805 protein-coding genes, 30 tRNA genes, 2 other RNA genes, 6 pseudogenes, 4 riboswitches and 1 other annotated feature (2 of these 848 cut by a window edge) are annotated in these 922,746 nt (G+C 63.2%); of the genes and pseudogenes, 348 read left to right on the forward strand and 495 right to left on the reverse strand.

All coding sequences use genetic code 11. From position 1 onward, the window contains the following. From BN3270_RS03750 to BN3270_RS03820, 15 genes are all read right to left on the reverse strand, one after another. On the reverse strand, positions 1-855 hold the beginning of the coding sequence (locus tag BN3270_RS03750) for an InlB B-repeat-containing protein (RefSeq protein ID WP_058985839.1). The gene continues 1,470 nt to the left of window position 1, outside the view; the window shows 855 of its 2,325 coding nt (coding positions 1-855); its start codon is at positions 853-855; its stop codon lies off the left edge, out of view. A 217-nt stretch (positions 856-1,072) separates the two neighbouring features. Continuing rightward, entirely contained in the window at positions 1,073-1,717 is a 645-nt protein-coding gene (locus tag BN3270_RS03755) for a recombinase family protein (protein ID WP_058985840.1), read from the reverse strand. 302 nt (positions 1,718-2,019) lie between these two features. Further along, a complete protein-coding gene (locus BN3270_RS03760; RefSeq protein WP_058985841.1) occupies positions 2,020-3,438 on the reverse strand; it encodes a helix-turn-helix transcriptional regulator in 1,419 nt (472 codons plus the stop codon). An 88-nt stretch (positions 3,439-3,526) separates the two neighbouring features. Continuing rightward, entirely contained in the window at positions 3,527-5,236 is a 1,710-nt protein-coding gene (locus BN3270_RS03765) for an FAD-dependent oxidoreductase (protein WP_058985842.1), read from the reverse strand. Next, positions 5,223-5,843, reverse strand: coding sequence for a cytochrome c3 family protein (locus BN3270_RS03770; RefSeq protein ID WP_058985843.1), 621 nt, complete (start codon positions 5,841-5,843; stop codon positions 5,223-5,225). The genes BN3270_RS03765 and BN3270_RS03770 overlap by 14 nt, the downstream gene beginning before the upstream one ends. A 293-nt stretch (positions 5,844-6,136) precedes the next feature. Then, on the reverse strand, positions 6,137-8,596 hold the full coding sequence (gene pheT, locus BN3270_RS03775; protein WP_058985844.1) for a phenylalanine--tRNA ligase subunit beta: 2,460 nt from the start codon (positions 8,594-8,596) through the stop codon (positions 6,137-6,139). A 12-nt stretch (positions 8,597-8,608) separates the two neighbouring features. After that, positions 8,609-9,691 (reverse strand): phenylalanine--tRNA ligase subunit alpha, encoded by a 1,083-nt coding sequence (gene pheS / locus BN3270_RS03780; RefSeq protein WP_058985845.1) that lies wholly within the window; start codon positions 9,689-9,691, stop codon positions 8,609-8,611. Positions 9,692-10,105: 414 nt separating this feature from the next. Then, positions 10,106-11,257, reverse strand: coding sequence for an acyl-CoA dehydrogenase family protein (locus BN3270_RS03785; protein WP_148335480.1), 1,152 nt, complete (start codon positions 11,255-11,257; stop codon positions 10,106-10,108). A gap of 15 nt (positions 11,258-11,272) precedes the next feature. Beyond that, positions 11,273-12,847 (reverse strand): class I adenylate-forming enzyme family protein, encoded by a 1,575-nt coding sequence (locus BN3270_RS03790; protein ID WP_082673329.1) that lies wholly within the window; start codon positions 12,845-12,847, stop codon positions 11,273-11,275. A gap of 35 nt (positions 12,848-12,882) precedes the next feature. Next, entirely contained in the window at positions 12,883-13,650 is a 768-nt protein-coding gene (locus BN3270_RS03795; protein ID WP_058985848.1) for an acyl-CoA dehydratase activase, read from the reverse strand. A gap of 30 nt (positions 13,651-13,680) precedes the next feature. Beyond that, a complete protein-coding gene (locus tag BN3270_RS03800; protein WP_058985849.1) occupies positions 13,681-14,838 on the reverse strand; it encodes an acyl-CoA dehydrogenase family protein in 1,158 nt (385 codons plus the stop codon). Between the two features lie 79 nt (positions 14,839-14,917). Continuing rightward, positions 14,918-16,219, reverse strand: coding sequence for an MFS transporter (locus BN3270_RS03805; protein WP_058985850.1), 1,302 nt, complete (start codon positions 16,217-16,219; stop codon positions 14,918-14,920). A gap of 114 nt (positions 16,220-16,333) precedes the next feature. Continuing rightward, positions 16,334-17,458, reverse strand: a complete 1,125-nt coding sequence (locus BN3270_RS03810; protein WP_058985851.1) for a 2-hydroxyacyl-CoA dehydratase subunit D — start codon at positions 17,456-17,458, stop codon at positions 16,334-16,336. Positions 17,459-17,460: 2 nt separating this feature from the next. Next, positions 17,461-18,687 carry a 2-hydroxyacyl-CoA dehydratase subunit D gene (locus tag BN3270_RS03815; protein ID WP_058985852.1) on the reverse strand — a complete coding sequence of 409 codons (1,227 nt, stop codon included), beginning with the start codon at positions 18,685-18,687 and terminating at the stop codon, positions 17,461-17,463. Positions 18,688-18,712: 25 nt separating this feature from the next. Then, positions 18,713-19,954 (reverse strand): CaiB/BaiF CoA transferase family protein, encoded by a 1,242-nt coding sequence (locus BN3270_RS03820; RefSeq protein ID WP_058985853.1) that lies wholly within the window; start codon positions 19,952-19,954, stop codon positions 18,713-18,715. 242 nt (positions 19,955-20,196) lie between these two features. On the opposite strand from BN3270_RS03820, the gene BN3270_RS03825 reads away from it, so the two are divergent. Then, positions 20,197-20,883, forward strand: a complete 687-nt coding sequence (locus BN3270_RS03825) for a TetR/AcrR family transcriptional regulator (RefSeq protein ID WP_271711916.1) — start codon at positions 20,197-20,199, stop codon at positions 20,881-20,883. Between the two features lie 113 nt (positions 20,884-20,996). Here BN3270_RS03825 and BN3270_RS03830 read toward each other — a convergent pair whose 3' ends face one another. The 4 genes from BN3270_RS03830 to BN3270_RS03840 form a co-directional block, all read right to left on the reverse strand. Continuing rightward, positions 20,997-21,305, reverse strand: a complete 309-nt coding sequence (locus tag BN3270_RS03830) for a hypothetical protein (RefSeq protein ID WP_058985855.1) — start codon at positions 21,303-21,305, stop codon at positions 20,997-20,999. Positions 21,306-21,345: 40 nt separating this feature from the next. Beyond that, positions 21,346-21,495 carry a hypothetical protein gene (locus BN3270_RS09455; RefSeq protein WP_156411857.1) on the reverse strand — a complete coding sequence of 50 codons (150 nt, stop codon included), beginning with the start codon at positions 21,493-21,495 and terminating at the stop codon, positions 21,346-21,348. A 104-nt stretch (positions 21,496-21,599) separates the two neighbouring features. Then, a complete protein-coding gene (gene aldA / locus BN3270_RS03835; RefSeq protein ID WP_058985856.1) occupies positions 21,600-23,054 on the reverse strand; it encodes an aldehyde dehydrogenase in 1,455 nt (484 codons plus the stop codon). Between the two features lie 1,448 nt (positions 23,055-24,502). Beyond that, positions 24,503-25,390: a helix-turn-helix domain-containing protein gene (locus BN3270_RS03840; RefSeq protein WP_082673330.1), complete on the reverse strand. Its 888-nt coding sequence runs from the start codon at positions 25,388-25,390 to the stop codon at positions 24,503-24,505. A 323-nt stretch (positions 25,391-25,713) separates the two neighbouring features. Here BN3270_RS03840 and BN3270_RS03845 point away from each other — a divergent pair, with 323 nt between their 5' ends. The 6 genes from BN3270_RS03845 to BN3270_RS03870 all read left to right on the forward strand — a co-directional run bounded on the left by BN3270_RS03845 (position 25,714) and on the right by BN3270_RS03870 (position 31,734). Further along, complete coding sequence (locus tag BN3270_RS03845) at positions 25,714-26,751, forward strand: hypothetical protein (protein ID WP_058985858.1); 1,038 nt, start codon at positions 25,714-25,716, stop codon at positions 26,749-26,751. Positions 26,752-26,840: 89 nt separating this feature from the next. After that, positions 26,841-28,196, forward strand: coding sequence for an FAD-dependent oxidoreductase (locus BN3270_RS03850; protein WP_058985859.1), 1,356 nt, complete (start codon positions 26,841-26,843; stop codon positions 28,194-28,196). Positions 28,197-28,250: 54 nt separating this feature from the next. Continuing rightward, positions 28,251-29,639: a class I adenylate-forming enzyme family protein gene (locus BN3270_RS03855; protein WP_058985860.1), complete on the forward strand. Its 1,389-nt coding sequence runs from the start codon at positions 28,251-28,253 to the stop codon at positions 29,637-29,639. After that, complete coding sequence (locus BN3270_RS03860; protein ID WP_058985861.1) at positions 29,618-29,890, forward strand: acyl carrier protein; 273 nt, start codon at positions 29,618-29,620, stop codon at positions 29,888-29,890. Before BN3270_RS03855 ends, BN3270_RS03860 begins: the two co-directional genes overlap by 22 nt. Next, on the forward strand, positions 29,887-30,639 hold the full coding sequence (locus BN3270_RS03865) for an acyl-[acyl-carrier-protein] thioesterase (RefSeq protein ID WP_058985862.1): 753 nt from the start codon (positions 29,887-29,889) through the stop codon (positions 30,637-30,639). Before BN3270_RS03860 ends, BN3270_RS03865 begins: the two co-directional genes overlap by 4 nt. A 222-nt stretch (positions 30,640-30,861) precedes the next feature. Continuing rightward, positions 30,862-31,734 (forward strand): pyridoxamine kinase, encoded by an 873-nt coding sequence (locus BN3270_RS03870; protein ID WP_058985863.1) that lies wholly within the window; start codon positions 30,862-30,864, stop codon positions 31,732-31,734. A gap of 100 nt (positions 31,735-31,834) precedes the next feature. Here BN3270_RS03870 and BN3270_RS03875 read toward each other — a convergent pair whose 3' ends face one another. After that, on the reverse strand, positions 31,835-33,652 hold the full coding sequence (locus BN3270_RS03875) for a serine/threonine-protein kinase (RefSeq protein ID WP_058985864.1): 1,818 nt from the start codon (positions 33,650-33,652) through the stop codon (positions 31,835-31,837). A gap of 205 nt (positions 33,653-33,857) precedes the next feature. Between BN3270_RS03875 and BN3270_RS03880 the strand changes: the two genes are divergently transcribed. Both BN3270_RS03880 and BN3270_RS03885 read left to right on the forward strand, forming a co-directional pair. Further along, positions 33,858-33,944: transfer RNA gene (locus BN3270_RS03880), tRNA-Leu, on the forward strand. A gap of 188 nt (positions 33,945-34,132) precedes the next feature. Then, positions 34,133-35,299, forward strand: a complete 1,167-nt coding sequence (locus tag BN3270_RS03885) for a phosphoglycerate dehydrogenase (protein WP_058985865.1) — start codon at positions 34,133-34,135, stop codon at positions 35,297-35,299. Between the two features lie 91 nt (positions 35,300-35,390). On the opposite strand, the gene BN3270_RS03890 is transcribed toward BN3270_RS03885, so the two are convergent. Then, complete coding sequence (locus BN3270_RS03890) at positions 35,391-36,197, reverse strand: HAD hydrolase family protein (RefSeq protein WP_271711918.1); 807 nt, start codon at positions 36,195-36,197, stop codon at positions 35,391-35,393. After that, positions 36,197-36,715 carry a flavin reductase gene (locus BN3270_RS03895; protein WP_058985866.1) on the reverse strand — a complete coding sequence of 173 codons (519 nt, stop codon included), beginning with the start codon at positions 36,713-36,715 and terminating at the stop codon, positions 36,197-36,199. Before BN3270_RS03895 ends, BN3270_RS03890 begins: the two co-directional genes overlap by 1 nt. Before the next feature lie 388 nt (positions 36,716-37,103). Between BN3270_RS03895 and BN3270_RS03900 the strand changes: the two genes are divergently transcribed. The 5 genes from BN3270_RS03900 (at position 37,104) to pknB (ending at position 44,857) form a co-directional block, all read left to right on the forward strand. After that, positions 37,104-38,375 carry an FhaA domain-containing protein gene (locus BN3270_RS03900; RefSeq protein WP_058985867.1) on the forward strand — a complete coding sequence of 424 codons (1,272 nt, stop codon included), beginning with the start codon at positions 37,104-37,106 and terminating at the stop codon, positions 38,373-38,375. A gap of 60 nt (positions 38,376-38,435) precedes the next feature. After that, on the forward strand, positions 38,436-38,849 hold the full coding sequence (locus BN3270_RS03905) for an FHA domain-containing protein (RefSeq protein WP_058985868.1): 414 nt from the start codon (positions 38,436-38,438) through the stop codon (positions 38,847-38,849). Then, positions 38,850-40,067, forward strand: coding sequence for a Stp1/IreP family PP2C-type Ser/Thr phosphatase (locus BN3270_RS03910; RefSeq protein ID WP_058985869.1), 1,218 nt, complete (start codon positions 38,850-38,852; stop codon positions 40,065-40,067). After that, complete coding sequence (locus tag BN3270_RS03915; RefSeq protein WP_058985870.1) at positions 40,064-42,817, forward strand: FtsW/RodA/SpoVE family cell cycle protein; 2,754 nt, start codon at positions 40,064-40,066, stop codon at positions 42,815-42,817. The genes BN3270_RS03910 and BN3270_RS03915 overlap by 4 nt, the downstream gene beginning before the upstream one ends. A 69-nt stretch (positions 42,818-42,886) precedes the next feature. Beyond that, the gene (pknB, locus tag BN3270_RS03920; protein ID WP_058986787.1) at positions 42,887-44,857 is read left to right on the forward strand and encodes a Stk1 family PASTA domain-containing Ser/Thr kinase; all 1,971 of its coding nucleotides are present in this window, start codon (positions 42,887-42,889) and stop codon (positions 44,855-44,857) included. 503 nt (positions 44,858-45,360) lie between these two features. On the opposite strand, the gene amaP is transcribed toward pknB, so the two are convergent. Continuing rightward, positions 45,361-46,482 carry an alkaline shock response membrane anchor protein AmaP gene (gene amaP / locus BN3270_RS03925; protein WP_058985871.1) on the reverse strand — a complete coding sequence of 374 codons (1,122 nt, stop codon included), beginning with the start codon at positions 46,480-46,482 and terminating at the stop codon, positions 45,361-45,363. A 90-nt stretch (positions 46,483-46,572) separates the two neighbouring features. Here amaP and BN3270_RS09650 point away from each other — a divergent pair, with 90 nt between their 5' ends. Both BN3270_RS09650 and BN3270_RS03935 read left to right on the forward strand, forming a co-directional pair. Further along, complete coding sequence (locus BN3270_RS09650) at positions 46,573-48,288, forward strand: gamma-glutamyl-gamma-aminobutyrate hydrolase family protein (RefSeq protein WP_058985872.1); 1,716 nt, start codon at positions 46,573-46,575, stop codon at positions 48,286-48,288. An 18-nt stretch (positions 48,289-48,306) separates the two neighbouring features. Then, positions 48,307-49,776, forward strand: coding sequence for a coproporphyrinogen III oxidase family protein (locus BN3270_RS03935; RefSeq protein ID WP_271711919.1), 1,470 nt, complete (start codon positions 48,307-48,309; stop codon positions 49,774-49,776). A gap of 36 nt (positions 49,777-49,812) precedes the next feature. Here the strand turns inward: BN3270_RS03935 and BN3270_RS03940 are convergent, their stop codons facing one another. Further along, entirely contained in the window at positions 49,813-50,715 is a 903-nt protein-coding gene (locus BN3270_RS03940; RefSeq protein ID WP_058985874.1) for an MBL fold metallo-hydrolase, read from the reverse strand. A gap of 280 nt (positions 50,716-50,995) precedes the next feature. Here BN3270_RS03940 and BN3270_RS03945 point away from each other — a divergent pair, with 280 nt between their 5' ends. Both BN3270_RS03945 and BN3270_RS03950 read left to right on the forward strand, forming a co-directional pair. Continuing rightward, positions 50,996-52,246 carry a ComEC/Rec2 family competence protein gene (locus BN3270_RS03945; protein WP_058985875.1) on the forward strand — a complete coding sequence of 417 codons (1,251 nt, stop codon included), beginning with the start codon at positions 50,996-50,998 and terminating at the stop codon, positions 52,244-52,246. 11 nt (positions 52,247-52,257) lie between these two features. After that, complete coding sequence (locus tag BN3270_RS03950) at positions 52,258-52,467, forward strand: DUF3006 domain-containing protein (RefSeq protein ID WP_058985876.1); 210 nt, start codon at positions 52,258-52,260, stop codon at positions 52,465-52,467. Between the two features lie 41 nt (positions 52,468-52,508). Here BN3270_RS03950 and BN3270_RS03955 read toward each other — a convergent pair whose 3' ends face one another. The 3 genes from BN3270_RS03955 to tet(W) form a co-directional block, all read right to left on the reverse strand. Then, positions 52,509-52,844, reverse strand: a complete 336-nt coding sequence (locus BN3270_RS03955; protein WP_058985877.1) for a P-II family nitrogen regulator — start codon at positions 52,842-52,844, stop codon at positions 52,509-52,511. 187 nt (positions 52,845-53,031) lie between these two features. Continuing rightward, positions 53,032-54,063, reverse strand: coding sequence for a DUF4368 domain-containing protein (locus BN3270_RS03960; RefSeq protein ID WP_456297723.1), 1,032 nt, complete (start codon positions 54,061-54,063; stop codon positions 53,032-53,034). Continuing rightward, on the reverse strand, positions 53,949-55,868 hold the full coding sequence (gene tet(W) / locus BN3270_RS03965) for a tetracycline resistance ribosomal protection protein Tet(W) (protein ID WP_058985878.1): 1,920 nt from the start codon (positions 55,866-55,868) through the stop codon (positions 53,949-53,951). The genes BN3270_RS03960 and tet(W) overlap by 115 nt, the downstream gene beginning before the upstream one ends. 774 nt (positions 55,869-56,642) lie before the next feature. Between tet(W) and BN3270_RS09655 the strand changes: the two genes are divergently transcribed. From BN3270_RS09655 to arsB, 3 genes are all read left to right on the forward strand, one after another. Continuing rightward, positions 56,643-57,113, forward strand: coding sequence for a hypothetical protein (locus BN3270_RS09655; RefSeq protein ID WP_271711920.1), 471 nt, complete (start codon positions 56,643-56,645; stop codon positions 57,111-57,113). Positions 57,114-57,317: 204 nt separating this feature from the next. After that, entirely contained in the window at positions 57,318-57,623 is a 306-nt protein-coding gene (locus tag BN3270_RS03975; protein WP_058985879.1) for an ArsR/SmtB family transcription factor, read from the forward strand. Between the two features lie 90 nt (positions 57,624-57,713). Further along, positions 57,714-58,781 carry an ACR3 family arsenite efflux transporter gene (arsB, locus tag BN3270_RS03980; RefSeq protein WP_058985880.1) on the forward strand — a complete coding sequence of 356 codons (1,068 nt, stop codon included), beginning with the start codon at positions 57,714-57,716 and terminating at the stop codon, positions 58,779-58,781. A gap of 187 nt (positions 58,782-58,968) precedes the next feature. Here the strand turns inward: arsB and BN3270_RS03985 are convergent. From BN3270_RS03985 to BN3270_RS04005, 5 genes are all read right to left on the reverse strand, one after another. Then, positions 58,969-59,044: transfer RNA gene (locus BN3270_RS03985), tRNA-Arg, on the reverse strand. Between the two features lie 124 nt (positions 59,045-59,168). Next, positions 59,169-60,677 (reverse strand): alanine/glycine:cation symporter family protein, encoded by a 1,509-nt coding sequence (locus tag BN3270_RS03990; RefSeq protein ID WP_058985881.1) that lies wholly within the window; start codon positions 60,675-60,677, stop codon positions 59,169-59,171. 87 nt (positions 60,678-60,764) lie between these two features. Continuing rightward, positions 60,765-60,862: riboswitch (glycine riboswitch) on the reverse strand. 204 nt (positions 60,863-61,066) lie between these two features. Further along, positions 61,067-61,594, reverse strand: a complete 528-nt coding sequence (locus BN3270_RS03995) for a shikimate kinase (protein WP_058985882.1) — start codon at positions 61,592-61,594, stop codon at positions 61,067-61,069. Then, positions 61,564-62,538, reverse strand: coding sequence for a DMT family transporter (locus BN3270_RS04000; RefSeq protein ID WP_082673336.1), 975 nt, complete (start codon positions 62,536-62,538; stop codon positions 61,564-61,566). Before BN3270_RS04000 ends, BN3270_RS03995 begins: the two co-directional genes overlap by 31 nt. Further along, entirely contained in the window at positions 62,531-64,297 is a 1,767-nt protein-coding gene (locus BN3270_RS04005) for a DUF2207 domain-containing protein (RefSeq protein WP_058985883.1), read from the reverse strand. The genes BN3270_RS04000 and BN3270_RS04005 overlap by 8 nt, the downstream gene beginning before the upstream one ends. 243 nt (positions 64,298-64,540) lie before the next feature. Between BN3270_RS04005 and BN3270_RS04010 the strand changes: the two genes are divergently transcribed. Next, positions 64,541-64,632: transfer RNA gene (locus tag BN3270_RS04010), tRNA-Ser, on the forward strand. Between the two features lie 783 nt (positions 64,633-65,415). On the opposite strand, the gene BN3270_RS04015 is transcribed toward BN3270_RS04010, so the two are convergent. The 3 genes from BN3270_RS04015 to BN3270_RS04025 are packed head-to-tail and all read right to left on the reverse strand — an operon-like array spanning position 65,416 to position 67,355. Continuing rightward, positions 65,416-65,820, reverse strand: coding sequence for a hypothetical protein (locus BN3270_RS04015; protein WP_058985884.1), 405 nt, complete (start codon positions 65,818-65,820; stop codon positions 65,416-65,418). A 6-nt stretch (positions 65,821-65,826) separates the two neighbouring features. Continuing rightward, entirely contained in the window at positions 65,827-66,807 is a 981-nt protein-coding gene (locus BN3270_RS04020) for a 4-(cytidine 5'-diphospho)-2-C-methyl-D-erythritol kinase (RefSeq protein ID WP_058985885.1), read from the reverse strand. Then, positions 66,804-67,355 carry a nucleoside deaminase gene (locus tag BN3270_RS04025; RefSeq protein WP_058985886.1) on the reverse strand — a complete coding sequence of 184 codons (552 nt, stop codon included), beginning with the start codon at positions 67,353-67,355 and terminating at the stop codon, positions 66,804-66,806. Before BN3270_RS04025 ends, BN3270_RS04020 begins: the two co-directional genes overlap by 4 nt. 72 nt (positions 67,356-67,427) lie before the next feature. On the opposite strand from BN3270_RS04025, the gene BN3270_RS04030 reads away from it, so the two are divergent. Then, positions 67,428-67,515, forward strand: a tRNA-Ser gene (locus BN3270_RS04030). Between the two features lie 485 nt (positions 67,516-68,000). Here the strand turns inward: BN3270_RS04030 and BN3270_RS04035 are convergent. After that, on the reverse strand, positions 68,001-69,347 hold the full coding sequence (locus tag BN3270_RS04035; protein ID WP_058985887.1) for a citrate/2-methylcitrate synthase: 1,347 nt from the start codon (positions 69,345-69,347) through the stop codon (positions 68,001-68,003). 134 nt (positions 69,348-69,481) lie between these two features. Between BN3270_RS04035 and BN3270_RS04040 the strand changes: the two genes are divergently transcribed. Further along, positions 69,482-69,558: transfer RNA gene (locus BN3270_RS04040), tRNA-Arg, on the forward strand. A 139-nt stretch (positions 69,559-69,697) separates the two neighbouring features. Next, on the forward strand, positions 69,698-70,333 hold the full coding sequence (locus tag BN3270_RS04045) for a 5-formyltetrahydrofolate cyclo-ligase (RefSeq protein ID WP_058985888.1): 636 nt from the start codon (positions 69,698-69,700) through the stop codon (positions 70,331-70,333). A 50-nt stretch (positions 70,334-70,383) separates the two neighbouring features. On the opposite strand, the gene BN3270_RS04050 is transcribed toward BN3270_RS04045, so the two are convergent. From BN3270_RS04050 to BN3270_RS04105, 12 genes are all read right to left on the reverse strand, one after another. Further along, positions 70,384-70,809, reverse strand: a complete 426-nt coding sequence (locus BN3270_RS04050; RefSeq protein WP_058985889.1) for a hypothetical protein — start codon at positions 70,807-70,809, stop codon at positions 70,384-70,386. A 187-nt stretch (positions 70,810-70,996) separates the two neighbouring features. Next, the gene (locus BN3270_RS04055) at positions 70,997-72,016 is read right to left on the reverse strand and encodes a phosphotransferase (RefSeq protein ID WP_058985890.1); all 1,020 of its coding nucleotides are present in this window, start codon (positions 72,014-72,016) and stop codon (positions 70,997-70,999) included. Further along, positions 72,003-72,872 carry an ABC transporter ATP-binding protein gene (locus BN3270_RS04060; protein ID WP_058985891.1) on the reverse strand — a complete coding sequence of 290 codons (870 nt, stop codon included), beginning with the start codon at positions 72,870-72,872 and terminating at the stop codon, positions 72,003-72,005. Before BN3270_RS04060 ends, BN3270_RS04055 begins: the two co-directional genes overlap by 14 nt. Before the next feature lie 9 nt (positions 72,873-72,881). Further along, positions 72,882-73,715 (reverse strand): ABC transporter permease, encoded by an 834-nt coding sequence (locus BN3270_RS04065; protein ID WP_058985892.1) that lies wholly within the window; start codon positions 73,713-73,715, stop codon positions 72,882-72,884. Beyond that, the gene (locus tag BN3270_RS04070) at positions 73,708-74,619 is read right to left on the reverse strand and encodes an ABC transporter permease subunit (RefSeq protein ID WP_058985893.1); all 912 of its coding nucleotides are present in this window, start codon (positions 74,617-74,619) and stop codon (positions 73,708-73,710) included. The genes BN3270_RS04065 and BN3270_RS04070 overlap by 8 nt, the downstream gene beginning before the upstream one ends. A gap of 1 nt (position 74,620) precedes the next feature. Continuing rightward, positions 74,621-75,913, reverse strand: a complete 1,293-nt coding sequence (locus BN3270_RS04075) for an ABC transporter substrate-binding protein (protein ID WP_058985894.1) — start codon at positions 75,911-75,913, stop codon at positions 74,621-74,623. A 57-nt stretch (positions 75,914-75,970) separates the two neighbouring features. Beyond that, complete coding sequence (locus BN3270_RS04080) at positions 75,971-76,750, reverse strand: TIGR04282 family arsenosugar biosynthesis glycosyltransferase (RefSeq protein WP_058985895.1); 780 nt, start codon at positions 76,748-76,750, stop codon at positions 75,971-75,973. Beyond that, positions 76,747-77,430, reverse strand: a complete 684-nt coding sequence (locus BN3270_RS04085; protein ID WP_058985896.1) for a TIGR04283 family arsenosugar biosynthesis glycosyltransferase — start codon at positions 77,428-77,430, stop codon at positions 76,747-76,749. Before BN3270_RS04085 ends, BN3270_RS04080 begins: the two co-directional genes overlap by 4 nt. A 1-nt stretch (position 77,431) precedes the next feature. Beyond that, on the reverse strand, positions 77,432-78,205 hold the full coding sequence (locus BN3270_RS04090; RefSeq protein WP_058985897.1) for a heterodisulfide reductase-related iron-sulfur binding cluster: 774 nt from the start codon (positions 78,203-78,205) through the stop codon (positions 77,432-77,434). Next, positions 78,202-78,918, reverse strand: a complete 717-nt coding sequence (locus BN3270_RS04095; protein ID WP_058985898.1) for a TVP38/TMEM64 family protein — start codon at positions 78,916-78,918, stop codon at positions 78,202-78,204. The genes BN3270_RS04090 and BN3270_RS04095 overlap by 4 nt, the downstream gene beginning before the upstream one ends. After that, on the reverse strand, positions 78,890-80,080 hold the full coding sequence (locus BN3270_RS04100) for a TVP38/TMEM64 family protein (RefSeq protein ID WP_271711921.1): 1,191 nt from the start codon (positions 80,078-80,080) through the stop codon (positions 78,890-78,892). The genes BN3270_RS04095 and BN3270_RS04100 overlap by 29 nt, the downstream gene beginning before the upstream one ends. Positions 80,081-80,089: 9 nt before the next feature. Next, positions 80,090-80,833, reverse strand: a complete 744-nt coding sequence (locus BN3270_RS04105) for a YdjY domain-containing protein (RefSeq protein WP_271711922.1) — start codon at positions 80,831-80,833, stop codon at positions 80,090-80,092. A gap of 227 nt (positions 80,834-81,060) precedes the next feature. Here BN3270_RS04105 and BN3270_RS04110 point away from each other — a divergent pair, with 227 nt between their 5' ends. Then, a complete protein-coding gene (locus BN3270_RS04110) occupies positions 81,061-81,993 on the forward strand; it encodes a LysR family transcriptional regulator (RefSeq protein WP_058985899.1) in 933 nt (310 codons plus the stop codon). A 23-nt stretch (positions 81,994-82,016) separates the two neighbouring features. Here BN3270_RS04110 and ruvB read toward each other — a convergent pair whose 3' ends face one another. The 11 genes from ruvB to sufC all read right to left on the reverse strand — a co-directional run bounded on the left by ruvB (position 82,017) and on the right by sufC (position 92,544). After that, positions 82,017-83,084, reverse strand: coding sequence for a Holliday junction branch migration DNA helicase RuvB (gene ruvB / locus BN3270_RS04115; RefSeq protein WP_058986792.1), 1,068 nt, complete (start codon positions 83,082-83,084; stop codon positions 82,017-82,019). A 27-nt stretch (positions 83,085-83,111) separates the two neighbouring features. After that, positions 83,112-83,696 (reverse strand): Holliday junction branch migration protein RuvA, encoded by a 585-nt coding sequence (ruvA, locus tag BN3270_RS04120; RefSeq protein ID WP_058985900.1) that lies wholly within the window; start codon positions 83,694-83,696, stop codon positions 83,112-83,114. After that, positions 83,693-84,202 carry a crossover junction endodeoxyribonuclease RuvC gene (gene ruvC / locus BN3270_RS04125; RefSeq protein WP_058985901.1) on the reverse strand — a complete coding sequence of 170 codons (510 nt, stop codon included), beginning with the start codon at positions 84,200-84,202 and terminating at the stop codon, positions 83,693-83,695. The genes ruvA and ruvC overlap by 4 nt, the downstream gene beginning before the upstream one ends. A 55-nt stretch (positions 84,203-84,257) precedes the next feature. Further along, positions 84,258-84,659 carry a metal-dependent transcriptional regulator gene (locus tag BN3270_RS04130; RefSeq protein WP_058985902.1) on the reverse strand — a complete coding sequence of 134 codons (402 nt, stop codon included), beginning with the start codon at positions 84,657-84,659 and terminating at the stop codon, positions 84,258-84,260. Positions 84,660-84,755: 96 nt separating this feature from the next. Further along, on the reverse strand, positions 84,756-86,894 hold the full coding sequence (gene feoB / locus BN3270_RS04135) for a ferrous iron transport protein B (protein WP_058985903.1): 2,139 nt from the start codon (positions 86,892-86,894) through the stop codon (positions 84,756-84,758). Then, positions 86,894-87,109, reverse strand: a complete 216-nt coding sequence (locus tag BN3270_RS04140) for a FeoA family protein (protein ID WP_058985904.1) — start codon at positions 87,107-87,109, stop codon at positions 86,894-86,896. Before BN3270_RS04140 ends, feoB (BN3270_RS04135) begins: the two co-directional genes overlap by 1 nt. 248 nt (positions 87,110-87,357) lie before the next feature. Then, entirely contained in the window at positions 87,358-87,798 is a 441-nt protein-coding gene (sufU, locus tag BN3270_RS04145) for a Fe-S cluster assembly sulfur transfer protein SufU (RefSeq protein ID WP_058986793.1), read from the reverse strand. Next, positions 87,791-89,059, reverse strand: a complete 1,269-nt coding sequence (locus BN3270_RS04150) for an aminotransferase class V-fold PLP-dependent enzyme (protein ID WP_058985905.1) — start codon at positions 89,057-89,059, stop codon at positions 87,791-87,793. The genes sufU and BN3270_RS04150 overlap by 8 nt, the downstream gene beginning before the upstream one ends. After that, the gene (locus BN3270_RS04155; RefSeq protein ID WP_058985906.1) at positions 89,059-90,261 is read right to left on the reverse strand and encodes a SufB/SufD family protein; all 1,203 of its coding nucleotides are present in this window, start codon (positions 90,259-90,261) and stop codon (positions 89,059-89,061) included. The genes BN3270_RS04150 and BN3270_RS04155 overlap by 1 nt, the downstream gene beginning before the upstream one ends. Continuing rightward, positions 90,261-91,679 (reverse strand): Fe-S cluster assembly protein SufB, encoded by a 1,419-nt coding sequence (gene sufB / locus BN3270_RS04160; RefSeq protein ID WP_058985907.1) that lies wholly within the window; start codon positions 91,677-91,679, stop codon positions 90,261-90,263. The genes BN3270_RS04155 and sufB overlap by 1 nt, the downstream gene beginning before the upstream one ends. Position 91,680: 1 nt before the next feature. Then, positions 91,681-92,544 (reverse strand): Fe-S cluster assembly ATPase SufC, encoded by an 864-nt coding sequence (sufC, locus tag BN3270_RS04165; protein WP_058985908.1) that lies wholly within the window; start codon positions 92,542-92,544, stop codon positions 91,681-91,683. A gap of 339 nt (positions 92,545-92,883) precedes the next feature. On the opposite strand from sufC, the gene BN3270_RS04170 reads away from it, so the two are divergent. Beyond that, entirely contained in the window at positions 92,884-93,270 is a 387-nt protein-coding gene (locus tag BN3270_RS04170) for a metal-dependent transcriptional regulator (protein ID WP_058985909.1), read from the forward strand. On the opposite strand, the gene BN3270_RS09745 is transcribed toward BN3270_RS04170, so the two are convergent. The 5 genes from BN3270_RS09745 to BN3270_RS04190 form a co-directional block, all read right to left on the reverse strand. After that, complete coding sequence (locus tag BN3270_RS09745) at positions 93,206-93,562, reverse strand: helix-turn-helix domain-containing protein (protein ID WP_082673339.1); 357 nt, start codon at positions 93,560-93,562, stop codon at positions 93,206-93,208. The two genes, BN3270_RS04170 and BN3270_RS09745, sit on opposite strands and share 65 nt — an antisense overlap. Next, positions 93,559-93,795: a hypothetical protein gene (locus tag BN3270_RS04175; protein ID WP_058985910.1), complete on the reverse strand. Its 237-nt coding sequence runs from the start codon at positions 93,793-93,795 to the stop codon at positions 93,559-93,561. The genes BN3270_RS09745 and BN3270_RS04175 overlap by 4 nt, the downstream gene beginning before the upstream one ends. A 70-nt stretch (positions 93,796-93,865) precedes the next feature. Then, positions 93,866-96,349 (reverse strand): ferrous iron transporter B, encoded by a 2,484-nt coding sequence (gene feoB, locus BN3270_RS04180; RefSeq protein ID WP_058985911.1) that lies wholly within the window; start codon positions 96,347-96,349, stop codon positions 93,866-93,868. Positions 96,350-96,468: 119 nt separating this feature from the next. Beyond that, complete coding sequence (locus BN3270_RS04185; RefSeq protein WP_058985912.1) at positions 96,469-96,690, reverse strand: FeoA family protein; 222 nt, start codon at positions 96,688-96,690, stop codon at positions 96,469-96,471. A 46-nt stretch (positions 96,691-96,736) separates the two neighbouring features. Beyond that, the gene (locus BN3270_RS04190; protein WP_058985913.1) at positions 96,737-96,946 is read right to left on the reverse strand and encodes a FeoA family protein; all 210 of its coding nucleotides are present in this window, start codon (positions 96,944-96,946) and stop codon (positions 96,737-96,739) included. 690 nt (positions 96,947-97,636) lie between these two features. Here BN3270_RS04190 and thrC point away from each other — a divergent pair. Together thrC and BN3270_RS04200 are read left to right on the forward strand one after the other, a co-directional pair. Next, positions 97,637-99,187, forward strand: coding sequence for a threonine synthase (thrC, locus tag BN3270_RS04195; protein ID WP_082673340.1), 1,551 nt, complete (start codon positions 97,637-97,639; stop codon positions 99,185-99,187). A gap of 16 nt (positions 99,188-99,203) precedes the next feature. Further along, complete coding sequence (locus tag BN3270_RS04200) at positions 99,204-99,548, forward strand: winged helix-turn-helix domain-containing protein (protein WP_058985915.1); 345 nt, start codon at positions 99,204-99,206, stop codon at positions 99,546-99,548. A 430-nt stretch (positions 99,549-99,978) separates the two neighbouring features. Here the strand turns inward: BN3270_RS04200 and BN3270_RS04210 are convergent, their stop codons facing one another. The 23 genes from BN3270_RS04210 to nhaA all read right to left on the reverse strand — a co-directional run bounded on the left by BN3270_RS04210 (position 99,979) and on the right by nhaA (position 125,413). Then, entirely contained in the window at positions 99,979-100,290 is a 312-nt protein-coding gene (locus BN3270_RS04210; protein ID WP_058985917.1) for a DUF192 domain-containing protein, read from the reverse strand. Between the two features lie 499 nt (positions 100,291-100,789). Next, a complete protein-coding gene (locus tag BN3270_RS04220; protein WP_271711982.1) occupies positions 100,790-101,218 on the reverse strand; it encodes a hypothetical protein in 429 nt (142 codons plus the stop codon). Continuing rightward, complete coding sequence (locus BN3270_RS04225; RefSeq protein ID WP_058985919.1) at positions 101,215-103,377, reverse strand: hypothetical protein; 2,163 nt, start codon at positions 103,375-103,377, stop codon at positions 101,215-101,217. Before BN3270_RS04225 ends, BN3270_RS04220 begins: the two co-directional genes overlap by 4 nt. 6 nt (positions 103,378-103,383) lie before the next feature. After that, positions 103,384-103,884: a TadE/TadG family type IV pilus assembly protein gene (locus tag BN3270_RS04230; RefSeq protein WP_058985920.1), complete on the reverse strand. Its 501-nt coding sequence runs from the start codon at positions 103,882-103,884 to the stop codon at positions 103,384-103,386. A gap of 224 nt (positions 103,885-104,108) precedes the next feature. After that, on the reverse strand, positions 104,109-104,336 hold the full coding sequence (locus BN3270_RS09660; protein ID WP_271711924.1) for a hypothetical protein: 228 nt from the start codon (positions 104,334-104,336) through the stop codon (positions 104,109-104,111). 49 nt (positions 104,337-104,385) lie between these two features. Further along, complete coding sequence (locus tag BN3270_RS04245) at positions 104,386-105,294, reverse strand: type II secretion system F family protein (protein ID WP_058985922.1); 909 nt, start codon at positions 105,292-105,294, stop codon at positions 104,386-104,388. Between the two features lie 2 nt (positions 105,295-105,296). Further along, positions 105,297-106,265: a type II secretion system F family protein gene (locus BN3270_RS04250; RefSeq protein ID WP_148335483.1), complete on the reverse strand. Its 969-nt coding sequence runs from the start codon at positions 106,263-106,265 to the stop codon at positions 105,297-105,299. Then, positions 106,235-107,551 (reverse strand): CpaF family protein, encoded by a 1,317-nt coding sequence (locus BN3270_RS04255; RefSeq protein WP_058985924.1) that lies wholly within the window; start codon positions 107,549-107,551, stop codon positions 106,235-106,237. The genes BN3270_RS04250 and BN3270_RS04255 overlap by 31 nt, the downstream gene beginning before the upstream one ends. Beyond that, positions 107,542-108,894 carry an AAA family ATPase gene (locus tag BN3270_RS04260; protein ID WP_058985925.1) on the reverse strand — a complete coding sequence of 451 codons (1,353 nt, stop codon included), beginning with the start codon at positions 108,892-108,894 and terminating at the stop codon, positions 107,542-107,544. The genes BN3270_RS04255 and BN3270_RS04260 overlap by 10 nt, the downstream gene beginning before the upstream one ends. Positions 108,895-108,904: 10 nt before the next feature. Beyond that, on the reverse strand, positions 108,905-109,543 hold the full coding sequence (gene cpaB, locus BN3270_RS04265) for a Flp pilus assembly protein CpaB (RefSeq protein WP_058985926.1): 639 nt from the start codon (positions 109,541-109,543) through the stop codon (positions 108,905-108,907). Between the two features lie 209 nt (positions 109,544-109,752). Next, entirely contained in the window at positions 109,753-111,255 is a 1,503-nt protein-coding gene (cysS, locus tag BN3270_RS04270) for a cysteine--tRNA ligase (protein WP_058985927.1), read from the reverse strand. A gap of 66 nt (positions 111,256-111,321) precedes the next feature. Continuing rightward, positions 111,322-112,047, reverse strand: coding sequence for a serine O-acetyltransferase (gene cysE / locus BN3270_RS04275; protein ID WP_148335484.1), 726 nt, complete (start codon positions 112,045-112,047; stop codon positions 111,322-111,324). A gap of 226 nt (positions 112,048-112,273) precedes the next feature. Further along, positions 112,274-112,759, reverse strand: coding sequence for a 2-C-methyl-D-erythritol 2,4-cyclodiphosphate synthase (ispF, locus tag BN3270_RS04280; protein WP_058985928.1), 486 nt, complete (start codon positions 112,757-112,759; stop codon positions 112,274-112,276). A 1-nt stretch (position 112,760) separates the two neighbouring features. Further along, positions 112,761-113,636 carry a 2-C-methyl-D-erythritol 4-phosphate cytidylyltransferase gene (gene ispD / locus BN3270_RS04285; RefSeq protein WP_058985929.1) on the reverse strand — a complete coding sequence of 292 codons (876 nt, stop codon included), beginning with the start codon at positions 113,634-113,636 and terminating at the stop codon, positions 112,761-112,763. Between the two features lie 82 nt (positions 113,637-113,718). Then, positions 113,719-114,255 carry a nitroreductase gene (locus BN3270_RS04290; RefSeq protein WP_058985930.1) on the reverse strand — a complete coding sequence of 179 codons (537 nt, stop codon included), beginning with the start codon at positions 114,253-114,255 and terminating at the stop codon, positions 113,719-113,721. A 132-nt stretch (positions 114,256-114,387) separates the two neighbouring features. Beyond that, entirely contained in the window at positions 114,388-116,955 is a 2,568-nt protein-coding gene (locus BN3270_RS04295; RefSeq protein ID WP_058985931.1) for an ATP-dependent Clp protease ATP-binding subunit, read from the reverse strand. Positions 116,956-117,669: 714 nt separating this feature from the next. Next, complete coding sequence (lysS, locus tag BN3270_RS04300) at positions 117,670-119,949, reverse strand: lysine--tRNA ligase (protein WP_058985932.1); 2,280 nt, start codon at positions 119,947-119,949, stop codon at positions 117,670-117,672. Positions 119,950-120,020: 71 nt separating this feature from the next. Continuing rightward, positions 120,021-120,488 carry a transcription elongation factor GreA gene (gene greA, locus BN3270_RS04305; protein ID WP_058985933.1) on the reverse strand — a complete coding sequence of 156 codons (468 nt, stop codon included), beginning with the start codon at positions 120,486-120,488 and terminating at the stop codon, positions 120,021-120,023. Between the two features lie 87 nt (positions 120,489-120,575). Continuing rightward, positions 120,576-120,812, reverse strand: a complete 237-nt coding sequence (gene tatA / locus BN3270_RS04310; RefSeq protein WP_058985934.1) for a twin-arginine translocase TatA/TatE family subunit — start codon at positions 120,810-120,812, stop codon at positions 120,576-120,578. A gap of 83 nt (positions 120,813-120,895) precedes the next feature. Next, positions 120,896-120,972 (reverse strand) — tRNA-Pro (locus BN3270_RS04315). A gap of 101 nt (positions 120,973-121,073) precedes the next feature. Then, on the reverse strand, positions 121,074-122,372 hold the full coding sequence (locus tag BN3270_RS04320) for a C40 family peptidase (RefSeq protein WP_058985935.1): 1,299 nt from the start codon (positions 122,370-122,372) through the stop codon (positions 121,074-121,076). 148 nt (positions 122,373-122,520) lie between these two features. Then, positions 122,521-123,732 (reverse strand): coiled-coil domain-containing protein, encoded by a 1,212-nt coding sequence (locus tag BN3270_RS04325; RefSeq protein ID WP_058985936.1) that lies wholly within the window; start codon positions 123,730-123,732, stop codon positions 122,521-122,523. Between the two features lie 313 nt (positions 123,733-124,045). Continuing rightward, positions 124,046-125,413, reverse strand: a complete 1,368-nt coding sequence (nhaA, locus tag BN3270_RS04330; RefSeq protein WP_058985937.1) for a Na+/H+ antiporter NhaA — start codon at positions 125,411-125,413, stop codon at positions 124,046-124,048. A gap of 413 nt (positions 125,414-125,826) precedes the next feature. On the opposite strand from nhaA, the gene hpf reads away from it, so the two are divergent. Beyond that, the gene (hpf, locus tag BN3270_RS04335; RefSeq protein ID WP_058985938.1) at positions 125,827-126,396 is read left to right on the forward strand and encodes a ribosome hibernation-promoting factor, HPF/YfiA family; all 570 of its coding nucleotides are present in this window, start codon (positions 125,827-125,829) and stop codon (positions 126,394-126,396) included. Between the two features lie 729 nt (positions 126,397-127,125). On the opposite strand, the gene BN3270_RS04340 is transcribed toward hpf, so the two are convergent. The 19 genes from BN3270_RS04340 to BN3270_RS04430 all read right to left on the reverse strand — a co-directional run bounded on the left by BN3270_RS04340 (position 127,126) and on the right by BN3270_RS04430 (position 147,162). Next, positions 127,126-128,436 carry an MFS transporter gene (locus BN3270_RS04340; RefSeq protein WP_058985939.1) on the reverse strand — a complete coding sequence of 437 codons (1,311 nt, stop codon included), beginning with the start codon at positions 128,434-128,436 and terminating at the stop codon, positions 127,126-127,128. Between the two features lie 109 nt (positions 128,437-128,545). Next, the gene (rhaM, locus tag BN3270_RS04345; RefSeq protein WP_058985940.1) at positions 128,546-128,887 is read right to left on the reverse strand and encodes an L-rhamnose mutarotase; all 342 of its coding nucleotides are present in this window, start codon (positions 128,885-128,887) and stop codon (positions 128,546-128,548) included. A gap of 9 nt (positions 128,888-128,896) precedes the next feature. After that, positions 128,897-129,733, reverse strand: a complete 837-nt coding sequence (gene rhaD / locus BN3270_RS04350; RefSeq protein WP_058985941.1) for a rhamnulose-1-phosphate aldolase — start codon at positions 129,731-129,733, stop codon at positions 128,897-128,899. Between the two features lie 64 nt (positions 129,734-129,797). Beyond that, entirely contained in the window at positions 129,798-131,057 is a 1,260-nt protein-coding gene (locus BN3270_RS04355; RefSeq protein WP_058985942.1) for an L-rhamnose isomerase, read from the reverse strand. 122 nt (positions 131,058-131,179) lie between these two features. After that, entirely contained in the window at positions 131,180-132,661 is a 1,482-nt protein-coding gene (gene rhaB, locus BN3270_RS04360) for a rhamnulokinase (RefSeq protein ID WP_058985943.1), read from the reverse strand. 2 nt (positions 132,662-132,663) lie between these two features. Then, complete coding sequence (pyk, locus tag BN3270_RS04365; RefSeq protein ID WP_058985944.1) at positions 132,664-134,157, reverse strand: pyruvate kinase; 1,494 nt, start codon at positions 134,155-134,157, stop codon at positions 132,664-132,666. Positions 134,158-134,311: 154 nt separating this feature from the next. Then, entirely contained in the window at positions 134,312-135,550 is a 1,239-nt protein-coding gene (locus tag BN3270_RS04370; RefSeq protein ID WP_058985945.1) for a chloride channel protein, read from the reverse strand. A 5-nt stretch (positions 135,551-135,555) separates the two neighbouring features. Next, positions 135,556-136,350: an amino acid ABC transporter ATP-binding protein gene (locus tag BN3270_RS04375; RefSeq protein ID WP_058985946.1), complete on the reverse strand. Its 795-nt coding sequence runs from the start codon at positions 136,348-136,350 to the stop codon at positions 135,556-135,558. A 63-nt stretch (positions 136,351-136,413) separates the two neighbouring features. After that, positions 136,414-137,067, reverse strand: a complete 654-nt coding sequence (locus BN3270_RS04380; protein WP_058985947.1) for an amino acid ABC transporter permease — start codon at positions 137,065-137,067, stop codon at positions 136,414-136,416. Between the two features lie 148 nt (positions 137,068-137,215). Further along, complete coding sequence (locus BN3270_RS04385) at positions 137,216-138,040, reverse strand: transporter substrate-binding domain-containing protein (protein ID WP_408606205.1); 825 nt, start codon at positions 138,038-138,040, stop codon at positions 137,216-137,218. 295 nt (positions 138,041-138,335) lie between these two features. After that, positions 138,336-139,622 carry a molybdopterin-guanine dinucleotide biosynthesis protein B gene (gene mobB / locus BN3270_RS04390; protein WP_058985949.1) on the reverse strand — a complete coding sequence of 429 codons (1,287 nt, stop codon included), beginning with the start codon at positions 139,620-139,622 and terminating at the stop codon, positions 138,336-138,338. A 37-nt stretch (positions 139,623-139,659) separates the two neighbouring features. Beyond that, a complete protein-coding gene (locus BN3270_RS04395; RefSeq protein ID WP_058985950.1) occupies positions 139,660-140,856 on the reverse strand; it encodes an NADH-quinone oxidoreductase subunit I in 1,197 nt (398 codons plus the stop codon). 59 nt (positions 140,857-140,915) lie between these two features. Next, positions 140,916-142,331, reverse strand: coding sequence for a helix-turn-helix transcriptional regulator (locus BN3270_RS04400; protein WP_058985951.1), 1,416 nt, complete (start codon positions 142,329-142,331; stop codon positions 140,916-140,918). Between the two features lie 158 nt (positions 142,332-142,489). Then, the gene (tatA, locus tag BN3270_RS04405; protein WP_058985952.1) at positions 142,490-142,804 is read right to left on the reverse strand and encodes a twin-arginine translocase TatA/TatE family subunit; all 315 of its coding nucleotides are present in this window, start codon (positions 142,802-142,804) and stop codon (positions 142,490-142,492) included. Positions 142,805-143,138: 334 nt separating this feature from the next. Beyond that, positions 143,139-143,741: a ribosome biogenesis GTP-binding protein YihA/YsxC gene (gene yihA, locus BN3270_RS04410; RefSeq protein ID WP_082673347.1), complete on the reverse strand. Its 603-nt coding sequence runs from the start codon at positions 143,739-143,741 to the stop codon at positions 143,139-143,141. Positions 143,742-143,750: 9 nt separating this feature from the next. Next, a complete protein-coding gene (locus BN3270_RS04415) occupies positions 143,751-144,428 on the reverse strand; it encodes a hypothetical protein (protein WP_058985953.1) in 678 nt (225 codons plus the stop codon). Between the two features lie 58 nt (positions 144,429-144,486). Continuing rightward, positions 144,487-144,924 carry a hypothetical protein gene (locus BN3270_RS04420; protein ID WP_058985954.1) on the reverse strand — a complete coding sequence of 146 codons (438 nt, stop codon included), beginning with the start codon at positions 144,922-144,924 and terminating at the stop codon, positions 144,487-144,489. 84 nt (positions 144,925-145,008) lie between these two features. Next, positions 145,009-145,965, reverse strand: coding sequence for a 3'-5' exonuclease (locus tag BN3270_RS04425; protein WP_058985955.1), 957 nt, complete (start codon positions 145,963-145,965; stop codon positions 145,009-145,011). 348 nt (positions 145,966-146,313) lie between these two features. After that, positions 146,314-147,162, reverse strand: coding sequence for a formate/nitrite transporter family protein (locus tag BN3270_RS04430; RefSeq protein WP_271711925.1), 849 nt, complete (start codon positions 147,160-147,162; stop codon positions 146,314-146,316). A gap of 466 nt (positions 147,163-147,628) precedes the next feature. On the opposite strand from BN3270_RS04430, the gene BN3270_RS04440 reads away from it, so the two are divergent. Then, positions 147,629-148,207 carry a carbonic anhydrase gene (locus BN3270_RS04440; protein WP_058985958.1) on the forward strand — a complete coding sequence of 193 codons (579 nt, stop codon included), beginning with the start codon at positions 147,629-147,631 and terminating at the stop codon, positions 148,205-148,207. A 757-nt stretch (positions 148,208-148,964) separates the two neighbouring features. Here BN3270_RS04440 and BN3270_RS04445 read toward each other — a convergent pair. Continuing rightward, positions 148,965-149,040 (reverse strand) — tRNA-Thr (locus BN3270_RS04445). A gap of 119 nt (positions 149,041-149,159) precedes the next feature. Continuing rightward, positions 149,160-151,127: a molecular chaperone HtpG gene (htpG, locus tag BN3270_RS04450; protein ID WP_058985959.1), complete on the reverse strand. Its 1,968-nt coding sequence runs from the start codon at positions 151,125-151,127 to the stop codon at positions 149,160-149,162. A gap of 364 nt (positions 151,128-151,491) precedes the next feature. Between htpG and BN3270_RS04455 the strand changes: the two genes are divergently transcribed. Beyond that, positions 151,492-153,063 carry a GH25 family lysozyme gene (locus BN3270_RS04455; RefSeq protein WP_058985960.1) on the forward strand — a complete coding sequence of 524 codons (1,572 nt, stop codon included), beginning with the start codon at positions 151,492-151,494 and terminating at the stop codon, positions 153,061-153,063. Between the two features lie 58 nt (positions 153,064-153,121). Here BN3270_RS04455 and BN3270_RS04460 read toward each other — a convergent pair whose 3' ends face one another. Together BN3270_RS04460 and BN3270_RS04465 are read right to left on the reverse strand one after the other, a co-directional pair. Then, on the reverse strand, positions 153,122-153,694 hold the full coding sequence (locus BN3270_RS04460; RefSeq protein WP_058985961.1) for a nitroreductase family protein: 573 nt from the start codon (positions 153,692-153,694) through the stop codon (positions 153,122-153,124). A 363-nt stretch (positions 153,695-154,057) separates the two neighbouring features. Next, the gene (locus tag BN3270_RS04465; RefSeq protein ID WP_082673349.1) at positions 154,058-155,200 is read right to left on the reverse strand and encodes a cation diffusion facilitator family transporter; all 1,143 of its coding nucleotides are present in this window, start codon (positions 155,198-155,200) and stop codon (positions 154,058-154,060) included. 150 nt (positions 155,201-155,350) lie between these two features. Between BN3270_RS04465 and BN3270_RS04470 the strand changes: the two genes are divergently transcribed. The 3 genes from BN3270_RS04470 to BN3270_RS04480 all read left to right on the forward strand — a co-directional run bounded on the left by BN3270_RS04470 (position 155,351) and on the right by BN3270_RS04480 (position 157,732). Then, on the forward strand, positions 155,351-155,884 hold the full coding sequence (locus BN3270_RS04470; protein ID WP_058985962.1) for an adenine phosphoribosyltransferase: 534 nt from the start codon (positions 155,351-155,353) through the stop codon (positions 155,882-155,884). A 15-nt stretch (positions 155,885-155,899) separates the two neighbouring features. Next, entirely contained in the window at positions 155,900-156,898 is a 999-nt protein-coding gene (locus BN3270_RS04475) for a spermidine synthase (protein WP_058985963.1), read from the forward strand. Positions 156,899-156,991: 93 nt separating this feature from the next. Then, on the forward strand, positions 156,992-157,732 hold the full coding sequence (locus BN3270_RS04480; protein WP_058985964.1) for an acyl-[acyl-carrier-protein] thioesterase: 741 nt from the start codon (positions 156,992-156,994) through the stop codon (positions 157,730-157,732). 184 nt (positions 157,733-157,916) lie between these two features. Here the strand turns inward: BN3270_RS04480 and BN3270_RS04485 are convergent, their stop codons facing one another. Together BN3270_RS04485 and BN3270_RS04490 are read right to left on the reverse strand one after the other, a co-directional pair. Next, on the reverse strand, positions 157,917-158,387 hold the full coding sequence (locus tag BN3270_RS04485) for a hypothetical protein (protein WP_058985965.1): 471 nt from the start codon (positions 158,385-158,387) through the stop codon (positions 157,917-157,919). Between the two features lie 433 nt (positions 158,388-158,820). Further along, on the reverse strand, positions 158,821-159,486 hold the full coding sequence (locus tag BN3270_RS04490) for a PspA/IM30 family protein (protein ID WP_058985966.1): 666 nt from the start codon (positions 159,484-159,486) through the stop codon (positions 158,821-158,823). Positions 159,487-160,902: 1,416 nt separating this feature from the next. Here BN3270_RS04490 and BN3270_RS04495 point away from each other — a divergent pair. After that, positions 160,903-162,132, forward strand: a complete 1,230-nt coding sequence (locus tag BN3270_RS04495) for an MFS transporter (RefSeq protein ID WP_058985967.1) — start codon at positions 160,903-160,905, stop codon at positions 162,130-162,132. A gap of 23 nt (positions 162,133-162,155) precedes the next feature. Here BN3270_RS04495 and BN3270_RS04500 read toward each other — a convergent pair whose 3' ends face one another. Continuing rightward, positions 162,156-163,079, reverse strand: coding sequence for a LysR family transcriptional regulator (locus BN3270_RS04500; protein WP_058985968.1), 924 nt, complete (start codon positions 163,077-163,079; stop codon positions 162,156-162,158). 128 nt (positions 163,080-163,207) lie between these two features. Here BN3270_RS04500 and BN3270_RS04505 point away from each other — a divergent pair, with 128 nt between their 5' ends. After that, positions 163,208-163,552, forward strand: coding sequence for a hypothetical protein (locus BN3270_RS04505; RefSeq protein ID WP_058985969.1), 345 nt, complete (start codon positions 163,208-163,210; stop codon positions 163,550-163,552). 6 nt (positions 163,553-163,558) lie between these two features. Here BN3270_RS04505 and BN3270_RS04510 read toward each other — a convergent pair whose 3' ends face one another. After that, positions 163,559-164,179: a rhomboid family intramembrane serine protease gene (locus BN3270_RS04510; protein ID WP_058985970.1), complete on the reverse strand. Its 621-nt coding sequence runs from the start codon at positions 164,177-164,179 to the stop codon at positions 163,559-163,561. A gap of 223 nt (positions 164,180-164,402) precedes the next feature. Here BN3270_RS04510 and mihF (BN3270_RS04515) point away from each other — a divergent pair, with 223 nt between their 5' ends. The 3 genes from mihF (BN3270_RS04515) (at position 164,403) to BN3270_RS04525 (ending at position 166,759) form a co-directional block, all read left to right on the forward strand. Then, positions 164,403-164,714 carry an integration host factor, actinobacterial type gene (gene mihF, locus BN3270_RS04515; RefSeq protein WP_058985971.1) on the forward strand — a complete coding sequence of 104 codons (312 nt, stop codon included), beginning with the start codon at positions 164,403-164,405 and terminating at the stop codon, positions 164,712-164,714. Between the two features lie 183 nt (positions 164,715-164,897). After that, positions 164,898-165,809, forward strand: a complete 912-nt coding sequence (locus BN3270_RS04520) for a DUF6273 domain-containing protein (RefSeq protein ID WP_058985972.1) — start codon at positions 164,898-164,900, stop codon at positions 165,807-165,809. A gap of 155 nt (positions 165,810-165,964) precedes the next feature. Then, on the forward strand, positions 165,965-166,759 hold the full coding sequence (locus tag BN3270_RS04525) for an aldo/keto reductase (protein WP_058985973.1): 795 nt from the start codon (positions 165,965-165,967) through the stop codon (positions 166,757-166,759). 329 nt (positions 166,760-167,088) lie between these two features. On the opposite strand, the gene BN3270_RS04530 is transcribed toward BN3270_RS04525, so the two are convergent. Beyond that, positions 167,089-167,763 carry a methionine ABC transporter permease gene (locus BN3270_RS04530; protein ID WP_058985974.1) on the reverse strand — a complete coding sequence of 225 codons (675 nt, stop codon included), beginning with the start codon at positions 167,761-167,763 and terminating at the stop codon, positions 167,089-167,091. Between the two features lie 2 nt (positions 167,764-167,765). Then, positions 167,766-168,617, reverse strand: a complete 852-nt coding sequence (locus BN3270_RS04535) for a methionine ABC transporter ATP-binding protein (RefSeq protein WP_058985975.1) — start codon at positions 168,615-168,617, stop codon at positions 167,766-167,768. Between the two features lie 379 nt (positions 168,618-168,996). Between BN3270_RS04535 and BN3270_RS04540 the strand changes: the two genes are divergently transcribed. After that, complete coding sequence (locus BN3270_RS04540) at positions 168,997-169,869, forward strand: MetQ/NlpA family ABC transporter substrate-binding protein (protein ID WP_058985976.1); 873 nt, start codon at positions 168,997-168,999, stop codon at positions 169,867-169,869. Between the two features lie 165 nt (positions 169,870-170,034). Next, positions 170,035-170,547, forward strand: a complete 513-nt coding sequence (locus BN3270_RS04545) for a nitroreductase family protein (protein ID WP_058985977.1) — start codon at positions 170,035-170,037, stop codon at positions 170,545-170,547. Between the two features lie 38 nt (positions 170,548-170,585). On the opposite strand, the gene BN3270_RS04550 is transcribed toward BN3270_RS04545, so the two are convergent. The 4 genes from BN3270_RS04550 to BN3270_RS04565 are packed head-to-tail and all read right to left on the reverse strand — an operon-like array spanning position 170,586 to position 174,185. Continuing rightward, entirely contained in the window at positions 170,586-171,350 is a 765-nt protein-coding gene (locus tag BN3270_RS04550) for a TlpA family protein disulfide reductase (RefSeq protein ID WP_058985978.1), read from the reverse strand. A gap of 57 nt (positions 171,351-171,407) precedes the next feature. Further along, positions 171,408-172,094, reverse strand: a complete 687-nt coding sequence (locus tag BN3270_RS04555) for a cytochrome c biogenesis CcdA family protein (RefSeq protein ID WP_058985979.1) — start codon at positions 172,092-172,094, stop codon at positions 171,408-171,410. A 54-nt stretch (positions 172,095-172,148) separates the two neighbouring features. Next, positions 172,149-173,243, reverse strand: a complete 1,095-nt coding sequence (locus BN3270_RS04560; RefSeq protein WP_058985980.1) for a zinc ribbon domain-containing protein — start codon at positions 173,241-173,243, stop codon at positions 172,149-172,151. Between the two features lie 15 nt (positions 173,244-173,258). Further along, positions 173,259-174,185, reverse strand: a complete 927-nt coding sequence (locus tag BN3270_RS04565) for an N-acetylmuramoyl-L-alanine amidase family protein (RefSeq protein ID WP_058985981.1) — start codon at positions 174,183-174,185, stop codon at positions 173,259-173,261. Between the two features lie 141 nt (positions 174,186-174,326). On the opposite strand from BN3270_RS04565, the gene BN3270_RS04570 reads away from it, so the two are divergent. Continuing rightward, the gene (locus tag BN3270_RS04570; protein WP_058985982.1) at positions 174,327-175,310 is read left to right on the forward strand and encodes an asparaginase; all 984 of its coding nucleotides are present in this window, start codon (positions 174,327-174,329) and stop codon (positions 175,308-175,310) included. A gap of 89 nt (positions 175,311-175,399) precedes the next feature. Here BN3270_RS04570 and fumC read toward each other — a convergent pair whose 3' ends face one another. From fumC to BN3270_RS04585, 3 genes are all read right to left on the reverse strand, one after another. After that, complete coding sequence (gene fumC, locus BN3270_RS04575) at positions 175,400-176,770, reverse strand: class II fumarate hydratase (RefSeq protein ID WP_058985983.1); 1,371 nt, start codon at positions 176,768-176,770, stop codon at positions 175,400-175,402. Between the two features lie 141 nt (positions 176,771-176,911). After that, positions 176,912-177,490 (reverse strand): DJ-1/PfpI family protein, encoded by a 579-nt coding sequence (locus BN3270_RS04580; protein ID WP_058985984.1) that lies wholly within the window; start codon positions 177,488-177,490, stop codon positions 176,912-176,914. A gap of 283 nt (positions 177,491-177,773) precedes the next feature. Then, a complete protein-coding gene (locus tag BN3270_RS04585; RefSeq protein ID WP_058985985.1) occupies positions 177,774-178,562 on the reverse strand; it encodes a dimethylarginine dimethylaminohydrolase family protein in 789 nt (262 codons plus the stop codon). A gap of 180 nt (positions 178,563-178,742) precedes the next feature. Here BN3270_RS04585 and BN3270_RS04590 point away from each other — a divergent pair, with 180 nt between their 5' ends. Next, positions 178,743-178,925: a hypothetical protein gene (locus BN3270_RS04590; protein WP_058985986.1), complete on the forward strand. Its 183-nt coding sequence runs from the start codon at positions 178,743-178,745 to the stop codon at positions 178,923-178,925. Positions 178,926-178,950: 25 nt separating this feature from the next. Here the strand turns inward: BN3270_RS04590 and BN3270_RS04595 are convergent, their stop codons facing one another. From BN3270_RS04595 to BN3270_RS09465, 3 genes are all read right to left on the reverse strand, one after another. Beyond that, the gene (locus BN3270_RS04595; protein WP_271711926.1) at positions 178,951-180,018 is read right to left on the reverse strand and encodes a nucleoid-associated protein; all 1,068 of its coding nucleotides are present in this window, start codon (positions 180,016-180,018) and stop codon (positions 178,951-178,953) included. Between the two features lie 113 nt (positions 180,019-180,131). Then, entirely contained in the window at positions 180,132-180,854 is a 723-nt protein-coding gene (locus tag BN3270_RS04600; RefSeq protein ID WP_058985987.1) for a sulfite exporter TauE/SafE family protein, read from the reverse strand. Next, positions 180,851-181,018 (reverse strand): hypothetical protein, encoded by a 168-nt coding sequence (locus BN3270_RS09465; protein ID WP_156411858.1) that lies wholly within the window; start codon positions 181,016-181,018, stop codon positions 180,851-180,853. The genes BN3270_RS04600 and BN3270_RS09465 overlap by 4 nt, the downstream gene beginning before the upstream one ends. 217 nt (positions 181,019-181,235) lie before the next feature. Between BN3270_RS09465 and pxpB the strand changes: the two genes are divergently transcribed. The 7 genes from pxpB (at position 181,236) to BN3270_RS04635 (ending at position 188,400) form a co-directional block, all read left to right on the forward strand. Beyond that, positions 181,236-181,967 carry a 5-oxoprolinase subunit PxpB gene (gene pxpB, locus BN3270_RS04605; RefSeq protein WP_058985988.1) on the forward strand — a complete coding sequence of 244 codons (732 nt, stop codon included), beginning with the start codon at positions 181,236-181,238 and terminating at the stop codon, positions 181,965-181,967. Position 181,968: 1 nt separating this feature from the next. Next, on the forward strand, positions 181,969-183,117 hold the full coding sequence (locus BN3270_RS04610; protein ID WP_082673352.1) for a 5-oxoprolinase subunit C family protein: 1,149 nt from the start codon (positions 181,969-181,971) through the stop codon (positions 183,115-183,117). Between the two features lie 11 nt (positions 183,118-183,128). Further along, positions 183,129-183,632 (forward strand): acetyl-CoA carboxylase biotin carboxyl carrier protein, encoded by a 504-nt coding sequence (gene accB / locus BN3270_RS04615; protein ID WP_058985989.1) that lies wholly within the window; start codon positions 183,129-183,131, stop codon positions 183,630-183,632. Between the two features lie 18 nt (positions 183,633-183,650). Next, the gene (accC, locus tag BN3270_RS04620; protein WP_058985990.1) at positions 183,651-185,000 is read left to right on the forward strand and encodes an acetyl-CoA carboxylase biotin carboxylase subunit; all 1,350 of its coding nucleotides are present in this window, start codon (positions 183,651-183,653) and stop codon (positions 184,998-185,000) included. A gap of 3 nt (positions 185,001-185,003) precedes the next feature. Continuing rightward, positions 185,004-185,846 (forward strand): putative hydro-lyase, encoded by an 843-nt coding sequence (locus tag BN3270_RS04625; protein WP_058985991.1) that lies wholly within the window; start codon positions 185,004-185,006, stop codon positions 185,844-185,846. 51 nt (positions 185,847-185,897) lie between these two features. Continuing rightward, positions 185,898-187,544, forward strand: a complete 1,647-nt coding sequence (locus BN3270_RS04630; RefSeq protein WP_058985992.1) for an ABC1 kinase family protein — start codon at positions 185,898-185,900, stop codon at positions 187,542-187,544. Positions 187,545-187,638: 94 nt separating this feature from the next. Then, entirely contained in the window at positions 187,639-188,400 is a 762-nt protein-coding gene (locus BN3270_RS04635; RefSeq protein ID WP_058985993.1) for a LamB/YcsF family protein, read from the forward strand. A 105-nt stretch (positions 188,401-188,505) separates the two neighbouring features. Here BN3270_RS04635 and BN3270_RS04640 read toward each other — a convergent pair whose 3' ends face one another. The 5 genes from BN3270_RS04640 to BN3270_RS04660 form a co-directional block, all read right to left on the reverse strand. Then, positions 188,506-189,771 carry an Nramp family divalent metal transporter gene (locus tag BN3270_RS04640; protein WP_058985994.1) on the reverse strand — a complete coding sequence of 422 codons (1,266 nt, stop codon included), beginning with the start codon at positions 189,769-189,771 and terminating at the stop codon, positions 188,506-188,508. A 183-nt stretch (positions 189,772-189,954) separates the two neighbouring features. Then, entirely contained in the window at positions 189,955-190,521 is a 567-nt protein-coding gene (locus tag BN3270_RS04645) for a hypothetical protein (RefSeq protein WP_058985995.1), read from the reverse strand. A 133-nt stretch (positions 190,522-190,654) separates the two neighbouring features. Further along, positions 190,655-190,987, reverse strand: coding sequence for a cupin domain-containing protein (locus BN3270_RS04650; protein WP_058985996.1), 333 nt, complete (start codon positions 190,985-190,987; stop codon positions 190,655-190,657). A gap of 107 nt (positions 190,988-191,094) precedes the next feature. After that, positions 191,095-192,429 (reverse strand): glutamate-cysteine ligase family protein, encoded by a 1,335-nt coding sequence (locus tag BN3270_RS04655; RefSeq protein WP_058985997.1) that lies wholly within the window; start codon positions 192,427-192,429, stop codon positions 191,095-191,097. 393 nt (positions 192,430-192,822) lie between these two features. Beyond that, on the reverse strand, positions 192,823-193,242 hold the full coding sequence (locus BN3270_RS04660; protein WP_058985998.1) for a TOBE domain-containing protein: 420 nt from the start codon (positions 193,240-193,242) through the stop codon (positions 192,823-192,825). Positions 193,243-193,465: 223 nt separating this feature from the next. Here BN3270_RS04660 and BN3270_RS04665 point away from each other — a divergent pair, with 223 nt between their 5' ends. After that, a complete protein-coding gene (locus BN3270_RS04665) occupies positions 193,466-194,431 on the forward strand; it encodes a substrate-binding domain-containing protein (protein WP_058985999.1) in 966 nt (321 codons plus the stop codon). Here BN3270_RS04665 and BN3270_RS04670 read toward each other — a convergent pair. After that, complete coding sequence (locus BN3270_RS04670; protein WP_271711927.1) at positions 194,428-195,375, reverse strand: polysaccharide deacetylase family protein; 948 nt, start codon at positions 195,373-195,375, stop codon at positions 194,428-194,430. The genes BN3270_RS04665 and BN3270_RS04670 overlap by 4 nt on opposite strands. Before the next feature lie 24 nt (positions 195,376-195,399). Here BN3270_RS04670 and BN3270_RS04675 point away from each other — a divergent pair, with 24 nt between their 5' ends. The 8 genes from BN3270_RS04675 (at position 195,400) to BN3270_RS04710 (ending at position 205,490) form a co-directional block, all read left to right on the forward strand. Further along, complete coding sequence (locus BN3270_RS04675) at positions 195,400-196,374, forward strand: LysR family transcriptional regulator (RefSeq protein WP_058986001.1); 975 nt, start codon at positions 195,400-195,402, stop codon at positions 196,372-196,374. Beyond that, positions 196,371-197,330 carry a DMT family transporter gene (locus BN3270_RS04680; protein ID WP_058986002.1) on the forward strand — a complete coding sequence of 320 codons (960 nt, stop codon included), beginning with the start codon at positions 196,371-196,373 and terminating at the stop codon, positions 197,328-197,330. The genes BN3270_RS04675 and BN3270_RS04680 overlap by 4 nt, the downstream gene beginning before the upstream one ends. A 1-nt stretch (position 197,331) precedes the next feature. Then, positions 197,332-197,949: a class I SAM-dependent methyltransferase gene (locus BN3270_RS04685; RefSeq protein WP_058986003.1), complete on the forward strand. Its 618-nt coding sequence runs from the start codon at positions 197,332-197,334 to the stop codon at positions 197,947-197,949. Positions 197,950-198,182: 233 nt separating this feature from the next. Continuing rightward, positions 198,183-198,698 carry a gamma-glutamylcyclotransferase family protein gene (locus BN3270_RS04690; RefSeq protein WP_058986004.1) on the forward strand — a complete coding sequence of 172 codons (516 nt, stop codon included), beginning with the start codon at positions 198,183-198,185 and terminating at the stop codon, positions 198,696-198,698. A 236-nt stretch (positions 198,699-198,934) separates the two neighbouring features. Further along, positions 198,935-199,360, forward strand: coding sequence for a hypothetical protein (locus BN3270_RS04695; RefSeq protein ID WP_058986005.1), 426 nt, complete (start codon positions 198,935-198,937; stop codon positions 199,358-199,360). A 274-nt stretch (positions 199,361-199,634) separates the two neighbouring features. After that, the gene (locus tag BN3270_RS04700; protein ID WP_058986006.1) at positions 199,635-203,360 is read left to right on the forward strand and encodes a phosphoribosylformylglycinamidine synthase; all 3,726 of its coding nucleotides are present in this window, start codon (positions 199,635-199,637) and stop codon (positions 203,358-203,360) included. Positions 203,361-203,546: 186 nt separating this feature from the next. Continuing rightward, positions 203,547-204,896 (forward strand): urease accessory protein UreH domain-containing protein, encoded by a 1,350-nt coding sequence (locus tag BN3270_RS04705; protein WP_058986007.1) that lies wholly within the window; start codon positions 203,547-203,549, stop codon positions 204,894-204,896. Between the two features lie 12 nt (positions 204,897-204,908). Further along, a complete protein-coding gene (locus BN3270_RS04710) occupies positions 204,909-205,490 on the forward strand; it encodes a Fe-S-containing protein (protein WP_058986008.1) in 582 nt (193 codons plus the stop codon). Between the two features lie 125 nt (positions 205,491-205,615). Here BN3270_RS04710 and BN3270_RS04715 read toward each other — a convergent pair whose 3' ends face one another. From BN3270_RS04715 to BN3270_RS04735, 5 genes are all read right to left on the reverse strand, one after another. Further along, positions 205,616-206,197, reverse strand: a complete 582-nt coding sequence (locus BN3270_RS04715) for a xanthine phosphoribosyltransferase (protein WP_058986798.1) — start codon at positions 206,195-206,197, stop codon at positions 205,616-205,618. A 96-nt stretch (positions 206,198-206,293) separates the two neighbouring features. Then, complete coding sequence (locus tag BN3270_RS04720) at positions 206,294-206,851, reverse strand: hypothetical protein (RefSeq protein ID WP_058986009.1); 558 nt, start codon at positions 206,849-206,851, stop codon at positions 206,294-206,296. A 92-nt stretch (positions 206,852-206,943) separates the two neighbouring features. Continuing rightward, entirely contained in the window at positions 206,944-208,869 is a 1,926-nt protein-coding gene (locus BN3270_RS04725; protein WP_058986010.1) for a heavy metal translocating P-type ATPase, read from the reverse strand. 43 nt (positions 208,870-208,912) lie between these two features. Beyond that, entirely contained in the window at positions 208,913-209,131 is a 219-nt protein-coding gene (locus BN3270_RS04730; RefSeq protein WP_058986011.1) for a heavy-metal-associated domain-containing protein, read from the reverse strand. 53 nt (positions 209,132-209,184) lie between these two features. Continuing rightward, on the reverse strand, positions 209,185-209,472 hold the full coding sequence (locus BN3270_RS04735) for an ArsR/SmtB family transcription factor (RefSeq protein ID WP_058986799.1): 288 nt from the start codon (positions 209,470-209,472) through the stop codon (positions 209,185-209,187). Positions 209,473-210,062: 590 nt separating this feature from the next. Here BN3270_RS04735 and BN3270_RS04740 point away from each other — a divergent pair. Further along, positions 210,063-212,066 carry an oxidoreductase gene (locus BN3270_RS04740; RefSeq protein ID WP_058986012.1) on the forward strand — a complete coding sequence of 668 codons (2,004 nt, stop codon included), beginning with the start codon at positions 210,063-210,065 and terminating at the stop codon, positions 212,064-212,066. Between the two features lie 259 nt (positions 212,067-212,325). Then, entirely contained in the window at positions 212,326-213,447 is a 1,122-nt protein-coding gene (locus BN3270_RS04745; protein ID WP_058986013.1) for a 5-methyltetrahydropteroyltriglutamate--homocysteine S-methyltransferase, read from the forward strand. A gap of 78 nt (positions 213,448-213,525) precedes the next feature. Here the strand turns inward: BN3270_RS04745 and BN3270_RS04750 are convergent, their stop codons facing one another. Next, positions 213,526-214,881, reverse strand: coding sequence for a sodium-dependent transporter (locus BN3270_RS04750; protein WP_058986014.1), 1,356 nt, complete (start codon positions 214,879-214,881; stop codon positions 213,526-213,528). Positions 214,882-215,060: 179 nt separating this feature from the next. Between BN3270_RS04750 and BN3270_RS04755 the strand changes: the two genes are divergently transcribed. The 3 genes from BN3270_RS04755 (at position 215,061) to BN3270_RS04765 (ending at position 218,280) form a co-directional block, all read left to right on the forward strand. Further along, positions 215,061-216,263 carry an iron-containing alcohol dehydrogenase gene (locus tag BN3270_RS04755; protein ID WP_058986015.1) on the forward strand — a complete coding sequence of 401 codons (1,203 nt, stop codon included), beginning with the start codon at positions 215,061-215,063 and terminating at the stop codon, positions 216,261-216,263. Between the two features lie 218 nt (positions 216,264-216,481). Further along, positions 216,482-217,420 (forward strand): 3-hydroxyacyl-CoA dehydrogenase, encoded by a 939-nt coding sequence (locus tag BN3270_RS04760; protein WP_058986016.1) that lies wholly within the window; start codon positions 216,482-216,484, stop codon positions 217,418-217,420. 266 nt (positions 217,421-217,686) lie between these two features. Beyond that, positions 217,687-218,280 carry a hypothetical protein gene (locus tag BN3270_RS04765; protein WP_058986017.1) on the forward strand — a complete coding sequence of 198 codons (594 nt, stop codon included), beginning with the start codon at positions 217,687-217,689 and terminating at the stop codon, positions 218,278-218,280. 89 nt (positions 218,281-218,369) lie between these two features. Here the strand turns inward: BN3270_RS04765 and BN3270_RS04770 are convergent, their stop codons facing one another. Both BN3270_RS04770 and BN3270_RS04775 read right to left on the reverse strand, forming a co-directional pair. Further along, positions 218,370-219,239, reverse strand: coding sequence for a bifunctional 5,10-methylenetetrahydrofolate dehydrogenase/5,10-methenyltetrahydrofolate cyclohydrolase (locus tag BN3270_RS04770; RefSeq protein WP_058986018.1), 870 nt, complete (start codon positions 219,237-219,239; stop codon positions 218,370-218,372). 21 nt (positions 219,240-219,260) lie between these two features. After that, a complete protein-coding gene (locus tag BN3270_RS04775; protein ID WP_148335485.1) occupies positions 219,261-219,890 on the reverse strand; it encodes a cyclodeaminase/cyclohydrolase family protein in 630 nt (209 codons plus the stop codon). 325 nt (positions 219,891-220,215) lie between these two features. Here BN3270_RS04775 and BN3270_RS09665 point away from each other — a divergent pair, with 325 nt between their 5' ends. Beyond that, positions 220,216-220,536, forward strand: a complete 321-nt coding sequence (locus BN3270_RS09665) for a hypothetical protein (RefSeq protein WP_058986020.1) — start codon at positions 220,216-220,218, stop codon at positions 220,534-220,536. A 2-nt stretch (positions 220,537-220,538) separates the two neighbouring features. Further along, positions 220,539-221,462 carry a proline iminopeptidase-family hydrolase gene (locus BN3270_RS04785; protein WP_058986021.1) on the forward strand — a complete coding sequence of 308 codons (924 nt, stop codon included), beginning with the start codon at positions 220,539-220,541 and terminating at the stop codon, positions 221,460-221,462. Between the two features lie 564 nt (positions 221,463-222,026). Here the strand turns inward: BN3270_RS04785 and BN3270_RS04790 are convergent. Next, positions 222,027-222,914 carry a methionyl aminopeptidase gene (locus BN3270_RS04790; protein WP_058986022.1) on the reverse strand — a complete coding sequence of 296 codons (888 nt, stop codon included), beginning with the start codon at positions 222,912-222,914 and terminating at the stop codon, positions 222,027-222,029. A gap of 342 nt (positions 222,915-223,256) precedes the next feature. On the opposite strand from BN3270_RS04790, the gene BN3270_RS04795 reads away from it, so the two are divergent. Together BN3270_RS04795 and BN3270_RS04800 are read left to right on the forward strand one after the other, a co-directional pair. Then, complete coding sequence (locus tag BN3270_RS04795) at positions 223,257-224,096, forward strand: hydroxyethylthiazole kinase (protein ID WP_058986023.1); 840 nt, start codon at positions 223,257-223,259, stop codon at positions 224,094-224,096. 113 nt (positions 224,097-224,209) lie between these two features. Beyond that, complete coding sequence (locus BN3270_RS04800) at positions 224,210-224,509, forward strand: MTH1187 family thiamine-binding protein (RefSeq protein WP_058986024.1); 300 nt, start codon at positions 224,210-224,212, stop codon at positions 224,507-224,509. A gap of 40 nt (positions 224,510-224,549) precedes the next feature. Here BN3270_RS04800 and nadE read toward each other — a convergent pair whose 3' ends face one another. Beyond that, on the reverse strand, positions 224,550-225,311 hold the full coding sequence (gene nadE / locus BN3270_RS04805; RefSeq protein WP_058986025.1) for an NAD(+) synthase: 762 nt from the start codon (positions 225,309-225,311) through the stop codon (positions 224,550-224,552). A gap of 181 nt (positions 225,312-225,492) precedes the next feature. On the opposite strand from nadE, the gene BN3270_RS04810 reads away from it, so the two are divergent. Then, complete coding sequence (locus BN3270_RS04810; protein ID WP_058986026.1) at positions 225,493-226,623, forward strand: Ldh family oxidoreductase; 1,131 nt, start codon at positions 225,493-225,495, stop codon at positions 226,621-226,623. A 104-nt stretch (positions 226,624-226,727) separates the two neighbouring features. On the opposite strand, the gene BN3270_RS04815 is transcribed toward BN3270_RS04810, so the two are convergent. After that, positions 226,728-228,077: a radical SAM protein gene (locus BN3270_RS04815; RefSeq protein WP_058986027.1), complete on the reverse strand. Its 1,350-nt coding sequence runs from the start codon at positions 228,075-228,077 to the stop codon at positions 226,728-226,730. Between the two features lie 389 nt (positions 228,078-228,466). On the opposite strand from BN3270_RS04815, the gene BN3270_RS04820 reads away from it, so the two are divergent. Continuing rightward, on the forward strand, positions 228,467-231,121 hold the full coding sequence (locus tag BN3270_RS04820) for a DEAD/DEAH box helicase (protein WP_082673360.1): 2,655 nt from the start codon (positions 228,467-228,469) through the stop codon (positions 231,119-231,121). 216 nt (positions 231,122-231,337) lie between these two features. Here BN3270_RS04820 and BN3270_RS04825 read toward each other — a convergent pair whose 3' ends face one another. Continuing rightward, positions 231,338-231,988, reverse strand: coding sequence for a radical SAM protein (locus tag BN3270_RS04825; RefSeq protein WP_058986028.1), 651 nt, complete (start codon positions 231,986-231,988; stop codon positions 231,338-231,340). A gap of 93 nt (positions 231,989-232,081) precedes the next feature. Between BN3270_RS04825 and thpR the strand changes: the two genes are divergently transcribed. The 5 genes from thpR to BN3270_RS04850 all read left to right on the forward strand — a co-directional run bounded on the left by thpR (position 232,082) and on the right by BN3270_RS04850 (position 235,113). Continuing rightward, a complete protein-coding gene (thpR, locus tag BN3270_RS04830; RefSeq protein ID WP_058986029.1) occupies positions 232,082-232,648 on the forward strand; it encodes an RNA 2',3'-cyclic phosphodiesterase in 567 nt (188 codons plus the stop codon). Between the two features lie 94 nt (positions 232,649-232,742). Then, on the forward strand, positions 232,743-233,594 hold the full coding sequence (locus tag BN3270_RS04835) for a TIGR02452 family protein (RefSeq protein WP_058986030.1): 852 nt from the start codon (positions 232,743-232,745) through the stop codon (positions 233,592-233,594). Between the two features lie 85 nt (positions 233,595-233,679). Then, positions 233,680-234,042, forward strand: a complete 363-nt coding sequence (locus tag BN3270_RS04840; RefSeq protein ID WP_058986031.1) for an arsenate reductase family protein — start codon at positions 233,680-233,682, stop codon at positions 234,040-234,042. Between the two features lie 18 nt (positions 234,043-234,060). After that, positions 234,061-234,321, forward strand: a complete 261-nt coding sequence (locus BN3270_RS04845) for a hypothetical protein (RefSeq protein ID WP_058986032.1) — start codon at positions 234,061-234,063, stop codon at positions 234,319-234,321. Further along, complete coding sequence (locus tag BN3270_RS04850) at positions 234,322-235,113, forward strand: trimeric intracellular cation channel family protein (RefSeq protein WP_058986033.1); 792 nt, start codon at positions 234,322-234,324, stop codon at positions 235,111-235,113. A 114-nt stretch (positions 235,114-235,227) separates the two neighbouring features. On the opposite strand, the gene BN3270_RS04855 is transcribed toward BN3270_RS04850, so the two are convergent. The 3 genes from BN3270_RS04855 to BN3270_RS04865 all read right to left on the reverse strand — a co-directional run bounded on the left by BN3270_RS04855 (position 235,228) and on the right by BN3270_RS04865 (position 239,437). After that, positions 235,228-236,805, reverse strand: a complete 1,578-nt coding sequence (locus BN3270_RS04855; RefSeq protein ID WP_271711928.1) for an aminotransferase class I/II-fold pyridoxal phosphate-dependent enzyme — start codon at positions 236,803-236,805, stop codon at positions 235,228-235,230. Positions 236,806-237,053: 248 nt separating this feature from the next. Then, positions 237,054-238,796: a coiled-coil domain-containing protein gene (locus BN3270_RS04860; RefSeq protein WP_148335486.1), complete on the reverse strand. Its 1,743-nt coding sequence runs from the start codon at positions 238,794-238,796 to the stop codon at positions 237,054-237,056. A 53-nt stretch (positions 238,797-238,849) separates the two neighbouring features. Next, complete coding sequence (locus BN3270_RS04865; RefSeq protein ID WP_058986035.1) at positions 238,850-239,437, reverse strand: manganese efflux pump MntP; 588 nt, start codon at positions 239,435-239,437, stop codon at positions 238,850-238,852. 210 nt (positions 239,438-239,647) lie between these two features. On the opposite strand from BN3270_RS04865, the gene pth2 reads away from it, so the two are divergent. Further along, complete coding sequence (gene pth2, locus BN3270_RS04870) at positions 239,648-240,100, forward strand: aminoacyl-tRNA hydrolase (RefSeq protein WP_058986036.1); 453 nt, start codon at positions 239,648-239,650, stop codon at positions 240,098-240,100. 92 nt (positions 240,101-240,192) lie between these two features. Here pth2 and rbr read toward each other — a convergent pair whose 3' ends face one another. From rbr to BN3270_RS04895, 5 genes are all read right to left on the reverse strand, one after another. Continuing rightward, on the reverse strand, positions 240,193-240,732 hold the full coding sequence (rbr, locus tag BN3270_RS04875) for a rubrerythrin (protein ID WP_058986037.1): 540 nt from the start codon (positions 240,730-240,732) through the stop codon (positions 240,193-240,195). Positions 240,733-240,834: 102 nt separating this feature from the next. Next, entirely contained in the window at positions 240,835-241,389 is a 555-nt protein-coding gene (locus BN3270_RS04880; protein WP_082673363.1) for a YqhA family protein, read from the reverse strand. A 49-nt stretch (positions 241,390-241,438) separates the two neighbouring features. Continuing rightward, positions 241,439-242,083 carry a CpsB/CapC family capsule biosynthesis tyrosine phosphatase gene (locus BN3270_RS04885; protein WP_058986038.1) on the reverse strand — a complete coding sequence of 215 codons (645 nt, stop codon included), beginning with the start codon at positions 242,081-242,083 and terminating at the stop codon, positions 241,439-241,441. Positions 242,084-242,131: 48 nt separating this feature from the next. Continuing rightward, a complete protein-coding gene (locus BN3270_RS04890) occupies positions 242,132-243,088 on the reverse strand; it encodes a CpsD/CapB family tyrosine-protein kinase (RefSeq protein ID WP_058986039.1) in 957 nt (318 codons plus the stop codon). 12 nt (positions 243,089-243,100) lie between these two features. Then, positions 243,101-243,760 carry a YveK family protein gene (locus tag BN3270_RS04895; RefSeq protein ID WP_058986040.1) on the reverse strand — a complete coding sequence of 220 codons (660 nt, stop codon included), beginning with the start codon at positions 243,758-243,760 and terminating at the stop codon, positions 243,101-243,103. Between the two features lie 176 nt (positions 243,761-243,936). Here BN3270_RS04895 and selD point away from each other — a divergent pair, with 176 nt between their 5' ends. Then, entirely contained in the window at positions 243,937-245,046 is a 1,110-nt protein-coding gene (gene selD / locus BN3270_RS04900) for a selenide, water dikinase SelD (protein WP_082673364.1), read from the forward strand. Between the two features lie 66 nt (positions 245,047-245,112). On the opposite strand, the gene BN3270_RS04905 is transcribed toward selD, so the two are convergent. The 4 genes from BN3270_RS04905 to fdhD form a co-directional block, all read right to left on the reverse strand. After that, complete coding sequence (locus BN3270_RS04905) at positions 245,113-246,297, reverse strand: glycosyltransferase family 4 protein (RefSeq protein WP_058986042.1); 1,185 nt, start codon at positions 246,295-246,297, stop codon at positions 245,113-245,115. Between the two features lie 61 nt (positions 246,298-246,358). Then, positions 246,359-248,320 carry a selenocysteine-specific translation elongation factor gene (selB, locus tag BN3270_RS04910; RefSeq protein WP_058986803.1) on the reverse strand — a complete coding sequence of 654 codons (1,962 nt, stop codon included), beginning with the start codon at positions 248,318-248,320 and terminating at the stop codon, positions 246,359-246,361. A 9-nt stretch (positions 248,321-248,329) separates the two neighbouring features. Then, complete coding sequence (gene selA, locus BN3270_RS04915) at positions 248,330-249,796, reverse strand: L-seryl-tRNA(Sec) selenium transferase (RefSeq protein ID WP_058986043.1); 1,467 nt, start codon at positions 249,794-249,796, stop codon at positions 248,330-248,332. 71 nt (positions 249,797-249,867) lie between these two features. Further along, the gene (gene fdhD / locus BN3270_RS04920) at positions 249,868-250,707 is read right to left on the reverse strand and encodes a formate dehydrogenase accessory sulfurtransferase FdhD (protein ID WP_058986044.1); all 840 of its coding nucleotides are present in this window, start codon (positions 250,705-250,707) and stop codon (positions 249,868-249,870) included. 287 nt (positions 250,708-250,994) lie between these two features. On the opposite strand from fdhD, the gene BN3270_RS09470 reads away from it, so the two are divergent. Further along, a tRNA-Sec gene (locus BN3270_RS09470) sits at positions 250,995-251,092 on the forward strand. A gap of 204 nt (positions 251,093-251,296) precedes the next feature. On the opposite strand, the gene BN3270_RS04925 is transcribed toward BN3270_RS09470, so the two are convergent. The 5 genes from BN3270_RS04925 to BN3270_RS04945 all read right to left on the reverse strand — a co-directional run bounded on the left by BN3270_RS04925 (position 251,297) and on the right by BN3270_RS04945 (position 260,723). Beyond that, positions 251,297-252,034, reverse strand: a complete 738-nt coding sequence (locus BN3270_RS04925; RefSeq protein ID WP_058986045.1) for a cytochrome c3 family protein — start codon at positions 252,032-252,034, stop codon at positions 251,297-251,299. 12 nt (positions 252,035-252,046) lie between these two features. After that, entirely contained in the window at positions 252,047-253,489 is a 1,443-nt protein-coding gene (locus BN3270_RS04930) for an ammonia-forming cytochrome c nitrite reductase subunit c552 (RefSeq protein WP_058986046.1), read from the reverse strand. A gap of 1,120 nt (positions 253,490-254,609) precedes the next feature. Beyond that, positions 254,610-255,941: an NADP-specific glutamate dehydrogenase gene (gene gdhA / locus BN3270_RS04935; protein WP_058986047.1), complete on the reverse strand. Its 1,332-nt coding sequence runs from the start codon at positions 255,939-255,941 to the stop codon at positions 254,610-254,612. Between the two features lie 221 nt (positions 255,942-256,162). Then, positions 256,163-258,889, reverse strand: coding sequence for a formate dehydrogenase subunit alpha (fdhF, locus tag BN3270_RS04940; protein WP_271711929.1), 2,727 nt, complete (start codon positions 258,887-258,889; stop codon positions 256,163-256,165). Beyond that, on the reverse strand, positions 258,882-260,723 hold the full coding sequence (locus BN3270_RS04945) for an NAD(P)-binding protein (RefSeq protein WP_058986048.1): 1,842 nt from the start codon (positions 260,721-260,723) through the stop codon (positions 258,882-258,884). Before BN3270_RS04945 ends, fdhF begins: the two co-directional genes overlap by 8 nt. Positions 260,724-261,717: 994 nt before the next feature. Between BN3270_RS04945 and BN3270_RS04950 the strand changes: the two genes are divergently transcribed. The 4 genes from BN3270_RS04950 to BN3270_RS04965 all read left to right on the forward strand — a co-directional run bounded on the left by BN3270_RS04950 (position 261,718) and on the right by BN3270_RS04965 (position 267,281). Beyond that, positions 261,718-262,341 carry a histidine phosphatase family protein gene (locus BN3270_RS04950; RefSeq protein ID WP_058986049.1) on the forward strand — a complete coding sequence of 208 codons (624 nt, stop codon included), beginning with the start codon at positions 261,718-261,720 and terminating at the stop codon, positions 262,339-262,341. Positions 262,342-262,398: 57 nt separating this feature from the next. After that, the gene (locus BN3270_RS04955) at positions 262,399-262,794 is read left to right on the forward strand and encodes a (deoxy)nucleoside triphosphate pyrophosphohydrolase (protein ID WP_058986050.1); all 396 of its coding nucleotides are present in this window, start codon (positions 262,399-262,401) and stop codon (positions 262,792-262,794) included. Between the two features lie 3 nt (positions 262,795-262,797). After that, entirely contained in the window at positions 262,798-265,818 is a 3,021-nt protein-coding gene (locus tag BN3270_RS04960; RefSeq protein ID WP_058986051.1) for a DEAD/DEAH box helicase, read from the forward strand. A 185-nt stretch (positions 265,819-266,003) separates the two neighbouring features. Next, positions 266,004-267,281, forward strand: coding sequence for an Mbeg1-like protein (locus BN3270_RS04965; protein ID WP_058986052.1), 1,278 nt, complete (start codon positions 266,004-266,006; stop codon positions 267,279-267,281). Between the two features lie 20 nt (positions 267,282-267,301). On the opposite strand, the gene BN3270_RS04970 is transcribed toward BN3270_RS04965, so the two are convergent. Further along, a complete protein-coding gene (locus tag BN3270_RS04970) occupies positions 267,302-268,300 on the reverse strand; it encodes a DMT family transporter (protein WP_167551318.1) in 999 nt (332 codons plus the stop codon). A gap of 156 nt (positions 268,301-268,456) precedes the next feature. On the opposite strand from BN3270_RS04970, the gene BN3270_RS04975 reads away from it, so the two are divergent. Beyond that, entirely contained in the window at positions 268,457-269,356 is a 900-nt protein-coding gene (locus tag BN3270_RS04975; RefSeq protein ID WP_058986054.1) for a LysR family transcriptional regulator, read from the forward strand. A 186-nt stretch (positions 269,357-269,542) separates the two neighbouring features. Here the strand turns inward: BN3270_RS04975 and BN3270_RS04980 are convergent, their stop codons facing one another. Then, entirely contained in the window at positions 269,543-271,129 is a 1,587-nt protein-coding gene (locus BN3270_RS04980; RefSeq protein WP_058986055.1) for a YfcC family protein, read from the reverse strand. Positions 271,130-271,464: 335 nt separating this feature from the next. On the opposite strand from BN3270_RS04980, the gene BN3270_RS04985 reads away from it, so the two are divergent. Beyond that, positions 271,465-272,427 carry a helix-turn-helix domain-containing protein gene (locus BN3270_RS04985; RefSeq protein WP_058986056.1) on the forward strand — a complete coding sequence of 321 codons (963 nt, stop codon included), beginning with the start codon at positions 271,465-271,467 and terminating at the stop codon, positions 272,425-272,427. A gap of 48 nt (positions 272,428-272,475) precedes the next feature. Here the strand turns inward: BN3270_RS04985 and BN3270_RS04990 are convergent, their stop codons facing one another. Then, entirely contained in the window at positions 272,476-273,618 is a 1,143-nt protein-coding gene (locus tag BN3270_RS04990; protein ID WP_058986057.1) for a M20 metallopeptidase family protein, read from the reverse strand. Between the two features lie 164 nt (positions 273,619-273,782). On the opposite strand from BN3270_RS04990, the gene BN3270_RS04995 reads away from it, so the two are divergent. Continuing rightward, positions 273,783-274,433: a TetR/AcrR family transcriptional regulator gene (locus BN3270_RS04995; RefSeq protein WP_058986058.1), complete on the forward strand. Its 651-nt coding sequence runs from the start codon at positions 273,783-273,785 to the stop codon at positions 274,431-274,433. Positions 274,434-274,583: 150 nt separating this feature from the next. Here BN3270_RS04995 and BN3270_RS09670 read toward each other — a convergent pair whose 3' ends face one another. Next, a complete protein-coding gene (locus BN3270_RS09670; protein ID WP_058986059.1) occupies positions 274,584-275,120 on the reverse strand; it encodes a 4Fe-4S binding protein in 537 nt (178 codons plus the stop codon). On the opposite strand from BN3270_RS09670, the gene BN3270_RS09675 reads away from it, so the two are divergent. The 3 genes from BN3270_RS09675 to BN3270_RS05010 all read left to right on the forward strand — a co-directional run bounded on the left by BN3270_RS09675 (position 275,121) and on the right by BN3270_RS05010 (position 279,348). After that, a complete protein-coding gene (locus tag BN3270_RS09675; protein ID WP_271711984.1) occupies positions 275,121-275,201 on the forward strand; it encodes a hypothetical protein in 81 nt (26 codons plus the stop codon). A 333-nt stretch (positions 275,202-275,534) separates the two neighbouring features. Further along, positions 275,535-277,457, forward strand: a complete 1,923-nt coding sequence (locus BN3270_RS05005; protein WP_082673367.1) for an MDR family MFS transporter — start codon at positions 275,535-275,537, stop codon at positions 277,455-277,457. A 559-nt stretch (positions 277,458-278,016) separates the two neighbouring features. After that, positions 278,017-279,348, forward strand: a complete 1,332-nt coding sequence (locus tag BN3270_RS05010) for an MFS transporter (RefSeq protein WP_058986061.1) — start codon at positions 278,017-278,019, stop codon at positions 279,346-279,348. Positions 279,349-279,461: 113 nt separating this feature from the next. On the opposite strand, the gene BN3270_RS05015 is transcribed toward BN3270_RS05010, so the two are convergent. Beyond that, positions 279,462-279,812 (reverse strand): DUF2200 domain-containing protein, encoded by a 351-nt coding sequence (locus BN3270_RS05015; protein ID WP_058986062.1) that lies wholly within the window; start codon positions 279,810-279,812, stop codon positions 279,462-279,464. A 99-nt stretch (positions 279,813-279,911) separates the two neighbouring features. Here BN3270_RS05015 and BN3270_RS05020 point away from each other — a divergent pair, with 99 nt between their 5' ends. Beyond that, positions 279,912-280,580, forward strand: coding sequence for a DUF4282 domain-containing protein (locus BN3270_RS05020; RefSeq protein WP_058986063.1), 669 nt, complete (start codon positions 279,912-279,914; stop codon positions 280,578-280,580). 100 nt (positions 280,581-280,680) lie between these two features. Here BN3270_RS05020 and BN3270_RS05025 read toward each other — a convergent pair whose 3' ends face one another. The 13 genes from BN3270_RS05025 to BN3270_RS05085 form a co-directional block, all read right to left on the reverse strand. Then, entirely contained in the window at positions 280,681-281,262 is a 582-nt protein-coding gene (locus tag BN3270_RS05025; protein ID WP_058986064.1) for a MarR family winged helix-turn-helix transcriptional regulator, read from the reverse strand. A 118-nt stretch (positions 281,263-281,380) separates the two neighbouring features. Continuing rightward, positions 281,381-282,142, reverse strand: a complete 762-nt coding sequence (locus tag BN3270_RS05030; RefSeq protein ID WP_058986065.1) for an aspartate/glutamate racemase family protein — start codon at positions 282,140-282,142, stop codon at positions 281,381-281,383. Positions 282,143-282,221: 79 nt separating this feature from the next. Next, a complete protein-coding gene (locus tag BN3270_RS05035) occupies positions 282,222-283,454 on the reverse strand; it encodes an NAD/NADP-dependent octopine/nopaline dehydrogenase family protein (RefSeq protein WP_058986066.1) in 1,233 nt (410 codons plus the stop codon). Between the two features lie 117 nt (positions 283,455-283,571). Continuing rightward, the gene (locus tag BN3270_RS05040; RefSeq protein ID WP_058986067.1) at positions 283,572-284,444 is read right to left on the reverse strand and encodes a MetQ/NlpA family ABC transporter substrate-binding protein; all 873 of its coding nucleotides are present in this window, start codon (positions 284,442-284,444) and stop codon (positions 283,572-283,574) included. Positions 284,445-284,704: 260 nt separating this feature from the next. Beyond that, positions 284,705-285,490, reverse strand: a complete 786-nt coding sequence (locus BN3270_RS05045) for a response regulator transcription factor (RefSeq protein WP_271711930.1) — start codon at positions 285,488-285,490, stop codon at positions 284,705-284,707. Positions 285,491-285,511: 21 nt separating this feature from the next. After that, complete coding sequence (locus BN3270_RS05050; RefSeq protein WP_058986805.1) at positions 285,512-286,747, reverse strand: sensor histidine kinase; 1,236 nt, start codon at positions 286,745-286,747, stop codon at positions 285,512-285,514. 78 nt (positions 286,748-286,825) lie between these two features. Beyond that, the gene (locus tag BN3270_RS05055; protein WP_058986068.1) at positions 286,826-291,355 is read right to left on the reverse strand and encodes a SpaA isopeptide-forming pilin-related protein; all 4,530 of its coding nucleotides are present in this window, start codon (positions 291,353-291,355) and stop codon (positions 286,826-286,828) included. 194 nt (positions 291,356-291,549) lie between these two features. Next, positions 291,550-292,863 carry an MFS transporter gene (locus tag BN3270_RS05060; protein ID WP_058986069.1) on the reverse strand — a complete coding sequence of 438 codons (1,314 nt, stop codon included), beginning with the start codon at positions 292,861-292,863 and terminating at the stop codon, positions 291,550-291,552. Between the two features lie 81 nt (positions 292,864-292,944). Then, the gene (gene caiC / locus BN3270_RS05065) at positions 292,945-294,498 is read right to left on the reverse strand and encodes a crotonobetaine/carnitine-CoA ligase (RefSeq protein ID WP_058986070.1); all 1,554 of its coding nucleotides are present in this window, start codon (positions 294,496-294,498) and stop codon (positions 292,945-292,947) included. Between the two features lie 59 nt (positions 294,499-294,557). Continuing rightward, positions 294,558-295,769, reverse strand: a complete 1,212-nt coding sequence (gene caiB, locus BN3270_RS05070) for an L-carnitine CoA-transferase (protein ID WP_058986071.1) — start codon at positions 295,767-295,769, stop codon at positions 294,558-294,560. Between the two features lie 109 nt (positions 295,770-295,878). Further along, on the reverse strand, positions 295,879-297,027 hold the full coding sequence (gene caiA, locus BN3270_RS05075; protein ID WP_058986072.1) for a crotonobetainyl-CoA dehydrogenase: 1,149 nt from the start codon (positions 297,025-297,027) through the stop codon (positions 295,879-295,881). Between the two features lie 33 nt (positions 297,028-297,060). Beyond that, positions 297,061-298,044 (reverse strand): acetyl esterase, encoded by a 984-nt coding sequence (aes, locus tag BN3270_RS05080; RefSeq protein WP_058986073.1) that lies wholly within the window; start codon positions 298,042-298,044, stop codon positions 297,061-297,063. Between the two features lie 84 nt (positions 298,045-298,128). Further along, complete coding sequence (locus BN3270_RS05085; protein ID WP_058986074.1) at positions 298,129-299,475, reverse strand: MFS transporter; 1,347 nt, start codon at positions 299,473-299,475, stop codon at positions 298,129-298,131. A 237-nt stretch (positions 299,476-299,712) separates the two neighbouring features. On the opposite strand from BN3270_RS05085, the gene BN3270_RS05090 reads away from it, so the two are divergent. Next, the gene (locus BN3270_RS05090; RefSeq protein WP_058986075.1) at positions 299,713-301,269 is read left to right on the forward strand and encodes a LuxR family transcriptional regulator; all 1,557 of its coding nucleotides are present in this window, start codon (positions 299,713-299,715) and stop codon (positions 301,267-301,269) included. A 173-nt stretch (positions 301,270-301,442) separates the two neighbouring features. Here BN3270_RS05090 and BN3270_RS05095 read toward each other — a convergent pair whose 3' ends face one another. From BN3270_RS05095 to BN3270_RS05145, 11 genes are all read right to left on the reverse strand, one after another. Further along, the gene (locus tag BN3270_RS05095) at positions 301,443-302,228 is read right to left on the reverse strand and encodes an enoyl-CoA hydratase/isomerase family protein (RefSeq protein ID WP_058986076.1); all 786 of its coding nucleotides are present in this window, start codon (positions 302,226-302,228) and stop codon (positions 301,443-301,445) included. Positions 302,229-302,449: 221 nt separating this feature from the next. Further along, positions 302,450-303,283, reverse strand: a complete 834-nt coding sequence (locus BN3270_RS05100; RefSeq protein WP_058986077.1) for a TrmH family RNA methyltransferase — start codon at positions 303,281-303,283, stop codon at positions 302,450-302,452. A gap of 9 nt (positions 303,284-303,292) precedes the next feature. Beyond that, on the reverse strand, positions 303,293-304,204 hold the full coding sequence (locus tag BN3270_RS05105) for a patatin-like phospholipase family protein (protein WP_058986078.1): 912 nt from the start codon (positions 304,202-304,204) through the stop codon (positions 303,293-303,295). Between the two features lie 214 nt (positions 304,205-304,418). Next, on the reverse strand, positions 304,419-306,053 hold the full coding sequence (groL, locus tag BN3270_RS05110; protein WP_058986079.1) for a chaperonin GroEL: 1,635 nt from the start codon (positions 306,051-306,053) through the stop codon (positions 304,419-304,421). A 69-nt stretch (positions 306,054-306,122) separates the two neighbouring features. Beyond that, positions 306,123-306,410, reverse strand: coding sequence for a co-chaperone GroES (locus tag BN3270_RS05115; RefSeq protein ID WP_058986080.1), 288 nt, complete (start codon positions 306,408-306,410; stop codon positions 306,123-306,125). A 328-nt stretch (positions 306,411-306,738) separates the two neighbouring features. Beyond that, positions 306,739-308,307 (reverse strand): GGDEF domain-containing protein, encoded by a 1,569-nt coding sequence (locus BN3270_RS05120; RefSeq protein ID WP_058986081.1) that lies wholly within the window; start codon positions 308,305-308,307, stop codon positions 306,739-306,741. An 85-nt stretch (positions 308,308-308,392) separates the two neighbouring features. Continuing rightward, a riboswitch (cyclic di-GMP riboswitch) is annotated at positions 308,393-308,470 on the reverse strand. Positions 308,471-308,690: 220 nt separating this feature from the next. Next, positions 308,691-309,287 (reverse strand): DUF5714 domain-containing protein, encoded by a 597-nt coding sequence (locus BN3270_RS05125; RefSeq protein WP_058986082.1) that lies wholly within the window; start codon positions 309,285-309,287, stop codon positions 308,691-308,693. Between the two features lie 184 nt (positions 309,288-309,471). Further along, complete coding sequence (locus BN3270_RS05130; RefSeq protein ID WP_148335487.1) at positions 309,472-311,583, reverse strand: ABC transporter permease; 2,112 nt, start codon at positions 311,581-311,583, stop codon at positions 309,472-309,474. Further along, positions 311,573-312,382, reverse strand: a complete 810-nt coding sequence (locus BN3270_RS05135; RefSeq protein ID WP_271711931.1) for an ABC transporter ATP-binding protein — start codon at positions 312,380-312,382, stop codon at positions 311,573-311,575. The genes BN3270_RS05130 and BN3270_RS05135 overlap by 11 nt, the downstream gene beginning before the upstream one ends. Positions 312,383-312,468: 86 nt before the next feature. Further along, on the reverse strand, positions 312,469-313,596 hold the full coding sequence (locus BN3270_RS05140) for a sensor histidine kinase (RefSeq protein ID WP_058986084.1): 1,128 nt from the start codon (positions 313,594-313,596) through the stop codon (positions 312,469-312,471). Next, the gene (locus BN3270_RS05145; protein ID WP_058986085.1) at positions 313,593-314,261 is read right to left on the reverse strand and encodes a response regulator transcription factor; all 669 of its coding nucleotides are present in this window, start codon (positions 314,259-314,261) and stop codon (positions 313,593-313,595) included. The genes BN3270_RS05140 and BN3270_RS05145 overlap by 4 nt, the downstream gene beginning before the upstream one ends. A 346-nt stretch (positions 314,262-314,607) precedes the next feature. On the opposite strand from BN3270_RS05145, the gene BN3270_RS05150 reads away from it, so the two are divergent. The 5 genes from BN3270_RS05150 to BN3270_RS05170 all read left to right on the forward strand — a co-directional run bounded on the left by BN3270_RS05150 (position 314,608) and on the right by BN3270_RS05170 (position 320,928). Then, positions 314,608-315,141, forward strand: a complete 534-nt coding sequence (locus BN3270_RS05150; RefSeq protein ID WP_058986086.1) for a YagU family protein — start codon at positions 314,608-314,610, stop codon at positions 315,139-315,141. A gap of 630 nt (positions 315,142-315,771) precedes the next feature. Then, entirely contained in the window at positions 315,772-317,133 is a 1,362-nt protein-coding gene (brnQ, locus tag BN3270_RS05155; RefSeq protein WP_058986087.1) for a branched-chain amino acid transport system II carrier protein, read from the forward strand. A 108-nt stretch (positions 317,134-317,241) separates the two neighbouring features. Next, positions 317,242-318,162, forward strand: a complete 921-nt coding sequence (locus tag BN3270_RS05160) for an SPFH domain-containing protein (RefSeq protein ID WP_058986088.1) — start codon at positions 317,242-317,244, stop codon at positions 318,160-318,162. A 123-nt stretch (positions 318,163-318,285) separates the two neighbouring features. Continuing rightward, complete coding sequence (locus tag BN3270_RS05165; RefSeq protein WP_058986089.1) at positions 318,286-320,388, forward strand: cation:proton antiporter; 2,103 nt, start codon at positions 318,286-318,288, stop codon at positions 320,386-320,388. Positions 320,389-320,559: 171 nt separating this feature from the next. Next, the gene (locus BN3270_RS05170; RefSeq protein WP_058986090.1) at positions 320,560-320,928 is read left to right on the forward strand and encodes a DUF1304 domain-containing protein; all 369 of its coding nucleotides are present in this window, start codon (positions 320,560-320,562) and stop codon (positions 320,926-320,928) included. A 133-nt stretch (positions 320,929-321,061) separates the two neighbouring features. Here BN3270_RS05170 and BN3270_RS05175 read toward each other — a convergent pair whose 3' ends face one another. Then, positions 321,062-322,087, reverse strand: coding sequence for a helix-turn-helix transcriptional regulator (locus BN3270_RS05175; RefSeq protein WP_058986091.1), 1,026 nt, complete (start codon positions 322,085-322,087; stop codon positions 321,062-321,064). Between the two features lie 169 nt (positions 322,088-322,256). Here BN3270_RS05175 and BN3270_RS05180 point away from each other — a divergent pair, with 169 nt between their 5' ends. The 6 genes from BN3270_RS05180 (at position 322,257) to BN3270_RS05205 (ending at position 326,664) form a co-directional block, all read left to right on the forward strand. Continuing rightward, positions 322,257-322,529, forward strand: coding sequence for an HIRAN domain-containing protein (locus BN3270_RS05180; protein WP_148335488.1), 273 nt, complete (start codon positions 322,257-322,259; stop codon positions 322,527-322,529). A gap of 88 nt (positions 322,530-322,617) precedes the next feature. Beyond that, positions 322,618-323,052, forward strand: a complete 435-nt coding sequence (locus tag BN3270_RS05185; protein WP_082673368.1) for a MarR family winged helix-turn-helix transcriptional regulator — start codon at positions 322,618-322,620, stop codon at positions 323,050-323,052. Between the two features lie 12 nt (positions 323,053-323,064). Next, positions 323,065-323,919 carry a pirin family protein gene (locus BN3270_RS05190; protein ID WP_058986093.1) on the forward strand — a complete coding sequence of 285 codons (855 nt, stop codon included), beginning with the start codon at positions 323,065-323,067 and terminating at the stop codon, positions 323,917-323,919. A gap of 134 nt (positions 323,920-324,053) precedes the next feature. Continuing rightward, a complete protein-coding gene (locus tag BN3270_RS05195) occupies positions 324,054-324,932 on the forward strand; it encodes a nucleoside hydrolase (protein WP_058986094.1) in 879 nt (292 codons plus the stop codon). A 361-nt stretch (positions 324,933-325,293) separates the two neighbouring features. Next, a complete protein-coding gene (locus tag BN3270_RS05200) occupies positions 325,294-326,070 on the forward strand; it encodes an HAD-IIA family hydrolase (RefSeq protein ID WP_058986095.1) in 777 nt (258 codons plus the stop codon). A 117-nt stretch (positions 326,071-326,187) separates the two neighbouring features. Next, on the forward strand, positions 326,188-326,664 hold the full coding sequence (locus BN3270_RS05205; RefSeq protein WP_058986096.1) for a pyridoxamine 5'-phosphate oxidase family protein: 477 nt from the start codon (positions 326,188-326,190) through the stop codon (positions 326,662-326,664). Between the two features lie 97 nt (positions 326,665-326,761). Here BN3270_RS05205 and BN3270_RS05210 read toward each other — a convergent pair whose 3' ends face one another. From BN3270_RS05210 to BN3270_RS05215, 3 genes are all read right to left on the reverse strand, one after another. Further along, on the reverse strand, positions 326,762-328,021 hold the full coding sequence (locus tag BN3270_RS05210; RefSeq protein WP_058986097.1) for an ATP-binding protein: 1,260 nt from the start codon (positions 328,019-328,021) through the stop codon (positions 326,762-326,764). 202 nt (positions 328,022-328,223) lie between these two features. Then, the gene (locus BN3270_RS09290; RefSeq protein WP_082673370.1) at positions 328,224-328,472 is read right to left on the reverse strand and encodes a type II toxin-antitoxin system Phd/YefM family antitoxin; all 249 of its coding nucleotides are present in this window, start codon (positions 328,470-328,472) and stop codon (positions 328,224-328,226) included. A 155-nt stretch (positions 328,473-328,627) separates the two neighbouring features. Then, positions 328,628-331,042 (reverse strand): Cna B-type domain-containing protein, encoded by a 2,415-nt coding sequence (locus BN3270_RS05215; protein ID WP_058986098.1) that lies wholly within the window; start codon positions 331,040-331,042, stop codon positions 328,628-328,630. 491 nt (positions 331,043-331,533) lie between these two features. Here BN3270_RS05215 and BN3270_RS05220 point away from each other — a divergent pair, with 491 nt between their 5' ends. Both BN3270_RS05220 and BN3270_RS05225 read left to right on the forward strand, forming a co-directional pair. Further along, entirely contained in the window at positions 331,534-332,289 is a 756-nt protein-coding gene (locus BN3270_RS05220; RefSeq protein WP_058986099.1) for a LytR/AlgR family response regulator transcription factor, read from the forward strand. Further along, positions 332,279-334,156, forward strand: coding sequence for a sensor histidine kinase (locus tag BN3270_RS05225; RefSeq protein WP_167551319.1), 1,878 nt, complete (start codon positions 332,279-332,281; stop codon positions 334,154-334,156). The genes BN3270_RS05220 and BN3270_RS05225 overlap by 11 nt, the downstream gene beginning before the upstream one ends. Positions 334,157-334,196: 40 nt before the next feature. Here BN3270_RS05225 and BN3270_RS05230 read toward each other — a convergent pair whose 3' ends face one another. Both BN3270_RS05230 and BN3270_RS05235 read right to left on the reverse strand, forming a co-directional pair. Beyond that, positions 334,197-334,751, reverse strand: coding sequence for a flavin reductase family protein (locus BN3270_RS05230; RefSeq protein WP_058986101.1), 555 nt, complete (start codon positions 334,749-334,751; stop codon positions 334,197-334,199). 83 nt (positions 334,752-334,834) lie between these two features. Continuing rightward, positions 334,835-336,055 (reverse strand): GGDEF domain-containing protein, encoded by a 1,221-nt coding sequence (locus tag BN3270_RS05235; RefSeq protein WP_148335489.1) that lies wholly within the window; start codon positions 336,053-336,055, stop codon positions 334,835-334,837. A gap of 296 nt (positions 336,056-336,351) precedes the next feature. Here BN3270_RS05235 and BN3270_RS05240 point away from each other — a divergent pair, with 296 nt between their 5' ends. After that, entirely contained in the window at positions 336,352-337,587 is a 1,236-nt protein-coding gene (locus BN3270_RS05240; RefSeq protein ID WP_058986103.1) for an MFS transporter, read from the forward strand. Positions 337,588-337,721: 134 nt separating this feature from the next. Continuing rightward, positions 337,722-338,531 (forward strand): MerR family transcriptional regulator, encoded by an 810-nt coding sequence (locus BN3270_RS05245; protein WP_058986104.1) that lies wholly within the window; start codon positions 337,722-337,724, stop codon positions 338,529-338,531. Between the two features lie 29 nt (positions 338,532-338,560). Here BN3270_RS05245 and BN3270_RS05250 read toward each other — a convergent pair whose 3' ends face one another. Then, complete coding sequence (locus BN3270_RS05250) at positions 338,561-338,899, reverse strand: GIY-YIG nuclease family protein (RefSeq protein ID WP_058986105.1); 339 nt, start codon at positions 338,897-338,899, stop codon at positions 338,561-338,563. A gap of 133 nt (positions 338,900-339,032) precedes the next feature. Between BN3270_RS05250 and BN3270_RS09680 the strand changes: the two genes are divergently transcribed. Then, on the forward strand, positions 339,033-339,278 hold the full coding sequence (locus BN3270_RS09680) for a hypothetical protein (protein ID WP_167551320.1): 246 nt from the start codon (positions 339,033-339,035) through the stop codon (positions 339,276-339,278). Positions 339,279-339,321: 43 nt separating this feature from the next. Here the strand turns inward: BN3270_RS09680 and BN3270_RS05255 are convergent, their stop codons facing one another. Then, positions 339,322-341,118: a DUF438 domain-containing protein gene (locus BN3270_RS05255; RefSeq protein WP_058986106.1), complete on the reverse strand. Its 1,797-nt coding sequence runs from the start codon at positions 341,116-341,118 to the stop codon at positions 339,322-339,324. 370 nt (positions 341,119-341,488) lie between these two features. On the opposite strand from BN3270_RS05255, the gene BN3270_RS05260 reads away from it, so the two are divergent. The 3 genes from BN3270_RS05260 (at position 341,489) to BN3270_RS05270 (ending at position 344,331) form a co-directional block, all read left to right on the forward strand. After that, positions 341,489-341,728 (forward strand): helix-turn-helix domain-containing protein, encoded by a 240-nt coding sequence (locus BN3270_RS05260; protein ID WP_058986107.1) that lies wholly within the window; start codon positions 341,489-341,491, stop codon positions 341,726-341,728. Positions 341,729-341,731: 3 nt separating this feature from the next. Further along, complete coding sequence (locus BN3270_RS05265) at positions 341,732-342,994, forward strand: HipA domain-containing protein (RefSeq protein WP_058986108.1); 1,263 nt, start codon at positions 341,732-341,734, stop codon at positions 342,992-342,994. 284 nt (positions 342,995-343,278) lie between these two features. Then, positions 343,279-344,331: a diguanylate cyclase domain-containing protein gene (locus BN3270_RS05270; protein WP_058986109.1), complete on the forward strand. Its 1,053-nt coding sequence runs from the start codon at positions 343,279-343,281 to the stop codon at positions 344,329-344,331. Between the two features lie 53 nt (positions 344,332-344,384). On the opposite strand, the gene BN3270_RS05275 is transcribed toward BN3270_RS05270, so the two are convergent. Both BN3270_RS05275 and BN3270_RS05280 read right to left on the reverse strand, forming a co-directional pair. Then, the gene (locus tag BN3270_RS05275; RefSeq protein ID WP_082673474.1) at positions 344,385-345,710 is read right to left on the reverse strand and encodes an MATE family efflux transporter; all 1,326 of its coding nucleotides are present in this window, start codon (positions 345,708-345,710) and stop codon (positions 344,385-344,387) included. A 295-nt stretch (positions 345,711-346,005) separates the two neighbouring features. Continuing rightward, complete coding sequence (locus BN3270_RS05280) at positions 346,006-346,284, reverse strand: type II toxin-antitoxin system RelB/DinJ family antitoxin (RefSeq protein WP_058986110.1); 279 nt, start codon at positions 346,282-346,284, stop codon at positions 346,006-346,008. Between the two features lie 249 nt (positions 346,285-346,533). On the opposite strand from BN3270_RS05280, the gene BN3270_RS05285 reads away from it, so the two are divergent. The 8 genes from BN3270_RS05285 to BN3270_RS05315 all read left to right on the forward strand — a co-directional run bounded on the left by BN3270_RS05285 (position 346,534) and on the right by BN3270_RS05315 (position 354,689). After that, a complete protein-coding gene (locus tag BN3270_RS05285) occupies positions 346,534-346,959 on the forward strand; it encodes a potassium channel family protein (RefSeq protein WP_058986111.1) in 426 nt (141 codons plus the stop codon). A gap of 537 nt (positions 346,960-347,496) precedes the next feature. Further along, complete coding sequence (locus tag BN3270_RS09485; RefSeq protein WP_148335490.1) at positions 347,497-347,754, forward strand: TipAS antibiotic-recognition domain-containing protein; 258 nt, start codon at positions 347,497-347,499, stop codon at positions 347,752-347,754. Then, entirely contained in the window at positions 347,673-348,320 is a 648-nt protein-coding gene (locus BN3270_RS09685; RefSeq protein ID WP_271711932.1) for a chloride channel protein, read from the forward strand. The genes BN3270_RS09485 and BN3270_RS09685 overlap by 82 nt, the downstream gene beginning before the upstream one ends. Positions 348,321-348,437: 117 nt before the next feature. Beyond that, complete coding sequence (locus BN3270_RS05295) at positions 348,438-348,944, forward strand: alcohol dehydrogenase catalytic domain-containing protein (RefSeq protein ID WP_082673375.1); 507 nt, start codon at positions 348,438-348,440, stop codon at positions 348,942-348,944. A 522-nt stretch (positions 348,945-349,466) separates the two neighbouring features. Next, on the forward strand, positions 349,467-351,839 hold the full coding sequence (locus tag BN3270_RS05300) for a molybdopterin-dependent oxidoreductase (protein ID WP_058986114.1): 2,373 nt from the start codon (positions 349,467-349,469) through the stop codon (positions 351,837-351,839). Positions 351,840-351,852: 13 nt separating this feature from the next. Further along, positions 351,853-352,476: a 4Fe-4S dicluster domain-containing protein gene (locus BN3270_RS05305; protein WP_058986115.1), complete on the forward strand. Its 624-nt coding sequence runs from the start codon at positions 351,853-351,855 to the stop codon at positions 352,474-352,476. 15 nt (positions 352,477-352,491) lie between these two features. Continuing rightward, entirely contained in the window at positions 352,492-353,724 is a 1,233-nt protein-coding gene (nrfD, locus tag BN3270_RS05310) for an NrfD/PsrC family molybdoenzyme membrane anchor subunit (protein WP_082673376.1), read from the forward strand. 248 nt (positions 353,725-353,972) lie between these two features. Next, entirely contained in the window at positions 353,973-354,689 is a 717-nt protein-coding gene (locus tag BN3270_RS05315) for a TorD/DmsD family molecular chaperone (protein WP_167551322.1), read from the forward strand. Between the two features lie 128 nt (positions 354,690-354,817). On the opposite strand, the gene pdxR is transcribed toward BN3270_RS05315, so the two are convergent. After that, positions 354,818-356,266, reverse strand: a complete 1,449-nt coding sequence (gene pdxR / locus BN3270_RS05320; protein WP_058986117.1) for a MocR-like pyridoxine biosynthesis transcription factor PdxR — start codon at positions 356,264-356,266, stop codon at positions 354,818-354,820. 330 nt (positions 356,267-356,596) lie between these two features. Here pdxR and BN3270_RS05325 point away from each other — a divergent pair, with 330 nt between their 5' ends. From BN3270_RS05325 to BN3270_RS05340, 4 genes are all read left to right on the forward strand, one after another. Next, on the forward strand, positions 356,597-357,055 hold the full coding sequence (locus tag BN3270_RS05325; RefSeq protein WP_058986118.1) for a GNAT family N-acetyltransferase: 459 nt from the start codon (positions 356,597-356,599) through the stop codon (positions 357,053-357,055). A 46-nt stretch (positions 357,056-357,101) separates the two neighbouring features. Further along, positions 357,102-357,425, forward strand: a complete 324-nt coding sequence (locus tag BN3270_RS09750; RefSeq protein WP_408606206.1) for an ORF6N domain-containing protein — start codon at positions 357,102-357,104, stop codon at positions 357,423-357,425. A gap of 16 nt (positions 357,426-357,441) precedes the next feature. Then, the gene (locus BN3270_RS05335) at positions 357,442-357,996 is read left to right on the forward strand and encodes a hypothetical protein (protein WP_058986120.1); all 555 of its coding nucleotides are present in this window, start codon (positions 357,442-357,444) and stop codon (positions 357,994-357,996) included. A gap of 354 nt (positions 357,997-358,350) precedes the next feature. Further along, positions 358,351-358,767, forward strand: coding sequence for a hypothetical protein (locus BN3270_RS05340; RefSeq protein WP_058986121.1), 417 nt, complete (start codon positions 358,351-358,353; stop codon positions 358,765-358,767). 556 nt (positions 358,768-359,323) lie between these two features. Here BN3270_RS05340 and BN3270_RS05345 read toward each other — a convergent pair. After that, positions 359,324-360,007, reverse strand: coding sequence for a DUF4230 domain-containing protein (locus tag BN3270_RS05345; protein ID WP_058986122.1), 684 nt, complete (start codon positions 360,005-360,007; stop codon positions 359,324-359,326). Between the two features lie 2 nt (positions 360,008-360,009). Beyond that, positions 360,010-360,687, reverse strand: coding sequence for a DUF4230 domain-containing protein (locus tag BN3270_RS05350; protein ID WP_058986123.1), 678 nt, complete (start codon positions 360,685-360,687; stop codon positions 360,010-360,012). A gap of 390 nt (positions 360,688-361,077) precedes the next feature. Between BN3270_RS05350 and BN3270_RS05355 the strand changes: the two genes are divergently transcribed. Continuing rightward, complete coding sequence (locus tag BN3270_RS05355; RefSeq protein ID WP_167551323.1) at positions 361,078-362,415, forward strand: tyrosine-type recombinase/integrase; 1,338 nt, start codon at positions 361,078-361,080, stop codon at positions 362,413-362,415. A gap of 296 nt (positions 362,416-362,711) precedes the next feature. Here BN3270_RS05355 and BN3270_RS05360 read toward each other — a convergent pair whose 3' ends face one another. Further along, positions 362,712-364,184, reverse strand: a complete 1,473-nt coding sequence (locus tag BN3270_RS05360; protein WP_271711933.1) for an ATP-binding protein — start codon at positions 364,182-364,184, stop codon at positions 362,712-362,714. 581 nt (positions 364,185-364,765) lie between these two features. Here BN3270_RS05360 and BN3270_RS05365 point away from each other — a divergent pair. Then, the gene (locus tag BN3270_RS05365) at positions 364,766-365,119 is read left to right on the forward strand and encodes a YraN family protein (RefSeq protein WP_058986125.1); all 354 of its coding nucleotides are present in this window, start codon (positions 364,766-364,768) and stop codon (positions 365,117-365,119) included. Positions 365,120-365,889: 770 nt separating this feature from the next. Beyond that, positions 365,890-366,516, forward strand: a complete 627-nt coding sequence (locus BN3270_RS05370) for a hypothetical protein (protein WP_058986126.1) — start codon at positions 365,890-365,892, stop codon at positions 366,514-366,516. Between the two features lie 100 nt (positions 366,517-366,616). Here the strand turns inward: BN3270_RS05370 and BN3270_RS05375 are convergent, their stop codons facing one another. The 6 genes from BN3270_RS05375 to BN3270_RS05400 all read right to left on the reverse strand — a co-directional run bounded on the left by BN3270_RS05375 (position 366,617) and on the right by BN3270_RS05400 (position 375,572). Beyond that, entirely contained in the window at positions 366,617-367,192 is a 576-nt protein-coding gene (locus tag BN3270_RS05375) for a hypothetical protein (RefSeq protein ID WP_058986127.1), read from the reverse strand. Between the two features lie 221 nt (positions 367,193-367,413). Continuing rightward, positions 367,414-369,495, reverse strand: coding sequence for a DUF262 domain-containing protein (locus BN3270_RS05380; protein WP_058986128.1), 2,082 nt, complete (start codon positions 369,493-369,495; stop codon positions 367,414-367,416). A 15-nt stretch (positions 369,496-369,510) separates the two neighbouring features. Next, positions 369,511-373,224 carry a DEAD/DEAH box helicase family protein gene (locus BN3270_RS05385; protein ID WP_082673380.1) on the reverse strand — a complete coding sequence of 1,238 codons (3,714 nt, stop codon included), beginning with the start codon at positions 373,222-373,224 and terminating at the stop codon, positions 369,511-369,513. Beyond that, positions 373,225-374,259, reverse strand: coding sequence for an Eco57I restriction-modification methylase domain-containing protein (locus BN3270_RS05390; protein WP_058986129.1), 1,035 nt, complete (start codon positions 374,257-374,259; stop codon positions 373,225-373,227). Beyond that, positions 374,260-375,252, reverse strand: a complete 993-nt coding sequence (locus BN3270_RS05395) for a restriction endonuclease subunit M (protein ID WP_148335491.1) — start codon at positions 375,250-375,252, stop codon at positions 374,260-374,262. A 113-nt stretch (positions 375,253-375,365) separates the two neighbouring features. Next, entirely contained in the window at positions 375,366-375,572 is a 207-nt protein-coding gene (locus BN3270_RS05400) for a hypothetical protein (RefSeq protein ID WP_058986131.1), read from the reverse strand. A gap of 358 nt (positions 375,573-375,930) precedes the next feature. Here BN3270_RS05400 and BN3270_RS05405 point away from each other — a divergent pair, with 358 nt between their 5' ends. The 3 genes from BN3270_RS05405 to BN3270_RS05415 are packed head-to-tail and all read left to right on the forward strand — an operon-like array spanning position 375,931 to position 378,063. Then, positions 375,931-376,344, forward strand: coding sequence for a hypothetical protein (locus tag BN3270_RS05405; RefSeq protein ID WP_058986132.1), 414 nt, complete (start codon positions 375,931-375,933; stop codon positions 376,342-376,344). Positions 376,345-376,353: 9 nt separating this feature from the next. Next, positions 376,354-377,526, forward strand: coding sequence for a relaxase/mobilization nuclease domain-containing protein (locus BN3270_RS05410; RefSeq protein WP_058986133.1), 1,173 nt, complete (start codon positions 376,354-376,356; stop codon positions 377,524-377,526). Positions 377,527-377,535: 9 nt separating this feature from the next. After that, positions 377,536-378,063, forward strand: coding sequence for a hypothetical protein (locus BN3270_RS05415; RefSeq protein WP_148335492.1), 528 nt, complete (start codon positions 377,536-377,538; stop codon positions 378,061-378,063). Positions 378,064-378,084: 21 nt separating this feature from the next. Here the strand turns inward: BN3270_RS05415 and BN3270_RS05420 are convergent, their stop codons facing one another. From BN3270_RS05420 to BN3270_RS05445, 6 genes are all read right to left on the reverse strand, one after another. Next, on the reverse strand, positions 378,085-378,390 hold the full coding sequence (locus BN3270_RS05420; RefSeq protein ID WP_058986135.1) for a hypothetical protein: 306 nt from the start codon (positions 378,388-378,390) through the stop codon (positions 378,085-378,087). A 225-nt stretch (positions 378,391-378,615) separates the two neighbouring features. Then, the gene (locus BN3270_RS05425) at positions 378,616-379,563 is read right to left on the reverse strand and encodes a hypothetical protein (protein ID WP_058986136.1); all 948 of its coding nucleotides are present in this window, start codon (positions 379,561-379,563) and stop codon (positions 378,616-378,618) included. Between the two features lie 280 nt (positions 379,564-379,843). After that, positions 379,844-382,390, reverse strand: coding sequence for a VaFE repeat-containing surface-anchored protein (locus tag BN3270_RS05430; RefSeq protein WP_058986137.1), 2,547 nt, complete (start codon positions 382,388-382,390; stop codon positions 379,844-379,846). Then, on the reverse strand, positions 382,380-383,231 hold the full coding sequence (locus tag BN3270_RS05435; protein ID WP_058986138.1) for an IS3 family transposase: 852 nt from the start codon (positions 383,229-383,231) through the stop codon (positions 382,380-382,382). Before BN3270_RS05435 ends, BN3270_RS05430 begins: the two co-directional genes overlap by 11 nt. Beyond that, complete coding sequence (locus tag BN3270_RS05440; RefSeq protein ID WP_058986139.1) at positions 383,228-383,749, reverse strand: helix-turn-helix domain-containing protein; 522 nt, start codon at positions 383,747-383,749, stop codon at positions 383,228-383,230. The genes BN3270_RS05435 and BN3270_RS05440 overlap by 4 nt, the downstream gene beginning before the upstream one ends. Positions 383,750-383,900: 151 nt before the next feature. Next, positions 383,901-384,323, reverse strand: a complete 423-nt coding sequence (locus BN3270_RS05445) for a flavodoxin (RefSeq protein ID WP_058986140.1) — start codon at positions 384,321-384,323, stop codon at positions 383,901-383,903. A gap of 219 nt (positions 384,324-384,542) precedes the next feature. Between BN3270_RS05445 and BN3270_RS05450 the strand changes: the two genes are divergently transcribed. The 4 genes from BN3270_RS05450 (at position 384,543) to BN3270_RS05460 (ending at position 389,221) form a co-directional block, all read left to right on the forward strand. Continuing rightward, entirely contained in the window at positions 384,543-386,105 is a 1,563-nt protein-coding gene (locus tag BN3270_RS05450; RefSeq protein ID WP_058986141.1) for an alanine/glycine:cation symporter family protein, read from the forward strand. A gap of 136 nt (positions 386,106-386,241) precedes the next feature. Beyond that, positions 386,242-386,619: a transfer-messenger RNA gene (ssrA, locus tag BN3270_RS09300) on the forward strand. A 307-nt stretch (positions 386,620-386,926) separates the two neighbouring features. Further along, complete coding sequence (locus BN3270_RS05455) at positions 386,927-388,690, forward strand: FAD-dependent oxidoreductase (RefSeq protein ID WP_058986142.1); 1,764 nt, start codon at positions 386,927-386,929, stop codon at positions 388,688-388,690. Between the two features lie 3 nt (positions 388,691-388,693). Next, positions 388,694-389,221: a cytochrome c3 family protein gene (locus tag BN3270_RS05460; RefSeq protein WP_058986143.1), complete on the forward strand. Its 528-nt coding sequence runs from the start codon at positions 388,694-388,696 to the stop codon at positions 389,219-389,221. 104 nt (positions 389,222-389,325) lie between these two features. Here the strand turns inward: BN3270_RS05460 and BN3270_RS05465 are convergent, their stop codons facing one another. After that, the gene (locus BN3270_RS05465; RefSeq protein ID WP_058986144.1) at positions 389,326-389,955 is read right to left on the reverse strand and encodes a flavodoxin family protein; all 630 of its coding nucleotides are present in this window, start codon (positions 389,953-389,955) and stop codon (positions 389,326-389,328) included. Positions 389,956-390,061: 106 nt separating this feature from the next. Here BN3270_RS05465 and rdgB point away from each other — a divergent pair, with 106 nt between their 5' ends. From rdgB to BN3270_RS05480, 3 genes are all read left to right on the forward strand, one after another. Then, the gene (gene rdgB, locus BN3270_RS05470; RefSeq protein ID WP_058986145.1) at positions 390,062-390,664 is read left to right on the forward strand and encodes an RdgB/HAM1 family non-canonical purine NTP pyrophosphatase; all 603 of its coding nucleotides are present in this window, start codon (positions 390,062-390,064) and stop codon (positions 390,662-390,664) included. Between the two features lie 43 nt (positions 390,665-390,707). Then, a tRNA-Pro gene (locus tag BN3270_RS05475) sits at positions 390,708-390,784 on the forward strand. Between the two features lie 23 nt (positions 390,785-390,807). Next, positions 390,808-390,881: transfer RNA gene (locus BN3270_RS05480), tRNA-Gly, on the forward strand. A 383-nt stretch (positions 390,882-391,264) separates the two neighbouring features. Here BN3270_RS05480 and BN3270_RS05485 read toward each other — a convergent pair. Further along, positions 391,265-391,504, reverse strand: coding sequence for a glutaredoxin family protein (locus BN3270_RS05485; protein ID WP_058986146.1), 240 nt, complete (start codon positions 391,502-391,504; stop codon positions 391,265-391,267). Positions 391,505-391,862: 358 nt separating this feature from the next. On the opposite strand from BN3270_RS05485, the gene BN3270_RS05490 reads away from it, so the two are divergent. The 20 genes from BN3270_RS05490 to rplT all read left to right on the forward strand — a co-directional run bounded on the left by BN3270_RS05490 (position 391,863) and on the right by rplT (position 415,652). After that, positions 391,863-393,191, forward strand: coding sequence for a glycosyltransferase family 2 protein (locus BN3270_RS05490; RefSeq protein ID WP_058986147.1), 1,329 nt, complete (start codon positions 391,863-391,865; stop codon positions 393,189-393,191). A 318-nt stretch (positions 393,192-393,509) separates the two neighbouring features. Continuing rightward, positions 393,510-394,223 (forward strand): ComF family protein, encoded by a 714-nt coding sequence (locus tag BN3270_RS05495; protein ID WP_148335493.1) that lies wholly within the window; start codon positions 393,510-393,512, stop codon positions 394,221-394,223. Between the two features lie 1,199 nt (positions 394,224-395,422). After that, entirely contained in the window at positions 395,423-396,343 is a 921-nt protein-coding gene (locus BN3270_RS05500) for a substrate-binding periplasmic protein (protein ID WP_082673382.1), read from the forward strand. 176 nt (positions 396,344-396,519) lie between these two features. Beyond that, positions 396,520-397,209 (forward strand): precorrin-2 dehydrogenase/sirohydrochlorin ferrochelatase family protein, encoded by a 690-nt coding sequence (locus BN3270_RS05505; protein ID WP_058986150.1) that lies wholly within the window; start codon positions 396,520-396,522, stop codon positions 397,207-397,209. A 59-nt stretch (positions 397,210-397,268) separates the two neighbouring features. Next, entirely contained in the window at positions 397,269-398,612 is a 1,344-nt protein-coding gene (gene hemA, locus BN3270_RS05510; protein ID WP_058986151.1) for a glutamyl-tRNA reductase, read from the forward strand. An 11-nt stretch (positions 398,613-398,623) separates the two neighbouring features. Then, on the forward strand, positions 398,624-399,562 hold the full coding sequence (gene hemC, locus BN3270_RS05515; RefSeq protein WP_058986152.1) for a hydroxymethylbilane synthase: 939 nt from the start codon (positions 398,624-398,626) through the stop codon (positions 399,560-399,562). Next, positions 399,559-401,193 carry a uroporphyrinogen-III C-methyltransferase gene (cobA, locus tag BN3270_RS05520; protein WP_082673385.1) on the forward strand — a complete coding sequence of 545 codons (1,635 nt, stop codon included), beginning with the start codon at positions 399,559-399,561 and terminating at the stop codon, positions 401,191-401,193. Before hemC ends, cobA begins: the two co-directional genes overlap by 4 nt. Positions 401,194-401,207: 14 nt before the next feature. Next, entirely contained in the window at positions 401,208-402,491 is a 1,284-nt protein-coding gene (ahbC, locus tag BN3270_RS05525) for a 12,18-didecarboxysiroheme deacetylase (protein ID WP_058986153.1), read from the forward strand. 73 nt (positions 402,492-402,564) lie between these two features. After that, positions 402,565-403,554 (forward strand): porphobilinogen synthase, encoded by a 990-nt coding sequence (hemB, locus tag BN3270_RS05530; RefSeq protein WP_058986154.1) that lies wholly within the window; start codon positions 402,565-402,567, stop codon positions 403,552-403,554. 71 nt (positions 403,555-403,625) lie between these two features. Continuing rightward, positions 403,626-406,244: a radical SAM/SPASM domain-containing protein gene (locus BN3270_RS05535; RefSeq protein WP_271711934.1), complete on the forward strand. Its 2,619-nt coding sequence runs from the start codon at positions 403,626-403,628 to the stop codon at positions 406,242-406,244. Then, complete coding sequence (gene hemL / locus BN3270_RS05540) at positions 406,245-407,537, forward strand: glutamate-1-semialdehyde 2,1-aminomutase (protein ID WP_058986155.1); 1,293 nt, start codon at positions 406,245-406,247, stop codon at positions 407,535-407,537. Between the two features lie 71 nt (positions 407,538-407,608). Further along, a tRNA-Glu gene (locus tag BN3270_RS05545) sits at positions 407,609-407,684 on the forward strand. Between the two features lie 220 nt (positions 407,685-407,904). Further along, complete coding sequence (locus tag BN3270_RS05550; protein WP_058986156.1) at positions 407,905-409,467, forward strand: glucosaminidase domain-containing protein; 1,563 nt, start codon at positions 407,905-407,907, stop codon at positions 409,465-409,467. Beyond that, entirely contained in the window at positions 409,464-411,215 is a 1,752-nt protein-coding gene (locus BN3270_RS05555; protein WP_058986157.1) for a DUF6020 family protein, read from the forward strand. Before BN3270_RS05550 ends, BN3270_RS05555 begins: the two co-directional genes overlap by 4 nt. Before the next feature lie 114 nt (positions 411,216-411,329). Then, on the forward strand, positions 411,330-411,743 hold the full coding sequence (locus BN3270_RS05560; protein ID WP_058986158.1) for a hypothetical protein: 414 nt from the start codon (positions 411,330-411,332) through the stop codon (positions 411,741-411,743). Positions 411,744-411,769: 26 nt separating this feature from the next. After that, a complete protein-coding gene (locus BN3270_RS05565) occupies positions 411,770-413,053 on the forward strand; it encodes a hypothetical protein (RefSeq protein ID WP_058986159.1) in 1,284 nt (427 codons plus the stop codon). A 14-nt stretch (positions 413,054-413,067) separates the two neighbouring features. Further along, positions 413,068-414,237 carry a glycosyltransferase family 4 protein gene (locus BN3270_RS05570; protein ID WP_058986160.1) on the forward strand — a complete coding sequence of 390 codons (1,170 nt, stop codon included), beginning with the start codon at positions 413,068-413,070 and terminating at the stop codon, positions 414,235-414,237. Positions 414,238-414,478: 241 nt separating this feature from the next. Further along, the gene (gene infC, locus BN3270_RS05575) at positions 414,479-415,072 is read left to right on the forward strand and encodes a translation initiation factor IF-3 (RefSeq protein WP_058986161.1); all 594 of its coding nucleotides are present in this window, start codon (positions 414,479-414,481) and stop codon (positions 415,070-415,072) included. A gap of 3 nt (positions 415,073-415,075) precedes the next feature. After that, positions 415,076-415,273 carry a 50S ribosomal protein L35 gene (rpmI, locus tag BN3270_RS05580; RefSeq protein WP_058986162.1) on the forward strand — a complete coding sequence of 66 codons (198 nt, stop codon included), beginning with the start codon at positions 415,076-415,078 and terminating at the stop codon, positions 415,271-415,273. Between the two features lie 22 nt (positions 415,274-415,295). After that, entirely contained in the window at positions 415,296-415,652 is a 357-nt protein-coding gene (rplT, locus tag BN3270_RS05585) for a 50S ribosomal protein L20 (protein ID WP_058986163.1), read from the forward strand. A 117-nt stretch (positions 415,653-415,769) separates the two neighbouring features. On the opposite strand, the gene BN3270_RS05590 is transcribed toward rplT, so the two are convergent. Further along, complete coding sequence (locus tag BN3270_RS05590; protein WP_058986164.1) at positions 415,770-416,111, reverse strand: NifB/NifX family molybdenum-iron cluster-binding protein; 342 nt, start codon at positions 416,109-416,111, stop codon at positions 415,770-415,772. A gap of 147 nt (positions 416,112-416,258) precedes the next feature. Between BN3270_RS05590 and rfbB the strand changes: the two genes are divergently transcribed. Next, the gene (gene rfbB / locus BN3270_RS05595) at positions 416,259-417,269 is read left to right on the forward strand and encodes a dTDP-glucose 4,6-dehydratase (protein WP_058986165.1); all 1,011 of its coding nucleotides are present in this window, start codon (positions 416,259-416,261) and stop codon (positions 417,267-417,269) included. An 81-nt stretch (positions 417,270-417,350) separates the two neighbouring features. Here rfbB and BN3270_RS05600 read toward each other — a convergent pair whose 3' ends face one another. Continuing rightward, positions 417,351-419,003: a DEAD/DEAH box helicase gene (locus tag BN3270_RS05600; RefSeq protein WP_058986166.1), complete on the reverse strand. Its 1,653-nt coding sequence runs from the start codon at positions 419,001-419,003 to the stop codon at positions 417,351-417,353. 150 nt (positions 419,004-419,153) lie between these two features. Continuing rightward, on the reverse strand, positions 419,154-420,242 hold the full coding sequence (locus BN3270_RS05605) for a ChbG/HpnK family deacetylase (protein ID WP_058986167.1): 1,089 nt from the start codon (positions 420,240-420,242) through the stop codon (positions 419,154-419,156). Between the two features lie 132 nt (positions 420,243-420,374). Here BN3270_RS05605 and BN3270_RS05610 point away from each other — a divergent pair, with 132 nt between their 5' ends. From BN3270_RS05610 to BN3270_RS05635, 6 genes are all read left to right on the forward strand, one after another. Beyond that, positions 420,375-421,409: a glycosyltransferase family 2 protein gene (locus tag BN3270_RS05610; RefSeq protein WP_058986168.1), complete on the forward strand. Its 1,035-nt coding sequence runs from the start codon at positions 420,375-420,377 to the stop codon at positions 421,407-421,409. A 10-nt stretch (positions 421,410-421,419) separates the two neighbouring features. Next, positions 421,420-421,860 (forward strand): hypothetical protein, encoded by a 441-nt coding sequence (locus BN3270_RS05615; protein WP_058986169.1) that lies wholly within the window; start codon positions 421,420-421,422, stop codon positions 421,858-421,860. Positions 421,861-422,040: 180 nt separating this feature from the next. After that, a complete protein-coding gene (locus tag BN3270_RS05620; protein WP_058986170.1) occupies positions 422,041-424,260 on the forward strand; it encodes a DUF4012 domain-containing protein in 2,220 nt (739 codons plus the stop codon). A 177-nt stretch (positions 424,261-424,437) separates the two neighbouring features. Next, positions 424,438-424,512, forward strand: a tRNA-Glu gene (locus BN3270_RS05625). 54 nt (positions 424,513-424,566) lie between these two features. Next, entirely contained in the window at positions 424,567-427,161 is a 2,595-nt protein-coding gene (locus BN3270_RS05630; RefSeq protein WP_058986171.1) for a YfhO family protein, read from the forward strand. After that, positions 427,158-427,568 (forward strand): GtrA family protein, encoded by a 411-nt coding sequence (locus BN3270_RS05635; protein WP_058986172.1) that lies wholly within the window; start codon positions 427,158-427,160, stop codon positions 427,566-427,568. The genes BN3270_RS05630 and BN3270_RS05635 overlap by 4 nt, the downstream gene beginning before the upstream one ends. Positions 427,569-427,674: 106 nt before the next feature. Here the strand turns inward: BN3270_RS05635 and BN3270_RS05640 are convergent, their stop codons facing one another. Beyond that, the gene (locus BN3270_RS05640; RefSeq protein ID WP_082673386.1) at positions 427,675-428,496 is read right to left on the reverse strand and encodes an ABC transporter ATP-binding protein; all 822 of its coding nucleotides are present in this window, start codon (positions 428,494-428,496) and stop codon (positions 427,675-427,677) included. A 9-nt stretch (positions 428,497-428,505) separates the two neighbouring features. Then, on the reverse strand, positions 428,506-429,318 hold the full coding sequence (locus BN3270_RS05645) for an ABC transporter permease (protein WP_058986173.1): 813 nt from the start codon (positions 429,316-429,318) through the stop codon (positions 428,506-428,508). Positions 429,319-429,502: 184 nt separating this feature from the next. Here BN3270_RS05645 and BN3270_RS05650 point away from each other — a divergent pair, with 184 nt between their 5' ends. Next, positions 429,503-430,567, forward strand: coding sequence for a glycosyltransferase family 2 protein (locus tag BN3270_RS05650; protein ID WP_058986174.1), 1,065 nt, complete (start codon positions 429,503-429,505; stop codon positions 430,565-430,567). Positions 430,568-430,618: 51 nt separating this feature from the next. Here the strand turns inward: BN3270_RS05650 and BN3270_RS05655 are convergent, their stop codons facing one another. After that, positions 430,619-431,692: a glycosyltransferase family 2 protein gene (locus BN3270_RS05655; RefSeq protein ID WP_058986175.1), complete on the reverse strand. Its 1,074-nt coding sequence runs from the start codon at positions 431,690-431,692 to the stop codon at positions 430,619-430,621. A gap of 109 nt (positions 431,693-431,801) precedes the next feature. Between BN3270_RS05655 and BN3270_RS05660 the strand changes: the two genes are divergently transcribed. Both BN3270_RS05660 and BN3270_RS05665 read left to right on the forward strand, forming a co-directional pair. Further along, positions 431,802-432,860: a glycosyltransferase family 2 protein gene (locus tag BN3270_RS05660; RefSeq protein WP_058986176.1), complete on the forward strand. Its 1,059-nt coding sequence runs from the start codon at positions 431,802-431,804 to the stop codon at positions 432,858-432,860. Positions 432,861-432,864: 4 nt separating this feature from the next. Further along, complete coding sequence (locus BN3270_RS05665; RefSeq protein ID WP_058986177.1) at positions 432,865-433,923, forward strand: glycosyltransferase family 2 protein; 1,059 nt, start codon at positions 432,865-432,867, stop codon at positions 433,921-433,923. A gap of 89 nt (positions 433,924-434,012) precedes the next feature. Here BN3270_RS05665 and BN3270_RS05670 read toward each other — a convergent pair whose 3' ends face one another. Genes BN3270_RS05670 through BN3270_RS05680 form a run of 4 tightly spaced genes read right to left on the reverse strand, consistent with a single transcriptional unit; the run spans position 434,013 to position 439,376 of the window. Then, a complete protein-coding gene (locus BN3270_RS05670) occupies positions 434,013-435,065 on the reverse strand; it encodes an acyltransferase (protein ID WP_058986178.1) in 1,053 nt (350 codons plus the stop codon). A gap of 26 nt (positions 435,066-435,091) precedes the next feature. Next, positions 435,092-437,143: a DUF6541 family protein gene (locus tag BN3270_RS09490; RefSeq protein WP_148335495.1), complete on the reverse strand. Its 2,052-nt coding sequence runs from the start codon at positions 437,141-437,143 to the stop codon at positions 435,092-435,094. A 2-nt stretch (positions 437,144-437,145) separates the two neighbouring features. Next, positions 437,146-438,294 carry a glycosyltransferase family 2 protein gene (locus BN3270_RS05675; RefSeq protein ID WP_058986179.1) on the reverse strand — a complete coding sequence of 383 codons (1,149 nt, stop codon included), beginning with the start codon at positions 438,292-438,294 and terminating at the stop codon, positions 437,146-437,148. Between the two features lie 2 nt (positions 438,295-438,296). After that, entirely contained in the window at positions 438,297-439,376 is a 1,080-nt protein-coding gene (locus BN3270_RS05680) for a glycosyltransferase family 2 protein (RefSeq protein WP_082673389.1), read from the reverse strand. Between the two features lie 119 nt (positions 439,377-439,495). Here BN3270_RS05680 and BN3270_RS09305 point away from each other — a divergent pair, with 119 nt between their 5' ends. Genes BN3270_RS09305 through BN3270_RS05695 form a run of 3 tightly spaced genes read left to right on the forward strand, consistent with a single transcriptional unit; the run spans position 439,496 to position 442,114 of the window. Further along, complete coding sequence (locus BN3270_RS09305) at positions 439,496-441,025, forward strand: glycosyltransferase family 4 protein (RefSeq protein ID WP_082673390.1); 1,530 nt, start codon at positions 439,496-439,498, stop codon at positions 441,023-441,025. Between the two features lie 45 nt (positions 441,026-441,070). After that, positions 441,071-441,748, forward strand: coding sequence for a glycosyltransferase family 2 protein (locus BN3270_RS05690; RefSeq protein ID WP_058986182.1), 678 nt, complete (start codon positions 441,071-441,073; stop codon positions 441,746-441,748). A gap of 12 nt (positions 441,749-441,760) precedes the next feature. After that, positions 441,761-442,114: a DUF2304 domain-containing protein gene (locus tag BN3270_RS05695; RefSeq protein WP_058986183.1), complete on the forward strand. Its 354-nt coding sequence runs from the start codon at positions 441,761-441,763 to the stop codon at positions 442,112-442,114. Positions 442,115-442,138: 24 nt separating this feature from the next. On the opposite strand, the gene BN3270_RS09495 is transcribed toward BN3270_RS05695, so the two are convergent. Then, positions 442,139-443,386, reverse strand: a complete 1,248-nt coding sequence (locus tag BN3270_RS09495) for a lipopolysaccharide biosynthesis protein (RefSeq protein WP_148335496.1) — start codon at positions 443,384-443,386, stop codon at positions 442,139-442,141. Between the two features lie 105 nt (positions 443,387-443,491). Beyond that, entirely contained in the window at positions 443,492-444,367 is an 876-nt protein-coding gene (locus BN3270_RS05700; protein ID WP_058986184.1) for a LicD family protein, read from the reverse strand. Between the two features lie 173 nt (positions 444,368-444,540). On the opposite strand from BN3270_RS05700, the gene BN3270_RS09310 reads away from it, so the two are divergent. The 15 genes from BN3270_RS09310 to polA all read left to right on the forward strand — a co-directional run bounded on the left by BN3270_RS09310 (position 444,541) and on the right by polA (position 464,621). After that, the gene (locus BN3270_RS09310; protein WP_082673391.1) at positions 444,541-445,674 is read left to right on the forward strand and encodes a glycosyltransferase family 4 protein; all 1,134 of its coding nucleotides are present in this window, start codon (positions 444,541-444,543) and stop codon (positions 445,672-445,674) included. 276 nt (positions 445,675-445,950) lie between these two features. Then, positions 445,951-447,024: a pyridoxal-phosphate-dependent aminotransferase family protein gene (locus BN3270_RS05705; protein ID WP_271711935.1), complete on the forward strand. Its 1,074-nt coding sequence runs from the start codon at positions 445,951-445,953 to the stop codon at positions 447,022-447,024. Positions 447,025-447,033: 9 nt separating this feature from the next. After that, positions 447,034-448,380 carry an adenylyltransferase/cytidyltransferase family protein gene (locus BN3270_RS05710; RefSeq protein WP_058986814.1) on the forward strand — a complete coding sequence of 449 codons (1,347 nt, stop codon included), beginning with the start codon at positions 447,034-447,036 and terminating at the stop codon, positions 448,378-448,380. Positions 448,381-448,390: 10 nt separating this feature from the next. Continuing rightward, positions 448,391-450,169: a phosphotransferase gene (locus tag BN3270_RS05715; protein WP_058986186.1), complete on the forward strand. Its 1,779-nt coding sequence runs from the start codon at positions 448,391-448,393 to the stop codon at positions 450,167-450,169. Positions 450,170-450,184: 15 nt separating this feature from the next. Beyond that, complete coding sequence (locus tag BN3270_RS09500) at positions 450,185-450,358, forward strand: hypothetical protein (protein ID WP_156411860.1); 174 nt, start codon at positions 450,185-450,187, stop codon at positions 450,356-450,358. Positions 450,359-450,369: 11 nt separating this feature from the next. Then, on the forward strand, positions 450,370-451,806 hold the full coding sequence (locus BN3270_RS05720) for a purine-cytosine permease family protein (protein WP_058986187.1): 1,437 nt from the start codon (positions 450,370-450,372) through the stop codon (positions 451,804-451,806). 222 nt (positions 451,807-452,028) lie between these two features. Continuing rightward, the gene (locus BN3270_RS05725) at positions 452,029-453,000 is read left to right on the forward strand and encodes an IS1595 family transposase (RefSeq protein ID WP_058986188.1); all 972 of its coding nucleotides are present in this window, start codon (positions 452,029-452,031) and stop codon (positions 452,998-453,000) included. Positions 453,001-453,065: 65 nt separating this feature from the next. Next, entirely contained in the window at positions 453,066-455,615 is a 2,550-nt protein-coding gene (locus BN3270_RS05730) for a L,D-transpeptidase (RefSeq protein WP_058986189.1), read from the forward strand. A 60-nt stretch (positions 455,616-455,675) separates the two neighbouring features. After that, positions 455,676-456,791, forward strand: coding sequence for a UDP-galactopyranose mutase (glf, locus tag BN3270_RS05735; protein ID WP_058986190.1), 1,116 nt, complete (start codon positions 455,676-455,678; stop codon positions 456,789-456,791). A gap of 540 nt (positions 456,792-457,331) precedes the next feature. Continuing rightward, positions 457,332-457,550, forward strand: a complete 219-nt coding sequence (locus tag BN3270_RS05740) for a hypothetical protein (RefSeq protein ID WP_167551325.1) — start codon at positions 457,332-457,334, stop codon at positions 457,548-457,550. A 93-nt stretch (positions 457,551-457,643) separates the two neighbouring features. After that, positions 457,644-459,110, forward strand: a complete 1,467-nt coding sequence (locus tag BN3270_RS05745; RefSeq protein ID WP_058986192.1) for an LCP family protein — start codon at positions 457,644-457,646, stop codon at positions 459,108-459,110. A 21-nt stretch (positions 459,111-459,131) separates the two neighbouring features. Further along, positions 459,132-459,494, forward strand: a complete 363-nt coding sequence (locus BN3270_RS09505; RefSeq protein WP_148335498.1) for a hypothetical protein — start codon at positions 459,132-459,134, stop codon at positions 459,492-459,494. A gap of 192 nt (positions 459,495-459,686) precedes the next feature. Next, positions 459,687-461,027 (forward strand): glutamine synthetase family protein, encoded by a 1,341-nt coding sequence (locus tag BN3270_RS05755; protein WP_058986194.1) that lies wholly within the window; start codon positions 459,687-459,689, stop codon positions 461,025-461,027. Positions 461,028-461,069: 42 nt separating this feature from the next. After that, on the forward strand, positions 461,070-461,744 hold the full coding sequence (locus tag BN3270_RS05760) for a winged helix-turn-helix domain-containing protein (protein WP_058986195.1): 675 nt from the start codon (positions 461,070-461,072) through the stop codon (positions 461,742-461,744). Between the two features lie 198 nt (positions 461,745-461,942). Beyond that, a complete protein-coding gene (gene polA, locus BN3270_RS05765) occupies positions 461,943-464,621 on the forward strand; it encodes a DNA polymerase I (protein WP_058986196.1) in 2,679 nt (892 codons plus the stop codon). Between the two features lie 472 nt (positions 464,622-465,093). Here the strand turns inward: polA and BN3270_RS05770 are convergent, their stop codons facing one another. After that, positions 465,094-465,495 (reverse strand): PDDEXK family nuclease, encoded by a 402-nt coding sequence (locus tag BN3270_RS05770; protein WP_058986197.1) that lies wholly within the window; start codon positions 465,493-465,495, stop codon positions 465,094-465,096. 1,002 nt (positions 465,496-466,497) lie between these two features. Between BN3270_RS05770 and rplU the strand changes: the two genes are divergently transcribed. The 11 genes from rplU to BN3270_RS05825 all read left to right on the forward strand — a co-directional run bounded on the left by rplU (position 466,498) and on the right by BN3270_RS05825 (position 475,669). Further along, positions 466,498-466,803: a 50S ribosomal protein L21 gene (rplU, locus tag BN3270_RS05775; protein ID WP_058986198.1), complete on the forward strand. Its 306-nt coding sequence runs from the start codon at positions 466,498-466,500 to the stop codon at positions 466,801-466,803. 25 nt (positions 466,804-466,828) lie between these two features. Beyond that, positions 466,829-467,083: a 50S ribosomal protein L27 gene (rpmA, locus tag BN3270_RS05780; RefSeq protein WP_058986199.1), complete on the forward strand. Its 255-nt coding sequence runs from the start codon at positions 466,829-466,831 to the stop codon at positions 467,081-467,083. 332 nt (positions 467,084-467,415) lie between these two features. Beyond that, the gene (gene obgE, locus BN3270_RS05785; protein WP_058986200.1) at positions 467,416-468,810 is read left to right on the forward strand and encodes a GTPase ObgE; all 1,395 of its coding nucleotides are present in this window, start codon (positions 467,416-467,418) and stop codon (positions 468,808-468,810) included. 23 nt (positions 468,811-468,833) lie between these two features. Beyond that, the gene (proB, locus tag BN3270_RS05790) at positions 468,834-469,976 is read left to right on the forward strand and encodes a glutamate 5-kinase (RefSeq protein WP_058986201.1); all 1,143 of its coding nucleotides are present in this window, start codon (positions 468,834-468,836) and stop codon (positions 469,974-469,976) included. Positions 469,977-469,990: 14 nt separating this feature from the next. Continuing rightward, on the forward strand, positions 469,991-471,265 hold the full coding sequence (locus tag BN3270_RS05795; RefSeq protein ID WP_058986202.1) for a glutamate-5-semialdehyde dehydrogenase: 1,275 nt from the start codon (positions 469,991-469,993) through the stop codon (positions 471,263-471,265). Between the two features lie 9 nt (positions 471,266-471,274). Continuing rightward, entirely contained in the window at positions 471,275-471,967 is a 693-nt protein-coding gene (nadD, locus tag BN3270_RS05800; RefSeq protein WP_082673392.1) for a nicotinate-nucleotide adenylyltransferase, read from the forward strand. Further along, positions 471,964-472,788, forward strand: a complete 825-nt coding sequence (yqeK, locus tag BN3270_RS05805; protein WP_271711936.1) for a bis(5'-nucleosyl)-tetraphosphatase (symmetrical) YqeK — start codon at positions 471,964-471,966, stop codon at positions 472,786-472,788. The genes nadD and yqeK overlap by 4 nt, the downstream gene beginning before the upstream one ends. Positions 472,789-472,797: 9 nt before the next feature. Continuing rightward, positions 472,798-474,156 (forward strand): cation:proton antiporter, encoded by a 1,359-nt coding sequence (locus tag BN3270_RS05810; protein WP_082673393.1) that lies wholly within the window; start codon positions 472,798-472,800, stop codon positions 474,154-474,156. A gap of 181 nt (positions 474,157-474,337) precedes the next feature. Then, positions 474,338-474,538, forward strand: a complete 201-nt coding sequence (locus tag BN3270_RS05815; RefSeq protein WP_058986203.1) for a DUF1858 domain-containing protein — start codon at positions 474,338-474,340, stop codon at positions 474,536-474,538. Beyond that, complete coding sequence (locus BN3270_RS05820; RefSeq protein WP_058986204.1) at positions 474,538-475,119, forward strand: hypothetical protein; 582 nt, start codon at positions 474,538-474,540, stop codon at positions 475,117-475,119. Before BN3270_RS05815 ends, BN3270_RS05820 begins: the two co-directional genes overlap by 1 nt. Positions 475,120-475,123: 4 nt before the next feature. Beyond that, positions 475,124-475,669, forward strand: coding sequence for a hemerythrin domain-containing protein (locus BN3270_RS05825; protein ID WP_058986205.1), 546 nt, complete (start codon positions 475,124-475,126; stop codon positions 475,667-475,669). 121 nt (positions 475,670-475,790) lie between these two features. Here the strand turns inward: BN3270_RS05825 and rsfS are convergent, their stop codons facing one another. Both rsfS and rlmD read right to left on the reverse strand, forming a co-directional pair. Beyond that, positions 475,791-476,255: a ribosome silencing factor gene (rsfS, locus tag BN3270_RS05830; RefSeq protein WP_058986206.1), complete on the reverse strand. Its 465-nt coding sequence runs from the start codon at positions 476,253-476,255 to the stop codon at positions 475,791-475,793. A 101-nt stretch (positions 476,256-476,356) separates the two neighbouring features. Continuing rightward, the gene (rlmD, locus tag BN3270_RS05835; RefSeq protein ID WP_058986207.1) at positions 476,357-477,673 is read right to left on the reverse strand and encodes a 23S rRNA (uracil(1939)-C(5))-methyltransferase RlmD; all 1,317 of its coding nucleotides are present in this window, start codon (positions 477,671-477,673) and stop codon (positions 476,357-476,359) included. Between the two features lie 89 nt (positions 477,674-477,762). On the opposite strand from rlmD, the gene BN3270_RS05840 reads away from it, so the two are divergent. The 14 genes from BN3270_RS05840 (at position 477,763) to BN3270_RS05905 (ending at position 492,557) form a co-directional block, all read left to right on the forward strand. After that, positions 477,763-477,838 (forward strand) — tRNA-Arg (locus tag BN3270_RS05840). A 25-nt stretch (positions 477,839-477,863) separates the two neighbouring features. Next, positions 477,864-478,397, forward strand: coding sequence for a peptidylprolyl isomerase (locus BN3270_RS05845; protein WP_058986208.1), 534 nt, complete (start codon positions 477,864-477,866; stop codon positions 478,395-478,397). 54 nt (positions 478,398-478,451) lie between these two features. Continuing rightward, complete coding sequence (locus BN3270_RS05850) at positions 478,452-479,822, forward strand: tetratricopeptide repeat protein (RefSeq protein ID WP_058986209.1); 1,371 nt, start codon at positions 478,452-478,454, stop codon at positions 479,820-479,822. 69 nt (positions 479,823-479,891) lie between these two features. Beyond that, positions 479,892-480,296 carry a nucleoside-diphosphate kinase gene (gene ndk, locus BN3270_RS05855; protein ID WP_058986210.1) on the forward strand — a complete coding sequence of 135 codons (405 nt, stop codon included), beginning with the start codon at positions 479,892-479,894 and terminating at the stop codon, positions 480,294-480,296. A 312-nt stretch (positions 480,297-480,608) separates the two neighbouring features. Next, positions 480,609-481,658, forward strand: coding sequence for a rod shape-determining protein (mreB, locus tag BN3270_RS05860; RefSeq protein WP_058986211.1), 1,050 nt, complete (start codon positions 480,609-480,611; stop codon positions 481,656-481,658). Positions 481,659-481,674: 16 nt separating this feature from the next. Then, positions 481,675-482,607 (forward strand): rod shape-determining protein MreC, encoded by a 933-nt coding sequence (gene mreC, locus BN3270_RS05865; protein ID WP_058986212.1) that lies wholly within the window; start codon positions 481,675-481,677, stop codon positions 482,605-482,607. Positions 482,608-482,616: 9 nt separating this feature from the next. Then, positions 482,617-483,144: a rod shape-determining protein MreD gene (gene mreD, locus BN3270_RS05870; protein ID WP_058986213.1), complete on the forward strand. Its 528-nt coding sequence runs from the start codon at positions 482,617-482,619 to the stop codon at positions 483,142-483,144. A 9-nt stretch (positions 483,145-483,153) separates the two neighbouring features. Beyond that, a complete protein-coding gene (gene mrdA / locus BN3270_RS05875; protein WP_058986214.1) occupies positions 483,154-485,301 on the forward strand; it encodes a penicillin-binding protein 2 in 2,148 nt (715 codons plus the stop codon). After that, on the forward strand, positions 485,301-486,503 hold the full coding sequence (rodA, locus tag BN3270_RS05880; protein ID WP_408606197.1) for a rod shape-determining protein RodA: 1,203 nt from the start codon (positions 485,301-485,303) through the stop codon (positions 486,501-486,503). Before mrdA ends, rodA begins: the two co-directional genes overlap by 1 nt. Positions 486,504-486,516: 13 nt before the next feature. Further along, positions 486,517-487,902, forward strand: a complete 1,386-nt coding sequence (locus tag BN3270_RS05885) for a hypothetical protein (protein ID WP_058986215.1) — start codon at positions 486,517-486,519, stop codon at positions 487,900-487,902. 3 nt (positions 487,903-487,905) lie between these two features. Continuing rightward, positions 487,906-489,798: a TIGR03960 family B12-binding radical SAM protein gene (locus tag BN3270_RS05890; protein WP_058986216.1), complete on the forward strand. Its 1,893-nt coding sequence runs from the start codon at positions 487,906-487,908 to the stop codon at positions 489,796-489,798. Beyond that, positions 489,791-490,456 (forward strand): TIGR03936 family radical SAM-associated protein, encoded by a 666-nt coding sequence (locus BN3270_RS05895; RefSeq protein ID WP_271711937.1) that lies wholly within the window; start codon positions 489,791-489,793, stop codon positions 490,454-490,456. The genes BN3270_RS05890 and BN3270_RS05895 overlap by 8 nt, the downstream gene beginning before the upstream one ends. A gap of 48 nt (positions 490,457-490,504) precedes the next feature. After that, entirely contained in the window at positions 490,505-491,422 is a 918-nt protein-coding gene (murB, locus tag BN3270_RS05900) for a UDP-N-acetylmuramate dehydrogenase (protein ID WP_058986218.1), read from the forward strand. A gap of 121 nt (positions 491,423-491,543) precedes the next feature. Continuing rightward, on the forward strand, positions 491,544-492,557 hold the full coding sequence (locus BN3270_RS05905) for a hypothetical protein (RefSeq protein ID WP_148335499.1): 1,014 nt from the start codon (positions 491,544-491,546) through the stop codon (positions 492,555-492,557). Here BN3270_RS05905 and BN3270_RS05910 read toward each other — a convergent pair. Both BN3270_RS05910 and BN3270_RS05915 read right to left on the reverse strand, forming a co-directional pair. Continuing rightward, positions 492,554-493,816 carry an MFS transporter gene (locus BN3270_RS05910; protein WP_148335500.1) on the reverse strand — a complete coding sequence of 421 codons (1,263 nt, stop codon included), beginning with the start codon at positions 493,814-493,816 and terminating at the stop codon, positions 492,554-492,556. The two genes, BN3270_RS05905 and BN3270_RS05910, sit on opposite strands and share 4 nt — an antisense overlap. Positions 493,817-493,840: 24 nt before the next feature. Further along, entirely contained in the window at positions 493,841-494,629 is a 789-nt protein-coding gene (locus tag BN3270_RS05915) for a hypothetical protein (RefSeq protein ID WP_058986221.1), read from the reverse strand. Between the two features lie 293 nt (positions 494,630-494,922). On the opposite strand from BN3270_RS05915, the gene BN3270_RS05920 reads away from it, so the two are divergent. Continuing rightward, positions 494,923-495,870 carry a TerC family protein gene (locus BN3270_RS05920; RefSeq protein WP_082673394.1) on the forward strand — a complete coding sequence of 316 codons (948 nt, stop codon included), beginning with the start codon at positions 494,923-494,925 and terminating at the stop codon, positions 495,868-495,870. A 192-nt stretch (positions 495,871-496,062) separates the two neighbouring features. Here BN3270_RS05920 and BN3270_RS05925 read toward each other — a convergent pair whose 3' ends face one another. Both BN3270_RS05925 and BN3270_RS05930 read right to left on the reverse strand, forming a co-directional pair. Further along, the gene (locus tag BN3270_RS05925) at positions 496,063-497,226 is read right to left on the reverse strand and encodes an IS110 family RNA-guided transposase (protein ID WP_058986222.1); all 1,164 of its coding nucleotides are present in this window, start codon (positions 497,224-497,226) and stop codon (positions 496,063-496,065) included. A 367-nt stretch (positions 497,227-497,593) separates the two neighbouring features. Then, positions 497,594-498,511: a diacylglycerol/lipid kinase family protein gene (locus BN3270_RS05930; protein WP_058986223.1), complete on the reverse strand. Its 918-nt coding sequence runs from the start codon at positions 498,509-498,511 to the stop codon at positions 497,594-497,596. A 75-nt stretch (positions 498,512-498,586) separates the two neighbouring features. Here BN3270_RS05930 and rnd point away from each other — a divergent pair, with 75 nt between their 5' ends. From rnd to BN3270_RS05960, 6 genes are all read left to right on the forward strand, one after another. Then, the gene (rnd, locus tag BN3270_RS05935; protein ID WP_058986224.1) at positions 498,587-499,726 is read left to right on the forward strand and encodes a ribonuclease D; all 1,140 of its coding nucleotides are present in this window, start codon (positions 498,587-498,589) and stop codon (positions 499,724-499,726) included. Positions 499,727-499,816: 90 nt separating this feature from the next. Beyond that, a complete protein-coding gene (locus BN3270_RS05940; RefSeq protein WP_058986225.1) occupies positions 499,817-500,479 on the forward strand; it encodes a zinc metallopeptidase in 663 nt (220 codons plus the stop codon). Between the two features lie 2 nt (positions 500,480-500,481). Then, on the forward strand, positions 500,482-501,855 hold the full coding sequence (xseA, locus tag BN3270_RS05945; RefSeq protein WP_058986226.1) for an exodeoxyribonuclease VII large subunit: 1,374 nt from the start codon (positions 500,482-500,484) through the stop codon (positions 501,853-501,855). Then, positions 501,855-502,121, forward strand: coding sequence for an exodeoxyribonuclease VII small subunit (gene xseB / locus BN3270_RS05950; RefSeq protein WP_058986227.1), 267 nt, complete (start codon positions 501,855-501,857; stop codon positions 502,119-502,121). The genes xseA and xseB overlap by 1 nt, the downstream gene beginning before the upstream one ends. Before the next feature lie 132 nt (positions 502,122-502,253). Then, positions 502,254-502,685 (forward strand): histidine triad nucleotide-binding protein, encoded by a 432-nt coding sequence (locus tag BN3270_RS05955; RefSeq protein ID WP_058986228.1) that lies wholly within the window; start codon positions 502,254-502,256, stop codon positions 502,683-502,685. Positions 502,686-502,817: 132 nt separating this feature from the next. After that, the gene (locus tag BN3270_RS05960; RefSeq protein WP_058986229.1) at positions 502,818-504,038 is read left to right on the forward strand and encodes an acetate/propionate family kinase; all 1,221 of its coding nucleotides are present in this window, start codon (positions 502,818-502,820) and stop codon (positions 504,036-504,038) included. Between the two features lie 231 nt (positions 504,039-504,269). On the opposite strand, the gene pta is transcribed toward BN3270_RS05960, so the two are convergent. Further along, on the reverse strand, positions 504,270-505,271 hold the full coding sequence (gene pta, locus BN3270_RS05965) for a phosphate acetyltransferase (protein ID WP_058986230.1): 1,002 nt from the start codon (positions 505,269-505,271) through the stop codon (positions 504,270-504,272). Between the two features lie 119 nt (positions 505,272-505,390). Here pta and BN3270_RS05970 point away from each other — a divergent pair, with 119 nt between their 5' ends. Next, on the forward strand, positions 505,391-506,413 hold the full coding sequence (locus tag BN3270_RS05970; RefSeq protein ID WP_058986231.1) for a glycosyltransferase family 2 protein: 1,023 nt from the start codon (positions 505,391-505,393) through the stop codon (positions 506,411-506,413). 193 nt (positions 506,414-506,606) lie between these two features. On the opposite strand, the gene dinB is transcribed toward BN3270_RS05970, so the two are convergent. Next, positions 506,607-507,872, reverse strand: coding sequence for a DNA polymerase IV (gene dinB, locus BN3270_RS05975; protein ID WP_271711938.1), 1,266 nt, complete (start codon positions 507,870-507,872; stop codon positions 506,607-506,609). Positions 507,873-508,093: 221 nt separating this feature from the next. On the opposite strand from dinB, the gene BN3270_RS05980 reads away from it, so the two are divergent. Beyond that, on the forward strand, positions 508,094-509,221 hold the full coding sequence (locus BN3270_RS05980; RefSeq protein WP_058986232.1) for a pyridoxal phosphate-dependent aminotransferase: 1,128 nt from the start codon (positions 508,094-508,096) through the stop codon (positions 509,219-509,221). A gap of 44 nt (positions 509,222-509,265) precedes the next feature. Here the strand turns inward: BN3270_RS05980 and BN3270_RS05985 are convergent, their stop codons facing one another. Next, complete coding sequence (locus BN3270_RS05985; RefSeq protein WP_058986233.1) at positions 509,266-510,147, reverse strand: DegV family protein; 882 nt, start codon at positions 510,145-510,147, stop codon at positions 509,266-509,268. A gap of 298 nt (positions 510,148-510,445) precedes the next feature. Between BN3270_RS05985 and ileS the strand changes: the two genes are divergently transcribed. The 7 genes from ileS (at position 510,446) to BN3270_RS06020 (ending at position 518,377) form a co-directional block, all read left to right on the forward strand. Further along, positions 510,446-513,307, forward strand: a complete 2,862-nt coding sequence (gene ileS / locus BN3270_RS05990; protein WP_058986234.1) for an isoleucine--tRNA ligase — start codon at positions 510,446-510,448, stop codon at positions 513,305-513,307. A gap of 1 nt (position 513,308) precedes the next feature. After that, the gene (lspA, locus tag BN3270_RS05995; RefSeq protein ID WP_271711939.1) at positions 513,309-513,833 is read left to right on the forward strand and encodes a signal peptidase II; all 525 of its coding nucleotides are present in this window, start codon (positions 513,309-513,311) and stop codon (positions 513,831-513,833) included. Between the two features lie 3 nt (positions 513,834-513,836). Then, positions 513,837-514,871 carry an RluA family pseudouridine synthase gene (locus BN3270_RS06000; RefSeq protein WP_058986235.1) on the forward strand — a complete coding sequence of 345 codons (1,035 nt, stop codon included), beginning with the start codon at positions 513,837-513,839 and terminating at the stop codon, positions 514,869-514,871. Between the two features lie 24 nt (positions 514,872-514,895). After that, a complete protein-coding gene (gene hemH / locus BN3270_RS06005; RefSeq protein WP_058986236.1) occupies positions 514,896-516,038 on the forward strand; it encodes a ferrochelatase in 1,143 nt (380 codons plus the stop codon). A gap of 3 nt (positions 516,039-516,041) precedes the next feature. Continuing rightward, positions 516,042-517,244 (forward strand): bifunctional phosphopantothenoylcysteine decarboxylase/phosphopantothenate--cysteine ligase CoaBC, encoded by a 1,203-nt coding sequence (coaBC, locus tag BN3270_RS06010; protein WP_058986237.1) that lies wholly within the window; start codon positions 516,042-516,044, stop codon positions 517,242-517,244. 61 nt (positions 517,245-517,305) lie between these two features. After that, positions 517,306-517,382 (forward strand) — tRNA-Pro (locus tag BN3270_RS06015). Between the two features lie 590 nt (positions 517,383-517,972). Continuing rightward, a complete protein-coding gene (locus BN3270_RS06020) occupies positions 517,973-518,377 on the forward strand; it encodes a hypothetical protein (protein WP_058986238.1) in 405 nt (134 codons plus the stop codon). A gap of 122 nt (positions 518,378-518,499) precedes the next feature. Here the strand turns inward: BN3270_RS06020 and BN3270_RS06025 are convergent, their stop codons facing one another. The 3 genes from BN3270_RS06025 to BN3270_RS06035 all read right to left on the reverse strand — a co-directional run bounded on the left by BN3270_RS06025 (position 518,500) and on the right by BN3270_RS06035 (position 521,825). Then, the gene (locus BN3270_RS06025; RefSeq protein ID WP_058986239.1) at positions 518,500-519,048 is read right to left on the reverse strand and encodes an ECF transporter S component; all 549 of its coding nucleotides are present in this window, start codon (positions 519,046-519,048) and stop codon (positions 518,500-518,502) included. A 118-nt stretch (positions 519,049-519,166) separates the two neighbouring features. Next, complete coding sequence (locus BN3270_RS06030) at positions 519,167-520,189, reverse strand: TAT pathway signal sequence (RefSeq protein WP_058986240.1); 1,023 nt, start codon at positions 520,187-520,189, stop codon at positions 519,167-519,169. Between the two features lie 130 nt (positions 520,190-520,319). Further along, positions 520,320-521,825, reverse strand: coding sequence for a response regulator transcription factor (locus BN3270_RS06035; protein ID WP_058986241.1), 1,506 nt, complete (start codon positions 521,823-521,825; stop codon positions 520,320-520,322). A gap of 134 nt (positions 521,826-521,959) precedes the next feature. On the opposite strand from BN3270_RS06035, the gene BN3270_RS06040 reads away from it, so the two are divergent. Further along, positions 521,960-522,892 carry an FAD:protein FMN transferase gene (locus tag BN3270_RS06040; protein ID WP_058986242.1) on the forward strand — a complete coding sequence of 311 codons (933 nt, stop codon included), beginning with the start codon at positions 521,960-521,962 and terminating at the stop codon, positions 522,890-522,892. On the opposite strand, the gene BN3270_RS06045 is transcribed toward BN3270_RS06040, so the two are convergent. Genes BN3270_RS06045 through BN3270_RS06055 form a run of 3 tightly spaced genes read right to left on the reverse strand, consistent with a single transcriptional unit; the run spans position 522,876 to position 526,635 of the window. Then, positions 522,876-523,793 carry an alpha/beta hydrolase fold domain-containing protein gene (locus tag BN3270_RS06045; protein ID WP_058986243.1) on the reverse strand — a complete coding sequence of 306 codons (918 nt, stop codon included), beginning with the start codon at positions 523,791-523,793 and terminating at the stop codon, positions 522,876-522,878. The genes BN3270_RS06040 and BN3270_RS06045 overlap by 17 nt on opposite strands. Then, the gene (locus tag BN3270_RS06050) at positions 523,790-525,844 is read right to left on the reverse strand and encodes a YgiQ family radical SAM protein (RefSeq protein WP_058986244.1); all 2,055 of its coding nucleotides are present in this window, start codon (positions 525,842-525,844) and stop codon (positions 523,790-523,792) included. Before BN3270_RS06050 ends, BN3270_RS06045 begins: the two co-directional genes overlap by 4 nt. A gap of 2 nt (positions 525,845-525,846) precedes the next feature. Beyond that, entirely contained in the window at positions 525,847-526,635 is a 789-nt protein-coding gene (locus BN3270_RS06055) for a tRNA threonylcarbamoyladenosine dehydratase (protein ID WP_058986245.1), read from the reverse strand. Between the two features lie 291 nt (positions 526,636-526,926). Between BN3270_RS06055 and BN3270_RS06060 the strand changes: the two genes are divergently transcribed. The 7 genes from BN3270_RS06060 (at position 526,927) to ribH (ending at position 533,588) form a co-directional block, all read left to right on the forward strand. Next, positions 526,927-528,276 (forward strand): radical SAM/SPASM domain-containing protein, encoded by a 1,350-nt coding sequence (locus tag BN3270_RS06060; RefSeq protein ID WP_058986246.1) that lies wholly within the window; start codon positions 526,927-526,929, stop codon positions 528,274-528,276. 131 nt (positions 528,277-528,407) lie between these two features. Then, complete coding sequence (gene proC / locus BN3270_RS06065; RefSeq protein WP_058986247.1) at positions 528,408-529,202, forward strand: pyrroline-5-carboxylate reductase; 795 nt, start codon at positions 528,408-528,410, stop codon at positions 529,200-529,202. Between the two features lie 12 nt (positions 529,203-529,214). Beyond that, complete coding sequence (locus tag BN3270_RS06070; RefSeq protein ID WP_058986248.1) at positions 529,215-529,781, forward strand: LOG family protein; 567 nt, start codon at positions 529,215-529,217, stop codon at positions 529,779-529,781. Positions 529,782-529,836: 55 nt separating this feature from the next. Beyond that, a riboswitch (FMN riboswitch) is annotated at positions 529,837-529,954 on the forward strand. A gap of 100 nt (positions 529,955-530,054) precedes the next feature. Further along, positions 530,055-531,170, forward strand: a complete 1,116-nt coding sequence (gene ribD, locus BN3270_RS06075; protein WP_271711940.1) for a bifunctional diaminohydroxyphosphoribosylaminopyrimidine deaminase/5-amino-6-(5-phosphoribosylamino)uracil reductase RibD — start codon at positions 530,055-530,057, stop codon at positions 531,168-531,170. Beyond that, positions 531,170-531,832: a riboflavin synthase gene (locus BN3270_RS06080; protein WP_058986249.1), complete on the forward strand. Its 663-nt coding sequence runs from the start codon at positions 531,170-531,172 to the stop codon at positions 531,830-531,832. Before ribD ends, BN3270_RS06080 begins: the two co-directional genes overlap by 1 nt. A gap of 40 nt (positions 531,833-531,872) precedes the next feature. Further along, on the forward strand, positions 531,873-533,075 hold the full coding sequence (locus tag BN3270_RS06085; protein ID WP_058986250.1) for a bifunctional 3,4-dihydroxy-2-butanone-4-phosphate synthase/GTP cyclohydrolase II: 1,203 nt from the start codon (positions 531,873-531,875) through the stop codon (positions 533,073-533,075). Positions 533,076-533,120: 45 nt separating this feature from the next. Next, on the forward strand, positions 533,121-533,588 hold the full coding sequence (gene ribH, locus BN3270_RS06090; RefSeq protein ID WP_058986251.1) for a 6,7-dimethyl-8-ribityllumazine synthase: 468 nt from the start codon (positions 533,121-533,123) through the stop codon (positions 533,586-533,588). Here the strand turns inward: ribH and BN3270_RS06095 are convergent. Together BN3270_RS06095 and murI are read right to left on the reverse strand one after the other, a co-directional pair. Next, positions 533,573-534,244: a TetR/AcrR family transcriptional regulator gene (locus BN3270_RS06095; RefSeq protein WP_058986252.1), complete on the reverse strand. Its 672-nt coding sequence runs from the start codon at positions 534,242-534,244 to the stop codon at positions 533,573-533,575. The genes ribH and BN3270_RS06095 overlap by 16 nt on opposite strands. 61 nt (positions 534,245-534,305) lie before the next feature. Beyond that, a complete protein-coding gene (murI, locus tag BN3270_RS06100; protein WP_058986253.1) occupies positions 534,306-535,079 on the reverse strand; it encodes a glutamate racemase in 774 nt (257 codons plus the stop codon). 240 nt (positions 535,080-535,319) lie between these two features. On the opposite strand from murI, the gene BN3270_RS06105 reads away from it, so the two are divergent. The 12 genes from BN3270_RS06105 (at position 535,320) to BN3270_RS06160 (ending at position 548,321) form a co-directional block, all read left to right on the forward strand. Continuing rightward, the gene (locus BN3270_RS06105) at positions 535,320-535,790 is read left to right on the forward strand and encodes a ribosome maturation factor RimP (protein WP_058986254.1); all 471 of its coding nucleotides are present in this window, start codon (positions 535,320-535,322) and stop codon (positions 535,788-535,790) included. Positions 535,791-535,805: 15 nt separating this feature from the next. Beyond that, positions 535,806-537,014 carry a transcription termination factor NusA gene (nusA, locus tag BN3270_RS06110; protein ID WP_058986255.1) on the forward strand — a complete coding sequence of 403 codons (1,209 nt, stop codon included), beginning with the start codon at positions 535,806-535,808 and terminating at the stop codon, positions 537,012-537,014. A 6-nt stretch (positions 537,015-537,020) separates the two neighbouring features. Beyond that, the gene (gene rnpM, locus BN3270_RS06115) at positions 537,021-537,317 is read left to right on the forward strand and encodes an RNase P modulator RnpM (protein ID WP_058986256.1); all 297 of its coding nucleotides are present in this window, start codon (positions 537,021-537,023) and stop codon (positions 537,315-537,317) included. 13 nt (positions 537,318-537,330) lie between these two features. Next, a complete protein-coding gene (gene infB, locus BN3270_RS06120; protein WP_058986257.1) occupies positions 537,331-540,048 on the forward strand; it encodes a translation initiation factor IF-2 in 2,718 nt (905 codons plus the stop codon). A 9-nt stretch (positions 540,049-540,057) separates the two neighbouring features. Next, positions 540,058-540,420 (forward strand): 30S ribosome-binding factor RbfA, encoded by a 363-nt coding sequence (gene rbfA / locus BN3270_RS06125; RefSeq protein ID WP_058986258.1) that lies wholly within the window; start codon positions 540,058-540,060, stop codon positions 540,418-540,420. Continuing rightward, entirely contained in the window at positions 540,404-541,402 is a 999-nt protein-coding gene (locus BN3270_RS06130; RefSeq protein WP_058986259.1) for a DHH family phosphoesterase, read from the forward strand. Before rbfA ends, BN3270_RS06130 begins: the two co-directional genes overlap by 17 nt. Then, complete coding sequence (gene truB / locus BN3270_RS06135; RefSeq protein ID WP_058986260.1) at positions 541,403-542,416, forward strand: tRNA pseudouridine(55) synthase TruB; 1,014 nt, start codon at positions 541,403-541,405, stop codon at positions 542,414-542,416. Then, the gene (gene ribF / locus BN3270_RS06140) at positions 542,400-543,344 is read left to right on the forward strand and encodes a riboflavin biosynthesis protein RibF (protein WP_058986261.1); all 945 of its coding nucleotides are present in this window, start codon (positions 542,400-542,402) and stop codon (positions 543,342-543,344) included. Before truB ends, ribF begins: the two co-directional genes overlap by 17 nt. 6 nt (positions 543,345-543,350) lie before the next feature. After that, complete coding sequence (gene dnaG, locus BN3270_RS06145; protein ID WP_058986262.1) at positions 543,351-545,288, forward strand: DNA primase; 1,938 nt, start codon at positions 543,351-543,353, stop codon at positions 545,286-545,288. Between the two features lie 155 nt (positions 545,289-545,443). After that, on the forward strand, positions 545,444-545,971 hold the full coding sequence (gene def, locus BN3270_RS06150; RefSeq protein ID WP_058986263.1) for a peptide deformylase: 528 nt from the start codon (positions 545,444-545,446) through the stop codon (positions 545,969-545,971). Between the two features lie 33 nt (positions 545,972-546,004). Further along, entirely contained in the window at positions 546,005-546,958 is a 954-nt protein-coding gene (gene fmt / locus BN3270_RS06155) for a methionyl-tRNA formyltransferase (RefSeq protein ID WP_058986264.1), read from the forward strand. Further along, positions 546,951-548,321, forward strand: coding sequence for an RsmB/NOP family class I SAM-dependent RNA methyltransferase (locus BN3270_RS06160; protein ID WP_167551327.1), 1,371 nt, complete (start codon positions 546,951-546,953; stop codon positions 548,319-548,321). Before fmt ends, BN3270_RS06160 begins: the two co-directional genes overlap by 8 nt. A gap of 89 nt (positions 548,322-548,410) precedes the next feature. Here the strand turns inward: BN3270_RS06160 and BN3270_RS06165 are convergent, their stop codons facing one another. Together BN3270_RS06165 and BN3270_RS06170 are read right to left on the reverse strand one after the other, a co-directional pair. Further along, complete coding sequence (locus tag BN3270_RS06165; RefSeq protein WP_058986266.1) at positions 548,411-550,192, reverse strand: AMP-binding protein; 1,782 nt, start codon at positions 550,190-550,192, stop codon at positions 548,411-548,413. A gap of 84 nt (positions 550,193-550,276) precedes the next feature. Next, positions 550,277-550,861 (reverse strand): helix-turn-helix domain-containing protein, encoded by a 585-nt coding sequence (locus BN3270_RS06170; protein WP_058986267.1) that lies wholly within the window; start codon positions 550,859-550,861, stop codon positions 550,277-550,279. A 133-nt stretch (positions 550,862-550,994) separates the two neighbouring features. Between BN3270_RS06170 and BN3270_RS06175 the strand changes: the two genes are divergently transcribed. The 8 genes from BN3270_RS06175 to BN3270_RS06210 all read left to right on the forward strand — a co-directional run bounded on the left by BN3270_RS06175 (position 550,995) and on the right by BN3270_RS06210 (position 557,251). Continuing rightward, positions 550,995-551,786 carry a nucleotide-binding protein gene (locus tag BN3270_RS06175; RefSeq protein ID WP_058986268.1) on the forward strand — a complete coding sequence of 264 codons (792 nt, stop codon included), beginning with the start codon at positions 550,995-550,997 and terminating at the stop codon, positions 551,784-551,786. Positions 551,787-551,839: 53 nt separating this feature from the next. Further along, on the forward strand, positions 551,840-552,049 hold the full coding sequence (locus tag BN3270_RS06180; RefSeq protein ID WP_058986269.1) for a 4Fe-4S binding protein: 210 nt from the start codon (positions 551,840-551,842) through the stop codon (positions 552,047-552,049). A gap of 1 nt (position 552,050) precedes the next feature. Beyond that, positions 552,051-553,115, forward strand: a complete 1,065-nt coding sequence (gene vorB, locus BN3270_RS06185; RefSeq protein ID WP_058986270.1) for a 3-methyl-2-oxobutanoate dehydrogenase subunit VorB — start codon at positions 552,051-552,053, stop codon at positions 553,113-553,115. Between the two features lie 2 nt (positions 553,116-553,117). Continuing rightward, on the forward strand, positions 553,118-553,948 hold the full coding sequence (locus tag BN3270_RS06190) for a thiamine pyrophosphate-dependent enzyme (protein WP_058986271.1): 831 nt from the start codon (positions 553,118-553,120) through the stop codon (positions 553,946-553,948). Positions 553,949-553,951: 3 nt separating this feature from the next. Then, entirely contained in the window at positions 553,952-554,500 is a 549-nt protein-coding gene (locus BN3270_RS06195; RefSeq protein ID WP_058986272.1) for a 2-oxoacid:acceptor oxidoreductase family protein, read from the forward strand. Positions 554,501-554,592: 92 nt separating this feature from the next. Continuing rightward, the gene (gene amrA, locus BN3270_RS06200; protein WP_058986273.1) at positions 554,593-555,948 is read left to right on the forward strand and encodes an AmmeMemoRadiSam system protein A; all 1,356 of its coding nucleotides are present in this window, start codon (positions 554,593-554,595) and stop codon (positions 555,946-555,948) included. Positions 555,949-555,997: 49 nt separating this feature from the next. Continuing rightward, the gene (locus BN3270_RS06205) at positions 555,998-556,780 is read left to right on the forward strand and encodes a radical SAM protein (protein WP_271711941.1); all 783 of its coding nucleotides are present in this window, start codon (positions 555,998-556,000) and stop codon (positions 556,778-556,780) included. Between the two features lie 27 nt (positions 556,781-556,807). Then, positions 556,808-557,251: a GatB/YqeY domain-containing protein gene (locus tag BN3270_RS06210; RefSeq protein ID WP_058986275.1), complete on the forward strand. Its 444-nt coding sequence runs from the start codon at positions 556,808-556,810 to the stop codon at positions 557,249-557,251. A gap of 100 nt (positions 557,252-557,351) precedes the next feature. Here BN3270_RS06210 and BN3270_RS06215 read toward each other — a convergent pair whose 3' ends face one another. From BN3270_RS06215 to BN3270_RS06240, 6 genes are all read right to left on the reverse strand, one after another. Next, positions 557,352-558,053 (reverse strand): Crp/Fnr family transcriptional regulator, encoded by a 702-nt coding sequence (locus tag BN3270_RS06215; protein WP_058986276.1) that lies wholly within the window; start codon positions 558,051-558,053, stop codon positions 557,352-557,354. 59 nt (positions 558,054-558,112) lie between these two features. Then, positions 558,113-560,728 (reverse strand): GumC domain-containing protein, encoded by a 2,616-nt coding sequence (locus BN3270_RS06220; protein WP_058986277.1) that lies wholly within the window; start codon positions 560,726-560,728, stop codon positions 558,113-558,115. After that, the gene (locus tag BN3270_RS06225; protein WP_058986278.1) at positions 560,725-562,908 is read right to left on the reverse strand and encodes an efflux RND transporter permease subunit; all 2,184 of its coding nucleotides are present in this window, start codon (positions 562,906-562,908) and stop codon (positions 560,725-560,727) included. The genes BN3270_RS06220 and BN3270_RS06225 overlap by 4 nt, the downstream gene beginning before the upstream one ends. Positions 562,909-563,072: 164 nt before the next feature. Further along, positions 563,073-563,681: a TetR/AcrR family transcriptional regulator gene (locus BN3270_RS06230; RefSeq protein WP_058986279.1), complete on the reverse strand. Its 609-nt coding sequence runs from the start codon at positions 563,679-563,681 to the stop codon at positions 563,073-563,075. Positions 563,682-563,684: 3 nt separating this feature from the next. Next, positions 563,685-564,572 (reverse strand): patatin-like phospholipase family protein, encoded by an 888-nt coding sequence (locus BN3270_RS06235; protein WP_058986280.1) that lies wholly within the window; start codon positions 564,570-564,572, stop codon positions 563,685-563,687. Between the two features lie 140 nt (positions 564,573-564,712). Then, positions 564,713-565,087: a Rid family detoxifying hydrolase gene (locus BN3270_RS06240; RefSeq protein ID WP_058986281.1), complete on the reverse strand. Its 375-nt coding sequence runs from the start codon at positions 565,085-565,087 to the stop codon at positions 564,713-564,715. A gap of 127 nt (positions 565,088-565,214) precedes the next feature. Here BN3270_RS06240 and ilvA point away from each other — a divergent pair, with 127 nt between their 5' ends. The 9 genes from ilvA (at position 565,215) to pyrF (ending at position 576,721) form a co-directional block, all read left to right on the forward strand. Beyond that, positions 565,215-566,426, forward strand: coding sequence for a threonine ammonia-lyase (ilvA, locus tag BN3270_RS06245; RefSeq protein WP_058986282.1), 1,212 nt, complete (start codon positions 565,215-565,217; stop codon positions 566,424-566,426). A 323-nt stretch (positions 566,427-566,749) separates the two neighbouring features. Then, positions 566,750-567,340: a bifunctional pyr operon transcriptional regulator/uracil phosphoribosyltransferase PyrR gene (gene pyrR, locus BN3270_RS06250; protein ID WP_058986283.1), complete on the forward strand. Its 591-nt coding sequence runs from the start codon at positions 566,750-566,752 to the stop codon at positions 567,338-567,340. Next, positions 567,340-568,281 carry an aspartate carbamoyltransferase catalytic subunit gene (locus BN3270_RS06255; protein ID WP_058986284.1) on the forward strand — a complete coding sequence of 314 codons (942 nt, stop codon included), beginning with the start codon at positions 567,340-567,342 and terminating at the stop codon, positions 568,279-568,281. Before pyrR ends, BN3270_RS06255 begins: the two co-directional genes overlap by 1 nt. Next, complete coding sequence (locus BN3270_RS06260) at positions 568,265-569,557, forward strand: dihydroorotase (RefSeq protein WP_058986285.1); 1,293 nt, start codon at positions 568,265-568,267, stop codon at positions 569,555-569,557. The genes BN3270_RS06255 and BN3270_RS06260 overlap by 17 nt, the downstream gene beginning before the upstream one ends. A 91-nt stretch (positions 569,558-569,648) precedes the next feature. After that, positions 569,649-571,001, forward strand: a complete 1,353-nt coding sequence (gene carA, locus BN3270_RS06265) for a glutamine-hydrolyzing carbamoyl-phosphate synthase small subunit (RefSeq protein ID WP_058986286.1) — start codon at positions 569,649-569,651, stop codon at positions 570,999-571,001. Next, the gene (gene carB, locus BN3270_RS06270; protein ID WP_058986287.1) at positions 570,994-574,218 is read left to right on the forward strand and encodes a carbamoyl-phosphate synthase large subunit; all 3,225 of its coding nucleotides are present in this window, start codon (positions 570,994-570,996) and stop codon (positions 574,216-574,218) included. Before carA ends, carB begins: the two co-directional genes overlap by 8 nt. A gap of 56 nt (positions 574,219-574,274) precedes the next feature. Continuing rightward, a complete protein-coding gene (locus tag BN3270_RS06275; protein ID WP_082673399.1) occupies positions 574,275-575,063 on the forward strand; it encodes a dihydroorotate dehydrogenase electron transfer subunit in 789 nt (262 codons plus the stop codon). Continuing rightward, positions 575,064-575,981 (forward strand): dihydroorotate dehydrogenase, encoded by a 918-nt coding sequence (locus BN3270_RS06280; protein ID WP_058986288.1) that lies wholly within the window; start codon positions 575,064-575,066, stop codon positions 575,979-575,981. It abuts the gene before it with no gap. Beyond that, on the forward strand, positions 575,975-576,721 hold the full coding sequence (pyrF, locus tag BN3270_RS06285; protein ID WP_058986289.1) for an orotidine-5'-phosphate decarboxylase: 747 nt from the start codon (positions 575,975-575,977) through the stop codon (positions 576,719-576,721). The genes BN3270_RS06280 and pyrF overlap by 7 nt, the downstream gene beginning before the upstream one ends. A gap of 92 nt (positions 576,722-576,813) precedes the next feature. On the opposite strand, the gene BN3270_RS06290 is transcribed toward pyrF, so the two are convergent. Genes BN3270_RS06290 through BN3270_RS06300 form a run of 3 tightly spaced genes read right to left on the reverse strand, consistent with a single transcriptional unit; the run spans position 576,814 to position 580,828 of the window. Then, positions 576,814-579,231, reverse strand: a complete 2,418-nt coding sequence (locus tag BN3270_RS06290; RefSeq protein ID WP_271711942.1) for a homocysteine S-methyltransferase family protein — start codon at positions 579,229-579,231, stop codon at positions 576,814-576,816. Between the two features lie 41 nt (positions 579,232-579,272). Further along, positions 579,273-579,977 (reverse strand): vitamin B12 dependent-methionine synthase activation domain-containing protein, encoded by a 705-nt coding sequence (locus BN3270_RS06295; protein WP_058986291.1) that lies wholly within the window; start codon positions 579,975-579,977, stop codon positions 579,273-579,275. Further along, positions 579,974-580,828, reverse strand: coding sequence for a methylenetetrahydrofolate reductase (locus BN3270_RS06300; protein ID WP_058986292.1), 855 nt, complete (start codon positions 580,826-580,828; stop codon positions 579,974-579,976). The genes BN3270_RS06295 and BN3270_RS06300 overlap by 4 nt, the downstream gene beginning before the upstream one ends. A 353-nt stretch (positions 580,829-581,181) precedes the next feature. Here BN3270_RS06300 and mihF (BN3270_RS06305) point away from each other — a divergent pair, with 353 nt between their 5' ends. The 7 genes from mihF (BN3270_RS06305) (at position 581,182) to holA (ending at position 587,862) form a co-directional block, all read left to right on the forward strand. Continuing rightward, positions 581,182-581,490, forward strand: coding sequence for an integration host factor, actinobacterial type (gene mihF / locus BN3270_RS06305; RefSeq protein ID WP_058986293.1), 309 nt, complete (start codon positions 581,182-581,184; stop codon positions 581,488-581,490). Next, entirely contained in the window at positions 581,490-582,059 is a 570-nt protein-coding gene (gene gmk, locus BN3270_RS06310; protein ID WP_058986294.1) for a guanylate kinase, read from the forward strand. Before mihF (BN3270_RS06305) ends, gmk begins: the two co-directional genes overlap by 1 nt. A gap of 14 nt (positions 582,060-582,073) precedes the next feature. Beyond that, positions 582,074-582,334, forward strand: a complete 261-nt coding sequence (locus tag BN3270_RS06315; protein WP_058986295.1) for a DNA-directed RNA polymerase subunit omega — start codon at positions 582,074-582,076, stop codon at positions 582,332-582,334. Between the two features lie 81 nt (positions 582,335-582,415). After that, the gene (thiI, locus tag BN3270_RS06320; protein ID WP_058986296.1) at positions 582,416-583,663 is read left to right on the forward strand and encodes a tRNA uracil 4-sulfurtransferase ThiI; all 1,248 of its coding nucleotides are present in this window, start codon (positions 582,416-582,418) and stop codon (positions 583,661-583,663) included. A gap of 210 nt (positions 583,664-583,873) precedes the next feature. Then, entirely contained in the window at positions 583,874-584,563 is a 690-nt protein-coding gene (locus BN3270_RS06325) for a helix-hairpin-helix domain-containing protein (protein ID WP_058986297.1), read from the forward strand. 262 nt (positions 584,564-584,825) lie between these two features. Continuing rightward, positions 584,826-586,874 carry a DNA internalization-related competence protein ComEC/Rec2 gene (locus BN3270_RS06330; RefSeq protein ID WP_058986298.1) on the forward strand — a complete coding sequence of 683 codons (2,049 nt, stop codon included), beginning with the start codon at positions 584,826-584,828 and terminating at the stop codon, positions 586,872-586,874. A 4-nt stretch (positions 586,875-586,878) separates the two neighbouring features. Beyond that, positions 586,879-587,862 carry a DNA polymerase III subunit delta gene (gene holA, locus BN3270_RS06335; protein ID WP_058986299.1) on the forward strand — a complete coding sequence of 328 codons (984 nt, stop codon included), beginning with the start codon at positions 586,879-586,881 and terminating at the stop codon, positions 587,860-587,862. A 163-nt stretch (positions 587,863-588,025) separates the two neighbouring features. Here holA and rpsT read toward each other — a convergent pair whose 3' ends face one another. Beyond that, positions 588,026-588,511, reverse strand: a complete 486-nt coding sequence (gene rpsT / locus BN3270_RS06340) for a 30S ribosomal protein S20 (protein ID WP_058986300.1) — start codon at positions 588,509-588,511, stop codon at positions 588,026-588,028. A gap of 204 nt (positions 588,512-588,715) precedes the next feature. On the opposite strand from rpsT, the gene BN3270_RS06345 reads away from it, so the two are divergent. The 14 genes from BN3270_RS06345 (at position 588,716) to recO (ending at position 601,304) form a co-directional block, all read left to right on the forward strand. Beyond that, entirely contained in the window at positions 588,716-589,183 is a 468-nt protein-coding gene (locus BN3270_RS06345; protein WP_058986301.1) for a hypothetical protein, read from the forward strand. 153 nt (positions 589,184-589,336) lie between these two features. Next, entirely contained in the window at positions 589,337-591,145 is a 1,809-nt protein-coding gene (gene lepA, locus BN3270_RS06350) for a translation elongation factor 4 (protein ID WP_058986302.1), read from the forward strand. Beyond that, positions 591,145-591,333 (forward strand): hypothetical protein, encoded by a 189-nt coding sequence (locus BN3270_RS06355; protein ID WP_058986303.1) that lies wholly within the window; start codon positions 591,145-591,147, stop codon positions 591,331-591,333. Before lepA ends, BN3270_RS06355 begins: the two co-directional genes overlap by 1 nt. 54 nt (positions 591,334-591,387) lie before the next feature. Then, positions 591,388-592,335: a tRNA dihydrouridine synthase DusB gene (gene dusB / locus BN3270_RS06360; protein ID WP_271711943.1), complete on the forward strand. Its 948-nt coding sequence runs from the start codon at positions 591,388-591,390 to the stop codon at positions 592,333-592,335. A 5-nt stretch (positions 592,336-592,340) separates the two neighbouring features. Further along, positions 592,341-593,450 (forward strand): radical SAM family heme chaperone HemW, encoded by a 1,110-nt coding sequence (gene hemW, locus BN3270_RS06365; RefSeq protein ID WP_058986305.1) that lies wholly within the window; start codon positions 592,341-592,343, stop codon positions 593,448-593,450. A gap of 161 nt (positions 593,451-593,611) precedes the next feature. Beyond that, positions 593,612-594,628 (forward strand): heat-inducible transcriptional repressor HrcA, encoded by a 1,017-nt coding sequence (gene hrcA, locus BN3270_RS06370; protein WP_058986306.1) that lies wholly within the window; start codon positions 593,612-593,614, stop codon positions 594,626-594,628. A gap of 49 nt (positions 594,629-594,677) precedes the next feature. Continuing rightward, positions 594,678-595,805: a molecular chaperone DnaJ gene (gene dnaJ, locus BN3270_RS06375; protein ID WP_058986307.1), complete on the forward strand. Its 1,128-nt coding sequence runs from the start codon at positions 594,678-594,680 to the stop codon at positions 595,803-595,805. A gap of 8 nt (positions 595,806-595,813) precedes the next feature. Next, positions 595,814-596,590, forward strand: coding sequence for an RsmE family RNA methyltransferase (locus BN3270_RS06380; protein ID WP_058986308.1), 777 nt, complete (start codon positions 595,814-595,816; stop codon positions 596,588-596,590). Next, on the forward strand, positions 596,587-597,816 hold the full coding sequence (gene mtaB, locus BN3270_RS06385; RefSeq protein WP_058986309.1) for a tRNA (N(6)-L-threonylcarbamoyladenosine(37)-C(2))-methylthiotransferase MtaB: 1,230 nt from the start codon (positions 596,587-596,589) through the stop codon (positions 597,814-597,816). The genes BN3270_RS06380 and mtaB overlap by 4 nt, the downstream gene beginning before the upstream one ends. Further along, the gene (locus BN3270_RS06390; protein WP_058986310.1) at positions 597,813-598,802 is read left to right on the forward strand and encodes a PhoH family protein; all 990 of its coding nucleotides are present in this window, start codon (positions 597,813-597,815) and stop codon (positions 598,800-598,802) included. The genes mtaB and BN3270_RS06390 overlap by 4 nt, the downstream gene beginning before the upstream one ends. Then, positions 598,786-599,247 carry an rRNA maturation RNase YbeY gene (ybeY, locus tag BN3270_RS06395; protein WP_058986311.1) on the forward strand — a complete coding sequence of 154 codons (462 nt, stop codon included), beginning with the start codon at positions 598,786-598,788 and terminating at the stop codon, positions 599,245-599,247. The genes BN3270_RS06390 and ybeY overlap by 17 nt, the downstream gene beginning before the upstream one ends. After that, positions 599,244-599,624 (forward strand): diacylglycerol kinase family protein, encoded by a 381-nt coding sequence (locus BN3270_RS06400; protein WP_058986312.1) that lies wholly within the window; start codon positions 599,244-599,246, stop codon positions 599,622-599,624. Before ybeY ends, BN3270_RS06400 begins: the two co-directional genes overlap by 4 nt. A 3-nt stretch (positions 599,625-599,627) precedes the next feature. After that, the gene (era, locus tag BN3270_RS06405; RefSeq protein ID WP_058986313.1) at positions 599,628-600,533 is read left to right on the forward strand and encodes a GTPase Era; all 906 of its coding nucleotides are present in this window, start codon (positions 599,628-599,630) and stop codon (positions 600,531-600,533) included. Positions 600,534-600,539: 6 nt separating this feature from the next. Next, positions 600,540-601,304: a DNA repair protein RecO gene (gene recO, locus BN3270_RS06410; protein WP_058986314.1), complete on the forward strand. Its 765-nt coding sequence runs from the start codon at positions 600,540-600,542 to the stop codon at positions 601,302-601,304. A gap of 48 nt (positions 601,305-601,352) precedes the next feature. Here recO and BN3270_RS06415 read toward each other — a convergent pair whose 3' ends face one another. Further along, positions 601,353-601,610 carry a TIGR03905 family TSCPD domain-containing protein gene (locus tag BN3270_RS06415; RefSeq protein ID WP_058986315.1) on the reverse strand — a complete coding sequence of 86 codons (258 nt, stop codon included), beginning with the start codon at positions 601,608-601,610 and terminating at the stop codon, positions 601,353-601,355. A gap of 260 nt (positions 601,611-601,870) precedes the next feature. On the opposite strand from BN3270_RS06415, the gene rpsO reads away from it, so the two are divergent. The 19 genes from rpsO to hflX all read left to right on the forward strand — a co-directional run bounded on the left by rpsO (position 601,871) and on the right by hflX (position 625,020). Beyond that, on the forward strand, positions 601,871-602,158 hold the full coding sequence (gene rpsO, locus BN3270_RS06420) for a 30S ribosomal protein S15 (RefSeq protein ID WP_082673401.1): 288 nt from the start codon (positions 601,871-601,873) through the stop codon (positions 602,156-602,158). A gap of 168 nt (positions 602,159-602,326) precedes the next feature. Continuing rightward, complete coding sequence (locus BN3270_RS06425) at positions 602,327-604,633, forward strand: polyribonucleotide nucleotidyltransferase (RefSeq protein ID WP_058986823.1); 2,307 nt, start codon at positions 602,327-602,329, stop codon at positions 604,631-604,633. A gap of 92 nt (positions 604,634-604,725) precedes the next feature. Next, complete coding sequence (gene dapB, locus BN3270_RS06430) at positions 604,726-605,487, forward strand: 4-hydroxy-tetrahydrodipicolinate reductase (protein ID WP_058986316.1); 762 nt, start codon at positions 604,726-604,728, stop codon at positions 605,485-605,487. A gap of 188 nt (positions 605,488-605,675) precedes the next feature. After that, positions 605,676-606,575 (forward strand): 4-hydroxy-tetrahydrodipicolinate synthase, encoded by a 900-nt coding sequence (gene dapA, locus BN3270_RS06435; RefSeq protein ID WP_058986317.1) that lies wholly within the window; start codon positions 605,676-605,678, stop codon positions 606,573-606,575. Positions 606,576-606,587: 12 nt separating this feature from the next. Beyond that, positions 606,588-608,435 carry a ribonuclease J gene (locus tag BN3270_RS06440; protein ID WP_082673402.1) on the forward strand — a complete coding sequence of 616 codons (1,848 nt, stop codon included), beginning with the start codon at positions 606,588-606,590 and terminating at the stop codon, positions 608,433-608,435. An 85-nt stretch (positions 608,436-608,520) separates the two neighbouring features. Next, positions 608,521-611,001: an FtsK/SpoIIIE family DNA translocase gene (locus BN3270_RS06445; protein ID WP_082673403.1), complete on the forward strand. Its 2,481-nt coding sequence runs from the start codon at positions 608,521-608,523 to the stop codon at positions 610,999-611,001. A 15-nt stretch (positions 611,002-611,016) separates the two neighbouring features. Beyond that, positions 611,017-612,234, forward strand: coding sequence for a helix-turn-helix domain-containing protein (locus tag BN3270_RS06450; RefSeq protein WP_058986319.1), 1,218 nt, complete (start codon positions 611,017-611,019; stop codon positions 612,232-612,234). 78 nt (positions 612,235-612,312) lie between these two features. Then, on the forward strand, positions 612,313-612,810 hold the full coding sequence (locus BN3270_RS06455; RefSeq protein ID WP_058986320.1) for a YajQ family cyclic di-GMP-binding protein: 498 nt from the start codon (positions 612,313-612,315) through the stop codon (positions 612,808-612,810). A 10-nt stretch (positions 612,811-612,820) separates the two neighbouring features. Then, positions 612,821-614,131, forward strand: a complete 1,311-nt coding sequence (rimO, locus tag BN3270_RS06460) for a 30S ribosomal protein S12 methylthiotransferase RimO (RefSeq protein ID WP_058986321.1) — start codon at positions 612,821-612,823, stop codon at positions 614,129-614,131. 3 nt (positions 614,132-614,134) lie between these two features. Further along, the gene (gene pgsA / locus BN3270_RS06465) at positions 614,135-615,304 is read left to right on the forward strand and encodes a CDP-diacylglycerol--glycerol-3-phosphate 3-phosphatidyltransferase (RefSeq protein ID WP_058986322.1); all 1,170 of its coding nucleotides are present in this window, start codon (positions 614,135-614,137) and stop codon (positions 615,302-615,304) included. A 173-nt stretch (positions 615,305-615,477) separates the two neighbouring features. After that, positions 615,478-616,542, forward strand: a complete 1,065-nt coding sequence (gene recA / locus BN3270_RS06470) for a recombinase RecA (protein ID WP_058986323.1) — start codon at positions 615,478-615,480, stop codon at positions 616,540-616,542. Between the two features lie 126 nt (positions 616,543-616,668). Continuing rightward, on the forward strand, positions 616,669-617,127 hold the full coding sequence (locus BN3270_RS06475; RefSeq protein ID WP_058986324.1) for a regulatory protein RecX: 459 nt from the start codon (positions 616,669-616,671) through the stop codon (positions 617,125-617,127). Positions 617,128-617,352: 225 nt separating this feature from the next. Next, positions 617,353-618,927 (forward strand): ribonuclease Y, encoded by a 1,575-nt coding sequence (gene rny, locus BN3270_RS06480; protein ID WP_058986325.1) that lies wholly within the window; start codon positions 617,353-617,355, stop codon positions 618,925-618,927. Positions 618,928-618,933: 6 nt separating this feature from the next. Further along, positions 618,934-620,058 (forward strand): ATP-binding protein, encoded by a 1,125-nt coding sequence (locus BN3270_RS06485; RefSeq protein ID WP_058986326.1) that lies wholly within the window; start codon positions 618,934-618,936, stop codon positions 620,056-620,058. A gap of 81 nt (positions 620,059-620,139) precedes the next feature. Then, the gene (locus BN3270_RS06490; RefSeq protein WP_271711944.1) at positions 620,140-620,466 is read left to right on the forward strand and encodes a stage V sporulation protein S; all 327 of its coding nucleotides are present in this window, start codon (positions 620,140-620,142) and stop codon (positions 620,464-620,466) included. A 7-nt stretch (positions 620,467-620,473) separates the two neighbouring features. Continuing rightward, complete coding sequence (gene miaB, locus BN3270_RS06495; protein WP_148335503.1) at positions 620,474-621,817, forward strand: tRNA (N6-isopentenyl adenosine(37)-C2)-methylthiotransferase MiaB; 1,344 nt, start codon at positions 620,474-620,476, stop codon at positions 621,815-621,817. Beyond that, complete coding sequence (miaA, locus tag BN3270_RS06500) at positions 621,817-622,773, forward strand: tRNA (adenosine(37)-N6)-dimethylallyltransferase MiaA (RefSeq protein WP_058986328.1); 957 nt, start codon at positions 621,817-621,819, stop codon at positions 622,771-622,773. Before miaB ends, miaA begins: the two co-directional genes overlap by 1 nt. 8 nt (positions 622,774-622,781) lie before the next feature. Then, positions 622,782-623,705 (forward strand): diaminopimelate epimerase, encoded by a 924-nt coding sequence (dapF, locus tag BN3270_RS06505; RefSeq protein WP_058986329.1) that lies wholly within the window; start codon positions 622,782-622,784, stop codon positions 623,703-623,705. Then, the gene (gene hflX / locus BN3270_RS06510) at positions 623,698-625,020 is read left to right on the forward strand and encodes a GTPase HflX (protein ID WP_058986330.1); all 1,323 of its coding nucleotides are present in this window, start codon (positions 623,698-623,700) and stop codon (positions 625,018-625,020) included. Before dapF ends, hflX begins: the two co-directional genes overlap by 8 nt. Positions 625,021-625,109: 89 nt before the next feature. Here hflX and lexA read toward each other — a convergent pair whose 3' ends face one another. Beyond that, positions 625,110-625,754: a transcriptional repressor LexA gene (gene lexA / locus BN3270_RS06515; RefSeq protein ID WP_058986331.1), complete on the reverse strand. Its 645-nt coding sequence runs from the start codon at positions 625,752-625,754 to the stop codon at positions 625,110-625,112. A gap of 108 nt (positions 625,755-625,862) precedes the next feature. Here lexA and BN3270_RS09510 point away from each other — a divergent pair, with 108 nt between their 5' ends. The 3 genes from BN3270_RS09510 to dut all read left to right on the forward strand — a co-directional run bounded on the left by BN3270_RS09510 (position 625,863) and on the right by dut (position 627,130). Continuing rightward, complete coding sequence (locus BN3270_RS09510; RefSeq protein ID WP_148335504.1) at positions 625,863-626,165, forward strand: hypothetical protein; 303 nt, start codon at positions 625,863-625,865, stop codon at positions 626,163-626,165. A gap of 86 nt (positions 626,166-626,251) precedes the next feature. Next, positions 626,252-626,695, forward strand: a complete 444-nt coding sequence (gene nrdR, locus BN3270_RS06520) for a transcriptional regulator NrdR (RefSeq protein WP_058986332.1) — start codon at positions 626,252-626,254, stop codon at positions 626,693-626,695. Next, positions 626,696-627,130, forward strand: coding sequence for a dUTP diphosphatase (dut, locus tag BN3270_RS06525; protein ID WP_058986333.1), 435 nt, complete (start codon positions 626,696-626,698; stop codon positions 627,128-627,130). Positions 627,131-627,361: 231 nt separating this feature from the next. On the opposite strand, the gene BN3270_RS06530 is transcribed toward dut, so the two are convergent. From BN3270_RS06530 to galE, 3 genes are read right to left on the reverse strand one after another with little or no spacing between them, the layout of a single operon-like run. After that, positions 627,362-628,339: a biotin--[acetyl-CoA-carboxylase] ligase gene (locus BN3270_RS06530; protein WP_058986334.1), complete on the reverse strand. Its 978-nt coding sequence runs from the start codon at positions 628,337-628,339 to the stop codon at positions 627,362-627,364. Between the two features lie 48 nt (positions 628,340-628,387). Next, a complete protein-coding gene (locus BN3270_RS06535; RefSeq protein WP_058986335.1) occupies positions 628,388-630,073 on the reverse strand; it encodes a phospho-sugar mutase in 1,686 nt (561 codons plus the stop codon). A gap of 19 nt (positions 630,074-630,092) precedes the next feature. Next, entirely contained in the window at positions 630,093-631,112 is a 1,020-nt protein-coding gene (gene galE, locus BN3270_RS06540) for a UDP-glucose 4-epimerase GalE (RefSeq protein ID WP_058986336.1), read from the reverse strand. Between the two features lie 164 nt (positions 631,113-631,276). Here galE and BN3270_RS06545 point away from each other — a divergent pair, with 164 nt between their 5' ends. The 3 genes from BN3270_RS06545 (at position 631,277) to BN3270_RS06555 (ending at position 634,176) form a co-directional block, all read left to right on the forward strand. Continuing rightward, positions 631,277-632,524: a coiled-coil domain-containing protein gene (locus BN3270_RS06545; RefSeq protein ID WP_058986337.1), complete on the forward strand. Its 1,248-nt coding sequence runs from the start codon at positions 631,277-631,279 to the stop codon at positions 632,522-632,524. 176 nt (positions 632,525-632,700) lie between these two features. Beyond that, a complete protein-coding gene (locus BN3270_RS06550; protein WP_058986338.1) occupies positions 632,701-633,186 on the forward strand; it encodes a universal stress protein in 486 nt (161 codons plus the stop codon). A gap of 78 nt (positions 633,187-633,264) precedes the next feature. Beyond that, a complete protein-coding gene (locus BN3270_RS06555; protein WP_058986339.1) occupies positions 633,265-634,176 on the forward strand; it encodes a prenyltransferase in 912 nt (303 codons plus the stop codon). Positions 634,177-634,268: 92 nt separating this feature from the next. Here the strand turns inward: BN3270_RS06555 and gluQRS are convergent, their stop codons facing one another. The 79 genes from gluQRS to BN3270_RS06960 form a co-directional block, all read right to left on the reverse strand. Beyond that, complete coding sequence (gene gluQRS / locus BN3270_RS06560) at positions 634,269-635,216, reverse strand: tRNA glutamyl-Q(34) synthetase GluQRS (RefSeq protein WP_058986340.1); 948 nt, start codon at positions 635,214-635,216, stop codon at positions 634,269-634,271. Then, positions 635,203-635,814: an indolepyruvate oxidoreductase subunit beta gene (locus BN3270_RS06565; RefSeq protein WP_058986341.1), complete on the reverse strand. Its 612-nt coding sequence runs from the start codon at positions 635,812-635,814 to the stop codon at positions 635,203-635,205. Before BN3270_RS06565 ends, gluQRS begins: the two co-directional genes overlap by 14 nt. Next, positions 635,814-637,571 (reverse strand): thiamine pyrophosphate-dependent enzyme, encoded by a 1,758-nt coding sequence (locus BN3270_RS06570; RefSeq protein ID WP_058986342.1) that lies wholly within the window; start codon positions 637,569-637,571, stop codon positions 635,814-635,816. Before BN3270_RS06570 ends, BN3270_RS06565 begins: the two co-directional genes overlap by 1 nt. A 52-nt stretch (positions 637,572-637,623) precedes the next feature. Then, on the reverse strand, positions 637,624-638,061 hold the full coding sequence (locus BN3270_RS06575) for an FHA domain-containing protein (RefSeq protein ID WP_058986343.1): 438 nt from the start codon (positions 638,059-638,061) through the stop codon (positions 637,624-637,626). A gap of 39 nt (positions 638,062-638,100) precedes the next feature. After that, positions 638,101-639,456, reverse strand: a complete 1,356-nt coding sequence (locus BN3270_RS06580; RefSeq protein ID WP_271711945.1) for a D-alanyl-D-alanine carboxypeptidase family protein — start codon at positions 639,454-639,456, stop codon at positions 638,101-638,103. A gap of 221 nt (positions 639,457-639,677) precedes the next feature. Then, positions 639,678-640,370, reverse strand: a complete 693-nt coding sequence (locus BN3270_RS06585; RefSeq protein ID WP_271711946.1) for a CDP-alcohol phosphatidyltransferase family protein — start codon at positions 640,368-640,370, stop codon at positions 639,678-639,680. 71 nt (positions 640,371-640,441) lie between these two features. Then, positions 640,442-640,876 carry a 4Fe-4S dicluster domain-containing protein gene (locus BN3270_RS06590; RefSeq protein WP_058986344.1) on the reverse strand — a complete coding sequence of 145 codons (435 nt, stop codon included), beginning with the start codon at positions 640,874-640,876 and terminating at the stop codon, positions 640,442-640,444. 4 nt (positions 640,877-640,880) lie between these two features. Then, positions 640,881-641,969: a hydrogenase large subunit gene (locus tag BN3270_RS06595; RefSeq protein ID WP_058986345.1), complete on the reverse strand. Its 1,089-nt coding sequence runs from the start codon at positions 641,967-641,969 to the stop codon at positions 640,881-640,883. Further along, on the reverse strand, positions 641,970-642,467 hold the full coding sequence (locus BN3270_RS06600; protein WP_058986346.1) for an NADH-quinone oxidoreductase subunit C: 498 nt from the start codon (positions 642,465-642,467) through the stop codon (positions 641,970-641,972). It lies immediately after the preceding gene. Positions 642,468-642,473: 6 nt separating this feature from the next. Then, on the reverse strand, positions 642,474-642,956 hold the full coding sequence (locus tag BN3270_RS06605) for an NADH-quinone oxidoreductase subunit B family protein (RefSeq protein ID WP_058986347.1): 483 nt from the start codon (positions 642,954-642,956) through the stop codon (positions 642,474-642,476). A gap of 15 nt (positions 642,957-642,971) precedes the next feature. Further along, complete coding sequence (locus BN3270_RS09695; protein ID WP_058986348.1) at positions 642,972-643,844, reverse strand: NADH-quinone oxidoreductase subunit H; 873 nt, start codon at positions 643,842-643,844, stop codon at positions 642,972-642,974. A 12-nt stretch (positions 643,845-643,856) separates the two neighbouring features. Continuing rightward, positions 643,857-645,782 (reverse strand): NADH-quinone oxidoreductase subunit 5 family protein, encoded by a 1,926-nt coding sequence (locus BN3270_RS06615; RefSeq protein WP_271711947.1) that lies wholly within the window; start codon positions 645,780-645,782, stop codon positions 643,857-643,859. 965 nt (positions 645,783-646,747) lie between these two features. After that, positions 646,748-650,998: a fibronectin type III domain-containing protein gene (locus tag BN3270_RS06625; RefSeq protein WP_148335505.1), complete on the reverse strand. Its 4,251-nt coding sequence runs from the start codon at positions 650,996-650,998 to the stop codon at positions 646,748-646,750. Between the two features lie 314 nt (positions 650,999-651,312). Next, positions 651,313-651,387: transfer RNA gene (locus BN3270_RS06630), tRNA-Val, on the reverse strand. A gap of 51 nt (positions 651,388-651,438) precedes the next feature. Then, positions 651,439-651,512, reverse strand: a tRNA-Cys gene (locus BN3270_RS06635). A 52-nt stretch (positions 651,513-651,564) separates the two neighbouring features. Beyond that, positions 651,565-651,640, reverse strand: a tRNA-Gly gene (locus BN3270_RS06640). Positions 651,641-651,847: 207 nt separating this feature from the next. Then, on the reverse strand, positions 651,848-652,969 hold the full coding sequence (locus tag BN3270_RS06645; RefSeq protein WP_058986351.1) for an aminotransferase: 1,122 nt from the start codon (positions 652,967-652,969) through the stop codon (positions 651,848-651,850). 73 nt (positions 652,970-653,042) lie between these two features. Further along, complete coding sequence (locus BN3270_RS06650; protein WP_058986352.1) at positions 653,043-654,488, reverse strand: basic amino acid/polyamine antiporter; 1,446 nt, start codon at positions 654,486-654,488, stop codon at positions 653,043-653,045. Positions 654,489-654,676: 188 nt separating this feature from the next. After that, positions 654,677-655,897, reverse strand: a complete 1,221-nt coding sequence (locus tag BN3270_RS06655) for an arginine deiminase (RefSeq protein ID WP_058986353.1) — start codon at positions 655,895-655,897, stop codon at positions 654,677-654,679. 981 nt (positions 655,898-656,878) lie between these two features. After that, positions 656,879-656,969 (reverse strand) — tRNA-Leu (locus tag BN3270_RS06660). A 60-nt stretch (positions 656,970-657,029) separates the two neighbouring features. After that, positions 657,030-657,281 (reverse strand): preprotein translocase subunit SecG, encoded by a 252-nt coding sequence (gene secG / locus BN3270_RS06665; protein WP_058986354.1) that lies wholly within the window; start codon positions 657,279-657,281, stop codon positions 657,030-657,032. An 84-nt stretch (positions 657,282-657,365) separates the two neighbouring features. Then, positions 657,366-658,922 carry a 2,3-bisphosphoglycerate-independent phosphoglycerate mutase gene (gpmI, locus tag BN3270_RS06670; RefSeq protein ID WP_058986355.1) on the reverse strand — a complete coding sequence of 519 codons (1,557 nt, stop codon included), beginning with the start codon at positions 658,920-658,922 and terminating at the stop codon, positions 657,366-657,368. A gap of 76 nt (positions 658,923-658,998) precedes the next feature. Then, a complete protein-coding gene (gene tpiA / locus BN3270_RS06675; RefSeq protein WP_058986356.1) occupies positions 658,999-659,763 on the reverse strand; it encodes a triose-phosphate isomerase in 765 nt (254 codons plus the stop codon). A 1-nt stretch (position 659,764) separates the two neighbouring features. Continuing rightward, positions 659,765-660,955, reverse strand: a complete 1,191-nt coding sequence (locus tag BN3270_RS06680) for a phosphoglycerate kinase (protein ID WP_058986357.1) — start codon at positions 660,953-660,955, stop codon at positions 659,765-659,767. A gap of 63 nt (positions 660,956-661,018) precedes the next feature. After that, positions 661,019-662,026 (reverse strand): type I glyceraldehyde-3-phosphate dehydrogenase, encoded by a 1,008-nt coding sequence (gene gap, locus BN3270_RS06685; RefSeq protein WP_058986358.1) that lies wholly within the window; start codon positions 662,024-662,026, stop codon positions 661,019-661,021. 87 nt (positions 662,027-662,113) lie between these two features. Beyond that, complete coding sequence (gene whiA, locus BN3270_RS06690) at positions 662,114-663,043, reverse strand: DNA-binding protein WhiA (RefSeq protein WP_058986359.1); 930 nt, start codon at positions 663,041-663,043, stop codon at positions 662,114-662,116. Then, positions 663,022-664,137, reverse strand: coding sequence for a gluconeogenesis factor YvcK family protein (locus BN3270_RS06695; RefSeq protein ID WP_058986360.1), 1,116 nt, complete (start codon positions 664,135-664,137; stop codon positions 663,022-663,024). The genes whiA and BN3270_RS06695 overlap by 22 nt, the downstream gene beginning before the upstream one ends. A 1-nt stretch (position 664,138) precedes the next feature. Then, complete coding sequence (gene rapZ, locus BN3270_RS06700; protein WP_058986361.1) at positions 664,139-665,101, reverse strand: RNase adapter RapZ; 963 nt, start codon at positions 665,099-665,101, stop codon at positions 664,139-664,141. Beyond that, positions 665,091-667,043: an excinuclease ABC subunit UvrC gene (uvrC, locus tag BN3270_RS06705; RefSeq protein ID WP_058986362.1), complete on the reverse strand. Its 1,953-nt coding sequence runs from the start codon at positions 667,041-667,043 to the stop codon at positions 665,091-665,093. Before uvrC ends, rapZ begins: the two co-directional genes overlap by 11 nt. A gap of 18 nt (positions 667,044-667,061) precedes the next feature. Beyond that, complete coding sequence (locus BN3270_RS06710) at positions 667,062-667,703, reverse strand: hypothetical protein (protein WP_058986363.1); 642 nt, start codon at positions 667,701-667,703, stop codon at positions 667,062-667,064. After that, positions 667,700-670,549: an excinuclease ABC subunit UvrA gene (uvrA, locus tag BN3270_RS06715; RefSeq protein ID WP_058986364.1), complete on the reverse strand. Its 2,850-nt coding sequence runs from the start codon at positions 670,547-670,549 to the stop codon at positions 667,700-667,702. Before uvrA ends, BN3270_RS06710 begins: the two co-directional genes overlap by 4 nt. A 133-nt stretch (positions 670,550-670,682) precedes the next feature. Further along, complete coding sequence (locus tag BN3270_RS06720) at positions 670,683-671,636, reverse strand: tyrosine recombinase XerC (RefSeq protein WP_058986829.1); 954 nt, start codon at positions 671,634-671,636, stop codon at positions 670,683-670,685. 5 nt (positions 671,637-671,641) lie between these two features. Further along, complete coding sequence (trmFO, locus tag BN3270_RS06725; protein ID WP_271711948.1) at positions 671,642-673,066, reverse strand: methylenetetrahydrofolate--tRNA-(uracil(54)-C(5))-methyltransferase (FADH(2)-oxidizing) TrmFO; 1,425 nt, start codon at positions 673,064-673,066, stop codon at positions 671,642-671,644. Positions 673,067-673,105: 39 nt separating this feature from the next. Continuing rightward, positions 673,106-674,074 carry a DNA-processing protein DprA gene (gene dprA / locus BN3270_RS06730; protein ID WP_082673407.1) on the reverse strand — a complete coding sequence of 323 codons (969 nt, stop codon included), beginning with the start codon at positions 674,072-674,074 and terminating at the stop codon, positions 673,106-673,108. After that, positions 674,075-675,574, reverse strand: a complete 1,500-nt coding sequence (locus tag BN3270_RS06735) for a YifB family Mg chelatase-like AAA ATPase (protein WP_271711949.1) — start codon at positions 675,572-675,574, stop codon at positions 674,075-674,077. Then, positions 675,571-676,101, reverse strand: coding sequence for a YraN family protein (locus tag BN3270_RS06740; protein WP_082673408.1), 531 nt, complete (start codon positions 676,099-676,101; stop codon positions 675,571-675,573). Before BN3270_RS06740 ends, BN3270_RS06735 begins: the two co-directional genes overlap by 4 nt. Positions 676,102-676,292: 191 nt before the next feature. Further along, the gene (locus BN3270_RS06745; RefSeq protein WP_058986366.1) at positions 676,293-677,081 is read right to left on the reverse strand and encodes a ribonuclease HII; all 789 of its coding nucleotides are present in this window, start codon (positions 677,079-677,081) and stop codon (positions 676,293-676,295) included. Positions 677,082-677,144: 63 nt separating this feature from the next. Continuing rightward, a complete protein-coding gene (rplS, locus tag BN3270_RS06750; protein WP_058986367.1) occupies positions 677,145-677,492 on the reverse strand; it encodes a 50S ribosomal protein L19 in 348 nt (115 codons plus the stop codon). Positions 677,493-677,652: 160 nt separating this feature from the next. Continuing rightward, the gene (locus BN3270_RS06755) at positions 677,653-677,979 is read right to left on the reverse strand and encodes an AzlD domain-containing protein (protein WP_334258422.1); all 327 of its coding nucleotides are present in this window, start codon (positions 677,977-677,979) and stop codon (positions 677,653-677,655) included. Beyond that, positions 677,976-678,698 (reverse strand): AzlC family ABC transporter permease, encoded by a 723-nt coding sequence (locus tag BN3270_RS06760; protein WP_058986834.1) that lies wholly within the window; start codon positions 678,696-678,698, stop codon positions 677,976-677,978. Before BN3270_RS06760 ends, BN3270_RS06755 begins: the two co-directional genes overlap by 4 nt. Positions 678,699-678,736: 38 nt before the next feature. Beyond that, a complete protein-coding gene (locus tag BN3270_RS06765; protein ID WP_058986368.1) occupies positions 678,737-679,804 on the reverse strand; it encodes a deoxyguanosinetriphosphate triphosphohydrolase in 1,068 nt (355 codons plus the stop codon). A gap of 23 nt (positions 679,805-679,827) precedes the next feature. Beyond that, entirely contained in the window at positions 679,828-680,703 is an 876-nt protein-coding gene (locus BN3270_RS06770; RefSeq protein WP_058986369.1) for a reverse transcriptase-like protein, read from the reverse strand. Further along, positions 680,703-681,422, reverse strand: coding sequence for a zinc ribbon domain-containing protein (locus BN3270_RS06775; protein ID WP_058986370.1), 720 nt, complete (start codon positions 681,420-681,422; stop codon positions 680,703-680,705). The genes BN3270_RS06770 and BN3270_RS06775 overlap by 1 nt, the downstream gene beginning before the upstream one ends. 2 nt (positions 681,423-681,424) lie before the next feature. Then, complete coding sequence (locus BN3270_RS06780) at positions 681,425-682,330, reverse strand: Nif3-like dinuclear metal center hexameric protein (RefSeq protein WP_058986371.1); 906 nt, start codon at positions 682,328-682,330, stop codon at positions 681,425-681,427. Positions 682,331-682,379: 49 nt separating this feature from the next. Then, positions 682,380-683,576, reverse strand: coding sequence for a cysteine desulfurase family protein (locus BN3270_RS06785; protein WP_058986372.1), 1,197 nt, complete (start codon positions 683,574-683,576; stop codon positions 682,380-682,382). Positions 683,577-683,608: 32 nt separating this feature from the next. Next, positions 683,609-684,301 carry a ribulose-phosphate 3-epimerase gene (gene rpe, locus BN3270_RS06790; RefSeq protein ID WP_058986373.1) on the reverse strand — a complete coding sequence of 231 codons (693 nt, stop codon included), beginning with the start codon at positions 684,299-684,301 and terminating at the stop codon, positions 683,609-683,611. Between the two features lie 58 nt (positions 684,302-684,359). Beyond that, a complete protein-coding gene (locus tag BN3270_RS06795; RefSeq protein WP_058986374.1) occupies positions 684,360-684,836 on the reverse strand; it encodes a methylated-DNA--[protein]-cysteine S-methyltransferase in 477 nt (158 codons plus the stop codon). Continuing rightward, a complete protein-coding gene (locus BN3270_RS06800; protein WP_058986375.1) occupies positions 684,829-685,833 on the reverse strand; it encodes an NAD(P)H-dependent glycerol-3-phosphate dehydrogenase in 1,005 nt (334 codons plus the stop codon). The genes BN3270_RS06795 and BN3270_RS06800 overlap by 8 nt, the downstream gene beginning before the upstream one ends. A gap of 16 nt (positions 685,834-685,849) precedes the next feature. Further along, positions 685,850-686,503: a glycerol-3-phosphate 1-O-acyltransferase PlsY gene (gene plsY, locus BN3270_RS06805; protein ID WP_058986376.1), complete on the reverse strand. Its 654-nt coding sequence runs from the start codon at positions 686,501-686,503 to the stop codon at positions 685,850-685,852. A gap of 6 nt (positions 686,504-686,509) precedes the next feature. After that, positions 686,510-687,823 carry a ribosome biogenesis GTPase Der gene (gene der, locus BN3270_RS06810; RefSeq protein ID WP_058986377.1) on the reverse strand — a complete coding sequence of 438 codons (1,314 nt, stop codon included), beginning with the start codon at positions 687,821-687,823 and terminating at the stop codon, positions 686,510-686,512. A gap of 23 nt (positions 687,824-687,846) precedes the next feature. Next, positions 687,847-689,223, reverse strand: coding sequence for a DUF512 domain-containing protein (locus tag BN3270_RS06815; RefSeq protein WP_058986378.1), 1,377 nt, complete (start codon positions 689,221-689,223; stop codon positions 687,847-687,849). A 2-nt stretch (positions 689,224-689,225) separates the two neighbouring features. Continuing rightward, positions 689,226-690,074: a 4-hydroxy-3-methylbut-2-enyl diphosphate reductase gene (ispH, locus tag BN3270_RS06820; RefSeq protein WP_058986379.1), complete on the reverse strand. Its 849-nt coding sequence runs from the start codon at positions 690,072-690,074 to the stop codon at positions 689,226-689,228. Between the two features lie 3 nt (positions 690,075-690,077). Further along, on the reverse strand, positions 690,078-690,863 hold the full coding sequence (locus BN3270_RS06825) for a lysophospholipid acyltransferase family protein (protein ID WP_082673409.1): 786 nt from the start codon (positions 690,861-690,863) through the stop codon (positions 690,078-690,080). A gap of 1 nt (position 690,864) precedes the next feature. After that, complete coding sequence (cmk, locus tag BN3270_RS06830) at positions 690,865-691,542, reverse strand: (d)CMP kinase (RefSeq protein WP_058986381.1); 678 nt, start codon at positions 691,540-691,542, stop codon at positions 690,865-690,867. Continuing rightward, complete coding sequence (gene aroA / locus BN3270_RS06835) at positions 691,539-692,864, reverse strand: 3-phosphoshikimate 1-carboxyvinyltransferase (RefSeq protein WP_058986382.1); 1,326 nt, start codon at positions 692,862-692,864, stop codon at positions 691,539-691,541. Before aroA ends, cmk begins: the two co-directional genes overlap by 4 nt. A gap of 3 nt (positions 692,865-692,867) precedes the next feature. Beyond that, positions 692,868-693,998, reverse strand: coding sequence for a prephenate dehydrogenase (locus BN3270_RS06840; RefSeq protein ID WP_058986383.1), 1,131 nt, complete (start codon positions 693,996-693,998; stop codon positions 692,868-692,870). Next, on the reverse strand, positions 693,995-694,939 hold the full coding sequence (locus BN3270_RS06845) for a pseudouridine synthase (protein WP_082673410.1): 945 nt from the start codon (positions 694,937-694,939) through the stop codon (positions 693,995-693,997). Before BN3270_RS06845 ends, BN3270_RS06840 begins: the two co-directional genes overlap by 4 nt. Before the next feature lie 2 nt (positions 694,940-694,941). Then, entirely contained in the window at positions 694,942-695,715 is a 774-nt protein-coding gene (scpB, locus tag BN3270_RS06850; protein WP_058986384.1) for an SMC-Scp complex subunit ScpB, read from the reverse strand. Beyond that, entirely contained in the window at positions 695,716-696,507 is a 792-nt protein-coding gene (locus BN3270_RS06855) for a segregation and condensation protein A (protein ID WP_058986385.1), read from the reverse strand. It abuts the gene before it with no gap. A 6-nt stretch (positions 696,508-696,513) separates the two neighbouring features. After that, the gene (trpS, locus tag BN3270_RS06860) at positions 696,514-697,656 is read right to left on the reverse strand and encodes a tryptophan--tRNA ligase (RefSeq protein WP_058986386.1); all 1,143 of its coding nucleotides are present in this window, start codon (positions 697,654-697,656) and stop codon (positions 696,514-696,516) included. Positions 697,657-697,700: 44 nt separating this feature from the next. After that, on the reverse strand, positions 697,701-698,381 hold the full coding sequence (locus BN3270_RS06865) for a site-2 protease family protein (RefSeq protein WP_058986387.1): 681 nt from the start codon (positions 698,379-698,381) through the stop codon (positions 697,701-697,703). Between the two features lie 24 nt (positions 698,382-698,405). Continuing rightward, positions 698,406-698,873, reverse strand: coding sequence for a tRNA (cytidine(34)-2'-O)-methyltransferase (locus BN3270_RS06870; RefSeq protein ID WP_058986388.1), 468 nt, complete (start codon positions 698,871-698,873; stop codon positions 698,406-698,408). Between the two features lie 9 nt (positions 698,874-698,882). Further along, positions 698,883-700,910 carry an ABC-F family ATP-binding cassette domain-containing protein gene (locus BN3270_RS06875; RefSeq protein ID WP_058986389.1) on the reverse strand — a complete coding sequence of 676 codons (2,028 nt, stop codon included), beginning with the start codon at positions 700,908-700,910 and terminating at the stop codon, positions 698,883-698,885. 87 nt (positions 700,911-700,997) lie between these two features. Next, complete coding sequence (locus BN3270_RS06880) at positions 700,998-701,981, reverse strand: ROK family protein (RefSeq protein ID WP_058986390.1); 984 nt, start codon at positions 701,979-701,981, stop codon at positions 700,998-701,000. A gap of 1 nt (position 701,982) precedes the next feature. After that, positions 701,983-703,557 (reverse strand): ABC transporter substrate-binding protein, encoded by a 1,575-nt coding sequence (locus tag BN3270_RS06885; RefSeq protein ID WP_058986391.1) that lies wholly within the window; start codon positions 703,555-703,557, stop codon positions 701,983-701,985. Positions 703,558-703,616: 59 nt separating this feature from the next. After that, positions 703,617-703,691: transfer RNA gene (locus BN3270_RS06890), tRNA-Val, on the reverse strand. Between the two features lie 36 nt (positions 703,692-703,727). Next, positions 703,728-703,802, reverse strand: a tRNA-Asn gene (locus BN3270_RS06895). Positions 703,803-704,026: 224 nt separating this feature from the next. Next, a tRNA-Ile gene (locus tag BN3270_RS06900) sits at positions 704,027-704,101 on the reverse strand. A gap of 175 nt (positions 704,102-704,276) precedes the next feature. Next, positions 704,277-704,540: a type II toxin-antitoxin system RelE family toxin gene (locus tag BN3270_RS09315; protein WP_082673411.1), complete on the reverse strand. Its 264-nt coding sequence runs from the start codon at positions 704,538-704,540 to the stop codon at positions 704,277-704,279. Between the two features lies 1 nt (position 704,541). Continuing rightward, a complete protein-coding gene (gene relB / locus BN3270_RS06910) occupies positions 704,542-704,766 on the reverse strand; it encodes a type II toxin-antitoxin system RelB family antitoxin (RefSeq protein WP_058986393.1) in 225 nt (74 codons plus the stop codon). A gap of 39 nt (positions 704,767-704,805) precedes the next feature. Continuing rightward, positions 704,806-705,738, reverse strand: a complete 933-nt coding sequence (locus tag BN3270_RS06915) for an NERD domain-containing protein (RefSeq protein ID WP_058986394.1) — start codon at positions 705,736-705,738, stop codon at positions 704,806-704,808. Between the two features lie 238 nt (positions 705,739-705,976). Then, positions 705,977-706,249: a type II toxin-antitoxin system RelB/DinJ family antitoxin gene (locus tag BN3270_RS06925; protein ID WP_058986835.1), complete on the reverse strand. Its 273-nt coding sequence runs from the start codon at positions 706,247-706,249 to the stop codon at positions 705,977-705,979. A 424-nt stretch (positions 706,250-706,673) separates the two neighbouring features. Then, positions 706,674-707,048 carry a DUF2513 domain-containing protein gene (locus BN3270_RS06930; RefSeq protein ID WP_271711950.1) on the reverse strand — a complete coding sequence of 125 codons (375 nt, stop codon included), beginning with the start codon at positions 707,046-707,048 and terminating at the stop codon, positions 706,674-706,676. 105 nt (positions 707,049-707,153) lie between these two features. After that, positions 707,154-707,759: an SLATT domain-containing protein gene (locus BN3270_RS06935; protein ID WP_058986397.1), complete on the reverse strand. Its 606-nt coding sequence runs from the start codon at positions 707,757-707,759 to the stop codon at positions 707,154-707,156. After that, a complete protein-coding gene (locus BN3270_RS06940) occupies positions 707,756-708,598 on the reverse strand; it encodes an SMODS domain-containing nucleotidyltransferase (protein ID WP_334258426.1) in 843 nt (280 codons plus the stop codon). Before BN3270_RS06940 ends, BN3270_RS06935 begins: the two co-directional genes overlap by 4 nt. Position 708,599: 1 nt before the next feature. Continuing rightward, a complete protein-coding gene (locus BN3270_RS06945) occupies positions 708,600-708,998 on the reverse strand; it encodes an RloB family protein (protein ID WP_058986399.1) in 399 nt (132 codons plus the stop codon). A gap of 3 nt (positions 708,999-709,001) precedes the next feature. After that, complete coding sequence (locus tag BN3270_RS06950; RefSeq protein WP_058986400.1) at positions 709,002-709,265, reverse strand: RloB family protein; 264 nt, start codon at positions 709,263-709,265, stop codon at positions 709,002-709,004. 1 nt (position 709,266) lies between these two features. Further along, complete coding sequence (locus tag BN3270_RS06955; RefSeq protein ID WP_058986401.1) at positions 709,267-710,484, reverse strand: AAA family ATPase; 1,218 nt, start codon at positions 710,482-710,484, stop codon at positions 709,267-709,269. A 535-nt stretch (positions 710,485-711,019) separates the two neighbouring features. Then, positions 711,020-713,071, reverse strand: a complete 2,052-nt coding sequence (locus tag BN3270_RS06960; RefSeq protein WP_058986402.1) for a phospholipase D-like domain-containing protein — start codon at positions 713,069-713,071, stop codon at positions 711,020-711,022. A 140-nt stretch (positions 713,072-713,211) separates the two neighbouring features. On the opposite strand from BN3270_RS06960, the gene BN3270_RS06965 reads away from it, so the two are divergent. From BN3270_RS06965 to BN3270_RS09515, 5 genes and pseudogenes are all read left to right on the forward strand, one after another. After that, the gene (locus tag BN3270_RS06965) at positions 713,212-714,270 is read left to right on the forward strand and encodes a helix-turn-helix transcriptional regulator (RefSeq protein ID WP_058986403.1); all 1,059 of its coding nucleotides are present in this window, start codon (positions 713,212-713,214) and stop codon (positions 714,268-714,270) included. A gap of 110 nt (positions 714,271-714,380) precedes the next feature. After that, positions 714,381-714,812, forward strand: coding sequence for a hypothetical protein (locus BN3270_RS06970; protein WP_148335508.1), 432 nt, complete (start codon positions 714,381-714,383; stop codon positions 714,810-714,812). Between the two features lie 306 nt (positions 714,813-715,118). After that, positions 715,119-715,301: pseudogene (locus tag BN3270_RS09755) on the forward strand (IS3 family transposase); the annotation flags it as partial. A gap of 412 nt (positions 715,302-715,713) precedes the next feature. Continuing rightward, a pseudogene (locus tag BN3270_RS09760) lies at positions 715,714-715,872 on the forward strand (IS3 family transposase); the annotation flags it as partial. After that, positions 715,853-716,089 (forward strand): ATP-binding protein, encoded by a 237-nt coding sequence (locus BN3270_RS09515; RefSeq protein WP_148335510.1) that lies wholly within the window; start codon positions 715,853-715,855, stop codon positions 716,087-716,089. The pseudogene BN3270_RS09760 and the gene BN3270_RS09515, both read left to right, overlap by 20 nt. Before the next feature lie 234 nt (positions 716,090-716,323). Here BN3270_RS09515 and BN3270_RS09765 read toward each other — a convergent pair. The 15 genes and pseudogenes from BN3270_RS09765 to BN3270_RS07045 form a co-directional block, all read right to left on the reverse strand. After that, positions 716,324-716,428: pseudogene (locus tag BN3270_RS09765) on the reverse strand (DapH/DapD/GlmU-related protein); the annotation flags it as partial. A gap of 359 nt (positions 716,429-716,787) precedes the next feature. Then, a complete protein-coding gene (locus BN3270_RS06985; protein ID WP_058986406.1) occupies positions 716,788-717,765 on the reverse strand; it encodes a Coenzyme F420 hydrogenase/dehydrogenase, beta subunit C-terminal domain in 978 nt (325 codons plus the stop codon). A gap of 9 nt (positions 717,766-717,774) precedes the next feature. Next, positions 717,775-718,035 (reverse strand): annotated as a pseudogene (locus BN3270_RS09770) (4Fe-4S dicluster domain-containing protein); the annotation flags it as partial. Further along, the gene (locus BN3270_RS06990; protein WP_082673415.1) at positions 717,929-719,260 is read right to left on the reverse strand and encodes an O-antigen ligase family protein; all 1,332 of its coding nucleotides are present in this window, start codon (positions 719,258-719,260) and stop codon (positions 717,929-717,931) included. The gene BN3270_RS06990 and the pseudogene BN3270_RS09770, both read right to left, overlap by 107 nt. A 2-nt stretch (positions 719,261-719,262) precedes the next feature. Beyond that, positions 719,263-720,753 carry a lipopolysaccharide biosynthesis protein gene (locus BN3270_RS06995; protein ID WP_058986408.1) on the reverse strand — a complete coding sequence of 497 codons (1,491 nt, stop codon included), beginning with the start codon at positions 720,751-720,753 and terminating at the stop codon, positions 719,263-719,265. 16 nt (positions 720,754-720,769) lie between these two features. After that, positions 720,770-721,858 (reverse strand): polysaccharide pyruvyl transferase family protein, encoded by a 1,089-nt coding sequence (locus tag BN3270_RS07000; protein ID WP_167551330.1) that lies wholly within the window; start codon positions 721,856-721,858, stop codon positions 720,770-720,772. Positions 721,859-721,887: 29 nt separating this feature from the next. Then, entirely contained in the window at positions 721,888-722,418 is a 531-nt protein-coding gene (locus BN3270_RS07005; RefSeq protein WP_271711951.1) for a serine O-acetyltransferase, read from the reverse strand. 1 nt (position 722,419) lies between these two features. Further along, complete coding sequence (locus BN3270_RS07010; protein WP_058986410.1) at positions 722,420-723,220, reverse strand: glycosyltransferase family 32 protein; 801 nt, start codon at positions 723,218-723,220, stop codon at positions 722,420-722,422. A 2-nt stretch (positions 723,221-723,222) separates the two neighbouring features. After that, a complete protein-coding gene (locus BN3270_RS07015) occupies positions 723,223-724,410 on the reverse strand; it encodes a glycosyltransferase (protein WP_271711952.1) in 1,188 nt (395 codons plus the stop codon). A gap of 8 nt (positions 724,411-724,418) precedes the next feature. Continuing rightward, positions 724,419-725,498 carry a sugar-transfer associated ATP-grasp domain-containing protein gene (locus BN3270_RS07020; protein WP_058986412.1) on the reverse strand — a complete coding sequence of 360 codons (1,080 nt, stop codon included), beginning with the start codon at positions 725,496-725,498 and terminating at the stop codon, positions 724,419-724,421. After that, the gene (locus BN3270_RS07025) at positions 725,488-726,402 is read right to left on the reverse strand and encodes an ATP-grasp fold amidoligase family protein (RefSeq protein WP_058986413.1); all 915 of its coding nucleotides are present in this window, start codon (positions 726,400-726,402) and stop codon (positions 725,488-725,490) included. Before BN3270_RS07025 ends, BN3270_RS07020 begins: the two co-directional genes overlap by 11 nt. After that, positions 726,399-726,890, reverse strand: a complete 492-nt coding sequence (pssE, locus tag BN3270_RS07030; RefSeq protein WP_058986414.1) for a PssE/Cps14G family polysaccharide biosynthesis glycosyltransferase — start codon at positions 726,888-726,890, stop codon at positions 726,399-726,401. The genes BN3270_RS07025 and pssE overlap by 4 nt, the downstream gene beginning before the upstream one ends. 8 nt (positions 726,891-726,898) lie before the next feature. After that, positions 726,899-727,372: a PssD/Cps14F family polysaccharide biosynthesis glycosyltransferase gene (gene pssD, locus BN3270_RS07035; protein WP_058986415.1), complete on the reverse strand. Its 474-nt coding sequence runs from the start codon at positions 727,370-727,372 to the stop codon at positions 726,899-726,901. A 4-nt stretch (positions 727,373-727,376) separates the two neighbouring features. Continuing rightward, positions 727,377-728,636: a nucleotide sugar dehydrogenase gene (locus tag BN3270_RS07040; protein WP_058986416.1), complete on the reverse strand. Its 1,260-nt coding sequence runs from the start codon at positions 728,634-728,636 to the stop codon at positions 727,377-727,379. A gap of 47 nt (positions 728,637-728,683) precedes the next feature. After that, complete coding sequence (locus tag BN3270_RS07045) at positions 728,684-729,661, reverse strand: sugar transferase (protein WP_271711954.1); 978 nt, start codon at positions 729,659-729,661, stop codon at positions 728,684-728,686. Positions 729,662-730,345: 684 nt separating this feature from the next. On the opposite strand from BN3270_RS07045, the gene BN3270_RS07050 reads away from it, so the two are divergent. Genes BN3270_RS07050 through BN3270_RS07060 form a run of 3 tightly spaced genes read left to right on the forward strand, consistent with a single transcriptional unit; the run spans position 730,346 to position 732,596 of the window. After that, the gene (locus tag BN3270_RS07050; RefSeq protein ID WP_058986417.1) at positions 730,346-730,801 is read left to right on the forward strand and encodes a hypothetical protein; all 456 of its coding nucleotides are present in this window, start codon (positions 730,346-730,348) and stop codon (positions 730,799-730,801) included. After that, positions 730,798-731,955, forward strand: a complete 1,158-nt coding sequence (locus tag BN3270_RS07055; RefSeq protein ID WP_058986418.1) for a GAF domain-containing sensor histidine kinase — start codon at positions 730,798-730,800, stop codon at positions 731,953-731,955. The genes BN3270_RS07050 and BN3270_RS07055 overlap by 4 nt, the downstream gene beginning before the upstream one ends. Continuing rightward, positions 731,952-732,596: a response regulator gene (locus tag BN3270_RS07060; protein WP_058986419.1), complete on the forward strand. Its 645-nt coding sequence runs from the start codon at positions 731,952-731,954 to the stop codon at positions 732,594-732,596. Before BN3270_RS07055 ends, BN3270_RS07060 begins: the two co-directional genes overlap by 4 nt. 75 nt (positions 732,597-732,671) lie before the next feature. On the opposite strand, the gene BN3270_RS07065 is transcribed toward BN3270_RS07060, so the two are convergent. The 5 genes from BN3270_RS07065 to BN3270_RS07085 all read right to left on the reverse strand — a co-directional run bounded on the left by BN3270_RS07065 (position 732,672) and on the right by BN3270_RS07085 (position 737,622). After that, positions 732,672-733,550: a 4Fe-4S binding protein gene (locus BN3270_RS07065; protein WP_058986420.1), complete on the reverse strand. Its 879-nt coding sequence runs from the start codon at positions 733,548-733,550 to the stop codon at positions 732,672-732,674. Positions 733,551-733,600: 50 nt separating this feature from the next. Next, positions 733,601-733,879 carry a chaperone NapD gene (locus BN3270_RS07070; protein ID WP_058986421.1) on the reverse strand — a complete coding sequence of 93 codons (279 nt, stop codon included), beginning with the start codon at positions 733,877-733,879 and terminating at the stop codon, positions 733,601-733,603. A gap of 76 nt (positions 733,880-733,955) precedes the next feature. Beyond that, entirely contained in the window at positions 733,956-734,321 is a 366-nt protein-coding gene (locus BN3270_RS07075; RefSeq protein WP_058986422.1) for a nitrate reductase cytochrome c-type subunit, read from the reverse strand. A gap of 13 nt (positions 734,322-734,334) precedes the next feature. Then, the gene (locus BN3270_RS07080; protein WP_058986423.1) at positions 734,335-736,905 is read right to left on the reverse strand and encodes a molybdopterin-dependent oxidoreductase; all 2,571 of its coding nucleotides are present in this window, start codon (positions 736,903-736,905) and stop codon (positions 734,335-734,337) included. Positions 736,906-736,968: 63 nt separating this feature from the next. Further along, on the reverse strand, positions 736,969-737,622 hold the full coding sequence (locus tag BN3270_RS07085) for a 4Fe-4S dicluster domain-containing protein (protein ID WP_271711955.1): 654 nt from the start codon (positions 737,620-737,622) through the stop codon (positions 736,969-736,971). A gap of 391 nt (positions 737,623-738,013) precedes the next feature. On the opposite strand from BN3270_RS07085, the gene BN3270_RS07090 reads away from it, so the two are divergent. After that, complete coding sequence (locus BN3270_RS07090) at positions 738,014-741,337, forward strand: EAL domain-containing protein (protein WP_167551331.1); 3,324 nt, start codon at positions 738,014-738,016, stop codon at positions 741,335-741,337. A gap of 141 nt (positions 741,338-741,478) precedes the next feature. Here BN3270_RS07090 and BN3270_RS07095 read toward each other — a convergent pair. From BN3270_RS07095 to BN3270_RS07115, 5 genes are all read right to left on the reverse strand, one after another. Beyond that, positions 741,479-741,554: transfer RNA gene (locus BN3270_RS07095), tRNA-Lys, on the reverse strand. Between the two features lie 39 nt (positions 741,555-741,593). Beyond that, positions 741,594-741,670, reverse strand: a tRNA-His gene (locus BN3270_RS07100). A gap of 214 nt (positions 741,671-741,884) precedes the next feature. Next, on the reverse strand, positions 741,885-743,531 hold the full coding sequence (locus tag BN3270_RS07105) for a class I adenylate-forming enzyme family protein (RefSeq protein WP_058986425.1): 1,647 nt from the start codon (positions 743,529-743,531) through the stop codon (positions 741,885-741,887). A 546-nt stretch (positions 743,532-744,077) separates the two neighbouring features. Beyond that, positions 744,078-744,153: transfer RNA gene (locus BN3270_RS07110), tRNA-Lys, on the reverse strand. Positions 744,154-744,338: 185 nt separating this feature from the next. Continuing rightward, complete coding sequence (locus tag BN3270_RS07115; RefSeq protein WP_058986426.1) at positions 744,339-745,106, reverse strand: SDR family NAD(P)-dependent oxidoreductase; 768 nt, start codon at positions 745,104-745,106, stop codon at positions 744,339-744,341. Between the two features lie 91 nt (positions 745,107-745,197). Here BN3270_RS07115 and BN3270_RS07120 point away from each other — a divergent pair, with 91 nt between their 5' ends. Then, positions 745,198-747,225, forward strand: coding sequence for a Na+/H+ antiporter (locus tag BN3270_RS07120; RefSeq protein WP_058986427.1), 2,028 nt, complete (start codon positions 745,198-745,200; stop codon positions 747,223-747,225). Positions 747,226-747,234: 9 nt separating this feature from the next. Here BN3270_RS07120 and BN3270_RS07125 read toward each other — a convergent pair whose 3' ends face one another. The 3 genes from BN3270_RS07125 to BN3270_RS07135 all read right to left on the reverse strand — a co-directional run bounded on the left by BN3270_RS07125 (position 747,235) and on the right by BN3270_RS07135 (position 749,417). Continuing rightward, the gene (locus tag BN3270_RS07125) at positions 747,235-748,692 is read right to left on the reverse strand and encodes a sodium-dependent transporter (protein ID WP_271711956.1); all 1,458 of its coding nucleotides are present in this window, start codon (positions 748,690-748,692) and stop codon (positions 747,235-747,237) included. Positions 748,693-748,815: 123 nt separating this feature from the next. Further along, positions 748,816-749,070, reverse strand: coding sequence for a heavy-metal-associated domain-containing protein (locus BN3270_RS07130; protein WP_058986428.1), 255 nt, complete (start codon positions 749,068-749,070; stop codon positions 748,816-748,818). 95 nt (positions 749,071-749,165) lie between these two features. Next, positions 749,166-749,417, reverse strand: a complete 252-nt coding sequence (locus tag BN3270_RS07135; protein WP_058986429.1) for a hypothetical protein — start codon at positions 749,415-749,417, stop codon at positions 749,166-749,168. A 199-nt stretch (positions 749,418-749,616) separates the two neighbouring features. Between BN3270_RS07135 and BN3270_RS07140 the strand changes: the two genes are divergently transcribed. After that, positions 749,617-749,692 (forward strand) — tRNA-Gly (locus BN3270_RS07140). Between the two features lie 132 nt (positions 749,693-749,824). On the opposite strand, the gene BN3270_RS07145 is transcribed toward BN3270_RS07140, so the two are convergent. The 11 genes from BN3270_RS07145 to BN3270_RS07195 all read right to left on the reverse strand — a co-directional run bounded on the left by BN3270_RS07145 (position 749,825) and on the right by BN3270_RS07195 (position 760,272). After that, positions 749,825-750,550 carry a DUF554 domain-containing protein gene (locus BN3270_RS07145; protein ID WP_271711957.1) on the reverse strand — a complete coding sequence of 242 codons (726 nt, stop codon included), beginning with the start codon at positions 750,548-750,550 and terminating at the stop codon, positions 749,825-749,827. Positions 750,551-750,708: 158 nt separating this feature from the next. Continuing rightward, positions 750,709-750,785, reverse strand: a tRNA-Arg gene (locus BN3270_RS07150). Positions 750,786-750,851: 66 nt separating this feature from the next. Next, positions 750,852-751,577, reverse strand: coding sequence for a B3/B4 domain-containing protein (locus BN3270_RS07155; protein ID WP_058986430.1), 726 nt, complete (start codon positions 751,575-751,577; stop codon positions 750,852-750,854). A gap of 129 nt (positions 751,578-751,706) precedes the next feature. Beyond that, on the reverse strand, positions 751,707-753,155 hold the full coding sequence (locus tag BN3270_RS07160) for a sodium-dependent transporter (protein ID WP_058986431.1): 1,449 nt from the start codon (positions 753,153-753,155) through the stop codon (positions 751,707-751,709). A 96-nt stretch (positions 753,156-753,251) separates the two neighbouring features. After that, entirely contained in the window at positions 753,252-753,566 is a 315-nt protein-coding gene (locus tag BN3270_RS09700) for a 4Fe-4S dicluster domain-containing protein (protein WP_058986432.1), read from the reverse strand. Beyond that, positions 753,556-756,177 carry a molybdopterin-dependent oxidoreductase gene (locus BN3270_RS07170; protein WP_082673420.1) on the reverse strand — a complete coding sequence of 874 codons (2,622 nt, stop codon included), beginning with the start codon at positions 756,175-756,177 and terminating at the stop codon, positions 753,556-753,558. The genes BN3270_RS09700 and BN3270_RS07170 overlap by 11 nt, the downstream gene beginning before the upstream one ends. A gap of 20 nt (positions 756,178-756,197) precedes the next feature. Continuing rightward, the gene (locus BN3270_RS07175) at positions 756,198-756,644 is read right to left on the reverse strand and encodes a ribonuclease H family protein (protein ID WP_058986841.1); all 447 of its coding nucleotides are present in this window, start codon (positions 756,642-756,644) and stop codon (positions 756,198-756,200) included. Between the two features lie 6 nt (positions 756,645-756,650). Next, a complete protein-coding gene (locus tag BN3270_RS07180; RefSeq protein ID WP_058986434.1) occupies positions 756,651-757,076 on the reverse strand; it encodes a 6-pyruvoyl trahydropterin synthase family protein in 426 nt (141 codons plus the stop codon). 38 nt (positions 757,077-757,114) lie between these two features. Beyond that, positions 757,115-758,176: a 4Fe-4S binding protein gene (locus BN3270_RS07185; protein WP_058986435.1), complete on the reverse strand. Its 1,062-nt coding sequence runs from the start codon at positions 758,174-758,176 to the stop codon at positions 757,115-757,117. Positions 758,177-758,296: 120 nt separating this feature from the next. After that, complete coding sequence (locus BN3270_RS07190; RefSeq protein WP_058986436.1) at positions 758,297-759,133, reverse strand: toxic anion resistance protein; 837 nt, start codon at positions 759,131-759,133, stop codon at positions 758,297-758,299. A gap of 2 nt (positions 759,134-759,135) precedes the next feature. Then, positions 759,136-760,272 carry a 5-bromo-4-chloroindolyl phosphate hydrolysis family protein gene (locus BN3270_RS07195; RefSeq protein ID WP_058986437.1) on the reverse strand — a complete coding sequence of 379 codons (1,137 nt, stop codon included), beginning with the start codon at positions 760,270-760,272 and terminating at the stop codon, positions 759,136-759,138. Positions 760,273-760,530: 258 nt separating this feature from the next. Here BN3270_RS07195 and BN3270_RS07200 point away from each other — a divergent pair, with 258 nt between their 5' ends. Together BN3270_RS07200 and BN3270_RS07205 are read left to right on the forward strand one after the other, a co-directional pair. Continuing rightward, positions 760,531-761,223 carry an iron-sulfur cluster assembly scaffold protein gene (locus BN3270_RS07200; RefSeq protein ID WP_058986438.1) on the forward strand — a complete coding sequence of 231 codons (693 nt, stop codon included), beginning with the start codon at positions 760,531-760,533 and terminating at the stop codon, positions 761,221-761,223. Positions 761,224-761,235: 12 nt separating this feature from the next. Next, positions 761,236-762,237, forward strand: a complete 1,002-nt coding sequence (locus BN3270_RS07205) for a GGGtGRT protein (protein WP_058986439.1) — start codon at positions 761,236-761,238, stop codon at positions 762,235-762,237. Between the two features lie 500 nt (positions 762,238-762,737). Here BN3270_RS07205 and BN3270_RS07210 read toward each other — a convergent pair. Beyond that, positions 762,738-762,812, reverse strand: a tRNA-Thr gene (locus BN3270_RS07210). Between the two features lie 65 nt (positions 762,813-762,877). On the opposite strand from BN3270_RS07210, the gene mscL reads away from it, so the two are divergent. Further along, positions 762,878-763,351 carry a large conductance mechanosensitive channel protein MscL gene (mscL, locus tag BN3270_RS07215; protein ID WP_058986440.1) on the forward strand — a complete coding sequence of 158 codons (474 nt, stop codon included), beginning with the start codon at positions 762,878-762,880 and terminating at the stop codon, positions 763,349-763,351. A gap of 210 nt (positions 763,352-763,561) precedes the next feature. Beyond that, positions 763,562-764,539, forward strand: coding sequence for a glycosyltransferase family 2 protein (locus tag BN3270_RS07220; protein ID WP_271711958.1), 978 nt, complete (start codon positions 763,562-763,564; stop codon positions 764,537-764,539). A 59-nt stretch (positions 764,540-764,598) separates the two neighbouring features. On the opposite strand, the gene BN3270_RS07225 is transcribed toward BN3270_RS07220, so the two are convergent. The 4 genes from BN3270_RS07225 to BN3270_RS07240 all read right to left on the reverse strand — a co-directional run bounded on the left by BN3270_RS07225 (position 764,599) and on the right by BN3270_RS07240 (position 770,448). Next, positions 764,599-766,413, reverse strand: coding sequence for an ABC-F family ATP-binding cassette domain-containing protein (locus tag BN3270_RS07225; RefSeq protein WP_058986442.1), 1,815 nt, complete (start codon positions 766,411-766,413; stop codon positions 764,599-764,601). A gap of 535 nt (positions 766,414-766,948) precedes the next feature. Beyond that, positions 766,949-767,728, reverse strand: a complete 780-nt coding sequence (locus tag BN3270_RS07230; protein WP_058986443.1) for a mechanosensitive ion channel family protein — start codon at positions 767,726-767,728, stop codon at positions 766,949-766,951. Between the two features lie 143 nt (positions 767,729-767,871). Further along, positions 767,872-769,803 (reverse strand): DUF2207 domain-containing protein, encoded by a 1,932-nt coding sequence (locus BN3270_RS07235; protein ID WP_058986444.1) that lies wholly within the window; start codon positions 769,801-769,803, stop codon positions 767,872-767,874. Positions 769,804-769,893: 90 nt separating this feature from the next. Then, entirely contained in the window at positions 769,894-770,448 is a 555-nt protein-coding gene (locus BN3270_RS07240; RefSeq protein WP_058986445.1) for a LemA family protein, read from the reverse strand. A gap of 172 nt (positions 770,449-770,620) precedes the next feature. Here BN3270_RS07240 and BN3270_RS07245 point away from each other — a divergent pair, with 172 nt between their 5' ends. Further along, positions 770,621-771,028, forward strand: coding sequence for a DUF4186 domain-containing protein (locus BN3270_RS07245; protein WP_058986446.1), 408 nt, complete (start codon positions 770,621-770,623; stop codon positions 771,026-771,028). A gap of 421 nt (positions 771,029-771,449) precedes the next feature. Here BN3270_RS07245 and BN3270_RS07250 read toward each other — a convergent pair whose 3' ends face one another. From BN3270_RS07250 to BN3270_RS07280, 7 genes are all read right to left on the reverse strand, one after another. Continuing rightward, positions 771,450-772,793 carry an MATE family efflux transporter gene (locus BN3270_RS07250; RefSeq protein ID WP_058986447.1) on the reverse strand — a complete coding sequence of 448 codons (1,344 nt, stop codon included), beginning with the start codon at positions 772,791-772,793 and terminating at the stop codon, positions 771,450-771,452. 12 nt (positions 772,794-772,805) lie between these two features. After that, positions 772,806-773,705 (reverse strand): thiamine pyrophosphate-dependent enzyme, encoded by a 900-nt coding sequence (locus tag BN3270_RS07255; protein ID WP_058986448.1) that lies wholly within the window; start codon positions 773,703-773,705, stop codon positions 772,806-772,808. After that, positions 773,705-774,901, reverse strand: coding sequence for a pyruvate ferredoxin oxidoreductase (porA, locus tag BN3270_RS07260; protein ID WP_058986449.1), 1,197 nt, complete (start codon positions 774,899-774,901; stop codon positions 773,705-773,707). Before porA ends, BN3270_RS07255 begins: the two co-directional genes overlap by 1 nt. Continuing rightward, positions 774,898-775,278: a 4Fe-4S binding protein gene (locus BN3270_RS09705; protein ID WP_271711959.1), complete on the reverse strand. Its 381-nt coding sequence runs from the start codon at positions 775,276-775,278 to the stop codon at positions 774,898-774,900. The genes porA and BN3270_RS09705 overlap by 4 nt, the downstream gene beginning before the upstream one ends. After that, positions 775,275-775,805: a 2-oxoacid:acceptor oxidoreductase family protein gene (locus BN3270_RS09710; RefSeq protein ID WP_058986450.1), complete on the reverse strand. Its 531-nt coding sequence runs from the start codon at positions 775,803-775,805 to the stop codon at positions 775,275-775,277. The genes BN3270_RS09705 and BN3270_RS09710 overlap by 4 nt, the downstream gene beginning before the upstream one ends. Positions 775,806-775,891: 86 nt before the next feature. Then, a complete protein-coding gene (locus BN3270_RS07275; protein ID WP_058986451.1) occupies positions 775,892-776,545 on the reverse strand; it encodes a LysR substrate-binding domain-containing protein in 654 nt (217 codons plus the stop codon). Between the two features lie 15 nt (positions 776,546-776,560). Then, the gene (locus BN3270_RS07280) at positions 776,561-777,958 is read right to left on the reverse strand and encodes a phenylacetate--CoA ligase family protein (RefSeq protein ID WP_082673422.1); all 1,398 of its coding nucleotides are present in this window, start codon (positions 777,956-777,958) and stop codon (positions 776,561-776,563) included. 281 nt (positions 777,959-778,239) lie between these two features. Here BN3270_RS07280 and BN3270_RS07285 point away from each other — a divergent pair, with 281 nt between their 5' ends. Next, the gene (locus BN3270_RS07285; RefSeq protein ID WP_058986452.1) at positions 778,240-779,169 is read left to right on the forward strand and encodes a LysR family transcriptional regulator; all 930 of its coding nucleotides are present in this window, start codon (positions 778,240-778,242) and stop codon (positions 779,167-779,169) included. Here BN3270_RS07285 and BN3270_RS07290 read toward each other — a convergent pair. The 4 genes from BN3270_RS07290 to metK form a co-directional block, all read right to left on the reverse strand. Continuing rightward, entirely contained in the window at positions 779,166-781,691 is a 2,526-nt protein-coding gene (locus BN3270_RS07290; RefSeq protein WP_058986453.1) for an EAL domain-containing protein, read from the reverse strand. The two genes, BN3270_RS07285 and BN3270_RS07290, sit on opposite strands and share 4 nt — an antisense overlap. Positions 781,692-781,811: 120 nt before the next feature. Next, positions 781,812-783,611, reverse strand: a complete 1,800-nt coding sequence (locus BN3270_RS07295; protein WP_058986454.1) for an ABC transporter ATP-binding protein — start codon at positions 783,609-783,611, stop codon at positions 781,812-781,814. 219 nt (positions 783,612-783,830) lie between these two features. After that, on the reverse strand, positions 783,831-786,158 hold the full coding sequence (gene priA / locus BN3270_RS07300) for a replication restart helicase PriA (protein ID WP_058986455.1): 2,328 nt from the start codon (positions 786,156-786,158) through the stop codon (positions 783,831-783,833). Between the two features lie 133 nt (positions 786,159-786,291). Then, entirely contained in the window at positions 786,292-787,560 is a 1,269-nt protein-coding gene (gene metK / locus BN3270_RS07305) for a methionine adenosyltransferase (RefSeq protein ID WP_058986456.1), read from the reverse strand. Positions 787,561-787,729: 169 nt separating this feature from the next. Here metK and BN3270_RS07310 point away from each other — a divergent pair, with 169 nt between their 5' ends. Genes BN3270_RS07310 through BN3270_RS07325 form a run of 4 tightly spaced genes read left to right on the forward strand, consistent with a single transcriptional unit; the run spans position 787,730 to position 791,616 of the window. Continuing rightward, the gene (locus BN3270_RS07310) at positions 787,730-788,560 is read left to right on the forward strand and encodes a lipoprotein intramolecular transacylase Lit (protein ID WP_058986457.1); all 831 of its coding nucleotides are present in this window, start codon (positions 787,730-787,732) and stop codon (positions 788,558-788,560) included. After that, a complete protein-coding gene (gene gltX, locus BN3270_RS07315) occupies positions 788,557-790,050 on the forward strand; it encodes a glutamate--tRNA ligase (protein WP_058986458.1) in 1,494 nt (497 codons plus the stop codon). The genes BN3270_RS07310 and gltX overlap by 4 nt, the downstream gene beginning before the upstream one ends. Beyond that, entirely contained in the window at positions 790,043-791,188 is a 1,146-nt protein-coding gene (locus BN3270_RS07320) for an indolepyruvate ferredoxin oxidoreductase subunit alpha (RefSeq protein ID WP_082673424.1), read from the forward strand. The genes gltX and BN3270_RS07320 overlap by 8 nt, the downstream gene beginning before the upstream one ends. Positions 791,189-791,205: 17 nt before the next feature. Beyond that, positions 791,206-791,616 (forward strand): PaaI family thioesterase, encoded by a 411-nt coding sequence (locus BN3270_RS07325; protein ID WP_058986459.1) that lies wholly within the window; start codon positions 791,206-791,208, stop codon positions 791,614-791,616. 105 nt (positions 791,617-791,721) lie between these two features. Here the strand turns inward: BN3270_RS07325 and mfd are convergent, their stop codons facing one another. Next, a complete protein-coding gene (mfd, locus tag BN3270_RS07330; RefSeq protein ID WP_058986460.1) occupies positions 791,722-795,180 on the reverse strand; it encodes a transcription-repair coupling factor in 3,459 nt (1,152 codons plus the stop codon). Between the two features lie 178 nt (positions 795,181-795,358). On the opposite strand from mfd, the gene nth reads away from it, so the two are divergent. After that, a complete protein-coding gene (nth, locus tag BN3270_RS07335) occupies positions 795,359-796,057 on the forward strand; it encodes an endonuclease III (protein ID WP_058986461.1) in 699 nt (232 codons plus the stop codon). 68 nt (positions 796,058-796,125) lie between these two features. Here nth and BN3270_RS09715 read toward each other — a convergent pair. The 5 genes and pseudogenes from BN3270_RS09715 to BN3270_RS07360 all read right to left on the reverse strand — a co-directional run. Next, positions 796,126-796,566, reverse strand: a pseudogene (locus BN3270_RS09715) (hydrogenase maturation protease); the annotation flags it as partial. Positions 796,567-796,576: 10 nt separating this feature from the next. Then, on the reverse strand, positions 796,577-797,014 hold the full coding sequence (locus BN3270_RS07345) for a hypothetical protein (protein ID WP_058986463.1): 438 nt from the start codon (positions 797,012-797,014) through the stop codon (positions 796,577-796,579). An 81-nt stretch (positions 797,015-797,095) separates the two neighbouring features. Beyond that, the gene (locus BN3270_RS07350) at positions 797,096-797,782 is read right to left on the reverse strand and encodes a cytochrome b/b6 domain-containing protein (protein ID WP_334258423.1); all 687 of its coding nucleotides are present in this window, start codon (positions 797,780-797,782) and stop codon (positions 797,096-797,098) included. A gap of 7 nt (positions 797,783-797,789) precedes the next feature. Beyond that, positions 797,790-799,436, reverse strand: coding sequence for a nickel-dependent hydrogenase large subunit (locus tag BN3270_RS07355; RefSeq protein WP_058986465.1), 1,647 nt, complete (start codon positions 799,434-799,436; stop codon positions 797,790-797,792). After that, positions 799,437-800,759 (reverse strand): hydrogenase small subunit, encoded by a 1,323-nt coding sequence (locus tag BN3270_RS07360; protein ID WP_058986466.1) that lies wholly within the window; start codon positions 800,757-800,759, stop codon positions 799,437-799,439. A gap of 387 nt (positions 800,760-801,146) precedes the next feature. Between BN3270_RS07360 and pheA the strand changes: the two genes are divergently transcribed. After that, complete coding sequence (pheA, locus tag BN3270_RS07365) at positions 801,147-801,992, forward strand: prephenate dehydratase (protein WP_058986467.1); 846 nt, start codon at positions 801,147-801,149, stop codon at positions 801,990-801,992. A gap of 31 nt (positions 801,993-802,023) precedes the next feature. Here pheA and BN3270_RS09520 read toward each other — a convergent pair whose 3' ends face one another. The 6 genes from BN3270_RS09520 to BN3270_RS07395 all read right to left on the reverse strand — a co-directional run bounded on the left by BN3270_RS09520 (position 802,024) and on the right by BN3270_RS07395 (position 808,411). Then, the gene (locus BN3270_RS09520) at positions 802,024-802,908 is read right to left on the reverse strand and encodes an HhH-GPD family protein (RefSeq protein WP_058986468.1); all 885 of its coding nucleotides are present in this window, start codon (positions 802,906-802,908) and stop codon (positions 802,024-802,026) included. Then, positions 802,908-803,438 (reverse strand): RrF2 family transcriptional regulator, encoded by a 531-nt coding sequence (locus BN3270_RS09525; RefSeq protein ID WP_058986469.1) that lies wholly within the window; start codon positions 803,436-803,438, stop codon positions 802,908-802,910. Before BN3270_RS09525 ends, BN3270_RS09520 begins: the two co-directional genes overlap by 1 nt. After that, on the reverse strand, positions 803,438-804,919 hold the full coding sequence (locus BN3270_RS07380; RefSeq protein ID WP_058986470.1) for a hypothetical protein: 1,482 nt from the start codon (positions 804,917-804,919) through the stop codon (positions 803,438-803,440). Before BN3270_RS07380 ends, BN3270_RS09525 begins: the two co-directional genes overlap by 1 nt. 142 nt (positions 804,920-805,061) lie before the next feature. Then, complete coding sequence (locus BN3270_RS07385; protein WP_271711960.1) at positions 805,062-805,718, reverse strand: HAD family hydrolase; 657 nt, start codon at positions 805,716-805,718, stop codon at positions 805,062-805,064. Positions 805,719-805,883: 165 nt separating this feature from the next. Next, positions 805,884-807,368, reverse strand: a complete 1,485-nt coding sequence (locus BN3270_RS07390) for an MDR family MFS transporter (RefSeq protein WP_058986472.1) — start codon at positions 807,366-807,368, stop codon at positions 805,884-805,886. A 116-nt stretch (positions 807,369-807,484) separates the two neighbouring features. After that, positions 807,485-808,411 carry a serine O-acetyltransferase gene (locus BN3270_RS07395; RefSeq protein WP_058986473.1) on the reverse strand — a complete coding sequence of 309 codons (927 nt, stop codon included), beginning with the start codon at positions 808,409-808,411 and terminating at the stop codon, positions 807,485-807,487. Positions 808,412-808,575: 164 nt separating this feature from the next. On the opposite strand from BN3270_RS07395, the gene BN3270_RS07400 reads away from it, so the two are divergent. Then, entirely contained in the window at positions 808,576-809,439 is an 864-nt protein-coding gene (locus tag BN3270_RS07400; RefSeq protein WP_148335512.1) for a M23 family metallopeptidase, read from the forward strand. A 132-nt stretch (positions 809,440-809,571) separates the two neighbouring features. Here the strand turns inward: BN3270_RS07400 and BN3270_RS07405 are convergent. From BN3270_RS07405 to BN3270_RS07425, 5 genes are all read right to left on the reverse strand, one after another. Further along, positions 809,572-809,648, reverse strand: a tRNA-Asp gene (locus tag BN3270_RS07405). 93 nt (positions 809,649-809,741) lie between these two features. Beyond that, a complete protein-coding gene (locus tag BN3270_RS07410) occupies positions 809,742-811,259 on the reverse strand; it encodes a UDP-glucose--hexose-1-phosphate uridylyltransferase (RefSeq protein ID WP_058986475.1) in 1,518 nt (505 codons plus the stop codon). Continuing rightward, positions 811,250-812,386 carry a galactokinase gene (locus BN3270_RS07415; RefSeq protein ID WP_058986476.1) on the reverse strand — a complete coding sequence of 379 codons (1,137 nt, stop codon included), beginning with the start codon at positions 812,384-812,386 and terminating at the stop codon, positions 811,250-811,252. Before BN3270_RS07415 ends, BN3270_RS07410 begins: the two co-directional genes overlap by 10 nt. Beyond that, positions 812,383-813,972, reverse strand: coding sequence for a glycoside hydrolase family 36 protein (locus BN3270_RS07420; protein ID WP_058986477.1), 1,590 nt, complete (start codon positions 813,970-813,972; stop codon positions 812,383-812,385). Before BN3270_RS07420 ends, BN3270_RS07415 begins: the two co-directional genes overlap by 4 nt. Further along, positions 813,969-815,396: an MFS transporter gene (locus BN3270_RS07425; protein ID WP_058986478.1), complete on the reverse strand. Its 1,428-nt coding sequence runs from the start codon at positions 815,394-815,396 to the stop codon at positions 813,969-813,971. The genes BN3270_RS07420 and BN3270_RS07425 overlap by 4 nt, the downstream gene beginning before the upstream one ends. 87 nt (positions 815,397-815,483) lie before the next feature. On the opposite strand from BN3270_RS07425, the gene BN3270_RS07430 reads away from it, so the two are divergent. Then, the gene (locus BN3270_RS07430; protein WP_058986479.1) at positions 815,484-816,998 is read left to right on the forward strand and encodes a DUF6937 domain-containing protein; all 1,515 of its coding nucleotides are present in this window, start codon (positions 815,484-815,486) and stop codon (positions 816,996-816,998) included. Between the two features lie 175 nt (positions 816,999-817,173). Here BN3270_RS07430 and BN3270_RS07435 read toward each other — a convergent pair. After that, positions 817,174-817,250, reverse strand: a tRNA-Asp gene (locus tag BN3270_RS07435). A 283-nt stretch (positions 817,251-817,533) separates the two neighbouring features. On the opposite strand from BN3270_RS07435, the gene fadK reads away from it, so the two are divergent. The 5 genes from fadK (at position 817,534) to BN3270_RS07460 (ending at position 823,710) form a co-directional block, all read left to right on the forward strand. Further along, the gene (gene fadK, locus BN3270_RS07440) at positions 817,534-819,162 is read left to right on the forward strand and encodes a medium-chain fatty-acid--CoA ligase (protein WP_058986480.1); all 1,629 of its coding nucleotides are present in this window, start codon (positions 817,534-817,536) and stop codon (positions 819,160-819,162) included. A 5-nt stretch (positions 819,163-819,167) separates the two neighbouring features. Continuing rightward, positions 819,168-819,806, forward strand: a complete 639-nt coding sequence (locus tag BN3270_RS07445; protein WP_058986481.1) for a hypothetical protein — start codon at positions 819,168-819,170, stop codon at positions 819,804-819,806. A gap of 255 nt (positions 819,807-820,061) precedes the next feature. Beyond that, a complete protein-coding gene (locus BN3270_RS07450; RefSeq protein ID WP_058986482.1) occupies positions 820,062-821,258 on the forward strand; it encodes an acyl-CoA dehydrogenase family protein in 1,197 nt (398 codons plus the stop codon). A 106-nt stretch (positions 821,259-821,364) separates the two neighbouring features. Then, complete coding sequence (locus BN3270_RS07455) at positions 821,365-822,609, forward strand: CaiB/BaiF CoA transferase family protein (protein ID WP_058986483.1); 1,245 nt, start codon at positions 821,365-821,367, stop codon at positions 822,607-822,609. 192 nt (positions 822,610-822,801) lie between these two features. Next, positions 822,802-823,710: a LysR family transcriptional regulator gene (locus BN3270_RS07460; RefSeq protein WP_058986484.1), complete on the forward strand. Its 909-nt coding sequence runs from the start codon at positions 822,802-822,804 to the stop codon at positions 823,708-823,710. Between the two features lie 877 nt (positions 823,711-824,587). Here the strand turns inward: BN3270_RS07460 and BN3270_RS07470 are convergent. The 7 genes from BN3270_RS07470 to BN3270_RS07500 form a co-directional block, all read right to left on the reverse strand. Next, positions 824,588-825,943: an MFS transporter gene (locus tag BN3270_RS07470; RefSeq protein WP_271711961.1), complete on the reverse strand. Its 1,356-nt coding sequence runs from the start codon at positions 825,941-825,943 to the stop codon at positions 824,588-824,590. A 267-nt stretch (positions 825,944-826,210) separates the two neighbouring features. Next, positions 826,211-827,365 (reverse strand): acyl-CoA dehydrogenase family protein, encoded by a 1,155-nt coding sequence (locus BN3270_RS07475; protein WP_058986487.1) that lies wholly within the window; start codon positions 827,363-827,365, stop codon positions 826,211-826,213. A 136-nt stretch (positions 827,366-827,501) separates the two neighbouring features. Beyond that, on the reverse strand, positions 827,502-827,813 hold the full coding sequence (locus BN3270_RS07480) for a 4Fe-4S dicluster domain-containing protein (RefSeq protein WP_058986488.1): 312 nt from the start codon (positions 827,811-827,813) through the stop codon (positions 827,502-827,504). After that, entirely contained in the window at positions 827,813-829,126 is a 1,314-nt protein-coding gene (locus BN3270_RS07485; RefSeq protein WP_058986489.1) for an FAD-dependent oxidoreductase, read from the reverse strand. Before BN3270_RS07485 ends, BN3270_RS07480 begins: the two co-directional genes overlap by 1 nt. An 84-nt stretch (positions 829,127-829,210) precedes the next feature. Continuing rightward, the gene (locus BN3270_RS07490; RefSeq protein ID WP_058986490.1) at positions 829,211-830,098 is read right to left on the reverse strand and encodes an electron transfer flavoprotein subunit alpha/FixB family protein; all 888 of its coding nucleotides are present in this window, start codon (positions 830,096-830,098) and stop codon (positions 829,211-829,213) included. Positions 830,099-830,116: 18 nt separating this feature from the next. Next, complete coding sequence (locus tag BN3270_RS07495; protein WP_058986491.1) at positions 830,117-830,860, reverse strand: adenine nucleotide alpha hydrolase family protein; 744 nt, start codon at positions 830,858-830,860, stop codon at positions 830,117-830,119. A 308-nt stretch (positions 830,861-831,168) separates the two neighbouring features. Then, entirely contained in the window at positions 831,169-832,326 is a 1,158-nt protein-coding gene (locus BN3270_RS07500) for an acyl-CoA dehydrogenase family protein (RefSeq protein ID WP_058986492.1), read from the reverse strand. 352 nt (positions 832,327-832,678) lie between these two features. Between BN3270_RS07500 and BN3270_RS07505 the strand changes: the two genes are divergently transcribed. Beyond that, complete coding sequence (locus BN3270_RS07505; RefSeq protein WP_058986493.1) at positions 832,679-833,332, forward strand: TetR/AcrR family transcriptional regulator C-terminal domain-containing protein; 654 nt, start codon at positions 832,679-832,681, stop codon at positions 833,330-833,332. 84 nt (positions 833,333-833,416) lie between these two features. Here the strand turns inward: BN3270_RS07505 and serA are convergent, their stop codons facing one another. The 13 genes from serA to trxA form a co-directional block, all read right to left on the reverse strand. Next, positions 833,417-834,991 carry a phosphoglycerate dehydrogenase gene (gene serA / locus BN3270_RS07510; RefSeq protein WP_058986494.1) on the reverse strand — a complete coding sequence of 525 codons (1,575 nt, stop codon included), beginning with the start codon at positions 834,989-834,991 and terminating at the stop codon, positions 833,417-833,419. A 97-nt stretch (positions 834,992-835,088) separates the two neighbouring features. Next, positions 835,089-836,084, reverse strand: coding sequence for a ketol-acid reductoisomerase (ilvC, locus tag BN3270_RS07515; protein ID WP_058986495.1), 996 nt, complete (start codon positions 836,082-836,084; stop codon positions 835,089-835,091). Between the two features lie 75 nt (positions 836,085-836,159). Continuing rightward, positions 836,160-836,645, reverse strand: a complete 486-nt coding sequence (gene ilvN / locus BN3270_RS07520) for an acetolactate synthase small subunit (RefSeq protein ID WP_058986496.1) — start codon at positions 836,643-836,645, stop codon at positions 836,160-836,162. Then, positions 836,645-838,465, reverse strand: coding sequence for a biosynthetic-type acetolactate synthase large subunit (gene ilvB, locus BN3270_RS07525; RefSeq protein WP_082673427.1), 1,821 nt, complete (start codon positions 838,463-838,465; stop codon positions 836,645-836,647). Before ilvB ends, ilvN begins: the two co-directional genes overlap by 1 nt. Continuing rightward, a complete protein-coding gene (gene ilvD / locus BN3270_RS07530) occupies positions 838,462-840,120 on the reverse strand; it encodes a dihydroxy-acid dehydratase (protein ID WP_058986497.1) in 1,659 nt (552 codons plus the stop codon). Before ilvD ends, ilvB begins: the two co-directional genes overlap by 4 nt. A gap of 534 nt (positions 840,121-840,654) precedes the next feature. Further along, the gene (locus tag BN3270_RS07535) at positions 840,655-841,698 is read right to left on the reverse strand and encodes a bile acid:sodium symporter family protein (protein ID WP_058986498.1); all 1,044 of its coding nucleotides are present in this window, start codon (positions 841,696-841,698) and stop codon (positions 840,655-840,657) included. A 54-nt stretch (positions 841,699-841,752) separates the two neighbouring features. Continuing rightward, positions 841,753-841,985 (reverse strand) — a binding site (T-box leader). 99 nt (positions 841,986-842,084) lie between these two features. Continuing rightward, entirely contained in the window at positions 842,085-842,765 is a 681-nt protein-coding gene (pyrE, locus tag BN3270_RS07540; protein ID WP_058986499.1) for an orotate phosphoribosyltransferase, read from the reverse strand. A gap of 35 nt (positions 842,766-842,800) precedes the next feature. Then, complete coding sequence (locus BN3270_RS07545; RefSeq protein ID WP_058986500.1) at positions 842,801-843,610, reverse strand: MBL fold metallo-hydrolase; 810 nt, start codon at positions 843,608-843,610, stop codon at positions 842,801-842,803. A 1-nt stretch (position 843,611) separates the two neighbouring features. Beyond that, a complete protein-coding gene (locus tag BN3270_RS07550; protein WP_058986501.1) occupies positions 843,612-844,463 on the reverse strand; it encodes a purine-nucleoside phosphorylase in 852 nt (283 codons plus the stop codon). Positions 844,464-844,465: 2 nt separating this feature from the next. Further along, positions 844,466-845,518, reverse strand: coding sequence for a N5-glutamine methyltransferase family protein (locus BN3270_RS07555; RefSeq protein WP_167551332.1), 1,053 nt, complete (start codon positions 845,516-845,518; stop codon positions 844,466-844,468). A 74-nt stretch (positions 845,519-845,592) separates the two neighbouring features. Beyond that, entirely contained in the window at positions 845,593-846,657 is a 1,065-nt protein-coding gene (prfA, locus tag BN3270_RS07560; RefSeq protein WP_058986502.1) for a peptide chain release factor 1, read from the reverse strand. Between the two features lie 81 nt (positions 846,658-846,738). After that, on the reverse strand, positions 846,739-847,671 hold the full coding sequence (trxB, locus tag BN3270_RS07565) for a thioredoxin-disulfide reductase (RefSeq protein WP_058986503.1): 933 nt from the start codon (positions 847,669-847,671) through the stop codon (positions 846,739-846,741). 95 nt (positions 847,672-847,766) lie between these two features. Continuing rightward, positions 847,767-848,075 carry a thioredoxin gene (gene trxA, locus BN3270_RS07570; protein ID WP_058986504.1) on the reverse strand — a complete coding sequence of 103 codons (309 nt, stop codon included), beginning with the start codon at positions 848,073-848,075 and terminating at the stop codon, positions 847,767-847,769. A gap of 292 nt (positions 848,076-848,367) precedes the next feature. Here trxA and BN3270_RS07575 point away from each other — a divergent pair, with 292 nt between their 5' ends. Both BN3270_RS07575 and BN3270_RS07580 read left to right on the forward strand, forming a co-directional pair. After that, positions 848,368-849,279, forward strand: coding sequence for a patatin-like phospholipase family protein (locus BN3270_RS07575; protein ID WP_058986505.1), 912 nt, complete (start codon positions 848,368-848,370; stop codon positions 849,277-849,279). 2 nt (positions 849,280-849,281) lie between these two features. Beyond that, positions 849,282-850,007 (forward strand): gamma-glutamyl-gamma-aminobutyrate hydrolase family protein, encoded by a 726-nt coding sequence (locus BN3270_RS07580; protein WP_058986506.1) that lies wholly within the window; start codon positions 849,282-849,284, stop codon positions 850,005-850,007. Positions 850,008-850,095: 88 nt separating this feature from the next. On the opposite strand, the gene BN3270_RS09530 is transcribed toward BN3270_RS07580, so the two are convergent. The 7 genes from BN3270_RS09530 to BN3270_RS07615 form a co-directional block, all read right to left on the reverse strand. After that, positions 850,096-852,114, reverse strand: a complete 2,019-nt coding sequence (locus BN3270_RS09530) for an SEC-C metal-binding domain-containing protein (protein WP_058986507.1) — start codon at positions 852,112-852,114, stop codon at positions 850,096-850,098. A gap of 15 nt (positions 852,115-852,129) precedes the next feature. Beyond that, entirely contained in the window at positions 852,130-852,594 is a 465-nt protein-coding gene (locus tag BN3270_RS07590) for a zinc ribbon domain-containing protein (protein ID WP_058986508.1), read from the reverse strand. Positions 852,595-852,657: 63 nt separating this feature from the next. Further along, positions 852,658-855,324, reverse strand: coding sequence for a valine--tRNA ligase (locus BN3270_RS07595; protein WP_058986509.1), 2,667 nt, complete (start codon positions 855,322-855,324; stop codon positions 852,658-852,660). A 129-nt stretch (positions 855,325-855,453) separates the two neighbouring features. After that, a complete protein-coding gene (gene clpX / locus BN3270_RS07600; RefSeq protein ID WP_058986510.1) occupies positions 855,454-856,824 on the reverse strand; it encodes an ATP-dependent Clp protease ATP-binding subunit ClpX in 1,371 nt (456 codons plus the stop codon). A 54-nt stretch (positions 856,825-856,878) separates the two neighbouring features. Next, a complete protein-coding gene (gene clpP / locus BN3270_RS07605; protein ID WP_058986511.1) occupies positions 856,879-857,496 on the reverse strand; it encodes an ATP-dependent Clp endopeptidase proteolytic subunit ClpP in 618 nt (205 codons plus the stop codon). A 134-nt stretch (positions 857,497-857,630) separates the two neighbouring features. Further along, on the reverse strand, positions 857,631-859,169 hold the full coding sequence (gene tig / locus BN3270_RS07610; protein WP_058986512.1) for a trigger factor: 1,539 nt from the start codon (positions 859,167-859,169) through the stop codon (positions 857,631-857,633). A 37-nt stretch (positions 859,170-859,206) separates the two neighbouring features. Further along, positions 859,207-859,291 (reverse strand) — tRNA-Leu (locus tag BN3270_RS07615). 375 nt (positions 859,292-859,666) lie between these two features. Between BN3270_RS07615 and serC the strand changes: the two genes are divergently transcribed. Next, on the forward strand, positions 859,667-860,782 hold the full coding sequence (gene serC / locus BN3270_RS07620) for a 3-phosphoserine/phosphohydroxythreonine transaminase (protein WP_456297724.1): 1,116 nt from the start codon (positions 859,667-859,669) through the stop codon (positions 860,780-860,782). Between the two features lie 117 nt (positions 860,783-860,899). Here the strand turns inward: serC and BN3270_RS07625 are convergent, their stop codons facing one another. After that, positions 860,900-861,184, reverse strand: a complete 285-nt coding sequence (locus BN3270_RS07625) for a hypothetical protein (protein WP_058986514.1) — start codon at positions 861,182-861,184, stop codon at positions 860,900-860,902. Positions 861,185-861,418: 234 nt separating this feature from the next. Between BN3270_RS07625 and BN3270_RS07630 the strand changes: the two genes are divergently transcribed. Beyond that, positions 861,419-861,856, forward strand: coding sequence for an Hsp20/alpha crystallin family protein (locus BN3270_RS07630; RefSeq protein WP_271711962.1), 438 nt, complete (start codon positions 861,419-861,421; stop codon positions 861,854-861,856). Positions 861,857-861,941: 85 nt separating this feature from the next. Here the strand turns inward: BN3270_RS07630 and BN3270_RS07635 are convergent, their stop codons facing one another. The 13 genes and pseudogenes from BN3270_RS07635 to BN3270_RS07695 form a co-directional block, all read right to left on the reverse strand. Then, positions 861,942-862,517, reverse strand: coding sequence for a GNAT family N-acetyltransferase (locus BN3270_RS07635; protein ID WP_058986515.1), 576 nt, complete (start codon positions 862,515-862,517; stop codon positions 861,942-861,944). Then, entirely contained in the window at positions 862,507-863,592 is a 1,086-nt protein-coding gene (locus tag BN3270_RS07640) for a class I SAM-dependent methyltransferase (RefSeq protein ID WP_058986516.1), read from the reverse strand. The genes BN3270_RS07635 and BN3270_RS07640 overlap by 11 nt, the downstream gene beginning before the upstream one ends. Positions 863,593-863,613: 21 nt before the next feature. Then, positions 863,614-864,882 carry an RNA polymerase sigma factor gene (locus BN3270_RS07645; RefSeq protein ID WP_058986517.1) on the reverse strand — a complete coding sequence of 423 codons (1,269 nt, stop codon included), beginning with the start codon at positions 864,880-864,882 and terminating at the stop codon, positions 863,614-863,616. A gap of 249 nt (positions 864,883-865,131) precedes the next feature. Then, entirely contained in the window at positions 865,132-866,067 is a 936-nt protein-coding gene (locus BN3270_RS07650; protein ID WP_058986518.1) for a radical SAM protein, read from the reverse strand. Beyond that, positions 866,048-867,028, reverse strand: coding sequence for an NAD(P)-binding domain-containing protein (locus tag BN3270_RS07655; protein WP_058986519.1), 981 nt, complete (start codon positions 867,026-867,028; stop codon positions 866,048-866,050). The genes BN3270_RS07650 and BN3270_RS07655 overlap by 20 nt, the downstream gene beginning before the upstream one ends. A gap of 45 nt (positions 867,029-867,073) precedes the next feature. Then, entirely contained in the window at positions 867,074-868,003 is a 930-nt protein-coding gene (locus BN3270_RS07660; RefSeq protein ID WP_058986520.1) for a DegV family protein, read from the reverse strand. A gap of 3 nt (positions 868,004-868,006) precedes the next feature. Next, complete coding sequence (locus tag BN3270_RS07665; protein WP_058986521.1) at positions 868,007-868,942, reverse strand: DegV family protein; 936 nt, start codon at positions 868,940-868,942, stop codon at positions 868,007-868,009. Positions 868,943-868,953: 11 nt separating this feature from the next. Next, positions 868,954-869,859 carry a DegV family protein gene (locus tag BN3270_RS07670; RefSeq protein WP_058986522.1) on the reverse strand — a complete coding sequence of 302 codons (906 nt, stop codon included), beginning with the start codon at positions 869,857-869,859 and terminating at the stop codon, positions 868,954-868,956. A 3-nt stretch (positions 869,860-869,862) separates the two neighbouring features. Next, the gene (locus BN3270_RS07675) at positions 869,863-871,314 is read right to left on the reverse strand and encodes a nicotinate phosphoribosyltransferase (RefSeq protein WP_058986523.1); all 1,452 of its coding nucleotides are present in this window, start codon (positions 871,312-871,314) and stop codon (positions 869,863-869,865) included. Beyond that, positions 871,314-872,744 carry a PSP1 domain-containing protein gene (ricT, locus tag BN3270_RS07680; protein ID WP_058986524.1) on the reverse strand — a complete coding sequence of 477 codons (1,431 nt, stop codon included), beginning with the start codon at positions 872,742-872,744 and terminating at the stop codon, positions 871,314-871,316. The genes BN3270_RS07675 and ricT overlap by 1 nt, the downstream gene beginning before the upstream one ends. Then, positions 872,710-873,852 carry a DNA polymerase III subunit gene (locus tag BN3270_RS07685; protein ID WP_058986525.1) on the reverse strand — a complete coding sequence of 381 codons (1,143 nt, stop codon included), beginning with the start codon at positions 873,850-873,852 and terminating at the stop codon, positions 872,710-872,712. Before BN3270_RS07685 ends, ricT begins: the two co-directional genes overlap by 35 nt. 253 nt (positions 873,853-874,105) lie before the next feature. Next, positions 874,106-874,648, reverse strand: a pseudogene (tmk, locus tag BN3270_RS09345) (dTMP kinase); the annotation flags it as partial. A 110-nt stretch (positions 874,649-874,758) separates the two neighbouring features. Beyond that, positions 874,759-877,314: a DNA topoisomerase I gene (locus BN3270_RS07695; protein ID WP_058986527.1), complete on the reverse strand. Its 2,556-nt coding sequence runs from the start codon at positions 877,312-877,314 to the stop codon at positions 874,759-874,761. 204 nt (positions 877,315-877,518) lie between these two features. Between BN3270_RS07695 and BN3270_RS07700 the strand changes: the two genes are divergently transcribed. Then, a complete protein-coding gene (locus tag BN3270_RS07700) occupies positions 877,519-878,019 on the forward strand; it encodes a hypothetical protein (protein ID WP_058986528.1) in 501 nt (166 codons plus the stop codon). Here BN3270_RS07700 and BN3270_RS07705 read toward each other — a convergent pair. Beyond that, positions 878,016-879,125, reverse strand: a complete 1,110-nt coding sequence (locus tag BN3270_RS07705) for a DUF1385 domain-containing protein (RefSeq protein ID WP_058986529.1) — start codon at positions 879,123-879,125, stop codon at positions 878,016-878,018. The genes BN3270_RS07700 and BN3270_RS07705 overlap by 4 nt on opposite strands. Positions 879,126-879,211: 86 nt before the next feature. Continuing rightward, entirely contained in the window at positions 879,212-879,913 is a 702-nt protein-coding gene (gene thyX, locus BN3270_RS07710; RefSeq protein ID WP_058986530.1) for an FAD-dependent thymidylate synthase, read from the reverse strand. A 75-nt stretch (positions 879,914-879,988) separates the two neighbouring features. On the opposite strand from thyX, the gene BN3270_RS07715 reads away from it, so the two are divergent. Next, positions 879,989-880,921, forward strand: coding sequence for a class I SAM-dependent methyltransferase (locus tag BN3270_RS07715; RefSeq protein WP_058986531.1), 933 nt, complete (start codon positions 879,989-879,991; stop codon positions 880,919-880,921). Here BN3270_RS07715 and BN3270_RS07720 read toward each other — a convergent pair. The 9 genes from BN3270_RS07720 to BN3270_RS07760 form a co-directional block, all read right to left on the reverse strand. Beyond that, positions 880,918-881,607, reverse strand: coding sequence for a flavin reductase (locus BN3270_RS07720; protein ID WP_058986532.1), 690 nt, complete (start codon positions 881,605-881,607; stop codon positions 880,918-880,920). The two genes, BN3270_RS07715 and BN3270_RS07720, sit on opposite strands and share 4 nt — an antisense overlap. Before the next feature lie 105 nt (positions 881,608-881,712). Next, positions 881,713-882,171, reverse strand: a complete 459-nt coding sequence (rpmE, locus tag BN3270_RS07725) for a 50S ribosomal protein L31 (protein ID WP_058986533.1) — start codon at positions 882,169-882,171, stop codon at positions 881,713-881,715. A gap of 205 nt (positions 882,172-882,376) precedes the next feature. Further along, on the reverse strand, positions 882,377-884,398 hold the full coding sequence (locus tag BN3270_RS07730) for a methionine--tRNA ligase (RefSeq protein ID WP_058986534.1): 2,022 nt from the start codon (positions 884,396-884,398) through the stop codon (positions 882,377-882,379). Next, positions 884,379-885,359 (reverse strand): signal peptide peptidase SppA, encoded by a 981-nt coding sequence (sppA, locus tag BN3270_RS07735; protein WP_058986535.1) that lies wholly within the window; start codon positions 885,357-885,359, stop codon positions 884,379-884,381. Before sppA ends, BN3270_RS07730 begins: the two co-directional genes overlap by 20 nt. Positions 885,360-885,368: 9 nt before the next feature. Then, positions 885,369-887,279 carry a transcription termination factor Rho gene (gene rho / locus BN3270_RS07740; RefSeq protein ID WP_058986536.1) on the reverse strand — a complete coding sequence of 637 codons (1,911 nt, stop codon included), beginning with the start codon at positions 887,277-887,279 and terminating at the stop codon, positions 885,369-885,371. Continuing rightward, the gene (locus tag BN3270_RS07745; protein ID WP_058986537.1) at positions 887,280-887,966 is read right to left on the reverse strand and encodes a transaldolase family protein; all 687 of its coding nucleotides are present in this window, start codon (positions 887,964-887,966) and stop codon (positions 887,280-887,282) included. A 248-nt stretch (positions 887,967-888,214) separates the two neighbouring features. Then, positions 888,215-889,009, reverse strand: coding sequence for a bifunctional hydroxymethylpyrimidine kinase/phosphomethylpyrimidine kinase (gene thiD / locus BN3270_RS07750; RefSeq protein WP_058986538.1), 795 nt, complete (start codon positions 889,007-889,009; stop codon positions 888,215-888,217). A gap of 99 nt (positions 889,010-889,108) precedes the next feature. Further along, positions 889,109-891,061, reverse strand: a complete 1,953-nt coding sequence (thiC, locus tag BN3270_RS09350; protein WP_082673429.1) for a phosphomethylpyrimidine synthase ThiC — start codon at positions 891,059-891,061, stop codon at positions 889,109-889,111. Beyond that, a riboswitch (TPP riboswitch) is annotated at positions 891,050-891,160 on the reverse strand. Its footprint overlaps the gene before it by 12 nt. 89 nt (positions 891,161-891,249) lie before the next feature. Beyond that, positions 891,250-891,927, reverse strand: a complete 678-nt coding sequence (locus BN3270_RS07760) for a thiamine diphosphokinase (protein ID WP_058986539.1) — start codon at positions 891,925-891,927, stop codon at positions 891,250-891,252. Positions 891,928-892,075: 148 nt separating this feature from the next. On the opposite strand from BN3270_RS07760, the gene rnpB reads away from it, so the two are divergent. Further along, an RNA gene (rnpB, locus tag BN3270_RS09130) (RNase P RNA component class A) lies at positions 892,076-892,415 on the forward strand. A gap of 124 nt (positions 892,416-892,539) precedes the next feature. Here the strand turns inward: rnpB and BN3270_RS07765 are convergent. The 25 genes from BN3270_RS07765 to BN3270_RS07885 form a co-directional block, all read right to left on the reverse strand. Beyond that, complete coding sequence (locus tag BN3270_RS07765; RefSeq protein WP_058986540.1) at positions 892,540-893,340, reverse strand: DivIVA domain-containing protein; 801 nt, start codon at positions 893,338-893,340, stop codon at positions 892,540-892,542. Positions 893,341-893,387: 47 nt separating this feature from the next. Then, complete coding sequence (locus BN3270_RS07770; RefSeq protein ID WP_058986541.1) at positions 893,388-893,645, reverse strand: YggT family protein; 258 nt, start codon at positions 893,643-893,645, stop codon at positions 893,388-893,390. A gap of 30 nt (positions 893,646-893,675) precedes the next feature. Continuing rightward, positions 893,676-894,617, reverse strand: coding sequence for a cell division protein SepF (locus BN3270_RS07775; protein ID WP_271711963.1), 942 nt, complete (start codon positions 894,615-894,617; stop codon positions 893,676-893,678). Positions 894,618-894,682: 65 nt separating this feature from the next. After that, positions 894,683-895,372 carry a YggS family pyridoxal phosphate-dependent enzyme gene (locus BN3270_RS07780; RefSeq protein ID WP_058986543.1) on the reverse strand — a complete coding sequence of 230 codons (690 nt, stop codon included), beginning with the start codon at positions 895,370-895,372 and terminating at the stop codon, positions 894,683-894,685. A 108-nt stretch (positions 895,373-895,480) separates the two neighbouring features. Continuing rightward, entirely contained in the window at positions 895,481-896,314 is an 834-nt protein-coding gene (locus BN3270_RS07785) for a purine nucleoside phosphorylase YfiH/LACC1 family protein (RefSeq protein ID WP_058986544.1), read from the reverse strand. A gap of 14 nt (positions 896,315-896,328) precedes the next feature. Further along, positions 896,329-897,444 (reverse strand): cell division protein FtsZ, encoded by a 1,116-nt coding sequence (ftsZ, locus tag BN3270_RS07790; RefSeq protein WP_058986545.1) that lies wholly within the window; start codon positions 897,442-897,444, stop codon positions 896,329-896,331. A 154-nt stretch (positions 897,445-897,598) separates the two neighbouring features. Next, positions 897,599-898,504 (reverse strand): cell division protein FtsQ/DivIB, encoded by a 906-nt coding sequence (locus BN3270_RS07795; protein ID WP_271711964.1) that lies wholly within the window; start codon positions 898,502-898,504, stop codon positions 897,599-897,601. Between the two features lie 115 nt (positions 898,505-898,619). After that, positions 898,620-899,543 (reverse strand): UDP-N-acetylmuramate dehydrogenase, encoded by a 924-nt coding sequence (gene murB / locus BN3270_RS07800; protein ID WP_058986546.1) that lies wholly within the window; start codon positions 899,541-899,543, stop codon positions 898,620-898,622. 3 nt (positions 899,544-899,546) lie between these two features. After that, entirely contained in the window at positions 899,547-900,959 is a 1,413-nt protein-coding gene (gene murC, locus BN3270_RS07805; protein WP_058986547.1) for a UDP-N-acetylmuramate--L-alanine ligase, read from the reverse strand. A gap of 61 nt (positions 900,960-901,020) precedes the next feature. Further along, positions 901,021-902,118 carry an undecaprenyldiphospho-muramoylpentapeptide beta-N-acetylglucosaminyltransferase gene (gene murG / locus BN3270_RS07810; protein ID WP_058986548.1) on the reverse strand — a complete coding sequence of 366 codons (1,098 nt, stop codon included), beginning with the start codon at positions 902,116-902,118 and terminating at the stop codon, positions 901,021-901,023. Further along, positions 902,115-903,353 carry an FtsW/RodA/SpoVE family cell cycle protein gene (locus tag BN3270_RS07815; protein WP_058986549.1) on the reverse strand — a complete coding sequence of 413 codons (1,239 nt, stop codon included), beginning with the start codon at positions 903,351-903,353 and terminating at the stop codon, positions 902,115-902,117. The genes murG (BN3270_RS07810) and BN3270_RS07815 overlap by 4 nt, the downstream gene beginning before the upstream one ends. Before the next feature lie 12 nt (positions 903,354-903,365). Beyond that, positions 903,366-904,085, reverse strand: a complete 720-nt coding sequence (locus tag BN3270_RS07820; RefSeq protein ID WP_058986550.1) for a glutamate ligase domain-containing protein — start codon at positions 904,083-904,085, stop codon at positions 903,366-903,368. 45 nt (positions 904,086-904,130) lie between these two features. After that, a complete protein-coding gene (gene murC, locus BN3270_RS07825; RefSeq protein WP_058986547.1) occupies positions 904,131-905,543 on the reverse strand; it encodes a UDP-N-acetylmuramate--L-alanine ligase in 1,413 nt (470 codons plus the stop codon). Between the two features lie 61 nt (positions 905,544-905,604). Continuing rightward, positions 905,605-906,702, reverse strand: a complete 1,098-nt coding sequence (murG, locus tag BN3270_RS07830) for an undecaprenyldiphospho-muramoylpentapeptide beta-N-acetylglucosaminyltransferase (RefSeq protein WP_058986551.1) — start codon at positions 906,700-906,702, stop codon at positions 905,605-905,607. A 72-nt stretch (positions 906,703-906,774) separates the two neighbouring features. After that, positions 906,775-907,455: a Mur ligase family protein gene (locus BN3270_RS07835; RefSeq protein WP_058986552.1), complete on the reverse strand. Its 681-nt coding sequence runs from the start codon at positions 907,453-907,455 to the stop codon at positions 906,775-906,777. Next, positions 907,456-908,493: a phospho-N-acetylmuramoyl-pentapeptide-transferase gene (gene mraY / locus BN3270_RS07840; protein WP_058986553.1), complete on the reverse strand. Its 1,038-nt coding sequence runs from the start codon at positions 908,491-908,493 to the stop codon at positions 907,456-907,458. Beyond that, positions 908,486-909,931: a UDP-N-acetylmuramoyl-tripeptide--D-alanyl-D-alanine ligase gene (locus tag BN3270_RS07845; RefSeq protein WP_058986554.1), complete on the reverse strand. Its 1,446-nt coding sequence runs from the start codon at positions 909,929-909,931 to the stop codon at positions 908,486-908,488. Before BN3270_RS07845 ends, mraY begins: the two co-directional genes overlap by 8 nt. Before the next feature lie 15 nt (positions 909,932-909,946). Beyond that, positions 909,947-911,425 carry a UDP-N-acetylmuramoyl-L-alanyl-D-glutamate--2,6-diaminopimelate ligase gene (locus BN3270_RS07850; RefSeq protein ID WP_271711965.1) on the reverse strand — a complete coding sequence of 493 codons (1,479 nt, stop codon included), beginning with the start codon at positions 911,423-911,425 and terminating at the stop codon, positions 909,947-909,949. Positions 911,426-911,443: 18 nt separating this feature from the next. Then, the gene (locus tag BN3270_RS07855; RefSeq protein ID WP_082673431.1) at positions 911,444-913,159 is read right to left on the reverse strand and encodes a peptidoglycan D,D-transpeptidase FtsI family protein; all 1,716 of its coding nucleotides are present in this window, start codon (positions 913,157-913,159) and stop codon (positions 911,444-911,446) included. Positions 913,160-913,317: 158 nt separating this feature from the next. Next, entirely contained in the window at positions 913,318-913,773 is a 456-nt protein-coding gene (locus tag BN3270_RS07860) for an FtsB/FtsL family cell division protein (protein ID WP_058986556.1), read from the reverse strand. A gap of 45 nt (positions 913,774-913,818) precedes the next feature. Further along, entirely contained in the window at positions 913,819-914,799 is a 981-nt protein-coding gene (gene rsmH, locus BN3270_RS07865) for a 16S rRNA (cytosine(1402)-N(4))-methyltransferase RsmH (protein ID WP_058986557.1), read from the reverse strand. A gap of 18 nt (positions 914,800-914,817) precedes the next feature. Then, positions 914,818-915,246: a division/cell wall cluster transcriptional repressor MraZ gene (locus BN3270_RS07870; RefSeq protein ID WP_058986558.1), complete on the reverse strand. Its 429-nt coding sequence runs from the start codon at positions 915,244-915,246 to the stop codon at positions 914,818-914,820. A 387-nt stretch (positions 915,247-915,633) separates the two neighbouring features. Beyond that, positions 915,634-916,575 carry a site-specific tyrosine recombinase gene (locus BN3270_RS07875; protein ID WP_334258427.1) on the reverse strand — a complete coding sequence of 314 codons (942 nt, stop codon included), beginning with the start codon at positions 916,573-916,575 and terminating at the stop codon, positions 915,634-915,636. After that, on the reverse strand, positions 916,572-918,170 hold the full coding sequence (locus BN3270_RS07880) for a CTP synthase (protein ID WP_058986560.1): 1,599 nt from the start codon (positions 918,168-918,170) through the stop codon (positions 916,572-916,574). The genes BN3270_RS07875 and BN3270_RS07880 overlap by 4 nt, the downstream gene beginning before the upstream one ends. Positions 918,171-918,338: 168 nt before the next feature. Next, complete coding sequence (locus BN3270_RS07885; protein ID WP_058986561.1) at positions 918,339-919,205, reverse strand: NAD(+)/NADH kinase; 867 nt, start codon at positions 919,203-919,205, stop codon at positions 918,339-918,341. Positions 919,206-919,427: 222 nt separating this feature from the next. On the opposite strand from BN3270_RS07885, the gene murJ reads away from it, so the two are divergent. Beyond that, positions 919,428-921,032 (forward strand): murein biosynthesis integral membrane protein MurJ, encoded by a 1,605-nt coding sequence (murJ, locus tag BN3270_RS07890; protein WP_271711966.1) that lies wholly within the window; start codon positions 919,428-919,430, stop codon positions 921,030-921,032. 30 nt (positions 921,033-921,062) lie between these two features. Here the strand turns inward: murJ and map are convergent, their stop codons facing one another. Further along, positions 921,063-921,845 carry a type I methionyl aminopeptidase gene (map, locus tag BN3270_RS07895; protein ID WP_058986562.1) on the reverse strand — a complete coding sequence of 261 codons (783 nt, stop codon included), beginning with the start codon at positions 921,843-921,845 and terminating at the stop codon, positions 921,063-921,065. Between the two features lie 129 nt (positions 921,846-921,974). Here map and BN3270_RS07900 point away from each other — a divergent pair, with 129 nt between their 5' ends. Together BN3270_RS07900 and BN3270_RS07905 are read left to right on the forward strand one after the other, a co-directional pair. Next, positions 921,975-922,412, forward strand: a complete 438-nt coding sequence (locus BN3270_RS07900; protein WP_058986563.1) for a fluoride efflux transporter FluC — start codon at positions 921,975-921,977, stop codon at positions 922,410-922,412. Then, positions 922,409-922,746, forward strand: partial view of a fluoride efflux transporter FluC gene (locus BN3270_RS07905; protein ID WP_058986564.1) — the 5' portion only. 22 nt of this gene lie beyond the right edge of the window; the window shows 338 of its 360 coding nt (coding positions 1-338); it begins with the start codon at positions 922,409-922,411; its stop codon lies off the right edge, out of view. The genes BN3270_RS07900 and BN3270_RS07905 overlap by 4 nt, the downstream gene beginning before the upstream one ends.

Here is a 922,746-nt window from a genome sequence, read left to right on the forward strand (position 1 = left end):
GAACACGCCCACGATGGTCGAGCCGTCGCCTGCGATGGTCGCCTGGGTCTCGCGCGCGTACTGGTAGTACTGGTAGGGTGCGCCCTTGCTCGTGTCCAGGCGCTCGGCAGCGGGCGTCGTCGACTCGGTTGCGCCCGTGAGCGTGCGGGTTTCGATAAGCCGATAGTGCTTTTCGCCGCCGTATTCGTCGCCCGACCGCTGCAGGTAGTAGCGCACCTGGTAGGTCGCTTGGGCGGGGGCCCAAACGGCCCGGGCGGTGACGTCGTGGTCGGGAATCGCCGTGGGCAGGGCGTCGGCCGCCCCGTCGCCGTCGGTATCCCAGCCCGCGAAGGCATAGCCCTTCTTGGTGGGCGCGGCAGGCGCCACGACCGCGTCGCCCGCATGGCCCGTCTGGGGCGCCACGTAGGACCCGCCCGTTTCGAAGTAGACCCCGTAGCTGGGAACGTCCTGGTCGTAGCGAAGTTCGATCACGGCCTTGCCGTCGGCCGTGACGGTCGTCGCCCGGTCGGCTTCCCCGGTGACGCAGTGGTAGCCCGCGATGTCTTCGGGCGCAGCGGCCACCCGCGTGCCGGCGGGCGCCGTGCGCGTTTCGGTTCGGGCCACGCGGTAGCCGTCTCCCACCTGCAGCTCGACGGCCACCGTGTAGGTGGCGAGGTTGGCGTGGTAGACCACCGTGTAGACGGGGCTGTGGTCGGAACCCTGCGCCGTTCCCGCGAGGGTGGCCTGAGACGCGTCGGCGAGGTCGTAGCCGCCGATCGCAGGGCTAGGCGCGCTCCACGAGGCGCCCGCGCGCAGTTCGGTTTGGAAGCTCGGAGCGATCTGCGCGCCGGCGTCGTCGACATAGCGCACGGTCACCAGGTAGAGGCCGTGGTCTTCGTAGCGGCCGTCTGTGCCCGATTCCAGGCTGGCGGCATCGGAAGCGCTCGCTTCGTCGCCCGCTTGGGCGGCGGTATCGGCTGCGCGGGCGGCGCCGTCCTTGGAAGCGGATTCCCCCTGCGTCGCCGCGGACGCGCCTTTCTGCGCGGGCGCTTCGGAAGCGGCGCTCGCGGACGTCGCGGCAGCATTTCTGCCGTCATTTGAGCCGCTCGCGGCGCACCCAGCGATCGAAGGTGGACGCGCTCACGCCGAGCGCGCGAGCGGCCTGGGCCCGCGTCATACGGCCGGCCGACACCGCGCCCCTCACCTGGTCGAACTGGGGCGGCAGCGGAATGCGCGGACGGCCGAACCGCACCCCGCGCGCTTTGGCCGACGCGATTCCTTCCGCCTGCCGCTGCTTGATGTGCTCGCGTTCCACTTGCGCCACGTAGCTGAGCAGCTGCAGGACGATGTCGGATATGAGTTGCCCGGTCACGCTGCGCGCCGCTGTGCGCGTGTCGAGCAGGGGCATGTCGATCATCACGATGTGCGCCTCTTTGACCTGGGTGATCGCCCGCCATTCGTCGAGGATCTCGCGGTAGTTGCGTCCCAGGCGGTCGATGCTCTGCACGACGATGACGTCGCCGGGGCCCACCGTGCGCATGAGACGCCGATAGCCGGGACGGTTGAAGTCCTTTCCGCTCGTTTTGTCTTCGAAGATGCGGTCCGCCGCCACCGGGAACGCCCGCAGGGCATCGAGCTGCCGGTTCAGGTTCTGGTCGACCGACGACACGCGCGCGTACCCGTACACCTCGCCTTCCGCTGCCTGCTGTTCACGGTCCGCACCCGCACGTTCTCCCATAGCATCTCTCCTCATCTCTCATGTGCGTCCCTCCCTAGATCGCTGTGCACGGAGATCGCCACATCGTCGCCACCACACGCTTCGACTATGCCATGGGAGAACGAGGAAGTTCCAGAAAGGTGCGGGGCGCCAGCGCGGAGAGCGCGCGCCGACCTGCGGCGCCCGGCGCGGTGAAGGAGCAGCAGGGGACGCCGCATGCACGCGAAAGGGGCGCACGAGTCGCTGGGGCCGGCGTGTGACAACATCACGCGCCCCTGTTGTCCGTCGTCACGGTGACAACAGGGGCAGGTGACGTTGTCACGTTAATCCTGCACGAGGTCGATGAGGTCCTGGTGGCTGTGGACGCCGAGCTTCTCGTAGATGTGGCGCACGTGGGCCTTCACCGTGTTGCGCGAGATGACGAGCTGCTCCTGCACGTAGGTGCGGTCGCGGCCGCGCGCAAGCATGCGGAAGACCTCGCCTTCTCGCTTGGAAAGGCCGTACTGCTCGATGACCTGGGCGCACCGCGCCTCGAACACGTCTTCGGGTGACGCGGCCGCGGCGGGGCCTTCGCCGGGGTCGACCTGCTCGACCGTTTCGCTGAAGCTGAAGGCGCGCAGCCCGATGAGGGCGTAGGCCGCAACCGCCACGAGCATGACGCCCGACACGAACTCGAGCAAATCGGGCGAGGTGGCGATGAGCGAAGTGCACCATACGCCCAAACCGGCTCCGGCAATCGACCCCAGGGCGCACACGCCGCGCCCCCACGAAAAGACGGCCACGGCGCCGGCGCGGTTGCGGTTGGCCACTTCGGCAAGCACCACCCACGCGACCATGTCGAAGAGGACGTTGCCTGCCGAAAGCAAGACGTTGCTCGAAAGGAGCGCTGCGCGGTTGTCGCTCGTTACCACGAAGAATCCCGCGATCACGCAGACGACCGACACGCGGGCGAGCACGTCGTCGTCGGGGCTCTTCCGCACGAAGGCCAGGTAGAGCAGAAACGCCGCCAGGGGGACGGCGAGCAGGGCGTCGGCGAAGGGCAGGCGCAGCGCCTCGTCGTAGCGCAGGCTGAAGCCGAAGGCCAAGTGGAAGAGAAAGAGGCAGACGAAGAGCTGGCTGGCGAGCGGCAGGAACGTGGCCGGGCGCATGATGGCCACCTCGGCCGGAGGCTCCCCTTCGCTCGCCTGCTCGAACAGGGGCTGGGCGCCTTTGAAGACGAGCCCGAAGGCGACGATCGGCAGCACGAGGTAGATCAACGCCCACGCGAAGGCGGGTGCATCCGCCAGCAGGGGTACGGCCGCAAGCGCCGCCAAGAAGCCCACGGTCACCGCGATCCACATCTGGTAGCGCGACAGGTCGAGCAGGGCCAGGCCCACGAAGAGGAGGGCGCCCGCGCGGCCGGCCGAGACCAAGCAGGAGGCCACGACGAGCAGCGCCGGGCTCTGCAGCTGCAAGGCGGGCATCAGGAGCATGGCGCCCACCGTCAGGCAGGCGAACGTGGCCACGTCGAAGGATTTCAGATGGAGCACCCGCGGCTTGAAGGTGGCCAAAACGCCCACCGCCAGCAGGAAGACGGCATGGGCGAGCACCGAAAGGTCGCGCGCCGGCGAGAACACGTCGTCGAATGCGGGGAACACCACCGCGTTCATCGCGATGACGACCAGTTCCAGGCAGGCGAGCGCCGCAGCTGCCCTCCACAGTCGGCCGCTTGCGAACGCCTGCGCGCGCTTCCCCTCCGTCATTTCCGTTGCCCCCTCACCATGAAAAACGGCGGCCCCGAACGGGGTCGCCGTGCAATTGTACCGTGTATGCGCGGTGCGAGCCTTCAGGCTAGGCTTCCATCGTGGCAGCAAGTTTGCCGGCTCGACGGCCAAAGGTCATCGAGCGGCCGCACGCCAAGCCCACGAACAGGCTCGGGTAGGTGAAGCAGAAGATGCCACCCGAATCGTTGCCCACCGTGTAGAGGCCCTGGATGGGCTTGCCGGCGTCGTCGAGCGGGTGCATGTTCGTATCGATGCGCACGCCGTCGATCGTGGCGAGGAACCAGCAGCCCGTGCGGCAACCGAAATAGGGCGGTTGGTCGAGGGCGATCAGACGCTGGGCCTCCTTGTTGAATTCGGGGTCGTGACCGGCCTTGGCATAGGAGTTGTAGTTCTCCCAGGTGGTCTTCAGCGTATCGGCAGGCACTTCGAGCTTTTCAGCAAGTTCTTCGATCGTGTCGGCGCGCTGCACGTAGCCCTGGTCTTCGAGCTTCTGCAGGGCGGCGGGCATGTCGGAGATGTCCTTGTTCGACGGCGCCCCGTTGTCCCACGGGTACAGGCGGCAGCAGCCGTGCTCGTCGAAGGCCTTGGTGTCGGCGAAGTAGTTGGAATCCCAGATGTCCACGTAGGTGCTGCCCGGCTGCATCATGGCCGCATGGAGCACGTAGTCGTAGGGCAGGGCCTCGTTGGTGAAGCGCTCGCCGTTGAGGTTGACCTTGAGGAAGGGCTGCTCGCCGAACCAGAACCAGGCGCCCTTCACATCGGAGCCGGCCGTTTCGCTGGGCTTGACCGCCGCGCGGTTGAACAGGACCGACGTGCCCACCGGGTCCATGTGGGCGCCGCACCACAGGGCCGCTTTGATGCCGTCGCCGGAATTGCCCGCTCCCGGAGGGGTGTTGATGCGGATCTTCTGGTTCCAGGGCTGACGGTCGGCGAGCATCTCGGTGTTGGCCGCGTAGCCGCCGGTGCAGAGGATGACGCCGTTGGAAGCGTTGATGCGGATGTAGTGCTTATCTTTGTCATCGCGGCAGATGACGCCGGTGACGCGGCCTTCCTCATCCTGCTCGCACTTGATCAGCGAGGTGTTCCAGCGGAATTCCGCACCCTTTTCGGACGCGTAATCCACCAGTTCCTGGCCGAAGGAGAGGTTCTTGTCGTCGACGAGCTTCTGCGGGCTGTGGCTCGTGGCCCAGGCGCGTTCGGGCAGCTTCGTATCGCCCACGCCGGCTTCCCAGTTCATCTTGAAATGGCCGTTGCGTTCGCAGATAGCGGTGATCCAGTCGATCATGGCACCGGATTCGTCGGCCCACACGTTGAGCAGGCGACGGTCGGCCACGCCGTTGGAGTAGCGCATGAGGTCGTCGAGGGCCTCGTCCTTGTCGATCGCGCAGTCGGGATGGGCGGCCGCGCCTTCCTGCTGCAAGTGCGAGTTGATCGCGCCCAGGTCCTCGCGGACCGTGCCCACCTTGTCGCGCTGGTCGACGCCGAGGACGCGCGCCCCGTTTTCGGCAGCGCTGATGATGGCGGGCACGCCGGCGGTGCCGACGCCCACGACCACCACGTCGTAGTCGAGCGTTTCGGTGATGTCGGATTCGGCCACTTCGGGAACTTCGCCCAGCCACGACGGGGTGTCCGGCGTTTGCGTGCGCACGTCGTAGGCGGTGTTCTTGGTCTGCGTGCCGTTGCCGCAGCCGGTGAGCGCGCCCATGGCGGCTGCGCCGATCGCCGCGATGCCGGCCCCCTTCAGAAAGCCGCGACGGGAAACGTTAGTCTGCGTCATGAGTGTTCTCCCATCCCTCGGGCAGGTTCAGTGCATGGCATTTGCCGCAGTAGAGCGTCGACGTGGTGTGCGACTTATGGCAGTCGCCGCACTGCACCGAGCCGTCCTGGTGGCTGCTGTGCGGGTTGTACTTGGCGTCGTTGCCGGCGAAGCCCCAGGTGCTGTTCACCACGTCGTTCCAGTCGTGGCAACCGCTCTTCAGGCAGAATTCGGGGCTGGCCATGTTCTCCGCATCGGGGTTGACCAGGTTGCCCTGCTCGTCGACCGGGAAGTTGTCGGAGCTCCAGGCAACCACTTCGGTGAGCTGCTCGTCGAGCTTGGCTTCATGGCAGTCGAGGCAGTTCACGCCGGCCTGGGCGTGCGGGGTGACGAGCAGGCCCGGGTCGTCGGAGGTGTAGCTGGCCACATAGTTGTCCATCGGGGCATGGCATACCGTGTTGCAGAAGCTCGGCTGCTCGTGCCAGATGTTGAAGCCGATGCCGGCAACCACGAGCACGGCGACGATCACGCCGAGCACGAGCCACTTGTTCTTGCGCTTCTTTTCAGCGGGCTCGGCCGCGCCTGCCGCGTCCCGGGGCGTCCCTTCCCCTTTTCCTTCTTCAGACATGAGATTCCCTCCTTCTCTGTTCGGATCCAGTCTGAATATGGGTCGATTGTGCGCCCGCACGCACACGCGAGGGAATGACCCCTGTGGGGTAATTGTTGCGTTTTGCCTGTTCAGAGTGGGGTGCGTCGCACAGCAGGGGCCGTCTGATGAGTCGAAGAGATGTGGCCCCTGTGGCTCATTCAACGACCGTGCATTCCGCACAGCAGGCGCGCAGCGCGATCTCGACGGCATACAAAAAGAGCCCGCCGAAGCGGGCTCTTGGGGCTTGCGAATCGCTCTTAGCCGGTCGCGCTCTAGGCGCGGACCTCGGCGCCGGTGGCGGCACAGACCTTCTTCACCAGGCGGGTGTGAGCCTTTTCGGCCTCCTCGCCGGAAAGGGTGCGGTCCATGGCCTGGTACTCGAGCGCGTAGGCCATCGACTTCTTCCCCGCGCCCAGGCGGTCGGCGTCGCGGTAGACGTCGAAAAGGCGCACGGTCGAAAGCAGCTTGCCGCCGGCCGAGTGCATGCACTGCATCAGGCGCTCGTTGGTCACGGCTTCGTCGACCACGAAGGCCACGTCGACGGTAACGGGCGGGAACTCCGACAACTCGAAGGTGTCGCGCTCGATGCGGGCGTTGTTCACCAGGGCGTCGACGTCGAGCTCGAAGGCCACCACGGGGCCTTCGGCTTCGAAGGCGGCCACGGCGAGCGGGTGAATCTCCCCCACCCAGCCGATCTGGTTGCCGTTCGACAGGACCTCGGCCGCGCGACCCGGCTGCAGGAAGGGCGCATCGTCGGCCTCGAGGGCCTTGAAGCGCACCTTGGGCAGAGCGAGCTCGCGCACGATGTTTTCCACGACGCCCTTGCCGTCGAAGAAGTCGGCGGCCACCTCGTGGCGGTTCCAGCCCGCCGGATGCATCGACCCCACGAGCACGCCGGCAAGGCGCTCGCGCTGCTTGGGCAGCTTATGGCCTTCGGTGATGCTGAAGACGTTGCCCATCTCGTAGAGCTGGACGCTCTTCACGCCGTGGTTCTGGTTGTGCACGACGCTGCGCAAAAGGCCGGGGATGATACTCTGGCGCATCACGCTCTGGTCGGCGTTGATCGGGTTGATGAGCTCGACCGCCTCGCCGGAGACCGCCGCGTCCATGCGCAGGTCGGCCAAATCGGAAGGACGGGCGAACGAATAGGTCATCGTCTCGTTCATGCCGCTCGCGCGCAGGGCGTCGTGCAGCTTGCCCTTGATCTGCTCGGCCCACGACCGTTTGCCGATGCGGCCGCGACCGCCGGGAAGCGTGGGCGGGATGCGGTCCATACCCCAAAGGCGCAGCACCTCTTCGTAGAGGTCGATCTCGCGTTCGAGGTCGGGACGGAAGGTCGGCGCGAGGACGCGGTAGACGCCCGGCTCGGTTTCGGAAACCTGGCAGCCCAAGCGCGTGAGGGCATCGACGGCGAAGGCTTCGGGGATTTGGGCGCCCATCATCTGCTGGAAACGGGCCACGCGGAAGACAAGGTCGGCAGGCTCGTTGACCTGCACGGCCACGTCGACCAGACCACGGCTCGGCGTGCCGCCCGCAATCGCGGCGATGAGGGCGGCGGCGTAGTCGGCCCGGCGCTCGATGCCGGCGGAATCGACCTTGCGCTCGTAGCGCATCGAGCTTTCGCTGATAAGGCCCAGGTTGCGGCTTGTACGGCTCGTGTGGGCCGAATCGAAGGTGGCCACCTCGAGCAGAACGTTGGTGGTGGTGTCGGTGACTTCGGTTTCCAAGCCGCCCATGACGCCCGCCAGGGCCACGGCGCGCTCGGGCGTGGCGATGACCGTCATGTCGCTCGTGAGCTCGCGCTCCTGGCCGTCGAGGGTCACCAGCTTCTCGCCGTCTTTCGCTGCGCGCACGACGATATGGGCCTTGTCACCGCCCGCCACGAGCTTGTCGTAGTCGAAGGCGTGCAGGGGCTGGCCCAGCAGGAAGAGGACGTAGTTGGTCGCGTCGACCACGTTGTTGACCGACCGGCAGTTGCAGGTGGCCAGGCGTTCGGCGAGCCATGCGGGGCTCGGGCCGATTTTCACGTTCTGGATCACGCGCGCCGTGTAGCGGGGGCTGCGGTCCTCGTCGGCGATTTCCACGTCGACCAGATCGGACGTGGGCACGTCGCCTTCGGTGAGGGTGAAATCATCGGTCGCGCCCTTCACCGGATTGCCGTACATGGCGCCCACCTCGCGGGCCATACCCTCGATCGAGAGCTGGTCGGGGCGGTTGGGCGTGATTTCCAGATCGAGCACCGTGTCGGAAAGGCCCAGGTACTTTGCCACGTCGGCGCCGAGCGGAGCATCTTCGGGAAGGATGTAGAGGCCGTGCACCCCTTCGCCCAAGCCCAGTTCGCGCTGGCTGCAGTTCATGCCGTAGCTCACTTCGCCGCGCAGCTTGCCCTTCTTGATCGTGATGTCGCCGGGCAGCTTGGCGCCGATCATCGCCACGGGCACGCGGTCGCCTTCCTTGAAGTTCTGGGCGCCGCAGACGATCTGCAGGGGCTCGGGTTGGCCGTTTTCGCCCCGGTGGCGGTCACCCACGTTCATCTGGGTGATGAACATGTGATCGGAATTGGGATGGCGCACCATGCTGTCGACGCGGCCCACGTAGACCCCGCTGAAGCCGCAGCCGGTTTCGTCGACGCCTTCGACGCCCGTGCCGGTAAGGTCGAGCCTATCGCAGAACGCCTGCGTGTCGGTAGGCACGTCGACGTAGTTGCGCAGCCATTTCAGAGATACCTTCATCTTCGCGCCTTTCTAGAACTGTCGGAGGAACCGCATGTCGCCGTCGAGGAGCATGCGCAGGTCGGGGACGTCGTACTTGAGGCAGGCGATGCGCTCGACGCCCATGCCGAACGCGAAGCCCGAATAGACTTCGGGGTCGATGCCCGCGTAGGCAAACACGTTGGGGTCAACCATGCCGCAGCCCAGGATTTCGATCCAGCCCGTGCCCTTGCACATGCGGCAGCGGTCGCCGTTGTACAGATGGCCCGTGCCCCCGCAGACGCCGCAGGACACGTCGGCTTCGGCCGAAGGCTCGGTGAAGGGGAAGTAATGGGCGCGCAGGCGGGTGCGGCGGTCTTCGCCGAAGATCTGCTTGCACATATAGTCGATCGTCCCCTTGAGGTCGCCGAAGGTGATGCCCTTGTCGACCACGAGGCCCTCGATCTGGTTGAACTGGGGCAGATGGCTGGGGTCGGCCACGTCGCGGCGGTAGACCTTGCCGGGCGCAATGATGTAGATGGGCGGTTCCTGCTCTTCCATCACGTGGGCCTGCACGCCGGAGGTCTGGGTGCGCAGAAGGACGTCGGACTCGCCGCGCACAGCCGCCTTGTCCCCCGAGCGGTCGACGACGTAGAAGGTGTCCTGCATGCCGCGGGCCGGATGGTCGGGCGGGGTGTTGAGGGCCTCGAAGTTGTAGTAGTCGTTTTCGACTTCGTTGCCCGAGGCGACCGAATAGCCGATGCCCATGAAGACTTCGGCGATTTCGTCAGTGATGCGGCTGATGAGATGGCGGGAACCCACCTGCTGGGCGCGACCCGGCAGCGTGACGTCGACGGCGCTGTCGGCGATTTTGGCCGAAAGCTCGGCGCGGGCGAGGGTTTCCTTGCGTGCGGCCAGGGCGGATTCCACCGCGTTGCGGGCGACGTTGACCGTCTTGCCCACCGAAGCGCGCTCCTCTTTGGGGACGCTGCCCATCGAGCGCAGGTAGCCGGTGAGCGTGCCCTGCTTGCCCAGGACGCCCACGCGGACCTGCTCGAGCGCGGCCGTGCTGTCGGCCGCGTCGATGGCGGCGAGCGTTTCGGCCTGAAGCGCGTTGATTTCGTCAACGATTGCCATGCATGTCTCCTTCCACGGAAAAGCCCCTTCTCGTCCTTCGATCCAAGGACGAGAAGGGGCTCTCGCGGTACCACCCTGGTTGACCGCGGCCGTGCGGGCCGCGCATCCACTTGCTGCCCGATAACGGGGGCGGGCCGATGCAGCCTACTGAGCGCGCACCGCGAATGTCGCAGACGCCGTTCAACCGCACAGCTGGTGAAGGGAATCATCGCGCGCGCTTCGGGGCTCTTTCAGCCAAGGGGCCCTTCTCTGTGTCGGCGGCGAGGCGCGATGCTGTCTTCGTCATAGCCTTTGCGTATTCGATTGCGGTGGCATTATAGCGCATGCGCCCGACCCGCCCGCGGCAGGGCGCCGGTTGCTTCCACGGTGGCTCCATAATGCGCGAAGGGGCGGCGGGGACGCTGGTCTACGAAGCTATTGCAACGCGCGTTTGGTGATTAACTTGCAAGCCAGCTTCGTCATGAGCTCATCTGCACCTTGGGCAATCTGGTTTCCTCGGCAATCTTGCCAAATGCGACCCACCCTCTGTTCGTCGGTATACCCCGAACCGCCAAAAATCTGAAGGGCCATGGACGCGACATCCGTTGCCGCACTCGGCACGTATCGTTTCATCAGCGCGCAAGCAAGATGGGACTCATCTGTTTGTTGCCCATCGAGCGCGGAGGCTGCATGGTAAACAAACATGCGCATACTCCGAATGCTCGTTTCCATGTCGACGAGTTTTTCCTGGATAGAGGAAAGAGAAGTCATGCGGCGCCCCTTGATCATTCGTTCAGTCGCATGACGCACCGCATCGTCGAAGGCGGCCTCGGAGAGACCCAAACTGGAAGCGCACACGAGCACACGACCTAACTCGTACTGACGCTTTAGCATGGAATCGAGCTGGCCCTCGGTTTGTATCTGCCAATGAGGTTCGAGCTTCACCTGGGAAAACTCAATCCGTGCAGGAGAAAGCATCTCCTGGCCCAACGTTGCGAGAGGATAGGTAGAAATACCTTCTGAATGAACAGGAATGAGCCAAAGCGACAGCCCGCCATCCGAACCACCGTAAATCGGATCATGCGCAAGAACGAGGACCCAGGGCATAAACTGACCGGAACTCACAAAGTTTTTGGTACCGTTCAGGTAGATGCCCGCCTCGTCAACGCCGACAGAGGTACGCACTGCCGAGGCATCACTGCCGGCATTAGGCTCTGAGAAAGCCTCTGAAAAACCGATTCGTCCTCCTTCGAGCGAAAACTGCTCGGCAATCTCTCGCTGTGACTGTTCGCGCATGGTAGACAACAGCGCAATAGACGTCATATCCCCTAGGACAGGCATGGTCGCTCCACAGCGTCTCATCATCTGTTCGATGAATGTCGCGCGAGCAAGGAATGACACATCCGCCCCTCCAAGCACAGGAGGAAACAAATATTTTTTTAGCTCACCCTGATAAAGGCATCTGGTCAGTTGATCTGGAACTCCGCGGGTTTGGACCCAATGGCGGACCCTTTCTTCAGTCACATTGGCATCACAGAATTCGTTAACAGAGTCGATAGCCTTCTTTTGTTCTTTCGTATACTCCATGAACGCCACACCGTCCTAAAGTAGAAATCTTCGTGTAGGTTTGAGCGCTTTTTCAACATCTTGCTTCAGCTGCTTACGGTCGACTTTACCGTTTCCCAGCCGCGGGAAATCGGCCATCTTAAGAACGACATCGGGATATTTGCATTTTTCGATGCGGCCTCGTGCATACTCACGCAAATCATATGACGTATCAACCCCGGGATGGCGCAGCTGAACGCAAAGGCACGTACGCTCCCCTAGTTCTGGATCGGGGTAGCCCACCATATAGCAATCAAGAACATTCGGATGCGAATGATAGAGAGACTCTATCTCAGTGGGGAAAATATTTATCCCGCCGCGAATGACCATATCCTTGATTCGCCCCGTGATATAAAGGCGTCCGCTCGAATCGAGTACGCCCATATCCCCTGTATGAAACCATCCATCTGAATCGAGCTCAGGCGGCACAAGAACGCCATCGCGCAAAATGCCTTGCATTAAGGTGGAAGTCTTACAGAGAATCTCATGCGATTCAGGATCTATAGACACCTGAGCCCCAGGCGTTGCGCGGCCCACGCTTTTTGCCCTGATCGAAAGCGGGTCAGTAAGACTATCAATAGTTAACGTAGCCGCCGTCTCTGTCATCCCATAGGACTGCAACAGCGTGCAGTTGTACCTACTCTCGAAAGTTTCGAACACGTTGGATGGGCAGGAGGCACCAGCGATCATGCCGACACGCAAGGACTGCAAATCCCAATCGTCGCTTTCGTTTACGCGCAGCTCGCGCACATACATCGTCGTTACCCCAAAATAGACGCTCGTGCGGGCAGCAGCCTGCAGGGCTAACGACGATTCCGGAGTGTACCGTTCGGCTGAAACGAGCGTCGCGCCCGCGAGCAAAGCCGCATGAACGCCAAGAAACCCATATACATGAGAAAAGGGAACGGGAACGTAAAGCACGTCCCCGCCATTTATCCCCAAGGCATCGACAAGTTTCTGAGCATTGAGCATGAAAGAGGAGACCCGATTGACAATAGGCTTCGGAAACCCTGTTGATCCCGAAGAAAACAAGATGATTTTCGATTCCTTGAAGTCGTCGGAATGGATGTCGTACCGGCTGACTTCCACCGGACGCTGAAGCACCTTCTTCAGGGGAATGCAATGGTAGGCCATATGCCTTCCCATCACCTTGGAATCGAGATCGGCTTGGTGGGCAAAGCTGCAAACACGATCGCTATCGGAAATCACAAGTGAAGGGTGCACCTGTCCGAAAAGCCTCTTTGCTTCGGTTGCGCTCGCTAATGTTGATTGCAAAGCGATGCTAACGCCCAGAGCTTCTGCCGCCGCAACAACTATGGCGAATTCCGGGTTGTTTCTAGAGACAAGCAATAACGTATCACCTGAGACCAGTCCAAGCCCGTAGCGAAAGTAGCGCGCTAAAGCATACGCTTTGCAGTACGCCTCTCCATAAGTAACATTTCGCGTCTTCCAAACGAGAAGATTCTTCGCTGGATGCAATCTGAAGCCTTTGTGCAGAAGTCGCAACAATGACTGCTCGGGAATAGCCCTTTCAACAGAATTCAATAATTGCAGACCTTGAAGTCCACCCATAGAACCTCCCCCCTCGCTTTGCTATCGAAGGGCCGTTAAGCTTCGAGTGCATACAAAGCGGCACCAAACGCCCCATTATATTGAGCAATAGAGCAAGTAAGAATCGGTTCCCCGATGCGCTCTTCGAGCCGGTGCCTTAATCCTTCATTCAAGGCGACACCACCTGTCATGGCCACATCCTTGGTAACGCCCAAACGCCGAACCAGGCCGTACGTACGATCCGCAACGGACGCATGAACACCAGCGACGATGTTCTCCATCGGCACTCCGGAGGCCAGTTTGGAAATCACTTCGGACTCGGCAAATACGGTGCACGTTGAAGAAACGGATGCGACCCCAGTAGCTTTATTGTCAAGATTTGAAAGCTCGTCCGTGCGAACACCAAGCACATTCGCCATGACATCGAGAAAACGGCCTGTGCCAGCTGCGCACTTATCGTTCATCACGAAATTTTCCAAATTGCCTTGATCGTCAAGTTTCAGGACTTTGGCGTCCTGGCCGCCAATATCGATGACCGTGTGAGCCGTAGGGAACAAACGCGAAGCGCCCTTTGCGTGGCAGGAAAGCTCAGAGTGCTGCATATCGGCTTGCTGAATTAAATTTCGGCCATAGCCAGTTGCACACGTGCGATCGATATCGGATTCGATAAGCGCGGCATCATCAAGCGCCATCTTTAGGGAACGCTCAGGACCCTTTGTGCCGGCACCGCCAAGGGAAAGACCGACCCCCACGATCTTTCCCTTGGCGTCGACGATGACGCACTTCGAGGTGGTCGATCCTATGTCGATACCCAAATATTTCATAGCTGACTCTCCCCTCAGCGCGTCGTGAGACTAATTGCGGGCGTACTTCTTTGCCAGCTGACGACCGGCGATATAGACCATGATTTCGTCCGTGCCGCCAGCGATTTCATGACCGCGCAGATCCTTCCAGATGCGACCGACACGCGTTTCGGTGGTATAGCCAAGGCCGGCATAAATCTGCAGGGCTTCGCTTGCGACTTTCACACAGTTTTGGGCACCGTAGCGCTTGAGAAGAGCAGAATCGATTCGTACCGATTCATCATTATCCATCTTCCACAAGGTGCGATACAGCATATTGCGGGTATTCTGCAGCGCCGTTTCCATCTCAGTGAGTTTGAGCTGAATAAGCTGATTGGAGGAGATGGGCTTACCGAAGGTCATGCGCTCGGTCGCATAAGCGGCAGCATCGTCCATAGCAGCCTGAGCGCAGCCGAGGCACTGAGCAGTAATAAGGCAACGTTCCATTTCGAAGTTCTTCATCAGGTTGACGAAGCCTTCGCCCTCCTTGCCTACGCGCATGTCCTCGGTGAGCACGACGTCATCGAAGTACATCTCGCAGAACGGCATAATCTGCTGACCGATTTTATGCAGAGGTGCCGTGCTCAGTCCCTTGGTATCGCGAGGAACAAGCCACATGGACATCTTACGATTGGCAGGAGTAGGATCTTCGTCTTTAGCGACAACCAGCACGTAAGGGAACACTTCGCCCTGCGTTACCCACGTCTTCTGCCCGTTGAGCAGATACGTGCCGTCGGGCTGTTTTACCGTCACAGAAGACATGGAAGCATTATCCGAGCCAGCGCCAGGCTCCGAAAAGCCCAGGGAGAAAATGGGCTTCCCGGTTTCCATATAGTGCTTCATGCAAAACTCTACTTGCTCCGGAGAGCCAAAATCAATCATGTCGCACATAGCGAGCGTGTTGTTCAGGAACGGCGTCACGCAACCTGCATGATGGGCAAATTCTTCTGTGAGAATTCCCAAAGTCACGCGATCGCAGGGGACGCCCCCCTGTTCTTCGGGAATGCCCATCAAACCAAAGCCAGCATCGAGGTACGCCTTGATGAGGTCGTCGCTCATGGCCTGGTTCTCGTACATATCGTTAATCTTCTGCTCATCGAGATTGCGCTCGCAGAATTCAGCGATGCTGTCAACGAGAAGCTCCTGCTCATCGGTGAGGGAAAAGTCCATTTGTTACTCCTTTTTCGAAAGAAACCGAGGGCATGAGGAAAACAGCCCCCGGTTTTTTACAGACGCAAAGCGCCACGTGCTACTTATTGCTAGAGGGAATCTCTTCAACGCGTTCAAGCTTTGCGCCACGAGCGAGCGCAAATGTGCCCAGCAGAAAGCTAGCCACCATGCACACCAAACTGAGAGCGAACATGAGAGAGAAGCCGTTAGGCAGATCGATAATCCAGCCCCAGAACACGGCCGCAAATGCCGACGCAAGAGCACCGACCATCGAGACGCGGGAATAAATATTGGTGTAATCGAGGCTGCCGAACACAGCGCGCGTCAGCAGCGGCGTTTGAACGGTAGTGCACGCATAGACGAAACCAAACAGGAAGGCGCCTACCATAAGAATGATCGCCTGAGACGGAAGGAACCACATGAGAACGACACCGATGATGCCACCGCCGATACCGAAGGCCATACCGCCCTTGATCGACTTGTCGTTCACCGCTCCCAAAATCACCTTGCCAATAGCCTGACCGGCCATGCAGGAAGAAGCGACAACGCCGGACATAGCCGCAATATCGGGCAGCGAAGCGCTGAAGGACTGGCAATAGGACGGCATGAACTGATAGACCGTTTGATTGATCGTAATGAGGCCGCAGAACGCAGCTACTGCGATGAATGCAGAGGTCTTCATCGCCCTGTTGGCGGGCACGCCGCTTTCCTTGGCGGCAGGCTTATCGGCGGACTGGACGGCTTCGCCGGCACCATAAGGAAGAAGACCTTTATCGGAAGGCTTCGAGCGCACAACGAAAAGAGTAAAGGGAAGGGTAACGACAAGAGTGAGAATACCAAACACCAGGTAACCAGTACGCCAACCATCCGGCCCCGCCTGAATGAAAGCAGTACCGATAGGGTTGAAAATAACTCCGCCAATGCCCGTGAAAGCCATGCAAAGGCCGATAAAGAATCCGACCTTCTTCTTGCACCACGCATTAATCAGCGTAGGAACGGCAAGATAGATCAACGGAGCGATGCCGATTCCCAGTACCACGCCAGCGATGTAGAACTCCCAAATCGCATTGAAGAACGACATGCTGATCAATCCGATGCCGCAAAGAACAACGCACACCGAAAGAATGACGCGAAGGTCGACTTTCGACATCAGCTTGCCCGCGAAAGGCAGCGTGAGCATCATAAAGATGTTCAAAATGCTGAAGTAGAGCGTGAAGGTCGCTTTAGGCACTCCAAAGTAATTGCTTACAGGCGTAAAGTAAATGCCCGCGCAGCTAAGAACCAAGGCGCACGGAACGCACGTGATCACGATGCCTGCCGCCACAATCAAGAAAGCGTAATGGAACCCGCCTTCTTTTTTCGATTTCAATTCTTGAGCCATAACTCCTCGTTTCAAAAACCCCTGAAGGCGCAGCTCACGCTAGGGACGCTCGTTTTGCGCCTCCAGAGGACCGCGGGGCCGTAAGACTCCGCACATTTGTTGGAAAGTGAATGGTTACAACAGTTCAGCGAACGTCTGCAGCTGAGTACGGGCTTGCTCGTAGCTTTCCGTCGTTTGGTCGATCTCGATAGTCACCGTACGAACACCGGCATCCTTGCAGGCATTGACAACGAAAGGCGCATCGAATTCTTCAGGGTCGCAGAACTTGGCAAGAAGCAGGACTACACCCTTCGCACCGTGCTCCGTAGCAATGCGGGCAACCTTGTCGGCATGCGTTTTGCCCGGATCGAACAGAATGGAGTCTTCTTTGATGCCGCAGTAGCCATCGGCAAGAGCATCAAGGGGCGCTTCGTCTTCGGGAACCTGAACGGCAAAGGCACGCGATTCCTTAGACAGGTCGTCACCGACGATTGCAAATTTGTTTTCTTCGAACATATCGAGAATTTGCGGAATGCCCTCATAGATGCCCGAAACGACGATCTTCTTAAAGCCGTCATCCGAAGGAGGCAGAGCAGCGAGTGCATCGTTAAGTGCCGTTACGGCTTTAAGATGATCCGCCTTATCCATGAAATAGGACGCCTCGATGACGTCTTTGCGCGCGGCAACACCGACTTCGGCAGGATGCGTCCCTGCAAGCTCGACGAACGTACGCATGGCGGCACGCCACTGGTTGTACAGCTTGATCGCTTCGGCGAGCTTGTCATCGTCGATGATAGCGTCGGCGCATTCCTCCACAGCGCGTTTCGCCTCCGTGTAGGACGCAAGCACGTATTCACGACCGGCAGGATCCTGGCGGTTCTGAGGCTGCGATACGTAAATCATCGGAACCGCATCGACGCCAGCCTTCCAATTCTGCGAGAACGCACGCAGCGTATCGCAGAGACCCGTGATCATGATGCCCGAAAGCTTATCGAGTTTGTGGGTCAGTCCCATTTCAAGCGTCGTCTGGCAAATCGAGCAATAGAACGGCGGGAAGTACTTCTTCGCTTCGACGAGCGGCATCTGCGCGCCCCATACGCCGAACGGCAGTGCGCCGGCAGCGTATACGAGCTCTTCGGGGATATAGTACGGCGTCACACCGATAACCTTACGTCCCTGCGCAACTGCAGCGTCGAGCTGAGCACGCGGATTCGCAGCCACTTCGCTCAGATGAGCAAGCGTTTCCTCAATGGCAGCCATGGCTACTCCCCCTTCCTCTTATTGTTCTCCATGATTTCCGTCATACCCTCGATACGCGTGTCGTACTGAGCTTCACTGAAGTTACGGGGATCCGCCTGGTCGCCGTCGAACGTGACAACCGGAATCTTCAGATCGTTTTCGATACGGCGGCCCATTTCAAGTGCAATGCCGCTCCACATCTTGCAGGAACGGTTGATGTGCACCAAAGCCGCATCCACCTTGCCATCGCGGCAGGCATCTTCGCGCAGCTTGGTAGCGCGCTCCAGATTCAGGCAATTCGGGACGTTGTAGTACACGCGATACAGCTCGTCGGTGTTGTTGTAAAGAACGCCGAACGCTGCTGCGTACACGGTACCCGTTACGTTGATGCCCGCTTCCTTCAGAGGATGGCTCGTAGCGCGCAGGTACGGCCAGCAAGCGATGCCTTCGAATAGGATGCGGTGCTTCTCCTCGACCTTGTAAGTCGACTTATGCTCGCGCACAAACTGCTCGTATTCGTTCGCCAGCTGCTCGAATGCATCGGCCGCCGTCTCTTTGCCGCGAGCCACAACAGCAACCGCCATGTGATTGAACAGGTCGAAGCCGTTGAGCGGAGACGGCTTGTAGTTGGCGTAGCTTGCAGCTTTAAGCCATGCACGAGCGCTTCGCTGCGACGTTGCCATTACCTGCTTGAAACGCTCGTCATCCCATTTCTTGCCGGTAATCTCCTCCAACTGCTTAATTGCAGACTGGAACTGGCCGCGCACATAAGCAGCACGCTTGTCATCCACTTCGAACTTATCGTTAAAGGGAATGTCCACCATGATGACGGGGATGTCGAGCATCTTGCCGATGGACTCGTACCAGCTCATCATGCAGGTGCAGATGTTGGTGCAGCACAGCAGGAAATCAGGTTCAGGAAGCTCTGCTTCCCCATTCGGGCATTTCTTCAAATCGGCATAGGCCATGCTGATGCGCGCGTATGCGCACAAATCGTTGGAGAAGCCCATGCCCTCGGCATGCTCGCACATCTCCTGACCAGCGCCGCGCGCACCGATTGCCGCAGCTTGGTTTTCCGGGTAGACCACATGCAGACCGAGCGTTTCAGGGATTTCTTGCGGGAAATTCGAAGCGCACCAGCCGATTTTCTCACCACGGGCCTTCGCATCGAAGGCATCCTGGGTAGCCTTGGCCGCAATCGCACGCAGTACGTACTTTGCTCCGGTTTTATCTTTCTTTTCCTCTGCCATTACGTCCTCCTCTCAAACGCGAAGGCTAATCTTGCTTAAGTTCGACTACCTTCCGGTTAGCGAGATCGTCGATCTGCTCCTGGCTGTATCCCAGGCCAGAAAGGACTTCCGCCGTATCTGCGCCCATGACGCCTGGCTTCTTGTATTCCGGCAGCGGAGTATCTTCCATATCGACCGGAGGACGCACGAGGACTTTTTCGCCATGCGGATAGTCCATCTTGTAGAAGCAATCCACGGCCCACGCCTGCTCGTCCTTGAGGATTTCGTCCCACGTCTGGCAGATGGAGAAGGGCACGTCAGCCTCAGTAAGGATTTCCTTCCATTCGGCAGCGGTCTTCTTGCTCATCGCCTCCTGGTAGATGTCGTACATTTCGGAAGTGCGACCAGTCTCATGCAGCTTAGCGAGATGGGAGAACACAGGATCGTCAAGCAGGTCTTCGCGACCGATGGCCTTGATGACCGCAGGGTAGTATGCATCGTAAACCGGCGTGCACACCTGAATGAAACGGTCGTCTTTGGTCTTCGCGCAGGGCAGCCACGGATTTGCGTTTTCGCGACGATCCATCGGGTAGCTTACGCCACCGAACTCGGTGCCATACTGAGAAGCCTGGATGAGCATTGCCTGCATGTAGATGGCCGCATGAAGCAGATTGACGGAAACCTTATCGCCCTTCCCCGTCGTCTTCGCACGGTACAGAGCGCCAAGCACGCCAGCAGCAAGAGCCATGGCCGCCTGATGATCGCCAAGCCCCGGAATCCAGTTACCAGGCACGGTACCCTTCTGATACAAAGAGCCGGACCAGCCACCACGCGCAAAGAATGCGGTGTAGTCGAAGCCGGGCAGATTGCAATCGGGGCCCTTCTCGCCGTAGCCTGTGATGTTGGCGTATACCAAACTGGGGTACTTGGCTTTGAGCGACTCATAATCAAGGTTCTTGCGCTTCAACGCGCCAGGACGCCAATTGGTCAGGAAGATATCCGCTTGGTCAAGCAGCTTGTAAAGAATGTCCTTACCCTCGTCGGTACGAACATCGAGAATCATTACCTTCTTGTTGGCGTTCTCAAGGTCGAAGCTCGTATTCTCATGCTGGTCGAGGGGACGGCCTTCGGAAGGTGCAGTCCAACGCAGGTTGTCGCCTTTAGCCGATTCGATCTTCACGACTTCGGCGCCCATGTCTGCCAACAGACGTCCAGCCGCAGGAACGGCAATGAACGTTGCCAGTTCAACCACCTTGATGCCCTCAAGCGGTCGCGAGACTTGTTCCATAACAACTCCTCCTAAATATCCGGCTCCTTGGCTCTCCTCACCTCGGAGCTACCCCCAATATGTGCTCTTTGTGAAGCCGAATATATAGGCAATATCCCATTTTATTTAGTAACGAATCTGCATAAGACCCATAGAATATGGAACTGTGCGGAGGGAGATTTAGATTATTTCCAGTTAGCAGATGCTGGTCTTCTTTGATATCGTCATAGCGCATCGTGCTCATAGGGAGAATGGGTATGACAGTGAGCGAAACGCAAAAATCAAAGACACAGTCGCTTATCAATGACTGTTTCATTCAGATGGTTGAGGATTCTTCCCTATCGCATACGCATATTGTTGACTTGATCAAAACGCTGGGAATAAATCGAAATACCTTTTATTACTATTATTCTGGGAAATACGATGTCGCTGTCTGCATCTTTCTCAGGGATTTGGCAGATTTGCTCTTGGCAACGGTGCCTTCTGAATGTCTTGTTAACCTGCCTATCAGCGACAGCCCGCATTCCACGCAAGGACTTCCGTATTGGACCCATATCGAAACGGGCGCACACGAACTTGATATGAGCGCATTCGTTAAGGCGTTGGGAAGAACCATGCGCACGAAGCCTCGATTTTATCGAATGCTCTTCAATCCCAGCGAACGCGAATTCTACCAAGCTCTTGAATCGATTTGGCGCGAGGCAATTTCCCAAGACCTCCACTTTATCCTAGGCGGGCGATATATGCCCGAAGAGACCAAAAGACTGCTCGTCAGCCTGCAGGCACAAGCAGTCAATTCACTATGCTGGTATTTCGCTTACCATGAGGATGATGTCGAAGCTCTCTGCGATGACCGGATAAACCCGTTCTCAAACATAATGCAAGAGGCAGTGTCGAGAGCCGTGCAGGAGCACCCTGTGAACCGCATACTGCGGAGGGCTACGCGCTAGACCTAGACAGGCTCAGCTCACAAGGTGTAAGTCGGCAGTATGCCTTTCTCGCCCAGCATGCAGACCGCTTCGTTGCAGCCGATTCCCCGCCCAGTCGCCAAACAACAGCGCCGCTAGATGCTCCAGGCGCGCATGCCCTCGACGCGAATGTCCTTCAGGCCCATGAAGCTGCCCAGGTCGAAGACGATCTCGTCATCGTATTCGAGCCCGCGTGCGCACACGAGCACATCCCCCACCGGCGCCTCGATCCGGCGTACGATTTTGGGCTCGAGGGCCCGGGCGCCCCTGTCAGAGACGAAATCGAGGGAGAGCGCGGAAAAGCCCGAACAGCAGGTTCGGGCATCGGCCAGCTCGACTTTGATGTGGCGCAGGCCCTTCCTTTCCATGTAGCTCGCAAGCTGCGGCGTGTAGATGACGCGCATGGGGACCTCCTTGGCACGTCGGGGGATGCGAGCGCGGCGGCTACCCCCGGTAATGATTCACGATGAACTTAGACGCGATAGGGGCCATCACCTCGTCGGCGCTCTGCGCGACCTGATTGCCGCGACAGTCGCACCAGATGCGGCCTGCGCGCGATTCCCTCATCACGTCGCACCCAATGGAATAGCCCATGCGCTCTCGCTTTCTCTCGTGCGCCCATGATACGCGAACGTTCCACAAAGAAGGGCCCGGAAGATCGCTCTTCCGGGCCCCGGTCGATTGTCTGCGGTCAATCGTTACTGCTTGTTGCGCTTCAGGTCGTAGTCGACGTAGCACACGTGGGTCTGCAGGAACTCCTCCAAGCCGTGCTCGCCGTCGTCGCCGCCCAGGCCCGACATGCGCATGCCGGCATGGAAGCCCTGGAAGGCCTCGAAATGCTCGCGGTTGATGTAGGTTTCGCCGAACTTGATTTCGTTGAGCGCCCTCATGGCCGTGTCGTAGTCGGTCGTGTAGATGGAGCTCGTGAGGCCGAAGTCGCAGTCGTTGGCTTTTTCAATCGCCTCGTCGAGCGTCTTGAAGGTCGAAATGGGCAGCACCGGCCCGAAGATTTCCTCGCGCATGATGCGCATCTCATGCGTGCAGCCCGTCACGACCGTGGGCTCGAAGAAGTAGCCCTTGCCGTCGACGGTCGCCGCGTGGCCGCCGCAGGCGATCGTGGCGCCCTCGTCGATGGCCGACTGCACCAGTTCCGCCACATGCTCCTGCTGCTTCTTGTTGACCATCGGCCCCATGTCGAAAGTGCCGCCGAGCGCCGGGCCATAGGTGACCGCGCTCATCTTCTCGATCACCTTCTGCGTGAAGGCGCTGGCGATGCCCTCCTGCACATAGACGCGCTCGGCCGCGTTGCACACCTGGCCGGTGTTGATGATGCGCGAAGCGATCACATGGTCGACCGTGGCGTCGAGGTCGCAGTCGTTCATCACGATGACCGGCGCCTTGCCGCCCAGCTCGAGCGAGACCTTGGTGACGTTCTGTGCCGCGTTGGCCATGATCTTCTTGCCCACTTCCGTGGAGCCGGTCATCGAGATCATCGCCACCTTCTTGTTGGCGCACAGGGCGTCGCCCGTCACGCCGCCCGGGCCGGTGATCACGTTGATCACGCCCTTGGGCAGGGACGATTCAGCCACGACCTTGGCGAATTCATAGGCGCCGTTGGGGCAGTCGGACGACGCCTTGATCACCACGGTATTGCCGGCGACCAGCGCAGGCGCCACCTTACGGCCGATGAGGAACAAGGGGAAGTTCCACGGCATGATGCCCGCGCACACGCCCAGCGGCACCTTGTACATGAAGATGTTCTCGTTCGGGCGGTCGGACGGGATGATCTCGCCCTTCATATGGCGCGCCAAGCCGGCGAAGAACTGAATGTAGGCGGGCAGCCAGCCGGCTTCGTCCATGGCCTGGGCAAACGGCTTGCCCATTTCCTCGGCCGTCACGCGCGCGAACGTTTCCTGCTTGGCGAGGATGGCATCGGCAAGCTCGTTAAGGTAGCCGGCGCGCTCGATCGCGGGCAGCTTCTCCCAGGACTTCTGCGCTTCGAAGGCCGCGTCGACCGCCGCGTCGACGTCGGCAGCGGTGGCCATGGGGAATTCGGAGATGACCTCTTCGGTAGCGGGATTGATATTGGGGCGCATCTCGCGATCGCCGTTGTCCAGGAATTCGCCGTTGATGAAAAGCTGGGTTTGCATCATATTCACTCCTCGGATTGAAATGAGAGCGCTGAACGCTCAATATCTCGACTATAGGGGCGCCTTTCCGCAGGCGTTCGCATGTGGCGGCAAACGAGCTGTTTTCGCGGGTAAGTGAACGGGTTCTATGCGCTTCGACAGAATTGTTTAGACAGACTATGCAGATTGACCGCATCGAGCGACGCCTTTGCGCAATCGAGGCAAGAGGCGCCGCACGGCCCGTCATCCCCGTTGCCCAGACGCCGTTGAAGCGCGCGAGGCCCTTTTCTGCGCGCGGCTAGGCTCGTCGGAGCGGAGCGCGGGCCGAACGGGCGAGGCCCCACGCGCGGTCTGCGCTTCATGCCAAACCGGGCGCGTGCGCCCCAAAAGTCTGCAGCGCCATGACGCTGCAGACCCCGAAATGACGTAAATATCTTTAATTCGCGGAATGTCCGACTGATACGCGAGATTTCAGGTTGGTCTCCTTGCAATAATGAACGGTGTTTCTAATATTGTTTAATAGTAATCATCAAGAGAGGCGAGAAGGGCTCCTCAAGTTCAGTCGATCCGCGAATTAGGAACATGTGCGTCAAAACTCCCCGTCGGGCGTGATCGGCGTGACCGATGGGAATCACGGCCCGCGACAGGGGCGACAGCGCAGCGCCTCGCCCCGCCGCCGGACGGGCTCGCCGGCACGGGAGCGGGCGAGTTTTGACCTAAAAGCGCCTATTTCGCGGTATGCCGGCGCGCGCAGGACGCTCGGCCGCTGAGTACGTGCACAGATTCTCAACATCCGTCCATTTACAAGCCCCGGAAGCCGTCGCCGGCCCTCGCGGCGCCCTCCCGGCCCGCGAATTAGGGACATTCGCGTCATTTCCCCACCCCGAGCGTGAGGGGGGGGGCGCGCGTTCGGGTCTCAGCGGGAAGGGCCCGCGCGCGGAACGCTCGGCGCCCGCCCGTGGCTTCCCGATCAAGTTTTCGAGCCAAAACGCCTCCGAAACGCGGTGGAATGGCATCTTATTGAACGTTATTTCCTGTTACGTTGATTATCATTCTCTATTTTTCGAAAAAGAGCTCGAAAACTTGATTGGCATGCCATAGGGACGCCGTTTTCGTTTCGCCGTGCAAGCGCAGGGAACGCAGCCCGCGCCAGGGGCGACAGCGCAGCGCCTCGCCCCGTCCCCAGGCAGGGCGACCCGGCAGCAGGGGCGACAGCGCAGCGCCTCGCCCCGTCCCGCAGGTTGACTCTGTCACCAAGCAGGCCCATGCACGGGGCGGGCGGGCGCGGGGGCGCCGTCGAGCGCCCCGCCAAAGAAGCGCGCGCTCGAGGGCGCGCCAAGTAAGGACTGTCGGTCGGGCGGCCCGGGCATGAGGTGACGCCACCCCCGACCCATCGGCGCGACCCGTCAGCGCGCTTCGACGCGGGATGCGCGCGAGCCGGCGCCCCCGCGCCCGCCCGCCCCGGCGTCCCGCTACTCCTTTGGGTCCCGCGCTGCCGTTTCGGCCAGCACCGTGCAGAACACCTTGGCGTGATAGCGCAGGTCGCGCGCGAATTCATCGGCTGTGACCGTCGGCTTGTTGCAGATCCAGTCCTGCACGTTGTCGTAGACCATATTGAAGAACTGCACGATAAAAGCCTCGCGCGCGTGGCGGTTCACCGGGCAGCCCGCCAGGTCGTGTTCAAGCAGCGGATACATGCGCGCCGTGGCGAACTCGCGGAAGGAGTTGAGCCCGCTTACGCGATAGGCGTTGCGGTAGTAGGCCCGGTCGCGCTCGAACGTGCGGCAGAGCTCGGGCATGTAGTCCCAGCAGACCCAATCGTCGTGATGGGGCACCGCAACGCAGAGGTCATGATAGAAGGTGCGGTTCATCAGATCGTACTTGTCGAGGAAATGCCGGTAGAAGGTGCGCCTGCTCACGCCCGCCTCTTCGCAAATCTGCGTAACCGACACCTCGTCGAAGTCGCGTTCGCGCACCAGTTCCTTCATGCTGGTGGACAGGGCTACCTCGATTGGCGAGAAGGGCGCCGTCGACATCTTCGCCTCGCCGGCAGTGCGCACGCGCCCCACCTCGTCCGCCGGGTCGACGGGCGCATAGGCGTTGGAAACGCGCGAAGCCGCTTCCCCGGCAAGCTCCGCGGAAGAGCAGTTGAGCGCTGCGGCGATTTTGGTCACCGTGGACAGACGCGGGTCTTTCGTTTTCGCATTGACCAAACTGGCCACCTGAGCCGTGCTCAGGCCCGTCGCTCGCGCGAGGTCGGCCTGCGTCATTTTGCGATCGGCCATCGCTCGTTTGAGATTTGCAGCAAAATCCATCGATCCCCAATCAAATGGACATTCGGTTGTTGGCTTCCCCACCATTTACGGGTGTGCGGTAAATCTAGCACATTGGTTTTCGGTCTTTACATGACAGTGTAAGGTATTACGTGAAGCACTGAGCACAATAGACGGCCACACATAAAATCCTTATGCATGTTTCACCAGCTCATGTAAAACTTTAGCGACCCTCACCGCGCCCATCACATCACATCTTCGCACTCTTGTGACGCAAAGGCTCACGTTCACGGCTTCGTGCCGCCTTCTGTCACACTTCCGTTGTTATTCTTGTGGCACGGAGAGAACTTCAGATATGCGCATACCGATGGTTCCACAACATCCCGAGGAGAGACAGGGAGGTGGTTTCAGTGTCCGCGTTGTTCGCAGTGCTGAAAGTCATCGGAATTATCTTGGCGATTCTCATCATCCTGGCAATCGCCGTGCTCATCGGCTGTCGGATCGTCTACGCCTGGGGCAAGAAGTACTACGCCCCCGCCGAAGAGCAGAACGTCGTCTATCCCGGCGACGAGCTCATGGACCGTTTCGACCCCGACTTGGTGGAAACCGTCACGTCAGCCATTACCATTGACCGCCCGGTCGAAGACGTGTACCCGTGGATCTACCAGTGGGGCGGCACCAAGTCGGGCTCGCTTTCGAGCGAGTGGCTCGAGCGCTGGTTCGGCCATCTGTCGATTTACAACCGCTACGAGCTGTGCGATGAATGGCAGATGCCCGACTCCTTCATGCCGGGCGACTTCATGGACTGGGACCGTTCGGGCATGGGCTGCGAAGCCACCGACGTCGTGGCCGACAAGTACATCATGAGCTTTTCCGACATCAAGCATCCCCCGCGGGCGCGCGGCGCCTACGCGATCGCCGGCGGCAAGTGCGATGACATGAACTTCATCTGGGGCTGGTACTTCGTGCCCCTGAAAGGCGGAAAGACCCGCTTCTTGTGCCACTGGAAGTACTACGGTACCAAGGACCCGGTCACGCGCTTCGCCTTGAAGCGCGCCATCTACATGTGCGGCACCGCCATGCAGCGTTGGCAGATGGAATACACCAAACGCTGCGCCGAAGGCACCATGCCCGTGCACAAGCACGTGAAGACCTACCGCAAGATCTTCGGCGCCTATCACTTCGCGCCCGACGAGGTGCAGGACGCGACCGACTGCCCCCAGATTAGGGAAGGCCGCGCCAACCCTGCCGTCAACGAAGTGCGCCCCGCCCGCATGGCCGACCCGGCCTGGCCGCCCGTCGCGAGCCCCTGGGACGTCGACGAAGACTACTACCGCGAACGCATCCCGCGCGCCATCGAGGACGTAAAGCGCAAGGCCGCCAAGCAGCAGGCCGCCGCGCAGGCCAAGATCGCCGCGCTCGAAGAGGAGCTCGCCGCCTTGCAATAGGCCGGGCGACACCCTGAACCGCAAAGAATCGAATACGGGCGGCTGTGCGAAGACGCCCACAACCTAAGGCAATGTGAGGAGAGATTGTCATGGATAAGAACACGCGCATCGCCATCATCAGAGGCGGCCCGGCGGGCCTTTCGGCCGGCATGTACCTGCAGCAGGCGGGCTTCCACAACTACACCATCTACGAGCGCAACGGCTGGGTGGGAGGCAAATGCCACTCCCCCGCCTACAACGGCCGCCGCTACGAGATGGGCGCGATCATGGGCGTGCCGAGCTACTACGCCGTGCACGACGTCGAGAAGTTCTGCGGCATCACCCACGACGGCCCCAAGCTCAACCGCAACTACAAGAACCTCGAGGGCAAGGTCGTCGACCCCTTCAACCCCCACAACCCCCTGCATGCGCCGCGCCTTCTGAAGATGCGCTCGCAGGTGAAGAAACTCGGCGAGCTGCTTGAGACCAAATACAAGGGCTATGACGTGAACGGCCACCGCGGCGTGGCGCAAGGCCGCTACGACGGCTACGCCGTCACGCCCGACCGCCCGCACATCGAAGGCGAGAACGAGAACCTGAAGGACCTCGCCCTGCCCTTCAAGGACTTCTGCGAGAAGAACGGCGTCGAGCTGTGCCAGGACATCTGGATCGGCCCCTTCACCTCGTTCGGCTACGGCTACTTCGACGAGATTCCGGCGGCTTACGTGCTGAAGTACCTCGACTTCCAAACCACGATGAACTTCGTGAAGGTGAACCTGTGGACGTGGAAGGACGGCACCCAATCGATTTGGGAGCACCTGAACGATGCGATCGAGCATCCGGCCCTGCTCCATTCCGACATCAGCAAAGTCGAGCGCGTCGACGGCGTGGTGAAGATCACCGTGAACGGCGAGGAGCACGAGTTCGACAAGCTCATCGTGACCGCACCGCTGCAGTACTTCGGTGAGTACGCCGACATCCGCCCCGACGAGAAGGAGCACTTCGAGAAGATCGACTACGAGCGCTACGACACGATGGCCTTCCTCACCAAGCCCGAGGACGCGCCCGAGATCTCCTACTACATCATGGAGAACATGACGCCTGAGCGCCTGGGCCATCTGATGGTGTACTACCGCCGTTGGCACGACACGATCGACCAGCCCTACGTGACCTACACCCTGCGCAAGCACGAAGGCGCACCCGAGCTTGACTACCGCGCAACCCAGAAGCAGGTGCTCGCCGACCTCGAGACGATGGGCAACCCGGCCGACAAGGTGATCGACGAGGGCAAATGGTACTACTTCCCGCACCTGAACAGCGCCGACTACGCGTCGGGATGGTACGACGAGGTGGAAGCCATGCAGGGCGCCTACGACACCTACTACGCCGGCGAGATCATGAGCTTCGGCGACATGGACGAAACGGCCGAATACAGCCGCGAGCTCGTGGATCGTTTCTTCAAGTAGGGCAAATGCCCACGGGCGGCATGCGCGCCGCCCGTGGGCGATCGGGTGAGGGCCATGGACGCATTCGAAGGATTCGCAGACCTGCTGGCGACGCGCACGGGCGACGACCCCGAAGCGACCTGCCTGCTCGTCGAGCACGGAGGGCAGGCACGGGCCGTTACCTGGCGCGCCTTCGGCGACCGCGTTGCCACGCGGGCGCGCGAGCTTGCGGCAACGGGCGCCGCCTGCGAGGCCCTGATCGCGACCGGCGGGATCGACTGCCTGGCAGAGGCCTTCGCCTGCGTCATCGCCGGCCTGCAGTGTGCCCTGATCGACCCGTTCGAGAGCGACGAGCAAGCCCGGGTCTTGATCGCCGCCTGCGATGCCGACGCCCTCTGGGCGCCCGCACGCCGGCGCGCGGCGCTCGAGGGCGCATTGCGCTCGGGCGCCGCTCCCGAGCGCGTGAAGCCCCGGCAGATCCTCTTCTTCACGAGCGGGACCACCGCACGGGCCAAGGCGGTGACGCTCACGGACGCAAGCCTCATGGCGAGCGCCTGGCGCGGCGCCTCGATGCTGCCGCTTTCCAAAAGCGACCGCCTGCTCGCCGCCCTGCCCCTCTCGCACGTCTTCGGATTCGTCTGCGGCGTGCTCTGGGGCATGCAATGCGGCTGCCCGGTGGCGTTCGGGCGGGGCGTACGTCACTTCGCCGACGACTTCGCCCTGTTCGAGCCGACGGCCGTGGCGCTCGTGCCCACGCTCGCCAAATGGGCGCTCGCCTGCGACGCCCTGGGGCCCAGCGTGCGGCTCGTGCTCGCTGGCGCGGCGCCCTGCCTGCCGGAACTGCGCCGCGACCTGCACGCACGCGGCATTCGCCTGTGCGCCGGCTACGGGCTCACCGAAACGAGTTCGGGCGTGGCCCTGTCGCTCGGCGACGACCCGAACGCGATGACCCCCTGCCCGCGCACCCGGGTGCGCATCGGACGCGGCGGCGAGGTCATCGTGCGCGCGCCGGGGAGCCTCATGCAGGGTTACTACGGCCAGCCGGAGACGGCACCGGCCGCCGACGGCTGGTTCGCCACGGGCGATGCGGGCCGCATCGACGCATCGGGGCGCCTGCACGTGCTCGGCCGGCTGAAAGACGTAGTGGTCCTTGCCAACGGGACCAAGCTCTTCATCCCCGAATACGAAAGCGCCCTGAAGCGAGCGCTCGGCAAAGAGGACGTGGCCGTGGTTGCCTACGCCGGGCAACCCGTGCTCGCCTGCGGGACGCTCGCCCATCACCCGGGAGCCGCCGCCGCAGACATCGAACGCGAACTTGCCCCGGCTCTTGCCCGCTACCCGCGCGAATCGCACATTGCGCGCACGGTTCTGCTGGGGCATGCGCTCCCCCGCACCGCCGCAGGCGACGTGCGCCGCTGGACCATTCAGGAGGAATTGGAACAATGGTTACCGAAGAAGAAGTGAAGCAGCGGGCGCGCGAGATCATCGCCGAACAGCTGCCCGACGCCTATCCCGACCGCATCGAGGACGACACGGTGCTCGCCGATGAAGGCAACGTCGATTCGATGGGCTTCATCTTGGTGCTCACCAAACTCGAAGGCGAGTTCGGCGCTACCGTGCCCGACGAGGAATGGGGCAGCCTACGCACGCTCGACGACGTGGCGCGCGCAATCGTGGCCCACGCAGACGGCGCCCGCACGGGCGATGCGCGATGACGAGCGCGCTGGGCCCGGCCGCCTACGAGGACGGCGTCTACCGCAGGCGCTACCTCCTGCGCGCCGACGACGTCGACATGCACCGCGTCCTGCGGACGTCGCGCCTGCTCGAGCTCGTTCAGGAAGCGGCGATCGCCCACACCGAGCAGGTGGGGATGGGCCGGCGCAAGACGCTCGACGCCGGCATCCTGTGGGTCGTCGCCCGCCAACACATCGAAGTCGCGCGGTGGCCGCGCTACGACGAGTGCATCGAAGTGGAAGCCTGGCCGGGACCCATGCAGCACGTGCTCTTCCCCCGCTTCGCCCTCGTGCGCGACGCAAAAGGGCGCGAGCTCGCCCGGTCGTCCGCCCTCTGGCTGCTCATGAGCGCCCGCACCCGAAAGATGGTCTTCCCCGCACACGCCGGCGTCCACGTCGACGGCGTACCTCACGGGCCCGCAATCCCCCTGCCGGGGGCCCTGGCCGGCGTGGCCGACGGCGGGCAAGCCGAGGTCGTCGTGCCCTATTCCGCCTGCGACCTCAACGGCCACCTGAACAACGCGCGCGCCCTCGACCTTGCCGAAGACCGGCTGGCCGGCCCCCTGAACGGCGTGCGTCCCATCGCCGTGGACATCGATTTCGAAGGCGAGGCGGCCCCGGGCGAGGCGCTCGCGCTCTCCTGGCGCGAAGACGGCGCGGGCGCCCGCGTGGAAGCCAGGCACGACGGTGCGCCCGTCTTCAGGTTGGCGATGGCGTATCCCCAACGCTGAGCGATAGCGTCGGCCGGACAGCCGATGGGGCCTGGCCCCAGAACGCCGCGCCTTCTGCACGCCTTCCGCCCCTCTCGCAGGGCCCGCGTTCCCGCTCGCGAAAAATCCCTTGCAATTTACTAGGTTTTCTCGACCTTTTCCATCGGTTTCCCGCGATGGTGCTAGAGTGGTGCGAAACGACGGGCCGCCTGGGCCATCGAACCTGCATTCAAGGGAGCTCATATGGAACCACTGTACAAGCGCGAGGGTGCCTATATCCCCCGCATCGCCGCCATCCACGACCTGTGCGGATACGGAAAATGCTCGCTGGGCGTAGCCATCCCCGTCCTTTCCGCGGCCGGCTGCGACGTGTGCCCCGTGCCCACGGGCCTCTTCAGCAGCCATACCGCCTTCCCCGGCTGGTACATGCACGACACCACCGGCATCCTGCATGACTACCTGGAAGCCTGGAAGGGCATCGGGGTGGACATCGACGCGGTGTACTCCGGATTCCTGGGGGCGCCCGAGCAGGTGGACATCATCAAGAGCGTCTACGAAACCTACCCCAAGGCCCTGCGCGTGGTCGACCCGGTCATGGCCGACAACGGCAAGGTCTACCCCACCTACACACCCGAGCTCTGCCAGGCCATGGCCGAGCTCGCCAACGGGGCCGACATCCTCACCCCCAACCTGACCGAAGCCTCGATCATCTTGGGCATCGACTGGCCGGGCGCCGACATCGACACCGGCACCGTGCACCGCATGATCGACGGCCTTCGTGAAAAGGGCGCCAAGAACGTGGTGCTCAAGGGCATCGAGCACGGCGACGGCACGATCCACAACTACATCGAAGGCGAATCGGTCGACTTCACCGAAACGACCAACGAACTTCTGCCCTACAAGCTGCACGGCACGGGCGACCTGTTCGCGTCGGCCTTGCTCGCCGCCGTCATGGCCGGCAAGGACCTGGCGTGCGCGACCCGCTTTGCGAGCGACTTCGTAGTCGACGCGATGAAGGTCACCGCCCACCAGCCCGATTTCCAGAACCGCGGCGTGAGCTTCGAGCCCCTGCTGGGCAAGATTTCCGACCTGCTCGACCTGAATCTCGAGGACTAGGGCGCAAGGCGAAACGACAAGCGCACAGGGAAGGGAAGCGGGCGCTGCGGCGCCCGCTTTTTGCGCGCGGGTGCGAAAGGCCAATCGGGCGGGGCGACGCCTACGCGCCGGAGCCGTCGCCCAGTTGGCGCAGGTCTTGGGCGATTTCGTCTTCGTAGAGGGGTTGGCGCGCGGGCACGAAGAGCGCTGAGGCGAGGACGGCCACCGCGGTCGCCGCGAGGACGGGCACGAAGCCGGCCTCGTAGGTCGGCAGGCCCTGAAAGCCGCCGACCGCCCAGTCGGGCACGACGGCACAGGCGAGCAGGGCCCCCGCCGCCAGGGCCCCCGCCGCACCGGCCACGCGCGAGCGGCGCGCGCAGGAGCCCGAAAACACGAGAGCGACAAGCACCCAGGCGGCCAGGGCAATCCAGGTGCCGGGCCTTCCGACAAGACCCGCCAGGGCGGCATTGACGTCGACGCCGTGGGCGCCCATGCGCCAGAACCCCCAAGGCGACGCCGAAAGCCCCGCCAGCATGAGCGCGACAAGGAAGGAAAAGGCCGCGTTGGCCGCCGCGTATTTGGCACGCAAGGCATATCCGCTGGCCAGAGCCGCAAAGCAGGAGGCGCCCGCAAGGCCGGGAACGACGACGCCAAGCGCCGAAGCCGCCTGCACGATGCCGTAACGCCCCGAAAAATACCACCACACCGCAGCCGCCCCGAGCATGACCGACCCCGCAAGCGGCGACCCGTCGGCAAAGAGGGCCACGCCCAAGAGCGCCGTCGCGCCGAGGGCGCCCGCATGGGGAACGAACAGGGCGAGGATCGTCGCCGCGGCGGCAAGAGCAGGAGCCAGCCACACGGGGGCGCCGGGCAGGGCGGCGATCGCCGGCGCGCATGCCGCAGAGAGGATGCCGGCCGACGCAGCACACCACAGGCGCACGACCGCTTCCGCCGGGGGCACGGGTGCCGAGCGGAAGCGATGGGGACGTTCCGCTTCGGGCTCTTCTTCGTCGTCGGCGCAGATGCGCTGCACGAGTTCTTTCAGCTGCGCGCGCCCTGCCGTGATACTGCCCAAGCAGGGCTGCAGGGCGTCGGCGAAGTCGGCCACCGTCTCGAAGCGCTCGTCGCGATCGGGGTCGAGCGCGCGAAAGATCGCATCGTCGGCGCGGGCGTCAATGCCCGGCATGCAGAGGCTGGGTAGTACGAGCTCGGCGTTGCATATCGCTTGTTCGGCTTGCTTGAGGTTCTTCGCCACGAAGGGGTTCTCGTCGGCGATCATCTCGTAGACGAGAGACGCGAAGGCCCACTCGTCGCAACGCTCGTCGAGAGGCTCGCGGCGCATCTGCTCGAGGGGCATGTAGCCGATCGTGCCGCCTTCGGCTTGCGCGTAGCCCGCGGCGCTCGATAGCTCGGCCAGGCCGAAATCGGTCACCTTCACCTGTCCCTGATGGTTCACGAGGACGTTGTCGGGCTTGATGTCGAGATGGAGGACCTGGTTGGCGTGGGCCACTTCGAGCGCCTGGGCCACGTCGTGGACAACCGCCGCCACGACGTCGGGCGTGATTTCAGGGGACGCCTGGCTCATGAGCTGCGAGAGCGTAAGGCCGTCGACGTACTCCATGATGAGGTAGGCGCAGTCGCCTTGGACTTCGAAATCGAGCACGCCCGCGATGTGCGGGTCGGACAGCAGGGCGGCCGTGCGCGCTTCGGCGAGGCCGGGCACGCGTTCGGCATCGAGAGCCGCGTCGTCGGAAAGGAGCGACGAGGGGCCGCTCGCGCCGGCGTCGAGCGCGCGGCCGTCGACCGGCATGATCTTCACGGCCACGCGACGCTGGATGCGCGTGTCCCACGCCGCCACGACGGTGCCGAAGCCGCCTTCGCCGGCCGTCTCTATCGGGCGGTACCGCCCCAGTATGAGCTCTTCGGGCGCCTGGGCCACCGCTGCTCCTTTCATCGGTAGCGCCCATGATAGCGAAAAAGCATGAGCGAACGGATCGGGCGGGCCGCTTTGCAAGGCGCGGGCGCAGCACCGAAAGCAGAGACTCCTTTGGTCGGCATTTTTTCACATTTCCCTCTTGCAATTCATATGCGGATTAGGTATTGTTTCACCTTGCCTGTTCGATGAGATTCGAGCGAAGCGCTTTGCGGGCGTGGCGGAATTGGCAGACGCGTACGGTTCAGGTCCGTATGAGAGCAATCTCATGAAGGTTCAAGTCCTTTCGCCCGCACCATTTTGCATGCAAGCCACCTTCGGGTGGCTTTTTTCATGCCCGCAGCCAGAGACGCGTGCGGAGCGCCCCGCCCCGCCCCGCACGCGCACCGCGACCGCTGCCGGTGATTGCTTGCTAATTCCTACCAAAAGAGTAAGGATTAACGAATCAGCGAGAGCAGCGCGAACCGCGCGAGCGAAGGAGCCTTCATGAACTACATCCACTGCCTGAACAACATTTCCACCAAGGGCACCAACCTGCTGCCCGACGAGTACCAGCTCACCGACGACGTGGACCAGGCCACCGGCATTCTGGTGCGCAGCGCCAAAATGCACGACATGGAGTTCTCCGACAACCTGCTCGCCATCGCCCGCGCCGGCGCCGGCGTCAACAACATCCCGCTCGAGCGCTGCGCCGACGAAGGCATCGTGGTCTTCAACGCGCCGGGCGCCAACGCCAACGCGGTGAAGGAAATCACGATCGCCGCCCTGCTCCTGGGCAGCCGCGGCATCGTCGAGGGCATCGATTGGACGCGCGCCAACGCTGACGACCCCGACATCGCCAAGAAGGCCGAAAAGGCCAAGAAGCAGTTCGCCGGCCGCGAGATCCTGGGCAAGAAGCTCGGCGTGATCGGCCTGGGCGCGATCGGCGCCAAAGTCGCCAACGCCGCCGTCGATCTGGGCATGGACGTTTACGGTTACGACCCCTACGTGTCGGTGAAGGCCGCCTGGAACATCTCGAGCGCCGTCCACCACGTCACCGACCTGGTCGAGCTGTGCGGCACCTGCGACTACCTCACCATCCACGTCCCGGCGATGCCTTCCACCAAGGGCATGATCAACGCCGAGGCCGTCGCCGCCATGCAGCCCGGCACCGTGTTCCTGAACTTCTCCCGCGATACCCTGGTCGACGAGGACGCGATGGCGGACGCCCTGGCAGAAGGCCGCGTCGCCCGCTACATCACCGACTTCGCCACCCCGACGGTCATGAAGATGGAACACACCCTGGTCCTGCCGCACCTGGGCGCTTCGACCGCCGAAGCCGAAGACAACTGCGCGATCATGGCCACCAACGAGCTCATGGACTACATCGACAACGGCAACATCACCAATTCGGTGAACTTCCCCGCCGTCAGCGCCGGGGTTCCCGCCGAAGGCAACGGGCGCATCGCCGTCCTGCACGGCAACGTCCCGAACATGGTCGGCCAGATCACCGCGATCCTGGCAGAGGCCGGCGCCAACATCGCCAACATGGCCAACGCCTCCCGCGGCGAAGCCGCCTACACGCTCATCGATACCGACGCCCCCGTCGACGATGGCGTCCGGGCCGACTTGGCCGCCATCGAGGGCGTGCGCCGCGTGCGCATCATCGCCTAGAGCGCTTTCTCCCCTAGACGTACAAAGGGCGTTCCGGCCGCAGTCGGAACGCCCTTCTTTTATGGAAGACACCGCGGCGAAAGGCGGCACCCTAAATCCATCCGAAATGCTCGCAGGCCTTTCGGATGCCGTCGTCGTCGGCATCAGCCGTCACGTACGTCGCCTTGGCCTTGAGCGCCGCGCGCGCATTGCCCATCGCAATCGACGTCCACCGCGGGTCGAACATCGTGAGGTCGTTCATGCCGTCGCCAAACACGACCACCTGGGACAGGGGCGCTTGCAGATGGTCCATAATGCGCAGGATGCCCCGCTTCTTGTCCACCGGTTCGACGAAGAGACAGTGAGTCGTCTGACGCGCGTGGGGAAGCGCCGCCAGAGCCGCCAGCTGCGGCTCGTCTTCGGCCACGCAGGCGATATAGACCTTGTTGAACTGGGGCAAAGCATGGAAATCGAGCCCCGGCACCACCCGCGTTTCCATATAGCCCGCATCGATGTAGGCGGCGAAGCGGGTGTCGGGCGCCAGACGCACCACCGAATCGTCGGGCGAGACGGCCCAAGCGAACCCCTTCGCGTCGCATTCCTCGAGCAGAGCGATGCAGGCCGCGCGGTCGAGCGGCTCGACGCCTAGGAACTCCCCGTCGATGATCGCACCGTTGCCCCCGTCGCAGACCATGTTGCGAAAGCCCTGCTCGGTGTAGAAGGGCATGGCCATCGCGTGGCTGCGACCCGTGGCGATGGCGGTGAAATGCCCGCGGGCACGCAGGCGGGCAAGGGCGTCGCGCGTGCCTTCGGGCACCTGCCGATGCCCGAGCGGCCCGCAAGCGAGCGTGCCGTCGATGTCGAAGAAGAAGTAGCGGCGCCCGTCGCGCAGCGCAGGCGCCTTCGAGTCGTCAGCCACTAGTCGCGCACCAAGACCTTCTCGATCGTCCCGATGTACATGGTGTGGAAGTTATCCGCATAGGCGCCCTTCGAATACCAGTTCTCGTAGGCGTCCGCATCGACGAAGCTCTCCTTGGGCATGGGAAGGGCCAGGGCCTTGCGGCAAACGAAGACCATCTGGGCCTCTTCGAAATAGGGAGCGCAGCCTTCGAAGGCAAGGGTGAGCCCGGCTTCGGCGATCTTGTCGCGGTCGCGGCCTGACACGGAACCGCACAGCTTCAGGGCGTCGCGGCAGCCGTCGCCGAAAAAGCTCAGAGTGAAGCAGTCGTTGGCGTCGACGAACTCCTTGGTGTAGCGCGTCTCGCGAATGTAGCAGGTCGCCGCCGGCTTGCCCCACCAAACGCCGAGGGCGCCCCAACTTGCCGTCATCGTGTTGGCCGCAGCGGGCGTACCCGCGGTGACGAGCATCCATTCTTTGGAAATCTTTTCGAAGGGGTTGAACGACAGGCTCTCCGCCGGCACTTCATGAAACGACATGGGTCCTTCTTTCTGTATGCGGGCGCTCGCAGCGCCTCGGGATGGTTCTCTTTCATGATACACGCGCCTTTCGGCCGAGCCGTCCGCGAAGTTGCGGGCCTGGCACGCGACTGTGGCGCAGGCCTGACGCGCGCAGACGGAACCGTCGGAGCGCCGCCCCCGCACGCGTCGCGCCTCGGTCGCGGATTCCTCCCGCACATGTCGCGCCCTTCGCGCACCCGCAGCGCGCAAGGAGCGCTTCCGCGCGCCGCTCCCCTGCGCGGCGGCGCCATCGGCTCGTTTTTCGTGGCGATTGGATAAACAACCCCTGCTACAGGCCCATTTGTGGCAAGATTGCAGGTTGTATTGGGATAACTTCGCGTATCTCCACGACGTATAAGGAGTACTGATGGGCATTTTCTCGCGGTTTGAACGAGGCATGGAAGACGGGATAGAAGGCGCCGCCGACAAAATCTTCGACGCGCCCATCTCGCCCGTTCAGATATCCAAGAAAGCCGAAAAGGCCATGAAGCGCGAAAAGATGGTGGGCGCGGGACGTCAGTACGCCCCCACCCTCTACACCGTGCTCGTGAACCCCGACGACGACCAGCGCCTGTTCGGCTACTACCCCACGCTCGCCGGTGAAACCGAAACCTACCTGGCCGCCAAGGCGCAGGAAAACGGCTTCACCATGGACGGCCAGCCGCTCGTGCGTTTCATCGTCGACGACGACCTGAAACACGGCAAGTTCGACATCATCGCCGAAATGGTGTCGGCCCCCATCATCGCGCAGCTGCGCCAAGAGGAAATGGCCCGCTACGGCCTGGCCCCCAGCGGCCGCCCGCAGCAGCGCCGCGCCGGCGGCCCCCAGCAGCAGGGTTTCGCCGCCCCCCAAGGCTTCGCGCCCCAGCAGCAGCCCTATGGCGCTCCCCAACCGCAGCCGGCCTACGGCGCTCCCCAACAGCAGGGTTTCGCCCCGCAGCAGGGATACGGTCAGCAGGGCTACGCCGGCCAAGCGGAAGGCGCCTTCGACACCTACCCCGCCGACGACGCCGCCCAGCCCATGGGCGCCCACGCCCAGCAGGCCCCGCAGCCGGCCCGCCCGTCCTACAACGAGCCCCTGCCTTACGTGCCCGAAAACGAAATCGACCGCTCGATCGACTACGGCGAATACACCTTCAACAGCAAGGATTTCAACCAGGACGACGGCGATGACGCCGGCTTCGTTCCCGGCGCCGAAGGCCGCACCGCCTACGGGCAGCGCAATTCGCAGCCCTTCGCCCAGCAGCAGGCCGGATTCGACGGTGCCGCGGGCGCACCCGGCGCGCCCGCGGCCCGCAACGTGCCCAACCCCCAGCTCTTCACCGACGACGCCGCCCAGCCCGTGCCCCCGCAGATGCAGGCGCGCCTGGTCGACACGGCGACGGGCCGTTCCTACGCGCTCACCAAGAACCGCATGATCATGGGCCGCAGCAGCGCAAGCGACGTGGTCGTCGACGACATCAACGCCAGCCGCAGCCACGCCGAGCTCCGCCTCGAGCAGAGCGGCGCCTGGTCGATCACCGACCTGGGGTCCACCAACGGCACCTACGTCAACGGCCAGCGCATCACCACGCGCTCGCTCAACGAGGGCGACCGCATCTCGGTGGGCATGACCGATCTGGGATTCACCTACAACTAAGAGGCGCGGCCCGCGCCCGTCCGCGTCACGGCGCGGGCAAGCCAACCAGAGGATGCTTTCGTGATCAACGTTACCCTGCTCATAGCGCGACTTTTGTTCGTAGCCCTGCTCTACCTGTTCCTGTTCGCCATCATGAAGACAGGGATCGGCCTGGTACGCGGCCAGCGCAAGAAGGAAAAGTCCTGGACCGTCGCGGTCGAAAAGGGGCCCAAAGAGCTGCGCGGCGTGCAGATCGCCGTGCACGGCCCCGTCATTGTGGGCCGCAACCCCGGCGCTGACATCGTGATTGGCGCCGGTTACGTGTCGGGCCGCCATGCGCGCTTCACGCTTATGGGCCAGAACCTCTTCATCGAGGATCTGGGCTCGACCAACGGCACGTTCGTGAACGGCCAGCGCATCTTCGAGCCCACGGCTCTGCGCAACAAAGACGTCGTCACCATCGGCGACGTCGCAATTCGAGTGAGGTTCGCATAAATGCCACGTCCCAGCGCTAACCGAGTGCATTCCGGCAGCATGTTCGGCAGCCGCACCGACATCGGGTGCGTGCGCGAGCACAACGAGGACAGCCTGGTCGTCGCGCCCCCGCTCTACGCCGTGGCCGACGGCATGGGCGGCCACGCCGCCGGCGAAGTGGCCAGCGAGGTAGCCGTGCGCTCCCTTGCCGAAAACGCCCCCACGACCGTCGACTCCGAAGGCCTGGGCAACGCCGTCATGACCGCCAACTACGCCGTGATCAACGCCGCCCAGGAAAAGGGCCGCAACGGCATGGGTACCACGATGACCGCCGCCCTGCTCGAACGCGACAAGCTCGCGATCGCCCAGGTGGGCGACTCGCGCGCCTACCTGCTCCACCAGGGCTCGCTCCAGCAGATCACCCGCGACCACAGCCTGATGGCCGACATGATCGAAGCCGGTGAAATCACCCCCGAAGAAGCGCGCGTCCATCCCCAGCGGTCGGTCATCACCCGCGCTCTGGGCAGCGACCCCGACATGCAGCCCGACCTCTACGAGATCAATGTGTCGGCCGGCGACCGCCTGCTGCTGTGCTCCGACGGCCTCACGACGATGCTCGAAGACAGCGAGATCGAAAAGATCCTCATCCGCACCCGCGACCCTCAGCGTTGCGCCAGCATCCTGGTCAACGAAGCCATCGCCGCCGGCGGCCACGACAACGTGACCGTGATCGTCGTCGACGTGGAAGGCGACCGCGAGCGCCAGGTGAAGAAGACCAAGCGCAAGGGCCGCGCATGGGCCGTGGTGATCGTGCTCGCCCTCATCGCGACCGTCCTCGGCGTCTGCTACGGCGCTTACACCTACACGCAGTCGACCGCCTACCTTGCCAACCAAGACGGCAAGGTGGCCGTCTACCAAGGCGTGCCCGACACCGTGCTGGGCATCAGCCTTTCCCATCTCGACCACGTCACCGACGTCAACGTCGACGACCTGCAGCCCGGAGTGTCGACCCGCCTGAAGGAAGGGGTCATCCGCGCCGACAGCCTCGACGCCGCCAACAGCCTGGTTGAAGGCTACGAAGAAGACATCGCCGCCGGTAAGAAGCCCACCGCCGAAGCCGAACAGCTCGACGCGAACACCGACGCGGCCGCAATCAGCCCGTCTGCGGCCGCCTCTTCCGCTACCGCCGCTTCGTCCTCGAGCTCTGCATCCAGCTCGCAAGGAGGTACGCTCCAGTGACGCGACGCAACACCGAACTCCTCCTGCTGCTCATCGCAGCGCCGGTTGTCATCCTGCTCTACGCGATGATCGTCCTGAACAACGGCGAATCGATCGACGTCAACACGCTCGGCGTGCCCCTGGGCATGTTCGCCACGTTCGCAGCGGCCCACCTGGCCGTGCGCAAGTGGGCACCCGCCGCCGACCCGGCGATTCTGCCCATCTCCTTCGCCCTTTCGGGCATCGGCATCGCCTTTATCACGCGCCTGAACCCCGACATGGCCGTGCGCCAGTTCCTCTGGCTGCTCGCCAGCGTGGTCTGCATGGTGCTTGTGCTCATCTTCCTGCGCAAGCTCGACCGCGTGGCCAACTACAAGTACACCCTCATGGTCTTCGGCATCGTCTTGCTGCTGTCGCCCATGCTGCCGGGCATCGGCAAAGAGATTTCGGGCAGCCGCATCTGGCTGGGCATCGGCTCGTTCAGCTTCCAGCCCGGCGAGCTCGCCAAGATCCTCATCGTCATGTTCCTGGCCTCCTACCTGGCCGCCAACCGCGAGATGCTTTCGGTGTTCACCTGGAAAGTGGGCCCCTTCCACCTGCCCGACCCGCGCGCGCTTCTGCCCATGCTGCTCATGTGGGGCCTGTCGCTCGTCGTCGTCGTGTTCGAAAAGGACCTGGGCAGCGCCCTCGTCGTCTTCTTCGTCTTCCTTTCGATGCTCTACGTGGCTACCGGCAAGAAGGCCTACGTCGTCACCGGCATCCTGCTCGCCGGTATAGGCGCCGTGGCCATGTGGGGCATGTTCTCGCACGTGCAGGTGCGCGTGAGCACCTGGCTCGACCCCTTCGCCGACGCGTCAGGCACGGGCTACCAGCTCTGCCAGGCCATCTACTCCATGGCCGACGGCGGCATCTTCGGCGTGGGCATCGGAAACGGCATGTGCGATAAGATCCCCGTCGTCGAATCCGACTACATTTTCGCCGCCATCGCCGAAGAAGGCGGCCTGTTGGGCGCTGCCGGCCTGCTCTTGCTCTACGTGTGCTTCGCCGTGCGCGGCATGGTCACCGCCGGGCGCGCCAAGAGCGACGTGAGCTCGTTCATCTCCTGCGGCCTTACCGCCGCGATCGTCCTGCAGGCCTTCATCATCGTGGGCGGCGTCACCCGCCTCATCCCGCTGACGGGCCTCACCCTGCCCTTCGTGAGCCAGGGCGGTTCCTCCCTGCTCGCCTCCTTCATCATCGTGGGCATTCTGCTGCGCGCCGGCGATGCGGGCACGGGTGTCGAAACCGAGATGACGGGCGCCACCACACAGATCAGCGGGGCCAGCGTCCTCGGCCGCGTGGCCTTGGGCAAGCGCCTCACCCACCTGATGATCTTCATCTCGATCCTCTTTGCCGTGCTCATCGCCAACCTCACGATGCTCATGGTGGTCAACGCCGACACCTACAAGAACCTGTCGACCAACAACCACACCATCCAGAAGCAGGCCTCGCGCGAACGCGGCACCATCTACACGGCCGACGGCACGGTGCTCGCGCAGAGCGTGCCCAACGGCGACGGCACCTACACGCGCGTCTACCCGGCGGGCCCCTTGGCCGCGCACGTGGTGGGCTACTCTTCTTCCAAATACGGCACCGCCGGAATCGAAAAGGCCGCAAACGACGAGCTCACCGGCACCAACAGCTACTCATCGTGGACCGATGTGATCAACGATTTCGCCGGCGTCGAACAGTCCGGCAACGACGTGCGCCTCACAATCGATTCTTCGGTGCAGAAAGCCGCCCAGGAAGCGCTCGACGGCTACAAGGGCGCCTGCGTGGTGCTCGACCCCGAAACGGGCGCCGTCCTCGCCCTGGCCTCTGCGCCCACCTACAACGCCTCCGACTTCGATTCCATCCTGTCGGGGAACGGCAGCTCCGATGCCATGTACAACCGCGCTACCCAGGCCCTCTACGCCCCGGGTTCCACCTTCAAGATGGTCACCCTGGCAACGGCCCTGCAGAACGACATCGCGAGCGAGAACACGAGCTTTTCGGCTCCGAGCTCGATGGATATCGGCAACGCGCCCGTCACCAACTACCACAGCACCGGCTACGGCACGATTTCGCTGCGCACGGCCACCGAAAAATCGGCCAACACCGTGTTCGGCCAGCTGGGCGAGCAGATCGGCCCCGACCTCTTGGTGAAATCGGCCGAGCAGTACGGCTTCAACAGCGACGTCTTCTTCGAGCTGCCGCTTTCCAAATCGCTCATGCCCGACCCAAGCGAGATGACCACGTGGGAAACCGCCTGGGCAGCCTGCGGCCAGCCTGTAGGTCAGCACTCCTCCCCCGCCGGTCCGCAGGCCACCGTCTTGCAGATGGCCATGGTAGGCGCCGCCATCGCCAACGACGGCGCACTCGAGCAGCCTTATCTCATCGATTCGGTGTACGGCTCCGACGGCGCCAAGATTTCCTCGACGTCGCCCACGACGCTTTCCAACACGATGTCGACCGACACCGCCAAGCGCGTGCGCGACGTGCTCGAAGGCGTCGTTACCGAAGGCACCGGCACGGGCGCCAAGATTTCCGGCGTCTCCATCGCCGGCAAGACGGGCACCGCCCAAACGGGCAAGGCCCACGACGATTCATGGTTCGTAGGCATGGGACCCTCGGACGACTGCAAGGTCGTCGTGGCGATCGTGCTTGAAGAAGCATCCGATACCGGCACGAACGCAGCCACGCGCGCCAACGGCGTGTTGAAGGCCGCACTCACCGCTCAAGGTTGCATGTAATACAATGAGCTGGTGTCGCACAACCCGCACCAGCGTGCATTCTGAAGGAGTTCCCACGTGAACGGAAACATGGTAGGCCGCGTGTTCAACAACCGCTATCAGATCACCGAGCGCATCGGCATCGGCGGCATGGCGGAAGTGTACCGCGCCCAAGACCGCGTGCTCGGCCGCCTCGTCGCCGTGAAGATCATGCTGCCGCAATACGCGGCCGATCCCGAATTCACGCACCGGTTCCGCCAGGAGGCCGCAAGCGCCGCCAACCTGCAGAGCCCCTACATCGTCAACGTCTACGACTGGGGCCAGGACGAGGGCACCTACTACATCGTGATGGAATACGTGCGCGGCAGCGACCTGAAGACCGCTATCCAGCAGCGCGGTGCGATCAACCAGCGCAAGGTGGCCGAAATCGGCGCCCAGGTGTGCAAGGCCCTTACGGTGGCCCACAACCAGGACATCATCCACCGGGACATCAAGCCGCAGAACATCATGGTTCAGCCCGACGGCAACGTCAAAGTGATGGACTTCGGCATCGCGCGCGCCAAGAATTCCGTGAAGTCGCAGACCTCGCAGGTGCTCGGCACCGCCCACTACATTTCCCCGGAACAGGCGCAGGGTAAAGAGCTCACCGCCGCTTCCGACATCTACTCGCTCGGCGTGGTCATGTACGAGGCCGCCACGGGCAAGCTGCCCTTCGACGGCCCCGACGCCGTGTCGGTCGCCATGAAGCAGGTGCAGGAACAGCCCGTACCGCCCAGCCAGATCAAGCCCGATATCGACCCGGGCCTTGAAGCGATCATCATGCGCGCGATGGAGAAGGACCCACACCAGCGCTTCGCCACCGCCAACGACATGAAGAACGCCTTGAACGACTTCTTGGCCGGACGACCGGTGAACGTCAACGACGACGCGACCCACGTTATGGGCGGCTATATGCCCCCTATGGTCGAAGGCACCTCGGTCATGCCGCCCGTTGCCGGAGACGCCGCGCATACCCCGCAGCAGCACACGGCCTACCGGTCTTCCGACACGAAGGAGCCCCAGAAGAGTCGCAAGCCCCTCTATATCGCGCTCGCGGTTATCGCGCTCGCAGTTATCGCCATCCTTGCCTTCGCCCTGGGCGGCAACCAGGCGGGAACCGTCCCCAACGTGACCGGCCAGACCCTCGAACAGGCCGAAGCGACCCTCGAACAGGCAGGCTACACGGTGGGCACCACGACCGAGGTCTTCGACCAGAACGTGCCGTCCGGCAGCGTCGTGAGCACCGACCCGGCCGCGGGCACCCCCGCCGCACAGGGAACCACCGTCAACCTCACCGTATCGAAGGGCAAAGACCAGGTGCAGGTGCCCGATCTGTCGGGCATGACCGCCGACCAGGCCAAAGCCGCCCTGCAGAAGGTGGGACTGACGGCCGTGCAGGGTGATCCCAAGCACTCCAGCTCGGTGGCCGAAGGCAAGGTCTGCGAACAAGACCCCGCTTCTGGGACGGCCGTCGATGCCAACTCGACCGTGACCTTCCACCTATCGAGCGGCCCCGAAACCACGTCGGTGCCCGACGTGACCGGCATGAGCGAATCGCAAGCCACGTCGGCGCTGCAGTCGGCCGGCTTCACGGTAAGCACGAGCACCCAAGCCTCCGACAGCGTTGCCAAGGGCAACGTGATCAGCCAGAACCCCAAGTCTGGTGCGAAGGCGCAGGCAGGCAGCAAGGTGACGATCGTCATCTCGAGCGGGTCCGAATCGAAGAGCGTCCCCGACCTTACGGGTCTGTCGCAGAGCGACGCCGAAAACCAGGCCGATTCTGCAGGCTTCAACTTCTCGGTGACGAGCACGGAAAGCAGCTCGACTGTCGCCAAGGGTTACGTGATTCGCCAAAGCCCGAGCGCTGGGAAGAGCGCCAAACCGGGCACGACAATCGGCGTGGTAGTCAGCAGCGGTCCCGACAAGAGCTCTTCGACGACAAGCGATTCGAGCTCGTCGAAGTCGGACGACTCCACCAGTTCATCGAGCACGTCGTCATCGAAATCGAGCAACGACGACTAACGACATACCAAAAGGAAAGGGCTCTGCGGGGGCCCTTTCCTTTTGACCAGGCGTTGACGGAAGAGGCGCGCATTAAAGGCGACAGCCCCTCGCCCAATTACAGGTCGCCGTGCGCGTGCAAGAAGCCGCGACCCGCGCCCGAAGCCAGCCGTTCACGCCGGAAGATCGCACATGCATGTTGGCGTCCACGGCTGCAGCCGGGAGCCGAAGCCACCCGCTAACGCCAGAGGCTTGCAGATGGCTTGCCAATCGAGTTTTCGAGGAATATCGGCTGCGATCTATGAAATCTGACTATGTTGCTCAACGTTTTGGTGTTGTGTGTTCATTTTCTTTGCTCTACCACCGGAAATTAGCTCGAAAACTTGATTGGCAGACCATGACGACGACCATTTCGTTTTTCGACGCAGGAACGGGTCTGAACGCGGTGGAGCCGAAAATGTTGTAAATATGCCTAATTCGCGTTTCCGCGGTTGGTCAAAATCATACTTTTGTACAGTTTTGCATCATATGTATATAAATGGCGCCTCTGATTGGAAAGAGATGCTTTCCGCAGAGGTCGAAGACCGCGAATTAGGCATATTTACGTCAAAACTCCCCCCCTGGCGTAATGGGCGCAAACAATGGGGAGCGCGATTCTGAAGAGGGGACGCGAGCGAAACGCGAGCTGGGAGCCGAGATGCACGCGCCCCACCCCACGAGCAGAACGCAACTGACGCCAGGGGCGACAGCGCAGCGTCTCGCCCCGCCCCGCAGGACGAGCAACCCGGCAGCAGGGGCGCCAGCGAAGCGCACGCGCCCCGCCCCGCAGGTGGAACGCGACCCGCGACAGGGGCGACAGCGGGCGCATCCACCACCTCGTCAGCCGACTCCACCGTCGCATCAGCCGGCCTCTCGTCAGCCACATCCTCTTCGACGGCCACAGCCTCTACCGGCTCTTCAGCGGTTTGGGCCTCATCCTCTGCAGGCTTCTCTTCCGGCGCCTCATCGGCAGCCCCGAGCTTGCGATCGACCGGACAGGGAATCACGTCGATCGGCCGCGCCTCGCCGGCGGCGAAAGCAGCGATGCGCTTCTGCATGACCGCCTCCTCCTCGCTCGACATGAGGTCGTCGGGATTGTGGTTCTTGCGCACGTCGATGACCACCTTGCGCACGCGATTGCCCGTGAGGTGTTCCACTGACGTTTTTACCTCGCTTTGAATGACGGGAGCCACGCTCGCGAAAGGAATCACACCGCGGGGCGCCACGCGCGCAGTGATGTCGGCATAGGGATTCTTGCGGTTCACCAAGCGCGCCTTGGTCTTCAGGCTGCGTACTTCGGGGTGCTGCATAACCACGTCTTCGGCGGTCTGCTCGATCGTGTCGCGCGAGACCAGCACGCTGCCGAACTCGTTGGACGACTCTTCGTAGGAGCTTTTACTGCGGGTGCAGAGGGCCCGCAGCAGCAGAAGCACGCTGCCAAATGCGACGATAGCCACCAGCGCGAGCAGGACCACGTTGAACCAGGCCTCGCTGCCCACCGCATCGAGGGCGCTCGCCACCGGGTCGATGCCGAACCAATAGCCGGCCCATGCGCCCACCAGGAGCACCACCGCAAGGAAGTAGATGACCATACCGAATTTTCGCATGTCGTCGCGCCTCGTTTCCTGAGCCCTGAGAACTGAACCGATGATAGCAGACGCGATAAAATGGGCGAACACACCAGGGAAAGGTATACCATGCCCGACATGCAACGTTCGCAAAGCAGCTATGAATCGCCTCGGTTCGCCGCGCGCGTGACCGAAGCCCAAGCACCGCGCGCCACTATTTCCCTTTCGCTCGACCACTTGGTCGTGCACGCCGCCGACGGGTCCCCCGCCAAGGGCCCCGAAGCCCGCGCCCTGCTCGCGAGCATCGCCGGTGACTTCGACGCGAGCGACCTTTCCGGTGCGACGCCCTTCGTCGAACGCGCCGGCATGCGGGTGTCGGCCCCCGGGGAAGGCCGCCTCACCTTGACGGTTGGCGCATTCGGCAACGTGGAATGCGCTGAAGCGGCGTATCTGGCCTTCCGCGACCTCGTCGATCCGGCCCTGTCCGCTGCCGACCTCTCCTTGGTAGCCTTAGGCGCCTACCCGGGTGCGGGCTCCCCCGACGCCGCGCTGGCCCTGCGCCTGTGCGTGCCCTCGGTCCCCGCGCGCGATCTCGTCGACCTCGCGCGCGCCCTCGCGCCCGTCTTAGCCCTGCTCGGCGACAACACGCCGCGCCCGGCCGGCGCCCCGCGCGCCCTTGCGCACGCGTGCGTCGGAGCCGCTGCCCAACCTGGCGGCACGCCCGCCGTCGACCTGCGCTGCGCCGACGCCCTGCCGATCGACTTCGCCCTCGCCTACGTGACCTTGGTCAAGCAGATCTTCTTCCGCAACAAGAACCGGGTCGTGATCGGCGCCCTGCTCGACCACCCCTCCGAAGACGACTGTTCCCGCGCCGTGGAAGCCGTGCGCGCGGAAGGCTTCGCCGCCCACCTGTACGGGTCGAACGCCGGCTTCTGGACCGACGAGCTCATCCTGCTCGCCACCAATACCGCCCGCGGTGCCGAACGCGCCTACCTGGCGCCGCTTTCGGAAATGGTCGCCAACCGCTTCACGCTCGCCGACGCCTACGAAGACCCCGACACACGGCGCCCGGAAGCCCAGGAAGCCGTGCACGCCAAAGCCGACGAAACGGGGGCGCCCCGCATCGGCATCCTCCCCCGCTACGACTTCGAGCTTTCCGGCCTGTCACTTTCGCGCGGCTACACCAAGGGCGTGCTCGCGGCCGGCGGTTTCCCCGTGGTGCTGCCCCTCACCGACAACCCGCGCATTCTGCGCAAGATCGTGGAAAGCTGCGACGGCTTCATCGTTCCCGGCGGCCACGACATCGCCCCCGAAACCTACGGCCAGCGTCGCAGCATGCACCTGGGGCGCACGATCGCCCAGCGCGACGCGATGGAGCTCACCCTGATCCCGCAGATCCTGGCTTCCGGAAAGCCCCTCTTGGGCATCTGCCGCGGCATGCAGGCCCTCAACGTTGCCTGCGGCGGCACGCTCTGGCAGGACCTGGGCGACGCCTTCCCCCATTCGAGCATCCACCACGCCCAGCAGAAGCCCTACACGCGCCCCGTGCACGAGGTGCGCATCGACCCCGCTTCGCACCTGGCCCAGATCATGGGTACGAGCGAGACTCGGGTGAACAGTATCCACCACCAGGCCGTGCGCGAGCCCGGACGCGGCTTGGCCGTGGCGGCCCAGGCGCCCGACGGCGTGATAGAAGCCGTGGAAATGTCCGAACGCCCCTTCGTGGTGGGCGTGCAGTGGCATCCCGAATTCCTCTGGCCCGCCCATCCGGAAGACGCCCGCCTCTTCGAGCGGCTCGTGGCGGCAGCGGCTGCGCATCGCGACGCCGAAGCACCCGGCCGCTGACGCGGCGCCCTGCCCGCGATGCCCCTTCCCTGGGCGCCGCGTCACACCCGCTTGGACTTTCGCCTCACATTCCCCACAATCTCTCGCCTTTGTGGTCGAACACGGCTAGGATATGCCTCCAGGAGAACCAACGACCGGAGAGAGATTCACCAACCCATGCTTTCAGAACGCGCGCTTTCGCGCATCGTCCACAACCGCGCCGCTCGCACGCTCGAGCTTGCCCCGTCCACCCGCACCCGCGTTCCCGGCCCCAAGCCCGGCATGCGCTACATGCTCTATATGCATGTTCCCTTCTGCGCCCGCCTGTGTCCCTATTGCAGCTTCAACCGCTACCCCTACCATGAGGAAATAGCCCGCCCCTACTTCGAGCACATGCGCAAGGAGATGCACATGCTCGCCGACCTGGGCTACGACTTCGAGAGCATCTACATCGGCGGCGGCACGCCCACGATCATGATGGACGAGCTCATCCAAACGATCGACGACGCCCGCGCCACCTTCCACATCAAGGAAGTCTCCTGCGAGACCAACCCCAACCATCTGGCGCCTGAATACATCGAGCAGTTGGAAGGCCGCGTGCAGCGCCTGTCGGTGGGCGTGCAGTCCTTCGACGACACCCTGCTCAAGCAGATGGACCGCTACTGGAAGTACGGCAGCGGCGACGAGATTCTCGAGCTCATCGACACGGCCGCGCCCCATTTCGACGCGCTCAACGTCGACATGATCTTCAACTTCCCTTCGCAGACCGAAGAGATCCTCGAGCGCGACCTCGCGAAGATCAAGCAGTGCCACTGCCAGCAGGTCACCTTTTCCCCGCTTTACGTGTCGCATGCCACCACGCGCAAGATGGAAGAGACCCTGGGCAAGATGGACTACGACCGCGAGCAACGCTACTACCAGATGGTCGACGAAGCGCTCACCGGCGGCAGCGACCCGGCCTTCGAACGCTGCACCCTGTGGACCTTCAACCGTCTCGACCCCGCAAGCGGCCAAGCCGAAGACGAGAACCTCATGGTCGACGAATACGCGGTGGCCTACGAAGAGTACCCGGCCATCGGCAGCGGGTCGATCGCCCACCTGGACGGCACCCTCTTCGTGAACACCTTCAGCATCCAGGAGTACAACGAGGCCATCGACGAGGGCCGCATGCCGCTCATGGGCGAAGCGCACCTTTCCGCCCACGACCTGGAATGCTACGACTTCCTCATCCAGCTCTACCACCTGCGCTTCGACAAGCGCGCCTTCGAGAAGCGTTTCGGCAAGAGCGTCGAGCGGGCCCTGCCCACCGAGCTCGCCTTCCTGCGCCTGAACCGCGCCTTTGCGACCGATAACGACGCCGAGCTCACGCTCACGCCGATGGGCCGCTACCTGACCCTGGTGATGTACCGCCAGTTCCTGAGCGGCATGAACGAGCTGCGCGACCAGGCCCGCGCCGCCCTTTCGGGCCCCGAGCACGAGCTGCTCTTCGGCGACGGCAGCCCCGCCTAGCGACCGCGTGGCACTATCCCGCTCCCCTCGCTTTCGCTACTTGGCGATCACAGTGAAGCCCTCGAACCGATAGAGGGAAAGCGGGAGCTTGTCGCCGTAATAGGCCCAGCTTTCGTCGTTCATGGGCTCGCATTCCGCACGGCCGTCCCGCACGTCGCGCATCGCGGCGAGGATGTCGTCGATGCAGGCAGGGTCCATAGCGAAATCGTTGTGCGAGGCATAGACAGCCTTCACCTGGGGAAAGCGCTCCTTCACGACCTCAAGGGAGCGCACGTAGCCTTCGATTGACGAACGACCCATAAAGTCGTTGTCGAACTGCACGTAGATCGCTCCGTAGTAGAGCATGTCGCCGCCGAACAGCACGCCCGACGACCGGTCGTAGAGCATGAGGCTGTCCTCGGTGTGGCCGGGCGTATGGACGACGTCGACCGTGCGGCCGCCCAGATCGATCGCCGCTCCGTCTTCCACCGGACGCACGCGATAGGGCGCCACCGCGAACGTCTGCGGGTCGAAGCCGGGCGGGTAGCCCCACAAGAACATGTCCTCGTCGACCTGGTTTTCCAGGAACCGATGCGGGATGCCCGCGCGGGCCTGGCGCTCGACGAGCGGGTTCGTCGATACGAGCACCTCGTCGAAGGCGTGGGCGCCGCCCGTGTGGTCGAAATGGAAGTGGGTGTTGACCACCACCAGATCGCCCTGCCACAGCTCGTCGATCACGGCGCGGATGTTGGCCATGCCCGTGCCCGTGTCGATGAGCAGGGCGCGGTCGGTCCCCGGCAGGAGGAACACGTTCGCTTCCTGCAGGTGGCCCGGTTCGCAGACGGCCAGCACATTGCCCGGAAGCCGGTAGCATTCGTACCAGCCCTGGCCGTGGGCGAGGGGGACGCGCTCGTACTTCGCATAGTAAGGTCGCCGCACCGGTTCGCGCCATTTCGCCATGGAAGGTCCTTTCACTGGAATGCGTTGCCCTTAACGATACCCCTTCCGCCAGGCCAATGTGACGACGGGGACTGTGACGACGGGGACGGAGGGTGTCGTCCCAGATGCGACAACGGTGACAACGGGGACGGAGGGCGTCGTCCCACGAATGTCGCGGATTGTGCGCGCGTACCCTCGCGCTTCCATCGCGCCCGTACCCCGCCGCAGTCCCCTTTCCCCTACAATGGAGCCCATACGGCGGCTCGGGAAGACCGCCGTGGGAGGGGAATCGGAATACGCCATGAAAAAATTCGCCCATTCGAAAGCCGGAAAGGTCGTCATCGCCCTTGTCGCCCTCATGTTCATCGGGGCGATCGCCCAACCGGGCCAGCAAACGACAGACGTGAGCTCTTCCGCACCGCAGGAAACCACCCAGGCAACCTCCAGCTCGTCGCAGGCGGACGAAAGCCCGTCGAGCGACAACGCCGCCCCAGATCCCGCACCCGCCCCGGCGCCCAGCGCCGCCGAACCCGCCCCCGCAAGCCTGAAAGCCCACTTCATCGACGTGGGCCAGGGCGATTCCGAATTCATCGAACTGCCCGACGGCAAAACCATGCTCATCGACGCCGGCGTGCCCGATGCGGGCCCGACGGTCGTCTCCTACCTGAAAAGCCTTGGCTGCACGCGCATCGACTACCTGGTGGCCACCCATCCCCACGCTGACCATATCGGCGGTCTGCCGGCGGTCATCTCCGCCTTCGACATCGGCGAAGTGTGGGCGCCCAACGCGAGCAACACCACGAAGACCTTCGAAGCCTTCATCGACGCGGTGCGCGGCAAGGGCTTGCAGATTCACGCGGGCGCGGCCGGGATGGACATCGTGGGCGCCGACGCAGGCTACACGGCATCGATCATCGCGCCGCCCGACGGCGTGAACTCCGACGACTACAACGACTACTCACTCGTAATCCAGCTGTCCTTCGGAACCACGTCGTTCCTGTTCACCGGCGACTCCCCCGCCGAAGCGATCGCCGCGGCCGCGCCGGGCCCTGTGGACGTGCTGAAAGTGGCCCATCACGGGTCGAACACGGGCACCACATCGAGCTTGATCAGCGCGCTTTCCCCGACCTACAGCGTGATCTCCTACGGCATCAGCAACGACTACGGCCACCCCACCGCAAAGGTGCTCAGCATGCTCACCGCCCACAGCCAGCACGTGCTGGGCACCGGGGCCAACGGCACAATCGTCATCACGAGCGACGGGTCCACGGTGAACGCCAGCTGCGCCAAGCCCGACGGGCAGGTGACGCCCGGCGATAAGAGTGGCGGGGCATCCGCTGCCGCGGCGGCGGGAGGCGCTGCGGCAGCTTCCACGGCCGAAGCCCAGAGCAGCGGCTCTTCCAATGACACCGTCTACGTGACCGCTTCGGGCAAGGGCAAGCGCTACCACCGCGAAAACTGCCCCACGGTGAAGAAGTCGAAGCTCGTCGCCCTTTCCCGTTCCGACGCTGAAGCCCAGGGCTACACGCCCTGCAAGAAATGCAACCCGTGAGAGGAGACCGCATGATCGTCGACCGCATCGAAGGAAACCAGGCCGTCGTCGAACTGTCGTTCGGCTCGTACAAAAACGTTCCCTTAAGCAAGATCCGCGGACGGGTGCGCGACGGCGCGGTCCTGCGTCAGACGGGCGCCGACGCCTACGAAGTAGACGAACGCGCGACCGCCGACGCCAAGGCCCGCATCGACGAGAAGACCAAAGGCCTGTTCATCTGAGTCAAAGAGAGTCAAAGAGATGTAGTCCCTTTGACTCATTCCTACAGAGCCGCTTCCCCGCGCTCGTTGGTGCGCATACGCACCGCGCCCGTCACGGGGCGCACGAAGATCTTCCCGTTGCCGAAGGTGCCGCCGCCTAAGCGCTCGACCACGTTGTCGACGATCGTGTCGACCATATCGGAAGACACCACGGTCCGCACGCTCACCTTGGGAAGCAGGGCGACGCCCTCGCGATCGTCCGACACCGCCCGTCTGCCGTGCTGGCGCCCATAGCCGAGCCCCTGGGTGACGAAAATCCCGTTGTCCGAATACTCGGAGAGCAGCGCAATGAGCGCTTCGAGCTTCACACCGTTGATGATGAATTCGATCTCTTCCATGTGCGCGTCTTCCTCTCGCCGCGAAGGCGCGCAGCAACCGGCCACTGCTTTTCGCCGCGCTCCCTTTCCGCTTTGCCCCATTGAAGTCCGCGAACTTTGCTTATGTGTGATAAAGAAGCAATAGAAGTGCAAAAAATTTTGCCGTTCCTATCCGACACTTGGCCATTGTGTCGGATAGGTCGGGCGGTTATTCGGGCAAGTCAATCTTGCCGACAAAGCTGTAATAAATCTCAATGTCCTGCCTGCGGGTGCCGTTCTCATCATAGCTGCACTCATGCACCACAATTTTCTCGATCATTTCCCGCAAGAGAGTGGGGGTCAGTTCTTCAAAGGCAAGGTGCTTGCGGACAATGCCCATAAATTTCTCGGCGTTGACGGTAGCTGCCTGTGACTTGTCCAGTTCGGCTTGCAGGGCGGCGGCTCTCTTTTTCAGCTCCGCTTGCTCGGCTTCGTAGTCAGCCGACAGTTCCATGAAACGCTCATCGCTGATTTTGCCGTTTACATTGTCCTCATACAGCCGCTTGATAATGCGGCTGATTTCAGAAATGCGTTCCTGCGCCTGTTCAAGCTGCTTGATGGCTGCGGCGGTCTTTCGCTTGCCGCCGATCTCGTTCTGCTGGACAAGTAGTTTCACAAACCGGCTCTCATGCTTGGCTGCGTATTCGGTCACTTGCCGGAGATTTGCCAGGACACCAGCGGTCAACAGATCGGTGCGGATAAAGTGCGCCGTACAGTTGCGGGTGCGCTTCTTGTAGCTGCCGCAGATGTAGCAGTCCTGTTTGCGGTCTTTGTTCTGATACCGCTGCTGATACAGCACATGGCCGCAGTCGGCGCAGAACAAAATCCCGGAGAACAGCCCCACTTCATCGTAGCGGTTCGGGCGTTTGCGCTGTTTGCGTAACTCCTGCACCCGTTCCCATGTTTCCTTGTCGATGATCGGCTCATGGTGGTTCTCGAAAATGGCCTGCTTCTCGACGGGGTTCTCTATGCTGTGCTTGACCTTATAAGAAGGCTTTTCCGTTTTGAAGTTCACCAGACATCCGGTGTACTCTCGGGTTACCCTCCATAACTTCTGATTGTTGCCGTCTTGACGATTATGTATCTTTACATTACCTTCTGAAACATATGGCGCACCTTGTCCAGGCGGCTGTTTGGACGGCGGGGCTGGATGACTGGCTTGCCGACAGCGGCCTGATACCCTTTCAGTTCTGTAAGGCATACGCTCTGCCCGTTGGTGTAAAAGGCCAGATCAGTACGGTATGCCTGTATACAGCGGGCGGGAATCTCGCCAGTAAAGACAACTTCATCCTTTTTTACCTGGACCGTTTCGATGGTGGCACAGTATTTCGGTGCATCATGATAAGCCCTGGAAAGATATTCCCGGGGCGCATAGAGGGTGAAGGAGAGATAAGGTTCCAGCAGTTGCGTCCCTGATTCCTTCAATGCCTGTTCCAATACAATCGGGGCCAATGAGCGGAAGTCCGCCGGCGTGCTGACCGGACTGTAATAAAGCCCGTATTCAAAGCAAATCTTACAGTCCGTTACGTTCCAGCCGAACAAGCCCTGCTCCAGCCCGTAACGGATACCATCCCTGACAGCGTTTTGAAAACTCTGGTTCAAGTATCCCAGCGAAACCCGGCTCTCGTATTGTACACCGGAGCCAAGCGGGAGTGGTGTAACAGACAGTCCGATGGATGCCCAAAACGGGTTGGGCGGCACCTCGATATGGATGGTGTGGCTGGCTGCTTTGAGCGGCCGCTCCATATAAATGACGGTGGGTTCCTTTACCACTGTTTCAAGCTTGTATTTTTCCGCCAGCAAAGCGGAAACAACCTCCAACTGCACCCGGCCCAAAAAAGAAAGAATGATCTCATGGGTGATGGAATCCACCTCGCAGCGCAAAAGCGGGTCAGTATCCGCAAGTTGCGTAAGAGCGTCCAGCAGCCGTTCTCTTTGCGCTGCCGTTTTCGGCGCAATCGACGTCCGCAGCATGGGGAGGGGGTCCTCACGCCACCTTTTACGAGGGAGCCGGGTTGGGTCCCCTAATACATCGTTTAACCTCACGCTGTCGCTGGGAAGGATAACAATTTCACCCGGATAAGCGGTGTCTGTCCGAACAATTTCCCCTTTGGATGGAATACGCATCTCTGTGATTTTCAGCTTTTCTCTCCCGGCCAGGGCCACCGTATCCCGCAGGCGCAGCGTTCCGCTGTATAGCCGTAGATAGACACGCCGCTGGCCGCAATCTGTATACTCCACCTTGAAAACGCTGCCGCATAGGGCGGCGCTCCCCTGTTCCCCAATCGGTTGGAACAGCCCTGTCACCGCATCCATCAACGGTTGAATGCCAAGGCCCTTTTTGGCGCTGCCATAATAGACCGGGAACAGGGAGGCGTCTTGAACCCGCCGCTGTTCCTCCCGCACAAGTTTTTCCCGGCTGATTGGTTCTCCTGCGATATACTTTTCCAATAATTTATCGTTATTTTCGATGACCGCATCCCATGCTTCTATGTCGGTATTTTCCTCCAGGACTATTTCCGGGGACAGCGACACCGTCTGCTTGATGATAATATCGGCGGAGAGCTTATCCCGAACAGACTGAACCACGCTCTGCAAATCAACGCCAGCCTGGTCGATCTTGTTGATAAAGATAACGGTGGGAATGTTCATTTTCCGCAGGGCATGGAACAGAATACGGGTCTGGGCCTGCACGCCATCTTTAGCGGAGATCACCAAGATGGCCCCATCTAAAACAGCCAAAGAGCGGTACACCTCCGCCAAAAAATCCATGTGGCCGGGCGTATCCACAATGTTGACTTTACATCTGTGCCACTGGAAGGAAGTGACTGCCGCTTGAATGGTAATCCCACGCTGCCGCTCCAAAAGCATGGTGTCCGTCCTCGTTGTCCCTTTTTCGACGCTCCCCGGTTCTGAAATGGCTCCGCTGGCATATAGCAGGCTCTCCGTCAAGGTTGTCTTTCCAGCGTCTACATGGGCAAGAATTCCAATATTGATTATTTTCATGTGATTGTCCTCCCTTTACTGCCCCGAAGGGCATAAAAATCCCCAGCAGTAAAATACTTTTACCGCTGGGGATGATAATTTGCGGACATACACATATACAGCATACACCTGTCTGTGAGTGCTGTTTTTGGGGATATGTCAAAATTGATAAGGCAAAAGTATTCTTAAATTGGGTACAAAAAACTAAGCCCCTACAAAAGGGACTATCATAATCCTTTGTTCCCACTATTTGATTATAGTTTTATTTAAGAATACCTTGCCGCATATTTTTTACTCCTTTTCTGGAATTGAATCATTATATCACATCAGTTTTAGGAAAACAAGTATCTAAAAGAAATTTTTCTTCCCCTTATATGTAACAATCATACCGGCTTCCTAACGTTCAGAATGGTTTCTACTGTCTGCTGCGGTGTTTGGTTGGAATTGTCCAGCCAAAAGCCGATCCGTGGTGTTGTCTGCATTTTACTAAATACAAATTCAATGTATACAGAAAGAAATATATAAGGAGTGGGAGGGATTCCGCCGTAGTCGGCATTGTAGGAAAATCCAAAAGTTTAGATTTTCTCAAAATGCTTATCTTTTGGTCTTTGGTTCGGAATAGTGTAGTGCTGGCGGTCTATCTATTGTTTTCGGTTGCTTGCTTCTTTACCGTACATGAGCATTTTTCAACGGTTTGCAACGGTGTTTCCATTGGATTACAGTCGCCCGAGCGGCAATCGGCGACCAAGGCACATGCGAGGTTCCCCGCCCGCAACCGAAACGAAGGAAAGCACCATGCCGATCAACTTCCATGACAATCGGTCCCTCGGTCCGATAGAGAGCAAATCTACGTTCGAATACGCCCGTCTGGCAATTGGCGGCGCATCCCGCACACAGGCGCCCGTCGCGAGCAGCCTCACGCAAAGGCCTGATCCCACGCCTCCCATTGGGACGCGCACCATGGACGAAATCCTCCGCGTAACCGACGAGCTTGCACCCTACGTGCGCGATCGGTTCAGCCCGAGCGAGGGAGTCTATCGTCTGAACGACGCTGGCGAATACGTTTCAGAGCAAGATTGGTCGAGCGTCTGGCGCCGCCATCCCTCTTGGTGGCAAAAAGCATGGATGCTCGCAGACAACGGACAATACCGAGCTTCGCAGGTGGCCGCCATGTCCACAACCGAAATCGAGCGCGCCTATGACGATCCAAACTTCGAACCGGCATATGCGTACTACACACAAGCCGATGGGGATGGTCTGCTCTAGCGATTCCGGAAACGTCAGTCGCATTCCCAACGCCGATACGATTGCTGCTTCCCTCGAGCTATCCCGTCGCATCATGGTCAGCGAAGACCCGCTCGGGCGGCAATCGAATCCTGGCGCCGCCGCAATGCTCGCAAGCTCGAAATTGACAGGTCGCGAATGCTGGCCTATTTTCATATCGAAAATAATTGATATAAGGTGGTTCGTATGGCAAGAGACAGCAAAAAAGACGCACAGGTCTTCAAAGCGTTCTGCAACGAGTATCGGCTGCAGGTGCTCGAACGCCTGCGCACCGGCGAGAAATGCGCCTGCGACCTCCTTGAGCACATCGACATCAGCCAGTCGAACCTCTCTCACCACATGAAGATCCTCGTCGAGTCGGGGGTGGTTTCCGCGCGCCAGGACGGCAAGTGGACCTACTACTCGATAGACGCAGAGGGCGCCAAGAGGGCGATGGACCTGCTCGAGGAGCTCACAACGGTCCGCGGCGGTCAGAGCCGCTGCCATTGCTAGAAGAAAGCCGCCCGAGAAGAAACCGCCACGAGCGGCTTCTTCTCGGGCTTATACATCAAATTTATTCGATACGTTAAAGGAGGAGCGGAATTGACTGCGCAAAACGAGCGGAAACGGGTGGCGGCCGGACTCGGTCTTTGGGACCGGCTGCTTACCCTCTGGATCTTCCTGGCAATGGGAGCCGGCATCGTCATAGGGGCGGTGTTCCCAGGAATGGCCGACGCCCTCGGCGCGCTCTCGGTGGGCACCACCAACCTACCGATCGCCGTCGGGCTCATACTCATGATGTACTCGCCTCTGGCCAAGGTGCGCTACTCGGAAATGCCCAAGGTCTTCGCCAACAAGAGGCTTCTCGCACTGTCGCTGCTTCTCAACTGGATTGCCGGCCCGCTCCTCATGCTGGTGCTTGCGGTTGTCTTCCTCGGAGACCTGCCGGAATACCTGGCGGGCGTCGTGATGATCGGACTCGCCCGCTGCATCGCCATGGTGCTCGTGTGGAACGAGCTCGCTGGAGGATCCTCCGAGTACGCCGCCGGGCTCGTCGCCCTGAACGCCGTCTTCCAGGTTCTTCTCTACGGGCCGATGGCCTGGCTGTTTCTTTCCGTGCTCGCTCCCGCGCTCGGCGCTCAGGCGGTTTCCGTCGACGTCTCCCCGTGGCAGATAGCCCAAAGCGTCCTCGTCTATCTGGGCGTGCCGATGGCTGCCGGCGCGCTCACCCGTCACCTGGGCGTGAAGGCGCTCGGCGAAGATGGGTATGCGCGCCGCGTGCTACCCCGGATATCGAAGATCACCCCTGCCGCGCTCATCTTCACCATCGTGGTCATGTTCTCCCTGAAGGGCGACATGATTGCGGCCCTGCCCTACGACGTCGCAAGAATCGCCGTTCCCCTGGTCGTCTACTTCTGCATCATGTTCTTCGCGAGTTCCTGGCTCGCTCACCGCCTCGGCGCGGATTATCCGCGTATGGCCGCAATCGCCTTCACCGCCACCGGCAACAACTTCGAGCTCACCATCGCCGTTGCCGCCGCCACCTTCGGGCTCGCCAGCAGTCAGGCCCTGGCTGCCGTGGTGGGGCCTCTGGTCGAGGTGCCCTCGCTCATTCTGCTCGTGAACGCCGCGCTCGCCTTCAAGCGGCGCTGGTACGGGAAAAGGGCGTAGTCGGTGGAGCAAATCGGACCGTTCGCAATAACCGGCTGTTCGAGATGAAATGTCCGAACAAGGCAATCTAGCGGATCCTGTCCCCTTTAGGCCTCGCGCGGGGATCGCAGTGGGGCGAGACTGTCCACTTCTTTGCGTAGAAAGAAAGCAGGCCAGAGGGACGTGCCCTCTGGCCTGCGCTTTTTCATGGTGCCCCCGGGCGGATTCGAACCGTCGACACCCGCTTTAGGAGAGCGGTGCTCTATCCCCTGAGCTACGGAGGCGCACAGGTCATTCTACCATGATTGCCCCGCCCCCACTGAATCAACGTCGAGGTGCGTATCCCGCCCACGCAAAGGGGCCTGCAACCATGCGGCTACAGGCCCCCAATCGCATGAAAACGAATCGTTAGGCGGCGTCGCCCGTGCTCGGGGCGCCGCTCTTCCAGTCGGCGGTGTCGTTCACGTACGCTACCATCTTGTCTTCGTCGTTTTCGGCCGCCTTCAGACGCTTGAAGTAGTCGCGCGTCTCCTTGGCCACCACGCCCGAAAGCGCGAACAGGGCGATCATGTTCGGAATGGCCATCAGCGCATTGAAGATGTCGGCGATGGTCCACACGGCCGCAACCGTCATGTAGGGGCCGATGAGCACACAGAGGATGTAGAGCCAGCGGTAGACCTTCACGACCTTCATCTTGCCGTTGGTAAGGTACTCCAGGCAGCGCTCGGAGTAGTAGTCCCAGCCAAGGATCGTGGTGAAGCCGAACAGCACCATGCACAGCATGATCATGAAGTTGGTCACCACTTCGGGCAGGAAGGGCAGACCCTGGGAGAAGGCCGCCATGGTCACGGCGGCACCCTGCAAGTCGGTGTCGATATAGGCGCCCGTGATGACCAGGGCCAAACCCGTCATGGAGCACACGATGATCGTGTCGAGGAAGGTGCCCGTCATGGACACGAGGCCCTGGCGCACCGGCTCCTTGGTCTGAGCAGCGGCGGCCGCGATAGGAGCGGAGCCCAAGCCGGCTTCGTTGGAGAAGATGCCGCGAGCGATGCCCTTCTGCATGGCGATGATGATCGCGCCCAGAGCGCCGCCGGCAGCGGCGCGCAGGCCGAAGGCGGAAGCGAAGATCTCGACGAAGGCGCCCGGCACCTTGTCAAGGTTCACCAGGATCAGCACGATCGCCAGGCCCACGTAGATGACCACCATGGCGGGGATGATGCGTTCGGCCACCGAAGCGATGCGGCGCAGGCCGCCGATCACGATGAGCGCGACCATCACGGCCAGCAAAAGGCCGCCGATGACCGTCGCCCACGAGTAGTCCATACCGAGGATCTGCACCGTGGCCGCCTTATTGGGGTCGAAGAAGCTCGTGATGGACGTGGAAATGGAGTTCACCTGGGTAAAGGTACCGATACCGAACAGGCCCACGCACACGCCAAAGAAAGCGAAGAGCTTTGCCAGCCAGCGCCAGTTCTTGCCCATGCCGTGCTCGATGTAGTAGAAGGGGCCGCCCAGCGCATGGCCGGTTTTGTGGTCCCAATTGCGGAACTTCACCGCGAGCAGGCCTTCCGAATACTTGGTGGCCATGCCGAACAGGGCCGCGACCCACATCCAGAACAGGGCGCCCGGACCGCCAGCGATGATGGCCGTGGCCACGCCCACGATGTTGCCCGTGCCGATCGTGGCGGACAGCGCCGTGCACAGGGCGCCGAAGCTCGTGACCTCGCCCGAGCCGCCCTTTTCGTTCTTCATCATGTAGCGCAGCGCGCGACCGAGCTGCTTGAACTGCAGCCCGCGCACACGGCAGGTGAGGAAAATGCCGCCCACCAGAATGAGAAGAATCGTCGGCACGCCCCAAACGGCGTCGTCGATCACGGTGAGCGCGGTGTTGATTGCGGAAAATACGGCTTCCACTTGCCTGGTACCTCCTTCGGTAACGAATTCCTACTGAAGAAGGTCGCAAATGTCGGTTACATCGGTGAAGCCCCTGCGAAGGGCCATCACCTTTGCTCTGTCCGCTTGCCTGAGAGATTCGGGTCCGCTTGCGCGGCCCTTACACCTTCGGCACCCCATTTAAGAGATTCTCCAGAGACTTCTCCGCCCTCAGTTTTCGCATCGGCGAATCCAAAGGGCATCATTGAAGATGACAAGTCGGTAGTATGCACTCTCGCCGACGATAGTGCAAGGGTAATTTGTCAAGACATACGGCGTAACACATCGGAAACAAAGAACGCCCCGAACCGACGACCGCCGCAGCGGCACCCGGTTCGGGGCGTTCCCGATAGGTTTTCGAGGTGATGGCGCTAGAGCGCTTCGCGCATCGAGAGGATGTCGATCAGCTTGTTGGCGGCGTCGCGCACCGACATGCCGTCGATGTCGAGCGTGACTTCGGCGTACATCTCGTAGAGGGGCTGGCGCTCTTCGTACAGGTCGGCCAGGCTCATGCCCATGCCGTTCTTCATGACCACGCCGCGCTCGTGCAGGCCTCCCAGGCGTTCAGTGAGCTCTTCGAGCGAGACCTTCAGAAAGACGATCGTACCGATTTCGGCCAGATGCAGCATGGCTTCGTCGGAATAGACGCAGGAGCCGCCAGGGGAAATAACCGTCTTGTGCGCATCGAGGTTGCAGAGGACCTCGTTTTCCACGGCGATGAAGCCTTCCGGCCCTACCGCGTCGATGATCTTCTGCAGGGTCTTGTCGCTCTGCTGCTGGATGAGGATGTCGCCGTCGACGAAATCGTACCCGAGCATCTTGGCGATCACGATGCCAAGCGTCGATTTGCCCGCGCCCGGCATACCGATCAGGATGATGTTGTCTTTCTTTTCGGCCATTTGAACTCCTTCGTAGCCAGAACTTCACTCGACACTATAGCAATGAATATCACGATGAAGCCCAAAAGCACGCGCGTGATAAGCGTTTCGCCGTAGAAGATCACGCTGAACAGAACGCCGAAGACGCTTTCCAGGCACAGGATGAGCGACGCCTGCGCCGGTGGCACATGGGTCTGTCCCACGTTCTGCATAAGACAGGCCGCAAAAGCGACGAAGAAGGTAAGGTAGCCTATCTGACCGAGAAGGGAAGGCTCGAAAAGGGCGGCCAGATCGGGCGCCGGCTCGGTCACGGCGCCGGCGATAAGGCTGCCCACGCCCGTGACGGCGAACTGCCAGAAGGTAAGGGCCATCACGTCCTTGCCGCCTGCATACTTGCCCATAAGGGCGATTTGCGCGGCGAAGAACACGGCCCCTACCAGCGTAAGCACGTCACCGGTACGCATGGACAGGTCGCCATCGAGCGACACGAGCCCCACGCCCACCAGGCAGAGCACGGCGCAGGAGACGTTCAACCGGCTGGGGCGACGGCGCGCGACGGCCCAGTAGAGGAAGGGTACGATAGCGCAATAGGTTGCCGTGAGGAAAGCGTTCTTGCCGGGCGTCGTGTCGGTGATGCCCACCGTCTGCGCCCAATAGGCCAGAAAATAGCAGGTGCCCATGGCCAGGCCCGCGCGCACGGTGACGGCGTCGGCGTGGCCCACCACGCGCCTGAAGAAGAAGGCGAGCACCAAAACAGCCGCGATCGTGAAGCGAATGCCCACCAAAAGGGCCGGCGACACGGCTTGGGTCACGTCTTTTACCACGAAAAACGATGAGCCCCACAGAAGCGTGCAGCCGAAGAGCATAAGGTAATAGACCCAGCTGGGCAGCCGGTCGAAAAAGCTGACGGGCCGTCCGCCTCCGGCGGAAGCGGGAGCGACAGCGCCGTTGGGGGCGTTAGCCATGGGCGAGCACCTTTCGCACCGCTTCGGCGCGGTCGGGCCAGGCGACGCCCTCGTCGCAGGGGGCCTTGTCCTCTTGGGCGGCCGGCGCCGTGGCCAGGCGGTCGCAGGAGCCGAAGATGCAGGCGTATTCGGCGAGGGCTTCCCATGCGGGCCCTTCGGCAGGGCCTCGGGACAGGTCGCCTTCGCGCATCCAGCGAGCAAGCGCCTTGCAGCGGGCCAGATAGTCTTCGCCCGCCTGAGTGCGGCGGGGCATGAAGTTCGAAAGCGCGAACACCACCAGGGCCGCGGGCAACAGGAAGGCTACGGGTCGCCAGTCGTTGCCCTTCCACCACCATAGAAGAGAGAGCGCGGCCACCGCAATCGACGCGATGCCGAACCGCCCCTGCGCCTTCATCCCGGCGGTGCCGAAGATGCCGGCACGCTTCACGGCCGCATCGACGGCGGCCCGCCATTCGGTCTGCGCACGACGGTAAGCTTCGACCTGGTCGGACGACATGTGGGCCAAATCGCCCTCGAACAGACAGTCATCGCCGCCCGCCAGGCTTTCGAAAATCAAATCGTAGGTTGCGCGATCGAGCTTGTCTTGAGCGAGCTCGCGCCGACCGCGCTCCAGGCACATCACGCGCTCGCCCGCGCGTTCCGCCCAGGACAAGCGCACGGCCCCCAACCGCACAAGCCGCATAACCGACACCACGGCTTCGTCGTCGGTACGCGCTCCCCCGTTCCACAGACGAGCGACGACAGCCGGATCAACGCCCGGACAGGCGGGCTCGGCAAGGAAACGGCCACGGAAGGACGGTGCATGCCAGGCTCCGCACCGCTTGAGCGCAACAAGGGCGGCCACCACGAACAGGATGGCGATCACGACGATGGCGATCGAAAACGCGAGCCAGTAGCGGTACTGGTAGCTTCCCCCGTCGGCCCATTCGGCTTCGCTTTTCAGAATCTGGTCTTTGAACGTCACGGTGCCATGGGCCTTCAAGTCATCCGCCGAAATGCTCGTGAGCCAGGTGCGCGGAAAGAGCACGCGCGCGGTTTCGGCTTCGTGGGCCGGCACGTAGTCGGCGTGGTAGGTGACCGTGGTGGCCGCGTCGTTGAAGGCGAGCGTCCCGTTAGCGGGGCCGTGGCCCCAGGCGTAGACGGTGTCCCCGGGCACGGGGGAAACGCCGCCCGGCACGGGAAGGGAAATGGTGCAGGTCACGTTGTGCGTGGGAACCTTCCAGTCGCTTCCGATGTACTGCCAATACAGATCGGAGCAGTCCTTGTAGGCAGTGATGCCGGCCTTCACCGTGTAGTCCATCTGCAAGACGACCTGCTCGTCCGTACCGTACACGTAGTAGTAGAAGTCGCTGCGCCCCGCATCGACCGCGTAGGATGCGACGCCAGGTCCGCCCTTTTCGCGCCATTTGAAATCGAAGGTGGAGGGGGCGGTATCGGCAAGCTGCACGTCGCCGTTTCCGTCGGCCACGCCCGTCTGCACCGAATCGATTTCGAAGGAGCCGCTGCGCATGTTCCACCGGATACAGTCGACCTGGCCATGGAGGACGAAGGAGCGCTGTTCGACGACGTGAAGGGACCCGTCGCTCTGCGCGTCGGCGCTGATGTTGACCTTGGTGATTTCGTAGGTACCGGGAGAATCGACGCCGTCGGCATGGGCGACGGGAGCGCACAGGAGCGCAAGCACGCAGAAAACGATCGCGAACGCGCAGGCCCAGGCGGCGAGGGGCGCCGCGGTTGAACGCGTCCTGCGAAGGGTCATATGCGTGTCACCTGCTTCCAGCCGTGGGCAAGGGGTTCAACATGCCCGATTCTTCGGTTGTTCGATTCTAGAATATCGAACCGCCGATTGCGAATGCGGACCGGGATATCGCTAGCGGCGTGTCCCCCTCGCAGGGGGCGCACACCGCGGGTAGCCTTGCGGCGAAGTTGTGAACCTCGTTGCGCTTCTTGCAAGTTCGTGCAGCGAGCGGTAATATTACAAGCCGCGTCAATCGACGTCTGCGGAGAGCTGACCGAGAGGCCGAAGGTGCTCGCCTGCTAAGCGAGTATACCCCCCAAAGGGTATCTGGGGTTCGAATCCCCAGCTCTCCGCCACTTTTTAGTGTATGCGCGCCCCGTTCGGGGCGTTTTTTTGTATGCGTGTGGCTGTGGGAACGGAAAGCAGAAGCCGTGCCGTCGTGCGAACAGGAAGCCCGCGTTCCTTGCATGAGCCCGGACGCCCTTAGTCGATACCGCACTATCCCCCGACCAGCTCGCAGAGCCCTTCCTTCCACGGCTGTTTCCAATCCGCCGCATGATGGCCACGTCCCCGAGCTGCCGCATGATGGCCGCGTCCCCGAGCTGCCGCATGATGGCCGCGTCCCCGAGCCGCCACTCCGCCCTGCACAATTCGCATGGGAATTGCACTTCAAACACCGCGACGGCTTCTGAAAACTCATTCTGCAGGGGAATTGCAGGCGAAACCTGTCACGACCGTGCATCTTGGGCAGAATCGTGCAAAGGCCCTGCAATCTGAGCAGGATTTCCTTGTTCGGACTGCAAGCCCTTTGCATATTGAGCAGAAGGGGTCCCTATCGGGGCCGAACGCTACATTCCGTGCAACAAGTGTGCGAAATGAGCTGAGACGAGCACCATGCCTGCATTCTGTGCGGGAGGCGCGCAACGATCGTCCATTCCGTGCAGGCGAGGTGCAATAGTCGTGCGATCCGCACAGGTAATTGCAAAGGCCCTGCAAAACGTGCAGCGGCGTGCAACGACCGTGCGAAATGAGCAACCGTGCACTGCGAGCAGGCCGTGCAGCAAGCGCGCATCACCGTTAGGTCATTCCGCCTTCCGCGCATTCCGCTCAGGTCAGCGCGCCGCTCGCTCGCAGGCAGCCTAGCGGCGCGGCATATTCAGGCTGATGAGTTCGAAAAGCCAGCGCAGGAACCGCTTTCCAAAAGGCTCGTTGACCACTTCGGCCTTCACCGGCGCATCAGCGTAATGGGGATGGTGCCTCACGAACACTGCCCGGCAGATGCGCGTGACCACGAGCCCGCCTGCTGCCACCGCCAAAAACGAGCCCGCCAACTCGACGGCAACCCAATTGCGCTCCATGGCCGCATAGAGGGTCGCAAGCGCGAAAAAAATCGAGATGGCGCCTGTGATTACCGTGAACGCGCGAATGAGGATTTCTTTGGCCTTGTTGGGCGAATAGCGCCAGGCGGCCACCACGTAGATGATGCCCGCCAACAAGGCGAGCACGATCACGAGGGGAATGATGCGATAGATCCGCGCGAGCATGGCGTGCTACTTTTCCGGAAGCTTGGCCGCCCGAATGGGCGAAAACGACGTGGTGCGCGCCCACAGGCCGCGCTTTTTGGCTTCGGTCGCGATGCGCTGGGCCGTGGCAGCCGAATCGCAGACGGCGAAGGTGCCCGACCCGCTCCCGCACAGGAGCACGTCGCGCACGCCTTCGAAGCCATCGAGGAAGGCACGCACATCGGCGAGCTCGGGAAGGAGTTGTTCTGCCGGGGCCTGCAGGTTGTTCCACAGAGGCACATCGGTCGCTTCGGAGGCCTGGGCAACCGCAGCGAGCCTCTCGTCACCGGGGTATTCGGGAGCCTCGTCGAAGGTCGCATAAGCCTCCCCCGTCGAGACGCCGCCTTCGGGACGCACGATCACAAGGGAATCGCGACGCACGGGCAAGCGGCGGACCATATGGTCGCCGCGCCCGTCGAGCAGGGCGCTGCCGCCATGCAGGAAGAAGCGCACGTCGGCACCGAGTTCTTGGGCGGTCTGCTCGAGCCGCGGGTCGTCTGGCGCCACGCCCCACAGGTCGGCCGCGCCCACAAGGGCCGCCGCCGCGTCGGAGCTTCCGCCGCCCAGGCCGGTCTGATGCGGAATGTGCTTGTCGATCGTCATGCGCACGTACTCGTCTTCGTGGCGGTCGAGCGCGCGGGCGAGCGCCTGCACGGCACGGCAGGCCAGGTTCTCCTCGTGCGGGATGTCGATCGCCGGAATGCCCTCGTGCCAGATCACGTTGGCCGTCACCTGCAGGCCGCTGCCCTCTTCCACGTCGATTTCGAACTCGCGCAGGGGCTGGGCTTCGTCGCATGGCTCCACGAGCACGGTATGCTCGCCGGCCCCCAAGCGCGTCATGCGCAGAGAGTCGTGCATCGACAGGGCGTGCATGACCGTGGTGGCGTCGTGGTAGCCGTCGGCGCGACGCTCGCCGATGCCCAGGAACAGGTTCACTTTTGCCGGAGCGATAAGCTCGATCGTCTTCACCGTAAGGTCTCCTTCTGCTGCGCCGCTTGGCGGGCGAGGCGCTTCGCTTCCTTTGCCGCGGCGCGCTTCTGGGCGAAGAAGTCCTTCAGAAGCGCGGCGCATTCCGCTTCGCGCACCCCCGCTGTGACGGGAAACGCATGGTTCAAGCGGTCGTCTTCGTTGATGCGGTAGAGGCTGCCGAGCGCGCCTGCCTTGGGATCGGGCGCTCCGTAGACGCAGCGGTCGATGCGCGCCTGATGCATGAGGCCCGCGCACATGATGCAGGGCTCGAGCGTCACGTAGACCGTGCAACCCGAAAGCCGCCATGCGCCCAGCGCGCGCGAAGCTTCGAGCATCGCGGCGAATTCCGCATGGCCTGCGGGGTTGCAATCGGTTTCGCGACGGTTGCAGGCGCGGGCGATCACGCGCGGGTCGGCGAGCGGCCGACGCGTGGCCGGGTCGATGGGCTCATAGACCACCACAGCCCCGATGGGCACTTCGCCCATAGCCCCCGCAGCGCGCGCCTCTTCCAGCGCGAGCTGCATGTATGCCGCATCCTTGTCTTCCATAACGGGAGTGATTATATGCTATCCTGTGTCGCGTGCGACAGGTCACCGGGCCTTGTTGCGCCCTTGAAAACTGGAGGAATGGCCGAGTGGTTGAAGGCGGCAGTCTTGAAAACTGTTGAGCCGCAAGGTTCCGTGGGTTCGAATCCTACTTCCTCCGCCAGGATTGTGCGAGCCCCCAGAGATGGGGGCTCTTCTCGTTCGTAAGGGGTGCTGCCAGGACGGAAGTAGGATTCGAACCGATGAGGTGGAAACGCGTCAAGCGAAGGCGCCGGCGGCGCCTGAGCAGCGTTTCGCCCGACCGAGCCTGCGAGGGAGGGGTCGGGACCGCGGAGCGGGACCGAAATCCTACTTCCTCCGCCAGGTTTGCACGAGCCCCCAGCGATGGGGGCTCTTCTTGTTCGGGGAGAGGCGCAGCCCGGAAGGAAGCAGGATTCGAACCGATGAGGTGGAAACGCGTCACGCGAAGGCGCCGGCGGCGCCTGAGCAGCGTTTTGCCCGACCCCTCCCCATTGCCGAATAACGTGTCCTTCGGTGAAAAAATCGTCAATCGAGCGAATTCCGTTACGAAATGCATGTTAATTTCCGCACAACGGACGCTGAGGGCAAAGAAAAAGGCCGCCCCTGGGGACGGCCTTCCGCATGAGCTTACCGCTCGTCGATCGGCTGGTAGACGCGCTCTTCCAAACGCGTCGACTTGTAGGCCGGCCGGATGATGCGTTTGCCGCTCACGAGCTCTTCGAAGCGGTGGGCACTCCAACCCGCCATGCGGGCGCAGCAGAACAGCGGCGTGAACAGGCTGTCGGGAATCCCCAGCATGCTGTAGACGAATCCCGAATACATATCGACGTTGGCGCACATATCCTTCTTGGTGCCCTTCACATCGAGAATCACTTCGGGGCTCAGGCGCTCGATGGCGGTGAGCAGGTTGAACTCGCGCTCGAATTCAGTGTCCTTGGCCAGCTCGCCGGCGTAGCGCTTCAGGATGACGGCGCGCGGATCGCTCTTGGTATAGACCGCATGCCCCATGCCGTACACCAGGCCCGTGTGGTCGTAGGCCTCCTTGCGCACGATCTTGGCCAGGTAACCGGCGATTTCGTCGTCGTTTTCCCAGTCCTTCACGTTCTCCTTGATTTCGGCCTGCATTTCGCGCACCTGATGATTGGCGCCGCCGTGCTTGCGGCCTTTAAGCGAGCCGATCGCGCCCGCATAGGCAGCGTAGGGATCGGTATCGGAAGAGGAAATCGTACGGCACACGAAGGTGGAGTTGTTACCGCCGCCGTGCTCGGCATGCAGGCAGAGCATGATGTCGAGCAGGCGCGCCTCTTCGGGCGTGAACTGGCGATCGGGACGCAGCATCGAAAGGAAGGTTTCCGCCGTCGACTGACCGGGGATAAAGCGGTGCATGATCATCGAGTCATGGAAGAAGCGCGCGCGAATCGCGTAGTAGGTAAGCACGGCGATGCGCGGCATGCGCGAGATCAGCTGGATCGAGGTTTCGATTTCATGCTCGTAGGAGCGGTCTTCGGCATGCTCGTCGTAGCCGTAGAGCAAGAGCACGCTGCGCTGCAGGGCGTTCATGATGTGCGGCGGAGTTTGCTTCATGATGATAGACGCGGTGAAGCCGTCGGGCAGGTCGCGCCATGCGTCGATAGCCGCCACGAAGTCGTCGAGCTGAGAGCGTGTGGGCAGGTCGCCGGTAAGCAGGAGGTAGGCGACCTCTTCGAAGTTGAAGCGGCGGTCGGGGCCGTCGTTGCCGATCAGATCGTAGATGTCGTAACCGCGCAGGGTCAGGCGGCCTTCGTCGGGGCGCTTATCGCCGTCGGACATCACGTAGCCGTGCACGTTCGAGATGTTGGTCACACCCGCGATCACGCCGGAGCCGTCGGCGTTGCGCAGGCCGCGTTTCACATCGTATTCCCGATACCATTTAGGGTCGATGCTGTTCACCCGGGCGAAATTGTCGTACAGGTTGAACTGATGCTCGTTGTCCATCGGCAGTCCTTTCAGCGAAAGTTTCGCCTATTGTACCGTTCTGCATAGAAAGGAAAAACGTCCAAAATTTTTTGAAACCTACTGTTGACACGGGAGGGAGGAAACGGCATTATAGTCATCGCTGCATTTGATGTGCGCCGTTACCTCAGCTGGATAGAGGGACTGACTACGAATCAGTACGTCGGGGGTTCGAATCCCTCACGGCGCACCACTTTTAATGCAGCTCTTTTTATATGTACTTGAAACGCAACCGCTTCGGCAGTTGCGTTTTTTGCTTTCGGGCCCTGTGCGCGGGGAGCTCGCAGCCCGCCCCCCCTGCGCACGCGAGCCCGTCGCGAAGGGAGCCGGCCATGCCCACGCCGATCGATGCGACCAAATCAGCCCTGCGCGCGCAGGTGATCGCCGCGCGCGATGCCGTCGACGAAGGCGAGCGCGCCCGCAAGAGCCGCGCCATCTGCGACCGGCTGAAAGCGCACGCGGAAGAGGTAGCCGCCGGCAGGAAGGGCCTCACTGTGACCGCCTTCCGCGCGATGGGCAGCGAGGTGGACGTGAGCGGCTTCGTGCGCTGGGCGCTCGAAGCCGGCTGGCGCGCGGCCTATCCCTGCATGCTCAAGCGCAGCGAGGCCACCGCGCTCGACGTGCCCGGCCTGCCGGTGATGCGTTTCCGTTACGTCACGGCCGCCCAGCTCGACGACGAGGTCGACGCTTTCTTCAAGCATCCGATGAAAAGCTACGCCTCCGCCGACCCCCTGCTCGCCGAAAGCCCACTGTGCGAGCCGGAAGCGGTCGATTTGGCCGTGGTGCCCATGGTCGCCTTCGACGACCGAAGGTTCCGCCTGGGCTACGGCGGCGGGTGCTACGACCGCTTCCTACCCCGTCTTGACAGCACCGCGCACATCGCCGGCGTGGCCTTCGAAGAGCAGCGCGTCGACTGCGTGCCCACCGACGAGCACGACGTGCAGCTGCCGCGCATTTTCACCGCGTAGGTGCACGGCGGCGCGCGGCTCGTCGCCGTGCACCGCGGGAGCGCCCGCGCCTACTCCTGCGCCAACTTCTCGCGCTCGCTTTGCAGAAAGGCGTCCATGGCAGCCTCCGCACCGGCTTCGGCGTCGAGGTCGAAGCCGTAGGCCCCTGCGAGCGCCTGGGCCTGGGCGGCGCGCAAGGCGGACAGTTCGGGATTCCCCGCCTGCTGCAGGTAAGACGATTCCAAGAACAGCGACCGGCCCACGTATTCCACTACGCGCGGGTCAACGCCCGATACCTGCAGGATGTTCGCCACCGATTCGGGCGCAAGGGACAGCAGCACGTTTCCGTCGATGTCGGTCGCCGAGCCGATCGCCGCCTCGAGCAGGTCGGCAGACGCCTCGGGGTCGGGCGCATCGCCGCGCGAGGTTTCGAGGCTCTTCATGATGGCCTCGATGAGCTGGAGGATCATTCGCATCAGATAGTCTTGTTGAAGCATGGGTCTCCTTTGGAGGGTAAGGGTTCCTCATGGATTGTACCCGGCAACGGGCGCTGCGTACGCGAGCGCACCGTCTCGGCCGGATAACACGCATTTCGCAGCGGTTTTCCGCATCCAGCAAGTTTCGCCGCGAAATGGGTGTTAATCAAGCCAGACGCATCGAGACAGGCCTCGATCGCCCGCCCCCTTACGCGTAGCCGCCCCGACGCCAGACCTCGTCGAGGAAATCGGGAGAAAGGTAGGCATCGAGCTTTGCGGCCGTGCTCGCATTGGCGGCCGCGTGCGTGCCGCTCGCATAGCCCACCTTGGCCATGGCGCACCAGGTGACGCCGCGCAGGCAGGTAAGAGCCAGGTACACGTCGAAGCGATCGGCCACGCCGGCCACGTCGATCCGCCCGTCGACCGCGCGCACGTATGCTTCCAGGCACCGCTGCATCCGCTCGGGCGAGAGCAGCACGTCGGTCTTCCAGAAGGTGGTGGTGGGCGCCAGCAAATGGGCCAGGTCCTGGGCCGGGTCGGCCACGAGGGGCTTTTCCCAATCGACCAGGTAGGTGGGACGATCGTCGTTCACCAGGAAATTGCCCGAATTGAGCTCGGTGTTGATCACGCAGCGCACGGGCGCACCGTCGCCGGCTTCTTCCGCCAACGCGCGCGCCCGGCGGGCCATCGCCTCCACGCGCGCCACGACCTCTGCTTCGGCATGCGCCCAAGCGACGTAGACGCGCCACAGGGACGCGCACTCGTCGAGCATGGCCCGAAGCGGGCGCTCGGGCCGCACGATCCCGCACGCAGGCGGCACGGGCACCGTGTGCACGCAGGCGAGCACGTCCGCAGCCCGCCCCAGGTCGGTTTCGTAATCGAGCGGTCGGCCGGGCAGGAGCTCCTCGATGCCCACCCCGAAGGGGAAGCGCTGGCGGCTGCCGTCGGCGAAGCAGGCCCGCGGCGTGCGCCCGCTGGGCTCGAGCACGCGCAAGGCGCCCATCTCGTAGCCGATCTGGTCTTCGAGCCCCATCTGCGAGGCCGTGTTCACGCGCACCACGAAGGGCAGTAGGCGCGCGCCTTCCCACACCGTGTAGTTCACGTTGTACTCGCCTTGGGCCAGCAGCCGCACGGCGAGCGCGGCGCCGGGCGCGGCCCCCAGGCACGCCCGCGCCTCTTCGCTTTCGTTCACGTAGCGCGCCACGTCGTTTTCGCTAAAGGGCAGCATGCCCGCCGCCTCCTTCCACCGCGTGCACGGCCACCGATCCCGCCGCCGTGCGCACGAGCACCGCCGGCCCGTCCGCCACGCCGGGCGCGGGCACCTGCAGGCATCCGCGCGCGAACGCGCCCGAGCGCACCGTGCCCTCCAGGGCGCGGGCGCCGCCGAAGCTTTCCGCCACGCAAGCCGCCGTCGGGTGCAGCAGGAGCTCTGCGGGGCTGCCCGCCTGCGCGATCCCGCCCTCGTGCACGTAGGCCACCGTGTCGCTCATCACTAAAGCCTCCATCGCGTCATGGGTCACCATGAGCGTGGTCACGCCCGTTTCCTCGTGCAAACGGCGCACGAGCCGGCGCATCGTTTCGCGCAGGGCTTCGTCGAGCCCGCTGAAGGGCTCGTCGAGCAGAAGGGCGCGCGGATGCGCCGCAAGCGCCCGGGCAAGAGCGACGCGCTGCTTCTGCCCGCCCGAAAGCTCCTGCACCCGCCTGCCCGCGAAGCCCGCAAGCTGCACGCGCGCGAGCCACTCTTCGGCTTCGGCCCGTCGCTCCGCCTTGGCCACCCCGCGCGCCTTCAGGGGGAAGGCCACGTTGTCGCCTGCGCTCATATGGGGGAACAGGCGCGCGTCCTGGAACACCATGGCCACCCCGCGCTTGTGGGCGGGCAGGGCGTCGACCGCGCGCCCGTCGAAGCGCACGCTGCCGCCATCCTGCACGAGCAGGCCGCTCACCACGCCGAGCAGGGTCGACTTGCCCGCCCCCGAAGGCCCCAGGATGCTCGCGAAGGCCCCCTCGGGCACCGCGAGGCTCATACCGTCGATGATGGTTCGGCCGCCGCGCACCACGCGGATATCGTCTAGTTCGATCTTCACCGTTCGTTCCTATTCATAGAGCACCGCATCGTCAACGTTCCAGGAAAGCCGCCGCAGCAGCAGGCGGAAGACGCAGAAGACCGCAAGCGTGACCGCCATGAAGACCACCCCGTAGGCCGCCGCGATCGTGCGGTCGCCGCCGGCCACGTAGGGAAACATCGCCAGGGCGAAGGTGCGCACCTTGCCACCGCCCACGAGCAGCGTGAGGAAATACTGCGAGCACGAGATGATAAACCCCATCGACAGGGCCGAAAGCAAGCCGGGCGCCAGCGAGGGAATCGTCACCTGGAACAGGGTCGCAAGCCGCCCCGCACCGAGCACCCGAGCCGCATCGTCGAGCCGGGTCCCTTGGGCGCGCACCACGTCGGCCATGAGCGCCGACGCGTAGGGCAGCGCCACGATCGCATGCGCGAGGACCACGCCGGGCACGGTGCGAGCCAGCCCCATGCGGATGAAGGCCACCTGCACGCCCATCGCGAACACGGTGCCCGGGATGAGGAAGGGCAGCATGGTGGCGAAGCGGAACACCGCCTTCCCCCGCCATTCGCGGCAGCACAGGGCGCGGGCGCCCATTGCGCCGGCTACCGTGGCCACAAGCGAGCTCGCCGCGCCGATCCCCACCGAAAGCGCCAGGCTCGGCCACCCGTCGGAGGAACCGGAGAACACGACCGCGTAGCCGCGCAGCGACCACGATGCGGGCGCAAGCTGCGGCCAGGGCCAGGCATCGACGAACGACCAGACCGCCATCAGGGCTAGCGTGACGACCACGATCGCCAGCTGCACCGCCACGAGCAGGCGAGCCGCCGTGAGCGAAACGCGCCGCCCCTGCCCTCGCCTAATCACGTGAGCCCTCCTGCCTGCGCTGCACGCGCGCGGCGACGAAGTACACCGCCGCCGTGAGCGCGCACACCCCGGTCGTGATGCCGTTGAGAGCCATCGCGTAGCATCGGTTCACCAGATCGGGATCTTGGAATTCCATGTAGGCGAGCACGGGGAGGGTCTTGGGATAGGTGGGCCCCAACAGGTAGGCCACTTCGTAGGACCCGAAGGAAAACGCCGCCACCACCACGAAGGCCTGCACGGCCGCCGGCGCGCACAGGGGCAAGGTCACGCTGAAGAAGGTGCGGGCCGGCGAAGCCCCGCTCAAAGCCGCGGCCTCCCCCAGCGTGCTCGACACGTGCATCATGATTGTGATCGCGCAGAAGGCCACGTAGGGAATTTCCTTCCACGCGTACACGGCAACGATCCCCCAGCCCGAGGGGTCCCCCACAACCGACACGGCGCTCTGGGCGGCGCTTTGGGCGGCAGGGTCCGCCAGAAGGCGTGCCACCAGGCCGGACCCCGAAAACAGGAACGTCACGGCGAGCGCCACCAGGGCATGCATCGTGAGGATGGGCACCTGCAGGCCGAGCATCCGCACCGCCGTGCGCGCCTGCACCGCGCAAAGCGCCCAGGCAAGCAGCACGCCGCCCGCCAAGGCGATTGCCGACGAGACGGCGGAAAGATAGAGGCTGTAGGCGATCGAGGCCGTGAAATCGGGCCGAGCGAGGGCCTGCACGTAGTAGTCGAGCGTGAACGCGTTCATGCCGAGGGACGGCATGATGCCGAAGCCCTGCAGCACGCCGACGATCACGCCGTAGGCGAACACCGCCGCAAGGGCGCAAGCGGGCAGCGCCAGCGCGTAGGGCGCAAGGCGCGTCGCGATCCGCCTGCGGCGCAGGCCGTCTTCCGCAGATGCCGCGTGCATGCTAGTTACCCGCCACCTCGGTGCGCCAGAGCTGCTCGATCACGGGAATGGCCTGGCCGGACGCCTCGGTCACGCGCACCTTGAGCTTGTCGGACGCCGACACCTCGGCGCTGCCCAGGGGCACGTCCTCGAACTGCTGGCGCATGTCGGCGGAAAGCTTGTCCATGTCGAGCACGGTGAGGTTGCGCAGAACCTTGTACTGGTCGAGCTGCATTTCGGGGCTGATGACCTCGTTGATGGCCACGAGCGCCGCGGCCTTGTGCGGGGCGTTGGCGGGGATGGCCATGAAGTTGGTGTTGCCCACCGTGCCGCTTTCGAAGACGAAGGCCTTGGTGGTGCTGGGCAGCTGGCCCTTGTCGACGAGCGCCTGCGGCCCGCCGTAGCCCATGTTGAACACGAGCTCGCCGTCGGCGTACATCTGCGCGACCGTTTTGGAGTCAGCCGGATACGTGGTGCCCTGCTTCCACAGGTAGGGCTTGAGCTCGTTGAGATAGTCGAGGCCGGGCTGGATGATCGCGCGCACGCTGTCCTCGGTGGGGGCGGTCATCGTGGAAAGCTGCTCGAAGGCGTCCTTGCCCACCACGCCGGCGATCAGGCAGCTGATGAAGGCCGTGCCGGTGAAGTCGCCCGGTTCGGGATAGGTGACCTGGCCGGGGTGGGCCTTGCAGAACGCCAGGAACTCATCGGGGTTGCGAGGCGTCTCGGAGATCTTGGCGCCGTCGACCCACAGGACGATCTGGGCCTTGCCGTAGGGCGCTTCGTAGCCTTCGGTGGGATTGCCGAAGTCGACCGTGATGTCGGTCGAGGTTCCGTCGACGTAGTCGCGGTAGTTGGGCAGGTAGTCGACGAACGGCCCCCACACGTACCCGTTCTGTTTCACCGACGCGAAATTTTCGCCGTTGATCCACACGAAGTCGATCGTGCCGTCGGAATCGCCCACGCCGGCCTGCATCTCGCCGGAAAGCTGGGTGAGAATGTCGTTGATGTCCATGCCCACCAGGTTGAGGGTGATGCCGTAGTTGTCCTTCAGGCGCGGGATGAGCGTGTTCTGGATCCACTCGTTGCGGTCGCTCTGGCCGCCGTAGCCGTACCAGGACACCTCCTGGCCGCGGGCCGCTTCGAGCACCGCGTTCCAATCGCTGTAGTCCAGCTCGCCCTGCGCGCTCGACGAGCCGGAAGGCGACGACGAGCCGCAGCCCGCAAGGGAAGCGAGCGCCGCCGAAGCGCCGAAGACGGCCGACACCTTCAGGAAGGTCCGACGGCTGTAGAGGTTGGGCTGAGGGGATGCGTTCATTGAAATCCTTTCATCGATTGGATGAGGTCACATCGGTTCGCGCGGAAAGCGCGCCGTTCAGGCACTATGCGGGGGCGCCGGGGCCGGAGAGAAAGCGCGATAGGCCGGCAGCCGCTCGATACGCGCCAAATCGCTGGGCGTATCGACGTCGTCGCGGGTCGGCGCGAGGGCGACGCGGCGCCCGTGGGCGGCGCACGTGGCCAGGGCCTCCTGCAGCACCGACGCCGAGCCGTAGGACTTGCGGTCGAACAGCTGCGGGAAGGGCTCGTGCAGGCCCACGAGCCAGTAACCGCCGTCGGTGCTCGGGCCGAGCACCACATCGGCGGAGCGGGCGGCGTCGAGCGCGGCGACCAGGTCGGCGGGGCGCACCTCGGGCAGGTCGCTGCCCATGAGCAGGCAGGTGCCCGCCCCGCGGCCGAGTTCGTAGGCGAGGCTATCCTTCATGCGGGCGCCCAGGCCCGCACCGCGCTGCTCCCGCGCGCGAAAACCGCCGGCGTCGCGCCCCGCGTACGCGTCGGGGGAGGGGGAAGGAGAGGACGGGCAGGGAGAGAAGAAGGAAGAAGAGAAGGGGGGGGAAAGAGACAGGAAGAGGGGGAGAAGAGAGAGGGGGAGGAAGGAGACGCGGAGAGGAGCACCTTCAGGCGCGCGCCGCCATTCGTCGCCGTAGTGCACCGCCAGGTCGGCGGGCACGCAGGCGATGTGGCGGGCGCAGTCGCAGGCCATTTCCCACTGCAGGCGCGCACGGTCGTCCGGCGAAAGGGCGGGCGCAAGGCGCGTCTTTACCGCACCGGCCACCGGCACGCGCGTGAAGAGCACGATAACGGGTCGATCGGTCATGGGCGCCCCTTCCGCACGTCGGCGTAGCGCGCCGCCAGGTCTTCGATGGGCACGCCCGCCCGGTAGTCGCGGCGCAAACGGCGCATGAGAAAGGCCTGACGGTAGGGACCGCCCTGCTGGAAGCGCCGGGCGGACGTGAGCACGGGCTCCTTCAGACGGCAGGGCCTGCCCACCTGGGCGCGCAGCCGGCGCGAGAGCTCGTAGTCTTCCATGAGCGGCAGATCGGGCACGCCGCCCACCGCTTCGAGCACCGAGCGGCGAAAGAACATGGCCTGGTCGCCGAAGGCGATGCCCCACAGGGCCACGCGCATGTTCGACACCCAGGCGCCCGCCCGGTAGACGAGGGCGCCGTCGTCGAAGCGCAGGGTCAGGCAACCCCAGGGCGCACCCGCCCGAAGGGCGCGACGCACCGCGCAGATGCCCGCCCGGTCTATGCGGGCGTCGGCATGCAGCACGAGCAGCTCGTCGCCGGCGGCCCGGGCGACGCCTACGCGAATCTGGGCGCCCCTGCCCTTGGCGCCCTGCACCACCGTGCGCCCCGCGAGCAGGGAGAGCGTCGCATCGACGCTGCCACCGTCGGCGAACACGAGCTCGCAGTCGGGAGCGGCGGCGTCGATCATGGCAAGGAAACCTGGCAGAGCGCCTTCTTCGTTGTAGACGGGCACAACGATCGAAAGCACGCTAGCCCACCGCTTTCGGCTCGACCGCACGGTCGAAGCGGCGCCGCGCCCGGTTGGCCAGGGCGTGGGCGCAGTCGGGCGCCTCGTCGACGCCGAGCAGCACCGACACCGCATGGCGGCAGTTGCCGTAGCCGGCGCGGGCGAATTGCCCTGCGCACGACGCGCAATAGGTGTAGACGGTGCGATCGGCGGCCGCACCGAGAATGCGGTCGGTGCATGCCCTCACCACCTGCGGACCTTTCAGGGCCACATCGGGCCGTAGGCCGCAACAGCCCACGCCCTTAAGGGTCTCGACGGCGCCCATGTCGGCGAAATCGCGTACCAGGGCCTCGCCCTTCCGCGTGCCGCGGTCGGGGCAGGGAATGTGCAGGACGCCTTCGGGGAACACGGCGCCGGCGCCGACCCCCCACTCTTGCAGCAGCTCGACGACCGACACCACCGGCACGTCGATCCGCGGCCCCAGATAGGCTAGGCAGTTGGGGCACACCGTGGCCAACCGCTCCACGCCCAAATCGTCGAGCTTGCGCTTCACGCGGTCGACCGCGCGCGCGGCCGCCTTGCGCTCACCGTAGCCGTCGAGCGGATGGCCGCAGCAATCGAACGCCACGCCTACCCCGTGCGCGGTGCACAGGCGCTCGAGCGCGTCGGTCGTGCGGGGAAACTGCGAGGGAAACGAGCAGCCCGGAAACAGGAGCGTCGCGCACCGCGTGCGCGGATAGCGTCTGAACGGGTAGCGCCGCTTTTCGGCGACGCACACGAGTTTTGCCATGTTCATTCCAAATGGGCCTTTCGTTTGAGAACCGCCGCGATCGCCAAAGAGCCCGCGAGCAGCAGAGCCGCCACAGCGAAGCAGACCCCGGCATCGGCGCCGGCGGTGAAACCGGCAGCCGCCAGGGTGTACATGGCGGTACCGGGAAAGATGAAGATCCCCGAGTAGAGCGCGTAGGGCACGAACCCGATGTCGGTGATGCCGTAGGCGAAATTCTGCACGTTGTAGGGAAACAGCGGCACGAGCCGCGTGACCGCCAACAGGTAGACGTCGCTTTTGCCGGCCCCCTGGAACAGGAACCGGTCGAGCGTGGAGTTGCGCGCCAGCCGCGGGCCAATCGCATCCTTCAGGAAGTAGCGCCCCACCAGAAACGACAGGCAGGCGCCGATCGTCATCGACAGCCAGCACAGCACCGTGCCCAGCCAGGGACCGAACACCACGCCCGCCGCGATGGCGAAGGCGATGCCCGGCAGGGCGAGCACCACGCAGCCCACCACCGAGAGCGCCACGTAGGTGATCGCCGCCTCGACCGGATGGGCGGCGAGGGCGTCCTGCATGCGCGCCACGGCATCGGTGCCCATGAGGGTCTCCGACCAGCCGAAACGGGCGTTGAGAATCGCGAGCACGGCGATGAGCGCCACGAAGGCGGCCACGCGCGCCCAGGCGGGCGGGCGCGCAGCCTTCGATTCGCTATTCGGATTGCGCGGCTGCTTCGGCATGCGCCTTCTCCTGGCCGTCGTCTTCCATCAGGTCGGCGTGACGGTTCTTGAAGACCTGGCGCACAAGAACCACGAGCGCGAACAGGGCGAAAGCGACGAGCAGGCCCGTGACCACGGTCTTGGTGCTGCCGGTGAGCATGCCGCCCACGTAGGAGTAGACGATCGTGGCGGGCAGCTGGCCGATACCGGTGGCCACCATGAAGTCGACGAAGCCCATACCCGTAAGGCCGGCCGCGTAGCTCACGTAGTCGAACGACATGAAGGGCAGGAGGCGGCAGATGAGGATCGCGTTCTTGCCGTAGCGGTCGAAGAAGCGGTCGACGCTTTCGAGCGCCGTGTTCGACACGAAGTGGGCGACGGCATCGCGACCCAGGGCGCGCGCGATCCAGAAGCAGATCGCCGCGCCCGCCATGGCGCTCGTCCAGGACAGGATGGCGCCCTGCCACCAGCCGAACACGCCGGCATTGGCGAAGGTGATCAGGAAGGCGGGAATCGGGGCCGCCAAGCTCTGCAGGATCATGAGCAGGAAGGACACGACCGCCGCAGCCGCGCCGTAGGAGCGGATGAGATCGGCCACGGTGCCCACGTTACCCGAAGACAAGAGCGCGAAGATGCGGGTCATTTCCGCATGGATGGCCGGCACGCAGGACACCACGACGATAAGCACGGCGAGGACGGCGAAGGTTGCCCAGCGCGTGATCTTCTCGGTCTTCTTCAATCGGGCGGCGTCGGGGTCGGTTTCCACCTCGACGGGACGGGGATGGCGCAGCGCATCGATCGCGACGGCCGCGAACCCCACGACGATGAGCGCCACGAGAACGGCCTGCACCGTACCGAGCGGCAGCGTGTTCAGGTGAATGCCCTCGCGCACGAAGGCGGCGGGCGCCGTGAACAGGGCCTTGCTCGGGCCGAAGAACAGCAAACCGGCGAGCACCACGGTCGCCAGGCTCACCGCGGTGCCGCGGATGCCGATGCCGTATTCCTCCTTGCGGCCGCGCAGGCAGGATAGGAGCGCCAGCAGGATGAAGGAGCCGTAGAAGATGTATCCCGTGTTGAAGGCCATCTGCAGGCTCCACATGCCGTAGCACATGTACCCGATGGCGAGCGCCCACAGGAAGGCGTTGTAGATATAGGAGACGTTTTTCATGACCGCGTTGCCCATGCGAGCCCCTTACGCGCGCCTGAAGGTCACGACGACGCGCGTGCCGTCGGCAGGCAGGACGTCTTCGCGGCCGGTGAACATGGCGGTGCCGGTTTGGGTGGTACCGGTAGGCCAGTGGGCGTCGCTCACGATGCCGGTGGCGCAGGAGTCAAGGCAGAGGACGCAGCCCGTGTTGTTCTTCTTGGCGCTTTCGAGGTTGCCGCCGAAGCGGAAGTCGGGCGTGTAGTCGCCTGCGGTGCAGCTGACGGCCTTCACGAAAGGCATCTCGTCCTGACCGTCCCACTTGAGGGTCACGTCGAGCTTGTCGCCTTCGACGCTCTTGCCCTGGCCGGCCGGGGCCTTCATGTCTTCGGCCGTGAGGTTGTTGCCCGGCGTGAAGCCGGCGTCGACGAGCGCCTGATAAAACTCCTTCTCGTCTCCCAGACCGCGCAGGATGGCCTTCTCGCCGTTCGAGCCGCCCTGGTAGACGACACCGTGACGGGTGCCCTGGGTGAAGTAGACCGCATTGACCTCGGCCAGGTAGCGAACCTCGCCGGCGGCGGCGTCGACGACGATCGGGTTGCCTTCGGTGGGGTCCGCCGAGGCGCCGGCCGATTCCTGGGCGGAAGAGCTGGAAGCAGCGGAGGATCCGGAGCCCGACGAGCAGGCCGTAAGCGGCGCAAGTGCAACCGTGAGACCTGCTACGCCCAGGCCGGCCAGAAAGCGGCGGCGGCTCATATCGGTGCCGAAAGCAGAGAGAGTCTGAGAGTCCATAGGTTTCCCTTCAAAGAATGCGAGTGCGTGCGAGGGCGGCAGAAACGCCGACGCGAACCACGCGCCGCATGCAGAAGGGCGGCACGTATCCAAACGTCCCCAACTCTAGCCGTAATATTGCCACCAGCTAGATAGCATTCCCTGATACGGTTTTACCCAACTATCAGGATTCACTATAATTCGAGGTCGAATGACTAGGAGTTTTTCCCTAAAAGTTACGGTTCGCCATGGAATTTCGTCAGATTGAATCATTTGTCCGTCTTGCGGAATGCGAGAGCTTCTCGCGAGCCGCCCAGTCCCTGCACGTTTCGCAGCCCACGGTGAGCGCGCACATCGCGGCCCTCGAACGCGAGCTCGACACGGCGCTCGTCGTGCGCACCGCCAAACGCTTCGCCCTCACCGCCGAGGGGCGGGCCTTCCGCGAGCAAGCGCTCGCCATGCTCGCGTCGCGCGACAAGGCGCTCGCCATCGCCTCGAAGGGGAGGCGCCGACTCGTGATCGGAACGTCGTCGGCACCGGCGCGCGCCCATCTGCCCGGCCTGCTCGCCTCCTACCATCGCGCCCAGCCCGATATGCGCGTGTGCGTCGAGGAATGCGACAGCATGCGCGTGATCGCGCAGGTGGAATCAGGCGAAGTCGACATCGGGCTCGCGGGAGCCGAAGACCCTCAGAGCCCCTGCTCCTTCACCCCCTTCGCGACCGACGAGCTCGTGGTGGCCGCCCCCAACACGCCGCGCTATCGGGCCCTGCTGCGGTCGGGCGCGCACGCGCAGACCCTGCTCGACGAGCCTTTCCTCGTGCGCAGCACCACATCGGGCACGCAGACCCAAGCCCAGCGCCTGCTGCGGATGCTCGGCCGCGAATTGGATTCGCTGAACGTGGTAGCGCAGATCGACGATGCGGAGACGATGCGTTCCTGCATCGCCGAGGGGCTCGGCGTGGGCGTGCTGTCGCGCAGCGTGGTGAGCATCTCGGGGAAGGGAAACCGCCTCCTCTGCTTTTCGGCGCCGGGCGGCGGCTATTGGCGCAAGCTCTACCTGGTCGAGATGCCCGGTCGCTACCAATCGCAGGCGCAGAGGGCGTTTTCGCAGATTGTGCACAGCGCGGCCGATGCCCGCAGGGGCGCCGCCGACGGAAAAGAGGCCGCGGCCGGCGCCTGACCCGGCAAAGCCGCGCCCCGGGTTCAGACGAGGTCTTCGGGCGCCTGCATCCCCAGATGATAGTAGGCGCGCGCCGTGGCCTGACGGCCCTTGGGCGTGCGGACAATCAGCCCCTGCTGCATGAGATAGGGCTCGTAGACGTCTTCGAGCGAATCGGGGTCTTCCGAAAGCGCCGAGGCCAGGGTGGATAAGCCCACCGGCCGGCCCCCGAACTGGTCGCAGAGCAGCTCGAGGATGCGGTTGTCAACGGCGTCGAGCCCGAGCGAATCGACCTCGAAGAAGCTCAGGGCCTGCGCGGCGACGTCCTCGTCGACGAAGCCGTTGCCCTCAACCTGCGCCCAGTCGCGCACACGCTTGAGCAAGCGGTTGGCCAGGCGCGGCGTGCCGCGGCTGCGGCGGGCGATTTCGAGCGCGCCTTCGCGGTCGATGGCCACGTCGAGAATCTGGGCCGACCGAATGACGATATCGGCAAGCTCTTCGGGCGTGTAGTAGTTAAGGCGGAAGAGCACGCCGAAGCGATCGCGCAGGGGCCCGGTGAGCAGACCCGTACGCGTCGTTGCCCCGATGAGCGTGAAGCGCGGTAGCTCGAGGCGGATCGAACGAGCAGCCGGGCCCTTCCCCACCACGATGTCGAGCGCGTAATCTTCCAAGGCCGGGTAGAGCACCTCTTCGACGCTGCGGTTCAAGCGATGGATTTCGTCGATGAAGAGAACGTCGCCGTCTTCCAGATTGGTGAGAATCGCCGCCAAGTCGCCCGTGCGCGCGATGGCCGGGCCGCTTGTCGTTTTGATCTTGGCACCCATTTCGTTGGCCACCACGGTGGCGAGGGTCGTTTTTCCCAAGCCCGGAGGGCCCGAAAACAGGATATGGTCGACCACGTCGTCGCGCTGACGGGCCGCCTCGATCAGGATGCGCAGGCTGTCCTTGATCTTCGTCTGCCCCAGATAGTCGTTGAGGAATTTGGGGCGCAGGCTGCGATCGAGCGCAAGGTCATCTTCGGTGAGCTCGACCGACGCCATGCGCGACGCCGGGTCGACTGGCCGCGCACCGCGTTCGGCACCCGCATCGCTCTGGGATGCGTCGAAGATCATCCCCTCGATATGCACGCCTTCGGCCACTTACTTCCCCAATCGTTTGAGAGCGTATTGCAACAACGCCGCTTCGTCTGCGCCCGCGCCGGCGCCCTTGAGGGCGACTTCGGCTTCGGCGGACGAAAAGCCCATGGCAAGCAGGTCTTCGGTCGCGGCCTTCACGGCCTGGGCGTTGCCGGCGGCGAACAGGTTGTCCTGCTGCTGCGAGGCCGATTCGAGCGTGCCCTGCAGCTCGAGAATGATGCGCTGAGCCGTTTTCTTGCCGATGCCGGGAATGCGCGACACCGCGGTGGTATCGCTCGCAATGATAGCATTCGAAAGCGCTTCGGTCGTGTAGGACGAAAGCGCCGCGAGGGCCACCTTGGGCCCCACGCCCGACACGCTGATCAGCCGTTCGAACAGGGCTTTTTCGGCCATGTTGGCGAACCCGTAGAGGGTGAGCGCATCTTCGCGCACGAGCAGGTAGGTATAGATCTGCACTGCTTCGCCCACCGCAGGCATGCTCGACAGCGAATGGGCCGACATGCCCACCGCATAGCCCACGCCGCCCACGTCGATAACAACGGCGCTTTCGGTCTTCGCCGCCAGGCGGCCTTTGAGGAATGCGATCATGCGGGCACCCCGCTTCCTGCCAGCACGTTGTCGTGCGTGGCGTAGCAAATGGCGGCGGCAAGGGCGTCTGCCGAATGGTCGGGGTGCGGCACCTCCGCCAGGCCGAGCACCTGCGCAACCATATACTGCACCTGTTCCTTGCTCGCGTCGCCCGTTCCCACCACGGCCATCTTGATTTGGCTGGGCGTGAATTCCCCTACCGAAAGGCCGCCGGCGGCGGCCGCCACAAGGGCAGCCCCACGGGCTTGACCCGTTTTGAAGGCCGCCGACACGTTGTTGCCGAACCACACCGTTTCGATGCCCAAGCAGGTGGGCTCGAACCGCTTCACCACGGCGTCGATCTGCTCGAAGATCTTTAACAGGCGTTGGGACAGGTCGTGTTCGGCCGGCGTGGAAATGCAGCCGTAGGCGCGGCAGGACAGGCGCGGCCCGTTCTGCGAGACGATGCCCCAGCCGGTGTTGGCCAGGCCGGGGTCGATCCCCATGATGATGCGCCGCTGTGCCATGCCACCCCCTTGCTTTCGCTCTTATACAAACACTTGTTCGAATAATAGCACAGGCCTAGAGGTTGAGCCCCTCTACATAGGATGCGAACTTTTCGTAGGTGTTGTCGCTGAGGTCGTGCTCGATAAGATGCGCCTCCCGTTCCGCCGTTTCGGAATCGACCCCCAGCGCCTTTTCGAGAAAGTTTCGCATCAGACGGTGGTGGGCGAGTACGCGGCTTCCGTAGGCAAAGCCCTGATCGGTGAGCGTGATGGCCCCGTAGAAGGGCTGGTCGACCATGCCGGCCGCCTTCAGGCTCGCCATCGCCTTCGATACCGACGCCTTCGAAACCCCCATGTGGGCGGCGATATCGACCGACCGCACCGACTGCGCGACGGTCCCACCCAACTGCACGATAGTTTCCAGGTAGTCTTCGCTCGATTCTGAAAGCACGGGGCGCACGGTACGATGCTTGTCCATCGGTTCTCCCTTCACGTCTTTTCAGCATCTTCGACGGCGCGCAGGCCCCCTCTTCGCCCGCGCGCCGCCTCTTCCGGTTTGGGCCCTACGCGGGGCCTAGAGCCCCACCGCCAGGGCGAAGTGATAGGCGATGAAGGCGCACACCCAGGCCACGGCGAAGCCGTAGCCGGCCTGGGCCGCCGTCCACTTCCGCGAATTGCTCTCGCGGCGCAGCGTGGCCACCGTGGCCAGGCAGGGCAGGTACAAAAGCGAGAACACCATGAAGGCGAAGGCGCCCGCACCCGTGAAGCCCAGAGACGCAAGGGCGGCCTGCGTGAGGCCCGACTCCCCCGCGTCCGTCACGCTGTTGGCAAGCACGCCCAAGGTGCCCGCCACGCTTTCCTTGGCCGCGAAACCGGTGATGAGGGCCACGGCGGCAGGCCAGATACCGAACCCGAGCGGGGCGAACAGAGGGGCCACCGCCCCGCCGGCAAGAGCGAGCAGGGAATCTTCGATATCGACCATGCCGAATGCCCCGTCGTGGATGCCGAAGGAACTCGCGAACCAAATCACCACCGACATGGCGAAGATAATCGTGCCGGCGCGCTGCAGGTAGTCTTTGATGGTCGCCCACAGAGCCAAACCCAGCGAGCGCATATGCGGGGCGCGGTAGCGCGGCAGCTCGATGATGAGCGGCGTCGTTTCGCCCTTGAACACGAAGGTCTTCAAAAGCCAACCGGTGAAGATGGCCACCAGGATGCCGAGCACGTAGAGCCCCATGACCACCACGTCGGCCTTGCCGGGGAAGAAGGCGCCGGCGAACACGAGGAAAACCGTCGCTCTGGCCCCACAGGACATGAAGGGCACCAGGAAGAGGGTGATCTTGCGGTCGGTCTCGCTTTCCATCGTACGGCAGGCCATCATGGCGGGAACGTTGCAGCCGAAGCCCATGAGCATGGGCACGAAACTCTTGCCCGACAGGCCGAAGGGGCGCATGGCCCGGTCCATGATGAAGGCGGCGCGCGACATGTAACCCACGTCCTCCAGCAGCGTGAGGAAGAAGAAAAGCACGCAAATCTGGGGCAGGAAGGACACCACCGCGCCCACACCGCCGCAGATGCCGTTGATCACCAAGCCGTAGAGCCAGGTATCGGGCACAAAGAGGGGCCCGATACCAGCGGTGATTGCGTCCATAAGCTGCTGGGCAAGCCCCTGCAACCAGACACCTGGGCTGGGAACGGGGTCGAGCCCGAAGACCGAAAGCCCCAGGAAGTCTTCCGAAAAGGTGAGGTGGAACATGAAGAACATCACGAGCAAGAACAGGGGGATGCCCAAAAACCGGTTCGTGACGATGCGGTCGATCTTGTCGGAGCGGTTGAGTTCGCCGGCTTTGCGGCCGCGCGTCACCGACGCCTTCACTACCTCCTTGATGAAGGCATAGCGCCGGTTGGCGTTTTCGGTTTCCTGCTCTTCGGTGAGGGGCTCATCGCCTACCTGCTGGTAGACCATGGGGCCCTTGTAGTGGTTATGGTACTTGTAGGCCGAGATGAGGGCATTGGTGCGCCCCTTTTCGTCGGTGTGGTGGTCGAGCCGGTGCTCTTCGGGGTCTTCGATGTCCTGGAAGCCGTGACCGTGCTCTTCCTCTCCTTCGTGGAAGGGACTCGTGGATTCGTATTCCACCGCGTCCATGAGCTTGTGGGCGCCGGCCGTGTGCATGAGCTCGATCACGCCTTCGCCGGTGACCGCCGTGATGGGCAGGACGGGCACGCCCAACCGGCGCGAGAGCTCCTTGGTGTCGATGATGTCGCCGGCGGCGCGGGCTTCGTCCATCATGTTGACGGCCACGACGAGCGGCACGCCGAGTTCGGCGATCTGGCAGGTCAGGAAGAGGTTGCGCTCGACGTTGGTGGCTTCGACGATGTCGATGACGACGTCGGGGCGCTCGTCGATGATGAAGGCGCGCGAAACCCGCTCTTCGATCGAATAGCTCGTGAGCGAGTAGATGCCGGGCAGATCGACGATGTCGGCGTCGCCGTATTCGGGACGCAAGGTGCCGATCTTCTTTTCCACGGTGACGCCCGGCCAGTTGCCCACGTGCTGGTTGGTGCCGGTGAGCTCGTTGAAGAGAGTCGTCTTGCCGCAGTTGGGATTGCCGATGAGGGCGAAGGTCTTACGGGCGCGGTCGGGTTTGCCTAAGGGAACTTGAGACGATTTGACGGTGCGGATGTCGACGTCGGTGTCGCAGCAGTTGGCCATTAGTCGCTCACCTCCATCGTGTCGGCGACGGCCTTGCACAAGGCCAGCCGCGACCCTTTGATTTCCAAGATGAGGCCCGCCCAGCTCGACGAGAGCACGTCGACGCGCTCCCCCTCGACCAGGCCGAGGGAATCGAGGCGTGCCCGCGTGGGACCCGTCGAATGACAGGCAGTGATGGTATGCGACGTACCCGCCGCTGCTTTGCTGAGAATCACGTGTGCTCCTTAGCGCGCCGATGCGCGCATCTAGCTTTTCGTCCCCTACCCTAGGAGAAAAGTTGCGTGCTTGCAACTGTTTGGAGCAACTATCGGCCGTTTGGAGTAGTTTGCCCCCTCTCGCTTCACAAAGAGGGTCTGCGGCGCGCATTCCCGCTCCACAAAACCGCCCGTGCACGCCCCTCGCGCCAGCAACGCAAAAGGGCGGGCCGAAGCCCGCCCGTGCGAAAGCGAATTGCGCCCGTGCCCTACTTGCCTTCGGCGGCCAGACGCTCGTCGAGCATCGTCATGGCCGTGCGCCAGCCCAACTCGGCGCACTTCACGCGCGCCGGCATGAGCGAGATGCCCTTCAGCTGAGCCGCTTCGCCCAGTTCTTCCAGCTCGGCGTCGTCGGTGACCTCGCCGCGAATCATCTTCAGGAACAGATCGCACAGATGACGGGCATTATCGGCCGTCTCGTCGGTAATCAGATCGGCCATAATGTCGGCAGAAGCCTGGCTTACCGCGCATCCGTGCCCAGTGAAGGCGGCCTCTTCGATCACATCGCCGTTGAGCTTGAGCGACAGCACGATGTCGTCGCCGCAGCTGGGGTTCACGCCTTCGTGCTGGAGCGTGGGGTCGTCCATCTCGTACTTGTAATCGGGATGGGCGTTATGCTCCATCAGGGCGGTGTTGTAGATGTTATTCAGCTCCATTGAACATCTCCCAAACCTTTTTCAAGCCATCGACGAGGTTGTCGATGTCCTGCTCGTCGTTGTAGACGGCCACCGACGCGCGGCAGCAGCTTTCGATACCCATCCAGGCCAGCAAGGGCTGCGCGCAATGGTGACCGGCGCGGATGGCCACGTCGTAGGAGTCGAGGATGCTCGCCACGTCGTGCGGATGGATGCCACACACGTTGAACGATACCACGGCCACGTGGTCGTTGGGGTTGCTCGGCCCGATGAGGCGGATGAAAGGCAGGTCGCCGAGCTTGCGGGCCAAATCGGCCACGAGCGCGCGCTCGCGCGCCTCGAGGTTCTCGCGCTTCACGGCGCGCATGTAGTCGACCGCAGCGCCCAGGCCCGCGATGCCGGCGGCGTCCTGCGTGCCGGCTTCGAACTTCTGCGGCACCGGCGCGCAACCGAAGCTGTCTTCGGTCACCCAGTCGATCATCTCGCCGCCGGTGAGGAAGGGCGGCATCTTCTCGAGCAGGTCCTTCTTCGCCCACAGCACGCCGATGCCCATGGGACCGAACATCTTATGGGCCGAAAACGCCAGGGCGTCGCAGCCGAGTTCCTGCACGTTGACGCCCATGTGGGGCACGCTCTGCGCGCCGTCGACGAAGCAGAGGGCGCCCACCGCGTGCGCGCGCTTGGCGATATCCTTCACGGGGTTCTCTACGCCGAGCACGTTGCTCACCTGCGTGACCGACACGATCTTGGTGCGGCGGGTGATCTTCGCTTCGATTTCCTCGGCCGTGAGCTTGCAGTCTTCGTTGGGGCGCATGAAGACGAGCTTGGCACCCGTTTCGCGGCACACCTGCTGCCAGGGCAGGATGTTACTGTGGTGCTCCATGATCGTGATGCAGACTTCGTCGCCCGGGCCCAGGATGGAGCGGCCGAGCGATAGCGCAAGTAGGTTGAGCGATTCCGTCGCATTGCGGGTGAACACGATGCCCTGCGACAAGGGGGCGCCGATGAAGTCGGCTACCTTGCGGCGAACCTTGTCGATCGCTTCGGTCGCTTCGACCGAAAGCTTGTAGAGGCCGCGCAGGGGGTTGCTGTTCAGGCGCTCGTAGAAGTCGCGCTGGGCGTCGAGCACCACCGTGGGACGCTGCGCCGTGGCGGCGCTGTCCAAGAACGTGAGGTGCGGGTTGTTGGCCAGCAGCGGGAAATCATTCTTGTAGGGGTTTTCGGCGAGGTCGACCGCTTCGATTGCCTCGCGCGTGGCTTTGGGGGCCTCTGCCATTATTCTTCTCCTTCCAGATGCGCCCCAGCCTCGCGGCCGATGACGCGCTGAGCCAGGCGGTTGACGCCCGCTGCCGCACGTTCGTCGAACGCGTGGACGGCGGCGTAATCGAATTGAGCGCCCACGAACAGGGCCTCGACCTGGGCTTCGGAAAGCCCGCGGGCCTCGAGGTATTCCAGCTGTTCGGGATTCACGTGGCCGATCGACGCCCCGTGGTCGCCCTGCACGTCGTCTTCGTCGCACAGAAGCACCGGCATGGTCTTGTTGCGCACCTTGTCGTTGGCCAGAAGCACCGTGTCGCGTTCGTGGCCCACGGCTCCCTTGCAGCCGTGGATGAAGTCGATCGTGCCGCGCAGGATCTTGCTCGACGCGTCGGCCAAAGACCCGTTGGCATCAAGGTTGCTCTTGGTGGCCTTGCCGCGCTGGCGAATGATGTAGTTGAAATCAAGGTTGTTTTCGCCATGGCCCAGGTAGTGGGTGTCGATGTCGACCGCCGACTCGTCGCCGTCGAGCGCGAAGGCCGTGCCCACCAGACTGCGGCGGGCGCCGAGCTCGGTCTGCGTGAGGGAGGCATGCGCCCCGGCGCCGAGCAGGGCCGCCGTGTTTTCCAGGTAGGTGTAGCCGTCGTCGAGGGTCTGCAGTAGGACAAGCGAGAGGTGGGCGCCCGCGCCCACAAGGGCACGGACCGCGAAGCCCGCCACGCCCGTACCGCCCGCAGGCGAATCGACCTGAGCGAAGACGGTGGCACGCGCTCCTTCGCGCACGACGATGTCGAGCGCGCACACACTCGCCGCGCCGTCTTGGGCGTCGACGTGCACGACCACCGGGTCGGGCTCTTCGCCGGCCGCCACGTCGACCAGGACGCGTTCGGCCGTATGGGCGGCAAGCCAGGCTTCGGCTTCGGCCCCCATGCCGCTCTCGAAGTGACCCGCGGGGTCGGCTTCGGCGAGCGCCGCGTCGAAGGGCTCGGATTCGGCGCCCCACACCGCATCGCCCGACGCGACTTCCACGGCCGTGCGGGAGGCCGCAGGCAGAGCGGGCAGGTTGGCCGCGACTTCGTTGATCTTCAGCTTGTGCCAGGTGATGGCGGGAGGCCTGTTCACCATGATCGTGCGGGCGCCCTCGTTCACCGCGAGCGCCGCCACTTCGGCAGGCGTCATCTGGGGGCGCCAGGCCGTATGCGTTTCGGTTGCAGCAGTCATTAGCCGATCGCCCCTTCCATGCCTTCCATTTCCAGCTTGATGAGGTTGTTCATTTCCACCGCGTATTCCAGAGGCAGTTCCTTGGACACGGGGTTGGCGAAGCCGTTCACGATCATCGTAGAGGCTTCCTCTTCGGAAATGCCGCGGCTCATGAGGTAGAACATCATGTCGTCGCCGATGCGGCCGATGCTGGCCTCGTGGCCCACGTTGCAGTTCTTGGCGCGGACGTCCATGGCGGGAATGGTGTCGGACCGGCTTTCGTCGTCGAGCATGAGGTTGGCGCAGGACACGTAGACGTCGGAGTCTTCGGCCTTTTCGGTCACCAGCACGCTCGAGCGGAAGGTCTGGATGCCGCCGGCCTTCGAAATGCCCTTGGTGTCGATGCGGGCGCTCGTGCGCGGAGCGTTAAGCACCACCTTGCAGCCCGTATCGAGGTTCTGCGTGGCGCCCGAGAAGGTCACGCCGGTGAACTCGCAGGTGGAATCGGCGCCGTTCAGGATGCTCATAGGATAGAGGTAGCCCACATGGCTGCCAAAGGACCCGCTCACCCATTCGATCGAGCCGCCGTCGTCGACGATGGCGCGCTTGGTGTTGAGGTTGTACATGTTCTTCGACCAGTTTTCGATCGTGGAGTAGCGCATGTGCGCGTTCTTGCCCACGAACAGCTCGACTGCGCCCGCATGGAGGTTGGCCACGTTGTACTTAGGCGCCGAGCATCCCTCGATGAAGTGCAGGTCGGCGCCGTCTTCGACGATGATGAGCGTGTGCTCGAACTGGCCGGCGCCCTTGGCGTTCAAGCGGAAGTAGCTCTGCAGGGGGAACTCCATATGCACGCCCTTGGGGACGTAGACGAAGGAGCCGCCCGACCATACCGCGCCGTGCAGGGCCGCGAACTTGTGGTCCTGGGGCGTGATGAGCTTCATGAAATGGTCGTGGATGAGCTCTTCATAGGGGCCGTGCAGGGCCTCTTCGATGCCCGAGTAGACGACGCCCTGCTTGCTCGCGCTCTCCTGGATGTTGTGGTAGACGAGCTCGGAGTCGTACTGGGCGCCCACGCCGGCCAGGTAGGCCCGTTCGGCCTGGGGGATGCCCAAGCGCTCGAAGGTGTCTTTGATGTCGTCGGGTACGCTTTCCCAATCGGACTTCTGTTCCGTGGGCGGCTTCACGTAGGTGACGATATGGTCCATATCGAGGCCGTCGATGGAGGGGCCCCAATCGGGGATGGGCAGCGAATGGTAGATTTCGAGAGACTTCAAGCGCAAGTCGAGCATCCACTGAGGCTCGTCCTTCTTCGCCGAAATCTCACGCACGATGTCGGGAGTCAGGCCCGCGTCGAGGCGCTCGTAGCCCTCTTCGCTCTTCACGAAGTCATAGAGGCTGCGGTCGACTTCGGTGACCTGCTGCTTTTCGGCGGCCATCTTACTTCGCCTCCGCTGCCTTCACGGCAGCTTCCGCGTGGGCCAGGGCGGCTGCGGCGTCGAAAGCCGGAGCCTCGTCTTCGTCGAGGGCGTGCGAGATCTTGTTGCCTTCGATGTCTTCGGCCACGCCGAACTGCTCGAATCCGTGCTTGTCGATATCGCCGATCAGGCTCGCGTCGCCTTCGGCTACCAGGTTGCCCTTGACCATGACGTGCGTGCGGTCGACCGAAAGGTGCTCGAGGATACGCGTGTTGTGCGTGATGAGCAGGATCGTGCCGTCGTTTTCGTCGCGGTAGGCGGCGATGGCCTTCGACACCACGTTGAGGGCGTCAACGTCGAGGCCCGAGTCGGTTTCGTCGAGAATGGCCAGCTTGGGTTTCAGGAGCAGAAGCTGAAGCATTTCGATCTTCTTCTTTTCGCCGCCGGAAAAGCCCACGTTGAGCTCGCGGTCGAGGTAGTCGACGCTCATATTGAGCTGCTCGAGGATTTCGGCGATGCGCTTTTTGAAGCGCTTGCCCTTCAGGTTGAGCTCGGGATGCTGGGCGACGATGGCGCGCAGAAAGCTCTGCAGCGGCACGCCGGGGACTTCGACCGGGGCTTGGAAGGAAAGGAAGAGGCCGTCGCGCGAACGTTCGGCCACGTTCTCTTCGGAAATGTCCTTGCCTTCGAGGGCGATCGCGCCGTCCGTCATCGTGTAGGTGGGATTGCCCATGATGACCTGGCCGAGCGTCGATTTGCCGGCGCCGTTGGGTCCCATGAGCACGTGGGTTTCGCCCTTGCCGATGGCAAGATCGATGCCGTGCAGAATGGGCTTTTCGCCCGCGCTGGCGCATACGCCCTGCACGCTGAGCAGTGCTTCCTCCATTGCATGCCTCCTTGGTTCAAGCAGGACCGGGTCCCGCCGATGAATTTCTCGGTCGATATCCTACCACTTAAGTAGGATATTTATCAGTAGAGGAAGCCCGTTTCTCAATTGTTACTGCAGAAGGCCCAAATTCGCGGCGCGCAGACAAAGAATCTATGCAATTTCATCGGTCGTTCCCTCCCCCTGGTCGCAATCGGTGCGCTCGCGTTCGGCTTCTGCCCTCAGGTCGGACGCGTCGTCTCGGCCCGCCGTTTGCCGCCATGGGGCCAAGAGAGCGTTTGTCCCTCCACCCTGCTACTCGTAAAATAGGGCGGCGAACTAAGGAGTAGGAGGATGCGTATGGCGCTCGTACTACATGAATCGGCGGAAATGTACCTGGAGACCATTTACCGCCTGCATCTGCGCAACGGGTCTGTGCGCGCCGTCGACATCGCCCAGGAAATGGGCTATTCGAAACCCACGATCAGCGAATGGATGGGCAAGCTGCGCGCCGCAGGATACGTGCAGCCCGCCCATGGAAGCGCCATCGAGCTCACCGACGAAGGCGCACGCGCGGCCGAGAAGATCTTCGATCGCCACGTCACGCTCACCAAAATCTTCGAGCATATCGGCGTGCAGCCCGATGTCGCCCAAGCCGACGCCTGCCGCGTGGAGCACTACATCAGCGATGAAACCTTCGACTGCCTGAGGGCCTACTTTGCGCAGAGCGCCAAGCTCGAGGCGTAACGCCCACGCATTCCGAAAACGCCTTCGAAAACTTAGACGGGTTGGCATACCCCAAATCGGCAGCGATTTCGCCGATTGACGACTGGGGGCGGTCGACGAGCATCTCGCAGGCGCGCTGCATAACGAGAAACAGCTCGATCGCCTTGAGCCTTACCAGCCCTTCGGGCTCGTCGTTGGCCTGCATGGTTTCCAAATCGAAGCAGGCCCGCGAAGGTGCGCCCCACTGCGTGAGACGCACCCCGTTGAACAGTTCGATTGCGTGCGATGCGCCGAATGCCCGCCCGCCTCTCATGCGTTGCGAGCCCCTGCCGAACGAACGCGCATCTGCTTGCGCATGCGACGCGCTTGCTTTCGTTCGGCCCGCTTCATATCGCGCACCATTTTATCGGCGGCATTGCAGCCGTTGCAGGACCCGTTGCAGTTATCGCAGGACGATCCGCCCTTGCCCACCAGATGACGAACGGTGGGAATGAGTGCAAGTACGATGAGGGCGAGCGTGATCGCCGTTCCAAAATTCATGTCCATCGATGCTCCTTTCGCAGTTCGAACAGACGGGGCGCGACGGCCTGTGCAAGCGCCGCGCCCCGGGGTGCCGCTAGGCAGCGTCGGCGGCGTTCACCGACAGGCGCACCTTGGCATCGGCGTGCTTGTTGGGGCGCACGAGCAGGTAGAGGGCACCGGCAACGAGGGCGAAGGCCACGATGGTGAAGAAGTTGAAGGTGACTTCGCCGGTCGCAAGGCCCGCCAGCTGGTAGATGACCAGCGACATGCCCCAGGCGAATCCGCATTCGTAGCCGATGGCCGCCCAGAACCATTTGCCGCCGTTCATTTCCTTGCGGATAGCGCCCATAGCCGCGAAGCAGGGAGCGCACAGAAGGTTGAAGGCCAGGAAGGCGTAGCCGGCAGCCGGCGTGAAGGCAGCCTGGACGTTGGCGATCCAGCCAGCGCCGCCAGCGTAGAGGATGCCGAAGGTACTCACGACGTTTTCCTTGGCGATAAGGCCGGTGACCGTCGTCGCGGCGGCCTGCCAGTTACCGAAGCCCTGGGGGATGAAGATCCAGGCGATCGCGTTGCCGAAAGCAGCGAGCAGGGAGGCGGACTGGTCTTCGACCGGGCCGAAGGCGCCGTCGGCGAAGCCGTAGCCGGACAGGAACCAGATCAAGATCGCGGCGCCCAGGATGATCGTGCCCGCCTTCTTCATGAAGGCCCAGCACCGCTCCCAGATGCTGCGCAGGACGAAGCCGGCGGTGGGCACATGGTAGGCCGGGAGTTCCATGACGAACGGAGCTGCCTTGCCCCCGAAGGGCTTGGTCTTCTTCAGAATGATGCCCGAAAGCAGGATCGAGCAGATGCCCAGGAAGTAGGCGCTCGGCGCGACCCACCATTCGCCGCCGAAAATCGCTCCCGAAATGAGCGCGATGATGGGCAGCTTGGCCGAGCAGGGCATGAAGGTGGTCGTCATGACCGTCATGCGGCGGTCGTTTTCGTTTTCGATGGTGCGGGAGGACATGACCGCAGGCACGCCGCAGCCCGTGCCGATAAGCATGGGGATGAAGCTTTTGCCCGAAAGGCCGAAGCGGCGGAAGATGCGGTCGAGGATGAAGGCGACGCGGGACAGGTAGCCGCAGCCTTCGAGCAGGGCCAGCAAGAGGAAGAGGACGGCCATCTGAGGCAGGAAGCCCAAGACCGAACCGATACCGGCGATGATGCCGTCGAGCACCAGGCTCTGCACCTGGTCGTCGACGTTGCCGGCCGCCATAGCGTCGCCCACGAGGGCGGGAATGCCCGGTATCCACATACCGTAGTCGGAAGGATTGGGCTGCTCAACTTCGAGCGCTTCGGCGTAGGCGGCGGCATCGACGGCAACTTTTTCGTTCTCGCCGGTCTCGTCGTCGTAATCATCGTAGGTGGCCGTCACGCCCGCAGCCTCGGCATCGGCGAGGAATTGGCCCATGGCGCTGTCGTAGGCAGCGAGCTCGTCGTCGGTCGCGTCGTCGCCAGGGGCTTCAGGCGCGTCCAAGCCGGCCGCCGCTGCGGCTTCGTTGAAGGCGTCGACCTCGCCGGTGGCCGCCGTGTAGGCATCGGAAAGCTCGGTGTACGCGTCGATCTGCTCCTGGTCGCCGGCTGCGAACCAACCGTCGCCGAAGAGGTTGTCGTTGACCCAGTCGGTGGCGCCGGTGCCGATCGTGGTGATAGAAAGGAAGTAGACGAGGAACATGACCACGACGAAAATCGGCAGAGCTAGGAAGCGATTGGTCACAACGCGGTCGATCTTGTCGGAGACCGATTCCTTCTGCGCGCTCGCATGGGTCAGGCAGGAGTCGATGATCGAGGTAATGTAGTTGTAGCGCTCGTTGACGATGATGCTTTCGGCGTCGTCGTCGAGTTCCTTTTCCAGCTTGGCGATGAGGCCGTCGACATCGGGCACGGCGCTCATATGGCCGGCGATCTTCTCGTCGCGCTCGAAGACCTTGACCGCGAAGAAGCGGCGAACGTGCGCCGGCACGTCGGCGGGCAGCTTGGCTTCGATTTCGGAGAGGGCTTCTTCCACTTCCGCGGAGAAGCGATGGGCGCGCACGGGCGCCGCACCGGAGCGGGCGACCTCGAGCAACTTGGTGCGCATCTCATCGAGGCCTTTGCCCTTCAGGGCCGAAATAGCCACGACCGGCACGCCCATTTTTTCAGACAGGGCGGCAAGGTCGATCGAGTCGCCGTTCTTTTCCACAACGTCCATCATGTTCACCGCGATTACGGTGGGGATTCCCAGCTCGATGGCCTGGGTGCTCAGGTAGAGGTTGCGTTCGAGATTGCTGCCGTCGACGATGTTGAGGATTGCGTTCGGAGCGCCGTCGATGAGGTAATCGCGCGCTACGACCTCTTCGAGGGTGTAGGGGGACAGCGAGTAGATGCCGGGCAGGTCGACGATCGTGACGTCGTTTTCGCCCTTGAGCTTGCCGGTTTTCTTTTCCACGGTGACGCCCGGCCAGTTGCCCACGTACTGGTTGGCGCCGGTAAGCGCATTGAAGAGGGTGGTCTTTCCACAGTTGGGATTGCCCACCAGCGCTACGTTGAGTTCCATTGAACCTCCCTTGCCGCTCCTGAAGCGCGACGATTATTAGGAATTCCTACTTGTTAGCCTTAGTTAACTGTTGGCCCTGAAAACGCCTTGACCCTGCCCGCAACGAGACATGCAGAAGCCTACTTGACTTCCACATGCTCGGCTTCGGATTTGCGCAGGGACAGTTCGTACCCGCGTACCGTCACCTCAATCGGATCGCCCAGGGGCGCCACTTTCCGAATGTAGATTTCGGTGCCTTTCGTAATGCCCATGTCCATGATGCGACGCTTGGTCGCCCCCTCGCCTACGAGGCGCGCGACCGAGACCGTTTGGCCAGTAGATACCGTGTCGAGCGTAGCCATGGTCCCCCTTCCTTTCTCTGCCTAGCTTTCGTGCGCGCTTCGCGTGTTACACGAGTACGCAGGCGGCCAATTTCTTATCGAGGGCGACGCGGGACCCGCGCACGTTAACGATAAGGTTGCCGCCGATGCGGGATACCACGTTGATTTTCGTGCCGGGCACGAACCCCAGGCCTTCGAGATGGTGGCGTACGTCGCCCTCGCCGGCCACGGCATGGATGAGATAGTTTCCGCCCGATTGAACCTTTGTGAGCACCATGCGAAACCTCTTTCTCGCACCGATCCCGCCCAGAGCTTTCCGCACAAGAAAAGTTAGGCTCTTCTAATAACAGATTGAATGTTAGCCGTTCCTAACAGTTAGTCAAGTCTAATTTGCACCGGAGCGTTCGGAGCAAAGCGCGAAGCACGACAGGGCCCCGATGCCTGCCGCAGGGTGCTTCGAAGGCCAAGCGAGGCGCTCCCCTATGGAGAAGGCCGCGCACGCTCCCACCTCGCAGCACGCCCCGAAACACTGTCCCCACACAGAAAAACCGGCCCTTGCGGACCGGCTAGAAGTTCAAAAATCGGGCAGGTTCCGGGAGAAGCAGACGGAACCTGCCCAGACCCTCATGCGAGATAGCAGACGAGAAGGAGGTGTGCATGGGGCCTTCGAGTTAACGTTGTCAAAGGGAAGCCGACTGTTGTTGCATTCGGTTAACTTCCGATGTGCACAATATTAGATATGCCTAACTTTTTGTCAAGCAGCTTTCTCGATTTTTTTTCATCGCCTCTCGCGGCTTTGGGGAACGGCCGTGCCCCGCAAGCTCGTGAGCGTGCGTGACATCTCTGTGCCACACCGCTTCCGTGGTTTTTCGCGCACATTACGACCCTTGCTCATGCAAAAGCTCGGGAGTCGATGGGCTCGTATATACTGGGTGCGACCTATTCACGCTCAACGGAGGAAGAGACCATGGTGGAAAATTTGTACAGGGACACGCGCGGGCGCGCGGGCGACCCGGTGCCGTTCACCCAGGCAGTCGTCGACGGTTTGGCGGCCGGCGGCGGGCTCTACGTCCCCGAACACATTCCCCATTTCACCCTCGACGAGATCGTCGACCTCGCCAGCGTGCCCTACGCCCAACGCGCCGCACGCGTCTACAAGGCCTTCGGCGTCGACCTGCCCGACGAAACCGTCGATACGCTGATGGCCGCCGCCTACGGCAGCAACTTCGACACCGAAGACATCTGCCCGATCACGTCGCTTGACGACAAGACCCACGTCCTCGAGCTTTGGCACGGTCCCACGAGCGCCTTCAAGGACATGGCCCTTCAGTGCCTGCCGCTCTTCTTCAGCGCGAGCGCCGAAAAGCTGCGCGCGCAGGGTGCCATCGACCATACCTTCCTGATCCTCGTCGCCACGTCGGGCGACACGGGCAAAGCCGCCCTCGAAGGCTTTGCCGACAAGCCGGGCGTGCAGATCGGCGTGCTCTACCCTGAAGGCGGCGTGAGCGACATCCAGCACAAGCAGATGGCCACGCAGACCGGCGACAACGTGATGGTCTGGGCCGTGCGCGGCAATTTCGACGACTGCCAGACCGGCGTGAAGCGCACCTTCAGCGACAAGCAGTTCGCCGAAGAGCTGCAGAAGGTCCACCATGTGGCGCTTTCGAGCGCGAACTCCATCAACTGGGGCCGCCTGCTTCCCCAGGTCGTCTACTACGTCTCAAGCTATGCCGTGCTCGTCGCCCAGGGCAAAGTCGCCGCCGGCGACCCGATCGACGTCTGCGTGCCCACGGGCAACTTCGGCAACATCCTGGCCGCCTGGTACGCCAAGCAGATGGGCACGCCGATCGAGCGCCTCTTGTGCGCGAGCAATGAGAACCGCGTGCTCGCCGACTTCATCAACACCGGCACCTACGACATTCGCGACCGCCCCTTCGTGCTGACCCCCAGCCCTTCGATGGACATCCTCGTCAGCTCCAACCTCGAGCGCCAGCTCTTCGAGCTCACCGGCCGTGACCCGCAAGCTATCGCCAGCTGGATGGACGACCTTGCCCGCGAGAGGGCCTTCCGCGTCGACCCCGACACCTTCGCCAAGCTCCGCGCCGATTTCGCAAGCGATTCGGTGAGCAGCGAGGACTGCCTGAAGACGATCAAGGACGTCTACGACGAGCATTCCTACCTGCTCGACCCGCATACGGCCGTCGCCTTCGAAGTGGCTCAGCGCCTTCGTTCCGATAACCCGGTCCTCATCGCCAGCACCGCCCACTGGGCCAAGTTCGGCCCCAACGTCTACCGCGGCCTGCACGGCATTGCACCTGGCGAAGACCTACCCGCAGAGGTTGCGTCCCTCACCGGGTGCCAGCTCAACCGCCTGATCGTCAAGGAAACCGACCTGCCCTTCATTCCCGCAGGCCTTGCATCCCTCGACGAGGCGCCCCTGCGCTTCACCGAGACGATCGACGCCGGAGAAGCCTCGATCGAAGACGCCACGCGCGCCTTTCTGTCAAGGAACCAGTAGGAAAGCAGGTGGCCCCATGAGCACATCTCCGCAGTTCGCTCCATCCATCAAACTGATTCTGCAGAACCCCTCCTCCGAGAGCGGGTCCGCCTTCGGGCCCGGCATCGCCGCTCTCTGCACGTCGGTGCGCGAAACCGGGTCCCTCAACGCCGCCGCCAAATCGATGGGCATGGCTTACAGCAAGGCCTGGCGCATCTTCAAGGAAACCGAGGCGACGCTCGGCGTGACCCTGCTCGACCGGGACGGCACCCACGGGAGCACGCTCACGCCCGAATGCGAGCGCATCCTTTCGGCCTACGAAAAGATTCTCGCGGACCTGCGCGCCCAGGCGCAACGCGAAACCAAAGAGCTGCTCGGCTAGCCTTCGGCACCAAGAGGCAGAGGCTCCAAGCGCACCACGAGCTGGAAGCGCGCAACCCCCGCATCGAATGCGAGAGGGACATACGCCGCCGCGGGGACCGTACCTCCCCCGGCGGCGTTTTCATGTGCAACCGATCGCCCTTCCGCAGCTGACGCAGAAGGAGCGGGAAATACAGAGGGGTCGCCTGCCACGGCCGACACGGACGTCGCGAGAGGTACAGAGGGGCCGCCTTTGGCGCCCGCTTCCATCGGGGCGGATCCCGCGGTTCCGTTTCCCGGCGTTGAAGAGGAGGGCTCGGCCCTTTCGACGGCGGCGTCGGGCACGTGAGCGGCCGCCACCCCCTGATCGCTGGTTTCATCGAAGCGATGCATACAGCCGAAGCATACAGGCATATCGTCGAATACCTGGGCTTTGCATACCGGACACGTTTTCATCTCTGCTTTCCTTCCGTTTGAAAATCAAGTTCCATGCGCGAACCCGCAGGGGGAAGCGCGCCTTTAGCGCAAAAGCGCTCGATTGCAATGTGCGCCTTGGGGCACGAAACCACGCGATGGGGCGGCACGTCCGCATAGGAGGCGAGCACCCGTCCCTGCGCGTCAACGAAAACCACATCGAGCGGACACCGCATACCGAAGGTGTGCACGCTTCGACAAGGCGCGAGCACGAGCACCGTGTCGTCGCGCGGACGCCCAATCAGCCCGCGCAACCGGGCCCAGGGCGTACAGGCAACCACCACGCTCATGACCGCCCCTCCACCGCAATGACCACGCAGGTGCCCCCAGCCACCGCCCGACAGAATGCGAACGCCCACCGGTAGGGCCCCTCCGCCCGCTCGAAGGTATCCCCCCGACCTTGGGAGCCCGCTCCCTCAACCTCATGCCAGCCGCGGTCGGCAAATTGTCCCCGCACGATTGCGCGCGCCTCTTCTTCGCCGAAGGGCGAAACGACGCCGACCACGCCACCCCGCCCCTGCACCTGCAGGGGATTCAAAGCCCCTACGTCGCACGCCTCTGCCGCGAAGTCGCCGGGCACTCCCCCTGGGCACAACGTCGACCCGCTCAATCGTGCAAACGCCTGGTCGACAAAGCCGGACGGGCTCGTCTCCGCTGTCGTTTGATCGGAGAGGGCCCCGTCAGGCGAAGACGGCGCATGCGCAAAGGCGGCCAGGTGTGGGACAACGATGGCCCCGGCGCACAGGAGCGCCACAAACGCCGTCGCGATCGCCGCGCGCATACGCCAGCTCATAGGATCGCCCCCGGTTTGTAGGGATCGATCACAAGTGCCGTCTCGTGGGCGACGGGCGGCAGCGATACGCCGAAGACGTTTCCCGAAAACGGCCTGCCGAACAAGTGGGGGCGGTATTCCAGACGGGCCACGAAGCGCACGTAACCTGGAGAGCGGCCTTCCGCGCGCACCGACACGCTTTCGTAGCTCGCGTCGAAACGGCCGGCCAGATCCCCCTCGACGCGCGCAGCGCACGCCGAGGCAGTCTCGCCGTACGCAGGCGCCGTCGCGTTGGCTCGTACGGCATCGCGCGCCAACCGGTCGAAGGCGGCGCACTCCCCCAAGAGCAGAAGCGCGTTCACGGCGATTACCGCAACGGCGATAAGTACGGGGAGGGCCACCATGGCCTCGACGGTCACCTGGCCGGGCGAACCCCCCTTCATCATGTCCACGGTTCCACCTCCTCCTCGCGCGCAACGAGCGACTTCAGAGCCTCACGCGCCTGCTGGATACCGTCATGGCCTGCCGTGCGCAGAGGTTCGGGCAAGGTAATCGACAGGGGCACCGACGGCCCTTCTTCGCCGAAGAGCTGGATGCGGGCGATTTCGATCTCCTGGCTCGATCGCTGGTCGTACTCCTCGGTAATGAAATCGGCGTTGAGATCGATAGCGGCGCGCAGGGGGTTCTGTTCGGTGGGGCGCAAATGCGCACCGATGCGCTTCGCTTGGGCAAGGGCTGCCATCGGTTTCGAGCCGTCTGCCCCCACCACGTGCCAGCTGTTCACCGTCACCGGCTTCCACGCCGCAAGCTCTGCCGGCTCGAGCCCCGCATCATCAACGAGCGTTTCGATCTTCTGAGCAGCCCATGTGCCCAAACCGCTCGCACCCGCCTTGATCGGCACGGCATCCCCGATCTGCCGTACCGCATCGAGCGCAGCGTCGTGACCCCGCGTGTAGGACCCGAGCAAGGTCGACCACAGGTCGAGCACGAGCTTCGGCGCGCCCGCGATGCCCACCGCATCTGCGTCCACATTGTCGAGCAGGGACGTGATAACGTTTTCGGTTTCCGACGTGTCGTCGCACGCGAGCGTCGACGCCGAAAGCGCAACGCGCGCGCCCAAAGCCGTGGGCTGCGCAACGAACGACGAGGGAAAGAGGTCGTCGCCCGCCACCTCATGCACATCTGCCACAAGAGCGACCGCACCGATCGACCCGGGCGGAGCCACATGAATGCGCTGCGCCGCCGCCTGCTTGGCCACATCGCCCAGTACCTGGGAAAACGCTTCCAGAGGCCCTTGCACCTCCCGCTTGGCCGCATCAGCCTCGGCGCGCTCCCGTGCATAGACGCCGGCCTCTTCGGCCACGATGCGGTACCAATGCTCGAATCCGTTTTCAATAGAGGTCGATGCCGCCGCAACCGATCCCAAGCTCGCCGGCGTGAACGCGCAGTCCGGGCAGACGGCATAACCGCCCGCCTCTAGATCGGCAACGGAACCCGTACCCACGAGCGCATCCCTGCCGCAAGCGGGACAGCCCTGCCATGCATGCATAGTGCGCGTGCCATCGCCTGCGGCGGTTACCGGATAGACCCGTTCGGTAAAGAGGTCAGTGGCGCGCATCTCGTCGGTGTTGGCGGGCAACAGGGGCAGATAGGCCTCGAAAGCGTCACCCGCTTCGCGCACGTAGGCGCCGCCCAGTTCCTTGACGGCATAGGCATAGAAGCGGGCACGCAGAGCCGAATTTGCCCCTTCGTCGACCCCTTTGCCGAGCGGCCTCTCCCGCGCCTGCCGTTCGGCGTAATAAGCCCGCGCACGTTCGAGAGCAACCGCAAACGACCAGGTGTCCGCACTCGAGAAGAGGGGGTTGCGCGCGCCCGAAAGACCCGCTAGCTTTTCGGCGCGCTCGTACATGCAAAAGCCGGGCGCATTGCCGCAATCGGCCCGCCAGGCGCGCTCCTTGCTTGCCTGGGCCCGCTTCGAAGCCTCTTCAGCACGTGCGGCCGCTTGCGCCACCTGGTCCTGGCGCTCCCGCAGGTCGTCGATCGCCCGCGTCGCCTCGTCGATCGACCCGAAATCGATGGGCGCGCCTGCTTCGGGAGCGAGAAAGGCGATGCCGAAGTAGCGGGCGCAATCGTCGTTGTTGGCCTGCGCAACCTGCGACGCCTGCACGGCCGCGAAATAAGGCAGCAGATCTTGGATGGCGTTCAGGCGGTCGGCCGCTCCTTCAGCGAAGCTCTGCCGCGCGTGGGCGATATCGGCCGACGCATCGAGCAGACGGGAGGCGAGCGCCTGTCCTCCGGGGACGCACAAGGCCACCGCCCCTGCACCTGCGGTAATCGCAGCAGAAAGCGACAACGAGAGCACAACGGCATCGCAGACCTGCGCCACGATATAGAAGGAGGCCACTTGGTTTTCAGCGGCCAAGGCAGCCGCATCCGCCACATTCTGGACATCAGCCGCGACTGAATTGATCTTGTAGACCTTCGCGGCGCTGAACAGCAGCGCAAGCGTAACGAGCAGGGCGACCACCATCCCCACCGTCGTAAAGCCGCCATCGGATTCGTGAAAGGCCCGCCGCATGGGGCGGGGCTCCGTTTGACCCATCATGCCCACCTATCCTCTCGCCGTCGCCCACGCATCGGGGTCGACGCCGGCCGCCTGGGCCCACGCCGGTTGGGTGCGCGCCGTCTCACGCACGTCCACCGTGAGATAGCCTGCGCCATCGACCGCCCCCGCGAGGGAGGCCGCCGCATCGAACAGGGGAAGCGGCCTTACTTTGGTGCGAATAGAGACCGCCACCTCGCCTGCGTACTCATCGCCCTCGCAGGTGATTTCCCAGGTGCACGACGGTTCATGCACGTGGAAGAGATCGTGCGGCGGAATGGCCCCCAGCGAGCGCCTAACTACGTCCTCGCACATCACCGGTGAAGACCCGCCCGCCTGCGTGCTCGTGGCGAGCAGGCGGCAGCCCTGCGCCGCCGCCCCCTGCATGACGATGCGGTCGTAGAGCAAGATGCCCGGCTGCAGCAGCAGGAGCAGGACGATGAACAGCACCGGCACCAAGAAGGCCGCTTCGACCGTCGCCTGCCCGGCTTCGTCAGTACGCGAGCACATCTGCCCACGCCCCAATCGAAGCGCCCACGCAATGGGAAGCGCTCACCAGCGCATGCCGCACGAGCGCTCCCCCGTCGAGCAGGTGCCACACGGCGGCGAGCCCGCCCGCGACCGCCACGAAAGCGACGAGAAGCAGGGCGAGTTCGACCGTTCCCTGACCGTGCGTTTCGCAGATACGCCGTGCACACGCGCGCAGAGCGCCCCTGCGAGACGACGCGATACCCTTACAGGCCGTTGATGCCGTTCGCGATCGCATCCCAAAGCTCCTGAATCTTGGGGCGAAAGACCGTGATGGCCAAAATCGCGATGACGACGAGCACGCCTACTAAAATCGCGTATTCGGTCGTTCCCTGCCCACGCACATCGTGCGCAAGCGACACGGCAGCGGCGCGTCCGCGCGCGCACAAGGTACGGGTTGCATCCCCTACCCTTTGAATCGATATCCTTTTCATCTGTCCCTTCCTTTCCGCGCCCACAAGGCGCATCGCATTCCCTTGACGCTCACCAACCCTGCGCTAAATCGAGCAGCACCGGTCCGAGTACCAAAATGAGCATCGACGGCAAGATGAGCGTGCCCACAGGAACCATCATCTTCACCGGGGCCTTCATGACCGCCTCTTCCACGTCGGCTTTGCGCGTCCGCCGAGCCTCTACCGCCAAAGATTCGAGCGTGTCTGCCAGCGGCGACCCGAAACGGGCCGAGCGCACGACTGCGTCCACCACGCGCCCGAGCAAGGGCACCTCGTAGGTTGCGGCCAGCCGGCGGAGGGCGGCTTCGCGCGTGGCAAGACCCGATTGCCACTCCATGCGGGCTTCGTCGAGTTCGCGGGCAAAATCGCCTTCGAAGCAAGCCCCGTAGAGCTCGATCGAGCGGTCGAGCGAAAGTCCGCTGCGCAAGCCCAGGCAGAGCACCTCGATCGATTCCGAAAGCGCACCGTTCAACGTGCGCGCCCGCGCCCGCACGGCCTGGTCGAGCGCCCAGGGGACGGCCCGCGCCCCCACCACGCACCCTGCCACGGCGCCGAGCAGGGCCAGCTGGACACTGACCACCGCACCCGCGAGCACCCCCGCGCACGCGCAAAGCGCGATCGTCTCGAGACGGACCCGGCAGAGCCCGTCAACCGTTACCGACCGCTCGAGACCGGCCACGCGTGCCTTGCGCGCAAACGACGCGGTCCCCAGGCGCGCCCAACCGGGAACCGGCGCACGGTCACGCGACCGCTCCTGCGCCCGCCGCACAAGAGCCTGCGCAAGCCCCGTGCGCGCCTTCGCCCCCGAAGGCGCCCCTGAAGCGATTGCATGCAGATGCTTGGCCCGCATTCCTTCGACATGCGCACGCAGGCCCTGCCATGCGGCGAGCGAGCCACCGACCCCGGCCGCAACCGCTCCCGCCCCGACCAGCCACTCCATCGCTAGTCCACCTCCACATCGAGCAAGCGACGCACGGCAACGATGCCCGCCACCTGCATCGACACCGCCATTCCGAAGAGCGCCATACCCGCTGGGGAGGCGAAGAACGGACCCAGGAAGTCCTCCGAAAGCGCCGAAAGGGCGGCAAGGAGCAGGAAGGTGACGCCCACCACTACGCGTGCAGACAAGCGCGCCTGAGCCGTGTGGACCCGCAGCGACCGCTTCAGATCGAGCTCGCCTTCGAGCGAATCGCGTGCCGCACCGATCACAGGACCCATGCTCCCGCCTGCCTGGTGCTGTATCTCGAGCGCCGCCGACAGAAAGGACAACTCGGACACGCCCGAGTCGGCGCGCATGCGCGCAAGCACCGCAGGAAGGGGCTCCCCGGCTTCGAAACCGCGCGCCGCCCGGTCGAACACGTCGCTTAAGGGGCGCCGCGCCTCGCGCGCCAGCTGTTGAAAGGTCTGAGCCTGGCTGAGTCCCGCGTGGAAGCAGGCCTCCATCGTACGCAGGGCATCGGGGAGGGCGTCGCGCACGCGTTCTCGCTGCTGGCGCACGCGGCGCGACATGCCTCCCGCCACGGCGAGCGCTGCCGCCGCGGAGAGCGCCGCACCCGCAACCGGCGTGAACGCAAGCGCGCTGGCCGCCCCGACCGCCAGAGCGAAGGCGACGAGCAGAGAGCACGCGCTCTCACGGCTCGCTGCAATGCCCCGATACGCCAGGAGCTCGACGGCCCCCGCCGCCCACACCCCCATGCGCGTTCGGTCGATCAGACGGCGGGCCAGCGGCGTGAGCGCCGGCACCCCATGGGCGAGCGCCCGGCGCGCAAGCGAAAGACCGCCCGCCGCCTGAGCCACCCGGGCAGCGCGCGCCCCTTCCGCCACGAAATTCGCACACGCGGCTGCCGCACACGCCGCGCAGGCAAAGGCGCACGCGACGGCTACGAGGAGAACGAGATTTGACGTTTCCATAGCTCCACCTCCTCGGATGAAAGCCGATCGTCATCGAGCCATGCGGGGGCTTCCCGCCAGGTACCTGCCGATGCGTTGCGGGACTTCTCGTAGAGGGGAACCACCTCAAGGGCACGTGCCTCTCGGTCGTAGCGCACCTCGTCGATCTCGCACGTGCGCCGCTTTCCGTCGGCGGACCGCACGGTCTGAACGATGTAGTCGAGCGCGCTTCCAATCTGCGCTTCGATGACGTCGACCGGAAGATCGACCGCGTAGCGCACCATCGTCGTAAGGCGCAGCACGCAATCGGAAGGCGAATTTGCATGCAAGGTCGTAAGCGACCCTTCATGACCGGTGTTCATGGCCTGCAACATATCGAGCGCCTCCCCGCCGCGGCATTCGCCCACGATGATGCGGTCGGGGCGCATGCGCAGCGCGTTGCGCACGAGGTCGCGGATCGTCACCCGGCCGGTGCCTTCGGCGCTCGGCGGTCGCGATTCCAAGCGCACCACATGGGGGTGTTCCAAAAACCGCAGCTCGGCGGAATCCTCGATCGTCACGATGCGCTCCTCGCGCGCGATTTCGCAGGACAGGGCGTTGAGCAGGGTCGTTTTCCCACTGCCCGTGCCGCCCGATACCGCAAGGTTTTTCCTCAGGCGCACGAGCCAACGCAGAAAGACGGCGACCGGGGGCTCGACAGAACCCGAAGCCTCCATCTCAGCGAGATTGATGACCTGGGGAGAGAACTTGCGGATGGTCACCGCCGGCCCGTCGATCGCGATAGGCGGAATCACCGCATGCACGCGATGCCCTTGCGGAAGGCGGGCGTCGACCAAGGGCGACGATTCGTCCACGCGGCGGCCGAGCGGCGCGATGATACGATCGATGAGCGCGCGAACCTCCTCGTCGTTGGCGAAGGGCTCGGGGACGTGCTCGAGCACCCCTGCGCGCTCGATATAGAGCGAGCGGCTCCCGTTCACCATGATTTCGGTCACCGAATCGTCGGCAAGAGCCCATTCGATAGGTCCGAACCCGAACACCTCGTCGAGAAAGGCCTCGGTGAGACCCGCACGCACGCGCGCATCCGACACGAACCAGGGGTCCTCGTCGAAGACGCGCCTGCAGGCGGTACGTACCTCGCTCTGCGCCCGCGCGGGGTTGTTCGCCCGCAAGCGCACGATTTCCTGCGAAGGCAAGAGGGCCTGCACGCGGCAGCGCAGCTCTTCCAGCAGTTCGGGGTCGCGCTGCCGCGCGCTCGGGGCAGCCGTCGCATTGCCCGCCTGCCGCACGCGTTCGGTCAGAGACATGCCGCCGCCTCCTTTCGCCTCCGCGAGCGGAAGAGACCGCGCCGCGTCGCGCCCGGGGCTTTGCCCGACACGCCCCCGTCGCTTTCGGGGAAGAGCTCGAGGGCAAGTTTGGCCAAGCTCAGGTAGAGGGGGTTGTGGGCATCGGCGACGTCGAGCGGTTGGCCGGACCCCAGATACTCCCGTACCGCCTTTCCCCCATCAGGAAACTCGATAGCGTGGGCAGTCCCCAAGGCCGCCGACACGTCGATGCCGCTGAACAGCGCCTGCTTCGACCAGCGGTTCACCGCGAACACGAACTGCTTGGTAGCCGCCCCGCACCGGGCGCAGAGTTCGAGTACATGACGGCACAGGCGAATCGACGTGGGTCGCTGGTCGAGCACGAAAAGCACCTGGTCGGACAGGCCGATAAGGTCCATCTGCACATCGCCCCACGCAGGGCCCGTATTCACCACCACAGCGTCGAAGCGGCCCGCCAAGGCGCGCACGACGTCGGCCACCCGGCCGGCGAGCTCTTCTGACGCCTCGAGCCTTTCGGGTGACGACACCACCGCCGGCAGGCGCCCCTTGGGAGAAAGCGACGCCGCTCGTTCGGGCTGATCTGCCAGCTCTTCGATTCCGATCGCCCGATCGGTCCCCATGAGGTAGCGGACGTCCCCGCATTGCAGGTCGGCGTCGACGACGACCGTGCGCACGCCCCGCTGCTGTATAGCCACGGCAAGGAGGACGGCCACCGTGCTCTTGCCCGTGCCCCCGCCGGCTCCCACCACCGCAACGACCGTCCCGCCTGGCCGATCGCCCTGCTCCGCCGCTGTCGCAGATAGGGCACCAAAGCCGGAACCGGGCCCCTCGCCCACGGCAACCGGACGTCGCGCAGCCGCCTCCCCTTCCCGCTCGTCTACCTTTGCCGCGCGCTCGCGCAGCATGAGGTCGATCGGCCCCGTGCTCTCCTTCGTGCGCGCAAGCGAATCCTGAAGAAGGGCAGCCTGCTTGCAGGTCCCGTACGCTTGGAGGAAGGCCGTCTCGTCGAGCACGTCGGAAATGCCCGCCGCCCGCGCCCGGCTCAGAAGCGACCCCGACCCATGAAAGGCGACGAGCTGCACCGCCATGCCGTCCGCCCTCACCGCCGCAGCCAAATTGAGGGCGCAGACGTCGTCGCTGCCCGCGACCCACACGATGAGCCCCTTGCCGTGCGACTGAATCCAACTGCGTGCGAAGGTCGCATCGGTCATAACCGCAAGCCAGCCCTGCTCGGCAAGATTCTCATCGGGAAGGCCAAGCAATTCGGGATGCCTGACCTCTTCAGACGACGCGCAGAGCACCGCGCGTACCTTATTCACCGTCATGGGAAACCTCCTATTCGCTTTCGGGGGACATGGTGTCGGAGGGAAGGGCCAGATACAGCGACGAGGTATCTGCCGCCGTCACCAGCTCTTGCACCCGATCGGGAGGGACGGCGAGCGTGACCCACATGCGCGAAGACCCCTGTGCGCCCTGGGCGAGCACGCGAGCGCCCGGTACGATCAGGCTCGCTCCGCTCGCCCCCGTGGCGTAGACATCGACGCGAGCATCGACCGGAAGCGCACCCCCTACCGCCTGAGCGCTGTCTACCTCGATGCTGAGCGCCGAGGTTCCCGCAGGCACCTGCACGTCCGACGAGGACGCTTCGAGCCGCGTCTGGGTGACGACTTCCCCCGAAACGATCGCAGACGCCACCGACGCCCCCTCGACGTCGGAAAGCGAGGACACCGCCCCGTTGGGCAGAAAGTCGACGAGCCACTGGCGCTGTTCGGTGTTTGATGTATTGAGCGTCTCGCCCGGCGCGATATCGCGCGTGGCCACACACACCTGGGCCTGCTCGCCGCCGTAGCGGGCGAGCGCCTCATCGCGCGTCGCCCGCGCATCGGCCTGCACGCCGTGAGCGTAGACGAGCACCGACCCTGCGCAGAGCGCGCCGCAGACAAGCGATATGACGATCATGCCCCTTCGCTTCATAGGCCCCCCTTCGATCCGTATGGAGCACTATGACAGCCTCACCTATCGCAACGCTTCGAGCTTCTCCTCGCTTCGGGCGTCCCGCGAAAGCGCGCGAGCCGCCGAACCGGTGCAGAAGCGTCGCGCTTTCGCCTCAGACAGGTCCCGCAGCAATAAAAAAGCGAGCCGCGCTCAGGCGGCTCGCTTCGCATATCGATTGTGCTGTGCGCTTAATCCCCGAAGGTCACGCGGGGCCCCTGCGGGGTGTCTTCCACCGTAAAGCCCAAGCCGGTAAGGCCGTCGCGCACGGCGTCTGCCACGGCGAAGTTCTTTTCGGCACGCGCCTTGGTGCGGGCCTCGAGCAGGGCGTCGACCGCCTCGTGGGCGTCGGCGCCGGCGTATCCCGCCACCTTGGCCGCCAGGTCGACGACCTCGACCGGATAGTCGCCTTCGGCGGTAGCCTCTTGGGACAAATCGATGCCGAACACGTTCATGAGCTCGCAGATCACGTCGCGCGCGCTACGCAGCACGGGCACGTCGGAAATCGACACGGTCTTGTCGCCCAGCGCTGTGTTCAGCTCGCCCACGAAGGTGAAAATCACGCCCAAGCCCCCGGCGGTGTTGAAGTCATCGTCCATCGCGAAGATAAACTCGTTGCGGGTCTCGCGCGTGCGGTTGACGATCGTGCGCGTGTCGAGCGGGCTAGGGATGTCCTGGGCGTTTTCAATCGCCCAATCGATACGGGCCACGAGGCTCTGAATGCGCTCGAGCGCCGCAGCGGCCTCTTCGAGACGGTCCTGGCTGAAGTCGAGCGGGCTGCGGTAGTGGGTCTGCATCATGAGCATGCGGAGCACGGCCGGCTTGGTGGTCTTGAGCACGTCGCGCAGCAAGAGGAAGTTGCCCAGCGACTTGCTCATCTTTTCGGCGTTGATCTGCAACATGCCCGAGTGCAGCCAATAGTTGGCGAACTTGGTGCCCCAGGCCGCCTCGCTCTGGGCGGTTTCGTTTTCGTGATGCGGAAAAACCAGGTCGGCGCCGCCGCCATGGATGTCGAGCGGCAGGCCCAGGTACTTGCGCGACATGGCCGAGCACTCGATGTGCCAACCCGGGCGCCCCATGCCCCAGGGGCTCTTCCAGGAAGGCTCGCCCGGCTTGGCGGCCTTCCACACGGCGAAGTCAAGCGGGTCGCGCTTGCGGTCCTCGATGCCGTCGACGTCGCTCGCACGCAGGTCGCGGTGACCGCTTTCGAGTTCGTCGATATCGCGGTGCGAAAGCTCGCCGTATTCCGGGAAGCTGCGCACGCTGAAATACACGTCGCCGGCAGCCTCGTAGGCATGCCCCGTGTCGATGAGGCGCTGCACGAGCTCGATCATTTCGGGGATCTCTTCGGTCGCCTTGGGACGCACGTCGGGGTCGAGCACACCCACGGCGTGCATGTCATCGATGAAGGCCTTGGTGTAGCGCTCGGCGATTTCTGCTGCCGTGGCGCCCTCTTCGTTGGCTTTCTTGATGATCTTGTCGTCGACGTCGGTGACGTTTTGCACGAAGGTCACTTTGAAGCCGCGCCACATGAAATAGCGGCGGATGACGTCGAAGGAGATGAACGTGCGTGCGTTGCCGATGTGGATGTAGTTGTAGACCGTGGGACCGCACACGTACATGTGCACTTCGCCCCGGTTGATCGCATTGAAGTCTTCCTTGGTACGCGTTTGCGTGTTGTAGAGCCTAATCATTGACAATGCTTTCCCGCTTGAGGGTCGATCGAACCCATTAAGGATAGCCGAAGCGCGGCGGGCGTGCTAGTTGGAAGAGCCGGCGTCGGCGAGCACGACGGCAGCTCCCGCGGCGACGTCGGAGGCCGCCTGCGCCGGGAATTCAGCCGGCTCCTTTACGCAGCTCAGGCGGTCGAGTCGCGCCTGCAAGGCCGCAAGGTCCCGCTTCAGCTGGGCGATTTCGGCTTCGGGCGACGTCGCCGCGACCGCAGGCTTTTTACCCACGCGCTTGCCATCTTTGATGATGATCTTGGCCGGCACGCCCACGAGCGTGCAGTTGGCCGGGGTATCCTTCACCACGACGGCGCCGCCGCCGATCTTGCAGTTGTCGCCAATCGCGATGTTGCCGAGCACGGACGCGCCGGTGCCGATCATCACATGGTTGCCGATCGTGGGGTGGCGCTTGCCCGTTTCGTTGCCCGTACCGCCCAAGGTCACGCCCTGGTAGATGGTGCAGTCGTCGCCTACGATGGCGGTCTCGCCGATAATCACGCCCATGGCGTGATCGATGAAGAGACGGCGGCCGATCTGGGCTCCCGGGTGGATTTCGACGCCCGTGCGGTTGCGGGTGCGCTGGGCAAGCCAGCGAGCGAGGCCACGATGGCCTTTAACCCACAGGCGATGCTCGCGCTGGTGGCGCCACACGGCGTGAAGGCCCGGATAGGTGAGCCAGATGACGAACGCGCTTTCTGCCGCCGGGTCCTGTTCTTGGACCATGCGCACATCTTCGGCCATTCTTTGGAAGATATTCATGTCTGCACCCTTCTCGCTAGAAGGGATTCTAACATAATACCTAGTAAACCTAGGGGAATTAGGGATATTGAAAGCCAGCGTTCGATAATTCGGAATGCGAGTAGAAACCGGCAGGGGTTCCGCTCCGCACGGACGCGCGGCAGAACCCCTGCGCACGAGCCCCCTTGCAGGCGGTGTTCCTGCAAGGGGGGGGCGATGAAGGTATGCGCACGGCGGCGAGGCGCGTCTAGCGCACCTTTTCGAGCAAGGCGACCGCCTGGGCGGAAATGCCCTCGCCGCGGCCTTCGAAGCCGAGCTTTTCAGTCGTCGTGGCCTTTACGCCGACGTTGTCAACGTCGATGCCCATGGCTGCCGCCAGATTCGACCGCATAAAATCGCGATAGGGGGCCATCTTGGGCGCTTGGGCGCTGATCACGCAGTCGACGTCGACGATTTCAAAGCCGAGTTCGGAAATATGCCCCGCCACCGCGGTAAGCAACTTGAGCGAATCGGCGCCTTCCCATTCGGGGTCGGTATCGGGAAAAAGCTTGCCGATGTCGCCGGCGCGGGCAGCGCCGAGCAGGGCGTCGGACACTGCATGGGCGAGCACGTCGGCATCGGAATGGCCGAGCAGGCCCTTCTCGTAGGGAATTTCGACGCCGCCGATGATGAGCTTGCGCCCTTCGACGAGCTTGTGGACATCGGTTCCCAAACCGATGCGGAGGCCTGCCATGCTATTCAACGTTACCGCCCTCCTCCGCCAAGCGCGTGTGCACCGCCGCCGCGAGCATGAGGAAATCTTCGGGCACGGTGAGCTTTATGTTGTCCCGCTTGCCTTCGACCACGAGTACCTTGCCGCCCAGCCGCTCGATGAGCGACGAGTCGTCGGTGCCCACGAAACCGTCGGCAAGGGCCTGGGCCTGAGCGCGGCGATAGATGTTGGCGCGGAAGACCTGGGGGGTCTGCGCGTTCCAGAAAACCGTGCGGTCGGGCGTGCCCATGATCACACCGTCTTCCACCACCTTGAGCGTGTCGACCGACGGGTGCGCGACCACGGCGCCGTCGGCGTCGAAGTTGCCCTTGACCGTGTTGATCGTATGCTCGATGAGCTCGGGGCTGATCAGGGGGCGGGCGCCGTCGTGCAGGACGACGAACTCGTAGTCTTCGGGCACGTATTCGAGCCCGTTGAAGGCGCTTTCCTGACGCAGCGACCCAGCCGGTGCGAGCACGATGGGCGTGACGAACGGGAAGGGATCAATCGCATGTGCGAGGTATTCCTTCTGGCGGTCTTCGGGGCAGACGATTACGATGAGCCCGATGTCGCCCACGGCGTCGAAGGCCTCGGCCGACCAGGTGAGCACCGGTTTGCCGGCGATTTCCACCAGCTGCTTGCCGCCTTCGCGGCCGAAGCGCTCACCGTGGCCACCGGCCAGGATGATGGCCGCGGTCTTGGGATGTTTGTCGACTTTGCCTTCCAAGCTGGCCATGTTTTCGGTGAGCGCGTCGAAGTCGAGACTCTCTAAGAGCTTTTCAGGGACATGCAGCGACGTCGGTGCGAAAATCGGGTCGACGGTCCCCGCGCACTCGCTCGCCGGTTCTTTCTCGTCCATACACGCTCCTTCACGTGACAGGGGCGCCCGTGCGCCCGATGCCCTTCATGATACAACGAGCGCACCGAAGGCGCCCTTTAGGCTAAAGCCTGTAGATGTAGCCTTCTTTGCGCGGGGCGGCCTTGGGGGACATATCGGCGTAGCCCAAGATCACGTGGCCCACGCCCACGTAGTCGCCTTCGATGCCGGCCTTCTTCAGGATCTCCTTGCCCTCGGGGCGCTCGAATTCCTCCTTGGCACGGTAGATGTAGCAGCTCCCGAGCCCCAGGTCGGTGGCGGCGAGCATCATGTTCTCGATAACGAGGTTGCCGTCGTCGCGTCCGGTGGGTGCCTGGGCGTCTGCGAGCACCACGCACACCACAGGCGCCCCGTAGAAGGGGTCCATGCCGAGCTTGACGCCCATACCGATCTCGATCATGATCTCGCGGTTCATGCGGGCGAGCTCGTCGCGCACCGCTTTGTCGGTGACGCACAAGATCACGGGACTCTGCCGGCCCATGCCGGTAGGCGCCCAGGTGCCGGCTTCGAGCACCTGGTCGAGCACGTCGGCCGGAATCATGTCAGGCTTGAACTTGCGCACGCTGCGACGCGCGCGGATGGTGGCGAGAGTATCTGCCATGGAAGGTCCTTTCTTTTCGGATTGCGCCCGGCTCCCGCGAGCGGGCGGGGCCGGGCACGAAAACGGGCGGACGACCCGCTGGCCGTCCGCCCGTGCGATGGTTATGCGTTGCGCACCGCCACGACCGAACCGTTAGTCGGCCGCACCGCCTTCGACGCTGCCGCCGCTCGGCAGGGCGCTTCCCGTGTTCGAGAAGTCGTAGCCCATCATCAGGCGCTCGGCTTCGCGAGCGATGCTGTCGCGCTTGCGCGGCGCCGGAATCGAACCCGTGCCCGCCTCGAAGGTGAGCTCGCCGTCCTTGAAGTCGACGTCGATGACCGACCCGCTCGTCCAGCGGCCTTCGAGGACCTGATCGGAAATCGGGTCTTCCAGCAGGCGTTGGATCGCGCGGCGCAGCGGGCGAGCGCCGTAGGTAACGTCGGTTCCCTGCTCGGCGATGTATCGGCAGGCTTCGTCGGTGATGTTGATCGTCATGTTCTGGGCGATCAGGCGCTGGCGCAGGTCGTCGACCATGAGCTTGACGATCTCGCTGATCTGCTCCTTGGTGAGGCTCTTGAACACGATGACCTCGTCGATGCGGTTGAGGAACTCGGGACGGAAGAGCTTCTTGAGCTCGGTGGTCACGCTCGCCTTGATGTCCTTGTCCGACGGGCCCTGCGACGAGGCGCCGAAGCCCAGCGTCTGGGTCTGGGCGATGTCGCGGGCACCCACGTTGCTCGTCATGATGATGACGGTGTTGCGGAAGTCGACCACGCGGCCCTGGCCGTCGGTGAGGCGACCCTCTTCGAGAATCTCGAGGAGGATGTTGAAGACGTCGGGATGGGCCTTTTCGATCTCGTCGAAGAGCACGACCGAATAGGGGCGCTGGCGCACGGCCTTGGTGAGCTGGCCGCCCTCGTCGTAGCCCACGTAGCCCGGAGGCGAACCGATGAGACGCGACACCGTGTGCTTTTCCATGTACTCGCTCATATCGAAGCTGATCAGAGCGTCTTCGCTGTTGAAGAGGAACTCGGCAAGAGCCTTGGCCAGTTCGGTCTTGCCCACGCCCGAGGGGCCGCAGAAGATGAACGAACCCGTGGGGCGCTTGGGGTCGGAAAGGCCGCTGCGCGAACGGCGAATGGCCTTCGACACGGCGGTAACCGCTTCGTCCTGGCCGATCACCCGCTGATGGAGCACGCTTTCCATGCGCAGGAGCTTGCTCGCTTCGGCTTCGGTGAGGTCGGAGACGGGCACGCCCGAGGTCATCGACACGACGTCGGCGATGTCTTCGGCGCCCACCTGGGGAACCTCTTTCTGGGAGTTTTCCTTCCAGTCGGCTTCCGCCTGGGCGCGCTTGCCCTTGAGCTGCTTTTCCTGATCGCGCAGGCGGGCGGCTTCCTCGAAGTTCTGGTCGGCGATAGCCGTTTCCTTCTTGCCGCGCACGTCGCGCAGCTCGTCGTCGAGGGCCGAAAGCTCGGGCGGCAGGGTCATGTTGCGGATGCGCTGGCGGGCGCCCGCTTCGTCGATGACGTCGATAGCCTTGTCGGGCAGGAAGCGGTCTTGGATGTAGCGGCTCGAAAGCGTGACGGCTTCCTGCAGGGCCTCGTCGGTGTACTTCACGTGGTGGTGCGCCTCGTAGCGGTCGCGCAAGCCCTGCAGGATGCGGACCGACTGCTCTTCGTTGGGCTCGTTGACCATAACGGGCTGGAAGCGGCGTTCGAGAGCCGAATCCTTTTCGATGTGCTTGCGGTACTCGTCGATCGTGGTGGCGCCGATGACCTGGATCTCGCCGCGGGACAGCGGCGGCTTCAGGATGCTGGCGGCGTCGATCGAGCCTTCGGCGGCGCCGGCGCCGATCAGGGTGTGGAGCTCGTCGATGAACAGGATGATGTCACCCGCGTCGACGACTTCCTTGATGCACTTCTTCAGGCGGTCTTCGAATTCGCCGCGGTACTTGCTGCCGGCCACGATACTCGAGATATCGAGCGTGAACAGGCGCTTGTTGCGCAGGATGTCGGGCACTTGATTGCTCACGATGAGCTGGGCCAGGCCTTCGGCGACGGCGGTCTTGCCCACGCCGGGCTCGCCGATGAGCAGGGGGTTGTTCTTCTGGCGTCGGCAGAGAATCTGCATGATGCGCTCGATTTCGCCCGCGCGGCCGATAACCGGGTCGAGTTTGCCGTCGGCGGCCTTCCGGGTCAGGTCGGTGCCGTACTCCTTCAGAGCGCCGCCCGACTTGGGGGCCTGCGTGTCGACGCCGGGGCGGCCGGCGAAGACCGACGACTGGCCCACGAGGTCGTTCAGGGCGCTGCGCACCGCGTCGCCCGAAACGCCCAGACGGCCGAGCACTTCGATGGCCGTGCCTTCGCCCTCGCGGACGATGCCGAGCAGGAGGTGCTCGGTGGAGATGTAGCTCTGCCCCATCTGCATAGCTTCGCGCAGGCTGTTTTCCAGCACGAGCTTCACGCGCGGGGTGAAGCCCAGATGGCCCGACACGTCGGCTTCGGGGTCGATCGTGACAATCTGCTTGATGGCGGTGACCACGTCGTCGTAGTGGACGTTGAGGCGCTCGAGCGCCTGCGCGGCCAAGCCGTCCTTTTCCTTGATAAGGGCAAGCAGGATATGCTCGGTGCCCACGTAGGGCTGATGCAGGGTTCGAGCCTCATCCTGGGCAATCACCAGCACCTTGCGCGCCTTATCGGTGAATTTGTCGAATGACATCGATGCCTCTTTCTTTCAGGCTGTGTTTCGCGAACCATCCTAGCACTCTAATTTTCCGACTGCCAATTCACCGGCGCCTAGGTGCCAATCTGACACCTTTCCGTAATGAGGGCGCCCGAACCGCCAGCGCCCCGCCGCGAACGGCGCTCTGCACGCCCGCCGCAATCGGATGCTCATCTTGCACGGTTGCTGCAGCGGGTCCGCACAAGATGCACGATCGTTGCACGCGATCCGCACAAGGTGCACGCCCGTTGCAGCAGACCCGCACAGGATGCGCGGTTGTCGCACGCGGCCCGCTCAAGATGCAGGGCCGTTGCAGCCCCCGGCTCATTTCGCACGCCCGTTGCAGGGATTCTGGCGTTCGGGCCCCGTATGCGGGGCCTTCCGCTCGTTTCGCACGGCTGTTGCAGGTCGAACGGGGAAATCCCGCTCATCTTGCAGGGTCGTTGCAGGAATCTGCACAAGATGCACGGCCGTTCCCAGTTTCGCCTGCATTTCCCTTGCAAAACGAGTTTTCGAAGGGCCTTTTCCCGTTCGGGTTGCAATCCCCGTGCATTTTGAGCGGGCCGGCGCGGGGAAACGAGAGGATGCGGGGATGCGGACCCGGTACGGGCGCAAGCCCGCGCAACCCGACGCGACCGACCACCCCCCACACGAAAAAGCGCCCCGGCTTGAAACCGGGGCGCTCATACAGGGCAATTGCCTCTTATCGCCCTACTCAGCGGGCCGGAAGCTATCCTTGTCGGGGTCGATGGCCTTCATGGCCTCGATCACGCTCGCGAACAGGTCGGGAAGCTCCATGCCGAGCAGGTCCGCCCCATGCGCGATGACGTCGCGGTCGCAGCCGGCGGCGAAGCTCTTGGTCTTGAACTTCTTCTTGAGCGATTTCACCGTGAAATCCTGCACCGAATGGCTCGGGCGTACGGCGATGCAGGCCTGGATGAGGCCCGACAGCTCGTCGCAGGCATAGAGGACTTTTTCCATGTGCGCTTCGGGTTCGGGCAGATCGGCGCGCAGGTCGGAATTGTGCGTCTGGATGCAGCGCGCCACGAGCGGGTTGGCGCCCGCTTCGGCCAGCATTTCGGCGGCCTTGACCGTGTGCTCCTCTTCGGTGGGGAACTCTTCCCAGTCGAGGTCGTGCAGCATACCCACGATGCCCCAGAAGTCCACGTTCTGAGGGTCGTACTTTGCGGCATAGTAGCGCATGAGGCCTTCAAGGGTCTCGCCGTGCACGATATGGAACTCGTCCTTGTTATGGGCTTTGAGCAGTTCGAGCGCCGCCTCGCGGGTGATGCCGGCATCGAGCTTATCGCCTTCCGCGGGCGCGGGCAGGGTGCTCACCCACTGAGCGTCGGGCGCCGCGTCGGCAGCCGCGCCGTCCTTGGCGCCCAGCTCGGCCGCAGCCGCGACTTCGGCGCTCGTCTCAGCCACGTCGGCCGCGGCCTTGGCCGCCGCCACGCCCTTGGCGTTGGGGTTGTTGGTGTTGCGCTCGGGGCGCATGTGCGGGAACAGGAGCACGTCGCGAATCGAGGGCTGGTCGGTGAGCAGCATGACCATACGGTCGATGCCGATGCCGATGCCACCCGCCGGGGGCATGCCGTACTCGAGCGCACGGATGTAGTCGGTGTCGTATTCCATGGCCTCTTCGTCGCCGTGGCGCTTGGCTTCCATCTGGGCGGCGAAGCGGCTCTCCTGGTCGACCGGGTCGTTGAGCTCGGTGAAGGCGTTGGCGTACTCGTGGCCGGCGATCACCAGTTCGAAGCGGTCGGTGAGGCGCGGGTCGGAAGGCTTGCGCTTGGCGAGCGGCGACACCTCGACCGGGTAGTCGCACACGAAGGTGGGGTTCACGATCTCCTGCTCGCAGAGCTCGTCGTAGAGGGTGAACAGGAGCTTGCCCGCGCCCCAGTCCTCCTGCCATTCGAGCTTGTTGGCGTCGAGCAGGGCGCGCAGATGCGCAACGGGCGTGTCCATGTCGACGTGCTCGCCCACATGGGCGCTCACGACCTCGGCCAGCGGGATGCTCTTCCAGGTGCCCGACAGGTCAATCGTCTGGCCCTGGTATTCGATGACCTCGGAATCGCTCACCACGTGCAGGCCGGCCTTGATGAAGCCTTCGGCCAGCTCCTTCATGCTGTCGATGTCGCCGAAGGCCTGGTAGGCCTCGATGGTGGTGAACTCGGGATTGTGGGTGTGGTCCATGCCCTCGTTGCGGAAGATGCGGCCGATTTCGTAGACGCGGTCGAGCCCGCCCACCAGGCAGCGCTTCAGGTGCAGCTCGGTGGCGATGCGCAGGTAGCATTCCTGGTCGAGCGCGTTGAAGTGGGTGATGAAGGGCTTGGCGTTGGCGCCGCCCATGATCTCCTGCAGAATCGGCGTTTCGACCTCGAGGAAGTCGAGGCTGTTCATGTAGGCGCGGCAGGCGGCGATGATCTTCGAGCGGTTCACGAAGACCTGCTTGACGTCGGGGTTCACCACGAGGTCGACGTAGCGCTGACGGTAGCGGGTCTCTTTGTCGGAAAGGCCGTGGAACTTTTCGGGCAGGGGGCGAATCGACTTGGACAGCAGCGTGAAGCCGTCGACGGCGATGGAGAGCTCGCCGCGCTTGGTGCGCATCATCGTGCCCTCGACGCCGATCCAGTCGCCCATGTCGAGGTCTTTCATCTCGGCGAAGGCCTCGTCGCCCAAAGCGTTCACGCGGCAGAAGAGCTGGATGTCACCCATTCGCTCGCGCAGGACCATGAACATGATCTTGCCCTGGTTGCGGATCGCGATGATGCGACCGGCGGTCTTCACGCGGTCGTCGGTGCTGGCGCCGTTTTCAAGGTCGGCGTAGTCGCGCTGGAGCGCGTCGACATGCTGGTCGTAATCGAAGCGCATGCCGTAGGGGAACTTGCCGGCAGCGAGCAGCGCCTCTCGCTTGGCAAGGCGCACCTTGCGCGGGTCGTCTTCGATTTCGGTAACGTCGGAGCCGTTGGTGCGGTTCTCGTCGCTCATGGGTCGTCCTTCCTTGTGCGCGTGCGCGCGGTCGAAACGCAAAACAGCGGCCCGCTGGGGGCCGCCGCTCGTTAGTGCTTGATGGAAACGATGGTCATCGGAATCTCGCGGCCGGTCGGTCCGATGGCCGTCACTTCGTCGCCCTTCTTATGGCCGATGAGCGCGGCGCCCACCGGGGATTCGTTGGAAATCTTGCCCTCGCGGACGTCGGATTCGGCAGCGCCCACGATCGTGAAGTCGCGCTGCTTGCCGCCCATATCGACAGTGACGGTGCACCCCACGGTCACCTTACCCGACCGCTTGGAGGTCGCCACGACGGTAGCGTTGGCAAGGATGTTGGTGATTTCGGCGATGCGGGCCTCCATCAGGCCTTGCTCGTTCTTCGCGTCGTCGTATTCGGAGTTCTCGGAAATATCGCCGAACTCGCGCGCGACACGGATGCGCTCGCCCACTTCGGCACGCTTCTCGGTTTCGAGGTAGTGCAGCTCGTCTTCGAGCTTCTGCTTGCCTTCTTCGGTGAGGATGTTCTGATCAGCCATGGTGATTTCCTTCTACGTAAATGGAAAATGCCCTTTCGGGCACATTCCAGCCAAAGCGCCGCAGCGCCTCTTCTGTTGCGAGATGCGCTATTCGGCGTCGGACTTCTTCTCGTCCTTCTTCTCGGCTTTCTTTTCGGAAGCGGCTTCGACATCGTCCGCCGCGTCGGCGTCTTTTTCCTTGCCGCCGTTCATGCCCTCGCGCAGGCTCTTGATGCCCTTGCCGAGCGCGCTGCCGAGCTTCGGCAGGTTCTTCGGCCCGAAGATGAGAAGCACAACCACCAGGATGATGATGAGCTCAGGTACGCCGATTCCGCCTAATTTCATGCAAGGCCTCCTAGGAAGGGAATGAAATGCCCGTACTTCTGAAAGAGGGGACGCACCTTTCGGACACGTCCCCTTTAACATCGTGGTCGGGTTGACTGGATTTGAACCAGCGACCTCTGCGTCCCGAACGCAGCGCTCTACCAAGCTGAGCCACAACCCGTTTGCTGTTTGCAGCGGTGGCTATGTTACCACAGAATGCCCGAGCGTGGCGCAAAAGCTTCTGCGCTCGGCAAAAAATGTCCATGCCTTACGCGCGACGCGCTAAGGACGGACGATCTTCATCCCCGACTGGATCGAAGCCACGCATACGGTGGCGCCCGTATGCGGAGCGTGGATCATCTGGCCGCCGCCGATATAGATGCCCGTATGGCCGGTGCGCACGCACACGTCGCCGGGCTGGGGGTTGCTCACGGCCGGATAACCCATGAGGGACGACGTGGTGAACACGCGCGAATGGGAACCGGTGATGCAGTAGCTCACCAGGCCCGAGCAGTCGTAGGCGTAGGGACCCACGGCACCCCACTTGTAAGGCGCGCCGATGCAGGCGCGCGCGCGACCGACCACGCCGGAACCGCCGTCGTAGGTCTTGCCCGACGACTGCGACGGCTTTGAGGTGTTCGTCGAAGAGGCCGATCCCGAAGTGGAATGGGAGCCGGTGGAGCCGGCGTTGGTCGAAGTCTGCGCCTGAGACTGCGACTGCGTAGCGGATTGGCCGCCGCCGTTTCCGCTGCCATTTCCACCGCCGTTTCCGCCGCCGTTAGTGGCATTGCCGCCGTTGTCGTTGCCTCCGTTGCCGTTGCCTCCGTTGCCGCCCTCGTCGTTTCCGCCGTTGTCGGCGTTCTGGGCGGCCGCAGCCTCCGCCTGGGCGCCGGCTGCCGCCGAAGCGGCGACCGTCTGGGCGGCGAGGGCGGCATTGGCCTGCTCGTTGGCGGCCTGCTGCTGGGCGACGAGCTGCTGCACGTCGGACGACAGGCTGTTGTAGGTCGACTGGTACTGGTTGACCAGGTCTTGGGCATCGTTGACCGCCTGCTGGGCTTCGCTGGCCTTCTGGGCAGCCGTCTGCTCCTGAGCGGCGTATTCGGCCTTGGCCTGTTCGAGGGCATCGCGCGAATCCTTCGTGGCAGACACGAGGTCGGCGGTTTCCTGGTTCATGTTGTTGATCAGGCTCAGGCCCGTGGCGAAATCCTCGAAGGAGGTCGACCCGGTGAGCACGTCGATGATCGTGCTGCTGCCGGTGCGGTACATGCCACGCACGCGCGTGGCGAGCTTGCCCTGGTTGTTTTCGATCTGCCCGTTAAGGGTGTCGATCTGGTCTTGCGCTTCCTGCTGCTTCTGCTGGGCTTCCTGCTGAGCGGCCACGGCGTCGTCGTACTCGTCGGCCTTCTCGTTCAGGGAGTCCTGCATGGCGTTGAGCGAAGCGAGTGCGGCATCTGCCTGTGCCTGCTTGTCGGCAATTTCATCGGCGAAGGCGAGCGAGGGGTTCGCCGCCGCCAGGATGCCCGCTGCCGCCGCGCCCAAAACGAACGAACGGCGAGGAATCTGGGTCGTCCTCTGTTCCATGCGTGCCTACCACCTTTGCTACAAATCGATGAACGTGCTGAATCAGTCTTGTGTCACGCGCCCCATCATACGCCTCAAGTACGGTCGCTTCCGAGTCCCCTGAACCAGAAGATGCGCACAAAGGCGCATCTTGCTGGGCATATGAAAATTACATGCGGACGATTTTCGTGCCGCGGATGGCGGAGACGCGGACCACCGCACCCGTGTGCGGCGCTTCGATCATCTGGCCGTTGCCGATGTAGATGGCGCAATGATGGCTGCTGCAGGCCACGATGTCGCCCGGGCGCGGGTTGCTCACGGCCGGCAAGCTATAGAAGGAACTCGCCGTTCCGATGCGCGAATGCCTGCCCGTGATGCAGTAGCTCACCAGGCCGGAGCAGTCGTAGCCGTCGGGGCCCACGGCGCCCCAGACGTAGGGCCTGCCCAAGCAGGAGTAGGCGCGGGAGACGGCGTCGCCGCCCGAATAGCTGCCCGACGAGCCCGAGGACGATCCCGACCCCGAAGACGAGCCCGAAGAGCCGGAAGAGGATCCCGACGAGCCCGAAGCGGAGCCAGAAGACGAATTCGAGCTGCGCTGCTGCTGGGCCGCCTGCTCCTGGGCTGCGGCCGCTGCTGCGGCGGCTGCCGCCTGGCGCTGCTGCTCTTCGAGGCGCGCCTGGGCCTGAGCGGCGTTCAGGTCTTCCTGAGCCTGGCGCTTCTGCTCGATGAGCTGCTGGACTTCGGCAGAAAGGCTGTCGTAGGTCTGCTGGTACTGGGCAACGAGCGCTTCGGCCTCGTTTTTCTTCTGCTCGGCTTCGGCAGCCTTCTGGTCGGCCACTTCCTTCTGAGCTTGGTACTCGTCGTAGGCCGCCTGCTGGGTGGCGCGCTCGTCTTTGACGCTCGCAACGAGTTGGGCGTCTTCCTGGCTCATCTTGTCGAGCAGGTCGAGCCCCGTGGCGAACTCTTCGAACGACGAGGAACCGGTGAGCACGTCGAGGAAGGTGGAGCCGCCCGTGCGGTAGGCGCCGCGGACGCGCGTGCTGATCTTGCCCTGCAGCTCTTCAATCTTGGCCGTCGATTCGTCGATCTGCCGCTGGGCTTCGTCCATCTTGTTCTGGGCGTCCTGTTGGGCGTCGAGCGCGTCTTGGTATTCGTCGGACGCCTGGTCGAGGCTGTCCTGCATGGCGTTGAGCGAGGAAAGGGCCGATTCGGCTTGAGCCTGCTTGTCGGCCGCTGCGGCGTTGGCGCTGTCGAGCGCGCTTTGCGCATCGGAAACCGGATCGGCGAATGCGATGGCTGGTCCCAGCGCGGAAAGCGCGGCCACGGCGGCTGCGCCGGATACGAAGGTGCGTCGAGGGACGGTAGGGTGTTTAGAGGTCATAGAGGGGTCCCGTCTAAAAGTCGATGAGGGCTTTTCTGGATGCCCATTTTATGGGTGGAAAAGAGAGCGCGCAAACGATCGACGCCCGAGCGACGGCGGCTTACTTTGTAACCTATACACATAAGCGAACAGGTGTTCCCGTATGCGTAGACATCGGCGCCAACGGGCGTTTCCCCACATCACAAGATATGGTCTTGCCGCAGGAAAGGCCCCCATATACGCGCGAAGGCGGTCCGAAAACCGCCTTCGTCAAATGTGGAGCGAATGTGGGCACGCGAGGTTTCCGCGACCGATTCGCAATACTGTACGCGTATTAGACCTCAGAGCCCGCAGGCGCTTCCTCTTTGGGACGCGTCGCACACCTGAGCACGACAAAGCCGGCCGTGCCCGCCACGATCGACGCCAAGAGGATGCCCGCCTTCGCCACCGTGATGACCGCGTCGGACGTGAAGGCAAGGTTGGCCACGAAAATGGCCATAGTGAAGCCGACGCCGGCGAGGACCGAAGCGCCGAACATCTGCAGCCAGGTCACGCCTTCGGGGAGGTTGGCGAGCTTGAGCTTGACCACCAAAAAGCTCGTGAGCATGACGCCCGTGGGCTTGCCGAGCACCAAGCCGCACACCACGCCCAACAGCACAGGGCTCGCGAAGAGGGCTTCGACGGAAAGGCCGGTAAGGCTCACGTCAGCGTTGGTGAGGGCGAAGATGGGCAGGATGAGGAAGTAGACCCAGGGGTCGAGCCGATGGCTCAAACGCAGCGCGGGCGGCACGGCCTGGCGCGCCACACGCGACAGCTCCCCGATGGGCGCGAGGAAGGCGCCCTGCGTGATCACCAAGTTGGAGGGGTCGAGCGCCTCGTTGGCTTGGCGAAGCTTCTTTTCGCTCCAGGCGGGGAATTTGGCCGCATCGACGTTGGTCGTGCAGGGAATCGTGAAGGCGAGCAAGACGCCGGCGATCGTGGAATGCACGCCCGACATGAACACGCAGTACCACAAGACCACGCCCAAAACCAGATAGGGCCACAGGGAATAGGTGTGGGTGCGGTTGAGCGCAACGAGCGCCACCATGACGAGGGCGGCTGCGCCGAGCCAGGCAAGCGAGGGCGACTGCCCGTAGAAGATGGCGATCACGAGGATGGCGATGATGTCGTCGGCCACCGCGAGCGTGCTCAGGAAGACCTTGAGCCCGTTGGGGACGCGGTCGCCCAACAGCGACAGGACGCCCAAAGCGAAGGCGATGTCGGTGGCAGTGGGCACGCCCCAGCCGGACGCCGTGGTCGACCCGCCGTTGAAGGCCAGATAGATAACGATGGGCGCGAGGACGCCGCCGAAGGCCGCCACGACGGGCAGAAGGGCCTGGCGGGGGTTCGACAGGTCACCCGCCACCACCTCGTACTTGATTTCCAGGCCCACGAGTAAGAAGAAGACGGCCATGAGCACGTCGTTGACGATATGGGCGAGCGACATGTGCCGTACGATCCCGCCCACGCCGAGCGTGACGTCGGCGTGCCAGAATTCCAAGAAGGCCGGATAGACCGGGGTGTTGGCAACGATAACGGCCACGATGGCCGCGACGAGCATGATCATGGCCGACCGCGTGGTCGACGAGGTGAAGTCTTGCCAGCGCAGGCGGCGCTGCTCGTGCTTGTGGACTTCGGGGATGTAGGGACGGTTTGCAGGCATATGAGCTCTCTCTCCTCAGGGGCCCATGGGTATCGTCCCTTCACTCTACCACGGCGGAAGAAGGGCTCTTCCCCGCCCCGGTTTCACCGCCATCGAACCGCTACGTTTGCGGCGCGCCGGATTGCCTACGCTTCCGGGCGCATCCATCCCCGCGAGGGCGACGGTCTCCGCCCCCTTAGCGCACGAACGTGCGTTTACGCAGGTCAGACAGGACATTACCCCTCTCGGGCACGGGGTTGTCCTCATTTCCCCACCGAAGAGAGGGGATTTACCTGGGGTAATGAGCAGGAAGCGCTATACTTGGATCACCAGCTTGGAAGAAGGGTTGCGATGCACGATTCTTAGCCATCGTCCGTGGTGCGCGCCCCTGCTTCCCGGCGTTTTTTATTCCCTACACACGAGAGGTGATACGCATGGAGATCAAAGTCACCGGCCGTAAAATGCCCGTAACCGACTCCTTGAAAGACTATGCTGAAGAAAAAATCGGCAACTCTATGAAGGTTATGGACATCGATCCCCTGTCCGCCGACGTCGTTCTTCACATGGAAAAGAACCCCTCGATCGCCCTGCCTGCCATTTGCGAGGTCACGATGACCGCCAAGGGCCACCTCATCCGCGTTGAAGAGCGCGAAGAGGACATGTACGCCGCCATCGACGTGGCAGCCGCCAAGGTCCTGCGCCAGCTGCGCAAGTTCAAGACCCGCGTGGTCGAACACAACACGCGCACCGACGCGAGCTCGATTCGCACCAAGGCTACCGAAACCCCCGACTTCGACGCGCTTATGGACGAACTGGCCGACGACGCCGTCGTGCGCGTGAAGGACGTCGACTTCGAGCCCCTCACGGAAGAAGAGGCCCTCGTGCAGATCGACCTGCTCGGCCACGATTTCTTCGGCTACATCGACCGCGACAGCAGCGCCTTCTGCATCCTCTACCGCCGCAAGAACGGCGGCTACGGCCTGCTCAAGCAGAAGCTCGACTAAAAGCTCAAGCGACGCCAGGGCCCTTCGCCAGCGACCGCATATATAACAGTAAACGGCCGACCCACCCGGGTCGGCCGTTTTGCGTTATAAGGCAAACAAGAACGCTAGTCGGAATCGATTGATTCTTCGCTCCCCTTCGGTATCGAAGTCGCCACTCTCTTGCAGCGTGAGCCCATAGCAGGAAGCGAACAAGGCCCGCCTTGGCCACGCAACGAGCAGCGAGAGCCTAGGACCTCAACGCTGAAACGATTTCAGCTGAGAAATGGCTTGCCGATCAAGTTTTCGAAGGCAACGCACGCTCTTCAGCCGCATACCGCACGTGTTCGCAATCATTTCCCTTGGCAATGGGCTTTGGCTGACCTGAAATATGTACAGCTAATCGCTCTTAGATCGCCACAAGAATGGCATACGCGAGGAGAGCACTCGAAAACTTGATTGACAGACCATAGGAGGGCCGAAATCGTTTCGGGCCGCGCGCGGAACGCAACGAGCCCGCACCGCCGCAGATGGTGTCGCCCTCTCGCGCATGCTTCCCAACGGGGAATCCCTCCAAACGCCACCATACGATCGCACGCGAACGGGCAGCGTAATCGGCCGGCGACGGCATGCGGGTACGCCGGGGCAGCCAGACCCTCCCCTACTCAAAGAGGCCCCGCAGCTCTTCGCCGCAGGGCCTCCGTTCAAGTTGGCCGCACACGAGTGCGCGCCGCGCGACAGGCAATGACGATGCTAGATCTGATCGCCGTAACGCTCTTTGGTGATCTCGTCGAGTGTCTTGCCCTGGGTATTGGGGCACCACACGACGCCCACGACCAGGCTGATGAGCAGCACGACGCACATGATCACGGCAGCCGGGAAGAAGCCGGCCGGGTTCGCGGAGATATCGCCCATGATGGCGCCCACACCCACAAGCGACCACACGCCGAGCGCAGCGCGCACCAGGAAGAACATGATGCCCTGGGCACCGCCGCGGTACTGGGTGGGGAACAGCTCGGTGCCCCACAGGGCGTAAAAGCACTGGGCGGAGAAGCCGGCGGACACGCCCCACAGGATCACGTAGACCCACAGGACCCAGCCCATGGAAGCGCTCGTGCCATTGGTCAGCGAGATGCCGAACACCGCGATGGCGACCCAAGACAGCAGGGCCATGAAGGCGCCCACGCCGAAGAGGACGCGATGAGGCACCTTGTCGCCCAGCTTGCTGAAGATCGCCAGCGAGCACACGGCGACGAGTACCCACTGCACGAGGCCCAAGATGCTCTGGCCGGTGGCGTCGATGTTGCCGGCGGCAGCGTAGAGGTAGGGCATGAACTGGCCGTTGGTGCCGGCGGCCAGGTTCCAGGTCAGGTAGACGGCAACGAGGAAGACGATCGTCTTGATGTTGATCGGGTTCTTCAGGGCGTTGCCCATCATGCGGCCGAAGGAGACCTTTTCGCCCTTAGCCTCGTTCTTTTCGGCCCAGTCGGCAGATTCCTGCAGCTTGCGCTGCATGTTCCAGGCCACAAGGGCCACGATGAAGAGCACGAGGAAGAGGATGCGGGCCGATACCATGGGGGTCACGACGAAGGACATGATCAGCGACAGGAAGAAGATGATCGCCGGACCGCAGCTCCATGCGAACTGGCTGATGCCGATGTTGGCCGCGCGGTGCACCGAAGCGCTCGTTTCGGAAATGTAGCTCCAGGACGCCGGTACGCCCGCACCGACCGAAAGGCCGGACAGGACGATGCCGATGATGATCATCGCCGGGTTGGCGGCGATCATGCACAGGAGCACGCCGAGCGCGTACACGAGCAGGTTGTAACGGTAGATGATCGTGCGCCCGAAGCGGTCGGTGAGGAAGCCGCCGATGAGCGCGCCCACGGCGGCGCCGAAGGCGTTGGCACCGATAGCGCCCAGGATGGACACCATGCCGGCATCGAAGCCGAAGGCGGCCGCCCAGGCGGTAAGACCAAGACTGCTGGCCACGATGCAGCCGGAGTCGAGGAAGTTGGTAAGGGACACCGCGATGGTGCTCTTACGTTCTTGGGAGAGTGACACAAGAATCCTTTCTTTTCTAAATGTGCACACAACAAGCGAGCGCGCGCCGGGCAGCGAGCGCTCGCTTCGCTAACCACACGCGCCTCTGCCAGCGCGTGGAAAAGCCTCGCTAGTCGAGATGGAAGGCGCAGGGCAAATCGACCGACACCGGCGAGTTGTCGGCGTTGGTCTCCATCACGCTGGCCATGAAGTCCCACCACTTGCGGTTGATCGGCGTGTCGGCCGACTTGGCGTAGGTGTCGGGATCGTCGACTTCGATGTAGCCGAAGAGGGTGTTGGTCTCCTCGTCGATGAAGATGCTGTAGTTATGTCCGCCGTATTCGTGGATCATATCCTGCATTTCTGGCCACAGCTCGTTGTGGCGCTTTTCGTATTCGGCGGCAAACCCCGGGTAGAGCTTCATCTTGAAACCCTGGATGGTCCGCCCTTCAGCGGTTTTCCGTACGGTCATATCCCTCACCTAGTCCAGAAACGCCTTGTTGGGCTCCACGTTGAAATCGCGGCAGACGGCCTTGAGCTGGTCGTCGGTAATCAGATAAGCGGGCTCGGCGCCGCCGTTGGCCGCCTTGGCCATCAGGTAGAGCTGGGCCGACTTCTCGATCGTGTGCATCAGGCCGAAGGCGTCGTCGAAGCTCGAGCCCGACACGAACAGGCCGTGCTGGGTCCACACGCAGGCGGCATAGTCTTCCATGAGCTTGCTCGTGGCCTCGGCAATCGCGGCACCGCCCGGCACCATCCAGGGCACCACGCCCACGCCGTCGGGGAAGACGATGATGCATTCGGTCATCGACTTCCACAGGATGCGGCTCCACGTGCGGGCGTCGGGTTCGACGATGGTGGAAAGGGCGATCACGTTGGGGCAATGTGCATGGTAGATGATGCGGTTCTCCCCATCAGTCGCCTGGGCGCGCACCGCGTGGTTCATGATGTGGGTGGGCAGCTCGCTCGTGGGGCGGCCGCCGTTGGACAAGCCCCACACCTTGCGGTAGGCGCTGCCGTCTTCGGAAAGCTCGACGATTCCGATGCTGTCGGTCAGGTCGATGCTCACCTTGCGCATGTACTTGCCCGACCCGGTGGTGATGAAGAACTGGCCGCCCAGGCTCGGGGCCTTGATGCCCAGGTCGATCCATTCGTGGCCCTCGCCCTTCAGGTTGAAATAGGGCTCGCAGACGTCGAAGTCCTCCTGGGTCATGCGGTAGGTGAGGTTGCCGCCGTTGCGCTCGTGCCAGCCCTGCAGCCATCCGTCGTTGCAGGTGCGCACGAAGCGCCGGATGCAGTTGCTCTGTTCGATTGGCATGCGATCATACTTCCTTCCGTAAAAAAGCCGGAGACGGCTCCCGTCCCCGGCAGAATGTCGTTGGCTATGCGCGCTTCGAGAGGACCTCGTCCTCGTATTCCTTGACCTTGGGCCAGACGTTGGCGTCAACGGGCACGCCCGCGCGACGGCAGTACTCGTCCCACACGATGCCGAACGGCATGGTCTTGAACTGCTCGAGCACCATCATCTTCTCGGAATCCTGGAAGGTGTTCTGCAACTCCTTCAGACGCTCGGTGGGCTGCAACAGGCCCCAGAGCAGGGCCTTTTCCATCGTGCGCATGCCGGTGGCCCAAGCGCCCACGCGGTTGATGGCGGCGTCGAAGAAGTCCATGCCGATCATCGACTTCTCCCACAGACCGGGCACGCGGACGATTTCCTCGCCGAGCTCCTTCATCGTGTCGTTGAAGAGGGTCACATGGTCGGAGTCCCAATGCATGGGACGCGTGACGTGCAGGGGGATGTAGGGGAAGAACAGCGACAGGCTCGACAGCTTGTCGGGCACGTCTTCGCCCACGTTGAAGTGGCCCAGGTCGTTCAAGACGACGAAATTGCCGCCCTTCTTGGCCGCGTAGGACACGTAGAATTCCTGGTTGCCCACGGTGAAGCCCTCAACGCCGATGCCGAAGAGCTTCTGCTCCATCGAATCGACCACGTGCGGGGTCTCGAAGGAGTAGATTTCATCGAGGGAGTTCTTCAGGTTCTCGCGCAGGCCGAAGCGGTCGGTGGGAACGTCCTTCAGGCCGTCGGGGATCCAGAAGTTGTTGAGCACCATGTCGTCGAGCTCTTCGCCGATCTTCTCGGCGATCTTGCGGCAGGCGATGCAGTGGCGGATCCAGAAGTCGCGCGTGGCCTTGTCGGGCGACGACACGGTGAGGCCGTGGTTGACCATGGGATGGCTGAACAGCGTGGGGTTGAAGTCGATGCCGAAGCCGTTCTTCTTGGCCCATTCGACCCAGGGCTTGAAATCGTCGTAGACGAGCTCGTCGCGGTCGTGCCAGGGATTGGCGTCGTTGAAGACGGCGTAGGAAGCATGCAGGTTGATGCGCTTTTTGCCGGGGATGAGGCTTGCGGCCTTTTCGAAGTCGGCGGTGAGCTCCTCGAAGGTGCGGGCGCGGCCCAGGTAGTTACCCGTGGTCATGATGCCGCCGGACGCCGCGTTGTCCTTCTGGTCGAAGCCCATGACGTCGTCTCCCTGCCAGCAGTGCATGGAGATAGCCTTCTGGGAAAGCTTCTCGATGACGGCGTCGGTATCGATGCCGTACGCGGCGTAGGCTTCCTTCGCGTACTCGTAGATGTCGCTCATAGTTCTCGCTTTCTCTATGCGTGTGAGCAAGATGAGGGCGCCCCGCAAGGCGCCCCTCTCCTTTCAGACCACATACCGTTTTTTCAGACCGTATGCGGAATGCAATTGAGCCGTGGTTGATTCTACTGCTTATTTGCCGCGGGTTCCACGACGCCGATATCGAAAGAGCCATGGATGGCGTCGCGCGCCTCCTGCAGGCTGGCGAAATCCCCGGCATCGAGGAACTGGACGATCAGGTTGCCCAAACTCGTGCCTTCCACCGGGCCGGCGTAGACGGGCAGGCCGCAGGCGTCGGCGGTGATCTGGTTGAGGAAGCCGTCTTGGCAGCCGCCACCCACGATGTTGATCGACGTGTAGTCGCGGCCCGTAAGGGCGGCCAGGTCGGCAATCGAGTTGGCATAGCACTGAGCCAGGCTGCGATAGACGCAGCACATGAGCTCGCCCACCGTAGCGGGCACGGGCTGGCCGGTCTCGCGGCACGCCGCGCGGATCTCGTCGATCATCGAAGCGGGCGCGAGGAAGCGGTCGTCGTTGACGTTGACGTAGGCTTCGAAGCCCCGGGCGGCGCGGGCGGCTTCGATCAGGTCGCCGAAGCCCACCTGGCCCTGGCCTTCCCAGGCGATCGCGGTGCTGCGCTGCGACTTGCCTTCCACGTAGTCGACCCCGTTGAGCTCGCGGCGAATCGACTGGACCATCCACAGGCCCATGATGTTTTTCAGGAAGCGGAAGCGCACCTGGTAGCCGCCCTCGTTGGTGAAGTTCTGCAGGCGGGCGGCCTCGCTCGTGATCGGACCCTCGTGCTCGACGCCCAGAAGGCTCCAGGTGCCCGACGAGATGTAGACCGCATCGTCGTCGCGCGCAGGCACGGCCAGGAAGGCCGAACCGGTGTCGTGAGTGGCGGGCAGCATCACGCGGCAGTCGAAGCCCACGGCCTCGCGCACTTCGGGCGTGAAGCCCCCGAGGGTGGTGCCGGGCATAAGGGGCTTTTCGAACAGGCCCGCGTCGACGCCGATCGCGTCGAGCACCGCCGGATCCCAGTCGCGCGTGCGGGCGTTGAGCAGGTTGGTGGTGGTGGCGTTGGTGTACTCGTTGGCCATCACGCCGGTAAGGCGGTAGTTGAAGTAGTCGGGCACCATGAGGAAACGCGCGGCCGCGTCGAGCTGGTCGGGGTGCTCCCGCTTGAGGGCCATGAGCTGGTAGATGGTGTTGAAGGACTGGCGCTGGATGCCGCAGGTACGGTAGAGGGCGCCCGGTTTCATGACGGCATCGAAGCGTTCGGGAAGACCTTCAGTGCGGGAATCGCGGTAGGCCACCGCGTCGCTTACGAGCGCGCCCTGGCCGTCGACCAAAACGAAGTCGACGCCCCAGGTGTCGATGCCCATGGTTTCGGGGACCATGCCGCGACGCTTGCACTCCCGCAAGCCTTCGAGAATGCTCTCGTAGAGGGAATCGATGTTCCAGCAGTCGTGGCCGTTGCGACGCACCTGGATGTTGTCGAAGCGGTAGACCTCTTCCAGGCGGATGACGCCGTCCTCGACGTAGCCGATGACGTGGCGCCCGCTCGAGGCGCCGATGTCGATGGCCAAATGATAGCGGGTGGACATGGCTATGCCTCCTTTTCGACGGCGTCGGTCGCTTTGATCTGCACCACGTGCATGACGTTGGTGGGAGCCGCTTCGGTCGTGCCCGCGGGGCAGTGCGGAAGAAGGGGGCTCGTTTGCGCGTCGCCGGCCGTGAAGACGGTCAGATCGCCCGGCGCGACCAGCATGCGGCGGCAGACTTCAGCGCGGGCGGCTTCGATCGTCTCCGACATCGAAGCGTTCTCGACGGCGGCGAGCATGGGTTCGACCCCCCACAGAAGCTGCATGCGGTGCATGACCCGCTCGCGCTGGGTCACGGCGTAGATCGGCATGCTGGGACGCAGGTTGGAAATGAGGCGGGCGGTGCGGCCCGACGTGGTGGGCGTCACCAGGCAGCGGGCGTGAATGGCTTCGGCCGTGTGCACAGCGCTGCGGCCCACCATCGACGCGCACCGCTCCTCGTCGGTGGGAAAATCCTCGACGTTGACGGGATTGGCCTTCACATAGGGCTCGCTTGCCGTGGCGATCTTGACCATCATGCGCACCGACGGCACGGGGTACTTGCCCACCGCGGTTTCCCCGGTGAGCATGAGGGCGTCGGCCCCGTCGTAGACGGCGTTGGCCACGTCGGCCGCATCGGCGCGAGCCGGGCGCGGATGGCGCATCATGGAATCGAGCATCTGGTTGGCGATGATGACCGGCGTGCGGTGCTGGTTGCACAAGCGCACGATGCTCTTTTGGACGTGGGGAACGCGTTCGGGCCCCACTTCGACGCCCAAATCGCCGCGAGCGATGACTACGCCGTCGGAAGCCTCGACGATCTCTTCGACGTGGTCGACGCCTTCGGCGTTTTCGATTTTGGCGATCAAGGCCACGTCGGCACCGCCGTTTTCGGCCAGGAAGGAGCGCACGATGCGCATGTCCTTGGCGCTGCGGGCGAAGGGGACGCAGATGAAGTCGACGCCCATCTCGATGCCGAAACGGATATCGTCCTGGTCCTTGGGCGTGAGCGCCGGACGGTTCAGGGGCGTGCCGGGAAGGTTGATCGACTTGTGGTTGGCGAGCATGCCGGTGTTCTGCACCGTGCAGAGGATGTCGCCGTCCGCGCGCGCCTCGTCGACGGCGAGTTCGATGAGGCCGTCGTCGATGAGGATCGAGGTACCCGGCTCGACCTGGCGCCACAGCCCCTTGTGGGATTGGGTGACCAGGCGGTCGGTGCCTTCGACGTCGCGTTCGGTAAGGGTGATGTGGCGGCCGGCCTGCAGGCGGATCGGCTCGTTGCCCGCGAGCCGGCCCGTGCGGATGTCGGGGCCGCTGATATCCATCATGATGGCCGTGGGAGCCTGCATTTCCCGGCGGACCTTCTTCAGGCGCAACATGCGCGCGCGATGGGCGGCGTGAGAGCCGTGGCTGAAATTGTAGCGCGCGATGTCCATGCCCGATTCGATGAGGTTGCGCAGGGTGGATTCGCTGTCCACCGCTGGGCCGATCGTGCAGATGATCTTCGTTTTCTTGCGCATGCGCATCTTTTCTGTCGGCAGTTGTCGGTAGCGGCATCCACCCGCCGAGCGGACGGGCCCGCTGGGCGAATACCGCCTGCTATTGTAAACGAATCGCACGAGACGGGCCCGCTCGTTGCAGGGCGAATACGCCATCGGGGCTTCCGCCGCCCGCTTAGCTCCGCGCCGCCTTATGGCGTTCGACGAACCTGCGCACAAAGGCCCAGCGGCGCGGGTCGATCGTCCAGTCGATGCCGCCGTAGAGGGAATCGCGCCGAGCCGCCACCGCTCCGAAGAAGGCCGCGAGTGCGAAGAAGGGCGCGCCCGCTAGCCCGCACACCTCGACGGCCATGAGAAAGCCGCCGAAGGGGCTACGGGCGGCCGCGGCGATGCAGGCGGTCATGCCCACCGCCGCCGCGAAGGGCACCGGCCAGCCCGCCGCTTGCCCCAAGGCGCAGCCGGCGCAGGCCCCCATGCAGATCACAGGCATGATCGCGCCGCCCTTGAACCCGAAGGCCAAACAAATCGCCGTGAGGGCGAATTTCAGAAGCCACACCCACCAATCGATCGGCGTGCCCGCGAACAGGGCCGCCACGGTCGCGCCGCCCGTGCCCGAGGCGGCGTCGGTGCCCGCACCGAGGGTGAGGACCGCCGCCGCGCCCGCCCCCACGAGCATGCGCGTATACAGATTGTCGAAGGCCTTGATGCAGAAGGTGCGCAGGACCTTGAGCGCGAAGACGAACAGGAGGCCCAAAGCCGCGCAGGCCGCTCCTACCGCGCAGGCGGCGACCCAGGCCGTACCTGCTTCGGGAACGGCGACGGGGCCCAGCTGGATGCGGCCGATGCCCAAGACGCTCGCAATCGCGTAGGCCACGCCCGCCGCCAGCGGGACGGCCAGCATGCGGACGTCGAGGACCTGGGCGCGGCTCTGTCGGCAGATTTCGACCACGAAGACCACGGCGGCAAGAGGCGTGTAGAGCAGGGAGGCCACCATTGCGGCCATGCCCGCCATCATGAGCACGCGCGCATCACCTTCGCGCCCGCCCACAAAGCTCACGAAGGGGTCGGCGAGCGCCCCGCCCATCTGCAGGCCCGCAGCGGTGTGCCCCACCGACCCGCCGCCCAGGTTGGCGAGCGGCACGCACGCGAGCAGGGCGCAGGCGAGCCTACCGGGCACCGTGCGGTCGCGGCGCAGGTCAGCGATCACATTGGGGGCGTCAGTGTTGAAGGGAATCTTCAGCCGGTGGTAGACCCACACGGTCGCCGCGCCCGAAAACGGCAGCAGAGCAAGAAGCGCGGGCGCGGCGCGAAAGGCCCCTTCGGCCCCGAAGGACAGGGCTTCGAAGGCCACCGCGACCAGTCCGCACACGACGCCCAGAAGGACCGCGGCGGCGCACCAGCGCAGGGCGCGCACGGGAATCAGTCCCCGTAATTGGCGAGGAAGGCGCGGGTACGCTCGTGCTGCGGATGGTCGATGACCTGTTCGGCCGGACCCTCTTCGACCACGACGCCGGCGTCCATGAACACGATGTGGTCGGCCACGTCGCGGGCGAAGGTCATTTCATGGGTCACGATCACCATGGTCATCTTCTCTTCGGCCAGCTGTCGGATGACGTTGAGCACGCCCTTGGTGAGCTCGGGGTCGAGCGCGCTCGTGGGCTCGTCGAAGAAAAGCACGTCGGGGCGCATAGCCAGGGCACGGGCGATCGCCACGCGCTGCTGCTGGCCGCCCGAAAGGTCGCAGGGCACGTAGTCTTCCTTGCCCGCCAGATCCATCTTCTCGAGCAGCTCGCGGGCCCGGGCGACCGCCTCGTCCTTGGGCACCTTCTGCACGCTTATCGGCGCGTCGATGATGTTCTGCAGCACCGTGTAGTGCGGAAAGAGGTTGAAGTTCTGGAAGACGAGCCCGAAGCGCTGGCGGGCCCCAGCGAGCGTGTCCTTGTCAGCGTAGACCGAATGCCCGGCGCCGTTGTCTTCGGCGACCGTGATGTCTTCGAATCGCAAGCTTCCCGAGTCGAGCGTCTCGAGCAAGGTGCAGCAACGCAGCAGCGTCGATTTGCCGCCGCCCGAGGGGCCGATGATGCCCCAGACCTCGCCTTCGCGCACCGAAAGCGAGATGTCTTTGAGCACCGGCGTGTCGCCGAAGCTCTTTTTGGCGTGCTCGAGCGAGACGAGCACCTTTCCCGTACCCTGCTGCGCGGTTCCTTCCGCCATAACGCGTGCTCCTTCTGAATGCGGGGCGGCGCGGCGCCTGCGGCGGGCGCCCGCCCCTCGTGGTTAGTCGTGATAGTAGTCGAGCTTCTTTTCCAGGCGATGCAAGACGAACTCGATGACCAGGCAGCAGACCCAGTAGATGCCCGCCGCGATCGCATAGGGCACGAGGCTTACCTGGGAGGCGGCGATAGCCTGGGCGCGCGTGAACATTTCCATGATGCCCAGCACGAAGGCGAGCGAGGTATCCTTCACCAGGGTGATGATTTCATTGCCCATGGCCGGCAGAATGCGCTTGACGACCTGGGGCAGCACGATCTTAATGAAGGTCTGGGCGCGCGTGTAGCCCAGGACTTGGGCGGCCTCGTACTGGCCGCGCGGAATCGACTGGATGCCGCTGCGGTAGATTTCGGCGAAGTAGGCGGCGTAGTTCAAGATGAAGCCGATGTCGCAGGCCCAGAACTTCCAATCGGGGCCCATCTGGGCGCCGAAGAGGTAATAGGGACCGAACATGAGGGCCATGAGCTGCAGCATGAGCGGGGTGCCGCGCAGGATGGAGATGTAGAGGGTCGCGATGACCGCAAGCGGCTTGAACCGGCTCATGCGGGCAAGAGCGACGAGCACGCCGAGCGGCAGGGCGCCCACGAGCGTGACGACGAAGATCTGCCCGGTAAGCATGAGACCCTGCCCCATGAGGCCGAGCATCGTTCCAAAATCCACGATCGATCCTTTCTTGAACGGTGGGTCGGAAAGCGCGGGTTCCACCCTGCACAGGACAGGCGAACCCGGGCTTTTCGAACCGCCAGCACATGCGAACCCCTCCCGCTCAGCAGACGGGAGGGGTTCGCGGTCGTTGATGGCGATAGGGCTACTTCAACAGCCAGTTGTCGTAGCTCAGGCCGTACTGGGCGTACTTGTCGCAGAGCTTCTGCACGGTGCCGTCGTTGTTCATCTCGCGCAGGGTTTCGGTCACCTGCTGGGCGGTTTCGGTGTCGCCCTTGGCGAAGCCCACGGCGTAGTGCTCTTTCGACAGGGGCTCGGAAAGCTGCACGTACTTGTCGGGGTTGGCCGAAATCTGGTACTGGGCGATCGATAGGTCGCAGGCGACCGCGTCGACCGTACCGGCGTCGAGCTGCAGGAAAGCGTTGTTGTAGTCGGCGATGGTTTGCGGAGCGCCGCCCTTGAAGGTGGCGGCCAGGTCGGCCTTGTCGCCTTCGAGCACATCGAGGGCCGCCGAATCGACCTGGGTCATCACGGTCTTGCCGGAAAGGCCGGCGTAGTCGGTGATGCCTGCGCCCTTCTTCACGACGACGACCTGCTCATTGAGCATGTAAGGCTCGCTGAAGGTGTAGGAATCCTCACGGCCTTCCATGGTGAAGCCGTTCCAGATGCAGCTGATCGCGCCCTGGCCGAGCAAGGCGTCTTTGGCGTCCCAGTCGATCGGTTCGGCCTTGAATTCCCAGCCATTGCGGTCGCAGACCTCTTTGGCCAGGTCGAGGTCGAAGCCGGTGTAGCTTCCATCGTCGGCGACGAAGCCGTAGGGCGGATACGACTGATCGAAACCGACCGTGAGCGTCTTGGAAGCCGACGAGCTCTGGGTGCTCGAGCTCTGCTGGCCGCAGCCGGCCAGGGCGAAAGCGCCGAGGCAGGCGGCAAGCGCGCAGACGGCAAACGCTGCGGCCTTCTTCTTGATGTTCTTCATGGGGTCCCCTTCCATTCCCTTCGTTGCTCGAGCACTTTAGCGTGCTAAAGCGTGGCGAACAGTATACCATACCCGCGTGGCGAACCGAAGGGCGACCGGCCGACACGGGCGGCAGAGGCGGCACGGCCAAACGGGCAGCAGAGCTCCCCGACTAGAATGCGGCACTCCCCGGAAGAGGGCGCGCACTCAGGCGGCACTCCCCCCTGTGCCGCTCTCCGGAGGTTCGGCACACGCGGCCTTCTTCGCCCTGTGCAGGGGCGCAACCGCAGGTCGGCAGGCGCACCGCCTACAAGATGAGCTCGTCGCCTTCGTCCCGCGCGAGCTTTTCGGTATAGGCCAGGTCCTCGGGCGTGTTCGCGTTGATGAAGCAGCGCCCGCCCGGCTCCGCCATGAGCACGCGCGACTGAGGGAAGGCGCGCACCTCCACATCGTCGAAGAAGGCCTGGGCGCGCTGGTCGCCCTCCCGCAGGCGCGCTTCGACCGCCGGCAGGCAGGCGCTCGCCCGATACACCGCGTGAAAGGGCTCGTAGCCGTTGCGGTTGGCCGGCACGACGGCCGCCGCCCCTGTATGCCACAGCTCCTGGAATTCGGCAGCCACGAGGCGCGGCGACGCGAAGACCATGTCGCAGGCCACGACGGCCACCGCATCGTAGGTGGCGTTCTTCAAGGCCGTGTAGATGCCCGGCAGGGCCCCGCGCCGATCGAGCTCGTCGCGCACGAGCCGAATGTGCATCTGGGGGTACGCCTCGCGCAGAAAGCCCAGGTTTTCGGGCTCGTTGGTGGTCACCACCAACTCGTCAGCGGCGTGCGACACGCGCTCGACGAGCCGCTGGATGAGCGGCCGCCCCATAAAGGGGACCGTCGCCTTGCTGCACCCCATCCGTCGGCTCTCCCCGCCCGCTTGGATCACCGCAGTCAGGCGCGGCCGCGCGATCGTGCGCACAATGAAATCGCAGAGTCCCTGGGTGTCGGACAGGTCGAACGAGGGGATTCCGTAACGGGCCGCTGCCTCGTGGGCGATCGGGATGTCGGTCATCACGGCAACGGTGGCCTCGGTGGGCATCTTGCCCGGATCCACCGGCGCGCCCGGCTTGGGAGCCTCACGATGGGAGGCCCGCGTCGCCTGCACGAAATCGCAGGTCAGCGGCAAGCCGTCGCAGGCTGCCCGAAAGAAGGTTTCGGCCACCTGGGCATCATGGGGGTTGGCAGCCCGCATGACCTCGATCGTGGGCAGGCCGCTCTTGCGATAGCCCTCCACGATCACCACGTCATGGCCGGGCATATGCCGCACGATCTGCGCACATTCCGCTTCGCCCGCGATGGTCGCGATCATCGCGACCTGCCCCGGCGCCGAAATCCACGTTTCGGTCGCACCGGCGTGGCGGTGGCGCCAGGAGTCCTTGCCCGGCACGTCGATGTCGAAGCCCACATGCCCGTGGTGCTTGACCGTTCCCACATCGAGACCGCGGGACGTAAGTTCCGCCACCGCGCCTTCCACGATCGTGGTCTTTCCCGAATTATGGCGCCCCACCACGGCAACCGCCGGACTGGGCACAACCGATTCTGCGAGCATGTCTGCCTTTCCCTTATGCGCCGCGCGAAGAGGCGTCTTAGTCGTGAATGTTGCCGCCGATCATGCGCTTGGCGGCTCCGAAGAGCGAATGGTCGTTTGCGTTTTGTGCCGATGCCGACAGGTCGTAGCGCTCGACGCGCCCATCCGCGACGTCGCGCACGAAGACCTCGTCGGAAAGCGAGAGACAGTCCTTCATGCAGACGTCCTCGCACGTTCGGCACTGCACGCAGGCGCCCGGGTAATGCACGAGCGTGTTGAAGTCTCGGTCGACCTCGTTGGTCAGCGCTCCCGTCGGGCAGAAGACCGCGCACATCCCGCAGGCCGTGCACGCGCAGGCATCGATCACCACCTGGCCGAAAAGGCGGGTCGAGGCGAGCTCGTCGGCCGGCTTTCCCAGGGCATCAAGGGCGTCGAGCAGGCGCCGACGCTTGGCCGGCACGGCATGCGGAAGGGTCCCGTGGTCGGTCACGCGCAGCTTGGCCAAGATCTGGGTGGGGGAAAGCCGGGTTTTCGATTCGATGCCGAGCTCCTTTTCGAGCGCCATATCGGTCGCCACCCCCACGGCATCGCGGGCCTCGCTGCCCAAATCGTGGAAGAAGGCGCGCCGATGCGAGTCGTAGGCGTCTTTGCGCACCTTGCGCACCGACGAGGGAAACTTGGGCGTGATCTTGGCACGCACGTCACTGCCCCACAGCTCGAGCAGGAGGTTGGCGTTCGCGACAACGGTTTCGGCCATGTCGATCCCATGCGATTGGGCACATGAGGCGCAATCGGCGCACACGAGCCGCACGCGCGTGGCCCCATGGGCGGCGAGCGAGACGATAAGCCCCTCCTCCACGCGCCCCAAGCAACCGACGCGCACAAGCCTGGAAGAATCGACCAGGTCTTTAGCCGCTTCATACATGGGCGCGCAGGCAATCACCGCCGTGCCCTCGTTTGCAGAGCAGGCCGCCTGGGCCGCTTCGGCAAGCGCCACGTCGGAGGGCTTGCGCGCCTCGAGCGCGCCCGTGGGACAGGCGGTCGTGCAGGTGCCGCAGCCCACGCAGTTTTCCGGCTCGATGCGAATCGCGTTGCTTTCCGGCTCGATCACAATCGCATGCGACGTGCAGGCGTCGGCACACTTACGGCAGCTCGCATTGCGGTTGCGCACCACCGCGCACCGGGTGGGCTCCACGACGATGCCGGTGTTTTCCAAACTCTGCAGCAGTTCGACGGTATCTGCAATGCTCGGCATCAAGCTCCTCCTTCGCGGCGCAGCGCGCCGCCCTAGCAACAGGGCGCAAGGCCCTCTTCTTATTTATTGCGCAACTTCTCGCCCAAGTCGATAAGCTCCTGGCGGCTGTGCACGCCCGCTTTCGCGTAGATACGCCGCAAATGGGTGTCGACGGTGCTCTTGGTGATCGAAAGTTCGCCCGCGATGCGCTCGCTCGTGCGCCCACGCAAGGCGAATTCCAGAATCTCGCCTTCGCGTTTCGAAAGGCCGTAGTCGGTGCGAATCCTCTCGCAGACAAGTTCGAAGGCGTCGGCGTCGGTCGCGATTTCGGTCAGATTCGAGAAGTCCCGCTCGGTGAACAGGAATATGTAGGCGACCAGAATAAGGGCGCCGGCGATGACGACGACCGTATAGGGGGTGCGGAAATCGACCTGGGCGGCATCGAACACGTTGGCGAGCATCACGCCCAAAAACTCGCCCGCGTAGAGGGCGAGAAAGCCCAACGAGAAAGACACCGCCGCATCGAACGCGTTGATCTTGGCCAACACGAGGAAGAGGGCGATGAAGACCGCCTGCAAACCCAGGTAGCCGGCGAGCACCAGAGCGTCTCCGCCGTCCGGCACGTCCGAGGCCGCGGCGAGCGGAATCACGATCAGCCCGAGCAGCATGAGGAAGACCGCGATGCGATAGGACAGGTCGAGCGCGCGCACGTCGCGCAGGGCCCCCGACGTGAGCAGCGAGAGCACGCCGATCAAGAAGGCGCCGAAGAGCAGCATCGACACCGGGTAGTAGGAAATCGCCTCCCTGCCTGGCTCGCTCGAGAAGGCCTCGATGAAGCCCACCGCCGCGCCCATGCAGAGCGTGCCCACGAGAACCTTGGCCGAAAGGACCATCGCGTCCCCCGAAGCGCCGGAGGCGGGCCGATGCGACTCGCCCGCCGCCGCGGGCACCGACACGAGCGCAGCGCTGGCCACCGGCAGCAGGCAGAGCGCCCGCGACACGTCGACCGCCGAAACGAAGGAGCATGCCAGGCAGATCAAGGCCGCCACGAGCGAACCCACGAGGACCTCGCAGGTGGCCGTGTAGGTGGGTGCCTCGCCAAGGGCACGGCCCCACGCCGTAAGCATGAAGGCAGCCGAAAATCCGATGAGAGCCCCCTCAACCGCCATCCAACCGTCCGACAGGTCGGGCAGCTGCGGGAAGACGAGCGAGGCGCCCGCCATGACGACCGCGTACACGAACAAGAGGGGCTTGGTGAGCAGCACCTGGCGCGACGCGCGGGAATGAAAGCGCACGAGCAGGAAGCCGAGCACCATGAACAGGAGGATGCAGAGCAGGTCGATGCGCTCTACGGTGAAGCCGGCAAAAGGCCAACCGCGGTTCATGCCCATGTAGAAGACGTAAAAGATGAAGGCCTGGTTGCAGGCGAAACCCACCACCCGCTTGGTGGAAAGGTCGGCCGAGCGCGGGCCCAGCGATTCGGCGCGTGCGTCCATGCCAGCCTCCCTGCGCGCTCGTCCGGATTGGTACCCGCTATGGTAGCAAACCACCCGTAACGGGACCGTGACATTCGCAACGCCCGGCATGCAAAAAGCGCCCGCCCGGCACGGCCCGGCAGGCGCTGTGTTCATCTCGAACGTCGGGGGAAAAGACCTTACGCTTCGGTCGCTTCGGCTTCCTTGGTCTCGGGCGTCTCTTCCTTCTTCTTGACGACCTTCTTGACGACCTTCTTCTTGGGGGCTTCCTCTTCGTCTTCCGTTTCAGCCACTACTTCGGCGTCGTCGTCAGCGTCCTTGGCGGCCTTGGCCTTATCCTTCTCTTCCTTGCCGGCGTCCATGCCCTCGCGCAGGCCGCGAATGGACTTGCCGATCGCGTTGCCGAGCTTCGGAAGGTTCTTGGGCCCGAAGATGAGCAGGACCACGATAAGGATGATGATGAGCTCGGGAACGCCGATACCGCCGAATTTCATGTTGCCTCCTTAAGGCTCGAAAATGCGTGCGCGCACGTCCTTTTCGCCGCCTACGACCCGTGTTCCCGGCTCGCGTGTGGCGAATCGCGTGTCATGCACGCTCGTTCGCGCTTTTCTGCCCGCCCTTTGCGAGCACGGCATGCAGTATGGCCCCGACCTGCCCATTTGCCTATCACGCAAAGTGCTGAAATCACGGAAGATGCCGTCGTTTTTTGTCATGCAAATTAGGTAGAGCCCCCTTTTCGGCCCTTTGGGGCGCAGAAAAGGGCCGCGGGGCCGGCGATCGCTCGCCCTGTGCCCCGCGGCCCCTGCCCGCGTATGAAACCGCCCTCGATTAGGCCCGCGCCTGCGCGATGGCGTCCTCGATGAGCGTGCGCACGTCGTCGATGCCCGTGCCGTCGAGCGAGGACGTGGCCACGACCACCGCATCGCCCGACGCCGAAAGCTGCTTGACGAGCTTGGCCATCTGGCGGCGCACCGCACTCTTCGACGACATCTTGTCGGCCTTCGTGAAGACGATCATGAAGGGGATCTCACGCGCAAGAAGGAAGGAAATCATCTGCTTGTCGAGCTCGCTCACGTCGTGGCGAATATCGATGAGCACGCAGCAGAGGGCGAAACGGCGGTCTTGGTTGAAATAGCCTTCGATGAGCGTGCGCCAGCGGTCCTTGTCCTTCTTGGCGACCTTGGCGTAGCCGTACCCCGGAAGGTCGACGAAATCCGCGATGCCCGCGTTGAAGAAGTTGATGTTCTGCGTGCGTCCCGGGGTGTTCGACACCTTGACGAGGCGTTTGCGGTTGAAGATCTTGTTCATGATCGACGACTTGCCCACGTTCGAGCGCCCCACGAACGACACTTCGGGCAGTGTGGAAGCGGGCACCTGGCTGGGCAGGCCGTACGAGGCGGTAAAGGCGACCTTCTGGTAGTTGATGGCCATGTGGGGCTCCTATTCTCCACGCAGGAAGCGCTCCCACCATGCCCGCGACGCCATGCCGGTCGACGCGAGCGCGTTGATGAAAGCCTCCTGCTGTTCGACGGGCAGGGCGCGAAATTCGTCGCGCATCATCTGCTGAAAGCGGGCGGGGTCGGTGCGCATAGTTTCAAGCGCTTCCTGAAGCTGCTCGAAGGCGTAGGCATTGGGGCCGCCGGCGCCGAAGAGGCCCTCCATCGCGCCCGCGTCGAAGGGCAGATCGCCGAAGCTGGGGGTTTCGGGCTCCTTCGGGGCTTCGGGACGGGGGAAATCGAGCCGATAGAGCTCTTCGAGCACATCGTCGAAGCGGGCGGGCACCGTGTGGGTGCCGCGGGCCTCGACCGAAAACACGTCCTTCTTGAAGACGAGCGCCAGGCTCCACTGAGCCAGGTTCTCGCGCGGCGAGACCTGCGGAGCCTCATCCCAGCTGAAGACGCCCAGCTCTCCCAAGCGGTCCTTGAGCTTCTGGGCCGTTTCACGCGGGACCGTGCGCGTGAACTTGACCGTGGGATTGGCCGCAGAGCCCTGCTCCACATGCAGTTGGTAGGCATCGCCGTCCTGGGCCATGCGGAACAGGGAACGGCCCTTGGGCGTCTCGAACATCATGAACGTGAAGCTTTCGAAGGGCGGCTGCGTGCGGGTATCGCCTTCCATGGCAACTCCTTTTCGGATCGAAGCCGACGGGGAGCGTCCCGCCGCCTTTTGAAACTGATTATACGAAGAAGCCGAACGCGTCTTCGAGGTCGTCTTCCTCTTCCTCATCGACCGGCAGGCCGAGCCGGGCCGCAAGCTCGTTGTAGTCCTTCCACAAAGAGCCGCGCGTGAAGCGCAGAAAGCGGTCGGGGTCGATGGCCATCTGCGTTGCGTCTTCGTCGAAGGCGCTGTCGAAAAAGCGCTCGAATTCACGTCGCTCGCCTTCGGTCAAAGGGGCGCCGAAATGCAGGAGGACGTCGCGGGGGCCGCCCGCCTCGCCGAATTCCACGGTGAAACCCGCGTCGAGGGGCGCATCCGCCCGCTCGACGACCTCGCGTTCGATTGTGAAATAGCCGCCGAACTCAATGTAGTAGGCGTCGCCCTCTTCACGGGGGATATTCGTGCGTTCGTAAAAGGAGATGTGCGTAGGCGCTTCGTAGCGTGCCGTATCGCTCATACCGATCGCCGTCCTTTTCGATGGGGGTCTCGCGCGCAGGCGCCGCGCCTGCATCGACGCGGCGGCCGGGGCCCATATTGGTCGTTACAGAATGCCGCGCAGCTCGAATTCGGCTTGCACGGTCTTGAGCATCAGGTCGGTGTCGTCAAGACCCAGATGCACTTCGTTGGCGTCGCTTGACAGCGTGCCGCGGCGACGCGCCCACGATTCGAGGCTGGCCGGCTTCGTGTTGAAGGGCAGGCGCTTGACGTCGGGGTCGAGCCCACGGCAAAGGTCGCGCGTGTCGACGACCTTGATCTCGCCCGCCTTGCGCGCCTCGGCATAGCCCGGCAGGTTGAGCATGAACCAGCTGTCCTCGAAGGCGGCGTTGTGGGCCATGTAGGGGTAGGAGCGCATCAACTCGAGCAGGGTCGCATGAAGCGCGGCGTTTTCGCGGAAGGGCTTCTTCCCGTCGACCATATCCCAGGTGATGTGGTGGATATGGGACAGAGGTACCCCCGTCTGGGCGTAGCGGTCGGGGATGCCGCAGTAGTCCGCCCGCGCGTCATGCGGTTGGGCGCCGCGGGCCAGGTCCATGAGCTCCCAGCCCACGTTGACGATGTAGCCGCGGTCGGGGCTGCCCGACGTGGTTTCGATGTCGATGCCGAGCACCGTGCCGCGCACGGGATGCTGCGTCAACAGCAGCGGCAGCGACTCGCGTACGCCTTCGGGCGCGGGCGCGAGCGCGCTTTCGGGCACGCCTTCCAAGGCCGCCACTCCCGCGAGCACGTCGGCGTCGGAAAGGGCGTGCGGGAGGTTCTGGCTGCGCGAATTGTCGGCGGCTTCGATCTCGTCGCAAATCGTGCGGTTGCGGTCGGCCAGCTCGAGCACGTCGGCGAAGGGAAAGCCGGGGTTGGGGTTGGCGAGGTAGTCGGCCACGAGCGCGCTGATCGCGTCTTCGTTTTTCTGGCGTTCGGCGATAAGGGGCTCATCGCCCATGCCGAAGAGAAACTCGGGGATGAACATTGCCTGCGCATGCGCAAGCGCGTCGTTAACATTCATGTAGGCTCCTAAAATGCAAAGCGGTGCCACACACCGCGTTTCGTTCAAATTTCAAGTGTAGTCAAACCACCGCGAGAGCGATGCGCAAATGCCGCGATTCCCACCCTTGTTGCAGAACCGATACCGGCGGCGGGAGCACTGCGCGAGCAGCCGCGCGATCGGCAGGACGCCTCCTGCCGCAATCGCCGCGCGCCCGGCCCGCGCGACGAGCCCGGCATACCCGCAGCCTCACCTGCCTCGCCCGTTACACCCGCCGTGCGCGCCAGCGTTCACCCCATGCAAAAAGGGCGCCCTCCCGGCGGGGAGAGCGCCCTTGTCGTGCGAAGGCGAACGTGCGGACGGCGGCCCTTACGCTTCCTTCTTGCGGTAGGCGATCCAGTAGAGCAGGCCGATGAACACGGCGCCACCCACGATGTTGCCCAAGGTGGCGGCGGAGATGTTGTAGAAGACGCCGCCCCAGTTCAGGTTCGCCAGATCGGCCGAACCGGTGTAGGCGATGCCGAGCACGTCCTTTGCCACCACGCCCATGGGCAGGAAGAACATGTTGGCCACGCAGTGCTCGAAGCCAAGCGCGACGAAGGCCATGACGGGGAAGATCGTCGTGAAGATCTTGTCGATCACGCTCTTGCCCCCGAAGCCCATCCACACGGCCAGGCACACGAGGAAGTTGCAGCCGATGGCACGGAAGAAGATCGTGTCCCAGGCGAGGTTGATCTTGCCGGCGGCCACGGTCATCATCGCCTGGCCGAAAGCCCCGCCGTTGAGCGTCGCCGTACCGGCGCAGGCTACAACGCAGACCAGAATGAGCGAGCCGACCAAGTTGCCGAGCCACACGATGACCCAGTTCTTCAACATGGCACCCACGCCGATCTTCTTCGAGAAGAGGGCCATGACCATCAGGCTGTTGCCGGTGAAGAGCTCGGCGCCGGCGACGATGACGGCGATGAGGCCGAGCGAGAAGCAGAGGCCGCCTAACACCGAAGAGGTCGCGAACGAAAGCGACGAATCGGATTTCACCAGCGTCATGAACAGAGCGCCGCTGCCGATGAACAAGCCCGCCAGAATGGACAGGGCGACAAGGCGCGGCGTCTCGATCTGCGTTTTGCCGACGCCGATACCCTCCGCCTTGGCCTCGATCTGCGCAGGAGCGAGCGCGATGGGGTTCACCGCCTGCAGGTCTTCTTTCTCCACACTCATGGTTCCTTCTTCCCTTGACTTCTCGAATAGCGGAACCGATGGAAATCGGCTCGCGCATCGCGGGCGCATCCTTCTCATGCGCGCGCGACCCGCCGAAGCGGCGCTTCGGGGCCGAACCCTTGGGCGAAACCCGCCGTCACGGATCGAACAGCAAGCATGCTACACCCTTGCGCGAAAGCGTTTTCGCGCATGCGGCCGATAACGCCGTAAGCGAACAAAAAAGCCGGATTCGAGAAGGCGTGCCTTCCCCGCGCCGCCGTTTCCCGTAAAAATTCGCCAGTTTTCGAAAAGTGGCCGATGTTTTCGAATGGTACTCCGAACCGACAAGCGGTGTCGGGGCATGTTCGCTCGTTCGTGCCAACACCCTGCAGCCCTTCGGCGCCCGCCGTCACACTTCCACCACTATTCATCGCCAGCATTCTCGCACGCGTATAATGGCGGCGTTCGCTTGAGCAAGGAGGCTCATATGGATGCAGAATCCGCACTGCCCGAAAGAGCGCGCGTAGCGCTCGCGCGGCTTGTCGAAGGCAATAGGAAGTTCGTCGCGGAAATGCCGTTCGACGCCGACCTTTCGGCCGCGCGCGTGACCCAGTTGGCCGCGGACGGACAGCACCCCTTCGCCACAGTAATCGCCTGTTCCGATGCGCGCGTGGCGCCCGAGCACCTCTTCAGGTGCGGCTTGGGCGACATCTTCTGCATCCGCACGGCCGGCAACACGATCGGGCCGGGCGAACTCGCGAGCGCCGTCTACGGCAGCGCCCACCTGGGCGCTCCCCTTCTCGTCGTGTTGGGGCACACCGGCTGCGGAGCCGTGGGGGCCGCCCTGGAACCGGGCGACCACGGAGCCCTCGAGCCCATCCTCGGAAAGATCCGCGCGGCCATCGGGGACGAGCGGGACCCGCACGCCGCTTCGGTCGCCAACGTGCGCGCCGGCATAGACACCCTGCGCGCCCAGACCGACCTGGCTCGGCTCGAAACCGTGGGCGCGCTCGCGATCGTCGGCGCCCTCTACCATACCGACACCGGCGCCGTCACGCTCCTCTAGGCGGCTGCGCCGGGGGCGCCCGTTTCGCGCACAGGGCCCGCACCCGTAGCGCCCCGGGTGTGCTGCCGTTCGATTCGCTGGGACCCTGCAGGCCGAGCGCTCGTATTGTGGGGCTGCCGCAATCCCTCGCTCAAAGCGCAGGGTCGTTGCAATCCTTCGCTCGGAATGTACGACCACAGAGATTCCCTGCTCGAAATGCACGACCCCTGCGGCGCGGATGCTCGGTCTGCAGGGTTGTTGCGCCTCGCCGCTCGTTTCGCAGGGTCGTTGCAAGAGATTTCGCGTTCGAACCCTGTATACGGACGTCTCTGCTCGTTTCGCAGGGTTACGTCACGCCGAGCGCGGAAACTCCGCTCATCCTGCACGGTTGCTGCACGATTCTGCTCGTTTCGCACGGTCGTAGCGCATTTCGCCCGCTCCGACCGTGCGAAACGAGTCCTGAGCAGCTCGATTTCCGTTCGCTCTGAAATTTCCGTGCAGTTTGAGCTATGCAGCGCTTTCGAGGGATGCCATGTACGCGGCGAAGAGGGCAAGGGTCAGCACAACAAGCGAGGCGCATACGGCAGGGCTGGCCAGGGCGCAGATTCGACCGCACGCCGGGCAAGCTCTTCGGCAATTAGACGACAACGGGGCCGGCCGGGATGCGGTTACGGGACCGTCCTCACGTCCCGCGCTGCGGGCGAAGCGCGGGAAAGCGGCCTCGCAAAAAAAGAGAAAGGCCGCAAGCTCGCGCGGAGCTTGCGGCCTTTGCATTCTCTGGAGCCGACGACCGGATTCGAACCGGTGACCTACGCTTTACGAGAGCGTTGCTCTACCAGCTGAGCCACGTCGGCGCATGCGTTCGTTACGTCAAACGCAAGGCTAAATTGTATCGAACCCACGCTTGAAACGCAAGCCCGGGCTCGTGTGCGTTTGATGAACGGATGAGCCCCTCACACGGCACGGCCCCACCCTACTTCATGAGCTTGCAGACCTCCTGGGCGAAGGCAACCGGGTCGTCGATCGGCAAGCCCTCGACGAGCAAGGCCTGGTTGTAGAGCAGGTCGGTGTAGTCCTTCACCTTTTCGGCGTCACCCGCGGCTTGGGCGGACTTGAGCACCTCGAACACCGGATGCTTGGCATTGATTTCGAGCACGCGCTCGCTCTTCACCTGGTCGGAATCGGGCATGCCCGCCATGATCTTTTCCATCTCGAGCGAAATGGGGCCGTCGGCGGTCAGGCAGGCCGGGGCGTCAGTAAGGACGCTGCTCACAGCCACGCGCTTGACCTTGTCGCCCAGGGCGTCCTTCATGGCGGTGAAGAGGCCCTCATTTTCCTTTGTGGCCTCTTCGGCAGCGGTCTTGTCGGACTCGCTTTCCAGGTCGAGGTCGCCGTTGGCCACGTTCTTGAGGTCCTTCTCCTCGTAGTTCTGCATGGTCTGGAAGCAGAAGTCGTCGACGTCCTGCGTGCACAGGAGCACGTCGTAGCCCTTGCCGAGCACGGCCTTGACCATGGGCATCTTGCCGAGCTTTTCGGTCGATTCGCCGGCCGCGTAGTAGATTGCCTTCTGGCCTTCGGGCATGGCCTCGATGTACTCGGCGAGCGTAACCATCTTCTGCTCTTTGGCGGAATAGAAGAGCAGGAGCTTGCCGAGCGTGTCCTTATTCATGCCGTAGCTCGTGTAGATCCCGTACTTGATCGTGCGGCCGAAGTTGTCCCAGAACTTCTCGTAGTCTTCGCGGTCGTTCTTGAGCATCTTTTCGAGCTCTTGCTGGATCTTCTTTTCCACGTGGCGGGCGATGGCGCGCAGCTGACCGTTCTGTTGCAGGGTTTCACGGCTGATGTTGAGCGACAGGTCCTGGCTGTCGACGACGCCGCGCACGAAGTTGAAGTAGTCGGGCAGCAGGTCCTCGCACTTTTCCATGATCAGGACGTTGCTGCTGTAGAGCTCGAGGCCCTTCTTGTAGTCCTTGCTCCACAGATCGAAGGGGGCGCGGCTGGGGATGAAGAGGAGCACGTCGTAGGACAGGGCGCCTTCGGCATGCACCGAAATGACGCGGGCCGGGTCGGTGTAATCGTGGAACTGGCTCTTGTAGAATTCGTTGTACTCTTCCTGGGACACCTCGCTCTTGCGACGCTTCCAGATGGGCGTCATGGAATTGACGGTTTCGAGCTCTTCGTACTGCTCGTATTCGGGCTTGTAATCGTCGCCGGCGTCTTCGGGCTTGGGCTTCTGGCGCGACTTGGTGACCATCATCTGAATGGGATAGTGCACGTAGTTGCTGTAGCGCTTGACCAGGTCCTTCAGACCGTATTCGGTCAGGTAGGTGTCGTAGTTCTCGTCGCCTTCGTTGTCCTTGAGCGTGAGGATGACGTCGGTGCCGAATCCCTCCTTTTCGGCAGGTTCGATCGTATAGCCCTCGACGCCGTCGGATGTCCACTCCCAGGCTTCCTTCGAGCCGTAGGGCTTGGTGACCACGCGCACTTCCTTGGCGACCATGAAGGCGCTGTAGAAGCCCACGCCGAACTGGCCGATGATGTCGACGGCGTCCTTGGTGGCAGTCCCTTCCGCAGCCGCCTTGTCGCCTTCGGAGGCCGCCTGGTCCGTCTGGGCCTTTTCAGCCGCCGCCTGGGCCGCCTTGAATTCCTGGGAATCGGAATGGGCAATCGTGCCCAGGTTCTTCTCGAGCGCGTCGCGGTCCATGCCGATACCGTGGTCGGACACCGTCACCGTGCGGGCGTCCTTGTCGAAAGAGATGCCGATCGTGAGGTCGTTGCGGGACAGTTCGATGGACTTGTCGGTAAGGCTTTTGAAATAGAGCTTGTCTTCTGCATCGGAAGCGTTGCTGATAAGCTCGCGCAGGAAGATCTCCTTGTTGGTGTAGATCGAGTTGATCATCAGATCGAGGAGCTTCTTGCTCTCTGTCTTAAATGTCTGCATGCGCAGCCCTTCCCGTCGTAATCGAGGCGCCGCCACGTCCTGCGCGAAAGGGGTGCCGCAAGAAAGCCCCGGAAGCGCAATGCGCCGCCGGGACCACTGGGCACGTGCGCCCGCATGCGCGCGGGACATTGGCAGTCGTCTTCACTGAGTGCTAGCTGCGATTATAGTGCGCCCCCTGCCGCCTGCAACGAATGCGGCGGAGTTTCGCCTGCGCGTTACGGAGCGGTAACTTTCGATTGTCGGCAGGGGGCGCCGCACGGGCGCACCCCTGCCCTGCCTTGGATGTGCTTTGGCATACAACCTGATAGAATGGGACAAACTTGCGAAGATGGCGGTCTTCCGCCACTGAATAGCGAATCGAGGCATGCGCGTCGTGCAGGAACGGCACCACACCAACCCGTACCGCCCTAGCCGCGGCAGCTCTTCGCGCACTCCGTATCCCACCGGGTCGGACGTCGGGCGCGGCAGACGCGAAGCCCCCGAATGGGCGCGCGGCTACCGCGCGCCCAACCTCGGAGGCTCGCGCGACGCCCGCGCCTGTGCCCCCTACCCCACGCGCGATCAGCGCCTGCAAAACGGCAGCGCCGGGCGCGTCCCGCAGGCGCAAGGCACGCGCTCCCACGCGCCCGCGCCCCACGACCGGCCCCAAGACCCCTGGCCCGACACCCGCCAAAGAAGAGATCCCACCCCTGCCGAACGCCTGCAGGCCCAGCATGAGCGCGATTTCCATCAGGTGCGCACGGCCCGTCGCTCGCAGGTGAGCGCCGAGGAGGGACGGCCGCAGCGCGACGCCGCCGTTCTGCGCGAACAGCACGCCCACCGCATACGCACCGGCCACGACGGCGCGAGCTCGACCGTCACCGGCGGCGTATCCCATGGCGGCGACCGCCTGGGGCGGGCCCGCGGAATCGAGGGCCTCGATCGGTCGTCGATGGGGTCGTTCACCATCGGTCCCAACGGCATCGCCCGCCCGGGACGCTCCCATCGCGCCCTGCAGCCGCCCCACATGAGCGACCACATGACCTGGCGCAGCACCGATGGGACCTCGCGTCGCCAACCAGCCGGTCTCGCCCGACTCGCCTTGCTCGCCCTTGTCGTCATCGCCATCTTGGCGGCGGTCATCGGCGTCGCGCGCGGATGCGCACCGCACGAAACCGGCGACGCCTCCGGCGCCCCCACGACCGAACGTTCGGCCGACCAGGGCGATTCCTCCGCCGAGGGCGCAACCTGGCGCCACACCGCCACCCCGCTTTCCAACAGCACCGATTTCAACTGGAGCAACCTGGGCAAGGACGCCAACGGGCGCAAAGCCTACCTGGTCGGGGGTACAGTCGTTTCGGAATTCGGCATCGACGTCTCCGACAACATGGGCGTCGTCGATTGGGGCGCCGCCAAAACCGACGGCGTGCAGTTCGCTTTCCTGCGGGCCGGCTTCCGCGGCACCGCCCAAGGCGAGCTCAACGCCGACGACCTCTTCCAGCGCAACGTCGCCAACGCAACGGCCGCCGGCATTCCTTGCGGCGCCTATTTCTACTCGCAGGCGCGCACCGAAGACGAGGCGCGCGAGGAAGCCGCCTTCATGCTGCAGCAGATCGACGGCAAGCAGCTCGATCTGCCCATCGTCTACGATTTGGAAGTGTCCGATTCGAAGGCCGGCAGCCGGGTCGCCGACCTTTCGTCTGCCCAGGTGTCCGCCAACGCGCGCGCCTTCTGCCAGGTCATTTCCGATGCGGGCTACCAGCCCATGGTCTACGGCAACGTCGAAGACCTCTCGCATATCGATATGGTTGCCGCCGGGCAGCCGCCCATTTGGTTCGCCGACTACAACGGCACGCCGTCGACCAACCAGCAGCTGGCCGTGTGGCAGTACGCAAGCAAGGCCAAGGTCGACGGCTTCCCCCACCCCGTCGACGCCAACTTGCTCTTCCGCCCATAAAAAACGGGTTCGGCACGCGCGGCGCCGAACCCGTTTGAACGCATCCCTTGCGAGCGCGCTAGCCGATCACCGTCACGCGATCGGAGATATTCTCGCCGGGCTTTTCGCCGGCATCTTCGACGATGCCGCCGTAGACCATCTGCGCGACGAGCTGATAACTTTCGGGCACACCGGTGAGAGCGCGCACCACGTCGTCGATTACCGGGTTGTAGTGCTGTAGGTTGGCACCCACACCCAACTCGCGCAGGCCCGTCCACACGGTGAACTGCAGCATGCCGTTGGACTGCTGCGCCCACACGGGGAAGTTGGCGGCATAGGTGGGGAACTGGTCCTGCAGGCCCTTCACCGTCGCCGTGTCGATGAAGTAGAGCACGGTGCCGGCGCCGGCCTTGAAGCCGTCGATCTTCTCGCGGGCAACCTTGCCGTCGAAGGCGTCGTAAACGGCGTCCCACAGGGCATCCTGCTGGGCGCCCTGCACGATCACCACGCGCTGGCTGCGCATATTGAAGGCGTCGGGCACGAGTTCGGTCGCGCGCTTCACCATGTCGGTGACTTTCTGCTGCGCGACGGGAAGTTCTTTATTGAGAGCGTACACGGTGCGGCGGGCAGCCACGGCGTCCATGAAATCCATACGGTATCCTTTCGCTAAGAAGTACATTTTTCATACTAACGTATGGCGCAGCCGAATGTGCCCTCAATCAGGTAACGCAATGGCAAATTCTTCGCTGGGCGCCCATGAGCACGCGAGTCGCAGGTGCGCGGGGGCGGCTACGGGCGCGGACTTCTGAGGGCATTGCTCGCAAACGAGCCAATCGACGCGCGGGCGCGGGCTGCCCCCTGTGCGCTCTGGGCGCTGCTCCTCGGACACCCGCACCAACCGCACCTTGGCACTTTCAACTAAACCGCCGCCTTCGGCGATGCCAACGCCCAAAGGCCAGGTGGAGTCGCGGCCCAGCGCCCAAGGCGCATGCCGCGCACGCTGGCCGCAGCGCCCCTAGACGACGCGGTGGATGCCGGGACGCGGGTGGATGTCGGAACGGGAATCGCCCTTGCTCGCACCCAGCGCCGCAGCCTGCTCGGCCTGCTCGTAGGTGAAGCGCAGGCTTTCCGATTCGATGAAAATGCGCGTGGTCTGCGGGAACCGGCGCACGATCTGCCCTTCGATCTGGTCGATGGCCTGCATGATGTCGTCGCGCGTGCATTCCTTCTTGAAGGTGACGTCCATCGTGAGCAGCATATCGTTGGGGCCCAGATAGAGCGTGAGGATGCGACCGCATTCGATCACGTAAGGGTTGCGCTCGGCGATTGCTTCGACCTCGCGCAGTTCGGGCGCGCGCATGCCCTCGCCCACGAGCAGGCCCTTGGTTTCGCGCAGCAGCAGAGTCGACACCGCCACGAGCAGCAGGCCCACGAGCACCGAAGCGATGCCGTCGAACACGGGCATGTTGAGCGCATGGCTCAAGAAGATGCCGAGCAGGGCGAAGACGAGGCCCAGTTCGGCGGCGGAATCCTCGAGCACGACCGTGAACAGGCTCGGGTCCTTCGCCTGTTTGATGAAGGTGAGCGGGCGCACCTCGCCGCGCGCCTTGTTGAAGGATTTGAGCGCCACGCGCAGGCTCGCGCCCTCGATGAGCATGGCGGCGACGATGACGACATAGCTGACCGTGGGGTCGCCGAGCACGGTGTCGGGGCCGATTTCGCGAATGCGGGCAATGCCCTCGTAAATGGAAAGGCCGCCGCCCAAGGCGAAGATCATGACCGCCACCACGAGCGTCCAGAAATACAGCTCGTGACCGTAGCCGAAGGGATGCTCGAGATCGGCCTGACGCGACGAGCGCTTCTGCCCGAGCAGGACGAGCATGCCGTTGCCCGAGTCGACGATGGAGTGGATGCCTTCGGAAATCATGGCGGAACTGCCCGAAACGGCCGCCGCGATGAGCTTCACGATGCCCACGGCGATGTTGGCCGCGATCGCCGCGATGACCGACCCTCGGCTCTCATGTTCGGTCGCAGGCGTGGCCCCGCGAAAGCCCTGGCCATCGGGCAAGGAGGTATGCAGGGGGTTGGCCGGCTCGGTAAGGACGGCGTGCGTCTGCGCGCCGTCGCGAGAGGAACGTGCGTCCTGCGATTCGGTCATAGGCGAGACTCCTTCGATTGAGTCGTTTAAAAGGGATCGAGGCCCTCTTGGACCTGAAATCTTCGCTTGCGCTCTGTTCAAGCATACAATACCAAGTGCACAAGGACCGTGGGCAACTTCGCGGTATACCCATGATGAAAGGATTTCCCCGTGGCGGATTTCGATTACGAAAAGCTCATCACCGACATCCCCGATTACCCCACCGCAGGCGTGGTGTTCAAGGACATCACGACCCTCATGAAAGACCCGGAAGGCTTCGCCCGCTCGATCGACGATCTGGCCGACCATTTCATGGGACGTGGCATCACCAAAGTCGTCGGCGCCGAGGCCCGTGGTTTCATGGTCGCCGCCCCGGTGGCCTACCGTCTGGGCGCCGGCTTCGTGCCCGCCCGCAAACCGGGCAAGCTGCCGCGCGAGACCTACAGCGAGTCCTACGCGCTCGAATACGGCACCGACGCCCTGCAGATCCACACCGACGCGCTCGAGCCCACCGACAAGGTGCTTTTGGTCGACGACCTGGTGGCCACCGGCGGCACCGCCGTGGCCCAGCTCAAGATGGTCGAGCATTTCGGCGCCCAGGTCGCCGGTCTTGCCTTCCTCATGGAGCTCGACTTCCTCAACCCGCGCAAGCTCATCTCCCAGCACACCGACGCCGAGATCTACTCGCTCGTCCACATCCAGTAAGGCCGAAGGAACCGCATGGGCGACATCGTCTGGATCATCGTCGGCGTCATCGTCGTCTGCGTCGGCTGCGCCGGAGCCGCCCGCCTGGTGGGGCCGCGGCGGGCGGACGGCCAGCCGGGCGAAGGCACGCCCGATCCGACCCGCGACTTGGCGGGCCGTGCCGGGCAGGCGGGCGTCGTCGATGAATCGAAGACCTTTCTGCGCTTCGACACGATGTTCGGCCCCCTGCTCGTCTATATGGTCGAATTCCGCCCCGGCGAGCTCGTGCGCGTGATGGACGTGGACGGGGCCTTCCAATCGGCCACCTATATCGACGACGACAAAGTCTACGAACCCGTCTTCGACTATTTCCGCGCCTACGACGCCCTCTTCGATGCCGGCATCCCCGTCCGCAACACGCTCATGATCGGCGGCGGCGGGTACGCCTACCCCAAGCACCTGATTGCCACGCACCCGGAATGCCGCATGGACGTGGTGGAAGCCGACCCGCAGGTGACGCTCATCGCCGAACGCTATTTCTACCTCGACCGGCTCATCGCCGAATTCGACCTCGACGAAAACGACCGCCTGGCCCTCATCTGCCAGGATGGGCGCACCTTCCTGGAAACCTACGCCCAGGCCGTGACAAGGGGTGCGCCCAACCCCTACGGGCCCGAGCAGAACGAAGACGACGACTGGCACGGCGCCGCACACGAAGGCCCCGCCCCGCGCTACGACGCGGTCTTGAACGACACCTTCACCGGGCGCGAGCCCGTGGCCTCTCTTGCCGATGCGGACGCCGCCCGCCTCGTGCACGACATCCTCGTCCCCGGGGGCCTTTACCTTTCGAACGTGATCTCCGCCCTCGAAGGCGACCAGGCACGCAGCATCGAGCAGATCGCAGCTGCCTTGCACACCGCGTTCGCGCACGTCTGGGCCCTCCCCTGCGGAGACGCCGCCCCCGCCGAGCGCGACAACCGCATGGTGGTCGCCACCGACGGCGACTACCGCTTCGCCGGAGCCGTCGAGCTCTAACGGGCGCGCGCCCTCCGCGGCACAGCGGGCGCAAACGGGTACAATACCTGTTCGGAACCCGAATACGATGGTCTTGACGCCTGGAGGGGCGCAATGGAAACCGAACTCACCAAAACCTATCAGCTGCGCACGACCGACTTCGACCGCTACGGGCGGATGAAAGCCTCGGCCGTGCTCGACGTCTGCCAGGACCTGGCCGGTCTGCAGGCAGAGGGGATGGGCATCGGCGCTGCCGACATGGAAGCGCGCGGAGTCTTCTGGGCGGTCATCCGCATGAAGTACGAGGTGCTCGCCCATCCCCAGATGCACGACGACGTCGTGGCCCGCACCTGGCCGCACGACCCCTCGCGCTTCTCCTTCCTGCGCGATTACACGCTGAAGAGCACGAGCGGCGACCTTCTGGTGAAGGCCACGAGCGAATGGGTCATGATGGACACACGCACCCGCAAATTCGCGTCGGTGAAGGACAACTACGACGGCCCCATGGACTTCAGCCCCGACCGGGCCTTCGAAAAGAAGCCGCGGCGCGTGCGGGATTTCGCCATCGACGGCCTTGCGCCCTACCGCGTAGTGCCCGCCTACAGCGACGTCGACGTCAACGGGCACGTGAACAACACGCGCTACGCCACCTACGTGATGAACGCGCTCAACCCCGGCGAGCAGGGCGAGATTCGCACCTTCCAAATCGACTACCGCCTGGAAGTGCAGGAAGGCGAGCCGCTCGACATCTATTACGTGCGCGACGGCGCCACGATCACCGCCAAGGGCGTGGCGGCGGAAGGCGACCACGCGGGCGCGACCATGTTCCTCTGTAAAATCGAAGCTGCCCTCTAGCGCAGCGAGCACCCATACGCAGACGGCCCGGACGGCGCCTCCCCCTCGGGAGCGCGCCGTCCGGGCCGTCTGCGTATGGGCCTAGCGCGAGCGGAGCACACCGAGCACGCCGTCCGGGCCGCGTAGGCCAAGGACGCGCAGGCCGCTCGACCGGGCGATTCGCCCACCCTGCAGGTTCGCCGCGCTAGGCGCCCGAAAGCGCCGCTTCGACTTCGGCTTCGGGCTTGCAGGCGAAATACGAGCTCGGGTAGCTCTTCGACACCGACCGGCCCACGTAGGCGCGATCGCCCGCACGATAGAGCTCGCCCAAACAGTAGACGGAGCTGCCCAGGGGCACGACGTCTTCCACCACCCGATAACCGCGGAATTCCGCCTGGGGGTTGAGCTGATCCTGCACGCCCTGCTGGGCGAGCGCGCCAATGAGGGCGCCCATCCCCATGCCCACCAACACGTCGGCAGCGCCGCTGTCGCGATCGCGACCGGGCATGCCGCCCATAACGTAACCGCCCAGGGGCATGCCGCCCATGAAGCCGCCGAGGCCCGGGGCGAAAAAGCCCGGGTCGCCCATGCCGGGACCGAAATCGCTCGCAAGCCCGCTCGCCGCTACGGGCGCGCCCGCCGACGTCGACGTAGACTTTTTCAGAGCTGCTCCCATCGGTAAAGTAGAAGGGATCGAGGGCGTGCTCGTTGGCGACGAGCGTTTCACGGTCGGCGCCGCCCACGCGCTCGATGCGGTAGCAGCGCACCTCGTAGTAGGCCACCTTTCGCTGACTGTAAGGCGCGACGACCCCGCCTTGGGTCTGTGCAGTGCCCACGAGCTCGCAATAGTGGCGGAACCCAGGACTCGTTTTCCCCAGCTCGTCGACCACGTCGAGCGCATCGGCCACGCGGCTTGTCTTCGTGATGCGCATGTCCTGGGCGATCTGGCTGGGATTGGCGGCCGTTTGCGCCGGCGTTGCGGCGGGCCCGGCGCTCGGGTCGTTCGGGCGCTTCATGCCCTTCCATGTGGTGAAGGCGATGAAGCCCACGACGGCAAGGAAGAAGAGCGCCAGGATAAGATCGAAGCTTCGCATAGATCGCCGTCGCCGCTACATGCCCAGTTCGGCCTTGAGCTTGGCAAGCTCGTCGTCGACCGCACCCGCGTGCTGCAGGTCGTCGAAGCGCATCTGCACCGAGGCATCCGACCCGTTGATTTCCGCGTAGGCTTCGTTGGTGGCCTCTTTTTCGACGATTTTGCGCTCCATCTTGTCGAGCTTGGCGAAGGCCGAATCGGCGTTGGCGGAAGCGACCGACTTCGACACGGAGGCCTGGGCGTCGGCCATCTTGGCGCGCGCGATGAGCACGTTCTGGCGGCTGCGGGCCTCATCGAGCTTCATGCGCAGTTCGGTAACCTGCTCGCGCAGCTTGTTCACCTGCGCGGTAATCGCATCGTAGGATTCCTGCAAGCCGGCAATCTGGCCGTCGATGTCGACCTGGGCGTCGAGCGCCTTGCGGGCGAGCTCTTCGTCGCCGGCCTTCAGGGCGAGCTTGGCCTTGTCGTGCCAGTCGGCCGACTTCGCCTTGGCGTCGGCGAGCTCCTTGGCGGCGATCTTCTGAGACCCCATGGCCTGGCCCAGGGCCTGGGTGGCATCGTCGACCTGTTCTTCCATTTCGATGATGATCTGCTTGACCATCTTAACGGGGTCTTCGGCCCTGTCGAGCATGTCGTTGATGTTGGCCTTCAGGATGTCGGAGATGCGGGAAAAGATTGCCATGATACAGCCTTTCTTCAGCTGGTCTGTCGCGCGGGGCGCGTTCGTATGCCTGCAGTATACGACCTGGCTTGGGGCGGCCTGCGGCTTGTGCCCGTTTTGAAACCTGAAACGCCCGAGCGCTTTACGCGCGACCGGCACACCCAAGCGCGGCAATGGCCACGGGTACATACGACGCACGCGTGAAACCAGAGGGTATCGAAAAGAGAGTTCGGCGGCCTGAGCGTTGCTTTGGGGAAGGGAATGCGGAACGAGGATGGTGATGTTCCGCTGCGCAGGCCGCCGATAAAAGCGCGGGCGGATTATTGGGGACGTCCGCGCACGCACGCATCGAGGACAAATGTAAGGGGGGAAGCTCGCCCTCGTGCTGTTTGGCAGTATGACCGCCGAAGCTGAACGATTCCTTAAAACCGGCTAAGAGTTTCTCTATTGACACCGTTTCAGCACATTTGGCATGCATCCGAGACCGCCCAGTTCAAGGGCTCGCAGCTACCGTACGACATATAGTTGGCATTTGCCAAAAGACACAGATGTGAGCGAGCGTGCCTCGGGCGGCGCCGCAACGCGAGGTGCTGAGGCCAGGCTCGCCCTTAGGCGCGATGCGGCGTTCGCCGTGCAGGTCGATCGCAAGCCGCGGCAGAGGCGCGGGCGCCCCGTCGGGCGAGCCCACCCGGCGCCCCCTGTCGTGCGAGCGCGGGGAACCGTGGCCGCAGCCGAAGCCGCCCTCCCACGCCCAAGGCGCGGAAATGGCACGCCAATCGAGTTTTCGAGGAATAACGGCCCCGATTCGCGAATTACAGCCGCATTAATGAACATATTTATAGCTTCTGTTCATCATCTTTCCCGAAAGATTGTGAAACAGCTCGAAAACTCAATCGGCAGGCCACGAGGGCGCCCGTTTCATTTCCGAGCGCGAGAGCGGAAATGAAACGGGGAAGGCCAGGAAATGACGTAAAGGTACCTAATTCGCGGTTCTGAAATTGGCGGCTTCAAGTTTTTGTGCATTTTTTCACTGATTGTTTATTATTGTCGCTCAAAAACGATGATATGGGGACTCGCTGGGGCCGGAGCCCGCGAAATAGAGATATTCACGTCAAAACTCCCCGCCTGGCGTGAAACAAAAACCGGGGCGCGAGCGACGGAAGATGCGGCCCGGTGCCGGGGCGCGCGAAGCGAGGCCCACGATAAGGGGCGCGCAAATCGAAGCCCACGACAAGGGAGCGCGAGCGACGGAGCATCCGGCCCGGCGCCGGGGCGCGCGAGTCGAGCCTCGCGACAAGGGAGCGTGCGCAAATCGAGCCTCGCGACAGGAGCGCCAGCGAAGCTCATGCGATCTACCCCGACGCACCCGCCCGCCCGGCGTTCGCCGTTATGGTAGTGTCGAACCACCGTCCGCCCCGTCCGAAAGCCCGCCCCCACATGGTCGAAGAAGAATCGCATTACCGCACCGTCATCGTCGCCTGCTGCTTCGTGCTCATGTTCGTGAGCTTCGGTTTCTCCAACACCTCCTTTTCGGTCTACCAGCCCTATCTGGTCGAGCTCCCCGGCGTCGGCGACGCGGGCGGCAGCTTCATCGTGGGCCTGCGCACCCTCTCCTACATGGTCGCCACCATTTTCGTGAACCGCTTCTACGCCACCCTCCATATGCGCTGGGGCGTGTTCGTCGCCATGCTCTGCACCGTGCTCGCTTTCGCGGCGTTCGCCCTTGCCGACGGCATGCCCCTCCTCTGCGCGGGCGCCGTCTTCGGCGGGCTCGGCATGGGCTTCGGCGGCATGGTCGGCATGACGCTCGTGCTCAACCGCTGGTTCGACGCCCATGTGAGCACGGCGATCGGCATCGCCTCGGTCGGCAGCGCTGCGGCGTCCGTCGTGGTTCCGATTGTCGCCTACCCCGTGATCCAGAACGTCTCGCTCCATGCGGCCTTCAGCATCGAAGCCGCGGTCGCTGCGGCGGGTGCCCTGGCACTGCTCCTCTTGGTGCACGACCGACCGGCCCCCGCCGGCGAGTCCGCGCCGCGCCCCGCCGAAGCCCCCGCACAGCCTGCGGAAAGCGAGCGTTCCCCACGCCGCCGCCCCATCCCCGCGCATGCGGCCCGCATCATCCTCGCCGGCATGTTCCTGTTGGGCATGATGACCTTCAGCGGTCTCCCCTACATTTCGATTCTCATGACGACCGAAGGACAAAGCCCCGTCTTTGCCGCCAGCATGGTCTCGCTCACCGGCTTCGTGCTGATGTTCAGCAAGCTCGCCGTGGGCGTCACGTTCGACCGTGTAGGCACCCGACGCGGCTCGCTCGTCTTCTTCGCGATCCTCTTCGCCGGCCTCGCCTGCTTCAGCCTCATGCCCCTACACCTCACCGGGCTCGCCCTTGCGGGCACCCTGCTCTACAGCCTGGGCGTGGGCTTGGCAAGCACGGGTGTGAGCATCTGGTCGCTCGAGCTTTCCAACCCGGGGCAGAGCGCCCGCAACGTGCGGAACTTCCAAATCAGCTACACCCTGGGCGGCGTCTGCTACAGCATGTTCCCCGGCCTGATGAAAGAAGCGTTCGGCACCTACAGCGCCTCCTACTTCGCCATTCTCCTTTTCGCCATGGGGGCAGCCGCCATCATCCAGTGGGCCTACCGAACCTACCGGCCCGACATCCGCTAGCGCACTCGGCCCAGCCCGGCGCCTCAATGCCCGGGGCAGAGGGCGCCCGCCTCCCCGCGCCCCGGCGCATCGAAGGCCGCCGCGATCGTACGACATGCGCAGGCGAAGAAGGCACGCGACGGCTCACGGCCGGCATCCATGAGCTCGACGACGATATCCCGCGCAAAACCCTCGCCGTCCACCGGCACCAGACGGCAGTTTTCGCCCACGGGCCCCCAGGAATGTTCGGGCCAGAAACCCACGCCCAATCCCAAGCTGATCATCCGCTCGACCGTCGCGGGATTGTCGCTTTCGCACGCGATACTGGGCGCGAAACCCGCCCGCGCGCACGCCACGTCGCAGACCCCGCGGAAGCCCACCGACGCCGACATGGTCAGGAAGGGCGCGCCCGCAAGCTCGGCCACGGGAATCGCGCCGGATCGCAACCGCCCCTCGGTAACGAGCCGCTCGTGCATCTGTCGGGGAAAGGCCACCATGATGCGCTCGGTGAACACGGCCCTCGTGTCGCTGGCCGCCGGCCCCGCTCCCTGCGAGCGCGTGAGCGAGCGAACGTCGCAGCGCGCCCCTGCGTCGAAATGGCGTATTTCGAAGCGCCCGTCGGGCCGTTCGGCGCGGAAGCGGGCAATGGCTTCGGCCATGAGGCCCGACGCCGCCCCGATCGACACGCGCACCGTACGCTCCTCGCCCGCGGCAAACCGACGAACCTCGTCGCGCGCCGCATCGATTTCGTCGAGGGCGCCCGCGATGCGCCGGTCGAAGAGGAGACCCGCTTCGGTCACGCGCACGCCGCGGCCCGCCCGCTCGACGAGGGCGCACCCCAGGTCGCGTTCGAGCCTGCGCACCGACTGGGTGAGGGCCGGCTGGGCAATGCCTTCCGCCCGCGCGGCCTCCCCCACTTTGCCGTGCACGACCACCGCATGAAAGTGCCTGAGCTGACTCAGCTCCATTGGGTCCTCGATTCATATCACATCGATATGGCTTTACGTTCATATGATATTAGACGCATAAGGCATTGCCGCCTACCCTTAGGCGCGCACCGATAACGTTGCGCGCGCTGCGCCGGAAAGGAACCCCCATGGCATCCCTGCTTGAAGCCATCATGCTCATTTGCTTCGGCCTTTCGTGGCCGTTGAACGCCTACAAGAGCTACAAGGCGCGTACCGCGGCGGGCACGTCGTGGCAGTTCATCGGGCTCATCACGATCGGCTACCTGGCCGGCATCGCCGCCAAGTTCGCAGGCGGCGGCATCAATTGGGTGCTGGCCGTGTACTTCCTGAACCTCGCCGCCCTGGGCGCCAACTGGCTCGTCTACTTCCGCAACGTGCGTCTCGACAAGGAGCGCGCCGCCGGCAAACTGGAGGCCGCGCACGCCGCTGCGGGCGCTACGAACTCCCCCGCCCTTGCCACTCGAGCGGAATAGGCCGCGCTAGCCGCGGTGCGCTGCGCGCACCCGGCGCACCGCACCGGCATAGAGCACGGCGCCTACCGCGAGGCCGGCGACCATGCCGCCCAGATGCCCCTGCCAAGCCACGCCGGGCGCGAACCCGAGCGCCACGTTGAGCAAGATCACCGTGAGGAAGGCGGTCACGTCCTGCTTGGTCGTAGGGCGCGCGAGCAGGCGATGGCGGCTATGCTCGCACACGAGCAGCAGGGCATAGGCGGCGAACAGGCCGAAAATCGCGCCCGACGCGCCCACGCAGGCAGCCGGCTGGCCCACGAGCAGGTTGATCGCCACGAAAGCGAGGCCGCCCGCAATCCCCGAAACGAAGTAGAGCACGAGCATGCGCACCGGCCCGTAGACCTCTTCAAGCAGGGTGCCCACCCAATAGAGGCCGATCATGTTCGAAAGCAGGTGCTGCAGGCCGCTGTGCATGAACATCGACGTTACGAGCGTATGCCAGTTGCCGGTAAGCACCACATAGGTGGTGAGCGCCTGCGCGTCGATCGCCTGGTACACGCGGTAGGGCGCAAGCCATTCCACCAGGAACACAATCACGTTGATCGCGATGAGCACATTGGTCGCAGTAAGCGCCTTCGCATTGGGCATAGGCAGAAACCCCTTCCGAACGAGAGATTTTACCAGTCTAGCGCAGGTGCGCCGCCAAGGCGCGCCGTAGGCCCGCCCACGCCCCATATCATCCAGAAATCCCCTATGAAATGCGGTTTTGTTTTGCATTCCCCCTCCATAGTGCGATAATCCCACCAGCGCCGCGCCGCACCGCACGACCGGGGGCCGGCTTTCCACTAGATTCTTATACAGGAGTGATCACATGGCACTGCCGCAGATGACCGAAGAGCAGAGGGCCGAAGCCCTGAAGAAGGCCGCCGAAACCCGCGCTCGCCGCGCCGAATACAAGCAGCAGATCAAGGACGGCAAGCTTTCCTGCGCCGATGCGTTCGGCAAGCTCGACGACTCCGCGCTTGCCAAGATGCGCGTCAAGCAGTTCGTGTCCGCCTTCCCTGGATACGGCAAAGCCAAGACCGAATCCCTCCTGGCCGAAGTCGGCATCGACGAAACGCGTCGCCTGGCCGGCCTGGGCGACCGCCAGAAGACCTCTCTGATCGAAGCGCTCGACAAATAAGCCATCACACACCATGCGAAGGGGCGGGGCCGTGCGGTCGCGCCCCTTTTTCATGCCCGTAGGGCACTCCGCTGGACGCGCGCCCGTTCGCCCCTGTGTCCCGCACCCCCTCATCCCCCGCCCACACGTCTTGCACCCTCGCGCACGCGCCCGCTTGCCCGTGCGCCCCCCGAAAGGATTTCTATGTCCTCCACGCCCCTCTCGCGCCGCCGCTTCCTTCGCGTTGCCGCCACCTGCGGCCTTGCCCTGGCGGCCGGCAGCGCCCTCCCCCTCGCGGGGTGCGCAAAAGACGCACGCGACGACCTGGCGGACACGGGCACCTTAGGCGATAAGACCTGGCCCGAACTCGCCGTGCTCGGCCGACGCCTGGCAGCCTGCGCCTCCCCCGAAGAGGCGCAGGCCATGGTACGCGCAGCCGGCCTTACAGACGGCGACGGCCTGGCCGGGGGATGGAAGGTCGCCACGCTTTCCGACGGGTCCAAGCTGCCCCTGCAGCTTGCGGGTATCTGCCACGACAGCGGCGAAGACGGCGCCCCCTGCGGGCTCAGCTTCTTGGGCGCGCGCATTGCCCACCGACACGAAATGAACGACGAGGCTTCAAACGAGGGCGGCTGGGAATCGAGCGCCCTGCGCGCATGGTTGAACGCCGACCTGATCGAGCGCTTCCCCAACGAGCTTGCCACCGCCATCGTCCCCGCCCGCAAGCTCACCAACAACGCCGGCCGCGCCGCCGACCCCACAAGCGTCACCGCTACGATCGATCGCCTGTGGGTGCCCTCCTGGACCGAAATCTGGGGTTCGGCGATTGGCCCCTACGACAACGCCGCCGCCAACGCGGTCCTTGCCGCAGAAGGGGCGCAGTACGATATCTTCGCCCAGACGGGCCTCGACGCCCAAAGCGCCCGCAGCCCCCATGGCGGGCTCGTCCGCGCCTGGCTCACGAAGAGCAGCGAAAAGCCCATCGATTGGTGGACCCGCACCCCGCGCCCCACCGACGACGTCTACTTCGCCGGAACGTACGCAGATGGGTCGGGCAACCCCGAAGGCTTTCTCGGCAACTACAAGGCGGGCGTCATGGTAGGTTTCTGCCTTTAGGACGGCTCGCGTTTCCCGCACATTTCTACATTTGTCCTATTTTTTTGCCGTATTTCCGAAAGTTCGGACATATCGCCGCGCATCCCCACCGGAATTGCCACAAAGTCAGTCATTTGGCGTACACTGGTTCCGTTCGAACTTCAGGGGAGAGAGAAATGGAATTCGTAACGCTCAACAACGGCGTGCAGATGCCGCTTGTCGGCTACGGCACCTACAACGTCGCCGGCGCGACGGCGGAGCGCCACGTCACCATGGCGCTCGAGGCGGGCTATCGCGCTATCGACACCGCCCAGTGCTACCACAACGAGAAGAATGTGGGAAAGGCCATCGCCAAAAGCGGCATCTCCCGCGACCAGGTCTTCATCACCGCGAAAACCTGGACGGTCGACTACGCTTCCACCAAGCGCTCTATCGACCAAACCCTGCGCAACCTGGGGACCGACTACGTCGACCTGCTGCTGGTGCACGAGCCTGCCGGCGACATCGGCGGCAACTACACGGCGCTCGAAGACGCCTATAGAGAGGGCAAAGCCCGCGCAATCGGCGTGTCGAACTTCATCGGCAAGGTCTTCCAGCAGCTTGTGAACTGCTGCACGGTGATACCTGCCGTCAACCAGGTGGAAACCCACGTGTACCGCCAGCAGCACGACATGCAGACCCTGTGCGCAAGCAAGGGCACCGTGCTCGCCAGCTGGTCGCCGCTCTGTTCGGGCGAGCACGACATCTTCAAGGACCCCGCGCTCAAGAAGATCGCCGCCGCCCACGGCGTATCGGTCGCGCAGGTGGCCTTGCGCGCGCTCGTGCAGCGCGGTATCCCCGTGGTGCCCAAGTCGAAGAACGCCAAACGCATGCGTCAGAACCTCGATGTTTTCGGCTTCGCGCTCACCGACGACGAAATGGCCCGCATCGCCACGCTCGACGAACGCCGTAGCCTCTTCAACTGGTACTAGCCGCGACGCCCACCGGCCCGACACCACCCTGCGTCGTCGCGGGGTGCGCAAATGCTGAACCAGAGTCGGCCCCTTCCTGAAGGCCGCACTCGCACGCGGCTCTCACCTGCGGTTTTAACAACCGCACAACCGTCCCTACTCGCCAATTGCCGCATCTCGTTCAACACGTGCGTTAGTGCGAAGGCCGTCGGGGCGAGAACAGGCACGAAGGGGCGCAAGAGTCGGGGGCGAAGGGGCGGTAGCACCGGCAGCCGACCGCAGACCTGCCGTACACAAGAAGGGGGTCCGACACCGCCGGACCCCCTTCTCGCAATACGCTGCCCGCGAACCTAGCGGTTGCGCTTGTCCATCTTGCGCGCGGTCACGTCGCCGATCGACTGGACGATCTGCACGAGCACGACCAGGATGACGATGGTCACGATCATCACGTCGGTCTGGTAGCGCTGGTAGCCGTAGCGGATAGCGATGTCGCCCAAGCCGCCGGCACCCACGGTACCGGCCATAGCCGCGTAGCCGAACAAGGTGATGAAGACGATCGAGGCGCCGCGCACAAGCGAGGGCACCGATTCCTTCAGGTAGACCTTCCAAACGATCTGCCAGGTGGAAGCGCCCATACTCTGGGCCGCTTCAATCAGGCTCCCGTCGATCTCGCGCAGGCTCTGCTCGACCATGCGGGCGACGAAGGGGGCGGCGGACACCACGAGCGGAACGATGGCGCCCGGCACGCCCAGGCTCGTGCCCACGACGAAGCGGGTGAAGGGGATGATGGCCACCAACAGGATGATGAAGGGGATCGACCGGCCGATGTTGACGATCCAGCCGAGGATCCGGTTGCAGGCCTTATGGGGCCACAGGCCGTCGTCGGAGGTGATGGTGACGAGCACGCCCAAGGGAATGCCCAACACGTAAGCGAACAGCGTGGACAAGACGGTCATCACGATCGTATCCCAAGTGCCCTGGGCCAGAAGCGCACCGTACTGCGCGAAGAATGCGTTGAAATCCATGGTTACTCGGCCTTCCCTTCAGTGACGGATGCGGCAAGCGACGCGGAGAACTCGCGCGACATCTCGGCGTCGAAGGCATCGACCTCGCCAACCGGGCGGCCGTCTTCGTCGACGTCTTCGAGTCCCAGCAGGGCGCGGGCCATATGGCTTTGCGGATGGGCAAACACGTCCTTGGTGGGACCCTCTTCGACGATCTCGCCGTTTTCGATGACGGCCACGCGGTCGCAAATGGCTTCAGCCACCGTCATCGAGTGCGTGATGAGGATGATCGTCACGCCGAGCTCCTTGTTCACGCGATGGAGCAGCTTGAGGATCTGCTTGGTCGTCATCGTGTCGAGGGCGCTCGTCGCTTCGTCGCAGAGCATGATCGACGGCTCGTTGGCCAGCGCGCGGGCGATCGCCACGCGCTGCTGCTGGCCGCCAGACAGCTGGCTGGGATAGTTGTCGGCACGGTCGGCCAAGCCCACCATGTCGAGCAGCTCCAAGGCGCGCTTCCGCGCCTCGTCCTTCTTCTGGCCGCGCACCTCCATGGGGAACATCACGTTGCCGAGCACCGTGCGCTGGGCGAAGAGGCTGAAGTGCTGGAATATCATGCCGATGTTCTTGCGCAAGTCGAGCAGCTGCTTGCCCGTATAGTCGGTGATATCGTTGCCGTCGATGACGATCGAGCCCTGCGAGGGGCGCTCGAGCAGGTTGATCGTGCGCACGAGCGTCGACTTGCCGGCGCCCGATTCACCGATGATGCCGTAGACTTCGCCGTCATCGATAGTGAGGTTGATATCCTTGAGCGCTTCATGCCGGCGTTCGGGATCGTCGGCATGATACGTCTTATAGAGGTGCTCTATTCTGATCATATCGGTATCGCCCCTAGCGATTGCTTCTCGTGGGTTTCTCTGGCGGAAAAGCGCGCACTGCGCCCTCCACTCCTCTCAGTAGACCTTTGACATAGTACCATCCGCCCAGCTCTTTCCCCCTTTTTCGTCATTCGGGTTTACGTCAACGTGCTATCTGTCAAATAGATAGCGACGAGCACATTTGTGGAAAATTACTATTCGAAAAGGAGAACCGCCGCTATCTCTAATTCCGAAACTAGGGACTTGAACTGCCCAAATAGCGCAGCGGGCACGCGCCCCGACCGCTTGCCCGCCCCTTCAGGAACGTTTAAGGTTTCGTCCATCAACGGACGCGGGACCTCATTGCCCCGCCAGACACATCCCAACAGAGAGGGGAACAATGGAAAGCACTACGCTCAAGCGCAGGTTCCGCTTCGTGGTTGCCGGCGCTGCCGTCGCCGCCCTGGCCGCCTTCGCGCTCACCGGCTGCGGTTCCAACCAGCAGGCATCCAACCAGTCGAGCTCCGCATCGAGCGACGACAAGACGATCACGGTGGCCGCAAGCCCCACGCCGCACGCCGACATCCTGAACGGTACCGTCAAGGACCAGCTGGCCGCCGACGGCTACACCCTCGAAGTGAAGGAGTTCACCGACTACGTGCAGCCCAACACGGTCACCGAAGAGGGCGACGTCGACGCCAACTATTTCCAGCACCAACCCTACCTGGACAACTTCAACCAGGAACAGGGCACGCATCTGGTAAGCGTGGCCAAGGTCCACTTCGAGCCCATGGGCATCTACCCCGGTAAGGCCAAGTCCCTCGACGCGATTGCCGACGGCGCCACGGTGGCCGTCCCCAACGACGCCACCAACGAGGCCCGCGCGCTCCTGCTCCTGCAGCAGGCCGGCCTGATCCAGGTGAAGGACCCCACCGACGTCAACACCACGGTCAACGACATCACGAGCAACCCCAAGAACCTGAAGTTCAAGGAAGTTGAAGCCGCCACCGTGCCGACCGTCCTGAAGGACGTCGACATCGCCTGCATCAACGGCAACTATGCCAAGGGCGCCGGCCTCAACGTGAACAAGGATTCGCTGGCCGTCGAGTCCGCCGACTCCACCGCTGCGCAGACCTACGCCAACATCCTCGTCGTGAAGGAGGGCAACGAGGACTCCGATAAGACCAAGGAGCTCATCAAGGCCCTCAACTCCGATGAGACCCGCGACTACATCACCAAGACCTTCGACGGTGCCGTGGTCCCCGTCTTCTAAGGCGCACGAACAAGGAGCGCAAAAAGGGCGTCCCGCTGGGACGCCCTTTTTCATGCCCGAAGGCGCCCGGGCAAACGATTGCGTGCCAAACCCGCTCGCCGCCCCGCCCCGCTTGTGGGCGCGCTAAGCTTGTACGGACACCATACAACCCTGCAAGGAGGCCCCATGGATTTCAGCACCGTCATCAAAGACCGTTATTCCTGCAAGAGCTACGACGGCACCGCGCCCTCGCAGGAGCAGATCGCCGCCGTGCTCGAAGCCAGCCGCTTCGCCCCCACCGCCAAGAACCTGCAGGAGCATCACATCTACGTCTGCCAATCGTCCGAAGCGCTCGCCAAAATCGACGAGATCACGCCCTGCCGTTACAACGCCCCCTGCGTGCTCGTGGTTGCCTTCGACACCGCACACGTCTTCACCTACCCGGGCGGCACGCGCGATTCGGGCATCGAAGACGCTTCGATCGTGTGCACCCACCTGGTGCTCGCCGCCCAGAACGCCGGCCTGCAGAGCTGCTGGGTCAACCTTTTCGACCCGGAAAAGGCCAAGCGCGCCCTTAACCTGCCCGACGGCGAAGAGGTCCTCGCCCTGGTCGACCTGGGCTTCGCGTCCGAAAAGGGCCGCCCCCTGCCCAACCACTTCAACCGCAAAGAGCTCGCCGAAACGGTTACCTATCTCTAGCGTGCACCGGTCAGGCCGCCGCTCGGGCGGGCCGGCGCTTACCCAAGCAGCTGGTCGAGCTGCTGGGTGAGCGCGGTGGGGTCGACGCGGCCCACGCTCGCGGCGACAATGGTGCCGTCGGCTTTGACGATGAAGGTCGTGGGCAGGTACTCGATCTGGTAATCGGTCCCGAAATTCGATTTGGAATCGTAGTAGACGGGCACGTCGTAGGCGCCCTTGGCCAAGAAGTCATGCACCTTGTCCGCCGTTTCGCGCTTACCGTCGGTGCTGTTGAGGAAAACGAAGCGCACCCGGTCGCCGTAGGCCTGGTAGATGCGCACCAGGTCGGGGAACTCGTCGACGCACTGGGGGCACCAGGTCGCCCAGTAGTTGATCACGCACACCTGACCCGCCGGCAGGTCGGCCACCCGCACGGGGTTGCCGTCGGCATCGTAGACGGTGCTGTTGCGGTCGCCGAGAGCACCGAACCCGCTCTGGCGCCCAGAGGCACCCGACGAGGCACCGAAGGGATCGCTGTCGTCTTCGGAGTCGACCGCCGCCGACGATGACAGAGCGTTCGTGGACGCCTGGTCGGTCGACGCCTGCCCGCTCTCGTCCAAGGTTCGATAGCCCAGCGCGGCGGCAACGAGCACCAAAGCAAGCGCTAACACGCTGGCGAGCGCCGCCTTCTTCGAGGGCCCCTTCTTTCTGGGCGAGGACGGCGATTCCCCCTGGCCCGATGCCGGGCGCTCTCCTTCGGGCGCCTCAGCCGCAACGCGATTGGGTTCGGCCGTCACGTCAGCCGCTTCCCGCTTCTCTTCCATAGTGCTCCTTTCGCCCCGCGGGCCAACCGCCCGCGGGCTCTTGCTCAGCACCCGGCCCTAGGCAGACAGCAGGCCGAGCCAGACATTCAACAACCCCGTGGCCATGAGCAGGCCCACAACCACCAACAGCGCCCCGCACACGACGTTCACCTGGGCATAGTGGCCCTTGATGAAATCGAAGGCCGCCGAAAGCCGGTCGATTGCCACGGCGGACAGCACGAAGGGCAGCCCCAGGCCCAGGGAATAGGCCAGGAGGAGGACGATGCCGTGCGCCCACGACGCCTGCGTGGATGCCAGCAGCAGAGCCGAGCCCAGATAGGCGCCCACGCACGGGGTCCATCCGATCGAGAACACGATACCGAAGAGCACCGCCGAGGGGAAGGTGCGCGGCAGCATGCGCACCTGCGGCTTGAGCGTGCGGTTGAGCAAGGGAATGCGCAACACCCCCATGAAGCAGAGGCCGAAGATCACGACGATGAGGCCGCAGACCACATCGAGCAAGCTGCGATAGCGCGTCAAGAAGCCGCCGAAGGCCCCCGCGAATGCCCCGAGCGCCACGAACACGCAGGTAAAGCCCAGCACGAACCCCAGGGCGTTGGCCAACACGCGAGACGTGCGCACGACCTCGCCCGCGCCGGTAGTGCTCGAGCCGGCGAAATAGGCCACGTAGAGGGGCAGCATGGGCAGAAGGCAGGGTGAAACGAAGGTGATCACGCCTTCGAAAAAGGTGACGAGAAGGTCCATGGGCCTCCTTAGAGAAGACGGCCGGCCACCGCGGCCGGCCGAGAACGTAAACGGTTATTTCTTTTGGGGCTTGGCCGAGGGATAGACCTTGTCGAAGTCCTGCTTGTACTTGTTGCTCCCGTTGACCTTGTCGCGGCCCAAAGGCTCGGTGATCTGCGCCTCATAGGGTTTGGGGTCGTTCGTATACTGCAGGTCGATATTCCACGCCTCGCAGATCACGTCGATGCGATACTGCAGGTCGCTCTGCAGCTGCAACATGGTCTGGTAGTCGCTGTAGTAGGGGGATCCGGAAGAAATGTTGAGGCCCTGCAAGTCGTCCAGAAGAGCCGCCACGCTCTGCTGGACGCTGTAGGCGTTGGCGGCGGCATCGTGGCGCTTGTTGACGTCGGAAGACAGGTAGGTGTTGTTGAAATCGGTTGCGCAGGTCGAAATGGCCTGGTCGGCGCTGCCCATCTCGCCGTACAGCGACACGAGGGCCTCGTAGGCCGCTTCGTCGGCAAGGTTGGCGCTCGAAGACGAGGACGACGTTGCCGCGGCGGACGACGAAGACGAGCTGGCGGCGTCGGAAGAGGACGAGCTGCCCGTCGCGCTCGACGGGGACGAAGACGAGGACGCCTCTTGCGAGGACGTCACCGACGAGGTCGCCGCCGTCCCGGTTGCCTGCCCGCGGTTGGCGAGCGCGGGCACGACGAAGACGGCCACGAGCACGACGATCACGACGACCGCCGCGACGATGCCCGCGATCAGTCCCTTCTTCTGGGCGTCCATAGGTGCGGCCGGACGGGCGTCGGGCGCGTAGACGCGCTGCTGCGTGCCCGGCGCCGAAGGGGCCACCGGAGGCATCTGAGCCGTCGCACCCGGTGCGGCGAAGCCGGCAGGCGGCACGGCCGTGGGCGATTCGGGGGCAGTGCGCGGCAAGGCGACGGTTCCCTGGTCGCCCGGAGCGGGCGCGGCCTGCGGCATGACGCGGGTCTCCCCCGCTTCCGCCGCAGCCGGGGTGCCCGCGTTGGCAGGCGCCTCCATGGGCGCCGCCGGTTCGGGGACGGCATCGGCAGGCGCGGCCTTGTCGATAGGCGCGCCGCATTTCGCGCAGAAATGGGCGCCCGGCTTAACCGGCGCCCCACACGATCCGCAGAAGTGTTGAGCCATGTTCGTTCCTATCTCTTAGGCGGCGCCCGCATAGGCGACCGTTGCATCGGCAATCGCCTCTGCGATCTTTTGCTGGTACGCATCGTTGGCAAGGGCCCGGTCCTCATCGGGGTTGGTCATGCAACCCATCTCGAAGAGAACCGTGGGCACCGTACACCAATTGAACCCCGAAAGGTCGCTTCGCGCGACGACGCCGCGGTCGGCTGCCCCCAACTCACGCACGATGAGGGGGTGCATGACGCTCGCCGCGCGCTGGGATTCGGAAACGATACCCTTAGTGTAGGCGTTCTGACCCACTTCGAGGGTCATGAATCCCCTGGTCGATGGCGACCCTTCAACCCCGTCGCAGTGCAGGCGGATGAAGAGCGCCGCACCCGCGTCGTTGGCGATCTTGGCACGTTCGGAATTCGATATATCGACGTCTTGGGTGGTGCGCACCATCACGACCGTGGCGCCGCGCGCCTCGAGTTCGTCGCGCAGCTTCAGGGCCACGTCGAGGTTGACCTGGCTTTCGAGCTCGCCGGTGACCACCCCGCTCGTGCCGCTCGTCACGCGGGCCTTGGTCTCGCGCGCGCCCGGGCCGATGGGCTCCTGCTTGGAATCGCCTTTGGCCTGGTGACCCGCATCGACCGCGATCACGACGCCGGCGAGGGGCACGGCCTGCGGGGCCGGAGAGGCGGTGTCGGGCGAAGAGGAAACGGAAGATTCCGCCGGGGCGTCAGCCGCCGAAGAGGTATTCGAGGAATCAACCGCCTCGGTCGCATCCGTCGCCGGCGCGTCCGGCGTCTGCGTCTTGGGGGCCAAGACGCCTGCCCATGCGACCAGGCTCACGATGACCGCCACCGCAACAGCGCCCACGACCACGCCGACCGCGACGGGCTGGGCGATGCCGCGCCCCTGCCGCCTTCCGCTTCGCTGTTGTGGGTGCGCGTGTCGCGCCATAGTGCGCCTTCCGTGCGAGCCGTCGATGTTCCCTACAGTGTATCGCTCTTGCGCGCCGCATCAGGCGGGACCGGCCAAGATGCCGAGCCTGCAGACGACAAGGGGTATGCTGGTGCCACGCATTCGAACTAAGGAGGAGCTGTGCGCATCCACGTTCTCTATACCGGCGGCACCATCGGCATGACGCCCACCGCCCGCGGCCTGGCCCCCGGCGCCGACCTGCACGGCTGGCTCGAGGGCGTCGCGGCGGGCTCGGGCACCCCCGTGACGGTAAGCGACCTCGCGCCCCTCATCGATTCGTCGATGGCGACCCCGGATGACTGGCAGGCTATCGTCGATGCGCTGCGCGCGCGCCGGACGAGCGCCGACGCCTTCGTCGTCCTGCACGGCACCGACACGATGGCCTTTTCGGCCGCCGCCGTAAGCTTTGCCCTGACCGATTTCGACACGCCCGTGATCTTCACCGGCAGCCAGCTGCCGCTCGGGGCGGCGGGCAGCGACGCCGCAGCCAACGTCTCCCATGCCCTCGAAGCCGCCGCTCACGAGGCGAGCGGGGTATCCCTCTGCTTCGGGAACCTCTTGTTGCAGGGCAACCGGGCGACCAAGGCCTCGTCGTGGGCCTTCGACGGCTTCGCCTCGCCCACCGCACCGGCCCTGGCCCGCGTGGGCGCCCCCTGGCAGTGGGGAGCCGCACCCGCCCTGGGCTGCGGCTGGAGGGACCCGGCGCCCTACCGGCGCTGCGACATCGCCGTCGTCACGATGGCCCCCGGCATCACAGCCGCCCGGGTACGGGCCGCGCTCGACCCCGCGCCCGAAGCCGTGATCGTGCGGGCCTATGGCGCGGGCAACGTGCCCGCCTGCGAGCCGGGGCTCGTCGACGCCTTCGCCCAGGCGATCGAGGCGGGCGCGCCCGTGATCGTTACGTCCCAGTGCCCCCAGGCTGCCATCGAAGTGGGCCGCTACGCCACAAGCGACGCACTCGGGCGGGCGGGCGCCGTGGGCGCGGGCGACATGACCTTCGAAGCGACCTACGCGAAGGTCGCCTTCCTGCTCTCCCAGGACGTGCACGGCGCCGACCTCGCCGCCTGGATCCCCCGCTCGATCGCCGGCGAGATCGGCGCTTAACGAGCAAGCGGGCGCCCGCCTGTCGACGAACGCCCGCTTCATATGCGAGGAGAGCCCGACGCCCCCCTTCTGTTTCCCGTCGCGCTGCGCTAGACCATCTCTTCGGGGTGGAAAACCCGATCGAATTCTTCAGCCGTCATGAAGCCCAGCGCGAGGCAGGCTTCGCGCAGGCTCGTGCCGTCGCGGTAGGCCTTCTGCGACACTTTCGCGGCTTTTTCGTAGCCGATGTAGGGGTTCAGGCTCGTCACGAGCATGAGAGAATTGTGCAGGTTGTCGCGCATCTTCTCTCGATTGGCCTTGATCCCCACCGCGCAGTGCACGTTGAAGGACCGAATCGCGTCGGAAAGGAGCCGCACCGACTGCAGGAAGTTGTAGGCGATCACGGGCATGAAGACGTTGAGCTCGAAGTTGCCCTGGCTGGCCGCGAAGCCGATGGCGGCGTCGTTTCCCATGACCTGCACGGCCACCATCGTGACCGCCTCGCACTGGGTGGGATTGACCTTGCCCGGCATGATCGAGCTGCCCGGCTCGTTGGCGGGGATGGTGATCTCGCCCAAGCCCAGGCGCGGGCCGCTCGCGAGCCAGCGCACGTCGTTGGCGATCTTCATCATGTTGGCGGCCAGCGCCTTCACCGCCCCATGCGCGAAGACGATGCCGTCCTTGGCCGAAAGGGCGTGGAACTTGTTGGGGTCGGTGACGAAGGGCTCGCCGGTGAGGGCCGCCACACGCGCGGCCACCGCGCGATCGAAGCCTGCGGGGGCATTGAGCCCCGTGCCCACCGCCGTGCCGCCCAAGGCCAGCTTATAGAGCTGCGGAAGGGCCGCGCGCAGCTCGTCGACCGCGTCGAGCACCAGATAGCGCCAGCCGGAAATCTCCTGCGGGAAGGAAATGGGCACCGCGTCCTGCAGGTGGGTACGGCCGCTCTTCACGACGCCTTCGTGGGCGGCTTCGAGGGCGTCGAAGGTCCCGGCCAACTCGAGCGCCGCGGGAATGAGCCGCTGTTGGATGGCCATAACGGCGGCGATGTGCATGGCCGTGGGGAAGGTGTCGTTTGACGACTGCGACATGTTCACCGTGTCGTTGGGATGCAGGATGCAGGCCCCGGCGATCTGGTTGCCGCGATGGGCGATGACTTCGTTGACGTTCATGTTGCTCTGCGTGCCCGACCCCGTCTGCCAGACCTTCAGGGGGAAGGAGCCGTCGAGCGTGCCCGCCAGGATCTCGTCGCAGGCCGCCTCGATCGCAGCACGACGCTCGTCGTCGAGTTTGCCCAGTTCGTTGTTGGCCTGGGCCGCCGCCTTCTTGAGCGTGGCGAAGGCCCGCACGATGCCTTCGGGCATGGTTTCGGTGCCGATGCGGAAGTTTTCGTAGGACCGCTGGGTCTGCGCGCCCCACAGGGCGCTCGCGGGCACGCGCACCTCGCCCATCGAATCGTGCTCGATACGGTATTCCTCCTGCATGCGTAGGTCCTTTCGCTGCGGCTCTTGCTTGCAGCGACCATCCTAGCAGGTAGCGGCCGCCGCAACAGGGCCGCGCACAAGAAAGGGCGCCCACGTCGACCGATTCGACGTGGGCGCCCTGCAGACGGCATGCCGTGCGCGCTAGATTTCGATCTTGGCGCCCAAGAGTCCGACGAACTCACGCACGATCGCGGTGTCGCCCGGCCACGCGGGAGCCGTGACCAGGTTGCGGTCGACGACGGCCTGGTCGGCGGGCACTTCCTTGTAGGTGCCGCCCGCCAGCGTCACATCGGGGCCCACCGCGGGATAGGCCGTGGCCGTGTAGCCTTCGAGCACGCCAGCCGCCGCCAGGACCTGCGGGCCGTGACAGATGGCCGCCACGGGCTTGCCGGCCGCAAAGAACTGCTGAACGATTTCGATAACGCGGGGGTTGAGGCGGATGTATTCCGGCGCGCGCCCGCCCGTAATGAACAGGCCCGCGTAGTCGTCGACGTTCACAGCATCGAAATCGGCCGTGAGCGCGAAGTTATGGCCGCGCAGCTCGGTGTAGGTCTGGTCGCCCAGGAAATCGTGGACGGCAGTGGGAACCGTGTCGCCCGCCTTCTTGTCGGGGCACACGGCGTCGACCTGGTAGCCGAGCATCGAAAGGGCTTGGAAGGGCACCATGGTCTCGTAGTCTTCCGTGAAGTCGCCGCAGAGTTCCAGAATCTTTTTCGCCATACTGCATCACTCCTCGTAACGGGTGTCGAAAAGGAGCGCATGCGCGGGCCGATCCGCCCTCTTCGAGCGCGCCCGCGCCGGTCCGCTCCGCTAGACCGATGGTAGCCGTGCGCGGATACTAAAGAGGGCGTGCATCCGCGAACGGCGCCGGACGACTGCGCGCGGTCGAGGGAGCCGAAGCGGGCGGTGCGCGCCACGCCGTTGAGTGCCGCACGACCGCAAGGCGGGGCGGCGCCCTAGCGCCGCCCCGCCTTGCGTGACCGTTCGAATGTGTATCGCGCGCTTAGAAACGCAGGCTCAGGCAGGTGATGGACCCGTCGATCTTGCGGAACTCGCTCATCTCGACCTCGATGATGTCATAGCCCCACGCCGTAAGCTGGGCCTTCACGGCCGGATACCCCGCCGCCATGATGATCTTGTCGTTGATGCGGACGCAGTCGGCCCCGTAGGCCTCTTCGTCGGGCACTTCGAAGATGTGGGCGAACTGGCCGCGACGATAGGCCGGTTGGGTCTTGAACTCGCCCGACACGAGCAGGTTGCCGTCTTCCACGTAGGTGCCGCCGGTCTTCAGGTGCAGGATATGCTCGACGGGCACCTGTTCGGCGGTCATGCCCCAGGCCTCCAAAAAGCCCTTGAACTGGGCGAAGCCCTCGTCGTTGGTACGCTTGGAACGACCCACGTAGTAGTGGTCGTCGACCATCATGACGTCGCCGCCTTCGAGCGTGCCCGGCGCCGTGATGCGCTTGATCTTATCGTCGCTGAAGAACTGGCGGATGGTGGGCAGCATGAGCTCGGCTTCGCCGCGGCGCGAATCGGTTGCCGGCAGGTCCATGATGGCGCCCTTGGGCGTGATGACCGCCGTGTCTTCCACGAACACGCTGTCGGGGAACTCTTCGAGGGCGGGCAGCACGGTCACGTCGACGCCGGCCTGTTCCAAAGCCTCGATGTAGGCGTCGTGCTGGACAAGCGCCAATTCGTAATCGGGTTTGCCCAGTTCAGGCGAGGTGGTGATGCCGTCGATCACCGAATGCGACGGACGGCGGACGATCGCGTGCGTGAAGTTGCTTGCCATGGTCTCCTCGTTTTCTCTCGGGTAGGTGCGCCCTTGCGCGCTCCCTCGTGCTGCATCCACTATACCGCCGGACGTGACGACGGGGACGGAGGGTGTCGTCCCACATGGGACGACACCCTCCGTCCCCGTCGTCACGCGGGTGTACACTTGGGGTACGCAATCAAGGGAAAGGATGCCGCCATGGCCGATCTCTACGCACACCTCACCAAAGAAGAAATCGCGAGCGCCGTCAAGCAGAGCTTCATCGGCACGCTCACCGAAGCCGAAATGAAGCAAGCATCGGGCGAGCGTATCGCCGTTTCGATCATCGCCCTGGTCATTGGGCTCTGGCTCGCGTCCGTCGTGGGCATCAAACTGGTCTAGGCCGCCCGCATACCCACCGCGCGCTCTATCGGTTCTCGATGTGCAGGATGTTGCGCAGCTCGATCGAAATCGACCCGTCGGCCTCGCTCGTGAACGTCAGGTACTCGTCGCTTTTCGAATACTCCGCCGGGAAGGTGATCTCGATGCCCGTATCGGTGAGGATCTTGTGCTTGCGCGCCACCCGACGCACGGTCTCGCGCTGCATCGGCATGCTCTCGGGCATCGCCCGCTCCTCCACCTCTCGGGCGAATTTCACCTGGGCATCGGGAAAGTCCTCGAACACGTCTTCGGCGAGCAGCTCCATGTCGACGTCCTCGCCTTCGTCCACCCGCTCCGTCGCGTAAGACTTCGCCTTCGAAAGGGCCACGGCGGTGTTGGCGCCGTACTCTTCGGCCACCGCTTCGACCAGGTCGGTCACGGCCGTGAAGGCCTCCTTGGTCGACGCTTCGGTCGAGCACTGCAGAAGCCCATCGGGGATGAGCATGCGCTCTTCACCGGAAATCGTGCGCAGCTTGTCCTGGAAGAGCACGTCGAGCGTGCGCAGGTCGACGACCGCGAACGACGCCACCTTCTGAGAGGGGTTGGGCAGGACGGCGTAGTGGCGGGCGATGTCGTTGCAGCCGCCGGTAGCCCCCATGCCCGTTTCATGCATGTAGGCCTGCTTGATCTCGAGCAAAAAGAGGGCGAGGTAGCGGTTGGTCTTACCGCTGAACTGGGCCTCCATATCCTCTTCGGACATTTCGTTGACGGTCATTTCGGGGTTCTCCTCGAAGTCGACCACCAAAAGGTCGGTCGAGGGGGTCTTTTCCATGTGGCCCAGCTCCCCTGCCAGGTACTCCCCAATCTGCCGCGACAGGTTCTGGAAATCGTTTTCGCCGGCAAAATAGGCGCGCAGCTCGTCGGCAAAGGCGCTCCACTCGGAAAAGGCCCCGCGCTTGTTGTCCAGATTCCCCAGCGCCTTCTTGACCTGGCTCGTCACGTAGCGCTTGGCGTTCTTGTTCTCGGCCAGGTCGATTTCCTCGTCCGCGAAGATGTTTTCGCAGGCCACGAAGTCGAATACGTGCAAAATGGCATGATTGATCTGCAGGGACATGGACGATACGGCTCCTTCGACGCAAACGATGGGGGTGCGGGAGCGGCCGGGTGCCGTGTTGCGCTTGATCGCATGCCGCCTCGCCAGCGTTCCACGATAGCACAGCGCCCCACCTAGGCCGTTGCGAACAACAGCACTCCGATCACGAGCAGGAGCACGTAGGTCACGCGCAGGAAGGCCTCTTGGCTCACGCGCTTCTCGATGCGGTTGCCGAGCACCGTGCCGGCCGCCGCGAGCGGAATGCAGATGAGCACGAGCATGACGACGTCGGAGGTGAAATACCCCTGTCCGAACGAGACCAAGGCGTAGGCGAAGTTGAGCACCACCCACACCATCGACAGGGTCGCCTTGAAAGCGGCCTTGTCGCGGAAGCGCTGGACGGCGTAGATCACGAGCAGGGCCCCGCCCGACACGAACATGCCCTGGATCACGCCCGCCGCGGCGATGACGGCCACCTGGCCCCAGGCGGGCAGGAAGCGGCGCTCGCGCACGAGCAGGTTGTAGAGGGCCACCCCCACGATGACGGCCCCGTAGATACGCAGGAGCACGCGCAGCTCGATCACCGTGTCGAGCCAGATGCCCAGGGCCACGCAGGGCAGCATGATCGCGCAGATGCGCCCCAGCTCGCGCCAATCGACCGCACGAAGGTTGAGCACGGCCAGAAACCCGCAGGCGAGCACGCCCAGGGCGTTGAGCACCGCCACCGAACTCGAAAGCCCGATCAGATGGGTGCCCACCGGCATCACGAAGACGTTGCCGGCAAAACCCGTCACGCCCTGGATCGTGTAGGCCAGGAAGAAGACGAGACAGAAGATGGTTTTCGCGAAGGTGGTCATAGGGCGGCATTGTAGCGGATGACGCGCGCCCGCGCCCGCGGCAAGCACGTCCCAGGGCGCGGGCGGTATTCGGTGGCTGCCTTGAGCGCGCCAAGATCGCGGGGCACGATCTTATGCATGCCGCGCTGCGAATGGGACAGGATGGTTTCCTCCGTGGTCGCCATGGGCGCACCCCTTCGCAGCGTTTCGGCAGGCTTCCAGCGAACGCCGCTACACGCGCTCGCCGATTGCCATCCTGACAAGCGATTGTTGCAGGCGTGTGTCGGGAAGGACGCCGAAACCTCGCGGAAACATCCCCAACCGCTTTCGCCGCCTGCCGGCCCTTCGTTTCAGGTCGATGAATTCTGCCAAGGCGCCAGGGAAAACACGCATAATGAAAGCATGAATACGTATCGCATCACCATAGCCGGCGACTCCGCCGTGAACCTCGTATTCGCAGACGCCATCTCTGCCGAATCGAGCGCGCTCATCCGCGAAGCCGCCTCCCAGCTCGAAGCCGCCCGCCTGGTGGGCGTCCGCGAGTTCGTGCCCACGTTCTGTTCGCTCATGGTCTGCTACGACCCGCTCGTGGTGGGCTACGACGAGCTCTGCCGCGAGATTTCCGCCCACTTGGCGGGCCTTGCAGCCCCTTCGGTGCCCCGGCGCCGCGTGGTGGAAATCCCCGTGTGCTACGGGGGAGAGTTCGGCCCCGACCTGCCGTTCGTGGCAGAGCATGCGGGCATGACCGAAGACGAGGTCGTGGCCCTGCACTCCGGGCGCGACTACGTGATCGACATGTTGGGCTTCCTGCCGGGCTTCGCCTACCTGGGCGGGCTCGACGAGCGCCTGCACACCCCGCGGCTCGCAACGCCGCGCACGGTGATTCCCGCCGGGTCGGTGGGCATCGGCGGCGCCCAGACCGGCGTCTACCCGCTCGATTCGCCCGGCGGCTGGCGGCTCATCGGCCGCACGCCCGCCCGTCCCTACGACCCCGCGCGCGAAGAGCCCATCCTCTACGCGGCGGGCGACTGCCTGCGCTTCGTGCCCATCACGCCGGCCCAGTACGCGGCGATCGCCGCACAGGTCGCCGCCGGCACCTACGAATGCGCAACGAGCGTGAGAGAGGAGGCCTAGGATGGGCGTCACCGCCAACAAGCCGGGCATTTGCACCACGGTGCAGGACGCCGGCCGCTTCGGCTACCTGGGCAGCGGCTTCTCGCCTTCGGGCGTGATGGACCGGCGTGCCTTCCGCATCGCCAACCTGCTCGTCGACAACCCTCCAAACGCGCCCGTGCTCGAATTCTGCCTGGCCGGCCCCACCCTGCGCTTCACGGCGCCCACCTTCATCGCGCTCACCGGCGGCGACTTCGGCGCCACGATAGACGGGGCGCCCGTCCCCCTCTACACCGCCCTGCCCGTGCACCGCGGCAGCGTACTCGCCCTGCACGCCTCCCGCACCGGCGTCTACGGTTACCTGGCCGTGGCCGGCGGCAGCTTCAAAATCGACCCGGTCATGGGTTCGGCGTCGACCAATCTGAAATGCCGCATCGGCGGCTGGAAGGGGCGCAAGCTCGAAGCGGGCGACTACCTGCCCTTCACCACCCCTGCCCTCGACTACCTGCCCAACCTGGCTTCCCACGCCCTGGAAGACGTCAACGCCTTCTACGAGTTCAACGCCGACGTCCTGCGCCTGCGCGTCGTGCCCGGCCCCCAGGAAGACCTCTTCACCGAAGCCGGCATCGAAACCTTCTACGGCAGCCCCTTTTACGTCACCGGCAAGTGCGACCGCATGGGCTTTCGCCTTGACGGCGACGCGGTGGAAACGCGGCACGGATCGGACATCGTCTCTGACGGCATCGCCTTGGGCGCCGTGCAGGTGCCCAACCACGGCAGGCCGATCATCATGCTCGCCGACCGACAGACCACCGGGGGCTACGCCAAAATCGGCACAGTCGCCACCGTCGACATCCCCAAACTCGTGCAGAGCCGCCCCGGCCGCACGATCCGCTTCGAGCGCATTGCGGTGCAGGAGGCCCAAGAGCTGCTGCGCGACGAGGAACGGCACATGAAGGCCTTGGCCAAGATCGTCAAGAGGCCCTGCTTCGGCGGCCTTTCCCCGCGGAAAACCGCGCGACGGCTTACGCCGATCCTCGAAGCCCAGGCCATCGCCGCCGAAAACGAAAAGCTTTGGGTGGAAACCGGCGACCACCTGCACGCCGAGCGCAACGCCAACATCATGGAACGCCGCGAGCGGGCCAAGGCGGCCCTCGCCCGCCACGAATAGAAGGAGCACCGATGGACAAGAAGAAACTGCAGGCGCAGACCGTGCGCGACCTGCTCAACATCATGGACGAAGGCAACCTGTCGGCCATCCGCTACAAGGACGGCGACGTGAAAATCGAGCTCGAGCGCACCCTCCCCCGCGTCGACGGCCTGTCGCTGCCGCACATGGCCCAGCGCGTCCGCGAGCTCATCGACACCGAGGCCAGCGCTTCGGGCACGACCGCGGGCGCCGCGAGCGCGCCGGTCGCCCAACACGAGGACAGCGACACCCTCGTGCGCAGCCCCATGGTGGGCACCTTCTACGTGGGCCCCTCGCCCGACGAGGACCCCTTCGTCAAGCCGGGCCAGGAAGTGCTTACCGGCCAGACCCTCGCTATCGTCGAGGCCATGAAGATGATGAACGAGATCAAGGCCCCCGCGCCCGGCATCGTCACCGAAGTGCTCGCCGCCAACGGCGCGCAGGTGGAATACGATCAGCCCCTCTTCCGCATCGCCACCGAAGCGAGCGCGCAGTAGCGCAAGGCAGGTAGTCGTATGCTGAAGAAAGTCCTCATCGCCAACCGCGGGGAAATCGCCGTGCGCGTCATCCGCGCCTGCCGCGCGCTCGGCATCAAGACGGTCGCCGTCTATTCCACCGCCGACCGCCAGGCCCTCCATGTCTACCTGGCCGACGAAGCCGTATGCATCGGGCCTGCGCCCGCGCGCGATTCCTACCTCAATACCACCGCGATCATCACCGCCGCCTTGGGCACGGGCGCCGACGCCATCCACCCCGGCTACGGTTTCCTTTCTGAAAACGCGACCTTCGCCAAGATGTGCCGCGACAACGGCATCGTCTTCGTGGGTCCCTCCCCCGAAGTCATCGACCGCATGGGCAACAAGAGCCAGGCCCGCCGCACGATGATGGACGCCGGCGTACCGGTGACCCCCGGCTGCCGGGAATCCTTCCACGACGCCGCGACCGCCTTCGCCGCGGCCAAGCAGCTTGGCTGGCCCATCATGATCAAGGCCAGCTCGGGTGGCGGCGGCAAGGGCATGCGCGTGAGCGTTTCGAAAGACGATTTCGTCGAGGAGTTCACGATCGCCCAGCGCGAAAGCCAGAACGCCTTCGGCGACAACACCATGTACCTGGAACGCGCCGTCATGGACCCCCGCCACGTGGAGGTGCAGGTACTCGCCGACACCTTCGGCAACGTGGTGGCCTTGGGCGAGCGCGACTGCTCGGTCCAGCGCAACCACCAGAAGATGGTGGAGGAAAGCCCCTCGCCGGCCCTCGATGCCGCCACCCGCGAGCGCATGATGGCCGACGCCGTGAAGGCCTGCAAGGCCGTAGGCTACACGTCGGCCGGCACGATCGAGTTTTTGCTCGACCGCGACGGCAACTACTACTTCATGGAAATGAACACGCGCGTGCAGGTCGAGCACTGCGTGACCGAATTCGTCACCCACGTCGACATCGTGCGCGAAATGCTCTGCATCGCCGCCGGCGAGAGGCTTTCGTTCACCCAAGACGACGTTCAGCTCGACGGCCACGCGATCGAGTGCCGTATCAACGCCGAAATCCCCGAGAAGAGCTTCATGCCGAGCCCGGGCACGATCACGCAAACCCACCTGCCGGGCGGAAACGGCGTGCGCGTGGACACCGCCATCTACGACGGCTTCACGATTACGCCCTACTACGATTCGCTCATCGCCAAGGTCATCGTCCGCGGCCGCACGCGCCTGGAAGCCATCGAGAAGATGCGGACCGCGCTCGAAGAGATGGTCATCGTGGGCGTGCACACCAACCTCGATTTCCAGTATTCGATCATGGAAAACGAAACGTTCCGCGCCGGACGTGCCGACACGGGCTTTATCGACAAGTTCCTGAAAGGCGAGGTGTAGACCATGACCGTTCCAACCGACCTGCCCGCCCGCCCCGCGGGGGTTTCCGCGGACGTATGGGAGCGCGCCCTGGCGGCCAGCCCGCGCGAGCTGCGCCATCTTATCCGCACGGGCGAATTCCGATCCCCCACGAGCGGGCTGTGCCCCGGCTACGCTCAAGCCAACCTCATCGTCCTGCCCAAAGATCAGGCCTATGACTTCCTCCTGTTCGCCCAGCGCAACCCCAAGCCCTGCCCCCTGCTGGAAGTCACCGAAGTGGGCGAGCGCCAGACGCGCACGATCGCACAGGACTGCGACATCGCCACCGACTTCCCCCGCTACCGCATCTACCGCGAAGGCGCGCTCGTCGACGAGATAGACAACGTGGAAGACTACTGGCGCGACGACCTGGTGTCCTTCGTGATCGGCTGCTCCTTTTCCTTCGAAAGCGAGCTCATCGAAGCCGGCATCGAGATGCGCCACAACACGATGGGCCGCAACGTGTCGATGTACCTCACGTCGATCCCCTGCGCGCCTGCCGGCAGCATGTCGGGCAACATGGTGGTGTCGATGCGCCCCATCCCCTACGACCAGGTCGTGCTGGCCACGCAGATTTCCGGATCGATTCCCAAAGTCCACGGGGCGCCCGTGCACATCGGCGATCCGGCCCAGATCGGCATCCGCGACCTGGCTCATCCCGACTTCGGCGACCCGGTCGAGATCCGCGAAGGCGAAGTGCCTGTCTTCTGGGCCTGCGGGGTCACGCCCCAGTCGATCGTCATGCATTCGAAGCCGCCCTTCGCCATCACCCACGCCCCAGGCTGTATGCTGGTCACCGACACGAAAAACGTGAACCTGAAGTTCTAAGCGCGCCCAAGCGCACGGGCGCGGCTGCGCGCGGCGGTCGAAGGGAGCATCATGGCAGACGGTATTCTGAAGCGCGGCGGCGAGGCGCTGCAGGTCGCGCGCGTGATGCGCGACGGGATCGAGGACAAGACCTCGGCCAAGCGCTTGCGCGAGATCCTGGGCATCCTGCGCGCCCACCACGTGAACCGGCACATCGACCCCGACGACCTGGTGGCCACGATCGAAGATTTAGGCCCCACCTTCGTGAAGGCCGGCCAGATCATGTCGTCGCGCCGCGACCTCTTCCCCGCCCGCTACTGCGATGCACTCGCGAGCCTGCGCACCAAGGCCCGCCCTATGACCTTTTCCCAGGTCGAAGCCCGCTTGAACGAAGCCTACGACGGTAACTGGGGACGGGCCTTCGCCTCAATCGACGCCACCCCGCTTGGGTCCGCTTCGGTCGCGCAGGTGCACCGAGCCATCCTTGCCGACCACAAGACCGTCGTCGCCGTGAAGGTGCAGCGGCCCGGCATCAAGGAACAGATGCTCAAAGACCTCGAGCTCTTGCGGCGCGCCAACGACCTGCTCGAGCTTTCCACGATGGACGACGACGAGCAAGGCATCGACTTCACCGCTTTCGTGGACGAATTCGACCGCACCACGCGCGAAGAGCTCGACTTCAGGGCGGAGGCCCGCAACCTGCGCGACTTCCACGCCAACTGCCAAGGCGTGGCGCAGGTCACCTCGCCGGCGGTCTACGACGACCTCACGCGCGAGACCGTGCTCGTGATGGATTACGTGGTGGGCCCGCACGCCGACGACCAAGCGGCCATGGCCCGCATGAAGGTGAGCCCCGATGCCGTGGGCAAGCTCATCGCCCGCGACTACATCCGCCAAATGCTCACCGACGGACTCTTCCACGCCGACCCTCATCCGGGCAACATCATCGTGCAGAAGGACGGCGGCATCGAATGGATCGACCTCGGTATGGTGGGGCGCCTAAGCCCCACCGAACGCGGGCTTCTGGGCAAGATTCTGCTCGGCGTGGCCACGCGCGACCCGCAGATGCTCAAAGACGCCCTGCTCACCTGGGGGCACGCAGGCGAGGAGGTCGATCACGGCAAACTGCTCGCAGACATCGACGCCATGGTCGCGCGCTATTCCACCAGCGGGCTTTCCGACCTCGACGTGTCCGCTGCCGTGAGCGACCTCCTTGCCGTCCTGCAAAAGCAGCGAATCGTCATGCCCGCCTCCTTCACGATGCTCTCCCGCGGCCTGATCACCTTCGAGGGCACGATCGAGGCCATCTCACCCGGGCTGAGCATCATGGGCGCCGTGACCGACTATCTGGAACGCCACCTGCTCGACGGCTTCAGCCTGCGCAACGAATTCGTTTCCGGAGCGCTCGGCGCCTACAAGATCGCCAAGAAGACTGCCGGCCTGCCCAGCCAGCTTTCCAACCTGCTCGACATGGCCTCGAAGGGTCAAATCGGCATGAACATGAACGTGCGCGAGCTCGACCGGCCGCTTTCCAAGCTCGAGAGCACCATCGACCGCATGACCCTGGGGCTGATCGTAGCCGGCCTGTTCATCGGCTCGTCGCTCCTATGCCTGACGGCCATGGAGCCGCGCGTGCTCGGCGTGCCGATCATCGGTTTTCTGGGCTACCTGGGCGCCCTTGCGCTGAGCGTCTACATCGTGGTCAAAGGCAGACCCTAGCGAGCCGTCATCCCGACTACCGGGGCCCGACCGGAACCTCGCGCACCGACCGCGTCCCTCACGTTTCCCCCGATTGAAAAGGAGCTGTCCTCATATGAACGTCGATCTGAATGCCGATTTGGGCGAAAGCTTCGGAGCCTACACGATTGGGCGCGATGCCGACATCATCCCCCTTGTATCGAGCGTCAACATCGCCTGCGGCATGCACGCGGGCGACCCCGTCGTCATGCGTCGCACCGTGCAGAGGGCCCATGAGGCGGGCGTCGCCCTGGGAGCCCACCCCGGCTATCCCGACCTGCAGGGATTCGGGCGCCGTAACATGGCGCTTTCCCCCGACGAAGCCTACGCCTTCGTGCTCTACCAGGTCGGCGCGCTTGCCGCCTTCTGCCATGCGGAAGGCGCCGCCTTGCACCACGTGAAACCTCACGGCCAGCTCTACAACACGGCGGCCAAAGACCCCGCCCTTGCCGAGGCGATCGCCGCGGCCGTGCATGACGCCGATGCAGGGCTCGTCCTCGTAGCGCTTGCCGGCAGCGAGCTCGCCCGCGCGGGCAGGAAGGCGGGCCTGCGCGTCGCCGAAGAGTTCTTCGCCGACCGCGCCTACACCGACGACGGCACGCTCGTGCCCCGCAAAGAGCCCAACGCCGTCATCACCGATGCGACCTTCGCCGCCCAGCGGGCCCTGCGCGCCGTGCAGACGGGCACGATCGAAAGCGCATCCGGCACGCCGATCCACGTAGCAGCCGACACGATCTGCACCCACGGCGACAACGACCGCGCCCTCGCCTTCGTCCGCCTGCTGCGCGCCGCCTTCGCCGAAGCGGGCATCACCATCGCCCCACCCGCTCGCGGCTAAGCGAGCCCAAGCAGGCGGGGGCTCGTTCGTCCCGCCTCAAACGCAGACGCGCCCCGGCCGGAACCACCGGTCGGGGCGCGCCGCGTACGCACGTATAAGCGGAACCTAAGCGCCGATCAACTTGCTCACCGACGCGATGAAGCTCGACATGTTGCGGAAGCAGATGAAGAGCGTGACGATCACGATGACCACGCCCGCCGTATTCGCGAAGGCATGGTTGCGCCAGGTGCCCAGATCGGCGCCGTTGGCGCAGTAAATCGTGAAGAAGGCCATGATGGGCAGCAGAATCGCGTTGGCCGCCTGGGCGGTAAGAATGAGCTGCGTGGGGCTCTTGCCAAGTGCCACCGCCATCAAAACGCCCGAAACGAGCACAATGATCCAGATGACCTTGAACTTCAAATCTTTCATCGTCTTGCCCCAGCCGAGCACGCCGTTGACCGCATAGGCAGCCGAAAGTGACGCGGTGAGCACGCTCGAGAAGCCGGCCGCAAGCAGACCCAGGCCGATCATGACCGTCGCCCATTCGCCCATGAGGGGCTGAAGCGCGATCGCCATGTCCTTGCCGTTGGTCACCGCGACGCCCGTGCCGTGAATGTTGGCGGCGGCGCAGATGAGGATGGCCATCGAGATGAGGCCGCCCACGCCGATCGAGACGACGGCGTCGAAGCGGGCATCCGCTACCTGTTCGGGGTCTTTGAAGCGCTCGGCCGCGCCCGATGCATGCAGAAACAGGTTGTAGGGGACGATCGTCGTGCCGATAAGGCCGGTAACCACCAGGATGGGCGAGGTGCCGCCCGTTTGTTCGGTGGAAGGCAGGGTCGGCGTGAACAGGCCCGCCAACGCCGCACCCCAGTCGACGGGGGAGGCGAAAGCGGTGATGAGAAAGACGACGCCCATGAAGACCACGATGGCGGTGAGAATCTTTTCGACCACCTTGTAGGAGCCGATCCACAGCATGGCGAAGCCGATGATGCCGATCACGACGGCGATGGCGACCATCGACGCGCTGGGGAAAACGGCCTGGATGCCCAGGATGCCGCCCGTCACGTTGCCCGTTTCGTAGGCGATGTTGCCGATGAAGATCGCGATGATCACCACGATGATCGCGATCCATTTCAGCACCGGATGCGTAATGCGCTCGCGGATGTTCTCGCCGAGGCCCTTTCCGGTCACGATGCCCACGCGGGCCGCCATCTCTTGGAAGATGATCGTCGCCACCGTCGCGAACAGGAGGGCCCACAATAAGGTGTACCCGTAGCTCGCGCCCGATACCGTGCAGGTGGTAACCGTGCCCGGGCCCACGAAACCGGCGGCGACCAGAGCGCCTGGGCCGATATTGCGCAGCTTTTCGGCAAACGTGCTCTTTGCCATAGTCGTTCCTTCCTCTCTTCAGTCGTTCCTGGTGACTTTATCAGAGTGGAGTACACGAGTTAGAAAGACGGCAAAGTATTAGCGATTCGGAAACATTCTGGCCACGAGCGGTCGTCGCGCCGAAGGCACGCCCCGTAAGCCCCACAGGGGATGCACGACGACCGCCCGTCTTCTGCCTCGTCTTTAGCGAATCGCGCGTTCGTAGACCGCCGTCGCCGCCTCGAAGCCCGCGATGTCGTCGCGCAGGCGGTCGACCCGTTCGTTCACCGCCGCGTCGTCGGCCAACCATTCCCGATAGCAGTAAGGAGCCGACGACCGAAGAGAGGCGATGCGCTCGCGCACCACGCTCACCGCAGCCCCTGCAATCAGGACCTGCGCCTGCAGATCGCGAAGGTCGCCGGAAGTGCTTGCCGCACGGTCGCCGCGACGCGCCGAGCCCAGGGATGCCTGCGGGGCGCGACCGGTCGCCTTGGCAGACAGGCGCGCGTGGCGTACGCCCCCATTGTCTTCGTCGATGGCGGACTGCGATGAGCCCCCAGCATGCACCCGAGCCTTAGCGCGCGCTCGCGCGAAGCGCTCGGCGGCTTCCCAGCGCCGTCGTTCCCAACAGCCGACCCGTGCCTCGTATTCAACGCCGACGAGGGCGGCTTCGTGCTCGACGGATTCGAGCGTGCGCACGAGTTCGTCGAGCTCCCCTTGCATGCCCGCAAGCGTGCGGGCCAGCGCTCGCGTTCGTTCTTCCGTGTCCATACGTCCTCCTTGCTCGCTTCAGAAGGAGCTCAGTATAGCTGAATATACCTGTTTACGTGAACCGTAAACAGGACTTATAGAACGTTTGTTCGTGCTACACGCGTGCACAAAGGGCGCTCTGGGGAAGGAGCGCTCAACGAATCGTCATGCGCAGCAGCTTTACAGGCGAGCCGCACGTTCCCGCCACCACGCAGGCCTCACCCGCGCGCACCTCGATCGCGTCGCCTTGCTCCATGCGCTCGGCATGATCGGGGTAGGAAAGATCAGCTCGGCCTTCGAGCGCCAGAAACAAGGTATCGCCCCGATAGATATGCGGGGCCAGTTCCACGCCGCCCGGCACGGCAATGAGCTCGCAGACCATATGTTCGTCATCCACGATCGTCCGCGTCGTCACGCGGTCTTCGGCCATGAGCACCAAACTCGCAAGGTTTTCCGGCGTCTGGGTCGGCAGTTCTTCGAATTCCATCGTCAACACCCTCTTCGCACCCCTACCATGTGCGCCCCCACTCTATCGCGCGCTGCGCAACGGCGCGATGGCATCTGGGCAACGGTTTAGCGAAAGGCGCTCGGCACCTAGGCGAACGGCACGCCCTCGAGCGCATGCGCCCGCAGGGGCAGCAGGTAGACGGCCTCTTCCTCTTCGAGCGAGGCGTTTGCCATATTGAAGAGGAACTCGACCCACTCGTAGACGTAGTGGCCGTACACCGCGGCGTTCTTGCCATGTTGGCGGATTTTGGCGATCGCCATCTCTACGCTCGAATCGGAAAGGGGCCAGAAATCGCCCTGCACGCCGAGCGCGTCTTCGATGGCCGTCAGGTTCGCCGGGGAATAGAAGATGCCCTTCACGAGGGCGGCGTACCCCAACACGCCCACATCGGGCATGCAGTCGGCCGGGCGAATCTCCACGAACCTTTTGAGACGGATGTCGGTCCAGAACATGGAGATGAGGTGCTCGATATCTTCGGTGGCAAGCGGGGCGTCGCCGTAGGCGTCCATAGCGCGCTCGTCGCCCACCCAACGCACCTCTTCCACCCGCGCATCATCCGGGTGCGCGGCCTTGGCGCGCGTCACGAAAATGGGCGCATTGTGCAAAAGGTAGTTGGCCACCGACTCGAAGCCGAACCCGCGGCTGAAGGTGCCGGGAATGACCCCGCACCGATGCGGGTCGACATCGCGCCACAGGGCCATGCGCGCCAGGGGCTCTTCGTTCTTCTCGCCTTCGAACACGGGCGTGTTATCGCAGATGAAGGCGAGGATCGGAGCGAGGGCGGTACCCACGCGGAACTTGCGCACCGCGTCGCTTTCGGAAAAGTAGTCGATCGACACCTGGGTGCTCGCGCTGCCGCGCATCATGCGCTCGCCATGCGTGCCCAGCTCATGGAAATAGCGGTCCATGAAGGCGTAGCGCTGCTTGGGAATCAGGGGCATGTCGAGAGCCTTGGTCTTGGGGCGGTAGCCCTGGCAGGCAACCGAGCACCCATAGGGGGCAAGGAAGGCGTCCACGTAGCCGCGGAAGTCGTTGTAGGCCTTCGCGATGTCGCTCAGGCGCGCCAGGGGCGCGATGGAAATCTCGAGCTGGGCGGCCGGCTCGATCGTGATGTTGCCGCTCTCGTTGGCAAGGCCCAAGATATCCCCCGCGGCATTGCGCGTCACCTGGGGGTAGTAGGCGGCCAAATGCTCGAGCACGTCGCGCACGCCGGGGATTCCGTCATGGGGCTCGTAGAAGAGGGGCTCTTGGTCGCTCGTGCGCATGAGGAAATGCTCCACTTCAACGCCCAAGTAGCCCGGGCGGTCGAGGAAGCCATCGTCATCGTAATAGCGGTCCCCCTTCGTAGCGCAGCCCGATTCGAAATAGGCGACGATACGGGCGCGATTCTCACGCTGAATATCAGTTTCCACGATAGCCATAAAGGGGACTCCTCGATCGCAAGCCCGGGACGCGCGCCCCAGCGCACGCCCCTTTATATTGGTTGCGATTTTACTCCAAGGGGCAGATGCGCCCTAATCAGCTCAACAAACTGTTGATTTCTCACAAAGGGGGCTGCGGGCGCCGCGCCCCAAACGCAAAAGGACCCCCGGCGCGGGGCCGAGGGTCCTCTGTCCGGCGGCTCCGGGAACCAGGGAGGGCGCCGGCGTATGGGCGATACGCCTTACGGTGCCTATAGGGATTGCACCGTCATACGGTAGGCATCACTCTGCATCCTCCCGCATGCCTTTCGCGCGAGAAGGGACAGAGGCCACAATAGACATCCCGTTTCGTCACGGTTCGTCCCTGTTCGGCTTCGCCTCAACGGCATCCGCCTATTCGACGCCCACCATCACATCGGTCGATTTGATGAGGGCAACGGCCTTCTCGCCTTCGGCGAGACCAAGCGATTCGATGGCGTCATTGGTAATGGAGCCGAACACGATGCTGCCGTCGGAAAGCTCGAGCTTCACATGACCGTTCACGGCGCCTTCCTTCACGGAGACTACGGTGCCTTCGAGCTGGTTGCGCGCAGAGATGCCGGCGATCTTCTGAGTCGCGAACATCACGTTCGATGCCTTGACGATGGCGATGGCCTCCTTGCCGGTTTCCAGACCAAGATCCTCGATGGCGTTCATGGTGATGTCGGCCGTAATGACGTTGTCGCCCATCTGAATGGACACGACGCCGTTCACCGCACCGGCCTTCACATTGCTGATGGTGCCCTTGAGCTGGTTGCGAGCGGAAATCTTCATGGCGTGCTCCTTCGGTTCGCCTGTCGGTTCGATAGAAGCACGATAGCAAGCGCGGCGCCGCACGCCACGCCCGTCACCCGCTTCTTCACATTCGCCGTCGCCGTTCGCCCCCGTTCATCACCAGACGCGCACAAGCGTGCAGGGCGCGCCCTCCGCACGACGCGACGGGACTGGCGTATACTGTTCTCAAATCAGAATAATACGGTCGCAGAAAGGGAACCCTGTGACACTCGATCGAGAACCGCTCAAAGCGGCCGACGTGGCGGCTCTGCTCCATATGGGGAAGAACGCCGTCTACGAACGCGCGAAATCGGGAGAGCTGCCCTCATACCGCATCGGCAGAAAGCTCCTGTTCAACCGGGCGGATGTCGACGCGTACGCCGCAAGCCTGCGCTGCGGCTCCCCCGCGGCATCCGCCGACGCAAGGCGTGCGCCCGCTTCAGGCTCTCCGCTGAAAGCAGGTCCCGCCTTTCCCGAGGCTCCAGGCGCGAACGGGGCCTTCCGCATCCTGGGCACCGACATCGTGAGCGACATCGCCGCAAACCGCATGAACACGGCAGGGCTGGCGTCCGCACACGCCTACGAAAGCGACTACCAGTCGCTCGCCCGCCTCTATTTCGGCACGGCCGACGTCGCCTTCACCCAGCTCTACGACCATCGGTCCAACGCCTGCAACGTCCCCTTCGCCGAAAAGCTCGCTCCGGGCGCGGCCGTCTGCGTCATCAGGATCGTCCCGCGCACCTTCGGCTTCGTCGTCGCGGCAGGCAACCCCCACCGCATCGCCTCGTGGGGCGCCCTCCTGCGCGACGGCGTCACCCTGGCCAACCAGCGCCTGGGCTCGGCCGCCCGTGTCCTGCTCGACGAGAAGATCATCTCGATGGACGCGCGCGGCGAGGCGATCGAAGGCTACGCGCGGGTCTGCGAAAACGACCGGGCGGTCATAGACGACGTCGCTTCCGGCCGGGCGGACGTAGGCGTGGTCTGCGAGCGGTCTGCCGCCTTCACCCCCGACGTGGCATTCGTTCCCCTGCAAACCGTCTGGCTCGACGCGACGGTCGCGAAGAACGCGCGCTGCCGGCCGCTCGTCCGCGCGCTCAAAGAAGACGCCTCGTCGAGCGCCTTCCACGCGCTCTTGCGCAATCTGGGCGAAGACGTGCGCCAAACCGGCTCGATCGTCTACGAAAGCTAGTTGTTCACCTTCTGGTGGCTGGCGAGCGCCGTACGATCGATGGCCTTGAAGGTATAGCCCTCCTGCTGGTAGTGCTCGATAATCGCCGGCAGGGCGTCGACCGTCGCCTCATGCCCGGCCGAATCGTGCATGAGCAGCATCACGTTCGTATAGTCGGCGTTGTCGGTCGCGTAGGCGGCAAGCTCGTCGGCGGTATGGCCGGCGGCACCGTCGCCGCAGCTGATGTTCCAGTCGAAGTACTGGTAGCCGCGCTCCTGCACGTCCTGGGTCAGCTTGGTCATGATGCCCTTGCTGTACTTGGCCGACACGGTGTTCGACGCGCCGCCCGGGAAGCGGATGAAGCAGGGCACATACCCGATCTGGTCTTTCACCACGGCCCCGATCTGGTCGAGGTCGTTGAAGAAGGTGTCCTCGCTCGCATAGATCGAGTACGCGTGGGTGTAGCTGTGCAGGCCGATCGTGTTACCGCGGTCGTAGGCCTCTTTGATCATGTAGACATACGAGGGTTCTTCGTTGGTCACGAAGAAGGTGGCCTTCACGCCATAGCGGTCGAGGATGTCGAGGACCTTTTCGGTGTTGGCCGACGGACCGTCGTCGAAGGTGAGCCAGATGGTCTTCGTGCCGTCGGTCTTGGTGCGCCATTGGGTCTGCGCCTGGGGGTCGACGGCGAAATCGGCCGCGCGCGTGTCGTCGGCCGACGCCTGGCCAGAATCCCCCTGCGCATCCTGCGCGGTCGATGCGCCTGCATCCTGGGCCGGCGCCTCGCCCATCGACTGATCGGGCGCAGGCTGGGGAGCGAAGGCGCCCGACCCCCCGGCTACCCCCACGACCACCGCCGCCACGGCCAGAGCCGCCAGCACCGCGCGCACCCGGCGCAGGCAGGGGCCCGGCATCCAACAAAGCTTCACGATGCAGAAGCCGGCGCGCACGGTATGATGGGGCACGTCCCCAGCAAGAAAGGAGCGCGCATGCAACTTCAGCAACTCAGGTACCTCATCGCCGTCGCCGAATGCGGTTCGCTCCGTGCCGCCTCGAGCAAGCTGTTCGTGTCGCAATCGAGCATCTCGGTTGCCGTGAAAGAGCTCGAGCAGGAAACATCCACCCAGATCTTCGAGCGCACGAGCCACGGCATGATCCTCACGCCCCCGGGCATCGAACTGCTCGGCTACGCCAAGCAGATCATCGAGCAAGCAGATCTCATGGTGTCGCGCTACGGGGGAGGCGGGCCCGCCCGCGAGGCGCGCTTTTCGGTATCGTCCCAGCACTACATCGTGATCGTCGACGCCTTCAGCGACTTCCTCGCCGCCCACCGCGCCGACGACCCCAGCTCGTTCACCCTGCGCGAAACCTACACGTCCGACATCGTGAGCGACGTGCAAAAGGGCTTGAGCGACTTGGGGGTCATCTATCTGAGCAACTACAACGACCGCGTGATGAAGCGGATGCTCGACAACGCGGGGGCCGAATTCACGTCCCTGTTCGTGGCGACCCCTCACGTGTTCGCGAGCGCGACGAGCCCCTTGGCCGCACGCGCCTCGGTGCGCCCCGAAGAGCTCGCCGGCCTGTGCCGGTTCACCCACGAGCAGGGGGCCGAATCGTCTGCCTACTACTCCGAAGAGCCCCTCGAGGCCATCCCGCACACGCGCAACGTCCTGTTCAGCGACAACGGCACGCTTGCAAGCGTGCTCGCCCGCCATGACGACGCCTACACGATCTTCACCGGGGTCTTTCCCGAAGGGCAGGGCATCGCGTCGGTGTCCCTTGAAACCGACGAGGTCATGAACGTGGGCTACATCAAACGGGCGGGGGCGCCGCTCACCCCCCTAGCCGACGAGTTCCTCGCCCTGGCGAGCGAGCGCATCTTCGCGCACACCGACATCGTCGAGCCCTCGTCGGTAGCCTTCGACTACCACTGTCGCCGCGCCGAAGGGAGCACACGATGAAACGCACGGGTTCCTCCCAGGTGCGCGGCGTCTTGCTCGCTCTGCTCGGAGGCATGCTCTGGGGCTTTTCGGCCTCCTGCGCACAATTCATCTTCGCCACGGAGGGCGCCGACCCCATCTGGGTGACCGCCATGCGCATCGTCGTCGCGGGTGCGGTGATGATGCTCATCGCCGCCGTCAAGCTGGGCCCCCGCGTGCTGGCCCCCATGCGCAGGCCCAAAGACATCGCCCGTGTCGCCGCCTTTTCGGTATTCGGCCTGTCGTTCACCCAGTTCAGCTACCTGATGACGATCGACGCCTCCAACGCCGGCACGGCCACCATGCTCGAATACGCCGGCCCCGTGCTCGTGATGCTGATCGTCTGCCGTCGCCAGCACCGCCTGCCGAGCAAGCGGGAGCTCGCCGCCGTGGTCTGCGTCGTCATAGGCGTCTTCTTCCTCGCCACCCACGGCGACCCCACCCAGCTCACCCTTACCGGACGCGCCCTTATCTGGGGAGGCATTTCGGCCCTGTCGATGGTCTTCTACACCCTTCTGCCCGAGCCCCTTCTGCGCACCTACGACAACCTGGCTGTGCTCGCCTGGGCGCTCGTCATCGGCGGAGTCATGATGGCCGTCTGGCAGCACCCCTGGACGAGCGCCCCCGCGATGGCCCCGTCGGGCTGGATCGCACTCATCGTTGGGCTCACCCTGCTCGGCACGGTCGCCGCCTTCGCCTTCTACTTCCGCGCCCTCTACCTGATCGGGCCCTCGCGCACGAGCATGCTCGCCAGCGTCGAGGTGGTCACGGCCACCGCCTGCGCCGTCCTCTGGCTGGGCACGCCCTTTGCCCCCATGGACCTCGTAGGGCTTATCTTCATCATGGCCACGGTCTTCCTGCTCTCGCAGAAAGACCAGGTCGAGGGAGCTCCCCACTACACGCAAATCAAGAAACCCACGCAAACGCAAGGAGCCTAACATGTCCCAGCAACAACCATCCGACGCCTACCTGCGCAACGCCGCCAAACCCCAAGGAGCCATGGGCGAAGAGGTGCTCACGCGGATGAACGAGCACCACCGCGACCTGGCCGACTGGGCCTTCCAGCACGTGCACGTGCCCACCTACAGCCGCCTGCTCGACATAGGCTGCGGCGGCGGAGCCAACCTGCAGCGCCTGCTCGCCCAATGCCCCGACGGCGTCGTCGAAGGCGTTGACTACTCCCCCACGAGCGTCGCCCTTTCCACGAAGAACAACCGCACGAGCGTCAATGCAGGCCGCTGCATCGTGACCCAGGGCGATGTGGGCGACCTGCCCTACCCCGACAACCGCTTCGACTTCGCCTGCGCCTGCGAGACCGTCTATTTCTGGCCCGACCTGCAGGGAGCCTTCGACGAGGTGCAGCGCGTGCTGCGGCCCGGCGCCCAGTTCCTCATCATCTGCGAGATGGGCGACCCCGACGACCCGCGTTTCGCCGACGCCGATTTCATCACCGTCTACACGGGAGAGGACCTGCGCGACGCCCTGCAGGACGCCGGCTTCCAAAGCGCCGTCCTGCGCACCCAGGGAGACTGGTTCTGCATCGTCGCAACGGTGTAAAAGGCCTGTTCAGAGCTTCGTTTTTCCGCTATCTGACAAATAGATAACTCCGCTGCGAAAACGCCCATAGCCCCTCGCATTGCCCCCGGCCCCGCGTCGTGGTTGTATAGACCTCGGCTCCGCGGGGCCACCGGCGTTGCGCAAACTCGGCACCGGCATCCGCTTCCGCGAGCCGTCACACACAAGGAATGACGCACCGCTCGGCTGCAAGAACAAGGGAAGGCGGGAACGCAATGGCACGCAAGCTGTACTTCGCATACGGTTCGAATCTGGACTTCGACCAGATGGCCCATCGCTGCCCCGGGGCCGAATACCTGGGCGTCGCCACCCTGCCCGACCACGCACTGAAGATGGATTCCGCCGGCTTCGCCACCGTGGTTCCCAATCGGGGAAGCCACGTGCAGGGGGCCCTATGGGATCTTTCGGCCGCCAACGAAGAGAGCATGGACGGCTACGAGGGCATCGCCACGGGCTGCTATGAAAAGACTGAAGTAGGCGTCACCTACGCCGGCGACCCAGCCTTCGACGGCGCTCACGCCTTCAGCAGCGCCTACGGCTACGGCGAAGGCGAGGCCGCCGGCCTCACGCTCGACGCGATCATCTACCTGTCGACCCGCCCGCCCTTCGGCGACACCACCTGGCGCGAGGACTACCTGGAACGGGTGCGCAAGGGCGCCGCCCACCTTTCGCTCGACGCGAGCACGCGCGCCCAGCTCGACCGCATCAGCCTGGAAGCCAAGAACAACTAGGCGCCGCGCCGCGCAACCGCGCGCAACCCCACGCCGCCCCGCGCCCGCACTCCTTGCGCCCCGCGGGCGCCATCCACACCGCGCCGCGCATTCTTGGAAAACCCGCCCCTTCGATTGCATTTTTCAATCGAAGGGGCGCTTTGCGTCCCAAAGCGCCCGGGCGCACGCCCTCCGCTTGCCGCGTACGCTAGAATGAACCGCGTGTGCAAACTCCCAGAAGAAAGCGGCACGGGCTTATGGCCAAGAAACAAACGTTCACCGGCGACGAATCAGACGAAGAGCTCCTTTCCGCCTACCGCGCGCAAGAGGATGCGTCCTACGAACGCAACAAGCTTTTGCGCAACATAGGCTCGGCCGTGATCGTCGTGGGCCTTTTGGTCTACCTGCTCGCCCCCGGCGAGCCCTTCGACGTGTGGAAGAGCGTCCTGCTCATCGTTCTCTTCGCCGGCATCATGGCGGTGACCTACTGGCAGCAGAAGGTACGCGAATATGTGGTCAACCACCGCGACCCCCGTCTCTACGACGCCGACGGCCGCTACCACCGCGAATGGGAAAAGCTCGGCGAACAGGAGCTCGCCGCCCAGGCCGAAGCCGGCGCCCACAAAAACGCCCCCAACCGCAACCAGAAGAACAAGGGCAAAAACAAGAGAAAGAAACGCTAGCCGCACGCGCCGCCTTCGGGCGGCGCTTTTCGTTGCAGGGCGAACGAGCGCTCGCCGCAACGCCGTAACCAGGCCGCGCCGCCTTGGGGCAGCGCTTTTCAGGGGGCGCCCCTCAACCGGCGGCCACGTGCGCCCCCCTCGCCCCGCGCGCGGCGCGCGTCCACCCGCGCGCAGATTCCCTATCGCCTGCGGCCCGCCCCATCCGCACGTCCCGCAGGCGTTTGTATAATGTGGGCACACACAGCAACGCACGCTCAAAGGAAGGCGGAACTTCATGGTTTCTCGCGTGTACGTGGAAAAGAAAGCGGGCTTCGACGTGAAAGCGCAGCAGTTGCGCCACGAGCTCACGTCTATCCTGGGCATCACGGGCCTCACCGGCCTGCGCCTTATGAACCGCTACGACGTCGAAGGCATCAGCGACGACCTGTTCGCGCGCTGCGTTCCCACCGTCTTCAGCGAACCCCCCGCCGACAACGTCTACGATGACCTGCCCGACCCCCAGGGCGCCGCGGTCTTCGCGATCGAAGCCCTGCCTGGCCAGTTCGACCAGCGCGCCGACAGCGCGAGCGAATGCATCCAGCTCATCAGCCAGGGCGAGCGCCCCGCCGTGCGCAACGCCCAGGTCTACTATCTGGAAGGCGACCTTTCCGAAGCCGATGTGGCCGCCATCAAGCACTATCTGATCAACCCCGTAGAATCGCGCGAGGCCTCGCTCGACCCTGTCGACACCCTCACCGCCAAGCAGCCCGCCCCAGGCCCGGTCGAAGTGCTCGCCGGCTTCAACGAGCTCGACGAGGACGGCCTGCGCCGCTTCCTTTCCGACCGCGAGCTCGCCATGGACTTCGCCGATATCGCCTTCTGCCAGCAGTACTTCAGAAGCGAACAGCGCGACCCCACGATCACCGAAATCAAGATGATCGACACCTACTGGTCGGACCATTGCCGCCACACCACCTTCGGCACCCACCTCACCGACGTCGAAATCGACGACGAAACCGTGCAGGCCGCCTTCGACAGGTATCTGGCTATGCGCCGCGAACTCGGCCGCGACGACCGCCCCGTGAGCCTCATGGACATGGGCACGATCGGCGCCAAGTACCTGAAGAGCAAGGGCATCCTCAAGCATCTCGACGAATCGGAAGAGATCAACGCCTGCACCGTGAAAGTGAAGGTCGACGTCGACGGCGAGGACCAAGACTGGCTCTTCCTCTTCAAGAACGAAACCCACAACCACCCCACCGAAATCGAGCCCTTCGGCGGCGCGGCCACCTGCATCGGCGGCTGCATCCGCGACCCCCTGAGCGGGCGCAGCTACGTCTACCAGGCCATGCGCGTCACGGGCGCGGCCGACCCCACGGTACCCGTTTCGCAGACCATGGAAGGCAAGCTGCCCCAGCGCAAGCTCGTGACCACCGCCGCGGCCGGCTATTCGAGCTACGGCAACCAGATCGGCCTTGCCACCGGCCAGGTCGACGAGCTCTACCACCCTGGCTACGCGGCCAAACGCATGGAAATCGGCGCCGTGGTCGCCGCCACACCGGCCGACCACGTGGTGCGCGAAGAGCCCCAGCCCGGGGACGTGGTCGTTCTCTTGGGCGGCCGTACCGGCCGCGACGGCATCGGCGGCGCCACCGGCTCGTCGAAGGCCCACAACGTCGAATCGATCGAAAAGGACGGCGCGGAAGTCCAGAAGGGCAACGCCCCGGTCGAGCGCAAGATCCAGCGCCTCTTCCGCCGCGGCGAGGCCACCCGCCTCATCAAGCGCTGCAACGACTTCGGCGCGGGCGGCGTGTCGGTGGCCATCGGCGAGCTGGCCGACAGCCTCTACATCGACCTCAACAAGGTTCCCAAGAAGTACGACGGCCTCGACGGCACCGAACTGGCCATTTCCGAAAGCCAGGAGCGCATGGCCTGCGCCATCGCCGCCGACAAGGTCGACGAGTTCTTGGGCTACGCCCACGAAGAGAACCTCGAAGCCACGGTGGTCGCCAAGGTCACCGACACCGGCCGCGTGCGCATCGTGTGGAACGGCGACGACGTGGTCAACGTGAGCCGCGAATTCCTCGCGAGCAACGGCGCCACCCGCAGCCAGGCCGTCCATCTGACCGAAGACGAGGGCTTCGCGCCCCATTGGGACGGCGACACCCTGGCCGCGCGCATGGAAAGCCTCGTGTCCGACCTCAACGTCTGCTGCAAGCGCGGCCTTTCCGACCGCTTCGATTCGACGATCGGCGCAGCCACGGTCCTCATGCCCTACGGCGGCGCCCGCCAGCTCACCCCGACCATGGCCATGGCCGCCAAGCTCCCCGTGCCCGGCACCACGACGACCACATCGGGCATGGCCTGGGGCTTCAACCCCTACCTGATGGAAAAGAACCAGTTCACGGGCGCCTACCTTTCCGTGGTGGAAAGCGTGGCCAAGTTCGTGGCCGCCGGCTTCGAGCACAAGAACGCCTACCTCACCTTCCAGGAGTACTTCGAAAAGCTGCGCAATGTGCCCGAGCGCTGGGGCAAGCCCGCCAAGGCTGTGCTCGGCGCCCTCATGGCCCAGGTCGACCTGGGCATCGGGTCGATCGGCGGCAAGGATAGCATGTCCGGCAGCTTCGAAGACCTCGACGTCCCGCCGACGCTCGTGTCCTTCTGCACCGGCGTGGGCACCGTCGACCGCGCAACGAGCCCCGAGTTCAAGGGCGCCGGCCACCGCGTGATCGAAATCGCGCCCGCCTACGAAGAGGACGGCCTCACCCCCGACCCCGAAGACTTCCTGGCCGCCTGCGCGATCGTCGAAGAACTCATCGGCACGGACAGCGCCCTCGCGGTGAGCACGCCCGGCTACGGGTGCGGCGCCGAAGCCCTCTTCAAGATGTGCCTGGGCAACCGCCTGGGTCTTGCTTTGAACGACAACGAAGAGGCAGGCGACCTCTTCACCCCCAGCTACGGCACCTTCTACGTCGAACTCACCGACGACGCCCGCATCCCCGCCGCGCGCGGCAGCCTCTACGTGGGCCAGATCGGCACGACCACCGCGGCCTACACCTTCTGCGCCGCCGGCGAAGAGGTCTCGCTCGACGCGCTCGAGGCAGCCTGGATGGACACGCTCGAAGACGTCTTCCCCTTCCGCTCCACCGAAGAGGAGCCGGCCGTGGAAGCCGTGACGAGCGCCGACCACCTGCCCCTCGTCTACGACGGTGTGATCGCCCATCCGCGCGTCACGATCCCCGTCTTCCCCGGCACCAACTGCGAGTTCGATTCCGCCCGCGCCTTCGCGGCCGCCGGCGCCGACCCGCACACCTTCGTCGTGAACAATCTCACGCCCACAGCCGTCGCCGAAAGTGCCAAGCGCCTGGCCGAAGAGATTTCGCAGAGCCAGATCCTCATGATTCCGGGCGGCTTTTCGGGCGGCGACGAGCCCGACGGCTCCGCCAAGTTCATCGCGGCCTTCTTCCGCGCCCCCGAAGTGACCGAAGCGGTGCGCGACCTGCTGCAGAACCGCGACGGCCTGATCCTGGGCATTTGCAACGGTTTCCAGGCCCTCATCAAGCTGGGCTTGGTGCCCTTCGGCGACATCCGCCCCATGGACGTCGACTGCCCCACGCTCACCTTCAACACGATCGGCCGTCACCAGAGCGGCATCGTGCACACCCGCATCGCGAGCAACCTGAGCCCCTGGTTTGCCGCAGCCCACGTGGGCGACGTGCACACGATGGCGATCAGCCACGGCGAGGGCCGCTTCGTCGCCACCGACGAGGTGCTCGCCGACCTGCTCGCGCACGGCCAGGTCGCAACCCAGTACGTTGACGCCAACGGCATGCCGTCGATGGACCTTGCGGTCAATCCCAACGGGTCGGTGATGGCCATCGAAGGCATCACGAGCCCCGACGGCCGCGTCCTGGGCAAGATGGGCCACAGCGAGCGCGCCGGCGCGGGACTCTACCGCAACATCCCCGGCGCCGACGTCGAGCCGATCATCGCGAGCGGCGTCGCCTACTTCACCGATTAACGGGAACGGAACGCCCACGCACAACGCCCGATCGCCCACCAGCGGTCGGGCGTTTTTTCATGCGGCAAGATATCACCGCGCACGATGCCGCACTCTTAGAGAAACGATGAAGAGCCCCGTATACCCCCTATGGGTATACGGGGCTCTTCTATGATGGGGCGAAAGACCGAAGGGACCGGGAGAATCATGGCAACCACGTCTCTGCGCATAGACGGCATGTACTGCGACCACTGCGCGCGGACGGTCGAGAACGCCCTGTCCCAGGTGAAAGGCGTCGTTTCCGCCACGGTCGAAGGGCACGTCGCCCGCATCGAGCACGACGGCACGCTCTCCACCGCCCCCGGCCTCGAACGCGCCGTGGAAGCCGTGATCGACGCCGGCTACTTCACGAGCCCGGCGCACCGCGTCGACGGCGCGCACGCGGGCCGGCTTTCGGCCGCGGCCCACAACCGCCTGCTCAACGTCCTGCGTTTCGCCCTCCTCGTGGCAGCCGTCGTCGCCGTGGGCGCAGGCCTCAACGCCCTTGTGGGCTACAACATCTTCAACGCCATCCCCACGATCGACCAATCGATTTCCCTTCCCATGCTCTTCGCAACCGGCGTGCTCACCAGCCTCCACTGCCTGAGCATGTGCGGCGCGGTCAACCTGGCCGCCACCCAATCGTCGGCCCCGCGCGACCTGCGCGCCCCGCTCGCCTACAACCTGGGACGCCTTATCTCCTACACGTCCCTGGGCGCCCTTGCCGGCGCGCTCGGCGGCATCATCAGCCTCACGAGCACGGCGCAGATTGTCCTCATATCCGTCGCGGCCCTTGCGATGATCGCCCTGTCCTTGCGCATGGCGGGCATCGTCTCGCTGCCTGCGGTCAACCTTCCCGCCCTCGACCGCCTGCGCGCCGCGAGCACCCGCCGAGCGCGTCCGCGCGGGGCCTTCGTCGTGGGCCTGGCCAACGGCGCCATGCCCTGCGGCCCTCTGCAGGCCATGCAGCTCTACGCCCTCTCCACGGGCAGCCCCACCCTGGGCGCCCTGTCGATGTTCCTCTTCTGCCTGGGCACGATGCCCCTCATGTGCGCCTTCGCCTACGCGGCCGGTTGGCTGCGCGGCCGTGGGCGCGCGATCGTGGCCAACCTGGCCGGCGCCTTCATGTTCGTGCTGGCCCTGAGCATGCTCGCGCGCGGCCTTTCGATCGCCGGCGTCGACGTGAGCCAAGCGACCGCCCCCGCAGCCGACAGCTCCTTCGTTCAGGCGGAGCAAGCCGACGGCTACCAGCAGGTCGCCTTCGACCTCTCCTTCGACTCCTACGCCGACTTCCAGGTGACCGCAGGCGTGCCCGTGCGCATGGTCGTGCACGTCGACCCCGCCTACCTCACCGGCTGCAACAACGAGATCCTCATGCCCGCTTGGGGCATCGACGAAAAGCTCGAGCCGGGCGACAACGTCATCGAGTTCACGCCCACCGAAACGGGCGATTTCCCCTATTCGTGCTGGATGCACATGATCGGCAACACGGTGCGCGTAACCGACGCATCGTCATAGGAAAGGATGAACATGGTTCAGCTGAAGACCCCCGCCCGCCTGATTGCCTCCTGCGTAGCCGCCGGAGCCTTGGCCGCCGCGCTCAGCGCCTGCACGGTGCAGAGCGCCCAAACGTCCGGCGCCTCATCGCAAGCGCCCTCGCAGTCAAGCGCGGCGCAGTCATCGTCGTCCAAGGCGACGTCGAACGTGCAGCACACCTTCGAGACCGTCGTTCCGGACGAAAGCGGAATGGTCACGATCGACGAATCGCAGATCGGCGACGTGGCGACCTTCTACAACTACGATGCCAACGGGACGACCGTGCAGCTAATCGGCATCCGCGCGAGCGACGGCACCGCGCGTCTGGCCCTGAACACCTGCCAGTCGTGCAACCCCTCGCCCAACGCCTACTACGTGCAGCAAGACGACACGCTCATCTGCCGCAACTGCGGTCAGACCTTCTCCGCCGAAGACGTGGGCGCCCAGGCATCGGGCTGCAACCCCACGCCCATCAAGGGCCTCACCGAGCAGAACGGCTGGTTCATGGCGAGCGCCGATAACCTGAACGCCTACGCATCGAACTTCGCCAAGTGGGCGGGCCCCACGCAAGCCTAACGTTCCCAACGCAAAGCGCCGTCCGCTGTGACGACACCCTCCGTCCCCGTTGTCCCAGTGGGACCACGGGGACGGAGGGTGTCGTCACAATCGCGGCCGCCCGCCGGCGGCTTGGGTCATCGCCCCTAAGCCGAGCGGAAGAAGATTTCGCCGGTCCCCACATCCATGCGGTCGATCACCGCGAGCGAATCAACCCGCAGCCCCTGAGCGCGCAGCTCGGAGCCGCCGGGCTGGAAGCCCTTCTCTATCGCGATCGCCACCCCTTCGATAGCGGCGTCCGCCTGCCTGCAGATGTCCACGAGACCTTCCATCGCGCACCCGTTGGCCAGAAAGTCATCGACCAAAAGTACCCGATCGTCGGGCCCCAGATAACGGCGGGACACCATAACGTCGGCATCGCTGTTGTGCGTGTACGAATGCACGCGGGCCGTGTACATGTCGCCCGCCAGCTCTTTGCTCCAGCTGCGCTTGGCGAACACGACGGGAACGCCGAATTCCGCGCCCACGAAACAGGCGATCGCGATGCCCGAGGCCTCCACCGTGAGCACCTTGTTCACCTGCGCGTCGGCGAAATCCACGTGCCACTGCCGCGCCATCGCCTGCAGCAGGTCGGTATCTATTTGATGGTTCAAAAACGAATCGACCGCAAGCACCTTGCCCGGTCGTACCACGCCGTCCGTGCGGATGCGGTCTTCCAGCAGTTTCATCGCACGCATACCCCCTGAAGGCGCCCGTCCGCGCGCCCGAATCCCTCGCTTCTCTCAAGCAAGCAGTGTAGCGCACCGCAACGCACGGCCGAAAGCCTAGAGGAGCAAGACGAACGCGAGCGAGATCGCCCCCACGGCGACAAGCGGGCCGCAGCCGTCGGCGAAAGCCGCCCAACCTCGGAATCGATAGTAGAGCACGTAGCAGGCCATGCTGAAGAGGAAGGCGAGCGTCACAAGCAACGCCGGCACCCCTACGGCGAGACCCGCGCCAGCAGCACCGTCGAGCACGAACCACTCGAGCGCCGCCCACGCCACGATCAGGACGAGCTCGGTGGTCACCGGCCGCTTGAGCACCGCGCGGGTGACCGCAGCCAACGCCGCATAGGCGGCAAAGCCCACAAGCGCGACCACCGCACCTTCGACCGCATGCGGCAGACCGGCGGCGCTTCGGGCCAAGCCCACCGCACCCGCGCACCCGCACACGACAGCGGCCAGAATGAGCGCGACGCCGATCGCGCGCTCGGCTCCGCGGGGCTTTTCAGCACGCGGTCGGAAGAACATCGTCCACCAGGCAAGGTAGAGCGCCGCGCAGGCCGCCATCCACAGATGACCCTGCTCGATGCCTACCAGATATGTCGCCGCCATCGGATCCATAGCCCCATTGTAGCCGCGCACGGCGCCCGCGAAGCGAAAACGGGCCGGCCACCCGTGAAGGCGACCGGCCCGGCAAGCGCAGGTCTTGCGGCCTATTTCACCGTGAGCGCGCGCATGGCGTTCAAGATGGCGATGATCGCCACGCCCACGTCGCCGAACACCGCAAGCCACATGGTCGCGATCCCGATGAAGGGCAGGGCCAGAATCATGATCGCGATCTTCACGCCGATCGCGAACACGATGTTCTGCCACACGATGCCCATGGTCTTGTGCGAGATCTTCATGGCCTTGGCGATCTTGCTCGGCTTGTCGTCCATGAGGACCACGTCGGCCGCTTCGATCGCGGCATCGGACCCCATGGCTCCCATCGCGATGCCGATGTCGGCCCGCATGAGCACGGGCGCGTCGTTGATGCCGTCGCCCACGAAGGCGAGCTTGCCCGCGTCCGTCGTCTCGCCCAGAAGGCGCTCGACTTCCGCCACTTTGTCGGCGGGCAACAGCTGCGCGCGGTAGTCGTCGATACCGAGTTCGCCGGCCACGGCCTCCGCCACTTCTTCGCGGTCGCCGGTGAGCATGACGATGCGCTTGGCGCCGGCGGCGCGCAGGGACGCCACCGCCTCCTTGGCGTCGGGCTTGAGCATGTCGGCGATCACGATATGGCCTGCGTAGACCCCGTCGATGGCCACGTGCAGGATCGTGCCCACGAGTTCGCAGTTCTTCACGTCGATATGGGCCTCGTTCATGAGCTTGTCGTTGCCCACGAGTACCTTATGGGTGCGCACCAGGGCGGACACGCCGCGTCCCGAACGCTCTTCCACGTTCTCGATCTGGGTCTGATCGATCACGCCTTCGTAGCTCTCCCTCACCGACAGGGCGATCGGATGGTCGGAATAGGCTTCGGCGTGGGCCGCGTAAGACAGGAGCAGGTCGGGGTCGATATGGTCTTCGTTGTGCACCGCCACCACGCTGAAGGTGCCGCTCGTGAGCGTGCCCGTCTTGTCGAAGACAACCGTTTCGACGCGGTCGAGCGTTTCCATGTAGCTCGACCCCTTCACGAGCACGCCGATGCGGCTCGCCGCGCCGATGCCGCCGAAGAAGGACAGGGGCACCGAAATGACCAGGGCGCAGGGGCAGCTCACCACCAGGAAGATGAGCGCCGATTGCACGCTCGCCGTGAGCGTCTCGCCGAAGAAGGGGCTGGCCACGGCAATGAGGACGGCGAGCCCCACCACGATCGGGGTGTAATACCGGGCGAAGCGCGTGATGAAACGCTCGGTGCGGGCCTTCTTCTCGCTCGCGTTCTCCACCAGCTCGAGGATGCGGGACACGGTCGATTGGGCGTAGGGGGCCTTCACCTTGACGCGGATCACGCCGGTCATGTTGATGCAGCCCGAGATGGCCGCCACGCCGGGTTCGACCACGCTCGGCACGCTCTCGCCGGTAAGCGCGCTCGTGTCGAGCTGGCTTTTGCCTTCCACGACCTCGCCGTCGAGCGGGACGCGCTCGCCGGGCTTGACGACGATCACATCGCCCACGGCCACCGTCGCCGGATCGACCTGTACGAGATTGCCCTCGTCGTCCTCGACGTTGGCGAAGTCGGGGGCGATGTCCATCATGGCGGCGATCGACTTGCGCGTCTTGTTGGTCGCGTAGCTTTCGAACAGCTCGCCTACCTGGTAGAAGAGCATGACTGCCGCGCCTTCGGCCATATGGGGCTCAGCTTCGGGAAAGAAGACCAAAGCGAAGGCGCCGAGTGTGGCAATCGCCATGAGCAGGTTCTCGTCGAAGGGCTGCCGGTGGACGATGCCGTGCCAGGCTTTGGCGAGCACGTCGTAGCCGGCCAGCAGGTAGGGCACCAAAAAGAGGGCGAACTGGGCCCACAGGCCCCAGCCGGCGGGTAAGGCGTCGAAGACGTGCGCGACGTTGGCGAGCAGTTCGAGCACGAAAAAGATCGCAAGCGCGACAAGGATGCGCTTGAGGGTTTTGCGCTGCTTTTTCGTGAGGGCGTGCGTGTTCATGAAGGATCCTTTGCGTGCAAGCGGGGCGGGGGGCGGACGCCGGCTAGGCGAGCACCTCGCAGTCGGGTTCGATGTCGTCGAAGATCTTGATCGACTGCTGCAGGATGTCGTCGAACTTGTCGTCGTCGGCGTCGAGCGTGAACTTGAGCATCATCGCGTTGACGGAGGCGCTGTGCACGCCGTCGAGCTTTTCGATCTTGCTCTGAATCTTGGCCGCGCAGTTGGCGCAGATCTCACCGTCGAGCTTGATGACCTTACGCATGGGGGTTCCTTTCTCTGGAAGCTGATTAACGGTCGGGGGGGGGACGAGCGGCGCTATTCGCAGATGTGCGAAAGGCCTTGGGAAAGCATGGCGTAGACGTGGTCGTCGGAAAGCGCGTAGATGACCTGCTTGCCTTCGCGTCTGAACCGCACCAGATGGGCCTGCTTCAAGATGCGCAGCTGATGGGACACGGCGCTTTGGGACACGCCGCCCACGGCTTCCGCCAGATCGGACACGTTGAGGTCTTCGACCATAAGGGCGTAGAGAATCTTGATGCGCGTGGTGTCGGCGAAGACTTTGAAGAGGTCGGCCAAATCGTAGAGAACCTCTTCGTCGGGCATCTGGTCGCAGCAGGCCCGCCCGGGCGTGCGGGCCTCGCAGGCGTCGGTCGCGGGGACGACCGCCGCGTCGCCGTGTGCCGCCGGACGCTCGCCTTCGGCTGCGTCGGCAGCATCCGCCACGCGGTCGACGAAGTCTTCCCCATGGGAGATGCGCTCGGCGGAACGGACGAGGTCGGCCGCCGCGCGGGCCAGGGGGTCATTGACCGAATCGTCGGACATGTGCAATCCTTTCACTACATATGAGCATCTGTTCATATGTTGACTTCAGTATAGAGCTAGCGCGCCGATGGTCAAGCCCCGTAGAAGAGAATTCTGCACGCCGTGCGCGGGAACGGCACAGGTGCTGGGGCCGAGACATCGCGTGGAGCCGGCACCTCGCAGGGGGACGATGCACCGAGTAGAGCCAGCGCACCGGAATACGCCCACGCGCCACCCGCCCCTGCGCCGTTGAATGGGTTCGCCCCGTTCACGTGCCTTCTTTCAATAGATCGAACCCTCTCAAGTCCCCGTGCACGCGCCGTATAATCTCCCTGAGACGCACGCGAGCAATCGCATCGGGCACACCGTTTACTCTGGGAGAGAGGCGTTTCATGAAAGAAGACTACCCCACCACCTTCAGTCCCTTCACCCTGCGACGCATGACGCTGCGCAACCGCGTCGTCATGTGCCCCATGGGCAGCAACCTCGCCAAGGCATCGGGCGAGATCTCGGACGAGCACATCTCCTACTACGCCCAGCGCGCCAAAGGCGGCACGGGCATGCTCATCCTGGAAAACGTCTGCATCGACTACCCCATGGCGTCGAACGGCACAAGCCAGCTGCGCATCGACCAAGACTGCTTCATGCCGGCCCTCTACCGGCTCACCGACACGGTGCATAAATGGGGCGCGAAGATGTCGGTGCAGCTCAACCATGCCGGCGCCGCCACGATGGAATCGCGCATCGGCTGCCAGCCCATCAGCGCGAGCGACATCCCCAGCAAGCCGGGCGGCGAAGTGCCCCGCCCTATGACGCACGATGAAATCATGCACGTCGTTGAAAAGTTCGGCGAAGCCGCCCGCCGCGCGATCGCAGCCGGTTTCGACTGCGTGGAAATTCACGGCGGCCACAGCTACCTGCTCAGCCAGTTCCTCTCCCCGGTCACCAACCATCGCACCGACGAGTTCGGCGGCAGCCCCGAAAACCGCGCCCGGTTCGCGCGCCTGGTCACCGAAGAGGTGCGCCGCGCGGTCGGCCCCAACGTCCCCATCCTCATGCGCATCTGCGGCGACGAGTTCACCGAAGGCGGCAATACCCTCGACGACACGCTCGCCTACCTGCCCTACCTACCCGAAGTCGACCTGTTCGACGTGTCGGCCGGCTTGGCGGGCGCCATCAGCAAGCAGATCGACATGGACTTCTACCCCGACGGCTGGCGCAGCTACATGGCGCGCGCCGTGCGCGAAGCCACCGGCAAACCCACGATGACCATGGGCAACTTCCGCAGCCCCGCCGCCGTGGAACGCGCGCTCGCCTCTGGCGACGCCGACCTGGTGGGCATGGGCCGCGGGCTGATCGCCGAGCCCCAGTGGTGCCGCAAGGTCGCCGAAGGCCGCGAAGACGACCTGCGCAAGTGCATTTCCTGCAACATCGGCTGCGCCGGCCACCGCATCGGCTTGAACCAGCCCATCCGTTGTACGGTCAACCCCGACCTCATCCACAACGACGAGTACACGGCCCGCAGGGTTGAAAAGCCCTGCAACGTGGTCGTCGTGGGCGGCGGCACCGCAGGCGCAGAAGCGGCTTGCACGGCCGCCGAAGTGGGCTGCTCAACCGTGCTCATCGAAAAGGAAGACCAGATCGGCGGCCTCAACCTGCGCATTTCGGCCATTCCCGAAAAGGCCCGCATGCGCGACTTCCCCACCTACCTGCAGCACCGTGCCGCCAAGCTGCACAACCTGGCCGTCCTCACCGGCACCGAGGCGACGCTTCCGCTCGTCGCCGCCTTCAAGCCCGACATCGTGGTCAACGCCACCGGCGCCCACCCGCTCGAGCTTCCCATTCCCGGGCTCAAAGAGCTCGTCGACGCACCGGGCGGCCGCATCTCGAGCGCCTTCCGCATGCTCGACGAAATCGACAGCTACCCCGACGACATGACCGGATCGCGCGTGGTCGTCATCGGCGGAGCCGCCACCGGCATGGACATGATGGGCTTCTTCGGGGCCCGCGGCGCCCAGGTCACCGTCGCAGACCTCTCGCCCGCCTTCGGCATGCAGCTCGACCCCTGCAGCAAGAACGACGTAGCCGCAAAGCTCGACCGCTACCAGGTGCGCAAGCTCTACCACACGGGCCTGACCGAAGTGCGCCCCCGCTCCTTCGTGGTGAAAAAGCCCGACGGCGAGTTCGAAGAGCTGCCCTTCGACTACGGCTTCGTGGCCATGGGCATGCGCAGCTACCACCCCCTCCTCGACGATTTGGAAGCGCACTTCGCCGGCACCGATACGGTGGTCTACAACATCGGCGACAGCCAGCGAGCCCGCCAGATCATCCACGGCACCGAAGAAGGCCGCAACATCCTGCGCGTGCTCGAAGCCCACGGGTTCCTTACCGCCTAGCGCCCGCGTGCCGCATACGTATTCCACGTGCCCCGGAGGCATCGCCTTCCGGGGCACGTTTCGTCTGCGCGGTGCGTAACGGCAACCTATCTTCAAAAGAGATAATCCCGCATCGGAATTGCGCAGGACTCGTATCGACCGCGTGCGGGTACCCTCTATGCCAACGCATACACACGCGGCGCATCACCGGCGATACGTCAAGGGGACCAGACTTCTCTGACTCATCGCCTTCCGGGCGCGCTGCGGGAAAGGAACTCCCATGACCACCCTCACGCCTCCGTTTCGCTACGACATCGTCGGCAGCTTCCTGCGCCCCGCCGCGCTGAAGGAAGCCCGCGCCCAGTTCGCTGCCGGCACGATCGACCGCGCTCAACTTACCGCCGTGGAAGACGATGCGATCCGCGCCCTCATCGCCAAGGAAAAGGAAGCGGGCCTGCACGCCGTGACCGACGGAGAGTTCCGCCGCAGCATGTGGAGCCTCGATTTCCTCGTGGGCCTGGAAGGCGTCGACGAGGTGAGCGCCGACCACTGGTCGGTCGACTTCAAGGGGAACAAACCCAAAGGCCGCACCACGCTCATCACCGACAAGATCGGCTTCGGCGACCATCCCTTCCTCGACCACTTCCGCTTCACCAAAGAAGCCGCCGGCGACACGCTCGCCAAGCAGACCATCCCCAGCCCTGCCATGCTCCATCTTATGTGCTGCGTGCGCGAGGCCGCCTATAAGCCCATCGACCGCTACAAGGATGCCGATGCCCTCTTCGCCGACCTGGCGGCCGCCTACCGCGACGCCGTAGCCGCCTTCTACGACGCCGGCTGCCGCTACCTGCAATTCGACGACACGAGCTGGGGCGAGTTGTGCGATGCCGGCAAGCGCCAGGCCTACACCGACCGCGGCATCGACCTCGACGCCTTAGAGCGCACCTACGTCGAGCTCATCAACGAAAGCCTGCGCGACAAGCCGGCCGACCTGGCCGTCACCCTGCACAGCTGCCGCGGCAACTTCCGCAGCACCTGGTTCTCGTCGGGCGGCTACGACCCCATCGCGCCGATTCTCTTCCCCCACCTGAAGGTCGACGGCCTCTTCCTGGAATACGACAGCGACCGCGCCGGCGGCTTCGAGCCCCTGCGCTACATCGACGGCCAGCGCGTCGTGCTCGGCCTGGTCACGAGCAAGTCGGGCGAGCTCGAAGACCCCGCGACCGTGAAGGCCCGCATCCGAGAGGCCGCCGCAATCGTCCCCCTCGACCAGCTGGCCTTAAGCCCCCAGTGCGGTTTCTCGTCGACCGAAGAGGGCAACGTCCTTACCGAAGACGACCAGTGGAAGAAGCTCGGCCTGGTGCGCACCGTCGCGCGCGACGTGTGGGCCGACGCCGAATAGGCCGACCCCAAGCGGACAGACGGGCGCCCGCGCGGCCCGCGCACGAAGGCGCCGGTCGCGCGGGCGCCCGCTTGCACCCTACCCGATGCCGCCCAGGATCGTGCCGGCGACCAGCACGAACACGGTCACGCCGCAGAAGGCGTACTTGGCGAGTGGGTAGAAAGCCGGCGAAAGGGGCTTGGTGCGCCCGCGGTTGACCTCGCGCTTCCAATAATCGCGGCCCAAGACCCAGTAGAACATGACCGCCGCCAGGAAGGCGCCGATCGGGCACAGGTAGATCGAGCACACGTCCATCCAGGGCGACACGATGCCCTGGATGAGCAGGCTGGCCACCAGGCCCACCGCGCCTACCGCAAAGCAGGCTTTGGTGCGGTCGAGATGGAAGAATTCCTGCACGGTGGCGATGGGAGCCTCGTAAAGGTTGATCAGGCTCGTAAGGCCGCCGAAGAGGACGGCCGCGAAGAAGACGATCATCACGACGCTGCCGCCCGGCATGCCCGCGAAGAGGTTGGGCAGGTAGATGAACATGAGGCCGGGCCCGCCCGCCGAAAGCGTCTCGCCCGCCGTCGCCATCGCCGGGATGATCACGAGCGAAGCGAGCACGGCCGCCAGCGTGTCGAACACGGCCACGTATTTCGCGCTGTTGGGCACGTCTTCGGTATCGCTTAAGTAGGACCCGTAGATGAGCGTGCCGTTGCCGGCAACCGAAAGCGAGAAGAACGCCTGCCCCAGCGCGAACACCCACAGAAGCGGGTCGGCCAGACCGGCGGGGTCGAGCACGAACAGGTAGGCGTAGCCCGCGCCCGACCCCGGCAGCGTGCACACGTAGACCGCCAGCCCCACGAACAACACGAAGAAGAGGGGCATCATGACCTTGTTGGCCCGTTCGATGCCGCCCCCGACCCCGAAGATCACGATCGCGAAGGTCGCAAGGACCGCCACCGTCTGCCAGAAGAAGTTGTTCGTCGACACCTCGCCGAACAGGCTCGAGAACTGGCTCGCGTCGGTATAGCCGGCGGTGCCTCCCGCAAGCGCTGTAACCAGGTAGAAGAGGATCCAGCCCACGACCACCGAATAGCCGATCGCCATCGCCAGCGACGACGCCACCGGCAGCAGGCCCAAAAGCTCACCCGGGCGCTTCGATCCGAAGCGCGTCTGGGTCGCCATGCCGAAGGCGCCCACCGGCCCCTTGCGGGCCGCGCGGCCGAAGGCCATCTCGCCGATGACGCCCGTGCTCGCGATGAGCACGACGAAGATCAGGTAGGGAATAAGAAAGGTTGCGCCGCCGTAGGCCGACACGCGCGTGGGAAAGAGCCAGATGTTTCCCATGCCCACTGCCGAGCCGATACAGGCGAGGATGAAGCCCCGCCGCGACGTGAAGCTGTCGCGCCCCGTGCGCGGCGCAGGTGTTTCAAGGGAATCGGAATCTGCCATTCGCTACGCTCCTTCATCGTGTCATGCGCGTTCGCGCGCCCCCTGGGCCCGCAGCGCCTGGCCAGGCAAACGGACACGATTGTACCGTATATAATCGCAGCGACCCCGAAGCTCGGGCGCGCCGCGCCTTTGCGACACCGCACGGCTGCACCCCGGGCCCTCGACCCAAGGAGGCTCGCATGAACGATTTCATCTTCCAATCCCCCACGCGATTCGTATTCGGCCGCGGCTACACCGACCGGATCGGCGCCGAGGTCGCCGCGACGGGCGCGAAGCGCGCGCTCGTCATGTACGGCGGCGGGTCGGTCGTGCGCACGGGCACGCTTGCGCGCGTGGCCGCCTCGCTCGACGAAGCGGGCGTCGCCCACGAAGAATACGGCGGCATCCGTCCCAACCCCGAAGTGAACCAGGTGCGCGCGGCAATCGAGGCCGCCCGCACCTTCCAGGCCGACCTTATCCTGGCCGTAGGCGGCGGCAGCGTGATCGACGCCGCCAAGGCCACCGCCTTCGGCGTCCCCTACGACGGCGACGTGTGGGACTTCTGGTCGGGCACGAAAATCGAAGCCTGCCTGCCGATCGCCTGCGTCCTCACCATTCCCGCCGCGGGCTCCGAGGGTTCGAGCTCCTGCGTGATTTCCAACGACGAGCTCAACCTCAAGCGCGGCGTGAACGGCGACATCTTCCGCCCTGCCGTGTCGGTGCTCGACCCCGAGCTCACCTTTACCCTGCCGCCCTACCAAACGGCCGCCGGCGTGACCGACATGATCGTTCACATCTGCGAGCGCTACTTCAGCGGCGTGGGCCCTGTGCCCGTTACCGACAACATCTGCACGGGCCTCATCCGTGCGGTCATGCCCGCCGGCACGCGCGCGATCGAAGCGCCCGACGACTACGACGCGCGCGCCACGATCATGTGGACTTCGACGCTCGCCCACAACGACATCGCCGGCTGCGGCCGCAGCTCATCGCCCACCTCCCGCGCCGGCGGCTGGGAAAGCCATGGGCTCGAGCACGAGATTTCCGCCCATAACCCCGCCGTCACCCACGGCGCCGGCTTGGCCGTGATCATGCCCGCCTGGATGCGCTACGTCTGGCGCGAGGACCCGGCGCGCTTCCTCGCCTTCGCCAAGGACGTCTTCGACATCGAACCCGTCGACGAGGGCGAGGAAGCCGTCGCCGACGCTGTCGAGGCGACGATCGACGAGCTGCAGAACTACTTCGTCAGCCTGGGCATGCCCAAGACTTTGGGCGCGTTCGACGCCGTGCCCGCCGACGTCGATGCCTGGCTCGAAACGCTCGAACAGAACAAGGGGGCCGAATTCGGCGGCTTCCGTCGCCTGAACATGGACGACGCGCGCGCCATTTATCTATCCGCCTTCTAGCAATCCGTTGTTTACGGACATTGTCTCGTTTTCGTCCATATTGATTTTTCCCTTACTTTTGTTGGTTTTGCACCGTTTACGGGATTATGAATATTTTTCACCGGAAACGTGACTTTGTCCGTTATATAGATCCTGCTCCGTCCTACACTCGGACAAAGCAGACAACGACATCGCGGTCGCTGCCCACCGAGCCGCGACCCAATAGAAAGGGAGTTCCTATGGCGTTCAAGAACATCACCGTTGCCGGCGGCGGCGTGCTGGGGAGCCAGATTGCCTTCCAGACCGCTTACAAGGGATTCAACGTCACCGTTTGGCTGCGCAGCGAGGGGTCCATCGACCGCGCCAAGCCCAAGTTCGAACGCTGGCGCGACACCTACCTGGCCACCCTCGAAGCGATGAAGACCAACAAGGCGGCCTACGCCCGCGGCCTGGCCCCCTCGCCCGACCTGCCCGCCGAGGAAATCGACAAACTGAAGGCCCAGGTTCTGGCCGCCTTCGACAGCCTCACCTTCACCACCAGCTACGAAGAGGCCGCCAAGGACGCCGACCTGGTCATCGAGGCCATCGCCGAAGACCCCGCGCAGAAGACCGCCTTCTACCAGGAGCTTGCGAAGTTCCTGCCCGAAAAGACCGTGCTCGTCACCAATTCGTCGACCCTGCTGCCCAGCCAGTTCGCCGAAGCCACCGGCCGTCCGGAAAAGTACCTCGCCCTGCACTTCGCCAACGAGATCTGGCGCAACAACACCGCCGAGGTCATGGGGCATCCGGGCACCGACCCCGCCTACTACCAGCAGGTCGTCGAATTCGCCGACCAGATCGGCATGGTGCCCCTGCAGCTGCACAAGGAGCAGCCCGGCTACATCCTGAACAGCATGCTCGTGCCCTTCCTCACCGCAGCCGAGGCCCTCTTCGCCAACGACGTGGCCGACCCCGAAACGATCGACAAAACCTGGATGCTCGCGACCGGCGCGCCGGCGGGCCCCTTCCACATCCTCGACATCGTAGGCCTCGTCACCGCCTACAACATCGTCGTCATGAATCCGCAGGCCAAGGACCCCGCAACCACGCCCGGCAAGATTGCAGCCAAGCTGAAGAGCTACATCGACGCAGGCAAGACCGGCGTGAACGCTGGCGAGGGCTTCTTCAAATACAACTAAGCTCCGCATGCTATCGCGCACGGGGAGGCACGCCGCCAGGCGTGCCTCCCTTTTTTGTGCGCACGTGCGACGAAGATGCGCCCGAAGGCGGCAAGGCCAGAGCGGCGAATTGTGGAGACCCGCCGCTTCCGCAGCGCAGCCGTCGCTGCGCGTGGTACGCTCATTGAACAGGGCTTTCGTCCCGCTTCCACACAACAGACATGCGCCGCGCCTCATGCGCCTTACGCCAGGTTGCGCTTCGCGTTTTCAGAAAGGATTCACGCCTCTTGAACCAGTCGTCCGCAGCCACTGCCGCTCGTCCCGAAAAGATTAACTACGTCGACTGCCTCAAAGGGCGCGCGCCCGTACCGACCGACCCTATCGGCTTCTTCCTCTTCCATATCCTCATGGTGGGCGGCATGGTCACCTTCATGGCAACCTTCAACGGCGTCCGCCACGACGGTGTTGCCTTCCTGGCATACATGCACTGGTTCTACCCGCTCGTGTTCCTGTTCGCCTTCCTCTGGCGCCGCACGGTCGCCAACGCGATCACGGGCCGGCTCATTCCCCGCGTGATCGCGCCGCGCTTTTCCGGGACGAAAGGGGCGGCGGCCAAGTCCTTCGCTAACGTGACCTGCATGGCGCCCTTCGTGTGCCTGTGGGTCTCTCTCCTGCTCGAGGGCGCGAACTTCCTGGATTTCTACCTGTCGACGGTTTTCATTTCCTGGCCGTGCGCCGTTGCGGTCAACTTCTTCATCGTCGGCCCCCTCGTGAAGATGGTCTACAACAACCGCATCAAGCAGCGCACCGATGACGCGAGCCTCATCCACCGCCTCTCCCAGTGGGCCCGCCCTTGGGCTGGCATCCTGGGCTTGAGCTAGGCGACTGGCACTGATAAGGGCGGCCCCTTCGACGTTCGCAACGCATCGAAGGGGCCGCCCTTTTTCATATCCTCTGGTCCGCCGCCGCCCTACCGGCTCGTGCGACGCCCCGTCTGACGCTCGGCCGCGTCGACCACGTGCTTGCACAGAATGGCGCTCGTCACCGTGCCCAAGCCGCCCGGTACGGGTGTGATGGCCTCGACCAGGGGTTCTACCGTGGCGAAATCGACGTCGCCGCAGAGCTTGTGGGTCTCTTCGTCGAAGTTGATGCCCACGTCGACGACTACCTGGCCGCCCGATACGAATTCGGGCGTAATCGTGTGCGCATGCCCGGCCGCGACCACCAGGATCTCGGCGCGACGGCATTCCTCGCGCATGTCGGCCGTATGCGTGTGGCACATGGTGACGGTCGCGTTGCGTGCCTGGAGCATCATCGAAACCGGCTTGCCGATCACAAGTGACCGGCCCACGACCGTCACGCGCTTGCCGGCCAGCCCGATGCCGTAATGGTCGAGCGTCGCAATCACCGCTTCGGCCGTACAGGGAGGAAAGCCCGTGGCCTCGTTGGCGAAGACCCCGTAGAGGCTGCTCGGGGTGAGGCAGTCGACGTCTTTTTCCGGGTCGAGCAGGGCGCAGGCGGCCGCTTCGTCGAGCGTGCGCGGCAGGGGGCGCAGCATGAGGCACCCGTGCAGGTCGATGCTACGGTTGACCCCGGTGATGGTGCGCTCGAGCTCTTCTTGGCTGCAATCTTCGGGCAGGGCGAACAGCTTCACGCGCACCCCCGCCGCCTCGCAGCGCTTGCGGGCGCCGCGCTCGTAGGACAGGTCCGCCGGCTTTTCCCCTACGCGGATGATGGCCAGGGTCGGGGTGACCCCGGTCTCTTTCAACGACACGATACGGCGCTCGAGTCGCTCGTTGAGCGCTTCGACAACCGGTGCGGCTTTCAGAATCTGCGCCATTTCGGCCCCTTTCCGCAGGCGTTAGCCCTTGCGAATCGTATCGGTCACGCTCCCCGCGATGCGCTGCGCGCGATTGCGGTACATCGAGAGCATGTGATCGGCTTGCGTTTCCATATGCTCGGCGAAGGCGCGGTCGGCGAGCGCCGTCGTGTTGACGAAGACGTTGAGGCTGGCTGCCTCGAGCGCCGCGTAGCACAGGGTCGCCGCGCAGCCCACGTCGGAAAGCAGCATGCGGCTGCACTTCTGTTCCATTTCGTCGAGCAAGTCGATGGTAGCGCAGATGGCATGCATCATCGCAAGCGGCGGCTTGGTCGCGTTGCGCGTGGCCGCCTCGATGACGTCGGCGCGCACAGGGTCGTCCTTGGGGATGCCGTAGGCGCGCGCAAGGGGCACGAAGGCGTCGGCGTCGGCGTTCACCAGTTCGAGCAGTTCGTCGGAAAGGCGGTTGGCCTCCTTTACCATGCGCTTCACGTCGTCCTCCACGCTCGCGTAGCGCTTCTTGCCGATCGTGAAATTGCCCGCCATGCTGCACAGGGCGCTGCCGAGGGCGCCGGCCAGAGCCGCCACGGCACCGCCGCCGGGCGCCGACGAGCGCGAGGCCACGTCGGCCACGAATTCCACGCAGCTCTGCTGCGACATCTTATCTTCCATAGGTCCTTCACTCGCTCGGAAACACCGCATCGGCCGCATGCCCGCCGATGCGGGCGCGGCCGGCCTTTTGTCTGCGCCCCATTCTACAAGTTCGTCCCACCGGAGATGTTGCGCGGGCGTTTCGAATCGACCGAACGCCCAAAGGGCGCAACGAGCCTGCCGTCCCGCCCGGGCCCAGTCCGCGCTGCCGAGCGCGGGCCGCTCCACGGGACGGACCGCCAATCCGCACGGCCCACCGCCCCACGGGTCGGCCCACCTGTCCGCACCGACCGCTTGTCGCCGGGCGTACAATAGCCAACGAGCCACGAGAAAAGGAGTGCACCCTATGGCAGCATGCTGGACGATCCGCGGATGCGAAGGCGACTTGAACAACTACGACCACTGCCCGCACGCGATGCTCGGGGGCCGCTGCCCCGTCGACTGCCAGTTCAGCTACTGCGAGCGCCCCCAGCACAAGCAGGCGTCGGCGCTCGATTTGCTCGAGCCCACCGTCGACCGCAGCAAATGCATCAAGGAAATGTGCCTGACCTGCGAATTCTACTTGCAGCACGGCCCGCGCAAAAACCCCGACGCCCCTGCCGTGGAAGTGTCCGACCCCACGGCCATGACCTACCGCGACCACGCCAACCCCGGGGAACGCTGGTAGCGATGGATGAGGCCGAAACCCTGCCCGAACGGGAAGGCTTTATCCCCTTCGGCGGCTACCGCACCTACTATCGCATCGCCGGCACCTGCGCGCCGGGCAAGCTGCCCCTGCTCGTGCTGCACGGCGGCCCGGGAGCGGCCCATTACTACCTGCAATCGCTCGACGGCATCGCCCGCCGCTACGGCCGCGCCGTCATCTACTACGACCAGTCGGGCTGCGGAAGGTCGCAGACGCCCGTGCAGGCCGACGTCTGGTCCTGCTCTTATTTCCTCGACGAGCTCGCCTGCGTGCGACGCGCCCTGGGGCTCGACCGCTGCCACATCTTGGGGCAGAGCTGGGGCGGTATGCTCGCGATGATGTACGCGGTGGGATCCCCCTGGCATAGCCACGACAACGCCGGCATCGCCTCGCTCGTGATCGCAAGCTCGCCCGCCGACATGGACCTCTGGCTTTCGGAAGCCCTCCGCTTGCGTAGCTATCTACCGCCCGACACGGAAGCCGCCCTCGCCCAAGCCGATATCGATGGCGATTACGAACGCCCCGAAGTGAAGGCGGCAACGGCCGAATACTACCGACGGCACGTAAGCCTCGTCCCCGAACACGAGCGTCCCGCTCACCTGCACAACCCCGAACCCGACCCCGTGGGCGACGCTTGCTTCCACACCATGCAGGGCGCAAGCGAGTTCGTGGTCACCGGCAAACTCGCGCACTGGTCGATTGTCGACGACCTTGCACGCATCGCCCAGCCCACGCTGATCACCTCGGGCATCGCCGATGAGTGCACCCCGCTCATCGCCAAGCAGGAAGCCGACCTCATCCCCCACGCGCATTGGGAGCTTTTCCCCGGCGGCACCCATTGGGTGCACGGCGAGCAACCCGACCGCTACAACCGCGTCGTCGAAGACTTCTTGGAAGCCCACGAATAAGGCGGCGCGCCTGCCGGACGCGAGGCGCGTGCCATACCGCTCGTTTCGCACGCCCGCCGCGCGCGGGGCGCTCATCTTGCACGGTCGTTGCAGATTCCCTCTCATTTCGCACGGTCGTTGCAGGCGATTTCGAGTTCGACCCCCTGCATACGGGGTCTTCCGCTCGTTTCGCAAGGAAATGTCACGTCGAACAGGAAAATCCTGCTCATCCTGCAGGGGTGTTGCACGATTTCGCTCAAGATGCACGGCCGTGGCAGATTTCTGCTGCAAGAACCCTGCAGAATGAGTTTCCGAAGGCCCGTTCCCCGTTCGGCCTGCGACAGCCGTGCATTTTGAGCAGCGGAAAGCAAGCCGGAACGAGGGTCGGCAAGCAGCCGGGACGAAATGGTTTCAGAGAGGACAGGGCGACCTGAAACGCGGGGAATGAAAGCGAAGGCAAGCCGGGGAACGCGGACGGGGCGATGCAAGCCGCCCACTCGGGCGAGACGAGCCCACCGAAGATTCAAAAAGCGCCTTCGACCGCTGGGCCGAAGGCGCTTTTTGCATTCGGATGCAACCGCTGCGCTACCAGCTGAGCAGCTCGTAACCGTCTTCGGTCACAACGAGCTGCACCTCCCACTGGGCCGAAGGCTTGCCGTCAGCCGTGCGCACGATCCAGCCGTTGGCCTCGTCGGTCGTGATGGCCGCCGTGCCCATGTTCACCATCGGCTCGATCGTGAAGCAGAGGCCGGGCACAAGAATCGGGCCCGTGCCCGCTTCTGCGACAAAGCTCACAAAGGGGTCTTCGTGGAACTCGCGGCCGATGCCATGGCCGCCGTATTCGCGCACCACGCTGAAGCCGGCATCAACGGCCACCTTCTGCACGGCGGCGCCCACGTCGCCCAAATGCCCCCAGGGCTTCACCGCGGCAAGACCCGCCTGCACCGATTCGTGGCAGACCTCGACGAGCCGCTTCCATTCGGGGTCGACGTCGCCGATGCAGTACATGCGGCTCGAGTCGCTGAAGTAGCCGCCCTTGATGGTGGACATGTCGACGTTGATGATGTCGCCGTCCTTCAACACGTCCGCCTCGTTGGGGAAGCCGTGGCAGACAACCTCGTTGATCGACGTGCACACGCTGTAGGGGTACCCCTCGAAGTTGAGGTCGGCCGAAATCGCATCATGCGCGGCCAGGTAGTCGTTGACCCAGTTGTTGATGTCCATCGTCGACACGCCGGCAGCGATATGCTCGCCCACGTAGTCGAGGATGCCCGTGTTCACCGCAGCCGACGCCTTGATGCCGGCGATGTCTTCGGCGTTCTTGTAGAGGTCGCGCGGCATAACTTCTTCGCCCGCGTCCCACAGAAGCTCAAGGCGCTTATCGGTTTCGTAGTGGCACTTCTTGTACTTGCGGCCGCTCCCGCACCAACAGGGGTCGTTGCGGTCGGGGTTTTTCAATCCGTCGTAGCTCATGGATACTCCTTTGTGCTTGCGTATGTCGCCCACCATGATAGCAATGAGGACAACGCGCGCACGCGAGGAAGCGTCCGCGCCCCGATAATGCCGCATACACGCACAGGGCGGGCTCGCAGCCCAATTGCGGCGCTTCGCCGGCGCGAGGCGCCTGCACCCCGCCGTTCGTGCTAGCATCGACCCAGCAGTGCAGGGGTGCTGCGCGCCACCGCGCGCGCCAGCTGAGAGGGCGCTCCGCCCAACCCTTGGAACCTGTCAGTTAACACTGGTGTAGGGAGCATGGACGAAAGACAGCGCCCACCGTGCCCTCGGTGGGCGCTTTTCGTCCGGAAAGGAATTCTCATGCTCGACAAGGCGACGCTCGAAGGTCAGATCATCGAAACGGTCGAGGCGGTGAAGCGCACCAACCCCATGGCGGCCTCGGTCACCAACTTCGTCACGATCGATTTCGTTGCTAACGCCCAGCTGGCAGTCGGCGGATCGGCCGCCATGGTCTTCCTGCCCGACGAGGGCGAAGGCGTGGCCCAGGCGGGCGGTGCCATGTACCTCAACATGGGCACCCTCATCCCCGTGCATCAGAAGACGATGCCGGCCACGGCGCTCGCCCTGCACCAAGCAGGCAAGCCCTGGGTTGTCGACCCCGTGGGACTGGGCATCGGCAGCCTGCGCACCCAGATCCTGCGCGAGATCATGCCCCTGAAGCCCACCGTGATCCGCTGCAACGCCAGCGAGGCTATCGCCCTCGCCAGCCTGCTCGAGCTCGACTTCGCAGGCGAAGCCGGCGGCGTGCGCGGCGTGGACTCCACCGATTCGGTGGACGCCGCAGCTGGCGCCGCCGTGGCCCTTGCCCAGTACACAGGCGGGGCCGTCGCCGTGTCGGGAGAAGTCGATTTGGCGACCGACGGCGAGACGATCGTGCGATCCTTCGGCGGCAGCCCCTTCATGCCCTACATCACGGGCACGGGCTGCGCGCTCGGCGGCGTCGCAGCCGTCTACGCAGCCTGCGCGCCCACCCCGCTTGCGGCCGCGGTCGCGGCAGCCAACGTTTTCGACCTGGCCGGCACCCGCGCCGGGGCCACGTCCCAGGCGCCCGCGAGCTTCAAGGTCGCCTTCCTCGACCAGCTCTACCTGGCCGGCGCCGAAGACATCGCCCACAACCCCATGGAACTTTCCCAGGCATAGGACCTGCGAATCGCCCGGGGCCGCGCGATTCGCCCACGGCCCCGGGCGGGCGAATCGTATCCAGCGGCGGGCACACGAGGCCCGCCGCGCCAGCGCACACGAAAGGAACCGTCATGAATACGCTCGTCGCCGTCGCAATCGCCCCCTTCGGAGAAGGCGAGGAACTCGCCTCCTACGTCGCAGAAGTCGTGAAGGTCATCCGAGAATCGGGCCTTCCCAACCGCACCAATTCGATGTTCACCGAAATCGAAGGCGAATGGGACGAGGTCATGAAGGTCGTCAAAGACGCCACGTTCGTTCTTGCCGAGCGAGGCATCCGCACCGAGGTCATCCTGAAGGCCGACATCCGCCCCGGCCGCACCGACATGATGCACGCCAAGGTCGACGCCGTCGACAAGATCCTGGGCGCGTAGACAAGCGGGGCCAGCGCGCCCCGCGCGAAGGCGCGCGCCCTTACGGCTGGAAGGTGGGCATGGGCATGAGCTTGTGCAGATTGGCCGCATGCAGGGCGTCGATGCGGTCCTTGACGGCCGCATCGTCGATCGCGCCGGTGGCGATGTAGCGGTCGAGCACCTCGTAGGTGAAGCCGAGCTTGTCTTCGTCGGTCTGGCCCGAAAGCCCGTCGCTCGGCGTCTTGCGCACGAGCGCGTCGGGAAGGCCGAGCACGGTGCCCAACTGGCGCACCTCTTCCACCAACAAATTGCCCAGGGGACTCACGTCCCCCGCCCCGTCGCCGAACTTGGTGGCGTAGCCCACCCAATCCTCCGACTTGTTGCAGGTATTCAGCACGAGCGCCCCGCCCGGCAGGCTCTGGGCGACCGCATAGAGCGTCGTCATGCGGATGCGGGCCGGCAGGTTGATCTTCGTGTCCTTCGAAATCCCGGCGCCCCCGTTTGCCAGCATGAGCTCGCCCGATGCGACGAGAGCCGACTGCAGGGCATCGGCGGCCTTTCCGATGTTGACGGTGATGTGCCGGATGCCGAGCGTGGCGACGAGCAACTTGGCATCGTCGATATCGGACTGCACGCCGCGCGGCATGAGCACCCCCATCACCCGGTCGCGGCCGAGCGCTTCGGCGCAGAGCGCCGCCGTTACGCTCGAGTCCTTCCCACCGGAAATGCCCACGACAGCCCAGCCGTCGGGGCAGGCGTGCGCGAAGAAGGTGCGCAGCCAGGAGACGATCTCGTCTTTCGTCTGTGCGGGGAATGCGAGCATGGAGAGCTCCTTCGGTCGGCAAAGAGAGGGCGGGCGCCCTCGGCAGGGTGCCCCCATTGTACGATGCGAATGTTTCGATTGGGCAAAGCCGACCCGCTCTGCGCGCGCCCTCACGCGCCGCACACGCCACCGTGCTACACTTACGCGCGTTAACGCAGGTCATTTTCCAAAAGGGAGAGCAATGGGACAGGCAATTTGGAGCTTCGAGACGCTCGATACGTTCTGCAACGACGTCTTCCATGCGTTCGGATTCAACGACGACGACAGCAACACGATCAAAGACGTGCTGCTCACCGCCGACCTCTTCGGCATCGAAAGCCACGGCATGCAGCGCATGGTGCGCTACCACAAGGGCCTCGAAAAGGGCACGATCCACGCCGACGCTACGCCGGAAGTCGTCTTCGAAACCCCGATTTCAGCCGTCATCGACGGCCACGCGGGCATGGGCCAGCTCAACGGCGTCTTCGCGATGAAGAAGGCCATCGAAAAGGCCAAGACGGTGGGCGTGGGCATCGTGTCGGTGCGCAATTCCAACCACTACGGCATCGCCGGCTACTACGCCAAAATGGCCTCCGACGCGGGCCTCATCGGCTTTTCCAGCACGAATTCCGAAGCCATCATGGTGCCGGTCTACGCGCGCAAGGCCATGATCGGGTCGAACCCGATAGCCCTCGCCGTGCCCGCCGACCCCTACCCCTTCCTGTTCGACGCGTCGACCACCGTGGTCACGCGCGGCAAGCTGGAAATGTACAACAAGGCCGGCAAGCCCCTGCCCGAAGGCTGGGCCCTCGACGAAAACGGCCAGCCCACCACCGACGCGCCGCGCGTGCTCGCCAACATCGTGGCCAAGGCTGGCGGCGGCATCATGCCGCTCGGCGGCTCGAGCGAAGTAAGCGGCGGCCACAAGGGCTACGGCTACGGCATGATCGCCGAAATCTTCAGCTCGATCCTCTCCCAAGGGGTGACGAGCGAGAAGTGCTGCACCTTCCCCGACAAGACGGGCATCTGCCACGGCTTCGCCGCGATCGACCCGGCGGCCTTCGGCAACCCCGACGACATCAAGGCCCACTTCAGCGCCTACCTGGAAGAGCTGCGCCGCGCCCCGCTCGCCGAAGGCGCCGAGCAGATCTACACGCACGGCGAAAAGGAGGTCCTCGCCGAGAAAGACCGCCGCGCCAACGGCATCCCCGTTTCCGACGGCACGATGGTCGAGCTCGCGAACCTCTGCGCCTACCTCAAGCTCGACTTCGCCCACTACTTCCCCGGCTACGAGCTGCCCGCCGACAAGAAGTTCTTCGGCGGCAACTACTAGCGGCGACCAACGGCGCGCGAACGCCCGCCGGCGCCGGCGCATGAAAAAGCCCTTCGACCGCACGGCCGAAGGGCTTTTTCTCGTTCGGGCGGAACGTGCACCGTCTAGTGCGAGAAGGTGCCCACGCGATGGTCCTTCTCCCACAGCTTGTCGGCCGTGGGCTTCCAGGCCTTCGCGTAGTCGTCGCAGCGGGCGCACAGGTCGTCGACCGTTTCGGCCGCTTCGAGGTTGGACGACTTCGCGCCCGACTCCTTCACGATACGGCGCAGCTCGTCGGGGTTTTCCAACATGGGGCAGGGACGCAGCATGTTGTCGTTGAAGGGCTGGTTGTCGTGATAGGCTTGGCACAGGGGGCTGCGCAGGCATTCGAGCAGGGACTTATCATGGATGTTCGAATCGCTGAAGTGGATGAACACGCAGGGGTCGACGTCGCCTGCGGCGTTGATGTGCAGGTAGCGGCGACCACCGGCGATGCAGCCCTGCACCGACTGGCCGTCGTTCTGGAAGTCCATGGGGAAGATCGATTTGGTATCGCGATAGAGGCGGACTCGGTGGTACATCTCCTCGCGCTGTTCGGGCGTGCACATGAGGTCGATGTTGGCGTCGGAGCCCACCGGCATGTAATGGAAGTACCATACGAACACGGCGCCCCAGTCGATCATCTGGTCGATGTATTCCGGGCTCGACACCACGTCGTAGTTCTCGCTCGTGTAGCAGCAGGAAATGCCGAAGATGAGCCCGTTCTCCTTCATGAGGTTCATCGCATGCACGCAACGGTCGTAGACGCCTTCGCCGCGGCGGAAATCGGTGGTCTCCTTGTTGCCTTCGACCGAAAGCGCCGGCACGAAGTTCTTCACGCGCTTCAGGTCGTCGCAGAATTTCTGATCGATAAGCGTGCCGTTGGTGAAGCAGAGGAAGGTGCATTCGGGATGCGCCTCGCAGAGCTTGATCAGGTCGTCTTTGCGCACCAAGGGCTCGCCGCCCGTGTAGATGTACATGTAGGTGCCCAACTCTTCGCCCTGGCGAATGATGTCGTCGATGTCGTCGTAGGTGAGGTTGAGACGGTTACCGTAGTCGGCTGCCCAGCAGCCCTTGCAGTGGAGGTTGCAGGCGCTCGTGGGGTCGAGCAGAATGGCCCAGGGGATGTTGCAATTGTATTTCTCGCGCAGTTCCTTCTGCTTGTTCCAGCCCTTGACGCCGGCGTTTTCCAGGAAGTTGGCGATGAGGTTGTCGACCTCGTCGGCGTCGCGCTCCTTCAGGATGCGCACGAGCATCTGGTAGATGTTCGAGTCGGGGTTGCCCACCGCCTCTTTGATGGCGTCCATCTGCGCGGGGAAGGTGCCGTGGGCGAACGTGTCGGCGACGTTCACCAGACGCGGCAGCGCCTTTTCCGGGTTGGAATGCAAAATCTTCAACGTTGAACGAATGCCGAAATCGGCAATCTGCTCTTTCACGGCGTACCCCTCGTCTATACGATGCTTTGAACAGCTGTCTGCATTGGAATTGATTCTAGCGCCATTCCTGTTGTGATTCACCCAAGTTGCCGAATTGTTTCCCCACGTCAGCAGTCGAAAATTAGACACTATCGAGAAGATGCCTAGTTTTTGCACATCCGAAGCCGAGCGTGTAAACGAAGAAGAAAAGCTGGGGTATGACGAGCGCGCGCGGCGCGAGCGGCCCCTGACGCAGAGGGAGCGCCGTGTGACAGCGACGGCGCGCGGGAGTGAGACGACGGGGACGGAGGGCGTCGTCCCGAAAGCGCCCGCTCGCCGCCCCGCCCCGGCCTTCCACGGTAGAATGGACGGGACGAACGCCCCACGCATCAACGCAAGGACCACCGCACATGACCGATTTAGCACAGACCCCCGACGACCGCGCCGAAGCGACCGAACCGGAGGGCACCGCCCCGTCCACGTCGACCGCCGCCTCGCCCGACCCCTTCGCACCCGGCTCGCTCGGCGCCATGATCCCCTGGCCCGAAGACTCCGACGGCTGGCCCGACATCGACCCCGGCGATGCCCTCGACCTGTTCTTGGAATGGTGCGCCTCGCGCGGCATAGAGCTGTGGCCCCACCAGGAGGACGCCCTTATGGACCTGGCCGCCGGCGACCACGTGATTCTGGGCACCCCCACCGGGAGCGGCAAGTCGCTCGTGGCCATGGGCCTGTGCTTCATGAGCGTCTGCACCGACCGCCGTGCCTACTACACCGCCCCGATCAAGGCCCTGGTGAGCGAGAAGTTCTTCCAGCTGGTGCGCATCTTCGGCCGTGAGAACGTGGGCATGATCACCGGCGACAGCACGATCAACACCGATGCCCCGATCATATGCTGCACGGCCGAGATCCTGGCCAACGACGCCCTGCGCCTGGGCGAGGACGCCGACATCGGCTGCATCGCGATGGACGAGTTCCACTTCTTCGCCGACCCCCAGCGCGGCTGGGCCTGGCAGGTGCCCCTGCTCGCCCTCCCCCACGCCCAGTTCCTGCTCATGAGCGCCACCTTGGGCGACACGACCGACATCGCCGCCACGCTCGAAGCCCGCACCGGCGGCACCGTCGACACGATCGCCGACGCCCCGCGCCCCGTGCCGCTTTCCTACGAGTTCGCCGACACGGCCTTGGAAGCCACCGTCGAACTCGCCATGCGCGCCGGCGAAGCGCCCCTCTACATCGTCCACTTCGCCCAGGACGCCGCCCTGAAGAGCGCCCAGTCGCTGTCGAGCTTCAACATCTCGACCAAGGAGCAGCGCGAGAAGATCAAGGAGACCATTCGCGGCACGCAGTTCTCCACGGTCTTCGGCAAGACCCTGCGCCGCCTGCTGCTCGCCGGCGTAGGCGTGCACCATGCCGGCATGCTGCCCCGCTACCGCCTGCTCGTGGAAAAGCTCGCCCAACAGGGGCTCCTGCCCGTAATCTGCGGCACCGACACGCTCGGCGTGGGCATCAACGTGCCCATCCACACGGTCATCCTCACCGCCCTCGCCAAATACGACGGCAACAAGATGCGCCGGCTCAACGCGCGCGAGTTCCACCAGATCGCCGGGCGTGCCGGCCGGTCGGGCTTCGACACCGAAGGCCGCGTGATCGCCGAAGCCACCGAATACGACATCGAAAAGGCCCGCACCCTGGCCAAGGCCGGCGGCGACGTGAAGAAAGCCAAGAACAAGCACCTGAAAACCCCGCCCAAGGGCTTCGTGGGCTGGAACCAGCAGACCTTCGAGCGCCTAATCGAAGCCGAGCCCGAAAAGCTCAAGCCCCGCATGCGGATCACGCACGCCATGGTACTCGACGAGGTCATGCAGGGCGGCGATGCCTGGACCCGCGTACGCACGCTCATCGGCAACAGCATGCAGACCGACCCCGAAAAGCTCGCCCTCTTCCAGCGGGCCGACGAGATCTTCGCAACGCTCGAGACCGCGGGGGTTGTCGAGCGCACCCCCAACGACACGGGGACCTTCGACTACGCCCTCACCGTGGACATGCCCGAAGACTTCGCGCTCGACCAGCCCCTTTCCCCCTTCATGCTCGCGGCCCTCGAACTGCTCGACCCCGAAGCCGACACCTACGCCCTCGACGTGATCTCGATGGTGGAAGCCACGCTCGAAGACCCGCGACAGATCCTGCGCGCCCAAGAGCGGGCGGCCAAAGACGCCGCCATGGCCTCGATGAAGGCCGAGGGCATCGACTACGACGAGCGCATCGACCGCCTGCAGGAGGTCACCTACCCCAAGCCGCTCGAAGACCTGCTCGACGCCGCCTTCCAACGCTATTGCCAAGACGTTCCCTGGGCCAACGACTACGAGCTGTCGCCAAAATCAATCCTGCGCGACATGGTCGAAACGGCAAGCGATTTCAAAGGCTACATCCAGCGCTACAAGATCGCCCGGTCGGAGGGTCTCTTGCTCCGCTACCTTTCCGACGCCTATCGCGTGCTCGCCAAAACCATTCCCGACGACAAGATCGACGAGCGCTTGGGCGACCTTATCGCCTGGCTGGGCCTGGTCGTGCGCAGCGTCGACTCGAGCTTGGTCGACGAATGGGAAAACGCCGGCGACGAGCGCCGCGGGGAAGACGTCGCCGCCCCGCAGGCCGCCGACGTCGTCGTCCGCGACCGGCGCGCCCTCACCGTGCTCGTGCGCAACGCTCTCATCTCCCGCGTGCGGCTCGCCTCGCTCGACCGGCCCCGCGACTTGGGCGAGATGGACGCCGACTGGGGCATGCCGGCGCCCTACTGGAAGCAAGCGCTCGACGCCTACTACGAGGCCCACGACGAGGTAGTCCTTGACGCCGATGCGCGCAGCATGAACTACCTGGCCATCGACGAATCGGCCGAGCAGACGGCGCACGTCTGGCATGTGCGCCAGACCTTCAAAGACGAAAACGAGGACCGCGACTTCGCCATCGACGCCGACGTCGACCTCGATGCCAGCCAGGCCACCGGCGAGGCGGTCTTCAAGAACTACCGCGTGGGCTTCATCGAGGATTTGCTGGGAGCGTAGCCGGCCCGCAGAGGCGCAGAATCGCCGCACGGCGCGCGACCGCGCGAATTAACGCACATTTCTCGACGAAAAGCTCCGATTTGCAAGGGGATCGGCCAGAATTGTGCGTTAATCGTCCGCGCTGCGGGGGCGGGGAAGGCACGGGGGGCAGGGGGCGCAGAGTCGCAGGGCGGGGCCGCCCGCACTGTAGGGGGCGATGGGACGGAAAGCGCCGCCCTAGACCCCGCGCGCGTCGGGGTCCCAGACGATCTTGTGCAGCTGCACCTGCAGACGGGCGTTCAGGTTGCGCTCGACCAGGAAGTCCGCAATCTCGACAAGCGGAATCTGCCCGAACACGGGGCTGAAGAAGACCTGGGCGGCCGGCTTGTAGGCGGCAAGGACCGCTTCGGCCGCACGCAGGTCGGCTTCGGTGCCCACGACGAATTTGAGCACGTCGCTCTCCGTGAGCCGGGCGAGGTTGTCGGCCCGCATGCGCGCTTCCTCCCCGCTCGAAGGGCTCTTCCAATCCATGGTGTAGAACACGTGCGGGCGCGGCACGGGCAACTCGATGCTGCCGTTGGTTTCCACGTTCACCTCGAACGCGTCCAAGGCGTCGAAGAGGGGATCCAGGTCCTGCAGAAGGGGCTCGCCTCCCGTCACCGTCACCGCGCGTGCCCCAAAATCCGCCGCGCGCGCCGCGATCTCATCGGCCGTGAGCAACTCGTCTGTGGGCCCGGGCTCGAAGGCGTAGGTCGTATCGCAGTAGCTGCAGCGCAGGTTGCAGCCCACCAGCCGCACGAAGGTCGCCGGAAGGCCCGCGCGGGCGCCCTCCCCCTCGATGCTGTGGAAAATCTCGTTGACGCGATAGCGCTTCGCCGACTCGTTCATCTTCTGCTCCGTGAATGTGGGACACTGCTGAAACGGGAGGGGACGCCGCATGCGCGCCCTCCCCTCCGTTCAGTGTCGCATAAGGAGGCCGCCATGAGGCTGTTCATCGCCCAACGTTTCGATTCCTGCGCATCCGCCGCAGCGCAGGTGGCCGCCGCCCGCGACCGCCTGCGCGCCATGGCCGAAACCGGTGCCTTCGTGCCCGACGAGAACCTGCATATGACCCTTGCCTTCCTCGGCGAGGTCGACGAAGACCGGATCGAGGACGTCGAAGAGGCGATCGACGGCGTCACCGGGTCGTTTACCAGCGAGCTCGCCTTCCGCACCGCCAGCCGCTGGCCGCAGAAGTCGGGCAAGCGGTATGTGGGCGATGTCTGGAAGCTCGATGCAGAAGCCACGCCTCAGCTGGTCGGCCTGCAGCGCGCGATTGCGCGCGCCCTTGCCAAAGCCGGCTTCGACCTCCCGCGGCGGCCCTTCGAACCCCACGTCACGCTCGCACGCCGCGTCCTGCTCGCCGAAGCGGCCCCCGACGTCGACGAGGCCGCCCGCATCGTGGCGGGCGATCCCTTCACGGCTCGCCTCCAGACGGTGAGCCTGATGGAATCGCAGCTGAGCAACGACCGACCGCCCCGCTATTCCGAGATCTGCGCCTGGGAGTAACATGAGGGCATAACACAAGGACCGCGGGCCGCAGAGCAGCCCGGGCAAGCAGGCGGCGGCGCCAACCGCGCGCCCCGAAGGACGAGGAGGCAGCATGCCCACCAAAGAAGAGCGACAGGCCGAAGCAAAAAAGCACCTGGGCCTGATGAAGGCCGTGTTCGCGAAGGAAACGGCCGCGAGCGCCCAAGCCGCGACGATTTACGAGGACGGCGAAGGCCGCGAGCTCGCGATTCCCGATGCGCGCTTCGAGAATACCGCGACGCCCGTATCCACCGACTTTTCGACCACGGCGCTCTTCAAGCGCGAGGGCGCGACCGCCGTGGTCGATCCGGCGGCTTTCAGCAAGCCCGGCGGCAACTACGAGGGCGGTTCGTTCGGCCCCGAACAGGCCCTGTGCGCCGAAAGCAACCTCTATCCCATCCTGCAAAAGCTCAAGGGCGCCTACTACGACCCCAACCGCGACTACTGGTGCGGGCAGCTCTTCACCGACCGCGCCGTCTTCGTGCCCGATGTTGCCTTCATGCGCGACGGCGAGATCCGCAAGGCCGGCGTCGTCGTGGTAGCCGCCCCGCACCGCACGCATGCGCTTGAAAACCACCGTTCCGAAGCCGAATGCGACCTCACCTTGGCCTCCCGCATCGAAACCCTCATGCGCATCGCGGCGGCCAACGGCACCGACGAGCTCGTGGTGAACGCCTTCGGCTGCGGCGTGATGGGCAACGACGCCGCCCAGGTCGCCGGTCTGTTCAAGAAATGGATCGACGCCCATCCCGGCGTCTTCCGCGTCGTCGCCTTCGCCGTGCCGCGCGCCCAACTCGACGCCTTCACCCAGGTCTTCGGCGCGCCCGAAAAGAAAGAAGCGACCCCGGTACCCGCTTCCGCCGACGATGAGAACGACGAGGGCTTCTCGATCGACGACCTCCCCGAGGGCGTCACCTTCCGCTAGCGTCCGCTTTCGAGGGGGCAGGCATCACCCGCTCCGGACGCGGGCGCCGGCCGCCCCCTCGCCCCGCACACCCAAAGGAGACCGCATGCTCTTCGTGTACTACCCCAAATGCTCGACCTGCCGCAAAGCCAAGAAATGGCTCGACGACCAAGGCGTATCCTACGAGGAACGCGACATCGTCGCCGACCGGCCCACCGAAGGCGACCTGCGCGCCTGGCAGGCGAAAAGCGGCCTGCCCCTCAAGCGCTTCTTCAACACGAGCGGCATGCTCTACCGCGAGCGCGGGCTGGCTAAGAAGCTTCCCGCAATGACCGAAGACGACCAGTTCGCCCTGCTCGCCACCGACGGCATGCTCGTGAAGCGACCGATCCTCGTCACCGGCGACACGGCCATCCCCGGCTTCCGCGAAGACGCCTGGGCCGACGCCATCGCCCGCGACCGCCCCTAAACCGGAAGGAGCCGCGCGATGGACGACGAGAAGAAGTGGGAGCTGATCCGCCGCGCGCTTCGGGCGGGCGCAGCGGGGGACGAAATCGGGCCCGTCACGTCCACCCGCACCCTCTTCGGCATACAGAGCCATGCCGAAGAGGTCATCGAAGCCGCCGTGCGCGAAGACGAGGCCCGCCGCGCCGCCGACCGCAAGGCCCGGGCGCGCGCCAAGGGCACGTCGGGAACGCGGGGCGATGCGCCCGCCGCCCGCCAGCCCGCCCCGCCCCAGGAGCCCTAAATGGACGCCCAGGTCCTGGCGCTGTGGCTCACCGACCACATCGCCCCCAACGGCGGGCTCGTCCCGGCGATCATCGACTACCTGGCCGTCCTTGTGGGCGCCGTCGGCGGCGCCACGTTCGCCTGCGACCGCAAGCTCGACGTAATAGGCACCGTGTCGCTGGGGCTCATCGCCGGCTACGGCGGCGGCGTCATGCGCGACGTGCTCCTGCAGGACCAGGGCATCTACTTCACCCAGCACCCTTACCTGGTGCTCGCCACCGTGGCCCTGTGCATCTTGGTCTTCCATTCCCGCCGCGCTTTCCACAACCTGCATTCCGCTGTGTTCCTGCTCGACACGCTTTCGGTGGGGCTGTTCGCCGCATCGGGCGCGAGCAAGGCGTTTTCCTGCGGCAGCGGCATCGTGATGGCCTTCATCCTGGGCGCGATCACCGCCGTGGGCGGCGGCGCCCTGCGCGACGTGTTCGTGGGCGAAGTGCCTACCATCTTCAAGGAGGGCGAGTTCTACGCCGTGGCGGGCTTGGCTGGGTCCTTCGTCTACGTGCTCTGCGCCCCGATTGCCGGCATGGACGAAGTGTACGCGCTCGTCCTGTGCATCATCGCCACGACGGGCCTGCGCTACTTCAGCGTCTGGTTCAACTGGAGTACCAATGCCGACCCGCACGATTTAACCGATTATATGAAGCGGGGCGAGCGCCACGCGATCGATGCCGTCCGCTGGCTCTACCTGCGCGGGCGCCTGCCCAAGCCGACCCGTTACGCCGGCATACGCCGCCGCAAAGACGACAAGTAGAGCGGGGGCACGCCCAGGAGCGCGGCGCAGGGAGGACGCGGTATTCGCGCGCGGTCGCCCCGTGCACCAGTCCCCCGGGCGTCGCACACGACGCGAGCGCCGACCCACGATGCGCTATTGGCGGTAGGTCGCAAGGAAGCGCTCGAGCTTCTGCATGGCTTCCTTCAACACCTCGATGCGGGGCAGGTAGACGATGCGGAAATGGTCGGGCTTGTGCCAGTTGAATCCGGAACCTTGCACGACGAGGACCTTCTCCTGTTTGAGCAGGTCAACGGCGAACTGGACGTCGTCGGTGATGTGGTACATCTCGGTGTCGATCTTGGGGAAGATGTAGAAGGCCGCCTTGGGTTTCACGGCGGTAATGCCCGGCATGCTGTTGAGCGCCTCGTAGATGTACTCGCGCTGCTCGTAGATGCGGCCGCCCGGAACGATGTAGTCCTTCACGCTCTGGTGCCCGCCCAGGGCCGTCTGCACGATCGACTGCGCCGGCACGTTGCTGCACAGGCGCATGTTCGACAGCATGTTGATGCCCTCGATGTAATCTTTGGCGATAGATTTGTTGCCCGAAAGGATCATCCAACCCACGCGGTAGCCGGCGATCATATGCGACTTCGAAAGGCCGCTGAAGGTCACGCAGAAGAGGTCAGGCGCCAAACTCGCGATGGAAATGTGCTCTTCCCCGTCCATGACCAGGCGATCGTAAATCTCGTCGCTGAAGATGATGAGCTGGTTCTCGCGGGCGATATCGACGATTTCCTGCAGGACCTCGCGCGGATAGAGGGCGCCGGTGGGGTTGTTGGGGTTGATGATGACGATGGCCTTAGTCTGCGGCGTCACCTTGGAACGGATGTCGTCCATGTCGGGGTACCAGTCGGCCTGTTCGTCGCAGATGTAGTGCTTCACCGTGCCGCCCGCCAGCGTAGCGCAGGCCGTCCACAGGGGATAGTCGGGCGAGGGAATGAGAATCTCGTCGCCCGTGTCGAGCAGGGCCGACATGCTCAGGTTGATGAGCTCGGACACGCCGTTGCCGGTGTAGACGTCTTCAATCGTGACGTTGGGAATGTGCTTGGTCTGCGCGTACTGCATGATGGCCTTGCGCGCGCTGAAAAGCCCCTTCGAAGGCGAATACCCCTCGCATTCGGGCAGCTGGCGCGCCATATCGTAGACCACTTCGTCGGGCGTGCGGAAGCCGAAGGGCGCCGGGTTGCCGATGTTCAGCTTGAGCACGTGGGTACCGGCGGCCTCCATGCGGTTCGCCTCTTCGACCACAGGGCCGCGCACGTCGTAGAGAACGTTGTCGAGTTTGGAGGATTTGCTGAATTCGCGGCGCATGGGCACACCTTTCGCAGAATCGGAAGAACGCAAGACCGGGGAAGACGGTTCAACGAGGGAAGGGCTCGGGGCTTGGGCGCGCACCGGGGGCGCCGGCGCGTCGGCGGGCGCCGGGACGGCCGCAGAGGCGCCTTCTGGGGAAACCCCCGCTTCGAGCCAGGAGCCGCTCACGTTAAGAGCGCGGGAGAGAAAGTTCATCGTCGCAGGTCGCGGAATTGTTTTTCCGCTCACGTACTGGCTGAGCTGGCTTTTGCCGAGCTTGACGCCTTCGGCCTGCGCCCGATGGAGCACATCGACCTGCTTCATGCCCGCCTGGGCCATCGCCTGCTTCAATCGTTCGGAAAACGCCCTGTCGGCCACGTGATACCTTGCCTTTCGCTCCACTGAAATTGAACTTGTTCAATTTCGTTGGCAACCACCATAGCACGTTGAACTTGAACTTGATGAAAAAGTTCAACTTTGCCGGACGAACGGCACGCCCTGGCAGCGGGCGCAGAATACGGCAATGGGGCGCACGACGGGAAGAGGCGCATCGAACCCTCGCATTCGGAGCAGCACCTCCCTACCCCGCTGAGTCGGGAGGGCACGCGGCGGACGAAGGCGACGTCCTACCGGGTGCGCCGGTAGGCGACCGCCTGATCCATCGTGAGAGCCTGTTCGTAGGAGAGCTTGGCGTCGAGATAGGTGGCGTTTACCGCGTCGAACTTGCGGGCGCTTTCCACGTACGCTTCGTGCAGGCGGTTCGATTCGGCGGAAAGGCGCGTGTAGTCGGCGTAGGCCGCGCGAGCGACGCCCTCCTCTTCGCCGATCTGAGCCAAAAGCTCGTTGACGTCCGCCACCGCCGGCGCGCTGTGCGGCAGGGCCTTGCCGTCGGCATCGGCCGCTGCCAGGGCTTCAAGCGACGCTTCGGCGTCGACTGAGGCCATCGTCGCCGCGTTGTCGCGCGCCACCTGCAGGGCATGGCGCGCCTCTTCGACCGCCGTTTGCGCCGCCGACTCGTCCTTCTGCGCCGCGAGAAGGGCCTCTGCCGCCGCATCGCGCACGGCCGCAGCGGCAAGAGATGCCTCGCGCATCCGCTCGAGGTCCTGGAAGTCGTTGAGCAAGCGGTCGTAGGCCGCCTTTGCCACCGCATGCGCGTCGTTCGCGTCGTCGAGCACCTCGCGCGCCTCGTCGTGGGCGCGCCGGATTTCCCGATAGGTCTCCCCCGCCGCATCGGCCGCCTTGGCTACCGGTTCCATATCCGCGGTGGCAGCCTTGAGCTTGTCGCCCGCCACCTTGAGGGCCGTGCGCTTGGCGGCCACCGTGGCGGCGGCCTGTTTGGCAACCTGATCGAGCGTTTGCAGGTCGGAAAGCGACTGGGCGCGTTTCTGCTGAAGCTGAGCGGCCTCATCGTGGAGCTTGTCGATGCGAGCGACCACTTTATCGAAGGTCTTTTGGGCCTTTTCGGCCGCATCCCGCGCGTCTTCGGCCGCCGCGCGGGCGCGCACGTTGGCCATGGTGGCCTCCTGCACGCCGCGGCCCGCAGCACGGGCGGCATCGAGCGCCGAGTCGGACGCATAGCGGGCGGTATCAGCCTGCACGCGGGCCCGTTTGGCGCGGTTGAGGGCGTCTTCTAGCGCCGCGCGCTCGTGCGTCGCGTCGTGCAGCTCGCGGTCGATACGCTGCAGGCGACGGCCGATCGACGAGTATTCGGCCTTGTCCGCCGCTTCGAAGGAGGCGTCGGCCACCAGGCTTGCCCGTTCGGCCTCTTCCACGTCGGTGGTGAGCGTCTCGACGCGGGCAGTGAGCGCGTCGATGCGGGCCTGCGCGTCTCGGCGCGCGTCTTCGGCCGCGTCGAACGCCGCTTGGGCCGCGTCGAGCGCCCGCTGCTTGTCGTCGGCGGCACGCTGGGCGGATGCCGCATCAACTGTAGTCTGAGCCACGTCGTCGAAGGCCTTGTGGGCTCCCGGCACGGCCATGCAGGCGATGTCGAACTGGCGTTTGGCCGCCTTCGCAGAGGCCTGCGCTTCCCGCTTGGCGGCGCGGGCGGCATCGAGCGCCAGGCCCGCTTCCACCGCACGGGCCTGGGCTCCGTCGAGATCCTCTTCGGCGGCAGACGCCGCATCGGCGTAGGTTTCCGCGGCGGCGTCGAGCATCATGTGGGCTTTGGCCGTAAGCTCCTGCACGGTGCGATTGGCCTTTCCCACCCGTTCGTGGGCCTCTTTGGCCCGAGCCTGGGCGGCATCGCGGGCAGCGGTGCGCTCGCGCAGGTCGGCAAGGGCCGCGTCGTAGGCAGCCTGGGCCGCGTCGAGCTGCGCCTTCAGTTGCTCGGATTCGCTTAGGGGCGCTTCCTTTTTCTTGAACAACCTCAAGCCGATTCCTCCTCGTCGAACCGCCGAATTCTCTTCCTCATGCCGCAGCGCCGCTAGAGCCCCAGCAGGGCTTTGACCCCAATGACAACGAGCACGACGCCGCCGAGCACCTGAGCGCGATCGCCGAGCATCTCGCCCGCGCGGCGACCCACCAACAGGGCCACAGCGCAGCAGGCGAAGGTGGTCGCGCCTATGGCGAGCGCCGCCACCGCGACGTCGGCGTTCACGGCGCGCAGCGATACGCCCACAGCGAAGGCGTCGATGCTCGTGGCAACCGCCTGCATGGCGACCGTGCCCACCGTGAGCACGCGCAGCGCGTCGGGGGCGACGGCCTCCTCGCCAGCTTCGCCGGCCGCATTGCCGCGCAGGGCCCGCACGCCTTCGCGTATCATCGATGCGCCGATGAAGCCCAGGATGACGAAACTCACGACGCCCGCGTAGGCTTCCACCGCTTCCGCGAACAAACTGCCCAGCCAATAGCCGGCTACGGGCATGAACGCCTGGAAGACGGCGAAGGCGACCGGGGCCATCCACATGCGCCAACGAGCCTGACCGCGATAGGCAAAGGTATCGGAAACGGTCACCGCGAAGGCGTCCATCGCCAGCGCCACGCCGAGCACCAGCAATTCGATAACGGTCACGCGTTCCTGCCTTCCTGCGCATCGGCTTGTTGCCACGATATCAGACGCCGCGCTGCAATTTGTACCGAAAACGGGACAGCTATTACACCGGCCGCAGACGCCGTCGCCCAGCCGCATGCCGCCCAGCGCCCCGCACGCTTTTGCCGCAGTATCAGTCGTGAACCGCTATCATAGCAAACGCACTTCCAACCTTACAGCCAAGGAGGGCCCATGCCATCGAGCTCATACAAAGCGAAACAGATGATCGTCATGCGTCGCGATCTGAAGATGCGCAAGGGAAAAATCGCCGCGCAAGCCGGCCACGCATGCGTGGAAGCCGTGCTCATGGCGCTCGCCCGCGAAAAGCGGCTCGACCAGGTGCGCACGATAGCCGACGAAGCGGGCAACCCCTCCTGGGTCGCACTCGACCACGCCGCGGGCGACGCCTCGCCCCTCACCGACTGGTTCGACGCGGGCGTGGCCAAGGTCTGCGTCTACGTCGACGGGGAAGACGCCCTGCTCGACATCGCCCGCGAAGGGCGCGAGGCCGGCTTTGCCGTCGCCCTCATCCGCGATGCCGGTTTCACCGAATTCCACGGCGAGCCCACCTACACCTGCCTGGCCTTCGAGCCCCTGCCCGCCGAAAGCATCGACCCCATCACGGGGAATCTGCCCCTCTATTAGCGCTGCATGCGCGAATCCACTGCGCCCAACGCAAAAGCGGCGGCGCGGCCCGAAGGCCCCGTCGCCGCTGGTTGCTGTGAGAGGAGTCGCGCTTAGAAGTTGTCGGCTTTCAGCTCGAAGAAGGACTTCGGGTGGTTGCAGACCGGGCATACCTCGGGCGCCTTGGGGCCGATGACCACGTGGCCGCAGTTGCGGCAGACCCAGATCGCGTCGCCGTCGCGGCTGAAGACCTTGCCGGTCTCGATGTTGTCGATGAGCTTGCGGTAACGCTCTTCGTGCAGCTTTTCGATAGCCGCCACCCTGCGGAAACGCGCGGCGATTTCGGTGAAGCCCTCTTCTTCGGCGGTCTTGGCGAAGCCGTCGTACATGTCGGTCCACTCGTAGTTCTCGCCCGCCGCCGCATCGTTGAGGTTGTCGAGCGTGCCGGGCACGTCGCCGCCATGAAGGTACTTGAACCAGAGCTTGGCGTGCTCTTTTTCGTTGTGCGAGGTTTCCTGGAACAGGGCCGCGATCTGCTCGTAGCCATCCTTCTTGGCCTTGCTCGCGTAATACTGATACTTGGTGTGGGCCTGCGATTCGCCCGCGAAGGCAGCCTGCAGGTTGGCTTCGGTCTTAGATCCCTTGAGGTCCATGCGCTTCTCTCCTTTGCATGTAGGAAACAACCTGCAAAGAGCATACCATGCGCACGAGCCCCTGAACCGTGCAGGATGCCGGCTCGCCTGAGAAACGCGCGCCTATTCCCGGTGTTTGAACACCGCGCTCGTGAAGAACGTAAGCGCGGCTATGACCAAGCAGATGCCCACGCCGAGCCACACCAGCTCGAGACCGCCCTTGCCGCTGAGGACCACGCCCAGGAAGTACACGCCCAGCATCACCACGATGACGCTGATCAGGCGTTCTTTCAGGTCGTCAAGGTCATGGAACTCGAGCCACTTGGGCAGGGGGATCGTATCGGTCACGAACAGGCAGACAAGGCCCAGGGCCACGATGTAGAGCACCACGCTCAGAAGGAACATATCGGTGTATTCCACCAGCTCGATGGCCAGCTGGTTGAGGCTGCCGTCGCCCCCGGCCTCAACGTAGTGGGCGATAGCCGTAAAGGCGTCGACCGCCGTGGCGATCGTAAGGGCGAAGGCGCAGATGGCCAAGGCGAAGGCCGGGATGAGCGCGATCATGCGCGTACCGCCCACAACGCGTCGCGCGGCCACACCGCGCTTCGACGGCGCCTTGGCGGAAGCGCACGCGGAGGATCCCTTCGCATCGAATACAGTCTGGGGCGTCTCTTCCACGGTGATCCTCCTCGAAAGCCGCGCTGCGCGCCCGGCGTCCCGCCTGCTTCTACCCGCGCAGCAGGCCGCCGTATTCCTTCATCGCCTTCTCATAATACGCGTAATGCTTGACGCGATGGGCGTCGCTTGCAAAGTATGCGTACAAACCCGCCTTCAGCAGCTTCTTCGCCGGCTTCTTTTCGGCGCCCAGGCGGCCGCCGGCGATGAAGTCGGTGCTCGCCTGTAGCTTGCAGCCCATACGGACCAGGTTTTCGGCGATCGTCGGGTCCTTCTGAATGGCCCGGTAGCGTTCGGGATGCGCGATAATCACCTGATAGCCCTGCCCCTGAATCTCGTAAATCGTGCGCTCGTAGCGGGCGAAGTCGGCCGGAAGGGCGTTCGTCTGCAGCTCGAGCAGGAATTCCGGCGTAGCGTCGAAAGCCAGGTAGGGAATCCATTGGGACCCCAGCTCCCAGAGCTTGGCGATATTGACTTCGAAGCCCATCGAAAGCGGGAATCCGCGCGCCTTGCTGCGCAGAAGCTCGAAGGCATCCCACATGGCGTCGTAATCGAAGTAGGGGTCGCGCGCGTGGGGCGTGCAGACGATTTCGGTGATGCCCGCCCGGTAGGCTGCGGCAAGCATGGCGAGCGATTCGTCGACGGTGCGCGCGCCGTCGTCGACGCCGGGGAGAATATGGCAATGCAGGTCTCGCATACAGCCTCCTTCAACGGAAAAGAGCGACCCGGGGCCGCTCTTTGGTTCTTATCGCCTGCGGCCGCGTCCCTGGGGAGGCATGGCCACCGTTTCGCTCGCGCTGCGATTATTCGCCGCATGCCCGCGCGGAGCCTGCGCCGCCTGCTGAGGCGCCGCGGCCTGACCGCGATAGGCAGGCATGCCGTTGCCGTGGGCGCCGTTGCCATTGGCAGGCGCGGCACGATGCGCGCCGCCTGCGTACGACCCGCGCGACGCCGGCGGAGCGTAGCTCGTGCCGGGCGCGCTCTGGCGTACGGGAGCCTCGGACACGTTGGCTTTTCCGCGCCGCTTGGCATCGCCGCCCTTGGTGTAGTACTCGCTGTAATAGTCGCTCTTGGTGCGCTCGGCAAAAGTTTCGCACATGCCCAGGAAACGAGCCTTGCCCTTGGCAAGCTGTTCGTAGGCGTGCTCGAGTTCGGCGCGCTTGACGAAGTTGGGGCGCACCACGAGCACGGTGCCGTCGACGTGCCCAGCGAGCACGGCGGCGTCGACGAAGGTGCCTACCGGCGGCGTGTCGAAAATCACGTAGTCGTAGCGGTTGGTCAGCTGGTCGACGAGCTTGGCCATGCGTGTGCTGCCCAACACGTCGGCGGGATTGGGGATGCCCGGTTCGACGTCGAGGAAATACATGTTGGGGGTCGGCGTGGGAACGACCGCCTGGGCGATGTCGACTTCGCCCATGATCAGGGAGTAAAGGCCCTTCTGCGGATGAAGGTTGAGCTCGGTCGCCAGGGAGCGACGACGCAGATCGGCTTCGACCAACAAGACCGTGTTGTTGCTGGCGGCAATCGCCTGGCCCAAGAGGATGCCCGTGGTGGTCTTCCCCTCGTCGGGCACGCTGCTCGTGAGCATGATCGATTTGATCGGCTTGTCGACCGCCTGGAAACGGATGTTGGCGAACATCGTGTCGGCGGCGTTCTGGGCTTCGAGCATGCTGTTCGAAGCGCTGCGCTGTTTCTTGGCCATCTCAAGCTCCCCCTATGCCTTGATTACCGGGATGCGCCCGATAACGGGCAGGTCGTTCAGAAGCTCAGAGGCCTCTTCGCTGCTGCGCACGCGGGTGTTCACCATGTCGGAGACCACCACGATCGCGATGGCGGCGAACAGGCCCACGAGAAGGGCAACGGCCGTGTACATCAGGCGCGGGGGACCGCTCGGGCTGGGAGAGGCAACCGCCTTGTCGACCACGTTGATGGATTCGACGTTCATCACGTCGCGCGCCACGCTGTCGGTCGAGGCGGCGAGCTGGTTGGCCACGTCGGCCGTGCGAGCGGCATCGGTGCCGGTCACGGTGATGGTGATCACGCGCGTGGTGGTTTGGCTGTCGACCGAGATTTTGTAGTCTTTCAGGCTGGATGCGCCGAGCTGGTTGGCTGCGTCCTGCTGCACGTGATCGGACTTGATGAGCGACGCCACGTCGTTGGTGAGCAGCTGGCTGGCGGTGAGGTCGGAATTGGACAAACCCTGGTCGTTGCTCGTGCTCGTCTTGGTGAGGACGTACATGCTCACCGTGGAGGTGTACTGGTTGGGCATGAGCGCGAACGCGTAGGCGCCGGTAATAAGCGCGCATATGACGGGCAAGACGATAACAAGCTTCAGATGTTTTCGAAGAAGCCTGAAAAGCTCGATGAGAGTCACAATTCCCCCTGTGAGACACTCGCGGATATTTGCACAGTGGTCCTTAGTATACCTGGTAAAGCGCGGCCGTCTTCGCACCTCGGGGAAAATACACGAGTAGCCCGCCACTTCTGCCAAGAGGGGACCGCCACCTGGTATGCTACAAGCGAAAACCACCCTTCCCCAAGGAGGCACCAATGGGCGATTCCCCAGCGAAAGGGAGCTCCTGCAGCACCCCGCCCGCGCCCAACGCGTTCGAAAACGGGCGCATCCGGCTCACCAAACTCACCAGCCGCGGCGGTTGAGCGGCCAAGTGGGGTCCGGGCGACCTCGAAGAAGTAATGAAGCGCGTGGCACCGCCGCACGACCCCAACCTTCTGCTGGGGTTCGACACGAGCGACGACGCCGCCGTCTACCGCATCGACGACCACACGGCGGGCGTCCTCACGCTCGACTTTTTCACGCCGGTGGTCGACGACCCCTACGAATACGGCGCCATCGCCGCCGCCAACGCCTTGTCCGACGTGTTCGCGATGGGCGCACGCCCCGTCACGGCCCTGAACATCGTCGCCTTCCCGCGCACGATCGGCACCGACGTGCTCGGCGAGGTTCTGCGCGGCGGGTCCGACAAGGTGGTCGAAGCCGGGGCCTTCACCGTAGGCGGCCACACGATCGAAGACGATGAGCCCAAGTACGGGCTTTCGGTATTCGGCCTGGTCGACCCCGAAAAGATCCTGCGGAACACGGGCGCCCAGGTGGGCGATGCCCTCTTCTATACCAAAAAGCTCGGCACGGGCATCGCCACGTCGGCCCTGCGCGCCGGCGCCCTGTCCGACGAGCAGATGCGCCCCGCCATCGCGATGATGATGGAGCTCAACAAGAAAGGCGCCGACGCCATGGCCCGCGTGCACGTGCACGCGGCGACCGACGTGACCGGTTTCGGCTTCGCCGGCCACCTGCACGAAATGCTCGAGGGGTCGGGCGTTGCCGCCCGCGTGCACTGGTCCCAGATGCCCGTTCTCGACGGCATGCTCGAGCTTTCCGCCGAAGGCATGCGCCCGGGCAAAACCTTCAACATCAAGGAATGGGCGCGCGATTTCGTCCCCCGCGGCGTGATGAGCGACACGGTCTACGACGAGCGCATGGGCGTCCTTTGCGACCCGCAGACCTCAGGCGGCCTGCTCGTAGCCGTGCCCGCTGCCGAAGCGCGCGCTTTCTCCGACGCCTTCCAGGAATCGGCCGGGCGCGAGCCCGCTCTTGTGGGCGAAGTGGTCGACGGCCCCGCCGGGATGATGTTCATCGACTAGCGGCGGTCCGCCTTGCGCCCGCATGGGCCAATGGGGCCAGACCCCTTTGACCCAGCGGGCGACTCGTTAGAAGCGCACCAGGTTCTGCGCGAGGGCGTCCCAGGACAGGGCTGACGTATCGCAAGCCGAGGCAGGAGCGGCCGCCGCCTTGTCGATCGCCTCACCCAACCGCTCTTCGAAGGCCGGCAGATCTTCCGGAAGGGGCTCGTCGGTGTCGCGCATGCGAGGCGGCACCACGTAGAAAACGGGGGCGTGGGGCACGTGCTCTGCCAACCAGGGCCGAATGCCGGGCAGGTCGGTGACCACTACGGCGCAGCCGCACGCAAGCGCCTCGACCACCACAAGGGGCAGCCCTTCGAAAAACGAGGGCAGAACGAAAACGTCGGCCGCATGGTAGAGGCGGGCGAGCTGGGGCTGGGGCAACTTGCCCGCCAAGCGCACATCCCAGCGGCTCATGGCGGCCTGGGCCGCGATCAGGTCGTATTCCTCTTGCACGCTAAAGCCGCCCGCCAGGTCGACGCGCGTGGTGCGCGGGTCCAGACGCGTGTGGTCGAGCGCGGAGATCAGGCAGGCCACGCCCTTCTTGAAGGCGATCTTGCCCGCATAGGCGATGCGCACGCCCGGTCCGTGCGCGCGGCCCTCTTCCCTGCGGAAGATGCGGGCGTTGTAACCCACGCCCACCACCGTCACACGGCTGGCCGGCACCCCGTAGATGGCCTCGATATCGGCCACCTGCTCGTTATGCAGGGCGAAGATGAGGTCGAGCCGCTGCACGCCTTCGCGAATGTAGGCCCGCTCGAGCGGAATCTTGCACATCTGCCGCATGTCGGTCCCATGGGTAATCGCCGTAATCGGGCAGGGCCACGAGCGGTGGGCCATCACCGCACACGCCAGGTAGAGATGGTGGCAGATCACCAGATCGGGCGCAAAATCGGCGGACACGTCATCGAAGGCGGCGTCGAAGGCCCGCTTGAACTGGGCCGTCATCTCCGGCGTGAGATCGCGATAACGAGTCGCCGGGTAGGGCATGCTGTCGGACATGCCCACCACATGGAAGGGGAGCTCGAGCGTGTCAAAGACCACGGGACGCACGCGCACGCCTTTGGGCAGGTCGACGGTATCGCCGGCGGCGATGCCACACACCACCGCCTGCTCGTGGCCGGCGCGGTCGAGGGCACGCACCGTTTCGGCCAGGTAGACGCCGCTGCCGGTGCTATCGGGCTTCTGGGCCGTGATATGCAGGATGCGCATAGGGGTCCTTTCTGCGAAGGCAGGGCAGGCCGCGCATGGGCGCCCTGCCCTGCCGCGGGGATTACTGCAGCGTGCGGGAATCGCCCTCGCGGCGCGTGACGCCGCGGGCATCGAGGTATTCCAGGATGGGCACCGCGAACTTGCGGCTCGTGCCCAGGGGCTCCTTCAGGTCGGCCACCGTGCCGCTGCCGTGCGCGCCCAGCCAATCGCGCAGGGCTTGCACGTGCGCGCGGAAGGTGGCGCCGTCGAAGGCGAATTCGCGGTTGAGCCGCACCACGGCCCCCTCTTTTTCCAGCCGCGCGAGCGCCCGGCTCGCCAGCGACGGCGAGTCGACCGCTTTCGAAAGCAGATGCGGCAAGGACTCGGGCGTCATGCCGCCTTCCGCCAGCGCCGCGAGAATGGCCTCGCCCGCCGCACGTTCGGCTTCGTCGGTGTTGCCTCCGAACGAGGGATGGCCCACGGTGTTGCCCGAAACCACGGCCTTGTCGGCCGCGACGGCCAAATCGACCACGCCGTCGAAGACCGCTTCGGGCATATGGGCCGCCACCTGGGCCCGCAACGCCGCCTTGCCCATACCGCGCTCGCCGGGATGGGCGGTGTGGAAGGCGACGAGAGCCTTTTCGACCGCCGACACCGACCGCTGCAGCTGGCGTTTGGTCCAATAGAGCGGGGGCATCCCCTTGGCGGAGAAGGGCTCGAGTTCGCGGCCCGCTACGGCGTCGTCGAGGAAGCGGGCGACCGCCGGCTCCTCCCAGCCTATGGTGCGCGCCACATCGGCCGCCGACAGGGGCTGTACCGCCTGCTGCACCGAGAGGACGCACGCACGCGCCACATCGCCCGCGCGCAGGGCGTCGAGCAGCTCGTGTTCGGGCGCCGAAAGCGTCGTGCGCCGACGCGGGTGGGCCAGCAGGATTACGCCGCCGCCTGCCACCGACACGGGCGAGTAGGTGCGCACGATGAAGCGGTCGCCGTAGCTGGCGGCGATGGGCTCTTCCAGGCGGATCTGCGCGTACATCGACCCGCCCGGAGCCAGCTGGGGCGCCTTGTCGCAGAGCAGGACGCGACCGAGCACCTCGCGCGTGCCGTGCGCCACGTGCATACGCACGCCGGTGGCGAGCGGCTTTCCCGTCCCCGCCACGTCGAGATAGGTGAGGCGCACATCGATCTGGTCGGTGGGTTCGATGGCGCCGGGCGCGCAGAGCATGTCTCCCACGCGCACGTCGTCGGTCTTCACGTTGTTCAGGTTGAGCGCAACGCGGTTGCCGGCGGGCGCGGCTTCAACCGGCTCGTTGTGCATCTGCACGCTGCGGATGCGGGTACGCGTGCCCGTCGGCACGATTTCGACCTCGTCGCCCGGATGCGCCGTACCGCTCCACAGGGTGCCCGTGACCACGGTGCCCGCGCCCTTGATCGTGAACACGCGGTCGACGGGTAGGCGCAGCTGACTGCCGCGCTTCACGCGCTCGGCCTTGTCGCATTCTGCCTGGAGGGCGCGCTTCAGGTCGTCGAGCCCGTGCCCGGTCTTGCTCGACACCTCGATAACGGGCGCGTGGGCGTAGGCGGTGGACGCAAGCCAGGCTTCCACCTCGCCCTTCATGAAGGCCCGCCACTCGTCATCGACCAGGTCGACCTTGGTGAGCGCCACCACGCAGCGAGAGATGCCCAAGGTTTGCAAAACCGCCACGTGCTCGACGGTCTGCGGCATCACGCCGTCGTCCGCCGCGATCACGAGCAGGGCCACGTCGATGCCGGTGGCCCCGGCAATCATGTGCTTGACGAACTTTTCGTGGCCGGGCACGTCGACTACGCCCACCGTGCGGCCATCGGGCAGAGCGAGCTGCGCGAACCCCAAGGTAATCGTGATGCCGCGCCGCTTTTCCTCTTCCAAACGGTCGGGATCGACGCCGGTGAGGGCCCGTACGAGCGAGGATTTGCCGTGGTCGATATGACCCGCCGTGCCGAGCACCAAATCGGGAGCAGCCGCCCCCTTAATCACCGCTGCGCCGTCACGCTGTTCCGCCATGAAAGCCACCTAACCTTCCAACGAACCGAAGTAGGCGCCCAGAGCGCGGGCGACTTCGGCAATCTCTTCATCGTCGAGCAGCGTACGCGCATCGAGAAGCACCTGCTCATCTTTCACGCGGCCGACCACGGGAATCGCGCGCTCACGCACCATGAATTCGTGGCATTGCTGCGCGTTGCCGCGCGCGAAGGACACCCGCAGAGCGCGCGTGGGGATGTCGCACATGGGCAGCGCCCCACCGCCGGCGCGGGAAATCTCGTCGACCACGGAAAACTCGGCCGCGCCTTCCGGCACGGCGACCTGTACCGCCTCGAGAAGCTTGCGTGCGCGCACGTCGACGTCGGCCGCCGTTTCGGTGAGCATGCGCAGGGTGGGCACGTCGCGCTGAGCGCGTTCGGGATGCAGGTAGAGGCGCAGCGTTGCTTCGAGCGCGGCGAGCGTCATCTTGTCGAGGCGCAGGGCACGGGCGAGCGGGTTCTTCTTCAAGCGGTCGATAAGGACCTTGCGTCCCACGATAATGCCCGCCTGCGGTCCGCCGAGCAGCTTGTCGCCCGAAAAGGACACGAGGTCGGCGCCCGCCTTCAGGCTTTCGGCCACCGTGGGCTCGGCATAGGTGCCGAAGGCGTCGAGGCGGGCGAAGGCCCCCGACCCCTGGTCTTCGTAGACGAGCACGTCGGCGCGGCCGTCGGCGGCAGCGCGGCGGCTGGCGTTTTCCCGGTCGGCCAGGTCGCGTAGGTCGCCGATGGGCACCGATTCGGTGAAGCCGAGCATGCGGTAGTTGGACGGGTGCACCTTGAGCAGCATCGACACCGCGGGGTCGATCGCGCGCGCATAGTCGACCAAGTGGGTCTTGTTGGTCGTGCCCACTTCGACCATGCGGGCACCCGAAAGCTCCATGATGTCGGGGATGCGGAAGGACCCGCCGATTTCAACCAGTTCCCCGCGCGAGACGATCGCCGCCGCGCCATGAGCGAACTCGCTTAAGACCATCATGACCGCCGCGGCGTTGTTGTTCACCGCGATGGCCGCTTCGGCCCCGGTAAGAGCCCGAATGAGGTTCTCGCAATGAGCGTGACGGCTGCCGCGCTCCAGGCGATCGGTGTTGTATTCAAGCGTGGAATAGCCGCCGATCACGTCGTTGACGGCGGTGACCGCTTCGGGGGCGAGCGGGCTGCGGCCCAAGTTGGTGTGGACGATCACCCCGGTCGCGTTGATCACGCGGCGCAGCGAGGGGCGTTCGAGCGCGAGCGCCTGCTGGGCGGCCCGGGCCGCGATTGCGTCGATCGACTCGTCGGGCTCTTCACCCGCCAAGATGCGCTGACGCACGGCGTCGACCGCTTCGCGCACGCTCTGGGCGAGCTTTTCGCGCGGGAAGCGGGCAGCGAGGTCGACGAGCTGGGGGCGCTTGAGCACCTCTTCGACCTGGGGCAGCTTTTTCAAAAGATCGATGTTGGGTTGTACGTGGTTGTGCGGCATAGGCATCCTCACCTCGCGTGACGTGTTAGAGAAATGGTACCGCAAGCGCCACGGTTCGGACCGTGCAGTCCCTACCGCGCGGGCGCCGTTGCGTAGGTCTGCGCGATGCCGAGCGGGTCGCTGAAGACCTTGACCGAATCGCTATGGGCCGAGCAGATGAGCGTCAGGTCGTATTCGCGCGCCATGCGCACGGTGACGTCGGTGGGCACGGCCTTCGACACGAGGGTGGGCACCCCAGCGCGCAGGGCCTTCACGAGCATGTCGGTGGGAATGCGGCCGCTCGTGAACACCGTGCAGGTCGTAAGGTCGACGCCGTCTTCCAGCGCCCGGCCGATCACCTTGTCGAAGGCGTTGTGCCGGCCCAGATCCTCACAGCAGTAGAGCACCTCACGGTTCTGCGCCAGGTAGCAGCTATGGGCCCCCATCGTCGTGCGGTGCACAGGTGTATCGCGCTCGAAGAGGGCGGCCATCTGGAAGATCCACGCAGGGTCCCAGGGCTTGGGGTCGACCTTGGGCAGCTCGTCGTCGATGACGAAATAGCCGTTGAGCGTGGAATTGAAGGTGCAGCACGAGGCAACCGTGAGGCTGGACCTGCGCGAGTAGTCGGCCGTGCGTTCGTGCAGGGTGACGATGGCGCGCGTGGCGTGCTCGCAGATCGAGATCTCCTCGACGTCTTCGACCCCGGCGATCATGCCTTCGGTGAAGAGCCGGCCTAGCACCAGTTCGGGGATGTTGCTCGGCGAGCAGACGAGCGTCATCGTAAGCTCGCCGTTCACGTACACGCGCAGGGCGTTTTCCGCCTGCAGCTTGTCGGAGCGTCGCTCGGTCGCGCCGTCGGGCGCAAGGCGCACGAAATCGAGCTCCGCCAGCTCTTCGAGCTCGCCGGTATGCGAGCCGTCTGCAATCCTCATCGCATCTGCCTTTCGACGCGGATGCGCTGCCTGCGCAAGGCCAAGGTGAGCCTCGCGTTTCGCAGCCGCCCGCGTAGGGCTCATCGCCCCGTCTATCGCACGCGGCTCGTGCCACGCCGGGATTATCGTTCGTTAGCGAAGGGTACTTCTGTTTCCCTGCCGCGTACAGAGGGTATTCCCGCTCAATCGAGGGAGAATTCCGCAGATAGGCAGGGCAATGGCGCCTCACGCGCCAATTGCGCTACAATCTGCAACCGTCGGCTTGCGCACGCGCTGCCGATCGCTACGGAGACGGATGGGTTCCTGGTGGGCCCCGCGGCCTTCAAAGCCGTTGCGAGATACGCAGAATGTCTCGGGTGTGTTCGATTCGCACACGTCTCCGCCAATTCCTTACTTCAATACATGACACGGTAGGTCGCGGGCTCTCCCGAACGTGGCCGGGGACTTCGTCAGGAAATCCTCGGCCCCACTCGGGAGAGCCCCTGTCATTACCCCTCACAAAAGAAGCCGCCGCCCGGGTGGGCGGCGGCTCGGGGTGCGCAGCACGGGCTGCAGACCGTGCTGCGCGAAGGGGTTTGTTCGTGCGCGTTTATGCCGCGTTGTGCATATTCGCCATGATTTCGTCGCTTTGCGCTTTCGTTACCCATCCATCGGGCACTTCGACGTCGGTGTGGCAGCCGGTGCATTCGACAACGCTCGCACGGTGACCCTTGTGGCACTCGGTGCAGGTCATTTCGATTTCCTCATGATGCTGCGAGTGCGGGTTGAAGTCCATGTTCTGCGTGGTCTGCTCCAGCTTGTTGCGGTCAACCTTCCCATCGGAGCCGCGCAGGTAGGCATGGCAGTTCTCGTTCACGCAGAATTGCGTGCCGTCCTTGCCGTCCCACTTCTCGAGGTCGTCATCGGAACGCTCGTTGCGCGGGTACACATAGTTGCCGGTGAGATAGTTGAGCCCGTCGTGCGCCAGTTCCGCATTGTTGGGAATGTGGCAGTCGACGCACACGATTTCGGGCTTGGCGCTCGTTTGCGTGTGGCTGTGGAGCACCGCCATCATGGCATTGGTGTTGGACACCGTGTTGCCGTACTTGTCGGTACCCACCGAGTTCTGCGGCTGCAGATAGTTGTTCACATACGTGTTCTCGATGTGGCAGATCGTGTTGCAGAAACTCGGCTGCTCGTGCCAAATGTTCATCCCGATACCCGCAACAACCAGCACAGCCACGATGACGACGGCGACAACGGCCTTCTTATGCTTCTTGAGGGCGGGAGCCGCGTCCGCCTGGGCGGGCGCTGCCTCCGTCTCTGTCTTTTTCGTTTCGTCGCTCATCTTGCGTTCCCCTTACTGATTGCCGTACTTCTGGGCAGCTTCCGTGCCGTAGTCCTGCGTAGCGGTTTCGGGGTCCTGCTGGTTGTAGTAGTGGTCGGAACCGAAGTCGAGCGTGTTGACATCCGGGTTGTACTCGCTCTGGAAGTCCTTGGCGTCGGAGGTGACGCCCAGAATCTGGTCGCCTTCATCGAGCAGGGTGTTGCACTGGTCGATCACGTGGCGGAAGAGCGAGATGTTGTGGGCACCCTTGGAATTCTCCGCGAAGGAGGAGTTCCAATAGAAGGTGGCGGCACGCTGGATGTACTGGGCGCGGGCGAGCTGTTCGTCGTTCAGGCTACCGGCGGCCACGGCCTTCTCAAGGTTCTTCACGTAGACGGAAGCACGCTGACCGGCGTTCTGGGTCATGGTCTTCCATTCGTCCTGCTTGGCCTGCACTTCGGCCTTGAGGTCCTTGTGGCAGGTGTTGCAGTCGTTCTTCAGCAGCTCTTCGTTGTCGAGCGGGCTGATCCAGTAGTGGCTGGTGTAGGCGTTGCCCTGGTCGTCGACCTCGGTGGCCATATGGCAGTCAGCGCAGGTGTAGCCGAGCTGGGCCATGTGGTTGCCCTCGCCGCCGTAGTTGTACTCGAACTCGGAGTGACGCACGGAAATCATCTTGGCGCCGGTGGACTCGTAGGTCCAGTCAACGAAGTTGTGGTTGTCGTACCACTGCAGAGCATTGTCGGGCGTCATTTCGGTGACGTCGTCGTACGGGCTCGTGGGCTCGCCGGTTTGGGCGTTCATCGAGTAGTCGCAATGGCACTGGCCGCAGACCTCGGCGGACTCGGGCACCTTGTCGGCGTTTGCACCCAGGGCGCGCTTCCAGTCGGCGCGCAGGATAGCCAGCGAGGACGGGTCGTTGTTCTCGTGGCAGTTGGCGCAGGAAATGCCCTCGGCCTGAGAGACGTCTTTTGTGCCGTCGGTGTAATCGTCGACGGTCTGGTAGAGGTTGGTCTTCCAGACGTCGTTGCCCTCGGCGGCCACCTGGTAGTGGACGTTGGGCGTCTTGCAGGCCAAGCACTGGGTCTTGGTCTTCTCGGTGATACGGCCGTTATGCGTCGTGGTGTAGATCGACGACGTGTGGCCGCCCGGCTCGCTGAAGAACTTGGCGTAGCCGTAACCCTTCCCCAGGGTGATCATTTCCGGATACAGTTCCAGCTTGTTGGCCTTGCCCTCGGGCCAGGTGTTCTTGTTGTTTTCCAGATACGACGCATACTGGTCGGGATACTGGTCGGCCCAGCTTTCCGCCGTGATGACGCCGTACTTGTTCGCCTCCGGAATGTACGAAGGCGAAGAGGCACTCGGTGTGGGCACACCGGTGTTGGCTTTAGGCGCGCATGCGTAGACGCCCACCGACACTACGCCGATGGCCAGCACGCACATGCACGTCACCGCCTTCTTGGTTAGTTTGTGCTTCATAGCACACCCCCTCTTAATAGGTGAACAAACCCCTCTCCCTACTATCGTTGATGTATTTCTTCACTTCAAGTACACATTTCTTACTTAGATGCGCCCTCTTGACCTGCATCTATGACCGTTAGGTGTCTGACGTGGCCTTTCGCTACACCGATTGGTGTAGGCAGAAAATCGCTCAAGCAAATGTGCGGGTTTTCCCCTAGAAGGCCCTTTGGGGCGAACGGTTGCAAATCCCGGTGTTGCGGAAGGGGACACGCGCCCCGCTGGCGAATGAGTCAACAGGATCAGGGACGAGCGAACCCAAAATGAGACCGTTTGTAGTTCATGGGAAAAGGCTCGCGCCCGATGGCGCCTAGCGCCTTGTACCCTCCCTACCGCACTCCCGCGCCATCTCACCGCCCTCGCTAAGGCTGGCTATCTCGCCTTGCACCCTCCTCGCCTGGCCCTCCTCTCCATCGCCCTATCCCCTCTGCCCGCCTGCTCAAAATGCAGGGCCCTTGCGCGCCGAACGGGAAATGGCGCTTCCAAAGCTCGTTTCGCAGGGGAAAGGCACGCGAAACCCGTCACGGCCCTGCGTTATGAGCGGAACCGTGCAAGGGCCCTGCGGGATGAGCGGGATTTGCCCGTTCGGCGCGATATCCCCCTGCGGTTTGAGCAGAGGGCCCCGCATACGGGGCCCGAGCGCTCAACCCCGTGCGCCGGCCCTGCGAAACGAGCAGGGAATCGCACCGGCCCTGCGAAACGAGCAGGGGGATTGCGTCGGCCCTGCAGGATGAGCACGGGAATCGCATCTGCCCTGCAGGATGAGCAGGGAGTGCGCACCGGCCCTGCAGGACGAGCAGGGGAATCGCAAGGCCCGTGCTTCTTGCACAGGAGACGGCAGGAGCCCCGCGAAGCGGGCTCCCTCTGCGCGGGAGCCGCACGGGTTGGTCTGACCGAAGGGCCCGGCGCCGTACGGGCGCCCAACGACGGCTCCTTGATAAGGCATATCGGAAATCGTCCACACGTCCCGGGCCCCGTTGGCGCACCCACTAAGAAGGGGCGGGCACCTTGTCGGCGCTCGCCCCTCTTCCATCGCCTCGCCCTGCTCACGCAAGGCGCCTGCGTGTATGTATCGGTTCGCTTACACGATGCCCTGGGCCATCATAGCGTCGGCAACCTTCAGGAAGCCGGCGATGTTGGCGCCCATGACGTAGTCGCCTTCGTGGCCGTACTTCTTGGCGGCATCGTCGGCGGCATGGTAGATGCCCTTCATGATGCCCTGAAGCTTGGCGTCGACCTCGTCGAACGTCCAGGACAGGCGCTCGGAGTTCTGCGACATCTCCAGGCCCGACGTAGCCACGCCGCCGGCGTTGGCCGCCTTGCCCGGGAAGAACACGACGCCGTTGTTCTGCAGGTATTCGGTCGCTTCGATCGTGGTCGGCATGTTGGCGCCTTCCGCGAAGACCTTGCAGCCGTTGGCCGCGAGCTGCTTGGCGTCGTCGACGAAGACCTCGTTCTGCGTTGCGCAGGGGTGAGCGATGTCGCAGGGAATCTGCCACACGCCGCGACCCTCGTGGTATTCGGCGCTCGGCACGCGCTCGGCGTATTCCTTGATGCGGCCGCGCTCGACTTCCTTGATCTGCTTGACGACGTCGACCTGGATGCCTTCGGGATCGTAGACCCAGCCGTTGGAGTCGGACATGGTGACGACCTTGGCGCCGAACTGCTGCGCCTTTTCGGCAGCGTAGATGGCCACGTTGCCGGAGCCGGAGATCACGACGGTCTTGCCTTCGTAGCTGTCGTCATGGCAGTTGAGGTATTCCTGCGTGAGGTAGACCAGGCCGTAGCCGGTGGCCTCAGTGCGGGCAAGGGAGCCGCCGTAGGACAGGCCCTTGCCGGTGAGCACGCCGGACCATTCGTTGCGCAGGCGCTTGTACTGGCCGAACATGAAGCCGATCTCGCGCGCGCCGGTGCCGATGTCGCCGGCAGGAACGTCGGTGTCGGGGCCGATGTGCTTCACGAGCTCGGTCATGAAGGACTGGCAGAAGCGCATGACTTCAGCGTCGGACTTGCCCTTGGGGTCGAAGTCGCAGCCGCCCTTGCCGCCGCCCATGGGCAGGGTGGTAAGGGAGTTCTTGAAGACCTGCTCGAAGCCCAGGAACTTCAGAATCGACAGGTTCACGCTGGGATGCAGGCGCAGACCGCCCTTGTAGGGCCCCAGAGCGCTGTTGAACTGGATGCGGAACCCGCGGTTGACCTGCACGGTGCCTTCGTCGTCGACCCAGGGCACGCGGAACATGATGACGCGTTCGGGTTCGACGATGCGCTCGAGCAGGCTCGCCTTTTCGAATTCGGGGTGTGCATCGATAACGGGCTCGAGGGACTTCAGCACCTCGGTGACGGCCTGGATGAACTCAGGCTGGTCGGGGTCCTTGGCCTTGACCTGTTCGATAACACGATCGACGTAGCTCATGTATATCCTCTCTTTCGGGATGAAAGCCTGCGAAAATTATAGTCGCAACGGCCCGCTGAAACATTTGGTCGCAAGTTTTAACAATTCTGAAACCCGAGAGAAATGTTGCCGTCTCTGGAAGCTCGAGAGGCGGCGGAGGACTTGGGCGAGAAGACGCGAAACGGGCGGGCACCGCATGGCACCCGCCCGTTCATTCTTACGCCTATCGTCCGCCGGCGGCCCTAGGCCTTGGCCACTTCGATGGCGCAGACCTTGTACTCCGGCACCTTGCAGGTGGGATCGAGCGCGTCGCTCGTCAGCACGTTGGCATTGCCGTCCTGGAAGTGGAAGGGCATCCAGGTTTCGCCCACGTTTGTTTTTTCCGACACATGGGCGCGCGAGCGGATCTCGCCGCGACGGCTCGACACCACGACCGCATCGCCGTCTTCGATGCCGCGGGCCGCAGCATCGGCCACGTTCATCTCGATGAAGGACTCGCCGACGATTTCGTTGCAGCCTTCGGTGCGTCCCGTCATCGCGCAGGCGTTGTACTGGGCGAGCACGCGGCCCGTCATCATGACGAGCGGGAACTCGCCATCGGGCAGTTCCGCCGAGGGACGGTAGTCCGCCGGTGCGAACAGGCCCACGCCGCGCGAGAAGCTCCCCACGTGCAGGATGGGCGTGCCCGGATGGTCGGGCGCCGTGCAAGGCCACTGCAGGCCACGCCCCCGCAGCCCTGCGCGATCCAAACGTTCGTGGCTCATGCCCGCATACGACGGGGTCAGGCTCGCCATTTCATCCATGACCTGGGCAGACGTCAGATGCGGCTGATCGTAGCCCATGCGACGCATGATTTCGGTGAAGATCCAGATGTCCGCGCGGGTGCCCGGGTCGGCGTCGACCGCCTTGCGAACGCGCTGCACGCGGCGTTCAGTGTTGGTGAAGCAGCCTTCCTTTTCGGCGTAGGCGCGCCCCGGCAACACCACGTCGGCCATCTTGGCCGTTTCGGTAAGGAAGAGCTCGTCGACCACAAGGAAATCGAGCGTCGAAAGCGCATGCGTCACGTGCCCGATGTCGGGGTCGGTGCGCATGGGGTCTTCGCCGAAGATGAACAGGCCCTTGACCTCGCCTTTAGCGGCGGCGTTCATGACTTCGGTCGACTTGAGGCCCTCTCGTTCAGAAATGGGGACCATCCAGGCTTCGCTGAATTTGGCGCGCACCGCCGGGTCGGAAAGCTTCTGATAACCGGGCAGCGTATTGGGCTGAGCGCCCATGTCGCAGGCGCCCTGCACGTTGTTCTGACCGCGCAGCGGGTTGACGCCGCAGCCGGGCTTGCCGTAGTTGCCCGTGAGCATGGCCAGGTTCGACAGGCTCTTCACGCCGTCGGTACCGGTAGAATGTTCGGCCACGCCCAGGCAGTAGACGATCGCCGCCGCGTCGGCGCGGGCGTAGAGCTCGGCTGCCGCGATCAGGTCGCGCGGGTCGATGTTGCAGATCTTCGCCACGCGCTCCGGCGTGTAGTCGGCGACCAGTTTGACCAGGTCGTCGTAGCCTTCCGTGCGCGCGTCGATGAAGGCACGGTCCATGAGCCCGCGCTCGACGATCACGTGCATCATGCCGTTGACGAAGGCCACGTTGGTGCCCGGCTTGAGCTTCAGATGAAGGTCCGCTTGAGCGGAAAGGCCGATGTCGCGCGGGTCGACCACGATCAGCTTGGTGCCGCGTTCGACCGCCTGACGCATCTGCATGCCCATGACGGGATGGGCCTCTTCGGGGTTGGACCCGATGAGCATGATCACGTCAGCGGCGGTGGTGATGTCTTCGATGGTGTTCGTCATTGCGCCCGAACCGAGAGTCGTTGCCAGACCGGCAACCGTGGGGGCGTGTCAAACACGGGCACAGTTATCCACGTTATTGGTGCGGAAGGCCGTGCGCGCCATCTTCTCGAGCATGTAGATATCTTCGTCGGTCGAACGCGAGCAGGCGAAGGCCGCAAGCGCGTCGCCGCCGTACTCCTCGCGCAGCTCGCTGAAGCGGCGGGCGACCAGATCGAGGGCATCGTCCCAGCTGGCAGGCTCGAATTCGCCCGTATCGTGGTTCTTGACCAAAGGCGTGGTGAGCCTGTCGCCCGAGCTGACGAAGTCGAAGCTGGCCGAGCGGCCCTTCACGCAGAGCAACCCCTTGTTGGACGCGCCGTGATAGGCGCGCGTGTCGACTACGCGGTTGTCCTTCACGAGCAGCTCGAGCTGGCAGCCCACGCCGCAGTGGGGGCAGGTGGTGAGCACCGGGGTGACTTCCCAGCTGCGGTAGGTGGCGCGACGCTTTTCGATGATCGCGCCCGTGGGGCAGGCCGCCGCGCAGCAGCCGCAGCTCTCGCAGTTGGTCGTGTCCCAATCGGGGCCGAACGGCGCCTCGATCGCGATGCGGGCGCCCCGCTTGGCGGTATGCAAGGTGTGGTTGCAGGCCCGGTCGTTGCAGGCGACCACACAACGCTGGCAGCGAATGCACAGGTTGGGATCGAATTCCAAGAAGGGATTGGAATCGCGATGGGGCTTTTCCTGCACGGGAATCGGGTAGGCCGGTTCGGTGACGCCCAGGGCGTTGCAAACCGCCTGCAGCTGGCAGTCACCGTTCTTACGGCAGCTGAAGCAGTAGTTGGTGGAGTTCAGGCCGTGCTCGGCGAGGATCAGCGACAGCGACATGCGGCGCGAGGCGTCGATGCGCTCGCTGTGGGTGGTGATGTCCATGCCTTCGGCCACCGGCGTGTTGCAGGCCGTGACCAGAGCGTCTTGACCTTTCACTTCCACGACGCACACGCGGCACATGCCTACGCCGGCGTCGTTGCCCAGCGCGCAGAGGCGTGGAATCTGGATGTGGGCGCGCAGGGCCGCGTGCAGGATGGTCTCCCCCTGCGGCACGCAGACCCGCTCGCCGTCGATGGTGACGTTCACCAGGTTCTCGTTAGACATACTGCTTCCTTCCCCCGAGCATGGCCCCGCTTCCATAGTGGTCGCAGCGCAGGCAGCGCCCGCATTCCTGAAGGGCTTCTTCTTCGCTCATGCCGAGCTCGACGCCTGCGAAATCGCAGCGGCGCTCGCTCGCGATGCGTTCGTGCACTTCCACGCGGCCGTAAGGCTGACGGTCGTTGGGACGCGGGTCGGGTGCTTCGACGTCGATGTTGAGCGTGTGGTGGTAGCCCATGAACTCGTCGATGTTGCGCGCCGCGACCTTGCCGGCCCCCACCGCGAGGATCACGGTTTTGGGCCCGAGCTGGCAGTCGCCGCCCACGAAGACGTTGGGGAGGCTTCCTGCCGCCTTGAGCTGGGGCGTCGCGGTGAAACGCGCGCGATCGGCTTCCATGCCGGCCTCTTCGAAGGGAGCCGATTCGATGGCTTGGCCCACGGCGACGAGGATGACGTCGGCCGGGATGCGCAGCGGCGGCTTGCTCGCCTTCTGCGGCGCTGGGCGGCCGCGTTTGACCGCGCCGATGAACTGGGGCTGGGTGACGAGCGCCGTGCAATGGCCCGCCTCGCCGACCTCGATGTGGTCGGGCGCCTGGAGCATGAGGATCTCGACACCCTCCTGCATGGCGGAATCGATTTCGGTGCGCAGGGCCGTCATGTCGTCGATACGACGGCGGTAGGCCACCTGCACGCTCGCGGCTCCGGCGCGCACGCTCGTGCGAGCGCAGTCCATGGCCACGTTGCCGCCGCCGATCACGACGACGCGCTTGCCGGTGAAATCGGGGTAGTCGCCGTCTCCGATGCGGGTAAGCAGGTCGACGGCGCTCATGACGCCTTCGGCGTCGGCGCCGGGCAGATCGAGCATCTTGCCTCCCTGGGCGCCGATGGCCACGTAGACCGCATCATGGTCGGCGGAAAGCTCTTCCATCTTTGCAGCGTCGACCGGCGTTTCGGTATGCACGCTGATGTCGCCCGCGCCCAGGATCGCGCGGATGTCCTGGTCGAGCTTTTCGCGCGGGAAGCGATAGGCGGGAATGCCGTAGCGCATCATGCCGCCGAGCTGCTTGCGAGCTTCGAAGACGTCGACGTGATGGCCCATGAGCGCCAGGAAGTAGGCGGCCGTAAGGCCCGAAGGGCCGGCGCCCACAACGGCCACGCTGCGGCCCGAAGCGGGCAGCGCCTCGGGCGTGGGCACCGTGTCGGCCGCCACGCCGTCGACCGCGTACTTTTTGATGCCGCGGATGTTGATGGGGGCGTCGATCAGGCGGCGGCGGCAATGGGCCTCGCAGGGGTGCTCGCACACGTAGCCGCAGGCCGTGGGAAAAGGATTGTCCTTGCGAATCATCGCGATGGTGCCCGCCAGGTCGCCCTGGGCGGCGAGCGCGATGTAGCCGGGCACGTTCACATGGGCCGGGCATTCGGTTTCGCAAGGCACCGACTGGCCCGTCCCCTGCACGCACATACGGCGATCGATGTGGCTCGCGTATTCGGCCGCGTAAGCTTCCGTGCTGTACAGGAAGTCGCGGGCCGCCTGCCAACCGATCGCGCAATCGCTCGCATCGGCAATGACGCGCGCAAGCTGCAGAGTTTCCTGATAGTCGCGTTCGGCCGCGCGGCATTCGGCGATGGCGCGCACCTTCTGCGCGAGCAGCGGAAGGCCCTCGCGACAGGGCACGCACTTGCCGCAGGTCTGCGCCGCCGATTGCTCGATCGCGGCGAGCGCCAGCTCGACCGGGCACATGCCGGGCGGCGTGGTTTGGGCGCGGCGCTGCATACGTTCCGCGAGGTCGTCAAGCTGACCTCCCGCGTAAACGCCGCCGTTGAACTCCAACATGGACATCGACTCCTCCTTCGAATCGAGCGCGGACGCCCGACCGTCCCTCGTTCGCGCTTCTCTAGCGTCACTATATATAGTTAGCGCGAGCGATACGCGGCGTAGGGGAAATGCAAACGAGTTCTCCGTACTAGCCGAGAAAGTGGCAGGAGTTTCCCTATAGTAACGGACATTATTGAGTATTTGCCCATATTTTTCGGTCATGACAAGCAAGTCAGCGTGTATCGATGGCGCATAGACACGTCTCTCGTGTCACGTGTGGTCCGCACGCCAACTGGCCGCACAAGCGTCGAAGCGGCGAACGGGCACGAAACAAGGCGCAACGGGATGGGGAATGCGGCGGAGGGGGTACGGAAACGAGAGCCCGGCCGTCCTCGATGCCCGCGCGGGGGTGCGTGAGACAGCTCGCACATGCCCACGGCGCGCAGCGAAAATCAACGCGAAACGAAAGCGGCAGCGCTATGGCCTGCCAATCAAGTTTTCGAGTCACGTAGGGCCGAAACAGGCTCTGCATCAAGTCGTTTTTAAACACAATTGTTACTGTTGTACATTTTCCTGCTGCCACATACGAACAGAACAACACTTTTTCGTCGAAAACTTGATCGGCAGGCCACAAGGTGGGGCAAATCGTTTTTCGATGCAGCCCCGCATGCCAAACGGGGCATCGCGCCCGCTATCCGCCAGCCGGAAAGGCGCACGCCCCTATGCCGACCCGCTCGACCATCACGCACCCGCCCTGTTCTCGCCGGGCCAGCACACGCCCGTGCGCCTGACCGCCAGGCCATCCCAACACGCACCCGCCATCCTCACGCCGGGGCAGCACATGCCCCACCGCCTGCACCAACCCTGCGGGACCGCCCGCAAGGCCGTCGTATCTTACGGGATTCGCACGCGACCCCGCCCTTGACCCGCCACGCTCCCCCGCTAGAATCGCAGATGGCAGGCGCCGGGCGACAAAACTCGGCGGAACGGCACCAACGCGCAAGGGAGACGCCCCACCATGAAACTTGCGATTCTGCGGCACGGACAAACCGATTTCAACGTGGAGCACCGCTACACAGGCACGACCGACGTGCCGCTCAATGAAACCGGGCGCGCCGAAGCGCGAGCCGCAGGGGCGGCGCCCTGGGTGGGCCTCGTCTTCACAAGCCCCTTGCGCCGCGCGCGCGAAACCGCCGCCATCTGCTTCCCCCATGCGGCGCAGCGTCCCATGCGCGACCTGCAGGAAATGCGTTTCGGCCGCTGGCAGGGCCACAATCGCGAGGAACTCGCCGGCGATGCGGCCTTCGACGCCTGGTACGCGTCGGGCTGGGCCCTGCGCGCCCCGGGCGGCGAATCGCGCGGCGACCAGGAGACACGGGTGGTGGCCGCCCTCGAGCGCATCGTGGCCGAAACGGAGGCCGCCCACGGCAGCCTTGCGGTGGCAGCCGCCCACGGCGGCGTCGTGATGGCAACCTGCGACGCCCTCCTTTCCGAAGAGGAGAAAGCCGGGCGGGGCTTTCACGATTGGCGCCCCAAGAACGCCTCGCTCACCGTGTTCGACGTGGGCCGGAACCCGCAGGGCGGGCTCGCCCTCTCGCACGTGCGCACGATCGACCGCACGGCCGACCTTGCCACCTGCTAAGACCCCGCTGCGCGGCACCGGCCGATAGGCTACAATTGCCGGGACAGGGGAGGCGCTATGAAATCCATCGATGTAGTTGCAGCGATTATCGAACACGACGGCCGCATCTTCGCTACCCAACGCGGGTACGGCGACCTGAAAGGCGGCTGGGAATTCCCCGGCGGCAAGATCGAGCCCGGCGAAACGCCCGAAAAAGCGCTCGTGCGCGAAATTCGCGAAGAGCTCGACTGCACGATCGACGTGGGCGAACGCTTCTGCACGATCGATTACGACTACCCCACCTTCCACCTGCATATGGGCTGCTATCTGGCCAAAGTGGCCGGCGGTCACCTTACCCTGCTCGAGCATTCGGCCGCCAAGTGGCTCGGCGCCGCCGACATCGACTCGGTCGACTGGCTGCCTGCCGACATCACGATCATCGACCAGTTGAAATCACGCGGCGTCGTGCGCTAGCCCATGGCCGACACGCCCGCACGCGCCCCCGCGCCTCACGGGGCGGAATACGCCGCCCTAGGCAGCCCCACTGACGAGACCAGCTTCAAACCTGCCGGTGGCGGCACCGAATACGCCCGTGTGCGCCTGGGCGAAAGCCTCACCGCGAGCTTCATCGACGCCGACGTCCCCCACGACGAGCGCTACGATGCGCGCTTCGTGGTGAACGACCAATCGCGCGGCACCAACTTGCGCGAGACGCTCATCTCCTACCTGGATACCTGCGACCGATTCGATTTTTCGGTCGCCTTCGTCACCAAGGGCGGCGTCGAATCGCTGTTGAACGCCTTCGTGGCCCTTGAGGAAAGCGGCGTTCCCGGTCGTTTCCTCACCTCGACCTACCAGAACTTCAACGATCCCGAAGCCCTGGAAAAGCTCGCGTCCTTCGACAACATCGATGTGCGCGTCTACCAAGGCAGCATGCACGCGAAAGGCTACTTCTTCCAGAGCCGGGACCTGGGCACCGTCATCGTGGGCAGCTCGAACTTCACCCAGACGGCGCTCACCTGCAATAAGGAATGGAACGTCCTCTTCCACTCCTTCGAAGGCGGCGATATGTTCCAGCGCTCGCGCGAGGAGTTCGACCGCCTGTGGGAGTCCCCCTGCACCGTGCCGCTGACGGCGGAATGGCTGGCAGGCTACCGCGCCTACGTCCAAGAACGCCCCACCCCTTCGGCCGTGCGACCCGCCACCTACCGCACGGCCGCAAACGGCGCGCCGCAAAGCGTCGGCGGTATCGTGCCCAACGACATGCAGGCCCATGCGCTCGAAGCGCTTTCCGCCCTCCACAGCCGCGATGCGCGGCGCGCCCTGCTCGTTTCGGCCACCGGCACGGGAAAAACCTACCTGGCCGCCTTCGAGGTAGCCGCCCAGCGTCCCGCACGCGTGCTCTTCATCGCCCACACGTCCCGCATCCTCACCGCATCCATGAAGAGCTTCGAACGCGTGCTCGGCGACCGCTACACCTACGGCCTCTACCGCGGCGGCGCGCGCGAGGTGCACGCGACCTGCGTATTCGCAATGATCGGCACCCTGAGCCGCCATCTCGACGACTTCGCACCCGACGCCTTCGACTACCTCATCATCGACGAAGCCCACCGCACGGGCGCCGCCGGCTACCTGAAAGTGCTGGACTATTTCACTCCCGGCTTCTGCCTGGGGATGACCGCCACGCCCGAACGCACCGACGGCGTCAACGTCTACGACCTGTTCGACAACCAGATCGCCTACCGCATCACCTTGCAGGACGCCCTGGAAAACGACATGCTGGCGCCCTTCCACTACTTCGGCATCGCCGATTTGGCCATCGACGACCAAACGGTCGACGACCCCTCGCTGTTCGCCCGGCTCACGTCCGACGAACGCGTGCGGCACATCGTGCGGCAGATCGAGACGTACTCGATCGGGCAGGAAAGACACGGGCTCGTCTTCTGCAACCGCATCGCCGAAGCCCAGACCCTCTCCGCCAAGTTCAACGCCCTCGGCTACCGGACGCAGGCCCTTTCGGGCGCTGACGGCGACGCGGCGCGCGAGCGGGCGATCGAAGACCTGGAAGCCGGCAGGCTCGCGTACCTGTTCACCGTCGACCTCTTCAACGAGGGCATCGACATACCCTGCCTCAACCAGATCGTCATGCTGCGTCGCACCGATTCGGCGATCATCTTCGTGCAGCAGCTAGGGCGCGGCCTGCGCAAGCACCCGGGCAAAACCTACACGCTCGTGCTCGACTTCATCGGCAACTACCGGTCGAACTTCTTGGTGCCCGTCGCGCTTACCGGCGACCGCACCTACAACAAGGACACCCTGCGCAAGCTGGTGAAGAGCAGCGCCGCCGTGCTGCCGGGCGCTTCGACCGTGAGCTTCGACCGCATTTCGGAAGAGCGCATCTTCCGCGCGATCGATGGCGGGAAATTTTCGAGCGTCAAGCTCCTGCGCGGCGAATACGAACGACTCAAGCGCGAACTCGGCGGGATCCCCCGCCTATCCGATTTCGATGCGGCCCATGCAGTCGATCCCCTGCTCATCTTCCAAAGGTTCACGTCCTACCACGCCTTCCTTGCGAAGTACGAGCCCGCTTACCACGGGACGTTGGACAAAAGCGCCAGCGACATCCTTGCATTCGTCTCGCGTAAGATTGCCAACGGCAAACGAGCCGACGAGCTGGTCCTGCTCAAGCGGGCGCTCGACGCGGCCCGCAGCCGACGCGGGAATGCGGCTGGCACCTGCGCTCCGCCCGCCGAACGAAGAGCGGCCGAAGCCGCCTGCGCCAAGGCGTCCGAGCGGGCCGCCGCCTGCCCCGCATCGGCTGCGGGCGTGCTTTCCGGGCGTTTCGACAAGAAAAGCCCCGCCCTCTTCGAGCTCAGACCGGACGGGAGTCTCGCGCCGACCGCGGCCTTCGAAGAGGCGCTTGCCAACGACGCCTTTTGCGATCAGCTGGAAGAGACCCTTAACTTCGGGCTCGCGCGCTGGTCGCGCGACTATGCAGAGCCCTACGCCGGCACCGACCTCGTGCTCGGCGCCAAATACACCTACGAGGACGCATGCCGTCTGCTCGGCTGGGAGACCAACGTAAACGCCCAGAACATCGGCGGGTACCGCTACGACGCTCCCACCAACACCTTCGCCGTCTTCATCAACTACGAGAAAGACCCGGCGATCAGCGATACCATCAAATACGAGGACCGATTCACGTCGCCGAGATTCCTCACCGCCATCTCCAAGCAGCCGCGCACCCTTGAATCGCCGGAAATCATGCGCTTGAAAGCCTGGCCGGGCAACGGGATGCGCACCTTTCTATTCGTGCGCAAGAACAAGGAGGACAAAGAGGGCAAGGAGTTCTACTTCCTGGGCACCATGCACCCCACCCAGAGCTACCGCGCTTTCACGATGCCGAACACGAGCAAACAGGCGGTTGAAATCGGCTACGAGCTCGACGAGCCCGTGCGCGACGACCTCTACGCCTACCTCACGAGCTCGATCGCGTAAGGGCGGCGCGGGCCGGCCGGTAGCGGGAAGACGATGGCGGCGGGCCGGCGGTGGCAGGCAGACAATCGCAAGACGTCGGTCGGGGACGACGCCCCCGCGTATCGCTTTGACAACGCTTGCAACCGCGCCCCGCGCCCGGCCCCTACAATGGAGCCATCGAAGCGGATGCGGCGAGAGGGGCGCATATGGCGAACATGCTCGACTATCTCGACTGGTACGGTGACTTGGGGTTCGACGTCATCCCCTTCAATGAGGTCGACAACCTCATCCTCGCCCAGCTGGCCTACCTCGACCTCACCGGGGTCGTGCCCGCCCCACCCGCTGCCGACGCAGCCGAGGGAACGCCCGAAGGCCTGCCAAGCCGCATCCCGCTTGCCGAAGCGGCACGCCTCTTCGGCAAAGCGCACGATGCGCGCAACCCCGTCGACCTGGGCGCCCTGATTTCGCCCCAAACCGCCGAGCTCTTCTACCGCGCCGCCCACGCGGGCAAGCGCTTTTCCACCGTGCAACTGTCCTGCGCATCGCGCATCTACGACGCCGAACGGCACGAGCAGTTCGGAGCGTTCGTGGCCGAACTGCCCGACGGCACCGCCTACGTGAGCTTCGAGGGCACCGACGGCACGCTTGTGGGCTGGCTAGAAGACTGCGAAATCAGCTATCGGGTGGTGCCCGCCCAAGAGGACGCCCTCCTCTTTCTTGAGCGGGCCGCCGCCCACATAAGCGGGCCCCTGCGCGTAGGCGGCCATTCGAAAGGCGGCAACCTGGCGGCTTTCGCGGCTGCAACCTGCGAAGACGCCGTGCGCGACCGTATCATCGAGGTGTGGTGCAACGATTCCCCCGGCTTCGAGGGGCGCGTCGTCCCGCTCGAATTGTTGAACACGATCGCCGACCGCGTGCGCCTGTTCACGCCCGAATACAGCGTCGTGGGCGCCCTGTTCAGCCACGTGGTGCCCGCCGTCGTCATCAAATCGTCGGGTACGGGCGTCATGCAGCATTCCGCGATGGAATGGCAGGTCATGCGCGGCAGTTTCGTGCGCGGAGCCCAGCTGCCCATGGGCAGTCAGCCGGTCAACGAAGCCTTCGACCGGCTCATTCTCACCCACGATTTAGCAGGCCGCAAGAAGTTGCTCGACAACCTCTACCGCGAGCTTTCAGCCGCCGGCATCGACAAGGTCGACGACATGTTCGCCAACGGAGCACAGGGCATCGTCAAGATGCTCGGATCGGTGAATTCGCTCGATGACGAGGACCGCAAGTCGATGACCGACTTCCTTACCGGCATCCTTGCGGGCACCGTGCAAGGCGCCATGGTCGACGCGGTCACCCCGGTTGCCAAGCAGGCCGCCGTCGCGATGGGCGAAGCCGCCCAATCCGCCCGCGCGAACGCCGCAAAGGCGATTGAGGAATTCCGCGCCCAGCAACACGAACGCGCCGCACGCCGCCGGGCCGACAGGAAGCAGTAGCAGGCCCGCAAGCGTACCGGCTAGGCGGCGCGCTGGTAGACGATCGCAGCCGGAATCGTGCCTTCGGGAAAAGACGCCGTCGTCGACGGGAAGGTAATCTGCGGCACCGAAGCCGAAACGGCCGGACGCTTGCGATTCGCGAAAGCGGCGGCGATCTTGTCTTCCATCGATGCGGCCACCGTGCAGGCCACGATCATGACAGCGCCCACGGTGCCCACCGCACCAAGCGCCTCGCTGAGGACGAAGGCCGAGATGATGGCCGTGATGACCGGCTCAGCGCAGAGGATGACCGAAGCGGTGACCGAAGAGACCTTGCCCAAGGCCACGTTCTGCAGGCCCAGGGCCAGGCAGGTGCCAGCCAACGCGAGGAAGGCGGTGCAGCCCCAGCTGAGCGCGGGCACGTCCTGGAAGTCGGGCAGGGGTTCGCCGACGAGGGCGGCCACCAGAGAGCCCGCGAAGGTCACGCCGATCTGCATCGTGGTGAAGCCCATGGCGTCGGCGTCCTTCAGGCTGCGTTCGGAAAGGACGAGCGCGAGGGCCGAGCAGGCCGAGCTGCCCAGGCCGATGAGTTCGCCCAAGCCGAAGGAAGCGCTGCCGCCACCGCAGGTGAGAAGGTAGAGCCCGCAGACCACGGCCACCTGAAGGAGAGCGGTGAGCTTGGTGTAGCGCTTGCCGAGCAGGCCGAGCGCGATGAAGGGCGCGAAGAGCATGGGCAGGGCGATGAAGAAGCCTGCGTTGGTGGCGCTTGTCATGTTCACCGACAGGCTGCAGAAGATATAGCAGAAGGTCATGGCGATGCCGGCGGGCAGCCAGCTCTTCGCAGGAGAGCTTTTCACCATGCGCACGGTACGCTTGCCGAAGACAAGCATGAGAACGGCGAAGGCGATACCGAAACGCAGCGCGGTGCACCACAGCGGGGTAATCCCGTCATAGGCAAGCTTCATCACGACGTTGCCCGCACCGTAGATGACGGTTTCGAGCACGATGAAAAGAACGAACGGCCACGTTTTGTTGAGCACCTTTACCTCCACTCTCCGCTTTCTCGACTGCTGTGTTTCGATTGCGATTCGATTACTTCTTATGTAGTGCGATGGCTATACTACGGACCGAGAAGGTTAAATAAAATCTTGAGTGTTTTGGATTAGATAAAGGGTTTCTTATACATCGAGGTCAGCATGGATTCGAAGTTTATCGCGTTCACAAAGGCTGCAAAATTGGGCAGTTTCAAGGAGGCTGCCGAAGAATTGGGCTACACGCAGGCGGGCGTGAGCTATATGATTTCGTCCCTCGAAAAGGAGATGGGCGTCACCCTCTTCCACCGCGGGCGCACCGGCGCACAGCTCACCGAAGAGGGGCGGACGCTCCTCCCCTGGGTGCTTGACATCGTCAACGACGAAAGTGCGCTCGAAGTGAAGCTGCGCGAAATGCGCAACCTGGAAATCGGCGACGTGCGCATCGCCTCGTTCGCAAGCGTCGCCATCCACTGGCTGCCCGACGTCTTCGTGCGCTTCATGGAAGACCACCCGCACATCAAGCTCGACGTCACCTGCTTCGAAGAACAGGACGAAATGGAAGACGCGGTGCAAAACGGCGAATTCGACTGCTGCTTCCTCATCGAGCCATCGGTGCGCGACTTCTACACGATTCCGCTTTCGCTCGACCCCCTCTTCATCGTCGTGCCCGAAGACCACCCGCTCGCCCACAAGGAGTTCTTCCCCGCCGAAGCCTTGGCGCAGGAGCCCTACATCAAGGTGCGCAACGATTCCCACACCGAAATGGACGCCCTCTTCGAGCGGCACGGCGTGGTGCCCAACGTGCGCTTCGAGATGGACAACGATTATGCGGTCATGGGCATGGTGAGTCGCGGGCTGGGCTACGGGGTATTCCCCGAGCTCATGCTGCGCGACAATCCCTTCAAGCTCGTGCGGCTAAAACCCGAAATCCCCACCCGGCGCACGATCGCGCTCGCGGTGAAGTCCTACCCCAAGTCATCGTTCGCCACCCGCGCCTTCATCGAATCAGCTCGTTCGGTCGTAGGCGAACTCAACCTCGCCGAGAACATGGCGCAACCCTAACGAGCCAGGCGGCGGCGCAGAGCCGCTGCCTCCTGGCTTCAGCGGCACGCCCCTGCAACAGCGTCCCCACGGCAGCACCCGGGGCCTTGTTGCACGAAAAACGGCGCCGCTCGGGAAGCGGCGCCGTTTGCGCAAGCCGCACGCGCACAAGAAGGAAAGCGCGTGAACGGTATCGAGAGGTGATGCCTACACGTGGAAGACCACGGTGCAGACCGACAGGACGATGGCACCGAACACGAAGGTGAACACCATCATGGGCCATACGAACTTGAACCAGTCGGACATCTTCATGTGCAACATCTGCAAGGTAGCCATGATCAAGCCGGTCGGGGCGATGTAGAGCATCGCGTACTGGCCGAACTGGTAGGCAGCGACGATGATCCAGCGGGGGATGCCCACGGTGTCCGCCAGCGGGGCGAAAATAGGCATCGAGAGCACGGCCAGACCGCTCGAAGAGGGAATGACGAAACCGAGCAGGAAGAACACGAACATCAGGCCGACGATGAAGATCGGGCCGCTCATGCCGTTGACGAAATTCGACGCCGCGTTGAGCATAGTGCCGGAAATCAGGCCGGTGTTGAGGATGTAGTTCACGCCGCGTGCCAGGCCGATGATCAAGGACACGGGAACGAGGCTCGAGGCGCCGTCGGAGTAGGCGTCGACCATCTTGGTCTCGCCGATGCCCTTCTTGCCCATGCCACCGATGAACATGACGATGATCGATAGGGTCAGGAACTCGGCCGCCATCTGCGGGAACCACCAACCCAGGCTCATGACGCCGTAAATCATGATCAGGAAGGCAGCGACGAAGATGACGAGCACGATCTTGCGGCGGGCGTCGAAGTCGGCCACGTTGGTGTCGCCTTCGATCTTCCACTGGGCTTCGAACTCTTCACGGTCTTCATAGGAATAGCTGAAGGTCGGGTCCTGCTTGACCTTCTTGGAATACCAATGCAGGTAGAACAGGTAGACGATCGACGCGACGATCAAGCAAAAGAGGCGCACGTCGAGGCCTTCGGTGAACACGGTGCCGGCGGCGTTCGAGGCGATAACCGCCGAGAAGGGGTTGACCGTCGAGAACGTGGTGCCCACCGAGCTCGCCATGAACACGGCGCCCACGACCACGATCGAGTCGTAGCCCAAGGCCAGGAACACCGGAGCGAGAATCGGGTAGAAGGCCACCGCTTCCTCTTCGAGGCCGCACATCGTACCGCCGAAGATCATGAAGGCGGACACGCCGAAAACGAGCAGGAACTCGCGGCCCTTGGTCTTTTTGGTGAGCTGGGCCAGGCCCGATTCGAAGGCGCCGGTCGCTTTGACCACGCCGATCAGACCGCCCAGGCACAGGATGAATACCATCACGTCGATCGAGTCGACCACGCCGTAGACCATCGCGTAGGGAACGTCGGCCAGGCTGTAGGGCTTCTGATCGAGGCTCTCATAGGTGCCGGGGATCGAAACGGCCTTGGTGATGGCGCCGCTCGTGAACTGGTTGATGTCGATCGACACGCCCAGGCTGTCGAGGGTCTCCTGCGTGGCGTCGAGCTCCTGCACGTCGCCTTCGGGAGACGTCATCTCCAACGTGCCCGATTCCGCGTTGTACATCAGGCTCGAATACTGGCCGGCGGGCACGAACCAGGTGCACACCGCCGCGATCAGCGTGACCGCGAACAGAATGGTGAAAGCCGACGGGAACGAGAACTTCTTCTTTTTCTTCTTGCCCTCATCGACTTTCGGCGGCGTCTCGATCGCCGCTGCTGCTGCCTCTGCCATGGGGCTTCCTCCTTTTCCTTTCCCACCCGCGGTCGGCGGCCGCAGGCGCGCGCGGCAACTCCCCTTGCCGCGCATTCCGAGCGACCGTCATAGGCGCGGCCGCTCCCAACGCCTTGGAGTATCCCCGCGGACCGAGGGAGATAGGAAGGTGTAAACCACCTGCCCGCTTGGCTATAATTCGTATGTATTCACGGGAGGAAGGCGCCTAAACCTTCAATAAACCGCAGGTCGCAGGCGCATGAGGGAGACGCCCCGCGCTCGCTCGTTCGGGCAAGCGCCCAGCCGGGCGGCGAGACGGGCGGGGGCAGCCCATAGGCTATGAGGAGATGCCGGGCATGTACGATGTGCTCTTCTACTACACGTTGACGATCATGCTCATCGTCACCATCGCTGCGGCAACGAGCGTTTCGGCCTATTTCGTCTCGCACCGAAAGTCGTTTGCCTTTGCCGCCGCCACGATGCTCTCCTACTTCTTCGACGTCGCCCTCGTCTTCCAACACGACTTCGTGGCGCCCAACATCGAGCTCACGAGCGACACCTTTTGGGACATCAGCAACCCGGCAGCCCTCACCGTCACCGGCGGCTTCCTGCTCGCCTTCCTCTGGCTAACCGTGTGCCAGTTCATCAGCGAGAAGCGGGCGGTTGCCAAATGGGCGCCCACGGTGCTCTACCTCGTCTGGTCGGTCGGGTCGCTCTTCCTGCTCAGCGAACCGCGCGTCCGCGAGTTCATGTTCTTTTCCGGACGCGAGGCCGCCCTGTTCCTCATGGCCGTCCTCATCGCGGTCCGCTATCGCACGGCCAACAAGGAAAGCGCCGTCTACAACGTGATGCGCAAGTACTGCAAGGGGTTCCTCGTCTGCCTGGGGATTGTGGTGCTCATTACCGTCGAAAACGTCTACGTGCAGCTCGTCTTCGATCCCGAAACCGCCAACCAGGCCTTCCGCTTCTTCGCCGAGCGCAGCTTCGCCGAAAACCTTCTCTTCGTCGTGCTCGCCATATCCGTGATGCGCGCCTGTTCTAAAGAGCTGCAGCTGCGTTACGAGAAGCCGCCGGCGCGCGACGACGAGATGGTGGAAGATTCAATCAACCGCGTCCTGCCGCGCTACGTGGAAATGCACGGTCTGTCCAAGCGCGAAAGCGAGGTCCTTCGCCTCATCGTGCTGGGCAAAGACAACCAGAACATCGCAAGCGAGCTCACCTTGGCGCCTTCCACCGTGAAGGTGCACGTGCACAACATCCTGAAAAAGACCGAACAGGCCAATCGCGGCGACCTCATCCGCGACTTCTGGGGCGCCTAAGGCGCGTGCGCCGAGCCCCCGGGGAGCGGCGCACGCGCAGAACGGTCGCTAGTTCAGGTGGGCGAGCTGGGCGAAGACGTCGACCGCGCGGGAAATGTTGTCGTCCACGTAGTCGAAAGCCTGGGTGTGCACGTCGGGGTAGTCGAAGCCGTTACCCAGGTAGAACAGGCAGCCGGGCACCACCTGCTCGTAGTAGCCGAAGTCTTCGGAGGCGCGCACGGGCGAGGGATCAGGCAGGGTATGCCAAACAAGCCCGGCCGCCTCGGCCGCCGCACGCACCTTGTCGGCGCAGGCCTTGCTGTTCACCGTGGCCGGAAACACGTCGGAAAGCTCGGCACGCAAGGAAAGGCCCGCGCCCGCGGCGAGCTGCTCGGCGCGGGTGCGCACGCTCGTCTCGAGGGCGCGCAGGTCAGCGTCCTGCTGAGCGCGCAGGGTGAGACGCACGACGCCGTCGCCCGGATTCACGCCGAAATTGGGTGAGCCCACCGAAATCTGCACGACCGTGATCATCGCGTAACCGCCGTGCGCCGCATCGCGTTCGAAACCGGGCAGGGCGGCAACGAGCGCTGCTATGGCCTGCGCGGGATTGATGCCGTTTTCCGGTTCCGCCGCATGCGAGGTCTTGCCCGCGAAGAACAGCGACAGGCCTTCCGAGGCGGGCATCGTGGCCCCGTCGACCAGGTTGACCGTGCCGCGCTCCATCTTCGACCAGTTGTGCATCGCGTAGACCTCGCTCACGCCCTGGGGTTCGAGGATCTTGCAGGCGACCTTGGCGCCCTCGCCGATTTCTTCGGCGCCCTGGAAGATGAGCACGACCGGCTGGTCCGCCCCGCGCGCGTCGAGCTCGAGCGCGAACCCGGCAAGCGAGGCGGCGTGCCCGTCGTGGCCGCACTTGTGCGACACGCCGCGATTCGTCGAATTCCACGCGAGGTCAAGGTCCTCGCAGATGGGCAAAGCGTCGTAATCGGCGCGGAAGGCGAGAGCGGGTTTGGCGGCGCACACGGGATCTGAGGGGGTGTAGCGCACATAGAAGAACCGGTCGCCGGGATCGACGATGTCGAGATGACGTGTGTTCTCCTGCAAGAAGGCGAGGAGACGGCGCTTGGTCTCCTTCTCACGCAGCGAGAGCTCGGGATGGGCGTGGAGTTCGTGGCGCAGTTGCACGACGCGAGCGAGACGTTCGGGATCCATGTGCGTTCCTCCCCTAAACGATGCAGTACGGGGCCATGATACCGCGCCCCGCCCCGGCGTCCCGCAAATGTGCTTCCTTGCTCACTGCCTTAGCATTTCGTGGTTTTTCCCACACGATCGGCACACTGCTCGTTATTATTAGCACGGAGAGAAAGCGAGAGCATATGGCCGCAACGCGACAACCTTCGCATTCGCGTGAGGAGATCATAGACATAGCCTTCGAACTCGTCGACGCGGTGGGATACGACGGGTTTTCCATGCGCGCGCTCGGCGACGAGCTCGGCATGAGCGCAATGGGCGTGTACTCCTATTTCAAATCGAAAGACGACCTGCTTCGCGCCGTGCTGCATAGAGCGCAAGAAGAGCTCGACACGAGCTCCATCCCCGGCGAGCACTGGGTGGACACGGCTCACCGCATCTGCGAATCTATGCGCGCGCAAAGCTTGGCCCATCCTCACATCCGCCTCATGCGCTATCGCATCGTCGGACGCTGGCCGCAAGCGCACAACGACGATTACTATCGGATATTTCACACGCAGGGCATGCCCGACGCCGTGCATACGCAGTTCTTCCGCACCACCGTGTCCTATATGTCGGGGTTCATCGACCCTGCCTGCTGGAACCTCGTGTCCGAAGAGGAAGAGAACAACGCGGCAATCGCCCCGGCCAAGGAGCCATGGGAGCTCCGGGACGAAGAGCGCTTCACCAAGGAAGCCTTCCATGAAGGCCTCGACATCATCATTGGGGGCATCAAGGCCTTTGCCGCCCCCGACCCCTGCAACTGGCGCACGCCCGCAGCAGCCCTGGAAGAGTAGACAGCCGCCCGGGCCATGCGCCGCGTTCCGCCCGCGCCTTGACGCAAAAAGGCGGCAGACGCGCCGGCACAAGAAGAGAGAGGGAGCCGGCACGCCCACCGCCAAAACCCGGGGCGAGCCACGGAAGAAGGCACGAAGCCTTCGCAATCGTTATCGTTCGAACACGTCGCCCTCGATTTGCGACTTCATCGTGTTCAGAATCTGGTGCAGATCGTTCACCTTCACCGCACGCGACCGCATACGGTACCGATGAACGTCCCCGTCAAACAGGCACGACGGTTTCACGTCGTCGAGCAGCAGGATGGCGCACTTGCTGAAGGCCTTGCCCGTGGTGGTTTCGATGCGCTTCTTATCGTCGATCTGCGGTCGGAAGGAACGCGCGAAGCGGCCGAACAGATTCTGGAAGGCGCAGATCGGGCAGATGAGACCGCACCACTGGCGGAAGAACACCAGCTCGAACACGAGCAGCGCCGGCACCAGAATCACCGACCAGGTGATGTCACCCGCGCCGAACAAGCGCCACACCAGGATGATCATGGCGAACGACAGGCCAATCGGGCACACCAGGCAAAACACCGGGAACCCGAAGATGCGCATGGACGCCAGCGCGCGGCCCTCCTCGACCGGATCAACGCCGCCTACCTGCAGGAAAAGCTCTTCATTTCGGAGGGCACGGCCAAGACCCATATCCGCCACATCTACGGGAAAACGGGCGTGCACAGCCAGCAGGAGCTCATGCGCCTTATCGACGACACCGTCGTCGACTAACCGGCCGCGCGCGACCTGTGCGCCTCGCTCGGCGGCCGCGCCGAATATGGTGACCTTGTGCAGCTGGGGAACGAGCGCTTACGAGCGGAAGGGAATTTTCACTAGTATCGATACCCGCAAGCTTCCTAGGCGCACATATTCTTTTCGAACGATGGCCCCATGGCCATCGCCATCATCATGGCAAGGACATGCTTTCTGCGGGCCTTTCGCCCGCAAGCACCGTCGGTTTCGCAAAGCGGCGCACCCTCCCCGGGTGCGCCGCTTTATTGTGCTGCGCCCCGACCAACGCGGCCGGCGCTCCGGCCAGACAAGAGAAAGGCGGTTTTCACCCGTATGAACCAACAATCCCCCATGCCGAAGGCCCACGTGCCCGTCGACCACCCGATTCTCGCCCTTATGGGCCTCTACCTGGGCGGTTTCACCGGCATGTACAGCGAGACCTCGCTCAACATCGCCCTGCCGCAGCTCTCCGTGGCCTTCGGCGTCGACATCTCGATCGTGCAGTGGCTCGTGGTGGGCTACATGCTCGTGATCGGCCTGGTTCTGCCCTTCTCGAGCCTGCTCACCAAGTGGTTCTCGGCGCGCAAGCTCACCCTGTTCGCCCTGGGCGCCTTCGCCGTGGGCGCGCTGATCAGCGGCTTTTCCTCGACCTTCGTAGGCGCCCTTGTCGGCCGCTGCATCCAGGGCATCGGCACCGGCCTGGTGCTGCCCCTAATGTTCGCGATGGTCATGGAAGTCGTTCCGCCCAACAAGATCGGCGCCGCGATGGGCACCACCTCGCTCGTCATCATGTTCGCGCCCGTCATCGGCCCCACCCTGTCGGGCATCCTCATCGCCGCGCTGGGCTGGCGCTGGGTCTTCTTCAGCTTCGTGGTCTTCCTGGTTATCGGCCTCTTCTTCGCCGCGAAGTTCCTGGTGAACCCCTATGAGCTCACCAAGCCCAAGGTGGACGCCGCGTCGGCCGTCCTGTCCTGCCTGGGCTTCGGCGGGCTCGTGCTGGGCAGCGGCCTGGCCGCCGACCTGGGTTGGGCTTCCGCGCCGGTCGTCGCCTCGTTCGTCGTGGGCATCATCGCCCTCGCGATCTACGTGCGTCGCCAGCTCGCCAGCGACACCCCCATCCTCAACCTGCGCGTGTTCGCCACGCGCGGCTTCACCCGCGGCTCCATCGCCGTCATGATCAACTTCGGCATCACCTTGTCGATCATGTACGTTCTGCCCCAGTTCTACCAGAACGCCATGGGCCTGCCCGTCGACGTGGCCGGCCTCCTGCTGCTGCCCGGCGGCATCGTCAACATGATCGTGAGCGTCTTCGCCGGTCGCCTGTACGACCGAGCGGGCGCGCGCATTCCCGCCATCGCCGGTTTCGTGTTGTCGATTGCCGGTGCCGTTTTGCTCGCCACCTGCACGCCGGACACGCCGGTGGCTGCCGTGGTCTTCTTCAACATCCTGTGCATGATCGGCGTGCCCCTGGCCATGTCGCCTATGCAGACCCACGCGCTTTCCTCCCTGCCGCCGCGCTTGAACACCGACGGCTCGACCGTCATGAACACCGGCCAGCAGGTCCTCGGTGCCATGGCCACCGCCATCGCCACGAGCCTGCTCACCTCGGGTCAGGCCGCTTCCCTGGCGCAGAACCCCGGCGCCTCCCAGCTCGCCTTCACCGCCGGCTCGCGCGAGGTCTTCGCGTTCGCCATCGTGCTCGCTGTTGCGGGCCTGGCCATCGGCGCGACGCTGAAGAAGTCGGACCTGCCTGGCGCGCCCGCCCCGCAGCCCGTGCCCGAAGAGGAGGGCGCCGCAGGCGCGGTGGCCACCGTGGCCGACCTTATGCATCGCGACGTCTACGTCCTGCATGCCGGCCAGACGGCTTCCGACGCCCTCAAGCTTTTCGCCGACAAGGGCATTTCCGGCGCGCCCGTGCTCAACGCGACGGGCGAGATGATGGGCTTTATTTCGGAAGGCGACATCATGCGCACCCTGGCCACCCAGGTGCCCCGCTTCACGAGCGCCTGGTCGATCGTGATCGAACGCAACAACGCCTCGTTTTCCCACAAGGTGGACGACCTGCTCGGCATGGGCGTGACCGAGCTCGCCACCAAGAACGTCATCTCGGTCGACCTGCACGACAGCATGGCCGACGTGGCCCGCGCCCTCACCGACAAGAACCTGAAGAAGGTTCCCGTTACGAGCGACGGGAAGATGGTGGGCATCATCAACCGTTCGGACATCACCGCCTACGTGGCCGGCTTGTTGAAGTAGCCGGGAATACGCGGCGCTCTCGGTCGGCGGGAGCCTGCGCCCGTGAGAGCCCTCGGCGCTGCGGGCCCCGCCCAGGCGGCAAGCGCGCGCCGGGAATGCCCCCGGCGCGCGAAATATGTAGGCTCTGTGTGCGCGCACGCGCGGAGCGCCCGTGTTCGAAAGGGGACCCCGATGAGGGTCCCCTTCCGTTTTTCCCTGCTCTGACCTGGGATTATTCCATGGCTTTCGGTTGGCTTGCCTAACTGTCCCTTCGCCGAAAAAGCGAATCCTTTCACCGTTCCATTGACAGGAACGATTCTTGTCCTAGTCTAAAGGCCGTCGAGCAAAGGGCTCGGCGAACGAAAGGATGAAACATGAACCTGCTGGTTACCCTGATTTCGATTACGAGCGTGATTAGTTAGCACGGGTAGCCGCATGTGCCGCCCGTGCTTCCTCGACGGGCGGTCGATGAGCTGGAAAGCCAGCGACTGCAAGCAGTGCAGCCGCTGGCTTTTTTACGTTCGCAGCAAAGCTCCGCCGAGGATCCGGACGATTGGTTCAATCTCGGAAGGAGCGAGAAATGTCAAGTTCGGCAACAGCAACGCGATCGATGGCGATGAGCGCGCCCGCGAAGGAGCGAGATTCCGTCGCGGAAGTCATGGGCGCTTCGATGGTGGGCACCGCCATCGAGTTCTACGACAACTACTGCTATTCGATCGCCGCCGCCAGCTATTTTGGCACGATCTTTTTTACCGACGTTGCCAAGTCCGACCCGCTGCTGGCTACGATCATGGCCTTCGTCACCTTCGCCGTGTCCTTTATCGCCCGCCCCTTCGGCTCCCTGCTCTTCGGCCACTTCGGCGATAAGCTCGGCCGCAAGAAGACCCTCGTCGTGGCCCTCATGATGATGGGCATCGCCACGTTCACCGTGGGCCTGCTGCCCGGCTACGAGCAGCTGGGCACGCTCGCCGTCGTCCTGCTCTGCGTGTGCCGCGCCTGCCAGGGCATCGGCCTTGCCGGCGAATGGTCGGGCGCCGCGCTCGTCGCAACCGAAAACGCCCCGGCCGGCAAACGCGCGGTCTTCGGCGCCTTCCCCAACATGGGCGCGCCGATCGGCTTCTTCCTGGCCTACGGCATCAACCTCCTGCTCGACACGAACCTCTCGAGCGACGTCATGGTCGCCTGGGGCTGGCGCATCCCCTTCCTGCTTTCCGCTGTGCTCGTGATCGTGGGGCTGGTTATCCGCCTGCGCATGAGCGAGACGCCGGTGTACAAGAAGGCCGCCGCGGAACACCGCACCTCCCGCACCCCGTTGCGTGACCTTCGCCATTACTGGAAGCAGGTCGTCCTGGGCATGTGCGCCATTTCAGTGACCTACACCTTGTTCTACTCGCTCGGCACCTGGTCGTTGGCGTACGGCGTGAAGAGCCTGGGCTTCAGCCAGTCGGAGTACCTGTCCATGGAACTCTTCGCCGTCCTCTTCTTCGCCGCCTTCATCGCGGTGGGCTGCTTCGCCGCCGACCGCTTCGGCCGCAAGCGCACCCTCTACACCGCAACCGCCGCGATGCTCGTGTTCAGCCTGGTCTGCCCGCAGCTGCTCACCGGCACCCAGAACTTCGCCGGCGTGCTCGCCTTCCTCTGCGTGGGATTCAGCATCATGGGCGCCCTCTTCGGCCCCTGCGGCGCCTACCTGCCGGAGCTCTTCCCCGCTAAGGTGCGCTACTCCGGATCGGGCCTGTCCTACAACCTGGCTGCCGTGACCGGCGGCGCGTTCGCCCCTACGATCGCCACCGCGCTCGTCACCTCCTTCGGCATCCAGGCGCTTGGCTGGTACCTGGGCGTCATGGCCGTGATCGCGCTCGTCGCCCTCTGCTTCATCAGGGAGAGCAAAGACGTCGATTACGAGGCCTAGCGAATCGACCCGCTTGGGAACCCCACCCTACGCCGAGAACCCCGCGCTTCCGCTTCACCTGCGAACGCGCGGGGTTCTTTTCGTTTGCGCACGAGGGGCGCCTGCCCAACGCGCTAGGCGCGCAGCACCGTATCGAGCGGCTTGCCTTTGGCGAGTTCGTCGACCAGCTTGTCGAGTCGGCGAATCTCGCGCATCGTGAGGTCTTCCACCTCTTCGACGCGCACCCCGCATACAACGCCCGTCACCTTGTCGCGATGCGGGTTGGGCTCCGGCTCCTGCCTGAAGAAGTCGCCGTAGGCGGTGCCGTCCGCTTCGGCCGCCGCGATCTGCTCCGGCGTGTAGCCGGTCAGCCACGACGTCGCCGCGTCGACTTCGGCGCGCGTGCGTCCCTTCTTTTCGGCCTTCGCGACCAGGGCCTTGTAGACGCGGCCGAATTCCATCGCGAATACCTTCTCGTCCTTCATCGCGTTCCCCCTGTTCCGCGTGGCCCATTATGCCCCGCACCGCCTGAGAGCCCCGCTGTTCGCGCTACACTGAAAGATACCCGAACAGAAAGGACTCCTATGTACTATTCCGACCCCTTTGACTCGTTGGGATCGAGCTCGTCTCTGCTTGGAGCAGGCGCTTTTGCCGGCGCTCTCGCCGTCATTGCGATTCTCGCTTTCATCGCCCTCTGCGTTGTAGGCTACATTATGCTCCTGGGCAAGAACGCCTCGCGCCGCACGAGCGCCCTCGGCCGCTTTTTCAACTTCGACCATTTCTATATCGAAAAGGTCCTGCAGGTGCTCAACCTCATCGCCGCGGTGGGCATCGCCGTCTTCGCCTGCTGGATGGCCCTTTCGTCGTTCAGCTCGCCCCTGCTCATCCTGCCGGGTATCCTGCTGGGCGCGCTCGTCTTCTTCGTCGGCCAGTTCATCAACCGCATCATCTTCGAAGGAGCCCTGCTCTTCGTACGCTTGGTGACCGACACGCAGGCCATCCGCAACACGGTGGCCGGCCCGCGCGCTGCGTCCGTGCCGCCGACCCCCGCAGAGCCCGTCGCCCCTGCGGCAGGGTATCGCACGCCCGCTGCCGAAACGTCCGCCCCTGCGCCGAGCGCCCCCGCAGCCCCCGCGGTACCGGTCGCGCCCGCACCTGCCGAAAGCGCCGTACACGCAAGCTGGCGCTGCCCCTCGTGCGGCACCGAAAACGACGGCAACTTCTGCGTAAGCTGCGGGACCAAGCGCCCCTAGCGGCCCCTGCGTTTCCCGAGCCTTCCCTTGCATGAAAATGCCCTGCTCCCCGAAGGGGAAGCAGGGCATTCTTTTTTGGAGGGAATGGGGCGCCCGTGCGCTAGGCCGTTTTCGTCGCCGCCATCAGCTTGCCCAAGAGGGCGACGAGCTCGGCTTGCTCTTCAGCGGAAAGGCAGGACAGGAGATCGCGATAGGCCGCCACATGGCGGGCGGCGCGGCGCTTGCCTTCGGCCATGCCTTCGGCGGTGAGTTGCATGAAGCCCGGACGGCCTTCGACGTCGACGATCTTCAGGTAGCCCGCGTTCTCGAGCGCGTCGATCGATGGCTGCAGGTCCGCCGGGCTGGTGTAGAGGAGCTTTGCCATGATCGAAGGGGCTGCCAGGCCGCGGCGGCGCATGACGGCGCAGAGCAGCTTGTCTTCGACGCGTTCGCCCGCGGCGGCGCGCAGCTTATGGGGCAGCACGGTGAGCAGGTGCTCGATGCGCACGTCGGCAGAAGCATTGGCGTGATGCTTGGCGGCTGCGGGCTTGGCCGCAGCCGGGCGCGTCGCGGGGGCACCCGTTTCCCCTTCCGCCTTCTGCGACTGCTCCCAGCGGTAGGCCCCCAGCCCGCACTGGTAATGGTCGAGACGGCAGTGGAAATGGCAGCCGGGGCAGACGGCCACCGCGGAAGCATGCGTCATCGCGATCCTTTCACGCAAAAGCCCACAGGGGCGCGTTCGTATATCTGCCCTAGTGTAGGCAATGGAGCCCTCAAGCTCTGTTGCTTTTCACACCGCTCCGTTGAAGGGGCAACCGCCTCTAGAAGTAGCCGTAATAGGGAGTCTGCACCATGGCCGCGTGGGCCCAATTGATAAGCGTGATGAAGTCGAACACGGCCCTGCCCGTTGCCGCCTGGATCGCCGCCGCGTACGGGGGCAGGTCGCTGCACTCGAGCAGGATCGCGCCCACTTCGGGATGGTCTGCACACGCGCGCGCCGCCAGGCTCTGCAGGTCGGCCGCTAGCCGCCCGTTGTCCAAGGTCGTGTCTCCCCAGCGAATCGCCGCAAAGCTCTCGCGGTCCCCCACGTTGCACACCAGGCAGCGGTCGGGCGTGCCGCCCATATGGGAAATGAAAGCGTCGTCGACGCTTGCCGCGTCGGCCGTAAGCACGAGGACGCGACGGCGCGCCGGCAAACTGCGCTCCACCAAGGGGAGCTGGAGCATGCTCGAAAGGAAGACGGGGACCTCTACCGCCTGCGCCACATCGTCTTGGAAGTGCGCGAAGAAGCCGCAGGCCCCCACGATCGCGCGCACCCCTTGGGCTTCGAGACGCCGCGCCGCTTCGACCACCGGGCCCTTGATTGCGGAATCGCCCGCAAAGAGCTGCTCGATGGGGAAGTCGACCCGTTCATAGAGGACGGGGAAAGCGAAGGTCGTCGCGTTCGCTACGTTTCCCGGGAGTTTGGGATAGCGCAGGTCGACGGCGATCACGCCGATCGCGAACCCAGATGCGTAATGCGCCGGCACGGTAAACGTGTCGTCCAGGTCGCCGGGAGAGCGCAAGGCTTTTTGCCAGGTCATGGCCTTCCTTTCATACAAAGGGCCCCGCGCCCGCGCTTGTCGCACGGGCATGGGGCAGACGCGCGCGCCTTCGCCACAGCTAGGCCTCGACGTACGTGCCGTTGTTGAGGTAGTCGAGCAATTCGTCCTTCGACAGATGGGCAATGCCCAGATCCTCGAGCGTCAGGCCGGTTTCGAAGTAATTCTTATGGGTCATGACGCCGGCGATTGCGATCATCGAGTCGATGATCGGGGTGCTCACGCCGAACTTCTTGCCCAGTTCATGGTAGACATGGCAGCCCACCGGCACGTCTTCGGTGACGTAGCGGTTGTAGATGGAGAAGGGTCCCGTGGCATAGCCCACTTCCCATTCCTCTTCGAAGGGGACCGTGCAGCCTTCGCCCATGTACTCTTCGCCCAACACGCTCGTGCGCTGGAAGAAGACGTCCTTCTTGAACTCCTGAATGCCGACGCCGATGGCCTTGGCCAGGGCGATTTCCTCGTTGTAGAACTCGTACTGCACTTCCGAAATAGAGGGGCAGAAGGAATGGCTGTAAATCGAGTAGTCGTGGATATTGCCGCGCAGCACGGTACCGAAGTTTTCCATCGTCGACACGCCGAGGACGGTGCCCGGCACGTGGATAACGGGGTTCACGTTGGAAAAGCCCGTGTCGAGCACGGTGCCACCGCTCACCACGCCGTCGCCTTCGGTGATGGCGTCGAAGCAGCCGAGGGCCTTGGTGCTTTCGAGGAATTCGTCCTGGTCGGTCATGGGCAGAGCCGCGCCGCGCAGGGTGATCGCACGGTAGACGAGCGAGACGTGCGCGTTCATCACGCCGCCTTCGGTGTCGACGCGCGTGCCGTAGGGAGCGCTCGACCAGCCGCCGATGACGACCTTCTTGTCGCAGCCGGCTTCGCGCATAAGCTTGCGCAGCTTGAGGCTGCCGTAGTTGTCGGGGATGATGTGGATGATCTGGCCGTCTTCCAGGTGAGGGATGAGCTCCTTGAAGAAGGGCTCGTGGGCGATCGACGGCACGCCCACGATGATGATCTTGGCGCCCTTCACCGCTTCGGCGACGCTATCGGTCACCAGGTCGAACGTCGCCTTCCCGAAGCGCTCGAACCCGTACTTCGACTGGGTTGCGGGCGGCTTGGCCTGCACGGTGATGCCCGTGCGCGCAACCGTCGCCAGCGTCGTCTGGAAGAAGGGCTGCAAATCGCAGATGCGCACCTCCTGACCGGCCAGGGCGCAGTCGGCCGCGCAGGTCTTTCCCACAGCGCCGCCGCCCAAGACGGCGACGGGCGCTTTCCTCAATGCTTCGATGTCTGCCATAGGGCCTTCCCTTTCTCTTGTATCCGCCGCGCGAGCGCGGCGCCCTATCGGTGCAATTGCTACGCGCGACAAAGCCCGCTGCAAGCGGCAGCAGGCTGCGCGCGATGAAATTCGCGATTAGAAGACGGGCACCACGGCACCGTCGAAGGTGTTGACGATGTAGTCGCGTACCTCGTCGGAGTTGAGGGCCTTCTCGAGCTCCTTGGTCTTGCCGGCATCCTCGTTGCCCTCTTTCACGACCAGGTAGTTGGCGTAGGTCTGGGCGGCGGCCGAATCGGCGGTTTCCACGGCAAGCGAATCCTTGCTCACGCTGAGCCCGGCGGCGAGCGCGTAGTTGCCGTTGATGACGGCGATGTCGACATCCTTCAGGACGTTGGGCACGTTGGCGGCCTCGAGTTCGTTGAACTTCAGGTTCTTGGGGTTGCTCGTGATGTCCTTGACGGTGGTGTTCACGTCGGTGGGGTCCTTGACCTCGATGAGCCCGGACTTGGCGAGCAGGAGCAGGGCGCGCGCCTCGTTGGTGGCATCGTTGGGCACGGCCACGGTCGCGCCGTCGGGCAGGGCGTCGAGGGACGCGGTCTTGCCGGCGTAGATGCCCATGGGCTCGAAGTGCACGGGTTCCACGGCCACCAGATGGGTGCCCTGCTGGTCGTTGAAGTTGTCGAGATAGGGCTTGTGCTGGAAGTAGTTCGCGTCGACGTCGCCCTCTTCGGTCACCGTGTTGGGCTGCACGTAGTCGGTGAATTCCTTTACCTCGAGGGTGTAGCCGTCCGCCTCGAGAAGGGGTGCCACGGCGTTTTCCAGGATCTCGCCCTGGGGCGTGGGCACGGCAGCGACGGTGATCGTCTTGTCGTCGCCCGACGATGCGCCTCCGGAGGCCTGCTGGGTAGCGCCGCAGCCCGCCAAGGAAAAGGCGGCCGCTGCGGCAAGGGCTGCGCCGGCAAGGGCGAAACGCAATTTGTGGCGATGACGCTCGGTGTAGGTCTGCATGGAATGTCCTTTCCTTGTGAATGCTTGGGAAAGGATAATTCCAGAACCTACCGTGGGGCGCAAATACAACCACACGGGTAAAGATGCATCGTTTCCGCAGGTCAAAGCCTATTCTTCAGAATTTGCGATAACCTGCGTGCGGGAACCCGTATATATCGACACGGGGAAATGTAGGCGCTCGATTTAGACACTTTCGGCATAGTGACGGGTTTTCACCCGGGCGCGGGCGCCGTACCGCAAAAGGCGGGCAGGGCGCTTCCCTACTGCTGGCCGGGGGTCACCAAGCCCGTTTCGTAGGCGATCACAACGAGCTGGGCGCGGTCATGGGCGTCGAGCTTGTTCATCACGCGAGCCAGGTGGGTTTTCACCGTGGCGGGCGAGATCACCAACTGCTCGGCAATCTGCTCATTGGTCATGCCGTGCGCCACAAGCTTGAGAATTTCGCTCTCGCGGTCGGTGAGGTCAGACAGTTCGTGTTCGGCGCGCACCGCGCGCACGCGGGAGTCGACGAAGGTTTCGATTAAACGGCGCGTGACCGACGGCTGGATGAGGGCGTCGCCCTTGGCCACCGTGCGCACGGCGCGCACGATATCGTCGGGTTCGGCGTCCTTCAGCATGAAGCCGCTGGCGCCTGCCGAAAGCGCATCGTAGACGTATTCGTCGATATCGAAGGTCGTGAGCACCAAGACATGGGTCCCTGCCAGCCGTTCGTCCCCGGCGATGCGGCGCGTAGCCGAAATGCCGTCTTCGACCGGCATGCGGATGTCCATGAGCACCACGTCGGGGTGCAGCTCGAGCGCGCGGTCGTAGGCGGCGGCGCCGTTGCCCGCCTCGCCCACAACGTCGATATGGTCGTAGGAGGAAAGGATGAGCCTGAATCCGCTGCGCACCAGATCTTGGTCGTCGACGATGAGCACCGACACGTCGCCGAGTCGCGCGTCGTCGGCCTCGCGCACCGCTTCCTCGCTCTGCTTGCGCAAGCGTTCCTGCGCCTTGCGGTAATCGTCGTTGTACAGCTGCGAACCGCCGATAAGCTCTTCCGCCACGTCGGCCTCCGTTCCTTCGTGCTATTCCCGTTTGCCCAGGGGCAATTCCACGCGCACCGCGAAGCCGCCCTGGGGGCGGTTTCCCGCCGTAAACGTCCCTTTCAGCACGGTGACGCGTTCGGCCATGCCCTGCACTCCGTGCCCGCTCGATGCCGAAAGGCCGTCGGACGCGGCGGCATCGACCATGCCGCGGCCGTCGTCTTCCACCGAGAGCACGGCCTTGTCTTCGGTGTTGAACAGCCGCACCTTCAGGTTGCGGGCGTGGGCGTGGCGCACCGTGTTGGTAATCGCTTCGCGCGCAATGCCGAACAGGGCCACGTCAACATAGGCGGGCACTTGCGCGCCATCGTAGCCGCTGTGATCGTAGTCTACCGCAAGCCCCGCTTCGCGCGCGTAGGCGCACAAATCGGGCAACCGATCGGTACCGTTGGTGGGCTTGGTTTCGGCTTCGGCGTCCTCATTGCGCAGAACGCTGATCATCGAGCGAATCTCCTCGAGCGCCGATTTCGACGTCTGGCGAATCTGGGACACGGCCTCCTTCGCCATGGCCGGATTGCGGTCGATGAGCCGCTCGGCGGCAGCGGCCTGAATGCTCACCGCCGAAAGCGAATGGGCCGTGATGTCGTGGATCTCGCGGGCGATGCGCACGCGCTCTTCTTCCACGCGACGGGCCGATTCCTCTTCGATGCGGCGCTGCGTCTCCTCGGCGCGAGCCTTCGACTCCTCCTTGTAGTTGTTGAAGGCGTAGAGGGCCAGGCCCACGCCCGTGGCCACCGCGAACAGGGTGAGGTTCTGCACGACCACCGCCAGGCGGATGGCCGCGTTCTCGCCGGGAGGCGGCATCCAGAAGAGCAGGATCACCACAAGGGCCACGGCGGTTCCCGTTTCGTAGATCGTGCGTTCCGACGCAAGCGTGAGCAGGGCAATCATGGGTCCGATGGCCGAAAACGAATAGCTGGGAGCATTGCCCTGCGAGGTCACGAACACGAGGAAGGTGAATACGAAGACCTCCCAGGGCAAGCGGCGGCGCGCGACGAGAGGCAGGGTGGTCAGCGCGAGCAGGATGTAGACCGAAGGGTCGGGGTTGCGCGAGATCACGCCCATCATGCTGCGGAAGAGCGAATCGCGGAAGACGAGCGGCGACGAGCTCACCGTGATCTGAATGAGCGCAAACATGAGGGCGGCCACGGCGATGAGCGCGTCGAGCGCCCAGTCGAGCCGGTCCATCTTGCAGTTGTTAACGAGAATGTTCTTCATCGTTCGCACTATACCGAAGGCCCCGCTCCCGCGCCAGCTCCCTTTCCGGAAGCCGGCGCGGACGGGCGTCACACACCCCTATCTGCGCAGGCGCCCTACCGAAACGATCGCCGTTGCCAGGGTGGCAAGCGCGAGAGCAAGCAGGGGCCATCCGCGAACAAGCGCGTCGGCGGTTCTGGCCAGCACCGAAGGCGGGGTGTCAGACGGCGGTATCTCTTCGATGGTCACCGTTTGGTGGTCGTCGGCAAGGTCGGCATGACGGGCGACGAGCGAGATGGCCCCCTCCGGCGCATCCGCCTCGCGGTCGTAGAGCTCTTCGAAGGCAACGACCGATCCGGCGCCTGCACACCCCGCGTCGAAGGAGAAGGACACCTCCACCTGGTCGTCGGATGCCTGGGCCTCGAATTCCGCCGTGCCCGTGACGGGTGTGCCGTCCGCGTTCATCACCGGCTCGCCCGAATCCCGCTTCATGAGCGTGCCCCGCAACAGGTAGGTCGTGCCCACCTGCAGGCCCTCGACGGACACCGTATCGGTGAGCACAAGGGTGCCCTCGTCCGAAACGACTGCCACATGCTCCCCGCTTTCCGCATGTACGAGCTCTGTGCGCACGGCGGGCGCAACCTCTACCGATTGGCCTTCATCGGCGATATCGGCGTGTACGGCGAAGAGGCGGTCGCTGCGCATCTCCTCGAAGACCACGACCGTGCGGCCCGCAAGCGCTGAAGCATCGAAGGTGAATGTCACCTCAACAGAGCCCGACCGGTCCGTAGGGACCACGCGCGCCGTCGCCGTTACCGGCTCGCCCGTATCGTCGAGCAAGGGGCCGGCGTCGACCGGGGCGCCCGCGTCGTCGACCTCCCTCACGTGGAGGGTGCCCGTCACTGTGTACTCCTTGCCGGGCACCGCGTTGTCGTAAGTCACCGTGTCGACAATGGTCGCCTCCTCATCGGGCGCGAGCAGCCTGCCGTCACCTTGGGCCCGCGCATGGGTTCCTATCTCACCCGGAGCGTTTTCCACAACCAGTTCCAGGCACGCCGAGAAGGGGCCGTCACCTTGGCCCACCAGGCCGTTCTCGTTCACGGTGAAGTCGATGAGGGCAGGTGCGCCCGTCTCCTCGTCGAGGGCAACCGCTTCGTAGCCTTCGGGCACCCCCGACTCCTGAAGGTGGTAGCTGCCCGGCGCAAGCTGCTCGACCTTGCCCCAGCCGTCTTCGTCAGACGCGAAAGAGCCTTCGAAACCCTGATCCGACCATATGCGGAACTGGGCTCCCGCGAGCGCTTGCCCCGTTGCGGCATCGACCTTGCGCAGCTTGAGGGTGGACGGGACGTCCGACACGTCCACCCGCGCGAGCGCGAGCGGCACGTCCTGGCCTTGGTAGGCAAGAGTCACCGTGCGCGGCGCATCGTCGAGTGCCCAGCCCGAAGGAGCCGTAACCTCACGGACCGTGTAGGTGCCCAGGTAGAGCTCGCCCGTGCGGGCAATGCCATCACGATCCGTCGTCATCTGCGCCACACGGTCCCCGGCTTTGGCGCGTACCGTGCCGTCGGGCGTGACGATGTCGGCCGCCGCACGCACCTCGAAGGCGGCGCCGGCGAGGGTCTCTCCGGCGGAAGCATCCTGCTTGCGCACTTCGATGGCCCCCTTAGCCGGACGGTCGCCCACCGACACGAGGACCGGCTGGTCCCAGGACCGGTCGGCCCCGTCGATGGTCACCGGAACCGGATCGGCCGTAAGCAGATAGCCCTCGGGCGCGCGCACCTCTTTGATCGTGTAATCACCGGGAGCAAGCAGCATAGGCAGCGTGAGCTCACCTTTCGCGTTGGTCGTCCACGTATCCACCGTATGCGCATCGGGATAGGGCGCGGCATAGGTCACAAGGGCGCCCGTCCGGTCGAAAAGCTGGAAGGAGCAGGCAAGGGGCACCTGACGCCCGGTTTCCGCATCGAGCTTGACGATCTTCAGCGGCGATTGGGCCCGGTCGGTGACGAGGGTCGGTTCGTCGTAGGCCCCGTCGTCGCCGATCCGTATCTTCCATTCGGCCGCCACGGGAACCTCGAAGCCATGGTCCTCGCGGAAGGCGCGGCCAACCTCGTCGGGGACCACCTCGCGCACGCGGTAGCTGCCATAGGCAAGCGCCCCCGACCAGCCGTCGGGCACCGCCCACCCGTTCGCCTGCGCGTTGCGCGTGGAAGCGAGCCCATCGGCGTCGCAGGCAATGGTGCAGACCACCTCGCCCGGCGCCGCCAGCTTCCCCGTTTGCGGGGAGACCACCGGGGCCGCCGAGTCGTTGAGTATCTGGAAGAGAAGCCCGGGCACGAGTACCCGTTCGTCGTCGGCGCGAGCACCCTCGCCTGTCTGTCCCGCGCCCATCTGAGGAATCGCGACGGTCTTCACCAGGCGATAGTCGCCCTGTTGAGGCCGATCGCCCACCGCGCGTCCTTCGGTGCGCTCGGCACCGAAGGAGTCCCACGCGTCGCCAACCGTTTTCCATACTGCCTGCGACCCCGCCCCATCGGGAGCGAGCAGTACCGTGCGGACCGCCGTATCGCGCGCATAGCCCACAGGGGCTTTGGTCTCCGCCACGGTATAGGTTCCCAATGGAAGCGCGAACTCCCCTTGGTCGTCGGCGAAGAAGCCCTCGCCCGAGACGAGATGGGCTGCATCAAAGGCAACGTAGCCATCCTCGTCCGAACGCAACACCCAGGTGCGCGCCGGGTCCCCTTCGGCCGATCCGTCTAGACGATCGTAATAGCGCACGGCGAATTCGGCGCCGGCAAGCGAGGCGTCGCCCTGGGGCTGCGCCGCCCCCGTGAGGGCATCGACCTTTTGCAGAAGGGCCTCTCCCCTTCCGTAGAGGGGCTGCTCTTTGGCCGTCGCATGGTAGACCCCGCCGCTTTCAACATCGACGGGAATGACCTCGTCGGAAAGGGCGAAACCGCCCGACGAAGGTGCCGCGGTCTCCTTCAGGAAGTAGCGACCGGGCGCAAGCCCGTCGGCACGGCCCCAACCCGCCTCGTCGAGCACGATTTCGCCCGCCGCGTCGGAACACCCCTCGTCGCGGAAGATGCCGTAGACGGCGCCCGCCATCCCGTAGCAGGAAGCGCTGCCCGCTACCGAACGATCTGTTGGCTCTTTCTGCAGTTCGATTGCGCCCGTGGCCCCCTCCCAGCATACGCTGAACAGGCCCACGCCCGCCTGGGTTTGCATGGTGGGGCTCACGATCGCGATGGTCATGGAATCGTCTCTCACCTGAAGGACGCGCACGAACACGCCGCGCTCATCGCGGGACGTCGACACGTTGCCGTAATGCTTGTCGTTGCTGTAACCCCAACCGTCGCTGCTCACGCCGATGTGCGCACAGTAGAGCTGCACCGATTGGGCCGGCAGGTGAATCTTGGTGCCGTCGCTCGCGATGACGTCCTGTTCGCGGATAAAGCTTCCGCGTTCGTGGAAACCGAACTTGTCGCTGGTCGAAAAATCGTCGAGCGACACGCCCGCGCCCGCCATCACCTCGCGCGCCAGGTCATCGGGGTCCGCGCCGTTGGGGCGCGCGCCCTTGACAACGCCCTGGTTACGCCCGTAGATGTTTTCGGCAGCGGCGGCGAAGGTCGACCCGTCGTCGGGCGCGCCCGACGCCTTCCACACCACGCCCAGATCGGGCAGGCTGCCCGCGTAGGCCGCGGGCACGAGCGAGCGTGCGGCACGCGCGGCCGCCTTCACCAGGCCGTCCGACACCTCAACGCGCACGTCGCTCACCTGAACAGGGGAAAGCTCGATCGAAAGCGCACCCGTGCGGGCATCGTAGGACCACAGATCAGACGATTCGTCGAGGCGCACCCCATCGATTCGCACGGCATCGATTTGCCCCGCCACCGGTTTGGTGCCGTTGGGGGAAACGAGCGAGAGCTCGGTGCGCGTGTCGGCCGCGGAAGGGTGCGCTTCGACCTCCCAATCGCCCGCGCTCGCCCCCGCCGATTCCACCTGCGCCCGCACCGGCACGTCTGCCTGAGCGGAAACGGCATAGAGCACCTGCACCCGCACCGAATTCAAACCGTCGGCCAGGTGGGTTTTGGGCACGTAGACAAGGCCCGCCTCCACGTCGAAGCACACGTCGTTGTAGAGCGTGCCGCTCGTATCGTTGCGACCGGCGAGCGCCTGCAGCAGGCGGGCGCCCGTAGACCCCAGATGGTCGATGCGCCCCACCAGGCAGGGCGCATCGGGAGCGGCCGCGTAGAGCACGGCGGCGCCGAAGGAGTTGCCCGCAAGCGATTCCCACTGGTCGGAAACGCCGTCGCCGTCATGATCGGCCCACAGATCGTCCAAGCTCGACCCGAAAAAGGAATCCGCGTCGACTAAGGTGGCTTCGACCGTCACCGCGTCGACGGGACGCAGGTCGCCCGCTCCCACCAAGCGTTCGTCGGCATGCGCGCGCACGTAGGCAAGGGGGTCTTCAGGCGAGGACGCGGCGGTCACCCCCGCATCGGGCGGATTGGCCCACGCGCTGGCAGGGGCAGCCGCCCCCACCCACAGGGCGCACCATACCGCAAACAGCGCAAGCGCTCCCCTCGCCCACGCCCTCTTCCACCTTCCTCGAGCATCTACCGCCATCGCGCGCTCCTTCCACCCGTAAAGGACACGGCGGAGCGCCACGGCGCACCGCCCTCGTCCCCCTCATGGTGAAAGCCGCATCTCCCGGCATGCGAGATGAATGGTCACAGAGGCACCTCCAAAAGCATGCGGCTGCGGCGCGCACACCGCGCGCGCACGCCGCGGGCCGGCACCCAGCTGTCTCTTATACACATCTAGATGTGTATAAGCGAGAGGGAGAGCACGAGGCCGGCAGCAACGAGCCCCGCGGCGATCAGCATGGTCACGCCGATGCCAAAATCGGCGAGTACCAAAGGCGTCGCGTACGTGGCGATGATCGTGAACACGCGCGAGAAGGAAATCGCGATGCCCACCGCGCTCGCGCGCACCGACGTGGGAAAGAGCTCGTTGGGGTAGAGCCACTGCAGAATGCCCGGACCCCCGCTGAAAAACGCATAAAGGCCGAACGCCACGACCACCACGGCGATGGGAGCCGCGGGCCACAGGCCCAGGATGGCAAGACCTACCAGCATCATGGTCAGGCTCAGGAGCACCAGCTTGCGACGGCCCATCGAATTCAGCCAGAACATGGCCGGGAAGGACCCGATAAGGAAGAACAAGCTCACCAGGCTCTCGCCCAAGATGGACGCCCGGCCTTCGCCCAGGCCGAAGGCGGTCATGATGTCGGGGCCGAACGTGTAAATCGCGTACATGGGCACGACCTGGCACATTATGAAGACCGCGATGAAGGCGATCCGCTTGAAGTAGCCCGATTTGAGCAGGGTGCCCAAGGGAATCTTCGCCGTTTCCTCTTCGTGGGGGATGAAGTAGCCGGGCCCGTAGATGCCGTCGACGATGGCCTGGGCCTCGGCGCGGCGCCCCTTCTGGGCAAGCCACAGGGGCGATTCGGGGATGCCCGCCCGCCCCACGAGAAGAATGGCGCAGGGAATCACGGCGCTGCCGAACATCCAGCGCCACCCGTCTTCGACGGGAAAGAGGGCGTACCCCACGAAAGCCGCCACGGTCGCGCCCAAATACCAGGCCGCCGACACCGCGCCCATTGAGATCGCCCGATGGGCCTTGGGGGTGAACTCGGCGATGAGCGAGGTGGCGATCGGATAGTCGGCGCCCACGAACAGACCGATGCAGAAGCGGTAGAACACGAGCTGCCAGACGCCCTGCGTGAACATGCTCAGCACCGAGAAGAGGGCGATAGCGATCACGTCGATCGTGAACATCTTCTTGCGCCCGATCATGTCAGTGAGATAGCCGCCCAAAATCGTGCCGAACAGGATGCCAACCATGACCGAAGCCCCGATAGCGCCGCTTTCCATCGCGGAGAGCCGCATCATCGGCGTCACCTGGGTAAGCGCCACCCCAATGAGCGAAAGGACGTAGCCGTCGAGGAAGGACCCTCCGCTCGAGAACACCGACACCTTGAACAAAAACCGCGTCATCGGGGCTTCGTCTATGGATTTCGGCTCGGCAGGTGGACTCACCACACCCGTGGCCTTCTTCACTTCGTTCATGGTATCTCCCTTCCACCGACGCGCGCGGCACCGCATGCCTCTCCCCCAGGCACGAACGGTGCCCGCCTCGCGAGCGATTCCTTACTTAAGCAGCTTCTTTTCGACCTTCATGCTCACCGTATGCGGCAATTCCGCCCGCATATGCACTTCGCTCGGCACCTTGAAGGCCGCCAGGTGGGCATGGCAGAAGGCGAGCACGTCGGCGGCGGAAAGGCCGCTGCCCGCTTTCGGCACCACGTAGGCCACCACCATCTGGTCGCGGATGGGGTCGTCGCGGCCCACAACCGCGGCTTCCGCAACGCCCTCGCAAGAGACCAGGACGTTCTCGATTTCCGTGGCCGAAATGTTCTCGCCGGCGCGTTTGATCATGTTCGATTTGCGGTCGGCGAAGTAGAAGAAACCGTCCGCATCGCAGTAGGCCTTATCGCCGGTCTTGAACCAGCCGTCTTCCGTGAACGCAGCCGCCGTCGCCGCCTCGTCGCGGAAATAGCCCCGCATGATCGTCCGACCGCGCTCGCCTTTAATCTGGATCTCCCCTACCTGCCCCGCCGGCAGCTCGGAATCGTTCTCGTCGGCAATGCGCACTTGGTAGCCCAGGCCCACGCGCCCCACGGAAGGCCAACGGCGCTCACCGGTCGGATAATCGGTAATCACCCAGGTAAGCGACTCGGTCGACCCGTACGAGTTCATGATCTGCACGCCGAAGCGCGATTCGAACTCTTCCTTGCTTGCGGTGTCGAGCGGCAGGAAGTACATGACCTCACGCACATCGTTGACGCGATCGCGTTCCGAAGGCGGCTGAAGCAGCAGGGTGCGCACGATCATCGACACCGCCTGGAACACCGTGGCGCGATACCTGCGCACCTGATCCCAGAAGCGGTGGGCACTGTACTTTTCAACGAGCACGAGCGTGGCCCCTGCGGCGATGACCGGCATCATAGCGGCGAGCTGGAAGTTGGAATGGCAGGCGGGCATCGTGGTGAGCAGGCGGTCGGCGCCGCGCAGGCCCACCTGCCACTGCGTGTAGTAAGCGGCATAGAGCATGTTGGCATGGGTGAATTCGACGCCCTTGGGCGCCGACGTCGTGCCCGAGGTGTACATGACCTCGCAAACGTCATCGCTCGAAAGCGCCACGTCGGCAACGAGCTCGCTGGGTTGCGCGGCGATATCCTCGCGCAGGTTGCGGGCACCTTCTCGGACAGCATCGCAACGAGCGAGCGAAAGCAAGGGCACCAGATCGGGGTATTGCGCCCTTATGTCCCGGTAGAGGTCGTAGAAGGGCGGTTCGGTGACCACCAGGCGAGGCCGGCACGATTCGAGCACATAACATGCCTCATCGCGCACGCTCTGCTCGTTCACGGGGACCATGATCGCTCCGATTTTTGCAGCACCGAACAGGCAGACCATGAAATCGACGCTGCTGCACAAGTGCACGCAGACGATATCCCCCTTTTCGATGCCCATCGACGCGAACATGTTGGCGCACTGGTTAACGAGACCGTTGAATGCCCGGTAGTTATACCGCTCCTCGCGCCCCGCAGCGTCGACGAACACGAGAAACTCCCGCTCGGCGAAGGCGCGCGCTGCCCACTCCCAGAAGGTGCGCACGTTTTGCCCCGTCATCGCGTCGGCCATGTCATCCTCCTTGAAACAACGGCGGGGCGTTCACCCGACGCCCCGCTCTCGTCCTTCGCTTACTGAGCCTTGACCACGCCATCGGCGATGAGCCTGTCTATCTCCTCATCGCTGTATCCCAACTTGGCGAGCACGTCGCGCGTATCGCCGCCCTGTTTGGGCATGGGGCGCCACACTTTACCGGGGGTTTGCTGGAACTTGGGGAACACGCCCAAACCATGGAAGGTATCGCCGTCTTCGGTCTGCCAGTCGAGCCAGTCACCGCGCTCCTTCAGATGCTCTTCCTTCACCAGGTCGGGGAACTCCATCACGACTTGGGCCGCAATGCGATGGTCGGAAAAGTCCTTCTCGACGTCGTGCTTGGAACGGGTGGCCAAATAGGCCTCAAGATGTTCTTCGATTTCCTGAGCGTGGGGGTTGGAAAGCCACAGGGCGCTGCAGTCTTCCGGAATCTCGGGAGTGCCCCACAGATGGCCCAGGCCGATGGTTTCGAGCAGATACTTGTTCTGGCTCACGCCGTACAGGCACAGGCCGATGAACCCGTCCTTGCACTTGTACTCTCCGATACCGCACAGGTTCTGGTTGCGCGCACCCGGACGCGGCCAGAGAATGCCTTCGTTGGTGTAATCGACCAGATAGTACTGGCCCATAGTGAGCAGGGTCTCGTACATAGCCAAGTCGATGCTCTCGCCCTGGCCGGTGCGCCCCACCTTGTGCAGGGCAGCCAGCGAAGACGAAAGGATCATCAGGGAATTGAAGTAGTCGCCGGCGTAGGGGCCGGGATTCATGGGCTGCTCAGGCGTGCCGTTCTGGCTCATGTAGCCCGAATAGGCCATCACCGTGAGATCGTAGGCGGCACGTTTGACCATTTCAGGGGCACCCGTCTGACCGAAGCCCGACACATGCACGATTACGAGCTTGGGGTTGGCCGCGAACAGCACCTCGTCGCTCAAGCCGTGACGAGCATAGGTACCGCCCTTAGAAGCTTCGATGAAGATGTCGGTGTCTTTGAGCATGTCGAGCAGGACCTTGCGTCCTTCGTCGGAGAAGTAGTCCAACGCGACCGAGCGCACGTTGCGACGCTCCTGCTGCTTGAGGTACTTGGTATCGCGCACGGTGTCGCCCGCGCCGGTGTTCTCGAGCCACGTCACGTCCGCGCCCCAATCGGCCATGAGGTCGGCGGCACGCGGAGCCGCTTCCTCGACGGCAGCAAAGACCACCTTTACATCGTCGAGAACGCCGAATGAGGGTTTTTCGGTTTCGATTGCCATGAGATTCGATCCTTTCGGAAAGACAATGGGATATGCGCCCGCACACGATCCCGTGCACGAGAGACGCGGGACACCTTCGGGGCGGGGATGCCCCGAAGGGTTCGATCAGCTACTTGCGGAAAGGCTTGATGGCCTGCTTGCCAGCGGTGAGGATCATCATTTCGTCGGTGCCGCCAGACACACGGTCGACGCGCAGGTCGCGCCAGATGCGGTTGATGCGATGCTCGCTCGCCACCGCGATACCGCCCATGACCTGCATCGCATCGTCGACGACCTCGAACGAAGCATTGGCGCAGTAGTATTTGCAGGCAGCTGCCGGACCGGGCATGAAATCGCCGTCGTTGTTGTCGGCCTTCCAGGCCGCTTCGTAGAGCATGTTCTTCATGTTGTCGAGTTTGATCGACATCTCGGCGAACTTGAGGGTGTTCAGCTGGAAGCGGGCAATCGGCTTGCCGAAGGCCTCGCGCTGCCAGGCATGCTTGGCGGCGTCTTCGAAGGCGCACCGGGCTGTGCCGTAGTCGCATGCCGCCACGAGCCAGCGCTCGAAGTTGAAGTCGGAAATGCCGCGGTTGAAGCCGTTGCCTTCCGTGCCGAAGAAGTCCTTCTCTTCCAGTTCGACATCGTCGAAGTAGATTTCGGCGCAGCTGTCCATGCGCAGGCCCAGCTTGGGAAGCGGCGACTTGCTGATGCCCGGCTTGCTCATATCGACGAAGAACTCGCTGATCGTATCGGGATTATCGGCATCGCGCGCCATGACGACCAGGTACTTTACGCCCAGAGACGACGTGATGAAGGTTTTGGTGCCGTTCAGGTAGATTTTGCCGTTACGACGCTGGTAATTGGTGGTCAGGCCGCCCACATCGGAGCCCGCGCCCGGCTCGGTGCAAGCCGAGTTCCAAATCTGCTCGCCGGTTCCCACGTACTGCATTACCGCATCGATCTGCTCCTGGGTGCCTTCGCGCAGAATGGTGCCGAAGCCCGGCAGCTGGTAGAGCACGTAGGTCGGTCCGCCGTATTGGCCCAGGACCTCGTAAATGGCCATAAGGGTCACCAGCGGCTGTTCGAGCCCCAGGCCGCCCTTGTCTTCGGGAAGCATCACGCGGTCGAATCCCAAATCGCACAGGGCGCGCACCCAGCGCAGAGGGTACTCGTGCTTCTCGTCGCATTCGAGGAAGTAGTTGTCCCAGCTCTCGCTTTCCATAAGATCGCGGAAGCTGTCGACGATGAGCTGCTGGTCTTCGGTCAGTTCAAAGTTCATAGTTCTCTCTTTTCTTTCAAATGTTGCTCAGGTTCATGCCCGAGCGGATGCATGGTGGGCACGGTAGAAGTCGGCGCTGCGGGCGATGAGGTCGTTGGCGGCGTCGAGCATGCGCGTGTAGTGGATGAAGGCATGCAGAACACCTTCGAAGTTGTCGTAGGCGCAGGGCACGCCCTGGCCGCACAGAATCTCGTAGAGGCAGGCACTGTCGTCGCGCAGGGGGTCGAGGTCGGCTGACGCAATGTAGCAGGCGGGCATCGAGGTGCGCAGATCGTTGGCGAGCATGTCCACGTAGGGCAAGTGCAGGTAACCTTCGTCGGTGCTGCCCAGCCAGACTTCGTTGTAATAGGCCAGATCGTCTTTTCCCATCCCGTCTATGGGACCGCCGAACAGCCGACGCGAAGCGGAATCGACAAGCCCGTAGAAGCCGTAGTAGAGGAGCAGGGTGCGCACGAAGGAGTTGTCCCCCTCCTCGTCGCGCAGCCACAGGTTGGTGGCCATCGAGAGCACCGCGCCGCCCGAATCTCCCGCCAGGGAGACGTCGTTTCCGTCGATGCCCCACGCAGCCCCCTGCTCATGCAGGAATTTCGCTACGGTCGCGCATTCCTGAATGTTGGCCGGATAGCGGCTTTCGGGCGACAGGTGGTAGTCGACGGCGACGACGGCGGCGCCCGTCTGCTCGGCGAGGACGCGGCAGGCGCGGTCGTGGGTGTTCAGGGACCCCACCACGAACCCGCCGCCGTGGATGAAGACGATCGCAGGCAGAGCGTCGGCTTCAACCGGATAGTAACGACGCACCTTGAAGGCGCCCAGGGGACCGGTGAGCTCGCTGTCCTCCACACGGGCCATTTCAGGCCCTCCCTCGTTCCAGAACACGCGCTCCCGTTCGTAGTTGGCACGCATCACATCGAGGGACACGTTGGTTTCGAAGGGGCCCGCCAGCTCGGCGGACTTGGCCACGACCGCTTTCATCTGGTCGTTCATCAGGGGTTCAACATCCAACTTGTTGGGGTCCATTTCCACCCTCCCGTCTTGAGTAAGCCGCGCGGGCCGGAGCACAAGGGGGTTCATGCCCCGGCCGCGCGACGAATGGTGCAGCGCCTATTCGGCAGCCTCGGCTTCGGCGGCCGCCTTATCGGCCATAGCCTGGAGCTTGTCGGCGTTCTTGTTGACGTAGAAGCGCAGGAAGAGGGCAAGGCCTGCGGCGATAAGCGCGGTCACGCCCAGAATCAGGAAGATCTGGTGGTAGGCGCCGGCGACGTCGCCCGCAGCCTGACCGGCGTCGATGATCGCGCCGAACCAGGTGGACGAGAAGGTGTCGGGCAAGAAGCCCACGACCGAAAGGATACCCGTGGCCGCGCCGAAGATCGTCATGGGCACCTTGCCTTCGGTAAGGGTGGACGACCCGATGGAGAAGACGCCGTTAGCGATGAAGCCCAGGGCGATGATCACGATGGCGGCGGCGATGGCAGCACCTTCGTTGGCCGGGATGACCATGAGGACCACAAAGCCCACGAAGGCGAGCACCGAACCGATCACGATGCCGGTCGCAGACGAGTTGAGCTTCTTGGCAACCCAACCGAAGACCGGGCCGGACAGAAGCGTGATGCCGTAGGTGCGCACCACCGACACGATCGAGGTGACAGCGAGCGAAGCGCCGAGCACGCCGGACAGGTAAGGCGTGGTGTAGGTGACGCCCGTGTAATAGAAGTAGACGAAGAAGTAGGACAGGGCGGCGATCCACACGACGGGGTTCTTCAGCGCATGGCCGAAGGGCTTGAAGAACTTGCCCAGGCTGAACTTCTCGTCATGCACGAGTTCGCCTTCGAACTTGGGAATGAACAGGAAGGAAAGGATGCCCAGCAGCAGGATGAGGGCGCCGAGCCACATGAGCAGGGCGGTCATGCCGGCACCGGCGTTGTCGGCGAAGGCGGTCACGATGGCGAGGTTGATCATGCCGACCACCAAGCCCGCAGCGCCGTAGATGCCGTAGGAGATGCCGATGTTCTGGGAGTACTTGTCATCGGAATCGATGAGGCGGATGACCTTGAAGCGCGTGCCCCACCAAATGAGAATGGTGGTGATGCCCATGCCCACGAAGAGCAGGTAGCAAGTTGCCAGGGACGGCAGCGTCGCGTAGATGAACACGAGCACGGCAGTGGACACGAAGCCCACCCACGCGAGCGTGCGCATGCGCACCTTGTCGGCGATGATGCCTGAAGGCAGATAGCAGATGGTCGCCGTGATGGCGTAGGCGCTCATCATGAGACCCAGGTCGGTGTTGGTGCAACCGAGCGCTTGCTGCAGGGGATCGTAGAAGACGCCCTTCAGGTAGGCGGGCGCGTAGATCGTGGAAGAGCCCATGCTGATGAGGATCAGCAGGAAAATCCTATGGGCCTTCGACAGGTCGTTGGCGCTCTTCTCACCGCCCTTGAAATACAGAGCCATTGGAGTTCCTTTCTCTCTTTCCGAAGCCTCATGGGTCCTCCGCCCATCCCTTGCTCCGTTGCGCTCATGATTGCGCGCGCCGAGGAAGCAACCTATCGCCGAAAGGGCATCAAAGCTGAATTACTGAACTATTAATGACCCGTTTGACCTGGTTCTATGCATTCAGCCGCATAATCGCCCGCCAACCCATAGGGACGCAGGATAGAATTGATTCGACATTGGAAGGGGAGAGATTCGATGCCCAACGCAAGCCAACGCACATCCGCAACGCCCAGGGAAACCGACGAAGCCCTGCCCGCCGCAACCGAGCGCGCCTCGGTCAGGGAAACCCTGCGCAAATCTGCCATCACCCTCTATGCGGGCATCGCTTTGCTCTTGGGGTGGTTCTACGGCATCTGGTTCGTGCCGGCCGCTTTTTGCAACGTGAGCATGATGGGCTGGGACGTCACCATCGCCTGGCTCGTAATGCTGTTCACGTCGGCGGCGACCATGCTGGCGGCACCCTTCTTCGTGCGCAAGCGCGCCCTTCTCGACCGCAGCGTCCTCATCTGGGTTTCCGCCCTCATGATGTCGGCGGGCGGCGTGATCCTCAACGCAGGCATCGTGCCCAACGCCGGATTCGCCACCGCCGTCGCGGCGCCCATCGTCATGGCCGTGGGAAGCGGCATCCTCTGGACCCTCTGGGGCGAGTACTACACGTCAATTCGCACCATGTACAACGTGAGCCAGGTCGCCATCGCCGTGGGGTCCGTCATCCTCATCGCCGTCATCGGAGCGCTTGCGATTCCCCAGCCGGTCAACGTGGCCTTCGTGGCTGTCTTCCCCCTTCTTTCGGCCTGGTTGCTATGGGTGGTCCGCAGCCGCGCGGGAGAGCGCGACATGCCGCGCCTTGCGCCCAAGGAGGAACGGCGAAAGGCCTTCCGCGTCGCCTTGTTCGTGTCGGTCCTTTCCTGTCTGGCAAGCGCCGCCTGCTACTTCGTCGTCGCGATAATCCCCTGGGAGGGGATCTTCTTCTCCGACGGCGAGTTCACCGTCGGCGTCATCGTCGGCGGGCTGTCCCTGCTCGTGCTGGGCGTCTACGGATACGTGCGCACGGCGAAAGTGAGCATTTTCCGCCTCTTCCCCTGGCTCTTCGTGTCCGCCGCCATCGCCGCGGCGCTCTATCTCAGCGGGGACGAGAGCTACTTCGACCTGTCGTATCTGATCGCCCTGGCCGTATCGGTGGTCTTCGAGGTGCTCCTGCTCATGTACATCGGCATTTTCGCCACCAAAGGCTACGCGACCCCGGCCCTGTCGTTCGGGTTTTCCGGCGGCTTCATCCGTCTCGGCGTCTTTCTGGGCAACGGGCTCGCCATTCTGTTCGAACAAGGGGTCCTCCCCGAATCGAGCCTGCTCACCCCCGCTACGATAGCCTGCACGGTGCTCATGGTGGTCGTCCTCATCCCGCTCGTCCGCCGCGAGTCCACCATCGTGCAGATGACCGCGCCGGTCGCTACCGAATCCGACCTCGACGCCCGCGTCGATTCGGTCTCGAGCGAATTCGACCTGTCCAACCGCGAGACCGACGTCCTGCGCCTGCTCGTGCGCGGCTACACCGCCGAAAGCATCGGGAAGAAGCTCTTCATTTCCAACTACACGGTGCAAACCCACGTGCAGCACATCTACGCGAAAATGGACATTCACAAGCGCGCCGAGCTCATCGACTACGTCACCCACCGCGACGTCGAAGCCAAGGAGGACTCACCCGACAAGAAGCGCGACGACCTGCCCACCTACTGGCCCTTGCCCTCGTAGCGACTGCGACATCGCTCCGTTTCCTTCGTTGCGGGCGCCTTCGAGGGCGTGCAACCGGCGTCTGCATACGAAAACGGCCGAGCTCACCGGGGCTCGGCCGTTTTCTTTATGGGGTGGGAACCCCACAACAAGGAGGACTCGTGTATGCGCTCACGAGCGAGTGGATGCTAAGGCTAGCGGCCCTGCCAGACGGGGTCGCGTTTTTCGACGAAGGCCTTGGGACCCTCGATCCCGTCTTCGGTCTTTTCCAGGAAGCGATAGGCGGCGTCGCTGTAGCGCATCGCGTCCTCTTCGGACATCTGGTCGGCCGCATGCACCACGTACTTGGTCCACTTCAGAGCCAGCGGGGCGTTCTTCAGGATCTCTTCGGCCAGCTCGATCGCCTTAGGCATCACCTCTTCGGCGGGCACGACGTAGTTGATCATGCCGAGTTCCTTAGCCTTGTCAGCCTTGATGCGACGACCGGTGAGCAGAAGTTCCATGGCGTCCTTGCGGTTGATGTCGCGCGCCATGCGCACCAGGCCGCCCGTCGAGGCGATGATGCCCAGACCCACTTCGGTGAAGCCGAACTTGGCGCGGTCGGAAGCGACGACGATATCGCACGACATAGCGATTTCCATGCCGCCGCCCGCAGCGGACCCATTGCAAGCGCAGATGACGGGCTTGCTGCACAAGCGCGCCGTCAAGCCGCCGAAACCATGTTCGGTCACCGTTTGGCATTCGCCGCCGGCAGACAGTTCGGAAAGGTCCTCGCCGGCACAGAACACCTTGCCGGTGCCCGTTACGATGATCGCGCGGACCGCCTTGTCCTTTTCCGCATGGTTCATGATGGTTTCCATCGCGTCGCTCGTCACACCGTTAAGGGCGTTGGCAACCTCAGGGCGATTAATGCGAATGATGAGCAGGCCGTCTTCGCGCAAATCGGAAACAACGGTATCGGTTCCATAGTAATCAGCCATAGTTCTCTCCTATGCAAACGCTAGCTGTGTTCGCTCTCCCGCGAACGGAATGCCTGCATCATAGGAGCCCGCGCGAAGCCATCGCGTCGCTCAAAGGGCACCATACGGGGCGCAAGTGCGAAATACTGAATAACTAGTGAGGATGCCATCAGGGGAAACGCCGGTAAGCGCAACGACGGCCAACCGTTCGACGCCCGCCCGGCGCGCGGCTTCCCGCTTCCCTATTGGCAAAACTGATAGAAGGCCACGGCGCTCGCTGCGGCCACGTTGAGCGAGTCGACATGATGGCGCATAGGGATTTTCACCGTGTAGTCGCACTGGGCTATCGTGCGCGGCGCGAGTCCGTCGCCTTCGGTCCCCAGAACGATTGCCAGTTTGTCGCAGGCGTTCACTTCGGGGTTCTTGATCGACACGCTCTTGTCGGTAAGCGCCATGGCCGCCGTTTTGAAGCCGAGCGCGTGCAGACGCGCGATGCCCGCGTCGGGCCAGTCGCGCGCGGTCTCGCCGATGCGCGTCCACGGCACCTGGAAGACCGTGCCCATGCTCACGCGCACCGACCGGCGATAGAGGGGGTCGCAGCAGGTAGGCGTCACGAGCACCGCGTCGATACCCAAGGCCGCCGCCGACCGGAAGGCCGCGCCCACGTTGGTGTGGTCAACGATGCCCTCGAGCACAGCCACCCGACGAGCGCCCGCCAGCAGCTCTTCCACAGTCGGCAGCGCAGGCCGGCGGAAGGCGGCGAGCACTCCGCGCGTGAGCGTGAAGCCCGTGAGCTTGGCCAGCTCCGCGCTCGGCCCCGTGAACACGGGCACCTCGCCGCCATCTTCGGCACGCGATCGGTCAATGAGGGGCGCGGCCGTCTCGAGCCATTTGCCCTCCATCAGGTAGGAAAGCGGCTGCAGGCCCGCGTCGAGGGCGCGGGCGATGACTTTGGGCGATTCCGCGATGAAGATGCCCTTTTCAGGCTCGAGACGGTTGCGCAGCTGGGCTTCGGTCAGCCGGGCGAAGACGTCGAGGCGAGGGTCGTCCAAGCTGGTGACTTCGATGAGGTTCATATGCGGCTCCTAGAGGTTGAGAAAGCGCTCGATGGCGGGCCAGGCCTTGGCCGCCTGCTCGAGCCCCCGCTCGTAAGCTGCGAACAACTTTTCGGGGCTGCGTTCGGCCAGAGACACGTCGAGCGGCCCGTCGGGCCAGATGGCGAACAGCTCGCCTTTGTCGTGGAGCTCTTCGACTTCGCAATAGGCAAGGTTGTAGAGATGCGGCCGCTTCCACCAGGCTGTCACGAAATTGGGAAACGCCCCGTAGCGATGGCGGGCGTAGCGCTTCACGCGCGCCGGGTGCATCACATGCCCGCGCTCGTGCGTGAGCACCACGACCTGCCGGCCCGCATAGCGCTCGCGCCCCCAGCGGAAGGGCACGGCATCGCAGACGCCGCCATCGAGCAGATGTTTCCCATCGACGCGCACGATGCGGTTGGCGAAGGGCATCGACGACGAAGCGAGCAGGTAGTCCTTGCCGCGTTCGTAGGTCTCGCCCGGGCCGAAGACGTGGTAGTCGGCACATCCCGTGTCAAGATCGCTCGCCACCGACACCAAACGCATGGGCGATTTCACGAACCAGGAATGGTCGAGCTGCAAAATATCGTTGGGCACCGTGTCGAACAGGAAGCGCGACCCCACCAGATCGCCTGTGACCAACTTCGACCGCACGCCCATGAAGCGCCAATCGCTGCGGAAGCGCAGGTTGATATAGGCCTGCCTGCCCGGTGCCCCGCTCACGTAGTTGTAGCCGCACAAGGCGCCGGCCGACGTGCCCACCGTCTCTTCAGCGAAAAGGCCCTGGTCCATGAAGAAGTCGACCACCCCGCAGGTGAAGAGGTTGCGCATGGCGCCGCCTTCGAGCACGAGTTCGAAAGGCATAGGATCACAGCCCAGCCAGGCAGGCTGGGCTCCGCGCGGGGTTTCGGTTGGTTGCATGGGCGCCTCTCTCTCGTCCGCCCCATTGTAGCGAACGCGCGCATACGGGCGAACGGCAACGCCCAACCCACATACGCGGGCCGAGTCCCTCTCGGCATGCAAATTCACGGTCGCATCCGCCCCCTCCTTCGCTGGGAACCGCACGAAAAAGGGCCCGCGCCGAAGCGCGAGCCCTTTTCGAACATTTTGGAATGCGAGCGGTGCAAGCCGAAGCCTACATCATGCCGCCACCCATTCCGCCTGCAGCGGCAGCCGCGGCAGCGGCCGGATCGGGATCCTTCGGGATCTCGTTGACGGTGCAGTCGGTGATGAGAATCAGCGTAGCCACGGAAGCAGCGGACTGCAGGGCGATACGGGTGACCTTGACCGGGTCGTTGACGCCCATCTCGATCATGTTGCCGTACTCGCCGGTCGCGGAGTTCAGGCCTTCGCCCTTGGGCAGAGCCTTGACCTTCTCGACCACGACGGAGCCTTCGTAGCCGGCGTTCTTGGCGATCTCGCGCATCGGGGCCACCAGAGCCTTGCGCACGATGTCGACGCCGATTTCCTCGTCCTTGTTGTCGGCCTTGACGCCATCGAGCGCGGGAAGCGCGTCGACCAGGGCCACGCCGCCGCCGGCGACGATGCCTTCTTCAACGGCCGCACGGGTAGCCTGCAGGGCGTCCTCGATGCGGGACTTCTTCTCTTTGAGCTCGGATTCGGTCGCAGCGCCCACCTTGAGCACGGCCACGCCGCCGGACAGCTTGGAGTAGCGCTCCTGCAGCTTCTCGCGGTCGAAGTCGGAATCGGTGCGCTCGATTTCGGCCTTAATCTGCTCTTTGCGCTCTTCGATAGCGGCCTTGTCGCCCGCGCCGTCGACGATCAGGGTGTTGTCCTTGTCGACCTTGACGCTCTTGGCGGTGCCGAGCATGTCGATCGTGGCATCGGCCAGATTCATGCCGAAGTCCTTGTCGATGACCTGGGCGCCGGTGACGATAGCGATGTCCTCGAGGATGCGCTTACGACGATCGCCGAAGCCGGGGGCCTTGATGGCGACCACGTTCAGCGTGCCGCGCAGCTTGTTGAGCAGCAGGGTGGCCAGCGCTTCGCCGTCGACGTCTTCAGCGACGATCAGCAGCGGGCGACCGGACTTCATAACGCCTTCCAGCAAGGGCACGAGATCCTGGATGGAAGAGATCTTCTGGTCGGTGAGCAGGATGAAGGGATCCTTCAGATTCGCTTCCATCTTGTCGGTGTCGGTGGCCATGTAGGGGCTGATGTAGCCGCGGTTCCACTGCATGCCCTCGACGTGCTCGAGTTCGATGCCGAAGGTCTGGCTGTCCTCGACGGAGATGGCGCCGTCCTTGCCGACGACCTGCATGGCCTCGGCGATCTTCTTGCCGATTTCGGCATCGCCGGCGGAAATGGTGCCGACGTTGGCGATCTGTTCCTGGGTTTCGATGTCGATCGCGTCGTCCTTGATCTGGGCAACGACGGCGTCGACGCCCTTCTGCACGCCGCGGCGGATGCCGAGCGCGTCGGAGCCGGCGATTACGTTGCGCAGACCTTCGGTGACGATGGCGTCGGCGAGCAGGGTTGCGGTCGTGGTGCCGTCGCCCGCTTCATCGTTGGTCTTCACAGCGGCTTCGCGCACAAGCTGGGCGCCCATGTTTTCGACCGGAGCCTCGAGCTCGATTTCCTTGGCAACCGTCACGCCGTCGTTGGTGACGAGCGGAGCGCCATAGGACTTTTCGAGGGCGACGTAGCGGCCCTTGGGGCCAAGGGTGACCTTAACGGCGTCGGCGAGCTTCTTCACGCCGGCGGCGAGCTCGCCGCGAGCGTCGGTATCGAACTTTACATCTTTAGCCATGCTAGTTGATTCCTTCCAAAACGGTGAATGCTTACTTCAGCGGGCGCGGGGCCCGCGTCGCGCGGCTGACTACTGCTGAATCGCGTAGATATCGTCGGCGCGCAGGATGACGACTTTCTCGCCCTGAACTTCAACCTCGGTGCCGCCGTACTTGCCGTAGAGCACGTGGTCGCCTTCCTTGACGGGCATGGGGATGACCTTGCCGTCGTCGGTGTGCTTGCCTTCGCCTACGGCCAGCACAACGCCGGTGGTCGGCTTTTCCTTAGAAGAGCTTGCGAGGAACAGGCCCGATGCGGTGGTTTCTTCGGCTTCGTCCTGCTTGACGATGACGCGGTCTCCCAACGGTTTCAGATTCATAGTCGAAAGCCTTCCTTTCATTACCGCTTGTGCGTAATTGACAGCTTGTTCGAGTGCTAGCACTCGCTTTTGGTGAGTGCCAACCAACGACTGTGACTATACCCAGCTGCCCCTGCGGGCGCAAGCCTTTCGCGGGAATCTGCGCGATGGTGGCTGAGATTTCATGCTGCCGTTATCTACCCGTTACTTTCCGCAATGCGAGTTCCCGGGTGCCCTACGCGCGGGGAGGTTCGGCGAAAGACGGGCGGCCGCCCATCCTAGGCGTAGCCCCCGGACAGAAGGCAGGGGCCGCGCGGCCGCCCGCACGGCTCGCGCACGCGCAGCTGCGCTAAGCGCGGAAGATGAGAACGCAGAGCAAGTCTCCGAAGCGCTCGATGGCGCTGTTGTGGCCCACGGCATACACGCGCACCGTGCTGCCGTCTGCACGACGCACGTGGGTCTCCACCCAGGAAGCGTTTTCGGCCGGAGTGAGGTTGAACAGCTTCCCCTTGATGCGTTTCATTTCGCCTTGGGGCACCAAGTTGCCGTAGTCGCCATCGGACAGGGCGGCCAGGTCGGCCATGCTCTTGCAGCCGAAGATGTCCAAGCAGCGGTCGTTGGCGAACAGCACGCGACGGGATTCGCCGTTCTTGCAGATGAGAATCCCCGCCGGAATCAGCTGGGCCAAATCCCGCGCGGTGAAGCCCAGCTGCTCGCGCAGATCGCCTTCCATGCTCTCGTTATAGGCCTGCACCGTGCCGTCGCGCACGATCTTGCCATGGTAGAGGGCCAAGTCGGATTGGCGGACGAGCTCGTCGAGCATGGCGTCTGCCTTCGTATGCAGGGTGTAACCGGCGCTCGCGCGATAGCGAATGGTCTTCCCCTCGCACAGGAAGGCATGCTCGCCCTGCAGGGCTTCGCGCGCCTTGGCGAGCAAGGTCTTATCGGGCTTCAGCAGGACGTGGAATTCGTCGCCGCCCGTGCGCGCCACCACGGCGTCGTCACCGAACAGGCCTTTCAGCTGCTGGGCGAAATCCTTCAGCACCGCGTCGCCCACCCTGTGGACGTACTGGTCGTTGAAGATCTTGAAGTCGTCGAGGTCAGCCATGAACATGGCGATTTCCCCGCCGCCCGGCTCGGCGAGCAGGCGATGGGCCTCGTCGTTGAACCCGCGGCGGTTGAGCAGGCCGGTGAGCTCGTCGGTGTTGGCGGCTTCTTGAAGTTCGGCGCTTTTCGATTCCCACCTCTCGCCGTAAATCTGCCCCATGGCCAGCACGAAGGCAGCGAAGCCCACCGAAAGGGAGAACGTTATCATATGCAGATGGAACACGCACTCGACCGCGTACAGGGCGAACAGGGAAAGCGTCATGGTCACCGTGAGATGGGTCACACGGGGCACCCGGCTGCGGTACCGCCATTCCCACACGAGCGAGCATGCGGTGTACCCGCACGCCAGAGCCCTGAGCAGCCCGTGCAGAGGCCCAGCCTGGAACGTGCCGTCGGGACCGATAGCGTATATCGCGTCCCGCGTTGCGGGTATCGCCAAGCAGGCAAGCACGACCAGAACGGGAACCGCATACGCGCGCATGGTACGCAGCGTTACCTCGCGGCCTTCGGTCATCGCGCTCGCAGCGACCACAAACGTCACGAACGAGAGCAGAACGTAGATGGCCTCGACGCCGAACAGGCAAACGGCGTTGGCTGCGGGCCCCATTTCCGCACCCGCGGATGCTCCCGCAATCAAAATCAGACCCAGCACCGCTTGCGCAAGAAGGAGGAGCTCGCCGACGAGCACGGCGCGCTGCGTTTTGCCCTGTGCCTTGAAATAAACGAGGGTGACGACGATGCCCATGGCGCTCGCAATGATGGTGGGGATGACGAAATAGACTTCCCAGCCCATATAGTCGTATACGCCCATTGCACACCCCCCTGCCAATTCTGAAATCACGGGCACCGCCGACGTCAGGCAAAGGGGTATTCATGCAGGTTGTATGCGTCAGAAGAAGTGCAACTGGCTGCCATCGTAAGAAGGCCCTTTAGCTTTGCGTCGCCGCCTTTCGACGGGTTTGCCACGCGGTACTATAGCAAAAATCGATTGCGGATTCAGTTGCGTGTGAATAAATGGACTTATTGTTATCATATTGCCACCATATTTCGCAACGTTCGCCATCCCCTTCCCACAAGACCGGCTGACACCGCACGCAGAACGGGGGCACCGCGACCGTTCGCGATGCCCCCGCATCTCTTCCGACATCTTCCGAAGCGTGGGCCGAAAAACCGCCGATCGCGCCGGTTCCGCTCCTACGCTAGCGTCCGACGCTCGCTCCCCGAAGGGTGGAAAGGACACCTCTCGCCCAAGCATTGCGCGTTGCGGGCACAATCGCGGCAGACGATCGTGCCGCTCTCCATCGCGACGCCGAACCGCGCTCGCGCGTAGGATGCCGCCTGCTGAAGGGCCACGAAAGCATTGCGCTTGCAGCAACGCGGCCCGCCAATGCGGCTTTCGGCCTGCAGGATGCGCGCGGTGAGCTCCATGTGGCTGCCCCACGACGCGTCGTCCGTAAGCGGCCCCGTTCCCTCGATGATCGCAAGGGCGGCGCCCACCGATGCCGCCGACCCGCACACGCCCCACAGCCCGCAGATGGCGCCGGGCATGGTAAGACCCCGGGTTACAAGGGCGTCGAGCGCCACGGGCAGGTCGATGGCGCCCCCGGCGTTGCGAAACGCCGTGAGAAAGGCGGCCCCATCGAGCACATGGTGCTCGGGACCGTGCATTCGCACGAACGGCAGAGACTCGACCGCCCAAAAGACCTCTACGGGATTCGCGCTTTCCTGACCCTCGCATGCCTCGATGATGGCATGCGCGCGGTCCGGCACGCTCAGCTCCGTTGCATCCATGTTGCTCCTCTCTCTCCTTCGAAGCGCCTCCTCGCTGCGCTCTCTCAACGACAATCGTACGCCGCACGCACGACGTCGTCCCCTTCGGCAGCCATCAGGTCGAAGGGGACGACGGAAACAGTCGGCGAAAGCGACCTCCGACGAGGAAACACGCTATTGTGCGCTCTTCCGGGGCGCGCTTTCGCTAGACCGTCCGACGCGTGCGCGCAGTCGCCCGGCGCACCATGCCGTGTTCGGCGCGATAGGTGGCTACGAAGTAGCCGCCGTAGGCCACGATGAAGATCGCGACGGCGAACGCCGCCGTCTGGCCTAAGTCGACGTACCCGAACGTCGCCACGAGCTTGAGCACCGCCGCCAGCGCGCAGATGGAATGCGCGAGGGCGACCGCCAGGGGCGCCGCGAACATGAGCCCGCTCTGCGTGCGCACCGAACGGAAGATCAGGCGGTCGGGACACCCCAGCTCGTGCAGGGTGCGGTAGCGGCCGGCGGCATCGGACGTGGACGACAGCTGCTGCACGGCCATAATCGCCGCGCAGGCCACCACGAGCACGAAGCCGATGTAGAGCGCCAGATAGACGATGAGGGCCGTAACGCCCGTCCCTTCGGCAAGGGCCGCCGTGCGCGTGACCGCGAAAGATATCGGGGCGTCCGGATCCTGCGCGTTCACCGCATCGACGAAGGCGTCGCTTCCCACCGAGTCGGTCGTCTGCCCTTGGGTGAGCGGCGCAAGGGCCGCATCCCCCGCAGACGTGCCGTTCGCATAGCGCACCTTCACGAGTACGTCGTAGGTGGGCAGGCCGTCGGCAACATCGTCGGGCAGCACGAGCATGCCCGTGTCGGTGGAATTGGCGCTGTTTTCCAGCTGAGCCGACGCATCGTCGACCACCGCGCCCTGCGCGGGGCGGAAGGTGCGGCCGGCGCCTTCGAACGCATACCCGGCCGCCAAGACCTTGTTGTAGAAGTCTGAAGCGGCATCCATCCTGCAGGCGATGAGGTACTGGTCGGCCCCTAAGCTCACCGGGTCGAGCCCGAGCAGGGTGCGCTGGGCGTTAAAGTCCGAAAGGCTCATGGCCCATAGGCCCATGGTGGTGGCGTAGGCGTTCTCGTAGCCCGCCGGCGCTTCGATGCCCGTCGCGTCGACCATCGACTGCATGGTCACGCCGCCGTCGGCAAGCCCCTGGGTGCTGCGCACCCGCATCTGGGCGAAGGTGCCCACTTCGTTCAGGTCGACGCCCGCCATACGGGCCGCTTCCACAAGGTTGACATCGGAAAGGTCGGCGTTGAAGCTCGAAGCGTTCAGGGTCGCGTCAACCGGCGCGTAGCTATCGAGCTGGCCGTTCATGGCCGTGCAGATTGCCATGCCCGTCGTGACCGAGGTGAGCGCCAGGAAAAGCACGAGCGACACCACCGCAAGCGAAACGCACGTGGTGTTCACGCGGCTCGCAATCTGACGCGCCGTAAAGGCGTGCAGGTCGCGCCACCAGAACCGCGCGGACCGCTGCAAGACGACCGTGACCGTGCCCGCAAGCCCGAAAAAGAGCAGGACCGTGCCCGCAACGACCAGGGCGGTCGTGACAAGGAAGTCGTTTTGCGTCGCCCCTGCGGTGAAGCCGGGAAAGCCCTGGCTCGTGAGGCGTGCGTAGGCCGCGACCACCGCCGCAAGACCGGCGACGAACAGGGCGAACGACAGGGGAAGGTTCCGCATCCCGTTCTTCTCGTTGGCGCGACGGGCGCTCATAAGGTCGACCAACCTCACGCGGCGCAGGGTCGCCAGGTTGAGGGCGAGCATGACCGCGAAGGTCACGGCAAAGCAGACGGCGGTCATGCGAAAGGCGTCAACCGAAAAGAAAAATTTATAATGGGATACCGTCGCTTCGAACAGGCCGCTCGTCACGAACAGGAGCAGCTGTGAGAGCAGGACGCCCGCAGCGATGCCCACTGCGAACGACACAAGACCCACGAGCAGGGTTTCCATCGCGAGAATCGCCGAAACCTGGCCGCGGCGCATGCCGAGCACCTGGTAGAGGCCCAGTTCCTGCTTGCGGCGCCGCATGAGGAAGCTGTTGGCGTACACCATGAGGAACCCCATGACCACGGCGAGGAAGACGGTAACGCCCGAAAGCACGTCGCCTATCGACTCGAGCATGTCGGACGCGTTGGACTCCAGGAAATCAGCCTGCATCGACACGGTGTTGAAGGCGTAGAACACGGCGGCGCCCAGGGCAAGCGTCACGAAGTAGAGTGTGTAGCTGCGGGCCGACCGGCGCACGTTCCCCAAGGCGAGCCTAGCAAGCATCGTCGGCACCCCCGATCGTCGCCACCACACTCATGATCTGGTCGAAGAACTCGCGTCGGCTCGCGTCGCCCCGGCGGACCTGTGTGAACAGGCGGCCGTCGCGGATGAAAAGGACACGCTGGCAATAGCTGGCGGCGGCTTCGTCGTGGGTCACCATGAGAATGGTCGACCCCAGGTCGCGATTGAGGCTTTCCAGGCTTTCGAGCAGGATCTTGGTGTTCTTGGAATCAAGGGCGCCGGTGGGCTCGTCGGCGAGCACCAGGGCCGGGCGGGTGACGATAGCGCGCGCCGCCGCCACACGCTGGCGCTGGCCGCCCGACATCTGGTAGGGATAGCGGTCGAGCGCGTCGGTCACGCCCAGAGCCCGAGCGGTTTCCTCCACGCGCCCCTGCAGCGCGTCCACCGGTACGCGCCCGATCGATAGAGGCAGGGCGATGTTCTCGCGCCCCGTAAGCGTATCGAGCAGATTGGCGTCTTGAAAGATGAATCCAAGCTTCTCGCGGCGGAAATCGGCCAGCTTGCGGGCCGAAAGACGGGCGGTGTCGGCCCCGTCGACCATGATCGAGCCCGCCGTGGGGCGGTCGATCGTCGCGATGCAGTTGAGCAGGGTCGATTTGCCCGACCCCGAAGGCCCCATGATCGCCGTGAACTCGCCGCGCTCCACCGCGAAGCTCACGCCGTTCAAGGCACGCGTCGCGCCGCCCTTGCTTCCGTAGGTTTTCTCGACGTTGTTCACCTGGAGCACGGGCGCTCCCGCAACGTCAGGGTGGGGCATGGCGCCCGCCGCATGTCTGGCCATGAACGTACCTCCCTTATATAGGTTGTGCTGCCCTTCAAATTACGCGGGAAGGCCGTCCTGAGCCATCGATTTGCCTTACGCCCACCTTACGCTTTCGTCACCCTGGGAACAGACTGGCCCTTCGCGGGGTCGAGCCCCTCGCGAAAGCGGTTGCGCGGAAGCACGATGCGCACCTCGGTCCAGGCGCCCTCTTGGGAATCCACCAGCACCGCGAGCCCCATCTTGCGGCAGAGGGTATCGACCAGGTAGAGGCCCATGCCCGTCGACCGCTGGCGCGCCCGGCCGTTGGATCCCGTGAAGCCCCGCTCGCACACGCGCGGCAGGTCGGCCGCCGGAATGCCGCACCCGTTGTCGTGTACCGCGAGCACCACGCGCTCGTCGGCCGTGCCCAGCGCTTCTTCGGTCGCCGAAAAGGCGATGCGCGGCGTGCGACCGTCGCGAACGGGATCGGATCTATAGCGCACGGCGTTGTCGATGAGCTGGCCCACGATGAAAGTCAGCCACTTGGCGTCGCAGGGAGCCGTCACGTCGGTGCCGTCGGCGCAGGAAAGCCCCGTCATGTCGACCGCTACGTGGGCCTCGATCAGCTGGGTCGCCCGCAACTTCACCGCTTCGGCCACCAAGGGCCCCAGGGCGCACGTGCGCAGCAGGTAGTCGTTTTCCACCGACGACGAACGCGCGTAGAAGAGGGCCTGTTCGACAAAGGCTTCCACACGGGAAAGCTCGCGGGAGAGGGGCCGCAGGGAGGGGTCGTTCGCGTTTTCTACGAAGAGGTTGGCCGCGGCGAGCGGGGTCTTCACTTCATGTACCCAGGTTTCCACGAAATCGCGATAGTCGGCTTGGGCGGCGCGGGCGCAACCCGCCTCGCGGGCGGCTTGCGCCGACACCGCCCGCACGGCGGCGGTGAAAGCCTCCCCTTCCAGACCGTCAAGGTCGGGCGTATCGGCTGCCAGGGCCAGGGCGTCTTTGCCGCCGGCGGCGATACGACGCGCTTCCTGCATCCAAGCCCGTTCGCGCGCCCAAGCGCCCGCCTGCAAGACCACGAAAACGGTCGCCAGCAGAATCTCGAGCAGGAGGCGCTCGCTTGCACCCAAGCCCATGGCGCCGAGCAGCGGCCAGGCGAAAGCGCAGCAGAGGACGCAAAAGGCGACCGCGATGCGATGGGCGCAAAGGAAGGCGCCGAATCCCAGTCGCTGCGGGTCGATCGCCCTCACAGCGCGTACCCCTGGCCGCGGTAGGTGCGCACGAAATCGGTCGCCCCGATGCGAGCGAGCGTTTGGCGCAGGCGGTTCACGTTGACGGTGAGGGTGTTGTCGTCGACGAAGGAATCGGTCGACCACAGGGCCTCCATGAGCTCCTCGCGCGCGACCACCTGTCCCTCGCGGCGCATGAGGGTTTCAAGGATGCGCAGCTCGTTCTTGGTGAGTTCCACCTCGCGGCCCTCATATGACGCGACCGACCGCGACAGGTCGAGCGCGAGGCCGCCGTGCTCCATCGTACGACCCGCCGCGGCCACCCGTCCCGCGCGCCGCAAGATCGCGTCGATGTGGGCGAGCAGGACCTGGCCGTTGTAGGGCTTTTCGATAAAGGCGTCGGCGCCCATCGACATGCTCATGAGCTCGTCGACGTCGGTCGTGCGGCTCGTGAGCACGATGATGGGCACGTCGGACGCCTGGCGCAACTCGCGCGCCACGATGAGCCCGTCGGTGCCGGGCAAACCCAAATCGAGCAGCACCAAATCAGGCTGGGAGACAAGGGCGTCGGCGGCCACCCGATCGAAGGCAGTGGCGCATACGACATCGTGCCCCGCCCGCTCGAGCAGCGTCACCACTTCCCCGCGCACGGCTGAATCGTCTTCTACTATATATATGCGCGCCATATCGCAACCGCCCCTCCCTCGTTTTGGGGAAAGCTTACCGCACCAATGGGGGGCCGGCCCTATTGAGAAGAGGGCCGGCCCCTGGCATTTACCCCCCCCTCAGGGGGTGAGAGACGACTCAAAGCGCTCAATACAGTGGGGCGTAGCTGTAACGCGTTTGGTGCTATATATACGCGTAATGCCTGTTCAATAGGCCATTCTGTCGCGTTACGCTCCTCGTTTTACCAAACGTGGAGAAAAAATTGAGACATGGGGCAAACCCCGTTCGCCGATATTTTCGACCATTTGGCAGCGTTATGCTCCCAACCCGTTATCTGACGTTCACATATCGAAAGGACCAACGTCAATGAGCGAAGACAAGAAGACGATCTTCACCGCGCCCGTGGTGCTCAAGAGCATCTGGTACGGCTTCATCGCCGGCATGATTTCCGGCATGGTGAAAATCGGCTGGGAAAACATCTTCCCGCCGCGCACCCCGGAACGCAACGCCATCAACCCGCCGCAGCACATGGCCCAGCAGCTGGGCTTCCCCGACGACCTGATCTTCAGCACGGTCTACTATAACGGCCAGCCGGTCATGCCCTTCACCCTGTTCCTGCACTTCTCCTTTGCCATCGTGTTCTCGATCCTGTTCATCCTGCTCATCCAGAAGTGTAAGCAGGTCGGCATCGGACAGGGCGCCATCTACGGTCTGGCTCTCTGGGTCATCTGGCACGTCGTGCTCATGCCTGCCTTCGGCACCGTTCCCGCGCCGTGGGACCAGCCCTTCGAAGAGCACTTCAGCGAGATTTTGGGCCACGCCATTTGGGGTTGGTCGATTGCCGCAACCGCTTTCTTCCTGATCGCCAAACAGAAGAAGCAGACGCTGTCCAACTTCTAGCAGCCACTTCGCTCAAATGAAAAAAGCCTGCACCCGCATTCGGGCGCAGGCTTTTTTCATACCCCGCGCCAGAGACCGCCGCAGCCCCTGGCGGCGGTTTGGCACATGCGTGGTGCGCCAAACCGGGAGTTTGGCACAGAAGACTTGACGCGCCCGAGCATGGCGCAGGGCATATTTCACCATCCCGCGCCGCGCCCATAGCCAAGAGGCGATTCCGCTGGCAGAGAAATGCCGATGTGCAGCATATTTCGGCGGCTGCTGGCAGAGAATGACCGATGTGCAGCATCCCCTTGCGTTGATTGGTGACCTGCATAGATGCTGACCTGGGGTTTTGTCGCGATAGATCCTCGAAAACTGTGAATCGACGCCATCCTTATACTGCACATCGGCACATCCGTGCCAACGGTGCCGCATTTTTGCTGCACATCGGCATATCTCTGCCACCTGCACTGGGCCGCGGCCGACAGAGGGGGCCGACTACGCGCGGGCGGCGGATGTTGAGCGAGGTCCTGCCCGCAACAAGCGTTTCAATGGGCGCGCTCCGCTTCGCCCACCCTCGTTGCACGGCGCCTGCGGAATGGCTAGTCTTGTGCGGTTGTACTTTTCCCGATTCCCCAAAAGGAGCGTTCGATGGCGCACGAAAAAGCGAAGGACCTCGCAGACGGGACGCTGGGCCCGCGCGGCTCGCTCGAGGTGGGCATCGCGCTCTTTTCCATGTTCTTCGGAGCGGGCAATCTGATCATCGCCCCGCTATTGGGCGTGCAAGCGGGCCCTGCCGTCGCGCCGGCAACGATCGGCTACCTGGTGTCGGGCGTGGGCCTCCCTATCGCGACGATCGTTGCCATCGCCCGATCGGGGACGGCGGACGCCCTGCTCAGCCGCATCGGCCGACGTTTTTCGCGCATCTTCACCGTGCTCGCCTACCTGGCAATCGGTCCGCTGCTTGCAATTCCCCGCACCGCCTCCACGTCCTTTGAAATGATCAAGCCCCTTCTCAACGCCAGCGATGCCGCCATCGGCGTCGCCCAACTCGTCTTTTCGCTGGCCTTCTTCGCGGCAGCCCTTGCCCTCGCCCTGCACCCCGCCCGCGTCGTGCGTCTCATGGGCAAGGTCACCGGCCCGTCGCTCATCGCCCTGCTCGTGCTCATGGTGAGCGCCCAGGTAGTCGCCCCCGCCGGCAACCTCGCCGATTATGCCCAAGGCGCCTACGCGCAAGCCCCGGTAGTAGCCGGTTTCGTGCAAGGCTACCAGACCCTCGACCTGCTCGCCGCGCTCGCGTTCGGCGTCGTCATTGCCAACAGCGTGCACGCGATGGGCGTCACGAGCCCCCGCGCGGCCGCCGCCCAAGTCGCGCGGTCGGGCATCGTGGCCGGCGCCCTTATGGCGCTTGTCTACTGCGCCCTCGCCTACCTGGGCGCACGCATGGGCACGGTGTCCCCCTCGGCGGCAAACGGAGCCGAAGTCATCTCGCTTTCCGCATCCTTGCACTTCGGCATAGCGGGCACCGCGCTCACTGCGGCCACCTTCTTCATCGCCTGCTTCAACGTGTGCGTGGGACTCGTGTCGTCGATCGGGCAGTACTTCGCCGAAACCTTCCCACGCATCTCGTATAGAGGATGGGCTGTCATCATCGCAGTCGTGTCCTGCGTCCTTTCGAACGCGGGGCTCACGGCGATTCTGACGTATTCGCTTCCCGTGCTCATGGCCCTCTATCCCATGGGTATCTGCGCGATGGTCATGGGGCTCGTGCCGCGCTCGAGCGCGCACCCCCTCATGTGGCGTTGCGGCATGGCCTGCATAGGAGTCGTGAGCACGGCGGGGGCCGTGCGCGACGCTCTTGCGCCGGGCGGCGCGCTGCCCCTGATCGACAGCCTTCCCGCCGCCGCTATCGGGCTGGGTTGGGTCGTACCCGGAATCCTTGGCTTGGCTCTGGGCGCCCTCGTCGAAGCGGCGCTGCGCACCAGAGGAAACGGCGAGCCGGTCGACAAGTAGGGGCTCCCCGTACCCGTTCGGTCGCAGCGCGCAGGGCCCGCCACGGCAAGGCGCGCCGCGCCCGCATGGTATGCTCGATGCATCACCCCGCAAGAGAAAGGCGCAATCATGTTCGGTACCGTCCTTCTTGTCCTCATCATCGTCCTCATCGTGCTCGGCATCTACATCGTGCCCCAGCAGCAGTCGGTCGTCATCGAGCGCCTGGGCAAGTTCAACCGCATCACGGGCCCCGGCATCCACCTGCTCATCCCCCTCATCGAGCGCAAAGCATCCCAGCTTTCGATGAAGACCGACCGCCTCAGCTTCAAGCTCGACGCCAAGACCGCCGATAACGTTACGATCGTCCTCGAAGTGTCGGCCCAGTACCACATCGACTACGACAACGGCGATGGCCAGCCCGAAAACTCCGGCGTCTACCGGGCCTTCTACACTCTGGCCGAGCCCATCGCCCAGATGCAGGACTACCTGTCCGACGCCCTGCGCTCATCGATTCCCGCCTACGCGCTCGACGACGTCTTCAGCAAAAAGGACGACATCGCCCGCGACGTCAACGCAAACGTGTCCGAAACGATGCGCAGCTATGGCTGGGTGCTCGTGTCCACGCTGATCACCGGCATCAACCTGCCTCAATCGGTGGAAACCTCGATGAACGACATCAACGCCGCCCAGCGCCAGCGCGAAGCCGCCCAGTCACTCGCCGACGCCGACAAGATCAAGCGCGTCACGAGCGCCCAGGCCGAAGCCGAAGCCATGGAAAAGACCGGCCGCGGCATCGCCGCCCAGCGCATCGCCATCGCCCAGGGCATCAAGGACTCGCTCGAAACCATCAAGGAATCGGGTGTTTCGGAAGCCGAGGCCAACGAGCTCTTCCTCTTCACCCAGTGGACCGAAATGATGGCCGGGTTCGCCAAGAACGGCAACGGGTCGACCGTGGTGCTTCCCGCCAACTTCAACGAATCCCGGTCGATGTTCGAGCAGATGCTCGCCGTGCAGAAGGCCACCGAGGGCGAAAAGAACGCCCAGGCCTAGACCCTGCACCTGCAGCAGTGAGCCACCGGGGTCAGACCTGTTTGACTCACTGCAGCACATCGAACAGATACGACTCCGGCGACACATTCCGCCCCCTATCCCACCGCACCCTGAAAGGCCCCGATGGAAGCTTTCGAACTCGTCTTGATTCTGCTCGCCTGCGTCATCGTCGCTTCGGTGGCCGAACGCCTCACCCGCTTCGTTTCCCTGCCTTTGGTGCAGATTGCAACTGGCCTCGTGGCCGCCCTCCTCGTGCCCCAGGTGGCTCACGTTCACATCGATTCGGAACTCTTCCTGGTCATGTTCATCGCGCCTTTGCTCTTCAACGAGGCGCGCGAATCGAGCAAGCGCGACCTGTGGAACAACCTCCGTTCTATCCTGTCGCTTGCCATCGGACTGGTGGCGACTACCGTGCTCGTCGTGGGCCTCGCCCTAAACGCGATGGTGCCCACCATCCCGCTCGCAGCTGCCTTCGCCTGCGCCGCCGCGCTCGGCCCCACCGACGCCGCCGCCGTGGGCGCCTTGGGTGCGTCGGTGAACCTGAGCAAGCGCCAGAAGACCCTGCTTTCAGGAGAATCGCTCATCAATGACGCATCAGGCGTCGTCTGCTTCCAGTTCGCCATCGCGGCAGCCGTGACCGGCGCTTTTTCCGCCGCCGACGCCGGCATCACCTTCCTCGTGCTCTTCTTCGGCGGCATCGCCTTCGGCGTGGTCGCGGGCTTCGCGGCCTTCCTCCTCATCAACCTGCTCCGGCGCCGCGGATTCGAAAACAACATCGTCCACGTGCTCTACGAGGTCTTCACCCCCTTCGTCGTCTTCCTCGCTGCCGAAGAGCTGCACGTGAGCGGCATCCTGGCCGTGGTGGCCGCCGGCCTCGTGATGGCCCGCCACACGCCACGCCTCACCACCACCTCGCAGGCCCGGCTCAACCTGGTGTCGAACGGCTTCTGGGAAATCATCGTCTACCTGATCAACGGCGTCGTGTTCGTGCTGCTGGGCATGCAGCTTCCCCAAGCGATGTCGCCCGCCGTCAACGGTGGATTCGGCCCCGGTCCCCTGATCGGGGTCATCGTGGCGGTCACCTTCCTCGTGATGCTCGTGCGCTTCGTCTGGCTCGTGGCGACCGAGCTCGCCCATCGCCGCAAGGTTGCCAGCGACGAGCGTCCCACCACCCCGCAGCTTCTGAAAGACGCCCTGGTCGCGACCATCGCCGGTCCCAAAGGCGCCGTCACGCTCTCGATTATCTTCACGATTCCGCTCACCGTTGCGGGAGGCGCCGCCTTCCCCGAACGCAGCTTCATCATCTTGGTGACCGCCGGCGTGATCTTGCTCACCCTGATCATCGCCGACCTCGCGCTGCCCCGCCTCGCGCCGAGCGAGCAAGCGGGCGCCTCGGAAGAGGACGTCAAGCGCGCCGAGGTTGCCGTCCTGCGCAACACGATCGCGGAAATCGAATCGAAGATCGCCGAGGGCAGGCACCCCGAATTCGAGCCTGCCACCCGCGTGGTGCTGGGCAGCTATCGCACGCGGCTCATGCGCGCCCAGCTCGACCTGGGCGGTTGCGGGGACGCCATGGGCCGGCTCGTCCGCGCAACGCTCGCGGTGCAGCAGCGCCGCGCCAACGAGCTCGAAAGCGAGATCCTCGCGCACACGTCCGCGAAGTCAGCCGCCCCCCACTATGCCCTGCTCACGAGCATCCGCTCTTCAGTGGGCTACTACGAACAAGGCAAGCGCGTCGGCCTGACCGGCGGGGGCCTGAAAGGCAGGCTGCATCGCCTGCGCCACCGCATCAGCCCCGAACACGTTTCCAACGAGCAAGCCGAGCTCATGTACTACCAGACCTGTCTGTTCGCCATCGAGCTCGAGCGCGTCGCGATCGACTACCTGGAAGACGCTGCGAAAACCGCCGACGAGCGCACCGCCAAAGCCGCCCGCATCCTCATCGGTGAGCATCAAAGCATCTTACACACCCTGCGCGAGCGCGTGGGGAACTCCGACGAAGCGCCCGGCGCCGATGCGGGAGCGCTTTTCGACAGCAGACAGTACACGATCAGCGACAAGTTCAAGCTTTCGCGCACCTACATCAACATGATCACGGCGGCTTCGCTTTCGATAGAGCTCGACAAGATCGGCGAGCTGCAGGGGCGCGGGACCATCACCGAAGACATCGCCCAGCAGCTGCGCCAGAACGTCTACGTGCTGCAGATGAACGCGGAAGACGACTAGCCCCCCCCGCGAGCGACCGAAACAAACGGACGGCGCCCCGCAGGGCAAAGCCCGAGCAAAGATATAAGTGCGGCAGCTCCAGATAAGGCACCGTCCACTTCCCATGGTAGGGATGAAGCATTTACTATATAGACTTGTTCTTTTTCCGATCTTGCCCCGAAAGGCTCTTTCATGAACATCATCGCAACCGTGTTGGCAGCGCTCGTCATCGTGGAATTCGTCGTCATCTTCGTGCTCGAAACGATGCGCACCGCCTCGCAGAAGACCGCCGACACCTTCGGCATCCCCGTCGAGGAGCTGGCCAAGCCCCATCTGAATTCCGCGCTGAAGAACCAGGGTGTCTACAACCTCTGCATCGCCGGGCTTCTGGTGGTTGGCCTGGTGGCGGGCGACACCCTACTCGTGGCGAGCACGATGGTCCTGATCGTGATCGTGGCAGCCTACGGCAGCATTACCGTGCAGCCCGCCATCATCCTGAAGCAGGGCGCTCTGCCCATCCTCGCCCTGATCGCGATGGCCGCCACCGGTGCGCTCTTCTAACAGCGAGCCCCAACCGATCCGCACGGCCCCCTCAAGCCCGCCGCCCACGGCCCCGACCGACGGTTTCGACCGCAGGTCGGGGCCGTCTTTCTGAAAGGGTTCCGACCTGCGTTGAAGCCCCAATAGGCGCGCGCTACGCCTGCGCCCCGTAGCGCACAAGCGTACGCGCAAGCCAATCAACGTACCCCTCGCGCAGACCGTCCGGCGACAGGATTTCGGCATCCTCGCCCAGCACGGCCAACCAACCGTAGAAGACGGGGCTCTGGCGGATGGGCACCGTCACAATCGCTGCCGCGCCGTTGTCGACGGGTGTGGCGACAACGTCGCGCCCGAAACGGTCGATCACCACGTTCATCACCGTGGCGGCCACTTTAATCTTTGCCGTTACGCGGGGACCGCCGTACATGCCGAACGCGGTGCGGGCCGCTTCGTCGGGGTCATAGGCGGAAATGACCTCGTTTCGCTCGACTGGCACGTCGGTCACTTTGATGGATCCCATGCGGTCGACGCGGTAGTTGCGCACCTCGTCGGGTTTGCCCATCGCACGCTCCTCTTCCGAAAGCGGTCGGTAGGCCACCAAATAGTAGTTGCCGTCGGAATAGGTAAGGTTGATCGGCGTGACCAGGTGGAGGGCACCGTCCTTGCGCGCCACCTTCTTCTTGTCGGCCCCGTAGCGGTAGTACACGAAAGACACCTGCCGTCTGCGGGCGAGCGCCTCCTGCAGCTTGTCGACGGCCACGAAGTCGGACTGGTCTTGGCGGGCGGGGCGGCCGTGTACGTGCACCTGGCGGTTCAGGGTCTTGCGCTCTTCGACCGACGCCATCTGGCGCACCGATTTCACGAGCGCCTTCGAGGCCCCTTCGGAAAGGAAGCGGCTCGACTGCACCGCGTCGACGAGCAAGGTGAGCTGGGAAAGCTCGAAGTCGCGTTCGACCAGAGCATACTGCACCGGCTGGCGCTTGAGTTTGCGTATGTCCATGCCGAAATCCTGCAGGGTTTCGATGTCGCGATAGAGGCTCTTGCGTTCGGCGGTAACGCCGCGTTCGGCCAGACGCTCGACCAGCTGAGGCATGGTAAGGCCGTGGTCGGGGTCGGTTTCCGTTCTGAAAATCTGCATGAGGTAGAGAATCTTGAGCTTCTGCACGTTCCCGGACGGCATGCGCGCCCCTTTCCGTCGGCTGAAATGGTTGTCCCCATTATAGGACACATGGAAGCATCTTTCCGTTGTATGCTCGCGGCAAGGCAGTCAAGGGAAGGGAGCCACCATGGCAACGTATTCGCGTTTGTACGCCGACTTCAAAGTGGCCGGCATGCGCTAATACGACGGTTTGTTCGTACTTGGAGAAATGAAGCCCGGCGACGAAATCGCGCTCGTCCCCGAATTCGACAACCACTACGACGACAACGCAATCGCGCTCTACTACCACGACCGCATGATCGGTTATGTCCCGCGCGCGGTGAACGCCATCCCGGCCCAGCTGCTGCGTTTCGGGCATAGCGACGTGTTCGAATGCCGCGTGCTCGCGGTTGACGCAGACGCCGACACCTACGATCAGCTGCACGTGGGCCTCTACGTCACCGATCATCGGAAAGAAGCGTAAGCCCCGCGACGCCCAATTCCCACAGCTCGGCAACGCCTCTTGACCAATTGTATCTAGTTAGATATATTCTCACGAAAAGGAGGCGGCCGTGAAAGACGATTCCTACCTCATCATCTCCATCCACCGGCTCGTGAAGGAGCTCGACCGCAACACCGCTGCGATCTGCGCCGCCCACGGGCTCACCACCCCCCAGTTCATGGTGCTCGAAGCCCTGCTCAACAAAGGGAGCCTTACCGTCGGCCAAATCAAGGACGCCGTCTTGGGCAGCAACGGCACCATCCCCCTCGTGGTGAACAACCTCGCCAAGCAGGGGCTCGTCCAGCGCGCGACCGACCCCGCCGACCGCCGCAAGACCCTGGTGTCCCTTACCGCGGAAGGCCGCGCGCTCATCGAGCAGGTCGCCCCGGAAAACGAGCGCATGTTCGCGGGCAAGTTCAGCGTCTGGACGCAGGAGGAGAAACGAGAACTCGTACGCTTGCTTTCCGCCTACCGCACCCGTTCGCGCGCGTTGCGCGCAGAATAGAAAGGCCTTCGCATGCTCAGAAACGTCACCAACCAGGTCCAGGGCTATCGCGCCGTCGACGGCGCCGGGGTGAGCCTCGTCCGCGTCTTGGGCAACGAAACGACCGACGTCTACGACCCCTTCCTCATGCTCGACGCCTTCGACTCCACCGACCCCGCCGACTACGTGGCCGGCTTCCCCCTGCATCCGCATCGCGGTATCGAAACGGTCACGTTCCTGTCGCGGGGGTCGATCGTCCACGAAGACCACCTGGGCACCAAGGCGACCATCCACGACGGCGAAGCCCAATGGCTCACCGCCGGGTCGGGCGCCTTCCATTCCGAAATGCCCCAACCGGCCGACCGCATGCTCGGCGTGCAGCTCTGGCTCAACATCCCCGCACGCTTCAAGATGACCGCCGACCCCTTCTACCACGGCATCCTCAACAGCGAGATTCGGGAATTCCCGCTGAACGGCGGCAAGCTGCGCCTGATCGCGGGCTCGTATCAGGGTCATGCGGGGATCCAGGGGAAGTACGCGCCGCTCGACTTCTACGACATCCATCTGGAACCCCATGGCACGGTGACGCTCGATGCGCCGGGCGACAACGCATCCGCCATGGTCTTCACGCTGGAAGGCGACGCTCTCGTGAGCGGTACGCCCGTGGCCGCCAAAACCGCCGCCAAGCTGGGCGCAGGCGATGAGGTTGCCATCGAAGCGGGCGACGCGCCGATCGAAATCCTCTTCATGCGGTCGGAGCGGCTGGACGAACCCGTTGCCTGGTACGGCCCCATCGTGATGAACACCCACCAGGAACTGCTCGACGCGCTCGACGAAATCGACCGGGGAACGTTCATTAAAAAGAAGGCCGCCTACGAAAACGAATAGCCGCGCCCGCGCAGCGCGGCCCACACGCGCAGGAAGGCAAGGGGATGCCCTCTTGCCCGACGGCGGGCGCTTCGGTCATGCTAGGAAGAACGCCGCCTGCACCGGATGCGCGGCCCGACCCAAGGAGCGAGCCCATGAAACACGTCATCATCGACTTCGATAACACGATGGGAGTGCCCGGATGCGACGTTGACGACGGCCTGGCCCTGCTCTACCTGCTGGGCAAGCCCGAAGACGTCGTCGTGGAAGGCATCTGCTGCACCTACGGCAACAGCGACATCGACACGGTGGTGGGCAACACGCGGCGCATCTGCCGCGAACTGGGGCTGAACGTGCCGGTGTTCAAAGGCGGCGCGTCGGCGCTCGACCCCACCAGCGACGCCGCCCGCTTCCTGGCCGAAGCCGTGGCCAAACGCCCCGGCGAGATCAGCATCCTCGCCACCGGGTCGCTCACCAACCTGCGCGGAGCGGCGGAACTGAACCCCGCCTTCTTCTCGCAGGTGCGCGAAATCTCGCTTATGGGCGGCATCACCGAAACCCTGCTCGTGAACGGCCACGTGCTCGACGAGCTCAACCTCTCGTGCGATCCCCAGGCCTCCTGCCAGGTGCTCGGGGCCGCCTGCCCGGTGGTCGACGCCACAGCGCAGGCCTGCCTACCGGCCGTGTTCACCGAAGACCGCTTCGCCCGCGAACTGGGCGCCGATTCCTGGCTCATGCGCCAGGCGAAGGCCTGGTTCGACTTCATGACCGTGGGCTACGACATGAATGGCTTCGTCTGCTGGGATATCGTGGCGGCGGCCGCCCTGGTAGAGCCCGACCTGTTCACCATGGAACCCTTCGACGTCACGCTCAACCCGCGCATCCTGCAGGTGGGCTACATCGAACGCGCCCCGCACGGCGCCCCCTCGAGCACGATTTCGATTCCGCACATCGCGGATCCCGAAGCCTTCCGCACCGCCTGCTTCTCCGCGTGGAAACGCGCGCTCGCCCGCTTCGCTCCCCTGCCGTCTTAGGGCGTTCGCGAAAGCCGATAACCGAATCGCGGAATAGCCCTTGCCCATACGTTAGGACTGCCTTGCCATCCGGCGGTTCGACCGCCGTTTGCGCCGCCAAAGGAAAGCGGGTGCCGCGCGCTTCGGCGCCGTGGGGACAACGTGGGGACAACGGGGACGGAGGGTGTCGTCCCACCTTCTGCAGCGCGCACGTGCCTCGCATCTCCCTCAACCGGACCGCACCGGCGCTTCCGCCCGACTTGACGGAAACGTTACGTAAACAGCGAGAGCTCCTGTGGCAATTCCCACATATCGTGGACACCGCTCGGCTAACGTTGGAAGCGAACCAAACATGACCAACGCGAATGCGAAAGGAGCGAATATGGAACAGCTTCGCAGCAAAAGCGGCTTCATCTGCGACATGGACGGCGTCATCTACCATGGGGACCGCCTGCTCCCCGGCGCCAAGGAATTCATCGAATGGCTCAAAACGAGCGGGAAGAAGTTCCTCTTCCTCACCAATTCGAGCGACAAAACGCCCCAGGACCTGCACGAAAAGCTCGCGCGCATGGGCGTCGACGTCGACGTCGGCCACTTCTACACGAGCGCGCTTTCGATGGCGCGCTTCCTCTCGGGCCAAATGCCCGGCTGCAAGGCCTACGTGATCGGCGGGCACGGCCTCACCGCCGCGCTCGACGAAGCAGGCGTCACCATCACGAGCGAAAACCCCGACTACGTGGTGGTGGGCGAAACGCCAAGCTACGACTACGAACACATTGTGACCGCGTCGCTCCTGGTGAGCAACGGTGCGCGCCTGGTGGCCACGAACAGCGACATTTCGGCCCCCTTCGAAGACGGCATTCGACCGGCCTGCGGCGCCCTCGTGGCCCCCATCGAAGTGGCCACCGGCAAGAAGGCCTACTTCGTGGGCAAGCCCAACCCGCTCATGGTGCGCACGGGCCTGCGGATGCTCGGCGTTCATTCGTCCGATGCCGCCATCGTGGGCGACCGCATGGACACCGACATCATCGCCGGCATCGAAACGGGCCTCGACACCTGCCTGGTGCTTTCGGGCGTCACGAGCGAAGAAGACCTCGCGAACTTCCCCTACCGGCCGCGCCTGGTCGCCCCGGGCGTGGGCGCGATCGTGCCGGCCTAGCGGGAAATCCCTCTTCCTGCGCAGCCGTCGGATGGCGGCGCGCGGGCATCGGCCATAATGGGGCTGCGCGCGTTCGACCGCGCGCAGCCCCATACGCGTACAGAAAGGCAGCCAGCGATGCGCAAGGCCAAGCGAGAAATCACCGATTTCGACGACATCGTTTCCGTCATGCGCCGCTGCGACGTGTGCCGCTTGGCTCTGAACGGCGCGGACGGCACGCCCTACGTGGTGCCGCTCAATTTCGGCCTCGCCGTTACCGAAGACGCCCTTTCCCTCTACTTCCACAGCGCGCTCGAAGGCCAGAAGATGGACCTCATGAAGCGCGACAACCGCGCCGCTTTCGAGATGGATTGCGGACACGAACTGCAGTATTTCGAAGACCGCGGCTATTGCACCTTCGCCTACGAATCGGTGATGGGTACCGGCCGCCTGCGCATGGTCGAAGGCGACGAAAAGGTGCGCGGGCTCAATGCGATCATGGACCAGTACCACCCTGGCCGGCACGCCTACTACAACCCCGCCGCCATCCCGCGCACGGCGGTGTACTGCCTCGACGTGGAAACCGTCACCGGCAAGCGCAAGCAGCGGATGTGACAACATCACGCGGGGGCGTTGTCATAGCTCGACGGACACGCGTTCCAAAAAGTCCTCCGGCCATGCGTGCAGCCGGCAACGCGCCCCTGTTGTCATGTCACAATGCCGAAAGGCTGTTGGGGTCGAGCAGAAAATCGTAGACGTTCATCATGAGGATGCCGTCTTCGTTGTAATGCGGCGCGAAGCCCTCTTTTGTGATGATGACTTTTTTGAAACTGTCGTCGACCTTCTTCAGGGACCGTTCTTCCTGCTGGGCCTTTGCCTCGTTTTCCAAGGCGAACGCCGACTGGATGTAGAGGCGCTGGCTGCCTTTGTTGCAGATGAAGTCGATCTCGAGCTGCGTGCGCCGATACGTCCCGCGCGCATCCTTCACCGCCGTGTTGACAACGCCCACGTCGACGCCGAACCCGCGCCCCACGAGTTCGTTGTAGATGACGTTTTCCATGATGTGCGTCGGCTCCATCTGGCGGAAGTTCATACGCGCGTTCCGCAAGCCCAAATCCGAGAAATAAAACTTGCACGGCGAGCCGATGTACTTCTTCCCTTTGATGTCGTAGCGCTTTGCCTTGCTGACCAAAAACGCGTCCGTGAGGTACGAGAGGTAACGGTCAACCGTTTCGGGAGCTATCGTGACGTGCTTTTCGCTTTTGAACGTTGCCGACAGCCGCGAGGAATTGGTGAGCGAGCCGATTGCCGATGAAAGGATGTCGATGAGCATCTCGAAATTTCCCTCGTCGCGCACGCGGTTTCTGTCGACGATGTCGCGAATGTAGAGCTCGTCGTAGAGGCTCTTCAGGTAAGCGACCTTTTCTTCGGGCGTCTCCCTTGCAAGAATTGCCGGAAGGCCGCCGTACGTGGCGTACTCTTCGTACCCGTCGCGCTTGTCCCCGTCATAGGCGCTCATAAACTCCGAAAAGCTCAACGGCGCCATTCTGATCTCCTGGCCACGCCCTCTGAATTCCGTGGCGATGTCGCGGGAAAGCAGCTTCGCGTTCGACCCCGTTACGTACACGTCGACGTCTTCGATGCTATTCAAATCGATGAGCACGTCGGAAAAATCGCCAAGCAGCTGAACTTCGTCGAGAAGCACATAGCGCTTGCCATGCGCCTGTTCCAGGCGGTCGATTGCATAGGGGTAGAAGACATCGGGATCCCGGTACTTTTTGTTCCTGAATGCGTCGAACGCCATTTCGACGATGTTCCCTTCAGGAACGCCCTGTTCAAGTAAGTAGTTCTTAAACAGGGTGAATACCAAATAGGATTTGCCGCAGCGCCTGATTCCGGTGATTACCTTTACCTGGTCTGAGCCCATCGCTGCGATTAGCGCTTGCAGATACTTCGGACGCTCAATGATCATAGCGGCTCCTATCTGAAATTTACGCAAATAGTTGCACGTCTTTCAGTTAGCATTTTAGCCCGTCTGCCTGGTAATAGGCATTTCTATCTGAATTTTACGCATGCATTTGCACAAAATTCAGATAGCCGAACGGAACGACAACATCACCCGACCCCGTTGTCACGAGCTTGGGCTGAGAAGGGTTAGAGGCTCTGCGCAATTACTACCCGAGCGTGCGCTCATCGACACATGCGTTCGTCGGCTCTTTCGCTCCCCTTTCAAGTGAAGCAGGGATACCTGAAACGCTGCCGAGAGCAAGCGTTTCAGCAATCGAAGCCCAATCTTCCTCACCTACGAGCACGGCGCATTTTCCTTTTGTCCCCGTAATCGCGACTGGGGCATGGCCCTCATTCACGCGGGCAATCAAACCGTCTAGATCGTTTTTCGCAACTGAAGCCGATATCGCCTGCATTGCCCCTCCTCGAAAGTTAAATCGGACGCCACAATTGTCGCATGCAACAGCCGCGAGAATGAGAAGGAGCCCCGCTGCCTTTCAGTCAGCGGGGCTCCCCGTTAACGTTTGCGTTCACGTCGAACGAAACGCTATCCACCAAGTCTTTTCGCCATTTATTTCGCATGCCGTGCGCGGATGCGCAGCCCGTTGTCTTTGGCAGCCCTCGCTGCGGCCGCCGCAGCACCTCCCGCCGCCACGGCGGCGACGGCGCCCAGCAACCCCAGATCGTCGCCCGTCAACGGAAGGGCCGAAGCCTCCTCTCGCTGGTCGCGAGCTGCCTCGCCCGACTCTTCTTCAGACGGCGTGTTCGGCTCGTCGCCCGCAGGTTCGCCGGGCTCATCGGAGCCCCCGCCCGGCGCGGGCGGAACGCTCGACTTCGTATTCGCAACCACAAAGCCGGAGTCCATATCGCCTGAAATTTCGGAAACATATCCCCCTACCTCGTCTTCCGTAACGGAATAGACGTAGGCATGCCCATCCGATACGTCGTATTTGGGAAGCCCCGTGAACGCAAACGCCCATCCGTCGGCGGCGGTCACCGCCTTGCTTGAGACCTTGCTGCCGTCCCGCATGAGGTTGACCGTAATCGACGTGGGCCGCAGGCCATCGTTGTCGTCATCGTCATTCCACGTCTTCGACCCCGCCACATCGATCGTGCGCGTGTTCGTCAGCACGAATCCATTGGCCACCGATCCAGAAACCGCGCCAACGTACCCTTCTACCGGCCGCTCTTCGACGGTGTAGACGTAATCGTTTCCGTTCGTATCCTCCTTCGGAAGGTTCGCAAACGTTGCCTTCCATTCTCCGTCTTCTCCTGCGCTCATCGTCTGGTAGCCCACGTACTCACCGTCGCGATAGAGGTTTACCTCGACGGAAGCAGGGCGCGCGCCGTCGGCATCGTTGTTATCGGCCCACTCTTTCGTAACCGAAACCTCGGTCGTCTCGACCGTTTTGCCGATGAGTACGCTGCCGTTCGACCCAATGCCGCCGCCGCGCGTAGCGGACGTGTTGGACACGATGTGGACCTTCGCCAGTCCCAGGGCCTTTTTCACCGCCGGGCTGTCAGCCGAAAGGGCATTGCTCAATGCCAGGCTCTCGCCCTGACTTGCGTCGAGCGTGCCCGTCAACTTGTCGAGGGGCACCTCGCTCCCATCGTCGTAGACCCATGCATACGACCCGCCGCCGAGCATCGAAGGCGAAATCGCATACGGCGGATTGCCGCTGTGCGTTCCCAACGCGAGAGACGCAAGGATGTAGATCTCCCGCGCGTTGCCGTCATCGGTCGCGTTGCCGTAGAGCACCGACCCGTTGGTCAGCTCGATATCGGTCACGGAAACGGGGCAGGCCGCATAGCCGCCTCCGGCGATCAAGGCTTTGTTGTGGGAAATTTCCGCGTTGCTCAGATAGAGCTCGCCGTTATGGAAATCGCTGTAAGCGCTCGAATATCCGTTGACGTAGATGGCGCCGCCGCCGAACATGGCGCTGCCCTCGCCTTCGGCTGTCACCTCATTGCCCTCGATCGTGCCCGCGGTGATTTGCGCGATGCCATAGGTCGGCGTACCGCTGTGGCCCGACGCGCTGTACCCCGCCTGCACAAAGATGCCGCCACCGCCCGCACCGGCGGAATTGCTCGAAACGGTTCCGCCCGTCATCGTAAGAACGGGGCTGTCCTTTTCGGAAGCGAAGAGGGTGCCCATCGAAATGCCGCCGCCGCGCTCGTAGGCCGCGTTGTGGGAAATCGTGCCGCCAGACACGTTGACATCGGTTCCGTCAGCCGCGCAGATTCCACCTCCGCTTCCGCCGTATTCGGCACTGAGCCGCGGGTTTGCGCCCTGTAGCGCGCGGTTGCCCGTAACGGACCCGCTCGAGACATTGATTACGGCGTCGGAAATGCCGAATACGCCGCCACCGTAGACGGCTTCGTTGTTGCATACGGTGCCGCCCTCGATGTTAACGGTGCTCATTTTGGTGAAGATTCCGCCGCCGCCTTCGGGATACCAATTGCCGTGGCTTTCGATGCTGTTGTTCTGCACAACGGCGCCTTCGCCCACCGTAAGAGCGCTTCCGTCGAAGACGCCGATGAGGGACCCGCCGCTCCCGTTTCCCTCCGACGACACGCCCGTTGCACCGGCGGCGCTGTTGCCGTCAATCACGATATTGCGCAGCATGAGGGTCGCGTGCGATCTCAGGTGCACGAGCTCGCCGTGGTAGCCGGCATCGCGCTTGAGAGTCTTGCCGCCGAGGTCCCACGTTTCCGTCGACCCCGACAACTGCAGAGCCCCCGTGACGTAGATCTCATCCGCCCCCGTGCTCTGCAGGAGCTCCTTCGCTTTTAAGAACGATTGCACGGGCGCATCTTTCGTGCCCGCATTGGTGTCATTGCCCGCAGAACCGTTCACATACACCCCGCCCGCGGCCTCATCGGCGTGCGCCACGGGCACGGCCACGCATGCGACCAGCGCGAGGACGGCAACGGCCAGTGCGCACGCAAGGCGCGCCTTCGCGAACGATCTTTCCGCAACGGTCATAACGGCTTCCCCCTTTCCCTTCCCATGCGCGCTTTCCGCGACATGTGTGCGATGCAAAACCGAAAGGGACGGGCGGTCGCCGGCAGGAGTGGCGACGCAAGCCCGTCCCTTCATCGGCCGGCGGCATGCGCGGCGGCGCGGGCGCCCATGGGGATGGCGCGCTGCCGTGATGGGGAAGGGGCGCACGCCTTGAAGCCTTCTCGTGGTGATCGAAGGCGTAAGCGATGCAGCGGGCCCCGCACCGTATGCGCATGCCGCCGGCCAGCCGGTATGGAACGCGCCCGATGCTGTGTGTGGTGTGCAGGCGCGATAACCATATACCCATCCTACGGCCCGCGTCGGCATACACCTGGCCGCGCTCTCGACCGAAGATGCCAGCAAATAGGCAAAATTCGCTCTTGACAAGCTCTGCGCGCTTGTTTTCTCCCCAATCTTATGGGTAGGATAGCCGCGGTTTCACACACGAACGCGCAAGCGAAAGGAGGCCTGCGATGAACACCTTGAACGTCGTCATCTGCGAAGACAGCCTCGCCGACATGCGCCGGCTCATGGGCATCATCCCCAAGGCCCCCTTCGAAACGACTATCACCACCTTCGTCCACGCGCGCGATTTCGCCCAGGCCTACATCCCCGGTATCTACGACCTCGTGTTCATGGACATCTTCATGGGCGATGCGGGCGGCGAAGAGACGCCCTGCGGAGTCGAAGCTGTCGCGGCCCTGCGGCGCGTCGACGCGATCGTTCCCGTGGCCTTCATCACCAACAGCACCGATTTCGCCCTCGACGGCTACCGCCTTTCGGTGAACCACTACCTCACCAAGCCCGTGCAGGCCGCCGCCGTGCACGACGTGCTCGCCGCCGCCCATGAAGCCAAGCTCAAGCGGCCGGGGCTTTCGGTGCGCGTCGATCGCAAGGACGTGACCGTCTGCCCCGACCAGCTCGTCTTCGCCGAGCAGAGCGGGCACTACTTCACGCTCACCATGGTCGACGGCCGCCGGCTGCGCGTGCGCGGCCGGCTCGACCAGCTGGAAGACCGGCTCGCCAACCCGCAGTTTTTGCGCTGCCACCATAGCTACCTGATCAACCTGGCGCTCGTGCAGGACGTCGACGCCGATACGATGAGCGCCTCCCTCTACGGCGGCAACACCGCCTTCATTCGTCGCGGCTGGCTTGCGCGCACGCGCACCGCCTGGGAGGATTGGATGTTCGCAATGACCCGAAAGAAGGATGCGGAAGGTGAGCGGTAGAACGCGTGGCACTGTCGTGCTGCTCTGCTGCCTGCTCGCGGCAGCGGTCCTCGCGCTGGGGCTTTCGGGCGCCTACACCTCGGAGCACAACGACACGCAGCAGGGCGTCGCCACGATCGATACCTGGAACATGACGGTGCGCGACGCCAACGGCCAGGCGGTCGAAGGCTACCCCGCCGCCATTACAACGCCCGTTGACCTGCACGGCCTCACCCCCGGTTGGACGGTGACGCTCACGGCGACCGCCGAGCTTTCCGCACAATCGACACTCTACCTGAACACCTTTTACGCGCCCTACCAGCTCTACGTGAACGGCAACCTGGCCGATAGCTACGGCGCGCCCAGCACCTACCCCGCCTTCCTGTCCGACCCGCCGCCGTTCAATTCGGCCGTCTTGGTTGCAGGCAATGAAAGCCCCGCGCAGATTTCCATCGTCTACACGGTGCCTTCCAGCTATTGGGGCCTGCGCCTGACGTCAATGGAAACCGGCTCGTTCGATGCCGTGCGCGTGATGCTGTTTTCCCAGATGGGGTTCGCGTTTTCCTTCGGCGAGACCCTCATTGCGCTCGGGCTGGTGCTGGCCCTGCTGGGGCTGATCGTGCGCCGGCTCGAAGCGAACAGCGCGATTTTCATCTGGCTCGGCATGTTCTGCGTGTGCATCGGCATGTGGTCGGTGGGCGAATGCGACCTGTCGTCGGTAATCATCAAGCGGCCCGTAACCCTGCACATGATGACCTACATCGGCCTCTACACGCTGCTCATTCCGCTCACGCACCTCACGCGCATCGTGATCGACCGCCCCGGCGACAAGCTCCCCTTCGTGCTCTGCCGTGCGAGCGAGATTTTCGCGCTGGCGGCCATCGTGGCGCAGCTGGCCGGCGTATGGCAGTTTTCCGAAAGCCTCTTCGCCTACTACGTGGTGAGCATTTCGCTCTTCGGCCTGACGACGGCCTACCTTGCCCTGTCGTTGGTGCGCAAGCGCACCGAACGCACGCCGTTCAAGGTCTACTATCTGGTAGTCGTGGTCATCTTCGACGTGTTCCTGGGACTCGAACTGGCCAACTACTACGCCTGGCGCGTGGTGCCCGAAATGGTCTTCTGCGAAATCGGCACCGTGATCTTCACGCTGTCGCTCATCGCGATGAGCGGGGTGTACTTGAAGAACACCATCGAGGAGAAGTTGGCCGCGCAGACCATGCGCCATCGCATCGCGCTCATCGGCAAGCGGGCCGAAGCCGAACGCAAGCAGAACCGCGCCATCATCGACACGAGCAACGAAATCCGCCGCCAGCGCCACGATTTCAAGCACCAGCTCGCCGTGATCCGCGGCTATAGCGAAGAAGGCGACCCCGCCAAGCTGCAGGCCTACCTCGACGAGATCAGTGCGGCCATCCCCGAAGGCGACCGTGCACATCGGTATTGCACGAACTTCGCGATCAACGCCGTTGTGGGCTACTACGTCGATGCCGCACAGGCAAAAGGCGTCGAGCGCGTCGACGTGAAGCTCGACCTGCCGCGCGACCTTCCCGCCGCGCAGGAAAACGACCTGGCGGGCATCGTGGGCAACCTGATGGAGAACGCCGTGCGGGCGGCCGCCGCGGTACGGGCGGCGCGGCCCAGCGAGCCGGACGCCGCCTTCGTGCACCTGCGCGGACGCACGGCCAACGGCATCGTCACGATCGTGCAAAACAACAGCTACCTTACGGTGCAGCGCGATGACCAGGGCGGATTCGTGTCGCAGAACGCCGAGGGCGGCGTGGGCCTGCAGTCTATCAAACAGACGGCGGAAGCGTATCGCGGCAACGCGCGCTTCGAGGCGGAAGACGGCGTGTTCACGTCATCGGTGTACGTACATGTGATGGCGTGACAGCAGGGGGCGGGGATGTTGTCACGCCTGTCGTCGCGCGCTAGCGCAGCGGGAGACCGTCGCGCCAGGCGTGGCCCACGACGTCGCCGACCACGCGATAGGTGCGGGTCGCGATGTCGAACACGATCGGCTTGAGCTTGGCGGCGTCGACCACGCCATCGGTGAGGATCGCCTCATCGGCCTGCTCGGCCACGATCGCACCCACCAGGATGCCCGTTGCCGGGTCGTAGCTCTTTACCGTGCACTCGAGCGTGAGCGGATACTCCTCGATGATCGGCGCGTTCACATGCGCGCTCTTGTGCACGTGCGCGCCCGCCTTCTCGATCTTGTTGGCCTTCGCGCCCGTTTCGATGCCGAAGTAGTCGGAAATCGCCACGGTGTCCACGGTGCCGAACGCCACGGTGAAGGCCCCGGTCTTCTGCAGGTTTTCGGTGGTCTTGTGCGCGCCCAGGAAGAACGTGACCTCATCGTAGCCCGACTGGGCTCCCCACGCCGCGTTCATCGCATTCGGCACGCCGTTTTCGTCGTAGGTGCCGATGATAAAAACGCCCTCTGGCATAATCGCCGATTTCTTCGCTTCGATTTCAACCGTCATGTCGCATCCTTTCATTGACGTTTCCTATCGAAACCATGGTAGCCCGAAGTAGGCGCGCTGCGATCTGCAAAGCCTGTTGGATGCTATGCGCTATCCGCATAGTGTGGCAACGGGGGCGCCGCCGATATCCGACCCGCAGCCCCCTCGCCGCGATCGGACGAGCGTCGGCTGGCCTCGGGATGGGCTTCGTAGTAGCGCCGCTTGTCCTCGTACATCGCGCGGTCGATCTCGCTGATGAATTTGTCCACCGCAACGGTGCCCGGCACCACGGGGCAACACCCCATCGCCATGCTGAGCCGATACGGTCGCCCGCCGCTTTCGTTGAACTTCCGCACGTTTTCGCGAACCTTCGCCAGCGTGCGATCGACCACCGCTTCGTCGTTCGTGTTGAGCAGCACGACGAATTCGTCGCCCGCATAACGCGCGGTCATTCCGATATCGCCCACCGATGTGCGCAGCACGTGCGCGGCGTCCACGAGTGCCTTGTCGCCCACCGTATGCCCGAATCGGTCGTTAACCGACTTGAACCCGTTGAGGTCGATCATGATGCCCGTCATCCCGGCGTCGTCCTGCTTCACCTTCCGCTCGCTCACGTATTCCAGGAAAGTCCGATTGTAAAGGCCCGTCAGGCGATCGCGGTAGATATCTTCGTTCTGCAGACTCGTAATCGTGGCCGCAATACCCACGCACACCACCGCCCAGAACAGGGGGAACTGTGGAAAGGCGAGCTGCACCGACCCGCCCACGGCCACGGGAATGAGCAAAGCCCAGCCGGGAAAGAAGCGCAGACCGCGCGTGCTGTGGCGCATATGCAGGTAGAAAACGAGCGCGTAGGCGAAGTAGCCGTACGACACGGCCATGCCCAACACGGAAAGCGGCAAACGGCTGTAGACGTTGGCACTGTCGACGTTGAACACGAGCGGGGTGAAAAAGTTCGCAAAGAGAACGACCAGGTAAGCGACAGCCGGCGCGGCGACCAGGCGGCGTGCCTTCGGCGCCACGGAGCCACGCATGTGAACGTGAATGAAGAGGGCCCAACAGCAGCAGGTGACGGTTTCTGCCGCATGCAGAAAGGTATTCGACGTCACCACGAGCAGGCGGGCGACGATGCCGGGCGTACCGTCGAACGTGAACGATACCGCGTCCATCAAACAGCCGACCATTGCGCACGCGACCATCGTGCGCAGCAGACGGTCTTCATCGGTGTGGCCCCTCAGGCGCCACACATTGCAGATCAGCATCGTTCCCATGAGCAGTTCGCCCAGAAAATCGATGGCATACACCGTGGAAATAGTTGCAGACACGCTCTCACACTCGCTTGGGAACTACGTACCGAATACGCCCGCTATTAGTATCCGTCACTAATAAGCAATTCAAATAACACCCACGTAATCCCAATAAAGCGTGCGGTAGAAACGCACGAGTGCGCACAGAAAGGCCGCGGCCGGGCATTCCGGTCGCGCTTTATCGCGATAAGGACGCATTGCCGGGTTCAACAGCTGGTGACAACGGGGGCGCGTGATGTTATCACGCTCGTAGACTACACTGCTGTAACAGCAATACAGCGCGCGGGCCGGGCAGGCCCGTTCGGGGAGAGGGCATGACCACCGCATCGCATTCGGAAGAAGCCGCACCGCGCCCGCAAACGGGCCGCCGCCGCATGCCGTCTTGGAAGCGTGCCGTGCTCATGCTCGCCTGCGGATGGGTGGTCATCTGGGTCGCCCGCATGATGTTCACGCCGATCTATCCCGAGCTCAGCGCCTTCTTCGGCGGCGCGACGAGCACCGAACTCGGGGGCGTTTCCAGCTGGTACTTCCTGGGCTACGCGCTCATGCAGATTCCGTCGGGGCTGCTCGTCGACCGGTTCGGCATGCGCCGCGTCGTCATTCCGGGCTTTGCGCTCTTCGCCTTCGGCACCGCCGTTATGGTCGCTGCGCGCAGCCTGCCCGTGCTCTACCTGGGCAACGCGCTCGCCGGCGTGGGCAGCGGCACCTTCTACGGCATCGCCTACACGATCACCAACACGCGCGTGCCCGCCGCGCGCAAGAGCCTCGCCACCGCGATCGTCAACAGCGGTACCGCGGTGGGCAGCGGGCTGGGCATTGCCGCGGCGAGCTCGCTCGTGGGCGCGGGAATCGCAACTTGGCAGGCGCTCGCCGGAGCGACGGGCGTTCTGGCCCTCGCCATGGTCGCCGTGTTCGCGCACGAGCTTCCGAAGGACCGCCTGCGAAGCGGCCGCGCGGCGGGTGCGCCCGCGGGCACAACGGCGAGCGTCTCCCTGGTCGCGGCCTGCGTGCTCTACTTCGCCACCCTCTACCTGTATTACCTGATCAGCGCCTGGCTTCCCGATTTCCTGCAAGCTGAACGCGCCTTCGACGCAGGGTTTGCGGGCACGGCGAGCACGGCCGTCTTCCTTGCCGGCATCCCCGGCGCTCTCGCGTTCGGGCGCCTTGTCGACCGGCATCCGCAGCGGCAGATCGCCCTCATCGTCGCGCTCGAAGCAGCAGCAGCGCTCGCGCTCGTGCCGCTCGTTTTCGGGCCCAACGAGGCGGTCGTCGCCTTGGGCGCCGTCGCCTACGGCTTTGTGGGAAAGCTCGCCGTCGAGCCGCTCATCATCTCCTGGCTCGGCGCCCGCACTGCACCCGGCCGCATGACCACCACGTTCGGCATCTTCAACTTCTGCGGCATGAGCGCTTCGGTGTGTGCCCCGCTTGCGACCGGCATCCTCGCCGACGCGACGGGGTCCGACATCCCCGGTTTCCTGGTCGCCCTCGCCGTGCTCGCCCTGGGCACGGTCGCCTTCCTGGCCATCCTCGCCACGGGACGGGAAAGATGAAGGAGCGTGTTCCACGTGGAACACGGAGAGCAGCCGCGCTCGTCCCACGGGGCCGTCGAAGCGGAAGACCCCCTGAATTCGGCCTTGACCCTTCCGTAACGTCAGGCCTTACGATTCTCCGCGAGGTGAGCACTATGACTACGCACGAAACGAACAGCACACAGCCGCACAGTCTGGCAGCGAGCACCTACACGATCGGCCAGCTCGCGGAGCTGTCCGGCGTGACCGAGCGCACCCTGCGCCATTACGAAACCAAGGGGCTGCTGACCCCGGCGCGCGAAGAGAACGGGTACCGTGCGTATTCCCCTGCCGACGTGACGCGCCTGCAGCACATACTCCTCTTCCGCGCGTGCGGCATTGACCTTGCAACCATTAAGCGCACGCTCGATGGCAGCGGCGCCGATGTCAAAGCCGCGCTTACCTCGCAGATTGAAACGCTAGAGGCCCGCCGCGACGAACTCGGCATCTTGATCGAGAACGCCCGAGCGGCCCTCGCCGAACAGGAAGGAAGGCAACTCATGAAAGACGCCAACCGATTCGAAGCGCTCAAGCGCACCGCACTCGAAGAAAACGAACGCACCTACGGCGCCGAAGTGCGCGCCCGCTACGGCAACGACGCCATGGATGCGTCGAACGCAAAACTCCAGGCCATGGACGAACGCGAATGGAAGGACTTGGAAGAACTGGGCCGGGCCATCCTCGACCAGCTCGGGGCCGCGATGAGGACGGGCGACCCCGAAAGCCCCGCTTCCGCCAGGCTCGCCCAGATGCACGCCGCATGGATTCGCGGCTACTGGGGAGAGGGCGCCTACACGCCCGAAGCGCACCGCGCGCTTGCGGCGGGCTACGTAAACGACGCCCGATTCCGCGCCTATTACGACGAACGTGTCGGCGACGGTGCCGCAGCCTTCTTGGCCAAAGCGTTATGCGCCCATGTGAAATGAGGCACACGGGCGACCGGGCGGCCTACCCGCTACAGGCGCTGCGATCCGGGATGGGCCGCCAGGCACTCTTCCAGCAGAAGGTCGAGGTCGTCGGCATAGTCGTCGACACCATCTTGGTAGTCGAGTTCCTCGACCACCGCATAAATCATCGCGTCTTCCCCGTAGCTCGCCCACAGCTCTTGAAAGCGTTTGTTGGGAAGCGACCCCGTTTCGGCCTGCAAGCGCGTGCGATTGAGCAGCGCGGGCACGTTACGCGCCGCGGCAAGGAAGACCTCGCCGGTCGGCGCCCATGAAAACGATACGACGCCCATCTGCGGTTTGAATTCCGCCGCCTTGCGCTTGAGCTCACGCCGGCGCTCTTTGTCCATAACCGCCCCTTTCTCGATCCTTCAGCGCATGCCCGCCTCTCGGCTTTGCGAGCACTGTACTGGGGGGCAATAACCCCTTCTGAAGCCCCGAGCTTACCATGCGCTTGCCAACGAGAAACTGCGCAGCATACGCATGAGGGGACGGTACGCGCCAAAGTGTCCCGCAGCTCGGGGCATTCCGCGCAAGGGCGCCCTTGCCGGCTTCTTCGGGCACGCTTGCATGAGCCTGCTCTCCTCGTCCACCGGCTCCTACCAGGCGGCGTTCGCGCTCGCCATGATCCTCGCCGCAGCCGGCCTCGCCCTTACCTTCGTCTTTGCGCGGCAGAAGACGCGCACGCACCGCGCGCCGGAAGAAGCAACGAGGGAAAACGCCAATTAAAGGGCGCAGCCCGCGCTTTATCGTGAAGGACGAACCACAGCGTTTACCCGATGAGCTCCTTGAGCTTGGGGAGCATCTCGCCGAACTGCTGCACGATTTCGAGCGTGCCCAGATACGTGCGGTCCTCGCCCCATACCGGCACGTAGAGCACGCGCACGGGATTGCCGGGCATGGGATTCCACACTTCCATGTTCTCGCGCGCGCCCGATTTGAAGTCGGCGATCATGTCCTTGACCATGGGGATGATCGCAGGCGGATGGCACTGCCACACCTCGCGCCCCAAGCAGGCGATCGGGCGGGCGAAGATCTTGCCTTCGCGCGTGAAGAAGCGCGTCGTTTCGGTCGCGTCGATGAAGGTGAGGTCGAGCGGCAGCAGCTTCAGAATCGCGTCGAGCTGGGCCACGGAAAGCGTGCCCGTCGAAAGCCTGATCTCGCCGGTCGACAGCGCCGCCTTCGCCTCCCGCTCCTTTTCGCGTACCCACACGTCGGCGTCGAGCCAGCCGCGCTTCGTCTCGACGAAAGCCGGCTTGTATTCGTCGAGGTCACGGTAGACGGCGAACCATTCCTCGTCCGTGAAATGGTCGCGGCAGAGCGGCAGGAAGATCTGCTCTTCCTTGTAGACCATCTCGCGCATGCGCGTGGTAACCGCTTCGATGCGGGATGCCAGGGCCGCATCGAAGGCGGCCGGCAATTCGCGCACGATCGCCGAAAGCTCTTGCACGATCTCGTCGTCGACGCCCCACATCACGTCCATGGGGCCGGTGACCCCGTGACCGTACAGGAAGGGCATGAAGAGCTGCTCTTTCTTGGCGTAGTGGTTGCGCAACGGCTTCAGGCCCGCAAGAAGCTCCTTCAGCTTTTCGGCGCTCGCGCCGTTTGATCGCGCCGCGTCGACTTCGTCCAGCTTGACGATCAGGGCGTCGTTTTCCCGCTTCAACACGGAAGAGGGATGCCCCGCTGGGAGCCCGTCGACCTGGACGACGGCCGCGCACTCGTCGTCGGTGCGCCCGTGGAAGAGCGCCGAATGCACGTCGCAGAGCTGCTGGACCTCGCTCACGGGCATACCCGAGCTGATGAGGTTCTGCTCGGCCTGGGCGATTTCATGCGCCGAAACGCTTGCGAAGTCGCGCACGAAGTCGGCCCGCACGCTTTCCAGGTCTTCGCCGTTGGAAAGCCTGCGCACGAACTGTTCGATGAGCGCCTGGCGGTCTCTGGCGTCTGCCGGCTCCGTTGCGGCCTGGGCTGCGGGGGCGGGCTTTTCGGAGGCGGTCGGGGCCGATTCCTCGGCCGCTGCTTCCTCGCCCGCGCCCGTCACCTCGAACCCGGCGGCTTCGAAGGCGGCGACCATTTCCTCGAGCGGTACATGCTTCATCTGGCTGCCCATGTTAAGCGTCACCACGCTGCCCACGCTTTCCAGGCGCCCCGGCTTGGTGATCTCGTCGAAGCCGAGCGACACCATCACATCGACGACCTCGGGGTGGGCGGACACGTTGTCGAACACGGTTTTGTTGAAGTCGATCAGCTTGCCCATCTGCGTTCCTTTCGAATCGGCAGGTTGCTGTTGCGCATCGCCCTTAGGTTCCCCTTCGGCTGGCTCTTCAGCGGAGGCCTCGGGGCCAGCGACCGTCGCCCCCGTCTTTTCTGCGATCGCGGCAAGCAGGTCGTCGACCGACCTCCCCGAAAGCGCACTGACGTCCGCGAGCGTCACTTTGCGCATCATGACTTTGCCGATGGGCGTTTGGAGCATGGCGAACTTCTTGTCGATGTCGGCCATGCCCGCTCGCATGAAAGGGTACGCCGCGACAAGGTCTGCGAGCTTGGTCTGGGGGCTGATTTCCATAGAGGGCCTTCCTTTTGTTAACTTTCGCTAACAAAATAGCCTGCAGCACCCCTCTTTTATGTTGTCGCGACAACATTTTTGATGATATTCAGACGTAATGGTTTGTTTTTCACTAATACAGATATCGAGCGCAGGGCCGCGCAAATGAGCGAGGCCCTGCAGAAGAAAAGGACGCAAGGAAGAATGCACATTTAGTGCCGGCAGGCGGATTCCGGCGACATGCGCTGCACGCGCCCGTCAGACGGCTCCTCGCATCAGCCGAGCATATGCGTACGCATAAATAATCTCTCTGGATTGTTTGATTTATGCGTACGCGGTCAATTATACTGAACACTCGTAGTTTTATGCGTACGCATACAAAGGAGCGGCAATGGACCGACCATCCCCCGGCATCACACCCATCGCAACAGCCGCCGACCTGGGCAAGGCCATCCGCAACGAACGCAAACGCCAAGGTTACACGCAAGCCGAAACGGCCGGCTTGTGCGGCGTCGGCACCACCTTTCTTTCCGATTTGGAAAACGGCAAGCCCACTGCCGAATTGGGCAAGGCCCTTTTCGTAGCGCGCTCTTTGGGAATAGACCTCTTCGCTGTGAAGCGAGGCGCATAAGCCATGGGAAATCTCAGCGTGCTGAACGTATGGCGGCAAAGGCGCACCGGTTTCGTCCATGTGGGCACTATCGATCGCATTGAAGCGACGTTTACGTACTGCCCTGACTATCTTGACGACCCGCACGCGTTCCAGCTTTCGTTTTCCCTCCCTCTCCGCGAAGAGTCATTTTCCGAAACAGCCTTCCGACCCTATTTCGAAGGATTGCTTCCCGAAGGGCTCCCTCGCAAGGCGAAAGCCGCCCGCCTTGGGATTAGGGAATCCGACTACCTTTCGATGCTCGGTCTCAGCGGGTTCGAATGCATCGGCGACGTTGCCGTGGGCCCCGCCAATGAGTCCCCCAACGAGACACGCCCGAAGCTCGAGGGCATAGACCTGCAGGACCTGATCAACAGGCTTCTGAGAGAGCGGCCGATTGAAGAAATCGGCGACGAAATTCGGCTTTCGCTCGCCGGTACGCAGGACAAAATCGGGCTCTACCACGACGACACGCAAGACCTCGACCACGGATGGTTCATGCCCGTCGGCGGCGCCTCCTCAACGCACATCTTGAAAGCGGAATCTCTCAACGGATTGAGTTGTCTGGAAGCCCTCTGCATGTCGGCGGCGGAAGCATGCGGCATACATTGCGCGCCAACGGGTATGCCGCACCAGACGGATGCGCTCATCTGCAGCAAGCGCTACGACCGATTCGATGCGGGCGAAGGGAAGGTAACCCGCCTGCATCAAGAGGATTTCTGCCAAGCGCTTGGCATCCTCTCTTCGGAAAAATACCTGCAGTTGGAGCCGTCAACGCTCTCCGCCATGGGCACGTTCATTCGCGACAACTTAACCCAACCTCTCGACGCGCTCTCTCAGCTCATGCGACTTGCATGCTTCAACTATGCTATCGGCAACTGCGACAACCATCTGAAAAATTTCTCGCTGCTCTACAGCGAGAACGGTGCGGCCATCACGCTCGCACCCGCCTACGACCTCGTGAGTACGACGTTCTTCCCGCGATTCAGCACGCGTATGGGCATCCATCTAGGGCGGACGGGTGACATCGGCGACGTAGAGTCTGCGGATATCGTTTCCGCAGGCCAACAACTGGGGATCGGGAAACAAACCGTGCAGCGCATTGCGGGAGACCTCGCGTCTTCCCTTTTGCCCGCAATCGAAAAGGCAGCATCTGATTTAGAGAAGCATCATCCCGCTGCAGCCAGCATCGCATGGGAGCTGGAAGAGGAGGCAGCCCCGCGCATTGATGTGCTCGCAAGGTGCTAAACCTTCCGCAAGCTTCGGGTCGTTTTCATACGTTTCAGGCGAATTATTCGAATTTATCCGAAATTTTTCCCGAAACGAATAACAACGTGCGTGATGACGGGAGGCGGGTGATGCTGTCACCCGCCTCCCGTCACATGGTAAGAGCGTGAATCACAGGCGTTATCGCGCCCGAGATTCCGCCTATCAGGTACGTTACATTGCGTTGATACGTTCGCTTTCGCCACGGTCGCACGATGCTCGGAAAACTCATTCCAACTGCATGACAGCAGATAAGAGGCTTGCACATGAATAACCCCCATCTTCGATTCACGCCGGAGCAACCCGTCCAGACGCCCGCAGTCGCTCGAAACGCAGGCGGCGCAGAAACCGACGCGATTATCAAAGGCCTCAACGGATTCGTCGAGGCCGATGCTCCGGCGGATATCCCCACACTCAACCAGTTCCTGCGCACGCTCATGAACGAAGTGCCCATCGGCTGCTATATCCTGCAGCCAGACCACACGGTGCTCTACTGGAACCGCGAAGCCGAACGCCTTCTTGGGTTTTCCACTTCGGAAATGCGCGGCAAACGCTGCGTGGACATGCCGCTCGGCTGCTCTTTCGTCACCGGCGAGAGCATGCCCACCAGCAGTTGCCCGGCCGTCTGCGCCTTCGCCACGGGCAAGGCGCAGACCACGCAGATGTTCATGCGCAAGAAAGACGGCAGCGACCTGCTGATTCGCAACACCTTGGTGCCGCTGCGCGGTCGAAGCGGCACGGTCGTCGAGCTCGTGTCCTTTTTCACCCCGCTCACGGACGAAAGCTACGACCATAAGCTGGTGCAGGCCATCTACGAAACGGCGACGAAGGACCCGCTCACCTGCCTTCCAGGGAGGAAGTACATGGAGGCGCGCCTGGAAGATGCCATCGAGGTATTCAAGCGCACGAATCATCCTTTTGCCGTGTTGTTCGTTGACGCCAACGACTTCCACAACGTGAACAACACCTACGGCCATGCGGCAGGCGATGCCGTCCTGCGCGAAATAGGGCTCGCCCTACGCACATTCGGTAGAAAATCCGATGCATTCTGCCGCTGGGGCGGCGACGAATTCGTGGGGCTTTTGCAACTGCGGCAGCACGAGGACATCGAAGGCGCTGCGCACAGGATGCTGAAGCTCACCGACAGCCGCGAAATCACCGTAAACGGGCAGAAGATCTCCTGCCAGACCTCCATCGGTATCACGGTAGTGAGGGAAGACGACGACGTGCGGTCTATTGTGCAACGCGCCGACGACTACATGTACCAAGCGAAGAGACGCAAGAATAGCGAAATTGTCACCGACACAAACGCCGAATAGCCACCGGCTGGGTACGCCAGCGGGCACGATTGTCCATCATTCCCCGAAAACGCTTACGCTGCAGCGGAAAGGTTACGCTTCCGAATAACGGCGTATGACGCGAGCATGCCCGCATCCATCAACAGCCAGCTCACCGGGTAAATCATCATGAGCGCCGCATACGTGCCGAAGCCGGGGAAGATCACGAACACGAAGAAGATGCGCAGCACGACCGACCCCAAGACCGTGATGATCGCGGGCAAAATCGACACGCCCATGCCGCGCATGGCGCCAGCGGGCACTTCGTAGAAGCTCGTGAGGATTTCGAACAGCTCGACAATGATCAGGCGCGTCATTCCGTACTGCAGCGCTTCGGGATCGGTCGCAAAGATGCCAAGCACGCCCGTGCCCATTGCAAAGAAGATAAGGCTTACCGCGAGCGCCGAGCTCGCCCCGAACAGCTGGCACCAGCGAATCGTCTTGATGCAGCGGTCGCGCTGTCTGGCCGCATAGTTCTGCCCCACGAAGGTGACCGCCGCCTGCGCGAACGCATTCACGAAGAAGTAGGTGTAGTATTCGAGGTTCATCGTCGCCGTGGACCCAGCGATTGCCGCCGACCCAAAGCCGTCGATGGCCGCCTGCATAATCGTGTTGGAAAGCGAGAACACAGCGCCCTGCAGGCCCGCTGGCAGACCGATGCGCAGAATGTAGCCCAAGCTCGACCGCGCCATGCGGATTTCACGCACATGCAGGCGGTAGGGCTCGTCATCGGTGGTGAGCCATCGCAGCACAATGGCGGCACTCGCGGCGAACGACACAACGGTGCCGAAGGCGATACCCGCCGTTTCCCACGGCACGACCAGCGTGAAGAACAGGTCGAGCACAAGGTTGACCACTACGCCTACGGCAAGCGCATAGAGCGGCCGACGCGAGTCCCCGCGAGCGCGCATGAGCGCCGATCCGAAGTTGTAGAACGTCAGAAACGGCAGCGAAACGAAGTAGAGCCGTAGGTAGACGAGCGCGTCGCCACGGGCGTCGACCGGAATGCCCACGGCGTCAACGAGCCATTCCGAAATCGCAAGGCCAAGAGCCATCAGAAGCACGCCGACCACAAGCGACAGAGCGATCGAAGTGTGGAGCACATCGGAAATGCGGTCATGCTGGCGACGCGCGATGCACACCGCCATTGCGACGTTTGCGCCGACGGAGATGCCCACGAACAGGTTCACGAACATCGATGTGATGGGAACCGTCGCGCCGATGCCCGCCAGCGACTGGCTGCTCACGAAATGGCCCGCGACCGAAGCGTCCACCGAGCTGAGCAGCTGTTGGAGCGCGCTGCTGAGCGCAAGGGGAATGGCGAATGCGATGAGTTTGCCCGCAAGTGGGCCGTGCAGCATGTCGACACTGTGTTTCTTCGCTTTTTCCGCCATTAAGCCGCTTGCCTAGATTCCCTTTCCGAACGAGTGAGCGGTTCAGCAGTATACGCCCGCGAAGTCGCCGTGGAGCGATTTCCACAAGTGGAGCCGCACAGAGCGGGTTTCTTTGGAAAGTTTGTTTGTTGCACTCGTTACCATAGCCACGAGCGAACCATCCGCCCGCGTTGCCAGCACAATAACGGGACGGTACTTGTAGCCATGCCCTTCTGAGAAGTTGAAACGCGCATGCCAGACCTCCCATGGCTGCGGAACGAGCTCATTCATCGCCGTCGTCCCAATCCGCTGGCAGCACTGCTACACCCCCATCGTCGAGCTTGGGTTTGTAAGCGATTGCCGCGATAGCGTCGTAAGACGGCGCCTCCGGACGCAGGTCAAAGGGTAGACCGCCGACCTCGATCGACTTAATGAGAAACGTGTTGATTGCGTCGTTGAGGCTCAAACCCCAATGAGCATACACTTCCGTTGCGCCTTTCTTCACTTCGTCCGTCGTACGCGTCTTGATTTCAGCACGCCTTGTGACTGCCCCTGTCGCCATACCATACCTCCTCTTTCTAATACCCAGATTGTACCCGTAAAGGGTACAAGTTGTAAAATCAAACTCCAATGGCACGCTGATTGAAGAGCCCGAGCCAATCCGTCACGCGGCGCGTGACATTTTTGGAATGCAAATGAGCAATCGCATGTAAGGTCACAAATTGTGACCTTACGGTCTGAGCTGCTTCGTTGCCGTTATAGTGATTCCATCTGGTCGTCTGCCCCGCATCTTGCGGTCGAAGGGTTCTCTATGCTCAATTTCAGGCTTCTCCGCGCCATCTTCAACGGCTCCGGCCTGGGGCACGCCACGGTCTTGTTCTGCTGCGCGTTCGTGGCATGCGCGGCCTTGCTCGCGCTGTTCGAACCCGGCATCAGCGGAATCGGCGATGCGCTGTGGTGCTGCTTCGAAACGGTCTCGACGATCGGGTTCGGCGACATTCTGGTGCAAACGGCGCTCGGACGGACGGTGGTCGTGATTCTAAGCGTGACGAGCATCTTCTTTCTGGCGGTGCTCACCGCGTTTGTCGTCAACTATTGCAGTGAAGCCATGCGCGCGCGGCGGGACCAGAGCATTGCACTGTTCGTCGACCGGCTCGAGCACCTTCCCGACCTGAGCACGGCCGAACTTGAAGAGCTCTCTAACCAGGTAAAAGAGCTGCGGAAGAGGCGCGCATGAAAGACGGCTCACCCGAAGGCGCCGCACCGGGCGGCGCGCGCTACGTGGACGACTACGGTCCGCGCTCGGGGCGCGGGGGCTCGGTCTGGAAGCTCGCGCTCGCCGCGCTGTCGGTAGCGATCGGTTTCGCGGCGGCGCTCGCCATCCGCACGGTGATGTTCCTGGTCACCGCCTGCCAGCGCCTGCTGTGGGAAACGCTGCCCCAGGCGGTGGGCCTTCCCTGTTCGGCCCTCGTCGTCTGCACGCTCGGCGGCCTTGGCATCGGGCTGTGGACCAAGCGATTCGGCGGGGCGCCTCAACCGCTTTCCAGCGTGATGACCGCCGTGCGCACGCGCGGCGGCTACCGAGTGCAGAACGTCCCGGCAAGCGTCGTCGGCTTCGCGCTGCCGCTCGTGTTCGGCGGCGCGGTCGGCCCCGAAGCCGGGCTCGCCGGCCTTGTGGCCACGGCATGCAGCTGGGTGTCCGACCGGCTCAAGCGCCGTCTCTTCTACACATCTCTACGGCGCCGAAGTGCGCGCCCGCTACGGCAACGACGCCATGGATGCGTCGAACGCAAAACTCCAGGCCATGGACGAACGCGAATGGAAGGACTTGGAAGAACTGGGCCGGGCCATCCTCGACCAGCTCGGGGCCGCGATGAGGACGGGCGACCGCGAACGCGCCGCGCCCCCCCCGCCTCCCCCGCGCCCCGCCTCGTGCTCTACACGCTCGCCGTGTTGGGAGCGTTTGCGGGCTTGCGGCTATTCGCCCTCGCCACAGGGGCGCAGATGGGGCTGCCGCGGTTCGACGCCATGAGCGTTTCTTTGCAGGACGTGCCGTGGGCGTGCTTGCTCGCGGCGGCCGGCTATGCGCTCGTGCTCGCCTATCGCGGTGCGACGGTCGCAGCCGCTTGGCTTTCGCGCAAGATGGGAGAGCAACCGGTCGTGAAAGCCACACTCTGCGGAGCCGCGCTCGGGGCGCTGGGGCTCTTCCTGCCCAACGTCCTGTTTTCGGGAGAAGAGCAGATTTCCGTACTCATGGGCACGTGGACCGCACTGCCCGCCTGGGTCCTGATCGCAACCGGCGTCTGCAAGGCCGTCGCAACTCCGCTCTGTCTGAACTTCGGCTGGCACGGCGGGCATTTCTTCCCGTGCATTTTCATAGGCGTGACCTGCGGATATGGAATCGCTGCGCTCACGGGGGCCGACCCCGTCTTCTGCGTGGTCGTGACCTGCAGCGTCTTCGTCGCCGGCGTGGTGAGGAAGCCGCTTCTCGTAGTCGGGCTGCTCCTGCTCTGCTTCCCACTCGAGGGAATCGCCTGGATGCTCGTTGCCGTCTACCTAGGCGCCTACGTTCCGCTGCCGCGGGCCCTTCGCGGTTAGCGGTCGATTCTGCGCGCTTTTTGATTAACGTTACGCACGCGTCTACTTGGTCGGCGACGGCGTCCGTTATCGTGCCCTTTCCAAACTTGGCCACTAGATCTCATCCTGAGGCTTCACATTCACCGTGGGACAGCTCGAGGCCATGCTCGCCGAGTCCAAGCGAGCGAGGCGGGGCATGGGCGCTGTTGCCGCGCCAGTCCAGACGTCCCCGCGCCCGAACCCGCACCCCACGAGGCGCTCGTGCGCGTCCACACGGCGGCGGTGAACCCGCTCGACAACACGATCGTCCGCAGGGAAGTGCGGCTCATCGTGCCCTACCGGCTGCCGCTCGTGATGGGCAACGAGTTTTCGGACACGGTGGTGAAGGCCGGGTCGAACGCGCAGGCCTTCAAGGAAGGCGATCGCGTCTACGGTCGCCTGCCGCTCGCCGAGATCGGCGCCTTCGCCGAATACGCCGCCGTCGACGAATCGGCCCTCGCGCCCGCGCCCAGCTACCTTTCCATGGAAGAGGCAGCCTGCGTGCCGCTCGCCGCGCTCCTTGCCCTTCGTCTCCACCGCGAAGTACACGCGCTGCCTGCCATCCTCATAATGTTGCGCTCCGGCGTAGGGCTGGACCACCCCTAATCGGCCCCTCCCCTCTCGCGCCACGTGCGATCCTTGGAGTCGACGACGCTGGATAGGGCCCGATTACGGGACCAGCTCAATTGGTCACGCAGCGTGTGACCTTTGAAGAAGGCGGGGTAGAGCCACTACCTTTCCCAAACACCGTCGAACACGGCCTTTAAATTAACAGCTTCGGCACTCGATCGAAAATGGCTCACGCCGTAAACGACGTCCGTACGGCACTGGAGGCCACTATTGTCTGGGTACCCAAACTGCCACTCCATCCTTCGTTAGTTCATCGATCACGCACGTAGGCGCATAGTCGCTAAAGCCCAAGTTCCACAGCGCAGTCTTTCCGGCAGCAGGACGCCAATCCCCATCGAAATTCATTTCCTCTCCATATTCTCAACTAATCCCCATTGAACGGCATTTTCTTAGGTTTTTAATTAGGGATTGGAGTTGCAATCCCTAATTCATGCTTTTCGTTTAGTGAGATTTAGGGGGATTGCAATTCGGGAGACAGCAACAAAGAGAGGGGTATTCATGAGTCTGACACGTCGTGGCTTCCTCAAGGCCGCCGGCGCTGCCGCGGCCGTCACCACCGCGGCAGGAGGTGCAGCGTCCTACGGCACTTGGCTCAAACCAGCCAAGGCTCTCGCGCAAGGTGCGGGCGAGAAGACCGCCTACACCTTCCACCAGTGGCACTGCGGAGGCAACTGCTCGCTTAAGTGCACGGTGCGTGACGGTCGCATGGTGCAAGTCGAACCGAACAACTGGCCCGGCGAGAAGAAATTCAACACCATCTGCCTGAAGGGCATCAGCGAAGTCCAGCACATCTACGGCGACACCCGTATCCAGACGCCGCTCAAGCGCGTGGGCGAGCGCGGCTCGGGCCAGTTCGTCAGCATCAGCTGGGATGAAGCGTTCGACGAATGCGCCAAGCAAATCAAGGCGGTCCAGGACAAGTACGGCGAGCAGGCGATGCTGTTCGACACCTGCCTCGAGCCCCGCACGGGCTTCGCCTTCATCGCCGATTTCCTTAAAGGGCAAATTCAAGACGAAGACATCGAGGGCGTCGACGTCGGCATCGGCAACGGCATGGACCCGGCGCTCGGCCGCTACGACAACGAGGAGATGCTTGCAACCTGCTCAGTCGCCGACTGGGTGCACTCCAACACCATCCTCATGCTCGGCACGAACCTCCCCGAATCGGGCCTCGTCTACAACCGTTGGTTCTTCGACGCAAAAGAAGCGGGCGCGAAGATGTGGACGATCGACCCGCACTACACCACGGCTGCCTGCAAATCCGACGAGTGGATGCCCATCCAGCCCGGCACCGACGCCGCGCTGCTGTTGGGCATGATCAGCCTCGTCATCGAAAACAAGTGGTACGACGAGGACTTCATGCTCAATTACACGAGCTTCCCGTTCCTCATCGACAAGTCAACCGGCCTGCTCGAGCGCGACACGCAGACCAAAGACGCGCCCGAAGAGGGCTCCGGTGCAACCAACCCGTTCAAAGTGTGGGATGACGGGGTTAAGAACTACACCGACTCGTCCCATCCGCAACTCGAGTTTGAAAACGACAAGTACATCACCGTTTTCAGCCAGCTCAAGAAGAACGCAGCGGCCTACACGCTCGACTGGACTGCCAAAAAGACCCATCTCGACCCTGACAAGATTACGCAGATGACCGACGAGTTCGCGAACAACCAGCCGTCTGTGCTGGCAATGGGCTGGGGCGGTCCCGACAAGTGGTACAACGCCGACGTCGTGGGACATGCGGCGGTCACACTGGCGGGCCTCTGCGGCATCACCGACAAGCAAGGCGGCGGCCTGGGCGGCTACAACCAATGGCAGGTCACCTATGGTTGCGAATTCGGCGAATGGCCGGAACCCGACGATTGGGGAACCGCCGACGGCACCGAGGGCAATTTCGAGCGGCGCGACGACGATGCGGGCGTGCACGGCTACGTCGCGTTGGGCGACGCCCTGCTCATGCACTACGCAGACACCAACAAAACGCGCGAATGGGTCAAAAAGCTCGACTTCGTCCTCGCCGTCGACATCTACCACACGTTCACGTGCGACTGGGCCGACATCGTGTTGCCCGCCAGCTCGAAATTCGAGCTCAACGAGGACATCGGCTCCATCAAAACCGCCCGCGATTACGTCGAGCTGCAGCAGAAGGTCATCGATCCGCTGTTCGAATCCAAGCCCGACTACGAAATCGAATACGGCCTGGCCAAAGCGATGGGATGCGCCGACGCTCTTCCCAAGACGCGCCGAGAGCTCGATGAGGTAATGCTCGACAGCGACGACCCGGCGCTCGACGGCATCACCGTCGACTCGCTCATCGCCAACAACGGCTTGCAGCGCCTGAACGTGCCCGAAGAATGGGCAACCTCGTATCAGGACCACGACTTCACCACGCCATCCGGCCGCATGGAGCTCTACTACGATTGGCTCGCCGACGACGGCCAGCAGCTGCCCGCATACGAAGACCCGAACGAGGCCTACGAGGGCAACCCGCTCATGGAAAAATACCCGCTGCAGCTCACGCAGACGCGTTCGAAGTTCTTCATCCACGACCAGTTCGTCGACGCCAAATGGATTCAGCAGTTCTACGTAGCGACCCTGGAGCTCAATCCCAAGGACGCCGAGGACCGCGGACTGAAAAACGACGATATCGTCCGCGCTTACAACGACCGCGGCGAGTTCAAATGCAAGGTGCGCCTGAACAATGCGATCAGGCCCGGTTCCTCGCGCATCTACGAAGGCCAATGGGCGAAGTACATGGAGGAAGGCCCCGTCCAGAACCTGACGAACGACAACCGCAACAAGCGCTCCATCTGGCTCAACGCCGCGCCCGTCGCCCCGTTCAACGACACGCTCGTCCAGGTAGAGAAGGCGTAAGGGAGGAATAACAATGACCAAACTGGGAATGGTAATCGACCTGTCCCGTTGTGTTGGCTGCCATACGTGCGCAAACGCCTGCAAGATGAGCAACAACGTGCCGATGGGCATGCTGTGGAACCGCGTCCTCACCGACGGCGACGAGGTGCTCGACGGCGCGCAGGGCACGTACCCCAACCTCACCCGCACGTACGTGCCGCTGGCATGCCAGCACTGCGATAACCCCGCATGCCAAAAGGTGTGCCCCACGGGCGCCACGTACAAGGACGATAAGGGCCGCGTGGAAATCGACTACGACAAATGCATCGGCTGCCGCTTCTGCATGGCGGCCTGCCCGTACAACGCGCGCGTGTTCAACTGGTCGGAGCCCGATCACGACCCCGACTTCCAAACCGGCTTCAAGGACGTGCCGATTCGCCCGCGCGGCGTCATGGAAAAATGCTCGCTGTGCAAAGAGCGCTGCGACGCCGACCCCGCAAACGAGCCCATGTGCGTCGTGTGCTGCCCGTCGAGCGCCCGCATCTACGGCGACTTGGACGACCCCGACTCCGAGATTTCCAAGATCGTCAAGCAAAGCAATGCTTACACCCTGCTTGAGGGCAAGGGAACCCGCCCCCAGGTTTACTACCACGACTAGAAAGGAGCCGATAAGATGAAATCAATGAAGAAATCCGTCAAGATCGCGCTCGGCGTCCTTGTCGTGCTGATGGCAATCGGACTGGGATGCTGGATCTGCCAGCAGACCTTCGGCTTGGGCATCACAGGCATGTCGAACGGCACGTCCTGGGGCCTCTACATTTGCCTGTTCCTGCTGTTCGTCGGCCTGTCGGCCGGCGGCCTGATCGTCGCTTCCGCGGGTAGCGTCTTCCATATCGAAGACTACGAGAAAATCGCCCTGCCGGCGATCGTCACCTCGCTGTCGTGCATCCTTGTTGCCGGCGCGCTCGTTTTGGTCGACCTAGGCGGAATCGCCCGCATTTGGCGTATGCTCACCGGCCCGAACTTCATGAGCCCGCTCGTATGGGACCTGTGCGTCATCACGCTGTACATCATCATGAACATCGTGGAACTCGTTTTCCTCGTTTCCAAAAAGGAAGGCGCAGCCCACAAGCAGTGGGTTGCAAGCTGCATCGCGCTGCCCGTTGCCATCCTCGTCCACTCCGTGACCGCATGGATTCTGGGCCTGCAGATCGGACGCGACTGGTACAGCTCCATCATGGCGCCGCTGTTCGTCGTGTCCGCCTTGGACTCCGGCCTGGGCCTGCTCATCCTCGCCCTGTTCGGCCTGCGCAAAGGCGGCTGGTTCGAAGTTCCCGATCGCCTGTTCTCCAAGCTTGCGATTCTGCTTGCCACCGTCGTCGCACTCGACTTCTACTTCGTGTTCTGCGAAGTCCTCGCAAGCGCGTACCCGCAGGAAGAGCACGTGCTGCAGACCCTTGGCGAGATGTTCTTCGGTTCGACCGCACCGTTCTTCTGGCTCGAAATCATCTTGCTCGTCGTGAGCTTCATCATGCTCGCTTCTAAGAAGCGCCGCCAGAACATGAAAATCATAGGCTGGGCATCGGCCTTCGTCGTGGTAAGCGTGTTCTGCAAGCGCGTGTGGCTGCTGTTCTCCAGCTTCATCCATCCCAACATCGCCTACGGCCCCGGCATTTCCAGCGGCTCGCTGTCCGCACGTCTGTCGTCGGGCGACCAGATTTGGGCAGTGACCAGCAACTATGCGCCGACGTTACCCGAAATCATGGTTGCCCTCGCGGTAATCTCCTTCGGCGTCACGGTCTTCATCGTCCTCATCCACAAGCTGCTGCCCAAATACAAAGAGGCGCATGCAGACCAGGTGGCCGAACTCGCACAGGAAGCCGCTGCCGAACGCGCAGGGAAGTAACCCTCTGCCAGCACCTTCCCAGCGCACGGATGCTGCTAAACGCTGAGAAGTAGCGGGAGGCTCCCAGGGAACGCGCCTCCCCCGCAATGCCGGCGGGGCTCGCATCCGCCCCGCCGGCGCTTCCCAAAGACGCCGACCCGCCGTTACCAAGGCGGTAGCGGCGGGCAACGGCTCTTTGGAAAGCGCCGGCACACCATCAATCAAGAAGCGCTCGTAAGCGCATAACGCGTGAGAGAAAGGCGATGTGCATGTCAGTCGAAGTGAACGATCTGTTGGATGCCGATCAGTGGCGCGCATACGGCGCCGTGTACGGCTTCGTGGGAAACGAGCTTCTCACCCCCATGAACCGTTCGGGCAATTACCAAGGGCTCGATCCGTCGTTTTGGGCGCAGATGCCCGTTCCCGAAAACAGCGAGGGCCAGCGAGGCCTTGAACGTCTCGAGGCGTACGCGCGCAAAGCCGACGAAAACGCTGAGCGGGACGCCATGGGAGCGCTCGTCTACAGCAACGACCCGGCTGTGGCGGGCATGATCGCGACATCGGTTGAGTTCGCGCACCTGTTCATAGGCCCGCCGCGTCCCGCCGCTGACCCGTGGGAGACGGTCAACGACCCCCGCAACGACAAGAAGGTGGCCTATGGGCATGCGACCGTTGCGATGCAGCAGCTAATCGCTGCAGAGGGGCTCGAACTGAACGGCGAGAGCAACCAGCTCGAAGACCACATGGGCATCGAGCTGCTGTATCTCTCGGTGCTCTGCGAGAAGGCGGCAGCAGCGAGCGCGAACGACCAAGACCTTGTTCGAGAAACCGCGAACAAGGCGGCATGGTTCATTCAAGCCCACCCGCTGCACTGGATAGCGCGCTTCCGCGCCAATGTCGACGCAGCACGACCGGAAGGCTATTACTCTGCCTTGCTCGAATACGTCGACGGGGTGCTGAACGACCACTACGACTCGCTCGCCTAGCCGATCCAACCCGAGAACCGACGAGCAACGATGACCCAGCTCCGTACGCAAGGCCGACGTTCGCGCGACCAGCTGGTTAACGCCATCCCCCAACGCACCAATAAGACGTTGGGGGATGGCGTTTCGCATTAACCGTACCAGGCCTCGCCGAGACGCCGTATTCCCTCGGGGATATCCTCTTCGCGAATCTGGGAGAACCCCACCAGCACGAAATTGCGCATCGGGCGAGCCTTTCCTACCCAGTAACGGTCGGTTCCGTACACGCGCACGTCACGCGAGCGTGCAAGATTGATCAACTTCGACTGGTCGCGCTTCTCGTTATCGCCCAGCAGGATATGAAGCCCGGCATCGCCGCCGACGATGCGCACGTTATCCCCCAGCTCTTTGCGAATGCTCGCAATGAGAGTGTCATGGCTTTTGCGATAGCGGTTGACTGTCGAACGCTCGTAGCGCGTCCACTCCGGGCTGCTCATGAACAGGCACATCATCTCCTGATCGAGCCACGGCAGTGCGCAGAAACGGTACCGATGAACGTCGTTCCACCGTTCCATCAGCGCTGGTGGAAGCACCAGATAGCTCATGCGTATGGCAGGGGAAAGAATCTTCGACATCGTTCCCAGGTAAATAACGCGGCTCGGACACAGCGACTGCAGGGATGGAACGGCGTCGGAGCCGTAGCGGTACTCGCAGCAATAATCGTCCTCGATGAGGTAGGCATCGTGCCGTTTCGCCCAGTCGATGACCTTCAGACGCGTGGCGAGAGGCATGATGTAGCCAAGTGGAAATTGGTTCGAGGGCGTGAGGAACACGAGCTTCGCATCGCAGTCTTCGAGCACCCGAAGCAAGTTGTGCCCGCTGCGGTAAGCGGGCAGAGCGATGATGTGCGTGGCGCGACTCTGGAAGACCCTCAGCGCCCCATCATAACCGGGGTTCTCGATTGCAACGCTGCGTTGTTCGAACGGAAAAAGCGAGAGAACGGAGTGAAGCGCACTTTGCGTCCCCGGCTGCATAACGACCAGGTCGGGCTGGCAATGCATCTCGCGCGTAGCGTTGAGCTTGCGGGCGATGCACGTACGCAAGGCAGGCAGGCCTAGGGGGTCGATATAGGTTGCGGCCCCGGTGAGGTCCGCCTCGTCGAACGCATCGGCGACGAACGATTTCAAAAGCCCTGTGGGGAGCCCGCTGGGATCGCGGTTCCCGTAGGAGAAATCATAGCGACAGCCCAGGCTGTCCCCCAGCGGGCTTTTACGATGCGCAGGAAGATGGACGGTAGTAGATGCCGGGCTTTCCGACGACAGTTGTCGTTCGACGCTCGAGAAGTCAAGTTCTTCGACCACGTAGCCGACACCGCGCTTCCCGCTTGCAAAGCCCTCAAGGCTGAGCTGGCGATACGCCGCTTCGACGGTGTTGCGGGCAACGCCTAGGTTCGTGGCGAGATCGCGGATTTTGGGAATGAGTGCGCCGGCGGGTATGCTGCCAGTGGCAATCTGACTGCGAATCTGCTGGTAGATCTGGCGATAGGCGGGAACGCCCGAATCATGGTCGATGTTGATATCGACGTGTGCGACCTCGTGCATAGTCCCTCCTTGTTGCCGGCGTAAAAACTGGCGGTTCTCGTTCATTGTTGCACACGATTCTGACCTGCTATGCGTTTGATTCGAGAGGTGGGGTTTAATCAGCGACTTCCCGATTCGCTCAAGCTTTCGCAGTTGCGCAAATCCTGCGATTCGGCTCCTCAACCACGGTCGCTTCCGCTTTGCCTCTGGCACTCACCCGCTTTCTCTCGAAACAACTCGCGGAACTGTTTCGAGAACGCTTCCCGCCGTCGTTCGGGCCCTTCGATCCATGGGTGCGATCGGTTCTGATGGGATTGGCCGAAACGGACGGAATGGCATAGAGAGGCAACCATGGAGCTTGTGGACGGCGCGCCCTATCTGGAAGAGGCAAAGGGGCTCATACGCGAGTACACCGAATGGCTGGGACGCGACCTGGCGTTCCAAGGTTTGGAAGACGAACTAGCCGATCTGGGTGGCAAGTACCTGCCGCCGCACGGCAGGCTCGTCGTCGCCGTAACCACCGACGGCACGGTCGTCGGTTGCGTTGCCTACCACCGCCTGGACGATACGACGGCCGAGATGAAGCGGCTCTATGTGCAGCCGGCCGGGCGCGGGCACCATCTGGGCGAGCGGCTGGCGGAACGCATAATGGAGCTTGCGCGCGAGGACGGATGCACGCGCATGGTACTCGACACGGTGAAGCCGCTCGAGGCCGCCGTGTCGTTGTACCGCAAGCTGGGCTTCGACGAAATCGACCCGTATTACGGCAACCCTATGGACGACGTCATCTACTTCGGACGCGACCTGTAATCCCCCTGCACTTCTTCGCCGCATTCTGCAGGATGAACGGCTTCGACTGCACGTTCCACGACCTGCGAGGCGACCCGAGGCTGAGGGCGTACGAGGCCAGCAAGTCATGCTCGACAGCGACCCTGCCGAGCTGTACGGCGTTGAGACAAGGGCGCTCAACCGCGCCGCCAAGCGTAATGAGGACCGCTTCCCCGAGGACTTTCGCTTCAAACTCACAAGAGGAGGGGAGCTGGACCTGCCAAGGTGCCGAATTGGCACCTTAGCAGGTCGGGACACTGATTCTTCGATTGGCCGCACGTACTTTCCCCATGTGTACACCGAGCAAGTCGTGGCTGCTCTCGGGCGTGCTCCGCAGCAAGGTCGCAATTGACGCAAGTGTCCGCATCATGCGCGCTTTCGTTGAGATGCGCCACTTCATCGCAGACAACGCCCATATGTTCGAGCAGATCAGGAGCATCGACCACAGGCTGGACAGCCTGGAGCACTCGACCGACGAGCGCTTCGAGCGCGTCTTCGACTACATGGGAGCGCACGAGGCTCCGAACCAGAAGGTCTTCTTCGAGGGCCAGGTCTACGACGCGTTCGAGTTCCTGGTCTCGCTCGTGCAAAGGGCCAAGCGCGAGATCGTCCTGATCGACGGCTACATGGACACGGGGACGCTCAACATCCTCGCCAAGAAGCAGTCGGGCGTCTCCGTCACCGTGTGGACACACCCCAAGACCAGCCTCACCGCACGTGATGTGGCAACATTCAATGTGCAGTACCCCGCGCTCGAGGTCAGGCACACGGCCTCGTTCCATGACCGCTTTCTCATTCTGGACGGTAACGAAGGCTACCTGGTCGGAGCGTCGCTGAAGGACGCTGGCAAGAAGAGCTTCGCCGTCGCCAAGCTTGAGGACTCCGCCATCGTTGACTCGATTGTCGCCACGCTTGGCAAGTAGAAAATGGGGCTCTAGCTCTAAGGTCGCAATTTGCGACCTTAGAGCAGCACAGCAATAGGCGCAACGGGCACAACTTGTACCCGTTACCATGCCTTCTCGTCTGTAGCAAACCCTGCCCCGTCTCGCTTTGGGAGCGAAGACTCGCCTACGGTCGCTCTAGTGCGAGGGGCGCGAAAACTTTTCCGACGGGCGCAGGGCGCCCCTCGGAAAACTCAGGCGCATCCGCGTTTCGCTTTACCCCTTGCACTGCCGCTTGCCCGCAGGCGCCATCCGCGCCACAAGGCGCGCCAGGGGGCCCGGCACGAGGAAGGCAGACGGCCATGGGAAAGGGCATCGAAGAGAGGCCGCACGAGGATGCTGATACGGAACAGCAAGCTGCCCTTCGAAGACGTCCTCGCTCTGGACAGAGTCCAGAAGGGCGTCCCGATATCTGACGCCGCTCTGCGGAGGCTGCGTCGAAAGGGGCTCGTTGAAGGTCGCAGACCTCATGTACGGGTCGCTGCCTCTATTGCGGAGATCACGGGCACGCGGGCGAGCTACGTCGAATCGCGCGGCAAGTCGGAAGAGTACTGCCAGGCCCTCGTCACCGATTACCTGAGGAAGCACGGCACGGCATCGCGACTTGAGCTGAATGAGACCGTTTTCCCGTCGCTCTCCAGCGAGCTTACAGACTCTCAGAAATACGACAAGGTCGGCAACATACTCGCCAAGATGCGCCGCTTGGGAACGATTGTTTTCGACAAACGGAAATCGGTGTGGACGCTCGCGTAAGTCCTTGACGGTTTAAGCGAGCCTACGCGGCGTTTACGCGGTCGGCGTCGGCCAAATCGGGCGTTTCCGCAGGTAGTCGATTTGTTCGGACTGTCCTGTTTACGCGACCTTACGCCTCGTAGCTCAAGCTATTCGAGACAACGCAATCGACGATCACCGTTCGGCTAGGCGCCTCTATCGATTTGAACAGCAGCAGGGCAAAGCGAGATCTCCGGAAGCCAGCTGAATCTGGAGCACGAAAGGCTCCGCGAACTTCACCTGTTTACGCGAGCTTACGCGGCGTTTACGCGGTCGATGGCGGATGGCTCGGACGTTTCCGCAGGTAGATGCTTAGTCAAATCTATCCGATTTACGCGACCTCGACTGACCCGGGCGCGGAAGCGAAGCGGGGGCAATCTGCGTCGCCATCATGAACATCTTGCGAGAGGAGGTACGGCAGGGCCGGACTCATCACAGGCGAAGTCTTGCTATCGTATGAAATCTAACAGCTTGGATAACGAGGTCTTCGCTGGCGTTAGCGAAGACCTCATACCGCAAACGTTGCACGCAATGCTGCTTAATTAAACCGCACAGTATACGTCTGGCCCACCTGCGAACCGGTATTTTCAACCCATTCACGAATAAGGTCTTTTGCGCGATCAGTTCCCTGCTGTTTGAGCGAACTGTTTTGCTCCGCAGTGTCTCTCATGTCGTTTTGAGCACCAACCAGCATTTGGGTCTTTTCATCATCAGTCACATTAGTGAACATTCCCGTATCGGTTATGGGATCGCCAAGCGAATCGTAGTCAATTTGGACACTCTGGATGGTCGCATCTGGCACGTGTACCATCACGACGTTGTTGGCATCAGGCTGAGAAATCGTTATCTGGCTGGCGTCAACCCCGACGGTGACGATGCCATCGTATTCAAGCCAAACTTTTTTGTAACCGCTGTGGAACACCCAGCCGAGGGGGTTGTCTTGTTGCTCGGTTTCAGCGTGCGCCACGTTATGGTAATAGCATTTGAGTGTCGCAAGTTGGCTGATGGACTGTACGTCAGAGAAATCAGGCGTATTGCTTGGCGCGAACTCAGATGCGGCAGGATTCTGGTTCCCTGCACCTACCCCCGCCTTGCTGCTGCCGGCGAAGCCGAGCGTGCAGACAACGATAGCTACCGCAACTAAAACGACGGTGACAACGACGCCGAAGATGGACGGCGCTTTATTCGGTGTCTTGTCGCGACTCTTTGCTGCATCCTTCATAGCTATTCGCTCCACTCGATGGTATACCCGTGCGTCTGGAGTAGAGGGTCGATGAGCCCTTCAATCGTCGACTGGAGGTTCTGTTGCGCGACGCTTCGAATGTCAGTCGAACCATCGACTTCGTCATTCGCATCCCGCTGACAAAGTTCGAGCGCTTCTTTCTGGTTAGATCCAGGATTGCTAGGGATGTAGTCGATGTCCGGTTCAATGCTGACTGACAGAGCGATGTCGGGCAGATGCGGGGTGACCGTCTTCTCTTCATCGTTGACGTCGAAGGTTATTTGGGACATGTCAACGCCTGCCGTGACGGTACCCGTATAACGGACTTTATATCGCTCCGAGCCATCATCGTTGTACTTGGTAGCGATGCCGTTGTAGATGAACTGCGCTGTCGAGAGTTCACTTACGTTGACGACATCCATGAGCTGTGATTTCGTTATCACGTTTTCTGCGGAGATATCGCTATCGGAGCTTGGTGCCTTCGAGTTAGACCATAGCTGGGAGCCTCCAACACCAATGGCCGCAATTGCGATAAGCGCGACCACCGTGAGCGCGATGCGCCTACGCCGTCCTGCCGCCCGCCCTTTCGTAGAGCTCTCATGCGATGAAGGTTCTCGTTCGCTGGCATGATCCGCAGAATGCGCGTCGGCTGCTACGCCGTTGTCAATCTTGGGACCCACCACGCCCCCTCTCATAAGCGTCATCGTGCTATCGCATATATATGACTGCATTTTGGCCTATAGCCCTGCGTTTTGTCAGTCATGAACAGCATGCGATTTGCTGGAACACTAGTAATCCTAGGCACAGTCTAGCCAATAAAAGCCCATACGCAACAAAAAAGCCCTCCGAAGAGGGCTTGAAGTTTTGGTCGCGGGGGCTGGATTTGAACCAACGACCTCCGGGTTATGAGCGACTGGGGGTCTGTTCCACTGGCGTTCTCCCTTTGCTGACCGTGCCAAAACCGCAGGTGAACGGCGTGCGAAATGTGGTTTTTCGCTTCTCCGCTTCCCCTGCTTGCCCATGTTTCCGTCTTTCCAGCATCCGAATGTTGGTCAATTGTTGGTCACGTTGTGGGTCACAATGTTGGTCACGGTTGGCTGTGGAAAACCGCTTGGAAGGACAGCCCCATGAAGTACACGAGCAGAGGCCTGCGCCGCAGGAGGAACACGAACAAATGGGAGGTCATCCTCTCGCACCACGACCCCCTCACGGGCGAGATCGTCACCACCTACCACACGATAGAGGCGAAGACCAAGCGCCAGGCCGAGAGGGCCCGCGACGAGCTGATCGTCGACCTGGAGGTCAAGGGCGGCGCGAGCGGGTCGTCCACAACAGTGCGCGAGTACCTGAAGTCGTTCGTCGACTACAAGGAGAAGAGCGGCACCATTGAGCCCCGCACGGTGAAGGGCTACCGCGCGGAGGCGAGGCAGGTGAGCCGCTACCTGGGCGACATAAGGCTTTGCGACCTCACGATCGCCGATGTTAACGGGTGGATGGCGGACATGACCGCCCAGGGCTACGCGCCCAAGTCCGTGGAGAAGCCGTTCCGCCTCCTCAAGCAGGCGCTCAAGTTCGCCATCGCGCAGGACTACCTGGCCAAGAACCCCTGCGACTTCTGCAAGCCGCCCAAGCGCGTGAAGCCAAAGATCAACGCGCTCGACCGCGCGGAGCGCACCCGCATGCTCGGGCTCGCCGTGCGCGCTGAGGCGGAGAGCCCGCTCGGCATGGCCATAGAGCTCGCCCTCACCACCGGCATGCGCCGCGGCGAGGTCTGCGCGCTGCGCTGGTCGGACCTGGGAGACGACGGCACCATAACCGTGCGCCGGGCGCTCGGCAACGCCGACGGCGGGTACTACGTGAAGGAGCCCAAGACCGGGAAAAGCCGCACGATCCCCCTCACCGAGCACACGTTCGCAATCCTCTGCGCCATGAGGAAGGACACCGAGCTGCTGTTCAGGAAGCTCAAGCTCCCCGCCGCCGACCCCTATATCCTGGGGACCCAGGAGCCGGAGAGCCGCTACTACAACCCCACGCAGCTCGGAAAGGACTTCGCCGCGTTCTGCAAGATGAACGGGTTCAAGTGCACCTTCCACGACCTGCGGCACACGTTCGCCACCATGATGATCGCCGGAGGTACCGACGTGCGCACCGTGGCGAGCTACCTCGGCCACGCGAACGTCTCGATGACGCTGGACACCTACGCCGACGTGGACCCGGACGCCAAGAAGGCGGCCGTCTCCAAGGTCGCCGAGGCCTTCGACGTGGACATGTCGTTCCCGGCCGACGACCCGGGCAGAGACGACGCCGCCGGGGCGGCTTGCGCCTCCGGCCTCACGTTCACCGTGGAGCAGCTGCGGGCCATGCTCGCAGAGGCCGAGAGGCGGGAGGCCGACCATGCGAGCGCTTAAGGCGATTTTCAAGGCGGTCAGATTCATAGCGAAGGCAGCCTTCAGGTTCATGTGAACGACGCGGAGACTGCGCGCAGGGGCCCACCCGCTCCAGTTACTCCGTTCTGGTCCGTTTTACTCCGTTCTGGTCCGCTCGGCGCATCAAAGACCCATACCCGCAGCTCAAGGGCCATGTCGAATCTGCCGCCGGACGCTTTCCGCGGCAGATTCGCCCTCTTAAACTCCGTTCTACTCCGTTTTAGTCCTCTCTACTCCGTTCTAGTCCGTTCGTGCCTCTTGCAGAGAAGGACTGTGGGTCACGAGCGACCGGCACCGAAAGCCGCCTCGTTGAGCGAGTAGTACTGGGAAGGGTCGTGAGTGCTGCTCCCGTGCCATACCAGCAGTCCCTTGTCGGACGATAGGCCCTTGAGCGTCCGCGCGCAGAGGGTCGGGCCCTTCTCAATCACCTTGCCCAGCCCCTTCGTCGTGACGCGCCCATGCGACATCGCCAGCCTCATGGCAGCGATCTCGTACTCGCTGAGCCCTTCCAGGGTTTCCTGGGACACGGCCGCTGTGAGGCTGTCGTTCTGCCTTAGCACACGGGAGGTGGCGCTGTTCTCCAGCGTCAGGAGCACGGAGGAGTTATTCGGCTCGGTGTACAGGGGCTCGTTGAGGAAATAGCTCGCCATCTCGTCGTAGATGCGCTGGACGCCCTCGTTGAGCTCGCGCACCCACCCCATCTCCACCAGCGCGCGAGCGAGAACGGGGTTCCTCGAGTAGCGTGTGTGCCTCATGTTCTCGAGCGTCACGATGTTGGGGAGCCTCCCCGGAGACAGTATCTCCATGCGGTCGTCGTACATCGTCACGCGAATGTAGTCGCCGGAGAACGCGTAGTTACGATGCGTTACCGCGTTCACCAGGCCCTCGAACCAGGCGAACTCCGGATACTCGGGAATCGTCTCAAAGCGCCCGTCCTCCCCGAGGAACTGAAATTCCCGTAGGAGGCTCGATATGAGCTGTTGAGCTCCCTCGATCTGCCTGGGCAGCGGGCCGTCGAAGGTGCGGTCCTTCACGATGTTCATGCGTTTGCCCGTCGAGAGGCTCGTGCCGTCCACGCGCAGGACGCGGACCCTGGCCCAGGGCATGAACTTCCCCGGATACTCAGAGAAGAGGAGGACGCCGGCATTCGTCAGGTGCCCGTCCACGAGAAAGCCACGGCTTCGCAGAACCTGCTCGTCGGACAGCCCGGTTGCGCCTATGTCGTCCTTGTACCGCCGCAGGACCTCGGCATCGATGTCGTCTATAGAAGAACGGTCCTGCACCTCGTTCTCATAACTGCGCTGATTCTTGTCGTACTCCAGAGCCAAAACCTGCTCGCGATCGAGCTTGACGCTCTTGTCGTTCTGACGGAGGAACACCTCCTTGTCGCTTATGCGCGACACCACGTGATCCGGCGACGGTTCGACGTCCAAAACGAGAATCACATCGTCCTCGCCCATGCAGTTCACGACCTGGACGCGCTCGGGGTGCACGATCGGCCCCGGGGTGCAGGTGCCGATCGGAGCTTGCTCGAACTCCTCGATATTGTGCGCGCCATCACGTTTGAAGCCGGTGATCTTCCCATCGTCCTCGATGCCGATGACGAGCTTGCCGCCCGAGGCGTTGGCGAAGGCGCAAATGTGCTTGGCTATTTCCTTCTCGTCCTTGCGGGCGCTTTTCCGGTCGAAATACTGGTTCTCCTCCTCGGTGGAGAAGAGCGCCGGGTCGTTGCGGGTGATTGGCTGCTGCACGTGCTCCTCCTGATGATCGATGGTGACATCTTACCGCAGGCTCGTCTTGCGGCGGCATCGTGCGCGAAGACCGCCCATCCGCATTGTCGAGGCAGGCGCAGTTGGGGCTCTGCATGCCGGCGTCCAAGGCTACGGGAAACCGAAACGCGCTCTCCACGCTTTCCACCACGGCGGGCGGCGGAGGGCCCATCCGTAGCCCGCAGCCGTTCGGCGCGGTGGGCAAGGGTGGTGAGCGCCGCCCTGCCTGCAGTATCGCACGCACCGTTATTCGCCAGCACCCGTCTGCTCTGGCCCCTTGCACAGCCGAGGCCCCGGAGCCGCTATCGCCTGCCATGTTCCGCATCCGGATGGCCTCCTCCGTCACGTCCCTCCCGGGGCTTTCCTTGGACCTTCGCAGGCTCGCCACGAACCCCTGCGGGCGCAAGGGCCGCAAAAAATTTTCGATGGGCATTCCAAGACGGCGATCGAAAACTCGGGCCCTGGCGGGTTTTGCTTTTACCCTTGCGCCCTCCGGGAACCGCGGCGGCATGCGGGCCACAAGGCTCGCCACGGGGGCGGGCCGAAACCGAAGGAGGTCAATCATGGAAGCGATCAAGGACAAGGCGATGGCGGCGGCCGGCACGTTCCTGGAGCGCAAGGGGTTCGAGATCCTCGAGAGGGGCTGGGCGCACGGCGACGCGAGCGTCGACTACATCGCCAGGGACGAAGGCGACCTCGTCTTCGTCACCTGCCTCGTCGGCGAGAACAACGGCACCGGGTTCCCCAAGGAGGAGATCGACCGCAAGGCGAACGAGCGCCTGGCGATAGCCTACCTGGCCGAGCATCCCGAGAGCGGCGACTGCACCGTCCGCTTCGACACCGTGAGCCTGGTGATCGTCTCCGACAGCCGGGCGCTCCTGCGCCACCATCGCAACGCGCTCTGCGCCGTGGAGTGACCTCCCTCCCCGGCGCTTACGCGGCCCCGGGCCCGCAAGGGTCCGGGGTTTCTTGCTGTCCGCTTTCCCCGGCGAATCGTCCTTCGTTCCCGGCGGCCGCGCGCACGCTTCGTTTCCTCGGGTGTTGCCATTCCGCGAAACGCACGCAGGTAAGCCTGTCAGCGCTGTATCGATCCTCCGCACATTTCACCGCGGGGGATGCCCGACCGGCGGCAATCACGCTCACTGATGCTTAGTGAGCCACTGCGGTCGTCTGCCCCGTGACGCTTGCCACGGTAGCCGCCATCATCCTAGCGTCGCATCGCTCCCGCAACGCAAGCTCGCCAGATGTCCAGTGCGCGTTGCCCGTTTCGGCCATCTCTACTCCATGGCCATGCCGCTATTTTATCCGCCGACGACCAACACCCGCGCGCATCTGCCAGCGCCTCGAGCGCGCGAGCACATCGCTTCTGTGATGCAAAGCGCCTATTCCATTCATCCGTTCCGGCAGCGCAACCGCGCACGCCTCCCCATCGCGGTGACGCCCCTGTTCCCAATGAACCTCCACGCACGAGGCGTCCCATGACGCTCCCCTCACCCTGGGCAGAATCGCCGAAGGCCCGCACGGCGGCAAGGGCCGCGAAAACTTTTCGCCCCATTCACCATGTCCATGGGCGAAAACTCGAGCCCTCTCGGGTTTCGCTTCCTCCCTTGCAGCCGCGCAGGCCGCCGGCACCGCCCGGGCCAAGAGGAGCGCCAAAGGGGCGCCCCACGAGCCTAGGAGGCACATCATGGGAAACAGGGCGGTCATCACCACGAGGGAGCACGAGATCGGCGTCTACCTGCACTGGAACGGAGGTCTCGACACGGTGGCGCCGCTGCTCCGGTACTGCGAGCTGCAGGGCTACCGCCCGCCGAGCGCGGACTGCTACGGATGGGCGCGCATCTGCCAGGTGATGGGCAACTTCTTCGGCGGGAGCCTGTCGCTGGGCATAGACCGCTTCGAGCGCCTGAGCAACCCCGGCGACAACGGCGTCTACGTCATCGACGGCTGGGAGATCGTCGGCCGCGAGGGGCTCTACGACGGCTTTACCGAGGAGAACGAGTACGACTTCGACGTGATGCTCCACGAGTTCGACGCCTCGATGCCCGAGGGCGAGCGGCTCGGCGAGTACCTGGACGCCGCGGAGGTGCCGTTCTCCGAGGTCGAGCTCGGGGACGAGGTCTGGATGCGGACGGCCTACGGTCTGAAGGCCTTCCCGGTCATCGGGTTCGCCGAGGTCCCCGCCCCTCTCTCACGCGGTGGCGGCAGGCTCGAACGCAGGCCGTACGTCGCGCTCTACGAGAAAGATGGCGACTACACCTGGAACCCTAACAACTTCCCGGAGGGCGACGTTTTGCGCGTGAGGAGGAGGTAGCTGTCGCCGGGGCCCGCTAATCCGCGGGCCCCGAATCCACGATGTTGAGACAGCTGCGGTACACGAACACAGAGCTACTATTCCGCAGAGACGCGGCATGCTACAGGAGCACGACGCCATAGATAGCGAAGATAACCATTAAGCCCATTGCTACCATTGTTAGGATATTTGCAGCTGTGACCAATTTGACGATGATGTCGTTTCGATGCCGCATTGTCGTGAAAGGTTCATCCAGCTGCCTCGCATACTGACGAGCACCCTCCTTGCAAGAGGCGATCTCATGCGGGAAGCCATCAACTGTTTTCGCAAGCTCTCCGGGGCTGTTGAGTGATTTGTATCGGAACCTAAGGCAAGCCACAAGCAGGAGCACAAGGCTTCCTGCGAGCGTCAGGAAAACGAGGAAGCAAAACGCCACGAATGTCCCCGTCATTCCTGAATCCGAAAATGACGGGTATGCCAAAGCTACCGCGCCCGTTGCGGCTGCGACGAGAATCGAAACGCACGTTGTAAGCCTTCCCACCGTTCCGGTGAGCGATGAATACCGGTCCTCCTCCATTTGAACTGAGCGGTCTACTATGCGGAAGAGGTACTCTGCTGTATTCCGTGACTCATCTGCTGTTGCAGCAGACTCCATTTCGTACGGGTCATCATCGCGCCCCGTCTCAATCCCGCTCATCTCTCGACTCGGTCCTTCGTTGAGCTATTGCCCGACCTGGTGTTGAGGTTCTCCGTCAGCGGCAGGTCGGAGCTCTCTGGTTTGGGGCTTCCCTGCTGCGATGGTTTCGTTTCGCTTGTATTGTTGTCTGCCATATCTTCGCTTTCTTCGTCTTGGCGGTCGGCGCTTCATTCTCTTTCTTTCGCCCACGGGCCGCCTGCCTGTTCAGGCAGGCGGCATCCTTACTCAATAGCGTCAGAGACCGGCATCTCGAACGAGAGCTCGCTCTGGTCTATGTCGCACAGATCGAACACACGCCTGAGGAGGTCGATTTTCGCTGACGTGCTCGACGCCATGCGCACGTACGCCCCGTCGTCAATCTTCATGAAACCGTGATCCTCGGTCGAATGGAATTGGGACGCGGGATAGTTTTGCCCCCCGACGAGCGCATGAATCTTCGCCGGCTCCAGCTCGTTGACGAGTTGGATGACCTTGACGCCCATCCTGTTCCATTGGCTCGTGGGATAACGGATTCCCATGAAACTAAAGGCAGCTATTCTCCTGCCGGTGAACTCCGTGTCCGAGTCCAACGTCGCGACTTCGGGCAATGACTTCTTCGGTACGTACGAGGATTCCGGGAAGGGCCACAGCTCGAGGAACCTGTTCTCGAGCAGCTCCTCCCGCTCCTTCAAATGCGACTCGTCCCAGGCTTCCTGCTCTGCAACCCACCTGTTGAGGCGGAAACCGCTCTCCCTGAAGCCATCCTTCATGTCCCGCTTCTGCCTGAACGGCCGGTTGCTGTAGTCAGAGTTGTACGCGGTAATCGTGAGGTTGGCGAGCTTGTGGCACCACTCCTCGTGCACGCGCTCCCACTCCTCGCCCAGGCTTAACTTCCAATCCGCGCTGAGCGTCTGGGGCATGATGTGTTCGACGGAGAAATCCCCGTCCTCCAGGCCCCTGACGACTGCCACGCGTTCGCTGCTCTTGCCGTTCTCCAGCCTGTCGTAGAGGTAGAACTTGCGGTTCTGTATGTGGTAGAAATCCCTCGTATCCAGAGCATAGAGGAACTCGTCGTCGTTGGGGAACCTCCCCGTGCCTCCCTTGTGGGTGAGCAGGTACTTGACGACGTCCTGGTAGTCGGCCCCTTCGGCGACGCCCTTGAGCGCATCGCCGTGCAGAGTTTCGAAAACTTTGTTCAATGCGTTTGCGGGAACGCCGCACGCCCATCTGCGGAACAGGTAGGAGTCAATCGTCCACAGGATGTCGGCGACCGCCTCGTCCTCGACGTTTCCGGTCGAGCGGTAATCAAGCAAATTCAACAGATAAGGCTGCGTGACGCTTGCGTCGAAGAGGCGTATCGCCCTGAGGGCCGTGTCGATGCCGTCTACTCCCGTGTCGGGATGGTTGCACGTTCTGTAGTACTTCGAGTACCGAAGAAGCTCCCTGAGCAGGCCTTCAGAGTCGGCGCTAGGAGCGTCGGGGCCCTGCTCGCCGAAGTTCTCCGACGCATACTTCCGGAACGCCGGATAGACCTTCTTAATCGCCGGGGTCTTGCCCTCGCGTGCGGCAAGGTAGAAGCGGATGAAATCGCTGACGAGGTAATCCGTGTTGAGCTCGACGGGGTTCCAGTAGATGTCGTAGTACCTTTCCTGTCGTTCCTGGTCGAGGTTCATGAGCACGAAGTTCCTGACCTTGTCCGCCTCCGAAAGGTCGAGGCCGGTCGAGTTGAGGCTCTCGAAGATGAGCTGAGCGTCGTCATCGGCATCGAGGGTGATGTCGATGACGCAGAGCTCTGTGATGGCCTCGTAGAGCTCGTCGACGCTGATATCCATCCGCGCTATGCGGTCGAGGAAGTACAGGTAGTTCTGCGTCACGTTCGACCCCTGCACGAAACCATCTTCATCCCCATCGATGATTGCAGCGAACGCCTGGCTGTCGCTCTTGATCAGCTTGAGCCTAAGCTTCTGGTCTTTCCTGTGCCTGGAGTCAATCAGGTAGTCCTCGTCGATGTCCCTCGCAAGGTCCTCCTCCGACGAAGAGACGACGCCGTTGCGCACTTGCGTCCTCATGGCTGCGAATAGGAGGAACACCGTCGTGATGCGCTGCTGGCCGTCGATGATCACGCGCTCGCCCCTCGGCGTCTGTGAGACGATGCTCCCGAAAAAATGTTCCCTACGCCCGTTTCTCGCTACGTCGACCAGGTCGTCGAAGAGCCGCCCGCATTGCTCCGGCCTCCAGTCGTAGTTGCGCTGGTATACCGGAATCACGAATCGCGTGCGCTTGCCCTCGATGAGGTCCGTGAGGTACTGTTTTTGGCCGTTCACGCGGGCTGCCTCCTCTTATTGCCGTTTCTCCAGCGCGCGCTCTGCGGCCGAAGCGGGGATGTACCATGCGGGCCTGTGGCCGGTAGCCTTTCCGCCGTTAGCCTTGTACGTGAATCTCGCACCGCGCTTCTCGAGCTCGTCCATGAGCGGCTTGATCGTCTTGTCGCCGATGACCCACAGGTTGCCGCCGCTTACGCGCTTGTCCGCGTATTCGAGGCCGGCCTCCTCGACGGTCGCAAGTATCCAATCGGATTCGGCGGTATCGCGGCTCGGATTGCCGGCCCCTCCGCCTTTAACCGGCACCGCACGTTTTGCGGAGCCCGCAATGGCCGCTCGCGCGCAATCACCATCGCCCATTTTATCGCCGAAAGTGGCTGCCACGAACTCCTCGAGCTTTCCCTCCAGGGCGAGCTTCGCGGTATCCGCCTTCACGAAATTCGTGTCGTAGCCCGCACCGATCTCGTTGCTGTAACCGAGGATGTAATGCGTGGCGATCTGGTAGATGATCTCTGTGGGGGCGACGCCGAATACCTGGTTCTCGAAGATATGGGCTAGTCGCTCCTCGTCGTCAGGGAACAGCGCGCGCATCCTCTTGCTGTTGTAGAGGCGCTTCACTATCTCCGTGATGAACAGCCCGGATTTCATGTACAGATCGGCGAAGGTGTGGTCCGGGTCGTCGAAGCAGCCAGGGTTCTCCTCCTCGAACAGGTCGACCATCTGCTTCACGACTCGTTTTGGCGTGTAAATCTGGTTGGTCTTCTGGGGCGGGATGTAGTCGAAGATGTCCTGCTTCTGGCTCTCGTCGAAGTAATTGGCGAGCTCGCCGCGCAGCCTGACGAACTCCTTCACGGAGTCGTCGAACACGACGGGGTCGAAGAGATTGCCGCCGAAGTGCACCGTCTCGCCGTTCTCGTTCTCGATGTCGCCGCCGTCGCGCAGCAGTTTGAACTGCTCGACGGTGATGCTCGTGACCTCCTCGAACACGTCGGCGGGGATGATCTTGTCGAAGTTCTCGAGCGTGGTCCTCTCATCGCCGTATGCCATGAGGAAGGACGGGATGGTGCGCGAGAACCCGCGCAGGTGGTCGCGGACGGTGTCCTCGATGCCTTTCTTCTTGTTCTCCCTCTTCGCGGTCTCGATGGTCTTGACGATGTCCTTGCCCGCGTTTTCGACGAGCTCGGTGCTGGAGCCTTTCAGGTCGTCCTTCAGCTGCTCGAAGGCCTCCTTCTGCCGCTCGCCGTACTCTGCGGCAACCGCATCCTCTTCCGCATCGGTGCGGGCCGCTTCCATTGCCTTCTGCTTCTCGAGCTCGAGCTGGTTGCGCTGGATCTTGTAGTCGCCGATCTTCCGGTTGAGGGCGATCTTCGCATCGGCTTCTATCTTGCGCTCGATCTTCTTCTTGTGCGACGGCTTGAGCTCGTCGTCGTAGTGTTCTTTGGCGGCTTCGACCAGCGGTTTTACGAGCGCGGTGGAGAAGTACTCGGTAAGGCGGTCGAGGGCGGCGTCCTCTTCGTTGGCTTCGACTGATGTCACCTGCAGTCCCTCGATGACGTCGTCCAGCTCTTCGGCAACATCCCCGTAGATCTTTTCGCCGAACATGCCGTTGGCGGTCCCGATGACGATGTCCTCCGGAACCTCGACCTCGCCGTCCTCGTTTAGGTTCAAGTCGTCGGCGGTGTCCTCGTCGATGTCGACCGGCACGGGATCTTGCTCCTTGAACTCGGGCAGGCCCTCGATGAGCTTCACGATCTCCGCAGGTGCGTGGAAGATGTGGGAGATGTTCTGGAAGAGGAAGTCGCTCATGAAACCGCGGCGCACGACCTCGACCGAGCGGATCTTGCGCGGGATGCTCAGGACCTTCTCCGGGTCGAGCTCGATCATCTCGCCGTCTTCGTCCTCGCCGATGACCGGGAAGAAGTTGAGCAGCGTCTTGATATGCTTCTTGCGCGTCTCGACGTCGCCGCGCCCGCCCGATGTGCTCGAGTACAGGTCGTTGGCGAACTCCTCGAATATGGTGAGCGTGCGTGCAGGGTCGAAGTCGAAGACGTAGGCGTTCTGCTTTCGCTTGTACTCGCCGCTCTCCTCGAAGAGGCAGGGGTTCTGTGCGCGGAAGGCCGCTTGCATGTAGAGAGACGGGCTCTTCATGTTCGACAGCATGAGCACGGCGGTCCACTCGGGAATGGTGACTCCGGTAGTCAGCTGCCCGACGGACAGGGTGATCGTCTTGTCGTTCTCCTCGATGGCCTTCTTCACCTTGTCGAAAGACGCCTCGGTGGCGTCCTCGTCGTCGAGCTTGCCGTCGCCCGCCGCGAGGACGATCTCGTATTCGCCGAACACCGGGTGCTTGCTGAGCTTCTTCGCCAACGCCTTCGCGGAATCGACGCGGTGGAGCATCCAGAAGGTGTGCTTCAGCTCTTCCCTCAGCTCCGGCGTCGAGAATGGGAACTTCTTCTGCGTGGTCAGGGCGTCGAGGAACTTGTCGACGTCCCCGTCATGCACGAACCTGCCCTGGTCGTTCGTGGCGAAGAACTCGTTCAGGTCGAACGCGTACTCCTCTTCCTCGCCGTCGATCTCGATGCCAGACTCGACCTCGGACCTGACGATCTCGCTCATCTGGTAGGTGAACAGGTTCAGCTTGGGCAGGTCGGCGTAGGGGTTCTCCTTCTCCGGGTCGCTCCAGTCCCTCTTGGCCTTCTGCTCGTCGGCGTAGGTCCAGTTGAAGATAGCCTCCTGCGGGAACTTCTCGTTCGCTATCGCCTTGAACGGGGTGCCAGACAGGTGGAGCGTGAACTTGCGCTTGATGTGGTCGAAGGCAACGTCGGTCTTGACCGTGTCCACGCCCTCGTGGGCCTCGTCAATGATGAGAACGTCCCAGTCGATCCTCGCGACGTGGTCGAGCTTGTCGAACTTCCCTCCGAAGGCGATAGCGCCCTTGAGGTCCTGAAGGCTCACGAACTCGATGAAGTTGCGCGACCTACCGGCCTTCTTGTCGTCATATGCAGCATCCAGGTACTTTTGCCGTGGCACCACATAAGGTCTGCCGGCTAGGGCGCTCGTGTCGGACACGAAATAATATCCCGAATCGGTTCCCAGGAACTTCGCATAGTCCTCGTACCAGGAGTTCGCGATGGCGGGACGGTTCGTAACGATCAGGACGGTCTTAGCGCCCAGGGCCTTGCACAAATCGTAGGCGGTGAGCGTCTTGCCGAAGCGCGGCTTGGCGTTCCAGAGGTACTCGCCGCCGGGCTCGCCCCCGTCGCCCCAGTGAACATGCGCGTAGCTTACCGTCTTGTCGACCGCGTCCTTCTGCTCGTCTCGCAGCTCGTACTCGCGCGCCGGCAGCGTCTCGAGGATGCCGCGGTTGGCCCGGAAATCGAAGAAATGCCTCTCGCCCGTCGGCCCGTCCACGAAGAACCACTCTTTGCTCGGCTCCCGCTTGACCCCCAGCTTCTCGAGGTAGGCGTGGAACTCGTGGTCCTTGAAAGTGCCTCCGCCCTCGAAGATGGCGTTGCCGGACCATTCGAGCTTCGCCACCACGTCGGCGGTGTAAGTCTGCTGGTCGATGCGCTTCTGTACGTCTGGCTGTTCGGTGTAGCCAATCTTCGTCCAACCGTCGTGACGTTTGACCTCGGGGGTCGAGTACGAGTAAATCTGCGGCACTGCCTTCTTCGAGGTGTCGATATGTCCTGTGAGGTCGGAAAATGGGGCTGTCTTCTCAAAATCAGACATCTAGTCCATCTCCTTCACGTGGGTCTCGATAAACTCGATCTCGTCTTTAGACAGCCCGTATTTCTTGTAAAGCTGCTTGTCGATGTCAGGGATGGGTTTGGACCAGTCGATGTCGGAGTTTGAGGTGAAGTCCTGGAGGGGGACATACTTCCATTTTTCTGGCGGATTGTCTTGTGTGATTTTCAGAATGCCAAGCATAGTGCGCGCAAACTTGGACTTCACATATTTAAGGCACGCCTCGGCCTCAGGTTTATCTTTAAATGACCCCACGCCTATGAATGATTGAGTGTACCCGATAAGGGGTTCCTCGATAAGGGGTGTGGAAAGCACTTCCCCCAAAGCACCGGAACCGTTTGATTTGGGTAATACAACCTTGTATGCGTTGAGGTTGCCGTTGTCCTCGACATATTTGTGACGCACCCATTTGAGGCTCCGCCTGTTTCCTGGCTGAGTAAGGCCAAGAATCCTTATTTCGTCGTCTGATTGCTTGGTGTCGCTAAAGCAGGATAACTTGTTGAAAGAACTTGTAACGATGCGTTTTTCTCGCCCATCACTGCTAATGATCTTTCTCGCATCGGGGAAGTCCTCGTACAGCGAGACAAGATTGAACTTATTCTGAAGATACATAACATCAGTAATGTGACCGCTCGGATTGGATTTTGCTACTTTTTTGCGAATAGACCGCAACGACTCAAATGGAGTGAAAACTTCAATAGGGCCAATCTCGGCATCCCCGTCTCTGTAAGTAACAGCAACGCCGCCTTTGATATCAGTTCCCGGAAAGACCCGTGCGCTCACTTGCTCATAATCGAGAACTGATAGATGCGGATCGGCAAGCATCTTTCTGTTCCAATCCTTTGGCGTTTTGCCAGCATTGAACAAGAACCGTCCAGGCGTAACGAGCTCGACGCGGCCCGCAACCTCATATACTTCGTCCATGAAATAGTTGTAGATAGGCTTATCGCTAGTACCCTGCACTTCTTCCTGATATGGAGGATTGCCTATCACAGCCCAGAACTTCTTCACTGCTGTCACCTAGCCTTTCAGTGATTCATATGTCTGCGGTTTGCGAGCGCGCCAGTCGAAAATCATGCATTTTTGGGCAAATGACATGCGCTCTTGTCCTTGGCCCTGTCCCTCTTCATCGTTATCTTCAACAACGTTCCTGGTTTCATCCATGAATCCAGCGATGTCATACATGCTCATCTGCGGATTTTCTTCCACCTCTATGGGCCCGTCCCATTCGGATGGCACGCAGCACCGCAGACCATCCATCTGCCAGAAGTTCCACGAGATAATGCGGGCGATGTAGCGGGCTTCCTTCTCGGTGGGTCCCCTATCCCATGCGTCGTTCATGTGATCGCAAAACGTGTTGAAGACGTTGATGCGCGCTATGAGCAGGTTGTCGCCCTGGTACTCATAGCCATATGAGCTTTGGAGCGCACGTACCGACCATTTGTACCAGTCCTCGCAGGTGTCCGTGCAGCGTTTCACCACGCGTAGCTTGCGATCGAGGAAGCCGATGCGCTCGGAAACGGGCACGTAGTCGCCCGTGGTCGTGTCATAGGGAGAGCAGACATACGGTGCCTCGCCGCAGGTGATCTCAAGGAGTCGATTGTCGACGTACTTCTTCCAAAGGCCGTCTTCGCGGAGTTTCTCAATGCGCTCTTCGGTAAGACCGGAGTTTTGATCATCGGCGAAACCCGATAACTCGTCCTCGAAGAAAGCATCGTCCAAGCAATCTACCATCCGCCTGCACAGCCACGAGGGCGTGAAGACCTCAGCCTTCTGCTTCGTGCGCCACGCCTGCGCATCGGCGCTCTTCGCCACACGTGGCTCGATAATGCGCTCGTTCCTCGTGAATTTAGGCAGTATTAGATCGGGAGCGATTTCGTCGTACGGCTCGTATCCCTTTCCGCGCATCACGTACTCGTTGTCCGCCCAGAGAATGTTCTTCTTGGTTGTGCGATCGACGAGCAGGCAGGAAAGAACGTCGAGTCCGTAACGCATACCGAGTGCGCTGACCAAATCGACGTCTTTGATATTTTCGAATGAGGGCGTCAAGCTTTCTGCCCCCGCCCTTCATCATCGTGACATGAAAGGCGAAACCGTGCAGAATTCCCTTCGAGGCACCCCACGGGCTATCGTCCTTTCGTGACGAGGTCTTCGAGCATGCACATGCGGACGTAGGCGCTGAAGCTGACGCCCTTGAGGGCAGCGGCCTCCTTGCCGGCGTCGCGTAGGTTCTTGGGAATCCTGATGGTGATTGCAATCATTTCGCCGTCGACGAGATACTCCTGTTTCTCGGTCTCGGTTGCGTCGCCTTCGACCAGGTCTGTGTACTTCATTGGCTGACTCCATTCAGATGCGGAGTGCAATACATACGCAAACATGTTATCACGTGCATTCCGATCGGGTCCTGCTTTGGCAATGGCTAACCCCCCATCATTAGCAAGCAGCCTATTTTGTGTATCAGAGGCACCCAAAACAGCGCTTGCCGTCCTGGACGGAATCGGGCCCAAAATGCGCCCGCTCCCGCCGCCTCCGCCTTGTAGCCAACACGGATACGCGGCTCGTGTACCGACCGGTGCCGCCCGTGCGGTACACTTTTTGCGGGGGAGTCCCCGCGCCCCTAGGAGCGGCCATGCCGCTCTGCCAAGACCGCGCACGTGCTCGTCACCGTGTGCCTCAGGGCAAGGACCGACCATGGGAGAACCCAAGATCAGGCAGCTGCACGCGAGGATTTCCGAAACCGATTACATGAGGACTGTGAAGCTCGCCAAGGAGCTCGGCATCTCGCAGGCCGAGCTCATCCGGCTGCTGCTGCAGCTACCCGCAGACGACGTGCAATGTGAGGGTGTAGAACGGTTCATCGTGCTCGACACGCTCACTGCCGGCAAGCTCTATCGCGAGCTCAACCACTGGGGCTACCAGCGCAACCAGGGCGTGCACGCGCTCAACAGAATCGCCTACTACCTCCGCGCCAACTCGCTCGACTCGGACGACGTCATGGACGGCTACGCCCTCGTGCGCCGGCGCTTCGACGCGATCGAGGAGACGGCGCAGGCCATCGCGCCCAAGGTCGATGCCATCGCGCAGGCGCGCTTCCTGTTCAAGTAGGCGGCTGCCATGCCGATACTGAAGCCGATATCGGGGCACACGTCGTGCTCCGGCGTCTTCCGCTACCTCACCAAGGACGGCCGCGCGCTCGCCTCCGACTACATCAACCTCGACGTGCCGGAGCGCGACGGGGACGCGCCCTTCGACTGGGCACGAATCATGGACGACACGCGGCATCGCCACGGCAACGACCGCGCCTGGGGAGGGAAGCCGGCGCGCACCTACAAGCACTACGTGCTCTCGCCCGACCCGGAGGACGGCATCGACCTCGACGGCCTGCGCAGCCTCGCCGTCTCCTGGGCGCAGGAGCACTTCGGCGACTACGAGGTCGCGATCGTCTACCACGACGACAACGCGAGCCGTATCCCGCATGCGCACGTCGTGGTCAACAACACCAACCTCGCCACTGGAAACAGGCTCCAGGACCCCGACCCCAAGGCGCTCAAGCACTCGCTGCAGGCGATGGCCAAGGGACGCGGACTGCACGACCTCGACACCGACCTGCCCGGACTCGACTCCCGCAGGGACCGCTTCAGGAGGCCTCCGACGCTGCAGGCTGTCTACAGGCGCCGCGCCGAGGCGGCCATCGAGGCCGAAGGCGGCTACTCGTGGGTAGCCGACATCCGCCGCCGCGTCGGAATCGCGCGCGCCATCGCCCGCAACGAAGCCGAATTCAGGAGCGTGCTCTCGAGCATCGGGATCGAGGTCGCCGACGGCTCCCCGAGGGCGGGCATGCAGGACTGGGTCTACTCGATGGCGGAACACCCGACCCGGCGCATCACCGGCGAGAAGCTCGGTGTCTCGTACGGCAGGGAAGCAATCTCGCGCAAGTTCGAAAGCCGGCCGTTCGGGCGGTTGGGCGATGCGAGCGAGAGGCGTATAGCCGAGATTGCGCGGACCGCCTTCGAGCTGGGCGACCTCGAAGAACTGAGAAGGCTCTCCGAGGCGGTGGACTACGTGGGGCGCAACCGCATACGCAGCGTCTCGCAGCTCGAGGCAAGCGGCGCGCCAGGGGAGGTCTCCGCATTCGTGAAATCCTCGGGCATCCTGCCAGATCGTTCCAGCACGAGGGTCGTCCCCGAGCCCGATAAAGAGGACCCGGGACGAACCAGAAGCGGTTCAGACAAGAACATCCCGTGCCGAAACCCGAACCGTAGCCAACGCAGGGAGAAGGAGAGGTAGAAGATGGTCGTGAAGACCTACTATGACAACGGGCACTTCGACGTCTTCGACACCGTGAGCCTCGCGGACGCGTCGGAGTTCAAGGGGAGTAGACTCGCCAACTGGTCGCTTGAGATCGGGGGCGAGGGCCCGCTGCTGCTCAACCTCTACTGGTACCCGAACGCGAGCGATGAGGCGGGTCCTGCGGGCCTTCCCATAGCCTTCAGGCAGGACGGCTGGAGCTTCGTGATCGCCGACGAGAACGATCGCGAGCATCTGCTCAAGGTGACGGTCGACGGCGAGGCGGTCCTGCTCCGGGCAGGCAGCGGATTCGTCGACTGCTGTAGGTTCGACCACGCCGTCGAGCTGGCGGACCACTTCGTCCCGCGCGGATCGCGGGCGCTCGCCTTCCTGGAGGGCATGCGCGGCGACTGGGCCGGTGGCGACCCCGACGAGGAGCTAGCCCGGGTGCTCGGCATGGACCCGGAAGCGTACAGCTGGCTTACGGATGCGGCAGGCGCCTACCCCGATGAGGGAGACCGCTTCGCCGCTTCATAGGCGGCGCCTTGATGCAGATGGCTATTGCTCGTCGTCGCCTTCGAGGATTTCGTTTGCCTGCTCCATGACGCTTTCGACCTGTTCGGCGAAGTACCGGCGCTGCGCAGCGGTGTTGGCGATGTCGTCGGGGTCCTCGTCCAGGAGGTCGCCGAACCTCCTGCCGCCGTACTTCTCCACCGCGAGCTCCTCGACGTCCCTGATGAAGTCGTCTAGGTCGTCGGCATTGATCGCCACGCCGAGCTGCACGACACAGTCGTCGGGGTCGTCGAATATGTCTGTCATGACGAGCATCTTGTTGAGCTGCGAGAGGTCCTTTGGCTCCGCCATGGTTCCCCTTCGTTCGAATCCTTCCCTAGGGCAAGGATACCAGCAGCAAGGGCATCGGCAAATCAGGTTGCATCTAGCGGTCGTTCTCAAGGTCCATGACACAGCCTGGCTCTCGAGAAGGGTCACTGCGCTTGCCGAGAGAAAACCGACGAGTCCGGTTGCACAGTGTTCGCGGAAGCAGACGGATAGTTGATTCGCCCATGGCCAATTCGCCAGGACTTCAGGTTAGATCTCAGCAGCAAGACCTCGTTCCGAACCCATCAAGCCAGCATTACGCGATAGGAACCTCTCCAGCATATTCTCGAAGCGGTCGGGTGGTATCGCGTTCGTGCCGTCCTCCCTCTTGTTGATGGACCTGAGGTATCGGATCGATCGCTCGCGGTCTATCTTCTCGTCAAAGGCGACGGCTCCTCCCGCCGCGCGTGCGAAGGCTCGGTAGTCATCGCGCAGGTCGTCGAGCGCCCAGCCTCTCCAAAACCGCTCGTAATAGCTCTGTGGCTTGTCCTCGTTGACGTACCAGTATGAGAGCCGCCTCTCGTCGGCGTCGGCGAAGAATCCGGATACCGCCCCGTCGCCGTCTATTCCAGAGGTCATGGGGCCGACGCCAGGCCCGGCAAGGCAGGTGAGGAGATCTTCCCCATGATCGAGGATGTCGGTGATGTACATCGAGTCGACGGTATGTACAGCCGTGCATCCTTTGATCTTGACGACCGCCAAACTGACCAGCTCGCTGTCAGCGAGCTGGTCGCACCGCGATTTCCCGCCAATCCAATAATCCAGATCGTTAAGATAGGGACCATGATCCAAGGACGGATCGTATGGGTGAACCTGACTGAGATGGTCCGCAAAGTCGTTCAGGAGCTTGGGGCAGAACCTCACTGTCCACCCCGGTTTGACTTCTTGGGATATGAATGCCCGCAGCACCGTCCGAAGCCCGATCTCCCACTCGATCTCGCCGCCGAAATAGAGGAGCGAGCGGCTGTCTTCGTCGACGAGGATCCCGCTGTCCGAATACGCAGAATTAAGACCTCTGCTGGCCCTGTCGGATTTGGCAAATGTATCGCGAAGCGCTTCCGTCGATTCGAGAAGGTAATCGGCGGGCTCGTAGATGCTCGAGACGAAATACTCCGTCCTGCCGTCCCGCTTAAACACGACGGTGGCCGGATAGCTCATGGAATGCTCCTGTCTCGTTTCCTCGCCTGCCTTTGCCGGCAATAGGTGAGCGACGTCATCGACTGCTCGACGGGCGAAGCGGATGTGCTAGTTCAGATAGCAATCTTACATCCCGGGCATAGCGGTGCAGCCCGGAACACCCCGGGCTGCACCGCTTCCATCACGATTTCCGCCTCCTACTCGGACTCGCAATCCGGTGACACCCTCACGCACGCGTAGGCCACGAGCATCGTGAGAGTCATGAGCATGCCGAGCGCGAAGAGGGCCAGCTTGGCGAGCATCACTCCTCGCCGCCTTCGGCGTCGTCCGCCCCTTCTTCTTTGGCGTGCGAGCGGCGTTTCGCAAGCGCGATGGCGCCCGCTCCGCATGCCGCAGCTCCAGCGAGCAGCGCAGCCGCGAGCAGGGGCGTGCCGTCGCCGGTCTTGGGAAGGCTCTTGGCCGTCGCTTCCTCGCTGTCAGCGGGAGGCTGCCCCTCCTCGGGCGGGACGAGCTTCACGGTCTGCCCCTCGTCATTAATGTCGGCATGGACCGCGACCTCCTTGCCGTCCTTCTGGAGCGACTCGAACGCCACGGTCTCGTGGCCGGCGAGGTCGGCGCCGTCGAACGCGAAGGTCACCGTCTGGGTGCCGTCGGCCTTCTCGGGGGTGAACGCGACGGTGGAGGTCACGTCCTTGCCACCGCTCTTGACGGGCTTGCCCGTCTCCTTGTCCATGAGCGTTCCCGTGAGGGTGTACTCCTGGCCGGGCGTGAGCCCGGTGTAGGAGACCTCGTCGTTCACCGTCACGGAGTCGTCCGCTATGGCCTCGTGGTCGCCGTCGTCTGCATCGGTCGCGGTGGTTCCGATCTTCGGCTCGGGCGGGACGACCTTCACCGTCTGGCCCTCGTCGTCGTTGTCGGCGTGCGCCGCCATCTCCTTCCCGTCCTGCTCGAGCGACTCGAACGCAACGGTCTCGTGGCCTGCGAGGGCACTCGCGTCGAACTCGAAGGTCACCGTGGCGACCCCGCTGGGAGCCGTCGGCGTGAAAGTCGCCTCTGCGGTCACGTCCGCGCCGCCGCTTTGCACGGGCTTGCCCGTCTCCTTGTCCATGAGGGTGCCCGCGAGCTTGTACTCCTTGCCCGGCGTGAGGCCCGTGTAGGTCACGTCGTCGTTGATGGTCACCTTGTCGGCGGCAGTCGCCTCGTGGTCGCCATCGGATGCGTCGGTCGCGGTCGTGCCGATCTTCGGTCCCTCGTCGTCGGTGAGGGTTCCCAGGTTCACCGTCGTGGAGTCCTTGTAGACGGTCACGTCGAACGCCGGGATGAGCTCGCGGTCGGCGTTTGCGTCGCTCCGCTGCTCCTCGACCTCGTAGGTGTCGTAGAGCAGCGCGCCCTTGGAGTCGTCGGGGGCGGAGGCACCGAACCAGATGCCGGAGCCCTCGTTTCCGCCGTTGGTGTCCGCCGTGTGCTTGTTCCAGCTCGCCGCCGTGGATGCGTAGCCGTTGGCATCGGTCACGATGACGTGGCTCTCGCCGGTGGTCTTGCTCGTGACCTTGAAGGGCACGCCTGCCAGACGCTGCTGGGTGCCGTCGGCGACCTTGACGAGCTCGAGGTCGCCGCGGACGGGCTGCTCGGAGAACTCGCCCGTCTTCGGGACGAGCTCGAAGACGGCGGCCTCGTGGCCGGCATCCGCCGCCGTGACTGCGAACTCGTGCGTCTTCGTGTCGGGAAGGTAGCCGGTCGGAGCCTTGACCTCGGTGACGGAGATCTTGCCGAGCGGGATCCCCTCGAAGGTCGCCTCGCCTCCCGAGACCGTCGCCTCTTGGCTGACCTTCTTGCCGTCCATCTCGTAGGTGGCCCGGTACACCGCGCCGTCGAGCGAGCCCGCGCCCTGGGGACTCGCCTCGCCAGTCTCGGCGTCGGTCTTCACCATCTTGACCTTGACCGTCACGGGCGCCTCCGCGTCCTCGACGGCGATGTCGTGGCGCTTCACCTTGACCTTGTGCTCCTTGGTGGAGAGCGTCCAGCCATCGGGGGCCGAGACCTCCTTGACCGTGTAGGAGCCGGCCTTGAGCTTCTCGTCAGTCGTGCCGGTGCCGTCCTTGCCGATGGTGACCTTCGCCGCCAGCTTGCCATCCTTGGCGTACACGCCGTAGACGGCGCCCGTGGGCGAGTACTCGCGGTTGCCCGAGGTGACCGAGGCGTCGGCGGAGGTCTTGGCCACCGTCACGCGCCCGCCGAGGCTGCCGGTCACCATGGCCTGCACCGAGCGCTTGCCCTCTACGTAGCAGATGGTGCTGCACCCGTCGATCGTAAGGTCGCCGCCCTGGTAGGCTTGGGCCTCCTTGGCGAACTGGCGGGCGGCGGCAAGCACGTCGGAGTCTGCCCTCGCGAAGCTGCCCGAGGTGCCGTCCGCCGTCCCGGAGACGATCCAGACGGCGAGCTGCGTGATCGCCTGGGCCTTGGCCTTTCCCCAGTCCTTGCCGGCGATGGCCGTCTCGTTGGGGTAGCCCTTCGCGAAGAGGTAGTCGGTCGCATGCGTTCCGTCGCGCACGTCCGAGTAGTCCTGCCCGTCCCTGCCGGGCCCGTGCGCCTCGAAGTCGTAGCAGTACGAGATCTCCCCGTCGTCGGTGACGTAGCCGACCCCTGAGTTCACCTCCTCGTAGGCGCCGTCGATGTCGTAGCCGCGGATATTAATGACTGTGTCGTTGGCCTCGCTGCTTGCGGCCGACGCGGCACCGGCCGGGATGCACACCATGAGCGCGAGCGCGGCCGCGAGCGCCGCGCGGGCCGCCGCCGCGATTGAACTGCGTCCCAAAACTTGGACGGCCAAATAGAGACTAAGCCACATTCAGGGACTGATTCCGGAACTCCTCCGGGGTCAGTCCCTTCAGTTTAACTTGCCGCCTTCTCGTGTTCCAGTGGATGACGTAGGCGTCGAGATCTCTCTTGAACGCATCGAAGCTCGGCCACACCCGGTTCCGGAAGAACTCGTCCTTCAGGTGTCCGAACACCTGCTCCGTCGCGCCGTTGTCGATGCAGTTGCCCTTGCGGGACATGCTCTGCACGATGCCGGCCTCCTCGAGCCTGCCGCACCACTCCGCGTGCTGGTACTGCCACCCCATGTCCGAGTGCAGTATCGGCCTGGCTCCCTCGGGCTTCTTGGACACGAGCCGGTCGAGCAGCTCGCGCTGCTGCGCCATGTCGGGGTGCGTCGACGTCGACCAGGCGACGATCTCCTTGCTGCCGAAGTCGTACACGGGCGCGAAGTAGGCCTTCCCCCATGGCTGCTTGAACTCGGTGACGTCTGTGCCCATCTTCTCCCAGGGCCCGTCGGCCTCGAAGTCTCGCCCCATCACGTTCTCGAAGGTCCTGCCCACGACCCCCTTGTACGAGTTGTACCTGTGGTAGTCCGTCTCGCGCCGTATCCCGCAGCTGACGCCCATCTCGTGCATCATCTTGAGCACCGTCTTGTCGGCTATGCGCACGCCCTCCTCGGCGCGCAGGCACATCGCGATCTGGCGGTGGCCGCACCCGTTCGGCGTCCTGCCGAAGATCTCCGCGACCTTCTCCCTGAGCTCGGGCCTCGTGGGGCCCTTCGGGTGCGCCAGCGCGTAGTAGTAGCTCGATCTGGCGAGACCGGCGCATTCGAGCAGGTCGGAGAGCGGGTACCGCCCTGAAAGCCCGCTCACGACGACCGCCTTCTCGCGGTTCGAGAGCGCTTCTCCGCCTTCAGGGCGATCGATTTTTTTAGGTAGGCGTTCTCCGCCTCCAGCCTCTTGATCCTGCGTTCGAGCTCCTGCTCCCGCGTCATCCCCGCGGACTTGCCCCCGGCGCCCCGCGGCCGCCCCTTGGGCCTGGGCCTGAGCGCATCGGCGCCCCCCTCGCGGTACAGCTTGCACCACCTGTTCAGGGGCGAGCGCGACGCGACCCCGTAGGCCGCCATCGCCTCGACGACGGTCATCCCGCCCTCGACCACGGCCCTGGCCGCGGCGCACTTCAGCTCCCAGCTGTATTTCGCCTGGGTCCTCCCCATGTTCAGCAGGCCCTCCAATCCGACGGCGCGGAACGTGTAGAGCCATTTTCTCACGGCCTCCTGGGGAAGCGAGATCATTGAGGCGACCGGGCCGTAGCCGTAGCCCATCTCGAACAGCCTTGCCGCCTCCCTTCTGGAATCGGCATCGTGCTTCAGTCGCAGGTCATCAGGCATAAAGACGAACCTCCCATTTCTTGTGTCCAAGAAATGGGAGGCAGTTCATCATGCTTGCGGCCCCTTTTTTCAGCTGGAGTGGGGAAGAGGCAGGGGGCGGACGGTTGCCGCAGGCGCTTGCGCCTGCGGCGAGCCCTGCGCATGCCGGTGGTTACGCCGCGAGTGCGCCGCCCAGTTCCTTGCAGGACGCTTCCGCTTCGTCATCGGGGTAGTCGCGGGCGATGGCGGTACCCACCACGTTGAGTCCGGCTTCATGGGCGCGGCTTTCCCAGTTTTCCATCCATTCGCCGTCGTTCCAGTCGAAGGAGCCGAAGAGGGCCACCGGCGTGTCGCCCAAGAGGGGCTCGCATGCGGTGTAGACCGGCTCGAATTCGAATTCTTCGAGCTCGTCGTTGCCCATGGCCGGGCAGCCGAAGGCTACCGCGTCGTAATCGCCGACTGTGGATTCGTCGAAATCGGCAGCGGAGACGACCTCGACCTGGGCGCCGGCATCGCGCGCCCCCTGGGCTACCAGTTCGGCCATGGCTTCGGTGTTTCCGGTTCCACTCCAAAAGACTACGGCTACACGTTTCATGAGAAGTTCCTTTCGTTGGGCGCTGTTACGAGCCTTGACCCGTGCGGCGCTAAGGTATCGTTCGTTAGTGGAGCCTAACCTTCCCCTTGGTACCTGTCAATCGGGAAATCCCTCGCGCATGATTCCGAAAGCCCGTGCGCCTACCTGCATATTTGTACGAAATGTTCCCGTTTGTTTGATATTCTGTAACGAATAGTCATATCGACAGATTGGGGACCTATGGAAGAGCTCATCTCCCTCACGGGTGACATCGACACCTTTATTTACACCTATATCCTGATCGCCCTCCTGGTGATTTCGGGCATCCTGTTCACCATCCGCACGCGCGGCGTCCAGGTGCGCCTCTTCAAGGATATGGTGAAATCGGTTACCGAACAGAAGTACAACGAGGGGAAGAGCACGGCTTCTTCCTTCCAGGCGCTCATGATTTCCACGGCCAGCCGTGTGGGTACCGGCAACATCGCCGGCGTGTCGACGGCCATTGCCGCCGGTGGCCCGGGCGCCCTCTTCTGGATGTGGGTCATGGCCACGGTGGGCGCGGCTTCGGCCTTCGTTGAATCAACGCTAGCCCAGATCTGGAAGATCAAGAATCCCGACGGCAGCTTCCGCGGTGGCCCGGCCTACTACATCGAACAGGGGCTGGGTAAGCGCGGCCTGGGCGTCGTCTTCGCGGTTACGCTCGTGCTCTGCTTCGCTTTCGGCTTCAACGCCCTGCAGGCCTACAACGCCTCTTCGACCCTTGAGGTCTACATGCCCGACTACTTCAACAGCCAAGCGGTGGTGGGCGTGGCCCTGTTGTTTGCCGCCTTCATGGCCATGTGCATCTTCGGCGGGGGCAGCCGCATCAGCTTCCTCACCTCGATCATCGTGCCCGTCATGGCGACCGCGTATCTGGCCATCGCCCTCTTCATCACCTTCACCAACATCCAGGTGCTCCCGCAGGCCTTTTCCATGATCTTCGCGAGCGCCTTCGATTTCCGGTCCTTTGCGGGCGGCTTCGCCGGCTCGGTCGTGTCCTGGGGTATCAAGCGCGGCCTCTACTCGAACGAAGCTGGCATGGGTTCGGCGCCTAATGCCGCCGCCGCCGCTTCGGTGTCGCATCCGGTCAAGCAGGGCTTGGTGCAGACCCTTTCGGTCTTCATCGACACCATGATCATCTGCACCTGCACGGGCATGATGATTATGGTCTTCTACGTGGGGTCGGGCCTGCAGACCATGACCGATCCGGTGACCAACATCACCTCTTTCGTGAACCCGCAGACGGGTGCCATCCTCACCGGTATGCCCCTCGTGCAGGAAGCCCTGCGCTTCTCTCTCGGCGATTTCGGCGTGAACTTCATCACCTTCTCGATCTTCCTCTTCGCCCTGTCGAGCCTGATCGGCAACTACTACTACGCGGAATCGAACATCCGCTTCATCAAGAACGACAAGTGGGTCATCCTCGTCTTCCGCGTCTTCTGCGTGATCGTGGTCTTCTGGGGCGCTCAGGCCGGCTTCGATCTGGTCTGGAACTGCGCCGATATCTTCATGGGCTTCCAGGCCTTCGTGAACCTGCTCGCCCTGTTCGCCCTCGGTGGCTGGGCGGTCAAGGCTCTGAAGGATTACGAAGACCAGCGCGCCCAGGGGAAGAACCCCGTCTTCGTGAGCTCGTCGATTCCGGGGCTGCCGGCAACCGAATGCTGGCATGAATCGGCCGAAGAGCTGGCGCGGGCCGGCCTGCGTGGGTCGTTGGCGGAAGACGCCAAGCTCTCCCACCAGGTCGACGAGCTGCTCAACGACTAGGGTGCCTGCGGCAGGCCGGGCGCGGCGGTTGTCGCGCGCCCGCCCTTGCGCCGTTTGAGTGCCTGTCGTACAATTGTTCGGCACTTTGAAAAGGTGGGGCCTTTCGGCTCCCCGGGCGCAAGGAAGCGCCGCCAACGGGGGCGACTGGTTTCGACATGGTAGGTTTGAACCGAGGAGCAGGTCGTGGTCTCCTCGCCACGTTAAACAGGGGTACCGTCAATTTAATTGGCAAAAAGATTTCTTTCGTGCGTCCTGCTCAGCAGTACGCACTCGCCGCTTAATTTAAAGCTGGCGCGCCAAGGCAGAGTTCACTTTCCGGCTTTGCTGCGGTGTCATTTCAGGAAGGTGCTCCCAAGCACGTAATCGGTATGGCTTGGGCTAAGACGGAACCGGTTGGGCTGCGCGCCGCACGGCGACGGGTTACGGGCAGTCGAGATTCTTCCGCCGCATAAGCTTGTAGAGCCTGGGGGATTGCTTAGTATGGACCGGAGTTCGATTCTCCGCGCCTCCACCATAAGAGAACAGGGCGCACGCCTCGCATGAGGTATGCGCCCTTTTTTCGTTTTCGGCCGTTTGCTGTATGCGAAGGTCTCGGTCGCGCACTCAAACAATGCCCAAATTTTTACCCACTTATCCATCAATGTCCATAAAATGTCACAACAATGCAAATATGTGTCTGCAAACTTTGCATTTATACACGGCATCTACTCTCAATAGGGTATAGACTTTCCCACTTGTGTGCGTATGGCAGTCGACGTGAGAAGGGGACTGGGAGGTTTGTCGGCGCCCAGGTACGCGCGGTAAAAGGAAAGGATGGTGCTATGAGCGACCACGAATCTCATTTCGAGCCTTCGCGTCGCGGCTTCCTGAAGGCCGCGGGCGTCGCAGCGCTCAGCGCAGCGGCGGCTAGCGGTGCCTTCGGCCTGACCGGTTGTGGCTCGAATACCGGCAAGGAAGAGGCCCTGGTGGCCAACAACGCCGGCGTGGGCAAGTTCAGCGAAAGCGTTTACACTGATGTGTTCCCGTTCGAGACGCGCGGCATTCCCGTGCTGAAGAAGGACACGGGCGTTTTGCGTCGCGGCAACGTGGCCTATGTGGCCAACGAGATTCCTGAAAACCAGATCAAACGCACTGAAGAGACCGACGTGCTTGTGTGCGGCGTGGGCCTCACCGGCTCCTGCGCAGCGCTTTCGGCATCCGATGACGGTACGACCCGCGTGCTCGCCTTGGAAAAAATGAACGTGGGACGTGGCATGTTCGAAGGCATGGGCGTCGTGGGCGGCACAAAGATGACCGAAGCTGGCAACATCGTCGACAAGGCCGAAATGATGGACCGCATGCGCGCAGCCGCCGACTATCGTTTGCCCGTCGACCCTATCAAGCTGTGGGCAGACCGTTCAGGCGAGGCAGCCGATTGGATGCAGCAGAAGTTTGACGAGGGCGACGGCCAGATCGAAACGTACTACAAGCCCGGTACTCCTTCGGCTCATCATTACGATGTGCCCCAGACCGAAATCTCCTTCCGCTCTCCCCAGTGGTCGGAAAAGACGACCAAGAACGCCGGTGGCGGCGGCATGATGATCGTGAAGGACTTCGCGAACACGCTCAGCAAGCGCGCCAATGTCGACCTGCGCTTCAACACGCCGGTTTGCAAACTCGAGCGCAACGCCCAGGGCCGTGTGACGGGCGCTATCGCCAAGGACGCCGACGGTTACTTCCGCGTCAATGCCGCCAAGGGCGTCATCCTTGCCATGGGCGGTTTCGAGTCCAACCCGGCTATGCTGGAAGCCTGGTGCCGCACCGAAGACATCGAGCACTGCTCGTCCTGGGCACCCAATTCGGGCGGTACCGGCGACGGCGAGCTCATGGGTATCGAAATCGGCGCCCAGATGGATCCGCTTCCCGCAGCTATCATGAACTTCGACTTCGGGTATCCCGAAGGCTTCTATCCGGCGAGCACGGGCCTGCGTCCCCTGCTCGGCGGCCCCATGATCAACCAGGACGGCGTCCGCTATGCTGCTGAGGACCTGCCCTTCCAGGCACGCTCGAACGCGACGAACGCCCAGTGGCACCGTGGCGAGAAGTGCTGGCGTCTGGGTAGTTCCACCCAGGTGAACGCCCTTCCGCCCGATGCCCAGCAGCTTATCAAAGACAACCTGCCCGCCTACGTGGAAAAGGGCTACGCGGTTGAGGCCGACTCTCTGGCCGAGCTGGCCGGCAAGATGGGTTGCGACGCCGCAACCCTCGAAGCTACGGTCGAACGCTTCAACGGCTTCATCGATACGGGCCACGACGACGATTTCTTCCGTCAGAACCTGGCCAAGGCCACGAAGATCGAAGGCGACCACTTCTACGCCCTGCGCAACCAGTCGTGCATCCTGGCGACGGTGTCGGGCCTGGTCGTCGACTATTCCTGCCACGTGCTCGACTACGACAACAAGCCGATCGAGGGTCTCTACGCCGCAGGCGGCAACTCGGGCGGCTTCTTCGCCGGCGAGTACCCGCGCCACGTCTTCGGGCCGAGCGTGGGCCGATGCGTGACCTTCGGGTATGTGTCGGGTCAGAACGCAGCGAAGGGGGAGTAACCAATGGCTGAAGAGAAGAACGTTTCCATGCCTTCCGGTAAGCGCAAGAAGGCCCCCATCGTCATCGGCGTCGTCGTCGCGGTGCTCGTGGTCGCCGGCATCGGCCTGTTCACCTGGCACAACCAGCCCAGTTTCTGCGGCACTGTGTGCCACACCATGTCCGACCACGTAACCAATTACGAAGAAGGTCCCGGCATCGCGCACCTCCATCAGGCCGCCAACGTGAGCTGCCTCGACTGCCATCAGGCCACGCTTGACGTGCAGTTGGCCGAAGTGAAGTCCCAGCTGGCGGGCGATACCGACAACCTGGGCCTGGCCGACCGCTACTATGTGGACAATTCGGTCTGCCTGAATTGCCATGGCGGCAGTTACGAAGAGCTCGCCAAGTCGACGGAGTCCCTGGGCGCCTACAACCCCCATGCCAACCCGCATGGCGAACTCAACTGCAACGAATGCCATAAGGGCCATGCGACCCAGCAGGACACCTGCAGCCAGTGCCACGAAAACGGCGGGCAGCGCATGCTTGCCTAACCTCTAACGGTACGGTTCCACGGCTGCGAGCCGTGCATGCAGAAGGGTCCCGAGAACGATGTTCTCGGGACCCTTTTCAGACAGCCTGGTGGGCGGCGGGCCCACTAGCGGACGAAGTTGGTTTTGGCTGATCGTTCCACGAAGGGCTTGTCGAACCCGATGCCTTCTCCCGCGTTAAGGCAGTCCATGGTCCAGGTCATGTTGCGGGCCAGGTTGCGCAGGGTCTGCAGGCCCTCCTTGTCCTGGTCGACCTCTTCGGGCGTGGTGCCGTGCACCATGGCCCAGTAGGTGGACCCCACCACCAACATGTTGCTCATGAGGAAGTACTTGTTGATCGCTTCGAGGGTGGCGGTGGTGCCGGCGCGACGGGCGGAGCAGATCGATGCGGCCGGCTTGAAGCCTAGCTCGCGCCCTGCCGCATAGAAGGTGCGGTCGAGTACGGCCGCGAGCGCCCCGTTGGGGGACGCGTAGTAGACGGGGCTGCCCACGACGAGGCCGTCGGCGCGCTGGGCCGCGTCGATGACCTGGTTGGTGACGTCGTCGCTGAAGACGCAGTGGTGCTCGGGCGACCGGGCGCAGGACCCGCAGGCAATGCAGCCGCGCACCGGGTTGTTTCCCACCTGCAATTCGGTGACTTCGACCCCGTTTTCGGCGAACTCCTTCTTCATTTCTTCGAGGGCGCGCGCCGTGCAGCCGTGCGCGTGCGGGCTCCCGTTGAGCAGCAGGACTTCCATCTTGGCCTCCTTCTTCAATGGTTGTCCCGAGTGTAGCAAAGGATGGGCCGTATACTGGGTGAGGCAAGAACAGGGGTCGAAACACCCCGCGAAGGCAGGAGGACCGGTGAAGCACGTCGTCATCGCGAGCAACAACGCTCATAAGGTTGCAGAAATCGAATCGGCGCTCGATTTCGAAGGCTGGCAGTTCCAAGCCTTGCGGCAAGCGGGTGTCGATTCCGACCCCGAAGAAAACGCCGACACCTTCGAAGGCAACGCCCGCATCAAGGCGCAGGCGGCGCACGCGATTACGGGCGGCGCGGTGCTCGCCGACGATTCGGGTTTGGAAGTCGACGCCCTGGACGGGGCGCCCGGCGTGATGAGCGCGCGGTATGCGGGCGGGCATGGCGACGATGCCGCCAACAACGCCAAGCTTCTGCGCGAGCTCGCCGACGTGCCCGACGAGGCGCGCACGGCCCGTTTCGTCTGCTCTCTCGTCTTCATCGACGAAGACGGGGCCGAAACCACGGCGCGCGGCACGATCGAAGGGCGCATCGGGCATGAGCCGGTGGGAGAGAACGGGTTCGGTTACGACCCCCTCTTTATCCCCGATGTGTTCGGGGGCGCGGTGACGCTCGCCCAGGTGCCGGCTAGCGATAAGAACGCTGTGTCCCATCGCGGCAACGCCCTGCGCGCCCTGCACGAGAAAATCCTAGCGGCAAACGATTAGGCGCTTTGCCGATTCTCTGCTATACTGGCAAAGCTTGTTCGAGCGGGACGTGGCGCAGTTTGGTAGCGCGCCTGCTTTGGGAGCAGGATGTCGCAGGTTCAAATCCTGTCGTCCCGACCACTTTTTGCTCGAGCTTCCACCACGCGGGTGTGGTTCAATGGTAGAACTTCAGCCTTCCAAGCTGATAACGCGGGTTCGATTCCCGTCACCCGCTCCATGTACAAGCAAGGCCTCCCATCGGGAGGCCTTTTCAATTATTTCTTCGGCTTTCATGTCAGGCGTCGATGCAACCTGGCATAGCGTCGTTCGATGCGCTACGCGCATCGAACGAGCGCGCCTGTGAGCGCGCTCGCAATTGGAATGCCGCTGATGTTGCGGGTGGGGGACGGCGCAGGTGCCGTCTGGTGCCCCGCCAAAGAAGCGCGCGCTAAAGGGCGCGCCTTGTCAGACCAGTCGGTCGAAAGGCAGGGGCATGAGGTGACGCCCGCTCCGACCCATCGGCGCGCCCCAGCGCGCTTCGACGCGGGATCAGCGCCAGTCGGCGCCGAAGCCGTCCCCGCCCGCGGCCTGAGGGAGCCGAAACCCGCCTTCTACAGCGGCTTACAAAAGCGACTGCAGATAGGCGATGATGTCGTCGGATTCGTACATCGCCTTCCCGTTCTCTACGAGGCATGGCGACTGCACCTTCCCGCCCAGCTCGCGCACGACGGCGGCGTTGGCCGGATCGGTCACGCTTTTGTGCTCGATGGCAATGCCGTTGGCGTCGAGGAAGCGGTCGACTTTGGCGCAGAAGGGGCAACCGGGGAGGACGTAGAGGGTCATGGAATCGAAAGCGGCCATGGGGCATCCTTTCTTTCGCGGTTTTTGATAGCCCTATGATAGGGCTCAGGTAACAAATAAGGCCTTGAACGGGGGATTCGTTACCGGACGGTTGGAGGCTTTCAACTGTGGAGGCCGTGTGCAGGATTGGTGCGCGCGCCTTGGAATTCGGCCTCGTTTTCAACGCTTCACGCCCAAAATGCCCCTTTCAGATGGCCTTTTACCCGGCAAGTCCCTATAATCGGTGCGTTTGCGGAACTATGCCGTTTGGCCTCTCGGCGATTTCGGTCCGTCCGCGTACCGGCCATCCGGCTGCCCATGTGGGGCCTTGCCTCGAAAGCTGCGGCGGGTTGGTGTGAACACCGACAAAGGAGCATTCGTGTTCGACCAGTTGTTCTCAGAACTATCGTTCGTCGATATCTTCAACTTCTGCGTATTCCTCACTTTCACCATCTGCTACGCCTACCAGCTCGGCTACGTCCTCGTTACCCTTACGCGCAAGCCCCCCAAACATATCGCCACGGTCAACCACCGCTTCGCCGTCCTCGTGTCGGCGCGCAACGAGCGTGCGGTCATCGGCGACCTCATCCACAGCATTCAGGTGCAGAATTATCCCCAGGAGCTCATCGACATCTTCGTAATCGCCGACAACTGCACCGACGATACCGCCGAAATCGCCCGCGCGGCCGGCGCCCACGTCTTCGAACGCGAGAACCACGACCTGGTGGGGAAGGGCTACGCCCTCGACTACGGCTACAAGCAGATCCAGCGCTACTACGGCGACAAGGGCTACGAGGCCTACTTCGTTTTCGACGCCGACAACGTGCTCGACGTGAACTACTTCCGCGAGATGAACAACACCTTCGACTCGGGCGCCATCGCTTCTACGAGCTACCGCAATTCCAAGAACTTCGACAGCAACTGGATTTCGGCCGGCTACGGCGTCTGGTTCCTTCGCGAGGCCAAGTACCTCAACCAGTCGCGCCTCACCCTCAACACGAGCTGCGCCGTTTCGGGCACCGGCTTCTTCATCGCCGCCCCCGTTCTCGAAAAGGCCGGCGGCTGGAAGTGGCATCTGCTGACCGAAGACATCGAGTTCTCCACGAGCACCATTTGCGAGGGCGGCCGCATCGCCTATTGCCCCGATGCCGTCCTCTACGACGAGCAGCCCACCACCTTCAAGGATTCCTGGAATCAGCGCGAACGCTGGGCCAAGGGTTTCTACCAGGTATTCGGCAAGTACGGTATGCGTCTGGTGAAGGGTGTCTTCACGTCGAAGAAGGGCCACAAGTTCGCCTGCTACGACATGCTCATGACCATCGCCCCCGGCATGCTGCTCACCATCGTGTCGATCATCTTCAACGCCATCATTTTGGTCATGGCCTCGATGGGCCTCATGTCCACCGGTCAGATGATCGCCTCGAGCGCCAGCTCCATCGTCTTCTGCCTGGTCAACTACATGCTCTTCATGTTCCTCTTCGGCGTGCTCACCACCTTCACCGAATGGGACAACATCCACACCAAGTCTTCCAACAAGGTGAAATACATGTTCACCTTCCCGCTCTTCATGATCACCTACATCCCCATCGCGATCGCCGCCCTCTTTATGAAGCCGGAATGGAAGCCGATCAAGCACAACATCGCTGTGAATGTGAGCGAGTACGCCACCGCGCAGTCCCGCGAAAAGGAAGAGGTCGCTCTCCGCTAGCGTGCTTGGCGTGCGCCTCCTTCGAACGTTTTGTGCCTTACCTGCGAGCAGCCCGATGCGATGCGTCGGGCTGCTCCATTTTGGGGGGTCTTCCGCGCCCTTTGTGTGCCGTTTCTGCGCGTTCCTTGAGCTTCCGCTGAGGGGATTCTCATAGCCATCTGCGCGTGCGGACAGCTAGATTGAACCTACGCAAAGGCGGTGTGCGAACGGTAGACAAGGGGGAACTGGTTGCAGTGGGGGAACTGCAGGTCATCTTCCGGGTTGCGCTCATCGCATTTGCGCGATCACATAGGCAGGGGGCCTGCCTATGCAGCGTTGTTGGGTGAAATCGCAGCCGAAACGTTTTGGCCTACGCGTTGTGCGGTGTGCGGGAGCCCCGGTGGGGTGCTCTGCGCACGCTGTCGGCGCGCCCTGGCGTTCATCGACCAGTGGCGCGCCTGCCCGCGCTGCGGCGCTCCCTGGGGCGTGCGCGAATGCACCGAATGCAACGCCCTCAGCATGAAGGGGACGGGGTTCGCCCGCCCGCCCTTCGATGGGTGCGTGAGCGCCGTGCTCTTTGACGATGCCGCCGCCCATATCGTGCGGCTCAATAAAGACGAGGGGGAGCGTCGCCTGGCCGATTGGATGGCCTTCTTCATCGCGTCGGCCATGCCTCCGGAATGGTTGGCGGGTTCCTGCGTAACCTACATTCCCGATTCCGCCAAGGCCCGCCTACGGCGCGGCTACGACCACGGGCGCGAACTCGGTCTGGCGACGGCGCGCTTGCTGGAACTTCCCTTGGTTGATGCGCTCGCCCAACCGCGTGCTCACGACCAGCGGGACCTTGGCCGCGCCGACCGCTTTGTCAACATGGCCCAGGCGCTTTCGGTGACCGAGCAACCTACCGCGCGGGCCCGCCTTGGGCTCTACGAATCGGTCATCGTGGTCGACGACGTTTTCACCACCGGCGCGACCTTATATTCGGCAGCCCACGTGTTGAGTGATGCGAGCGACCGCAAGGTCTGGGCCGCCACGTTCGCTCGCGTTTACTAGCGCGTAGAGAGTTGCGAAGCGCCCGCAAACCTTGCTGCATATAAAATAGGTGGGGAGGGCTTTCTGCAAGCATCCGGGGGCGATAGCGAAGCGCTTCGCCCCTCGCGTCCCTGATGCTTGATCAATCTACCAGGGGTGATACCGTGGCGCCTCGCTTCGCCGCGTCAATGGTGCTTCCTGCCTCCAGTGTCGAATGCTCGGCGTTTTTCCTCTCCCTGTGCGCGAGGCATCTTCACGCAGTCAGCCGTTTGGCCATTTCGTGCAGCTACGCACGCGAGCGCCCCACAATTGACGTAAATATCTCTATTTCGCGGTACGAGAAAAAATCGAAACCATAGAAATGAACATAGGCAATAAAAATGTACAGAAACAGTGCCAACCGAGCGAGTTCTGCTTGGCTGGAGGAGCCCTAAAGCGCGAAATAGAGATTATTACGTCAAATTCGCCCTTCTACCGTAGGGTGTTTAGAACGATCGCACATCTTAGCGGCAACCACGGGCATATACGGATTGAGACGCCCCAACACATTGAATCTGGCCTCCAGTGGTGACTGCTTAGCGCCTCGCCCCATCCCGCATTCCCGTGACGGCTTCAACGACAACCCGTACCCTCAACCTGGCGTCCCTGCCGCGATTGCCCAACGCTTACTTCTTGCGTGTTCTCCGCGGCGAGAAACGCAACCCACCACGTACGCTCCTGCCGGAGGCGGGCGGGCGCTGGGGAGCCGTCGAGCGCCCGGCCAAAGAAGCACGCGCAAGAGGGCGCGCCTTGCCAGATTCGTCGGTCGTGTGCCCCGGGCATGAGGTGACGCCCGCCCCGACCCGCACGAAGCGCCCCGTTAGTGCGCTTCGAAGCGTGGCCAGCGCTCTCTCTTATACACATCCAGACGTTGATTAGATAAAGCTGTCATCCTGGCAACCTATAGTTTTGCGGGCTGTAGTTGCGGGGGTCGACAGACCCCCAATTCCAAGGCAGATGCGGTCAAAAGGATCCACGTAAGCCATTGCGCGGGCGCGAGTTGCGCGCAGGTGAGCACGGCGCATTCTAGATGTAAGACGCACCGTCCGTCGATTTGCGGCACCCGGCCGCACGGGCGAGAGGGCGATGGTGAGAGCTCAACCCCGGTGCGCGAGTGTGGGGGCGAAGACTAGGTCAGCCGCAAAGCGTAGGAGAGACAAACACAAGCTAGGGGAGTGTCTATGAAGCGTTGTACGTCACGTGCCGTTCTCGTGTTCGCAATGTGCATGCTGGTCGCCTGCCTTACGGGCTGCAGCCAGTTGGAGCAGTTGGGCATCGGGTCGCAGCAGGAGGCGTACACCCCGCAGAAGAACGCTCCTGCAGTCACTGCGCCCACGATCGGAGAAGACGGGGTCCTGCGCGTGGGCGTGAACTCTTCGAACGCTCCCTTTTCCACCCAGGCCAACGGCAAGCTCGTCGGCATCGACGTCGACGTGGCCGCTGCCCTCGCCACCCAGATGGGGCTCGACCTTCAGCTGGTCGACGTGGGGGCCGATTCCGAAGGCGCTCTGAAGAAGGGTTCGGTCGACGTCGTCATGGGCCTTTCCGATAACGACGCCTCTTCTGCCACGTCGGTGACCAATGCCTATATCCCCAGTGCCGTGGCCCTCTTCTCGGTCGATGCAAGTGGCCTGCCCGCCAAGGGCGACCAAATCGAGGCCCAGTCCGCTTCTATGAGCGCCTGGGAAGTGTCGAACCAGTACGGCGATACCCAGCTGAAATCGGCGTCCGACCTGAAGTCCGCCTTTACCGACCTCGTCGCCGGTAACGTGAACTACGTGGCCTCCGATGCCGTCGTGGGCACCTACGTGAACCATTCCATGGGCGCCGACGCCAAAATCGTCGGTCTCATGCAGAAGGTCGACGGCTACCGCATCGGTGTGGCCAAAGACAACGCAGACTTGCAGAAGGCGGTGTCCAACGCTTTGAGCACCATCTCCCAGAACGGCACGATCGACGTCATCGAGCAGAAGTGGCTCGGTTCCCCGATCGACCTTTCCAACTACGCCCTCACCGCCAACGCCGAAAAGGCCGCGAGCGCCTCGTCGGCCAGCTCGTCTTCGTCCACGAGCTCTTCTTCGAGCAGTTCGGCGGCCGCCTAAGGGTCGGCGCCGCGAGTACCACAGGCGGTGTATCCTTTTTCCCACGCGCATAGTACTTTTCCCTGTGCAGTTCTTGGAACGTTCGAATTTGAGCCTTATTTACTCCATGATGGCGTATCGTTTCCAGAGTTTTAGCCCAAGGCTCCATGCACAGGGAAACATTTGAGAGGTGAATCATGCCCGACACGCAGACGCCTGCCGACTATCGCGCCGGCTATCCCATTTTCTTGGACATGAAAGATCGGCCCGTTGTCGTGATTGGCGGCGGAGCCGTCGCCACCCGCAAGGTCGACACCTTGCTCGAATACGGTGCGTCCGTCACGGTGGTTGCGCCCCAGGTGACCCCTTCCGTCGCCGCCCACGCGGAAGCGGGCGACATCGTCTGGAAGCGCCGCGCCTACGAAACGGGCGACCTCAAAGGGGCCTCGATCGGCTTTTGCGCCTGCGGCGACCCGGCAACCGACGCTCGCGTGTTCGAAGAAGCGCATGCGGCCGGATGCCTGATGAACGTGGTCGACGTGCCGCAATGCTGCGATTTCGTCGTCCCGTCTATCCTGCGACGCGGCCTGCTTTCCATCGCCGTGTCGACGTCGGGCGCTTCGTGCACCGAATCGAAGCTCATCCGCCGTTCGCTCGAAGACCAGTTCGACGACAGCTGGGAAGCCTACTTGGACCTCATGGCCGCGGTGCGCACGATGGTCAAAGACCGCGTGACCACGAGCCATGTCGATCGCCGTCCCATTTTTGAAGCCTGCGTGCGTGCGAACTGGCGCGAGCGCCTGGCGGCCGGCGAGCAGATTTCTGCGGAAGATGCCTACGCGGAAGCGGTCGCGGCGGCGAAGAAGGGCGCTCCGCAGATCGATTAACTACTCCTACGTCCGCATGCGGGCGTATGCAGCGCAGACGAGAGCAAGGAGGCTTGTCGGTGCAGATTTGCATGCTGGGGCTCAGCTATAAAACGGCTGAGGTGGATGTTCGGGAAAAGGTCGCGTTCAACCGACCGGTGCTGGCCGATGCGCTCCACGCGCTCTGCCGCTACGACAACGTGCGCGGGGCGGTTATCCTTTCGACCTGCAACCGCATGGAAATATACGTGGATTCGAGCGACGCGCAGGCGGCCTACGCCGATATCGTCGATTTCATCGCATCCTTCAAACACGTCGACCGCAGCGAATTCGAAGGCCATCTCTACCGCCGTCAGGGATTCGAAGCCGTCCATCATCTCTTCGGGGTCATTTCCTCGCTCGATTCGATGGTTTTGGGCGAACAGCAGATCTTAGGCCAGGTGCGCACGGCCTTCCGCAGCGCCATGGAAGCCGGTTCCTGCACGATGGCGCTCGCCCACCTCTTTCGCCAAGCCCTATCCTGCGGCAAGCGCGTGCGCAACGAAACCTCGGTAAGCGAAAACCACGTCTCGCTTTCCACTGTCGCCGTCGACGTGGCCCGGGCGGAATTCGAAACCCTGGAAGGCAAGACGGTGCTCGTGTTGGGTTCCGGTGAGATGAGCGAGCTTGCCGCCCAGTACCTCAAGGAGCAGGGCGTCGAGACCTTCATCGTGTCGAGCCGTACCTTCGCCCATGCCTGCACGCTCGCCCGCGAGCTCAACGGCGTCGCGCGCCAGTTCACCGAGCTGCCCGAGCTCATCTGTCAGGCCGACATCGTGATCAGCGCGACGGCAGCCCCGCACTGCATCATCACGCCCGACCTTCTGGTGCACACGTCCAAGCATCTGCTCATTCTGGACATCGCCCTGCCGCGCGACGTCGACGACGCTTGTCGCGACGTCCCCCATGTGACCGTGTGCAACCTAGACGACATCGGGGCCATCATCGAACGCAACCAGGAAGAGCGCAAGGCCGCCGCCGCCCGCGCCAACGACATCGTCGACGAAGAGACGCGCGCCTTCCTCTACTGGGTGGGGGAGCACGCCGTCACGCCGACGATCAAACGGATGCGCGCCGATGCCGAAGGCATGCGCCAGCGGGAGTTCGATCGACTGATGAAGGCCCTTTCGATCGACCTTTCCGAAGAGGACCGCTGGGCCGTGCAGAAGGCGACCGAAGCCATCGTCAAGAAGCTCCTTCACGAGCCCACCGTGCGCCTGAAGGAAAGCACGCGCAACAACGCCGATTTCGAATGCGTCGAGGCGGTGCGGTACCTGTGGGGCTATTCCGACGGAATGGTGGCCCATGCGCACGCGCTCGATTCGGGCGAAATCGCCGCACCGCACACCGTGCCGTCGCACTCGTCGGCCGAACATCCCATGTAGGAGGAGGAACCGTGGAGAACAACACAATCGTGTTGGGGTCGCGGGGCAGTCAGCTTGCCCTGTGGCAGACCGAATTCGTGCGGGGGCTTTTGGAAGCCTACGCGCCCCAGTACGCCTATCGCATCGAAGTGGTGCACACGAAGGGCGACAAGATTCGCGACGTCGCACTGTCCAAGATCGGCGGCAAGGGCCTCTTTACCAAGGAGCTCGAAGTCGAGCTGCTCGACGGCCGCGTCGATCTGTGCGTGCATTCTACGAAAGATATGCCCACCGAACTGCCCGAAGGCCTCGTGCTCTCCGGCATGCCCCTGCGCGCCGACCCGCGCGACGCGCTCGTGTCGCCCGTCGCCGGCCTCACGCTCGACACCCTGCCCCAAGGGGCGCGCGTGGCCACGGGCAGCTTGCGCCGCGTGGCCCAGCTCAAGCGCCTGCGCCCCGACATCGAAACCTGCGAGATGCGCGGCAACATCGACACCCGCACCCGCCGCGTCATGGACGGCGAGTTCGACGCGGCGATTCTGGCCGCCTCGGGCCTTACGCGCCTGGGCATGACCGACCGCATCGCCAGCTATCTGCCCACCGACGTCATGATCCCGGCGGCGGGGCAGGGGGCCATCGCTATCGAGACGCGCGCCGACGACGAAGTGGTGAACGCCCTCTGCGCCGCCATTTCCGACGAAGTGACCCTGCGCTGCGTGGCGGCCGAGCGGGTGGTGCTCGGCGCCCTGGAAGGCGGCTGCCAGGTGCCCATGGGCATCCACGCCGACGAATACGAACGCGACGGTGTCACCGTCTTCGGTATCGACGCCTTCGTAAGCTCGCTTGACGGGCAGCGCTTCCTGCGCGCTTCGGCCGAAGGCGACCCCGCCGCATCGACCGAGCTCGCCCGCGCCGTCGTGAGCGACCTGCGCGCCCAGGGCGCCGAAGAGATTCTGGAGGAGCTGCGATGAGCGACGCATCCACGTCCCTGCACAACGAATACACGGCTGCCCGCCTGGGCGAAACCGCTCGCGAGCCGCATTCGGTGGTCTACTTGGTGGGCGCTGGCCCCGGCGATCCGGGTCTGCTCACCCTGCGCGCAAAGGCCCTGCTCGAAGGGGCCGACGTCGTGGTCTACGACTACCTGGCCAACGATGCCGTGGTCCGCTTCGCCAACCCGGCGGCCGAACGGCATTTTGTGGGCAAGAAGGGCTTCTCCCATCACGTGACCCAGCCCGAAATCAACGACCTGCTCGTCGAGTTGGCCACCGCTCGCGGCCCGCGCCGCATCGTCCGCCTGAAGGGCGGCGATCCCTTCGTCTTCGGGCGGGGCGGGGAAGAGGCCCTGGCCCTGGTCGAAGCCGGCATCGCCTTCGAAGTGGTGCCCGGCGTTACCGCGGGCGTGGCGGCCCCCGCCTATGCGGGCATCCCCGTCACTCATCGTACGATGGCCAGCCAGGTCACCTTGGTGACCGGCCACGAAACCCCGCACAAGGACGAACCGGTCATCGACTGGAAGGGCCTTGCCGCCGGCACGGGCACCTTGTGCTTCTACATGGGCATCCGCGACCTGCCGACCATTACGCGCCGCCTCATCGAAAACGGCCGTCCCAAAACGACTCCGGTCGCTCTCGTGCGCTGGGGTACGACGCCCGCCCAGGAAACCCTGGTGAGCACTCTCGACACAGTGGTGCAGGATGCCGAAAAGGCCCAGTTCAAGGCCCCGGCCATCATCGTGGTGGGCGAGGTTGTGGGCCTGCGCGACCGTTTGCGCTGGTTCGACGCCCGCCCGCTCTTCGGCAAGCGCGTCGTGGTGACCCGCAGCCGCGCCCAGGCGAGCCGCCTTTCGGGGATGCTCACCGCTCTCGGCGCCGACGTTGTGGAATTCCCCACGATCGAAGTGGCGCCGCGCCCGCTCGACGCGCACATGCGCGCCGATATCGCTCGGCTCGCCAGCGACGCATCGGGCGCCCGCGAAGTCTACGACTGGGTGGTCTTCACGTCTGCCAACGGCGTGGGCTGCTTTTTCGACCTGCTCGCCCAAACCGGCCACGACGCCCGCATCTTCGGGGACGTCAAGGTCGCGGCGATCGGGCCGGCCACCGCAACGGCCCTTGCCGCCCACGGCATCAAGGCCGATGTGGTGCCCGACCGCTTCGTGGCCGAATCGGTTGCCGACGCCCTTCTGGCCGCCGGCGTCACGCGCGGCACGAGCGTGCTCATCCCGCGCGCCTCGGTTGCGCGAGACACCCTGCCCGACGCCCTTGCGGCCGCCGGCGCCGATGTCCACGTGATGCCCGCCTACGACACCGTGCGCCCGGAATCGGGCGAGGCGACTGAACGCCTGGTCGACGACCTGCGCGCCGGCGCGATCGATGCGGTCACCTTCACGAGCTCGAGCACGGCCCGCAACTTCTGCGAGCTTTTGGGCGAGCGCGTGGACGCGGGAGACATTCCCGGCCTGCTCGAAGGCGTGACCTGCGCGAGCATCGGTCCCGTCACGAGCGACACAATGCGCAAGCTTTCCCTCCCCGTCTCCGTCGAGGCGGATACCTATACCATCCCCGGTCTCGTGAGCGCACTGCAGACGGCGCTCGATTAGGAAGGAACGAATACATGATCGGCATCTCCAAACTCTACTGCGGTGCGGTGGAACCTTCTGACGTGTTGCGCTACAAGCGCCGCAGCAAAGAGCTTCCCAGCGGCTTACTGCAGTTTTCCAAGGACAAGAAGCCCGTGGTGGTGTGGAACTGCACCCGCACGTGCAACCTGAAGTGCGAGCATTGCTACGCCCAGTCCGACGGCAAGGTCTACCCCCAGCTTTCCACCGAAGAAGCAAAGGCTATGATCGACGACCTGGCCGCCTTCGGCGCGCCCGTCCTGCTCTTCAGTGGCGGCGAGCCCACCATGCGCCCCGACCTGCTCGAGCTCATGCGTTACGCCAAGGACGCCGGCATGCGCGTGGTCATCTCGACCAACGGCACCCTCATCACCAAGCAGATGGCGGCCGACTTCGCCGAGGTGGGCCTGTCCTATGTGGGCGTCTCCTTCGACGGCGACCCCGAAACCCACGACCGCTTCCGCGGCGTGAAAGGCAGCTTCGACCGCGCAATCGAGGGCCTGCACAACGCTCAGGACGCCGGTATCAAGGTGGGCCTGCGCTTCACCATCAACAAGCACAACTGGCGCGAGATCAACGACATCTTCGACCTCATGCAGCGCGAGGGCATCAACCGCGCCTGCTTCTACCACCTGGTCTATTCGGGCCGCGGCTCCGAAATGATCGACGAAGACCTCACCCACGAGGAAACCCGCAAGGCCGTCCGCCTGATCATGGACCGCACCAAGCAGTGGTTCGACGAGGGCGGCACGCCCGAAATCCTCACCGTCGACAACCACGCCGACGCCCCCTTCGTCTACATGGAACTGCTGAAGGAAGACCCCGAGCGCGCCGCCAAGGTCATGCAGCTTCTGCAGTGGAACCAGGGCAACTCGTCGGGCAACGGTATCGCCTGCGTGAGCTGGGACGGCGAGGTCTACGCCGACCAGTTCTGGCGCCACTACAGCTTCGGCAACGTGAAGGACCGTCCCTTCAGCGAGATCTGGTCTGACACGAGCCGCACCACCCCGCAGAGCGAGCTCATGTACAAGCTGAAGGACAAGCGCCCCTGGGTGAAGGGCCGCTGCCACGATTGCCGTTGGCTCGACGTCTGCGGCGGAAACTTCCGCGTGCGCGCCGAAGCCGCCACGGGCGACCTGTGGGCGCCCGACCCGGCCTGCTACCTCACCGACGAGGAAATCGCCAAGCATCCCGACGACCCGGAAACCCGCATCGTCGAGGAAGCCAAGGCCGAAGATATGGCCGCCGGTCAGTCTGCCGCCGCTCAGTCGACCCTGTAACCCGCGCTCTCGCGCACCCCATATGTAGCGCCGGGTGCTTTGCGCCCGGCATCTTTTGGAAGAAGTGACCTTCATGGAATACGGCAAATTCCCTGCCTATCGTCCCCGTCGCATGCGCAACGGCGAGCTCGCGCGCAACTTCATTCGCGAGACCGTCATCTCGGCCGACGATTTCATCTACCCCTTGTTCGTAAAGCCGGGCGAGGGGAAGCGCGACGAGATCCCCAGCATGCCGGGCGTCTTCCAGGTCTCGCTTGACAATCTCATGGACGAGATCAACGAGCTGCTCGACTGCGGCGTGCATTATGTGCTCCTTTTCGGCATCCCTGCCGAAAAGGACGAAATCGGTTCGAGCGCCTGGGACGAGCACGGCGTCGTGCAGGAGGCCTGCCGCATTATCCGCGCGCAGGCGCCCGAGATGTACATCATCACCGACGTGTGCATGTGCGAGTACACGAGCCACGGCCACTGCGGCAAGCTCGACGAACATGGGTACGTGATGAACGACGAGACCCTCAAACTGCTCGCCAACGAAGCGGTGAGCCAGGCGGCCGCTGGCGCCCATATGGTGGCTCCCTCCGACATGATGGACGGTCGCATTCAGTTCATGCGCCGGGCGCTCGACGACGCCGGCTATCAGAACGTGCCCATCATGAGCTATTCGACCAAGTACGCGAGCGGCTTCTACGGGCCCTTCCGCGACGCGGCCGATTCCACGCCGGCCTTCGGCGACCGTCGCGCCTACCAGATGGACCCAGCCAACGTCGAAGAGGGCGTGCGCGAGGCCTTCTACGATATCGCCGAAGGTGCCGACGTCGTCATGGTCAAGCCGGCCTTGCCCTACCTTGACGTGCTGCAGCGCGTAAAGAGCGAGACCAAGTTCCCCACGGTGGCCTATAACGTGTCGGGCGAGTACTCGATGGTGAAGGCGGCCGCGGCCAAGGGCTGGATCGACGAGAAGCGCGTCGTGCTTGAACTGCTCACGAGCATCAAGCGCGCCGGCGCCGACATGATCATCACCTACCACGCCAAGGAAGCCGCCCGTTGGTTGGCCGAGGGCTAAGCAGAGTTGTTTTCAGCACGCCTCTGCGCCCGCGTTGGCGCAGAGGCGTTTCTATAGGATAAGGAGCGTACATGGCTCTCATCGACGAATTGGACAAGATGTCCGAAGAGGCGCGCCGGGAAGCCGAGCGCGCCGGCCGCACGGTGCCCCAGGCCGTCATGCCGGCGGGCATGGGCGGACATCCGGGCGGACACCCCGGGCATCCCGGTGGGCACCCCGGGCATCCCGGTGGCCATCCAGCTGCAGGTCATCCGGGCGGCCATCCGGGACAGGCTGCGCGCCCCGGCGCGATCGCCCACGGCATGCACCCCGGCGCCGCCCCGGGTGCCGCGCCGGGCACGCGCGGCGGGTCGAGTTACCGTCCCGGCGCGAGCCCTCAGGCCAAAGCCTACGAAGAACGCACGGGTATCAAGCCTCCCACGATTATCGCCTGGGAGATTACCCGCAGCTGCAACCTGGCCTGCGCCCACTGCCGCGCCGCCGCCCATTGCGAGCCCTACCCGGGTGAGCTATCGCTCGAGGAATGCAAGGCGGTCATGGACGACATCGCCTCGATCACCGACCCCATCCTCATCATCACGGGCGGCGAGCCCCTCATGCGCCCCGATATTTGGGAAATCATCGACTACGCCTTCGAAAAGGGCCTTCACCCGGTCATCGGTACCAACGGCACGATGATCGACGACGCCATGGCCAAGCGCATCGCCGAGTCGGGCATCCCCAAAGTGTCGGTATCGCTCGACTTCCCCGATGCGGAAGGCCAGGATGCCTTCCGTGGCCAGAAAGGCGCCTTCGACGAAACCGTTGCGGGCATCAAGAACCTGGAAAAGTACGGTGTGCACGTGCAGGTGAACACCACGGTCACCAAGGCCAACGCCACCAAGCTCGACGAAATCCACAAGGTCTCGCAGGATTTGGGTGCCACCGACTTCCATCCTTTCCTGCTCGTGCCCACGGGCCGCGGCGAGGACCTCATCGACGTCGAGCTCACGCCCGAAGAGTACGACGAGGTGCTCACCTGGGCCTACCATCGTCAGAAGACCTCCTGCATGGCCTTCAAGCCCACCGACGCGCCCCAGTATTTCCGCATCATGCGCCAGCGGGCGGCCACGGAGGGCATCCGCATCACGCCGGAAACCCATGGCCGCATGGCAGTGAGCCGCGGCTGCCTGGGCGGCATCACCTTCTGCTTCATCTCCCATGTGGGCGACGTGCAGCCCTGCGGCTATTTCGACATGCAGTTGGGCAACGTGAAGGAACAAAAGTTCAGCGACATCTGGACCAACTCGCCCGTCTTCGACGACCTGCGCCACTACGACCGCCTGAAGGGCAAATGCGGCGCCTGCGAGTACAAGGGCGTCTGCGGAGGCTGTCGCGCCCGCGCCCTTTCGGTCTACGGCGACTACATGGAAACCGAGCCCTACTGCGCTTACGTGCCGCCCAAGTACGCCCGTGACCTGGTGCTCAACACTATCCAGTCGGGTTTCCCGATCGTGGCCGATCCCTATGGGGCCTTGGGCGAGCAGCTGGGCATCGAGCGCGACGAGGTGCGCACCGCCATCGCCACCCTCTACCGCCGCGACATGATTCATCGCGTTGGGGCGTCCTTCGACAGCCGCAAGCTGGGTTACACGAGCACCCTGTGCGCCATGGCCGTGCCCGGCGGCCGTGCCGAACTCGAGCGCGTGGCCGCCATCGTCAACGCCTTTCCCCAGATTACCCACAACTACGGGCGCGACAACCGCTACAACCTCTGGTTCACGCTGATCACGCGCACGCCCGAAGAGAAGGAACGCATCAAGCAGCTCATCCGCGAGCGGTCGGGCGTTGATGAAATCCTCGACATGCCCGCCAGCAAGATGTACAAGATCCGCGTCGACTTCGGCAAGCAGGGCAAGAAGGGCAAGGCGCCCGCCCGTGCCCCGCAGGTACGGGCCGTGGCTCCCACCATCGCCGAAAGTGAGTCGCTCAAGACGGCAAACAAGCCTTCGACGGCCACAACCGTCTCACTCGAGCCGGCCGCCCAGGCGGCGCCCTTCAACGCCGACGACCCCTTCGACGTTGCCATCGTGCGCTGGGCGCAAGGCGACATCCTGCGCAGCGAAGCCTCGATCGCCGCGGCCGCCGAAGCTTGTGCCGCCGCTGATGCGGCGGAAGGGCAGACCGCGGGCCGCTTCGGGGCCAGCGCCGTTCCCGAAGCCGACGCCGCCCAGGCCCGCGCGGCTGCGTCCCTGCTCGACCGTCCCTTCGCCCATGGGGCAGAGGTGATCAACGCCGAACTGGGCCGCACCGACGTGACCGAAGAGGCCGTCATGGAACGCCTTCGCGAGATGAAGGCCGCCAAATCGGCCCGCCGCGTGGGGGCCATGGTGCGCCATCTGAAGATCGGCTACGCCTACAATTCGATGACCGTCTGGGACGTGCCCGACGACCAGGCAGATGCAGCGGGCGCCGTCTTCAAGGCCGCCGACTTCGTTTCCCATGCCTATTGCCGCCCGCGCAGCGAGCACTGGCCTGCCAACCTGTACGCTATGTGCCATGCGCAGAGCGCAGAGGAACTCGCCGCCCATATCGCCGGCCTTGAGTGCAGCCTTGCCGAGGCCGGGGTGACCGTGCGCAGCCATGAAGCGCTCACCACGACCGACGAGTTCAAAAAACGTTCGATGAGCTATTTCGTCGAGGAGGAGTAAATGGATCGTTCGCAATCGAGCAAAGACTTCACCGAAGCGCGCTCCTGTATCCCGGGCGGCGTCAACAGTCCCGTGCGGGCCTTCGCCAACGTGAACGCCACGCCGGTTTTCTACGACCACGCCAAAGGCAGCCACGTATGGGATGTCGACGGCAACGAGTACATCGACTTCATTGGCAGCTGGGGCCCCATGATCTTGGGCCATTGCCCCGATGTCGTCGAAACCGCCGTGCGCGCCCAGCTCGACCGGGGCATGTCCTACGGCGCGCCCTGTGAAGCCGAAATCACCATGGCCGAAGAGATCTGTCGTTTGGTGCCCGCCGCTGAAAAGGCTCGCATGGTGTCGAGCGGCACCGAAGCCACGATGAGCGCCATTCGCCTGGCCCGCGGCTATACCCATCGCGACAAGTTCATCAAGTTCGAGGGCAACTACCACGGCCACTCCGACGCCCTGCTCGTGGCTGCCGGCTCGGGCGTGGCCACCTTCGGCATCCCCGGTACCCCGGGCGTGACGGCGGGCGCCGTGGCCGATACGATCGTGCTGCCCTATAACGACCTCGACGCGGTGCGCGCCGCCTTCGAGGAGTGCCCCGACAACATCGCCGCGATCATCGTGGAGCCCATCGCCGGCAACATGGGTTGCGTGCCTCCGGCCAAGGGTTTCCTGCAGGGTCTGCGCGATACGTGCACCGAATTCGGCGCCTTGCTTATCTTCGACGAGGTCATCAGCGGTTTCCGTGCCGCCCTGGGCGGTGCGCAGGAACGCTACGGTATCACGCCCGATCTGTGCACCTTTGGCAAGATCATCGGCGGCGGCTTCCCCGTGGGCTGCTTCGCCGGCCGCGCCGACATCATGGACGCCCTTGCGCCCGACGGCCCCGTCTACCAGGCCGGCACCCTTTCGGGCAACCCGGTGGCCATGGAAGCGGGTTTGGCCCAGCTGCGCGAGCTGGAAAAGCCCGGCTTCTACGACGAGCTCGAAAAGAAGGGGGCTTACTGGGAAGAGGGCATGCGTCGCGCAATCGAGCGCGCCGGCGTCACCGCCCAGCTCAACCGCGTGGGCAGCTTGGCGACGATCTTCTTCACCGATTGCCCCGTGACCTGCTGGGACGACGCGGCTACCTGCGATACCGAAGCCTTCGCGGCCTACTTCGGCGGCATGCTCGACCGCGGCTTCCTCATCGCGCCGAGCCAGTTCGAATGCCTCTTCCTTTCGGCGGCCCATACCTACGAGGAAATCGACGCCTTCTGCGCAGCGGTGGAGGAAAGCCTTAGGGATTCTTCCGCAAACTAGCTATCTAAGCTGGCGAATGCCGTTCGTTTCGGTTAGAGTACAACCCGTTGTTCGTTACGGACGGCATATTCGCCCCCTTCGTCTAGCGGCCAAGGACACCGGGTGCTCAACCCGGTAACGGAGATTCGAATTCTTCAGGGGACACCAGCCATGTTGCGCGCGCCCACCCGGGCGCGCGTTTTTATTTGTGACGGGGTGGGTGAGTCGCCGAAGTCTCGACCGTTGACTCACTGCGCGGTGCATTGGTCTGTTCTTTGAAAAGACCCTGTGAAGGTATGTACCTAGCAGGTTCCCGCTGGCCAGATTGGCGGTACAGTGAACTCTGAAACGATCGTCGTTGTTCTTGATTCGCAAGGATTCGTGTCCAATGGGGGATTTTCGTACCACATATCAAACGGGAACGCGGGGTAGGGCGCTTTCGCTCTATCGCGCCCGTCGTGCGGGCTCGCTTGTGCTCGCGGGCGCGCTTGCGTTCACGTTGGCCGCTGCGCCCGTTACGGTTCCTGCGCCCGCCTTCGCTGCGAGCGCGGCAGCGAGCCTTCCGGCCACGGTGCAGAACGCCGCGTACGCCAAGGCCGATGCCACGCAGGCTGCCGACATCGCCGCTATCGAACAATCCTACGCCGAAAAATTCGGGGCCCAAGCGGCGGGAACCAAAGCCCTTTCCGATTATCTGGCCGGCCGCGATGTGGCCACTGATTCCTTTATGAAGATCGACGCTTCGTGGCTGTCATCGGCTTGTGCGGGCAAGTCGGCCTACGCTCAGGCTCTGGCCAAAGACGTGGCCGCCCAGCATGCGAAGATCGCCAAACTCCAAGCGCAGGCAGACCAGTCGGCCTCCTCTTCGACCTCGTCTTCATCGTCTCCGACGACCGAAGGTGCTGGTTCGAGCACGGCTTCGTCTGCCTCCTCGTCCGTCTCGTCGAGCGCGTCTTCGGCGGCTGCCCAGCCGCCCGCGTCCGCTTCGGCCGCGCCGGACGCAGCCCCCGCGGCCCCTGCCGACCAGAGCGCTGCGACCCCTGCGCCGGAGGCCGCTGCGCCCGTTTCGCCCACCACGACGGGCGGTGCGGAATACATCAGGGGCAGCATCAAGCCCAACCAGACCACGCAGGCCTTCATCGATTCGATCAAAGACGATGCACAGGTTATCGCTCAGGACCATGACCTCTACGGGTCGGTCATGATCGCCCAGGCCGTTTTGGAAAGCGGGTCGGGCTCTTCGGGGCTTTCGGCCCACTACAACAACCTCTTCGGCATCAAGGGCAGCTACCAGGGCATGAGCGTGACTCTGCCCACCCAGGAAGACGACGGGGCGGGCAACGTCTATACCATCAACGCCACCTTCCGCGCCTATCCTTCGGCGCGCGATTCGCTGCTTGATTACGCCGACCTCCTTGGCACGCGGTTCTACGCGCCGGCCCACAAGAGCGCCACTTCCTCCTACGTCGAAGCCTGCGACTATCTGCAGGGGCGCTATGCCACCTCGACCACCTATTCGGCTCAGCTGCAGGATGTGATCAGCGCCTACAACCTCACCCAATACGACGATCCCGCCGCAGCGACGGATGCGACTCAGGACGCGGCAGCCGCCGATGCCGCCGCGTCGGCTTCTCTTCGCGCTTCGGGCCTTTTCGACGCCGACGGCATGGTGCCCCTTACCGCCATGCTCCCGCTCGACGGCGCTTCTGCGCCGACCGCCGCAGCTGAAGCAGGCGGGGCCCCGGCGCCTTCGATCCCCGGCGCCATCGTGGCGCTCATCGCCGCCGGTGCTGCCGCCGCCGCGCTGGCCCTGCTCGTGTGGATCAACCCTGCATGGATGCAGCGGCTCGAGCCCTACGTGTTCGGGGCCTTGGTGCGCGTTCGTCGCGCCCTGCGCGCCCTGGGATCCCATCGCGCGCCCGATACCGCCGCCGAAGCGCCTTCCCGGTGATTCCTATCGGCGCCGCCCCGCATGCCCCCATGCCCGCCTCGCGCCCTGCGCCTGCCCGCACCACGCGCTCCGCACGCGGGTGGTATGCCGCCGCGCTCCTGGCGAGCGCCCTCATCTTGGGGGCGGGCTTTTCCTTCGGCGTCGACCTTGCCGCTACCGGCTATCTCAACGAGCCTGCGGCTTCCTGCGGCCGCTTTGTTGCCTACAGCCTCTGCGCGGGCTTGGCTCTCTTCGCCGCCTGCGAGGGCATCGCGGCCTTCCTGTCCCGGCGCCCCGCAACGCCCGAGCGCAGCCGGCTTGCTGCGCTCGTACCGGCTTTCACCGTGCACGACATCGTCCTTTTCGCCGCTGTCATGCTCGCCTTCTGGGGCGTGTGGATGGTCTGCATGTACCCGGGGTCGATGAACATCGACACCGTCTCGCAGATCAAGCAGAGCTACATCGGCCAGTACGACGTGTATATCGTCCCGTGGATCCCCACTCACAGCACAACCGACGCCTGGTTTTCCGATCATCATCCCTTCTTCGACACGCTGATCTTCGGTGCCTTCGTGCGCGCCTTCGACTGGACGGGCAGCTGGAACGTGGGCGTCTATGCCTTCGTGCTCGTGCAGTGCTGCTTGACCACGGCCACCTTTTCCGCAGCCGTGGCCTACCTGCGCCGCGCAGGGGCTCCGCTGCCCCTGTGCTTGGGCATCTTCCTCTTCTTCTGCCTGATGCCTTTTTACCCCATTTACGGGATGACCATGCTGAAGGACTCCCTCTATTCCTTCCTCTTTGTGATCTACTTCCTCTTTTTGGCCGAAATCGTGCGCACGCGCGGGGCCCTCTTCGCCGGGGCGCGCCAGCCGGGGCGTGCCCGCCGGCTGCTCGCCTGGTTCGTGGTCGTCGGCGTACTGCTGGCCCTTACGAAGAAGACGGGCGCCTATTCGGTCGTCGTGGCGGCCGTGGTCGGCGCGATCGTCTACCGGCGGTGCTGGAAGGCCTTCGCAGCCCAGGCGCTCGCAAGCGGGGCGGTGATCTGGCTGCTCTTTCCCGCGGTCGTCTTCCCCTTGGCTCACGTGGTGCCGGGTCAGCTGCAGGAAGCGGTGGGTTTCATGTTCCAGCAGACGGCCCGCTACGTGGTCGACCATTCCGACGAGGTTACCGCCGACGAGCAAGAGGCGATTGATGCCGTTCTGGGCTTCAACGATCTCGCAGCCCGCTACGAGCACGACGATGCCGATCCCGTGAAATTCTGGTACCGCTACGACACCTGCACGGCGGGCGACCTAGCGCGCTACCTGCAGGTATGGCTTGTGGAAGGCGCCCGCCACCCCGACACCTACGTGGAAGCAACCCTTTCGATCTGCGCGCCCTACCTCAACGCGAGCGGGGTCGTGGGCGTGCACGGCCAAACGGGCGACATCGACGAATCGGTGGCCGACCTGATCTACCAGCCGGCCGAACTCGACGGCCTGCGCGAACCCATGCTCGCCTTCTATCGGGCTATCGTGGAAGTGCCCGGTCTCGACCTGTTCTTCCGCGTGGGGCCCTATGCTACCTGGATTCCCCTGCTCGTGCTGTGCGTGGGGGCACGCAACTGCAACGGGCTCGCCTTCCTCGCGGTGCCGCTTCTCGTTGCCTTGGGGTTTTGCCTCATTTGTCCGATCTTCCACGCGCGCTATGCGCTGCCCCTCATCTACGCTGCGCCCGTTGCTCTGGGTTTGGTCTTCGGTCCCTTGGGCGCGCAACGCCCGCCAGACTGAGTCGCTGGTGTCAGGCTTCAGCGACTCATTCGGCCGTTGAAGGTTTGCTGTGCAAAAAGGGGAGTAGGGGGCGATGCTCTATAATGAGCCTTCGGTAGAAAGTAGGTGAGTCACGTGGCCGATCAAAATGAGTTCAAGCACATCTCCGTCAGCGACGAAGACGACGACCTTGTCATCGAGGCGGGCGCGCGCCGCAGTGGTGCACATGCGGCGTCGAATCCAGCGCCTCGCGCGCAGCGTCCCGCACCTGCCGCCGAGCCTGCACCCTCTGAAACGTGCGACGACGCTCAGCCTGCGATCGACGCGTCGGCCTTCCCCGGCGGCGTTACCCCTGCAAACGAGGAAGAGGCCCGTGCCTTGCAAGATCACCTGGCCCGCAAGAAGGCGCGCGAAGCGGCCAACTCCCTCGTCACCACCGAAGAGGACCTCCATTCCAAAGGCCCCTTCCGGTCGATGCAGCTCGTGATCATCGCCATCGCGATCGTGCTTGTCGTGGTGGGGGTCGCCTACATCGCACTGTCCCAGTAAGTTCCGTACGGAAAGGTTGGTACGGTATGGCTGACAACAAGAACGATACGGCTGGCGCACAGCCGTCCGAAACTAACAAATCTCACGCCTCATCGCCCGCCATGGCGAATAGCGCCAACGAGTTTCCCGCGCCGCGTCCCTTTGATGCGGAAGGCGGGGTGGCCCCGCTGCGCGAAGAAGAGCGCGACGAAGTGACCGGCGTGCCCTTCGACGAAGATGGGGCTTTCGACCATGACGCCGACGCCGACGAGTTCCTCGACGACGCCGATTCGATTCTCGATGACGATCAGCGCGACTACTACCGCTACGGCGACAAGATGCACGGCGTACACCAAACGGCCGCCGACCTGCGCGCCTACGAGGCGGCCGCCCGTCGCGCCAAGCGTGCCGAAACGGAAGGTGCCGCCGTGGTCGAGGCGGGGGAGGATGCCCATGTCGAAGACAGCGCCGAATCCGCCGCTTCCGAAGCGTCGCCTCGTGGAAGCCATGCCAAGCCCACGAAGAAGGAGCAGTTCGACAGCCTTCCCGACAGTGTGAAACGGTCGCATCGCATGCGTCGCGTCCTTATCGTCGCAATCGTCGTGCTCGTCGTTTTCGCGGGCGCCATCGGCTACTTCGGCTACCAGATGTACCAAACGAGCCAGACCACGGCCGTGCAGCAGACCAACGAAACCGCTTCCCAGACCGACCAGGTTGCCACCACCGACGACGCCAACAAGGACGCGAGCAATGAAAACGTCAAGCAGACCGATGTGCCCGCCCTTGTGTCGCTCATCGGCCTTACGCAGGACCAGGCGGTCACCCAGCTTGCCCATGGCGCCACGGTCACCCTTAGCACCAACCAGTCGATCGAAGGCAATCCGGTCGTGACCAACGTGACGGTCATGCTCACCGAAGAGCCGGCCGATTCGCATTCCAACACGCCTACGGTCTACCTGGGCCTCGACGCCAACGGCACGGTTGTTCAGGCGGGTTACACGGCATCGACCGCCGAGCTGGGCTACGGCTCGCTCAGCTTCAAAGACGCGGTTGAAAACGAGCACGTGGTCGAAAAGACCCTCGACGATGCGGGCCTCACCGTTGCCGACGGCACGGCGGAACTGCCTACCGACAAGGATGCCTACCAGACCTACGCGAGCGACGGCACGACCCTCGTGGCCGAACGCGCCACCTTCGACGGTTCGGCATCTGCCAACGGAACCAATTACACCTGGTCGGCCGTGCTTTCCTACGACTACACCGCCGCCAACGCCACGGGCAATCTTGCCAACACCATTCGTCAGATCACCGTCTACGTGAATGCCGCCTAGGTAGCCGCCGGTCTATGAACAGCCTGCTTGCACAAACAAGCCTCGCCTTTCTCGTTTCGCTTGCGGTCACCTACCTTACGGTGCCCGTGTCGCGGCGTATCGCGATGAAGATCGGGGCCATCGACTACCCGAGCAATCGGCGCATCAACAACATGCCCGTGCCGCGCTGCGGGGGGATTGCCCTCTATGTGGGCTTCATGGCTGCGCTGGCCCTGGTGTTCGTGCAGGCCAAGACCTATGGGCGCAGCATCCTCGATTTCGTGATGGAAACCGACGTGAACGGCTTCCTCCTTATCGGGGGTATTACCTTCGCCTTCTTGGTGGGCCTCTACGACGACATTCACCAGATGCGGGCCAAGCAGAAGTTCGTCCTGCAGATCGTGGCCTGCTGCATCGTGTTCGCTTCGGGCGTGTCGGTGAAGGCGATCGTGGTGCCCATCACGAGCGACCTCATTCCGCTCGGCGTGTGGGACTTTCCGATCACGGTCATCTACCTGCTCGTGTTCTTGAACATCACCAACCTCATCGACGGCCTCGACGGATTGGCGGCTGGCCTGGTGGCCATCGTGAGCTCCTGCTTGCTCGTGTTGGTGCTAGGGAGCGGCAGCTACATGCTCTCGGCTATGTGCGTGGCCCTCATTGGGTCCTGCTTGGCTTTCTTGCGCTTCAACTTCTATCCGGCGAGCGTCTTCATGGGCGATTCCGGGTCGCTCTTCCTGGGCATGATGGTGGGCATCGTGTCCATCATGGGCGTGGCGCGCACGCAGAGCTTGGTGATGATGGTGGTCCCGCTCGTGATGGCGGGTGTGCCCGTGCTCGACACCACGTCGGCGATCATCCGCCGCAAGCGTCAGCATAAGCATATCGACGAGCCCGACCTGGGGCACATCCACCATCGCCTGATTGATGCAGGCCTAGGCCAGCGCAAGTCGGTGCTCATCTTGTACGCCTGCACGGCTGCGCTGGGCATTGTGGGAATCGTGGTCGGCAAGCTCACCGGCATCGAGCGTTACCTCGTGCTCCTTGTCCTCTTGGCGGTCGTGTTCGTGATTATCTGGAAGTTCGGCTTGTTCAAGCCCGTCTTGCAGCACTTCTACGTCAACCGTGGTCAAAGCGGTCCCCGCGTGCCGCCCGGCTACGAGCGGGGGAGTCAGATTCCCCCCGACGATCGCACAGACGATTAGCGCGGGCGTGCTGTTGCGCTTCCATTTATGTAAAACCTATGCGCCGCGCTCCATCTCTTTTTGCTGTGTTACTATACAAAAGCTGTTTAAAGAGAAGCCACACGCTTCCACCTAGTTCGGCGCTTATCGCTGCTGATGGGTCACATGAATACGCGTCGGATGTCCGACAATTCATTGGTGAACCCGTGGCGAAAGCTGCGGGTTTTCTTTATGCAGTGCGTAGTAGGAACTCCATAAGGAGGTGTTTGCGATAGCTGCTAAAGAGCCAAGGCTCAATGAGCAGATCACCGCTCGTGAAGTGCGTCTGATCGGCTATGACGGAGAGCAGATGGGTATCTGCGCCGTCGAAGAAGCCCAGCACGTTGCCGACAATGCCGGCCTGGATTTGGTGGAAATCGCCCCCAACGCCAAGCCGCCCGTATGCCGCGTGATGGACTACGGCAAGTTCAAGTACGAACAGGCCATCAAGCAGAAGCAAGCTCGCAAGAACCAGACCAAGATCGAGACCAAGGAAATGAAGTTCCGCCCCAAAATCGATGTGGGCGACTACACGACCAAGAAGAAGCACGTCATCCGCTTCCTCGAGCAGGGCAACAAGGTCAAGATCACCATCATGTTCCGTGGCCGCGAAATGGCTCATCCCGATCAGGGCTTGAGCATCTTGGAACGCCTGGCCGACGACCTGAAAGACATGGCCGTCATCGAGGCCCAGCCCAAGATGGAAGGCCGCAACATGCACATGGTCATCGCACCGCTGCCTTCTACGGTCAAGAAAAAGAAGGAAGCTGCCAAGAAGGGCGGCAAAGGCAAGAATCAGGGAAAGGACGAGGAGTAATCCATGCCCAAGATGAAGACGCATAAAGGTACCGCCAAGCGCTTCCGCGTGACCGGTTCCGGCAAGATCGTTCGCGGCAAGGCCTTCAAGAGCCACATCATGACCAAGAAGAGCCAGAAGCGTAAGCGCAATTTCCGTCACGAGACCACCATTGCTCCCGCTGACCGCAAGGTCATCGCCCGCAATCTCGGTCGTCGCTAGTAGTTAGAAGGGGAGTTATAGAATGGCTCGTGTAAAGCGCGCAGTAAGCGCCCATAAGAAGCGTAAGACCACCCTCGAGCGTGCGAAGGGTTACTACGGTGCTCGTTCCCGCAGCTACCGCAAGGCCAAGGAACAGGTTCAGCATTCGCTTCAGTACCAGTACCGCGACCGTCGCAACAAGAAGCGCGACATCCGTCGTCTCTGGATTACCCGCATAAACGCTGCGGCTCGCCTGAACGGCATGTCCTACAGCACCTTCATGAACGGTCTGAAGAAGGCCGGCGTCGAACTCGACCGCAAGGTGCTCGCCGACATGGCCGTGAACGACGCTCCTGCGTTCGCCGCTCTGGTGGAAGTCGCCAAGAAGGCCCTCGCCTAAGCATTGGTTTGCTGCATATAGAAATCCCCGCCCATTAAGGATGAGCGGGGATTTCTTGCGTTACGGGGGCAGCTCGCGTTGGCCGGTTCCTCTCTGCATGCCCGGTGTAGAAAGGGTCTATTCGTCGTCTTCCTGCGGGGTATCTGCCAGAAGCTCTTCGGCACGGGCGTTCACGTAGGATTCCGCTGCCGTGTAGGCCGGTCCGGAAAACCCGCTTGCTACGGCCACCGAACGACGCGAGAGCTCGTTTTTGGTGTCGGCGCGCACACAGCCGCACACCAGGGCATCGGTATCGAGATGATCGAGCAGAGCGACGCGCTCGTCGCAGGTGAGTTCGTCTGCGGGGATGTTGCGCGTGTCCACGATTTCGTAGGCGCTCGTATCGAAGAAATTGAAGTTCTGGCAGGTAGAGAAATTGTCTGCGACGTCCAAACCGTTACTTGCCACTGCAATGCGCATACGTTCCCTCCTTTTTCTTCGGTGAATACGATACCGTGGATGAGGGAAACCGCTGCAGAAGAACCCCCGAGCGGCGCTATCGGCGGGGCAGTGGTAATCTTTTGCTTTGCCTGATCTACCGTGTCCGATTTTCGGGAAGGTTGGCCCATGGCGGAATCATTCGACAACATCATCGTCACGGGCGGCTGCGGCTTCATCGGCAGCAACTTCGTGCATTACGTGATCGAAAACGACCTGGTCGGGCACGTGACGGTCCTCGACAAGCTCACCTACGCGGGCAATCCCCGCAATTTGAACGGCCTGCCCGAAGACCGCGTCGAGCTCGTGGTGGGCGACATCTGCGACGCCGCCCTGCTCGACCGCCTCGTCCCCGGCCACGACGCCATCGTCCACTACGCCGCCGAAAGCCACAACGACAACTCCATCGCCGACCCGGAGCCCTTCCTCAAGACCAACGTCGAGGGGACCTACCGGCTGCTCCAGGCCGCGCGGAGCCATGGCGTGCGCTTCCACCACATCTCGACCGATGAGGTCTACGGCGACCTGGCGCTCGACGAGCCGCGCCGCTTCGAACCCGACGACCCCTATCGCCCGAGCAGCCCCTACAGCTCCACCAAGGCGAGCTCCGACCTGCTCGTGCGGGCCTGGGTGCGCACCTACGGCGTGAGGGCCACGATCTCGAACTGCTCCAACAATTACGGCCCCTACCAGCACGTCGAGAAGTTCATCCCGCGCCAGATCACCAACGTCATCGACGGCGTCCGCCCCAAGCTCTATGGCGACGGGCGGAACGTGCGCGACTGGATCCACACCGAGGACCACTCGTCGGCCGTCTGGAGGATCCTGACCGAGGGGCGCATCGGGGAGACCTACCTTATCGGCGCCAACGGCGAGCGCAGCAACATCGACGTGCTGCGGGCCATCCTCGAGCGCATGGGGAAGGGCTCCGACGACTTCGATTGGGTGCGCGACCGGCCCGGCCACGACCGCCGCTATGCGATAGACCCCTCAAAGCTGGAAACCGAGCTGGAGTGGCGGCCCCGGCACACCGACTTTTTGGGGGGCCTCGACCAGACGATCGCCTGGTACAGGCAGCACGAGTCTTGGTGGCGTCCGGCAAAGATTGCCGCGGAAGTGAGATACGCTCAGTTTGAATAAGCGAGAGTCAGAGAGACCTGGCCTCACTGATGCATTCAAAGAGAATAAAAAGTGGGCGCCGAAGCGCCCACTTTTTGCATATTATCGTCTGCCGCCGCGGCCCGGTCGCATCGATCGGTTGCCATCGCGGTTGGAGCGGTCTTTGCGAGCGCCCTGTCCCGGTCGGGCGTTGCTTCTGGACCCACCGCCGTTCACGCTCTGTTTATGAGGCTTGCGGTAGGTGTTGAACTCGGTGCCGCCCCATTCGTTGTGCGGCGCGCCCTGGTTACCGTTCTTGCGGCCTCGGCCGTTTCCGCGCTTGTTCTGGTTCTGGCCTCTCTTACCGCCCTGCGAACGTCCTTCGGCGCCTCGCTGGTTCTTCTTGCCCTGCTTCTGGGCAGTTCCACGGGTCTTCTGAGGCTGGGGGCGACGGTTGCGGCGCTGCTTCTGGGAACCGCCTTCGTTACGCTCTGCACGCTCGTCGGTCTCTTCTTGGTCGCGCTTCTGCTGGTTCTTTTTCTTCGACGCCTTCTGGGACTCGAACTCTTTGGCTGCCTCGGCAAGTTCGGGGTCGTCCTTGGCGTTCTTGCGCGTGGCGTTTTTGGCAAGGGCCGCATCGCTTTCGCTTGCGTCGAAGCTCTTCACTTCCATGGTGGGGATCTTCTTGCCAATAAGCTTTTCGATGTCGCGCAGGAGGTTTTCGGTTTCAGGAGATACGAAAGATACGGCAAAGCCCTCTTCGCCGGCGCGGCCCGTACGGCCGATGCGATGGACGTAGTCTTCGGCCTGCTCGGGAAGGTCCAAATTCACCACATAGTTCACGTCGGACACATCGATGCCGCGGGCGAGCACGTCGGTGGCCACCAGGATGTCGCAGCGGCCGGCCGCGAATGCTTCGAGCGCGCGCTTGCGCTGGTTCTGACGGCGGTCGGAATGGATGGGCTCGCATTTGAAGCCCGCTCGGCGCAGCTTGCGGACGCAGTTGTCCACGCGATGGCGGGTGCGCGCGAACACGATGATGCGGGTGCCGCCCTGTTCTTTCAGCAGCGAGATAAGGAGGTCGTTTTTCTGGCGCTGGGCCACGCGCACGATGTACTGGTCTACCGTGTCGGCGGTTTCGCCCTTATGGGCGATTTCCACGAAGACGGGGTCGTGCAAAAGGTCCTTCATGTTGCGCTCGATGCCGTCGTCGATCGTGGCGCTGAAGAGAAGCGTCTGGCGCTTTTCGGGGCACTGGGCCACAATGCGCTTCATGTCGGGCAAAAAGCCCATGTCGAGCATTCGGTCGGCTTCGTCGAGCACGAGCGTTTCGACCTGGCCCAAGTGGGCGGCATCTTGCTTGATCAGGTCGACCAAACGACCGGGCGTGGCGATGAGGACGTCGGTGCCCTTGGCGAGCGCGTCGATCTGCGGGCCGTAGGCTACGCCGCCGATGACCTTGCTCACCTTGTGGTGGGTTTCCTTGGCGATCGCGGTGCAGACCTCTTCGATTTGCATGGCGAGCTCGCGGGTGGGGGTCACCACGAGCATGAGCGGGCCCTGCCCATGGCGGGCGTGCCCCAGCTTGTCCATGGAAGGCAAACTGAACGCGGCGGTTTTCCCGGTGCCGGTTTTGGCTGCGGCGATGACGTCGCGCCCTTCGAGCACGGCGGGAATGGCCTGCTCCTGCACGGGGGTGGGGTCGAGATATCCAAGGTCGCGCACGGCGGCCAGAGCGAGCTCGGAAAGGCCGAGCTCATCGAAATGTTTGGTCATAGAGGTAAGTCCTTGATGAAAACGAATATAAGGTGCGGAATCTGGACGTGCACGCAAAGGCGCTTTCCGCATAAAGCAATAGTGTAACGCCCGCTCGTGTAAGCGAACGAATCTGCACGAGGAAACCGCGAGCGGAGTGGGCCCAGCCGGCTAGCCGAGCCACTCCTCGAGTTTGCGTATGGTGTCGCCCTCGCGGTCGCGGTTGGGCGAGGTGTAGAAATCGACGAACCCGGCGAGCGCGGGGTTCATGCAATCCTCTTTGGGGCAGCCACCCGGATGGAAAAGCAGTTCGAGCGGCTGGCCCTTGGCTTTGGCGTATTCTTCGAAGGACTTCAACACGATCGACACGCGGTCGGGCGTCATGTGCCCGCTCAGGTTGATGCCGCAGAACACGCCGGTGAGGTCTTTGTGGCCTTCGAGCTCGTCCTTGTCCCAGCGCCACAAGTAGTTGAGCAGCCAATGCTTGACCCAGTTGATGGGCGGAATCTTGGGCAGTACGGAAGGATTTTTCAGGAAGGGCATCACCGGTTCGGCTGGAATGCGGATGTATTCCAGCTCGCAATCGCGCGAATCGATGACGGCCAGCATTGCATCGAAGACGGCCGGGATCAAATGGAAATGCTGGTGGCTGTCGATGCGCAGGGCATGGCGCGCCTTGGGAAAGCGTTCAAGATAGCGGTCGAGTTGGGCGCCGATTTCCATTTCCAGCTGGGCCTGCAACTCGTCGTGGCGGCTGCCCATCGAAAGCGAGAGCATCTGCTGGAAGCTCAAGCAGAAGACGTCGTTGTCGTCGACGAGCAGGGGCACGGCGCGGGCGCCTAAGACCGACGGCCCTTCTACGACGTTTACGTGCAGGGCTACGTGCAGGTGGTCCCAGTGGTCGTCGAGCAGGTAGGCGCAGTCGGCGAACTGGGGGCCGTTGGCGAACACCGACACGCTGTTGAGCGCGCCCTGGCCGCCGCAGGCGGTGGAATAGGAAAGAATGCGTTTCGATTGCTCGACGGTGATGCCGAAGTCGTCGGCGTGCACGAGCACCGCGGTCTTTTGCTGCGGTTTGGGCATGCGGATGGGCTTGACGGCAGAAGCGCGCCGCTTCTTGCGGTGCGTGAGCGAGCGAACCGGGAGGGGAGGCTCGGCGTCGGGTGCGCCGAGCGAGGAAGCGGCAGGCGCGTGGCCTTCCTGTTGGCGCGACGGGCTTGCCGCGTGGGCTAAGTCGCCGCTGTCTTTCGAAGTGCCCATAGTTCCTTTCAGGTACGTGGCTGAAATGTTCGTTGTGCGTCTTTTCGATTCTAGCAGAGCGCATTTCAGGTTTTTTCAAGATGGCGGGATAGACTGAAAATGCAAGGCACGTGCACATAAGAAAGGCGTTGTATGCATTCTTCGCTCGATGACGAGCAACTCTCTGCAAGCTCTGCGGATACAGGCGCGCTTCCGGTCGACCTTTCTCTGATCGTTCCCTGCTTCAACGAAGAGGGCAACGTCGAAGCCTTCTACCGGGAAGCGGTGCAGACTTTCGATGAAGCGCACGTATCCATCGAACTCGTCTTCGTCGACGACGGGAGTCGCGACGCCACGCTTGCGCGCTTGCGCGAGGTCGCGGCCGATGCCGATGGGAGCGTTCCCGTGCAGGTGATTTCCTTCTCGCGCAACTTCGGCAAGGAAAGCGCCATCTATGCGGGCATGAAGGCCGCGCGCGGCCGCACCCTGTGCCTTATCGACGCCGATCTGCAGCAGCCGCCTGCACTGGCCCTTTCCATGTTCGACTACCTGCGCACCCATCCCGGCACCGATGTGGTCGCTGCCTACCAAGACGTGCGCAACGAGGGAAAGGTCGTCGCCTGGCTCAAGCGGTCTTTCTACAAATGGTTCAACCGCGTGACCGACCATATCGAAATCCCCGAAAATATGAGCGACTTCCGCGTCTTTCGCCGCAGCGTGGCCGAAGCCCTGCTGTCCCTCCCCGAAACTTATCGGTTCAGCAAGGGGCTTTTCGCCTGGGTGGGCTTCCGCACGCATGCGGTGCCCTATACCCCGCGCGAGCGCAATTCCGGCACGAGCAAATGGACCGTGCGAGCGCTGTTCAAATACGCCTTCGTCGGTATGATGGCCTTCAGCACGTGGCCCCTGAAGGTGGTCAAGTGGTTCGGGGCTGTGGTGTCCCTTGCCTCGTTTGCCTATCTGCTCTATGTGATTATCGTCGATTATCTGATCATCGGTACGGCGGTGCCCGGCTATGCCACGCTCGTGAGTCTTATGCTCCTGTTCGGCGGTATCGAGATGATTGCGTTGGGCGTCATAGGCGACTACTTGGCGCGCGGTTACATTGAAGAGAAGAGGCGCCCGCTCTACATCGTGCGCGAACGCATCGAAAGCGACATGCCCGACGGTTCGGGCGAACGTCAGTAAGGAATACGGAATGGCACCGAACAATTGGCAATACAAGATGCAGCAATGGATGCAGGGCCGCAACGGCAGTGACGACCTGGGCCGGTTCGCTTTGGGTGCGGCTATGGTCTTGCTGGTGGTCAGCTTCATCGTGGGCCTCTTCAGCTCGGGGGCGGCGAGCGCCTTCAGCCTGCTGGCCCTTGCTTGCATCGTCTACAGCTTTTGGCGCATGGCGAGCAAAGACGTGGCCAAGCGTCAGGAGGAAAACCGCCGCTGGGGCGTGAAGTTCATTCCCGTGCAGGTGAAGTTTCGCCGCCGGTACAGCGCCTTCAAGGATTGGCGTACCTATCATAAGGAGTACCACCTGTATACCTGCAAGACCTGCGGGCAAAGCCTGCGCGTGCCCAAAGGCAAAGGCAAGGTGAAGGTGACCTGCCCCAAGTGCCACACGAGCTTCACGACCAAGTCCTAGCGCTGCGCGATTGAAAACCCGCAAGGGCCCACGGACACCGCTTTTTCGCGGCGCCTGTGGGCCTTTGTCGTTTCCTTGGGCGTTTCCGCAGGCGAAGGCCCCCTTCTTCCCGTGCGCGTATAATTCGAAGGCTAGCAAGCCTCAACGATGCGTGTGTGACGCAAGGATGGATGGAGTGGTATGGCTCGCAACGATGAATACGGCAAGCACGGAAGGCATGTGAACATTCCGGGCGACCCTATGGGGACCAACGGGGTCGGCGGCATGGGGCAGGGGCAGCAGCGCGGGGGCGGTGCTGGCGGCTCCTACGGTCAACCTTCTTCCGACCAGCCGACGGGTCGCGTGGGGCGGCAACAGCCGGCTGCTGGTTACGCTCCGGCAGGGCAGCAGCCCTACGGCCAACAGGCACCTTACGGGGGCCAGACCCGCACTCAGCAGGGCCCGTATGGGCGCCAGGGGAGCGCAGGGCCCGGTTACGCTGCATCCGGCAACGACGGTTACCCGCCAGCGGGTTCCGCCTACCCCCAAGGCTTCGGCGGCTCGCAGGAAGATTACTTCTCCTCGCTTGGAAAAGAATCGCAGGGGGGACGGAAGAAGCGCCATCGGGGGCAGCGCGTTCTCGTCGTCGTCCTCATCGTCCTCGCCGTTCTCATCGGCGTGGGTGGGGCGTCCGCCTACGCCCTCTATTCCGATGCGCAGGCCGTGAAGTCCGACGCAGCCACGGTGACGGCCCAATCGTCGTCGCTTAAAGACCAGTTGCTTTCGGGCGACACGCAGGGGGCGCACAATTCGGCCACGGCCATCGCCTCTTCGGCTTCAGACATGCACAACCGCACTTCTGGGTGGGCGTGGACGCTTGCGAGCTTGGTGCCCGTGTACGGCAACGACGTGCAGGCGGTGCGCACGCTCTGCGCGTCCTTCGACGATTTGGCTGCCAACGGTCTGGTGCCCATGACGGCCAGTCTCGAAGGTGCCTCCCTTTCCAACCTGGTGGCTTCAGACGGCTCGATCGATGTGAATACGCTTACTACCTTGCTTGATTCCCTCCAGTCGATCGCCCCGGTCGTAGACCGCGCTACCAACGATATCAACAGCGTGCATGCCGACCATGTCGCACAGATCAACGAGCCCCTGCAGAAGGCCCAGGACCTGCTCTCTTCGATGAACCAGGTCGTGGCGATGTCGTCCGAGCTTTCTGGAACACTGCCCCCTATGCTCGGCGCCAACGGCCAGACCAAGACTTACCTGATCGTCGCTCAGAACAATGCCGAAATTCACGCGACTGGCGGCCTTGCCGGGTCGATGGGCTCACTCACGGTGACCGACGGCAAGATGAAAGTCGGCGATTTCTACACGCCCTACGAGCTTAAGAACTACAAGGACGGCAAGTACCCGGCACCTGAAATCACCGACGAGGAAAAGCAGCTCTTCGGCACGCGTCTTATCACTGAACGCGTCGACGTGGGTTATACGCCCGATTTCACGCGTTCGTCTGAGCTCCTGTCGGCTATCTGGGAAGGCAATAAGAAGGGGTCAGTCGACGGCGTTATCGCCATCGATCCCATTTTCCTTCAGGACATGCTTTCGGTGGTGGGCGGCTTCAAGGCCGAAGACGGCACTACGATCGACGGCACCAACGCGTCCACCGTGTTGCTCCACGACGTGTACTGGAACATCCCGGTGGCCAAACAGGACGCCTACTTCGCGGCCGTTGCCGCGCAAGCGGCTGACCAGGTCTTCTCACATGTGGGCTCGGCTGATCTGGGCGCGCTCGGCGACACGCTGAAGCGGTCGGCTCAGAACGGCAACCTGCTCGTGTGGATGGCCGACCCCGACCAGGAACAGCTCATGGAAAAGATGGGCGTTGCGGGCAACCTGAAGCAGGACCCCTCTACGCCTGAGCTGGGTGTGTATGTCAATGATGACTCGGGCGCCAAGCTTTCTTGGTATCTGAGCGAAGACACGCAGGTAGGCGAGGGGTCCAAGAACCCCGACGGCACGACGTCCTACCAGGTGACGACCACCTACAAGAACAACCTGACCGAAGACCAGGCTAAGAAGCTGCCTTCGTACGTCGACAACCATAACGGGGTCGCTCGTGAGAGCGGCGACATGGTGCTCTTCCTCTACTTGGTTGCCCCTGCAGGCGGATCGATCACTATCGACAACGAGTCGGGTTATTTCGATTCCTCGATGTACCCGCCCTATTCGGGCGTGATTTCCCGGGCGGGCATGACGCAGGCCAGCTATGAAGGGCTCGAAACCTGGTACTGCGCTTCGCAGGTGGCCCCCGGCGAGAGCACGTCGTTCACCTATACGGTGACCGTGCCGAGCGAGGCTGCACAGCCCCTTTCGGTGCGCGAAACGCCCACCTTGCAACATATCGCTGGCTGGAACTAGCAGTCGAGAGGCTATCGGCCCCTGCGGCGCCATCGTCGCAGGGGCCTTCTCTCTGGTCGAACCTCCGGGCCTTGGGGGAGTGCCCCGAAATCCCTTCCAAGAATTTGAAAAAAGTTCTTGCGTCTGAGCAAAGAGTCTGATTATAATAGGCAAGTCGCTTCGAGCGGCACCGCAACAGTCCCTATAGTCTAGCGGTCAGGACGCGGCCCTTTCAAGGCTGAGACCCGAGTTCGATTCTCGGTAGGGGCACCATTTGATTATGAAGTCCTGGGCACATGGTGCTCAGGACTTTTTTTAGGAGCTCGTATGCTCTTTGAGCGCAGACACAAAGCGAAAGCGGTTGCATTCTACGTCTTGGCTTTCGCGCTTCCCCTTGTGTGCTTTTTCACCTTGCTAGCGGTGGGAGGTATCTACCCATTCGGGGACGAGTCTTTCCTCACCGAAGATTTGAAGTACCAGTACGTCGATTTCTTCACCTGGTACCAATCGGTGATTCAGGGAAAGGGCTCGCTCTTCTATTCCTTTGCCACGGGCATGGGAAGCAATGCCTGGGGCATGGTGGGCTACTATCTGGCGAGCCCGCTCAACCTGCTCATCGTCTTTTTCGATGCGGGTCATATCACCGATTTCGTGGTGCTTGTGGTCGCCCTTAAACTGGGTTTTGCTGGTGCGACGACGGCCTGGTACGCCCGTCGTCGCTTCTGCTTGGACGCTCCTATGGCATTGGCGCTTTCTCTCGCCTTCGTCATGTCCGCCTGGACGGTTTCCAACCTTCGTAATCCTCTATGGCTCGACGCCCTTGTTTTCTTGCCCCTTGCCGCCATGGGCGTTCGTCGGTTCGTTGCCCAAGGCAGGCGGGGCCTTCTAATCGGCGCCCTTGCGGCCCAGGTGGCAATCAACTGGTACATGGGCTATATGACGGTGCTGTTCGGTTCCCTGCTTTTCGCCGTTGAATGGGCGACGGCGTCTTCAGACGAGCGGTATACCGCGCGCGTTTCACGCGCATTCACGGAGTTTCTCGCATGCGTTGCGGTCGCTGTGCTTCTCGCCTTCGGCGTGTTTCTGCCGTCGGTAGCCTCGCTGTTGGGATCGTGGGGCATGCCGTATGCTCTTGCGGCCGGTCTTGCTGCCGTGGTGCTACTCGCTGTATCGCTGTGGGCCCTCTTCCACGGTTTCGGCGACCGAGCCTGTCGCGCCATCACCTGGAGTGTTGTCGGTGCGCTTTGCGTCCTCGTGCTCGCTGGGGCGGTCTATCTGGCGGTAACGGGCAAACTTCTCAAGTCGTACGGGTTCACTGTCGTTGCGCGGGCCCTTGTCGATCCTACCTATACCCTCAACGTTTCCCCGCAGATATTCCCCGGGGTGTTGGCATGGGTTCTTTCCATCGCCTTCTTCACTTCAAAGCAGGTGTCACGCACGAAGAAAATCGCCTTCGCGCTATTGCTCGCCGTCATGCTGGCTTCCGCCTGGTTAAAAGCGTTTGAGATCGTCTGGTGCGGCTTTCATCATCCGTCGGGATTCTATTGCCGCGTAGCCTGGCTCATCCATTTCGTCTTCTTCCTGCTCTCATGCGAAGGCGCCCGTGTGGTCCAGCGCAGGTGGTCCGCGCATCCACGACGGACCATGGTCGCTTCGGGGGTTTCCCTTGCCGTGGCGATTGGTGGTTGCCTGTGGGTGGGGGCCGCTATGCTTCCAACCCTCTACAACGGGTATACGCAAACCCAGCATGACGCCTACGTGCACGACAGCCGCGCTCAGTACGACCAGCTTCAGGGACTTGATAGCTCTTGGTACCGAACGGAAAAGACCTATGTGCGCGCAGGGATTAGTGCTCTCAACGAAGGTTTGGCGACCGGTGCGCGGGGTATTGCAGCCTACAGTTCGGCGACCGATCCCCAGGCCGCGCTCTTTTTGAAACGGCTCGGTTATGCCAACGACCAGGAGGAAAACTCCCGCATCGTCACCTATGAAAGCCCCTTGCTCGTGACCGACTCGCTGTTTGGGGTCAAGTACGTTTCCACTCAAGCGAGCGCGCCTTTCTACCGGGAAACGGGGCTTCCTGCAGTCGATGGGTATCCCTCGTGGAAGGAAAACCCCTACGCCCTCTCGTTGGGTTTTGCAGCTTCTTCCGACGTGCTTGCGGCCGACGTATCGAAGGCGGCAAATCCCTTCGAGGCGCAGAATCAGTTGGCGAGCGCGCTTATCGGCGAGCCGGTGCAGCTGTACACCCCGGTGGCCGCCCAGCGCGTGGATTCAGGCCAAGGGTCTACCTGGTCGTTTACGACCCCTGCCGGCTCCCTCTCCTATATCTACCTCACCGACGACCAGCGCAATGCGGATACTAGTTTGGGCCTGAATATCCTCACAGATGGCGGGGCAAACCGTTACATGGAAAACTGGTTCACGGGCCACAGTATCCTGGTCGTAGATGCGGCGGTACCCAGTCAAGATTGCGCCCATGGGGTCACTGTGCAGATGGCGACGGCTTCCGACAACCCCTCTTTGGATGGCGTTGACTGTCTTGTCTACGCGCTCGACGTCGATGCGTGGAATGCCCTCTATGAAAAGCTCGCTTCCCAGCAGATGAGCGTCACGTCGGCTTCCGATGGGGACGTGTCGGGCTCGTACGCCGCCGCAGACGACGGCTGGCTGCTTCTGAGCATGCCCTACGACGAGGGATGGACGGTACAGGTGAATGGTGAAACCGTGAAGGCCAGCCCTGCCTTCGGCGGCGGCATGATGGCCGTTCCCGTGCAGAAAGGCGATAATGAGCTCCGCATGTCGTATGTGTCACCTGGCTTCTTCGAAGGCGTGGGCATAACGGTTGTGACAGGGGTCTCGCTCGGATTGCTTGCCGCCCGTAAGCGGCATGATTTGGGAAATCGAAAAGGATCGAAATGAAAAAGCTCATCCACCAGTTCATGAAATTCGGCGTCGTCGGCATTATCGCCTTCTTCATCGACTACGGCCTGCTCTTCGTCCTCACTGAATTTGGGGGCATTAACTACCTGGTGAGTGCGACGATTTCGTTCACGGCGTCGGTGATCTTCAACTACATCGCCAGCATGCGCTACGTCTTCACCCACAAGGAAGACATGAGCCGTCGCAAGGAATTCGTCATCTTCGTCGTGCTGTCTGCCATCGGCTTGGTCATCAACAACGTGTGCATGTGGGCGGGCGTGGAAATCTTCGGCATTCACTACATGATTACCAAGATCGGTGCCACGGCGATTGTTATGGTGTGGAACTTCGTGACCCGGAAAATCTTCCTCGATGCGGGGGATGCGCCACAGCAGGCAGGGGAGTAGCTCAACTGCGGCTCTCGCCTTTCCGAACAGCCTCTCAAAGAAATCGGCCCTTTCCGCAGCGTGAGCAGAAAGGGCCGATTTCTTTGAGAGGACCGGTGTCCGGGCGCTACCGATTCGTGTCGGTAGCTTCGTAGGCGTCGCAGACTTCGTTCACGTCGCCGACCATCTTCACCGTGCCGTGGTCGAGCCAGAGCGCCTTGTTACAGACGCGACGCACCTGGTCGGGGATGTGCGACACGAACAGCAAGGTGGTGCCATGTTCGTGTACCAGGTAGTCGATGCGCTTCTCGCATTTTTCCTGGAACATGAAGTCGCCTACCGAAAGGGCTTCGTCGACCACCAGGATGTCGGGTTCGGTGACGGTGGCGATGGCGAAGGCGATGCGGGCCACCATGCCCGACGAGTAGTTCTTCAGCGGCATGTCGATGAAGTCACGCACTTCGGCAAAATCGACGATCTCATCGAAGTGGTCGTCGATGAACTGCTTGCTGTAACCCAGCAGGGCGCCGTTGAGATAGGTGTTCTCTCGAGCGGTAAGTTCCATGTCGAACCCGGCTCCCAGCTCGATAAGGGGCGCCATAGAGCCGTGGGTGCGCACGTACCCGGTGGTGGGTTCCAGTACGCCGGCGATGCATTTCAAGAGGGTTGATTTGCCCGACCCGTTGACGCCCACGAACCCGTAGCGTTCGCCGGCGTAGATGTCGAGTGATACGTCGTCTAAGGCAACGAATTCGCGGAACATGAGCTGATGGCGGGCGAGGGCGATGAAGTATTCCTTCAGGCTGTTGAGCTGCTGGTTGGCGATGTTAAAGACCATGCGCACGTGGTTGATCTCCACGATCGGGTCTTGGCCGGCGTGCTCGCCTGCAGCGGGCTTGCACGCGGCTTGCGGTTGCTCATCCTGTTTGACGTCGATAGCTTCGGTCATAAGGCGCTCCTATACGTACAGAATGAACTTGTGCTCGGTCTTGCGGAAGGCGAACAGGCCCACGCAGAAGGTGATGGCTGCCATGCCGGCGCACACCAGGTTGAGCTTGAGACTCGGTGCCGTGTTCCACATGAAGATGTCGCGGAAGTAGGTGATGAACTGCCACATGGGGTTGAACTTCATAGCGTGAAGCATCCAGTCGGGCAGCATTTCGATGGGGTAGAAGATAGGCGTCGCGTACATCCACATCGTGCAGATGACGTCCCAGAAATGGATGACGTCGCGGAAAAAGACGGCCAGCGAGCTCAAGAGCAGGCCCAAGCCGGCGGTGAAGACAGTGACGTATACGAGCAGCAGAGGCAGATAGAGCAGTAGCCAGGTGGGCATGACCTGCAGGTAGATCATCACAACAACGACGGCGATAAGGGAAATGGCGAAGTTCACGAGCTCGAAGAGCACTTTCTCGAGCGGGAACACCATCTTTTCGATGCGGATCTTCTTCAGCATGGCCGAAGCGTCGATGATGGAGTTCATCGCAGAAGTGGTAGCGCCCTGCATCATGCCAAACATGATCTGCCCCAAGATCAGGTAGAGCGGATAGTGGTCGATCTGGAAGCGGAACATGTAGCTGAAGACCGCGGTAAGCACGACCATCATCAGCAAGGGGTTCAAAACGCTCCAGAGCACGCCTAAGATGCTGCGGCGGTACTTTAGCTTGAAATCACGCGTGACGAGTGATTTCAGCACGAACCAGTTATGGGTGAGTTCCGACACCTGGGTGGTGCGGCCTTGTTTGCGCGCAGCGGTATGGGAAGTGCTCATAGCATCATGCCTTCGTTTGTCGGTGCCTCGTTGAAGACCCTAAGGTCCACGAGCTTTCTTATTTTACCTGCAAAGAGCAGGGCGGCAAAATGCATGTGCAGGTTCTTTGATGGCTGCAGGCGCTGTGTCGGCCTTCGTGCGCGTGATGCTGCGTATACTGAGTGCATCGAGAAAGGTGCAAGCAATGAGCGAACCATCCGTCGAGCGCCCCTTTATCACGGTGCTCATGCCCGTCTATAACGCGCAGACCTATCTTCAACAGGCCGTCGATTCTGTGCTTGGTCAGTCGTTCGCCGACTTCGAACTTCTCTGCATAGACGATGGGTCGACCGACGATTCGCCTCGTCTGCTCGCTGAATACGCCCGTCGCGATTCTCGGGTGCGCGTGCTGACGAAAGCCAATTCGGGTTACGGCGATTCGATGAACAAAGGCGTCGAAGAGGCGCGCGGCACTTATATCGCTATTCTCGAGCCCGACGATTTCTTCGAACCCGCAGCGCTCAAACTGCTTGTCGGTGCGGCGCAGCGAGAAGATGCCGACATCGTCAAGGCCAATTACTGGTTCTATTGGTCGAAGCCCGAAGAGAAGAACCAGAAGATTGCTGTGGTGAAGCCCGATATGGCAGGCCACGTCTTTTGCGCCAAGGACGAACCGGCGATTCTCACGAGCATCCCTTCCATCTGGTCGGCCCTGTACCGGCGCGGGTTCCTCATCGATTCGGGGGTGCGCCTGAACCCCACGCCGGGCGCGAGCTTCCAGGACATGGGCTTCAGCTTCAAGGCCTTTGCTGCCGCCCAGCGTCTCTATTGCGTGGAAGACGCCATCCTCCATTACCGGCAGGACAACGAAAGCTCTTCGGTGAACAACCCCGCCAAGACCTTCTGCGTGTGCGACGAGTTCGAGAGCATCGATGACTACATCGCCGAAGGCGCAGGGCGGGCGTGGCTCAAGCCCTACAAGTACCGCCTCATGTACGACAGCTACATCTGGAACTTTTCCCGCCTTTCCGTGGGCCTGCGGAAGGCCTTCTTGCCGCGCATGGTGGCCGACCTGCGCAAGGGGAGGGACGAGGGCGCCTACCGCCCCGAGCTCTTCGAGGCCTACCAGGCAAAGAACCTCGAATACCTCCTTGGCGACCCTCAGGCCTTCTTCGACCAGTACCCGGTGAACGCGAGCCAAACGGCCAAGGCGCGTTACTACCTGCGCATCGGCGGTTTCACGGCGCTCAGGAGCGCAATCAAGCATTAGCGCGGGCCGGCGCAATTCGCCTGTCGGCGAGCTGCGAGCCCACGGGCCCGTCTACCGCCCCGACTTGATCTTCGTGAACAGGGGCAGGAACTTGTCGCGGGCGATGTGTATGACGCGGGCGAGCTGCAAGGTGCGCTTGACGTCCTTGGTCTGCAGGGGCTTGAGCGCTTCCGCAAGGGCGCGGCTGTCTTCTGCCTGGGCGTAGGGGATGAGCTCGTTGTACAGGCTCGACGAGAAGACTCGCTCGCACCATTTAGCGCGGTCAGCGCTGCGCATTTGGGCGCGCGGATCGAAGTTCCGCTCGAGCGCCGAGAGTACGTAGCGGGCGTAGAGGCTGCCCAGGATCGCGCGCGCATCGTCGTCGAGCGTCCCCCAGGCTTGCTGCTGGTCGAAGAGCATCTGGATCCTGCGCTCGTGGAGCTCGAAATAGTCGGGGAGGAACTTGTTGGTGAGGTTGTCATCGATGCGCCGTGCGTAACGGTAGGGGGCGCGGTCGAGCACGACCATGCGGTCCACGTGGTCGAACACGGCCACGTTGAAGGTGATGTCCTCGATGAGCTTCACGTTTTCGAAGGTGGCGCCGGTCGACGCGAGGAAGGCACGGTCATAGACCTTGTTCCAGGCGTAGCCGTAGCAGGTTTCGCGCTCGAGCTGGAGCATTCGCCCGTGCACGCGCTCAGCGGAGAGGCAGGCGCCGGGTTCCGGCTGGACCACGTTCTCGTATTGGAAGGCGCCCTTGGCGTTGTAGTATTCCTCGCGCACGCCGAACACGGCCACCTGGGCTTCGGTGCGCTTCAAGGCGCTCACCGCGCAGCCGAGTAGGTCGCTGTCGTAGGTGTCGTCGGGGTCGCAGAACCATAGGTAGGTGCCGCAAGCGTGCGCCATCCCCGTGTTGCGCGCGCCCGAAAGTCCCTGGTTCTGGCCGTGGTGCAGAACGGTGATGCGCGGGTCTTCAGCTGCCGCCGCTTCGGCGATGGCGGCGCTTCTGTCAGGTGAGGCGTCGTCGACTACGATGAGCTCCCAGTAGACGATGGTCTGCGCCTGGATGCAGGCGATCGCCTTGCCGATGTAGGCCTCCACGCCGTATGCCGGCATGACGATGCTGACCAAGGGTGTGCCGTCCATCTCGCCCCTTTGCTGTTGCCTACGGAAGATAGTTCCGATGGTACGGCAAACCCATAGTAAAATGCCTGCATACCGCAATTAAACGCAGAACGCGCGGAAGGACGCTGTCGTGCCGGAAATCTCTGTGCTCATTCCCATCTACAACGTGGAACGGTACCTAAACGAGTGCCTGGAGTCGTTGCGCACCCAGTTGTTTTCCGACTTCGAGGCAATCTGCATCAACGACGGATCGACCGACGGCTCGCGTGCGATCATCCAGCGGTTCATGGACGAAGACGACCGCTTCCGCGTGATTGACAAGCCAAACTCCGGTTACGGGGCGTCGATGAACATGGGTCTGGACCAAGTAAACGGTACGTATATAGGAATACTGGAATCCGATGACATCATGCGCCCGGGAGCCTTGGAAAAGCTGTATAGGGCTGTCACCAAAAGCGACGCCCCGGTTGCAAAAGGCGACTTCAACCTCTACTGGTCGGTGCCGCAGGAGCGGCGCGAACCGTTCAACGCGATTCCGAAAGATGCGATCGGCAGGGTTATCGACCCGAAGGTCGACCAGGAGATCTTTTACCAGAAGCCCTCCATCTGGTCTGCTCTCTATCGAAAGGATTTCCTGGATGCAAACAGGATACGATTTCTCGAAACGCCGGGAGCAGCCTACCAGGATTCTTCGTTCACCTTTAAAGTCTTTGCAACAGCAAGCCGCGTAGCCTGCATCCCCGATGCCATTATCGACTACCGTCAGGATAACGAAGCCTCTTCGGTGAACTCGCCGGGGAAGGTCTTCTGCGTGTGCGACGAGTATGCCGAAATGGAGCGGTACCTCAAGGAGCGCCCCGACCTGCGTGCGGTGCTCGAACCGGTGAAGAACCGGATGAAATTCTATACGTATATGTGGAACTACGACCGGCTATCCGAAGAGCTGCGCGCCCCCTTCCTTAATCGCGCCAGCGCCGAGCTGAAGGCCGACTTGGATGCGGATGGGTTCGACCTCGATGCCATGGATGTGAGCGAACGGGCAGACCTGCTGGCCATGGCGCGGGAGCCGCAGATGTTCGCCGAGTCGCGCGCTTTTGCCGCCCCGGGGAAATGGAACACCTTCAAGCGCTACTACAAGCTCGGGGGCTTTCGCATGGTCGCCGACGTGCTGAAATCGAAGCGGGGGTAGGGCCGTGGCGAAGCTTTCCGTAATCGTTCCCGTCTACAACGTCGAAGACTGTCTCGATGAGTGCCTGGCATCGCTCCGCAGCCAGACGTTCGGTGACATCGAGATCGTCTGCGTGAACGATGGCTCGACCGACCGGTCGCGCGAGGTGCTTGCGCGCTGCCAAGACCAGGACGAGCGGATCACCGTGGTCAACCAGGCCAACAAGGGGCTTTCGGGCGCCCGCAACACGGGAATCAGCATGTCGACGGGGGAGTACGTTTGCTTTCTCGATTCGGACGACAAGTTCGAGCCGAACGCTTGCGAGCGGATCGTCGAAGAGCTCGACAAGTTCGGGACCGAGGTCGTGGTGTTCGGGGCCGGCACGTTCCCGGAAGCCACGACCGACCCGTGGATGAAGCAGGTGCTCTCGCCGCGCGACGCCCGCTACAACACCTTCCAGCCCGACCTTCTCTTCAAGGAGAGCAGCACGCCCTACGTATGGCGCGTGGCCTTGAAGCGATCGGCGCTCGACCGCACGGGGCTCGCATTTGACGAATCGCTCAAGTTTGGCGAAGACCAGCTCTTCCTCTTCTCCCTGTACCCGCAGGCGCGGGGCGTGCAGCTTGTTCCCGATAAGCTGTACTTGTATCGTTTAAGCAGGTCGGGTTCGTTGATGGACGATGCTACTGCTGACGATGCGCGTAAAGTCGAAAAGAACCTGGCGATTACGCGGGCGGTGTTTCAATACTGGGCTGGGCATGGGCTCATGAACAGATGGCCAGCGCCGCTGCTGAACTGGAGCGTGAAGTTCGAGCTGTACAGTATTCTCTGCCAGGAGCGCAGCGCCCGGGATGCCATGGCGAAAGAGCTTGTGCAGGTTTGGCGCGATTACGTCTCCGATTTCGGCACGTGCCTGAAGCAGCTGCCCGGGCATGCCGAATCGCTTGCGTCCGTTGCCGTGAAGATGGCCGACTCACCGACGTTCCCGTCGGAGCGCGAAATCAAGTCGGCCATGGTCCGCTACCGGATGAAGGAGTACGGGACACAGAACTTCGTTAAAGGTGTGGTTCGAAAATTAGTGTGACTCCAATGAGGTATTTCAGTCACGGTCGTTTGCATCAGACGAACTGCCCAGGTGCCACACATCTGATTAGCCCGCCGATTAGCTCAGGCTCACTTCACGGTCTCTTTCGTAACTTTATTGAAAATAACATCAGCGATAGCTTGAAGCCATTTTACTAGTGTTTTGTCAATGACAATTGCAACTAATAGTGCGCTGAAAAGGGTGAGTACGGTTCCTGCTATATGCATAAGAATTGACGGCGCTCCATAGACTCTTGGCAAGTAGGTTAGGAAGATGCTCATTAGCAGCAAGTGCACCAAGTAGATCCCATATGAATGTTTTGCAATTAATGAAACTAAGTCATTCGGTTTTGCTTTCTCTCCTATCGAAAGAAGCAGGAGATATACGAAAAACGAAAGTAAGTAATAGAGCGGTGAAGTATCATACGCCCCCGCAGTCCACCCGGCTAACGGCAACAGAGCAGCAAAGAACCAGGATACTAACGAGGCGATAACAAGCCTAATCGTACTCTTACTAAAGGTCGCTACTCTCTCTTCTGTAAGGATTGCGCCCATGCAAAACGCAAAGAAAAAGTTAGTAAATACGTAGCTCCAACCAAACTCTAATCCTAGATTTTTGCAGACGTAGGAGAAGGCGCACCATAGCATGCCAAGAATGGCAAAAGCTTTTGTTTCGGCTTCGCTCAAATGCGAAAAGATATGAGCGAGGAATGGGGAGGCAAGCAAGAAGCCAAAGAGAAGCATCACAAACCAATAAACGGTCCCGCTTAGAGTGTCAACAGCTCCAATAACATAAGTCTTAAACAAATGGAGGACGCTGCCGCCTTCGGTACCGGGGATGATGTAGAGCGTAAATGCAATGTCGATAAACATATATAACAATGCCGGAAGTAGAATGTTCCGCACTTTTTTGAAATATAGTTTGTGAAGGGGGTAACCGGGTTTCTCTTTTAAATTGAATTTACCCGACATAATGAAAAATAGGCTATTAGCCGTAAATAGAAGGCTACTCATTACAACGTAGTACTGATCGTCATGAGCCCATCCATTATCAGTAAAAGCGAGACAATGAACTCCAACTACCATAGCTATTGCAATGGTCCTCAGAAAATCATATTTATAAATTCGCTTTTGGCTAATCATGTTTTTCCTAACGTGCATGAATTCTATTAGACAGTAATTCGATACAGGCGCATATCTCCTTCTGATAATACAATCTCGAAGCCAGGGGTATCATCAGTTATTGTCCTGAAACCTTCCCATTGATATGAATACCAATCCCATGTAAATAGTTTTCCAGAACCGTCTTTATCGACCATATTATCGCCCTGGTCTAAAAGGAGAACATAATGGGCGTTGAGATTCTCTACTGCTTTTCTTACGTCCTCATTAGATTGGATTGAAGATAAACTAGAACGGATAAGGGAGCTTTCCTCTGTTTCTGAATCTGTTCCATACGGACGGGTGTTCCGGTAATATGTTCTCATTCCGTCAATACCGTATAAAAATCCACTACCATCATCGGGCTCGTTTAGCACAATGTCGTTTGCGCCAACAATGGATAGTGCTTCATTTGCAAAATCTATTTCAGATTTGCTCAGTACCTGGCTCGATGACTCTGAAAACACCTTTTTGCCGAGGTTTTGCTGGTATGCAACTCCTGATTTCTGCACTGCGCCATTAAGAGCATATGTAACGGGGATGAATGGCGATAGTAGTAAAATGAACGCTGCTAGTGATGCGGTTATGGCTGATGCGGCGCGGCTTTGGAATAAGCTAAAAATTTTCTGGAACACAGTTCCCGCACCTATCGATGATAACGGGATAACCATAATCGCCAATAGAGCCGACAAACGATAAGGATCGCCGTACCAAAGACAAGTAAGGAACCGCTTTGCAAATCCCGCTTCGCTGCATGCAACGCTTACAAAGTAAAATACTGCAGCAATTGCAAGCGAAAATACCATCCATCGGTCTTTGCCTCTTACAATCAAGGTGAAAACCCCAACTATAAGGGCAATCATCACGAGGTATTGCGGGCCTAACTGATTGATATCCAATACGAGCAGGCTCGCCAAAGCGTTTGATTTTGTTTGCGTAGGAACTTGCAAATCCCCCATTACGCCGGCAGTAAGCGGCGATTTGTAGATTGCGCACCAGGCTGCTAATACAATCATGACAAATAACGAAGCGCAGATATATCCGCGCGCCTTTGATTGCTTATTAGCGACGTACTCAAAAATCTTTTGCGAACAATATGACACTAGTAAGATGGCCGCACTGAAGGCCGTATTTGGTTGCACTAGTAAAAAGAACATCAGTGCCAGAACGAATGGCAAAAAATAGAGTTTTATCGTTCGGAACTCGGCATTTCTTGTTGCCAAAATAAACAATCCGAGAAATGCCATCAGCATAGACATTGAGAGCAAGTTTGGATAAAGGGGCCCATGTGTGATAAACGCCCACGGGAATGCAGCTTGCGTTACGGATGCAAATGCACCCAACCGGATTACGACATGGTTTTCGGCATCGAGAGTTCTTAGAAATGAAAATATCGATAGAGGAAAAATTACCGCGCAAACCAGGGTGTTAACAGAATTTGAGGCGACAGCAATGCTGCATCCGGTGATCTGAACCACTAGCGCGCAGACAACGTGCCAGGCTGAGGGGTAAAAACCTGAGGTGATGTGCAGCGGTGAAATGGCGATGTCCTCGGCAGTCATAAAGGTGCTAGCTTCAAGCGAGCTCCAATTTCCCGAATCCAGGAAACCGCGAACAACGCCGAGATGGAACATGTTGTCGTACGACTGATTAAAAGCGCCAGCTAATTGAATTTGGGAAATAAAAATCACATAGGTCGCTAGAAATCCGACACAAATATAAAGAATAACATCTATTACTACTGCCTTTTGCCCAACGAGCTGCCATTGAAAAACCCGTTCGCCTGCTCTTAGCGCTTTCGTCGCATGTATAAGGAATAACGTAATCGATAGGACTAATACCGGTATGAGCACGCTAACGAATGAAGATTGAACTCCAAGCTTTGCATAGCAAATAGGTATGAAGGCAACTAAAGAAATAGACGCGAAAGGAGCAAAAGTAAATGCCTCTAATGGTTTAATGCCGACGCCCCGAAATAGTAAATACCCAGGGATATAGACGATTAAGCAAGATACAAAGATTGCAATGATGAGTTGAGCCCACATGTTATCTTCGGCCAACTCTAATTCTTGGACTTTAGCTCTAGACTTAGGAGTTCGAGTTCCCTAGCGCAAGATGCGGCATCTTGCGCAAACCACTCAGCGCGCATTTCGATTTCCTGCGAGCTGAGAGTGCTTACATTCGTTTCCTTTTGCTTCTTATGCGATGGGATAAAACGGCTACGTGATTTTTCTCCAAGAAGGTAGTGCTCACGAACTGCTGATAGCGCGCTCCCGCGAAGCAACATGGATGCACATTCATTAGCTTTGCGATCGAAGCAAGAAGGGATGGCATTCTCGTCGAACCATGTTCTGAAGAGCTGCCTAATTTCAGCGAGGAGCTCAAGGCTGCTAGCTTCGTCCATATGGATGCAGTCATATACTAGAAACTCGGTTATCCAGCTAAAAAGTTCGTTTTTGTATTGCTCGAGGTATCCAGATTCATTCCAATCGGCGCATATCTTATCGGCGATGTTGATATGCTCATGCAGTTTCGTACCGCGACTGCCCATTCTTGTTGCCATTAGCGAACCAGAACGTCTAACGCGATATTTGTATAGCTTGTCGGAAATGAATTTGATCCGAACGGCGCGTGGATAAATTGCAAAGTGGAAAATCTGGTCCTCTCCAAAAGGTACAGATTCGTCGAACTGGATGCCGGTCCTCTCAAGGAAGTCCCTTTTCAAGGCAGTTCGCCACGCGAAAGGGTGCGAATGTTCTTTGAAAAGGACGTCTACGTCAAATTTTTCGTAGAAGCTATCGTTGGTAGTGAGTGTGTTCTCTGTCCACGAATCCGAAAAGAAAGGTGGGTTTATAGAACCGCCATAGGTAACAACTTCCGGGTCGTCCATTGAAAAAGAACGAGCTAATACTTCACAGGTCTGCGGCTCTATTTCATCGTCGGAATCAACAAAAATAAGAATGTCCCCGTTTGCGTGGTTTATCCCAAAATTTCTCGCAGAGGATAATCCTCCATTTTCTTTATTAATGACGTGGAAACGGTCGTCTGCCATGGCGAATTGTTCGGCAATAAGCTCTGACCTATCCTGGGAGCCGTCAATTACACATAGCACTTCAATGTCGGTAAACGTTTGTTTCCGTATGGACGCGAGGCATTGTGCGAGATAATTTTCTACATTGTAGATGGGGACGATTATTGAGAACTTGGGCATTTCTACCTCGTCTGTGACTTGAATTTAATGAGCTTTCCTACGTACGAAATTCCGCCTTGAGTGTAAAAACGTTTCAGAGTTGCAAGCTTATCTGACTCCTTAGCGGCACCCTGATGCGTCATGTGGAAGAATTGGGGATCTTCGATAATAGATTCCAGCCGTTTGCGTTTTGCCTGATCGAATAGAGACCAGTCAATTTCTCCGGAATCGATATGGAGCACAAACTCATCGCGCATAGTGTTTAAGAACTCACGGCCCAATTTTGGCGATAAACGTTCGTAGTTCCACATGTAGGTATCAAATTTCATCTTGACCAGAATCGGAATAAGTTTTTCCGCTTCGTTTCGATTGGGGTATGAGTCAAGAGCCTCTCTCATAACTTTGTATTCATCGCAAACGCAGTACACTTTGCCAGGTGAGTTAACGGAAGAAGACTCATTGTCTTGACGGTAATGCAAGAAGGCTTTTCTCGTGAGCCACACTCTGTGGCTGTAGAGCCAAACCTTAAAATTGAAGGACGCATCTTGGTAGGAAGCGCCAGGTGTTTCGTTAAAGGTTATTTTATTTTCTTCAATGAAAGTGCGACGATAAACCGCTGACCAAATGGAGGGCTTAACAAAGAAGATGTGCGGTACGATATGCGGGTCGATAATCTTTTCGCTTTCTTCTTCGTCAATCAGGTCGCAATTATAATTCTGTTCTTCTGGGTTTGACCAATAATAATAAAAATTAGCTTTTACTACTTCGGCGTTGTTGCTCACGGCGATGTTATAGAGATATTCAAGTGCGTCTGAATCTAAGAAATCATCGGACTCTAAAATGCCTAGGAATTCGCCAGTGGCAGCTTGGAAGCCTTTGTTCATCGTTGCGCCATAGCCTTCATTGGGCTTGTCGATAACCTTTATGCGCCCATCTGATGATTCATACTTACGAAGAATGCTCAACGTTCCATCTGTTGAACCATCGTTAACGCAAATAATTTCTATATCGGCAAGCGTTTGCTCCAATGCGCTATCAAGGCATTTCGAAACATATTTTTCAACGTTGTAGCAAGGTATTACTAGTGAAACTTTAGGTTCCATGCGACCTCATAACCGACCCATTGCTTAGAATAGTTTTCATGTTATAAGAATGAAAACTACTGTTGAGTGCGAGCTTCTTCATTCAGTCTCGCAACGCAATCATACCGTAAGGTGAAGAGATGAGTGCTGAAATCCCCCAACGCTGGTCAATCGATTTGGACAATAAGATAAGATTTCCAAAATTCAGTTCAACTAAAATTAGAAAAATAGAAACGGTCGGTTTGCAATATGACCATTTTGGTATTGGGGGCGCCGAATCTGTTGTTGCTTGCATAGCAAACTTGTTGCATGAACTTGCTTACCGAGTAATTGTATATACAAACGATGAGCCCACGGACCAGGATCAAGTTCTGCCAAAAGGCGTGACGAGAAAGGTACTTCCTTCGGCAGAAGGGGAAGAAGCAAAGAGGTTCAACTTCTGGCGACATGAGGTCAAGGCTGAAAATCTAGATTGTGTTATCTATAGCTCTTGGGTTTCAGGGTGGGCACAGTTCGATTGCTGGTCGCTAAAAACCTTAGGATCAGCGTTTATCTTGCATACCCATAGTATTTTCTTTAGCTGGTTTGATGACCCTATAGCTGATTATTTATCAAGGGCGCTTCCTTGGATTGCGGAGAATTCCGATGCGATTGTTTCAGTTAATTCAGCCACAGCCGAATTCTTTAAAGCATATAACGAGAAATCAATTGTTGTTCCAAATCCAATTGCCGGAATACATACAATTCAATATGTTGAAAGCGATTCGCGAAAGACGGGAAAAAATATTGTCTGGGTTGGCCGAATTAGCGATGAGAAAAGACCGTATGAAGCGGTCAAGATTTTTTCATTGGTGACGAAAGCAATTCCCGATGCGCGTCTAACCGTCATTGGGGGAAATTCTGACAAAGGAGCCAATGAACCTGAATCATTGGCTAGATATGCTTATGAACAATTAATGGTACCAAAAGACAGTATTAGCTTTACAGGTTTCTTGGAGAATCCAACCAGCTATTACGAAAATTCTGATGTTTATTTATTAACTTCATCGTACGAAGGTTTTGCTTTAACGCTTGCTGAAGCTATGGGCTCGGGATTGCCGGTTGTTTCGTATGATTTGAATTATTTAGAGCTTCTCCAAAACAACAAAGGCTGCTTAATTGCGCCGGTTGGCGATGTAGAGCAGATGGCGCAGCATCTAATCACGATTCTGGGAGATGGGCCTCTACGAAAAAAAATGGGGAAGAACTCTCTTGCTCGTTTTGGAGAGGTCTGCCTAATTGATTTTCAGGGATTATGGAAAAGCATTATAGATGCTGTGGATTCCGGTGATATTGGAAACCTTATGGGGAGGGTGCCGAATGAGGCGCCAAATCGTAACCTGCAAGATTTGGTAATGGTTAGCGTTAAAGAGCGGTGCTTAAAGGAGCGATACAGCAGTCAGCTTAAGGATAGGAGGATAGCTGAGCTAGAAAAGCAGGTGAGAAAAGGTGAAGAGGACACGAGAAATCTTCGGCTCGAAATAGGGCAATGTAGTGACCGGATTCTCTCGCTAGAAGCCGTAGAGAAGGATTTGAAATCTCAGCTTCATGCGGTTTACGATTCTAATTCTTATCGGATAGGAAACGCCCTGATGCGTCCCATCCATGCTGTTGTAAAACGGAAAGAGTAGTTAGTGGAACTCTTGTTGAAGGAAGTAATCGTTTAGGGTGAAAATATGCGAACTCTATTAATAATTCCTGCGTACAACGAAGAGGGAAGTATAGAGCGGGTAATCGATGAAATCGTCAGCGATTACCCGCAATATGAATACGTGATTGTCAACGATGGATCGAAAGACGGGACTGGTGACATATGCCGTAGGCGCGGCTACCGTTTCCTCGATCTTCCCATCAACCTCGGGTTGGCCGGTGCGTTCCAGGCTGGTTTGAAGTATGCCTATATGCGCGGGTACGATTGCGCCATCCAAATCGACGGCGACGGACAGCATCGGCCCGAATATATCGCCTCGCTCGTCGACAAGATCGCCGACAACGACATTGTCATCGGATCACGCTTCGTCACAGAAGAAAAGCCGAAAAGCATGCGCATGGTCGGCAGCAACATGATCAGCAACATCATCAAGATGACCACGGGCGTGCGGATCATGGATCCAACGTCCGGCATGCGGGCTTATAACCGCCGGATGATCAAAGAGCTGGCGTTCGGGCCGAACATGGGGCCCGAGCCTGATACCATCTCGTATCTCATCAAGAAGAAGAGCGCAAAGGTCGCAGAAGTGCAGGTGCAGATGGCCGACCGTCTCGCAGGCGAAAGCTACCTGAACGTAAAGGCCTCGATGAGATACATGACACACATGTTCTTTTCCGTCCTGTTCATCCAATACTTCCGATAAGGCTGGCTTTCGATGTCTATCTACTTGCAATTGATACTGTTTCTCGCGTCTCTCGGGCTAACCGTTTTCGTTACGCGCAGCGTGAAGAAAGCGAAGATGCGCATCGAAGACGCCTTTTTCTGGGTCGTCCTCTCGTTCTTCATCTTGCTGCTGAGCGTCTTCCCCCAGATCGGCTATTGGTGCGCCGACGTGCTGGGGTTTCAAGCTCCTATCAACTTCATCATGCTCTTCTTCATCTTTGTCTTGCTGGTGAAGGGGTTTATTACAAGCCGGCACGCATCGGAGCTTGAGACTAAAGTCAGGGAGCTATCTGAACAGATTGCCTATGACCGTTTGGACCATTACGAACGTACACATGTGAAATGAGAACAGCCAATATGTCGGGGGTTATCATTCATGTGGTCCGTTTACGTAGGGTTTGGTTGAAAATATATATATGAGTCGAATAAACCCGTAGATTATTCCAATCGAAAATGATGCCAATGTCACGATATTGATTCCGTTCATATACCAAAGATGGAATGCTACGTTCATGAAAAGGACGCAAGAGATAAACGATATGGCGGAAATGGCAACTGCCTCCATTAGCCTTCTGAGGACAATAAATATATCCGTAATAAAGGATGCTATTGCCATGGAAGTCGCTGCTGCCATTGCTGGTGTGAGAAGCCATGAGCAGCTTTGAATATCGTTGCCAAACACGTAGCTCAAAACTGCATCACCGAAAATGTACGCAGCTATTGTGCACAACAAACCAACGAAGGCAATCAACAATATTAGTTTTACCGTTGATTGTTTTACTCCAATTACGTTGTGCTTCGCATACATTGACGATATAGGTACTAGGAATGGGCTGTAGAGATAGGTGGCCATAACCTGGACGATTACGCAAGGTGTTGCAATGGCTGCATATATACCTAGTGCTTCTGTCCCGTACTGTATTGCAAACCACTGGCGTGCGATTGTTGCGACCAATCCATAAAGAATTTGAGACAAGACTAATGGAAAACATATTTTAAGTAGCTCTCGAAACCTATTGTTGCTGAGTCTCGGTTGTAAATCGGATAGCTTTTTTGAGTGGGGGATGTCGAAAGTTATTGTGACAAACAAGCAGCTAATAAACATGAGGAGTATTGAAACAAGGAGATTGCTGAATATCACCAGGCCAGCAGAGAAGACGGCGATTGATAATACACCTCGTATCATTTGAGATATGCCTATGAAGTCCATCCGGGAGGCTTTTTGATCGATCCCGTATAGGACATTCGAAAACGCTTCGTCTGCTTTAAAAAGGAGGAAGCAGAGGACTGTAAGAATTGTAAAGAAGTCTGGCGAGACTAAAATCGTATAAATAAGAAAGACGCAATATGAAATACCGATAGTTGCTAATCGGAAACCAACATATTCGTTGGCCGTATATTTGTTGTTAGTATCAGATATTTGATAGGTTCGCATGTTGTACGTTGCGAGAGCGGTAAAGATGTTTCCTGTTGCCATGGCAAATGCTAGATAGCCTGAATTTACGTAGGAAGTTGAGAACGTAACTACAACAATAGTAGTGAGCCATTGGCAGGCTTGATAAATAAGGCAGCCAACGGTGTTCCAGATCAAATTTTCTTTTGGGGTCAGCTCTCTCATTTACGGAAAATGTCCTAGCTAAGAAAAGTCGTATCAATAAGCAAACAATAGGTCGAAAGTCTGAGCGGATAACGGCTTCATCGCCGGTATCTGAAACTGCGATCCCTATTCCAGGGAACCGAATTCCTTGGAATAGGGGCCTAAGTCGAGGATATCGGGGAAATGGTCATCCCGTCTGCTAGCGTCTATCGGTGTCATATAGTCACCGTACAGTTCCGTTAAATGCTTCTCTATTTTGTTGGGGAACCTGAGCTGGATTCCTTCAAAGTCCATCCACCTAGCGGGTTCGAAATCGCTTCGTAAATAAAGATCCATAGTAGGGGCGGTGTCGCATAGAAAGCCAATATATTTGGTATCTTCTAGGTCGTCATACTTGGTTTGCCAATCTAATGCTTTTTTATTGAAATTCATTTTTTGAATAAACGGTACCTTGAAGCCGGTCCTCAGAAGCTTGACCCCGAACTTAAGAAATTTTGATTTGAACCCAGAGCCTGCAATAAAGGGGTGCCTGACTAACTTAATGATCTGCAGCTTATTAAAAAGCCATGCTTTCCGAATCTGTTCTTTCCGATCTTTTTTATTGTCTGCAATGCTGTCCAGAGGAAATAAGTCGAGGAAGATCATTGAAGGAAATTCCATCGTAGCAAGGGAAGAGTCTTCAAGCTTTGTGCCCTTTAGCATCATTCGTGTGGTAGCCATCGGATAATTCACGTTGATTTCCGAATTTATCATTTCGTACTTATCCGAATAATCATTTATAACAATCTCGGTGAATTGAGTTAAGTCGTTTCTCGGCATGAGTATATCGACGTCTTCATCCCAGGGTATAAACCCCTTCTCACGTAATGCCCCGATTGCGGTGCCGTAGTGTGCGTACCATTTCAGGTCGTAATCTTCGCAGATTTTGATGAAATCCTTTAGCATCATTATTAGAACACTATGCAAGGGGATAAGTTTGTCGTATTTGCTTGTTTCGGACATTGCAATCTCCTAATTACCGTGTCTAGCTTATGGGAATATAACTTTGGCTCGAGAGCTCGATGCTGGTCATACTATCTCATAAATGCTGGTGCATTCTATTGCGGATAAGCAACAACAATAGCCAGCTTGCAGGAAAAGAGTTCAGAAGATAACCGGAGCGGAGGAAGTGGAAAGTGCCTACGTATTTGTTGTTTTCTCATCGGTTTTACCCACAACGCGGAGGGGTTGAAAGTTTTACGAAGAATCTTGCCAATGCGCTTGTCGAAGATGGTAATCGAGTATGCGTAATTACTTCCAAGATTGGTAAAGTCGAAGAATTTGAATTCCTAGAAAATGGTGTAGAAATATTCCGCGTTCCCTGCTATTCACTACTTTCGGGGAGGCTGCCTTTGTCAAAGCACGGAGGCCAATTCCGGCGTTTGCTCAATGAGGCAGCAGACAAAAAGCCGGATCGAGTACTGGTAAACACGCGGTTATTTCCTCTTTCAATTGATGGGTTGGAATTTGCAAAGTCGCTAAATATACCAGCTGTTGTGCTTGACCATGGCTCTGCTCATCTAACATTTGGAAATGCATTTGTTGATACGTTTGTTGAGCGATACGAGCATCTGATAACTAAAAAAGTAAAGTCGTATGGCCCCGTCTTTGCTGGCATCTCGGAAAAGAGTGTGCGTTGGCTTGGACACTTCGGCATTGAGACTGAGTATGTAATTCCTAATGCAATAGATGCGGAAGCATATAGGCGAATAGCTTCAGATAGAGATTTCCACGAAGAAGCAGGTTCTTCTAAGATAGTCGCTTATGTGGGACGCCTGGCGCCAGAAAAAGGTTGTAATGAATTACTAAAAGCGGCGCGTTCCTTCGAGTCGAATGGCTCGATAAAGTTTTTGCTAGCAGGTGACGGTATGCTCCGTAAAAGCCTTGAAGAAAAAGCGCCGAGAAATGTAATGTTGCTAGGTGCTCTCGATCAGTCTGACATCTCTTCTCTGCTTCAGCAATCCTCTGTTTTTTGTTTGCCATCACGGTCGGAGGGTTTTTGCACGTCCCTGTTAGAGGCGGGCGCTTGTGGAGTGCCGTCAATCATTACTGATGTAGGTGGCGCAACCGAACTTATTCCTGAACCGTCCGTCGGTTGGATTTTGCCTTCGGGTGAAAGTGGGGCATTGGTGAATGCCTTAAATAATTGTTTGAATCTTCCCGATGGCGATCGTAGACAAATGGGCCGACGTGCTCAGAAAATAGTAGAGAGTGAGTACAACTGGAAAAAATCAGTGGCGGCGCTTGAGGCCGTTTACGATCAGTTTTAGGCTCACACAATCGAATGACTATTTTACAGACACTGTTACGTAAAGTGGAGGTGTTAACTTCATTATTAGTTTGCGAATATGACCTAAATCTGCTGTTTCGTTGTCGCATGCAGCTACTAACTATACTAATGTTCAATATAAGAGTAGGTATGTAGGGTAATGAACATATAGTATAGATTTTCGTTTTCGTAACAACAGGAAGTTGCCGTATGGCGCATTTTCACGTAGTGATGGATTGTTGAGCATGAAAACCGATGCACCATGTTAAGAGGTCAAATGCTAAATTTCACCGTTGGGCCGGTTATGTCGAGCAGGGAAGTTCTCGATATTTCCGCCGAGTCCGCTCCGTACTTCAGAACGCCTGAGTTTTCCCAGATGATGCTGGAGAACGAGGAACTGATGCTACGATTTCTGAACGCACCTGAGGGAAGCCGATGCGCGTTCCTTACCGCTTCGGGGACTGGCGCCATGGAGTCGGTGGTCATGAACGTGCTGTCTCCTGCGGACAAAGTGCTGGTGGTGAACGGTGGCAGCTTCGGAGCGCGATTCGTCCAGCTGTGCCGACTGCACAAGCTGCAGGTTACCGAAGTTCCGGTGGGATTCGGCCATCAGCTGAGAGCTGATCAGCTTGAAGCGTTTGCGGGGCAGGGATGCACCGCCTTGCTCGTGAACATGGACGAGACCTCGTCCGGTTTGCTCTACGACATGCCGATGATAGCGGAGTTCTGCAAATACAACGGCATCATGCTGGTGGTGGACGCCATTAGCGCGTTCCTGTCGGACCCGCTCGACATGGAGGGGCTCGGGGCCGCCGTCGTCATCACCGGCTCCCAGAAAGCCCTCGCGGTGCAACCTGGCGTGTCCGTTGTGGCGCTTTCCCCGGGGGCCGTCGAGCGCGTTTATTCGAACGACGAGGCGTGCATGTACCTGAGCCTGAAGGAGGCCCTGAAGAACGGCGAGCGCGGGCAGACGCCTTGGACCCCTGCCGTTTCGATTCTTCTGCAGATCAACGCCCGGCTCAGGCGGATCGAGTCGTCGGGCGGGGTTGAAGCCGAGCAAGAACGGATTGCCGGGCGCGCGCAGCGGTTCCGCGCGCTTGCGCGCGATTTGGGGCTGGAGGTGGTGGCCGAGAGCCCCTCCAACGCGGTGACGGGCGTGAGGGCGCCCAAGGGGAACGCGCGACAGGTCTTCTCTACGCTCAAGGACGATTACGGGATCTGGGTGTGCCCCAACGGGGGAGACCGTGCCGACGAGATGCTCCGAGTGGGGCACATCGGCTCGATAACGGCAGATGATGAAGCGGAGCTGGCGGACGCGCTCAGGGACCTGCGCGCCAAGGGCATCTTGTAGGTGGCGGCCATGGTCAAGGTTATTACGTACGGCACTTACGACATGCTCCATCGCGGTCACATCCGCCTCCTCGAACGCGCGAAAGCGCTCGGCGACTATCTGATCGTTGGTGTGACCAGCGACGATTTCGATCGCTCGCGCGGGAAGATCAACGTGCAGCAGTCGCTTCCAGAGCGCCTCGAGGCGGTGAGGGCCACCAGCATCGCCGACGAGGTAATTGTCGAGGAGTATGCTGGCCAGAAGATCGACGACATACGCCGCTACGGGGTGGATGTCTTCACCGTCGGGTCCGACTGGAAGGGCCACTTCGACTATCTAGAAAAATGGTGCAAGGTTGTCTACCTCGACCGCACCGAGGGTATTTCGAGCACGGATTTGCGCACGGCGGCCAACAAGCTCAGGCTCGGGCTGGTGGGCGACGTCTCGTACATCTACAAGGTGCTGGAACAGAGCCGCTACGTGAACGGCATCGAGGTCGTGGGCGTGCGCACGAGGGATGCCGACGCTTTACCGCAGCAGATGCGCGAGCTCCCTTGCGTTACAGAGGATTTAGGCGAGCTGCTTGGGCAGGTCGACGCCGTGGCCGTCGTGGCGAACCCCTCGGAGCACTACGGGATCATCGAGCAGGCCCTCGCGGCGGGCAAGCACGTGCTCTGCGAGTCTCCGCTCGTGCTGAGTCGTGGCGAGTACGTTGAACTACGCTCACGTGCTCAAGAGAACGAGTGCCTGCTCGTGGACGCGATGAAGACGGCGTATTCGATGGCGTACTCTCGCCTCCTGTTGCTCGTGCAGAGCGGCAGGATAGGCAGGGTCGTGTCGGTCGACGCCACCTGCACCTCTTTGCGCCCCGCAGACTTCTCCGATAGGGCTGCGATGGAGCGCAACCAGAACAGTATGTGCGAATGGGGTCCGACCGGCATGCTCCCCGTGTTCCAGATATTGGGTACGGGATTTACCGAGAAACGCATAATCACGCTCTTCGCCGACGAGGCGAGCTGCTACGATTCCTTCACCAAGATCGATTTCGCATACCCTGGCGCGACTGCGAGCGTGAAGGTGGGCAAGGGCGCCAAGTCCGAGGGCTCGCTGGTGGTTACTGGCACCGAAGGTTACGCATACGTCCCGGCGCCATGGTGGAAGACCGACTACTTCGAGCTCCGTTTCGAGGACCAGTCCCGGAACCGCCGCTACTTCTACCAGCTCGACGGCGAGGGCATCCGCTACGAGCTCGTCACGTTCCTGCGCTCGATCATGTCGGGCGGCAGCGGATCCTATATAGAGCCGGCAGTGAGCGAGGCGATCGTCGGCGTGATGGAGGATTTTCACGCAGGAACCGACGTGCGAGTGATTCGGTGAGGAGATACGCATGCCTTTGAGAAAGAACGAGTTCACGATTCTTTACTCTCTCCTACGCCATGCTGGCGCAGGGCCCATCTCACAGCGCCAAATCGCAAGTTTGTGTGGTATATCGCTGGGGACGGTGAACTCAACGCTGGCTTCATGCCGCAGGGAGGGGCTTATCGACGACGAAAGAAAGCTGACGGCTAGAGGAACGGCTGCGCTAGAGCCCTACAAGGTTGACAACGCCATCATAATGGCGGCTGGGCTTTCCTCGCGCTTCGTGCCGCTTTCGTACGAGAAGCCCAAGGGAGTGCTCACCGTGCGCGGCGAGGTGCTCATAGAACGGCAGATACGCCAGCTTCAAGAAGCCGGGATCACGGACATTACGGTGGTCGTGGGGTACATGAAGGAGGCGTTCTTCTATCTGGAGGACATGTTCGGCGTGAAGATCGCGGTGAACCGGGAGTATGCCAAACGCAACAACAACTCCTCCCTACACCTGATCCGCGACCGATTGTCGAACACCTACATCTGCTCTTCGGACGACTACTTCACCCAGAACCCGTTCGAGCCATACGTGTACCAGGCCTATTATTCGGCCGAGTTCTTCGAGGGGCCAACCGACGAGTACGTCATGGAGGTGGGACCCGGCAACCGGATCGAGCGCGTGGACCCGAACGGCGGCGCCGACGCCTGGTGCATGATCGGGCACGCGTACTTCGACCGCAGCTTCTCGGATGCGTTCGTGGCGATCCTGGAGTCCGAGTACGAGCGACCCGAGACCGCTGGCAAGCTGTGGGAGGACATCTACATCGACCACCTGCGCGAGCTGCCCATGGTGCGGCGCGACTACCCGGCGGGGACCATCTACGAGTTCGATTCGATAAAGGACCTGCGCGAGTTCGACCAGGACTTCCTCGAGAACGTGGACTCGGCGATCCTGGACAACATCTGCGGCTACTTCGGCTGCGACCGCGGCGAGCTGGGAAGCATAGCCCCCATCAAGGAGGGGCTGACCAACCTGTCGTTCAAGTTCGGCCTGCGGGGGGAGACCTACGTGTACCGGCATCCGGGCGCGGGCACCGAGCATCTGATAAACCGTGCGAGCGAGACCTTCTCCCAGCAGATAGCCCGCAATCTGGGCATCGACTCGACGTTCGTCTACGAGGACCCCGCGGAAGGGTGGAAGCTCTCCCGCTACGTAGAGGGCTGCGCACCGTTCGACTACGGGGACGCGCGGCAGGTGGGCGAGGCCATGCGCATCGCGCGGATCCTGCACGGGGCGGCAGCAGAATCGGAATGGTCCTTCGACGTCTATGAAAAGGCGCGGGGAATCGTCGAGTCGCTTGAGGGCAGGGGGTACCCGCTCCCGCCCGACTTCGCGTTGCTCGAGGCACGGGCCTCCAGCCTGCACGAGCACGTATCAGCCGACGGCGTCGCTCCCTGCCTCTGCCACAACGACATGTACGGACCCAACTTCTTAGTGCACGACGGAGGAATGGAGCTCATCGACTGGGAGTACTCGGCGATGGGGGACTACGCGAGCGACCTAGGCACGTTCATCTGCTGCAGCGGCTACGGGTTCGAGCAGGCGGAGCGCGCGATCGCGGAGTACTTCGGGCGCGAACCGAGCCCGTCCGAGCTTCGGCACTGCACGGCGTACGTAGGGCTGTCCTCGTATTACTGGTACGTGTGGGCGCTGTTCAAGGAGTCGGAGGGCGACCCTGTGGGCGAGTGGCTCTACCTATGGTACCGGGCCGCGAAAGCGTACGGAAAGCGCGCGCTCGACATGTACGAACGATAAAGAGGGAAGGGAAAGATGGCGCAAGAGAGTTTCGAGCAAGAGCTGGACCGAGAAGTCGACGAGCGGCTCGCGCTGATGGAGGAGCCCGGCTACCAGTTCCCGGCCCCGCTGGGGAGGATCGACTGGGTGCTGATCGCGGTGATTCCGGCGGTGAGCCTGCTCCTGCTGGTCGTGGGCGAATTTCTGTAGGGGAGCGCGACATGGCAAAGCAGACCATGGAAGAGTACGTGAACCAAGAGACCATCTTCGGGCTGGTTCCCGTAAAGAAATCAGAGCGCAGCTATGGGTTCTGGGACACCTTGCTGGTTACGAGCGGTTTCGCTATCGCCACGTGGTGCTACTCGCAGGGCGCTCTCACGGCAAGCTATCTGGACTTCTGGCAGTCGCTGATCGTGACCTTCGCGATGGGCGGGTTCTTCCTCATTTTCGAATGCCTGCCCGTGATATTCGCGGTGCGATACGGCGTCGACCTATGGGTGTACTTGCGCGCTGTGCTGGGAAAGAACGGCGTGAAGGTGTTCGCGACGCTCGTCATACTCGGCAACTGGTTCTGGTACGCGGTGGCGGCGAACATGTTCGGGTCGTCCATCGCGCAGATCTGCGCAGGGTTCGGCATCGTCCTGCCAGACGAGGCGGTGCGCTGGATATCCATCTTGAGCGTGGTGGGCGGCTCGCTCCTGGCTATCGCCGGGCCGTCTGCCATCAAGTGGACGAGCCGCATCTTGGTGACGCTGCTGCTGGCAATCGGCGCTATCGTCTTCGTCATGTGCTTCACTGTGGCGCCGTTCGGCCAGATTGCCGCCTATCAGCCCGACCTTTCCGCGGTTGACGGCAACGGGCTTGAGGCGTATGCCATGGCGGCGGAGGGCATGGTAGCGTTCAGCTTCAGCTGGAGCACTCAGGCCATCGTCCTTCCGCGCCTCTCGAAGACCGAGCGCGCCGGTTACTGGGGCACTTTCGCTGGCTATGCTGTCGTGGCGCCGTTCTTCGTTTTCATCGGCGCGGTTATGGCCATCGTTATGTTCATCACCACGGGCGAGTACGTGAGCGATCCCACTGTGATGCTCGCCACGTTGGGGCCGCAGGTGGCGCTCCTGTCCCTTATGCTGGTGGCTTTCGCCAACATCGGAACGCAGGCGGTGGGCGGCTACGTGAACGACATGGTGCTCAAGGCGGCGTGGCCGAAGGTCGACTACAAGGTGCTCGTGCTCCTGTCGGGCATCTATGTGGCGGTGCTCACCTATTCGGGCGAGGTTACTGCAAATTTCGGGCAGTTCATCTCGATTGCGGCGTACATCCAGGGGCCGATCATCGGCATCATGTTCGTCGATTACATCGTCCTTCGAAAGCGCAAGTTCAGCTTGAAGAGCCTTTACTACCGTCCCGGGCACGACGCTTACGACTTCAAAGGCGGCGTGAACTGGATAGGCGTGCTGACGATTGCCATCACTTTGTTCGTAGCACTGTTCATGGTGTACAACCCCATCACGGGCGAGGTGCAGAGCTCGGTGTTCTACTTCACGACTGGCTCGGGCTTCACGGCTCTGTTCGGCGGGCTGCTGTACTACCTGGCGTCCCGCGTACCCTCGCTTCGGGCTATCATGCTGCGAGATCGCGATGATTTGGGGATTGTGTAACCGTAGCCATTTGGAAGCATCGAGTGCCAGACTCTGATCGCAGCTCGATTATTATTTTCTCTAACAGTCTAGAAGACGGGTGCTGTTTTCGGCACATCTGGCCCTCGCGCCCGCGGGCTTGATATGATGTTGCCGCCAACAAAGAGCGTGCCCAGGTGCCCACCTGGTTCTTTGTTTGGCGACATCCTGTCGGGTGGGCATCTGGGCGGACAGGATACCGCCATGACCCGTGCGAACCCCTACGAAGGCTTCGTGTCGCCGCTCGACGCCGGCGAGTTCCGAAGCCTCTCCTCCGCCGTATCCGAGCGAGAGTGCCGGGAAAGGCACGGCTTCGGCACCTTCGCCGAGGCCGCCGCCATCTACCGTCCGAACCCTCCGTGCCCCAGGTGCGGGCTCCCGGACCCCGGCAGGGACGGATTCACCGACTCCGGGCTGCAGCGGTTCGAGTGCCGCTCCTGCGGGTGCAGGTTCAACTCGCTGACCGGCACCGTCCTCGAGCATTCCAAGAAGGGCATGCCGACCTGGGTGGGCTTCGTCAACGTGATGAGGTTCAACGTGCCGCTCGACGCCGCCGCCGAGCTGTGCGGCATCACCCACCAGACCGCCTTCGAGTGGCGCCACCGCATCTTCGCAACCGTCGACGGCTACCAGGACAAAATCGTGCTCAGGGACACGTCCTGGCTGGACGAGACCTACGTCAACGACACCGACCTCTCGCACGGCTACGGCGAGGCGCGCAAGCGCGGCCTCTCCAAGCAGAAGGTCTGCATCGCCGTCGCCATCGACGTGCACAAGAACCCGGTCGCGGTCGTCATCGGCCACGGGAAGCCGTCGTCGAGGCGCATGGAGGAGGGGATGCTCCCGCATATCGCGCCGGGGCCCCACATGGTCCACGACCGGGAGAAGTCGCATGGCGTCCTCATCCGGAAGGCGGGGCTGACCGACGAGGCGCACAAGGCCGACGTGCGCGACCCGGAGTACCTCGAGGGCATGCAGATGGTGAACAGCCTCTGCTCGTGGATCAAGCGCTACCTGTGGCGCTTCAACGGCATGAGCATGGACAACCTGCAGTCCTATCTGAACTGGTACGTCTACCTGTTCAGGGTGAAGCAGGCGAGCGAGAGGTGGCCCGAAACGGAAAGGGTGGTCCGCCATCTGCTGACGACGGCCGCGCGTTACCGCAGCTCAACGTGAGTCAGGAAGCACCTGTCTTCTAGACTGTTAGAATGCAAAATTTAATTACGGCATAAGGAACGGATATGAGATTTTGGTTCGAGACCGCGAAAGCTCGTGCGGGCATCCTTTCATTGATCCTCTCGTTGCTCGTTGCGCTAACTTGCTTCTCCTTCTCAGCGTATGCCGATGAGATCGGCGATGAAGAGTCTGCCGGGACGATACAGAACGAATCGCTTGATACGGATTCATCAAACCGGGAAGCCGACAAAGCGCCTGTGCGCGGAGCTGTCGACCCTGCGTTGGCGTTTCCGGAAGACGTTAATGCTAATGCTGTCAGCGATGACGGGGACCGTGTCACGGCATCTTCTGGCGATGGCTGCCAAATAATGACGGAAGGCGTTTCGGGCAAAGATAGCTTGGCTGCAGAACCGAACGCCGACGCCCAATCATTGAACGCTCCTGATTCGAGCGGGAGTTCCTCCAACGAAGATTTGGCTGAAGGGGTGACAGCGCCTTCCGGCACCGCCCAGCCTGCCCTCCCGCGCACCGCGCCCGCCCGCGCCGCCAAGGCGCCCGCCACGGGCTGGTCCCTCGAGGGCGTGGAGGTCTCCGACGCCTCGCCCGACCTGGGGCAGAGCGTGACGATCGCCCCCAAGGTGAAGGGCGACGCGTCGAAGCTGTCGTTCAAGTACGTGTGGGAGCAGGGGAACTGGGCGAAGTGGGGCGTGCTCGCCCCCATGCAGGGGGGCGCGGCGTCCTACACCTACCGGGTGCCGGTGGCGGACCAGCTGACCTTCTACGTGGACGCGACCGACGGCTCGAGGTCCGAGACCAAGACCGCGGCCGTGAACGTGGCGGACTGGTCGGCGAGCCTCTCGGCCCCGTCCCTGTCCGTGGCGCCCGACTCGGTGCGCCTCGAGGCCCTCGCGTCGCACGGGTCGGAGGCGGGCCTGGAGTACAAGTTCGTCTGGGAGAAGCAGGACTGGGCCGAGTGGGGCGTTGCTCGGAAGTTCCAGGCCTCCTCCTCTGCCAGCTGGGCGCCCTCGGAGCCCGGCGACTACACCGTGTGGCTCGACGCGCGCGACCGGTACGGCACCGTGCGCCACGACACGGCCAGGGTGACCGTTAAGCCCGCGGGATGGTGGGGCGTCTCCGGCGTGGAGCTCTCCGCGTCCCCGAAGCTCGGCAGGGAGCTCACCGTGAAGCCCGTCCTTGTCGGCAAGGCGCCCGCGGGCCTCTCCTACAAGTACGTCTGGACCCGCCCGGGCTGGGCCGAGTGGGGCGTGCTCGCCCCAATGGAGAAGGGCGCGGCGTCCTACACCTACGCCCTGGACAAGTCCGGCGACCTCGAGTGGTACGTGGACGTGTCCGACGGCAGGTCCACGCGCACCGCCTCGGCCTCCGCCCGCGTGGCCCCCGAGGAGTGGTCCCTGTCCGGCCTGTCCGCCTCGTTCGGCGCGGACGGCACGGCCACGCTCTCCCCGAAGGCCTCCGGCCAGACGGCCTTCCTGACCTACAAGTGGGTCTGGGAGCAGGGAGGCTGGGCCAAGTGGGGGGTTGCAAAGCCGTTCTCCAAGGCGTCAACCTACTCCTTTAATAAGGAGGGGCGCACCGACGTCTACTGCGACATTCGGGACTCTGCTGGTAACGTTTGCACGGTTTCCCTGCCTGTTTTCATTTCCGGGAGCGACGGTTTCGTCGTTACTCCTGTGAAGGTTGCTGATAGCCAGATAAGGCTCGGCTCCACAGCAAGTTTTTCTGCTAGGGGGATAGACCCCGCTCAGAGCAACGTGAAGTACAAGTTCGTATGGGAGAAGGACAACTGGTCCTCTTGGGGAGTGATTAAGTCTTCCTCGTTTGAAAACGTGGCGTCTTGGAAGCCGGGGTCGACCGGTAATTACGTCATTTACTGCGATCAAATCGGCGCGCACGGGGCTTCGTATACTTCTACTGCGCCCTTAGCTGTGTGGGAATTTGAAGGCGTTCATGATTATTGGAATGGATCTCAGCATGTCTATTACGCAAACATGGGTGCTGGTCTGAAGAATTTCTCATTCAAATTTGTTTGGGAGAAAAACAACTGGTCTGATTGGGAAGTTGCTAAGAAGAGCAGTGAGAACAATGCGACTATTTCGCTGACTGCGCCTGGGTCATACACAGTGTACGTTGATGTCTATGACGACAAGGGAAACTTTGCAGGAACCAAGGCTTCTTCGGTATATCGTGTCACCGACTGGACGCGTGCAAATATGGACAGTCGCGCCAACGGTTTTTCCAGTAGAACTGGTTGGCTGATTATGGTCGATCGCGGTAACGCTCGTGTGGGTGTTTACACGGGCTGGCGTGGTCATTGGGCAGAAAACCGTTATGTTATGTGCACGCCAGGCAAACCATCCACTCAAACCATTACCGGTACGTATACGACCCAGTATCGAAAGCCCCATCTGAGCGATACGCCTTCTGCGATGTACTGCACGAACATTTGGGGAGGGTATTTCTTCCATAGCATTTTGAGGTCGACTTCTGAGCTGGGCAACCATCTCTCTCATGGGTGCATTCGCATGAACTGGCCAGATGCGTATTTCATTTACACGCAGGTACCATTGGGCACCACTGTTAATATTTACAATTAGCGTGTGTTGAGAGGGGAGGCACATACCTCCCCTCTTTTTGTTGTGAAGAACGGAGCATTTATGTCCCAGTATGACTATCTGATCGTCGGCGCCGGCATTTCGAGCGCGGTCTTCGCGCACGAAGCCGCCAAGGTGGGGAAGACCTGCCTTGTCATCGACCGCCGGCCCCACATTGCGGGCAACATCTACACCAAGGAAGTCGAGGGCATCAACGTGCACGTGTACGGCGCCCACATCTTCCATACGTCCATCCGTCGCGTGTGGGACTACGTCAATCAGTTCGCCGAGTTCAACAACTACGTGAATTCGCCGGTGGCTATCTACAAGGACGAGCTCTACAACCTGCCCTTCAACATGAACACCTTCAGCAAGATGTGGGGCGTGAAGACTCCGGCCGAAGCCCAGGCCAAGATCGACGAGCAGCGCGCAGCCGAAGGCATCACCGATCCCAAGAACCTCGAAGAGCAGGCCCTTTCGCTGGCCGGCCGCGACATCTTCGAAAAGCTCATCAAGGGCTACACCGAAAAGCAGTGGGGCCGTGACTGCAAGGATCTGCCGGCGAGCATCATCAAGCGCTTGCCCTTCCGCATGCGGTTCGACAATAACTATTTCAACGACCGCTGGCAGGGCATCCCCATGGGCGGCTACACCAAGATGGTCGAGCGCATGTTCGGCGATTCCGAAATTCGCCTGAACACGGAATACCGCGACCTCATCGCCGCCGAGCCCGACATCGCCGACCGCATCATCTACTGCGGCCCTATCGACGAGTTCTACGATTTCAAGCTGGGTACGCTCGGATATCGCTCCCTGCGATTCGAAAGCGAAATCCTCGACGAGGTCAACCATCAGGGCAACGCCGTGGTGAACTACACCGAACGCGAGATTCCCTGGACCCGTATCATCGAGCATAAGCACTTCGAGTACGGCGATCAGCCCAAGACGGTAGTCACGCGCGAATATCCTGCCGACTGGAAACCGGGCGACGAGCCTTACTACCCGATCAACGACGAACGCAATACTAAGCTCTACGGTGAGTACGCCGAGCTCGCCAAGTCCGAGGGCAAGGTGGTCTTCGCCGGCCGTTTGGGCGGCTATAAGTATTACGACATGGACAAGGCCATCGACGCAGCCTTCGACTTGGTCGAATCCGAGCTGGGCGTGCATATCGAATAGCGTTTGTCCATAGGATTCAGTGCGCCGTGCTGCCCTTGGGCGGTGCGGCGCTCTTTTTTGAGCTGACAGTGGGGCAATCTTCCGCTGCATTCGTGGATGCGGTTGGGAGAGGGCGGTGTCCTCGCGCGCCTTGCGCTACCATTGCAGGGTCGGACGAACGAACGGATGGTGAGGGCAATGGCAAAGCACGCGTATGTTCCCGGGGCGAAGATTGGCCGGCACGGTCGCGTTTCCGCAGCGTCGGCTAATGTCGTTGATACTCCCGTTCGACATGACCATGCGGCCAGAGATATGGGAGAAGCTCCTGCGTCTTCTTTCGAGCCGCCACATGTCCCTGCACAACCGACTACGTCCCCCGAGCCTGCATCGACGAAACCACCTAGCCCGTCCATCACGGCCGACCTTACCCAGCCGCTTGAAAGCGTGCCCCTGCAACCAGGGCCCGCATCTCCGCGCTATGGCCAGTACGGCCAGGCGCCTCAAGAGGCTCCGCGTTCGGTGGTTCCGCCTACACCCGTCTTCGATACGCGCGAAGAGCCTGTGAGCTTTCGTTCCTGGCTCGGTGCCGTCATTTTGGCGAGCATTCCCTTCGTGGGCATCGTGGCCCTTATCGTCTATGCCTTCGGCCGCACGCGGTCGACTTCGCAGCGTAATTGGGCAAAAGCTTTATTGGTGTGGTCTGTTATCGTCTCGCTTGTGTGCGTCTTCCTCACCTACATCGGTATCCTTCATCCTTCGCAGTGGGGTGCGATTTTGTAGGGATTCTCATGCAGATGCACGATATCTTGTTGTGCGCAGGCAAGTTTGCATCCAAAATGAGTCGGAACGCCTAATTCGAGAGAACGGGCCCGTATGCCAACTACCCCTGATACCACCGATTATTCCCGCGACGTTGCCTGCGACCGCTATCACAGCCAGCGCACAAGCAAGCGCCGCAAACACGTGATTGTCGCCTTGCTTATCATCGCCGCGTTGCTGCTTTCCGGCGCTGGTGTTGCCTACGCCTACTATCAGCACGTGACGACCACGATCAACAACAACTTCAAGAAGGGCCTCGATTCCGACCTGGAGGGTGCGCTCACCACGACCGATAGCCCCACCGACCCCTTCTATGTCCTCCTTATGGGCACCGATCATTCGCTCGGGCGCGACAATGACGGGTCGACTGACAATCTCTACCGTACCGACTCGATCATCCTTGCGCGCGTCGACCCGGGCAACCAGAAAGTCACGCTTGTGTCTATTCCGCGCGACACCAAGGTCGACATCGAAGGACACGGGTCTACCAAGATCAACGCGGCCTACGCCTTCGGCGGCGCCTCGCTGGCGGTGTCCACCGTGTCTAAGGTGGCCGGCGTCGACATTTCCCACTTCGTTCTCATCGACATGGACGGCCTGTCTTCGGCGGTCGATGCCCTGGGCGGCGTCGAAGTGAACGTGCCCTACGAGATCAACGACCCTGACTACACGGGCTACCTGGCCGCAGGCGACCAGACGCTCAACGGCGAGCAGGCCCTCATCTTCGCCCGCGCCCGCCACTGCTACGACAAGGTGGGCGACGGCGACCTCATTCGTACGGCCAACCAGCGCGCCCTTATCGGCGCCATCGCCCAAAAGCTCTTGCAGGAGGACAAGGTCACCCAGGCCAACGTCCTTACCCAGCTGTCGTCCTATGTGCAAACCGACCTTTCGGTCGATGACATCAACGGGTACGCGGCCCAGTTCAGCAATATGGATATGGATTCCAATCTCTACACGGCGGTCATGCCTACCGAAGCCGAATTCACCAACGGGGTCTGGTTCAACATCATCCAGCAGGCTGCGTGGAAGAAGATGATGGATCGCGTGACCCAGGGCCTGCCGCCCACCGAAGACGAGGAAGTCGACGCGGGCACGGGCATTGTGACGTCGACCACCGGCGACGGCGGCAACCAGAACGTGACGGCCGATTCGTCGGTCAGCTCCCTTTCTTCGGAGAGCAGCTCGTCGACCGCTTCGAGCTCGTCTTCGGCCGACACTGCTACCAAGAGCGGTACCGTGGTTGTGAAGAACGGCTCTGGCGTGGGCGGCGCGGCCAAAGCGGCGGCAAAGACCCTGTGGAAGAACGGATACACGGTCGTTTCGACGGGCAACGCCGAATCGAAGGACTACAAGACCTCGCTGGTCGTCTATGCCGACGACCGGTTTGCCGGCGAAGCCCAGGCGATTGCCAACGAGATCGGGTCGGGCTGCCAGGTGAAGAAGAACGACGGTACCTATACGCTTTCGGGCGGCGATCTGCTCGTGGTGCTGGGCTCGTCGGACGTGAATACGGATTAGTCGAGGCATTCGAGGCGAACTATGACGGAAAGACGAACCAGATCGCAGGCTCAGGCAGCTTCCATTCCACGCGGGTATCCGCAGCAGGGCGCCTACGCCCCGGGCTACGGCGGGTCACCGCAGCAGGGTTATTACGCTCAGCCTGCCTATCCCAACTATCCGCCCGTACAGGACGAGAGCTTGGGCGTGGGCAACTGGATCCTCACGATCATCGTGTCCCTTATCCCCGTGGTGAACCTTGTCGTTTTGCTTATCTGGTCCTTTGGGCGGGTGCGCCAGCCGCGCAAGAACTTCGCGCGCGCCATGCTCGTCCTTATCCTGATCTGCGTTGCAGCGCTGTTCGCGTTTTCGGGTGTGATCATCAACCTCTTGCAATCGTATTAACGGTATGCGGCCCCGGTTCTTCCGGGGTCGCTTCGCTTTCTGCGCTGATTCGTGGCGTTTCGATTCCGTCGGTCTTTGTTAATCGTTTCGAAACGGAGTATTCATACAGTAAGTACACAGCGACCGCGTGCGGTCGCGCGGGTTGGTGCAGGTCCGCCTGCAGTCAGGTTTCGCTACAGAAAGGATGCGTCGATGTCTCCCGATCAGGAATACGTGATGCGCACGATCAAGTCGCGTGACGTGCATTTCGTGCGCTTCTGGTTTACCGACGTGATGGGGCGCATGAAGTCGTTCGCCGTGAGCCCCAACGAACTGGAAAGCGCCTTCGCCGAAGGCATGGGCTTCGATGCGAGCTGCATCGACGGCTTCACCGACACGGCCGAAAGCGACATGCTCGCCTTCCCTGATGCCTCCACCTTCCAGATCTTGCCTTGGCGCCCCGATAGCGACGCCGTCGCGCGCATGTTCTGCAGCATCAAAACGCCTGACTTGCAGTCCTTTGAGGGGGACAGCCGCGCCATATTGGCCCGCCAGATCGCCCGGGTGCGCGCCGCCGGCTACGAGGCCAACATGGGCCCCGAAGTCGAGTACTTCTACTTCCGCAACAGCCGCAGCCGCGAACCGCTCGACCGCGGCGGCTACTTCGACCTTACCGCCCTTGATTCGGCGAGCGACCTGCGCCGCGACACGGTGCTCACCTTGGAGCGCATGGGCATTCCGGTGGAGTATAGCCATCACGAAAACGGGTCGAGCCAGCACGAGATCGACCTGCGCTACAGCGACGCTATGAGCATGGCCGACGCCGTGATGACTTATAAGATGGTCGTGAAGGAAGTGGCCAACGTGCACGGGGTGTACGCGAGCTTCATGCCCAAGCCCCTGCAGGACGAGCCGGGTAGCGGCATGCACGTGCATGTGAGCCTCTTCGACGCTGACGATCGCAACGCCTTCTACGACCCCAGCGATCCGCAAGGCTACAACCTTTCGGCCACGGCCAAGCATTTCGTGGCGGGCTTGCTTGCTTACGCGCCGGAGTTTTGCCTGGTCACCAACCAGTACGTGAACAGCTACAAGCGTCTGATGGCGTCGGGCAGCGAAGCGCCCGCCTGCATTTCATGGGGGCACGGCAACCGCAGCACCTTGGTGCGCATTCCCGCCTACAAGCCGCGCAAGGAAAGCTCCTGCCGCGTGGAGATTCGCAACCCCGATCCGGCCTGCAACCCCTATCTGGCCTTCGCGTGCATTTTGGCGGCGGGCATGAAGGGCATCGAGAACGATCTGTCCTTGCCCGCCTCGGCCGACGGCCACAATCTGTCGCTGCATACCGACGAGCAGTTGCGCCAAGCCGGCATTGAAAAGCTGCCCGAAAGCCTGGGGAAGGCGCTCGAGCGGTTCCGGTCGAGTGCGCTTATGCGCGAAGTGCTGGGGGAGCACATTCACGAATACCTGGTCGAGGCGAAGACCCGCGAGTGGCAGGAATACCTCTTGCAGGTGACGCCGTGGGAGATCGACCGCCAATTCGAAGTGCTGTAAACCCGGGTGCGCCGGGCTTTGCTTCCCGGCGGGGAGAGAACTATGGAACGCAAGCAAGTGATTTTCGTGGCGGATTGCTTGGACAACGCCTATAAATTCCAACATGTCCTTGCCGATATGGACGTCGAAGTGACGGCGCTTTCGGCCGCGCAGTTCGAAAAGTCTGCCGCGCGCAAGCACGACTACGACCTGGTGATTTTCGAATCGCATGACGAACACGACGACGCGTCGGCCAAGCTCGAACAGCTTTTGGCGGGGGAGAGCGGCGTTAGCGCGCTGTTCGTGGTGACCCAGGATGCCCTGGCCAATTTCCGCTTGCCCGTGCAGCTGAAGAGCGATTTCGTGGTCGACGAGGCAAGCGAAGCCGAATGCGCGGCCCGCGTGCGGCAGCTGCTGTGGCCGGGCAGCGAGCAGACGGCGTCCGAGCTCATCACGGTGGGCGACATGACGATCAATTTGGCGACCTACCAGGTGACGATCGGCGACGAGCCGCTCGACCTTACCTATTTGGAATACGCCCTGCTGTCCTTTTTGGCGGCGCACCCCGGTCGCACGTTCAGCCGCGATGCCCTCCTGCAGCGCGTATGGGGGTTCGACTACTACGGCGGCAGCCGCACGGTTGACGTGCATGTGCGGCGCATCCGCAGCAAGCTGGGGCCCGATTTGGCCCAGCATTTGGAAACGGTGCGCGGCGTGGGCTACTTGTGGCAGGCCTAGGGGCGCACGCCAGCAGCGGGCAGTCGGCCGGCCGTATAGATCGCAAGCGCTCGGTGGGCGCGGGGCGGTTTCGCCTCGCGCCTGTTGCGTGTGGGGTGCGTGCGCGCATCCGCTTTCCCCAGCGGTGCCCGCCCCGCCGTCTCCATTTCTACACGCTATACTGGAGCGCGACTCATTTCGTAAGAGAAAGCGAACGGCATGTCTGAAGCTGCGCCCAAGAAAATCGCCGTCATCGACGGCAATTCCCTCATGCACCGCGCCTACCACGCGGTCCCGCCCACGATGAACGCACCCGACGGCACGCCCACCAACGCGGTGTTCGGCTTTCTTTCCATGCTGTTGAAGTTTATCGACCTGGCGCACCCCGACGCTATCGTCTGCGCCTTCGATGTGGGTAAACCCGAATTCCGCATCAAAGCGCTCGAGCAGTACAAGGCTCAGCGCCCCAAGATGGACGACGAGCTGCGCGTGCAGTTCCCCCTCATCGACGACGTGATGCAGTCGATGAACATTCCCGTGGTGAAGGTGCCGGGGTGGGAAGGCGACGACATCCTGGGCACCATTTCGGCGCGCTGCGACGCGGCGGGCTACGATTGCCTGCTTGTGTCGGGTGACAAGGACGTCTGCCAGCTGGCCAGCGAGCATACGAAGATCGTCAACACCAAGAAGGGCATTACCGACGTCGTGATCTTCGACCCGGCAGGCGTCTTCGAAAAGTACGGGGTCGAGCCCGCGCAGATTCCCGACTACCTGGGCCTTATGGGCGACACGGCCGACAACATCCCCGGCGTGCCGGGCATCGGCCCTAAGACGGCGACCAAGCTGTTGCAGAAATACGGGACCATGGAAGGCCTCTACGAACATCTCGACGAGCTGAAGGGCAAGCAGCTCGAGCATGTGCGCGACAACCGCGACGCGGCCTTTCTTTCGCGCGACGTGGCCGTGATCAAGCGCGACCTCGATTTCCCCCTCGACCTCGAGGCGATTTCCTTCCCCAGCTTCACCGAAAAGGCCGTGGTCGAAGAGTTCGGCAAGCTGGGCATGAAGGCACACATGAACAAGGTGCTCGCGCTGGTGGGTGGCGCGGAGGCTGCCCCGGCGGCGCCGGCGGCCCAGCTTGAGTGGGACGATTACGCCACCGGCGACGAGGCGCTTGCCTTTGTCGACGAGTGCCTTGCGGCTGCCGAAGGCGGCGCGGGCGGGCGTTTCGGCCTGTCGTGGCTGCGCCAAGACCAGGCCAATCTTTTCGGGGCCAACATAATGGTGGGTTTCGCCGCCGAAGACGGCGTGGCGGTGCTCGAGGGCGATTCGGCCCTGTCGACCCTCGTGCGCATGGTGCGCCTGAGCGCGCAGGTGGGCGTCGACGTAGCCGTGCACGATGCCAAGCTCACGATTCAGGCGGCTTATCCGGCCGACACGGCCGAAGACGCCCAGCTCAGCGACGACGACGTCTTTGCCTCGCATCTTTTCGATGCGACGCTTGCCGCCTACGCCCTCGATTCTTCGGTGGCCGAATACGTGCCCAACTATCTTTCCGAAACCTACTTGGGTGGCGAGCTGCCCAAGGGGCAAACCGACGTCGATACGGTGGCGATCGAGGCGGCGGCCCTGCGCGCGCTTATCGAGCCGCTGCGCTCGGCGCTCGACGAGGACGGCAGCCGCGACGTGTACGAGAAGATTGACGCCCCCTTGGTGCCCGTGCTTGCGCGCATGGAGCGCACGGGAGCGGCTCTTGACGTGGCGACGCTCGACGAGTTGGGCGCGCGGACGCAGGGGCAGATCGACGAGCTGGTGGGCCGCATTTACGACCTTGCCGGCGAGGAGTTCAACATCGATTCGCCCAAGCAGGTGGCCCATATCCTCTTCGAGGTGCTGGGTTTAAAACCGCTCAAAAAGACTTCGCGCGGGTATTCCACCAACGCCAAGGTCCTCACCGAGCTGGCTAAAGACCACGAGCTGCCCGGCCTTATCCTGCAGTACCGCGAGCTTGCCAAGATCAAGGGCACCTACATCGACGCGCTGCCGGCCATGCGCAAGGGCGACGGCCGCCTGCACGGGGCCTTCAATGAGACGGTGACCACCACGGGTCGCCTTTCGAGCAGCAATCCCAACCTGCAGAACATTCCCGTGCGCACCGATTTCGGCCGCCATATCCGCGCTTGCTTCGTGCCCCTGCGCGAGGGCGACGAATTCGTGGGCGCCGACTACAGCCAGATCGAGTTGCGCCTGCTCGCCCACCTTTCGGGCGACGAGCATCTTGTGCACGCCTTCTGCACCGGGGCCGATTTCCACAGCGCCACTGCGGCGCGCGTTTTCGGGATTCCCGTCGACCAGGTCACGCCCGAACTGCGCAGTCGTGCCAAGGCGGTGAACTTCGGCATCGTCTACGGCCAGCAGGCGTTCGGCTTGTCGCAGAGCCTGCACATCCCCTTCGGCGAAGCACAGGAGATGATCGACGCCTACTTCCAAGCGTATCCGGGCGTGCGCACGTATCTTGACGGCGTCGTCGACCAGGCAACGCAGAACGGGTACGCCGAGACCATGTTCGGTCGCAAACGGCACATCCCCGAACTCAAAGTGCGCAATCGCCAGCAGCGGGCGTTCGGCGAGCGTACGGCTATGAACCATCCCATGCAGGGGTCGGCGGCCGACATCATCAAGGTTGCGATGCGCCAGGTGGAAGAGCGCTTGCGGGTGGAGTACCCCGAGGCGCACCTGATGGTGCAGGTGCACGACGAACTCGACCTTTCGGTGCCCGCCGACCAGGTGGAGGGCGTGTCGGCTCTGTTGAAGGACGTGATGGAGCACGTGGTCGAGCTCAAGGTGCCCCTGGTGGTCGATGTGGAGCACGGCCCCAACTGGGCCGAAGCCCACTAGCGCGCGGGTGCGGCTGAGCATGAGTGGGCGCGCGCGGGCTCGCGCGTGAACACGGCCGCGCGCGGGCGCGTGCCAGGTGCGAGCGCGGTTGCGCGCGTGCGCGGTGATACGCGCCGGACCAACTTTTGACGTAAAAATCTCTAATTCGCGGTTTTTGCTCTCTATGCAGTACTTTGAAGGCACTTCCGAACTTAGAAAATCAACAGAACATGAAATACTGTCTATGAACAACGTTGCAGGTTCTTTGTTGACCCTGTTCGTTTCGCGAAATAGGCATTTTTACATCAAAACTGGCTTTGTTCGGTAATTGAGTGGGGAAGTTCCTTACTGCATTGGAGCCAAGTTGCTGAATGAGGAAGGCTCGATCGGTGCACGGGACATCCGGTTGTCGAAATGTAGTTTCGAGCGCTGAACGGGAGAATTCGGTTTCCGAGGTCGAGAGTCCGATTGTCGGGTGGGCGCCCCCGATTGGCTAGAGCCATTTTGAATGAAGCAGCGAGCCGAGCAGCTTGCGCTGTCGTTCGCGGAGCTCAATGCTTTGATACCGCTTTGGCGTCCCCAGCAGCTTGCTTACATGTAAGGCGATTTGTCTGAGTTCCTCAATATTGTTCATCTGTATGCGGGTTACGGTTATCGTTGTTATTCCCAGCCGTGCGAGCACTTCGCGGCGCTTTGCGTCTTTTGCGATTTGCCGGGAACCGGTATGCAGGTCGCTGTCGTATTCAACGGCTACTGCGGCCTGGGGCCAATACAAGTCGCATCGATACGAGCGCTTGCCCGCCCATTTTACAAGTGGCGCGGGGACGCGCACCGTATAGTTGAGTTCGGGTTTGGGGAGTCCGAATCCTCCACTTCGCGCATGCACGGTGAACATTAGCTGGAGCGCAGCTTCCCTTGGGGATGCGGCTCCGGAAGAGGCCCAGTCCATCGCGCGACCGAACGCAGCGTTGCGTGTCGTGCTTCTAAGCGATTGATCTTGTATGGCGCGCGCGTAGACGGCAATTTTTCGGGGATTGGTGAGCTGGCATCGCTCGGTTATCCCGCTTGGCGCTTCTGCGCATGGCCGATAGGTGCTCATGAGCCGCGATGCGCATTGTGCGATATCGATAGCACGTGCTCCTCGTGCGAGTTGGAACAAACATATTTCCGGGGCAACGGTGTAGAGCCGGGGCGTTAGGGGTACGGTCGCAAGCGGAGGAAGTTTCTGGGTGCTTGCGTGCAGGCGAACCGTTCTGATATCTACTCGCGCGCCGAATGGTACGAGCACGTCTACGGGATGGGGCAGAGCCGTAATGAGGGGCTGCGTATCGACGATCGAAGAGTCCCATCCGAACGACTCAAGTGGCATCGTTCTTCGACAGGAGATCGTCTCGTCACCGAGCGCGTCATACAAGGCAAAGGCTGAGCTATGTGAGATGAGGATGTTCATGCGTAAGAGCGTACGTAACGCGTTTCTCAATCTGCGATATTCTTTGCCTCACGCAAATCTTGGGACTGTCGCAAATCTCTCGCGCTATCCTCACGCAGTGACCTCATAGGGGGTTTGGCGCTTGGCATGATGTGGGCTCTGTCTTGAGTCCTGCGGCTCTCATCGATGCCCCGATTCTGACTGCCTGTTCCTCACGGGCAAGCGACTGTTTCGGTCGCTTGCGTTCGCATTGAGCTCAGGCATTCGTTCTCGCCCCTTGCGCAAATTGTGAAGGCGCCGGTGGGGGAGTTGCGCCGATTTTTGCGCACGATAAAATAGAAAAGCTTTTGCATGCAAGCGCTACAAAGCGGTTGTGTTTCCCACCGCCATGTGCGTACGGATCGCTGCAGAAGCCGCATAGATGAACGGCGCGCATGCGCCAGATTGCTATTTCAAGGAGAAACGCTTATGTACGCAATCGTTAAAACGGGTGGCAAGCAGTACAAGGTTGCTGCGGGCGACGTCCTCGCGGTCGAAAAGATCGAAGGCGACGCAGGCGACAAGGTTGAGCTCACCGCTATCGCCGTGATCGACGGCGACAAGGTCGTGGCCGATCCCGCCGAAGCCGGCAAGACCAAGGTCACCGCTTCCATCGTCGAACAGTTCAAGGGCGACAAGCAGCTCGTGTTCAAGTTCCACAAGCGCAAGAACTACAAGAAGCTGCGCGGTCATCGTCAACAGCTTACGCGCGTCAAGATCGAATCCATCGCTTAAGCGATACACGAAGGAGTGAAGTAGCATGGCACATAAGAAGGGCCTTGGTTCTACCCAAAATAACCGTGACTCCCGTGGTCAGCGTCTGGGCTGCAAGAAGTTCGCGGGCGAGCATGTCATTCCCGGCAACGTGATCGTGCGTCAGCACGGCACGCATTTCCATCCCGGTCAGAACGTGGGTCGTGGCAGCGACGACACCCTGTTCGCTCTCGCTGAGGGCACGGTGGAATACCGTCGCGGCAAGAAGCGCACGGTCCACGTAATCCCGAGCGCCGAATAATCCGAGCTTACCGCCGGTTGTTTGCAATGCCCTCTGCCTCTGGCAGAGGGCTTTTTGTGTCTGAGGGGTTGCTGCTGTGGCTGGCTGCCGGGTAACGGAGCTCTCGAGAACCCGACGCGAACGTAGAGCCGTGCCGTTTCGGTGCCAATCGGGGTGGTCGGCCCGCTGAGCTGCACGTGGGCCGTGCGTTGTGTTACCGTCATTACCATGAAAGACGACCATGCAATGTCCTTTACGGCATGGTTTTCAGCTGCGCAGGGCGCATCGCTACATACTCCCAACGGGCAATCGGTGCGGGCCACGCGCTCGCGTTTAGATGTAAGGAACGTAAGATGTTCATCGACAAAGTGCATATCCACGTGAAGGGCGGCGACGGCGGGGCCGGCTGCATGAGTTTCCGACGCGAAGCCCACGTGCCCAAGGGCGGCCCTGACGGCGGCGACGGCGGCCGCGGCGGCAACGTGGTCGTCCAGGCCGACGGCAGCGTGAGCTCCCTGCTCGACTACCGCTTCAAGCACCACTTCAAGGCCGAGCGCGGCACCCACGGCCAAGGCAAGCGCATGCACGGCGCCAACGGCAAGGACCTCGTTCTGAAGGTCCCCGTGGGCACCGTCGTGCGCGAATACGACGACGAAGGCAAGCAGGTCGGGCAGACCATCGCCGACCTTACGCACGACGGCGACGCGGTCGTCGTCGCCCAGGGCGGCGTGGGCGGCCGCGGCAACATTCACTTCGTCACCTCGACCCGCCGCGCGCCTGCCTTCGCCGAGTTGGGTGAACCCGCCCACGAAGGTTGGATCGAACTCGAGATGAAGCTCATGGCCGACGCCGCCCTGGTGGGCATGCCTTCGGCCGGCAAGTCGAGCCTCATCTCCTGCATGAGCGCTGCCAAGCCCAAGATCGCAGACTACCCCTTCACTACCTTGCAGCCCAACTTGGGCGTGGTGCGCAGCGACGACTACGACTACGTAATCGCCGACGTCCCCGGACTGATCGAGGGCGCGCACGAGGGCAAGGGCCTGGGCCACGACTTTCTGCGCCACATCGAGCGCACGGCCATGATCGTCCACGTGGTCGACATCACGGGCGGCTTCGAAGGCCGCGATCCGGTGGAGGACTATCGGATCATCAATCGCGAACTCGAGCTCTACATGGAAGAGCTTGCCGACCGCCCGCGCATCGTGGTGGCCAACAAGTGTGATATCCCCGGTTTCGAGGACAACCTTGCTCGCCTGGCCCAAGCGGTGAAGGAAGACTCTATTAAGGCCGCTGGCGGCAACGAGTACGCCGACAGCCCTGTGAACCCCAAGCTTTTCTGCACGAGTGCCGCCACGCGCAAGGGCGTCGAAGAGTTGAAGGCCGCCGTGGGCGCTAAGGTTCACGAGCTTCGCGAAGCCGCGCGCGAAGCCCACGCTGCCGAGCCTCACTACGACCACGTGTGGGAACGTCGCCGCGAAGCCCGCGAGCGCCGTTTTAACGTGGAAAAGCTTTCGAGCGATGTCTTCCGACTTTCGGGCACCCAGGTCGAGCGCTGGGTCGTGCAGACCGACTGGGACAACGAGGAGGCCATCACCTTCTTGCAACACCGTTTCAAACGTGCCGGGGTCGACCGGGCGCTCGAAGAGGCGGGCGCCCGCGACGGCGACGAGATTCGCATCTTGGGCCGCGCCTTCGTGTACGAATCGCCTCGTCAGCACGAAGACGTCTACGACGAGCTCGATATCTAGCAATCGGAAGGGGAGGACCCGGCATGCGCGATACCGCCGCACGCACAAGCGACGAAAAGATCGTCGTGGTGAAAATCGGCTCGTCGACCCTGGTCGACGAGCACGGCCAGGTGCGCCGCGACTATTTCGCGGCCTTGGCCAGGCAGGTACGCGCGGTTCGCGAGGCGGGTTGGAGCCCCATCATCGTCTCATCGGGCGCCATCGCCTGCGGTCTGCCCCTCATGGGGCTCGCAAAGCGCCCTTCCGACATGCCGAGTCTGCAGGCGGCGGCATCGGTGGGCCAGAACGTCCTTGCCGCGGCCTACGCCGAAAGCTTTGCGCCCTTGGGGATCGTGACTTCGCAGGTTCTCCTTACCCGCCACGACACGGCGCGCCGATCGGCCTACCTTCATGCGCGCGATGCCCTGCTCGCCCTGGTGTCCTATCGCGTTGTGCCGGTGGTCAACGAGAATGACACCACGAGCGTCGAGCAGATTCGCTTCGGCGACAACGACACGCTCAGCGCTTTGGTGTCCTGCCTGGTGAAGGCCGACCTGTCGGTCATCTTCAGCGACGTCGACGGTCTCTATACAGCCAACCCTGCCACCGATCCCACTGCCCGCAAGATCGATTCCGTTGACCGCATCGACGAGGCCATGCTCGCCTCGGCGGGCGGCGCCGGCTCTTCGGTGGGCACGGGTGGCATGATCACCAAGCTCAAAGCCGCGCGCGTGCTGATGACAGCGGGCATCCCTCTCGTCATCTGCAGCGGCGCCGAGCCAGACGCCCTGCCGCGCATCGTGGCGGGCAAGCCGGTAGGCACCCGCTTCGCCGGGCGCGCCCCGCGCCACGAGATTACCAACTACAAGCTCTGGATCGCCCTGGGCGATGCCGCCAAGGGCGCGCTCTCGGTGGACGATGGGGCCCGTGCCGCCCTGGTCGACGGGGGTAAGTCCCTGCTCTGCGTGGGCGTGACGGGTGCGCACGGTGCCTTCGAAGCCGGCGATATCGTCGACATCAAAGACGCTCACGGGCACGTTTTCGCCCGGGGCAAGGTGTCGGCCTCCTTCGACGAGGTCGAGCTCGCGCGCGGCCATTCGTCGGCCCAGATGGCGTCGAACCGCCTGCTCGCCCCGCTTGCTGAAAAACCCCTCGTGCACCGCGATGAACTCGTGGTGTTCGATTAGAGAAAGGCCTCGCTATGGCAGAATCCGCACAAGACCACGTGCTCGCGCTCGCTCGCCGCGCCAAGGCCGCGAGCGCCGCGTGCGCCCAGGCCTCGCTTGAGTTGCGCAATGGTGCGCTTGCCGCCATGGCAGCCGCCTTGCGCGCCCATGCAGCCGAAATCGTGGAAGCCAATGCGCTCGATATGGCCGACGCTCGCGAAAAAGGGACGACCGACACCTACCTCGACCGACTCCTGCTCACGCCCGACCGTGTCGAGGGCATGGCTGCGGGGCTCGAAAACCTGCGCGCCCTCCCTGACGTGCTCGGCGTCGTTCAGCGCGAGCGGACGCTTGCCTCCGGGGTCGAACTCACCCGCGTGTCGGTGCCTTTGGGGCTGGTTGCCATGGTCTACGAGGCCCGACCCAACGTCACGGCCGACGCGGCGGGCATCTGCCTGAAGACGGGCAATGCCTGCATCCTGCGCGGCGGCAGCCTCGCCTTCCATTCCAACACGCTCATCGCCGGTCTCTTGGCCCAAGCTGCCGAAGGCGCCGGCATGCCGCATGACGCCATCGTCTACGTCGATTCCACCGACCGTGCCGCCACCGACGTTCTCTTGCATGCGCGCGGCCTCGTCGACCTCCTCATCCCGCGCGGCGGGGCGGGGCTCATCAACCACTGCGTCGAGGAGGCTACCGTTCCCGTCATCGAAACGGGCACGGGCAATTGCCATGTCTACGTGCATGCGCCGGCCCTCTTCGAGATGGCGCGCGACATCGTGGTTAACGCCAAGTGCCAGCGCCCGGGTGTCTGCAACGCCTGCGAGTCCCTGCTCGTCGACGAGTCGATCGCCGCAGACGCCCTTTCGATCATCCTGCCCGCCCTGCACGAACACGGGGTCGTCTTCCACGTCGATGAGCCAACGGCGGAAATCGCGCGCAAGCTCTGCATTCCCACGGTACCCGCCACCGAAGAGGACTGGGGTCGCGAGTATCTGGCCCTCGAGATTTCGGTGAAGGTCGTTTCCGGCATGGACGAAGCTCTTGCCCATATCGCCCGTTACACGACCCATCATTCCGAATGCATCGTCACGAGCAGCGAGCGCGACGCCGAAATCTTCCTTTCGGCCGTCGACGCGGCAGTGGTGTACTGGAACGCCTCGACCCGTTTTTCCGACGGGGGAGAGTTCGGCCTGGGCGCCGAAATCGGCATCTCTACTCAGAAGCTGCACGCGCGCGGTCCCTTCGCCCTCGAAGCGCTCACCACCTACAAGTACCTCCTGCGCGGCACTGGCCAGGTTCGCGAGTAGGAGGTCGGCATGCCAACCGTTTCCGCGCGTTTTGATGCAATGGGGTGCCGGCCCGACGGGTCGCTCGACACGTCCCACACCTATCGATTGGGCATCATGGGCGGGACCTTCGATCCGGTTCATGTGGGTCACCTGGCGGTCGCCGAACAGGCGCGCGACGAGTTCGAGCTCGACGGGGTCGTCTTCATCCCTGCTGGCGTGCCTGTGTTCAAGAAGGGCAAGTCCGTCACGCCCGCGCGCGACCGCTTGCGCATGTGCGAGCTCGCCTGCGCTGGCAACCCCCGCTTTGACGTGAGCTCGATCGAAATCGACCGGGGCGGGGACACCTACACGGTCGACACCCTGCGCCAGCTGCACGATTTCTTTCCGCCCAACGTCGAGCTCTACTTTATTACAGGCGCCGACGCCGTGCTCTCGATCATGAGCTGGCACGAATCGGCCGACATTCCGCGTTTGGCCAAGCTCATTGCCGTATCGCGTCCGGGATACACCATCACCGACGAATGCAAGCGGGTCCTGAGGGACCACGCCGACTTCGACGTTCGCTTCTTCGAGGCCACGGCCCTTTCGGTGTCGTCGAGCCTGCTGCGCGCTATGGTGGCCCGCGGCCGGTCGATCCGCTACCTCGTGCCCAACGAGGTGCGCGATTACATCGAAGAACGCGGCCTCTATCTTCCGAATTCCGAAAGGGGTTTCCTATGACGACTGACGAATCTTCCGGCGAACCGCGGGCCTTCGACCCCATGACGCTGGCTGAAGGCCCCAAGCAGGCCTTCGCCGGCATGCGCGCGGGCGACATGGCCTCCGCCCACATGACCGACGTGGCCCCCGGCCACGGGTTCGGCTTTTCGGGTGCCGCCGACAACATCGGCGACGCGGGAGAGCGACGCGCACCCGTGCCCGACGACGTCTTCGGCAAAGACAACTACGACCACATGAAGGACCTGCTCAAGGAGCGGGTTTCGCCCAAACGCTACAAGCATTCGAAGGGCGTTGCCAAGGCCGCCAAGCAGCTGGCGGTCGTGTACGGCTACGACCCCAAGGTCGCCCGCATGGCCGGCATCCTTCACGACTGGGACAAGGGCCTGCACGTCGACGAGATCCGCGCCCGCGCCGCCGAACTCGAGGTGGACGTGCCCGCCGAAGTGGTTGACAACATGCCCTGGCTCTTGCACGGTCCCACGGCCGCCGCGGCCCTGAAGCTGGAATACCCCGAGCTGGGCGACGATGTCTTCCAGGCCATTGCCCGTCATACCTCGGGCGCGGCCGACATGGCGCCGCTCGACTGCATCGTCTACGTGGCCGACATCATCGAGCCCAACCGCACCTACGGGGACATGAGCGGCATCCAGATGCTGCGCGACGAGGTGGGCACCGTACCGCTCGAGCGCCTCTACTTCGACGCCTTCAAGTACACGCTCAGCTTCCTGGTGGCTCACGACCGCCAGCTCTACCCACGCACGATCGACATCTGGAACAGCCTTATGTGGCGGTTCGGATTCGCCCGTTCGGCCAATTTCTAGCGGGTCGACATGGCTGAAGAACTTACCACCCTTGCGATCGTCGCCTTCGTGGCGGCCCTGAGCCCTCTTATCGCCCAGCGCATCCCGCGCAAGCCCATTCCCGAAGCGGTCCTCCTCATCGTGTTCGGCGCCGTGCTCGGGCCCTTCGGGTTGGGCGTTATCGAGTCGAGCTCATCGCTGTCGCTTTTGTCCGACCTGGGCCTGGCCGTCCTCTTCCTGCTCGCCGGCTACGAGATCGACCCCCGTCAGCTTACCGATGCGGAAGGCCGCCGCGGGCTTGTGACCTGGGCTCTTACTCTCGTGCTTGCCTTTATCGTCGTACTGCTGCTGCCGCGTGACTTCATCACGACACCCGAGGGGAACGTGGCCGTGATGATTACGCTCACCACCACCGCTCTGGGCACCCTTATGCCCATCCTTGCTGACCGAGGCCTCATGGGCACGCGTGTGGGCGATTTGGTCATCAAGTTCGGCACCTGGGGCGAGCTGGGGCCCGTGCTTGCGATGGCGGTCCTGCTCTCGGTACGGTCTAAGATGCAGACGGCCCTGATCCTTCTCGTGCTGGCCATGTTCTGCGTGCTCACTGCCCGCTTCGCCAAGCGCGCTCGGCGCGACGGTTCGCGGTTCTACAGTTTCATGACCCAGAACGCCGACAGCACGGCGCAGACCTTTGTGCGCTTCACGATGCTCATGCTTATCGTGTTCGTGGCGCTTTCGGCCATCTTCGACCTCGACATCGTGCTGGGCGCCTTCGCTGCCGGATTCGTGTTGCGCTACGTGATTCCCGAAGGCAGCGAGAAGCTGGAAGGCAAGCTCAACGCGATCGGCTACGGCTTCCTCATCCCGCTCTTCTTTGTCGCTTCGGGCATGAAGATCGACCTGGCGGCCATCGGGCAGCGGCCGGGCCTGCTCGTGGCCTTCATCTTCCTGCTCCTGCTCGTGCGCGCGGTGCCCGTCTTCATCGCCTTGGTCACCAGCCCTTCGGTGCGTGCCGACGTGTCGCGCACCAACTGCCTTTCGGTGTCCTTCTACTGCACGACGGCGCTGCCTATTATCGTGGCGGTGACGTCGGTGGCCAGCACGTCGGGCGTCATGACCGACGAGGTGGCTTCGGTGCTGGTGGCGGCGGGCGCGATTTCGGTCTTCCTCATGCCCCTGCTTGCTGCGGCCGCCTACCGCGTGTCCGACGCCGAGCCCATCCACGCAATCCACGAGATCCGGGCCCACGAGGGCACCCCTTCCGAGGTCCTTCATACGCACTTGGAACACGAGCGCGCGCAGGCACGCGCGCGTGCGGAACGTGCGCGTGCGCGCGCTGAAGCGGCGCGCCGGGCCAATGAGGAGTTTCTGCTCAATCATCGGTCGTAACGGTGGAGCGGGGGTAGCTGCGGCTTGGTGTAATGCGCGCCACTGTTTCACGTGTCTGATAAATACGATGCAAAACCAATGAATTGGTATGAATAACAACGTAACCGTGCGCTCAACCCACGTAGGATAGCCTCATACGAAATCGAAGGACGCACGTGAAGCGTCGAGCGAAAGGACTCACATGAGCGCACAGACCTACAACGGCGATATGCTCGTCGGCGAAATCATCCGCATGGATTCTCGCAACATCGCGATTCTCGAAAGCGCCGGCATGGGCTGCGTGGGCTGCCCCGCTTCGCAGAGCGAATCGCTCAACGATGCCTGCATGGTGCACGGCATGAACAGCGAAGCCGTCCTCGCCATGCTGAACGGGGCCGAATAATGAGCGCGTTCCTGGGCCCCATCCACTACCGTATGTTCGAAAAGGCCTGCTCGGTCGACGGGCTGGCTCGCGACATCGCGGCCTATGCCGACGCCCAGGGTTGGACCGAAGGCCATGCCGCCGCACTCGATGCGTCGAATCCCCGTCTTGAAGGCGAAATCACCGACCACATCGACCTGTCCCAGATTCATGCCAGTCTTGACGCCCTCGTGCACGGGTCGGAAGCGGCTCTGGCCGCTGCCTGCGCGCCCCTGGCCAGCCATCTCGACGACCTTTGCGCCTACGTGCGCACCCTCGGCGCCCAGGCGGCCGAATCCGACGGCGCTACCTCCGACGCCGACATCAAGCAGATCTGGCAGCTCGTCGACGGCCATTGGCTCGACGGCATGCCCTGTGACGGCTTCGTGACGGTAGTGGGCAACGAGCCCGGCCAGGTCGCCTGGACCATCAACCTGGCCCCGCACACGGCCGCCGGCTACGAGCGCCTGCGTACCGCCTGGACCGAAGGCTATCTCGCTGCCGTCGATGTCAAGCTCGAGTCCAACGGGTCCGGTTCCTACCGCATGGCGAAGGCGGCGTAAGATCATGGCCGCTATCGACCTTTCGGAATTCGCCGACCTGCCCGATACCAGGGGCATGGACATCGTCGATGCCATGCTCGCCGAGCATGAGCGCATCCTGGTGGAAGCCGACGACCTTGAGCGCATGTGCCGCGAACTTGTGACCTCGGGCACCTTCAGCCGTGCCGACTTCGATTACAAGGTGCGCTTCATCCGCTCGTATGCCGACGCCGCCCATCATCGCAAGGAAGAGGACGTCCTTTATTCCTACATGCTCGACAACCTGGGCCAGGTGGCGGAAAACCTCATCCGCCATGGCATGCTCGTCGACCACGATCGCGGGCGCGCCTGCGTGAAGCGCATGGAAGACGCTGCCGCGGCCTACGAGGCTGACCCCTCGGTCGAAAACCGCGTCGAGCTCGTGTCCTGGGCCATGGAATACGTCCACCTCATCCGCGCCCACGTGCAGCGCGAAAACACGGTGGCCTATCCCTTCGCCCGCCGTTCCATCGACCCGGCCGTCATGGCCGAACTCACGGCCAAAGCCCAAAACTACACGCCGCACGCCTAGTATTCGGCATCCATGCGAGCGGCCGGTCGACCTCCTTGCCGGCTCGCTGTGCACGAACGAAAAGAAGCCCACGTCGCTAACTTGCGGCGTGGGCTTCTTCGTGTGCGGAAGGGAAGGGATGTTAAGCCTCTTCACTCTCTTCGGGCGCGTTTTCGGTTGCTTCGGCGGCCTTATTCATTAGATCGGCGATGCGGTCGGAATACTCCGCGTCGGTGATGCCGGCCTCTTTCAAGTCGACCACCGGGGCGTCGTTCCACAGCTCTTCGAGGCGGTAGTAGGAACGCGCTTCGGGCTGGAAGACGTGCACGACTACGCCGCCGTAATCGAGCAGGGCCCACGTGCCCTGACCCATGCCCTCGGTAGAAAGCGGGCTTAAGCCGCTGGCTTCGCGGATGTCCTTGCGAATCTCGTCGATGATGGCGTCGACCTGGCGGTTGTTGGCCGCGGTGACGATGACGAAGTAGTCGGTAACGGACGAAAGCCCGCGCAGGTCCTGCACCAGGATGTCGGTAGCCTTTTTGCTGTCGGCCGCCTTGGCTGCGGCGAGCGCGACGGCGCGGCTGTCGTAGTTCACGGTTTCTGCCATGGTTCTCCTTTGTCTTTCGATTGGTGGGCCCATCTTACGCCTTCGCGCACGGCGGCGCTGCGCGAAGGGCACACCTGTAGGGAATCTGCGAACGACGGATGCTAGAGTCGGGCGAAGATGCTCACGACCTCGTTGTGGTAGGTCTGCGGGAAGAGGTCGACGGGGGTGGCCCGCTCCAGCGCGTAGCCCACCGTTTCCATGCGTGCCACGTCGCGCGCCCAGGTAGCCGGATCGCAGCTCACATAGGCCACGCGCCCCGGTTTGGCGGCCGCGATGCTTTCGGGAACCCCGTCGGCCAGTCCCGCCCGCGGGGGGTCGACCACCAGGGCGTCGAGGGTGCCGAGCAGGGGAAGCTCGCGCGCGCTGTCGCCGCCCGTCACTTCGATCCACACCCCGTTCTCGTCGGCGTTGCGGCGCAGGTCGCGCACGCTCGACGAGGCGCTTTCCACGCCGACCACATCATCGCAGATGTCGGCCAAGGGCAGGGTAAAGGTGCCCACGCCGCAATAGAGGTCGGCCACGCGCCCGTGGGAGGGCACGTGCAGGCCGTCGCGGACGAGGTCGATGAGCGTCTGGGCCTGGGCCGTGTTGACTTGGAAGAAGCTGGGGGCGCTCACCTTGTAGGTGAAGTCGCCCAGACGTTCGGACCAGTAGCCGGCACCGGCGAGCACTTCGACGCCCTTGATCTTGCGCGCCTTGCCCGGCTCGGCGATCACGCGCACGATGCTCGTGGCGTGCAGGGCGCTTTTGAGCATTTTCGCCGCTGTGGCGCGCGGGAAGGGGCCGGGCGCCGTCCAAAGGGCGATTTCGGTCGATTTGGTGCGGTCGCTGTGGCGCACGCCCACGCGGAAGAGGCCCAGGTCGTTGGACCCCTGCAGGAAGCGCAGGGCCCCCTGCAGGGCCTTGGGCGCCTTCTGGATGGGCTTGTGGGCGAGCGGGCAGTTCGCGACGTTCGCTAGTTCGTGCGAACGGTCGGCGTGCATGCCCAACACCAGATGGCCGGCGGCATCGGCTCCCACACTCATTTCGAGCTTGTTGCGATAGCCCCAGGGCTTCTTGCAGGGTACGCAGGGAGCGACCACCGCTTCGGCGGCGGCGCGGTCGAAGCGGGCGACGCGCACCAGTTGGGCGACTGTGTTGGCACGCTTGGCTTCGAGCTGGGCTTCGTAGGACACGTGGGCCCAGGGGCAGCCCCCGCAGGTGCCGGCGGCGGGGCAGGCGGGTGCCACGCGGGCTTCACCGGCTTCGAGCACTTCAATCGATCGTCCGTGGGCGAAGCGCTTCTTGTCTTCGTCGATTTCCACGCGCACGAGGTCGCCGGGGGCGGCGCCTTCGACGAAAACGGCCTTGCCGTCGTCGGCGTGGGCTATGGCCGCCGTGCCGTAGGTGAGCGCTTCGATGCGCAGGGTAGCTTCCATAAAACCAGCGGTCCTTTACGGTGAGTTTGAGATTTATTCGCGCGTTTTCGCGTCTTGGACAGTTTAGCGTATAATCATTCCTTGGTTGTGCCCTCGTAGCTCAGGGGATAGAGCGTCTGCCTCCGGAGCAGAAAGTCGCAGGTTCGAATCCTGTCGAGGGCACCATTTCTCGAATACGAAGGAGCAGTGCATGGCCCAGTACACCCCCAATTACCAGCCCAACGGCAACGAAGTCGCCGTTATCGTCACCTCGAAGGGCACCGTGCGGGTGCAGCTGGCCGGAAACGATGCTCCCATTCACGTGGGCAATTTCGTGGAACTCGCCCAGAAGGGCTTCTACGACAACCTGAAGTTCCATCGTTACGTGCCGAATTTCGTGATCCAGGGCGGCGACCCCAACACCCGTGACCTCGATACCGACCAGGTCATCGCCGCCGCCGACAACCCCTTCAGCGGGTTGGGCACGGGCGGCCCCGGCTACACCATCAAGGAAGAGTACACCGTCAACCCGCACAACAGCCATGAAGACGGCGCGCTCGCCATGGCTCGTAGCCAGAACCCCAACAGCGCCGGGTCCCAGTTCTACCTGTGCCTGGGCGCCCAGCATTTCCTCGATCCCAACTACACCGTGTTCGGTCAGACCATCGAAGGCAAAGACGTTATCAAGCAGCTGCGCGTGGGCGACGTGATCGAATCGATCACGATCGAAGGTGCCAACGCGTAGGAGAGCTGTGCATCGGCACGGCTCCCAGCGCTGCACGAGAGGACGATCGCTTATATGAACAACGTGTTATTCCAGCAGGCGCGCCAAGCCTACAACGCCAATGACTACGTGTCGGCGTTGGAAGGATTCACGCAATGCCTGCAAGGGGCTAACAACGGGGAAGAGCTCGCCGCCGGAGAGCTTGGCCTTCTCTACCATCAGATCGGCAACTGCCTGATGAAGTTGCACGATTACGACGAGGCTATCCATGCGTACACCCAGGCCACGACCGACAACGCCTACGACGGTATCGGTGCGGTCAACTGCAACCTGGGCAACAGCTATGCGGCCCTGCATGACTACGAAGACGCGGTGAAGCACTTCGAAATCGCCGTGTCCGACAAGAAGTACGCCACTCCCTACAAAGCCTATTCGGGCATGGGTAAGGCCTACCTCAAGCTGGGCAAATCGGCCGAAGCCGGCAGTGCCTTCCGTTCTGCCGCCCTCGACGAAGCCAACCCCAACCCGGCGCAGGCCCTTTTGAACCTGGGCATCTGCTTCATGGCCCTCAACCGCCCCAACGATGCGGTGGCCTCTTACGAAAGCGCCCTGCAGTTCAGCATGAACAACGCCACCAAGAACAAGCTCTACGCCAACTTGGGGCAGGCCTACACGAGCTGCGGTCAGATGCAGAAGGCCGTCGACGCCTTCGAGCGCGCCCTTGCCGACAAGACCTACTTCCTCAACGACGCCGCTTCGGTCGACTATCAGCGCGCCGTCGGCGCGGTTGCCCAGGGTACCCAGGTCATGGAACCGGTGAAGCCGGGCGAGACCGCGGGCATCACGGGCGCGATGGACGACCTGTCGGGGCTCGACGTGCCGGCCGACGGCACGCCTGCCTACGACGCCAACGCCGCCTATGACCAGAACCCCTACTACTACCAAGAGCAGTACCCGGGTCAGGACCAGTACCAGAACCCCGACGACCGTTTCTTCAACGCGTCCGAAGAGGAAATCGAACAGTGGTCCAAGGGCGTCGCCAAGCAGGACCGCAAGCGTCGCAACGTGGGTCTGAAGATCGTGATCGCTCTGATCGTCATTCTGCTTGCTCTTGCCGCAGCGGGCGGCTTTGCCTACTACAAGGGCTACGGCTATCCCACCCAGGAATCGGTCGTGCAGTCGCTCTTCGCCGACAAGGAAGCCGCCGCTTCCAACGAGTTCTCCTCGAGCCTCGACCAGTCGAGCATTCAGAACATGCTCGACCCGGTGGTGGAGGATGCTTCCGTATCCATCGACGGTATCGACCGTTCGATGAACCAATCCACCGTCTATGCGACGGCCACCACGGACCAGGGCGGTTCGGTTCAGTACAAGATCACCCTTGTCCGCGACGGCATCGGCTGGCAGATCAGCAACGTCGAGCTGTATTTCCCCAGCCAGAACTAAGGAACTGCGGGGTTCGTCCTCGTGTAGAGTGGGGCTGTTCGGCCCCTGCCTGAAAGGAATGTAAACAACATGGCAATCGAAAAGACCTACAGCATGATCAAGCCCGACGGCGTGCGCAACGGCCACATCGGTGAAATCGTCGCTCGCTTCGAGCGCGCCGGCCTCACGATCGAGCGCCTCGAGCTCGGCATGGTGACGCTTGACCAGGCTAAGGCCAACTACGCCGAACATGAAGGCAAGCCCTTCTACGACGGCCTTATCTCCTACATTACGTCCGGCCCGGTTGTGAAGATGGTCATCTCCGGCGAAGGCGCCGTGAAGAAGGTCCGCACCCTCATGGGTGCCACCAACCCGGCGGAAGCCGCTCCGGGTACCATCCGCGGCGACTTCGGTCTCATCATGGACGAAAACGTGATCCACGGCTCCGACAGCGTCGAATCCGCCGAGCGCGAGATCGGCATCTTCTTCAACTAAGAAGCATCTCATCTGCTTGCTACACGCCTCCCTTCGGGGAGGCGTTTTTCGTATGGGGGAGGACCGAAAGGGAAGGGGCGCGTAGGGTGGGGCGCCCGCTTTCACGGGGGGGTGTGCGCGGTCGCGGAATCCGCTCGTTTGACGACGGCGGAAATCGCCGGCACCAATGCGGATTTTCCTCATGGATGCGGTTTGCCGTATGGCGTCTGCGCGTGCGACCCAATATAGTAGGCATGTGGAATTCACGGTTCGCGAAAGCCCCTGTGCTAGTATTTGGTTTCGCGAATTTACGAGGATAAAGGACAGACGTCTATGTCGTTTATGGATTGGTTCAACTCTGCCGGTGCGTCGTACGACCTGGCTATCGACTTGGGTACCGCGAATACCCTTGTCGCCATTACGGGCGAGGGCATCGTCATCAACGAACCGTCTGTCGTTGCCATCGAAAAGTCGACGCACCGCGTCCTCGCCGTTGGCCACGAAGCCAAAAACATGATCAACCATACGCCCGACGCCTTTTCGGCCGAACATCCCCTGCACGACGGCGTGATCGCCGACTACGACGTGACCGAGGCCATGCTGTCCGCATTCATCAACAAGGCGGTCGAACGCAAGTACCCCTGGCAACCCAAGCCCCGCATCGTGGTGTGCATTCCCTGCGGCGCCACGTCCGTCGAAAAGCGTGCTGTGTTCGAAGCCACGATCCAGGCCGGCGCTCGTCAGGCCTATCTGATCGAAGAACCCATGGCAGCTGCCATGGGCGCCGACCTTCCCGTGACTGAACCCACCGGTTCGATGGTGGTCGACATCGGCGGCGGCACGACCGAAGTCGCCGTCATCTCCCTGGGTGGTATCGTGACTTCGTCGTCGCTGCGTCTGGCGGGCAACCGCATGGACGAAGCGATCGCCATGTACTTGCGCGACCTCTTGGGTATCAAGATCGGCGAGCGCACGGCCGAGGTCATCAAGATCAAGATCGGCTCGATTCTGCCTTTCCCCGACGGGCGCGAACGCGACATGATCATCAGCGGCCAGGATGTACTCACCGAGCAGCCCAAGGAAGTCACCATTCAGTCCGAAGACGTTCGTGCTGCCCTGCAGCCGTCCTGCGACGAAATGGTCCTGCACATCAAGGAGACCTTCAAAAAGACCAACCCCGACCTGGCGAGCGATATCATCCAGAACGGTATCCTCCTCACGGGTGGCGGTGGCCTGCTTTCCGGTCTCGATCAGTACATGTCGGAAGCACTCGAGATTCCCGTTTGGGTGAGCGAAACGGCCCTTACCAACGTCGTTATGGGCTGCTTGAAGGTGCTCGAAACGCCGTCTGCCCTCAAGCAGACCCTGATGCGTTCCCGATAGGGGCGAATAGCTTCGTATGCCGTACAATTTCAAACAGGAGCCCTCGGCGCTGAGAACCTACGTGCTCTTGGTTGTCTTGGTAGTGGTCTCGCTCGTCTTGGTGTCGGTCTACGACAACGAAGGCGATGGCGGCCCGCTACACGGCATGCAGGGGGCCCTTTCCACAGCCGTTTCGCCGCTTAAGCTTGCGAGTGGGGCCTTGAGCGCCGGAGAGGATTCCGCCCAGAACGCCGCCCAAGACGCTTCCGCCAACGCCGACACGCTCAACGCCCTGCGCGACCAGAATAACCAGTTGCGCGAAGAGGTGGCCGAACTCGAAGAGTACCGTCAGGAAGCCCAACGCTTGCAGGGCATCCTCGACCTGAAGGATTATTACTCGATCGAGGGCACGACCTGTCGCGTCCTCGCGCGTTCCACCGACGCCTGGAGCAAGACCGTCACGCTCGATAAGGGCTCTAACGACGGGGTTGTCTACGGCGCCCCGGTGGTGGGCACGAGCGGGCTGGTCGGACAGGTTATTTCCGTCGATTCCTTCACCTGTACCGTGCGCCTTCTGCAAGACCCGCAGTTCGGGGTGGCGGCCATGATCCAGAGCAATCGCGCCCAGGGCGTGCTCATGGGCAATATCGACGGCCTCCTGTACTTGGAAGACGTCGACAGCGACGCCGAGGTCAATGCCGGCGACGTGGTGATCACGTCGGGCTTGGGCGGTGGCTTCAGCCGCGGCATCATGATCGGCACCGTGGTGAAGGTCGACGGCCAGCAGGGCGATACCAACCGCAGCATCGTCGTCGAGCCAAGCGATGTGGTGTCGACCCTCGAAGAGGTGACCGTCGTCTCGTCCATGGGCTCCGACGGCCTTGCGGCCGACTCGTCGAGCTCGTCTTCGAGCTCTTCCAGCTCATCGAGCTCCACCAAGTCGAATTCGTCCAAAACCAGCAGTCGATAGGGGGTAGGTATGCAACCTGAAGCAAAGGTATCGATTATCGGCGCCATCGTCATGTTCGTCTTGCAGATCGTCGTTGCCCCCAACATCGCCCTGTTCGGCGTGGTTCCCAACCTTCTGCTCATCTATTCCATCGTCGTCGCCATGCTTCTTCCCACCAACTCGTCTTTGGTGCTTGCCTTCGTGTGCGGCCTCTTGAGCGATCTGTTGGGCTTCGGGCCCGTGGGTGCCCTTGCCTTCCTTCTCGTGGTGGCGGCCTTCGCGGCTTCTCGCCTCTATGCGGTCTTTGCCAACGGGCGCGTGGGCACGGCGCTCGTTACCATGATGGTCTTCACCCTGGTGGTGAACCTTCTCTACGCCCTCTTTATCCTGGGCGCTTCCGCCGCCCTGAGCCCGCTCGACGCCTTCCTCTACCGGGCGCTTCCGTGCACCCTCATCGAGTGCGTGCTGGGTTTGCTCATCTACCCGCTCATGTCCCATCTCCTTGTGGGCCGCGCCCCCACGATGGGTTCGGCCACGCCGTCGTTGCGTTTTCGCTAAGGGGTCGGCATGCTGCTCGCGATTCTCGCCGGCATTGCAGCGCTTGCGGTCGTTCTTGGGATCGTCTACGCGTTCTATCGCCGATCGAAGAAGAAAACCGAAGACACCGTTCCCCATACCAAGGACCTCAAGCAGGTCGATACCTATGGCGTCGAGCCGCTGAAGCAGAAAACGAGCTTCGGGACGACGGGGACCACCGAAGTGCCCCAGCACCCCACGAGCTCCGGCACGGCGGGGGAGATGCTCAATTCCCGCTTCGTCGCCATGGGCGTCCTTGCCGCCGCCATCTTCGGAACCCTTTCCGCCAAGCTGTGGAGCATGCAGATCCTGCAGTCGTCCGACTACCTCAAGCAGGCCGAAGCCAATCTCTATAAGACCGTCTACACGCCGGCCCCGCGCGGCATCATCTACGACGCCAACGGGGTGGCCCTGGTCACCAATCGGTCGTCCTATACGGTCATCGCCGATTCGAGCGTAGCCGACGACCGCGACGTCTGCCTCCGCCTTTCCACGATTTTGGGCATTCCCTATCAGGTGGTGCGCCAGAACATCCAGGACTCGTCGACGGGCGCGCAGAACAACCGCGTGGTGGCCACCGACGTGTCCCTGCGCAACATCGCCTTCATCAGCGAGCATGCCGACGCCTTCCCGGGCATTTCCACCGAAATGCGCACGGCCCGCTCCTACCCCTACGGGGCCCTTGCCGCCCATGTGCTCGGCTATGCGAGCACGGCATCCGCAAGCGACCTGCAGAACGCCGGCGAAGGCCGCAACGTCCTTTCGGGCGACGTGGTGGGCAAAAGCGGGGTGGAATACACCTACGAGAACCTGCTTGCCGGCGACCATGGCACGCGCACCCTCCTCACCAACGCCAACGGCGTGGTGCAGCGCATCATGTCGGAAACCAACCCCACGAGGGGCAACGACATCTACCTGACGATCAAGGCGCCCGTGCAGGAAGCGGCCGACCAGGCCATGCGGTCGACGCTTGCCCCCAACGGCCAGCTGGGCGCGGGCAACGGGTCGGGCGCGGGCTTGGTCTGCCTCGACGCCACCAACGGCGAGATCATCGCCCTTTCCAATTTCCCCAGCTACGCCCCGGGCAATTTCGTGGGCGGGATTTCGTCCGACGTCTGGAACAGCTTCAACAGCGAATCGTCCCACTACCCCCTGATGGACCGCGTGGTGCAGGGCACCTATCCCGCCGCTTCGACCTTTAAGGGTTTCACCTCCTTTGCCGCCCTTCAGTGCGGCGTGGCCACCGCCTCTTCCACCTACTATTGCTCGGGCACCTGGACGGGCTTCGGTAGCACCTATGCACAGAAGTGCTGGAACCATTCGGGCCATGGGACCCTTAACCTGGTAGGCGGCATCGCCCACTCCTGCGACGTCGTTTTCTACGAAATCGCCAAGGGCTTCTACGACCAGCGCGCCACGCTCGGCGAGACGGCCATGCAGGATTACGTCAAGGAGTACGCGCTCGGCTCGAAACTGGGCGTCGATCTTGCCGGCGAGGCCGAAGGCCGCATTCCCACGCCCGAATGGAAGGCGGAATACTTCAAGGATGCGCCCGAACAGGCCCAGTGGCTCCCTGGCGATATGACCAACATGGCGATCGGCCAGGGCTACGTGCTCGTCACGCCCCTGCAGATCGCTGCTGGCTATGCGGGCATCGCCACGGGGACGGTCTATCGACCCCATGTGCTGAAGGAAGTGCGCAACTCCCTGGGGGAGACGGTGCGCACCTACGAACCCGAAGTCATCGCCACGCCCACCCAGTCGGAAGCCAACGCCAAGCTCGTGCATGAGGGCTTGAAAGAGGTTATGACCGTCAACAACTACGACGACCGCTTCTTCAGCGGGCTCAACTACACGGTGGCGGGCAAGACCGGTACCGCCCAGGTGGCGGGCAAGAAGGACTACAGCTGGTTCGTCTGCTACGCGCCTGCCGACAACCCCAAGTACGTGTGCGCCTGCCTCACCGAAGAGGGCGTGTCTTCCACGGTGTGCAGCATGCCTATGTGCGCCACGGTCATCCAGGCGGCCATGAGCCTCGACGCCGGCTCGCTCGACGCCAAATCGGTGGACTACGTCGAGAGCTCTTACACGACGGTGGCGACCGGTTCCGCTTCGACCAGTACGGCTCGGGAGGACTAATGAGCACGATGAACTACCCTCAGCGCATGCGCCAGGTGACATCGGTCAAGCACCCCGATGCCCGTTTGGCCGCCGCCACGGCTCCGCGACGGTTCAAGTACCTCAACATCCCCTTTCTTCTTGTGGTGACCGCCCTGGTGGCCTACGGCCTGTTCATCGTGTACTCGGCCACCTTCAACAACGACACCTACAACTTCTCCCGTCAGGCGGCCGGCGTGCTCGTGGGCGCGGTCCTCATGTTCCTGCTCTTCCGCTACGACTATCACCAGTTGTCCCACTACATGGTCTTTTTCTTGATCGTGAACGTGGTGCTCATCCTCATGCCCCATGCGCCCGGTATCGGCGCGACGGCCAAGGGCGCCACGTCGTGGGTCAATATAGGTCCCATCAACTTCCAGCCCGGCGAATTTGCCAAGGTCACCGTCATCCTGCTCGACGCCTGCGTAATCAGCAAGTACGGCGGCAAGCTCACCAACCTGGGCGACTTCCTGAAGGCCTTGGGCATCATGATCGTGCCCTTCGTGTGCATCATGACCCAGCCCGACCTGGGCACTGGTTTGGTGTACCTCTTCATTGCGGGCGTGGCTCTCATCGTGGGCGGCGCCGACGTGAAGTTCCTGCTCGCCACCCTGGCCATCTTGGTTGCGGGGGTTGCGGGCATCCTCATCCTCGACCCCATCCTCGACAACATCGCGGGGCACGACGTGCTCTTGAAGGAGTACCAGAAATCGCGCCTGCTCGTCTTTTTGGACAACAACTACGACCCCACCGGCGACGGCTACAACCTTAAGCAGGCCAAGATCGCCATCGGCTCGGGCGGCTTTCTGGGCAAAGGCTACATGAACGCCACCCAGAGCGCCCTCGGCTACCTGCCCGAATCACCGACCGACTTCATCTTCTGCGTGCTCGCCGAAGAGTTCGGCTTCGTGGGCTCGCTCGCCTTGATCGCTCTCTACGCCTTGCTCGTGTATCTGTGCTACCGTATCGCCTACGGGGCAAAAGACCTGTTTGGAACCTTGATCGTCATGTGCGTGACCGGCATGTGGCTCTTCCAGATTCTCGAAAACATCGGCATGTGCTGCGGTCTGATGCCCATTACCGGTATTCCCTTGCCCTTTATGAGCTACGGTACTTCGTTTATGGTGGTGAACTTCACCCTGCTCGGATTGATCGGTTCGGTGTGGGCGCACAGCGGACGATAGGAAGGATGCGCGCATGAATGCTCCCCTTGACGTGAAGGAGGCCGTGAAGACCATCGTCGATGTCGAAGCGGCCCGCAACATGCCCGTGCACGTGATCGTGATGGTCGACCCGTCGGCTCCCGAAGACGTGGCCGGCGTCGTACGCGCTGCCTTTGCGACGACGGCGCCCAACGGCTGGGTGGAATACCGAGAGTGGAGCCTCGATTCCACCAAGACCCCGGCGGGAGCCGACCTGGGCGTGCTCGTCGCCGGCCTCGATGCGAGCACGGGCGCTCTGGCTGCCGGCCTGCGCGCCGCGGGCGTTCCTGCCCTCACGGTGACAAGCATGCCGCGTTTGGTCTGCGATATTGCCGCCGACCAGGGATGCGACCTGATCGAAGAAGACGTGGTGGCCCCCAAGCCCTACGTCGACGGGACGCGCGTGCCTCATGACGATCCTTTCAACGTCGAGCCTTATCCACTCACCATCGATCGCACGCGTACGCTCGTGGACGCCATGGGCGCGTGGATCGCCGTCACATTCGCTGCCAAGGGTCTTGCCTTCGCGATCGCCTTCGATTTCGTCCGCCGGCCCTATGCGGTCGAATGCATCAACACGACGTCCCTGCAGAACGCCGGGATCGGGGCCGTCTTCTTTATTCCTGGAGCCGACCTGCCCCTTATGACGATGAACCAGGCCAAGATGGTCTTGCAGATCGCCGGGGCCTATGGGGTGGAAATGGGCGCTTCTAACTGGGGTGAGCTTGCCGCCGTTATCGCGGGCGGCTTCGCCTGCCGCAGCGTCGCCCGCGAGCTGGCTCCGCTCGTGCCGGGCGCGGGCTGGCTCGTGAAAGCCGGTGTGGGCGCCGCGGGCACCCAGGCTATCGGCCGTGCCGCGCTTGCCTATCTGAGCGGTACGCCCGACGGGCGCCCTTCCGACGGACGCTTCCAGCCCCCCGCGCAGGTGGGTCGGGCCGCACACGATTTCCAGGTGGGCGTTATGCCCTATGTGCGTGCCCTTGGGGCAGCGGGTTCTGCCGTGGCCGACGTGGCCGTGGAATCCGCTCGTGACGCGTGCGCTGCTGCCAAGCCCGCCGTCGATGCGGCGGCGCAGAAAGCCCACCCGGTGGTGAGCGAGATCGGCAACTACCTGTCGCCGGTTCTCGAAGGTACCGCTTCCTTCGTGGCGGCCGAGGCCATCGACTGCGCCCACCGGGCCCGCGAAGCGGCGGCGCCTTTGGTCGACGACGTCGCGCGCCTTGCGGGTCCCCGCATCGAGCGGGCTTTCCCGCACCTTGCGGTCGCGACGCGCGCAGCTGCGCCCCGCGTGGCTTCTGCGGCGCGTGCGGCCAAAGACAAGGCTCCCGACCTCATCGAGCGCGCCCGCAGGGCCGCTGCTTCCGTTCGAAAGGGGGACTAGCGCATGCCGCAGCCCACCACCGATCTCTGGCCGAGGCTGCGCGACCTGTTGCCTCTTGCCGAACGGCCCGTACGCTACCTCAACCACGAGTTCGGCAGCGTCTACCGCACGCCCCAAGACGATCCCGCCGATACCTCGTTTGTGATGGTCTATCCCGACACCTACGAGCTCGGTCAGGCCAATCAGGCGATTCGCATCCTCGTGAACTGCGTGAACGCGCGCGAAGGCATGTACGCCGAACGCGCCTACCTGCCTGCGGCCGAATTCGCCGACCAGATGCGCGCGGCGGGTCTGCCTCTTTTTTCCCTTGAATCCTGCGCCCCCCTGCGCGAATTCGACGCGATCGGCATCACCCTTCCGCACGAACTCGCCGCGACCAACGTGCTCGAAGTGCTCGATCTGGCCGGTGTGGCCTTGCGTGCCGAAGATCGTGCCGAATCCGACCCGATCGTTTTGGGCGGCGGTCCTTGCGCCTTCAATCCCGAGCCCTATGCGGCCTTCTTCGACGCCATTTCCATCGGCGAGGGCGAAGAATCTATGCCCGAACTGGTGGCCTGCATCGGGGCCGGCCGGGCGGCGGGGAAGAGCCGACAGGAGATCCTGGAAGACCTGGCCGATATCCCCGGTACCTACGTGCCCGGGTTCTATCGCCTGCTTTCAGACGAGGAGGCCCTTAGCTGGGGCTACCGCGTCAAGCCGGTCAACGACCACGCCCTGCCCGAAGTTCAGAAGCGCGTCTTCGAAGGGTTCGCCCAGTCGCCTGCCTGGGAGCCCTGCATCGTTCCTTTTGCCGATTTGGTTCACGACCGCCTGTCGGTCGAGATCCTGCGCGGCTGCACGCGCGGGTGCCGCTTCTGCCAGGCGGGCATGATGTACCGACCTGTGCGCGAGCGTTCGGCCGACAACATCGTCGAAGGCGCCCTCGAAGGCCTCAAGCAGACGGGTTACGATGAGGTGAGCCTCACGAGCCTTTCGACGACGGACCATTCGCAGATCCGCGAGATCCTCGAGCGCTTGAATGCGGCGGTGGCCGGCAAGGGGATCCAGGTGTCCATTCCCAGCCAGCGCCTCGATTCCTTCGGCGTCGACATGGCGGCCCTGGTGGCCGGCGAAAAGCGCGGCGGCCTCACCTTCGCCCCTGAAGCCGGCACCCAGCGCCTGCGCGACGTGATCAACAAGAACGTGACCGAAGAGGATGTGTTCTCGTCGATCACCGCGGCCTTCCGCGAAGGTTGGCGCCGCTGCAAGCTCTACTTCATGATCGGTCTGCCCACCGAAACCGACGACGACATCCGCGGCATCGCCAGCCTGGTCACCCGCGTCTTCGAAGCGGCACGGGAGGTCACCCCGCCCGACCAGCGCGGGCGCGTACGCGTAAGCGTTTCCTGCAGCCTGTTCGTCCCCAAGGCGGGCACGCCCTTCCAATGGGACGGTCAGATCGCTCCCGAAGAGGCCCTGCGCCGCGTCAGCCTTCTGCGCCACTCGATCAAATACCGGGCCATCGATGTCAACTGGCATGACCCGGCTACGAGCTTCGTCGAAGCCGTGATGAGCCGTGGCGGCCGCGAATGCTGCGACGTGATCGAAGGCGCCTTCAAACGGGGTGCCCGCATGGACGCCTGGACCGAGCATTTCAGGCCCGACGCCTGGCGGGAAGCGGCCCAAGAGGCGGGCGTCGATGCCGAGGCCCTAGCCCAGCGCACCTTCGGCCTTGACGAGGTGCTTCCCTGGCAGCACATCTCGAGCGGAGTCCACCTGTCCTATCTGCGCTTAGAGCACAAGCGCGCCTTCAAGGAGCAAACGACGCCTGACTGCAGTTTCGGCACCTGCACGGGCTGCGGGCTCTGCCCCGATTACGGCATCGACGTCGAGACCCAGGAGGCCCGCCTTGGCTAACCGAACCATGCCCGTGCCCGCGGTGCGCTACGAGCGCGACGCCAACGGGGGCGAGCTCCTCTACCGCCTGCGTTTCCGCTATTGCGAGAAGGGCCGCCTGGCCATGCTCTCGCATCTGGAAGTGGCCCATTATCTCGAGCGGGTCGTGCGGCGCGCCGAGCTGCCCTTTGCGATCACCAACGGCTTTTCGCCCCACATGCGTATCTCCTTCGGCGGCGCCCTGCCGGTGGGCGTGGGCGGGACCTGCGAGATCTTCGACCTGCTTCTCTACCGTGACGTCGACCCTCAGGCGGCCCTTACGGGCGTGCAGGCGGCGTCGGTGCCCGACCTTATGCCCTATGGCTGCGAGCGCATCGACCGCCGGGCCAAGGCGGCGAGCGTTGCCTACCCCAAGAGCACCTACGAAGTGGTCTTCGACCGCCCGGTTGCCTCGCTTCCCGTGCCTGCCACGGTCGAAGTGGTGCGCAAGAAGAAGACGCGTGTGCTCGCCCCGAGGGACTTTCTCATCGAGGCGCCCTCTTTTGCCGGCGACACGATGATTCTGAAGCTCGCATCGAAGGATACGGGCAGTTTGCGTCCTGACGTGCTCGTGCGCGCCATGACCGCCGATACCGACGTGCGCGTCACTTCGATCACGCGCACGGCCTTGGCCGAATAGAGACGGGGACGCCGGCGGTGAGCCGGCCCTCAGTGGTTGGGAGGATAGATGCTTGCAGCGAGCGTAATCGACGAATTGAAGGCGGCTCTTGGCCCCGAGGGGGTGCGCGAGCATGAGCCTATGAGCGCGCACACGACCTTTCGCATCGGCGGTCCCGCCGATGCGTTCGTCTGCCCGGCATCGGTGTCGCAGGTGCAGGAGGTCGTCCGCATCTGCCATGCGGCGGGTGTCAAACTGTGGGTTATCGGCTGCGGAAGCGACCTGCTCGTGGCCGATCGCGGCCTTTCCGGCGTCGTTATGGAAGTGGGCGAGCGCTTGTCCCGCATCGATGTCGATGGGTGTCGCCTGATTGTGCAGGCGGGCGCGACCAATGCGGCCGTGTCTGAGGCCGCCTGCGCCCACGGCCTTTCGGGCTACGAGTTCGCCTGCGGAATCCCCGGTACCGTGGGCGGGGCCGCTATCATGAACGCGGGCGCCTACGACGGCGAGTTCGCCGACGTCGCGCGCGAACTGACCTGCGTCGATGCCCGGGGCGCGCTCGTGCATGTGACCCACGACCAAGCCGATTGGGGTTATCGCCACAGCATGATGGACGATTCGGGCCTTATCGTCGTGGAAGCGGTGCTCGAACTTGCTCCCGCCTCGCCCGCCGACGTACGGGCCGCAATCGACGACCTCACGCAACGGCGCACGTCCAAGCAGCCCCTCGACCTGCCGAGCGCGGGGAGCACCTTCAAGCGTCCCGAAGGGTATTTCGCCGGCAAGCTCATCCAGGATGCCGGCCTGCGCGGCTATCGCGTGGGCGGCGCCCAGGTCTCCGAAAAGCATACGGGCTTCGTGGTGAACGCCGGCGGGGCGACGGCCGCCGACGTCCGTCAGCTCATCGCCGACGTGCAGGACCGCGTCCGCGCCAGCCAGGGTGTCGACCTGCATCCGGAAGTGCGCATGTGGGGCTTCGACGCGTAGGCATTCTGCGCATTTCGCGCGCAGCTCGCGTTAACCGTTTGTGAAGGCGCGGTATCGAATTGGCGGCATGCCTTCCAACGGCGCTACGCTAAGCATCCCAGAGACAAGGAGCGTGCGTAACGTGACTAGCAGAAAGCAATTCGTACCGGCGCAGACGGCTGCGGCACCCGCGGCGGCTGCCGAAGAGGAGAAGAAGCCTTCGCTCTTTTCCAATATATCCCCTGTTCAGGTGGTCGCTACCGGTTTGGCGGCCCTGACCTCGATGATGCTTTCGTCTCAAATCGGCGTGCTCGGGTCCGTCGTGAGCGTCTTCGTGAGCTCGGCCGTGTCGACGGTATCGGCGCAAATCTACAAGAACGTGCTTGCCGGCGGTGCTCGCAAGGTCAAGAACCGCGTGAGCGACAGCACCGTTCAGTACGATGCCGCATCGGGCGCCGCTTTCGCGGAGCCTGCGAAGACCGCGGTCGTCGGGGGAGGGCATGCGGCGCAAGCGGGTAAGACGACGGCCCTCCCGGCCGATGTGACGCGGGCGATTCCCGCCGATGCGACGACGGTGCTCGTCGATGCGGACGGCACGGCCGATAGCGCGGCCTATGCCCGCGAAGCGCTGAACAAAGCTCACGCACGGCGCGCGTCCAAGGCCAAGACCCAGAAGACGGCCGTCGTCATCGCCGTGGTGTCGGCCTTCGTTGCCATCGGCATCACGGCCGGGTTCGTCAACCTCACCTCGTCGGGCAACGGCTGGGGCGAGAAGACCGAAACCATCCCCACGGTCTCTTCGATCGTTGCCCACCATCAAACTCAGACGAGCTCGTCTTCGTCTTCCGAAGCCGCGCCGTCGAGTAAGGCGGGGGCGAGCAGCACCTCGAGCTCCTCTTCCGAGACGGCCTCTTCGTCGTCGAGCTCAGCGAACGGTGCCGCCAATCGAAGCGCTGCCTCTTCGTCGAGTTCCCAGCAAGAGGCGCAGACCAACGTGGGCAAGAGTTCCTCGTCGAGTTCGTCGTCGTCCAACCAGAACGTCGCCTCGTCGTCGAGTACCTCGTCATCGTCGAGTTCGTCCGTCGATTCGAGTAGCAGCACCTCGTCGTCGAGCTCGAACGCGTCTGGGTCCCCGGCGCACGCGAACGGTAACTAGGCGGCAAGGGTCGCTTTGCGGGCCCGGTAGATGGCCACGACCACGATGCCGGCGTAGACGGTAATCGCGCACATGATCGCGTAGGAGGATTCGTAGGTGCCCGTGATCGTTTTCAGGGGGCCGGGGAGACTGTTCATGATGAAGCCGCCCAAGGCGTAGGCAATCTGGCAACGCTTGACAAAGCGGGTCGTCGAACCGCCGTCGGTGAGCTCGAGCGACCACATGGAAATGCCCACGGTCCCCAGCGAGATGCCCACTCCCACCAGGGCGGCGGCGGCCGTGGCCACGAGGGGCGACCCGGCAGACGAGGCGAGGCAGAAAACGAGCCCCAAGGTGAGCACGCCGAACATGAGGGCGGAACCTCTGAGCGTTCCGATGCGGTCGAAGAGCCTGCCGGTAAGGAATTTGGCGATCGTCAGACAGATGCCCATCACAGAAAGCAGGGTGGCCGCATAGACCGGATCGATGCCCGCCGCGGTGAAGAGGACCGACAGGTAGGTGCCTCCGCCTACGGATACCGCCCCTACGGCCACGAGCGCCGCCATGAAGAGGATGCGTGCGGGCGGCGCTAGCCGATAGGGCGCGCGGACGGCGCGGTCATTCGCGGAGCCGGTGGCGACGGGATCTTCCAAGACGATTCCCAAATCGGAGGGACGGTTGCGCAAGAGCGCCAGTACGAGTGCGCCGATCGCGAGGGCGATGGCGCCCTCGAGCGCGAAGGCGACGTGCAGGGACACGGTGTGGATGACCTGCACGGCCGCAAGGGGCACGAGGATCGAGGCCACACCGCTTCCGACCGCGGCGAAGCCCATGGCCGTGCCGATGTTGGTGCGGTACCAGCGGTTGGTGAGGATGGTCATGGCGACCATGCCGCCCAGCCCGTAGCCCATGCCGCAAAGGAGGGCGCCTGCAAGATACACCGGCAGGCCCGTGCCTAAGGCGTAGAGGCCGAAGCCCGCTGCGGTCATCGCGCAGGCGAATGCCACGCCTCGGCGGGCGTCGAGGGCCGAATAGTAGCGGTCGACGAAGAACATGGCGCACAGGGACACCAGGGTGCGCACTGCGAGGATGGCGGAGGCGCCCGTATCGCCCACGCCGTCTTGGGCGATGAGGTAGGGCTGGTAGACGGAAAAGGAGGTGCTGGGGAAGCCGATGTTGACGAAGAGGAATAGAAAGCAGCAGAAGGTGATGACCTTCTCGTAGTGGGCATGCATGCGGTATGGGGCCTTCTCTAAGGTGATGTGGGGATATGCTGCCACGCTAGCGCAATCGAGGGCACCGCGCTATGCGCTCAGGCGAACCCCCACATACATTGCCGTTTCCGGCAGGCCCTTGACGTGGTAGACCTCGTCAAGGGGGCAGGTGCTCACCGTCCAGATCATGCCGTTGGTGGTTCCCGTGCGGAATGTGTTGCCGCTCGCGTCCTTGGCGGGATCCGAGGCGGCGGTCGTGTCGAACCCCTGCTGGGCTATGGCCGCGTCGATCGCCGATTCCGCGTCGGTCGCTTGAAAATCGGCGTAATGGAGGCGCAGGTCGGTGGTGGGTGCACTGGTCTGCTCGATCCGGTAAGAGCCCGAAAGGAACCGGGCGGCGGTGGCGGGATCGATAGAATCGATGCCGACGAGGTAGGCGCGGGCCGCGTCGTCTGGGCCCATGTCGGAGGGGATTTTCACCAGATCGAAGGAAGCCGTTCCCGATCCGCCTTTCAGCTCCTTCACATCGACGACCGTGTTGCCCGCTTCTTCCAGGGTCGTTTTCAAGGCGGTCCCGTCCATGTTCACGCAGCTGGTGAGCACGGGGGCATCGATCGTGGTCCCGCGGGTCAGGGCGGCGTCGACGCTCGCCTGCGTTTCGCGGCTGGTGGCTACCACGTTGGTGTAGTAGGTGCCGAAGACGACGGCGGCGATGAGGGCGGCTGCCAGGAGGATGGCGACGAAGGCGGGTCGTTGGGCGGCGGGGATGTGCGCGGGCCGAAAGAGAGCGGTCGCGTCGGGGTAGCGAATGGCGCCCGGGCGGGCCGCGCGGGTGTCGCGCGCGCCTGAGGGTGCTCTTGTGTCCGTTTCGGGGGTCATCGTGCTCCTTTGCCCTGATGGGAAAAGTATACCAAAGCGCGCGGTGCGCGTACTTGTGTGCAAGTCGTGGGGCGTGGGGTGGGGGGATGCGTCGTCGTGGTAGCATGGGCCCTACCCAGTGGGGGAGTAGTTGGCAAGCCGGCAGACGGTTTGCGGCGCATCAACAATCTCGACGGTGACAACCGTCTGGTGCGGCCTTGAATAACGAGACTCACGACGCAGTGTCCAGGCGTCGGAGTCTTTTTTTATGCACCGACGCAGCCGATGTTCGGCGCTTCGTAAGGAGGAGCCCTTTGTTCGATCTGTCCATCTTCACTACCCCCGAGGCTTGGATCAGCCTTCTCACCCTGGTCTTTCTCGAAATCGTCTTGGGTTTCGACAACATCGCCTTCATCGCGGTGACGACCAACCGCCTTCCCAAAGACAAACAGCATATCGGCCGCAAGCTGGGTCTCGCGGGCGCCATGGTCTCGCGTGTCATCTTCTTGTGCTTCGCGTCCTGGCTCGTGCATATGGTCGACCCGATTTTCACCATCGACTTGGGTCCCTACGTCCACGGATTCAGCATTCGCGATATCGTGCTGGCCCTGGGCGGCATCTACCTGATCTACAAGGGCATCGACGAGCTCAAGAGCATGTTGGCCTTGGAAGAGCTCAAAGCCGACCATGAGGAAGCCACGACGGGCAAGCGCCGCACGATCGGCCTCGGCCAAGCCGTGGGCACGATCATGGTCATGGACGTCGTCTTCTCCATCGATTCGGTTATCACGGCCGTGGGCATGGCCGAGCATTTGATCATCATGATCATCGCGGTCATGGCGGCCATCTTCCTCATGATGATCTTCATCGACGCCGTGTCCGAATTCATCAACGGCCATCCCGAAATCAAGATCCTCGCCCTCGTGTTCATCACCGCGATCGGCATCTTGCTCACGATCGATGGCCTGGGTTTCCATACGGGTATCGAAATCGAGGCGGTGGGCATGCCGCTCGAAAAGGTGCTCGTCTACTTCGCGATGATCTTCTCGCTCGCCATGGAACTCATCCAGATGGTCTACAACAAGCGGGCCGGCGATTTCTACCGGGAAAAGGAAATTGAGCAGGCCAAGGCCGCCTACGCCGAAGACGCTCGCGCCCAGTACCAGGCCGAGGCCAAGGCCCTCTTCGACGCCCAGCAAAAGGGCCGCGTTGCCGCCGACGCCCACGATATCAAGAACATGCCCCCCAGCGACGAGGAATAGCCTCCTCTGCAGTCGAGGCTCATCGCTTTCGAACGAAACCCTTCCGGTGTCTAGGCCGAAAGGGTTTCGTTGCATGTGGGGGGTGTTCCTATAGTTTTGTCAACTGGTTTTTCCAGCTGACGGGCCGTGAGAAGGCAATGCTGACGCAGGCCCCGCGAGGGGCCTGTTCTCTAGTTGGTTCGGCACGGCTCGCTAGGCCGCGTACGGGACCTTGTCCCTCATGATCGCGTAGATCACCTTGACCCTCTTCCTGGCGACGGCCTTCAGCGCCTCGCCGTGGCACATGCCGCGGCCGCGGCACGCTCTGTAGTACTCCCCGAACCTGCTTCTGCTCCTGACGAGCGAGTTGCACGAGAATATGAGCAGGTTCTTGAGCCTCTTGTTGCCCTGCCTGGACGCGCTTACCGACGATATCGAGGTGCCCGAGCGGCGGTTCCTCGGCGCGACTCCGCAGTAGGATGCCAGGTGGTCGTGGTCGGGGAACTCGGATATGTCGATGCCGATCACGAGCTCCGACGCGGTCCTCGGCCCGATGCCGGGCACGGTGAGCAGGCACTCGTAGGTGGCGTCTCCGGAGAGCGCCTCCGCGATGAGCCCGTCGAGGGAGCGCGCTTCCGCGACGGACTCGGATATCCTCCTCGCGAGCATCTTGACCTGCGGGTTCTCCGCGCGCACGACGCACTCGGCCGGCCTCGTCGACGTCGTGATCGCACGCCACGCCGCGTCCATCGAGGCGCGGTCGGCGCCCCTGGTGACGGCCCCCATGGCGGCCTTCCCGGCATCGGCGATCCCCCACGGGCCTCCGAGCTTCTCGAGCATCTTGAGCCAGCTGGGGTCCGAGAGATCGCAGAGCGCCTCGAAGGCGGGGCAGGACTCCAGCAGGACGCTCCTCAACCTGTTCTTGTCGCGCGTGGAGCTCGCCACCATGTAGTCCCGCTGGGCGGCCATGGACCTCGCCGCGCGGAGGCCGTCGTCCTCCCTGGGGGCCGGCAGCAGCGCGTCGGGGATCCCGAGCGCCGTCTTCGCGATCACCATCGCGTCGCGCTCGTCGGTCTTGGCGTCGCCGGCGAACAGCCTCGCCGCGCCGTGGGCTGCGGTGCCGGGCAGGTAGGCGACCTCGAGCCCGGCCAGCCTGGCCCTGCTTATCGCGAGCGACCCGATGTTGCGCACCTGGTCGACGACGACGAGCGTGTCCCCTCCGACCTGCGCGAACAGCGCGTCAAGGTCGGCCTCCGTGTTCGGGACCGGCCCGTTGGCGGCCACCTCTCCGTCCCTCGCGACGAGGCACGCCCAGTGCGAGCTCTTGCCGACGTCGAGGCCCAGGACGTCGCCGCGAGGCCTGATCTTCCCTCCCATGGTATCCTCCAATCGTTCGGCCGATCGGATGCTGGTCGCGCGACACCCACATTACTTGGCCGTGGCGCTTTCGAGGGGGCCCGGCAGGTTCCTATCAGTCGCCTGAACCAGCGACGCCCGCGGCGGCAACACCCCCCGGGCCCTCGAGGGGCAGGGGCAAACGGCCGTCCGCGGGCGTCCGGTCGGCGGTCCATCTGGACTGCGCCAATCGTAATCCGTCGGTGACGATCGGGGTCGAGACGTTCGGATTAACCGCGTCTCAAACTGTAATGGGTTCTAGATCGGTCGCGCCACGTTGGGTGCGGTTGTGGTTTCTCGGGGCACGTGCATGCCGCGCACCATGTGCGGGCAGTTTGGTTGCGGGGCGCTAGGCTTCGTGGCGGGCGTATTCCTCGTAGCCTTCGTCGCTCACGATGAGTTTGGTTGCGGCGGGAAGGACGCGGGCGGTGTAGGGCGTCGTCGCTTCCACGGGTTCGCCGTCGTACTGTACGGGCATGGGCGGGTCTGCGACCACCTGTATGTTTTTGCCTCGGTAGAAGACGAGGGCGTTGCTTGCCTTGAGGGGCTTGCCGCTGTGGTCGAAGGCCGCGCCGATTACGGGCGGCAAGAGGTCCCAGGCGCTTTGCGTGGTGAGGACGAGCACGTCGAGCTCGCCGTCGTTGGGGTTGTTTTCCAGTCCGATCGAGATGTCGAACTGAATCTTGCTGAAGTTGAGCAAGAGAACGCCCACGCCTTCGTGTTCGTGATGGACGCCGTCTACCACGACGTCGAATTTCGAAACCTGGGGGCTGGGGTTGTCGAAGGCCGCCTTGAAATAGGCCGCGGCGCCCCACCGCTTCTTCAGGGCCTTGGCATCGCCCATGATCTTGGCGTCGTAGCCGCAGCCGGCCATCATCGAAAAGCCGAAGGTGCCCTTGTCGGTGGTGAGCTCGCCCAGGTCGAAATCGAGCTGCTTGCCGTTGCGTACGAGCTTGGCCAAGGCGTGCGGTTCGATGGGAGAGTCGATGTTCTGCGCGAGCAGGTTGGCCGTGCCGGCGGGGAAGGCGAGGACGGGGACGCCCGCAAAGCGGGTCAGGTAGCAGACCGAAGCCACCGTGCCGTCGCCGCCCGCCGCGATGAGCGCGTCGAAATCGCGCACGTCGGCAAGGGCGTCTGCGAAGCTCGAGTTCTGGTCGACGCAGCGAACGGTGAATTCGTCTTCGGGCTGAGCGAAGGCGCGCATGAAATCGTAGACGGCCCCGTCGCCGAGGCCGGAGGAAAGGTTGTTCAAGACGAGCAGTTTCACATGTTCCCCTTCAGTTGGTATGATGCATTGATGTTACATCAATCGTCAGGTACGCACCTGTAAGGACTATCCAGAGTGTTCATTACCGATCAAGCGGATCTTGAGTCGTTCGCCACACGGGCCTGCGGCTCGTCGCTCCTTGCCATCGATACCGAATTCCTTCGCGAGAAAACCTACTACGCAAAGCTCTGCTTGCTGCAGATGCAGACCGATGAAGAAACGGTGATCGTCGACCCCTTCGCGGTGGACGACCTTACCGTTCTGGCCGACGTCTTCACGAACCCCGGGGTCCTCAAGCTCTTCCATGCCGGGTCCCAGGATATCGAAATCCTCTACCGAGTCGTGGGGGTCATGCCCACGCCCATCTTCGACACTCAGCTTGCAGCCGCCCTCTTGGGCCACACCCAGCAGATTGGCTACGGGGCCTTGGTGAACCTGTGCTGCGGCGTCCAGCTGAAGAAGATCGATTCTTATACCGATTGGTCGCGCCGGCCCCTTTCGCCCAGCCAGGTGAACTACGCGGCCGACGACGTGGTCTACCTGCCAGCCGTGTATCGGAAGGTGAGCGGCCAGCTTGCGAGCTTGGGCCGCACCCATTGGCTCGACCCCGACTTCGCCGAGCTCGTGGATCCCAAGAAGTACGCCGTCAACGAGCGCGACCGCTACCGCCGCCTCAAGCGTGTGGGCCAACTCAAGCCCCGCCAGCTTTCCGCTGCCCGCGAGCTCGCCGAATGGCGCGAGCTCAAGGCCGAGCGCAGCGATATCCCGCGCAAGTGGGTCATGACCGACGAGCAGATTGTGGAAGCCTGCAAGCGCGAGGCCCGCTCGATCGACGAACTTTTCATGGTGCGCGGCCTTTCCGACAAGCTGTCGACCCGCGACGCCCGCGCGGTGGTGGCCTGCATCGTGCGCGGGCTCGACACGCCGATGGAAGATTGGCCCGAACACGCTCGGCCCTCGCGTAACGAGGCCAACGTCGACGTCGTGGTCGACCTCATGAGCGCGGTCGTGCGCAAGCGGGCGCGCGAGAGCAACATCGCCTTCCAGACACTCTGCAACCACTCCGACCTGGCCAAGGTTGCGCGCGGCTACCGCGACGTGGCCATCCTGCAGGGGTGGCGCCGCGACATCGTGGGCAACGAGCTGCTCGACCTTCTCGCGGGCAGGCTGTGCGTTTTCGTGCGCGAGGATACCGTCGAGGTAACGAAGCGATAGCAAGCGCCCGTTTTCTTCCCGCATTCGGCGGCGGGGGCCGCTTGCTTTCGTACAATGGAGCGAAACGTTTCAGCTAGCGAAAGGCTCTCGATGTCATACGGCTATCTCATGCTCATCCTGGTGTCCACCGTTATCGGATTGGGCGCGCAGTTCTACGTGAACAACCAGATCAAGAAGTATTCGAGCGTGCCCACTTCCACCGGCCTCACCGGCGCCCAGGCGGCGGCCAACATGCTCGCCTTCCACAACGTGCAGGGCGTCCCCATCTCTCAGGGCGGCGAAGGCCAGGACTACTTCGATCCGCGCAGCAATTCGATCACGATCGACCCGCACGCCTACGGCTACAATTCGGTCACGGCCCTGGCGACCGCCTGCCACGAGGTGGGCCATGCCTGCCAGTACGCCAAGGGCTACTGGCCCATGTCCTTCCGCTCGGCCCTGGTTCCCGTGGTCAACTTCGCCTCGAACGCCTGGATGATCGCCCTCATCGTGGGCATCGCCCTGAATTCGGTGGGCCTGGTCGACGTGGCCATCCTGCTCTACGCCTTCGCGGTCCTCTTCCAGCTCGTAACGCTGCCGGTGGAATTCAACGCGAGCCATCGGGCTATGGACTACCTGCAGACGGTGGGCATGCCTGCCGAAGAGCGCGCCGGCGCCTTCAACGTCCTGCGCGCCTGCGCCCTCACCTACGTTGCGGCTGCCCTCGTGTCGGCGCTGCAGCTTTTCTGGCTGCTCGGCCAGCGGGAGCAGTAGCCATGGCCGAAGAGCCCGCCCAAGACAAGCGCCCCCTCACCGTTTCCCAAGCTATGGCGCTCGCCAAGGGAGCGCTTGAAAACTGCGTGGTCACCCTGGTGGGCGAAGTGTCCGAAGTGTCGGTGAAGCCCGGCTATAAGGCCGCCTACTTCACGGTGAAGGACACGGGCGCCAGCATGCCCTGCATGATGTGGACCAATCGCTACAAGGCGTCGGGGGTCAAGCTGCGCGTGGGCATGCTCGTGCAGATGACGGGACGCTTCACCCTCTATGCGCCCAAGGGGCGGATGAACTTCGACGTGTTCAGCCTGTCGATGGCGGGGGAGGGCGATTTGCGCAAGCAGGTGGCCGATCTGGCCGAAAAACTGCGCAAGCAGGGGCTCATGGCGCCCGAGCGCAAACGGGCCCTGCCGGCCGTGCCGCATAAGATCGGCCTGGTCACGAGCCCGCGCGGTGCCGCCGTGCACGACGTGCTGCGCACCCTGCGCAGGCGGTGGCCGGCTGCGCGCGTGGTGCTCGCCGGCGTGCCCGTCGAAGGCAAGGTCGCGCCCGCGGCCCTTATGAGCGGGATGAAAGCCGTCGTTGACGCGGGCGCCCAAGTCGTCCTCCTCGTGCGCGGGGGCGGGTCCTTCGAGGACCTCATGCCCTTCAACGACGAGCGGCTCGCCATCACCATCGCCCGGTGCCCCGTCCCCGTGGTGACGGGCATCGGCCACGAACCCGATACCTCCATCGCCGACATGGTCGCCGACCTGCGCGCCTCGACGCCCACGGCTGCGGCCGAAGCCGCCATCCCCGACGTGGCCGATGTGCGCGGTCAGCTTGCGGCGACGGGCGACCGCATGGCTTCGCTCGTGCGGTCCCAGGTGCGGGTGCAGGAGCGCGCGGTGGCCGCCGTTGCCGGCCGGCCGGTCTTCAAAGACCCCGAAAGCCTCTTTGCCACCGATGCGCAGACCCTCGACATCTTGGGCGACCGCTTGCACCGGGCTATTCCGGCGAGCATCGACCGCGACCGGGCCTCTCTTGCGGCCCTGAACACGAGGCTGGCCACTCGGGGGCGCACGCTCACGCGCGCGGCGCGCATGAAGGTCGACGAAGAACGGCGCGCGCTCGTCTCGCGGGGGAGCGCCCTCGTCGACGGCTTCGATGCCCAGTGGAGGCTTTCCGCCTCGCGCTTGAACGACCTCTCGCCCCTGGCCGTGATCGGGCGCGGCTACGCCCTCGCCCGCAACGAGGAAGGAAAGATCGTCGCCTCAATCGCCGACGCCCCGGTGGGCAGTCGCCTTTCGGTGCGGGTGGGCGACGGCACCCTCGCCGCCGACGTAGTGGGGGCCACCCATGACGAACAGACCGAAATTCCCTGGAAGGAAGGCTAATGGAAGAAGCACAGAAGGACGCCACGCCCATTGAGGAGCTGACGTTTCGCCAGGCCATGTCCGAGCTCGACGGCATCGTGGCCAAACTCGAGAGCAACACGATGGAACTCGAGGACAGCTTGGCGGCCTACGAGCGCGGCGTCGCCCTCTTGCGCGCCCTGCGCGGCCGCTTGGACGACGCCCAGCAGAAGGTCGACGTCCTCATGGGAGAACTCGAGCAGGACGCTTCAGACGAGGAAATCGACACCAACCTCCACAAGGCGTAAGGTCCTTGCTCTGACGGCGCTTGCGCTCTGCCGCACCGGGCGGGCCGGTGGCCGCCGGCTCCCGCGGGCTGTTGCGTGTGGGCGCCGTGGAGTACTATAGTCTGCGATAGTATCGACTGAGAGGAGCACCCTGTGCACGACGATAATTGCATTTTCTGCAAGCTGGCAACGCATGAGATTCCCACCACTATTGTCTATGAAGACGAGCATGTGCTTGCCTTCGACGACATGGAACCCCTCATGCCCGTTCATGTCCTCATCATTCCCAAGGACCACTACGCCGACATTGCCGACAACGTCCCCGAAGAGACGCTCGGTCACGTCTTCGCCGCGGTGAAGAAGGTTGCCGAAATCAAGGGCATCCGTGAAGACGGGTTCCGCTGCATGATCAACACGGGAGAAAACGCCAGCCAGAGCGTCAAGCACTTCCATGTGCACGTGCTGGGCGGCGGCTGGATGCCGCGCCCCAACGATCAGGACTGGGGTCCCAACGCCACCAACGTTGAATGGCGCACCCAGCATCGCGAAGAGATCCAACAAGAGATGGCGCGTCACGCCGAATAGGCTCTTGCCTTAGCGCCGGGCGCCTGCCTCCTAGGGGGCAGGCGCCCGGCGCCGCTTGCCGATTACGCGCCTGAACTGCTGGTTTCCCCGTGCGCATTGGGTAGAATCACTTGGTGAGAGTGGAGGTGGCCTGTGAACATACTCGTGATTAACGCTGGGTCTTCTTCTTTGAAATACCAGCTCATCGACGTGGTGACCGAAAAGGTGCTCGCCAAGGGCCTGTGCGAACGGGTGGGCTCGCGTGATTCCTTTCATAAGCACGGCGTCGACAAGCGCGAGGTCGTGATCGATACCTACCTGCCCAACCATACGGCGGCGGTCGATTGCGTGCTCGACGAACTCATTAACGGAGCGCAATCGCCTATCGATTCGGTGGAAGACATCGACGCGGTGGGCCATCGCGTCGTGCAGGGCGGGGCCTATTTCGACAAGTCCGTCGCAATCACGCCCCAAGTGGTCGATAAGATCCGCGAACTGGCCGAACTCGCGCCTCTTCATAACATGGCGGCTCTGGCCGGCATCGAAGCATGCACCAAGCTCCTTCCCCATGCCGAACAGGTGGCGGTCTTCGACACCTCCTTCTTCCAGACCCTGCCTCCCAAGGCCTACATGTACGCCTTGCCCTACGACCTCTACGAGCGCTACGGAATCCGCAAGTACGGAGCGCACGGCACGAGTCACCGTTACATCTCCCAGCGCGCGGCCGAGCTTTTGGGCGAATCGCTTTCCGACTTGAAGATGATCACCTGCCACTTGGGCAACGGCTGTTCGGTGTCGGCTATCGACCACGGGGTCGCTGTCGACACGTCGATGGGCATGACTCCGCTCGACGGCCTTATGATGGGCACGCGTTGCGGGTCGATTGACCCGGCCATCGTCCCCTTCATCATGGACCACGAAGGTCTTTCCACGACTCAAGTCACCGACCTCATGAACAAGAAGTCGGGCCTTCTGGGCATCTCCGGCGTGAGCAACGACTTGCGCAGTGTCGGTGAAGCCCTCGACCGGGGTGACGAACGGGCCTTGCTCGCTTACGACATGTATTCCAATGCGGTGAAGAAGTTCATCGGCCAGTACATGGCTGTGATGGCGGGCGTCGACGTGATCGTGCTCACGGGCGGTGTGGGTGAAAACGACCAGCGCATGCGCCGCATGATCTTCGCCGGCCTGCAGCCCATGGGCATCGTAATCTCAGAAGAGCGCAATCGACAGAAGGGCTTCGAGCGCGTCATTTCGAGCGACCGGTCGAAGGTCCGCATCATCGTGGTGCCCACCAACGAAGAGCTCATGATCGCCCGCGACACCTACGAGATCATGCACGAGCACAGCCAGATCGTGCCCTATCGGGGCTAAGAGGGAAGTTTTCGTTCACCTAGCCAAAGCGCCCCGGCCGCATGCCTTCGCAGCAAGCAGCCGGGGCGTTCTGCTGGTGGCATATACGTAGAAAAGCGGCCCGTCGTTCTCTCTTTAAGGGAACGGCGGGCCGCTTTCAGATGGGGTGTTTTGCGGGCGACTTGCGGTCGTTAGAGCCGCTTAGGTGGGACGACGCCCTCCGTCCCCGTTGTCTCACTCGTCCCCGTTGTCTCACTGCTTGTTGCGCGCCTGGGCCTGGACGCAGGTGATGGCGATGACGCCCATGATGTCGTCGGCCGAAGCGCCGCGGGAAAGGTCGTTCACCGGGGCGGCGATGCCCTGGGTGATGGGGCCATAGGCTTCGGCTTTGGCCAGGCGCTGGACGAGCTTGTAGGCGATGTTGCCCGTGTCGAGGTCGGGGAAGATGAGCACGTTGGCGCGGCCGGCGACGGGGGAGCCGGGGGCTTTGGAAGCGCCCACGGCCGGCACGATTGCGGCATCGGCTTGCAGCTCGCCGTCAATCGTGAGCTCGGGCGCGGCCTCGCGTGCCAGCTTGGTGGCTTCGATCACCTTGTCGCGGTCGGCGTTGGGGACGGCCGACCCCTTGGTCGAATGCGACAGCATCGCGATGGCGGGCTCGGAATCGAAGAGCATCTTCCAGCTCTTGCCCGTGCTCACGGCGATGTTGGCGAGCTTTTCGGCATCGGGCTGGATTTCCAGGCCGCAGTCGGCGAAGAGGAAGACGCCCTTGTCGCCGAAGTCGCAGTCGGGCACGGCCATTACGAAGAAGCTGCTCACCGATTTCACGCCCGGGGCGGTTTTCAAGATTTGCAGGGCGGCACGCAGGACGTCGGCAGTCGCATGGCAGCAGCCGCAGGTCATGCCGTCTGCGTCGCCCATCTTCACCATCATGGTGCCGAAGTAGACCACATCGTCCATCTTGGCGCGCGCGTCTTCGATCGTGACGCCCTTGTGCTTGCGCAGCTCGTAGAAGGCCTGGGCGTAACGCTCGCGGTCGGGGCTTTCGGCGGGGTCGACGATCGTGGCGCCGTCGAGCTTGTACGGGGCGGCTTCGATAGCCTTCCGGTCGCCCAGAATCACCACGTGGGCGATGCCGCGGTCGATGACCTTTTCGGCGGCGGCCAGGGTGCGCTCGTCGTTGCCTTCGGGCAAGACGATCGTCTGCACGTCGGCTTGCGCGCGTGCGATCATGGATTCGATGAATGAGCTCATAGGGCCTCCTAGATTGTCCTGTTTGTATGATGATAGCCGAAGGGAGCAGGCGCCGTTTGTACAATACTGCTTGCGGCTGATTTCGGCCGGCTGTCACACCTGCTTGAAGGATTCTGTACGTGAAGACCATCTCTTTCGCCGTCCCTTGCTACAATTCTGCGGCCTATATGGACAAGTGCATCGAATCGCTGCTTCGCTGCGGCGACGACATCGAGATCATCCTTGTCAACGACGGTTCGCAGAAGGACGATACGAGCGAGAAGGCCCACGAGTGGGAAGTCAAGTACCCCGGGATCATTCGAGCTATCGACCAGGAGAACCGCGGTCATGGCGGCGCGGTCAACCACGGCCTCGCCGAAGCAACCGGCCTGTACTTCAAAGTGGTCGATTCCGACGATTGGCTCGACGATATGGCCATGCTGCGCGTGATGAACTACCTGCGTCGGCAGGTCGAGCGTAAAGACCCCACCGACCTGGTCGTGGCTAACTACGTGTACGAAAAGGTGCACGAGAACGCAAGCATCGTGATGAACTACCGCAACGTGTTCCCGGTGGGCGAGGAGTTCACGTGGGACGAGGTAGGCCATTTCCGTCAGAGCCAGTACCTGCTCATGCATTCGGTCATCTATCGCACCCAGCTCCTGAAGGATTGCGGGCTCCAATTGCCCGAGCACTGCTTCTACGTCGACAACATCTTCGTCTACGTGCCCCTTCCGCATGTGCGCACCCTGTACTACCTTGACGCCGACATGTACCGGTATTTCATCGGGCGCGAAGACCAGAGCGTCAACGAAAAGGTCATGCTCTCGCGCGTCGACCAGCAGCTGCGCATCACCAAGGTGATGATCGACGCGGTCGACCCTATCGAAGACGTCCCGCAGCCCAAGCTCGCGCATTATATGGAAAACTACCTGTCGATGATGATGTGCATTTGCAGCGTCTTCCTGCGCATGGGCGGCACCGAAGAGGACGAGCGCAAGCGGGCCGACATATGGGATTACCTGCGCGCCCGCGACGAGAGACTCTATCGTCATGTGCGCCGCAGCGTGCTCAACATGGGCACCAACCTGCCTACCAAGGCGGGACGCAAGCTGGGCCTGGGCGGCTATCACATCGCTCAGAAGATCTTCAAGTTCAATTAACGGCGTGCCCTTTTGCCCCCTCTAAGGGGATGGGTGGAAGACCATCTTGGATGGCTCCTTGTAGGTTTCGCCTGGGCTTTTCGCTTGTAGACAATTTTCCTACTGTTGAGGCCTTGCAATGCCTACGGGGCTGACGCTTTTCGGTCCGTGGCGTCCCTCGGAAACGCTCGGAGCCTGGATATGACATGCCGGGCTAGCGAGGCTTCTTGTAGTCGGCGGGGTTCTTGCTTGCGGTGCCCGTGAGGTTGCCTTTGGTGCGCAGCTCGCGGCCGAACTGGACCGCGCCTTCGCCGAAACGGTTGCGGACGATGTCGGTCGCCTGCACCAATCCGGCACGCACCTGGTCCTGGGCCATGCGGCTTCGCTGGCGGTTTTGCACCGTATCCTCGGGCGCCGCTTCTGCGACCGGCTCCTCCTCGAAGAGGCTGGGCTGCTGGGCGGCGGCACCGTCGAACCGCGAGGCGGCCATGCCCACCAGGCGCAAGGGGACGCCGGGCGCCCACACCTTGTCGAGCAGGGCGTAGAGGATGGGGGAGAAGACGTACTCGTCGGCGCAGGGCTCGTCGAGCTGGCGCTGGGCTGTGCGGATTTGCAGGTTGGACAGGCGCACCTTGAGCGTGACGGTCGACGCCTCGAGCCCGTTCATGCGCAGGCGCCGGCCTACCTTGGCGGCGACGGTGGCCAGGGCAGCTTCGATGTCGGTGCGTTCCGTGAGGTCGTGGGCGAAGCTGATCTCGTTGCTTACCGATTTGGCCGGCTCGCTTTCGTAGATCACCGGATCGGTGTCGGCCCCGGCGCACCGTGCCCGCATCATCTGCGCGTTCTTTCCGAAGACCGAGCGAAGCACCCCTTCGTCGGCAGCCGCCACGTCGCCCAGGGTAGAGATCCCGAAACGGAGGAGGGCCTTTTGCGAGGCCGGTCCGATGCCGCTCATGCGGGCGATGGGCAGGGGAGCAAGGAAGGCGCGCTCGCGGCCGGGATAGACCACGGTGATCCCGTGGGGCTTGTTCTGCTCGCTCGCCACTTTCGCGACGGATTTGGTGGCGCCCAGGCCCACCGAGCAGGTGACGCCCAGGGCGTCGACGCGCTGCTGAATGCGGCGGGCGACGTCGACCGGGCTTTCTTTTGCGTAGGCGCCCGGCGTGATGTCAAGGAAGGCTTCGTCGATGCTTACCTGCTGGAGGAAGGGGCTCTCGTCCCGCATGATGGCCATGACCTTCTGCGACATGTCGCGGTAGCGAGCGAAATGACCGCCCGTCCACACGGCGTCGGGGCAGAGCCTGCGGGCGACGGCGGCCGGCATGGCCGAATGGACCCCGAAGGCGCGTGCCTCGTAGGAGGCCGTCGACACGACGCCGCGGCGGTCGGCCGATCCGCCCACGATGACCGGCTTGCCGCGCCAGGCGGGGTGGTCGAGCTGTTCGACCGAGGCGAAGAAGGCGTCTAAGTCGAGCAGCATGATTGCCCGTCCCGGCCACGCGATCGAGGGACGGGGCGCAGCGGAATGTGGGCCTTTGGGGGAGGCTTGTGGTACGCAGCCCGAAGCGCGCAAGATGTGGGGGATGTCGGAGTTCGTTTCCATCGAACAAGTGTACCATATTCGCCCCTCGCAGGGCCCTGTGCTAGAGTGTGGGTCTATTGATGGAGGAGCGCAGGTGTGCGCATGCGGGAAAGAGCGACATGATCGGGTTCGAACGCGATATCGAGTTTCGCCAGGGGCACGTCCCCTCGACGACCAAACCCGTTTCCTTGCCCTACGAGTTGCGCACCGAAATGACCTGGATCGATTTCTGCCATCCGCTCAATCCGCTCGGCGCGCCAAAGGAAATCCTTTCGGCCATGCACACGGCCTTGGTCGACGGCGAGCTTTCCTACGCGCCCGATCCGGCCGGCCATGCCCTGCGCGACGCCCTCGCTCAACGGTTCGGCATTTCTTCGGATTCTTTCTTGGTGGGCACTTCCCCGAGCGAGCTCATCCGTTCGGCCGCCCAGGCCTTCTGCCCCTGTCGCGTGGGCGTTGTGGCGCCGGCGCCTTCGGAATACGCGCTCGCCGTAGAAAACGCCGGTCACGAACACGTCGACTTGGTCAACCCGGTTTCTTTCGCGACGGTCGATGCCTATACGGCGCGCACGCAAGCGGGCGATTTCGAAGGTGTGGTGCTCGCGAACCCTGCCTATCCTTCATCGCGCCTGCTCACGCGGAGCACCCTGGTCCACTACCTGGAAACCTGCAACTGGGTCGTCGTCGACGAAAGCTACATTGAGCTTTCCTTCGGCGGCGAGAGCATGGTGCCGCTCGTGGCCGATTACCCCAACCTGGTCGTCGTCCGCAACCCTTCGGTGACCTATGCCATGCCGGGCGTGCCCATCAGCTACGCGGTGGCCAATCCCCTTACGATCAAGGAAATCAAGCGCTTCCACGACGGCACGGGTTCCACCATGTTCGCTGAGGTCTTGGCCAAGCTGATCGTCGGCCAGCAGGGGTACTTGGAAGACACGCATGATTTTCTCGACAAGGAAATCCCCTGGATGCAGTGCATGCTCAGTCTCATCCCGGGCATAGGGATTCACCCGGCCGAAGGCAATTTCGTGCTCTGTGAGTTTTCTCCGGCCGAAGGCATGCGGTTGGGCGTCACCTGCGCCGAAGAGCTCGTGGTGCGCCTGCAGCTTTCGGGTTTCCTCGTGCGGCGCTTGGATGACGTGCCGGGGCTCGATTCGCAGAACTACTTCTGCGTAGCGGTGCGCACGCGCCAAGAGAACCAGCGCCTGCTCGACGCCCTGCGCGGCATCGTGTCGTCGGCGGACTAGTCTGTCTCGCGCGTCGGCGCGAAGCGCTTTATGGGCGCTTCGCCTTAATCGCGACTGGTGGCCATGAAGAACAAGGCGAGCGTGCCCGGGCCCGAATGGGAGCCGATCACCGGATCGACGTAGTTGATGATCACGTCGTCGACGGCCAAGGTCGCATCGGTGCGAATCATGTCCGCCAGGTCCTGGGCGTCCTGCATGCAGTCGCCGTGGGAAATGGCTACGGTCTGCGGGCCGAACGCGGAATCCCACGACTTCTTGAGGTGGTCGTAGAGGGCTTTGACCGACCTGCGTCGGCCGCGCGCCTTTCCCACGGGAACGAGTGCCCCGGCATCGTCCATGTGCAGGATGGGTTTGATCGACAGGAAGGCGGCTGCCGTGGCGGCCGGCCGGCTCACGCGCCCGCCACGATAGAGGTACATGAGGTCGTCGACGGTGAACCAATGGGCCATGTGGAAGCGGGCGTCGACCAGCCAGTCGCGCACCTCGTCGATCGTGCGTCCTTCCGCGCGCTTGCGGGCGGCGTAGAGCACGAGCAGGCCTTCGCCCAGGGAAGCGCCCCGCGTGTCGACGGCGCAGAAGCGGCGGTCGGGGTAGGCGGCACCGATCTCTTCGAGCAGGGACGCGGTGGCATCGTAGGTGCCTGAAAGCTTGCTCGAAAAGCCGATGTAGAGGATGTCGTTGCCCCGTTCGAATTCCGTGCGGATCAGGTTGGAAGAAAGCTGCTGGTTGGGCAGGCTTGTGGTGAAGACCTTGCCGTCTCGCATCATCGTGTAGAAGGCTGCTAGGTCGGTGACCGAGCCTTTCAGGAAGCTCACGTATTCCTTGCCCTCGCTTTCGAACCGCAGGGGCAACACTTCGATGCCATAGCGCTCGATGAGCTCTTCGGGAAGGTTGCAGCTCGAATCGGTGACGATGGTGTAGGGCATGGGTAGTCTCCTCGCTGGTTGGGTGATTTCATTTTACCGCACGGAGCGCGCTCGGCTGCTCGCGCCCGCGTCTCGGGGCAAAGCCAGCGCGCTTGGCGCTTGTGCGGGCGGCATCTTGCCACACCTTCTCCACATGTCTTGCGCACGACCCGCCTTCTGCTGGTGAGCGCGCTAAAGTGCGATAGAATACAACTTTGTCTTGCGGGTAGGCTGCGGCGCGGAGCCGTGGTCGGGCGTGAAAACACGACGGTTGTAGCGCAGGCGCATAGGGCGTCACCCGGATGTGGAAGGTAAGACAGTGGCAAACGCTTACAAGAAATCGATGAATCTCCCCAAGACCGACTTCTCGATGCGCGCCAACCTCGCGCAGAACGAGCCCAAGCGACTCGAGTGGTGGGACGACATCGACATTTACCATAAGGTGCTCGACAAGAACCGGGACCACACCCCCTTCGTCCTGCACGACGGCCCTCCCTACGCCAACGGCCCGATCCATATCGGCCATGCGTTCAACAAGACCCTGAAGGACATGGTCATCAAGGTCCACGCCCAGCGCGGCTACTACACCCCCTACATCCCGGGGTGGGACTGCCACGGCCAGCCGATCGAGCATGAGGTCGAAAAGAAGATCGGCACCGAAAAGATGAACGAACTCCCTCAGGCGACCATCCGCAAGATGTGCCGCGAGTGGGCCGAAAAGTTCGTCGATATCCAGCGCAACGGCTTCAAGCGCCTGGGCGTCAACGCCGATTGGGACCATCCCTATCTCACCTTCCAGCACAGCTACGAATCGGCCAACGTCGAAGCGTTCAAGCAGATGTACCTCGACGGGGCGGTCTATCGCGGCCACAAGCCCATCCACTGGTGCAAGCACTGCCACACCGCGCTTGCCGAAGCCGAAATCGAATACGGCGACGAGGTCTCGCCTTCCATCTACGTGACGTTCAAGCTCAACAAGATCCCGGCTGCTTTCGCCGACGCGGGCGTTGTGCTCGACGACGCCTACGTCCTCATCTGGACGACGACCCCCTGGACCCTGCCCGCCAACGCCTGCGTCTGCCTGGGCCCCGATTTCGACTACGTCTTCGTCAAGGTGAACGGCCGCTACCTGCTCTTCGCGCAAGAACTCGTTGAAAACGTGGCCGAGGTCGCCGGCTGGGACGACTACGAGGTGGTGTCGGTCGACGGCGAGCCCCTTACCATGAAGGGCGCAGAGCTTTCCGATCTCACCTACGAAACGCCGATCATGCACGAGGTGGAAGGTCGCTTCATCTACGGCGACCACGTCACGCTCGATTCCGGCACGGGCGCCGTGCATACGGCTCCCGGCCACGGCGTCGACGACTACAAGGTGGGGCAGAAGTTCGGCATCAAGATGATTATGCCGGTCGACGACGACGGCAAGTTCTTCGACTACGTGCCCTATTTCGCGGGAATGGACACCGACGAGGCCAACCCCCACATCATCAAGTGGCTCGACGAGCGCGGCATGCTCGTGGCCCACGTCGACATCCATCACAGCTACCCCCACTGCTGGCGCTGCCATCAGCCGGTCATCTTCCGCGCGACCGACCAGTGGTTCGTGTCGATGGACAAGACGGGCCTGCGCGACAAGGCGCTCGATGCCATCCATAACAAGGTGCGCTGGATCCCCGATTGGGGCCAGAACCGTATCGGCGCCATGGTTGAAGAGCGCCCGGACTGGTGCATTTCCCGCCAGCGCAACTGGGGCGTGCCCATCCCCGTCTTCAAGTGCGCCAAGTGCGGCGAAATCATTGCGACCGAAGCGACCTTCGATGCCGTTATCGACCTCTTCAACAAGGAAGGGGCCGACGCCTGGTTCACCAAGAAGCCGAGCGACTACCTGCCGGCCGACACCTGCTGCCCCAAATGCGGTGCTCATGGCGACGACATCCTGCCCGAAAAGGACATCCTCGACGTCTGGTGGGAGTCGGGCGTGTCGAACATCGGCGTCCTGCGCCACCGCATGGAAGCCGATCGTCTCACCTGGCCGGCCGATATGTACCTGGAGGGGTCCGACCAGCATCGCGGTTGGTTCCAGAGCTCGCTGCTCTGCGGTATCGGCACCTTCGGCGCTGCTCCCTACAAGAGCGTCCTCTGCTGCGGCTTCACGGTCGACGAAAACGGCGAGAAGATGTCGAAGTCCAAGGGCAACGGCATCGACCCCAACGAGGTCTGCAACAAGTACGGCGCCGACGTCCTGCGCCTGTGGGTTGCGTCCTGCGACTATTCGGTCGACGTGTCGGTGGGCGAGAACATCTTGAACCGCACATCGGACGCCTATCGTCGCTTCCGCAACACCTATCGATTCATCTTGGGCAATCTGTCCGACTTCGACGACCGCACCGACGCCGTGCGCGACTTCAACGACTTGCTGCCCGCCGACCAGTGGGCTCTTGTGCGCCTGGCCCGCCTGCTCGACGAGATCGACGAGAACTACGATGCCTACCTCTTCCATCGCGTCTATCGCGCGGTGTACGACTATGTGGTCGGCGACCTTTCGGCCGTGTACATGGACGAGCTCAAAGACCGCCTCTATTCCGAAGCGCCCGACAGCCATGCCCGTCGCAGCGCCCAGACGGTGCTTTTCAACATCCTCGAAGTGCTCGTGCGCGTGATGGTGCCTATCCTCACCTTCACGACCGAAGAGGTGTGGCAGCACTATCCCGAAGCCATGCGCAATCGCGAAGGTCGCGAGATCTCCGTGCAGCTGGCGGGCTGGCCTACCAAAGACGCCTTCGTGCCCGCTCTGCCGGCCGACGCCGAGAGCATCGCTGCCCGCTTCGACGTGGTGCTCGAAGCCCGCGAAGCCGTGACCAAGGCGCTCGAGGAAGCGCGCACGGCCGGCACGATCGGCAAGAGCCAGGAAGCCGAAGTCGCAGTCGCCGCTCCTGCGGCTGCCCTCGAGGCTCTCAACTCGTTCGATGCCGATTTCTATCGCGAGTTCTTCATCGTTGCCGACGCCACCTTCACGGTGGCCGAGGGCGACGAGTACGCGGTCGACGTGAAGAAGACCGAGCTCGACCGGTGCCCGCGCTGCTGGAACCATCGGGCCCTCGGCGGCAATGCCCACCATCCCGACGTCTGTGAGCGCTGCGGCGACGCCCTCGACGCGATCGGGTTCGCGGCAGAGGAGTAGCGTGCAGCAGAACCCTTCTCCAACGTCTGCTTCAATGCGGCGGCGAGCCCTTGCGTTCGCCGCCGTCCTTGTTGCATGGATTGCAATCGATCGCGCCTCGAAGCTGGCCATGGACACGGTATCGGTGGGGACCACCCTTGCGCGCAATGTGCTTGGACTCTTCGACTTCACCCTCGTCCACAATACGGGCGGCGCCTGGGGCGTCTTCGGCGGGTCGACGGTGCCCTTGGGCGTTTTCAGCCTCGTGGTATGCGCGGGTCTCGCCGTTTTCCTCTTCGCCTATCTGCGCGACCAGGCTACCTGGCTCGAGACGATTTCGATCGCCCTCATCGTGGCCGGGGGCCTAGGCAACGCCTGGGATAGGTTCGCCTATGGCTATGTCGTCGATTTCTTCAACTGCACCTTTGTCGATTTTCCCGTTTTCAACGTGGCCGACATCGGCGTGACCTGCGGCATCGCCCTGCTCGTTATCGCCCTGATTACCCGCCCGGGCGACAGCGGCGCAGCGCAATCGGACGGTGACTAGCTAATGGCTGCGTCCCGATCCCTTTTTGCCGGCGTGGCTGACGCCGGCATGCGCCTTGACGCCCTGCTCGCCGCTCGCGCGTGCTACCCTTCGCGTAGCGCCGCGACCAAGCAGATCGACGCGGGCAAGGTGCTCGTCAACGGCGAGCCCGCTACCAAGAAGACGAAAATCGCTGCGGGCGACGTGATCATCTACGAGGACCTTCCCGAAGAAGAGCACATCGCCTTGCTCGCCGAGCCCATTCCGCTCGATGTGCGCTACGAAGACGACGACATGCTCGTCATTTCCAAACAGGCGGGGCTCTGCGTGCACCCGGCGCCGGGCCATCCGGCGGGGACCTTGGTGAACGCCTTGCTTTACCGCTACGGGCGTGACAATTTGGCCCACGTGCAGGGCGACGACCGTCCAGGCATCGTCCACCGGCTCGACATGGATACGAGCGGTCTCATGATGTGCGCTAAGACGGATGCGGCGGGCGAAATCTTGCAACAGCTCATTCGCGACCACGACGTCGATCGGCGGTATCTCACGCTCGTGCACGGCAACATCGCTTACGACACGGGCCAGATCGACGAGCCTATCGGCCGTGAGGGCGCCGACCGCCTGCGCATGCGCATATCCTATCGGCCGAGTGCCCGCAACGCCCTTACCACCTTCACGGTGCTCGAGCGTTTCGAGGCCGGCCCTAAAGACAACGGTTACACCTTGCTCGAATGCAAGCTCTATACGGGGCGCACCCATCAGATCCGCGTCCATATGGAATATATCGGCCACTGCTGCGTGGGCGATCCCCTCTACGCGTGGGGGAGCGATGCGGCCCAGCTGGGCTTGACCCGCCAATTCCTGCATTCGTATTCCCTTCACGTGACCCATCCGCTCACCGGTGATCCTATCAGCTTGCTCGATGGCTTTCCGCCCGATTTGGCTCAGGTCATGGCCTCGCTTGAGGGTCGCAGCATGGGGCGCACCCAGGCGGGCGGGCGCATCTTGGGTGCGCTTGCGAGCGCCCCACATCAAACGGACGACCTTCAGTTCTAGCGTAAGGAAAGGAGCTGCACGGACATGAAGACCGGCGTGATTCTGGCCAACACGGGATCCCCCTCGTCACCCGAGCCCGAGGATGTCGAAGCCTACCTGCGCCAATTTCTCACCGACCCCTACATTCGGCAGTTGCCCGAAAGGCCGTGGAAGCTGCTCGTCAACCACGTGATCCTTCCCAAACGTCGTTTCGCTTCCGCTGAACGGTACAGCCGCATTTGGCGCAAGGACGGGTCGCCTCTTATCGCCGACATGCAACGGCTCGTCGATATCGTGCAGCGACTGTATTCTCTGCAGCATCGGGCCCACCCCGATACTGACGAAGTCCTTGTGCGCAGCGGTATGAGCTACGGCCAGCCGGCTCTTCTCGATGTCCTCGAAGAGCTGCGTTTCCGCGGCTGCGAGCGGATCGTGTTGCTTCCCCTGTACCCGCAGAGCGCCTTTGCGCCCACCAAGGCTGTGATTCGGTCCTTCAAAGAGGCGCTGAAAGCTATGGATTGGCTGCCCGACGTGCGCATTGTCGAGCAGTACGGGACTAATCCCCTCTACGTGAAAGCCATAGCCGATTCTATTCGCGCAACGGGCTATGATCCGGCGGCGGGGGATCGGCTTCTGCTGTCCTTCCACGCGATTCCCTTGAAGGACGAACGGGCGGGGGATACCTACCGGTCGCAGGTCGAGGAGAGCGCGGGCTTGGTGGCTTGCGAGCTCGGCGTCGACCGCGACGCGATCACGGTAGGCTATCAGAGTGTGTTCGGGCCCAAGGAAAGCGATTGGGTAAGTCCGCTCACGCGTACCATCCTCGACGAGTGGCGCGGAACCTTCGACGGGCGCGTAATTCTGGCGTGTCCGGGTTTTGCCATCGACTGTTTGGAAACCATCGACGACGTCGTGCGCGATTTCATGGCGCTCGTTGAATTCGGCGTCCCGGCCGACGATATCGACCGCATCGCTGCAGAAGGCGACGATCAGGCGGCGGCCGATGCCGAACGGCTCATGCAGGTCGAAAAGCTCTTGGGACGCGGGGTGCACATCGGGTCCTATTCCATTGGTGGGCGGTTCGTGGGCGTGCAATCCCTCGGGCCCACCGAAGAGCATGCGCGTATCATAAAAGATGTGTTAGATCGGGCGCTCGCGCATGTGCCGGGCGTCGAGTCGGAAGGGTAGACCATGCACAGCGATAAGAAAACGGTACTGCTTGGCGTGACCGGTGGTATCGCCGCATATAAGTCGTGCGAGATCGTACGCGGCCTTCAGAAGGCGGGCGTGCGCGTGAAGGTCGTGATGACCGAGAACGCCACCAAGTTCGTCACCCCGCTCACCTTCCGCGCGCTCACTCACGAAGAGGTGGCCGTGGGCATGTTCGACGATGCCCCATCGGATCCCATCCACCATATCAGTCTGGCCGAAGAGGCCGATTTGTTCCTCATCGCGCCGGCCACGGTCAATGTGATTGCCAAGATCGCCAACGGCATCTGCGACGACCTGCTCACCACGACGGCCTGCGCCTGCACGGCGCCCCTCGTGGTGTGCCCGGCGGCTAACGTGCACATGTACGAAAGCCCGGCCAACCAGCGCAACATGGGGCTGCTCGCCCTGCACGGGGCCAAGATCATCGAAGCGGATGCGGGCTACCTCGCTTGCGGCGATATCGGGAAGGGCCGTCTTGCCGACGTCGACGAAATCGTACGTCAGACCCTGCTCGAGCTGGGGCTGACCGGCGACATGCGGTCCACGAGCGTGCTGATTACGGCCGGGCCTACGATTGAGCCCATCGACCCGGTGCGCTACATCACCAACTTCAGCAGCGGCAAGACCGGCTACGCGCTGGCCAAGGCGGCTCACGAACGCGGGGCCGACGTGACGATCGTTTCCGGTCCGGTGGCGGTGGAAGCGCCCGAAGGCGTGCACGTGATTCCCGTGCGCACGGCCCGCGAGATGCGCGATGCGGTGGCCGAGGCTTTTCCTGCGTGTGACATCGGCATTTTCGCGGCCGCGGTGGCCGACCTGCGGCCCAAGGGCGAAGCCGACCACAAGCTGAAGAAGGGCATCGACGACGCGGCCCTTCAGACGATCGAGTTGGCCCAGAATCCCGATATCCTGGCCGAGATGGGCGCGCATAAACAGGAGGGCCAGGTGGTCGTGGGCTTTGCGGCCGAAACGAACGACGTCATCGCCAATGCCCGCAAGAAGCTCTTGGCCAAGCATGCCGATATGATTATCGCCAACCATGTGGGGCGGGGACTTGCCTTCGGTACCGAAGGCAACGAGATCTGGATGGTGACGCCCGATGGCGAGGAGCACGTGCCTTATATGCTCAAGCCCGAACTTGCCCATGTGATTTTGGATAAAACAATTGAATTGATGGGTTGATTTCTTCCCGGGGTTTGGTAATATATTTTTCGTTGCTTGAGAGAGCAACAAACAATTGGATCGGGTTGTGGCGCAGTTTGGTAGCGCACTTGACTGGGGGTCAAGGGGTCGCAGGTTCAAATCCTGTCAACCCGACCATTCGAATTTGAAAGGCCGTCTTTTTGCGACGGTCTTTTTTCTTTGCCTGTATGCGAATGTTCCATATTTCAGACCAATTGATTGCTTCATCGAGGTAGGGTGAGTCAACTATGGGTGAATGTGCTTGCTGCCTACCTTCTCGGTTCTCGCGTGCACGACGGGCGCTGCGTCTAGCCCTCGTCATGTGTTCCAGCTCTGGGGCTTATCGTCCGTAGGTTGGCCAGGATGGGCAGGAATGTAGTTGTTTTTGAAGGTCGCTGGTTAAGATGGACAGAAATGTGGTCTCTGTTTGTCCCGACTCTCGATTGCCGAGCTTATAGGTGATATCAGCGTGTGCGAAAGACCAGGTCAGGGACTTGCGCGCGAAACCGAGTCATGAAGCGCCTTCCGTTGACTACCGCATTCCTCGCGATTTCAGCCTGCAGACGCCGAAATCGACCGCATTCCTTGCGATTCCGTCCACCGCAACGAAGGCGCTGGGGCGAGACTGTCACGAGGCGGCTGAGCGTCGAGGCGCCGCGCTCATATTGTGAGACGTGCATCTCGTAGGCACGCTTTCGTAATGCTTTTTATCGATAATGGGCACACGGTTGGGGCTGGTGGGTGCCACCGAAAACTTCAAGGCAATGAAGTGGGCAAACGTGGTGTACCCTGGTTTTGCCGATCTGGAAAACTTGGCCGCCGGCAGCGGCAGCAACCAGAGCGTACACTACGAAGAGACAATGAACGTGCCCCGGCATCTTGCGTGCTTCGAGCAAGGACATGGTTTCGCAGGCGCGCGCGACAACGCCCTTATCGTAGTAAAGAATAAGAACGTCTACGCTAACGACTTGATCGTGGATGAGGCGAACTTGATTCTCGTCGCTAGGAATCCCACGGCCCGGCGCGCTGCACCGAGCAGCCTAACGAAGCGGACGTGCCTCCTAGCGGGGTTGTCCGATATTTGCATCAAAGGAATGGGATGCGCCGAGGCGTTCTTGAACTGGTCGGGTTGACAGGATTTGAACCTGCGACCCCTTGACCCCCAGTCAAGTATGGAAATGCAAACAAGTGATGGTATGGAGTTGTAACCCTTGAATTAAGCTATCAGATTCTCATCGCTAGTTAGCAATGCAACCTAGCTCTCGAGCAGGCGTCCGAGCGGGCGATAGGCGGCCAGCGTGATCGCTGCGTTGACGGTTGCCTTGGCCAGGTTGAAGGGGGCTACTGCTGCGGGCACCAGTGATGTGACGTCTTGATAGGTCACATCATGCACTACGAGCGGGGTAATGGCCATGTTGAGACAAGACATTATGGCAACAACGGCGGCCACGCCGAGGGCCGCACCAAGAATCGCCCGGGACAAGGACGGCCTGCGGCGGTAGACGGCGCTCATGACGAGCAGGAGAATCGTCGTCGAGCAGATGTTCATGAGCGACCCGATGGGTGAGGCGATCAGGTGGGGCACCCAGGCGAGCACGGCTACCCCCACTCCCACGGCGGGCCCGTAGAGCAAGGTGACCAGGAGGGGGACGATGCCCGATGGGTCGTACTTGAGCCAATGGGCCTGGGGCGCGACGGGAAACTCGATGAAGCTGAGCGTCATGGTCATGAGCACGAGGATGACGATAGCCACCACCTGCTTGGCCGATCGATCGCTCCAGCCGTGCGGCAGCAGCTCGTTCATGTCGTATGCCCCTTTCCCTCCAACGGTCTTTCCGAATATAACCGACCTCTCGCATCTCTTCATGCGAGAGGTCGGTACCTGTTGCTCTTGTGCGGGCAAATTTGTGTGTTCGGTCCCCTTACGCTGCCTGAGCGGCCGTCGCCGCCGCCTTGGCATAGGCTGCGGTGTCGACAAGCGTAGCGCCCGACACGGCATCGGGGCCCGACAGCTTGACCTCACTTACGTCCTTGCCCGCCAAGGCGTTTTCAATCGCGGTAATGGAATCGAGCCAGGGAGTCGTGGCTTGGGCCTTTTCCTTCATTAGCTCAGAGTAGACCGTGTTGTTGATTGCCTTGGACGCGAGCACTTTGCCTTCTGCGTAGCCTTGGCCGAAGCCCTTGTCGGAATTGGGCACGGCGGTGAGGCCCTGAGTCGTGGCGTCGAAGAACTGGAACTCGTCGATGTTCGTGGCCACGAGCTTGGATCCCTGCACGAGCGAAACGGCGTCGCCGAAGGTCTTGGTCCCATGGCAGACGGCGTTGACGCGGCCCATCTTCAAATCGGACCCATCGCCTTCGTAGGTGCCCTTAACGGCGATTGAATCGTCGGCGGCTACCTGGGCGACGAGTTTGAGATAGCCGTTCGTGTCGACGAGCGTGGCGCCCGAGACGGCATCGGTGCCGGCGCTTTGGATCTTGTCGGGGGTCTTGCCTACGCAATAGGCTTCGATCGCTTGGATGGAGGTCAGCCAGTTCTGGGTGGCTTTCCCCTTTTCTTTGAGCATCGCCGAATAGACCTCGTCGTTATCAGATTTGGAAATGAGCGTCTTACCCGCAGCGAAGCCCTGGCCGAATTCTTTGTCGGCGTTGGGAACGGGGCTGATGCCCGCGGTCGTGGCGTCGAGGAACTGGTAGTCGTCGATGCTCACCGCCAGGATGGTTCCGTCCTCGGCGGTAGCGACGACGGCTTGGCCGAAGCATTTGTCCCCATGGGAGACCCCGTATCCGCGGCGCAGCGTGACGGTGCCGCCCGATTTCGAGCTTGCGCTGCTCGCAGAGCCCCCCTGTCCGGCGCATGCCGAAAGCGCGCCGGCGCTCATGGCGCCTACGGCAACGACGATGCTTCCCTTGATGAAGTCGCGACGACTGAATGCCTTGTTCATGCTGAATCCTTTCCCTCTCGTTCCAGCGACTCCATCGTGGGGGACGTTGAGTGCCGTGCCAATCGTCGCTGGGGTGGAATTCGTTGGTTACCGCGGTTCTCAAGACATCGACGAAAAGGGGGAAGAAGGGCTATTTACCCAGTTCAGCGCCTTCGATGAGATCCATGAGCTCCTCGCGCGAAGAAATGCCCATCTTTTGGTAGATGTTCTTGCGGTGGGTGCGGATCGTCGACTCCGCGACGACGAGCTCTTGCGCGACGCGCGCTGCCGTCCTTCCGCGTCCGAGCAGGGCGAGCACCTCGGTTTCTCGTGGGGTGAGTCGATAGGATTCTGCGATGGCCTTGCAACGTTGTTCGTAGAAGTCCGAGGGCGGGTTGGCTGCCTTGACGGAATCGATGCCGGCAAGGACTTGGCGCCAGAGACGCTGCCCGGGGACCACGGCGAAGAGAACCACGGTGCCCACCATGAGGACGACGACGCTCGGGTAGAGGGACTGCGCGGCGTTGTCGATGTGGAGGGGAGCGTTGACGAGCATGTCGGTGAGGCAGAGCATGACGAGCACGAGGCTACCGCTTGGAAGCGCGAGCGATTGCATACGGCCCGCCGGCACAACGAGTATGGTGCCGATGAGCACGGCGTAGACCTCGCAATAGGCGACCGCGCCGTTTACGATCCAGGCGCGACTGACCGAAGGGTCGGCGAAGGCTCCCATCGTAAGCGCGGCGAATGCAACGACGGGCATGAAGAAACGATAGGCGAACGTGAACAGGGCCCGGTCGCTCTTGAAGAGGGCCAGGGGAATCAAGGCGACAAGGCCGAGGAACGCGCAGGCGGCGGCGCCCGCGTCGGCATTCGTACGCACGCCCGGTTTCACTCCGCAGACAGCGTCGAACAAGAGCAACATGGCGAGTGGGGCGACGATGAAAAAGAGGATGCGCGACAGGGGGGATTTCAGCGTATTTCCATCGATGAGCGAAGCGTCCATATGCCCGAAGACGTCCCACCAATTGCTGTCCTGCTTGCGGTCGCGTTCGATGGCAGGCCCCTTTTGAATCGATGCGTGCAGGCAGCCGGCTATCGCCAGCGCGCTTGCCCCTGCCAGAACGATGCGCGCAACCGTCGGATCGAGGAGCGTGAGACAGACAGTGGCGAGTCCGATGCCGATGCAGAGACCGATGGTGGTCACCAGGGCTTTGCGGAAGGCGCTCACACGAAGGAGGGTGAACCAGGCAAGGGCCATGATGGCGGTTCCGAATCCGGTGAGAAGGCCGGCGGCCGTTTCTCCCGCAAAGCCTGAAAGCGCTCCTGCACTCCAGGCGCAGAGAAGGGCAATGCCGCAACCGTAGCTGAGGGCAGCGCCCATGAGCAGCGGCCGATTGATGCGCGCGTATTCGGTTTTCAGCAGGCAGACGAAGAGGTAGCCCAGGGCGATGAACATAACCGAAAGGCAGAAGGCATGCAGATAGGGTGCTGACGAATCGAGGATGCCGGGGTCGTCGGAGCCGATGCCGACGATGCGCTCCCAGGTGGCCAATACGGGCGGGGTAAGCGGGGCGGTGGCGGCAAAGGCGTAGAGGGCTGCCGTATCGAAGGCTCCGAAGGGCAGTGCGCGTGCGTGCGGTCTGTGTGAATCCATAGGAGCCTCCTAGGAGTTTGTTCGAGGGGTCCGTTGCCTCGAGCGTGGCGTACCGTATAGTAACAGTTTGCATGCAGCGAGCATCCGGTGCGGGGCGGTCCCTCACACAACCTCGTCGGAAAGGGACGGAAGCAATGGAAACACGTGAATTCTTCTTGTTCGATACGGTCAACACCGTCACGGCCCCCGTGCTCACCGATAAGACGATGGCGGCGGTGACCAAGGCCTCTAAGCGGTACGAGAAACTCTTCTCCCGCTTCGACGAAGAGGGGGAGCTCTACCGGGTCAACCATGCCAAGGGACGCGCCGTTGACGTCGACCCCGAATTGGCCTCCTTCATAGGCACGGCCCTGGACTACTGCGCGGCTTCAGGCGGACTGTTCGACATCACGATGGGGGCGGTCACGCGCCTGTGGGATTTCAAGCGCGGGCGCGTGCCCGACGAGTCCGACGTGCGCAAGGCGCTCTGCCATGTCGATTGGCGCGGCGTGCGCGTGGGCCAGGCAAGCGTGCAGCTCGACGATCCCTCTGCCTGCCTCGAGCTGGGCGGTATCGCTAAAGGCTACATCGCCGATCGCGTGCTCGACGTGCTCGGTGCCCAGGGTGTCGAGCACGCCATCGTGAACCTGGGCGGCAACGTGGCCGTGCGGGGCGGGCGCCCTGACGGGAGCCCCTGGCAGGTGGGATTGCGCCAACCGCTCGCTTCCCGCGACATGCCTCTTATGCAGTCCTTCGCTGTCGTGGGCATGACGTCGGGGTCGGTCGTGACGAGCGGCATCTACGAACGCGCCTTCGAGCGCGGGGGCCGTTCCTACCACCATATCCTCGACCCGCGGACCGGTTTCCCGGCCCAGACCGACGTGGTGAGCGCGACGGTGATTTCCGACACCTCGCTCGACGGCGATGGCTATTCCACGACGCTCATCCTGATGGGAGTCGATCGCGCTCTCTCCTTTTCCCTCGAGCATCCCGAGCTCGAGGTGGTCTTGGTCGATGACCGGGGGCAGGTTCTTGCCACCCCCGGCGTGGGCGAACAAATCCCCTTCCGCCTTACCGCCGGCCAGTAGCGTCCCCTTCTGCGTCCAGGCGGCTCTCTACGAAGGTGGCCATGCGAGCAATCGCATCGCGGTGCTCCGGGAAGGCGGTCATGAGTGCGCCGCAATGGGGCAGGTCGTCGTAGCGATGGCTTTCCACGTGCACGTCGGAAGCGTGCATGGTCTCTATCAGCGCCTTGTCCTGGGCGCGGTACATTTCCTTGCCGCCGTAGAGCATGAGCGTGGGCGGGAAGTGGTGGTCGAAAGTAATGCTGCGCGGGTTCACGAGCGCGCTCGCAAATGAGAGGGGGCCGAAGAAGGCTTCCCTCATCGTGAGGGGAAAGGTGGAAGCGACGAGCTGGTCGTCGTGCGCGCACGCTTCAAGGCTGGCGCGCTGGTCGCCCTCGGCGAGGCCCGTGTCGGGGGATACGCAGATGAGTCCCGTGGGCTTGGCGTCGGTTTGGGCGGAAATGGCTAGGCAAAGGTTGGCTCCGATGCCGTCGCCCATCAGAAAGGTGTCCTCTTTGCCCTGCTTCACGTAGGCGTCGATGTAGAGGCGCTCGACCCAGTTAATCGCGTCTATAGCGTTTGCCTGCGGCCCCTTGGGGTAGCGGCCCACGACCACGCGCGCCTGGGCTGCCGCCGAAAGACGGGCGGCGAAAGTCAGCTGGAAGGAGAGGGGCTCGAGGGTGCCGCCTCCTCCCGGGGCGTAGACGATCGTCGTTCGGGCTTTCCCTTTGGGCATGAAGGCGAGGAAGGGGACGTCGCGCAGGGTTCCTTCCTCAACGGTCGCGGCTTTCTTGGCGGCACGCGGCAGGCGCAGGTCGGTGCCCGGGTTGGCTGCGTAGGCTTCGAGGGTTCGTTTCACCAGGTCGTGCGCATGGTCGTTCACGAAGCGGACGGCAACATCGAAGGCCCGTGCGCGCCCGCTCATCGCCCGCTCCTTCTCGAGGCGTGGTCGGTCTTCTTTCGGTGGGCGTCATGGGTCTTTTGGGCGTTCTTGGGGCGTGAGTCCGTTCTGCCGGTGCCTTTTGAATGCGGTTCGTCCGACGAGCTGCGCTTTGAATGGCCGGTTCGCCCCGCACGGCGCCGTTTCCGCTGGTCGGCGCCCTTGTCGCCTGTGCCCGTGCGCCGCCGGTTTCCTTCGCCTTCCTTTTCGGGCTTCACCAGGCATTTGGGGCCGAAGCCGATGAGGTCCTCGCGATGGGCGGCCACGAGCGCCTCGCGGACGAGGGCGCGGTTCTTGGGGTTGCGGTACTGGATGAGGGCCCGCTGCATGGCCTTTTCGTGCGGGCTGCGGGGGCAGTAGACGTCCTCCATCGTGCGCGGGTCGACGCCCGTGTAGTAGATGCAGGTGGAAATCGTCGAGGGCGTGGGGTAGAAGTCGGACACTTGTTCGGGATTGAAACCCAGGTCGCGGCAGAATTCGGCCAATTCTACCGCTTCCTTCATCGTCGAGCCGGGGTGGGAGGACATGAGGTAGGGCAGGACGTACTGCTCCTTGCCGATTTCCTTGGTGTAGGCGTTGAAGGTGCTCACGAACTTCTCGTAGACGGCGTTGCTCGGTTTGCCCATCACCTTGAGGACCGTGTCGGAGACGTGTTCGGGGGCCAGGCGCAACTGGCCGCTCACGTGGTACTTCACGAGTTCGTGGAAGAAGGTGGGGTCGTCGTCGAGCAGGACGTAGTCGAAGCGGATGCCGCTGCGGATGAAGACCTTCTTCACGCCCGGCAGGGCACGCAGTTCGCGCAGGAGCTTCACGTAGTCCTCGTGGGTGACGGTGAGCTTGTTGCAGGGCGTAGGCGACAGGCAGCGTTTGGTGGGGCAGGCCCCGTGCTTGGCCTGTTTGGCGCAGGCGGAGACGCGGAAGTTGGCGGTGGGACCGCCCACGTCGTGGAGGTAGCCCTTGAAGTCGGGCTCCTGCGTCATGAGACGCGCTTCCTCCACGATGCTCTCGCGGCTGCGCGCTTGGATGATCCGGCCCTGGTGGAAGTTGAGCGAGCAGAAGGCGCAGTCGCCCAAGCACCCGCGGTTGCTCGTGAGGCTGAACTTCACTTCGGCGAGCGCCGGGATGCCGCCGGCCTCGTCGTAATCGGGATGCCAGGTCCGGGCGTAGGGGAGTCGGTAGAGGGCGTCGAATTCGGGTGTGGAAAGGGGCTTGCTCGGCGGGTTCTGCACCACGTAGACGTCGTGGGGGTAGGCCTCGATGAGCGTGCGGGCCGAAAAGGGGTCGAGGTTGCGATACTGCACCCCGAAGCTGCGTGCGTAGTTGAGCTTGTCCGATTGCAGGTCGTCCCAGCTGGGCAGCAGGACCGGGCGGTCGCAGTGGTCGATCGACCGGCACCGGTAGACGGTGCCCGGAATGAAAGTGAGGTCGTGCACGGAAAGGCCGGCGTCGAGCGCTTCGGCAATCGCGATGAGCGATTTCTCGCCCATGCCGTAGCTGACGATGTCGGCCCCCGAATCGAGCAGGATCGACCGCTTCATCTTGTCCGACCAGTAGTCGTAGTGGGCCAGGCGGCGCAGGCTCGCCTCGATGCCTCCCAAGACGATCGGTACGTCCTTGTAGGTGCGGCGGATGAGGTTGCCGTAGACGACGGCGGCATGGTCGGGCCTCAGGCCCATCTCGCCGCCGGGTGAATAGTAATCGTAATGGCGGTGGTGCTTGGCCACCGTGTAGTGGTTGACCATCGAATCCATTGCGCCCGCCGAGACGAGGAAGGCGAGGCGGGGGCGGCCGAAGACGTCGATGGAGGCAGGGTCCTGCCAATCAGGTTGGGCGATGATGCCCACCGAATACCCATGGGCTTCGAGCAGGCGGGTGAGTAGGGCCATGCCGAACGAGGGGTGGTCGACGTAGGCATCCCCCGACACGAAGACGAAGTCGACCGTGTCCCAGCCCCGTGCGCGCGCATCGGCCCGCGTGACGGGCAGGAAGGCCGACCGGTCGGGCGCGGGTGCGGGGGTGTGTTTCTTGTGCGACATGGCTACGCGTCCCCGTCTTGGTCGGGGTCGATTACGGGCGTCACCAGGTCCCGCACGACTTCGGAGGCGCAGATCATTCCCACTACCGGCGGGACGAAGGGGCTCGAGCCGGGGATGTCGCGCTTGTCGGTGCAGTGACGCTGGGCTTCAGGCGGGCAGACGCAGTGATAGCGGCAGCTGATCGTGATGTCGTTGGCCGGGCGAAGGGGGCGCTCTTTGGAATAGACCACTTTCACGTGGTGGATGCCGCGTTTGCGCAGCTCTTTGCGGACGATCTTGGCCAAGGGACACACGCTCGTCTTTGAAATGTCGGCCACTTCGAATGCGGTGGGGTCGAGCTTGTTGCCCGCTCCCATGCTCGAGATGATCGGCGTGCCCGTTTCGTGCGCGCGCTCGATGAGGGCCAGTTTGGCCGTGACGGTGTCGACCGCATCGACGACGTAGTCGTAATCGGCGAAGTCGAACTGGTCGGCGGTTTGCGGCAGGTAAAAGCATTTGTGCACGCGTACGTCGCAATGGGGGTTGATCGCGCGGATTCGTGCCGCCATGACGTCGGCCTTATACTGGCCGATCGTTTCGGTGGTGGCCACTATCTGCCGGTTGATGTTGGTAAGGCAAACGACGTCGTCGTCCACGAGGTCGATGGCGCCCACGCCGCTGCGGGCCAGGCCTTCGGCAGCGTATCCGCCCACGCCACCCACGCCGAACACGGCGACCCGCGCGTCGGCGAGCGCATCCATAGCGGCGGCGCCTAAAAGCAGTTGGGTGCGGGAAAATTGGGAAAGTGCCATAGCTATCTTTCGTTTGAAGGGGGAAGTCTCGCATCAGTATAGGGGCGCGCGCGGGCTGCAACCAAGAGGTTGCGCCAGGACTGCGCAGCATGACCATCTAAGGCAAGGTCCCTGGGTCCAGCAGTCAAACGCTTCTTGCAAAGGGCGGCAAAAATGCACCACATCTATCACATTTGTCCAAATGTGCGTGTATTCCCTGTTCATCGACTTGAACGGGGGGCCGCCCGCCATTACACTCCCAAGAGTTATTGAGAACGCGTATCCATACGGCACGAACAAAGAGGATGTACTATGGCAAACAAAGTTGCTGATTTCGGCATCCGTACGGGGATCAAGCTCCTCCGTACGAATCCCGATAAGGCCCTCCCTATGCTGCTCAAGGGCTTCGATGCTATTTCCCATGGCGAAATGCCCTCGCAGCGCAAGGTCTTCCATGATGTCATCGACGACCCCAATTCCAACGGCTATCACATGATCAAGAAAGCCCTGGAAGAGTTCGACCCGGGCGTTATCGAAACGTTTGTCTCCAACTTCCTGCTCAATGCGAGCATGACCGGTTGGCAGCGTCAGCAGGAATGCCGCGAGAAGTACGGCTGCAATATCCCCTGGGCCATCCTGCTCGACCCCACGAGCGCCTGCAACCTGCATTGCAAGGGCTGCTGGGCGGCCGACTACGGCAACCGTATGAACCTGTCCTTCGAAGACATCGACTCGATCATCACCCAGGGCAAAGAGCTCGGCGTCTACATGTACATCTATACGGGCGGCGAGCCCTTGGTGCGCAAGAAGGACATCATCCGCCTCTGCGAGAAGCACAGCGACTGCGTCTTCCTCTGCTTCACCAACGGCACCCTGATCGACGAGGAGTTCTGCCAGGACCTGCTTCGCGTGAAGAACTTCATGCCCGCCATCTCGATCGAAGGCAACGAGGAGACCACTGACGCCCGCCGCGGCGACGGCGTCTACGATTCCGTGCAGCGCGCGATGAAGCTGATGCGCGACCATCGTCTGCCCTTCGGTACGAGCTGCTGCTATACCCGTCAGAACATGGAGCGCATCTCCGACGACGCTTTCATGGATATGCTCGTGAAGAACGGCGCCATGTTCGCCTGGTACTTCCACTACTTCCCGGTGGGATCCGATGCTGATTTGGAACTCCTTCCCACGCCCGAACAGCGCAAGGAAATGTACAAGCGCATCCGCTACTATCGCCATCACAAGGACCTCTTCGTTATGGACTTCCAGAACGACGGCGAATACGTGCAGGGTTGTATCGCGGGTGGCCGCCGCTACTTCCACATCAACGCGAACGGCGACTGCGATCCCTGCGTCTTCATCCACTTCAGCGACCGCAACATCCATGACTACAGTCTTCTTGACTGCCTGCGCGGGCCCCTTTTCATGGCCTACCATGACGGCCAGCCCTTCAACGAGAACATGCTCAAGCCCTGCCCGCTGCTCGAGAACCCAGGCAAGCTCACCGAAATGGTGAACAAAACGGGCGCCAAGTCGACCAACCTCGAGGCCGACGAAACGGCCGAAGAGCTCCAGGCGCGCGCCGAACAGTACGCCGCAGATTGGTCCGATACGGCCGACGAGATCTGGAAGAAGCATCCGCATCACATGATCTTCACCCGTTAAATCGTTGGTAAGAGAAAAGGGAGTCGCTCGAAGCGGCTCCCTTTTTCGTATGCGTAACCGATGCTGGGAGCAACGCGCACCCTCCTGGCGCGCGTTGCTACAATGGGGGAACCCGATAAAGGAGAGATTGCATGCGAATTGGTTTCATCGGCGCGGGCAACATGGCGCGCGCCATCATCGGCGGCATCGTGAAGAGCGGCATGGCGGCACCGGGCGACATCGTCGCCAGCGCTCCCACCCAGGAGACAAGGGATTCGGTCGCACGCGACTTGCGCGTCCGCACCACCCCGCGTAACGTCGAGGTCGTGCGCGAGAGCGATGTGGTCGTGTTGGCCGTCAAGCCTGGCGTCCTTGCCGACGTGATCGACGAGATCTGCGACGAACCCTTCGACGAGAAGCTCGTCGTGTCGATTGCCGCAGGCAAAGACATCCACTGGCTCGAAGATGCTTTCGGCAAGGAGGTGCGGCTCGTCCGCACGATGCCCAACACTCCGGCTCTTGTGGGGGAGGGCTTCACGGCGATCTGCCCCAACGAAAACGCCTCTGATGAAGACGTCGACGCCGTCTTCCGCATTTTCGCGAGCGTCGGTTCGGCCGAGCGGATGTCCGAGCGCATGGTCGATGTGGTCGGCGCGCTCGCGGGGTCGAGCCCAGCTTATGTGTTCATGTTCATCGAGGCTCTGGCCGATGCCGCGGTTGCCGAAGGCATGCGGCGCGATGCAGCCTACCGCGTCGCCGCCCAAGCCGTGCTTGGCAGCGCCAAGATGGTTCTCGATTCAGGCGTCCATCCGGCCGAGCTCAAAGACATGGTCTGCAGTCCCGGCGGCACGACGATCGAGGGCGTGCAGGTCCTTGAAGAGGCCGGGATGCGTGCGGGGGTCATCAACGCGATTCGCGCGGCCGTAGCCAAGACCCAGGCGCTCTAGGGAGGGCCCGCGATGAGGATTTGCGTCTACTGCGGTTCTTCGTCTGCTGCGGCGCCTGCCTATTTAGAAGCTGCCCGCGACCTGGGCCAGGCTATTGGGCGGGCGGGTCATGCCCTTGTCTTCGGCGGTTTCGACCAGGGGCTTATGGGGGCCGTGGCCCATGGCGCGCACGAAGCGGGCGGTCAGGTATTCGGCGTCGTGCCCGCTTCGGTCGATTACTTCAAGATGCGCAGCGCCCAGGTCTTTCCCTGCGACCAAGAGATCGAAGTGGCCGACCTGGCCGCGCGCAAGGCGATGATGGAGGATCTTTCCGATGCCTTCGTCGCCCTGCCCGGGTCCTTCGGCACCCTTGACGAGTACTACAACGTCCTTGCCCAAGGGAAGATCAGCACGACCGGGAAACCTATAGTTCTTCTCAATGTGAACGGCTTTTACGATTCACTCGCCCTATTGCACCAACGCATGGTCGATGATGGCTTCATGGGGGCTGTTGAACTCGCTTCTGCCCCTCTAGCTGCGGATTCGTCTGAGGCAATTCGCTATTTGGAGGAATGTGTTTCGGGTATCCACCGCCTTTAAGCGCCCTCTAGGCCCGTTTGACAGCGGCACCCGGTATGCGTAAGGTGTCAGCAGCACAAAACTTCAGGGCGAGGCGCAATTCCTCACCGGCGGTACAGCCCGCGAACCTGGCAACAGGCCGATTCGGTGCAATCCCGAAGCCGACAGTATAGTCTGGATGGAAGAAGTTGAGCAGGGCGCAACTGCCCTGCTTTGCCCCGTGTTCGCGTGCGCGAATACGGGGCTTTCTTTTGAGGCGCACTGCGCTCGCCCTGGTCTGGGAAAGGAGCAGCTGTGTCGACGGACGAAGAATTCATGTTGCATGCGCTGCAGCTGGCTAAGCGGGGCTTCGGCCATGTAGCGCCCAACCCGGCGGTGGGTGCGGTGATCGTGGCCAACAACGGTCGTGTGATCGGGGAGGGCTGGCACGAGCGTTTCGGCGGTTTGCATGCCGAGCGCAACGCGTTCGCCCACTGCACGGACGATACCACCGGCGCCACCCTCTACGTCACGCTCGAGCCTTGCTGCCATTGGGGGAAAACGCCCCCCTGCACCGATATCATCATCGAAAAGAAGATCGGCCGCGTCGTCGTTGGGTCGATGGATCCCAACCCGCTCGTCGCGGGCAAGGGCGTGCAATTGCTGCGCGAGGCCGGCATCGAGGTGGTGACGGGCGTGTGCAAGCAGGCCTGCGATGACGTCAACCGGCCCTTCTTCCATTTCATCACCCATAAGCGCCCCTACGTGATCTTGAAATACGCCATGACCCTCGATGGGAAGATTGCCACGCGTACGGGCGCGAGCAAATGGATCACGGGTGAAGAGGCCCGGTTCCGCGTCCATCAGGACCGCAACCGCTACAGCGCGGTCTGCGTGGGGGTGGGAACGGTGCGTGCCGACGACCCTCGTCTGACCTGTCGTATCGAAGGCGGCACCAACCCCTTGCGCGTCATCGTCGATTCGCATTTGTCCACGTCGCTCGACTCGACGCTTGTGCGCACGGCGGCCGACGTGCGCACCCTCATCGCCACCTGCGAGGCGAGCGAGGAGGCACGGGCCCCCTTCGTGGCGGCCGGCGTCGAAGTCGCCCGCCTCCCGGGCGCCGATGGGCGCGTCGACATCGACGCGCTGCTTGACTATCTGGGTGCCAAGGGCATCGATAGCATGATCGTTGAAGGCGGGGCCACGCTGGCGGCAAGCTTTTTGGAAGGCGGTTTCGTCGACGAGGTCAACGCCTATATCGCTCCGAAGATTTTCGGCGGAGAGGGTGCTAAGGGACCGGTTGCCGGTCAGGGCGTGAGCGACCCAGGCCAAGCTTACCGTTTCGGTGCCCCCTTCATCGTGCAGCTGGGCTCCGATGTCATGCTGCGCGCCTATGCCGATCGCGGTGCCGAAGGCGGCGATAACTGATGTTCACTGGAATCGTAGAAGAGATCGGCACCGTTCGGTCCCTGCGCCGCGGGGCTCATTCGGCCGTGCTCGAAATCGCCTGTTCCACGGTGCTTTCCGACGCCCATGTGGGCGATAGCATCTGCACCAACGGCGTCTGCCTGACGGTAACCGATTTCGGTCGGGGCTCCTTTAAGGCCGACGTCATGCACGAAACGCTCGATCGTAGCGGACTGGGGTCGCTTGCGCCAGGCAGCCGCGTCAACCTCGAGCGGGCCATGGCTGCCAACGGGCGTTTCGGCGGCCACATCGTGTCGGGCCATATCGACGGCACCGGTACGATTTCATCGATCAAGCGCGACGACAACGCCGTCTGGTTCACCATTGCCACCACGCCCGATGTCCTGCGCTATATCGTTGAGAAGGGTTCAATCGCCATCGACGGCATCTCGCTTACGGTGGCGCGCGTGTCGCAGAAGGATTTCGCGGTGTCGACCATTCCCCACACCAACGCGATTACTACTTTGGGCGATCGCAAAACGGGCGACACCGTCAATCTTGAGACTGACATCATCGGTCGCTACGTCGACAAGCTCATGCGCCTGGGCGCGCCCGACGCGCAAGAGCCCGCGCCCGCCCCTGCTGGCATCACCGCAGCCTTGCTGGCTGCGAACGGATTCTAGGAAGCCGGTCCCGCTGGGACCCCGCTCATAAGGAGAGACAATGACGACTATTGCTGAGATTCCCCAGGTCCTCGAAGAGATGAAGGCCGGCCATGTGGTCATGGTCATCGACGACCCCGATCGCGAGAACGAAGGCGACTTCATTTGCGCCGCCCAGTTCGCCACGACGGAAAACGTCAATCTCATGGCGAGCCGCGCCAAGGGGCTCATCTGCATGCCCATGTCCAAGGAATACGTCCATAAGCTCCAGCTGCCTCAAATGGTGGCCAACAACACCGACAACCATGAGACGGCCTTCACGGTATCGATCGACGCCATTGACACCACGACGGGCATTTCGGCCGAAGAGCGGTCGATGACAGCCATGCGCACGGTGGCCGACGATGCGACGGCACTCGACTTCCGCCGCCCCGGCCACATGTTTCCCCTGCTCGCTCGTGACAATGGCGTGCTCGAGCGCAACGGCCACACCGAAGCCACCGTCGACCTCTGCCGACTGGCGGGCCTGAAGGAAGTGGGGCTTTGCTGCGAGATCATGCGCGATGACGGTACGATGATGCGCACGACCGAGCTCTTGCAATTGGCCGACGAGTTGGGGCTTGCGGTCACGACGATCAAAAAGCTGCAGGATTACCGTAAGATCCATGACAAGCTTGTCACCTGTGAGGCAAGCCCCCTGCTGCCCACCAAATACGGCAAATTCCGTGCCTATGTCTACGTCAACAAGCTCAACGGCGAGCATCATGTGGCCCTTGTCAAAGGCGAAATCGGCGATGGGGAAGACGTGCTCGTGCGCGTGCACAGCGAGTGCCTTACGGGCGACGTCTTCGGCAGCATGCGCTGCGATTGCGGCGACCAGCTTCACACGGCCATGCGACAGATCGAAGCCGAAGGCCGCGGCATCCTCCTCTATATGCGTCAGGAAGGCCGTGGCATCGGGCTCATCAACAAGCTCAAGGCTTACGAGCTCCAGCAGCAGGGCATGGACACGGTCGAAGCCAACCTTGCCCTGGGCTTCAAAGAAGACGAGCGCGAGTACTTCATCGGTGCTCAGATCCTCCGCGATTTGGGCGTGAAGACCATGCGTCTGCTTACCAACAACCCCGACAAGATCTATCAGCTCGAAGGATTCGGTATGGAAATCACCGCCCGCGTCCCCATCGAGATTCCAGCCAACGCCGTCGACCATGATTACCTGCTTACCAAGCAGGAAAAGATGGGCCACGCCCTCCATGTGAAATAAGGATATCCGTCCACGAAACGACCACTGCGAACGAAAGGAACATCAATGGCAGTCTTCGAAGGAAACCTGTACGCGAACGACATTAAGATCGGCATCGTCAACGCCCGCTTCAACGAATTCATTACGGGCAAGCTGCTCACCGGGGCGCTCGATGGCCTTCATCGCCGCGGTGTGACCGACGACAACATCGACGTGGCTTGGGTCCCCGGCGCCTTCGAGGTGCCGCTGATCGCCAAGAAGATGGCCACGAGCGGCAAGTACGACGCCGTCATCGCCCTGGGCGCCGTGATTCGCGGGGCCACAAGCCACTACGAAGCGGTTGTCAACGAGGTGTCCAAGGGCATCGCCTCGATTTCGCTCGAAAGCGGCGTGCCGGTCATGTTCGGCGTGCTCACCACCGAAAACATCGAGCAGGCCATCGAGCGCGCCGGTTCGAAAGCGGGCAACAAGGGCAGCGAATGCGCCGAGGGTGCGATCGAGATGGTCAACCTCATCCGTCAGATCGAAGCGTAGGCTTCCTGGAGCTTGCGGACGGCGCTCTGGATGGGCACGTCCGCAAGCGCATTGCGCGGGGTAAGGGCGTAGACCTGGCTCATGGGATAGCCGAGGGCGGTGGCGAGCGCCTTCATGACGGGGGAGAGGGCCTCTGCCGCGTCGAGCGTGCCGCCCCGGTCGAGCTCGAAATAGAGGAGCTCGTAGAATCCGCCCATGTGCCCCACGAGGGCGCGGACCGTTTTGCCGCCCTCGTCGAAGGTCAAGGAGCCTTGGGCGTCGGCTACATGGCCCAGAATCCAGCGGGTGTTGAAGGCGCATGACGCACGTGTGAGCTCCCTGCTCTTCAGGACGTCAAGCAGAAAGGCGCCGAGCCCCTCTTCGCTTTCGAGGTAGGTGAAGTAGACGCTTCCCACCGCATAGATGGCCTCGAGGTTGTTGCGGAGGCCATCGTCGGTCAGGCCTAAAACTTGACACGTACGGGATAGGCAGTCCTCGAACAGTTGGGCCGCGAGTACGTCCTTCTTAGGGAAATGATACTGCACGAGGTTGCGGCTGATGCCCACCGCAGAGGCGATGGCCGTATAAGAGGTTGCTTCGTAGCCGTCGGTCGCGAAGAGCCTCCAGGCGGCGGTGCGAATGCGCGCTTTCAGTCTCTCGTTTTTCGGTCGTGCCATGTTCCCTCGTTTCCTAGTTGCGTACAGCGACAGTATAGCAGCCGAAGAGGGCGGGCGCGGCCTAGAGCCGCGCTTTGTAGAGACGCTCGTAGAGGGCGAGTTCTTCCGGGGTGTTCTTGCTGCTGCGGAAGATTACGCTGCCCGATTGATCGCTCGGGGCCAGGAGGCCGCTGGCTTCGAGGCGGCGGTGCAGCTGGCGGGCGGTCCCTTGGGTGCTGTCGAAGACGGGTACGGGCCCCACCACGTCGAGGATAGCCTTCTTCACGAAGGGGTAGTGGGTGCAGCCGAGCACGACGCTGTCCACCTTGCCGCGGTAGGCGCCGATGGCCCTCTCGAGATAGGCATGCACGGCCTCTCCGTCTGTCTCGCCGGTTTCCACGAGGTCGGCGAGTCCCGAACAGGCCACCGAGATAACGTGGGATTGGCTCCCATACGTGCGGGCGAGGCGCTGGAACTTGTCGAGGTGGAGGGTTACGCGCGTCGCCAAAACGAGGATCCTATCGTGCGCGGGCGCTTCCGTCGCCGGCTTCAAAGCGGGTTCGACGCCCACGATGGGCACCTGGGGCCAGGTGACGCGCAGCAGGGGTGCCGCCGCGCTCGTAGCCGTGTTGCAGGCGATGACGACGGCTTTGCAGCCGTTGTTCACCATTGCAGCCACGATGCGGCGCGAAAGCTCTTGCACTTCCTCTTTCGTCTTGTCCCCATAGGGGGCGTTGGCGCTGTCGCCGAAGTAGACGAAGCGCTCGTGGGGCAGCTCGCGCACGAGCCCCTTGAGAATGGAAATGCCGCCGACGCCGGAGTCGAACACGCCTATCGAGCCATCGTATGCCGCCATAGCAACCTTTCCCTCGCAACCTGCGCTATAGTCTTGGGCCCAATGGTGCATCTTCGGGCCCATTTATGACGATACCTCCACGAAAGTAGCGCTTACCGTGTGCGCATGGTATAAAGATACAGGTATGTGTGCGGAAGCGCACGAAGACAACTTTCGATGGATGCGGAAAGTGGGCTTTGTCCCGCTTTCTTTTGTTCTGGGGCTGTTTTGGCCCCGCACGAAGAAGAAGGAGGTGGCCACGTGCTCACGGGAAAAGAGAAGCTTCTGCTCGAGGCCCTCGAACCCATCGCTGCCGAAAAGGGCATCGAAATCGTCACGGTCGAAGTGGTCGGGGCGCGTAAGGCTCCTACGATCCGCGTGTACATCGACACGCCCGACGGGGTGAGTTTCGACGAGCTGGCCAGCGCGCAGGAATGGATCAACGCCCTTATGGACGACATCGACCCCTTCCCCGGCGCCTACACCTTAGAGGTTTCGTCGCCCGGCATTGACCGGCCCCTGCGCACCCCCGCGCATTTCGACCGCTTTGCCGGCGAAGAGGCGCAGGTGGTTTTGCGCGGGCCCGTGAACGGGCGCGCCAAGTGGACGGGAACCCTCTTGGGCATGCGCGACGGCTCGGTGGCGCTTTCCGTCGACGGAACCGAAGTCGCCTTCCCCCTCGACACGATTAAACGGGCCAACGTCAAGGGCCGTATCGATTTCTCTCAGTAAGAAAGGACCTACTCTATGGCGAGTTCAGAGCTGGTTGAGGCGCTGCAAGCGCTTGCTCACGAGCGAAAGATCGACGAGTTCTACCTCATCGACCGCTTGGAGGCGTCGCTGGCCAAGACCTATCAGAACATTCTCGACCTCGAATGGGATGCGCGCGTCACGATCGACCGCAACACGGGCAAGATCTACGTGTACGAAATGGTCCCCAAGGGCGACCCCGATCCTGAAACGGGCGAGTACAGCGACTTCGAAGAGCGCGACGTCACGCCCGACGACGTGAGCCGCATCGCCGCCCAGAACGCCAAGAGCGTCATCAGCTCGATTGTGCGCGAGGCCGCCCGTCAAAGCATTTACGAAGAGTTCAGCCAGCGCGTGGGCGATCTGGTCACGGGCACCGTTCTTCAGGGCACCCCCGACTTTACTATCATCAAGATCCGCGACGGCGTCGAAGCCGAGTTGCCCCATTACGACTTGAAGCGCTACCCCAACGAGCGCAACGAGCGCCCGGCCAATGAACGCTACCGTCACAACCAGCGCCTGAAAACGCTCATCATCGAAGTGCGCAACCCCAACAGCGAAGAGGTGCGCGCCCGCGGTGAGCAGGCCCGTCCGTCGATCGTCGTCTCGCGCACCCATCCCGACCTGATCCGTCGTCTCTTCGAAATCGAAGTGCCCGAAATCTACGACGGCCTGGTGGAAATCAAGTCGATTGCCCGCGAGCCCGGCGCTCGTTCGAAGGTCGCTGTGTTCAGTCGCGAGCGCAACCTCGACCCCGTGGGCGCCTGCGTGGGTCCCAAGGGCAGTCGCGTGCGCATGGTGGTCGAAGAGCTGCGTAACGAACGTGTCGACGTCATCCAGTGGAGCGAAGACCCGGCCCAGTACGTGCGCAACGCCCTGTCCCCGGCCCGCGTGTCCCACGTCGACATCGACGAGGAATCCAACTACGCTACCGTCGTGGTGCCCGACGACCAGCTCTCGCTGGCCATCGGCAAGGAAGGCCAGAACGCCCGTCTTGCCGCCCGCCTTACCGGTTGGCACATCGACATCAAGTCGGCTTCCTTCCAGGGCGCGCCCCAGGTCGATGAGAACGTCCTCATCGACGACGTCCCGGTCGAAGAAGAGGGCGACGGCCAGTGCGAGTTCGTCGACGAAGAGGGCGTGCGCTGCCGTAACCACGCCCGCCCCGGCAGCCGTTACTGCGGCATCCACGCCGACCAGGAGTAGCCAGCGATGACCGCTCCCGCTTACACCCAACGGCCCAAGCGCCAGCGGCGCTGCATCGCGTGCGGTGCGCAGAGCTCCAAAGGCGACCTCTTGCGCATCGTCCGCTCGCCGGAAGGCGCCGTGGCCTTCGATGCCACGGGCAAATCGGCGGGGCGCGGCGCGTACGTATGCTCTGAAGCGTGCTTCGAGAAGGCATGCGCTTCGAAGCGTTTGGACCGTGCATTGAAGACAAAGGTGTCCAATACGGACATGGAGCGCGTGCGCGCCGAGATGCGTGCCGCAACAGCGCATACGCAAGGATAGATGAGGAGAACGAATGGCCAGCATGCGTGTACATGAGTTGGCAAAGGAGCTGAACATGTCGAGCAAGGAACTGCTCGATCGTTTGGCCGAGATGAAGATTCCCGCGAAGAGCCATGCGAGCGTCCTAAACGACGCCTACGTGCAGAAGATTCGCAAGAACCTCGCTCCCGAGGAAAAAGCGCAAGCTGGCATCATCGACGACGAGGAAGCCAAGAAGCTGGCCGAAGAGAAGGCCGCCGAAAAGGCCCAGCGCGAAAAGGAAGAAGCCGAGCGTCGCGCCGCCGTTGAAAAAGAGCGCAAGCTGCGTGAGGAAGAGCGTGCCCGCCGCCAGCAGCATACCTCCGGCAAGGGCGCCTACAAGGGTGGGGAAGAAAAGCCCAAGGCTCCCGAACCGGCTTCGCCCTATGCCTCGCTCGAAGAGCAGATCCGCCAGGAAAAGGAACGCGTCGCACGTGAAGCGGCCGAAAAGCGTCAGCGCGCTCGCCTGGCCGCCATCGAGCGCGAGGTAGCCAAGAAGAAGGCCGTTGAAGAGCGCCTGCATGGCTCCCATAAGAAGTCGACACCTGCTGCCGCTCCCAAGCCGGCCGCCAAGGTGCCCCCTGCGCGCAAGAGCCAGTTCGACTCCCTGCTTGCCCAGATTTCCAGCGAGCAGGATCGCCTGCAGAAGGAAAAGGCCGCTGCGGCGACCGCCCGTCACGACCGCAAGTCCGGCAAGAAGGGCCGTCGCGGGGGTCACAGCTTCGAGCCCGACGTACCCGAATTGGAACAGAATGCCCAGGGCGAGGATCGCTACGCCAAGATGGCCCAGAGCGCTGAAAAGCTCCAGCGCGACAAGGTGCTCGAAGAGGCCCGTGCCGCGGTGGCCGCTGCCAGCCACGAGGGCGAAGGCCGTCGTCAGAAGCGCAAGGAAAAGCGCGAGCAGGAAAAGCGCGAACGCGCTGCCGAAGCCGCAATCGAGAAGGGCCTCGACCCCGAACTGGTGCTCGACGACTCCGTCATCGAAATTCCCCAGGGCGCGACCGTGCAGAAGTTCGCCGAACTCGTGGGCGTGGCGCCGAACGACGTCATCAAGCGCCTCTTCCTGTTGGGCCAGCCGCTCACCCTTACCCAGTCGATGAGCGATGAGCTCATCGAGCTCATCGCCGACGACATGAAGCGCAAGGTCCGCGTGGTGAACCCCGAAGAGGAATACGCGGTCGTCTACAACGACAGCCCCGAAGACCTCAAGCCCCGTCCGCCCGTGGTGACCGTCATGGGCCATGTCGACCATGGCAAGACCTCGCTGCTCGACGCCATCCGCCAAACCGGCGTGGCCGAACACGAAGCCGGCGGCATCACCCAGGCGATCGGCGCTTCGGTCGTGCACATCAACGGCCGTCAGATCACCTTCATCGACACCCCCGGTCACGAAGCCTTCACGGCCATGCGCGCCCGCGGTGCCCAGATCACCGACGTGGTCGTCCTCGTGGTGGCTGCCGACGACGGCGTCATGCCGCAGACCGTCGAGGCCATCAACCACGCCAAGGCGGCCAACGTGCCGATCGTGGTTGCGGTGAACAAGATCGACAAGCCCGGCGCCAACCCCGATCGCGTCCGTCAGGAGCTCACCGAGTACGGGATCATCCCCGAAGAGTGGGGCGGCCAGAACATGTTCGTCGAAGTGTCGGCCAAGAAGCGCCTCCACATTGACGACCTGCTGGAAACCATCCTCCTTCAGGCCGACGTGCTCGAGCTCACTGCCAACCCCGACGCCCCGGCGTCCGGCTACGTCATCGAAGCCAAGCTTGACAAGGGCCGTGGTCCCGTGGCCACTGTGCTCGTGGAGCGCGGTACCCTGCGCCCGGGCGACACGCTCGTGGCTGGCACGGCTTACGGCCGCGTGCGTGCTCTGATCAACCCGCGCGGCAAGCGCGTCAAGGAAGCCAAGCCCGCCGACCCGGTCGAGGTGCTCGGTCTGAATTCCGTGGCGTCCGCCGGCGACGAGTTCCGCGTCTTCGAAGACGAGCGCGATGCCCGCAACCTTGCCGAAGAACGCGCCCTGCGCCAGCGCCTCAAGGCCCAGGAATCCCACCATATGAGTCTCGACGAGCTCTTCAACCACATCGAGGCCGGCAAGACGACCGACCTCAACCTGGTCGTCAAGGCCGACGTGGCCGGTTCGATCGAAGCCCTGCGCGACGCCTTCAAGAAGATGGACCAGTCCGAGGTCAAGATCAACATCATCCATGCGGCGGTGGGCGGCATCACCGAAACCGACGTCACGCTGGCGGCGGCTTCCGATGCCATCATCATCGGCTTCAACGTGCGCCCCACGGGCAAGAGCAAGCAGCTCGCCGAAAAGGAAAAGGTCGATATCCGCCTCTACCGCGTTATCTACCAGGCGATCGAGGACATCAACGCGGCCCGCGTGGGCCTCTTGAAGCCCGAAATCGTCGAAAAGGATACGGGCACGGTGGAAGTCCGCGACCTCTTCCGCGTCCCCAAGGTCGGCGTCATCGCCGGCGGCTACGTGATCGAAGGCGAAATCAACCGCGACGACAAGGTGCGCATCGTCCGCGAAGGCACCGTGGTCTACGAGGGCAAGATCGCTTCGCTGCGCCGTTTCAAAGACGACGTCAAGAGCGTGGCCCGCGGTTACGAATGCGGCATCGGCATCGACGGCTACCAGGACATCAAGGTGGGCGACACGATCGAAGGCTTCAAGGAAGTCGAAGTCGAGCGCACCGAGTAGGAGGCACCCGTGAAGCAGAACGCTTCGAGCAGAAAGCTCAATCAGCAGGCGCGTGACGTCATTGCCAACGCCCTGCTGTTCGAGGTGTCGGACCCGCGCCTGCGGTTCGTCACCATCACCGGCTGCGAGGTCAGCTTCGACCGCAGCGCTTGCAACGTGTACTACACGTGCAACGCCAACGATTACGAAGAGGTCGCGCAGGCCTTCATGAGCGCGCGCGGCCTCATTCGCTCGATCATGGCCAAGAAGCTTCCGTGGCGCGTGGCTCCCGAGCTCCGCTTCATCTTGGATTCGAGCGTCGACAACGCCGAACGCATCGAGCGCGCGCTCATGCGCGAGGCCAAGAGGGCAGGCAATGACGGCAGCAACTAACCCTATCGGTTCCATTGACGACGTCGCGCAGGCCCTTGCGGACGCGCGCGACGTCGTGGTCTGCGGGCACGTGAGTCCTGACGGCGATTGCCTGGGCAGCACCTTGGGGCTCGTGCACGCCTTGCGTCTGGCGGGCATTTCGGCCACGCCTCTGAAGGCGCAAGGCGAGCCCCTTGAATACGGGCTGCGCTTTCTCCCGGGGGCCGACGAGCTTGTCGCCGCCGGCGACTACGAGGGACCTTTGGGGACTTTCGTCACGGTTGACGTGCCCAACGTCGACCGCATGGGAGATGCTGCGTGCGCCCTGCATGCGCGCGCGGCCCGTACCGTGACGATCGACCACCATCAGGGCTTGGGCGATTTCTCGCAGGTCTCTTACATTGATCCCTTGGCTCCTTCGGCCTCTCTTCTCGTGTGGAAGGTGGTCAAGCGCATGGGTATCGAACCCGATGCTGCGGTGGCTACCTGCTGCTACACGGGGCTCAATACCGACACGGGCCGATTCAGCTTTCAAAACGCTACCCAGGAGGCCTTCGAAGCTGCCTCCGAAATGGTGGCAGCGGGTGCCGACCCCGCTCTTGTGGCGCGCGAAGTCTATCAGAACCGCACCATGGGCGCGCTCAAACTTGAATCGGTCGCGCTCGAGCGCTTGCAATGCTTCGAAGGCGGGGCCTGCGCCCTCACCTATCTGCTCAAAAGCGATTTTGAAGCCTTGAATGCGGTGAAATCGGATGCCGACCCCATCGTCGACCTCGTGCGCAGCCTGCGCGGAGTGAAGGTGGCCTGCGTCTTGCGTGAGCAAGACGATGTGGTGCGCGGGTCCCTGCGTGCCAAGGACGACACCGACGTGTCGGCGATCGCCGCCCGCATCGGCGGAGGCGGTCACCGTGCCGCTGCGGGCTTTACCTTTCAGGGGACCATGGAAGAGGCCCGTGCGCACATGGTGGATGAGTTCAGAGCGCTTGGCGCAGGGGGGAAGTAAATGGGAAAGCGATCCACTACGAACCTCTCGTTCGTCGTTGGCATCGACAAGCCCGCTGGAATGACCTCGCACGATGTGGTCAACGCCTGCCGAAGAATCTACGGCGAGCGACGCATCGGGCATACGGGCACGCTCGACCCTGCGGCCACGGGAGCGCTGGCGATCTGCGTGGGGCCTGCCGCCCGACTCGACCGCTTCCTCACCGGGCATGACAAGGCCTATGCTTTCACGATCGTCTTCGGCGTGGGAACCGATACCGACGACGCCGAGGGAACGATCGTTCACGAGGCGGCGGTGCCCCCCGACGTGCTTGACTTCGACCATGCCCGTCGCTATGTCGCCTCCCTGGTGGGTGCGCACAAGCAGATGCCCCCGGTCTATTCGGCTATCAAGGTGAAGGGCCAACGTTCCTACGCGGCCGCTCGCTCGGGCCATGTCATCGTCCTCGCGCCGCGCGACATCGAAATCTACGAATCTCGCCTCGATAAGGTCGAGGTGGTCGATGGACGGCCGGTCTGGCACGTGCGCGTGCGGGTGTCGGCCGGAACCTACGTGCGGTCGATCGCCCGCGATGCGGGCCATGCCCACGGGACCTTTGCCCATGTGGGGGAGTTACGGCGTTTGGCAAGCGGCAACCTCAACGTGGGCGCCTGCGTGTCTCTGTCTTCTCTTGAGGGCGATCCCATGGGCGGGATTCTCGACCCGGTGAAGCTGCTGGGCCTGCGGTTTGCCTTCGCCCGCGAGGCCCTTGAAGACGACGTCCTGCACGGCAGGCGCATCGATCCGGCCGCCCTGCACCTGTTCGCCTACGATATGGCGGCGGTGCGCGGGCTTGCCACCTGCGAGTGCACGAGCGGGGTTCACCCGGCCGACGGGCCCCTCTTCGACGGCGAAGTGGTAGCCATGGTGGTCGACAATACCTTGAAGGCACTATATGAATACGACGAGAAACTCGGCAAGCTCAAGAGCTCGTGCGGGTTCGCAGTGGGAGTGAAACGTGGCGCAGATATTTAAGGTCGACAGCCGTTTCGACAAATCGCTCTTCGAAGGATGCTCGTGCGCCTTCGGGGTCTTCGACGGCGTGCACAAAGGGCATCGCTACCTACTCGATGCAGCCCAGGCAACGGCTGCCGCCGATGGAGGAGCCAGCATTGCCCTTACCTTCGACATCGACCCCGACGAGATGTTCGCTGCGGGCACACTGAAAAAGCTCTTGTCCAATGCCGACCGCATCGACCGGCTCGCCGCTTCGGGCGTCGATGCCGTCTGTGTGCTTTCCTTCACGCCCTCCTTTGCCGCCGAAGAGCCGCTCGAATTCCTCAAGCACACCTTCGGCGACCATGTGCCGGCGCATCTGCACGTCGGCGCCGACTTCGCCTTCGGGGCGCGCGCGGCCGGTACGGTTGATGACTTGCGCCAATGGGCAGCGACCGCTGGGTGCACGGTACATGCCCATCATCTGGTGAGCGCCGACGGCCTGCCCATTTCAGCCACCCGCATTCGGGGTCTGCTCGGCCGCGGCGAGCTCGACGAGGCCAACAAGCTGCTCGGCCGCCCCTATGCCCTGCACGAAACGGTGCGCAAGGGCCGCCAAGAGGGCCGCGACATGGGCTTCCGCACCGCCAACCTCGTCTGCGCCCCCGAACGATGCGTCCTTGCCGACGGGGTCTACGCGGGGTATGCGATCGTCGACGGCATCCGGTATGCCGCGGCTATTTCCAACGGCATCGCCCCTATGTTCGCCGGCAAAACCGATGCCAACTGCGAGGTTCATATCCTCGATTTCGACGGCAACCTTTACGGGCAGGCTATTTGGGTTGAATTCGTCCATCGCCTGAGGCCGATGATCAAATTCGATTCGGTCGACGAACTCATCGAAACGGTGATGGGCGATATCGAATGGACGCGCACGCATATGAAGGTAGACACCGCAAAGGAGTAGGGGCCTGTGGCCGGCATCAGCGACGAGGACATACAGAAGGTTCGGTCAGCCACCGACATCGTTTCCTTGTTCGGCGAGCGCACCCCCGTCTCGCGGCGCGGCAAGGACTACTGGTGCTGCTGCCCCTTCCATAACGAGAAAACGCCTTCCTGCAAGATCGACCCGGCCACGCAGAACTTCTACTGCTTCGGTTGCCACGAGCACGGGGACGTCTTCTCGTTCGTCATGAAAACCGAAGACGTCGATTTCCCCGATGCCGTCCGCCGCTTGGCCGACCGCGCCCATATCGAAATTCACGAATCGGGGTCGTCGACGCCGCGCGGCTACAAGGAGCGTTTGCGCTGGGTCTGCCGCGAAACGCGCGACTTCTACCATACCCAGCTCATGCGGTTGAAGTCGCCGGACGCTGATGCCGCCCGGGCCTATCTGGCAGGACGCGGTTTGGGCGGTGCGATTCCCGATGACTGGCAGCTGGGCTTCGCTCCCGGCAGGGGCGTTCTCATTCGCCATCTTTCCGATTTGGGCTACACCATCAAAGAGATGATCGACGCGAACGTAGCGGTCCAATACGAGGGACGGCGCCCCTCCGACCGTTTCTACAACCGCATCATGTTTCCCATCAGCGACGTGCAAGGCGACTGCATCGCCTTCGGGGGTCGCGTGGTGGGCGAGGGCGAACCCAAGTACCTCAACAGCCGCGATACGCCCCTTTTCCACAAGTCGAATGTCCTCTTTGCGCTCGACAAGGCCAAGGCGACGATGACGGCTACGGGGACGGCAATCGTCGTCGAAGGCTATACCGACGTCATCGCCTTGCACGAATCGGGTATCACCAACGCGGTGGCTACCTTGGGCACCTCCCTCACCTCCCAGCACATCCGCATTCTCTGGCGTCATGCGGGCAAGAAGATTGTCTACATGTTCGACGGCGATGCGGCGGGCCAGAAGGCCATCGACCGTGCCTTGGAATTCATCGACGACACCATGACCCCCGAAGCGGGCCCCTCCCGCGTCGACCTTTTGGCCTGCACCTTGCCCGACGATTTGGACCCGGCCGAATACGTGGCCGCCCATGGGGCCGACTCCTTGCGCGCCCATATCGAGCGCGAGGCCAAACCCCTCATCGCCTTCGGCATCGACCGACGTCTTGCGCGCTACGATCTCTCGACGCCGGAAGGGCGCACAGCTGCTTTTTCCGATGCCATTTCGGTGCTCGCCCCAATTAAAGACTCCTTGCTTGCGCAGCAGTACGCGGTGAAGATCGCCGGACGCCTGCAGATGCGAGAAAACGACGTGCTCGAGCGTCTCGCACACCTTAAAAAGCCCGAACGGCGTGATTTTGCGGCCGACCGATCGGCAACCGCGACCTCTGCCGCGAAGGGTCGCCCGGGCCGGGCTCATACGGCGCAGGAACCTGTCCTTCCGTATGAGGAATCGTCGGCCTGGGGTCAGGCGGCTCCCGTCGCGCCCCTTGCCCTTCCTAAGGCGGAATCCAACCGTCGCCGTTACGAACGCGAGTTTTTGGTGCTCTGCGCCCACTACCCGACCCTTGTCTTCGAGCAGGCCGAAGCACTCGCGCAAACTTCCTGGCATGTGCCCTTGCATGCCCAAGTGGCCGACGCCTTGCTCGAAACCGTGGCGGCCAACCCCGAAGCCACGGTTTCAGAGGTAGCGGCGGCGATAGGGCAGGCCTGCCCCGACGCCACGGGGCTGCTCGTCGCGCGTGACAACGACGCCCAGGACCCCTCGCTCTATGCGCGTTTTCTTGCTGAAGAGCTTGCCATCGGAGACCTGTCTTCCCAGATAGACGATTATCGGCTCGCGCTTTCCGATCCGGGGACCCTTTCCGCCGACGAGCGCAAGCTCCTCCTGCAGACGGTTGCGTCCCTGCAGAGGGACCTCGCCACCCGACGGAAGGCCCATGCGCGCATGCGGACCCACTGAGGCCGTAAATGGTGCCCCTGTGGTAACAATCCTGCGGCAAGGGCGTGAAGTTTCCTTTGGCCACCGCGCGTCGCCCGCCGCCTGCCTCGGGTCACGATACAATGGACCAGATATATGATTGCCGGTTTGACGGCATGCACGATTGAGAGGTTTCTATGCAGATCGTTATTTCCCCAGATCCCATACTCCGCCAGGTTGCCGAAGAGTGCGACGGCAACGACCGGTCGCTCAAAAAGCTTTCCAAGCAGATGGCCCGCGCCATGTACAAGAACAACGGCTGTGGCTTGGCGGGTCCCCAGGTGGGCGTGCTCAAGCGCATCATCGTGATCGACTGCGATGTCGAAAGCGACAAGAGCCATCCCATCACCCTCATCAATCCCAAGATCATCGATCTCGACGGCGACCCCATCACCGACGAAGAAGGCTGCCTTTCGGTCCCGGGCATTGCCGTGCCCATCAAGCGCCAGCCCTTCGCCAAGGTGGCTTACTATGACGTCAACGGGGAAGACCAGGTTATCGAAGGCGACGGCCTGCTCGGCCGCTGCCTTCAGCATGAGATTGACCATCTTAACGGCGTCACGCTCTTCGAGGCCGCTGACCCCCTGACACGCATCAAGGCCCTGCGCGACTACGACGAGGCTCTCAAACACGGGGCCAAACCGGGGTCGACTTCTATCGACTAGCATTCGCGCACTCGATCTGAAAGGTTGCGTTCGATGAGAATCGTCTTCATGGGCACGCCGCTCTATGCGGCCACCATTTTGGGAAATCTGCTTGCACAGCACGAGGTCGTTGCCGTCTATACGCGGGCCGACGCGGTGCGCGGGCGCGGGAAAGAGCTCGTCCCCAGCCCGGTCAAGCAGGTGGCTCTGCACCATGGCATCCCCGTCCGTACCCCGCGCACCCTGCGCGATGCCGCCGTCCAGGCTGAAATCGCCGCCTATCGACCAGACGTCATCTGCGTGGCGGCTTTGGGCATGATTCTGCCCAAAGAGGTGCTCGATCTGCCGCCTTTCGGCTGCCTGAACGTGCACGCTTCGCTTCTCCCTCGTTGGCGCGGCGCCGCGCCGATCGAGCGCGCAATCCTCGAAGGCGACGCGCAGACGGGCGTTTGCGTCATGCGGATGGAAGAGGGCCTCGATACGGGTGACTACTGCGTTTCGCGCACGACGGAAATCGGCGATAAGAACACCGCCGAACTCACTGCCGAGCTCGCTGAGCTCGGTTCTCAGGCCCTCCTTACGGCCCTGAACTTGATCGAGCACGGCACCGTGGTCTGGACCAAGCAGGATGACTTTTTCTCGACCTATGCCGAAAAGGTCGCCAAGCACGAGTTCTTCATCGCCCCGACCGATGGTGCCCGTGCCATCGTGCGCAAGGTCCAGGCCTCGTCGCCGGCCCATCCCTGCCGTTGCGTGATCGGCGGGCGCAAGGTGACCGTCGTTCGCGTTGCGCGGGAGACGAGCCGTTTGGTGCGCGAGGATATGGGGCTTGCGCCCGGCCGTATCAAGCTGTTCCACAAGAAGCTCTACATCGCCACGGCCGACCAGCCGGTCGAACTGGTTGAAGTGAAGCCCGATGGCAAGAAGGCCATGGCGGGGCGCGACTTCGCCGCCGGTATTCAGAACGTCAAATCGGGCGAGATCACGTGGGAGTCTATCGATGCCTAAACTTTCAGGCGCACGGCAACTTGCCGTGCAGGTAAATCGCCAAGCGCGCGAGCGCCAAGCCTACACGGCCGACGTGCTCGACGCCCAGCTTGCGAAATGCACGCTCTTGCATGACGACCGGGCCTTTGCACGCGTCCTCTGCTTGGGCGTGGCCGCTACGGTCGGCACGCTCGACGAAATCATCAATCGCTGCTTGCGCAGCCCGCGCGACATCCGCGACAACGTGCGGGACGCTCTGCGCATCAGCACCTACGAAATCATCTTCCTCGATAAGGACCCCTATGCGGCTGTTGACCAGGGCGTCGAACTCGTGCGTTTCGTTGCGCCTCCAGCGGCAGGGCTCGCCAATTCGGTCCTGCGCAAAATAGTCCGAGCCAAGGCGTCCTTCCCCTTCGGAGACCCGGCGACCGACGATGCGGCTCTCGCGCGCCTCTACGGTTTCCCTGTCTGGCTCGCCAAGGCCCTGGTTGCCCAGATGGGACGCGAGGCGGCCGAAGCCTTCATGAAGGCGAGCAATGCCCCGGCTGCCGTCTTCATCGGCGTCAATGCCGCGCGCACCGACGACGCGACCGTCAGGCGCGAATTCGGACGCGAGGAAATTCCCCTCGATGCGGTCCGCGACCCCGTTACGGGTGCGGGCATTCCGGGCTGCTATCATCTGCGCGATGCGCGCGCCGTCGCTTCCCATGCGGCTCGTCATTTCTTCGATCGAGGAGGCATCCTCGTGTCCGATGCGGCCGCTCAGGCGATCGCCGCCCTTGCCCTACCGGATGCCTACCCGGGAGAGTTTCTCGAAGTGGGGTCGGGGCGGGGAACCAAGACGATCCTCCTTCAGTCGGATGCGGTGCGGAAATGGGGCAAGCAGATGGCCCTCACCTGCGTCGATTCCTACGAGTTCAAGGATAAAATCGTCCGCAAGCGCGCTCAGGCCTACGGCATCGAGCTCGACGCGGCCGTGAAAGCCGATGGCCGCCACCTCGCCGGCACCGCTGCCGACAAGATCTTCGGGGCAGCTTTCGTCGACGCTCCGTGCTCTGGCCTGGGAACCCTGCGCCGCCATCCGGAAATCCGCTGGCGCATGACGCCCGCCGACGTGCTCAAGCTTGCCGACCTGGGCTTCGAGCTTCTGGAGGAAGCTTCTCGCCATGTACGCGTGGGTGGTCGTCTCACCTATGCGACCTGCACGGTGCTGGCCCAGGAAAACGAGCTCGTCATCAAGCGTTTCCTGGAATCCGAATCGGGATCGGTCTATCGCCTGCAGCCTCTCGCCCGTGGCGAAAAGCCCCTGGCCGTCTACCGTTCGCCGCTGAGTGCCGAGGGCTGCGATGCCCACTTCGCGGCCGTCTTACGGCGCGTGCGATAGGGAAGGGAGCTGGCTTCCGCTCTGTTTTCACGGAAAAGGGGCGGCCCCGCGGGGCCGCCCCTTTGTGCGTCAGCCTGTGATCTCGCGCGCTAGATCAGGCCGTCTTTGTGGTCGTTTTCAACCGCGACCTTGGCGGCTTCCTCGTCCTTGCGGCGAATGGCCACGCGGCGGATCTTCCCGTTGACGGTCTTGGGGAGGGCGTCAACGTACTCGATGATGCGGGGGTACTTGTAAGGCGCCGTTTCCTTCTTCACCCACTGCTGCAGTTCTTTGGTGAGCGTTTCGCTGCCGGTGAAGCCGTCGGCAAGTACCACGGTGGCCTTCACGGCGAATCCGCGAATGGGGTCGGGCACGCCGGTCACGGCCACTTCGCGCACCGCTTCATGCTCGAGCATTACCGATTCGATCTCGAAGGGCCCGATGCGGTAGCCGGAGCTCTTGATCACATCGTCGTTGCGGCCCACGTACCAGAAGTAGCCGTCTTCGTCTTTCCATGCGGTGTCGCCGGTGTGGTACCAGCCGTCATGCATGGCCGCAGCGGTCTTTTCGGGGTTGCGGTAGTAGCCCATCATGATGCCGTGCGTCTCGTCGTCGAGCTTGATGCAGATTTCGCCCGTTTCGCCGGGCGCGCATTCGGTTTCGTCCTCGCGATGGACTTCGATCACGTACTGGGGCACCGGCTTGCCCATCGAACCGGGCTGCGGGGTGCTGCCCGTGAGGTTGGCGATCGTGAGCGGGGTCTCGGTCTGTCCGAAGCCCTCGTAGATCGTGAGCCCCGTGTGCTGCTTCCAGAACTGGAAGAGGTCGGGGTTCAAGGCCTCGCCGGCGGTCGTGCAATATTCCAGGCTCGACAGGTCGAAGGAATCGATGTCGACCTCGCTGATCATGCGATACATGGTCGGCGGGCAGCAGAGGGTGGTCACGCGGTACTTCTCGATTATGTGCAGGATCTCTTCGGCGTGGAAGCGATCGAAGTCATAGGTGAGGACGCAGGCTTCCATGATCCACTGGCCGTAGTATTTGCCCCACACGGCCTTGCCCCAACCGGTATCGGCGATCGTGAAATGGAGGCCGCCGTCGCTTTTCACATTGTGCCACCACTTGGCGGTGAGGGTGTGCGCGACCGCGTAGCCCTGGTCGTGCATGACCATCTTGGGGTTGCCGCTCGTGCCGCTGGAAAAGTACATGAGCATGGGGTCGGAGGCGCTCGTCTCGCGACGCGCAAAGGCGCTCGAGGCGGCGCGGACTTCGGTGTTGAAGTCGATCCACCCCGGACGCACGCCGGCCGCCTTGCAGATGCCTTCAGGACCCGAAAGGGCGGGCCCATAGCCGTTCTCTGCGGCCGTGTCGATCATGAGCCCGCCGCCGGCGGCGTTGACAAGGAACTTCTTCGTGAGGCTCGGGCATTCCGCCTGCACGTTGTCGGTTACCTGGGCGATGTCCTCGCAGTCGGTGCAGACGATGGCCTTCACTTCGGCGCTGTTCAGGCGGTAGGAGAGGTCGTGTTCCTTCAACATGAAGGTGGCGGGCACCATGACGGCCCCTAGCTTGTCGAGGGCGGTGGCCACGAACCAGAACTGGTAGTGGCGGCGCAGGATGACCATGACCATATCGCCGCGGCCGATACCGTGGGCGGCGAAGACGTTGGCGGTTTTGTCCGACCAGTACTTTATGTCGGCGAAGGTGAAGCGATGCTCTTCGCCTTCGGGGTTGCACCAGACCATGGCGGGACGGTCGGGGTCGTTCGTCGCGATGTCGTCGACGATATCGTAGGCGAAGTTGAAGCTGTCGGGGTAATTGGCGCGGAAGCGCGCGAGCAGCCCCTTATCGTCGAAGGATTCGTCTACATAGCGCTCATTGATGTTTCTCATGTCGATCTTTCTTGTTTGTGCGCATGGCGCGGGAAAAAGGAAGGGTGGGAGGTAGCGCGGCACTGTCGAGCCAGGCGACAGCGCCTATTTAATGTCCTTTTCCCCGGGCTTCATCACGAGAGCGATGAAGGTGCACGGCTCGCCGCCCGTGGCGATCATGCCGTGACCGCGCCCCGAATCGTAGAGCAAGGTGTCGCCGGGACCGAGCTCCTCGACGTGGTTTTCGTACTGGAAGCGCATGTGCCCGCTGATGATGTAGTCGAATTCCTGGCCCGCGTGATGGGACAAGTGAATAGGCCGGTTCTGCTCTTCTTCGGAATAGGGGGTAGTGACCAAGAAGGGCTCGCACAGGCGGTTTTTGAAGAAGGGCGCCTTGTGCAGGTAGGTAAAGCCTTCGCGGCGGTTGATGGGCAGGCCGTCGCTGGCGCGCACGAGCGAATAGCCCGTCAGGTGCGGGTCGTCGCCGGTGAGCAGTTCGACGACGTCGACCCCGAATTGGGCTGCGCATTTGGAAAGGAAGGTGAAGGACAGGTCCTTCTCGCCGCTTTCCTGGGCCGCGTAATCGGCCAGGCTGCGACCGGTGGCTTCTGCCATTTCCTGCATGGAAAAGCCCATGTCCTCGCGCAGGGCTTGGATGCGGTGCGCGACCTCCTGTTGGTTGACCTTCATGGGATGCTACCTCCTTGTGTCTCAACGTGTGCTTATTCAAGCAGTATCATGGTAAATCAAAGCTCTCGGCGCGGAGCCGAATTGCCCTAATCCACAGATGAACGGAAGCGCTTCGGTGCTTGGGGAGGATGCCATGACCAACCAGCTGCCCGCTTTGGGTTCCTTGCCCGCCACTCTTGCCGCCCTGCCGGCTGTGACCGTAGTCTGCGGCCACTACGGGGTGGGGAAGACCAACTTTTCGATCAACCTTGCGATCGACGCCGCCCGGACCGGCCGTCAGGTGACGCTTATCGATATGGATGTCGTGAACCCCTATTTTCGCTCGAGCGACTATGCCGACCTCGTCGAAGCGGCGGGCGTCAAGCTCATCGCGCCCGATTACGCCGGCACCGCGCTCGATACGCCGGTCCTTTCCGGGGCAATCGAGGCGGCGATCGACGATGCCTGGGCCCACCCCGACCGCCTGCTCGTGATCGACGCGGGCGGCGACGACGTGGGGGCCACGGCCCTGGGCCGCGTGAGCGCCCATATCGCGCAGGGCCCCTACGCCTTCCTCTACGTGGTCAACGGCTGCCGTGAGCAGACGCGCACTCCGCAGGAGGCCGCCGAGCTCCTTCCCGACATCGAGCGCCAGGCCCGCTTGCGCGCCACCGCGCTCGTGAACAACACCCATTTGGCGCGCTTCACCGACGCCGACGTCGTCGAAAGCGGGGTCGCCTTTGCCGAAGAGGTGTCTTCTCTGCTCGACATGCCCGTGCTCGCGCATACGGTGCCGCATTTCGGCCCGCTGGCACCCGCTGGCGTTACTTTAGCCGCCGATAGTGAAGAAGCTGCGCTCGTTCGCACGATTTCGGCCCGTCACGCAAGCGCGCCCGCCTACCTTGTGCAAATATACGTAAGAACTCCTTGGGAGCGGGACCAGTAGCGCCCGTCCCGGGACACCCGCGAGCGCGGGTGCTAAACCAAGAAGGAGGTAGTATGTCGCGAATCATCGTAGACGAAACCTATTGCAAAGGGTGCGGTCTGTGCGTCGATGCTTGCCCCGAGGGCATCGTCGAACTCGACCAGGCGCGCATCAACGCGAAAGGCTATCATCCCGCGGTCCTCGTAGACGAAGCCAAATGCACGGCGTGCAGCTCCTGCGCGACCATGTGCCCCGACATGGCGATTACGGTTTGGAGGTCCTAGCATGGGCGAGAAAGTACTCATGAAGGGCAACGAGGCGGTTGCGGCTTCGGCCGTGCGCGCCGGTTGCCGTTATTACTTCGGCTATCCCATCACCCCGCAGACGGAAGTCGCCGCCTACATGAGCAAGATCATGCCGAAAATCGGAGGCACCTTCCTGCAGGCCGAAAGCGAGATCGCCGCGATCAACATGCTCTACGGAGCCGGCGCCGCCGGTGCGCGCGCGATGACGAGCTCGTCGTCGCCGGGCATCTCGCTCAAGGGCGAAGGCATTTCCTACATGGCCGGTGCCGACCTGCCCGGCGTCATTCTGAACGTGGAGCGCGGTGGCCCGGGCCTGGGCAGCATCCAGCCGAGCCAACAGGACTATTGGCAGGCCACCCGCGCTATGGGACACGGCGACAGCCGCCACATCGTCTATGCGCCCAACACCGTGCAGGAGATGGCGGATCTGGTTTACGTGGCCTTCGATAAGGCCGATCAATACTTGATGCCCGTCGTCATTCTGGCCGACGGCCTACTCGGCCAGATGATGGAGCCGGTTGAACTTCCGCCCGAAAAAACGGAATTCCCCGACAAGCCTTGGGCCACCACGGGCCATCACGGCAAGCGGCCCCACAACATTGCCAATTCCCTCTACCTGCAGGCCGACAAGCTCGAAGCCAAGCTGCGCGAGCGCTACGCCCGCTACGAGCAGATCGAGCGTACCGAGCAGAAGTCCGAAGCCTTCATGGTCGACGATGCCGACATCGTGGTGGTCGCCTTCGGCGCGAGTGCCCGCATCGCCCGCAGCGCCGTGGTGTCTGCCCGCGCGCAGGGCATCAAGGCCGGCTTGCTCCGTCCTATCACCCTGTGGCCCTTCCCCAACGACGCGCTCGAAGCCACCGTGCCCCAGGCCAAGGCCTACCTGTCTGTCGAGATGAACATGGGGCAGATGGTCGACGACGTGCGCCTGGCCGTGCACGACGCACATCCCGTGCGCTTCTACGGGCGCACGGGCGGCGTGATTCCGGCTCCGGGCGAAGTGCTCGACGCAATTGCCAAGCTCGCTCAGGAAGTAGGTGCATAGCTATGGCTGAAAAAGAACCCCGCATCGTGTTCCAGCGGCCTAAGTCCATTCTGCCCGTGCAGATGCACTACTGCCCGGGCTGCCCCCATGGCATCGTTCATCGCCTCATCGGCGAGACGATCGACAAGATGGGCATCGAGGGCACCACGGTGGGCGTGGCCCCGGTGGGCTGCGCCGTCATGGCCTACGACTACTTCGCCTGCGACATGATCGAAGCGGCCCATGGACGCGCTCCCGCGGTCGCGACGGCCGTCAAGCGCGTGCATCCTGAAAACATCGTCTTCTCCTACCAGGGCGACGGCGACCTCGCCTCGATCGGCATGGCCGAAACGGTCCACGCTGCCACGCGTGGCGAGAACATCACCGTGATCTTCTACAACAACGCGATCTACGGCATGACGGGCGGTCAGATGGCCCCCACGAGTCTGCCGCACCAGGTGACGCAAACGAGTCCCTATGGACGCGACGTGCATGAAGCCGGTTATCCCATTCGCGTCTGCGAGATGTTGAAGGACCTCGACGGCGTTGCCTACCTGGAGCGCGTCACGGTCGACACTCCCTCGCACGTGCGCAAGGCCAAGCGCGCCATCCAGAAGGCCTTCAAATATCAGCAGGAAAAACGCGGCTACACCCTCATCGAGATTGTGGGCACCTGCTCGACCAACTGGGGCATGACCCCGCTCGAATCTATGGATTGGATGCGCGACAACATGCTGCCCTACTACCCGTTGGGGGTCTACAAGGATATCGTGGCCGAAGGCTACGACAACATCCACGAAGCCGCCAAGGACCGGGCCAAGAACGTGCCCATCGTGATGCAGGAGGCGAACTAGCCCATGGCCAAGGATTACACGAAGGACCTGAAGATCATCTTCGCGGGCTTCGGCGGCCAGGGCCTCCTCTTTGCCGGCAAGATCGTTGCCCAAGCGGGCCTGCTTGACGGAAAGGAAGTCTCTTGGCTTCCCAGCTACGGCCCCGAGATGCGCGGCGGTACCTGCAACTGCTCGGTCACCGTTTCGTCCGAACCGGTGGGCAGCCCCCTTGTGGTGGAGCCCGACGTGGTCGTGGCCATGAACCAGCCGAGCGTCTACAAGTTCATTGAAGCTGTCGTTCCCGGTGGTTTCCTCATCGTCGATTCGACGCTGGTGCCCGATATCCCCGAGCGCGACGACATCACGATTATCAAGGTACCGTCCACCCAGCTTGCCGATGAAGCGGGCTTCAAGCAGCTTGCCAACGTAATCCTTACGGGCAAGCTCTATGCGGAAACAAAATTCTGCAGCAAGGAAGCGATCGACGCGGCTCTTACCAAGATCATCCCCGCTCGCAAGGCCAAATTGCTCGAGCCCAACCAGAAGGCCCTCGCTATGGGCATGGACCTCTAGCCAGGCGGTATACTCGAAGATAAAGCGAGTTGACGGCGCGGAGGCTCCGCATTCGCGGGGCCGCCGCGCGCCTTGTAAGGGGGAGTTGCGCTATGTCTCTCGTTGCCGCCTTCGCCGTGCCTCATCCGCCGATTATCGTGCCGGGTGTGGGGAAGGGCGAAGAATCCGCCGTCCAGTCGACGATCGACGCCTATCGTGCAGTTGCCCGCGAGGTGGCACACCTTGCGCCCGACGTCATCGTCGTCACGTCTCCCCATGCGCCCGCCTACCTCGATGCCTTCGCTCTCTGCGACGGCTCTTCGCTCACCGGCACGATGGCCGATTTCGGCGACCCAGAAGACACCCTCTCCTTTGCCGTCGATACCGCCTTCGTCGAAGACGTCGAGCTCGGCGCCCAGGCCCGTGGCGTCTACGCGGCTCGGTCGGCCTGGCGGGGGAGAGGGATGGACCATGCCTGTTTCGTGCCCTTGTTCTTCATCGCTTTGGAATATCAGGGTTTCAAGGTCGTCGAAATCGGTCTTTCCGGCCTGCCTTCCACCGACCATTTCGCCCTGGGGCAGGTCATTTCCGACGTGGCCCGCCATCAGCAGAAACGGGTCGTCGTCATCGCGAGCGGCGACTTGTCCCATAAGCTCAAGGCCGACGGTCCTTACGGGTACGTGCCCGAAGGCCCCAAACTTGACGCGGCAATCACCCATGCCTTCGCCGAAAACGATCTCAACAGCCTCTTCCATATCGACCAAGGCCTCATCGACCGGGGCGCCGAATGCGGATTGCGGTCCTTTCAAATCATGGCAGGCGCCCTTTCCGATACGCCGCATACGGGTCGTCTCCTTTCTTACGAGGGCACCTTCGGCGTGGGCTATGCGGTGGCCGCCTTCCTCGTGGATGGTTCCGAAGCGGGCGTTGGCGATTCAGCGGAAGGCGGGCGCGATCCCTTCGTCCGCTTGGCCCACGAAGCCATAGAGGCCTACACCCTTCGTCGCGAGCGTCTGGCGATTCCCCCGTGGGTTCCCGCATCCCTGCGTACGCAGAAGGCCGCCTGCTTCGTGTCCATCCATGAGGCGGGCGATCTGCGCGGCTGCATCGGTACGCTCGAGCCCTGTCGCGACAGCCTCGCTTCCGAAATCATCGACAACGCGATCTCGGCGTGCGCGCGCGACCCGCGTTTCGCGCCGGTGCGCCCCGACGAGCTGCCTTTGCTCGACGTCAACGTCGACGTGCTTACCGTGCCGGAAGCCGTCGACAGCGTGGCCGAGCTCGATCCGGCGCGGTTCGGCGTCATCGTTTCGTGCGGGGGACGACGCGGCGTGCTCTTGCCCGATCTCGATGGGGTCGACACCGTCGACCAGCAGCTGGCTATCGCCAAGCGTAAGGCGGGAATCGCCCCCGACGAACCGGTAGCCCTCGAACGATTCGAGGTGACGCGCCATTACGATGCGAAGTGATCGGGCACGCTGCCCGGTGTGCCCGCGCCATTGCCTCTTGGGCGAAGGGATGGTGGGCGCTTGCGGCGCGCGCGTAGGGAGAGACGGCACGGTGGCGTGCGGCAACTACGGCCGCCTCACGTCGGCTGCGCTCGACCCGGTCGAAAAGAAGCCTCTGGCCGAATGGATGCCCGGCTCCTACGTGCTTTCGGTGGGCTCCTATGGCTGCAACCTGGCGTGCCCCTTCTGCCAAAACCACGTAATCGCTGCCGCCCGCGAGGATTCGGTTCCCTGGCGCTTCGTTGCGCCCGGCGACCTCGTCGATGCGGCGTGCCGCCTTAAGGCGCGCGGCAACGTCGGCATCGCTTTCACCTACAATGAGCCGCTCGTCGGTTGGGAATACGTGCGCGATACCGCTCGGCTCGCCCATGAGCACGACCTCAAGGTGGTCGTCGTATCCAACGGCGTGGTCTGCGGCGACGTATGGCACGAGCTCTTGCCTTTGGTGGACGCCTGTAATATCGACCTCAAGGCCGCGTCCAACGAAGGCTATGAGCGTTTGGGCGCGGGGGTCTTCGATACCGTTGTGGGCACGATAGCCGCAGCCGCAGATTGTCCGACTTGCCACGTGGAAGTGACGACCCTCTGCGCTCCCGGTTTCGTCGACGGGCGCGCCGTCGACAGGATCGCCCGTTTGCTTGCGTCGATCGACCCCTCCATTCCCTATCATCTCACCCAGTACGTGCCCCGTTTCCGCATGGCCGACGTTCCGGCTCTTCCCGATGCAGAGGTGCGCTCCTATGCCGATATCGCGCGGAATTCGCTCGCCCACGTCTATATCGGTAATATGTAATCAGAACAAGAAGACAAGGAGCATCGCATGACTCACGCAGAGCTGCAGGAACAGATCAAAGACGCTATGAAGGCCCGCGACAAAGTGAGGCTTGCCATTCTTCGCCAGGTGCACGGCGAGTTGAAGGATATCGAAATCAACGAACGTCGCGAAACCACCGAAGAAGACGTGTCGAACATGATCAAGCGCGTGATCAAGCAGACGAGCGAGACCCTCGAGGCGAGCATCAAAGCCGCCAACAACCAGGAGCGTACCGATACCCTGACCCGCCAGGTCGAGATCCTTAAAAGCCTTTTGCCTGCTCAGCTTTCGGGCGATGCCCTGATCGAGCTCGTGGAAAAGATCATCGCCGAAACAGGAGCCACGACCAAGCGCGATATGGGCAAGGTCATGGGTGCCCTCACCAAAGCCACCGGCGGCAATCTCGACAAGGCCGAAGCCGCGCGCGCGGTAAGCGCGCGTCTGCATTAAGGGCAGAGCACTCACATCTGAAACAAGCGGGCTCCGCGACAATCGCCGCGGAGCCCGCTCTCGTAGGGGCGCCAAGCCGGGGCGTCTGGCACATGCTTTGTTAGGCTGATTGAGGCGGCAAGACGAAATGCCGCATATTCACGTCCAGCTTCCCCTGGGCCCGCAGCTTGTAGAGCTCGGTGCACATGGCGCTGCGGTCGACGCAGAGGTAATCGGCCATCTGCTGGCGCGAGAAGGGGAGCGTGAAGCTGAGCGAGCGGTGCTCATCGGCGTAGGCGTAGAGGAAGCGGAGGATCTTCTCCTGCGTGGTGCGCGTGGCAAGAATCGACAGGTGGCGCAGCATGCCCTTTTGCTGATCGGCGATCACCTGGGCCATGTTGGCTACGAACCGCGTCCTCGTTCGTTCTAGATGGGCCCCGTGGTTGGCGTGCGCTTCATAGAGCCGATCCGCGTCGAGCCCCACGATCGAAAGCGCTTCACGGGCTTTCAGCTCCATTTCGCCGCCGATGTCGCTCAGGTGGAAAAAGCCGTTGGCCACCACGTCGCCCACCGCGTAGCGCTCCAATTCGTAGGCATGCTTCTTGTCATCGCGTGCGTAGAGGGCAGCCGAGCCACGAGCAATGATGCCTACCGTGCTGGCCGCTCGGCCGTTGCGGTCTTGCTCGAGGCTCTCGCCGTCTTCGAAGGTGCGCATGCGGGCATGGGCATAGGAAAGCAGCGCGTCGAAATCGGTGCGCGCGATACCGTCGAAGAGAGGGGATCCCTTCAGGCGGTCGTACAGGTTGAGCACATTGATTTCCACTTTGCATCCTTACCATGGGGCGGGGCGCGCCCAAGAGCGCGCCCCGTGTGCAACAGGCGCTAGTCGCCGATGCTGTCGGTCTCGTAGATGAACGTGACCTTGCCCTGCATATCGTCCGACTTGCCGCTGAAGGTTTGGTAATCCTTGCCCGCCTGAGCGGTTGCCTTCAGGTTGTCGGAAAGGCCGGCCAAGTCATCGTTGTAGGTGCTCACGATCTTCTGGATGGCCTCGTCATTGAACTGCTTGAGCCCATCGGAGAGCTGGGCGGACCCGTCCTGGGCGGCAACGGCGCCGCTTGCGAGCCGGCTGCTGCCGGCGGCAAGCTGCTGGGCGCCATCGTTCACCTGGTTCACGCTGCTTGCGAGAGCGGGCGCGGAGGCGTTCATCTTCGCAAGGCCCTGCCAGATGGCGTTCGACCCGTAGAGCAGGGTTTTCGGCGTGCTCGTGTCGCCGAGGGCCTTTACGGCACCCTCAAGGCCGGCTGAGGACTTTCCGTCGACCGTGCCGCCCTCGGAGAGCACCTGAAGGCCGTCGCGCAGGGTGCCGGCGCCTTCTACGAGCTTCTGCATGTCTCCAGAGCCGTTGGAGATTTGCTTGCTCAAGCCTGAAGCACCGCCACCAATTTCGTTAATGCCCGCTTTCAAACCGTAGAGGGTGCTCTTCGATGAGGTGTCGTCACTCGACCCGACCATCTTCACGAGGCCCGCATTGACTTGGGCGACTTCCTGCTCTAACACCACGTAATCGTCGTCGGAAAGAGAGGACGCGGTGGATTGAAGGGCCTTGGCGTCGGCGGCCAGGGATTCGGAAGCCTTCTGGAAGCCCTCGGCCTGCTGCGCGATGCCCGACTGCAAGGTATCGACGCTCTTCTTCACGCCAGCGATTTCCTGGGCGATCTGCGTGTTGGCCTGAGCGGCGCTCTTGGCTTCAGACTGCGCGGATGCCAGGTCATCGGTGCTCACGGAACCAAGCTGTGATTTCGCCTTGTTGAGCGCGGCAATCTGATCGTCGGTCATGCCCGTGGTGTCGATGGCGGTGAGCTGCTTTTGAGCCGCGGCAATATCGGTGTAGTTGCTGTCCGCGATGTGGTCGGCTGCCGCATCGGCGTCCGAAGCCGCCTGCGTGCTCTGGGACTCGATTTGGCCCAGAGACGTCGAAACTTTCGAGAGGCCCGAGGAAACGGTGGTTAGCTGGTCGGCGATGCCTTTCGTCTGCGTGCTCAACGAGGTGAGCGTGGACTGGGCGTCTTTAAGGGAGGCAACGGCTCCGTCGACATCCACGCCCTTGTTTAGCTTGGCCTGAGCATCGGAAAGGGCGGGAATCATCTGCTTGTTGATCGTGTCGATGGCGGTCTGCGTGCCCGTGCTCGCGGCGCCGGCGCCGGCGGCCATCTTCTTGACGCCGGTTTGAATGGCGCCCATCTGGTCGGCAAGCGTGTTGACGCCCGCTGCAATCTTCTGGGCGCCGATGTAGGCGTCTTTGCTCGATTTGGCGGCCTTGGCCAGACCCCATTCCTTCGAATTGCCGTTCTTCAGAGCCTCGAGGCCGGCGTTCACGGCATCGCTGCCGCTATAGAGCTTGACCACGCCGGCGGGCAGCTCAGCTGCGCCGGACGCCAAGCGACCCGTGCCGTCGGCCAGCGTCGCCGAACCGTTTGCCACCCGGTCGGCTCCGTCGGCCAGCTGGGTGAGTCCGTCGTAGAGGCTGCTCGATCCGTCGATGAGCTGGTTCATCGCATCGTTCATCTTGGCGATGTCGTCGCCGACCGTGTCTTCGCTCATGTCGTCGGTGTTGACGTTGTCGAAGAGGTTGCTCGATACGGCGGTAAGCGAGGTATCGAGCGAGAAGTCGGTCACGTCCGCTTCCAATTCGAAGTAGGTGGGAATTTCGACATCGTCGGTGGAGATTCCCAGGTCCTCTTGAAGTCCGGGCATCGCGAAGCCGGCCACCGTCGTGCGGTCGCCGTCGTTGACGATCTTGCCGTTCACCGCGCTCACGTTCTTGAAGGTGCCGTTGTCTAGAATCAGGCCCGTGGCGGCTACGAAGGGCGTATACATGGTGCGCTGCTCGCCGTTCACTTCGGTCTGATAGCTGGAATTGTTGGTGTAGTCGTAGCGGATCTTCACATGCCCGCTCTTGCCGGCCAGATCGTCAGGGGAGATCTCCTGGCCGTCGAGCCAATAGGTCACTTTGATAGACACGGGGGCCTGGTCGGCCGTGTTGCCCTTGTAGTAGATGTCGTTGCCCTGGGCGTCCCAGGTGAGGTTCTGACCGTCCTGCTGGTAGCCGGCTTGGCTTTCGGTGTTCTCGATGTCGGTGAGGTTGGACACGTCGGAAAGCGATTGGTCGCCCTTCACGTTCTTCAGCCAGTCGGTGACGATCGCGTTGCGGGCCGACCCGTCCGCGTTGTTGAACACGTAGACGGTTTCGGTCTTCGTGGGGTCGTTAGCATCCTGGTCGGTGGTGTCGGTGGAGCCCAGCAGGTCCTTTACGAAGGAATTGGAATCGTCGGAGCTCTGCTGGCTCTGGTCCGTTTGCTCTTGGGTCGCTTGGGCGGTCGCATCGTCGGCGTGGGCGGTCGAAGCCACATAGGTGGGCCCAACCACGCCGGCGGCGAGGATGCCGGCCAGGGCGATATTGCGCAATTTGCTCAGTTTGAAGGTTTCGGAATTCATGCGGTTACCTCCGTGGACGCGGGTACAGACGGGGTGGTGGAAACGGGACGGAAGCTCTTCGAGGTCTTCAAGATCACCTTGTCGAAGAGCATGAGGAAGGCGGGCAGGAAGACCATGACGCAGCCCATGGAAATCACGGCGCCGCGGGCCATGAACTCGGTGAGGCTCGAGATAATGCTCAGGTCGGAGTAGATGGCCACGGCAATCGTCGCGCTGAAGAAGGACAGGGCGCTCGTCGCCACGGCGGGGACGCTGTCGGCGATGGCCGTCGATACGGCCTTGACCTTTTCGATGCCCTTGTTGCGGTTCTTCTTGTAGTGCTGCACGAGCAGGATGGCGTAGTTCACGGTCGAGCCCAGCTGGATGGTCGAAATACAGACCGGGGCGATGAAGACCATTTCGGTCCCCGTGTAGGTGTTGATGCCCAAGTTGGCCATGATGGCGAGCTCGATGACGAGCACCATGAGGACGGGCACCAGGATGCTGCGGAACACGACGAGCAAGATAAGGCCAATCAAGCCGATGGCCACCCAGTCGACCACCTGGAAGTCGACGCCGGTGGTGGCGATGAGGTCTTTGGTGGCGGGCGCTTCGCCGATAAGCATCGAATTGGGGTCGTACTGGTGGATGATCTCGTTGATCTGATCGATCTGCGCGTTGGCGCCATCGGTCGATACCGCGTAGGTGGAATTCACCACGATGAGCTGGTAGCTGCCGGCTTTCAGCGCGTCGGTGATTTTCGCGGGTACGATTTCGGCGGGAATGTTGCCTCCGACCATGGAATCGTAGCCGATCGCGTACTTCACGCCGTCGACCGCCTCGATGCGATTGAGCATGTCCTTGGCCATGGCATGGGGCATGTTGGCGTCGCAGAGGATCATTTCAGTGGTAGATACGTCGAAGTCGTCCTTCAGCTTCTCGTTGGCGAAGGCGGCCTTCATGTTGGGGTTGACGTTGCCGGCGTCGGCCGAAACCTCGCCGGAGACCATCTTCGACAGGTCGTAATAGACGGGCTTGTTGGCGAAGCCGTAGACGGCCGGGACCAAAACGACCAAGAAAGCGACGATGTAGACCGCATAATGCTTGGCCACGTTGTTGCCCAGACGCTTTGCCTTGCCGATAAGGGGCTTATGGGAAAGCTTGGCCATGGGTTTGTCGAAGATCAGAATAAGGGCCGGCAGCGTGGTGAGGCTGCCCACCAGGCCCAGCATGCAGCCCTTGGCCATGACGATGCCCAAGTCCATGCCCAATTGGTAGGTCATGAAGCAGAGGGCCAAGAACCCGGCCGATGCGGTGAGGGCCGACGACACGAGGGTGGGGAAGACGTCGCCAAGGGCGAGCGCCATGGCCGCGCGGTGGTCGTCGGGATGAAGATCGCGTTCGTCGGTGTAGGCATGCCAGAGGAAGATCGAATAGTCCATGGTCACGGCCAGCTGCAGCACGGCGGCAAGGACCTTGGTGATGAAGCTGATCTGCCCCAAGAAGATGTTGGTGCCCATGTTCCACATGATGGCGATGCCAATTGAAAGCAGGAAGACGAGCGGGGCCAGCCAGGTGTCGGTGAGCACGAGCAGGGCGATCACGGCACCCAACACGGCCACGGCAACGGTAGGCGCTTCTTCGGAACTCGCGATGTTCTTCATGTCGGTGTTGAGGGCGCTCATACCCGACACGAACACCTGGTCGCCGGCGATTTGGCGAATCTGGTCGACGGCCGTGAGGGTTTCGTCGGCCGAGGTGCCCGTGTCGAAGAAGACGGCGATCATCGTTTCGTTTTCGCCGTTGTCGTCTTTGTTGAATTCCTTGTAGTACTTTTCGGGAATGGCCTGCTTGGGGATGCCGGCCTTTTCAAGGTCGTCGACCCACAGGGCGTCGGCCACGTGGGGGACGCCGGCGATCTTGTCTTTGAGCTCGCCGACCTCTTCATCGGACATGCCTTCGGTAATGACGAAGCTGAAGGCGCCTTTGCCGAAATCGTCCTGCAGGATCTTCTGGCCCTGCATGGTTTCGAAACTGTCGGGCAGATAGGTGAGGAGGTCGTAGTTGACCTTGGTGTTGGCATAGGCCCAAAGGGCGGGAACCAGCAACAGAAGGGCGATGATGAGGATGGGAACGCGTGCTTTGACGATGGCGCGCCCCAAGCGGTACCGCGCCTTGTTCGATGGGGGCTCTTCAGCCATGAATGCCTCGATTCTGTTGGAATGCTCACATTACCTTTGCTGAAACGTAACGTTTACGCAGGTCACGAGGAATGGTCAAAGAATTGGCCCTGTTCGAAATTTGGGCATAGACGGCAAAATGCCTAAATATAATGTGTAGGAATTCAGACGCCTTCGTGTTGGAATTACTGCGTGCGCGCGGAGGGCGGTGCGGGAAGGGCGCCTGCGCTCGCGGCGCCCTCGCGCGTGCTCTTTTCAAGAGCGAGGCGCACGGTGCCGTCGAGGATGCGCGCAATGCGGGCGATGTAGTCGTCGAACTCGTTGCTCATGCCATCGATGAGCCATTGTACGGTGAGGCTCTGCAGGGTTAGGGCGAGCAGGTTGCTCAGGTCGATAATGACCTGGTTGCTTACTTCGAGCCCTGCCGCTTCGTGACGCACGTAGGATTCCACGATCGGTTCGGCAGCGTAGTGGAAGTAGGCTTCGATCCGTGTGTTGTTCGACGAGTTGTACAGATGGTAGAAGGCCGACTTGTGGGCGCGGGCGAATGAGGTGAGGGCCGCAAAGGCCTGCTGCCAATCGTGCATGCGGGGGTTGGTCATGCTCAGTTCGGCGGCTGCCCGCTTGAGCATGTCGTCCACCAGGGCGAACATGTCCTGGTAGTGGTAGTAGAAGGTGTTGCGGTTGATCCCGCATCGCTTGACGATGCCCGTCACGGTGATCTTGTCGAACGGCTTTTCGGCGAGCTCGTCGAGAAAGGCGGCGATGATGGCCTGTTCGGTGAATTTCGACATGCGCTAAACCCCCAAAAATGATTTCCACGCCGGCAGGTCCCGTTGGGCCTGTTCCCAGCCCGCCTCGTAATTGCGGCGTAGGGCGTCAAGTTCGGTCGTGCTGTTTTCGACCCCCATGTGCTCGGCGTAGACCACGTAGGCGAGGCCTTGGTCCATGAGGGCGTCGGCCTCGTCGCAGACCCGGTTGTAGCCAGGCCCCCAAGCCCGCAGCTGCCGGCGCATGGCGGGGCGGCGCCAGAAGAAGGCGAGGGTGCTCGCTTTGGGCTTTTCGGGCTTGCGGTAGGGCTTGGGACGGGTGCGGACGATGAAAAACTTCTTGAAGCCGTCTTGGCGGGCCTTGGGCAGAAGGATGCCGTTGCCTTCGGCCAAGCCTCCGTCGTAGTAGACGTGACCGCCGATGGTGGCAGGCGGCATGACGATCGGCAGTGTCGACGAGGCGCGCACGCGCACCATCAAATCATCGGTGGTGGGCATATCCGCTTTGGTCCAGAAGACCGAACTGCCCGTATCGCGATCGCAAGCGCAGATGGTTACCTGGGCCGGGTTCGCTGAAAAGGTGGCGTAATCGAAGGGCAAAAGCCCGTCCGGCCGGCCGATTTCCTGATAGATATGGTGGGCGTTGAAATAGCCTTTGTGGGCGAGCAGGGTCCGGATGCCGCCGAAATCGGGGTCGCGCACGAGTTCGGTGAAGGATTCCCGCGTGCGGTCGATGTCGCGGGACACGTAGTTGACCGCATTGCTCGACCCGGCCGAGACCCCGTAGACATGCCCGAAATTGATACCCGCATCCAAGAGGGCGTTGGCGATGGCGGCGGTGTAGCTCGCGCGCATGCCGCCGCCCTCGAAGATGAGGGCGGTATCGCGTACGTTGGGCTGGGGACATTCGTTCATAGAGCCTGCATTCCTTCGTTTTCGGTGTGCGCTCCATTGTAGCCAACGCGATTATCAGGCACGATTTCGCGGCAAACGGGTCAGAAGGACTGTTACCCAGCGGTTACCGGCTTTCTCTTTTCCGTGCGATCGACGGCGGGCTAGAGCTCGGCGATAACCTCCACCTCGACCAAGGCGCCCGCCGGTAGTCCGGCAACGCCTACGGCCGACCGGGCCGGGCGGGCATCCCCGAAATGTTCGGCATACACGGCGTTGAAGGCGGCGAAGTCTTCGATATGGGCGAGGAAGCAGGTGGTCTTCACCACATGGGACAAATCGGTGCCGGCAGCGGCCAAGAGGGCCTCGACGTTGGCCATGACCTGATGGGTCTGGGCTTCTATCGTCGTAGCCGTGATTGCGCCCACGGCCGGGTCGATCGCGATCTGGCCAGAGGCGAACACGAAGCCGCCGGCGATTTTCGCCTGCGCGTAAGGGCCGATGGCGGCGGGGGCGTTGGGAGTGGATACGGTTTCCATGGTTGCTCCTTCGCGATAAGCGCGCACCGGTTGCAGATTTTTCATATAAGGCGCGCGCATCTGGGCTGCGATTCCTGCGATAGCATATCGTGAACGAACGACTAAGATTTCGCGATAAAGGAAAAGAATGCTGGCTATCGAAGATTTCGAAGAAGCTTCCGAGCGCGTAAAGGACGTCACGCTCGAAACGAAGCTCATCTACAGTCCCTCTTTCAGCGATGCGACGGGCAACAAGGTCTACCTGAAACCTGAAAACCTTCAGCGTACGGGCGCCTACAAGGTGCGCGGCGCCTATTACAAGATCTCGACCCTTTCGCCCGAGGACCGAGCCAAGGGCCTCATCACCGCCTCGGCCGGCAACCATGCCCAGGGCGTGGCCTATGCGGCCAAGCGCTATGGGGTGCCCGCCGTCATCGTGATGCCCAAAACGACGCCCTACATCAAAGTTGAGCGCACCAAGGCCCTGGGCGCCCAAGTGGTGCTCGCGGGCGACGTCTACGACGAAGCCCACGACGAGGCCGAGCGCCTGGCCGAAGAGCACGGCTACACCTTTATCCAGCCCTTCGACGATCCGGTAGTCGCAACAGGGCAGGGGACCATCGCCGTCGAAATCGTCAAAGAGCTCCCGCTCGTCGACTACATCCTCGTACCCATCGGGGGCGGCGGCCTTGCCTGCGGGGTGTCGACCTTCGCCAAAGAGTTCAACCCCCGCATCAAGGTGATCGGCGTCGAGCCTTCGGGCGCCGCCTGCATGAAGGCATCGCTCGAAGCGGGACACGTCGTCAAGCTTCCCCATGTGTCGACGATTGCCGACGGCACCGCGGTGCAGCAACCAGGAGAGACGGTCTTCCCCTATATCCAGAAGAACCTCGACGGCATCATCACGATCGACGACGACGAGCTCGTGGGCGCCTTCCTCGACATGGTCGAAAACCACAAGCTCATCGTGGAAAACTCCGGCCTGCTTTCCGTGGCGGCCTTAAAGCACCTCGACGTGAAGGGCAAGCACGTCGTGAGCATCCTTTCCGGCGGCAACATGGACGTGATCACGATGTCGTCGGTCGTCCAGCACGGACTCATCCAGCGCGACCGCGTTTTCACCGTGTCGGTGCTCTTGCCCGACCGCCCCGGCGAGCTCGTCGAAGTCGCTTCGATCATCGCCCAGGAAAACGGCAACGTCATCCGCCTCGAGCACAACCAGTTCGTCAACACCAACCGCAACGAAGCGGTCGAGCTGCGCGTGACGATCGAAGCCTTCGGCACCGACCACAAGAACCGCATCGTGGGCGCCCTGCGCCAGGCAGGCCTGGAAACCCAGGTCGTGGCCACTCACATGTAGCCGACACGTCGACGGCGCCCACGCATCCGGCCGCCTGCGCTGAGTCGATGGGATCACTCTTGTCTAGCTCGGTGCAGGCGGCGCTTGTTTCTGCATAATTAGGTCGAAGTATTCGATTCTTCCTTGCAACCTGCCTGCCGCCACGTATAATGAGCCTGTCTTTAAAAGCGGTACAGAGAGACCGACAAGGCTCTGAGCACATAACGTGAACACGAGGCTCTTGTCTGTCGCAAGAGCCTTTTTTCTTGCGCGGACGCCTGCTCGCGGATCGTTCGTGCGGAACCGGTGGTCGTTCTGTACGCACTCGACAGAGAGGAGTGTGTATGAACGGGAACCAAACGGTCAAATCCGTGTGTATGGACGCGGAAGAGATCGAACGCTCGCTCACGCGCATCACGCATCAAATTCTCGAATCGAATCATGGTGCCGACAACCTTGCGCTCGTGGGCATCGTCACGCGCGGCGACATCCTCGCCGAAAAGCTCGTGAAGAAGATCAAGGACATCGAAGGGGTCGACGTCCCCCTCGGCCACCTTGACATCAGCTTCTATCGCGACGATTACCTGGAATACCTCGCGCCCGAGATTCATTCCACCAACATCCCCTTTAACATCGACGGCATGAACATCGTCCTCGTCGACGACGTCCTCTATACGGGCCGCACCGTTCGTTCGGCGCTCGACGCCCTCATGGACATCGGCCGCCCCAAAACCGTCCAGCTCGCCGTCCTCATCGACCGCGGCCATCGCGAGCTGCCTATTCGCGCCGACTACGTGGGCAAGAACGTCCCCTCGGCCACAGATGAAAACGTCCGCCTGTTCCTCGAAGAGGTCGACGGTCGTTCCGAAGTGGACATCCTCGATATCGCGCCGGGCGGCCGCGCAGGCTCGGCTCCCCTGGGAGGAGATCGCTAATGGCTTTCAACCATAAGAACCTCATCGACATCACCGAGTACTCGGCCGATGACATCATGCAGATCCTGGAAACGGCGACGACCTTCCAGGAGGTCAACGAGCGCAAGATCAAGAAGGTGCCGCTGCTCAAGGGCATCACGGTCGTCAACATGTTCAACGAGCCGTCCACCCGCACCAAGTCGAGCTTCGAGCTCGCCGAATCGCGCCTGTCCTGCGACAAACTGTCGGCAGGCGGCAAGAGCTCGGCCACCGTGAAGGGCGAAAGCCTTCTCGACACGATGGAAACGCTCAACAGCTACAAGATCGACATGGTCGTCATCCGCGACAAGATGGCTGGCGCCCCCTACATCGTGAGCCAGCACACCTCCGCCGGCGTAATCGACGCCGGCGACGGCAAGCACAACCATCCCACCCAGGCCTTGCTCGACCTCTTCACGATTTGGCAGCGCAAGGGGACGCTCGACGGCCTCAAGGTGGGCATCGTGGGTGACATCGGCCACTCCCGCGTCGTCGGTTCGCTGGCCCCGGCCCTGAAGATCATGGGCGCCACGGTCTACGGCATTGCCCCGCAAACCCTGCTGCCGGCCCGTCCCGACCTGCTGGGCTTCGATGCGGTCTCCTCGCACATCGACGAGGTCCTGCCCGAACTCGACGTGGTCTACATGCTCCGCATCCAGATGGAGCGTCTCGACGGCGCGCCTTTCCCCAGCCTGCGCGAGTACAACAAGCTCTACGGCCTCACCGAAGAGCGCGACCGCCTGCTCAAGCCCGACACGATCGTCTGCCACCCGGGCCCCATCAACCGCGGCGTCGAGCTCGACGACTACATGGCCGACCATCCCGAACGTTCCGTCATTCTCGACCAGGTCTACGCGGGCATCTGCGTCCGCATGGCCGTCCTGTACCTGCTGCTTGGAGGCAACAATGAGCTTAATTCTTAAGAACGTCCGCGCCGTCGACCCGCAGATCGGCCTTGACGACGTCGTTTCCGTTCGCATCGAAGGCGACAAGATCGCTGAAGTAGGTCCCCAGGTCGCCGAGACCGAAAGCGATACCGTACGCGACCTTTCCGGCAAGGTGCTCGTACCCGGCCTCGTCGACATCCACGTGCATCTGCGCGAGCCCGGCCAAGAGTACAAGGAAGACATCGAAAGCGGAACGCGCGCCGCGGCGGCCGGCGGGTTCACGGCGGTCTGCTGCATGCCCAACACGACGCCCGCCATCGACAACGGCGCCATGGTCGAAGCCGTCAAGGGCATCGCCGCCGCCAAGGGCCACTGCCGCGTGCACGTGGCCGGCTGTTGCACCAAGGGCCGCGAAGGCGCGGCCATCGCCGAGATGGGCGATATGGTCGAGCACGGGGCCGTCGCCTTCACCGACGACGGCTGCGGCGTGGCCGATGCGGGCGCCATGCGCCGCGTGATGGATTACGCCAACCAGTTCGGCAAAGTGGTCATGTCCCACTGCCAGGATGCCGGCCTGGTGGCCAACGGCCAGGTCAACGAAGGCGTCGCTTCGACGCGCCTGGCCCTTGCCGGCTGGCCTGCCGAAGGCGAGGAAATCCAGATCGCGCGCGACATCCTCATCGCCAACCTCACCGGCACGCCCCTGCACATCCAGCACCTCACCACGGCGCGCGGCCTCAACATCGTCCGCGAAGCCAAGGAAAAGGGCGTGCGCGTCACCTGCGAGGTCACCCCGCACCACCTCTTCCTCAACGAAGAGGCGCTCGACGAGACCTACAACACCAACTTCAAGGTCAACCCGCCCCTGCGCACGGCTGCAGACAACGATGCCCTCGTTGCCGGCATCGTCGACGGGACCGTCGATTGCATCGTGACCGACCACGCGCCCCATGCCAAATACGAGAAGGATCGTCCCTTCGAGCTCGCCCCCTTCGGCATGACGGGCATCGAAACCTCGCTTGCCCTCGTGCTGACCCAGCTTGTTTTGACCGGCGTCATCGATTACGCCCGCATGGTCGAGCTCATGGCCGTCAATCCGCGCGCCATCCTGGGCGTCGAGCCGGTGAAAATCGAAGCGGGTTCCACCGCCGACCTCACCGTCTTCGACCCGGCAGCGGAATGGACGGTGGCTGCCGATGGCTTCCAGAGCAAGTCGGCCAATTCCGGCTTCCTGGGCGCTTACCTCACGGGCAAGGCGACCGACGTCTACGTAGGCGGCGCGCCCACGCTCGTCGATGGGAAGATCGCCTAGACGGCTCGATCGAAGCTGCCTGTTTACGGTGCGCCTCATATCTTGCGGGCGCACCGTTTTTTAACATCATCTCGCATGAGAGGAAGAAGTTTTGAGCCAATTAGCTAACGAGATGCTGGCGCATACCTCCAAGCCCGCACCCGTTCCCGCTCTGCTCGTGCTTGCCGATGGCTCGACCTGGCCCGGCATGAGCTGCGGCGCGAAGGGGGAGGCCTTCGGGGAGGTGTGCTTCAACACCTCATTGGTCGGCTACGTGGAAGTCATCACCGACCCCAGCTACGCCGGCCAGATCGTCACGATGACCTATCCCCAAATCGGCAATTACGGCGTCTGCACAGACGACGCGCAGCGCAACCGCACCGCCGCCACCGGCATGGTCGTGCGCGACATGTGCTACACGCCTCGCAACTGGCGGTCGGGGGAGAGCCTTCCCGCCTTTCTCGCACGCAACAACATCGTGGGGATCGAGGGAGTCGATACGCGCGCCCTCGTCCGCCATATCCGTGAGGTCGGTGCCCAGCAAGGCGTCATTTCCACGGTCGACCTCGACCCGGAAAGCCTGAAGCAAAAGATTGCCGCCGCTCCGTCGCTTTCCGACGTGAACTACGTCGCCAAGGTGTCCTGCGAGGCCCCCTACGAATACGATGCTTCTTCCGTCCCCGCGTCGCACGCCTTCGCCCTCGCCGCGCCCGCGCCGGAACGCTACCACGTGGTCGCCTACGATTGCGGCATGAAAGACGGCATCCTTGAAAATCTGGCCCGCGTGGGATGCCGCGTGTCGGTGGTGCCCTGGGACACGCCGGCAGAAGAGGTCCTCGCCGCCCATCCCGACGGCGTCTTCCTTTCCAACGGACCCGGCGACCCTGACCGGGTCGAGGGCACCTACACCCAGGTCGAAAAGCTGCTCGGCAAGGTGCCCGTGTTCGGCATCTGCCTGGGCCATCAGATGATTTCAAAAGCCTGCGGTGCCCAAATCGAAAAACTCAAGTTCGGCCATCGCGGCGGCAACCAGCCGGTTATGAACCTGCGCACCCACCGTGTGGAAATCACCTCGCAAAACCACGGGTTCGGCCTTCTGTTCGATTCGCTTGGGCCCTTGGTGCCCGAAGAGTCGGGCGGAGCGAGCACGCCCCATGCCGACCTCCGCTATTGGGTCGAGAAGGGCGTGGCCCCCGTCGTCATGAACGACCGTTTCGGCCGCATTCAGCTCACCCACGTCAACCTCAACGACGGCACGGCCGAAGGCATCGCCCTGCTCGACGTGCCGGCTTTTTCGGTGCAGTACCATCCCGAAGCCCAGGCGGGACCCACCGATGCCCATTACCTCTTCACGGCCTTCACCCGTCTGATGGACGGCCGCTCCGATTACCTCGACATCGACATCGCCGCCGACCGCTTGGCCGGTTGGAATTTCGGCGCCGCGAAGGAGGCCGCCCATGCCTAAGCGCACAGACATCCAGAGCATTCTCGTTATCGGCAGCGGCCCCATCGTCATCGGCCAGGCGTGCGAGTTCGACTATTCGGGCACCCAGGCCTGCAAGGTGCTCAAACAGGACGGGTACCGCGTCATCCTGGTCAACAGCAACCCGGCCACGATCATGACCGATCCCCAGTTGGCCGACCGCACCTACGTCGAGCCGATCACCGCCGAGTTCGTCGAGCGCGTCATCGCCGAAGAGCGGCCCGACGCCCTCCTGCCCACCTTGGGCGGCCAGACGGGCCTCAACACGGCCGTCGAGCTTGCCAAATCCGGCGTGCTCGACAAGTACGGGGTCGAGATGATCGGCTGCGACCTCGAAGCGATCGAGCGTGGCGAAGACCGCAAGCTCTTCAATGAGTGCATGGCCGATCTGGGCATCGAAACGGCCCGAAGCGGCTACGCCTATTCGGTCGACGACGCCCTCGCCCTCGTAGCGAAGATCGGCTACCCCGTGGTCCTGCGCCCCTCCTTCACGCTGGGCGGTGCGGGCGGCGGCATCGCCCATACGGAAGACGAGCTGCGGCTTATCGTCTCCCAGGGCCTCGAGTTGTCGCCGGCCGGGGAGGTGCTCGTCGAAGAGAGCATCGAAGGCTGGAAAGAATACGAGATGGAAGTCATGCGCGATAAGGCTGGCAACGGTATCATCGTGTGCTCCATCGAAAACTTCGACGCCATGGGCGTGCATACCGGCGACTCGATCACGGTGGCCCCCGCCCAAACCCTCACCGACTTGGAATACCAGCGCATGCGCGTCGCCAGCCTTGCCATCCTCGAAAAGATCGGCGTGGAAACGGGCGGGTCGAACGTGCAGTTCGCCGTCAACCCGCGCGACGGCCGGCTTGTCGTCATCGAGATGAACCCCCGCGTGTCGCGCTCTTCGGCCCTCGCTTCGAAGGCGACGGGCTTCCCGATTGCTAAAGCCGCCGCCCAGCTTGCCGTAGGCTACACCCTCGACGAGATCACCAACGACATCACCAAGGCCACGCCTGCCTGCTTCGAGCCTTCAATCGACTATTGCGTCGTCAAGGTCCCCCGTTTCGCCTTCGAAAAGTTCAAAGGCGCCGACGACACCCTGTCGACCCGCATGAAGGCCGTGGGCGAGGTCATGGCAATCGGCCGTACCTTCGAAGAGGCCCTGGGCAAGGCCCTGCGCTCGATGGAAAACAAGCACGAGGGCTTGGGTGCCGACGGCATCCCCTTCGACGAAGACCGGTTCGACGACCTCTGCAGCCGCCCGACCGCCGAGCGCGTCTTCTACATGGGCGAGGCCCTGCGTCGCGGCCGCACGCCCCAGGAGGTGAGCGCCCAGACGGGCATCGATCGCTTCTTCGTCGATCGCATGGCCGATATGATCGCCGTACAGGAAGCCCTCCGCGGCCACTCCTTGGCCGACGTCGACGCCGACGCCCTGTGGGTCGCCAAGCGCTACGGGCTTTCCGATCCCGAAATCGCCTTCCTTACCGGCTCCACCGAGCTCGACGTGCGCGCCCACCGCAAGGCGCTCGGCGTCGTGCCCGTCTTCAAGACCGTCGACACCTGCGCGGCCGAATTCCCCAGCTCTACGGCCTACCACTACAAGACCTACGAGCGCGGGGGAAGCGAAATCTCCCGCGGCGACCGCCAGCGCATCATGATCCTGGGCGCCGGCCCCAACCGCATCGGGCAGGGCATCGAGTTCGACTACTGCTGCGTCCACGCCAGCTACGCCCTCCACGATGCGGGCTATGAGACGATCATGGTCAACTGCAACCCCGAAACGGTTTCCACCGACTACGACACGTCCGACAAGCTCTATTTCGAGCCCCTTACCTTCGAAGACGTGATGGATATCGTCGATGCGGAAGACCCGCTCGGCGTCGTCGTCACCCTGGGCGGCCAAACCCCGCTCAAGCTGGCCCGTTCCCTGCAGGACGCCGGCGTGCGCATCATGGGTACTCAGCCCGACGCCATCGACCTGGCCGAAGACCGCGACGAGTTCGCGGCGATTCTCGACGAGCTCGGCATCACCTACCCGCGTGCCGGCATGGCCTCGACCTTCGACGAAGCCTGCCAGGTGGCCTCCGACATCGGCTTCCCCCTGCTCGTGCGTCCCAGCTACGTGCTCGGCGGGCGCGGCATGGCCATCGTCTACGACCGAGAGCAGCTCGAAACCTACATGGCCGAAGCGACCCGCATTTCGCCCGATCAACCCATCTACCTCGACCGATTCCTCGAATCGGCCGTTGAATGCGACGTCGACGCCCTCTGCGACGGCGAAGAGGTCTACGTGGGCGGCGTCATGGAACACATCGAGATGGCCGGCATCCATTCCGGCGACTCGGCCTGCTGCACGCCCCCCTTCGCGTTCAGCGACAAAATCGTCAACCAGCTGCACGACATCATCACCAAGCTCGCCCTGCGCCTAGGCGTGGTGGGGCTGATCAACCTGCAGGCGGCCATCAAGGACGGGGCCATCTACGTGATCGAGGCCAACCCGCGCGCCAGCCGCACGGTTCCCTTCCTTTCCAAGGCCACCGGGGTGCCGTTGGCCAAGTGCGCTGCCCGCATCATGGCGGGGGAGAAGATCGCCGATCTGCATCTGCCGAGCGACAAGCGCCGTATCGAGCACTTCAGCGTGAAGGAAGCCGTCATGCCCTTCGGCCGCTTCCCGGGCGCCGATACGATCCTGGGTCCCGAAATGAAATCGACGGGCGAAGTCATGGGCGTTGCGCGCACTTTCCCGGCCGCCTACGCCAAAACGCAGATGGCGATCAGCTACAACCTGCCCAAGCCGCGCAACGGTTACATCTTTATCTCGGTGAACGACCGCGACAAACGCCATATCGGCTCGATCGCCCAGGATTACCTGCGCTTGGGCTTCGACCTCGTCGCTACCGAGGGGACGGCCCGCGTCCTGCGCGCTCTCGGTATTCCGGTGAAAACCGTGCGCCGCGTGAGCCAACCTTCTCCGAACATCGGAGACATGGTTGCCAACGGCGAAATCGCGCTTATGATTAATACGCCGTACGGACACGACACGCGCGACGACGGTTACTACCTGCGCCTGCAGGCCGTGCGCCATGGCGTCACCAACATCACGACGCTGGCGCCCGCCCAGGCACTTGCGAGCGCGATGGAAACGGCCCGCATGGGCGAGCTTCCCATCATCGCCCTGCAGGACCTGCCGCAGGTCTACCTTTAGTCAGACAGGGCGCGCACCCAACCCATAGGTGCGCGCCCTTTCGGAAAGGAGCACTGGTGGAACACAACCGACTGGTCTGCGAGGACGCCCGCGTTCTCGCCAACGAGGAAGCCGGTCCCCGGCTCTACTTCCTCACGTTGGAAAGCCCGGAGATCGCCTCCCGCCTGCAACCGGGACAGTTCGTCCACCTGCAGGTCCCCGGCATGCCCGACCATATCCTGCGACGCCCCTTCTCGGTGTTCGACTGCGACCCCGAAGCGGGCACGCTCGAAATCCTCTATCAAGACCTGGGCTACGGCAGCCATCGCATGACCGATATGAAGGCAGGCGACGTGTCGAGTCAAATCGGTCCGGTAGGCCACGGCTGGCAGGCACCCCAAGGCACCGAACGCGCCCTGCTCATAGGCGGCGGCGTGGGAGCCGCCCCGCTCTTCCTGCATGCCAAGGCCCTGCGCGCGGCAGGTGTTGCCGTCGACGTCGTGTTGGGTGCGGCAACCAAGGCTTCCCTGGTGACCTTTGACGCCTACGAGCATTTGCTCGGTTGCGCTCCCGCCGCTGCCACCGACGACGGCTCCTTCGGGTACGCCGGCTTTTGCACCCAGCCTGCCTCCGACCTTCTTTCCCAGCACCATTACGACCATGTGGCGTGCTGCGGCCCCGAACCCCTCATGCGCATCGTTTCTCAGATGGCTGCCGACGCCCAGGTGGAATGCCAGGTGTCGATGGAGCGCCGGATGGCCTGTGGCGTCGGCGCCTGCTTGTCCTGCGTCGTCGACACGACGGACGGCAAGCGCCGTGCCTGCGTCGACGGTCCCGTCTTCGAGTCTTCAAAGGTGGTGTGGTAGATGGCACAGGTGAACATGGCCGTCAATCTCGGCGGTCTTGCCATGAAAAACCCCGTGACCGTTGCGTCGGGCACCTTCGGCGCCGGCCAGGAGTACCACGACTTCGTTCCCGTCGACGAGCTCGGCGCGGTGACGACCAAAGGCGTTTCGCTCAACGGATGGGAAGGCAACGCGAGCCCGCGCATCGCCGAAACCCCTTCGGGCATGCTGAATTCGATCGGCCTGCAGAACCCCGGCGTTCAGGTCATGAAGGACGATTACTTAAGCTGGCTCGCCCCGCACGACGTGCCCGTCATCGTCAACGTGTCCGGCCACAGCATGCAGGAGTACGTCGACGTCATCGAAGCGCTGGACGACGACGATCGGGTCGATGCCTACGAGATCAACATCAGCTGCCCTAACGTCGATGCCGGCGGCATGACCTTCGGCACCCATGTGCCCAGCGTCGAAAAGGTTGTAGGCGCCTGTCGCGCGGCCACGCGCAAGCCCATGATCGTCAAGCTCTCGCCCAACGTCACCGACATTTCCGAAATCGCCCGTGCCGCCGAAGCGAGCGGTGCCGATGCGATTTCGCTCATCAACACCTTGCTCGGCATGGCCATCGACGCCAAGCGCCGCAAGCCGGTGCTCGCCCGCGTTGTCGGCGGCCTTTCGGGTCCGGCGGTCAAGCCGGTGGCCCTGCGCATGGTGTGGGAGGTTCACAAGGCCGTCGACGTGCCCCTGCTCGGCATGGGAGGCATTGTGACCGGCACCGATGCCGTCGAATTCATGCTCGCCGGCGCAACCGCCGTCGCCGTGGGCACCGCAAACTTTATGAATCCCACTGCGACCCACGAGGTCATCGAGGGCATCCGCGCCTACTGCGAAGACCAAGGGGTAACCGACGTCAACGAATTGATCGGAGGCTTGCAATGCTAGAACATTTCGACCAACTCGATCCGCGTGAGCGTATCATCGTCGCGCTCGATTGCGACCGGGCCCGAGCGCTCGATCTGGCGGACACCCTTTCCGGCGAGGCGCGCTGGCTGAAAATCGGCATGACGCTCTTCTATGCCTTGGGGCCCTCGATCGTCAACGAGTTGAAAACCGCAGGCTTCAAAATCTTCCTCGATCTGAAGTTCCACGATATCCCCCATCAGGTGCACGGGGCGGCCCGATCCGCCACCCAGGCAGGCGCCGACATGCTCACGATGCACGCTGTGGGCGGCACCAAGATGATGGAAGAGGCCCTGGCGGGCGCGCAGGAAGCGGCGAGCGATTTCGGCTGTGAAGCGCCCGTTATGCTCGCCATCACGGTCCTTACGAGCATGGACCAGAAGGGCCTCGAATCGACCAATGTGATGCTGCCCGTCGCCGATCAGGTGCGGTCGCTGGCGAAGATGGCGCAGAACGCCGGCGCTTCCGGCGTCGTCGCCTCTCCCCAAGAAGCGCGCATGCTGCGCGCATTGCTCGGCCCCGACGCCTTTATCGTCACGCCCGGCGTGCGTCCGGCGGGCGCAGCCGTAGGGGACCAGAGCCGCATGGCCACGCCGCACGACGCCATCGCCAACGGGGCGTCGCACCTGGTTATCGGCCGCCCCATCACCCAGGCCGACGACCCCTTGGACGCCTTCCGGGCAGTCGTATCCGAAGTCGCCGACGCAAGCGTTGACTTCTAAGAGCCGGCTCGGATACGGAATAGAAACCCTACGTCTTCGACTACCTAAGATGGCGCCTTCAATCGAGGGCGCCATCTTTTTTGGATATGAGCTTAATCCAGAATCTGGGCGGCGAATTTGGCGCTTTCGGCGGCGTCTTTGGCGTAGAAGTCGGCTCCCACCATCTGAGCGTATTCGGCGTTGAGGACGGCGCCGCCCACCATGATCTTCACGTCGGGCGCCTCTTTGCGGAGCAGGTCGATAGTCTCCTGCATCCCCGCCACCGTCGAGGTCATGAGAGCCGACAGCCCCACGATCTTCACCTGATGGGCCTTCACGCAGTCGAGCACGGCCTGCGGTTCAACGTCGCGCCCCAGGTCGATGACTGCATACCCATAGTTTTCCAAGAGCATCTTCACGATGTTCTTGCCGATATCGTGAATGTCGCCTTTCACCGTGGCGACGGCGATGGGACCGCGCACCGCTTCCGCCGCAGGCGTGCGGGCGCGAATGACGTCGAAACCCGCTTTCGCCGCTTCCGAAGCCGCCATGAGCTGGGGGAGGAAGAAGGTGCCTGCCTCGAAGCGGCGGCCCACTTCGTCGAGGGCGGGAATCAAGTGGCCATCGATGATCGAGAGTGCGTCCGACTCATCGAGCATGCGCGCCACAACCGCCGGCACCTCGCCTTTGTTCCCGCTGATTACGAGCTTTTCGAGGGGAGAGACCTCCTCGTCTGGGGGCGCAGATTCACTAGCCTGTCCGTCATCGCCTGCCGGGGCGTTCGATTGCGCCGGGGCAGGGGATACCTGATAGGAAGCGTAGGCTTCGATATAGCGAGCCGACCCTCGGTCTTGGCCGCAGAGCACGCGCCAGGTATCCACCACTTCTCGATAGCGGGAAGCGAGTGGGTTGAGGATGGGCAGGTCGAGACCGGCCGAAAAGGCAGCGGCCAAAAACGTGGCATTCACCACCGGGCGCGCCGGCAGGCCGAAGCTCACGTTCGACACGCCGAGGACCGTGCGGCAGCCAAGCCCTTCCTTCACCAAGCGCACGGCTTTAAGGATCTCGACGACCTCGCGCTGGTTGGTCGATGCCGACATGACGAGACAGTCGATGAGCACGTCCTCGCGGGGGATGCCGTACGACTCTGCTTCCGCAACGATCTTCTGGGCAATCGCGAAGCGCTCCTCGGCCGTAGGAGGGATGCCTCCCTCGTCGAGCGTGAGCCCCACGACGGCGCACCCGTAATGGGCGACGATCGGCAGGATTGCCGCCAGGTTGTCGCGCTTTCCGTTGACCGAGTTGATCAGGGCTTTGCCGGCGTAGTGGCGAACGGCCGCCTCGACGGCCACGGGATCCGAGGAATCGACCTGCAAGGGGAGGCCGCAGACACCCTGAATCTCGCGGACGAGCGCTACGAGTGCCTGGGCTTCGTCGATTTCGGGCAGGCCGGCGTTGACGTCGAGAAGGTCGGCGCCGGCTTCGGCCTGGGCGAGGGCTTCACCCACCGCGTAGCCCCAATCGCTCGCGCGCAGGGCGGCTTTGAGCTTGGGCTTGCCCGTGGGGTTGATGCGTTCACCGATAACGGCTACCTGACGACCCCGGAGAACGACGGCGTTCTGGGCCGAGGTGAGGGCCGTGAGGCGCTCTACGACCCGGGGCACCACCGGGTGACGGTCGAGCGCCTGCGCTTCGAGCGCAATATAGGCGGGGTCGGTCCCGCAGCACCCGCCCACGACGGTCACCCCTTCTGCGATCAGGGGTTCTACAGCCTCCACGTAGGCCTGAGGAGAAATGGAGTAGACCGTGCGCCCGTCGACCACGGAAGGAAGGCCGGCATTGGCCTGAAGCATGACCGGGCAGGGGGCGCTGGCGAGCATCGTGCGCACGAGCGGGGCCAGTGCCGCCGGCCCCAAAGAGCAATTGATGCCCACCACGTTGACGCCCAAGGCAAAAAGCGTGCGGGCGGCCACCTCGGGGCTCGTGCCCAAAAAGGTGCGCCCGTTCTCTTCGAACGTCATCGTGGCAAAAATGGGAAGGTCCGCCTGTTCTTTGCAGGCGAGCACGGCGGCTTTCATCTCGAGCAAGTCGGTCATCGTTTCGATGATGAAGAGGTCGGCCCCGTGGGAGACGGCCGCGCGCGCCTGCTCGGCGAAGAGGTCGTAGGCATCATCGAAGGCATACGAGCCCATGGGCTCGAGAAGAGCGCCGCTCGGTCCGATATCGGCGGCCACATAGCGGGCGCCCGCCCGCTTCGCACAGGCGATGGCCGCGGCGAAGACTTCGTCAACCGACGCGGCGCCGTCGAGTTTGAGCGCGTTCGCCCCGAAGGTGTTGGTGGTGACCGCCTCGCTTCCTGCTTCGATGTAGGCGCGGTGCACGGCTTCGATCTTGTCGGGGTGGGACAGGCACAAGAGTTCGGGTAGCTCTCCCGCTTCGAGGCCGGCGCGTTGGAGCATGGTGCCCATGGCCCCGTCGAAGAGGAGATGGTCGCGCCCTTCGAGCACGCGGCGCAGATGAGCGTCTTTCATACGAACGTCAAGAGGGGTGCGCGGCTTCGCGAACCCATCGGTTATCGGTAGCATGGCGTTCCCGCCTTTCGTAAGTTGCAGTAGGGCGCACACGAGCAGCCCGCGCATGACCGCCGGTCCTCCCGAGGCTCGTCGAACAAGCCTACCAGAGCCGTCACGCTTTTCGCCGGTACGAGCAGATTCGTCGGCGTCACCGTGACCCCGATGCGCTTGGTGGCATCGAGCGCTCGCACGATCGAAGGCTGCACGTCGAGCGGGAGGTCGCCGTAGCCGGGGGAGTAGCGCCAACTTGTGTAGAATCCTGCCGATCGGGCTTCCGCAACGATAGCTGCGTTGCAGGCGTCGCTCGCCGCTTCGGCGATTGACGAGGCACCGGCGCCGTACACCATCGCGTCCAGCCCGTTGGTTGCCGAAAGGCGGCGCAGCTCCCGTTCGCTCGCCAGGCCCGCCGTCGCCGCCATGGCGGCGACCGAGCGTGCCCCCTTAAGATGGCGGGCGATGTCGGTGCCCGGCAGCACGACCCCCGACCCTTCAAGAGCCAGGCCCCCGTCGACGGGCGCGAGGGGGAAGACGCGGTAGACGAAGGCGGGGTTGCAGGTGCGCTCGCAGGCGGCGAAGAGGTCTTCCATCCGCCCGGAGAGCTCGTCGCTTATCGGTTGCCCCGCATAGCCCAGGTACCGCAGGGCTTCCGCGCGATCGACCGTAACGGAAGGCCTGCCCTCCCGCACGGGCTCCCATCCGCTCATCGATAGGGCTCCACGGCGTCGTGCAGCTCGCGCGCGGTATCGGCCTTGTTCATGCAGTAGACGTGCAATCCGTCGACGCCGTGGCGGGCAAGGTCCGCCAGCTGGTCGGCAGCGTATTCGATGCCCGCTTTACGCAGGTCGGCGGGTTTGTCTTCGTAGCGGGCCAGCATCTTCACCAACCGGGCGGGCAGGCTTGCCCCGCACATGAAGACCATGCGCGTCACCTGGGCCTTGGACGTCACGGGCATGATGCCGAACTCGATGGGCGCATGGATGCGGGCGGCCCGGCATTCGTCGAGGAAACGGTAGGCGCATTCGTTGTCGAAGAAGAGCTGAGACACGAAGAATTGGGCGCCTGCCTCCTCCTTCTCTTTGAGGTGGGCGACATTTTCCTTGGCGTCGAGGCAATCGATATGGCCTTCGGGGTAGGCGGCTGCCCCCACGCAAAAGCCGGCTTCGCGCAGCTGGGGAATGAGGTCCTTGGCGAAGCGGTAGTCGGGCGAGGCGGGCACCTGGCCCAAATCACCCCGCAGGGCAAGCACGTTTTCGACGCCGGCGGCCTTGAGCGCTTCGATGTTGCGGGCGATCGAAGCGCGGTCGGATCCCGCACAGGTCAGGTGGGCCATCATGGTGAGGCCGTACGCGCGCGTCCCCAATGCGCAGATATCGACCGTTCGTTTCGAATTGCCTGACCCGCCTGCCGAATAGGTGACCGACACGAAGGCGGGGTCGAGCGGGGCAAGGCCGGTGAGCACCTCGCGCGCTTCCTCAAGCCCCATCTCGCCCTTGGGCGGGAACATCTCGTAGGACAGGGGGATTTTAGCGGCCCGATAGGCCTCGACGATGCGCATGCGATCTCCTTGGGGGTAGCGTCTTGAACGCCCTCGATTCTACACGCCTGCGCGCCTCGGGGCAGGCGGGGACGATTCGTCCCTTGCGCCTCTGAACTGGGCAAATAACCAGTTATCGTAAATTTCCACGACGGATGGCACCCTGATGGGCGCCCCCGGCCGAAGGATTTCGCTGCCCGCGCGCGCACCGCATGCGCGACCTTCCCTGCCCAAGCGCAAGCGGAGAACGCGGGGCGAAACGGGGTGCGCGCACCCTGCGGAAAATCACATTTCCCCTGTTCGGTGCAGGAAAATTGTACTAACATCCGAACTAGACGAAAGAGGAATCACCCACGGGAGAGAAGGAGATACTCATGCCTATTCCTCAGCTCACCCAAGAAGAGCGCAAGGCGGCGCTCGAAAAGGCGAAGGCCGCCCGCATCAAGCGCGCCCAAGTGCGCGAAGACCTGAAATCCGGAAAGATCACAATCGAGCAGGCGCTTGCTATGAAGAACGACCCGGTGGTCGGCCGCATGAAGGTCCTTACCCTGATCGAGACCCTTCCCGGGTACGGCAAGGCGAAGGCCGAAAAGGTGATGGCCGAAGTGCACATCGCCGAAAGCCGTCGTTTGCGCGGCTTGGGCGAACGCCAGCAGGCGGCCCTGCTCGAAAGGCTCGGCTAGTGGCGCGGCGCGGCAACCTCTTCGTTATTTCTGGGCCTTCGGGGGCGGGCAAGGGGACGCTCGTCTCACGCGTCCTCAAACGCGTGCCCGATGCCTGGGTGTCGGTGAGCGCGACCACGCGAGCGCCCCGCGAAGGAGAAATCCCCGGCTCGTCCTACATCTTCATGACCGACGAAGAGTTCGACGACCTCGTCGACCGCGGGGGCTTTCTCGAATGGGCGCATGTGCATACGCACAAGTACGGCACGCCGTTTGCAAGCGTCAAGGAGCATATCGATGCGGGAGACCAGGTTATTCTGGAAATCGATGTGCAAGGGGCCTTTCAGGTGCGCGAGAAGCTGCCCCAAGCCCACCTCGTCTTCATCGACGTGCCGAGCGAAGAGGAGTTGCTCGCCCGTCTGCGCGGACGCGGGACCGAACCCGAAGATGTGATTGCTGCGCGTATGAAGGTGGCACAGGTGGAACTTTCCCAAAAAGAGAAGTATGATTACCTGGTTATGAACGACGACCTCGACCGGGCGACCGATGAACTGGTGGCCTACATCGAGAGCAAAGCCAACCAATCGTAAGGAATTCGCACACGATGAGTTTGATCGAACCGAAAATCGAAGACCTGCTTGCCGAAGTCGACAACGACCGATTCCTGCTGTGCGCGGTCGCTTCGCATCGCGCTCACGATATCAACGACATGCTGCGCGGCCAGCGCGATCGCGCCATTCAGCTTTCCACCGCTGTAGAAGTGGCGCGCGCTTCCAACAAGAAGCCGCTCTCCATTGCCTTCGATGAAATCGCGAAGGGCGAAGTGTCCTACGACCCCAACACGATTGACGCGCAGGCTCACTAGTCACTAACAAACCGCCTGCTGCACGCCCGTCTGCGCACGCGTAGACGGGCGTTTTCTTGCCTCACGACAAAGGACCTCCCAATGGAATTCCAGCGCATCTGCCTCGTGCATTACCATGAAATCGGCCTCAAGGGCCACAACCGCGCTTCGTTCGAGATGCGCCTGCTTCGCAACATCGAAGCCCTGCTCGACGGCTTTCCCATCGTCACCATCCATCGTATTTCGGGGCGTCTGCTCGTCTTCATCAAAGAGGGGACGAGCTGGGAGGTTGCCTGCCAAATCGAGGATCGCATCCTGGGGATTCCCGGCGTTGCGCGCGTGTCGTGCGGCTATAAAACCCACCGAGACTTAGGGGAACTCTGCGACGCGGCCGGCCAGACACTGGCCGAAGTGGGGGACTTCGATTCCTTCAAGGTGGTTGCCCGCCGCAACCATACCGATTTCGAGATGCATTCGATGGATATGAACCGCGAGATCGGTGCCTATCTGTGCGATCTGTTCCCCGACAAGAAGGTGAAGATGAAGGGCTTCGACGTGAAGGTCGGCGTCGAAGTCATCCAAAGCGCCGGCTACGTCTACGCGCGCAGCCTTCCGGGCGTGGGCGGTTTGCCGGTAGGCAGCAGCGGCAAGATCGTCACCCTCCTCTCGAGCGGGATCGACAGCCCGGTTGCCACCTGGCGCATGGCCCGACGCGGCGCCGTGCCCATCGCGGTGCATTTCAGCGGGCGCCCGCAGACGTCCGCCACGAGCGAGTACCTCGTCGACGACATCGCCCACGTGCTCGAGCACACGGGCTGCATCGGCCGTCTCTATGTGGTGCCCTTCGGCGATTACCAACGGGAAATCTCCTTGTCGGTACCGCCCAAACTGCGCGTGATCATGTACCGCCGCCTCATGTTCCGGGTGGCGCAGGCCATCGCCCGCAAGGAACACGCCAAGGGAATCGCAACCGGCGAGAGCCTGGGCCAGGTTGCCTCGCAGACCATCGACAACATCTTCGTGACCAACCAGGTCATGGAGCTGCCCGTACTGCGTCCCCTCATCGGCAGCGACAAGCAGGAAATCATTCGCGATGCCCAACAGCTCGGCACCTTCGACATTTCGAGCCAGGACGCTCCCGACTGCTGCACCCTCTTCATGCCGCGCAGCCCTGAAACGCATGCGAAGCTTCCCGAAGTCCTCGCCTGTGAAGAGCCCCTGCCTATCGACGATTGGGTGCAGGAACTCGTAGCCCATGCCGAAGTGCACGAATACGCTTGCCCGGCCTGCAAGCCGCTCAAAGCGCACGGTGCCGACCGCTCGTCCGAAGAGAGTGAATCGGCCGACTAACGATAGAGCCCATTTGGCCTCTTGTTGAAAGCCCGCACGTCTTCTTTTCGACGTGCGGGCTTTTTGCGCCTGTCGCGCGCCCCTTATCGGCGGAATTGGCGAGAGACGCGAGCCGAATTGTCGCCGTGCGTGCGTTGACGCCGTGACCGAACGTATTCCAGCTTGAGGCCAACGGTCCCTAGCATGTCTCTTACCGGACGAGGAGGGGATATGCCGTTCATCGAGCTACCACATGGTTTTCAGGAAGGCGCCCAACGCAATCGCATCGTCATGGCCATCGGCGTCGCTGTAATCGTCTGCCTCGTTGCCGGCTTCGGTGTCGCTCGGCTCGTACAGGCGGGCGACGAGGCGGTTTTCGTGATAGAGAGCTCCTCATCTTCGTCTTCTCAAGATGGTCAGGCTCCTGATGAAGAAGCGACGCCTCCTGCCTCGGTGGTCGTCTATGTCAGTGGCGCCGTCACGACCCCGGGTTTGGTGGAAATCCCCGAAGGGTCGCGGGTGGGCGATGCGCTTACGGCAGCAGGCGGCTTCGACGAAACCGCCGACTCCTCTGCACTCAATCTTGCCCGCGTCGTCGAAGACGGCGAGCAAATCGACGTGCCCACCCGCGAAGAGCGATCTGCCCAGGAGTCGGCAGCCACCGCGGGACCGGGGAGCGGGGCACCGAGCGGGAGCAGCGCGTCCTCCCCGGCTTCATCGAAAGCAAACGGACTGGTCAACATCAACACCGCCACCCAGGCGGAGCTCGAATCTTTACCGGGCGTGGGTCCTTCGACGGCCCAGAAGATCATCGACGATCGCACCGCCAACGGACCCTTCAAGAAGAAGGAGGATCTTAAGCGCGTATCGGGAATCGGGGAGAAAAAGTATGCATCCCTCGAGAGCAACATCACCGTATAAACCTGCGCCGCCCCGGCCCGCGATCCCCCTTGCCCTTTGGTGCGCAGCTCCTCTCTGGGCGGTGACGGCGGTCCTTGTGTTCTTCGGCTGGGACTGGCCCGCCCCCGTGCACCGCCTCTTGGCCTTCGGGGGTCTGGCGGGAATCGCCTGTACGGGCCTACCCTTCCTGCGAGGAGTCCGTCGGCCCCTCTGCGCCGGGATTGCTGGAGTCTGTCTTGGATGCCTCCTCGCTGGGTCACAGGCCCTGCAATGGGCAGCCGACGTGGCAGATGCGGGCGCCGATCGCGTTGGGGGACAGCGAGCGATCACGCTCACCGCCGACCCGTCCGTCGGTGACTACGGGTCCTCGGCCCAAGGCCGCATGCGACTCGATTCCGGTCGCACCGTTTCCGTGCGCGTCAACCTGCCCGAAGGGCTTACCGCCCACTGCTGGGATCGGATTCTCGTGACCGATGCGGCCCATCAACCTGCCGAAAAGGCCCGCGCCTTCTACGCGCAACGGGGGTGGGCGGGATCGGTATCACCTTCTACTGCAGAGATCGTGCACCCCGACGGCGTACGCGGCGCAATTGCCGATTTACGCCGTCTCACCGTGGAACGTTTCCTTGCCCCCGCCACGCCCGGAGCCTTCCTTCTTGCCGCCCTCGTCTGCGGAGACCGAACCGCGCTCTTTCAGGATACGGCCTACGACGATATCGTAACGGCGGGGCTGGCCCATATGGTGGCCGTTTCAGGCGCTCACCTCGCCATCGTGAGCGGCATCGTAGGAGTGCTCCTCATGCATGCGCATATACCTCGTATCGGCCGCAGTGCCTGCATGGTTGTGTTTATGATCGCCTACGCCCTGTTCGCCGGCTGCCCGGTGTCCGTCTTGAGGGCAACCGTTATGGCCGCTCTCGCCCTGTGCGCCGCCTTTGCCAAACGCAGGCGCAACACCCTTTCCGCCTTGGCCCTGTGCATCATCGTCTTTCTTTCGCTCGAACCCTGCTTGGCTCTCTCCGTGTCCTTTTCCCTCTCGTGCCTGTCGATGCTCGGCATTGCCTTGTTCTACCCGCTCGCGCAACAATGGATGGCGGCTCTGTGCAGAGGACATGCGAGCGGCCTTTCCGAGTCCCTCGCTCTCACCCTGGCGGCGAGCCTTCTCACCGTTCCCGTCAGCGCGCCCCTCTTCGCCCAGCTATCGGTCGTCGCCCCGTTGTCGAACCTCCTGGTGGCACCCGTGCTCGGAGCCGCGTGCGCGAGCGGATTCGCGGCGGCAATCCTTATGGCAATCCTCCCTGCGTCGGCACCTTTACTCTCATGGGTATGCTCGCTGCTGGGCGACGGCGCGCTCTCGGCGACGCATCTCCTTGCGGCCCTCCCGGGCGCCTCCGTGCCCGTCGACGTCGACCTCATCCCAGCGCTTGCGCTGGCTGCACTCGCATGCGTCGCCCTTTATGCGCTATGGCCTGCGCCCACCCTCGCAACCGGACTTGCGGGATGCCTTCCGCTCGCGTGCGCGATCGTCGTAGGCTACGCAGCAGGTCCTTTCCTACACGGCACCGAAATCGATATGCTCGATGTGGGCCAAGGGGATGCCTTCGTCCTTCGTTCGGGCCCTCGGGCGGTCCTCATCGACACAGGGACCAATGATGCCGACCTGCTCAAAGGCCTTGCCCGCCATGACGTGCACGCTCTCGATGCCGTGGTGATTACCCATGCTGACGACGACCACTGCGGCTCCTTGCCTGCGCTTCTGCGCACGATGCCGGTGGGAGCGGTGATCGTGGCACAAGACTTGCCGGATTGCACGGCCCAAAGCTGCGTCAAGCTCATGGCTCAACTGCAGGGTCAACCTATCCAACGCGTTGCGAAAGGGGATCGCGTGCGCTGGGGTCGATTCGAAGCAACGGTGGTTTCGCCCGCAGCCTACTGCGACGAAGGGGGCAATGCCGACAGCCTCGTACTGCTTGTAAGCATAGATTCCAACGCGGATGGCGACTACGAAGTGCGCGGCCTTTTTACCGGCGACGCCGAGGCGGAGGTCCTCGCACCGCTTGCGGATGAGGGCCCCATTCCGTCTATCGACATCCTCAAGGTTCCTCACCATGGCTCCAAGGCCGGTCTCACACCAGAACTGCTCAAAGACCTCTCACCGCGCATCGGCCTTATCAGCGTAGGGGAGGGCAATCGCTACGGCCATCCGAAACCCGAAACGCTCAACGCCCTCGAAGCATGCGGGGCCACCGTTGCCCGCACCGACCAAGAGGGAGACGTCGTATGCGAATTGAAAGCAGACCGCATCGTCCTCGCACCGAGTCGGGTACACTAACAGCATGACTTCTCGCCCCGCACATAGCCTGCTTCCCGCCTACTTGGTAACCGGCACCGATGAGCTTAAGCGCCAAACGGTCGTCAAGCGCCTGCGCGATCGCTTGTCCGCCGAAGGCGACCTGTCCATGAACATGGATACCTTCGCGGGAGACACCGCCGAGGGTGCCGACATCGTCGCGGCCTGCAACACGCTGCCCTTCTTGAGCGAGCATCGCCTCGTGCAGGTCGATGCTGCCGACAAGCTGAAGAAGGCAGACCAGGACCTGGTGATCGGCTACCTCGCCTCAGCCAACCCCTCAACGGTCCTCTGCCTGGTCACCACGGGTCTCGCGAAGAATACCCGCCTCTACAAAGCGGTCAAAAAACTGGGGGATGCGGCCATCGTCGAATGCGCGCCGCCCAAGCGTCGCGATCTTCCCGCCCTCGTGCGGTCTATGGCGATGGCGCATGGGGCCACGATCACCCCGTCGGGGGCGAACCTCTTGGTAGACCTGGTGGGGGAGAACACCGTCGAACTCGATGCCCAGCTCCAGAAACTGGCGCTCGCCCATCGGGGGGAAGACCCCATCACCGACAACGAGGTCGCATCGATGGTGGGACGCACGTCGGAAGCCAAGCCCTGGGAGTTCGTCGACGCTTTCTGCACGCGCAACATCAAGAAAGCCCTCGCGGTGGAATCCCATTTGGGCGATAAATCGGTCTTCGGCGTCTTCAGCATGACGGTCACGCGCATTCGCGAGCTGATGATCGTCCAAAGCCTCATCGAGCGCGGCTCCATCGGCCAGCTCCCCGAAATCCTCCATGTGCCTTCTTGGCGCGTGAAGAACCACGCTCGCTGGGCCCGCGCCTTCACCAAGCAGGAGCTCCATGAGGCCCTCAAATCCGCTCGCGACACCGAGCAGGCGATGAAAAGCGGCTCCGATCCCCACATCGCCTTCCAGCAGTGGTGGCTTTCCGTCCTTTCCGGTCGTCCTCTGCGCCGATAGCGACCAGCGTCAGAGCGGGCTGAATCAACGGGGCCAGACTTCACTGGCTCAGCCCGCCCTGTTTTATTAGGCTTCATCGTCTCCCCGTACAAGGGAACCGGAAGGCCGAACCCACAAAAAAGGGAGCCTTTCGGCTCCCTCCCAAAAGCTATCGAGCGAAAAACTACTCGGCGGCCTCTTCGGTTTCTTCAGCAGCTTCGGCAGCGGCCTTCTTCTTGGCGGCTTCAGCCTCAAGCGCCTGCTGCTTCTTGCGACGCTCGTCCTTGGCCTGTTCGGCTTCCTTCATCGCAGCTTGGCGAGCAGCCTTGGCGGCAGCTTTCTTCGTGCCGCCCTTGGCGACGGGCTGCTTCTTGGCCGGAGCCACATAGGCAGCGCGATCTTCGTCGGTAATTACGGTGTTGGCCAGCTTCATGACGCCGCTCTTGCGGTTGGCAGCCTGGTTCTTGTGGATAACGCCCTTGCTGGCAGCGCGGTCCATGAGCTTGCAGGCGTAGAGAGCGGTTTCGAGAGCCTTCTTGCCGTCATTGGCCGCCACGGCGTCCTTGACCGCACGCGTAGCGGTCTTCAGTTCGGAGCGGACCGCACGGTTGCGCATGCGGGCTTTCTCGTTTGTGATGATGCGTTTCTTCTGGCTCTTGATATTCGCCACTTGTTGTCCTCCATACGTAGAAAAAACAAATTTCTATCGAAAACTTGGAAATCGTAGCACAATCCCATTGGGTTTTGCAGCGCCTTGTCATTTAAAATGAACAGCCGATATACAAATTCCACGGCACTGCGCATGGTTAGCCACGGGGGACACGTGAAAATACCCCTCATTCCGCAGGCTATGGTACGTGAAGGAAGGATCGCTATGCAGGCTCGTCTCGGTCATTTCATCAATTTTGCACCTTCCTCTCGACGAATGTTCACCGGAGCCGCCGCGGTTGCGCTTGCGTTCGCCTGCGCTCTGTCTCTCTCCGGATGCCATAAGGGCGCCCAGCATCAGATCGTCGACCCCACCGAAAACTGCACCACCTGCCACGGCGAGAAGCAAACGTTTGACAACACGGCCCACAACGACGCCCTTCAGTCCAACGGCACCGTCCACGTCAAGGCGGACGCTACCCAGCTCATTGTGTGCAAACCGGTCTTCACGTCTTCCGACGGGTCGGCGTGGACGCCGATCCGCGACCATGTGGTGGCCGCTCCCAACGGCGAAGCCGACGTGACGCTTCCCGAAGGCGTATGGGCCATCTGCGTCGACAAGGGGGACTCCTCGACGGGCAAGATCGTCGTCGTAACCGCCGACGCTGCCGAGGGCGGGGAGATAACCCTTTAGCAGCAATCGTCCGCTCGGTGCGTGCACATCTAGCGCATCGTTTGTGCCCGCTTATGTTCGTTTTGTTGCAACCGTGCCTCTGAACGGGGCTTATGCCTTACGTTTGCGCAACGCTATTGAATTCGTGGGCCCTGATACCGTATTGTTCTCGCCATGAAGACTGCAGATCCCACACACATTCGCAATTTCAGCATCATCGCCCATATCGACCACGGCAAGTCGACCATTTCCGACCGCATCTTGGAAATGACCGGCACCGTGGCCGAACGCGATATGCAGGCCCAGCTGCTCGACTCGATGGACATCGAGCGGGAACGGGGCATCACGATCAAAAGCCAAGCCGTGCGCGTCGACTACACCGCCGACGACGGCGAGGTCTACCATTTCAACCTTATCGACACTCCGGGCCACGTCGACTTCACCTACGAGGTCTCGCGCAGCCTGGCTGCCTGCGAAGGCGCCGTGCTCGTTGTTGACGCCACTCAAGGCGTTGAAGCGCAAACGGTGGCCAACGCGATGATGGCGATGAACGCCAACCTCGAAATCATCCCGCTCATCAACAAGATCGACCTGCCCTCCGCCGAGCCCGAACGGGTGCGGGCGGAAATCGAGGACGCCCTTGCCATCCCCGCCGACGACGCGATTCTCGCGAGCGGCAAAACGGGCGCGGGCATCCACGACCTGCTCGAGGCGATTGTCTACAACATCCCCGCGCCCGTGGGCGACCCCCATGCCCCCTTGCGCGCCCTCATCTTCGATTCCTACTTCGACGCCTATCGGGGCGTGGTGGCTCTCGTGCGCATCGTCGATGGGGAAATGCACAAAGGCGAGCGCGTGCGCCTCATGGCCACCGGCCAAGAGCATCTCGTCGAAGAAGTGGGCGTGCGCCGCCCCAAGGAGATCCCCTGCGAATCGCTGACGGTAGGGGAGGTCGGCTACCTGGTAACGGGCTTGAAAGACCCGGCCCAGGTCAAAGTGGGCGACACGGTGACCACCGTGGAAGACGGCGTCGACGAGCCCCTGCCGGGCTACCGCGAGGCAAAGCCCATGGTCTACACCGGGCTCTACCCGATCGACTCCGACCAGTACCCCGACCTGCGCGACGCTCTCGACAAGCTCTCCCTGAACGACCCGGCCCTGCTCTACGAGCCCGAAACGAGCCATGCGCTCGGGTTCGGTTTCCGCGTGGGCTTTTTGGGCCTTCTCCATATGGAGGTCGTCAAGGAACGCCTCGAACGGGAATTCGGGCTCGACCTGCTCGCGACGGCGCCGAGCGTGGAATACCACGTATTCAAGACCAACGGAGAGACGGTCTCCCTCCACTCACCCCAGGACATGCCCGACCCCGGTGAAATCGAGCACATCGAAGAGCCCTACCTGAAGGCCAAGATCCTCATTCCGCCCGACTACGTCGGCGCGGTCATGGACCTTACCGTCGCCCGGCGCGGCACCTTCGTCACGATGAACTACCTGTCTCAGACCACCGTCGAGATGATATGGGAACTGCCGCTTTCCGAGCTTATCCTCGACTATTTCGACAAGCTCAAGAGCAACACGAAGGGCTACGCCTCGCTCGATTACGAATTCGACGGCTACAAGCCGAGCAAGCTCGTCAAACTCGACATCCTTCTTTCGGGAAAGCCCATCGACGCCCTGTCCTTCATCGTCCATAAGGACAAAGCCTACGACCGGGGCAAGGTGCTCTGCGAGAAGCTCAAGGAAATCATCCCGCGCCAGCTCTTCGAGGTGCCGATCCAAGCGGCGGTGGGCGGTCGCGTGCTTGCGCGCCAGACCGTGAAGGCCAAGCGCAAAGACGTGCTCGCCAAGTGCTACGGCGGCGACATAAGCCGCAAGCGGAAGCTCCTCGAAAAGCAGAAGCAGGGTAAGAAGCGCATGAAGAGCATCGGCAACGTTGAGGTACCCCAAGAAGCGTTCATGGCGATTTTGAAGGTGGACGAGTGATGGCCCGCAAGGAAGAGTACGACTGGCTCGACGATCCCTTTAACGACAAGAAGAACCCGCCAAAAAAAGGGATGAGCGGCGGAAGCAAGGCCGCCATCGGCATTGGGTGTGTAGTGGTCTTCATCGGATTGATCGTCCTGGCCGTCCTTGTGATCGCCGGCGCCGGGTCCCTGGCCGATACGCTCTAGCCTATGCTGACGAGAGAAACGTTTCCGCAGTTCGTAGCCGCACATCGAGTCATCATGGCGCCTATGGCAGGCGTCACCGACCCGATCATGCGCGAGCTCGCAGAAGACCAGGGTGCCGACCTCGCCTTCTGCGAGATGGTATCGGCTAAAGGCCTTTCCTATGCGAACGAACGCACCGAAGACCTGCTCGAGGTGGGGCCGCGCGAGCGCTTGGTGGGCGTGCAGCTCTTCGGGCACGACCCTGCCGTCATGGCCGACATGGCCCAGCGGGTCGTCGACCTTCTGGGCGACACCCTTGCCCTCATCGACATCAACATGGGCTGCCCCGCGCGCAAGATCCAAACCAAGGGAGACGGATCGGCCCTCATGAAGGACCCCGCTCTCGCGGCCCGCATCGTCGAGGCAACGTCGCAGGCCGTGTCCGTGCCCGTGACGGCCAAGATGCGCCGCGGCTTTTACGCAGACGAGGAGACCGCTCCCGAACTTGCCCGTCGGCTCGAGGACGCCGGCGCTTGGGCGGTCACCGTCCACGGCCGCACCGCCCAGCAGATGTACCGGGGGAAAGCCGATTGGTCCACGATCGCCCGCGTGAAGGAAGCGGTGGGCATTCCCGTTATCGGCAACGGAGACGTGGTCAACGGGACCTCGGCGCTCGCCATGATCGAGCAGACCGAATGCGACGCCGTCATGATCGCGCGTGCCGCCCAAGGCAATCCCTGGGTCTTCGCGGATGTCCAGGCCGCCCTTTCCGGTGCGCCTGCCCCGGCTGCGCCTTCTCCCATAGAACGCATCGAAACCGCTCGCAAGCATGCTCATATGCTCTCCGCCTGGGAGCCGCGCGCCCTCGTGCGCATGCGCAAGCAGGCAAGTTGGTATTGCAAAGGTCTCCCGGGCGCCTCGATTGCCCGCGGTGCCCTGAATCAATGCGTCACAATCGATGATTACGACCGCGTGTTCGACGCGATCGAAGACCATCTGCGCTCGGTCGGGCAGGAGGGCTAGAGACCATGTACGATCCCTACAAGGCCCTCTATATACACGTACCGTTTTGCAAGCAGCGGTGCGCCTACTGTGATTTTGCGACCCAAGCCGCAGCCTCGGACGACCCCGCTATCGAAGCCTACGCCGAAGGCATGGTCCTCGACATTCGACACGCCGCCAAACAGGGCTTCCTCGGGTCGATCGAAACCGTGTACCTGGGCGGCGGCACGCCCAGTTACCTCGGCTCGCGCGCCCTTACCCAAATCCTCTACACGCTGTCCCTTTCGATGCACCTCACCGACGAGGTCGAATGTTCGATGGAAGCCAATCCCGACAGCCTCGACGCGCGCATGGTCAAAGACGTCTGGGCGCTGGGCGTCAACCGTCTCTCGATCGGCGTCCAGTCCTTCGACGACGCCGTCCTCGAGATTCTTGGTCGCGTACATGATTCCAGAGCCGCCAAAGAGGCCATCGCGTGCGCGCATGAGCGGTTTGAAAACGTGAGCATCGACCTCATGTGCGGGATTCCTGGACAAAGCCAGGAATCATTCGCCTCGAGCGTGCGTACCGCTATCGACGCTGGCGTGACCCACGTCTCGATCTACCCGCTGGAAATCCACGACGGCACCCCCTTCGGGCGGGCGGTTGCCGCGGGCCGCATGCCGGCGATCGACGAGGACCTCGAGGCGACCTACATGGAAATCGCCGAAGAGATCCTCGGGGAGGCCGGCTTCCACCGTTACGAGGTTGCCAGCTATGCCCGCGACGGCTTCGAGTGCCGCCACAACATGGCCTATTGGACGGGGGTACCCTATTTGGGCCTCGGTCCATCGGCGGCGACGATGACCCAAAACGCGAGCCGCCGCATGCGCACGCAGGACGATCGCGTCACCGACGACCTCGACGCGCGCCAAATGCGGGTGGAAGACGTCATGATGGGCATGCGCATGGCGCGCGGCGTTTCAGACGAACGGGTCGCGTATGCCTGCGAGCTCGCCCCCGAACTGGCTCACGTCATGCAGGGACTGGCAGACCGGGGGCTGTGTACCCATGCAGACGGTCGTTGGCAACCCACCGAGCGGGGATGGCTCTGTGGCAACGACCTCTACGGCGCCATTTTCGACGTGGCGCCCTAAAGCCCCGCGCGATGCGGGTGGGGCCCGCGAGGCTTTAGGGCCCTTCAAAATGACAACCTGGTATCTTTTGCCTGCAGGTTTAGCAGCCCGTGAGCCGCACTGCTAGAATGCCTTGATGCACGAATGGGGCCTTGCGTCCCGTGGGAAAGAAAGGAGCGGACATGCTTTCAGACAGACGGCAGAAAGTGCTCGCCGCTCTGATCGAGGAGTACGTGCTTCGGGCGCTGCCGGTCGGGTCGCGCACGCTTGTGGAAAACTATCGCCTGGGCGTGAGCTCCGCCACCGTCCGCAACGAGCTTTCCGTGCTCGAAGACGACGGCTACATCACGCAACCGCATACGTCCGCTGGTCGCGTGCCCACCGATTCCGGCTACCGCGCATTCGTCGACCATCTGCTCGAAGGCGAGTTGGCGGGCGAAGAGCTCGACGACGACGCCAAGAAGGCGGTCGAAGACCTGCGCGAAAGCGCCACCGAGCTCGACGACCTCATGAACCGTACGGCTAAACAGCTCGCTCGGCTTACCGAATGCCTCACGATCGTCGTACCCCCCTCCACCCTCATGCTCGACATCAAGCAGGTCACCTTCGTGTCCATGACGGATACCCGCACCCTGATCGTCGTCGTCATGCAGGACGGCCAGGTCTTCAACCGCCAGGTCGAGTTCTCGCACCCCGTGGCCTGCGACGACCTCGCACGCGCCCAGCACACGGTCAACGCCCTGCTGTCGGGCAAAACGCCGGCTCATGTGGAAGCGAAGATCAAAGAGGGCAACGGGCGGTCTCTGTCCGACCCCCTTGTGCAGCTGCTCGTGGGAGAGGTGCTTGCCTGCCTCAAGGAGCACGGCGACGCCCACACGCGCAGCCTGGGGCTTTCGACGCTCGTGCGCCAACCCGAATTCCAAAGCCCCAACGCCCTCGTTCCCGTCCTCGACGTCTTGGAAAACGACACCGTGCTCCTCCAGATTCTCGAGCGGGACGTCAGCGAGGCGGATGCCCCGACCACCGTGCGCATCGGGAAGGAAAACGGGACCGACAAGCTTTCGGGCGTTTCGGTCGTCGCCGGTCGCTACGGACGCGGGGCAAGCGAAGGCGTCGTAGCCGTCATCGGCCCCACGCGCATGAATTACGCGCAGGTCATCAAGGCGGTCAAGGCCGCCCGCGAAGCGCTCAACGAATAACAAGGCTCGATCGCGCCCCCGAGCGAGGCGCAGGGAAGGTTTTCGGCATATGGCAAGGGATTTGTACGAGGTACTCGGCGTCGACAAGACGGCGACCGACGATGAGATCAAGAAGGCTTTCCGCCGCAAGGCGCGCAAGCTGCATCCCGACGTCAACAAAGCCCCCGACGCCGAAGACCAGTTCAAGGAGCTCAACGAAGCCTACGACGTCCTGAGCGACCCCAACAAGCGCGCCCAGTACGACCGCTTCGGCACCATTCCCGGCGCCGCCCAAGGGTCCCAGCCCTACGTCGACCTCGACGACATCTTCGGAGGCTTCGGCATGGGCGACCTCTTCAGCAGCTTCTTCGGCGGAAACGGGGGAGGCAGGGGACAGCGCGCCCGCCGCGAAGGCCGTGACATGGGCGTGGGTTTGCGCCTCACCCTCGAAGAAGTCGCCGCAGGCGTGAAGAAGGAAATCGTCTACGACCGCCTGGCTCCCTGCCCAGAATGCGAGGGATCGGGCTTGGCCGAAGGCGGCAAGGAAGTCGAATGCCCCACCTGCCATGGCCAAGGCCGCGTCGTTACCGTGCAGCGCACCTTTTTGGGCGATATGCAAACGGCGACGACCTGCCCCGAGTGCAAGGGGACGGGCCGTACGATCGACCATCCCTGCCCTGAATGCGAGGGCCAAGGCCGCGTCCCCGATCGTCAGCGCGTCACCGTCGAAGTGCCCGTGGGCATTCGCGACGGCCAGCAGCTGCGCTTGGGCGGGTTCGGCGAAGCGGGCCTGCGCGGCGCCGCTTCGGGCGATTTGATCGTCACCTGCCGCATCGTCCCCCACGAGTTCTTCCAACGCGACGGCGACAACCTCCACCAGCAGATCAAGATCTCGATCGTGCAGGCCTGCCTGGGTGCAAAAATCGAATGCGAAGGCATCTTCGAAGGCGAGAAGGTCACCGTCACGATTCCCGAAGGATGCCAGAACGACCAGGTGGTGCGCACGCGCGGGTTCGGCATGCCCAAGTTCAACGGCAATGGCGCCCGCGGCGACATGTTCACCCACGTGAGCGTCGTCGTCCCCAAAAAGCTCTCCAAGCGCGAACGCGAGCTGCTCACCAAACTCGCCGAAGAGATGGGCGAAGAGGTCACCGAACAGCGCACGCCCTTCCAGAAAATCAAAGACGCCTTCAACTAAGGAGCTCTATGAGCCTTCCCAGGTTCTTCCTGCCTGAACAGGTGCTCGCGCGCGAGACGGACGCCGTCTTCGCGCTTGCCCTGGCCGCCGACGACGTCAAGCATGCGCGGGTTCTGCGCTTTGCCGCAGGCGAGCATATCGCCGTCGTCGACGCCCAGTCAGACTACTTCGAATGCGAGATCGTCGACCCCGAGGCGATGAGCGTGCGCATCTGCGGCCATGCCGAAAAGCCACGGGAGCGGCCCTACGTCCGCCTCTTTCAGGGGCTTGCCAAAGGCGATAAGGTCGACGAGGTCTTTCGCCATGCCACCGAACTGGGCGTTGCCGAGTTCGTGCCGGTCGTCTGCGCCCGCAGCGTGGTCAAGCTCGACCCCAAACGCACGGCTAAACGCCTCGCCCGCTGGGAGGCAATCGTGAAGAGCGCCGCCATGCAGTCGGGCCAGCCCCGCATTCCCCACGTCCGGGAGCCCCAGAGCGTCTCCCGCGCCGCGCAGCTCTGCGCGCAAGACACCGCGACGCTCGTTTGCTGGGAAGAGGAGCGCTCCTGCGACCTGCGCGAGGCCCTTTCAGAGGCCCTCGCAGCATCCGCCTGCGCGCCCGCCTGCGCGCGGGTGTCCCTCGTGGTCGGGCCGGAAGGCGGCCTTTCCGAAGATGAGGTCACCCTCTTCAAGGATGCCGCTCCGCATGCCCGGTCGATCACCTTGGGATCGAGCATCCTGCGCACTGAGACGGCAGGCCTCGTCGCGCCGGCGCTCGCCCTCTACGAACTGGGGGAGCTGCGATGAGGTTTGCCCTCGTGAATCTGGGATGCAAGGTCAACCGCGTCGAATCGGATACGATCGTTGCCCAATTGGAGTCCCGCGGCCACACCCTGTCTGACGAGGGGGCTCGGGCGATCGTCGTTAACACCTGCACCGTAACCGGGGAAGCCGACAAGAAAGCCCGCAAGGCCGTCAGACGCGCGCTCAAGGACCATCCCGACGCGCGCGTCCTCGTCACCGGCTGCGCCGCCGCCCTCCACGCCGACGACTTCGAAGCCATAGACGATCGGGTCATCGTCTGCGGGAAGGCGGCCGTGGCCGACATCTGCGACGAGCTCGCGCCGGAGGGCGAGGGGGCGGCATGCCCCAATCCGGTGGTGCCCGTGCGCTTCGGGGAGGAATTCCCCACGCGCGCGGGACTCAAGATCCAGGACGGCTGCGACAACGCCTGCACCTACTGCATCGTCCATGTGGCGCGCGGCAAGGCGCGCTCGCTTCCGCTCTCCCAGGTCCTCGTCCAGGCGCGGGCGCTCGCCGATGCCGGCGCGCGCGAAATTGTCCTCACCGGAATCAACCTGGGCAGCTATCGTAGCGAGGGGGCCACCCTCGCCGGCGCCGCCCTCGCCGTGCGCGACGCCCTTCCCGGCGTGCGCGTCCGCATCTCGAGCGTCGAACCGCGCGATGTGACGCCCGAGCTTTCGCGCGCGCTCGCCACCTCCGATGGTTGGATCTGCCGCCATCTTCACCTGCCCCTGCAGGCGGGAAGCACCCGTGTCCTCGCCGACATGGACCGCCCCTACACGGCCAAGGAATACCAAGACATCGTTGACTCCCTCTATCGCGACGTCCCCGGCCTGTCGCTTTCCACCGATATCATCGTGGGATTTCCCGGCGAGACCGAACAGGACTTCCAGGACACCCTCGACATGGCCCGCGCCTGCCGTTTCAGCAAGATCCACGTCTTCCGCTACTCGAAGCGGGCCGGTACGCCCGCGGCGGCACGCCTCGACCAAATTCCCGCAGACGTGATCGCCGACCGAGCCCATCGTCTGTCCGCGCTTGCACGCGAGCTGCGCCAAGAGGCGGCGCGAAGCCGAGAGGGGAGCCTTGAGCGCGTGCTCGTCGAATCCGAGGGGCGCGGGACCTCTGAGTCCTATTTCCCCGTCGAGGTGAACGGTATCGCCCCGCGCGGTTCGCTCATCGACTTGCAGCTGAAGACATTTACGGAAGAAGGTGCATTCCGCCTATGACCGATTCCCAACAGCTTTCGATCACAGCGCCCGACGGCGTCGACATGGCCCTCGTGGTGGGCCCCCGCGACGCCAATCTGGAAGCCATCAGAAAAGCCTTCAACGCGCGCGTCACCGTACGCGGCAACGAGGTGAAAATCAAGGGCGACCCAATCGAAACCAAAGCCCTGGGGTCTTTGTTCGACGACCTGATGAAATCGGTCGAGCAGGGAAGAGTGCCCGACGTTGCGTACGTGACCCATGCGATCGAGCTCTTGCACACGGGCGCCTACGCACCCGCCGAACTGCGCAACGATGTCATCCTCGTGCATCGCGGAACAGCGGTGCGGCCTAAAACGGCGGGGCAGAAAGCCTATGTCGACGCCATCCGCTCGCACACGATCACCTTCGCCATCGGCCCGGCTGGCACCGGCAAGACCTACTTGGCCATGGCGCTTGCCCTTTCCGCCCTCAAACGCCGGGAGGTGGGCCGGATCGTGCTGTCCCGACCGGTGGTCGAAGCCGGCGAGAGCCTGGGCTTTCTTCCCGGGACCCTCGACGAGAAGGTCGATCCCTACATCCGCCCGCTCTACGACGCCCTGTTCGACATGAGCGACCGAGAATGGGCCCTGCAGATGATTGAGGACGGCACGGTCGAAATCGCCCCGCTCGCCTTCATGCGCGGCCGCACTTTGAGCGACAGCTTCGTCGTGCTCGACGAAGCGCAAAACGCCACGCACGAGCAGATGAAGATGTTCCTCACGCGTCTCGGGTTCGGGTCGAAAATGGTCGTCACCGGCGACGTCTCGCAAACCGACCTACCGCGCGGCCGGTCGGGCCTCGCCCAGGTGCACCAGGTACTCGACGGTATCGACGATATCGCCTTCTGCTCCTTCAACGGAACCGATGTGGTGCGACACTCCCTGGTCGCGGCCATCATTGCGGCCTACAATAGGGAAGAAGAACAGGCGTCGTCGAGAAGGAAGATCGATGGAGATAACCGTTAACCGCACCTGGCGGCCCGAGATGACCGAGGACCTGCCCGTCGAAGAGCTCGCCCAATTCGTGATCTCCCAGGAAGGCAAGCCCGCCAACACTGAAGTCTCCATCAGCTTTGTCGACGACGATGAAATGACCCGCCTCAACGAAGGCTATCGCCATCGTCAGGGCCCCACCGACGTGCTCAGCTTCGAGTGCGACAACCTCGACGACGATTTCGCGGCCGATGAGGGGGCCGACCAACCTTACGAACTCGGCGACATCGTCATCGCCGTCGACGTCTGCGAACGTCAAACCGCCCTCTACGGCACCACCTTCGCCGAAGAGCTCGAACTGCTCATCACCCACGGCTTGCTCCATCTGTGCGGCTACGACCATATCGAAGACGACGAAGCTGCCATCATGGAATCGCGTGAAGACGAGCTCCTCAAAGCCTGGCGGAGCCGAAAATGAAACCGGGCTCTTCAACCACCCCCTTTCTCAAATCCTTCCGCTACGCCCTCGCCGGTATCGCCGAATGCTATCGAGTCGGCCGCAACATCCGCGTGCAAACGGGAGCGGCCGTCCTGGTCATTGCACTCGGCTTCTTCTTTCACGTCTCGGCGGGGGAGTGGTGCGCCCTGCTCGTCTGCATCGGCCTGGTGCTCGGCGGGGAATGCATGAACACCGCTGTCGAGGATGCGGTCGATTTGGCCTGCCCCCGTATCGACCCGCTCGCCAAAGCCGCGAAAGACCTTGCGGCGGGCGCCGTGCTCGTCTTCAGCCTCGCTTCCCTTGCGGTAGGGCTCATCGTCTTCGTCCCCCATATTCTCACGCTGTTAGGTTGGTAATATATGGAAACCGCCCCCTTCCGTTCGGGCTTCGTAACCCTGCTCGGACGTCCGAACGCCGGTAAATCGACGCTCATCAACGCCGTTGTTGGCAAGAAAATCGCCATCACGAGCGACACGGCGCAGACCACCCGCCATCGCTTCCGAGCCGTGCATACCACGCCCGACTACCAGCTCGTGCTTGTGGACACCCCGGGCGTCCACAAGCCGCACGACGCCCTGGGCGACGCCCTCAACGAATCGGCCGCCCAGGCGCTCGACGGCATCGACGCGGTGGCCTTCCTCGTCGATGCGAGCAAACCCTACGGCCGCGGCGACGAGTGGGTCGCCAAGATGGTCCAGCAGACCAAGGCCGCCCATATCCTCGTGATCAGCAAGATCGACCTTGCAAACCGAGCGGCCATCGATCGTCAAATCGAAGCGGCATCGCAGGCGGGCTCATGGGATGCCGTCGTAGAGCTTTCCGCCAAAACGGGGGAAGGGGTGTCCACCTTCCTCGACACGGTCGCCGGCCTCCTCCCCGAAGGCCCCCAGTGGTTCCCGGCCGACATGGACACCGACCAGCCTACCGAAGTAATCGTTGCCGAATTCATCCGCGAGAAGATCTTGCGGTCCTTCCGTGAGGAAATACCCCATGCCATCGGCGTGATCTGCGACGAACTCGAGTACGACAAGAAAAAGGATCTCGAGCGCGTGTTCGCCACGATTTACGTTGAACGCGAAAGCCAGAAGGGGATGATCATCGGCAAGGGAGGTCGTGCCCTCAAGCGCGTGGGCACCGAAGCGCGTATCGATTTAGAGCAGTTGCTCGGCTGCCGCGTCTTCCTCGACCTGCATGTGAAAGTGCGCAAGAACTGGCGGCGCGATCTCACGCAAATCGAACGGTTCGGCTACGGCGAGGGCGCCTAAGGGACCGTGGGAAAGCAAACCTATACCTGTAAGGTTATCGTTCTTCGCAAGAAGCGCCTAAGGGAGAGCGACGTTATCCTCGACTGTCTCAAAGACGACGGGTCCCGGCTTGACCTGGTGGCGCGCGGCGCGCTCAAACCCACCAACCCCTTCGCGGCCCGCCTCGATCTGTTCGGGGTCTGCGAATGTGAGATAGCGCCCGGGCGGTCGCTCGATGTGGTGACGGAAGCACGGCTTCTCGGTGCCCACGAAGCCCTGCGCACCGATATCCAGCGAAGCGCGGCCGCCCTTCCCATGCTGGAAGCGCTCGATAGAACCGCCCAACACGACCTGCCCATCGCCCGCCTCTTCGACATGACGCGCGTCGCGCTCGACCATGCGGCAACCATAGAACCAAGCCGGGCTCCCGCCGTGACGGCCGCCTTTTTGCTCAAGCTTTCGGTTCTGCTGGGCTTTCGTCCGCAGCTCGACGAGTGCATCGAATGCGGGATGCCCCTCGACCACGATAAAGACTGGACGCGTATATCTTTTCTTGATGGGGGAGTCGTGTGCGCATGTTGCGCCATGCACTATGAAACAGTACGCGTCCAAACATCGACGATAGACTGGGCGCGCTTCCTTCTCATGTCCACCTTCGACGCCCTCGCCGCGAGCGGCATCGAAACGACCACTGCCTTCGACGTCCTCGATTTCGCCCGCCGGTGGCTTGCGGCGAATGCGGGCGTGCGCCTGAAATCAGCCGACTTCCTTTTCTCGTGCGGTCTGTTCTAGCAGTCGGTACCCACGCGGCGCCCGTTCGCCCCGACTGCTCGTGGGCCCCTATTGAGCCGCGCGCGCGGCGCGCAAGGCCTTGACCATCTGGTCGGTGCAACTGGTGGGGCGCGGTCCGCAGGTGTTCCCCTCGAGAAGGGCGGCCACCTCTTCGACCGATTTGCCCTGCACGAGTTTGCCTATGGCCTTCAGGTTGCCATTGCAGCCGCCGACGAAATCAACGTGTTCGATGATGTCGCCGTCGAGCTCTACATTGATTTGCCGACTGCACACCCCGCGCGGGGTGTACGAAAACCGAGTTCCCATGCGCGCTCCTCTCTGCCAATGCGTACGGAGGTGCAGTATACCCGACCGAAAACCGCCCGTACCCGGCCTGCGCTCCATTTGTGTTCAGGTGGTAGATTCGCCCAGACCAGCCGCAGCCGGGGCCGGAGCTTCACGTATACTCTGCAAAGCTGCAAAGGGCAGCGTACTTCCCACTTGGCGCGCACGCACCACCGCATGTGCTCTCAGTCGGAAGCGAATGCAACGTGCCGGATTTACACACCGGCAGGAAAGGTGGAAGCATGGCTGACAAGCTGAGCATTTCCAAAGAGCGCGTAGCCGAGCTCCTCAAGGAATACGGCAAGAACGAGCAGGACTCGGGTTCCGCCGAGGTTCAGGTTGCAATTCTCACCGAGCGCATCAAGAACCTTACCGAGCACCTCAAGGTCCACAAGAAGGACAACCATTCTCGTCGTGGCCTCATGATGCTCATCGGTAAGCGCCGCGGCCTGCTCAAGTACATCAAGAACCGCGACATCGAAGAGTATCGCGCGCTCATCAAGAAACTTGGCATCCGCGACAACGTGTAGCAGCGAAACGCCCGCATCTGCGGGCGTTTGCTTTGTCCGGTCGGTTCGGTTGCCGGCTGGGTAAGAAGCGGTCGGACGCGCAGGGCGCGTCTGCTCGCGAACGGGGGAGAGTCCACCGTTCGAAGAAGCTTCGTGCAATAGGGCATGAAGGAAGAGAAAGATCCGCATATGGACAAAATCGTTGAAGAGTTCGAGCTCTACGGTAAGACCTACCGCCTCGAAACGGGCGAGCTGGCCAAGCAGGCCACCGGCGCCGTGCTCGTAACCCAAGGCGACACCACGGTGCTCGTCACCGCCGTGGTTTCAAAGGAAGAACGCGACTACGACTTCTTCCCTCTGACCGTCGACTTCATGGAGAAGATGTACGCCGTGGGCCGTATCCCCGGCGGCTATCTGAAGCGCGAGGGCAAGGCAAGCGAAAAGGGCACCCTCACGGCCCGCATGATCGACCGTCCCATCCGCCCGGGCTTCCCCGACGGCTTCAAGAACGAGGTGCAGATCGTCGCGACCACCTTCGTGGTCGACGGCGAAAACGCCCCCGACTGCATCAGCGTGAACGGCGCTTCGGCGGCCCTTCTCGCAGGCGGGGCGCCCTTCGACGGCCCGGTGGCCTGCGTGCGCATCGGTCGCAACACCGAAACGGGCGACTTCATCGTCAATCCCACCTACGAAGAGCTCGAAGGCTCCGATCTCAACCTCACGATCGCCGGTACCGAGCACTACATCAGCATGGTCGAAGCGGGCGCCGAAGAGATCAGCGAGGTCGACATGCTCGCGGCAATGAACTTCGGCCAGGAGGCCATCGCCCAGTTCTGCCAGGCGCAGCAGCGTTTCCTCGACAAGGTCAACCCGCAGCCGCTCGAATACAAGCTGCATGAGGCCGACCCGAGCATCGCCGAGCGCGTGAACGCTCACTACGACGAGATGTCGGCCGCCCTGAAGGACGCCGACAAGCAGTCGCGCATCGCCAAGGTCGAAGCCCTCAAGGAATCGATAAAGCAGAACGACTTCACCGAAGAAGAGCGCGCGGCGTGGGCCAGCGACTTGGCAGCCGCTTGCAAGGCGCTCGAAAAGCACGCCATGCGCATGATGATCGTCGACACCAACGAGCGCGTCGACGGCCGCGGCCCCAAGGACATCCGCCCGCTCTACATCAAGCCCGGCTATTTGCCGCGCGTCCACGGTTCCGGCCTCTTCCAGCGCGGTCAGACCCAGGCCCTGTCGGTGTGCACCTTGGGCACCCTGCGCGAAGGCCAGCGTCTCGACACGATCGACCCGCAAGAGGGCAAGCGCTATATGCACCAGTACAACTTCCCGCCCTTCTGCACCGGCGAGACCGGCCGCATCGGCGCCCCCAAGCGCCGCGAGGTGGGGCATGGCGCCCTCGCCGAACGCGCCCTTTTGCCCGTGCTGCCCAGCGAAGACGATTTCCCCTACGCCATCCGCGTCGTATCTGAAATCCTCGAGTCCAACGGCTCGAGCTCCATGGCTTCCACCTGCGGCTCGACCCTTGCGCTCATGGACGCCGGCGTGCCAATCAAGGCCCCTGTTTCGGGCATCGCCATGGGCCTCATCCAGGAAGGCGACAAGCACGTCATCCTTTCCGACATCCAGGGCCTCGAAGACTTCCTGGGCGACATGGACTTCAAGGTAACGGGCACCGCCAAGGGCATCACCGCCCTCCAGATGGACAACAAGGCCAAGGGCCTGTCCACCGAAATCCTCGGTGCCGCCCTGCAGCAGGCCAAGGAAGGTCGCGCCTTCATCCTCGACGCCATGCTCCAGGAAATCCCCGAACCCCGCGCCGAGCTGCGCGAGACGGCGCCCCGCATCGAGACGATCAAGATTCCCGTCGACAAGATCCGCGACGTCATCGGCACCGGCGGCAAGGTCATCCGCAGCCTGCAGGAAGAGACGGGTGCGACGATCGAAGTCGAGGAAGACGGCACCGTGCATATCGCCGCCGTCGAGGGCCCCGCTGGCGAAGCCGCCAAGAAGGCCATTCTCGGCATCGTCAAAGAACCCGAGGTGGGCGAGGTCTACATCGGCACCGTTGTCGGCATCAAAGACTTCGGCGCTTTCGTCAAGCTCACCCCGAGCAAGGACGGCTTGCTCCATATCAGCCGCATGGCCAACGGCCGCGTCGGCAAGGTGGAAGACGTCCTCAACATCGGTGACCGCGTAAAGGTGCAGGTCATCGAAGTGGGCGAGAACGGCAAGATCAGCCTCGACCGCATCGACAAGCCCGATGCGCCCGAAGGCTCCTTCCAGCCGCGCGAGCACCGCGAGCGTCGTGACGACCGCGGCCGCGAACGCCGCTTCGACCGCCCGCGCGGAGACCGCGGCGGCCATGGCCGCGACGACCGCGGCGACCGTAACCGCAACGACCGTGGCCCGGGCCGTCATCCCGGCGATCGCGGGGGACGCGGCGGCTCCGACCATCGCCGTCCGCGCAACCACCGCTACGACGACTAGTCGCAGATAAGAAGGGCGGGACGTAGGGTCCCGCCCTTTTCTCTTGGTTGCAGCCTCACCGAGGCGCAACCGTTTATCACAAGGAGGTACATATGATCAAGGTAGCAGTGAGCGGGTGCTGCGGGCGCATGGGGTCCGCTGTCGTCAACGCCGTCCAATCCGCCGACGATATGGAACTCGTGTGCGGCATCGACCCCTTCCGCAAAGAGGCCGATTTCCCCATCTACCCTTCGGTCGCCGAAGCGCTTGACGCCGCATCATTCGACGTCATGGTCGACTTCACCCAACCTGCGGTCGTAGAGGCCAACCTGCGTGCCGCCCTGCCCGCCGGCGTCGATTGCGTCGTAGGCACCACGGGTCTTTCCCAAGAAAAGCTCGAAGAGCTCGCCGGGCGCGCGCCCGCCGGCACCGCCATCTTCTACGCGCCCAACTTCACAACGGGCGCCGTCCTCATGATGCAGTTCGCCAAAGCTGCCGCCCCGTACTTCCCGGAAGCAGAGGTCATCGAATTCCATCATGCCCGCAAAAAGGATGCCCCGAGCGGTACGGCCGTCAATACCGCCCGCATGATTTCCGCCGCGCGTGGCTTCGAAAGCTCCGCTCCGGGCAAGGAAACCGAGCTTCCCGGTGCCGAAGGCGCACGCGGCGCCCTCGTCGACGGGGTCCCCGTACACTCGGTGCGCAGCATGGGTTTCGTCGCCAAGCAGGAGGTCATCTTCGGGTCGATGGGGCAGACCCTCACGATCACGCATGATTCCTGGGATCGCGAAAGCTATATGCCGGGCGTCCTCTTGGGCATCCGCAGCGTAGGCGAGCGCGAGGGGCTCATCGTGGGCCTCGAAAACTTCATGTAAGAAGGCCCCGCACCGCAACGCCCCTTGCCAGCCGGCAGGGGCGTTGCGCATCTGCGCTTCAAACAGGACCAGAGGGGCGATGCCCCGCGCCCTTGCGAAGGTTTCAAGAACTTCGTCTTTCGAGGGCAGCCTACGTGCGATACTAAGGACATATGTCTGACCAGGTGAACGCAACCAAAGGAGACAGCATGTCATCTACCAACCCGCGCTTCGGCCGCCTTATTCCCGCCATGGTCACCCCCATGGACGACAAGCTCGACGTCGACGTCGAGCGCTGCAAGAAGCTGGCGCGCAAGCTGGTAGATGACGGGTGCGATTCCGTTCTCGTGTTCGGCACGACCGGCGAGGGCCCTACGGTTCATTTCGACAAGAAGCTCGAGGTGTGGAAAGCCGTGGTCGAAGAGCTCGGCGGCGACGCGCCGGTAATCGCCAACGTGGGCACCAACTGCACCGCCGACACGATCGAAGCGGCGCGCGCGTCCAAGGAAACGGGCGTCGATGGCCTGCTCGTCGTGGTCCCCTTCTACAACAAACCCCCTCAAGAGGGCCTCTACGCGCATTTCAAAGCCGTTGCCGACGCCGTTGACCTGCCGATCCTCATCTACAACATTCCGGGTCGCACCGGGAAGAACATGGAAGCAGCGACCACCCTGCGCCTGGCGCACGACTGCCCCAACATCACGGGCATCAAAGAGGCTTCCGGCGACCTGAGTCAGATTCAAGCGGTCATCGAAGGCGCCCCTGCGGGCTTCGACGTCTATTCGGGCGACGACGCCCTTACCTACGACGTCATGAAGCTCGGCGGCGTAGGCGTCATCTCGACGACCGCCAACGTGGCCCCATCCGCCTTCAAGCGTATCGTCGACCTGTGCGCCGCAGGCAACTGGGACGAAGCCGCCAAGGCCAACGAAGAGCTGCTGCCCCTCATGCACCAGCTCTTCACCACCGCCAACCCCATTCTCATCAAAGAGGCGCTCAACCTCGCCGGCTTTCCCGTCGGCGGTCTGCGCCTGCCGCTCCTAGCGGCAACGGAAGAAGAATCCCGCGACTTGGCGCAGGTCATGCGCGCCGTGGGGATTCTACAGTAACGAAGGACGTATATGGAAAAACAGAATAGCGAGTCTTCGCAGGCTCCCCGCCGGCCCAAGCAATCTCAGTCGTTCAAGCACGTAGAACTCGATACCGAACGGCCCAAGCTCACGCCCGAAGACAATGCGCCCAAAAAGAAGTCCCGTCGCCGCGGGAGCCGTGGTCACGGCGGCCAAAAGGTTCTGCCCGCCGAAAAGGACGCCAAGGCGACGCTCAAGGTCATTCCCCTGGGCGGCCTTGACGCCATCGGAAAGAACATGACCGTTTTCGAATGCAACGGCGACCTCGTGCTCGACGACGCGGGCCTCATGTTCCCCGACGACGACCATCCGGGCATCGACTTGATCCTGCCCGACTACACCTATGTGCTCGAGAACTGCGACAAGCTGCGGGGCATCGTGATCACCCACGGCCACGAAGACCATACGGGCAGCTTGCCCTACCTTCTGAAGGACCTCGACATGCAAGTGCCCATCTACGGCACGAAGATGACCTTGGGCCTCATCGAGGGCAAGCTCGCCGAACATAAGATCAAGAATGCCAAGCTCGTCGAGATCCAGCCGGGCCAGCGCATCAAGATGGGGTGCTTCACCTGCGACTTCTTCGCGGTAAACCACTCGATTCCCGGCTCTGTGGGCGTCTTCTTCCAGACCCCTGCCGGCAACGTGCTCCATACGGGAGACTTCAAGCTCGACCAGACCCCGATCGACGGCGTCACGACCGACTTCGGCGCCCTCGCGCGCTTCAGCAAAGTCGGCGTCGACCTCATGATGAGCGATTCCACCAACGCCACGGTGCCCGCCTTCACGCCGAGCGAGGCGACGGTGGGTGTCACCCTGCGGGAAGTGATCGGCCAGGCCAAGGGGCGCGTCATCGTTGCGAGCTTTGCCAGCCACATCCACCGCATGCAGCAGATCTGCGATGCCGCCGTGGCCGCCGGCCGCAAGGTGGTCGTCACCGGCCGCTCCATGGTGCAGAACACCGACATCGCGCGCCGCTTGGGCTACCTGCACATCAGCGACAACGACATCGTCGACGCCTACGATCTCAAGGGGCTGCCACCCGAAAAGGTCGTCGTCATGTGCACCGGCTCCCAAGGCGAGCCCCTTTCGGCCTTGGCCCGCATCGCGGCAGGGGAGCACAAGACGATTTCCATCGACCCGGGCGACACGGTCATCATCTCGGCCACGCCCGTCCCCGGCAACGAGAAAGCCGTCACCCGCGTCATCAACCTGCTTGCCAAGGTAGGCGCCGACGTCTGGGACAAGCGTCGCGCGCGCGTGCACGTGTCGGGCCACGCCGGACAGGAAGAGCTCAAGATCATGCTCTCCATCGTCAAGCCCAAAGCCTTCATGCCCGTGCACGGCGAAGCCACGCACCTGCGCGCCCATGCCGAACTGGCCCAGCAGGTGGGCGTCGACCCGCGCAACATCTTCCTGCTCGAAAACGGCGAATGCCTGGAAGTGAGCCAGAAGGGCGTGCGCTACGGCGATCCGGTGCAGAGCGGGGTTGTCTACGTCGACGGCCTTTCGGTTGGCGACACGAGCGAAGACGTCCTGCAGGAACGCAGCGTCCTCGTCGAGCAGGGCATTGCGGCCGTCGCCTGCGCGGTTGATACCGCCACCCGCCATGTGGTTGGCGACGTCCAGGTCGAAATGCGCGGCATCACGGGCGGCGACGACGACTACCTGGCCCGCGACGCCCAGCGCACGGTGCAGCGCTCGCTCGAAAAGGCCCTCTCAGACCAGAAGAAAAAGCGCCGCGACTGGGAAAAGTCCGCGCGCCAATCCCTCCAGTCGCTTTTGTGGGACCGCATCAAGCAGCGCCCGATGGTCATCGTGAACCTTATCGAGATCTAAGCGCGTCCCCCATACCGACCAATCTTCAACGGCTGCCGCTCGTCGGCAGCCGTGCCCGTTTAGACGCAACGCGAAGGAGCTGATCGTGGCCCGGGCCACCAAAAAGACATCCACCGCAGGAAAACGCAAGGCCGCCCCCGCGCGGCAGCAGCGGGCGGCCTCTGCCCGCCCTCGTCAGGCTGCGCCCGCTCAAGGGCCCGCAGAGCCCCTGCTCGACGAACGGTCGCGTCGCGACATCGCCGGCGTCGTCTGCGCCGTCGCCGCCTTGGCCCTCTTTATCGTCGCCGCCATGCCCGAGGCGGGCATCGTCACCAAATGGCTCTCGGCCGCCCTCCATATCGGTTTCGGCATCGGAGCCTACATCCTTCCCGTGGTCTTGGCCCTCGTAGCCGTAAGCCTGTTCGCCTCCCGCATAGGCGAGCGGCTCTCGACCCGTGTGGCGGTAGGCCTCCTGCTGCTCTTCTTCTCGATTCTCGTCCTGCTCGCGCTCTTCTCTCCCAATGTGGAATCGGGCAACCTTTCGGCTCTCTTCATCGAGGAGAACCTCCGCTCGCAGGGAGGCTACATAGGCGCCTTGGTGGCCTGGGTCCTGCTCACCCTCTTCGGGCAGGTCGTGAGCGCGGTCATCATGGGCGGCGTCGTCATCATCGCGCTCATCGTCATCGGCTTTTCCGTCAACGGCCTCGTCGAAAAGATTCAATCCAAGCGCGCCGCATTCTCTACCGCCCGCGCCAAGGAAGAAACCGACCTCTCGGCCGCTCCTGCCGCACCCTATGCCGCCAAGCAGGCCACCAAACGTCGCCGTCCGGTGAAGACGACCCGCATGGGTTCCGCTCTCGACCCCCTGCCGACAAGCGAAGCCGCCACCCAGCAGATTCCTCTCGACGACCCGCACGCCAGCCAGGTGCTCGACCCGGCCCCCGCGCGCAGCCGCCGAACGGCTGCGGCCAGTGCCCCCGTGCCCGCAGCCACCCAATCGCTCACGCGCAAGCTGGGCTCCAAGCGGGCCCAGGAGCTCTCCCATCAGAAGGCCGCCCGCGCGAGCAAGCGCAAAGTCGTTCCCCAGGGCGCCGTGCCGCATCCTTCCGAAGGCTTCGTCTTGCCCGACCCGTCGATCCTCAGGCATTCAGACCAACAGGCCAACGATAAGGAAACCGAAGAGACCCTGCGTGAAACGGCGGCCCTCCTCCAAGACACCCTTTCAGATTTCGGCGTCGACGCCAAGGTCGTCGGCTGGGCGGCCGGCCCTACGGTCACCCTCTTCAAGGTGTCCCTGCCCAGCGGTGTGCGCGTAAGCCGCGTGACCAACCTCACCGACGACATCGCGCTTGCCATGGCCTCTCAGGGCGTGCGCATCTTCTCGCCGATTCCCGGCACCAACTACGTGGGCATCGAAGTGCCCAACGTGCACCGCCGCACCGTCCTCTTGGGCGACGTGCTGCCCGCAGCGGGGAAGGGTCCGCTCGAGGTGGCCATCGGCGAAGACGTCGAGGGCCATCCCATCGTTTCCGACCTTGCCCGCATGCCCCACCTGCTCATCGGCGGTACTACCGGTTCCGGTAAGTCGGTGTCGATCAACGGCATGATCATGTCGATCCTCATGCGCGCCACGCCCGCCGAGGTGCGCTTCATCATGATCGACCCCAAGCGCGTCGAATTCACCCCCTATAACGGCATTCCCCACCTCTACGTGCCCGTGGTCACCGAATGCAAGGAAGCTGCAAGCGCCCTTTCCTGGGCCGTCGCCGAAATGGAGCGCCGCCTCAAGGTGTTCGCCAAGGTCGGCGCCCGCAACATCGGCCAATACAACGCCAAAGCCCAGAAGGGGATGATGATCGGCGACGAGGAAGCCGCCGAGCTGCCCTACATCGTGATCGTGATCGACGAGCTCGCCGACCTCATGATGAACGTCGGCAAGGAAGTCGAGATGAGCATCAGCCGCTTGGCGCAGCTCGCCCGCGCGGCCGGCATCCATATGATCGTGGCCACGCAACGCCCGTCGACCAACGTCGTGACGGGCCTCATCAAGGCTAACATCACCAACCGCATCGCCCTTTCGGTGGCAAGCGGCATCGACTCCCGCGTTATCCTCGACACCACGGGCGCCGAAAACCTTATCGGCAACGGCGACATGCTCGTTTCGAAACCCGAGTACCCGCGCCCCCAGCGCTTCCAAGGCTGCTACGTGTCCGACGAGGAGATCAACTCTGTGGTCGAGCACCTCAAGGCGCAGGGCGAACCGGAATACCATCAGGAGATACTGAAAACCAACGTCATCAGCTTGGGCGACACCGAACCCGACGGGTCGGGCGGACGCGCGGGCGGGGGAGACGACCCCCTTTTGTGGGAAGCCGCAGAAATCGTGGTGAACACGGGACTCGGCTCCACCTCGAACATCCAGCGACGCCTGAAAGTTGGCTATTCGAGGGCCGGGCGTATAATGGACATGCTCGAAGAGAAGGGCGTCGTCGGCCCCCCGAACGGCAGCAAGCCGCGCGAGGTTTTGGTCAACGACACCGTAGAACTTGAAACGATCCGCGCCTTCGCGGAAAACGACGAAGACTAACCGGGAGAACCATACATGGGCGAAATCAGCTTCGGAGAGATACTGCGCCAAACGCGCGAGCGAAAGGGTCTCGACCTGAACGCGACGGCGCGCAGGCTGCGCATCCGCCCCGACATCCTCCGCGCCATCGAAGACAGCAACTTCGCCGCCATGCCGCCGCGCGGCTACACGCGCAACATGGTCAACGGCTACGCGCGCTACCTGGGCCTCAACCCCACCGAAATCACCGGCATGTACATCGAGGAACTCTACGCCTACCAGTCGGGCATCTCGCGCTCGCGCCGGCGCAGCTCGGGTATCGACATGTCGGCCGCCGATGAGGCGGGCCGCTCCCACCGGGCATCGCGCCATGATGCGCCCGCGCCGCGTCCTCGCGCCGAACGCTCGCGCGATGCGCACCGGTCCCGCGGGGGAGCGCCCGTCGACGAACTTTCGAGCATGAAGAGCTCCCGGGGCGTACGCGGCCACACTGGTCGCGTCTACCCTGACAGCAAGACCCAGCGCTCTTCGGGGTCGCTCTTGCCGCGGTTGAACGAAGGAACCGGCTACGCCAACCCCGGCGACGGCTGGCGCTCGAAGCTGCCCTTCATCATCGCAGCCGCCGTTGTGCTCGTGATCGTCATCATCGTCTGCTCCTTCATCTTTTCGGGGACGGGAAAATCCAACGAAGACCAGGTGGCCAACATGCCCGTCACCGGCCTCGACGACTCCTCGTCCAGCTCAGACGCTTCGGGCGACGACTCCTCGTCGTCCACCTCGTCATCGTCAAGCGACGTGGCCCCCACCGAAGCGACCTTCGAGTACGCCGTCGCAGACGGGGCAAAGCCGTATATCGAAATCTACGTCGACGGCACCACCGAAGTCGCCAAAGATCTGACCGGGCCTACGAGCGGCAGCTACACCTTCACCGACAAGGTGAAGTTCGTCTGCGCCGACGCCGACGGGGTCACCGTCAAGATCAACGGGGAAGAGCAGGAGCTCAAGACCAACAAGAAGGGCATCGTCAACAACACCTACACCTTCAGCGACGTCCTCAACGCCTGGAACGAAGCCCACGGCATCGCCACCTCCTCGTCGTCGAGCAGCGACAGCTCCGCAGCAAGCTCCGAGGCCAGCTCCTCATCCAGTTCCAAGAGCTCGTCCGCCTCGAGCTCCTCGTCTTCCAAGTCGAGCAAGTCGACTTCAAGTTCCTCGAGCTCAAAGTCGAGCACGTCGTCCTCTTCGAACGATTAATGCACACCCACATGACCCGCCCAGCGGCCTCGCCTGCACACACGGCAGGCGAGGCCCTTGCATGAGAAAGGACCACACATGGCCAAAGAATCAAGCTTCGACATCGTTTCGACCGTGGATATGCAGGAGGTCGACAACGCCTACGGACAGGCGAAGAAGGAGCTCGCCCAACGCTACGACCTCAAAGACTCCGGCTCGTCGATCCAACTCGACAAGCAAGCGAAAACCGTTACCGTCAACGCCCCGAGCGACTTCGTCGCCGGCCAGGTCTCCGATATCCTCACGAGTAAGCTCGCCAAACGCGGCATCGATCTGGCAGCCCTTTCTTGGGGCAAGCCCGAAGCGGCGTCGGGCGGGACGGTACGGCGTCTTGCCCGCATCGTCGAAGGCATCGACCGCGACACGGCCGGCAAGATCAACAAGGACATCAAAGCCCAGAAGTTCAAGGCGAAGGTGCAGATAGAGGGGGACAAGCTCCGCGTGTCGAGCGCCTCGCGCGACACCCTGCAGGAAGTCATCGCCTTCGTGAAATCAAAGGATTACGGCCAGCCCCTCCAATTCACCAACTACCGATAGGCGGCCCAGCGTGACCAACAAGCTTCAACCCCACGACTCCACAGCGCCCGTTTCCGTTTCCATCGTGACGATGGGCTGCGCCAAAAACGAGGTCGATTCGCTCCACATGGGCGAAGCCCTCGGGAGCGCCGGCTACGCCCTCATCGACGACGCCGCAAAGGCCGATTGCATCATCGTCAACACGTGCTCGTTCATTCAATCGGCCACCGAAGAAAGCCTGCAGGCCATCTTCGAGGCCTTCGATTTGCCCCAAGTGAAAGAAGGGGAGGGCAAGGTCGTCGTGGCCGGCTGCATGCCGGCGCGCTACGGCGACGACTTGACCGCCGCCCTCGACGAAGCCCAGACGTTCGTACCCTGCAGCAAGGAAGACGATATCGTCGCCGTCCTCGACGCCCTCTTCCCGCATCGCGGCCTTGCCGTGAGCGCCCCTGAGACGGCGCCGCTCTACAGTGCCTACGTCAAGATCTCGGACGGCTGCGACCGCTTCTGCAGCTACTGCACGATTCCCTACATCCGCGGGCGCTACCACAGCTTCACGCTCGACGAGATCGAAGGGGAGCTGCAAGCCTGCCTGGACCGCGGAGCACGCGAGATCGTCCTCATCGCCCAGGATACGGGTCGTTGGGGCACCGATTTCGATACCCCCTCGAGCCTTGCCGCCCTCATGGCCACCCTCGCAGAAGCCCATCCCGACACGTGGTTCCGCGTCATGTACCTGCAGCCCGAAGGCGTCACAGACGAGCTGCTTCGCACCATGGCCTCTCACGACAACATCTGCCCCTATCTCGACATCCCCTTCCAGCACGTCAACGAGCGCATCCTTGCCGCCATGAATCGAAAGGGCTCGCGCGCGGCCTACGAGACCCTTATCGGCCACGTACGCGCCCTCGTTCCCGGCATCACCCTGCGCACGACCTTCATCGCCGGCTTCCCCACCGAAACCGAAGACGAGTTCCAAGAGGTCTGCGACTTCATTGAAGAAGCCGACCTTGACTACATCGGCGTCTTCCCCTATTCGCAGGAAGAGGGGACGGTGGCCGGCCGCATGGACGGCCAGGTCGACGAGGACACCAAAGAGGAACGCGCCCGCGAACTGCGCGCCATCGCCGATTCTATTTCGCGCGTGCGGGTGGCCGACCGGATCGGAACGCGCCAGGACGTGCTCGTGCTGGGCAGGGAAGAGGACGGCCAGCTCTACGGCCGTGCCATGTGCCAGGCCCCCGATGTCGACGGCGTCACCTTCGTGCACGAGGGCGCGCCCGGCGACATCGTCACCGTCACTATCACCGATACCCTTCTCTATGAAATGGAAGGCGAATAGCCCATGCCCCAAGAGCAGAGTGCTCCTGCACAGCTGTGGACCCCGGCCAACAAGGTCACCCTGCTGCGCATCTTGCTCATTCCGGTCTTCGTCGTCGCCATCGTCTCCCCTTGGCCCGATTGGTTCCCCCAGTGGCCTGAAGCCGAGATTTGGAAGCCGTGGGTCGCGGCCTTGGTCTTCGTGGCTATTGCGGCAACCGACTTCATCGACGGCCATTTGGCCCGCAGCCGCAACGAAGTCACCGATCTGGGCAAGTTCATGGACCCGCTTGCCGACAAGATCCTCGTTGCGGCGGCCCTGCTCGCCCTCGTCGAGCTGGGTCCTCTGCCTTCATGGGTGGCGCTCGTCATCTTGGCGCGCGAGTTCATCGTGTCGGGCATTCGCATGGTGGCGGCCAGTAAGAACGTCGTCATCGCCGCCAGCTGGTACGGCAAGGTGAAAACGGTCTTGCAGATGTGCGCCATCGTCCTGTTCACCGTGAAGGACAGCTGGCTTGTGGCCAGTTGGGGACACGAAGCCTTCATCGCCTTCTACCTCTTCAGCTGGCTGGTCATGATCGCTGCCCTCGTGATGACGGTCATCTCGATGCTCGACTACTTCGCCAAAGCCAAGCACCTTCTCGGGTTCGGCGACGAAGACTCCGCCGGCAATGCCGCAAGCGCCTCCGCTCCCCACGATCCCGCGTCGCGCATCGAGGAGCTTGCCCGCCGCGTCGTGCGCGATGCAACCGCACACGACCTTACCGTGGGTACGGCAGAGAGCTGCACGGGCGGGATGATCGCCGCCGCCCTCACAGACGTTCCCGGCTCTTCGGCCGTGCTCAACGGCGGCATCGTGTCCTATACCAACCCCGTCAAGCACCGCCAACTCGGGGTCGCCAAGGAAACGCTTGACACCCATGGAGCCGTGAGCAGAGAGACGGCCTGCGAAATGGCCCGTGGCGCCCAAGCCGCCCTTCAGACGGACCTGGCCGTATCGGTTACCGGTATCGCGGGGCCGGGGGGAGCGGAGCCGGGCAAGCCCGTGGGCACCGTCTGGATTGGAATCGCCTCTGCTGATTCGGTCGACGCGCGCGTCTTCCATTTCAAAGGCAATCGGGCTGCCGTGCGCGCCCAGACCGTTGAAGAGGCTCTCACCGCCGTCGAGGCGGCGATAGAAGAGCGCGCTCGCTAGGATTTCGCGTCCTTCCTGCACCCTTTCCGCGAATGCGAAGCGGGCACTGCGGGTGCTTTCTTCAAGCAAAGGGAGGCATGCGCCCTCTACCCTGCAAAGGGAAGGGAGTTCGCTTGACAGGCAAACATCTGTTCGTATAATGGCTAGTGCTGTATTCAATTGAAGGAGACGCGATGTCGCAGGCGGCAGAAAAAGAAAAGACGCTCAAGCCCACACTCGACCAGATCGAAAAGAAGTTCGGACGCGGGTCGATTATGAAGCTCGGCGATAACGAGCACATGGAAATCGGGGTCATCCCCACCGGCGCCCTGTCGCTCGATGCGGCCTTGGGCATCGGCGGCGTGCCCCGGGGCCGCATCGTCGAGATCTACGGCCCCGAATCAAGTGGCAAAACGACGCTCGCCCTCCACATTCTCGCCGAGGCCCAGGCACTCGGCGGCATCGTGGCCTTTATCGACGCCGAACATGCGCTCGACCCGGTCTACGCCGCCAAACTCGGCGTCGACGTCGACGACCTGCTCATCAGCCAACCGGACACCGGGGAACAGGCACTCGAAATCTGCGACATGCTCGTCCGCAGCGGCGCCATCGACGCCGTCGTCATCGACTCGGTGGCAGCCCTCGTGCCCCGCGCTGAAATCGAAGGCGAGATCGGCGACACCACGGTCGGCCTTCAAGCCCGCCTCATGAGCCAAGCCCTCCGCAAACTGGCGGGCTCCCTGTCCCGATCCAACACCACCTGCATCTTCATCAACCAATTGCGCGAGAAAATCGGCGTGATGTTCGGCAATCCTGAAACCACGACGGGCGGCCGCGCGCTGAAGTTCTTCTCCTCGGTTCGCATCGACGTCCGTCGGTGCGACTACGTCAAACAGAACGGCGAGACGGTTGGCAACCGCGTACGTGCCAAGGTCGTGAAGAACAAGGTGGCCCCTCCATTCCGTCAAGCTGAATTCGACCTCATGTACGGAGAAGGCATTTCAAAAACTGGCTGTATATTGGATATGGCGGTTGAGTGCGGTATCGCCAAGAAGAGCGGTGCTTGGTACACGTATGGGGAAGAGCGCCTGGGCCAGGGAAGGGAAGCGGCAAAGCGCACGCTCGAAGACAACCCCGACTTGCGCGACGAACTCGAACGCAAGGTGCGCGAGGAATACGAGCTCGCCATCCCCGAACCGAGCGGTTCATCGGTCGCCACCGAAACCCATCCCGACCCCAAACCGGCTAAACGCAAGTAGGCGCTCGGTCGTCCCATGGCGTTCGCACCCGATTCGCACCGCGCGGTTTCCTCCTTCGACCCCGACCCAGTGCGCGCCCCGCGCAGGCGCAGGCGCCCGTCGACGGGGAAGGGGGAGCCACCGCGCATGAAGCCGTTCGACAAGCTCGTGCAGCTCTGCTCGGTGCGCGAGCGATCGAGCGCAGAACTCGCCAAACGCCTCACGACTTATGGGTACCCCGAAGATGAAGCCCGTGAAGCCATCGCCAAAGCCCAACGTCTCGGCATCGTAGACGACGCTCGATTCGCCGATCTGTTTATCCGATCGCGTCTAGCTGCAGGAAGGGGAGAGCGGTCGATAGAGCGCGACCTCCTCAAACACGGCATAGTCGCCCGCGACCTCGACGGCTGGCCCGAAGCCTACGGCATCGAAGATGCCTCCCAACTCGAGGCGGCTCTCGCTCTGCTCCAATCCCATCCACCGCGTTCCAAGCAGGTTTGGAACGCCGCGTATCGCAAACTCATCGGCAGGGGATACCAAGCCGGGGTCGCCTCTCGCGCTGTGCGCATCTGGTACGAAACGCGCTCAGACGGCAATCGTCCCTAGGCAACGTTCGCCGCTGCTCGTGTGCATCTCGCCCCTTCTCTAGAAAATCTCACGCATAACATCTATAGTTGATATGCGTGAGATTTTACGTGCCTGCAAAGGTGTTTTATATAGATGAACTGCATAGAGCGCCCCACAACCGTACGTCTATTCTCATGCCTGGTTTTCACCGGGCATTTTTGATGTCCAGAACCAATAGCCACACGCAAACGAAAGGGGGAGCGTATGCCGGAAATCCTTTGGCTCATCATCGGCCTTGCTGTCGGCGTTATCGCCGGCGTCATAGTCATTCGAGCCATCAACAACTCTCGCCAGCAGAACGCCCAGCGCGAAGCGGACGCGCTCATTCAGGAAGCACGCAAACAGGCCGACACCTTGAAAAAGGAAGCAGAGGTGGAGGCGAAGGACCAAGCCCTCAAGCTGCGTCAGTCGATCGAAGCCGAAAAGTCCGAGCGCCTGAAGGAGGCGCGTGCCGCCGAGGAACGTCTCAACAGCCGTGAAAACTCGCTTGACCACCGTAGTGATTCGCTCGACGCCCGCGAGCACCAGCTCTCGAGCATGCAGGGCCAGCTCGACCGTCGCAATCGCGACCTTCAGGACAGCGAGCGCAAACTCGACCAGCGTCGCCAATCCCTCGACGCCCGTTTCGAGGAAGTCAACCAGCGCTTGGAAGAAGTCGCCGGCATGACCTCTGACCAAGCCAAGACCGAGCTGCTCGACAACCTGCGCGACGAAGTCACCCATGAATCCGCCGCCATCATCCGCGACGCCGAGGCGCGCACCAAGGCCGAAGCCGATAAAACGGCTCGCGAGATCCTCTCGATCGCCATCCAGCGCGTCGCCGCCGACCATACGGCCGAAATGACCGTGTCGACCATCCACATCCCCTCGGACGACCTCAAGGGCCGCATCATCGGTCGCGAAGGCCGCAACATCCGCTCCTTCGAACAGCTCACCGGCACCAACCTGATCATCGACGACACCCCCGAATGCGTGACGATCAGCTGCTTCGACCCGGTGCGCCGCGAAATCGGACGGGTCACGATGGAAAACCTCATCGCCGACGGGCGCATCCATCCCGCGCGCATCGAGGAAATGTACAAAAAGGCCCAGCGCCTCGTGAACCAGAAGGTCCAAGAGGCCGGCGAGCAGGCTACCTTCGATACCGGCATGCACGACCTGCATCCCGAACTCGTGCGCACCCTCGGCCGCCTGCGCTACCGCACGAGCTACGGCCAGAACGTCTTGAACCACAGCCTCGAAGTCGCCTACCTGGCGGGCGTGATCGCCTCCGAACTCGGGCTCGACCCCACCACCGCGAAGCGCGCCGGCCTTCTGCACGACATCGGTAAAGCGGTCGACCACGAAGTCGACGGAAGCCACGCGGTCATCGGTGCCGATCTGGCCCGCCGCTTCGGCGAGAAGCCCGAAATCGTCCATGCGATCGAAGCCCACCACAACGACGTGGAACCCAACAGCGTGCTCGACGTCATCGTTCAAGCTTCAGACGCCGTTTCCGCCGCTCGCCCGGGAGCCCGCAAGGAAACCCTGGACGCGTATGTGAAACGCCTCGAAAAGCTCGAAGAGATCGCCAACGCCCATAAGGGAGTCGAGCGCACCTATGCCATCCAGGCCGGCAGGGAAGTGCGCGTCATGGTTCAGCCCGAAGTGGTCGACGAAGCGGCCACCAAGGTGCTCGCCCACGACATCGCCCAGCAGATCGAAAACGAGATGCAGTATCCCGGTCAGGTCAAGGTCGTCGTCATTCGCGAAAGCCGCGCCGTCGACATCGCTAAGTAAGCGCGTATGCCCGAAGACCTCACCGCATTCATCCAACACGTCACCGGCGAAAGCCATTCCCGCGTCGAAGAGGACCTTGGGAATGGCTTCGTCCGTTTACGGAGCGAAGAAGCCGAGCGCCGCCAGGCCAAGCACGACGTGCGGGGCACCGAAGACATCGTTATTGAAATGCTGCGTAACGCGCGCGACGCCCACGCTTCCCGCATTTTCGTCGCCACCACCAAAGAGGGCACCAAGCGGTCCTTAACGATGATTGACGATGGGGACGGCGTCCCCGCAGGCCTGCGCGAACGTATTTTCGAAGCGCGCGTTACGAGCAAGCTCGATACCGTGCATTTTGACACCTGGGGTATCCACGGGCGCGGCATGGCTCTCTATGCGATCAAGGTGAACGCGCAATCAGCCCGCGTCGTCGATACCGTCGAAGGAGGCGGCACCGCCATCTCCGTCGTCACCGATACGGAAAGCCTGCCGGAAAAGCGCGACCAAAGCACGGCCCCGATCTTCGTCCGCACCGATGCCGGCACCGTGACCGTAAGGGGTCCGCGCAACATTCGGCGCACCGTCTACGAGTTCGCCTACGTCGACCGATCTCAGGTGACCGTCTACCTGGGTTCGGCGACCGATGTCGCGGCCACGCTGTGGACGCTCGGCCGGCAGAAGACGTCGGCAACCGATCGCGCCTTCTGCACCGACCTATCAGCGCTGCCTGTCTGCGACCGCCTCGCCTTCGCCTCGACTCCCGAAGAGTTTTCCTCCCTTGCCCTCGGTATCGGCCTCGTGCTCTCGCCGCGAAGCGCCCGCCGCATCATGGACGGAGAAATTTCCCCTCTTTCGTCTGCCGCCGAAGAGGTGCGCATCACGGGCGCCGACGAACGCGCCGGGGGCGCCAAACGGCGCAAACCCGGGCGCCCGCGCTCCGAGGCCCCAGACGTCAAGGACACCCTCGACGCCGTCGACGCCCGCACGCTCAAGATCGCGCCCGAGGATAGAGACGCCTTCCTCGCCCAGGTGTTAGACGCCTACCGGGCCCTTGCGCGCGCCTATTATCTCGACGACACCGTGCAGCCTGCGCTCCGGGTAGGCAAAGGCGCCCTGACCCTCGAGATTCCCGTGCGACTTTTGCGGTAGCAATTGCCCCGTGGGTCTTGGACCTCTATCATGAGCCTACATATACGCAGACCACAAACGCAGCACTCGAAAAGGATACCCGTGTCCACCGTCAATCATCTCAAGCCCGAAAACGGGCTCTTGAAAGTCTCTTCGAAATCGTCGCCCGCGTCAGTGGCGGGCGCCATCGCCGGAATGGTCAAGGACGGGTCCCATGTCGAGCTGCAATCGGTCGGCGCCGGTGCCGTCAACCAAGCGGTCAAGGCGATAGCGATCGCCCGCGGCTTTCTCACGCCGGTAGGCATAGAGATCGCCTGTACCCCCAACTTCGCCGACATCGTCATCGATGGGGAATACCGCACGGCGATTCGCATGAAGATCGTCCCGCTCGGCACTGCTCCCACCGTGTTTTCCCCCACAGAAGAATAGGCTCGCTTTGCTTAACGACTCAACTTTCTGCATTACCACCTTCGGTTGCCAGATGAACAAACACGACACCGAACGGATCGCCGGCACGCTCGAATCCCTGGGGTCCGTACGCGTCGACGACAACGCCGATGCCGACTTCAGCATCTTCCTTACCTGCTGCGTCCGAGAAAAGGCCGATGAGCGCCTGCGCGGCCAAGTCGCTTCGATGAAGAACGACCCCGTCCGTCCCGGGAGCCCCTACGGCCACCGCTACGTATGCATCGGCGGATGCATCGGCCAGCGCGACGGCGAAAAGATCTTCAAGGACCTCTCCAACGTCGACGTCGTCTTCGGCACCCACAACATGCAGGCTCTTCCGCATCTTCTCGAAGAGGCCATCGATTCGGGCGAGCACCGCGTCGAAGTGGTGGACGGCCGCGCCGAATTCCACGACGAGTTGCCCGAAGACCGGGAGCACCCCTGGGCCGCCTGGCTGCCGATCACCGTCGGCTGCAACAACTTCTGCAGCTACTGCATCGTGCCCTACGTGCGCGGGCGCGAAATCAGCCGCCCGATCGAAGAGATCGCCGATGCCGCCAAAGCCTATGTCCAACAGGGCGTGCGCGAGATTTCGCTCCTCGGTCAAAACGTCAATTCCTACGGGCGCGACCTCTACGGCGAACCGCGGTTCGCTGCGGTGCTCGACGCCGTTGCCGCAAGCGGCGTCGACCGCATTCGGTTCTTCACCAGCCACCCCAAGGACCTCACCGACGAGGTCATCGACCGCTTTGCGACCCTGCCCAACCTTATGCCCGCCCTTCACCTTGCCGTGCAATCGGGATCCAACCGCGTCCTGTCCGCGATGAACCGCCGCTACACGGTCGAGCACTACCTTGAACTCGTCGACAAGGTACGGGCCGCGCGTCCGGACATCGCTCTTTCGACCGACCTCATCGTCGGCTTTCCCGGCGAGACCGAAGAGGATTTCCTCGCAACCAAGCGCCTCGTCGAAACGGTGGGGTACAGCCAGGTCTTCACCTTCATCTACAGCAAGCGCGCGGGCACGCCCGCCGCCGCCATCGAAGACGACGCGCCGCACGAGGTTATCCAAGACCGCTTCGATCGCCTCGTCGACGTCGTGCAGAAGGGTGCTTGGGCCTTCAACCAGCACGACCTAGGCGCCACGGTGCCCGTTCTCATCGAAGGCACGAGTAAACGGGATGCCGCCATGGTGGCAGGGAAGAGCCCGAAGAACCAAACCGTCCACGCGCGCCTTCCCCAGGGGTGTTCCCTCGACGACCTGATCGGGCGCATCGTCGACGTGCGCATTGACGAGGCGCGCACCTGGTATTTGAAGGGGACCCTGCTCTGATGCCGCAACGGCTTCGCATCCCGCTCGTCGTCGTCTGCGGGCCCACCGCTTCAGGAAAGACCGACCTATCCCAGCGCATAGCACAACGATTGGGCGGCTGTGTGCTCAGCGCCGACAGCATGCAGATTTACACCGGCATGGATATCGGCACGGGCAAGCTCGCGCCCGCCGACCGCATCGTGCCCCATTACGGCTTCGACCTCGTCGACCCAGGGGCGCCCTATTCGGCTTCCCTCTTCCAAGCCTACGGGAGGGGAGTAGTCGACCGCTGCGACCGCGACGCCACGCCCTGTGTGATCTGCGGGGGGACGGGCTTCTATATCCGCGCCGTCGTCGACGCCTACGAATTTCCCAAAGGCGACCAGGTGGGCAACCCCGTCCGCGAAGCCTACACAGCCAAAATCGCCGCCACCTCGGCCCAGGCGGTCTGGGAAGAGCTGACGGCCTGCGATCCCGCATCCGCAGCCCTTATCCATCCCCACGACACGAAACGTCTCGTTCGCGCGTTCGAGATGAGGGCGGATGGGACCACCTATGCCGCGCAACATGCTCAGCTTGCCCACATCCCGCCCTTCTACGAGCCGGTGACCTTCATCGGCCTGCGCGTCGATCCCGACATCCTGCGCTCCCGCATCGATGCTCGCGTCGACCAGATGATCGCCGCCGGACTTGTCGACGAAGTGCGCGGGCTGCTCGATTGCGGTTTCCGGGACGCTCTTACCGCCCAGCAGGCCATCGGCTACAAGGAAATCGTCGCCGCCCTCGAGGGACGGTGCACGATCGACGAAGCCGTCGACCAAATCAAGTTCGCCACCCACCGGTACGCCAAACGCCAGCGCACCTGGTTCCGCAAGGACGCCCGCATACAGTGGCTCACGGCCGATACACCCGATTTCGAATTGTTAACAGACCAAAGCCTCGCAGAAATCGAGCGTACAATGGACGAAAACAGATAGGAGATCCCATGCGCTACGCATTCACCAAAATGCACGGACTCGGAAACGATTTCGTGTTCTTCGACGTCTTTCAGCAAGACTACCATTTCACGACCGAGCAAATCGCCTTCATCTGCGATCGGCACTTCGGAATCGGGGGAGACGGCCTCATCGTAGCGGAACCCTCGCCCAAAGACTCGTGCGTCGCTTACATGCGCTACTACAACGCCGACGGCTCGGTCGCGCAGATGTGCGGCAACGGCATCCGCTGCCTGGCCAAATTCGTCGTCGACCGCGGCTACGTCGACCATCCGGAAGACGGCTTCGTCCTCGACACGCTCGCCGGCGAGAAGGGAATCACCTGCTCGCTTGACGAAGACGGCAAGCTCCTCGAAGCCACCGTCGACATGGGCGAACCCATCCTCGTCCCCGAAGAGGTCCCCACGGCCCTTGCGGCAACGAGCGACTACCAAGGCACGCCCTTCGTGCGCGCAGCCCTCATCGACAACCCCTGGAAGGGCATTGCGTTCACCTGCGTCTCGATGGGCAACCCCCATGCCGTGACCTTCATCGACGACTTCGCCGCCCTGCCCGACGCCTTCTTCACCGACCCCGCGCACAAGAGCCTCGCCACACTCGACGTGGCCACGGTGGGCCGCTATTACGAACGCCACGAAGCCTTCCCCGAAAAGGCCAATATCGAGTTCATCTCCGTCGCCTCCGACGGTCTTCATATGCGCGTCTACGAACGCGGCGACGGCGAAACGCTCGCCTGCGGCACCGGCGCCTGCGCATCCGCCGTTGCCGCCCACCTCAACGAGCTCTCCGAGCGCACGGTTGACGTGCACCTCCGCGGCGGCGTCCTCCACATCGACTGGAAGGCCGATTCCGACCACGTCTTCATGACGGGCACCGCGACCGAAGCGTTCGAAGGATCCATCGAACTTGTCTAAAAACCTCAACCGGTTTCCGCTGCAGGACACGGCGGAAGAGCCAGAACACGCACTGCTCGTCGGCGTAGAGTTTCCCCAATCCGAATGGCCCTTGCAGGAAACCCTCGCAGAACTGGGGCGCCTTGCCGACACGGCGGGCGCCCTCCCCGTTGGGCAGATCACCCAAAAACTCGCCACGCCCAATCCCGCCACCTTCATCGGCAGCGGCAAGGCGCACGAGCTTGCCGAGCTCTGCCGCTCACTCGACGTCGATGTCGTCATATTCGACGACGAACTGACGCCCTCGCAGCAATCCAACCTCGAGAAATGCGTTGACCGCAACGTCAAGATCATCGACCGAACGGCCCTCATCCTGGATATTTTCGCCCTCCATGCTCATACGCGCGAAGGGCGCCTGCAGGTGCGGCTCGCCCAAAATCAGTACCTGCTGCCGCGCCTGCGCGGCATGTGGGCTCACCTTGCCAGCAACCGCATGGGCGGTGGCGTCGGCAGCCGCTTCGGAGAAGGCGAGAGCCAGCTGGAAGTCGACCGAAGGCTTGTACGCAAACGTATCACGTCGATCAAACGCGAACTCGCCGAGCTCGACCGCAATCGCAGCCTGCAACGCCAAAGTCGGTCGGCAAGCGGCATGGTCCGCATCGCGCTTGCCGGTTACACCAACGCGGGCAAATCGAGCCTGCTCAACCGCCTTACCGACGCGGGCGTTCTCAGCTATGACAAGCTCTTCGCAACCCTCGATTCCACCACCCGCAAGCTCACGCTGCCCGAAGGACGAGAAGTCACCCTGACCGATACGGTCGGCTTCATCCAGAAGCTCCCCACAACCCTCGTTGAATCCTTCAAGAGCACGCTCGAAGAAATTCGCGAAGCCGATGCCATCCTTCATATCGTCGATGCCTCGGCAACCGAATACGAGCACCAAATCGCGGCCGTCGAAGAGGTCTTGGACCAAATCGACGCCGCCCACATCAATCGCGTGACGGTTTTCAACAAGATCGACGCGCTCACAGAGGACGAAGAAGCCGCGCTCAAGGCACGATACCCCCACGCCCTCTTTATTTCGGCACGCACCGGTCAAGGCGTCGACACGCTTATCGACCAACTCGTTCGGCTTTCCGCAGCCCAAGACACGCATCTTACCGTGCGCATCCCTTACGACCGGGGCGACCTCGTATCCCTGGCCCACCAACGGTGCTTCATCTCGCGCGAAGCATACGAACCCGACGGCACTGTCATTCAAATGCGGGTGCCCAGCGCATTCGCCCCGACTTTCAAGCCGTTCGTCGTCGAAGAGGACGACACCGACGAGTCATAAATCCCGCCGTTTGACCAGTGGGAAATTGAACGCCCCGTCCGCGCTCGAAACGCACGGACGGGGCGAAGCAAAAAGACAGCGCGTCGCGCTTACATCACACGGCGAAACAGGGCCACCACTTTGCCGACAATCGTGCAGTCGGGGACGATGATAGGGTCCATAGAAGAGTTCTCAGGCTGGAGGCGTATATGGTCGGCCTCCTTATAGAAGCGCTTCACCGTAGCGCCGTCGTCGACCAAAGCCACGACGATATCGCCGTTGGTGGCCGTGGGCTGCTCTTTCACGACAATGTAATCGCCATCGTTTATGCCCGCTTCGATCATCGATTCTCCGTGTACGGAAAGCAAGAAGGATGCCGCATCGCCGACGATTTCCGTAGGGAGCGCAATCGTTTCGGTGATGTTCTCCTCGGCGAGAAGGGGGGAGCCGGCGGCCACATTGCCTACAAGGGGCAGCGAAACGACAGAACCGAAGGCGGGGGAGAAGGCGCCCCCCGCATCTGCCGTCGCGTCGTCCTGGGCGTGGGCAAGCGTAATGGAACGCGACTTGAGGGGGTCGCGGTGAATGAGCCCCTTTTCTTCGAGCGCGTGCAGATGAACATGGACGGTGGAGGGAGACGATAGGTGCATGCGATCGCACAGCTCGCGCACCGTGGGTCCGTACCCCTTTTCGGAGATGAATTCCTCGATGCAATCGAGTACGGCTTGCTGACGTTTGGTAAGGGCTTTTGCCATAGGATCCTCCGCTCGAACATACGTTCGTTAATTTGTTGACAAGTACGTATGTTCGATTTAGAGTATACACGAACAAAGGTTCTATGCAAGAACTTCGAAAGGGTAGTCATGAGGTACGAAACCGCACGTTATCTCACAGAAGGCAGCGCCGCACTTGCGCCCACGCATTCTTGCACCACCGAATACGGCACCATCATTACGTTCGATAAGGCCCGCGCTTCCTGCGGGAGGCGGTTGGCAGAGAGCGCACGTCGACCGCACCTCAGAACACCGCAATGGTATCGGGACCTCACCAATGGAACGCTCGCAGGAACTCCTGCAGAACACTCGTCGAAACGACAGGTCATCGGCATCGGGGCAGGCTATACGCTCGCCGCCGCACTGGTTCTTGCACTCGGCGTGGTGCTCTAAAAGGAAACGGCAATCGCCAGAAGCCAAGTCGCATCCAGAGCGCACATTCATATGGTACCCTCGTCTCATCAAACGAGAGGAGCGGAATGCGTTGCCCTAATTGCGGAAACAAGGTTTCCAAAGTCGTCGATTCTCGACCTTCTGAAGACGGCACCGTAATCAGAAGAAGGCGCGAATGCCTGTCCTGCGGCCGTCGATTTACCACCTACGAGCGCTTGGGAGAAAGCCCTCTCATCGTGCTGAAATCCGACGGCACCTCCGAGGTCTACCATCGCGACAAGCTCATTCGCGGTATCTATATCGCGTGCGCAAAACGCCATATAACCCCTGAACAGATCAACAATCTCGTTGACGACCTCGAAGCAGAGTTGCGCAACAGAAACTTTACCGAAATCAAGTCGAAGGACCTGGGCGATATGGTACTCAAACGCCTCAAGGACCTCGACGAGGTCGCCTATATTCGCTTTGCCAGCGTCTATAAAGACTTCAAGAACGTCGAAGAATTCAGCAATGCCTTGAAAGGACTCTAAGTGCACCTTCCCGTAAAAAAGCTCACCGATAACGCCATCGTCCCGAAAACCGCCTACGCTGGCGACGCTGGCATCGATTTATCGTCGACCGAAGATCTCGTGCTCAAACCCTTCGAACGAAAACTCGTCCCAACGGGTCTCGCTATCGGGCTTCCTGAAGGCTATGCCGGTTTCGTCACGCCACGGAGCGGTTCGGCAATCAAGCAAGGGCTTTCTATAGTGAACGCGCCGGGGCTTATCGACAGCGGCTATCGGGGCGAGCTTAAGGTCATTCTCATCAACCTCGATCCGCAGAACGATATCGTCATCAAGGCCGGCGACCGCATTGCCCAACTGGTGGTTCTTAAGGTCGAACAGATTCAGGCGGTAGAGACGTCCCAGCTCGACAGCACCGAGCGCGGTACGGGCGGATTCGGGAGTAGCGGCGTCAAGTAGCTCCCCCACCTTACTCCCCTTAATATTGATAATATATGTTATGTAAATCTAAGCAGGTTAGATAAGAAGCCATGTTCCATCTCACACAAGCCGTACGGGGCAACGAGACATCGTCCCCCGTGCATCCTACGGCTCGTTACCCTTCCAAGAGCCGCCGCAGGCCCACGGACCCAACGGCCGTGGGCCTGCGGCGATTATCGCGTGTACGTGTAAGCGACCAGCGGGCACCGCTCATTGCCCGTCCTCACGCACGACGATACTCACTTCGCCGGTACGTAAGGTATCGAAAGTGTCGTCCGGCAAGGAAACCATAAGGCCGAGGTCGTCGCTCACCCCGCGCACCACTGCCCGTTCGCCGTCGTGGGCTCCCCCCTTGATTTCCACGCAACGCCCCGTGAGGAAGGAGCGCTCTTGGTACTCTGGAACGAATGCTTCGAAGGGGTCGTGTTCGTAGAGCTCGATAAAGGCAGAAATAATTCCTGCGGCAAGACGATTCCTGAAGTCTGTGCGCTTCTCGTGCAGGACGGCCCCCGCCCGCCTAGAGATAGCCTCGGGGAACCCGCCTTCGGGCTCGTACACGTTCACGCCGATGCCCACCACCGCATAGGAGAATCCGCCTGATTCTAAATCGACGGAGGCTTCGGTGAGAATGCCGGAGACTTTTCGTCCATCGATGTAGACGTCATTGACCCATTTTATCTGGGCGCCACAATCGGGTCTGAGGGATTCTATCGCACGACACACCGCAACAGCCGCCGCGCCCGTGATAAGCCCCGATTGAGCCACCGCGACAGTCGGTCGCAGCACAATGGAAAGATAGACCCCCGTATCTCCCAATGAATAGAAGGGGCGTCCGCGACGCCCCCTCCCCTCCACCTGTTCGGCAGCGATCACACAGGAATAGGGGCCCGCCCCATTCTCAGCCGCAGCTTTGGCGTCGGTGTTGGTGCTTCCCGTCGATCGCTTCACATCCAGATGGACGCGGTCTGCCAACGAAGGCGGAAGAAAGGAACGCACGCCGGCAGCGTCGAGCTCATCGTAGACGCCCGCAAGCCGATACCCCCTCGCCCGCTCAGACGCTATGCAGATACCGTCCTCTTGAAGTCCCTGAACAGCTTTCCAAACCGCCGCCCGAGAAACGCCCAATTCTTCCGCAACGCGCGCCCCCGAAACGAAGGGAGAGGCCCCCTGTGATGCCGCAACGAGCATGCGAAGGAGCCTCTCCTTTACCGACGATCCTTGATCCATGGTCATCGCTTACGCTTCGAGCAGGGCGCGGGCCGCGGCTTCGAGGGTATCGAGCAGAGCGTCGGCATCGGCCTGGTCCGCCGCCTTCGCGAACAGATAGGCCTTGATCTTCGGTTCGGTCCCGCTCGGACGGATGATGACCTTGTTGGTGTCCGGCAGTTGGAACTCGACCACGTTGGCCTTGGGCAGGCCCTGGAAGCCGTCGGCATAATCGACGACGGTTTCGACGGAGAAGCCGGCAAGCTCTACCGGTGGCTCGGCATGCAGCCGTTCCATGAGGGCGGCCATGCTGCGCGCCCCATCGGCGCCGGGATAGGAAATGCTGATGGTGCGATTGCGGTAGTAGCCGTAGCGACGGTAGAGGGCATCGATTGCATCGACCAAGTTCATGCCCTGCTTCTTATAGTGCTGGGCCATCTGGCAGATGATCATGCTCGCGCCGATGGAGTCCTTGTCGCGTACGTGCGTGCCCGGGCAATAGCCGTAACTTTCCTCGAAACCAAGCACGTAGCGATCGAGGGCGCCTTGGGCGGCAAGGTCGTTGAGCACGCTGCCGATGTATTTGAAGCCGGTAAGGGTGCGCACCACGGAAATGCCGTAGTGGGCGGCGATCGCGTCGATCATGACCGTGGACACGATCGTGCTCACCACAAGCGCGTCGGGACGAAGCGTACCCCGGGCGGCGCGCATCTTGCAGATGTAGTCGAGCATCAAAATGCCCATCTCGTTGCCGGTGATCAAGGTATAGTCGTCGCCGTCTTTGCAGGCCACGCCCACGCGGTCGGCGTCGGGATCGGTCGCCAACAAGAGATCGGGGTGCACCTGCTCACACAGCTCGATGCCCTTTTGCATAGCTTCGCGAATCTCGGGGTTGGGATAGGGGCAGGTGGGGAAATTGCCATCGGGATCGCGCTGTTCGGGCACCACCGTCACATCGGTCACGCCGATGCGCTCGAACAGGCGTGAATTGAGTTCGAGGCCCGTCCCGTTAAGGGGCGTGTACACCAGTTTCAAGGGAACATCGGCCGCTTCCGGGTCGGAAAGGCTCGCTTTAAGCTCGGCATCGAGAAAACGGTCGAGAATCCCATCGTCGATCCAGGAAATGAGCCCTTGGTCGACAAGGTCTTCGAATGACCCGGTGCGTACGCCGTCAAAGGGGTCGACGGTTTCAATGGCCGCCGAAATCTCGTCGGCCGCATCGCTCGTGATCTGACAGCCGTCGGGGCCGTAGACCTTGTAGCCGTTGTAGGCGGCGGGATTATGGCTGGCCGTCATCACGATGCCGGCCGAAGCGCCGAGCTCGCGCACCGCAAAGCTCAAGGCGGGCACCGGCTCGATACGGGGGAAGAGGAGGGCCCGTACCCCATTGGCTGCGAGAATCGCCGCCGTCGTGCGCACGAAGAGCTCGCCGTTGTTGCGGCTATCGCGGGCGATGGCGACGGTCGGCGCGTCGAAGTGCGCCTTAAGGTAATTGGCAACGCCCTGGGTCGCCTTCCCCACCGTGTAGACGTTCATGCGGTTGGTGCCCGGCCCGAGCACGCCGCGCAAACCCGCCGTCCCGAAGGAAAGATCCTGGAAGAAGGCGTCTTCGAGCGCAGACGCGTCGCCCGAAGCGAGGAGGTCGGCAAGCTGAGAGGCGATTTCGGGGTCGGTCGCGCGCTCGGTCCAGCGATCGACGGTGCTTTGCAAACTCACGTATACCGGTCCTCTCCGCTTAATCCTCGTAGCCGTTGGGGTTCTTCATCTGCCAATTCCACGCGTCGCGGCACATGTCCTCGATATCGTATTGAGCTTCCCAACCCAGATCGCGCTTGGCCTTGTCGGCGCTCGCGTAGCAGGTGGCGATATCGCCGGCGCGACGCGGTTTGATTTGGTAGGGCACCTTCTTGCCGGTGGCCGCTTCGAAGGCCTTGACGACGTCGAGCACGCTGTAGCCCTTGCCGGTGCCCAGGTTCCACACATGGACGCCCGTCTGACCTTCGACCGCCTGAAGGGTCTTCACATGACCGCGCGCAAGGTCGACCACGTGAATGTAGTCGCGCACGCCCGTGCCGTCATGGGTGTCGTAGTCGTCGCCGAACACGCCCAGCTTGGGCAGCTTGCCCAGGGCAACCTGAGTGATGTAGGGCATGAGGTTGTTGGGGATGCCATTGGGGTCTTCACCCATAAGGCCGCTCGGATGAGCGCCGATCGGGTTGAAATAGCGCAGCAGCGACACGTTCCATTCATGATCGGCCACGTACAGGTCGGAGAGGATCTGCTCGAGCATCTTCTTGGTCTGACCGTAGGGGTTGGTGGGATTGCCCAAGGGGCACTCTTCGGTAATGGGAACGAAGGCCGGGTCGCCGTAGACCGTTGCAGAAGAGCTAAAGACGATGTTCTTTACGCCATGCGCGCGCATGACGTCGACCAGGATAAGGGTGCCCTCGATGTTGTTCTGGTAATACTCCCAGGGCTTTTCGACGCTCTCCCCCACCGCTTTCAAACCGGCGAAATGAATGACCGAGGAAATCGATTCCTTCTCGAAAATGTCCCACACGCCCGCTCGGTCGAGCATGTCGACTTTATAGAAACGAGGGCGCGTACCAGTGATCTCCTCGATGCGGTTGAGCGACTCCTCCTTGGAATTGACAAGATTGTCGAATACGACCACATCGTACCCAGCATTGATGAGCTCCACGCAGGTATGGCTTCCGATGAACCCCGTACCGCCGGTGACGAGAATGGTTTCCATGAAAAACTCCTTTTGCAAGCCGACGCAAGCGCCTACCGCTTGCCTCCCGAATAGTGTAGATGATATGTGCAATGAGAGGGTAAACCTTAGAAAAAGTCCAGATGGCAACCGCGCAGGACATCAATGTTGCACGTCGAACCACTCGATACAGTAGAATAGCGGCCATGGAACGATTCACGTATGCACGAGGCGCAGGTAGGTTCGTCCGCCAAGGCGCCCTTATCCGTCACACGTACACTCCCAGCCAACGCATTGGCGGGGCTCTCGCTTGCGCGGCCTTCTCGCTCGCCTTGTTGCCCGGCGTCGCCCAGGCCGACACCGTCGCCGACGCCCAAAGCCAGCTCTCGAGCGCGGAAGCCCAGATGAGCTCGATCGTGGACCAATACAACGCCACCAAGAGCCAAGCCGACCAGCTCCAGCAGCAGATCGACGAGACCACGCAGACGGCCGCCGACGCCCAGGCGGCGGTGCTCGAAGGCCGCGAAGAGCTTTCGAAAGACGCGGTCGCCCACTATCGCGGCAACGAATCGTCGCAACTGCTCACCCTGCTCTTGTCTGCCGACAATGTGAACGACCTGTTCGAGAACATGCACTACATCGAAATGATCATGCAGGACACCTCGGACAAGATCAACGAGCAGAAAGCCCGCGTCGACACCTACAACGACGCCCTGAGCGAGCTCAACGGCCAGCGCGACCAGCTGCAATCCCAGCTCGACACCCTCGATGGCCAGCGCAGCCAGGCCCAAGCCATCGTCGACGCGGCCAGCGCCAACCTGCAAAACGCCCAGGGCGAAGAAGCGGCCCGCCTCGCCGCCCTCCAGCAGCAGGCGGAACGCGTGAGTGAGGACGCGACTCAAAACGATTCCGACGTTTCCATCTCTCCGGAATGGAATACGGGCGATCATGAAGAAGCCGACGACCAGGCGAGCAGCGGCCAAAGCTCGTCGGGCGCCAACGCCAACTCGAACGCGAGCTCGAAGCAGAACGCCAGCTCGAATGCCAATTCCGGTTCGAGCACTTCCAACAGCGCCTCTTCCAACACCTCGAAGAACAACGGATCGTCTTCGGCCGACAGCTCGACCGGCTGGAAATCGGGCAGCGCATCGGCCTACGGCGGCTCGACCGACCCCTCGACCCCCAACCCCGGCTACACGGCCACGGGCGCCATCTGCAACGACAGCTCTATGGGCGTCGCCGTCCCCATGTCCATGCCCGGCTACCGCAGCCTGCTCGGCCGCTCGGTCGAAATCAAATACAACGGCAAAACCGTTATCGCCCGAATCAACGACTGCGGATCCATGGGCGGCGGGTCGCGCGTGCTCGACCTGCAGCCAGGCGTCTTCAAGGCGCTCGGCTTCTCTTCCTGCCAAGCATGGGGCGTGCGCACGGTCCAATACCGCATCCTCTAGCCTCGACAGCACCGAAACGCTCTGAACGCCCGCACCCGCGGGCGTTCTTTTGTTGCACGCCCGATCGAACGCCCGGCGGGCGCGCCGCGGGCGCGCAGCATCCGACAGCCATCCGCACCGCAGCCGCTCTGCGAGCGTTCGGCTATTATGAAGGTACCCGAATGAAAGGTGGAATCATGCTTTACAAGAACGTGCTCGTCGCCTACGACAAATCGGAACCCGCCAACCATGCGCTTGAAGCCGCTTTGGAGCTGGTGCAGGGAGATGCCGAAGCCAGGATCAACGTCGTTTCCGTGCTCACGAGCATGGAAGAGGCTTATTCGTTTACCGGCTTCGGATCCGGGCTTTCGAGCGAAACCGGATCCGCCGCCCTCGACTACGAGACGATCAACGCCATTGAGCAGACCGTGGCCGCCCGCCAGAAGGACGAGCTTGAAAAGGCAATAGACGTCGTAGTGCCGGCAAACGCCAAAGACCGGGTGCATATCGATATCGAATTCGCGCCGAGCCCGGCTGCGGGCCTGCTGTCCTATGCCGAGCGCGCGGGCAGCGACCTCATCGTGATGGGCAACCGAGGGCTGGGCGCCCTGCGCGGTCTGCTCGGAAGCGTAAGCTTCACCGTGCTGCGCTCCGCTCCCATCCCCGTACTCATCGTAAAATAGAATCGAGTTCCCTTCGTGTCTCCTACTTCTCCCCAGAGGGTCGACCGGCCCGCATACGACCGCTTAACGCCCACCTTCATGGTAGAGCTGGCAGCGCCCCATACCTGGCCGGCAGCGATTTTCCCCGTCTTCGTCGCCTGCGCCTTAGCCGTCGCCAACGGCGGATACAAGGGTACGGGATCCGTCAACGGCTTGATGGTGCTCGTCCTGCTTGCCATCTGCATCCTGCTCCAAAGCGCCGTCAACACGATCAACGACTACTTCGATTTCGTGAAGGGCACCGATAGCGTCGACAACCAGCCCGACCCCACTGATGCCGTCCTCGTGTACCACCACGTGAACCCAAAATCGGTGCGCACCTATTTCATCAGCCTCATCGCGGTCGCATTCGCTTTGGGCGTCTACGTGATAGCGCGCACCGGTTGGGTTCCCCTTGTCATCGCCCTGGTGGGCGTCGTCGTCATCTTTCTCTATTCCGGCGGCAAAACGCCCATCTCCTACCTTCCCTTGGGAGAAGCGGTAAGCGGCTTCGTGATGGGCGGCCTGATCCCGCTCGCCTGCTATCAAGCGCTTACCGGCAGCTTCAGCTGGATGGTCCTCCTCTGGTCGGTACCGCTGATACTGGGCATCGCGCTCATCATGCTCACCAACAACGGATGCGATATCGATAAGGACGCCCTCGCCCATCGCAAGACCCTGCCGGTCTTGCTCGGCCACGACCGCACACGCACGCTCTACCATGCGATCATCTACCTCTGGATAGGGGCGATCTGCCTGCTCGTTCTGGTCTTTTTCTTCGACGGATGGATCGCTCTCCCTTTTATGCTGCTCGCGGCCCATCCCTTTGGACGCAAATTGCTCGCCAACCCCCTCACCCCCCAATCTCGCGCGGGAGCCTTCGCCCTCTGCGCCACCATGAACATCACGCTGGGGGCTTTCTACGGCGCCGCCATCATCGCGAGCATCGTCCCCACCGTCTTCGTTATCTAGCCAGCGACAAGCGCATGCCAAGACCGAGCGCCCGTCCTCCCGCCGAGGACGGGCGCTCGTCGTTCGATGCGCTTTCGTCGAATTGAAGACCGCTAGGCCTTCCACACCTTTTGGATGCAGCCGGAAAGCGAGGAGAGGTCGGCATGGGCAACGAGCTCGTCGACGGTAGCGGGCCTATCCTCGGGCACCATACCCGCGACAAAGGCGATGTGGCCCAGAATCCCTGCAGCAGACCCGTAGGTAGCCCGCATCTGGTCTATCGACGCATCATGGTCGCGCTTGGACAAACGTCGGTCCGTGCGCGACACAAGCAAGGGAACGTGCCCGTACGACACGTGTTCGAAGCCCAAAAGATCCTGCAGGTAGGCCTGCTGGGGGCAACTCGAAAGGAGGTCGACCCCGCGCACCACCGACGTCACACCCTGTGCGGCATCGTCAACGACCACGGCAAGCTGGTAGGCGAAGGCCCCGTCGCTGCGACAGATAAGGAAGTCGCCGCAATCGACCGCCAAGTTCTGCGCGTAGCGGCCCTGAAAGAGGTCGTCGATCACATAGGTGCGATCGGGAACGATAAGCCGCATCGAGGGAGACCGCCCTTGGGCTTGGAGGTGCCGCATACGCGAAGCGCGCTCATCTTCGGTCAGATTTCGGCAGGTCCCCGCATACACGAACTTCTCGCCCCGATGGGGCGCCGACGCCGCATGCACATCGGCACGCGAGCAAAAGCACGGATAGACGAGTCCCCTGTCGACAAGGTTGTGAAAGGCCTGGCGGTAGGCCTCGGTCCGCATGCTCTGGTAAAGGGGGCCCACATCCCAACCGAGCCCCAGGTAGTCGAGGTCGCGCAGGCAGGCCTGAGCGAATTCCGGTTTGGAGCGCTGGGGATCGAGGTCTTCGATACGCAGAGCGATGGTGCCACCCGCCCGATGTGCCACGATATACGCCACCAGATAGGAAAAGACGTTGCCCGCATGAAGACGCCCCGTCGGAGACGGGGCGAATCGACCGCGTACGCTGGGAGAAACGCTAGCGTTGGCCATGGGGAACGCTCGCCACGCCCGATCGGAAGGCCGCGATGTTCATATCGATGGTTTTCGGCGGCACCTTCAGGCGAATCTGCTCTTCCCACGATTCCAGAGGGAAATCCATTCCAGCCGCAAGGGCGCCCAGCAGCACCACGTTGGCGCACTTCAGGCTGCCGGCTTGTTCGGCCAGCTGGGAAGCAGGAACCAAATGGGCTCCCATCGAGGTCAAGCGCTCGCGGGCTCGCGCGGGCATATGGGCGCGGCCGGTAAGGACCGGCTGCGACTTGATAGCCTCGTCGTTGACCAAGAGCATACCGCCCGTACGCAGATAGGAGATGTTGCGCAAAGCTTCGGTCGTCTCGAAGGCGAGCAAGTAGTCGGCACACCCCAAATCGCAGACCATGGAATTGACTTGGGCGCCCAGACGGACGATGGTCGACACCGAGCCGCCGCGTTGGGCCATTCCATGGATTTCGGAAAGCTTAACCTGCAAGCCGTTGGCGATAGCCGTTTTCGCGAGCACGTCGGCAGCGAGGATGGTGCCCTGACCACCTACACCCACCAAAAGGACCGTCGTTGCCTTATCGCTGTTCACCGTAACCTGGCCGCTCATTAGCGCACACCTCCCGGAAGCTGCTCGATCGCGTCGAAGGCGCAGTATTGGGCGCACTGGCCGCACCCCACGCACATATCGGGGTCGATGAGGGCATGCCCCGATTCCTCCTCGCGTGCAAGGGCGGGGCAGCCGATCGACACGCAGACCCCGCATGCCGTGCAGGACCCGTTCACGTAATAGGGAGCTCCCGGCGTGAAAGCGCCCTTGAGCAAAACGCAGGGGCTCCTGAAAACGATGACCGACACATCTTCGGTATTCTGCGTCGCACGCTTGATGGCCGCACGCGTGGCCTTCACATCGTTGGGGTCGACCTCGACGACGTCCTCGATGCCGATGGCGCGCACCATCGTCGCGATGTCCATCTCGCGTGAGGGTCGGTTCTGCAGGGTGACGCCATTGAAGGGGTTGCCCTGGTGGCCGGTCATGGCCGTCGTACGGTTGTCGAGCACGCAAATCGTCGCGACGCCCTTGTTGTAGGCGATGTCAAGCAAGCTCGAGAAGCCCGAATGGGCAAACGTGCTGTCGCCGATGATGCCGACGACCGGCCGATGGGTCTTGCCCTTCCAGGCGAGCTCGAAACCATGGGCCATAGAAACGGAAGCGCCCATATCGATGGTCGTGTCCATGCCGGAAAGCGGAGGCAAGGCACCCAAAGTGTAGCAGCCGATATCGCCCGTCACGATGCATTTGGCACGGGTCAATTCTTTGAAGACCGTCCGATGGGGGCAGCCGGGGCACAAGGCCGGCGGTCGGCCAGGGAGGTCGGTCGGGGTCTCGCTGGATGCGGGAACCTCCTTGCCGAAAGCGAGGGCGATGGCGCGCGGCGAAAGCTCCCCCGCTTCGGGGAGCGGATGGGGGAAGGCGGCCACCGGCACGCCCTCAGCCTTGACGTTGAGGGAAAGGTAATTGGACGCCTCGTCGACGACGTAGACCGCGTCGACCGAGTCGGCGAAGGTATGGAGGAGCTCTTCAGGCAGGGGCCATGAAAGGCCGATCTTCAAAATCGACGCTTCGGGCATGGCATCGCGCACGTACTGGTAGGCCGCCCCAGAACAGACGATGCCGATCTCTTTAGAACCGGGTTCGATGCGATTGAAGGGGCAGGTATTGGCCCAGGCGCTGATCTTGGCCTGACGCTCGTTGAGCGACAGGCGGCGAGGCTTGGCGAAGGCGGGCATCATAACCCACTTGGCCGGATCCTTCTGGTAGGCGGCGGGATCGACCTCATGCTCGACGCGCTCGGACACCTCGACTGGCGATTTGGCATGGCTCACGCGCACGGTGCTGCGAATGAAGAAGGGCATATCGAAACGCTCGGAAAGCTCGAAAGCCGCCTTCGTGAAGGCGAGGGCTTCGGCCGAATCCGACGGTTCGAGCAGAGGAATGTGCGCCGCCAGGGCGTAGAAGCGGGTGTCCTGCTCGTTCTGGCTCGAGTGCATGCCCGGGTCGTCGGCGGCAAGCACGACCAAGCCTCCGTTCACGCCCGTGTAGGCAACGGTGAACAGGGGGTCGGCGGCAACGTTGACGCCGACGTGCTTCATCGTCGCGAGCACGCGCGCACCTGCCGCGCTCGCACCCACGCCGACCTCGACGGCAACCTTTTCGTTAGGGCACCATTCGGCGTACACGCGGTCCTTCTTCGCGAAGTTCTCGAGCGTTTCGGTGCTCGGCGTGCCCGGGTAGCCGACGCCGATGTTGGCACCCGCTTCCCATGCGCCCTGCGCGATTGCCTCGTTGCCCGACAAGAGCTGCATACGGTCTCCTTCTCGCTCTGCGCAGGACGGCATCCTGCGCCCTCTGCTCGTCCTATTCGCTGTACAAAAGGCAGAATGCCCCGATCTGCACGATGTCGCCGTTGTGCAGGGTTCGTTGGGACACGTTTTCGTTGTTGATCCAGACCCCGTTGAAACTGCCCTCGTCCTTGATGGCGAACCCCTGCCCCACCGGCAGAATCACCGCATGGGAACGGGATACGGTCATGTCGTTCAAAAAGAGGTCGCACTGGGGGGACCGGCCTACCGTCATCTCGCGATGATCGAGATGATAGGTGGTATCCATGTTCTGCGGCCCGCGCACGATGCGCATGGTTGCCTCTTTGGGAGCGGCGGGCTTCGGCTGAGCCTGGGGGGTTTCAAGCGAGATGGGCTCGAACTCCTGGGTGGAGCCCACCAGTTTGAAGCCGCACGCCGGGCAGACGGTATCGGTTGCCTTCAGTTCTCCGTTGCATACGGGGCATCTGTTCATATCGGTCCTCCTGTATAGCTACAGCATAGCGTAGCATCCCTACGCTTGCGTCCTGTCGTTGATGAGCGGCGTCTCATTGTACAGCTGGGCATCCGCCTGAGTCTGCGCGCCCGTTATCCCCGCCGTAAGCCGCGTCCACCACACCCCCAGGGACTCCAGCACGTTGGGACCCGCAACGGTTTCCGTGGCGACGAGGTCCTGGGTGGCAATCGCTTCGTTGTGCTGGTAGTAGGTGATCGTGCCCACCACGTCGCCGGCTTCGACGGTGCCGGAAAGGTCGCGGTAGTCCACCGATTGGCTCACATTGCCGTGCAGGTCGAACACCTTGACGGAGGCGGTCGGGTCGGCCAAGGTGGCCTTCACCGTCTTGTCCGTCCAGGCCCCGTCGGGAACCGCAGCGACAAGGGGTACCTCATTGCCGTTCTGGTCTACAGTGGTCTGGCTGGTCTGCGCCAAGGCGTAATCGATGCGATGGTCAAAGACCCAATCCCACAGGGTGCTCGTGTCGGTAAACCGCGATTTCTCGGTGGCGCTGTGAAGGACCACCGAATAGAGGGTGACGCCGTTTTTCTTCACCGCGCCCGCGAAGCATTCGCCCGCGCTGTCGGTGAACCCGGTTTTGATGCCGAAGGCGCCCTCGTAGGACTTCAGCAACAAGTCGGTGCTCTCGAGCTTCAAGCCCACCTGCTGACCGCCGCGCGTAACGGTGCAGGTCCCGCCATCGATGCCGGTGATGCCGGTGATAGCCGACTTCTGCGCCGCATAGGAGACAAGGGTCGCCACATCGCGCGCCGTAGAATGCATCTCCCCCGGGTATTTGTCGCCATCGAGCCCATGGGGGTTGGCGTACACCGTGTTGGTCATCCCCAATTCGGCCGCCTTGTCGTTCATGGCCTGAACGAAGCGGGCCGCACAAGCCGTCGCGTCGGACGCGTCCTTGCCTTCCGACTGCAGCATCATCGCCCCCACCGTTTCCGCGATCGCCTCGGCCGCATCGTTGCCGCTCGGCCAAAGAAGGGCTTTCAGGGCTTCGGAAAGGGGCATGGTGTCCCCTTCCTTGAGCGAGGCGGTCGATTCGCCGATCGAGGCTGCATACTTACTGATGACGACCTGCGTATCGAGCGGTACCGAATCGAGGGCCACCACGGCCGTCATAACCTTGGTGACAGAAGCGATATGCACTTGAGCATCGGCGTCCCGCTCGAAATACACCATGCCGTCGGAATCCATGACGATCGCGTAATCGCCCGCTATGCTGGGGGCCTTGGACGAGGGGATGCCGGCGTCTTGAATCGTCTGGCCGGCGACGATGTCGCTCGTGCGCACGTCGGCCCACGCGGCGCCCGGAAGGCAGAGGGCCACAGCGCACACGACCGCAAGGAGGCGGGCGGGCACGCGATGGGAAGCCTTTGTTTCGCTATAGGAAGAAATCAACATCACAACCTCGGCTTTGACGACGCATATGCGACAACTATACCGTTGCCATGAGAAAAAGAGCCGGCCGCGCACGCATCTTCTCAGAGAACACGTCCTTGCGCCAACCAGTGCAGACAAGGGCGCATCCTGGGAAACGCCACCACCCGATCAACCAGGACAGGCGGCGCGTGCGCCGGGACCTAACGAGACGTCGAAAGAGTGTCGTCCTCGACGCTCGTATCACCCGCCTTGACCGCCCGTACCTTGCGCGCGCCCGTGCGGGCGTAATAGACGGTGGTGTAAATGCACAGCGCCAAGCCGGCATAGATGAACCAGATGCCCCACCCTGCCGGCTGGGCGTTGAAACCGGGGAGCCACGAGACATCGCAGAGGCCGAGCCCGGGAACGAGCGGATAATTGAGGATGAGGGCGGCAAAGCCGATAAAGAAGAACGTCGTGGCCACCTTGCCCGGGTAGATCACATCGACACGGACGTTCCAACGCTTGAGCAGGTAGGTGTACCCGGCGATCATGCCAAGGTCGCGCGCCACGACAAGGATGATGATCCACAAGGGGACACGACCTACGAGAAAGACCCCGAGAACCCCGCAGATCATGAGCAGCCGATCGACGGCGGGATCGAGAATACGGCCGAGCTTGCTTACCGTATGGGTACGGCGGGCGATCTGCCCGTCGAGGAAATCGGTTGCAGCGGCGAGCGCGAAGACGACGGTCGCCGCAAGGTCGTTGCCCATGAGCAAGAGCACGAGAAACGCCGGCACCATGCAGAGGCGGATGAAGCTGATGACGTTGGCAACGGTGAAGACGGCATCGATAGGGTCGCTTTGGTTGCCTTGAGGGCGCTTGCTTGCCTGTTCTACCACGATCTGCACGCTTCCTTTCACGAAAAACGGGTACGCACGTGTGCGTACCCGTCTGCATGATACCCTACCGCGTGCGAGAACTACTTCGCAGCTTCACGCGCCGCCTTTGCTTTCATAGCAGCTTCAATTTTCGCCTTCTTGGCCGCTTCCTTGGCGGCGAGCTCTTCGGCCGAGGGAGCCGGCTTCTCGAGCGTGTCCCGTGAAATCTGGCGTGACGGTTTCTGGTAGCCGGGAGCCATGGTCAAGCAGGGCACCGGGCAGTTGAGCACGCATGAGCCGCATTGCACGCACCGGAAGCGATCGATGCTCCAGGTGCCCTCCTTGCGGTCGACGGCAAGGGCGCCGGAAGGGCACACCCGGGAACAGGTGCCGCACAGGGTGCAGGCCGCGATGTCGTTTTCGATATGCCCCTTGATGCCCGCCGGCAGGGGCTTTTCCTCGAAGGGGTAAAGCACCGTGCTCGGTTTGCCGAACAGCGATTTAAGGGTCATTTTCCCCAATTTGAACGAACCCATGTCCCTACCTTTCGGTGCAGCTGATGCACGGGTCGATGGTGAGCACGATCATGTTCACGTCTGCAAGATCGCAGCCTTTCAGGGCGGCAGCCATGCCGGCGAGGTTCATGCTCGTAGGCGTGCGCATGCGCATGCGTTCCAAATACTTGGTCCCGTTGCCCTGAGCGAAGTAATAGCACTCACCGCGCGGCTGTTCCAGGGCGCCGCAGGCCATCGCGCCGTCGGAGGGGCTGCCTTTGGGCTTTTCGAACACGGGGCCTTCGGGAATGCGGGCTATCATCTCTTCGATGATGTCGATCGACTGGAGGATCTCCTTGGCACGCACTTCGACGCGCGCAAAGCAATCGCAGTCGGTGGAAGTGATCGGCGTGAAATCGGACAGCTCAGCGTAGGCGCCCGTCCCCTTGCAGCGCACGTCGTTGACCACGTTGGATGCGCGCGCGAACGGGCCGACCATGCCGAATTTGACGGCATCGTCGTGCTCGATCACGCCCACGCCCACCAAACGGCTGCGCACGCTCGCGTCGTTGAGGAAGGCGCGGCAGATCTCGTCGTATTCGCCCTTGATGCCTTCAAGCACCTCCTGCACGTGCTGCAAGGTGGCGGCGTCCTGGTCGCGCACCATGCCGCCCACGCGCACCGCCGAAAGGATGACGCGTCCGCCCGTCATGGCCTCGAAAAGGTCGAGCACGCGCTCGCGCAGACGCCAGCAGTGCATGAAGAGGCTCTCGAAACCAAAGGCGTCCGCGGCGAGGCCCATCCACAGCATATGCGAGTGGATGCGGCTCATCTCATGCAAGATCACGCGCAGGTAGGAAGCGCGTTTGGGGACCTCGAGCCCCATAAGCCCCTCGACCGTTTCGGCATAGCCCAGACTATGCCCCACGGCGCAGATGCCGCAGATGCGTTCTGCGATATAGATGAACTGGTTGTAATCGCGCGTTTCGGTGAGCTTTTCCAAGCCGCGATGGATGAATCCGATCTGAGGCACCGCTTCGATGACCGTTTCGTCTTCCACCACAAGGTCGAGATGAAGGGGTTCGGGCAGAACGGGATGCTGGGGACCGAAGGGAATGATCGTCGCTTTACCCATTTACTTGTCCTCCCCTTCTTCAGCCTGCGTCATTGTCGGCGCAGCGGATGCCGCGGCTTTCGCCTGCGCGTCCTTCGCCGCCTTGGCGGCCTTAGCCTTGGCGATTTTGGCGGCCTTTTCCATAGCCGCCTTCTTTTCAGGCGTGATGACGGTCATCGGCTCGCTCATATCGGTCGAATAGAAATTGAAATGGAAATCGAGCAGCATGCCGTCGACCGTGAGGCCGTAGAGATCCTGCGTTTCGTTCTCGAACGGAAACACGCCGGGGAAGGAACCCTGAATCGAGGGGATATGGCTCTTGTGAGGGACGTTTTTCACCCGGTAGTTCTCATAGACGTCGTCGCCGCCGTCTACCACGAAGGTGTAGATGATATCAACCCCATCGACTCCGTTGACGCAATGCGTGTTGACGCAGCGATAGCCGGCGGCCTGCTTTTCGGCAGCCAAGTCGACGAGCTCCGAGAGCTCGATATCGGTGAATGTTTGCTTGACGGTCATGGCGTCTTAGGCCCCCTTCTTCAATACGGGAGCATCGAGCGGGATGATCGGCGCGTGCTCGCCCTTCTTCATTGCCTCGTATTTCTCTTCGAGCACCTTTTCAGCTTCGACGATCGCGTCGATCAAGGCCTCGGGGCGCACCGCGCACCCGGGGGCGTAGACGTCGACGGGGATGGCTCGATCGACGCCGCCGATTACGTTGTAGCAATCATGGAAGACGCCGCCCTCGCACGCGCAGCAACCGCAGGCGATGACTGCCTTGGGTTCCGGCATCTGGTTGTAAATCTCCCTGATCACGTGGATGTTGCGGGAGTTTACGCTTCCCGTCACCAGGAAGATGTCGGCATGCTTGGGATTGCCCGTGTTGATGACGCCGAAGCGTTCGGCGTCAAAGCCGGGACAGAGAGTCGCGAGCACTTCGATGTCGCAGCCATTGCAGCTCGACGCATCGTAGTGGATGACCCAGGGGGATTTGCTCATAAAGGACATACGGCCCTCCTTCAATTACGCGAACGCCAAAACGGCGATGTTTAAGCCGCCGGCAACCAAGGCAACGATCCAAGCCCATTTGAGCATGACCTGCCATTTCACACGGGCAAAGTTGTTATCGATCCAGATTTCCAGGAAGTAGACCAAGGCGACGACGACAAGCGCTACGACAAGCGAAGCCGGCCCTGCGTAGAGGAAGAACATGCCCGTCCATCCAAGAAAGAGAACGTTCTCGCACCAATGCAGAATCTGCACCTTGGCGAGCGTGGGGCCGCTCATCTCGGTAGTGATGCCCTTGACCAGTTCCTGATGGGCGTGATGGCTGCTCGAGATGTCGAAGGGACTCTTGCGCAGCTTGATCGTGAGGATGAACAGCAGGCCGAGGAAGATGGGCCATCCGAAGCAGATCAGGGGTTGGCGCAGATCGAAAAGGCCCGCCACATCGAACGTGCCGGCAATCAGGTACATGCCCACGGCGGTGAAGAGCACCATGGGCTCGTAGGACATGACCTGCAAGGTCTCGCGCGCGGCGCCCACTTCTGCGAAGGGAGACCGCGTGGAATAGGCCGCCATGATGAAGAAGAGGCTCGACAGGGTAATCACCAGGGTGCACAGAAGGAAGTTGCCCCCCGAATAGAACATGCCGCCCGCAACGATCGCGAAGAAGAGGGCGCAGGCGATGTAGGTGCCTTCGACGGTGTTAACGCTCATCTTCTCCTTCTGAAGAAGCTTGCGCACGTCCCAGTAGGGCTGCATGATCTTGGGGCCCACGCGGCCCTGCATGCCGGCGCTGATCTTTCGATCAAGTCCGTCGAGGAAGCAGCCGACAATCGGGGCGAGTACGGCGAAGCAGACAGAACCGATAACGGTAGCAACGAACGTAGTCATGTCAACTCCCTCCTAAAACAGAACCGAAATCGAAAGGGACAGGGACACGGCGAAGGCCGCCACGATAAGCAAGGTGCAGGAAATCTCGCCGATGGGCTTGATCGTCTTTTCCCCGAAAATGTTTTCGAGGTACATGTTGCGCACGGTCGCTTGGGTCTCGCCGCTCATCGAGTTGATGAAGGTGCGGGCTTCGCTGCTGACGCCCACGCCCGACATATACACGCTGGCCTTGCGGACGTCCTTGGGTGCGCGGTTGAGACCCCCAAAGAGAACGATGGCGACCACGACGACGAGAATCGACATGATCCAAAGCAGGTCGTTGCCGATGGGCGCGGCCACCGAACCGTAGACGCTCTGCAGGTACGGGAGCACCGACCAATCGCTTACCACCGGCAGCAAGGCGCAGAGGACGACGATCAGGCCGGCCATAACGTAGAGGGCGATCCATTCGCTCGGATGCACCGACAGCTCGACGTCTTTCTGCTCTGCAGCGATTCCCGAAAGCTTGCCGAGCCATTTGGCCCAGAACATGAAGGTAGCGGCAGACCCGAAGGCCAGGAGGATGATGAGCGCCACCTGGTGGACGTCGATGATCGACACGAGGGTGGCCCATTTCGACACGAGCATGCCGAAGGGGGCGATGAACATCGTCATGATGCCAAGCATCATGAGGCGGGCCAACTTGGGCATGCGCTCGAATAGCAGGTCCATGTCCTCGATGTCGCGCGACCCGATATGGTGCTCGGCCGTGCCCACGCACAGGAAAAGCAGGGACTTGGCCACCGCGTGGAAGACGACCAGGAAGATGGCCGCCCAGACGGCTTCGGGCGTACCGACGCCAGCACATGCCACGATGAGACCGAGGTTGGCGATCGTCGAGTAGGCAAGGACGCGCTTGGCGTTACTCTGGCTGATGGCCATAAAGGAGGCCAGGCAGAAGGTGATGCCGCCCACGAGTATGGCGAGCATCGACGGAATGACCGAGAGCGCGTAGAGGGGTGCGAGCTTGATGAGCAGGAAGACGCCCGCCTTCACCATCGTAGAGCTATGAAGCAAGGCGCTCGTCGGCGTCGGTGCGACCATAGCTCCCAACAGCCAGGTGTGGAAGGGCATCTGAGCCGCTTTGGTAAGGCCGGCAAAGGTAAGGCAGGTGACCGGAAGCACCACGAGCGCTGGAGCGATGAGCCCCATCTGAAGGAACTGGCTGAAGTCGAGGGTCCCCATCACGCCGGCGCTGAAATAGAGGGCGGCAAGGAAGCCCAAGCCGCCGGCGATGTTCATGATGATCTGGCGGAAGGCGTTGCGGATGGCCTCGTCGGTCTTGGTGTAGCCGATGAGCAGGAAGGAGCAGAGGGTCGTGACCTCCCATCCAGTGAAGGCCCACGTCATGTTGTTGCTGAATACGATCACGTACATGGCCGAGAGGAAAAGGAACATGATGGCGAAGAACGTCGGACGACGGTCCTTCTCGCCTTCGTGCTCCTTCTGGAAGTCTTCCATATAGCCCACAGCGTACACGCAGATGCCCGTACCGATGATGCCGATGATGAAGGCCATGATCAACGAGAGGGAGTCGAAATAGAGCCCCTGCTCGACCTCGACGGCATGCGCGAACGAGAAGTCGAAGACGAGGGATCCGACGAGCTGGACGACGGCCAGGATACCGGCCCAGATATTCTTATAGCGCACTGCATAGGCGATGATGCAGGCGCCGATGGCCACGCTCGCGAGGGTGGCAACGGCATCGATGACCGACGACGAAAACGTGAAGTACACGCCCTGCGTGCCCATTTCGGAAAAGGACAGCCACAGCGAATCGGCGGCGATGAGAGCCGCCGAGGCATATACGATGGCGTTTCGTGCCTTGCTTGCGCGCACAACCATCAGCAAAAGGGCGGTTATGAGCGGAAGGCACACGAGGAATCCGATGTGGACCACGCGATCAACTCCTTGCACGATATAAAGCATGAACATGACGAAAAGCCATGTTCCTAAGATAGGGGTTTTGGCCGTCCGCCACCTGAAGCACCAGCCTACGGGAGAACCCCTTCGGTAGACGGAGCATCGAGAGTCTCCGTCACCATAAGGTTTTCACACAATAGCAGGAGCAACGACTAACTCCTCACCTCGGTCTACACGAACGGCCGGCAGAAATCGACCGGGAATTCCCTTTCCTTGAGAATGTTAGGCAGAAATAGAGTTTCTGTGCATCAGCCGCGCACATCAGGTCTCATGGTTAGCCCGCCAAAGCTCGAGGCGACAGATAAAACACCACGATTTGAAGGATATGGGGCAAGAAACCTGAAGAGCCGTGCACAAGGCCCGCGCGAGAGGCAGGCAGACGCACGTGAGAGTGCGTCCCGTCGAGCATGTCGATGAGCGCCCTCGTGTGCGTGGCGTCGGTGTACGAGTTGAGGTTCTTCTCCTCGGAGTGCCCGAAGACGAGCGACGTGGGCTCTCCGGTCCACTTCGCCTTCCAAACGCCTTCTGAGGGCCTTTGAGGCCCTCTTGTCGTCATGGGGACGGTCCTTGACTTGTGCGTCTTGGAGACCTCCTCGCGCACCGTGAGGCACGTCAGGCCGTCGAGCTTTCCGACATCGCTCCTCTCGAGCGACAGGCACTCGCCCAGGCGCAAGCCGCACGTCGCCTGAATCCATCAGCGCGAGCAGCGCGGACGCCGCAACGAACGTCGCCAGGAACCCCCCATGCGGCGCGGGCAAGGCCGGTGTTGCGCAGCACGGCACGTAGCAGCTTGTGGTTGAGCATCGAAGCCTCCGTCTCAAACGGGATGCCCCGCCTGCCCAACAGGACGGGCGGGGTGTGGGGCAGCAAGCCACCGTCTGCCGTGGCGAAGGGGTCGCGGGTGCAGACCCTTATCGCCTGCCACAGATCCCTACAGGTCGCTAGCCACGGTCCTTGGAACGGTGGCGGAGCGCCAGCGCAGCCACCAGGACCGAAGTGCCAGCCAAGCCGACAAGGGCCAGTGTCCCGATGCCCGGCACGGTGTCTCCCGTCTGAGGTGTGCCCGACGTGGAGTCCGCCTTTGCGGAGCCTGTGGCAGCGCTCGTGCCAGCGGATGCGCTGGTCCCGCCATCGGTCGTGGCGTCAATCGCGTTACCGTTGTCCGTGGTGCCACCGGTCGCGCTGCCGCTGTCCGTGGTGCCACCGGTCGCGCTGCCGCTGTCCGTGGTGCCACCGGTCGCGCTGCCGCTGTCCGTGGTCCCTCCCTCATCCGGCTTGAGGCCAGACTCGTTCTCGGCAGCAACCGGCCGGAAGAACCGGAGCAGGCCGGCGTTCAGATAGTTGACGCGCTTCCTGGTTGCCGAGTACGTGTTGGCAGAATCGGCGATCGAGTAGGTGTGCGTGACATCAAGGGTGACCGTCTGGGACGAGACCACGATGTTGTTGTAACTCACGTCACAGCGATACACCGTGCCATCGTCCTCCGCCGTCACCTCGTCAATGGCGTAGGTGGACGTGTAGGTCTTGTTGTCCTGGGTGCTGACGGTGGGCCCGGACGAGATCTCTTGCCAGGTGGGTTTTGAGGCCTCCTTGCGATACCAGCGGAAGAGCGGCTGCTTGTCCGGGTTGGCGGAGGTGGAGTCGTAGTAGCTGCCGCTCATGTCAAGCGTGAGGGACTCCCCCATCCTGCGCGTCGCCTTGCTGGTGGACGTGTCGCTCGCGTCGCCTGTGTTGGCCTGCCCCTGGATGTTGACGCCGCTCACGGCCATGGCGTCGCCGGTCGGCAGCGTGGTCACGCTCACGATGGGCGAGCGCAGGCTCGCCTGCCTACCCGTGCCGTCCACGACAAACACCGCAAAGCGGTAGTTGCTGCTGGTGGAGAGGCCGGCCCAGACGTAGCTTGTGGCGGAGCCGTCCAGCGTGTAGGCGTAGCTGTAGTGGTCATCATCGTTCGCGGGGTACATGGCGACCGCGTACTTGTAGCCATTCGCCTTCTGGTCGGAGGTCAGAATGTCGTTCCAGGACAGGGTGACCGCATCCTTGCCCGTGGTGGCATCGTAGCTGGCACCGGTCGTGGCAAAGCCGCTCACCATGGGGATTTCGGGCTGCTTCACGTTGGTGACGTCGTAGCCCACGATCCAGAACTGGTTGGTGGCGGGACGCGTGCCGTCGCTGGGCATGTCGGAGGAGCTCTGGTCCACCGCGAGCCTCCAGCTGAAGCCGTAGCCCTCGGCAGCCTCGGGCAGGTTGTCCACGGTACCCGTGAACGAGAAGCCCGTGGAGCTAGACTTCAGCGTCGTGTAGCCGCCCGACAGCTCAAACACCATGCCGGTAACGATCTCGTTTTCCCCAATGCCGAAACCGGCACCTACCTGCAGAGCAACGGCACCGCCCACGTCGACGGTCTTCTCGGTCTCGTTCTCGGCCGCGATGGTCTGCGCCGTGGCGACGCCCTCCTCGTTCGAGGCTATGGACCAGGCGTCCTTCCCGTCAAGCTGGTACGTGAAGGCACGCTTGGCGGTAGGCAGCAGGGTCGTCTTGGTCAGGGTGTCGACGCCGTAGCTGGCGGGGTCGCCCTGCCTGTTGTTGAGGACGTCGGAGACCTTGTAGGTGAGCGGCGTGGAGCTGTCACTGCTCACGCTGGCGTCGAGGTCGAAATTTTCGACCGCCTCGTCCCAGGTCTCCTGGCTCACGACTGAGGTGACCGGCGTGAGGAACACGGGCATGACGACGTCCGTCCACTCCGGGCTGCTGGAGTCGCTGACCTCGTACCAGTAGTACATGATGGGCACGGCGTACACCACGGCCTTGTTGCCTTCGGCCGCGTGCGCGTCGTAGTCCACACCGTACGAGAGCGTCGAGGAGCTCTGGTACTCGTAGCCCGCATGGCCCGTGAGCTCCCCCTCGAGCTCCACGCGCCCAAGGAAGCCGCCCGACGCCTCGCCGAAGACGCCGGCCTCTCCCTCGATGGACCAGCCGGAGCCAGAGGCGCTGCTGGACTCAGAGCCAAACGCGGTGCCGCCGTAGTTGAGGTAGTCATAGCTGTCCTGGAGGTCCTGAAAGTACGGGGACCCCTGGAGCACCGCGAGCAACTGCGGCGCAGTGTAGTACTCGGCCGCCGCCTTGAAGCGCACCTGCATGCCGTCGTGGTCCACGTTGGGCAGGCACAGGCTGATCCAGCATCCGTACTGCGTCGTGCCGTGGACACGGACGCTCTCGTTTATGACGCCCTCCTCACCGGTGGTGTAGCCCCGGAGCTTGCCGTCAGACCACTTGGCAGAGAAGTGCGAGACGTCCATCCAGTAGTAGTCGTCATCCTTGCCGAGGTCCTCGTCGCGGTGGACGCCCGTGACGGCGAGGAAGCTCTCCTCGTACTGGCTGGAGCCCGACACGGCGCCCACGCGCACGTCGCCGATCCAGACCTGCTCCTTGCCCTTTGTGTAACGGTTCGAGTTCACCTGGTCAGAGGTGAGGCTGATGCTGCCGAGAGTGTCGAGGCTCACCCCAGCGGAGAGACTGAACGAGTAGATGTCTCCGCCCATGAGAACGTCGTCGTTCTCGGCGGCACCCTGGTTGAGGCCGTTCAAGCGTGCGGCGCCCAGGGCGAAGGGCGCCAAGGTCGGACGGTATCGGCCGTCCTGGCTCGCGTCCTTGCAGGCGGTCTCGGTAATGTGCGCAGCGTCCTTGCCGAGGGCCTTGCGGATGTAGTCGGAGACGACGAAATCGTCCTGGGATGCGTCATAGTACACGTAGCGGTAGCCGAAGTTGGCATACTCCGCGTTTGAGCTGCCACCGCAGTCCCAGCCGGCAATGACGAGGGTCGTGGCCGTATCAGTGTCGCTCGTCCTGAAGGTTCCGAAGGCGCAGTTGGCAGAGACCATGGCGGAGGCTGCCCCGACGGTCGTGCTCAGGGGGATATAGTCGTCGCCCAAGCCGTCGTTTACGACGGCGGAGAGTCGCTTTGCGGTGTCATCCCAGGTGTAGATGTAGCAGCGGGCCGCGTCGGTCGGGTTGTCGTGGTTCGTGGGCGCGGAGACGGTGATGGCAAGCTCTTCTCCGCCGTGGCGGTCGAGGTCGCCGCCGGCAAGGGTGACCACCGGGGCCTTCATGAGCTGCATTCGAGCGGTGGGGTCATCCTTGCTGTTGCGGATCTGGTTAAGCTCATCATCTGTGACGTAGTAGGACGCCTGGCCGCAGTCCACCCACTCCTGGGTGTGGCTCCAGGAGCTGTCGGGCTGCAGGTCCCACATGTCGATGCAGGCCAGGCGCTCGCCGTTCTCGTCCTTGTAGCAGCCCGTGTAACAGAAGACCTCGTCCACGCCGTCTGCGTCCACATCCGCGGCGGCCACTTCGAAGTAGGCGTCGTACTCCTGCAGGTAGCCGGCCCGGAGGTATGCCAGCTCGTCAGTGTAATCATTCACCTGGATCTGACTGTCATTGACCGTGGGGCTGAAGCTCGCGACTTCCGTGCGGTTCCCCTTTGCGTCAAGCGAGAATACCTTTACCGCGAAGGCGCCGCTCAACTGCCGGTTGCCGACCATGGTGTAGTACTGGCTTCCATAGGCGCGCAGCTCGACGACGTGGTCCTTGTAGCCGCTGCCAAGGTCTGCCGAGACGCTGGTGGCATACTTGCCGCTGAATCCGTTGTTGGTAGACCCCTTGATGACGTCATTCTCGTTGTCGCTGAGCGGCGAGTAGTAACTAACGCCCTTTTCAACCATATCCACGGCTGTCCCTGAATCGCTGCTCGTACCGTAGAGCTCGTTAATGGGCCAGAACAGATAAGCTCCGCTCATCCCCCCGTAGTCGTCAGAGATCGTGGTGTAGCCAATCAAACCTTCCGCGTACGTGTTGGCATCGTAGAGCTGGTTGAGCTTCCCCCGCAGCGTGTATACGTTGTTTTTGGCGCCGTTGGCTGCCATGTAGACCTCGTCGTCGCTCAGCAGGGTGGTGCTCACGTTCTCGTCGTTGCCATAGGGGGCATAGGTGCCGGCGTCACCGGTGTCGTCCGAGACAGAGAGGCCAAGGGCTGAGTATGCATCGGTGCTCAGCTGGCTGCCCTCCGAGTAGGGGCCGGGGCTCAGCGCGTCGTCGGCCAGCGCCGTCGCAGTCAGGACGGTACATGCGAGTATCGCCGCGACGACGCCGGAGACTACGGGCAGCCACCGCATGCGTGTGGGGCGCGTTGTCATGGTCGCTCCAATCCTAGAAAGTCCACCTGCTCGGCTGATTCTGCCTGCAGGCTATAGGTGTTCAGCTTCTAGGTGATTTTCGACGGCATGAAAGCAACGCGCGTCATTCCAAAGTATGAAGGCGCAGCAACATGGGACGGCTGCAGCAGGCAGGCGGAGGGACCGGACACAACCGGAAGAGCGCCGTGGATACGCGCGGCACATCAGGGGTCCCGGACGATTCAAAGCGCGGGACGATTCGTACCAGGTTCGTTCCACCCGGACTATAGATACGAAAACAGGCCAGAGGAAATATCCTCTGGCCTGCGAATGAATGGTGGGCGTTAGAAGATTTGAACTTCTGACCTCTTCCGTGTCAGGGAAGCGCTCTCCCCCTGAGCTAAACGCCCGAATATGTAGTGCGCATCTGCAAGCGAGGGATGCTAGCCTGTCCAAGTAGTTGGAGGCGACGCCCGGATTCGAACCGGGGGTGAAGGCTTTGCAGGCCTCTGCCTTACCACTTGGCCACGTCGCCATTTTACAAAAGAGCCGATGCAAATCGCTTTCCATCGGCTCATCTTGAACAATGGAGCGGAGTACGGGATTCGAACCCGCGACCCCCACCTTGGCAAGGTGGTGCTCTACCAACTGAGCCAACTCCGCGTGCGCAAGGAAGTATTATACGGAAACGAGCGAAGCTGACAAGCCCCAAATTTCAACTTTTTTCAAAAAAGGGACCTTGTGTGGACAAACACCCAGGTCAAAGCCACATAAACAGGAGATTCAACATGTGTTGGCTCAATCCGGCAGCGTCCCCCCACCCTGCTCTCGGATGAGGGACGCTCGCGCGTAAACCTCCGAAGGCGGAGCCTAGTCGAACTTCTTCTTCAGATAGTCGGATAGAATTCCCAATCCCGTGCGCAGGGTCTCTTCCTTGGCGCAGTAACCCAGGCGCGCACCCTTGGGCAAATCGAAGCGGCTGCCGGGTACCAAGAGCACGCCTTCGTCCTCCAGGATATCCAAGCAGAACTTCTCGTCGTCTTCGGGGATGTCGAGGCGAATGTAGCTCACCGACACGCCCTTGGGGGGAATCCAAGACACGCGCGGCTCATGGTCGATCCATTCCTGCACAATGGCGCGGTTCTTCTGAATGATGGCGCGATTGCGGTCGAGGATGGCTTCACGGTTGCGCAAGACCAAGGTGGCGAGGGCATCGTTGAAGACGCCGGCGCAGATCATCGTGTAGTCGCGCAGATGGCGCATGTGGTCGGCAAGCTGGGCGTTCGACACGGTCCAGCCCACGCGGGCGGCCGGCACGGAATAGCGCTTGGAAATGGAGTTGGTGGCCACCGCCTTGTCGTAGAGGTCGGCCACGCTCACATATTGATCCGTATCCTCAACCGGGAAGAACACCTCGTCGGCCAGAACCCAGGCGCCTACCGATTTGGCTACTTCCACGATTTCTTCCAGCAGATCGCGCGGGATGCAGGTGCCCAAGGGGTTGCTCGCGTTGTTGATGCAGATGAGCTTGGTATCCTTGCGAATGAGCTTCTTGAGCTCGTCGATACGGGGCTGCCATCCGTCTTCTTCGTGGATGACCCAGTGGTCCACCTCGGCGCCCAGAGCCTCAGGAAGGTCGTAGAGGGGTTGGTAGGTGGGGTATTCAGCAATCACGTGGTCACCGGGTTCCACAAGGGCCATGATGGCGTTGAGGTTGGCGCCCGTGCCGCCGTTCATCTGCAAGACGTTGGCGGGGTCGACGTGCTCGTAGAGCGCAGCCACTTCCTCGCGGAACTCCTGGGACCCGTCGATCCACCCGTAGTTCATCTTCTCCTTGTTGAGGCGGTCGTAGAAGTGGGCGCCCTCCTCATCGCTCAGCGCAAGGATTTCCTCCATCGTGAGGCTGTCGATGGTCGATTGGGCGATGTCCCATTTCGCGTCGTGCTCCCACACGTTCAGATAGTCTTCGACTCCGATGGTCTTGATTTTCATGAATCTCTCCTCCAATTAAAAAAGGGGAAGCAGCCCGCGCAAGCCGCCTCCCCTTTCGTTACCGAACAACGGATTAGAACACCGGGATGATGCCCACTGCGGTGAGCGGGATCGAGATGATGCCCAGGATAGTGATGACCACGCAGGCGACCTTTTCGCCCTGGGACAGACCCTTGGCGCCGCCTTCCTTGCGGCCCTTCAGATAGAAGAAGAAGCCGGGGACGTAGCCAAGGCAGGCCAGGAGCAGGAAGCCCCAGCCGGTGAACAGAACGCCGACAACTTGGAACACGAGGGCGATCACACCGAAGACCAGGTTCTTGACGTCGTGCTGCTCAGCCGAATACTTCACCTGATAGGCGGCAGCGAAGGCCCACGTGATAACGATCGTCACCGTGCACATGCTGATAGCGAAGGTGTAGGCATCGGCGGCAGTGAAGGCGATGATCAGGAAGACCTGAGTGCACGCGCCCACGATAATCAGAGCCATCTGAGGAGCGTTCTTGGCGTTCATCTTGTTCCAAGAAGCCGGCAGCAGATGGTCGTCGGACATGCCCGAAGACGTTTCGGCAGGCAGCATGGTGAAGGACAGCCAGGAACCGAGCACCGAGATGATGATCGCGATCGAGATGAAGGTGCCGCCCCAGCCGGGAGCCATGGCGTCGAACACCGTGATGGTAGCGGGCTTGGGAGCCGCGACAAGGTCAGCGTAATCCATCACGCCGTAGGGCAGGATCGAAGCGCCGATGTAGAGCACGAGCAGGACGACGAGGCCCAGAATGGTAGCGGTGCCCACTTCGGACTTCTTGGCAGCGCGCTTGGACATGACCGTTGCGCCCTCGATGCCGATGAAGACCCACATCATAATCAGGATGCAGTTGGTAACCTGCGTGGCCACATCGCCGAGCTCAACGCCGTTGGCCGCCATGACCACCGCGTTACGCTCCATAGTGCCCCAGAAGTCGGCCGTAAAGATGCCGGCGTTGAAGCTGATGATGCAGAACAGGATGAACAGCAGAATGGACACGACCTTAACGACCATGACCACCGCGTTGAGGAAGGCAGCAGATTCCACGCCGTTGATGACGAGGAAGGTGATCAGCCACAGGAACACCGACACGCACACGATGGCGGCAATGTTGGGGTCGCCCGTTTCGGTGGCGAAGACGCCCGGCATGAGGCTGCCGAACACCTGAGCCACCATCGTAGCGAAACCGACGTTGCCCAGCCATGCCGACAGCCAGTAGCCCCAACCGGAAAGGAAGCCGGCGAAGGGACCGAAGCCTTCGGACGCGTACTGGTAGATGCCTTCGACGTCGGGGCGCTTGGCACCCAGGTTCGCAAGCGAGAGCGCCAGGAACAGGAAGCCCAGACCGCACACGACCCATGCGATAAGCGCAGAGCCGGGGGCGGCAACGTTGGCCAGCTGGCCGGTCAAGGCGAAGACGCCGGAGCCGATGCAGGAGCTGACCACGAGGCCGATGAGGCCGAACAGGCCTACACCCTTAGCATTTTCTCCCATGAGAGAATCCTCCTTGTAAATAGGTGAAAACGCCGCCCGAGTTCCCATCTGACTGCGTCACGCAATGTTGAAACATATTCCGTCGCGCAGACAGCTCGGGCGGCCTACGAGGTCTCCCCCGCTTGCGCGAGCGAAGGAGACCGCATAGACGAAATGAAGGGACGTGAGAACGTCCAAGGGAAGAGACCCTAGAGGTCCTCGCGCCAGGCCGGCATGCTCATGCAGCGCGGGCCGCCGCGGCCGCGCGAGAGCTCGGCGGACGGGATGACCTTGAGGTCGAGGCCCTCCTTGTAGAGGTAGTCGTTGGTGACGTTGTTGCGCTGGTAGACCACGATGGTGCCGGGGCGCACGCACAGGGTGTTGGAGCCGTCGTTCCACTGCTCGCGCTCGGCGGCGATGCGGTCGCCGGCGCCGCACTGGAGCAGCTTGACCGGCTGGCCGACGTACTTGGTCAGGATCGACTCGAGGTCGGAGTCGAGGCGCTTGACGTTGACCTTGCCGTCGGCGCCCGGGGTGAGCTCGAAGACGGTCAGCGGCCCCAGGATGCCCGGGTGGATCGTGAACTTGTCGTAGTCGATCTGCGTGAAGACCGTGTCGAGGTGCATGAAGGCGCGGCTGTTGGGGATGTCGAAGGCCAGGATCGTGTCGATCGTCGAGGTCTCGTCGGCGAAGATGCCGCTGGCCAGGGTGTCGATGGCGTCGGGCTCGGTGCGCTGGGAGATGCCGATGGCGAGCACGTGGTCGTTGATGTTGAGCACGTCGCCGCCCTCGATGTGGAAGGCGTAGTCGCGGTGGTAGTACTGCGGGGTGCCCTTGAAGTCGGGGTGGTTGTCGAAGATGTACTGGCCGTAGATGGTCTCGCGGTTGCGGGTGACCGAGTACATGCGGTGGATGGTGACGCCGTTGCCCACCATGGCGAACGGGTCGCGGGTGAAGTAGAGGTTGGGCATGGGGTCGATGACCATCTTGGTCGGCGAGCTCACCAGGTCGATCAGGCTGTTGGAGCGGTCGACGTCGAGCTCGGAGAGGTTGATGCCCGTCATGGTCTTCTCGACGAGGGCCTTGGGGTCGGCGAACTCCGAGTCGAGGTAGTCGGCGATGATCTTGTGCCACTTGGCGGTGTGGACGCCGCCCTCCTCGATCCACTGCTCGACGAACTTGGCGCGCAGGGCCGGGTCCTTCACGACGTCGGCCATGAGGTCCTCGAGGTAGACGACCTCGACGCCCTCGTCGCGCAGGGTCTGCGCGAAGGCGTCGTGCTCCTGCTGGGCGACCTCGAGGAACGGGATGTCGTCGAACAGCAGGCGCTCGAGGGTGTCGGGCGTGAGGTTCAGAAGCTCGTTGCCGGGACGGTGGAGGATGACCTTCTTGAGCGGTCCGATCTCGCTCTTGACGTTGACTCCGGTCATGTAGGCTCCCCTTTCTTTGCAAGAATATGCAACTCACCAGGTAGTGGAAGTTGACCGTGTCTATTCGGTCGAACCTCCGATACCGCACACTTTACTCTGCGCACCGGTAAAAGCAATTATGAACATTCTGTTAAACACTATTGTCGGTATGCGGTATGTTTTTGCTTGCGGATGGTACTTGTTTTCGAAAATGCTTTCTGTTTATGAGGTCAATGACACGATATACAGATACCTTATGAAGCTCTGACCTGGGGTTTTTCTTTACAATGCATATCATATTCATTGTCAATATGCATTTTCTATCCAATTCATTGCATAATCCAACGCCCTTATCCTCTCGTATCGGCCCTTCTCTGTCAGTCGATACAAAACGACGCTACGATAGATGCGATAGGCTATTCATTATTTATGGCATTTTATGCAAGAATCTCATTACAGAGTCGAAAGGAACGCGTCCACCGCTGGCAGGCGCTCTCAGACCGCCTCTGCAAGGCGCACGGGGAATTCCTGCTGATCCTGCAGTGCCCTCGCACAGTTCTGCTCGATACGCACGTCTGTGGCAGCTTACACGTGCAATCCCCTTGCACAAAGAGCTTTCCAGGCGCTCGTTCCCGTTCGGCGTGCAAAGGCCCTGCACGTTGCGCAGGCGGACTGAGAGCGACACGGAGAATGGCGAGGAGGCCCGACGGGGATTCGAAAGCTCTCCCCGTCGCAACCGGGCCCTCTGCGCAGAGCGCCTCGATAGGCGAGGCTCCGCCTCTTCCCTGCGCACGCCACACTGCCCTCCTTCTGGTTCAACATGCACCAACCGCTCCCCTTACAGGCGATGCTCGCGTCGCGACCTCGTCGCACCTATCCGCACAGGCACCGTCGGACGTCGAGGGGGGGGCAAGGACCCTAGAGAGAAAAGAAAAAACGAAGAAGGATGCAGCGTCATAGATACGAAAAAAGGCCCTCCGAAGAGGACCTTTCTTTGGGCGATGGTGTCGGAGACGGGACTTGAACCCGTATGCCCGTTTAGTTAGGCACTAGCACCTCAAGCTAGCGCGTCTGCCAATTCCGCCACTCCGACGTGTTGAATGACAACGAAGATTACTTTAACAGAACGTTCCCCGTTTGCAAAGAGAAATTTTTATTTTATTGCCCCCTGCGGAAAAATAATCATGAGCACGATGAGCGAAACGAGGAACACGATCGCGAACACGATCGTGAAACGGTCGAGGTTCTTTTCAACGATGCTCGTGCCGTTGCTCGAATTGTAAAGAGAGCTTGCGATGGCATCCGAAATGCCCGTGCCCTTACCGGAATGCAGCATGATGAAAACGATCAGGCCAGCACCCGACACGACGAGCAGAATCAGGAAGATGATAAGCAAAGGGGTCACGATAGTTCTCTTTCTAGAATTGCCATTCTCGTGCGACCTACGCGCACGAAATAAAGATTATAGCCGAATGCCTGACAGCTGCAATCATTTGCGCAGAAGCGATGGAGCAGTCATCTCATCGGGGATGGAGAGCCCCGCCATGTCGAGCAAGGTCGGCGCGAGATTGCTGAGGGCCGGAACCTGCCCTTCCGGCACGGGCGCAAAGGCGCAATTCTGACCCGAATAGTCGATCATGACGAGCGGCACCGGATTGGTCGTATGCTGGGTGAAGGGTTCGCCGGATTCTGACACCATGACATCGGCATTACCGTGATCGGCCGTGAGCAGGGCCAAGCCATGCTTCCGCTCCAAAGCGGCAACGACCTTTCCCACGCCTTCGTCGACCGCCTCTACGGCTTTGATGGCAGCGGGGATCGACCCCGTATGGCCCACCATATCGCAGTTGGCGAAATTGACGATGTAGAAATCGGCTTCGTCGTTGTCGATCGCCTTCGCCAAGGCGTCGGCAACAGCAGGTTCGCTCATCTCGGGCTTGAGGTCGTAGGTAGCCACTTTGGGACTGGGAATCAGCGTGCGGGTCTCCCCCGTCTTCGGCTCTTCCTTACCGCCGTTGATAAAGAAGGTCACATGGGCGTACTTTTCGGTTTCGGCGATATGGTACTGGCGAAGGCCGGCCTGGGCGATCACATCGGCGAGCACGTTGTGCGGGAACTCCTTGGGGAAGGCAACCGCAGCTTCGATAGAGGGGTCGTATTCGGTACAGCAGACAAAATGCGGGAAGACAGCGGGATGCTCGAAGCCGGAGAAATCGCGATCGGTGAGGGCCCGCGCCATCTGGCGGGCGCGATCGGGACGGAAGTTGAAGAAAATGGCCGCATCGCGGCTTTCGATGCCACGGTCGACGAAGGAAGCCGGGACGACGAACTCGTCGGTGACGTCGCGGTCGTAGGACGCCTGCATGAACGCGACCGGGTCGCAGTTGGCGTGCGGCTCGCAGGTCACCATGGCGTCGTAGGCCTTCTTGACGCGGTCCCAGTTGGTGTCGCGGTCCATAGCATAGTAGCGACCCGAAATCGAGGCGATGCGAATCTGGCAGGCATCGTTGGAAAGCTCACCGATGCGCTCCTCGAGCTCCTTGATGAAGCCCGCACCGCTCGTAGGCGACACGTCGCGGCCGTCCATGAAACAGTGGACGAACACGCGGGGCACCTTGCGTTTGGCAGCCATGGCAAGAAGGGCATAGAGATGTTCGTTGCTCGAATGGACGCCGCCGTCGGACAAGAGCCCCATGATATGGAGGACGCTATCGGGAGCGGATGCCACCCGCATAGCCTCGACGAAGGCCTCGTTTTCTTCGATGCTCCCGTCACGGCAGGCCTTGTTGATACGGGTGAGCTCCTGAAAAACGACGCGGCCTGCGCCGATATTCAGATGGCCCACTTCCGAATTGCCCATTTGGCCGGCCGGCAAGCCGACGGACTCGCAGGAAGCCTGGATCTGCATATGCGGGAACCGCTTCCACAGGGCGTCGAGATGGGGCGTCTGCGCCTGGGAAATAGCATTGCCGGGACCGGCCGAAGCCAATCCGAACCCGTCCATGATGATGAGGGCCGCCGGCAGATAATAATGCTTGTCGCTCATCGGGAGAACAACTCGCTTTCTCTTGGGAATCGATCGGTGAAACGAAAAGCGGGCGCCGGGGCGCCCGCACGATGCATTATACGCATGCTTTGATGAGCTGGACAAAGGATTCGGCCTTGAGAGCCGCCCCTCCGATGAGGCCGCCGTCTATGTCGGGCTCGGCGATGAGGCCGTCGACGTTCTCCGGCTTCATCGAGCCACCGTAGAGGACGCGCACCGCCTCGGCCGCGTCAGCGCCGAAATCGGCCGCGACTTGCGAGCGAATGGCCTGACAGACTTCCTGGGCCTGTTCAGGCGTTGCGGTACGGCCGGTGCCGATGGCCCAAATGGGCTCGTAGGCCACCACGCATTTCGCCACCTGTTCGGAATCGAGCCCCGCGAGTGCAGCGTGCACCTGTTTGGTGACGAAATCGAGGTAGGTATCGGCATCGCGCACGGCAAGGCTCTCCCCCACGCAGACGATGGGAACCAGACCGCCGGCAACGAGCGCCAGAACCTTCTTGTTGACCATCTCGTCGGTTTCGGCGAAATAGGTGCGTCGCTCGGAATGGCCGACGATGCAGTGGGTAACGCCCACCTCGTCGAGCATGGCCACGCTCGTCTCGCCCGTGAAGGCACCCGAAGGCTCCCAGAAGACGTTCTGGGCACCCACGTGAATGGGGCTGCGGTCGAATTCGAGCACGGAGTGAACGGCCTTGAGGTCGACCGTGGGCGGGCAGAGCACCACGTCGACCGCATCCCATTGGCTCTTGTAGCGGTTGCTGATCCCCTGGGCGAGCACCACGGCTTCCGACCAGGTTTTATTCATCTTCCAGTTGCCGGCAATCATGGGTTTGCGCATGCTAATCCTCCTCGAGAGCGACCACACCCGGCAGAGGCAGCCCCTGCACGAGTTCCATCGAGGCGCCGCCGCCGGTGGAGATGAAGGTCATCTGGTCGGCCAGGCCGAACTTGTTGACCGCGGCCACCGAATCGCCGCCGCCGATGATCGTGGCGGCATCGGTGTTGGCGGCCACGGCTTCGGCCACCGCCTTGGTGCCGTGGGCGAAGGCATCCATTTCGAACACGCCCATAGGGCCGTTCCAAAAGACCGTCTTGCCCTGGGCGATTGCCGCAGCGTAGAGCTTTTCGGTTTCGGGCCCGATGTCGAGCCCCATCATATCAGCGGGAATGGCGTCGCACGAGACCGTTTCGGTGCGGGCATCGGGCGCGAATGCGTCGGCCACGACGGTATCGACGGGAAGCAGGATCTCGACGCCCTTGTCCTTGGCCTTGGCCAGCATCTGCGCGGCGCGCTCGACCCAGTCCTCTTCTTTCAGGCTCGTGCCAACCGTCTTGCCCTGGGCGAGCAGGAAGGTGTAGCACATGCCCCCGCCGATGATGATCGTGTCTGCCTTGTCGATGAGGGCGTCGATGACCCCCACCTTGTCGGACACCTTCGAGCCGCCCAAAATAGCCACGAAGGGACGGCGCGGGTTCTCGAGCATACCCGACAGGGTTTCGACTTCCTTCTGCATGAGAAAGCCGGCATAAGCGGGTAGCAGGGCCGCCACGCCCGCCGTGGAGGCATGAGCGCGATGCGCAGTGCCGAAGGCGTCGTTGACGTACAGGTCGCCAAGCTCGGCAAGTTTCTCGCAGAAGGCCACGTCGTTCTTCTTCTCGCCCTTGTCGAAACGAAGGTTTTCAAGCAAGACGATCTCGCCGTCGCCCAAGGCTTCGACGAGCTTGTGGGCTTCGGGGCCCACGGTGTCGGACGCGAAGGACACGGGCGCGTCGATGAGCTCGGCGAGGCGGGCAGCGGCGGGAGCAAGCGAGAACTTCGCCTCGAATCCCTCCCCTGCCGGGCGACCCAGATGGCTCATGAGCACGACCTTGGCCTTGTGGTCGACGAGATACTGAATGGTGGGCAAAGCCGCGCGGATGCGGGTGTCGTCGGTAACTACGTCGCCGTCGAGGGGGACGTTGAAATCGACGCGCACGAGCACGCGCTTGCCTTCTACGGGTGCATCCTGAAGTTTCTTCACGGAAGCCAAAAGAACTCCTTCCACGCAAAGCCGCCCGCATCGATCGATACGGGCGGCCGAGCGAACGAAATGCTAGAACAGGATCTTGGCAAGGTCGGCTACGCGGTTCGAGTAGCCCCATTCGTTGTCGTACCAGGCAAGCACCTTGCACAGGGTGCCCTCGCCGCCGAGAACCATCGTGGTGCCGGCGTCGAAGATCGACGAGTGCGCGTTGCCCACGATGTCGCAGGAAACGATCGGGTCGGTTTCATACTGGATGTAGCGGGCCATATCGCCTTCGGCTGCCGCCTTCATCGCTGCGTTGATTTCATCGGCGGTAACGGGGCGCTCGGTTTCGAAGGTGAGGTCGACCATGGAGCCGTCGGGGACGGGAACGCGGGTCGACATGCCGTCGAGCTTGCCCTTAAGTTCGGGAAGGACCAGGGCCACGGCCTTCGCGGCACCCGTGGTGGTGGGGATGATCGACGAGGTGGCCGTGCGGGCGCGGCGGTAGTCCTTGTGGGAGGCGTCGAGCACGCGCTGGTCGTTGGTGAAGGCGTGCACGGTGTTCATCATGCCGCGCACGATGCCGAAGTTGGCGAGCAGGACCTTGCAGACCGGGGCAAGGCAGTTGGTGGTGCAGGAAGCGTTGGAAACGATGTTGTCGGTCGCGGGGTCGTAGTCTTGCTCGTTGACGCCCATCACGATCGTCTTCACGTTGCCGCCCTTGGCGGGAGCGGTGATGATGACCTTCTTGGCGCCGGCTGCAAGATGTTTGGCCGCGCCCTCTTCGGTGCGGAAGACGCCGGTGGATTCGATGACGACGTCGACGCCGAGCTCGCCCCAGGGGAGCGCTTCGGGGTTGCGGTCGGAAAAGACCTTGACGTCATGCGTGCCGTCGACGACGAAGCCGTCGTCGCTCACCTCGACGGCATAGGGGAAGCGACCCTGCACCGAGTCGTACTTCAGAAGATGGGCGCTGATACCCTTGTCACCGGTGTCGTTGACGGCTACCACCTCCAATTCGGGATCGTCGTACATCGCGCGGAACACCAGACGGCCGATGCGCCCGAAACCGTTGATTGCCACCTTGGTAGCCATACTCTGTCCTTCCCTGAGAACGGAAAAAGAATTGTGCCGTATGCAGCGGCGTGCAAGACGCCGCTTACAGACAAAAGTCTATCGCATTCACTCGCTGCTTCGACCGTCAAGCTCTTCAATTCGCCGCACGCGATGGTAAACGGCGGATTTAGAGAGCGGAGGGTCGGCGTATTGGCCGAGCTCTTTGAGGGTGGCGTCGGGGTGGGCCACGCGCAGGCGGATGAATTCTTGCAGGGCAGGCGGAAGGTTGTCCATCCCCACCTTGTCGACCACCCGGCGAATGGCCATGATCTGCTCGATGCTCGCGTCGCTGGCCTTCTGCTGGTTGGCGAGCTCGGCGTTGACGCGCCGGTTGACATCGTTGCGCACGCTTTTGATCACGCGCACGTTTTCCATGGCCAGGGCGCTTTGATGGGCCCCTACCAGGGCGAGAAATTCGGAAATCGACGAACCGCTCTTCATGTAGACGATGTAGTTGCTGCGGCGCTGCATGATCTTGGCATGCACGCCCGCCTCGTCCATGAGCGCCGAAAGGTCCTGGGCCAGATGCTCGTTCTGCACGGTGATCTCGAAGTGGAAGTCTCCCTTGGGGCTCGCGATGAAACCGCTTGCCAGAAAGGCCCCACGCAGGTAAGCCGCTCGGCAACAGCGCTTGGCCACGAGAGCGGGATCGATACCCGCATCGAGGCCGGCGTCCGAAAGGACGCCCAAATCGCGCAGGGCATCGGGCAGGTCGCGCTGCATGGGAACCGAAATGAGGTAGTTGGGCGTTTTATGCAGGACGCTCCGTCGCACGGTAAGCTCCGTGCGCAGGCCGTAAATGGAGTGGAGGAGCTTCACCATAAGGCGGGCGACGCTCGGCGAATCGGTATCGACCTCGAGCGACATGCGCCCCTGGCCGGTAAGGCGCAGAGAGCCTTCCAAATGCACGAGCGCCGCAAGCGTGGCGCGCTCGCAATGGGAGCACACCGGCTCGACGCGCGAGAGCTCCTCTTTTACATCTGCGGTGAACGACACAGCTTGAGCACCCCCGTAAAGGCTTCGCGCAGGGCCACCGGGTCGTGCCAGGTGGGATGCTGCGAGTCTGCGAGGTTTTTGGTGATGACCATGGGGCCCGACCGCTGGATGCGCTGCACGGCATCGTAGCTGACCGAAACGGGCCGCACGCGCCCCGTTTCCTCGCCCCAGCCATGCGGAATGCCGGCCACGTCGGGGCCTTCGACGACCGAAGCGAAATTGCCCGCTTCGAAGCCGCCCGGCCGCAAGCGCATGGGCGTGCTGATAAGGACGTAGTCGAGCAGCCCCTGCATGCCGTGGGCCTGCAGGGCCTGGACGTGTTCTTCTGCCGAAAGCCCCCAGGTCTCCCCCTGCATGTCGGCCAGGCCGCAGACGAAGAGGGTCTTCGCTCGCGACGACCTGATGGCGTCGAGCACGCCCGGGACGAGGAGGTTGGGGATGATCGAGGTGAAGAGCGACCCCGGCCCCAGCACGATGAGATCGGCCTCGCAGATGGCTTTGATGGCTTCGGGATAGGGCGTGCCCAGATGGGGGCCCTTGAGCCACACGCGTCTGAGGGCCGTACGGGAATGCGAGAGCAGGGCCTGGCCTTCGATCGTACGTCCGTCGCGCGTTTCACCGCAGAGGACGATGTTGTCGAGCGTCGAGGGGTACACGTGTCCCTGGGCGTGCAGGAGACCCTCGCAAATGCGGACCGCTTCGGGGAAAGACCCCGTCGCGTCTTCGAGGGCCGAAAGCATGAGGTTGCCGAGCGTGTGGTTGTCGGCGAATTCGAAACGATACTTGAATGCCTGGGTAAGCGGATCGTCGGGATCGGCCGCGAACGCCACCAGGCACTTGCGCACGTCGCCCGGAGGGGTCACGTTCGCCTGAGCGCGCAGCTTGCCGGTCGAGCCTCCGTCGTCCGCCATGGCGACGACGGCCGACGTCTCGACCCCCAGCGAAACGAGGGTCTTGATGGACACGGGCGCCCCCGTGCCGCCGCCGATGACGACGGCGCGCAGCGGCTTGGAACGGCCCACGACCGGCAGGGCGTCTTTGATACGCGAGAAAGACGTGGTCGCGGAGGGATCCTGCTTGAATGCGGGGTTCATGCTAGCGGCCCCCTTCGGTGTGCTTGTCGATATCGGCGCGGGAAAGATCGCGATGGCTCACGTGGACCCGATAGCCCTGGTTTTTCAGGTAGGCGCCCGTGGCTTCGGCGATGGCCACGCTACGATGCTGGCCGCCTGTGCAGCCCACCGCGATGGCAAGCTGCTGCTTGCCTTCGGCAACGTAGCCGGGCATGACGCAGTCGAGCAGCGACTTCCACCGCTTCATGAACTCCTGCGTTTCAGGACGGCCCATGACGAAATCGCGCACGGGGGCATCGAGGCCGGTCAGGTGACGCAAGTCGGGATCGTAGTAGGGGTTGGGCAAGAAGCGGACGTCGATGACGATGTCGGCGTCGCGGGCGGCGCCGTGCTTGAAGCCGAAGGAGTAGACGATTACCCCGAGCCCCTCTTGGTCGCTGCCCCCCTCGAAGGCGCGGGCGATGGCGCGGCGCAGCTCGATGGGACGCAGGTCGGTCGTGTCGATGACCATGTTGGCGATTTCGCGCAGCTCGCTGAGCATGGCCCGTTCCTTTTGAATGCCCTGAGCGATGGTCATATGGTTGTCGGTACACATGGGATGGCGGCGACGGCTGGCCTTGTAACGGGCGAGCAGGGCGTCGTCGGCCGCGTCCATGAAGATGATGCGATAGGTGATCCCCTGAGCCTTGAGCTTGACCAGCTCGCGGGCGAGCTCGCGGAAGTAGGACCGGTTGCGCGCGTCGCAGACCACCGCGAGATGACGACGGCCGTCGGCGGTGCCGCCGGGGATACTGTCCGACGTGACGAGCGACACGAGCAGCGAGGGAGGAAGGTTGTCGATGCAGAAAAAGCCCAGGTCCTCGAAGGTATGCATGGCTTCGGTGCGACCGGCGCCGCTCATGCCCGTGATAATCACCAGGTCGGGTTGGGACGGGCGCGCCGCTTCCTGCGTAGCGCGCTCTTGCGATTCGACGTTATCGGCCATCGGAATCCCCCGTTGCATCATCTTCGCTGTTGGTTCGCAGCTCATTATACTGCGCAAGCACGGCGTACACGTCGCGTGCCACGGCTTCGGGCACCACATGGGCATCGACGATGTCCGCAAGCGACGCTTCGCGCAGGCGCTTGAAGCTCTTGAAATGCTTGATGAGCGCCTTCTTGCGCTTGGGGCCGATGCCTTCGACCTCGTCTAAGATGCTCGCCGTCATGCCCTTCTGGCGCAGCTCTCGGTGGAAGGTGATAGCAAACCGGTGGGATTCGTCGCGCACGTGCTTGACCAGGTAGAGCGAGGCCGAGCCGCTGGGCAGGACGACGGGGCCCGCCTCCTGCCAGGGGACAAACAGCTCTTCGTCGCGCTTGGCCAGGCCCGCCATGGGGATGTCGACGCCCATCTCGCCGAGCTGTTCCATGGCCGCCGAAAGCTGGGGCTTGCCGCCGTCGAGGATGAGCAGGTCGGGCTTGCGGCCGAACCGTTGGTCGGCCATGCGTTCGGGCGCATAGCGGCGGCCGAGCACTTCCTGCATGCTCACGAAGTCGTTGGCCTCGTCGAGGTCGGCCCGGATCTTGAAGCGCCGGTATTGGCTCTTGTCGGGCTTGCCGTCGGTGAAGACGACCATAGAGGCCACCGTGTAGGCGCCGTGCAGGGTCGATATGTCGAAACACTCGATGCGCAGCGGGGGCGCGTCGAGCGCAAGGGCGCTTTCCAGCTGGAGCAGGGCCTCGTTGATGCGCTTGTCTTCGTAGTTGGTGCGCACCTTGTAGCGCATGAGGGTATGGCGGGCGTTGACCTGGGCCATTTCGAGCAGATCGTGCTTTTCACCGCGCTCGGGCTCGACGATGCGAACGCGGGCGCCGTACTTGTTGTCGAGCTTCTTGGTGAGCCATTCCTCCATAGAGGCCGCGTCTTCGGGCAAGGTGGCGCAGATCACCTGACGCGGAATCGAGGTGGTGGCGTCGTAGTAGCGCAGCATGAAGTTATGCACGAGATCGGTGTCGGGCACGTCTTTGCCCTTGTTGAGCACGAACTCGTTGCCGTTGATCACGCGGCCTTCGCGCACCATGAGCACGTGGACGCCCGCAATCGTTTCCTCGCGGTAGAAACCGATCACGTCGGCGTTCATATCGCCCGACACCACCGCATGCTGCTTGTCGGCCAGCTTGCCGATCAGGTCGATGCGGCCCTTCAAACGGGCGGCGCGCTCGAATTCCAGATTGGCCGCCGCATCCTGCATGTCGGACGTGAGCTCGTCGACGAACTCCCGATGGTTGCCGCGCAGGAAGCGCTTGACCTTTTCGACGTTGTCCTTGTAGGCCTCAGGCGAGATCGCCCCCGAACAGGCGCCCGGTCCGATGCCCACATGGCAGTCGAAGCACTGCTTGTGCGGCTGTGCCGCGTAGGCGTCGTAGCCCTTCTTTACGATGGCGCGCGTCATCTGGCGCCAATCGGGGCAGCGCGCCGAACAGAGGGGCACCACCTTGCGGGTGATGTCGATGAGGTTGCGGGCGGCGCGGCTGTCGGTATAGGGCCCGAAATAGGAAGTGCCCTTCTTGTGCTTCTCGCGCGTGAACTTGATGGCCGGGAAGGTGTCGGATTCGGTCACCGCGATGAAGGGGTAGCTCTTGTCGTCCTTGAAGTCGGCGTTGAAGAAGGGCGCGTACTGGTTGATCAGGTTCTTTTCAAGCACGAGGCTTTCGTACTCGTTGTTGACGACGATGTACTCGAAGGTATCGATCTGGTCGACGAGCAGGGGGATTTTCGCCCGATCGTCCTGGAAGTTGACGTACTGGCGCATGCGGGCACGCAGCTGCTTGGCCTTGCCCACGTAGATGACCTGGCCCGTCTTGTCCTTCCACAGGTAGACGCCCGGTTCGGTGGGCACCTTGTCGAGCTCGCGCTTGATGCGGTCGATTTTGTCTTGATCAGCCATAACGCCTTTCGGGACCGGTTAGGAAGTGGATTTGTCGGACACCACGTTGGTCGGCGACACGAGGACCGATCCGATTTTGCCCACGGGAGGGGCCGAAACCTCATAGGTGCCGCTCGAAACCGACCCCTCGCGCGCAGGGTCGAGGTCGAGGTCGACCACAACGTCGATGTCGCGCGTGCCATGGGCGGCCACGAGCAAGGAGTCGTCCCAGGCAAGGCAGACCGTGTAGTCGACCCCCTGGTCCTTCAGGGCGGTCACGGTGTTCTGGTAGCGGCTCGCGTCCTCGAGCGTCGCGACCGAAAAGACGCCGACGCGCTTGTCCCCCGCCTTGAGGATGACCCCCTCGCGATAGAAGCCCAAATCGCCCGTATGCAAGGTGATGACGCTCGCATGCTTGGCTTCGTAGGCGGAAGCGAGCGACACCTTCGAAGTCACTTGGTGCGAGGTTTCGGCCTTGTCGTCGAAGGTGGGAGGCACCTTGAGCCCATCGTAGACGAGGACCGTGTAGCCATCGAGCGAGCCGGCGGCTTCGTCGATCGTCGTGGCGGCGGTGTTCCACTTGTGCCCCACGTTAATGTAGACCACGCCGGCGACGAGCACCGATACTACGAGGAGCAGGAAGACGACGAGGGCTATGCGTTCGCGCGATTGTTGGTTCATGCCTGTGCCTTCTTCGGCAGGCCGAGCATGTCGCGCAAGAAGCGGCCCGTATGGCTTTCTGGGCAGGCGGCGACTACTTCGGGCGTGCCCGCGCAGACGACGGTGCCCCCGCGCGCGCCGCCTTCAGGCCCCAAGTCGATGATGTAGTCGGCGCTCTTGATCACGTCGAGGTTGTGCTCGATCACGAGCACCGTGTTGCCCGCGTCGACCAGGCGCTGCAAGACGACGAGCAGCTGGCGCACGTCTTCGAAATGCAAGCCCGTCGTGGGCTCGTCGAGGATGTAGAAGGTCTTGCCCGTTTGCACGCGCTGAAGCTCGCTCGACAGCTTGACGCGCTGGGCTTCGCCGCCGGAAAGCGTGGTGGCCGGCTGGCCCAGACGCACGTAGCCGAGCCCTACGTCGTGGAGGGTCTGCAGCTTGCGCTTGATCGAGGGGATGTTGGAGAAGAATTCGAGGGCTTCGTCGACCGTCATCTCGAGCAGGTCGTACATGTTCTTGCCCCGATAGGTCACCTGAAGGGTTTCGCGATTGTAGCGTTTGCCTCCGCAGACCTCGCAGGGAACGTAGATGTCGGGAAGGAAGTGCATCTCGATCTTCACCTGGCCGTCGCCCTTGCAGGCCTCGCAGCGACCGCCCGACACGTTGAAGCTGAAGCGCCCCGGGTTGTATCCGCGTGCTTTGGCTTCCTGGGTGGAGGCCATGAGCTTGCGGATATCGTCCCAAAGGCCCACGTACGTAGCCGGGTTCGAACGCGGCGTGCGGCCGATGGGGCTCTGGTCGATGTTGACGACCTTGTCGATCTTGTCGACGCCGCGAATCTTCGCGTAGGCGCCGCACCGACGATGGGCATGGTTGACCTTGTTGGCGAGCAGCGGCGCGAGCGTATCGGTCACCAGGGAGCTTTTGCCCGAACCCGACACGCCGGTCACCAGGGTGAGCGTGCCGAGGGGAATGGAAATCGACACGTTCTTCAGGTTGTTCTCACGGGCGCCCGTAAGCGCAAGCGTGCCCTTGCGAGGATGGCGGCGCTTGGCGGGCACCTCGATCTTGCGGCGACCGGTGAGGTAGTCCGCCGTGAGCGAGCCGGTCGCCTGCATGATCTGTGCGGGCGTTCCGGCTGCGACGACCCTGCCGCCGTGCTCGCCAGCCCCGGGACCCATGTCGATCACGTAATCGGCATGGCGGATCGTGTCTTCGTCGTGCTCGACCACGAGCACCGTGTTGCCCAAATCGCGCAAGCGCTCCATCGTCTGGATGAGGCGCTCGTTGTCGCGCTGGTGCAGGCCGATCGACGGCTCGTCGAGGATGTAGAGCACGCCCATGAGGCCGGCGCCGATCTGCGTGGCCAAGCGGATGCGTTGGGCCTCGCCGCCCGACAGGGTGGCCGTGGCGCGCTCGAGCGTAAGATAGTCGAGGCCGACGTCGACAAGGAACTTGAGGCGCGCGCGAATCTCCTTGACGATGGGGTTGGCGATTTGGCCGGCGGCGCCGGTAAACGAGAGGTTCTGGAAGAAGGCGAGAGAATCGGCAGCGCTCATCTCGCAGACGTCGATGATGCTCTTGCCGTTGACGGTGACCGCCAGGATCTCGGGCTTCAGGCGCTTGCCCCCGCAGGTTTTACAGGGGATGACGGCGAAGTACTGGCCGAGCTTTTCCCGCTGACGATCGCTTTTGGCATCCGCCAGACGTGACTGGACCGCCTTGCAGATACCCTCCCATTCGATGTACCAATAGGTTTCGCGACCGTCGACGGTGACGTAGTCGACGCGGACCTTTTCCTTTTTGGGAAGCCCGTAGAGCATGGCCTTCTGCGCCTTGCGGGAGAACGCTTCCCAGGGCGTGTCGGCGTCGTAGCCCAGGTGCTCGGCAACCGCCCGCAAGACCTGCGGATAATAGTTGCCCGTGGTGAAGGGGGCCACGCAGCCCTCGTTCAAGCTGAGCGTTGGATCGGGGATGACCAGATCGGGGTCGACCTCTTCGCGGGCGCCCAAGCCGCCGCAGTCGGGACAGGCGCCGTACGGGGCGTTGAAGCTGAAGTCGCGGGGCTGCAGTTCGTCCATGGAATGGCCGTGTTCGGGACAGGCAAGGGCCAGGCTGAAGGAATGGTCGGTCGCCGCATCCCCCTCGATTGTCTGCACGGTCACCCGGCCCTCGGCAAGGCGCGTGGCGGTTTCGACCGCTTCAGCGATTCGGTCGACGGCGGCGCGCTTGATGACCACGCGGTCGACGACGACTTCGATGGTGTGCTTGAACTTTTTGTCGAGCTTGAGCTCTTGGTCGTCGAGGCGGATGACTTCGCCGTCGACGCGCACGCGGGCGAAGCCCTCGCGGCGAATGTCTTCGAAAAGCTTGACGAACTCGCCCTTGCGGCCCACGACCATAGGCGCGAGCACGAGGGCCTTCACGCCCTCGCCCAAGCCGAGAATCTCGTCGGTGACCTGGTCGGTGGTCTGCTTTTTGATCTCGCGCCCGCATTCGGGGCAATGCGGAACGCCCACGCGCGCATAGAGGAGGCGCAGATAATCGTAGATTTCGGTGGTCGTGCCCACCGTCGAACGCGGGTTGCGGCTCGTCGTCTTCTGGTCGATCGACACTGCCGGCGACAGGCCATCGATGCTGTCGAGGTCGGGCTTGCTCATCTGCCCCAGGAACATGCGGGCGTAGCTCGAAAGGCTTTCCACGTAGCGACGCTGCCCTTCGGCGTAGATCGTGTCGAAGGCAAGGGAGCTCTTGCCCGACCCGGACAGACCGGTGATCACGACGAGCTTGTCGCGAGGAATCGTGACGTCGACGTCTTTCAGGTTGTGCTCGCGCGCGCCCTTGATGATGATGGAATCCTGAGCCATGTGTGTCGCTTTCGAAATAACGCCCCCGTTAGGGAGCGGCATAGGTGCATTCGGTAGTTCATCATAGTCCCCCGCACCTGCAGCGTGCAGAGCAGCCCTGCAATTCGCAAAAATGCCGTTACCCCGCGCGCCCCTATCCGCGGGGGTGAGCTTGCCGGTGCACGCGGGTGAGCCGGTCGGCAGAGAGATGGGTGTAGATCTGCGTGGTCGACAGGCTGCTATGGCCGAGCATTTCCTGGACGCTGCGCAGGTCGGCACCGCCTTCGAGCAGGTCGCTCGCAAAGGTATGGCGCATGTCGTGGGGCGAATACGCCTGCGAGACCCCCGCCTTGGCGAGTGTGGCCTTGAACATTTTACGCATGGCGTCGGTCGACATCCGGTTGCCGCGGGTCGATACGAAGAACTCTGGAACGGGCGGCTTGCCCGCCAGGAAGGCGGGGCGGGCGATATCGGCGTAGGCGCGCATGGCTTCCACGGCGAGTTCGTGAATGGGGATGAGCCGCTGCTTGTCGCCTTTACCCACCACTTTGACCTGAAGGTGGGTAAAATCGACGTCGGCGAGTTTCAGGTTCGACGCTTCGGAAATACGAGCCCCGCACGCGTAGAGGAATTCGAGCAGGGCCTGGTCGCGCAACTGCTCGTTGGTCTGTGTGCGGAGGGAGCCGTCGGGGGCAAGGGGGCCGTTGACCGACAGGATACGGACCATTTCGTCGGGAGAGATGCGGCGCGGAAGGCGCTGGGGCTTCTTGAGCGACTGCATGACCTCGGCGGGGTTGACGGCCGCCTTGCCTTCGACGACGAGCCATCGGTAGCAGGCGCGCAGGGAGCTGAGCCTGCGGTTGACCGTCGCGGGCGCGTACTGGGCGGCCGCCAAGTCAGCAAGGTAGAGGCGCAGGTCGCGATGGCCGGGCGCATAGGGGTCGACCTTCTTGCGGGCGCACCACCGCCCCCAGTCGCGCAGGTCGTTGCCGTAATTGCGCACGGTATGCGCCGAGAAGCGGCGCTGAGCCGTCAGGTCGTCGAGGAAGCGGTCGATATCGGCGGCAAATCGGGTATCGACGGAGCGCCTGCGCGGAGCGGATGGCACCGAGTTCACTCCCCCGCCGCGGCTGCACCGCCGAAGGCGAAGGGGACACCCGACGCTTTGAGCGCCTCGATATAGGCATCGAGCGCCCGCGCCCCGCGTTGGGCGTAGGCGGCGTAGCGCTCGCCCTTGTTCTTCACCCGCACCGGCAAAGGCGGCATGATTCCGAAATTCACATGCATCGGTTGATAGCCGGTAGTCTGCGGATCGGTTGCATACGACCAAAGGGCCCCGTAGGCGGTTTGGCGCGGAAGGGCCGGGGGCGTCGCGCCCGAAAGCTCGGCCGCAACGCCGATCGCCGCCTGCAGGCCCGAGCGGATGGCCTCGCAATAGCCTTCGGTGCCCGACACCTGACCGGCAGCGAAGAGCGGGACCGCATACCCGGATTCCCTGGAGCGGACGAAACGCCCACGGGCGTCGAGGGCACGGGGAGCGTCGACGAAGGTATTGCGGTGCATGACCCCATAGCGAGCGAATTCGGCATGCTCGAGGCCGGGGATCATACGGAAGACGCGCTTTTGTTCGGGGAAAGTCAGGTTGGTTTGGAACCCCACCAGGTTGTAGCTGGTAGCCTCGCGGTTTTCAGCTCTCAGCTGCAAGGCCGCCCAGGGACGATGTCCCGTGCGTGGGTCGACGAGACCCACGGGCTTCAAGGGGCCGAAGCGCGGCGCATCGACGCCTTTGCGGGCGATCTCTTCGATGGGCTGGCAGGCCTGGAAGAGGTCCTTGGTTTCGAAATCGCGGCGAATGACCCGGTCGGCGGCGACCAGCTCGCCGATGAAGCGTTCGTATTCGTCTTTGGAGAAGGGTGCGTTGAGGTAGTCGCCTAAGCCCTCTTCCTCGTAGCGGCTCTGGCGGAAGAGAATCGACTCGTCGAGCGAATCAGCCATCACGATCGGCGCCGCCGCGTCGAAGAAGGCAAGGCTCTGGGAGCCCACGAGTCGCGCCAGGCCTTCCGAAAGCGCAGAGGCGGTGAGGGGGCCGGTTGCGATGACAACGGCCTTGGCCGGCAGCCCGGCCGGCCGCGCCTTTCCCGCTCCGTCGGAGAAGAGGACGTCGCCGTCTTCGAGCACCCCGTCGACGCGACCGCGTACGAGCGCGATGCGCGGATGGGCCTCGACCAGACCGGTAACCCGTTCGGCGAAGGAGGTGCGGTCGACGGCGAGCGCGCCGCCGGCGGGCACCCGGCAGTCGAGCGCGCACCGATAGAGAACGGAGCCGAGCGCGGAGAGCTCATGCTTGAGCATGCCCGCGGCACTCGCTTCTTTGGTGCTCTTCAGAGAATTCGAGCAGACGAGCTCGGCGCAGCAGTCAGAATGATGCACTTCGGTCGAGCACACGGGCCGCATTTCGAAAAGGGTGACGCGAAAACCCGCATCCGCCAGCTGCAAGGCAGCTTCGGATCCCGCAAGGCCCGCGCCGATGATGTTCACATTCGTATCCATGGGCCCAGTCTAGCAGAACGCCCGCGGTCACACCGTGAGCGGGCCGAAGCGTCCATCGGGATAACGGCCGATGAGGCCGGCCTGTTCGAGCTTTGCCAAGCGAAGCTGGACACGAGCGGGCGTGCGGTCGGCCTTCCTCATGCGGGGAAGCACCACGTCCATGATGCGGTCAAGGCGCATGGGCTCGGCGCGCAAGGCCTCGAGCAAGACGTCGCGCGATGACTCGGTCCCACCTAACGCAACGCTTTCCTGCTTCAAAAGGCCAAAAAGGGCGTTCATGGCATCGTCGAAGGTCTCGTCGTCGACGACGGGCGTCGCGCCCTGGTAGAGCAGGCGGTTGGACCCGGCCGAGGTCGCCGACGAAATGGCGCCGGGCACCACGAGCACGTCCCTGTTGGCTTCAAGCGCCTCGTCCGCCGTGGAAAACGTGCCCGAGGGCAAACCCGCCTCGACGATGAGCACGGCCCGTGCGAGCCCCGCGATAAGCCGATTGCGTTGGCGAAAGGTGTAGGGCAGGGCCGGAAAATCCCATTCGTGTTCGGAGACGACCGCTCCCCCGCCTTCGACCACCCGCTGAAAGAGCCCGAAGTTCGACGCGGGATAGACCTGGTCGCAGCCGCCACCCAGAAAGACGACGGTAGGGGCGCCCGCTTCAAGGGCCGCCCGATGGGCCTGGCCGTCGCAGCCGCGCGCGCCACCGGAAATCACGACGATGCCGCGCGCGGCCGCACGGCCGGCAAAACGGCGCGCGCAGGCCAGCCCGTAGGGGGTCGCGTTGCGGGCCCCGATGACCGCAAGCCCCTCGCAGAGGGCGGCGGGATCTCCCACCACGTAGAGACGCTCGGGCGGATGCGGAATGGCGGCGAGCGCCGGGGGAAAGTCCTCAGCGGCAGCATCGATCACCGTGCGCGGACCCGAAAGCAGCGGTCCCTTGTAGGCGCGAAAGCCCATCGCCTTTTGGGCGCCCTGCGCCTCCTCTTTCGTGGGTTCGATCATCTACGCCTCGCTTCCCGTTTGACGCAGGCGCAAGTTGAGCGCCTCGGCCACATCCTCTTCGCCCACCCGGTCGCGCTGGCCCAGATCGGCCACCGTACGGGCCACCCCGAGCACCTTCATGATTCCGCGCCCGCTGAGGTTGAAGGTCTTCCCCATCGCGCGCAGGAGCGCTTCGGCTTCGGCGTTCATCCGGCAGGCTTCAATCATGTCGGGCACCGTGCGCACGGGACGGTGGTCGTAGCGGCGATACCGTTCGAAGGCGAAGGCCCGCGCCGCTTCAACGCCGCGCGCGAGCGTCGCCGAATCGGTGCCGCCCCGGCAATCGAGCACATCGTCGACATCGCTGCGGCCCACGTCGATGCACATATCGATGCGGTCGATAAGGGGCCCGCCGATGCGGTTCTGATACGCGTTGACCTGCGAGGCCGAGCAGGTGCAGGGAATCTTGGGGTCCCCGTGGTAGCCGCAGGGACAGGGATTGCTCGCCGCCACGAGCATGAAGCGGGCCGGCATGACGACGTTGCCCGCCGCCCGGGTGAGGGCGATCTTGCCCGATTCGAGGGGCTGGCGGATTCCCTGCAGCACATGAGGGGAAAACTCCGCCAACTCATCGAGGAAGAGCACCCCGTTGTGGGCAAGCGTGAGCTCGCCGGGACGCACCGGGTTGCCGCCGCCCAAAAGCCCCGCCATCGTAGCCGAATGGTGAGGGGCGCGAAAGGGCCGCATGCCGGCGAGCAGACCTTCCACATCGTCGTCGACGATCGAATGGATGCAGGCGGTCTCGAGCCGTTGGGCGTCGTCGAGCGGAGGCAGAATCGAAGGCAGACGCGACGCGAGCATGGTCTTGCCCGACCCCGGCGGCCCCATCATGAGGATGCCGTGGTTGCCCGCCGCGGCGATCTGCATGGCGCGCTTGGCCACTTCGTGGCCGCCCACATCCCCGTAATCGAGGCGCGCGGACGGCAGAGGGGGCACCGGTCGCGAAGCCATGCGCCCGAATGAGGGAGCGCGCAGGGCCGTCAAGCGGTCGAGGGGATGCACGTCGAGCTCGTCGGCCACATAGGCGCATTCCGCTACCGGGGCGCACACCAGGTCGAGACGGCGTTCGATCGCGCACCGACAATGGGCGAGCATGCCGTGCACGGGCTTGACCTCGCCCTCAAGCGAGAGCTCGCCCACCATGAAGGAGCCCTCGACAAGCTTGGGATCGATCTGACGGGAGGCCGCGAGCAGGGCCGCGGCGATAGGTAGGTCGAAACCCGACCCCGACTTGCGCAGGGACCCCGGGGCCAAGTTGACGACCACCTTGTCGGGCGGCATCTGAAAGCCGCAAAAGCGCAGGGCCGACCGCACGCGCTCACGTGCCTCCTGAATGGAGGCGTCAGGCATCCCCACGATGGAAAAGCCCGGCATACCGTTGGTGATGGCGACTTCCACGGAAACCGGCAGGGCGCGGACGCCGACGATCGTCGCGCTCTGCACGGTGCATTTGCCCGTCACGAGCAGTCCCCGCAATCGCCGGACAGCACGTTGCGATGGAAGCGCAGAAAGGCCCGGTGCTCGCCGGTCACAAGGATCGATATCACATCGAAGGTGACGCAGATGTCGTCGCCGCCCTCGAGAGAGCGCAGATAGAGCTCGGCGATACGCTCGTAGCGATCGCGCTTGGCCACGTCGACCGCTTCGGCGGGAAAGCCCCGCGCTTCGCTCATACGCGTCTTGACCTCGATGAAATGGAGAGTCTCGTCTTCGATGGCGATGATATCGGCCTCTCCTGCCGCACAGACCCAATTCCGCTCGACGATGTCGAAGCCCCGGCGTATGAGGAAGGCGCAGGCGGCTTCCTCCCCCCGCTCCCCCAGGTCCTTGTTGTGGCGCGAGTCGCACCCAGCCTCTTGCGCTTCCCCCGTCGAGGGGTCGTCGGCGCAGGCGGCCGATACCGTCGCGCCCGCCTGCGCGCCCGCACCTTCGGGCACGAGGGCAGCCTGCGCAGGGTGTTCCGTCTCGATGCATGCTGGTTCTTCCATGGCATCCCCTTTCTCGATGGGAGCCACGATACGCACCTCGTCTCGCAAAACGCTATGAGAACGAGCGCGAAAGGCCGCATGGAGGCAGCGCGCATCGGTCGCGCGCCGGTCGCAAAAGCCCCTCCGGCCTACCGCGCCACAGCGGGCCACACAGACGGCGGGCAAGGAAGAGCACGCGCGCCGCAAAAGAGCTAGAACAAGCGGTCCTGGGTAAAGGCCGTGCAGAAGCTCACGCGATGTACCGGGGACAGGCCGCGCTCCTTGATGGCGGCGATATGGTCGGCGGAACCGTAGCCCTTGTTATGGGCGAACCCGTACCCGGGATAGCGCGTGTCGAGCTCGGACATGAGGGCATCGCGCTCGACCTTGGCCACGATCGACGCAGCCGAAATACTCGCGCAGCGGGCATCGCCCTTCACGATGTTGACTTCACGCGGATCGAAATGCAGGGGATTGCCGTCGAGGAGGACGACTTCGGGCACCGTGCCCGCTGCCTCGATTGCGGCGACCGCCTGACCGAAAGCCGCCTTGAGGCAGGCGACGATGCCCTTCTCGTCGATACGGTGGGGTTCGACGTGCACCACCGTCCAGGCGATGGCCGTCTCTTTGATCTGAGCGGCAAGCTCTTCGCGCCGTTCGGGCGAAAGCTGCTTGGAGTCGTTGAGGCCCGCTATGCGCGGCTCGGGCGGCAAGACCACCGCACCCACCGACACGGGGCCCGCAAGGGGGCCGCGGCCCACTTCGTCGAGCCCCACGGCCAGCCTGCCTGCGGCCACTTCATCCTGGAAGGCGTAGAGGCGCGCAAGGCGTTCGGCCTCGGCAGATGCGGCTTCCAAGCGCCTGCGCGTCGACTCAACCGCGCGGCGGACCGTCTTGCGCGTATCGGCCGCAAGCGACCGTTCGAGCACGGCGAACTCTTCTGCGTCAGCCGTGCGCAGACGGTCGACGATTTCCTGGGCGGTATGGAAGTTCTGTTTCACGAGATACCCCTACATGAAAAGAGGCCCGATAGCGGGCCTCTTCTAACAAGCGGAAAACGAATCTTACTTGAAGGACTTTTCCTTGATCTTGGCGGCTTTGCCGACCTTGTCGCGCAGGTAGTAGAGCTTGGCGCGACGGACGTCACCACGGCGCACGACCTCGATATGGTCGATCTTCGGAGAGTGCACCGGGAAGGTACGCTCGACGCCGATGGAGAAGCTGATCTTGCGGACCGTGAAGGTTTCGCGGTTGGTGGAACCGGCACGACGGATGACGTCGCCCTGGAAGACCTGAATACGCTCGCGATTGCCCTCGGTGATGCGGTAGTGCACCTTCACCGTGTCGCCCACGCCAAATTCGGGGATGTCCTGCTTCATTTGCTGCTGTTCGATAGCGCGGATGTAATCCATTGTTCGAATTCCTTCTATATCTAACTCATAACCAAGTGGTCTGGTGAAAGACGCGATTGGACATTATAACGTCCGCACGCCATGGCTGCAAGAGCCCGAATCGAATGCGCAGACAGAGAGCCTGGACGTGGCGTGCTCTTCAGCTTCGACCGAAACGAACCTACAAGAAAAGCAGTATGGCATACACGACGACGCCTGTGACCGCACACCACACGAGCGAGCGGGTTTTCCATGCAACCACCACGACCACCGCCGCAGCCACGAGCGGCATGGCTGCAGGCCAGAATCCGGCGTCGAACATGCCGGGAGCGAAGAGGTCGTTGGCGACCAAGGCAGAAAAGGCCGCCACCGGGATGAGGTTGAGGGCGCGCTGGACGCCCGCCGGCAGCTCGCGCCCCTTGAGGACGAAGATGGGGACGCAGCGACAGACGAGCATGCAGACCAGGCAGATGCCGTAGATGAGGAAGAATTCCTGAAGGGTCATCATGCCCGCCCTCCCTTGGTCGGAGTCCCGCGATGGACGACCCGTCGGCTCGCACGGTCGAAGAGGAGCCCGCAGGCCATGCCGATCACGGCGCCCAGAAGGATGGCGGGGCCTGCAAGGCCTACGCTCTTGCAGGCGAAGACGCCGACCATCGTGGTAAGGACGACCACCACGGCCGTGCGGTCGAAGCGCTGCGACACGAGCAGGCAGATGAAGATCGAGGTCATCGCGAAGGAGGCGATGGCCGTGGGGATGTCGACCACATCGCCGATCAGGGCGCCCACCGCGTTGGCGGCGCCCCAGGTGAACATGCAGAACAGATTGACGAAGGTGGCTTGGGCGGCGGTCCATTCTCCCTGCTGGAACTTGGACAGGTTGACGCCGAAGCTTTCGTCGGTCACCGTTGCCGAAAATAGGAAGGTAAGCCACTTCTTGGTCTTGGCGAAATAGGGAGCGAAACCCGCCGAATAGAGCAGCTGGCGCGTGTTGACGAAGGACACGCTCGCGATGATCGAGGCGATGGGAGAACCCGCGAGCCACATGCCGTCGATCATGAACTGGCCGGCCCCCGAATAGAAGGTCACGCTCACGAGGAAGGCCATAAAGGCGTTGAGACCGATCTGGGACTCCATGATGCCGCAGGGCAGGCCGATAGCCACGTAGCCCGCCATAACGGGCGCCGCGGCGGCGAGCGCTAATTTAACCGAATCGAAACTAGACATGAGGCGCATTATAAGCGCCCGAGCCGAATCGCGCTCTCCTAATTTCCAGAAATTTCCGAACCCGCCTCGCCCACGAAAGAACGCGGAACGAAAAGGCTCTCGTAGAGGTGAATGGCATATCGGTCGGTCATGCCGGCGATGAAATCGGTCACGGCCCGTACGTCGTAGTCGTCGGACAGGGCGCGGTATTCGTCCGGCACCAGATCGACGCGGTCGAGGTAATAGCCGAAGAGGGCCCTGACGACATGATGGGCCTTGCGGACCTCGCCCGCCACCGAAGGGCTGTGGTAGACGCGATCGAAGAGGAAGGCGCGCAACTCCATCATGGCCTCCCACACCGCGGGGCTCATGCGCACGTCGCCCGCCTGTGCCGACACGTGAACGCAATCCTCGACCATGGTCTGAATGCGGGCGGAATGGGTGGACCCGAGCACCGCAAGGGGGCCTGCGGGCAGATCGTCGGCCTGCAGCATGCCCGCGCGGATCGCGTCGTCGATATCGTGGTTGACGTAGGCGATGCGGTCGGAAAGTGCGACGATGCGGCCTTCGAGCGTTTCGGCCTGCTGGTCGCCCGTATGGCAGGCGATGCCGTCGCGCACTTCGGCGGTGAGGTTGAGTCCGCGCCCTTCGTTTTCGATCCGCTCGACCACACGCAGGCTCTGCAGGTTGTGGCGGAAGAGGCGCGGCGGCAAGCCGGCGCCATGCCAGCCGGTCGCACGGGCCAGGCACTCGCACAGGGCGTCTTCGCCCGCATGGCCGAAGGGCGTGTGTCCCAAATCGTGGCCCAAGGCGATCGCTTCGGTGAGGTCTTCGTTGAGTGCAAGGGCGCGGGCGATCGTGCGGGAAATCTGCGCTACTTCCAAAGTGTGGGTGAGACGCGTGCGGTAGTGATCGCCCATCGGCGCGAGGAAGACCTGGGTCTTGTGCGAGAGGCGACGGAAGGCCTTGCAGTGAATGATCTTGTCGCGGTCGCGCTGGTATTCGGTGCGCAGGTCGTCGGGATCGCAGCTATGAGCGCGTCCTTCGGAATCTTCGGAGAGGGCCGCGTCGGGGGAAAGCGCCTCGCGTTCGCGCGCTTCGAGATCTTGCCGGTGTACCACGAACATGGAAACCCCTCCCCCACTCGCCGCTAACGAGCGCGATAGAGCATTTTGGCGCCGACCTCCGACGACCAGATGCCCACCTGCACGAGCCGCACCGTATCGGGCAGCATCCTGTCGAGTTCCCAATAGAGCACGCGGGCAAGATGCTCCATCGTGGGCTCGATACGGTTGAAGGGTGCGACGCGGGCGATTTCGCGCCCGTCGAAGAGCTGCACCGCGCATGAAAGGTCGTACTGCAAGTCCTCGAGCGAGATGATGCGACCCGCACCGTCGAGTTCGAAACCTTCGACCATGGCTTCGACGCTCCACTTCTGCGAAGCCCCGTCATTCACGATTTCAAGCCGGCTTTTCACGGTGAGCTCGTAGGCGCCGCCCTTATGCAGGTAGTCGCCCACCGAGCCTTCGGCCTCTTCGGCATCGGTCGGTACGTCGTCTTCGTTTTGGCGTACGCGGAAGAGGGAGACCTGCTGACCGTCCATGCCCACCAGGTAGTCGCCCACCGGCTCGCGGGCATAGAGGGCGTCGGTCACCAGCTTTTCGGCATCCCTGTTATCGGCCCGTCGCACCAAATCGATCGAAAAGCCCTTCAATCCGGCAATCATCTTTTCGGCCCGATGATAGAGGGGCTTCAAATCGGATGTGCGTACCTTGAGCGACCCGCGCAGTTGGGCAACGAGCAGCTGGGAGTCGGTGTAGACTTCCACCGCGCTCGCGTGGGCGGCCGAAGCGTTGCGCAGGCCCCAGATGAGAGCCGTGTATTCGGCGATGTTGTTGGTGGCATCGCCAAGGTACCATCCGCCGTTGGCGAGCACGTTGCCGGCATCGTCGCAGAGGATGAACCCGCAGCCGGCAGGCCCCGGGTTGCCGCGCGACGCGCCGCTGACGAGGAGAACGGTATCCATTATTCGACGATCAACATCCTATGGCAGTTGGGGCATTCGGAAAGGGGGGCCTCGGCCTTGATCTGCAGGAGCCGGTTGGCCTCGATCGCGTTGCGGCAGACGGCGCAATGGTCGTCTTCCAAGGTGGCCAGGGCCACACCGCCGCAACGGGCAAGCGTCTTCTCGTACATGCGCAGAAGGGCGGCCGGCACATGGGCGGCCATGTCCCCGCGCTTGGCTTCGGCGTCCTGCGCCGTCTTCACCAGGTCGTCGGCTTGGGCATGGTAATCACGGAGGAGCTGGGCCTCTTTGTCGGCGATGGCCGACAAGGCCTTTTCCGCCTCGTTGATGGCATGGGTGATTTCAGCGAGGCGCTTTTCGACCTTTTCAAGCTCGAAGGCGAGCGATTCGCGGCGCTTGGCCATGCCTTCGAGGTCGCGCGTGAGCGACGTTACCGAACGGTAGTCGTCTTTGAGCTCCTCGATGCGCTCCTGAGTCGTTGCCTGCTTGCGCACGAGCGTATCGTCTTCTTCGTGCAGGCGCATCTGCTGGGCTTCGGCGCGCCTGAGCAAGGTGGCGATCTGGTCGCGCTTTTCGGTGATGCCGTCTTTCTGAGCGTGGAGCTTTTCGATCAGCGCCGGCTGGGGAAGCTTCTTCAGCTCAAGCTGCGCGCGCAGTCGCGTTCGGTCGATGTCCTGCAGCGCGATGAGCGCTTGGATTTGTTCGGGTGTTGCCTGCATGTCTACCTCCGAATGGCCTCTGGTACCGTCCAGTTCGAACGCTGGTCGAGAATATGGATATCGCCGTCGCCGATGCCGATCGATTCGATTTCCTTGGCAAGTATCGCACATAACGGCAGCTCGCTCACGTCATGTCCGAGCTCGATGATGCATACCCCGGCTTGGGAAGCATCGAGGGCAGCATGATAGCGCACTTCGCCGCACACAAGGCAGGAGACGCCCCGTTGAGCGCAGAGCGGCAAAAGGTCGGATGCCGACCCCGTGGCCGTGACCACGCGGTCGAGCACGCGGTCCATGTCGCCCCAGACACGCGGCGGGCGGCCGAACAGGGAAAGGCAGCGAGCCGCAAGCTGGCGCAGGGTGAGCGCCTCTCCTGCCCCGAACGCGCACACCTGCCCGTAGCCCTTGCCGCTCGCGGGTCGCGCGACGTCGAGAATGGATTCAAACGACAAGCCCAACATGCCGGGGAGCATGCGGGCGGCCGGCGCGCTTACGTCGAGGGCGGTGTGGAAGTTCATGAGAGCCACCCCGCGGCGGACGGCTTCGAAGACCACGGCCCCGGGACCGGTTATCCCCGTTTCGATCGGCCCGAAGGCCACGGGCGCGTCGAGGAAGGCCGGATGGTGGGTAACGAGCACGTTTGCCCCCGCTCCGGCGGCAGCGCGCACGGCCGCAACCGTGGGGTCGAGGGCCACGGCCACGCCGCGCACCCCCGCACTCGCATCGCCCACGAGCAGACCCGTGCGGTCCCACGATTCGGCGTCGGCGGCGGGAAAGCGCTCGAGCAGGGCCCGCTCGAGCGCGCCCACCGTCCACACACGCCCGCCCTTGGTGCTCATCTCGCCCGCGGGGATGCGGGCTATGCCCTTCGCTGCGCCTTCCGCAACGCCTTCCTCTTCATCAGCCATATTCGATCGCCCCTTGCGCATAACCGTCTCTGCCGATACGAATGGGACCCTAGCCCCAGTTGACGACGCGGTCGAACGCAGCCAGAACGCCGCGCACGTCGTCTTCTGTGGTATACCGCCCAATCGAAATGCGCAAGCTGCACAGGGCCAGATCGCGCGGGATGCCGATGCGGGTGAGCACGCGACTGGGCTCGAGCGAATGCGAGCTGCAGGCCGACCCGCCCGAAAGGGCCACGCCCTCGCGGTCGAAGCGCAGGATCATCGTCTCGCTTTCGAGCCCGCGCACGCAGACGTTGGCGATGTTGGGCAAAAAGTCGACGGAGCCTTGAGCGCAGGGCACGCTCTGCACCACGCCCTCGTGCGCCAGAAGCCCGCGGTAGAGCTCGTCGCGCAGGGCGCGCTGGCGCGACGCTTCCGCCAGAATCGCTTCAGGCGTGCCGCACGCAGCCTTGGCTGCGGCCGCGAATCCCACCATACCGGGTACGTTCTGGGTCCCGCTGCGGAAGCCCGATTCCTGGCCGCCCCCGCGCAGGAAGGGCACGCAGGGGGTTCCCTTCTTCAGATAGAGGGCGCCGATGCCCTTGGGGCCGCAGATCTTATGACCCGAAACGCTCAAGGCGTCAACCCCCAGATCCCGCACGTTCACGGGAATCTTGCCGAAGGCCTGCACGGCGTCGGTGTGCATGAAGGCGCCCGCCTCGTGGGCTCCCTGCGCGATTTCGGCGACCGGTTCGATCGTGCCCACCTCGTTGTTGGCGAGCATAACCGACACGAGCACCGTGTTGGGCTGCAGGGCGTCTCGCACCTTCTGCGGGTCTATGTAGCCGTTGGCATCGGGGTCGATGAAGGTCACCTGGGCCCCGTAGGCAGGAAGGGCGTGAGCGGGCTGGATGATCGCGTCATGTTCGATTGACGTGGTGATCAGATGAGGCACGAAATCGGGGTTGCCCTTGCGGCGCTCGGCACCGACCGCCGACATGATGCCCCAAACGGCCGTGTTGTCGGATTCGGTCGCCCCGCTCGTGAAAAAGAGCTCGTCGGGACGGGCTCCAATCGTGCGAGCGACCTCGTCGCGCGCCGCTTCCATGGCGGCGAAGGCCGCACGGCCTTCGGAATGAAGGGAATTGGCGTTGGCGTTCACCGCGATGTTGCCGGCTCCCCCCTGTTGGAAGGGGGCCATAGCGGCCGCAGCCTCGGTGCAAAGCGGCGCGGTGGCCGCCCAGTCGGCGTATATCCTGTTATCCACGAATTGCCTCGTTTCGGATTGGTTGGTATCGGTTAGCGTTGGGCGGCCGTAGCGGACGCGCGGATGGCGGCAACAGCGGCGGCGCGGTCGGGCGCCTTGAAGACGCCGTTGCCGGCAACGAGCACGTCGGCGCCGGCGCGGGCGACCAGGCCGGCCGTGGTTTCGTTGATGCCCCCGTCGACCTGAATAAGGGGCGCGCACCCGGCCGCACGGGCCAAGGCGGCCACCTGCCCCACGCGCTCGACGCTTTCGGGAATGAAGGCCTGACCCGAAAAGCCCGGGAAGACGCTCATCACGAGCACCATGTCCCACGAAGCGATAAGAGGTTCGAGCACCGACGTGGGCGTATCGGGCTTCAGGGCGATACCGGCGAGCGCGCCGGCGCCGTGGATCAGCTCGAGGCAGCGGGCAGCGTCGTCGTAGGGGTGCGCCGGGTCGAAGGATTCCCAGTGGACGGTGACCATATGGGGTGCAGCTTCGAGGTACCAGGGCAGCTGGTCGATGGGATTGGAAATCATCAAATGCACGTCGAGGGGCGCCTTGGCCGCGCGCGCGAGCTGGGCTTCCACGGGCACGCCGATCGTGAGGTTGGGGACGAAATGGCCGTCCATAACGTCGACGTGCAGCCAGTCGGCGCCGGCCGCTTCGACATCGGCCACCTCGGAAGCAAGATTGAGAAAATCGGCGGACAAGATGGAAGGTGAAATCTTCACAGGTTCGAACACAGAGCGCCCTTTCGCTGAAACGTGTGCGTTTCACTCGATTGTAGCGCAGGCCCCGCCCCTATCGGCGCGCTCCCTCCAGTTCCAAAAGGAATTCCTTGCGCGCGGTCCCGAAGGCGTATCCGCCCAGGCGACCGTTGGCCCCCACCACCCGATGGCAGGGCACGAAGACAGCGAGCGGGTTAGCGTTGCAGGCCGACCCCACGGCCCGCGAAGCCCCCGGATGACCCGACGAAGCGGCCACTTCCCCGTAGGTGCGCGTCTGCCCGTAGGGGATGTTGGCGATAGCCGCCCACACGTCTTCCTGAAAGGGCGTGCCGTGGGCGGAAAGGGGCACGTCGAACACCTGGCGGCGGCCAGCCAGGTACTGCTGCACTTGGGTGGCGGCCCGGTTGGTGAGCGCGGTGGGCACGCAGGCCCCTTCGAACGCCACGCGCCCAAAGGCGAAGCCCGTGAGGGCGCGCCCGTCTGAGGCGAGCGTGAAGGGGCCCGCCGGGGAGGCATAGGAAAAGTAGGTATGCCCCGTCGCCTTAGTCAAGGCCGTAGAACTCGCTGGTAAGCGGCCTCTCGAGCAGAAGGCCGCGCGCGTCGTTCATGTCGAGGCCCTCCCACACGATGTCGCGCACCACGCGGGTGATGGGCATGTCGACCCCGGCGCGCTTGGCCAAGGGCAGGAGCGTTTGACAGGCAAGCGCGCCCTCGACGACCATGTGGGTCTGCTCGCGGAATTCGTCGAGCGTGCCCCCGCGGGCCACGAGCTCGCCGAAGCGACGGTTGCGGGAATGCTGGGACATGCAGGTGGCGATGAGGTCGCCCGTGCCGGCGAGCCCCATGCAGGTAAGGGCTTCCCCGCCAAGGGCGCTCACCAAGCGGCTGATTTCGGCCAAACCGCGCGTCATGAGCACGGCAGCCGTGTTCTCTTCGTAGCCCAACCCGTAGGAAATACCCACGGCGATGGCGACCACGTTCTTGGCGGCGGCGCACACCTCGACGCCCGTGACGTCGGTGGATGTGTAGGCGCGGAAGTTCTCGTTGGAAAAGATGCCCTGCAGGAAATCGGCGTTGTCCGCAGACGAGGAGGCGACGACCGTGGCGGAAGGCGCCCCCTTGATCACCTCTTCGGCGTGGTTGGGGCCCGAAAGCACGGCCAGACGGTCGGCATTGCCCATTTCCTGCTCGAAGACCTGCACGGGCAAGAGGCCGCTCGTAGGCTCGGCACCCTTGCTGCAGATCACGATGGGCAGATCGGCCGGGGCGTATTCGGCCAGAGCCCGCGCCACCCCGCGCAAGAGGTTGGACGGGGTCACCACGGCGACGGCGTCGGCATTGAGCAGGCAGTCTTCGTAGCCAACCGTGGCCACGATGTTGTGCGAGAGCTCGACATCGGAAAAGTAGCGCGGGTTCACGTGGTCGCAGTTGATCGAGCTCACCACTTCGGGCTTGCGGGCCCAGATGTTGACGTTGACCCCATGGGTGCCGAGCATGTGGGCAATCGCGGTGCCCCACGAGCCTGCCCCGATAATCCCTACTTTCATGAGACCCCTTTCGGCCCTAAGCCTGTGATTTCCCGTGCGACGATCCGATGCGGCGCTCGGTGCCCGCACGCAGGCGTCCGATGTTGGCGCGATGCGCCCAGATGACCACGCCCGCCATGAGCGAGCAGATGACCACGGCCACCCAGTCGCCCCAAAAGACCCAGAGGGCCATGAAGGGGCAGAGCACGGCCGCGGCGACGGACCCGGCCGACACGTACTTGGAAGCCGCAACGACCGCAGCGAAGAGGGCGAGTTCGATAAGGGCCGCGATGGGCCCGAAGGTCACGAACATGGCGCCTACGCACACCGCGATGCCTTTGCCGCCCTTGAAGCCCAGCCAAGGGCTGAAGATATGCCCCAGCCCCGCGCCCAAAAAGGCCAGGCAAAGGCCGTCCGCGCAGGTGAGAGCGCCGTCCGCCCTTGCGACGGCTGCCATGATCGCAAGCGCGATCAGGCCCGACAAGACGCCCTTGGCGAAGTCGAGTAGAAAGACCGCGTAGCCGCCCTTCTTGCCCAGGGCCCGAATGGCGTTGGTCGTTCCGATGTTGCCCGACCCCACCGACCGGATGTCGGTGTGGTAGAAGACCTTTCCGACGATGACCCCGTTGGGGATCGATCCAAGCAAAAAGGAGAGGACGAAGATGGCCGCCGCGATGGGAAGAGAAATCATGCCAGCCTATTCCTTACGCTTGAATTTGATGCGGATGGGCGTGCCCGTGAAGTCGAACGTCTTGCGCAAACGGTTTTCCAGGTAGCGTTCGTAGTTGTCGTTGACGAGGTCGGGATCGTTGGCGAAGAAGGTGAACTGGGGCGGGCAATCGCCGGTCTGGGTGGCGAACTTCAACTTGAGCACGCGCTTGCCGCTGGTGACCGTGTGGCCGAACTCGCGGATGTCGGCGAGCCAGGTGTTGAGCTTGCTCGTGGAAACGTGCTTGCCGTAGTTTTCGAAGGCCGTGTCAATCGCGCCCCAGATGCGCTGGGTGTTCTTGCCGGTGAGGGCCGACACCGCCACGACGGGGGCGAACTTGACGAATTGGAGTTTTTCGGCCACGCGATCGCGCACGCGCTCCTTGGCTTCGGCCCCTTCGACGATATCCCACTTGTTCAGGACGATCACCATGGCGCAGCCGCGCTCGAGAGCGAAGCCCGCCACGCGTTGGTCCTGGTCGGTGAGGCCCAAGGTGCCGTCAACCACGAGCAGGACGACGTCGGCGCGATCGATCGCGCGCATCGAGCGCACGAACCCGTAGTACTCGACGTCCTGGTCGATTTGACTCTTGCGGCGCAGACCCGCGGTGTCGACCAAGCGGTAGGCCTTGCCGTCGTGATAGGCCATCGTGTCGATCGCGTCGCGCGTGGTGCCGGCCACATCGCTCACGATGGACCGGTCGTTTTTGGACAGCATGTTGGTGAGCGAGGACTTGCCGGCGTTGGGGCGGCCGATGATGGCCACGTTGATGGCCTCTTCTTCCACTTCTTCGCGCGCCGGTATCGTGCGCAGCACATCGACGAGAGCGTCGAGCAAGTCGCCCGTCCCCGTACCGTGGATGGCCGACACCGGATAGGGGTCGCCCAAGCCGAGCTTGTAGAACTCCCAGACGTTTTCCTCGCGCTGGGGATTGTCGATCTTGTTGACCACCAAGATCACCGGCACATCGCTGCGGCGCAGGATGCGAGCGACCTCTTCGTCGTCGGCGTTGATGCCGGTTTGACCATCGACCAGGAAGAGGATCACGTCGCATTCGCGCGTGGCCGTGAAGGCCTGGTTGCGGATGGAGGTCTGGAAGGCGTCTTCGTCGCCCATTTCGATACCGCCCGTATCGATGAGGGTGAAATGCTCACCGTTCCAATCGGCTTCGTGATACGAACGGTCGCGCGTGACACCGCGCATCGCATGCACAATCGCCTCGTTGCTTTGGACGATACGGTTGACGAACGTGGATTTGCCCACGTTCGGACGGCCCACGACCGCTACTAAATGAGTGCCCATGTCTGTCCTTTCGGGTTGGGGCGCTACGCTGCGCCGGAACGCAGGTCGCGGCAGTGCGCGACGATCTGCGGAAGATAGCTTGATGCATCACAGGATACCACGTGCATCGGAAAGCCCGCGGAAGCCTCCATCTCGTCGAAGGTGGCCCCGTCGAGGGTGACCCCGTCGGCGTTGAAGACCACTTCGGGCACGGCGGCGAAGGCGTAGGGCGTTCCTGCAGCCGCTGCCCGCTGGGCTTCCTCATGCACGGCGGGCGCCATGTCGCAGGCGCACAAGAGCCCCGTGACATCGACGTTGCCCCCGAAGTAGTCGTTCTTCACATAGAGCGGCACCACCCGCCCGGCAAGCGGGCTCGCTTCGAGAAGCGGAGTGAGGAACTCCTTCTGGGCGCAACCGGCCACCAGCATAACGCGCGCGTCCATGGCCTCGAGCTGGCGGGCAAGGGCAGGCTGGTCGCCCACGCAGGACTGCCAGTCGTCGACGAAGGACCGGACGATGCCGATCCCGTCTTCGAAAAGCTCGAAATCGCCGTAGAAAGCGGTGGGCGGCAGGTGGTCGAGCAGGTCGTGGGGATGCGCGTTGCGGTAGAACTCGTCGGACGCGAAGACCCAGGCATTGCCCCGCTCTTCCATGGCCCGACGCTGGAAGGGCTCGATGCAGTCGATGACCGCCTGCGACTGTGCGGGCGCGTTGAAGCTGTGCTCGAAGGTGGTCTGGTGCTCGGTGTAACCCAAGGGCACGATGCCCACCGACAGAATCCCCGGGTGCCCCCAAGCCCATTGGAGCGTGCGCTGCAGCTCGTTGCCGTCGTTGATGCCCGGCATGAGGACGATCTGCGCATGAAGCTCGATGCCCTGCGCGAGCAGGTGCTTTGCCGCATCGATCCCGTGCTGAGCGTGCTTGCCGATCACGCGCCGCCGCAGTTCGGGCGTGACGCAGTGCATCGACCAGCGCAAGGGCGAGATATGCTGCTCGACGATACGGTCTTCGTCGTCTTTGGAAAGGTTGGTGAAGGTGACGAAGGTGCCCTGCAGGAAGCTCAAACGATAATCGTCGTCGCGCAGGGTGAGCGAGTCGCGCGCGTCGTCGGGCAGCTGGCGCATGAAGCAGAAGGTGCAGGCGTTACGGCACAGGATGAGGTCGTCGAAAATCGCCTTGGTGAAGTTGAAGCCCCACTGCTCCCCATCGTCGCGTTCGAGGGCGACCGCGCCCTCGTCGCCGTCGGTGTCGATATAGGTGACTTCGATCTCGTAGCCGTCGGTGTACCAGCGCCAGTCGATCACATCGCGCAGGGGATGGCCGTCAACCGCGATGACCTGGCACCCGGGCGTGAAGCCCGCGTCGTCGGCGGGCGATTCGGGATCGACCGATTCGATGACGGCGGCGCCGTAGGCCTGCATGGCTAAGACCGCTCCCCGTTGCGAATCGCGTCGACTACCGCGTCGATCTGCTCTTCGGGCGTGGAGGCGCCGGCCGTCACTCCCACTCTCTGCATGCCCGCGAAAGCATGTGCGGGCAGGTCGTCGAGGGTTTCGATATGATAGGCCACCGGCGCGATGCCGGCGCAGATCTCGTAGAGACGGGTCGTGTTCGACGAGTTCTTGCCGCCCACCACGACCATGGCGTCGACGCGGGCGGCCAGATCGGCCGCCGCCCCCTGGCGCGAGGTGGTGGCGTTGCAGATGGTGTCGGCGATTTCGGGCTCGATGCCGCGCGCACGCAGGGCGCTCACCACATCGTCGAGTTTTTCACGGCGCTGGGTGGTCTGCACGACGATCCCCACCGGCTCGTCGATCGTATCGGGAAGGTCGGCGGCGCAGGCGGCCACGATCACGCGCCCACCCGCCTCTTCGGCCCACGCGCGCAGGCCCTCGACTTCGGGATGACTCTCCTCCCCCACTACGATGACCGTGCGGCCTTCTAGGGCCAGGTCGCGCGCTGCCCGCTGGGCGCGCAGGACATGGGGGCAGGTGGCATCGACCACGTCGACGCCCAGGGCGTCGACCTCGCTGCGCACGTGGGGCGTCACGCCGTGGCTGCGGATGACCACGCTTTCGGCCGTGACGTCGGACGGCTCGTGCGCCACCGTGACGCCCGAGGATTCCAACTCCTGCACGACCTGGGGGTTATGGATGAGGGGGCCCAACGTCTGGGCGGTCTTGCCGCTTTCGGCTGCCTTGCGCGCCAAATCGAGCGCGCGCTGGACGCCGTAACAGGATCCGGCGCAATCGGCCTTCACTACCTCGAGCATGTGCTAGTCCTCTCGCGGGATAGGATGTTCCTTGAAGGTGGCACTATAGTCCTTGGCGTCGGGGAACAAGGTTGCCATATCAACTTGGTCGGCGGGAATACGCAGTTTCATCGCAAACGATTCGCGCATCACGTACCACATGCAGCCGTCGAGCCGCTCTTCCTTGGGAAGGAAGTCGAACGACGAGACAGAAATCGGCGCCCCGTAGTAGACGTTGACCTTGGGGAAATGGATGCGCCAATCGCCTTTCACCTTGACCTTGTTCGACCCGTCGATGGCCATGGGAATGATGGGCGCCTTGCCCATGCGGGCGATGAGAGCCGCCCCGCCGTGGATTTCGGGGGTGCGGTCGGTCTTGCCGCGACGGGTGCCTTCGGGAAAGATGCCCACCAGCTGGCCCGACTTGAGCATCCGCGCAGCGCGCTTGATCGAGGTGCGGTCGGCCGAATCGCGCGCCACGGGAAAGCCGCCGCACCGAGCGAGAATCTGCGAGGCGAGCTTGTTTTTGAACAGGGTGTCGCGAGCCATGATGCGGGCCCACTGCTGGGGCCGCACGCAGCAGTACATGAAGGGGATGTCCAAATAGGAACTGTGATTGCAGGCGATGACGGCCCCGCGCTTGTTGGCGAAGGCGCGCACGTGCTCGCGGCCGTGCACCGAATAGCGGGTGACCACCTTGCAGAGGAAGGCCACCAGAACCCACAGGATGTTGCCCAGCCAATGGGGTATCTGCGGAATCGAGCCATCCCCGCCCAGGGCGCGGTCGAACATCTGCTCGGGCGTGAGCATGTTAGCGTCCCGCCTTTCGCTCGCCGGCGAGGTCGCAGATGGCGGCCACGACCGCATCGAAGCTCATCGAGCTCGAATCGATGACGACCGCGTCGTCGGCCACCTTCAAGGGCGACGCTTCGCGCGAAGAATCGATGGCGTCGCGCCGTTCGATATCGGCAAGCACCGCTTTGAAATCGGTCGACCCCACCCCCCGGGCCTCGTTCTGGGCCACGCGGCGGCGGGCACGCTCTTCGTTGCTCGCCGTGAGGAAAACCTTCACTTGGGCATCGGGGAAGACCGCCGTACCGATATCACGGCCTTCGACCACGTAGTCGCCGGCCCGCCCGATACGGCGCTGCTGGTCGACGAGGGCGGCGCGCACCTGGGGATGGGCCGACACGGCGCTTACCGATCGATCGATCTGGGCCGTGCGGATGGCACGCGTCACCTCGTCGCCGCCGATGAAAACCCGTTGGGGGCCGCCGTCTTCGCCCGGGGCGAAGTCGATCGGTTCCGTGCGGGCCAAAGCGCCCAGAGCATCCCCGTCGTCGAGGGCGATGCCGTCACGCAGGGCACGCCAAGCGATCGATCGGTACATGGCGCCCGTATCGAGGCAGGCGAAACCCAGTTGGGCGGCAACCGCCTTGGAAGCGGACGATTTGCCGGCGCCCGAAGGCCCGTCGATAGCTACGATCATCGGCTCAGCCCCGCAATCTGCGCCAGGAACGCCGGGAAGCTTACCTTCACGGAATCGAAGTTCTTCACGCCCACGCGCTTCTTGCCGCAGAGACCGGCAAGCGCCCAGGTCATGGCCAGACGATGGTCCTTTTTGGAATCGAAGACGACGTCGTCGGGGATGACCAGGTCGGGCTGGCCCTCGATGAAGAGGTCGTCGCCGTCTTCCCAGGCGTCGACGCCGATCTGAGCAAGACCCTCTATGACGGCGGCCAGGCGGTTGGTTTCCTTCACCTTGAGCTCGCTCACCTGACGGAAGACCGTGATGCCCTTGGCGCGCGCGGCGACCAGGGACAGAACGGGAATCTCGTCGACTTCGGAAGCGATCTTGTCGGCCGGCACCTCGCACCCGTGCAGGTCGGCGGTGTAGAGGGCCGAAATGGTGCCGTAGGGTTCCTTGCCCGAAAGGCCCGTGGAAGACACCGACACCTCGGCGCCCATGCGCTCGAGGGTGCGCACGAAGCCCACGCGCGCGGTGTTCAGGGACACCTGCTCGATCTGGATTTCAGAACCGGGGATGAGCATGGCCGCGCACACCAGGAAGGCCGCGCTCGAGGGGTCGCCCGGGACAGTGACCTCGCTCGCCTGCAGGGTCGTGGGGCCTTCGACCGAAGCGGTGAGGTTGCCCGCGGTGGTGGTGGCGCCGTATTCCGGCAGCATGAGCTCGGTGTGGTTGCGCGAAGCCGAAGGCTCGTTAACGGTGGTGGTGCCCGCCGCACCCAGGCCGGCGAGCAAGATAGCCGTCTTGAGCTGGGCAGACGCCATAGGGGCGTCGTATTCGATCGCCTTAAGGTGACGGTTGCCCTCTTCGACCAAGGGCAGGGTCTCCTGGCCGGCCGGCTCGAAGTGGGCGCCCATCTTCATAAGGGGCGCGGTGATGCGGCGCATGGGGCGGCGGCAGAGCGAGGCGTCGCCGGTAATCGTGGCGCGAATGTCCCAGGGGGCGAGCACGCCCATGAGCAGGCGTGCCGTCGTGCCCGAATTACCGCAGTTGAGCTCTTGATCGGGCTGTTCGGGACCGCGGTCGCCCCAACCGGTGATGCCGCCCGAAAGGCTGCCATCGACCTGCTTTTCCAGGTTGACCTTGGCGCCCAGCAGCTGCACGCACTTGATCGTCGAACGCACGTCCTGCGAGTCGAGCACGCCCGACACGCGCGAGGTGCCTTCGGCCATGGCGGAAAAAAGCACGGCACGGTGCGAAATCGATTTGTCGCCCGGAACCCGGGTCGATCCATGCAGGGGAGCCCCTAAGGGCTCGATCCATGTGACATCTGTATCTTCCATTGGTTACTCCTTAGCGCTCAATGGGGCCAGCGAAACTTTGAATCCCTTGTCCAACAAATCGGTAGAAAGGCGCCCGAAGTCGCCCTCGTCGGTGAGGATCATGCTGAGCACCGCGGTATGGGCCGTGACATGGTCGATCTCGATCGAGTTGATATTGCAGCCCGCCTTGCTCGCGATGGCCGTGACCTCGGCCACGACGCCGGAACGGTTTTCCATGGGGATGCGCACTTCGAGCATGTTGTCGGTCGAAGGCAGCCACTTGGCGGGAATGGACCGGCGCGCTTGGGAAGACGAATCGAGCAGGGCGCGCAGGCGGTCGCGGTCGCCCTCTTCGAGGGCCGTCTGGAACTGGCCGATAATGCCGCGCAGCTCGGCCAAGCCGTCGACGATCGCCTCGCGGTTGTCGAAGGCGATGCCGCACCAGAGGGCCGGCGACCCTGCGGCGATGCGCGTGGAGTCCTTGAAGCCGCCCGCCGCCAAGCGGAAGAGGACGTCGCGCTTGTCGGCATGGCGCACGGCGAGCTCCACGAGCGAGGCGGCCGTGAAATGCGGCACGTGGCTGATAACGGCGACGGCGCGGTCGTGTTCCTCGCGCGGCAGGGACACCACACGGGCCGAAAGCGCCGTGAGGGTGTCGTGCAGGCGCGTGTACCATTCGCCCGGCGTGCGGGCATCGGGGCACAAGATCCAATGCATGCCTTCGAAAAGGTCGGACCGAGCGCCTTCGATGCCGTTCACTTCCGAACCGGCCATGGGATGGCCGGGTAAGAATTGCCCGGGGTTTTTCAAGGTTGCGTCGGCAATTGAGCAGATGCGACCCTTGGTCGAGCAGGTGTCGGTGATGAGGCCCGCATAGCCCCAGTCCTGGAGCTTGCGGAAATAATCGCCCGAAAACTGGGCCGGCACCGCCAGGACCACCAGATCGCAGCCCTCGCGCACGTAGGCTTCGAGCGATGCGTCGTCGGGCGCGCAGGCACAGGTGAGCCACCCGCGCGCAAGCGCCGTGTCGAGCGAAGCCGCGTCGGGGTCGACGCCCATAACCTGGGCGTTGGGGAAGGCCTCGCGGTAGGCGCCGGCCAGCGATCCGCCGATCAAGCCGATGCCTACGATGACGATGTTATGGAATGCCTTCACTGCTCTATCTTTCTTCCCGGTGCATCCGTAGCGCCCTGCGTTTCCCCCATTCTAGCATTCGAGCGGGCAGCGCCCGGCCCCGCTTGCGAAGCCTCGTCGGGCGTGGGTAGGCCCGCCGCATGGTAGAGCTCTTCAAGCTCGCGGCCTTCGAGCACCCGCCAGGACCCGCGCGGAAGACCGCCCAGCTCGACCGGTCCGAAGGCGATGCGCTCGAGCTGCTCGACCCGGTGGCCCACTTCCTCGCACATGCGCTTTACCTGGTGGTAGCGGCCTTCGTGGATGGCCAGTTCCAGGATGGTCTTGCCGCCCAAGCGCTTGACCACCTTGACCTTGGCGGGCGCGGTAAGGCGATCGTCGATGAGCACTCCTTCGGCCAGCCACGACAGGGCCACCTCCCCCACGTCGCCCCACACCGTGGCCCGATAGACCTTGGTCACGTGATGGCGCGGATGGAGCAGGTGGTTGCCCAGCTCGCCGTCGGTGGAAAAGAGCAAGAGGCCCGTGGTGTCGATGTCGAGCCGGCCGATGGGAAAGAGACCGGGGAATTCGTCGGTGGGCATGATATCGGCCACGCAGCGACGGCCGGAGTAATCCTTCATCGTGGTGATGATGCCCGCCGGTTTGTTCAGCGCGAGCACGACCGGCTTGCTCCCCCATTCCACCACACGGCCGTCGACCATGACCTCGTCGTTCAAGGGATCGACCTTGGTGCCCAGCTCGGTGACGGTGAGGCCGTTCACTTCGACGCGGCCCGCGCTGATGAGCGACTCGCTCCCCCGTCGGCTCGCCACGCCCGCCCGGGCGAGGAACTTCTGCAGGCGCATGGGATAGTCGCGCTGGTCGCGCAGGTCGGTTCGAGCGGCGGCTTGGGCAGCGCGGGCCCGCTCGGCGGCTTCGGCTTCCGCTTTCGCCAGCTCCTGGGCCCGTTTGATCTTTCCCATGTCTACTCCTCGAATTCCAAATCGTCGAAATCGATCTTGTCGACCACGCCGGCCTGTTCGGCAAGGGCGTCGGCCATGGCCTGGCCCATGAGGGCGTCAAGCGAAGGCTGAACGTCTTCGGACGCGCCCGCAGACGCAGCCGGGGCGCCCCCGTCTTCGAAGGTCGCCGGCTCTTGGGCCGCCGCCGGCGTCACCGCTCCCCGCGTCGCCGAAAGGCGTTCGCTGATGAAGGCGCGCGTGGCGTCATCGGGGGCGAAGTCGTCGAGGTCGGGCAGGTCGCGCAGGGACCGCAGACCGAATTTCTCCAGGAACTTCTTGGAGGTCCCGTAGAGGGCCGGGTTGCCGGGGGTATCGCTCGTGCCCGCCTCGCGCAGCAGGCCCTTCTCCAACAGGGAGTTGATCGAGCTGTCGGAGTTCACGCCGCGCACGTTGGCCACCGCCTGGCGGGTCACGGGCTGCGCGTAGGCCACGATCGCAAGCACTTCGAGCGCAGCCTGCGACAGCTTGCGCGTGTCCCACGACAGGACGTAGCTTTCCAGGAGCTCATGGTATTCAGGTGCCGTGCGCAGCTGCCAGGCGCCCGCGACCTCCTTCAAGCGCACGCCCGCGCGGCCTTCGGAAAGGCGGGCGGCGATCTCTACGCAGGCGGCCTCCACCTGGGCGGGCTCCACTTCCAAAGCGTCGGCCATCGTGAGCGTCGACACCGGATCGCCCGACACGAACAAAAGGGCCTCCACGGCCCCTTCAAGGTCCTTTTCCTCTAAATTGCCGAACACTTATGCCTCCTCCACGCTCGTGAGCGCGTCGTCGCCGGCGAGCACCAAGGCGCCCGCCCCTTCGATGTAGTCGACGTCGATGTCGCCGAACGGCGCGTCCTGACGCACCCGAACCATCCCGCGCTTGTAGAGCTCGAGGATAGCCAGGAAGGTGACCACCACCAAAGGCGTCGGCGCGTCGTCTGATACGAGCTCGCTGAACTTCAGATGCTTGCGCGTACGCAGGCGGCCGTAGATGCCCCGCACATGGGCCTCGACCGGAATGGGCTTCGAAGCGATATGGTCGGAATCGAGCAGGAAGGGGTCGCGCCGCCCCAAAGCCCGCGCGCAGAGGAAGGCGAGCCCGTCGAGGGTTACGCCTTCCAGGTAATCGGGCATCAGGGTGAGCAGGCTCCGGTCGGGACCGGCCGCACGATGGTGGGTGCGCGCCCATTGATCTTCGCGCACGCCCAAAGACGCGGCCGCGTTCTTGAATTGCTTGTAGACGAGCAAACGGTCGACGAGCAGATCGCGGGCCTCGTTGGGGGCGAGCTCTTCCACGTCTTCCAGGGCATCGTCTTCGGGTTTGGGCAGAAGCGATTGGGCCTTGATTTCCAGCAGCGTGGTGGCCACGAGCAAGAAGTCGCTCGCCACGTCGAGGTCGACTTCCTGCAGATGGGAGATCTCGTCGAGGTACTGGTCGGCGATTTCAGTGATCGAAATGCTGCCGATGTCGACCCGCTGCCGGCTCACCAGGTACAACAGCAGGTCGAAGGGGCCTTCGAAACTGCCTATGCGGACACGGTAGGACAAGGGCCCTTATGCCTGATAGTGTTGGGCCTGCTCGGCGATGAGGGCCGCGTCGTCGAAGTAGTTGATGCGCATGGCGTTCTTTACCTCGTGCAGGGTCTGGGCGGCCGTTTCGCGCGCGCGGTCGGTGCCGGCGCGCAGCACCTCGTAGACGCCGGGGATGTCCTGCTCGAGCTCGTGGCGACGGGCGCGGATGGGGGCAAGCGTCTCCTCCATGACCTTGTCGAGGAACCTCTTGCACTTCACGTCGCCCAGGCCGCCGCGGCGGTAGTGGTCCTTGAGCTCTTCGAGGTTGGCGTATTCAGGCCAGTATTCGGCGAAATGCTCGTCGGTCGCGAAGGCGTCGAGGTAGGTGAAGACGGCGTTGCCTTCCACCTTGCCCGGATCGGCCACGCGCAGGTGGTCGGGGTCGGTGTACATGCTCTTGATCTTCTTGGCCACATCTTCGGGCGTGTCAGCCAGGTAGATGCCGTTGCCCAGCGACTTGCTCATCTTGGCCTTGCCGTCGATGCCGGGCAGGCGCTTGGCCGCCTCGCCTTCGGGAATGCGGGCCTCCGGCTCGATGAGGACGGGGCCGTAGGTGCGGTTGAAGGAACGCACGATCTCGCGCGTCTGCTCGATCATGGGCAGCTGGTCTTCGCCCACGGGCACCGTGGTGGCCTTGAAGGCGGTGATGTCGGAGGCCTGCGAGATGGGGTACATGAAGAAGCCGCAGGGGATGTCGGCGTTGAAGCCGCGCATCTTGATCTCGCTCTTCACCGTAGGGTTGCGCTGGACGCGCGCCACCGTGACGAGGTTTTCGTAGTAGGCCGTGAGCTCGAAGAGCTCGGGCACCTGGGACTGAATGAAGACCGTCGATTTGGCCGGGTCGATGCCGCAGGACAGGTAGTCGAGGGCCACTTCCACGATGTTCTGACGCACCTTTTCGGGGTTGTCGGCGTTGTCGGTAAGGGCCTGAGCGTCGGCGATCATGATGAAGATCTTGTCGAACTCGCCCGAATTCTGCAGACGGACGCGCTCGCGCAGCGAGCCCACGTAGTGGCCCACATGCAGCCGGCCCGTGGGACGGTCGCCGGTGAGGATAACCTTCTCCTTGGGCTCGACGACGACGCGCGCCTCTTCTTCTTCGTGATGCTGCTGGTTCTCCGGCATCGTGCACTTCCTTCCCCTGGGCGCATGCGCGCCCGCTTAAACGATTACGAGATTCTTATCGGGAACATGAGGTTGGCCAGGTTCCCGGCGGTGGCATCCATATAGATGGAAATCGGGTCGATGGGACTCACGTAGGGTACCACGAGCAGCAAGATAAGCAGTACCGGCATCGCGTAGCGCTCGATTTCGTAGTAGACATGCAGGTGCCTTTCAGGAATGAGCACCGCATAGATGCTCGAGCCATCCAAAGGCGGCACGGGCAGAATGTTGAACATCATCAGGTAGAGGTTCACCAGCACGTAGAGGGGCAGGAACATCAGGTAGAAGTAGGCGAAAGGCTCGCTCGTTTGCACGAGCTGGGGTGCCATGGGATACAAGACCCAGGCTACCGCAGAGCCCAAGGCCGCCTGGGCCAGGTTGGCCGCCGGCCCCGCAAAGCCCACGATCACATCGCCCGTGCGGCGGTTCTTGAAGTAGGCGGGATTGTAGGGCACCGGTTTGGCGTAGCCGAAAATGGGCGCGTGGGCCACCATGAGCAGAAGCGGCAAGATTACCGTGCCGAAGGGGTCAACGTGCTTTAAGGGGTTGAGCGAAAGGCGCCCCGACTGCTTGGCCGTGGGGTCGCCCAGCTTGTAAGCCGCAAAGCCATGGGCCACTTCGTGCAGGACGATTGCCGGCACGAAGGCGAGGATGCTGCATATGTAATAGATGATCGTATCGTCCATAAAAAGCCAGTATACCCGCCCGTCTTAGGCGAGCGGCGCCGCAAACCCCTGTTCACGCAATACTTCATAGACCGCGATGGCCACAGAATTGGCCAGGTTGAGGCTGCGCATGCCCGGCATCATGGGAATGCGGACGCACCGGTCGCGGTGGGCTTCGAGAATATCGGCGTCGATGCCGCGGCTTTCGCGACCGAAGACCAGGTAGGTGTCCCCCGCGTCGTAGGCGGCCGTATCGTAACGAGCGGTTGCGTGCCCGGTGAAAAAGTGCAGGTCGCAGCCTTCGTGGGCTTCCAGGAACTCCCGCGTGCAGGTCCACCGCTTGATATCGACCGCATCCCAGTAATCCATGGCCGCCCGGCCCAGGTGCTTTTCGGTAAGGCGAAAGCCCATGGGCTCGACCAGGTGCAGGCGGGCGCCCGTGCAGGCGCAGGTGCGCGCGATGTTGCCCGTGTTCTGGGGAATCTCGGGCTCGAACAAAACGACGTTGACCATGGGCGCCCCTTAGGCCTGTTCCTGCTGGCGCTTCATTTCCTCTTCGAGCTCTTCGTTGAGCTCGAGCCACTCCTCTTCGGCCGCCTTGATGCGGGCCTTGAGCTTGGCATGCTCGGCGATGACGTCGCTGCTTTCGTCTTCGTGCGTGTAGAAGTCGGGATCGGCCAGAAGGGCCAGGATCTCGTCCATCCGCTTGTTGTCGGCCTCGAGCTGCTTGTCGAGCTGGGCGATGCGGCGGCGCTGCTTCTTCAAGGCGTTGTAGGCGCGGTTGCGGGCCTGGGCCTCGCGGCGCTTCTGTTCCTTGCTCTTGGGCGCGCTGCCGCGAGCTGCCGTGAGCTGCGCGCCGCCGGCCTTCCCCTGCGAGGTCTTGGCGTCGAAGGGGCGACCGGGGGCCTTGTGGGTCGAGTTGCGCTCGTCGCCCGTGATCGAAGCGTCGTCGGCCTGGCCGGTCTTGTCCAGGTAGTAGTCGTAGTCGCCGTCGAAGCGCGTGAGCTGCCCGGGCTTGATCTCGATGATCTTGTTGGCGACCCCGCGGATCAGGTGACGGTCGTGGGTGATGAGCAGAATTGTGCCCTCGAACTGGCGCAGGGCCTGTTCGAGCACGTCGGCGCTCTGGATGTCCAAGTGGTTGGTGGGCTCGTCGAGGCACAGAAGCGGCGCGGGCGCCACGAGCATCTTGGCCAGGGCCAGGCGGGCCTTTTCGCCGCCCGAAAGGACGCTCACCTTCTTTTCCACCGCATCGCCGTGAAAAAGGAAGGCGCCCAAAAGGGTGCGCACCTGCGAAATCGACCAGCCGGGTGCCGCGTGGTCGAGCTCTTCGAAGACCGTGTTGCCCGCGGAAAGCTCCTCGAGCTGGTGCTGGGCGTAATATGACACCGACACGTGGGTGCCGTAGGCGATGGTGCCCGCATCGGGCGCTTCGACCCCGGCCACCATCTTCAAGAGGGTCGACTTGCCCGCGCCGTTGGGCCCCACCAGGGCCACCTTGTCGCCGCGGTAGAGCGTGAGGTCCTGGTTGTCGTAGACGTGCTTGTCGCCGAAGTGCTTGGTCACGCCCGAAAGCTTCACGACCATGTCGCCCGTACGCGGCGGCTGCACGAAGTTGAAATGCACCGACTTGCGCTCTTCGGGGATCACGATGCGGTGTTCCAAGATCTTGTCGAGCTTCTTCTGACGGTCCTGGGCCTGCTTGGCCTTGGTGGCCTTGTAACGAAACTTTTCGATGAAATCTTCCAGATGGGCGATTTCGGCGTCCTGCTTCTTCTTCTCGTCCTTGAGCATCTCGATGCGCTCGGCGCGTTCGCGCAGGTAGGCCGAATAGTTGCCCGCGTAGAGGACCACCTGGCCGTTGTCGATTTCGGCCACGCGGTCGACCATGTTGTCCATGAAGGCGCGGTCGTGGCTCACCACGATCACCGTGCCGGCATACGAGCGCAGGAAGCCCTCAAGCCACTTCACGCTTTCCAAGTCGAGGTGGTTGGTGGGTTCGTCGAGCAGGAGGACATCAGGATTGCGCACCAAGAGCTTGGCAAGGGCGATGCGCATCTGCCAGCCGCCGGAAAAGTCGGTCGTCCGGCGCTTCATGTCGGCTTCCCCGAAGCCGAGGCCGAACAGGACGCTGCGTACCTTGGGCTCGATGACGTAGCCGCCCAAGGCCTCGTAGGCATCGCGCGCCTTGCCGTAGGCGGTCAGCTGCTCGTCGGTGGGGTTGGCCCCCAGGCCCTCTTCGAGGGCCCGCATGCGCCGTTCGGCCGCGAGCACTTCGGTCTGGCTGGAAAGCACCTCTTCGAAGATGGGGTTGTCGCCCATTTCGATGGCTTCCTGTTCCAGGTAGCCCAGGGTGGCCCCCTTGGCGAAGACCACGCGGCCTTCGTCGGGGTCTTCCCGGCCCGTGATGATCTTGAGCATCGTGGTCTTGCCCGCGCCGTTGGGGCCCACCAGCGCCAGATGGTCGTGCTCTTCGAGCTTGAAGGTCACGTCGCTGAAGAGGGTGCGCGCACCGAACGATTTCGAAATATGCTCAAGTTGAAGGATCATGGAAACCCATCCCGTCGTCATAGTCAAACGGTAGATAAGACTAGCAAAAAGAGCGCAGGGGGCGCCACTTTCCGCAAGGAGTGCAGATTAGGCCGGGCGCGCGAAACGGTCGAGCGCGTATTCGGCGGCGCCCACCAGGGCCGCGTCGTCGCCCAGGGCCGCGTCGACCAGGGGCACGTCGCGCAAGGGTTCGAGCGCCTGGCTGCGAAAGCCCCGCTCGAGGGCCTCGCGCCACACGGCGCCCGCCTTGCGCACCGACCCGCCGATCACGATGACCGCAGGGTCGACCAGGTTGGCCCACGACCCGATCTCGCTGCCCAGGGCGAACCCCGATCGCGCAAGGACCGCACGGGCGCGCGCATCGCCCCGGGCGGCACGGCGGGCGACCCAGGCCCCGTCGATCGCGGGGTCGAAATCGGCGGAAGCAACGTCGACCCCCTGATAGAGGGCGCCGATGCCCACGCCCGACGTCACGGCTTCGATATGCCCCAGCGTGCCGCACGAGCACCGCATCCCCTGGGCGTGCACGCTCTGCATGTGGCCCAGGTGCCCCGCAAGCCCATGGGCCCCGCGCACCAATCTGCCGTCTATCACCAGGCCGCCGCCCAGCCCCGTGCCGGGCGCCACGCACAGGCACGACGGCGCGCCGGCGGCCGCGCCCCAGCGGGCCTCTCCCAGCGCGTGGGCCTGCACGTCGCCTAAGAGCACGCACGGGACGCCCACCGCATGCGACAGGCGGGCCGCCACCGGCATACCCGTCCAACCTTCCATGAGGTTGGCGCCGAAGGCCACGCGCTCCCCCGCCGCATCGGGGCAGCCCAAAGCCGACGCCCCGCAGGCCTCCACGGGCACGGCGGATTCCGTTGCCCGGTAATCGGCGAGCGCGCGGGCGGCCGCGCGCTCCATGCGCTCCATCACATGGGCGGCGCCCCGGTCGGTTTCGGTGGGCACCTGAACCCGGCAGCGCACCTGCGGGCCGTCGCCGCCCACCACGACCACCGCAGCCGCGAGCTTAGTGCCTCCCACATCAAGCGCGAGAGCGGCCTGGGGCCGCACGTTGACCTGCCCCATGCTATTGGTCCTCGGGCACGACGGTCGCCGCGTCGAGCAGGTAGAGGCCGTCGCCGCCCATGGCACAGCCGCCGTCGATCGTGGCGCGGTTGAAGGCGGTGGCGCTCTGCAGGTGCAGCAAGGGGTAGATGACCGCCTGGTCGGCCAAAAGGTTCAGGCAATCGAGGATGGCGGTGTGACGGTCGTCGCCCTCCCCCGCTTCGACGGTGGCGAGCAGGTCGAGCAGCTGGGCGTATTCATCGGATCCCGACCACCCGGTGCGCTTGCCCATCCAGCGCTCGTCCTTGTACCACCATTCCATAAGGAAGCAGGCGTCGCTCGCATAGGCCAGCGGGTCCTGGCGGTCGAGGATGGCCACCACGTCGGACCCGCCCGCATCGACCTTGTTGTACAGGTCCCGAGCGGCACTCGTGCGCACGGTGACCTGGAAAACGCCCGTGTCTTCCAGGTTCGATTTGATCTGAGGCACGATTTGGGTGAGCACGGCGTCGTCGGTGCAGTCCAGGGTGAACGACACCTGCGAGACGCCCGCGTCGGAAAGCAGCTGCCGGGCGTAATCGGGGTCGTAAGCGAACAGGGTGTCCGCATGGTCGTTGTCGGGATGGTTCACCGGCAGAAAGCAGGTGGGCACGCTCGCACGGCCGGACAGCGCCCGGTCGACGAGCTCCTGGGTGTCGATGGCGTAGAACACGGCCTGGCGCACACGCGCATCGGCGAAAGGACCGCTATCGGCGCGGAAGGCGAAGAAGGGCGCGTTGAACCCCTGGGTGATGTCGACGTCCATGCCGGCGTTGTTCAGCTGCACGGCGGAATCGCCGGGGACGTCCTGCATGGCCATGGACCAGCCGTCCGACTGGGTGCGCACGCGGCTCACGTCGTCGGTGATCACCGACCAGTCCATTTCGTTGTCGAGCACGGTGTGGGGCCCGTTGTAGGAAACGTTGGGCAGAAAGACGAGCTTGTTCTTTTCGAAGGAGGCATAGCGCCAGGGGCCCGACCCGATAGGCGCGGCGCTGGCTTCCTGAAAGGACTGGGATTCAGGGAAGACCTTGACCATCTGCAGGCGCTCTTCCACGAACGAGAAGGGACGGGCGAGCGCAAGGGAAATCGTGGCGTCGTCTACCGCCTGCATATCGGAAATGAAATCGAGATGCTGGGCGAGCGCAGGGTTCAGGGTGCAAAAACGCTCGTAGGACGCCACCACATCGCCGGCCGTCACCGCGGCGCCGGTGGAGAAGCGCGCGTCGTCGCGGATTTTGATCGTGCAGGTGCCGTCGTCCTCGAAGCGCGGGAAGCCGTCGGCAAGAGCGGGCATGACCTCGTAGCTCGTGGGATTCGATTCGTAGAGGGGCTCCACCACGTGCAGGTTGCCCGAAAGGGCGAGCGGCGCCGTTGCGGTGCAGGGATGGAAGCTATCGGTCGTCGACGCAAACGAAGCGGTGATCGTGCCGCCGCCGAACGATCGCGTGTCCTGCGGTTCGCTGCTGCCGCACCCGGTAAGGCCCAGCGCGTAGGCAACGGAAAGGGCGGCCGATCCGGCAAGGAAGGCGCGGCGCGAAAGAAGCCTGTCACCCATCGAAAGTCCTTCCACCTAGGTAACAAAAAAGCCAACCCGAAGGCTGGCTCGCAATTCGATGGTGGGCGTAACAGGGTTCGAACCTGTGACCTCTTCCGTGTGAAGGAAGCGCGCTCCCGCTGCGCCATACGCCCAAATAAAAGCCGCCTGAGCGGCCGAGATAATAAAAATGGCTCCCCGGGTAGGATTCGAACCTACAACCCTCCGGTTAACAGCCGGATGCTCTGCCGTTGAGCTACCGAGGAATGTGCGCCTTGCAGCGCGCAAGACAGTATTATACGGAAGTCACTGAGATTGGCAAGAACTTTTTTCAAAAAGTTTGAATGAACGAAGTAGGACCAGGTCAAAGGCGAATTCGGCAGGCAGAAACGCCGAGGGCGTCTTGGGAGCCGTATCGAAGGCCGCAGCACATATCAGCCCGAAAGCAAAACAGCCCAGAAGCAAAGGCGCTTCTGGGCTGCAATTTCTTTGGTGGGCCCTGCCGGACTCGAACCGACAACCAAAGGATTATGAGTCCCCTGCTCCACCATTGAGCTAAGGGCCCGTGAGAAGGTAGTATACCGCAGGTTCACTCCAATTCGTTCAATCCCTTTCGCACGGCGACGCGAAGTACAACCGCACCAAGCAGAAGCGCACCTGGCACAAGGAGCTCATGACATGAAGAGACCCGCTACGGCGGGTCTCTTCATGTCATGAGACGCACAAGGCAGAATACGCAATCATCGGTAGACGTCACGACGATGCCCAACAGAGAGTGTCAGCACAATGAGTTCATCATCTCGAATCTCGCACAGCACTCGATAATCGCCAATGCGATAGCGCCATTCACCAGCACGATTCGCGGTCAATCCCTTTCCGTACACACGGGGATCATCGCAGCCATCAATATGTTTGAGAAGCCATGAGACAATTACGCGTCTCACGCCGGCATCGAGCTTCGAAAGCTGCTTGTCAGCTTTTTTCGAAAAAACGAGTCGCCACATGCTAGAGATACTTTCGAGCAATCTCAGAGGCGGGAATAGTAACTGGATCGGCCTCAAATTCAGCCTTAGCTTCCTTCCAGGCTTGCAGATCCAATTCGTCTTCAATACGTTCGAGCGCGCTCTTGCGTACGAATTCAGAAGCGGAGACCCCAAATGCTTTCGCGTAGTCGTTAATGAGTTCTTTTTCTGCTTCGTCCATACGAATCGTCATTGTTGCACTAGCCATAACGCCCTCCTAACGGTTGTAGCACATTGTAACACACCGCTAGTCGACGTTCCTTATGAAGCGGCAATGCGGGTATGAGCTGCAGCCGTAGAACTTTTTACCCGCCCGCGGGCCGCGTTTGGCGGTCCGCAGCACCAAGGGCGAACCGCAGCGGGGACACACGCCCGGCCCGGCCTGTGCTGCCGCAGACGCTGCAGCGGGCGGCTGAGCGACCTGCTCCCTGGCGTGCTCTTCGGCCATCTTGCGAAACTTTTCCACGTAATCGACCGGGTTTTCGGCATTCAGGGAAAGCAGGCCCTCCCCCGCCTTACGTATATCCGAAAGGGACATCTTGCTATGCCCCACGCCCGGCTGTTCGTTGATCGACTCGATGGTTGCGATAAGCTGGTCCGCGCGAATGATCTGCGCTTTCACATCCTCCGGCGCGTAGCGATCGTTGAGCACCGTCTTCGGATTGGCAAGCACCACGAGACTGCGAAACTGGTCGTCGAACGTGCGATCGGCAAGCAGATTGAACGCTACGCCGTGATTGTCGCGACGGATCGCGCGAATCAGCTCCAAATGGCGCCGGTTCTGCGTTATGGGAGAATACATGCCCTCTCGCCGGCCGCCGCCCAGATAGCGAATGAAATTCCCCTGCGCGTCGACTTGAATGTTGCCGTAGAGGTTCTTGCATTCGATCGCGAAATACCGCTGGCGCGTGAGCACCATGAAATCGATCTGCGCGGTGAGGCCGTTATGCTCCAAGAACAGGTCCTGCAGAACCACCATGTCCATGTGGGAGTTCTTCAGCTCGTAGAGGATGCGGTCCTCGCCGGCAACGCCCGCCTTCACTGAGCGCTCGTAGGCATCGAGCTCGGCCTGAGCCTTGGCGGGAAGCGAGCCGCGCAAAGATTCGATGGCCGCGAGTTCGTCGTGCGCCGAACTGCCTTCTTTCATGATGATCGGCTCATGATTGCTGAATAGCCCCATGCTGTTCCCCCAGTCGCAACAATAGACAGAGAACATACTAGCCGATATTTACATTAGCGCAGGTCAGAATGAGTTGATAACGTAAGGTTGATGAGGTGGAGACCGGTCGAACGCACTATATGTCCTCGAGAGCCGCAGTGGAGCCTTTGCAGCTCGTAGAGGTCCCCGTTACGCCGCCTGGCCTTCTCCTTGAGATCGCGCGCGAAGGCCGCGGAGAACTCCGCGGTCAGCCTAGTCATCAGGCCGTCGCCGCCGCGATAAGGTCAGCACCGTTCGTGAAGCGTCCCTCCTTGCCAGACGCAAGAAATGCTTCTCCTTCACGAATGGCCTCGAGACTTTCGGCGTTTGGCTCTTCGGGGGCGAACGTCAGCGGGATGCAGCGAGTGTTCACCATCTGCTTGTAGAATGCGCGCGTGACAGAGGAAAGATCGAGCCCGTAGTAATCGGCAACCTCCGATGCCTGACGCTTCAGATCTTCATCAATGCGAATGGTTAAAGTCGAACTCGCCATAACCGCTCCAATCAACATTTGTATGTACGTTGCTATTATATCGCACCGACATATTCATTTCCAATTCGCGAACAGAAGGTGCGCTCTAAGCTCTAAGGTTGCAGGACTGCCGCCCTCTCACACGGCGAGTGCGATCGGATCAGCTGCAAATAGGCTTCCAATCTTCTTGACTGCCTACTCAAGTATCGCCATCGGGTTGGTTTAGTCGGGCTTTTCGGGGGGGGGCAGCCAACTCGCACGAAACCGACTCTTCAGTGCTTTGAAGTAGTTGAGCTCGGTGTCCCCTTTCGCAAACGATGAGAACGTACGGCCGCTCCTTGCGACTTCCGGGTCCGAGATCGCCAGGCTCTGCGACTAGCCCCCGTCACTGCGCGCCTTGATTTGCCCCTCGCATCACCAGCGCTCGCCGAACGCAGTCGATCGTCTACCCTTTAAGCAGCGCAGAGGCAACGCCCTCGGCCAAAGACGAAACCACTGCAGACGATATCGTCTTAACGGTTTCGACAACGAGCGGAACGCCCTTCTCAGCTGCCAGATTCTTGGTCTTCTCCCAGACAGAGTCGTCCCTCACCTGGTCGAGGTAGTCGGCCCCCTCCCATGTGAGCCCGCCAACACTGAAGAAGTCGACGGAGTCCTCCGCATAGTGCACAATACAAGATGAGACCAGGCCAGCCTCCTCGAGCAGCTGGCAATGATACGCGATGATAGCACGGTCGTAGCCCTCGATTTCCAGATTCGCCAAGCCTACGCCAGCATGCTCCTCCTCTATTTTCAGCAAGATGACCCTCACGAGGTCCATATCTCTCCTCATGCAGTTACCCCTCTACTCAAAGACTGGTGTTTGATTCCGAGCGCCCACGGCGTCCCGCCCGCTGACAACAAAACGACCCGCCCGATTTCTTGTCTAGCCCGCCATCTGTTCCCGCTCGCGCTGGGTAACGGTTGACTCGCCTTCCTTCAGAGCAGCTGTGGCCTTCTCGACGGCAGCGATCCCAGTTTGAGGCGCCAGAGAGCAGGCGATGGAGTATTTTCCCCTCAGCATGTCATAGCAGGCCCTTGCGGATTCGGAGGAAACGCGCTCTCCCTTCAGCTCGGAAAGCAGGTCCTTGCCCTCTTCTCGCAGGGCGAGGAAGTTCTTTGCGGCATGTCTGTGGCTGGCCGCCTCTCCCGGGAAGTCGAAAGCCATGGTGAGCATATAGAGGAGCAGAGAGACGAACGCGAGCAAGGCGGTTGCCAGCTTCAGAACGAAGTCGTCTGAGGCGAAAAGACCCAGTGCACCCGACCCGGTCAGGGCCGTTGCCGCTATCGATGCGACGTTGAGCTTGGTTGCGTGAGAGGAGCAGATCTCGGCCTGCTTCTCGTGAATCTTATGGGTCCAGGTGATGGACACGAGAACGTCCTCCACGCGCGAGGTCAGCTCCTTGCGCTCGCCGGCCGGGAAACCCGTTTCCCCTTCCGCAAGCTGGCATGACGAAGACGGCTCGGATGCCGCGACGCAGTATTCTTTCACTCCGCCATCACCCTTAAGACCTTCCCAAGGCACTCCAGGCTCCTCGAGACGTCGATGGGTTGGTTGCTTCCGGGGCTCGAGAGGGAGAATGCGAACGAGCCGTTCGCCGACCGCGTGTTGTAGGCGTCGAGCAAGACGTTCTCGTACGCACCCGGAGAGGCGGCAGGTCCGTCGCCCTCCCCGATCCATCGCCAATCCCCCATGGCGTGGTAAACGAAGCTGTCGATCACTATGCCCGAGAGCTTGTAGCTCGAGAAGCGCTCGGCGTGAATCTTTCGCATGTGCTTGCAGGTGTCGAGCAGGAGGCCGTTCGAGGCGTCGTTCTTCTCTTTCATCGCGGCCTGCTCCGCTCTGGGATTCGTCGACAGCCATCGACCGCCCATGTTCGAGTCGGGGTAGTCGAAGCCCTCGCCGCTCCAACTCGAGCGCGCGAAGGCGGGAAGCAGCTCGAATTTCACCCCATCGGAGAAGTCGACCACGACCACCTGTCCATCCGCCCTTATGCTGGTCCTCGGATAGATAGCGGAGACCGCAGCCTTGACGGCTTGGAGAAGGCGCGATTGGCCGTTGCCCCTGTAGGCGTCGTAACGCTCGTACTCCGCCCTGGGAAGCGAGACGAGCACGTCGAGGTCGCTGGCCGAAGTCGCCGTCCCCCGTCCGTAGGACCCGACCTGCAGCGTGTGCTCGATTTCGCTTCGCGAGCCCCAAAACTCCCCGTTAACCGCCCTCGTAATCCTTTTGTATCGGCCGGAGACCTTACTTCTCGTTTCCGAATCGACTCCAGCAGTCGCGAATTCGACCCTGTTTATGCGAGTGCCCCTTTCGCTCTCGAAACTTATTTCACCCTAGGTAGGGCCCCAGCTCCTCGAATATGTCCCCAACCCTGGTCGCCGGGTTCCGGTCCGAGGGCATCACGTTGCCGAGGCTGTCGTGGTGGCCGCCCAGGCGCGCGGCCCTCGCTATCGCCTCCGCGCGATTCTCGTCGACGAGGTCGAAGAGCCCGCCGAGGTTCTTGCGGTACTCGACGCCCAGGTCCTTCGACATCGCCTGCGCGAGGGCGCGCTGGCACTCGGCGGCCGTCATGGGCGCGGTCGTGTAGCGCAGGTGCAGGAGCGGCCACAGCTCGAAGCAGGGGTTCGACCACAGCGCATGGAACGTCCTCGACCCGTCGGAGAGCTCGGCGCACTTGCGCTCCATCGCGTCGAAATCGGCCGCCGGGAAGTCGTCCTTGTCGAACACGAGTCACACGTGGTCGAACGTCTCTGGCGCGTAGCGGCAGTGCTCGACGGCGAAGTCGAGCAGGTCGAGCGTATGCTTGCCGGTTCCCTTGACGAGGATGGCGACCTTGCGGCCGTTCGCCGCACCCAGCGCCGCGCGCACGCCCTCGAAGTAGCGGGGCTCGGTTTCCTTGCCCTCGCTCACCACGAGGTGGCGCGTCATCTGGACCATGCGAGAGCGGCCCTCGCGCCTACCGCTGCGCCAGCCCTTGCCCTTTTTCGCCGCCATGCTAGTCCCACTCCTCGATGCGGGTGAGGTACGGATCGGCGCCGTAACGGCCCGACAGGTACTGCTTGTCGAAGGCCGCGTTCTTGCTGACCAAGTTGCCGTTGGCCTCGTGGATGTCGGCGAGCGACCACAGCTGGCTGGCTTCCCCCTCGCCGCGTGCCGCGAACCATATCTCGTCGCGGCGGAACACGTCGTTTCGCATGGTGGATACGTCCTGCGACGAGAAGATGAGCTGCGCGCCGTGCTTGTTGACCTCGGGGTCCTTGAACAGCAGGATCACGTAGCGCAAAAGCTTCGGGTGCAGCTTGGCGTCCAGCTCGTCGACGACCACGGTGCCGCCGCGCTCGAGCGCTGCCAGCAAAAACGTTGCCAGCCCCATGAGCTTCTGAGTGCCGGCCGACTCCTCGGACAGCCGCAGCTCGTAGCCCTTACCGTCCACTTCATGTTTCACGAAGACGCGCTGGCCGCGCCCCTCGGGGGCCTTCTCCACCCTGAAGCCGTCGATGCGCACGTCCACGGCGCGCAGGAAGCGCGTGACCTCGGGCGAGTCATCTTCGTCGAGCATCTGCTCAAGCGCGCGCTCCAGATAGGAGCTGTTGTAGTTCAGGAACACCCCGCCGAGGAACCAGCTGGCCGCCTCCTTGACCACCGGCGCGTCGAAGTTGATGCAGAGGAACGACAGGTACGGCAGGCTCGGGTTGAACGTCGCGGCCGTCGCGAGCTTGCGCAGCGTGGGCCCGAGCTTCACCTCTGCGCCCTCGCGTTCGAACAGCGTCGCCGTGCGCGACGCGCCCAATTTGCGCCGCCACAGCCCCTCGGACACGATCTCGTCGGCGTGCACGGAAAGGATGTAGCGGTACTCGTGCTCGCCCGCGCGGTAGTAGAGCTCGAACTCGGTGGGCTCGGCGGCCGACACGTCGTCGAACTCGAACGCCGAGCAGCGGGCCATCGAGGGGCGCTCCCCCTCGGGCGCGTCGGCGCGGGCGGACAGCAGCCAGACCGGCCTGGCCACCGCCGAGCGCACGTAGTCGAGGGCCTCGAGCAGGTTGGACTTGCCGCCGGCATTGGGGCCGTACACCGCGGCCACCGGCAGGAAGCTCTGCCCGTCGGGACACTCGATGAGGGAGCGCTCGAACTCCCTCATCGGCGTCGCCTGCATGGACAGCTCCGCCTCGTCGCGGTAGGACCTGTAGTTCTTGAAGGTGAACTGGCAAAGCATCGCCCTCAACATCCCTTTCATTATTTTTAAATAGGTTTTCAGATTTTTCTTCTGATAATAGGCTCTAAGACGTAGCCAATCAAGAGTTGCCGCAAACTTGAGCCGCATATCGGCATGCTATTTGCAGACTATGCGGCTCTCGAAGTTTGCGCGATACCTCCATTCCGGTTAAGTCGAGGGGCTCGACGCTCTGGCACGTACCCGCAAGCAACCCAGCCATACGTCCCATGCGCCCGCATCCCTAGCAGTATCGAAAACGATGCGAACCCCATAGCTGGCACGCATAGCCGCCCAGTCCAATATTCGCAAGATCACGCCTATGGGCAGGAGGCATCGACGCCTCCCATTCCTTCCTCGCCGAGGGGCCGAGGGCTAGTCGAGCCTTATCGGCCTCTCGGGTCTTTTCCTCCCCGAACAGTACGGGCAGTAGCCCGGCTTGGCCCTCACCCTGGATTGGCTACACTATCCTGGACAGTTTCGTGAGGTACGGGAGGCACCCGAGAATGGCGGGACGAAATGGCCGGTACGCCATTGTTCACCCCAACAGCCGCCTCCAAAAGCCTTTCTTGGCGCCCAGCTTCCGACCACAGATGTCCTCGGCCTGTCTAAGATCGAGCGAGAGCATGCCCGTAATCATCTTCGGCTCGCAGCGGGGCGGCAGAGACGTCGAGACTTCCTTGAGCAGCTTTTCCGCATTTCTGTCGCCGGCAGCATATCGCACGATCAACTTGCCCTCTTTAGCGTTGCGCTCGAACTCACCGGGATTCGCCTTGCAGTAGGCAACGAGCAGCGATACGGCGCGCTTGCTTTCGGCCTCTTCCCCGAAGTAGCCGTCATTCGACAACGGTACCGCCCAAGAGGGAACCTCCCCTGCCTCGGCGAACAATTCGATCAGCACGGCAGACGAGGCCTCGTACACGTCCAAAGCTTCAACGCCCTCTTCGAGCATAGCCCCAAGTTGGGCCGACATCCTCTTGGCGTATTCCGCGAACAATCCGGAGCTCACGCGTTTCGTAAGGCTGCTCGGCACATGCCCGTTGGCGATAGCGTCCATCTGCGAAAGCGAGGCGCTCGACTCGAAGAACAAGGCGCGCTTCCTGAACTCCCTGGGCATCGCAGGCGTGATATTGCTCGTCGCAACTATCGCCGGGTAATAGGGATAACGCTCGTCGTAGGCCGCATCTTGCGCGTCGATGAGCAGCTTCCGAAGAGCGGAATCGGTGAGCTCCGCGCCGGCGACATCGTCGTACAGCACGGGAAGACCGCACTGGTTGATCTGCATCAACCGCGGTTTGCGAATCGTGCTGGCGCTCACCTTCTTGACCGCCTTACCGGCCCTCAAGGCGTTTCCGGCAAGCTGAGCGACCTCTTCGCCGCACATGGCCTTACCCAGAAATCGCATGAGCGCAGTCTTCCCTGCATTCGAGCTCCCGAAAAGGAACAGATACATGGGCATCGACGAGACTCTGCCGTCCTGTCTGGCCTCCCGGCATTTCCGCCTGAGCCGAGGGAAGAACGGCGTAGCGAAATACCAGCAGATGATCTTCCAGGCGGTTTGCTTGTAGGACGCCGTATCGCCCGAGAAGATATCGAGGCTTTCGACGAACTCGATGACGGTAGCCGCATCCCGTTCGTAGCCCTGCGTTTCGAGGGCAACGCCGTTCATCGTCACCGACCCGTCGTCTGCCACGATGAGCTTCGGGCAGACCGCCATCTGTTCGGTTCTGGCATCTTGTATGCGCTGCCCCTCGAGCATCAGCGACTCAACGCCGTGCGTGTCGAGCACGACGTTGCCGCCGCTCAGCTTCAAGGCAGTCTCCAGCGTTTTAGCATCCTCCCGATCGAGGCCGCCGTACAGAGCGCAATCGGCCATGGAAATCCGCACGTCCGCGTCCGTCGACTCCTGAATGATCACCAGGCCACCCTCCGGCTTCACGAGGGGCAACTCGTCCAAGGTAACCATTCCCGCCTCGTCGGCCTTTTCGATGATGGCCTTAAGGCTTTTCACGTGAGTGGCGCACGTCTTCCTGAAGGGCTCGTAAATGTTGCGCAGAAACGCTTCGTAGCTGTCTTTGCCCTCGAAGCAAAGGATGACCTCCTTCTGCTTATCGCCCCGCCAGGCGCGGTCAGAGAAATTCGCCGACCCCGTAAGCACCCGGTAGCGCCCCTTCTCGCTATCGGACAGAAGGTAGAGCTTCTGATGCGACTGAACCGTGCTTTCGAAGAAAAGGCTACACGACCCTTCCTCAACGCGTCCCGAAATCTCCTTGCCCAGCTTGCTTTGAAGGTCTCTGATGACCTGCGCTTGCTGCACAAGCGGGCCCAGAGCCGAAAGCTTCACCTCGTCGTCCAGCATGGCGGAACAGCCGAAAACCAGTTCGACCTTTTCGAACTTGCGCATCTGCCGCACCAACATGCCCAACCCATAGGACCACGTGATCGCCTTCATTTCCCTGAAGCCATCGAAGAGGTTCTCGCCGGCGTCGACCGCCCTGAACGCGACATGGTCGCAAAAGCCCACCTTCAACCCCTCGAGAGGTTGCGGGCCTAACTGCTCGTCAGGGAACAAGGATGCCGTCATCCCCATATGCCGCCCACCTTCCCTCGGGCACCTCCCGGTGCCGTATCTATCGGTACCCGTTTACCCTACTTTCTCGGGTCATGAAAGCAGTGCGGTATATGATGATTAATACATTTGGATGAATTAATTAGCGATACGGAACGGCTATGAAGGAACAACCGAACGACTACGGGCTCAGGCTGCTATCGACGCTGAAGGTGCTCGAAGAGCAGACCGATGCGGAGCACGGCATCCAGGCGGGGCCGCTCAGGGAAAAGGTTGCCCGCAAGGTTGCCTCTCTCACCGACCGCGCAGCGAAAGTACCCGACCCCCGGACGACCAGAAGCGACGTGGCGACGCTCGTAAAAGCCGGCTACGACATCGACACTAGCGGAGGGACCCGATGCAGATACTCCTTCCAGCCGAACTTCGAGCAGTGGGAGCTTCGCTTTCTGGCCGACGCCGTGAGAACATCGCGATCCTTAACGCAGAACCAGGGAAGGCGAATCATAGCAAAGCTCAAGTCTCTCGCCACCATCGAAACGGGAAAGATACTCGATCGCCGCCTGATCGTGCAGCAGTTATACCACAGCGGCAGCTTCGAGCAAACGGCGTTCGCGCTCGACGAAATCGAGAAAGCAATCGATAACGGGTGGAAGCTGTCTTACGTGCAGACGAAACGCTCAGCAGACGGTTCGGAAACCACGCGCAGACAGAGCGCCACAGGGCAAGAAGTGAGAATCGTAGACCCCATAGAATACGTGTACTCACCGGAGGGGTATTACTACCTTATCTATCTTGATGAGAAATCGCGATCGGGAACGAAAACCCCGCGCATCGACAGAATGAAAGACGTGCGAGCGCTAGAGGGAACGAGAGCAACCCGGCTTTCAGGCGAGAAGAAAGCCGAGGTGCTCAACGTATTCAGGCAGTCTTTCGGAATGTTCGAAAGTAAGCCAGTAGACGTCACTTTGATCTTAAAGGCTAAACACGTGAAAAGCATCATGGACCGATTCGGGGAGAACACCCCCATCGAGCAGGTCTCCGCCGTAGAAAGCAAAGCATCGATCACGGTAGGCCTGAGCAAAGTGTTTTACAGTTGGATCGCCCAATTCGGTGGAGAGGTGCGCATCGAGGGGCCCGACGAAGCAGTGCGGGGCATGAAAAGCTTTCTTGAAGCGAATTTGAACGCCTACAAGGAATCGGCGCAGAGAGGCAGGGCTTAAGCATGGACATGCTAAGAGACACAAAATTACCTGGGCATCCCAAGTTTTCAAACACCAAACACGATGAAGCGGCTTACTACTCAGCTTGTCAAACACATAGATCAATCAGATTGTTCGACAGGGCTTGCGTAGGCGAAAACCCGGAAACCGCTTGGACGGTCTTCCTCTGCTACGACACCGACGAGTACAACAGCGACATCACGAAGTTCCACGAGGGCGGCTGGGGTATGCTGCGCGAGAGAATCTCGCCAGCAGCGCAGAAGGTCGTCGGCCTGGCGGCCGAGGCCGACATCGAGGACGTGATGCTGTGCGACCTGCCCGGCATCCTGTCCTTCCCAGGGCTGCCGCCTGAGACGGAGATGCCGCCGGGCAACAAGGGGAAGGCGAAGCTCAAGAAGCTCTACAGGAAGGCGGCACCGAACAAGGCGTACCACTCCGGCGAGCGCGCCAAGGGCCTGATCTCGCACCTCGACATGGCAGAGATCAGGCCCTTGGCGCCCGTCCCGCTCGGAGAGATAGACAGGGCGGTCGTAAGCGGCTGATGTAACTTTTGACACCCTAGAACTTACATCGAGCCCCGATTTTATGGCGAAATCGGGGCTTTTCTAACCCACATGTAAGTTTGATGACACATCTATCTGACAAGCAGAGCGCAGCGAGCATGTCCAGATCACTCTCCCTGGCTATCATGTCAGCCCTACTCCTCAATGCGGGCGAGGAGTAGGCCAGTGCCGCAGCTGCCTGGCAAGTACTATTTGTCAGTAGCCGCGATAACCGCCAACGCCGGGCGTTATCCGATATCAGCGAAGTGCGAGATCCTCGGCGTACCGAGGTCGACCTACTGCAGCATGCGCGGGCACAAAGAGAAGCCGAAGCGGCCGGACCCGCTCACGCCGGAGGTCATCCTGGCCCACGAGGCGAATCGCCGCGCTTACGGCGCCCGCAAGATGAAGGCCGCGCTGGAGCGACGAGGGTTCTGCGCCTCCAGGCGGCGCATCGGGCGCATCATGAGGGAGAACGGCCTCGTCGGCGCATACCCCAAGACCAAGTTCAAAGCCCATGCCGGCAGGCCCGACGAAGCCCAGCTCCCCAACATGGTCGCCCGCGAGTTCGACGGGCGCGCACCGCGGACGTGCATCGTCTCGGATCTCACCTACGTGCGGGTCGGCTCCAAGTGGAACTACGCCTGCCTTCTTGTCGACCTCCGCAACCGGGAGACCGTCGGGCACGCCGCGAGCGAGCGCAAAGACGCAAGGCCCGTGAAGCTGGCCTTCGCCACGGTTGCCTCCCCCCGACGGGCATCCATGCGTTTCATACCGACAGGGGCGGCGAATTCGGTAGCATCGCCATCGACGGCCTCCTGGGGGCCTTCGGAATCGAAAGGCCCTCTCAAGGAAGGGCTGCCCGTACGACAACGCGGTCGACGAGTCGACGGACAAGACGCCGAAGGCCGAGTTCGTCTACAGGGAGAGTTTCTCGACGCTGCACGGGCTGCAGGTCAAGCCGAACGACCACGTCCGCTGGTACACCCATTCCAGGCTGCACTCGAAGCTAGGCTGCGTGAGTCCGGTTGAGTTCAGGAATGCGGGTCTCAGTCTCTGAAAAAACTGTCGAAATAGGGGTTGCCAATCCATTCCGCAACTTTCTCCTTGAGGTGATGGAGCGCCGCTGCAAGGAGGGCTCAACCATGTTCGGGGCGCAGTACCAGCGCAAGGACCGGTACGCGCGCCTGGGAAGCGACGTCACGGCCGAGGCGATCATGGACCGCATCGTGCACAACGCGACTTTGATGGAGGTGGGCGACATCAACATACGCTAGCGCCCGAGCGGCCGCAAGGACGGCTAGACCGGTAGACAGGATGGTCAGGAGCCCGGCCACATCGACGCGGGTTCCTGCCCATCTCGAATATCGGCTCCTGCTCGTTCAGGATAAAACCCCTGTACAAAGTGAATGAGGGCCCTGCTGGTGGCCCCTAATACTCACAACTGTTCTCGACTACTGTAAACCCCTATAACACCGCTCGCGCTTCTCGTAAAACAATGTGTTCGCTGGTACGTCTTTTGCGACAACGCTGTTCGCGGCAATAACCGCGTTATCCCCGATTGTGACGCCCTTGAGCACAACAACGTTCGCGCCCAGCCATACATTGTCCCCGATGCGGACCGGCGAGGTCTTTGTCGGCTGGTCACGATACATCGTGCCGTCCTGCGTCATACCGTGGTCGAAGTCATATACATGCACGTTGGGCCCGAACAAGCACCCCTTGCCGATGTCGATGCGTTCGTGGGCAATCAAAACACACCCGTAGTTGAACGAGGTCCGCTCCGCCACGTCGATACGCCCCGTAGCCGACACGCGGCAATAAAAGGGCCGCCGAAACGCCTTCGTCATAGTTATCTGGCCGGGAAACCTGCCCTTCAGGAACGCAAGTTTGCCGCGAACGTAAACCCAACATGCGGCCCGCTCGATGAACTCCATAGGATTCAAAGGAAGTACACTCCCTTTCTATCTGTTTGTCAGTCTCTACCCATAAGGCGCTTAACCAGAGTTTTGGCAGTCTTGACGAACCCGTAGGCCCCCACATAGCGCGCCGCGCCTTCAAAGCCGCGTTTTTCGTACGCCCGCCAAAAACCCTCAACATCGCCCCGAGGCACCGAGGGCCTTTGCAGCATAGGGTTGCCGGGAATCACCTCGTCGATCGTTATTCCCACAACCCCTGGCTCGAAAACGCCCTGCCTCACAATGGTCTCCGCAAGCTCGCTATTGACCATGACAACAGAGAGCCCCCTCCGGTCATTCAGTTCTTTACGGCACCTGTCCACACCAAGAAAGTCAGCGATAGTGAAATCGGCAACCCTGCGAATATCAGTGTAAAGGCACTGGTAGCAACACGAGTTCAACCCATCATTACTGTAGAAAACATCCCGCCACGTATTGCTTTCAATCGTGTCATAGAGCGTGCTGCCGTCTTCCATGACCGCCTTCTCGACATGCACGCCCCAGCCCCGGTCCTTCGGGCGATGGCAGTAGCCGACCACCTTCTTACCGCTTTTCCGTTCGAGGAACGCGATGTAGTCGCGGAACATCCGGTTGCTCGGCGTCCCGTGGCATATCAGGTCACAGGTTACCAGCTGCCCGGAATAGCTCTTCTTGGAAAGGAAGCTCCGCAGACCCGCAATCTGGCAAGGGACACCTGTATACAGCACGCACCTTCCCTGCCTCAGGTCCTCATAAACCTCACCGTACGTCATCCCCGTGAGACCCTGGGAGTACTTCGACCCCCTACATGCCTGCGCCGCGCCCTCAGTGACGCAGCGTCTCTGCACAACCCGGAACTCATCGTTGAAACAGGCGCCGTACACCACGCCGCCCCTGCCAAGCACATAGTGCGCCAGCGCCCAAAAGGCGGCACCCGAGGAACTCTTTGCCCTCTCTTGGTCGGTGTTCTTGTACGCTAGCACTTCGAGCGGTCCCCTCTTCAGTTTCTCCGCCATCCCCCCGTTGGCAGGACACGTTGCCTCGCACAGACCGCATTGCACGCACTTTGCCTCGTCCACATTGGGGCGATAGAATCCCCGATTATCCTCGATCACAGTAATTGCCGAGCGTGGGCAAGCTGATTTGCACGCCGAGCACCCACTGCACAGCTGCGGATTATTACAGATTTCCATGAGCCTCCCCGTCCTTCGGTTTGGTGTCGATCCCGCATATAGCAAACACTCCGACGCATGACATGAAGTACGGTACGTAACACTGCGGATCATAAAGAGGGTTGCCTGAAAAGCAATAAATCAGGAAGAAGATCTGCGCGCCCACGCAGGCCCAAAGACAGAACGACTCCCCGTAGAATCCTCCTCCGCGATGTGCAGCCGAGCGTCGCATCGCCGCGATTAACGTAACCGCAGCGGGTACCAGGAACAGGGCCAACCCAACGATGCCCGTCTCGGCCAAAAGCTGCAGATAGACATTATGGGTACTCATCGACGTGAAGCCCAAATTGTCATACATTGCGCCAAGCGACGTCGTCGCAACGTACTTCGAATACGATCCCCACCCACTTCCAAACAGGGGATTCGAATAGAACATACTCCAGGCGTAGTCGTACAGCTCGCTCCTGCCGTTGCCCGTCTCGTCTTCCGACAGTTCGACGAATCTTTGAAGGGTTGCCTCGACGCCCGGCACGAACGTCGCCAGTACACTCACAACTAGAATAGCCAACAAAACGATAATTAGGGCTTTCAACGCCGTCCCCGTGAACTTATCTCTGTTGACGAAGAGGTAACATACCGAGACGGCAACGACGGATGCGACGAGCGGTCCACGCTTCGTCGTCAAGAACAAGGCGAACAGAAACGCCACGCCCAAGATTACGTCTTTCGCTCGCGGCTTGGATTTCTCCCCAATTAGCCCGCACGCCCAGCACACCAGGCCGAAGCTCAAATAAATAGAGTTGGTGCTGTAATGAGCGGTGAAGCCCGATCGGTAGTCGCTTGCCATGTAGCTCGAAGAGAAGAACGCCGCCTTCACAGGCGCATACAATGCGGGAAAGAGCCAGAAGGCTATCGTGCACGCGGCGTGGAATGCCGCAAACGCAACCAGCACCTTGAAGGAGGTCGAAATCCACTGCCTCTCCCCCGATGCGGCGTACATGCATACGAACAGGATGGTGTAAATCACCAGTAGCGTCAGGTTGCTCACCCCGAAAACGAAGCTATGCGCATAGAAAAGGATGAAGAACGGGACCCACACAATCTCCAGGCCGAACTTCTTGTTGGCAAACCTACCGTTAGCCAGAAAATGCATGACGAGCGACGCTAAGGAGACAGCGAGGCATGCGTAGAGCACCACGGAAGACGAGGCGAGGGATTGGCAGAAAAAGGCGTAAAAGAGCAGGGGGACGAAGACCATCGACCCATTCTTTAGGGAAAAACGCGCTCCGTGCTGATCGGGGAGAGCTGCATCGATTTGCGACGAGGATACAAGACGCATGACTATCTATTCCTTACGAAGCGTTTAAAGATGGAGCGGAAGCTGTCCTTGTCGAGCAGGGCGAGCGTCAGACTCACGACAACGACGCCCCACAGAACCAGGACGACAGCGACGGCTGACCAAAGGACCCAGGTGCAAGCAAAGCTCGAGAGAAGATACCCCGGCATCGCGACAAGAGCAGTCTGCAGGACATATAGCCCGAAAGCCAAAAGAGAGCCTGAAACTGTGTCTTTGGTAATCCTGGTGGGCTCGAACAAAAGCAAGTCGACCAAACGGTAGGCGTTCGACACGCAGGAAGCAGCAATGGTGCCCACGATGCCAAACCCCATCGTCAGGGGGATTCCCAGAAGAACAATAATAAGCGCCTGTATGCAGGTCTGCCACCTTGTCTCATGATACATCCCTGCAGCTATGACAAGAAGCCCCTGGGAAGACTTGCCATGGTAGAGGAATACATTCAGCACCACAAGAAAGCCGAGAAGCGCGTTGTGGTAGTCTGCATCGCGGAAATCCCCTGCATATAAATCAACAAAAGGCAGTATCAGTGAGAAAGCGCATCCACACGCAACAGCTGACACCGAATAGACTAACGCCCTGTAAGGCCTGTACGAAGCGCGAAGCGCCCCGTAATCTCCATTTGCAATCTGTCTTCCAAACGAAGCCTGCAGGCCCGTACCCAGCACATTGGGAATCATCTGCAGCCCGTTTGAAATCAGCAGATACACCGCCAAAACGCTGACTTCGCTCATGTTTCCGCACAGCACAGTAGCCAAGATAACGGGCGCACCCGACTGTACCGCACCCAGAATCTGTAGGAATAAAGCATCCCAACGCTGCGGCAACTTGAAGTTTCCGCAATCTACCTTACAATCAAACTTGGGATAGCACCGACGCGTGTACACGGCTAGGATGGCGCTTCGCGCGAACACGGCCGCGAGCGCCAGCGCGTAGACCGCCACGACAGGCGCGCGCAAATGCGAGAACACGATGATAATAGCGGTATTCAGCAACGTGTAGACAGTTGAGGCCAGCTGGATCAGCCAGTTCTTCTTGTCAGCAGTGAGGAACACCCTATACTTCGAGAGCGAGAAGAAGTCAACGACAACCTTCGCGCCCAAAAGGAACGTCAACGCCACGATCTCCCATGGCAGCAACGCGCCCGCCGAAACAAACACCGGGTAAATAACTGAGAGCCCCACCAGCAAGGCCAGGAATACAGCACCCGATTTCTGGTAAAAGGCCCGTGAAGCGGACGCGACAATGTTGACGCCTCTCCAGTCGTCCTGAGCGAGCGGCTTGTACAGGGCGAACGTCGCCGCACCCGATATTCCGGCCTCCACGAGCGCGAAATATCCGATGAACTGGGTAAGCGAGGTCACTAAGCCGTTGACCTCGGAGCCGTATACTCCGATGATGGCCCTCGGAACCAGAAAGCCGGCGACCACGGCGGTCAGCTGGTAGACAAGGTTCCAGAAAGTATTCTTGGCAAACATAGGATAGTACAGGCCCCTAAAGCCCTACGCAATCGGCGATGAACGAGAGAGCGTTAGCACGGTCGCGATCCAAGACCTGGTTAGCACGGCCGTAATCCATATTGCGCACCAACGGCTCGCCAGCGACGTATAGGCTGTCCTCAATGCCATATCGCGCTAGAAGGTCAGTAATCCTGACGTTGCTCTGAACTGCGGCTTCGGAGGTCTTTACAACAAATTGCTTATTGAAGTTCAAGGAAAAGCATGCGCCGTGGAAGGAATCGGTGCACACGAACGCAGCCCTACGCACCAGCTCCAGAAAAGCGCCGGGACCAACATCCCTCACATTAAGCACGCCAGGAAAATCCTTAGTGCTGTAATGCAAGCAGATGACGGGGATGCCTAACCGCCCTGCAACCTCCAAGGCCCTATCCAGAAGCTTTCGCTCGGAGTTTAGCGTATAGAGCAGCACGTATTCCTCAGGGATGGAGTCAAGGCCTTCCCCTGTAGCAAGCTCCGACCACTCGTCGCACGAGAGCAGAAGCGTCGGATCCGGCATGAAAACAGGCTCAAGACCCATGCTGCGCAACACTTCCATGGAGCTGGGCTCCCTCACCGAGAGGCCCGAAAACGCGGCAAGCCTCTCCGCAGCGCCCCCATCACACGCAGTGATTGCCTCGGCCGTCGCATCGCCCAGGCTGGCAGCATACGAGGCGACGCGAGCAACATCTGAGATACCCGCACCCAAGAAAACGGGATCGTGCCCGTTAACGCGAGGGTTGAAAACCTGATCACTGCCGATAAAAATACAGTCAAGCGTCTTGGCCTCATCAATGAGAGCCGCCCGGTCGAGTTTGCTCGTAAGATTCAAGTTGGTTTCGGCAAAGCGCGAAAACGCCGCTACCCTGCGGCGTTCGAACCCCCGCCTCAGAAAGTAGCGCACAGCACCCGATGGACTAAGAGAGAAATGCGTTCCCAGCTCGCGATCGTCAAGTTCCCTGTTGCTGTAATTAAGAATCTCGCAGTCGCAGCCCAAAGACTCCACGGCCCTACGAAGTGCGCACGCCTGAAGCGACGCCCCATAGTTCACGGTATTAGAGAATGTTAGTATGCCTACGTGTTTCAAAATGCGTTTCACCTATCCGAAAGGCTGAACTAAACCAGGTTAATGATGTAACCCTCGGTCGCATTTTGCCTTTCAATAACCTTGCAAGGGCTGCCAATGACGATCGAGTGGCTGGGGATGTCTTGATTGACAAACGTATTCGACGCAATGAAAACATCATTGCCGATGGTAACGTTACCCGCAATCGTGGAGTTAATACCTAGATAGACACGGTTGCCTATCGTGGGAACGCCCTTTCTTTTTCCACGGTTTTCCTGGCCGATGGTGCACCCCTTGTGAATATTGACGTTGCAGCCCAACTTAGCATCCACGTTGATCGTGATCCCATAGGGATGGCCGATGTAGAACCCCTCGCCAATCTGAGTTGATGGAGAGATTTCAAGCCCGCACTTCCTCGAAAGGTGCTTCCTAGGCAGTGTGAAAATAAGCTTTCGCAATCCCCCCGCCTGGCACATCCTCAAATAGAAAACGTAACGGTACCCAAAATCGCCAATCAGTCGCCCGAATTTCACACCCGGTGCACCGAAGTAGTGGATTGTGTCTTTAGAGAAAGTGCTCACGTTAGTCTTTCCGTCCTTTCGCAACCTTCTCTCGAGCAACACCGAGGATGCGCTTCGACCCTTCAATCAAACCCCCGTCGCTCACCTCCATGAGAACTCGACCGAGAATCTGTGCGGGCCGCCTACCAATAAAAGGCGAGCACTTGCGCACTACGCTCCTCTTTATACGGAACTTGGGCTCGACCCAACTGCCTGAAGAACGGTGGATGCTGTATGTACACGGCTTAATATGATACCCGCCAAAACCATACACGGGATTGAATGCCCTGGAGTCCATAACGCGCCAACCTCCGAAAGACTGTTCTTTGTCCTCGCGTCTGAATCCAATTTTCTCAAGCTCAGCCGTGAACACCTCGTTGACGGTAGTCTTATCGAGAAAAACGGGATCGGTGGAAAACCGCATCGACTCATATCTGGCAACGCATGCTCCGATTATAGGATCATGCGGTTCAACCGCAACGATCAGTCCAGTCGTGGCGGTCAACGAAGATTCTTCTATTGCGGTGAAGGGAACGCTACCTAATAGGGGCGTTATGTCGCGGATGAGCTCACTGCCCACGTCCATGTAGACTCCGCCGTATTCATGCAACACCTTAAACCTGGCGTAGTCCGCAACGAAAGCCCACATCTTTGCTGCGTAGGCGTCCCTAGACCACGCGCAGGTTTCGAAATCGAAGTTATCCTCATTCCATTGTCTCAACTCGAATCCGGGCGCAAACCTCTCCCATGAAGCCAAGGACTTCTCGGCTGTATGAGAAAGAGGCTTGCCCCCAAACCAACAGTAATGAATGACCTTCTCCATCATTACGCCCTTTTACTAGACGCGACCGCGCCACCAGTTTTCTCATCCATCCACTCGACAATCGAGGCAACACGCTTCTTCAAATCAAGGCTTGACGCCCTGTCAAGACTCCCCTTGGCCAAATGCGCGCGCAGTTCATCGTCGTCGCGCAAACGAGCAATGGCAGCTGTTATCGAGCTGATGTCGTTAGGGTCAACGAGGATCGAGTTACTTTCGTCGCAAATATCATAGTTAAAACTTCGATCAGCAGAGACAATAGGCAGCCCGCAGCTGATGGCCTCGACAGTAGCTGTGCAACATCCTTCATTCTGCGTAGGAAGAACGAAGGCGTCCAACGCAGAGAGAAACCAGGGGAGATCTGCATTGTCGATGGGCGAAGACAAAAGACATTTGGCTCCAGACGGATCAAGCGGACCCTTTCCAGCGCAGGCATAGTAAACACCGTCCATCGTCTCAACTGCACTCTTAAGCCGCATGACACCTTTTCGCTCATCGAAACTTCCGGTTAGACCTACTACGAATAGATCTTCGGGCCAGCCCATCTTAAGACGCGCCTTACGCCTGTCGCGAGGATAGAACCGATCTCCTCTACATCCATTCGGAAATACTCCAATCTTCTCAGCGGGCAGAATCCCAGCATCAAGAAGATAGCCCTTATTCTGGGTCGAGACTGCCACAGCGCCCGTGAGGTTAGCGAGTAAGCTTTCCCTGAGGGAATCGTTTCCGAAGTACCTGTCTCCATAATAAAGCGCCTCGCCATGCTGGAAGAACGAGGGAACCCCCATCACCTTTCCCAACTTTGCTGCGGCAACGCCACAGGGACAAAGAAACTCCCCGAAGAACAATGCAGGGTCGATGGAACAATTACGCAGGGCCTTTTCGGTAGCGCCAATGTAGTGCGCAACAGTGAACGCCACTCGCTGTTTGTTGAAAGGACCAGGTCTTTGGCCCATGCTCAGGTAGTGGGGACGCACGATACGCACGCTGTTGCCCTGCTCCGTCGCCTCAATGGTTTCAGGAGGCAGCATTCGGTTGATTTTATTCAGGTTGACCGCAGAGGGACACACCACAACGCACTCATAGCCCAAATCAGCAAAGGTCCACGCGGTCTGCTGGGTGAACACGTTAATGTTCGGATCGAACTCGTTGGGATATTTGTTGGCAAGAATTACAAGCTGTTTCTTCTTCATCGCCATACCTAGATGTAGGGGTTCTTCTTGAGGAGCTTGGGGAGAAGCTCTGCCTCCTCGTCACCCAGAATCGGCCCAATGAAAATCTGATGCCAATCGATGAGAGAATCGATAAGATTGTACTCAATGATCTTCGGGGTGCCCGACTCGTCGAGGGTGACGTCCCAACTGATTATTCCAAAGTGGGCAAGCCTCGGGTGCAAATCGCGCACGAGCTGCTTCGCGTCCTCCCAGAACGGGATGCGCTCGCCGCCCCTCTTCATCCCAGCCTCCTGGGCTGTGTAGACTTTCATGTCATGATCTACGAGTTTGTCGCCGATTGTGCCTGTGGCCACGTCAATACTCACTGCGTAGCCGCCAGAAACAAAATTGTCCACGACGCTTCCTGCCTTACCTATTCTCATAGACGCGCAAAGGATGTCCACCTTGCCGTCGAGAAACACGGACACCACACGAACTGACTGAACCGAGGTTGGATTGAAGGAATTCAAAAACTCGTGCTGCTTAAAAATCTTCTGAACGCAGAAGTTACCGCCAAAATCGGCTCGCGCCCGTTCAATCTGCTCGACGTCCATATCAGCGCCACTAACCTTGGAAACGTCGCGTCCGCCGCCCGATTCGATGGTCGGCTTAAGAATGTAGTCGGTGCCGTCTATGAGCAAATCGGCCGCCTGCTGCGCGGTTACGGGGCGATAGCCCCCGTCGAGCAAGCTGCCCGATATGCAGCGCACGACCGTGTCGAGGGTGTTCTCCCGACCCAGCACGAGGTCGAAGTAGTTCTTATCAGTAAAGGCCCCACAGTACTTGAGCGCGTTGTGGTTCGGCTCGATAACCCCCGTCCAGATCTCTGTCGAAATCAGACCCGGCTCAGGCTTGAGCCCGCGGTCCGCGTAGAGGCGGTAGTCGTCGAGCTTCGGCTTCAGCCCGTAGCGCTTCCAGTAGTCGTAGATGGCACGCTTGTCCTCGGGCCTAATCGCGGCGCAACCCTTGGCCCTGTCCCGATCGATACGAATGTAGACTTGCCGCATTACGAAGCGGTAAATCAACAGATACAGCGAGTAAAGGCGGGTAAAAAACTTATCTTTCATTTGACGCTCCAGAAGGTCGGGCCGCGGGAAGAGCAAGCTTGCTCCCCAGCTCAAAGTCGAACTCGTAGGGGTGGAACCTGTCGAAACCGGAGCCCGACGTGAACGTGATCTCACCGAAAATCAGCTTGCCGCCGGCGATATAGAAATCGACGCGAGCATGGTTGAAGGGCATCGCAAGAGACTCAGCCGCCGTGATCATCTGATCGAAGCACGCGGGTTTAGGGATAGTCCTGCCCGAGCGCTCTTCGCCCATATCGCAGCCCTCAATCAGGTTCCAATCCATGTCGTAGTAGTCCTCGTAGTGCGCGTTCGCGGTGCGCCCCGTGCACACAAGCGTGAGAACGGCCTTACCGTTCATCACGAACACCTTGTAGTCGTCCAAGCCGTTGTCGCCATCGGACTCTATAAACCTTTCCACAACAACGCTCGGCTCCACACCGCCACTGCGGCCGTAGAACCACTCGCCGTAGCACGGCAGGAACTTAGCCTTGAGCCACTTGCGACACTTGCGCACGACCTCGTCGCGATCGACAGGCTCGCTACCATCCACGATGATATTGAAGGTCGACCCGTGAGTCACCTTAACCACGTACTTCTCGGGCAGTTCGTCAAATGGAATCTGCGCAGGGTCGCTACCGTGCCACAGGAGCTCATTGAGGTACCGCCCGCAGCCGCACTCCTCCACGTAACCGCGCACCGTGTACTTGTCGGCGCAGCGCGGCATCAGGGGATTGTGGTCGTAGAGCTTGATCCACTGGATCTTCTCACTGAAGGTCTTGGGGTTCTTCAGGTCGAGCGCGTAACCCTGCTTGATGCGGAACAGCGCCTTCAGGCAAAGTTCGGGCGACACGGCGTAGAGCACGTTGAAGGGAGCAAGCACTGCGTTCTTCAGCATGGTGTTCATCGGTCATCCCTCAAGCCATCGATGTATTCCGCTAGGTCGGCGCAGAACCGAGCCGTATTACTCTTGTAGGGCAGATAGTCCTTGGAAAGCACCTGCACGTAGGCAGCGGGCAAATCGGCCGGATCCATGCATGGTTCGATGAGACCCATCTCTCCGAACTGCCTGACGATTTCGGTCTGGTGATCATCCACGTGCTCGCCGTACCGAGCCAGGCGCGGAACGGCGATTACCTTCTTGCCGTCCTTCACAGCCCCGATAATGGCGCCGGTGCCGCCGTGGGTCACCACAACGTCGCAAGCGTCCATGCGAGCGCGGAACGCCTCGCGGTCGAGGAAGGCCTCGTGGCGCATGTGCTCCGGCACGTAAGTGCATGCGCCCGTCTGCGCGAACGCGCCGCCCTCGGCAGCACCACTCGCTACGAGGGCGTCCACCGCCTTTATAAGCCTGTCGAACTGGAACTTCTGGGAACCAACGGTAACGAATATCATGAGGCCCCCTAGTACACGCCGCCGATGAAGCGGGCGCCCGGGTAGACATCCAGCATCGACTCCCACTGCACATAGAATCGGTCGGCGCACTTGCTCAGGAGCTTCCCCGTCATGGTCGGGGAGTCTGTCTTTGCGAAAGATTCGATGTAGACGAGCTTGGCGCCCATCACATGGCCAATAAGGCAGAACGGGACAGTGGCAAGCACTCCCGTGCATACAATCACGTCGGGGCGCTCGGCGAGCCAGTACTTAAACGAGATCGCGGCGTTGGCCGCCATGCGCGGCAGAAAGCTCGCCTCATGGCGGTTCACCTGGCGCACGTAGCACGCACGCGCGGGCAACTTGGCGTCATAGGCGGTCTTCTCAGTCAGGATGAAGCTGTCGTATCGCTCCATCAGGGACCTAAGCGCCAACAGCTGCTCTAGGTGTCCGCCAGAAGACGCCGCAAAGCATACCTTTATATCCTTTGGTGACTTAACCATACGCCTAGTCTCTCTTGAATAGGTCGCGGGTGTACACCTTGCCCGCTACGTCGGCCAAGTCGTCGCTCCAACGGTTCGCCACAATCAAGTCACAGTCCGCTTTAAACTTCTCGAGGTCGTGCGTCACCTCGGAACCGAAGAACTCAGGCGCGTCCAAAGTCGGCTCGAAGACCACCACGGGCACACCCTTGGCCTTCACTCGCTTCATTATTCCCTGGATAGAGCTCGCGCGGAAGTTGTCCGAGCCGCTCTTCATTGTAAGACGGTACACGCCCACTGTGGGTTTAGGCTTTCCTTCGTAGACAAGCTCCATCACTCGATCCACCACCTGTTCAGCCACCCAATCCTTGCGAGTGCGGTTGGCAGCCACGATGGCCTCGATGAGATTCTGAGGCACGTCGCGATAGTTGGCTAGCAACTGCTTGGTGTCCTTGGGCAGGCAGTATCCGCCGTAGCCGAAAGAAGGGTTGTTGTAGAAGTTGCCGATACGCGGCTCCAGGCACACGCCTTCGATGACGTCAGCCGAGGAAAGCCCGCGTGCCTCACAGTATGTGTCGAGCTCATTGAAGTACGCCACGCGAAGTGCCAGATATGTATTCGCGAACAGCTTCACCGCTTCTGCCTCGGTGGTACCCAGCACCAGCCGCGGAATACCGATTGTGCCGTCAGCATTGACACGTTCAAGCTCTGCAGGATCCGCCCCCTGAGCAAGCAACTCCGCGAAGGTCTTCGCCGCAGCAACGGCTTCAACATCGTCCTTTGGAGCGCCCACAACAATGCGGCTGGGGTGCAGGTTGTCGTAAAGAGCCTTACTCTCGCGCAGGAACTCAGGGCTGAAGATGATGCGCTCGTCGTCCAGCTTCTCGCGAAGCGATGCCGTGTATCCCACCGGGATGGTCGACTTGATGACAATCCAAGCGGTGGGGTTCACCGAGCGGATGGCCCCGATTGCAGCCTCAACGCTCGTTGTGTCAAAAAAATTGCGGTCCGAATCGTAGTTCGTCGGAGTAGCAACGATAGCATAATCGACGCCCGTATAAGCCTCAGCCGCATCAAGCGTCACGTGCAAGTTGAGCTCGCGCTCCCCCGCCTTTGCCTCGCCTAAGAACCGCTCAATTTCGTCGTCTTGGATAGGTGACTCGTAACGCTGCAGCTTTTCCACTTTCTCGGGAACGATATCCAGTGCGTGGACCTCGTTATGCTGCGAAAGCAAGATAGCGAGGGAGAGCCCTACGTAACCAGTACCAGCAACTGCGATTTTCATTCCAGCTTCCTCCACGAAAGACTTTCTAGTCATTTGTAATTACCTATTTAGTTCCCCTGAGCCGTAAGCACGACGCCCACCGTCTGAACAACAAGTTTGAAGTCCGCCCAGACACTGCACTGCTTTACGTACAACAAGTCCAAATCAACCCACTCATCGAAAGTGATCGAATCGCGGTTACGGCGGGTCTGCCAGTAGCAGGTGATACCCGGCTTCACCAGAAGGCGCTGTTTCTGATAATCGTTGTACGTCGCAACTTCGGCAGGAAGCGCAGGACGCGGACCAACGATGGAGATATCGCCCTTCAGCGCGTTCACGAATTGTGGAAGCTCGTCCAGGCTCAGCTTGCGCAGCCACTTCCCCACCCGCGTGACACGCGGGTCGTCGGCAATCTTGAACACTGGACCAGTTTTCTCGTTCAATTCGCGGAGTTCAGGCAGCTTAGATTCGGCATCGACGCACATACTGCGGAACTTGTACATGGTGAAGTACTTCGGATTGCCCTTGGCATCCAGCTTTCCCACACGCTTCTGCTTGAAGAACACCGGTCCCTTAGGGTCGTCGATCTTAATGAGAACCGCGATAAGAGCGAACAGCCAGCAGAAACCCACGATCATCAACGCACTGAAGGCGATATCGAACGTGCGTTTTGCGAACCGGTAACCATAGCGCTTTTCAATTCCAGCGAGGTCAACGCCCTCGAGCGCTTCCCTTACGCGAGCTGCGCGAACATCGGATTCGGTGGGTTCGGATGCCGCACTACTCAAATCGTAGCCGCACCCGCTATGTACGGTACGCCCTTCGTAGAGTGCGTCCTGATCCCCAGCGGGCATACCTTCCGAACCGGCAACTTCCCTCAAGCTCGCCTGACCATATGGAGCAGCCGCAACGGGCTGCGTTATCTGTGCTTCGGTCGCTTGCTCCCCCATGAGCGCGACCGCTTGCTGCGACGTCACAAGCACCACTTCATCGCAACGTTCGGGAGCACTGAATACCCCCGTCCCTCGAAATTCGAGGGAGTGCATTGTCTATAGATTCCATCGAAGCTGTTTAACCATTCCCCATTGATTGCGGCCACTTCAAACGCCGCGAAAGCTTAACCACACGCAAACCGGGCTCCGCGGCGATACGCGCGACCACACACCTGTGCGCGTACTGCGGAAAGGAGCCGACAACTCACTATACAACGTAAATTTGAGCGGGGCCTTCCTCTGGGTGAATCCACATAATCAAATGACCCGCCCGAATAATTCGGCCGGCACCGGCTTGCGGATTCCCTGCCCAGAAGATGTGCCGCCATGCGATTGCGCCCTTCCCCGCACCCGTTCGCATCGTTGCAGAACGCGCATGAGGAAAGCGAATCAACCGCCTACACACCATTGCACTGCAGTTTTTCATTATATGCAGAAAACGATAAGGTAACAAAGGACCGACGAAAGCTCTGTACGCTCTTTACATAAGATTGACGGCAATGACCTGCGCTTACACCGTTTAGCGCGCACCTGGCCGCAGGGGCCCCTCTTACGCAACCGAAAAGACATGATCCGCTCCCATCGGCCGGAGATGGCCGGCAAGGCGCGCCGCCGCCGCGCGCGCAAGCGTTGCACACGGGGCGCGCACCCACGATGACGGCCGATTCCGCGACCCCTTGCGAAAATTCCCTTCCCTGCGCGCGCCGACGTCCGCCCTACTCCCTATAATCAATTGCTATGAGCCAAGCAACAAAACAGACTACCCGCGCGCACCGCGCAGCACCGTGGGTCGCGCGCGCCTTGGTGGCTGCGGTCTTCGCGATCAACGTGCAATGCGCGCTGCAGTTCATAGTCGCTCCCGCCGCCTTCGCCCCCGCCTACCAGGTGGAAGGCCCCGGGGCGCTTGCCTTCGTACAAACAGTGGGCATCCTCTTCCTCATGTGGAACGCCGCCTACCTGCCCGTGATCGCCCAGCCTGGCCGCCATCGAGCCTGCTTCGCGGTGATCCTGGCGCAGCAGGCCCTCGGGCTCGCAGGGGAAACGGCCCTGCGCGCCGGCATGGGGCCCGACCTCGCTGCGCTTTCCGCTTCTATCGCGCGCTTCATCGCCTTCGACGCCGCAGGCCTCGTTTTGCTCGCCGTGGCGTTCTTCGTTTCCCTACCCCAACACCCCCAAATGAAAGGCCGATTATGACTGCCCCCGATTTCACCGACGCGCTCGAAGGCCTGCGTGCCCGTTTCGGATTCGATTTCGCCGCCTTCGGAAGCACCCCCGCAGAAGGCGGTGCCCTGCGCTGGGTGCAGGCATCGGGCGCCACCAGCAAGCGCTACCAGCGCATCATGCTCTCGCCCGGCCACGGCGTGGGCGGCGTCGTGCTTAAATCGGGCCGTGCGATGATCTCCACCGACATCGACCTGCAGCTCGACCCGCGCCAGTATTCCAGCTACCCCATCGTCTTCGCCGAAGACCTGCACAGCTTCTGCGCCCTGCCCCTGTTCGAAAACGGCACGGTGCGCGGGGTGCTGCTGTGCGCCTTCCGTTCGGTTTCGCCCGCCTACGCCGACGTCTTCGACGCGCTGATCGCCTCGCTCGCCGATGGCATCTGCGGCTTTTCGGTGGGAAGCGCCGAACCGCTGAACTTCGCGGCGCTCAACGCGTCCGGTTCGATGGAAGACGGCGGCGACGCCGTGGACGACATCACCCTCATGCAGATGCACCGAGCGCAGGAACAGGAGCGGCGCCGCATCTCGCGCCGTTTGCACGACGAGATCGGCCAAGAGCTGCTGAGCGTGTCGATGATGATCCGGCAGATTCCCTTCGCCAGCTCGCCCGACGCCGTGAAGGACCTGGCCGACCAGGCCACGGCCGAACTGACCGGCTGCATGCGCGACCTGAAGAATCTTTCGGTGGAACTGCGCCCGCTCGCCTTGGACGACCTGGGCCTGGGCCCCGCCCTGCGCACCCAGGCCAACCTCTACCGCGACACCTACGGCCCCCGCATCGAGGTGGACGACAACACGGGCGGCGCCCGCTTCCCCAAACTGGTGGAAACGCACGCCTACCGCATCGCCCAGGAAGCCATGCTCAACGCCTGCCGGTATTCGGGCAGCGACACGGTGAACGTGGCGATCGACCGCAACGCCGGCCAGCTGGAAGTGATCGTCTACGACCAGGGCTGCGGGTTCGACGCCCAGCAGCCTCAGATACAAGGCCACGGGAGCGGCTTGCAGGGCATGCGCGAACGTGCGAGCATCATCGGAGGAAGGCTCACGGTGCGTTCGAACGAAGACGGCACCACGGTGCTGTTGAAGGTGCCGCTGGCAAATGAAGAAGGGAGCCGCGCATGATCAGCGTGGTGATTGCAGACGACCACGAAGTCGTGAGGCAGGGCTTCGCGCTCATCATCAACGCCCAGAAGGACATGCAGGTGATGGGCACGGCCGCCGACGGCAACGAAGCCTACCGGGTGACGGGCAAGCTGAAACCCGACGTGCTCCTGCTGGACATTTCCATGCCGCCCGGGGAAAACGGGCTGGTGACCTGCGAGAAAATTGCGCGCGACTTCCCCGACACGCGCATCATCATGCTCACGATGTTCGAAGAGATCGACTACCTCTTCTACACCCTGCGCGGGGGCGCTTCGGGCTACATCTTGAAGAACGCGTCGACCGACGTGCTTTTAGCCGGCATCCGCAAGGTGGCCGCGGGCGGGGTCTACATCGAGCCCAGCATGGCCGCCGACCTCACCGAAAAGCTGCACGACGGCGCCATCGGCGAGAAGGACCCCTACCAGGTGCTTTCCAACCGCGAGCTGGAAGTCTTCTCGCTTCTGGCCCAGGGCTACACCAACAAGGAAATCGCCGGCAAGATCTTCATTTCGGTGAAGACCGTCGAAGCCCACCGGAGCAAGATCTATTCGAAATTGGGCATCACCACGCGCGCCGAGCTCGTGCACATTGCCCTCAAGCACCATTTGCTCGACTTGTAGCGCAAGAAAAGGCCCCCTCTGGCATGGAGCATGCCAGAGGGGGCCAATGAGTCAATCAAGCCTGAGCCTGTTGACTCAGTCCTTCTTGGTGCGGGTGGGGGCGGCGAAGCCGATCGACAGGGCCTTGGTGGGGCAGGTGTCGACGCACTTGCCACAGAGCATGCAGTCGCCCGCTTCGACGCGCTTGGTAGCGCCCGAAAGCACGCCATCGAGGATTTCGGGGTCGCACAGGCAGACCTGCTTGCATCGGTCGCAGTGGATGCAGGCGTCGTAGTCCATCTTCACGCTCACGGTACCCACGGTGCCCAAGGCTTCGTAGAAGCCGCCCAGAGGGCACAGGGCCCGGCACCACACGCGATGGCCCCATACCAGATCGACCACGATGATGCCCACGAAGGTGGCAAGGCCGGTGAGCGACCCGAAGAGCAGGCCCTTCGAGAAGAGGGAGATGGGGTTCACGGCTTCCCACACGAGCTGGCCCGTAACCGCGGCCACCACCAGGGCGCCCAGGGCCACCCACAGCTTCACGTGGCGCGGGCACCCGTGCTCGCGCACCTTGATGCCCAACTTAGCGCGCAGGGCGTCAAGGGGTTCGAGCACCAGGTTCACCGGGCAAGCCCAGCCGCAGAAGGCGCGGCCGCGCACGATGCCGTAGAGCAGGACAATGGGCAGCGCGCCCACCAGAGCCCCCACCACCACGTCTTTGCTCGCCATGATGGTCTCGAGCACGGCGAAGGGGTCGGCCAGTACCAGGCCCGCCAAGGTCGAAGACGAAAGGGACCCGAAGAAGGGCAGGGTCGAGGCAGTCTGGGCAAGCTCTTCGCTGCCGCTCGTGGCGCCCAAAAGCCCCTGCCCTACCGCCAGCGGCGGAATGCAGAACAAGGCCAGCACGAGCACCTGCACGACGTGACGGGCAAGCGAGATATGCCCTTTGCCTTTACGTTCGGTCGCCATTGCCTCTCTCCTCTTCTTTCCAAACACGGCCCTGCCAACGCGGGCCGCTGCTACTTCTGACTCTGCTGTTGACGGCGCTCCCACGCCGCCTGCAGTTCGGGGTCGTCTTCGAAATTCACGTAGATCAGGTTCACGTTCGAAACGCCCGGGATGCCGATGAACCCAGCCGCGACGTCGTGCGACTGGCGCGTGGTTTCGGTTTCGATGGTCACAACGATCTTGTAGCCTTCGTCGTTGTGTACTTCGACACCGGGAATCTTCGCCAGCTCTTCGGCCACCGCGTGCACCTTGCCCGGAGTCGTTTCGACCACAAGACTCGAAATAACCATTGAAATTGCTCCTTTACGGGGCCGGGCGGCTTGCGCGCCGCCCGGCCGGTTGGTTATGCGGGGTCCGAGCGCTGCGCTAGCGCGTCGACGGATCGTCGAGGGGATGGCACTGGATGCACTGCTCGCGTTCCGACGTCAGCTGGCCGTTGTGGTCGCCGTTCACGTAGTGGTCGTCGGGGATCTGGGTGGCATAGGCGTTCGTGGGATTGCCATCGGAATTGTAGCCGTGGCAGCCCAGGCAGCCCTTCACGCCCAGGGATTCCCAGCGACCCTGGTGGTCGTTGGCCGGCATAAGGGGCGGCTGGCCTTCCGCATAGGTGATGTCGTTGGTGGTGGCCAGCGACTTGGGCTGCGAAGAGCAGCCGGCAATCGCGAAGCCGAAGGCCATCGTGGCAACTATGACGCCCGCTACGAGCATCTTGGGCTTGTTCGTCGATTTCATGTTCGTACCCTCCTTAGGCCTTCTCGATCTTCACGCAGGTCTTCTTGAAGTCCGATTCCTTGGAAATGGGATCGTAGAGGTCTTCCACGATCTTGTTGATAAGGACGCGGTCGTCAAAGAAGGCGGCAAAGGTGTAGCCGGGCGAGCAGTCGAAGCGGTTGGCCGTGGTGGCCGTGATTTCGACCGACCCGTAGGGCGAGCTCACCTTGACGCGGTCGCCGTCGGCGATGCCGAGCTTGGAAGCGTCCTGGGCGTTCATGTAGATAAGTCCGTCGGGCACGGCGCGCTTGAGCTCGGGGATGCGCATGGTCATCGACCCGGTGTGCCAGTGCTCGAGCAGACGACCGGTGCAGAACCAGAAGGGATACTCGTCGCTGGGCTCCTGCGCCGGCGGCTCGTAGGGACGGAAGACGAAGCTGGGGCGCTGGTTGGGCGTCTTGTAGAAGGACAGGTCGCCGTACTTGCCCGGCGTGCCCATCTCTTCGACGCCGATCTTGTCGAAGCCGTCTTCCTGGCTGCCGCCGTCGTTGAAGCGCCACTTGGTGGGCACCCACTTGCCGTTGATCTCGCGCACGGGCCAGGTGAGGTCGTGCTGGTCGAAGTAGACGTCGTAGGGGGCGAGCTGCTTGGCCTTCATGTGCATGGGGCCGGCGAACTTACCGTCGGCGTTGGCGTCGATGGCCTTGGCCTTGTCGTTCATGTCGGGGTTCGAGAAGGTGCGGTACTCTTCCCACAGCAGGCGGTTGGTTTCGTGCATGTCGTTCTTGAAATCATGCGCGTTCTTGTCGTAGATCTGGCCGAACAGGGCGTCGAAGGCGTCGGCGTCGCCGATCTTCTCGCCGTCGAGCACGCGCAGGGCGACTTCCAGGAAGACCTTGTTGTCCCACCAGGCGTCGCCGGGGGCCTCGCAGGCCTTTTCGAAGACGGCGGTGTGACGTTCGCCGTTGCCGAACTGGCCTTCGCGTTCCATCCACATGGCCACGGGGAAGACCACGTCGGCGTACTGGGTGCTCTTGGTGGGATAGACTTCGTTGACTACCGTAAAGCAGCTGAAGATACCCTTGTACTCGTCCTTCAGACCCAGGAAGCGAGTGAGATTGGGCATCGACACGGCCCAGTTGTTGTGGGCGCTCCACAGGAAGTTGAGGTTGCCCTTAGACATCTCGCGGAACATCTTGACCGTGTGCATGCCCGGCGCCTTGATGGCGTCGAGATAGCCTTCGGGCAGGTTCCAGATGGCTTCGGTATAGCGGCGGTGCTGTTCGTTGGCCACCAAAAGGTCGGCCGGCAGGCGGTGGCAGAAGGAGCCCACCTCGCGGGCGGTGCCGCAGGCCGAGGGCTGGCCGGTCAGGCTGAAGGGGCCGTTGCCGGGCTTTGCGATCTTGCCTACCAGGAAGTGGATGTTGTAGATGCAGTGGTTCATCCACGTACCGCGGTTGTGCTGGTTCACGCCCATGGTCCACAGGGTCATGATCTTGCGGTTGGGGTCGGCGTATTCCTTGGCCAGCTCTTCGATGTCGGCCGCGGGCACGCCGGAAACCTGCGAGGCGTATTCCAGCGTGTAGGGCGCGAAACGCTCGACGATCTGGTCCCAGGTGGCAGGCGTGACGTCGTTGGCGGCAGCGCCGGCGGGCGTCTTGTCGTAGCCGTCGTCGAAGGCGTTGCCCAGGTTTTCGGTGCCCAGCTTGAACTGGATGTGGTCGTTTAGGAACTGCTGGTCGTAGAGGTTGTTCTGGATGATGTAGTTGCAGATGGCGTTGGCGATCGCGATGTCGCTGCCCGGGCTGAAGACCATCACCTTGTCGGCGTTGGCCGAGGTACGGGTCTTCACCGTGGTGAGGTCGTAGTGCTTCACGCTGTCGCTGCTCATCTTGTGGGCCATGAAGCGCGAGTAGAGCACCGGGTGGCATTCGGCCATATTGGCGCCCCAGGTGACGAAGGTGTCGGCCAGGTCGAGGTCTTCGTAGCAGCCGGCCGGTTCGTCGGTACCGAAGATGTTCATGAAGCCCATAACGGCGCTGGCCATGCACTGACGCGCGTTGCAGTCGACGTTGTTGGAAAGCAGGCCCGCCTTCCAGAACTTGTTGGTGAGGTAGCCTTCGGTGATGGGCTGCTGGCCGGAAAGCCATAGGCCGATCTTGCTCTTGTCGTCCTTCCACTGGGTGCGCAGCTTGTCTGCCACCAGGTCGAGGGCTTCGTCCCAGGTGGCTTCGCGCAGGCCGCCGTCGGTGCCCTTGGTGGAAGCGTCGTCGCGGATGAGGGGCTTGGTGAGGCGGTCCTCACCGGTGAGCAGTTCGCCCAGGTAGTAGCCCTTTACGCAGTTGAGGCCCTTGTTCGAGCAGTTGTCGGGGTCGCCGGCGACCGACACGATCTTGCCGTTCTTGGCCTGAACCGTGACGCCGCAGCCGGTGCCGCAGAAGCGGCAGACGCCCGTATAGGTGGTGGTGCCGTCTTTGCTGGCACCGGCCGAACTGCCCTTCTCGCTCGAGCAACCGGCAAGGGCGCCGGCACCCGCAGCGCCAGCAGCCGCCATGGCCAGCGACACCGCCGTTGCCTTGACGAAATTTCGCCTCGTGATCTCCATTTTCTTCCCTTTCTTCTTCCTGTTCTCTCCCTTTGCCCCGCCAGGGGCTTCCCTTTGCCGTCCCTAGCGGGAGGCAGCGTCAACGCGTGACCGATATTCGTCCATATCGGTCACGATGTGCACGGCTGGTACGTCGGTCACGCAACGTTCGACGCACAGGCCGCAGCCCGTGCAGGTGTCTTCGTGTATGACCGGCGCGAACACCATATGCTGAGCGTCGTGCGGGCGCTCGCGGAAATCGATGGTAATGGCCTCGTCGATGAGGGGGCAGGCGCGGTAGCACACCTCGCAGCGCATGCCGTCGAAGGCGATGCAGCTTTCCTCGTCGATGACCGCGGTGCCCATGCGGATGTCGCGGCGGTCGTCGAGGTGGTGCAGGGCTTCGGTGGGGCAGACGGCGATGCAGGGCAGGTCTTCGCACATGCGGCAGGCTTTCGCGCGCACGTCGAGGTAGGGCGTGGAGCTCTGCAGGCTGAAGACGTTGCGCACCGCGTGGATCGATTCGTAGGGGCACGCCTGGATGCACTTGCCGCAGCGGATGCAGCGGGCGTCGAAGTCTTCCGGGGTGCGCGCACCCGGCGGTCGCACGTAGCCCGTGTCGAAGACGTCGACATCGGCTTCGGCGGAACCAGCGCAGCCAGAGGCGCTTGCGCCCGCCGCCAATGCGGCCAGGGACACCACGCTGCCTCGTACGAAGTTTCGGCGGCTGAGGTTCACGTAATCCACCTCCCCTACGGGAAATCCCGTATATCAAGGGGGCGCCGCACCCTCTCTTTGCGGCGTCCCGTACTCCTGTAGATGTATTGTTGACTGTATCACGTAACCTACATATCGGGGTTTCCCCTATCGTCCACCAAGGGCAAACGGCCGCTCGCACGCCAAGATCGGGCAGCGGCAGCGTAGGAGGTGAAGCCACGCGTCCCAATCCGCTATAATCGAGGTAGCATTTTACGATAGGAAACACGCCGTCGTTGAGGAAGAAGCGCGCACGATGAAGCCTTCTTGCATTGATTCTGCCACCCGTCGATTCATCGAATCTTTGCCCGCCCCGCTTGTCGTATTCCGGCTTCAGCACGAGCACTCGCTTCCCCTTGTGATTTCACAGGGTATGCTCGACTTGCTCGGCGTGGACTCGCGCGAAATGGCGACGCGCATCATGGGGGTCGATTCCTGCCGCAACATCCACCCCGACGACGTCGCGCGTGTGGCCGAAAGCGTGCGCGAATTCATCGAAGGAGGGCGCCTGCTCGATCTCCTCTTCCGCAACAGGCGCGAGGGAGGCACCTCCTACCAGGTCATACACCTCACGGGGAGCCGCATCGGCGACCACGACGACCTAGCCGCCTTTTGGTGCACCGACGAGAGCGCCTCGCTCGCTTCCGCAAGCCCCGCCCAGGCTTCGCTCGCCACGCGCCTGGTGTCGCTGGCACCCATAGCGTCCGCCCAGCGGGCCTTCCGCTACGACGACCTCACGGGCCTGCCCAACTCACGGTATTTCAGCGAACGCATCGAAGAGGACGTCGGCCGCCTGATCGACGACGGTGCCCAACCCGTGATGCTCTACCTGGACTACAGCGACTTCAAAGAGTTCAACCGTCGCTACGGCTTCGACGAGGGCGATGCGCTCATCCGCGAAACGGGGCGGGTTCTACGCGCGCAGTTCGGCATCATCAATGCGTCGCGTCTGGAAAGCGACCACTACGCCTGCTTCACCGCGCGCGAAGGCCTTGAAGAGCGGCTCGACGCCCTTCTGAGCAATCTTGACCTCTGCAGCGTGGCGCATGGCCTGCCCGTGCGCATCGGCATCTACGAATACGCCTTCGAGCACGTCTCCCCCACCGAAGCGATCACCCGCGCCAAACTGGCCTGCGATTCCCTGAAAGGGCGCTCCGAAAGCGCCTACGCCTTCTTCAACCAGAAGATTCTCGATCGGGCCCAGCTGCGGTCGTTCGCCCTGGCCAACCTCGACCGCGCCTTCGAAGAGGGCTGGATCCGGGTCTACTACCAACCGGTGGTGCACACCCTTTCGCACACCGTGTGCGGCGCCGAGGCGCTCGCCCGCTGGGTCGACCCCGACCACGGCCTGCTCGCGCCCGCGGACTTCATACCTGCGCTCGAAGAGAGCGGGCAGATCTTCGACCTCGACCTCCATATGATCGAACTCGTCTGCCGCGACTATCGCAACGCCTTGGCCAATCATCGCGAGATTGCTTCTGTCTCCTTCAACCTGTCGCGCAAGGACCTGCAGCACGCCGACGTGGTCGAACGCATCACGCGGATCGTCGATTCCTACGAAGTGCCCCGGTCCATGCTCAACATCGAAATCACCGAAAGCGCCTTCGTCGAACGTTCCAAGGAAATAGAGCGCGTAATCGAGCGGTTCCACCGCGAGGGATTCCAGATTTGGATGGACGACTTCGGCACCGGCTACTCGTCGCTGGGCAACCTGAAGGATTACCGCTTCGACGAGCTGAAGATCGACATGAGCTTCCTGTCGAGCCAAACCGAAAAGGCGCGCGAGATCGTGCGGTCGACCGTGCGCATGGCCAAGCGCATCGGGATCGGCACCCTGGCCGAGGGTGTGGAAACCGAAGAGCAGTACCGTTTCCTCAAATCGATCGGCTGCGAAAAGGTGCAGGGCTACTATTTCGGCAAACCCCTGCCGGGCGCCGAACTGCGAGCCCACTGCGTCGCGCGGGGCTTTGCCCTGGAAACCACCCAAGACGAGCACTACTATCGAGCGCTTGCCCGCATCAACTACCAGACCGACGAGCCCATGTGCGTGACGGAAGACGACGGAGCGCGCTTTACCTTCCTTTTCACGAACGAAGGATACGACGAAGCGCTCGCCAAAGACGGCATTCCCAACTTGGCACGATGGGAGCAGGAGCTCAACGAGCACGGCGACCCCATGGCGATCTTCCACCGCTCCTTCGTCGACCAGAAGGTGCGGGCGCTCGGCGGCACGCAGACGATCACCTACCCTTCGGGCGACCACTACATGCAGCTGAAGGCGCGCCTTATCGCATCGACCGCCACCCACCGCGCCTACCAAGCGTGGCTGCGCTACGTGGAAATGGAATCCGATTCCGACGAAAGCCAGCGGATCGGGCAGCTTTCCGACCTCTACTACGTTTGCAACGACATCGTCGAATTCGACTTGGCCACCGATACGATCGACGTGTTGAAGTCGTCCCTTTCCAACCAGCCTATCGGGAAAAGCGACCACGTGAAGGGCATCGCCACAACGTTCGCTGCCTGGGAACGCGATTTCGTCTATCTGCCCGACCGAGCGCGGTTCCAGGATTTCTGCGACCCAGCCACGCTCGCCCAACGACTGGCAAAGGCGCCCAACAACCTGCTTGCGGCGCATTTCCGCAGCAAAAGCGCTCAGGGCGACTACCGCTGGCTCATCCACCTCGCCGTACCCGTGCCGAAAACCGACTTCACCCGCTTTCTTTACGTGACGCTCGAATCGGGCCTCACCCAGCAGGCCGTCACCCGCATCATGGCAAGCTTTTCGGAAGATGCCGACGCCGCCCGTGCTGCCGGGCCCCAGGCGGACGCCGACGCCATGACCTCGGCGATTCTCTGGGAAAACGAGCTTTCCTACAGCTACTGGAAATTCTTCTGGAAGGACCGCAACCGCCGGTTCGCGGGCGCGAGCCAAAGCTTTTTGGATTTCTACGGGATCGCGTCAATCGACGAGCTCTTGGGCAAGACCGATGAGGAAATGGGCTGGCACATCAACGATGAGCCCTACCGGAAACAGGAAGAGAGCGTCATCGCCCAGGGCCGCCCGGCGCACAACATCGTCGTGAATTGTATCGTACAGGGGTCCGTTCACACGCTCATCGTCGACAAGACGCCTATCTTCCGCGACGGGAAGATCGTGGGCCTCATGGGGGCTTTCTTCGATGCGGACGCGCTGACCGATGCCGCGGAGAGAGCCTTCTCTATGATGCACACCGACCCCGTGACGGGCCTATCCAACGCCATGAGCATCGCCGAGGGCATTACCCGCTACCTGGAAGAGCTCTGGGGCCATAAGAACCGCTACGCGATCATCCGCGTGTTCGTGAAGGAATACGGGGTCTTCAGCCAGCTGTACGGAAAGGAAGCGGGCGACGAACTGCTGCGTGCCATCGGGACCTGCCTGAAAGAGGTGTTCGGCAACAACGCGGTGATCGGGCGCCTGGTCGACAGCCAGTTCATCGTGCTGACGGCCTTCAAGGAAGCAGAGGCGATGAAGGAGAAAACCGACCAGGTGCATGAGCGCATCGGGGCCATTCGGTCGGTCGGCGAATGGCGCTGCACCTGCACGGCACAGATCACCATGTCCCTGTCGTCAGAGGGCAACGATACCGAAGGCCGGTACGCCAACTTCATCTACCAGGCCATTTCCGAGTATCTGGGCGGTATGGACGTATAGGGGCCGGCGCCGGCCTCGCGCAGGCGGGGCTGGCGCCTGAGCTTAACGCGTTTCCACCTCATCGGTTCGAGTCCCCGACTAACCGTTCGTGCGAACCGCCCCACAACGAAAAAGCTCCCTTGCGGGAGCCTTGATGCGAAATGGTGGACCGTCGGGGACTCGAACCCCGGACCTTGGGATTAAGAGTCCCCTGCTCTACCAACTAAGCTAACGGTCCATGAAAAGCTTCTTGCGAAGCGAAATGTCAAAGGCGCGCTGGGGTGGATAGTGAGACTTGAACTCACGACCTCCAGAGCCACAATCTGGCGTTCTAGCCAACTGAACTACATCCACCGTGGCGCGAATACATACTTTACGGTACCGCCACGATTGATGCAAGAAGAAAATGCGGCTTCGCGATTTCTCCAAAAGTTTCCAAGCAAACGGGCCGACGCATGCTTACCGCACGCATCGGCCCGCCCACCTGCGAGGTATCCGCGAGCGGGGCCCGGCCGCCCGCGCCTCGGGCACGCGACAATCCGGCCCCACGCCCGCAGAGCTTCCCCGCCTATTCCTTGTTCTCGCGTTCCACCAGGCGCTCGGCGCCGTAGCGCTTGCGCAGCAGGGGCTTTTCGATCTTGCCCGTGGGGTTGCGCGGCACGTCGGCGAAGATGTAGCGGCGCGGGCGCTTGTAGCGCGGCAGCGCCAGGCAGAATTGCTGCATCTCGTCTTCCGTAAGCTCCTCGCCGGGCTTGGCTTCCACCACCGCGCAGGCAATCTCGCCCAGGCGCTCGTTGGGGATGCCGATCACGGCCACGTCCTTCACCTTGGGATTGGTGCGGATGAAATCTTCGATCTGCACTGGATAGAGGTTTTCGCCGCCGGAGATGATGACGTCCTTCTTGCGGTCGACGAGCCAGATGAAGCCGTCGGCGTCGATTTCGGCCATGTCGCCGGTGTAGAGCCAGCCGTCGCGCAGGGTTTCGGCCGTGGCTTCGGGATTCTTGTAGTAGCCCACCATGACGCCGTCGCCCTTCAGGCAGAGCTCGCCCACCTCGCCCGATCCGGGTTCGACGCAGGTGCCGTCGTCCATGCGGACTTCGGCCTGCCAGCCGTAGCCGGGGACGCCGATTGCGCCCACGTGGTCGATGTTGCCCACGCCCAAGTGCACGCTGCCGGGCCCGATGCCTTCCGAAAGACCGTAGTTGGTGTCGTATTCGTGGTGCGGAAAGTAGCGGCGCCAGCGCTCGATGAGCGAATGCGGCACAGGCTGCGCGCCGATGTGCATGAGGCGCCACTGGTCGAGCCGGTAGTCGGACAGACTCAGGGTGCCGTCTTCGATCGCGTCGAGAATGTCCTGTGCCCAGGGAACGAGGAGCCATACGATGGTGCAGCCTTCTTCCGACACGGTGCGCAGAATCCATTCGGGACGCACGCCGCGCAGGATGACCGCACGCGAGCAGCTCACGAGCGAACCGAACCAGTGCATTTTGGCACCCGTGTGATAGAGCGGCGGAATGAGCAGGAAGCAGTCGTCACGCGTCTGGCTGTGGTGCTTCTGCTCGGTGATTGCCGCGCGCATGAGGGCGCGGTGCTTGTGCAGGATCGCCTTGGGGAAGCCGGTCGTGCCGCTCGAGAAATAAATGGCGGCCAGGTCGTCATCGTCGAGGTCGATGCCCGGGTCTTCCGTGGTGAAATGGCGGATGCGCATGGCGTAGCTGTCGGCGAAGGAAGGGCAGGTGTCTTCGTCACCCACGTAGTAGGCGCGGTCGACCCCGGGCAGCTGGCCCACGAGGGCTTCCATGCGGCCGATGAATTCGAAACCGAAGACGATCGTCGACACATCGGCGAGTTCGACGCAGTACTTGATCTCATCGGAGGAATACCGGTAGTTCAGGGGGACCACGATGGCGCCGGCCTTCAGCACGCCGAAGTAGATGGGCAGCCAGTCGAGGCAGTTCATGAGCAGGACGGCGACCTTGTCACCGCGCTTGACGCCCTGGTCGATGAGCAGGTGGGCGAAACGGTTGGCGCGATCGTTGAAGACCTTCCAGGTCATGGTGCGACGGTACTTCTTCGCCGGGTTCGTTTCGACGAGCTCGTATTCGCGCCAGGTGACGCCGCGCGCTTCGCGCAGGCCCGGGTTGACCTCGACGAGGGCGATTTCGTCGGGGTGCGTTTGGGCGTTCTTCATGAGGAAATCGGTGATGGGCATGGGACCCTGAACCTCCACGTTCGATTGCGTAATGAGTTTCAGTATAGCCAACTCGTCAGCGTGCAGCGGGCGCGTTGTGGATGCAACGGAAGAACGGATCCAAGGACGCTCGATACGCGACAATCGGGCACGAGGGCGAAAAACGGGCGATGCACTGCGGCTGTGCGTCCGCAGTCACGGGACCGGAGGAGCAAGGCTGGCAGAGATTGATCGAAGTGCAGCAAAAATCAGACGCCCGTGTCACAGATGTGCCGATGTGCAGCATGGGGTTTTCCGTTGGTGGCAGAGATGAGCCGATGTGCAGCATAGAAACTGCTGCACATCGGCTCATCTCTGCCATTGGATTAATTAGCCTGCTGCACATCGGTATATCTGTGCCATGCGAATGCGAAATATGCTGCATATCGATGCTTCTCTACCAGAGGGGCGAAACGCCAGCGAATATGCGAGCGTCCATGGGAGGAAGGGGGTTCGAGTCCCCGACTCAACGTTGCTGAAGACCTTCCGAAAATGAAAAAGCCCCTTTACAGGGGCATTCATGCAAAATGGTGGACCGTCGGGGACTCGAACCCCGGACCTTGGGATTAAGAGTCCCCTGCTCTACCAACTAAGCTAACGGTCCAAGAAAAAGTATGTCGTGCGCAAAGCGCTTTGCTATTGTAACGCGCGGGTTTCGGAATGCAAGGGGGAATTTCGAGCCTCCACGATTGACCGCGCCCGGGGGCCCACGGCCGAACATCGCAGGAAGACTGCGCAGCACATAGCGATAGCCTAGAGGGGCCCGAAGCAGAGCACCGTGGCCGGCACCTACAGCCGGCGCACGCCCTCCCAACCGGCGATCGTGATGCAGTGGGGCAAGAACTTCCCCACGATGCGCAGGAAGAAGGCGGGCACGCCGCAGCAGGCGATAGCGAAATGCATCCGGTTGGCGCGAAGCGCCCGCAGCACTACCGTTTCGGGCTTCTGCGCCAAGGGAAAATGACGGATATCCCCCGCCCCGGCACCCCTTGTGGCCACGCTCACGAATTCGGTACGTACCCAGGCCGGGCACACCGCCGTCGCGCAGATGCCCGTGCCGAAAAGCTCCCAGCGCAGCGAGCGCGTATAGCTCTGCACGAAGGCCTTCGAAGCCGCGTAGACGTTCAAGTGCGGGAGCGGCGTGAACGCCGAACACGACGCGAGCTCGATGACGTGCCCACCGCGCACCATGTGCGGCAGCACGAGCTGAGTCATACGCACGAGGGCCCGGCAGTTCACGTCAATCATCGCGTCGACGCTGGCCTGCGGCACGGTTTTCCAGGTGCCGATCTCCCCTAGCCCCGCCGCGTTCACCAGGTAGAGCACCTGGGGCGCCTCGCGGGCGAGCAGCGTGTTAAGTTCGTCGAAGGATTCATCGGCCGCCAGGTCGAGCGCAAGTGCACGCACGGGCACCACCGTTTCGGCGGCCAGCTGGGCAAGCCGGTCGGCCCGGCGCGCGATTGCCCACACCTCGTCGACCTCGCAGCGCTCGGCGATTGCGCGTACGAAGGCGCGCCCCATGCCCGACGAGGCCCCCGTCACGATTGCAACGACCATGTTTTGTTTCCTCCTTGAAAACGCCCCGCCCGAAGCGCCTGCTACTAATAGAATGAGTATACGGTCGCCTCTACCCACGAATTGGGAGTTCATGGAAACTTTCGAGCTCATCGTCCTTCTGCTCGCTGCGGTGCTCGCCTCCGCCGCGCTCGAACAGGTCATCCCCCGCGTGTCACTGCCGCTCATTCAGATCGCCATAGGCTTTCTGATGGCGCTCGCGCAGATCACGCCCGGGAACATCCAACTCGCCCCGGAATTCTTCCTCGTCGTCTTCATCGCACCCCTGCTCTTCCACGATGCGATGGAAGCCGATAAGCACGCCCTTTGGCGCAACCGCAACCTCATCCTTTCGCTCGCGATCGGCCTGGTCCTCGCGATCATGCTCACGGTAGGCTTCGCGATCAACCTACTCGAACCGTCGATTCCGCTCGCCGCGGCCTTCGCCCTGGGCGCGGCCTTGGGCCCCACCGACGCCGTGGCCGTGGCCAGCCTATCGAAAGTCGCCAAGCTCACGCGCACCGAAAGCGCCCTGCTGTCGGGCGAATCGCTCTTGAACGACGCATCGGGCGTCGTGGCCTTCCAGTTCGCGACCGCCGCCGCCGTGACCGGCGCCTTCTCGCTGGCCCAAGCCACCACCACCCTGGTGACCATGTTCGTAGGCGGAATCGCGCTGGGAGCTGTGCTTGGCTGGATCGGCCACACAATCCGCAACGGGGCGCGCAGCCTGGGCCTCGATTCCACGACCTTCCACGTGCTCTTCGAAATCGCCATGCCCTTCATCGTCTACCTCCTTTCGGAAAGAGTGGGCGTGAGCGGTATCCTTGCCGTCGTCGCCGCGGGCATCACGATGACCGTCTTCACCGACCGCAAAATTGGGCCGGCCCTGTCGGAGCTTTCGATCGTGTCGCAGAGCGTGTGGAACGTGCTTTCGTTCGCCCTGAACGGCCTGGTCTTCACCCTGCTCGGCATGCAGCTGCCCAACGCAATGCAGGACACCTGGGACGACGTGACCATCGGCAACAGCACGATCATCCTCTACATCGTGGCGATAACCGCGATCCTGTTCTTGGTGCGCTTCCTGTGGGTGCTCGCGATGAACTACCTGGCCAAAGACCCTGAAACGGGCGGCCGGTTCGCCACCGAGGAGGGCCACGTCCGTTCGGCCCTGGTGACCACGATCGGCGGCGCCAAAGGCGCGGTGACGCTTTCGGTGATCTTCTCGACCCCGCTGCTCTTGGCCGACGGCACCACCTTCCCCCAACGCGACCTGCTCATCTTCCTCGCGTCGGGCGTCATCTTGCTCACGCTGGCACTAGCCAATTTCCTCTTGCCCATTTTGGCCCCCAACAAACAGGCCACCTCCGAGGAGCTTGCCGAAGAGCAGGCGCAGGCGAAAATCGAAATTCTCCGCGCGGTCATCGACCGTTTAGCCGCCCTGCGCACGAGAGAGAATAGCCGGCCGGTCATGGCGGTCATCAGTTCCTACAACCACCGCATCGACCGCCTGCGCAGCGAGGCAGACCTCGAAGACGAGGACACCACCGCCCTGCGTATAGACGTGGTGAACCACCAGCTCAACTTCGTGGCGAGCAAGATGGAAGCCGGCGAGATCGGCGACTGGGAAGGCTTCAAGTACATCGAGCGCCTGAGTCAGGCCAAAAAATATCTGAAGAAGGCCGACGACAAGACCTTCGACCTGCAGCGGCTCCATCGATGGAAGAACCGTCTGCGCAGCCGCATCAGCCGCCTTCGCACCCACGCCACCGATTCGGAAGAGGCCCAGCTTTTACTCGAAGTGCAGATCTGCAGCCAGGAAGAGGCGATTCGCTACCTGTCGCACCTCTTCCAGTCGAACGACGACACCTACACGACCGACGCCCTCACGCGCGTGATGCTCACCTACCGCCAGGCCCTGCGCGCGGCGCAGGCCTCGCGCCCGAGCGTGACCGCGTACACGCACGTGACCGACAAGATGTACACCGTGGAGCGCACGGCCTATACGATCGAGCTCGACGAGATCCAGAAGGCGCTTGACGAAGGCAAGATCAGCCGCAAGTACGCCAAATCGCTGCGCGACAGCGTCTATCTGATGCTCGTCGACCTCGAAATGGATTTGTAGGGCGCAGCGCTAGGACAGGCCGAACCAGACGGCCACTTTGGGGGCATAGCCCATGACGAAGATGATCGCGATGAGCACGGGAATGCCGTAGGCAATCCAGCCGCGCGCCCAGGCGGGGAACTTCAGGCCCTGGCCCGTATCAGCTTCGGCGAGGAAGCCCTTCCAGCCCCAGCCCGCCTTCCGCGTGCAGAAGAGCACGTAGACCAAGCCGCCCAAAGGCAAGAGGTTGTTGGACATGATGAAGTCCTCGAGCGACTGGATGTCGCCGATTGCCGGCACCGTGAAGCCGCTCCACACGTTGAAACCGAGCGCGCAGGGGAAGCTGAGCACGGTCACCAAAAAGGCCGTGCGAATGACCGACGTGCGGCGGCTCCAACCCCACTTGTCCATCGAGAAGCTGATGAGGTTTTCGAAGACGGCGATGATCGTCGACAGGGCGGCGAAGCTCATGAAGACGAAGAAGAGGCCGCCCCACAGCTGGCCCAGGGGCATCTGGGCGAACACGTTGGGCAGGGTGACGAAGACGAGGCTGGGGCCGGCGCCCGGTTCGACCCCGAAGGCAAAGCAGGCCGGGAAGATGATGAGGCCGGCCATGAAGGCCACAAAGGTGTCGAGGGCCGTGACGCGCACCGCTTCACCGGTGAGCGATCGCTCCTTGCCGATGTAGCTGCCAAAGATTTCCATCGACGACATGCCGATCGAAAGCGTGAAGAAGGCCTGGCCAAGGGCCGCGTAGACGGCGTTCCCGAAGGTGCCCATCTGCTCGGCAGGCGTTGAGCCGGCGAAAAGGTGGCCGAAATCGGGCACCAGGTAGAACTCCAGGCCCCCTTCGGCCCCGGGCAAGGTAACCGATCGCACCACGAGCACGACGAGCACCGCGAGGAGGGCGACCATCATGACCTTGGTCACGCGTTCCACGCCCTTCTGCAGGCCCAAACTGCACACCAGGAAACCGATGACGGTCGCGGCAAGCATCCAGCCGATGAGCTGGGAGGGATCGGCGAGGACCCCGTCGAACACAGCGCTCGTTGCCTGCGCGTCGAGACCGTTCATTTCGCCCGAGAACATCTTCACGACGTAATTAAGCATCCAGCCGCAGACCGTGGTGTAGAACATCATGAGCAGCATGTTGCCCGCATAGGCAGCCCACGAATAGAAATGCCACTTTCGGCTGGGCTGCAGGACGTCCATGGCGAGCGCGGCAGACTTCTGGCTTGCGCGACCCACCGAAAACTCCATCACAAGGATGGGAATACCAAGCAGGATCAAAAAGACCAGGTAGATGAGGACGAAGGCAGCTCCGCCGTATTGGCCGGTGATATAGGGAAAGCGCCAGACGTTGCCCAGGCCGATGGCGCAGCCGGCCGAGATAAGGATGAAGCCGAGCCGAGACGCGAAACGCTCGCGCGGAGCCACGGCCCCTTCCACGAGCGTTTCGTTTGCCGGCGTAGTCGATTCTTTCGACACAAGCGCCCCTTTCGCTATGCGATAGGTATCAATTCACAAAGAGCGATTGTACCGCACCGATGACCGCTATCGGCTATCGAGACCGAGAAAGGGGGATTTGCACGACGAAGGGCCGATGCGTGCTTATTTTCCGAAGCCGAACAGACCCTTCTTTTCGTACTGCTTCGAATCGACCGCAAGGACCTCGTAGCCGGTGTCGGCGAGAGCGCCTTCGAGTTGCGCCTTGGTGATGGGCAGTTCGGACACGATGGTGGTGGTGTTCTTCTCGTGCGAAGACGTGACCTTCTTGACATCGAAATGCGCGCGCACGGCTTCGTTCACATGGGCCTCGCAGTGGCCGCACATCATGCCGTCGATCTTCGCGGTGGTTTCGTACATAGCGAACTTCCCTTCGATTGAGCGGTGGGCATATACCCCACCCCGGTATGTCATAGAAGAGCATGCACCTGTTCGATCTGAATGGCAAGCGAAAGTTAGGCGATGCGCGGCAGGGGCACATCGGTTTCGGGAGCACGGCCCACGATGCGGATGCGCTCGTCGGCGAGGGAGATGCGATGGTAGGCGCCGTCGGACTCCTGGACGAACGTACGGCCGCGCCAATCGCGGAAGACCATCTTGGTGATGAGCGCGCCCGATTCGTCGAAATAGCGCACGACCCGACGCATGTCGCGCTCCACTTCCACCGAGCGACCGTTGACGCGAATGATACCCGTGATGAATTCCATGGCGATCCCTTTCCTTTGCTTCAGATGATGGGTACATCCTAGGCGTGGTCGAGGGTCTACGTGTACGTATTTGAGTACAACTGAATATTCATCTTTCGAAAATAAAGGCTGTGGCCTGCACCAACGAGCGAAGTAAAAGTTTTTTCAAACTAGGGGCTTGCGCAGTTCGCTCAGCCCCCTATAATACTATCTTGCTGACGCGGAGTTGGCTCAGTTGGTAGAGCACCACCTTGCCAAGGTGGGGGTCGCGGGTTCGAATCCCGTACTCCGCTCCATGTGCGTACGAAATCCCCGGTTGTTCGTCAACCGGGGATTTTTTTGTGCGCGCCTGCATGTTGGGCCCTGCCCCACCTCACTGGAATTCACCGCTGTATGCAGCATGCGAAAGGGGGCATGAGAGGCCACTATCAAAGCGCGAGGGGCAGGTAGGCGCACACCGGCGCCAAGACGAGCGCGGGGAGCATGTTGAGCACGGCGATCCTGTCGCCCCACACCAGGTTCACGCCCACGCAGAAGATCACGACCGACCCCACCAGGCTCAGGTAGGCAAGAGCCGTATCGGTGAAGAAGGGCCCCGCGAGAAGGGCGATCGCGGTCACGCTCCCCTGCACCACCCCCACGGACAAGGCGGAAAACATGCAGCCCCGCCCCAGCGTGCAGGCCATCGAGAGCACAATCACGCAGTCGAGAATCGCCTTGGTACAGAGCACCGAAATATCGCCGAGCAGGGCGTCGTCCACGGCGCCCACCACGGCCATGGCGCCTACGGCGACCGTCATCGAGGCGGTCACGAAGCCGTCGACAAACGTCACGTCGCCGGCGTTGCCCGTCTTCGCCTTGAGCCATTCCCCGAACCGCGTCACCCATGCGTCGAAGCCGCAGGCCTCCCCTATCAGCGTTCCCAACACGATGCAGACGACGACGAGCATGGAATGCTGGGTGCCGAAGGTCCCGCCGCTCTGGGTGAGCATGCCGGCGACCGCACCCGAAATGCCAATGAAGAGGACCACGACGCCGTTGGCCTTGAGCAAGGCCTCCCTCATATGGGTCGACATGCGCTCTCCCACGAACATGCCGGCAAGGCCGCCCACGACGATGGCGGCCATGTTGATGAGCGTGCCCACACCAGGCATGCGCAACCTCCCTCTGCGAAGCGCTGCAACCGCTTGCCCGCAGCGCCCAGGCGGCAGGGGCTACGGCTAGCCGTCAGCCCCCTGCGGGCGAGCCTGCCGCTTTCCCGCACATACAAAACCAGCCCAGAAGCATTCCTGCCTCTGAGCTGGGATTTTGCTGGTGCGCCCAGTAGGATTCGAACCTACGACCGTCGGATTAGAAGTCCGATGCTCTATCCAGCTGAGCCATGGGCGCAAAGATGCGCATATCCGCGCGACAGTAGGGATTCTACCGCAAACTGTGCGGAAAGGGACGAGAAGCCTAAGCGACGATCGTCATTTCGGGGTCGTCCTTGGTCACGATCTGCTTTGCGGCAATCGTGGCACCCAGGTAACGCTCGATAAGGTTGGCGAACTCGTCGATCGCGGCGCGCAGGTCATCGACGCGCTCGGGGTCGACGCATTCGATGATGAGGAAGGCATTCTTGGAATCGTCGGTGAGGGCCGTGCGCACGCCGTCGCGCCAATTCCAGCAACGGCAGATCGCGCCCGCGTCGTCGCGATAGCAGAGCTCGCCGGGCAGGGTGGGCTCGTCTTCGTCTTCGCCCAGCGGGCGGAAGGCGTCACCGCCTTCGGTGATGCCCAGACGCACGTCGCCCTCGAAGGCGTCGATGTCCTCCCCGCCCACGGGCAGGGCGTATTTCAGGGAAATCGCGTTGTAGATGTCCACCGACGGCGTGATGCTGCCCACGGGGTTGCCCTTGAGCACGCGCTTGAGCAGGTTCTCGACCGAGCAGCGCGCCCCCTTTTTGGTCTTGAACTTCCGATAGGCCTCACGCCAGACGGCGACAACCTCGTTCTGCGAAATCGTGTTGCTTTCCAGATGCTGGTCGGCCGCGGCGTTGGCCTCGCGCAGAAGGCCGGCGATGGCCTGGGCGTCGGCTTCGGGCACCTGGTCGGTGCTCTTCATGCCCTTGGCCACGACGATGCCGATGGCGGCATCAGGGAAAAGGTCCCAGAAGGATTCTTCGGCGATGAATTTCTGCATATGATGCTCCTTTGCTTCAGCGACGATGGCGACCATCGTCGACAGATACCTATTGTACCAATGGCGAAAACAGCACGCGCACGCCCCAGGAACGGCGTGCGCGTGCCCGCTTCAGCTCGATGCGCTCACCTAGGCGAGACCCGTCCAGACGGCGATTTTGGGGATGTAGCCCATAACGAAAATGATGGCGATGAGCGCGGGAATGCCGAAGGTGACCCAGCCGCGAATGCGAGCGGGGAACTTCACGCCGTTGCCGGCATCGGCCTCTGCGATGAAGTTGTTCCATCCCCAACCCTTCTTGGTCACGCAGAAAAGCACGTAGATCAGGCTACCGAGCGGCAGGAGGTTGTTCGACACCACGAAGTCCTCGATCGACTGGATGTCGCCAATGCCCGGCAGGGTCACGCCGCTCCACACGTTGAAGCCGAGCGCGCAGGGCAAGCTGAGCACGACGACGAGAAGGGCCGTGCGGGCGACAGCCTGCTTGCGCGTGACGCCCCATTTGTCGATCGTGAAGGCGACGAGATTCTCGAACACCGCGATGATGGTCGACAGGGCGGCGAAGCTCATGAAGACGAAGAAGAGGGCGCCCCAGAGCTGGCCTAAGGGCATCTGGTCGAAGACGCTCGGCAGCGTGACGAAGACGAGCGCCGGCCCCTGCCCCGGGTTCACGCCGAAAGCGAAGCAAGCCGGGAAGATGATGAGGCCCGCCATGATGGCCACGAAGGTGTCGAGCCCCATGATGCGCAGGGCCTCGCCGGTGAGCGAGTGGTCCTTGCCGATGTAGCTGCCGAAGACCTCCATGGCTGAAATGCCCAGCGACAGGGTGAAGAAGGCCTGACCCATGGCCGCGTAGGCCGCGTCGGCGAAGTTGGCCCACTGCTCGGACGGGGTGTCGCCGGCGAAGAGATGGCCGAAATCGGGCACCAGGTAGAACTGCAGACCCGCTTCGGCCCCGGGGAGGGTGACGGAACGGACGACGAGCACCACGAGGATGCCCAAGAGGCAGACCATCATGACCTTGGTGATGCGCTCGACACCCTTCTGAAGGCCCAGGCTCACAACGAGGAATCCGAGCAGGCAGGCGACGAGCATCCAGCCCACCTGTTGGACGGGGTCGGCCAGAAAGCCGTTGAACTGAGCGCCGATGCCGGCAGCGTCGAGCCCGTTGAATTCGCCGACGCCGAGCTTGACGATGTAAGCGAGCATCCAGCCACAGACCGTGGTGTAGAACATCATGAGCACTATGCAGCCGATGTAGCCCCACCAGCCGAACCAGTGGAAGCGGCCGGATGGCTGCAGTTTGTCGAAGGCAAGCGCGGCGCTCTTCTGGCTCGCACGGCCCACCGAGAATTCCATGACCATCACGGGCAGGCCGAGCACCACGAGGAACACAAGGTACATGAGCACGAAAGCAGCGCCGCCGTACTCGCCCGTGATGTAGGGGAAACGCCACACGTTGCCCAGGCCGATGGCGCAGCCGGCGGAAATGAGGATGAAGCCCAGACGCGAGGCGAATTTCTCGCGCTGAGGACTGCCCGCAGCGGCGGGCGCTTGTTCGGTAGCTATGGCGATCACATTCCTTACCCGTAGATAACGATTCGTTGGCAATGATTGCGCAATGGTCGCAATTATAGCGAAGGCGAGGCCTCGGGGCGGCACCAGGGGACGAAGTTAGCGCTCGAAGAGCAGGGTTGCGCGGGCCATTTGCCGAATGATGGGAATGCCTTGAGGACAGCGGCCGTCGCACGCGTGGCAGCCCACGCAGGCCGACGCCGGCCCGCCAGCGGTGCGAGCCGCGTAGGTATGGCGCAAGAGATCGCCCGCACGCACATCGGCCGAGCCCGCCGCGACCGACAGGTTGATCATCGTCATCACTTCGGGAATGCGCACGCCCGCGGGGCATACCATGGTGCAGAAGCGGCAGTTGCGGCAGAAAACCGTCCCCGTGCCGGCGCAGGCGGCATCTTCGACTAGGCTAGCACGCATGACGCGCCTCCTTGGAGAGGGGGACGCGCAGGGCGCGCGTGGGGCAGGCCGCCACGCAGAGGGGGCCATGTGCCGCGGGCTCGACCGTGGCACAGGTATCGCAGGCAGATCGCGCCACGGCGACCATCGTAAGGCCCGGCGCTTTATCGGGCGATGACTCATGGGCGACGACGCGGATGCGAGCCTGGCAAGCCTGCACCTGGTGAGCATCAGCGCAGGCAACCACACAGGCCGCACAGCCCGTACAGCGCGCGGGATCGCAAACGACCGCATGCGACCCGTGCGCAGAAGCGGGCGATTGACCTAAGCGCGAAACCCCCGGAGTAGAGCACGCGGAAGCGGGAGCCACCAACTCGATGCGCGCTCGCACCGAATGTTGGGCGTTGCCGTGGGACAAAGACGCTTCGGTGAAACCAGTGAGATCGTTGATAGTGCCCGCGCCGCCCCGTTCGGCGAAAAGATCGGGCCATGCCCCTTCCTGCATCGCAAGGGACCCCGACCGGATGAGAGCCGTAGGATGCGCAGGCATGACTACGCTCCCCCGTTCGTTGGAGACACGTACCAGGTCGCCTTCGGTGACACCGAGCGCCCGAGCGTCCGAGGCGTTAATCCAGAGGGAATCGGGCGCAACGTCGCGCAGAATAGGCACGTTCCCGAAGGTGGAATGAGTACGGGCAGACGTATGGAAGGCGAAGACGTCGAAGACGGCGGAGGAGCCTACGGGGTCAACCGTGAATTCCTGTATGTAGATAGGTAACGGCGATACCGAAGCGGCGAGCGTGGGATTGCCCTCGATGCGGTCGGCAATTTCAGGGGCGTAGACCTGAATCTTCCCCGTACGCGTGGGCAGCGGATAGGCAGCCGGGTCGTCGAGGAACGCTTCGCCTGCGCCTTCGGGCGGAGTGGCCGTTTTCCAAAAACCGATACGCTCCCCCTCCTCGTAGCTGGGCATATGGTCGAATCCGGGCGTCGCTGCCATCTGCTCGCAAAATTTACTATACACGTATTTCAACCAATCGCGGCGCGTGCGACCCTCTGTGAATGCATCCCCGACGCCCAAGCGACCAGCCAGGTCGGCGCACACATCGTAGAGGTCGCGCCTCTCGAAGCGGGGTGCGCGAATTGGCGAGCCGAACACGAGCCCGCACGACCGGCAATTCTCCCCCGTCGCCGTGAGACTGAACGTCTCTTGAGGGGCAAGATCGGGCAGGATCAGATCGGCTATACGGGCCGACGGCGTCAGGGCCACCTCGTGGCAGACGACGAATTCGCAGAGGCTTTCATCTTCCAGGATTCGAGCCGTGCGATTGAGGTCGCCGTGCTGGGAGGCGGCAAGGTTGTTGCCGTAGGACACCATCATCTTGACGCTCGACGGCAATCGGTCTGCCCCGCGGACGCCATCGTGCACCGCGTCGAGCGCAGGACCGTCTTCAATCGCGCGAGCCCAAGAGAAGGCAGGGATAGATACATGTACAGGATTGTCACCGACCGGCAATCCGGGAAGCTCGATCGGCGAAGCGGCTTCGCGCGACCCGTTGTTGGTGCCCGGCAGGCCCACCTGGCCAACCATCTGTGCAAGCAAGAGGACCGCCCGAGCACCCGCTTCCCCGTTGACCCGCCGCTGCAATCCGTAGCCCTGACCGATGTAGCAAGGTTTGGCCGTGCCGATGCGACGCGCAAGGTCGACAATGGTCGCCGCAGGCACGCCCGTGACGCCTTCTGCCCAGGCAGGCGTCTTCTCGATGCCGTCGGGGCCTACGCCCGCGATATAGGACTCGTAGGAGGAACCGGCGGGGGCTCCTTGGGGCAGGGTTCCTTCGCTGAAGCCTCTGCAATACGCATCAAGGAAATGCTGGTCGACCAGACCTTGGGCGATAAGCTCGTGGGCTATGCCCGCCACGAGGGCGGCATCGGTCCCCGGCTTCACGGGAATCCATTCGGCGCGGCCGTTGGCGCACAAGCGACTCATACGGGGATCGATGCAGACCACCTTCACGTGGCGATCGGCGATGGCATCGATGAGGTCTTTGGCCGAACCGTCGCCTGCCATGCGGGTGTCGGCCACCGCGTTGCCGAAGAGGACGACGAGCTGGCCCTCTTGAAGGGTGCGGAAGGACCGCACGGCCCAATTGCCGCCGTAGGTGTAGCGCAGGGCGCCCTTGAAGAGCCCCATGTTGGAATAGTTGCCGTAGGAGACCAGGCAGCCACCCAAAAGATTGAACAGTCGGATGAGCGGGAAGTGGCGCAGGGCGTTTTGCGAGGGCGACGAGCACTGCTGCACGAAGATCGCCTCGTTGCCGTAGGCCGCGCGGATGCGGGAGAATTCGGACGCGTACCAATCGAGCGCCTCGTCCCAGGAAATGCGTTCGTAGACGCCCTCACCCCGCTTGGTGCCGGGCACGCGACGAAGGGGCCAATTCAGGCGTTCGGGAGCGTCGAGCCATTGGCCAATCGCCCGTCCGCGCAGGCAGGCGCGCGCCTGAAAGTCTCCGGGCGTCGCATCGGTTTCCACGCGGACGATGTCGTCGCCCCTCATCACGAATTCAAGGGCGCAGGCGCCCCCGCAGTCCACATGGCAGTGCGTGCGCACCCGCCGATACAAGCCTGGCATTGCGATCGCGCCCCTTCGCGTTACTCGAATTCGTCCATCGCCTTGTTCACGAGGAAGTCGGCCCGGTTGTTGCCTTCGTTGTTGGCATGGCCCCGCACCTTGTTGATGGTGAGGTCGGCGAACTTCTTCTTTTCTTCGAGCAGGGCCAGCCAGAGCTCCTTGTTGGCCACCGGCTCCTTCTTCGAGTTCACCCAGCCTCGTTTAAGCCACCCGTAGACCCACTGGTTGATCCCGTTGTAGACGTAGGCGCTGTCGGTGTAGAGGTCGACGCCCACGTTTTTGTTCTTCACCGAGCGCAGCCCCATGATGGCGCCCATGAGCTCCATCTTGTTGTTGGTGGTATTGCGTTCGGCCGCGTAGTGCTCGCGCGTATGCTGGCCGTATACAAGATAGCAGGCCCAGGCACCCACGTTGGTGCGCGCCTGGTTTCCTCGGCAGCCGCCGTCGGTGTAGACCTGAACCCTCATGCGCACCTACCGATCCGCGCGATAGGTCGCGCAGTTGTTGGGGGTTTCGTAGACGTCGATCTGAGACACCGGGAAGCCCTGGGCGGCAAGCCGGTCGAAGAAATACACGGCCAGGTTTTCGGCCGTGGTGCGGAAGGGCAACATGATGAGCTTGAAGTCCTCGCGACGCAGACAGTCGAGGGTTTCGGGCATGAGGGAGCCTTCTTCTACCAGGAAGGCATGGTCGAGCTCTTCGGTAAGGGCCCGCACCGCAGCCTTGAAGGGGCCGAAATCGACGACCATGTCTTTCATGTCGCCTTCGGTGCGAAGCTCTTCCTGTTCCAGGTAGGCAACGACGCGCCAGCGATGGCCGTGGAGGTTTTCGCACTTGCCGTTGTAGTTGGACAGGAAATGGGCGCTGTCGAAGCAGCTTTCGGTCTTCAAACCGTACATGAGCGTCCTTTCGTCGGGGGCGGCGCCGCTGCGACGGCCTAGCCCAGGGTTCGCATACCCATGATGATCTGTTCGGGAGTTACGGTTCCATACCATACGCCCAGCGCCACCGCCGCGACCCAGACGACGATCCAAATTACCAGAACAGCACACGGCACCATCCACAGGGGCACCGGCTTCTTGAAGAAGCGCAGCTCGAGGGCCCCTTGGGCAGGACAGGCCGCCACGCATTCCATGCAGCCCGTGCAGTCGCCCGTGCGAAGGGGGCTCGTGGACTCGTCGACGGCGATGTGGGCGCCGCACGCTCGCGAGCAGGCCTTGCAGGAAATGCAGGCTTTGGGATCGCGCACCACCACAAGGGGCGAGGCCTTCGAGGCGATGCCGTAGATGCCGCCCAGGGGGCAGAGCCCGTGGCACCAGTAGTTACGGCCCAGCAAAAGGCTCAGGCCCAGCACTACCAGGCCCACCACCGCAATGGGAACGCCCGGCTGAATGAAGAGCTTGAGCACCGCCATGTCGGACACGCGCCAGTAGGGAGCGTTCCAGGCGACGAGAATCGTCGAGGTGGGCACCAAAAAGAGGACGAAGCCGATCACGAACAGGCCCAACACGAACTTGGGCGCCTGGATGACGCGCTGCACCTTGGGACTCACGTGGACGCCGGGGAAAATGCGCCGGCCTACCACGCCCAAGGCGTCGAAAAGAGTGCCCACCGGGCACATCCAGCTGCAGAAGGACCGTTTGGCGAAGACCGACATGATGAGGCCCATAAGAACGATCACCATCGATGCGGGCAGGGCCGGGTCGACCTGGCCCGTTTTCACCCAGGTCCACAGGTCGAACAGGCCCGACAGGGGTGAAAGGCCGGCCGAAAGCTGGGGGCGACCGAAATTCACGTCAGCGGCGCCCTGCACCCAGAAATACAGGAGAGCCAGACGAACGCAATCCACCGTGAACAGGATCAAGACGATCGCGCGCACCGTCGTGCGCAGCGCGTGGAGCACGAAGCTCTTGTTCGCCCAGCGCGAGGCTTTCGATTCGGCAGGGGCGGCGGCTTCAGGGGAAGCGGTCGGAGCGGTCGATTCAGATGCAGTTGACATAGGGGTTCCTCCTCGGTACACAGCCTTTTACCATAGCGCGCTTCTGCTGCGGTTTTGAGGGGAAATGCAACGAATACGGAGGAGTCGTTGAGGAATGCTGCGTGGGGCAAGCGACACGGCCTACGCAGGAGGCGCGGGCGGAAGCTGCAGGCGTTCGATGGCAGCGCGGGCGTCTTCCGTGCAGGTGCGGTCCTCGGCTTGGGCGCGCGCGACGCCGGCGAGCGCCTGGGCGTCGCGGACCACCTGGACGCGAGCAAGCCCCAACGCAAGCGCCGTTTGGTTGCGCCACAGGGGAATCGTCGTCGAAAGCGTGTCCTGGATCTTGTCGACCAGAATCTGTTGGGAGCGCTGAAGGACGCGAATCTGCGAGCCCGTTTGCAAGGCGACCATACGGGAAAGATCGAGGTCGTGAAGTTTTCTTTCGAAACGCTCGCAGGCGGTGGCCGCTTGGGGGTTCGTCACACCATCACGGACCGGGGCCGCGTTAAGCGCCTGACGGCCCGCCGCCAGATAGAGCTCGAGGTCGCGCATGCACTCCTGGATCGCCGCATGCAGCTGGTCGAGCAGGGCCGCATCCTTCATGAGCGCCCGCTGGGCCGCGCGCAAGGCGCGGGCGCTCTCGTCGACGCGGGTTGCCACCTTCGTGCAGCGCCCTCGCAAGGCTGCGGGGCCTTCCATCCGCCCCCGCAGCCGGCCAAGAGGGCCGCGCCCGCCTGCGGAAAAGGCGCGCAGTTCGTCGGCCGTCTCGCTCACGAGGACGACCGCTTTATCGAGCGCGGGGTCTTGGGCGACCGCAAGCACGCGCGCGGCGCACTGGGCCACCGTCCGCTGAGGACCGGCGCCGAAACCGACGACAAGGTTCGTATCAGTCGGGTCTATCCGTTTCGCCAAGGCTTCGACTTTCCGGAACTCTTCCGCCGAAAGCGACGTGCCCACCTGCTGCGCCCCCGTTTCCACGGTTACCCCCGGGCCCGCTGCGCGGCTGCATCGTCGAGGGGGTCGTCGACCAAGCCTTCCTGGGCGAGCACCGCATGAAGGACCTGGGCATCGGCGCGCACGTCCCAGGCCACCGACTGGAAGGTCGCATCGAGCAGCTTTTCCATCGCAGCCGAAAGCGTCTGAAGGGTTTCTGCAATCTCGCGCTTTGACGAGGCGATCGTCTCGCCTTCGAAATCCTGAGCATCGAGGTCGCGGTAGGCCCCGAGCAGCTTGACGGCGAGCGGCAGATAATAATCGAGCAGGCTCCCCAGGTCGCGTGCCACTTCAGGATGCGCGCGAGCGCGCTGCAAGATCTGGCCGACCGCGTGCTCGATGCGGGCCGCCGTGGACGAAAGGTCGTCGTCGGCGATGGCCGCGTTGAGGTCGCGGATCTGCTGCAAATAGGTCTCGCCTTTCTCGACAAGAGCGCGCTCTTCGGGCGACAGGCCGCCTTTCGCGGCGCGTTCGGCCTCTTGGGCAACGCGGGCGCGCTCCGCCTCCCGTTCGGCACGATACGTCTTCCACGAATCGTCGGTCACCATGAGGACCGCGCCGTCGTCGCTCACGTGCCCCTGGCGGAAAAGCCCGGCATCGATGAGCTTTCCGACGTCTTTGCGCACCGCCGCATCCGGCCTGCCCACCGCTCCGGCAAGCTCGGCGATGGGAGCCGCGTCGCGCAGGTCGATCACGCGGCGATAGGTGCCGAACCGGCCCGCGAGCCCCGCACGCCTCACGCCCGAAGCGCACAGGACCGCGCCGGCCGCCGCAGCACCCGTGCAGGCCGCCACAAGAACGAGAGCGCCCGCTGCTGCCGTGGCGACTATGCCCGCAGCCACAGCGCCCGCCGCCGAAAGCAGGGCTATCGCCCCGCCGGCAACACCCGCCGCTAAGCCGCCTGCCTTCAGGCCCGAAGGGTTACCGAACCGCTCTTGCAGAAGCGACCGCCGCCTTTGGTCGGCCAGAGCCTGGGTCACGGCGCCCACGGCCGTTCCCGCCGCCTTCCCCGCAGCCGAAAGACCCGCGTCGACCGCATCGCGCAAGCCGTTGAAATCGAAGGATTTCACGGCGTCCTCAATGGCCTTGCGCACCTCGTCGGCGCCCGATCTCGAAGCAGCCATCGGTCTCCTTTCCGCATGCGGGGCCTGCACGCCTTCGGCAGCTCACTGTTCCCCATTCTATCCCAGGCCCCTTCGCGCGGGGGACGCCCGCGCAGGCCGATGCGCACCTGTCACCCAAGCCGCCGCCTGCGCCGCACGCGGGCCCGATGGCGCCCCGTGCCAGCTCGAGGGGCCGGTATACCCTATAATGCCCTCGTACGCCCCCGGCGCCTCACGCGCCCGGCGGCCAACTTAGCATCGAACCGAAAGGATTCCGCAATGCTGTATTCAGCTGAAGTGGAGCACATGTGCCCGGTCGCGCAGGGCGCATACCACGGCCCGGCGCCCATCCCCGAAGAGGGCAAATGGGTACAGGCCAAGGAAGTCAAGGACATCAGCGGCCTCACGCACGGCATCGGCTGGTGCGCACCCCAGCAGGGCTGCTGCAAGCTGTCCCTCAACGTGAAAGACGGCATCATCCAGGAATGCCTGGTCGAAACCGTGGGCTGCTCGGGCATGACCCATTCGGCGGCCATGGCGTCCGAAATCCTCCCCGGCAAGACCATCCTCGAAGCGCTCAACACCGACCTGGTGTGCGATGCGATCAACGTGGCCATGCGCGAGCTCTTCCTGCAGATCGTCTACGGCCGCACCCAGACGGCGTTTTCCGAAGGCGGCCTGCCCGTGGGCGCCGGCCTGGACGACCTGGGCAAGGGTGCGCGCTCGATGGTGGGCACCACCTACGGCACCAAGGCCAAGGGCCCGCGCTACTTGGAGCTCACCGAAGGCTACATCAAGCGCCTCGCGCTCGACGAGCACGACCAGATCATCGGCTACGAGTACGTCAACTTCGGCCGCATGATGGACGCCATTAAAAAGGGCGTCGACGCCAACCAGGCTCTGGAAGACGCTTCGGGCACGTACGGCCGCTTCGACGAAGCCGCCAAATACATCGACCCGCGCGAAGAATAGGAGGAGCCGGCAATGGCTTTGTTCGAAAGTTACGAGCGCCGCATCGACAAGATCAACGGCGTACTCGCTGAATACAGCATCGGCTCCGTGGAGGAATGCCTCGACATCTGCAAGCAGAAGGGCTTCAACCCCTACGAAATCGTGAAGGGCGTGCAGCCCATCTGCTTCGAGAACGCGGCCTGGGCCTACACGGTGGGCGCCGCGATCGCCATCAAGAAGGACGTGAAGACCGCTTCCGAAGCTGCTGAAGCGATCGGCATCGGCCTGCAGGCCTTCTGCGTGCCCGGCTCGGTGGCCGACAGCCGCAAGGTGGGCCAGGGCCACGGCAACCTAGGCGCCATGCTGCTGCGCGACGAAACCAAGTGCTTCGCCTTCCTGGCCGGCCACGAGTCCTTCGCCGCCGCCGAAGGCGCCATCGGCATCGCCAACAACGCCAACAAGGCCCGCAAGGAGCCCCTGCGCGTGATCCTCAACGGCCTGGGCAAGGACGCGGCCCAGATCATCAGCCGCATCAACGGCTTCACCTACGTGAAGACCAAATACGACTATTACACGGGCGAGCTCACCGAAGTCGAGCGCATCCCCTACTCCAAGGGCCCGCGCGCCAAGATCAACTGCTACGGCGCCGACGACGTCCGCGAAGGCGTGGCCATCATGTGGCACGAGAACGTGGACATCTCGATCACGGGCAATTCCACCAATCCCACCCGTTTCCAGCACCCGGTGGCGGGCACCTACAAGAAGGAGCGCCTGGAAGCCGGCAAGCCCTACTTCAGCGTGGCGTCGGGCGGCGGCACGGGCCGCACCCTGCACCCCGACAACATGGCCGCCGGCCCCGCGAGCTACGGCATGACCGACACGATGGGCCGCATGCATTCCGACGCCCAGTTCGCCGGGTCGTCGAGCGTGCCGGCGCACGTGGAGATGATGGGCCTTATCGGCATGGGCAACAACCCGATGGTGGGCGCCACGGTGGCCGTGGCCGTCGCCGTCGACGAAGCGCTCAACCACTAGGCAGCGCACATACGCACAAGCGAAGCGCCTCCGGCAACGGGGGCGCTTTTTTGCGCGATGGCCCAGGCCGCCGACGCTTGACGATCGCGGAATCCCGGCCGCCTTCCGCCGCGCAGGCGATGCTGCATAACGCAAGTGTTGAACGGGTTGCAGAGATCACTGGTACGACAGCTCATCGTTGTTGCAAAGTCGCAGGTCAGGAACCAGCACCGCAATCGTATGAAACCCGACTGCGGAATCGGTTCAACACTTGCGATACCCGTGAGCGCTATGGCGGCCCACGGGTCGGCGCCGCACTTGCGGCGAGTGCGGCGGCCAAAGAAAAGAAGCCGCACACAAAGGACAAGCTGCCGACTTATACGGTTTCACAGCCGAAAACTGCATAACGAGCGTGGTCCCGAATGGTCCAACTTTCGCTCGTTGGCCCTCGATTTTGCTCTATTTCGCTCGATTTGCAAAAATGAAGGCCAGGGGCTATAGGCCCCTGGCCTGGTGTTTCGTGGAGCCAGTGACAGGACTCGAACCTGCAACCGACTGATTACAAATCAGTTGCGCTACCATTGCGCCACACTGGCATATGCATGGTCTATGATTATGCCATACAGCAGACCGAAATTCACCTCACAGAGGAAGAAACCTGATGAGCAAGAGCAAGGGGTTCATCGCGGAATTCCGCACCTTCATTTCCCGTGGCAACGTCATGGACATGGCCGTCGGCGTTATCATCGGCGGCGCGTTCACCGCCATCGTGACGTCGCTCACCACCGACATCATCAACCCGCTGATCACCTTAATCAGCGGAGGCAACGGCGCCGACATGGGTGCGCTCAACATCAAGGTCACCGACACCGTGTCCATGAACTTCGGGTCCTTCATCGGAGCCGTGATCAACTTCCTTATCATCGCGCTGATCGTCTTCTGCCTGGTGAAAGCCTTCAACAAGGTCGAAGAGGCCGGCCGCAAGCTCACCGGCACCGAAGAGGAAGTTCCCGTGCCGGCACCCACCTGCCCCTACTGCCTCGAAGAGGTCAAAGCGGGCGCGACGCGCTGCTCCCACTGCGGCGGCGAATTCGCAGCCCCCGCGAAAGCCGGCAGCCCCGCCCAGGCGAAATAGGCGCCTCCCGCCAACCTGCCCTCGCGAGCCCGCCCCGAGCGGGCTCGCGTGCGTTACGGCGACAAAGGGCATGACGGCGTCCTGCGGCTGCGCAGCGCTCCTCGAATCGATGGCGGCACGGGCATTTATCGCGTTTTGCCGTTCTTAGCTGAAGGCCCTTGTGCGCCCGCTATAATAGGTCCGTTTACGTAACGAGAAAAGGAGGCCTTGGTGGCAACCTTCACGGTTAACGACATCGACGGCACGGTTGCCGTTCTCATTCCCTGCTACAACGAGTCCGTCACGATCGCCAAGGTCGTCGATGATTTCAAGCATGTCCTGCCCGACGCCGACATCTACGTATACGACAATAATTCGAGCGACGGCACCGCCGACATCGCCCGCGCCCACGGCGCCATCGTGCGCCATGAGGCCCGCCAGGGCAAGGGCAACGTGGTGCGCCAGATGATCCGCGACATCGACGCCGACTACTACCTCATGGTCGACGGCGACGACACCTACCCGGCCGAAGCGGCGCTCGACCTGCTCCGCCCGCTCGTCGAAGACGAGGCCGACATGACGGTGGGCGACCGCCTGTCCAACGGCTCCTACGGCGAAGAGAACGACCGCGCCTTCCACGGCTTCGGGAACAACCTGGTGCGCGGTCTCATCAAGCACATCTACGGCTTCGAGTTCACCGACGTGATGACGGGCTACCGCGGCTTCAACGAAGTCTTCGCCAAAACCATGCCGGTCATCTCCCCCGCCTTCGAAATCGAGACCGAGCTTTCAATCCACGCGGTCGACAAGCGCTGGCGCATCGCCCAGGTACCCATCGAGTACCGCGACCGTCCCGAGGGCAGCTATAGCAAGCTGTCGACCTTCGGCGACGGTTACAAGGTGCTCAAGTGCATCGGCCAGCTGTTCAAGGACTACCGCCCGCTGCGCCTCTTCGGCTGGCTGGCGCTCATCCTGATCGTGATCGGCCTGATCATCGGCATTTCGGTCATCGCCGAGTTCGCCCACACGGGCTTGGTTCCGCGCCTTCCCTCAGCGGTGCTCGCCGTGGCCTTCGTGGGCGCCGGCATGTTGAGCTTCACCTGCGGCCTCATTCTGGACACGAGCGTGTCGAACGCCCGCAAGACCTACGAGCTGCAGGTGGTGGACGCCTACCAGAAGTACGGCAAGCGCAACAAGTCCGACAAGTAAACGCCTTCAGCTTTCAACGCGACGCGCCCCTCGATGCCTGTGCACCGAGGGGCGTTTTTCTAGCCTTCGAGTTTCTCGCTGGCCTCGAGCCAGGCGTCTTCCAGCTCGGTCAGAGCGTCCTGCGCAGCCTGCACTTTGGCCTGGGCCTTCGCGAGCGCTTCGAAGTCGTAGGGGTCGGTGTCCTCAAGCGCCGCCTGGGCTTTCGCGATGCGCTCGCGCTGCGACTTCATCTTCCGCTCGAGACTGTGCACCTGCTTTTTGAGCTCGTGGCGCTCGGCGTTGGAAAGGCCCGCGGCCTCCCCCGATGGCTGCACGTCGGACCCCGCGGAGGCGGCCTGCGCCTGCGTCCGCCCGGCCTTTGCCTGCTGCAACGCCGTAAGCTTTTCCAGGTACTCGTCGACGCCGCCCGGCACGTGCTCGATGTGCGTGTCGAGGATCGCGTATTGGTTGTCGGTCACGCGCTCGATGAAGTAGCGGTCATGGCTCACCACGATGAGCGTGCCCGGCCAGGTGTCCAGGAGGTCTTCGGTCACGGCGAGCATGTCGGTGTCGAGGTCGTTGGTGGGCTCGTCCATGATGAGCACGTTGGGTTCGTCGAACAGGATGAGCAGCAGCTGCAAGCGACGGCGCTGACCGCCCGAAAGGTCCTTCACGCGGGCGTTGATTTCATCGCGCGTGAATCCCAGCCGCTCACACAGGGCGGTGGGCGAAAGCTTGCGACCTTCCACCATGTAGTAGGTTTTGTAGCGACCGAGGACGACGCGGATCACATCGTCCTCGATATCGGTGAGCTCACTGAGGTTCTGCGACAAGGTGGCGAACTTCACCGTCTTGCCGATTTTGATATGGCCCAGCGTGGGCTTCAGCGTCCCGTTGAGCACGGAGAGCAGAGTCGTTTTGCCCGTGCCGTTCTCGCCCAGGATGCCGATGCGATCGCCGGGCCCGATGTTCCAAGTCACGTCCGAGAGGATGCGACGGCCGCCGCGATCGACGCAGATGTCGTAGAGCTCCAGGCACTGCTTGCCCAGGCGGGCCGTGGCCATCTGCTTGAGCTCGATCGGGTCGCGCAGCGTGGGCACGTCGGCGATGAGCTCCTGAGCAGCCTCCACGTGGAATTTAGGCTTGCTGCGTCTCGCTTGCGCGCCGCGCGACAGCCAGGCGAGTTCGCGCCGCAGCTGGTTTTCGTGCTTCTGCTTGGCCAGCGCCGCCAGACGGTCGCGTTCCACGCGCTGCATGATGTAGGCCGAAAAGCCGCCTTCGAAGGGGTCGACCTGGCCGTCGTGCACTTCCCACATATGTTCGCAGACGGTGTCAAGGAACCAACGGTCGTGGGTCACCACGAGAAGAGCTCCCTCGTTTCGGCGCCAACGATGCTTCAGATGGTCGGCCAGCCAGCTGATCGCCCCCATGTCGAGATGGTTGGTGGGCTCGTCGAGCATGACGATGTCCCAGTCGCCGATGAGGATGCGCGCAAGGTCGACGCGGCGGCGTTGGCCGCCCGAAAGGGCACCTACCGTGGCGGTGGGGTCGACGTCTCCCAGCAGCTCATCGACGATATCGCGGGCCTTGCGGTCGGCCTGCCAAACGTAGGCGGACGTGCGCGCCGAGGCCAAGATGTCCTCGACCGTGTCGTCGTCGGCGAACGAATCGGTTTGGCCCAGAACGCCCACCGTGGCGTTGCCGGAAGGAATCACCTGGCCGCCATCGGGCTCGATGCGGCGTGAGAGCACTTTGAGCAGGGTCGACTTGCCGTCGCCGTTCTTGCCCACGATGCCGATGCGGTCGCCGGTGTTCACGCCGAGCGTCACATCGCGGAACAGCTCCTTCGAAGTGTATTCGAGCCGCACGTCTTTGCAGGTGAGCAGAACTGCCACGGAAATCTCCTTACTCGTGGGTAACCTGTATATCCTAGCGCATCGCGCTCGCGGGGCAAGGCGGGGCTGCGCGAGGAAGGAATTGCCCTGTTGGCGCACACCACGCCGCGCACGCGTTGTGCGGATTGGCCCAGCTGGCGCACGCCGGATCACATAAGTGTTGAACGGGCTAGCCCAACGCGCGCAACGCGTCATGCAAGTGTTGAACGGAATGGATGGTCAGTTCGAAAAGAATTGGAGAGCCCGTTTCTGAACTGCGGTTTTGCCAAGCAACACGTGCCGCCCTACCGACATGGTGCGCAAACGGTTCAACACTTACGTCATTCGGCCGCGCAAGAAGCAGGACAGAGGCCTTTGGGGGGCAGGCATGAGGCGGGAGCGGCTTCTCCGGAGGCGCGAAGGGGCTGCGAGAGGCGTAACGCGGGCCTTTCCGAGCACGAGGAGTCGGGGGCGGTGCTGCCTCGGCGCGCGAAGGAGCGGCCGCCAGCACGCTCGAGCCGAGACGCGGGTCGGCCTAGGCGAGACGCGGGTCGGCCTAGGCGAGGCGCAGGGACTCGGCCTCCTTCAGTAAGGGATCGATCGCGCGTATCGCCCGCGTTTGCGCCTCCTCGAGCGGGATAGTCCCCCGCTCGACGTCGACGCGCACCGCGCCCGCCATCCCTCCGATCTCTTCCCCGGTGAACACCACGCGGACCTTCGCGGGATCGACGTGCTGGGGAAAGGCGGCGCGCAACTTGGCGACCACCTGATCGCTGAACCGGGCGAAATCGGTCTGCACGGGCACAAGCACGGGAATCTCGAGCGTGTAGGTATCGCTCAGATGGATGAGCGAGTTCTTGTTCATAAGCGAATTGGGAATGATGTGCTCGCATCCGTTCGCGTCGACGATCACCGTGTGCCGCCAGGTGATGTCGCTCACGCGGCCGGCCTGGCCCAGAACCTCGACGTACTCACCCGGCTCCACCAATCGGCCCATGGAAACCTGCAGACCGCCAAAGAGGTTCAACAGGGTGTCCTGGAAGCCAAGGGAGACGGCGATACCGCCAACGCCCAAGGCCGTGACGAAGGCCGTGAGATCGTAGTTGAAGCAGGTTTTCGAGATAATCGCCGCGCCCGTCAGCCACACCGTCCAACGGACGATGTTGGCGAGGATCGAGCCCGCCGGCAGCGGCGTCGCATCGCTGTTGGAGATCGTGCGCACCAGACGGAACAGATAGTGCTGGACCACGTACGTGATGCCGAAGATGACGACTCCCGCGAGAATTTTGGGGACGATCGGGAAATCGTTGTTGATCGTGGCGATGAAATCGAACATGGGCTTCTTTCTCGTAGGATGCGCCCATCATAGCAGTATGACGGCCCCCTATCGGCGCGACGTGCGAAGACGCAGGCCAAGCACAAAGCAGCTGGGGCGCCACGTGGCGCCGGACGGCATTGGCCGACGCCGCACAGCAGCCCCTACCAGGAACCGCCTCCCCCACCGCCGCCTCCGCCGCCGGCACCACCGCCCGACGAGGTGCTGGCCACCTGAGCGGCGCTGATGCTCGAAGCCACGCTTTCGGTGATGCTGTCGACCATGTCGGACCCGATCGCTGAAGCAAGCCAGGCCGAACTCCATGCGGTCCCCGTGGGATCGCAATACCAAGCAGGGCTTGCAAGCTCGATGCCTTCGAAATCACGGGCCCATTTGTCTTCCAGACCGAGGGCGATCGCGTAGGGCAGCACGTCGTAGAAGTAGTCTTCGTTTTCGGCGAGGAGCATCTTCAGACGTGGAAGCTCGGCCGTGCGGATGAACTCCCGCAAGCCCCAGAGCTTGCCGAGCAAGGCCACACGGTAGGGCGTGTTCTCGATCAACTTGGGCTGGAAGAAAAGCAGCACCAGATAGGCCACGCCGCACGCGACCATAAGGGGCACCGGCACAAGGAAGTCTTCCGTGCCGAAGACGATAACCGCCACACAGACGAGCGCTGCAGCAACCACGATCGCAAGGGGCGCAAACGCGCGATCGGTACGATAGGCGCGGAAGCGGCAGATACCGGCCACGAGGGTGCCGACCGCCACCGTGCAGCCTTCGAAGAGGTTGTAGCTATAGGACACCGCCGACCCTACTGTCAGAGCCGCCGCAAGCAGGAGCATCGGCAGCACGCTCAACACCACCGCCTGACCAACGTGCCTGACGATCGCACGCTCGCCGGTGAAGCTCGCGCGCAGCTGGGTTTTGGCATCCTCGACGGCGCTCCCCAGCTCCTCGTCGGCCTCGCCCAGGTCGCACGGGCGCAGCGGCGCCCCGGGGCCCGAACGGAAGAGGGCGTTGAAGAAGGTGATCTCGCAGGACGAAGCGTCCGACGGAAGCGCTTGCAGGGGGTTCAGGACGATGCGGTCCTTGGCCGAGCCGATGAGGCGCTTCCTGCCCGCCTTCCGCTCGATTTCAAGGTAGCCGCTCTGGGCCCACCAGGGAATGAGGGCGATGAGGTCGCGCAGGTCGACCGAATCGTCGATGATCACGCCCACCTCGGCAGGAGAGAGGCCTTCGGGCGGGTAGAACTCGACGGTCTTCGTGGGCTTGAGCCGCGACCGTCGCACCATGAGCACCACGGCCACCAGGGCAGCCGGAACCGACAGCGCAAGCAGCACGAAGGCGGGCACCGGCGATGTGGGAGCCGGTTGGTCGAAATAGCCTTGGGGAAGGACGCCGAAGACGGTTACCGCCTCGTTGGCCGGCACGTAGTCAACCGCGCCCGACACGCCCGTCTCGCTCACCTGGGCATTCAGGCCCAGGCGATCGGATTCGCTCGCGGCAGAGCCGCTGTATACCCGCACGTCGGCGACCGCTTCCGCAGAAAGGGGCTCGTCGAAGGCCATGTCGAAACTGAAGGAGTTCACCGGTACGTCCCAGCTTGCGCCGAGCACTGAAAAGTAGATGAAATCGAGCGAATCGATACGGTCGTTGGGGAAATGGTAGACGTAGGAAATCGTATAGGTCTTCGGGCCAAAGACCGTTTCGTCTTCGGAACCCAGACGCAGGCGGACGTCCCCGTCCTCTTCGGAGACGTCCACCGGGTCGGCTCCCGCATCAATATCGGTGATCCACCCTTGATAGGCAAACGAACTACCCGCATCGCCCACAATGCCCGACCCCACATAAAAGAGGGTGGGAATATCGCGGTAGAGCCCGTGCTTGTCGAGGTAGAAATCGACCGCGATGGTTTCGGTCACCGAAACGGTATCGTCGTGGTGCACGGTAGCCGCTACGTCGTAGGACTCGACCGTGAAGCCCGGATCGTCATCGGAATCGGCAAAGGCAACGGGCACGCCGACAATGGCGAACGTCGCGCACAGACAGGCAAGGACGCACGCCCACCAACGGGCCGAACGCGCAACTGGGCACATGGCAACCCCTCTCCCCCACGCGGGCGGCGCGCATGCGCAGCCGCCCGTGCTATCGAAACGGCGACAGGCGCGGATCCTGCCACGCTCTAGCTAGAACGAGACCTGCACGTTCTCGCGCTCGGCGGCATTCGACACTTCGTACATGGGCTTGCGCTCGAAATGGAACATGCCGGCGATAATCGAAGAAGGGAACATCTGCACCTTGTTGTTGAATTCGCGCACGCTGCCGTTGTAGTACTTGCGGGCGTTGGCAATGTCCTCTTCGACCCGCTGCAGCTGGCTCTGCAGGTCGAGGAAGTTCTGGTTGGCCTTGAGGTCGGGGTAGCTTTCGGCCAAGGCGAAGAGCTGACGCAGCGCGCCCGAAAGCTCGTTTTCGCTCGCGAAGCGCTCGGCCAGGTCGCCCGCCGAAGCGGCGGCGCTGCGGGCCCTGACGATGGCATCGAGCGTCGACTTCTCGTGGGCGGCATAGCCCTTCACCGATTCGACCAGATTGGGAATGAGGTCGAAGCGCTTCTTCAGATAGACGTCCATCGTGGAAAAGGCTTCTTCGACTTGATTGCGCTGTCCCACGAGGCCGTTGTAGGTGGCGATTGCCCAGATAACGACAACGGCCACGATAACCGCTAAAACGATGCCTGCGATCATGGTTCCTCCTTGCATCGCGCCCGGCCGGGGGTCGGCGCGCCAAATCCGGGGCGTGGTACGATGCTTCCAATGTAGCAGGTCGAAGGGCCGTCTCGTCGCAATTCAAACAAGTTTGGCCAAGTGGCCCGGTAAAGCACGTACGGCAGACCATCGCGAGAAGAAGGGACGGGTTATGGCAAGGAGCGCAGACCGAAACAGCTTCGTGCCGCGCGAGGAATGGCTCAAGATCGACCTTTTCGAGCGTCTTTCGCGGTCGGCCTTCCGCAGCCGCTTCCACCTTTCCGCGGCCGACCGTGCCTACCTTCAAGCGCGCGGGCTCGCCACGGTGCGCACTCACGCCTACGACCTCGTACGCAAGCGGCTCGCCCCGGCGCGCATTCCCAACGACGGCAAACAGACGCCCATGCGTGGGGCGCCCAAAGGGCATCCGGTCTTCCTGGCTCAGCATGCGACGGCCACCTGCTGTCGCGGCTGCCTGTACACATGGCATGGGATTCCCGCCAAGCGCGCGCTTACCGATGCCGAAATCGATTACGTGGTCAATGTGATCATGACCTGGATCGGCCGCGAGCTGAAGTAGCACCTGCAGCGGCACGGTCCCGTGTGACGTGAGAGACCAACCTGCGGGAGGAGCCGCAAACGTTGCGCTTGCGTCTCGGCCGCGGCTTGCGCTTCTCATCGGCTGCGCTACGCACGATGGACAGGAAGTTTTGACGTAAAGATGCCTAATTCGCAAACATCGAAGGTGTGCGACAAGATTGTTACCCTGTTTCGACAAGGTTTCTGAACAGTATCTTGCAGTTTGTTCATTAGTTTACATACCACCACGCCGCCGACCGCGAATTAGAGATATTTGCGTCATTTCCCGGCGATGGGCGCAATTACGCGGAAGCAGGAGCGAATCCAATGAGTCAAAGAGATGTGGTCCCGTTGACTCACTGCGCGCAATGGCCTGAGGCTCGTGCCCCATCAATGAGTCAAAGAGGCGTGGCACCGTCGACTCATTGGCCTTCCTTCTGGGCGGCATAGGCCGCCGCCTGGGCGCGGATCTTAGGCTTCGACGCCTGCAGCAGGCACAGCGACAGCACCGAGAGCACGGCCTGGGTGGCCACCACGGTAAGCCACACGCCGTCGAGCCCCAAGAACTGCGGCAAGACGATTGCGAAAAAGACCATGAGCACGACTTCCCCCACGATCACGATGCCCGAATTGCGGTTGGATTCCACCGCGTAGAAAAACGAAGTTGTCGCGTGCGTGATGCCGTAGAAACCCAGCACGAGCGAAAAGAGGGTCACGCCCCGGTAGAAGACCTCGCTGGTTTCCGGCGAGCTTCCGAAGAGCTGGGCCAGCTGCACGCGGAAGGTGGTAAGAGCCCACATGCCCAAAAGACCGATTGCGACGGCGAAGACGTAGTTGGTGCGACGCAGGGCCCGCATGGCGCGCACGTCGCCCTCGCCGAACTTCACGCTGATGAGGGGCTGCGATCCGTCGTTGACGCCCTGGATGAGCCACTGCACGGCCACCGCCACGTACGAGATCACGGCGAAGGCCGCCTGGGCCGTCCCACCGCCATTGGCTTCCGAAGCGATGTTGATCACGAGCGTAGTGACTTCGGGCAGCAGGGTGAGGGCGAAGGGGGCGAAGCCGCCGCGCAGAGTGCGGGCGACGAACTTGCCGCTCGGGACGAAGTCGCCCCGGCGCAAGCGGTTCTCCTTCTTCAGGAAGAAAAGAACCCCGCTCGCGAAGACGAAGGACTGGGCGATGATCGTTGCCGCGGCCGCACCTTCGACGCCCCAGTAGAGGCGGCAGATGAAGACGTAGTCGAGAACGACGTTGATGAGGCCGCTCGCGACGAGCACGACCATGGCCAGCACGACCTTGCCCTTGTTGCGCATGAGAGGGATGAAGCCCGACGCCATCACCTGGAAGAGCGAGCCCCAGGCCATGACCGAAAGGTAGCCCTGGGCTTGCGCCAGAATTTCGTCGCGGCCGCCGATCAGATAGAGCAGTTGCTGACCGAAGACGAGCAGGACGACCATGATGACGGGCGTGGCCAGAAGCAGCATGGTGAGCGTGTGGGCCATCGCCCGGTTAGCCGACCGCATATCGCCCACGCCGGCGCAGATCGAGCTGATCACGGCGCCGCCCATGCCGATGCCCGTGCCCGCGGCCATCATGAAGGCAACCAAGGGCCAGGCGACGTTGATGCCCGCCAAACCGGCATCGCCCACCACCTGGCCCACGAAAAGGCCGTCGATGATGCTGTAGATGCCCGTGAGCAAAAACGACGCCATCGACGGCAGAATATAGTGCAGATAGACTTTGAACTCGGCGCGACTCAGCACGTCGGATCCTCCTTATGAGAGACTCTCGAGCTTGGCGAGCCTCCTCCAGGTTTCATCGCGACCTGCCTCGACCCGCTCGATTTCGCCGTCGGTGAGCGCGCGGAAGCGCCCCTGCCCCCGCAGGTAGTGCGCCACGCTCGAGAATTCCTTCGGCTTCTTGTTGATGCGGAACCGGCCGTCCTCGTATTCGGCCAGGTACCATAAGCCGCAGTCTACCACCTCGCGGGCCACCGAGATAGTCGCGTCCTCGGCGCAGCCCCACCCCGTTGGGCAGGGAGCGATCACGTGGATGAAGCGAGTCCCGTGGATATGCTTGGCATGGTCGACCTTGCGGATGAAGTCGTTCACGTAGCCGATGCTCGCCGTGGCCGCATAGGGGATGCCGTGTGCGGCGACGATTTCGAAGAGGCGCTTCTTTTCGGTGAGGCAGCCATGAGCGTGGGCGCCGGCCGGCGTCGTCGTCGTGCGGGCGCCGAAGGGCGTCAGCGAACTCTTCTGGATGCCCGTGTTCATGTAGGCTTCGTTGTCGTAGCAGATATAGAGGACGTCGTCGTTGCGGTCGATCGTACCCGAAAGGGCCTGCAGGCCGATATCGGCCGTACCGCCGTCGCCGGCAAAACCCACCACGATCGCGTCTTCGGGGGCATCGCCGCGGGCGCGCAAGCCCGCCTTGATGCCGGAGATGACGCTCGCGGTGGCCGCAAAGGGCGTGATCATCGCATTGTTGGCGAAGCTCATCTGGGGGAAGTTGAAGCCCACGGCGCTCATGCAGCCGGCCGGCAGGGCACACACGGTATTGGGGCCGAGCACCTTCAGGGCATGGCGCACCACGAGCGAGGCGCCGCAGCCCGCGCAGGCCTTATGGCCGAAGAAGTACTCGTCGTCGGGGAGGGTCTTGGCGTTCAGGGCCATTATCGGTCGCCTCCTTGGTCGCTGATGTTGAGGAAGGTGACGTCGGGTACCTGGGCGGCATCGCCCGCCGCCACCTCGTGCAGGGCGTCGAAGATCTGCAGAACCTGGTCTTCGGTAATGTCGTCGCCGCCCAGGCCGCCGATGAAGTTGCGGGTGGGCACCGCGCAACCGGCCCGATGGAGGGCCGAATTCACGTTGGTGAAGACCGTGCCTTCGGCGCCGAAGCTCACGTCCTTTTCGAGCACCGCCACGGCGCGGGCGCCGCCCACGGCCGCCACGATTTCGGGCCCCGGCAGGGGGCGCAGGTAGCGAATGCGCAGCACGCCCACCTTGCGGCCCTCCGCGCGCAGGCGGGCCGCCACGTCGCGCACCTCGCCGGCGATCGAGCCCAGAGTGACGACGATCTCGTCGGCATCGTCGCAGTGCCAGGCGTCGACGACGCCCGGGTAGGAGCGGCCGATCGTGCGGGCGAATTCGGCTTCGACCTCGTCGACCACACGTGCCGCGGCCAGCATGTCGAGATGCTCGCGCTGCTTGTAGTAGCGGCTGTAGGCGGGGCCCGCCGTGTAACCGATGTTGACGGGATGCTCGAAGTCGAAGCGGTTGGAAGTCTCGTAGGGCGGCAGGAAGGCGTCGGCCTCTTCAGGGCTCGGCACGCTCACCGTTTCATACGTATGGGTGAGGGCGAACCCGTCGAGGCAGACCATCACCGGGGTGCGCACGCGGTCGTCTTCGCCCAGGCGGAAGGCCATCAAGGCCAAATCGAGCGCCTCCTGGGCGCTTTCGGCGTAGACCTGGATCCAACCGTGGTCGAGAAGCGAGAGCGAGTCGCGCTGGTCGCCGTAGATGTTCCAGGGCAGGCAGGTCGACCGGTTGGCGTTCATCATAACGATAGGAAAGCGGCCGCCGGCGGCATAGGTCAGGCACTCGGCCATATAGAGCAGACCCTGGCTCGACGTGGCCGTGAAGGCGCGGGCGCCGGCCGCCGCCGCCCCGATGGCCGCCGACAGGGCCGAATGCTCGCTTTCGACATGGAGGTATTCGGCGTCGAGGTCGCCCCGCTCGACCATCTCGCTCAGGCGCTCGACCACCACGGTCTGCGGCGTGATCGGGTAGGCGCTGATCACCTGGGGGCGGGCCAGCCGCACGCCTTCGGCAAAGGCCTCGTCGCCCGAAAGGAACTTCTTCTCGCTCATGCGTGCTCCCCTTCCGTCGCCGCCGCGCGGGCGGCATCTTCCCTTTTGGCCGCGGCTTCGTCGACCATGGCGATGCTGTCGAAGGCGCACACCGTTTTACAGATGCCGCAGCCCTTGCAGAAGTCGGTGTCGACGAAAACGGCCACGCCCGGGGCGTGGGTCTTGCGAATGGCCCCATCGGGACAATAGAGGTAGCACTGCAGGCAGCCCGTGCAGGAATCCGCGTCGATCACCGGGCGCTTCAAGCGCCAGCCCGCATTGGTTTCGGCCAGCCAGCCGGCCGCGAAGCAAGTGTCGTCGGCATAATCGCCGGGCTCCAGGGTTTCAGCGTGCACACGCGGGATGCGCAGCACCGTGCCTTTGGAATAATCGCTCACAGCAGATCTCCTTCCGTTGCGGCGAGCACCGTGTCGATCACGGCGATGTTCTTTTCCTGCAGGCGCTCGGGCATGTTCGACCGCACGGCTGCCACCAGGCTCTCGCGGGTCAAACCCGGAACCAGGGGCACCAGGGCCGCGAGCAGGGCCGTGTTGGGAATGGCCCGGCCCAGCACCGCTTGTGAGATGCCGTTGGCGTCGATTGAGCAGACGCGGTCTTCGTCGAAGGCGTGCGCCGCGTTCACGAGCGCCACACCGCCCGGGGCAAGCTCGCGGGCGAACCCCGCATCGAAAAGGGTTTCGTCCAGGTAGACCACCACGTTGCCGCGTTTCGATGCGCTGCGGTCCCCCACCGGGGCGTCCGAAAGCTTGGTGAAGGCCCGCATGGGGGCGCCGCGCCGCTCGGGCCCGAAGGACGGGAAGGCCAGGGCGTAGCGGCCGTCTTCGGCGCACCAGGCCGCGCCGAGCAGACGGGCCGCCGTAAACGCGCCCTGGCCGCCGCGGCCGTGCCAGATAACCTCGATCATGTTCACTCCTCCTGCCATACACCAAGGCACCCGCCTCGACACAAGACGGGTGCCCACTGCTCGTTTCCTGCTCTAAATGCTAACTCCTAGAGCTGCACGTAGCGCGAAAGATTCTTGGTGAGGCTCTTCACGAAGACTTCGGCAAGGCCTTCCAAGTGCTCGTCCTTGCGGGCGATGTAGCCCAGCTTCAGGGTCACGTCGGTCTGCAGGGGAACGGTCTGCAGGGACGAGCCGTCGGTGATGCCCACCAGGATGCCGCTCGTCACCGTGTAGCCGTTGAGAGCGCTGATGAGCTCGGTGAGGCTGGCGCGGTCGGTCGTGGCCACGCGGCGGTCGCGCGGCACCGACGACAGGGCCTCTTCGTAGAAGTCAGCAGAATCGCCGGCCTCCTGTTCGAAGTAGACGTACGGGTAGTCGGACAGATCCTCGATCGACAGGCTGCTCGCGTTGCTCAGCGGATGGCTTGCCGGCAGGGCCACGTAGGGCTTCGAGGAAATGATCGGGTTGAATTCCAGCCCGGCTTCATCGAGGGCCTTTTCGATCGTCGCGGCATTCTGGGTCGTTTCGAAGATGACGCCCAGATTGCTGCGGCCGCTGTAGACGTCTTCGATCACGCTGCGGGTCGTGCCGTTGCGGAAGGCGTAGGCGTATTCGGTGCCGCCGCCAGCGAAGATCGTGTGGGCGAAGGCCTGAACGCTGAACAGATAGTGCTGGCCGGATACTGCGAATTTCGTTGCCATTGAAGGTACCTCTTCCTAGTTCTGCTTCACGCCGTCGGCTTTTTCGAACTTCTTTTCGACCGCCTTGGCCGCGTCGGTCGACGTGCGCTCGTCGATGAAGCGCTTGGCCTTGTGCTCGGCGGACACGCCCATCTGGTCGGTATCGTAGACGATGACCTTGGCCGGACGCACGCCGCAGTGGGCCTTCAGGGCGCCTTCCACGCGCTTGGCGATTTCGTCGAAGGGTTCGTCGGAACCGAAGACGCGCTCGACCGACACCTCGTACTTGGTCGTGTAGTTCTCGTCGTAGACGCGGATGCGGTACTCGCCGTCGAGGCCCTTGTCGTTGCGCACCACGTACTCGATGTCGCTCGGGAAGACGTTTACGGCGGACACGATGAACATCTCGTCCTTGCGGCCCAACACGTGGATGCGGGCCATGGTGCGGCCGCAGGCGCAGGGGGTCTTGTCAACCCAGCCGATGTCGCCGGTGCGGAAGCGGATCATGGGGCGGGCGTGCTTCAGAAGCGTCGTGTAGACGAGCTCGCCCTTCTCGCCGTCGGGCAGGACCGCGCCGGTGACCGGGTCGACCGTCTCGACGAGGATCTGGTCCTCGATGAGGTGGAGGCCGTCCTTCTCATCGCACATGCCGGCGCAGGCGCCGTAGATGTCGGACAGGCCGAAGAAGTCGTAGACGCTCGCGCCCCAGATTTCCTCGATGGCCTTGCGGGTCGTGTCGATCGAACCGCCGGGCTCGCCCGAGATGATGATGTGCTGCAGGTTGGGGAAGTCCTTGATGGGGTCGTAGCCCTGTTCGATGGCCTTCTGGCCCAAAAGCCAGGCGTAGGAGGGGCTCGACCACATGAAGGTGGGCTGGTAGTGCTTCATAGCCCACAGCAAACGGCTCGAGGGCACGGCGCCGACCCAGATGCCCAGAGCGCCCAGGTTCTGCGCGCCGATGACGCAGGGACCGCCCACGTAAAGGGCGAAATTCATGCCGTGAAGGTAGCGGTCGTTGGGGCGCATGCCCACCTGCCAGAAGAGGCGGGATTCGGCGTCCATGAAGTCGTCGAAGTCCTTCTGGGTGAAGGGGCTCATCGTGGGAACGCCCGTGGAGCCCGACGAGGTGGCCATGTAGACGACGTCGTCTTCGGGCACGCCGCAGAGCTCGCCGAAGAAGGAGCCCACGCCCTGGGTGGAACGTTCGGTCTGCTTGTTGATGAAGGGGAACTTTTCCAGGTCCTTAAGGGTGTCGACGTGCGGTTCGAGGCCAAGCTCGTCCCAGGTGCGCTTGTAGTAGGGGGCGTTTTCGTAGGCGAACTTGAGCTCTTCGTTCAGGCGCTCGAGCTGCAGCTTTTCGAGCTCTTCGCGCGGCATCGTCTCGATTTCGGGATCGTAGTACTTCTGGTCGTAGGGAAGGTTCTTTTTCGCCATGTAGGATGCTCCTCAAAACGGTTGGCGCCGGCGGGCACAAGGCGGGGCGCGGTTTCCATGGGGACGATTAAACAACTGGCCCTCGGGGGCTACAAGGGCAAACGTCATTCAGACTTTCGAAGCTCCGTTATCAACTTTGTCGATAACGGCCATAAATCCCCAGCTCAACAGCCGTTTCTCCCCGCCTTTCGTGCACGTGCCGGCTCTTCCGCACGTTGCGGGACCGGGCGGCGCTATGGTACTACTCAATGCGACATCCACGTTCGCGCAGAAAGCCGCCTATGACTCTCCAACAACTTCGCTACCTTATCGCTATCGCCGAATACGGTTCGATCAACGCCGCCGCCCACAACCTCTACGCCTCGCAATCGAACCTTTCGACGGCCATCAAAGATTTGGAACACGAGTTCGCCATCTCGATCTTCCGCCGGTCCAACCGGGGCGTGACCCTCACCAACGAGGGCGCTGAGCTCTTGGCCTACGCCCGTCAGGTGGTCGAGCAGGCCGACATGCTGGAATCCCGCTACGCCCACACCCGCGAAGCCCATGCCCGCCTGGCCGTGTCGACCCAGCACTACGCCTTCAGCGTCCAGGCCTTCATCGCCACGGCTGAAGCCTGCGCCAACGACCAGTACGACTTCATCCTGCGCGAAACGGCCACGAGCCAGATCATCCAGGACGTGAAGACCTTCCGCAGCGATTTGGGCATCCTCTTCCTGGACGACTTCAACTCGCGCGTGATGTGGAAGGCCTTCGACGAGGCGGGGCTCATGTTCTACCCCCTCTTCGAAGCCAACGCCCACGTCTTCATCGGCGCCAACCACCCGCTCGCGGGCAAGGACGTCATCACCCTCGACGACCTGGAGCCCTACCCCCGCTATTCGTTCGAGCAGGGCGTGGAAAACTCCTTCTACTTCGCCGAAGAGCCCTTCGGCCACCTGTCCCACAAAAAGAACTTCCGCATTTCCGACCGCGGCACCTTGACCAACCTGCTCGCCGACTTCAACGGCTACACGATCTCCACCGGCATCCTGTCCAACGAGATGTATGCGGGCATCGTGAGCAAGCCGCTCGCGGTGAAGGAGACCATGCGCGTGGGCTATGCGATGAACAAGGACCGCCGCCCGAGCGACCTGTTGGCCACCTACATCGAGAACCTCAAGAAGATCGCGCGCGAAAGCGATCAGGTAGAGTCGTATTTGGGCGACTAGCCTTTAGTGCCGTCTTCCAGGAGTTTGACGGCGTCGTCTGCGGGAACCGGCCGCGAGAACAGGTAACCCTGCAAGAGCTGGCAGCCCACCGAGTCGAGGAAGGCGGCCTGGCTTGCCTGCTCGACCCCTTCGGCAAGCGACACGGCCCCCACGCGGTCGGCCAGCCGCACCACTTCCTCAAGCACGACCGAGGTCTTCTCGTTTTCGTCCCGCAAGAAGGACAGATCGATCTTGATCACGTCGAACGAGAAGCGGTGGAGGGCGGCAAGCGAGCTGTAGCCGCTGCCGAAATCGTCCATGCAGACCAGGTAGCCGTCGGCGTGGAAGCGGTCTATATGCGCCCGCATCTGGTCGATGTCCGAAAGCAAGGCCGTTTCGGTGATTTCGATTCTCACGAGGTCATGGGGTATGTCGTAGCGCGCCAAGAGGGCGTCGATGTCGGCGTGCAGGGACGCATGGAGGAAGTCCGACTGCGACAGGTTCACCGCAACGGGCAAAACGACCCGCCCCGCCGACCGCCGCTGCGCGAGCAGGGCGCAGGCACGGTCGATCATATACATATCGAGCCGGTAGATCAGATGGGCGTCTTCGAGCACGGGTATGAATTCGGAAGGCGGCAGGAAGCCGTAGGTCGGGTCGTCCCAGCGAGCGAGCGCTTCGAATCCCGTGGGCGCGCCGGTGTCCGCCGACACGACCGGCTGCAGATAGAGCTTGACCCACCCGCGCTTGAGGGCCTCGTTCAGATGGGCGCTCAGGTAGTTGGCGCGCACCAGGCGCTCCTCCATCTCGGGCTGGAAACGACAGAAGTACTCGTCGAGGGTGGAACCGATAGCATCGACGGCCATTTTCGCCCGGTCGATGCCCCGATCGACCTGCGAGGGGTCGTCGCCCACCGCACAGGCCCCCGCCTGCACGAAGGCGCTGAACCCGCCCCTGTCGAGCATGCGGCAGTGGATGCAGTCAACCGCCTGCTCGGTGCGGTCGCGCGCCACGAGCGCGTAGAAGTGGTCGGAGAAGTAGCGGGCGACCCGGTCGGTCTGGGCTGCCTCAGAAATCACGGAGCCGAGCTCGCGCAAGAGGGCGTTGCCTTTGACGAAACCGTTGCGCTGGTTGTACACGGAGAAATGACGGATGTTGAAGCACACCAGATCCCAGCGAGCGGCTTCCGGCCCGCTCTTGGCCACGCGCGCGAGCTCGTCCTGCAGAGCGCCGATGCTCGCAAGCCCCGTGATAGGATCGTCGCGTCGCAGCACGCGCAAGCGGTCCCAGTAGTCCTTCGCCGTGGGGTCGCCGCCTTCCCCCACCTGGTCCACCAGGTCGGACCCCACGATGAGGAAGGCGCGTCGGCCGCCCCATGCCGACACGAGCTGGGCGGTCATGCGCACGCGCACCTGATCGGTTTCGGCGTTGTAGGTTGCCATGGCCCCCACCTCGCGCAGGGAGCCAAGCTTGGCCAGCAGCACGCTGCGGAGGAGCGAATGGGGATTGTTCATCTCGGCGTCGAGGTCGGCGAAGGTCGACCGACCAAACGCGCGCTCCTCATGGCGCACGTAGTCGTTTTCGTAGAGCGTGGTGAAGACGCCGTCTTCCAGGGAGATGAGGAAGACGGGCGTTTTGCGCTCGACAAGGCCGGTTTCTGCCATGGGGCCCCGCACTTCGCCCTGTTGGAGGTCGATCGCGGCATCGATGGGACCGAAGAATCGGCGGTCGTCGTCGGTGACGCAGGAAAAAGCGCCCGCACGCAGGCGGCGGGCGAGCTCGCCGGCCGAAAGAGGCTCGCAGAGGGCATTGCCCTGCACGAAGCCGTAGCCGCTCGTCTTCAGAAAGTCCACCGTATCGGGGTCTTGGGCCCCCACCGCACAGAGGTTGATTCCGGCGCTTTTGGCAGCCGAAAGCAGGCCGGCGTAGAGGCCGCGCGCACGCTCGGTCGCGCAGGCGTCGCGCGCCCACACCTTGGCCCACGACACCCGGCTGCTGCGTAAGGGCCCAAACGACGTACACGGCGCGCCCAAGTGGTCGAGGCACAGGGCAAAGCCCTGGTCGGCAAGGCGGGCAAGCTGATCGTCATCGTTGGTAAGCAGCCCGGACCCAACCTGCGCGTGGGCCTCGACCTCGAAAGCGAGCGCGCTCGCGTCGCATAAATGGGAGTCGAGCACCGCACGCATCCGCTGGGCGATGTCGGGCTGCAAAAGCGTTTCGGGAAAGAGGTTGACGGACAAGGGAACGTCGGCGAGGCCTGCGTCGCGCAGAAGCCCGACCTCTGCGCAGGCTCGGTCGACGACGGCCGCATCGAAGGGGTAGGCGAGGCCGGCCTGGCTGACGCGCGGCAGAAAATCCTTGGGCGCAAGCAAGCCGTTCGACCCCTGCCAGCGGGCAAGGACTTCGAGGGCCACGACCGAGCCGCCCAGGCTTCCGAACACCGGCTGGTAGCGCAGCACGAGGGACCCGGGTCCGAGCGCCCCCTGCAGCGCACGCTGCACGAGCTCTGGCGAATCGTCATGTTCGAGCGAAGGATGGATCATGGTCTTCCCCTAACGATGCCTTCTGCCCCACGGTGGTTGCGGCGCTCCCCTGGCCAGGGGTGCAATCGTCAAGTATGCCACAAGCCGGTCATGCTGCGCGAGACGTTCGCCGGAATGCGCCTATTCCGCGTCGAGGAAGCCGCCCGTCTGGCGATCCCACAAATCGGCGTACTCCCCGCCCGCAGCCAGGAGCTCTTCATGCGTGCCGTCTTCGACGATCGCCCCATGGGCAAGCACGACGATGCGGTCCAAACTGGCCACGGTCGACAGGCGATGGGCGATCACGATCGAGGTGCGCCCGCGCATGAGGTTTTCCAGAGCCTGCTGGATGAGCTGCTCGCTTTCGCTGTCGAGGGCGCTCGTAGCCTCGTCGAGCACGAGGATGGGGGCGTCGGCCAGAATGGCGCGGGCGATCGCGATGCGCTGGCGCTGCCCGCCCGAAAGCTTGACGCCCCGCTCGCCCGTGACCGTTTGGAAGCCTTCGGGGAAGGCCTCGATGAATTCGGTCGCGTTGGCTTGGTCGGCCGCGCGACGAATCTCATCCATCGTGGCTCCGGGCTTGCCGTAGGCGATGTTCTCGGCGATCGTGCGATGGAAGAGCAGGGGCTCCTGGGGCACGTAGGCGATCTGGCGACGCAGGCTCACCTGAGCCACGCTCGAGATGCCCTGCCCGTCGATGGCGATCTCGCCCTTCTGGATGTCGGTGAGGCGCAGGAGGAGCTTGGTGAGCGTCGTCTTGCCCGAACCCGACTTCCCCACCAGGCCCACGCGCTGGCCGGCCGGGATATGCAGGTCGAAATGGTCGAAGACGGGCGTTGCGGCCTCGCCGTCGGTATAGAAGAATTCCAGGTCGCGGAAATCGATCGCCCCGTGGCGCACCACCAGATCGGGCGCGTCGGGGGCGTCCTGCACGAGCACCGGCTCGTCGAGGATGACCGTCATGTCATGGGAGTCGCCCAGGGCGCGATTGACGTTTTGCAGGACCGAGTTCACGCGGTTGAACTGCATCGTGAGCGAATAGGTGTAGGTGAACATCATGACCACCGTGCCGGCGGAAATGCCGAACCAGGCGTTGCCGCCCGCGATAAATACGATGAGCACGATCATGATGACCAAAATGAGGGCCGCCGCCACCGACCCGCGCAGGACGCTCGCCCGCATGCGCAGGGAATCGGCCGCCACCACCTGGCGGTTAGCCGCGTCGAAGAGGGAATGCTCGTAGGACTCGCGCCCGTAGGTCTTCACGGCCAGGATGTTGGTGATCGCGTCGGAAAGCTCGCCCGAAAGGCTGTTCTGGGCTCCGGCGGCCTTGGTGTTCATGGGCAGCAGGCGCTTGAAGAGGGTGTAGACCACCGCAAGGTAGACGACGAGCAGGGCCGAAAGGATAGCCACGTAGAGCGGAACGAGCGGTGCGAGCAGGCAGATGGTGAAGACGGCCGCCGACGCGATGGGCAGAATCGCGTAGATGAGCTGCTCGAGCAAGGACGAATAGGCGTTCACGAACTTGGAGGTCTGGCTTACGAGCGAGCCGCCGAACCGGTTGGTGTGGAAGGTCATAGACTGGTTGCTCAGGCGGTCGAAAACGTTGGTATCGAGCTCGTAGTTCACCGCGATCTCGAGCTTCCAGACGCTGTAGTCCTGCAGCTTGCTGCACACCTGGCCCACGGCGTTCACGGCGATCATGAGGGCGATATAAGGGCCGAAGACCGCAAAGACCTGGTCGGGCCCTACCCCGCCGGCACCTACCAGGTCGACGATGCGGCCCACGATGAGCGGGTTGGCGTAAGAGAGCAAGAAGACGAACCCCAGCGTCGAGACGATCGACAAGGCGAAGATGCCCTTATGGTGCATGGTCGCCCGCCAATAGTAGGCAAGCGACCGCCGCGTGACCGAAGCGCGGTCCCCCGCACGTGAAGCCATAGAAACCCCCTGAATTCAAATGTATGGAATGCTATCAGTTTACTCTTGTATCGCTGGTGGGAGGACGTCCGTCCACAGAGACCGCGCTTGTCTTTGAGCCGTAACCCAAGGAAGCAGCGCAAGGGCGCGCAGAGGGCGGCCGCGCGAGCAAGAAGGGGGCGAGCCCGCACTCAAGGCGCAAGCGGCGGGCGCCCGACGAAGCGCCGAGCGCCGCACCCGCTAGAGCAGGCTTTGAGGATCGACGTCGACGGCGACGTTGACGTACGGGTTGGTCTTGCGGGAGCGGAAGACGGTCGCGAGCACGCCGCCGATATCGGCCTCGAGCGGTGCCTTGATCGTGATGTGGTAGCGGAAGTACCCCCGCAGGCGCGAAAGCACGCAGGGAACGGGCGGCAGCATGAGCCAACCTTGGCTGCCGGCTTCGGCCAAACGGGCGCGCAGGGCGGCATAGACGCTGCGGGCCTCTTCCTGCACCTGGTCTTCCCGCTTGCCCCACACGAGCACGTCGGCCAGACGCACGTAGGGCGGATAGCCCAGGGCCTTGCGCTTTTCCAATTCGTTGGCCAAGAAGGCTTCGCGGTCGTAGCGGGCGGCAGCGCGGATAGGCACGGCATCGGCGGAATAGGTCTGCACGATCACGCGGCCCGGCAAGTCGGCGCGGCCCGCGCGGCCGGCCACCTGCTCAATCAAATCGAAGGTGCGCTCGCCGCTGCGGAAGTCGGGCAGGCGCAGCTGGGTGTCGGCGTTGATCACGCCCACCAGGGTGACGTCATCGAAGTCGAGGCCTTTGGCGATCATCTGCGTGCCCAGAAGGACGGCGGTCTCCGCCGACCCGAACTTCTCGAGCAGGGCTTCGTGGGCGCCCTTGCGAGACGTCGTGTCGGCATCCATCCGCACGACTTCGGCCGCCACGTCCCCGAATTCGGCGATGAGGCCCACGAGCTCGGCTTCGACCCGCTGGGTGCCCGCGCCGAACTTCTTCAGATAGGGGCTGCCGCATTCGGGGCAGACGGGCGGCGTGTGCCTGCGGTAGCCGCAGTGGTGGCAGACGAGCCAATTGCCCTGCTCGTGGTAGGTAAGCGAGGTCGAGCAGTTGGGGCAGGTGGGCACGAAGCCGCAGGCACGGCAGAGCACGAAGGAGGCAAAACCCCGCTGGTTGAGCATGAGAACGGCCTTGTGGCGGGCGCGCAGGATTTCGTGCAGGGCCTCGCTTAAGGTGCGCGAGAACATGCGGCGGCTGCCGTTTGAGAACTCGCGAGCCATGTCGACTACCGTGATCTGGGGCATGGGCTTGCCGTTGGCGCGTTGGGGCAGGCGCACGAGGGTGCAGGAGGGGTCGTGGCGGGCCCGATAGAGGGTTTCGATCGAAGGTGTGGCCGACCCGAGCACGAGGGCCGCACCCCGGCGGGCCACCATCCAGGCGGCCACGTCGCGGGCCACGTAGCGGGGTGCCTGGTCCTGCTTGTAGCTCCCCTCGTGTTCCTCGTCGATCACCACCAGGCCCAGGTCGCGGACCGGTGCGAAGAGGGCGCTGCGGGCGCCTACCACGACGCGGGCCGTCCCGCTGCGGATGAGGTCCCACTGGTCGAAGCGCTCGCCGGCGCTCATACGCGAATGCAGGACGGCGACCATGTCGCCGAAACGGCCGCGGAAGCGGGCCACCGTCTGGGGCGTAAGGGAGATTTCGGGCACGAGAACGATGGCCGAGCGGCCCTCGCGCACGCAGGTTTCGATCGCGCGCAGGTAGACTTCGGTCTTGCCCGAGCCGGTGACGCCGTCGACGACGACGCAGCCGCCCGCATGGGCCCGATAGGCGGCGTCGATCGCCGCAACCGCCTCTTGCTGGCCGCAGGTGAGTTGAGGGCGGGCTGCCGGGGCAAGCGTGGTTGCCGCGTATTCGGCACCTTGGGGCGTCCCCCGCAGGCTGCGTCGCTCGAAGATTTCGATGGCCCCATGCTTGACAAGGGAGTTCAGCGTCGACGACACGGCCCCGTATTCGGCGGTGAGGTCGGACACGCGCAATTCGCCGGCGGCAAGGGCCTGCAAAATCGCAATCTGCTTCACGGCAGATTTGCGCGGCGTGAAGCTGGCGGCCCCCGACGCCAGACGGACCCAGCGCACGTCGACTTCCTTGGTGGCGGGCTCTTCCAAACGCCAGCCGTTCCTGCCCCTCACCATGCGCGGTACACCGCCCGGCGGGGTGAAGAGGCGCACGCAACTCGAGAGGGGCGCCAGGTAGCGTTCGGCAAGGAAGGCGGCGCAGGCGGCGCCGTCGGCGTCGAAGAAGGACTTGCTGACCACCCGCTCGACCGGCTTCATCTTCGAAGGGATACCCGACAAGGTAAGCTGGTCGCCCGCGAACAGGCGGGCCTCGCGTTCGTCGGGCTCGCGCACCTCCATCACGAAACCCACGGCCCGCCGCCCGCCGAAGGGCACGACGACGGCGCACCCCACGGCGAGGTCGTCCATGCCTTCGGGCACGGCGTAGGTGTAGGCCTCGTCGAGGGCCTGGGTGGGTATGTCCAAAACGATGCGCGCGATGTTCATAGAAGCCAGTGTAGCCGAAGAGTGCGCCACAACCGGTGGACAGACCTCAAAGAGCGCTTTCGCCACAGGGTGCGAAAGCGCCCCGACGGATACGCATCCGTCGGGGCGCTCGTTCAAGCGTAGGGGAGAAGGCTTACGCCAGGCCGCAGGCGGCGCGCAGGGCGTCAACCTTGTCGCGCTTCTCCCAGGTGAATTCGGGCAGCTCGCGGCCGAAATGACCGTAGGCGGCCGTCTTGCGGAAAATGGGGCGGCGCAGGTCGAGTTCGTCGATGATAGCAGCCGGACGCAGGTCGAAGACCTCGTCGACGGCCTTTTCGATCGTGGATTCGGGGACCGTGTTGGTGCCGAAGGTGTTCACGTAGATGGAAAGCGGGCGCGCCACGCCGATGGCGTAGGCCAGCTCGATTTCGCACTTGTCGGCCAGGCCGGCAGCCACGATGTTCTTGGCCACCCAGCGTGCGGCGTAGGCAGCGGAACGGTCGACCTTGGTGGCGTCCTTGCCGCTGAAGGCGCCGCCGCCGTGACGACCCATGCCGCCGTAGGTGTCGACGATGATCTTGCGGCCGGTGAGGCCCGTATCGCCCATGGGGCCGCCCACGACGAAGCGGCCGGTGGGGTTCACGTAGACCTCGGCCCCCTCCCATGCGACGCCTTCGGCTTCGAAGACGGGCGCGATCACGTGCTTGACCAGGTCGGCCTTGATGCGGCTCGCGTCGACTTCTTCGGAATGCTGGGTGGAAACAAGGACCTTTTCCACGCCGACAGGCTTGTCGTCGACGTAGCGCACGGTCACCTGGGTCTTGCCGTCGGGGCGCAGGTAGGGCAGCGTGCCGTCCTTGCGCACCTGGGTGAGGCGCTCGGCCAGGCGGTGGGCCAGGTAGATGGGCATGGGCATGAGGGTCGACGTCTCGTTGCAGGCGTAGCCGAACATGACGCCCTGGTCGCCGGCGCCGATCGTGTCGTAGACGTCGCCTTCGGCGGCCTCGCCGTTCTGCACTTCGTAGGATTCGTCGACGCCCTGGGCGATATCGGGCGACTGGGAATGGATGTAGTTGGCCACGGCGCAGGTGCGGGCGTTGAAGCCCATGTCGTCGTCGACGTAGCCGATGCTTTCGACCACGCCGCGCACGATGCTGTCGATGTCGACGTAGGCCTGGGTGCGGACCTCGCCCATCACCGTGATGATGCCGGTGGTGGTGAAGGTCTCGATGGCGGTGCGCAGGTTGCGCAGGTCGGCCGCATGCCCGCGCGGGGAGACGTAGCCCTGGGCGGCCAGCTCGCCCTCGCGCTCGATCATGGCGTCGAGGATCGCGTCGGAGACCTGGTCGCAGATCTTGTCCGGATGGCCTTCGGTAACCGATTCACTCGTGAACAGGTACGAAGAATGCTCTTCAGCCGTCATTCATTGCTCCTTTATCAGGGATGGCAGCAAGGCAGAAGCTGCCTTGAGTTTTCCGCACAATGATACACTTTCGACGGAAAAAGCCAACCTGGCCGTAAGCAATCCTCGGGCATTTGCCTGTTTTTCGTACCCACCCCTTGCCCCTTCGTCCCCGAAGAAAGAAGCCGCCATGAAGCGCCTCCTCGCCTGTCTCTGCAGCCTTGCGCTCGCCGTGACCTGCCTGGCCGCGGGCTTCGCCGCCTGCGCCGCCCCGGCAACCACCCGTGCCCTCACGACTGCCTACGGCGATTTCGCCACGACCCCCTACGGTCACGACCAGCTCGTCGACCTGGCCGTTCTCACCCGCGACTACACGGTCGACCACATCCCGCGCGCGACGCTCGAGGAAGCGATCGTCGACGCGGCCCGCGCCTCAGCCTTCGACGAGAGTCTGGGCAAAAGCCCCCAGTGGAAGCGGGTGGCCGCCGCCACGCGCCTTTCCGACGAGACCCAACCCGCAGACCAGGTGGCCGCCGCCCTGGGGGCCTGGCCCGCCTTCGGGCTCGATGACGAGGTCTATTCCCACTTGGACGACTGCTACGCGCTCATCAGCGGGGCCCTTCCCTGGCTATGGCTGGCAGCCGCAATCGCCGCCGCCAGCCTTGTCATCCTCGTGCGCGCGGGGCACGTGCGCACCGCCGGATCAGCCCTTATCGCGGGACCGGCCGCCCTGCTCGCCTTCATGGCCGTCTGCGGCATCGCCGCCGCCATCGACTTCGAAGGCTTCTTCGCCCTCTTCCACGGCGTGCTCTTTCCCCAGGGCAACTGGACCTTCCCCGCTGACAGCCTGCTCATCTGCATGCTGCCCGAGGGTTTTTGGATGGGCATGGGCGCCCTTTGGTTGGCGGTCACCCTTGCGGCTTGTATAGTATCGGTGGTTATAGGACGCCTGCTCATGAAGCGCGGCGCGACCGCGCCCGTGCGCGAGCGCCTCTCATCCAAGCAAGAAGGAACGAAATGACTGCACCCCAACAAGACGTACGCGTACGATTCGCCCCCTCGCCCACCGGCAAGCTGCACATCGGCGGCGCCCGCACGGCGATCGACAACTGGGCCTTCGCCCGCGCCAACGGCGGCAAATTCATCCTGCGCATCGAAGACACCGACCCCACGCGCTCGACCGAGGAAAACACCCAGATCATCCTGCGCGCCCTGCGCTGGCTGGGCCTCGACTGGGACGAGGGTCCCGAAGTAGGCGGGCCCTACGGTCCCTACAAGCAAACCGACCGCATGGACACCTACGCCGCCGCCCTTGAAAAGCTCAAATCCGAAGGCAAGGTCTACCCCTGCTTCTGCACCAAGGAAGAGCTCGACGCCAAGCGCGCCGCGGCCGAATCCAACGGCGGCTCCTACACCGGCTACGACCGCACCTGCCGTTCGATCGACCCGGCCGAAGCCCAGCGCCGCATCGACGCCGGCGAGCTCCATGTGTGGCGCCTAAAGGTGCCCGAAGACCACGCCGCAATCGAATTCGACGACGCGGTCTACGGCCACATGTCCTTCCCCGCCGACGTCATGGACGACATGATCTTGGTGCGTTCGGACGGCACGCCCACCTACAACTTCGCCGTGGTCTGCGACGACACCAACATGCGCATCACCCATGTGATCCGCGGCGACGACCACCTGTCCAACACCCCGCGCCAGATCCTGATCTACGAGGCTCTGGGCTATCCGGTGCCCACCTTCGCCCACCTGTCGATGATTCTGGGAGCAGACGGCAAGAAGCTTTCCAAGCGCCACGGAGCCACGTCGGTCGAAGAGTACCGAGACCAGGGCATCCTGCCCGACGCCCTGGTGAACTTCCTCGCCCTTCTGGGTTGGTCGCTCGACGGCGAGACCACGATCATCCCGCGCGACGTCCTCTGCCGCGAGTTCAGCTTGGACCGCATCACCCGCAAAGACGCCGTCTTCGACGAGAAGAAGCTCGATTGGATGAACGGCCACTACATCCAGGCCATGGGCGCGCCCGCCTGGGTCGAAGCCGCCACGCCCTGGCTCATCGAAGCCGGCGCCACGGCCGAAGACATCGCCGCCCGCCCCGACTGGTACGCACGCGTCTACCCGCTCGTGGCCGAGCGCTTGGCGCGCTTGAACGAAATCCCCGCCAAGCTGGCCTACCTCTTCTGGGGCCCCCGCGTGGAACTCGACGAGAAGAGCGTGAAGAAGGTCCTGAAAAAGGAAGGCTCCCGCGCCGACGAGGTCCTGCGCGCCGCCCGCGCCATCATCGCCGACGAGTCGATCGAATGGGCCTGCGACCCCCTGCAGGACACCGTGCACACCCTCTGCGACACCTTCGAGCTCAAGCCCAAGTTCGTCTTCCAGCCCATCCGCGTAGCCGTGTGCGGCAACATGGTGTCGCCGCCCCTTTTCGAGAGCATCGAGCTCATGGACCGCGCCGACGTCGTCGCCCGTATCGACCAAACCTTGAAGGACGTCTTCGGTGACTAGCGACCAGGAACAGAGCACGCGCAAAGCTGCAGAGCCCGCACCCAAACAGCGGGTGGTCGTCGAGGCCGCCTACTGCACGCGCGCGGCCGGATCGGGTTGCGCGCGGTGTGCCCACATCTGCCCGCACGGAGCCATCAACCTGCCCGAAGGCAGCCAGGCTCCCATGATCGACCACGCCGCCTGCAACGGCTGCGGTGTGTGCTTCGGCATCTGCGACGCCTTCGCGTCGACCCACCTCACGATGGCCGACCTGCATGCCCGCATCCGCCGTATAGCGACATCGGGACGACGGGCCTACCTCACCTGCCGCGAGAACGTCTTCCCCGGCCTTGCCGTCGACAGCAACGTGATCGTCCTCCCCTGCATCTCGATGGTGCCGCCCGAGCTGTGGACGCTCATGCTGGCTGAAAACATCCGCCTTTCGGTCGCCTGCGACTTCAAGTACTGCGAAGACTGCGATCGCGCGGGCGCCATCGGGGCGGCCCTCTTCCCGCGCGCCATCGAGCTGGCCCAAGAGCGTACGGGCGGCGAGGTGAAGTTTTCCTACCGCATCCCCGAAAAGAAAACGCTCGTCGACAAGTACGCGCGCGACAACGCGACCACCGACCGCCGCGCCGCCTTCGAGGACCTCTTCACCGACGTGACCGAAATCGCATCGGGCAAGCGCCGCCTGCGCAATTCCGAAGTGCTAGCCGACTACTACCAGAAGAAGGAGCGGATGAGGGCCATCTCCAAGCTCAACCTGGCAAGCGAGAACCCCCTGCCCCAGATTTCCCCCGAAGGCTTCGTGAGCACCTGCCTGTTCCCACGCCAGAAGTGGCTGCTGGAAGCCGTGGGCCGCAAGCCCGAAATCGCGTCGGCCGTGCCCATCGCCCTTTCGACGACCGATCCCGACCTCTGCTGCGGGGCACACGCCTGCATTGACGCCTGTCCCACCGGCGCGCGCCAGATCGACCATGGCGACGGGAAGGTCGCGTTCGACCCCACCCTCTGCGTAGGCTGTGGCATCTGCGTCGACGCCTGCCCCCAGGGGGCTGTTTCGGTCGAGGAAACCACCGCCGAAGCCTACCTGCCCACCCTTACCGCGCAGGGTGACGCCGGTACGCTCAAAGAGGGCCGCCAGCACCGACGCGCCTAAGGGAAGGACCACTCACCATGGCAGATCAAAGCTATCTGGAACGCGTGCGCGACTTCTTCGGCCGCGACACGTTCGCGATGGAAACCACCGGGATCGCGATCGAAGATGCCGCCCCCGGCGAAGCAACCGTGACGCTCGATTGGACCCAACGCCACTCCAACGCCAAGGGAGGCGTGATGGGCGGCGTCCTGTTCACGATGGCCGACCTGGCCGCCTCGATCGCCGACTGGAAGGAAGGCGAGGTCAATATGACCGTCGACGCCTCGATGCAGTACCTGCACGGGGCCCGCGACGCCCACCTGCGCGCGGTGGCGCGCGCCCAGCGCCGCGGACGCAGCATCGGTTTCTACCGGGTCGATATCACCGATTGGACGGGCGCGCTCGTGGCCCAGGGATCCTTCACCTATATGCACAAGCCCCTGGCCTAGCCGCACACCGCCCACCACAGGAACAAAAACGAGCGCCGCCGCCCCACCGGGGCCGCGGCGCTCGTTCATGTCGATCGCAGGTTGGCACGGTATGCGCCCCTGCGGCTAGCCCTTCAAATCACGCAAAAGCGCGTAGACCGCTTCGAGCAGGGAGTCGTCTTCGCCCAGGTCGAAGAACTTCAGGGGCACCTGGAGCTTGCGCGTCTGCTTCACGTAGCGGGCCTTGGCGCGGCGCAGGCGGGCGGCCACATCGCCTGTGGGCGCGGCCACCGGCTCGATGTTGAGCTTGCCAGCCACCACGCTCACCGTATGCACGTGCATCGCATGGGCCAGGGCGCGCACGCGGGCGCGCTCGAAGAAGTTGGCCGCCGCGGCCGGCATGCCCGGATGGGCGGCTTCGACTTCGCTTGCGAGCGCGTCGACGTCTTCCACCTCTTCGGCGAAGGCCACCTTGCGGTAGATAAGGACGCGCTCGTCGGCATCGGGGATGTACTCTTCGGGCAGGTAGGTGCTCGCCGGCACGTTGACCGTGATGTCGGACAGGGCGTCAGGCAGGAAATCGTTGCCTTCGGCCGTGCCCTCACGCGTGGCCGTCACCGCTTCCTGCAGCATCTGCGCGAACAGGTCGAAGCCCACCTGGCTCAGGTTGCCGCTCTGCTCGGCGCCCAGCATGCTGCCGGCCCCGCGAATCTCGAGGTCGCGCATGGCCACGCGCATGCCGCTGCCCAGATCCTGGTACTCGTTGATCGCCTCAAGGCGGCTTGTGGCCTCTTCGGTGAGGGGGACGTTTTCAGGGAACATAAAGTAGGCGTAGGCCTGGCGGTTCGACCGACCCACGCGGCCCTTCAGCTGGTACATCTGAGCCAGGCCGAGCCGATGGGCGTCCTCGATGATGAGCGTGTTGCTGTGGGGGTTGTCGATGCCGCTTTCGATGATCGTCGTGGCCACGAGCACGTCGACCGTGCCCGCCGCGAATTCCTCCATCACGCCTTCGAGCTCTTCTTTCGACATCTTTCCGTGGGCGATGCCGATGCGGGCTTCGGGCGCCGCCTCCTGCACGCGTTGCACGGCGTCGTCGATGTCGTGCACGCGGTTGCTCACATAGTAAACCTGGCCGTGACGGGCGAGCTCATGGCGAATCGCGTCGCTTACCACGTCGGGGTCCCACTCCCCCACGTGCACCTCCACCGGCAGGCGGTCGTCGGGCGGCGTGAGGATCAGGCTCATGTCGCGCACGCCCGAAAGCGACATCTGCATGGTGCGCGGGATGGGCGTGGCCGAAAGCGTGAGCACGTCGATCGATTCGCGCAGGTTCTTCATCTGTTCCTTGGCCTGCACGCCGAAGCGCTGTTCCTCGTCGATGATCACTAGGCCCAAATCGTGGGAGTTCACGTCGCGCGAAAGCAGGCGGTGAGTGCCCACGAGCACCTGCACGGTACCGTCGGCGAAACCGGCGAGCGCGTGCTTCTGCTGGGCGGGCGTGCGGAAGCGGCTGAGGACCTCGACCTCGACACCGTAGGGGTCGAACCGGTCCTTGAAATTAGCGTAATGCTGCTGGGCCAGAATGGTCGTAGGGCACAGAACCATGACCTGCTTTTTGTCCTGGGTGGCTTTGAAGGCCGCGCGCAGAGCGACTTCGGTCTTGCCGAAGCCCACGTCGCCGCAGATCAGGCGGTCCATAGGCCGGCTCGACTGCATGTCGGCCTTGACGTCGGCGATGGCAGCCAGCTGGTCGGGCGTTTCCTGGTAGGGGAAATCCTCTTCCATCTGCCGCATCCAGGGGGTATCGGGCGAATAGCGGAAGCCCTTGCTTGCCGCCCGGCGCGTGTAGACGTCGACCAGGTCGAAGGCCAGCTTCTTGCTCGCCTTGCGGGCCTTGTTCATCGCGCGCGACCAGTCGCTCGTGTTCAAACGCGTCAAGCGGGGGCTCGACCCTTCGGGACCCACGTAGCGGGTCACGCGGTCGAGCTGCTCGACGGGCACGAAGAGCTTGTCGTCATCGGCGTATTGCAGCAAGAGGTAGTCGCGCACCACCCCGTTGATCTCCTGCTGCACAAGCTCCTTGAAATAGGCGATGCCGTGGGAGGCGTGCACCACGTAATCGCCGGGTTTGAAGGGGAAGGTGACCTGGGTGATGTCGACGTGCTTGTGGCGGCGCAGAGCGCCCGCCCCCTGGGTGTCGGCGATGCTCACCAGGGCGAGTTTGGCTTTGGGGATAATAAGCCCCAAAGGAATGTCGACGTCGACGACGTTGACGATGCCGCGGTGCAGCTTCTTGGGGTCGTCGCCCCGCACGTCGAGCACCTCTTCGATCGGCAGGCCGTGCTCGACGAAAGCCAGCTTCATGTCCTCGCGGGCCCGATTGTTGGCCGCGCTGAAGACCACCGTGTAATTGGCCTGGGCCAGACTGGTGAGCTTGCCGAAGAGCTTGTCGCCGTTGCCGGCCACGTCGGTGCGCTTGACGGGGATTTCGGCATCGACGGCGGCGCCCACGCGCATGATCGACTGGTAGACGCAACGTTGGTTCTTCCCGAAATCGAGCTGGGCGGCCGGGCAGTAGAGCCCGTCGATGGTAATGCTCGACCCGCTCGCGCGGCCGGCGATATCGTCGTAGGCGTGGAGGGCGTCGTCGATGAGCGATCGCGGCTCAATCATGACGGTGAGACATTCGGGCCCCAGGTAGGCACCGAGGGTAACCGTGCGATCGAAGAGGAGGGGCAGGACGGCGTCGGTCTGCGTGTCAAAGACGCCGCCTTCCAACTTGTCCAAGATCTCGCGCATGACGGCATTGCTCTGGGCGGGCTTGTAGAGGGCCTTCTTTGCACGAGCGAGCCCCTTGGCGCTCGAGGCGAATTCCCGCACCGGGTAGATCGTCACCGCATCGAGGTTGGCGATCGTCTGCCCCGTCGACGGCACGATGCGGCGGATTTCGTCGACCTCGTCGCCGAAGCAGTCGATGCGCACCGGGTAGGACAGGTTGCCCGGATAGACGTCGACCGCCCCGCCCCGCACGCAGAAGGTGCCCGGCCCCTCGAGCTCGCCGGTGTTCTCGTAGCCCGCGTTCTGCAAGGCCCGCGCGATGCTGTCGAAATCGGTCAGGTCGGCCCGGGCGGAATCGCCCACCTCGCGGCCGGCCGCGAAATCGAGCGGCAGATAGGCCTTGGCGTCCGCGGGCGGCAGCATGCGCACAAGCGACCGGGCGCTGGCCACGACCACGCACTCCCGCCCGCTCGCAAGCGCATGCAGGGCTTCCATGCGGCAGGCCGCCGCGTGGGCGTCGGGCGCCGCGGCCGTAAAGGGGTAATCGGTGCGCTCGAAGAAACGGAGCACCTTGTCGTCGCCGATATAGGCGCCCACGTTGCGGGCGAAATCGTTGGCAGCCTCCTCCCCGGCGACCACCACTAACGTGGGCTGGGGGGTGCGGGCAAAGCGGGCGGCCGTGAAGAAGGGACGCGCCGAGGAAGCCAGGCCCATCGTGGCGTCGGCGCCCGCGTCGAGCTTGGCCCAGAAGGCCTTCACATCCTCGCAACGGTCCAGCGGATAGACCAAGGCGTCAATGAGCATGGGGCTCCCCTTTCGGTACACGCACGAAAAGCCGCCTTGGAACGGCGGCGCACAGCTTGTTTTGCGGTAGGATTGTAGCACGCAGGCCCGCCACATCACCGCGGGTGCCCCCGGCCGTAGAGCACGCCCAACCGCGCGCCTGCCGGCTCGGTTTATTCGTCCACGCGAAGGAGGGCCCATGCCCCGCGAGAAGATGGCAGATAAAAAGGAACGCGCCCAGGCCATCGAGGCCCGCATGCGGGAACGCTACGGCGAAGGGGAATGCTCGCTCGACTATATGACGCCCTTCCAACTGGTCTGCGCCGTCATGCTGTCGGCACAGACCACCGACGCCTCGGTCAACCGCGTCACGCCCGAACTCTTCGCCCGCTTTGGCACCCCGCGCGAAATGGCCTCCGCCCCGCTCGAAGAGGTCGAACGCATCATCCATTCCCTGGGCTTCTACCATTCGAAGGCGCGCCACCTCATCGAGCTGTCGCAGGTTCTTCTCGCCGAATTCGACGGGGTCGTCCCCCAAGACGTCGACGAGATGCAGAAGCTGCCCGGCGTGGGACGCAAGACCGCCAACGTGGTCATGTGCGAGGCCTTCAAGAAGGCGCAGGGCATCGCTGTGGACACCCACGTCTACCGGATCGCCCACCGGCTCAAGTTCGCCGGGCCTTCGGCTGACACGCCGGCGAAAACCGAAGCCTGCCTGCTCAAGGTCTATCCGCAAAGCGACTGGCTCTACATCAACCACCAGTGGGTCCACTTCGGCCGCGACTTCTGCCGAGCGCGCAACCCGCTGTGCGCCGACTGCTTCATCAAGGACCTCTGCCCTTCGTTCGGCAAGGTCAAGCCGTCGATGCCCTGCTCGCCGATCGGCACGTGCGCGTAGCCGGGCGTCACGACCTGGCCGGTGCGCCTGCTCACGATGCGCGCCCCGTGGCCCACGAGTTCGGCGAGCACGCAGTCGACCAGGTAGGGCAAGCGCTCGTTGACCTTCGGCGTGAGGCCGATCGTGAGCTCGGCGGGCGAGATGTTGTCCACCTGCATGCCCAAGCAGATGCCTTCCGCCTTGTAGCCCAGCAGAGCAGCGCTCTCGAAAAGGTCGGACAGGCGCAGATCGTGCAGGGATTGGCTGCCGAACGACCGGCCAGCCATATCTTCGGGCGCGTAGCGGAACACCGTACCCACTTCCTCGCCCGACCCATCGACCGCATCGACCGACACGATAAAGTCGTAGGCGCGCACGCAGTCAAGCAGGTCGAGGCTCATGCAGCCCACATCGAACAGGTCGACGTCCTCGTCGAAGTCGTAACCGCGCGACAGCTCGTCGTAGACGGCGCATCCCAGCCCATCATCGAGTTCGAGTTTGTTTCCCACGCAGAAGACGGCGATTTTCACAGCTTACCCCCTACCCGACCGTCGGTCTGACGGCCACGTTGTAATACGTGGCGAGCGCCAGCAGAGCCGCTCCCACAAGGGCCGATGCGACGGCCCAACGGCGTTCGATTTCAAGATAGCGTTCCTTGGTAACATGTTTTCTTTCGAGCGCGCGATGCAGGCCGAACGGCTGCGAGAGCCGCGCGTAGACCACTGTGAAACCCGCGAGCAGAAGGCCGCAGACCACCGCGAGGACGAGGGAGAGCGTGCTGGGCTGGGCATAGGCCCCGTAGAACAGGTTATCGGCGAGCAGCCACAGGGGGTACCAGAGAATCGTCCACCACTGGCCGTGGGCCGGGCCCCAGATGGGCGGGAGAAGCAGGGCGCCTACGTTCAGAAAAGGCACCCCTTCGAGCAAGGCCGCTTCGCGAGCGACTTCGTCATCGGTAAGGCCTTGGTGTTGGCTCATATGCTCATACCTTTCGCGCAAACGAAGAAGGAGCCCGCCGAAGCGAGCTCCTTCGTCCGGTGACCAGCTGTCCGGAACAGTCTAGTCCTTCACGGAATGATCTTCACCGGCAACGGCATGGGTGTTGATATCGTAGGTGATACCGCCATGCTCCTTGCGCGTGAACATCAGCTTGACGAGCGGCTTGCCGCCTTCCGCCACGGCCATGTAGATGTGGATGATCATGAAGATAATGAACACGAACATGCCGAAGTAGTGGATGATGCGCATGCTCATCGCACCGCCCACCGCAGCCACGCCGGCCGCGAAGAAGGGCATCTGAGCCGTGGGGCTCCAAAGGGCCAGGCCCGTGTAGCCCATGAGCAGAATGAGGATCGGGATGAGCAGGTAGGCAATCTTCTGCATGGGGTTGAACTTGCCCGACAGGGGCTCGTCCTTCTTGGCGAACAGGTAGAACTTGATCCATGCGCCGGCCTGATGCTGGTTGTCCTTCTGGGGCAGCCAGGTCTTGTATTCCTTCTGCATCTGACGGGTGCCGTTGGTGGGCGCCGCATCGATGACGAAGGCGAGGATGACGCGGACGATCACGTTGATGACCAGAACGAAGCCGCAGAAGATATGCACGCCGCGGCAGACGCCCATGCTCAGGAACGGAGCGAACGGATAGTGGATGATGAAGCCCGTGCAAATAAGCAGGATCATCGCGACCAAGTTGATGTAGTGCGTGACGACGAACGCGAGCGGGTGGGATTCCCGGTAATGTGCCATAGCCATGCTACTTCACCCCCCACGGGCTGGTTACCGTCTCGAACTTCTTGCCGGTCTTCGGCTCGGTGATGTGCACGGAGCACGCGGTGCACGGGTCGAAGCTGTGGACCGTGCGCAGGGCGTTGATCGGCTTTTCCATGTCGGTTACCGGCACGCCGATGAGGGCCTGTTCCAGCGGGCCGTGCTCGCCGTTGCCGTTGATCGGGGCCAGGTTCCAGGTGGACGGGATGATGATCTGGTAATCGGTGATCTTGCCGTCCTTGACCTTTTCGGTGTGATAGAGAGCGCCGCGCGGAGCTTCCCAGAAGCCCGTGCCTTCGCCCGTGGTGCGTTCCGGCGTGCGGAAGTACTCGGAGTCACCGCTCTTGACGGCCTCGATGAGCTCCTGCGTCCAGTCCTTCATGAGCTTGGCGACGTAGAGCGTCTCGATCTGGCGCAGGCCCGTACGGCCAAGCGTCGACTGGGCGATCGAAATCTTGCCCGGTGCGCCCACCTTTTCCAGGAAGTCGTCGACATGCTCGACGATAAAGGGCACGCCGCGCTTGTAGGCGACGAGGATACGCGAGAGCGAGTCGCATTCCATGGGCTTGCCGTCATAGGTCGGCGCCTTGACCCAGGTGTAACGATCGTTGACGTCGTAGTCGGTGAAGAGGGGCTTGGTCTCGCCTTCGCGCGGGTTGAGATCGGAGTCGCCTTCGTACCAGGAATGGCCCACGTATTCGGAGATCTTGTCCTCGTCGACTTCGGTGAGGTTGAGGTTCTCGTCGAGAATGCCGGAGGGCAGGTAGCGCTTGCTCATTTCGAAGCTGGGGTCGCTGAAAACGCCCCAGGCGCCGTAGCGGCCGCAGCCCTTGCCCCAGGTGAGGGCTTCCTGATAGTAGGGAACGAGCGCCAGGGTGTCGGGGATCATCGTTGCGGACACCCAGTTGTAGACCTCGTTGACGAGACCCCAGAGGTCGTCGAGCTTCTCTTCGGTCGGGACGAACATGGTGCCGCCCACCGTGGAGGTCATGATGTGGGGCATCTTGCCACCCAGAAGGCCGGCGATTTCCGACGACTTGGCCTGCATCGTGAGGGCTTCCAGGTAGTGGCCCGTGAGGATGAGGTCGACTTCGGGCGGCAGCTTGTAGCCCGTGCCGTTTTCGGAATCGAACCAGTTGCCGCTGAAGATGGACAGCTGCTTGTTGTCCGCGAAGGTCGTGAGGCGCTTGGCGAGCTGGTTGAGGTCGGTGTTCATGGCCAGACCCAGCTGCTTGCTCACGTCGATGGCGTCGCCGATGTTGGCCTTAAGGCCGTTGAGCGGGTTGACGTAGTCGAGCGCGCAGAGGTTGTAGAACCACAGGATGTGGCTGTGGAGGAACTGGGCGCCTTCCATCAGGTTGCGGATGATGCGCGCGTTGTTGGAAATGGTGATGCCGTAGGCCTTCTCGCCGGCGATCGAAGCCGCGTGGGCGTGGGAGACCGGGCACACGCCGCAGATGCGCTGCACGATCTGCGCGGCGTCTTCGGGCGTGCGGTCGCGCACGACGAGCTCCATGCCGCGGAAGCAGCCGCCCGACGACCACGCGTTGGTGATCACGCCGTCTTCGACTTCCATCTCTACGCGCAGATGGCCCTCGATACGGGTAATCGGGTCGATAACAGTACGTGCCATTTACTCGTTGCCCCCCTTCTTGCCCGTAAGCGCCTCATGGCGCTTTTCGTAGTCTGCCTGCATCTTCTTTTCGAAGTCTTCGGCCGACATGGTTTCCTTGGTGCCGTCTTCATGGATGATCGTCTTGGGCTGGCTGTAATCGCCGACCGACTTGTCGGGATGCTTGGCGTCCCAGGCGCGCTTGGGCTCGATGCGGACGTTGCCCTTCATGCGCTTGGAAGCCTTCCAGCAGAAGCCGTGCACCACGAACGCGGCAGCGACGATGCCGGTGAGCCCGAAGCAGATGGCTTCAGGCTGCACGACCCAATCGCCGATGCGCAGGTCGCGATGGCGCTTGTAGAAGGGCGTATTGACCTCGACCCAGTTGTGACCCGGGTCCATGGGCGCCGCTTCGCAGCAACCGATGCAGGGCGCGCCGGCTTCGACGCACCAGGAGCGCTGGTTGTTGTAGCGGACGATGCCGCAGTTGGCCTTGGTCTGGGGACCGCGGCAGCCCACCGCGTAGAGGCAGTAGTTCTTGGCTTCTTCTTCGGAGCCGAATTCGTAGACGAACTCGCCGTTCTCGAAGTGACCGCGACGCTCGCAGTTGTCGTGGATCGTCTCGTTGAAGATCTGCGAGGGCTTGTTGTCCTCGTTGAGGTCGGGCAGCTTGCTCATCATGACGACGTCGACGAGCACAGCCACGAGCCATTCGGGGTTGGCCGGACAGCCGGGGATGTTGACGACCGGGGTGGAAATGCCCGCTTCCTTGAGGTACTTCTGCACGCCCACGGCACCCGCGCTGTTGGGATGGGCGCCCATCCAGCCGCCGTTGACGGCGCAGGAGCCCAGGGCAACGACCGCATTGGCCTTGCCGGCGGCTTCGATCAGATGCTCGGTACCGGGTTTGCCGGCCACGCGCAGGGCGTTGCCGCCCCAGCCTTCGAGTACGGCGCCTTCGTAGACGAGCAGGTAGTTGCCCGCTTCGATCGTCTGTTCCTTGGCTTCTTCCATGGAATAGCCGGCAGCTGCGGAAAGGGTCTCGCTGTAGTTGAGCGAGATCATTTCGAGCACGACCGTCGCCGGATCAGGTTCGGTGCTCTGCGCAAACGCTTCGGTGCACCCCGTGCACGAAGCACCCTCGATCCAGATGACCGGATAGAGGTTGCCCTCCTTAGCGCCAATCACAGATTCTTCGAGAGCCTGGGCAACCTGGGGGACGGTGAGCTGGGACAAACCAGCAGCCGCCACCAGCGTACCGCAGAGCTTCATGAAGCTGCGGCGTGACACGCCACGCGCGTTCAGCATCTGCTCGAACTCTGTTCCGATGGCCTCTTTTTCCATGTGCACACCTCCTTGGTGTTCTCGACTGCAGTGCATGGAAAATAGCTGTTGCTCAGATACGCTCGTACGAAACGGTTGCCGTTGACACCGAGGAGGAATCTGATATCGTGTTACGTTACTGGAAGTGTGTAACACTCTCATGATTCTTCCGCGGATGGCCAGCAATAATCCCGTGCAAACGTCCTTAGCCGTTGCCTAAACGTAATAATTATACCCATTACGTTATGAAACAAGATTATATGTGAACTTCCTGCGTCAAACACCAACACAAATGCATTTTTGACTGCAAATCTGAAACGAGATTGAAATCTAGATGAGGAGTTTACAGCCTACTTCATTTTTGCACCCCACATCCTCATACATGTGGGTTTTTGAAAGGAATCGGCGATGACGGAACAGATCTCGATGGCCTTCTTGGGACCCTTCGGCACCAACTGCGACGAAGCCGCTCAGGTGTTCGCCGGCAAAATCGGGCAGGACGTCGACTTCCAGCCCTTCGACTCCTTCGCCGACGTCTTCGAGGCGGTCGAACGCGGCAAGGCCGATTACGGCGTCGTCGCGACGGAAAACTCGCTCGAGGGCGCCGTCACGAGCACGCTCGACAACTTCGCCTTCCACAACAGCACGACCGTGATCGGAGAGACGATCCTCGACATCCACCACTGCCTGGTCCTCCACCCCGGCTCGCACGTCGCCGATGTGAAAACCGTCGTGTCGCACCCGCAGGGGCTCGCCCAATGCCGCCGCTACATTCAGACCAACCTGCCCGGACGGCGCATCGTGACCGCGTCGAGCACGGCCGAAAGCGCCCGCATGGCCGCCAGCGACCCCACGGTCGCCGGCATCGCAGGCGAGTTCGCCGCCAACCTCTACGGGGCCGAAGTGCACGAGCGCGAGATCGGCGACCGCATTGGCAACCAGACCTCCTTCGCCCTCATCGGGCGCACCGGCGCCCGCCCCCTCTTCCAAGGAGACCGCTACATCACCTCGCTCGCCCTCTTCCCCAACGACAACCGCAAGGGCACGCTCAGCATGATTCTCTCGGAGTTCGTCTACGCCGACATCGACCTGTCGATGATCCAGTCGCGCCCCACCAAGCAGGGCCTGGGCAGCTATATGTTCTTCGTGAACCTGGAAGGCAAGCTCGAGCAACCCCAAGTCCAAACGGCCCTCAACTGCCTGCGCCTCAAGCTGCGCCAGGTCAAGGTGCTCGGCAGCTACCCCGTCGCCTAGGCGCCCCGCGCGCGGGCGAGATAGCCTGCCGCTAGACGCGATAGCCCTCTCCCTCGCGCACGAAGAATCCCTCCCCCTCCAGTTCAGCCAAAAGGGCCTGGAAGACCTCGTCGTCGACCGCTTCGCGGCCGCACGCCCGCTCGTGGGCGTCAAGGAGGCGGTGGAGCTCCGAGGCCGCAACACCCGGTTGGGCGAGCACCTCTCGCAAGAGGAAGGACCGCTTCTGGCGCTTCGACCCCTCGAAGCGGGACTGGCGATGGTAGGCCTTGGCTTTACGCGAAGGGTTGACCTGGTCTTTCTTCAGCTGGGCACCCCAATCGAGCAGGGCGTAGTACCAGCCGCGGGGGTCATCGCGCGAGCAGGTCGCTTCAACGAGGGGGCGCAATTGGGCGTCGGAAACCTTTTCGGCGGCCTGGGGGAAGAACTCGTGGATGAAGACGGCCCTCACGTTGGTTTCGATGTAGACCGCAGGCTTGCGGTAGGCGAAGGCCACGATGCCGGCCGCTGTGGCTGGGCCGATGCCGGGAAGGGCTTCGAGCTCTTCGACCGTGGCGGGCATGGTGCCCGCATAATCGCGCGCGCAGATCTGGGCCGCGCGCAGCAGGGCCAGGGCGCGGCGGTTGTAGCCGAGCCCCTGCCACATCTCGAGCACGTCAGACGTCGACGCGCTCGCCAGGGCGTCGATCGTGGGAAAGGTCTGCAGGAAGCGGGGCCAGTAGGAGAGCACGCGGGCTACCTGGGTCTGCTGCAGCATGGCTTCCGACACGTAGACCGCATAGGGGTCATCGAGGTAGCGCCAGGGCAGATCGGGGCGGGCGTAGCGCTCGCCCGCTTCCCAAACGCGCGCCTCGAAAGCAGCGAGGACGTCTGCGTCGGGCAGGGGCCTCGTGGCGCCGGCACGGGCAACCGCCGCCACTAGGCGCTCGCAATCTGCGAGGATGCCGAACAGGAGGCGGGGCCGCGCCCGCTTATGAGTTCCTGCATGCTTATATCGACCGCCTCGTCCGCCTTCTGGTCGACAGAGGCCTTGAAGCCCGCCAGGTCGCTGTCGGCCTCGAGGACCTCGTAGAGGGTGATCGACCCGAACAAGCCGGCGAGGGCGCGGTCGGCCGCCTGCCACATGCGGTTGAAGGCGCAGGCAGCGTTCTTGGGGCAGGTTTCGGGATCGGCCGCGCAGGAGGACACGGACACCGGCCCCTGCAGGGCGTGCAGCAAGTCGAGCACGGTCACCGTTTGGGGATCGATGGCCAGCTGCAGGCCCCCGCGCGACCCGCGCACGGTGCGCACGTAGCCGATCGTGGCCAAATCGTGCTGGATCGTGCGGGCGAAGGCATAGGGGATGTCCTCTTCCTCGGATATTTCCGCGATCGACACGTAGCGCTCGCGATGGCGGTAGGCGGACCGCAGGATACGGCAGGCGTAATCGCAGCGTCGGGTGAGCTCCATCAGCGGGCCCCTTCCTCTCCATCTTCGGCGGACGCATCCTGGGCGCCCCCGTCGATCTGGCGCATAAGCTCTACGACGGCCGCGTCCTCGAGCGCCCGGTACTCGGGCGTGTCGAATGGCTGGAAGGCCGCGATCTTGTCGATGATGTTGTCCTTTGACACGGGCACGAAGGCGCGGCGAGCAATGCTTTGGCGATAGGCCTCCTCGACCGCCACGCGCGCGGCCTCTGCGATTTCCGAACGCGAAAGGCCCTTGGTGTAGGCGACGAGCGAGGCGGCGTCGAGGTCGGCAAGCGAGGCGTGCTCTTCCTGCTGGCGCTCCCAAATCTGGGCGCGTTCGGCGGCATCGGGCAGGTCGATGTCGACCGCCGACACGGGCCCCAGCAGGGTGGCGAAAAAGCCTTCGGGGCGAGCGTCGGCATCCGCCGTGGCCAGAACGGTGACCTGGGGGTTTTCGACGGCCATCTGAATGAAGGCCACCGCTTCGCGGGCGCCGCGCGACAGCTGGGGCACCATGCCTTCGGGCACATCGTCGCCCACGGCGGGCACTTCCCACAAATCGATGTCTTCGAGCATGAGCACGCCCGGCCCCTCGAACCCGTTGCGCGGGGCGCGGGGGCGGTGCTTGAAGCCCGGGGAGGTCATCACGCAGAGGACTGGGAAGCCCTGGGGGGTTTCGTCCATGTACATGCGCACCGCGTCTTGACCGATCTCGCCGGCCGTAGCCAGCATGAACTCGTTGGCGTCCTCGCGCGATTCCGACCGCAGGAGAATCGTGTCGGTGCGCGGCAGGGCGTCGATGCCGTGGCGGGCCCGCATGTCGGCGACGAACCGTTCGAAGGCGGGATCGCGTTTGACGCCGACCCCATAGGGGCGCATGAGCTCGATCGCACGGCCGTAGCCCGTGAGGGAATCGTAGTCGACGCCGATTCCCGCATCGGCAGCGTCGGCGTTTTCGCCCGCGGCATCGCCGGCGTCGCCTGCACGCGCAGGGGACGCTGCGGCATCCGCCTGCGGAATGAAGGCGGCAACCGCCGCAGAGCCGGGCACGTCCATAAGGGCCTGCAAGCCCGACAGGTGGTTGGAAATGAGTTCGGCCAAATCGCCCGACTCGCGAGGCGCGGATGCCGGAGGCTCTTCAGGGGCGTGGCCGTCGAGCTCGTGAAGGCGCTTGGCGTTTTCGGCCGATTCCTCCTCGTCCTGAAAGGGTTCGAGCTTTTCGAACACGTAGGCCGCCAAGGCGCGCTCGTTCTGGTCGCAGGCCTCTTCCCAGGCCCGCTTGAGCCCCTCGACGAAACCGGGAGCCGGTTGGTCGCCCGCCTCCTGGGCCTTTTCGAAGGCGGCAAGATAGAGATGCATGGCCAGCGAACGGTCGCCGCCGGTCCAGGCGCGGTCGGCCCGCTCCAAATACACGCTGGGAGAGCAGGCCGGCGAGCGGTCGAGATCGTCGGAATCGTTGGCCCGGATGTTCCTACCGAACATGAGACCTCCCTCTTATGGACAAATGGAATGATAGTTTAGCAATGCTGTTTGTTTCATAGTACGTGCGCACGAGGCAGACGCGAGCGGGGAACGGCCAACGCCACGAAATCGTAACGGATGTGTGGAACAAGGCGTCCGGTCGCTAGGACCAGTCTTCGACGCGCCAGTCGCGGCGCTTGGACTCGCGACCGAGGGGATTATCGGGGCAGACGGCGCAGGGGCGCTCGGCGCACGCGAGTAAGGGCGCATCGGAATGGTGGTCGCCATAGGCGTGGTCCACGCACCAGGCGCCCTTCCCGAAGGCCTCGTCGGCCCAGCGCGTGAGCGCGCGCACCTTTTCCTCGCCTTCCACGGGCAGGCCGTCCACCTGCGTGGTGTAGCAACCCTTGTCATCGACCACCATACGGGTGGTGAGGGCGTGGTCGAAGGGGAAATCGCGCGCAGCCCGGGCCACAATGCCCGACCAACTGGCCGACACGATCACCACCAAACGGCCCGCGGCCTTGTCGCGCCGCATGGCTTCGATTGCGGCCGGCCGCACGCGCGAGGCGATCTTCTCGTCGTAGAAATCGGCAAGGTAGCGGTCGACGTCCGCTTTGGGCTTGCCTTCGAATGCGCTGAAGACCTTGCCGCGCACCCAACTCTCGTTTTGGGGCAGGCGCAGCTTGTAGGCAAGGGCCCAAAAGCCGATTTCTATCGCTCTGTGCAGGGGCAGCAGGCGATGCCCGAGAAGGTAGGGAACGAGCAGGGCGGGCGAGTTGCCGTTGATGCAGGTGCCGTCGAAATCGTATACGGCCAAATGCGTCGTTTGTCGCTGAGGAGGCGTATGCATACCGCTGCCCATGAAAGCTTGAATCCTTATCGTCGTAGATACTTGAACTCGGTATTATACCGCGCCCGTGAGACAAGGGGAGCGAAGGGGCCCGCCCGAGACGACCGGCAGGCGCCTGCGTCCTCCCCCGCCCTAGGCCTTGGCCGGCTTCTTCTTCAGCGGCGTCACGATGAGGAGGACGCAGGCCAGAACGAACAGGGTGAGCACCACCTGCATGGCGAAGCTCGCATGGAGGCCGGCAAGCGAGACGCCGGCCGCCGCCGTTGGCGCGTTGGGCTCAAGGGCCTGGGTAGCCGCCGCCATTGACGCCACGAGCACGCTCGACCCGAGCGAGCCTACGATCTGGCGCAGGGAGTTCACGATGGCCGTGCCATGCGCCACGTCGGGCCCCGAGAGCTTTTCAAGGGCATAGGCGGTCATGGGCATCATGAGGAAGGCCAGACCCACCATGCGCACGCAGTAGAGCAGGCCGATCACCCATTCGGGCGTGGACTGGTCGAAGAGGGCGAAGGACAGCGTCCCGGCCGCCAGGGCGAGCAAGCCCACCGTCGCCGACACGCGCATGCCGTGGCGGTCGTAGAAGGAGCCCACCACCGGCGAGGCGAAGGCCATGAGAATCGATCCGGGCAAGAGCACGAGGCCCGCTTCCAGAGCCGAAATCCCATGCAGTTCCTGCATGTAGAGGGGCAGCTGAACGGAACCGGCCACCATGGCGATCTGGGCCAAGGCGCACAGGGCCACGCCCAGGATCACGTGCTTGCCGCGAAAGAGCTGGACCTTCAACACCGGTTCGCCAAGATGGAGCTGCCGGTGGCAGAAAGCGATGAGCAGAAAGCCCGCCAGGCAGAGGATGGCGCAGCAGGATGCGTCGTAGAGCCCCCGCTGCTCGATGAGCGTGACGCCCACGAGCAAAAGGACGAGACCGGGAATGAAGAGCAGGCAGGACTTCAGGTCGAGGGCCACCTTGTAGTGGGCGCCTTCGCCGTGCACCGTGAAAAAGGACGCCGCCAGGGCGAGGGCCGCGAACCCCCCGAGCAGGACGAAGATCATGCGCCAGCTGGCCTCCTGCACGATGATGCCGGCGATCGAGGGGCCGACGGCGGGCGCGAACCCGATCACCATGCCCACGAGGCCCAGAGCAAAACCGTGACGCTCCTTGGGGTAGACGCTCACCGCCACCGTCTGCACGAGCGGGATGAGGACGCCGTTGCCGCCGGCCTGCAGGAAGCGGGCGGCCAAAAGGACGTAGTAGCTCGGTGCCACCCAGGCGAGCGCCGAACCAAGCACGAAGCAAGCCACGGCCGCGAGGAAGAGCTTGCGGATATCGAAGCGCTGAATGAGGAAGGCGGTGAGCACCGAAAGGATGCCGAGCACGTAGATGTAGCCCGTGGTGAGGAGGTTGCCCATCGAAGCGTCGACGGCGAATTCCTCCATAATAGCGGGCAGGGCCGTCGAAAGCATGGCCTGGGCCGCCGAGGTCACGAAGGTTGCCGCCAGCATGATGTAGAAGACCGCCTTGACCGGAACCTTGGCCACATAGGCCGGCACCGTTTCGGGAATCCGCTGGGGAGCCTCCCCGCGCTCGTGCGACTCTACGTGCGCTTCTGCGCTGCTCATGGCTGCGTTCCTTTCCTCATTGCATTTGTGCGTTCGAATCTTGACGGAAATCTCTCAAGACGAGCAAGGGGCCGCGCGCTCGCGCGCACAGCCCCTTCGCAACGCCCATTCGAAACCTAGCAGGTCTCGAAGCCTTCGGCGTCGTAGCGGTGGCTCGACTGGCGCACCTTGACTTCCTGGTTCTTCAAGGTGACCCGCGAGTTTTCGGGCACCGATTCGGTGACGAAGGTGCTGCCCGCAATCACCGTGCCCGACCCGATGACGGTCTCGCCGCCCAGCACGCTCGCATTCGCGTAGATGGTGACGTAGTCGCCGATGGTGGGATGGCGCTTGACCCCGCGCAGACCCTGTCCGGCGCGCGTGGACAGGGCCCCGAGGGTGACGCCCTGATAGACTTTCACGTGGCAGCCGATCTTGGTGGTTTCGCCGATCACGACGCCGGCCGCATGGTCGATGAAGAAGTAGGGGCCGATGTCGGCGCCCGAATTGATGTCGATGCCCGTATGGTCGTGGGCGTACTCGTTCATGATGCGCGGGATCAGGGGCACGTCCTGCAGGTAGAGCTGGTGGGCCAGGCGGTAGACGAAGATCGCGAACAAGCCCGGGTAGCTGAAGATGATCTCTTCCTTGCTCTGGGCGGCGGGGTCGCCGTCGAAGGCCGCCTGCACGTCGGTGAGCAGGACCTTCTGCACCTCGGGCAAGGCGCCGACGAAGGCGTCGACGATCTCGTCCGAGCGGCGGGCGATGACGGGACGTTCGGCGCGCGGGTCGCGGAAGAGCAGGGCCTCGCGCACCTCGCGGCGCAGATGCTTCCTGATGCGCATGAGCGTGTCGCCGATGAAATAGGCCGGATGACTTCCGCAGGAAGCCGCCTCATCGCCGAAGTACCCGGGGAACATGAGATGGCGGCAATCTTCGATCACGTCGATGATCCGGTTGCGGTTGGGAAAATGGCGGTCGGGTTCGGTGAAGAAAATCTCGGGCGCGCTCGCGTAGTTGTCGGCGATGCCGCGCACGACCGCATCGAGTTCTTGATTGTCCATGTGCTCTCCTTCAAATGGCCCAGCCTATGTGGACGCCGTGTGTTCCGCCCATCAGTATGGCACAAGGTCCCCCGCTGCCTTGCACGTCGTTACCGAATTGAGAGTAGAATTGTGACCGTTGCAAATTCGCGGGCGCCGCGGCGCCCCTCATACCGGGAGACTTCGTGCAAGAACAACCACTGCAGCAAGAGCCCGCGCGCGCTCCGGCGCGCATCGTCGTGCCGGTCACGATCGGCGTCACCGCCGTCGCCCTGCTCACCGCCTACACGGTAGCCCTGCCCTTCGCCCACGGCGTGTGGTCCAACCTGAAGGGGCAGGAGCCGGCCGATGCCACCCCGCTCGCCCTTGTGGAGCCCGCCGACCAAGGGGGCAGCGACGACCAGGACGCCTGGTCCCCCACCAGGCTCGTCGCCCAATGCAACGGCGTCGACGTCCATGCGCCCATCGACGCCGCGCACATCACCGCGGTCCTCTTCCACCAGGCCTCCTACGCCTACGCGCTTCCGCTGACCACCAACTTGCCCAAGGCCGATGCCGCAGCCGCCAAAGCCGCCCAGCAGGTGCGCGTCAACCACGACCAGACCGACGGCGACTGGCTCGACGCCGACGCCCTGCACCTGTGGCGGTCGCAGGATTCCACCGACATGGATACCGCCATCGATGTGGGCGCCACGGCGGGCACGACCGTAATCGCCCCCGTGTCGGGCACGGTCGTGCTCGTGCGCGACTACCAGCTCTACGATCGCGTGCCCGATATCGAGATTCACATCCAGCCTGACGGCCATCCCGAAATGGACTGCGTGGCCATCCATATCACCGATGCGCAGGTGCAGGCGGGCGACCATGTGGAAGGCGGGGTCACACCCATCGCGAGCGTGCGCGATATCGCCTGTTCGATCGACGGGATCCAGCTTTCGGACTACACGCCCGCCGACGACCCGGGCAACCACACCCACATTCAGGTGAACAACGCCGACTACCCCGGCTACCGCGAGAAGAAGCTCCAAGGAGCGATCGCCGTCCCATAGCCAAGGCCCCGCGCGTCGGGGCCTTTTTTACGCCGCGACGCACGCGGCCGTCGCACCGAGCGCATGGGCAGTCCCCGCGACGCGATAGCCCTTACACGAAAAAAGGAGCCCGAAGGCTCCTTTTACATTCGATGGCGGGAAGTACGAGACTCGAACTCGCGACCTCCGACGTGACAGGCCGGCGCTCTAACCAACTGAGCTAACTCCCCGTGCTTTTTGCAGCTCGTTCAATATACAGGAGCCCCACTCCGCACGCAAGCATTATTTTTTCCGATCTTGCCGCCCGGTTCGAAACGGGTGCATCACGCAAGATGCGCGAGGAACCGCTCCCAGGCCGCACGGCCGGAATCATCCCACTTGAAGACGCCGGCGCATTCCAAAACCTGGGCGAAAACCTGACCCACTTCGCGCTGAACCACCTCGCGGACCGTAGCCTCCTCGAAGGACCCGTACCGCCCGCGCAGGCCCTCCGCCCAGATTGCATGGGGCGCGCACAGGGGGTCGGCCGCGAGATCGGTCCCCCCTACCAGGGCGCGCTCAACCGCGGCGAGCTCGCGTTTGAGCCGCCCCGGCAGAATCGCCAGCCCCATGACCTCGATGAGCCCGATGTTCTCGCGCTTGATGTGGTGCAGGTCTTCCGTGGGATGGAAGACGCCCCAGGGCGCCTCTGGGCTCGTCACGTTGCAGCGGAGCACCAGGTCGAGCTCGAAGGCGCCGCCCACGCGCCGCGCGATGGGCGTGATCGTGTTGTGGGGCACGCCCTCGCTTTCCGCCACGATTCCCACCTCCGAATCGCTGTAGCCCCGCCATACGCGCAAGACATCGTCTGCCGCGACCACGAGCTCTTCGGGGTCGGTCGCGCGCAGCCGCAACACCGAAAGGGGCCAGGTGACCGTAGAGGCCTCCACATGGGGATAGCCCGCAAGCGTCACACCTTCCCCGTGGGGCGCGCGCTCCATGGGGAAGGTGTGGCGACCGCCTTGGAAATGATCGTGCGAGAGAATCGACCCTCCCACGATGGGCAAATCGGCATTCGACCCGAAAAAGTAGTGCGGAAGCGCCTCGGTCAAGGCAAGCAGGCGACGGAACGTGACCGCATCGATGTGCATGGGTCGATGAACGGGCGCCACCGCAATGCAGTGCTCGTTGAAATAGGCATAGGGGGAATACTGGAGGGCCCAGGTCTCGTCGCCCGCATCGATGGGCACGGAACGCAGGTTCTGCCGCGCGGGATGGGCGCCTTGGGGGCTTTGGGGCCCGCGGCCGCCATACCCCACGTTTTCGAGGCAGAGGGCGCAGGCCGGATAACCGCTGCGCCGCGCCCGTCCCGCCCGGGCGATGGCCCGCGGGTCCTTTTCGGGTTTGGAAAGGTTGATCGTGATTTCCAAATCACCCCAGCGGGTGGGGGCAAGCCACTTCTCGTCACGGGCGATGGCGGCCCGCCGCACGAAATGGGCGTCTCCCGAAAGGGCGTAGAACCACTCCGTGGCCGCCGATGGATCGGCCGCACGCAAGCGCTCGAAGCGGCGGGCCACCTCCGAAGGCCGCGGCATAAGGAGGCCCATGACGCGGCAGGCGAAGGCGTCGTCGCTCTCGTCTTGGGCAAGCGCCCCCGACGCGCGCGCGAAGGCGCACAGGTCCGAAAGGGCCCCATCGATCGCATCGACCGGAGCCGGGGCCACCGCCCGCGCAAATCCCGCCCCGTCGGCGCCCACCGCATCGAGCACCGTGTTACGGGTCCACAGCGCATCTTCGGCCTCGATGAGGCCGCGCTCGCGCGCGTAGGCCACCAGGCCCTCGACGGTTTCCTCTATTCCCATTGCGCACACGCTCCTTGCGTCGTCAGGTCGAGCACGGAAGATGCGCCGGCCCCCAGGTGGGCGTCCATATACGAAACGAAACCCCGCACCCCGTCGGCGGGCACGTAGGCCTGGATGCTGCCCCCGAAACCGCCGCCGTGGATGCGCACGGCGCCGCTCTCGCCCAGCCAGGCGTCCGCGAGCGCCAGGGCCACCATAGCCTCCTGGCCTTCCCCGCCCGGGACCGACACGTTCTGCAGATAATCCGCCGACGAGTGGGCCGACGCACGCGTGGCCCTCAAAAAAGCCCCGACGTCGCCCGATCGCAGGGCGAAGAGCCGCTCGTCGACCAAGCGCATCTCACGGTAGTAGTGGAAGGCCCGCAAGGCCACGCGGTCGCCCTCCTGCGCGCGCAGGCGGTCGAAACCCACGAAAAACCGGTCTTCGGGCACGTCGCAGAGGCGGCGGGCGCCGAAGAATTCCGCTGCCGCCCGCATGTCGAGGGGAATCTGCGCATAGAGGGGCGTAAGGCCCGCATGGTCGGCGCCCACGTCGACCAGGCAGACGGCCAGGCCTGCTTCGGCGAAGCTGAAGTCAACCGCCTCGACGCGGGCCTCGTCGGCGGAAAAGTCCATGGCCTCGACGCCGCCGAACGCGATGGCCGCCTGGTCCATGAGCCCGCAAGGCTTGCCGAAGTAGTCGCGTTCGGCCGCCTGCCCCATGAGCGCCAGCTGCAGGGGGTCGAGCGTCTCGTCGGCGAAGAGGCGCGCAAGGCCCGCTCCCACCGCAAGTTCGAAGGCCGCCGACGACGAAAGGCCCCCGCCCGACGGCACCGTGCTGCGCACGCGGCCCGAAAAGCCGCCCACGGGCACGCCGGCCGCCTTGCACTGGGCCACCACCCCGCGCACAAGGGCCCGCGAGCTGCCCTCCTCGCCTGGGCGCGGATCGACATCGCGCACGTCCAAGTCGACGGGACCGAAGCCCTCGCTGATCAGGTGGGCATGATGGCCGCCGGCCGGCTCTAACACCACCTCGACGCCCTGCCCCACCGTGGCGGCGATCACGCGTCCGCCCTGGTGGTCGACATGGTTGCCTGCGATCTCGGTTCGTCCCGGCGCGAAGGCGCGCACCCGCTTGCCCCCGCTCATCGCCGCTTCCTTTCCGCCAGCGTATCGACCGCCCGCTGGAAGACTGCGCGCTCTTCGGGCCCCCAGGCATCCATATCGTCGGACGTGAGCAGAAGGCTGCCGAAGAGGCTGTCGGCCTCGAGGAGCTCGCGCTTGCGGGCAGGCGAGATGCGCACGTCGTCGCGCAGGAAGAAGACGTCGGGATCGCAGCCGAAGGCCCGCCCGTCGAGCGGAGCGCGGTAGACCGTGTTGGCCAGACTGCGCGCCGTGCTCGTGCGCTCGCGATGAAAGAAGCGGGCAGGCGGGACGTTGTCCCAGGTGAGGCCCACGTCACAGCCGATTCGGCAATAGTCGAAGACCCCGAAGGCACTCGCCAGCGGCACGCCGCAGCCCAAGATGGTGCACGAGGGACCGGCTGCTTGCCGCAGGAGGTCGACCGCGTCGGCCATGAGCTCGCCGCGCGTCATCCCCGCATGGGGCAGCATGCAAGCGGCATAGAGGAAATCGAGTTTCAGAGCGCCGAACCCCCAGTCTGCCACCGCCGTGCGCACGCATTCCCCGACGTAGGCGCGTACCGCGGGATTCTGCGTATCGAGCGCCACGTGCCCGCTCCAGTGCGAGCCCGTGGTCACCGGCGCCCCGTTATCATCGCGCAAGAGCCAGTCGGGATGGCAGGCCGCCAAGAGGGAATCACGTTCGACCACGAAGGGCGCCATCCACAGACCCGGCAGCGCCCCCGTTCGCTCGATCTCTTGGGCGACGGCCGCCATCCCGTGTGGAAAGGATTCCGTGTCGGGTGCCAGCCAGTCGCCCTTGCGGCACCAGCCGTCGTCGACGAAGGCCACCCGGCCCATGCCGTGCGTATCGATCGCGTCGAGGCCGCGCGCGAGGGCGGCCACGTCATGGGCGACAGTTTCCTCGTCGATGTCCTCGTAGTGCCGGTACCAGCTCGTATAGCCCACGCGGGGACTGTCGCCCCCATAGGGGCGTGTGCCCATGGCGTCGAACCAAGCGTCGAAGACCGCGTCTTCGCTGCCCTCCTCGAGCACGAAGGAGGCGAGGAGGGCGTCTTCGCCCGCTTCGAGGTCGCGCGCCGGGACTTCGGGTTCGAAGGTCACGCGGCCCGCATCGGCATCGGTGCGCAGCAGCGTGAAACCCCGCCTCTCGCCGGTCGAGGCGAGCAGGGTCACGCGATCGCCCCTGCGCACCGTCGCGTAGGTGAAGCCGTGCCGGCAGCCGGGCCGGCCCTCGTAGGACGTGAACCGGTAGTCCCCCATGGCGTCGATCGCATAGTGCCGCACGCCCCATTCCGGCAGCCCGTCGAGCCCGCGCATCACCGCCCAGGGGGCCTCTTCGGTCGCGTCGGTCCACGACTGGTAGCCGTTGAGCAGGACGCGTTCGTCGGGCGCGAAGTCATGGGCGAAGGTCACCGTGCACGACGTCACCCGCAGGGGTACGCGCGCGGTAAGGCCCAGTGCGCCCGCCGTCCCGTCGAAGGCGAAGGAGAAGGCGGCCTCGTCGGTTGCGCAGGCGCCCGACCCCGACCGCTCGACGCTCACCGCGCCCGCCTGGGTCTCGAAGCGGACGCTCCATCCCGCAAGCCTCATGCCCGATCGCCCTCTTCCGCACGCGCGACCGCATCGCCGATCACCGCGAAGACGCGGTCCTCGTGGTAGCGCATGAAGACCAAGCCGCCCGCCAGGCAGAAGACGGCGGCCACCGCGGCGGTGAGCCGGTAGCCGACGCCGCCGGCGCCCACGAGCGCCAGACTCGTGAACAGAAGCATCGCGAGCGACTGGCCCAGTTTGAAGGCGAAGGTGCGCGCGGCGTAGAACATGCCCTGACGGGCCTCGCCGGTGGCCACCGCGTCGGCCTCGGCGATGTCGGCCACCACGGCCTGGGGCAGGATACCCAGAATCGCCATGGGGATGGCCGCCATCACGGCCACGATCACGCCCCAGACGACGCCCGGGATGCCGAAGAACCCCACGAAGACGGTAAGGGCGAAGGCGCAGGAGAAGAAGAGGAAGGCGAAGGTGACGAGCCGCTTTTTGCCCCAGCGCTTGGCGAGCAGGTTGACCGGGGCGTAGCAGATAAAGCTCACCAAGGTCATGAGCGCGAAGAGGGGGAAGGTCATCGTGGAGTCGAGTCCCATCAGCTCGGTGATGTAGAAGGGCAGGCCCGTCTGGAACAAGGTGAGCGCGATCCAGTAGAGCACGTCGGATTTGACGAAGGTGAGAAACTCAGGGTTCTTGAAGGTCTTCACGAGGCTCTTCACGGTGCCCGTCGCGCTCGGCTTGGTGACCGCGTACACGTGCTCGTCGATCGCGAAGGAGGGCACGAGCATGCAGACCACGGCGATTGCCGCAAGCAGGCCCACCGTGAAGCGAAAGCTCGCCACCATGCCCATGGCCGGTTCGAAGACCGCCTGGATCGTGGGCAGCAAGTAGGCCACGGCCGTGCCGAAGAAATAGGTGACCGAAATATAGGTCGACACGTTAATGCGCAGCTCCTGCGTGCGGCCCAGCTCGGGGATGAGGGCGTTGAAGGGCGTGCAGTAGCAGGTGAGCCCCAGATAGAAGCAGAGGACCATCGTGAAGAGGAAGACGTCGTTGACCCAGCTTGCCCCGTCGACCGGAGAGATGAAGACGAGCACCGTGGCGATGCCGAAGGGCACGGGCGCGTAACGCAAGAAGGGCATGCGGCGGCCCAGCCGATGGGTGCACCGGTCGGAAAGGGCGGCGATCCAGGGGTCGGTGAAAGCGTCGAAGATGCGGCCCGACGCGGTGATCAGGCCGATGACGGTGATTCCCAAAAAGACCGCGCCCTGGGTGATGAAGATCTGCTGCCCCTGCGCAAGGAGGCTCTCCCCCGGCTGATAGTAGTAGACGAGCCAGTTGGTGATGACGCCCGAAAGGGTCGACCATCCCAGCTGCCCGATGGCGAACAGCCAGAGAATGCGGTTGCTTGCCAGCTTCCGCTGGCCCGCTGAGGGCGCGCACGAGGAGGCGTCGAGAGCGTTCGACTTCATGTGACTTCCTATTCGTCCGATAACGCGAGGGCTAGAATAGCTTCGACCATCATACCTAACCCTCACCGCGAAGGAGACCGGACGGCCATGGCAGAGAATCGATCGGCGAGCGTTTTCGGCAACCCCATAGCCAAAAAGGACCAGGCGAAAGCACGCAGGGCAAAAGAGCGCTTCGTGCGAAAGTTCGGCGACGATTCGAAGCGCCCCTGCCACCTGACAGCCGCAGACGCCCCCGCCATCCATCGCGCTCTGGGCGTCCGCCTGCTGGCGCCCGCGCCCCAAGGCGCCGGCCCCCTCGACCTCGCCGCAGACGCCCGGGCCCAGCCCCTACCGCCCGCAACGCCCCGTACCGACCCCGCAGCGCACGGGGCGCCGGTGGTCGTGGGCACCATCCGCATGGGCTTCGGCCACTACCGCATTGGCATGGCCCTCGCGTCGGCCGCCCATGCGATGGGCTACACCCCCTACTGGATGGACCTCTGCGGCTTCCCTGACACGACCTGCACGAAGATCATCGCCCACCAGAACGACCTCTACTCCAAGGGGTCGCGCATAAGCCAGAAGTACGCGCCTTTCAACAAGCTCGTGTGGGAACCGCTCAATTCCGAAGGCTTTCGCAAGCTCGCCTACAACGCGAGCGATCAGGCGGTATCGGAGCTGATGTGTGCCCCCTTCGCCGACCTGCCGCAAGCGGCGCCCTTCGTGGGCGCCCACGCCTGGTGCGCCCAGGCGGCTCTGCATGCAGGCCTTTCGCACGTGGTCTGCGCCATCCCCGACAATTGGCCCATGGCCCTGCATTTGGCCGAAGGAGCCCGTCACACCGTGCAGACCCCGAGCGCCTACCTGGGATACAAGATGCTGCGCGGCATGGACCCTTCACGCGCCCTGGCTCCCATGCCCGACGGGTCGCTTTTCTACACCGGCCACTACGTCGACCACGAGCTCGTCGCCCACATCGACGACGATTGCACCCTGCGCGAAGAGCGGGCGGCCCGCCGGGCCCCCGTGCGCTACCTGCTCTCCGTGGGCGGGGCGGGCGCGCAAATCGACCTGTTCGAGCGCATCATCGCCCACCTCGTCCCCCGCATCGAGGCCGGCGAGGCGGTTCTTTTCGTGAACGTGGGCGACCACGACCGCGTCTGGCGGTCCCTTGTCGCCCGTATCCCCGCCCTCGATGCGGCCGTGGTCCACTCCGGCGACTTCGAGGCAACCGCGCGCTTCGCCGAAGGGGCGCTGACCGCCAGCGTCGAGGGCGTGCATGCCTTCTACGACAGCGACATCTTCAGCGCCGTCTATTCCACGAACCTGCTCATGCGCGCCTGCGACCTGCTCATCACCAAGCCGAGCGAGCTCTCCTTCTACCCGGTGCCCAAGCTCATGATCCAACGCGTGGGCGGGCACGAAGCCTGGGGTGCCGTGCGAGCGGCCGAAGTGGGCGACGGCACCTACGAGATGGACGACCCGCGCGAGATCTGCGCCTTCATCGACAGCGTGCAGGAAGATCCCTCGATTGTGGCGCGCATGTGCGCCCACATCCGCGCGGCACGGGACGCAGGCATCTACGACGGCGCCTACCGGGCCATCGAACTGGCCGTACGCTAGGCCGCTCACGGGAGGCCAGCCGCGAAACCTGACCGTGCGCCAGGTTTCGCGGACGCAATCGAGCGAAGCGATCCCGCCGATCGGCGAGGCACCGCAGTCGGCGACCCCTCGCAGACCCGCCCCGATATGCCCGCATACGCAAAAAGGGAGCCCGAAGGCTCCCTTTCATCATCAATGGCGGGAAGTACGAGACTCGAACTCGCGACCTCCGACGTGACAGGCCGGCGCTCTAACCAACTGAGCTAACTCCCCAGAGACGGCTGTGCGGGATAACCGCGCAACAGCAGGGAGTATATTACGCATAGTCGCTCGGGGACGCAAGCCCTTTTTTGAAAAATATTTTCACGCGCTCCCTCGCCGTCCCCCTTTCCCCATTTCCAATAAGTCTCGCGATGGAACGACGTTTTTGCAAATAGTCGCGCCCTGCAGTTCCGTACTACACTTTTACCAAGAGGCTGGAGCTGCAGGGAGAATCGCGTATCGACGCCCAGCGGCTCAGAACACCGAGGCTCGCGCCTATGCAATGGGGGGTTTGATGATCACCAACCTGAAGATCAACGAAGCTTGCAAGCGAACCTACTACGAACGCGGCTATTGGACCGCCTCCACCCTCTACGATGCCTGGGAGAAAAGCGCCCGTGATTTCGCGGGCCGCACCTACGTGAAAGACGGCACCACAAGCCTGACCTATGCCCAGGTCGACGACAAGGCGGGGCGCGTGGCGCGCTGGCTGGTCTCGATCGGCGTGGCCAACGGCGACGTGGTCACCATCCAGCTGCCCAAATGGGCCGAATTCGCCATCGCCTACGTGGCCTGCCTGAAGGTGGGCGCCGTCATCCATCCGGTCTCCATTCGCTACGGCATGCAGGACCTCGCCCAAAGCCTTGCCTTCGTGCATTCCGTTGCCTACATCGGCCCCACCTTCTTCCATCGCCGCGACTACGAAGCCGAGCTCAACCAGATCAAGGGCTCGGCACCCACGCTCAAAGGCGCCCTCTTCGTCGACAAAGAAAAGGACCCCGACGACGGGGACACCTCTCTTTCCGCCGTGCTCGCCGCCTTCGAGCCCCTCGTCGATGCGCCGGCTTCGCGCTCCGACGAAGTCGCCTGCATCCTGCCCACCTCGGGCTCGACCGGCACGCCCAAGCAGGTGCTTTTCACCCACAACAACATCCTCTTCAGCGAGCGATCCTACATTTCGGTCCTCGACCTGACGCCCGACGACGTCATGTGGATGCCCTCCCCGCTCAACCATGCGACGGGCTTCTTCCATGGGCTCGTCTCCGTCATGCTCTTCGGCGGCTCGACCGTGCTGCAGGAATCCTACAAGCCCGCCGACGCGGTCGCCCTCATCCGCCGCGAAGGCTGCACCTGGTCCCACGGGGCGACCCCCTTCGTCTACGACCTGCTCTCCTACCTCGACCAGTTCGGGGGGAGCCTGCCGAGCATGCGCTTCTACCTCTGCGGCGGCGCGCCGGTGCCCTCCCGCATGATCGAGCACGCCCATCGCTACGGCATCCTGCTTTCCGAATCCTACGGGTCGACCGAAAGCTGCCCCCACGTCTACGTCCCCCTCGACAAGGTGCTCGAATGGAACGGCGCCTGGTCGGGCATCCCCTACGAGGGCATCGAAGTCCGCGTCGTCGACAACCTCCACCGCGAGGTGCCCCGCGGCGCGCAGGGCGAAGAATGCTCGCGCGGACCCCACCAGTTCGTAGGCTATCTCAACGACCGGGAACGGACCGACCGCGCCCTCGACGACGACGGCTGGTTCTACAGCGGCGACCTGTGCTTCATGGACGACGAGGGGCGCATCCGCATCAACGGCCGCAAGAAGGAGATCATCATCCGCGGAGGCGAGAACATTTCCGCAGTAGAGGTCGACAACGCCCTTTCGGGCTGCCCGGGCGTGGGCGACCACGCGACGATCGGCATGCCCGATCTGCGCATGGGCGAGCGCATCTGCACCTTTATGGTGCCCCAAGGCACCGATCGCCCCACCATCGCCTCGGTCACCGCCTATCTTGCCGACGCCGGCATCCCCAAGCGCATCTGGCCCGAGCACCTGGAATTCATTAACGAGATACCCTATACGCCCACCGGAAAGGTTCAGCGCTACAAGCTCATGGAAGAGCTCCTGCGGCGCTTGAAGAAGGAGGCCTAACGCCCATGCCCCAGCAAGAATTCAGCCCCACCCGCACCCACGCCACCTGGAAGCCCCGCGTCTTCGACAACGACCTGGCCATCTACGAATGCCCTACCTGCCACCAGGTCCACATCGGGGTGACCGACGGAAGCGATGTCACCTGGACCGGCACGGGCCGCTCGCTTGTGGCGGAGCTGCCCTACGGGCGCAGCGAAGCCCCCTTCTGCGATCGGTGCGGCACCCGCATGGAACCCATGCCCCTGATCGATGTGGCCGACCTGCCGCCCGAATTCACGCTCGACTTCCAGTTCCGTGGCGGCTTCAACAGCAACTGCGTCAAGATCAAATGGTTCTCGAAGAACCGCGACCTGCGTCCCCAGTGGATCGCCGTGAAAACCTTCACGGGCTATCAGGTGAAATACGTGCCCGAAAAGAAGTTCTCCCCCGTCACCTTTGCCTTCGCCGACGAGGACGCCTACTGCTACTGCGATTCCGACCCCTGCGAAGAGTGCATGTTCCGCTGCAAATTCGGCATGTGCGCCTACGTCTACGTGAAGGGCATCGGGCTCGTGCGCATGTCCTTCGACCGTATGCTGGCCAGCGGGTCGGGGTCGGGAAACGACGGCTTACGCCGTACGCACACCGGCTACGTGGACAAATAGCGTCTGCATAAAAGCACTCGACCATTCATACCTCTGTGAAGCCCGCGCCCCAATCGCGGGCTTTTTTCGCATAGAGCTCCCTCTGTGCAAGCGGCTGAAACGCTCCATAAAACAACCATTGCGAATCGCAATGGTTCTCATTCGAATCAGACAATCGAACCAATTGGAAATACGGGAGCGCGGGATGCAGAATACGAATTGCAAGAGCTGATGAGGCTCGAAAGAACATCGCGTACTTCATAGAGGAGGACTTATATGAACCCTAACGCGAAAATCACCGACGAGCAGTTCGAGGCGTATCTGAAGCAGATCCGCGAACTGGTTGAAGGCCCCTTCGACGAAATGCAGAAGGAGATCGAGGTCACCAACAAATTCCCCCAGGAATTCTACGAGCTGGCCAAGCAGAACGACCTCTATCGTTTCTATCTTCCCTCTCAGTACGGCGGATGGGACCTCAACGAGCTTGAAATTCTCCGCGTGCAGGAAGAGTTCTCCCGTGGTCCTGGCGGCATGCGCATGCACCTGCATCACGCCGCTGACATGAACTGGCGCATCCTCGACGACTATGGCACGGACGAGGTCAAGGCCGAGCTCATGCCGAAGTTCCAGGACAAGTCCGTCTACTGCAACTTCGCCATCACCGAGCAGACCGGCGGCACCGGCGCCGACCTGCACACCACCGCTGAGAAGCAGCCCGACGGCTCTTGGATCCTCAACGGCGAGAAGTGGCTCATCTCTCACACCGACTGCTCCGATTACACCTACGTGATCGCCGTGTCCGACCCGACCAAGGAAAAGGACGACCGTCTGTCCGCCTTCCTGGTCCCCAACGATGCTCCCGGCTTCGAAATCATCGAAATGCCCCACATGATGGGCTGCCGCGGCGCCGGTCATGCTGGCCTGAAGTTCACCAACGTGCACATCCCGGCCAAGTACCTGCTCGGCAAGGAAGGCCAGGGCATGGACGTGGCTATCCACTCCCTGTCCGTCTCCCGCGTGCACATCGCCATGTCTAACCTGGGTATGGCTCAGCGCATGCTCGAGATCTCGCTCAAGCGCGCCAACGACCGCGTGACCTTCGGCAAGCCGATTGCCAAGCGTCAGATGATCAAGGCCAAGTTCGCCGAGATGCAGACCTACATCCACGTGCTGCGCACCGCCATCTACGACTTCGCTCGCGACTACGACATCGACCCGCACAACGAGTACGTCACCGAGAAGGCCGCTATCTGCAAGCTCTTCTCCATCGAGACGGTCAAGCTGGTCTCCGACCAGATGCTCGAGATCTTCGGCGGCGACGGCTACTTCGAGGACTCTCCGTACGGCCCGACCGAGCGTCTGTACCGCGACTGCCGCGCTATGTGGCTCGAGGAAGGCGCGCCGAACGTTCAGCGCATCACGATTGCTCGCGAATGCCAGAACCATGGCGGCGTCGTCAAGTACAACTTCTAAGAGTTGCTTGACACTCTGTTCAACATCAGTTGAATGATTTTGAAAAAGGGCTGGTGCTTTGTGTGCCGGCCCTTTTTCCATCAGGGAGATTTTGGAGGAATTTCATATGTCTTTGCCTCTTGAAGGTGTGAAGGTCATCGACCTCACGACGTTTCTTGCCACCCCTACCACGGGCCGCGTGCTCGGCGAATGGGGCGCCGATGTCATCAAGGTCGAAGCCGCCAAGGGCGACCCGACCCGCGTGAACCAGGCTCCCGTCTACGGCATGCCGATGACCGACGATGAGAACCTCGCCTACGACATGGCCAACATGCACAAGCGCATGATCAGCCTGAACCTGAAGAGCGAAACCGGCCTGGAAGCCATGAACAAGCTGCTCTCCACCGCCGACATCTTCATCACCAACAACCGCACCAAGTCGTTGCGCAAGATGGGCCTCGACTGGGAGAGCCTGCATGCCAAGTACCCCAAGCTGATCATGGGCCATGGCCTGGGCTACGGCAAGAAGGGCCCCGAAAAGGACGCGGCCGGCTTCGACGTGACCTGCTACATGGGTCGCGGCGGCGTCTTCGGCACCACGGTCGACGCGGACAGCTTCCCGATGATCCCGACCAACGGCTACGGCGATTTCCAGGCTTCCATGTTCCTGGCCGCCGGTATCCTGGCCGCCTACATCGGCCGTGAAAAGTCCGGCGAAGGCGACTACGTCACCTGCGCCCTGCAGCATGCCGGCATCTACGCCCTGTCGACGGGCATGGTGTCCGCCCAGTACGGCAACCAATACCCCAAGAGCCGTATGCGCGTGAACAACCCGCTCAACAACGTCTTCAAGTCCAAAGACGACAAGTGGGTCGTGCTCTGCCTGCCCGAATACGACCGCGACTGGCCGCGCGTCCTCAAGCTGATCGGCCGCGAAGACCTGCTCGACGGGACCCATGCCGACCTGGCGAGCATCAACGCCGTCAACGACAAGGACCTCTGCCCGCAGGTTATGCAGATTCTCGACGAAGGCTTCGGCAAGTTCACCCGCGACGAGCTCCTGAAGATGTTCAAGGAAAACGACATGCCCTGCGAGCCTGCCCAGACGCCTGTGGACATCTACGAGGACGAGAACGCCATCGTCAACGAGTACATCAAGAAGGTGCACTACGCTAACGGCAACGAGCGCTGGTGCCCCACCGCTCCCGTTCAGTTCGAGCTGGAAGGCACGGCCGAGTTCAAGCCGACCGGCAACCTGGGTGCCGACACCGAAGCCGTGATGAAGGACCTCGGCTACACCGACGAGCAGATCAAGGCCGCTGAAGCCGACGGCTCCATCAAGGGCGATACGCCCCTGCATGAGCTGATCTAATCGATTTCGTTTCATGAGCGCAAAAAAGGCTCCAACCTTGTGGTTGGAGCCTTTTTCATTGATGCTTCAGGACGTCTTGGGGCGTGCCGTCACACGAGCCATCGGAATCTTCTATAGGTTTCATATGCTAGAATTATTACCCGTGAGAGAGGCAAGCGCATTGCTCAATCGAATAACGGCACGGAGGTCTGCATGAATCTTTCTCAGCTCCAGTATTTCTGCAAATTAGCCGAACTGCAACACTATACGCGCGCAGCCGAGCAACTCTACATCACCCAACCGACCCTGTCGAACTCGATTTCCCGCCTTGAAGACGAATTGGGTATCCCCCTGTTCGTGCGCGATGGTCGCAACGTGCGCTTGACCAAATACGGGGCCGAATTCAACCGCTACGCCAAGCAGGCCCTCATGGCTATCAGCAAGGGCAAGGCGCTCGCGCAAGACGAAGCCGGCGAGTACACGGGAACCGTGTCCATCGGCACGGTCTACACGATCGAAGACATCTTCCTCCCCCGCCTCATCAAGGAGTTCCGCGCCGAATACGGGCGCGGTCCGGTCATCCACGTGGCCCAGGGCCTCACCAAGACACTGGCCAAGGGGCTTGAAGACGACACCTACGACTTGATCTTCTGCGCCCATTGCCCCGAATACAAGGACTTCCAGTTCGTGCCCGTGGCCCAGCAAAGCCTGGCCGTCATCGTGCACACAAGCCACCGGCTCGCCCGCAAAAAGCGCGTGAGCCTGGCCGACCTGCACGGCGAGCACCTCGTCGCCTACCATTTCGACACCCCGGTGGGCCGCGACGTAAAGAAGGTTCTCGACAGCGCCACGCTTACGCCCGCCGAAAAGTACGACGACGAAATCACCCTCGCCTCGATGGTCGACGCTGAGCCGAACGCCGTCGGCATCGGGCTCGACACCTTCGGCTTCAGCATCTTCCCCGACTTGGTGACCATTCCCATCGTCGAAGTGCCCGAAAACTTCCATACGATTTATCTTGCCTACAAGAAGAACAGCTACAAGACGCCGTCCGTCCAGCACTTCATCGACGTGGCTCAGACGCATAGGATCGAAGAGGAGCCAACCGATCCGACCGCGTAGCCCTCTCCCCCACCGGCTCTGCCCTACACGCCCTCGCACGTCTCGTGAGAGGGCGTTTTCATATAAAGGGGCTGGTTGTTCGAGGGCGGACACTACACCGTTATGACAGGGCGTAAGAATGCTCCTGAAGACTCGCTGCATCCTGCACGTGGCATTCACCACGTGCACGTAAAGCGGCTCATAGTGCGTGTATGACAGAGGACAGGAGCCCACGCGTCGCACACGCGTCAAGCGAAGAAGGGCCCATCCGGCAAGAGCCGGCAGCATCGCCCGCAGAATGCAGAAAAGGCGACAAGCTGAAAAATGGATAGCGCCAGAACACGTGGTGTGCGAAGGAGATACCGCACGACGGCCGAGCTGAGGGAGGTCCTCACGAGCCTCCTGGACAGCGCTTCGAGCCTGAGCGCATGATGAACGCGACGATTGCCGCCGTGCTTAACGAAATCATGTCCATCCACTCCGACAAGGCGTGCAGCTCGTGGTCTCCGACGCCCACGACGGCCTGCGCAGGTAACGCAGCCCGCGCCAGGGGCGCAAGCGGAGCGCACGCGCCCCGTCCCGCAGGACGAGCAACCCGGTACCAGGGGCGCGAGCGAAGCGCACGCGCCCCGTCCCGCAGGTTGAACCCACCCCAAAGCGGACCTATGCCGAGGCGGGCGGGCGCGGGGGCGCCGTCGAGCGCCCCGCCAAAGAAGCGCGCGTGTAGGGGCTGCCTCTCATACACCTCTTCAGAGACACGCGCCCACCCGCCCCGGCGTCCCGCAACACGCAAGAAGGGCGGCCGCTTTCGCGACCGCCCCACTGCATAAAGGCGCATACCGTTCGTCGGCTTCTCTCAAGCCGACCGGGTTCAGGAAGAACCCGTCACGCTCAGAACCTAGTCCTTGAGCTTGTCCATTGCGCTGTAGCCGAACATGCCCTTGAACTGCTTCGCCAGGTAGAGAGCCATGAGGATGGCCAGAACCGCAGCGAAGAGGAGCAGGAACATCATGATGTACACAGCGTTGGCTTCGCCGGTCTGAGCGGTCATCGCACCCACAATGCCGGGCAGGAAGACCGAAGCGGCGCCCATGAACGTGTAGTACATACCAACGTTACGACCACGCGGACCAGGAACCATGAGCTGACGCAGGGTAACGCCGGTCTGGAGCATACCGCCAGCAGCGCCGAAGCCGAGCAGAGCGATGCCGACGTACACGGCACCGGAACCGATGATCAGGCCCACAGCCAGGACGAAGAAGAGGCCCACGGCAGCGATGATAGCGTCAACGAGGATAACCTTCAGGGGGTTCCAGCGAAGCTTGCCCATCATGAACGCCCAGAAGAGCACGGCGATGATAGAGCCGGCGGTGTAGATGGACGTCAGGCCGGCAGCGGCAGTCGGGTCAAGGCCGAGGTTGTTGATACCGTAGGCCTTGGAGTACTGCTGAGCGCCGTACATGATGAACATGATTACGAAGCCGTAGAAGAGCGTGAGGAAGTTGGTCAGGCCGTTTGCCGGCTTGAGCAGCGCGTCCTTGGCAGCCTGAATCTCAGCTTCGGCGGCGTTCTTGGCCGCGGACTTGTCGTCGGCGCTATCGACCTTCTGCTTGCGCTCGTCGTCGTAGACGAAGGGCGTGAAGATGGCGAAGACGGTGGCGATGACGGACATGACGATAGCTACCCACACGTTGATGTGCCAATCGCCCGTGTTCGAGGTGGCGACGACCGTGTTGGTCGCCTTGTCGAGCACGTGGTTGGCGTTAGCGGCAGCGAAGAGCGGGTAGATGATGCCGGACACGGAAATAACGGCCTTGATGCCGATCGTGGTAGCGCCGGCCTGGCGCGGGTTGGCCTCGGCGATTGCCGGGTACAGAGCGCCGTCCCAGAAGCCGGACGTCGCGAGACCGGACAGGAAGCCGGCGACGGCGGCGATCGTGGCGTTGTCGGTCACGAGCATGATTGCGAACGAGATGACGTAGAGGATACCGCCGAGCACTGCGGGAAGCTTACGGCCGATACGGTCGGAAAGTTCACCGCCCGCCCACACGGAAACGAATTTGCCTACACCAGTCCAGACGATGGCCGTCGAAACGGCGGCAGCGCCCAGCTTGGGGTCGGTGAAGCCCCACTGCGTGTAGAAGTCAACCTGGTTTTGGCTGAAGATAATTGCCTGAATACCATGCGTCAGATAGCACATATAGACGGTGGCAATAGCAAACAAGTACTTCTTAGCCTGTTGTGCAGCACTCACTACATTCCTCCTAATCTTTTGGATTCCCTCATGTATGGCGCCTAGTTTGACATTCGCTGCTATATCGGACTAATCGCATCGAATACCAAACCTCCATCATGGTAAATCCGCAAAATTCCCAAAGCCAATTGAATACAGCGGGTCTGAATACTCAAATTCATTTCAAATGTGAATGCGAGGAACTCCGCCGTTGCAATGAAAAAGGGGCGCTCGAGAGCGCCCCTTGAAACAATCGGCTGTGACCGGCATATATGCCGCGATTCCCTGCTATCGGTCGCCTAAGATCATCGGCGCGGCGATGTAGGTCATGATCTCGTCGGTGCCTTCGGAAATCTGGTTGCCGCGGCAATCCTGCCAAATCCAGCTCACGCGTTCGTCGTCGGTGTAGCCGCGCCCGCCGAAAATCTGCAGGGCCGCATCGGCCACCTGGGTGGCCGCCTTGGGCACGTAGCGCTTCATGAGCGCCACGGTGAGCCGCTTGTCGGGTTCGTTGGCATCGAAGGACCAGGCGGCATGGTAGACCGCGTGGCGCATGTTGCGAAGGGTCACTTCCATATCGACGAGCTTTTCCTGAATCTGCTGGAAGGACCCAATGCTCTCGCCGAAGGCCGTACGCGATCGCGCATGGGCGACGGCGTCGTCCATGGCGGCCTGGGCCAAGCCCAGCGATTGGGCGCACACGAGCACCCTCCCCACTTCCAGCATGTGAAAGAGCTGGGGGAAACCCGCCTTGTCCGCGTTCGACAACCGGTAGGATTCTTCGACGACCACATGGTCGAAGACGACATCGGAAAAGGGCAGGATTTTCTGCCCTAGCTTGCCGATGGGATAGGTACGTACCCCTTCGAGGTTCAGGGGCACGAGCCAGAAGGACAGGGGCGGGTATTTGCCTTGAGGGGCATCGCCGTCGATGGCCGCTACCATGACGTAGGGGGCGTACTCTCCATTGACGACAAAGGTCTTGCGGCCGTTCAGGATCAGCTTGCCGCCTTCGGATTTCACCGTGGTCCGCATCCCCATGGTGTCGCTGCCCGCATTAGGCTCGGTCACGGCAAGCGAGAAAATGAGCTTGCCCGACTCGCGGTAGGTTTTGTAAACCGTGTCGAGCTGCGAAGAAGAGCCGGCGAACTCGCGCATAATCCGCAGGTTCTGGGTCTCGTTGGCGAAGGGAAGCGACGTGCCCGCAACGCGGGACATCTCTTCGTTGACGAGGGCCTGCGAGAGCAAGGAGCCGCCTTTGAGGTTGTCGCCCGAAAGGTCCTTGTGGCGGTAGTAGAGCTCTGCGTAGGCTTTCCCCACCTCATCGGGGAGGCCCTGGTCATGCTGCCACTGGCGGACGCTCTCGCGCGTGAAGTACCGAGCGGCGAAATCGTGGAACTCCCCCACCAGAGCGCGCTGGTCGGTCGTTAAGCTGAAATCCATAGCTCTCCCTCCTCATGAACGCGCAAAACGGCTCCCCCCACGTGAGCGAGGAGCCGCTGGGTGCGCCATGGCAATCTGTCGATGCATGGATACGCGCAAAGCGCGCCGCTCAACGAGAACGACGCGCTCGAGCATTTTATCCGAAACGGTATTCCACGCCCATCGTGGGCTGGGGCATCTCCCATTTCTTCACGATGGTGTCCTCGCAGCAGATGCGGCAGGTGCCGCATTCCAGGCAGCCGGCGTAGTCGAAGGACTTGTGGCCCTCCTCGTCGACCTTGTAGAGGGCGGCGGGGCAGACGCGCACGAGCTTCTGGAACTCGGTGTCGTCGACCTCGTCGAGGTTCTCGTGGTCGAGCTCGATGTGGGCGTTTTCCTCGTCGACATTGTAGTGGTTGAGCGAGATGAGCTCGTCGACGTTGACGGTGATGGGCTTGAGTTCCTTCATTAGAGTGCTTTCAGAGCTCCCTTCACTTCGCCGAGCAGCTTGAACAGGCCGCGCTGCTTGACGATCGGCATGATGCGCTTCTTGAGGTGCTGGGTCGGCTTGCCGTCGACGACGAACATCGAGTTGAAGATCTCGCCGACCATCTTGGGGTAGTCGGTGAACATGCGGTGCCAGTTCTCCATGGTCTCGGGCCACAGGGCGTAGGTCTTGAGGTCCTGCACGACGAAGGAGTTGTCCATCTTGGTGCGGTAGGAGGCCAGGCCCGCCTTGGAGACGTCCCCGGCGTCAATCGCGTCGCAGGCGGCCTCGGCGGCTAGGCGGCCGGATTCAACGGCCAGGTCCATGCCGCGGACCATGTAGCCCAGGTTCATGCAGAGGTTGGCGGCGTCGCCGGTGACCAGGCAGCCGTCGAAGACGAGCTCGGGGATCGAGTTGTAGCCGCCCTCGGAGACCATGTGGCCGGAGTGCTCGGAAAGCGTGGCGCCCTTGATGATGGGGGCGACGCTCGGGTGCTTCTTGAAGTCGTCGAGCATCTGGTAGATCGTCGTGTCGGACTGGGAGAGGTCCTCGATCGTGGCCACGAGGCCCAGGGAGATGGACTCCTTGTTGGTGTAGAGGAAGCCGCCGCCCGTGTAGCCGTGCGTCGCGTCGCCGGCCCACAGCATGGCCGCGCCCTCGCCCTCGTTGCAGAGGAAGCGGGACTCGATCTCGTCGGCGGGCAGCTCGAAGACCTCCTTGATGCCCACGGCCATGGCGTCGCGCTTGGGGCGGGGGTTGCCGAGCTCGCGCTCGCTGATCAGGGAGTTCTGGCCCTCGGCGTCGATGACGACCTGGGCGGTGATCTCGTCGCCGCCGGCCTCGATGCCGCAGACCTTGCCCGCGTCGTCCTTCAGCAGGTGCTCGACGGCGATGCCGTTGATGAACTCGGCGCCGGCGTCCTCGGCCTGCTCGGCCAGCCACTGGTCGAAGTCGGCGCGCAGGACCGAGTAGGAGTCGCGGCCCTCGACGCCGAGCTGGTCGCTCGTGAAGTCGATGGTCATGCTGCTCGCGGGGTCGAGCAGGCTGATGCGCTCGTGGGTGATCTTGCGCTCGTAGGGGATGTCCTCCGTGGTGATCTCGCCCTCGGAGTAGTCGTCGAAGACGCGCTTGAGCGAGTGGGCGTAGATGCGCCCGCCCGTCATGTTCTTGGCGCCGGCGTACTCACCGCGCTCGACGACGAGCACCGACTTGCCCTTCTTCGCCGCCACGTAGGCCGCGATTGCGCCGGCGCATCCGGCGCCGATCACGATGATGTCGAAATCGGTGTCTGCCATCCGATTCCTCCCTTTCTCAAACGAAGGGGGCCGGCCGCGTGGGCGCCGGCCCCCGTAGATACCGAGCTCGGCCGAAGCGGCCCCTTACAGGGCGGCGGTCAGGGCCGGCAGGACGGTCTTGAGGTCGCCCACGAAGCCGTAGTCGCAGGCCTTGAAGACCGGCGCGTTCTTGTCCTTGTTGACGGCCACGATGACGTCGGCGCCGTTGCAGCCGACCATGTGCTGCATCTGGCCGGAGATGCCCACGGCGACGTAGACCTTCGGGGAGACCACGGCGCCGGACACGCCGACGTAGGCCTCGCGGGGGAACCAGTCGACGCCCTCGGCCAGGGGGCGGGAGCAGGCGAGCTCGGCGCCCAGCTTGGCAGCCAGGTCGCGGGCCAGCTGCAGGTCCTCTTCGGAGCCGAAGCCGCGGCCGCAGGCCACAATCGCGTCGGCGCCGGCCAGGTTGACGTCGCTGGGGGGCAGGGCCTCGGAGCCGGTCTTGGCGACGGCGTTCTCGGGGGCCTCGAAGGCTGCCTCCTCGACGGCGTCGGTGCCGGTGGCCTCGGCGGCGTCGAAGACGCCCGCGCCGAAGGTGTAGACGGACACGTCGCCGGCGGCCTTGGCCTGGCGCACGCCCGTGCCGCCGAAGTACATGGAGGTGGCCACGCCGCCCTCGACCGCACTCACGCCGGTGATCGCCGCGGCGCCCAGCTTGGCGGCCAGGCGGCCCACCAGGGACAGGGCGCGCAGGGTCTGCTCGCCCAGGACCACGTCGCCACCCTCGGCGTCGTAGATCTTGTTGACGGTGACGTAGGCGTCGTCGGCGATGTTGCCGGCGGGCACGTCGATGTGGAAGGACTTGTCGGCGGCGCCCGCCACAGGGGCGCCCACGGTCACGAGGACGACCTCGTCGGCGAGCTTGCGCGCGCCGGCGCACAGCTCGCGCGCGCCGTTCTCGGTTTCAGCGATAACGAATGCCTTGGACATATCTGATCGTTCCTTTCCCTACAGGGCGGCCTTGACGGCAGCGGCGAACGCGTCGACGTCGTCGAAAATTTCCTTCTTGCGGTCAACCTCGGCCGGGGCCTTGACGGAGACCTCTTCCACGGCCGCGGCCGGGGCGCCCTCGGCGCCTTCGACGTTCATCGGCTTCTTGCCGGCGGCCAGGATGTCCTTCATGCCGGCGATGCGGGGCTCGGCGAACTCGGGGGCCACGGACACGACGGCGGGCAGGGGCACCTCGACGGTCTCCTCCTCGCTCTCGAGCAGGCGCTTGGCCACAAGCTTGCCGTCGGCGGCCTCGGCGGAGACCACGCCGGAGACGAAGGGCACACCAAGCTTGGCGGCCAGCTGGACGCCGGTCTGCTTGGCGTAGAGGTCGGCCGAGCCGTCGCCGGTGACGATGAGGTCCCAGTCGCCGGCCTTGGCGGCGAGCTTGGCCAGCTCGCCGGCCGTCGCGAAGGCGTCGAGGCCGTCGAGGGCATCGTCGGCGGCGAGGAAGAGCTCGTCGACGCCGCGGGCCAGGATGTTCTTCTTGGTCTTGGAGTCGTCGGCCTTCTTCGGGCCCACGGAGATGGCCTTGACGGTGGAGCCCTCGTTGGCGGCGGCGATCTGGGCCGCGGCCTCGATGGCGTTCAGGTCGTAGGTAGAAACGACCTTGTGGGCGCGGGAGAAGTCGAGGGAGCCGTCGCCGGCGACCTTGACGTCCTGATCGTCGGGGACGATCTTGCATGCCACGAGAATGTTCATGGAATGTCCTTTCTGCTGATTATCTTTCAAGCAATCTGCTCTTAAGCAAGGAGCGTGCCACCCAGCAATGTTGCGCACATTGTCCGAGGCGGACCATCCCGAAAACCTCAGTAATTCCCAGGACCTGCCCTATTCGGTAGGGTAATGCCCAACAAATTCGGGTAACAGTGTCAAAAACCACATTTGCCTAGACATATTAGAGGATTTGTCTTGGCTGGGATCGCACGGAAGGGCCAAGGCGCCTCCGCGCGCCCCGAAGCGGGAGCCGCGCCCGCAAGCTGGCGCATGCGCGGCTCCCCCGAAATTCACTAGGCGTCGGCGTACTTCTTGGCAACCTGACGGCCGCAGATGTAGGCCATGATTTCGTGCGTGCCGCCGCCGAACATGTTGCCGCGAGCGTCGGCCCACAGACGACCCACGCGCACCTCGGTGGTGTAGCCCAAGCCGGCGTAGATCTGCAGGGCCATATCGATGACGTTGAAGCATTCCTTGCAGCCGTAGCGCTTGAGCATGGCGCTCTCGAGCTGGACGGGCTGGTCGTTGTCCATCATCCACAGGGTCTTGTAGAGGAGCTGACGGGTAGTCTGCACCTTGATCTCCATGTCGGTGAGAAGCTCCTGGATCATTTCCTGCTTGTAGAGGGGCTTGCCGAAAGCGATGCGCTGGTTGGCGTACTTAGCGGCGTCTTCCAGGGCAGCCTGGGCAAGGCCCACCTGCTCGGCGACGATGTAGGCGCGCTCGACCTCGAAGTTCTTCATGAGCATCATGAAGCCCTTGCCCGGTTCGCCCATGCGCTGGTCTTCGGTGAGGACGACGTCGTCGAAGTAGACTTCGCAGAAGGGAATGCACTGCTGGCCGATCTTGTGGAGCGGCGCGGTGGACACGCCCGGGGTGTCCATCTTGATGAGCCACAGGGACATGTCGCCGTTGTCATGGCTGGGATCTTCGTCCTTGGCGATGACGATCGTGTAGGGAAGCACGGCGCCCATGGTCACCCAGGTCTTCTGGCCGGACAGGACGTAGGTGCCGTCGGCCTGCTTCTTGGTGACGCAGGTCATCGAACGGTTGTCGGAACCGGCACCCGGTTCGGAAATAGAGAGCGAGGAGATGGGCCATCCGGTTTCCATGTAGTGGTCCATGGCCTGCTGCTTCTGCTCGTCGGTGCCGAACTCCATGATGTCGAACATCGACAGGGAGTTCTGATAGAGGATATGCATGCAGCCGGACTTCTGGTAGAGGCGCTCGATCATGAGGCCGATGGTCAGGCGATCGGCAGGGATGCCGCCGAACTCTTCGGGGATGCCCATCAGGCCGAAACCGGCATCGCGGTAAGCTTCGGCGATTTCGTCAGGCATGCCGCCCTTTTCGTACATCTCGGCGATGACATCGTCGGTGAAGTAGCGCTCGCAGAACTCGTCAACGCTCTCCAGCAGAAGCTCCTGCTCGTCGGTCAGATTAAAGTCCATAGTTCCTCCTCGATCTATGGGCCAGGACCCCTTTGGCCCCGCACCCCTTTGTCGATGAGCTAAGGATAATCCCCATTCCTTCGCGTCGGATGGTCATAATTTTCGTTTTGTCCATGTCCTTGCATTTGCGCAGGTCGGAAGAGTACGAAGTATCTATCGATTCGCGCATTTGAATAAGTGGCCCCTATATCAATAAATTTATGCAATCTGCCGGTAGAACCCCTCCCCCATACCCTGATATATAGGTAGTGAATGAGCGTTCCTGCCTCATACATTCGCCACAGATAAGACTTTTTATCCGTATTGGCCTATACTACGTCCATACGCCACTACCAGGGGGTGACCTATCGCCATGCGATCGCTCGATACCAAGCTGCTCATTGCCCATTCGTTCATCGATTTGGTCGAAGCGGGCGATTTTAAAAAAGTGTCCGTATCCGACATCGTTCTCGCGTCCCATAAGAACCGCAAGACCTTTTACTACCACTTCCCCGACCGCAGCAAGCTGACCGTCTGGATCTTCCGCTACAACTTGGCCCGGAACCTGACGGAGGCCATCCCGCCCCAGTATCTCGTGTACAACAAGGCCGAAGACAAAGAGCTCGCGCCCTTCCCCTATTACACCTTCATCAAAGAAGGCGTCCGATCGATCAACGGTGCGCCCTTCTTCGAGCAGCTCGACCGGACCTTCAACGACCATAAGTCCTTCTACGCCCAGGCGCTTGCCGACAACGCGGCCGACGGGCTTACCGCCTACCTGCTGCGCCTCTACACGCCGGCCCTCAAACGCGACATCGAGTTCATCTTGAGCAACCGCTTCCTCAACGACCGCAACCAGGAATTCCTCGCCGAATTCTACACGGGGGCCTTCGTGAGCTATCTGACCAAGCGCGTCCAGGCCCGCGAAAGCCAACCCCTCGCCAGCGTCACCGGGGCTTTCGGCAACCTCATCCACGATTCGATCGCCGAAGAGATCGGCAAGCAGCAGCAGGAGCGGATGCTCTAGCCGCTCTGCGAACGCAGCCTTACACGACGAGGGCCGGGGTGCGCGGTTTGGCATCCCGGCCCTTGCGTATAGAGGTCCCGCCCGCTAGAGGCGGATGTACCAGAGGCCCTTCAAGACGAGGGCTCGGCCGAGGCGGTCGAGGACGGAGGCGGGCACTTCCCTATCGACGTTCATGTAGACGAGGGCGTTGGTGCTGTCCGCGCGCGTGCCGATCTGCATGGTCGTGATGCTGATGCCCGCGTCGCCCAGGATCGTGCCGATCGTGCCCATGCGGCCGGGGCCGTCGTGGTAGACGAAGATGAGCGAATGCTGCTGGGGCATGATGTCGATCTTGTAGCCCAGAAGGTTGATGATGCGCAGCTTCTGGCCCGCGCCCGCAAGGGTGCAGGCAGCCCGGCGGCCGTCGGCGGCGATCTCGACGAAGGAGGCGTACTCTTCGGCATCGATGCGGCTCGTGCGCTCGACCTTGATTCCATGGCGCTTGGCGACCTCGTCGACGTTGACGGCGGTCACGCGGTCCTCGTCGGCGGAAATGAAGCCCGAAAGCGCGCCCGCAACAAGGACGGTGAGGTCGGCGTTGGCGATCGTCCCGGCGGCGGTCACGGTGATCTTGCGGGGCACATCGGGGGAAATCTGGGCGAGCAGGTGCGCCAAGGCCTGGACGGCCGGCGTGTAGGGGCCCAAAAGGTCGAAGACTTCGGGCGGCACGGGGGCCATGTTGATCGACGTGGGCACGATCGACCCTTCCAAACCGGCGCTCACGTATTCGGCGATCTGCACGCCGGCGCGCGTCTGGGCCTCGATCGTCGCCGCTCCCAGATGCGGGGTGATCACGGCGTTGGGAAGCTCGTGGAGGGGGCTCGTGTAGCAGGGCTCTTCCTCCCACACGTCGATGCCGCAGGCAGCCACCTGGCCGTCGCGCAGGGCGTCTGCCAGGGCGTCGATATCGTAGATGCCGCCGCGCGAGGTGTTCACCACGATGGCGCCCGGCTTGAGCATTTGGAACTCGTCGCGACCGAACATCCCGAGCGTTTCGGCGGTGCGCGGTAGGTGGACGGTTACGAAATCGGCACGGGCGAGCACCTCGTCCATGTCGGCGACCAGGTCGACCCCCAGAGAATCGGCGCGGTCCTGGTGGCAGTAGGGGTCGTAGCCGATCAGGTGCATGCCGAAGGCAGCGGCCCGCTTGGCGACAAGACCGCCGATGCGGCCCAGACCGAAGATGGCCAAGGTTTTGTCGTAGAGCTCGCGGCCCACGAAGGGGGTGCGCTCCCATGCCCCTTCCTTCATGCGGGCAGAAGCCTGGGGGATCTTGCGGGCGGCAGCCATCATGAGGGCCATGGTATGCTCGGCAGCGGACACGAGGTTGGATTCGGGCGCGTTGCACACGAGCACCCCCGCTTCCGATGCCGCATCGATGTCGATGTTATCGACCCCTACCCCGGCGCGGCCCACGATCTTCAGGCGCGGCGCGGCGTCGATGAGCTGTTTGGTGACCTTGGTGGCGCTGCGCACGATCAGGGCATCGTAGCCGCCGATGACCTCGGCGAGTTCTTCGGGAGAGGCGCCCAGACGCACATCGACCCGCGAACCATGCTGTTCGAACACGTCGATACCCGCCTGTGCGATCGGTTCGGTGACGAGAATCTTGAAACCCATGGCACGCGTCTCCTCACAGGGCGAAGGGGCAAAACACAAAAAGCGTGCGCCGCGAGAGCAGCGCACGCTTCCGATTATATCCGCTCGATGGAGCCGATTACTTGCTCAGCCAGCTGAACATGCCGCGGACCTTTTCGCCCGTGGTCTCGATCAGGCTGTCGTTCATGGCCTCGCGCTGCTCGAGCAGCTTCTTGTGGCCGTTGGCGCAGTCGTCCATGAACTCCTTGGCGAACTCGCCGTTCTGGATGCGCTTGAGGATCTCCTGCATGGCCTGCTTGGACTCTTCGTTGATGACCTTGGGGCCCGCATAGTACTCGCCGTATTCGGCGGTGTTGGAGATGGAGTAGTTCATGAAGTGGATGCCCTTTTCGTACATGAGGTCCACGATCATCTTCATCTCGTGATAGCACTCGAAATAGGCGAGCTCGGCCGGGTAGCCGGCTTCTACCAGGGTGTCGAAACCGGTCTTGACCAGGGCAACGAGGCCGCCGCACAGGACCGCCTGCTCACCGAAGAGGTCCTCTTCGGTTTCCTGGGCGAAGGTGCCCTTCATGAGGCCGGCACGCGCGCCGCCCAGGCCCCAGCCGTAGGAGAGGGCGATGTCCCAGGCGTCGCCCGTGGCGTCCTGCTGGACGCAGCACAGGTCGGGCACGCCGGAGCCTTCGACGAACTGACGGCGCACGATGTGGCCCGGGCCCTTGGGGGCGACCATGATGACGTTCACGCCTTCGGGAGCCTTGATGTAGCCGTAGTGAATGTTGAAGCCATGGGCGAAGGCCAGGGTGTCGCCCGCATGCAGGTGATCCTTGATGTGCTCTTCGTAGACCTTGGCCTGGATCTCGTCGGGGATGAGGACCATGACGACGTCGGCTTCCTCGGCGGCCTGTTCCATGCTCACAACCTTGAGGCCGGCTTCCTTGGCCTTTTCGGCGGAAGAAGAGCCCTCGCGCAGACCGACGCGAACGTCGACGCCCGAGTCCTGCAGGTTCTGCGCATGCGCATGGCCCTGGGAGCCGTACCCGATGATTGCAACCTTCTTGCCCTGGATCACCGAGGGGTCGACGTCCTTTTCGTAGAGGATCTCAATAGCCATATCTGTTTACTTCCTTTCCTATGACTACATGGATGCCGTTCTATGGTCTCGCGCCGAAACGCGGGGTACCTGAAGTTAGTTGTGCACCGATCGCTTCATCGCGATCTTGCCGGTGCGGGTGATTTCCTTGATGCCGTAGGCACGCAGGAGGTTTTCCAACCCGGAAAGCTTGTGCTCGTCGCCGGTGGCCTCGATCGTGATGCTCGCGCGCCCCACGTCGACCACCTTGGCCCGGAATACGTTGGCGATCTCGATGACCTCGTTGCGCTTTTCGGCAGCAACGGCCACTTTGATAAGAACGAGCTCGCGAACGATCGCATCGCCCTTGTCCATCTCGACGACCTTGTAGACACACACGAGCTTGTTGAGCTGTTTGGTGAGCTGTTCGAAGGACGCGGATTCGGTGGGCACGATCATCGTGATGCGAGAGAGGTTCTCGTCTTCGGTGGGACCCACGGACAAGGATTCGATGTTGTAACCGCGACGGGACACAAGGCCAACGACGCGACTGAGCACGCCCGACTTGTTCTCGACGAGGATGGAGAGAATATGCCGTTCCATTAGCGATCCGCCTCCTCGGAGTTCTCGATCTGGTGGGAGATATCCCCCACCGACACCGCGCCGATGACGTCGTCGATGGGGGCGCCGGGGGCGACCATCGGGAAGACGCGCTCCTCGCGCGGAATGCGCAGGTCGAGCAGGGCCGGACCCTCGCTGGCCAGGAAGGCCCGCATGGTCTCTTCGAGCTCGCCCGGATCGGCGGCGCGGAAGCCCTTCCATCCGTAGGCGTCGGCCAATTTGAGGAAGTCGGGAACGTCGTCGAGCTCGGTCGCGGCGAAGCGCTTCCCGTAGAAGAGGTCTTGCCATTGGTGCACCATGCCAAGCGCCGAATTGTTCATGATGACGACTTTCACGGGCAGATGGTTGATCGCGATCGTGGCCATTTCCTGAAGGCACATCTGGAAGGACCCGTCGCCGGTGATGCAGACCACCTGCTTGTCGGGGTGGGCGACCTGGGCGCCCAGAGCCGCCGGCAAGCCGAAGCCCATCGTGCCCGCACCGCCGCTCGACAGGAAGGTGCGCGGCACCTCGCGGTCGATGTACTGGGCAGCCCACATCTGATGCTGGCCCACGTCGGTCACGACGATCGAATGGGCCGGGTCGATGAGGTCGGAGAGAAGCTGGGTCGCGCCTTCGGGGGCGATGCCGCCCTTCGAGGTGGCAAGGCCCGGCTGGGCGAAGGGATGGCGGGCACGCAAGTCGGCGATGTGGGCGAGCCATTCCTTGGAGCGCGGCGTCGCCTCGCGACGGTCGAGCTCGGCCTTAAGGGCGACAAGCGCGCGGCGGGCGTCGCCCACGATCGGCACGTCGGCCGGGCGGTTCTTGCTGATCTCCGTGGGGTCGATGTCGATGTGGATGACCTGGGCATGGGGTGCGAAATCTGAAAGCTTGCCGGTCACGCGGTCGCTGAAGCGGGCGCCCACGGCGATGAGAAGGTCGCATTCGGTCATGGCCAGATTGGCGTAGCGCGAACCGTGCATGCCCACCGGGCCCAGGTCGAGCGCGTGCGCGTTGGGCAGGGCGTCCTTGCCGAGCAGGGTGGTCACCGCAGGAATCTGCATGCCCTCCGCCAGATCGAGCAGGGCGTCGGACGCATCGGAGATCACGACGCCGCCGCCCACGTAGAGCAGGGGCTTTTCGGCCGCGGCGATCAGCGAGGCCGCCGTGCGAATCTGCTTGGCGTTGGGCTTGATCGTGGGCCTATAGGAGGCGATATCCGACGAATCGGGGTAATGGAATTCGAATTCGGCCGCCAAAAGGTTCGAAGGCACGTCGATGAGGACGGGGCCCGGTCGGCCCGTTTCGGCGATGTAAAAAGCATCGCGGATGATGCCGGGCAGATCTTCGGCCTTCTGGCACAGGTAGCTGTGCTTGACGATCGGCATCGTGATGCCCACGATGTCGGATTCCTGGAAGGCGTCGGAGCCTATGACGCTCGTGGGCACCTGGCCGGTGATCACGACCAGGGGCACGCTGTCCATGCTGGCAGTCATAATGCCCGTGACCGTGTTCGTGGCGCCCGGGCCGCTCGTGACGAGCACGACGCCGGCGCGGCCGGTCGAACGGGCGTAGCCATCGGCGGCGTGGGCGGCGCCCTGCTCGTGGCGGCAGAGCACGTGACGGATCTTCTTCGAGTCGTAGAGGGCATCGTAAATCTTGATGGCCTGGCCGCCAGGGTAGCCGAAGATCACGTCGACGCCTTCGGCTTCGAGCGAGGCCACGATGGCCTGGGCGCCCGTGAGGACGGCCCCCTCTTTTTCGGTATGGCTGCCGAAGCGGGGCAGGCCCTTTTCGGCGATCGGTGCGGTCGGATTGCTCACGAGAGATACGCCCCCTTGTCTGCGCTCGTGACGAGCTTCGCGTAACGGGCGAGCACGCCCTTGGTGTACTTGGGCGCCGGCTTGGTCCAACGGGCGCGACGGGCGGCCAGCTCTTCGTCGGACACTTCGAGCTCGATCGTGCCGGCGTCGATGTCAATTGAGATCATGTCGCCGTCTTCCACCAGGGCAATCGGGCCGCCCGCGGCCGCTTCGGGGCTCACATGGCCGATGCAGGGGCCCTTGGTGGCGCCGGAGAAGCGCCCGTCGGTGATGAGGGCGACGCTTTCGGCCAGCCCCATGCCGTAGATGGCGCTCGTGGGCGTGAGCATCTCGCGCATGCCGGGGCCGCCCGCAGGACCCTCGTAGCGAATGACCACCACTTCGCCCGGTTCGATCTTGCCGGCGAAGATGGCCTCGCAGGCTTCCTCCTCGCTTTCGAACACATGCGCGGGGCCGCGATGGGTGCGCATCTTGTCGCTTACCGCCGACTGCTTGACCACGGCGGCGTCGGGCGCGAGGTTGCCGCGCAGGACCGCCAGGCCGCCCTGCTGGCTGTAGGCGTTCTCGACCGTGCGGACCACCTTGCCGTCGACGGCCGGGCAGGACGCGACCCATTCAGCCATCGTGCCGTGGCAGGTAAGGGCCTCATCGTCGAGCAGGCCATGGCGGCCGAGCTCGCCCACGATAGCGGACACACCGCCCACATCGTTGAGGTCCTGGATGTGCAGGGGCCCCGCCGGCGCGATGCGCACGATGTTGGGCGTTTCCTTGCAGACATCGGCCCAGTCGGCCATGGTGATCGGGCAACCGGCCTCATGGGCGATCGCCGTGAGGTGGAGCATCGTGTTGGTGGAACCGCCAAAGGCCATGTCGACCATCATGCCGTTCTTGATCGAGTGCTCGTTGATCAGATCGAGGGCCGTGACGTTGTTCTCAAGCAGCTCCATGACCTTCATGCCGGCATGCTTGGCCAGACGGATGCGCTCGGAGTACACGGCCGGGATCGTGCCGTTGCCGGGCAGGGCGATGCCGAGCACTTCGGAAAGGCAGCCGATGGAGTTGGCGGTGAACATGCCCGAGCAGCTGCCGCACGTGGGGCAGGCGGTGTTCTCGTACCAGGCGCATTCCTCTTCGGTCATCTTGCCGGCGGTTACCGCACCCACGGCGTCGAAGAGGGTGTTGAGGTCGGTTTCCTCGCCGTGATGGCCGCGGCCGGCGAGCATGGGGCCGCCCGTGACAACAACGGTGGGGATGTTGAGGCGGCAGGCCGCCATGAGCATGCCGGGAACCACCTTGTCGCAGCTGGGGATCAGGACCATGGCGTCGAACTGATGGCCCTGCACCGCGCATTCCACGCTGTCGGCAATGACCTCGCGGCTCGTGAGACTGTAGCGCATGCCGGCATGGTTCATCGCGATGCCGTCGCAGACGCCGATCGTGGACACCTGGGCCGGCGTGCCGCCGCCCATGCGGATGCCCGCCTTGACGGCATCGGCGATGTTCTGCAGGTGCATGTGGCCGGGGATGATGTCGGTCTGCGAGCACACTACCGCGACAAGCGGCTGAGCGAGCTCCTCGTCGGTGAAGCCGTCGGCCTTGAGCAGGCTGCGGTGCGGGGCGCGTGCCAGTCCCTTCTTGATCGAATCGCTTCTCATGTGACTCCTCCCCGCGCGCTTTGGGCGCACATTAAAAAAGCCTGGAGCTCGTCGCCCCAGGCTTCGCATTTCAACAGCACGGAAAGGCATGCCTTTCTGCAACCGTATCGGTGGTCACCGGTTCGACTTACTCGCATCCCGCTTCGCGCGAAGATCGTCCGCGCTTACGGGGGATTTCATCAAACAGCTCCGAGGTGGCTTTCAGAACGTCCTTCCGCAGGCTCGCAGCGTCCGCCTGCTCTCTATTGGGAAGGATGGCCCTTACTTTCCTCTTCAACGCATTTGCTTTAACACGAACGAGTATAGGCCCGATACGCGTTTCCGCAATGCGATTTTCCCATCGTCACAAAGCATCCACTTTAGGGTGCGATAGTGGCGAAATCTGCGCGTTTTGCCAGCTCACAGTGCCGATAGACAAGCAAGCTCCCCTATCAGCGCGCATAGTGGAAGGGACGCGCGACCCGGGCGCAATGCCGCGGATGCGACACAATCCGCCGCATCCGCGGCACGCCTCCTGCGCACGCGCGCAGCCCTTTAAGCCGCCTGCTCGGCAGCTTCGCGCCCGACGAGCTCGGAGGCAGACGCGATGCCGCGTTTCTCGTCGCGATGGGCGAACCAACCGGCAAGCAGGGTGCCCGAAATGGAGTGCCACACACAAGACACGGCGCAGATGACCGCCGCCTGGGGCAGGGCCGCAAACTGGGCCGTGCTCGTGGCAAGGTTGGTGGCAAGGCCCGCGTTCTGCATGCCCACCTCGATGGAAAGGGTGCGGCGCTTGGGCACGTTCATATGGGTCGCGATGCCGGCAAGATAGCCGAGCAGGTAGCCCACGCCGTTATGGATGAGCACCGCCGCGAACACCACGAGGCCCGACGTGAAGAAGGTGGAACCCTGGGAAGAGGTCACGCCGCCCACGACGCAGGCCAGCCCCACCACGGCCACACCGGGCATGCAGGAGCGAATCTGCTCGTAGGTGGGGTTGCCGTCGAAGCGGTAGTTGATCGCAAAGCCCAAGGCCACCGGCAGGATGACCGTCTCGATGATCGAGAGGAACATGGGCAGGGGGCTGATCTCGATGCTCGCGCCGCTGGCCAAGAAGGACACGAGCAGCGGGGTCATGAAGGGGGCGAGCAGGGTGGACACCGTCGTCATGCCCACCGAAAAGGCCACATCGCCATGGCAGAGGTAGCTCATGATATTCGACGACACGCCGCCCGGGCAGCAGCCCACCAAGATCAGGCCGAGCGCCAGAGCGTCGGGAAGGTTGAGGAGCTTACAGACCAGGAACGCCGAAAAGGGCATGATGCCGTACTGGGCGATGGCGCCGATGCAGATATCGAAGGGGCGCTGGGCAAGCACTTGGAAGTCCTTTTTGGAAAGGGTGAGGCCCATCGTGAACATGATCGCGCCGATAATCAGCGACTGCCAGGAAAAGCCGTTGCCCAGCGGGTCGGTGAAGAGGCGGATGTTGACCCAGTGCATGAGCGCGGGGAAAGCAAGGGTCGCGAGGGCGATTGCGATCACGAAGAGCGACGAATGCTTGGAGAGGAACGTGCTTGCGTGCTGCAGCGCTTCCATGGTGGTCCTTTCTCGACGGAAGCCATAAAAAATCCCTTGCAGCCCGAACCGGCTGCAAGGGACGAAAATGCTTCCGCGGTACCACCCTTGTTCCGCCCTGTTGCCAAGGCGACCCTTCGCGCACCATCATGCGCTGTTCGCTTACGGGGAATCCCGTCGCACCCTACTGGTTTCAGATGCGCTTCTCAGAGAGGATAGCGGTTGCGACCCGTACGCGTCGGCTTTCACCTGGCCCGACTCTCTGTGGCGCGGTTTCACAATCGTCGTGTTCTCTTCAACGAATTTGTAACGGCTTGCGCCGTTGGTTGGGATTATAGGAGCACTTTTGCCCAGGACAAGCGCCTTCACAAAGGCTTCACTTTAGCCTGCGCTAGCGCTTGAGCGCCCTATTCCTTGGCCCCGTAGACGGCGTAGTAGGCGTCTATGGCCGCTTTCATATCGTCGTCGATGACCACGCGCCCCTGGCATTCGCGGTTGTAGAGGTAGTCCGTGACCTCGGCCATGGTCACGATGGAGGCCGTAGGGAACCCGTACTTGTCGGACACCTCGTCGATGGCGGCCTTCTGGCCGGAGGGCCCCACCTCCATGCGGTTGAGCGACACCATGAGCCCCTGCACCTGCACGTCGGCGATCGAGGTGATCAGCGGGTAGGTTTCGTCGATCGACTTGCCGCTCGTGGTGACGTCCTCGACCATGACGACCTTGGCCCCGTCGTAGAGCTCGGCGCCCAAGAGACTGCCGCCTTCGCCGTGGTCCTTCTTTTCCTTGCGGTTGCTGCAGTAGCGAACCTCTTTGCCGTAGAGCTCGCTGTAGGCGATCGCCGTGACCACCGACAGGGGGATGCCCTTGTAGGCCGGCCCGAAGACGATGTCGAAATCGTCACCGAAGTTCTGGTGGATGGCGCGGGCGTAGTAGCGACCCAGTCGATGGAGCTGGGACCCCGTGACGTAGGCGCCGGCGTTCATGAAGAAGGGAGACTGGCGTCCGCTCTTCAGCGTGAAGGAACCGAACTTCAGCACCTCGCTTTCGACCATGAACTCGATGAACTCTTGCTTGTAGTCTTCCATGCCGGACCTTCCTCGCGGGGCGTGCGTTTGCCCCATCATACTACGGAAAGGGCGCGCGTCTGCTTGGCCGCGCTCACCTGGGCCGCGCAGCCCTCCTGGTCGAGCATGGCCTGCATGGCCCGCACGGGTTTGCCGTAGGTGTTGTTGGTTTCGGAAATATGCATGCACACGATGCGCTCGAGGCCGGGATGCAAAAGAGAGGCGACTTCCTGCGTCCCCTGGTCGTTGGAAAGATGACCGCGCTCCCCCTCGATCCGCCGCTTGAGCGCGTAGGGATAGGGACCCTCGTGGAGCATGGCGAGGTCGTGGTTGGCCTCGATCGCCAGAATGCGCACGCCGCCTAAGGCCTCGTGAGCCGCGCCCGTAACCAGACCTGTGTCGGTCATGTAGCCCACCACGTCGCCGTCGAGCTCGAAGCGGAAGCCGAAGGATTCGACTGCATCGTGGCTCGTGGGAAAGATGTGCACCTGAACGCCGGCGATTGCCAGGGCATCCTGGGCCGTAAAGGAGCGCTGTTCGCACAGGTCGGCGATTTCGGCCAGGGGACGGCTCGCGGCCCGCACCTTGGCGCTCGCGTAGAGGGGCGGATGGCAGCCGAGCTTGGCAAGGCCCCGCATCACGACCCCGAAGCCCTTGGTGTGGTCGGTATGCTCGTGGGTGAGCAGGGTCCCCTCGATACGGGCGGGATCGAAGCCGGCTTGGGCGCACCCGTCCATAAACTGGCGCTTGCTGATGCCGCAATCGACGAGCACGCCGGCACCCGTCGCCCGATTCACGACGACCGCGGCGTTGCCCTTGGACCCGCTCCCGAGCACGATGAGGCCGAGGGCCCCTGCGCCGGCCACCTTAGAGCGCCCCGACGATGCCGCGCACGAAGGCCGAGAAGGCCCGCTCGCGCGTCTTGGCCACGTCCATGACCTCTGCGCCGGTGGGCGCCGCTCCCCCGGTCGCGCCCGTGGCGCCCACGCCGGCCGCCCGGTTGCTCACAAGCGAGATGCCCAAGACCCGCAAACCGGCATGGCGGGCGGCGATGACCTCTTCGACCACGCTCATGGCCACCGTGTCGGCGCCCCAGGCGCGAAACATCCGGATTTCAGCCGGCGTTTCGAAGCTGGGTCCCAAAAGGCCCAGGTAGACGCCCTCGTGAGCGACGATGCCGCGTTCGGAGGCCACGCGCAAGGCCACGGCGCGCAAGGCGGGATCGTAGGCGTCGGTCATCGAGAAGAAGCGTTCGGCCATGCAGGCTGCGTCCGCGCAGGCGATCGGGTTGCGCCCGGTAAAGTTGATGTGGTCGCGCATGACGCAGAAGTCGCCGGGGGCGTAGGATTCGTTGATCGCCCCGGCGGCATTGGTCGTGATCAGGGTACCGATGCCCAGACGCGCCATCACCCACACGGGGAAGGCGACCTGTTGGGCCGTGTAGCCTTCGTAGCCGTGCAGGCGACCTTGCATGGCAAGGACCTCGACGCCCTCGAGCCGGCCGAGCACGAAGCGGCCCACGTGGCCTTCGGCCGTGCTGACGCCCATGTGGGGCACGCTCGCAAAGGGCACGCAGAGGGCATCGTCGAGCTCGTCGGCAAGCGGGTTCAGGCCGCTACCCAAAATGATGCCGACCGCGGCGCTGCGACCCTGGAAGCGCTCTTGCAGAAAGGCGGCCGCCTCCCCGACGAAAGCGGAAAGTTCGTTCTGAGCGGTCATGGTTACTCCCCCGTTTCGGAAATCATCGGATGATCGGGATCGGCGGCCGGCATTCGAGCGATAAGCACGCGCGGTCGGCCCGCCAGATCGCAGGCGATGCGCACTCCCTCGAAGCCGGCGGCCGACGCCAGGCGAGCCGCTTCGTCCAAGCAGGTCTCGTGCAGCTCGACCGCAAGCACCCCTTCGGGCGCGAGCACCTCTGCGGCCTGGCCGAGCAGGCGGCGGTAAAGGTCGAGCCCGTCGACGCCGCCGTCGAGGGCCAAGCGCGGCTCATGGGCGCGTACCTCGCGGGGCAGGCCGTCGACCACAGAGGTGGGCACGTAGGGCGGATTGGAAATCACCAGTCGGGCAGCACCCCGCCAGGGCGCCCCCACCGGATCGAGCAGGTCCCCTTCGGCCACGGTGACGCGGTCGGCGACGCCCACCTTTTCGGCATTGTGGCGAGCCAAGCCGACCGCCTCCGCGCTGATGTCGGTGGCGCACACCTGGGCATCGGGAATCTCGTGGGCAAGAGAGCAGGCGATGCAGCCCGAACCCGTGCAGGCGTCGACGGCGAGAAAAGGATCACACGCGGGTGCGGCGGACCCTTGAGCGGCCTTTCCGTCCGCATCGGTAGCGTCGGCCGATCGACCGGCCGCGTCCCCGTCGCCTGCGCCCGCTTCGGCACTCCCCTCCAACGCCGGCACGGCAGCCGCCTTGCGCGCACGGTCGACGGCGCGGACCTCGGCCAAGGCCTCGCTCACGAGCACCTCGGTTTCGGGGCGCGGAATGAGCACGCCCGGACGCACGTCAACCGTGATGAACCGGAAATCGGTCGTGCCCGTGATGTACTGCAGAGGCTCGCCGGCGGCGCGCCGCTTGGTGTAGGCCCGAAGGACGTCGCGCTCCTCGAGCGTGAGGGGGCGGGCCAGGTCGGCATAGAGTTGAATCCGCGACACGCCGAGCGCGTCGGACACGAGCCATTGCGCCGACAGGCGGGGGTTCTCGTCGCCGTGCTCGCCTAAAAACCCTTCCATCCAGGAAAGAATGCGACCGACCGTCCAGGGTTGCGCCACCTTGTTGCCTCCTTCATGAAAAGGGCCGCCGTGCACAAGGGCACGACGGCCGCAGCCACCGGTGAGAACCGGTCTTATACAACCTGTTCGAGCTTCTTGGCGCGCTCGGCGGCCTGCAGGGCCGTGATGACCTCTTCGAGGCCCGAGCCCAGAAGCACGCTGTTGTAGGTGCTGTTGAAGCCGATGCGGTGGTCGGTCACGCGGTCCTGGGGCGCATTGTAGGTACGGATCTTCTCCGAACGGTCGCCCGTGCCGATCTGGGCGCGACGCTCGGCGCCTTCGGCCGCCTGCTGTTCGGCGAGCATCTTGTCGTAGAGACGGGCACGCAAGACGGCCATGGCTGCGATCTTGTTCTGCAGCTGGCTCTTCTGGTCCTGGGACTGCACGACCAAACCCGAGGGCAGGTGGGTGATGCGCACGGCCGAGTCGGTCGTGTTGACGCACTGGCCGCCCGGGCCGCCGGCGCGGTAAACGTCGATGCGGAGGTCTTCGGGTTTGATGTCGATTTCGACTTCGTCGGCTTCGGGCAGGACGGCCACCGTCGCCGTGGAGGTGTGGATGCGGCCCTGGCTTTCGGTCTTGGGCACGCGCTGGACGCGGTGGACGCCCGATTCGAACTTCATCTCCGAATAGACCTTGTCGCCCTTGACCTTGAACTGGACTTCCTTGTAGCCGCCCATCTCGGAAGGAGAGGCGTCGAGCGTTTCGATCTTCCAGCCGCGCGATTCGGCGAAGCGGACGTACATCTTGTAGAGGTCGCCTGCGAAGATCGCGGCCTCGTCGCCGCCCGCACCGGCGCGGATTTCAACGATGATGTCCTTGTCGTCGGCCGGGTCGGCCGGGATGAGCATGTACTTGATGTCCTCTTCGAGCGGGGGAAGCTCGCCTTCGATGCGGGAGATCTCCTCCTGGGCGAACTCCTTCATTTCGGGGTCGGCCAGCATCTCCTTGGCCTCAGCGAGGTCGTCGAGGTCCTGCACGTAGTGCTTGGCAGCGGCGGCCAAGGGGCCCTGATGGGCGTATTCCTTGGTGAGGCGAGCGTATTCGCGCTGGTCGGCAATGACCGCGGGGTCGCTCATCTTCTCCTGGAGCTCGTCGTAGGCAACGACGATCTTCTCCATCTTCTCTCGTTCGAGCATAATCGATCCTCGTGATAGCGTGTAAGACTGCAGTAAGCGGGGCGCCCTGGGCGCCCCTCATGCGTTAACCTTGCAAGTCTATCACGAAGCGAGCCACTCGGCGGCCACCTCCGCAGCATTCGCACCGTCGCCCACCGCGGTCGCCACCTGGCGCAGACGCTTGGCCCGCACGTCGCCGGCGACGAAGACGCCCGGCACGCTCGTGACCCCCGATTCGTCGGCAACCACGTAGCCGGCTTCGTCGAGGGGCAGCTGGCCTGCAAACACGTCGGTGTTGGGCACCTTGCCCACGGCGACGAAGACCGCCGAAGCGGGGATATCTTCGGTCGCGCCCGTCTGCACGTCCTCGATCACCAGGCCCGAAACGGCCCCGCCGTCGCCCTCGATCGTGCGCACCGTCTTGTTCAAGTGGAAGACGACGTTGTCGATTGCGGCGATGCGATGCTGCTCGGCCGCCGTGGCGCGCAGGCGGTCGCGCCTATGCACGAGATGCACGGTCTCGCAGATGCGGGCAAGGTAGATCGCGTCGGCGGCGGCGGTGTTGCCCCCGCCCACGACCACGACCGTCTTGCCTCGGAAGAAGTTGCCGTCGCAGGTGGCGCAGTAGGACACGCCGCGACCGGCGAATTCGGCTTCGCCGGGCACGCCCAGCTTGCGGCTATGCGTACCCGTGGCAACGATGACCGCCCGCGCCTCGAAGGTGCGCGACGCCGTTTCGAGGCGCTTGGGCGCGGCCGCAAGGTCGCTTGCCACCAGCCCCTCGTTGACGAAATCGACGCCGAAGCGGGTGCACTGCTCCTGCATCTGCATGGTGAGGTCGAAACCGGACACCCCTTCGGGGAAGCCGGGATAATTGTCGATACGGCCCGTTTCGCCCATCTGGCCGCCCGGCATGAGGGCCTCGAGCACGACGACCGAAAGGCCGGCGCGCGCAGCGTAGAGGGCGGCGGTGAGGCCAGCGGGGCCGGCGCCCACGACGGCAACGTCGTATGAAGTACGAGCTTCCTGCTCCATGTGAACCATCCTTTTCTCAAGCCGCCCGCGGGCGGCGCTTTAAAAAAATGCGCCCACGCAATGCGCAGGCGCTCCAAACAGAAATCCGAGGGACCCTAGTCGAACAGGGCCATGACGGCAGGCTTGGGCTGGGCGCCGACCGCCTGGTTCTTCACCTGACCCTTGTCGAAGACGATGAGGGTGGGGATGCTCATGACGCCGTAGCGCTGGGCGATTTCGGGCGCCTGGTCGACGTCGATCTTGTAGACGTCGGCCGTACCGGCGACCTCGGTGGCGATCTGGTCGATCGTGGGGGCCATCATCTTGCAGGGGCCGCACCAGGTTGCGAAGAAGTCGACGAGGACGGGCTTGTCTGCCTTGAGAACCTTTTCATCGAATTCAGCTGCGGTGATCTGAGTAGCCATCTTGTACCTTCCTTACTGCATATGCCCTCGGGCATGCTCTTTCGTTACTGCTACTATAGCGGCATCATTTGCGCCTGCAAGCGGCAATCCGGCCTTTGTCACCAATCGGTCATATTGGTTGTGCGCAATTCTTTTGCGTCGCATCCCCCGCTTCCCCGCCGCCCTTCGACGAACCGACGCGGGCGCCGCCCTCTCCCGCCTTACCAGCACGGCCCTACACGCTCCCCAAAACATCCGCACATGCGGGCGATGCGCTCACGTATACTAAGCGGGATACCCAAGGAGCACCGCTATGACCCAACCTCTACCCCCCACCCAACCGCGCGCCGCCTGGCGCGATGCCAGCCCCCTTCCCCTCAGCCTCGTTCTGGAAGGCGGGGGCATGCGCGGCCTGTTCACGGCCGGCGTCTGCGATTTCCTGCTCGAGCACGGCGTGTGCGCCGCGCAGGTGATCGGCACCTCGGCCGGCGCGCTGAACGGCTTCAACTACGTAGCCGGAGCCATTGGCCGCACGGCCTTCCTCAACGTGAAGTACTGCACCGACTGGCACTACCTGTCGATGCGCAACTTCGCCGTCACCGGCGACGCCTTCAACGCCCACATGCTCTTCCACGAGATTCCCGAGCGCCTCGACCCCTTCGACTTCGCCGATTTCGAAGAGTCGCCCCTGTCGCTCACCACCGTAGCGAGCGACCTCGAGCGCGGCGACGCCGATTACCACGAGCATACGGGCCCCGTCGACGAGCGGGCCATCGCCTACCTGACCGCCAGCGCCTCGATGCCCTTCGTGAGCCACATTGTCTCCGTCGACGGGAAAAAGCTCCTCGACGGCGGCACCTGCGACAGCGTGCCCTTCCTCTACCATCGACTCAAGGCGGTCGAGCCCAAGCAGGTCGTCGTGCTCACGCGCGATGCCACCTACGTGAAGAAGAAGCTCAAGCTTTCGGCCCTCGCGCAGCGCCTCTACGGCGATTACCCCCGCTATATCGACCGGCTCGAGCATCGCCACTTCGAATACAACCTCTGCTACCGCAGGCTTCACGAACTCGACGCCGCCGGCAAGCTCTTCCTGATCGAACCCGACGCCCCCGTCACCGTCCAGGCAATGGAACACGACCCCAACGCGCTTCTCGACCTTTACGGGCAAGGCTACGGGGCCGCCCTGTCGCGCTGGGAAGACCTGCAACGATATCTGGAGCTCTAACCATGGTTACGATAGGCGTCACCACCCACACGGAAGACTTCGACCAGCTCACCGAGGGCGAGCGGGCCTACGTCGACACGCTCGAGTCCTGCGGCATGCGGCCGCGGCTCATCTTGAACACCCAGGATTTCATGGAGGCGGCCGAAGAGCTCGACACGGTCGACGGCCTGCTCCTTTCCGGCGGGGGCGACGTGCACCCCTGCCACTACGGCCGCGTGCTCGAAGAGGGCATCGCGTACATGGACACCAACCGCGACCGCGACCTGTGCGAGCTGCAGCTGGCCCGCACCGCTTGGCAGCTCGACCTGCCTGTGCTCGGCATCTGCCGCGGCAACCAGGTGATGAACGTGAGCCTGGGTGGCACGCTGATCAGCGACCTGCACGTGCATCACAAGTCGCATTCGAATACCCACCAGCAGGAAAAGCCCTACAGCGTCCCCCATCAGACCGTCCATATCCAGCCGGGCACCCGCCTTTTCGAAATCCTCTTCGGCAGCGAAGCGGCCGACATCGACGACATCGACTGGATCATCCGCACCAATTCGATGCACCATCAGGCCATCGAGCACCCCGCCCCCGGCCTCTACGTGAACGCCATCGCTTCCGACGGGGTCTACGAAGGACTCGAAGACCCGGGCAAGACCTTCTTCATCGGCGTGCAATGGCACCCCGAATACCTGAAGAACTGCTTGCCCCTCTTCGACGCCCTGCGCGATGCCTGCGCCTAACCGCCCACCCACACGCACAAGGAGCCGCCCTTCCCTACCGGGAGGGGCGGCTCCTTCGTCTTTGGGGCGTGCAAACGACGAGCCGGCCTTATGAGCGGCCGTGGCATTCCCCGTATTTCTTGCCGCTCCCGCAGGGGCAGGGGTCCATGGGGCCGATCTTCATCTCGGCCCCCTCTTCGTCGAAGAAGAGGGTCCGGCCGGTAAGGCGTTCTTTGAGCTGGTTGGGCGACCAGCCGTTGTCTTCCCACGAGGGCAGGGCCCGGTAGACGTTGTCGAGCAGGGCCGCGAGCCTGCCCGTACCCCCATCGCTGCCTTCGAGGCCCGCGCTGCGGGCGATCGAGGCGCCCACACGCTTGTCGCCCACCTCGAGCACCGAGCGCACAACGCTATCGGTCACCTGGTCGGCAAAGGTGAAGTCGTTCTCGCCGTCGGGTACGTGCCCGTCGACGAAGCGGCGCAGGGCGGCCACGGCCGGAAGGGCGCGCAGGGCGCGCAGGGGGTCGTCGTCCAGGGCCTCTTCGCCCAGGGCGCGGGCAGGCGTACGGTAGTGTTCGGTTGCCAGGGACAGGCGGACGTCTTCCAAGTTGCCCAGCTCGCGCGAGAGGTCGTCGCGAACCCGGTCGTAGGTCGCGTCCAAGGCACCCTGCCCGGCGCCCGCGGAAGCGAGCCCGCTCATGATCTCGTCCTGGTGGCGCTGGACGACCTGGGAGGCCACGAAATCCTTGCAGAGGGTGTAGTGGGCCAGATAGGGGCGCTCTTCGAAATCCCAGCACTCGAAGAGGGCCTGACCCGTGTCCGACTCGCTTTCCATGAGCTCGGCGAATTCCCCGTAGGGCATGGCGTCGGAATAGAGAGCGCAATAGCGGTCGTAGACCTCTTCGAGCGGGCACACCCCGCAATAGGTCACCGACGCCGACGCGCAGTTGAGAGCGGCGCGCTCCCCCGCCCGCTTGTGGGCAAGCGCCTCGTAGTCGAAGCCCGACACAAGGGCGCGCAGCTCGCGCGGGACGACGACGGTCAAGACCCCGTCGTGCAGGAAGGGGGCCGCATAGGGAACGAGCGGGTAGGTCTCCAAGCAATCGGCGGGCCCGGCCGGGCGTTCGATGACCGGCGTCGCGGCGAGGAGTCGCATCGTGTCGAAGACCTCAGCCGGGCTGATGAGCAGGTAGCTCGCGTAGGTGCTCGCGTCGATGGGAAGAAGGCGGCACACGGTGGCGCGTGCCGCCGCGGGCGTGGACGACTGGGATTCCTTGGCGCCGAGCACGTCGGCCATCTCGACGAGGGTGTCGGCATCGAAGCGGTCGAGCACGTCGCCCAGGGCGTCGGTGGGAGCGCCTTCGAAGGAATTGGCGCGAATGTAGGCGTCGACCTGGAAGGGGGCCGAAAGGCGATGCTCGGTGCGGTAGGCCGACACGCGCTCGAAGCGGTCCTCGTCGGAAAGCCCCGCAAGAGGGCTTGCGTGGAAGCCTTCGGGGACGGCGTTGCCCTCCTGCCCATTGACGTCGGCAATCAGGTCGAGAAAGGAATCGAGTTCGCGCGAAGCGGCGCGGGCATGCTCGGCGCGGGCCGCTTCGATAAGGCCTTTGGGCGTGGACACGACGCCGGCAGACAAGCGGTCCTCGAATTCGTCCTGGATTCGCTTGGCTTCGAAGCCGTCGGGGTCGCTGATGTCCACGAAGCCGTCGTAGACGATCACGTCGTCGAAGGGCAGCAAGGTGGTTTCCACGATCGCCGGCGTGCGGCCCAGAGCCTCCTCGACGTCCATCGTGACCCCGCAGACGGCGAAGACATGAGACTCGTCCATGAAGAGCCCTACCCCGTTCTGGTAGCGCACGAGCGAAAAGGTCTTGTGCAGGCCGTCCTTCCAGGAGGCAACCGTCGCAAGGTCTTCCGGATCGATTTCATCGGGATTGCTGAGAAGATAGGCGTCGATGACGTCGGGGTTGTCCCAGAGGGTATGCGCGATGAGGGCCGCCTTGTCGTCGACAAGCGGGTCGTCCTGGTCGGGATCGAGGTCGCGCACCACATGGAAGCGGTCGTTGACGTAGAGGAGCAGGGAATCGACGAGGTCGAGAAAGCGGTCGCTTTGCTCGAGGGAAAGATGCATGGGGTCCTTTCGCTCTTACTGGGTGCGCGCGGCGTGAGGGTGGGCCTGCGCCGCGTGCTCCGGCGTGCCGCAGTAGGGGCACACGGACCATTCGGGATCGAGGGCATGATGGCACTGGGGGCAGAGGTTCTTCAGCCGCGCATGGCAATGGGGACAGAGAATGTAGTCGGCATGCACCGGGTAGCCGCAATTGGCGCATTCGCCGAAGTTGGCAAGTTCGCGACGCTTGAGGGCGATTTCGAGCTCCTGCTCTCGGCGGTCGATCTCGTAGAGAGGCGGACGCAGGAGCACATAGGCGATCACGCCCACCAGGGGCACGAGCGAAACGATGGCCCACACCTGCCAACGGGCCCCGCGCAGGTAGGCGTCGCGCGCGGTCCAGACCACGACGAGCACGTAGAGCACGACGAGCAGAAAGACCATGAAGGCAAGGGCGCCCTGGACTTCGGGGGTAAGGAACTGGGCAAGGAGCTCTTTCATGACCAACATCCTCTTCGGGTGGCGGAAAGCCGGGGACGCGCACCGCGCGCCCCCGACCCTATACTAGGCGATTTCGGCGATCTGCGCCTTGACGCGGGACAGCTCGTCGGTGAGGTCGGCGAACTTGGCGCGGTCCTTGGCCACCACGTCGGGCGCCGCCTTGGCGAGGAAGCCCGGGTTATGGAGCTTCTTGTCGAGCTTGGCCAAATCACCTTCGAGCTTCTTGCTCTGCTTGAGCAGGCGGGCGCGTTCGGCATCGAAATCGACGAGGCCGGAAAGGACCACGTAGACCTCGAGGCCGGGCACGAGCGTCGCCGCCGATTCCGCCGGCTTGGCGGTGTCGGTGGCAATGGCGAGACCGTCGAGACGGCCCATGCCCTCGATCAGGCCGCGCTGGCCCTCGAGCAGGGCGGCATCCTCGGCCTTTTCGGCCTTCACCGCAGCCTGCATGGGGGTCTTGGGCGAAATGCCGTACCGCGAACGGTTGGCGCGCACGGCACTCACCACGTCGCAGACCATCTGGATGGCGCGCTCGGAGTCGTCGTCGATGTAGCCCTGCAGGTCGGCTGCTTCGGGCCAGTGAGCGACGATCAGATAGTCGGCATCCTTTTCGATGGGCAGCTCCTGGTAGATCTCCTCGGTCACGAAGGGCATCATCGGGTGGAGCAGGCGCAGGGCCACATCGAGGACGAACACGAGGTTGCGCTGGCAAGCCAGGCGGTCGGCGGCGTCGTCGCCCTGCAGGCGGCTCTTGGAGAACTCGATGTACCAATCGCAGAACTCGTTCCAGAAGAAGGAGTAGAGCTCGCGGGTGACATCGGAGAACTCGTAGGCGTCGAAGGCCTCGTCGACGTGGGCGACAAGCTTGGCCAGGCGGCTGAAGATCCACTTGTCGACCGGGGTCGTGGGCTCGGGCGCACCGGGCGTGTAGCCGTCGAGGTTCATCATGACGAAGCGCGCCGCGTTGCGGATCTTGTTGGCGAAGTTGCGGCTGTTTTCCAGCTTGGCCTCGTTGAATTTCAGGTCCTGGGCGCCCGTCACCTGCATGAGCAGGCCGAAGCGCATACCGTCGGCCCCGTAGTCCTTCATGAGCTTCAGCGGGTCGACGCCGTTGCCGCGGCTCTTTGACATGGGCTTGCCGTCGGCTCCCATGACCGTGGGATAGATGATGACGTTCTGGAAGGGGATGTCATGCATGCAGTATTCGCTGGCCATGACCATGCGGGCCACCCACAGGCCCATGATGTCGCGGGCCGTGGCGAGCACCTGGGTCGGGTAGGCCTTCTTCAGCTCGGGAGCCTCGGTGCCGTGCTCGGTCCAGCCCATCGTGGCGAAGGGCCACAGCTGGCTGGAGAACCAGGTGTCGAGCACGTCTTCGTCGCGACGGACCGGGGCCCCGCATTGGGGGCAGGTTTCGACGTCTTCGACGCTTGCGTCCTCCCAGCCGCAGGCATCGCAGTAGAACATGGGAATGCGGTGGCCCCACCACAGCTGACGGGAGATGCACCAGTCCTTGAGGTTGTCGAGCCAGTCGAGGTAGACCTGCTTCCAGCGGGCCGGGTGGAACTGGATCTGGCCCGACTCCACCGCTTCGCGCGCCGGCCCCTTGAGACCGTCGACGGCCACGAACCACTGCTCGGATTCCCAGGGTTCGAGCTTGGTATGGCAACGGTAGCAGGTCATGACCGAATGATCGTGGTCTTCCACATGGTCGAGCAGGCCCAGCTTCTCGAATTCGGCGACGATCGCCTCGCGGGCCTCGTCGCGGTCGAGCCCCGAGAACTTCCCGTAGCCGTCGACCACATGGGCGGTCTCGTCGAAGATGTTGATCTTCTCGAGGTCGTGGCGCTCCCCCATGCCCCAGTCGTTGGGGTCGTGGGAAGGCGTGACCTTCACGAAACCGGTGCCGAAGCCCGCGTCGACGTAGTAGTCGCTGAAGATGGGGATCTCGCGGCCCACAATAGGCAGCTTGACCTTGGCGCCCACGAACTTCTGCTTGTCGGGGTCCTTGGGAGAGACCGCCACGCCCGTGTCGCCGAGCATGGTTTCGGGACGGGTAGTGGCCACGACGATGTAGTCCTGGCCGTCGACGGGCTCGACGAGGGGGTAGCGCAGGTACCAGAGATGGCCGTGCTCGTCGACGTATTCGGCTTCGTCGTCGGCGATGGCGGTCGTGCAGTGGGGGCACCAGTTCACGATGCGCTTGCCCTTGTAGATGAGGTCGTCGTGGTACCACTGGACGAAGAGCTTGCGCACGGCGGCGATGTAGTCGGGGTCGAGGGTGAAATGCTCGTCGGCGTAGTCGCAGGAGCAGCCCATGCCCTTGATCTGCTCGACGATCGTGGTGCCGTATTCGCGGCGCCATTCGTAGCAGGCCTCGATGAACTTCTCGCGGCCAATCTCAAGACGGCTGATGCCCTCTTCGGCCAGTTTCTTGTCGACCTTGGTCTGCGTGGCGATGCCGGCGTGGTCGGTGCCCAGGATCCAGCGGGTCTGATACCCCTGCATGCGGGCACGGCGGATGCAGGCGTCCTGGATGGTGTCGTCGAGCGCATGGCCCATATGGAGCATGCCGGTGATGTTGGGCGGCGGGATGACGATCGTGTAGCAATCGTTCTGATGCTTGCCGAAACCCGGCGTGCGCTGGAAACACCCGCGATCGTTCCACGCTTTGAACAACGGCGCCTCATGGGCGGCGAAGTCGTAGTCCACTTTCTTCTTATCGGCCATACGTGCGCACCTTTCCGCATTCATATACCATTGGGATTTCTCGCTACATACCGAGCGATTATACGCCAACGAAAAGCGCCCGCGACGCATGCCGCGGGCGCTTCACAGCGACTTGATGGGTCGAAGCCGCTAAGCCTCGCTGCCGGCCCCTTCGCCTAGGGCCTGGCTGCGGGGCGCGACGTCGACGATTTGGGGTGCCGTCGTGCCCTCGATGTCGCTCTCGCGGAGCTCGACGCGGGTTGCGCCCCTATGCTCCGGCAGGTCGTACATGACGTTCTGCAAGACCTTCTCGCAGATGGAGCGCAGACCGCGGGCGCCCGTGTTGTGCTCCATGGCCTTGCGGGCGATCGCGCGCAGGGCGTCCTCGCCCACTACCAGCTCGCTGTCCTCGAATTCGAACATGCGCTTGTACTGCTTGATCAGCGCGTTGCGCGGCTCGGTGAGGATGCGGACGAGGTCGTCTTCCGACAGTTCCTTCAGGCTCGTGACCACGGGGATGCGGCCGATGAATTCGGGAATCATCCCGAACTTGTTGAGGTCTTCGGGCAAGACCTGGGCGAGCAGCTCGTCCTCGTCGTTCTTCTTGCTGGTGGAAAGCTCGGCGTTGAAGCCGATCCCGCTCTTGCCCACGCGTTCGGCCACGATGTCGGACAGGCCAACGAAGGCGCCGCCCAAGATGAAGAGGATGTTGGTCGTATCGATGTGGATGAGCTCCTGCTGGGGATGCTTGCGGCCACCCTGCGGGGGCACGCTCGCCTCGCAGCCCTCGATGATCTTAAGGAGGGACTGCTGGACGCCCTCGCCCGACACGTCGCGGGTGATCGACAGGTTTTCGGCCTTGCGGGCGATCTTGTCGATCTCGTCGATGTAGACGATGCCGATTTCGGCCCGCGGGATGTCGAAGTCGGCCGCCGTGATGAGCTTGAGCAGAATGTTCTCGACGTCCTCGCCCACGTAGCCCGCTTCGGTGAGGGTGGTGGCGTCGGCGATGGCGAAGGGCACACGCAGGGTGCGCGCAAGGGTCTGGGCGAGCAGGGTCTTGCCGCTGCCCGTGGGGCCCAGCAGCAAGATGTTGCTCTTGGCGAGCTCGACGTCGTCGTCGCTCGTGCGGTCGGCACCCAGGCTGATGCGTTTGTAGTGGTTGTAGACGGCCACCGAAAGGGCTCGCTTGGCGTCTTCCTGGCCCACGACGAACTGGCTGAGCGCGTCGTAGATCCTGTGCGGGGTCGGCAGGTTACCCAGGACCTCGGTGGGATCGGGCGCATCAGAGGCCGCCTGGCCGGGCGCGCTGAAGGAATCGGCCGAAGGGGCCTGCGAGGGCGACATGCCCATATCGCGCATCATGGCTTCGGCGCACACCGACACGCATTCGTCGCAGATGCAGACGCCGTTGGGTCCGCTGATCATCGCATTCACCTGCTGGGGCGTCTTGCCGCAGAAGGCGCAATGGATGTCGGCGTCTTCGGGATCGTGGTTGAAGGTGTCGTGGGTACTCGCCATGTGTGTGCGCCTGGCCCTTTTCTCTCGAGATCGGATCGTTAGTGACTGGTCGCGCTAGTTCTGCGCGGCGCGGCTGGAAACCACCTGGTCGACCAAACCGTACGCGCAGGCTTCCTCGGCCGTCATGAAGTTGTCGCGCTCGGTGTCATGCTGGATGACTTCGAGCGGCTGACCGGTGTTGTCGGAGAGGATCTTGTTCAACTGCTTGCGGATCTTCAAGATCTCTTCGGCAACGATGGCGATTTCGGTCTGCTGACCCTGGGCCCCGCCGGAGGGCTGGTGGATCATGACGCTCGAAGACGGCAGGGCGTAGCGCTTGCCCTTGGCGCCGCTCGACAGGAGGACGGCCGCCATGGAGGCGCACTGGCCGATGCAGATCGTCGACACGTCGCAGCTGATGTAATTCATCGTGTCGAGGATGGCCAGACCCGCGGTGACGCTGCCGCCCGGGCTGTTGATGTAGAGGGAGATGTCCTTTTCGGGATCGGTTGATTCAAGGTGCAGAAGCTGGGCGACCACGGAGTTTGCCACGTTGTCGTCGATTGCTTCGCCCAAGAACACGATACGCTCGTTGAGCAGGCGGGAGTAGATGTCGAAGCTGCGCTCGCCGCGCGGGGACTGCTCGATCACATAGGGGATCAGGGCCGACTTAGGATGGATGAATTCGTTCATACAACGCCTCTGTTTCGAGATAGGTACGTTTATTCGAAGGCCATTATACGGAAAAGAAGGCGGGTGAACGGGCACTGGCCCATCCACCCGCGTTTCATTACTGCTTTGTTTGGCTTCCGTTACCCGGAAAAGGCCTATTCGGCAGCGAGGATAGCGTCGACCAGCTCGGCCTTCTTCAGGCCGTCGGTCGCAATGCCCATGCCCTCGGCCTTTTCGCGCAGCTCGGCAACCTTGAGCTTGTTGAGGGCGGTCTTGGTGAGCTTTTCGCCCTCCGCAGCTGCTTCGGCGGGAGCTTCGTCGGCCTTGGGGGCCTCGGCTTCGGCGGCCTTCTCTTCGGCTTCCTCGTCTTCGACGCTCTGGAGCTTCTCGCCCGGCTTGAGCTCTTCGACCGCCAGGTCGGCGACGATCGCGTCAATGGCCTTGGTGCGCTTCATGCCGGCGCGCAGAGAGGCGATCTGGCCGTTTTCGCGCCACTGCTTCTCGAGCTTGGCAGGGTCGTCGACGCCCGACTTCTTGAACTCTTCGGAAATCTCTTCGTCGGAAACCTGGATGTCGAAGTGACGGGCCCAGGCGTCGAGCGCGAGGTCCTGGAGGGTGACGTCCTTGGCCTGCTTCTTGACGTCGTCCTTGAAGTCGGCCGGGGTCATGCCCATCTGGGCCAGGTAGGCGTCGAAGGTGAGGCCGGACTGCTGGATCTGCTGGAAGAAGTTCTGCAGGAGGTTCTGCTCTTCAGAGGAGCAGAGCTCTTCGGGGGCTTCGCCCAACACGCGCTTCTGCAGGGCGTAGAGGGCCTCGTTCTCGCGCAGGCGGGGCATCATCTGCTCCTTCTGCTGCTTGATGGAATCGGCGATGCGGGTGCGGAGCTCTTCGACGCCGCCTTCGAAGCCGGCGGTTTCCTTGGCCCACTCGTCGTTGAGTTCAGGCAGGACCTTGGTCTTGACCTGCTTGACCTCGACGTCTATCGTAACGTCGCCTTCGATGCCGCGACCCATGAGGGAGTCGGAGACATCCATCTTGACCGTGGTGGTATCGCCCTTCTTCAGGCCTTCGAGCGCAGCGTCGAAGGCTTCGGGGAAGAGGCCCGAACCGAGCTCGTAGAGACGGGAGTCGGTGGAAATCGTCTCGATGTTCTCGCCCTTGTCGTCGGTGGCGGCCAGGGAGATCTCGGCGAAGCCGTTCTCTTCGATGGCGGCGTCGTCGGCGGCGTCTTCGAAGGTGTAGTAGTAGTTGCGGAGCTCGTCGATCTGCTCGTCGATTTCGGCATCGGTGGCCTCAACGGACGGGAGTTTGACGGCAACCTGGTCGTACGAGTCGAGCTCGAACTCGGGGCGGCACTTGACCGTCACCGTGAAGGTGAAGGGAGCGTGCTCTGTCACGAGCTCCTCGGAGAGGTCGAAGTCGGGCTGGGCGATGGAGATGAGGTCGTTATCGTCCATGGCGATCGGGTACAGGCCGTTCACCACGTCGTCGGTGACCTGAGCGCGCACCGCTTCCTTGCCGAGCATGCTGTCGATAACGGGACGCGGGGCCTTGCCCTTGCGGAATCCCGGGAAGTTGTAGCGCGAAGCGAAGTCCTTGTAGGTCTTCTTGATGCGCTTGTCGATTTCTTCAGCATCGACGGTAACCGTGAGCTTCTTCTGGCTACCTTCCAGTGCCTCTACCTTGGTGTCCACTATTTCCTCCATCTGGTTCGTACCAAGCTGCGCAATATGGTGCGGGTGAAAGGACTTGAACCTTCACGGGTTGCCCCACCAGGACCTAAACCTGGCGCGTCTGCCAATTCCGCCACACCCGCGCATAGTGCCGAGCTTCGTGCGCATGGGCGCGCTGCGCCGCATATGCGACGACCCATGATAGCAAAAAAGGTCTTGACGCGCACCAAAATGCGCAGGGCGCACACGAGCCGATCGTCCGACGCTCCCTGCGCGCGCCCGAGGGGGCCCGAGGGAGGGCGGTGGCCCCTAGACGGGCGAGTCGCCCACGCGCGCCCGCAGGGAGCCCCAAGACCGCGCGTACCGTCTCGCCTCCGCGGGCCGCCCTCGCATGACCACAGCCCCCGCCCCGCAACCGGGGCCTTCCCGGCTCCGCCCGCAGTCATTTCCTAGCAAAATACCGGGTTTTTCGGTCCGTTTGCGGATGCCCGTCCCCGGGCGCGGCCGGGGGTGCTAGCATGGCCGCATTCGCAACCGATGAGGAGGTTCACATGTCCCGTGTCTTCAATTTCTCTGCCGGCCCCGCCACGCTCCCGGTTCCTGTGCTCGAACAGGCCGCCGCGGAAATGCTCGACTACCGCGGCTGCGGCATGTCGGTCATGGAAATGAGTCATCGGTCCCCAGAATTCAAGGAGATCATCGAAACCGCCGAAGCCGACCTGCGCGAGCTCATGGCCATCCCCGACAACTATTCGGTGATCTTCCTGCAGGGCGGCGCCACCCTGCAGTTTTCGGGCATCCCGATGAACTTCATGAAGAAGGGCAAGGCCGACTACATCGTTTCGGGCAGCTGGTCGAAGAAGGCCGCCAAGGAAGCCGAAAAGTACGGGGAGGTCCACGTGGTCGCGTCGAGCGCCGACGATAACTTCGCCTCGATCCCCGACGTCGACGACATCGCCTTTGACGAAGACGCCGACTACGTCTACATCTGCCAGAACGAGACGATCACCGGCACCACCTACCACAAGCTTCCCGACACCCACGGGATTCCCCTGATCGCCGACGTGTCGTCGATGTTCCTCTCCGAGCCCATCGACGTCTCGCGCTACGGCGTCGTCTACGGCGGCGTCCAGAAGAACGTGGGACCCGCGGGCCTGTGCATCATGATCATCCGCAACGACCTGCTCGACGGCGACATCAAGCCCTACACCCCGGTCTACCTGGACTACAAGCTCCAGGCCGAGAAGGGCAGCCTCTACAACACGCCGGCCTGCTACACGATCTATATGTGCGGGCTCGTCTTCAAATGGCTCAAGGCCCAGGGCGGCTTGGAAGGCATCGCCCGCCGCAACCGCGAGAAGGCCGCCCTCCTCTACAACTACCTCGACAACAGCGCCCTGTTCAAACCGACCGCTGCCAAAGCCGACCGCTCGATCATGAACGTCCCCTTCGTCACCGGGGACGCCGACCTCGACGCCGCCTTCATCGCCGGCGCCAAGGCGCACGGCATCGCCAACATCAAGGGCCATCGCTCCGTCGGCGGCATGCGCGCCTCGATCTACAACGCGATGACTGTCGAAGGCGTCCAGGCCCTCGTCGATTACATGAAGGAGTTCGAAGCCGCCCAGGCCTAGGCGACGCCCGACACTCCCGAACGTAGACGAGCCCCGCAGCGGGGCTCGTCTTTTTTTGCTCTGAAGCAGGTCGCGCGCGGCACCGGGACCATGTCCGTGCACGCAGGCAGAACTGCGCTATTTGACGCGGCCGCGTTCGAACGTGTGGTGCTTGCGCACCTTCTTGGGCTCGCGAAAATCGATCTGGGCCTGGGCGAAGTCGCCCGGAGCCGGCTCTTTCACATGCTCGACTTCGTCGATGATCCACGACACGGCTTCGTTGCCGAACAGCTCGAGCATCTTGATGCGCGCGTCGGTCATGTTCTTCTTCGACCCCGCGTGCCCTTCGCTTTCGAACTCGAAGGTCCCGTTGACGGGGTGGGCGCCTCGAGGCGAAAGATAATGTGCGCGGTAGGTCTTCATGAACCGTCCTTCATACGTGCGTTCCATCGGTGCCCTAGCACCTTACTGCATGGCGTGCCCGCGGGCAAACGCCGCCTCCAAAGTTCCCGCAAGGTAACGCAAGCTGACGTGGCGGTGACGTTAGCACTCGAACGTTGACACTGCTAACGCGGAGGACTAGAACAAGAAGCGTCAAAAGGAACAGCACAAAGGACCGCCCGAAGGGGCGGGGAAAGAAAAACGGAGATGATAAGCATGCTGGTACCTGCAAAGCGCAATTTCTTCGATGATTTCATGATGAGTCCCTTCGATGCCTTCTTCGATGCGCCCCAAGCCCAGGGCAAATCGACCGCAGGCCTGATGAAGACCGATATCAAGGAAACCGACAAGGACTTCCAGCTGACCATCGACCTGCCCGGCGTTAAGAAAGGCGACGTCACGGTGCAGATTGCCGACGGCTACCTGGACATCGAAGCCGAGTCCAAACACGAAACCGAAGACAAGGACGAAAACGGGGCCTTCCTGCGCAAGGAGCGCTTCGAGGGCAAGTGCAGCCGCAAGTTCTACGTGGGCGACGAGATCGACGAGGATGCCATTACCGCCAAGTTCGAGAACGGCACTCTGAAGGTCACGGTTCCCAAGAAGACCCAGCCCGAAATCGAAGCCAAGAAGACCATCACCATCGAAGGCTAAGGAACCCCTCGACAAGGGCTATGAGAAAGCGGGAGTCGGCGCTGAGCCGGCCCCCGCTTTTTGCTGCGTGGATCGCGATCTCGTGCTAGCGGCGCTTACCCTCGGCGGCGACCAGGTCCGGGAAGGGTATAAGGGGCGCCGGATGGGCGGGCCGCTCCCCCAGCTCCTTTTCCATCCAGACCATGTCAAGCCACTCCCCCAGCTTGTAACCGCAGCGGTGGAAGTGGGCCACCGGGACGAATCCGCGCTTGGCATGGAACTTCTCGCTCGCCGGGTTGGGATGGGTGATGCAGGCCTCGACGTTGTAGACGCCCATGCGCTCGAGGTAGGCATCGAGCGCATCGTAGAGGGCGTGGGCCACGCCGGCGCCCCGCGCTTCGGGAGCCGTGTAGACCGTGCACTCGACCGTATGGTCGTAGCCGGCACGCCCTTTGAAGGTGCCCGCATAGGAGTAGCCGACCAGGCGGCCGTCTTCCCTTTCGGCCACCAAATAGGGATAGCGTGCGAGGGTGCGCTCGATGCGGCTGCGGAATTCGTCGACCGTGGGCACCTCGGTTTCGAAGGTGACGGTGGTCTCGGCGACGAAGGGGGCGTACAGGGCAAGCAGGCCCTTGGCGTCGTCGGGGGTGGCCACGCGCACGCGCCAGGGGCTATCGACCATGAGGGGCATCCTTGCGGTCGGCGGCGCGCGTAATGATATAGCAGTGGTGGATGCGGTCGTTGCGCTCGAAATCATGGGGGATCGAGGCTTTGGAAATGTCCTGGGCGACAAGGCCCGCGCGGGCCAGACCCTCGCCGTCGAGCTTGAACCCGCGTAGGTTGCAGGAGAAGACGATGGTCCCGTGCGGGGCAAGCAGCTTCTCTATGGCGGCAAGCAGCGTGGCGTGGTCGCGTTGGACGTCCCAGGTGCGCTGGCCCATGGCCTTCGAGTTGGAGAAGGTGGGCGGGTCGCAGAAGACGAGGTCGTAGACGTGGCCCGTCCGTCCCTCGCGCACGATCCAGTCGGTCACGTCGGCGCGAATGAAGGAATGCTTGGGCCCCGTGAATCCGTTCATGGCCATATTGCGGCGCGCGCGGTCGAGATAGGTTTGCGACAGGTCGACCGTGGTCGTCGTGCGGGCGCGGCCGCCGGCGGCATGCACGGTCGCCGAACCGGTATAGGCGAAGAGGTTGAGGAAGCGCGTGCCTTGGGCCATGCGGCCCACCAGCAGGCGCGCGAGACGATGGTCGAGGAAGAGCCCCGTGTCGAGATAGCCGCCGAAATCGAGTTCGAAGAGGTAGCCGCCCTCTTGGGTATAGGCGATCGCCCGACGGCGCCCTTCGGGAACGTATTGGCTCCCGCCCTTGTCGCGGCGGCGCTCGCGGGCGAAAAGATGCGCGGGCGGCACGCCGAGGACGACGCCCGCTATGGCGCATGCGTCTTCGAAGCGGTGGGCGGCCCGCACCGGATCGACCGATTTGGGCGGACGGTACTCGGCCACGACGGCGAAGCGCTCGCCCGCGGCCGGGCCGGCCCCTTCGTAGAGGTCGATTGCCACCGAGAAATCGAGCAGATCGGCATCGTAGACGCGATAGCAGTGGACGCCCTCGCGCTTGGCCCACTTGCGGCGTTCCTTGAAGACCTTGCGCAAACGGGCGGCGAATTGGTCGGCGCCCCTATCCCAGACGGCGACGCCGTGGTCGGCGCCGCCGAAGGAATCGGGCACGGTAAGGGTGTGTTTCTGCGTGGAATCCATAGCGATCGAGGGCGCGCCCGCCTACTCTTCCAGGTAGTCCTTGAGCTTCGAAGAGCGGCTGGGGTGGCGGAGCTTGGCCAGGGTCTTGCTCTCGATCTGGCGGATGCGCTCGCGCGTGACGCCGAATTCGCGACCCACCTCTTCGAGCGTGCGCGGATGACCGTCTTCCAGACCGAAGCGCAGGCTGATGACCTTGCGCTCGCGTTCGGCCAGGCCGTCGAGAACCTTGGAAAGCTGTTCCTGCAGCATGCTGAAGGACGCCGCGTCAGGCGGGACGACCGCTTCGTTGTCCTCGATGAAGTCGCCGAGCTGGCTGTCCTCTTCCTCGCCGATAGGCGTTTCGAGCGACACCGGCTCCTGGCTGATCTTCTGGATCTCGCGCACGCGTTCGGGCGTGAGATCCATTTCCTCGGCAATCTCTTCCGGGGTGGGTTCGCGCCCGAGCTCCTGGAGGAGCTGGCGCTGAATGCGCACGAGCTTGTTGATCGTTTCGACCATATGCACGGGAATGCGGATCGTGCGGGCCTGGTCGGCGATCGCGCGCGTGATAGCCTGGCGAATCCACCAGGTGGCGTAGGTCGAGAACTTGAAGCCCTTGGTGTAGTCGAACTTTTCCACCGCGCGGATCAGACCCAGGTTGCCTTCCTGGATGAGGTCGAGGAAGAGCATGCCGCGTCCCACGTAGCGTTTGGCGATCGAGACCACCAGGCGAAGGTTGGCTTCGATCAGCTGCTGCTTGGCGTCGAGGCCCACCTGCTCGATGCGGGACAGGCGGCGGCGTTCGCGGCGCTCGAGGGGCTCGGCGCCCTCCTCTTCGGCGGCTTCGAGCTTTTCGGTCGCAGCGACGCCGGCCTCGATCTTCATGGCCAGGTCGATCTCTTCGGCAGCGGTGAGCAGGGGGACCTTGCCGATTTCCTTCAGGTACATGCGCACCGGGTCGCCGGTGAGCATGGTGATGGAGGTGTCGGCACGGCGGCGCGACGTGCGGGAAGAGCGGCTCTTGGATGCGGACACCTTGGGCAGGTTCACGCTCTTGGGAGCCTTGAGCTCTTCTTCGGGGATTCCTTCGAGAATGGATTCGGTGGAATCGTCGTCGCTCGCGTTATCGTCTTCCGATTCGGCTTCCTCGCCCACGTTTTCGGGAGCTTCCATGTCCTCGAGCTCTACCGATTCGTCCTGTTCGTCTTCGTTCGCAGGCGCGGCGGCGGTGTTCTTTGCCGTGGACTTCGATTCCTTTGCGCTGGTCTTCGTCGTTTTCTTCGTTGTGCTCTTACGTGAAGTAGCTGCCACGTAACGTCCTTTCACAAGACCGTCGACCCCTGCATGCAGGCATACAGTGGCTAAAGATACAGCATCACAATATAGCATAAGGGTCGCAGAAACGTCGCAGCCGTTTCCGTACCGTCATACGCGCGGGTGACAGCACTGAGCGCACGCGGCAGCAGGCGAGGACGCTCGAAGCGGTGACCGCGTACTCGTCGAGCCCGAAGGCGATCCAGAGCGCGCCCAGAGCGCAGCGAGGCCCGCCCCGCGCGCCCCTTACGCCTCGTCTTTGGGCAAGACGCCCGTGCTGTCGAAGGCAGGGATGAAGCTCTCCTTGGCGGCTGCGCCTTCCTGCCAGAAGTAGTCGGTCATGCCCAGGTCATCGAGGGCGTCGAGCAGGCGCTCGTAGTCCTCGTTGGGGACCGGGGCATCGAGCTCGGGCGCTTCGGGGAAGGCGCGCAGGGGCGTGTACTGGTTCATCACGCTGTAGAGAACCGACGTCCCATAGCGGTGCCAGAGGAAGGACATGACCTTCTTCGACTCCTCCACGCGGCCGGGCAAGAGCAGATGGCGCACCACCACGCCCCCAACGATGCGCTCTTCGCCGCCGAAGCTATCGAAGCGAGGCGAGCCCGCCAAATCGACCATGGTATCGAGCGCCCGCGTTGCCACGTCGAAGTAGTCGGCAGCGTGGGAATAGCGGGCGGCCGCGTCGCTTGCCGGGGACATCCAGTACTTGAAGTCGGCCAGATAGACGTCGGCGCAGTCCCTATAGGTACGCAGGACCTCCGCCCTCTCGAAGCTCGAGGTGTTGAACACCAAGGGCAGATCAAAGCCGCGCTCGCGGGCCGCCGCCACCGCGACGGCGATCTGCGGCAGATAGTGGCCCGGCGTGACCAGGTTGATGTTGGCGGCTCCCTGGCCGGCGAGCTCGAAAAAGATATCGGTCAGGCGCTCTTCGGAGATAGCCGTCCCCTGGTGCCCGCAGGCGATCTGGGCGTTCTGGCAGTAGACGCAGCGCAGGGGGCAGTTGCTGAAAAAGACCGCCCCACTGCCCGCCCCCACGCTGATGGGCGGTTCCTCCCACTCGTGCAGGGCGGCGCGGGCGATGCGCAAATCGGCACCCGCGCCGCAGACGCCTCGCTCGCCCGCCGCGCGGTTGGCGCCGCAGGCGCGGGGGCACAGATTGCAGCTAGTTGGCAGAATAGCCACCGAAGGCTCCCCCGAACGGAGACGGATCGCGGTCGTCCCCGTCATCGAAATCGTACTCGTCGTCGTCATCGTGGTCGTGCGCGCCCAGGGCCTCGTAGGCCTCCTGGGCCCGATCCCAATCGAGGCCGAACTTCTTGGCGGTGTCCTCGTCGCGATAGGCCAGGGACACGGCCGCCGCCGACAGGTCGACCCCACCCAAGGTCGCAAGCAGGTTGAGCAGGTAGGAGACGGCCTCGATCTGCGGGACAACAAGGTCTGCGTCCTCTGCCGCCGCAAGGGCGCAGGCTACTTCGTTCATGATCATCTCGACCGTGTAGGTCGACGAGAAGGCGCCGCCCTCCATGGCGTGGTAGAGGTTATGGGCCCAGGCGGGGACGCACCCCAGGGCAAGCGCGCGTTCCAAGGCGGCATGGGCGTCGACCTCGCCTGCAGCCGCGCGTACGAGGGCGTCGGATTCGATGGCGCCCACCAAACCGATGGCCTGCTGGATCGTGAGGGCGCACTTGGCCAGCTGGGCCGTGCCCGCCTCGCCGGTGCGCTCGACGCGGCCGGCGATCGCATCGAGGGCCGCTTCGGCCGCCTGCACGTCGTCGAATTCGCCGGCGGCGAAGAGGGCCAGGTTGGCAGGGTCACCGAAGGCGTCGGGGACCGTAGGGTCGCGCACGAAAACGGGCGCTTCCACCGGGCGCAGGTCGCTTACCTGGGCCATGCCCGCCATTTCTTTGGCCGAAGCGGGCGTCGTCGCCGAAAGGTCGATGAGCAGGGCCCCCTTGCGGGCCGTCGCGATGATGCCCGACCCGTCGAAGTAGACGTTTTCCAGGTCTTCCTGGTTCTTGCAGTAGGTCACAACGATATCGGCGGCGACCAGGTCGCCGGCAGCGACGAACCCGGCCTTGACCAGATTGTCGGCCACGCACTGGCCGACGGCGGTGGCGCCGACGAATACGAACGATTGAGGCATAGGGCCATCCTTCCCCGGGTGCGCGCCCAAGGCGCGCCGCCCCGATTACGAATGCTTGATGCGGTTGGCGATGCGGTCGGACACCGAAAGCTCGCCGTGGCGGTCCTCGCCGAAGAAGCAGCAGGCCATCATGCCCGGACCCACATGGCAGCCGATGACCGGGCCGATGTTGGAGTAGACGAACGAGGTGCCCTCGTCCTTTTCGGCGATGGTTGCGGCGAGCTTTTCGACGTCCTTCAGGCAATCGGCGTTGCCCAGAAAGACCGGCATGGTGGGCGTCTCGCCGCGATGCTTGAAATAGAAGTCGCACATCTTCTTGATCGCCTTCTTGCGGCCGCGCGCGACGCCGATGATCTGCAGCGAGCCGTCGAGGGCGATCGTGAGCAGGGGCTTGACGTCGAGCTTGGCGCCGGCAACGGCGACGCTGGCGGGAATGCGGCCGCCGCGATGCAAGGCGTCCAAGTTGTCGACCATGAAGATGATGTGGCAGAAGTAGCGCACCTGTTCGGCCCACTTGACCATCTCTTCGGCCGAAAGCCCCTGGTCGCGCTGGCGAATGGCTTCGGCCGAAAGCACGGTGAGCCCCGTGCTCGCCGTTTTCGTGTCGACGCAGTAGATGGGAACGCCGTCGCCGCGCTCTTCCATGATCTGCTTAGCGGCGAGCACGCCGGCTTCGTAGGTACCCGAAATCGCACTCGAGAAGGCCAGGTAGACCACGGGCAGGCCGTCTTCGAGCGCCTCGGTGAAGACCCGATGGAACTCGCCCTGGGACACCTGAGAGGTCTTGGGCGTGGCGCCCGCCCGCATCTTCTCGTAGAAATCGTGGGGCGACACGTCTTCGAAGAGGTTGTCGTAGAAGTCTTCGCTGCCGTCGTAGGTGTAGGTAAGGCGCGCAATGCTGATGCCGGGGTGATCGTAGAAGTCGCGCGGGAGGTCGCAGCTCGAGTCGAGCACGAGGTTGAACTTTGCCGTCATGCGCTAGTTCCTTTCCTTGATGCGCTTGGCGATTTTATCGGACACGGTGAGCTCCGAGCGACGGTCGTCGCTCCAGAAGACCATGGCGAGCATGCCCGGGCCCACGTGGCTGCCGATGACCGGGCCGATGCTCGACTCCAAGATCATGGCTTGGGGCTCGGCCTCCTCCACCATCTCGTGCAGCTTGCGGGCGTCCTTCTCGCAGTCGGCGTTGCCGATGATGACGCGCCTGTCGAGCTCGTCGGGAAGGCGGTGCTTGTTGTAGAAGTCGACCATCTGCCGCATGGCCTTCTTGCGCCCGCGCACGACGCCGGTCAGGGCGAGCTTGCCCGACAGATCGAAGCCGAGCAGGGGCTTCACATCAAGCTTGGCGCCCGCCATGGCCACCGTCGAGGGAATGCGCCCGCCGCGGCGCAGGGATTCGAGGTCGTCGACCATGAAGATGGCGCCTACGAAGTTGGGAGCCTCCTTGGCCCAGGCCACCATCTCTTCGGCCGAAAGGCCCCGTTCGCGCTGCTCGATCGCGCCGAGGACGAGTAGGCCTTCGGCAATAGAGGCGAGCTTGGTATCGACCAGGTAGAGCTTGCCTTGAGGGTACTGGTCGGCAAGGGAATCGGCGATGAGGCAGGCCGTGTCGAAGGAGCCCGAAAGGCCGCTCGTGAAGGAAAGGTAGACGGTGGGGACGCCGGAAGCGAGCGCGCGGGCGAAGGTGTCGCGCAGAACGGTCGCCTGGATCTGGGCCGTCGTGGGCGGCTTTCGCTTCTTGTCGCGCATGGCGTCGTAAAACTCTTTGGGCGACACCGTTTGGTAGAAGTCGTCCTGGTGGGTTGCGCCGTCGAGCATGAAGGGGAACCGAATGAGGTCGATGCCCGGCTGGTTGACCGTCTCGAAGGGAAGGTCGCAGCAGGAATCGACGATGAGGTTGCATTGGGGAGCCATAGCGTCCGTTTCTACGAAGTGAACAGGTAGTCTTGGATGTTGCCGGTGATCTTGCCCGGGAGAGGGTCGCCACACTGGTAGGCGATGCCCAAGGCGGGTCCCACATGGCAGCCGATGACCGGGCTTACGGGCAGCACGGGAACCGAGACGCCGAATCGGGGCTCGACGCAGGTCTTCGCCCATGCGACGGCCGGTGCCTTGTCGCCGATATAGTGCACAATGAGCTGCTTGAGCCCGCCATGGTCGCGCACATCATCGGCGGCGAACGAAAGGATGCGGTCGAGGGCCTTCTTGTGGGACCGGACCTTTGCCCTGACGTTGACGGCCCCGTCTCCCACCGTAAGGACCGGGCAAATCTTCATAAGGCCGCCGACCAGGGCGGACGCCCGACCGATGCGGCCGCCGGCCTTCAGGAAGGCAAGCGAGTTGGGGGCGAACAGGAAGCGGGAGGACCGGACGCCGAAGAGGGCGCGCTGGGCGGAATGCGCCAGGCTATGGCCGGCCTCGACCGACTGGACCGCCTCGCGCACGGCGGGCCAGGCGTCGCCGCTGTTGCTCGTCGAATCGACGAAGGCGTAGCGGAAGCCGGCGTGGCGGGCCGCCACCGCGCGGGCGGCCCGCAAGGCCCCGTCCAAGGTGCCCGACATCTGAGATGAGATGAAGATCCCGAGCACGTCGTCGCCGGCGCAGGCGGCCTCTTCGAAGGCCTCTTCCACCGTGGCGGCCGACGGCTGGCTCGAGGTGGGAGGATTGCCCACCATCTCGCCGATCTTGGCATAGAAGGCGTCGACGTCCATCGTGGATTCCACGAATTCCTGCCCGCCGTAGCGAACGAAGAGGGGCAAAACGCTCACGGCACCCGATTCGGGCGCCGAAGGCGGCAGCGTGATGGTTGAGTCTGCGAACACGCGAATCATGGCTTACTCGATTCCCCTGAGCTTGCGGGCGAGCGCACGGCGCCGCGCGAAGAGGCCCGGCTCCAGCCCCACCGGATAGGAATGGGGGTTGAGGGTGCGCTTCTGCGACTCGTCGAGCTGGGCAAGCCCCGCCTGGGTGCGGGCGCGGGCCGCCATGGCATCGCGATATTCGGGCGCGAGCACCACTTCCCCGGCACGGGCGAGCGGTTTGAGCAGGGTCTCGCTGCGCAGGTTCCCCAGCTTTTTCTGGCGCAGTTCGTCGAAGGGGTCGATGATGCGACCCTCCTCGTCGATCGGATGGTTGACGTCGAAGACCATGTCGCCGGCGATCGCGCCGTTCGCCTGGTAGAAACGACGGATGTCGAGCACGCCCGGGAAGGTGAGCTTGGAGACGCTTTCGGTCACCTTCACGTGGTCGTGCCAGGGCGCGCCCGCAGCCGCGCGCGTGGCCGAAAGCTTGTAGACGCCGCCGAGCGTGGGCTGGTCGAAGGCGCTCGCCAACTTGGTGCCCACGCCCCAGCTGGCCACCTGGGCCCCCTGCTCGCGAATCGAGGCGATGGCGTATTCGTCGAGGTCGTTGGAAAGGACCACGCCCGTATCGGGCAGGCCCGCCTCGTCGAGACGGCGGCGGCAGTGCTTGGCAAGCCAGGCCAAGTCGCCCGAATCGATGCGCACCCCGAGCAGCTTCTCGCCGCGCTCCTTCATCTCGAGACCGACCGTGATCGCGTTCTCAAGCCCCTGTTCGACGTCGTAGGTGTCGATGAGCAGGACGCAGTTATTGGGAAAGAGGCGGGCGTAGGCGCGGAAGGCGTCGAGCTCGCTGTCGAAGGCCATGACCCAGGAATGGGCGTGCGTACCCGAAACGGGGATGCGGTAGCGCTTGCCGGCGAGCACGTTGCTCGTGCTCGCGCAACCGCCCACCACGGCGGCGCGGCTTGCCCACAAGCCGCCCAGGCCCTGGGCGCGGCGCAGGCCGAATTCGGCTACCGGGGTCTTTGCCGCCACGCAGACACGGGCCGCCTTGGTCGCGATGAGCGACTCGAAGTTGATGCAGTTGAGCAGAGCCGTCTCGACGAGCTGGCATTCCATGATCGGGCCGGTCACGCGCACGAGCGGGTCGTTGGGAAAGACGATCGTGCCCTCGTGCACGGCATCGATGTCAATCGACAGGCGCAGGCCCGAAAGCCAGGAGAGGAATTCGGGGCGGAAAAGGGGGCCGCCCGCCGGAGCCTCGAGCGTGGCCAGGTAGGCGCAATCCTCGTCGGTGAAGGAGAAGGTCTCGATCATCTCGGCCAGCTGATCCATGCCGCAGGCCACCGTGTACCCGCCGTGGAAGGGGTTCTCGCGGAAGTGCATGTGGAAGCACGCCTGCTCGTCGCCCTTGTCGGCCAGCCAGTAGCCCTGGGCCATGGTCAGCTGGTAGAGGTCGGTGTACATCGCGAAATCAAATGCCATTACTCCTTCGCCTCCGAATCATGGCTGCCGCCCTGGGTGGAGCGGCGGCGCCTTCTGCGCCTATGGTTGGTCCCCTGCGCGTTCGCGATGGCGGGACGCGCGTCGCCGGATGCCGCCTCGGAGCGCGACGCGCGCAGGGCGCTCGACTTCTGGCCCGGGCGCGGTCCTCCCTTGGCAGGCCTGTTGCCCTTGGACGGCGCCGGTCCGCGTACCGCCGACGCGTCAGCTGCGCTCGGGCGCGCGGAGCGCTTGCGGGTGCTCCGGCGGGCACCCTCACCCTTCTTGGCCTCGGACCGCTTGCCGCCGGTCGGGGCCGCAGAGGCCTTCGCGCTAGCGCCGTCGGCGGCAGGAGCCGCGCCGCCCTTGACCGACCCGCGACGATGGCGGGGCTTACGGTGGGTGTGCCCCTCCCCTTCGTGCACGCCGCGGCCCTGCGCGGGGCGCTTGCGCGTGCGCGTGGGGTTGTGGTGGGCTTCGGGCTTGGCCAGCTTGTCGTCGCCGGTGAAGCCCGCCGTGTCGAAGAGGCCCGTGGCCTGGCTGGTCGCGAAGGGATCGGGATCAGCGTACTCTTCGAAGGCCGCGCCGATCGAGGTGGGGCGCTTGGACGGGGCGTCTTCGGCCGGGGCGTCCATAGCCGAAAGCGGGAAGGTCACCTGCTTGGGCTTGCCGTCTTCCTCGATGCGCACGGTCACCTCTTCTTTGGGCACGTTGAGGTTGGTGACCTTGGCTTCGCCGCGCGGGGTCTCCACCTTGGCGTTGACCTTGGGGGCCCGGCTCTTGAAGTCCTTGTAGGCATCGTATTCGTAGCGCAGGCAGCACATGAGGCGGCCGCAGACGCCCGAGATCTTCTGGGGGTTGAGGGAGAGGTCCTGTTCTTTGGCCATGCGGATCGACACGGGGCAGAACTCCCCGCCGAGCCGGCGGCAGCAAAGCTCTTGGCCGCAGTGGCCGATGCCGCCCACCATGCGGGCTTCGTCGCGGACGCCGATCTGCCGCATGTCGACGCGCACGTGGAGCTCGCTGGCGAGCTTGCGCACCAGGTCGCGGAAATCCACCCGCTCTTCGGCCTCGAAGAAGAAGACCGCGCGGTCGCCGTCGAAGGCGTATTCGACCATGACGGGCCGCATGTTCTTGTTGGATTGGGCCGCAAGGCGCTTGAAGACCGGCAGGGCGTCTTTGCCTTTCTGCCGCAGGTCGTCGACGCGGGCGATATCCTCTTCGGTCGCCTTGCGCACGACGGGCTTGAGCTTGCTCTTGAGGCGCGCGAGCTCGCTTTCGTCGACATCGACGATGCCGCGCGCATGGCCGAACTCGAGGCCCTTCTCCATACGGACCACGACCGCGTCGCCGTCGGCAAGGTCGAGCTCGCCGGGGTCGAACCAGAGGGTCCGGGGGTTATATTGCAGCGCTACGGGCGCTATGCGAACCATAGAGTTCCTCTCTTACGGTAATTAGAAGCACATCGATGCACGTTTCCGGAGACACATTATAAGCAATGGCCCGATCGGTCTCATCGCAGGCGGCAAGGGCGCGCGCCACGCGGGGCGCGCTCGCCCAGGTGGCGGCTTCCTCGATCGTGTCGCGCACGTCGGTGTTGATGACGAGTTCGGGCGTACCCGCGCAGGTCACGAGCACGTCGCGCAACCAGGAGCGCACGATGGCCGTGAGCTGGTTGAGCATCTGCACGCTCTTTGCGGAAAGTGTGCGTTTGTTGCGCAGCTCGATCTGCTTGAGCGCGGCCTTGGCCATGAACTCGGCCGATGCAGCAAGCTCCTCCTTCTGGGCCGTGCGCACCAAATCAAGCGGGGCCTGGGCGGCTTCGAGCAGGCGGGCGGCGTACTGGAGCAGGTCGAGGTCGTCGGAGAGGCGCAGATGGGCGAGCATGTCGATTACGTCGGCACGGAAGGCGAAGCGCTCGGTGCCCCGGCAGAACTCGATGGCACCCGCGATCGAACCATCGCAGGCGGCAAGGGCCACCCGGGCCTGCACCGCGTCGACGGCCGCGTTCTGGCGCACGATGCCCACCGCTTCCGCGTCGGGGATGTGGCGGAAGGGCACCACCTGGCAGCGCGAGACGATCGTGGGCAGGACGGCGTCGACCGTGCGGCCGAGCAAGATGAGCACGACGTCGGCCGGAGGCTCCTCGAGCGTTTTGAGGAAGGCGTTGGCGGCCGAGGCGTTCATGCGATCGACACGGTCGAGGATATAGACCTTCTTGGTCGCCTGGATGGGAGCCAGGTGGACGTCTTGCACGATGTCGCGAATCTGCTCGACCAAATAGCCGGTAGCGCCTTCGGGGGCGCAGTAGCGCACATCGGGATGGCGACGGCGCATGACCCGCTTGCAGGTCGGGCACGTGCCGCACCCGCCCTGCGGGCAGAGCACGGCCTGGGCCAGCGCATAGGCGGCCGTCGTCTTGTTGGAGCCCGCCGAGCCGATGAAGAGGTATGACTGCCCCACCCGCCCCGACGAAACGGCGGCACGCAGGAAGGCGCGCACCTGGGGCTGGCCCAGAATGCGGTCGAAGGGATCGCTCACGAAGCCCCACCGCCCCTCTTCTTGCGCCCGCGCCCCTGCGCGGGCTTGGAGCTTGTCTCTTATACCCATCTAGATGTGTATAAGAGACAGGGCTTACGGTGGGTGTGCCCCTCCCCTTCGTGCACGCCGCCGCCCCGCGGTCCCACCCCACCACGTCGGCCACCGCCTCGAAGACCATCTTGGCCGTGCGGGCCTTGGTCTTCGAAGACACCACCGTGCGCACGCGTGCGGGCGCGGTCCGCTCCAGCTCGTCGAAGGCGGCGTTGACGCGCTCGTGGAAATCGAGCCCCGCCGCTTCCATCCGGTCGGCGCCCGAGGCGTGGGTGGCCCGGGCAAGGCCGCGCGCAGCGGAGGCCCCCGATTTCATGAGCACCGTGCGGTCGGGCACGAGCCCGCGGGCGGCGAAGAGGTTGGCCCGCTCGACGAAGGCGCGGTCGAGGCCGCGCCCGCAGGCCTGGTAGGCGACCGTGGAATCGTAGAAGCGGTCGCAGAGCACCACCGCCCCGCGCGCAAGCGCCGGCTCGATGACTTCGGCGACCACCTGGGCGCGGGCCGCTTCGTAGATGAAGAGCTCCGCCTCGTCGCAGAGCCCTTTGGTTTGCGGGTCGAGCACGATGCGGCGCAAGGCCTCGCCGGCTTTGGTGCCGCCCGGCTCGCGCACGCAGACCACCTCGACCCCCTGGGAGCGCAAGGCGTCGGCAAGGAAGCGGATATGGGTCGACTTGCCCGCCCCGTCGCCGCCTTCGAATGTGATGAATGCGCCGCGTGCGCGCGGCGCGCGGTCAACCTGTTCCATGCCTTCGCTGCTCTTTTCTCTCGCGTGCGTATCCTTTCAGTATAAAAGGATGCGGGCCGGCGCCGGCCGACCCGCAGGAAAACGTTGCGTGCTCGAAACCCGTCGGGCGCCTATTCGGCGGCGTCGGCCTTCTTGCGCGCCCCCTTCTTGGCGGGGGCCTTCTTCGCAGCGGGCTTCTTGGACGCCGCGGCACCGCCCCAGGTCTTCGCGCCGGCCGCCTTCTTCGCTTCCCGCTCCTTCTTCTGCTCTTCCTTGCCGGGGCAATCGTAGTTGGGACAGAGCTTCCAGGGGCCCCGGGCAGTCGTGACGATTACCAGGGGGGCGCCGCAGTGCGCGCAGACCTCTTCGGTCGCGGTGATCTGACCGCGCGGGGGCAGGGGGTAGCGTGTCTGGCACTCGTCGAAGTTCTCGCAGACGATCGACCGCTTGAGCGTGCGAGGATTCTTATGGGCGAAGAGCTTGCCCGTCTTGCCGGCCGCTTTGCAGGTGGGGCACTCCCCCACGTAAACGTCGGCCTCTTTGTTGGTGGCGCATTCCGGGTCGATGCAGTGCAGGTAGGGCTTCTGGCGGAAGGGCGACACCTTCACCTGGGGCATGCCGCACACCGGACAGGGGGTATCGGTGGCCTCCACGCGCCCCTTGGGCAGGGGGTAGGTCACGTCGCAGTCGGGCCAGCCGACGCACCCGATGAACATCGACCGGGTCTTCTGGGCCACGCGCAGCTGCAGGTCCTTGCCGCACTTGGGGCATTTTCCCACGTAGGCGTCGGCCGCCACGGCGTCGGCGAGGGCGTCTTTGACCTGCTCCGCCGCCGGCAGAAGGGCCGCAAGCTGCTCGGAGAGCAAATCGCGGGAGTGCTGGACGACCTCTTCGCGGGTATCGGTGCCCGTGGTGATGGCCGTCATCTCGTCCTCGAGTTCGGCGGTCATACCGGGCGTGGTGATATGCGGCGCGAACTGGCCCAGGGCGTCGATCACGGCGATACCGAGCTGGGAGGGCTCGCAGGGATCGTCGTTCTGCAGGTACTTCACCTGGCTCAGACGGTCGATGATCGCATGCCGGGTCGACTTGGTGCCCAGGCCCAGGCGCTCCATCTCCTGCACGAGCCGGCCTTGCGAGTAGCGGGCGGGCGGCTCGGTCTGCTTCTTTTCCATCTGGGCCCCGTCGAAGCCGATCTGCTGACCCGCCTCCAGGGGCGGCAGCTGCTCGTCTTTTTTCTGCCCGTAGGGGTAGATGGCGCGGAAGCCCGCCTCCACAAGGACGTCGCCCTTGGCCTGGAAGGGCTCGCCGGCCACGTCGAGTGAGACCTTGGTGCCTTCCACGACCGCCGCGTCAGACAGGGTGGCCAAGAAGCGGCGGGCGATAAGGTTGTAGAGCTTGAACTCGGCGGCCGGCAGGGTGTCGGGCGTCGCCACGTTGGTGGGATAGATCGGCGGGTGGTCGGTCTCTTCCTTCTTGCCGCGCGTGGCGTGCAGGGGGCCGGCGGCAAGGAGGCCCTCGCAGTAGGGGCGGTAGGCGGGGTTGCCCTTGAGCATGCCCACCACTTCGGCCAAATCGAGCGAGGAGGGGTACACCGTGTTGTCCACGCGGGGATAACTGATGAAGCCGTCCATGTAGAGGCTTTCGGCCATGCGCATGCACCGGCCCGGGCGGATGCCCTCGGCGGCGGCCGCCGCCATGAGCGAGGTGGTGTTGAAGGGCGCGGGCGGGGCCTGGCGGCGCGTGCGCTTGTCGACCGAGGCGACGGTGGCGGTCGCCGCATCCTGCACGTGGTCCATAACGGCCTGGGCGTCGGCCTCCTTCTTGAAGCGGGCCGTCGCGGTGGGGGCGGTGAAGGCGATGCCGTTGTCGTTGAAGTGGCCCTTGATCACCCAATAGTCTTCGGGCACGAAGGCCATGCGCTCGCGCTCCTTGGCGACGATCAGCGCCAGGGTGGGCGTCTGCACGCGGCCGGCGCTGCGCACGTTGCCGTAGCCGGCGAACTTCACCGTGGTGAGGTAGCGCGTGAGGACAGCGCCCCAGATGATGTCGATGTCGCGGCGGGAGGCGCCCGCTTCGGCTAGGTTGCGGTCGAGATCGACCAGGTTGTCGAAGGCGTGGACGATCTCCTGCTTGGTGTAGGCCGAATAGCGGGCGCGCGAGATGGGTGCCGTGGGATTGGCCTCGCGCACCTGGGCGAGGGCGTCGGAGCCGATCAGCTCGCCCTCGCGGTCGAAGTCGGTCGCGATCACGATGTTGTCGGCCTTCTTCGCCAGGTTCTTGAGAGACCGGATGATGTCCTTTTCCTTGGGATAGGTCTTCACCGGCGCATAGGCGAGGTAGGGCAGCGCCTCGAGCTTCCACGACTTCAAATCGACGCCGTCTTCGGAGAAGGGCTTCTTTTTCTTAAAGGGAGGCTTGGCGAGGCTTTGAGGCAGGTGGGCCGGCACGACCTCACCGTCTTCGTCGACGCCCATCCAGCCGCCGCGCTTCTTGTAGACGAGCTGGCGGGGGAAGTCGACTTCCAGGATATGCCCGCGCAAACCGATGGTCACGCAGTCTTCCCCGCGGTAGGCAAAGCGGTAGACCGGCGTGGAATACACCTTGTCCTGCTTGGGCTTGCCCGTGCCCAGAAGGCGGGCGATCTGCACCGCTGCGTCGTTTTTCTCTGTGACGATCAATCTCACACGTTGCCCCTTCTCTTGATTTTACGTGCGTGGGGATACGCTCGCCGGAACGAACAGTGGGTAGCATACCCGAAAAAAAGAAGATTCAATAGAGATGGTATCGAAAGGAATTGGAGCGGCCGCGCACATTTCGCGCACGAAGGTCACGGCCCGCCTCCTACGGATAAGCTAAAGGGACAGATCGTCCAAGGGAAAGGTCGTGAAATGAACAAGGCCCTCGCCGCCGGCGGCGCCGTCGCCGTAGCCGCCTGCATCGCCCTGGGAATCGGGTCCCAGAGCACTGCGCAAGCCAATTCCGACCCCTCCTCCCCGACTGCAGGCATCATCCAGAACGTGAAAACGGGCGCGGCCGATCTGCAGGCCGACGCCCTGAACCAGCTCATCGACGCCTCGGGTGCCAAGGGCAAGGTGCAGGCGGCCCTCAACGCCAACGTCTCGCAGATCGCCCACCGCACCGGCTTGCCCGAATCGACCGTGCGCACGGGGGTGGCCGCCCTCGACATAGAGGACTGGAAGGCTATGGCCCTGCCCCAAAACGCCCAGGCTTCATGCACCTACCCCGTCTCCTACGACGGCATCGACGCGAGCGTGACCCTCTACCGCGACCCCTCCTACCTGAGCCTGTCGACGATGGGCCAGCAGGTCACCCTGCAGGTGCCCGAAAGCGCCCAGCCCTACGTGGACTACCTGGGCTACCTGGCCTAAGAGCGCGGCGCACCCTCGCCGGCGGCCGCGCGCCCCTCGCGCTCAAGCACGAGCTTCATCGCTGCGATCGCGCATTCCAGCTGGCCGGCGTCGGGTTCGCGCGTCGTGAGGTACTGCATCTGCATACCCGGCCACAGGACCACCTTCACCAAGGGGTTCTCCGGATGGCTGCCCGCCCACTTGACCGTAATCTCATAGCTGATGCCGGCGATCAGGGGCATGAGCAGGATGCGCACGACGATGACGAGGGCCAGCTTGGCCGCGCCGTCGGGCACCCCCCAGGCGAGGATGAGCCGATCGAGCGGCACGAGCGTGTAGACGACGATCGCGATGATCATGACCATGATGAGGAAGGCCGTTCCGCACCGCACGTGCAAGCGCGGGAAGGCGGCCGCGTTCGCGGGCGTGAGCGGCAGGCCGTGCTCGTAGCAGTGAATGGTCTTGTGCTCGGCCCCGTGGTAGGCGAACATGCGGTCGATGTCCCGCATGCGGCCGATGAGCCAAATGTAGCCCACGAAGAGGGCCACGCGCACCACCCCGTCGACGAGGTTCCACGCGAAGGTGGCCCGGTCGTACTCGCCGACGATCAGGTTGGCCGCAAAGGCCGGCAGGACGACGAAGAGGACGACGCCGAGCGCAAGGCCCGCCACCATGCTCGCCGTCATCGCGCCGCCCGAAAGCCCCGCATCGCCCTCGTCGGCGCCCTCGTCGCCCGTGGCGTCGGCGGCCACGGGGCCGCCCGCCGCAAAGGCTTTGGCCTCTTCGGCGGCCGGGGCGGCTGTTGCGCGGTCGCCGGCGGGCTCTTCGTCGTCGAAGGCATGGGCGACGGCCACTTCGAGGGCCTTGTAGCCGATGGCAAGCGATTCCACGAAGGCGCGGCAGCCGCGCACGATCGGCCACGAAAGCCAGGCAGAGCGCCTGACCGCCTGGGGCAGGTCATGGTCTTCGGTGTAGATGCGGCCGTTGGGTTCGCGCACGGCCACCGACCAGTTGAGCTTGCCGCGCATCATGACGCCTTCCAAAAGCGCCTGACCGCCCACATGGGTCTTGAGCGCGCCGTCTTCGGCGAACGCACGCGAAAGGTCACTCTTCTTCTGCTGGGGCATAGGAGTTCTTTCCCTCGGGGACCAAAAAGCGAAGGGCCTGCCGTCGGTGACGAGCAGCAGGCCCCTCGTGCGGGTCGGTCGGTTGGCTAGCCGACCATGTCGGCGGGCTTGGGCCGCTTGGCAATCGGATAGGGATCGTGGCAGGTCATCTTGCCTTCGGGGCACCGACCGCGCACGCAGCCCGGCCCTGCCTCGGCGAACACGTAGGGGGCCGTGGGACGCACGAGCTCGAGCATCTTCCACGCCATCTCGCGGATCTCCCACTGGGCGCGATTGCAGCAGCGCACGTCGAAGAAATGGCGCAGCTCGCGCGCGTTCATCGTCATCACGAGCTTGGTCTCCGTCGCGTTGGGCAGGACGTAGCGGGCGTCTTCGGCCGGCACGCCCATCTCCAGGAAATCTTGGTAGGCATCCTGCACGGCCGCCACGAGCTCGGAGAAGCGGGCGCTCGCCGCCGGATTGGCGGCGATGGAGGGCGGCTCGATCGTCTCGATGCCGTTCTTGTACTTCACGTAGCGCTGGCTCTGCTGTTCGAAGCTGGCCAGACGATGGCGCACGAGCTGGTGGGTGAGGGTGCGCGAGACCCCTTCGATCGCGAAGGTGTAGCTCGCATGCTCGAGCGTGGAGAAATGGCCGCCCGAGAGCACAGTGTCGAGGACGCTGTACATGCGCTTGGCATCCATCGTTTCCATCAGCTCGGCGGCGCCCACCGGCGCATAGCACAAACGCGCCGCCGTGGCGATCGCGCGCTCGGGGTCGGGTGTATGGTAGAGGAGTTCGATATGCATTGACGCACCTTCCCTTCGTCGGATTGCTCTAGCATAGGGCAGACAGTCCGGCGAGAGGACGAGAAAGGCCCCTTCATGGAAACTACCGCGCGCTCCAGCGCTCCCCTGCCCGACGAGCCCATCTCCCTGCTCGCCGCCACCGACTGGAACGAGGAATGGAAGCGCCTCCAGCGCATTCGCCGCAAAGCCGACGACGCCCAATTCTGGAACAAGCGCTCGAAGAACTTCGATTCCAAGGACGCGCCGAGCCCCTACGTACGCGCCTTCCTCGACCTGATCGACGTGGCGCCGGGAAGCAGCGTGCTCGACATGGGCTGCGGCACGGGAAGCCTTGCCGTGCCCCTCGCGCGCGCCGGCAACCGTGTGATCGCCGCCGACTTCTCGCGCGGCATGCTGGAAGAGGCCGCCCGGCGCATCGAGGCGACGGGCGCCAAAGGCATAGAAACCAAGCTCCTTGCCTGGGACGACGACTGGGATGCCGCCGGGCTCGGCGAGGACGCCGTCGACGTGGCCTTCGCCTCGCGTTCGATCGCGACGGCCGACCTGGCGGCTGCGCTCGCCAAGCTCACCCGCACCGCGCGCATGCGGTGCGCCGCTACGCTGACCCTGGGATCGAGCCCGCGCATGGACGCGCGCGTGCTCGCGGCCTGCGGGGTGCGCAACTTCCACGGCAGCGACTTCCAGTATGCCTGGAACATCCTCTTCAACGCCGGATTCTCTCCCACCGCCGCCTATATCGACAGCCAGCGCAAAGACACCTACGACAGCCGTGAGGAGGCGCGCGCCGACTTCGACCGAATGCTCACCGACGTGATCGACCCGCGCAGGACCGGTGAGCTCGCCCGCGCTCGCGCCAAGCTCGAAGACTGGCTCGACGCCGAGCTCGTGCCCAACCCAACCGCCGGGCGCCTCAACGAAAAGGGGCGCGCGGAAGGACGGCTTGCGATCGCCCATCCGCGCACGATTCGCTGGGGATTCCTCTCCTGGGACCCCCGCTCAACCCGCTAGGCGATGCGGGTGAATTGGTCGGGGCCGGCGCCGCATATGGGGCAGGTGAAATCGGCCGGCAGGCTATCGCCTTCCACTTCGACCACGTAGCCGCAGATCTGGCACTCCCACTTCGACGTGCCCGCCGATGCGGCTTCCGCATCGCCCGCAGGCGCCGCATCGGCTGCAGGCGCCGCTTCGGTCGCGTCATAGCTGCTCGCCTTGGGCGGGGTCTTACCGCCCTTGACCTGGCGGTAGAAGGCGTAGGTCATCGGAGGCTCCTTCGAGAGCACGCCCGCCTCTTCGGCTTCCCCCAAAAAGACCCAGTGCGACCCCATGTCAATCGTATGGTCGACGCGAACCGACGCCCATGCGGCCGCATGTTCGGTGACGTAGGGCTGGCCGGCGGCATCGGTGGCGAAGGCCGTGTCGGCGAACTTGTCGATGTCCGTGCTCGTCTTGAAGCCAAAGCGGCCGATGAGCTCCATCGTGGCCGTCTCGTCGAGGACGGCGGCGGTAAAGCGCCCTGCCGCACGGATGACGTCGGCCGTGGCGTTGTCCTTGTTGACCGCCACACTCACCTGGGCCGGCGTCGAGGTGACCTGCTGGAAGGTGTTGACGACGCAGCCCGCGCGAAGCTCGTCGGTTTGGGCGGCGACGATGTAGACGCCGTAGGAAAGGGTGTGGAAGGCTTTTCTATCTACCATGGGACCTCCTGTATCGGGAACGATAGCTGATACCATAGTAGGGCATAAAAAAGCTCCCGCATGCGTGCACATGCGGGAGCTTCGGAAAACCGTAGGTTGGCTGGCCTATTCGGCAGCTTCCTGGGCAGGAGCTTCCTCGGCGGCAGCTTCCGGCTCGGCCTCGGCAGGCTCGGCGGCAGCGGCAGCTTCGGCGGCAGCAGCAGCCTTGGCCTCGGCTTCAGCGGCCTTCTTGGCGTATTCGGCAGCGCGCTTGGCCTTGGCAGCGGCCTTGGCTTCGCGCTCGGCCTTCTTGGCGGCTTCGGCAGCAGCGACTTCTTCGGCGTGCTTGGCCTTCTTGGCAGCCTCGCGTGCGGCGACCTGCTCGCGAGCGGCACCAAACTTGTCGGTGAAGCGCTGGACGCGGCCACCCGTGTCGATGAGCTTCTGCTGGCCGGTGTAGAAGGGATGGCACTCGTTGCAGAGGTCGATCTTCAATTCCGGCTTGGTGGAACGCGTGTGGAAGGTGTTGCCGCAGGTGCAGGTAACAACGCAGTCAACGTATTCCGGATGAATTCCCTGTTTCATTTTGGACTCCTAAACTGCCCTGGTTTCCATACAGGACAAAGACGAACTTCTGCACTATACCACGAACGGCGGCCGTTCACAGAAAGAGCGCAGACCCACCCCCTGTGCAGCGCGCCCCCATCGAACGTGAGACCATGCGGTCGCACGGGGCGAGGCCCCTAGGAGCGCGAGGGGGCGGAGCCGCAAGACCCCGCCCCCTTTGGTGCTATTTCTTGAACTGGCTCGGATGGGCCGCGAAGAAGTCGAAGCGCGGCGGAAGCTCGCGCACCTGATGACGACGCGCCTCGAGCTCGGCGGCGCCGCAGAGCTCTTCCATGCTTTCGAAATCGTAGTTCCAGCTGAAGAAGTCGGAGAAATCGAAATTCATGTAATCGCAGATGGTCTCGCAGCCCCGCGGCACGACCGGATGCATGAGCAGGGTGCAGACGCGCAGGAGGTAGAAGCTGTCGACGAGCACCTGGCGGCGACGGGCCTCGTCGCCCGTGCGCTCGACGTCCCGGATGTTGTCGCTCCAGTACTTGTTGCCGTAGCGGATGAACTCGTCCATGAGCGACATGATCGAATGGAGCTCGACCCGATGCATGATCTCGTCGTAGCGGGCGATCGCGTCGAGCGCATGCTCTTTCACCGCAGGCGTCACCGCGCCCAGAGGCAGATAGCAGTCGAAGTTCTTCTTGGCTTCGTAGAAGCAGCTGCGGGCCAGGCGGTTGAAGACCTTGGTGAGCAAGGCCCCTTCCTTCAGGACCGGATCGGCCACGCGCGGGTCGGTGCGCTTGGCTTCGTCGGGATCGAAGGGCTTGGGCTTGAAGCCGCAGGGCTTCTGGTCGAGCCCTAAGGCGAGCCAATGGGCGCGCAGCTGCTCGGGGGTGTAGTAGTCGAGCAGCTCGTCGGCACTCGGCGGCTTGACGGCGCCCGACGAAGAGGCCTTCTTGTTGCCGAAGAGCATATGGTAGTTGGCGATGAGCTTGCTCTGGCGCAACTGGTTGCCCGTGGGATGGACCGCAGGCTCACCGGTGCCCTGCAGGGCCGCCCACATGGCCGGCTGGGCGATGCCGTAGAAGTAGATATTGTCCTGGCCGATGAACTGGTAGACCTGGGCATCGTCGCTGCACCAGAAGCGCTCCCAGTCCTCGCGGGGCAGGCCGCGAGCGTCGTTGGCCGCAATCGTGAACGAGATCGGGGCCCACAGGCTTTCGGGCCAGCACCAGACCGTCAGGTCGTTGGGGCCGTCGAGGTCGGGGGCTTTCACGCCCCAGGCGATGTTGCCCGTGATGCGGAAGGGCACGAGCGCCTTGCCCGTGCGGAAGCGGATGCCCGCCGCCGAAAGGACGCCGCGCGCCTGGTCGCGATCTTCGATCGAGGAGAACTCGAGCTCGAAGCTGTGCTTGCCCTTTTCCGCTGGACGGTAGGTGTGCTCGGGCAGGTCCTGCTGGACTTCGAGATAGGACTCGAGCGCTTCGTTTTTGACGAAGATGATAGGGGGAACGAGGAATTCCTTGACCGTATCGGTCACGACGCTGCGCACGTTGGGGTCGAGTTCCTCGTCTTCCACGAGCTTGCGCAGATAGTCGGCGAAATTGGGCAAATCGAAGTACCAGTTCTCGACCGGGCGCATCTCGGGCACCGTGCCGGTGATCGAGGATTTGGGCGCGATGAGGTCGGAGGGGTTGTACTGGTGGCCCAGATCGCATTCGTCGGCGTAGGCCTTCTCGCTCTTGCAGCCCTGCACGGGGCAGCGCCCCTGGACCTGGCGGCCGTTCAGGAAGGTATGGGCCTGAGCGTCGTAGAACTGCAGGGTCGACTCTTTGTGCAGGTGGCCGTTGCGGTAGAGCCGGGTGATCAGGTCGTCCGAAAGCTCCTGGTGCACCTCGGCCGCATGCCCGATGCCGCTGCCCTCGAAGATGTCGAGGCTGATGTCGTAGGATTCGAGCGTGTGCTTCTGCTTGTCGTGATTGGCCTGCACGTAGTCTTCGATTGTGCCGTCGAATTCCCCGGCTTCGACCAGCTTGCGATAGCCTTCGTTGATCGGCGAGCCGAAGCAGTCGGTACCCGACACGAAGCGCACGTTATCGGCGCCGATGCGGTCGCGCAGAAAGCGCGCGAAGCAGTCGGCCGGAACGAACACCCCGCCCACATGGCCGAAGTGAAGCGCCTTGTTGCCGTAGGGCATGCCCGCGGTCACCACCGCGCGCTTGGGCCACGAGGTGCTAGTCTGCGGTTCCGTCATTGCGTGTCAGCTCCTTTATCGCAGCGGCAAGGGCTAAGGCCCCGTCGCTTTGGTGGGTGGAAGAGGAAAGGCCCAGCATGTCCGCCAGCGAATCGTCGGGTAGGGCAAGGGTCGTCGTATGGTAATTGTCCCCCACCCCGGCCAGTTCAGCCGCTTTCTTCACGGCATCTTCGCGCGAGCCCACCGCATCGGCAAGGCCGTTTTCCACCGCCTCGTCGCCGGTGAAGGTGAGCCCGGTGGCGAGTGCGTCGACCGCGTCGATGGTCATGCCGCGCCCCTGGGCCACGTTCTGCACGAACACGCGATTCACCTGGTCGATCTGGTCTTGGTAGTAGGCCCGCTCCTCATCGGTGAGGGGACGCGACCCGTAGGTCGAATCCTTGCTTTCGGCGCTTGCGATGTTGTCGACCTTGATACCGAGCAAATCGAGCAGGCCCGAGTAGTCGATCGTCTGCATGACCGTGCCGATCGAGCCGATGTCGGTCGTGTGGGCCACGTAGATGTAGTCGGCCTGCGAAGAGATCTCGTAGGCCGCGCTCGCGTTGAGCGAAGCGCTCGACACGGTGATCGGCTTGCTGAAGTCCCGCACGTAGGCGGCCATTTCCTCGCCGGCCGTGGCCGTGCCCCCGCCCGAGTTCACGCGCAGGACGACCCCCTTGATGTTGTCGTCCGCCTCGGCCTGGTCGAGCAGCCGCTTGATACCCTCGGGGCTGCACGCGGACCCGTCGTAGGCGATCGAGCCGGAAAGGTTGATGACCGCGATCGAATTGGGCTCGTGAACCTCTCCCCCGTCGAATGCGAACGCCCGCACGCAGGAATTCGCTTGAAAGGCGAAGAGCGCGAGCAGGGCTGCCACGACGACCGCGCAGATCCAGCCGGCCGGCACGCGGCGCTTGGGGCCGCGCGTCGGGGGCTGCGCGATCGGGGGAAGGGGGACCTGGGGCTGGTTCTCTGCGGGCATCGAGGGCTCCTAGAGTTCGAAGTTCTCGTCCATGCGGCGGCTCTGCGCCTTCTTGGCCGTGCGCAAGAGGAACTCGCGGTTGGTTTCCGTCTGCTTGAGGGACTTGATGAGCATGTCCATGGCGCGCTCGGAATTGTTCATGTTGGCGAGAATGCGACGGACCGCCCAGATGAGCGGGGCCTCCTGGGGGTCGAGCAGAAGGTCTTCCTTGCGGGTGCTGCTGGCCACCGGGTCGATGGCCGGGTAGATGCGGCGATCGGCCAGGTTGCGGTCGAGCCGAAGCTCCATGTTGCCCGTGCCCTTGAACTCTTCGAAGATGACCTCGTCCATCTTCGAACCCGTGTCGATCAGGGCGGATGCGAGGATGGTCAGGCTGCCGCCGTGCTCGATGTTGCGGGCCGCGCCGAAGAACTTCTTGGGCGGATAGAGGGCCGTGGAATCGACGCCGCCGGAAAGGATGCGGCCGCTCGCGGGTTGGGCCAGGTTGTAGGCGCGGGCCAGGCGGGTGATCGAGTCGAGCAGGATCACGACGTCCTGCCCCATCTCGACGAGCCGCTTGGCGCGCTCGATGACCATTTCGGCCGCCGCGATGTGGTTTTCACTGGGCATGTCGAAGGTCGACGAGATGACCTCGCCCTTGATCGACCGCTGCATGTCGGTGACCTCTTCGGGTCGCTCGTCGACGAGCAGACACATGAGGTGGCATTCGGGGTTGTTTTCGGAAATGGAGGCGGCGATCTGCTTCAGGACCGTGGTCTTGCCCGCCTTGGGCGGGGACACGATCAGGCCGCGCTGGCCCTTGCCGATCGGGGCCGCCAGATCGATCACGCGCGAGGTGATCGACGATCGGCCGTGCTCCATGACGAGGCGCTCGTCGGGGTACACCGGGGTGAGCTCGCGGAAATGCGGGCGGAGCTTGGCGGCTTCGGGGTCGAGCCCGTTGACGGTGTAGACCTTCTGAAGGGCGGCGTACTTTTCGTTGCTGCGGGCCGGGCGCACCTGGCCGGCGACGACGTCGCCCTTGCGCATGCCATGGCGGCGAATCGTCGAAAGGCCCACGTAGACGTCGTTCTCGCTCGGGAGGTAGCCTTCGGTGCGCAGGAAGCCGTACCCGTCGGAGAGGATGTCGAGCACGCCCGACACGTCGATGAAGCCCTCTTTCTTCATCGTGCCCTCGTAGACGGCTTGCACCAGCTCGGCCTTCTTCAGGCCCTTGACGTCAAGCTCGAGTTCGGCTGCCTTCTCGCGCAGCTCGGCTACCTTGAGCTTGGAGAGCTCTTCGACCGACACATCGGGCGTGACCTCGCGGTTGCCGTGCTGCTTGTTGCGCCCGTGCCGCCGGTTGCCGTTGCCCGGGGCAGACCCCTGCTTGGGATTGTTCTTTCCGTTGCGGGATCGGTTCTGCTGGTCGCGGTCCTTCTGGCCGCCGTGGTCCTTCTGGGACGACCGCTCTTTCTGGGAGGCGTGTTCTTTGGAAGGCTCGCCGTTCTGAGAGCGCACGCTGCGGCGCTTGGCGCGCACGGCCGACGAACGACGGCCGGGACGCGCATCGTCTTCGGCACGAGACGCATCGACGGCCTCGGGAGCATCGCTCGTCTTCGCGCTGCGGCGCGGTTTCTTGGCCGTCCCCCCTTCGGATGCGGGCTCTGCCGCGGGGGCCGCGGGGGCCTCGGCGACTTCCTTGGCCGGCTCTGCCGCGTCTTCGACGGGAGTCGCCTTCTTGGTGGAGCGCCTGCGCGCAGGAGCCTTGGCCGGTTTCTCCCCCGCTTCGTCGGCGGCGGGCGCCTCTTGCGCGGCAGCCTTGGCGCGCGTGCGCGAAGCGCGGCGGACGGGTTTCTTGGGCGCAGATTCGGCCCCCGCCTCGGCGGCAGGTGCGGGTGCGGGCGTTACGGGTGCGTCGATGGTATCGGTGTCTGGCATTTAAGCGTTCTGCACTTTCTCCCAATCCTTCAGGAATGCGTCGAGGCCGCGGTCGGTGAGCGGATGCTGCACCATCTGCTTGAGCACCTTGAAAGGAACGGTGGCGATGTCGGCGCCCATGAGGGCGCACTGGGTCACGTGGTTGGCGCTACGGATGGACGCGGCGATAATCTCGACCTGCTCGCCGTTGACCGTATTGTCGGTGAAATCGTAGTTGTTGATGGCGGCGACGATGTTGCCCACCTGCTCGAGGCCGTCTTCCGAAATGTCGTCGAAACGCCCGATGAAGGGGGAGATGTAGCGAGCACCGGCGCGGGCGGCAAGAATGGCCTGCGGCACGCTGAAGCACAGGGTCATGTTGACGCGCACGCCCTGGCCGGCCAGTTCGTGGGTGGCGGCCAAGCCTTCGACCATCGTGGGGATCTTCACCACGATGTTGGGGGCGATGTCGGCGAGCTCGAGGCCGTCGCGGACAATCTCGTCGCGGGTCATGGCCACGCTTTCGGCGGAGACGGGGCAGTTGGGGCCGACGATCTCGCAAATGCGCTTCATGTGGTCATGGAAATCGGACAGCTTGCCGCCGATCTTGGCGTAGAGCGAGGGATTGGTGGTAACACCGGCAAGCGCACCCCAGCTCGCAGCTTCTTCGATTTCGTTCAGGTCGGCAGTATCCAGGAAGAACTTCACGTGGAACCCTCTCCTATCGGGAACATGACGCACATGACGAGCAGAGGCCAACAACGGGCGGTATGTGCGCAGGGAATGGAAGACGACTCGCGGCCTGGTGCGCGAATCATTCGTAATAGTACCAAATGCGCCCGCGGGCGCAAGGCGGAACTTGGCCGAATGCGCATGAAAACGCCCCGCTCGCGGACCCGAAGGCCGACGGCGGGGCGTGTGCGGAGCGTAAGGGAAGGATTTCCCGAAGACGCCGATCAGCGATACTGCCACATGTGGTCGATGGGGCCTGCGCCGCGCCCCATGCCCAAGTCGCACTCGAGCGCGCCCGTGACGTACTGTTTGGCCTTGGACACGCTCGCCTGGACGTCGAAGCCCGCAGCCAAGCCGCAGGCGATCGCGCTCGATAACGTGCAGCCCGTGCCATGGGTGTTGGGCGTGTCGATGAGCTTATGGGGCAGCCACACGCAGCGCCCGTGCTCGGTGAGCAGGAGGTCGTCTGCCGTATCGCTCGCATGCCCGCCCTTGACGAGCACCCAGGCGCCCGCCCGCATCTTGCCCTGAATGGCGCGGGCGGCCTCTTCGCGGTCCTCGCGCGTGGCGATCTCCCTACCGGCGAGCACTTGAGCTTCGGGAATGTTGGGCGTCACGATTTCCGCGAGCGGCAGAAGGTGGGCGACGATACCGGCCACGGCCGGGGAATCCGCGAGCGTCGCCCCGCTCGTGGCGACCATGACCGGGTCGAGCACCACATGCGCGGCATCGGCCGCGACGAGGCCGGCGGCGATGGCTTGGGCCGCATCGGAGGTGGGGACCATGCCGATTTTCACGGCGTCGGGACGGATGTCAGCGAAGACGCTGTCCATCTGGGCGCGGATGAAGGCGGGCTCGATGGGCAGCACGCCCGCAACGCCGGTCGTGTTCTGGGCGGTAAGGGCCGTGATCACGGTTTCGGCGTAGAGCTTGTGGCTTGCGATGGTCTTGATATCGGCTTGGATGCCGGCGCCGCCGCTCGCGTCTGATCCGGCGATGGAAAGAACTGCGGGAATCATGGGGGTTATGCTCCTCTCTCGCGCACATGCGCGGTTTCCTTAGGAAAAGTGTAACCCAACTTCCCCCTTCTCGCAGCCGTTCCCGCCCGCACGCAGGGCCTACGCCCCGAAGGTGCGCTCGCAGACGAGGCGCAGGTCGCGCGTGGCGCCCTCGCAGTCGTCGGAGGCGAAGATCGCCGACACGACCGCGGCCCCCGCCGCACCGGAGCCTTTCAAGCTGGGAATCGTCTCGAGGTTGCAGCCGCCGATTGCAACGACGGGGATGGACACCGCCTGGCAGATCGCGCGGAACTCTTCGGGCGACAGGGCCCAGCTTTCGGGCTTGGTGGGCGTTGCGACGACGGCGCCGACGCCCAAATAGTCGGCGCCTGCCCGTTCGGCTTCGATGGCCTCCTCGACCGTCTGGCACGACACGCCGACGATCTTGTCCGGGCCGAGGGCTGCGCGCGCGGCGGCGCACGAGGCGTCATCCTGGCCCACGTGCACGCCGTCGACGTCGGCTTCCTTGGCAGCCGCGACGTCGTCGTCGATCACGAAGGGCACGCCCGCCTGCGCGCAGAGGGGCTTGAGGGACTTGGCCATAGCGACGATCTCGTCATGGGAGGCGTCCTTGGCGCGCAGCTGCACGAAGGTCGCCCCGCCCGCGATCGCCTGCTCGATGCAGGAGGCAAGCGTTCGGTCGCCCAGCCACCGGTCGTCGGACACGGCGTAGAGGAGCAGGTCGCTCGGCTCGAAGGCGTCGCGCGGCGCCTTCTTATTGCCGCCGAACTTTTCAGGCAGGTTATCGAGGACCCGGTTGACCGTGCGCACCGAGCACATCTCGCCGCACATGGTGCAGGTGCCCTCGACCGAAGGAGGCGCGCTTTCGAAGACCGCGCGGGGCTTGACCGGGTCGATCGCCACGGCGAACATGTCATCCCAGTTCATGCGCCTGCGGGCATCAGCCATCTTGTCGTCGGCCTCGCGGGCGCCGGGCAGATGGTTGGCCAAATCGGCGGCGTGGGCGGCGATCTTGGCGGCGACGATGCCCTCGCGCACGTCGTCGGCGTCGGGCAGGCGCAGGTGCTCGGCAGGCGTCACGTAGCAGAGGAAGTCGGCCCCGTTGGCGGCCGCGATGGCCCCGCCGATCGCACTCGTGATGTGATCGTAGCCTGGCGCGACGTCGGTGACGAGCGGCCCGAGCACATAGAAGGGCGCGTTGTGGCACAAGCGCTTCTCGAGCTTCATGTTGGCGGCGATTTCGTCCATGGCCATATGGCCCGGACCTTCGACCATCACCTGAACGCCCGCATTCCACGCGCGCGTGGTCAGCTTCCCAATCTCGATGAGCTCGTCGATCTGGCCGGCGTCGGTCGAGTCGGCGATGCAGCCAGGGCGCATGGCGTCGCCTATGCTAATTGTCACGTCGTATTCGTGGAGGATGTCGAGAAGCTCGTCGTAGTGCTCGTAGAAGGGGTTCTCGTTGCCCGTCATCTGCATCCAGGCGAAGATGAGCGACCCGCCGCGCGACACGATGTTCATCGTGCGGCCGGTTTCGAGAAAGGAATCGACCGTGCGGCGGTTGATCCCCGCATGGATCGTCACGAAGTCGACGCCGTCTTGGGCATGGGCGCGCACCACCTGCAGGAAATCGTCAGCCGTGATGGTTTCGAGCGGCTTTTCCAGGTAGCCCAGCGCGTCGTACATGGGCACCGTGCCGATCATCGCCGGCGACTTTTCCACGAGCTTGCTGCGGAAGGGATGGGTCTTGCCGCAGTTGGAGAGGTCCATGATCGCTTCGGCGCCGTAGGCGATCGCGAGATCGACCTTCTTCCACTCCTCGGGCTCGTCGGCGCGGTCTCCCGACACGCCCAGGTTCACGTTGATCTTGGTGCGCAGACCCTCGCCCACGCCTTCGGGCGACAGGGCGGTATGGCGGACGTTGGCGGGAATCGCGATCGACCCGCGCGCCACCCGCTCGCGGACGACCTCGGGATCGAGGCCCTCCTTTTCGGCGACAATCTTCATCTGCTCGGTTACGCGCCCGGCGCGCGCAGCGTCTATCTGCGTCATGATGCTCCCTTCGTTGGCATTGTCCACATCAGGTTCATGGGGTCGAAGCGCGCTTCCGCTCCCTCTCAGCCCGATCTTCGAGCTCCCCCGTTCGCATATGCGCGAACCGCCCCATTATAGAGCCGAATCGGCGGCCCGCCGCAGACGCGCCACGCGAAGGGTACAGGACGCGCACGAATCGGCAGATGCTAGCCGCGCCGGCAGATGCGGAAGGCGGCGTCGGCGGCGGTCACGACGACGTTGCCCGCCGCAACCTCGAGGGCAGCCGCTTCTCCGGTGAACTCGTTGGAAAGCCCGCGGGACACGTCGTCGGGAAGGAGGGCCCGATCGAGTTCCCAACGCAGCCCGCGCTCGCTTACCTGGGCTGTGCCCCCGTAGGCAAAGACCGACAGGTAGCGGCCGTAGAGGCCCGCATCGAGGGTCGCGGGGTCGAAAGCGGGAAAGCCCAGACGGGCCGTCGCTGGAGATGCGGAATCGAGCACGCAGAGGCCGAAAGCGGGTCCCACGCCCAGGGCGACCACACCCCGACGCGCGAGGCCGGCGAGTAACTGGATGTTGGCGAGCGTGTGGTCGAGGCGGCGCGAGAGGCAGCCGTAGAGCACGAGCTCGTCGGCGCCGCGGGCAAGGGCGAGGGAGCAGGCCAGTTCCATATCGCTTTCGTCTTTGGCGGCCGGGAAGGTTTCCACGAAAGGAGCACGGGGCACGAAACCGAGGGAGTCGAAGTCGCCGAGGGCGATATCGGGGATGACGCCCCAGCTGTCGAGTTTGGCAAAGCCCCGGTCGACGGCGATCACGCCGTCGAAGGTTCGTTGGCTGAAATCCTCGTAGTTGAAATCGACCGCCCCTACCAAGGCATAGCGCTTCATAACCCTCCCCGCTCTCGCTTAACCCAGGAACCGCTGATACCGACGCCCTGCTAGCGGCACGTGACGATGCGTCGAAGACTGTGGGCAGCGTGTGGCCCGGAAGGCTGCGCGCTGCATGCGCCTTCGGCTTTTGCTAGAATACCCATTCGGAGCGGGCCGGACAACCGCGTGAAACAGTGAGGAAAGTCCGGGCTTCAAAGGACAGGATGCCAGCTAACAGCTGGGCGGGGCGACCCGACGGATCAGTGCCACAGAAAAGAAGACTCCCCTGCATGCAGGAGAAAAGCTGAAACGGTGCGGTAAGAGCGCACCAGCGCGCCAGCAATGGCGTGGCTTGGAAAACCCCATCCGAAGCAAACGCAAATAGGAACGCGATACGGCCGTCCTTCCGTGCGTTCGGGTTGCGCGCTAGAGGCGCACGGCGACGTGCGCAGTAGATAAATGGTTGTCTTCAACGACAGAACCCGGCTTACACGCCCGCTCCGCTTCTTTGTTTCCGGCCCTTCGGGCCCGCACGTCCTTGGACGCAGACGGCACAGCGTCCCTCCCCTGCCTCGTCCCAAATGAAAAACGCCCGCAGAAGCGGGCGTTTTCAAAACTCACGGGGAAAGGCTAGTCGACGTCGTCGAACTCGAAGCCGTCGTCGGTGTCACCGAAACCGCTGAAGTCCTTCTCGACCTTCGAGGGCTTGGGTGCGGCAGGGGCGACCACCGAAGAGGAGGTCACGTTCGGGGTCGTGTAGGTGGCCACGACTTCTTCGGGCGTGCTGGGGACGGCTTGCGCCGGTGCGGGCGCGGGCTTGGGCGCAGCTACCACCGTGCGGGGCGCGGCAAGCACATGGGAGGCGCGGTTGCCGCCCGCTTTGCCCGCCTGCAAATCGGACAGGATGTCCTGGGAGTTGCCGATGAAATCGGTCAGCATGTCGCTGAAACGGTCGCGCGCGGCTTCGCGGTCGTCCTCGAGCTTCTTGATTTGGTCGAGCACGCGCTGCTTTTCGGCATTGGCCTTGTCGAGGATGCGCTGAGCTTCATCGGTCGCATCCTGACGCGTGGTTTCCGCGGCGCCGTTGGCGTTGGCCAGGATCTCGTCGGCCGAACGCTGGGCGATGATGAGGGCCTGGGCGATCGCGTTGTCTTCGGCGTGATGCTCGGCAACCTGCTTTTCGAGCTGGGCGATGCGGGCGTCGCGTTCGTCGATGTCGCGCTGGCTGTATTCCCCACCCTGAGAGGAAGTCATCGCAACAGGCTGTGCCTGGGCGTCGGCGAGCTGACTTTCGAGCTGCGCGATGTTCGCATGGAGCTCGTCGAGATCGGAGGCAACGCGCTCGAGGAATGCATCGACCTCGTCGACGTTGTAGCCCTTACGCTCGATAGAGAAGCTCTGATTGTTCACATCGTCGGAAGTAAGTGCCATCTGACTACCTTTCGTTAGACACTTCGGTTAGCAAATTCAAAACGCCGCTATAACAGCCAGGCAAGAAAATCCACCGCCAATTGTAATACAACCAATGCGATGATGGGCGTGATATCGACCGTCCCGCCAATAGGGGGAATGAGCTTTTTGAACAGGCCCAAGTAGGGCTCGCAGATCTTCTCGAAGAAGAGCCTGATATCGGCGAGCACGCCGTCATGGGTGATCGGAATCCACGTGAGCACGCAGTAGATGACAATGATCAGCGAGTAGGCGTTGCCCAGCTCGACGATGATGCGACTGATCATGCGGGAACCTCTCCTTCTGCAGCCAAAAGGCTACATGACGCCTTTCGCACGCAGCGTCTTGATCTCGGTTTCGGTCAGGGCGTTGGGACGCGTGATCGCGAACACCTTGTCGGCGATGCAATCGACGCGGGCGTCGAGCGCACTGGCCACCCCGAACGAGAAGTCGAGGATGCGCTTGGCGAGCTGATTGGGGGTATCGTGCAAGCTCAGCACCACGGCATCGCCCGCCTTGAGCGTGCGCGCCACGTTCTCTACTTCAGCGTAGGCCTGAGGGGCGATCACGATCACCTCGCGCGTGGGCTTATGGGAGGCAGCTCCCGCGCCTTCGTAGGCCTGATAAGGGTCGTAGGCGGCATGTGCGCCTTTGGAAGCCCCGGTGGGCTGGAGGGCAGCGCGCGTGGGAGACGAATCGAAAAGGGAGTTGTAACCCGCATGGGAACGGCCGGAACGCGAAGCGGCCGTGGCGGCCTCTTCGTCTTCGCGCAAACGGTCCTTCTCTTCGGCGGGTACGCCGTCGATTTCTGCGCCCGAACGGGTGAAGTCGCTCGCACGGCCCACCGAGTTGCGCAGGGAGCCCGACCGATACGAGGACGAACGATAGGACCCGGACGAGGTTGAGGAAGACGAGCCTGCGGCCGGGGCCGCGTACTTGGTGGTGGCACGCACGTCATCCATGCTCACCAGGGCCGGATAACCCGAAGCGCTGCGGCGTTCGCCGAGGCTCTGGGAGGCACGCGAGGTGTAGGAGGATCGGCGGGGCCGGTTGGTCCCGGCGCTGCGCGTGGTCACCGAATCGTAGCGGGAGTCTATGTCGTTGGAGGATGCGGGACCGGCGGCGTCGTAGTCGTCGTAATCGTCGGCGTACTCGTCGTAATCGTCGAGGTAATCGTCGCCATAGCTACGCGAATCGCCAAACCCAAGGCGCTCCTTCAGGTTGCCCAGCATTCCGCCTCCGCGATTGAAACTTGGCATCTGCATCACTCCACTGTATCGAAAAGCCCCTTGTAAGGACTTTCTTACCTCGTACCGAACGTCACTTAGGCGAAATCTTCGCTAAAGATGGCGCGACCAATCCGTACCATGGTAGCCCCCTGCGCCACGGCGCGTTCCCAGTCCTCGCTCATCCCCATGGAAAGTTCAGACAAGAACGCGGCATCGGGACTGTCCCATTCCACGCGCATCCGGTCGCGTAGTTCGCGCAGGTCGGCGAAGCAGCGCTCGGCGACATCGAGGTCCCCTTGGGGCGCCATCGTCATAAGGCCGCGCACGCGCACATGGTCGAAGGCCTCGGTCGCGCGCAGGAGGCGGGGCACCTCCTGCGGCGCAGCACCGCCCTTCGACTCCTCCCCCGACACGTTGACTTCGATGAGGATGTCCTGCACCTTGCCGGCTTCCTGGGCCGCACGCTCGATGCGGGCCAGATGGTGCTCTTCGTAGACCGAATGGATGAGAGCGGCGCAGGGCACGATATCCTTGATGCGGCGCGACTGGACGTTACCGATGAAATGCCATTCTTCGTGCGGGTACCGGGCGTGACGGTCCATGATCTGGTCGGGACGGTTCTCGCCGAAGACGTGGGCGCCGGCATCGATGGCCTCCTGGATGCGCGGGGCCTCGACGGTTTTCGAAACCGCGATGAGCTTGACATCGTGCGGGTCGCGTCCGCAGCTGCGGCACACGTCGGCAAGGTGGGCGGCCACCTCTAGGTACTGAGCTCCAATAGGCATAGGGATCGCTTCCTTCGATGAAGAGAATGAGTTCAGGGCCAGTGTAGCCCATATACGGAGCCGTGCGCCGAAGAGACGGGCATCGCCACCGGATTGCGACGGCGCCCCTTAGCGCACACGGGCGGCGAAAGCCCCGTGCCTGCCGCAGACGCCGCCGCTCGCCCGGTAGGAATAGAAGCGGTCGGTGGTGCAAACGGTGCAGGCGTCGACGTCGGCGATGCGCTCGGGCACGACGCCCGCCGCGTGCAGGTCGCGGCGCAAACAGGCTCCCATATCGATATGGCGGGCATCGGGCGTGCAATCCGCCCCGAAGGTTGCGGCGAACTCGTCGCGCAGTTCAGGCGATACCTCGAAACAGTCCGCATGGATGTAGGGTCCGATATAGACGTTGCAGGCGCTTGCGTCGGCACCCTCGGCGCAGAGGGCCGAAAGAGCTTTGACGGCGATATGGGCGCGCACCCCGCGCCAGCCCGCATGGACCACGGCGACCGACCCGGTGGGAGCAACCAGGATAACCGGCGTGCAATCGGCAAAGCAGAGGAGGCCGCAAGCCTCGTCGGACGAGATGAGAAGGCCGTCGGCGCCGGTGGCGGCATCGGCACGGACATCTGCGAGACTGCGGGTCCCATCGATTGCGACAAGGCGGTCGCCGTGCACCTGCTTGGGCACGACCACCGGCACCCCGGCGAAGCCCAGGGCGCAGGCAAGCGCTTCCCGGTTGGCCTGCACGGCAGAAAGATCGTCACCCACATGCGACCCCAGGTTGAGGGAATCGAAGGCACCCTGGCTGGCCCCTCCCCCTCGTTCGGTGAAGGCCACGCGCACGCCCGTCTGGTCGAAGAGGGCCTCGTCGATATACGCGTAGAGGGGATGAGAAGATGCCGTAGACGCAAAACGACCGCGGGACAGGCGCGGCAGCGGCAGTCCGGCGGTCGTCGTCATGGTGAATCCTCGTTCTAGCGTTGACGCTTGAGGAAGTCGGGGATGTAGTCTTCGTCGGCAAAGCGCGAGCCGGTCGGGGCGTTGTAGGCGCTCTGCTGGACGGCGGGCGCAGGCTCCTTGGGGGCCGCCGTCGAAGCGAAGAGGTCGTTGTGATAGCCGATAGAGGACTGACCCTGGTCGGCCTTGAAACCGGTGGCGATCACCGTGATGCGCACCTGGTCGTCGAGGGATTCGTCGATGATCTGACCGTAGATGATGTTGGCGCTCTCGTCGGCGCAGGATTCCACCACGCCCGCCGCCTCGGCGACCTCGGACAGGGTGAGGTCGGGCGCGCCAGCGATAGAGAACAGGACGCGGGAAGCACCCGAAATGCCCGATTCGAGCAGACGCGAGTTGGTGGCCTGCTGGGCGGCGTCGAGCGCGCGGTTCTCGCCAGAGGCGATGCCGATACCCATCATAGCCGTGCCCGCATCCTTCATGACCGAACGGATGTCGGCGAAGTCGAGGTTGATGAGGCCGGGAATCGTGATGAGGTCGGTGACGCCCTGAATGCCCTGGCGAAGGGTGTCGTCGGCGATGCGGAAGGCATCGAGGATGCTCGTCTTCTTCTCGACGATTTCGAGCAGGCGGTCGTTGGGGATCACGATGAGGGTGTCGACCTTCTGGGAGAGCAGGTCGATGCCCTGCTCCGCCTGGTTGCGGCGCAAGCGGCCTTCGAAGCTGAAGGGCTTGGTCACAATGCCCACGGTAAGCGCGCCGATTTCCTCGCGCGCGATTTCCGCCACGACCGGAGCGGCGCCCGTGCCGGTGCCGCCGCCTTCGCCGGCGGTCACGAACACCATATCGGCTTCGGCGAGGGCATCGCGAATCTCGGAACGGCTCTCTTCGGCAGCCTGCGCACCCACCTCGGGGTTGGCGCCGGCACCGAGCCCACGAGTGAGCTCTTCGCCGATGTGGATGGTCTGATCCGCTTCAGACAGGAGCAACGCCTGGTGGTCGGTGTTGATCGCGATGAATTCGACGCCTTTGATACCGGCTTCCACCATACGGTTGACGGCGTTCGTACCGCCGCCGCCGACGCCCACTACCTTGATGACGGCGGGGCTATCGGTCCCAGTTTTAACGGTCATGTTCTTAATCCTCCACAGTGCCGCGTGTGCTCTGTCGTGCTCACGGAAATGAGTCTTGCATACAGCCGAATTGTACACGATGCCTTTTCCTTTGCAAACGAGAAGCCCGCGCCTGCGCAAGAGCCATACACCTGCGCAAACGACGGACGCACGCCTAAAGGGACCGCCAGGTGGGGCGGTCGGTCACGCGCACGTTGATGTAGGTGACGTCGGGGTGGGCGTTCATGAGTTCGAGGCAGACCTGCTCTTTCTGGCGCACCTCTTCGGCGGTTTCGGCCGAACCGAAGGCGATCTGCACGCCGTTGTCGAGCGTGATGATCGTGTTGGCCGCGTCGGTGGCCGACACGGTGGTCACGCGGTCGGACAGGTCGGTCGTGAGATGGGCGACGATGTCGAGCGCGTTGATCACGCTCTCGTCGCTGCAGTGGGCGCCGACGACCGGCTTGACGCCGTAGGGCACGTCGGTGATATGGAGCACATGGGACGCGTCCTCGTAGACCTGGTCGCTCACGCCCGCGCTGTCCGCGGACCCCTGATCGGGGATGGCGAGCAGCCAGGTTCCGTCGCTCGCGATGGCCCAGTGCTCGGTCTGCTGCCCTTCGGTGGAGGTCACGTCCACCACCGCCGCGATGGAGCGCTCGGTGATCGCGAGCTCGATCGTGTCGGGAAAGACGCGGTTGACCTGGGCATGGGATACCCAGGCGTTCGAGCTCAAGCGCGACTCGATGCCGGCGGTGTCTACGCGCAGCAAGGTAGTGCCTTGGGGGACCTGAGCGAGGTCGGTCAACTCGGTGGACGTGAGGTGCGAGGCCCCCGTCACCGTGACCTTGCTCACGGGGAACAGGTTCGAAAAGTAAAGGGCCACGTAGACGATCACGAGGGCGATCACAACGGCGAAGGCGATGCCCACACGGCGCACCCAGGGATTGGCAGCGACCGCACGGCGGGCCGTGGGCGCTGCGGGGGTCCGGGCGTCGCGGCGTAGGTCCCCCACGCGCACCGACGACATGTGCACCTGGTTGGGAGTACCCTTGCTGCCGCCCACGCTCACCTGGCGCACGCGCTGCTGGGCGCGCGCATCCTTCCGAGAGCGAGCGGCCCCGCGGCCCCGGGGCTCTCGGGTACGGGGAGCAGCCGACCGCGACGAACGGGCAGAGCGCGCACGCGCGCTGCGCTTACTGCGGGAATCCGAGGAAGCGGACCTCCGTTGTGAGTTCGATGCCATAGTGCTGCTTCACCTTTTGCTTCGCCTGGTCGATCAATGCTGCCACGTCGGCGGCGCAGGCGCCGCCCGTGTTAACGATAAAGTTCGCGTGCTTGGGAGAGATGCGCGCCCCTCCGATGCGCGCGCCCGAAAGCCCGGCGCCTTCGATGAGGGCACCGGCCGATTTCCCCTCGGGGTTGCGGAATACGCTCCCGCAGGACGGCTCGTCAAGCGGCTGTGTCCGTTTCCGACGCGTGAGCTTCTCTTCCATCTTGGCACGGATGAGGGCCTGCTCGGCCGGATTCACGGAGAGAACGCATTCCACGAGCACCTCGTCGGAGGGAAAGGACGTGTGCCGATAGCCCCATTCGACATCGCTCGCCCGGCGCGAGACGAGGCCCACGCCCGGTTGATAGGACGTCACGCGCACGACGCGGGCGCCGATCCACTCGGTGCGGGTGCCGGCGTTCATACGCAGGGCTCCCCCGACCGATCCGGGCGTGCCCACGGCGAATTCCAAGCCGCCCACCCCCTGGCGGAAGGCCTCCTGGACGATACGAGGCAAAGAAGCCGCGGCGCCCACCGTGAACTCGAGAGCGTCAGGGTCCCATATCCATTTCCTGAAGTCGCCGCCCAGAGTGACGACGACGCCGGGAAAGCCCGCGTCGGATACGAGCAGGTTGCTCCCCCGCCCCATGACGAACCAGTCAATCCCCTGTTCCCGGCAGGCGCCGAGCACCTCCGCAAGCGCCGAAAGAGAATCGGCGCGCACCCACACGCGGGCCGGACCCCCCACCCTGAGCGTCGTATGCCGGGAGAGGGGCTCATCGTAGCGAATCTCGCCGCAAAAGGAGTCGTCGGCGGCGAGGGCTCCGAGCAAGGCGTGCTTGGCCATGGCCTAGTTGGCCTCGCGCTGCTTGAGGGCGGCGATCAGCTCGGGGCCGACCTGGGTGACGTCGCCGGCCCCCATCGTGATCACGAGGTCGCCGGGACGGGCCACGTCGAGCATGGCGGGCACGGTGTCGAGTCGATGGGCCACGTAGTTCAGGGGCGGATGTTTGGCGGAATCGTTGAGCACGTCCATGAAGGTGCCGCCGTTGACGCCGGGCACGGGGGTCTCGCCCGCCGAATAGACGTTCATGAAGGTGACCGTGTCGGCCTCGTCGAAGGCATGGGCGAACCCGTCGCGCAAGACGTCGGTGAAGAGCTTGACGCGCGAGTAGCGATGGGGCTGGAAGAGCACGTGCACCCGTGCGAAGTCGAGCTTCTTGGCAGCGGCGATCGTCGCGGCGATTTCTGTGGGATGGTGGGCGTAGTCGTCGACGACCGTGACCCCGTCGGCCACGCCGACCAGGTCGAAGCGGCGACGAACGCCGGCGAATTCGGCCAAGGCGCGCGCCGCGGCCTCGACGTCTTCGCCCAGGGCCCACAGAAGGGTCAGGCAGCCGGCTGCGTTGAGCACGTTGTGACGGCCCGGATTCTGCTTGACCGAGCCCTCGACACGCGTGCCGTCGGGCAGCTCGAGGGCAAACAGGCTCCCCACCCCGTTGGCCTTCCACGAAAGGACGCGGCTGTCGGCGCCTTCGACCTCGCCATAGGTCACGACGCGCTTGCCCGTGGACCGGGCGAGCTCGACCAGGGTCGGATCGTCGTTGCAGACGACGACCACGCCCTCGTCGGGCACCTGGCCCATGAACTCCTTGAACTTGGCGCGAATCTCGTCGAGTCCGCTGTAGTGGTCGAGATGGTCGGCTTCGACGTTGGTGACGAGCACGCCGTAGGGATCGAGGTAGGTGAAGCTCTTATCGCTCTCGTCGGCTTCGACCACGTAGTAGGCCCCCGTGCCGGAATGGGCGTTGGAATGGTAAGCGCGCACGATGCCGCCGATGAGGAAGGTGGGATCCTCCCCCATCCCGTCGAGCGTCGAGGCCACCATCGACGACGTCGTGGTCTTGCCATGGGTACCGGCCACCGCCAGCGTCTTTTTGCCCACGCCGAGCGCGGCGAGCATCTGGGCGCGATGCCAAATGGTCAGATTGCGCTCTTTCGCGGCGATGAGCTCGGGGTTGTTGGGCAGGATCGCCGTGGACACCACGACGATGTCGGGGTCGGGGTCGCAGGGGATGTTGGCCGCATCCTGTCCGATGAAGACCTTGACGCCGGCCTCCTCGAGCTCGTGCGTGTAGCGGCTCTCGCGCAAGTCGGAGCCCGAAACGTCCATACCCTGGTCATGGGCGACGATGGCGATGCCGCTCATGCCCACACCGCCGACACCGATGAAATGAACCCGTTTGATCTGCTCTTCCGACATAGGACGCGCGCACCTTTCGCATGAAGGGGACGATTGATTCGAACCTGTATTGTAGCGCCTGTCAGCGCTTGGCGGCCTGGCTCACAACATCCGCCAATTTGGCCGCCGCATCACCCGTCTCGAACGAGGCCGCCGCGGCCCGCATGCGCTCGCGCACCGACGCATCGTCGACGAGCTGGCCGAGCAGGCGGGCGAATTCCGGCGTTTCGACCTTGTCGTCGTCGATCTCGAAGGCAGCGCCGGCGGCAACGTACTCCCGGGCGTTGGTCGCCTGATGATTGGCCGTCGCGTAGGGATAGGGCACGAGCAGGGCCGGAATCTGCAGGGCGGAAATCTCGGCGAGCGAGGTAGCGCCAGCGCGCGACACCACCATGTCGCAGGCAGCCAGCACCTGGCCCATCCGGTCTTCGTAGCCCACCACGGTCCACCGCTTGGCTTCCTCGTCGGTGAGGGCCAGCTGCGCCGTCACCGCATCGAGCTCCTTGGGGCCGGTGATATGACGGACGTAGAGGTTGGGGCGAGCGAGCAGGTCGGCCTTGCATGCGGCGAGAGCGGTATTGATGTGGCGGGCGCCCAAGCTGCCGCCGAAGACGACGAGCATGAGCTCGTCGTCGGGCACCCCGGCGTAGGCGCGGCCCGTCTCTCGCGTGGCATCGAAGACCGACCGGCGCACGGGGTTGCCCGTCACCACGGCCTTGGCGGGATCGACGGTCCCCCGACCAGCCACCTCATAGGTAAGGGCCACGCGTGCGGCCTTCTTCGCCAGATATTTGTTAGCCATGCCCATGATCGAGTTCTGCTCGTGCACGACCACGGGTACGCCCATCTGCTCGGCCGCGCGTCCCACCGGGATGCACACGTAGCCGCCGAAGCAGACCACGACGTCGGGCTTGATTTCAGCGAACCATTGCTTGGCCTTGCGCGTCGAGGCCGCGATCAATTTCACGGCATGGAAGATGCTCGCGGGATGGCTGCGGTTGAACCCCGCCGCCTCGAAGGCGGTGAAGGGGACCCCCGCTTGGGGAACCAAACGGGACTCGACGCCCTGGGGCGTGCCGGCGAAGTAGACGGTATGGCCACGACGCGCGAGCTCGTCGGCAAGGGCGAGGGCGGGGTTGATATGGCCGGCGGTGCCACCGCCGGAAACGACTACGTTCATCGCAGTCGGCTCCTTTCTCTCGAGCTGCGCGCGGGGTGCGGCGCAGGGGTCGGCGGCGGTCTCTTAAACACATCGAGAGGTGTAAAAGAGACAGAACCCCCACCCACCAACAGGAAAGACCCCAGCAAGGACGACCCACCGTTGGAAATGAAGGGCAAGGGCTTTCCCGTCGTGGGAAGAATGCCCACGACGCAGCCGATGTTCAAAAACGCCTGGAAAACGAGCATAACCGTACAGCCGCCTGCAATCATGGCCCCCATGCGGTCGGGCGCGTTGCGGGCGATCTGCAGGCCGCTGTAGCAGACGGCCATGAAGAGGACGACGACGACGATTCCGCCCACCATGCCGAGCTCGTTGCAGATAACGGCGAAGATGAAGTCGGTTTCGGCTTCGGGCAGGTAGAGGTACTTCTCGACGGAGTTGCCCAGCCCCACCCCGAACAGGCCGCCTTCGCCGATCGCATCGAAGGACCGGATGAGCTGGTAGCCCGTGCCGTAGGGGTCAGCATAGGGGTCGAGAAAGGCCATGCGATTCGAGCGATAGGGCGTCACGATGACCGAGAGGGCCGCAAAAGCCACGATGAGCCCCACCAGCGCGACAATAGGTTTCCACGACATACCGGAAAAGGCCGCCACGGCGATAATGCCCACCAGGCAGATTCCGGTCGTTCCCAGGTCGGATTGGGTCGCATAGAGCAGGCCCAAGGGCGCGACGACGACCCCGAGCATATACGCGGCAAGACGCACCTGGTCGATGGCGCCGTTTCGGTACTGATCGAACAGCTGGGCGGCGATGAGGACGAAGGCTACCTTGGCAAACTCCGAAGGCTGGAAGCTCACCGGGCCCAAGGTCAGCCACCGTTGGGCGCCCAGGCCCACGCTTCCGATTGCCGCCGTAAGCAGAAGCAAGATCACGCAGGCAACTCCATATCCGACGAGAAGCCCCCCGCGCCACTTGTAGTAGGGGATGAAGCGGGCAATGCCCGCGCAGACGGCCACGCTGAAAAGACAGATGGCAGCCTGCTTGACCAGATAGCTCGAAGTCGAAGAGCCTTCGTGCAGCGCTTCGACCGTCGATGACGAAAAGACCATGACCAAGCCTAAGAGAGTGAGCGCCGCGACGCACCCGATGAAGACAAGGCGCGGCATCACCGCGTCACGCGGGCCCGCGAAAAAGCCCGCAAACGCCCGGGGGCTGCGGCGCGCATGCACCGATGTCTGGGTACGGTTCTCCACCGACGAAAATCCTTACGCGCGCGTGCGCTCGGCCACGAGCTTTTTGAAGACGCGGCCGCGCTCTTCATAGCCGTTGAACTCGTCGAAAGAGGCGCAGGCAGGCGACAGAAGGACGATATCGCCTTCGGTCGCATGGGCGAGCGCCACATCGAGCGCGTCGGCCATATGGTCGGCCGTGTAGACGGGCAGGGTCGCAGCGGCGAAGGCCCCGGCGAAGCGGTCGCGGGAGGCGCCGTAGAGGACGACGGCGCGGCAGTGGGCTTGGGCCTGCGCCACCAATTCGCCCAAATCGGTCATCTTGTCGGTGCCGCCCAAGAGGACGATCGGCTTGCGCGGCTCGAATGCCGCAAGGGCCTTGAGGGTCGCATCGACGTTGGTGGCCTTCGAATCGTTGTAGAAGGCGATGCCACGGGCCGACCCGCAGGCCTCGATGCGGTGTTCGAGCGAGGTGAAGCTCACAAGACCGGCGGTTACGTCGTCGGCCGACTGACCCAGGGCCAGGGCGGCTGCCGCGGCATGCAGGGCGTTGCTCACGTTATGGGCGCCGGGAATCTGCAGGTCGGACACCGCGCAGAGGGCGGTGTCCTCGCCCCCGCGCGCCACGACGAGCATGCGATCGCTCGCGCGGACGAAGGCCGCGGAATCGCTGCCGCAGGCTGCGCGCATGTCGCCTTCGATACCCGCTGCCGTCCCCACCGGCACGTAGGCGAAGCCGCTGTCTCTTATAAGCATCTAGAGGTGTATAAGGGACAGGAGCGAGGCGTGCTTGGCAATGGCCTAGTTGGCCTCGCGCTGCTTGAGGGCGGCGATCAGCTCGGGGCCGACCTGGGTGACGTCGCCGGCCCCCATCGTGATCACGAGGTCGCCGGGACGGGCCACGTCGAGCATGGCGGGCACGGTGTCGAGTCGATGGGCCACGTAGTTCAGGGGCGGATGTTTGGCGGAATCGTTGAGCACGTCCATGAAGGTGCCGCCGTTGACGCCGGGCACGGGGGTCTCGCCCGCCGAATAGACGTTCATGAAGGTGACCGTGTCGGCCTCGTCGAAGGCATGGGCGAACCCGTCGCGCAAGACGTCGGTGAAGAGCTTGACGCGCGAGTAGCGATGGGGCTGGAAGAGCACGTGCACCCGTGCGAAGTCGAGCTTCTTGGCAGCGGCGATCGTCGCGGCGATTTCTGTGGGATGGTGGGCGTAGTCGTCGACGACCGTGACCCCGTCGGCCACGCCGACCAGGTCGAAGCGGCGACGAACGCCGGCGAATTCGGCCAAGGCGCGCGCCGCGGCCTCGACGTCTTCGCCCAGGGCCCACAGAAGGGTCAGGCAGCCGGCTGCGTTGAGCACGTTGTGACGGCCCGGATTCTGCTTGACCGAGCCCTCGACACGCGTGCCGTCGGGCAGCTCGAGGGCAAACAGGCTCCCCACCCCGTTGGCCTTCCACGAAAGGACGCGGCTGTCGGCGCCTTCGACCTCGCCATAGGTCACGACGCGCTTGCCCGTGGACCGGGCGAGCTCGACCAGGGTCGGATCGTCGTTGCAGACGACGACCACGCCCTCGTCGGGCACCTGGCCCATGAACTCCTTGAACTTGGCGCGAATCTCGTCGAGTCCGCTGTAGTGGTCGAGATGGTCGGCTTCGACGTTGGTGACGAGCACGCCGTAGGGATCGAGGTAGGTGAAGCTCTTATCGCTCTCGTCGGCTTCGACCACGTAGTAGGCCCCCGTGCCGGAATGGGCGTTGGAATGGTAAGCGCGCACGATGCCGCCGATGAGGAAGGTGGGATCCTCCCCCATCCCGTCGAGCGTCGAGGCCACCATCGACGACGTCGTGGTCTTGCCATGGGTACCGGCCACCGCCAGCGTCTTTTTGCCCACGCCGAGCGCGGCGAGCATCTGGGCGCGATGCCAAATGGTCAGATTGCGCTCTTTCGCGGCGATGAGCTCGGGGTTGTTGGGCAGGATCGCCGTGGACACCACGACGATGTCGGGGTCGGGGTCGCAGGGGATGTTGGCCGCATCCTGTCCGATGAAGACCTTGACGCCGGCCTCCTCGAGCTCGTGCGTGTAGCGGCTCTCGCGCAAGTCGGAGCCCGAAACGTCCATACCCTGGTCATGGGCGACGATGGCGATGCCGCTCATGCCCACACCGCCGACACCGATGAAATGAACCCGTTTGATCTGCTCTTCCGACATAGGACGCGCGCACCTTTCGCATGAAGGGGACGATTGATTCGAACCTGTATTGTAGCGCCTGTCAGCGCTTGGCGGCCTGGCTCACAACATCCGCCAATTTGGCCGCCGCATCACCCGTCTCGAACGAGGCCGCCGCGGCCCGCATGCGCTCGCGCACCGACGCATCGTCGACGAGCTGGCCGAGCAGGCGGGCGAATTCCGGCGTTTCGACCTTGTCGTCGTCGATCTCGAAGGCAGCGCCGGCGGCAACGTACTCCCGGGCGTTGGTCGCCTGATGATTGGCCGTCGCGTAGGGATAGGGCACGAGCAGGGCCGGAATCTGCAGGGCGGAAATCTCGGCGAGCGAGGTAGCGCCAGCGCGCGACACCACCATGTCGCAGGCAGCCAGCACCTGGCCCATCCGGTCTTCGTAGCCCACCACGGTCCACCGCTTGGCTTCCTCGTCGGTGAGGGCCAGCTGCGCCGTCACCGCATCGAGCTCCTTGGGGCCGGTGATATGACGGACGTAGAGGTTGGGGCGAGCGAGCAGGTCGGCCTTGCATGCGGCGAGAGCGGTATTGATGTGGCGGGCGCCCAAGCTGCCGCCGAAGACGACGAGCATGAGAGCGTCGTCGGGCACCCCGGCGTAGGCGCGGCCCGTCTCTCGCGTGGCATCGAAGACCGACCGGCGCACGGGGTTGCCCGTCACCACGGCCTTGGCGGGATCGACGGTCCCCCGACCAGCCACCTCATAGGTAAGGGCCACGCGTGCGGCCTTCTTCGCCAGATATTTGTTAGCCATGCCCATGATCGAGTTCTGCTCGTGCACGACCACGGGTACGCCCATCTGCTCGGCCGCGCGTCCCACCGGGATGCACACGTAGCCGCCGAAGCAGACCACGACGTCGGGCTTGATTTCAGCGAACCATTGCTTGGCCTTGCGCGTCGAGGCCGCGATCAATTTCACGGCATGGAAGATGCTCGCGGGATGGCTGCGGTTGAACCCCGCCGCCTCGAAGGCGGTGAAGGGGACCCCCGCTTGGGGAACCAAACGGGACTCGACGCCCTGGGGCGTGCCGGCGAAGTAGACGGTATGGCCACGACGCGCGAGCTCGTCGGCAAGGGCGAGGGCGGGGTTGATATGGCCGGCGGTGCCACCGCCGGAAACGACTACGTTCATCGCAGTCGGCTCCTTTCTCTCGAGCTGCGCGCGGGGTGCGGCGCAGGGGTTGGCGCTGTCTCTTATAAACCTCTAGCTGTGTATAAGAGCCAGAACCCGAACTAGAGGTGTAGAAGAGAGAGACCTATGCCAGGTGACATGGTCGGGCGTGATGTTGAGGAGCACGGCGACGTTGGGAGCGAAATCGACCGTGGACGCCAGCTGAAAGGACGAGACTTCGGCCACGTAGACGGCGGGAGCGTCGTGCGCCACCGCGCCGATGCAGGTGTCGCCGATGTTGCCGACGGCACGAGCGCGCAGGCCCGCGCCTGCGAGGATATGCTCGATGAGCGAAGTCGTCGTCGTTTTGCCATTGGTGCCCGTAACAGCCACCCAGCGGGCATCGGCGGCGCTCTCGCGCCAGGCGAATTCCACTTCGCTCACGATTTCTGCCGACACTGCCTTGGCGCTCTGGTAGAAATCGGAAAACTCCGAAATGCCCGGGGAGGCGATGCACAGGTCGAAGGACCCCTCAAGGGGTCCCTCGCCCCAGATGACGCGCGCCCCGCGCTCTTCCATTTCCGAAGCCGTCGCCTGGGAGCGGTCGTTGCCCGCGCCTGCCGCAATCGTCACGCTCGCCACGCGATCGCCCAAAAGGTCGAGACAGTAGGCAGCCGATGCCGCCCCGCTCTTGCCCAAGCCCAAGACGAGAACGTCGCCCAAGGTACGCAGGGCCTTCTTTCGGTCGGGAAGGTAGACGGATTCGCTTGCCATTTACATGACCCCCATAATCGATTCCGAGAAGTACCAGAGGAAGCCGATAGCCGCAAGCGTACCAGAGACGATCCAGAAACGGATGACCACTTTGACCTCGCTCCATCCCTTCTTCTCAAAGTGATGGTGGAGCGGAGCCATGAGGAAGAGGCGCTTCTTGGTGCGCTTGTAATGGACCACCTGCAGGATGACCGAAATAGCCTCGGCGACGAAGAGGCCACCGATCACCAGGGAGACGATCTCGGTCTTGGTGACGATCGCCAGACAGGCCAGGCCCGTGCCCAAGGCGAGCGAGCCCGTGTCACCCATGAAGACGTCGGCCGGGTAGGCGTTGAACCAGAGGAAGCCGATGCAAGCGCCGGCGATGGCGGCGGCGAAGATCGACGCGTCGAGCAGGTCGCTGCGGTAGGCGATGGCGCTCATGACGACCATGACCACCATGACGGTGCCGGCCGCCAAACCGTCGAGACCGTCGGTGAGGTTGGTCGCGTTAGACATGCCGGCAATGAGCAGGACGCAGAAGATCACGTAAAGCCAGGGAATCTGCACGCCGCCGACCGTCGTGGTGAGAACGCCCAGATCGATCGAGCAGACAAAGGGGATGGTCACCACCGGGGATATGCCGAGGACGTTGACGGCCAAAAGGCAGAAGGCGATCGCGATGAGGAACTGGAAGATGAGCTTCATGGGCGGGGTAAGGCCCAAGGATTGGTGCTTGAGCACCTTGGACGCATCGTCGACCAAACCCAGGGCGCCCGTCAGCAGGGTGGCCGCCAGAAGGAGCCATTGCTCGCAGGACCCCTGGCCCACGAGCACGACCGAAATGGCCACGCCGACCAACATGATGAGGCCGCCCATGGTCGGCGTGCCCTGCTTGACCAGGTGGGTGGCCGGCCCGTCGTCGCGCACCTCCTGGCCGATGTGGTCGCGCTTCAGGATGCGGATGAAGCCCGGCATGAAGGCCATGGTCGCCGCTGCGGCCACCACGATGGCCAAAAAGAGCAGAAACGAGGGATAGGGAGCGAAAATGCTAAGCATGCGTTGGTACCAAACCTTTCACCACGGCTTCGAGACCCACCGAATGGGAGCCCTTGACGAGCACGCAATCGCCCGGCCCCACGAGCGGCTCGACGGCGGCCAAAGCCGCCGAGGCATCGGCGACCGTGCGCACGTGGGCGCTCTCGATGCCCGCCTCGATCGCGGCGGCGGCGACGAAGGGCGCGAACTGGCCGACCGCAACGAGCTCGTCGACGCCGGCGGCCGCCGCCCAAGCGCCGGCCTGGGTGTGCGCCTCTTCGGAAAAGGACCCGAGTTCGCCCATGTCGCCGAGGACGGCGATGCGCTTGCCAGCGACCTTCATCGTCGCGAAGGTGGCAAGCGAGGCACGGAGGGAGTCGGGATTGGCGTTGTAGCAATCGTCGATGACCGTCGATGAGCGCAGGCCCGCCACCGCGTGTTGGCGGCCCGCAACGGGACGGGCGCCTTCGAGGGCGGAAACGATCACCTCGAGCGGCACGCCCCAAGCCGAGCCCACGGCCGCCGCGGCGCAGGCGTTCTGCACGTTATGGGCGCCTGCGAGCCTCATGCGGCAGGCAGCCTGCCCTGCCGGCGTATGGAGCACGAAGGAGGGCGCGCCCTCCTCGTCGAACGTGATGTCCGACGCGTAGACAAGCGGGCGCAGGTCTTCGGGGTAGGAAGCGGGATCGGCCCCCGACCCATCGAAAGGATAGAGGCGGGCGCCGTGGGCAGCGACTTCGCCGTATGCAACGAGCTCGCGCACGAAGTCGTCGCTCGCGTTGACGAAGGCAAAGCCAGCGGCCGGAACGGCGGCTAGAGCCTCCGCCTTGGCGTGGGCGATGGCGTCGCGGCTGCCCAAGAGCTCGATGTGGCTCTCGCCGACGTTGGTGACGAGCGCCGCATGGGGCTTGAGGAAGGCGCAGAGGGCATCGAGCTGATGGAGGCCCCGCATGCCCATCTCGACGACGACGAAGGCCGTCGTGCGGTCGGCGCGCAAGAGGGTGGCGGGCACGCCGAGCTCGTTGTTCTGGTTGCCTTCGGTGGCCACCGTCGTGCCGGCAGCCGAAAGGACGGCCCGCACAAGGTTCTTCGTGGTGGTCTTGCCGCTCGAACCGGTAACGGCGAGCACCTTGCCGGAAAGCTCCCCGCGCCAGGCGCGCGCCAGATCGGTGATAGCAGCGAAGGTGTCGGGCACGCGCACGATGCCCGCGCCCGCCGCACAAGCGGCATCGCGCACATCGCTGCCCGGATCCCGGCTCACCAAAAGGCAGGCAGCGCCTGCCGCAAGGGCGGCCCCGCAAAAGTCGTGGCCGTCGACGCGGGCGCCGGGTAAGGCCACGTAGACGTCTCCCGCACCGACCGTGCGGGAATCCCAGGCAATACCCATGCATCGGCGCTGGCCGGGCACAAGAAGGTCCCCACCCGCATGGCGGGCGAGCTCGTTGACGCTGTAGTCCATGGAATCGAAAGCCCCCTAGGCCTGGCCGAAGGCCCGCTCCAGCTCTTCACGCACCGTTTCCGCGTCGGAGAAGTGCGTTTTCTCGGTACCGATGATCTGATAGTCTTCGTGCCCCTTGCCGGCGACGAGGATGCTGTCCCCCGGCTCGGCATGGGCGATAGCCGCCGCAATCGCGCGACGGCGGTCGGGTTCGACCACGTAGCGGCCCTCCCCCTCCCGCATACCCGGCAGGATGTCGGCGATGATCGCATCGGGGTCTTCGGTGCGCGGGTTGTCGGAGGTGACGACGGCGAAGTCGGCCGACAGGGCGGCGCGGCCCATGATCGGGCGCTTGGCGGCATCGCGGTCACCGCCACAGCCGAACACGACGATCGTGCGGCCCTTGGTGAGATGCTCGACGGCCGAAAGGGCCTTCTCGAGCGCGTCGGGCGTGTGGGCGTAGTCGACGAAGACCGACACCCCGCCCTCATGGGCCGCATGCACGCGTTCCATACGGCCGGGCACCTGCGGGGCGCTTTCAAGGGCTTCGACGATCGAGGCCGGGTTGATGCCCAGCTCGAGCCCGATGCCGAAGGCCGTCATCACGTTCGACACGTTGAAGCGGCCGGCCAGCGGGTAGGTGAAGGCGTATTCCTGGTCGCGCACGCTTAAGACCACATCGGTATGGGTGGTCGCGTAGTTCACGGAAACGGGATGGATCTGCGCAGCGGGCTCGAAACCGGTGGTGACCACGTGGTCGCCGGCGGCCGAGCAGCGCTTGAGCAGTTCCTTGCCCCATTTGTCGTCGATGCAGATGACGCGACGGGCCGGATAATCTTTGGAGAAGAGCAGGGCCTTGGCCTCGAAATAGGCCTCGAAGGTCTTGTGGTAGTCGAGGTGGTCCTGAGTCAGGTTGGTGAAAGCGGTGACGGCGAAGCGGCTGCCCCAGGTGCGTTCCAAATCAAGCGCGTGGGACGACACTTCCATGGCCACCTTCTGGCAACCGGCGTCGCGCATACGGGCGAAGAGGGCCTGAAGGTCGCAGGATTCGGGCGTCGTGCGCTCGGCATGCTCCATGGCAGACCCGATGCGGTTGCCGATTGTGCCGATGACGCCGGTTTTGAAGCCCGCAACGGAGGCGATATGCTCGACCAGGTAGGTGGTCGTGGTCTTGCCGTTGGTGCCCGTCACGCCCACCAGATCGAAGTCGGCCGACGGGTTGCCGTGGAAGTTGGCCGCCGCCTGGGCCATCGCGCGACGCGAGTCGGACACGATGATCTCGGTCACGTCGGTCGCGTCGGCCAGATAGACCTTGCGCTCTGCGACGATGACCTTGGCGCCATGGTCGATGGCGTCCTGCGCGAAGGAATGGCCGTCCACCTTCGTGCCCACGATGCAGAAGAAGGCATCGCCGGGCACCACTTCGTCGCTACGGTATTTGATACCGGTCACGACCTCGTCGGGGTTGCCCAGAATCGTGGACGTAATCCCCTCGAACATATTCCTGCAAGTCATACCCATAGGTGCGTTCCTTTACTCAGGAGTTATCGAATAGTGGTTCACGGCAAACTGCATTATATCCTTAAAGGCTCCGGCGGTACTTCCGCTGTTGGGAACTTCAGATACGCTCACAAAACAGACCAGCTTGGAGGTCGTGTGGGGCAAAAAGCCACAGAAGCTGATGTTGTATTTGCCCTTCACGTAGCCCGAAGACCCGTCGGCGGTGTACTGGGCCGTGCCCGTCTTGCCGGCCGGTTCGAAGCCCTCCATCTGCCCGTCGGTGCCCGTGCCCGTTTTCACCACCTGCTGCATCATCCCCACGAGCGGCTCGATAGCGCTCGTGTTCTCGATGATCTGGTCGGACGCGTAGCTCTCCCCTTCCCCGCTTTGCGGCTTGGAAAGGAGGAAATGGGGCTGCCAGGCCACCCCGTTGTTGGCGAGCGCCCCATAGAAGCGCACCATCTGCAGGGGCGTCACCGTCACGCCTTGACCGAAGCTCACGTTGTAGGATTGGGCGGTCGACCAGGTCGACTGGTCGGTCAGGCGGCCGCTCGATTCCCCTGGGAAGTCGATGCCGGTCGCGCTGGTGAGCCCGTAGGCCTGGATCTTGTTGTAGAGGGGCGCGAATCCCAGCTTGCTCGCGGCGAGCGAGGTGCCGATATTGGACGATTCGGCCAGGATCTCGGTGAGGGTCATGGTCTTGCTCGACCGCTCATGGGCGTCGGTGATCGTGAACTGGTCGGCCGTCAGCCTGTTGGGACAGTAGATCTCGCTTTGGGGGCCGAGCACGTTGGCCTCGAGAATCGCAGCCATCGTCACGCATTTGAAGATCGAGCCCGGCTCGTAGGCGGTGCTGATCGGCCGCAGGGTGGTCGACCCGTCTTGAATCGAGCTGCGGTCGCCGGGATTCATATAGGGGGTCGAAGCGCACGCGACGACCTCGCCGGTGGCCCCGTCGTAGAGGACGGCCTGCCCCTGCTTGCCTTTAAGCTCGCCCACGGCCTGGGTCAGGCGCGATTCGAGATACTCCTGCATAGTCACGTCGATCGACACGACGATATCTTGGCCGTCGGTAGCCGCCTTGACCTCGCGCACGCCGCCCGTGACCGGGTAGCCGTTGCCGCCGCGCTCCACTTCGAGCTCGCCGTCCTCGCCGGAAAGCACGTCGTTGTAATAGAGCTCGAGCCCCGAGACGCCCTTGCCGTCGACGTCGGTGAGGCCCACGATCTGCCCGGCCGTCTGACCGCAGGGGTACACGCGCTTCACGTCGCCCAGGAAGTAGACGCCGTCGAACTTCCGGTCCTTGATCTTCTGGGCGGCGTCGGTGTCGGCCTTGCGGTAGAGGTAGGCAAACGACGCGTTTTCCTTGGTGAGCGAGGCCTTGTAGTCGTCGGCGCTGCCGCCGAAGACCTCGACAAGCGCCTGGGCCACCGCGTCGGGGTCAGTCACCTCGGAAGGGTTGCAGTAGATGGTCGTCGCGTCGACGCTCATTGCGAGCACGTTGCCGTTGCGGTCGTAGATGGTCCCGCGACGCGCGCTTTCGGTCACGGTCTGGGTACGGGCGCTGATGGCGCTGTCGGCATTCTGGGGGCCTACGATCAGGCTCAGATAGACGAGGCGGCCGCAGACGGCCAGGGCGATGATGCCGAAGACGAGCACGAAGAAAGCCAGGCGCGAGGCCGCGTCCTTGCCCGTTTCGTTCATCGCGGCCTGACGGTGGCGGCTCGCGTCGTAGACCGAAGGGCGCATGCGCGCATCCGTGCGCCTGGCGCCCGCACGGGATCTGCCCCGTGCGGGGCCGCCCCTGCGGGAAGACGCCGCGCGAGAAGGGCGGCTCCCCTCCTCGATGCGGCGGTTCCCCCTTCGATCATGTCCCTTTCGACCGTCCATGGGCTGGCCGCGCTCCCCTATTCGTGCGCTGCGCGCTCGAGCGTGCCCGAGAGGGACAGGGACCCATCGTCGTTATAAGCAACGACGTCGGCGGGTACGGTGATGGTTTCCACCGAAGCGGCTTCGTGCATGCCGAGTTGCGAAGCAGAATTCTTCAGGGACGCCGGAGCGAGCAAGGTGCTCTTCTGCAGTTCGAGGTTGGCGTTTTCCGACACAAGCTGCGATACCTGGGCGGAAAGCTTCTGCTGGTCGATGGTGGTTTCGGTGGCCATCGCCGTGAGCTGCACGCGTACGAGCGAAACGACCGCGACGGCTATGCAAACGGCGAGCGCCATCTTGAACAGGGCGACGGCGCGCGCCGACACGCCGGCGCGACGACGGCCGACGACCACGCGCACGCGGGCACGGCCCGCACGCTCGTGCAGCTGCGGTGCGGTGGCACCATGCTGATATGCTCGAGCGGCGCTGGCCATGTGTTCGTGCTCCTTTTATGCGGCGCGAAGGCCGCCTTGCTTCGTTTACCTATACGCCCTCGGTTCGACCGGGAGCTTTTCGGCGACGCGCAGCTTTGCGCTGCGCGCGCGTGGGTTGCGCTCGATTTCCTCTGCGGTGGGGACGACCGGGCGATGGGTGACAAGCTTGACAATCGGCACATGACCGCAGGTGCACACCGGAACCTCCGGCGGGCAGATGCATCCCGCAGCGAACGTGCGGAAGGTGTCCTTCACGATGCGGTCCTCGAGCGAGTGATAGCTGATCACCGCGACGCGGCCGCCGGGCGCCAGCCACCTGATCGCCGCCTCCAAACCGGACCGCAACACGTCGAGTTCCGCGTTCACCTCGATGCGCAGGGCCTGGAAGGTGCGCTTGGCGGGGTGTCCCCCGCGCCGGCGCGCCGAAGCGGGAATCGCCGCCTTGATGATCGCCACAAGCTGGTCGCTCGTGCGAATGGGTTCGCGCTCGCGCTCTTTGACGATGAATTCCGCGATGCGGTTGGCCCATCTCTCGTCGGAATAGGTGCGAATGATCCGGGTGAGATCAGCTGCGGTGTAGTGGTTCACGATCTCTTCTGCGGTTAAGGTCTGTGTCCCCGGGTCCATTCGCATATCCAGCGGTGCCGTCTCCTTGAAGGAGAAGCCGCGTGCCGGCGTGTCGATCTGCACGGAAGAGACGCCGATATCGAAGAGAATCGCATCGATGGAGGGCACCTCGGCCTGAAGGAGCAGATCGTCGAGAGAGCCGAAGTTGCCGCGCAATAGGTGCAGTTCGGGCCGCTGGTCATCGGGAAGGGCGCCCAAGCGCTCGCTGGCGGCGGCAAGCGCCACCTCGTCTTGGTCGATCCCGATCAGCGTTCCGCCCGCGCCTATCGCTTTGGCAACTTCGAGGGAATGTCCTGCCCCACCGAGCGTTGCGTCCACGAATGTGGTGGTGGGTTTGAGCTTCAGGTATTCGAGGCACTCGTCGAGCAGGACCGGAATATGCCGATATTCGCTTGTCATGGTTCACACGCCCCCGAACTACTCGCTGAACAGGTCGGACAAATCGACGCTGTCCACGAAGTCGGTCCATCGTTGCGCGTCCCAAATCTCAAGGTGGTCGTCGTTGCCCACGAGCACTACGTCCTTCTGCAACCCTGCGGCGTCGCGCAGTTCTGCAGAGATGCCGATGCGACCCGAACCGTCGACTTCCACGTCGCGAGCGCGCGAGTTCAGCACCGTGCGCAGCCGTGCCATCTTCGGGTTCGAAGCCCGATACCCGCCCTTTGCTTCGAAGAACGAGTTCACCCACGCGCTGAACGCAGTCGGTTCGAACACGTAGAGGCATTCGTCTTTGGGAGAACGGGTCACCTTGAGATTTTTCGGAAGAACCTTGCGGAAATCGGCGGGCAGGGACACGCGTCCCTTGGGGTCGAGCTTGTGGTGGTGTTCGCCAACCAGTTCGCTCACCCTGCTTCCTCTCTCTCCGGCGGTTCATCCGTGATGCAATACTATCCCACTTTATCCCACCCGACAACACCAGCAGGGGAATTCGCCCCCCACTTCTTCCCCACTGAGCGGGCAAAACACGGGGAGTAGAACAGACGGGCACCGGCCCTTTCCCAGATGTTGCGAACGGGGTATCGGTTAGATCTAGATGTTGTGGTGGAGGGTCCGGGGCAGAGGGTGGCATGAAGTGGGGCGAGTTTTGAAGAACAGATGGATGGCCCCGGATGGGCGCATCCGTACGACGGAGGGGAACCGTTCCCCTCCGAGCACGCGATCGCCTGCTCCGACGCGGGCGTCGGAGCGGGCGATAACCGCGAAACGCGGCAGGGGGCGCCCCGTGCGCGCAGGCTAGCGCAAACGGGCCCGGGGATGGGCGTGGACGTATTCTTCCTTGATATGGGATTGCTGCACGTGCGTGTAGATCTGGGTGGTGGCTATGTCGGCGTGGCCGAGCATGTCCTGGATGAGGCGCAGGTCGGCACCGCCTTCGAGCATATGGGTCGCGCAGGAATGGCGCAGGGTATGGGGGTGCAAATCGGCGATGCCCACCGCTCGTCCCGCTCGCGCCACGATCGCATGCACGCTCTGGCGCGAGATGCGGCCGCCGCGCGCGTTGAGGAAGACGGCGTTGGTGGGGCGAGCATAGGCTTTCACCAGATCCGGCCTGCCGTCCTCGAGGTAGCGGGACAGGGCCCGCGCTGCCGCGCCGGAAAAGGGAACGAGGCGCTCCTTGTCGCCCTTGCCCACCACCCGCAAAAACGAACGTTCGCCGTCGATGCGGTCGATGTCGAGCCCGCAAAGCTCGCTCACGCGCAGCCCGCACCCGTAGAGCACTTCGAGCATGGCCCGATCGCGCAAATCGCGCGGAGCGGAACCGTCGAGCGCGTCGAGCAGGGCCCCCACTTCCTCGATGCCGAGCACGTCGGGCAGGCGGGTGGGCTTTTTGGGAAGGACGAGATCGCTCGTGGGGTTGCGCGCGCAAGCCCCTTCGCGCACGAGGAACTTGTGGAAGCTCTTCAGCGTCGCCACGGCCCGAGCGACCGAAGAAGAAGAAAGGGACCGGGCCTGGGTGAGGTAGTCCTCGAAGGCCACCACGGCGCCGCGGTCGATATCGTCAAGCGAAGCGAGCGGCGCCCGGGAAAAGCCGAGCGCCGGATCGGTGAGAAAGGCGCGATAGAGCGACAGATCGTGGCGGTAGGCGCGCACGGTCTCGCGCGAGGATGCCCGCTCGACGGCGAGGTAGGACAGAAAGTCGTCGACGGCCTCGTCTATGGAAGGCGCCGCGCTTATCGTTGGTCCTTGGCCGCATGCACGAAGGCCGTAAACAGCGGATGCGGTTTGGTCGGACGGCTCTTGAACTCGGGATGGGCCTGGCTGGCCACGAACCAGGGGTGGTCGGCAAGCTCGACCATTTCCACCAAACGGCCGTCGGGAGACTGGCCGGACACGACGAGCCCCGCCTCTTCGAGCTTCTTGCGATAGACGTTGCTCACTTCGTAGCGATGGCGATGGCGCTCGTAGATGACCTCTTCCCCGTAGGCTTCAAAGGCCTTGGTCCCCGGCGCGAGCTTGCAGGGGTAGGCTCCCAGGCGCATCGTGCCGCCCTTGTTCTCGACGTCTTCCTGTTCGGGCATGAGGTCAACAACCGGGTATTCGGCCTGTTCGTCGAATTCGGTCGACGTGGCGCCGCGCATGCCCGCCACGTCGCGGGCGAACTCGCACACGGCCGCCTGCAGGCCCAGGCAGATGCCCAGATAGGGCACCTTGTGCTCGCGGGCGAAGCGCACCGCCTGAATCTTGCCTTCGAAGGCACGCTGTCCGAAGCCGCCCGGGACGAGGACGCCGTCCATGTCGCCGAGCACCTCGTCGACGTTGTCGGGCGTGACGGTTTCGCCGTCAACCAGATGGACGTCAACGTTGACGCCGTTGGCCACGCCGGCATGCCCCAGAGCCTCGATCACCGACAGGTAGGCGTCGGGAAGGCTCACGTACTTGCCCACCACCGCGATGTCGACAGAGCCCTCGCAGCGGTCCTTGGCGTCGAGGAAGGCCTGCAGGGGCGCCAGGTCGATCGGGGTGTTGTCGAGACCAAGGGCCTTGAGGACCTTCTCGTCGAAGCGCTGGGCGCGCAGGCGCATGGGGACCTCGTAGATGCTCGGGGCGTCGGAGCATTCAAGCACGTGGTCGGGCGCGACGTCGCAGAAGAGGGCGATCTTCTCACGGACCTTTTCCGTCACCTCGTGGTCGCTGCGGCACACGATGAAATCGGGTTGAACGCCCATCGAGCGCAGCTCCTTGACCGAATGCTGGGTGGGCTTCGTCTTCACTTCGTGGGCGGCCGAGATGTAGGGCACGAGGGTGCAATGGATGAAGACCGAATTGCCCAGCCCGAGCTCCTTGCGGAACTGGCGGGCCGCCTCGATGAAGGGCTGGCCTTCGATGTCGCCGATCGTGCCGCCGATTTCGGTGATGACGATGTCGGCCTGGGTCTGCTCGCCCACGCGGCGCAGGCGCTCCTTGATGGCTTCGGTCACGTGCGGGATCACCTGGACGGTGCCGCCCAGAAAGTCGCCGCGACGCTCGCGGGCGATAAGGGTCTTATAGATCGAGCCCTGGGTGAAGTTGGATTCGCGGGTGAGGCTCTCGTCGATGAATCGCTCGTAATGCCCCAGGTCGAGGTCGCCTTCATGGCCGTCATCGGTTACGAAGACCTCGCCGTGCTGGAAGGGGCTCATGGTGCCCGGGTCGACGTTGAGATAGGGATCCATCTTCTGCATGGTGACCTTGTAGCCATGCGCTTTCAGCAAGTGGCCCAACGATGCGGCCGTGATGCCTTTCCCGAGCGAAGAAACGACGCCGCCGGTAACGAAGATGTATTTGCTCATGATGCTCCTTGATAAGCCCGTACAACCCGCAATGGCAGGGCACGTCTTTCATGCGGAACATGTCGGCGTGCGCTGGCACTGCACACGCCTTTTGATTCTACTGCGTCAGCGAACGACAGAAGGGACGGGGCAAAATTTTTCCCATTCGCAACATAAGCGGGGCGCGGCCTAGAAAAAGACCTTGCTCGCATGGGCGTAGAAGCCTTCGCGCTTGTAGCGCAGAAGGACGGTGGGCGCCGCCCCGCGCGAGATGCGCAGCTTGGCGATCGGCGCCTCGAAGGAGGCCGCGAGCCCGTCGATGAACAGCTCGGCCTCGTTGCTCCCCACCGCGTCGTTGACCGCGACCTCGACCACGTCGTTGGGGTCGCAGACGATTGCGCGGGCGTTGAGCGAATGCGGAGCCACCGGCACGGTGATCAGACCGCGAAAGCCTGGGGCCACAAGAGGGCCGCCGGCGGACAGGGCGTAGGCCGTCGAACCCGTCGCCGTTGAGGTGACCAGGCCGTCGCCGCGCATGTTGGCGATATGCGAGCCGCCGATCGACAGGTCGAACTGGACGATGCGCCCCGAGGCCCCGCGGGTGAACGCCGCCTCGTTGAGACCGAAGAAGCAGCGCGTGCCGTCATAGCGGGCCGGAGCCATGCAGCGCGCGTCGAAGGCCGCCTCGTCGTCGCCTGCGCACATGACCTCGATGCGCATGTTGGCGCGCTCCTCACGGGTCGTGTCGCCCGCAAGGGCGGCCGCCACCGTCGCCACCACCCCCGCATCGTTTTCGTTGGCCAGAAAGCCCAAATGGCCGTAGTTGATGCCCAGGATGGGCGTACCCGAAATGCCCATGAGCTTGGCCGTGCGGAGGATCGTTCCGTCGCCTCCGAGGGCGACGCACATGTCGCAGGCGGGGGCGTCGTAGTCGTCGCAGTCGATCGTGTCGATCGTGTCAGACGCGATGCCTTGGCTCATCAGGTACGTCTGGAGCATCACCGAGGCGTCGAGGGCCTCGGGGTTCTCGGAATTCCGCACCACCAGCATGTACATGTTCAAGCCTCGCTTTTCTCTCTGCTTCGCGCTTCTCTCGGCTCAGTATAGCAATCCTCCGCCCCACCCCACCGCTTGCTCGGGGGCGCGCAAGGCGCCCGGGGGCAAGCGCATACGGGAGCCCCATGGTGTTCTTGCGCCTCGACGCCCCCGCACCCGCTTGCCCCGGGCGCCTTTGCTAGTATTGCCCCATCCCTGTTTTCCATTGAAAGGTCGGCTCTCGTGGCCCACGATTCTCACGATTCCTCGTCATCGGTCATTCGCAACACCGGGCTTATGACGCTCGGCACGCTCGGCTCGCGCCTCACCGGTCTGGTCCGCACCTGGGCCATGGCCTTCGCTCTCGGCAACTCCCTGCTCACGAGCGCCTACCAAGTGGCCAACAACCTCCCCAACGTCATGTACGAGCTCGTGGCAGGCGGCTTCCTTTCCGCGGCCTTCCTGCCCGTCCTCCTACTCGAACGCGAAAAGCACGGGCAAGAGGGCGGCAACCGCTACACCTCCAACATCCTCAACCTCACGCTTATCGTGCTCGGCCTGCTTTCGCTGGTCTGCTGTATCTTCGCCCCGCAGGTGGTGTCCACCCAGACCTTCACCGTGGGCAACGATGCCGAAGTAGCCGAGGCCACCACCGAGTTCTTCCGCATTTTCGCCTTCCAAATCGTCTTCTACGGCCTCGGGGGCGTCATCACCGGCGTGCTCAACGCCGGGCGGTCCTTCTTCCTTACCTCTATCGCGCCGGCGCTCAACAACGTGGTCGTCATCGCTTCCTTTATCGCCTACATTCCCCTGTCCCACATCGATTCCGAACTGGCCCTCAACGTGCTCGCCGTGGGCACCACCGCCGGCGTCGCCGTACAGTTCGTGATCCAGATACCCGCCCTCGTGAAAAGCGGGTACCATTGGGAGCCTTTCATCTCCCTCTCCGACCCCGCGATCAAGGAAACCCTCAAAATCGCCCTGCCCTCGATCATCTACATCGTCGCCAACCTCGTCGCCTTCACCTTCCGCAACGCCTTCAGCCTGTCGGCCACCCCGAGCGGCCCGTCGATTCTGGGATACGCCTGGATGTGGTACCAGCTGCCCTACGGCGTCGTAGCCGTGTCCCTGTCGAGCACCATGTTCACCGAAATGAGCGATTCGGTGGCCAAGGGAGACCGCGCGGGCCTCCTGCGCAACATCAACCAGGGCCTGCGGGGCACACTCTACCTGATCATCCCCCTTACCGGCATGCTCTTCGTGCTCTCCGAGCCCCTCATGGGCCTCTTCCACGCGGGCGCCTTCGGGTCTTCCGACGTCACCCAAGTCGCAAGCGTCCTGTCCATCTGGGTGCTCAGCCTGCCGATCTACTCTGCCGCCATGTATCTCTACAAGGCCTTTGCCGCCATTCGCAAGCTCATGGCCTTCTCGCTCATCAACATCGCCTGCGTAGGCGTGCAGGTCGGCCTGTACGCCGTGCTCAGCCAGCCGGACGTCTTGGGCATCTACGGCGTGCCGGTGGGCGATTTCGTCTACTATCTCGTGCGCGGCATCGCCTCCCTCGTCCTGCTGCGCCATTACGTGGGCGCGGCCGACATGCGCGGGCTCGTCGCGATGGGCGTCAAGACCGTGCTCGCCACCCTCTTTGGCGGCGTCATCGTCTGGGCCCTGCTCGCGGTGGTGCCCCTGACGTCGACGGCCGGCATCGGCGCCGCGCTCCTGCAGATCGTCATCGGCGGCATCGTGGGCCTTGTCACCATGTTCGGAGCCACCAAGGTCTTGCGCGTAGAGGAATTCCGCGTTATCGGCTCGCTTGCGGCCAAGCTCAAAGGCCGTGCGCGCCGTTAACGAAGAAGGCATCGCGGCAGGGGCCGCCTTCTAGGCGTCATCGGGCACCGGCCGCCTGTGGTCGGGTTCCACCGACACGAGGACCGGCCCGTCTTCGGTGATCGCGACGGTCTTTTCGAAATGCGCAGCAGCAAGCCCATCGCGGGTGTAGACGGTCCACCCGTTGTCCCCCACCCGCGTCTTGCGCGTACCGAGCGTGATCATCGGCTCGATCGCGATTACCATGCCCGGCTCGAGCTTGAGCCCCCAATGAGCATGCCCATAATTGGGCACCAGGGGGTCTTCGTGCATGTCGTGGCCGATGCCGTGCCCCACATACTCGCGCACGACGCCCATGCCGGCACGCTTGGCGATCGCCTGGCAGGCGTGCCCCACGTCTCCCAGGCGATTGCCCGGTTGCGCAGCCTCCACCGCTGCCCACAGGCACGCTTCCGTCACGTCGAGCAGGCGGCGCGCCTCAGGCGCGATCTTGCCCACTGCAAACGTCCAGGCATTGTCGCCCGCCCATCCATCGACGGTCGCCCCCGTATCGACCGAAAGGATGTCGCCCTCTTTCAGGACCACCTCGTCGGAGGGAATCCCGTGGACGATCTCATCGTTGACCGAGGTGCACAGGGATGCCGGAAAACCACCGTAGCCCTTGAAGGTGGGGATGCCGCCGTGAGAGCGGATGAAAGCTTCTGCGAACCGATCGAGCTCGAGCGTCGTCACCCCCGGCGCGACGCGGGCGCCCACCTCGCGCAGCACGGCTGCCGAAAGACGACCGGCGCGCTTCATCTGCTCGATTTCCTCTGGGGTCTTCAAATTGATCATGGTTCAGCTCCTTAGGGGGCTGCGCTCCTACTCGCAACCCGTATAGTTGTCGGAGCCCACCCTAGCACGAGGATCGCCCCTTGGGCTGTCCTATCTTCTATACTGCTCTCGGCAAGGAAAGGACTCGTCGTGAACTATCTCTTAATCGGGCTTTTCGGGGCAGTGGGAGCCCTTTTGCGCGCCCTGCTCGGCTTGGCATGCGACGGTGCGCCCTTCCCGGTCGACACCTTGCTCGTCAACGTCGTTGGCTGCTTTGCCCTCGAGCTCGTCTATAACTACCTGGGCAGGCGCGTGCACCTTTCAAAGGACCTGGTGAGCGCTATGGGGACCGGTTTGTTGGGAGCCTTCACGACCATGTCGGCCTTCTCCTACCAGACGGTAGCCTACCTTCAGGAAGGAGCCGCCCTCGCCGCCTTCACGTATGCTGCCCTCACGATCGCCCTCTGCCTGGCGGCCACGGCGGCGGGCCACCTGACGGCCCTTCGCATAGCCCGCAGGCGACTCGCGCGCCGCAAGGCGGCTATCGCCCGTCGCAGGACAAAAGCGCAGGCCGGTGATGCCCGATGATCGCCTCCCTCCTCGCCGCGACGGCAGGCGGAGCCGCCGGCGCCATTGCCCGCGGGTTCTGCACCGCGCATCTCAAGCAGGTGACACCCGCTTGGTTCCCCTTTCCCACGCTCATCATCAACGCCGTGGCCTGCTTCGCCTTGGGGGCGCTCATGGCCGCCGACCCCTCGCGCACCCTCATAGCCCTGATAGGGACCGGCTTTCTCGGCGGCTTTTCCACCATGAGCACCTTTTCCTTCGAAACCGTCGAAGCGATAGCCCACGGAGAGAGCCTGAAGGCAATTGCCTACGTAGGCGCTACCCTGCTCGTGTGCCTTAGCTGTTGCCTGGCCGG

It is taken from the genome of Hugonella massiliensis, from assembly GCA_001486445.1.
GTDB lineage: Bacteria > Actinomycetota > Coriobacteriia > Coriobacteriales > Eggerthellaceae > Hugonella > Hugonella massiliensis.

Excerpts from the sequence above, each read along its gene's own strand:
- BN3270_RS03755 (WP_058985840.1), bottom strand. The coding sequence starts at position 1,717 with ATGGGAGAACGTGCGGGTGCGGACCGTGAACAGCAGGCAGCGGAAGGC.
- BN3270_RS03760 (WP_058985841.1), bottom strand. The coding sequence starts at position 3,438 with ATGACGGAGGGGAAGCGCGCGCAGGCGTTCGCAAGCGGCCGACTGTGG.
- BN3270_RS03765 (WP_058985842.1), bottom strand. The coding sequence starts at position 5,236 with ATGACGCAGACTAACGTTTCCCGTCGCGGCTTTCTGAAGGGGGCCGGC.
- BN3270_RS03770 (WP_058985843.1), bottom strand. The coding sequence starts at position 5,843 with ATGTCTGAAGAAGGAAAAGGGGAAGGGACGCCCCGGGACGCGGCAGGC.
- pheT (WP_058985844.1), bottom strand. The coding sequence starts at position 8,596 with ATGAAGGTATCTCTGAAATGGCTGCGCAACTACGTCGACGTGCCTACC.
- pheS (WP_058985845.1), bottom strand. The coding sequence starts at position 9,691 with ATGGCAATCGTTGACGAAATCAACGCGCTTCAGGCCGAAACGCTCGCC.
- BN3270_RS03785 (WP_148335480.1), bottom strand. The coding sequence starts at position 11,257 with ATGGAGTATACGAAAGAACAAAAGAAGGCTATCGACTCTGTTAACGAA.
- BN3270_RS03790 (WP_082673329.1), bottom strand. The coding sequence starts at position 12,847 with ATGGGTGGACTTCAAGGTCTGCAATTATTGAATTCTGTTGAAAGGGCT.
- BN3270_RS03795 (WP_058985848.1), bottom strand. The coding sequence starts at position 13,650 with ATGAAATATTTGGGTATCGACATAGGATCGACCACCTCGAAGTGCGTC.
- BN3270_RS03800 (WP_058985849.1), bottom strand. The coding sequence starts at position 14,838 with ATGGACTTTTCCCTCACCGATGAGCAGGAGCTTCTCGTTGACAGCATC.
- BN3270_RS03805 (WP_058985850.1), bottom strand. The coding sequence starts at position 16,219 with ATGGCTCAAGAATTGAAATCGAAAAAAGAAGGCGGGTTCCATTACGCT.
- BN3270_RS03810 (WP_058985851.1), bottom strand. The coding sequence starts at position 17,458 with ATGGCTGCCATTGAGGAAACGCTTGCTCATCTGAGCGAAGTGGCTGCG.
- BN3270_RS03815 (WP_058985852.1), bottom strand. The coding sequence starts at position 18,687 with ATGGCAGAGGAAAAGAAAGATAAAACCGGAGCAAAGTACGTACTGCGT.
- BN3270_RS03820 (WP_058985853.1), bottom strand. The coding sequence starts at position 19,954 with ATGGAACAAGTCTCGCGACCGCTTGAGGGCATCAAGGTGGTTGAACTG.
- BN3270_RS03830 (WP_058985855.1), bottom strand. The coding sequence starts at position 21,305 with ATGCGCGTCATCTACACGCCGCAGCTTGCGAGCTACATGGAAAGGAAG.
- BN3270_RS09455 (WP_156411857.1), bottom strand. The coding sequence starts at position 21,495 with ATGGGCTATTCCATTGGGTGCGACGTGATGAGGGAATCGCGCGCAGGC.
- aldA (WP_058985856.1), bottom strand. The coding sequence starts at position 23,054 with ATGATGCAAACCCAGCTTTTCATCAACGGCGAATTCCTGGACAACGGC.
- BN3270_RS03840 (WP_082673330.1), bottom strand. The coding sequence starts at position 25,390 with ATGGTGGGGAAGCCAACAACCGAATGTCCATTTGATTGGGGATCGATG.
- BN3270_RS03850 (WP_058985859.1), top strand. The coding sequence starts at position 26,841 with ATGGATAAGAACACGCGCATCGCCATCATCAGAGGCGGCCCGGCGGGC.
- BN3270_RS03855 (WP_058985860.1), top strand. The coding sequence starts at position 28,251 with ATGGACGCATTCGAAGGATTCGCAGACCTGCTGGCGACGCGCACGGGC.
- BN3270_RS03860 (WP_058985861.1), top strand. The coding sequence starts at position 29,618 with ATGGTTACCGAAGAAGAAGTGAAGCAGCGGGCGCGCGAGATCATCGCC.
- BN3270_RS03865 (WP_058985862.1), top strand. The coding sequence starts at position 29,887 with ATGACGAGCGCGCTGGGCCCGGCCGCCTACGAGGACGGCGTCTACCGC.
- BN3270_RS03870 (WP_058985863.1), top strand. The coding sequence starts at position 30,862 with ATGGAACCACTGTACAAGCGCGAGGGTGCCTATATCCCCCGCATCGCC.
- BN3270_RS03885 (WP_058985865.1), top strand. The coding sequence starts at position 34,133 with ATGAACTACATCCACTGCCTGAACAACATTTCCACCAAGGGCACCAAC.
- BN3270_RS03895 (WP_058985866.1), bottom strand. The coding sequence starts at position 36,715 with ATGTCGTTTCATGAAGTGCCGGCGGAGAGCCTGTCGTTCAACCCCTTC.
- BN3270_RS03900 (WP_058985867.1), top strand. The coding sequence starts at position 37,104 with ATGGGCATTTTCTCGCGGTTTGAACGAGGCATGGAAGACGGGATAGAA.
- BN3270_RS03910 (WP_058985869.1), top strand. The coding sequence starts at position 38,850 with ATGCCACGTCCCAGCGCTAACCGAGTGCATTCCGGCAGCATGTTCGGC.
- pknB (WP_058986787.1), top strand. The coding sequence starts at position 42,887 with ATGGTAGGCCGCGTGTTCAACAACCGCTATCAGATCACCGAGCGCATC.
- amaP (WP_058985871.1), bottom strand. The coding sequence starts at position 46,482 with ATGCGAAAATTCGGTATGGTCATCTACTTCCTTGCGGTGGTGCTCCTG.
- BN3270_RS09650 (WP_058985872.1), top strand. The coding sequence starts at position 46,573 with ATGCCCGACATGCAACGTTCGCAAAGCAGCTATGAATCGCCTCGGTTC.
- BN3270_RS03935 (WP_271711919.1), top strand. The coding sequence starts at position 48,307 with ATGCCCCTTCCCTGGGCGCCGCGTCACACCCGCTTGGACTTTCGCCTC.
- BN3270_RS03940 (WP_058985874.1), bottom strand. The coding sequence starts at position 50,715 with ATGGCGAAATGGCGCGAACCGGTGCGGCGACCTTACTATGCGAAGTAC.
- BN3270_RS03945 (WP_058985875.1), top strand. The coding sequence starts at position 50,996 with ATGAAAAAATTCGCCCATTCGAAAGCCGGAAAGGTCGTCATCGCCCTT.
- BN3270_RS03950 (WP_058985876.1), top strand. The coding sequence starts at position 52,258 with ATGATCGTCGACCGCATCGAAGGAAACCAGGCCGTCGTCGAACTGTCG.
- BN3270_RS03955 (WP_058985877.1), bottom strand. The coding sequence starts at position 52,844 with ATGGAAGAGATCGAATTCATCATCAACGGTGTGAAGCTCGAAGCGCTC.
- BN3270_RS03960 (WP_456297723.1), bottom strand. The coding sequence starts at position 54,063 with ATGCCTTACAGAACTGAAAGGGTATCAGGCCGCTGTCGGCAAGCCAGT.
- BN3270_RS09655 (WP_271711920.1), top strand. The coding sequence starts at position 56,643 with ATGCCGATCAACTTCCATGACAATCGGTCCCTCGGTCCGATAGAGAGC.
- BN3270_RS03975 (WP_058985879.1), top strand. The coding sequence starts at position 57,318 with ATGGCAAGAGACAGCAAAAAAGACGCACAGGTCTTCAAAGCGTTCTGC.
- BN3270_RS03995 (WP_058985882.1), bottom strand. The coding sequence starts at position 61,594 with ATGGCCGAAAAGAAAGACAACATCATCCTGATCGGTATGCCGGGCGCG.
- BN3270_RS04000 (WP_082673336.1), bottom strand. The coding sequence starts at position 62,538 with ATGGCTAACGCCCCCAACGGCGCTGTCGCTCCCGCTTCCGCCGGAGGC.
- BN3270_RS04005 (WP_058985883.1), bottom strand. The coding sequence starts at position 64,297 with ATGACCCTTCGCAGGACGCGTTCAACCGCGGCGCCCCTCGCCGCCTGG.
- BN3270_RS04015 (WP_058985884.1), bottom strand. The coding sequence starts at position 65,820 with ATGCTCGCGCGGATCTATCGCATCATTCCCCTCGTGATCGTGCTCGCC.
- BN3270_RS04025 (WP_058985886.1), bottom strand. The coding sequence starts at position 67,355 with ATGGAAGACAAGGATGCGGCATACATGCAGCTCGCGCTGGAAGAGGCG.
- BN3270_RS04035 (WP_058985887.1), bottom strand. The coding sequence starts at position 69,347 with ATGGACAACGAGCATCAGTTCAACCTGTACGACAATTTCGCCCGGGTG.
- BN3270_RS04045 (WP_058985888.1), top strand. The coding sequence starts at position 69,698 with ATGCCCACGCCGATCGATGCGACCAAATCAGCCCTGCGCGCGCAGGTG.
- BN3270_RS04050 (WP_058985889.1), bottom strand. The coding sequence starts at position 70,809 with ATGCTTCAACAAGACTATCTGATGCGAATGATCCTCCAGCTCATCGAG.
- BN3270_RS04055 (WP_058985890.1), bottom strand. The coding sequence starts at position 72,016 with ATGCTGCCCTTTAGCGAAAACGACGTGGCGCGCTACGTGAACGAAAGC.
- BN3270_RS04070 (WP_058985893.1), bottom strand. The coding sequence starts at position 74,619 with ATGCACGCGGCATCTGCGGAAGACGGCCTGCGCCGCAGGCGGATCGCG.
- BN3270_RS04075 (WP_058985894.1), bottom strand. The coding sequence starts at position 75,913 with ATGAACGCATCCCCTCAGCCCAACCTCTACAGCCGTCGGACCTTCCTG.
- BN3270_RS04080 (WP_058985895.1), bottom strand. The coding sequence starts at position 76,750 with ATGACCGATCGACCCGTTATCGTGCTCTTCACGCGCGTGCCGGTGGCC.
- BN3270_RS04090 (WP_058985897.1), bottom strand. The coding sequence starts at position 78,205 with ATGAACATGGCAAAACTCGTGTGCGTCGCCGAAAAGCGGCGCTACCCG.
- BN3270_RS04095 (WP_058985898.1), bottom strand. The coding sequence starts at position 78,918 with ATGCCGAAGCAGCCGCGCAATCCGAATAGCGAATCGAAGGCTGCGCGC.
- BN3270_RS04100 (WP_271711921.1), bottom strand. The coding sequence starts at position 80,080 with ATGGGCAACGCGGTCATGAAAAACGTCTCCTATATCTACAACGCCTTC.
- BN3270_RS04105 (WP_271711922.1), bottom strand. The coding sequence starts at position 80,833 with ATGGACTCTCAGACTCTCTCTGCTTTCGGCACCGATATGAGCCGCCGC.
- BN3270_RS04110 (WP_058985899.1), top strand. The coding sequence starts at position 81,061 with ATGGAATTTCGTCAGATTGAATCATTTGTCCGTCTTGCGGAATGCGAG.
- ruvB (WP_058986792.1), bottom strand. The coding sequence starts at position 83,084 with ATGATCTTCGACGCATCCCAGAGCGATGCGGGTGCCGAACGCGGTGCG.
- ruvA (WP_058985900.1), bottom strand. The coding sequence starts at position 83,696 with ATGATCGCATTCCTCAAAGGCCGCCTGGCGGCGAAGACCGAAAGCGCC.
- ruvC (WP_058985901.1), bottom strand. The coding sequence starts at position 84,202 with ATGGCACAGCGGCGCATCATCATGGGGATCGACCCCGGCCTGGCCAAC.
- BN3270_RS04130 (WP_058985902.1), bottom strand. The coding sequence starts at position 84,659 with ATGGACAAGCATCGTACCGTGCGCCCCGTGCTTTCAGAATCGAGCGAA.
- feoB (WP_058985903.1), bottom strand. The coding sequence starts at position 86,894 with ATGGCCAACTGCTGCGACACCGACGTCGACATCCGCACCGTCAAATCG.
- BN3270_RS04150 (WP_058985905.1), bottom strand. The coding sequence starts at position 89,059 with ATGGCAGAGGCCCCCAAAGCCACGCGCGAGGCAATCGAAGCGGTCGAC.
- BN3270_RS04155 (WP_058985906.1), bottom strand. The coding sequence starts at position 90,261 with ATGACTGCTGCAACCGAAACGCATACGGCCTGGCGCCCCCAGATGACG.
- sufB (WP_058985907.1), bottom strand. The coding sequence starts at position 91,679 with ATGGCCGCCGAAAAGCAGCAGGTCACCGAAGTCGACCGCAGCCTCTAT.
- sufC (WP_058985908.1), bottom strand. The coding sequence starts at position 92,544 with ATGGAGGAAGCACTGCTCAGCGTGCAGGGCGTATGCGCCAGCGCGGGC.
- BN3270_RS04170 (WP_058985909.1), top strand. The coding sequence starts at position 92,884 with ATGGCGCTCGTACTACATGAATCGGCGGAAATGTACCTGGAGACCATT.
- BN3270_RS09745 (WP_082673339.1), bottom strand. The coding sequence starts at position 93,562 with ATGAGAGGCGGGCGGGCATTCGGCGCATCGCACGCAATCGAACTGTTC.
- BN3270_RS04175 (WP_058985910.1), bottom strand. The coding sequence starts at position 93,795 with ATGGACATGAATTTTGGAACGGCGATCACGCTCGCCCTCATCGTACTT.
- feoB (WP_058985911.1), bottom strand. The coding sequence starts at position 96,349 with ATGGAACTCAACGTAGCGCTGGTGGGCAATCCCAACTGTGGAAAGACC.
- BN3270_RS04185 (WP_058985912.1), bottom strand. The coding sequence starts at position 96,690 with ATGGCTACGCTCGACACGGTATCTACTGGCCAAACGGTCTCGGTCGCG.
- BN3270_RS04190 (WP_058985913.1), bottom strand. The coding sequence starts at position 96,946 with ATGGTGCTCACAAAGGTTCAATCGGGCGGAAACTATCTCATCCATGCC.
- thrC (WP_082673340.1), top strand. The coding sequence starts at position 97,637 with ATGGTGGAAAATTTGTACAGGGACACGCGCGGGCGCGCGGGCGACCCG.
- BN3270_RS04200 (WP_058985915.1), top strand. The coding sequence starts at position 99,204 with ATGAGCACATCTCCGCAGTTCGCTCCATCCATCAAACTGATTCTGCAG.
- BN3270_RS04210 (WP_058985917.1), bottom strand. The coding sequence starts at position 100,290 with ATGAGCGTGGTGGTTGCCTGTACGCCCTGGGCCCGGTTGCGCGGGCTG.
- BN3270_RS04220 (WP_271711982.1), bottom strand. The coding sequence starts at position 101,218 with ATGATGAAGGGGGGTTCGCCCGGCCAGGTGACCGTCGAGGCCATGGTG.
- BN3270_RS04225 (WP_058985919.1), bottom strand. The coding sequence starts at position 103,377 with ATGATGGGTCAAACGGAGCCCCGCCCCATGCGGCGGGCCTTTCACGAA.
- BN3270_RS04230 (WP_058985920.1), bottom strand. The coding sequence starts at position 103,884 with ATGTGCTCGCGTACTGACGAAGCCGGGCAGGCGACGGTCGAAGCGGCC.
- BN3270_RS09660 (WP_271711924.1), bottom strand. The coding sequence starts at position 104,336 with ATGAAAAGGATATCGATTCAAAGGGTAGGGGATGCAACCCGTACCTTG.
- BN3270_RS04245 (WP_058985922.1), bottom strand. The coding sequence starts at position 105,294 with ATGGAGTGGCTGGTCGGGGCGGGAGCGGTTGCGGCCGGGGTCGGTGGC.
- BN3270_RS04250 (WP_148335483.1), bottom strand. The coding sequence starts at position 106,265 with ATGGAAACGTCAAATCTCGTTCTCCTCGTAGCCGTCGCGTGCGCCTTT.
- BN3270_RS04255 (WP_058985924.1), bottom strand. The coding sequence starts at position 107,551 with ATGTCTCTGACCGAACGCGTGCGGCAGGCGGGCAATGCGACGGCTGCC.
- BN3270_RS04260 (WP_058985925.1), bottom strand. The coding sequence starts at position 108,894 with ATGACGGTGAATAAGGTACGCGCGGTGCTCTGCGCGTCGTCTGAAGAG.
- cpaB (WP_058985926.1), bottom strand. The coding sequence starts at position 109,543 with ATGAAGCGAAGGGGCATGATCGTCATATCGCTTGTCTGCGGCGCGCTC.
- cysS (WP_058985927.1), bottom strand. The coding sequence starts at position 111,255 with ATGATTAGGCTCTACAACACGCAAACGCGTACCAAGGAAGACTTCAAT.
- cysE (WP_148335484.1), bottom strand. The coding sequence starts at position 112,047 with ATGAATATCTTCCAAAGAATGGCCGAAGATGTGCGCATGGTCCAAGAA.
- ispF (WP_058985928.1), bottom strand. The coding sequence starts at position 112,759 with ATGGCAGGCCTCCGCATCGGTTTGGGAACCGATGTCCACAAGCTCGTC.
- ispD (WP_058985929.1), bottom strand. The coding sequence starts at position 113,636 with ATGGACGAGAAAGAACCGGCGAGCGAGTGCGCGGGGACCGTCGACCCG.
- BN3270_RS04290 (WP_058985930.1), bottom strand. The coding sequence starts at position 114,255 with ATGGCAGATACTCTCGCCACCATCCGCGCGCGTCGCAGCGTGCGCAAG.
- BN3270_RS04295 (WP_058985931.1), bottom strand. The coding sequence starts at position 116,955 with ATGTCATTCGACAAATTCACCGATAAGGCGCGCAAGGTGCTGGTGATT.
- lysS (WP_058985932.1), bottom strand. The coding sequence starts at position 119,949 with ATGAGCGACGAGAACCGCACCAACGGCTCCGACGTTACCGAAATCGAA.
- greA (WP_058985933.1), bottom strand. The coding sequence starts at position 120,488 with ATGGCTGATCAGAACATCCTCACCGAAGAAGGCAAGCAGAAGCTCGAA.
- tatA (WP_058985934.1), bottom strand. The coding sequence starts at position 120,812 with ATGAAATTAGGCGGAATCGGCGTACCTGAGCTCATCATCATCCTGGTG.
- BN3270_RS04320 (WP_058985935.1), bottom strand. The coding sequence starts at position 122,372 with ATGGAACAGAGGACGACCCAGATTCCTCGCCGTTCGTTCGTTTTGGGC.
- BN3270_RS04325 (WP_058985936.1), bottom strand. The coding sequence starts at position 123,732 with ATGACCTCTAAACACCCTACCGTCCCTCGACGCACCTTCGTATCCGGC.
- nhaA (WP_058985937.1), bottom strand. The coding sequence starts at position 125,413 with ATGCCTGCAAACCGTCCCTACATCCCCGAAGTCCACAAGCACGAGCAG.
- hpf (WP_058985938.1), top strand. The coding sequence starts at position 125,827 with ATGGAGATCAAAGTCACCGGCCGTAAAATGCCCGTAACCGACTCCTTG.
- rhaM (WP_058985940.1), bottom strand. The coding sequence starts at position 128,887 with ATGACCGTACGGAAAACCGCTGAAGGGCGGACCATCCAGGGTTTCAAG.
- rhaD (WP_058985941.1), bottom strand. The coding sequence starts at position 129,733 with ATGCCAATCGAACAGAGCAACTGCATCCGGCGCTTCGTGCGCACCTGC.
- BN3270_RS04355 (WP_058985942.1), bottom strand. The coding sequence starts at position 131,057 with ATGAGCGACATCTACGAGTACGCGAAGGAAGCCTACGCCGCGTACGGC.
- rhaB (WP_058985943.1), bottom strand. The coding sequence starts at position 132,661 with ATGTCCACCCGCTATCATTTGGCCATCGACATCGGCGCCTCGAGCGGG.
- pyk (WP_058985944.1), bottom strand. The coding sequence starts at position 134,157 with ATGCGCAAGAAAACGAAGATCATCTGCACGATCGGCCCAGCGGTGGAC.
- BN3270_RS04375 (WP_058985946.1), bottom strand. The coding sequence starts at position 136,350 with ATGGCGGAAGGAACCGCGCAGCAGGGTACGGGAAAGGTGCTCGTCTCG.
- mobB (WP_058985949.1), bottom strand. The coding sequence starts at position 139,622 with ATGCTCGCAGAATCGGTTGTGCCCAGTCCGGCGGTTGCCGTGGTGGGG.
- BN3270_RS04395 (WP_058985950.1), bottom strand. The coding sequence starts at position 140,856 with ATGCCGAGCATTGCAGATACCGTCGAACTGCTGCAGAGTTTGGAAAAC.
- BN3270_RS04400 (WP_058985951.1), bottom strand. The coding sequence starts at position 142,331 with ATGGACGCACGCGCCGAATCGCTGGGCCCGCGCTCGGCCGACCTTTCC.
- tatA (WP_058985952.1), bottom strand. The coding sequence starts at position 142,804 with ATGAAATTCGGCGGTATCGGCGTTCCCGAGCTCATCATCATCCTTATC.
- yihA (WP_082673347.1), bottom strand. The coding sequence starts at position 143,741 with ATGGCCATCAACTACCAGAAGGTCGCCTTTACCGCCTCGTACGGCCTG.
- BN3270_RS04415 (WP_058985953.1), bottom strand. The coding sequence starts at position 144,428 with ATGGAAGGCGATACCCGCACGCAGCCGCCCTTCGAAAGCTTCACGTTC.
- BN3270_RS04420 (WP_058985954.1), bottom strand. The coding sequence starts at position 144,924 with ATGAGCGATACGGCACGCTACGAAGCGCCTACGCACATCTCCTTTTAC.
- BN3270_RS04425 (WP_058985955.1), bottom strand. The coding sequence starts at position 145,965 with ATGAATGTTAACGACGCGCTTGCGCATGCGCAGGCAATGTTCATCCCC.
- BN3270_RS04430 (WP_271711925.1), bottom strand. The coding sequence starts at position 147,162 with ATGAGTGTGGAGAAAGAAGACCTGCAGGCGGTGAACCCCATCGCGCTC.
- BN3270_RS04440 (WP_058985958.1), top strand. The coding sequence starts at position 147,629 with ATGGATGCAGAATCCGCACTGCCCGAAAGAGCGCGCGTAGCGCTCGCG.
- htpG (WP_058985959.1), bottom strand. The coding sequence starts at position 151,127 with ATGCAGACATTTAAGACAGAGAGCAAGAAGCTCCTCGATCTGATGATC.
- BN3270_RS04455 (WP_058985960.1), top strand. The coding sequence starts at position 151,492 with ATGCGCGTCGTGCAGGAACGGCACCACACCAACCCGTACCGCCCTAGC.
- BN3270_RS04460 (WP_058985961.1), bottom strand. The coding sequence starts at position 153,694 with ATGGATTTCATGGACGCCGTGGCTGCCCGCCGCACCGTGTACGCTCTC.
- BN3270_RS04465 (WP_082673349.1), bottom strand. The coding sequence starts at position 155,200 with ATGACCGAATCGCAGGACGCACGTTCCTCTCGCGACGGCGCGCAGACG.
- BN3270_RS04475 (WP_058985963.1), top strand. The coding sequence starts at position 155,900 with ATGGGCGACATCGTCTGGATCATCGTCGGCGTCATCGTCGTCTGCGTC.
- BN3270_RS04480 (WP_058985964.1), top strand. The coding sequence starts at position 156,992 with ATGGAAACCGAACTCACCAAAACCTATCAGCTGCGCACGACCGACTTC.
- BN3270_RS04485 (WP_058985965.1), bottom strand. The coding sequence starts at position 158,387 with ATGGGAGCAGCTCTGAAAAAGTCTACGTCGACGTCGGCGGGCGCGCCC.
- BN3270_RS04490 (WP_058985966.1), bottom strand. The coding sequence starts at position 159,486 with ATGGCAATCTTTTCCCGCATCTCCGACATCCTGAAGGCCAACATCAAC.
- BN3270_RS04495 (WP_058985967.1), top strand. The coding sequence starts at position 160,903 with ATGGTCGAAGAAGAATCGCATTACCGCACCGTCATCGTCGCCTGCTGC.
- BN3270_RS04500 (WP_058985968.1), bottom strand. The coding sequence starts at position 163,079 with ATGGAGCTGAGTCAGCTCAGGCACTTTCATGCGGTGGTCGTGCACGGC.
- BN3270_RS04505 (WP_058985969.1), top strand. The coding sequence starts at position 163,208 with ATGGCATCCCTGCTTGAAGCCATCATGCTCATTTGCTTCGGCCTTTCG.
- BN3270_RS04510 (WP_058985970.1), bottom strand. The coding sequence starts at position 164,179 with ATGCCCAATGCGAAGGCGCTTACTGCGACCAATGTGCTCATCGCGATC.
- mihF (WP_058985971.1), top strand. The coding sequence starts at position 164,403 with ATGGCACTGCCGCAGATGACCGAAGAGCAGAGGGCCGAAGCCCTGAAG.
- BN3270_RS04520 (WP_058985972.1), top strand. The coding sequence starts at position 164,898 with ATGTCCTCCACGCCCCTCTCGCGCCGCCGCTTCCTTCGCGTTGCCGCC.
- BN3270_RS04525 (WP_058985973.1), top strand. The coding sequence starts at position 165,965 with ATGGAATTCGTAACGCTCAACAACGGCGTGCAGATGCCGCTTGTCGGC.
- BN3270_RS04530 (WP_058985974.1), bottom strand. The coding sequence starts at position 167,763 with ATGGATTTCAACGCATTCTTCGCGCAGTACGGTGCGCTTCTGGCCCAG.
- BN3270_RS04535 (WP_058985975.1), bottom strand. The coding sequence starts at position 168,617 with ATGATCAGAATAGAGCACCTCTATAAGACGTATCATGCCGACGATCCC.
- BN3270_RS04540 (WP_058985976.1), top strand. The coding sequence starts at position 168,997 with ATGGAAAGCACTACGCTCAAGCGCAGGTTCCGCTTCGTGGTTGCCGGC.
- BN3270_RS04545 (WP_058985977.1), top strand. The coding sequence starts at position 170,035 with ATGGATTTCAGCACCGTCATCAAAGACCGTTATTCCTGCAAGAGCTAC.
- BN3270_RS04550 (WP_058985978.1), bottom strand. The coding sequence starts at position 171,350 with ATGGAAGAGAAGCGGGAAGCGGCTGACGTGACGGCCGAACCCAATCGC.
- BN3270_RS04555 (WP_058985979.1), bottom strand. The coding sequence starts at position 172,094 with ATGGACCTTCTCGTCACCTTTTTCGAAGGCGTGATCACCTTCGTTTCA.
- BN3270_RS04560 (WP_058985980.1), bottom strand. The coding sequence starts at position 173,243 with ATGGCTCAACACTTCTGCGGATCGTGTGGGGCGCCGGTTAAGCCGGGC.
- BN3270_RS04565 (WP_058985981.1), bottom strand. The coding sequence starts at position 174,185 with ATGGCGCGACACGCGCACCCACAACAGCGAAGCGGAAGGCGGCAGGGG.
- fumC (WP_058985983.1), bottom strand. The coding sequence starts at position 176,770 with ATGCAGGAGGAATACCGTATCGAGCACGATTCGATGGGCGAGGTGCGC.
- BN3270_RS04580 (WP_058985984.1), bottom strand. The coding sequence starts at position 177,490 with ATGGCGAAAAAGATTCTGGAACTCTGCGGCGACTTCACGGAAGACTAC.
- BN3270_RS04585 (WP_058985985.1), bottom strand. The coding sequence starts at position 178,562 with ATGGCAAGCAACTTCACGCACGCGATCGTCCGCCGTCCGTCGCATTCG.
- BN3270_RS04590 (WP_058985986.1), top strand. The coding sequence starts at position 178,743 with ATGGCCGATCTCTACGCACACCTCACCAAAGAAGAAATCGCGAGCGCC.
- BN3270_RS04595 (WP_271711926.1), bottom strand. The coding sequence starts at position 180,018 with ATGTCCCTGCAGATCAATCATGCCATTTTGCACGTATTCGACTTCGTG.
- BN3270_RS04600 (WP_058985987.1), bottom strand. The coding sequence starts at position 180,854 with ATGACCACCTTCGCGAAAACCATCTTCTGTCTCGTCTTCTTCCTGGCC.
- BN3270_RS09465 (WP_156411858.1), bottom strand. The coding sequence starts at position 181,018 with ATGGCGACCACGGAGGAAACCATCCTGTCCCATTCGCAGCGCGGCATG.
- pxpB (WP_058985988.1), top strand. The coding sequence starts at position 181,236 with ATGAATACGTATCGCATCACCATAGCCGGCGACTCCGCCGTGAACCTC.
- BN3270_RS04610 (WP_082673352.1), top strand. The coding sequence starts at position 181,969 with ATGGGCGTCACCGCCAACAAGCCGGGCATTTGCACCACGGTGCAGGAC.
- accB (WP_058985989.1), top strand. The coding sequence starts at position 183,129 with ATGGACAAGAAGAAACTGCAGGCGCAGACCGTGCGCGACCTGCTCAAC.
- accC (WP_058985990.1), top strand. The coding sequence starts at position 183,651 with ATGCTGAAGAAAGTCCTCATCGCCAACCGCGGGGAAATCGCCGTGCGC.
- BN3270_RS04625 (WP_058985991.1), top strand. The coding sequence starts at position 185,004 with ATGACCGTTCCAACCGACCTGCCCGCCCGCCCCGCGGGGGTTTCCGCG.
- BN3270_RS04630 (WP_058985992.1), top strand. The coding sequence starts at position 185,898 with ATGGCAGACGGTATTCTGAAGCGCGGCGGCGAGGCGCTGCAGGTCGCG.
- BN3270_RS04635 (WP_058985993.1), top strand. The coding sequence starts at position 187,639 with ATGAACGTCGATCTGAATGCCGATTTGGGCGAAAGCTTCGGAGCCTAC.
- BN3270_RS04640 (WP_058985994.1), bottom strand. The coding sequence starts at position 189,771 with ATGGCAAAGAGCACGTTTGCCGAAAAGCTGCGCAATATCGGCCCAGGC.
- BN3270_RS04645 (WP_058985995.1), bottom strand. The coding sequence starts at position 190,521 with ATGGACACGGAAGAACGAACGCGAGCGCTGGCCCGCACGCTTGCGGGC.
- BN3270_RS04650 (WP_058985996.1), bottom strand. The coding sequence starts at position 190,987 with ATGGAATTCGAAGAACTGCCGACCCAGACGCCGGAAAACCTTGCGAGT.
- BN3270_RS04655 (WP_058985997.1), bottom strand. The coding sequence starts at position 192,429 with ATGGCTATCGTGGAAACTGATATTCAGCGTGAGAATCGCGCCCGTATC.
- BN3270_RS04660 (WP_058985998.1), bottom strand. The coding sequence starts at position 193,242 with ATGAAGATTTCCGCTCGCAACCAGCTCAAGGGCACCATCAGCAATGTG.
- BN3270_RS04675 (WP_058986001.1), top strand. The coding sequence starts at position 195,400 with ATGCAACTTCAGCAACTCAGGTACCTCATCGCCGTCGCCGAATGCGGT.
- BN3270_RS04680 (WP_058986002.1), top strand. The coding sequence starts at position 196,371 with ATGAAACGCACGGGTTCCTCCCAGGTGCGCGGCGTCTTGCTCGCTCTG.
- BN3270_RS04685 (WP_058986003.1), top strand. The coding sequence starts at position 197,332 with ATGTCCCAGCAACAACCATCCGACGCCTACCTGCGCAACGCCGCCAAA.
- BN3270_RS04690 (WP_058986004.1), top strand. The coding sequence starts at position 198,183 with ATGGCACGCAAGCTGTACTTCGCATACGGTTCGAATCTGGACTTCGAC.
- BN3270_RS04695 (WP_058986005.1), top strand. The coding sequence starts at position 198,935 with ATGGCCAAGAAACAAACGTTCACCGGCGACGAATCAGACGAAGAGCTC.
- BN3270_RS04700 (WP_058986006.1), top strand. The coding sequence starts at position 199,635 with ATGGTTTCTCGCGTGTACGTGGAAAAGAAAGCGGGCTTCGACGTGAAA.
- BN3270_RS04705 (WP_058986007.1), top strand. The coding sequence starts at position 203,547 with ATGGCAACCACGTCTCTGCGCATAGACGGCATGTACTGCGACCACTGC.
- BN3270_RS04710 (WP_058986008.1), top strand. The coding sequence starts at position 204,909 with ATGGTTCAGCTGAAGACCCCCGCCCGCCTGATTGCCTCCTGCGTAGCC.
- BN3270_RS04715 (WP_058986798.1), bottom strand. The coding sequence starts at position 206,197 with ATGAAACTGCTGGAAGACCGCATCCGCACGGACGGCGTGGTACGACCG.
- BN3270_RS04720 (WP_058986009.1), bottom strand. The coding sequence starts at position 206,851 with ATGGATCCGATGGCGGCGACATATCTGGTAGGCATCGAGCAGGGTCAT.
- BN3270_RS04725 (WP_058986010.1), bottom strand. The coding sequence starts at position 208,869 with ATGAACACGCACGCCCTCACGAAAAAGCAGCGCAAAACCCTCAAGCGC.
- BN3270_RS04730 (WP_058986011.1), bottom strand. The coding sequence starts at position 209,131 with ATGCGTAAGGTCATCAAGCTCGACGGTGAGATCTGCGCCAACTGCGCG.
- BN3270_RS04735 (WP_058986799.1), bottom strand. The coding sequence starts at position 209,472 with ATGCCCGACGAAGAGGTTCTCTACGATTTGGCCGACCTCTTCAAAGTC.
- BN3270_RS04740 (WP_058986012.1), top strand. The coding sequence starts at position 210,063 with ATGAAAGAAGACTACCCCACCACCTTCAGTCCCTTCACCCTGCGACGC.
- BN3270_RS04745 (WP_058986013.1), top strand. The coding sequence starts at position 212,326 with ATGACCACCCTCACGCCTCCGTTTCGCTACGACATCGTCGGCAGCTTC.
- BN3270_RS04750 (WP_058986014.1), bottom strand. The coding sequence starts at position 214,881 with ATGGCAGATTCCGATTCCCTTGAAACACCTGCGCCGCGCACGGGGCGC.
- BN3270_RS04755 (WP_058986015.1), top strand. The coding sequence starts at position 215,061 with ATGAACGATTTCATCTTCCAATCCCCCACGCGATTCGTATTCGGCCGC.
- BN3270_RS04760 (WP_058986016.1), top strand. The coding sequence starts at position 216,482 with ATGGCGTTCAAGAACATCACCGTTGCCGGCGGCGGCGTGCTGGGGAGC.
- BN3270_RS04770 (WP_058986018.1), bottom strand. The coding sequence starts at position 219,239 with ATGGCGCAGATTCTGAAAGCCGCACCGGTTGTCGAAGCGCTCAACGAG.
- BN3270_RS04775 (WP_148335485.1), bottom strand. The coding sequence starts at position 219,890 with ATGGAAGATAAGATGTCGCAGCAGAGCTGCGTGGAATTCGTGGCCGAC.
- BN3270_RS09665 (WP_058986020.1), top strand. The coding sequence starts at position 220,216 with ATGGCAGCATGCTGGACGATCCGCGGATGCGAAGGCGACTTGAACAAC.
- BN3270_RS04785 (WP_058986021.1), top strand. The coding sequence starts at position 220,539 with ATGGATGAGGCCGAAACCCTGCCCGAACGGGAAGGCTTTATCCCCTTC.
- BN3270_RS04790 (WP_058986022.1), bottom strand. The coding sequence starts at position 222,914 with ATGAGCTACGACGGATTGAAAAACCCCGACCGCAACGACCCCTGTTGG.
- BN3270_RS04795 (WP_058986023.1), top strand. The coding sequence starts at position 223,257 with ATGCTCGACAAGGCGACGCTCGAAGGTCAGATCATCGAAACGGTCGAG.
- BN3270_RS04800 (WP_058986024.1), top strand. The coding sequence starts at position 224,210 with ATGAATACGCTCGTCGCCGTCGCAATCGCCCCCTTCGGAGAAGGCGAG.
- nadE (WP_058986025.1), bottom strand. The coding sequence starts at position 225,311 with ATGCTCGCATTCCCCGCACAGACGAAAGACGAGATCGTCTCCTGGCTG.
- BN3270_RS04810 (WP_058986026.1), top strand. The coding sequence starts at position 225,493 with ATGGGACAGGCAATTTGGAGCTTCGAGACGCTCGATACGTTCTGCAAC.
- BN3270_RS04820 (WP_082673360.1), top strand. The coding sequence starts at position 228,467 with ATGACCGATTTAGCACAGACCCCCGACGACCGCGCCGAAGCGACCGAA.
- BN3270_RS04825 (WP_058986028.1), bottom strand. The coding sequence starts at position 231,988 with ATGAACGAGTCGGCGAAGCGCTATCGCGTCAACGAGATTTTCCACAGC.
- thpR (WP_058986029.1), top strand. The coding sequence starts at position 232,082 with ATGAGGCTGTTCATCGCCCAACGTTTCGATTCCTGCGCATCCGCCGCA.
- BN3270_RS04835 (WP_058986030.1), top strand. The coding sequence starts at position 232,743 with ATGCCCACCAAAGAAGAGCGACAGGCCGAAGCAAAAAAGCACCTGGGC.
- BN3270_RS04840 (WP_058986031.1), top strand. The coding sequence starts at position 233,680 with ATGCTCTTCGTGTACTACCCCAAATGCTCGACCTGCCGCAAAGCCAAG.
- BN3270_RS04845 (WP_058986032.1), top strand. The coding sequence starts at position 234,061 with ATGGACGACGAGAAGAAGTGGGAGCTGATCCGCCGCGCGCTTCGGGCG.
- BN3270_RS04850 (WP_058986033.1), top strand. The coding sequence starts at position 234,322 with ATGGACGCCCAGGTCCTGGCGCTGTGGCTCACCGACCACATCGCCCCC.
- pth2 (WP_058986036.1), top strand. The coding sequence starts at position 239,648 with ATGCCATCGAGCTCATACAAAGCGAAACAGATGATCGTCATGCGTCGC.
- rbr (WP_058986037.1), bottom strand. The coding sequence starts at position 240,732 with ATGGACCTCAAGGGATCTAAGACCGAAGCCAACCTGCAGGCTGCCTTC.
- BN3270_RS04885 (WP_058986038.1), bottom strand. The coding sequence starts at position 242,083 with ATGCGAGACCTGCATTGCCATATTCTCCCCGGCGTCGACGACGGCGCG.
- BN3270_RS04890 (WP_058986039.1), bottom strand. The coding sequence starts at position 243,088 with ATGGCCAAGAAACAGCGCAGCGCTTCGAACAGCATGCTCGAAGCCCAG.
- BN3270_RS04905 (WP_058986042.1), bottom strand. The coding sequence starts at position 246,297 with ATGCGCATCCTGCATATCACGGCCCAGAAGCCCGATAGCACCGGCAGC.
- selB (WP_058986803.1), bottom strand. The coding sequence starts at position 248,320 with ATGGCGGAACAGCGTGACGGCGCAGCGGTGATTAAGGGGGCGGCTGCT.
- selA (WP_058986043.1), bottom strand. The coding sequence starts at position 249,796 with ATGCCGCACAACCACGTACAACCCAACATCGATCTTTTGAAAAAGCTG.
- fdhD (WP_058986044.1), bottom strand. The coding sequence starts at position 250,707 with ATGAGGATTGCAGACGGCTCGCATACCGGCGAGCTCGAAGAGCTGGCG.
- BN3270_RS04925 (WP_058986045.1), bottom strand. The coding sequence starts at position 252,034 with ATGAGCGACGAAACGAAAAAGACAGAGACGGAGGCAGCGCCCGCCCAG.
- BN3270_RS04930 (WP_058986046.1), bottom strand. The coding sequence starts at position 253,489 with ATGAAGCACAAACTAACCAAGAAGGCGGTGACGTGCATGTGCGTGCTG.
- gdhA (WP_058986047.1), bottom strand. The coding sequence starts at position 255,941 with ATGAGCTACGTCGATCGTGTTATCGAACAGGTCAAGGCCAAGGACCCC.
- BN3270_RS04945 (WP_058986048.1), bottom strand. The coding sequence starts at position 260,723 with ATGTCCATGTTGGAGTTCAACGGCGGCGTTTACGCGGGAGGTCAGCTT.
- BN3270_RS04950 (WP_058986049.1), top strand. The coding sequence starts at position 261,718 with ATGAAACTTGCGATTCTGCGGCACGGACAAACCGATTTCAACGTGGAG.
- BN3270_RS04955 (WP_058986050.1), top strand. The coding sequence starts at position 262,399 with ATGAAATCCATCGATGTAGTTGCAGCGATTATCGAACACGACGGCCGC.
- BN3270_RS04960 (WP_058986051.1), top strand. The coding sequence starts at position 262,798 with ATGGCCGACACGCCCGCACGCGCCCCCGCGCCTCACGGGGCGGAATAC.
- BN3270_RS04965 (WP_058986052.1), top strand. The coding sequence starts at position 266,004 with ATGGCGAACATGCTCGACTATCTCGACTGGTACGGTGACTTGGGGTTC.
- BN3270_RS04975 (WP_058986054.1), top strand. The coding sequence starts at position 268,457 with ATGGATTCGAAGTTTATCGCGTTCACAAAGGCTGCAAAATTGGGCAGT.
- BN3270_RS04980 (WP_058986055.1), bottom strand. The coding sequence starts at position 271,129 with ATGGCAGAGGCAGCAGCAGCGGCGATCGAGACGCCGCCGAAAGTCGAT.
- BN3270_RS04985 (WP_058986056.1), top strand. The coding sequence starts at position 271,465 with ATGTACGATGTGCTCTTCTACTACACGTTGACGATCATGCTCATCGTC.
- BN3270_RS04990 (WP_058986057.1), bottom strand. The coding sequence starts at position 273,618 with ATGGATCCCGAACGTCTCGCTCGCGTCGTGCAACTGCGCCACGAACTC.
- BN3270_RS04995 (WP_058986058.1), top strand. The coding sequence starts at position 273,783 with ATGGCCGCAACGCGACAACCTTCGCATTCGCGTGAGGAGATCATAGAC.
- BN3270_RS09670 (WP_058986059.1), bottom strand. The coding sequence starts at position 275,120 with ATGGGTCTTGGCCGTGCCCTCCGAAATGAAGAGCTTTTCCTGCAGGTA.
- BN3270_RS05005 (WP_082673367.1), top strand. The coding sequence starts at position 275,535 with ATGAACCAACAATCCCCCATGCCGAAGGCCCACGTGCCCGTCGACCAC.
- BN3270_RS05010 (WP_058986061.1), top strand. The coding sequence starts at position 278,017 with ATGTCAAGTTCGGCAACAGCAACGCGATCGATGGCGATGAGCGCGCCC.
- BN3270_RS05015 (WP_058986062.1), bottom strand. The coding sequence starts at position 279,812 with ATGAAGGACGAGAAGGTATTCGCGATGGAATTCGGCCGCGTCTACAAG.
- BN3270_RS05020 (WP_058986063.1), top strand. The coding sequence starts at position 279,912 with ATGTACTATTCCGACCCCTTTGACTCGTTGGGATCGAGCTCGTCTCTG.
- BN3270_RS05025 (WP_058986064.1), bottom strand. The coding sequence starts at position 281,262 with ATGACGCATGCTTCCGCGGTGGCCGTCTGCCCCGGCTGCCATTTCCAC.
- BN3270_RS05030 (WP_058986065.1), bottom strand. The coding sequence starts at position 282,142 with ATGACCTGGCAAAAAGCCTTGCGCTCTCCCGGCGACCTGGACGACACG.
- BN3270_RS05035 (WP_058986066.1), bottom strand. The coding sequence starts at position 283,454 with ATGGCAGACATCGAAGCATTGAGGAAAGCGCCCGTCGCCGTCTTGGGC.
- BN3270_RS05040 (WP_058986067.1), bottom strand. The coding sequence starts at position 284,444 with ATGCAGACCTACACCGAGCGTCATCGCCACAAATTGCGTTTCGCCCTT.
- BN3270_RS05050 (WP_058986805.1), bottom strand. The coding sequence starts at position 286,747 with ATGAAGAACATTCTCGTTAACAACTGCAAGATGGACCGGCTCGACTGG.
- BN3270_RS05055 (WP_058986068.1), bottom strand. The coding sequence starts at position 291,355 with ATGGCGGTAGATGCTCGAGGAAGGTGGAAGAGGGCGTGGGCGAGGGGA.
- BN3270_RS05060 (WP_058986069.1), bottom strand. The coding sequence starts at position 292,863 with ATGAACGAAGTGAAGAAGGCCACGGGTGTGGTGAGTCCACCTGCCGAG.
- caiC (WP_058986070.1), bottom strand. The coding sequence starts at position 294,498 with ATGGCCGACGCGATGACGGGGCAAAACGTGCGCACCTTCTGGGAGTGG.
- caiB (WP_058986071.1), bottom strand. The coding sequence starts at position 295,769 with ATGGCAATCGAAACCGAAAAACCCTCATTCGGCGTTCTCGACGATGTA.
- caiA (WP_058986072.1), bottom strand. The coding sequence starts at position 297,027 with ATGAACTTTGAACTGACCGAAGACCAGCAGCTCATCGTCGACAGCTTC.
- aes (WP_058986073.1), bottom strand. The coding sequence starts at position 298,044 with ATGGACCCCAACAAGTTGGATGTTGAACCCCTGATGAACGACCAGATG.
- BN3270_RS05085 (WP_058986074.1), bottom strand. The coding sequence starts at position 299,475 with ATGGCTCTGTATTTCAAGGGCGGTGAGAAGAGCGCCAACGACCTGTCG.
- BN3270_RS05090 (WP_058986075.1), top strand. The coding sequence starts at position 299,713 with ATGCCCAACGCAAGCCAACGCACATCCGCAACGCCCAGGGAAACCGAC.
- BN3270_RS05095 (WP_058986076.1), bottom strand. The coding sequence starts at position 302,228 with ATGGCTGATTACTATGGAACCGATACCGTTGTTTCCGATTTGCGCGAA.
- BN3270_RS05100 (WP_058986077.1), bottom strand. The coding sequence starts at position 303,283 with ATGAACCTCATCGAAGTCACCAGCTTGGACGACCCTCGCCTCGACGTC.
- BN3270_RS05105 (WP_058986078.1), bottom strand. The coding sequence starts at position 304,204 with ATGCAACCAACCGAAACCCCGCGCGGAGCCCAGCCTGCCTGGCTGGGC.
- groL (WP_058986079.1), bottom strand. The coding sequence starts at position 306,053 with ATGGCTAAAGATGTAAAGTTCGATACCGACGCTCGCGGCGAGCTCGCC.
- BN3270_RS05115 (WP_058986080.1), bottom strand. The coding sequence starts at position 306,410 with ATGAATCTGAAACCGTTGGGAGACCGCGTCATCGTCAAGCAGGACGAA.
- BN3270_RS05120 (WP_058986081.1), bottom strand. The coding sequence starts at position 308,307 with ATGGGCGTATACGACTATATGGGCTGGGAAGTCTATTTCGTCATCCCC.
- BN3270_RS05125 (WP_058986082.1), bottom strand. The coding sequence starts at position 309,287 with ATGGATGCAACGGAGCTGAGCGTGCCGGACCGCGCGCATGCCATCATC.
- BN3270_RS05130 (WP_148335487.1), bottom strand. The coding sequence starts at position 311,583 with ATGCTTGCTAGGCTCGCCTTGGGGAACGTGCGCCGGTCGGCCCGCAGC.
- BN3270_RS05135 (WP_271711931.1), bottom strand. The coding sequence starts at position 312,382 with ATGGCCAGACATGCGGCGGGCGCCATGCCCCACCCTGACGTTGCGGGA.
- BN3270_RS05145 (WP_058986085.1), bottom strand. The coding sequence starts at position 314,261 with ATGGCGCGCATATATATAGTAGAAGACGATTCAGCCGTGCGCGGGGAA.
- BN3270_RS05150 (WP_058986086.1), top strand. The coding sequence starts at position 314,608 with ATGAGCGAAGACAAGAAGACGATCTTCACCGCGCCCGTGGTGCTCAAG.
- brnQ (WP_058986087.1), top strand. The coding sequence starts at position 315,772 with ATGGCGCACGAAAAAGCGAAGGACCTCGCAGACGGGACGCTGGGCCCG.
- BN3270_RS05160 (WP_058986088.1), top strand. The coding sequence starts at position 317,242 with ATGTTCGGTACCGTCCTTCTTGTCCTCATCATCGTCCTCATCGTGCTC.
- BN3270_RS05165 (WP_058986089.1), top strand. The coding sequence starts at position 318,286 with ATGGAAGCTTTCGAACTCGTCTTGATTCTGCTCGCCTGCGTCATCGTC.
- BN3270_RS05170 (WP_058986090.1), top strand. The coding sequence starts at position 320,560 with ATGAACATCATCGCAACCGTGTTGGCAGCGCTCGTCATCGTGGAATTC.
- BN3270_RS05175 (WP_058986091.1), bottom strand. The coding sequence starts at position 322,087 with ATGCCGTCCGGGAACGTGCAGAAGCTCAAGATTCTCTACCTCATGCAG.
- BN3270_RS05190 (WP_058986093.1), top strand. The coding sequence starts at position 323,065 with ATGCTCAGAAACGTCACCAACCAGGTCCAGGGCTATCGCGCCGTCGAC.
- BN3270_RS05195 (WP_058986094.1), top strand. The coding sequence starts at position 324,054 with ATGAAACACGTCATCATCGACTTCGATAACACGATGGGAGTGCCCGGA.
- BN3270_RS05200 (WP_058986095.1), top strand. The coding sequence starts at position 325,294 with ATGGAACAGCTTCGCAGCAAAAGCGGCTTCATCTGCGACATGGACGGC.
- BN3270_RS05205 (WP_058986096.1), top strand. The coding sequence starts at position 326,188 with ATGCGCAAGGCCAAGCGAGAAATCACCGATTTCGACGACATCGTTTCC.
- BN3270_RS05210 (WP_058986097.1), bottom strand. The coding sequence starts at position 328,021 with ATGATCATTGAGCGTCCGAAGTATCTGCAAGCGCTAATCGCAGCGATG.
- BN3270_RS09290 (WP_082673370.1), bottom strand. The coding sequence starts at position 328,472 with ATGCAGGCGATATCGGCTTCAGTTGCGAAAAACGATCTAGACGGTTTG.
- BN3270_RS05215 (WP_058986098.1), bottom strand. The coding sequence starts at position 331,042 with ATGACCGTTGCGGAAAGATCGTTCGCGAAGGCGCGCCTTGCGTGCGCA.
- BN3270_RS05220 (WP_058986099.1), top strand. The coding sequence starts at position 331,534 with ATGAACACCTTGAACGTCGTCATCTGCGAAGACAGCCTCGCCGACATG.
- BN3270_RS05230 (WP_058986101.1), bottom strand. The coding sequence starts at position 334,751 with ATGACGGTTGAAATCGAAGCGAAGAAATCGGCGATTATGCCAGAGGGC.
- BN3270_RS05240 (WP_058986103.1), top strand. The coding sequence starts at position 336,352 with ATGACCACCGCATCGCATTCGGAAGAAGCCGCACCGCGCCCGCAAACG.
- BN3270_RS05245 (WP_058986104.1), top strand. The coding sequence starts at position 337,722 with ATGACTACGCACGAAACGAACAGCACACAGCCGCACAGTCTGGCAGCG.
- BN3270_RS05250 (WP_058986105.1), bottom strand. The coding sequence starts at position 338,899 with ATGGACAAAGAGCGCCGGCGTGAGCTCAAGCGCAAGGCGGCGGAATTC.
- BN3270_RS09680 (WP_167551320.1), top strand. The coding sequence starts at position 339,033 with ATGAGGGGACGGTACGCGCCAAAGTGTCCCGCAGCTCGGGGCATTCCG.
- BN3270_RS05255 (WP_058986106.1), bottom strand. The coding sequence starts at position 341,118 with ATGGAAATCAGCCCCCAGACCAAGCTCGCAGACCTTGTCGCGGCGTAC.
- BN3270_RS05260 (WP_058986107.1), top strand. The coding sequence starts at position 341,489 with ATGGACCGACCATCCCCCGGCATCACACCCATCGCAACAGCCGCCGAC.
- BN3270_RS05265 (WP_058986108.1), top strand. The coding sequence starts at position 341,732 with ATGGGAAATCTCAGCGTGCTGAACGTATGGCGGCAAAGGCGCACCGGT.
- BN3270_RS05270 (WP_058986109.1), top strand. The coding sequence starts at position 343,279 with ATGAATAACCCCCATCTTCGATTCACGCCGGAGCAACCCGTCCAGACG.
- BN3270_RS05275 (WP_082673474.1), bottom strand. The coding sequence starts at position 345,710 with ATGCTGCACGGCCCACTTGCGGGCAAACTCATCGCATTCGCCATTCCC.
- BN3270_RS05280 (WP_058986110.1), bottom strand. The coding sequence starts at position 346,284 with ATGGCGACAGGGGCAGTCACAAGGCGTGCTGAAATCAAGACGCGTACG.
- BN3270_RS05285 (WP_058986111.1), top strand. The coding sequence starts at position 346,534 with ATGCTCAATTTCAGGCTTCTCCGCGCCATCTTCAACGGCTCCGGCCTG.
- BN3270_RS09485 (WP_148335490.1), top strand. The coding sequence starts at position 347,497 with ATGGATGCGTCGAACGCAAAACTCCAGGCCATGGACGAACGCGAATGG.
- BN3270_RS05300 (WP_058986114.1), top strand. The coding sequence starts at position 349,467 with ATGAGTCTGACACGTCGTGGCTTCCTCAAGGCCGCCGGCGCTGCCGCG.
- BN3270_RS05305 (WP_058986115.1), top strand. The coding sequence starts at position 351,853 with ATGACCAAACTGGGAATGGTAATCGACCTGTCCCGTTGTGTTGGCTGC.
- nrfD (WP_082673376.1), top strand. The coding sequence starts at position 352,492 with ATGAAATCAATGAAGAAATCCGTCAAGATCGCGCTCGGCGTCCTTGTC.
- BN3270_RS05315 (WP_167551322.1), top strand. The coding sequence starts at position 353,973 with ATGTCAGTCGAAGTGAACGATCTGTTGGATGCCGATCAGTGGCGCGCA.
- pdxR (WP_058986117.1), bottom strand. The coding sequence starts at position 356,266 with ATGCACGAGGTCGCACACGTCGATATCAACATCGACCATGATTCGGGC.
- BN3270_RS05325 (WP_058986118.1), top strand. The coding sequence starts at position 356,597 with ATGGAGCTTGTGGACGGCGCGCCCTATCTGGAAGAGGCAAAGGGGCTC.
- BN3270_RS05335 (WP_058986120.1), top strand. The coding sequence starts at position 357,442 with ATGCGCGCTTTCGTTGAGATGCGCCACTTCATCGCAGACAACGCCCAT.
- BN3270_RS05340 (WP_058986121.1), top strand. The coding sequence starts at position 358,351 with ATGCTGATACGGAACAGCAAGCTGCCCTTCGAAGACGTCCTCGCTCTG.
- BN3270_RS05345 (WP_058986122.1), bottom strand. The coding sequence starts at position 360,007 with ATGAAGGATGCAGCAAAGAGTCGCGACAAGACACCGAATAAAGCGCCG.
- BN3270_RS05365 (WP_058986125.1), top strand. The coding sequence starts at position 364,766 with ATGGAAGCGATCAAGGACAAGGCGATGGCGGCGGCCGGCACGTTCCTG.
- BN3270_RS05370 (WP_058986126.1), top strand. The coding sequence starts at position 365,890 with ATGGGAAACAGGGCGGTCATCACCACGAGGGAGCACGAGATCGGCGTC.
- BN3270_RS05375 (WP_058986127.1), bottom strand. The coding sequence starts at position 367,192 with ATGAGCGGGATTGAGACGGGGCGCGATGATGACCCGTACGAAATGGAG.
- BN3270_RS05385 (WP_082673380.1), bottom strand. The coding sequence starts at position 373,224 with ATGTCTGATTTTGAGAAGACAGCCCCATTTTCCGACCTCACAGGACAT.
- BN3270_RS05400 (WP_058986131.1), bottom strand. The coding sequence starts at position 375,572 with ATGAAGTACACAGACCTGGTCGAAGGCGACGCAACCGAGACCGAGAAA.
- BN3270_RS05405 (WP_058986132.1), top strand. The coding sequence starts at position 375,931 with ATGGGAGAACCCAAGATCAGGCAGCTGCACGCGAGGATTTCCGAAACC.
- BN3270_RS05410 (WP_058986133.1), top strand. The coding sequence starts at position 376,354 with ATGCCGATACTGAAGCCGATATCGGGGCACACGTCGTGCTCCGGCGTC.
- BN3270_RS05420 (WP_058986135.1), bottom strand. The coding sequence starts at position 378,390 with ATGGCGGAGCCAAAGGACCTCTCGCAGCTCAACAAGATGCTCGTCATG.
- BN3270_RS05425 (WP_058986136.1), bottom strand. The coding sequence starts at position 379,563 with ATGAGCTATCCGGCCACCGTCGTGTTTAAGCGGGACGGCAGGACGGAG.
- BN3270_RS05430 (WP_058986137.1), bottom strand. The coding sequence starts at position 382,390 with ATGTGGCTTAGTCTCTATTTGGCCGTCCAAGTTTTGGGACGCAGTTCA.
- BN3270_RS05440 (WP_058986139.1), bottom strand. The coding sequence starts at position 383,749 with ATGCCTGATGACCTGCGACTGAAGCACGATGCCGATTCCAGAAGGGAG.
- BN3270_RS05445 (WP_058986140.1), bottom strand. The coding sequence starts at position 384,323 with ATGAAACGTGTAGCCGTAGTCTTTTGGAGTGGAACCGGAAACACCGAA.
- BN3270_RS05450 (WP_058986141.1), top strand. The coding sequence starts at position 384,543 with ATGGAAGAGCTCATCTCCCTCACGGGTGACATCGACACCTTTATTTAC.
- BN3270_RS05455 (WP_058986142.1), top strand. The coding sequence starts at position 386,927 with ATGAGCGACCACGAATCTCATTTCGAGCCTTCGCGTCGCGGCTTCCTG.
- BN3270_RS05460 (WP_058986143.1), top strand. The coding sequence starts at position 388,694 with ATGGCTGAAGAGAAGAACGTTTCCATGCCTTCCGGTAAGCGCAAGAAG.
- BN3270_RS05465 (WP_058986144.1), bottom strand. The coding sequence starts at position 389,955 with ATGGAAGTCCTGCTGCTCAACGGGAGCCCGCACGCGCACGGCTGCACG.
- BN3270_RS05485 (WP_058986146.1), bottom strand. The coding sequence starts at position 391,504 with ATGGCCGCTTTCGATTCCATGACCCTCTACGTCCTCCCCGGTTGCCCC.
- BN3270_RS05500 (WP_082673382.1), top strand. The coding sequence starts at position 395,423 with ATGAAGCGTTGTACGTCACGTGCCGTTCTCGTGTTCGCAATGTGCATG.
- BN3270_RS05505 (WP_058986150.1), top strand. The coding sequence starts at position 396,520 with ATGCCCGACACGCAGACGCCTGCCGACTATCGCGCCGGCTATCCCATT.
- cobA (WP_082673385.1), top strand. The coding sequence starts at position 399,559 with ATGAGCGACGCATCCACGTCCCTGCACAACGAATACACGGCTGCCCGC.
- ahbC (WP_058986153.1), top strand. The coding sequence starts at position 401,208 with ATGATCGGCATCTCCAAACTCTACTGCGGTGCGGTGGAACCTTCTGAC.
- hemB (WP_058986154.1), top strand. The coding sequence starts at position 402,565 with ATGGAATACGGCAAATTCCCTGCCTATCGTCCCCGTCGCATGCGCAAC.
- BN3270_RS05535 (WP_271711934.1), top strand. The coding sequence starts at position 403,626 with ATGGCTCTCATCGACGAATTGGACAAGATGTCCGAAGAGGCGCGCCGG.
- hemL (WP_058986155.1), top strand. The coding sequence starts at position 406,245 with ATGGATCGTTCGCAATCGAGCAAAGACTTCACCGAAGCGCGCTCCTGT.
- BN3270_RS05550 (WP_058986156.1), top strand. The coding sequence starts at position 407,905 with ATGGGGGATTTTCGTACCACATATCAAACGGGAACGCGGGGTAGGGCG.
- BN3270_RS05565 (WP_058986159.1), top strand. The coding sequence starts at position 411,770 with ATGGCTGACAACAAGAACGATACGGCTGGCGCACAGCCGTCCGAAACT.
- BN3270_RS05570 (WP_058986160.1), top strand. The coding sequence starts at position 413,068 with ATGAACAGCCTGCTTGCACAAACAAGCCTCGCCTTTCTCGTTTCGCTT.
- rpmI (WP_058986162.1), top strand. The coding sequence starts at position 415,076 with ATGCCCAAGATGAAGACGCATAAAGGTACCGCCAAGCGCTTCCGCGTG.
- rplT (WP_058986163.1), top strand. The coding sequence starts at position 415,296 with ATGGCTCGTGTAAAGCGCGCAGTAAGCGCCCATAAGAAGCGTAAGACC.
- BN3270_RS05590 (WP_058986164.1), bottom strand. The coding sequence starts at position 416,111 with ATGCGCATTGCAGTGGCAAGTAACGGTTTGGACGTCGCAGACAATTTC.
- rfbB (WP_058986165.1), top strand. The coding sequence starts at position 416,259 with ATGGCGGAATCATTCGACAACATCATCGTCACGGGCGGCTGCGGCTTC.
- BN3270_RS05600 (WP_058986166.1), bottom strand. The coding sequence starts at position 419,003 with ATGACCAAACATTTCGATGAGCTCGGCCTTTCCGAGCTCGCTCTGGCC.
- BN3270_RS05605 (WP_058986167.1), bottom strand. The coding sequence starts at position 420,242 with ATGGGCACTTCGAAAGACAGCGGCGACTTAGCCCACGCGGCAAGCCCG.
- BN3270_RS05610 (WP_058986168.1), top strand. The coding sequence starts at position 420,375 with ATGCATTCTTCGCTCGATGACGAGCAACTCTCTGCAAGCTCTGCGGAT.
- BN3270_RS05615 (WP_058986169.1), top strand. The coding sequence starts at position 421,420 with ATGGCACCGAACAATTGGCAATACAAGATGCAGCAATGGATGCAGGGC.
- BN3270_RS05620 (WP_058986170.1), top strand. The coding sequence starts at position 422,041 with ATGGCTCGCAACGATGAATACGGCAAGCACGGAAGGCATGTGAACATT.
- BN3270_RS05630 (WP_058986171.1), top strand. The coding sequence starts at position 424,567 with ATGCTCTTTGAGCGCAGACACAAAGCGAAAGCGGTTGCATTCTACGTC.
- BN3270_RS05635 (WP_058986172.1), top strand. The coding sequence starts at position 427,158 with ATGAAAAAGCTCATCCACCAGTTCATGAAATTCGGCGTCGTCGGCATT.
- BN3270_RS05640 (WP_082673386.1), bottom strand. The coding sequence starts at position 428,496 with ATGACCGAAGCTATCGACGTCAAACAGGATGAGCAACCGCAAGCCGCG.
- BN3270_RS05645 (WP_058986173.1), bottom strand. The coding sequence starts at position 429,318 with ATGAGCACTTCCCATACCGCTGCGCGCAAACAAGGCCGCACCACCCAG.
- BN3270_RS05650 (WP_058986174.1), top strand. The coding sequence starts at position 429,503 with ATGAGCGAACCATCCGTCGAGCGCCCCTTTATCACGGTGCTCATGCCC.
- BN3270_RS05655 (WP_058986175.1), bottom strand. The coding sequence starts at position 431,692 with ATGGACGGCACACCCTTGGTCAGCATCGTCATGCCGGCATACGGCGTG.
- BN3270_RS05670 (WP_058986178.1), bottom strand. The coding sequence starts at position 435,065 with ATGATTAGCCAAAAGCGAATTTATAAATATGATTTTCTGAGGACCATT.
- BN3270_RS05675 (WP_058986179.1), bottom strand. The coding sequence starts at position 438,294 with ATGCCCAAGTTCTCAATAATCGTCCCCATCTACAATGTAGAAAATTAT.
- BN3270_RS05680 (WP_082673389.1), bottom strand. The coding sequence starts at position 439,376 with ATGGAACCTAAAGTTTCACTAGTAATACCTTGCTACAACGTTGAAAAA.
- BN3270_RS09305 (WP_082673390.1), top strand. The coding sequence starts at position 439,496 with ATGAGTGCTGAAATCCCCCAACGCTGGTCAATCGATTTGGACAATAAG.
- BN3270_RS05690 (WP_058986182.1), top strand. The coding sequence starts at position 441,071 with ATGCGAACTCTATTAATAATTCCTGCGTACAACGAAGAGGGAAGTATA.
- BN3270_RS05695 (WP_058986183.1), top strand. The coding sequence starts at position 441,761 with ATGTCTATCTACTTGCAATTGATACTGTTTCTCGCGTCTCTCGGGCTA.
- BN3270_RS09495 (WP_148335496.1), bottom strand. The coding sequence starts at position 443,386 with ATGAGAGAGCTGACCCCAAAAGAAAATTTGATCTGGAACACCGTTGGC.
- BN3270_RS05700 (WP_058986184.1), bottom strand. The coding sequence starts at position 444,367 with ATGTCCGAAACAAGCAAATACGACAAACTTATCCCCTTGCATAGTGTT.
- BN3270_RS05705 (WP_271711935.1), top strand. The coding sequence starts at position 445,951 with ATGCTAAATTTCACCGTTGGGCCGGTTATGTCGAGCAGGGAAGTTCTC.
- BN3270_RS05710 (WP_058986814.1), top strand. The coding sequence starts at position 447,034 with ATGGTCAAGGTTATTACGTACGGCACTTACGACATGCTCCATCGCGGT.
- BN3270_RS05715 (WP_058986186.1), top strand. The coding sequence starts at position 448,391 with ATGCCTTTGAGAAAGAACGAGTTCACGATTCTTTACTCTCTCCTACGC.
- BN3270_RS09500 (WP_156411860.1), top strand. The coding sequence starts at position 450,185 with ATGGCGCAAGAGAGTTTCGAGCAAGAGCTGGACCGAGAAGTCGACGAG.
- BN3270_RS05720 (WP_058986187.1), top strand. The coding sequence starts at position 450,370 with ATGGCAAAGCAGACCATGGAAGAGTACGTGAACCAAGAGACCATCTTC.
- BN3270_RS05725 (WP_058986188.1), top strand. The coding sequence starts at position 452,029 with ATGACCCGTGCGAACCCCTACGAAGGCTTCGTGTCGCCGCTCGACGCC.
- BN3270_RS05730 (WP_058986189.1), top strand. The coding sequence starts at position 453,066 with ATGAGATTTTGGTTCGAGACCGCGAAAGCTCGTGCGGGCATCCTTTCA.
- glf (WP_058986190.1), top strand. The coding sequence starts at position 455,676 with ATGTCCCAGTATGACTATCTGATCGTCGGCGCCGGCATTTCGAGCGCG.
- BN3270_RS05745 (WP_058986192.1), top strand. The coding sequence starts at position 457,644 with ATGCCAACTACCCCTGATACCACCGATTATTCCCGCGACGTTGCCTGC.
- BN3270_RS09505 (WP_148335498.1), top strand. The coding sequence starts at position 459,132 with ATGACGGAAAGACGAACCAGATCGCAGGCTCAGGCAGCTTCCATTCCA.
- BN3270_RS05755 (WP_058986194.1), top strand. The coding sequence starts at position 459,687 with ATGTCTCCCGATCAGGAATACGTGATGCGCACGATCAAGTCGCGTGAC.
- BN3270_RS05760 (WP_058986195.1), top strand. The coding sequence starts at position 461,070 with ATGGAACGCAAGCAAGTGATTTTCGTGGCGGATTGCTTGGACAACGCC.
- polA (WP_058986196.1), top strand. The coding sequence starts at position 461,943 with ATGTCTGAAGCTGCGCCCAAGAAAATCGCCGTCATCGACGGCAATTCC.
- BN3270_RS05770 (WP_058986197.1), bottom strand. The coding sequence starts at position 465,495 with ATGTTCACCGTGCATGCGCGAAGTGGAGGATTCGGACTCCCCAAACCC.
- rplU (WP_058986198.1), top strand. The coding sequence starts at position 466,498 with ATGTACGCAATCGTTAAAACGGGTGGCAAGCAGTACAAGGTTGCTGCG.
- rpmA (WP_058986199.1), top strand. The coding sequence starts at position 466,829 with ATGGCACATAAGAAGGGCCTTGGTTCTACCCAAAATAACCGTGACTCC.
- obgE (WP_058986200.1), top strand. The coding sequence starts at position 467,416 with ATGTTCATCGACAAAGTGCATATCCACGTGAAGGGCGGCGACGGCGGG.
- proB (WP_058986201.1), top strand. The coding sequence starts at position 468,834 with ATGCGCGATACCGCCGCACGCACAAGCGACGAAAAGATCGTCGTGGTG.
- BN3270_RS05795 (WP_058986202.1), top strand. The coding sequence starts at position 469,991 with ATGGCAGAATCCGCACAAGACCACGTGCTCGCGCTCGCTCGCCGCGCC.
- nadD (WP_082673392.1), top strand. The coding sequence starts at position 471,275 with ATGCCAACCGTTTCCGCGCGTTTTGATGCAATGGGGTGCCGGCCCGAC.
- yqeK (WP_271711936.1), top strand. The coding sequence starts at position 471,964 with ATGACGACTGACGAATCTTCCGGCGAACCGCGGGCCTTCGACCCCATG.
- BN3270_RS05810 (WP_082673393.1), top strand. The coding sequence starts at position 472,798 with ATGGCTGAAGAACTTACCACCCTTGCGATCGTCGCCTTCGTGGCGGCC.
- BN3270_RS05815 (WP_058986203.1), top strand. The coding sequence starts at position 474,338 with ATGAGCGCACAGACCTACAACGGCGATATGCTCGTCGGCGAAATCATC.
- BN3270_RS05820 (WP_058986204.1), top strand. The coding sequence starts at position 474,538 with ATGAGCGCGTTCCTGGGCCCCATCCACTACCGTATGTTCGAAAAGGCC.
- BN3270_RS05825 (WP_058986205.1), top strand. The coding sequence starts at position 475,124 with ATGGCCGCTATCGACCTTTCGGAATTCGCCGACCTGCCCGATACCAGG.
- rsfS (WP_058986206.1), bottom strand. The coding sequence starts at position 476,255 with ATGGCAGAAACCGTGAACTACGACAGCCGCGCCGTCGCGCTCGCCGCA.
- rlmD (WP_058986207.1), bottom strand. The coding sequence starts at position 477,673 with ATGGAAGCTACCCTGCGCATCGAAGCGCTCACCTACGGCACGGCGGCC.
- BN3270_RS05845 (WP_058986208.1), top strand. The coding sequence starts at position 477,864 with ATGGCCCAGTACACCCCCAATTACCAGCCCAACGGCAACGAAGTCGCC.
- BN3270_RS05850 (WP_058986209.1), top strand. The coding sequence starts at position 478,452 with ATGAACAACGTGTTATTCCAGCAGGCGCGCCAAGCCTACAACGCCAAT.
- ndk (WP_058986210.1), top strand. The coding sequence starts at position 479,892 with ATGGCAATCGAAAAGACCTACAGCATGATCAAGCCCGACGGCGTGCGC.
- mreB (WP_058986211.1), top strand. The coding sequence starts at position 480,609 with ATGTCGTTTATGGATTGGTTCAACTCTGCCGGTGCGTCGTACGACCTG.
- mreC (WP_058986212.1), top strand. The coding sequence starts at position 481,675 with ATGCCGTACAATTTCAAACAGGAGCCCTCGGCGCTGAGAACCTACGTG.
- mreD (WP_058986213.1), top strand. The coding sequence starts at position 482,617 with ATGCAACCTGAAGCAAAGGTATCGATTATCGGCGCCATCGTCATGTTC.
- mrdA (WP_058986214.1), top strand. The coding sequence starts at position 483,154 with ATGCTGCTCGCGATTCTCGCCGGCATTGCAGCGCTTGCGGTCGTTCTT.
- rodA (WP_408606197.1), top strand. The coding sequence starts at position 485,301 with ATGAGCACGATGAACTACCCTCAGCGCATGCGCCAGGTGACATCGGTC.
- BN3270_RS05885 (WP_058986215.1), top strand. The coding sequence starts at position 486,517 with ATGAATGCTCCCCTTGACGTGAAGGAGGCCGTGAAGACCATCGTCGAT.
- BN3270_RS05890 (WP_058986216.1), top strand. The coding sequence starts at position 487,906 with ATGCCGCAGCCCACCACCGATCTCTGGCCGAGGCTGCGCGACCTGTTG.
- murB (WP_058986218.1), top strand. The coding sequence starts at position 490,505 with ATGCTTGCAGCGAGCGTAATCGACGAATTGAAGGCGGCTCTTGGCCCC.
- BN3270_RS05915 (WP_058986221.1), bottom strand. The coding sequence starts at position 494,629 with ATGACCCCCGAAACGGACACAAGAGCACCCTCAGGCGCGCGCGACACC.
- BN3270_RS05925 (WP_058986222.1), bottom strand. The coding sequence starts at position 497,226 with ATGGGAGGGAAGATCAGGCCTCGCGGCGACGTCCTGGGCCTCGACGTC.
- BN3270_RS05940 (WP_058986225.1), top strand. The coding sequence starts at position 499,817 with ATGTCATACGGCTATCTCATGCTCATCCTGGTGTCCACCGTTATCGGA.
- xseA (WP_058986226.1), top strand. The coding sequence starts at position 500,482 with ATGGCCGAAGAGCCCGCCCAAGACAAGCGCCCCCTCACCGTTTCCCAA.
- xseB (WP_058986227.1), top strand. The coding sequence starts at position 501,855 with ATGGAAGAAGCACAGAAGGACGCCACGCCCATTGAGGAGCTGACGTTT.
- pta (WP_058986230.1), bottom strand. The coding sequence starts at position 505,271 with ATGAGCTCATTCATCGAATCCATGATCGCACGCGCGCAAGCCGACGTG.
- dinB (WP_271711938.1), bottom strand. The coding sequence starts at position 507,872 with ATGCTGCTCGACTTAGACGCCTTCTTCGCCTCGGTCGAACAGCTCGAC.
- BN3270_RS05980 (WP_058986232.1), top strand. The coding sequence starts at position 508,094 with ATGATCGGGTTCGAACGCGATATCGAGTTTCGCCAGGGGCACGTCCCC.
- BN3270_RS05985 (WP_058986233.1), bottom strand. The coding sequence starts at position 510,147 with ATGCCCTACACCATCGTCACCGATTCGAGCTGCAACCTTCCCGAAGAG.
- BN3270_RS06000 (WP_058986235.1), top strand. The coding sequence starts at position 513,837 with ATGGCTGCGTCCCGATCCCTTTTTGCCGGCGTGGCTGACGCCGGCATG.
- hemH (WP_058986236.1), top strand. The coding sequence starts at position 514,896 with ATGAAGACCGGCGTGATTCTGGCCAACACGGGATCCCCCTCGTCACCC.
- coaBC (WP_058986237.1), top strand. The coding sequence starts at position 516,042 with ATGCACAGCGATAAGAAAACGGTACTGCTTGGCGTGACCGGTGGTATC.
- BN3270_RS06025 (WP_058986239.1), bottom strand. The coding sequence starts at position 519,048 with ATGAACGAGCTGCTGCCGCACGGCTGGAGCGATCGATCGGCCAAGCAG.
- BN3270_RS06030 (WP_058986240.1), bottom strand. The coding sequence starts at position 520,189 with ATGAACAAGGCATTCAGTCGTCGCGACTTCATCAAGGGAAGCATCGTC.
- BN3270_RS06035 (WP_058986241.1), bottom strand. The coding sequence starts at position 521,825 with ATGGATTCACACAGACCGCACGCACGCGCACTGCCCTTCGGAGCCTTC.
- BN3270_RS06040 (WP_058986242.1), top strand. The coding sequence starts at position 521,960 with ATGGAAACACGTGAATTCTTCTTGTTCGATACGGTCAACACCGTCACG.
- BN3270_RS06045 (WP_058986243.1), bottom strand. The coding sequence starts at position 523,793 with ATGAGCGGGCGCGCACGGGCCTTCGATGTTGCCGTCCGCTTCGTGAAC.
- BN3270_RS06050 (WP_058986244.1), bottom strand. The coding sequence starts at position 525,844 with ATGTCGCACAAGAAACACACCCCCGCACCCGCGCCCGACCGGTCGGCC.
- BN3270_RS06055 (WP_058986245.1), bottom strand. The coding sequence starts at position 526,635 with ATGGCACTTTCCCAATTTTCCCGCACCCAACTGCTTTTAGGCGCCGCC.
- BN3270_RS06060 (WP_058986246.1), top strand. The coding sequence starts at position 526,927 with ATGGCAAACAAAGTTGCTGATTTCGGCATCCGTACGGGGATCAAGCTC.
- proC (WP_058986247.1), top strand. The coding sequence starts at position 528,408 with ATGCGAATTGGTTTCATCGGCGCGGGCAACATGGCGCGCGCCATCATC.
- BN3270_RS06070 (WP_058986248.1), top strand. The coding sequence starts at position 529,215 with ATGAGGATTTGCGTCTACTGCGGTTCTTCGTCTGCTGCGGCGCCTGCC.
- BN3270_RS06080 (WP_058986249.1), top strand. The coding sequence starts at position 531,170 with ATGTTCACTGGAATCGTAGAAGAGATCGGCACCGTTCGGTCCCTGCGC.
- BN3270_RS06085 (WP_058986250.1), top strand. The coding sequence starts at position 531,873 with ATGACGACTATTGCTGAGATTCCCCAGGTCCTCGAAGAGATGAAGGCC.
- ribH (WP_058986251.1), top strand. The coding sequence starts at position 533,121 with ATGGCAGTCTTCGAAGGAAACCTGTACGCGAACGACATTAAGATCGGC.
- BN3270_RS06095 (WP_058986252.1), bottom strand. The coding sequence starts at position 534,244 with ATGGCACGACCGAAAAACGAGAGACTGAAAGCGCGCATTCGCACCGCC.
- murI (WP_058986253.1), bottom strand. The coding sequence starts at position 535,079 with ATGGCGGCATACGATGGCTCGATAGGCGTGTTCGACTCCGGCGTCGGC.
- nusA (WP_058986255.1), top strand. The coding sequence starts at position 535,806 with ATGGCGAGTTCAGAGCTGGTTGAGGCGCTGCAAGCGCTTGCTCACGAG.
- rnpM (WP_058986256.1), top strand. The coding sequence starts at position 537,021 with ATGACCGCTCCCGCTTACACCCAACGGCCCAAGCGCCAGCGGCGCTGC.
- infB (WP_058986257.1), top strand. The coding sequence starts at position 537,331 with ATGGCCAGCATGCGTGTACATGAGTTGGCAAAGGAGCTGAACATGTCG.
- BN3270_RS06130 (WP_058986259.1), top strand. The coding sequence starts at position 540,404 with ATGACGGCAGCAACTAACCCTATCGGTTCCATTGACGACGTCGCGCAG.
- truB (WP_058986260.1), top strand. The coding sequence starts at position 541,403 with ATGGGAAAGCGATCCACTACGAACCTCTCGTTCGTCGTTGGCATCGAC.
- def (WP_058986263.1), top strand. The coding sequence starts at position 545,444 with ATGCAGATCGTTATTTCCCCAGATCCCATACTCCGCCAGGTTGCCGAA.
- fmt (WP_058986264.1), top strand. The coding sequence starts at position 546,005 with ATGAGAATCGTCTTCATGGGCACGCCGCTCTATGCGGCCACCATTTTG.
- BN3270_RS06160 (WP_167551327.1), top strand. The coding sequence starts at position 546,951 with ATGCCTAAACTTTCAGGCGCACGGCAACTTGCCGTGCAGGTAAATCGC.
- BN3270_RS06165 (WP_058986266.1), bottom strand. The coding sequence starts at position 550,192 with ATGAGAAACATCAATGAGCGCTATGTAGACGAATCCTTCGACGATAAG.
- BN3270_RS06170 (WP_058986267.1), bottom strand. The coding sequence starts at position 550,861 with ATGAAGGTCAACCAACAGGAGGTCGCGCACCGCATCCAAGCCCTGCGC.
- BN3270_RS06175 (WP_058986268.1), top strand. The coding sequence starts at position 550,995 with ATGACCAACCAGCTGCCCGCTTTGGGTTCCTTGCCCGCCACTCTTGCC.
- BN3270_RS06180 (WP_058986269.1), top strand. The coding sequence starts at position 551,840 with ATGTCGCGAATCATCGTAGACGAAACCTATTGCAAAGGGTGCGGTCTG.
- vorB (WP_058986270.1), top strand. The coding sequence starts at position 552,051 with ATGGGCGAGAAAGTACTCATGAAGGGCAACGAGGCGGTTGCGGCTTCG.
- BN3270_RS06190 (WP_058986271.1), top strand. The coding sequence starts at position 553,118 with ATGGCTGAAAAAGAACCCCGCATCGTGTTCCAGCGGCCTAAGTCCATT.
- BN3270_RS06195 (WP_058986272.1), top strand. The coding sequence starts at position 553,952 with ATGGCCAAGGATTACACGAAGGACCTGAAGATCATCTTCGCGGGCTTC.
- amrA (WP_058986273.1), top strand. The coding sequence starts at position 554,593 with ATGTCTCTCGTTGCCGCCTTCGCCGTGCCTCATCCGCCGATTATCGTG.
- BN3270_RS06205 (WP_271711941.1), top strand. The coding sequence starts at position 555,998 with ATGGTGGGCGCTTGCGGCGCGCGCGTAGGGAGAGACGGCACGGTGGCG.
- BN3270_RS06210 (WP_058986275.1), top strand. The coding sequence starts at position 556,808 with ATGACTCACGCAGAGCTGCAGGAACAGATCAAAGACGCTATGAAGGCC.
- BN3270_RS06220 (WP_058986277.1), bottom strand. The coding sequence starts at position 560,728 with ATGAATTCCGAAACCTTCAAACTGAGCAAATTGCGCAATATCGCCCTG.
- BN3270_RS06225 (WP_058986278.1), bottom strand. The coding sequence starts at position 562,908 with ATGGCTGAAGAGCCCCCATCGAACAAGGCGCGGTACCGCTTGGGGCGC.
- BN3270_RS06230 (WP_058986279.1), bottom strand. The coding sequence starts at position 563,681 with ATGTCGAAATTCACCGAACAGGCCATCATCGCCGCCTTTCTCGACGAG.
- BN3270_RS06235 (WP_058986280.1), bottom strand. The coding sequence starts at position 564,572 with ATGAACGAATGTCCCCAGCCCAACGTACGCGATACCGCCCTCATCTTC.
- BN3270_RS06240 (WP_058986281.1), bottom strand. The coding sequence starts at position 565,087 with ATGGAAACCGTATCCACTCCCAACGCCCCCGCCGCCATCGGCCCTTAC.
- ilvA (WP_058986282.1), top strand. The coding sequence starts at position 565,215 with ATGCTGGCTATCGAAGATTTCGAAGAAGCTTCCGAGCGCGTAAAGGAC.
- pyrR (WP_058986283.1), top strand. The coding sequence starts at position 566,750 with ATGAACGGGAACCAAACGGTCAAATCCGTGTGTATGGACGCGGAAGAG.
- BN3270_RS06255 (WP_058986284.1), top strand. The coding sequence starts at position 567,340 with ATGGCTTTCAACCATAAGAACCTCATCGACATCACCGAGTACTCGGCC.
- BN3270_RS06260 (WP_058986285.1), top strand. The coding sequence starts at position 568,265 with ATGAGCTTAATTCTTAAGAACGTCCGCGCCGTCGACCCGCAGATCGGC.
- carB (WP_058986287.1), top strand. The coding sequence starts at position 570,994 with ATGCCTAAGCGCACAGACATCCAGAGCATTCTCGTTATCGGCAGCGGC.
- BN3270_RS06280 (WP_058986288.1), top strand. The coding sequence starts at position 575,064 with ATGGCACAGGTGAACATGGCCGTCAATCTCGGCGGTCTTGCCATGAAA.
- pyrF (WP_058986289.1), top strand. The coding sequence starts at position 575,975 with ATGCTAGAACATTTCGACCAACTCGATCCGCGTGAGCGTATCATCGTC.
- BN3270_RS06290 (WP_271711942.1), bottom strand. The coding sequence starts at position 579,231 with ATGAAAGACGCTCATCTGCGCCGCGTGCTCGAAGGGCGCGACCATCTC.
- BN3270_RS06295 (WP_058986291.1), bottom strand. The coding sequence starts at position 579,977 with ATGAGCGGATGGGAGCCCGTGCGGGAGGGCAGGCCTTCCGTTACGGTC.
- BN3270_RS06300 (WP_058986292.1), bottom strand. The coding sequence starts at position 580,828 with ATGCGCATCGTCGAGGCCTATCGGGCCGCTAAAATCCCCCTGTCCTAC.
- mihF (WP_058986293.1), top strand. The coding sequence starts at position 581,182 with ATGCCTATTCCTCAGCTCACCCAAGAAGAGCGCAAGGCGGCGCTCGAA.
- BN3270_RS06315 (WP_058986295.1), top strand. The coding sequence starts at position 582,074 with ATGAGTTTGATCGAACCGAAAATCGAAGACCTGCTTGCCGAAGTCGAC.
- thiI (WP_058986296.1), top strand. The coding sequence starts at position 582,416 with ATGGAATTCCAGCGCATCTGCCTCGTGCATTACCATGAAATCGGCCTC.
- BN3270_RS06325 (WP_058986297.1), top strand. The coding sequence starts at position 583,874 with ATGCCGTTCATCGAGCTACCACATGGTTTTCAGGAAGGCGCCCAACGC.
- holA (WP_058986299.1), top strand. The coding sequence starts at position 586,879 with ATGACTTCTCGCCCCGCACATAGCCTGCTTCCCGCCTACTTGGTAACC.
- BN3270_RS06345 (WP_058986301.1), top strand. The coding sequence starts at position 588,716 with ATGCAGGCTCGTCTCGGTCATTTCATCAATTTTGCACCTTCCTCTCGA.
- lepA (WP_058986302.1), top strand. The coding sequence starts at position 589,337 with ATGAAGACTGCAGATCCCACACACATTCGCAATTTCAGCATCATCGCC.
- BN3270_RS06355 (WP_058986303.1), top strand. The coding sequence starts at position 591,145 with ATGGCCCGCAAGGAAGAGTACGACTGGCTCGACGATCCCTTTAACGAC.
- dusB (WP_271711943.1), top strand. The coding sequence starts at position 591,388 with ATGGCGCCTATGGCAGGCGTCACCGACCCGATCATGCGCGAGCTCGCA.
- hemW (WP_058986305.1), top strand. The coding sequence starts at position 592,341 with ATGTACGATCCCTACAAGGCCCTCTATATACACGTACCGTTTTGCAAG.
- hrcA (WP_058986306.1), top strand. The coding sequence starts at position 593,612 with ATGCTTTCAGACAGACGGCAGAAAGTGCTCGCCGCTCTGATCGAGGAG.
- dnaJ (WP_058986307.1), top strand. The coding sequence starts at position 594,678 with ATGGCAAGGGATTTGTACGAGGTACTCGGCGTCGACAAGACGGCGACC.
- BN3270_RS06380 (WP_058986308.1), top strand. The coding sequence starts at position 595,814 with ATGAGCCTTCCCAGGTTCTTCCTGCCTGAACAGGTGCTCGCGCGCGAG.
- mtaB (WP_058986309.1), top strand. The coding sequence starts at position 596,587 with ATGAGGTTTGCCCTCGTGAATCTGGGATGCAAGGTCAACCGCGTCGAA.
- BN3270_RS06390 (WP_058986310.1), top strand. The coding sequence starts at position 597,813 with ATGACCGATTCCCAACAGCTTTCGATCACAGCGCCCGACGGCGTCGAC.
- ybeY (WP_058986311.1), top strand. The coding sequence starts at position 598,786 with ATGGAGATAACCGTTAACCGCACCTGGCGGCCCGAGATGACCGAGGAC.
- BN3270_RS06400 (WP_058986312.1), top strand. The coding sequence starts at position 599,244 with ATGAAACCGGGCTCTTCAACCACCCCCTTTCTCAAATCCTTCCGCTAC.
- era (WP_058986313.1), top strand. The coding sequence starts at position 599,628 with ATGGAAACCGCCCCCTTCCGTTCGGGCTTCGTAACCCTGCTCGGACGT.
- BN3270_RS06415 (WP_058986315.1), bottom strand. The coding sequence starts at position 601,610 with ATGGGAACTCGGTTTTCGTACACCCCGCGCGGGGTGTGCAGTCGGCAA.
- rpsO (WP_082673401.1), top strand. The coding sequence starts at position 601,871 with ATGGCTGACAAGCTGAGCATTTCCAAAGAGCGCGTAGCCGAGCTCCTC.
- BN3270_RS06425 (WP_058986823.1), top strand. The coding sequence starts at position 602,327 with ATGGACAAAATCGTTGAAGAGTTCGAGCTCTACGGTAAGACCTACCGC.
- dapB (WP_058986316.1), top strand. The coding sequence starts at position 604,726 with ATGATCAAGGTAGCAGTGAGCGGGTGCTGCGGGCGCATGGGGTCCGCT.
- dapA (WP_058986317.1), top strand. The coding sequence starts at position 605,676 with ATGTCATCTACCAACCCGCGCTTCGGCCGCCTTATTCCCGCCATGGTC.
- BN3270_RS06440 (WP_082673402.1), top strand. The coding sequence starts at position 606,588 with ATGGAAAAACAGAATAGCGAGTCTTCGCAGGCTCCCCGCCGGCCCAAG.
- BN3270_RS06450 (WP_058986319.1), top strand. The coding sequence starts at position 611,017 with ATGGGCGAAATCAGCTTCGGAGAGATACTGCGCCAAACGCGCGAGCGA.
- BN3270_RS06455 (WP_058986320.1), top strand. The coding sequence starts at position 612,313 with ATGGCCAAAGAATCAAGCTTCGACATCGTTTCGACCGTGGATATGCAG.
- pgsA (WP_058986322.1), top strand. The coding sequence starts at position 614,135 with ATGCCCCAAGAGCAGAGTGCTCCTGCACAGCTGTGGACCCCGGCCAAC.
- recA (WP_058986323.1), top strand. The coding sequence starts at position 615,478 with ATGTCGCAGGCGGCAGAAAAAGAAAAGACGCTCAAGCCCACACTCGAC.
- BN3270_RS06475 (WP_058986324.1), top strand. The coding sequence starts at position 616,669 with ATGAAGCCGTTCGACAAGCTCGTGCAGCTCTGCTCGGTGCGCGAGCGA.
- rny (WP_058986325.1), top strand. The coding sequence starts at position 617,353 with ATGCCGGAAATCCTTTGGCTCATCATCGGCCTTGCTGTCGGCGTTATC.
- BN3270_RS06485 (WP_058986326.1), top strand. The coding sequence starts at position 618,934 with ATGCCCGAAGACCTCACCGCATTCATCCAACACGTCACCGGCGAAAGC.
- miaA (WP_058986328.1), top strand. The coding sequence starts at position 621,817 with ATGCCGCAACGGCTTCGCATCCCGCTCGTCGTCGTCTGCGGGCCCACC.
- dapF (WP_058986329.1), top strand. The coding sequence starts at position 622,782 with ATGCGCTACGCATTCACCAAAATGCACGGACTCGGAAACGATTTCGTG.
- lexA (WP_058986331.1), bottom strand. The coding sequence starts at position 625,754 with ATGGCAAAAGCCCTTACCAAACGTCAGCAAGCCGTACTCGATTGCATC.
- BN3270_RS09510 (WP_148335504.1), top strand. The coding sequence starts at position 625,863 with ATGAGGTACGAAACCGCACGTTATCTCACAGAAGGCAGCGCCGCACTT.
- nrdR (WP_058986332.1), top strand. The coding sequence starts at position 626,252 with ATGCGTTGCCCTAATTGCGGAAACAAGGTTTCCAAAGTCGTCGATTCT.
- BN3270_RS06530 (WP_058986334.1), bottom strand. The coding sequence starts at position 628,339 with ATGCTCGTTGCGGCATCACAGGGGGCCTCTCCCTTCGTTTCGGGGGCG.
- galE (WP_058986336.1), bottom strand. The coding sequence starts at position 631,112 with ATGGAAACCATTCTCGTCACCGGCGGTACGGGGTTCATCGGAAGCCAT.
- BN3270_RS06545 (WP_058986337.1), top strand. The coding sequence starts at position 631,277 with ATGGAACGATTCACGTATGCACGAGGCGCAGGTAGGTTCGTCCGCCAA.
- BN3270_RS06550 (WP_058986338.1), top strand. The coding sequence starts at position 632,701 with ATGCTTTACAAGAACGTGCTCGTCGCCTACGACAAATCGGAACCCGCC.
- BN3270_RS06555 (WP_058986339.1), top strand. The coding sequence starts at position 633,265 with ATGGTAGAGCTGGCAGCGCCCCATACCTGGCCGGCAGCGATTTTCCCC.
- gluQRS (WP_058986340.1), bottom strand. The coding sequence starts at position 635,216 with ATGGCCAACGCTAGCGTTTCTCCCAGCGTACGCGGTCGATTCGCCCCG.
- BN3270_RS06565 (WP_058986341.1), bottom strand. The coding sequence starts at position 635,814 with ATGAGCGGCCAGGTTACGGTGAACAGCGATAAGGCAACGACGGTCCTT.
- BN3270_RS06570 (WP_058986342.1), bottom strand. The coding sequence starts at position 637,571 with ATGCAGCTCTTGTCGGGCAACGAGGCAATCGCGCAGGGCGCATGGGAA.
- BN3270_RS06575 (WP_058986343.1), bottom strand. The coding sequence starts at position 638,061 with ATGAACAGATGCCCCGTATGCAACGGAGAACTGAAGGCAACCGATACC.
- BN3270_RS06590 (WP_058986344.1), bottom strand. The coding sequence starts at position 640,876 with ATGGGTTCGTTCAAATTGGGGAAAATGACCCTTAAATCGCTGTTCGGC.
- BN3270_RS06595 (WP_058986345.1), bottom strand. The coding sequence starts at position 641,969 with ATGGGTAAAGCGACGATCATTCCCTTCGGTCCCCAGCATCCCGTTCTG.
- BN3270_RS06600 (WP_058986346.1), bottom strand. The coding sequence starts at position 642,467 with ATGACCGTCAAGCAAACATTCACCGATATCGAGCTCTCGGAGCTCGTC.
- BN3270_RS06605 (WP_058986347.1), bottom strand. The coding sequence starts at position 642,956 with ATGTCCTTTATGAGCAAATCCCCCTGGGTCATCCACTACGATGCGTCG.
- BN3270_RS09695 (WP_058986348.1), bottom strand. The coding sequence starts at position 643,844 with ATGACTACGTTCGTTGCTACCGTTATCGGTTCTGTCTGCTTCGCCGTA.
- BN3270_RS06625 (WP_148335505.1), bottom strand. The coding sequence starts at position 650,998 with ATGACAACGCGCCCCACACGCATGCGGTGGCTGCCCGTAGTCTCCGGC.
- BN3270_RS06645 (WP_058986351.1), bottom strand. The coding sequence starts at position 652,969 with ATGAAAATCAAGACCATCGGAGTCGAAGACTATCTGAACGTGTGGGAG.
- BN3270_RS06650 (WP_058986352.1), bottom strand. The coding sequence starts at position 654,488 with ATGGGAGAAAATGCTAAGGGTGTAGGCCTGTTCGGCCTCATCGGCCTC.
- BN3270_RS06655 (WP_058986353.1), bottom strand. The coding sequence starts at position 655,897 with ATGACCGGAGTCAACGTCAAGAGCGAGATCGGACCGCTCAAGAAGGTC.
- gpmI (WP_058986355.1), bottom strand. The coding sequence starts at position 658,922 with ATGAGCGACAAGCATTATTATCTGCCGGCGGCCCTCATCATCATGGAC.
- tpiA (WP_058986356.1), bottom strand. The coding sequence starts at position 659,763 with ATGCGCAAACCCATGATTGCCGGCAACTGGAAGATGAATAAAACCTGG.
- gap (WP_058986358.1), bottom strand. The coding sequence starts at position 662,026 with ATGGCTACCAAGGTGGCAATCAACGGTTTCGGGCGCATCGGCCGTCTG.
- BN3270_RS06695 (WP_058986360.1), bottom strand. The coding sequence starts at position 664,137 with ATGAACCCCGCATTCAAGCAGGATCCCTCCGCGACCACGTCTTTCTCG.
- rapZ (WP_058986361.1), bottom strand. The coding sequence starts at position 665,101 with ATGGCCGATAACGTCGAATCGCAAGAGCGCGCTACGCAGGAAGCGGCG.
- uvrC (WP_058986362.1), bottom strand. The coding sequence starts at position 667,043 with ATGGCTGATCAAGACAAAATCGACCGCATCAAGCGCGAGCTCGACAAG.
- BN3270_RS06710 (WP_058986363.1), bottom strand. The coding sequence starts at position 667,703 with ATGAACCAACAATCGCGCGAACGCATAGCCCTCGTCGTCTTCCTGCTC.
- uvrA (WP_058986364.1), bottom strand. The coding sequence starts at position 670,549 with ATGGCTCAGGATTCCATCATCATCAAGGGCGCGCGCGAGCACAACCTG.
- dprA (WP_082673407.1), bottom strand. The coding sequence starts at position 674,074 with ATGATCGAACCCACGAAAGAGGAGGCGCAGGGCGCCCAAAAGGCGATG.
- BN3270_RS06740 (WP_082673408.1), bottom strand. The coding sequence starts at position 676,101 with ATGGAAGAACCAGCATGCATCGAGACGGAACACCCTGCGCAGGCTGCC.
- rplS (WP_058986367.1), bottom strand. The coding sequence starts at position 677,492 with ATGGATTACATCCGCGCTATCGAACAGCAGCAAATGAAGCAGGACATC.
- BN3270_RS06755 (WP_334258422.1), bottom strand. The coding sequence starts at position 677,979 with ATGATGACCCTTCAGGAATTCTTCCTCATCTACGGCATCTGCCTGGTC.
- BN3270_RS06760 (WP_058986834.1), bottom strand. The coding sequence starts at position 678,698 with ATGTCTAGTTTCGATTCGGTTAAATTAGCGCTCGCCGCCGCGGCGCCC.
- BN3270_RS06765 (WP_058986368.1), bottom strand. The coding sequence starts at position 679,804 with ATGTTCGTGGTACACCGGCAAGATCTCGAAGCGCGCGAACGCGAGGCG.
- BN3270_RS06770 (WP_058986369.1), bottom strand. The coding sequence starts at position 680,703 with ATGGATACCGTTCTCCTCGTCAGCGGCGCGTCGCGCGGCAACCCGGGG.
- BN3270_RS06775 (WP_058986370.1), bottom strand. The coding sequence starts at position 681,422 with ATGCAGGCAACACCCGAACAAATCCAAGCGCTCATCGCGCTGCAGGAC.
- BN3270_RS06780 (WP_058986371.1), bottom strand. The coding sequence starts at position 682,330 with ATGGCTGATGAAGAGGAAGGCGTTGCGGAAGGCGCAGCGAAGGGCATA.
- BN3270_RS06800 (WP_058986375.1), bottom strand. The coding sequence starts at position 685,833 with ATGAAAGTAGGGATTATCGGGGCAGGCTCGTGGGGCACCGCGATTGCC.
- plsY (WP_058986376.1), bottom strand. The coding sequence starts at position 686,503 with ATGATTTCTCTTCCCATCGCGGCGGCCATCTTCGTCCTCTCCTTTTTG.
- der (WP_058986377.1), bottom strand. The coding sequence starts at position 687,823 with ATGGGCACTCATTTAGTAGCGGTCGTGGGCCGTCCGAACGTGGGCAAA.
- BN3270_RS06815 (WP_058986378.1), bottom strand. The coding sequence starts at position 689,223 with ATGCAGGCCTACGGCGCCGCCGTCATCGAATCGGTCGATCCCGAATCG.
- ispH (WP_058986379.1), bottom strand. The coding sequence starts at position 690,074 with ATGCTCGAGGTAGTGAAGGCCGATTGCGCCGGATCCTGTTACGGCGTC.
- BN3270_RS06825 (WP_082673409.1), bottom strand. The coding sequence starts at position 690,863 with ATGCTCACGCCCGAGCAGATGTTCGACCGCGCCCTGGGCGGGGATGGC.
- cmk (WP_058986381.1), bottom strand. The coding sequence starts at position 691,542 with ATGATCGTAGCTATCGACGGGCCTTCGGGCGCCGGCAAATCGTCCGCT.
- aroA (WP_058986382.1), bottom strand. The coding sequence starts at position 692,864 with ATGGAAGATACAGATGTCACATGGATCGAGCCCTTAGGGGCTCCCCTG.
- BN3270_RS06845 (WP_082673410.1), bottom strand. The coding sequence starts at position 694,939 with ATGGGAAAGATCAAACGGGCCCAGGAGCTGGCGAAAGCGGAAGCCGAA.
- trpS (WP_058986386.1), bottom strand. The coding sequence starts at position 697,656 with ATGCCGGAGAACCAGCAGCATCACGAAGAAGAAGAGGCGCGCGTCGTC.
- BN3270_RS06865 (WP_058986387.1), bottom strand. The coding sequence starts at position 698,381 with ATGGACGATACGATCATCTATTACATATGCAGCATCCTCGCCTTCGTG.
- BN3270_RS06870 (WP_058986388.1), bottom strand. The coding sequence starts at position 698,873 with ATGGTCAACGTCGTTTTGTTCGAGCCCGAGATTCCCCAGAACACGGGC.
- BN3270_RS06875 (WP_058986389.1), bottom strand. The coding sequence starts at position 700,910 with ATGATCCTTCAACTTGAGCATATTTCGAAATCGTTCGGTGCGCGCACC.
- BN3270_RS06880 (WP_058986390.1), bottom strand. The coding sequence starts at position 701,981 with ATGGGGCAGGTCAACGTGCGGCCCCAGGCCGCTCTCGCGCTTGATGTG.
- BN3270_RS06885 (WP_058986391.1), bottom strand. The coding sequence starts at position 703,557 with ATGGGTGACAGGCTTCTTTCGCGCCGCGCCTTCCTTGCCGGATCGGCC.
- BN3270_RS09315 (WP_082673411.1), bottom strand. The coding sequence starts at position 704,540 with ATGTGGCGACTCGTTTTTTCGAAAAAAGCTGACAAGCAGCTTTCGAAG.
- relB (WP_058986393.1), bottom strand. The coding sequence starts at position 704,766 with ATGGCTAGTGCAACAATGACGATTCGTATGGACGAAGCAGAAAAAGAA.
- BN3270_RS06915 (WP_058986394.1), bottom strand. The coding sequence starts at position 705,738 with ATGGGGCTATTCAGCAATCATGAGCCGATCATCATGAAAGAAGGCAGT.
- BN3270_RS06925 (WP_058986835.1), bottom strand. The coding sequence starts at position 706,249 with ATGGCGAGTTCGACTTTAACCATTCGCATTGATGAAGATCTGAAGCGT.
- BN3270_RS06930 (WP_271711950.1), bottom strand. The coding sequence starts at position 707,048 with ATGGACCTCGTGAGGGTCATCTTGCTGAAAATAGAGGAGGAGCATGCT.
- BN3270_RS06950 (WP_058986400.1), bottom strand. The coding sequence starts at position 709,265 with ATGGCGGCGAAAAAGGGCAAGGGCTGGCGCAGCGGTAGGCGCGAGGGC.
- BN3270_RS06955 (WP_058986401.1), bottom strand. The coding sequence starts at position 710,484 with ATGCTTTGCCAGTTCACCTTCAAGAACTACAGGTCCTACCGCGACGAG.
- BN3270_RS06960 (WP_058986402.1), bottom strand. The coding sequence starts at position 713,071 with ATGGGGATGACGGCATCCTTGTTCCCTGACGAGCAGTTAGGCCCGCAA.
- BN3270_RS06965 (WP_058986403.1), top strand. The coding sequence starts at position 713,212 with ATGAAGGAACAACCGAACGACTACGGGCTCAGGCTGCTATCGACGCTG.
- BN3270_RS09515 (WP_148335510.1), top strand. The coding sequence starts at position 715,853 with ATGCGGGTCTCAGTCTCTGAAAAAACTGTCGAAATAGGGGTTGCCAAT.
- BN3270_RS06985 (WP_058986406.1), bottom strand. The coding sequence starts at position 717,765 with ATGGCGGAGAAACTGAAGAGGGGACCGCTCGAAGTGCTAGCGTACAAG.
- BN3270_RS06990 (WP_082673415.1), bottom strand. The coding sequence starts at position 719,260 with ATGCGTCTTGTATCCTCGTCGCAAATCGATGCAGCTCTCCCCGATCAG.
- BN3270_RS06995 (WP_058986408.1), bottom strand. The coding sequence starts at position 720,753 with ATGTTTGCCAAGAATACTTTCTGGAACCTTGTCTACCAGCTGACCGCC.
- BN3270_RS07010 (WP_058986410.1), bottom strand. The coding sequence starts at position 723,220 with ATGGAGAAGGTCATTCATTACTGTTGGTTTGGGGGCAAGCCTCTTTCT.
- BN3270_RS07015 (WP_271711952.1), bottom strand. The coding sequence starts at position 724,410 with ATGAAGAAGAAACAGCTTGTAATTCTTGCCAACAAATATCCCAACGAG.
- BN3270_RS07020 (WP_058986412.1), bottom strand. The coding sequence starts at position 725,498 with ATGAAAGATAAGTTTTTTACCCGCCTTTACTCGCTGTATCTGTTGATT.
- BN3270_RS07025 (WP_058986413.1), bottom strand. The coding sequence starts at position 726,402 with ATGAACACCATGCTGAAGAACGCAGTGCTTGCTCCCTTCAACGTGCTC.
- pssE (WP_058986414.1), bottom strand. The coding sequence starts at position 726,890 with ATGATATTCGTTACCGTTGGTTCCCAGAAGTTCCAGTTCGACAGGCTT.
- pssD (WP_058986415.1), bottom strand. The coding sequence starts at position 727,372 with ATGGTTAAGTCACCAAAGGATATAAAGGTATGCTTTGCGGCGTCTTCT.
- BN3270_RS07040 (WP_058986416.1), bottom strand. The coding sequence starts at position 728,636 with ATGAAAATCGCAGTTGCTGGTACTGGTTACGTAGGGCTCTCCCTCGCT.
- BN3270_RS07045 (WP_271711954.1), bottom strand. The coding sequence starts at position 729,661 with ATGCACTCCCTCGAATTTCGAGGGACGGGGGTATTCAGTGCTCCCGAA.
- BN3270_RS07050 (WP_058986417.1), top strand. The coding sequence starts at position 730,346 with ATGAGCCAAGCAACAAAACAGACTACCCGCGCGCACCGCGCAGCACCG.
- BN3270_RS07055 (WP_058986418.1), top strand. The coding sequence starts at position 730,798 with ATGACTGCCCCCGATTTCACCGACGCGCTCGAAGGCCTGCGTGCCCGT.
- BN3270_RS07060 (WP_058986419.1), top strand. The coding sequence starts at position 731,952 with ATGATCAGCGTGGTGATTGCAGACGACCACGAAGTCGTGAGGCAGGGC.
- BN3270_RS07065 (WP_058986420.1), bottom strand. The coding sequence starts at position 733,550 with ATGGCGACCGAACGTAAAGGCAAAGGGCATATCTCGCTTGCCCGTCAC.
- BN3270_RS07070 (WP_058986421.1), bottom strand. The coding sequence starts at position 733,879 with ATGGTTATTTCGAGTCTTGTGGTCGAAACGACTCCGGGCAAGGTGCAC.
- BN3270_RS07075 (WP_058986422.1), bottom strand. The coding sequence starts at position 734,321 with ATGAAATCGACGAACAAGCCCAAGATGCTCGTAGCGGGCGTCATAGTT.
- BN3270_RS07080 (WP_058986423.1), bottom strand. The coding sequence starts at position 736,905 with ATGGAGATCACGAGGCGAAATTTCGTCAAGGCAACGGCGGTGTCGCTG.
- BN3270_RS07090 (WP_167551331.1), top strand. The coding sequence starts at position 738,014 with ATGCTCGACTTGCTCGGCGTGGACTCGCGCGAAATGGCGACGCGCATC.
- BN3270_RS07105 (WP_058986425.1), bottom strand. The coding sequence starts at position 743,531 with ATGCCCATCACCGATTTCCTCATGAAGAACGCCCAAACGCACCCCGAC.
- BN3270_RS07115 (WP_058986426.1), bottom strand. The coding sequence starts at position 745,106 with ATGGTCGTTGCAATCGTGACGGGGGCCTCGTCGGGCATGGGGCGCGCC.
- BN3270_RS07120 (WP_058986427.1), top strand. The coding sequence starts at position 745,198 with ATGGAAACTTTCGAGCTCATCGTCCTTCTGCTCGCTGCGGTGCTCGCC.
- BN3270_RS07130 (WP_058986428.1), bottom strand. The coding sequence starts at position 749,070 with ATGTACGAAACCACCGCGAAGATCGACGGCATGATGTGCGGCCACTGC.
- BN3270_RS07135 (WP_058986429.1), bottom strand. The coding sequence starts at position 749,417 with ATGGAATTCATCACGGGTATCATTCGCGTCAACGGTCGCTCGGTGGAA.
- BN3270_RS07145 (WP_271711957.1), bottom strand. The coding sequence starts at position 750,550 with ATGCCTGGTGTGGGCACGCTCATCAACATGGCCGCCATCGTCGTGGGC.
- BN3270_RS07155 (WP_058986430.1), bottom strand. The coding sequence starts at position 751,577 with ATGCAGAAATTCATCGCCGAAGAATCCTTCTGGGACCTTTTCCCTGAT.
- BN3270_RS09700 (WP_058986432.1), bottom strand. The coding sequence starts at position 753,566 with ATGCGTGCTAGCCTAGTCGAAGATGCCGCCTGCGCCGGCACGGGGACG.
- BN3270_RS07170 (WP_082673420.1), bottom strand. The coding sequence starts at position 756,177 with ATGCCAGGCTTGTATCGGCGGGTGCGCACGCACTGCCATGTGGACTGC.
- BN3270_RS07175 (WP_058986841.1), bottom strand. The coding sequence starts at position 756,644 with ATGAGGGTTCAGGTCTACACCGACGGCGGCTGCCGAGGAAACCAGGCG.
- BN3270_RS07180 (WP_058986434.1), bottom strand. The coding sequence starts at position 757,076 with ATGTACGGTTTGAAGACCGAAAGCTGCTTCGACAGCGCCCATTTCCTG.
- BN3270_RS07185 (WP_058986435.1), bottom strand. The coding sequence starts at position 758,176 with ATGTCAACTGCATCTGAATCGACCGCTCCGACCGCTTCCCCTGAAGCC.
- BN3270_RS07195 (WP_058986437.1), bottom strand. The coding sequence starts at position 760,272 with ATGGCTGCTTCGAGATCGGGCGCCGACGAGGTGCGCAAGGCCATTGAG.
- BN3270_RS07200 (WP_058986438.1), top strand. The coding sequence starts at position 760,531 with ATGCTGTATTCAGCTGAAGTGGAGCACATGTGCCCGGTCGCGCAGGGC.
- BN3270_RS07205 (WP_058986439.1), top strand. The coding sequence starts at position 761,236 with ATGGCTTTGTTCGAAAGTTACGAGCGCCGCATCGACAAGATCAACGGC.
- mscL (WP_058986440.1), top strand. The coding sequence starts at position 762,878 with ATGAGCAAGAGCAAGGGGTTCATCGCGGAATTCCGCACCTTCATTTCC.
- BN3270_RS07230 (WP_058986443.1), bottom strand. The coding sequence starts at position 767,728 with ATGTTCGATTTCATCGCCACGATCAACAACGATTTCCCGATCGTCCCC.
- BN3270_RS07235 (WP_058986444.1), bottom strand. The coding sequence starts at position 769,803 with ATGTGCCCAGTTGCGCGTTCGGCCCGTTGGTGGGCGTGCGTCCTTGCC.
- BN3270_RS07240 (WP_058986445.1), bottom strand. The coding sequence starts at position 770,448 with ATGATCGCAGGCATCGTTTTAGCGGTTATCGTGGCCGTTGTCGTTATC.
- BN3270_RS07245 (WP_058986446.1), top strand. The coding sequence starts at position 770,621 with ATGGCAAGGAGCGCAGACCGAAACAGCTTCGTGCCGCGCGAGGAATGG.
- BN3270_RS07255 (WP_058986448.1), bottom strand. The coding sequence starts at position 773,705 with ATGGCCCTGAACGCCAAGACCCTCCCCGACGACGAGTACTTCTTCGGC.
- porA (WP_058986449.1), bottom strand. The coding sequence starts at position 774,901 with ATGAGCGAGAAGAAGTTCCTTTCGGGCGACGAGGCCTTTGCCGAAGGC.
- BN3270_RS09710 (WP_058986450.1), bottom strand. The coding sequence starts at position 775,805 with ATGATCGAGGTTATCTGGCACGGCCGCGGCGGCCAGGGCGCGTTTACG.
- BN3270_RS07275 (WP_058986451.1), bottom strand. The coding sequence starts at position 776,545 with ATGGCAACGAAATTCGCAGTATCCGGCCAGCACTATCTGTTCAGCGTT.
- BN3270_RS07280 (WP_082673422.1), bottom strand. The coding sequence starts at position 777,958 with ATGGCGAAAAAGAACCTTCCCTACGACCAGAAGTACTACGATCCCGAA.
- BN3270_RS07285 (WP_058986452.1), top strand. The coding sequence starts at position 778,240 with ATGACTCTCCAACAACTTCGCTACCTTATCGCTATCGCCGAATACGGT.
- BN3270_RS07290 (WP_058986453.1), bottom strand. The coding sequence starts at position 781,691 with ATGATCCATCCTTCGCTCGAACATGACGATTCGCCAGAGCTCGTGCAG.
- BN3270_RS07295 (WP_058986454.1), bottom strand. The coding sequence starts at position 783,611 with ATGGCTTCACGTGCGGGGGACCGCGCTTCGGTCACGCGGCGGTCGCTT.
- priA (WP_058986455.1), bottom strand. The coding sequence starts at position 786,158 with ATGAACATCGCGCGCATCGTTTTGGACATACCCACCCAGGCCCTCGAC.
- metK (WP_058986456.1), bottom strand. The coding sequence starts at position 787,560 with ATGACGGCTGAAGAGCATTCTTCGTACCTGTTCACGAGTGAATCGGTT.
- BN3270_RS07310 (WP_058986457.1), top strand. The coding sequence starts at position 787,730 with ATGAAGCGCCTCCTCGCCTGTCTCTGCAGCCTTGCGCTCGCCGTGACC.
- gltX (WP_058986458.1), top strand. The coding sequence starts at position 788,557 with ATGACTGCACCCCAACAAGACGTACGCGTACGATTCGCCCCCTCGCCC.
- BN3270_RS07325 (WP_058986459.1), top strand. The coding sequence starts at position 791,206 with ATGGCAGATCAAAGCTATCTGGAACGCGTGCGCGACTTCTTCGGCCGC.
- mfd (WP_058986460.1), bottom strand. The coding sequence starts at position 795,180 with ATGCTCATTGACGCCTTGGTCTATCCGCTGGACCGTTGCGAGGATGTG.
- nth (WP_058986461.1), top strand. The coding sequence starts at position 795,359 with ATGCCCCGCGAGAAGATGGCAGATAAAAAGGAACGCGCCCAGGCCATC.
- BN3270_RS07345 (WP_058986463.1), bottom strand. The coding sequence starts at position 797,014 with ATGAGCCAACACCAAGGCCTTACCGATGACGAAGTCGCTCGCGAAGCG.
- BN3270_RS07350 (WP_334258423.1), bottom strand. The coding sequence starts at position 797,782 with ATGGCACATTACCGGGAATCCCACCCGCTCGCGTTCGTCGTCACGCAC.
- BN3270_RS07355 (WP_058986465.1), bottom strand. The coding sequence starts at position 799,436 with ATGGCACGTACTGTTATCGACCCGATTACCCGTATCGAGGGCCATCTG.
- BN3270_RS07360 (WP_058986466.1), bottom strand. The coding sequence starts at position 800,759 with ATGGAAAAAGAGGCCATCGGAACAGAGTTCGAGCAGATGCTGAACGCG.
- pheA (WP_058986467.1), top strand. The coding sequence starts at position 801,147 with ATGACGGAACAGATCTCGATGGCCTTCTTGGGACCCTTCGGCACCAAC.
- BN3270_RS09525 (WP_058986469.1), bottom strand. The coding sequence starts at position 803,438 with ATGGAGCTCACCCGACGCTGCGATTACGCCTGCCGTATCCTGCGGTCC.
- BN3270_RS07380 (WP_058986470.1), bottom strand. The coding sequence starts at position 804,919 with ATGTTCGGTAGGAACATCCGGGCCAACGATTCCGACGATCTCGACCGC.
- BN3270_RS07390 (WP_058986472.1), bottom strand. The coding sequence starts at position 807,368 with ATGAGCAGCGCAGAAGCGCACGTAGAGTCGCACGAGCGCGGGGAGGCT.
- BN3270_RS07395 (WP_058986473.1), bottom strand. The coding sequence starts at position 808,411 with ATGGACAATCAAGAACTCGATGCGGTCGTGCGCGGCATCGCCGACAAC.
- BN3270_RS07410 (WP_058986475.1), bottom strand. The coding sequence starts at position 811,259 with ATGGGAATAGAGGAAACCGTCGAGGGCCTGGTGGCCTACGCGCGCGAG.
- BN3270_RS07415 (WP_058986476.1), bottom strand. The coding sequence starts at position 812,386 with ATGAGCGGGGGCAAGCGGGTGCGCGCCTTCGCGCCGGGACGAACCGAG.
- BN3270_RS07420 (WP_058986477.1), bottom strand. The coding sequence starts at position 813,972 with ATGAGGCTTGCGGGATGGAGCGTCCGCTTCGAGACCCAGGCGGGCGCG.
- BN3270_RS07425 (WP_058986478.1), bottom strand. The coding sequence starts at position 815,396 with ATGAAGTCGAACGCTCTCGACGCCTCCTCGTGCGCGCCCTCAGCGGGC.
- BN3270_RS07430 (WP_058986479.1), top strand. The coding sequence starts at position 815,484 with ATGGCAGAGAATCGATCGGCGAGCGTTTTCGGCAACCCCATAGCCAAA.
- fadK (WP_058986480.1), top strand. The coding sequence starts at position 817,534 with ATGATCACCAACCTGAAGATCAACGAAGCTTGCAAGCGAACCTACTAC.
- BN3270_RS07445 (WP_058986481.1), top strand. The coding sequence starts at position 819,168 with ATGCCCCAGCAAGAATTCAGCCCCACCCGCACCCACGCCACCTGGAAG.
- BN3270_RS07450 (WP_058986482.1), top strand. The coding sequence starts at position 820,062 with ATGAACCCTAACGCGAAAATCACCGACGAGCAGTTCGAGGCGTATCTG.
- BN3270_RS07455 (WP_058986483.1), top strand. The coding sequence starts at position 821,365 with ATGTCTTTGCCTCTTGAAGGTGTGAAGGTCATCGACCTCACGACGTTT.
- BN3270_RS07460 (WP_058986484.1), top strand. The coding sequence starts at position 822,802 with ATGAATCTTTCTCAGCTCCAGTATTTCTGCAAATTAGCCGAACTGCAA.
- BN3270_RS07475 (WP_058986487.1), bottom strand. The coding sequence starts at position 827,365 with ATGGATTTCAGCTTAACGACCGACCAGCGCGCTCTGGTGGGGGAGTTC.
- BN3270_RS07480 (WP_058986488.1), bottom strand. The coding sequence starts at position 827,813 with ATGAAGGAACTCAAGCCCATCACCGTCAACGTCGACGAGCTCATCTCG.
- BN3270_RS07485 (WP_058986489.1), bottom strand. The coding sequence starts at position 829,126 with ATGGCAGACACCGATTTCGACATCATCGTGATCGGCGCCGGATGCGCC.
- BN3270_RS07490 (WP_058986490.1), bottom strand. The coding sequence starts at position 830,098 with ATGTCCAAGGCATTCGTTATCGCTGAAACCGAGAACGGCGCGCGCGAG.
- BN3270_RS07495 (WP_058986491.1), bottom strand. The coding sequence starts at position 830,860 with ATGAACATTCTCGTGGCATGCAAGATCGTCCCCGACGATCAGGACGTC.
- BN3270_RS07500 (WP_058986492.1), bottom strand. The coding sequence starts at position 832,326 with ATGGACTTTAATCTGACCGACGAGCAGGAGCTTCTGCTGGAGAGCGTT.
- BN3270_RS07505 (WP_058986493.1), top strand. The coding sequence starts at position 832,679 with ATGCGATCGCTCGATACCAAGCTGCTCATTGCCCATTCGTTCATCGAT.
- serA (WP_058986494.1), bottom strand. The coding sequence starts at position 834,991 with ATGGGTTTCAAGATTCTCGTCACCGAACCGATCGCACAGGCGGGTATC.
- ilvC (WP_058986495.1), bottom strand. The coding sequence starts at position 836,084 with ATGGCTATTGAGATCCTCTACGAAAAGGACGTCGACCCCTCGGTGATC.
- ilvN (WP_058986496.1), bottom strand. The coding sequence starts at position 836,645 with ATGGAACGGCATATTCTCTCCATCCTCGTCGAGAACAAGTCGGGCGTG.
- ilvD (WP_058986497.1), bottom strand. The coding sequence starts at position 840,120 with ATGAGAAGCGATTCGATCAAGAAGGGACTGGCACGCGCCCCGCACCGC.
- BN3270_RS07535 (WP_058986498.1), bottom strand. The coding sequence starts at position 841,698 with ATGGAAGCGCTGCAGCACGCAAGCACGTTCCTCTCCAAGCATTCGTCG.
- pyrE (WP_058986499.1), bottom strand. The coding sequence starts at position 842,765 with ATGGAAGACTACAAGCAAGAGTTCATCGAGTTCATGGTCGAAAGCGAG.
- BN3270_RS07550 (WP_058986501.1), bottom strand. The coding sequence starts at position 844,463 with ATGACCGCTCAGAACGAACTTTCCGCTTTCGTCGGGGAGGCGGCCGCC.
- prfA (WP_058986502.1), bottom strand. The coding sequence starts at position 846,657 with ATGCTCGAACGAGAGAAGATGGAGAAGATCGTCGTTGCCTACGACGAG.
- trxB (WP_058986503.1), bottom strand. The coding sequence starts at position 847,671 with ATGGAGCAGGAAGCTCGTACTTCATACGACGTTGCCGTCGTGGGCGCC.
- trxA (WP_058986504.1), bottom strand. The coding sequence starts at position 848,075 with ATGGCTACTCAGATCACCGCAGCTGAATTCGATGAAAAGGTTCTCAAG.
- BN3270_RS07575 (WP_058986505.1), top strand. The coding sequence starts at position 848,368 with ATGACCCAACCTCTACCCCCCACCCAACCGCGCGCCGCCTGGCGCGAT.
- BN3270_RS07580 (WP_058986506.1), top strand. The coding sequence starts at position 849,282 with ATGGTTACGATAGGCGTCACCACCCACACGGAAGACTTCGACCAGCTC.
- BN3270_RS09530 (WP_058986507.1), bottom strand. The coding sequence starts at position 852,114 with ATGCATCTTTCCCTCGAGCAAAGCGACCGCTTTCTCGACCTCGTCGAT.
- BN3270_RS07590 (WP_058986508.1), bottom strand. The coding sequence starts at position 852,594 with ATGAAAGAGCTCCTTGCCCAGTTCCTTACCCCCGAAGTCCAGGGCGCC.
- BN3270_RS07595 (WP_058986509.1), bottom strand. The coding sequence starts at position 855,324 with ATGGCCGATAAGAAGAAAGTGGACTACGACTTCGCCGCCCATGAGGCG.
- clpX (WP_058986510.1), bottom strand. The coding sequence starts at position 856,824 with ATGGCGAGTACCCACGACACCTTCAACCACGATCCCGAAGACGCCGAC.
- clpP (WP_058986511.1), bottom strand. The coding sequence starts at position 857,496 with ATGAACGAATTCATCCATCCTAAGTCGGCCCTGATCCCCTATGTGATC.
- serC (WP_456297724.1), top strand. The coding sequence starts at position 859,667 with ATGGCCGCATTCGCAACCGATGAGGAGGTTCACATGTCCCGTGTCTTC.
- BN3270_RS07625 (WP_058986514.1), bottom strand. The coding sequence starts at position 861,184 with ATGAAGACCTACCGCGCACATTATCTTTCGCCTCGAGGCGCCCACCCC.
- BN3270_RS07630 (WP_271711962.1), top strand. The coding sequence starts at position 861,419 with ATGCTGGTACCTGCAAAGCGCAATTTCTTCGATGATTTCATGATGAGT.
- BN3270_RS07635 (WP_058986515.1), bottom strand. The coding sequence starts at position 862,517 with ATGGTCGATAGCCCCTGGCGCGTGCGCGTGGCCACCCCCGACGACGCC.
- BN3270_RS07640 (WP_058986516.1), bottom strand. The coding sequence starts at position 863,592 with ATGGATTCCACGCAGAAACACACCCTTACCGTGCCCGATTCCTTCGGC.
- BN3270_RS07655 (WP_058986519.1), bottom strand. The coding sequence starts at position 867,028 with ATGCCTCAATCGTTCGTATTCGTCGGCGCCACCGCCGTCGGCCAGTGC.
- BN3270_RS07660 (WP_058986520.1), bottom strand. The coding sequence starts at position 868,003 with ATGACGGCAAAGTTCAACCTCGTGCTCGACTCGAGCTGCGACCTCCCG.
- BN3270_RS07665 (WP_058986521.1), bottom strand. The coding sequence starts at position 868,942 with ATGGCTCCCCAATGCAACCTCATCGTCGATTCCTGCTGCGACCTTCCC.
- BN3270_RS07670 (WP_058986522.1), bottom strand. The coding sequence starts at position 869,859 with ATGATTCGCGTGTTCGCAGACTCAACCATCACGCTGCCGCCTTCGGCG.
- BN3270_RS07675 (WP_058986523.1), bottom strand. The coding sequence starts at position 871,314 with ATGGCATTTGATTTCGCGATGTACACCGACCTCTACCAGCTGACCATG.
- ricT (WP_058986524.1), bottom strand. The coding sequence starts at position 872,744 with ATGGTTCGCATAGCGCCCGTAGCGCTGCAATATAACCCCCGGACCCTC.
- BN3270_RS07700 (WP_058986528.1), top strand. The coding sequence starts at position 877,519 with ATGAACAAGGCCCTCGCCGCCGGCGGCGCCGTCGCCGTAGCCGCCTGC.
- BN3270_RS07705 (WP_058986529.1), bottom strand. The coding sequence starts at position 879,125 with ATGCCCCAGCAGAAGAAGAGTGACCTTTCGCGTGCGTTCGCCGAAGAC.
- thyX (WP_058986530.1), bottom strand. The coding sequence starts at position 879,913 with ATGCATATCGAACTCCTCTACCATACACCCGACCCCGAGCGCGCGATC.
- BN3270_RS07715 (WP_058986531.1), top strand. The coding sequence starts at position 879,989 with ATGGAAACTACCGCGCGCTCCAGCGCTCCCCTGCCCGACGAGCCCATC.
- BN3270_RS07720 (WP_058986532.1), bottom strand. The coding sequence starts at position 881,607 with ATGGTAGATAGAAAAGCCTTCCACACCCTTTCCTACGGCGTCTACATC.
- rpmE (WP_058986533.1), bottom strand. The coding sequence starts at position 882,171 with ATGAAACAGGGAATTCATCCGGAATACGTTGACTGCGTTGTTACCTGC.
- BN3270_RS07730 (WP_058986534.1), bottom strand. The coding sequence starts at position 884,398 with ATGACGGAACCGCAGACTAGCACCTCGTGGCCCAAGCGCGCGGTGGTG.
- sppA (WP_058986535.1), bottom strand. The coding sequence starts at position 885,359 with ATGCCCGCAGAGAACCAGCCCCAGGTCCCCCTTCCCCCGATCGCGCAG.
- rho (WP_058986536.1), bottom strand. The coding sequence starts at position 887,279 with ATGCCAGACACCGATACCATCGACGCACCCGTAACGCCCGCACCCGCA.
- thiD (WP_058986538.1), bottom strand. The coding sequence starts at position 889,009 with ATGATTCCCGCAGTTCTTTCCATCGCCGGATCAGACGCGAGCGGCGGC.
- thiC (WP_082673429.1), bottom strand. The coding sequence starts at position 891,061 with ATGACGCAGATAGACGCTGCGCGCGCCGGGCGCGTAACCGAGCAGATG.
- BN3270_RS07760 (WP_058986539.1), bottom strand. The coding sequence starts at position 891,927 with ATGAAGCGCTATGCCTTGGTAGGGGCGGTCGATTTCAACTACGAGGAT.
- BN3270_RS07765 (WP_058986540.1), bottom strand. The coding sequence starts at position 893,340 with ATGGCACTTACTTCCGACGATGTGAACAATCAGAGCTTCTCTATCGAG.
- BN3270_RS07770 (WP_058986541.1), bottom strand. The coding sequence starts at position 893,645 with ATGATCAGTCGCATCATCGTCGAGCTGGGCAACGCCTACTCGCTGATC.
- BN3270_RS07775 (WP_271711963.1), bottom strand. The coding sequence starts at position 894,617 with ATGCCAAGTTTCAATCGCGGAGGCGGAATGCTGGGCAACCTGAAGGAG.
- BN3270_RS07780 (WP_058986543.1), bottom strand. The coding sequence starts at position 895,372 with ATGCCTATTGGAGCTCAGTACCTAGAGGTGGCCGCCCACCTTGCCGAC.
- BN3270_RS07785 (WP_058986544.1), bottom strand. The coding sequence starts at position 896,314 with ATGACGACGACCGCCGGACTGCCGCTGCCGCGCCTGTCCCGCGGTCGT.
- ftsZ (WP_058986545.1), bottom strand. The coding sequence starts at position 897,444 with ATGACCGTTAAAACTGGGACCGATAGCCCCGCCGTCATCAAGGTAGTG.
- murB (WP_058986546.1), bottom strand. The coding sequence starts at position 899,543 with ATGGCCAAGCACGCCTTGCTCGGAGCCCTCGCCGCCGACGACTCCTTT.
- murC (WP_058986547.1), bottom strand. The coding sequence starts at position 900,959 with ATGTCGGAAGAGCAGATCAAACGGGTTCATTTCATCGGTGTCGGCGGT.
- murG (WP_058986548.1), bottom strand. The coding sequence starts at position 902,118 with ATGAACGTAGTCGTTTCCGGCGGTGGCACCGCCGGCCATATCAACCCC.
- BN3270_RS07820 (WP_058986550.1), bottom strand. The coding sequence starts at position 904,085 with ATGCTTATAAGAGACAGCGGCTTCGCCTACGTGCCGGTGGGGACGGCA.
- murC (WP_058986547.1), bottom strand. The coding sequence starts at position 905,543 with ATGTCGGAAGAGCAGATCAAACGGGTTCATTTCATCGGTGTCGGCGGT.
- murG (WP_058986551.1), bottom strand. The coding sequence starts at position 906,702 with ATGAACGTAGTCGTTTCCGGCGGTGGCACCGCCGGCCATATCAACCCC.
- BN3270_RS07835 (WP_058986552.1), bottom strand. The coding sequence starts at position 907,455 with ATGGCAAGCGAATCCGTCTACCTTCCCGACCGAAAGAAGGCCCTGCGT.
- mraY (WP_058986553.1), bottom strand. The coding sequence starts at position 908,493 with ATGCTTAGCATTTTCGCTCCCTATCCCTCGTTTCTGCTCTTTTTGGCC.
- BN3270_RS07845 (WP_058986554.1), bottom strand. The coding sequence starts at position 909,931 with ATGGACTACAGCGTCAACGAGCTCGCCCGCCATGCGGGTGGGGACCTT.
- BN3270_RS07850 (WP_271711965.1), bottom strand. The coding sequence starts at position 911,425 with ATGACTTGCAGGAATATGTTCGAGGGGATTACGTCCACGATTCTGGGC.
- BN3270_RS07855 (WP_082673431.1), bottom strand. The coding sequence starts at position 913,159 with ATGCGCCCTTCGGTCTACGACGCGAGCCGCCACCGTCAGGCCGCGATG.
- BN3270_RS07860 (WP_058986556.1), bottom strand. The coding sequence starts at position 913,773 with ATGGCCAGCGCCGCTCGAGCATATCAGCATGGTGCCACCGCACCGCAG.
- rsmH (WP_058986557.1), bottom strand. The coding sequence starts at position 914,799 with ATGACAAGCGAATATCGGCATATTCCGGTCCTGCTCGACGAGTGCCTC.
- BN3270_RS07880 (WP_058986560.1), bottom strand. The coding sequence starts at position 918,170 with ATGAGCAAATACATCTTCGTTACCGGCGGCGTCGTTTCTTCGCTCGGG.
- BN3270_RS07885 (WP_058986561.1), bottom strand. The coding sequence starts at position 919,205 with ATGTACATGCTGGTGGTGCGGAATTCCGAGAACCCCGAGGCCCTCGAC.
- map (WP_058986562.1), bottom strand. The coding sequence starts at position 921,845 with ATGATCAATTTGAAGACCCCAGAGGAAATCGAGCAGATGAAGCGCGCC.